At 30.3% G+C, this 922,746-nt stretch carries 870 protein-coding genes, 17 tRNA genes, 6 rRNA genes, 3 other RNA genes, 1 pseudogene and 1 riboswitch (2 of these 898 only partly in view); of the genes and pseudogenes, 437 read left to right on the top strand and 460 right to left on the bottom strand.

Translation table 11 applies throughout. From position 1 onward, the window contains the following. The 30 genes from ACQ65T_RS11375 to xerA all read right to left on the bottom strand — a co-directional run. On the bottom strand, window positions 1-165 hold the 5' portion of the coding sequence (locus ACQ65T_RS11375; protein ID WP_430401191.1) for a hypothetical protein. It extends 219 nt beyond the left edge of the window; only the first 165 of its 384 coding nucleotides appear in the window; its start codon is at window positions 163-165; its stop codon lies off the left edge, out of view. A 150-nt stretch (window positions 166-315) separates the two neighbouring features. Then, window positions 316-1,524, bottom strand: coding sequence for an RNA-directed DNA polymerase (locus tag ACQ65T_RS11370; protein ID WP_430401190.1), 1,209 nt, complete (start codon window positions 1,522-1,524; stop codon window positions 316-318). A gap of 296 nt (window positions 1,525-1,820) precedes the next feature. Continuing rightward, the gene (locus ACQ65T_RS11365; protein ID WP_430401372.1) at window positions 1,821-2,117 is read right to left on the bottom strand and encodes a four helix bundle protein; all 297 of its coding nucleotides are present in this window, start codon (window positions 2,115-2,117) and stop codon (window positions 1,821-1,823) included. A gap of 124 nt (window positions 2,118-2,241) precedes the next feature. Continuing rightward, window positions 2,242-3,033 (bottom strand): DUF1566 domain-containing protein, encoded by a 792-nt coding sequence (locus ACQ65T_RS11360; RefSeq protein ID WP_430401189.1) that lies wholly within the window; start codon window positions 3,031-3,033, stop codon window positions 2,242-2,244. Window positions 3,034-3,038: 5 nt separating this feature from the next. Further along, on the bottom strand, window positions 3,039-3,527 hold the full coding sequence (locus ACQ65T_RS11355) for a T9SS type A sorting domain-containing protein (protein WP_430401188.1): 489 nt from the start codon (window positions 3,525-3,527) through the stop codon (window positions 3,039-3,041). A 237-nt stretch (window positions 3,528-3,764) separates the two neighbouring features. Continuing rightward, on the bottom strand, window positions 3,765-4,265 hold the full coding sequence (locus tag ACQ65T_RS11350; RefSeq protein ID WP_430401187.1) for a hypothetical protein: 501 nt from the start codon (window positions 4,263-4,265) through the stop codon (window positions 3,765-3,767). A 181-nt stretch (window positions 4,266-4,446) separates the two neighbouring features. Continuing rightward, complete coding sequence (locus ACQ65T_RS11345) at window positions 4,447-5,049, bottom strand: hypothetical protein (protein ID WP_430401186.1); 603 nt, start codon at window positions 5,047-5,049, stop codon at window positions 4,447-4,449. Window positions 5,050-5,214: 165 nt separating this feature from the next. Continuing rightward, window positions 5,215-5,898, bottom strand: a complete 684-nt coding sequence (locus tag ACQ65T_RS11340; protein WP_430401185.1) for a hypothetical protein — start codon at window positions 5,896-5,898, stop codon at window positions 5,215-5,217. A 178-nt stretch (window positions 5,899-6,076) separates the two neighbouring features. Further along, window positions 6,077-6,373, bottom strand: a complete 297-nt coding sequence (locus tag ACQ65T_RS11335) for a hypothetical protein (protein ID WP_430401184.1) — start codon at window positions 6,371-6,373, stop codon at window positions 6,077-6,079. Between the two features lie 3 nt (window positions 6,374-6,376). Beyond that, window positions 6,377-6,796 (bottom strand): hypothetical protein, encoded by a 420-nt coding sequence (locus ACQ65T_RS11330; protein ID WP_430401183.1) that lies wholly within the window; start codon window positions 6,794-6,796, stop codon window positions 6,377-6,379. Window positions 6,797-6,991: 195 nt separating this feature from the next. Then, window positions 6,992-7,444, bottom strand: a complete 453-nt coding sequence (locus tag ACQ65T_RS11325; protein WP_430401182.1) for a hypothetical protein — start codon at window positions 7,442-7,444, stop codon at window positions 6,992-6,994. Between the two features lie 654 nt (window positions 7,445-8,098). Next, window positions 8,099-8,626, bottom strand: a complete 528-nt coding sequence (locus ACQ65T_RS11320; protein ID WP_430401181.1) for a hypothetical protein — start codon at window positions 8,624-8,626, stop codon at window positions 8,099-8,101. Window positions 8,627-8,803: 177 nt separating this feature from the next. Next, complete coding sequence (locus ACQ65T_RS11315; protein WP_430401180.1) at window positions 8,804-9,418, bottom strand: hypothetical protein; 615 nt, start codon at window positions 9,416-9,418, stop codon at window positions 8,804-8,806. Window positions 9,419-9,582: 164 nt separating this feature from the next. After that, window positions 9,583-10,062 (bottom strand): hypothetical protein, encoded by a 480-nt coding sequence (locus ACQ65T_RS11310; protein WP_430401179.1) that lies wholly within the window; start codon window positions 10,060-10,062, stop codon window positions 9,583-9,585. 203 nt (window positions 10,063-10,265) lie between these two features. Then, the gene (locus ACQ65T_RS11305; protein WP_430401178.1) at window positions 10,266-10,958 is read right to left on the bottom strand and encodes a hypothetical protein; all 693 of its coding nucleotides are present in this window, start codon (window positions 10,956-10,958) and stop codon (window positions 10,266-10,268) included. Window positions 10,959-11,118: 160 nt separating this feature from the next. Continuing rightward, window positions 11,119-11,847 carry a hypothetical protein gene (locus tag ACQ65T_RS11300; protein ID WP_430401177.1) on the bottom strand — a complete coding sequence of 243 codons (729 nt, stop codon included), beginning with the start codon at window positions 11,845-11,847 and terminating at the stop codon, window positions 11,119-11,121. A gap of 149 nt (window positions 11,848-11,996) precedes the next feature. After that, window positions 11,997-12,833: a hypothetical protein gene (locus tag ACQ65T_RS11295; protein WP_430401176.1), complete on the bottom strand. Its 837-nt coding sequence runs from the start codon at window positions 12,831-12,833 to the stop codon at window positions 11,997-11,999. Between the two features lie 167 nt (window positions 12,834-13,000). Further along, on the bottom strand, window positions 13,001-13,666 hold the full coding sequence (locus tag ACQ65T_RS11290; protein ID WP_430401168.1) for a hypothetical protein: 666 nt from the start codon (window positions 13,664-13,666) through the stop codon (window positions 13,001-13,003). Between the two features lie 156 nt (window positions 13,667-13,822). After that, window positions 13,823-14,194 carry a hypothetical protein gene (locus tag ACQ65T_RS11285; RefSeq protein WP_430401175.1) on the bottom strand — a complete coding sequence of 124 codons (372 nt, stop codon included), beginning with the start codon at window positions 14,192-14,194 and terminating at the stop codon, window positions 13,823-13,825. Window positions 14,195-14,205: 11 nt separating this feature from the next. Next, a complete protein-coding gene (locus ACQ65T_RS11280) occupies window positions 14,206-14,544 on the bottom strand; it encodes a hypothetical protein (protein WP_430401174.1) in 339 nt (112 codons plus the stop codon). Window positions 14,545-14,735: 191 nt separating this feature from the next. Continuing rightward, a complete protein-coding gene (locus ACQ65T_RS11275; RefSeq protein ID WP_430401173.1) occupies window positions 14,736-15,590 on the bottom strand; it encodes a hypothetical protein in 855 nt (284 codons plus the stop codon). 173 nt (window positions 15,591-15,763) lie between these two features. Then, entirely contained in the window at window positions 15,764-16,711 is a 948-nt protein-coding gene (locus ACQ65T_RS11270) for a transglutaminase domain-containing protein (protein WP_430401172.1), read from the bottom strand. Window positions 16,712-16,859: 148 nt separating this feature from the next. Continuing rightward, complete coding sequence (locus ACQ65T_RS11265; protein WP_430401171.1) at window positions 16,860-17,357, bottom strand: hypothetical protein; 498 nt, start codon at window positions 17,355-17,357, stop codon at window positions 16,860-16,862. Between the two features lie 162 nt (window positions 17,358-17,519). After that, a complete protein-coding gene (locus ACQ65T_RS11260; RefSeq protein ID WP_430401170.1) occupies window positions 17,520-18,317 on the bottom strand; it encodes a cation transporter in 798 nt (265 codons plus the stop codon). Between the two features lie 179 nt (window positions 18,318-18,496). After that, window positions 18,497-19,297, bottom strand: coding sequence for a hypothetical protein (locus ACQ65T_RS11255; RefSeq protein ID WP_430401169.1), 801 nt, complete (start codon window positions 19,295-19,297; stop codon window positions 18,497-18,499). Window positions 19,298-19,458: 161 nt separating this feature from the next. After that, the gene (locus tag ACQ65T_RS11250) at window positions 19,459-20,124 is read right to left on the bottom strand and encodes a hypothetical protein (protein ID WP_430401168.1); all 666 of its coding nucleotides are present in this window, start codon (window positions 20,122-20,124) and stop codon (window positions 19,459-19,461) included. Between the two features lie 155 nt (window positions 20,125-20,279). Continuing rightward, on the bottom strand, window positions 20,280-20,915 hold the full coding sequence (locus ACQ65T_RS11245; RefSeq protein WP_430401167.1) for a hypothetical protein: 636 nt from the start codon (window positions 20,913-20,915) through the stop codon (window positions 20,280-20,282). Between the two features lie 184 nt (window positions 20,916-21,099). Next, on the bottom strand, window positions 21,100-21,495 hold the full coding sequence (locus tag ACQ65T_RS11240; RefSeq protein WP_430401166.1) for a hypothetical protein: 396 nt from the start codon (window positions 21,493-21,495) through the stop codon (window positions 21,100-21,102). A 202-nt stretch (window positions 21,496-21,697) separates the two neighbouring features. Further along, window positions 21,698-22,198: a hypothetical protein gene (locus ACQ65T_RS11235; RefSeq protein ID WP_430401165.1), complete on the bottom strand. Its 501-nt coding sequence runs from the start codon at window positions 22,196-22,198 to the stop codon at window positions 21,698-21,700. 112 nt (window positions 22,199-22,310) lie between these two features. Beyond that, complete coding sequence (gene xerA, locus ACQ65T_RS11230) at window positions 22,311-23,363, bottom strand: site-specific tyrosine recombinase/integron integrase (protein WP_430401164.1); 1,053 nt, start codon at window positions 23,361-23,363, stop codon at window positions 22,311-22,313. 106 nt (window positions 23,364-23,469) lie between these two features. Between xerA and ACQ65T_RS11225 the strand changes: the two genes are divergently transcribed. Together ACQ65T_RS11225 and ACQ65T_RS11220 are read left to right on the top strand one after the other, a co-directional pair. Then, a complete protein-coding gene (locus ACQ65T_RS11225) occupies window positions 23,470-24,426 on the top strand; it encodes an ion channel (protein ID WP_430401163.1) in 957 nt (318 codons plus the stop codon). Window positions 24,427-24,560: 134 nt separating this feature from the next. Beyond that, complete coding sequence (locus ACQ65T_RS11220) at window positions 24,561-25,088, top strand: hypothetical protein (RefSeq protein WP_430401162.1); 528 nt, start codon at window positions 24,561-24,563, stop codon at window positions 25,086-25,088. Window positions 25,089-25,159: 71 nt separating this feature from the next. Here the strand turns inward: ACQ65T_RS11220 and ACQ65T_RS11215 are convergent, their stop codons facing one another. The 4 genes from ACQ65T_RS11215 to rmuC are packed head-to-tail and all read right to left on the bottom strand — an operon-like array spanning window position 25,160 to window position 28,152. Next, window positions 25,160-25,801, bottom strand: coding sequence for a hypothetical protein (locus ACQ65T_RS11215; RefSeq protein WP_430401161.1), 642 nt, complete (start codon window positions 25,799-25,801; stop codon window positions 25,160-25,162). Window positions 25,802-25,821: 20 nt separating this feature from the next. Beyond that, window positions 25,822-26,373: an acyl-CoA thioesterase gene (locus ACQ65T_RS11210; protein WP_430401160.1), complete on the bottom strand. Its 552-nt coding sequence runs from the start codon at window positions 26,371-26,373 to the stop codon at window positions 25,822-25,824. Next, on the bottom strand, window positions 26,373-26,747 hold the full coding sequence (locus ACQ65T_RS11205; RefSeq protein WP_430401370.1) for a 6-phosphogluconate dehydrogenase: 375 nt from the start codon (window positions 26,745-26,747) through the stop codon (window positions 26,373-26,375). Before ACQ65T_RS11205 ends, ACQ65T_RS11210 begins: the two co-directional genes overlap by 1 nt. Before the next feature lie 37 nt (window positions 26,748-26,784). Further along, window positions 26,785-28,152 carry a DNA recombination protein RmuC gene (rmuC, locus tag ACQ65T_RS11200; protein WP_430401159.1) on the bottom strand — a complete coding sequence of 456 codons (1,368 nt, stop codon included), beginning with the start codon at window positions 28,150-28,152 and terminating at the stop codon, window positions 26,785-26,787. A 99-nt stretch (window positions 28,153-28,251) separates the two neighbouring features. On the opposite strand from rmuC, the gene ACQ65T_RS11195 reads away from it, so the two are divergent. Continuing rightward, window positions 28,252-28,827, top strand: coding sequence for a pseudouridine synthase (locus ACQ65T_RS11195; protein ID WP_430401158.1), 576 nt, complete (start codon window positions 28,252-28,254; stop codon window positions 28,825-28,827). A 59-nt stretch (window positions 28,828-28,886) separates the two neighbouring features. Further along, window positions 28,887-29,342, top strand: a complete 456-nt coding sequence (locus ACQ65T_RS11190) for a tRNA (cytidine(34)-2'-O)-methyltransferase (RefSeq protein WP_430401157.1) — start codon at window positions 28,887-28,889, stop codon at window positions 29,340-29,342. A gap of 23 nt (window positions 29,343-29,365) precedes the next feature. On the opposite strand, the gene ACQ65T_RS11185 is transcribed toward ACQ65T_RS11190, so the two are convergent. The 5 genes from ACQ65T_RS11185 to ACQ65T_RS11165 all read right to left on the bottom strand — a co-directional run bounded on the left by ACQ65T_RS11185 (window position 29,366) and on the right by ACQ65T_RS11165 (window position 34,302). Further along, entirely contained in the window at window positions 29,366-30,127 is a 762-nt protein-coding gene (locus tag ACQ65T_RS11185; protein WP_430401156.1) for a dienelactone hydrolase family protein, read from the bottom strand. A gap of 63 nt (window positions 30,128-30,190) precedes the next feature. Beyond that, the gene (locus tag ACQ65T_RS11180; RefSeq protein WP_430401155.1) at window positions 30,191-30,970 is read right to left on the bottom strand and encodes an ABC transporter ATP-binding protein; all 780 of its coding nucleotides are present in this window, start codon (window positions 30,968-30,970) and stop codon (window positions 30,191-30,193) included. A 6-nt stretch (window positions 30,971-30,976) separates the two neighbouring features. Further along, the gene (locus ACQ65T_RS11175; RefSeq protein WP_430401154.1) at window positions 30,977-32,005 is read right to left on the bottom strand and encodes an iron chelate uptake ABC transporter family permease subunit; all 1,029 of its coding nucleotides are present in this window, start codon (window positions 32,003-32,005) and stop codon (window positions 30,977-30,979) included. 24 nt (window positions 32,006-32,029) lie between these two features. Further along, the gene (locus tag ACQ65T_RS11170) at window positions 32,030-33,232 is read right to left on the bottom strand and encodes an ABC transporter substrate-binding protein (RefSeq protein ID WP_430401153.1); all 1,203 of its coding nucleotides are present in this window, start codon (window positions 33,230-33,232) and stop codon (window positions 32,030-32,032) included. Between the two features lie 149 nt (window positions 33,233-33,381). Beyond that, window positions 33,382-34,302, bottom strand: coding sequence for an energy transducer TonB (locus ACQ65T_RS11165; RefSeq protein ID WP_430401152.1), 921 nt, complete (start codon window positions 34,300-34,302; stop codon window positions 33,382-33,384). Between the two features lie 39 nt (window positions 34,303-34,341). Further along, window positions 34,342-34,602: riboswitch (cobalamin riboswitch) on the top strand. An 80-nt stretch (window positions 34,603-34,682) separates the two neighbouring features. Between ACQ65T_RS11165 and ACQ65T_RS11160 the strand changes: the two genes are divergently transcribed. The 5 genes from ACQ65T_RS11160 to ACQ65T_RS11140 all read left to right on the top strand — a co-directional run bounded on the left by ACQ65T_RS11160 (window position 34,683) and on the right by ACQ65T_RS11140 (window position 38,746). Then, the gene (locus ACQ65T_RS11160) at window positions 34,683-36,626 is read left to right on the top strand and encodes a TonB-dependent receptor plug domain-containing protein (protein ID WP_430401151.1); all 1,944 of its coding nucleotides are present in this window, start codon (window positions 34,683-34,685) and stop codon (window positions 36,624-36,626) included. A gap of 117 nt (window positions 36,627-36,743) precedes the next feature. Further along, a complete protein-coding gene (locus ACQ65T_RS11155) occupies window positions 36,744-37,274 on the top strand; it encodes an RNA polymerase sigma factor (protein ID WP_430401150.1) in 531 nt (176 codons plus the stop codon). Beyond that, window positions 37,240-37,680 carry a hypothetical protein gene (locus tag ACQ65T_RS11150; RefSeq protein ID WP_430401149.1) on the top strand — a complete coding sequence of 147 codons (441 nt, stop codon included), beginning with the start codon at window positions 37,240-37,242 and terminating at the stop codon, window positions 37,678-37,680. Before ACQ65T_RS11155 ends, ACQ65T_RS11150 begins: the two co-directional genes overlap by 35 nt. A 7-nt stretch (window positions 37,681-37,687) precedes the next feature. Then, window positions 37,688-38,215 carry a DUF4252 domain-containing protein gene (locus ACQ65T_RS11145; protein ID WP_430401148.1) on the top strand — a complete coding sequence of 176 codons (528 nt, stop codon included), beginning with the start codon at window positions 37,688-37,690 and terminating at the stop codon, window positions 38,213-38,215. A gap of 3 nt (window positions 38,216-38,218) precedes the next feature. Next, entirely contained in the window at window positions 38,219-38,746 is a 528-nt protein-coding gene (locus ACQ65T_RS11140) for a DUF4252 domain-containing protein (protein WP_430401147.1), read from the top strand. Between the two features lie 47 nt (window positions 38,747-38,793). Here the strand turns inward: ACQ65T_RS11140 and ACQ65T_RS11135 are convergent, their stop codons facing one another. The 4 genes from ACQ65T_RS11135 to ACQ65T_RS11120 are packed head-to-tail and all read right to left on the bottom strand — an operon-like array spanning window position 38,794 to window position 42,443. After that, a complete protein-coding gene (locus tag ACQ65T_RS11135) occupies window positions 38,794-39,237 on the bottom strand; it encodes a sterol desaturase family protein (protein ID WP_430401146.1) in 444 nt (147 codons plus the stop codon). Window positions 39,238-39,239: 2 nt separating this feature from the next. Beyond that, window positions 39,240-40,079 (bottom strand): phytoene/squalene synthase family protein, encoded by an 840-nt coding sequence (locus tag ACQ65T_RS11130; protein ID WP_430401145.1) that lies wholly within the window; start codon window positions 40,077-40,079, stop codon window positions 39,240-39,242. 1 nt (window position 40,080) lies between these two features. Continuing rightward, complete coding sequence (locus ACQ65T_RS11125) at window positions 40,081-41,541, bottom strand: phytoene desaturase family protein (protein ID WP_430401144.1); 1,461 nt, start codon at window positions 41,539-41,541, stop codon at window positions 40,081-40,083. Then, complete coding sequence (locus ACQ65T_RS11120; protein WP_430401143.1) at window positions 41,541-42,443, bottom strand: MerR family transcriptional regulator; 903 nt, start codon at window positions 42,441-42,443, stop codon at window positions 41,541-41,543. The genes ACQ65T_RS11125 and ACQ65T_RS11120 overlap by 1 nt, the downstream gene beginning before the upstream one ends. A gap of 120 nt (window positions 42,444-42,563) precedes the next feature. Between ACQ65T_RS11120 and ACQ65T_RS11115 the strand changes: the two genes are divergently transcribed. Beyond that, window positions 42,564-43,706, top strand: coding sequence for a lycopene cyclase family protein (locus tag ACQ65T_RS11115; protein ID WP_430401142.1), 1,143 nt, complete (start codon window positions 42,564-42,566; stop codon window positions 43,704-43,706). A gap of 1 nt (window position 43,707) precedes the next feature. On the opposite strand, the gene ACQ65T_RS11110 is transcribed toward ACQ65T_RS11115, so the two are convergent. From ACQ65T_RS11110 to ACQ65T_RS11100, 3 genes are all read right to left on the bottom strand, one after another. Further along, window positions 43,708-43,790, bottom strand: a tRNA-Leu gene (locus ACQ65T_RS11110). A 42-nt stretch (window positions 43,791-43,832) separates the two neighbouring features. Next, a tRNA-Lys gene (locus tag ACQ65T_RS11105) sits at window positions 43,833-43,905 on the bottom strand. Between the two features lie 30 nt (window positions 43,906-43,935). Beyond that, window positions 43,936-44,008, bottom strand: a tRNA-Lys gene (locus tag ACQ65T_RS11100). A 130-nt stretch (window positions 44,009-44,138) separates the two neighbouring features. Here ACQ65T_RS11100 and ACQ65T_RS11095 point away from each other — a divergent pair. Continuing rightward, entirely contained in the window at window positions 44,139-44,654 is a 516-nt protein-coding gene (locus ACQ65T_RS11095) for a shikimate kinase (protein WP_430401141.1), read from the top strand. On the opposite strand, the gene ACQ65T_RS11090 is transcribed toward ACQ65T_RS11095, so the two are convergent. The 3 genes from ACQ65T_RS11090 to ACQ65T_RS11080 are packed head-to-tail and all read right to left on the bottom strand — an operon-like array spanning window position 44,646 to window position 46,111. Then, window positions 44,646-45,140 carry a phosphoribosyltransferase family protein gene (locus ACQ65T_RS11090; RefSeq protein ID WP_430401140.1) on the bottom strand — a complete coding sequence of 165 codons (495 nt, stop codon included), beginning with the start codon at window positions 45,138-45,140 and terminating at the stop codon, window positions 44,646-44,648. The two genes, ACQ65T_RS11095 and ACQ65T_RS11090, sit on opposite strands and share 9 nt — an antisense overlap. Before the next feature lie 16 nt (window positions 45,141-45,156). Next, on the bottom strand, window positions 45,157-45,735 hold the full coding sequence (locus ACQ65T_RS11085; protein WP_430401139.1) for a methyltransferase domain-containing protein: 579 nt from the start codon (window positions 45,733-45,735) through the stop codon (window positions 45,157-45,159). Next, the gene (locus tag ACQ65T_RS11080; RefSeq protein WP_430401368.1) at window positions 45,722-46,111 is read right to left on the bottom strand and encodes an RNA-binding S4 domain-containing protein; all 390 of its coding nucleotides are present in this window, start codon (window positions 46,109-46,111) and stop codon (window positions 45,722-45,724) included. Before ACQ65T_RS11080 ends, ACQ65T_RS11085 begins: the two co-directional genes overlap by 14 nt. A 77-nt stretch (window positions 46,112-46,188) precedes the next feature. Here ACQ65T_RS11080 and ACQ65T_RS11075 point away from each other — a divergent pair, with 77 nt between their 5' ends. Next, the gene (locus ACQ65T_RS11075) at window positions 46,189-47,151 is read left to right on the top strand and encodes an FKBP-type peptidyl-prolyl cis-trans isomerase (protein WP_430401138.1); all 963 of its coding nucleotides are present in this window, start codon (window positions 46,189-46,191) and stop codon (window positions 47,149-47,151) included. A 68-nt stretch (window positions 47,152-47,219) separates the two neighbouring features. On the opposite strand, the gene ACQ65T_RS11070 is transcribed toward ACQ65T_RS11075, so the two are convergent. Together ACQ65T_RS11070 and ACQ65T_RS11065 are read right to left on the bottom strand one after the other, a co-directional pair. Then, a complete protein-coding gene (locus ACQ65T_RS11070) occupies window positions 47,220-48,173 on the bottom strand; it encodes a transketolase family protein (RefSeq protein WP_430401137.1) in 954 nt (317 codons plus the stop codon). Window positions 48,174-48,192: 19 nt separating this feature from the next. Further along, window positions 48,193-49,041 (bottom strand): transketolase, encoded by an 849-nt coding sequence (locus ACQ65T_RS11065; RefSeq protein ID WP_430401136.1) that lies wholly within the window; start codon window positions 49,039-49,041, stop codon window positions 48,193-48,195. A gap of 186 nt (window positions 49,042-49,227) precedes the next feature. On the opposite strand from ACQ65T_RS11065, the gene tgt reads away from it, so the two are divergent. The 11 genes from tgt (at window position 49,228) to ACQ65T_RS11010 (ending at window position 66,681) form a co-directional block, all read left to right on the top strand. Beyond that, window positions 49,228-50,358, top strand: a complete 1,131-nt coding sequence (gene tgt / locus ACQ65T_RS11060) for a tRNA guanosine(34) transglycosylase Tgt (protein WP_430401135.1) — start codon at window positions 49,228-49,230, stop codon at window positions 50,356-50,358. Between the two features lie 24 nt (window positions 50,359-50,382). After that, window positions 50,383-51,459: an LptF/LptG family permease gene (locus tag ACQ65T_RS11055; RefSeq protein WP_430401134.1), complete on the top strand. Its 1,077-nt coding sequence runs from the start codon at window positions 50,383-50,385 to the stop codon at window positions 51,457-51,459. Next, on the top strand, window positions 51,446-52,345 hold the full coding sequence (locus ACQ65T_RS11050; RefSeq protein WP_430401133.1) for a DMT family transporter: 900 nt from the start codon (window positions 51,446-51,448) through the stop codon (window positions 52,343-52,345). The genes ACQ65T_RS11055 and ACQ65T_RS11050 overlap by 14 nt, the downstream gene beginning before the upstream one ends. Before the next feature lie 62 nt (window positions 52,346-52,407). Beyond that, window positions 52,408-53,361, top strand: coding sequence for an acetyl-CoA carboxylase carboxyltransferase subunit alpha (locus tag ACQ65T_RS11045; protein ID WP_430401132.1), 954 nt, complete (start codon window positions 52,408-52,410; stop codon window positions 53,359-53,361). A 152-nt stretch (window positions 53,362-53,513) separates the two neighbouring features. Next, window positions 53,514-55,061: a replicative DNA helicase gene (dnaB, locus tag ACQ65T_RS11040; protein WP_430401131.1), complete on the top strand. Its 1,548-nt coding sequence runs from the start codon at window positions 53,514-53,516 to the stop codon at window positions 55,059-55,061. A 145-nt stretch (window positions 55,062-55,206) separates the two neighbouring features. Further along, window positions 55,207-56,400, top strand: coding sequence for an asparagine synthetase B (locus ACQ65T_RS11035; RefSeq protein WP_430401366.1), 1,194 nt, complete (start codon window positions 55,207-55,209; stop codon window positions 56,398-56,400). Window positions 56,401-56,410: 10 nt separating this feature from the next. Further along, window positions 56,411-57,322, top strand: coding sequence for a glutaminase (locus ACQ65T_RS11030; protein ID WP_430401130.1), 912 nt, complete (start codon window positions 56,411-56,413; stop codon window positions 57,320-57,322). Window positions 57,323-57,426: 104 nt separating this feature from the next. Beyond that, window positions 57,427-59,127: a tetratricopeptide repeat-containing sensor histidine kinase gene (locus tag ACQ65T_RS11025; protein ID WP_430401129.1), complete on the top strand. Its 1,701-nt coding sequence runs from the start codon at window positions 57,427-57,429 to the stop codon at window positions 59,125-59,127. Beyond that, window positions 59,127-59,786: a LytR/AlgR family response regulator transcription factor gene (locus ACQ65T_RS11020; RefSeq protein ID WP_430401128.1), complete on the top strand. Its 660-nt coding sequence runs from the start codon at window positions 59,127-59,129 to the stop codon at window positions 59,784-59,786. Before ACQ65T_RS11025 ends, ACQ65T_RS11020 begins: the two co-directional genes overlap by 1 nt. Before the next feature lie 99 nt (window positions 59,787-59,885). Further along, a complete protein-coding gene (locus ACQ65T_RS11015) occupies window positions 59,886-66,482 on the top strand; it encodes a LamG-like jellyroll fold domain-containing protein (protein ID WP_430401127.1) in 6,597 nt (2,198 codons plus the stop codon). A 1-nt stretch (window position 66,483) separates the two neighbouring features. Next, complete coding sequence (locus tag ACQ65T_RS11010) at window positions 66,484-66,681, top strand: hypothetical protein (RefSeq protein WP_430401126.1); 198 nt, start codon at window positions 66,484-66,486, stop codon at window positions 66,679-66,681. A gap of 402 nt (window positions 66,682-67,083) precedes the next feature. Here ACQ65T_RS11010 and rlmF read toward each other — a convergent pair whose 3' ends face one another. The 5 genes from rlmF to thrS form a co-directional block, all read right to left on the bottom strand. Next, the gene (rlmF, locus tag ACQ65T_RS11005; RefSeq protein ID WP_430401125.1) at window positions 67,084-68,049 is read right to left on the bottom strand and encodes a 23S rRNA (adenine(1618)-N(6))-methyltransferase RlmF; all 966 of its coding nucleotides are present in this window, start codon (window positions 68,047-68,049) and stop codon (window positions 67,084-67,086) included. Window positions 68,050-68,179: 130 nt separating this feature from the next. Next, window positions 68,180-68,524, bottom strand: coding sequence for a 50S ribosomal protein L20 (gene rplT / locus ACQ65T_RS11000; protein ID WP_430401124.1), 345 nt, complete (start codon window positions 68,522-68,524; stop codon window positions 68,180-68,182). A gap of 97 nt (window positions 68,525-68,621) precedes the next feature. Further along, complete coding sequence (gene rpmI / locus ACQ65T_RS10995; protein ID WP_430401123.1) at window positions 68,622-68,819, bottom strand: 50S ribosomal protein L35; 198 nt, start codon at window positions 68,817-68,819, stop codon at window positions 68,622-68,624. An 85-nt stretch (window positions 68,820-68,904) separates the two neighbouring features. After that, window positions 68,905-69,456: a translation initiation factor IF-3 gene (infC, locus tag ACQ65T_RS10990; RefSeq protein ID WP_264560634.1), complete on the bottom strand. Its 552-nt coding sequence runs from the start codon at window positions 69,454-69,456 to the stop codon at window positions 68,905-68,907. A gap of 28 nt (window positions 69,457-69,484) precedes the next feature. Continuing rightward, complete coding sequence (gene thrS / locus ACQ65T_RS10985; protein WP_430401122.1) at window positions 69,485-71,425, bottom strand: threonine--tRNA ligase; 1,941 nt, start codon at window positions 71,423-71,425, stop codon at window positions 69,485-69,487. 897 nt (window positions 71,426-72,322) lie between these two features. Between thrS and ACQ65T_RS10980 the strand changes: the two genes are divergently transcribed. The 5 genes from ACQ65T_RS10980 (at window position 72,323) to rrf (ACQ65T_RS10960) (ending at window position 77,428) form a co-directional block, all read left to right on the top strand. Next, a 16S ribosomal RNA gene (locus ACQ65T_RS10980) occupies window positions 72,323-73,838 on the top strand. Window positions 73,839-73,924: 86 nt separating this feature from the next. Continuing rightward, window positions 73,925-73,998: transfer RNA gene (locus ACQ65T_RS10975), tRNA-Ile, on the top strand. Between the two features lie 80 nt (window positions 73,999-74,078). Beyond that, window positions 74,079-74,152 (top strand) — tRNA-Ala (locus tag ACQ65T_RS10970). Between the two features lie 148 nt (window positions 74,153-74,300). Then, window positions 74,301-77,181, top strand: a 23S ribosomal RNA gene (locus tag ACQ65T_RS10965). 137 nt (window positions 77,182-77,318) lie between these two features. After that, window positions 77,319-77,428 (top strand): 5S ribosomal RNA (rrf, locus tag ACQ65T_RS10960). A gap of 413 nt (window positions 77,429-77,841) precedes the next feature. On the opposite strand, the gene ACQ65T_RS10955 is transcribed toward rrf (ACQ65T_RS10960), so the two are convergent. From ACQ65T_RS10955 to ACQ65T_RS10925, 7 genes are all read right to left on the bottom strand, one after another. Next, window positions 77,842-78,375 carry a hypothetical protein gene (locus ACQ65T_RS10955; protein ID WP_430401121.1) on the bottom strand — a complete coding sequence of 178 codons (534 nt, stop codon included), beginning with the start codon at window positions 78,373-78,375 and terminating at the stop codon, window positions 77,842-77,844. Window positions 78,376-78,613: 238 nt separating this feature from the next. Then, on the bottom strand, window positions 78,614-79,657 hold the full coding sequence (locus ACQ65T_RS10950) for a D-alanine--D-alanine ligase (RefSeq protein WP_430401120.1): 1,044 nt from the start codon (window positions 79,655-79,657) through the stop codon (window positions 78,614-78,616). Next, entirely contained in the window at window positions 79,654-80,328 is a 675-nt protein-coding gene (locus ACQ65T_RS10945) for an NRDE family protein (RefSeq protein ID WP_430401119.1), read from the bottom strand. Before ACQ65T_RS10945 ends, ACQ65T_RS10950 begins: the two co-directional genes overlap by 4 nt. Then, complete coding sequence (locus ACQ65T_RS10940; RefSeq protein ID WP_430401118.1) at window positions 80,316-80,804, bottom strand: DinB family protein; 489 nt, start codon at window positions 80,802-80,804, stop codon at window positions 80,316-80,318. Before ACQ65T_RS10940 ends, ACQ65T_RS10945 begins: the two co-directional genes overlap by 13 nt. A gap of 4 nt (window positions 80,805-80,808) precedes the next feature. After that, window positions 80,809-81,192: a DoxX family protein gene (locus ACQ65T_RS10935; RefSeq protein WP_430401117.1), complete on the bottom strand. Its 384-nt coding sequence runs from the start codon at window positions 81,190-81,192 to the stop codon at window positions 80,809-80,811. A 4-nt stretch (window positions 81,193-81,196) separates the two neighbouring features. Further along, a complete protein-coding gene (gene msrB, locus ACQ65T_RS10930; RefSeq protein WP_430401116.1) occupies window positions 81,197-81,664 on the bottom strand; it encodes a peptide-methionine (R)-S-oxide reductase MsrB in 468 nt (155 codons plus the stop codon). 77 nt (window positions 81,665-81,741) lie between these two features. Further along, on the bottom strand, window positions 81,742-82,185 hold the full coding sequence (locus ACQ65T_RS10925) for a DUF4268 domain-containing protein (protein ID WP_430401115.1): 444 nt from the start codon (window positions 82,183-82,185) through the stop codon (window positions 81,742-81,744). Window positions 82,186-82,254: 69 nt separating this feature from the next. Here ACQ65T_RS10925 and ACQ65T_RS10920 point away from each other — a divergent pair, with 69 nt between their 5' ends. Together ACQ65T_RS10920 and ACQ65T_RS10915 are read left to right on the top strand one after the other, a co-directional pair. Continuing rightward, window positions 82,255-82,899 carry an NUDIX hydrolase gene (locus tag ACQ65T_RS10920; RefSeq protein WP_430401114.1) on the top strand — a complete coding sequence of 215 codons (645 nt, stop codon included), beginning with the start codon at window positions 82,255-82,257 and terminating at the stop codon, window positions 82,897-82,899. A gap of 104 nt (window positions 82,900-83,003) precedes the next feature. Continuing rightward, window positions 83,004-83,807, top strand: a complete 804-nt coding sequence (locus tag ACQ65T_RS10915) for a lysophospholipid acyltransferase family protein (protein ID WP_430401113.1) — start codon at window positions 83,004-83,006, stop codon at window positions 83,805-83,807. A gap of 32 nt (window positions 83,808-83,839) precedes the next feature. On the opposite strand, the gene ACQ65T_RS10910 is transcribed toward ACQ65T_RS10915, so the two are convergent. Further along, the gene (locus tag ACQ65T_RS10910; protein WP_430401364.1) at window positions 83,840-84,481 is read right to left on the bottom strand and encodes a hypothetical protein; all 642 of its coding nucleotides are present in this window, start codon (window positions 84,479-84,481) and stop codon (window positions 83,840-83,842) included. 5 nt (window positions 84,482-84,486) lie between these two features. Further along, on the bottom strand, window positions 84,487-84,981 hold the full coding sequence (locus ACQ65T_RS10905) for an RNA polymerase sigma factor (RefSeq protein ID WP_264559245.1): 495 nt from the start codon (window positions 84,979-84,981) through the stop codon (window positions 84,487-84,489). Between the two features lie 234 nt (window positions 84,982-85,215). Between ACQ65T_RS10905 and ACQ65T_RS10900 the strand changes: the two genes are divergently transcribed. After that, complete coding sequence (locus ACQ65T_RS10900) at window positions 85,216-86,520, top strand: NAD(P)/FAD-dependent oxidoreductase (RefSeq protein WP_430401112.1); 1,305 nt, start codon at window positions 85,216-85,218, stop codon at window positions 86,518-86,520. Window positions 86,521-86,544: 24 nt separating this feature from the next. Here the strand turns inward: ACQ65T_RS10900 and ACQ65T_RS10895 are convergent, their stop codons facing one another. Then, window positions 86,545-87,621 carry a DUF3810 domain-containing protein gene (locus tag ACQ65T_RS10895; RefSeq protein ID WP_430401111.1) on the bottom strand — a complete coding sequence of 359 codons (1,077 nt, stop codon included), beginning with the start codon at window positions 87,619-87,621 and terminating at the stop codon, window positions 86,545-86,547. Between the two features lie 95 nt (window positions 87,622-87,716). Here ACQ65T_RS10895 and ACQ65T_RS10890 point away from each other — a divergent pair, with 95 nt between their 5' ends. The 7 genes from ACQ65T_RS10890 (at window position 87,717) to ACQ65T_RS10860 (ending at window position 93,824) form a co-directional block, all read left to right on the top strand. After that, a complete protein-coding gene (locus ACQ65T_RS10890; RefSeq protein ID WP_430401110.1) occupies window positions 87,717-89,183 on the top strand; it encodes an aminoacyl-histidine dipeptidase in 1,467 nt (488 codons plus the stop codon). 133 nt (window positions 89,184-89,316) lie between these two features. Continuing rightward, window positions 89,317-90,390, top strand: a complete 1,074-nt coding sequence (prfA, locus tag ACQ65T_RS10885) for a peptide chain release factor 1 (RefSeq protein WP_430401109.1) — start codon at window positions 89,317-89,319, stop codon at window positions 90,388-90,390. Window positions 90,391-90,450: 60 nt separating this feature from the next. Then, window positions 90,451-90,810, top strand: coding sequence for a four helix bundle protein (locus ACQ65T_RS10880; protein ID WP_430401108.1), 360 nt, complete (start codon window positions 90,451-90,453; stop codon window positions 90,808-90,810). Between the two features lie 8 nt (window positions 90,811-90,818). Next, window positions 90,819-91,658 carry an orotidine-5'-phosphate decarboxylase gene (pyrF, locus tag ACQ65T_RS10875; RefSeq protein WP_430401107.1) on the top strand — a complete coding sequence of 280 codons (840 nt, stop codon included), beginning with the start codon at window positions 90,819-90,821 and terminating at the stop codon, window positions 91,656-91,658. A gap of 1 nt (window position 91,659) precedes the next feature. Further along, window positions 91,660-92,160, top strand: a complete 501-nt coding sequence (locus ACQ65T_RS10870) for a hypothetical protein (RefSeq protein ID WP_430401106.1) — start codon at window positions 91,660-91,662, stop codon at window positions 92,158-92,160. Between the two features lie 10 nt (window positions 92,161-92,170). Further along, complete coding sequence (locus ACQ65T_RS10865; protein ID WP_430401105.1) at window positions 92,171-92,971, top strand: ABC transporter substrate-binding protein; 801 nt, start codon at window positions 92,171-92,173, stop codon at window positions 92,969-92,971. Between the two features lie 61 nt (window positions 92,972-93,032). After that, window positions 93,033-93,824, top strand: a complete 792-nt coding sequence (locus ACQ65T_RS10860) for an alpha/beta fold hydrolase (RefSeq protein ID WP_430401104.1) — start codon at window positions 93,033-93,035, stop codon at window positions 93,822-93,824. A gap of 152 nt (window positions 93,825-93,976) precedes the next feature. Here ACQ65T_RS10860 and ACQ65T_RS10855 read toward each other — a convergent pair whose 3' ends face one another. Continuing rightward, window positions 93,977-94,687, bottom strand: a complete 711-nt coding sequence (locus ACQ65T_RS10855) for a DUF4197 domain-containing protein (RefSeq protein ID WP_430401103.1) — start codon at window positions 94,685-94,687, stop codon at window positions 93,977-93,979. A gap of 133 nt (window positions 94,688-94,820) precedes the next feature. Here ACQ65T_RS10855 and ACQ65T_RS10850 point away from each other — a divergent pair, with 133 nt between their 5' ends. Beyond that, window positions 94,821-98,246 (top strand): methylmalonyl-CoA mutase family protein, encoded by a 3,426-nt coding sequence (locus ACQ65T_RS10850; protein WP_430401102.1) that lies wholly within the window; start codon window positions 94,821-94,823, stop codon window positions 98,244-98,246. Window positions 98,247-98,306: 60 nt separating this feature from the next. Here the strand turns inward: ACQ65T_RS10850 and ACQ65T_RS10845 are convergent, their stop codons facing one another. Next, window positions 98,307-98,450, bottom strand: coding sequence for a hypothetical protein (locus ACQ65T_RS10845; protein WP_430401101.1), 144 nt, complete (start codon window positions 98,448-98,450; stop codon window positions 98,307-98,309). A gap of 95 nt (window positions 98,451-98,545) precedes the next feature. Here ACQ65T_RS10845 and ACQ65T_RS10840 point away from each other — a divergent pair, with 95 nt between their 5' ends. Then, on the top strand, window positions 98,546-99,067 hold the full coding sequence (locus ACQ65T_RS10840; protein WP_430401100.1) for a hypothetical protein: 522 nt from the start codon (window positions 98,546-98,548) through the stop codon (window positions 99,065-99,067). Window positions 99,068-99,104: 37 nt separating this feature from the next. On the opposite strand, the gene ACQ65T_RS10835 is transcribed toward ACQ65T_RS10840, so the two are convergent. Genes ACQ65T_RS10835 through ACQ65T_RS10825 form a run of 3 tightly spaced genes read right to left on the bottom strand, consistent with a single transcriptional unit; the run spans window position 99,105 to window position 107,630 of the window. After that, entirely contained in the window at window positions 99,105-101,066 is a 1,962-nt protein-coding gene (locus ACQ65T_RS10835; RefSeq protein ID WP_430401099.1) for an OmpA family protein, read from the bottom strand. A 10-nt stretch (window positions 101,067-101,076) separates the two neighbouring features. Then, window positions 101,077-102,015 (bottom strand): PorP/SprF family type IX secretion system membrane protein, encoded by a 939-nt coding sequence (locus ACQ65T_RS10830; protein ID WP_430401098.1) that lies wholly within the window; start codon window positions 102,013-102,015, stop codon window positions 101,077-101,079. Window positions 102,016-102,029: 14 nt separating this feature from the next. Further along, entirely contained in the window at window positions 102,030-107,630 is a 5,601-nt protein-coding gene (locus tag ACQ65T_RS10825) for a gliding motility-associated C-terminal domain-containing protein (RefSeq protein ID WP_430401097.1), read from the bottom strand. Between the two features lie 508 nt (window positions 107,631-108,138). On the opposite strand from ACQ65T_RS10825, the gene ACQ65T_RS10820 reads away from it, so the two are divergent. From ACQ65T_RS10820 to proC, 14 genes are all read left to right on the top strand, one after another. Further along, window positions 108,139-110,328 carry a glutamine synthetase III gene (locus ACQ65T_RS10820; RefSeq protein ID WP_430401096.1) on the top strand — a complete coding sequence of 730 codons (2,190 nt, stop codon included), beginning with the start codon at window positions 108,139-108,141 and terminating at the stop codon, window positions 110,326-110,328. A gap of 103 nt (window positions 110,329-110,431) precedes the next feature. After that, a complete protein-coding gene (locus ACQ65T_RS10815; RefSeq protein WP_430401095.1) occupies window positions 110,432-111,211 on the top strand; it encodes an OmpA family protein in 780 nt (259 codons plus the stop codon). A gap of 43 nt (window positions 111,212-111,254) precedes the next feature. Further along, a complete protein-coding gene (locus tag ACQ65T_RS10810) occupies window positions 111,255-112,106 on the top strand; it encodes an OmpA family protein (RefSeq protein WP_430401094.1) in 852 nt (283 codons plus the stop codon). Window positions 112,107-112,164: 58 nt separating this feature from the next. Next, a complete protein-coding gene (locus tag ACQ65T_RS10805) occupies window positions 112,165-112,974 on the top strand; it encodes an OmpA family protein (RefSeq protein ID WP_430401093.1) in 810 nt (269 codons plus the stop codon). 10 nt (window positions 112,975-112,984) lie between these two features. Continuing rightward, window positions 112,985-113,419 (top strand): hypothetical protein, encoded by a 435-nt coding sequence (locus ACQ65T_RS10800; protein WP_430401092.1) that lies wholly within the window; start codon window positions 112,985-112,987, stop codon window positions 113,417-113,419. A 74-nt stretch (window positions 113,420-113,493) separates the two neighbouring features. Beyond that, entirely contained in the window at window positions 113,494-114,672 is a 1,179-nt protein-coding gene (locus ACQ65T_RS10795) for an AIR synthase related protein (protein ID WP_430401091.1), read from the top strand. Then, complete coding sequence (locus ACQ65T_RS10790; protein ID WP_430401090.1) at window positions 114,653-115,273, top strand: hypothetical protein; 621 nt, start codon at window positions 114,653-114,655, stop codon at window positions 115,271-115,273. The genes ACQ65T_RS10795 and ACQ65T_RS10790 overlap by 20 nt, the downstream gene beginning before the upstream one ends. A 7-nt stretch (window positions 115,274-115,280) precedes the next feature. Beyond that, window positions 115,281-116,813: a glutamine-hydrolyzing GMP synthase gene (guaA, locus tag ACQ65T_RS10785; RefSeq protein WP_430401089.1), complete on the top strand. Its 1,533-nt coding sequence runs from the start codon at window positions 115,281-115,283 to the stop codon at window positions 116,811-116,813. Between the two features lie 105 nt (window positions 116,814-116,918). Next, entirely contained in the window at window positions 116,919-118,814 is a 1,896-nt protein-coding gene (locus ACQ65T_RS10780; RefSeq protein ID WP_430401088.1) for a LysM peptidoglycan-binding domain-containing protein, read from the top strand. Beyond that, entirely contained in the window at window positions 118,814-119,218 is a 405-nt protein-coding gene (locus ACQ65T_RS10775) for an OsmC family protein (protein ID WP_430401087.1), read from the top strand. The genes ACQ65T_RS10780 and ACQ65T_RS10775 overlap by 1 nt, the downstream gene beginning before the upstream one ends. Continuing rightward, entirely contained in the window at window positions 119,219-119,446 is a 228-nt protein-coding gene (locus tag ACQ65T_RS10770) for a DUF3820 family protein (RefSeq protein WP_430401086.1), read from the top strand. A gap of 108 nt (window positions 119,447-119,554) precedes the next feature. Further along, complete coding sequence (locus tag ACQ65T_RS10765; RefSeq protein ID WP_430401085.1) at window positions 119,555-121,162, top strand: CTP synthase; 1,608 nt, start codon at window positions 119,555-119,557, stop codon at window positions 121,160-121,162. A 71-nt stretch (window positions 121,163-121,233) separates the two neighbouring features. Further along, window positions 121,234-123,132: a membrane protein insertase YidC gene (yidC, locus tag ACQ65T_RS10760; protein ID WP_430401084.1), complete on the top strand. Its 1,899-nt coding sequence runs from the start codon at window positions 121,234-121,236 to the stop codon at window positions 123,130-123,132. Between the two features lie 51 nt (window positions 123,133-123,183). Further along, window positions 123,184-123,984: a pyrroline-5-carboxylate reductase gene (proC, locus tag ACQ65T_RS10755; RefSeq protein WP_430401083.1), complete on the top strand. Its 801-nt coding sequence runs from the start codon at window positions 123,184-123,186 to the stop codon at window positions 123,982-123,984. A gap of 56 nt (window positions 123,985-124,040) precedes the next feature. Here the strand turns inward: proC and ACQ65T_RS10750 are convergent, their stop codons facing one another. Beyond that, entirely contained in the window at window positions 124,041-124,982 is a 942-nt protein-coding gene (locus ACQ65T_RS10750; protein ID WP_430401082.1) for a fasciclin domain-containing protein, read from the bottom strand. A 160-nt stretch (window positions 124,983-125,142) separates the two neighbouring features. Between ACQ65T_RS10750 and ACQ65T_RS10745 the strand changes: the two genes are divergently transcribed. The 6 genes from ACQ65T_RS10745 to pafA all read left to right on the top strand — a co-directional run bounded on the left by ACQ65T_RS10745 (window position 125,143) and on the right by pafA (window position 131,239). Next, window positions 125,143-125,895, top strand: a complete 753-nt coding sequence (locus ACQ65T_RS10745; RefSeq protein ID WP_430401081.1) for a toxin-antitoxin system YwqK family antitoxin — start codon at window positions 125,143-125,145, stop codon at window positions 125,893-125,895. A gap of 16 nt (window positions 125,896-125,911) precedes the next feature. Then, window positions 125,912-127,099 (top strand): tRNA 2-thiouridine(34) synthase MnmA, encoded by a 1,188-nt coding sequence (mnmA, locus tag ACQ65T_RS10740; protein ID WP_430401080.1) that lies wholly within the window; start codon window positions 125,912-125,914, stop codon window positions 127,097-127,099. Between the two features lie 9 nt (window positions 127,100-127,108). Continuing rightward, window positions 127,109-128,044 (top strand): calcium/sodium antiporter, encoded by a 936-nt coding sequence (locus tag ACQ65T_RS10735; protein WP_430401079.1) that lies wholly within the window; start codon window positions 127,109-127,111, stop codon window positions 128,042-128,044. 110 nt (window positions 128,045-128,154) lie between these two features. Continuing rightward, the gene (locus ACQ65T_RS10730; RefSeq protein WP_430401078.1) at window positions 128,155-129,099 is read left to right on the top strand and encodes an NAD(P)H-dependent flavin oxidoreductase; all 945 of its coding nucleotides are present in this window, start codon (window positions 128,155-128,157) and stop codon (window positions 129,097-129,099) included. 9 nt (window positions 129,100-129,108) lie between these two features. Next, a complete protein-coding gene (locus ACQ65T_RS10725) occupies window positions 129,109-129,558 on the top strand; it encodes a hypothetical protein (protein WP_430401077.1) in 450 nt (149 codons plus the stop codon). Between the two features lie 70 nt (window positions 129,559-129,628). Beyond that, window positions 129,629-131,239 (top strand): alkaline phosphatase PafA, encoded by a 1,611-nt coding sequence (gene pafA, locus ACQ65T_RS10720; protein WP_430401076.1) that lies wholly within the window; start codon window positions 129,629-129,631, stop codon window positions 131,237-131,239. Between the two features lie 46 nt (window positions 131,240-131,285). Here the strand turns inward: pafA and lysA are convergent, their stop codons facing one another. Continuing rightward, window positions 131,286-132,521: a diaminopimelate decarboxylase gene (gene lysA / locus ACQ65T_RS10715; RefSeq protein ID WP_430401362.1), complete on the bottom strand. Its 1,236-nt coding sequence runs from the start codon at window positions 132,519-132,521 to the stop codon at window positions 131,286-131,288. Between the two features lie 228 nt (window positions 132,522-132,749). Here lysA and sucC point away from each other — a divergent pair, with 228 nt between their 5' ends. After that, entirely contained in the window at window positions 132,750-133,943 is a 1,194-nt protein-coding gene (gene sucC / locus ACQ65T_RS10710) for an ADP-forming succinate--CoA ligase subunit beta (RefSeq protein WP_430401075.1), read from the top strand. Between the two features lie 128 nt (window positions 133,944-134,071). Here the strand turns inward: sucC and ACQ65T_RS10705 are convergent, their stop codons facing one another. The 3 genes from ACQ65T_RS10705 to ACQ65T_RS10695 all read right to left on the bottom strand — a co-directional run bounded on the left by ACQ65T_RS10705 (window position 134,072) and on the right by ACQ65T_RS10695 (window position 136,064). After that, the gene (locus ACQ65T_RS10705) at window positions 134,072-134,263 is read right to left on the bottom strand and encodes a cold-shock protein (protein WP_264559210.1); all 192 of its coding nucleotides are present in this window, start codon (window positions 134,261-134,263) and stop codon (window positions 134,072-134,074) included. Window positions 134,264-134,379: 116 nt separating this feature from the next. Beyond that, window positions 134,380-135,438: a nucleoid-associated protein gene (locus ACQ65T_RS10700; RefSeq protein WP_430401074.1), complete on the bottom strand. Its 1,059-nt coding sequence runs from the start codon at window positions 135,436-135,438 to the stop codon at window positions 134,380-134,382. Window positions 135,439-135,545: 107 nt separating this feature from the next. Continuing rightward, the gene (locus tag ACQ65T_RS10695; protein ID WP_430401073.1) at window positions 135,546-136,064 is read right to left on the bottom strand and encodes an IS1096 element passenger TnpR family protein; all 519 of its coding nucleotides are present in this window, start codon (window positions 136,062-136,064) and stop codon (window positions 135,546-135,548) included. A 182-nt stretch (window positions 136,065-136,246) separates the two neighbouring features. On the opposite strand from ACQ65T_RS10695, the gene ACQ65T_RS10690 reads away from it, so the two are divergent. The 5 genes from ACQ65T_RS10690 (at window position 136,247) to ACQ65T_RS10670 (ending at window position 139,701) form a co-directional block, all read left to right on the top strand. Then, window positions 136,247-136,867, top strand: a complete 621-nt coding sequence (locus ACQ65T_RS10690) for a hypothetical protein (protein ID WP_430401072.1) — start codon at window positions 136,247-136,249, stop codon at window positions 136,865-136,867. Window position 136,868: 1 nt separating this feature from the next. Then, window positions 136,869-138,206 carry a 2TM domain-containing protein gene (locus tag ACQ65T_RS10685; protein WP_430401071.1) on the top strand — a complete coding sequence of 446 codons (1,338 nt, stop codon included), beginning with the start codon at window positions 136,869-136,871 and terminating at the stop codon, window positions 138,204-138,206. Window positions 138,207-138,208: 2 nt separating this feature from the next. Next, a complete protein-coding gene (locus ACQ65T_RS10680; RefSeq protein ID WP_430401070.1) occupies window positions 138,209-138,511 on the top strand; it encodes a 2TM domain-containing protein in 303 nt (100 codons plus the stop codon). Between the two features lies 1 nt (window position 138,512). Further along, a complete protein-coding gene (locus ACQ65T_RS10675) occupies window positions 138,513-138,881 on the top strand; it encodes a 2TM domain-containing protein (protein WP_430401069.1) in 369 nt (122 codons plus the stop codon). 64 nt (window positions 138,882-138,945) lie between these two features. Further along, window positions 138,946-139,701 carry a LytR/AlgR family response regulator transcription factor gene (locus ACQ65T_RS10670; RefSeq protein ID WP_430401068.1) on the top strand — a complete coding sequence of 252 codons (756 nt, stop codon included), beginning with the start codon at window positions 138,946-138,948 and terminating at the stop codon, window positions 139,699-139,701. Here the strand turns inward: ACQ65T_RS10670 and ACQ65T_RS10665 are convergent. The 4 genes from ACQ65T_RS10665 to ACQ65T_RS10650 form a co-directional block, all read right to left on the bottom strand. Beyond that, window positions 139,698-140,468 (bottom strand): CDP-alcohol phosphatidyltransferase family protein, encoded by a 771-nt coding sequence (locus ACQ65T_RS10665; RefSeq protein WP_430401067.1) that lies wholly within the window; start codon window positions 140,466-140,468, stop codon window positions 139,698-139,700. The genes ACQ65T_RS10670 and ACQ65T_RS10665 overlap by 4 nt on opposite strands. A 43-nt stretch (window positions 140,469-140,511) precedes the next feature. Next, window positions 140,512-141,531: a COX15/CtaA family protein gene (locus ACQ65T_RS10660; RefSeq protein WP_430401066.1), complete on the bottom strand. Its 1,020-nt coding sequence runs from the start codon at window positions 141,529-141,531 to the stop codon at window positions 140,512-140,514. Window positions 141,532-141,597: 66 nt separating this feature from the next. Further along, window positions 141,598-143,013 (bottom strand): CCA tRNA nucleotidyltransferase, encoded by a 1,416-nt coding sequence (locus tag ACQ65T_RS10655; RefSeq protein WP_430401065.1) that lies wholly within the window; start codon window positions 143,011-143,013, stop codon window positions 141,598-141,600. 80 nt (window positions 143,014-143,093) lie between these two features. Then, window positions 143,094-143,660 carry an L-threonylcarbamoyladenylate synthase gene (locus ACQ65T_RS10650; protein WP_430401064.1) on the bottom strand — a complete coding sequence of 189 codons (567 nt, stop codon included), beginning with the start codon at window positions 143,658-143,660 and terminating at the stop codon, window positions 143,094-143,096. A gap of 107 nt (window positions 143,661-143,767) precedes the next feature. Here ACQ65T_RS10650 and ACQ65T_RS10645 point away from each other — a divergent pair, with 107 nt between their 5' ends. The 3 genes from ACQ65T_RS10645 to ACQ65T_RS10635 are packed head-to-tail and all read left to right on the top strand — an operon-like array spanning window position 143,768 to window position 146,672. Then, window positions 143,768-144,883, top strand: coding sequence for a glycosyltransferase family 4 protein (locus ACQ65T_RS10645; protein ID WP_430401063.1), 1,116 nt, complete (start codon window positions 143,768-143,770; stop codon window positions 144,881-144,883). Window position 144,884: 1 nt separating this feature from the next. Beyond that, complete coding sequence (locus tag ACQ65T_RS10640) at window positions 144,885-145,763, top strand: ATP-grasp fold amidoligase family protein (RefSeq protein WP_430401062.1); 879 nt, start codon at window positions 144,885-144,887, stop codon at window positions 145,761-145,763. Window positions 145,764-145,793: 30 nt separating this feature from the next. Continuing rightward, complete coding sequence (locus ACQ65T_RS10635; RefSeq protein WP_430401061.1) at window positions 145,794-146,672, top strand: ATP-grasp fold amidoligase family protein; 879 nt, start codon at window positions 145,794-145,796, stop codon at window positions 146,670-146,672. A gap of 9 nt (window positions 146,673-146,681) precedes the next feature. Here the strand turns inward: ACQ65T_RS10635 and ACQ65T_RS10630 are convergent, their stop codons facing one another. Next, on the bottom strand, window positions 146,682-147,401 hold the full coding sequence (locus tag ACQ65T_RS10630; RefSeq protein ID WP_430401060.1) for a class I SAM-dependent methyltransferase: 720 nt from the start codon (window positions 147,399-147,401) through the stop codon (window positions 146,682-146,684). Between the two features lie 41 nt (window positions 147,402-147,442). Next, window positions 147,443-148,294 carry a glycosyltransferase gene (locus tag ACQ65T_RS10625; RefSeq protein ID WP_430401059.1) on the bottom strand — a complete coding sequence of 284 codons (852 nt, stop codon included), beginning with the start codon at window positions 148,292-148,294 and terminating at the stop codon, window positions 147,443-147,445. 74 nt (window positions 148,295-148,368) lie between these two features. Here ACQ65T_RS10625 and ACQ65T_RS10620 point away from each other — a divergent pair, with 74 nt between their 5' ends. Genes ACQ65T_RS10620 through ACQ65T_RS10605 form a run of 4 tightly spaced genes read left to right on the top strand, consistent with a single transcriptional unit; the run spans window position 148,369 to window position 151,749 of the window. After that, window positions 148,369-149,133, top strand: coding sequence for a Kdo domain containing protein (locus tag ACQ65T_RS10620; RefSeq protein ID WP_430401058.1), 765 nt, complete (start codon window positions 148,369-148,371; stop codon window positions 149,131-149,133). A 22-nt stretch (window positions 149,134-149,155) separates the two neighbouring features. Continuing rightward, window positions 149,156-149,968 (top strand): glycosyltransferase family 2 protein, encoded by an 813-nt coding sequence (locus ACQ65T_RS10615; protein ID WP_430401057.1) that lies wholly within the window; start codon window positions 149,156-149,158, stop codon window positions 149,966-149,968. 2 nt (window positions 149,969-149,970) lie between these two features. After that, a complete protein-coding gene (locus tag ACQ65T_RS10610; RefSeq protein WP_430401056.1) occupies window positions 149,971-150,792 on the top strand; it encodes a glycosyltransferase family 2 protein in 822 nt (273 codons plus the stop codon). A 12-nt stretch (window positions 150,793-150,804) separates the two neighbouring features. Beyond that, complete coding sequence (locus tag ACQ65T_RS10605) at window positions 150,805-151,749, top strand: NAD-dependent epimerase/dehydratase family protein (RefSeq protein ID WP_430401055.1); 945 nt, start codon at window positions 150,805-150,807, stop codon at window positions 151,747-151,749. Here ACQ65T_RS10605 and ACQ65T_RS10600 read toward each other — a convergent pair. Together ACQ65T_RS10600 and ACQ65T_RS10595 are read right to left on the bottom strand one after the other, a co-directional pair. Continuing rightward, window positions 151,739-152,791 (bottom strand): glycosyltransferase family 9 protein, encoded by a 1,053-nt coding sequence (locus ACQ65T_RS10600; RefSeq protein ID WP_430401054.1) that lies wholly within the window; start codon window positions 152,789-152,791, stop codon window positions 151,739-151,741. The two genes, ACQ65T_RS10605 and ACQ65T_RS10600, sit on opposite strands and share 11 nt — an antisense overlap. Window positions 152,792-152,794: 3 nt before the next feature. Further along, window positions 152,795-153,610 (bottom strand): 2,3,4,5-tetrahydropyridine-2,6-dicarboxylate N-succinyltransferase, encoded by an 816-nt coding sequence (locus ACQ65T_RS10595; protein WP_430401053.1) that lies wholly within the window; start codon window positions 153,608-153,610, stop codon window positions 152,795-152,797. A 143-nt stretch (window positions 153,611-153,753) separates the two neighbouring features. On the opposite strand from ACQ65T_RS10595, the gene ruvX reads away from it, so the two are divergent. The 3 genes from ruvX to ACQ65T_RS10580 all read left to right on the top strand — a co-directional run bounded on the left by ruvX (window position 153,754) and on the right by ACQ65T_RS10580 (window position 155,321). Beyond that, window positions 153,754-154,170, top strand: coding sequence for a Holliday junction resolvase RuvX (gene ruvX, locus ACQ65T_RS10590; protein WP_430401052.1), 417 nt, complete (start codon window positions 153,754-153,756; stop codon window positions 154,168-154,170). A gap of 78 nt (window positions 154,171-154,248) precedes the next feature. Continuing rightward, a complete protein-coding gene (gene def / locus ACQ65T_RS10585; RefSeq protein ID WP_430401051.1) occupies window positions 154,249-154,836 on the top strand; it encodes a peptide deformylase in 588 nt (195 codons plus the stop codon). Between the two features lie 56 nt (window positions 154,837-154,892). Continuing rightward, on the top strand, window positions 154,893-155,321 hold the full coding sequence (locus ACQ65T_RS10580) for a DUF5606 domain-containing protein (RefSeq protein ID WP_430401050.1): 429 nt from the start codon (window positions 154,893-154,895) through the stop codon (window positions 155,319-155,321). A gap of 52 nt (window positions 155,322-155,373) precedes the next feature. On the opposite strand, the gene ACQ65T_RS10575 is transcribed toward ACQ65T_RS10580, so the two are convergent. Further along, window positions 155,374-157,449, bottom strand: coding sequence for an ATP-binding protein (locus tag ACQ65T_RS10575; RefSeq protein ID WP_430401049.1), 2,076 nt, complete (start codon window positions 157,447-157,449; stop codon window positions 155,374-155,376). Window positions 157,450-157,647: 198 nt separating this feature from the next. On the opposite strand from ACQ65T_RS10575, the gene mazG reads away from it, so the two are divergent. Further along, entirely contained in the window at window positions 157,648-158,427 is a 780-nt protein-coding gene (mazG, locus tag ACQ65T_RS10570; protein ID WP_430401360.1) for a nucleoside triphosphate pyrophosphohydrolase, read from the top strand. A 150-nt stretch (window positions 158,428-158,577) separates the two neighbouring features. Beyond that, complete coding sequence (locus tag ACQ65T_RS10565; protein WP_430401048.1) at window positions 158,578-158,865, top strand: antibiotic biosynthesis monooxygenase family protein; 288 nt, start codon at window positions 158,578-158,580, stop codon at window positions 158,863-158,865. An 8-nt stretch (window positions 158,866-158,873) separates the two neighbouring features. Here ACQ65T_RS10565 and ACQ65T_RS10560 read toward each other — a convergent pair whose 3' ends face one another. The 20 genes from ACQ65T_RS10560 to ACQ65T_RS10465 all read right to left on the bottom strand — a co-directional run bounded on the left by ACQ65T_RS10560 (window position 158,874) and on the right by ACQ65T_RS10465 (window position 182,756). After that, a complete protein-coding gene (locus ACQ65T_RS10560) occupies window positions 158,874-159,287 on the bottom strand; it encodes a hypothetical protein (protein ID WP_430401047.1) in 414 nt (137 codons plus the stop codon). Between the two features lie 37 nt (window positions 159,288-159,324). Further along, window positions 159,325-159,807: a hypothetical protein gene (locus ACQ65T_RS10555; protein WP_430401046.1), complete on the bottom strand. Its 483-nt coding sequence runs from the start codon at window positions 159,805-159,807 to the stop codon at window positions 159,325-159,327. After that, on the bottom strand, window positions 159,807-160,235 hold the full coding sequence (locus ACQ65T_RS10550) for a GNAT family N-acetyltransferase (protein WP_430401045.1): 429 nt from the start codon (window positions 160,233-160,235) through the stop codon (window positions 159,807-159,809). The genes ACQ65T_RS10555 and ACQ65T_RS10550 overlap by 1 nt, the downstream gene beginning before the upstream one ends. Window positions 160,236-160,331: 96 nt before the next feature. Then, window positions 160,332-162,227, bottom strand: a complete 1,896-nt coding sequence (locus ACQ65T_RS10545) for a DUF349 domain-containing protein (protein ID WP_430401044.1) — start codon at window positions 162,225-162,227, stop codon at window positions 160,332-160,334. Between the two features lie 160 nt (window positions 162,228-162,387). Next, a complete protein-coding gene (locus ACQ65T_RS10540; protein ID WP_430401043.1) occupies window positions 162,388-162,864 on the bottom strand; it encodes a hypothetical protein in 477 nt (158 codons plus the stop codon). Between the two features lie 6 nt (window positions 162,865-162,870). Then, window positions 162,871-163,629: a shikimate dehydrogenase family protein gene (locus ACQ65T_RS10535; protein ID WP_430401042.1), complete on the bottom strand. Its 759-nt coding sequence runs from the start codon at window positions 163,627-163,629 to the stop codon at window positions 162,871-162,873. 4 nt (window positions 163,630-163,633) lie between these two features. Next, window positions 163,634-164,602, bottom strand: a complete 969-nt coding sequence (locus tag ACQ65T_RS10530; RefSeq protein WP_430401041.1) for a DUF368 domain-containing protein — start codon at window positions 164,600-164,602, stop codon at window positions 163,634-163,636. A gap of 26 nt (window positions 164,603-164,628) precedes the next feature. Next, on the bottom strand, window positions 164,629-166,020 hold the full coding sequence (locus ACQ65T_RS10525; protein WP_430401040.1) for a tetratricopeptide repeat protein: 1,392 nt from the start codon (window positions 166,018-166,020) through the stop codon (window positions 164,629-164,631). A 179-nt stretch (window positions 166,021-166,199) separates the two neighbouring features. Next, on the bottom strand, window positions 166,200-167,378 hold the full coding sequence (locus ACQ65T_RS10520; RefSeq protein ID WP_430401039.1) for an aspartate aminotransferase family protein: 1,179 nt from the start codon (window positions 167,376-167,378) through the stop codon (window positions 166,200-166,202). 53 nt (window positions 167,379-167,431) lie between these two features. Further along, window positions 167,432-169,075: an OstA-like protein gene (locus tag ACQ65T_RS10515; protein ID WP_430401038.1), complete on the bottom strand. Its 1,644-nt coding sequence runs from the start codon at window positions 169,073-169,075 to the stop codon at window positions 167,432-167,434. Between the two features lie 108 nt (window positions 169,076-169,183). After that, window positions 169,184-170,455 carry an adenylosuccinate synthase gene (locus ACQ65T_RS10510; RefSeq protein WP_430401037.1) on the bottom strand — a complete coding sequence of 424 codons (1,272 nt, stop codon included), beginning with the start codon at window positions 170,453-170,455 and terminating at the stop codon, window positions 169,184-169,186. 33 nt (window positions 170,456-170,488) lie between these two features. Continuing rightward, window positions 170,489-170,929 carry a Fur family transcriptional regulator gene (locus ACQ65T_RS10505; protein WP_430401036.1) on the bottom strand — a complete coding sequence of 147 codons (441 nt, stop codon included), beginning with the start codon at window positions 170,927-170,929 and terminating at the stop codon, window positions 170,489-170,491. Window positions 170,930-171,008: 79 nt separating this feature from the next. Beyond that, window positions 171,009-171,680, bottom strand: coding sequence for a hypothetical protein (locus tag ACQ65T_RS10500; protein ID WP_430401035.1), 672 nt, complete (start codon window positions 171,678-171,680; stop codon window positions 171,009-171,011). Between the two features lie 25 nt (window positions 171,681-171,705). Beyond that, the gene (locus ACQ65T_RS10495) at window positions 171,706-172,374 is read right to left on the bottom strand and encodes a hypothetical protein (RefSeq protein ID WP_430401034.1); all 669 of its coding nucleotides are present in this window, start codon (window positions 172,372-172,374) and stop codon (window positions 171,706-171,708) included. Window positions 172,375-172,377: 3 nt separating this feature from the next. After that, window positions 172,378-174,597: a RelA/SpoT family protein gene (locus ACQ65T_RS10490; protein WP_430401033.1), complete on the bottom strand. Its 2,220-nt coding sequence runs from the start codon at window positions 174,595-174,597 to the stop codon at window positions 172,378-172,380. Between the two features lie 136 nt (window positions 174,598-174,733). Beyond that, window positions 174,734-175,525 carry a TrmH family RNA methyltransferase gene (locus ACQ65T_RS10485; protein ID WP_430401032.1) on the bottom strand — a complete coding sequence of 264 codons (792 nt, stop codon included), beginning with the start codon at window positions 175,523-175,525 and terminating at the stop codon, window positions 174,734-174,736. A 68-nt stretch (window positions 175,526-175,593) separates the two neighbouring features. Continuing rightward, a complete protein-coding gene (locus tag ACQ65T_RS10480; RefSeq protein WP_430401031.1) occupies window positions 175,594-176,892 on the bottom strand; it encodes an amidohydrolase family protein in 1,299 nt (432 codons plus the stop codon). 34 nt (window positions 176,893-176,926) lie between these two features. Next, complete coding sequence (locus tag ACQ65T_RS10475) at window positions 176,927-179,926, bottom strand: amidohydrolase family protein (protein WP_430401030.1); 3,000 nt, start codon at window positions 179,924-179,926, stop codon at window positions 176,927-176,929. Window positions 179,927-180,002: 76 nt separating this feature from the next. After that, window positions 180,003-180,965, bottom strand: a complete 963-nt coding sequence (locus tag ACQ65T_RS10470) for a hypothetical protein (protein ID WP_430401029.1) — start codon at window positions 180,963-180,965, stop codon at window positions 180,003-180,005. Continuing rightward, a complete protein-coding gene (locus ACQ65T_RS10465; RefSeq protein WP_430401028.1) occupies window positions 180,966-182,756 on the bottom strand; it encodes a gliding motility-associated C-terminal domain-containing protein in 1,791 nt (596 codons plus the stop codon). It lies immediately after the preceding gene. Between the two features lie 106 nt (window positions 182,757-182,862). On the opposite strand from ACQ65T_RS10465, the gene ACQ65T_RS10460 reads away from it, so the two are divergent. The 4 genes from ACQ65T_RS10460 to ACQ65T_RS10445 are packed head-to-tail and all read left to right on the top strand — an operon-like array spanning window position 182,863 to window position 187,526. Beyond that, window positions 182,863-183,846 carry a GNAT family N-acetyltransferase gene (locus ACQ65T_RS10460; RefSeq protein WP_430401027.1) on the top strand — a complete coding sequence of 328 codons (984 nt, stop codon included), beginning with the start codon at window positions 182,863-182,865 and terminating at the stop codon, window positions 183,844-183,846. Next, the gene (locus tag ACQ65T_RS10455; protein ID WP_430401026.1) at window positions 183,843-184,925 is read left to right on the top strand and encodes a DegT/DnrJ/EryC1/StrS family aminotransferase; all 1,083 of its coding nucleotides are present in this window, start codon (window positions 183,843-183,845) and stop codon (window positions 184,923-184,925) included. Before ACQ65T_RS10460 ends, ACQ65T_RS10455 begins: the two co-directional genes overlap by 4 nt. Before the next feature lies 1 nt (window position 184,926). Beyond that, window positions 184,927-186,201: an O-antigen translocase gene (locus ACQ65T_RS10450; RefSeq protein ID WP_430401025.1), complete on the top strand. Its 1,275-nt coding sequence runs from the start codon at window positions 184,927-184,929 to the stop codon at window positions 186,199-186,201. After that, a complete protein-coding gene (locus ACQ65T_RS10445; protein WP_430401024.1) occupies window positions 186,201-187,526 on the top strand; it encodes a hypothetical protein in 1,326 nt (441 codons plus the stop codon). The genes ACQ65T_RS10450 and ACQ65T_RS10445 overlap by 1 nt, the downstream gene beginning before the upstream one ends. On the opposite strand, the gene ACQ65T_RS10440 is transcribed toward ACQ65T_RS10445, so the two are convergent. Continuing rightward, the gene (locus ACQ65T_RS10440; protein WP_430401023.1) at window positions 187,498-188,640 is read right to left on the bottom strand and encodes a glycosyltransferase family protein; all 1,143 of its coding nucleotides are present in this window, start codon (window positions 188,638-188,640) and stop codon (window positions 187,498-187,500) included. The genes ACQ65T_RS10445 and ACQ65T_RS10440 overlap by 29 nt on opposite strands. Before the next feature lie 63 nt (window positions 188,641-188,703). On the opposite strand from ACQ65T_RS10440, the gene ACQ65T_RS10435 reads away from it, so the two are divergent. Next, window positions 188,704-189,528 (top strand): glycosyltransferase family A protein, encoded by an 825-nt coding sequence (locus tag ACQ65T_RS10435; RefSeq protein WP_430401022.1) that lies wholly within the window; start codon window positions 188,704-188,706, stop codon window positions 189,526-189,528. Next, window positions 189,506-189,910 (top strand): sugar 3,4-ketoisomerase, encoded by a 405-nt coding sequence (locus ACQ65T_RS10430; protein WP_430401021.1) that lies wholly within the window; start codon window positions 189,506-189,508, stop codon window positions 189,908-189,910. Before ACQ65T_RS10435 ends, ACQ65T_RS10430 begins: the two co-directional genes overlap by 23 nt. On the opposite strand, the gene ACQ65T_RS10425 is transcribed toward ACQ65T_RS10430, so the two are convergent. From ACQ65T_RS10425 to ACQ65T_RS10410, 4 genes are read right to left on the bottom strand one after another with little or no spacing between them, the layout of a single operon-like run. Beyond that, window positions 189,900-190,823 (bottom strand): glycosyltransferase family 2 protein, encoded by a 924-nt coding sequence (locus ACQ65T_RS10425; protein WP_430401020.1) that lies wholly within the window; start codon window positions 190,821-190,823, stop codon window positions 189,900-189,902. The two genes, ACQ65T_RS10430 and ACQ65T_RS10425, sit on opposite strands and share 11 nt — an antisense overlap. Window positions 190,824-190,825: 2 nt before the next feature. Further along, window positions 190,826-191,557, bottom strand: coding sequence for a class I SAM-dependent methyltransferase (locus tag ACQ65T_RS10420; RefSeq protein ID WP_430401019.1), 732 nt, complete (start codon window positions 191,555-191,557; stop codon window positions 190,826-190,828). Window positions 191,558-191,582: 25 nt separating this feature from the next. Next, the gene (locus ACQ65T_RS10415; protein ID WP_430401018.1) at window positions 191,583-192,476 is read right to left on the bottom strand and encodes a glycosyltransferase; all 894 of its coding nucleotides are present in this window, start codon (window positions 192,474-192,476) and stop codon (window positions 191,583-191,585) included. After that, on the bottom strand, window positions 192,476-193,159 hold the full coding sequence (locus ACQ65T_RS10410) for a cell division ATP-binding protein FtsE (protein WP_430401017.1): 684 nt from the start codon (window positions 193,157-193,159) through the stop codon (window positions 192,476-192,478). The genes ACQ65T_RS10415 and ACQ65T_RS10410 overlap by 1 nt, the downstream gene beginning before the upstream one ends. A 187-nt stretch (window positions 193,160-193,346) precedes the next feature. Here ACQ65T_RS10410 and ACQ65T_RS10405 point away from each other — a divergent pair, with 187 nt between their 5' ends. From ACQ65T_RS10405 to ACQ65T_RS10360, 10 genes are all read left to right on the top strand, one after another. After that, window positions 193,347-196,361: a tetratricopeptide repeat protein gene (locus ACQ65T_RS10405; RefSeq protein ID WP_430401016.1), complete on the top strand. Its 3,015-nt coding sequence runs from the start codon at window positions 193,347-193,349 to the stop codon at window positions 196,359-196,361. A gap of 43 nt (window positions 196,362-196,404) precedes the next feature. Beyond that, window positions 196,405-198,159, top strand: a complete 1,755-nt coding sequence (locus ACQ65T_RS10400) for a TonB-dependent receptor (protein ID WP_430401015.1) — start codon at window positions 196,405-196,407, stop codon at window positions 198,157-198,159. 87 nt (window positions 198,160-198,246) lie between these two features. After that, window positions 198,247-198,696: a hypothetical protein gene (locus tag ACQ65T_RS10395; protein WP_430401014.1), complete on the top strand. Its 450-nt coding sequence runs from the start codon at window positions 198,247-198,249 to the stop codon at window positions 198,694-198,696. A gap of 48 nt (window positions 198,697-198,744) precedes the next feature. After that, a complete protein-coding gene (locus ACQ65T_RS10390; protein ID WP_430401013.1) occupies window positions 198,745-199,356 on the top strand; it encodes an N-acetylmuramoyl-L-alanine amidase family protein in 612 nt (203 codons plus the stop codon). A gap of 238 nt (window positions 199,357-199,594) precedes the next feature. Then, window positions 199,595-201,259 carry an asparagine synthase B gene (gene asnB, locus ACQ65T_RS10385; protein ID WP_430401012.1) on the top strand — a complete coding sequence of 555 codons (1,665 nt, stop codon included), beginning with the start codon at window positions 199,595-199,597 and terminating at the stop codon, window positions 201,257-201,259. A gap of 281 nt (window positions 201,260-201,540) precedes the next feature. Then, window positions 201,541-203,484 carry a DNA topoisomerase (ATP-hydrolyzing) subunit B gene (gyrB, locus tag ACQ65T_RS10380; protein ID WP_430401011.1) on the top strand — a complete coding sequence of 648 codons (1,944 nt, stop codon included), beginning with the start codon at window positions 201,541-201,543 and terminating at the stop codon, window positions 203,482-203,484. Then, entirely contained in the window at window positions 203,456-204,484 is a 1,029-nt protein-coding gene (locus ACQ65T_RS10375) for a DUF6588 family protein (RefSeq protein ID WP_430401010.1), read from the top strand. The genes gyrB and ACQ65T_RS10375 overlap by 29 nt, the downstream gene beginning before the upstream one ends. 25 nt (window positions 204,485-204,509) lie before the next feature. Beyond that, window positions 204,510-205,442, top strand: coding sequence for a malate dehydrogenase (gene mdh / locus ACQ65T_RS10370; RefSeq protein ID WP_430401009.1), 933 nt, complete (start codon window positions 204,510-204,512; stop codon window positions 205,440-205,442). Between the two features lie 188 nt (window positions 205,443-205,630). Further along, the gene (gene secDF, locus ACQ65T_RS10365) at window positions 205,631-208,561 is read left to right on the top strand and encodes a protein translocase subunit SecDF (RefSeq protein WP_430401008.1); all 2,931 of its coding nucleotides are present in this window, start codon (window positions 205,631-205,633) and stop codon (window positions 208,559-208,561) included. A gap of 81 nt (window positions 208,562-208,642) precedes the next feature. Continuing rightward, on the top strand, window positions 208,643-209,101 hold the full coding sequence (locus tag ACQ65T_RS10360; RefSeq protein ID WP_430401007.1) for a hypothetical protein: 459 nt from the start codon (window positions 208,643-208,645) through the stop codon (window positions 209,099-209,101). 50 nt (window positions 209,102-209,151) lie between these two features. Here ACQ65T_RS10360 and lgt read toward each other — a convergent pair whose 3' ends face one another. The 4 genes from lgt to folE (ACQ65T_RS10340) form a co-directional block, all read right to left on the bottom strand. After that, entirely contained in the window at window positions 209,152-210,105 is a 954-nt protein-coding gene (lgt, locus tag ACQ65T_RS10355; RefSeq protein WP_430401006.1) for a prolipoprotein diacylglyceryl transferase, read from the bottom strand. 81 nt (window positions 210,106-210,186) lie between these two features. Further along, on the bottom strand, window positions 210,187-210,420 hold the full coding sequence (gene yidD / locus ACQ65T_RS10350; protein ID WP_430401005.1) for a membrane protein insertion efficiency factor YidD: 234 nt from the start codon (window positions 210,418-210,420) through the stop codon (window positions 210,187-210,189). Beyond that, on the bottom strand, window positions 210,420-211,916 hold the full coding sequence (cysS, locus tag ACQ65T_RS10345; protein WP_430401004.1) for a cysteine--tRNA ligase: 1,497 nt from the start codon (window positions 211,914-211,916) through the stop codon (window positions 210,420-210,422). Before cysS ends, yidD begins: the two co-directional genes overlap by 1 nt. 158 nt (window positions 211,917-212,074) lie before the next feature. Next, a complete protein-coding gene (gene folE / locus ACQ65T_RS10340; protein WP_430401003.1) occupies window positions 212,075-212,746 on the bottom strand; it encodes a GTP cyclohydrolase I FolE in 672 nt (223 codons plus the stop codon). A 155-nt stretch (window positions 212,747-212,901) separates the two neighbouring features. Here folE (ACQ65T_RS10340) and ACQ65T_RS10335 point away from each other — a divergent pair, with 155 nt between their 5' ends. Continuing rightward, on the top strand, window positions 212,902-213,327 hold the full coding sequence (locus tag ACQ65T_RS10335; protein ID WP_430401002.1) for a hypothetical protein: 426 nt from the start codon (window positions 212,902-212,904) through the stop codon (window positions 213,325-213,327). 2 nt (window positions 213,328-213,329) lie between these two features. Then, window positions 213,330-219,794 (top strand): T9SS type B sorting domain-containing protein, encoded by a 6,465-nt coding sequence (locus ACQ65T_RS10330; RefSeq protein WP_430401001.1) that lies wholly within the window; start codon window positions 213,330-213,332, stop codon window positions 219,792-219,794. 57 nt (window positions 219,795-219,851) lie between these two features. Here ACQ65T_RS10330 and ssrA read toward each other — a convergent pair. Continuing rightward, window positions 219,852-220,247: a transfer-messenger RNA gene (ssrA, locus tag ACQ65T_RS10325) on the bottom strand. A 149-nt stretch (window positions 220,248-220,396) separates the two neighbouring features. Between ssrA and ACQ65T_RS10320 the strand changes: the two genes are divergently transcribed. After that, window positions 220,397-221,602, top strand: a complete 1,206-nt coding sequence (locus ACQ65T_RS10320; RefSeq protein ID WP_430401000.1) for an NAD(P)-dependent oxidoreductase — start codon at window positions 220,397-220,399, stop codon at window positions 221,600-221,602. Window positions 221,603-221,775: 173 nt separating this feature from the next. Here ACQ65T_RS10320 and ACQ65T_RS10315 read toward each other — a convergent pair whose 3' ends face one another. The 10 genes from ACQ65T_RS10315 to ACQ65T_RS10270 form a co-directional block, all read right to left on the bottom strand. After that, entirely contained in the window at window positions 221,776-222,144 is a 369-nt protein-coding gene (locus ACQ65T_RS10315) for a hypothetical protein (RefSeq protein WP_430400999.1), read from the bottom strand. Between the two features lie 207 nt (window positions 222,145-222,351). Beyond that, window positions 222,352-223,707 carry a cell envelope integrity protein CreD gene (creD, locus tag ACQ65T_RS10310; RefSeq protein WP_430400998.1) on the bottom strand — a complete coding sequence of 452 codons (1,356 nt, stop codon included), beginning with the start codon at window positions 223,705-223,707 and terminating at the stop codon, window positions 222,352-222,354. Window positions 223,708-223,727: 20 nt separating this feature from the next. Further along, on the bottom strand, window positions 223,728-224,030 hold the full coding sequence (locus tag ACQ65T_RS10305; RefSeq protein ID WP_430400997.1) for a hypothetical protein: 303 nt from the start codon (window positions 224,028-224,030) through the stop codon (window positions 223,728-223,730). Between the two features lie 2 nt (window positions 224,031-224,032). Further along, entirely contained in the window at window positions 224,033-224,488 is a 456-nt protein-coding gene (locus tag ACQ65T_RS10300; protein WP_430400996.1) for a hypothetical protein, read from the bottom strand. A 53-nt stretch (window positions 224,489-224,541) separates the two neighbouring features. Beyond that, window positions 224,542-224,838 carry a winged helix-turn-helix domain-containing protein gene (locus ACQ65T_RS10295; RefSeq protein WP_430400995.1) on the bottom strand — a complete coding sequence of 99 codons (297 nt, stop codon included), beginning with the start codon at window positions 224,836-224,838 and terminating at the stop codon, window positions 224,542-224,544. A 23-nt stretch (window positions 224,839-224,861) separates the two neighbouring features. Further along, complete coding sequence (locus ACQ65T_RS10290) at window positions 224,862-225,470, bottom strand: hypothetical protein (RefSeq protein ID WP_430400994.1); 609 nt, start codon at window positions 225,468-225,470, stop codon at window positions 224,862-224,864. A gap of 129 nt (window positions 225,471-225,599) precedes the next feature. Then, the gene (locus tag ACQ65T_RS10285) at window positions 225,600-226,445 is read right to left on the bottom strand and encodes a hypothetical protein (protein ID WP_430400993.1); all 846 of its coding nucleotides are present in this window, start codon (window positions 226,443-226,445) and stop codon (window positions 225,600-225,602) included. Window positions 226,446-226,460: 15 nt separating this feature from the next. Beyond that, complete coding sequence (kdsA, locus tag ACQ65T_RS10280) at window positions 226,461-227,279, bottom strand: 3-deoxy-8-phosphooctulonate synthase (RefSeq protein ID WP_430400992.1); 819 nt, start codon at window positions 227,277-227,279, stop codon at window positions 226,461-226,463. A gap of 101 nt (window positions 227,280-227,380) precedes the next feature. Continuing rightward, entirely contained in the window at window positions 227,381-227,827 is a 447-nt protein-coding gene (locus ACQ65T_RS10275) for a 2-dehydro-3-deoxyphosphooctonate aldolase (protein ID WP_430400991.1), read from the bottom strand. A 7-nt stretch (window positions 227,828-227,834) separates the two neighbouring features. Continuing rightward, window positions 227,835-228,311, bottom strand: coding sequence for a DUF4199 domain-containing protein (locus ACQ65T_RS10270; RefSeq protein WP_430400990.1), 477 nt, complete (start codon window positions 228,309-228,311; stop codon window positions 227,835-227,837). A gap of 95 nt (window positions 228,312-228,406) precedes the next feature. Between ACQ65T_RS10270 and ACQ65T_RS10265 the strand changes: the two genes are divergently transcribed. From ACQ65T_RS10265 to ACQ65T_RS10255, 3 genes are all read left to right on the top strand, one after another. Then, a complete protein-coding gene (locus tag ACQ65T_RS10265; RefSeq protein ID WP_430400989.1) occupies window positions 228,407-228,964 on the top strand; it encodes a YeeE/YedE family protein in 558 nt (185 codons plus the stop codon). A gap of 17 nt (window positions 228,965-228,981) precedes the next feature. After that, a complete protein-coding gene (locus tag ACQ65T_RS10260) occupies window positions 228,982-229,395 on the top strand; it encodes a DUF6691 family protein (protein ID WP_430400988.1) in 414 nt (137 codons plus the stop codon). Window positions 229,396-229,468: 73 nt separating this feature from the next. Beyond that, entirely contained in the window at window positions 229,469-229,738 is a 270-nt protein-coding gene (locus ACQ65T_RS10255; protein ID WP_430400987.1) for a heavy-metal-associated domain-containing protein, read from the top strand. A gap of 47 nt (window positions 229,739-229,785) precedes the next feature. Here ACQ65T_RS10255 and ACQ65T_RS10250 read toward each other — a convergent pair whose 3' ends face one another. After that, on the bottom strand, window positions 229,786-230,061 hold the full coding sequence (locus ACQ65T_RS10250) for an ATP-dependent Clp protease adaptor ClpS (RefSeq protein ID WP_430400986.1): 276 nt from the start codon (window positions 230,059-230,061) through the stop codon (window positions 229,786-229,788). A gap of 57 nt (window positions 230,062-230,118) precedes the next feature. Then, a complete protein-coding gene (prmA, locus tag ACQ65T_RS10245; protein WP_430400985.1) occupies window positions 230,119-230,952 on the bottom strand; it encodes a 50S ribosomal protein L11 methyltransferase in 834 nt (277 codons plus the stop codon). Window positions 230,953-231,040: 88 nt separating this feature from the next. Between prmA and ACQ65T_RS10240 the strand changes: the two genes are divergently transcribed. From ACQ65T_RS10240 to ACQ65T_RS10230, 3 genes are read left to right on the top strand one after another with little or no spacing between them, the layout of a single operon-like run. Further along, window positions 231,041-232,258 (top strand): porin, encoded by a 1,218-nt coding sequence (locus tag ACQ65T_RS10240; RefSeq protein ID WP_430400984.1) that lies wholly within the window; start codon window positions 231,041-231,043, stop codon window positions 232,256-232,258. A 45-nt stretch (window positions 232,259-232,303) separates the two neighbouring features. Next, on the top strand, window positions 232,304-233,140 hold the full coding sequence (locus ACQ65T_RS10235) for a CvfB family protein (protein ID WP_430400983.1): 837 nt from the start codon (window positions 232,304-232,306) through the stop codon (window positions 233,138-233,140). After that, entirely contained in the window at window positions 233,141-233,428 is a 288-nt protein-coding gene (locus ACQ65T_RS10230; RefSeq protein ID WP_430400982.1) for a hypothetical protein, read from the top strand. 5 nt (window positions 233,429-233,433) lie between these two features. Here ACQ65T_RS10230 and ACQ65T_RS10225 read toward each other — a convergent pair whose 3' ends face one another. From ACQ65T_RS10225 to ACQ65T_RS10195, 7 genes are read right to left on the bottom strand one after another with little or no spacing between them, the layout of a single operon-like run. After that, window positions 233,434-234,348: a hypothetical protein gene (locus ACQ65T_RS10225; RefSeq protein WP_430400981.1), complete on the bottom strand. Its 915-nt coding sequence runs from the start codon at window positions 234,346-234,348 to the stop codon at window positions 233,434-233,436. Window positions 234,349-234,394: 46 nt separating this feature from the next. Beyond that, window positions 234,395-234,763 (bottom strand): hypothetical protein, encoded by a 369-nt coding sequence (locus ACQ65T_RS10220; protein WP_430400980.1) that lies wholly within the window; start codon window positions 234,761-234,763, stop codon window positions 234,395-234,397. A 3-nt stretch (window positions 234,764-234,766) separates the two neighbouring features. After that, window positions 234,767-235,279 carry a hypothetical protein gene (locus tag ACQ65T_RS10215; RefSeq protein ID WP_430400979.1) on the bottom strand — a complete coding sequence of 171 codons (513 nt, stop codon included), beginning with the start codon at window positions 235,277-235,279 and terminating at the stop codon, window positions 234,767-234,769. A 53-nt stretch (window positions 235,280-235,332) separates the two neighbouring features. Then, window positions 235,333-236,493, bottom strand: coding sequence for a serine hydrolase domain-containing protein (locus ACQ65T_RS10210; RefSeq protein WP_430400978.1), 1,161 nt, complete (start codon window positions 236,491-236,493; stop codon window positions 235,333-235,335). After that, window positions 236,493-236,936: a PH domain-containing protein gene (locus tag ACQ65T_RS10205; protein ID WP_430400977.1), complete on the bottom strand. Its 444-nt coding sequence runs from the start codon at window positions 236,934-236,936 to the stop codon at window positions 236,493-236,495. The genes ACQ65T_RS10210 and ACQ65T_RS10205 overlap by 1 nt, the downstream gene beginning before the upstream one ends. 3 nt (window positions 236,937-236,939) lie before the next feature. After that, window positions 236,940-237,296 (bottom strand): hypothetical protein, encoded by a 357-nt coding sequence (locus ACQ65T_RS10200; protein WP_430400976.1) that lies wholly within the window; start codon window positions 237,294-237,296, stop codon window positions 236,940-236,942. A gap of 1 nt (window position 237,297) precedes the next feature. Then, complete coding sequence (locus tag ACQ65T_RS10195; RefSeq protein WP_430400975.1) at window positions 237,298-238,416, bottom strand: C1 family peptidase; 1,119 nt, start codon at window positions 238,414-238,416, stop codon at window positions 237,298-237,300. Window positions 238,417-238,509: 93 nt separating this feature from the next. Here ACQ65T_RS10195 and ACQ65T_RS10190 point away from each other — a divergent pair, with 93 nt between their 5' ends. From ACQ65T_RS10190 to ACQ65T_RS10145, 10 genes are all read left to right on the top strand, one after another. Continuing rightward, on the top strand, window positions 238,510-239,349 hold the full coding sequence (locus ACQ65T_RS10190; protein WP_430400974.1) for a 1,4-dihydroxy-2-naphthoyl-CoA synthase: 840 nt from the start codon (window positions 238,510-238,512) through the stop codon (window positions 239,347-239,349). 3 nt (window positions 239,350-239,352) lie between these two features. After that, on the top strand, window positions 239,353-239,925 hold the full coding sequence (locus ACQ65T_RS10185) for a PH domain-containing protein (protein ID WP_430400973.1): 573 nt from the start codon (window positions 239,353-239,355) through the stop codon (window positions 239,923-239,925). Window positions 239,926-240,013: 88 nt separating this feature from the next. Then, window positions 240,014-241,417: a PH domain-containing protein gene (locus ACQ65T_RS10180; protein ID WP_430400972.1), complete on the top strand. Its 1,404-nt coding sequence runs from the start codon at window positions 240,014-240,016 to the stop codon at window positions 241,415-241,417. Further along, window positions 241,408-241,803 carry a hypothetical protein gene (locus ACQ65T_RS10175; RefSeq protein WP_430400971.1) on the top strand — a complete coding sequence of 132 codons (396 nt, stop codon included), beginning with the start codon at window positions 241,408-241,410 and terminating at the stop codon, window positions 241,801-241,803. Before ACQ65T_RS10180 ends, ACQ65T_RS10175 begins: the two co-directional genes overlap by 10 nt. 14 nt (window positions 241,804-241,817) lie before the next feature. After that, a complete protein-coding gene (locus ACQ65T_RS10170; protein ID WP_430400970.1) occupies window positions 241,818-242,093 on the top strand; it encodes a hypothetical protein in 276 nt (91 codons plus the stop codon). Then, complete coding sequence (menA, locus tag ACQ65T_RS10165) at window positions 242,094-242,990, top strand: 1,4-dihydroxy-2-naphthoate octaprenyltransferase (RefSeq protein WP_430400969.1); 897 nt, start codon at window positions 242,094-242,096, stop codon at window positions 242,988-242,990. A gap of 31 nt (window positions 242,991-243,021) precedes the next feature. Further along, window positions 243,022-243,699: a metal-dependent hydrolase gene (locus ACQ65T_RS10160; RefSeq protein WP_430400968.1), complete on the top strand. Its 678-nt coding sequence runs from the start codon at window positions 243,022-243,024 to the stop codon at window positions 243,697-243,699. A 1-nt stretch (window position 243,700) separates the two neighbouring features. Next, the gene (locus ACQ65T_RS10155) at window positions 243,701-244,756 is read left to right on the top strand and encodes an o-succinylbenzoate synthase (RefSeq protein WP_430400967.1); all 1,056 of its coding nucleotides are present in this window, start codon (window positions 243,701-243,703) and stop codon (window positions 244,754-244,756) included. A 31-nt stretch (window positions 244,757-244,787) separates the two neighbouring features. Then, window positions 244,788-245,240, top strand: a complete 453-nt coding sequence (locus tag ACQ65T_RS10150; RefSeq protein WP_430400966.1) for a hypothetical protein — start codon at window positions 244,788-244,790, stop codon at window positions 245,238-245,240. A gap of 35 nt (window positions 245,241-245,275) precedes the next feature. Then, on the top strand, window positions 245,276-245,857 hold the full coding sequence (locus ACQ65T_RS10145; RefSeq protein ID WP_430400965.1) for a tRNA-(ms[2]io[6]A)-hydroxylase: 582 nt from the start codon (window positions 245,276-245,278) through the stop codon (window positions 245,855-245,857). A 29-nt stretch (window positions 245,858-245,886) separates the two neighbouring features. Here ACQ65T_RS10145 and ACQ65T_RS10140 read toward each other — a convergent pair whose 3' ends face one another. Then, window positions 245,887-247,119 (bottom strand): glycosyltransferase family 4 protein, encoded by a 1,233-nt coding sequence (locus tag ACQ65T_RS10140; protein ID WP_430400964.1) that lies wholly within the window; start codon window positions 247,117-247,119, stop codon window positions 245,887-245,889. 109 nt (window positions 247,120-247,228) lie between these two features. On the opposite strand from ACQ65T_RS10140, the gene ACQ65T_RS10135 reads away from it, so the two are divergent. Beyond that, window positions 247,229-247,741 (top strand): NUDIX hydrolase, encoded by a 513-nt coding sequence (locus ACQ65T_RS10135; protein WP_430400963.1) that lies wholly within the window; start codon window positions 247,229-247,231, stop codon window positions 247,739-247,741. Here ACQ65T_RS10135 and ACQ65T_RS10130 read toward each other — a convergent pair. From ACQ65T_RS10130 to ACQ65T_RS10120, 3 genes are all read right to left on the bottom strand, one after another. Continuing rightward, window positions 247,738-248,346: a YkgJ family cysteine cluster protein gene (locus tag ACQ65T_RS10130; protein ID WP_430400962.1), complete on the bottom strand. Its 609-nt coding sequence runs from the start codon at window positions 248,344-248,346 to the stop codon at window positions 247,738-247,740. The genes ACQ65T_RS10135 and ACQ65T_RS10130 overlap by 4 nt on opposite strands. A gap of 62 nt (window positions 248,347-248,408) precedes the next feature. Continuing rightward, window positions 248,409-249,020: a YkgJ family cysteine cluster protein gene (locus tag ACQ65T_RS10125; protein WP_430400961.1), complete on the bottom strand. Its 612-nt coding sequence runs from the start codon at window positions 249,018-249,020 to the stop codon at window positions 248,409-248,411. Between the two features lie 55 nt (window positions 249,021-249,075). Further along, window positions 249,076-249,149, bottom strand: a tRNA-Arg gene (locus ACQ65T_RS10120). Between the two features lie 67 nt (window positions 249,150-249,216). On the opposite strand from ACQ65T_RS10120, the gene ACQ65T_RS10115 reads away from it, so the two are divergent. Further along, a complete protein-coding gene (locus ACQ65T_RS10115; RefSeq protein ID WP_430400960.1) occupies window positions 249,217-249,729 on the top strand; it encodes an adenine phosphoribosyltransferase in 513 nt (170 codons plus the stop codon). Here the strand turns inward: ACQ65T_RS10115 and ACQ65T_RS10110 are convergent. From ACQ65T_RS10110 to ACQ65T_RS10090, 5 genes are all read right to left on the bottom strand, one after another. Then, window positions 249,726-249,866 carry an SsrA-binding protein gene (locus ACQ65T_RS10110; RefSeq protein WP_430400959.1) on the bottom strand — a complete coding sequence of 47 codons (141 nt, stop codon included), beginning with the start codon at window positions 249,864-249,866 and terminating at the stop codon, window positions 249,726-249,728. The two genes, ACQ65T_RS10115 and ACQ65T_RS10110, sit on opposite strands and share 4 nt — an antisense overlap. Window positions 249,867-249,927: 61 nt before the next feature. Next, window positions 249,928-251,760 carry a M56 family metallopeptidase gene (locus ACQ65T_RS10105; RefSeq protein ID WP_430400958.1) on the bottom strand — a complete coding sequence of 611 codons (1,833 nt, stop codon included), beginning with the start codon at window positions 251,758-251,760 and terminating at the stop codon, window positions 249,928-249,930. Between the two features lie 2 nt (window positions 251,761-251,762). After that, on the bottom strand, window positions 251,763-252,122 hold the full coding sequence (locus ACQ65T_RS10100) for a BlaI/MecI/CopY family transcriptional regulator (protein ID WP_430400957.1): 360 nt from the start codon (window positions 252,120-252,122) through the stop codon (window positions 251,763-251,765). Window positions 252,123-252,273: 151 nt separating this feature from the next. Further along, a complete protein-coding gene (locus ACQ65T_RS10095; RefSeq protein ID WP_430400956.1) occupies window positions 252,274-252,594 on the bottom strand; it encodes a hypothetical protein in 321 nt (106 codons plus the stop codon). A gap of 41 nt (window positions 252,595-252,635) precedes the next feature. Continuing rightward, window positions 252,636-253,859, bottom strand: coding sequence for an MDR family MFS transporter (locus tag ACQ65T_RS10090; protein WP_430400955.1), 1,224 nt, complete (start codon window positions 253,857-253,859; stop codon window positions 252,636-252,638). An 82-nt stretch (window positions 253,860-253,941) separates the two neighbouring features. On the opposite strand from ACQ65T_RS10090, the gene ACQ65T_RS10085 reads away from it, so the two are divergent. From ACQ65T_RS10085 to ACQ65T_RS10075, 3 genes are read left to right on the top strand one after another with little or no spacing between them, the layout of a single operon-like run. After that, window positions 253,942-254,538: a DUF1684 domain-containing protein gene (locus tag ACQ65T_RS10085; protein ID WP_430400954.1), complete on the top strand. Its 597-nt coding sequence runs from the start codon at window positions 253,942-253,944 to the stop codon at window positions 254,536-254,538. Next, a complete protein-coding gene (locus ACQ65T_RS10080; protein ID WP_430400953.1) occupies window positions 254,538-255,191 on the top strand; it encodes a TatD family hydrolase in 654 nt (217 codons plus the stop codon). Before ACQ65T_RS10085 ends, ACQ65T_RS10080 begins: the two co-directional genes overlap by 1 nt. A gap of 9 nt (window positions 255,192-255,200) precedes the next feature. Then, window positions 255,201-255,917, top strand: a complete 717-nt coding sequence (locus tag ACQ65T_RS10075; RefSeq protein WP_430400952.1) for a tRNA threonylcarbamoyladenosine dehydratase — start codon at window positions 255,201-255,203, stop codon at window positions 255,915-255,917. 29 nt (window positions 255,918-255,946) lie between these two features. Here the strand turns inward: ACQ65T_RS10075 and ACQ65T_RS10070 are convergent, their stop codons facing one another. After that, window positions 255,947-257,041, bottom strand: coding sequence for a GyrI-like domain-containing protein (locus ACQ65T_RS10070; RefSeq protein WP_430400951.1), 1,095 nt, complete (start codon window positions 257,039-257,041; stop codon window positions 255,947-255,949). Between the two features lie 299 nt (window positions 257,042-257,340). On the opposite strand from ACQ65T_RS10070, the gene ACQ65T_RS10065 reads away from it, so the two are divergent. Further along, the gene (locus ACQ65T_RS10065) at window positions 257,341-257,724 is read left to right on the top strand and encodes a hypothetical protein (RefSeq protein ID WP_430400950.1); all 384 of its coding nucleotides are present in this window, start codon (window positions 257,341-257,343) and stop codon (window positions 257,722-257,724) included. 59 nt (window positions 257,725-257,783) lie between these two features. On the opposite strand, the gene ACQ65T_RS10060 is transcribed toward ACQ65T_RS10065, so the two are convergent. Then, entirely contained in the window at window positions 257,784-258,851 is a 1,068-nt protein-coding gene (locus tag ACQ65T_RS10060) for a branched-chain amino acid aminotransferase (RefSeq protein ID WP_430400949.1), read from the bottom strand. Between the two features lie 192 nt (window positions 258,852-259,043). Between ACQ65T_RS10060 and ACQ65T_RS10055 the strand changes: the two genes are divergently transcribed. The 4 genes from ACQ65T_RS10055 (at window position 259,044) to ACQ65T_RS10040 (ending at window position 261,020) form a co-directional block, all read left to right on the top strand. Next, window positions 259,044-259,538, top strand: a complete 495-nt coding sequence (locus tag ACQ65T_RS10055; protein ID WP_430400948.1) for a DUF4920 domain-containing protein — start codon at window positions 259,044-259,046, stop codon at window positions 259,536-259,538. Next, on the top strand, window positions 259,538-259,975 hold the full coding sequence (locus tag ACQ65T_RS10050; protein ID WP_430400947.1) for a hypothetical protein: 438 nt from the start codon (window positions 259,538-259,540) through the stop codon (window positions 259,973-259,975). The genes ACQ65T_RS10055 and ACQ65T_RS10050 overlap by 1 nt, the downstream gene beginning before the upstream one ends. 6 nt (window positions 259,976-259,981) lie before the next feature. Further along, complete coding sequence (gene mnmD / locus ACQ65T_RS10045; protein WP_430400946.1) at window positions 259,982-260,644, top strand: tRNA (5-methylaminomethyl-2-thiouridine)(34)-methyltransferase MnmD; 663 nt, start codon at window positions 259,982-259,984, stop codon at window positions 260,642-260,644. 181 nt (window positions 260,645-260,825) lie between these two features. Further along, window positions 260,826-261,020, top strand: a complete 195-nt coding sequence (locus ACQ65T_RS10040; RefSeq protein ID WP_430400945.1) for a hypothetical protein — start codon at window positions 260,826-260,828, stop codon at window positions 261,018-261,020. 33 nt (window positions 261,021-261,053) lie between these two features. Here ACQ65T_RS10040 and ACQ65T_RS10035 read toward each other — a convergent pair whose 3' ends face one another. Further along, a complete protein-coding gene (locus ACQ65T_RS10035; protein WP_430400944.1) occupies window positions 261,054-261,983 on the bottom strand; it encodes a LysR substrate-binding domain-containing protein in 930 nt (309 codons plus the stop codon). 205 nt (window positions 261,984-262,188) lie between these two features. On the opposite strand from ACQ65T_RS10035, the gene ACQ65T_RS10030 reads away from it, so the two are divergent. The 3 genes from ACQ65T_RS10030 (at window position 262,189) to can (ending at window position 264,765) form a co-directional block, all read left to right on the top strand. Continuing rightward, window positions 262,189-262,476 (top strand): hypothetical protein, encoded by a 288-nt coding sequence (locus tag ACQ65T_RS10030; RefSeq protein ID WP_430400943.1) that lies wholly within the window; start codon window positions 262,189-262,191, stop codon window positions 262,474-262,476. Window positions 262,477-262,539: 63 nt separating this feature from the next. Beyond that, a complete protein-coding gene (locus ACQ65T_RS10025; RefSeq protein WP_430400942.1) occupies window positions 262,540-264,117 on the top strand; it encodes a SulP family inorganic anion transporter in 1,578 nt (525 codons plus the stop codon). A gap of 12 nt (window positions 264,118-264,129) precedes the next feature. Continuing rightward, the gene (gene can, locus ACQ65T_RS10020) at window positions 264,130-264,765 is read left to right on the top strand and encodes a carbonate dehydratase (RefSeq protein ID WP_430400941.1); all 636 of its coding nucleotides are present in this window, start codon (window positions 264,130-264,132) and stop codon (window positions 264,763-264,765) included. Here the strand turns inward: can and ACQ65T_RS10015 are convergent. Continuing rightward, the gene (locus ACQ65T_RS10015; RefSeq protein WP_430400940.1) at window positions 264,762-265,958 is read right to left on the bottom strand and encodes an LETM1-related biofilm-associated protein; all 1,197 of its coding nucleotides are present in this window, start codon (window positions 265,956-265,958) and stop codon (window positions 264,762-264,764) included. The two genes, can and ACQ65T_RS10015, sit on opposite strands and share 4 nt — an antisense overlap. Window positions 265,959-266,047: 89 nt before the next feature. Between ACQ65T_RS10015 and ACQ65T_RS10010 the strand changes: the two genes are divergently transcribed. Then, entirely contained in the window at window positions 266,048-267,271 is a 1,224-nt protein-coding gene (locus ACQ65T_RS10010; protein ID WP_430400939.1) for a sodium:proton antiporter, read from the top strand. 48 nt (window positions 267,272-267,319) lie between these two features. Here the strand turns inward: ACQ65T_RS10010 and ACQ65T_RS10005 are convergent, their stop codons facing one another. From ACQ65T_RS10005 to ACQ65T_RS09990, 4 genes are read right to left on the bottom strand one after another with little or no spacing between them, the layout of a single operon-like run. Beyond that, entirely contained in the window at window positions 267,320-268,045 is a 726-nt protein-coding gene (locus ACQ65T_RS10005) for a TIGR00730 family Rossman fold protein (RefSeq protein WP_430400938.1), read from the bottom strand. A gap of 33 nt (window positions 268,046-268,078) precedes the next feature. After that, window positions 268,079-270,910 (bottom strand): excinuclease ABC subunit UvrA, encoded by a 2,832-nt coding sequence (gene uvrA / locus ACQ65T_RS10000; protein WP_430400937.1) that lies wholly within the window; start codon window positions 270,908-270,910, stop codon window positions 268,079-268,081. A 58-nt stretch (window positions 270,911-270,968) separates the two neighbouring features. After that, window positions 270,969-272,789, bottom strand: a complete 1,821-nt coding sequence (locus ACQ65T_RS09995) for a chloride channel protein (protein WP_430400936.1) — start codon at window positions 272,787-272,789, stop codon at window positions 270,969-270,971. 50 nt (window positions 272,790-272,839) lie between these two features. Further along, complete coding sequence (locus ACQ65T_RS09990) at window positions 272,840-273,424, bottom strand: ACP phosphodiesterase (protein ID WP_430400935.1); 585 nt, start codon at window positions 273,422-273,424, stop codon at window positions 272,840-272,842. Between the two features lie 160 nt (window positions 273,425-273,584). Here ACQ65T_RS09990 and glmM point away from each other — a divergent pair, with 160 nt between their 5' ends. Together glmM and ACQ65T_RS09980 are read left to right on the top strand one after the other, a co-directional pair. Further along, window positions 273,585-274,973: a phosphoglucosamine mutase gene (glmM, locus tag ACQ65T_RS09985; protein ID WP_430400934.1), complete on the top strand. Its 1,389-nt coding sequence runs from the start codon at window positions 273,585-273,587 to the stop codon at window positions 274,971-274,973. Next, entirely contained in the window at window positions 274,973-275,425 is a 453-nt protein-coding gene (locus ACQ65T_RS09980; protein WP_430400933.1) for a hypothetical protein, read from the top strand. Before glmM ends, ACQ65T_RS09980 begins: the two co-directional genes overlap by 1 nt. A gap of 163 nt (window positions 275,426-275,588) precedes the next feature. Here ACQ65T_RS09980 and ACQ65T_RS09975 read toward each other — a convergent pair whose 3' ends face one another. Next, complete coding sequence (locus ACQ65T_RS09975) at window positions 275,589-277,157, bottom strand: protein adenylyltransferase SelO (RefSeq protein ID WP_430401358.1); 1,569 nt, start codon at window positions 277,155-277,157, stop codon at window positions 275,589-275,591. Window positions 277,158-277,251: 94 nt separating this feature from the next. On the opposite strand from ACQ65T_RS09975, the gene ACQ65T_RS09970 reads away from it, so the two are divergent. Beyond that, window positions 277,252-278,739 (top strand): aminotransferase class V-fold PLP-dependent enzyme, encoded by a 1,488-nt coding sequence (locus tag ACQ65T_RS09970; RefSeq protein WP_430400932.1) that lies wholly within the window; start codon window positions 277,252-277,254, stop codon window positions 278,737-278,739. 35 nt (window positions 278,740-278,774) lie between these two features. Here ACQ65T_RS09970 and ACQ65T_RS09965 read toward each other — a convergent pair whose 3' ends face one another. Beyond that, a complete protein-coding gene (locus ACQ65T_RS09965; protein WP_430400931.1) occupies window positions 278,775-279,650 on the bottom strand; it encodes a lysophospholipid acyltransferase family protein in 876 nt (291 codons plus the stop codon). Between the two features lie 84 nt (window positions 279,651-279,734). On the opposite strand from ACQ65T_RS09965, the gene ACQ65T_RS09960 reads away from it, so the two are divergent. Next, window positions 279,735-280,376: a rhomboid family intramembrane serine protease gene (locus tag ACQ65T_RS09960; RefSeq protein ID WP_430400930.1), complete on the top strand. Its 642-nt coding sequence runs from the start codon at window positions 279,735-279,737 to the stop codon at window positions 280,374-280,376. Window positions 280,377-280,410: 34 nt separating this feature from the next. On the opposite strand, the gene ACQ65T_RS09955 is transcribed toward ACQ65T_RS09960, so the two are convergent. From ACQ65T_RS09955 to ACQ65T_RS09920, 8 genes are all read right to left on the bottom strand, one after another. Then, a tRNA-Tyr gene (locus tag ACQ65T_RS09955) sits at window positions 280,411-280,492 on the bottom strand. A 170-nt stretch (window positions 280,493-280,662) separates the two neighbouring features. Beyond that, entirely contained in the window at window positions 280,663-281,784 is a 1,122-nt protein-coding gene (locus ACQ65T_RS09950; protein WP_430400929.1) for a redoxin domain-containing protein, read from the bottom strand. A gap of 122 nt (window positions 281,785-281,906) precedes the next feature. Further along, the gene (locus ACQ65T_RS09945) at window positions 281,907-283,316 is read right to left on the bottom strand and encodes an MBL fold metallo-hydrolase (protein ID WP_430400928.1); all 1,410 of its coding nucleotides are present in this window, start codon (window positions 283,314-283,316) and stop codon (window positions 281,907-281,909) included. 71 nt (window positions 283,317-283,387) lie between these two features. After that, window positions 283,388-284,167, bottom strand: a complete 780-nt coding sequence (locus ACQ65T_RS09940; protein WP_430400927.1) for a sulfite exporter TauE/SafE family protein — start codon at window positions 284,165-284,167, stop codon at window positions 283,388-283,390. Further along, the gene (locus ACQ65T_RS09935; protein WP_430400926.1) at window positions 284,167-284,799 is read right to left on the bottom strand and encodes a Crp/Fnr family transcriptional regulator; all 633 of its coding nucleotides are present in this window, start codon (window positions 284,797-284,799) and stop codon (window positions 284,167-284,169) included. Before ACQ65T_RS09935 ends, ACQ65T_RS09940 begins: the two co-directional genes overlap by 1 nt. A 45-nt stretch (window positions 284,800-284,844) precedes the next feature. After that, window positions 284,845-286,092, bottom strand: coding sequence for an FAD-dependent oxidoreductase (locus ACQ65T_RS09930; protein WP_430400925.1), 1,248 nt, complete (start codon window positions 286,090-286,092; stop codon window positions 284,845-284,847). A gap of 113 nt (window positions 286,093-286,205) precedes the next feature. Beyond that, a complete protein-coding gene (locus ACQ65T_RS09925; RefSeq protein ID WP_430400924.1) occupies window positions 286,206-287,213 on the bottom strand; it encodes an SIMPL domain-containing protein in 1,008 nt (335 codons plus the stop codon). Window positions 287,214-287,241: 28 nt separating this feature from the next. Beyond that, complete coding sequence (locus tag ACQ65T_RS09920) at window positions 287,242-288,135, bottom strand: SIMPL domain-containing protein (protein ID WP_430400923.1); 894 nt, start codon at window positions 288,133-288,135, stop codon at window positions 287,242-287,244. A 156-nt stretch (window positions 288,136-288,291) separates the two neighbouring features. Here ACQ65T_RS09920 and ACQ65T_RS09915 point away from each other — a divergent pair, with 156 nt between their 5' ends. The 5 genes from ACQ65T_RS09915 to ACQ65T_RS09895 are packed head-to-tail and all read left to right on the top strand — an operon-like array spanning window position 288,292 to window position 290,908. Continuing rightward, entirely contained in the window at window positions 288,292-289,194 is a 903-nt protein-coding gene (locus ACQ65T_RS09915) for a hypothetical protein (protein ID WP_430400922.1), read from the top strand. After that, on the top strand, window positions 289,194-289,778 hold the full coding sequence (locus tag ACQ65T_RS09910; RefSeq protein ID WP_430400921.1) for a hypothetical protein: 585 nt from the start codon (window positions 289,194-289,196) through the stop codon (window positions 289,776-289,778). Before ACQ65T_RS09915 ends, ACQ65T_RS09910 begins: the two co-directional genes overlap by 1 nt. Next, on the top strand, window positions 289,751-290,317 hold the full coding sequence (locus ACQ65T_RS09905; protein WP_430400920.1) for a hypothetical protein: 567 nt from the start codon (window positions 289,751-289,753) through the stop codon (window positions 290,315-290,317). The genes ACQ65T_RS09910 and ACQ65T_RS09905 overlap by 28 nt, the downstream gene beginning before the upstream one ends. Beyond that, a complete protein-coding gene (locus ACQ65T_RS09900; protein WP_430400919.1) occupies window positions 290,307-290,531 on the top strand; it encodes a hypothetical protein in 225 nt (74 codons plus the stop codon). Before ACQ65T_RS09905 ends, ACQ65T_RS09900 begins: the two co-directional genes overlap by 11 nt. Continuing rightward, window positions 290,531-290,908, top strand: coding sequence for a YchJ family protein (locus ACQ65T_RS09895; protein WP_430400918.1), 378 nt, complete (start codon window positions 290,531-290,533; stop codon window positions 290,906-290,908). Before ACQ65T_RS09900 ends, ACQ65T_RS09895 begins: the two co-directional genes overlap by 1 nt. On the opposite strand, the gene ACQ65T_RS09890 is transcribed toward ACQ65T_RS09895, so the two are convergent. The 9 genes from ACQ65T_RS09890 to ACQ65T_RS09850 all read right to left on the bottom strand — a co-directional run bounded on the left by ACQ65T_RS09890 (window position 290,905) and on the right by ACQ65T_RS09850 (window position 299,864). Next, complete coding sequence (locus ACQ65T_RS09890) at window positions 290,905-291,303, bottom strand: lysozyme inhibitor LprI family protein (protein WP_430400917.1); 399 nt, start codon at window positions 291,301-291,303, stop codon at window positions 290,905-290,907. The two genes, ACQ65T_RS09895 and ACQ65T_RS09890, sit on opposite strands and share 4 nt — an antisense overlap. An 11-nt stretch (window positions 291,304-291,314) precedes the next feature. Beyond that, window positions 291,315-292,670: a hypothetical protein gene (locus tag ACQ65T_RS09885; RefSeq protein WP_430400916.1), complete on the bottom strand. Its 1,356-nt coding sequence runs from the start codon at window positions 292,668-292,670 to the stop codon at window positions 291,315-291,317. 74 nt (window positions 292,671-292,744) lie between these two features. After that, the gene (locus ACQ65T_RS09880; RefSeq protein WP_430400915.1) at window positions 292,745-293,173 is read right to left on the bottom strand and encodes an SseB family protein; all 429 of its coding nucleotides are present in this window, start codon (window positions 293,171-293,173) and stop codon (window positions 292,745-292,747) included. Between the two features lie 175 nt (window positions 293,174-293,348). Next, window positions 293,349-294,740: a tRNA uridine-5-carboxymethylaminomethyl(34) synthesis GTPase MnmE gene (mnmE, locus tag ACQ65T_RS09875; RefSeq protein WP_430400914.1), complete on the bottom strand. Its 1,392-nt coding sequence runs from the start codon at window positions 294,738-294,740 to the stop codon at window positions 293,349-293,351. Window positions 294,741-295,016: 276 nt separating this feature from the next. Next, complete coding sequence (gene dnaN, locus ACQ65T_RS09870) at window positions 295,017-296,135, bottom strand: DNA polymerase III subunit beta (RefSeq protein WP_430400913.1); 1,119 nt, start codon at window positions 296,133-296,135, stop codon at window positions 295,017-295,019. 87 nt (window positions 296,136-296,222) lie between these two features. Beyond that, window positions 296,223-297,905, bottom strand: coding sequence for a gliding motility-associated ABC transporter substrate-binding protein GldG (gldG, locus tag ACQ65T_RS09865; protein ID WP_430400912.1), 1,683 nt, complete (start codon window positions 297,903-297,905; stop codon window positions 296,223-296,225). Beyond that, window positions 297,905-298,630: a gliding motility-associated ABC transporter permease subunit GldF gene (gldF, locus tag ACQ65T_RS09860; protein ID WP_430400911.1), complete on the bottom strand. Its 726-nt coding sequence runs from the start codon at window positions 298,628-298,630 to the stop codon at window positions 297,905-297,907. The genes gldG and gldF overlap by 1 nt, the downstream gene beginning before the upstream one ends. A 109-nt stretch (window positions 298,631-298,739) precedes the next feature. Continuing rightward, on the bottom strand, window positions 298,740-299,036 hold the full coding sequence (locus ACQ65T_RS09855) for a putative quinol monooxygenase (protein WP_430400910.1): 297 nt from the start codon (window positions 299,034-299,036) through the stop codon (window positions 298,740-298,742). Beyond that, on the bottom strand, window positions 299,037-299,864 hold the full coding sequence (locus ACQ65T_RS09850; protein WP_430400909.1) for an SAM hydrolase/SAM-dependent halogenase family protein: 828 nt from the start codon (window positions 299,862-299,864) through the stop codon (window positions 299,037-299,039). Window positions 299,865-299,969: 105 nt separating this feature from the next. Between ACQ65T_RS09850 and ACQ65T_RS09845 the strand changes: the two genes are divergently transcribed. From ACQ65T_RS09845 to ACQ65T_RS09830, 4 genes are all read left to right on the top strand, one after another. Next, a complete protein-coding gene (locus ACQ65T_RS09845) occupies window positions 299,970-300,920 on the top strand; it encodes a PhoH family protein (protein WP_430400908.1) in 951 nt (316 codons plus the stop codon). A gap of 100 nt (window positions 300,921-301,020) precedes the next feature. Further along, window positions 301,021-301,833: an SDR family NAD(P)-dependent oxidoreductase gene (locus tag ACQ65T_RS09840; protein WP_430400907.1), complete on the top strand. Its 813-nt coding sequence runs from the start codon at window positions 301,021-301,023 to the stop codon at window positions 301,831-301,833. Between the two features lie 243 nt (window positions 301,834-302,076). Further along, the gene (locus ACQ65T_RS09835) at window positions 302,077-303,489 is read left to right on the top strand and encodes a hypothetical protein (RefSeq protein ID WP_430400906.1); all 1,413 of its coding nucleotides are present in this window, start codon (window positions 302,077-302,079) and stop codon (window positions 303,487-303,489) included. Between the two features lie 129 nt (window positions 303,490-303,618). Then, on the top strand, window positions 303,619-304,566 hold the full coding sequence (locus ACQ65T_RS09830) for a phosphoribosylaminoimidazolesuccinocarboxamide synthase (RefSeq protein WP_430400905.1): 948 nt from the start codon (window positions 303,619-303,621) through the stop codon (window positions 304,564-304,566). Window positions 304,567-304,632: 66 nt separating this feature from the next. Here the strand turns inward: ACQ65T_RS09830 and ACQ65T_RS09825 are convergent, their stop codons facing one another. From ACQ65T_RS09825 to ACQ65T_RS09800, 6 genes are all read right to left on the bottom strand, one after another. Then, window positions 304,633-306,423: an acyl-CoA dehydrogenase family protein gene (locus tag ACQ65T_RS09825; RefSeq protein ID WP_430400904.1), complete on the bottom strand. Its 1,791-nt coding sequence runs from the start codon at window positions 306,421-306,423 to the stop codon at window positions 304,633-304,635. A gap of 69 nt (window positions 306,424-306,492) precedes the next feature. After that, window positions 306,493-306,858 (bottom strand): four helix bundle protein, encoded by a 366-nt coding sequence (locus ACQ65T_RS09820; protein WP_430400903.1) that lies wholly within the window; start codon window positions 306,856-306,858, stop codon window positions 306,493-306,495. 41 nt (window positions 306,859-306,899) lie between these two features. Beyond that, window positions 306,900-308,087 carry an acetyl-CoA C-acyltransferase gene (locus tag ACQ65T_RS09815; protein WP_430400902.1) on the bottom strand — a complete coding sequence of 396 codons (1,188 nt, stop codon included), beginning with the start codon at window positions 308,085-308,087 and terminating at the stop codon, window positions 306,900-306,902. A 6-nt stretch (window positions 308,088-308,093) separates the two neighbouring features. Then, complete coding sequence (locus ACQ65T_RS09810) at window positions 308,094-310,484, bottom strand: 3-hydroxyacyl-CoA dehydrogenase NAD-binding domain-containing protein (protein ID WP_430400901.1); 2,391 nt, start codon at window positions 310,482-310,484, stop codon at window positions 308,094-308,096. A gap of 32 nt (window positions 310,485-310,516) precedes the next feature. Next, window positions 310,517-310,978, bottom strand: a complete 462-nt coding sequence (locus ACQ65T_RS09805; protein WP_430400900.1) for a MarR family winged helix-turn-helix transcriptional regulator — start codon at window positions 310,976-310,978, stop codon at window positions 310,517-310,519. Between the two features lie 131 nt (window positions 310,979-311,109). After that, window positions 311,110-312,882: an AMP-dependent synthetase/ligase gene (locus tag ACQ65T_RS09800; protein ID WP_430400899.1), complete on the bottom strand. Its 1,773-nt coding sequence runs from the start codon at window positions 312,880-312,882 to the stop codon at window positions 311,110-311,112. A gap of 102 nt (window positions 312,883-312,984) precedes the next feature. On the opposite strand from ACQ65T_RS09800, the gene ACQ65T_RS09795 reads away from it, so the two are divergent. Further along, window positions 312,985-314,931, top strand: coding sequence for an LTA synthase family protein (locus ACQ65T_RS09795; protein WP_430400898.1), 1,947 nt, complete (start codon window positions 312,985-312,987; stop codon window positions 314,929-314,931). Window positions 314,932-314,934: 3 nt separating this feature from the next. Further along, the gene (locus tag ACQ65T_RS09790; RefSeq protein ID WP_430400897.1) at window positions 314,935-315,507 is read left to right on the top strand and encodes a dual specificity protein phosphatase family protein; all 573 of its coding nucleotides are present in this window, start codon (window positions 314,935-314,937) and stop codon (window positions 315,505-315,507) included. A 35-nt stretch (window positions 315,508-315,542) separates the two neighbouring features. Here ACQ65T_RS09790 and purL read toward each other — a convergent pair whose 3' ends face one another. From purL to ACQ65T_RS09775, 3 genes are all read right to left on the bottom strand, one after another. Continuing rightward, window positions 315,543-319,220: a phosphoribosylformylglycinamidine synthase gene (gene purL / locus ACQ65T_RS09785; protein WP_430400896.1), complete on the bottom strand. Its 3,678-nt coding sequence runs from the start codon at window positions 319,218-319,220 to the stop codon at window positions 315,543-315,545. A gap of 130 nt (window positions 319,221-319,350) precedes the next feature. Continuing rightward, window positions 319,351-319,986 (bottom strand): DUF1579 domain-containing protein, encoded by a 636-nt coding sequence (locus tag ACQ65T_RS09780; RefSeq protein ID WP_430400895.1) that lies wholly within the window; start codon window positions 319,984-319,986, stop codon window positions 319,351-319,353. Window positions 319,987-320,007: 21 nt separating this feature from the next. Further along, a complete protein-coding gene (locus ACQ65T_RS09775) occupies window positions 320,008-321,528 on the bottom strand; it encodes a hypothetical protein (RefSeq protein WP_430400894.1) in 1,521 nt (506 codons plus the stop codon). A 114-nt stretch (window positions 321,529-321,642) separates the two neighbouring features. Between ACQ65T_RS09775 and ACQ65T_RS09770 the strand changes: the two genes are divergently transcribed. From ACQ65T_RS09770 to ACQ65T_RS09755, 4 genes are all read left to right on the top strand, one after another. Continuing rightward, window positions 321,643-322,071: a PaaI family thioesterase gene (locus ACQ65T_RS09770; protein ID WP_430400893.1), complete on the top strand. Its 429-nt coding sequence runs from the start codon at window positions 321,643-321,645 to the stop codon at window positions 322,069-322,071. Then, on the top strand, window positions 322,064-323,131 hold the full coding sequence (locus tag ACQ65T_RS09765; RefSeq protein ID WP_430400892.1) for an isochorismate synthase: 1,068 nt from the start codon (window positions 322,064-322,066) through the stop codon (window positions 323,129-323,131). Before ACQ65T_RS09770 ends, ACQ65T_RS09765 begins: the two co-directional genes overlap by 8 nt. 5 nt (window positions 323,132-323,136) lie before the next feature. Continuing rightward, the gene (gene bshB1, locus ACQ65T_RS09760; RefSeq protein ID WP_430400891.1) at window positions 323,137-323,853 is read left to right on the top strand and encodes a bacillithiol biosynthesis deacetylase BshB1; all 717 of its coding nucleotides are present in this window, start codon (window positions 323,137-323,139) and stop codon (window positions 323,851-323,853) included. Window positions 323,854-323,917: 64 nt separating this feature from the next. Continuing rightward, window positions 323,918-323,993, top strand: a tRNA-His gene (locus ACQ65T_RS09755). A 39-nt stretch (window positions 323,994-324,032) separates the two neighbouring features. On the opposite strand, the gene ACQ65T_RS09750 is transcribed toward ACQ65T_RS09755, so the two are convergent. From ACQ65T_RS09750 to pyrE, 3 genes are all read right to left on the bottom strand, one after another. Beyond that, window positions 324,033-324,767, bottom strand: a complete 735-nt coding sequence (locus tag ACQ65T_RS09750) for a sulfite exporter TauE/SafE family protein (protein WP_430400890.1) — start codon at window positions 324,765-324,767, stop codon at window positions 324,033-324,035. Window positions 324,768-324,849: 82 nt separating this feature from the next. Continuing rightward, a complete protein-coding gene (locus tag ACQ65T_RS09745) occupies window positions 324,850-325,242 on the bottom strand; it encodes an SRPBCC family protein (protein WP_430400889.1) in 393 nt (130 codons plus the stop codon). Window positions 325,243-325,253: 11 nt separating this feature from the next. Beyond that, the gene (gene pyrE / locus ACQ65T_RS09740; RefSeq protein ID WP_430400888.1) at window positions 325,254-325,904 is read right to left on the bottom strand and encodes an orotate phosphoribosyltransferase; all 651 of its coding nucleotides are present in this window, start codon (window positions 325,902-325,904) and stop codon (window positions 325,254-325,256) included. 7 nt (window positions 325,905-325,911) lie between these two features. On the opposite strand from pyrE, the gene ACQ65T_RS09735 reads away from it, so the two are divergent. Then, entirely contained in the window at window positions 325,912-326,505 is a 594-nt protein-coding gene (locus ACQ65T_RS09735; protein ID WP_430400887.1) for an NUDIX hydrolase, read from the top strand. A gap of 28 nt (window positions 326,506-326,533) precedes the next feature. On the opposite strand, the gene ACQ65T_RS09730 is transcribed toward ACQ65T_RS09735, so the two are convergent. Continuing rightward, the gene (locus tag ACQ65T_RS09730) at window positions 326,534-328,240 is read right to left on the bottom strand and encodes a M14 family zinc carboxypeptidase (RefSeq protein ID WP_430400886.1); all 1,707 of its coding nucleotides are present in this window, start codon (window positions 328,238-328,240) and stop codon (window positions 326,534-326,536) included. Window positions 328,241-328,275: 35 nt separating this feature from the next. Beyond that, on the bottom strand, window positions 328,276-328,971 hold the full coding sequence (locus tag ACQ65T_RS09725; protein ID WP_430400885.1) for a hypothetical protein: 696 nt from the start codon (window positions 328,969-328,971) through the stop codon (window positions 328,276-328,278). A gap of 85 nt (window positions 328,972-329,056) precedes the next feature. Here ACQ65T_RS09725 and ACQ65T_RS09720 point away from each other — a divergent pair, with 85 nt between their 5' ends. Next, window positions 329,057-330,457, top strand: a complete 1,401-nt coding sequence (locus tag ACQ65T_RS09720; protein ID WP_430400884.1) for a DEAD/DEAH box helicase — start codon at window positions 329,057-329,059, stop codon at window positions 330,455-330,457. Between the two features lie 161 nt (window positions 330,458-330,618). Here the strand turns inward: ACQ65T_RS09720 and ACQ65T_RS09715 are convergent, their stop codons facing one another. From ACQ65T_RS09715 to ACQ65T_RS09685, 7 genes are all read right to left on the bottom strand, one after another. Then, the gene (locus tag ACQ65T_RS09715; RefSeq protein ID WP_430400883.1) at window positions 330,619-331,284 is read right to left on the bottom strand and encodes a hypothetical protein; all 666 of its coding nucleotides are present in this window, start codon (window positions 331,282-331,284) and stop codon (window positions 330,619-330,621) included. 62 nt (window positions 331,285-331,346) lie between these two features. After that, window positions 331,347-331,850 (bottom strand): hypothetical protein, encoded by a 504-nt coding sequence (locus ACQ65T_RS09710; protein ID WP_430400882.1) that lies wholly within the window; start codon window positions 331,848-331,850, stop codon window positions 331,347-331,349. Between the two features lie 192 nt (window positions 331,851-332,042). Continuing rightward, window positions 332,043-332,498, bottom strand: coding sequence for a hypothetical protein (locus tag ACQ65T_RS09705; protein WP_430400881.1), 456 nt, complete (start codon window positions 332,496-332,498; stop codon window positions 332,043-332,045). A 198-nt stretch (window positions 332,499-332,696) separates the two neighbouring features. Continuing rightward, a complete protein-coding gene (locus tag ACQ65T_RS09700) occupies window positions 332,697-334,274 on the bottom strand; it encodes a SulP family inorganic anion transporter (RefSeq protein ID WP_430400880.1) in 1,578 nt (525 codons plus the stop codon). 63 nt (window positions 334,275-334,337) lie between these two features. Continuing rightward, the gene (gene coaD / locus ACQ65T_RS09695; RefSeq protein ID WP_430400879.1) at window positions 334,338-334,796 is read right to left on the bottom strand and encodes a pantetheine-phosphate adenylyltransferase; all 459 of its coding nucleotides are present in this window, start codon (window positions 334,794-334,796) and stop codon (window positions 334,338-334,340) included. 7 nt (window positions 334,797-334,803) lie between these two features. Beyond that, window positions 334,804-335,271, bottom strand: a complete 468-nt coding sequence (locus ACQ65T_RS09690) for a hypothetical protein (RefSeq protein ID WP_430400878.1) — start codon at window positions 335,269-335,271, stop codon at window positions 334,804-334,806. 4 nt (window positions 335,272-335,275) lie between these two features. Continuing rightward, window positions 335,276-336,244: a D-alanine--D-alanine ligase gene (locus ACQ65T_RS09685; RefSeq protein ID WP_430400877.1), complete on the bottom strand. Its 969-nt coding sequence runs from the start codon at window positions 336,242-336,244 to the stop codon at window positions 335,276-335,278. A 94-nt stretch (window positions 336,245-336,338) separates the two neighbouring features. Here ACQ65T_RS09685 and ACQ65T_RS09680 point away from each other — a divergent pair, with 94 nt between their 5' ends. The 3 genes from ACQ65T_RS09680 to ACQ65T_RS09670 all read left to right on the top strand — a co-directional run bounded on the left by ACQ65T_RS09680 (window position 336,339) and on the right by ACQ65T_RS09670 (window position 339,497). Next, window positions 336,339-336,977: a PASTA domain-containing protein gene (locus tag ACQ65T_RS09680; RefSeq protein WP_430400876.1), complete on the top strand. Its 639-nt coding sequence runs from the start codon at window positions 336,339-336,341 to the stop codon at window positions 336,975-336,977. Then, window positions 336,967-338,007 (top strand): RluA family pseudouridine synthase, encoded by a 1,041-nt coding sequence (locus tag ACQ65T_RS09675; protein ID WP_430400875.1) that lies wholly within the window; start codon window positions 336,967-336,969, stop codon window positions 338,005-338,007. The genes ACQ65T_RS09680 and ACQ65T_RS09675 overlap by 11 nt, the downstream gene beginning before the upstream one ends. A 200-nt stretch (window positions 338,008-338,207) precedes the next feature. Further along, complete coding sequence (locus tag ACQ65T_RS09670) at window positions 338,208-339,497, top strand: DEAD/DEAH box helicase (RefSeq protein ID WP_430400874.1); 1,290 nt, start codon at window positions 338,208-338,210, stop codon at window positions 339,495-339,497. Between the two features lie 52 nt (window positions 339,498-339,549). Here ACQ65T_RS09670 and ACQ65T_RS09665 read toward each other — a convergent pair whose 3' ends face one another. From ACQ65T_RS09665 to panB, 5 genes are all read right to left on the bottom strand, one after another. Continuing rightward, a complete protein-coding gene (locus ACQ65T_RS09665) occupies window positions 339,550-339,978 on the bottom strand; it encodes an SET domain-containing protein-lysine N-methyltransferase (protein ID WP_430400873.1) in 429 nt (142 codons plus the stop codon). A 92-nt stretch (window positions 339,979-340,070) separates the two neighbouring features. Beyond that, entirely contained in the window at window positions 340,071-340,928 is an 858-nt protein-coding gene (gene ypfJ / locus ACQ65T_RS09660) for a KPN_02809 family neutral zinc metallopeptidase (protein ID WP_430400872.1), read from the bottom strand. A 25-nt stretch (window positions 340,929-340,953) separates the two neighbouring features. Beyond that, window positions 340,954-341,739, bottom strand: a complete 786-nt coding sequence (locus tag ACQ65T_RS09655; RefSeq protein WP_430400871.1) for a hypothetical protein — start codon at window positions 341,737-341,739, stop codon at window positions 340,954-340,956. Window positions 341,740-341,742: 3 nt separating this feature from the next. Beyond that, window positions 341,743-342,432: an RluA family pseudouridine synthase gene (locus tag ACQ65T_RS09650; RefSeq protein WP_430400870.1), complete on the bottom strand. Its 690-nt coding sequence runs from the start codon at window positions 342,430-342,432 to the stop codon at window positions 341,743-341,745. 30 nt (window positions 342,433-342,462) lie between these two features. Continuing rightward, the gene (gene panB / locus ACQ65T_RS09645; RefSeq protein WP_430400869.1) at window positions 342,463-343,281 is read right to left on the bottom strand and encodes a 3-methyl-2-oxobutanoate hydroxymethyltransferase; all 819 of its coding nucleotides are present in this window, start codon (window positions 343,279-343,281) and stop codon (window positions 342,463-342,465) included. Window positions 343,282-343,422: 141 nt separating this feature from the next. Between panB and ACQ65T_RS09640 the strand changes: the two genes are divergently transcribed. Further along, window positions 343,423-343,857: a nuclear transport factor 2 family protein gene (locus tag ACQ65T_RS09640; protein ID WP_430400868.1), complete on the top strand. Its 435-nt coding sequence runs from the start codon at window positions 343,423-343,425 to the stop codon at window positions 343,855-343,857. A 20-nt stretch (window positions 343,858-343,877) separates the two neighbouring features. Further along, window positions 343,878-344,351 (top strand): hypothetical protein, encoded by a 474-nt coding sequence (locus tag ACQ65T_RS09635; RefSeq protein ID WP_430400867.1) that lies wholly within the window; start codon window positions 343,878-343,880, stop codon window positions 344,349-344,351. Here ACQ65T_RS09635 and ACQ65T_RS09630 read toward each other — a convergent pair. Next, window positions 344,348-345,769, bottom strand: a complete 1,422-nt coding sequence (locus tag ACQ65T_RS09630; RefSeq protein ID WP_430400866.1) for an L-serine ammonia-lyase — start codon at window positions 345,767-345,769, stop codon at window positions 344,348-344,350. The genes ACQ65T_RS09635 and ACQ65T_RS09630 overlap by 4 nt on opposite strands. A 236-nt stretch (window positions 345,770-346,005) precedes the next feature. On the opposite strand from ACQ65T_RS09630, the gene dnaK reads away from it, so the two are divergent. After that, entirely contained in the window at window positions 346,006-347,892 is a 1,887-nt protein-coding gene (gene dnaK / locus ACQ65T_RS09625) for a molecular chaperone DnaK (RefSeq protein WP_430400865.1), read from the top strand. A 40-nt stretch (window positions 347,893-347,932) separates the two neighbouring features. Here the strand turns inward: dnaK and ACQ65T_RS09620 are convergent, their stop codons facing one another. Next, window positions 347,933-348,805, bottom strand: coding sequence for a Brp/Blh family beta-carotene 15,15'-dioxygenase (locus ACQ65T_RS09620; RefSeq protein WP_430400864.1), 873 nt, complete (start codon window positions 348,803-348,805; stop codon window positions 347,933-347,935). A 109-nt stretch (window positions 348,806-348,914) separates the two neighbouring features. On the opposite strand from ACQ65T_RS09620, the gene ACQ65T_RS09615 reads away from it, so the two are divergent. Next, a complete protein-coding gene (locus ACQ65T_RS09615) occupies window positions 348,915-349,640 on the top strand; it encodes a bacteriorhodopsin-like (protein ID WP_430400863.1) in 726 nt (241 codons plus the stop codon). Window positions 349,641-349,715: 75 nt separating this feature from the next. Here ACQ65T_RS09615 and ACQ65T_RS09610 read toward each other — a convergent pair whose 3' ends face one another. The 10 genes from ACQ65T_RS09610 to recG form a co-directional block, all read right to left on the bottom strand. Further along, a complete protein-coding gene (locus ACQ65T_RS09610) occupies window positions 349,716-351,401 on the bottom strand; it encodes a sodium:solute symporter (RefSeq protein WP_430400862.1) in 1,686 nt (561 codons plus the stop codon). A gap of 111 nt (window positions 351,402-351,512) precedes the next feature. Next, window positions 351,513-353,957 (bottom strand): PIG-L family deacetylase, encoded by a 2,445-nt coding sequence (locus ACQ65T_RS09605; RefSeq protein WP_430400861.1) that lies wholly within the window; start codon window positions 353,955-353,957, stop codon window positions 351,513-351,515. 73 nt (window positions 353,958-354,030) lie between these two features. Beyond that, on the bottom strand, window positions 354,031-355,512 hold the full coding sequence (locus ACQ65T_RS09600) for a rhomboid family intramembrane serine protease (protein WP_430400860.1): 1,482 nt from the start codon (window positions 355,510-355,512) through the stop codon (window positions 354,031-354,033). Further along, the gene (locus ACQ65T_RS09595) at window positions 355,513-356,091 is read right to left on the bottom strand and encodes a Maf-like protein (RefSeq protein WP_430400859.1); all 579 of its coding nucleotides are present in this window, start codon (window positions 356,089-356,091) and stop codon (window positions 355,513-355,515) included. It lies immediately after the preceding gene. Then, window positions 356,084-357,004: a geranylgeranylglycerol-phosphate geranylgeranyltransferase gene (locus ACQ65T_RS09590; protein ID WP_430400858.1), complete on the bottom strand. Its 921-nt coding sequence runs from the start codon at window positions 357,002-357,004 to the stop codon at window positions 356,084-356,086. Before ACQ65T_RS09590 ends, ACQ65T_RS09595 begins: the two co-directional genes overlap by 8 nt. A gap of 62 nt (window positions 357,005-357,066) precedes the next feature. Next, entirely contained in the window at window positions 357,067-357,594 is a 528-nt protein-coding gene (locus ACQ65T_RS09585) for a KdsC family phosphatase (protein WP_430400857.1), read from the bottom strand. Then, window positions 357,578-358,336 (bottom strand): Rossmann-like and DUF2520 domain-containing protein, encoded by a 759-nt coding sequence (locus ACQ65T_RS09580; protein ID WP_430400856.1) that lies wholly within the window; start codon window positions 358,334-358,336, stop codon window positions 357,578-357,580. Before ACQ65T_RS09580 ends, ACQ65T_RS09585 begins: the two co-directional genes overlap by 17 nt. A gap of 84 nt (window positions 358,337-358,420) precedes the next feature. After that, on the bottom strand, window positions 358,421-360,850 hold the full coding sequence (gene pheT / locus ACQ65T_RS09575; RefSeq protein WP_430400855.1) for a phenylalanine--tRNA ligase subunit beta: 2,430 nt from the start codon (window positions 360,848-360,850) through the stop codon (window positions 358,421-358,423). Between the two features lie 85 nt (window positions 360,851-360,935). After that, window positions 360,936-361,799 carry a bestrophin family protein gene (locus tag ACQ65T_RS09570; protein WP_430401356.1) on the bottom strand — a complete coding sequence of 288 codons (864 nt, stop codon included), beginning with the start codon at window positions 361,797-361,799 and terminating at the stop codon, window positions 360,936-360,938. A 74-nt stretch (window positions 361,800-361,873) separates the two neighbouring features. Next, window positions 361,874-363,979: an ATP-dependent DNA helicase RecG gene (gene recG, locus ACQ65T_RS09565; protein WP_430400854.1), complete on the bottom strand. Its 2,106-nt coding sequence runs from the start codon at window positions 363,977-363,979 to the stop codon at window positions 361,874-361,876. A gap of 152 nt (window positions 363,980-364,131) precedes the next feature. On the opposite strand from recG, the gene ACQ65T_RS09560 reads away from it, so the two are divergent. The 3 genes from ACQ65T_RS09560 to ACQ65T_RS09550 all read left to right on the top strand — a co-directional run bounded on the left by ACQ65T_RS09560 (window position 364,132) and on the right by ACQ65T_RS09550 (window position 368,085). Then, window positions 364,132-366,204 carry a M1 family metallopeptidase gene (locus ACQ65T_RS09560; RefSeq protein WP_430400853.1) on the top strand — a complete coding sequence of 691 codons (2,073 nt, stop codon included), beginning with the start codon at window positions 364,132-364,134 and terminating at the stop codon, window positions 366,202-366,204. Window positions 366,205-366,266: 62 nt separating this feature from the next. Continuing rightward, on the top strand, window positions 366,267-367,109 hold the full coding sequence (locus ACQ65T_RS09555; RefSeq protein WP_430400852.1) for a hypothetical protein: 843 nt from the start codon (window positions 366,267-366,269) through the stop codon (window positions 367,107-367,109). A 67-nt stretch (window positions 367,110-367,176) separates the two neighbouring features. Next, window positions 367,177-368,085: a patatin-like phospholipase family protein gene (locus ACQ65T_RS09550; protein WP_430400851.1), complete on the top strand. Its 909-nt coding sequence runs from the start codon at window positions 367,177-367,179 to the stop codon at window positions 368,083-368,085. Here the strand turns inward: ACQ65T_RS09550 and ACQ65T_RS09545 are convergent, their stop codons facing one another. Then, window positions 368,086-368,610, bottom strand: a complete 525-nt coding sequence (locus ACQ65T_RS09545) for a hypothetical protein (RefSeq protein WP_430400850.1) — start codon at window positions 368,608-368,610, stop codon at window positions 368,086-368,088. It lies immediately after the preceding gene. Window positions 368,611-368,960: 350 nt separating this feature from the next. Between ACQ65T_RS09545 and ACQ65T_RS09540 the strand changes: the two genes are divergently transcribed. The 3 genes from ACQ65T_RS09540 to ACQ65T_RS09530 all read left to right on the top strand — a co-directional run bounded on the left by ACQ65T_RS09540 (window position 368,961) and on the right by ACQ65T_RS09530 (window position 372,997). Further along, window positions 368,961-371,294, top strand: a complete 2,334-nt coding sequence (locus ACQ65T_RS09540) for an ATP-dependent helicase (protein ID WP_430400849.1) — start codon at window positions 368,961-368,963, stop codon at window positions 371,292-371,294. Between the two features lie 61 nt (window positions 371,295-371,355). Then, complete coding sequence (locus ACQ65T_RS09535) at window positions 371,356-371,976, top strand: L-threonylcarbamoyladenylate synthase (protein WP_430400848.1); 621 nt, start codon at window positions 371,356-371,358, stop codon at window positions 371,974-371,976. Between the two features lies 1 nt (window position 371,977). Beyond that, window positions 371,978-372,997, top strand: a complete 1,020-nt coding sequence (locus tag ACQ65T_RS09530; protein ID WP_430400847.1) for a carboxypeptidase-like regulatory domain-containing protein — start codon at window positions 371,978-371,980, stop codon at window positions 372,995-372,997. Window positions 372,998-373,042: 45 nt separating this feature from the next. On the opposite strand, the gene ACQ65T_RS09525 is transcribed toward ACQ65T_RS09530, so the two are convergent. Together ACQ65T_RS09525 and gcvT are read right to left on the bottom strand one after the other, a co-directional pair. Beyond that, window positions 373,043-373,765, bottom strand: a complete 723-nt coding sequence (locus ACQ65T_RS09525; protein ID WP_430400846.1) for a YebC/PmpR family DNA-binding transcriptional regulator — start codon at window positions 373,763-373,765, stop codon at window positions 373,043-373,045. 108 nt (window positions 373,766-373,873) lie between these two features. Continuing rightward, entirely contained in the window at window positions 373,874-374,956 is a 1,083-nt protein-coding gene (gene gcvT, locus ACQ65T_RS09520) for a glycine cleavage system aminomethyltransferase GcvT (protein ID WP_430400845.1), read from the bottom strand. Window positions 374,957-375,120: 164 nt separating this feature from the next. On the opposite strand from gcvT, the gene hutH reads away from it, so the two are divergent. Together hutH and ACQ65T_RS09510 are read left to right on the top strand one after the other, a co-directional pair. Next, the gene (gene hutH, locus ACQ65T_RS09515; RefSeq protein ID WP_430400844.1) at window positions 375,121-376,623 is read left to right on the top strand and encodes a histidine ammonia-lyase; all 1,503 of its coding nucleotides are present in this window, start codon (window positions 375,121-375,123) and stop codon (window positions 376,621-376,623) included. A gap of 25 nt (window positions 376,624-376,648) precedes the next feature. Beyond that, the gene (locus ACQ65T_RS09510) at window positions 376,649-377,110 is read left to right on the top strand and encodes a hypothetical protein (protein WP_430400843.1); all 462 of its coding nucleotides are present in this window, start codon (window positions 376,649-376,651) and stop codon (window positions 377,108-377,110) included. A 1-nt stretch (window position 377,111) separates the two neighbouring features. Here ACQ65T_RS09510 and ACQ65T_RS09505 read toward each other — a convergent pair whose 3' ends face one another. From ACQ65T_RS09505 to ACQ65T_RS09475, 7 genes are all read right to left on the bottom strand, one after another. After that, entirely contained in the window at window positions 377,112-377,477 is a 366-nt protein-coding gene (locus ACQ65T_RS09505) for a DUF1304 domain-containing protein (protein WP_430400842.1), read from the bottom strand. Between the two features lie 11 nt (window positions 377,478-377,488). Next, complete coding sequence (locus tag ACQ65T_RS09500; protein ID WP_430400841.1) at window positions 377,489-377,878, bottom strand: hypothetical protein; 390 nt, start codon at window positions 377,876-377,878, stop codon at window positions 377,489-377,491. A gap of 18 nt (window positions 377,879-377,896) precedes the next feature. Next, on the bottom strand, window positions 377,897-378,025 hold the full coding sequence (locus ACQ65T_RS09495) for a GldL-related protein (RefSeq protein ID WP_430400840.1): 129 nt from the start codon (window positions 378,023-378,025) through the stop codon (window positions 377,897-377,899). A gap of 98 nt (window positions 378,026-378,123) precedes the next feature. Further along, window positions 378,124-378,873, bottom strand: coding sequence for a triose-phosphate isomerase (gene tpiA, locus ACQ65T_RS09490; protein WP_430400839.1), 750 nt, complete (start codon window positions 378,871-378,873; stop codon window positions 378,124-378,126). Then, window positions 378,873-379,370, bottom strand: a complete 498-nt coding sequence (locus ACQ65T_RS09485; RefSeq protein ID WP_430400838.1) for a thioredoxin-like domain-containing protein — start codon at window positions 379,368-379,370, stop codon at window positions 378,873-378,875. Before ACQ65T_RS09485 ends, tpiA begins: the two co-directional genes overlap by 1 nt. A 96-nt stretch (window positions 379,371-379,466) precedes the next feature. Continuing rightward, the gene (locus ACQ65T_RS09480) at window positions 379,467-380,582 is read right to left on the bottom strand and encodes a BT_3928 family protein (protein ID WP_430400837.1); all 1,116 of its coding nucleotides are present in this window, start codon (window positions 380,580-380,582) and stop codon (window positions 379,467-379,469) included. Between the two features lie 24 nt (window positions 380,583-380,606). Further along, a complete protein-coding gene (locus ACQ65T_RS09475) occupies window positions 380,607-381,149 on the bottom strand; it encodes a DUF1599 domain-containing protein (RefSeq protein ID WP_430400836.1) in 543 nt (180 codons plus the stop codon). 90 nt (window positions 381,150-381,239) lie between these two features. Between ACQ65T_RS09475 and folP the strand changes: the two genes are divergently transcribed. After that, window positions 381,240-382,061, top strand: a complete 822-nt coding sequence (gene folP / locus ACQ65T_RS09470) for a dihydropteroate synthase (protein ID WP_430400835.1) — start codon at window positions 381,240-381,242, stop codon at window positions 382,059-382,061. Continuing rightward, window positions 382,058-382,768 (top strand): hypothetical protein, encoded by a 711-nt coding sequence (locus ACQ65T_RS09465; protein WP_430400834.1) that lies wholly within the window; start codon window positions 382,058-382,060, stop codon window positions 382,766-382,768. Before folP ends, ACQ65T_RS09465 begins: the two co-directional genes overlap by 4 nt. A 38-nt stretch (window positions 382,769-382,806) precedes the next feature. Here ACQ65T_RS09465 and ACQ65T_RS09460 read toward each other — a convergent pair whose 3' ends face one another. The 3 genes from ACQ65T_RS09460 to uvrA (ACQ65T_RS09450) all read right to left on the bottom strand — a co-directional run bounded on the left by ACQ65T_RS09460 (window position 382,807) and on the right by uvrA (ACQ65T_RS09450) (window position 386,666). Then, window positions 382,807-383,286, bottom strand: a complete 480-nt coding sequence (locus ACQ65T_RS09460; RefSeq protein WP_430400833.1) for a hypothetical protein — start codon at window positions 383,284-383,286, stop codon at window positions 382,807-382,809. 105 nt (window positions 383,287-383,391) lie between these two features. Beyond that, the gene (gene rlmH, locus ACQ65T_RS09455; RefSeq protein ID WP_430400832.1) at window positions 383,392-383,865 is read right to left on the bottom strand and encodes a 23S rRNA (pseudouridine(1915)-N(3))-methyltransferase RlmH; all 474 of its coding nucleotides are present in this window, start codon (window positions 383,863-383,865) and stop codon (window positions 383,392-383,394) included. A gap of 11 nt (window positions 383,866-383,876) precedes the next feature. Further along, a complete protein-coding gene (gene uvrA / locus ACQ65T_RS09450; protein WP_430400831.1) occupies window positions 383,877-386,666 on the bottom strand; it encodes an excinuclease ABC subunit UvrA in 2,790 nt (929 codons plus the stop codon). Between the two features lie 327 nt (window positions 386,667-386,993). Here uvrA (ACQ65T_RS09450) and ACQ65T_RS09445 point away from each other — a divergent pair, with 327 nt between their 5' ends. Beyond that, window positions 386,994-387,578 carry an RNA polymerase sigma factor gene (locus ACQ65T_RS09445; protein WP_430400830.1) on the top strand — a complete coding sequence of 195 codons (585 nt, stop codon included), beginning with the start codon at window positions 386,994-386,996 and terminating at the stop codon, window positions 387,576-387,578. Window positions 387,579-387,627: 49 nt separating this feature from the next. Next, window positions 387,628-387,771 carry a hypothetical protein gene (locus ACQ65T_RS09440; RefSeq protein WP_430400829.1) on the top strand — a complete coding sequence of 48 codons (144 nt, stop codon included), beginning with the start codon at window positions 387,628-387,630 and terminating at the stop codon, window positions 387,769-387,771. Window positions 387,772-387,790: 19 nt separating this feature from the next. Here the strand turns inward: ACQ65T_RS09440 and ACQ65T_RS09435 are convergent, their stop codons facing one another. Then, window positions 387,791-388,447, bottom strand: coding sequence for an endonuclease III domain-containing protein (locus ACQ65T_RS09435; RefSeq protein ID WP_430400828.1), 657 nt, complete (start codon window positions 388,445-388,447; stop codon window positions 387,791-387,793). A 49-nt stretch (window positions 388,448-388,496) separates the two neighbouring features. Between ACQ65T_RS09435 and bcp the strand changes: the two genes are divergently transcribed. After that, window positions 388,497-388,949: a thioredoxin-dependent thiol peroxidase gene (gene bcp, locus ACQ65T_RS09430; protein WP_430400827.1), complete on the top strand. Its 453-nt coding sequence runs from the start codon at window positions 388,497-388,499 to the stop codon at window positions 388,947-388,949. A 28-nt stretch (window positions 388,950-388,977) separates the two neighbouring features. On the opposite strand, the gene ACQ65T_RS09425 is transcribed toward bcp, so the two are convergent. Further along, window positions 388,978-390,441, bottom strand: a complete 1,464-nt coding sequence (locus ACQ65T_RS09425) for a TonB-dependent receptor (protein ID WP_430401354.1) — start codon at window positions 390,439-390,441, stop codon at window positions 388,978-388,980. Window positions 390,442-390,556: 115 nt separating this feature from the next. On the opposite strand from ACQ65T_RS09425, the gene ACQ65T_RS09420 reads away from it, so the two are divergent. The 3 genes from ACQ65T_RS09420 to yaaA all read left to right on the top strand — a co-directional run bounded on the left by ACQ65T_RS09420 (window position 390,557) and on the right by yaaA (window position 392,706). Then, window positions 390,557-391,321, top strand: coding sequence for an MBL fold metallo-hydrolase (locus ACQ65T_RS09420; protein WP_430400826.1), 765 nt, complete (start codon window positions 390,557-390,559; stop codon window positions 391,319-391,321). 12 nt (window positions 391,322-391,333) lie between these two features. Beyond that, a complete protein-coding gene (locus ACQ65T_RS09415) occupies window positions 391,334-391,828 on the top strand; it encodes a hydrolase (RefSeq protein ID WP_430400825.1) in 495 nt (164 codons plus the stop codon). Between the two features lie 119 nt (window positions 391,829-391,947). Next, the gene (gene yaaA, locus ACQ65T_RS09410) at window positions 391,948-392,706 is read left to right on the top strand and encodes a peroxide stress protein YaaA (protein ID WP_430400824.1); all 759 of its coding nucleotides are present in this window, start codon (window positions 391,948-391,950) and stop codon (window positions 392,704-392,706) included. 12 nt (window positions 392,707-392,718) lie between these two features. Here the strand turns inward: yaaA and ACQ65T_RS09405 are convergent, their stop codons facing one another. The 16 genes from ACQ65T_RS09405 to ACQ65T_RS09330 form a co-directional block, all read right to left on the bottom strand. Then, window positions 392,719-393,180 (bottom strand): GNAT family N-acetyltransferase, encoded by a 462-nt coding sequence (locus ACQ65T_RS09405; protein WP_430400823.1) that lies wholly within the window; start codon window positions 393,178-393,180, stop codon window positions 392,719-392,721. Between the two features lie 10 nt (window positions 393,181-393,190). Further along, window positions 393,191-393,919, bottom strand: coding sequence for an RluA family pseudouridine synthase (locus tag ACQ65T_RS09400; protein WP_430400822.1), 729 nt, complete (start codon window positions 393,917-393,919; stop codon window positions 393,191-393,193). A gap of 269 nt (window positions 393,920-394,188) precedes the next feature. Then, window positions 394,189-395,457, bottom strand: coding sequence for a serine hydrolase domain-containing protein (locus ACQ65T_RS09395; protein ID WP_430400821.1), 1,269 nt, complete (start codon window positions 395,455-395,457; stop codon window positions 394,189-394,191). 173 nt (window positions 395,458-395,630) lie between these two features. Next, window positions 395,631-396,155, bottom strand: coding sequence for a CIA30 family protein (locus tag ACQ65T_RS09390; protein WP_430400820.1), 525 nt, complete (start codon window positions 396,153-396,155; stop codon window positions 395,631-395,633). Window positions 396,156-396,292: 137 nt separating this feature from the next. Beyond that, window positions 396,293-397,831, bottom strand: coding sequence for a flotillin family protein (locus tag ACQ65T_RS09385; RefSeq protein WP_430400819.1), 1,539 nt, complete (start codon window positions 397,829-397,831; stop codon window positions 396,293-396,295). An 18-nt stretch (window positions 397,832-397,849) separates the two neighbouring features. Then, the gene (locus ACQ65T_RS09380) at window positions 397,850-398,416 is read right to left on the bottom strand and encodes an NfeD family protein (protein WP_430400818.1); all 567 of its coding nucleotides are present in this window, start codon (window positions 398,414-398,416) and stop codon (window positions 397,850-397,852) included. A gap of 237 nt (window positions 398,417-398,653) precedes the next feature. After that, window positions 398,654-399,415, bottom strand: a complete 762-nt coding sequence (gene trpA / locus ACQ65T_RS09375; protein WP_430400817.1) for a tryptophan synthase subunit alpha — start codon at window positions 399,413-399,415, stop codon at window positions 398,654-398,656. Between the two features lie 126 nt (window positions 399,416-399,541). Next, window positions 399,542-400,729 (bottom strand): tryptophan synthase subunit beta, encoded by a 1,188-nt coding sequence (gene trpB, locus ACQ65T_RS09370; RefSeq protein WP_430400816.1) that lies wholly within the window; start codon window positions 400,727-400,729, stop codon window positions 399,542-399,544. Then, window positions 400,713-401,324: a phosphoribosylanthranilate isomerase gene (locus tag ACQ65T_RS09365; protein WP_430400815.1), complete on the bottom strand. Its 612-nt coding sequence runs from the start codon at window positions 401,322-401,324 to the stop codon at window positions 400,713-400,715. The genes trpB and ACQ65T_RS09365 overlap by 17 nt, the downstream gene beginning before the upstream one ends. 26 nt (window positions 401,325-401,350) lie before the next feature. Beyond that, on the bottom strand, window positions 401,351-402,139 hold the full coding sequence (gene trpC, locus ACQ65T_RS09360; RefSeq protein ID WP_430400814.1) for an indole-3-glycerol phosphate synthase TrpC: 789 nt from the start codon (window positions 402,137-402,139) through the stop codon (window positions 401,351-401,353). A 1-nt stretch (window position 402,140) separates the two neighbouring features. Next, window positions 402,141-403,133: an anthranilate phosphoribosyltransferase gene (gene trpD / locus ACQ65T_RS09355; RefSeq protein ID WP_430400813.1), complete on the bottom strand. Its 993-nt coding sequence runs from the start codon at window positions 403,131-403,133 to the stop codon at window positions 402,141-402,143. 47 nt (window positions 403,134-403,180) lie between these two features. Next, entirely contained in the window at window positions 403,181-403,744 is a 564-nt protein-coding gene (locus ACQ65T_RS09350) for an anthranilate synthase component II (protein WP_430400812.1), read from the bottom strand. Window positions 403,745-403,765: 21 nt separating this feature from the next. Continuing rightward, window positions 403,766-405,166 (bottom strand): anthranilate synthase component I family protein, encoded by a 1,401-nt coding sequence (locus ACQ65T_RS09345; protein ID WP_430400811.1) that lies wholly within the window; start codon window positions 405,164-405,166, stop codon window positions 403,766-403,768. 267 nt (window positions 405,167-405,433) lie between these two features. Continuing rightward, a complete protein-coding gene (locus ACQ65T_RS09340; RefSeq protein WP_430400810.1) occupies window positions 405,434-405,997 on the bottom strand; it encodes a YceI family protein in 564 nt (187 codons plus the stop codon). 19 nt (window positions 405,998-406,016) lie between these two features. Next, a complete protein-coding gene (locus ACQ65T_RS09335; RefSeq protein WP_430400809.1) occupies window positions 406,017-406,652 on the bottom strand; it encodes an NAD(P)H-dependent oxidoreductase in 636 nt (211 codons plus the stop codon). Window positions 406,653-406,656: 4 nt separating this feature from the next. Next, entirely contained in the window at window positions 406,657-407,109 is a 453-nt protein-coding gene (locus ACQ65T_RS09330; protein ID WP_430400808.1) for a MarR family winged helix-turn-helix transcriptional regulator, read from the bottom strand. Window positions 407,110-407,234: 125 nt separating this feature from the next. Between ACQ65T_RS09330 and ACQ65T_RS09325 the strand changes: the two genes are divergently transcribed. Then, window positions 407,235-407,540, top strand: a complete 306-nt coding sequence (locus ACQ65T_RS09325) for a rhodanese-like domain-containing protein (RefSeq protein ID WP_430400807.1) — start codon at window positions 407,235-407,237, stop codon at window positions 407,538-407,540. Window positions 407,541-407,564: 24 nt separating this feature from the next. On the opposite strand, the gene ACQ65T_RS09320 is transcribed toward ACQ65T_RS09325, so the two are convergent. Beyond that, window positions 407,565-408,245: a Crp/Fnr family transcriptional regulator gene (locus tag ACQ65T_RS09320; RefSeq protein ID WP_430400806.1), complete on the bottom strand. Its 681-nt coding sequence runs from the start codon at window positions 408,243-408,245 to the stop codon at window positions 407,565-407,567. 109 nt (window positions 408,246-408,354) lie between these two features. Here ACQ65T_RS09320 and ACQ65T_RS09315 point away from each other — a divergent pair, with 109 nt between their 5' ends. The 7 genes from ACQ65T_RS09315 to ACQ65T_RS09285 all read left to right on the top strand — a co-directional run bounded on the left by ACQ65T_RS09315 (window position 408,355) and on the right by ACQ65T_RS09285 (window position 417,031). Continuing rightward, window positions 408,355-410,733: a heavy metal translocating P-type ATPase gene (locus ACQ65T_RS09315; RefSeq protein ID WP_430400805.1), complete on the top strand. Its 2,379-nt coding sequence runs from the start codon at window positions 408,355-408,357 to the stop codon at window positions 410,731-410,733. A gap of 77 nt (window positions 410,734-410,810) precedes the next feature. Next, entirely contained in the window at window positions 410,811-410,996 is a 186-nt protein-coding gene (gene ccoS / locus ACQ65T_RS09310) for a cbb3-type cytochrome oxidase assembly protein CcoS (protein ID WP_430400804.1), read from the top strand. Between the two features lie 2 nt (window positions 410,997-410,998). Beyond that, window positions 410,999-413,182 (top strand): cytochrome-c oxidase, cbb3-type subunit I, encoded by a 2,184-nt coding sequence (ccoN, locus tag ACQ65T_RS09305; RefSeq protein ID WP_430400803.1) that lies wholly within the window; start codon window positions 410,999-411,001, stop codon window positions 413,180-413,182. A gap of 266 nt (window positions 413,183-413,448) precedes the next feature. Beyond that, on the top strand, window positions 413,449-414,387 hold the full coding sequence (locus tag ACQ65T_RS09300; RefSeq protein ID WP_430400802.1) for a cbb3-type cytochrome c oxidase N-terminal domain-containing protein: 939 nt from the start codon (window positions 413,449-413,451) through the stop codon (window positions 414,385-414,387). 58 nt (window positions 414,388-414,445) lie between these two features. After that, entirely contained in the window at window positions 414,446-415,864 is a 1,419-nt protein-coding gene (gene ccoG / locus ACQ65T_RS09295) for a cytochrome c oxidase accessory protein CcoG (RefSeq protein ID WP_430400801.1), read from the top strand. Window positions 415,865-415,875: 11 nt separating this feature from the next. After that, window positions 415,876-416,322: a FixH family protein gene (locus ACQ65T_RS09290; RefSeq protein WP_430400800.1), complete on the top strand. Its 447-nt coding sequence runs from the start codon at window positions 415,876-415,878 to the stop codon at window positions 416,320-416,322. A 7-nt stretch (window positions 416,323-416,329) separates the two neighbouring features. Then, window positions 416,330-417,031, top strand: a complete 702-nt coding sequence (locus tag ACQ65T_RS09285) for a sulfite exporter TauE/SafE family protein (protein WP_430400799.1) — start codon at window positions 416,330-416,332, stop codon at window positions 417,029-417,031. Between the two features lie 86 nt (window positions 417,032-417,117). Here ACQ65T_RS09285 and ACQ65T_RS09280 read toward each other — a convergent pair whose 3' ends face one another. The 3 genes from ACQ65T_RS09280 to ACQ65T_RS09270 all read right to left on the bottom strand — a co-directional run bounded on the left by ACQ65T_RS09280 (window position 417,118) and on the right by ACQ65T_RS09270 (window position 420,665). Continuing rightward, on the bottom strand, window positions 417,118-418,212 hold the full coding sequence (locus tag ACQ65T_RS09280) for an endonuclease (RefSeq protein WP_430400798.1): 1,095 nt from the start codon (window positions 418,210-418,212) through the stop codon (window positions 417,118-417,120). Window positions 418,213-418,216: 4 nt separating this feature from the next. Continuing rightward, the gene (locus ACQ65T_RS09275) at window positions 418,217-419,431 is read right to left on the bottom strand and encodes an RsmB/NOP family class I SAM-dependent RNA methyltransferase (RefSeq protein ID WP_430400797.1); all 1,215 of its coding nucleotides are present in this window, start codon (window positions 419,429-419,431) and stop codon (window positions 418,217-418,219) included. A gap of 70 nt (window positions 419,432-419,501) precedes the next feature. Continuing rightward, a complete protein-coding gene (locus ACQ65T_RS09270; protein ID WP_430400796.1) occupies window positions 419,502-420,665 on the bottom strand; it encodes a hypothetical protein in 1,164 nt (387 codons plus the stop codon). A gap of 123 nt (window positions 420,666-420,788) precedes the next feature. Here ACQ65T_RS09270 and ACQ65T_RS09265 point away from each other — a divergent pair, with 123 nt between their 5' ends. Then, on the top strand, window positions 420,789-421,835 hold the full coding sequence (locus ACQ65T_RS09265) for an oxidoreductase (protein WP_430400795.1): 1,047 nt from the start codon (window positions 420,789-420,791) through the stop codon (window positions 421,833-421,835). Between the two features lie 28 nt (window positions 421,836-421,863). Here the strand turns inward: ACQ65T_RS09265 and ACQ65T_RS09260 are convergent, their stop codons facing one another. Genes ACQ65T_RS09260 through ACQ65T_RS09250 form a run of 3 tightly spaced genes read right to left on the bottom strand, consistent with a single transcriptional unit; the run spans window position 421,864 to window position 423,294 of the window. Next, window positions 421,864-422,304: a sensor of ECF-type sigma factor gene (locus ACQ65T_RS09260; RefSeq protein ID WP_430400794.1), complete on the bottom strand. Its 441-nt coding sequence runs from the start codon at window positions 422,302-422,304 to the stop codon at window positions 421,864-421,866. A gap of 3 nt (window positions 422,305-422,307) precedes the next feature. Further along, window positions 422,308-422,721, bottom strand: a complete 414-nt coding sequence (locus ACQ65T_RS09255; protein ID WP_430400793.1) for a hypothetical protein — start codon at window positions 422,719-422,721, stop codon at window positions 422,308-422,310. 30 nt (window positions 422,722-422,751) lie between these two features. Continuing rightward, window positions 422,752-423,294 carry an RNA polymerase sigma factor gene (locus ACQ65T_RS09250; RefSeq protein WP_430400792.1) on the bottom strand — a complete coding sequence of 181 codons (543 nt, stop codon included), beginning with the start codon at window positions 423,292-423,294 and terminating at the stop codon, window positions 422,752-422,754. A gap of 112 nt (window positions 423,295-423,406) precedes the next feature. Between ACQ65T_RS09250 and ACQ65T_RS09245 the strand changes: the two genes are divergently transcribed. Further along, on the top strand, window positions 423,407-424,063 hold the full coding sequence (locus ACQ65T_RS09245; RefSeq protein WP_430400791.1) for an HAD family hydrolase: 657 nt from the start codon (window positions 423,407-423,409) through the stop codon (window positions 424,061-424,063). A 6-nt stretch (window positions 424,064-424,069) separates the two neighbouring features. Here the strand turns inward: ACQ65T_RS09245 and ACQ65T_RS09240 are convergent, their stop codons facing one another. Genes ACQ65T_RS09240 through ACQ65T_RS09225 form a run of 4 tightly spaced genes read right to left on the bottom strand, consistent with a single transcriptional unit; the run spans window position 424,070 to window position 428,043 of the window. After that, window positions 424,070-425,518, bottom strand: a complete 1,449-nt coding sequence (locus ACQ65T_RS09240) for a deoxyribodipyrimidine photo-lyase/cryptochrome family protein (RefSeq protein WP_430400790.1) — start codon at window positions 425,516-425,518, stop codon at window positions 424,070-424,072. Window positions 425,519-425,547: 29 nt separating this feature from the next. Beyond that, window positions 425,548-426,834: a cryptochrome/photolyase family protein gene (locus tag ACQ65T_RS09235; protein ID WP_430400789.1), complete on the bottom strand. Its 1,287-nt coding sequence runs from the start codon at window positions 426,832-426,834 to the stop codon at window positions 425,548-425,550. Between the two features lie 37 nt (window positions 426,835-426,871). Then, window positions 426,872-427,570, bottom strand: coding sequence for an SDR family NAD(P)-dependent oxidoreductase (locus tag ACQ65T_RS09230; protein WP_430400788.1), 699 nt, complete (start codon window positions 427,568-427,570; stop codon window positions 426,872-426,874). An 8-nt stretch (window positions 427,571-427,578) separates the two neighbouring features. Then, window positions 427,579-428,043, bottom strand: a complete 465-nt coding sequence (locus ACQ65T_RS09225; protein ID WP_430400787.1) for an SRPBCC family protein — start codon at window positions 428,041-428,043, stop codon at window positions 427,579-427,581. A gap of 133 nt (window positions 428,044-428,176) precedes the next feature. Here ACQ65T_RS09225 and ACQ65T_RS09220 point away from each other — a divergent pair, with 133 nt between their 5' ends. The 7 genes from ACQ65T_RS09220 (at window position 428,177) to ACQ65T_RS09190 (ending at window position 433,378) form a co-directional block, all read left to right on the top strand. Then, complete coding sequence (locus ACQ65T_RS09220; protein WP_430400786.1) at window positions 428,177-429,025, top strand: DUF2911 domain-containing protein; 849 nt, start codon at window positions 428,177-428,179, stop codon at window positions 429,023-429,025. Between the two features lie 123 nt (window positions 429,026-429,148). Continuing rightward, window positions 429,149-429,691 carry a bifunctional pyr operon transcriptional regulator/uracil phosphoribosyltransferase PyrR gene (pyrR, locus tag ACQ65T_RS09215; RefSeq protein ID WP_430400785.1) on the top strand — a complete coding sequence of 181 codons (543 nt, stop codon included), beginning with the start codon at window positions 429,149-429,151 and terminating at the stop codon, window positions 429,689-429,691. A 22-nt stretch (window positions 429,692-429,713) separates the two neighbouring features. Beyond that, a complete protein-coding gene (locus ACQ65T_RS09210) occupies window positions 429,714-430,640 on the top strand; it encodes an aspartate carbamoyltransferase catalytic subunit (protein ID WP_430400784.1) in 927 nt (308 codons plus the stop codon). Window positions 430,641-430,673: 33 nt separating this feature from the next. Continuing rightward, window positions 430,674-431,006, top strand: coding sequence for a ribonuclease Z (locus ACQ65T_RS09205; protein ID WP_430400783.1), 333 nt, complete (start codon window positions 430,674-430,676; stop codon window positions 431,004-431,006). Window positions 431,007-431,083: 77 nt separating this feature from the next. Further along, window positions 431,084-431,989: a ribonuclease Z gene (locus ACQ65T_RS09200; RefSeq protein WP_430400782.1), complete on the top strand. Its 906-nt coding sequence runs from the start codon at window positions 431,084-431,086 to the stop codon at window positions 431,987-431,989. An 89-nt stretch (window positions 431,990-432,078) separates the two neighbouring features. Further along, the gene (gene pdxH, locus ACQ65T_RS09195; protein WP_430400781.1) at window positions 432,079-432,723 is read left to right on the top strand and encodes a pyridoxamine 5'-phosphate oxidase; all 645 of its coding nucleotides are present in this window, start codon (window positions 432,079-432,081) and stop codon (window positions 432,721-432,723) included. 154 nt (window positions 432,724-432,877) lie between these two features. Next, window positions 432,878-433,378, top strand: a complete 501-nt coding sequence (locus ACQ65T_RS09190) for a CAP domain-containing protein (protein WP_430400780.1) — start codon at window positions 432,878-432,880, stop codon at window positions 433,376-433,378. A gap of 60 nt (window positions 433,379-433,438) precedes the next feature. Here ACQ65T_RS09190 and ACQ65T_RS09185 read toward each other — a convergent pair whose 3' ends face one another. The 3 genes from ACQ65T_RS09185 to ACQ65T_RS09175 form a co-directional block, all read right to left on the bottom strand. Next, window positions 433,439-433,963 (bottom strand): DNA polymerase III subunit gamma/tau, encoded by a 525-nt coding sequence (locus ACQ65T_RS09185; RefSeq protein WP_430400779.1) that lies wholly within the window; start codon window positions 433,961-433,963, stop codon window positions 433,439-433,441. A gap of 95 nt (window positions 433,964-434,058) precedes the next feature. Next, a complete protein-coding gene (dnaX, locus tag ACQ65T_RS09180; RefSeq protein ID WP_430400778.1) occupies window positions 434,059-435,144 on the bottom strand; it encodes a DNA polymerase III subunit gamma/tau in 1,086 nt (361 codons plus the stop codon). A gap of 109 nt (window positions 435,145-435,253) precedes the next feature. Next, complete coding sequence (locus tag ACQ65T_RS09175) at window positions 435,254-435,559, bottom strand: hypothetical protein (RefSeq protein ID WP_430400777.1); 306 nt, start codon at window positions 435,557-435,559, stop codon at window positions 435,254-435,256. 113 nt (window positions 435,560-435,672) lie between these two features. Between ACQ65T_RS09175 and rnpB the strand changes: the two genes are divergently transcribed. Both rnpB and ACQ65T_RS09165 read left to right on the top strand, forming a co-directional pair. Beyond that, window positions 435,673-436,000: RNase P RNA component class A (gene rnpB, locus ACQ65T_RS09170), an RNA gene on the top strand. Window positions 436,001-436,018: 18 nt separating this feature from the next. Next, a complete protein-coding gene (locus ACQ65T_RS09165; protein ID WP_430400776.1) occupies window positions 436,019-436,687 on the top strand; it encodes an FAD-binding oxidoreductase in 669 nt (222 codons plus the stop codon). Window positions 436,688-436,690: 3 nt separating this feature from the next. Here the strand turns inward: ACQ65T_RS09165 and rsmD are convergent, their stop codons facing one another. Genes rsmD through ACQ65T_RS09150 form a run of 3 tightly spaced genes read right to left on the bottom strand, consistent with a single transcriptional unit; the run spans window position 436,691 to window position 438,802 of the window. Further along, window positions 436,691-437,248, bottom strand: coding sequence for a 16S rRNA (guanine(966)-N(2))-methyltransferase RsmD (gene rsmD, locus ACQ65T_RS09160; RefSeq protein ID WP_430400775.1), 558 nt, complete (start codon window positions 437,246-437,248; stop codon window positions 436,691-436,693). Then, window positions 437,245-438,057, bottom strand: coding sequence for a DUF3822 family protein (locus tag ACQ65T_RS09155; protein ID WP_430400774.1), 813 nt, complete (start codon window positions 438,055-438,057; stop codon window positions 437,245-437,247). Before ACQ65T_RS09155 ends, rsmD begins: the two co-directional genes overlap by 4 nt. Next, the gene (locus tag ACQ65T_RS09150) at window positions 438,041-438,802 is read right to left on the bottom strand and encodes a hypothetical protein (RefSeq protein ID WP_430400773.1); all 762 of its coding nucleotides are present in this window, start codon (window positions 438,800-438,802) and stop codon (window positions 438,041-438,043) included. The genes ACQ65T_RS09155 and ACQ65T_RS09150 overlap by 17 nt, the downstream gene beginning before the upstream one ends. A gap of 123 nt (window positions 438,803-438,925) precedes the next feature. On the opposite strand from ACQ65T_RS09150, the gene ACQ65T_RS09145 reads away from it, so the two are divergent. From ACQ65T_RS09145 to ACQ65T_RS09135, 3 genes are read left to right on the top strand one after another with little or no spacing between them, the layout of a single operon-like run. Beyond that, window positions 438,926-440,347: an ATP-dependent DNA helicase gene (locus ACQ65T_RS09145; protein ID WP_430400772.1), complete on the top strand. Its 1,422-nt coding sequence runs from the start codon at window positions 438,926-438,928 to the stop codon at window positions 440,345-440,347. A gap of 46 nt (window positions 440,348-440,393) precedes the next feature. Then, window positions 440,394-441,119 (top strand): 3-deoxy-manno-octulosonate cytidylyltransferase, encoded by a 726-nt coding sequence (kdsB, locus tag ACQ65T_RS09140; protein ID WP_430400771.1) that lies wholly within the window; start codon window positions 440,394-440,396, stop codon window positions 441,117-441,119. Between the two features lie 27 nt (window positions 441,120-441,146). Next, window positions 441,147-441,791: a hypothetical protein gene (locus ACQ65T_RS09135; protein WP_430400770.1), complete on the top strand. Its 645-nt coding sequence runs from the start codon at window positions 441,147-441,149 to the stop codon at window positions 441,789-441,791. Here ACQ65T_RS09135 and ACQ65T_RS09130 read toward each other — a convergent pair. After that, window positions 441,788-442,450: a spermidine synthase gene (locus tag ACQ65T_RS09130; protein ID WP_430400769.1), complete on the bottom strand. Its 663-nt coding sequence runs from the start codon at window positions 442,448-442,450 to the stop codon at window positions 441,788-441,790. The two genes, ACQ65T_RS09135 and ACQ65T_RS09130, sit on opposite strands and share 4 nt — an antisense overlap. 56 nt (window positions 442,451-442,506) lie before the next feature. On the opposite strand from ACQ65T_RS09130, the gene ACQ65T_RS09125 reads away from it, so the two are divergent. Continuing rightward, a complete protein-coding gene (locus ACQ65T_RS09125; protein WP_430400768.1) occupies window positions 442,507-443,064 on the top strand; it encodes a 1-acyl-sn-glycerol-3-phosphate acyltransferase in 558 nt (185 codons plus the stop codon). Here the strand turns inward: ACQ65T_RS09125 and ACQ65T_RS09120 are convergent, their stop codons facing one another. Continuing rightward, window positions 443,065-443,544, bottom strand: coding sequence for a helix-turn-helix transcriptional regulator (locus ACQ65T_RS09120; protein WP_430400767.1), 480 nt, complete (start codon window positions 443,542-443,544; stop codon window positions 443,065-443,067). Between the two features lie 302 nt (window positions 443,545-443,846). On the opposite strand from ACQ65T_RS09120, the gene ACQ65T_RS09115 reads away from it, so the two are divergent. Genes ACQ65T_RS09115 through ACQ65T_RS09105 form a run of 3 tightly spaced genes read left to right on the top strand, consistent with a single transcriptional unit; the run spans window position 443,847 to window position 446,086 of the window. Next, complete coding sequence (locus tag ACQ65T_RS09115) at window positions 443,847-444,998, top strand: M14 family zinc carboxypeptidase (RefSeq protein WP_430400766.1); 1,152 nt, start codon at window positions 443,847-443,849, stop codon at window positions 444,996-444,998. A gap of 50 nt (window positions 444,999-445,048) precedes the next feature. Then, entirely contained in the window at window positions 445,049-445,528 is a 480-nt protein-coding gene (locus ACQ65T_RS09110; protein ID WP_264558777.1) for an Lrp/AsnC family transcriptional regulator, read from the top strand. Window positions 445,529-445,573: 45 nt separating this feature from the next. Next, complete coding sequence (locus tag ACQ65T_RS09105; RefSeq protein ID WP_430400765.1) at window positions 445,574-446,086, top strand: DinB family protein; 513 nt, start codon at window positions 445,574-445,576, stop codon at window positions 446,084-446,086. A gap of 29 nt (window positions 446,087-446,115) precedes the next feature. Here the strand turns inward: ACQ65T_RS09105 and ACQ65T_RS09100 are convergent, their stop codons facing one another. From ACQ65T_RS09100 to aroB, 4 genes are all read right to left on the bottom strand, one after another. Further along, window positions 446,116-446,421, bottom strand: coding sequence for a hypothetical protein (locus ACQ65T_RS09100; protein WP_430400764.1), 306 nt, complete (start codon window positions 446,419-446,421; stop codon window positions 446,116-446,118). An 86-nt stretch (window positions 446,422-446,507) separates the two neighbouring features. Then, the gene (locus ACQ65T_RS09095; protein ID WP_430400763.1) at window positions 446,508-447,482 is read right to left on the bottom strand and encodes a deoxyhypusine synthase family protein; all 975 of its coding nucleotides are present in this window, start codon (window positions 447,480-447,482) and stop codon (window positions 446,508-446,510) included. Window positions 447,483-447,525: 43 nt separating this feature from the next. Further along, entirely contained in the window at window positions 447,526-448,926 is a 1,401-nt protein-coding gene (locus tag ACQ65T_RS09090; protein ID WP_430400762.1) for an arginine decarboxylase, read from the bottom strand. Window positions 448,927-449,220: 294 nt separating this feature from the next. Next, window positions 449,221-450,288 (bottom strand): 3-dehydroquinate synthase, encoded by a 1,068-nt coding sequence (gene aroB / locus ACQ65T_RS09085; protein WP_430400761.1) that lies wholly within the window; start codon window positions 450,286-450,288, stop codon window positions 449,221-449,223. 96 nt (window positions 450,289-450,384) lie between these two features. Between aroB and ACQ65T_RS09080 the strand changes: the two genes are divergently transcribed. Continuing rightward, window positions 450,385-451,551 carry a proline dehydrogenase family protein gene (locus tag ACQ65T_RS09080; protein ID WP_430400760.1) on the top strand — a complete coding sequence of 389 codons (1,167 nt, stop codon included), beginning with the start codon at window positions 450,385-450,387 and terminating at the stop codon, window positions 451,549-451,551. Window positions 451,552-451,645: 94 nt separating this feature from the next. Here the strand turns inward: ACQ65T_RS09080 and ACQ65T_RS09075 are convergent. The 5 genes from ACQ65T_RS09075 to ACQ65T_RS09055 form a co-directional block, all read right to left on the bottom strand. Continuing rightward, window positions 451,646-451,720: transfer RNA gene (locus ACQ65T_RS09075), tRNA-Val, on the bottom strand. Window positions 451,721-451,803: 83 nt separating this feature from the next. Then, on the bottom strand, window positions 451,804-452,190 hold the full coding sequence (locus ACQ65T_RS09070; protein WP_430400759.1) for a DUF4258 domain-containing protein: 387 nt from the start codon (window positions 452,188-452,190) through the stop codon (window positions 451,804-451,806). Window positions 452,191-452,245: 55 nt separating this feature from the next. Continuing rightward, complete coding sequence (locus tag ACQ65T_RS09065; RefSeq protein WP_430400758.1) at window positions 452,246-453,442, bottom strand: alanine dehydrogenase; 1,197 nt, start codon at window positions 453,440-453,442, stop codon at window positions 452,246-452,248. 86 nt (window positions 453,443-453,528) lie between these two features. Continuing rightward, window positions 453,529-453,942, bottom strand: a complete 414-nt coding sequence (gene tsaE / locus ACQ65T_RS09060; RefSeq protein ID WP_430400757.1) for a tRNA (adenosine(37)-N6)-threonylcarbamoyltransferase complex ATPase subunit type 1 TsaE — start codon at window positions 453,940-453,942, stop codon at window positions 453,529-453,531. 6 nt (window positions 453,943-453,948) lie between these two features. Then, a complete protein-coding gene (locus tag ACQ65T_RS09055; RefSeq protein ID WP_430400756.1) occupies window positions 453,949-455,502 on the bottom strand; it encodes a PglZ domain-containing protein in 1,554 nt (517 codons plus the stop codon). A gap of 153 nt (window positions 455,503-455,655) precedes the next feature. On the opposite strand from ACQ65T_RS09055, the gene ACQ65T_RS09050 reads away from it, so the two are divergent. The 8 genes from ACQ65T_RS09050 to sucD all read left to right on the top strand — a co-directional run bounded on the left by ACQ65T_RS09050 (window position 455,656) and on the right by sucD (window position 463,009). Beyond that, window positions 455,656-456,891, top strand: coding sequence for an HD domain-containing protein (locus ACQ65T_RS09050; RefSeq protein WP_430400755.1), 1,236 nt, complete (start codon window positions 455,656-455,658; stop codon window positions 456,889-456,891). Between the two features lie 31 nt (window positions 456,892-456,922). Next, entirely contained in the window at window positions 456,923-457,939 is a 1,017-nt protein-coding gene (gene lpxD, locus ACQ65T_RS09045; protein WP_430400754.1) for a UDP-3-O-(3-hydroxymyristoyl)glucosamine N-acyltransferase, read from the top strand. A 6-nt stretch (window positions 457,940-457,945) separates the two neighbouring features. Continuing rightward, complete coding sequence (locus tag ACQ65T_RS09040) at window positions 457,946-459,334, top strand: bifunctional UDP-3-O-[3-hydroxymyristoyl] N-acetylglucosamine deacetylase/3-hydroxyacyl-ACP dehydratase (protein ID WP_430400753.1); 1,389 nt, start codon at window positions 457,946-457,948, stop codon at window positions 459,332-459,334. Between the two features lie 6 nt (window positions 459,335-459,340). After that, window positions 459,341-460,126, top strand: coding sequence for an acyl-ACP--UDP-N-acetylglucosamine O-acyltransferase (gene lpxA, locus ACQ65T_RS09035; protein ID WP_430400752.1), 786 nt, complete (start codon window positions 459,341-459,343; stop codon window positions 460,124-460,126). A gap of 35 nt (window positions 460,127-460,161) precedes the next feature. Then, complete coding sequence (efp, locus tag ACQ65T_RS09030; protein ID WP_430400751.1) at window positions 460,162-460,728, top strand: elongation factor P; 567 nt, start codon at window positions 460,162-460,164, stop codon at window positions 460,726-460,728. Window positions 460,729-460,758: 30 nt separating this feature from the next. Continuing rightward, window positions 460,759-461,688, top strand: a complete 930-nt coding sequence (locus ACQ65T_RS09025) for a UDP-3-O-(3-hydroxymyristoyl)glucosamine N-acyltransferase (RefSeq protein ID WP_430400750.1) — start codon at window positions 460,759-460,761, stop codon at window positions 461,686-461,688. Between the two features lies 1 nt (window position 461,689). Beyond that, window positions 461,690-462,052: a nuclear transport factor 2 family protein gene (locus tag ACQ65T_RS09020; RefSeq protein ID WP_430400749.1), complete on the top strand. Its 363-nt coding sequence runs from the start codon at window positions 461,690-461,692 to the stop codon at window positions 462,050-462,052. Window positions 462,053-462,136: 84 nt separating this feature from the next. After that, entirely contained in the window at window positions 462,137-463,009 is an 873-nt protein-coding gene (sucD, locus tag ACQ65T_RS09015) for a succinate--CoA ligase subunit alpha (RefSeq protein ID WP_430400748.1), read from the top strand. A 63-nt stretch (window positions 463,010-463,072) separates the two neighbouring features. Here sucD and ACQ65T_RS09010 read toward each other — a convergent pair whose 3' ends face one another. The 10 genes from ACQ65T_RS09010 to ACQ65T_RS08965 form a co-directional block, all read right to left on the bottom strand. After that, window positions 463,073-463,807 (bottom strand): DUF2490 domain-containing protein, encoded by a 735-nt coding sequence (locus tag ACQ65T_RS09010; RefSeq protein WP_430400747.1) that lies wholly within the window; start codon window positions 463,805-463,807, stop codon window positions 463,073-463,075. Next, window positions 463,800-464,441, bottom strand: coding sequence for a DUF4956 domain-containing protein (locus ACQ65T_RS09005; protein WP_430400746.1), 642 nt, complete (start codon window positions 464,439-464,441; stop codon window positions 463,800-463,802). The genes ACQ65T_RS09010 and ACQ65T_RS09005 overlap by 8 nt, the downstream gene beginning before the upstream one ends. Next, window positions 464,441-465,190: a polyphosphate polymerase domain-containing protein gene (locus ACQ65T_RS09000; RefSeq protein WP_430400745.1), complete on the bottom strand. Its 750-nt coding sequence runs from the start codon at window positions 465,188-465,190 to the stop codon at window positions 464,441-464,443. Before ACQ65T_RS09000 ends, ACQ65T_RS09005 begins: the two co-directional genes overlap by 1 nt. A gap of 4 nt (window positions 465,191-465,194) precedes the next feature. Further along, window positions 465,195-465,581 carry a hypothetical protein gene (locus ACQ65T_RS08995; RefSeq protein WP_430400744.1) on the bottom strand — a complete coding sequence of 129 codons (387 nt, stop codon included), beginning with the start codon at window positions 465,579-465,581 and terminating at the stop codon, window positions 465,195-465,197. Window positions 465,582-465,586: 5 nt separating this feature from the next. Continuing rightward, complete coding sequence (locus tag ACQ65T_RS08990) at window positions 465,587-467,842, bottom strand: CotH kinase family protein (protein ID WP_430400743.1); 2,256 nt, start codon at window positions 467,840-467,842, stop codon at window positions 465,587-465,589. Window positions 467,843-468,141: 299 nt separating this feature from the next. Further along, entirely contained in the window at window positions 468,142-469,056 is a 915-nt protein-coding gene (locus tag ACQ65T_RS08985; RefSeq protein WP_430400742.1) for a YHYH protein, read from the bottom strand. A gap of 109 nt (window positions 469,057-469,165) precedes the next feature. After that, window positions 469,166-469,435 (bottom strand): EF-hand domain-containing protein, encoded by a 270-nt coding sequence (locus ACQ65T_RS08980; protein ID WP_153200308.1) that lies wholly within the window; start codon window positions 469,433-469,435, stop codon window positions 469,166-469,168. A 251-nt stretch (window positions 469,436-469,686) separates the two neighbouring features. Beyond that, window positions 469,687-470,154, bottom strand: a complete 468-nt coding sequence (locus tag ACQ65T_RS08975) for a hypothetical protein (protein ID WP_430400741.1) — start codon at window positions 470,152-470,154, stop codon at window positions 469,687-469,689. A gap of 4 nt (window positions 470,155-470,158) precedes the next feature. Beyond that, on the bottom strand, window positions 470,159-470,428 hold the full coding sequence (locus ACQ65T_RS08970) for a hypothetical protein (protein ID WP_430400740.1): 270 nt from the start codon (window positions 470,426-470,428) through the stop codon (window positions 470,159-470,161). A gap of 41 nt (window positions 470,429-470,469) precedes the next feature. Beyond that, the gene (locus ACQ65T_RS08965) at window positions 470,470-471,018 is read right to left on the bottom strand and encodes an RNA polymerase sigma factor (RefSeq protein WP_430400739.1); all 549 of its coding nucleotides are present in this window, start codon (window positions 471,016-471,018) and stop codon (window positions 470,470-470,472) included. 130 nt (window positions 471,019-471,148) lie between these two features. Between ACQ65T_RS08965 and fabG the strand changes: the two genes are divergently transcribed. Beyond that, the gene (fabG, locus tag ACQ65T_RS08960; RefSeq protein ID WP_430400738.1) at window positions 471,149-471,895 is read left to right on the top strand and encodes a 3-oxoacyl-[acyl-carrier-protein] reductase; all 747 of its coding nucleotides are present in this window, start codon (window positions 471,149-471,151) and stop codon (window positions 471,893-471,895) included. Between the two features lie 4 nt (window positions 471,896-471,899). Continuing rightward, window positions 471,900-473,927 carry a hypothetical protein gene (locus ACQ65T_RS08955; protein WP_430400737.1) on the top strand — a complete coding sequence of 676 codons (2,028 nt, stop codon included), beginning with the start codon at window positions 471,900-471,902 and terminating at the stop codon, window positions 473,925-473,927. 18 nt (window positions 473,928-473,945) lie between these two features. Here the strand turns inward: ACQ65T_RS08955 and ACQ65T_RS08950 are convergent, their stop codons facing one another. Further along, entirely contained in the window at window positions 473,946-474,335 is a 390-nt protein-coding gene (locus ACQ65T_RS08950) for a hypothetical protein (RefSeq protein WP_430400736.1), read from the bottom strand. A gap of 442 nt (window positions 474,336-474,777) precedes the next feature. After that, window positions 474,778-476,868, bottom strand: a complete 2,091-nt coding sequence (locus tag ACQ65T_RS08945) for an LTA synthase family protein (protein WP_430400735.1) — start codon at window positions 476,866-476,868, stop codon at window positions 474,778-474,780. 156 nt (window positions 476,869-477,024) lie between these two features. Here ACQ65T_RS08945 and ACQ65T_RS08940 point away from each other — a divergent pair, with 156 nt between their 5' ends. The 20 genes from ACQ65T_RS08940 (at window position 477,025) to ACQ65T_RS08845 (ending at window position 497,439) form a co-directional block, all read left to right on the top strand. Next, on the top strand, window positions 477,025-477,459 hold the full coding sequence (locus ACQ65T_RS08940; RefSeq protein WP_430400734.1) for a thioredoxin family protein: 435 nt from the start codon (window positions 477,025-477,027) through the stop codon (window positions 477,457-477,459). 5 nt (window positions 477,460-477,464) lie between these two features. Then, window positions 477,465-478,442 carry an FAD:protein FMN transferase gene (locus ACQ65T_RS08935; RefSeq protein ID WP_430400733.1) on the top strand — a complete coding sequence of 326 codons (978 nt, stop codon included), beginning with the start codon at window positions 477,465-477,467 and terminating at the stop codon, window positions 478,440-478,442. Between the two features lie 11 nt (window positions 478,443-478,453). Further along, on the top strand, window positions 478,454-478,663 hold the full coding sequence (locus ACQ65T_RS08930; RefSeq protein WP_430400732.1) for a DUF4266 domain-containing protein: 210 nt from the start codon (window positions 478,454-478,456) through the stop codon (window positions 478,661-478,663). 15 nt (window positions 478,664-478,678) lie between these two features. Next, the gene (locus ACQ65T_RS08925; protein WP_430400731.1) at window positions 478,679-480,106 is read left to right on the top strand and encodes a DUF3570 domain-containing protein; all 1,428 of its coding nucleotides are present in this window, start codon (window positions 478,679-478,681) and stop codon (window positions 480,104-480,106) included. Window position 480,107: 1 nt separating this feature from the next. Beyond that, window positions 480,108-480,773 (top strand): response regulator transcription factor, encoded by a 666-nt coding sequence (locus ACQ65T_RS08920; protein WP_430400730.1) that lies wholly within the window; start codon window positions 480,108-480,110, stop codon window positions 480,771-480,773. Then, the gene (locus ACQ65T_RS08915) at window positions 480,763-482,148 is read left to right on the top strand and encodes a sensor histidine kinase (protein ID WP_430400729.1); all 1,386 of its coding nucleotides are present in this window, start codon (window positions 480,763-480,765) and stop codon (window positions 482,146-482,148) included. Before ACQ65T_RS08920 ends, ACQ65T_RS08915 begins: the two co-directional genes overlap by 11 nt. Window positions 482,149-482,197: 49 nt before the next feature. Further along, window positions 482,198-482,575: a hypothetical protein gene (locus tag ACQ65T_RS08910; protein WP_430400728.1), complete on the top strand. Its 378-nt coding sequence runs from the start codon at window positions 482,198-482,200 to the stop codon at window positions 482,573-482,575. Between the two features lie 99 nt (window positions 482,576-482,674). Beyond that, window positions 482,675-487,012: a CusA/CzcA family heavy metal efflux RND transporter gene (locus ACQ65T_RS08905; protein ID WP_430400727.1), complete on the top strand. Its 4,338-nt coding sequence runs from the start codon at window positions 482,675-482,677 to the stop codon at window positions 487,010-487,012. Between the two features lies 1 nt (window position 487,013). Further along, on the top strand, window positions 487,014-488,129 hold the full coding sequence (locus tag ACQ65T_RS08900; protein WP_430400726.1) for an efflux RND transporter periplasmic adaptor subunit: 1,116 nt from the start codon (window positions 487,014-487,016) through the stop codon (window positions 488,127-488,129). Window positions 488,130-488,133: 4 nt separating this feature from the next. Further along, window positions 488,134-488,841: a VIT1/CCC1 transporter family protein gene (locus ACQ65T_RS08895; RefSeq protein ID WP_430400725.1), complete on the top strand. Its 708-nt coding sequence runs from the start codon at window positions 488,134-488,136 to the stop codon at window positions 488,839-488,841. A gap of 254 nt (window positions 488,842-489,095) precedes the next feature. Then, window positions 489,096-489,953, top strand: coding sequence for an ATP phosphoribosyltransferase (gene hisG, locus ACQ65T_RS08890; protein ID WP_430400724.1), 858 nt, complete (start codon window positions 489,096-489,098; stop codon window positions 489,951-489,953). A gap of 38 nt (window positions 489,954-489,991) precedes the next feature. Continuing rightward, complete coding sequence (gene hisD / locus ACQ65T_RS08885) at window positions 489,992-491,287, top strand: histidinol dehydrogenase (RefSeq protein ID WP_430400723.1); 1,296 nt, start codon at window positions 489,992-489,994, stop codon at window positions 491,285-491,287. Between the two features lie 2 nt (window positions 491,288-491,289). Beyond that, window positions 491,290-492,327, top strand: a complete 1,038-nt coding sequence (hisC, locus tag ACQ65T_RS08880; protein ID WP_430400722.1) for a histidinol-phosphate transaminase — start codon at window positions 491,290-491,292, stop codon at window positions 492,325-492,327. Window position 492,328: 1 nt separating this feature from the next. Continuing rightward, the gene (gene hisB / locus ACQ65T_RS08875) at window positions 492,329-493,468 is read left to right on the top strand and encodes a bifunctional histidinol-phosphatase/imidazoleglycerol-phosphate dehydratase HisB (protein WP_430400721.1); all 1,140 of its coding nucleotides are present in this window, start codon (window positions 492,329-492,331) and stop codon (window positions 493,466-493,468) included. After that, window positions 493,468-494,049, top strand: a complete 582-nt coding sequence (hisH, locus tag ACQ65T_RS08870) for an imidazole glycerol phosphate synthase subunit HisH (RefSeq protein WP_430400720.1) — start codon at window positions 493,468-493,470, stop codon at window positions 494,047-494,049. The genes hisB and hisH overlap by 1 nt, the downstream gene beginning before the upstream one ends. Before the next feature lie 56 nt (window positions 494,050-494,105). Continuing rightward, window positions 494,106-494,849 (top strand): 1-(5-phosphoribosyl)-5-[(5-phosphoribosylamino)methylideneamino]imidazole-4-carboxamide isomerase, encoded by a 744-nt coding sequence (gene hisA / locus ACQ65T_RS08865; protein ID WP_430400719.1) that lies wholly within the window; start codon window positions 494,106-494,108, stop codon window positions 494,847-494,849. A 2-nt stretch (window positions 494,850-494,851) separates the two neighbouring features. Further along, window positions 494,852-495,607 carry an imidazole glycerol phosphate synthase subunit HisF gene (gene hisF / locus ACQ65T_RS08860; RefSeq protein WP_430400718.1) on the top strand — a complete coding sequence of 252 codons (756 nt, stop codon included), beginning with the start codon at window positions 494,852-494,854 and terminating at the stop codon, window positions 495,605-495,607. Window positions 495,608-495,706: 99 nt separating this feature from the next. Continuing rightward, window positions 495,707-496,321: a bifunctional phosphoribosyl-AMP cyclohydrolase/phosphoribosyl-ATP diphosphatase HisIE gene (gene hisIE, locus ACQ65T_RS08855; RefSeq protein WP_430401352.1), complete on the top strand. Its 615-nt coding sequence runs from the start codon at window positions 495,707-495,709 to the stop codon at window positions 496,319-496,321. 61 nt (window positions 496,322-496,382) lie between these two features. Then, window positions 496,383-496,772 (top strand): acyl-CoA thioesterase, encoded by a 390-nt coding sequence (locus ACQ65T_RS08850; RefSeq protein WP_430400717.1) that lies wholly within the window; start codon window positions 496,383-496,385, stop codon window positions 496,770-496,772. Between the two features lies 1 nt (window position 496,773). Beyond that, on the top strand, window positions 496,774-497,439 hold the full coding sequence (locus ACQ65T_RS08845) for a DUF2461 domain-containing protein (protein WP_430400716.1): 666 nt from the start codon (window positions 496,774-496,776) through the stop codon (window positions 497,437-497,439). Here the strand turns inward: ACQ65T_RS08845 and ACQ65T_RS08840 are convergent. The 6 genes from ACQ65T_RS08840 to ACQ65T_RS08815 form a co-directional block, all read right to left on the bottom strand. Beyond that, window positions 497,436-497,828: a glyoxalase gene (locus ACQ65T_RS08840; RefSeq protein ID WP_430400715.1), complete on the bottom strand. Its 393-nt coding sequence runs from the start codon at window positions 497,826-497,828 to the stop codon at window positions 497,436-497,438. The genes ACQ65T_RS08845 and ACQ65T_RS08840 overlap by 4 nt on opposite strands. 90 nt (window positions 497,829-497,918) lie before the next feature. Further along, complete coding sequence (locus ACQ65T_RS08835; RefSeq protein ID WP_430400714.1) at window positions 497,919-499,205, bottom strand: OmpA family protein; 1,287 nt, start codon at window positions 499,203-499,205, stop codon at window positions 497,919-497,921. Between the two features lie 81 nt (window positions 499,206-499,286). After that, window positions 499,287-500,534 (bottom strand): mechanosensitive ion channel family protein, encoded by a 1,248-nt coding sequence (locus ACQ65T_RS08830; RefSeq protein ID WP_430400713.1) that lies wholly within the window; start codon window positions 500,532-500,534, stop codon window positions 499,287-499,289. After that, window positions 500,535-500,822: a DUF3817 domain-containing protein gene (locus ACQ65T_RS08825; RefSeq protein ID WP_430400712.1), complete on the bottom strand. Its 288-nt coding sequence runs from the start codon at window positions 500,820-500,822 to the stop codon at window positions 500,535-500,537. Beyond that, a complete protein-coding gene (locus tag ACQ65T_RS08820; protein ID WP_430400711.1) occupies window positions 500,819-501,427 on the bottom strand; it encodes a YqaA family protein in 609 nt (202 codons plus the stop codon). The genes ACQ65T_RS08825 and ACQ65T_RS08820 overlap by 4 nt, the downstream gene beginning before the upstream one ends. Window positions 501,428-501,538: 111 nt before the next feature. Next, window positions 501,539-501,904, bottom strand: coding sequence for a hypothetical protein (locus ACQ65T_RS08815; protein WP_430400710.1), 366 nt, complete (start codon window positions 501,902-501,904; stop codon window positions 501,539-501,541). A 173-nt stretch (window positions 501,905-502,077) separates the two neighbouring features. On the opposite strand from ACQ65T_RS08815, the gene ACQ65T_RS08810 reads away from it, so the two are divergent. Continuing rightward, window positions 502,078-503,997 (top strand): DUF294 nucleotidyltransferase-like domain-containing protein, encoded by a 1,920-nt coding sequence (locus ACQ65T_RS08810; protein WP_430400709.1) that lies wholly within the window; start codon window positions 502,078-502,080, stop codon window positions 503,995-503,997. A gap of 2 nt (window positions 503,998-503,999) precedes the next feature. Beyond that, window positions 504,000-504,605, top strand: coding sequence for a 3'-5' exonuclease (locus ACQ65T_RS08805; RefSeq protein WP_430400708.1), 606 nt, complete (start codon window positions 504,000-504,002; stop codon window positions 504,603-504,605). 1 nt (window position 504,606) lies between these two features. Here the strand turns inward: ACQ65T_RS08805 and ACQ65T_RS08800 are convergent, their stop codons facing one another. Together ACQ65T_RS08800 and acs are read right to left on the bottom strand one after the other, a co-directional pair. After that, window positions 504,607-507,075, bottom strand: a complete 2,469-nt coding sequence (locus ACQ65T_RS08800) for a zinc-dependent metalloprotease (protein WP_430400707.1) — start codon at window positions 507,073-507,075, stop codon at window positions 504,607-504,609. A gap of 9 nt (window positions 507,076-507,084) precedes the next feature. Then, entirely contained in the window at window positions 507,085-508,992 is a 1,908-nt protein-coding gene (acs, locus tag ACQ65T_RS08795) for an acetate--CoA ligase (protein WP_430400706.1), read from the bottom strand. Window positions 508,993-509,116: 124 nt separating this feature from the next. On the opposite strand from acs, the gene ACQ65T_RS08790 reads away from it, so the two are divergent. From ACQ65T_RS08790 to ACQ65T_RS08740, 11 genes are all read left to right on the top strand, one after another. Then, entirely contained in the window at window positions 509,117-509,722 is a 606-nt protein-coding gene (locus ACQ65T_RS08790; RefSeq protein WP_430400705.1) for a flavin reductase family protein, read from the top strand. 4 nt (window positions 509,723-509,726) lie between these two features. Further along, window positions 509,727-512,030, top strand: coding sequence for an FAD-dependent monooxygenase (locus ACQ65T_RS08785; RefSeq protein ID WP_430400704.1), 2,304 nt, complete (start codon window positions 509,727-509,729; stop codon window positions 512,028-512,030). Between the two features lie 2 nt (window positions 512,031-512,032). Further along, window positions 512,033-513,613: an AMP-binding protein gene (locus tag ACQ65T_RS08780; RefSeq protein ID WP_430400703.1), complete on the top strand. Its 1,581-nt coding sequence runs from the start codon at window positions 512,033-512,035 to the stop codon at window positions 513,611-513,613. Then, window positions 513,614-514,039 carry an acyl-CoA thioesterase gene (locus ACQ65T_RS08775; protein ID WP_430400702.1) on the top strand — a complete coding sequence of 142 codons (426 nt, stop codon included), beginning with the start codon at window positions 513,614-513,616 and terminating at the stop codon, window positions 514,037-514,039. It abuts the gene before it with no gap. Window positions 514,040-514,041: 2 nt separating this feature from the next. Next, window positions 514,042-515,022 (top strand): carbon-nitrogen hydrolase family protein, encoded by a 981-nt coding sequence (locus tag ACQ65T_RS08770; protein WP_430400701.1) that lies wholly within the window; start codon window positions 514,042-514,044, stop codon window positions 515,020-515,022. Between the two features lie 2 nt (window positions 515,023-515,024). Then, the gene (locus ACQ65T_RS08765) at window positions 515,025-516,134 is read left to right on the top strand and encodes a cupin domain-containing protein (RefSeq protein WP_430400700.1); all 1,110 of its coding nucleotides are present in this window, start codon (window positions 515,025-515,027) and stop codon (window positions 516,132-516,134) included. Window positions 516,135-516,212: 78 nt separating this feature from the next. After that, window positions 516,213-517,121, top strand: coding sequence for a fumarylacetoacetate hydrolase family protein (locus tag ACQ65T_RS08760; protein WP_430400699.1), 909 nt, complete (start codon window positions 516,213-516,215; stop codon window positions 517,119-517,121). Between the two features lie 49 nt (window positions 517,122-517,170). Continuing rightward, window positions 517,171-517,494: a GIY-YIG nuclease family protein gene (locus ACQ65T_RS08755; RefSeq protein ID WP_430400698.1), complete on the top strand. Its 324-nt coding sequence runs from the start codon at window positions 517,171-517,173 to the stop codon at window positions 517,492-517,494. Between the two features lie 146 nt (window positions 517,495-517,640). Continuing rightward, the gene (locus tag ACQ65T_RS08750) at window positions 517,641-518,390 is read left to right on the top strand and encodes a maleate cis-trans isomerase family protein (protein WP_430400697.1); all 750 of its coding nucleotides are present in this window, start codon (window positions 517,641-517,643) and stop codon (window positions 518,388-518,390) included. A gap of 141 nt (window positions 518,391-518,531) precedes the next feature. Next, window positions 518,532-519,428: a DnaJ C-terminal domain-containing protein gene (locus tag ACQ65T_RS08745; RefSeq protein ID WP_430400696.1), complete on the top strand. Its 897-nt coding sequence runs from the start codon at window positions 518,532-518,534 to the stop codon at window positions 519,426-519,428. 4 nt (window positions 519,429-519,432) lie between these two features. Further along, window positions 519,433-519,723, top strand: a complete 291-nt coding sequence (locus ACQ65T_RS08740) for a chaperone modulator CbpM (RefSeq protein ID WP_264558690.1) — start codon at window positions 519,433-519,435, stop codon at window positions 519,721-519,723. Window positions 519,724-519,729: 6 nt separating this feature from the next. On the opposite strand, the gene ACQ65T_RS08735 is transcribed toward ACQ65T_RS08740, so the two are convergent. The 3 genes from ACQ65T_RS08735 to ACQ65T_RS08725 all read right to left on the bottom strand — a co-directional run bounded on the left by ACQ65T_RS08735 (window position 519,730) and on the right by ACQ65T_RS08725 (window position 523,890). After that, the gene (locus tag ACQ65T_RS08735) at window positions 519,730-520,347 is read right to left on the bottom strand and encodes a matrixin family metalloprotease (protein WP_430400695.1); all 618 of its coding nucleotides are present in this window, start codon (window positions 520,345-520,347) and stop codon (window positions 519,730-519,732) included. A 223-nt stretch (window positions 520,348-520,570) separates the two neighbouring features. Beyond that, window positions 520,571-521,617, bottom strand: a complete 1,047-nt coding sequence (locus ACQ65T_RS08730) for a hypothetical protein (protein WP_430400694.1) — start codon at window positions 521,615-521,617, stop codon at window positions 520,571-520,573. A 296-nt stretch (window positions 521,618-521,913) separates the two neighbouring features. After that, entirely contained in the window at window positions 521,914-523,890 is a 1,977-nt protein-coding gene (locus ACQ65T_RS08725) for an alpha-ketoacid dehydrogenase subunit alpha/beta (RefSeq protein ID WP_430400693.1), read from the bottom strand. A gap of 211 nt (window positions 523,891-524,101) precedes the next feature. On the opposite strand from ACQ65T_RS08725, the gene ACQ65T_RS08720 reads away from it, so the two are divergent. The 9 genes from ACQ65T_RS08720 (at window position 524,102) to ACQ65T_RS08680 (ending at window position 530,313) form a co-directional block, all read left to right on the top strand. Continuing rightward, window positions 524,102-525,055, top strand: coding sequence for an isopenicillin N synthase family dioxygenase (locus ACQ65T_RS08720; RefSeq protein ID WP_430400692.1), 954 nt, complete (start codon window positions 524,102-524,104; stop codon window positions 525,053-525,055). 154 nt (window positions 525,056-525,209) lie between these two features. Further along, the gene (locus tag ACQ65T_RS08715) at window positions 525,210-525,608 is read left to right on the top strand and encodes a GxxExxY protein (protein ID WP_430400691.1); all 399 of its coding nucleotides are present in this window, start codon (window positions 525,210-525,212) and stop codon (window positions 525,606-525,608) included. Window positions 525,609-525,751: 143 nt separating this feature from the next. Next, window positions 525,752-526,084, top strand: coding sequence for a translation initiation factor (locus ACQ65T_RS08710; protein WP_430400690.1), 333 nt, complete (start codon window positions 525,752-525,754; stop codon window positions 526,082-526,084). 21 nt (window positions 526,085-526,105) lie between these two features. After that, on the top strand, window positions 526,106-526,972 hold the full coding sequence (locus ACQ65T_RS08705; RefSeq protein ID WP_430400689.1) for a nucleoside phosphorylase: 867 nt from the start codon (window positions 526,106-526,108) through the stop codon (window positions 526,970-526,972). 80 nt (window positions 526,973-527,052) lie between these two features. Next, the gene (locus ACQ65T_RS08700; protein ID WP_264558682.1) at window positions 527,053-527,592 is read left to right on the top strand and encodes a DUF1003 domain-containing protein; all 540 of its coding nucleotides are present in this window, start codon (window positions 527,053-527,055) and stop codon (window positions 527,590-527,592) included. Then, window positions 527,593-527,970, top strand: coding sequence for a VOC family protein (locus tag ACQ65T_RS08695; RefSeq protein ID WP_430400688.1), 378 nt, complete (start codon window positions 527,593-527,595; stop codon window positions 527,968-527,970). It begins immediately after the preceding gene. Beyond that, complete coding sequence (locus ACQ65T_RS08690) at window positions 527,971-528,504, top strand: GNAT family N-acetyltransferase (RefSeq protein ID WP_430400687.1); 534 nt, start codon at window positions 527,971-527,973, stop codon at window positions 528,502-528,504. It begins immediately after the preceding gene. A 3-nt stretch (window positions 528,505-528,507) separates the two neighbouring features. Beyond that, window positions 528,508-529,353 carry a substrate-binding domain-containing protein gene (locus tag ACQ65T_RS08685; RefSeq protein WP_430400686.1) on the top strand — a complete coding sequence of 282 codons (846 nt, stop codon included), beginning with the start codon at window positions 528,508-528,510 and terminating at the stop codon, window positions 529,351-529,353. Window positions 529,354-529,380: 27 nt separating this feature from the next. Beyond that, window positions 529,381-530,313: a transglutaminase gene (locus ACQ65T_RS08680; protein WP_430400685.1), complete on the top strand. Its 933-nt coding sequence runs from the start codon at window positions 529,381-529,383 to the stop codon at window positions 530,311-530,313. Window positions 530,314-530,319: 6 nt separating this feature from the next. Here the strand turns inward: ACQ65T_RS08680 and ung are convergent, their stop codons facing one another. Further along, window positions 530,320-530,985 (bottom strand): uracil-DNA glycosylase, encoded by a 666-nt coding sequence (gene ung, locus ACQ65T_RS08675; protein ID WP_430400684.1) that lies wholly within the window; start codon window positions 530,983-530,985, stop codon window positions 530,320-530,322. 83 nt (window positions 530,986-531,068) lie between these two features. Here ung and ACQ65T_RS08670 point away from each other — a divergent pair, with 83 nt between their 5' ends. The 3 genes from ACQ65T_RS08670 to ACQ65T_RS08660 all read left to right on the top strand — a co-directional run bounded on the left by ACQ65T_RS08670 (window position 531,069) and on the right by ACQ65T_RS08660 (window position 533,878). Beyond that, window positions 531,069-533,237, top strand: a complete 2,169-nt coding sequence (locus ACQ65T_RS08670) for an endonuclease MutS2 (RefSeq protein ID WP_430401350.1) — start codon at window positions 531,069-531,071, stop codon at window positions 533,235-533,237. A 13-nt stretch (window positions 533,238-533,250) separates the two neighbouring features. Beyond that, window positions 533,251-533,670, top strand: coding sequence for a thiol-disulfide oxidoreductase DCC family protein (locus ACQ65T_RS08665; protein ID WP_430400683.1), 420 nt, complete (start codon window positions 533,251-533,253; stop codon window positions 533,668-533,670). 61 nt (window positions 533,671-533,731) lie between these two features. Next, the gene (locus tag ACQ65T_RS08660) at window positions 533,732-533,878 is read left to right on the top strand and encodes a hypothetical protein (protein ID WP_430400682.1); all 147 of its coding nucleotides are present in this window, start codon (window positions 533,732-533,734) and stop codon (window positions 533,876-533,878) included. Between the two features lie 21 nt (window positions 533,879-533,899). Here ACQ65T_RS08660 and aroC read toward each other — a convergent pair whose 3' ends face one another. Next, on the bottom strand, window positions 533,900-534,961 hold the full coding sequence (gene aroC / locus ACQ65T_RS08655; RefSeq protein WP_430400681.1) for a chorismate synthase: 1,062 nt from the start codon (window positions 534,959-534,961) through the stop codon (window positions 533,900-533,902). Window positions 534,962-535,076: 115 nt separating this feature from the next. On the opposite strand from aroC, the gene ACQ65T_RS08650 reads away from it, so the two are divergent. Both ACQ65T_RS08650 and ACQ65T_RS08645 read left to right on the top strand, forming a co-directional pair. Further along, window positions 535,077-535,859, top strand: coding sequence for a hypothetical protein (locus tag ACQ65T_RS08650; protein ID WP_430400680.1), 783 nt, complete (start codon window positions 535,077-535,079; stop codon window positions 535,857-535,859). A 52-nt stretch (window positions 535,860-535,911) separates the two neighbouring features. Continuing rightward, on the top strand, window positions 535,912-536,403 hold the full coding sequence (locus ACQ65T_RS08645; RefSeq protein ID WP_430400679.1) for a hypothetical protein: 492 nt from the start codon (window positions 535,912-535,914) through the stop codon (window positions 536,401-536,403). A 44-nt stretch (window positions 536,404-536,447) separates the two neighbouring features. On the opposite strand, the gene ACQ65T_RS08640 is transcribed toward ACQ65T_RS08645, so the two are convergent. The 11 genes from ACQ65T_RS08640 to ACQ65T_RS08590 all read right to left on the bottom strand — a co-directional run bounded on the left by ACQ65T_RS08640 (window position 536,448) and on the right by ACQ65T_RS08590 (window position 547,377). Further along, window positions 536,448-536,876 (bottom strand): protease complex subunit PrcB family protein, encoded by a 429-nt coding sequence (locus ACQ65T_RS08640; protein WP_430400678.1) that lies wholly within the window; start codon window positions 536,874-536,876, stop codon window positions 536,448-536,450. After that, window positions 536,876-538,009 carry an N-acetyl-alpha-D-glucosaminyl L-malate synthase BshA gene (bshA, locus tag ACQ65T_RS08635; protein WP_430400677.1) on the bottom strand — a complete coding sequence of 378 codons (1,134 nt, stop codon included), beginning with the start codon at window positions 538,007-538,009 and terminating at the stop codon, window positions 536,876-536,878. Before bshA ends, ACQ65T_RS08640 begins: the two co-directional genes overlap by 1 nt. A 65-nt stretch (window positions 538,010-538,074) precedes the next feature. Continuing rightward, window positions 538,075-538,530 (bottom strand): DUF1801 domain-containing protein, encoded by a 456-nt coding sequence (locus tag ACQ65T_RS08630; protein ID WP_430400676.1) that lies wholly within the window; start codon window positions 538,528-538,530, stop codon window positions 538,075-538,077. 24 nt (window positions 538,531-538,554) lie between these two features. Then, window positions 538,555-541,437 carry a glycoside hydrolase family 3 N-terminal domain-containing protein gene (locus tag ACQ65T_RS08625; protein ID WP_430400675.1) on the bottom strand — a complete coding sequence of 961 codons (2,883 nt, stop codon included), beginning with the start codon at window positions 541,435-541,437 and terminating at the stop codon, window positions 538,555-538,557. A 67-nt stretch (window positions 541,438-541,504) separates the two neighbouring features. Beyond that, window positions 541,505-541,987, bottom strand: a complete 483-nt coding sequence (locus ACQ65T_RS08620) for an ABC transporter ATPase (RefSeq protein WP_430400674.1) — start codon at window positions 541,985-541,987, stop codon at window positions 541,505-541,507. A 2-nt stretch (window positions 541,988-541,989) separates the two neighbouring features. Beyond that, a complete protein-coding gene (locus ACQ65T_RS08615; RefSeq protein WP_430400673.1) occupies window positions 541,990-542,598 on the bottom strand; it encodes a hypothetical protein in 609 nt (202 codons plus the stop codon). 2 nt (window positions 542,599-542,600) lie between these two features. Further along, window positions 542,601-543,392: a (Fe-S)-binding protein gene (locus tag ACQ65T_RS08610; RefSeq protein ID WP_430400672.1), complete on the bottom strand. Its 792-nt coding sequence runs from the start codon at window positions 543,390-543,392 to the stop codon at window positions 542,601-542,603. 48 nt (window positions 543,393-543,440) lie between these two features. Further along, window positions 543,441-543,887 (bottom strand): LNS2 domain-containing protein, encoded by a 447-nt coding sequence (locus tag ACQ65T_RS08605; RefSeq protein WP_430400671.1) that lies wholly within the window; start codon window positions 543,885-543,887, stop codon window positions 543,441-543,443. Between the two features lie 36 nt (window positions 543,888-543,923). Next, window positions 543,924-545,255: a 4Fe-4S dicluster domain-containing protein gene (locus ACQ65T_RS08600; protein ID WP_430400670.1), complete on the bottom strand. Its 1,332-nt coding sequence runs from the start codon at window positions 545,253-545,255 to the stop codon at window positions 543,924-543,926. Window positions 545,256-545,268: 13 nt separating this feature from the next. Continuing rightward, window positions 545,269-546,219, bottom strand: a complete 951-nt coding sequence (locus tag ACQ65T_RS08595; RefSeq protein WP_430400669.1) for an MlaD family protein — start codon at window positions 546,217-546,219, stop codon at window positions 545,269-545,271. Window positions 546,220-546,252: 33 nt separating this feature from the next. Next, the gene (locus ACQ65T_RS08590) at window positions 546,253-547,377 is read right to left on the bottom strand and encodes an N-acetylmuramoyl-L-alanine amidase family protein (RefSeq protein WP_430400668.1); all 1,125 of its coding nucleotides are present in this window, start codon (window positions 547,375-547,377) and stop codon (window positions 546,253-546,255) included. An 85-nt stretch (window positions 547,378-547,462) separates the two neighbouring features. On the opposite strand from ACQ65T_RS08590, the gene ACQ65T_RS08585 reads away from it, so the two are divergent. The 3 genes from ACQ65T_RS08585 to ACQ65T_RS08575 are packed head-to-tail and all read left to right on the top strand — an operon-like array spanning window position 547,463 to window position 550,950. Next, entirely contained in the window at window positions 547,463-550,135 is a 2,673-nt protein-coding gene (locus ACQ65T_RS08585; protein WP_430400667.1) for a putative LPS assembly protein LptD, read from the top strand. 28 nt (window positions 550,136-550,163) lie between these two features. Then, the gene (locus ACQ65T_RS08580; RefSeq protein ID WP_430400666.1) at window positions 550,164-550,544 is read left to right on the top strand and encodes a RidA family protein; all 381 of its coding nucleotides are present in this window, start codon (window positions 550,164-550,166) and stop codon (window positions 550,542-550,544) included. A 19-nt stretch (window positions 550,545-550,563) separates the two neighbouring features. Continuing rightward, the gene (locus ACQ65T_RS08575) at window positions 550,564-550,950 is read left to right on the top strand and encodes a hypothetical protein (protein ID WP_430400665.1); all 387 of its coding nucleotides are present in this window, start codon (window positions 550,564-550,566) and stop codon (window positions 550,948-550,950) included. A 120-nt stretch (window positions 550,951-551,070) separates the two neighbouring features. Here the strand turns inward: ACQ65T_RS08575 and ACQ65T_RS08570 are convergent, their stop codons facing one another. The 5 genes from ACQ65T_RS08570 to ACQ65T_RS08550 form a co-directional block, all read right to left on the bottom strand. After that, entirely contained in the window at window positions 551,071-551,442 is a 372-nt protein-coding gene (locus ACQ65T_RS08570; RefSeq protein WP_430401348.1) for a methylglyoxal synthase, read from the bottom strand. A gap of 15 nt (window positions 551,443-551,457) precedes the next feature. Beyond that, window positions 551,458-552,309: an N-acetylglucosamine kinase gene (locus ACQ65T_RS08565; protein WP_430400664.1), complete on the bottom strand. Its 852-nt coding sequence runs from the start codon at window positions 552,307-552,309 to the stop codon at window positions 551,458-551,460. Beyond that, window positions 552,310-553,314 carry a type I glyceraldehyde-3-phosphate dehydrogenase gene (gap, locus tag ACQ65T_RS08560; RefSeq protein WP_430400663.1) on the bottom strand — a complete coding sequence of 335 codons (1,005 nt, stop codon included), beginning with the start codon at window positions 553,312-553,314 and terminating at the stop codon, window positions 552,310-552,312. Window positions 553,315-553,381: 67 nt separating this feature from the next. Beyond that, entirely contained in the window at window positions 553,382-554,368 is a 987-nt protein-coding gene (pfkA, locus tag ACQ65T_RS08555) for a 6-phosphofructokinase (protein ID WP_430400662.1), read from the bottom strand. A gap of 41 nt (window positions 554,369-554,409) precedes the next feature. Next, window positions 554,410-558,816 (bottom strand): translocation/assembly module TamB domain-containing protein, encoded by a 4,407-nt coding sequence (locus ACQ65T_RS08550; RefSeq protein WP_430400661.1) that lies wholly within the window; start codon window positions 558,814-558,816, stop codon window positions 554,410-554,412. A 181-nt stretch (window positions 558,817-558,997) separates the two neighbouring features. Here ACQ65T_RS08550 and tsaD point away from each other — a divergent pair, with 181 nt between their 5' ends. From tsaD to ACQ65T_RS08515, 7 genes are read left to right on the top strand one after another with little or no spacing between them, the layout of a single operon-like run. Beyond that, on the top strand, window positions 558,998-560,020 hold the full coding sequence (gene tsaD / locus ACQ65T_RS08545; protein WP_430400660.1) for a tRNA (adenosine(37)-N6)-threonylcarbamoyltransferase complex transferase subunit TsaD: 1,023 nt from the start codon (window positions 558,998-559,000) through the stop codon (window positions 560,018-560,020). A 6-nt stretch (window positions 560,021-560,026) separates the two neighbouring features. After that, the gene (locus ACQ65T_RS08540; protein WP_430400659.1) at window positions 560,027-560,734 is read left to right on the top strand and encodes a 16S rRNA (uracil(1498)-N(3))-methyltransferase; all 708 of its coding nucleotides are present in this window, start codon (window positions 560,027-560,029) and stop codon (window positions 560,732-560,734) included. After that, window positions 560,724-561,371: a DUF4159 domain-containing protein gene (locus tag ACQ65T_RS08535; RefSeq protein ID WP_430400658.1), complete on the top strand. Its 648-nt coding sequence runs from the start codon at window positions 560,724-560,726 to the stop codon at window positions 561,369-561,371. The genes ACQ65T_RS08540 and ACQ65T_RS08535 overlap by 11 nt, the downstream gene beginning before the upstream one ends. Window positions 561,372-561,389: 18 nt before the next feature. Beyond that, window positions 561,390-561,896: a TrmH family RNA methyltransferase gene (locus ACQ65T_RS08530; protein ID WP_430400657.1), complete on the top strand. Its 507-nt coding sequence runs from the start codon at window positions 561,390-561,392 to the stop codon at window positions 561,894-561,896. Window positions 561,897-561,916: 20 nt separating this feature from the next. Beyond that, window positions 561,917-563,005: an AI-2E family transporter gene (locus ACQ65T_RS08525; RefSeq protein ID WP_430400656.1), complete on the top strand. Its 1,089-nt coding sequence runs from the start codon at window positions 561,917-561,919 to the stop codon at window positions 563,003-563,005. Window position 563,006: 1 nt separating this feature from the next. Continuing rightward, entirely contained in the window at window positions 563,007-564,185 is a 1,179-nt protein-coding gene (locus ACQ65T_RS08520) for a THUMP-like domain-containing protein (RefSeq protein WP_430400655.1), read from the top strand. A 2-nt stretch (window positions 564,186-564,187) separates the two neighbouring features. After that, a complete protein-coding gene (locus ACQ65T_RS08515; RefSeq protein ID WP_430400654.1) occupies window positions 564,188-564,754 on the top strand; it encodes a hypothetical protein in 567 nt (188 codons plus the stop codon). 52 nt (window positions 564,755-564,806) lie between these two features. Here the strand turns inward: ACQ65T_RS08515 and ACQ65T_RS08510 are convergent. The 3 genes from ACQ65T_RS08510 to ACQ65T_RS08500 form a co-directional block, all read right to left on the bottom strand. Further along, window positions 564,807-564,880 (bottom strand) — tRNA-Arg (locus ACQ65T_RS08510). Between the two features lie 14 nt (window positions 564,881-564,894). Beyond that, window positions 564,895-564,969: transfer RNA gene (locus tag ACQ65T_RS08505), tRNA-Pro, on the bottom strand. A 12-nt stretch (window positions 564,970-564,981) separates the two neighbouring features. After that, a tRNA-Ser gene (locus tag ACQ65T_RS08500) sits at window positions 564,982-565,065 on the bottom strand. 273 nt (window positions 565,066-565,338) lie between these two features. On the opposite strand from ACQ65T_RS08500, the gene ACQ65T_RS08495 reads away from it, so the two are divergent. Next, on the top strand, window positions 565,339-566,517 hold the full coding sequence (locus ACQ65T_RS08495) for an acetyl-CoA C-acyltransferase (RefSeq protein ID WP_430400653.1): 1,179 nt from the start codon (window positions 565,339-565,341) through the stop codon (window positions 566,515-566,517). A 68-nt stretch (window positions 566,518-566,585) separates the two neighbouring features. Further along, window positions 566,586-567,347: an NlpC/P60 family protein gene (locus ACQ65T_RS08490; protein WP_430400652.1), complete on the top strand. Its 762-nt coding sequence runs from the start codon at window positions 566,586-566,588 to the stop codon at window positions 567,345-567,347. A 45-nt stretch (window positions 567,348-567,392) separates the two neighbouring features. Here the strand turns inward: ACQ65T_RS08490 and ACQ65T_RS08485 are convergent, their stop codons facing one another. Both ACQ65T_RS08485 and gyrA read right to left on the bottom strand, forming a co-directional pair. Further along, window positions 567,393-568,577 (bottom strand): tetratricopeptide repeat protein, encoded by a 1,185-nt coding sequence (locus ACQ65T_RS08485; RefSeq protein ID WP_430400651.1) that lies wholly within the window; start codon window positions 568,575-568,577, stop codon window positions 567,393-567,395. Between the two features lie 61 nt (window positions 568,578-568,638). After that, window positions 568,639-571,197, bottom strand: coding sequence for a DNA gyrase subunit A (gyrA, locus tag ACQ65T_RS08480; protein WP_430400650.1), 2,559 nt, complete (start codon window positions 571,195-571,197; stop codon window positions 568,639-568,641). A 261-nt stretch (window positions 571,198-571,458) separates the two neighbouring features. Here gyrA and ACQ65T_RS08475 point away from each other — a divergent pair, with 261 nt between their 5' ends. Genes ACQ65T_RS08475 through ACQ65T_RS08465 form a run of 3 tightly spaced genes read left to right on the top strand, consistent with a single transcriptional unit; the run spans window position 571,459 to window position 575,052 of the window. Further along, on the top strand, window positions 571,459-574,008 hold the full coding sequence (locus tag ACQ65T_RS08475) for an ATP-dependent Clp protease ATP-binding subunit (protein WP_430400649.1): 2,550 nt from the start codon (window positions 571,459-571,461) through the stop codon (window positions 574,006-574,008). A gap of 25 nt (window positions 574,009-574,033) precedes the next feature. Next, window positions 574,034-574,468, top strand: a complete 435-nt coding sequence (locus ACQ65T_RS08470) for an ATP-dependent zinc protease family protein (RefSeq protein WP_430400648.1) — start codon at window positions 574,034-574,036, stop codon at window positions 574,466-574,468. Between the two features lie 11 nt (window positions 574,469-574,479). Further along, the gene (locus ACQ65T_RS08465; RefSeq protein WP_430400647.1) at window positions 574,480-575,052 is read left to right on the top strand and encodes a HutD family protein; all 573 of its coding nucleotides are present in this window, start codon (window positions 574,480-574,482) and stop codon (window positions 575,050-575,052) included. 45 nt (window positions 575,053-575,097) lie between these two features. On the opposite strand, the gene rho is transcribed toward ACQ65T_RS08465, so the two are convergent. Further along, complete coding sequence (gene rho, locus ACQ65T_RS08460; protein ID WP_430400646.1) at window positions 575,098-576,774, bottom strand: transcription termination factor Rho; 1,677 nt, start codon at window positions 576,772-576,774, stop codon at window positions 575,098-575,100. A gap of 187 nt (window positions 576,775-576,961) precedes the next feature. Here rho and ACQ65T_RS08455 point away from each other — a divergent pair, with 187 nt between their 5' ends. Next, entirely contained in the window at window positions 576,962-577,372 is a 411-nt protein-coding gene (locus ACQ65T_RS08455; RefSeq protein ID WP_430400645.1) for a DUF4293 domain-containing protein, read from the top strand. Window positions 577,373-577,452: 80 nt separating this feature from the next. On the opposite strand, the gene ACQ65T_RS08450 is transcribed toward ACQ65T_RS08455, so the two are convergent. Then, window positions 577,453-577,947 (bottom strand): metallophosphoesterase family protein, encoded by a 495-nt coding sequence (locus ACQ65T_RS08450; RefSeq protein WP_430400644.1) that lies wholly within the window; start codon window positions 577,945-577,947, stop codon window positions 577,453-577,455. A 94-nt stretch (window positions 577,948-578,041) separates the two neighbouring features. On the opposite strand from ACQ65T_RS08450, the gene truA reads away from it, so the two are divergent. From truA to lpdA (ACQ65T_RS08435), 3 genes are all read left to right on the top strand, one after another. Next, the gene (gene truA, locus ACQ65T_RS08445; protein WP_430400643.1) at window positions 578,042-578,779 is read left to right on the top strand and encodes a tRNA pseudouridine(38-40) synthase TruA; all 738 of its coding nucleotides are present in this window, start codon (window positions 578,042-578,044) and stop codon (window positions 578,777-578,779) included. 25 nt (window positions 578,780-578,804) lie between these two features. Continuing rightward, the gene (locus tag ACQ65T_RS08440) at window positions 578,805-580,553 is read left to right on the top strand and encodes an ABC transporter ATP-binding protein (protein WP_430400642.1); all 1,749 of its coding nucleotides are present in this window, start codon (window positions 578,805-578,807) and stop codon (window positions 580,551-580,553) included. 77 nt (window positions 580,554-580,630) lie between these two features. Continuing rightward, window positions 580,631-582,019 (top strand): dihydrolipoyl dehydrogenase, encoded by a 1,389-nt coding sequence (gene lpdA / locus ACQ65T_RS08435; RefSeq protein ID WP_430400641.1) that lies wholly within the window; start codon window positions 580,631-580,633, stop codon window positions 582,017-582,019. A gap of 53 nt (window positions 582,020-582,072) precedes the next feature. Here lpdA (ACQ65T_RS08435) and ACQ65T_RS08430 read toward each other — a convergent pair whose 3' ends face one another. The 3 genes from ACQ65T_RS08430 to ACQ65T_RS08420 are packed head-to-tail and all read right to left on the bottom strand — an operon-like array spanning window position 582,073 to window position 585,574. Then, entirely contained in the window at window positions 582,073-582,963 is an 891-nt protein-coding gene (locus ACQ65T_RS08430) for a Ppx/GppA phosphatase family protein (RefSeq protein WP_430400640.1), read from the bottom strand. Window positions 582,964-583,002: 39 nt separating this feature from the next. Then, complete coding sequence (gene ppk1 / locus ACQ65T_RS08425; protein ID WP_430400639.1) at window positions 583,003-585,090, bottom strand: polyphosphate kinase 1; 2,088 nt, start codon at window positions 585,088-585,090, stop codon at window positions 583,003-583,005. After that, on the bottom strand, window positions 585,068-585,574 hold the full coding sequence (locus tag ACQ65T_RS08420) for a SixA phosphatase family protein (protein WP_430400638.1): 507 nt from the start codon (window positions 585,572-585,574) through the stop codon (window positions 585,068-585,070). Before ACQ65T_RS08420 ends, ppk1 begins: the two co-directional genes overlap by 23 nt. A gap of 348 nt (window positions 585,575-585,922) precedes the next feature. Between ACQ65T_RS08420 and ACQ65T_RS08415 the strand changes: the two genes are divergently transcribed. The 4 genes from ACQ65T_RS08415 to ACQ65T_RS08400 are packed head-to-tail and all read left to right on the top strand — an operon-like array spanning window position 585,923 to window position 597,035. Further along, entirely contained in the window at window positions 585,923-586,390 is a 468-nt protein-coding gene (locus ACQ65T_RS08415) for a hypothetical protein (RefSeq protein ID WP_430400637.1), read from the top strand. A 15-nt stretch (window positions 586,391-586,405) separates the two neighbouring features. After that, window positions 586,406-594,169 (top strand): gliding motility-associated C-terminal domain-containing protein, encoded by a 7,764-nt coding sequence (locus tag ACQ65T_RS08410; RefSeq protein ID WP_430400636.1) that lies wholly within the window; start codon window positions 586,406-586,408, stop codon window positions 594,167-594,169. A gap of 41 nt (window positions 594,170-594,210) precedes the next feature. Continuing rightward, a complete protein-coding gene (locus ACQ65T_RS08405; protein WP_430400635.1) occupies window positions 594,211-595,119 on the top strand; it encodes a PorP/SprF family type IX secretion system membrane protein in 909 nt (302 codons plus the stop codon). A gap of 11 nt (window positions 595,120-595,130) precedes the next feature. Then, a complete protein-coding gene (locus ACQ65T_RS08400; protein WP_430400634.1) occupies window positions 595,131-597,035 on the top strand; it encodes an OmpA family protein in 1,905 nt (634 codons plus the stop codon). Between the two features lie 61 nt (window positions 597,036-597,096). On the opposite strand, the gene ACQ65T_RS08395 is transcribed toward ACQ65T_RS08400, so the two are convergent. The 6 genes from ACQ65T_RS08395 to ACQ65T_RS08370 all read right to left on the bottom strand — a co-directional run bounded on the left by ACQ65T_RS08395 (window position 597,097) and on the right by ACQ65T_RS08370 (window position 605,403). After that, window positions 597,097-598,632 carry a YifB family Mg chelatase-like AAA ATPase gene (locus ACQ65T_RS08395; protein WP_430400633.1) on the bottom strand — a complete coding sequence of 512 codons (1,536 nt, stop codon included), beginning with the start codon at window positions 598,630-598,632 and terminating at the stop codon, window positions 597,097-597,099. Window positions 598,633-598,717: 85 nt separating this feature from the next. Next, window positions 598,718-600,769 carry a protein-disulfide reductase DsbD family protein gene (locus ACQ65T_RS08390; RefSeq protein WP_430400632.1) on the bottom strand — a complete coding sequence of 684 codons (2,052 nt, stop codon included), beginning with the start codon at window positions 600,767-600,769 and terminating at the stop codon, window positions 598,718-598,720. Beyond that, the gene (gene tilS, locus ACQ65T_RS08385; protein WP_430400631.1) at window positions 600,766-602,073 is read right to left on the bottom strand and encodes a tRNA lysidine(34) synthetase TilS; all 1,308 of its coding nucleotides are present in this window, start codon (window positions 602,071-602,073) and stop codon (window positions 600,766-600,768) included. Before tilS ends, ACQ65T_RS08390 begins: the two co-directional genes overlap by 4 nt. Before the next feature lie 7 nt (window positions 602,074-602,080). After that, window positions 602,081-603,367: an anthranilate synthase component I family protein gene (locus ACQ65T_RS08380; protein ID WP_430400630.1), complete on the bottom strand. Its 1,287-nt coding sequence runs from the start codon at window positions 603,365-603,367 to the stop codon at window positions 602,081-602,083. A 79-nt stretch (window positions 603,368-603,446) separates the two neighbouring features. Beyond that, on the bottom strand, window positions 603,447-604,850 hold the full coding sequence (lpdA, locus tag ACQ65T_RS08375) for a dihydrolipoyl dehydrogenase (protein WP_430400629.1): 1,404 nt from the start codon (window positions 604,848-604,850) through the stop codon (window positions 603,447-603,449). A 91-nt stretch (window positions 604,851-604,941) separates the two neighbouring features. Further along, window positions 604,942-605,403 (bottom strand): Lrp/AsnC family transcriptional regulator, encoded by a 462-nt coding sequence (locus tag ACQ65T_RS08370; protein ID WP_430400628.1) that lies wholly within the window; start codon window positions 605,401-605,403, stop codon window positions 604,942-604,944. A 167-nt stretch (window positions 605,404-605,570) separates the two neighbouring features. Between ACQ65T_RS08370 and ACQ65T_RS08365 the strand changes: the two genes are divergently transcribed. From ACQ65T_RS08365 to ACQ65T_RS08335, 7 genes are all read left to right on the top strand, one after another. Beyond that, complete coding sequence (locus tag ACQ65T_RS08365) at window positions 605,571-606,773, top strand: aminotransferase class I/II-fold pyridoxal phosphate-dependent enzyme (RefSeq protein WP_430400627.1); 1,203 nt, start codon at window positions 605,571-605,573, stop codon at window positions 606,771-606,773. Window positions 606,774-606,855: 82 nt separating this feature from the next. Next, entirely contained in the window at window positions 606,856-608,313 is a 1,458-nt protein-coding gene (nhaC, locus tag ACQ65T_RS08360; protein ID WP_430400626.1) for a Na+/H+ antiporter NhaC, read from the top strand. A gap of 137 nt (window positions 608,314-608,450) precedes the next feature. Next, complete coding sequence (gene katG, locus ACQ65T_RS08355) at window positions 608,451-610,637, top strand: catalase/peroxidase HPI (RefSeq protein ID WP_430400625.1); 2,187 nt, start codon at window positions 608,451-608,453, stop codon at window positions 610,635-610,637. A 178-nt stretch (window positions 610,638-610,815) separates the two neighbouring features. Beyond that, window positions 610,816-611,454, top strand: coding sequence for a peroxiredoxin (locus ACQ65T_RS08350; RefSeq protein WP_430400624.1), 639 nt, complete (start codon window positions 610,816-610,818; stop codon window positions 611,452-611,454). 73 nt (window positions 611,455-611,527) lie between these two features. Beyond that, the gene (locus ACQ65T_RS08345; protein ID WP_430400623.1) at window positions 611,528-611,836 is read left to right on the top strand and encodes a thioredoxin family protein; all 309 of its coding nucleotides are present in this window, start codon (window positions 611,528-611,530) and stop codon (window positions 611,834-611,836) included. 94 nt (window positions 611,837-611,930) lie between these two features. Further along, window positions 611,931-612,188 carry a DUF6952 family protein gene (locus ACQ65T_RS08340; RefSeq protein ID WP_430400622.1) on the top strand — a complete coding sequence of 86 codons (258 nt, stop codon included), beginning with the start codon at window positions 611,931-611,933 and terminating at the stop codon, window positions 612,186-612,188. A 92-nt stretch (window positions 612,189-612,280) separates the two neighbouring features. Further along, on the top strand, window positions 612,281-614,011 hold the full coding sequence (locus tag ACQ65T_RS08335; protein WP_430400621.1) for an alpha/beta fold hydrolase: 1,731 nt from the start codon (window positions 612,281-612,283) through the stop codon (window positions 614,009-614,011). Between the two features lie 48 nt (window positions 614,012-614,059). On the opposite strand, the gene arsB is transcribed toward ACQ65T_RS08335, so the two are convergent. The 12 genes from arsB to ACQ65T_RS08275 form a co-directional block, all read right to left on the bottom strand. Continuing rightward, entirely contained in the window at window positions 614,060-615,091 is a 1,032-nt protein-coding gene (gene arsB, locus ACQ65T_RS08330) for an ACR3 family arsenite efflux transporter (RefSeq protein ID WP_430400620.1), read from the bottom strand. Between the two features lie 4 nt (window positions 615,092-615,095). Then, window positions 615,096-615,707: a low molecular weight phosphatase family protein gene (locus ACQ65T_RS08325; protein ID WP_430400619.1), complete on the bottom strand. Its 612-nt coding sequence runs from the start codon at window positions 615,705-615,707 to the stop codon at window positions 615,096-615,098. 2 nt (window positions 615,708-615,709) lie between these two features. Then, complete coding sequence (locus tag ACQ65T_RS08320; RefSeq protein WP_430400618.1) at window positions 615,710-616,327, bottom strand: class I SAM-dependent methyltransferase; 618 nt, start codon at window positions 616,325-616,327, stop codon at window positions 615,710-615,712. A gap of 1 nt (window position 616,328) precedes the next feature. After that, window positions 616,329-616,802, bottom strand: a complete 474-nt coding sequence (locus ACQ65T_RS08315) for a DUF6428 family protein (protein WP_430400617.1) — start codon at window positions 616,800-616,802, stop codon at window positions 616,329-616,331. 32 nt (window positions 616,803-616,834) lie between these two features. Beyond that, a complete protein-coding gene (locus tag ACQ65T_RS08310) occupies window positions 616,835-617,158 on the bottom strand; it encodes an ArsR/SmtB family transcription factor (protein ID WP_430400616.1) in 324 nt (107 codons plus the stop codon). A 135-nt stretch (window positions 617,159-617,293) separates the two neighbouring features. Then, the gene (gene rpsA / locus ACQ65T_RS08305) at window positions 617,294-619,060 is read right to left on the bottom strand and encodes a 30S ribosomal protein S1 (protein WP_430400615.1); all 1,767 of its coding nucleotides are present in this window, start codon (window positions 619,058-619,060) and stop codon (window positions 617,294-617,296) included. Between the two features lie 190 nt (window positions 619,061-619,250). Continuing rightward, entirely contained in the window at window positions 619,251-619,943 is a 693-nt protein-coding gene (cmk, locus tag ACQ65T_RS08300; RefSeq protein WP_430400614.1) for a (d)CMP kinase, read from the bottom strand. Window positions 619,944-619,945: 2 nt separating this feature from the next. After that, window positions 619,946-620,965: a type IX secretion system protein PorQ gene (porQ, locus tag ACQ65T_RS08295; protein WP_430400613.1), complete on the bottom strand. Its 1,020-nt coding sequence runs from the start codon at window positions 620,963-620,965 to the stop codon at window positions 619,946-619,948. 116 nt (window positions 620,966-621,081) lie between these two features. After that, a complete protein-coding gene (lon, locus tag ACQ65T_RS08290) occupies window positions 621,082-623,535 on the bottom strand; it encodes an endopeptidase La (RefSeq protein ID WP_430400612.1) in 2,454 nt (817 codons plus the stop codon). A 195-nt stretch (window positions 623,536-623,730) separates the two neighbouring features. Beyond that, on the bottom strand, window positions 623,731-624,279 hold the full coding sequence (locus ACQ65T_RS08285) for a DUF6252 family protein (protein WP_430400611.1): 549 nt from the start codon (window positions 624,277-624,279) through the stop codon (window positions 623,731-623,733). Between the two features lie 34 nt (window positions 624,280-624,313). After that, the gene (locus tag ACQ65T_RS08280; protein WP_430401346.1) at window positions 624,314-625,612 is read right to left on the bottom strand and encodes an MFS transporter; all 1,299 of its coding nucleotides are present in this window, start codon (window positions 625,610-625,612) and stop codon (window positions 624,314-624,316) included. A gap of 61 nt (window positions 625,613-625,673) precedes the next feature. After that, on the bottom strand, window positions 625,674-626,492 hold the full coding sequence (locus ACQ65T_RS08275; protein WP_430400610.1) for a M48 family metallopeptidase: 819 nt from the start codon (window positions 626,490-626,492) through the stop codon (window positions 625,674-625,676). Window positions 626,493-626,617: 125 nt separating this feature from the next. Here ACQ65T_RS08275 and ACQ65T_RS08270 point away from each other — a divergent pair, with 125 nt between their 5' ends. Then, window positions 626,618-627,478 (top strand): alpha/beta fold hydrolase, encoded by an 861-nt coding sequence (locus tag ACQ65T_RS08270; protein ID WP_430400609.1) that lies wholly within the window; start codon window positions 626,618-626,620, stop codon window positions 627,476-627,478. Here the strand turns inward: ACQ65T_RS08270 and corA are convergent. After that, a complete protein-coding gene (corA, locus tag ACQ65T_RS08265; protein ID WP_430400608.1) occupies window positions 627,475-628,545 on the bottom strand; it encodes a magnesium/cobalt transporter CorA in 1,071 nt (356 codons plus the stop codon). The genes ACQ65T_RS08270 and corA overlap by 4 nt on opposite strands. A 72-nt stretch (window positions 628,546-628,617) precedes the next feature. Between corA and hutI the strand changes: the two genes are divergently transcribed. Beyond that, complete coding sequence (hutI, locus tag ACQ65T_RS08260) at window positions 628,618-629,856, top strand: imidazolonepropionase (RefSeq protein WP_430400607.1); 1,239 nt, start codon at window positions 628,618-628,620, stop codon at window positions 629,854-629,856. A 47-nt stretch (window positions 629,857-629,903) separates the two neighbouring features. Here hutI and ACQ65T_RS08255 read toward each other — a convergent pair whose 3' ends face one another. After that, complete coding sequence (locus ACQ65T_RS08255) at window positions 629,904-630,785, bottom strand: hypothetical protein (RefSeq protein ID WP_430400606.1); 882 nt, start codon at window positions 630,783-630,785, stop codon at window positions 629,904-629,906. 114 nt (window positions 630,786-630,899) lie between these two features. Between ACQ65T_RS08255 and ACQ65T_RS08250 the strand changes: the two genes are divergently transcribed. From ACQ65T_RS08250 to ACQ65T_RS08235, 4 genes are read left to right on the top strand one after another with little or no spacing between them, the layout of a single operon-like run. Next, complete coding sequence (locus ACQ65T_RS08250; RefSeq protein ID WP_430400605.1) at window positions 630,900-631,922, top strand: formimidoylglutamase; 1,023 nt, start codon at window positions 630,900-630,902, stop codon at window positions 631,920-631,922. A 41-nt stretch (window positions 631,923-631,963) separates the two neighbouring features. Next, on the top strand, window positions 631,964-633,208 hold the full coding sequence (locus ACQ65T_RS08245; protein WP_430400604.1) for a DEAD/DEAH box helicase: 1,245 nt from the start codon (window positions 631,964-631,966) through the stop codon (window positions 633,206-633,208). A gap of 26 nt (window positions 633,209-633,234) precedes the next feature. Further along, window positions 633,235-633,822, top strand: a complete 588-nt coding sequence (locus tag ACQ65T_RS08240; protein WP_430400603.1) for a hypothetical protein — start codon at window positions 633,235-633,237, stop codon at window positions 633,820-633,822. Window positions 633,823-633,843: 21 nt separating this feature from the next. Beyond that, complete coding sequence (locus ACQ65T_RS08235) at window positions 633,844-634,617, top strand: sulfite exporter TauE/SafE family protein (protein WP_430400602.1); 774 nt, start codon at window positions 633,844-633,846, stop codon at window positions 634,615-634,617. On the opposite strand, the gene ACQ65T_RS08230 is transcribed toward ACQ65T_RS08235, so the two are convergent. The 5 genes from ACQ65T_RS08230 to holA form a co-directional block, all read right to left on the bottom strand. Continuing rightward, window positions 634,614-636,821, bottom strand: coding sequence for an ATP-binding response regulator (locus ACQ65T_RS08230; RefSeq protein ID WP_430400601.1), 2,208 nt, complete (start codon window positions 636,819-636,821; stop codon window positions 634,614-634,616). The genes ACQ65T_RS08235 and ACQ65T_RS08230 overlap by 4 nt on opposite strands. Before the next feature lie 78 nt (window positions 636,822-636,899). After that, on the bottom strand, window positions 636,900-638,594 hold the full coding sequence (gene ettA, locus ACQ65T_RS08225; RefSeq protein ID WP_430400600.1) for an energy-dependent translational throttle protein EttA: 1,695 nt from the start codon (window positions 638,592-638,594) through the stop codon (window positions 636,900-636,902). A gap of 56 nt (window positions 638,595-638,650) precedes the next feature. After that, the gene (locus ACQ65T_RS08220) at window positions 638,651-638,833 is read right to left on the bottom strand and encodes a CAL67264 family membrane protein (protein WP_430400599.1); all 183 of its coding nucleotides are present in this window, start codon (window positions 638,831-638,833) and stop codon (window positions 638,651-638,653) included. Window positions 638,834-638,905: 72 nt separating this feature from the next. Further along, entirely contained in the window at window positions 638,906-641,095 is a 2,190-nt protein-coding gene (locus ACQ65T_RS08215) for a response regulator (protein WP_430400598.1), read from the bottom strand. Window positions 641,096-641,126: 31 nt separating this feature from the next. Beyond that, window positions 641,127-642,131 carry a DNA polymerase III subunit delta gene (gene holA, locus ACQ65T_RS08210; protein WP_430400597.1) on the bottom strand — a complete coding sequence of 335 codons (1,005 nt, stop codon included), beginning with the start codon at window positions 642,129-642,131 and terminating at the stop codon, window positions 641,127-641,129. A gap of 54 nt (window positions 642,132-642,185) precedes the next feature. Between holA and ACQ65T_RS08205 the strand changes: the two genes are divergently transcribed. From ACQ65T_RS08205 to ACQ65T_RS08195, 3 genes are all read left to right on the top strand, one after another. Beyond that, window positions 642,186-642,635, top strand: coding sequence for a type I restriction enzyme HsdR N-terminal domain-containing protein (locus tag ACQ65T_RS08205; RefSeq protein ID WP_430400596.1), 450 nt, complete (start codon window positions 642,186-642,188; stop codon window positions 642,633-642,635). Next, window positions 642,635-643,630, top strand: a complete 996-nt coding sequence (locus ACQ65T_RS08200) for a glycosyltransferase family 2 protein (protein WP_430400595.1) — start codon at window positions 642,635-642,637, stop codon at window positions 643,628-643,630. The genes ACQ65T_RS08205 and ACQ65T_RS08200 overlap by 1 nt, the downstream gene beginning before the upstream one ends. A 76-nt stretch (window positions 643,631-643,706) precedes the next feature. Beyond that, window positions 643,707-644,540: an OmpA/MotB family protein gene (locus tag ACQ65T_RS08195; RefSeq protein ID WP_430400594.1), complete on the top strand. Its 834-nt coding sequence runs from the start codon at window positions 643,707-643,709 to the stop codon at window positions 644,538-644,540. Between the two features lie 63 nt (window positions 644,541-644,603). Here ACQ65T_RS08195 and ACQ65T_RS08190 read toward each other — a convergent pair whose 3' ends face one another. Then, on the bottom strand, window positions 644,604-646,223 hold the full coding sequence (locus tag ACQ65T_RS08190; RefSeq protein ID WP_430400593.1) for an ABC-F family ATP-binding cassette domain-containing protein: 1,620 nt from the start codon (window positions 646,221-646,223) through the stop codon (window positions 644,604-644,606). A 144-nt stretch (window positions 646,224-646,367) separates the two neighbouring features. Here ACQ65T_RS08190 and ACQ65T_RS08185 point away from each other — a divergent pair, with 144 nt between their 5' ends. After that, the gene (locus tag ACQ65T_RS08185) at window positions 646,368-647,768 is read left to right on the top strand and encodes a TlpA family protein disulfide reductase (protein ID WP_430400592.1); all 1,401 of its coding nucleotides are present in this window, start codon (window positions 646,368-646,370) and stop codon (window positions 647,766-647,768) included. Window positions 647,769-647,826: 58 nt separating this feature from the next. Here the strand turns inward: ACQ65T_RS08185 and fsa are convergent, their stop codons facing one another. The 5 genes from fsa to ffs all read right to left on the bottom strand — a co-directional run bounded on the left by fsa (window position 647,827) and on the right by ffs (window position 651,212). Next, the gene (fsa, locus tag ACQ65T_RS08180; protein ID WP_430400591.1) at window positions 647,827-648,483 is read right to left on the bottom strand and encodes a fructose-6-phosphate aldolase; all 657 of its coding nucleotides are present in this window, start codon (window positions 648,481-648,483) and stop codon (window positions 647,827-647,829) included. A gap of 74 nt (window positions 648,484-648,557) precedes the next feature. Continuing rightward, window positions 648,558-649,202, bottom strand: a complete 645-nt coding sequence (locus ACQ65T_RS08175; RefSeq protein WP_430400590.1) for a hypothetical protein — start codon at window positions 649,200-649,202, stop codon at window positions 648,558-648,560. A 5-nt stretch (window positions 649,203-649,207) separates the two neighbouring features. Next, entirely contained in the window at window positions 649,208-650,011 is an 804-nt protein-coding gene (locus ACQ65T_RS08170; RefSeq protein WP_430400589.1) for an SDR family oxidoreductase, read from the bottom strand. Between the two features lie 48 nt (window positions 650,012-650,059). Further along, the gene (locus tag ACQ65T_RS08165) at window positions 650,060-651,052 is read right to left on the bottom strand and encodes an enolase C-terminal domain-like protein (RefSeq protein WP_430400588.1); all 993 of its coding nucleotides are present in this window, start codon (window positions 651,050-651,052) and stop codon (window positions 650,060-650,062) included. 61 nt (window positions 651,053-651,113) lie between these two features. After that, an RNA gene (gene ffs / locus ACQ65T_RS08160) (signal recognition particle sRNA small type) lies at window positions 651,114-651,212 on the bottom strand. An 88-nt stretch (window positions 651,213-651,300) separates the two neighbouring features. On the opposite strand from ffs, the gene ACQ65T_RS08155 reads away from it, so the two are divergent. Beyond that, on the top strand, window positions 651,301-652,374 hold the full coding sequence (locus tag ACQ65T_RS08155) for a glutaminyl-peptide cyclotransferase (protein WP_430400587.1): 1,074 nt from the start codon (window positions 651,301-651,303) through the stop codon (window positions 652,372-652,374). Further along, entirely contained in the window at window positions 652,374-653,069 is a 696-nt protein-coding gene (locus tag ACQ65T_RS08150) for a carboxypeptidase-like regulatory domain-containing protein (RefSeq protein ID WP_430400586.1), read from the top strand. Before ACQ65T_RS08155 ends, ACQ65T_RS08150 begins: the two co-directional genes overlap by 1 nt. Before the next feature lie 45 nt (window positions 653,070-653,114). Here ACQ65T_RS08150 and ACQ65T_RS08145 read toward each other — a convergent pair whose 3' ends face one another. The 3 genes from ACQ65T_RS08145 to ACQ65T_RS08135 all read right to left on the bottom strand — a co-directional run bounded on the left by ACQ65T_RS08145 (window position 653,115) and on the right by ACQ65T_RS08135 (window position 657,424). Next, on the bottom strand, window positions 653,115-654,065 hold the full coding sequence (locus ACQ65T_RS08145; RefSeq protein WP_430400585.1) for an NAD(P)H-dependent flavin oxidoreductase: 951 nt from the start codon (window positions 654,063-654,065) through the stop codon (window positions 653,115-653,117). A 107-nt stretch (window positions 654,066-654,172) separates the two neighbouring features. Further along, a complete protein-coding gene (locus tag ACQ65T_RS08140) occupies window positions 654,173-655,213 on the bottom strand; it encodes a PLP-dependent cysteine synthase family protein (RefSeq protein ID WP_430400584.1) in 1,041 nt (346 codons plus the stop codon). Between the two features lie 78 nt (window positions 655,214-655,291). Continuing rightward, a complete protein-coding gene (locus tag ACQ65T_RS08135; RefSeq protein ID WP_430400583.1) occupies window positions 655,292-657,424 on the bottom strand; it encodes a S9 family peptidase in 2,133 nt (710 codons plus the stop codon). A gap of 65 nt (window positions 657,425-657,489) precedes the next feature. Here ACQ65T_RS08135 and ACQ65T_RS08130 point away from each other — a divergent pair, with 65 nt between their 5' ends. After that, window positions 657,490-657,813, top strand: a complete 324-nt coding sequence (locus ACQ65T_RS08130; RefSeq protein WP_430400582.1) for a YbaB/EbfC family nucleoid-associated protein — start codon at window positions 657,490-657,492, stop codon at window positions 657,811-657,813. A 34-nt stretch (window positions 657,814-657,847) separates the two neighbouring features. Here ACQ65T_RS08130 and ACQ65T_RS08125 read toward each other — a convergent pair whose 3' ends face one another. Continuing rightward, a complete protein-coding gene (locus tag ACQ65T_RS08125) occupies window positions 657,848-658,873 on the bottom strand; it encodes a threonine aldolase family protein (RefSeq protein ID WP_430400581.1) in 1,026 nt (341 codons plus the stop codon). 49 nt (window positions 658,874-658,922) lie between these two features. Between ACQ65T_RS08125 and prfB the strand changes: the two genes are divergently transcribed. The 8 genes from prfB (at window position 658,923) to ACQ65T_RS08085 (ending at window position 667,525) form a co-directional block, all read left to right on the top strand. After that, window positions 658,923-660,021 (top strand): peptide chain release factor 2 gene (gene prfB / locus ACQ65T_RS08120; protein WP_430400580.1). Its coding sequence is split into 2 segments (ribosomal slippage): window positions 658,923-658,985 and window positions 658,987-660,021, totalling 1,098 coding nucleotides; the frame shifts between segments, so codons are not numbered across the junction. Between the two features lie 19 nt (window positions 660,022-660,040). Beyond that, a complete protein-coding gene (lpxD, locus tag ACQ65T_RS08115) occupies window positions 660,041-661,039 on the top strand; it encodes a UDP-3-O-(3-hydroxymyristoyl)glucosamine N-acyltransferase (protein WP_430400579.1) in 999 nt (332 codons plus the stop codon). 120 nt (window positions 661,040-661,159) lie between these two features. Next, on the top strand, window positions 661,160-662,803 hold the full coding sequence (locus tag ACQ65T_RS08110) for an acyl-CoA carboxylase subunit beta (protein WP_430400578.1): 1,644 nt from the start codon (window positions 661,160-661,162) through the stop codon (window positions 662,801-662,803). Window positions 662,804-662,805: 2 nt separating this feature from the next. Then, window positions 662,806-663,258, top strand: coding sequence for a hypothetical protein (locus tag ACQ65T_RS08105; RefSeq protein ID WP_430400577.1), 453 nt, complete (start codon window positions 662,806-662,808; stop codon window positions 663,256-663,258). 69 nt (window positions 663,259-663,327) lie between these two features. After that, window positions 663,328-663,612: a hypothetical protein gene (locus ACQ65T_RS08100; protein WP_430400576.1), complete on the top strand. Its 285-nt coding sequence runs from the start codon at window positions 663,328-663,330 to the stop codon at window positions 663,610-663,612. A gap of 64 nt (window positions 663,613-663,676) precedes the next feature. Further along, complete coding sequence (locus ACQ65T_RS08095) at window positions 663,677-665,314, top strand: pseudouridine synthase (protein WP_430400575.1); 1,638 nt, start codon at window positions 663,677-663,679, stop codon at window positions 665,312-665,314. A 68-nt stretch (window positions 665,315-665,382) separates the two neighbouring features. Beyond that, window positions 665,383-667,011 carry a M1 family metallopeptidase gene (locus ACQ65T_RS08090; protein ID WP_430400574.1) on the top strand — a complete coding sequence of 543 codons (1,629 nt, stop codon included), beginning with the start codon at window positions 665,383-665,385 and terminating at the stop codon, window positions 667,009-667,011. Window positions 667,012-667,102: 91 nt separating this feature from the next. After that, window positions 667,103-667,525 carry a DoxX family protein gene (locus tag ACQ65T_RS08085; protein WP_430400573.1) on the top strand — a complete coding sequence of 141 codons (423 nt, stop codon included), beginning with the start codon at window positions 667,103-667,105 and terminating at the stop codon, window positions 667,523-667,525. 122 nt (window positions 667,526-667,647) lie between these two features. On the opposite strand, the gene ACQ65T_RS08080 is transcribed toward ACQ65T_RS08085, so the two are convergent. Further along, complete coding sequence (locus ACQ65T_RS08080; protein WP_430400572.1) at window positions 667,648-668,712, bottom strand: AMP-binding protein; 1,065 nt, start codon at window positions 668,710-668,712, stop codon at window positions 667,648-667,650. Beyond that, entirely contained in the window at window positions 668,699-669,601 is a 903-nt protein-coding gene (locus ACQ65T_RS08075; RefSeq protein WP_430400571.1) for a CPBP family intramembrane glutamic endopeptidase, read from the bottom strand. Before ACQ65T_RS08075 ends, ACQ65T_RS08080 begins: the two co-directional genes overlap by 14 nt. Window positions 669,602-669,679: 78 nt before the next feature. Here ACQ65T_RS08075 and arsC point away from each other — a divergent pair, with 78 nt between their 5' ends. Then, window positions 669,680-670,021 carry an arsenate reductase (glutaredoxin) gene (gene arsC, locus ACQ65T_RS08070; RefSeq protein ID WP_430400570.1) on the top strand — a complete coding sequence of 114 codons (342 nt, stop codon included), beginning with the start codon at window positions 669,680-669,682 and terminating at the stop codon, window positions 670,019-670,021. 81 nt (window positions 670,022-670,102) lie between these two features. Then, the gene (locus ACQ65T_RS08065) at window positions 670,103-672,550 is read left to right on the top strand and encodes a TonB-dependent receptor domain-containing protein (RefSeq protein ID WP_430400569.1); all 2,448 of its coding nucleotides are present in this window, start codon (window positions 670,103-670,105) and stop codon (window positions 672,548-672,550) included. Between the two features lie 49 nt (window positions 672,551-672,599). Here ACQ65T_RS08065 and ACQ65T_RS08060 read toward each other — a convergent pair whose 3' ends face one another. Continuing rightward, a complete protein-coding gene (locus tag ACQ65T_RS08060; protein ID WP_430400568.1) occupies window positions 672,600-672,770 on the bottom strand; it encodes a hypothetical protein in 171 nt (56 codons plus the stop codon). A 314-nt stretch (window positions 672,771-673,084) separates the two neighbouring features. Here ACQ65T_RS08060 and ACQ65T_RS08055 point away from each other — a divergent pair, with 314 nt between their 5' ends. Next, a complete protein-coding gene (locus tag ACQ65T_RS08055; RefSeq protein ID WP_430400567.1) occupies window positions 673,085-673,432 on the top strand; it encodes a hypothetical protein in 348 nt (115 codons plus the stop codon). Window positions 673,433-673,538: 106 nt separating this feature from the next. Here ACQ65T_RS08055 and rrf (ACQ65T_RS08050) read toward each other — a convergent pair. The 6 genes from rrf (ACQ65T_RS08050) to ACQ65T_RS08025 form a co-directional block, all read right to left on the bottom strand. Then, window positions 673,539-673,648, bottom strand: a 5S ribosomal RNA gene (gene rrf / locus ACQ65T_RS08050). 137 nt (window positions 673,649-673,785) lie between these two features. Continuing rightward, a 23S ribosomal RNA gene (locus tag ACQ65T_RS08045) occupies window positions 673,786-676,666 on the bottom strand. Between the two features lie 148 nt (window positions 676,667-676,814). Further along, a tRNA-Ala gene (locus ACQ65T_RS08040) sits at window positions 676,815-676,888 on the bottom strand. Between the two features lie 80 nt (window positions 676,889-676,968). Further along, window positions 676,969-677,042, bottom strand: a tRNA-Ile gene (locus ACQ65T_RS08035). An 86-nt stretch (window positions 677,043-677,128) separates the two neighbouring features. Then, window positions 677,129-678,644, bottom strand: a 16S ribosomal RNA gene (locus ACQ65T_RS08030). Between the two features lie 675 nt (window positions 678,645-679,319). Next, on the bottom strand, window positions 679,320-680,018 hold the full coding sequence (locus ACQ65T_RS08025; RefSeq protein ID WP_430400566.1) for a DUF4294 domain-containing protein: 699 nt from the start codon (window positions 680,016-680,018) through the stop codon (window positions 679,320-679,322). Between the two features lie 95 nt (window positions 680,019-680,113). On the opposite strand from ACQ65T_RS08025, the gene ACQ65T_RS08020 reads away from it, so the two are divergent. The 4 genes from ACQ65T_RS08020 to ACQ65T_RS08005 all read left to right on the top strand — a co-directional run bounded on the left by ACQ65T_RS08020 (window position 680,114) and on the right by ACQ65T_RS08005 (window position 685,235). After that, window positions 680,114-681,202 carry a M42 family metallopeptidase gene (locus ACQ65T_RS08020; protein ID WP_430400565.1) on the top strand — a complete coding sequence of 363 codons (1,089 nt, stop codon included), beginning with the start codon at window positions 680,114-680,116 and terminating at the stop codon, window positions 681,200-681,202. Further along, window positions 681,202-683,097: a tetratricopeptide repeat-containing sensor histidine kinase gene (locus ACQ65T_RS08015; protein ID WP_430400564.1), complete on the top strand. Its 1,896-nt coding sequence runs from the start codon at window positions 681,202-681,204 to the stop codon at window positions 683,095-683,097. Before ACQ65T_RS08020 ends, ACQ65T_RS08015 begins: the two co-directional genes overlap by 1 nt. Further along, the gene (locus ACQ65T_RS08010) at window positions 683,097-683,795 is read left to right on the top strand and encodes a LytR/AlgR family response regulator transcription factor (protein WP_430400563.1); all 699 of its coding nucleotides are present in this window, start codon (window positions 683,097-683,099) and stop codon (window positions 683,793-683,795) included. Before ACQ65T_RS08015 ends, ACQ65T_RS08010 begins: the two co-directional genes overlap by 1 nt. A 99-nt stretch (window positions 683,796-683,894) precedes the next feature. Beyond that, window positions 683,895-685,235, top strand: a complete 1,341-nt coding sequence (locus tag ACQ65T_RS08005) for a hypothetical protein (RefSeq protein WP_430400562.1) — start codon at window positions 683,895-683,897, stop codon at window positions 685,233-685,235. A gap of 105 nt (window positions 685,236-685,340) precedes the next feature. On the opposite strand, the gene ACQ65T_RS08000 is transcribed toward ACQ65T_RS08005, so the two are convergent. Next, window positions 685,341-687,341 (bottom strand): endonuclease, encoded by a 2,001-nt coding sequence (locus ACQ65T_RS08000; protein WP_430400561.1) that lies wholly within the window; start codon window positions 687,339-687,341, stop codon window positions 685,341-685,343. A 258-nt stretch (window positions 687,342-687,599) separates the two neighbouring features. Here ACQ65T_RS08000 and ACQ65T_RS07995 point away from each other — a divergent pair, with 258 nt between their 5' ends. Both ACQ65T_RS07995 and ACQ65T_RS07990 read left to right on the top strand, forming a co-directional pair. Continuing rightward, window positions 687,600-690,338, top strand: coding sequence for an aminopeptidase (locus ACQ65T_RS07995; RefSeq protein ID WP_430400560.1), 2,739 nt, complete (start codon window positions 687,600-687,602; stop codon window positions 690,336-690,338). Window positions 690,339-690,517: 179 nt separating this feature from the next. After that, window positions 690,518-692,923: an alpha-ketoacid dehydrogenase subunit alpha/beta gene (locus ACQ65T_RS07990; RefSeq protein ID WP_430400559.1), complete on the top strand. Its 2,406-nt coding sequence runs from the start codon at window positions 690,518-690,520 to the stop codon at window positions 692,921-692,923. Between the two features lie 47 nt (window positions 692,924-692,970). On the opposite strand, the gene ACQ65T_RS07985 is transcribed toward ACQ65T_RS07990, so the two are convergent. Both ACQ65T_RS07985 and ACQ65T_RS07980 read right to left on the bottom strand, forming a co-directional pair. Beyond that, on the bottom strand, window positions 692,971-694,095 hold the full coding sequence (locus tag ACQ65T_RS07985) for a cysteine desulfurase family protein (RefSeq protein ID WP_430400558.1): 1,125 nt from the start codon (window positions 694,093-694,095) through the stop codon (window positions 692,971-692,973). A 103-nt stretch (window positions 694,096-694,198) separates the two neighbouring features. Then, window positions 694,199-695,989 carry an MFS transporter gene (locus tag ACQ65T_RS07980; protein WP_430400557.1) on the bottom strand — a complete coding sequence of 597 codons (1,791 nt, stop codon included), beginning with the start codon at window positions 695,987-695,989 and terminating at the stop codon, window positions 694,199-694,201. Window positions 695,990-696,095: 106 nt separating this feature from the next. On the opposite strand from ACQ65T_RS07980, the gene ACQ65T_RS07975 reads away from it, so the two are divergent. After that, the gene (locus ACQ65T_RS07975) at window positions 696,096-696,599 is read left to right on the top strand and encodes a hypothetical protein (protein WP_430400556.1); all 504 of its coding nucleotides are present in this window, start codon (window positions 696,096-696,098) and stop codon (window positions 696,597-696,599) included. Window positions 696,600-696,650: 51 nt separating this feature from the next. On the opposite strand, the gene ACQ65T_RS07970 is transcribed toward ACQ65T_RS07975, so the two are convergent. Continuing rightward, window positions 696,651-697,211, bottom strand: coding sequence for a Smr/MutS family protein (locus tag ACQ65T_RS07970; RefSeq protein ID WP_430400555.1), 561 nt, complete (start codon window positions 697,209-697,211; stop codon window positions 696,651-696,653). A 257-nt stretch (window positions 697,212-697,468) separates the two neighbouring features. Here ACQ65T_RS07970 and ACQ65T_RS07965 point away from each other — a divergent pair, with 257 nt between their 5' ends. Beyond that, window positions 697,469-698,149, top strand: a complete 681-nt coding sequence (locus tag ACQ65T_RS07965; RefSeq protein ID WP_430400554.1) for a hypothetical protein — start codon at window positions 697,469-697,471, stop codon at window positions 698,147-698,149. Window positions 698,150-698,227: 78 nt separating this feature from the next. On the opposite strand, the gene ACQ65T_RS07960 is transcribed toward ACQ65T_RS07965, so the two are convergent. The 3 genes from ACQ65T_RS07960 to ACQ65T_RS07950 form a co-directional block, all read right to left on the bottom strand. Further along, the gene (locus ACQ65T_RS07960; protein WP_430401344.1) at window positions 698,228-699,523 is read right to left on the bottom strand and encodes a glycosyltransferase family 4 protein; all 1,296 of its coding nucleotides are present in this window, start codon (window positions 699,521-699,523) and stop codon (window positions 698,228-698,230) included. A gap of 2 nt (window positions 699,524-699,525) precedes the next feature. Next, entirely contained in the window at window positions 699,526-701,973 is a 2,448-nt protein-coding gene (locus tag ACQ65T_RS07955; protein ID WP_430400553.1) for a YfhO family protein, read from the bottom strand. 86 nt (window positions 701,974-702,059) lie between these two features. Beyond that, on the bottom strand, window positions 702,060-702,323 hold the full coding sequence (locus ACQ65T_RS07950; RefSeq protein ID WP_430400552.1) for a DUF4834 domain-containing protein: 264 nt from the start codon (window positions 702,321-702,323) through the stop codon (window positions 702,060-702,062). 107 nt (window positions 702,324-702,430) lie between these two features. Here ACQ65T_RS07950 and ACQ65T_RS07945 point away from each other — a divergent pair, with 107 nt between their 5' ends. Both ACQ65T_RS07945 and ACQ65T_RS07940 read left to right on the top strand, forming a co-directional pair. Next, window positions 702,431-703,399, top strand: a complete 969-nt coding sequence (locus tag ACQ65T_RS07945; RefSeq protein WP_430400551.1) for a transporter — start codon at window positions 702,431-702,433, stop codon at window positions 703,397-703,399. Between the two features lies 1 nt (window position 703,400). After that, window positions 703,401-704,519 carry a GTP cyclohydrolase gene (locus tag ACQ65T_RS07940; protein WP_430400550.1) on the top strand — a complete coding sequence of 373 codons (1,119 nt, stop codon included), beginning with the start codon at window positions 703,401-703,403 and terminating at the stop codon, window positions 704,517-704,519. 60 nt (window positions 704,520-704,579) lie between these two features. Here the strand turns inward: ACQ65T_RS07940 and ACQ65T_RS07935 are convergent, their stop codons facing one another. The 4 genes from ACQ65T_RS07935 to ACQ65T_RS07920 form a co-directional block, all read right to left on the bottom strand. Then, entirely contained in the window at window positions 704,580-705,836 is a 1,257-nt protein-coding gene (locus tag ACQ65T_RS07935; protein ID WP_430400549.1) for an aminotransferase class I/II-fold pyridoxal phosphate-dependent enzyme, read from the bottom strand. A gap of 313 nt (window positions 705,837-706,149) precedes the next feature. Further along, window positions 706,150-708,090, bottom strand: coding sequence for an OmpA family protein (locus tag ACQ65T_RS07930; protein ID WP_430400548.1), 1,941 nt, complete (start codon window positions 708,088-708,090; stop codon window positions 706,150-706,152). 11 nt (window positions 708,091-708,101) lie between these two features. Then, entirely contained in the window at window positions 708,102-709,031 is a 930-nt protein-coding gene (locus ACQ65T_RS07925) for a PorP/SprF family type IX secretion system membrane protein (protein ID WP_430400547.1), read from the bottom strand. 55 nt (window positions 709,032-709,086) lie between these two features. After that, the gene (locus tag ACQ65T_RS07920) at window positions 709,087-714,198 is read right to left on the bottom strand and encodes a gliding motility-associated C-terminal domain-containing protein (protein WP_430400546.1); all 5,112 of its coding nucleotides are present in this window, start codon (window positions 714,196-714,198) and stop codon (window positions 709,087-709,089) included. A 383-nt stretch (window positions 714,199-714,581) separates the two neighbouring features. Between ACQ65T_RS07920 and ACQ65T_RS07915 the strand changes: the two genes are divergently transcribed. Continuing rightward, window positions 714,582-715,154, top strand: a complete 573-nt coding sequence (locus ACQ65T_RS07915) for a non-canonical purine NTP diphosphatase (RefSeq protein WP_430400545.1) — start codon at window positions 714,582-714,584, stop codon at window positions 715,152-715,154. Here ACQ65T_RS07915 and ACQ65T_RS07910 read toward each other — a convergent pair whose 3' ends face one another. Next, the gene (locus ACQ65T_RS07910; RefSeq protein ID WP_430400544.1) at window positions 715,155-715,757 is read right to left on the bottom strand and encodes a trimeric intracellular cation channel family protein; all 603 of its coding nucleotides are present in this window, start codon (window positions 715,755-715,757) and stop codon (window positions 715,155-715,157) included. Between the two features lie 168 nt (window positions 715,758-715,925). On the opposite strand from ACQ65T_RS07910, the gene ACQ65T_RS07905 reads away from it, so the two are divergent. Next, the gene (locus ACQ65T_RS07905) at window positions 715,926-717,863 is read left to right on the top strand and encodes a DEAD/DEAH box helicase (protein ID WP_430400543.1); all 1,938 of its coding nucleotides are present in this window, start codon (window positions 715,926-715,928) and stop codon (window positions 717,861-717,863) included. Between the two features lie 86 nt (window positions 717,864-717,949). Beyond that, complete coding sequence (locus ACQ65T_RS07900) at window positions 717,950-718,723, top strand: carboxypeptidase-like regulatory domain-containing protein (protein WP_430400542.1); 774 nt, start codon at window positions 717,950-717,952, stop codon at window positions 718,721-718,723. A gap of 47 nt (window positions 718,724-718,770) precedes the next feature. On the opposite strand, the gene ACQ65T_RS07895 is transcribed toward ACQ65T_RS07900, so the two are convergent. Then, window positions 718,771-719,442 carry a TrmH family RNA methyltransferase gene (locus ACQ65T_RS07895; RefSeq protein WP_430400541.1) on the bottom strand — a complete coding sequence of 224 codons (672 nt, stop codon included), beginning with the start codon at window positions 719,440-719,442 and terminating at the stop codon, window positions 718,771-718,773. A 33-nt stretch (window positions 719,443-719,475) separates the two neighbouring features. Between ACQ65T_RS07895 and ACQ65T_RS07890 the strand changes: the two genes are divergently transcribed. The 5 genes from ACQ65T_RS07890 (at window position 719,476) to ACQ65T_RS07870 (ending at window position 723,891) form a co-directional block, all read left to right on the top strand. Continuing rightward, entirely contained in the window at window positions 719,476-720,162 is a 687-nt protein-coding gene (locus tag ACQ65T_RS07890; protein WP_430401342.1) for an SIR2 family NAD-dependent protein deacylase, read from the top strand. Between the two features lie 159 nt (window positions 720,163-720,321). Beyond that, window positions 720,322-721,668, top strand: a complete 1,347-nt coding sequence (purB, locus tag ACQ65T_RS07885) for an adenylosuccinate lyase (protein WP_430400540.1) — start codon at window positions 720,322-720,324, stop codon at window positions 721,666-721,668. Window positions 721,669-721,847: 179 nt separating this feature from the next. After that, on the top strand, window positions 721,848-722,369 hold the full coding sequence (locus ACQ65T_RS07880) for a hypothetical protein (RefSeq protein ID WP_430400539.1): 522 nt from the start codon (window positions 721,848-721,850) through the stop codon (window positions 722,367-722,369). Then, entirely contained in the window at window positions 722,356-723,105 is a 750-nt protein-coding gene (locus ACQ65T_RS07875) for a hypothetical protein (RefSeq protein WP_430400538.1), read from the top strand. Before ACQ65T_RS07880 ends, ACQ65T_RS07875 begins: the two co-directional genes overlap by 14 nt. A gap of 108 nt (window positions 723,106-723,213) precedes the next feature. After that, window positions 723,214-723,891: a M24 family metallopeptidase gene (locus tag ACQ65T_RS07870; protein ID WP_430400537.1), complete on the top strand. Its 678-nt coding sequence runs from the start codon at window positions 723,214-723,216 to the stop codon at window positions 723,889-723,891. Window positions 723,892-723,899: 8 nt separating this feature from the next. On the opposite strand, the gene ACQ65T_RS07865 is transcribed toward ACQ65T_RS07870, so the two are convergent. Next, window positions 723,900-724,382, bottom strand: a complete 483-nt coding sequence (locus tag ACQ65T_RS07865) for a MarR family winged helix-turn-helix transcriptional regulator (RefSeq protein WP_430400536.1) — start codon at window positions 724,380-724,382, stop codon at window positions 723,900-723,902. 126 nt (window positions 724,383-724,508) lie between these two features. Continuing rightward, window positions 724,509-726,398, bottom strand: a complete 1,890-nt coding sequence (locus ACQ65T_RS07860; protein ID WP_430400535.1) for a hypothetical protein — start codon at window positions 726,396-726,398, stop codon at window positions 724,509-724,511. Between the two features lie 261 nt (window positions 726,399-726,659). On the opposite strand from ACQ65T_RS07860, the gene ACQ65T_RS07855 reads away from it, so the two are divergent. The 5 genes from ACQ65T_RS07855 to ACQ65T_RS07835 all read left to right on the top strand — a co-directional run bounded on the left by ACQ65T_RS07855 (window position 726,660) and on the right by ACQ65T_RS07835 (window position 731,225). After that, complete coding sequence (locus ACQ65T_RS07855; RefSeq protein WP_430400534.1) at window positions 726,660-727,313, top strand: TetR family transcriptional regulator C-terminal domain-containing protein; 654 nt, start codon at window positions 726,660-726,662, stop codon at window positions 727,311-727,313. A gap of 2 nt (window positions 727,314-727,315) precedes the next feature. Next, window positions 727,316-728,626 (top strand): ABC1 kinase family protein, encoded by a 1,311-nt coding sequence (locus ACQ65T_RS07850; RefSeq protein WP_430400533.1) that lies wholly within the window; start codon window positions 727,316-727,318, stop codon window positions 728,624-728,626. Then, a complete protein-coding gene (locus ACQ65T_RS07845; protein ID WP_430400532.1) occupies window positions 728,626-729,042 on the top strand; it encodes a hypothetical protein in 417 nt (138 codons plus the stop codon). The genes ACQ65T_RS07850 and ACQ65T_RS07845 overlap by 1 nt, the downstream gene beginning before the upstream one ends. Then, window positions 729,029-729,313: a TIGR03643 family protein gene (locus tag ACQ65T_RS07840; protein WP_430400531.1), complete on the top strand. Its 285-nt coding sequence runs from the start codon at window positions 729,029-729,031 to the stop codon at window positions 729,311-729,313. Before ACQ65T_RS07845 ends, ACQ65T_RS07840 begins: the two co-directional genes overlap by 14 nt. Window positions 729,314-729,383: 70 nt before the next feature. Then, on the top strand, window positions 729,384-731,225 hold the full coding sequence (locus ACQ65T_RS07835) for a cystathionine beta-synthase (RefSeq protein WP_430400530.1): 1,842 nt from the start codon (window positions 729,384-729,386) through the stop codon (window positions 731,223-731,225). A gap of 54 nt (window positions 731,226-731,279) precedes the next feature. Here the strand turns inward: ACQ65T_RS07835 and guaB are convergent, their stop codons facing one another. From guaB to ACQ65T_RS07805, 6 genes are all read right to left on the bottom strand, one after another. Next, complete coding sequence (gene guaB, locus ACQ65T_RS07830) at window positions 731,280-732,752, bottom strand: IMP dehydrogenase (protein ID WP_430400529.1); 1,473 nt, start codon at window positions 732,750-732,752, stop codon at window positions 731,280-731,282. Between the two features lie 85 nt (window positions 732,753-732,837). Further along, entirely contained in the window at window positions 732,838-733,335 is a 498-nt protein-coding gene (locus ACQ65T_RS07825; RefSeq protein WP_430400528.1) for a hypothetical protein, read from the bottom strand. After that, entirely contained in the window at window positions 733,335-733,871 is a 537-nt protein-coding gene (locus tag ACQ65T_RS07820) for an FMN-binding protein (RefSeq protein ID WP_430400527.1), read from the bottom strand. The genes ACQ65T_RS07825 and ACQ65T_RS07820 overlap by 1 nt, the downstream gene beginning before the upstream one ends. Window positions 733,872-733,969: 98 nt before the next feature. Beyond that, on the bottom strand, window positions 733,970-735,151 hold the full coding sequence (locus ACQ65T_RS07815; protein ID WP_430400526.1) for a porin: 1,182 nt from the start codon (window positions 735,149-735,151) through the stop codon (window positions 733,970-733,972). 197 nt (window positions 735,152-735,348) lie between these two features. Next, complete coding sequence (locus tag ACQ65T_RS07810; protein ID WP_430400525.1) at window positions 735,349-736,212, bottom strand: hydroxymethylglutaryl-CoA lyase; 864 nt, start codon at window positions 736,210-736,212, stop codon at window positions 735,349-735,351. 20 nt (window positions 736,213-736,232) lie between these two features. Continuing rightward, window positions 736,233-737,270, bottom strand: a complete 1,038-nt coding sequence (locus ACQ65T_RS07805; RefSeq protein ID WP_430400524.1) for a quinone-dependent dihydroorotate dehydrogenase — start codon at window positions 737,268-737,270, stop codon at window positions 736,233-736,235. A gap of 125 nt (window positions 737,271-737,395) precedes the next feature. Here ACQ65T_RS07805 and pepT point away from each other — a divergent pair, with 125 nt between their 5' ends. After that, a complete protein-coding gene (gene pepT / locus ACQ65T_RS07800) occupies window positions 737,396-738,634 on the top strand; it encodes a peptidase T (RefSeq protein ID WP_430400523.1) in 1,239 nt (412 codons plus the stop codon). Between the two features lie 65 nt (window positions 738,635-738,699). On the opposite strand, the gene rimK is transcribed toward pepT, so the two are convergent. Beyond that, a complete protein-coding gene (rimK, locus tag ACQ65T_RS07795) occupies window positions 738,700-739,572 on the bottom strand; it encodes a 30S ribosomal protein S6--L-glutamate ligase (protein WP_430400522.1) in 873 nt (290 codons plus the stop codon). 149 nt (window positions 739,573-739,721) lie between these two features. Here rimK and ACQ65T_RS07790 point away from each other — a divergent pair, with 149 nt between their 5' ends. Beyond that, window positions 739,722-740,297 (top strand): YdeI/OmpD-associated family protein, encoded by a 576-nt coding sequence (locus tag ACQ65T_RS07790; RefSeq protein ID WP_430400521.1) that lies wholly within the window; start codon window positions 739,722-739,724, stop codon window positions 740,295-740,297. A gap of 1 nt (window position 740,298) precedes the next feature. Here ACQ65T_RS07790 and yajC read toward each other — a convergent pair whose 3' ends face one another. The 4 genes from yajC to ACQ65T_RS07770 all read right to left on the bottom strand — a co-directional run bounded on the left by yajC (window position 740,299) and on the right by ACQ65T_RS07770 (window position 743,207). Then, on the bottom strand, window positions 740,299-740,571 hold the full coding sequence (gene yajC, locus ACQ65T_RS07785) for a preprotein translocase subunit YajC (protein WP_430400520.1): 273 nt from the start codon (window positions 740,569-740,571) through the stop codon (window positions 740,299-740,301). 21 nt (window positions 740,572-740,592) lie between these two features. Continuing rightward, window positions 740,593-741,063, bottom strand: coding sequence for a DUF1573 domain-containing protein (locus tag ACQ65T_RS07780; protein ID WP_430400519.1), 471 nt, complete (start codon window positions 741,061-741,063; stop codon window positions 740,593-740,595). Window positions 741,064-741,080: 17 nt separating this feature from the next. After that, complete coding sequence (nusB, locus tag ACQ65T_RS07775) at window positions 741,081-741,989, bottom strand: transcription antitermination factor NusB (RefSeq protein ID WP_430400518.1); 909 nt, start codon at window positions 741,987-741,989, stop codon at window positions 741,081-741,083. Between the two features lie 111 nt (window positions 741,990-742,100). Next, window positions 742,101-743,207: a Glu/Leu/Phe/Val family dehydrogenase gene (locus ACQ65T_RS07770; RefSeq protein WP_430400517.1), complete on the bottom strand. Its 1,107-nt coding sequence runs from the start codon at window positions 743,205-743,207 to the stop codon at window positions 742,101-742,103. A gap of 196 nt (window positions 743,208-743,403) precedes the next feature. Between ACQ65T_RS07770 and ACQ65T_RS07765 the strand changes: the two genes are divergently transcribed. Together ACQ65T_RS07765 and ACQ65T_RS07760 are read left to right on the top strand one after the other, a co-directional pair. Next, window positions 743,404-745,167 (top strand): ABC transporter ATP-binding protein, encoded by a 1,764-nt coding sequence (locus tag ACQ65T_RS07765; RefSeq protein ID WP_430400516.1) that lies wholly within the window; start codon window positions 743,404-743,406, stop codon window positions 745,165-745,167. Between the two features lie 65 nt (window positions 745,168-745,232). After that, complete coding sequence (locus tag ACQ65T_RS07760) at window positions 745,233-745,607, top strand: PUR family DNA/RNA-binding protein (RefSeq protein ID WP_430400515.1); 375 nt, start codon at window positions 745,233-745,235, stop codon at window positions 745,605-745,607. Window positions 745,608-745,658: 51 nt separating this feature from the next. Here ACQ65T_RS07760 and ACQ65T_RS07755 read toward each other — a convergent pair whose 3' ends face one another. After that, window positions 745,659-746,000, bottom strand: a complete 342-nt coding sequence (locus ACQ65T_RS07755) for a tRNA-binding protein (protein ID WP_430400514.1) — start codon at window positions 745,998-746,000, stop codon at window positions 745,659-745,661. A 119-nt stretch (window positions 746,001-746,119) separates the two neighbouring features. Here ACQ65T_RS07755 and ACQ65T_RS07750 point away from each other — a divergent pair, with 119 nt between their 5' ends. Next, on the top strand, window positions 746,120-746,674 hold the full coding sequence (locus ACQ65T_RS07750) for a thioredoxin family protein (protein ID WP_430400513.1): 555 nt from the start codon (window positions 746,120-746,122) through the stop codon (window positions 746,672-746,674). 3 nt (window positions 746,675-746,677) lie between these two features. Further along, window positions 746,678-747,130, top strand: coding sequence for a hypothetical protein (locus ACQ65T_RS07745; RefSeq protein WP_430400512.1), 453 nt, complete (start codon window positions 746,678-746,680; stop codon window positions 747,128-747,130). Between the two features lie 123 nt (window positions 747,131-747,253). Here ACQ65T_RS07745 and ACQ65T_RS07740 read toward each other — a convergent pair whose 3' ends face one another. The 5 genes from ACQ65T_RS07740 to ACQ65T_RS07720 all read right to left on the bottom strand — a co-directional run bounded on the left by ACQ65T_RS07740 (window position 747,254) and on the right by ACQ65T_RS07720 (window position 749,953). Continuing rightward, window positions 747,254-747,598 (bottom strand): hypothetical protein, encoded by a 345-nt coding sequence (locus tag ACQ65T_RS07740; protein ID WP_430400511.1) that lies wholly within the window; start codon window positions 747,596-747,598, stop codon window positions 747,254-747,256. A 5-nt stretch (window positions 747,599-747,603) separates the two neighbouring features. Next, window positions 747,604-748,104, bottom strand: coding sequence for a hypothetical protein (locus tag ACQ65T_RS07735; protein ID WP_430400510.1), 501 nt, complete (start codon window positions 748,102-748,104; stop codon window positions 747,604-747,606). Then, a complete protein-coding gene (locus ACQ65T_RS07730; RefSeq protein WP_430400509.1) occupies window positions 748,094-748,606 on the bottom strand; it encodes a hypothetical protein in 513 nt (170 codons plus the stop codon). The genes ACQ65T_RS07735 and ACQ65T_RS07730 overlap by 11 nt, the downstream gene beginning before the upstream one ends. A 10-nt stretch (window positions 748,607-748,616) precedes the next feature. Then, entirely contained in the window at window positions 748,617-748,931 is a 315-nt protein-coding gene (locus ACQ65T_RS07725) for a c-type cytochrome (RefSeq protein ID WP_430400508.1), read from the bottom strand. An 89-nt stretch (window positions 748,932-749,020) separates the two neighbouring features. Continuing rightward, window positions 749,021-749,953: a peptidylprolyl isomerase gene (locus ACQ65T_RS07720; protein WP_430400507.1), complete on the bottom strand. Its 933-nt coding sequence runs from the start codon at window positions 749,951-749,953 to the stop codon at window positions 749,021-749,023. Window positions 749,954-750,161: 208 nt separating this feature from the next. Here ACQ65T_RS07720 and ACQ65T_RS07715 point away from each other — a divergent pair, with 208 nt between their 5' ends. The 5 genes from ACQ65T_RS07715 to ACQ65T_RS07695 all read left to right on the top strand — a co-directional run bounded on the left by ACQ65T_RS07715 (window position 750,162) and on the right by ACQ65T_RS07695 (window position 755,094). Continuing rightward, complete coding sequence (locus ACQ65T_RS07715; protein ID WP_430400506.1) at window positions 750,162-750,971, top strand: class I SAM-dependent methyltransferase; 810 nt, start codon at window positions 750,162-750,164, stop codon at window positions 750,969-750,971. Window positions 750,972-751,032: 61 nt separating this feature from the next. Continuing rightward, entirely contained in the window at window positions 751,033-751,710 is a 678-nt protein-coding gene (gene trmD / locus ACQ65T_RS07710) for a tRNA (guanosine(37)-N1)-methyltransferase TrmD (protein ID WP_430400505.1), read from the top strand. A gap of 49 nt (window positions 751,711-751,759) precedes the next feature. Beyond that, window positions 751,760-752,182: a BLUF domain-containing protein gene (locus ACQ65T_RS07705; RefSeq protein ID WP_430400504.1), complete on the top strand. Its 423-nt coding sequence runs from the start codon at window positions 751,760-751,762 to the stop codon at window positions 752,180-752,182. Between the two features lie 118 nt (window positions 752,183-752,300). Next, window positions 752,301-752,657 carry a 50S ribosomal protein L19 gene (gene rplS, locus ACQ65T_RS07700; protein ID WP_430400503.1) on the top strand — a complete coding sequence of 119 codons (357 nt, stop codon included), beginning with the start codon at window positions 752,301-752,303 and terminating at the stop codon, window positions 752,655-752,657. Window positions 752,658-752,871: 214 nt separating this feature from the next. After that, window positions 752,872-755,094 carry an NADP-dependent isocitrate dehydrogenase gene (locus ACQ65T_RS07695; protein ID WP_430400502.1) on the top strand — a complete coding sequence of 741 codons (2,223 nt, stop codon included), beginning with the start codon at window positions 752,872-752,874 and terminating at the stop codon, window positions 755,092-755,094. 48 nt (window positions 755,095-755,142) lie between these two features. On the opposite strand, the gene ACQ65T_RS07690 is transcribed toward ACQ65T_RS07695, so the two are convergent. Then, window positions 755,143-755,841 (bottom strand): hypothetical protein, encoded by a 699-nt coding sequence (locus ACQ65T_RS07690; RefSeq protein WP_430400501.1) that lies wholly within the window; start codon window positions 755,839-755,841, stop codon window positions 755,143-755,145. A 122-nt stretch (window positions 755,842-755,963) separates the two neighbouring features. On the opposite strand from ACQ65T_RS07690, the gene ACQ65T_RS07685 reads away from it, so the two are divergent. Genes ACQ65T_RS07685 through ACQ65T_RS07665 form a run of 5 tightly spaced genes read left to right on the top strand, consistent with a single transcriptional unit; the run spans window position 755,964 to window position 762,383 of the window. After that, a complete protein-coding gene (locus ACQ65T_RS07685) occupies window positions 755,964-758,342 on the top strand; it encodes a TonB-dependent receptor (RefSeq protein WP_430400500.1) in 2,379 nt (792 codons plus the stop codon). 4 nt (window positions 758,343-758,346) lie between these two features. Next, complete coding sequence (locus ACQ65T_RS07680; RefSeq protein WP_430400499.1) at window positions 758,347-759,186, top strand: DUF4249 domain-containing protein; 840 nt, start codon at window positions 758,347-758,349, stop codon at window positions 759,184-759,186. Between the two features lie 40 nt (window positions 759,187-759,226). Further along, window positions 759,227-759,889 carry a thiamine diphosphokinase gene (locus tag ACQ65T_RS07675; RefSeq protein WP_430400498.1) on the top strand — a complete coding sequence of 221 codons (663 nt, stop codon included), beginning with the start codon at window positions 759,227-759,229 and terminating at the stop codon, window positions 759,887-759,889. A 40-nt stretch (window positions 759,890-759,929) separates the two neighbouring features. Further along, window positions 759,930-761,918: an excinuclease ABC subunit UvrB gene (gene uvrB, locus ACQ65T_RS07670; RefSeq protein WP_430400497.1), complete on the top strand. Its 1,989-nt coding sequence runs from the start codon at window positions 759,930-759,932 to the stop codon at window positions 761,916-761,918. A gap of 3 nt (window positions 761,919-761,921) precedes the next feature. Continuing rightward, entirely contained in the window at window positions 761,922-762,383 is a 462-nt protein-coding gene (locus ACQ65T_RS07665) for a DMP19 family protein (protein ID WP_430400496.1), read from the top strand. A 54-nt stretch (window positions 762,384-762,437) separates the two neighbouring features. Here the strand turns inward: ACQ65T_RS07665 and ACQ65T_RS07660 are convergent, their stop codons facing one another. The 3 genes from ACQ65T_RS07660 to ACQ65T_RS07650 are packed head-to-tail and all read right to left on the bottom strand — an operon-like array spanning window position 762,438 to window position 763,844. Continuing rightward, entirely contained in the window at window positions 762,438-762,767 is a 330-nt protein-coding gene (locus ACQ65T_RS07660) for a hypothetical protein (protein WP_430400495.1), read from the bottom strand. Further along, on the bottom strand, window positions 762,740-763,375 hold the full coding sequence (locus ACQ65T_RS07655; RefSeq protein WP_430400494.1) for an alpha/beta hydrolase: 636 nt from the start codon (window positions 763,373-763,375) through the stop codon (window positions 762,740-762,742). The genes ACQ65T_RS07660 and ACQ65T_RS07655 overlap by 28 nt, the downstream gene beginning before the upstream one ends. Window positions 763,376-763,379: 4 nt before the next feature. Further along, on the bottom strand, window positions 763,380-763,844 hold the full coding sequence (locus ACQ65T_RS07650; protein WP_430400493.1) for a TerB family tellurite resistance protein: 465 nt from the start codon (window positions 763,842-763,844) through the stop codon (window positions 763,380-763,382). Between the two features lie 13 nt (window positions 763,845-763,857). Here ACQ65T_RS07650 and ACQ65T_RS07645 point away from each other — a divergent pair, with 13 nt between their 5' ends. The 11 genes from ACQ65T_RS07645 (at window position 763,858) to ribB (ending at window position 775,298) form a co-directional block, all read left to right on the top strand. Further along, window positions 763,858-764,298, top strand: a complete 441-nt coding sequence (locus tag ACQ65T_RS07645) for a DUF1456 family protein (protein WP_430400492.1) — start codon at window positions 763,858-763,860, stop codon at window positions 764,296-764,298. A gap of 153 nt (window positions 764,299-764,451) precedes the next feature. Beyond that, window positions 764,452-766,380, top strand: a complete 1,929-nt coding sequence (locus ACQ65T_RS07640) for a vWA domain-containing protein (RefSeq protein ID WP_430400491.1) — start codon at window positions 764,452-764,454, stop codon at window positions 766,378-766,380. Further along, window positions 766,377-767,630 carry a dihydroorotase gene (locus ACQ65T_RS07635; protein WP_430400490.1) on the top strand — a complete coding sequence of 418 codons (1,254 nt, stop codon included), beginning with the start codon at window positions 766,377-766,379 and terminating at the stop codon, window positions 767,628-767,630. Before ACQ65T_RS07640 ends, ACQ65T_RS07635 begins: the two co-directional genes overlap by 4 nt. 2 nt (window positions 767,631-767,632) lie before the next feature. Next, complete coding sequence (locus tag ACQ65T_RS07630) at window positions 767,633-767,959, top strand: DUF4870 domain-containing protein (RefSeq protein ID WP_430400489.1); 327 nt, start codon at window positions 767,633-767,635, stop codon at window positions 767,957-767,959. A gap of 9 nt (window positions 767,960-767,968) precedes the next feature. Continuing rightward, entirely contained in the window at window positions 767,969-768,613 is a 645-nt protein-coding gene (locus ACQ65T_RS07625; protein ID WP_430400488.1) for an alpha/beta hydrolase, read from the top strand. A 67-nt stretch (window positions 768,614-768,680) separates the two neighbouring features. Beyond that, complete coding sequence (gene tpx / locus ACQ65T_RS07620; protein ID WP_430400487.1) at window positions 768,681-769,178, top strand: thiol peroxidase; 498 nt, start codon at window positions 768,681-768,683, stop codon at window positions 769,176-769,178. A gap of 3 nt (window positions 769,179-769,181) precedes the next feature. Beyond that, window positions 769,182-769,556, top strand: coding sequence for a diacylglycerol kinase family protein (locus ACQ65T_RS07615; RefSeq protein ID WP_430400486.1), 375 nt, complete (start codon window positions 769,182-769,184; stop codon window positions 769,554-769,556). A 32-nt stretch (window positions 769,557-769,588) separates the two neighbouring features. Continuing rightward, a complete protein-coding gene (locus ACQ65T_RS07610) occupies window positions 769,589-772,069 on the top strand; it encodes a DNA translocase FtsK 4TM domain-containing protein (RefSeq protein ID WP_430400485.1) in 2,481 nt (826 codons plus the stop codon). A gap of 5 nt (window positions 772,070-772,074) precedes the next feature. Beyond that, window positions 772,075-772,719, top strand: a complete 645-nt coding sequence (locus tag ACQ65T_RS07605) for a LolA family protein (RefSeq protein WP_430400484.1) — start codon at window positions 772,075-772,077, stop codon at window positions 772,717-772,719. 39 nt (window positions 772,720-772,758) lie between these two features. Beyond that, a complete protein-coding gene (locus tag ACQ65T_RS07600; RefSeq protein WP_430400483.1) occupies window positions 772,759-774,165 on the top strand; it encodes an LptF/LptG family permease in 1,407 nt (468 codons plus the stop codon). Continuing rightward, window positions 774,165-775,298, top strand: coding sequence for a 3,4-dihydroxy-2-butanone-4-phosphate synthase (gene ribB, locus ACQ65T_RS07595; protein ID WP_430400482.1), 1,134 nt, complete (start codon window positions 774,165-774,167; stop codon window positions 775,296-775,298). Before ACQ65T_RS07600 ends, ribB begins: the two co-directional genes overlap by 1 nt. A gap of 1 nt (window position 775,299) precedes the next feature. Here ribB and ACQ65T_RS07590 read toward each other — a convergent pair whose 3' ends face one another. Further along, the gene (locus ACQ65T_RS07590; RefSeq protein ID WP_430400481.1) at window positions 775,300-776,055 is read right to left on the bottom strand and encodes a sulfite exporter TauE/SafE family protein; all 756 of its coding nucleotides are present in this window, start codon (window positions 776,053-776,055) and stop codon (window positions 775,300-775,302) included. 202 nt (window positions 776,056-776,257) lie between these two features. Between ACQ65T_RS07590 and ACQ65T_RS07585 the strand changes: the two genes are divergently transcribed. Beyond that, window positions 776,258-776,342, top strand: a tRNA-Ser gene (locus tag ACQ65T_RS07585). A gap of 67 nt (window positions 776,343-776,409) precedes the next feature. Here the strand turns inward: ACQ65T_RS07585 and ACQ65T_RS07580 are convergent. The 3 genes from ACQ65T_RS07580 to trxA are packed head-to-tail and all read right to left on the bottom strand — an operon-like array spanning window position 776,410 to window position 777,366. Then, window positions 776,410-776,625, bottom strand: coding sequence for a YgaP family membrane protein (locus tag ACQ65T_RS07580; protein WP_430400480.1), 216 nt, complete (start codon window positions 776,623-776,625; stop codon window positions 776,410-776,412). Window positions 776,626-776,640: 15 nt separating this feature from the next. Beyond that, the gene (locus ACQ65T_RS07575) at window positions 776,641-777,030 is read right to left on the bottom strand and encodes a rhodanese-like domain-containing protein (RefSeq protein ID WP_430400479.1); all 390 of its coding nucleotides are present in this window, start codon (window positions 777,028-777,030) and stop codon (window positions 776,641-776,643) included. A gap of 33 nt (window positions 777,031-777,063) precedes the next feature. Further along, the gene (gene trxA, locus ACQ65T_RS07570; protein WP_430400478.1) at window positions 777,064-777,366 is read right to left on the bottom strand and encodes a thioredoxin; all 303 of its coding nucleotides are present in this window, start codon (window positions 777,364-777,366) and stop codon (window positions 777,064-777,066) included. A 127-nt stretch (window positions 777,367-777,493) separates the two neighbouring features. On the opposite strand from trxA, the gene hemN reads away from it, so the two are divergent. The 13 genes from hemN to ACQ65T_RS07505 all read left to right on the top strand — a co-directional run bounded on the left by hemN (window position 777,494) and on the right by ACQ65T_RS07505 (window position 789,328). Next, window positions 777,494-778,858, top strand: a complete 1,365-nt coding sequence (hemN, locus tag ACQ65T_RS07565) for an oxygen-independent coproporphyrinogen III oxidase (RefSeq protein WP_430400477.1) — start codon at window positions 777,494-777,496, stop codon at window positions 778,856-778,858. A gap of 136 nt (window positions 778,859-778,994) precedes the next feature. Continuing rightward, the gene (locus ACQ65T_RS07560; protein WP_430400476.1) at window positions 778,995-780,350 is read left to right on the top strand and encodes a DEAD/DEAH box helicase; all 1,356 of its coding nucleotides are present in this window, start codon (window positions 778,995-778,997) and stop codon (window positions 780,348-780,350) included. Window positions 780,351-780,630: 280 nt separating this feature from the next. Beyond that, complete coding sequence (locus ACQ65T_RS07555; protein WP_430400475.1) at window positions 780,631-781,203, top strand: pentapeptide repeat-containing protein; 573 nt, start codon at window positions 780,631-780,633, stop codon at window positions 781,201-781,203. Between the two features lie 181 nt (window positions 781,204-781,384). Then, window positions 781,385-781,834 carry a response regulator transcription factor gene (locus ACQ65T_RS07550; RefSeq protein WP_430400474.1) on the top strand — a complete coding sequence of 150 codons (450 nt, stop codon included), beginning with the start codon at window positions 781,385-781,387 and terminating at the stop codon, window positions 781,832-781,834. Window positions 781,835-782,378: 544 nt separating this feature from the next. Beyond that, window positions 782,379-783,761, top strand: a complete 1,383-nt coding sequence (locus tag ACQ65T_RS07545; protein WP_430400473.1) for a DUF1800 family protein — start codon at window positions 782,379-782,381, stop codon at window positions 783,759-783,761. 4 nt (window positions 783,762-783,765) lie between these two features. Next, a complete protein-coding gene (locus tag ACQ65T_RS07540) occupies window positions 783,766-784,935 on the top strand; it encodes a DUF1501 domain-containing protein (protein ID WP_430400472.1) in 1,170 nt (389 codons plus the stop codon). Between the two features lie 671 nt (window positions 784,936-785,606). Further along, window positions 785,607-786,092 carry a hypothetical protein gene (locus ACQ65T_RS07535; protein WP_430400471.1) on the top strand — a complete coding sequence of 162 codons (486 nt, stop codon included), beginning with the start codon at window positions 785,607-785,609 and terminating at the stop codon, window positions 786,090-786,092. Window positions 786,093-786,614: 522 nt separating this feature from the next. Further along, window positions 786,615-787,085, top strand: a complete 471-nt coding sequence (locus tag ACQ65T_RS07530) for a GNAT family N-acetyltransferase (RefSeq protein WP_430400470.1) — start codon at window positions 786,615-786,617, stop codon at window positions 787,083-787,085. Window positions 787,086-787,152: 67 nt separating this feature from the next. Continuing rightward, entirely contained in the window at window positions 787,153-787,689 is a 537-nt protein-coding gene (locus ACQ65T_RS07525) for a DUF2975 domain-containing protein (protein WP_430400469.1), read from the top strand. Between the two features lie 2 nt (window positions 787,690-787,691). Further along, complete coding sequence (locus ACQ65T_RS07520) at window positions 787,692-787,895, top strand: helix-turn-helix domain-containing protein (protein WP_430400468.1); 204 nt, start codon at window positions 787,692-787,694, stop codon at window positions 787,893-787,895. 97 nt (window positions 787,896-787,992) lie between these two features. Then, complete coding sequence (locus tag ACQ65T_RS07515) at window positions 787,993-788,307, top strand: HPF/RaiA family ribosome-associated protein (protein ID WP_430400467.1); 315 nt, start codon at window positions 787,993-787,995, stop codon at window positions 788,305-788,307. Between the two features lie 12 nt (window positions 788,308-788,319). Then, window positions 788,320-788,658 carry a cupin gene (locus ACQ65T_RS07510; protein ID WP_430400466.1) on the top strand — a complete coding sequence of 113 codons (339 nt, stop codon included), beginning with the start codon at window positions 788,320-788,322 and terminating at the stop codon, window positions 788,656-788,658. Between the two features lie 172 nt (window positions 788,659-788,830). Next, window positions 788,831-789,328: a hypothetical protein gene (locus tag ACQ65T_RS07505; protein ID WP_430400465.1), complete on the top strand. Its 498-nt coding sequence runs from the start codon at window positions 788,831-788,833 to the stop codon at window positions 789,326-789,328. A gap of 69 nt (window positions 789,329-789,397) precedes the next feature. On the opposite strand, the gene ACQ65T_RS07500 is transcribed toward ACQ65T_RS07505, so the two are convergent. Further along, entirely contained in the window at window positions 789,398-792,028 is a 2,631-nt protein-coding gene (locus ACQ65T_RS07500; protein WP_430400464.1) for a valine--tRNA ligase, read from the bottom strand. A gap of 170 nt (window positions 792,029-792,198) precedes the next feature. On the opposite strand from ACQ65T_RS07500, the gene ACQ65T_RS07495 reads away from it, so the two are divergent. Then, complete coding sequence (locus tag ACQ65T_RS07495) at window positions 792,199-792,627, top strand: DUF1573 domain-containing protein (protein WP_430401340.1); 429 nt, start codon at window positions 792,199-792,201, stop codon at window positions 792,625-792,627. A 35-nt stretch (window positions 792,628-792,662) separates the two neighbouring features. Here the strand turns inward: ACQ65T_RS07495 and ACQ65T_RS07490 are convergent, their stop codons facing one another. After that, window positions 792,663-793,985, bottom strand: coding sequence for a PDZ domain-containing protein (locus ACQ65T_RS07490; RefSeq protein WP_430400463.1), 1,323 nt, complete (start codon window positions 793,983-793,985; stop codon window positions 792,663-792,665). Between the two features lie 123 nt (window positions 793,986-794,108). Here ACQ65T_RS07490 and ACQ65T_RS07485 point away from each other — a divergent pair, with 123 nt between their 5' ends. Next, window positions 794,109-795,302 carry a pyridoxal phosphate-dependent aminotransferase gene (locus tag ACQ65T_RS07485; RefSeq protein ID WP_430400462.1) on the top strand — a complete coding sequence of 398 codons (1,194 nt, stop codon included), beginning with the start codon at window positions 794,109-794,111 and terminating at the stop codon, window positions 795,300-795,302. A gap of 73 nt (window positions 795,303-795,375) precedes the next feature. Here the strand turns inward: ACQ65T_RS07485 and ACQ65T_RS07480 are convergent, their stop codons facing one another. Beyond that, window positions 795,376-806,922 (bottom strand): T9SS type B sorting domain-containing protein, encoded by an 11,547-nt coding sequence (locus ACQ65T_RS07480; RefSeq protein ID WP_430400461.1) that lies wholly within the window; start codon window positions 806,920-806,922, stop codon window positions 795,376-795,378. Window positions 806,923-806,928: 6 nt separating this feature from the next. Continuing rightward, on the bottom strand, window positions 806,929-807,186 hold the full coding sequence (locus tag ACQ65T_RS07475) for a hypothetical protein (protein ID WP_430400460.1): 258 nt from the start codon (window positions 807,184-807,186) through the stop codon (window positions 806,929-806,931). Window positions 807,187-807,548: 362 nt separating this feature from the next. Here ACQ65T_RS07475 and ACQ65T_RS07470 point away from each other — a divergent pair, with 362 nt between their 5' ends. Beyond that, a complete protein-coding gene (locus ACQ65T_RS07470) occupies window positions 807,549-808,574 on the top strand; it encodes a M28 family metallopeptidase (RefSeq protein ID WP_430400459.1) in 1,026 nt (341 codons plus the stop codon). Between the two features lie 76 nt (window positions 808,575-808,650). On the opposite strand, the gene glyA is transcribed toward ACQ65T_RS07470, so the two are convergent. Then, the gene (gene glyA / locus ACQ65T_RS07465) at window positions 808,651-809,925 is read right to left on the bottom strand and encodes a serine hydroxymethyltransferase (RefSeq protein ID WP_430400458.1); all 1,275 of its coding nucleotides are present in this window, start codon (window positions 809,923-809,925) and stop codon (window positions 808,651-808,653) included. A gap of 112 nt (window positions 809,926-810,037) precedes the next feature. Between glyA and fahA the strand changes: the two genes are divergently transcribed. Both fahA and ACQ65T_RS07455 read left to right on the top strand, forming a co-directional pair. Continuing rightward, window positions 810,038-811,324 carry a fumarylacetoacetase gene (gene fahA, locus ACQ65T_RS07460; RefSeq protein ID WP_430400457.1) on the top strand — a complete coding sequence of 429 codons (1,287 nt, stop codon included), beginning with the start codon at window positions 810,038-810,040 and terminating at the stop codon, window positions 811,322-811,324. A 170-nt stretch (window positions 811,325-811,494) separates the two neighbouring features. Further along, window positions 811,495-812,676 carry a hypothetical protein gene (locus tag ACQ65T_RS07455; protein WP_430400456.1) on the top strand — a complete coding sequence of 394 codons (1,182 nt, stop codon included), beginning with the start codon at window positions 811,495-811,497 and terminating at the stop codon, window positions 812,674-812,676. Between the two features lie 33 nt (window positions 812,677-812,709). Here ACQ65T_RS07455 and ytxJ read toward each other — a convergent pair whose 3' ends face one another. After that, the gene (gene ytxJ / locus ACQ65T_RS07450) at window positions 812,710-813,099 is read right to left on the bottom strand and encodes a bacillithiol system redox-active protein YtxJ (protein WP_430400455.1); all 390 of its coding nucleotides are present in this window, start codon (window positions 813,097-813,099) and stop codon (window positions 812,710-812,712) included. Window positions 813,100-813,260: 161 nt separating this feature from the next. On the opposite strand from ytxJ, the gene clpB reads away from it, so the two are divergent. Together clpB and ACQ65T_RS07440 are read left to right on the top strand one after the other, a co-directional pair. After that, window positions 813,261-815,849 (top strand): ATP-dependent chaperone ClpB, encoded by a 2,589-nt coding sequence (clpB, locus tag ACQ65T_RS07445; RefSeq protein ID WP_430400454.1) that lies wholly within the window; start codon window positions 813,261-813,263, stop codon window positions 815,847-815,849. A gap of 85 nt (window positions 815,850-815,934) precedes the next feature. After that, the gene (locus ACQ65T_RS07440; protein ID WP_430400453.1) at window positions 815,935-816,441 is read left to right on the top strand and encodes a DUF4199 domain-containing protein; all 507 of its coding nucleotides are present in this window, start codon (window positions 815,935-815,937) and stop codon (window positions 816,439-816,441) included. A 59-nt stretch (window positions 816,442-816,500) separates the two neighbouring features. Here ACQ65T_RS07440 and ACQ65T_RS07435 read toward each other — a convergent pair whose 3' ends face one another. Beyond that, entirely contained in the window at window positions 816,501-817,037 is a 537-nt protein-coding gene (locus tag ACQ65T_RS07435) for a hypothetical protein (protein WP_430400452.1), read from the bottom strand. A 304-nt stretch (window positions 817,038-817,341) separates the two neighbouring features. Between ACQ65T_RS07435 and ACQ65T_RS07430 the strand changes: the two genes are divergently transcribed. After that, on the top strand, window positions 817,342-817,905 hold the full coding sequence (locus ACQ65T_RS07430) for a GNAT family N-acetyltransferase (protein WP_430400451.1): 564 nt from the start codon (window positions 817,342-817,344) through the stop codon (window positions 817,903-817,905). Beyond that, complete coding sequence (locus tag ACQ65T_RS07425; RefSeq protein ID WP_430400450.1) at window positions 817,899-818,744, top strand: aldose 1-epimerase family protein; 846 nt, start codon at window positions 817,899-817,901, stop codon at window positions 818,742-818,744. The genes ACQ65T_RS07430 and ACQ65T_RS07425 overlap by 7 nt, the downstream gene beginning before the upstream one ends. A gap of 31 nt (window positions 818,745-818,775) precedes the next feature. Here ACQ65T_RS07425 and ACQ65T_RS07420 read toward each other — a convergent pair whose 3' ends face one another. From ACQ65T_RS07420 to ACQ65T_RS07410, 3 genes are all read right to left on the bottom strand, one after another. Beyond that, on the bottom strand, window positions 818,776-819,063 hold the full coding sequence (locus ACQ65T_RS07420) for a hypothetical protein (RefSeq protein ID WP_430400449.1): 288 nt from the start codon (window positions 819,061-819,063) through the stop codon (window positions 818,776-818,778). Window positions 819,064-819,153: 90 nt separating this feature from the next. Continuing rightward, window positions 819,154-820,464 carry a hypothetical protein gene (locus ACQ65T_RS07415; RefSeq protein WP_430400448.1) on the bottom strand — a complete coding sequence of 437 codons (1,311 nt, stop codon included), beginning with the start codon at window positions 820,462-820,464 and terminating at the stop codon, window positions 819,154-819,156. Window positions 820,465-820,466: 2 nt separating this feature from the next. After that, window positions 820,467-821,909, bottom strand: coding sequence for a choice-of-anchor B family protein (locus tag ACQ65T_RS07410; RefSeq protein WP_430400447.1), 1,443 nt, complete (start codon window positions 821,907-821,909; stop codon window positions 820,467-820,469). Window positions 821,910-822,001: 92 nt separating this feature from the next. Here ACQ65T_RS07410 and smpB point away from each other — a divergent pair, with 92 nt between their 5' ends. Further along, window positions 822,002-822,454, top strand: coding sequence for an SsrA-binding protein SmpB (smpB, locus tag ACQ65T_RS07405; protein WP_430400446.1), 453 nt, complete (start codon window positions 822,002-822,004; stop codon window positions 822,452-822,454). A gap of 17 nt (window positions 822,455-822,471) precedes the next feature. Further along, the gene (locus tag ACQ65T_RS07400; protein WP_430400445.1) at window positions 822,472-822,834 is read left to right on the top strand and encodes a helix-turn-helix domain-containing protein; all 363 of its coding nucleotides are present in this window, start codon (window positions 822,472-822,474) and stop codon (window positions 822,832-822,834) included. Here the strand turns inward: ACQ65T_RS07400 and ACQ65T_RS07395 are convergent, their stop codons facing one another. After that, window positions 822,835-823,476 (bottom strand): protein-L-isoaspartate(D-aspartate) O-methyltransferase, encoded by a 642-nt coding sequence (locus ACQ65T_RS07395; protein WP_430400444.1) that lies wholly within the window; start codon window positions 823,474-823,476, stop codon window positions 822,835-822,837. It lies immediately after the preceding gene. Between the two features lie 99 nt (window positions 823,477-823,575). Between ACQ65T_RS07395 and ACQ65T_RS07390 the strand changes: the two genes are divergently transcribed. The 8 genes from ACQ65T_RS07390 to miaA all read left to right on the top strand — a co-directional run bounded on the left by ACQ65T_RS07390 (window position 823,576) and on the right by miaA (window position 831,434). Then, on the top strand, window positions 823,576-824,544 hold the full coding sequence (locus ACQ65T_RS07390; RefSeq protein WP_430400443.1) for a Gfo/Idh/MocA family protein: 969 nt from the start codon (window positions 823,576-823,578) through the stop codon (window positions 824,542-824,544). A gap of 32 nt (window positions 824,545-824,576) precedes the next feature. Further along, window positions 824,577-825,131: a hypothetical protein gene (locus ACQ65T_RS07385; RefSeq protein WP_430400442.1), complete on the top strand. Its 555-nt coding sequence runs from the start codon at window positions 824,577-824,579 to the stop codon at window positions 825,129-825,131. An 11-nt stretch (window positions 825,132-825,142) separates the two neighbouring features. Then, entirely contained in the window at window positions 825,143-826,033 is an 891-nt protein-coding gene (locus ACQ65T_RS07380; RefSeq protein WP_430400441.1) for a 3-hydroxyacyl-CoA dehydrogenase family protein, read from the top strand. A gap of 246 nt (window positions 826,034-826,279) precedes the next feature. Continuing rightward, the gene (locus ACQ65T_RS07375) at window positions 826,280-827,497 is read left to right on the top strand and encodes a DUF1015 domain-containing protein (protein ID WP_430400440.1); all 1,218 of its coding nucleotides are present in this window, start codon (window positions 826,280-826,282) and stop codon (window positions 827,495-827,497) included. A gap of 99 nt (window positions 827,498-827,596) precedes the next feature. Beyond that, window positions 827,597-828,259, top strand: coding sequence for a YggS family pyridoxal phosphate-dependent enzyme (locus tag ACQ65T_RS07370; protein WP_430400439.1), 663 nt, complete (start codon window positions 827,597-827,599; stop codon window positions 828,257-828,259). A 39-nt stretch (window positions 828,260-828,298) separates the two neighbouring features. Further along, a complete protein-coding gene (locus ACQ65T_RS07365; protein WP_430401338.1) occupies window positions 828,299-829,660 on the top strand; it encodes an exonuclease domain-containing protein in 1,362 nt (453 codons plus the stop codon). Window positions 829,661-829,678: 18 nt separating this feature from the next. After that, a complete protein-coding gene (locus ACQ65T_RS07360; RefSeq protein WP_430400438.1) occupies window positions 829,679-830,518 on the top strand; it encodes an ion transporter in 840 nt (279 codons plus the stop codon). Next, window positions 830,511-831,434: a tRNA (adenosine(37)-N6)-dimethylallyltransferase MiaA gene (gene miaA, locus ACQ65T_RS07355; protein ID WP_430400437.1), complete on the top strand. Its 924-nt coding sequence runs from the start codon at window positions 830,511-830,513 to the stop codon at window positions 831,432-831,434. Before ACQ65T_RS07360 ends, miaA begins: the two co-directional genes overlap by 8 nt. A gap of 42 nt (window positions 831,435-831,476) precedes the next feature. Here the strand turns inward: miaA and ACQ65T_RS07350 are convergent, their stop codons facing one another. The 13 genes from ACQ65T_RS07350 to ACQ65T_RS07290 form a co-directional block, all read right to left on the bottom strand. Continuing rightward, complete coding sequence (locus ACQ65T_RS07350) at window positions 831,477-832,175, bottom strand: response regulator transcription factor (RefSeq protein ID WP_430400436.1); 699 nt, start codon at window positions 832,173-832,175, stop codon at window positions 831,477-831,479. A gap of 11 nt (window positions 832,176-832,186) precedes the next feature. After that, window positions 832,187-833,770, bottom strand: coding sequence for a sensor histidine kinase (locus ACQ65T_RS07345; RefSeq protein ID WP_430400435.1), 1,584 nt, complete (start codon window positions 833,768-833,770; stop codon window positions 832,187-832,189). A 71-nt stretch (window positions 833,771-833,841) separates the two neighbouring features. Continuing rightward, complete coding sequence (gene coaE, locus ACQ65T_RS07340) at window positions 833,842-834,429, bottom strand: dephospho-CoA kinase (protein WP_430400434.1); 588 nt, start codon at window positions 834,427-834,429, stop codon at window positions 833,842-833,844. 1 nt (window position 834,430) lies between these two features. After that, a complete protein-coding gene (locus ACQ65T_RS07335; protein WP_430400433.1) occupies window positions 834,431-835,432 on the bottom strand; it encodes a glycosyltransferase in 1,002 nt (333 codons plus the stop codon). Between the two features lie 79 nt (window positions 835,433-835,511). After that, on the bottom strand, window positions 835,512-838,850 hold the full coding sequence (locus ACQ65T_RS07330; RefSeq protein WP_430400432.1) for a T9SS type A sorting domain-containing protein: 3,339 nt from the start codon (window positions 838,848-838,850) through the stop codon (window positions 835,512-835,514). A 164-nt stretch (window positions 838,851-839,014) separates the two neighbouring features. After that, the gene (gene fabV, locus ACQ65T_RS07325; protein ID WP_430400431.1) at window positions 839,015-840,205 is read right to left on the bottom strand and encodes an enoyl-ACP reductase FabV; all 1,191 of its coding nucleotides are present in this window, start codon (window positions 840,203-840,205) and stop codon (window positions 839,015-839,017) included. Window positions 840,206-840,270: 65 nt separating this feature from the next. Further along, complete coding sequence (recN, locus tag ACQ65T_RS07320) at window positions 840,271-841,923, bottom strand: DNA repair protein RecN (protein WP_430400430.1); 1,653 nt, start codon at window positions 841,921-841,923, stop codon at window positions 840,271-840,273. A 22-nt stretch (window positions 841,924-841,945) separates the two neighbouring features. Next, the gene (locus ACQ65T_RS07315) at window positions 841,946-842,839 is read right to left on the bottom strand and encodes a DUF4835 family protein (protein WP_430400429.1); all 894 of its coding nucleotides are present in this window, start codon (window positions 842,837-842,839) and stop codon (window positions 841,946-841,948) included. Beyond that, window positions 842,829-844,040 carry a bifunctional phosphopantothenoylcysteine decarboxylase/phosphopantothenate--cysteine ligase CoaBC gene (coaBC, locus tag ACQ65T_RS07310; protein WP_430400428.1) on the bottom strand — a complete coding sequence of 404 codons (1,212 nt, stop codon included), beginning with the start codon at window positions 844,038-844,040 and terminating at the stop codon, window positions 842,829-842,831. Before coaBC ends, ACQ65T_RS07315 begins: the two co-directional genes overlap by 11 nt. A 10-nt stretch (window positions 844,041-844,050) precedes the next feature. After that, window positions 844,051-844,365, bottom strand: a complete 315-nt coding sequence (locus tag ACQ65T_RS07305) for a DNA-directed RNA polymerase subunit omega (protein ID WP_320814989.1) — start codon at window positions 844,363-844,365, stop codon at window positions 844,051-844,053. A gap of 10 nt (window positions 844,366-844,375) precedes the next feature. Continuing rightward, complete coding sequence (locus ACQ65T_RS07300; protein WP_430400427.1) at window positions 844,376-845,170, bottom strand: outer membrane protein assembly factor BamD; 795 nt, start codon at window positions 845,168-845,170, stop codon at window positions 844,376-844,378. Window positions 845,171-845,265: 95 nt separating this feature from the next. Beyond that, window positions 845,266-846,144 (bottom strand): 4-hydroxy-tetrahydrodipicolinate synthase, encoded by an 879-nt coding sequence (gene dapA, locus ACQ65T_RS07295; protein ID WP_430400426.1) that lies wholly within the window; start codon window positions 846,142-846,144, stop codon window positions 845,266-845,268. Between the two features lies 1 nt (window position 846,145). Next, complete coding sequence (locus ACQ65T_RS07290; protein ID WP_430400425.1) at window positions 846,146-846,664, bottom strand: DUF6913 domain-containing protein; 519 nt, start codon at window positions 846,662-846,664, stop codon at window positions 846,146-846,148. Window positions 846,665-846,776: 112 nt separating this feature from the next. Here ACQ65T_RS07290 and ACQ65T_RS07285 point away from each other — a divergent pair, with 112 nt between their 5' ends. Together ACQ65T_RS07285 and ACQ65T_RS07280 are read left to right on the top strand one after the other, a co-directional pair. Further along, entirely contained in the window at window positions 846,777-847,496 is a 720-nt protein-coding gene (locus ACQ65T_RS07285) for a 5'-nucleotidase C-terminal domain-containing protein (RefSeq protein WP_430400424.1), read from the top strand. Window positions 847,497-847,506: 10 nt separating this feature from the next. After that, the gene (locus tag ACQ65T_RS07280) at window positions 847,507-848,421 is read left to right on the top strand and encodes a bifunctional metallophosphatase/5'-nucleotidase (protein WP_430400423.1); all 915 of its coding nucleotides are present in this window, start codon (window positions 847,507-847,509) and stop codon (window positions 848,419-848,421) included. Here the strand turns inward: ACQ65T_RS07280 and ACQ65T_RS07275 are convergent. The 7 genes from ACQ65T_RS07275 to rpsF all read right to left on the bottom strand — a co-directional run bounded on the left by ACQ65T_RS07275 (window position 848,414) and on the right by rpsF (window position 853,555). After that, window positions 848,414-849,106 (bottom strand): hypothetical protein, encoded by a 693-nt coding sequence (locus ACQ65T_RS07275; protein WP_430400422.1) that lies wholly within the window; start codon window positions 849,104-849,106, stop codon window positions 848,414-848,416. The two genes, ACQ65T_RS07280 and ACQ65T_RS07275, sit on opposite strands and share 8 nt — an antisense overlap. Before the next feature lie 5 nt (window positions 849,107-849,111). Then, window positions 849,112-849,798, bottom strand: coding sequence for a lysoplasmalogenase family protein (locus ACQ65T_RS07270; RefSeq protein ID WP_430400421.1), 687 nt, complete (start codon window positions 849,796-849,798; stop codon window positions 849,112-849,114). After that, window positions 849,791-851,791 (bottom strand): NAD-dependent DNA ligase LigA, encoded by a 2,001-nt coding sequence (ligA, locus tag ACQ65T_RS07265; protein WP_430400420.1) that lies wholly within the window; start codon window positions 851,789-851,791, stop codon window positions 849,791-849,793. Before ligA ends, ACQ65T_RS07270 begins: the two co-directional genes overlap by 8 nt. Window positions 851,792-851,804: 13 nt before the next feature. Further along, on the bottom strand, window positions 851,805-852,278 hold the full coding sequence (locus ACQ65T_RS07260) for a DUF6495 family protein (protein WP_430400419.1): 474 nt from the start codon (window positions 852,276-852,278) through the stop codon (window positions 851,805-851,807). Window positions 852,279-852,402: 124 nt separating this feature from the next. Further along, window positions 852,403-852,846, bottom strand: coding sequence for a 50S ribosomal protein L9 (gene rplI / locus ACQ65T_RS07255; protein ID WP_430400418.1), 444 nt, complete (start codon window positions 852,844-852,846; stop codon window positions 852,403-852,405). A 67-nt stretch (window positions 852,847-852,913) separates the two neighbouring features. Further along, window positions 852,914-853,210, bottom strand: a complete 297-nt coding sequence (gene rpsR, locus ACQ65T_RS07250; protein WP_264558229.1) for a 30S ribosomal protein S18 — start codon at window positions 853,208-853,210, stop codon at window positions 852,914-852,916. 3 nt (window positions 853,211-853,213) lie between these two features. Continuing rightward, a complete protein-coding gene (gene rpsF / locus ACQ65T_RS07245; RefSeq protein ID WP_430400417.1) occupies window positions 853,214-853,555 on the bottom strand; it encodes a 30S ribosomal protein S6 in 342 nt (113 codons plus the stop codon). Window positions 853,556-853,704: 149 nt separating this feature from the next. On the opposite strand from rpsF, the pseudogene ACQ65T_RS07240 reads away from it, so the two are divergent. After that, window positions 853,705-854,404: pseudogene (locus ACQ65T_RS07240) on the top strand (LytR/AlgR family response regulator transcription factor). On the opposite strand, the gene priA reads toward ACQ65T_RS07240, so the two are convergent. The 6 genes from priA to menD all read right to left on the bottom strand — a co-directional run bounded on the left by priA (window position 854,401) and on the right by menD (window position 861,509). Then, window positions 854,401-856,851, bottom strand: a complete 2,451-nt coding sequence (priA, locus tag ACQ65T_RS07235) for a replication restart helicase PriA (RefSeq protein WP_430400416.1) — start codon at window positions 856,849-856,851, stop codon at window positions 854,401-854,403. The pseudogene ACQ65T_RS07240 and the gene priA overlap by 4 nt on opposite strands. 82 nt (window positions 856,852-856,933) lie before the next feature. Continuing rightward, entirely contained in the window at window positions 856,934-857,500 is a 567-nt protein-coding gene (locus ACQ65T_RS07230) for a chalcone isomerase family protein (RefSeq protein ID WP_430400415.1), read from the bottom strand. Window positions 857,501-857,525: 25 nt separating this feature from the next. Next, window positions 857,526-858,452: a YihY/virulence factor BrkB family protein gene (locus ACQ65T_RS07225; protein WP_430400414.1), complete on the bottom strand. Its 927-nt coding sequence runs from the start codon at window positions 858,450-858,452 to the stop codon at window positions 857,526-857,528. 3 nt (window positions 858,453-858,455) lie between these two features. After that, window positions 858,456-859,313: a carboxylating nicotinate-nucleotide diphosphorylase gene (gene nadC / locus ACQ65T_RS07220; protein WP_430400413.1), complete on the bottom strand. Its 858-nt coding sequence runs from the start codon at window positions 859,311-859,313 to the stop codon at window positions 858,456-858,458. Between the two features lie 115 nt (window positions 859,314-859,428). Then, a complete protein-coding gene (locus tag ACQ65T_RS07215; RefSeq protein ID WP_430400412.1) occupies window positions 859,429-859,770 on the bottom strand; it encodes a DUF2853 family protein in 342 nt (113 codons plus the stop codon). Between the two features lie 86 nt (window positions 859,771-859,856). Further along, complete coding sequence (gene menD / locus ACQ65T_RS07210) at window positions 859,857-861,509, bottom strand: 2-succinyl-5-enolpyruvyl-6-hydroxy-3-cyclohexene-1-carboxylic-acid synthase (RefSeq protein WP_430400411.1); 1,653 nt, start codon at window positions 861,507-861,509, stop codon at window positions 859,857-859,859. Window positions 861,510-861,582: 73 nt separating this feature from the next. Between menD and ACQ65T_RS07205 the strand changes: the two genes are divergently transcribed. Then, a complete protein-coding gene (locus ACQ65T_RS07205; RefSeq protein WP_430400410.1) occupies window positions 861,583-862,080 on the top strand; it encodes an N-acetyltransferase family protein in 498 nt (165 codons plus the stop codon). Here ACQ65T_RS07205 and ACQ65T_RS07200 read toward each other — a convergent pair whose 3' ends face one another. Continuing rightward, window positions 862,081-862,674, bottom strand: coding sequence for a glutathione peroxidase (locus ACQ65T_RS07200; RefSeq protein ID WP_430400409.1), 594 nt, complete (start codon window positions 862,672-862,674; stop codon window positions 862,081-862,083). It abuts the gene before it with no gap. A gap of 106 nt (window positions 862,675-862,780) precedes the next feature. Between ACQ65T_RS07200 and ACQ65T_RS07195 the strand changes: the two genes are divergently transcribed. Next, window positions 862,781-863,191: a potassium channel family protein gene (locus ACQ65T_RS07195; protein ID WP_430400408.1), complete on the top strand. Its 411-nt coding sequence runs from the start codon at window positions 862,781-862,783 to the stop codon at window positions 863,189-863,191. A gap of 11 nt (window positions 863,192-863,202) precedes the next feature. Here the strand turns inward: ACQ65T_RS07195 and ccsA are convergent, their stop codons facing one another. After that, entirely contained in the window at window positions 863,203-866,337 is a 3,135-nt protein-coding gene (ccsA, locus tag ACQ65T_RS07190) for a cytochrome c biogenesis protein CcsA (protein WP_430400407.1), read from the bottom strand. 98 nt (window positions 866,338-866,435) lie between these two features. After that, the gene (locus ACQ65T_RS07185) at window positions 866,436-867,167 is read right to left on the bottom strand and encodes a biotin--[acetyl-CoA-carboxylase] ligase (protein ID WP_430400406.1); all 732 of its coding nucleotides are present in this window, start codon (window positions 867,165-867,167) and stop codon (window positions 866,436-866,438) included. A 94-nt stretch (window positions 867,168-867,261) separates the two neighbouring features. Between ACQ65T_RS07185 and rsfS the strand changes: the two genes are divergently transcribed. The 7 genes from rsfS to ACQ65T_RS07150 all read left to right on the top strand — a co-directional run bounded on the left by rsfS (window position 867,262) and on the right by ACQ65T_RS07150 (window position 872,770). Then, window positions 867,262-867,633 (top strand): ribosome silencing factor, encoded by a 372-nt coding sequence (gene rsfS / locus ACQ65T_RS07180; protein ID WP_430400405.1) that lies wholly within the window; start codon window positions 867,262-867,264, stop codon window positions 867,631-867,633. A 6-nt stretch (window positions 867,634-867,639) separates the two neighbouring features. Continuing rightward, window positions 867,640-869,562 (top strand): ATP-dependent zinc metalloprotease FtsH, encoded by a 1,923-nt coding sequence (gene ftsH / locus ACQ65T_RS07175; RefSeq protein WP_430400404.1) that lies wholly within the window; start codon window positions 867,640-867,642, stop codon window positions 869,560-869,562. Window positions 869,563-869,671: 109 nt separating this feature from the next. Then, complete coding sequence (locus tag ACQ65T_RS07170) at window positions 869,672-870,280, top strand: lactate utilization protein B/C (protein ID WP_430400403.1); 609 nt, start codon at window positions 869,672-869,674, stop codon at window positions 870,278-870,280. 1 nt (window position 870,281) lies between these two features. Continuing rightward, complete coding sequence (locus tag ACQ65T_RS07165; protein ID WP_430400402.1) at window positions 870,282-871,088, top strand: phosphatidate cytidylyltransferase; 807 nt, start codon at window positions 870,282-870,284, stop codon at window positions 871,086-871,088. Further along, a complete protein-coding gene (locus tag ACQ65T_RS07160; protein ID WP_430400401.1) occupies window positions 871,078-871,731 on the top strand; it encodes a phosphatidylserine decarboxylase family protein in 654 nt (217 codons plus the stop codon). The genes ACQ65T_RS07165 and ACQ65T_RS07160 overlap by 11 nt, the downstream gene beginning before the upstream one ends. Further along, a complete protein-coding gene (locus tag ACQ65T_RS07155) occupies window positions 871,731-872,012 on the top strand; it encodes an acyl-CoA-binding protein (protein ID WP_430400400.1) in 282 nt (93 codons plus the stop codon). Before ACQ65T_RS07160 ends, ACQ65T_RS07155 begins: the two co-directional genes overlap by 1 nt. Continuing rightward, window positions 872,009-872,770 carry a superoxide dismutase gene (locus ACQ65T_RS07150; RefSeq protein ID WP_430400399.1) on the top strand — a complete coding sequence of 254 codons (762 nt, stop codon included), beginning with the start codon at window positions 872,009-872,011 and terminating at the stop codon, window positions 872,768-872,770. The genes ACQ65T_RS07155 and ACQ65T_RS07150 overlap by 4 nt, the downstream gene beginning before the upstream one ends. A 58-nt stretch (window positions 872,771-872,828) precedes the next feature. On the opposite strand, the gene rocD is transcribed toward ACQ65T_RS07150, so the two are convergent. Next, entirely contained in the window at window positions 872,829-874,109 is a 1,281-nt protein-coding gene (gene rocD, locus ACQ65T_RS07145; RefSeq protein WP_430400398.1) for an ornithine--oxo-acid transaminase, read from the bottom strand. A gap of 204 nt (window positions 874,110-874,313) precedes the next feature. On the opposite strand from rocD, the gene ACQ65T_RS07140 reads away from it, so the two are divergent. Next, window positions 874,314-878,708 (top strand): CUB domain-containing protein, encoded by a 4,395-nt coding sequence (locus ACQ65T_RS07140; protein WP_430400397.1) that lies wholly within the window; start codon window positions 874,314-874,316, stop codon window positions 878,706-878,708. Window positions 878,709-878,744: 36 nt separating this feature from the next. Here the strand turns inward: ACQ65T_RS07140 and ACQ65T_RS07135 are convergent, their stop codons facing one another. Continuing rightward, window positions 878,745-879,293 carry a DUF1697 domain-containing protein gene (locus ACQ65T_RS07135; protein WP_430400396.1) on the bottom strand — a complete coding sequence of 183 codons (549 nt, stop codon included), beginning with the start codon at window positions 879,291-879,293 and terminating at the stop codon, window positions 878,745-878,747. 71 nt (window positions 879,294-879,364) lie between these two features. Between ACQ65T_RS07135 and rlmD the strand changes: the two genes are divergently transcribed. The 4 genes from rlmD to ACQ65T_RS07115 all read left to right on the top strand — a co-directional run bounded on the left by rlmD (window position 879,365) and on the right by ACQ65T_RS07115 (window position 883,293). After that, complete coding sequence (gene rlmD / locus ACQ65T_RS07130) at window positions 879,365-880,780, top strand: 23S rRNA (uracil(1939)-C(5))-methyltransferase RlmD (protein WP_430400395.1); 1,416 nt, start codon at window positions 879,365-879,367, stop codon at window positions 880,778-880,780. A 7-nt stretch (window positions 880,781-880,787) separates the two neighbouring features. Then, on the top strand, window positions 880,788-881,291 hold the full coding sequence (locus tag ACQ65T_RS07125) for a DUF6452 family protein (protein WP_430400394.1): 504 nt from the start codon (window positions 880,788-880,790) through the stop codon (window positions 881,289-881,291). Continuing rightward, window positions 881,263-881,952 carry a DUF6048 family protein gene (locus ACQ65T_RS07120; RefSeq protein ID WP_430400393.1) on the top strand — a complete coding sequence of 230 codons (690 nt, stop codon included), beginning with the start codon at window positions 881,263-881,265 and terminating at the stop codon, window positions 881,950-881,952. Before ACQ65T_RS07125 ends, ACQ65T_RS07120 begins: the two co-directional genes overlap by 29 nt. Before the next feature lie 90 nt (window positions 881,953-882,042). Further along, window positions 882,043-883,293 (top strand): alpha/beta hydrolase-fold protein, encoded by a 1,251-nt coding sequence (locus ACQ65T_RS07115; protein WP_430400392.1) that lies wholly within the window; start codon window positions 882,043-882,045, stop codon window positions 883,291-883,293. Window positions 883,294-883,306: 13 nt separating this feature from the next. On the opposite strand, the gene ACQ65T_RS07110 is transcribed toward ACQ65T_RS07115, so the two are convergent. After that, entirely contained in the window at window positions 883,307-883,540 is a 234-nt protein-coding gene (locus ACQ65T_RS07110) for a hypothetical protein (RefSeq protein WP_430400391.1), read from the bottom strand. Window positions 883,541-883,542: 2 nt separating this feature from the next. Continuing rightward, complete coding sequence (locus ACQ65T_RS07105) at window positions 883,543-884,712, bottom strand: THUMP domain-containing class I SAM-dependent RNA methyltransferase (RefSeq protein WP_430400390.1); 1,170 nt, start codon at window positions 884,710-884,712, stop codon at window positions 883,543-883,545. A gap of 142 nt (window positions 884,713-884,854) precedes the next feature. On the opposite strand from ACQ65T_RS07105, the gene ACQ65T_RS07100 reads away from it, so the two are divergent. The 8 genes from ACQ65T_RS07100 to ACQ65T_RS07065 all read left to right on the top strand — a co-directional run bounded on the left by ACQ65T_RS07100 (window position 884,855) and on the right by ACQ65T_RS07065 (window position 889,769). Beyond that, window positions 884,855-885,619 carry an SAM-dependent methyltransferase gene (locus ACQ65T_RS07100; protein WP_430400389.1) on the top strand — a complete coding sequence of 255 codons (765 nt, stop codon included), beginning with the start codon at window positions 884,855-884,857 and terminating at the stop codon, window positions 885,617-885,619. A 100-nt stretch (window positions 885,620-885,719) separates the two neighbouring features. Continuing rightward, window positions 885,720-886,328 (top strand): ZIP family metal transporter, encoded by a 609-nt coding sequence (locus ACQ65T_RS07095; RefSeq protein WP_430400388.1) that lies wholly within the window; start codon window positions 885,720-885,722, stop codon window positions 886,326-886,328. 168 nt (window positions 886,329-886,496) lie between these two features. Then, entirely contained in the window at window positions 886,497-887,309 is an 813-nt protein-coding gene (gene murQ, locus ACQ65T_RS07090; RefSeq protein ID WP_430400387.1) for an N-acetylmuramic acid 6-phosphate etherase, read from the top strand. A gap of 11 nt (window positions 887,310-887,320) precedes the next feature. Continuing rightward, complete coding sequence (locus ACQ65T_RS07085) at window positions 887,321-887,785, top strand: hypothetical protein (RefSeq protein ID WP_430400386.1); 465 nt, start codon at window positions 887,321-887,323, stop codon at window positions 887,783-887,785. Then, the gene (locus tag ACQ65T_RS07080; RefSeq protein ID WP_430400385.1) at window positions 887,785-888,012 is read left to right on the top strand and encodes a DUF6095 family protein; all 228 of its coding nucleotides are present in this window, start codon (window positions 887,785-887,787) and stop codon (window positions 888,010-888,012) included. The genes ACQ65T_RS07085 and ACQ65T_RS07080 overlap by 1 nt, the downstream gene beginning before the upstream one ends. Beyond that, the gene (locus tag ACQ65T_RS07075; RefSeq protein WP_430400384.1) at window positions 887,999-888,574 is read left to right on the top strand and encodes a DUF1572 family protein; all 576 of its coding nucleotides are present in this window, start codon (window positions 887,999-888,001) and stop codon (window positions 888,572-888,574) included. The genes ACQ65T_RS07080 and ACQ65T_RS07075 overlap by 14 nt, the downstream gene beginning before the upstream one ends. Window positions 888,575-888,577: 3 nt before the next feature. Continuing rightward, on the top strand, window positions 888,578-888,952 hold the full coding sequence (locus ACQ65T_RS07070; protein ID WP_430400383.1) for a DNA topoisomerase IV: 375 nt from the start codon (window positions 888,578-888,580) through the stop codon (window positions 888,950-888,952). A 43-nt stretch (window positions 888,953-888,995) separates the two neighbouring features. Further along, on the top strand, window positions 888,996-889,769 hold the full coding sequence (locus ACQ65T_RS07065) for a TerC family protein (protein ID WP_430400382.1): 774 nt from the start codon (window positions 888,996-888,998) through the stop codon (window positions 889,767-889,769). Between the two features lie 39 nt (window positions 889,770-889,808). On the opposite strand, the gene ACQ65T_RS07060 is transcribed toward ACQ65T_RS07065, so the two are convergent. Both ACQ65T_RS07060 and ACQ65T_RS07055 read right to left on the bottom strand, forming a co-directional pair. Continuing rightward, the gene (locus tag ACQ65T_RS07060) at window positions 889,809-892,505 is read right to left on the bottom strand and encodes a DNA gyrase/topoisomerase IV subunit A (protein WP_430400381.1); all 2,697 of its coding nucleotides are present in this window, start codon (window positions 892,503-892,505) and stop codon (window positions 889,809-889,811) included. Window positions 892,506-892,578: 73 nt separating this feature from the next. After that, window positions 892,579-894,435: a DNA topoisomerase IV subunit B gene (locus ACQ65T_RS07055; protein WP_430400380.1), complete on the bottom strand. Its 1,857-nt coding sequence runs from the start codon at window positions 894,433-894,435 to the stop codon at window positions 892,579-892,581. Window positions 894,436-894,599: 164 nt separating this feature from the next. On the opposite strand from ACQ65T_RS07055, the gene ACQ65T_RS07050 reads away from it, so the two are divergent. Next, a complete protein-coding gene (locus tag ACQ65T_RS07050; RefSeq protein ID WP_430400379.1) occupies window positions 894,600-895,607 on the top strand; it encodes a hypothetical protein in 1,008 nt (335 codons plus the stop codon). 102 nt (window positions 895,608-895,709) lie between these two features. Here ACQ65T_RS07050 and ychF read toward each other — a convergent pair whose 3' ends face one another. The 3 genes from ychF to ACQ65T_RS07035 all read right to left on the bottom strand — a co-directional run bounded on the left by ychF (window position 895,710) and on the right by ACQ65T_RS07035 (window position 898,534). Continuing rightward, window positions 895,710-896,804: a redox-regulated ATPase YchF gene (gene ychF / locus ACQ65T_RS07045; protein WP_430400378.1), complete on the bottom strand. Its 1,095-nt coding sequence runs from the start codon at window positions 896,802-896,804 to the stop codon at window positions 895,710-895,712. 131 nt (window positions 896,805-896,935) lie between these two features. After that, window positions 896,936-898,093, bottom strand: a complete 1,158-nt coding sequence (locus ACQ65T_RS07040; protein ID WP_430400377.1) for a hypothetical protein — start codon at window positions 898,091-898,093, stop codon at window positions 896,936-896,938. A gap of 90 nt (window positions 898,094-898,183) precedes the next feature. Further along, window positions 898,184-898,534, bottom strand: coding sequence for a 4Fe-4S dicluster domain-containing protein (locus ACQ65T_RS07035; RefSeq protein WP_430400376.1), 351 nt, complete (start codon window positions 898,532-898,534; stop codon window positions 898,184-898,186). A gap of 115 nt (window positions 898,535-898,649) precedes the next feature. On the opposite strand from ACQ65T_RS07035, the gene ACQ65T_RS07030 reads away from it, so the two are divergent. The 6 genes from ACQ65T_RS07030 to ACQ65T_RS07005 all read left to right on the top strand — a co-directional run bounded on the left by ACQ65T_RS07030 (window position 898,650) and on the right by ACQ65T_RS07005 (window position 903,417). Next, window positions 898,650-899,711: an acyl-CoA reductase gene (locus ACQ65T_RS07030; protein WP_430400375.1), complete on the top strand. Its 1,062-nt coding sequence runs from the start codon at window positions 898,650-898,652 to the stop codon at window positions 899,709-899,711. A gap of 127 nt (window positions 899,712-899,838) precedes the next feature. Beyond that, a complete protein-coding gene (gene serC, locus ACQ65T_RS07025; RefSeq protein WP_430400374.1) occupies window positions 899,839-900,909 on the top strand; it encodes a 3-phosphoserine/phosphohydroxythreonine transaminase in 1,071 nt (356 codons plus the stop codon). A gap of 45 nt (window positions 900,910-900,954) precedes the next feature. Beyond that, the gene (locus tag ACQ65T_RS07020; protein WP_430400373.1) at window positions 900,955-901,911 is read left to right on the top strand and encodes a D-2-hydroxyacid dehydrogenase; all 957 of its coding nucleotides are present in this window, start codon (window positions 900,955-900,957) and stop codon (window positions 901,909-901,911) included. A 46-nt stretch (window positions 901,912-901,957) separates the two neighbouring features. Beyond that, window positions 901,958-902,575 (top strand): DUF937 domain-containing protein, encoded by a 618-nt coding sequence (locus ACQ65T_RS07015; RefSeq protein ID WP_430400372.1) that lies wholly within the window; start codon window positions 901,958-901,960, stop codon window positions 902,573-902,575. A gap of 83 nt (window positions 902,576-902,658) precedes the next feature. Continuing rightward, window positions 902,659-903,090 (top strand): DUF6146 family protein, encoded by a 432-nt coding sequence (locus ACQ65T_RS07010; protein WP_430400371.1) that lies wholly within the window; start codon window positions 902,659-902,661, stop codon window positions 903,088-903,090. A gap of 3 nt (window positions 903,091-903,093) precedes the next feature. Next, the gene (locus ACQ65T_RS07005) at window positions 903,094-903,417 is read left to right on the top strand and encodes a DUF6787 family protein (protein ID WP_430400370.1); all 324 of its coding nucleotides are present in this window, start codon (window positions 903,094-903,096) and stop codon (window positions 903,415-903,417) included. An 18-nt stretch (window positions 903,418-903,435) separates the two neighbouring features. Here the strand turns inward: ACQ65T_RS07005 and ACQ65T_RS07000 are convergent, their stop codons facing one another. Genes ACQ65T_RS07000 through msrA form a run of 3 tightly spaced genes read right to left on the bottom strand, consistent with a single transcriptional unit; the run spans window position 903,436 to window position 905,108 of the window. Continuing rightward, complete coding sequence (locus tag ACQ65T_RS07000) at window positions 903,436-903,732, bottom strand: hypothetical protein (RefSeq protein ID WP_430400369.1); 297 nt, start codon at window positions 903,730-903,732, stop codon at window positions 903,436-903,438. Window positions 903,733-903,783: 51 nt separating this feature from the next. Further along, a complete protein-coding gene (gene folE, locus ACQ65T_RS06995; protein ID WP_430400368.1) occupies window positions 903,784-904,452 on the bottom strand; it encodes a GTP cyclohydrolase I FolE in 669 nt (222 codons plus the stop codon). Between the two features lie 14 nt (window positions 904,453-904,466). After that, a complete protein-coding gene (gene msrA, locus ACQ65T_RS06990) occupies window positions 904,467-905,108 on the bottom strand; it encodes a peptide-methionine (S)-S-oxide reductase MsrA (protein ID WP_430400367.1) in 642 nt (213 codons plus the stop codon). A 147-nt stretch (window positions 905,109-905,255) separates the two neighbouring features. Between msrA and ACQ65T_RS06985 the strand changes: the two genes are divergently transcribed. From ACQ65T_RS06985 to ACQ65T_RS06940, 10 genes are all read left to right on the top strand, one after another. Further along, window positions 905,256-905,915 carry an ABC transporter ATP-binding protein gene (locus ACQ65T_RS06985; protein ID WP_430400366.1) on the top strand — a complete coding sequence of 220 codons (660 nt, stop codon included), beginning with the start codon at window positions 905,256-905,258 and terminating at the stop codon, window positions 905,913-905,915. A gap of 6 nt (window positions 905,916-905,921) precedes the next feature. Further along, window positions 905,922-906,686, top strand: a complete 765-nt coding sequence (locus ACQ65T_RS06980; protein WP_430400365.1) for a TIGR02757 family protein — start codon at window positions 905,922-905,924, stop codon at window positions 906,684-906,686. Window positions 906,687-906,750: 64 nt separating this feature from the next. Next, window positions 906,751-908,124 carry a hypothetical protein gene (locus ACQ65T_RS06975; protein WP_430400364.1) on the top strand — a complete coding sequence of 458 codons (1,374 nt, stop codon included), beginning with the start codon at window positions 906,751-906,753 and terminating at the stop codon, window positions 908,122-908,124. Between the two features lie 78 nt (window positions 908,125-908,202). Next, window positions 908,203-909,102 (top strand): ABC transporter ATP-binding protein, encoded by a 900-nt coding sequence (locus ACQ65T_RS06970; RefSeq protein WP_430400363.1) that lies wholly within the window; start codon window positions 908,203-908,205, stop codon window positions 909,100-909,102. A 10-nt stretch (window positions 909,103-909,112) separates the two neighbouring features. Next, the gene (locus tag ACQ65T_RS06965) at window positions 909,113-909,949 is read left to right on the top strand and encodes an ABC transporter permease (RefSeq protein ID WP_430400362.1); all 837 of its coding nucleotides are present in this window, start codon (window positions 909,113-909,115) and stop codon (window positions 909,947-909,949) included. A gap of 16 nt (window positions 909,950-909,965) precedes the next feature. After that, window positions 909,966-912,005: a choice-of-anchor L domain-containing protein gene (locus tag ACQ65T_RS06960; RefSeq protein WP_430400361.1), complete on the top strand. Its 2,040-nt coding sequence runs from the start codon at window positions 909,966-909,968 to the stop codon at window positions 912,003-912,005. A gap of 1 nt (window position 912,006) precedes the next feature. Continuing rightward, window positions 912,007-912,378 carry a fluoride efflux transporter CrcB gene (gene crcB / locus ACQ65T_RS06955; protein WP_430400360.1) on the top strand — a complete coding sequence of 124 codons (372 nt, stop codon included), beginning with the start codon at window positions 912,007-912,009 and terminating at the stop codon, window positions 912,376-912,378. A 1-nt stretch (window position 912,379) separates the two neighbouring features. Then, a complete protein-coding gene (locus ACQ65T_RS06950) occupies window positions 912,380-913,390 on the top strand; it encodes a DHH family phosphoesterase (protein ID WP_430400359.1) in 1,011 nt (336 codons plus the stop codon). A gap of 2 nt (window positions 913,391-913,392) precedes the next feature. After that, a complete protein-coding gene (gene gldI / locus ACQ65T_RS06945; protein WP_430400358.1) occupies window positions 913,393-913,956 on the top strand; it encodes a gliding motility-associated peptidyl-prolyl isomerase GldI in 564 nt (187 codons plus the stop codon). A 7-nt stretch (window positions 913,957-913,963) separates the two neighbouring features. Beyond that, complete coding sequence (locus ACQ65T_RS06940) at window positions 913,964-915,055, top strand: peptidylprolyl isomerase (RefSeq protein WP_430400357.1); 1,092 nt, start codon at window positions 913,964-913,966, stop codon at window positions 915,053-915,055. A gap of 43 nt (window positions 915,056-915,098) precedes the next feature. On the opposite strand, the gene ACQ65T_RS06935 is transcribed toward ACQ65T_RS06940, so the two are convergent. The 6 genes from ACQ65T_RS06935 to proS form a co-directional block, all read right to left on the bottom strand. Then, on the bottom strand, window positions 915,099-915,536 hold the full coding sequence (locus ACQ65T_RS06935; protein WP_430400356.1) for a hypothetical protein: 438 nt from the start codon (window positions 915,534-915,536) through the stop codon (window positions 915,099-915,101). A gap of 82 nt (window positions 915,537-915,618) precedes the next feature. Further along, on the bottom strand, window positions 915,619-917,415 hold the full coding sequence (gene typA, locus ACQ65T_RS06930; protein ID WP_430400355.1) for a translational GTPase TypA: 1,797 nt from the start codon (window positions 917,413-917,415) through the stop codon (window positions 915,619-915,621). Between the two features lie 133 nt (window positions 917,416-917,548). Next, the gene (gene rpsT / locus ACQ65T_RS06925) at window positions 917,549-917,800 is read right to left on the bottom strand and encodes a 30S ribosomal protein S20 (protein ID WP_430400354.1); all 252 of its coding nucleotides are present in this window, start codon (window positions 917,798-917,800) and stop codon (window positions 917,549-917,551) included. Window positions 917,801-917,953: 153 nt separating this feature from the next. Next, a tRNA-Glu gene (locus tag ACQ65T_RS06920) sits at window positions 917,954-918,025 on the bottom strand. 11 nt (window positions 918,026-918,036) lie between these two features. After that, window positions 918,037-918,108 (bottom strand) — tRNA-Glu (locus tag ACQ65T_RS06915). 79 nt (window positions 918,109-918,187) lie between these two features. Continuing rightward, complete coding sequence (gene proS, locus ACQ65T_RS06910; protein WP_430400353.1) at window positions 918,188-919,666, bottom strand: proline--tRNA ligase; 1,479 nt, start codon at window positions 919,664-919,666, stop codon at window positions 918,188-918,190. Window positions 919,667-919,766: 100 nt separating this feature from the next. Here proS and ACQ65T_RS06905 point away from each other — a divergent pair, with 100 nt between their 5' ends. The 3 genes from ACQ65T_RS06905 to rimO form a co-directional block, all read left to right on the top strand. After that, window positions 919,767-920,795 (top strand): hypothetical protein, encoded by a 1,029-nt coding sequence (locus ACQ65T_RS06905; RefSeq protein WP_430400352.1) that lies wholly within the window; start codon window positions 919,767-919,769, stop codon window positions 920,793-920,795. A 35-nt stretch (window positions 920,796-920,830) separates the two neighbouring features. Next, window positions 920,831-922,381, top strand: coding sequence for an OmpP1/FadL family transporter (locus ACQ65T_RS06900; RefSeq protein WP_430400351.1), 1,551 nt, complete (start codon window positions 920,831-920,833; stop codon window positions 922,379-922,381). Window positions 922,382-922,527: 146 nt separating this feature from the next. Beyond that, window positions 922,528-922,746: the 5' end (the start) of a 30S ribosomal protein S12 methylthiotransferase RimO gene (gene rimO / locus ACQ65T_RS06895; protein WP_430400350.1), read on the top strand. The gene runs 1,095 nt beyond the window's last position; the window shows 219 of its 1,314 coding nt (coding positions 1-219); the start codon lies at window positions 922,528-922,530; the stop codon falls past the right edge of the window.

Genomic DNA, 922,746 nt, shown 5'->3' with positions numbered 1-922,746 from the left:
AGTCAAAATCCCTCTATTTTTTTCAACTCGTCTAACAAATCCACTATCTATAGTTGTATTATTTTCTATAAAATTTAAATTGTTTTTTTTCTTGCAGCTAACAAACAAGATAAAGAAAGCTACTGTGAAACATTTAATTAAATTTTCGATAGGTTTTTTATTCATGATTTCATTTTGAAGTTAGTTTCGAGTCAACTTGCGCATAACGGCCCTGGGCTAAAAGCTGGTGGGCAATAAATATCACCTAACTGTCCACTAGCACAAAAGTAAATAAAAAGCACTAACCTTTAATAACCCATAATCGCCCACTTGATTTTAGCCCATGTTAGCGTTTCGTTGGTTCTTTTTCACTGGTCTTACTTTCAATACAAATTTTGCAATTCCTCCGCTAAGATATACGTGGTTAAACCAATAACCCGAAAGCCTTTTAAAGATCATTCTCTTTCTTAGTTTGTAGCTTTTGTAATGCTTCATTATACCTAAATATGAGTTCATACTGCTCAAGAATGCGGCTTTTTCTTCTTTAGTGGGTTTGTGGTCGAGAACTATCTTATTTTGCTTTTTGATAGCGTTATAAAAATTTCCTTTGGTGCGGTTGGCTATATAGATGCGATTGGGTTTGATAACCGTTCCTAAAAACTTTACGCCTTTGGTATAATGCTGCAAATATATTTTTTTGGGGTGAATGGTTGTTTGTAATTCCGATTGCAAGTACTCCGAAAGTTTCGGTATAAGTTTTCTCAAATACTCTTTATCCTCATGCACTATCACAAAATCGTCTACATATCTACCGTAATGTCGTATTTTCAAATCGTGTTTAACGAAATGGTCGAAGCTGTCCATATAAAAATTAGCAAATACCTGACTGGTTAGGTTGCCTATGGGTAAACCACAATTAGGTTTGCTGTGAAAAAGGCTTTTGGTTTGGGGTAAATTATCCCAATCGCTTTTGTTTCCCTTGATAATGCAGTTCTTTGTTGGGTCGTTGAATATTACTTGTTTGCATAGTTTTACTATCAACTCTCTGTTTGCATTTTGGTACTTTTCTTTGATAAACTGTTCAAGTTTTGCAAAAAGTATGTTTTTGTGTATGCTCATAAAAAAGCCCTGCAAATCGAGTTTTAATATATAGCAGTCTTTGGTATAATTTGACGAACATTGACGAATAAATCTATCAATACGTTGAATGCCAAAATGAGTGCCTTTTCCCACTCTGCAACTGTAACTGTCATAGATAAACTGTTTTTCAAATAGATGGTTTAATTTGCCTATGATTAAATGATGAACCACTCTATCTTTAAAATCTGCTGCAAAAATCTCTCTCTTTACAGGTTTATCTACTATAAAAGCTATGGAACTACTAATGGCATAAGTGCCACTTTCTAACTCTTCTTTTAGCTGTATTAATTCTTCTTCTAAATTAAGCTCAAAAGCCAAGGCATTTATAGTATTGCGTTTGTTTTTGCGGCAGCTATAATAGGCTTTAAACAAATTTGCTAATGGAATAGTCTGTTTCTCTAACATAAAATTGTTGCATAAAAAAGGCGACAAAAATGCCGCCTTTTTAGTAAGAAAGTTTGAAAAGCTCGAACTGCACGCACGTTGTTTGTGTTGTTCTTATTGTTGTTGTTCTGATTACCATTGTTGAAATTCTGTTTCCACGCGTTATTGTTATCGTTCTCCGTAGAACTCCAGTAGTAATGCAACACCTTAATTTTTGAACCATTACCGAATGGCAAGGAGCACTATTCTGCTAAATAGTATCCTATATAGCTAAGGTGCCTTTTCAAAATAAACGCACACTTGGTAAAACCTTGGTCTTACACAATTCTGGCGTTAGAAGTAGTACTGTTTTTCCAGCCTACAACTTGCTTTCCTATACTATTCATTAGGTCTGCCAAAACACTCTGCCGTTTTATAGACACGAGTTTTAAATCTACACAAACCCTAATTTCTAATTTTAATATTTCAAAGTTATCTAAAAATTCATTTAAAAAGGTCGTCTTTTCTTGTGCTCTGTTAGCTCTGTAAATACAACGCATTAATACGAGCACATCGCGCTCCATATCTCTACCCAAACTATACTTGTATTCTTTGGGGAAATTTTTGGTGCTTATAAAATTTCTAACACCAATTTATAAGTATCTCTGTAAACCGGTAACTCAGTATGTAATGCCATTTTTAAAAAATAAAAACCGACCGCTTACGCGGTACTATTTAAATTGATAAATAATTAAATAACTAAAAAGCTCGAACTGCACGCACGTGGTTAATGTTGAGCTTATTGCCTTCGTCCTGAAGACCAACGTCGAAATGCTGAAACCACGCGTCATTGGATCTGTACTCCGTAGAACTCCAGTAGTAATTTGCGTTTAAGGTTGCTCCATTTCCATTATCATAAACTAAATACATAAGATTCAATTCTCTTTTGGTAGGCAAACGCCAATCTTTAAATTTTTTGCCGTTATAATCGTGATTAGAGGCATTGCTTAATAAATCGTTTGCCTCGTACCAATACGAGGCACCTTGGTCTTGCATTGCAACCACCAAACCGTGAGAACCAACACTATTTACCTCTATAACATAACCACCTAACTCTGCATAAAAAGTGTTTACATTGTAGGTTGGTTGTTTTACAGTTTTTGCATGCAAAGCATAAGGTACGCTTAACAATTGGCTGGTTCCTGTTATAGTGTAACTGCTTCCTCCTGTAGGGTCGGTTTCTGTTTTTATAAAATAGCTGCTTGTAGACCAATCTATAGTCGTGAAATCACCACTTACTACAGTTCCTGTGCCAATTTCTAATGTTACTAAACCGTTAACATTGGTTGTAGGTGTTTGGGTTTCTACATATACTGCTGTACCTGTTGCTGTGGTTCGTAAAATGCTTATTTGCATACCTACAGGTTGGCTTGATACTAAATTATCGCCACTGTCTCTTACAACAGCTTGATAACTCATTTTTTCCGGCGTTTGGGCAAAAGTGCTTGCAGTCATTAATAGTACTGCTAAAAATGTGTATAATTTTTTCATATTTTTTAGTTTTTGATTATTTTAAATGATTGAACTTTTTTATTTTCTTGGTTTACAACGTTTATAAAATAAGTAGCTGTAGGCAAACTGTTCATGTTTATTTGCGTTTGCTGGGCTACTATTTGTCCGTTGTTTAATAATTTCCCTTGCATATCGTAAAGTTGATACGTCAATTTTTCATTGTTGTAATCGCTAATTTGAAAGGTTAAATTATCGGAAGTAGGGTTAGGAAATACCAAAAGTGAAATGTTCAGTTCGGTTTCTTTAATTCCTAGTGTAAAAATTTCGTAGGGCTGTTGTACGCCTTGACTTACTGTGCCAGAAGCAGCCGTGTTTGTAGTGTAAACTACTTGTCCTACGCTGTAAGCTACGGTTCCTCCGCTGCCCGAAGCATCACCGCCTGTGGCGTTGGTAGATTCTTGAGCTTGTGCCAAGCCCGCCCATAGTAGTCCTGCTGCTAGCAGTAGAATGGGTCTTGATTTGTTTTTTGTCATCTTTTTTTTGTTTTAATTGTGAATATTCATTTTTATTTATCTGTTTTTGTTACTGTTTGTCTGTGTCGTTTCGGTTTTTCCAATGAACGCTAACGTTTTGCAGCTAAAAGAAGTGGCGACGAGCCAAAACCAAGCCAAAACAAATATAACGCAAACTTTTGAATTTTCGGAGAAAATTCGGAAGTATGCCCTTGCCCAAGCCATTTTTTTTAACTGCTGTTAGCCGTTCGGTTTTTATTATTTATTTATTCGATTCTTATACCAACTTTCTATTTTTTCGATCTCTTTTATATCAGTTTTTGGACTATTTGTTAGCCCTAAATTAATTTTCTTATTCTCAATTAATGAGTTCATAAAAATTATTGCAAATCCGCCAACTTCTGCTTGTTCAGTTGTCATAAAAGATGAATAAATATTTATATAACTACAGCATTTTTTTTTAGACTTTATGAGTGACATTAAATATTCAATATCCTCATTTTTTACCCAATTTTCTGGAAATTCTCCCGACAAAGTAATTAGGTTTAGACTTTCATTATCAGCATATTTTTCGGTAAAAAGTTTAATAAATGATTTTACATTCAAGTCTTTTGGGCGTAAAGTTTTGATACTATCTTTTTCTTTCTTATTTATTCTTATTTCTTTATTATTTTCTCTATTTGAGTTTTTTTCTACAAATCCAAAACAGACAATTATTATAAAAAATATAGAGAATAAAAAATATGTGGTTTTCTTCATTATTTCTGTTTTCATTTAGCTCCGCCAAACTGACGGCTAACGTGTTGCAGCTAAAAGAAGTGGCGACGAGCCAAAACCAAGCCAAAACAAATATAACGCAAACTTTTGAATTTTCGGAGAAAATTCGGAAGTATGCCCTTGCCTAAGCCATTACTTTTAACTGCTGTTATAAGCAGGCTTTTTATTTCAGTTCGTTTAATATTACTTTAAGTCCGTGTCCGATTGTGTCTTTCTTACTTTTGTAACTTAATAATTCAAAGTGTTTAATATCATTTTGAAATTTCAAAGGTTTTATAACAGCAAATTCGTAAAACTCTTTTTCTCCTCTTCCAAGTTTAATGTTTTCAAAATAAATTGTATCGTTTTTGATTTTATAATTACCTTTTGTTTCTGTCATTCCAAAACAAACGCTTTTCGCAGTAAATTCATTATTTTCTTTAAGTTTTAAAGTCGTCATGCAGCCCGCAACACCTTCTCTTTCTGCGATTAATATGTTTTTAGCTTCAAATTTTTCAAAGTTGATAAACCCAAACGGTTTGAGAAAAGTCAAGGTCAAAACTGTTATCAGCAGACCAATTGTTACTATTCTTTTTTTGTCTTTGAACTTATCTTTAAAAGCAAAGTAAATTTGACGAATTAACGCAATGTTAAGAACTAGAAAAAGAATGAATAATATTAAGAAAGTTGGGAATGCATAAAAATCAAGTTTACCTTTCCAATAGTAAGATGTATTTACTATGATAAAGAAAATGATGGTTGTTGTTATTAATCCTTTATTTTTCAAGTACATTTTTTAAGCTTGCTTATAACGTGTTGCAGCTAAAAGAAGTGGCGACGAGCCAAAACCAAGCCAACACAAATATAACGCAAACTTTTGAATTTTCGGAGAAAATTCGGAAGTATGCCCTTGCCTAAGCCATTTTTTTTAACTGCTGTTGTAGGTAGTTTTTTATTTATTTTTGGTAAATTTTAGTTTACCTGGATTAAATTTATTTTCCTCAATATAATCTGAGTCAAGGAACAAATTAACTGTTTCAATTTGATTGTCAACCATTATATACGATTGATTTATGTTAATCATTTCTTCATTATTTACTATTGTATCCCTTTCAACAATTTGATAAAGTTGACCTTGTAACCTATTACCATAATAGTTTTCAAATTTAAAGTTAATTATGTTGGAGCTTTTTGATTCTACATATCTAATAAAAATGCTGTCTTTATTTTGGTCGCAATAACTAAACTGTATCCTTCTTCGGTTCTGCTTATTCAACTTTAAGTTTTCATATTTTGTATGTAAAGTGATTTGACCTTTATAAACGTTAGGTTTGTTTGTTTTTGTTAATATTAAATCATAATAATTACTCTTTAAAGTGTCAATATTATTATTTATAAATAGTTTATATTGATTTGATATTGTGTCATTATTTTCTGAAATATAAATTTCAACTTCTTCAACCTTTCTGTTTTCAAAGTTAATTCTCATCCATTCTCTTTTGTATAAAGTATCTTCTTCTGTTGCTATTAATCTATCTCTTAGTGTTCTTTCACTTGTCTTGTTGTATTTTTTACAAGAAAAAATCAAAATTATTAATATAAAGAAAGTAATTATTTTGGATAAATTTAAATTCATTCTATGTGTTTGTTTTTAAAGCGATATTTTAAAATTACCTACAACGTCCCGGCGCTTGGCGAGGTTGCGAACTTCGGAACCGATTATTTTCTGTTAAAGATAAAATTTCTTGCGAGAAATAAACGTGTATTTACTGCAAAATTCGCAATCTTGCCAAACGCCTGTTAGCGGCTGGATTTTAGAAATTCCCGTAAAATTTAGAGATATCAAAATAATATTTTACTTCTTCACCGGTTGGTTTTATAAAAGTTAAAACGTCAAAAGGTTTATCTTTATCATTAAATGTAAGACCTTGACTTTTCATTTTACAGTCTCCACATTTTTCTCTAACTATTTTATATTCTTGCTCAACGCTTCCGACTTTTATTGCTTTTTCCATTGAGCTTCCGTCATTTGAAGTTTGGTTTTGAGTTGAAGCACAATTTAGAAATGTAAAGCATATTGCTATTACAAAAATGTATTTAATATTTCTCATAATTTATTCGTTTTCATATTCTAATTTAGTATCGATAAATTCATATTCTTCATTATTTTGTTCAATGCCCATTTGTTTGGCTTTGAACTTTATGTGATTATCATCAATAATTTCATAGCTATATATATCGGTTTTTCCATCGTTGTGATATTCATAAAATAAGCCATCTTTAATAGACCATTTTCCTCTTTCTACCATATGTTCTACTTCACAATTTTCAATTGTAGTAAACATTAATATAAAAGTTCCGTCTTTATATCTATTTTGTATCCAATGTTTAGTTAAGCCTTCTCTTTGATTGTCTTTTTCGGATCCAGTCCAACTACCAATAAACTTTTTTTCATCTTTTTTATTGTCTTTTAGAATTGTAAATGATAAACTTACAATTGAAATAAGAACCACAAATAATAACGTCTTTTTCATTTTTATAATTTTTAATATTATTTTTTTTCTACGATTTTTGGTAATCTTGCCGCTAACGTGTTGCCGCTTGTGGCAGTTGCGTAAATTTATAACAAAAGTTTACAAGTACAAAACTCCTCGTGGAATTTTCGGAGAAAATTCCGAACACAAGCCAAGCCTAGCAATTGCTAAAAACGGCTGTTATGCGCAGTTTTATTAAAGCTCTATATTCTTAAGAACTCGATTTATTAGTTCAACACTAAATGCACCATCGTTTTTTTTCTCATCAATAGGCTCAAAATTAATTTCAAAATTTGTATTTGAGTCAAACAAAGGACAAATAAAAGTTATGTAATATTCATTTCTCCAATTTTTAAATTGTAAATATTTATTGTCTGATTCAATCATTTTATCAACTTCAAAAGAATAGACAGAATCGAAGTTTTCAATAAAATTTTTTAATTCAACCTTTTGTGTTGGATTTATATTATTATAATTTCCTTCAAGAATAATGAAAGTATCATTTTTAAATTGTCCAATCTTTTTATTAAGTCTCCAACTTAAAGATTTTGTTAAATCTTTTTTTCTTGTTTTTCCACTTTCTATTTTTCCAAAAAAATCATCGTATTTGATAACTTTTTCACCTAAAATTAAATCTAAAATTCCCATAAATTCTTTTCGTATGGCTTAATTGTGCATAACGTTTTGCAGCTAAATACCGTGGCGGAACTTTGCTACGACTAACACAAATATATACAAAACATTTAATTTACCGCATTATTTTCCGCTGAAAAGCCCAAACCAAAGCCATGGAATTTAACTGCGGTTATAACGCGTAAACTAACACAAAGTTAAAACTCAGTTTACACACAAAGAATTGCTACGTTCAGTTCGGAAGTAAGTTTTAAGGTTTTTCAATTCATTGAAAAAAAATAGAGTAGAAGTGTTCAATTTTTTTAAATCCAAAACTTTCCAAACTCTGGATAAGTAGAAAACTGAAAAGTTCGCAAACGAAAGCTAAAAATTCGGCGAGTGAAACTCCACCTAGAAATTCAAATTCTGAAGTTTTTCTGAAGCCAAATTAAGTTCAAACCAATAAAGTTCAGTTCGGATATTTTCGGTGAAAATTTCTGTTTTTCGAGTTTTATTAAACAGCTTTTTTACACGCACAGAGTTTATGCGTTATAACGTGTTGCCGCTTGTGGCAGTTGCGTAAATTTATAACAAAAGATTACAAGTACAAAACTCCTCGTGGAATTTTCGGAGAAAATTCCGAACACACACCGTGCCTAGCAATTGCTACAAACGGCTGTTACCAGCAGTTTATTCTTGCTTCCATTTACCATTTTTCCATCTATATTTTTCAATATGTCCAAGGCTACAAGTATAACCAAAACCAATACTTACAACTGCTGTCTTATAATTTTTATCGAATATTGGTTTACTTATGATTAAGATTCCTTTTGGACAAACTATCAAATTTTCGTCTGTAAATCTCAATACATCATTATTAACTAAATTAAGTTTGTATTTGTTTATAATATCGCTATTAATTTTAAAATTTCTGGTTTGATTCTCTAGGCTATCTAAACTTTTATCAGATTTTATTTGAAGTTTTTCCATTATGATTTTTTTTGTGCTAATTGCAATCAATGGCATTTCTTCTTCTCTAATTTCTAAAAAAGTTTTTTCAGGAATTTCAAGTAAGCAGCAATCGGAAAAAGAGTTGTCTTTTAAAACTTGTTGAATTAATTCATTTGCAACAGAATTATATTCAGGTAAAATAATTTGTTCTGTTTTTTGACAATTGAATAACGATAAAGAAATTACTATTATGAATAATTGTTTCATTTCCGAATTTATGTTCTTAGTGTTAAATTGCTGGTAACGTGTTGCCGCTTGTGGCAGTTGCGTAAATTTAAGACAAAAGATTACAAGTACAAAACTCCTCGTGGAATTTTCGGAGAAAATTCCGAACACAAGCCAAGCCTAGCAATTGCTACAAACGGCTGTTAGTGGATGGCTTTATTATAACTCTATTGTGAAATCAGACATTCTCATGCCTTTGCCATAAATTATCTTTTTTCCAACGTCAATTCTTGCTATAGCAGGCCAAACATAACCATAATCACCACCTTTTTTGTTAAAAGTATCAAAAGGGACTAGCTCGACATTCTCTTTGTTAATTATCAATATGACAAAGTTTTCATAATAATCTTGATCATATTTTAAATCGTCCTTTCTTAAAAAGGTAACAAAGTTATTTAAATCAAGTTCAGTATTAAAAATATTTTGGCCAATTTCTAATTTTGAAATATTAATCTTGGTATTAAATATTTTTGGCTCGTTTTCTAGTTCAAGTAGATTGGCTTTTGATATTTCTATAAAATCAGTTTCTGTTTTCCAAAATATAATTTCATTATCAATAATCATTAGACTTGTTCCAAAAGGAATGCTTAATAAGTTTTTTTCTTCAGAACTCCAGAAGAATTTAAATTCTCTCTTTTTAGTAATTATTAATTCCTTCGCCATTTTTGTTTTAATATCAAATTTGACTAAAGTATTTAAACCTATTTTTCGAATAGATTTATTCAACTCTTTTTGATTAAAAAAATATGGAAAATAATATTGTTCTGGTGTCATTTTTCGTTTTTTCGAGAAGCTTTCCACTAACGTGTTGCCGCTTGTGGTAGTTGCGTAAATTTATAACAAAAGATTACAAGTACAAAACTCCTCGTGGAATTTTCGGAGAAAATTCCGAACACAAGCCAAGCCTAGCAATTGCTACAAACGGCTGTTACCAGCAGTTATTTTTTCTTCAATTTTGTTATTAATTCATTTACGCTTTTCAATTCAATAGAAGGAAAATCGTTTATCATAATTGAAGAATCACGAAGCATAATTCTGTTATATATTCCACTATGACTTGGATAATCTTCTTTGATTAATTTTTTTTCAGAAAGTTCATTTATACTTGTTAGAATTAATTCACTTTCTTCTTCAGTTAGTTTAATTCTTTTAATAGATTCTGTAATTTCAGGTTCTGTTCCGTTTTTACAATTTTTAGTTTTTTCAATATAATCAGCTAAAAGTTGTCCTTCTAAATCATCTCTATAAATTGTAATAATTTTTTCATTTCCACCCCATTCTCCACACTTATCATCTACAGTTAGAATTTCTAATTGGTTTACACGATTTATATAAAGTAAAAGGTTTGCTTTAGATTTCTTTTCACAGGCAATAAATAAAAAAAATATTCCAATCAGAATTATAAATTTATTTTTCATATTAAAAACTTTTTATCATAAAAGTGCATTAGATTCTTGCTCTTGAGGAGTAATTGCTGGTAACGTTTTGCAGCTAAAAGAAGTGGCGACGAGCCAAAACCAAGCCAAAACAAATATAACGCAAACTTTTGAATTTTCGGAGAAAATTCGGAAGTATGCCCTTGCCTAAGCCATTACTTTTAACTGCTGTTGTAAGTAGTTTTTTAATAAATGGTTATTCCTGATATCTTTTCAGGCTTCTCATCTATAAATCTGGTTGAAAATTTTATATGACCATCACCAATTTCACCAAACGTTATTAATTCTGTCATTTTTAATTCGTTTTCTAATGAGAAATTTATACAGTGTAAATCAATTGCATTAATTTTTTTGAAAAGAGTATCATTTCTAAGTATTTTTCCTTTTATTATTTCTTTTTCAAATTCTTGAATGTCAATAGTTTGATTGTTTAGATAATTAGTTAAGTTTTCTGAATCTCCTCTAGCAATTTTTAAGATAAACTCTCTTGTTGTTGTTAGATAAAAATCTACTTTACTCAATTTTTCTATTGAGTATTTATATTCAAACTTCTTGTCTGGAGTTTCAATAATTACGACAATTAAATCTCTATCATCCTTTTCTTCTTGATTTAAATTATCGTACAAAGTTTTTGCTGAAACAGACGCTAGATATTCAGGTGGGTAATTACCATTATTTATATCAACGGCATCCTTTATTTGTATTTCATATGAATCAACTGAACCATTTTTGGTGTCTGTATAATATGCAGTTGATATCGTAATGTTTGTTGAACCACAATATTCAGCTATCAAATTTCCAGCTTTAGATAAATTCTTAAAATCTTTACAACTTGTTAAGATTAGTGCACTAAATGCGATTAAAATTATTTTCTTCATTCTTAAAATTACTTACAACGTTTTGCTGCTTTGCATCAGTGGCTTGTGATTCAAGACTGACCACAACAAATATAGACAAAATTACGATTCGTAGAGGTTTTTCCGAAGGAAAAACCAAGCCAAAGCCATTGTGCAAAACAGTTGTTATAAGCAGCCTTTTTTATTTTTCAGTTACTATTGGTTCATAACTTTTCCATTCTTCATTTTCTTTATAATAATAGAATTTTACTTCTGCACCTTCATCATGAATTATTACAGTAAATGATATATGTTTATTATATATTTCAACATCTTCAAATTCTAAAAAGAACTTTTCGTTAATATCTTTTTTATCTGCAAAATAGGTTTTTCTTCCCTCTATTTCAATATTTGCATTTAGTTTATGATAATTAGCTATTATAGGTTTTCTAGTTGGCAATTCTTCAAAATGATAAAATTGGCTAGTAGCAGATGAATTTAGAGCCAAGTTTAAAATTTTCTCTAATTCATTAACTTCTTTTTCGTTAGTTCCAATAATTTCTGGATAAGATAAACCACACTTCATCTTTTTAGGATATTCTTTAGAACTTTTTACATAACCATATCCTAACTTAATATCAATAAGAATTGTATCTTCTTGAATAATATAATTTTCATTTATTGTTCCATAAGTATCTTTAAAACCTTTCAGTATTTTTAAGGTATCATTTTCAATTTGATATTTTCCTTTCACAGTTGTATTTCCAAAATGCCCATTTGAAATTCTTGTGAAATCACCATTTTTCTTAAATTCAAAATCCCAAAAAGTATCAGCCCAACAACCACTAAAAGATTTATCAATAGTTTGTGCTTTCGCAATTTGTACAAAATAAAATATAAAAATGAAATATGTTATTTTATTGATTTTCATAAGGTTGCTTATAACGTGTTGCCGCTTGTGGCAGTTGCGTAAATTTATAACAAAAGATTACAAGTACAAAACTCCTCATAGAATTTTCGGAGAAAATTCCGAACACACACCGAGCCTAGCAATTGCTACAAACGGCTGTTAGCTGCCGTTTATTTTAGATTAGCAATCATTTGTTCAACATATGGCTGAAATCTTTTGTCACTTTGAATATTTGATTCCTTTATCCATCTATAAAAATTTACATGATCTTTTTTTAAATAATAACCTTGTAAGATATTATATGCATTTTCTGGTTTATAAGATTTATCAGATATTTTTGAATCAAAAAGGTTGAATGTGTTTTCCGCGTCTTGTAAATTTCCATTTTTTGCTTGTGAAAAAATCAGTTCTTTAATTGTGTATGCAGTAACAGGTTCTTCTTTGATAGATTGCATTAAAATCTCAATTGCCTTGTCATAATTTTTTAAGCAGTTATAGGAATAAGCTAATTCAACCTTTAAACCTTCATATTTAGGATTGAGTAGATAGGCACTATTTAAAAACTCTAATGCTTTTTCACATTCTCCCCAACCATTATACATATATCCCCATCGATATTGACGCTCAACAGTATGTTCGTCCTCTTTGTAAAATTTTAGCCAATCCGGAACTTTTTGAATACCAAGTTCAGAAAATTTAATTTCAGGTATAAAAGCTACCAAAATATTATTTGGTTTTAATCGATATTTCATAGAACCATCAATTTCTCTCCTTTTAAAATTATATTTACCATTTTCATCTATTTTAAATGAACCTTCGTAATCAAAAGTTAACCCTGCTTGTGAATCTATATAAATGAATCCTAAATTATATGAACCTGAAGAATCGGCTGGAAATGCGACCCATTTATCTTCGCTTTGGACAAACTTCTTGTCAAAGACTAACTCGGTTTGAGCAGAACCGAAAATTGAAATAAAATAGAGTGTAAAAATTATATATTTTCTCATGTTAAGTTGGTATTTTAAATGGCAGCTAACGTTTTGCAGCTAAAAGAAGTGGCGACGAGCCAAAACCAAGCCAAAACAAATATAACGCAAACTTTTGAATTTTCGGAGAAAATTCGGAAGTATGCCCTTGCCTAAGCCATTTTTTTTAACTGCTGTTACCCGTAGTTTTATATTTCGTCAATAATCCTTTGGACTATTTCACCGTTTTTTATTGCCCAAGTAATTTCATAAGAACCAGCCCCATCTGCACATTCCTGTTTTATATAAAAAACACTTTCATATTCGTAAATGACAAATTTTGAATTTTCAATACTTGAGTAATTTCCTTCACTGAATGAAACATTATAAAGGTCATCATAAAGTTCTGTATTCAGGTTGATTGTTTTTCCTTTCCATTGTAAAGACATTGAATTTACTGAAAAAGATATATTTAATGGAATTTCTAATCCATATTGAGATTCTTTATGTGCAATTTTATTGATTCTGTCAGCCTTAATAAGATTAAACTTTAGTACAACATTATCTTGTGAGTATTTATTCAAATTGTCAATAAATATGATTTTTGATTTAGGAATGAAGCCATAAATATTCTTACTATTTGTTTTCGAAAATTTATCTTGGATAATTTCAACATATAACCAATCTGAATTGGTTTCATGATTTTCTGCAATTAAAAAAACTTCATTTTTTTTTATAATATAGATAGTGTCAGAATCAAATTTAGGCTCACTATTTACAATTAATTTATTTGCAAAAGTTATAGCCTCATCTTGCTTTTGTGCAATAATGTGCGATGAAAATAAAATAAATAAGGTAAGTATGTATTTAGTCATTTACAATTACGGGTAACGTGTTGCAGCTAAAAGAAGTGGCGACGAGCCAAGACCAAGCCAAAGCAAATATAACGCAAACTTTTGAATTTTCGGAGAAAATTCGGAAGTATGCCTTTGCCTAAGCCATTACTTTTAACTGCTGTTGTAACTAGTTTTTTATTCAGAATATCCAATTTCATTTAGTTTTTGCCAAGATATTGTTTTTAATTCCTTAGCTTCTTTCCTTATTGCATCAATTCCTATTTCTGTAATCAATTCTTCTACCAATTCATATAGTTCTATAAAGTTGGGTATTTTTTTATAGTCTTCTTTGAATACAGAATTTATTCCTATTGCTGGATATTTATTGCCTAAGAAATCACTATATCTGACAAGTTTATAACTTATACTTTTAGGAAAACTATTAAACTTTACAGGAAGTAAACTTATGATGACAATTAAGCATTTTATTATTTCATCAAAGTTAGAAAACTCCGTGTAGATTGGAGGTTCAATTATTAAAAATTCTTTATTGTTAATTATATACATTCTTTTACTGTTTAGCTAAAAAACTCTAATAGACCTCCAATAATAACTAATATTCCAAAACCTAACATTATATAACTCCAAGTTTTGTTTGGAATGTAAAAGAAATGATTAAACATTTCAATTTTTTCTTTTTTACCGTCAACGATAATGAAATCTTCGCTAGTTAGATATGTCCAAATAAATGAGATTAAAAAGCCAATTCCAATCATTATTTGTTTAAAAGATTCTGTCGCAAAATATCCACCAAAATTTCTACCTAATTCACCACTAAGTATTAAAAATCCAATAGCCGGAACAATTAAGAAAACAGGTATTAGAATTCCACGGTTTTTATAAATTAAAAAAATCATTTTGTTTTCATAATTAAGTTATTGAATCCTTCGGTTTTTTTTAAAATTAGTTACAACGTTTCGGCGCTTGCAGTCAGTGGCTTGAAATTTAAGAATGACCATTCCAAATATACAGAATTGTTTCCAACTGCGTTTTTTCCGAAGGAAAAAACCAAGCCCAAGCCATTGCTGCAAACGGCTGTTGGCAGTAGTTATTTTGTCAACTTCCCATTTTCGTCCCATACTCTATATGTTTTGTTTTTTTTGTCTCGAATGGAATTTATTTTGCCACTTTCATAGTAATATTTAGACAGTATCGCTTTACCATTTTCAAATTCGTTATCATATTTTATATTTCCATTGCCATAATAACCATAACATCTACCTGTTGGACTTCCATTAATAAATTCTTCAAAGTCAGAAATCTTTCCATTGTTGAAATAGCAAATGATTTTCCCAGTATATTTTCTGCTGTCTTTGTACAAAATATTTTTTTTATACAATCCTGATAAAACAAGTTTTCCGTTTTCGTTAAAGTATTTTACGTTGTATTCATCTTCTTTTATTTTATCATATTTTTCAAATAAATTCCCATTTAAATAATAATAGTATTGCAATTTATTTTCTATGAACTTAAACTTCGGCTTTCCATTTTCCCAATAATCTGTCATTTCATTTTTATCATTGTCAAATTGCTTTTCAAAATTTCCGTTTTCCCGATACATAATACTTTTACCAATTTGATTGCCAAGATTGTATTGACGAACCCACTTCTGTTTTCCGTTTTCATACCAATCAATGTATTTATTATGACATTGATTATTTTTTGCTTGCCCGATTGATTTCTTCTTTCCTGATTCATAAAAGAAAACATCGACATATTCCGTTTTAACTTTATAAAAACGTAAAGATTTTATTTTTTTATTTTTGTAAAAAGTAGTGTCAACGGAATTAAAATTCTTGGCTGATATTTCAAGAGAATCTAATTCATTTTCAATGATTGATTTTTTCTTGCAGGAACAGAAGATTAGAAAGCTTAGTAATGAAAGTAATATTGTTTTTTTCAATTTAGTTCAATTTTCTACGGGGTGAATAATTACTGCCAACGTTTGGCCGCTTGTGGCAGTTGCGTAAATTTATAACAAAAGTTTGCAAGTACAAAACTACTCATAGAATTTTCGGAGAAAATTCCGAACAAAGACCAAGCCTAGCAATTGCCGCAAACGGTGGTTAGCACCAGTTATTCTAGCTTAAAGTTAATTATATCATCATATTCTTGAAAAAAGCCATCATCATCAGTTTCCATTATATTTACTTTTAAATATGCGATTTTCCCAATTGTTTGTTTTTCAAATCTTATATAATCTTTACCATCTTGATTAAAAAAAGTAGAATTAGGTATATTTTCAAAAATTAAATTATCAGTGCTTATTTCCAATGTTGCTTTTGTATTATTTATATTTGACTTATAAGTAAAATAATAATAATTGTCATCTTTTAAAATTTTAGGTATTTCTTCAAAACCTAATTTGAACCACATTGCATTTATAAATAATGATTTGTTGAACTCTTCTAAACTTAAAGGTTTTTCTAATAATTGCCATTCTGGGTTTTCTGGAAAATGAGTTATTATTGCTCTTTTTGGGTCAATGTCAAAATAATAGTCAGAGACATTTAAATCGCCAGAATTACCCCAGGTTGTATCAACTATTCTCCATTTATCATTAATTTCTATTACATTCCAAGCGTGAAGAAAATCTGTGTCTTTCTCTAGTTCAACATAATGATTTCTTTCATCTCGTATATAACCAGAAATTGAATAGCAAAATATATCTGTTCTATCCATAAAATGTTTGAACAATTTAGAGTATCCTAAACAAATTGCTTTTCTTTTTTCAAAAACAGATTCTGCCGAAAGATTATAGGAATATTCTTCATCGTAATCATAATCTGTATTATTCATTCTATTTAGTAAGTCAAAATCATATTTTATATTTAACCCAATCCAATAATAAAAAAACTTTGCTTTTTCATAATCATCAGTAATATTTGCGTTGGCATATCTTACAATTCCTTCAATTGTGAAAGTTTTACCTGATAACTTTTCAGCTAAAACTTTTCCAGACTTACTTTGAGAAAAGCTAAAGTTGAATAAGATAAAAAATATGATTATATATATTTTTTTCATAATTGGTGCTAACGTTTTGCGGCTTTGTTTCAGTGGCTTTGGTTAGACACTGACCAAAACAAATATAAAACAAAATTACGAATCATAGAGGTTTTTCCGAAGGAAAAACCAAGCCCAAGCCATTAAACAAAACCGTTGTTAGCAATAGTTATTTTATCCTGACGACAGTAAGTTCAACTGTTTTCATTTTGTTCTTGTCGTAATAAGATGTGATTTCTATTTGTTTTTCAAAAATCGGTTTGAATTTCAAAATTAAAAGATCTTTATCGTTATGGATTTCTATAGTTTGGTCATTTTTCTTATATTTCCAATTCCAAGGAAGAATAGGAAATCTAAATTTTGAATTTTTCACACGCCAATTAAAATATAATTCACCTTGTCTTTCAAACTTTATTTCGACAAAGTCTCCATGACCAAAATATTCCATTTCATTTTCTGAATATAATTTTCCATTTCCAGACCATTTTGGAGATAAGTTAACATGTTTTATTAATTTTAAAGTGTCGGATTTATAGAAAATGCTGTCTTTATTATTAACAAACCAAGCAGTTTTTACAAAATATTTTTTGTCGAATTTTTGAGCAATAATAAAGCAAGACTGAAAAATCAGAATTAATAAAAGTCCGAATTTTACGAAGTTTTTCATATAATTATTGCTAACGTTTTCGGGCTTGGCGAAGGTGGCGATTTTCACCACAAATGTTGATGCGGAGAACCAAACTTTGATTAACCACAAATGTGTCTGCGGAGCACTGAACCGCCACTTTTGCCAAACCCGTGTTAGCAGTAGTGGTTCTTTCTTCGGTCGTCATTTTGATAGTTTTAGAATTTTAAATGCTCCTTGTCCAACGATGAAAAATACAATTGTCCCTACGATAAGGTCAGGATATTTTGAGTTTGTCAAATAAACAAGTCCGCCCGCTACAATAACTCCAAGGTTTACAATTACGTCATTTGATGTGAAAATCATACTGGCTTGCATATGTGCTTCTTTGCTTTTACTTTTTTGCAGTAGATACAAACAAAGTCCGTTGCCGATAAGTGCAAGAATTGAAATAATTATCATTGTCTGAAAAGCTGGAATTGTTTCCGTTCCAATAAATCGTCTGATAACTTCTATAAAACCAAAAATTGCAAGTGTCAATTGAAAGTAACCTGCCGATTTTGCAATGTTCTTTTTTCGTGTCATTGTTCCGCCAACTGCAAAAAGTGCAAGTCCGTAAACAATACTGTCAGCAAGCATATCTAAACTGTCGGCTACAAGTCCCATTGAGTTTGATATAAAACCTGTCGTAAGTTCAAGTGCAAAAAAGAAAAAGTTTATGGCTAAAACTTGCCAAAGCAATATTCTTTCTTTGTCTGTGTTGTTAGTTGATGCTTCGTAATTGTCTGCCGAAATGCTGTCTATGAGCGAAGTGTCAAACTTTAAGTTGTCAAGTCGTTGAAAAATTTGGTCGTGGTTGTCGGTGTGAAAAACGGTCAGTTGTCTGTTGGGTATATCAAAGTCCAACGAGTTGATATTTGTCAAGTCGGCAAGTTTCATCCGTATCATTTGTTCTTCGGATGGGCAGTCCATTTTTGATATTTTAAATGTCGTTTTCTGCATTGTTTATTGTTGTCGGTTGGGTCGTCTTACCATTACTGCTAACGTGTTGCCGCTTGTGGCAGTTGCGTAAATTTATAACAAAAGATTACAAGTACAAAACTCCTCATAGAATTTTCGGAGAAAATTCCGAACACAAACCATACCTAGCAATTGCTACAAACGGCTGTTATATGCCGTTTTTAATTTAGAGAAATTAAAACCAAATCTTCCTCTGTTATTTTTAAAATAGTAAATTTCATACCATAGTTTGCCAAACTAATACTTCCATCATCTTTATCTTCGATTACACCTGGATTGATATTTAAACGTGGTTCGTAATAAAATATGACTTCAAAACTATTTGATTTTTTTAAATTGAAAATTTGATTAGATGAATCTTTGAATGAATCTTTTTTTTCGAATAGCCAAAATTGTGTTGGATTTATTTCTTTTCGTGATAATTTTAATGTGTCACCAAATTTTAGTGGTTTCAATAAGTTTGGATAAAACCATTTGCCTTTCAACATTTTTTTTATCAGTTTGATTTCGCTATCTGATTTTAATTTATATTCTTGAATTTTTTCTTTAAAAAGCGATTTTCTAAATTCGAAGAAATCTAATTTATCTAAATGGCAATAAGTACGTAAAGCTATTGTGGTGTCTGTTAATTTGACGGTATAATCAGTAATAGCTGAACTTCGGGTTTCACAATTGTCAATATTTATTGATTTTAGATTTTCGATAAAATTAACACAAAGTTTTTTCTTTCTATTAGAAAGTTTCAGTATCCAAATTGAATCGTTTTCTAATTTTGAAGTTCTTTCAAAATTCTTGCTCTCAACATAAAATTTCGTACCTTTTTTAAATGTTTTCAGTTGATAGAAGTTGATTGACTCATCACCGTAAAACAAGTCAATTGTAAAAGTATTGAAATCTTTTCCTTGTGAGAAACCTACAAAATTAGAAAGCAAAATAATTAAATATATAATTTTTATTTTCATCGTAATTCTAAAATGGCATATAACGTTTTGCAGCTAAAAGAAGTGGCGACGAGCCAAAACCAAGCCAAAACAAATATAACGCAAACTTTTGAATTTTCGGAGAAAATTCGGAAGTATGCCCTTGCCTAAGCCATTTTTTTTAACTGCTGTTACCCGTAGTTTTATATTTCGTCAATAATCCTTTGGACTATTTCACCGTTTTTTATTGCCCAAGTAATTTCATAAGAACCAGCCCCATCTGCACATTCCTGTTTTATATAAAAAACACTTTCATATTCGTAAATGACAAATTTTGAATTTTCAATACTTGAGTAATTTCCTTCACTGAATGAAACATTATAAAGGTCATCATAAAGTTCTGTATTCAGGTTGATTGTTTTTCCTTTCCATTGTAAAGACATTGAATTTACTGAAAAAGATATATTTAATGGAATTTCTAATCCATATTGAGATTCTTTATGTGCAATTTTATTGATTCTGTCAGCCTTAATAAGATTAAACTTTAGTACAACATTATCTTGTGAGTATTTATTCAAATTGTCAATAAATATGATTTTTGATTTAGGAATGAAGCCATAAATATTCTTACTATTTGTTTTCGAAAATTTATCTTGGATAATTTCAACATATAACCAATCTGAATTGGTTTCATGATTTTCTGCAATTAAAAAAACTTCATTTTTTTTTATAATATAGATAGTGTCAGAATCAAATTTAGGCTCACTATTTACAATTAATTTATTTGCAAAAGTTATAGCCTCATCTTGCTTTTGTGCAATAATGTGCGATGAAAATAAAATAAATAAGGTAAGTATGTATTTAGTCATTTACAATTACGGGTAACGTGTTGCAGCTAAAAGAAGTGGTGACGAGCCAAGACCAAGCCAAAACAAATATAACGCAAACTTTTGAATTTTCGGAGAAAATTCGGAAGTATGCCTTGCCTAAGCCATTACTTTTAACTGCTGTTAGCAGATGGCTTTTATTTTTCCCCAAGCCAAACTTCGCTGCCTTTTATTAAAAATATTTTTTCTTTAATTCCATCTCTTACTTGGTTAATCTCTCTGTAAGGTTTTTTCAATTCGCTTTTCAACCATTTTTGTTCTTCAAAATAATCTTTGTCTGAAGTGAAATTTTCACGTAAAGATTCATTTTCAAAAATCGGATATTCTTCAACTCTGTGACTCCAATTAAAGTCATTTATTCTTTTAGATATTTTCTCTAGTCCTGATTTCGCAATATTTTTTTCTATTTCTGGTTTGTAAAAAATATTTTCGTAATATTCAATTTCATCATTTATTGCACAAACTACTTGCGAATTATAAATATCTGGTTCAAACATCCATATTTTTAAGTAAAATGGTTTTCCAAGTTCTTTTAGTTGAATATTCCAACTTTCATAAATATCAAAAAACGATTCAATAATTTTCTTACGGATTTTTCCTTTTGGACTTGGGAAATTATGAATTGACATTGCAACTGGATTCCAAGGATATATTCTAAACTTTACATAATCTTTATTAGTTTTTTCAAAATAATCTAAGTCAATTTCCAGGTTATTAATTCTCCAATTTTCAATTTGCTTTATTCTTCTTTTATTTCCTCGAATTTTTTTCATCAATAAATTTTTCTTTTTCTCGTTTTGTTCTTCCAAGCTATCTGCTAACGTGTTGCCGCTTGTGGCAGTTGCGTAAATTTATAACAAAAGATTACAAGTACAAAACTCCTCGTGGAATTTTCGGAGAAAATTCCTAACACAAACCAAGCCTAGCAATTGCTACAAACGGTGGTTGTGTGCTGTGCTAATATGTTTTCCTCAATTCAATCCTTTGTTCAGTTGTTGTTTTTTTAAGCAAAACATAAATTTCGGGAAACTTTCTTGCCAATCTTTTTTCCAATTTAACATATTTTTCTCCTAACTTAATTATTCTTTTTGCTCCTTTATTACCTAATTTTTCATAAAGACAATCTTTAACTGCTATTTTAGTATGATTATTGGAGCATATAAATACGTTTCTCAAGTAATTTTGTCTTATTTTTTCGTTTTTCTGAAAAAGTTTAGTTTTGCTAACTTTTTTAAAGTCTGATTTTAGCTTTTCAAATTCAACTTTTGAAAGTGTAATTCTTGTTGTGTCGATTTCCTGTGCATGAATAGTTGAGCTTAGAAAAAAGAAAATTAGAAGAAAGAACTTTTTCATTTAGTTAAGTTTAGAGTTTAAATTAAAATCATTTCGTGAATCTGGGAAAGCATAGCACACAACGTTTTGCAGCTAAAAGAAGTGGCGACGAACCAAAACCAAGCCAAAACAAATATAACGCAAACTTTTGAATTTTCGGAGAAAATTCGGAAGTATGCCCTTGCTTAAGCCATTACTTTTAACTGCTGTTGTACACAGTTATTTAACATCCACAATAAATGTCAATTACCCAACTATCTTTTTCGGGTTTTATTTCATAATAACAGCCAACTTCTTCATCTATTGGTCCGTAAATATTTTTTACATTGTACCATTTATTTTTAATTTCACTTGATTCAGCTTTATACATTTCCTCAATCCATTTTTTGACTTTATCAATCTGAATTTTTGGTAATGTAACACGTATAGAAATTCCGCCAGCTTCTTGACATTCGTTTTTATAATATTTAATTTCATTTTCAAATGTTTGCTCAAAAGAACAAATACTATAATCAGGATAATTATATTTTTTAACGCTAGTTTTTTCGGAAGTTGATTTATAATTATTAATAAAATATAAATGAATTACTTCTTCAGTATGTTTCGAAAGTTCTGCTTTTCTTTTCAATTCGGAAACATTAGGTTTCTTCAGTTCAAAGTTTTGAGCAGAAATTAATAATGGAATAAAAAGCAATAATATTTGATATAAAATTCTGATTTTCATAATTGTGTACAACTTGTTTATATGTATGACTTTGTCATACATATAAACCTAAATCGGTTGTATATGTATGATTTTTGTAATACACTTTAATTAATGCTAAATTATAATTTTTTTAATACAAATCATCAAACGGGCTTTTAATTTTTTGTAAATTTTGTGTGCTTACATGTGTGTAAATCTCGGTAGTTTTACTGCTGTTATGACCTAATAATTCTTGAATATAACGCAAATCGGTACCGCTTTCTAATAAATGCGTAGCATAACTATGTCTTAACCAATGTAAGGTTACAGGCTTGTTTATCCTTGCTTTTTTTAAAGCTTGTTTCAAGACACTTTGTAAACTCTGTTCAGAATATTGTTCGCCTTTATTATGTCCTTCAAACAACCATTTTGCAGGTTTGTAGGCTAAATAATAGGCTCTTAAATGTTCAAGTATCTTAGGAGATAATGGAACTATTCTGTCTTTTTTTCCTTTCGCTTGTTTTATAAGTACTAAATTTCTTTTAGAATCAATATCAGACGGTTTCAAATGTAATAATTCACTTCGCCTTAATCCGCAACTGTAAATTAACGATAGCATTGTTTTGTGCTTTATGTTTCCGTGAGCATCTAATATTTTCTTAATTTCTTCTTTACTTAGAACATTGGGCAATACTTTTTCTCGTTTGGGCCTGTGAATTTTGTCTAGCTCTAAACTTACGTTTTGTATGGTTTTAAAATATAACTTTATGGCATTTACAACTTGGTTTTGATAAGAATGCGATAAATTATTCTTTAAAATATAGGCGTTATTATAGTAAACAACATCTTCATTTGTAATGGCTGTTATGTCTTTGGTGTTGAAAAATATCAAAAATGACTTCAAAGCATCGGTATAGGTTTTTATGGTGTTTTCACTATATCTTTTTGATTTTAACCAATAAGAAAATTTCTGTAGATGCTTCATTCCTTCTTCCGATGGTAGAGAAGCGGATTGAGGTTCTAGATTAAATAAGGAACGATTGCTTTCAGTGTCCAAAACATACCACACTTTTTTAGATTGACTCCAAGTGCTTCCGGATATATTTTTGACTTCTTGAATTAAGTTGGAATCCTTTTCAAATAGTATAAAAATTACATTTTGATTTTTATGAACTCCTATTCTATAGGTAAATGGGTTGGGCATATAGTTGAAATTTTGGCGTTTAGAATATCAAAATTACAAAATAGAACAATATGTTTAGTAATTGTTTTCCAAAAATATTTGGCTAATTTTACTCAAAATAGTTCCAATGGATTTTTTAAAACGCATCAACACAAAAGCAAAAACAGAAGATAATACCGGTTTTGGAAGTGATTCCTCTAATTATGGTGGTCGATTTTTAACCAAAAATGGAAATGCTAATGTTAGAAAAGACGGAATTGGTTTTATTGAAAGCATAAGCTGGTATCATACCATGCTTAATATTCCACGCTGGAAATTCTTATTCATCATATTACTTTTTTATGTTGTAGTTAACTTGTTTTTTGCCATTTTGTACTTCTTAATTGGGGTTGAACATTTAAACGGAATTACTGCAAATACCAATTTAGAAAAATTTGGGCAAGCTTATTTTTTTAGTGTGCAAACCTATACTACTGTGGGTTATGGCCACATTAATCCTACGGGTTTTTTGGCAAGTTTTGTGTCTTCAATTGAAGCTTTAATAGGCTTGTTAACTTTTGCAATTGCTACTGGTTTGTTTTACGGTCGTTTTAGCAGACCAAGTGCATTTGTTCGTTTTTCGGAAAATGCCATTATTGCTCCTTATCAAAATGGAAAAGCACTAATGTTTCGTTTAGCACCTTATAAAAACACAAATTTGGTTGATGCAGAAATGCGATTAACGCTTGGTATTAGTGTTGAAGAAAATGGAGTAGTGGTGAATAAGTTTTATACGCTTCCGCTTGAAATGGAACGCGTTAATGCCTTAACTCTAAGCTGGACAATTGTGCATCCAATAGATGAAGAAAGTCCGTTGTTTGGTTTTAAAGAATCTGACTACAAAAATATTCAAGGTGAGTTTTTAGTGTTCTTTAAAACATTTGAAGACATGTATAGCTCAACTGTAGTAAAAAGGACATCTTATACGTTTAGTGAAGTGGTTTATGGAGCTAAGTTTGTATCGATGTTTACACGAAGTTCCCAGAATGACAAAACTCTTTTGCATTTAGATAAATTAAATGCTTTTGAAAAGGTGAATTTGTAAAGCATATTTCAAAAAGAAAATTGCCTTTGAAACGGTCAACGTATTAAAAATTAATCAGTTGTTTCCAGTTTTTTTTAAAAAACATACAAAATGTTTTTTTTTAGTTACATTTATAAACTATAAACTATTATATCATGAAAAAAATAATTTTAGTATTAGTCCTAATTATTTCAGCAGGATTAACGTTAAACTCTTGTCAAACAGACGACAGCGCTCCTAATCAGAAATTAAGTAAAAACGCTACACTAATAAACTTACTCATGAGAGTTTCTCATGAAGGATTGATTGCTGGTAGAGATGGAGATAATGATGATAATGATGATGAAAACGAGAACGAAGATATTGATTGTATAAACATTGTTTATCCTTTAACTTTTACTGTAAATGATGGAAGTGGTAATACAACTTCAGTAACTTTAAATAATGATGCAGAATTATATGCATTTTTATCTGATTTTGAAGACAATGGAACAATGACCATCAATTATCCAGTAACTATATCTACGCTTGAAGGTGAAACGATAACGATTAATAATAACGAACAGTTTGAAGACGCAATAGAAGATTGTGGCGATATGGATGACGACGATAACGACGACGATGATGACGACGATGATGATGATGACAACGACAACGATGATGACAACGAAGAAGAAGACTAATATCGATACATTTCACAATAAAAAAAAACCTCACTTTTTAAGTGAGGTTTTTTTAAATATCTTTTTTTAGACTATCCGCCCATTTTTTGTTGAAATTCTTCCATGGTTACTTTTTCATACCCATCAGGAACAATAAAAGCATCTGCAGGTAATTCTTTAGAAACTTCAGTTGCAGTTAATTCTATAGTGGCTTGTGGGGTAACAATTTTCATTTGCAATGGAAATCCATTTAAACCTGTTTCTTTAGTAGAAGTTGTCATTTTAATGTTTTCTGTAACATAAAATTCACCAGTTTTGTCGTCTTTATAAGTTACAAACGCCTTATAACATTTAAAACCAGCAATTTCTCTAGTGTCTGCTTTATCTACTTTCACAGTAACAATGTTATCTAAATCGGCTAAGTCAACACCTTTTGAGCCGTTTTCATCTATTCCAGTTATTTCATATTTTTGCCCCATAGCGTTCATGGTCATTTTAGCAGAATTAGCGTCTTTTACTTTTTTGTACACTTTAGTTACTACCATTCCATTCATCATATCAACTTCCATAGCAATGTTTTCATTGTCATAAAAGCTTGTCATAAAAACGTCTCCCATCATAGCCATTTGTTCGTTGTCGCTCGTCATTTTGTATTTAACAAATCCATTAGTCATTGTTTGTCCAAATGTGCTAATAGTAGCTAATAATAATAAGTAAATTGAGATTTTTTTCATTTTGTTAAGTTTTATGGTTTTTATTTTAAATTTAATATAACATTATAATTTTCTAATTCTTTTAGTGCTTCTTCTGATTGATGATCAAAATTATCTTCTAATTCTTTATAACGCTTTTTATGATTAATTTTTCGAATACAATCATAAAAACGTCTAACTTCTTCAAGAGATGTTAGTTCCAGTTTAGGAACAGTTACTTTATTACCACTGTCATCTTTGGCAACCATTGTAAAATAACTAGAATTGCAATGTTTCACTTTTCCGGTTTGAATATTTTCAGAAACTACACGTATACCAACAACCATTGAACTATTTCCAACATAGTTTACTGAAGCCTTTAAAGTTACTAATTCGCCAATTTCAACCGGGTTTAAAAAATCTACTGTGTCTACAGAAGCCGTTACGCAATAAGAACCCGAATATTTTGAAGCAGCCGCAAATGCAATTTGATCCATTAATTGAAGTAAATAGCCACCATGAATTTTTCCGCTAAAATTAGAATGAGAGGGCAACATTAATTCAGATAAAGTGACTTTAGATGCTGAAACGGTATTAGATGTTTTTAACCTCATTATTCTCTAAAATAAGGAGAAGATTCTCTTTCTACTTTGGTTAAGAAATAACGAGTGTCTCCCCACCAAAAAAATGTTTTATAACGCTCTACATATTCTACTTTAATGAAGTTTCCTTGAAATTTTTTTAAACTGTCAATAACAGCGGGTTGATTATCCATTACCGAGAATTGAAAAACTTGTGCGCCAGAAATGCCTTGGCTTATTTCGCCTTCCCATGTTTTTACAACATAGCCTTTTTTACTGATTTTAATTAATTCACCACTTCGAACTCCTTCACTATAAGGAACATAATAAACAAAAGTAAAATATAAGGTTGTAACCACAGTAGTAAGCAAAAGAACATATAAGAAAAACTTCTTTACAGGATGCATTTTTTTCTTTACATTTTCTTCTTTTAATTCGTCAATTTTAGTTGCTGTCTGATTCATTTTCTATAGCTCTTTTAATTATGTTTTCAGGCAAAGCTTTCTTTGCTTTTGCACCCATTTTTTTCAATTTTTCTACTCTATTTACTAAATTTCCAGATCCATCAACTAATTTGTTCATGGCGTTTCCATATTCAATTTTGGCTTCGTCCATTTTTTTACCAATTTTCACCAAATCAGAAACAAAACCCTCAAATTTATCATATAATGCTCCAGCTTGTCGTGCAATTTCAATGGCATTTTCCTGTTGCTTTTGGTTGGTCCACATGCTGTCAATAGTTCGTAAAGTAGCCAAAAGAGTAGAAGGTGTTACAATTACAATATTCTTTTCAAAAGCTTTGTTGTACAATGTATTGTCTTCGTTCAATGCCAATGCAAATGCAGGTTCAATAGGAATGAAAAGCAATACGAAATCAGGACTTTCCATTTCGTATATGTCCTGGTAATTTTTGTCACTCAATTGGTCTACATGTCTTTTTACCGAATGTACATGCTCTTTTAAGAAAGTGGCTTTGGCATCATCGTCTTCTTCATTTACAAAACGCTCATAAGCCGTTAAGGAAACTTTCGAATCGACTACCATTTTCTTGCCATCCGGAAGGTTGATAATTACATCTGGAAGTATTCTTGAACCTTCTTCGTTGGTAAAACTTTGCTGCACTTCATATTCACGCCCTTTCTCTAAACCTGATTTTTCTAATACACGCTCTAAAACTAGTTCGCCCCAGTTTCCTTGCATTTTACTATCGCCTTTTAAAGCTTTTGTAAGGTTTATAGTTTCCTTGCTCATTTTCTCATTCATGTCGCGTAAACCAAGAATTTGTTGGCGCAGCGCTGCATGATAATCGATACTTTCTTTATGGGTGTCGTCTACTTTTTTCTCAAATAACTGAATTTTCTCTTGAAGCGGATTTAAGATAGTTTTCATGTTTTCTTTATTCTGTTCCGTAAACTTATTGGTTTTTTCTTCCAGAATTTTATTGGCTAAATTTTCAAATTCTTTAGTAAACTTTTCTTGAAGTTGCTCAACTTCGTGTTTTTGTTCTTTATTGCGCTCTAATAAATTATCAAAATCATTTTCCTTTTTCGCCAAATGAATTGCAAACGCTTCTTTCTCTTTTTGAACGTTTTCTTTTTCTAAATTCAATTGAGCAATTGCTTTTTCAAACTGATTTTTTTCAATTTGAAATTGGGTTTTCAATTGTTCTATTTGACCTAATAAACCATTAACACGTTCTTCTAAACCTGATTTTTGAGATTGTGCTTCTGCTTTGGAAAGCATTTTACCAATAAAAAAACCTAGGGCTAATGCTAAAATGAAAACGGCGATTATTAAAAGTGTTTGCGACATATAAAAGTTTTGTAGTTGTAAAATTACATAATAAAATCAATTTAGTAATTGTAATCTGCATAAAATGAAAAATGTATTTTTGTAAAAATTTAAAGCTTCATGCACCGCCATTTTTTATTACATAAACCACACAGTTACTTAAGTCAGTTTGTTAGGGAACAAAAAAGAAAGAAAAAGTTATTGGGCGAATTGTATCCGTTTCCTGAAGGAACAATGGCAATAGGTCGTTTAGATGAAGATTCAGAAGGGTTGTTATTGCTAACAACTGATGGAAAAGTAAGCGAACAAGTAAGAAGAAAAACGGTTGAAAAAGAATATTACGCTCAAGTAGATGGAATTATTACCGAAGAAGCAGTTGCTCAATTGCAAAATGGAGTAGAAATAGGAATAAATGGAACGAAATATTTAACAAGGAACTGTTCGTCTAAACTAATTCCAGAATTGCCAAGCTATATTGGACAAGGTAGAAGAATTAGAGACGAACGTCACGGACCAACGAGTTGGGTTTCTATAACGTTAACCGAAGGAAAATTTCGACAAGTTCGAAAAATGACTGCTGCTGTTGGATTCCCTACATTGCGATTGATTAGAATTAGAATTGGAACTATAACTTTAGAAGGTTTAAATGCTGGTGATGTTGTGGAAGTTAAAGATTTTCAATTGCAAGAGAAATAACAAAAAACAAATTCAATTTATAACCTAAAACCTTTTACCCAAAACCTAATACCTAAAAAATGCTAAACATAGTTTTAATAGAACCAGAAATTCCTAATAATACCGGAAACATTGGCCGCCTTTGTGTTGGAACAGAGAGTAGACTGCATTTAATTCATCCGTTTGGTTTTGAAATTACGGATAAGAATTTGAAACGTTCGGGTTTGGATTATTGGGTACATTTGGATTGGAAAGAATATCAATCTGTTGCCGAATGGAAAGCTCAAATTCCAGACGAATCTCGAGTGTTTTTAATGAGTTCTCACGCTGATAAAAACTATTTAGAACAAGAATTTCAAGATGGCGATTGGTTGGTTTTTGGTAAAGAAAGCAAAGGTTTAAGTAAAGATGTATTAGAACAATTTCCAAATCACTTAACCATTCCAATCTCAGAACATGTTAGAAGCTATAATTTAGCGAACTCTGTTGCTTTTGTAATTGGAGAAGCAAAAAGACAAATTGGTTTAAAAAAATAAGTCCCGCAATGCGAGACTTTATATTATTTGAATAGTTCTAAAAAAAAAGTCTTCATGGCTTCCCAACTTCTTTTATCTGCTTTTTCATTATAAGCAGCTCCTTTGCTATTATCAGTACTTAAATCTTTGTGTGTAAAAGCATGCACAGCATTCGCGTAGTAATTCATTTGCCAGTCGGCTTTTGCAGTTCTCATTTCATCTTGAAAAGCATCTATATCTTTTTGTGGTACATAAGGATCATCAGCTCCATGTAAAACTAAAACTTTCGCTGTGATAGGAACTGTAGTTCTCATTTTGTCTTTACCTAATCCACCGTGAAATGATACAATGCCTTTTACATTTAAATTTCCTCTGGCTGCTTCAATAGCTCCTGTTCCTCCAAAACAATAACCTATTACTGCGATTTCATTTTTATTTGCACCAAGTTTTACCAATTGGTCAATGGCTAACTGAATACGTTTCTGGTATACTTCAGGGTTGTTTTTAAAATAACCAGCCAATTTACCAGCTTCTTCGGTATTTTTCGGATTGTTTACAGAGCCATAAATATCAGCAACAAATGCATGATATCCTAACTTTGATAATGCTTCGGCTGATTCTTTTGCATGATTGTCAATTCCCATCCAAGCAGGTAAAACAATAATACCAATATTTTTAGAGTTTGGTTTTTCTGCTTTAAAGAAGAATCCTTCTAATTTGTCTTTACCATCTAAATAAGAGACAGTATTAATTTGCGCAAAACTTATCATCGTTGAAAAAAGTAGAATGAATATATTGAATTTCATGAGTTAATTGTTTTAGTAAAGTTAGTTATAAAAACAACAATTATCTCTAAACAAAACATAAAGTTATACTACTTTGAATTTTCCAATGGTTTTATCAAAAACAATACTTTCGTTTTGAAATAATTTGTTGAAAGTATCATTTGCAATTAAATTACAAGGTTGGTCTTGTACTAATTTATTTTTTGTCAACACAATCATTTCATCACTTAATTGTATGGCTAAATCAATATCATGTGTTGAATATAGAATGGTTTTCTCGGTTTCGTGAGTAAGTTTTTGCAATAGCTTTATTAATGAGACTTTGTGAACTAAATCTAAATGAGTAGTTGGCTCATCTAAAATAATTAATGCAGTATCTTGTGCAAGAGCACGAGCAATCAATGCTTTTTGCAATTGTCCATCACTAATTTCGTAATGTTTTTTGTATTTGAATTCTTCAATTCCAGTTAAAGCAATAGCTTCTTCAATTTTCAATTTATCTTCTTCAGAAAGTTTGCCTAACCAATTGGTATAAGGTTGTCTTCCTAAAGCTACAATTTCATAAACTGTTAAATTGCTTGGCGGTAAAGATTCGGTTAAAACTATACTTAATTCTTGGGCTAAATCTTTAGGTAAATAGGATTGAATTTTTTTATGATTTAGAAAAACATTCCCATCGAGTGTTGGAATAATCCCAGTGATGGTTTTTAAAAGCGTCGATTTTCCAATTCCGTTTGCACCCACTAAAGCTACTAATTTTCCTTTTTGCAATTGAATATCGCAATTTTGGATTATAGTATTGGTTTCGGATTTAGTTTTGTATCCAATTGAAAGATTTTCGGTATGTAGAATGTTGTTTTTCATACTTCTTTAACTGAAATTTCTCTTTCGAACCAATAACCAAATAACAATTGGTGCACCAATAATAGACGTTACAGCATTTATAGGTAAGGTAATATCATAACCAGGACATTGCGCAATAATATCACAAAATAGTAAAACAATTGCACCAATTAATAACGTACTCCAAAATAATATAAAGTGATTACTTGTTTGAAAAAGTAGTTTTGCAATATGCGGAACTGCTAATCCAATGAAGGCAATAGGCCCAACAAAAGCAGTAATACTTCCGGCTAAAATACTGGTTGCAAATATGATGATGTATCTTGTTTTCTTGAAGTTGACGCCTAAACTTTTGGCATATTTTTCGCCTAATAAAAGTGCGTCTAAAGGTTTGATGACTAAAAAGCTTAAGATGATTCCAATAAATGTAATGATAAAAAGTAAAGAAACTTCATTCCAACTTAAGTTGGCTAAACTTCCTAACGACCAAAAGGTAAATTTTTGTAATTGTTCGGCAGTTGAAAAATACGATAAAACTGAAACAACAGCACTTGTTAAGCTTCCAAACATTAATCCAACAATAAGAATTGCCATTGTATCTTTCAATTTTTGAGAAACGGCTAAAACTGCAATTAATACAAAAGCACTTCCTAAACCTGATGCTAAAACAATTCCATAATTTGATAAGAATAGATTTGCTAAAAATGAAGGTAAAAAACCTGCTCCAAGAATTACAAAAGCAACCCCTAAACTTGCTCCTGAACTCAGTCCTAAAACATAAGGGCCGGCAAGTGGATTTCTGAACAACGTTTGCATTAACAAACCACTTATAGATAATGCCATTCCAACGAGAATTGCAGTAAAAGCTTTGGGTAGTCTAAAATTCCAAAGTATAATTTCCCAACTATCCTTTTGCATCGTATTTCCTAAAAAACTATTTACAATTTCTTTTACTGGAATAGAAACCGAACCCAAACTAATGTTCGTGAAAAATAAAACTACTAATATTGCTATTAGAAGAATGAATAGAAAAGTATGTTTTTTTGTTTGTAGCATGCTTAAGTATTCTTCAAAAGTAGTTTATTTTAATTTTTCAAAAAAATACAATTCATAATCGGGTAAAACTTCTGGATGTAAAATTTTGACAATGTCTTTTAAAACTAAATCAGGTCGGTTAGGAGCTAATTCATAAAAAATAACGCCACCTGTTTTTCCTTTTTTTGAACTAGAAGTGTAAATGTTTTTATTTTGTACGGCTTTGAAATACTTGTAGTTTGAATTTGTTTTAAGAATTTCATCTAAACTTGTAAATTGTCCTGGATTAATCCAAAAATCTGCATCTTTAGCTTTGTCTAAAACAGTTTCAAACGATAAAGCTAAACTTCCAGTTCCATTAGAATCTTTCCATAAATAGTTTCCGTTAGCTTCTTTTAAAAATAAAGCAGCCCAACTATCGCCTTGAGGTAAATACCATTGATCTTCATAAATTGAACCTGCCATAATTGTAGGCTGATTTTTGATATTTTTTACTAGTAATAATGCTTCATTATAACTTTTTTCAATTTCAGAAAAAATAATATTTGCTTCTTCATTTTTATCATATAAAGCACCAAAAAACTTAATCCATTCTGCTTTTCCTAGTGGTGTTTTTTCAGTCCAATCGGCATTAAAAATAATTTTCTGTCCGTTTTTTTCTAAATTTTTATAGGTTTTTAAGTCTCCATCAACACTAAATCCAACAATGATATCTGGATTTAAATCCAATATTAATTCGGTATTTAAACTTTGGTTACTCCCAATTTCACGAATAGTTCCAATGTCAATTAAAGCTCTTGTTTTTTCAGAAGAAACATAATGCGTAGAAGGAAATCCAACAATTGTATTTTCGCTTTGAAGCATTTCAATTGATGGAATATGAGTAGTTGAGGTAACAATTATTTTTTTTACTGGAATTTGAATTTTAGTATACGAATTTAAGCTATCAGGAAGTTGAGCGTTTTCTTTGTGCAAAACATATGTGTAAACCTCTTTTGCTTCGGGATAAGCATTTTTTACTTTCAAAATAGAAAAATCAGCATATTCTACAATAGAAAAACCTTCAGCATGTTGCACTAAATTAATTTCAGAAGTAGTTTTTTTGTTAAGTTTTGAAGCTTCTTTGCATTGTGTAAAAAGACTAAGGGAACAAATTAAAAATAAAATTTGATAAATTAAACGCATGCTTTTTTTTACAAAAGTATAGTTTTGTTTTAATATTTCATTGATTTGTAACAAATGATGCATAATGTGTTTGAACCTTTTTTTAAATTTGAAATAAAAAAATGAGAGGGAATTCAAATACATTTATTTACATCATTGCAGGAATAATTTTATTGCATTTTATTATTGGGTTTGTATGGCTTATTTATAAAATGAATAAAAAGAAATAATTTCTATTTATCGTTTAAACTAAAAACAATTGGAATCGCATAGCTAACAACAACTGTTTTTCCTCTTTGTTGACCGGGTCTAAATTGTGGTAATTTGTTAATAATTCTTAAAGCTTCTGTTTCAAAATCGGCTGAATATTCTTTATTTGTAGCGGTCACTCTGTTTCTTATATTATTAATTTTTCCTTCTTTAGTAATTTCAAAAAGAACAATTACTCTTGCCGTAATTTTATTTTTTTTGGCTTCTTTTGGGTATTCTAAATGTTTTTCAATGTGTTTTTTCATTTCTTCATGAAAACATTCTCTTTGCAAGGTTGTTTCAATTTCTTTGCATAAACTAAAAAGTGGAACTTGTTCAACTATTTGAAAAGGAACAGCTTCATCTAAATATTCAGGTTCAGCAACTATTCGTTCTTCGCTTATTACTACAATTGGAGTGTTTTCATAATCTATCATTTCAATTTTATCATCTTTCAATTTAAATTCAACTGTGTATTGTGCTTGAACTTTTACAATTTGGTTGTTGTGTTTAGCAGGGCTAAATTTTGGAAGTAAATTAAGTACACGAATTGCCTCATTTTCAAAGGCTTTTTTAAAGGAAGTTGGCTTTCCTTTTGCTTCTGTAATGGTGATTTTTCCTTCTTTATCTATTATGAAAGTGCAAAAAACTTTAGATTCAACCTTTACTTTTTTGGCTTCTTTAGGATATTTTAAATTTTTTTCGATGTGGGCGTTGATGAAATTTACAACACAATCTCTTTGAAGATCTTTCTTTACATTTTTACACTTTTCAAATACTGGAATTTGATCTACTTTGTTAAATGAAATCACTTCATCAATTTTGTTAGTATCTAAATTACTTGTACTCACTTGAGCAAAACAATTATAACTTAATAATGTTAGAAAGTAAAGATATTTCTTCATTTTAGATATTTTTTTTCAAATGTAAACAAAAATAAAATACCTTTGTACTCGAATTTTGGTTGTTGTTTCTGATTTTTTTCAAAACAACATTAAAAGGGAATTAGGTTTAATGCCTAAGCTGTACCCGCAACTGTAAGCTAATAAGCTTGTTGTTATCTACAAAACCACTGTTGAGAATTAAGAATTAAGAATTCTGAATTTAGAAAATTTCTAATTTCTAATTTCTAATTTCTAACTTCAAAATGGGAAGGTAAACAACAAGACGCAAGCCAGGAGACCTGCCACATTCACTGAGTAACAAACTTTCGGGAAAAAAGGTTTGAGTATGGGATAATTCTATGCTTTTCTTCCAAATTTTATTAAAATTATTTACAAACAAAATGAACACTAAGTTTATTAAATTAAGTGTATGTACTGTGCTTTTTGCCACAATTTCGTATGCACAAGAACAAGATTCTTTAAAAATTAATCAGTTAAATGAAGTTGTAGTTTCCGACACAAAATTTGCACAAAGCAAAGAAAAATCGGGAAAAATTATTGAAAAAATCACAGCTGAAGATTTAGCTAAAAGGCCAGGACAATCTGTTGCAACCGTTTTAAGTCAGGTTGCTGGTGTTGAAATTAACGGAAATCAATCGGCTAACAGTAAAAACCAAGGAATTTATATTAGAGGAGGAAGAAACCGTCAAGTAGCCATTTATATTGATGGAGTTCCTGTAAATGACGCTTCTAATATTAATTCGGAATACGATTTACGTTTGTTAAACGTAGATATGATTGAAAGTATAGAAATTTTAAAAGGTGCGTCAAGTACTTTGTATGGTTCAGGTGCCGCAACAGGAGTAATTAATATTACTTTGAAAAAATCAAGTAATTCAAAACTTTCAGGAAATGCTTTTTTTGCTTTAGGAACACAAAATACTTCAGAAGATTCTAAAACAAAACCTCAAGATTTTAACCAAGGTTTTTCGGTAAACGGAACCTTAGGAAAAGTTACGTATTTAACTTCGCTAAGTAGTACTGAAACAAAAGGTTTTTCGGAAGCTTTTGGTAAGAATTATGAAGATGACACTTTTTCAAGAGTAAATGTTTTACAAAAAATTGGTTTCAAAGCAACTGATAAATTGTCGTTTGATTTCTTTGGAAATTATGATAAAATAAACAACACGTTTGATACTTCTTACGCTGGTCCAACTGTAAGTAATGATGAAGTTCATAATAACGGAAATAGTGAACAATTTAGAATTGGTTTTTCTCCTAAATACAAATACAATAAAGGAGAATTGGTTTTAAATGCTTCAGCTGCAACTATTGATAGAGAGATTAATTTATTTAGTTCATGGACAAATACTGTTGATAATTATAGTTATTCATCAAGAAGTATAAATGCCGATTTATTTAATAAATATACTTTTTCGAATCAGTTTTTTGCAATTCTTGGAGTTCAAGCTCAATATTTTGATATGACGCAAGAAGATGCTTATACGAATATTGAAAAAGATGGCGCAAAGTTTAACATTGTTGATCCTTATGCAACAGTTGTTTATAATTCAACTTTTGGCTTAAATGTAAATGCAGGTGCAAGAATGAATAATCATAATGTATATGGAAATCATGTAGTTTATAATATCAATCCAAGTTATAATTTTTTTAATTTGCCTTTAAAAGTTTTAGCTTCATATAGTACGGCTTATATTACGCCGAGTTTGTACCAATTATTTTCTGCTTATGGTAATTTAGATTTAAAACCTGAAGAGAATTCAACAGTTGAAGTTGGTTTTGAAACCAATTTATTTTCGAAGAAATTAACTTTTAACTCGGTTGGTTTTTACAGAGAAGAAACAAATGCTTTTGGTTTTTATACCAATACGTCAACATGGGTTTCAAACTACATCAATATTGATGGAACGTATAATGCTAAAGGTGTTGAAACTTCAGTTAAATACAATTTCAATGAAAGATTAACTGCAAATGCTAATTATACTTTTACAGAAGTAGAACAACCGTTAAGTAGATTAATTGCTAAACATAAAGCGAATGCAGGAGTTGATTATATGTTTAGCGAAAAAGCCTCGTTTGGTTTACAATATCAATTTGTTGACAAACGTAATGATGCTTTTTATAACAGTTTAATTTGGGCAAACGAAAATGTTTCTTTAGCTGCTTACCAATTGGTAAACGCAAACTTTAGATTTAACGTAATTAAAAACAGATTGTCATTGTTTGGAGCAGTTAATAATATTTTAAATGAAGAATTTCAGGAAAATATAGGTTATGCTACAAAAGGAAGAAACTACAAATTAGGATTGAATTTTCAGTTTTAAGAAATAATAATAATACAATAATTTAAAAGAGGTTTTAGTATATTTACTTGAACCTTTTTTTTGTTTGTAACAAAATGAAAACACATTCGTCTACTTTATAAACCAACTCATAATTAAATGCAACAACAGGAGTTCTTAAATATTATATCTCCATTTAAAGATAAAGTTTTTAGAATTGCTAAGCGTTTATTAGTGAGTTCAGAAGAAGCAGAAGATGCTACACAAGAAGTTCTTATACGGTTATGGAATAAAAAAGATGGCTTAAATAAGTACAACAGTGTTGAAGCACTTGCTGTAACCATGACTAAAAATTACTGTTTAGACCAATTAAAGTCGAAACGAGCAGGTAATTTAAAGTTAGTACATAGTAATTACTCAGATAGAGAAGCAGGAATTGATAAACAAGTAGAAGATAGAGACAGTTGGAATTGGGTAGAAAAAATAATGAATGATTTACCCGAACAACAACGATTAATAGTACAAATGCGAGATGTTGAAGAATATGAGTTTAGCGAAATAGCACAAGCATTAGAAATGAATGAAACAGCAGTCAGAGTAGCTTTGTCAAGAGCTAGAAAAACGATAAAAGAAAAATTAGTTGAAAAACACAATTATGGAATTAGCCCAAATAGAACAATTACTAAATAAGTATTTAGAAGGCAATACTAACATTGCTGAAGAAAGAGAATTAAAGGCCTATTTTTCTTCAAATAATGTGGCATCACATTTGCAACCTTATAAATCAATGTTTGGTTATTTTAAAAATCAAGAAGAAGTACAGTTTACAAAAACACTTCCGTTACAACCTAGAAAACGAAATGTCGTAAAATGGATAGGAGTTGCTGCAAGTTTTGTTATTCTTTTTGGAACTGCATTTTTCTATATGAATTCAAATGCTTCTAATGAAGACTTAGGAACATTTGATGATCCAGAAGTTGCATTTATTGAAACACAAAAAGCACTAGAAATGCTTTCGAATAATGTGAATCAGGGAGTAGAAAGTGTTGCATTATTAAATGAGTACAATCAATCAAAAAAAACAATTTTTAAATAAGAAAGAAATGAAAAAGTTATTATTAAGTATACTATTAGTTGTATTCACAAGTATGGGGTTTGCACAAAACGCCTTCGATAAATTTGAAGACAAAGAAGGAGTAGCTTCTGTTATTGTAAACAAGAAGATGTTTGAATTGATGAGCAAAGTAAAAGTTGACACTAAAGATAAAGAAGCTCAACAATATATGAATTTGCTTAAAAAATTAGATAATTTAAAAGTGTTTATGTCATCGAGTGCTAAAGTTTCAGCTGAAATGAAAAGTACAGTAGCAAGTTATCTAAAGACCAATCCATTAGAAGAATTAATGCGAGTTAGTGAAGATGGGAAAAAAGTAAATATTTATGTAAAATCAGGCGCTTCTGAGAATATTGTAAAAGAATTATTAATGTTTATTGAAGATCCGATGTCTAAGGATAAACAAGCTGTTGTGCTTTCATTAACCGGAAATTTTAATTTAGATGAGATATCAGCTTTAACTGAGAAAATGAATTTACCAGGAGGGAACGAGCTTAAAAAAGCTTCTAAAAAATAAATTATGAAAGCATTTATAATCACAATAATTTCTTTTTTAGCTATAAGTTGTTCTAATAAGCCAACTTTACAAAAGTATTTTGTTGAGAATACTGAAAACAAAGATTTTATAGCAATAGATGTTTCTCCTAGTATTTTAAAAATGGATAAAGCTTCATTAAGTGATTCTGAAACAAAGGCTTTAGACGCTTTTGACAAAATGAACATTATTGCTTTTAAAAAAGACACTTTAAACGAAGTAAAATACAAGGACGAGGTTGCGAAAGTAAAGGCTATTTTAAAGGATGAAGAATATCAAGAATTAATGAAATTTGGATCTTCAAACCAAGGTGCTTCAATTTATTTAGTAGGTACAGATGAAAATATAGATGAGTTTGTTATTTATGCTAATAATCAATCTTCTGGTTTTGCATTGGTTCGCATCCTTGGTGACAATATGAATCCAAATGATTTAATGTCAATTGTAAATATTATGCAAAAATCTAAAATAGATTTAGACCAACTAAAGCCTTTAGAAGGAATTTTAAAATAAGTTAGTTATTAATTAAAAAAGGCTCAAATTATATTTGAGCCTTTTTTTTAATTTTTAAAATATTTAAATGGAACAATTAACATTCCAAAACATTCACCATGTTCTTTTCCTATGTGCTTATGATGCATTTTATGAGCTCTTCTTACAGCTTTAGCATATCTATTGTTTGCGTTTCTAAAAAGCTTGAATCGTTGATGTATGAAAATATCGTGTACTAAAAAATAAGCTAATCCATAAGCAAAAATTCCCAATCCAATTGCTAATCCAATTGCTAATATGTCATTTTGCCACAGCAAGAAAAAACCAATACTAACAACTGCATAAAAGATAAAAAAGAAATCATTTCTTTCAAACCATGAATCATGATCTTTTTTATGATGGTCAGCATGAAGTTTCCATAAAAAACCATGCATTACATATTTGTGAGTAAACCATGCCATAAATTCCATCATGGAAAATGTTAGTATAAAAACCAATAAATGTAACCACATAATTAAATAATATTTAATTTAAAATTTAAATAGCATTGAGCAAATAAACTTGCTTTTTGATAATCAGAAACCCTGATTCTTGTGTTTTTTATTTCTTTTGAAGGAGTGTTTTTCAGCTTAACGAGTAATTTTTTATAATATCTATATGCAGTATAAACACCAAAGCGTGCTTCAATTGGTAAGTTTTTTATACCAATATATGCTGCTTCAAAATCACTTTCAATGTCTTGTATAATTTCTTGCTTAGATTTTTCATCTAATTGAGACAAGTCTGTATTTGGAAAGTATGTTCGATTCAATTGTTCAAAATCTGCTTTTAAGTCTCTTAAAAAGTTTACTTTTTGAAAAGCAGAGCCTAAACGCATAGCACTATCTTTTAATTCATTGTATTTGTCTACATCACCTTTTACAAAGACTTGTAAGCACATTAACCCAACTACATCTGCTGAACCGTATATGTATTCGTTATATTCTTCAGTTGTATTGTAGTCACTTTTATGTAAGTCCATTTTCATACTTTTCATAAAAGCTTCAATCAATTCATAAGGTATGTTATATTTATTAACTGTGTCTTGAAAAGAATTTAAAATAGGATTTAAACTAATTTTTTGTTTTAGAGCAAAATCTAAATCATTCTGAAATTTATCAAACAATAATTCTTTGTTGTAATCATGAAAGCTATCAACTATCTCATCTGCAAAACGAACAAATCCATATATATTATAAATTTCTTGACGAATGCTTGGCGCAAGCATTTTTACAGCAGACGAAAATGATGTACTGTATTTCTTGGTAACTTTAATGCTACATTCATTCGAAACTTCATCAAATAATGCCTTCATATTATTCGTATTTTTTTATTAATTCTGCGACTAGTTTTCCTGATATTAAAGAAGGAGGAACCCCTGGACCTGGTACAGTAAGTTGACCTGTAAAATATAATTTTTCTACTTTTTTACTTTTTAACTTGGGTCTTAAAAAAGCAGTTTGTAATAAAGTGTTTGCCATTCCGTATGCATTTCCTTTATATGAATTATAATCTTTAATAAAATCATTTACACAAAATGATTCTTTAAATATAATACTATTTTTTACATTTTGTGTAGTTAATTTTTCAAAACGGTCAATAATAATATTAAAATATTTTTCTCTTATTTCTGTTGTATCTTCAATTCCTGGTGCTAATGGTATTAAGAATATTCCTGCTTCTTTTCCTTCTGGAGCAGCATTTCTATCTGTTTTAGATGGAAAACTTGCATAAAAAAGAGGTTCTTTTGGCCATTGAGGGTTATCATAAATTTCTTTAGCATGATTGTCAAAAGATGTGTCAAAAAACAGACTATGGTGTTCAACATTGATCAACTTTTTGTCAAATCCTACATAGAACAATAAAGAAGATGGGGCAAATGTTTTTCTTTCCCAATACTTTTCTGAATATTGCCTGTCTTTTTCGTGTAGTAACGTCTCAGTGTGATGGTAATCGGCACCACTTAATACAATATCACTTTTAATTATATTTTCATTACAAATAATACCAGTTGCAACACCATTTTCTGTAATTATACTTTCAATATTTGAATTTGTGTGAATTTTAACTCCAAGTTCTAAAGCTAGTTTTTCCATAGCTAATATAACTGAATACATTCCGTTTTTTGGATGCCAAGTTCCTAGCCCAAAATCTGCAAAATTCATAAAGTTATAAAAAGAAGGAGTGTCGCTAGGCTTAGCTCCCAAGAACAAAACAGGGAATTCTAATATTTTAACAAGTTTTGGATTTTTAAAACGCTTTCTTATGTCTTTAGAAATATTACTAAAAAATAAATGTGCTTTTTTTGCCGTGTCTAATGTAATTAATTCAAATATTGATTCTCCTGGTCTGTAAACCAATTCTTCAATCGCAATTTTATAATTACTTTGAGCTTCATTCATGAATTTTCTCAATTCATTTCCACTACCTTTTTCTTCTTTCTCAAAAGTTTCAATTATGGCCTCTAAATTATCAGCAATTGTTGTAAATTCATTAATTCCAAAGTAAACTTGATATGCCGGAGATAGCTTTAAAAGCTCATAATAATCTGAAGGTTTTTTATTAAAATCATTGAAAAATCTCTCAAACACATCAGGCATCCAATACCAAGTTGGGCCTATGTCAAATGTAAATCCATCTTTTTTAAGTTGTCGAGCTCTACCGCCTATTGTGCTATTCTTTTCGAATACAGTTACTGTGTTGCCATCTTTTGCAAGATAACAAGCTGCAGAAAGTGCAGAAAAACCAGATCCAATTATTGAGATATTTTTATTCACTATTGTATTTTTTTAGTCAATTCTTCAATTGATTGATAAATGCTCATTCTTTCAGGCAGTTTTTCTCTATCTATAAATTGAGTCATTCTACCTATTAAATATAATTCGTCTTTATTGTCTTTTAAGATTTCGTTTTCAAATTCAGAAATATACTCATCAATATTTTCCTGAAGCGGTTGTACCGTTAGATAAGCTACATAAGTTATATTGTTAAAAAAACTTGAAATGTCCTTTAAACTATCGATGGGAATGTTTTCCCCTAAATATATACACCTATATCCTTGAAGTAAAACTTCGTAATTTAAATACATTAAACCAATTTCATGTATCTCATTTAATGGTAAGAACAATACAAATACTCTATCTTCTTTAATTGGTTCTAAGATTTGTACCTTTTCTGTGTTTACTTGTATTTTTTGTTTAAATAAATTGGTTATGAAGTGTTCATGAGAAGGTGATATTGTATTTGTTTGCCATAATAAACCAATCTCATTCATCAGCGGTATGAAAACTTCATAAAATACCTCTCTAAATGTCTTTTCTGACAACAAATTATCATAAGTTTTAAAAAATAACGATTGATCAAAATTCATCATTGCCATTTTAAATGAATTTATAGCATGATTTTTTGCGGTTTTATCAGTTGTAATTTGTTTTACTAGTTCCGGAATTTCTTTTTCAGATAATTTTGAGATTTTAGATATTTTATATCCATAATCATGAAGAAGTACTATGTTTAGTAATTTTTGTAGATTCGTTATGTCATAATATCTAATGTTCGAATCTGTTCGCATTGGCTCTAAAGCATTGTATCTCTTTTCCCATATCCTAATAGTATGCGCTTTAATACCTGAAAGGTTTTCTAAATCCTTTATACTGAATATATTTTTAACATTGTTCATCTTTTATATAGATTTGTTAAACAAAAATATGTATTTTTATTTTAATATGAATCAATTTTTGTTTTTTTTTGGTAAATTAAAATTATGTTAGTTCTTTTTTAGTTCTATTTTTGTCTAATTATGAAGTACAATTATATTTTCTCTGGTCTAGGTTTGTCTACTATTTTGGTTTTAAACGAAATGTTTGAAAATAATTTATTAGTCAATAAAAGTGTTTTGGTAATTGAACCAAATGAGATTGGAAGTATTCAAAAAACTTGGTGCTATTGGGAAAATGAGATTGGAAAATGGGACGATTATTTAAACACCAAATGGAATAGAGCACTCTTTTTAAATGAAAAACTATCTGTTGATTGTTTGAATGGTCAATTGATTTATAAACAAATAGATTCAAAAGAATTTCTAGTTCGATTGTTTGAGAAGCTTAAACAAAACATTGATATTACCTTAGTCAAAGAAAAATTTATATTTTTCAGCGAAGACGATAAGCAAGTAGAAGTTGTATCGGATCAAGGGAGTTATTCCGCTGATTACTTCTTTTCTAGTGTTTTACTAGATAAAGAATATCAAAATAGTACTAAATACCCGCTATTAAATCAACATTTTATTGGATGGTTTGTTGAATCTGAAGATTCTTTCTTTGATTCTGAAAAGGTGACTTTTATGGATTTTAGTGTTGAGCAAAAGAGAAATACACGTTTTATGTATATTTTGCCTTTTTCGAAAAATAAAGCACTTTTTGAATATACGTTGTTTTCAAAAAAAACACTTTCAGAAAAAGAATACGAAGATGAAATTATATTGTATTTAAATAAAATAGGTCTTAATGATTATTCTATTTTCAAAAAGGAACAAGGGAATATTCCTATGACAGTTTTTCCATTTTGGAACAAAAACAAAAAGAGGGTTTTATTTATTGGTTCTGCAGGTGGTTGGACAAAAGCAAGTACTGGATATACTTTTAAAAATTCAGTTCGAAAAGCATCTGAAGTTGTGTCTTTTCTAAAGCAAGAAAATGTTGATTTTAGAAAATTCCATAAATGGAACAAATATAATTTTTATGATTCCTTATTCATTGATGTTTTATATCAAAATAATCATTTAGGAAAGAAAGTTTTTTCTAATATGTTTTCTAAAGTGGATCCTAGTTTGATTTTGAGGTTTTTAGATGAGAATACAACTCTTCTTGAAGACTTTAAGATTATTATGGCTTGTCCTAAATTTCCTTTTCTAAAGGCACTGTTTAAAAAGCTAATAAAATAAGTGACCATGGAGGGATTTGAACCCTCACGCCCTTGCGAGCACCACCCCCTCAAGATGGCGAGTCTACCGTTTCTCCACATGGCCTTAAATAAAAAAAGTTAAGCAAAATGCTTAACTTTTTAATTGTGACCTGGCTGGGGCTCGAACCCAGGACCCCATCATTAAAAGTGATGTGCTCTACCAACTGAGCTACCAAGTCATTGCTATCAAGGAAAAATATTGTAATTTGTGACCTGGCTGGGGCTCGAACCCAGGACCCCATCATTAAAAGTGATGTGCTCTACCAACTGAGCTACCAAGTCATTCTTTTTCCTTGAATGCGGGTGCAAATATAAGTAGTATAATTTATTTTTCAATGGGATTTTCTTATAAATTTGTATTTTTTTTTAAATTAATCTTTAACTACCTTATTTTAAGGAAATTATTTTAAGTATGAAAATTGTTTTAGTAGGATATATGGGTTCAGGCAAATCAACAATTGGCAAAATGTTGTCAGAAAATGTAGGAATTCCCTTTTATGATTTAGATGAAATTATTGAAAAACAAGAAGGTATGTCTATCAAAAAAATATTTATTGAAAAAGGAGAGGTTTATTTTAGAAAATTAGAACATTCTGTTTTAAATGTTTTTATAAATACAAATGAAGATTTTGTTTTGTCATTAGGAGGAGGTACGCCATGTTATGCAAATAATCATGAAGTTTTAAAAATGTCTGATGTAGCTTCTTTTTATTTAAAAAATTCAGTTGACACTTTATGTGAAAGATTGGAGAATGAAAAAATGAGCAGGCCTTTGATTGCAAATTTCAATAAGGAAGAACTGAAAGAATATGTAAACAAACATTTATTTGATAGGAATTTTTATTATTATCAATCCAAATATGTTGTTGAATGTACCTCAAAAAGTATTGAAGAAGTTGTGCTAGAAATAAAATCTATATTAACTTAAATAAGCATAACTATTGTCTTTCTCAAACACGACTTGTATGTGCTCTTGAAGAGAAGTTGAGAGAGAAATCCCTTTAAAGTCTGCTTTTACAGGGTATTTTTTATGGTTTCTATCTATAAGAACCGCAGTTTTAAATTTGCTTAATGGTACATCTAAAAAATGTTTAACACCATAAATAAGTGTAGCTCCAGAATTTAAAACATCATCAACTAAAACCAGTGCTTTATTTTCATATTCTGAAGTTTGAAGCGAAGTAGTAATGTTGTCTTTTGGATTTTGTTTATTGATTTTAACTTCACATAAAACAACTTTTAAGTCGGATATTTTAGATAGTTCTTCAGATATTTTTTGGGCAAAAGTATATCCGCTATTTGCAATTCCTGCAATTACAACTTCTTTTTCATCAACGAAGGTTTCTAATATTTGATAACTAATTCTTTTGGTTTTATGAATTATTTCTTCGTTTGTTAAGATTATGTTTTTCATTTACAGTTCTGTTGTGTTATTTTTTATCAAATATAAAAAAGAGTTCCTTATTAGCACGTGGTTTTATTGAATTATATGCTTTTTCTAATGTTTTTATTTTAAACGTTTCGCTAAACAAATATTTATATTCTTCTAATGAACCACCAAAAGGAGGTCCGTCTTCAGTAAGAGGAAAGTTAAAAAGTAAGCCTGCTATTTTACCACCAGGGTTTAGTAATTCTAGCATTTTTAAAACATAATTAGACCTTAAATTAGGGCTAAGAGCACAAAAAAACGTTTGTTCAATGATTAAATCAAACTTTTGATTGAGTTTGAAGAAATCAGTTTGTATGATATTTTCTTTTAATTGAGGATTTCTATTACGAATATTTTCTAATGGAGTAGGAGCTAAATCAACTACATAAGTATTTTTAAAGCCTTTTTGAATTAAATAATCAAATTCATAACCGTTTCCTGCACCAGGAATTAATATTTTTAAATCACTATTTGTTAATTGATCAATATATTCTTTCAGAGGTGTTGTAATTTTACCTGCATCCCAACCTATCTCTTTTTTTTGATATCTACTTTCCCAATAGTTACTATTCAATTCCATCTTCACTCATATTTTCACTTGTATATTCGTCGATATCTCTTCTCTCTTTCTTTGTTGGACGTCCATCTCCTTTAGATCTATAATGTTCTTTGGCTAATTTTAATAATTCAAAACGTTCAAATTCTTCTTTTGGAGTTTCGTCTTTTCTATAAACGTCTACTAATTTTGCACCAACCCTATTTTGTGGAACATCTAATACCGTTATTTTATAATTAATTTGGTCTTTGCGAAGTGTGATTTTATCGGTAGCGAAAACCTCTCGAGAAGGTTTGGCCTGTTGCCCATTAATAGTCACATGTCCTTTTTTTATTGCTTCAGATGCGATACTTCTTGTTTTGAAATAACGAGTACACCATAAATATTTATCCACTCTCATACAAAATTCAAAATTCAATGTTAATATTTATACAAAAATAAACGAAAATTGTATCTTGCACCAAAATTACTTTGAAAATGAAAAATATTTATAAAGCCCTTTGCTTTGTAGTTTTAGCTACTATGTTAGTAGCTTGCCCTAATACTGATGATGTAACAGTGCCTCCTCTTAGAGATTATACTGAAGTTTACACAGAGGATTTGGCTGAAATTGAAGATTTCTTAGACACACATTTTGTAACCGTAGATGCGGATTACAATACAACATTTGAGTTGATTCCGGATGGAGGAACTCAAACCCCAATTTCGTCAATGCCAGAGCTTCAATTTAAATTAGTGGACGCGCATGATATAACTTATAAAGTTTATTATTTAAAATTAAGAGAAGGAATAGGAGAAGCTCCTACAAGAGTTGATTCTGCATTTGTAACTTATAAAGGTACAATTCCTACTGATATTACTTTGACATTTGATCAGCGAGTTGAACCAATCTGGTTTCCATTAGAAGATGTCGTTCGTGGATGGGGAGAAATTATTCCAGAATTTAAAACGGGAACGTATACAGATAACCCTGATGGAAGTATAACTTTTGATGATTATGGAGCTGGTGTTATGTTTTTGCCTTCAGCATTAGGGTATTTCAATCAATCTGTAGGTAATATTCCTTCGTATTCTCCATTAATTTTCAACTTCAGGTTGCACGATCAAAGATATAGAGATCATGATAGAGATAAAATATTATCAAAAATTGAATATGGTGCAGATTTTAATGAGGAAGCTTTAGATACGGATGGTGACGGTCTGCCAAATTATTTAGATGTAGACGATGATAATGATGGTTATTTAACTAAAGAAGAGATAAGTTATATTCATCCATCTGATCCTGACGCTATAACTCGTTATTATCCTTATGATGGAGTAGCGCTTGATGATCCTTTAACTCCATATGTAGATGAATCAAAAGGTATTCCTAGTTGTTCAAATGATTTTACAACAACAACAAGGTTAAGAAAACACTTAGATCCTGCTTGTCACGAATAGTGATTATTATAAAATAAAAAAAATCCCAATCATTATTTGATTGGGATTTTTTTATTTGTTGAAATGAATTATTTTCTCTTCATCACTTTTTCTACCTCCTCAACAATTGCTTGATTGTTTAATTTGTATTTATCCATTAATTGAGCTGGAGTTCCAGATTCTCCAAAACTATCATTAACTGCTACAAATTCTTGTGGTGCAGGATTGTTTAATGCCAATACTCTAGAAACGCTTTCTCCAAGTCCGCCTAGTATATTGTGTTCTTCAGCAGTTACAATACAACCTGTTTTAGCAACTGACTTTAGAATAGCTTCGTCATCTAAAGGTTTAATAGTATGTATGTTAATTACTTCTGCAGAAATTCCTTTCGCTTCTAAAGCTTCAGCAGCAATAAGAGCTTCCCATACTAAATGTCCTGTTGCTACAATAGTAACATCTGTACCTTCATTAAGCATAATAGCTTTTCCAATAACAAAAGGTTCGTCGGCAGGCATAAAGTTTGGAACAACTGGTCTTCCAAATCGCAAATATGCAGGGCCTTTATGATCTGCTAATGCTAAAGTTGCTGCTTTGGTTTGGTTATAATCGCAAGTATTAATAACTGTCATTCCTGGCAACATTTTCATTAAGCCAATGTCTTCAAGAATTTGATGTGTTGCACCATCTTCTCCTAATGTTAATCCTGCATGCGAAGCACAAATCTTTACGTTTTTTTCAGAATAAGCTACCGATTGACGAATTTGATCATAAACTCTACCCGTTGAAAAGTTAGCGAATGTTCCTGTAAAAGGAATTTTTCCACCAATCGTTAATCCAGCTGCAATTCCAATCATGTTTGCTTCTGCTATTCCAATTTGAAAAAAGCGCTCTGGATGATTTTTTTTGAAATCGTCAAATTTTAACGAGCCAATTAAATCCGCACAAAGTGCCACTACGTTTTCATTTTTTTGACCTAGTTCAGTCATTCCGGCTCCAAAACCTGAACGTGTATCTTTACTTCCTGTATTTGTGTATTTTTTCATTATAATTTCAATTGAAGAATTAATAATCAGCTAAAGTTGATGTGTTTTGAGCTAATGCATTTGCTAATTGCTCATCATTTGGTGCTTTCCCATGCCAAGCATGTGTATGCATCATAAAGTCAACTCCATTACCCATTTCTGTATGAAGTAAAATACAAACTGGTTTTCCTTTTCCAGTTTTTGATTTAGCTTCATTCATTCCGGCTAAAATTGCTCCAATATTATTTCCTTCTTTAATTTCTAGAACTTCCCAATCGAAAGCTTCAAATTTAGCTTTAAGACTTCCCATTGCTAAAACTTCATCAGTAGTTCCGTCAATTTGTTTTCCGTTTAAGTCAACGGTTGCAATAAGATTGTCTACTTTTTTTGCAGAAGCATACATAATTGCTTCCCAGTTTTGACCTTCTTGTAATTCACCATCACCTAAAAGAGTATAAACTAAATGATTATCATTGTTTAGTTTTTTTGCTTGAGCAGCTCCAATACTAACTGATAAACCTTGTCCTAATGAACCAGATGCCATTCTTACTCCTGGTAAATGATCATGAGTTGTTGGATGACCTTGTAGTCTTGAATTGATTAGTCTAAATGTTGCTAATTCGGATACAGGAAAATATCCTGTTCTAGCAAGAACGCTATAGAATACCGGAGAAATATGTCCGTTTGAAAGGAAGAATAAGTCTTCTCCAATTCCGTCCATATTAAATCCCTCTTTTCTATCCATTAAGTTGTTGTACAAAGTAACTAAGAATTCAGTACATCCTAGTGATCCACCTGGGTGACCTGAGTTTACAGCATGTACCATTCTAAGAATGTCTCTTCTAACTTGTAAAGTTAAATCTTGTAATTGTTGTGTGTTTGATTTCATTGAAATAAAATAGTTTAGGCAAAAATACTTTTAAATTTTTCTTTCAACAAACCTTTTTTAAGTAAGTTATCCCATTTTAATTAATTATTTGTTGATAATGTAAATCATAAAACAATTCTAAAATTTTGATTGTTCTTATACGCAAGTTATCTAATTGATTTATATTTGCGCTTGTAAAAAACAGATATGAAGTTCGATTTAATAAAAAAAGACACCAATAGTAAAGCAAGAGCTGCTACTTTAACAACAGATCACGGAACAATAGAAACACCTATATTTATGCCGGTTGGTACTGTTGCTTCAGTTAAAGGTGTACACCAAAGAGAGTTAAGAGAAGAAATAAATCCAGATATTATTCTTGGAAATACTTATCATTTGTATTTAAGACCAAAAACCGACATACTTGAAAAAGCGGGAGGTTTACATAAATTTATGAATTGGGATCGAAATATTCTAACTGATTCTGGAGGTTATCAAGTTTATTCTTTGTCTTCTAATAGAAAGATTAAAGAAGAAGGTGTAAAATTTAAAAGTCATATTGATGGTTCTTATCATGTTTTTACGCCTGAAAATGTAATGGAAATCCAACGTACAATTGGAGCAGATATTATTATGGCATTTGATGAATGTACACCTTATCCTTGTGATTATCGTTATGCAAAAAGATCAATGCATATGACTCACCGTTGGCTTGACAGATGTATTTCGCATTTAGATAAATTACCTTTTAAATATGGATATGAACAATCTTTTTTTCCAATTGTACAAGGGAGTACTTATAAAGATTTAAGAGCCCAATCAGCAGAATATATAGCAAATGCAGGTGCAGTTGGAAATGCAATTGGTGGTCTTTCTGTAGGGGAGCCGGCAGAAGAAATGTATGCAATGACAGAGGTAGTTACCGCTATTTTACCTGAAGATAAACCAAGATATTTAATGGGAGTGGGTACTCCAATTAATATTCTTGAAAATATAGCATTAGGAATTGACATGTTTGATTGTGTAATGCCAACACGTAATGCAAGAAATGGAATGTTATTTACTGCTTACGGTTCTATTAATATTAAAAATAAAAAGTGGGAAGCTGATTTTTCTCCTGTAGATGAAATGGGACATACTTGGGTGGATCTAGAATATTCAAAAGCTTACTTACGTCATTTATTTGTCGCAAATGAGTATCTTGGTAAGCAAATTGCTACCATTCATAATTTGGGATTTTATATGTGGTTAGTTCGTGAAGCAAGACGACAAATTATAGCAGGAACGTTTAGAGAATGGAAAGATAAAATGGTTATTCAAATGAATAATAAATTATAGAAAACTATATTTAGCTCATACTAAATGAAAATAATAGATAAGTATATTTTAAAAAGATATTTAGGTACTTTTTCAGTAATGCTGTTAATGTTTATTCCTATTGGAATTGTCATCGATGTCTCGGAGAAAGTAAATAGAATGATAGCTAGTAAAGTTGCTTTTTCAGAGGTTATAGTATACTATGGAGATTTTATAATATATTTTGCAAATCTATTATTTCCAATATTTTTATTTTTATCAGTTATTTGGTTTACTTCAAAATTAGCAAATAATACAGAAGTAATAGCAATTTTAAGTTCAGGTATTTCATTTAATAGATTTCTAAGACCTTTTTTTATTGGTGCAACTTTAGTCTCTTTATTTGCTTTAATGATGGGTTTTTTCTTAGTCCCAGCTGCGAGTAAAGGATTCAATGATTTTAGGTATAAAAATTTAAAAGGGAATAATCAAACAAGAGAAACTTCTGATATTTTTAGACAAATCAATACTGACGAATTTATCTATGTTAGTAATTACAATTACATGTCTCAAACGGGATTTAATTTTACTTTCGAAAAATTCAAAGAGAATAAATTACTCTACAAGATTACTTCAAATAGAATTAAATACAATCCAAAAATAAAAAAATATACTCTTCATAATTATATTAAAAGAACTGTTGGAGTTACAAATGATATATTAGAGTCTAGTGATAAGAAAATCTTAGAGTTTAATTTTGAGCCTGATGATTTAACGCCTGTGGTTTATGTTGCTGAGACTATGTCAATTGGCGATTTAAATGCTTTTATTAATAAAGAAAGAAAAAAAGGAAACGCAAATATTAATACTTATTTGGTTGTGTTTTATAAAAAGTTCAGCTTACCAATTTCAGCTTTTATTTTAACATTAATAGCTGTTGCAGTATCTTCAATGAAAAGACGTGGTGGGATGGGAGTAAACCTTGCAATAGGAATTGTAATTGCATTTACTTTCATCTTTTTTGATAAAGTATTTGGTACATTGGCAGAAAAATCATCTTTTCATCCATTTATTGCAGTTTGGATACCTAATTTTGTTTTTGGAATTTTAGCAATTTATCTTTTAAAAAATGCAAAACGATAATTTAAAAAGTTATTTGTTACTCCATTTTATTGTTTTTATTTGGGGTTTTACAGCAATTTTAGGTGCATTAATTTCTTTAGATGCTTTGCCGTTAGTTTGGTGGCGAATGTCTCTAGCGGTTGTTTTTATTTTAATTTACATTAAGATAAAAAATATAGATCTTAAAATTCCCAAAAAAACATTTCTTTCATTTTTATTTGCGGGTTTAATAATTGCTTTACATTGGCTAACATTTTTTAAAGCAATTAAGGTTTCTAATGTATCGGTAACACTTGCTTGTTTGTCAACGGGTGCTTTTTTTACATCTATTTTAGAACCATTATTATTTGGTAAAAAAGTTGTGTGGTATGAAGTGCTTTTTGGATTAATTGTAATAGCCGGTTTATATATAATTTTTAATGTAGAAGTTGATTATGTATTTGGGATAGTTTTAGCATTAACTTCTGCGTTCTTGTCAGCCCTTTTCACTGTGATTAATGCAAAATATACTAAGATTTATATGCCTTCTGTAATTTCTTTTTATGAATTATCAGGTGGAGTTGCTTTTTTAAGTATTTATCTTCTATTCACAGATGGATTCACAATAGATTTTTTTTCTTTGTCAATTGAAGATTTAGGATGGTTAATTTTATTAGCTTCTGTGTGTACTGCTTATGCTTTTATAGCATCAGTTAAAGTGATGAAGTATTTAAGTCCATACACAGTTATGCTCACCATCAACTTAGAGCCAATTTACGGAATTATACTTGCCCTTTTAATCTTTAAAGACTCAGAACATATGAACCCAATGTTTTATGTTGGAGCGGGAATTATATTGTTGACTGTAATATTAAATGGTTTAATAAAAAAAACAAAAAAACAAGAAACTAAATCAGAGTTAGTGTAAGGTATATTGATTGAAAATTTTATCTTTGTCTTAACAAACGAAACTAAAAACAAACATTTCCTATGGAATATTTAGATTTTGAACTTCCCATTAAAGAGTTAGAAGATCAATTAGACAAGTGTCAAATAATTGGTGAAGAATCTGACGTTGATGTTACAGCAACATGCAAACAAATTGAAAAAAAATTAAAAGAGACTAAAAAGAATATATATAAGAATCTTACTGCCTGGCAACGTGTTCAATTGTCAAGACATCCAGATAGACCATATACTTTAGATTACATTAAAGCTCTTTGTAAAGGTACCTTTTTGGAACTTTTTGGAGACAGAGGTGTAAAAGACGATAAAGCAATGGTTGGAGGTTTAGGTAAAATTGATGGTCAATCTTATATGCTTATTGGGCAACAAAAAGGATACAATACTAAAACACGTCAATATCGTAATTTTGGTATGGCTAATCCTGAAGGATATAGAAAAGCACTTCGTTTAATGAAAATGGCAGAGAAATTTGGAATTCCTGTTATTACTTTAATTGACACTCCGGGTGCTTATCCAGGTCTAGAAGCTGAAGAAAGAGGACAAGGAGAAGCAATTGCTCGAAATATTTTTGAAATGTTCCGTCTTCAAGTTCCTATCATTGCTGTAATAGTTGGTGAAGGTGCATCAGGTGGTGCTTTAGGTATTGGAGTAGGAGATAAAGTGTTCATGTTAGAGAATACTTGGTATTCAGTTATCTCTCCAGAATCATGCTCTTCAATTTTATGGCGCAGCTGGGAGTTTAAAGAGCAGGCAGCTGAAGCGTTAAAGCTTACTGCAATTGACATGAAAAAACAAAAACTTATTGACGATATTATTCCTGAACCTCTAGGTGGGGCTCATCACGATAGGGAAACAACATTTAAAACTGTTGAAGAATATATTACCAAAACTTTTAATGAATTAAATAAATTATCAACAAAAGATTTAATTGCTAAAAGAATGGACAAGTACAGTAATATGGGTGAATTCAAAGAATAAGCTTATTTTTATACAATGTAAAGTCCGAAACCTTACCGTTTCGGATTTTTTTATGGTTATTAACATAATAATTGTAGTTATCAACAGTTTTTTAACATAGCTGTACTTACAATTTTAATGTGTTTTTTATTTAAAATAATTACCTTAGCACAATGGAAAACATCAAAAACTTTAGTGCTTTTAAAGCAGATAAAGCAACAATTATAAACCTTGAAAAAGGTAAGTTGCCACCGCAAGCAATAGACCTTGAGGAAGCAGTTTTGGGTGCAATGATGATTGATAAAAAAGGGGTTGATGAGGTAATTGATATTTTGCAACCAGATGCTTTTTATAAAGAAGCTCATAAGCATATTTTTGAAGCTATTGTTGCTCTTTTTAACGATACACAACCTATTGACTTATTAACTGTTTCTGCTCAATTAAAAAAAGAAGCAAAACTTGATTTAGCAGGTGGTGATTTCTACCTTATACAGTTAACACAAAAAATATCCTCTTCAGCTCATATTGAATTTCACTCTAGAATCATTCTTCAAAAATACATTCAAAGAAGTTTAATAAAAATTTCAAATGAAATTATTGAAGAATCGTATGATGAAACTACAGATGTCTTTGATTTATTGGATAAAGCGGAATCAAAATTATATGAAGTAACACAAGGGAATATTAAACGTAGTTCCGAAACGGCACAAAGTTTAGTAATTCAAGCTAAAAAACGTATTGAAGAAATTGCTGGTAAAGAAGGTTTGAGCGGAATACCAACTGGCTTTCATGATTTGGACAAACTAACTTCAGGTTGGCAACCTTCTGATTTAATAATTATTGCTGCCCGCCCTGGTATGGGTAAAACGGCATTTACCTTGTCAATGGCACGAAATATGGCTATTGATTATAATGCACCTGTTGCGTTTTTCTCATTAGAGATGTCGTCTGTACAATTGATAACACGTTTAATTTCTTCTGAAACAGGCCTTTCTTCAGAAAAATTAAGAACAGGAAAATTAGAAAAACACGAATGGGAACAATTATCAATTAAAGTAAAGGATTTAGAAAAAGCACCTTTATTTATAGATGATACGCCTTCACTTTCTATTTTTGATTTACGTGCTAAAGCAAGACGTTTAGCTTCTCAACATGGAATAAAACTTATTGTAGTTGATTATTTACAATTGATGACTGCTGGTGGAAATGGAAAAGGAGGAGGAAATCGTGAACAAGAAATATCTACTATTTCAAGAAACTTAAAAGCTTTAGCAAAAGAATTATCCATTCCGGTTATTGCATTATCTCAATTATCTCGTGCTGTAGAAACCCGTGGTTCAAGTAAGAGACCTTTGCTTTCTGATTTAAGGGAATCGGGTGCAATTGAACAAGATGCTGATATTGTTTCGTTTATTTACCGCCCTGAATATTATAAAATTGATGAATGGGATGATGACGAACATTCACCCACTCAAGGGCAGGCAGAATTTATTGTTGCTAAGCACCGTAACGGTGGATTAGAAAACATCAGATTAAAGTTTGTAGGTAACCTTGGTAAGTTTGATAATCTGGATACTTTTGGTAACACTTTTGATGATTTACCTTCAAAAATGAATTTAGATGACTCTAATCCATTTATAACCCCAAATTTACCTTCTCCAAATGAAGCTTTTGGTAGTAATATGAATGATTTTGAAGACGATTCTGATGTTCCTTTTTAAAACATAATCCCGTTTACTCGGGATTTTTTTATATTCCTAAATTTCTTATATCTTTGAGATAAAACTTATATCATTGAAATTAATCATAACTATTCTTTTCTTTCTTTCTAGCTTTTATGCTAAAGCAGCTTTTATATTGCTTCCTATGGAAGCAGAAGGTCAACAAAACCATTTAAAAGCGTATGGAATTACCTATTGGGCTTTAGAAAAGCAATATAAAGTAAGTTGGTTACTAAATTATAGAGGCGGTTCTTTTCTTTTACCAGATACTGATGAAGTAAGAAAAGAATGTCAAATACGTGGAGTTACATTTGAAGTGTTTTCAGAAAGTAAAATGAATGCTATTTTAGAAGAAATAAGCAGCCCATCACAAAATATGGAAACAGTTGTTTTAGAAAAAGCACCAAAAATTGCAGTATACACACCAAAAGGGAAACAACCATGGGACGATGCTGTCACAATGGTTCTTACCTATGCCGAAATTCCTTATACTGAAATTTATGACGAAGAAGTTTTATCAGATCAACTGATTTTATACGATTGGTTACATTTACATCATGAAGACTTTACAGGTCAATATGGTAAGTTTTTTGGTGCATACAGAAATGCTCCTTGGTATATAGAGCAAAAAAGAGATGCTGAAAATTTAGCTAAAAGTTTAGGATATAATAAAGTATCGGAAGAAAAATTAGCTGTAGCTTCAAAAATCAGAGATTATGTTATAGGTGGCGGTTTTATGTTTGCAATGTGTTCTGCTACTGATAGTTTTGATATAGCTCTAGCATCTGAGGGAATTGATATTTGCGAACCAATGTTTGATGGTGATAAAAGTGATGCTAATTATCAAGCGTTAATTGATTATAGAAATTCATTTGCTTTTAAAGATTTTAATTTGGAAAGAAACCCTATGGTTTATGAGTTTTCAGATATTGATACCACAAATGATAGGCAAAAGGGAATAATAAAAATGGAACAAGATTATTTTTCTTTAATGGATTTTTCTGCAAAATGGGACCCAATTCCTACCATGTTATGTCAAAATCATACTCAGCTAGTAAAAGGATTTATGGGACAAACAACCGCTTTTGCCTCAGATAAAATAAAATCGAGTGTTTTATTATTAGGCGAAAATAAAATAAACGCTGAAGCACGTTATATTCACGGAACAAAAGGAAAAGGAATGTTTACTTTTTATGGTGGTCACGACCCAGAAGATTATCAACATAGAGTAGGAGATGCGCCAACTGTTTTAGATTTACATCCAAATTCACCTGGTTATCGCCTAATTTTAAACAACGTTTTGTTTCCAGCAGCTAGGAAAAAGAAATTGAAAACATAATATAATTTAAATGAATTTTCAATCAGTTTTAAACGAGGTATATTCTGAAGTTCTTTCAATGAATCTTGAAGGAAAAGTCTCAAATTCAATACCCGAATTGTCAAAAATCGACCCTTCCAAATTTGGCATTCACCTAGTAACTATAGATGGCCAAAATTATGGAGTTGGAGATAGTAATGAACGATTTTCTATTCAAAGCGTTTCCAAGCCATTAACATTAGCAATGGCATTTTCAAAGTTGGGAGAAAAAGTTTGGCAACGAGTTGATGTTGAACCTTCTGGTGATCCGTTTAACTCATTGGTACAATTAGAATATGAAAAAGGAATTCCAAGAAACCCTTTTATAAATGCTGGCGCAATTGTTATTGCAGATATGATTGTTTCTCTTTTTAAAAACCCTAAAGATGATTTTTTAATTTTTTTAAAAACTATTTCAGGAAGTGATACAATTAATTATAATCCAAAAGTAGCACAATCAGAAAAAGATACTGGATTTAGAAATAGAGCTTTAGCTAATTTTTTAAAGTCGTTTGGTAATATTGAAAATGATGTAGATGAAGTATTAGATTTTTATTTTCATCAATGTTCTGTTGAAATGTCATGTAATGAATTAGCACAAGCATTCTATTTTTTTGCCAATGCAGGAAAAACAAAAGATAACGAACAAATTTTAACAGAAAGTCAAACCAAAAGATTAAATGCTATTATGCAAACTTGTGGTTTCTACGACGAGTCAGGAGAGTTTACATACAAAGTTGGTTTGCCGGGAAAAAGTGGAATTGGTGGTGGAATTGTAGCTTTGTTTCCAAAAAAATTCACAATCGCAACTTGGAATCCTAGATTAAATGAAAAAGGTAACTCGGAATTAGGAATGCACGCTTTAGAGCTTTTTACTACCAAAACAGGAATGTCTATTTTTTAGAAAAATCTTATTCACATACAAACTTTGATGTTTTTACAACATTTTTCTAATTGTAAAATCAAATCAATTAAATTTATGGGTTTGTTTTAAATTCAAACTAAATCATGAAGAAAGTACTTTTACTTTTCTTTTTTCTCTCTTTTACGACTTTTTCTCAAGAAATTGAGTACGATCGTGCAGCATTTTATTTGAAAAATAATCAAATAGAAGAAGCTACATCATCTATTCAAACTGCAATTCGTAAGGCTAAAAACAATAAGTCAAAATATTACCTGATGTATGCGAATGTCTTAAAGTTTCAAAATATAACAGATTCAAGTTTTTACTATATTACCAAAGCAGAAAAAGATTACCAAAGCAGAAATATTGAAGATAGTTTGCTCTATACCTATACTTTAAAAACTGAATTTTATAGGTATTTAGCTGAAAAGAAAAAAGCCGAAACTAGTCTTTTAAATATTGAAAAATTTAATCTTCAAAAAATTAAAAATAAAGATATTGTTGCCTATGCATTAAATAGAAAAATGGCAATTTTAAATGGTTATCATGATGGAAGTAAAGATACTTTAGAAATTGTAAAACAAATAGCGAAGCAAATTATCAATTTAGAAAAGCAAATTAAAAACAAGGAAGTTATTGCTTATACCTTAAATGAAGTTGCACAAATTGAAGATTATAAAGGTGATAAAAATAAGGCATTTGCTAAATATGAAACGGCTTTAAATTATGCACAAAAGCACCAATTATTAAATCCGGAAATTGATATTTCTTTTAATTTAGCAAAACTTCATGCTACATTTAAGAAAGACAATAAAAAAGCAGTTGAATTATTAGAAAGATTAATAACTAAAGTAGAAGAAGGATCAAATGTTAGACAAAAATTCAGTCTTTTTTTGCAAATAAAAGAATATTACAGGGAAACAAATCAACTTAAAAAAGCATTATTTGCTGCGGATAAAGTTTATAAATATACGCAAGATATGAATAATCAAGAAGCTTATTTTAAGCTAAATGTCGTTGAAAAAAAATTTGATTTAGCGGAAAAAGAAAAACAAATTCAAGTACATGAAAACGAAATTAAAATTCAAAATCTTGAAATCGCAAATAGTAGAAAAAAGTTTTGGTTAGTTTTTATTATTTTTATTTTAACCACAATAGGTGTTTTTACCTTAACTTATTTTTTTAAAAGAGAGCAAAAATCAAATAAACAGCTTCGTGTATTATCTGACGAAAATGAATTTTTATTAAGTGAAGCGCATCATCGTATAAATAATAATTTACAATTAATAACAATTTTAATTAATAATCAACTAGATAAATCAACGCATTCTGAAAGAATTGAATTTAAAAAGATAATAAGCAAAATCAGTTCTATAGCAACTTTGCACAGGCATTTGTATAAATCAAACGATAAAAAAAATATAGAAATTAAAGATTACCTAACTGATATTTATTCTAATTTTTCCGAACTTTTCAAACAAAATGATATTATTTCGAATTTTGAAGTATCTTCTTTTAAAATAAACATTGATCAAGCAATGTATATAGGATTAATTTTAACAGAATTGTATATTAATTCAATTAAGCATGCTTTTTATGACCAAGCTTATAAACAAATTGATTTCAATCTTACGATAGAAAAAAACCAGATAATTTTAAATTACCAAGATAATGGTCAACTAATAAAGGGTAAGCCCATGCCAAAACCTTCTTTGATTCATCAATTGTGTAGACAATTGGAAGTAGAGTGCTCAATAAAAACAACCAATGGTTTTCAAATTTCATTTATCAAATTAATAGAATAATGATGAATTTTAATACAAAAATATTAATTGTCGAAGACGAAATTATTATAGCTGATTTTATTTACAACCTGCTAAATAAAGAGGGTTTTAAGAATATAATAATTGCAAACAAAGCTATAACTGCAATGGAAGCATTTCAAAACTTTCAACCCGAAATAATTATTTTAGATATTAATTTACAAGGAAAGAATTCAGGAATTGAATTGTCTAATTCAGCAAAAAATGCAATGGTTATTTTTTTAACGGGTCAATATGATGAAAGCTTAATGAGTAAAGCATTGGCAACTAATCCTGAATCTTATTTAACTAAGCCAATTAAAAAAGAAGATTTAATAGCCGCAATTAAATTAGCGTTGTTAAAAAAACAATCGAAAACCTTAACAATTAAAGACGGTTATGACTTAATAACTATTAATCACGAGGATATTTTGTTTGTTAAAAGCGATAACAATTACATTGATATTCAAACTACTTCAAAGAAAATTTCGGTTCGAAAATCATTAGAAGGCTTTTTAGAAGAAATAGTAAATCTAAATTTTATTAGAGTACATCGTTCATATGCAATCAATAAAACTAAAATACAAAAGAAAACAAATAAGAGTGTTTTTATTGATAATCATGAAATTCCAATTTCTAAAAATTACGAAGTAAGTTTTTAATTTTTTTTCACATACAAAGTTCGTTGCTTTCACACCATTTTTTCAATTTCAGAAGTTGTAGTGTATATTTTTGTTCCTATTACAAAATACTATTAGCTTATGAAATCAAAACTTTACTTTTTAATTGGATTTTTACTTTTTCAATTTTCTTTGCTTGGACAAACTTTAGATCAGTCAAATGCTCCAGTTAGTTTGAGCGGTTCTAATTTTACTATTAGTTCAACACAAAATATGGGACAACAATTTATTGCTGGCTTAAATGGAGATTTGTCACAAGTAAATATTAGAATTGGTAATTTTTCTTCAGCGTATATTTCTGGAGATTTTCAATTACGAATTTTTGATGGAAATGGATATGGAGGAACTGTGTTAAATACAACTATTTTTACCATAGCAGCAGCACCAGTAACAGATAGCTATGAAGAGTTAATAATCCCTTTGTCAAGTTTAGTTCCTGTAAGTTCAGGAAGTTCATATACTATTGATCTTAGAGGTATTTCTGGAGCTGTAAACATTCAAGGCACAAGTAATAACTATGCTGGAATAATGTATTTTAGTCAAGGGACTCCGCTTCAATTTGCTAATGATTTATGGTTCAAAACTTTTGTAATTGCACCACCAGTAGCAATAACTCCAGCAACTCATTTAAATTTTGACGGAATAAATGATCATATAGTATTGCCAAATGAATCTGCTTTTGATTTTACAAATCAAATGACTGTGGAATTTTGGATGAGATCAAATACAATACCTCAACAATGGGACGCATTAATCGCTAAAGGCGATAATAGTTGGCGTATTGCTTTAACTAATTCAGGAACAAACGTTGGAAGGATTAATTTTGGAATTAATACAGGTAGTGGAGTTACTTCTACAACATCAGTTATTGATGGCACCTGGCACCATGTAGCTGTTAGTTATGGTGGTGGTACAGCAAGAATAGTAGTTGATGGAGTGCAACAAATTAGTATTCCTGCAAGTGTAAATTTTAACAACAATAATTTTAATGTTTCTATTGCCGAAAACTTGCAGGCAACTGGTAGATATTATGCAGGAGATATTGATGATATTCGAATATGGAATATTTCTAAATCAACAGCTGAAATTAATTCTAATAAAAACTGCGAATTAACAGGGAATGAAACAGGTTTAGTCGCTTATTATAAATTTAATCAAGGAATTGGTGGAGCAGATAATTCAGGTATTTCTATAGCAAATGATGCTACACCTAATGCAAATAATGGAACATTAACAAATTTTACGTTAAATAATTCTATTTCAAATTGGGTTTCTGGTTCTCCAATTTTCACACCAACTATACCAACACTTGCTTCTGATTTAGTAATTTATAATCAGGGTGATACAGCAGCCTCTTTATCGGCAACTTCAAGTGCAACAGGATTGTTATGGTACACTACTGCAATTGGTGGAATTGGTTCTTCAACTGCGCCAACACCAAGTACATCGACTCCTGGTAATATTGCTTATTGGGTTTCAAGTACAAATGCAAACGATTGTGAAAGCGAAAGAGTAAAAATTACAGTTATAGTAAATGGAACTGGAACTGCAACTCACTTAAATTTTGACGGTACAAATGATTATGTGGTTTTGCCAAATGAATCTAACTTTGATTTTACCAATCAAATGACTGTTGAGTTTTGGATGAACTCAAATGTCATTCCTCAACAATGGGATGCTTTTGTAGCAAAAGGAGATGATAGTTGGAGAGTTGCATTAACATCTACTGGGACAGTTGGGTTTGCTGGAAATGGGGCTTTTACTGATTTTTTCTCTACAACTTCTGTGACAGATGGTAATTGGCATCATGTAGCTGTTACTTATGATGGAGCAAATGCAATAATTTATATTGATGGAATTTTAGAAAATAGTATTTCAGCAACTGGGAATTTTGATAATTCTGCTTTTAATGTTTCAATTGGAGAAAACCTTCAACAAACAGGACGATTTTACAATGGAAATTTAGATGATCTTCGTATTTGGAATGTTGCAAGAACAAACCTAGAAATTGACGGAAATAAAAATTGTGGAATTATAGGAAGTGAAACCGGATTAGTAGCATATTATAATTTTAATCAAGGGAATGATGCTGCAAATAATGCAACAGTTACAACATTAATTGATTATACTACAAATGCGAACAATGGTAATTTAAATAACTTTGGTTTAACAGGTACAACATCAAACTGGATTTCTGGATCACCAGTTTTTATTCCAAGTGCTCCTGTAGCTTCTAACCAAAGTTTTTGTGATTCAAGTAATGCTACAGTAGCTGATTTAGTTCCAGCGACTAGTAGTGGTTTTTTATGGTATAGTACAGCATCTGGTGGAACGCCTCTTGCTGACACCACAGTTTTAACTGAAGCTACATACTATGTTTCTGAAATTAATGCAAACGGATGTGAAAGTTCAAGAACTACTGTTCAAGTTAGCATAATTTCTTTAATTATTAGTTCACAAACAAACTTAACTTGTTATGGTACAAGTACTGGTTCGGCTACAATTGCAGCTTCAGATGGTTCTGGCTTATATGACATATTATGGAGTAACGGAAATACAAATGCAACAGCATCAGGTTTAAGCGCAGGTGCATATACAGTTACAGCATTTAGTTCTGCATTATCTTGTCAAATAAGTACAAGTGTTACGATCACTCAACCAGCTCCGTTTGCAGTTAGTTTAACTAAAAATGACATTACTTGTAATGGCGCTAACGATGGTACTGCTTCAGGAACTGTAACGGGAGGAACACCACCTTATACTTATTTATGGAGTAATGGAGCAGCAACGAATTCTGTAACAGGATTAGCTCCAGGAGTATATTCGTTTTATGTGTATGATTCATTAGGTTGTACTACCTATCCTGGTGGAACACAAGTGAGTATTGTTGAACCTTCAGTTTTAGCTTTACCAACTGTAACTTCTCCGGTTAATTATTATCAAGGTGCAACAGCAACAGCTTTAACAGCTACTTCAAGTGCGACAGGATTATTGTGGTACACAACAGCAATTGGTGGAACAGGTACAACAACTGCACCAATCCCAGATACTTCAGCTTTAGGAAGTGTGTCATATTGGGTTTCAAGTACTAACGCAAATGGATGCGAAAGTAATAGAGTAGAGGTTGTAGTTGTTACTTCTACAACTGCGACTCACTTACATTTAGATGGTGTTAATGATTATTTAGGAGTTACAATTAGTAGTACGCCTACTTATACAAAAGAAGTATGGATAAAACCAAACGATTTTACAGGGGAAAGGCAAATTCTTTCATGTAATCAAATTTCAAGTGTTGAGAATCATATTTGGTTAGACAATGGAATTTTAAAAGCTGGTAATAAAAATTATCCAGGTCTAATTATGTCGGATAATGTTGTTTTGCCTCTAAACACATGGACTCATATTGCTGTAACAGTAGATGAATCAGGTAATGTTTCTAAATTATATAAAAATGGTATTTTAATAGATACACATACTAATGTTGGTCAACTTATAAGTGTAATGTACATTGGTGCGCAAGATGTCTTTGGTAATGATAAATTTAGTGGCGAAATTGATGAAGTTCGTATTTGGAACATCGCCTTAAGCCAAGAACAAATTATAGGTAGAATGTATTGTGAACTTAATGGTAATGAAAACGGGTTAACACAATATTTTAAATTTAATGAAGGAATTGCTAACGGTGATAACACTAATTTTACCCAAATTTATGAAACAGTAAGCGGAACAAATGTTACGAATAGTTTTGCTAACTTTAATTTATCAGGAACTTCTTCAAACCGAATAGATGGTTCTCCTATAATTTCAGGTATATCAAATCCTAATTTGCCTATAACTACATCTTCTTATACTTATCAAGTGGGAGATGTCGCTACTCCTTTAACAGCTACTTCTGCTGGCACGGGCTTATTATGGTATGATAATTTAGTTGGTACAGGTAGTATTACAGCGCCAGTAGTAGATACTTCAAATCCGGGATTAATTTTCTATTGGGTTTCGAGTACCAATGCGAATGGATGTACAAGTGAAAGAATTAAAATTACAGTAAATGTTTTACCTTCTTTAGACTATGGTTGTTGGAAAGTTGTAGAAACATTTAATCATACGATAGCAATTGCTAATAACGGAACGTTGTGGGCATGGGGTAAAAATACTACAGGTGAATTAGGCTTAAATGACACTACAGATAGGTTAATTCCTACACAAGTGGGGACAGATTCAAATTGGGATAAAATTGCAGTTGGATTTTCACATTCTATGGCTTTGAAAACAGATGGAACTTTATGGACTTGGGGAGATAATACCGATGGACAGCTTGGACATGGCGATAACACAGGCAGACAAATTCCTACACAAGTTGGTACAGCTACTGACTGGTTTACCATCAACACAAAATACCAATCGAGTTTTGCTATTAAACAAAATAAAACCTTGTGGGCTTGGGGTAGAAATAGCATTAATTTAGGTACCGGAAATGCTACATATCAAAATTCACCTATTCAAATAGGGGGTGATTCTGATTGGGAAAAAATTGCGGTTAATCAACGTGTTTCATTTGCTATTAAATCTAATGGAACTTTATGGTCATCAGGACAAAGTAATTATAATGGCCTTAGTTCTAATGTGCCTTTTTTTACGCAAGTAGGATCAGATAGTGATTGGAAAAATATTTTTAATGGCCATTCAAATATATTTGCGCTAAAAAATGACAATACACTTTGGCACGCTGGGTTAAATACTCAATCAGATGGAGGATTTTCAACAGCTATCAATTTACCAGGCACAACATTTAATAAAGTTTTATCAGAAAATTGGGCTTATGTTGGTTCTGGTAATAGATATACTCTTGCAATTAAAACAGATGGAACATTATGGGCTTGGGGTTCAGTTGCTAAAAGCATATTTGGCGTAGCTTCACCTCTACCATACGAACCGATACAAATTGGAACCGATACAAATTGGCAACAAATATCTTCTGGTATTAGTACAACTTTGGGAAATAAAACAGATTCTAGTATATGGTCTGGAGGTTCAAATATATCGGGAGTTTTAGGTTTAGGCGATACTACAACACGCAATCAATTTGAACAAGTGAGTTGTCCTTGTGCTGATTCTACAATTTGGAACGGAACAATTTGGTCAAATGGTTTCCCAGATGCAACTAAGCAAGTAATTTTTAATGGTAATTATACTGGTATAGGTTTTAGCGCTTGTTCTGTACAAGTTAATGGAACATCTATTGTTTTAATTAATTCAGATGAAACTTTACATGTGCAAGGAATTGTTACTGTTGCTGCAACTGCTACTTTAGAATTTCAAAATAATGCTTATTTAGTTCAAGTAAGTAACGTAACAAATATAGGAAATATAAAAATGCACCGTGAGAGCGCACCTATGATACGATTAGATTATACAGCATGGAGTTCACCAGTTTCTGGGCAAAATTTATTAAATTTTTCGCCTTTAACTTTAACGAATCGTTTTTATACTTATGAGCCATCAGGTACAACGACAGTGTCAGCTTGGATTCCAGTTGCAGATCCGAGTAGTACAAACTTCACAACAGGTCAAGGATATTTAATACGATCAGCAAATAATTGGAATGCAACAGTATTGTCCCCTTATAGTGGTCTTTTTGAAGGAGTTCCAAATAACGGTGATATTACCATTCCAGTAACGGTAGGTTACAATTTATTAGGTAATCCATATCCGTCTCCAATTGATAATTTCCAATTTATTACTCAAAATCAAGGATTAGGTGTAAATACATTGTACTATTGGACGCATACAGTTCCTGCAAGTGGTGGTGTTTATCCATTAAATAATTATGCTTCTTATTCAAAAGCGGGAGGAGTTGCAGCAGCAGCAGGTGGTTATAAGCCAGTTGGGTTAACTCAAGTAGGACAAGGATTTATTAGCAATATAAATTCTGTAGGAAATGTAGGATTTAAAAATAACTTAAGACAAGCACAAAGTTCAGGTCAATTTTTCAGATCTGAGAGTACTATTGAAAGACATCGTATATGGTTGAATTTATCAGATGCAACTAATGAATACAACCAAATGATGATTGCATATATGACAGGTGCAACTAATGGGTTTGATCAAGGAATTGATGGTTTAATATTTACCAATTCAAATACCAATATTGCTTCAATATTAAATAATGAGCGTTATGTAATTCAAGGAAGAACTTTAGTTTTTGAGGATAATGATGAGGTTCCATTAAGTTTTACAGCCAATCAGGATGGAAATTATAAAATTTCTTTAGATTCTTTTGATGGATTGTTTGAGAGTCAAGAAATTTATATTTGGGATAAATTGGTAAACATAAAACATGATATTAAGCAATCAGAATATAATTTCAACTCAAATGCTGGGACTTTTAATGAAAGATTTTCAATTGTATATAAAAATGGATTGTTAAGTAATGAAGACTTTGAAGGAAGTAATAATTTAATTGTGTTTATCAATTCTAGTAATCAAATTATAATTGAAGACTCAAAAAACTATTTAGAAACAGTTGAAATATATGATGTTTCCGGGAGACAATTATTTTCTAAGAATGGAATAAGTTCAAATGAATTTAATGTTTTAAACTCATTTGGTAATCAAGTATTACTAGTTAGAGTTACAAATGAAAATGGTATAGTTTTAACCAAAAAAGTTTTGAAATAAAATGAAAAATTTAAGTTATAAATTGTTATTAGGGTTGTTCTTATCAAGCCAATATGTTTTATCACAGCCTATTGATCCACCTGCAGATGATGATCCACCACCTGTGCCAATTAATCAATGGCTTATTGTTTTAATGATTACAGCATTTGTTTATGCATTTTATGTTATTAAACAGAAACATGTTCAATTAAAAAAATAATAAATAAAAAAAAGGCTCTAAGTTAATAGAGCCTTTTTTTATGCCATTCACATACAAAATCTTGCAGTTCACAACATTTTTGAGATTTAATCTTAATGATTCTTTACTTTTATTAAAAATATAATTATGATGATTAAAGTAAATATATACAAAATACTTATTGTCTTATCAACATTAATAGTTGTAATGTTAAATCTTGTATTTTTATTTAAAAAATAATAGATTTATATTTTAATTCATTTATTTAGACATGAGTTGTCCAAAATGTACTTCTAGAAATAGAAAAAAAATAAGTTTTCCTAAGTTTAATTTTTTTAGATGCTATAATTGTAAAAAGCAATTTATATGGCTGTCAGTTTTTAATAAAAGATATTTTATACAAAAACAGTCGCTCTTAAAAGATTAATCTTTACTTGTTTTTCTCCAGTTTTTCTGTTGGTTTTCATCTAAGAATGTCCAAGCAATAAAACGGCTCACTTTATTTCCTTGTTCCATTTCAATCGTTTTTACATCAAACGCTTTTACCTTTTTTAAATGGTTATAAAAATGTTTTAAGTTTTCTTTCTTAGAAACTAAAACAGTAAACCACAAACTTTGTGTTTTAAAATGAGCACTTTCATAAATCATATTTGTTATAAAAGCCAATTCGCCACCTTCGCACCATAGTTCATTATTTTGACCTCCAAAATTTAAAACTGGTTTGCCGCTTTTTTGTTTGCCAATATTTCTTAGTTTACGCATTGAACCTTTTGAAGCTTCTTCTCTTGAAGAATGAAAAGGTGGATTGCAAATTACAAAATCAAACTTTTCACCTTGCTCTACAATTTCTTTAAAAATTTGTCTTTTATTGGATTGTAATCTTAGTTTAACAGCTTCAACTAAGTTTGTATTTTCATCTAAAATTTTCTGTGCAATATTAAAACATTCTTTGTCCACTTCAGTTCCTACAAATTCCCAACCGTATTCTTGATGTCCAATAATAGGATAAATACAATTAGCACCTACACCAATGTCTAGTCCTCTTACATCTTCACCCATAGGAATTATATCTCTATTTGAAAGACTTAATAAATCAGCTATATAATGAATATAATCTGCTCTGCCTGGAATAGGCGGACAAAGGTTAGTTTTAGGAATATCCCAATAGTTTATATTATAATGATGTAATAACAAACTTTTATTCAACGTCTTTACAGCTAAAGGATTTGAAAAATCGATACTTTCATTTCCAAATTTATTTTTAGAAACAAACTTTTCTAAAAATGGATTGGTTTTAATTAATGCTGTAAAATCATATCCAAAAATGTGCTTGTTTCTTGGATGTAAATTTTTCTTTTCAATTGAAGTTTTGTTATTTTCTGTACTCAAAATAAAATGTTTTAAAATAGAATGCAAAGTTACATCTAAAATACGTGCTTTAATATATTTAAATAAAAAATCCCAATCTTTCGATTGGGACTTTCTATAATAAGTAAGATAACTATAGTTTATAAAACGTTTATTTAATTTTGTTTACAATAGCTGTGAAAGCTTCTGAGTGATTCATCGCTAAATCTGCAAGAACTTTACGGTTCAATTCGATATTGTTAGCTTTGATTTTTCCCATAAATTGAGAATAACTCATTCCATGCATTCTTGCACCAGCGTTAATACGCATAATCCATAAAGCACGGAAATTTCTCTTTTTCTGCTTTCTATCACGGTATGCATAGCACATTGCTTTTTCTACCGCGTTTTTAGCTACTGTCCAAACGTTTTTACGTCTACCAAAGAAACCTTTGGCTTGTTTCATTATTTTTTTTCTTCTAGCTCTTGTAGCTACTGAATTGGTTGCTCTTGGCATAATTTTAATGTTTTTTGTAGTAAGGCGTTCTAAATTATTTTAGAAACTTAATTAAGCCCACTCCAGGGTTATAAATTGATTTTAACCAAACAACGATTTAGATTAATCTTAATTGTTGTTTAATGCTTTTCTCATCTGTTTTGTGAACCAATGCAGAGTGAGTTAAAGCTAACTTACGCTTTTTAGATTTTTTTGTCAAAATGTGACTTTTAAAAGCGTGTTTTCTTTTGATCTTTCCAGAACCAGTAACTTTGAATCGTTTCTTAGCACTAGATTTTGTTTTCATTTTAGGCATTTTCTTCCTGTATTTGAATTATCTTACTTATTGTCTTTACGAGCTTACAATGTAAGCTCAATATATTTTTAATGCCGAAGCATTTTTATTTAGCTTTTTTCTTAGAAGCTAGGTACATAATCATACGCTTTCCTTCTAAAACTGGCATTTGTTCAACTTTACCGTATTCTTCAAGTTCAGTTGCTAAACGCAATAATAAAATTTGACCCTGCTCTTTATAAATAATTGAACGTCCTTTAAAAAATACAAATGCTTTTAATTTCGCTCCATCTTGTAAAAACTTAATAGCATTTTTCTTTTTAAATTCATAATCATGCTCATCAGTTTGAGGTCCAAAACGGATCTCTTTAATTACAACTTGTGAAGATTTTGCTTTAAGCATTTTTTCACGTTTCTTTTGTTCGTAAAGGAATTTCCCATAGTCCATTAATTTACAAACTGGTGGTTCAGCATTTGGAGAGATTTCCACTAAATCTACTTCTTGCTCTGCAGCCAAACGTAATGCATCCTGAATTTTAAAAATCCCAGGTTCAATATTTTCACCTACTAAACGTACTTCAGGAACACGAATTAAATTATTAATTCTGTGCGCTGCTTTTTTCTCTTCGCGAGGTTTATACCCTCTGTTGTTTCTAATTGCTATGACTCTTATTTTTTAGTTAAACTTAGAATGATTTTAATGTCTTCTTAATTTCTTCATCTACCAGTGCAGCAAATGCTTCAATTGTTATTGTTTGGTTAGATTTTCCATCATCACCATGTTTTCTTACAGAAATTGTACCGTTTTTCTCTTCTTCTTCACCAACAATTATCATGTAGGGAACTTTTTGAACTTCAGCGTCTCTAATCTTTTTACCAATAGTCTCACTTCTGTTGTCCAATTGGGCGCGAATTTCGTGATTTTCTAGCAATTCTAAAACTTTTTTCGCATAATTTTCATATTTATCGCTCAAAGTAAGGATTACCGCTTGCTCTGGCATCAGCCAAAGTGGGAAATTTCCTGCAGTATGCTCTAGTAAAATTGCAATAAAACGTTCCATAGATCCAAAAGGGGCTCTGTGTATCATTACAGGACGATGTAGTTCATTGTCACTTCCTTTATAACTTAATTCAAAACGTTCTGGTAAATTGTAATCAACCTGAATAGTTCCAAGTTGCCAACTTCTTCCTAAAGCGTCTTTTACCATAAAGTCTAATTTTGGTCCATAAAAAGCAGCTTCACCACTTTCTATTACATAATTTAGACCTTTATCTTTTGCAGCGTTAATAATTGCTTGTTCTGCTTTTTCCCAGTTTTCTACGCTACCTATATATTTAGAAGGATTTTCTAAATCTCTAACAGATACTTGTGCCGTAAAGTTTTCAAATCCTAATGAGCCAAATACATATAATACCAAGTCAATTACATTCTTAAACTCTTGGTCTAATTGATCTGGTGTACAAAATATATGTGCATCATCTTGAGTAAATCCTCTTACACGAGTTAAACCATGTAATTCTCCACTTTGTTCATATCTGTATACTGTACCAAATTCAGCGTATCTTTTCGGTAAATCTTTATACGACCAAGGTCTAGCATTGTATATCTCACAATGGTGAGGACAATTCATTGGTTTTAATAAAAACTCTTCTCCTTCTGCGGGTGTATTTATAGGTTGGAAACTATCTGCTCCATACTTGGCGTAATGACCAGAAGTAACATAAAGTTCTTTTTGTCCAATATGTGGAGTTACAACTTGCTCATATCCTGCTTTCTTTTGTGCCTTCTTTAAAAACTGCTCTAATCTATCACGTAATGCCGCTCCTTTAGGTAACCATAAAGGTAGCCCTTGTCCAACTCGTTGTGAAAAATGGAATAAATCCAATTCTTTACCCAGTTTTCTATGGTCACGCTTTTTTGCTTCTTCTAATAATTGAAGGTATTCTGTTAAGTCTTTTTGTTTTGGAAAAGAGATTCCATAAACACGAGTTAACTGTTTGTTTTTTTCATTTCCTCTCCAATATGCTCCAGCAACAGAAAGTATTTTCATAGCTTTAATTATTCCTGTGTTAGGAATATGTCCACCACGACATAAATCAGTAAAAGTAGAATGATCACAAAAAGTAATTGTTCCGTCTTCTAAATTTGTGATTAATTCTGTTTTAAATTCATTATCCTTATATAGTTCTAAAGCTTCTGCCTTTGTTGCAGAACGCATTTTAAATTCATGTTTCTCTCTAGAAATCTCTAAAACTCTATCTTCTACTCTTTTAAAGTCAGCATCAGTTAGCTTTTCATCTCCAAAATCGACATCATAATAAAAACCATTATCAATAGCAGGTCCAATCGTTAATTTACAACCAGGATAGAATTCTTCAATTACTTGTGCCATAACATGTGATGTAGAGTGCCAAAAAGCTTTTTTACCTTCGTCGTTATTCCAAGTATATAAAATTAGAGAACCATCGGTGGTTAAGGCTGTTGTTGTTTCAACTGTTGTACCATTAAAAGAAGCCGAAATTACATTTCTAGCCAATCCTTCGCTTATACTTAAAGCAACATCCATTGGAGCCGTACCTTGCGCAAACTCCTTAACCGAACCATCCGGTAAAGTAATCTTTATCATTTTTAAATTTTTAATGAAATGCAAATATACGCTATTGACTAATTACATACAATATATATCTAGGTACATTTTTAATATGTTTTTATTTTTTCTTGGAGCCATTTCCCGCTTTCCGTTGTATCTGTCATTGCGAGGAACGAAGCCATCTGATTCATTGCAATAACAGGATGCCGCTTCAATCGGGGCTAGGGTGGTGTAGCTTCGTTCATAAATTTGTTCTTTGTTTACTATATATTAAACTATAAAGAGTGTTTTTTTAGCTCTTGCAGTTGATTTCTTTTGCTTGAAACTCAAATTTACTACTTGTACTTACATTTGATACTTGTGCTTTATACTTGAAATTGTACTTTAAACTTGCGATTGCTTTTTGAATTTAAAATTTGCGATTGTTTTTTTTTTGAATTGTAAGTCTCTTGTAATCAAAGGAAAGAAAAATAGTTTAAAAAAAAGAGTATAAAAGACTTGTGGGATTAGAAAAAGGTGCTACTTTTGCACCCGCATTCAAAGGCAAGTTCATAACATTTATTGAAAAGATAACGTAAAGTTATTGACTGGTAAAAAAGGAAAAATTTTTTTTCAAAAAAGTTTGCCAGAATCAAAAAACGAATTACCTTTGCAGCCCGCAATTAGCGCAACGTTCTAAAAATTATTGAGTGAGTAAAAAAGGAGTAAAAAATTTTTAATTTTTTTTCAAAAACACTTGCGAGATTAAAAAGAAGTTGTACTTTTGCACCCGCTTTGAGAAACAAGCGACATTAAAAAGAATGACACGTTCATAGACATATTGGATTGACAGCACGATTTAGATCTTCGGATTTAGATTGTAAAAATTAAGAGAGTAAGACTTAAGAGATTAAGAAATAAACCTAGCCTTTATCGTACAATATTAAAAACACTACGATGAAGAGTTTGATCCTGGCTCAGGATGAACGCTAGCGGCAGGCCTAACACATGCAAGTCGAGGGGTAGTAAGTGCTTGCACTTATGAGACCGGCGCACGGGTGCGTAACGCGTATGCAATCTACCTTGTACAGAGGGATAGCCCAGAGAAATTTGGATTAATACCTCATAGTATTATTGAGTGGCATCATTTGATAATTAAAGTTCCAACGGTACAAGATGAGCATGCGTCCCATTAGTTAGTTGGTAAGGTAACGGCTTACCAAGACTATGATGGGTAGGGGTCCTGAGAGGGAGATCCCCCACACTGGTACTGAGACACGGACCAGACTCCTACGGGAGGCAGCAGTGAGGAATATTGGACAATGGGCGCAAGCCTGATCCAGCCATGCCGCGTGCAGGAAGACGGTCCTATGGATTGTAAACTGCTTTTATACAGGAAGAAACACCTCTACGTGTAGAGGCTTGACGGTACTGTAAGAATAAGGATCGGCTAACTCCGTGCCAGCAGCCGCGGTAATACGGAGGATCCAAGCGTTATCCGGAATCATTGGGTTTAAAGGGTCCGTAGGCGGCCTTATAAGTCAGTGGTGAAATCTCCTAGCTCAACTAGGAAACTGCCATTGATACTGTAGGGCTTGAATTATTAGGAAGTAACTAGAATATGTAGTGTAGCGGTGAAATGCTTAGATATTACATGGAATACCAATTGCGAAGGCAGGTTACTACTAATACATTGACGCTGATGGACGAAAGCGTGGGTAGCGAACAGGATTAGATACCCTGGTAGTCCACGCCGTAAACGATGGATACTAGCTGTTCGGAGCAATCTGAGTGGCTAAGCGAAAGTGATAAGTATCCCACCTGGGGAGTACGAACGCAAGTTTGAAACTCAAAGGAATTGACGGGGGCCCGCACAAGCGGTGGAGCATGTGGTTTAATTCGATGATACGCGAGGAACCTTACCAAGGCTTAAATGGGAAACGACAGATTTGGAAACAGATTTTTCTTCGGACGTTTTTCAAGGTGCTGCATGGTTGTCGTCAGCTCGTGCCGTGAGGTGTCAGGTTAAGTCCTATAACGAGCGCAACCCCTGTCGTTAGTTGCCAGCGAGTCATGTCGGGAACTCTAACGAGACTGCCAGTGTAAACTGTGAGGAAGGTGGGGATGACGTCAAATCATCACGGCCCTTACGCCTTGGGCCACACACGTGCTACAATGGACGGTACAGAGAGCAGCTACTGGGTGACCAGATGCGAATCTTCAAAACCGTTCTCAGTTCGGATCGAAGTCTGCAACTCGACTTCGTGAAGCTGGAATCGCTAGTAATCGGATATCAGCCATGATCCGGTGAATACGTTCCCGGGCCTTGTACACACCGCCCGTCAAGCCATGGAAGCTGGGGGTACCTGAAGTCGGTGACCGTAAGGAGCTGCCTAGGGTAAAACTGGTAACTAGGGCTAAGTCGTAACAAGGTAGCCGTACCGGAAGGTGCGGCTGGAACACCTCCTTTCTAGAGAAAGATAAAGTATAGGTTCTTGATTAGATTAAGAATTACTCTCGCTGTTAGTTCAAATAATACAATATAAGTAAAAACAGAGTCTCGTAGCTCAGCTGGTTAGAGTACTACACTGATAATGTAGGGGTCGGCAGTTCGAGTCTGCCCGGGACTACTTTTTTAACTTATAAGGAAATTCTAGAAGTTGGGATTCACAATTCATAATTCTGAATTCATAATTCTGGATTTAAAATTGGGGGATTAGCTCAGCTGGCTAGAGCGCTTGCCTTGCACGCAAGAGGTCATCGGTTCGACTCCGATATTCTCCACAACGGCTATACGTTAAAACTGGCATTATTGTCAGTGGCGACGCGCCACAAGTTCATTGACATATTGAGAAAAGAAAATATATTAAATATATAGAAAGCACAAATTTTTGGGTATTCTACGTAAGTAGGATATTTAATAAAACAAGTACAATAAGCAAAATAAGGGCGTATGGGGAATGCCTAGGCTCTCAGAGGCGATGAAGGACGTGATAAGCTGCGAAAAGCTACGGGGATCGGCACACACGAATTGATCCGTAGATATCCGAATGGGGCAACCCGGCATGTTGAAGACATGTCACTCCGATAGGAGAGTAAACCCGCTGAACTGAAACATCTAAGTAGGCGGAGGAGAAGAAAACAAAAGTGATTCCGTAAGTAGTGGCGAGCGAACGCGGATTAGCCCAAACCAATGTTGTTACGGCAATATTGGGGTTGTAGGACCACGACATTTCATGCGGATTGAATTAGAATAACCTGGAAAGGTTAACCATAGAGGGTGATAGTCCCGTATAGGTAAGAGAAGATATGAATAGTGGTATCCTGAGTAGTGCGGGGCACGTGAAACCCTGTATGAATCTGGCGGGACCATCCGCTAAGGCTAAATACTCCTGAGAGACCGATAGTGAACCAGTACCGTGAGGGAAAGGTGAAAAGAACCGTGAATAACGGAGTGAAATAGATCCTGAAACCATACGCTTACAAGCGGTCGGAGCCCTTTAGTGGGGTGACGGCGTGCCTTTTGCATAATGAGCCTACGAGTTAACGTTGCTGGCAAGGATAAGTGGTTAAGCCATGGATCCGTAGCGAAAGCGAGTCTGAATAGGGCGCTTTAGTCAGTAGTGTTAGACGCGAAACCGTGTGATCTACCCATGGGCAGGTTGAAGCTTTGTTAACCCAAAGTGGAGGACCGAACCCGTTGACGTTGAAAAGTCTTGGGATGACCTGTGGGTAGGGGTGAAAGGCCAATCAAACTCGGAAATAGCTCGTACTCCCCGAAATGCATTTAGGTGCAGCGATGAAATATAGTTATATAGAGGTAGAGCTACTGATTGGATGCGGGGGTTTCACCACCTACCAATTCCTGACAAACTCCGAATGCTATATAATGGTCCTCATCAGTGAGGGCATGGGTGCTAAGGTCCATGTCCGAGAGGGAAAGAACCCAGACCATCAGCTAAGGTCCCCAAATATATGTTAAGTTGAAATAACGAGGTTTGTCTGCTTAGACAGCTAGGATGTTGGCTTGGAAGCAGCCATTCATTTAAAGAGTGCGTAACAGCTCACTAGTCGAGCGGACGAGCATGGATAATAATCGGGCATAAACATATTACCGAAGCTATGGATTTGTAATTTATTACAAGTGGTAGGGGAGCATTCTAAACTGGGTCGAAGGTGTGATGCGAGTCATGCTGGACTGTTTAGAAAAGAAAATGTAGGCATAAGTAACGATAATGCGGGCGAGAAACCCGCACACCGAAAAACTAAGGTTTCCACAGCTATGCTAATCAGCTGTGGGTTAGTCTGGTCCTAACGCGAACCCGAAAGGGGTAGTGGATGGCCAACGGGTTAATATTCCCGTACTACTTATAATTGTGATGGAATGACGGAGTGATGAAAGCACCGCGAACTGACGGAATAGTTCGTTGAAGATTGTAGCTATAGAGACTGTAGGCAAATCCGCAGATTCTGGCAAAGATCGATAGTACTCGGAGTCTTCGGACAAAGGGATAGTGTGCCTAAGGGCTTCCAAGAAAAGTTTCTAAACTTAGATTATAAGTACCAGTACCGTAAACCGACACAGGTAGTTGGGGAGAGAATCCTAAGGTGCTCGAGAGATTCATGGCTAAGGAATTAGGCAAAATAGACCCGTAACTTCGGGAGAAGGGTCGCCACGCTTTGCGTGGCCGCAGTGAAAAGATCCAGGCGACTGTTTATCAAAAACACAGGGCTCTGCAAAATCGTAAGATGAAGTATAGGGCCTGACACCTGCCCGGTGCTTGAAGGTTAAGTGGAGATGTTATCTTCGGAGAAGCATTGAAATGAAGCCCAAGTAAACGGCGGCCGTAACTATAACGGTCCTAAGGTAGCGAAATTCCTTGTCGGGTAAGTTCCGACCTGCACGAATGGTGTAACGATCTGGATACTGTCTCAGCCATGAGCTCGGTGAAATTGTAGTAGCGGTGAAGATGCCGCTTACCCGCAGTGGGACGAAAAGACCCTGTGCACCTTTACTATAGCTTAGTATTGACCTTGGATAAGTGATGTGTAGGATAGGTTGGAGACTGTGAAGTGGCGTCGCTAGGCGTTGTGGAGTCATTGTTGAAATACAACCCTTTGCTTATCTAGGGCCTAACTCTCTTCAGAGAGGACATTGCTTGGTGGGTAGTTTGACTGGGGTGGTCGCCTCCAAAAGAGTAACGGAGGCTTCTAAAGGTTCCCTCAGCACGCTTGGTAACCGTGCGTAGAGTGCAATGGTATAAGGGAGCTTGACTGAGAGACATACAGGTCGATCAGGTACGAAAGTAGAGCATAGTGATCCGGTGGTTCCGCATGGAAGGGCCATCGCTCAAAGGATAAAAGGTACGCCGGGGATAACAGGCTGATCTCCCCCAAGAGCTCATATCGACGGGGGGGTTTGGCACCTCGATGTCGGCTCGTCACATCCTGGGGCTGGAGAAGGTCCCAAGGGTTGGGCTGTTCGCCCATTAAAGTGGCACGCGAGCTGGGTTCAGAACGTCGTGAGACAGTTCGGTCTCTATCTACTGTGGGCGCAAGAAATTTGAGTGGATCTGATTCTAGTACGAGAGGACCGAATTGGACAAACCGCTGGTGTATCTGTTGTTCCGCCAGGAGCACTGCAGAGTAGCTACGTTTGGAAGGGATAAGCGCTGAAAGCATATAAGCGCGAAACCCACCACAAGATGAGATTTCTTTTAAGGGTCCTAGAAGATGACTAGGTTGATAGGCTATAGATGTAAAGGCAGTAATGTCATAGTCAAGTAGTACTAATAACCCGTAAGCTTATGTACATTTTCCCCCGCTTCGGCGGGGGGAGAAACTTTCTATAAAAAAATGATTTTCTTGTCTCAGTATGTTAAGATATTGTTCAATTGATACTTATTTATGATAAGTAACGTTGAAAAGTTGTCCAAAGCAACTAACCTTTTAAGGTGGTTATTGCAGCGGGGCTCACCTCTTCCCATTCCGAACAGAGAAGTTAAGCCCGCTTGCGCAGATGGTACTGCAATCCTGTGGGAGAGTATGACACCGCCTTTCTTTTAAAAACCCTGTTCTAACGAACGGGGTTTTTTGTTTTATATGGTTTTTTAAAAATGAAGAATCTCATTAAATTACTTGAATTTATACTGTTTAGCTACTGGTGTGACCCTTCCTTGCGTCAGGGTGACAAAGAAATACATTTATTTCTTATACCAAATGAAATAGATATTGCGTTCTAAGAAGCTTTCAATGTGTTGTGGTTTGCTGTTTATGATTTAAGAATTGGATTTAGTATTTGTTTTATTGGATTGAAAAAGGCGAACCGTTTTAAGTGCTCGCCTATGTTTCTTTACTATTTAACTTATTAATAGTTATTCCTTAGATGTTTTTATTATTATTTACCACGCGAAAGGAATCGCGCGGGAGCATTGGAATCAACGGTTACTTTTCCTAATTAAGTCTTTAATATTTTATTCAATTGCTAATCCAAATTTTTTTTCCAATACCCATTTATCACTATTTTTTTTAAATAAATATTGATTTTGACTTCCATTTTCTTGAATAATAATATAGAAACAATCTTCACTTTTATTAAATAAAGGTTTTGAAATCATTGTGTAACAATTATCATTAGTTTTATTTTCTTCTAAGTTTTGAAATTTAAAGTCAAAATTTCTTAAAAAATTAATTTTTAAATTTCTATTGTCATTTATCTGTTGCTCAACAAAATTAGCATCTTCTATTTTCAAAACATCTGACACATATTCATTATATGAATCATAATCTATTCCATTATAAAACATAGAATGAGGTTTTATTATTTGAATATTTATGAATATACATTTTTTAAAAAATAATGTCAAATTTGTATTGTCCGAAAAAACTTCTGCTAAAATTTTGATTTTATCTTCATTTGAAAGTTTTTCTTTTTTTCCACAACTAGATAAACTAAAGTTTAAAATGATTATTAAACTAATTGCCTTTATGATTGTTTTGTAATTCACTTCTACTAATATTTTATATAAAAGAATTGTTAATTTTGTTTTTCAAAAGTTACTCACTAGATTTTAAATGTAAACAAATCTTCATTTATATTTCTTGTTCAAAAAAAGCTAATTTATAATAATTTTTTGTGTCTTGCACTATTTTCTGTGAGGGATAGCAGCGGTATCCTTTTATGGAATGGTAATGAAATAAAAGATATAGCGTATAGCCCGACCGTAATGTAATGGAGGGCACAGCCTAAAATTCTAAAATGGTATTGTAATACTGATTGTGTTTTTTAAATTCTTTTACGCCTTGTTTGAAGGTAAGATAGGGAACTCCTTTTTGTTTGTTTTGTTTGCTTATAAGGTACAAATAATGAAAGTGTTTGGTAAGTTCTTTCCAGCCGTGAAGTAAGCTGTGGTTTGGATCGTAGATGTGTGTTGGTTCGCTTATTGCGCCATTTATTTCAACGATTTGAAAGTTGATTCCGTTTTCTAATTCATCGTATGAACTGAACATAATGTCCATTCTTCCGTAATTGAAGCCTTCTATTTGGTTGCAAATTGTGTTGAAGGTATCGGTTAGTTTTGGAGTTATTAAATTACTTGCATCGATAAATTTTGTGCCGCGGCAATGATTACCATAAGGAACGAGGTTTATGGTTTCGTTTACTTGTAAAACAGTATTTAGTTTTTCTTTGTACTCTTTTTTTAGTGTTTTGAGTTGGAATTGGTAACGAGGATCTTTGTCTAATAGCTCTTTAATGGTGTTTTTTCCGTTTCCTGTTAGAATTAGAAATTCTTTTGCAACGATACCAGTTATTTTACCTTTTTCCTCATTGGGTAATTTGATGTAAAACAACCCGATTTCGTTTTGGTAGGGAATTAAATTTTGAACTAAAAAGTCGAAATTGGCTTTATTAGCATATTTAGTAAGTTCTTCAAGAGTATCGATTTTTTTTACTGCTGTTCCTCTCAGTCCAACATTTGGTTTACAAATGAGTGGATAGGTTATTTGATGGGTTTGTATTAATTGCTCTATTTTATCAATTGCTGTTTTGTTTTCAATTAATAAGGTGGTTGGATAATATTTTTGAGGAATTAGATCGTAGATTTCCTTTTTAGATTCCATGAAAAAACCTCCATTTCTTATGCTTGGATTAGACGCATTGAAATAGAAAAAAGACTTTGTTCGCACTACATAATAAAGGTATTGAAAATAAACGGGAATATAAACGACTTGATAAGGCCAATATTCCCAATGTGTAACTTTGTGTAGAAATAATTTTATTCTTTTCATATTTCTAACAAATCTATATATTTTAAATCGATAGTTTTATTTATAACACATTGTGTTATGCTTACTGTTTTAAGCAAGTTATTTCGGTTGATTTGCAATCCGTAATTTGTGTTTTCGTTTTCTGTAAATTGGTGGAAATGCAATAAATCTTCGACAGTTCTATTTTCTTTTTGAATTAGAAATTCTGAAAACCATTTTGCTCTTTCTTGTCTGACTTCCTTTGAATATAATGTAGACGAAGACCAAATGTGATTTTGTGATTCATCTAATTCTAAAGCTGATTTTTCATTTTCATTCCATTGCAATTGAAATAATTGTTCACCATTAAATAAAATAATTGTAAAAGGTTCTATGTTGTTTAAATCTATCTTATTCCATTCTACTAATGGATTTTTAGAACTGATTAAATCTAAAACAATTAATCCTCTACTTTTTCTATAATTTTCTTTTGAAACATGTTTTTCTTCTGCGCCATTGAGCAAAACAATTACGTTTTTATCATCGTGAGCAAACCACGTTCCGCCAGCTTGTGGATCTTTTGGAAAAGTAATTTCTTTATTATTTATTGTTGTTTTTTGAGGTGAAATGGCTTTTTTACGACTTACTTTTTCATCACGATTAGAAGTAATACAAATTCCATTTTGAGTTGGAACAAAACTTACTGTGCACATTGTGTTCTGTATTCAATAGTTGATTTTGCAACACCAAATTCTGGACAAAGTTGGATGTTTTTATTTTTTAGAACGGCTACTTTTATCAATGCTTGATGGTGAATGCTGTGTTCTAAATTATAAAGTAATTCTCTATAATAATTCGTTTTAACTTGAAATGTAATTTCATTAATACCTTGTTCTAATGTCATTTCAATATTTTCTAAATCAATATTTTCTAAAATTGAATCTATTGTTTTTATAGCAATATTTTTATCAGTTTGAATAGCAACATTGCGTTCTCTTTTGTCATAATTTACAATTCCAAAATTATAACATTTTAATAACGATTGATACATTTCAATAATGTGCCTTGTATGTTCTCCTATTGTTGCATTACTTAATTCATTATTACAAAATGTATACTCTTCATCAGATAATTGATTTAAGAGATTTATGATTTGAATGAAATTTGCTTTTATTTCAGCTATTAGCATATAGTTAATTTGGTTTTTTAAAAATACTAAATTTCTTTCTTTCTTCAAAAAGCACAAATGCACAACATATAAAAGTTATAATTGCTAATGTAAATAATTTTCCACCATCTTTATTAAAGTTAATTCCAATAATCAATAAATGTGATAAAACAGCGCCAATCATCGTCACAAACCCTAAAATGGCTCCGTAAAAACTTTTGTTAGGAATCAATAAAAGTATTGAAGCAATTAATTCTATTACTCCTGATGCTATTCTTCCAAAGGGTTCAGCTCCTAATTCAGAAAAAAGTGCAACGCTTTCTGGTGCTGCAGTAAATTTATATGCTAAAGTTTGCAACATAATAACTGCAGGAATAATTCGAATTAACCAAAAAAGTACTTTTTTCATGAATTTATTTTTTAGGAATGAATTTAATAGAAACCGAATTGGTGCAAAAACGTTGCCCTGTTGTTTCTTTAGGTCCGTCATCAAAAATATGGCCTAAATGTCCGTCACAATTTGCACATACAACCTCGGTTCTTACCATTCCAAAACTTATGTCTTCATTGTATTTTACACTTCCTTCAATTGCTTTGTCAAAAGAAGGCCAACCACAATGTGATTCGAACTTAGTATCCGATTCAAAAAGTTGAGCCTCACAAGCTGCACATACATAAGTTCCTTTTTCAAAGTGGTCCCAATATTCACCTGTGTATGCTCTCTCTGTACCTTTTTTTCTTAAAACTTCATATTCTGTTTCACTAAGTTGTGCTTTCCACTCAGCATCTGTTTTTTTTACTTTTGGTTCCATAGTTTCTTTATTTTGTGAATGACAAGACTGAAATGTAATTGCAAATAATAATAAAATTAACTTTTTCATAGACGTAATTTTTATTTATAAATCAAATATAGTTTTAATTGAGAAAATAAAATGTTAGCTGAATTACAAAAAGAGATTTAAGTGTTAATTTCTAAATTTTTAATGTATTCTTCATGTTCAAAAAAGAAATATTCAAATGCTTCCATTTTTTCCGAAAAGAAGTCAAAAATTTCAGGCCAATGATTTTTGTTATTCATACTTAAACCTGTTTTTTCCACCCAAATTCTACTTATTACTTTTCCTGTGCTTAAATGAAAATCTCGTTCAAAAATAGCATCAGGTAAATAATCTTGAAGTAATAAATCTTTTAACGATTCTACTTTCTCATAATATATTATACGATTTTTATCGTCTTTTGGTTCTATATCTAATAAGACTTGAGCTTTTTTATTGTCTACATAAAACTTAAAAGTAAAGTCCTTAATCTTAGTGTTGTATAATATCCATTTTCTTGAGTTTGAAGCTGCAAATGCAGTCCAAAATTCTTTTTTTAACTTTTGTGCTTCTTCCTTACTAAACATTTTAGGTTTTATATTAGTGTTATTTCGTTTTTTTCAACTAATTTAGAAGTTGTAAAAAAATATAACAGCATGTTATTTCTTGATTTTATTAAATATATTCCAAAAATAGAAAAAGAAAAATTGCTAGCAGCAGATGCTCACGCAAAAATGGCCCCATTGGAACGAATTTCTTTTTTAAAAGAAACGAATTATGAACATAAAAAGCCAAGAAAAGCAGCTGTATTAATGTTGTTTTATCCCAAAAATAAAGAGACTCATTTAGCTTTAATTGTTAGAAATACTTATCCTGGAGTTCATTCTTCCCAAATAGGTTTTCCTGGTGGAAAAGTAGAAATAGAAGACAAGGATTTATCTGAAACTGCTTTAAGGGAAACACACGAAGAAGTTGGTATTCACCCTGATAAAATTCAACTTATTAAACCATTTAGCACTATTTATATTCCGCCGAGTAATTTTTTAGTCTCCCCATTTATGGGAATTTCTCATCAAGAATTACAGTTTATCCCTGATTTAGATGAAGTTAAAAGAGTTTTAGAGTTTCCGCTTTCTGAATTTATTGATGAAAAAACAATTACAAAAGTTAAAATGACAACTTCCTATGCTACTGATATTGAGGTGCCTGCATTTATGGTTGATAAATATGTAGTTTGGGGTGCAACTGCGATGATGATGAGTGAGTTGAAAGAAGCAATAATCAATGCTATTCATTCCTAACTTTATAAAGTCTTCATCTTTATTTTTTTTACACTTAATTAGGTTAAAAAGCTACTGATTTATTACATTTGTGGTCTTGCTTTATAATAAAAAAACAAAAATTTATGGGATTATTCAAGAGAAATCCTTTTGGTCATATATTATTTTTAAAAAAATGGTTAATCCGAATAGCTGGAGGATTAACGCATAAAAGATATCGTGGGTTTAACAGTTTACATATAGAAGGTTCTGAAATTATAAGAAACCTTCCTGAAACTAATGTTTTATTCATTTCAAACCATCAAACGTATTTTGCAGATGTAGTTGCTATGTTTCATGTTTTAAACGCGAGTTTAAAAGGTAGAGAAGATAATATTAAAAACGTTGGATATTTATGGCAGCCTAAAATGAACATGTATTATGTTGCAGCAAAAGAAACAATGTCTTCTGGTTTGTTGCCTAAAATTTTAGCATATGCAGGTGCAATTTCTGTAGAAAGAACTTGGCGTGCAGAAGGTAAAGATGTTAAACGTGATGTCAATCCAAACGATACAGAGAATATTAAAGTAGCACTAGAAGACGGTTGGGTTATTACTTTTCCACAGGGAACTACAAGGTCTTTTAAGCCAGTTAGAAAAGGAACTGCTCATATTATTAAACAACATAAACCTATAGTGGTACCAATTGTGATTGATGGTTTTAGAAGATCATTTGATAGAAAAGGTTTGTTAATTAAGAAAAAAGGAATCTTACAATCATTTGTAATTAAAGAACCTTTACAATTTGATTATGAAAATGATACTATTGAAGAAATTGTAGAAAAAGTCGAATATGCAATTGAACAACATCCCTCATTTTTAAAGGTTATTCCAGTTGAAGAATTGGAAGAACATGCAAAATTGAACGAAGAAAGAAAATGGAAATATTAAATATAAAAAAATCCCGCTATTGCGGGATTTTTTTATAAATCTATTTTCTTTAATTCTTTATAATTATTATTTAAACGTTTCATTAATATTCCATAAATTAATCTGTAGAACAACCATATGAATCCAATTACAACTAAAATTACAATAATGTAAAAGAACGTTACCATTAAATAGAATAAGTTAGAATCCATGGTTGTACTCATATTGTTAAAGACTTTTTCAATATTAGGGTCATATTTTAGTTGAAAAACAACAACAAGAACCATAGAGAAAAAAGTCATTATTAAATTATACCAAACATAATTCTGTACTGTTTTTCTTGTTTTTAATATAGTACGCATTAATTGTTTTACTGTATCTGTAGTGTTTATGGTTTTATAATTTTTGTAAAATAAGTAAATAAAGAAAAGTATAACGGCATAGTTAATAGTGGTAATGATTGGCATGACATCTCTTAAATGATATTGCTCTAACGTCTTTAAATAATTCTCATCAGCTGTAAAAAATCCTAAAATACTCCAAAAAGCAATTTCAAGAATACTTATCACCAAAATCCATTTTACAATAGACGAGGATTTTTTATGCAACATTCCATAAATTTCTTTCTCCGTAAGTTGGTTAAAAGAATTCTCTTTCTTTTTCCAATCTTTTTTTAATATATCTAGTTCATCCATCATCATTACGGATTTAATATTTTTTTTAATTTCCCTTTCAATCTGTTCATTTTCACTCGAGCATTCACTTCGGTAATACCTAATGTTTCCGAGATTTCACTATAATCTTTTTCTTCTAAGTATAAAAAAACCAATGCTTTTTCAATATCATTTAATTCGCCTATCGCACTGTATAACAGTTTAATTTGTTCTTCTTCTTCAAAGTTGTAATCTTCTTGTTTTACTTTATGAAAAGTATTGTCAAACTCAATAGTATTAATTGTTTTCTTCTTTTTTCTGTAAAGAGTAATTGCAGTATTCAATCCTACACGATACGCCCAAGTAGTGAATTTAGAATCACCTCTAAAATTAGGATATGCTTTCCATAACTGAATCGTAATTTCCTGAAACAAATCGTTATGAGAGTCTTGGTCATGCGTATAAAGTCTACAAATCTTGTGGACAATATTCTGGTTTTCCTGTAAAAGTTTCACAAACTGTTCTTCCGAAGCTTCACTCATGCTTATATGTAGTTAAACACTTTAAGTTGTTACAATATTACTAATAATTTTCAGAAGCTATTTCCAGCTGTCCGTTATATCTTTTAAATTACTCAAAAAAGAGTAATTTAAAAGGATGCCACTTCCATCTGGGCTAGGAAATGAAAGTTAATATCAAATAATAAATTCAGTTCACAAATAAATTCTATCGAAACAATCTTTGTATATTTGTAGTACATTTATTAAAATTTTCAAATGAATATTCCTCGTTCAAGTTTTCCTCGAATAGTTATTATAGGTGGTGGTTTTGCTGGTATTGCTTTGGCAAAGAAGCTAAGAAATAAAAAGGTACAAGTGGTGTTGTTAGACAAACACAACTATCATAATTTCCAACCTTTGTTATACCAAGTGGCAACTGGCGGTTTAGAACCCGATTCTATTGCATATCCTATTCGAAAAGTAGTACAGGAATTTGAAAATTTTTATTTTCGATTAGCTGAAGTCCGTGAAATTGACACCAAAAACTGTAAAGTTATTGCAGATATTGGCGAACTTAAATACGATTATTTGGTGATGGCAACTGGTTCTAAAACCAACTTCTTTGGCAATAAAGAAATGGAACGTAATTGCATGGCTATGAAAACCATTCCGCAATCGTTAAACATTCGTAGTCTTATTTTAGAAAACTTCGAACAAGCTTTGTTGACAAACGATATAGATGAACGTCATAGTTTAATGAATTTCGTGTTAGTAGGTGGCGGACCAACAGGAGTAGAGCTTGCGGGTGCTTTAGCCGAAATGAAAAAAGCCATTCTTCCAAAAGATTATCCCGATTTAGATGTCCGTAAAATGGAAATCAACCTTATTCAAAGTGGAGATAGAATTTTAAATACAATGAGCGAACACGCTTCTGAAAAAGCAGAAGAGTTTTTGCTAAAATTAGGAGTTAGTGTTTGGAAAAATGTTCGCGTTACAGGTTATGATACTCGTATTGTTTCTACAAATTCCGATTTATCTTTCGATAGTGCAACGGTGATTTGGACAGCTGGAGTGCAAGGTGCTTTAGTTAATGGATTAGATGCTTCTTGTTTAGTTGAAAGAGCCGAACGTATAAAAGTAAACGAATTCAATCAGGCAGAAAGTTATGAGAATATTTTTGCCATTGGCGATATTGCTTCCATGTGTTCAGAGGAATATCCGCAAGGACATCCTATGATGGCGCAACCGGCGATGCAACAAGGACGCCATTTAGCAGAAAATTTAGTGCGACTTATTAATAAAAAAGCAATGAAACCTTTTGTGTATAAAGACAAAGGTTCTATGGCAACCATAGGTAGAAACAAAGCAGTAGTCGATTTAAAAAACTATAAATTCAGTGGCGTTTTCGCTTGGTTTGTTTGGATGTTTGTTCACTTGTTCTCTTTAATTGGTTTTAAAAATAAAGCGGTTGTGTTTTTAAATTGGGTGTACAATTACATTCGTTTCGATAGAGAAGCACGTTTAATTATTCGTCCGTTTAAAAAGAAACAATTGACCAGTTTTACTAGTGATGAGATTTGAGGAAGTGAAGAGTAATTAGTTTTTTTAGTCTAATCCCGTATCACTAATCCCTGTTTTTTCATACCCAATCATCAATCCAACAAACTTACTGTAACTTTCTAAACCGTCTTGTTGTTGGTTTGCTTTTAAGAAATTGTCGTAAAAAATTTCAAAAGCAGTATCAATAGGCGTATGGTACTTTTCCCAAAACTGTTCGTTTTCATCAAAGTTTTTCAAAACCCCTTTATTTATAGTTTTTAGAAATTTTTCGGATTTTCCTTCTTGCATCATTTCTAGGTTGTGTAGACAATAACGCGCTATAAAACTATACGCAGCATATTTAAAATAAACATCTTCGTTTTTGGAAGCTGCAATAAAACCTATAAAATTACATTCACTTTCGCTTCCTATTCCGGTTTGGTGCGCCATTTCGTGTGTAGTAGTTAAAGGCGCATTGTATTTTGGTTTTAAAATATTAACCTGCGCTTCATTGGTAAACGGATTCAAATAACCACCAAAACCCATATAACTTAATGGATAACTAAATAAGGAAGCCTTTGTGCTTTTGTAATGGTATTGAAAGTCATTTAAAGCTTCCGGTAAGTTTTTGTAACCATTTTGTGCCAATTCAAACAGTTCATCATTAGAATAAGGAATGTGAACTGCAATTGTATCGTTTTTGGTGATTTCGAACTGAATTGCATTTGTTTTAGTAATCATTTTTTGGGTAAATACTTCTAGTTCTGCTAAAGTGTATTCTTTGTTAATGTTTAGTTTTTGGTGAAGTGGAATGCGGTAATAATTCATTCCCCATAAAAAATGAAAGAAAAAATAGAAGATTGAAAACCAACTCAATACAGTTAATCCGTTTGTTTTCCAATTTTTCCAAAAACCTTTTCTGTTGTTCCAAATCCATCGAAATAACAGAAATAGTAAAATATAATACATAACATCGCCCACTGAAAAAGGAATGTTGCCAAAAACATTTCGAGAAACAAAAGCAATTTTAGGATACAAACCTTTGCTGTACCAATTTTCCACAAATTCAGGAAATAAAGCCAAGGTTTTAACCAAGATAATTTGGACAACTAAAAGTAAAGGAAGTATGTGTTTTCTTTTCACGTTGTTTTTTAAAAAGTAAATATAATTACAAATCAATTCATAAAGAAATTAAACTTTGTAACTTTGTACTTTGACACTTTAAAACTACAAAAAGAATGAGCCAAGAAGTTAGAAACCTTGAACCAAAAGAACTTTGGAATAAATTTGCCGATTTAAATGCAGTGCCTCGTCCGTCTAAAAAGGAAGAGCGTGTAATTGCTTTCATGATGGATTTCGGAAAGAAATTAGGATTTGAAACCATAAAAGATAACGTAGGAAATGTAATTATAAAAAAACCGGCTTCTACTGGAATGGAAAATAGAAAAACCATTGTAATGCAATCGCATTTAGACATGGTGCACCAAAAAAATAACGATACTGTTTTTGATTTCGATACACAAGGAATTGAAATGTATGTAGATGGAGACTGGGTTCGTGCAAACGGAACTACTCTTGGAGCCGATAATGGGATAGGAGTAGCTACAATTATGGCAGTTTTAGAAAGTACAACAATTAAGCATCCTGCAATTGAAGCTTTATTTACGATTGATGAAGAAACAGGAATGACAGGTGCAATGGGATTACAAGGTGGAATGTTAGAAGGAGAAATTCTTTTAAATTTAGACACGGAAGAAGACGATGAAATTGATATTGGATGTGCTGGGGGAATTGATGTTACCGCTACAGCTGAATACGATGAAGAAGATGCTCCTGAAATTGCAGTTGGTTATACCATTACTGTAAAAGGTTTAAATGGTGGACACAGCGGAATGGATATCCACAAAGGATTAGGAAATGCGAACAAAATCATGAATCGTTTATTGTTTAACGGTTATGACGATTTTGGATTGCAAATTGCTTCTATAAAAGGAGGAAGTTTACGTAATGCAATTCCTAGAGAAAGTGTTGCTGAAGTAATTATTGCAAATGTTTATGATGAAGCTTTTGTATTTGATATGCAAGAAATCATCAACGAGATAAAAGCAGAATTAAAAACTACAGAGCCTAATTTAGAAATCGTAATTGAGAAATCAGAAACTACTCCTAAAAAAGTAATGCCACCAATGGCACAATATTTTTTAGTTAGAGCATTATATACTGCGCATAATGGTGTGTATAGAATGAGTGCTGATTTTGATAATTTAGTGGAAACTTCAAACAATATTGCAAAAGTAATTGTGGGCGATGGAAAACTAAGCGCACAATGTTTAACACGTTCTTCAGTAGAAACGGCTAAGTTTGATTTAGCGAATTCATTGCGTTCAGCATTTGAATTAATGGGTTGCGAAGTCGAATTCTCGGGAAGTTACCCAGGTTGGACACCCAACGCAAAATCTGAAATATTGGATGTTTTAAGCTCTATTTACGAAAAGCAAAACGGTAAAAAAGCTGATGTTGTGGCTTGTCACGCTGGATTAGAATGTGGAATTTTAGGAACTAATTATCCAGATATGGACATGATTTCTTTTGGACCAACCATAAAAGGAGCACACAGTCCAGACGAAAGAGCAAGTATTTCTTCTGCTCAAAAATATTGGAAATTTGTATTAGAAGTGTTGGAAAATATTCCAATGAAAAACTAAAAAATTATTCATAAAAAAACCTCGTTTGTAATGAACGAGGTTTTTTGTTTTTTTTATACTAAATACTATTAGTTTAAGATTAAAAACTGATTATTTTTTTTCTTAACTTTGCACTCCAAAATAAAAGAGTATTATGTTAGATAGATTGCAATATGTAAAACAACGTTTCGACGAAATATCAGATTTGATTATTCAGCCAGATATTATTGCCGACCAAAAACGTTATGTGCAACTGAACAAAGAATATAAAGATTTAAAAGCGTTAGTAGATAAACGTGAAGAGTATATTACTCTTGATGCTAACATTCAAGAAGCACAAGAAATTCTTTCAGATGGTTCTGATGCTGAGATGGTAGAAATGGCTAAAATGCAAATGGAAGAGGCAAAAGAACGAATTCCTGAACTTGAGGAGGAAATTAAATTCATGCTTATCCCTAAGGATCCTGAAGATGCTAAAAACGTTATGGTTGAAATTCGTGCTGGTACAGGTGGCGATGAAGCTTCTATTTTTGCAGGAGATTTATTTCGTATGTATACGAAGTATTGCGAGGCTAGAGGTTGGAGAACTTCTGTTGTAGATGTAAGTGAAGGAACTTCTGGAGGTTTCAAAGAGGTTATTTTTGAAGTTACAGGTGAAGATGTATACGGAACGTTAAAGTTTGAAGCTGGTGTGCATCGTGTACAACGTGTTCCTCAAACGGAAACTCAAGGTCGTGTTCATACTTCGGCAGCAACAGTTATGGTTTTACCTGAAGCAGAAGAGTTTGATGTACAAATTGATATGAATGATGTTCGTGTAGATTTCTTTTGTTCGTCAGGTCCTGGAGGTCAATCGGTAAATACAACAAAATCGGCAGTTCGTTTAACGCATATTCCAACAGGTTTAGTGGCGCAATGTCAAGATCAAAAGTCGCAACATAAAAATAAGGACAAAGCATTTATTGTATTACGTTCTCGTTTGTATGAAAAAGAATTAGCTATCAAACAAGCAGAAGATGCCGTAAAACGTACTTCTCAAGTAAGTTCTGGAGACCGTTCGGCTAAAATTAGAACTTATAACTATTCTCAAGGTCGTGTAACAGATCATCGAATTGGTTTAGATGTTTTTGATATGGACGGAGTAATGAATGGTAAAATTCAGAAGTTTATTGACGAACTTCAATTGGTTAACAATACTGAAAAATTAAAAGAGCACGATGTTTTTTAATTAGGTATTAGATATTGGGTAACAGGTTTTAGTTACCCTTTTTTATATAATTAATTTTGAATGAGAAATTTTAGAGATTTAGAGGTTTGGAAAAGTTCTGTAATCTTAGTTAAAAATATTTATTTATTAACTGAGAGTTTTCCAAATACTGAAAAATTTGGATTGGTTTCTCAAATAACTAGATGTGCAGTTTCTATTCCTTCAAATATAGCTGAAGGATGCTCGCGAACTTCTCAAAAAGATTTTTCTCGTTTTTTGCAAATAAGTTTAGGTTCTGCTTTTGAACTTGAAACGCAATTAGAAATTGCTAAAGAAATTAATTTTATTAATAAGAAAGAATATTCGAACATAATAGAAGAATTACATATAATTCAAAAGAGAATTCAATCTTTAAAGAAATATGTTGATTCAAAAATATAATTGTTTTTATGGTAACTAACAACCCAACACCCAACACCCAACACCTAATTGAACAAATTCAATCTAAAAAATCATTTCTTTGCATTGGCTTAGATGTCGATTTAAATAAAATTCCAAAACATTTATTGAATACTGAAGATCCGATTTTCGAATTTAATAAAGCAATTATTGATGCAACACACGATTTATGTGTTTCATATAAACCAAATACTGCTTTTTACGAAGCTTATGGAATTAAAGGTTGGCAATCTTTAGAAAAAACGATTAATTATATCAACGAAAAGTATCCTGAAATTTTCACCATTGCCGATGCAAAAAGAGGAGATATTGGAAATACTTCTTCAATGTATGCGAAAGCTTTTTTTGAAGATTTAAATTTTGACTCGGTTACCGTTGCTCCATATATGGGTAAAGATTCTGTAGAGCCTTTTTTAGCTTTCGAAAACAAGCATACTATTATGCTAGCATTGACTTCAAACGAAGGTGCATTTGACTTTCAAACGAAAAATTTAGAAGGAAAAGAGTTATATAAAACAGTTTTAGAAACTTCTAAAGCTTGGAAAAATTCAGAGAATCTTATGTATGTTGTAGGTGCAACTAAAGCAGAATATTTTACTGAAATTAGAAAAATAGTGCCAAATAGTTTTTTATTGGTACCTGGTGTAGGCGCTCAAGGCGGAAGTTTATCTGAAGTTTGTAAATACGGAATGAGCGAGAATGTTGGATTACTTATTAATTCTTCTCGTGGAATTATTTACGCTTCAAGTGGAACCGATTTTGCTGAAAAAGCAAGAGAAGAAGCATTGAAATTGCAAGTTGAAATGGAAACTATTTTAGAAAGTAAATAAGATGACAAAAAGAGATTTTTTTAGATTGTTAATTAAAGTTTTTGGTTTATATAGTTGTATTACAACCATTTTTTATTTTGTACCTCAATTATTTTCAAGTTATATATATGATTTTAATTTAGCATATATTTTAATTATGATTGGAAGTGTACTTCTTATTTTAGCCTTGTTGTTTGTTTTGATTTTTAAAGCCAATCTAATCATTAATATACTTAATTTAGATAGTGGTTTTGATGATGACAATGTAGTTTTGGGTAATTTAACTTCGGAATCAATTCTTTTGTTCTCAGTTACAATCATAGCTGGAATTATGATTGTAAATGGAATCCCAGATTTTTTATATCATTTAATAAATGCATTTAAAAAAGAAGTTAGTTTATATAGTATAGATAATCAAGAAGTTAATTATTTTGGATTAGTTTCGGAGTTTTTAAATATTATTCTTGGTTATGTATTACTGGTTAACAATAAGAAAATATCTAAAATTTTAGATAGAAATTAAAGATAAGTTTGTGTCAAAAATTTTAGTAGACCAATTAGGAACGCAGCATACTTTTGAAACTACTCCAAAACGAATAGTTTCACTAGTGCCCTCTCAAACCGAATTATTAGTTGATTTAGGTTTAGAAGATGCTTTGGTTGGTATAACTAAGTTTTGTGTTCATCCTGTTTATTTAAAATCTACTAAAACAATTGTTGGTGGAACTAAAAACATCAAATTTGATAAAATAAAAGCACTTCAACCTGATATTATTATTTGCAATAAAGAAGAAAATACTAAAGAAATTGTTGATGAGTTAAGTGCAATTTGTCCGGTTTGGGTAACAGATATTTACACTATTGCAGATAATAACCAAATGATTTGTGATTTTGGAGAAATCTTCAATAAACGAACTGATGCTCAAAAATGGATTGATAAAATCAATTTTGTGTATCACGATTTTCAAAATTTCATTCAAAATAAACCTATAAAGAAAGCGGCTTATTTTATTTGGGCTAATCCATATATGGTTGCTGGTAATTCAACTTTTATTAATGAAATGTTGAAATTTAATCGTTTTCAAAATATTTATGAATCTAAAGAAGGTCGTTATCCTGAAGTTGAATTGAAGAAAATTCGTTTAGAGGGTGATCCGGATTATGTTTTTCTTTCTTCTGAGCCTTTTCCTTTTAAAGACGAACACGCATTTGAAATAGGACGATTTACTCATCATGCTATTACTATTTTTGTTGATGGTGAAATGTTTTCTTGGTATGGTTCTCGCTTAGTAAAAGCGTTCTCCTATTTTAAGACATTGCATAGTAAAATTTAAAATTTGTTTAAGTAGGGTAAGCGTTTAATTATTCTATATTTGATAAAAATTAATTTATCTTTTGATTTCTTACACCGTATATGAAAATAACACTTCACCAGAATGGGTAACTTTTGTTCATGGTGCAGGAGGGAGTTCTTCTATTTGGTTCAAACAAATCCGTGATTTTCAAAAACACTTTAATGTTTTAGTAGTTGACTTAAGAGGACATGGAAATTCAAACAAATCTCTTTCAAAAAACTTTAAACAAAAATACACTTTTAAAGCAATTGCAGAAGATGTAATTGAAGTCATAGATTTCTTAAAAATTAAAAAATCACATTTTGTTGGAATATCTCTGGGTTCAATTGTAATACGTCAATTGGCGGAAATACAATCTGAAAAAGTGAAGAGTATGATTTTAGGTGGCGCTATTTTAAAAATGAATTTTCGTTCACAAGTTTTAATGCGTTTAGGGAATGCTTTTAAATACGTTCTTCCATATTTGATTTTGTATAAGTTTTTTGCATTTGTAATTATGCCTAAAAAAAATCATAAGAAATCTCGACTTTTATTTATTAATGAAGCAAAAAAATTATACCAAAAAGAATTTATAAAATGGTTTAAACTTACAGCTGAAATAAATCCAATCCTTCGTTATTTTAGACAAATAGAATTAGATATTCCAACTTTATATGTAATGGGTGAAGAAGATTATATGTTTTTGCCTGCTGTTAAAGAGGTAGTTAAAAATCATTTTAAGACTTCAGAACTTTTTGTTGTTCCAAATTGTGGACACGTCGTTAATGTAGAGCAAGCAATGGTTTTTAATACTACTGTGGTTTCATATATTCAAAGAAAATTTATTGTATAAAAAAACCACGTCCTAAGACGTGGATATTTTTTCTAACTAACCTAACCAATATGAGAAATCTCACTTTTAACACTGCAAATATCTGAATAATATTTTTGTTCTATGTTAAGGTTTTGTTATTTGTATGTTATTGAATGCTAATTTTTTAACAATTATTTTTTGTCTTGCATCGCAAAAACTTTTTTCAATAAATCAGATGATCTAGCGCTAAAGTTTCCTCTAATGTTTTGTTCTTCTACTGCAATCATTTTAAATACACCTTCCATTGCTTTGTTTGTAGTGTAATCTGTTAAATCAGGGTTTACTTTATTAACAAATGGAATGGCATTGTATTTAGTAATAATATTTGTCCATACTTTATCTGCGCCTACTTTAGCAAAAGAGTTCTTAATTACTGGGTTAAACTTTCCGTATAAAGCTGTAGATGTAGAATTTTCTAAATAAGATGTTGCAGCAGTATTATTACCCATTAAAATGTTTTTAGCGTCTGAAAATGTCATTTGTTTAACTGCATCAACAAAAATAGGAGTTGCTTCTTTTACAGCATCTTCAGCAGCTCTATTTAAAACCTTTAAACCTTCATCAGCAAGACTAGAAAGTCCTATTTGACGTAATTTTTTATCAACCGCTTGTAATTCTTCAGGCAATAAAATTTTAACAGCTTCATTTTTATAGAATCCGTCAGTTGCTGTTAATTTTGAAACTTGTTGGTCTATTCCTTTATCAAGAGCTTCTTTTAGACCGTTAGCAATGTCTAGTTGACTCAATCCAACAGTTCCCTGAGGTAATTGATCTATAACTTGTTGCATTTCTGCACATCCAAATAATGTAAAGGCTAATAAACTTAATGTAATTTTCTTCATAATATTTTTAATTTCTTTCAATTAAATCAAAGATAATGCCTTTTTTTAAATAGCTGTAAAATCTATTGAAAAGTGTGGAATAAAAATTATTAAATTCGTAAATTGCAAGCTTTAATTTTAGATAAAATTACACATGGAACAACAACAACCTTATATTCCTAATAATAAAGTACGAATTGTTACTGCTGCGTCACTTTTTGACGGTCACGATGCTGCAATTAACATCATGAGAAGAATCATTCAAGCCACTGGATGTGAAGTAATTCACTTAGGACATGATAGAAGTGTAGAGGAGGTTGTAAATACAGCTATTCAAGAAGATGCAAATGCTATTGCAATGACATCTTATCAGGGAGGACATACAGAATATTTAAAATACATGTTTGATTTGCTTGCTGAAAAAGGAGCAGGACATATTAAAATATTTGCTGGTGGAGGTGGAGTAATTCTTCCAGTCGAGATAGAAGAACTTCATGCTTACGGAATCGAGAAAGTATATTCTCCAGACGACGGCCGAGCAATGGGTCTTCAAGGAATGATTAATGATTTGGTAAAACGTGCAGATTATCCAATAGGTGATAAACTAACAACTGAAGCAGATCATTTAGAAAATAAAAACCCAAGAGAAATTGCACGTGTTATTTCGGCAGCTGAAAATTTCCCTGAAATTGCAAAACCTATTTTAGATAAGATTCATAAATCAAACGAAACTTCTAAAATTCCTGTTTTAGGAATTACTGGAACAGGTGGTGCAGGAAAATCTTCCTTAGTAGATGAATTAGTTCGTCGTTTTTTAATTGATTTCCCAGAGAAAACAATAGGTTTGATTTCAGTAGATCCATCAAAACGTAAAACAGGTGGTGCGCTTTTAGGTGATAGAATTAGAATGAATGCGATAAACAATTCTAGAGTTTATATGCGTTCGTTAGCTACACGTCAATCTAATTTGGCTTTGTCTAAATATGTTGCGGAAGCAATTCAAGTATTAAAAGCAGCTAAATATGATTTAATTGTATTGGAGACTTCTGGAATTGGTCAAAGTGATACTGAAATTATGGACCATTCTGATGTATCTCTTTATGTAATGACACCAGAATTTGGTGCTGCAACTCAATTAGAGAAAATAGATATGCTTGATTTCGCTGATTTAGTAGCCCTAAACAAATTTGATAAGAGAGGTGCTCTTGATGCTATACGCGATGTGAAAAAACAATACCAGCGCAATCATAACCTTTGGGATGTAAATCCTGATGAAATGCCCGTTTTTGGAACTATTGCTTCGCAATTCAATGATCCGGGAATGAATACATTGTATAAATCTATAATGGATAAAATTGTAGAGAAAACCGAATCTGATCTAAAATCTACTTTTAAGATTACACGTGAAATGAGCGAGAAAATTTTCGTAATTCCTCCACATAGAACGCGTTACTTATCTGAAATTGCGGAAAACAATCGTAAGTATGATGAAACGGTTTTAACGCAAGTAGAAGTAGCACAAAAGTTATACGGAATTTTCAAAACTATTGAATCGGTAAACGGAAATTTACCTCAATTTGATAAAGCAGGAATTATTGAAGAGTCATTACAAATTAATGACTCAAACAAAGAATTCGTTTCTTTGTTAGTAAAAGAATTCGACCGAGTAAAAATGAATTTAGATCCATTCAATTGGTTAATCATTCAAACTTGGGATGAAAAAGTTAATAAATATAAAAACCCTGTTTACAGCTTTAAAGTTCGTGACAAGGAAATAAAAATTCAAACACATACAGAATCACTTTCGCATTCTCAAATTCCAAAAATTGCTTTGCCAAAGTATCAAGCTTGGGGCGATATTTTAAAATGGAACTTACAAGAGAATGTACCAGGTGAATTCCCGTTTGCTTCTGGATTATATCCTTTTAAGCGTGAAGGGGAAGACCCAACACGTATGTTTGCAGGTGAAGGTGGGCCAGAAAGAACAAATAGACGTTTTCACTATGTTTCTTTAGGAATGCCAGCAAAACGTTTGTCTACCGCTTTTGACTCGGTAACTTTATACGGTAATGATCCAGATCATAGACCTGATATTTATGGTAAAATTGGAAATGCTGGGGTTTCAATCTGTTGTTTAGATGATGCTAAGAAATTATATTCTGGATTCGATTTAAGTCACCCTGCAACTTCGGTTTCAATGACAATTAATGGTCCCGCACCTATGTTGCTTGGTTTCTTTATGAATGCGGCTATTGATCAAAATTGTGAAAAATATATTAAAGAAAATGGTTTAGAAGTTGAGGTTGAAGCTAAAATTAAAGCCATTTACAAAGAAAAAGGTACAGAAAGACCAACTTATAACGGTGCTTTACCAGAAGGTAACGATGGTTTGGGATTAATGCTTTTAGGTGTTACTGGAGATCAAGTTTTGCCTGCAGATGTATATAATGATATTAAACTAAAAACATTAGCGCAAGTTCGAGGAACTGTACAAGCGGATATTTTAAAGGAAGATCAAGCGCAAAACACTTGTATTTTTTCAACAGAGTTCGCTTTACGTTTAATGGGTGATGTACAAGAATATTTCATTAAAGAAAATGTTCGTAATTTCTATTCGGTTTCTATTTCAGGATATCATATTGCAGAAGCTGGTGCCAATCCTATTACACAATTAGCGTTTACTTTAGCAAATGGATTTACGTATGTAGAATACTATTTAAGTAGAGGAATGGATATCAATGCGTTTGGTCCAAATTTATCTTTCTTCTTTTCAAATGGAATCGATCCTGAATATGCAGTAATTGGTCGTGTAGCGCGTAAAATATGGGCAAAAGCCTTGAAGTTGAAATACGGTGCAAACGAAAGGGCTCAAATGTTGAAATATCACATTCAAACATCTGGTCGTTCTTTACATGCCCAAGAAATCGACTTCAATGACATTCGAACAACATTACAGGCATTATATGCAATTTATGACAACTGTAATTCGTTGCATACCAATGCCTATGATGAAGCGATTACAACTCCAACAGAAGAATCAGTGAGAAGAGCAATGGCGATTCAGTTGATTATTAATAAGGAATTAGGTTTAGCCAAAAATGAAAACCCAATACAAGGTTCATTTATTATTGAAGAATTAACTGATTTGGTAGAAGAAGCAGTTTTAACTGAGTTTGATAGAATTACCGAAAGAGGTGGAGTTCTTGGAGCAATGGAAACCATGTACCAAAGAAGTAAAATACAAGAAGAATCATTGTATTATGAAACTTTGAAGCATACGGGTGAATTTCCAATTATTGGAGTAAATACGTTCTTGAGTTCTAAAGGTTCCCCAACAGTTATTCCTGCTGAAGTAATTCGTGCTACTGAAGAAGAGAAGTTATTTCAAATTAAAACTTTAGAAAATCTTCATCAAGGAAATGCGGATAAAGTAAAAGAGCAAATTAATCTATTACAAGAAGCAGCAATTAAAAACGAAAATTTATTTGAGCTATTAATGGATGCTACTAAATATTGTACTTTAGGTCAAATTACTTCAGGTTTATTCGAAGTTGGTGGCCAATACAGACGAAATATGTAAAATATAAAGTACTCATTATTAAAAACAAAAAGCCTTTCTAGACAGAAAGGCTTTTTGTTTTTATATTTTTTTATTCTCGTTAAACTTACGGGTAATTTCTTTTAATTTTTCAGCACGAGCAACTTTCTTAGCTTTAGCCTTGTCTTGTTCTTTGTGTAATTTATCGTTATGTTTTTTTATATTTCTTTCGTTGTTTCTTCCCATTTTAAACTCTTTTTTTAGATTACAAACTTAATAAAAATTGTTTTGGCACGACTATTGAATTACTGTTGCTATATTAATCTTTAAAAATTATAGTTATGAGAAAAATTACTTTATTGATAGCGTTTATTGGAATGATAACGTTACAAAGTTGTGTTAAGGAAGAAGTAATTGTATCTGATAATGTTGACTACGATACAATTAGTGAAGTTTTTGAATACTCAAATGTTGATTTTCATTCAGGTAATGGTTATAGCGTATTTTTAGATTATCCACATACTATTTATGCTTCTGATATGGTTTTAGTTTATCGTTTGTCAGATTATGGTTCTGCTGGTGATGTATGGAAACCAATGCCTGAAACTTATTATTTTAACGACGGTACATTAGATTTTGGTTATGATAACGATTTTACACAATATGATGCTAAAGTTAGTCTGTTTGGTTATGATTTACCTGGATTATCAAATGCATATAAATTAGACCAAGTATTTAGAGTTGTAATAATTCCTGCATATTTTGGAAATAAAAACTCTAGTGAACTTGATTTCAATGATTATAAAGCAGTGAAAGAACATTATAATATTGATGAATCAAAAATCACAAAAATTAAGTTATAATGTATAAAAAAAAGACCTCATTAATGAGGTCTTTTTTTTATTCTTCTTTTTTCACAATAATGACAAATTCACTTCGTCTATTTATTTGATGTTCTGCGTCAGAGCATTCATGATCATCACAATCCACTTTTGGTTTGCTTTCTCCATAACCTTTTGCTGTAACTCTATTTGCGTCTATTCCTTTTTCAATTAGATAATTCATCGTAGATGTTGCTCTTTCTTGAGAAAGTTTTTCATTGTATGCTTCAGTACCTCTTTTATCCGTGTGAGAGCCAATTGCTATATCAATTTGTGGATATCTTGATAACTTGTCTACAAGTTTGTCTAGGTGTACTTTAGCATCGTCTCTAATATTAAATTTATCAAAATCAAATAATATTTCAGGAAGATCAAACATTAAAACACCATCATCAGTGATAACTTTTGGCTCACCTTCCTCAGCAATTAATTCTTCTAAAAATGTTTTTGGAATTCTTTGCATTTTTATTATTTGTTCTGTTTTACTGTTACCGTTATCTAAAACAGTGAACGTTTTTTCAGCAGGAATAAAATCAGGATGTGAAGTTGCTAACTTAAAAGTACCAGGTTGTAAATCAAAATAGAATGTTCCTTCTTTGTCTACAATCGATTCTGCTGTTTTATTTCCCTTCTCATCAAACATTTCAATTTTAGCTCCTTCAATAGGTTCTTCTGATTCAGAATCAATTATTGACCCTTGAACAAAGTACTGAAAGTCTTTTAAAGGAGATATTTGTAAAAAACTATAGATGTCGTCATCACCTTTTCCTTCTTGTCTATTTGAAGCGAAAAATCCTCTTTTCGAGTTGTCATTATAAATAAATGAGAAGTCATCCATGTTTGTGTTTATAGGTAACCCTAAATTTAAAGGTTTAGAATAACCTTCTTTAGTTTCTTCAGCTAAAAATACATCTAATAATCCAAATCCTATATGTCCATCTGAAGCAAAAAACAGTTTGTTTTCATCTGAAATATAAGGAAACTGTTCTCTGTTTTTAGTGTTTATTTGATTACCTAGATTAATAGGTTTTCCAAACTTTCCGTTTGCATCAATCTCTACATAAAAAATATCGAAAGAACCAATAGTTCCTGGCATATCAGAAGAAAAGTATAGTTTTGTATTGTCTTTATTTAGTGATGGATGCATTGTTGAATAGGTTAAACCATTAAAAGGAAGAGGCTTAACATTTGTCCATTCGTTACCAATTAATTCTGCAGAATATATACTAACATGAGTGATTTTTTCTGCATCTTTTTTTCTTTTACCTTTTTCGTTATTATTTCTAGTGAAGTAAATTGTTTTACCATCATTAGAGAAGGCTACTGATGCTTCATGCAACTTTGTATTTAAAGTTTCTGAAAATGGTTTTACAATGCTATCTAATTTATTATCTTTTATTTCGGTAGTATATAAATCTAAATAAGATTGATTATTCCATTTGTATTTTTTAGAAAATATTTTTTTTTCTTTTGTTGGTGAAGAAAACACAAATTGATTGTTATATACTGTTGGTCCAAAATCAGAATAAGGAGTGTTAATTATAACATTTTTTATTTCAAATTTATTTCCTTGGCTTTTAATATTTTCTAACTTTTCTATTGTTGCTTTATACACTGTCTCGGTCATTTCACTCTCATATACTTTCATCCATTTATTAGAATCTTCTGTATTACCAACTGCTTTTAATGATTGAGCATATCTAAAAATATATTTTTCATCTATACTTTCTTTGAAATTCTCTATTAATTCTTTGTACAATAGACTTGCTTTTTCAAAATTTGATATGAAATAGTAAGAATCTGCTGCTTTTTTTAAGATTTCAGGATTCTTTACTTCTTCATTCAATAAAGTTGAAAATTGTTCAGCTGCCTTTGAATAATCAGCAGTTAAGTAATATTTTTCAGCTTTACGTAACTGATTATCTTGTGCGAAAACGCTAAAACTACTTATGATTAAGCATAATAATATAATTTTTCTCATAATTTTATTTTTAGAAGAATCTTGGTGATTTATCATATCCTTTTATTCCGAATTGATCTAAGTCAAATAGAATCATTATTTCATGTGTACCTGAATTGAATTCTCCAAGGTTATTTACAGTATGGTCATAAGCATAACCAATTCTTAGTTTTTCATTTATTCTATAATTAACAAGACCACTAAAAGAATCATTAAATCTATGAGAACCTCCAATTTCAAATTTGTTAAATAATAAGAAATTAGCAGTTATATCTAGCGATAATGGAGAGTTTTTAACAATTTTAGACATAAACGCTGGTTTGAATTTTACTTTTTCAGAAATGTTAAAAACATAACCACCTGTAAAAAAGAAATGTAATTCATCAATTCCAATGGCATTAATTCCGCTTGCTTCTTTTAAATGTTTGTTTGGTAAAAAATTAGGAACTGATAACCCTAAATAGTATTTATCTGTAAAATAGAAAGTTCCTACACCTAAATTAAAAAAAGTTTGGCTTATGTTTTGAAATGCTGGATCAGAACTAATGTCGTCATCATTAAGTCTAAACCCATTGAAGTCCGTATTGAAGAAATTTACACCAGGTTTTACTCCTAATGATAACTTGGCTTTATTAGAAAGAGTAACAACATACGCTAAATCAGCAGATATTGTTGTCTCGCTAAGTACATTTTCACCTAATTCATCTTTTACAATATTTAAACCGGTTTCAAATTTTTCATTTAATGGTGTGTGAAAAAAGAATGATGAAGTAGTAGGAGCTCCAACAGCTCCAACCCATTGTGTTCTATATATTCCACCAAAATTTAAAACACCCACCTCGTTGGTTGCATAGCCAGGGTTTATAACACTCATATTATACATATATTGAGTGTATTCAGGGTCTTGTTGCGCATGAGAAATACTAAATGTTAATAGTAATATTCCGTATATTAAGTTTATTTTCTTCATTTTCTTTATTTAAATTATCTACTTAAATATAATCTTCCTTGAACTGGTTTAGTGTTCTCTGAGTCGTTAAAATATACAATGTAGAAGTATACTCCAGTTGGTAAAATATCTTTTCCTATTAAAGTAGATTGATTAGCTTTACCATTAAACCTAGGAGTATTTATATTTCCTTTGTATACTATGTTACCATACCTATTATAGATTTCTAATTCAAAATTTGGATATAAATCTTCAATATTTTTTATGTAAAATTCATCGTTTAGCCCATCGTTATTAGGAGAAAAACCATCTGGAATAAATATTTCTGAACATCCAGTCAAATCAACTGTTACTTCAAGTCTCGAAGAGCTTTCACATCCTGTTCCATTAGTAATACTTGCGTAGTAAGTAGTGTTGTTAATTAATAAATCTGAATTATTATAAGCAAAACCACCAGTTGATGAATTATACCAAATAATTGTTCCACTTTCATTTACGCTGTTTGTTAAATCACTAATTGTAGGACTGTCTTGTATACAGAATACTTCTCCGCCAATAATTAATGTTGGTGCTTGAGGATCTGAAATTTCAAAGTCTACAGGATTTAATGTTGCTATATTAGCTCCACAAGTTGAAATATCGAATATAAAATCTTGAATTGTTATAGTTGTTATTCCTATGTTAAGCAATAAACTTTGTGGTATAATAAACGTTGTTTCTCCTGCTGTTACAGTAGTAATTATAGAGTTTCCAGAACTATTATTTGCACCACTTAAATCGTAAATAATAGTATAATCACCATCATTAAGAGATGATGCATTTGATAAACTAACAATTAAATCATCTGTATGGCATATGTCATCAACACTTACAAGTATGCCTGTAATGTCAGGTAAACTTAAAATTGTAAAATCAGTTGAAATACTTAAGCCTGTTGTTGTACATCCAGTAGTTACATTAGTAATAGAAGTAATTATGATTGTACTTAGTCCAGTATTTGTTAATAATGAACTTGGAATAGTAAAGAAACCATTTCCGCTATTCATGTTAATAGTTGTACTTTCATTAGTAGCAATGTTTGCTCCTGTTAAATCAAAAGTAAAAGTATAATCTCCATCTGTTAGATTAATTGCATTAAGGATACTTCCAATTGCATCTTGACCTAAACAAGTGTCGTCAACATTTAAATCGTTTGGAGTAACGTTAGGTAAGTCATTAACGTTAAAATTAATTAATAAATCTGTGAAACTTGAAGAACAAGTTGTTGTAGTATTAACAATTGTTTCTATTGATACAGTTGTCAATCCTATGTTAGATAAATCTGAATTAGGTATAACGATAATCCCAATTCCTCCAGAAATAGTAACTGAAACAGTTTGTGAACTAGGTCCATTTGCTCCTGATATAGAATATGTAAAATCATAATCTCCATCTTGTAGGCCACCAAGGCTAAAAATTTCTACAAAAGCATCATTTCCAATACAAATATCTTCAATTGAAACTTCTGAAAGTAATAAATCAGGTAATGGATTCACTACGAAATCATCTGTAATTACACTACTGGTTCCAGAACATACAGTTACTGGATTTGTTATTGTATTAATTAATATAGTATAATTTCCACTTAATGTAATTTCAGATGCAGGAATTGTAAAACTTCCAACTCCACCAACAAGAATTACTGTATTGCTTCCTGAGACTGTGTTTGCTCCAGTTAAATCATAAGTGATGTTATAAGTACCATCTGTTAAAAGTGGAGAATTTATAGTTACTGTAGCAATGTCTCCAAGGCAAATTGGCTCTGTAACTAAAACAGTTGTACCAGTTGTATCAGGAAGAGGGTTGATAATAAAGTCATCACTAATCAGAATAGGGCTTGTAGTACATCCTGTAGCAAGATCAGTAATTGAAATTAAAGTTGCTGTAGTAGTTCCTAAATTGGTTAATAATGCACTTGGAATTATGAAAGTTCCAGTACCTCCTGATATAGTAATGTTTGCTATTTGATTGCTTATTATATTACTTCCGGTTAAATTATAAGTTATTGAATAATCGCTATCAACTAAGTTTAAAGCATTGAAAATAACTCCTATGGCATCTTGGCCAATACATATGTCATCTATTAAGAATTCATTAGGATTTACATCTGGTAATGCATTTACTAAGAAGTTAATGCTAAAGTTTAACAAACTAGAACATGTAGTGTCTAGATTAGTTACTCCTGTAAATGTTATTATTGTAGTTCCGGTATTAATTAAAAGTCCGCTAGGGATTGTAAATACTCCATTACCACCAGTGATTACCACATTTGCAGATTGATTAGAAGGACCATTCGCTCCTGATATTGAATAATTAATTTGATAGTTACCATCTATTAACCCTCCTAGTGAAATTATTTCAACAGATGCATCGCTTCCAATACAAATGTCATTTATTGTTACTTCATTTATATCGATTGAAGGAATAGGGCTAATAATGAAATCATCAGTTATTGAAAGGCCAGAAACTGTACAACCTGTTGTGTCATTAGTTAGTAATGTTAAAGTAATAGTAGTAACCCCTGTGTTGGTTAGTAATGTATTAGGAATAGTAAATGAACCATTAGTAGCAGTTATTGCAACTGTTGTAAGGTTTGCATTACTATTATTTGCGCCGCTTAAATCATAAGTTAATGAATATGTTCCGTTTGGAAGTGCAGGTCCATTAAGATTAGCAGTTGCGTTTTGTCCTAAACATATTGGTTCAATAACGTTTATAGTTGCCCCAGTTGTATCTGGTAGGGGGATTATTTCAAAATTCACAATTAAATTAGCAATACTTGAACAATTTGTTGCAGTATTAGTAATTGAAGTAATCGTGATTGTTGTAATTCCTATATTTGTTAATATTGAAGACGGTACAGAAAAACTTCCTGTTCCTCCTGAAATTGTTACACTTGTACTTTCATTTACTGAAATATTTGCTCCTGATACATCATAAGTAATGATATAATTTCCATCACTTAATGTTCCAATTATGTCAGTTAAAGTAATTGTACCATTAGTCCCTAAACAAATTGGGTCAACTGCCGTTAAATTTGTATTAGAGGTATCTGGGTTTTCACTAACTACAAATGTTGTAGTTACATTTGTTACTGCATTTAAACAAGCATTTGGTGTATTGTTATCAACAATATTAGTTATCGTTATGGTATAACTTCCAACGACAGGTATTTGAGTGTTAGGAATTACAAACGAAGTATTTCCTCCTGAAAAAACTACTGAAACTACTTGTCCAATTACTGTGTTAGATCCCGTAATATCATAAACTAAATCATAATTTCCATCGTTGATACTTGCTCCACTAATTGAAGCAGTTGCATTTTCTCCTTGGCAAATAGGTTGATTTACAGAAATACTTACATTATCTATAATTGGGACTTCTAATACATCAAAAGTTGTAATAATAGGAACACCTATTGCATCACATCCTGTAGTGTTATTTGTAATAATTACAATTGTAATGGTAGTGTTCCCAATATTTGTTAATTGAGATGATGGTATTGTAAACGAACCAGTTCCATTATTAATAGTTACAATTACACTTTGTCCAGAAACGACATTTGCGCCAGATAAGTCATATGTAATGGTGTAGTCTCCATTTGTCAATTCTGGAGCTGTACCTATATTAATATCAAATATATTTACTAATCCATCTTGACCTAAACAAACATCATCAACTGTTATGTTAATGTCACTTGCATCAGGAATAGCATGTATTTCAAAAGACGCACTCGGGTTTGTAAATACCGTTGTTTCACATGTTGAAATAGAATTAAATAAATTGGTTATTGTTAAGGTAGATACTCCAATTGCTAAAATACCATTTGGTAATGTAAAGCTAGCGTTACCACCTGTAAATAAAACATTGTTTTCAATTTGTCCAGAAGCTACAATTGCTCCTGATAAATCATATATAATGTCATATAAGCCATCAGTTAGATTTGTCGCACCTGAAATAGTTACAATTACACTTTCGCCATCACAAATATCATCAATTGTTACAGCTATTGTTTGTGCATCAGGAATAGGAAATACTTCAAAAGTATCAGTCAAATTTGCTGCACTAGAACAATTGGTTGCTGTGTTTTCTATATTTGTTATGGTTAGTGAATAATTTCCATCTACAGGAGTTAATGCATTTAGAATTGAAAATATTCCATTTCCATTTGTGACTGTAATTGTTGTAAATTGACCGGTTACCGTTCCTCCTGGACCAGTAATGTCAAAAGTTATAATGTAGGTTCCATCACTTAGTTCAATTAAAGGTGAGGTTATATCATTAAATACACCTTGACCTGTTTCATTTATACAGAAATCATCTATAGTTAATTGAGTATCTGAAATGTTTGGATTTTCATTTATTATGAATGTATCTATTAATGTGGTGATTGTTCTTGTACAATTTAATGTAGTGTTTGTATCTATAACAGTTGTAATTTCAACAGTATTAGTTCCCACTACTAGCATAAAACTAGGATTAACAGTAAAGGTTGCAACTCCACCAGAAAAAGTGACAGTAACAGTTTCTGTTCCTGAGTTAGCTCCGGATACTTCATAAGTAATATCATAGGTGCCATCAGGAATTGGATTCACACCTTGAGTAATAGTTCCAATTACGGGTGTTGTTCCAATTTCATCAAAACAAATATCTGGAGCAACTGCTAATGTAGCACCATTTAAATCAACAACAGGTTCAATTGTTATTGCAACATTTGAAGATGATGGTGCGCAAATAGGGTGACTTGGATTAACAGTATAGGTAAATGTATAAGTTCCAGGTCCAAAAGTTGTGGCAATATTTTGAATATCAATAAAAGAATCCCCTGGACCAGATAATTCACTTGTTCCACTATTTTCTGACCATGATCCTCCAGAATCTTCACCAGTTAATTGGTCAAATAAATCTAGATTAGTATATGCTGAAAAATCATCAGTTTCACAAAATATCAATGGTGTTGGAATTCCTGCATCTGGTAATTCATGTACTGTTAATGTGACATCAGCCGATCTTGATGGGCAGGTTCCAACAGCTGGTACTGTATAAGTAAGTGTATATGTTCCTATTCCAGCAGATACTGCGTTAAAGAAATTTCCAGTAGTTGCACCAACAGGTCCGCCGCTCCATGTTCCATTAAAATGGGGATTAGGGAAACTCCCTAGAAAACTAAATAGTGGTACCATTGAATTGTTTTCACATGCAACTGCATTTGGATTGTTTACTCCAGGAAAACCACCCAAAGTTACTGTTATTATAGCTGTATTAATCGTACAACCAGGAATACCTGTTATTGTATATCTGTAGTTGAAAACACCACCTATGTTGATAGCCCATGTGTTTAATATACCGGTTGATGGATTTAAACCACCTGAGCTATTGAGATCTGTCCAAGTTCCTCCAGGTACAGCTCCACCACCCAATAAAAGAAAAAGGTTTAAGACTCCGTTAGGATTACCTATTCCTTGGTTGTAACTTTCTTTTGTACAAATGGTAATTGAATTATTGTTTCCTGCACATTGAGCAATGGCTTTGCTATTAAATGTGATTAAAAGAAAAAATGTAAATAGCAATTTCAATAAAAAGTTTTTTTTACTCATATTTTAGCGTTTTTGTAACGGTTGAATAGATTTAATCAATACAAATAAAAGAAAATTTAGCAATTAATTAACATTTTTTTTCTTAAATGTTATTTTTTTTTATGGAATGTGTTGTTCTTGATTTTAAATTCTTTTTTTTAACATGCAAGTTTTTTTATTTGGGTATTGTTATTTATTTGATAATCTGACGTTTGCTTAAATTTAACTGAAATGGTTTTTTCTTATATTTTTATATAGTTCCTTGGTATAAGTTAGTATTTTGAAAATTATTTTTCATAAAATTTAATTTTTTAAATCCTTTAGAAAATAACTTTCTGTAACGCCCTAAGTAATAATTTGCATTAGGGAAAAGGAAAATGTCTAGAGGGATCGTTTTTTTTTTTATTATTATTTTTTATTATAATTTATGATTACCCCTATAAAAAAGAGGGGTAAAGTATTTTATTTAATATTTTTAAGTATATTTGCATCAAATTAACAAGGGTTAAACTTTTTTAAATCTCATTTTATGGCAGTTTTAAGATTTCAAGCTTTACAAAGCGCAACAGGTAGAAAACCGGTTTTTGTAGATGAATTAGACAGAAAGTCTAAAATTTTTGGTTCAAATGTTTTTAATGATAAAGCAATGCGTCTTTTTTTAACAGATGAAGCGTATAAAGCTGTTCAAAGCGCAGTTCAGCATGGAACAAAAATTGACAGAAAAATTGCAGAGCATATTGCAATGGGAATGAAAGAATGGGCATTGTCAAAAAATGTTACACACTATACGCACTGGTTTCAGCCATTAACAGGAACTACTGCAGAAAAGCATGATGCTTTTTTTGAAACATCTATGGATGGAAGTGATCCTGTTGAGAAATTTGGAGGAACTCAATTAGTTCAACAAGAACCAGATGCTTCTTCTTTCCCAAATGGAGGAATTAGAAATACATTTGAAGCACGTGGTTATACAGCATGGGATCCTACTTCACCTGCTTTTATTTTTGGTACAACTTTATGTATTCCAACGGTTTTTGTTTCTTATACAGGTGAAGCTTTAGATAATAAAACACCTTTATTAAGAGCATTGACTGCTATTGATGCTGCAGCTACAGATGTTGCAAAATATTTTGATAAAAATGTAAAAAAGATAACGCCTACTTTAGGTTGGGAACAAGAATACTTTTTGGTTGATGCTGCTTTAGCTTCTTCGCGTCCAGATTTAATGGCTACTGGTAGAACGTTATTGGGTCATACTTCTGCTAAAGGACAACAGTTAGATGATCATTACTTTGGTTCTATTCCTACACGTGTATTACAATACATGAGAGATTTAGAAAATCAATGTATGTTGTTAGGAATTCCAGTTAAAACACGTCATAACGAAGTTGCTCCAAATCAGTTTGAGTTGGCTCCAATCTTTGAGGAAACAAATTTAGCAGTTGACCATAACTCTTTATTAATGGATGTAATGCAAAAAGTTGCAGAACGCCATGATTTCAAAGTTTTATTTCATGAAAAACCTTTTAAAGGGGTGAACGGTTCAGGAAAACATAATAACTGGTCATTAGCCACGGATACTGGAGTTAATCTGTTAAGTCCTGGTAAAACGCCTATGAGCAACTTACAGTTCTTAACATTTTTTATCAATACGATTAAAGCCGTTCATGATAATGAAGAATTGGTTAGAGCTTCTATTGCATCTGCAAGTAACGATCACCGTTTAGGAGCAAATGAAGCGCCTCCAGCTATTATTTCAGTATTTATTGGTCAACAATTAACGAAAGTTCTAGAAGAATTAGAAGGTGTTTCGAAAGGAAAATTATCTCCAGAAGAAAAAACCGATTTAAAGTTGAATGTTGTTGGTAAAATTCCCGATTTACTTTTAGATAATACAGATAGAAACAGAACTTCTCCTTTTGCATTTACAGGTAATAAATTTGAATTTAGAGCTGTAGGTTCTACTGCAAACTGTGCTGTTTCGATGACTACTTTAAATACAATTGTTGCAAAACAGTTGAAAGACTTTAAAGCTGAGGTTGATGCCTTGATAGAAAAGAAAGACATGAAGAAGGATGATGCCATCTTTAATGTTTTAAGAGAGTATATTAAAGGAACTAAAGCTATTCTTTTTGAAGGAGATGGTTATAGTGAAGCTTGGGAAAAAGAAGCTAAGAAAAGAGGCTTGAGTAATCATAAAACTACTCCAGAGGCTTTAAAAGCTAAAGTTTCTAAAAAAGCAATTGCTCTTTTTGAAGAAATGGCTGTAATGAATCATATAGAGGTTGAATCTCGTTACGAAATTGAATTGGAAGAATATACTAAAAAGATTCAAATTGAAGGAAGAGTTCTTGGAGATATCGCTAGTAACCATGTAATTCCTACAGCTATTAAGTACCAAAATACATTAATTGATAATGTTAGGGGTTTAAAAGAAATTTTCGGAAAAGATTTTGAGCTTATTGCAAAAGAGCAAATCAAAATGATTAAAGAAATTTCTGAGCATATCGAAGGTATTATTTCAAAAGTAGAGGCAATGGTTGAAACTCGTAAAAAAGCAAATTTACTTACTGATGCTGAAAAACAAGCTGCTGCGTATTGTAATGAAGTAAAACCATTCTTTGAAGAAATTAGATATCATTCAGATAAATTAGAATTGTTAGTTGATGATGAAATGTGGACTCTAACTAAATACAGAGAGTTGCTGTTTACAAAATAGACTAATAGTAAATGTAAAGTCTTTAAAGCCCATCATAATTATGATGGGTTTTTTGTACAATTTATACTAAATTTATGCGTTTAAAGTTTACCAAATTTAAGATATGATTTACAGATTTATTTTTATTCTTTTATGTTTTAATTATACTTATTCGCAAAACATAGTAACAGTTTATTTTGATACAGATAAGTATACTTTAAACACTACTGAGTTAAATAAATTAATGTTTTTTAATGATAATGATTCTTTATTAATAACTAAAATTATTGCTTTTTGCGACTTTAGAGCTTCTGAAGAATATAACAAACAATTGGCTTTAAGAAGAGTAATGTTTGTGAAAGAAAAGCTGAAACCTTTTTTGCTTTCTAACGAAACGGAAATACGTGCAATTGGCGAAAATTTTTCACAATCTAATATTTTGTCTGAAAATAGAAAAGTTGAAATTACATATAAAGTTTTAGAAGGAGAAAATATCCAAATAACAAATACAGCGAAACAAACTCAGCTTTCAAAAAATGTTGCCATTGCGAAAGTGGGTGAGAAGTTAATTTTAGAAAATTTAAATTTTTATAACCGTTCCGGAATTATTGTTCCAGAATCTCGACCTATTTTAATTGAATTGTTTGAGATTTTAAAAGAGAATCCAAAACTAAAAATTGAAATTCAAGGTCATATTTGTTGTCAAGAAAAAGGAGATTTTGAAAATATTTCAAACGTTAGAGCAAAAGCTATTTACGACACCTTAATTAAAAACGGAATTAATGAAAATAGATTAAAGTATAAAAGTTTTGGTAGCTCAATGCCTTTATACTCTATTCCAGAAAAAAATGAAGATGAGCGAAATGCAAATCGTAGAGTTGAAATATTAATTATTGAAAATTAGCTTTTGGCATGCTTTTTCCATATTCGATTAATTTAGATTTTTTATGAAATATTTTTTAGTTTATTTTTTCTTTCTTTTTAGTAGCAAGACTTACTCTCAAGTTCAAGAGGTGTTTTATTTTGATAATGATAGGTTTGATTTAAATATAAAAGAGAATTTGAGATTAGAGAAATGGGTTAAGCTACATAAGAATTCTAAAGTTTTAGGAATACATGGCTATGCAGATGAAAATGGTACGAGTATATATAATAAAGAATTGTCAAAGAAAAGAGCGAATTTTATTTATAATGAAATAAATGGTAAAGTACCTATAAGAAGTGATTTTGAAATAATTAATTTTGGAGAAGACGAGTTGATTTCTGTAAATAATAGTGAAAATAGAAAAGTTATTGTCTATTATTTAGAAAGTTTTGAATTACAATTTGAAGATTATATTGTAAATAATTTATTTACAAAGAAAGAAATTGATACTATTGATATTAAGTTAATTGAGAATTTTAAATATAAAAATGACAGTTTATTTTTAAAGGAAATTAAAGAATCTTCAATTGGATCACTTTTTCATTTAAATAATATAAATTTTCAATTTGATTCAGCAGAACTAGATAATTTTTCCAAGAAAGAATTAGATAAATGGATATATGTTTTGTTAAAATTACCAGAATTGAAAATTGTTATTCAAGGCCATATTTGTTGTGTGATTAGAGATGACTATTATTTGTCTTCAAGTAGGGCAAAATCAATAAAAGATTATTTTGTAAAAAATGGTGTTGACGAAAATAGGTTAAGATTTATTGGATACGGTTCAACAAAACCTATTTATAATATTCCAGAAAAAAACGGCTACCAAGCTTTAATGAATAGAAGAGTTGAAATATTAATTTTGGAAAATTAGCTTTTGGCATGCTTTTATATATAATATAAATATCGTTACTTCGTAAAAAATCTTAAAAATGAAAACCTTTTTTCTATATATAACACTATTCTTTGGCTTAACCTTGTTTTCTCAAGAGCAATTTTCTGTTTATTTCGAAACCAATAAATTTGAGTTAAACGATAAGGAAAAAGTAAGATTAGCATCTTGGTTAGAACAAAATAAAACTTCGAAAATTGTTGCAATTAATGGTTATACAGATGAAGTTGGTTCTACGGGATATAATGATACACTGGCTACAAAGCGAGTTCAATTCATTTTTAATACAATAAAAGAAAAAGTAGCAATTAGAGAAGATTATAAATCAATAAGTGTTGGTGAAAACTTTAAGCAATCAGAAATTCAATCTGAAAACCGTAGAGCAACTATATATTATATTTTAGAAAAGGATTTGGCTCGTGAAAATGAAATTTTAGGAATTGAAGAAGAGATTGTATTTCCTGAAAATGCAACTTTAGAAGAAAAGGTTGCTTTAGCTAAAGTGGGTACAAAAATTACTCTAAAAAACATTAATTTTTATCAAAACACATTTGCAATTACACCAGAATCCAATGGTTCTTTGTATGATTTGTTGTTTGTAATGCAAAATAATCCCAATTTAAAAATTCAAATTCAAGGTCATATTTGTTGTATTGCAAAAGACGGTAGAAATTTATCTCTAGAAAGAGCAAAGCAAGTTCGTAGATGGCTCGTTTACCAAAGAATTCCGCAACATAGAATTACAGTAACTGGCTTTGGGACTACTCAGCCTATTTACCCTATACCAGAGGAAAATGAAGAGCAAGCTGCAGCAAATAGAAGGGTGGAAATTGAAATATTAAGTAAATAGATTTAGAAAGATGAAAAATGTCACGTTAGTATTTTTAATATCAATTTTGTTTTTAAGTTGCACTAAAGATAATTGCTCTGAAAGTGTAATTCCACCACAAGCTTCAATATTCATTGAAGTTTTAGATGAAGATACAGATGAAAATGTATTTACAAACGAGACCTACACAATTAGTGATGTTTCAGTAGTTGAGTTTGATGACTCAGAAGTTGATTTTATTCTTATTACTCGAGATGATTTAAATTTAATTCAAATTTTTCCTAGAACAAATGTGGCAATTGACAATAAAATTTACTTGAATATTGCCGATGACGAAACTATTGAAATTCAATACGATGTTGAGACATTAAATACTGAATGTTATACTCAAAAGAGAATAATAAATGTAAATATTCCATTTTATACATCTGTTGAAGAAAATGAAATATTGAGAATTAAAATTTAAGATTTTCTAATTTCTAATTTCAGAATTCTAAATTTTAGGACTATCTTTGCGCCACAACACAACACAAACTTAAAATGAGTTCTGAAACTAGCAAACGCTACAATTTAAGAGGAGTTTCTGCTTCCAAAGAAGACGTTCATAGTGCTATTAAAAACATCGACAAAGGATTGTTTCCAAAAGCTTTCTGTAAAATTATCCCCGATTATTTAACAAATGATGAAGAGTATTGTATAATCATGCACGCAGATGGTGCAGGTACGAAATCATCTTTGGCATACATGTATTGGAAAGAAACAGGCGATTTATCTGTTTGGAAAGGAATTGCTCAAGATGCTTTAATAATGAATATTGATGATTTATTATGCGTTGGGGCTACTGATAATATTTTACTTTCTTCAACAATTGGAAGAAATAAAAGTGTAATTCCCGCTGAGGTTCTTTCTGCAATCATCAACGGAACAGAAGAATTGATTTCCGACTTAAAAGAGTTTGGAGTAACTATTCATTCAACTGGTGGAGAAACTGCCGATGTTGGCGATTTAGTTCGTACAATTATCGTAGATTCAACTGTTACCGCAAGAATCAAACGTTCAAATGTTATAGATAATGCCAATATTCAGCCTGGAGATGTAATTGTAGGTTTAGCCTCTTTTGGTCAAGCAACATATGAAAAAGAATACAACGGAGGAATGGGAAGTAACGGATTAACTTCTGCACGCCATGATGTTTTTTCAAAATATTTAGCGGATAAATATCCTGAAAGTTTCGATGCTTCAGTTCCAAATGAATTAGTGTATTCAGGTCAAACTAAATTGACAGATGCAGTTGAAAATAGCCCAATTGATGCTGGTAAATTAGTGCTTTCTCCTACGAGAACATATGCACCAGTTATCAAAAAGATATTAGAAAAATACAATTCAAAAGATATACATGGAATGGTTCACTGTAGCGGTGGAGCACAAACAAAAATTCTTCACTTTGTGGACAATGTTCATGTTATAAAAGATAATTTATTTCCGGTTCCACCTTTGTTTAAATTGATACAAGAACAATCAAAAACCGATTGGAAAGAAATGTACCAAGTATTCAATTGCGGTCATCGTATGGAAATTTATGTTCCTGCTGAAGTTGCGCAAGATATTATTGCAATTTCAAATTCATTTAACATTGAAGCTCAAATTGTAGGAAGAGTAGAAGCTTCTGCAGCTAAAAAACTAACTATTAATAGCGAATATGGAATATTTGAATATTAATATTTTAAAAACTTTTTTACTTATTGCACTTTGTATTTCATTAGGTTCATGTAATAGCGCAAAAACAAATAAGGTTGAATCTTTTTTTGATGAAATAAGTTCAAGTGAATTTAAAATTGAAGAAAGTGATTTAGATATTTATGTTCCACATGTGCAAATTTTATTTAAAAAAAACTCTGGTACAATGGATGAGAAACTCAGTGAAAGTATGAGAAGATTTTTTATAGATAGATTTGATGGTAAATTTAGAATTTATTATTCTGCAGATATATTTTATGCTTTTCCTGAATTTGTTGGTGATGTTAATGTCGGAAACAAAGTAATGGATTCTATTTTAGATAAAAATATTAAGTTTTTGCCTAATATATTGAGAAAACATATTAGTAAGGATAAAAAATATTCATTAATTTCAAATTTTAATGGGTATCATTTAGAGAAAAGAGTAGATTATAATCTTTTCATTTTTAATAATGAAACATTTGAAAAAGTCTATTATAATTATACTGTTTTTCCAGCAAACTTTGATCATGGTAAAGGAATGCTTGAACATGAGCAAGATGTTTACACCAGATTTTTAAAACAAACAACAACACAACAATAACAATACAATGCAACACAACGTACTAATTTTAGATTTTGGTTCTCAATACACACAATTAATTGCTCGTAGAGTAAGAGAGCTAAATATTTTTTGTGAAATTTTCCCATTCGATAAAATCCCTGCAGACTTATCATCTTATAAAGCTGTAATTTTAGGAGGTAGTCCTTGTTCCGTTCGTTCTGAAGAAGCTTTACACCCAGATTTATCGCAAATTAGAGGAAAAAAACCTTTATTGGCAGTTTGTTATGGCGCACAATATTTAGCACATTTTTCTGGTGGTGAAGTTGCCGCTTCAAACACTAGAGAATATGGTAGAGCAAATCTATCTTTTATCGATGATAGTGAAGTGTTTTTAGAAGGAGTTGGTGCAAACAGTCAAGTTTGGATGTCGCATTCAGATTCTATTAAAAAATTACCAACTAATGGAGTTAGAATTGCGAGTACTAAAGATGTAGAAAATGCAGCTTATAAAATTGAAGGCGAACAAACTTATGCTATTCAATTTCACCCAGAAGTGTATCATTCTACAGATGGAAAACAAATGTTAGAAAATTTCTTGGTAAAAATTGCAGGTGTAGCTCAAACCTTTACGCCTAATGCAGTTGTTGAAGAAATTGTTGCAGATATGAAAGCAAAAATTGGTAATGATAAAGTGGTTTTAGGTTTGTCTGGTGGAGTAGATTCTACTGTGGCAGCGGTTTTATTAAACAAGGCTATTGGTGCTAATTTATATTGTATTTTTGTTAACAATGGTTTACTTCGTAAGAATGAGTTTCAGAGTGTTCTAGATCAATACAAAGGGATGGGATTGAATGTAAAAGGTGTTGATGCTTCTGAGAAGTTTTATGATGCTCTTGCAGGTTTAGATGATCCAGAAGCAAAGCGTAAAGCAATAGGAAACGCATTTATTGAAGTTTTTGATGATGAAGCGCATTTACTTACTGATGTAAAATTCTTAGCGCAAGGAACTATTTATCCAGATGTTATTGAGTCGGTTTCTGCAACAGGCGGACCTTCAGCAACCATAAAATCACATCATAATGTAGGTGGTTTACCCGATTTTATGAAACTTAAAGTGGTTGAGCCATTACGTATGTTGTTTAAAGACGAGGTTCGTAGAGTTGGAGCTTCTTTAGGAATTGATCCAGAATTATTAGGTCGTCATCCTTTTCCAGGACCAGGTTTAGCAATTCGTATTTTAGGTGATATTACTCCAGAAAAAGTGGCAATTCTTCAAGAAGTAGATGCTATTTTTATAAACGGATTAAAAGAACACGGTTTATACGATTCAGTATGGCAAGCTGGTGCAATTTTACTTCCAGTAAATAGTGTTGGTGTAATGGGAGATGAGCGTACGTATGAAAAAGTGGTTGCATTAAGAGCAGTTGAGTCTACAGATGGAATGACAGCTGATTGGGTACACTTACCTTATGAGTTTTTAATGAAAACTTCAAATGAAATTATTAATAAAGTTAGAGGTGTGAATAGAGTGGTTTATGATATTAGTTCAAAACCGCCTGCAACTATAGAATGGGAGTAAAATACCGACCAATTATAAAATAAATTTCATTTTTTAACTTTTTAAGTTTAAATTGGTATTGATATTGTAGTGATCTCATAGAATTAATAAATTATACATCAGAATATGAAATTATTAAAAGTTGTTTTTTTTGTGTTTCTTTTTTCATCATGCGTGGCGCAAACAAGTCAAGATGGTGTACAAAAACATATTGTAGCTAAAGGAGAAACAGTTTACCAAATTGCAAAACAATATCAAATAACTCCTTTTGATATTTATAGATTAAATCCTGATGCTAAAGAAGGTATTCAAGAAAACACAACTTTATTAATTCCTAAGTCAGGAACTAATACTCAACAGGTAAATCAAGTTTATGGTGATGTAAAAAAGCATACTGTTCAAACTAAAGAGACGCTTTATAGTATTGCTAAAAAATACGAAGTTTCAGTTGCAGACTTAAAAGAATGGAATGAAGCAGAATTGAAGGATGGATTAAAAATTGGTCAAGAAATTATTGTTTCTGTTAATTATGCTCCTTCAAATTCTGATTATGTTGAGGTCAAAGAAATAAAAACTACTTCAACAGTTTCTTCACATGTTGTAAAAATGCAAGAGACTAAATTCGGAATTGCAAAAAAATACAATATTTCTATTGAAGAATTAGATCGTTTAAACCCTCAAATTGTTGAAGGCTTAGAAGTCGGTCAAGTTTTAAAAATTAAAGAAAATAATATTGAAGATGTAATTGAAGTTAAAGAAACTAATGCTTCAAGTTTTTACGTAGTAAAGGCAGATGAAACTTTATACAACCTATCAAAAAAGTTAAATGTTTCAGAGGAACAATTAATCGCTCTAAATCCTGAAATAAAGTTAGGTTTTAGAGAAGGTATGGTGCTAAAAGTTCCGGTTAAAAATGTAAATAATAAACAAAAAGTAGACTTATTAACTACTGTTAAAAAGGATAAAAAGAGAAACCTTGTTTTGTTATTGCCTTTTAATTTAAATAAAATTGAAACAGATTCTTTAAAATCTCAGAAAGATTATTTAAAAGAAAATAAGTTTTTAAACTTAACGTTAGATTTTTATTCAGGCGCAAAAATGGCTATTGACTCTGCTAAAGTTCTAGGTTTACCTGTACATGTTAAAATTTTAGATGTTGAAAGCTCAAGAAGCTCATCGAATGTTGCTCAAATAATTTCAAGAAATGATTTTTCAAAAGTAGATGCGGTTATTGGTCCTTTTATGTATTCTCATGTTGAAAATACAGCCCAACTTTTGTCTAAATTTAAAACACCTGTAATTTCACCGCTTTCAAAAGAACTAGGACTGCCTTTAGATAATTTATATTATTCAATACCGTCTCAAGAATGTTTAACTGATAACATGTTTGAATACATGAAAAGAAAGTCGGGTAATATAATAGCAGTAATCAGTAGTAAGAAAACATCTACTAAAGATTATTTAACTCAAAAATATCCAGAAGTAAAATATCCTAATTATGATGAAAAAGGTGTTCTAAATGTTGAAAGTTTAAAAGCATTAATGATAAAGGGTCAGAAAAATTTTGTAATACTCGAAACTGAAAAAGCGGCACTAATTTTACATATAACTAAAGCATTGATGAAATTAAAAGAAGAATTTGATGTTCAATTAGTTGTGCTTGAGCTATATGATACATTAGATTTTGAAGAAATTCCTATGACTAATTTGACTGAATTGAATATGTTATTTCCTTCATACAAGAAAGAAATAGATTCTCCTGCAGGTAAAATTTTTGAAAAAGAATATAAAAAGAAAAACAACGTAAATCCAAATTCATATGCTACTAAAGGATTTGATTTAACTTTTGATACTTTATTAAGAATTTGCCAAGAAGACGGATTTGTTCCTTCAGTTAAAAACAGCATTTCTGAACATGTCGAAAATACTTTTGATTATAATTTCAAAGAAGGTAAAAATGTAAATGAAGGAGTTTATATTATGTATTACGACACTGATTATACAATTAAACAAGTACAATAATGGCAACATCTAAGATTACTTATAAAGGAGATTTAAGAACTGTTTGTATTCATTTGCAATCAGGAACAGAAATTTTGACAGATGCTCCAACAGATAATCATGGAAAAGGAGAGGCTTTTTCTCCAACAGATTTAGTTGCAACTGCTCTTGGAAGTTGTATGGTTTCTATTATGGCAATTAAGTCTAAAGATTTAGAAGTAGATTTGTTAGATTCTACAGTTTCAATTACAAAAATAATGCAGTCTGAACCAAGGAAAATTGCTAAAATTGATGTGATTTTAAATATGAATATTTCTACATCAGATAAAAATAAAACTATCTTAGAACGAGCTGCAATGACTTGTCCTGTTTTATTAAGCTTGCATCCAGATATTGAAAAAGATGTTTTTTTTAATTGGAAATAAATGACCAATCAAGAACAACTCATAAAATTAGCACATACAAAAATGCCCTTCGGAAAATACGAAGGGTATTTTCTTATTGACCTACCTGAGTATTATGTGGTTTGGTATGCAAATAAGGGTTTTCCTAAAGGTCAATTAGGAGAACAATTGCAATTAGTTTACGAACTAAAGCTAAACGGTTTAGAAGAATTGATTAGAAATATTAGGAGAAATTTTCCTAAAAGGTAATTTCTAATTCTTTAATAATTGTCAAATAACCATTGCTAATTATCAATTAATAATTGTACTTTTGCATCGTTTTTTACACAACTACAACAACACAATAACAACAACACAATGAATCAAACTAAGTATATTTTCGTTACCGGTGGTGTGACCTCTTCTTTAGGAAAAGGTATCATTGCAGCATCGTTAGCTAAATTGTTACAAGCAAGAGGTTATAGGGCTACAATTCAAAAATTTGACCCCTATTTAAATGTAGATCCAGGAACATTAAATCCATACGAACATGGGGAGTGTTATGTTACTGATGATGGAGCTGAAACAGATTTAGATTTAGGTCATTACGAACGTTTTTTAAACGTTCCAACTTCTCAAGCGAATAATGTAACGACCGGAAGAATTTATTCGTCAGTTATTGAAAAAGAGCGTAGAGGTGAGTTTTTGGGCAAAACAGTTCAAGTAGTTCCTCATATTACAAATGAAATTAAAGAACGCATGCAATTGCTTGGTCAAAGTGGCGATTTTGATATTGTAATTACTGAAATTGGTGGAACAGTTGGAGATATTGAATCGTTACCTTACATAGAATCTGTTCGTCAATTATTGTGGGAGCTTGGTGAAGAAAACGGAATTTGTATTCACTTAACGTTGATTCCATATTTAGCAGCAGCTGGAGAGTTAAAAACCAAACCAACGCAGCACTCTGTTAAAACATTGATGGAAAGCGGAATTAAAGCGGATATATTAGTTTGTAGAACAGAACATGAATTGTCTGATGAATTACGTCAAAAATTAGCGTTGTTCTGTAATGTTAAAAGAGAAGCCGTTATACAATCTATCGATGCATCTACTATTTATGATGTACCAAATTTAATGTTGGAAGAAGGTTTAGATACAGTAACGCTTAAAAAATTAGGTTTACCTGAAAAAAACACTCCAGATTTAAAAAACTGGAATGAATTTTTACATAAACATAAAAATCCTAAGCACGAAGTTAATGTTGGTTTAGTGGGTAAATATGTAGAGTTGCAAGATTCTTATAAATCTATTCTTGAAGCGTTTATTCATGCAGGTGCAGCAAATGAGACAAAAGTGAATGTAATTTCTGTTCACTCTGAATTTTTAGATGCCAAAACGGCAGAAGAACAGTTAAAAGGATTAGATGGTATACTTGTTGCTCCTGGGTTTGGTGGTAGAGGTATTGAAGGAAAGATTGATACAGTACGTTATGCAAGAGAAAATAATATTCCTTTTTTAGGAATTTGTTTAGGAATGCAAATGGCGGTTATAGAATTTGCTAGAAATGTATTAGGTTACAAAGATGCAAATTCAACAGAAATGAATGAAGAAACGACTCATCCGGTTATTAATTTAATGGAAGAGCAAAAAAATATTGAAGATAAAGGTGGAACAATGCGTTTAGGTGCATGGAAATGTTCATTAGCTGACAATACTTTGGCACGTAAAATTTATGGAAAAGCTGAAATTATGGAGCGTCACCGTCATCGTTATGAATTTAATGGAAAGTATTTAAACGAAATAGAAAGTGCAGGTTTAATAGCTTCAGGAATTAATCCAGATACGGGTTTAGTTGAAGTGGTAGAATTACCAAATCACCCATTTTTTATTGGAGTTCAATACCATCCAGAATATAAAAGTACAGTAGCAAATCCACATCCTTTATTTGTGAGTTTTGTTGCCGCAATGGTTAAGAATAAATAATTAAGTTGTTGTTTTGGTATAGAGCTTTTAAAGCTTTAAACTTTAGACTTTCAACTTTAGACTAAATTTAAATGGAAGATAAAAAATTAGATTTTAAATCAATTATCGGATTTGTATTAATCTCAGTAGTTTTAATGTGGATGATGTATTCAAATGCACCAACCAAAGAAGAACAAGCAGCCAAAGCAAAACAGGAACAAGTTGAAAAAGCAAAGGAAGAAGTTGCAACTGAAACAACAACTGTTGAACCTTCAACTACAGCGCCAGTTGTCGTAAATGATTCTGTTCAACAAGCTCAATTAAAAGGGCAATTAGGTTCATTTGCTTATTCTTCAGGATTGCAATCAGCAAATGGAGGAGTTACAGAGTTAAAAAGTGATTTATTGACTTTAAAAATCGCTAACAAAGGAGGATATATTGTAAATGCTACTGTTAACGGTTTTGACCAATTTGAAAAAGGTTCTAAAAAAGCAATTGATTTAATTAAAGATAATAATTCTCATTTAAACCTTACAATAAATACTGCTGACAATAGAGTTTTAAACACTAAAGATTTATTTTTTGAACCAACTTTAACAAAAGAAGGAGAAAATCAGGTTTTAACTATGCGATTAAAAGCTAGTGAAACACAATTCTTAGAATATCGTTATGTATTAAAACCTAACGATTATATGATGGATTTTGCAATTCGTTCTCAAGGCTTAAATTCAGTTGTTAATGCTTCTAAGCCGGCAGATTTAGAATGGCAATTAAAAACATACAGAAACGAAAAAAGTATTTCTTATGAAAATAGATATACTGAAATGGTTTTTGAATATGAAAACGGAAAAGATGATTATTTAAGTGCTGCAAAAGACGATGATGATATTGTTGAAGATGTTACTTATGTTGCTTTTAAACAGCATTTATTTACTTCAATTTTATTAACGGATACACCATTTAAAACGGCAACTTTAAAATCTGAAAACTTAGTTCATGATGAAGAAATAGATACTGTTTTTACTAAAAATTATGTAGCTAATTTTCCATTAGAATTTAAAGGCGGAGAATTAAACTATAATATGAACATGTATTATGGTCCTTCTAAATATGATATTTTAAATACTTACGATAGAAATTTAGACGAGATTATGCCTCTTGGTTGGGGAATTTTTGGATGGATTAATAGATATGTATTTATCCCTGCTTTTGGAGTAATAAGCGGATTTTTACCTTACGGTTTAGCAATTGTATTCTTTACTATTCTAGTTAGATTGGTAATGTCTCCAGTTACTTATAAATCATATGTTTCTCAAGCTAAAATGAAAGTTCTTCGTCCTGAGATTGCTGAATTGAATGAGAAGTATAAAGATAATGCAATGAAAAAACAACAGGAAACAATGAAGTTGTATTCTAAAGCTGGTGTTAATCCGATGGCTGGATGTTTACCTGCTTTAATGCAAATGCCTGTTTTCTATGCGTTGTTCCAATTTTTTCCTTCGATGTTCGACTTAAGACAACAAGGATTCCTATGGGCTGATGACTTATCCTCATTTGATGCAATTTATCAATTACCATTTACAATTCCATTTTATGGAGATCACGTAAGTTTGTTTCCTATTTTAGCTTCTGTTGCAATTTTCTTTTATATGAGAATGACAACTGGAGATCAACAAATGAGTGCACCAACTCAAGAAGGAATGCCAGATATGGGGAAAATCATGAAAGTGATGTTGTATATTTCTCCAGTAATGATGTTGTTCTTCTTTAATAATTATGCTTCAGGATTATCTTTATATTATTTTATTTCTAATTTAATTACTATTGGAATTATGTTAGTCATTAAAAACTACATCGTAAAAGAAGATAAAATCTTAGCAAAGATTAATGAGAACAAAACGAAACCGAAAAAAGAAAGTAAGTTTCAAAAGAAAATGCGTGAAATGATGGAGCAGGCCGAAGCGCAAAAAGCAAAACAAAACAAAAAATAATATTTCAAAACCCTGTCTGTTAAAGATAGGGTTTTCTTTTAATAAACATTTATGAGGGTTTTAATTATAGGATTTGGAAATATGGGACAAACATACGCTAGTAGCTTTATTAGTTCTGGCTTTGTAAGTCCAAGCGACATTCTCGTTTTAAACAGGAGGGATGTAGAGAAAAAAAAGCGTTTTTCTATTGATAAATCAAATTTTTATACTGAATTTGTTCAACCTGTTTTTGATGTAGATATTATTGTTTTAGCTGTAAAACCACAAGATTTTTTATCTTTAGCTCATTCGATAAAACCATTTATGACTGAAGAACATATTGTTTTATCAGTTATGGCAGGAATCTCAATTCAAGCCATTCAAGATAATTTGAATATGAATAAGGTTGTGCGTTCAATGCCTAATATTCCTACCCAAATTGGACAAGGAATGACGGTTTTTTGTGCTTCAACTAATATTGATAGAAAGGATTTATTCATTGTACAAAACCTTATAAATACTACTGGAAAGTCTCTATATGTGGATAAAGAAGAATTGATAAATGCTGCTACTGCAGTTTCAGGAAGTGGTCCTGCGTATGTGTATTATTTTATGAATGCAATGGTTGAATCAGCGATAGAATTAGGTTTTTCCAAATCTGAAGCTGAGTTTTTAGTAGGTCAAACATTTAGTGGTGCTGTTCAACTTCAGAACAGAAGTAATGAATCTCACCAAGATTGGATTGATAAAGTCTCCTCTAAAGGAGGAACAACAGAGGCTGCAATTGAAGTTTTTAATAATTTAAAAGTTAAGAAAGCTATAGATTTTGGAGTAAAGTCAGCAAACTATAGAGCTAAAGAGTTGGGTAAATAAAAAAAACACTCATAACAATTATGAGTGTTTCTTCAAAGCAATTTATTAAGGGATAATTATTCAAAAATAGGTAATATAATATTGTCAATTACATGTATTACACCATTTGTTGCTTGAACGTCAACTGCAACAATATTTGTCTCTCTATTGTTTTCATCAGTAATAACAGTTCCTGAAATAGTAAATGTTCCTGATTCAAATGTTGTAATTGGAGTAGATGGAATTCCACTAGATAAAACATTTGCTCCTGGAACTACATGGTAAGTTAGTACAGAAGTTAATTGACCAGCAGAAAGGCTTGAAAGTGTTCCTGGGTTTTGTGACTCAAATGTTGAAAATGCTGAATTTGATGGGGCAAAAACGGTAAAAGGTGCATTTGTATTTCCAGATAATATTCCTACAAAGTCTGGTTGTCCACTAGATGTAAGCGCTCCTACTAAAGATGTAAAGTTAGGGTTCGCTAAAGCATGTGTAACAATAGTTGGTAATCCAATTACTGCATCAACTACATGTACTACTCCATTAGAAGCATTGATATCAGCTGCAGTTACATTTGCTACACCATTTAATCTTACGCCTGAAGTAGTGTTAACATACATACTTAAAGTATTTGTTGATGAAGCATTTCCTTTGGCAAGAGTTTTGATGTATCCAGTTGAAAGATCTGTAGAAAGGTTTGTACCTGTTACAATGTGATTTAATAATACTTGTCTTAATGTTTCAACGGGAATGTCATCTAATGATTCAAAATTGTTATCATTTAAAAACTGTACAAATGCATCATTTGTTGGAGCAAATACAGTAAAAGATCCGTTACGGTCTAAAGACATTCCAGTAGCGTCAAGAGCGTCTACTAAAATAGATAAATCAGGATTATTTGAAGCTATTGCTTCAATTGTATTCCCATTGTTGTTTGAATCGTCTTCAGAGCATGAAAACATAATAGTAGAAGTTACTACTATTAAAGTTAATTTGATTAATTTTGAAAAGTTTTTCATAATGACGTAGTTATTGTTTAACAATTATTTAATTTCGTTAAACAAATATAAATACATTTTGTTTAACTTTTTTAAATAATAGTTAAACTTTAACTTTATTTATAACTTGTTTAATAAAAAAGTAAAAAAAATGAATATTTTAACCATAAATAATAAACAAATGTTAAAAAAGTTTTTCTTTTCACTGATATTTCTTTTTAATGTAAGTATCTTTTTCTCTCAAGAAAAGATAAATCAGTTCGACGCAAATGGTAATAGAGATGGACTTTGGAAAGGAACATATGAACAATCTAATCGTCCAAGATATCAAGGCGTTTTCAAAAATGGAAAGGAGATTGGAATATTTAAATATTTTGATGATACAAAAGCAGGTTCAATGATTGCAATTAGAGACTTTTCTAAAGGAGATGGAAGCTGCTATACCATTTTTTACGATCAAAAAAATAATGTAGTTAGCGAAGGAACATTAGTAAATAAATTACCTGAAAAACTTTGGAAATATTATCATTTTGAAAGTACTGAAATTATGTCGCTTGAGAACTACAAAAATGGAAAGTTAGACGGAATCAAAAAAGTGTTTTATAAGAATAAGGTTTTGGCTGAACAGTCAAATTATAAGGCTGGAGTTTTAGATGGAGAATACATAAAAAATGCTGAAAACGGTAAATTAATTGAAAAGTCTAATTATAAAGATGGAGATTTACATGGACCGGCCCTTTTTTATGATGGTGAAGGTAATTTAGTTCTAAAAGGGCAATATAAAAAAGGAATAAGAACAGGTATTTGGGAAACATATGAAAATGGAAAAGTAGTTGCTACTGAAAATGCTTCAAAGCCAAATAGTAAAACCTTTAAGTATATTAAAAATGAGAAAGGACAGATGGTTCCTTCTGAAATGAAGAAAAAAAATTAAAGCATAAAAGAAAAAAATGAAAAGAGTAGTAGTAGGACTTTCTGGAGGTGTAGATTCAAGCGTTGCTGCTTATTTATTAAAGGAGCAAGGTTACGAAGTTATTGGTCTTTTTATGAAAAATTGGCACGATGATTCTGTTACAGTTTCAAATGAATGTCCGTGGTTAGAAGATAGTAATGATGCTTTATTAGTTGCTGAAAAATTAGGGATTCCATTTCAAACAGTTGATTTATCTGAACAATATCAAGAAAGAATTGTTGATTACATGTTTAAAGAGTATGAACAAGGTAGAACACCAAATCCTGATGTTTTATGTAATCGTGAAATTAAGTTTGATGTGTTCATGAAGATTGCAGAATCACTTGGGGCAGATTATGTTGCAACGGGTCACTATTGCCGTAAAGGAACAATTCATAACAATGGTAAAGAGGTATTCCAATTATTAGCAGGAAAAGATGGGAATAAAGATCAATCTTATTTTCTTTGCCAATTATCACAACAACAATTGGCAAAAGCTTTGTTTCCAATAGGTGAACTAACAAAGCCTGAAGTTAGAGACATTGCTACTAAATTAGATTTAATAACAGCTGAAAAAAAAGATTCACAGGGACTTTGTTTTATAGGTAAAGTAAGATTACCAGAGTTCTTACAACAAAAATTACAACCAAAAGAAGGTGTGATAATTGATATTCCTGCAGATGCTTCTGTTTATTTTAAAGAGAAGCCTGTGTTTAATTCTTTAGAAGAAGAACTTGAATTTGAAGCAAAAAAAATTGACTATTTACAAGTGTCAGGTAAAGTAATGGCAAAACATCAAGGAGCTCATTATTTTACAAAAGGACAACGTAAAGGGTTAAATGTTGGTGGAACAAAAGAAGGTCTTTATGTAATTGAAACCGATGTTGATAAGAACATTATTTATACGGGTCAAGGCCCAAAACATCCGGGTTTATTTAAAAATACACTTTTTATAAAAAACGATGAAGTGCACTGGATTCGTGAAGATTTAGTATTAAAAAATGGAGAATCTAGAGAAGTAATGGCGCGTATTCGTTATAGACAACCATTGCAAAATGCAACTTTATATCAACTTAAAACTGGAATGTATGTTCGCTTTAATGAGCCACAATCTGCTATAACGGAAGGTCAATTTGTTGCATGGCAAGAAGGGGAAGAGGTTTTAGGAAGTGGAGTAATATCTTAAAAATAATTTATGAATTTTCTTTATATCGTTCTAGGTTTATTGCTTTTAATACTTGGTGGAAACTGGTTGCTGAAAGCTGCTGTATCTCTTTCAATGCGATTAAAAATTTCTAAAATTATAGTTGGATTAACTGTTGTTTCTTTTGCAACATCAGCTCCTGAAATGATTGTAAGTATTCAAGCTGCACTTTCTGGCTTTCCAGATATTGCAATTGGTAACGTAGTAGGTTCTAATATTGGTAATATTGGATTAGTATTAGGAACAATTTTACTTATTAATGCAGTTCAAGTAGACAATAGTTTTTACGCCACCGATTGGCCTGTAAAAATGTTTGCTTCTACTTTATTGTTTGTTTTCTTAGTTCTTGATGGGGTTTTAAGTAGAATTGAAGGTTTTATTTTTATTGTAGTATTAATCACTTTTTTAATTTTCTTAATTCGAAAGAATAAAACAACTCAAATTAATATTGAAGATAACAAAGAAGAAGTAATGTCAATAGTAAAAATTGGTTGCTTCTTAGCCATAGGAGGATTTGCTTTATGGTTGGGTTCAGAATTATTAGTAAAGGGAGCTGTTAATTTGGCTGAAAGTTTAGGAGTTAGTAAAAGAATCATAGCTATTACTGTAGTTTCAATTGGAACAAGTGTGCCAGAATTGGCATCTTCAATTATTGCAAGTATAAAAAAAGAAAATGATATTTCTGTTGGAAATATTATTGGTTCAAATATTTTTAATATTTTAAGTGTCTTAGGAGTAACGGCAATTATTAAACCTATAGAGCATGTAGATGTTAGAATAATACAACAAGATATTTATTGGATGCTTGGATTTGCTTTCTTTTTATTACCAATGGTAATTTTACCCAAAAGAGGTAATTTAAGTTTTAAAGAGGGAGTGTTGCTTTTAGTATCTTATGGAATATTCTTATATTTCACAATGTCATAACAAACTCTTATCCGTAAAATGCTTATTTTTAAAAGTGAATTCCTAATCGCTATTTTATGAATTTATTTCGAATAATAGTATCTTGCGAAGGAAATTAATGAAGCAATATAATGAATTCAATTACTCAATTATTTAATATACAATATCCAATTGTTCAAGGAGGGATGATTTGGAACTCAGGATATAAATTAGCAAGTGCGGTAAGTAATGCAGGTGGTCTTGGATTAATTGGAGCGGGTTCAATGTATCCAGAAGTGCTTAGAGAACATATTCAGAAATGTAAAAAAGCTACTGATAAACCTTTTGGAGTTAATGTTCCTATGTTGTATCCAAATATTGAAGAAATCATGCAAATTTTGGTCGAAGAACAAGTAAAAATTGTATTTACTTCTGCCGGAAATCCAAATACATGGACTCCTTTTTTAAAGGAAAACGGAATTACTGTTGTGCATGTCGTAAGCAGTACAAAGTTTGCATTAAAAGCACAAGGTGCAGGTGTAGATGCAATAGTAGCAGAAGGCTTTGAGGCTGGTGGTCATAACGGAAGAGATGAAACTACAACTTTGACTTTAATTCCTATGGTTAGGGAAGAAATTACCATTCCATTAATTGCTGCTGGTGGTATTGCAACAGGAAGAGGAATGTTGGCTGCTATGACTTTAGGGGCAGATGGAGTTCAAATGGGAAGCCGATTTGCCGCTTCAACAGAGTCTAGTGCTCATGATAATTTTAAGAAAACGATAGTTGAAGTAAATGAAGGAGATACTATGCTTACTTTAAAAGAGTTGGCACCTGTTCGTTTAATTAAAAACAAGTTTTTTAATGAAGTTCAAGAGTTATATACAAAATGTCCAACTCCAGAAGAATTAAAACAATTGTTAGGTAGAGCAAGAGCTAAAAAAGGAATGTTTGAAGGAGATTTAGAAGACGGTGAACTAGAAATTGGTCAAATTGCAGGATTAATTCACGATATTTTGCCTGTGGAAATAATTGTGAATAATGTTATTACCGAATTTAATCAAGCTAAAGCAGAAATGATTAAATTTGAATTTTAAAATATAAAGATGAAAAGTATTAAATATTTATTACTGTTTTTATTTCTAACATTGACTGTTGCTCATGCACAACAATATAGGTTTAAAACAACAGGTTTTATGGTTTCTGAAAAAACAAGATTTGGAGAATGGGGGGTGTGGTCTAAATTTAATAAGTCAGAAATGATTGTTGTTTTAGATGCTGACAAAGATAGAATAGTAGTGTATTCAGAAGCACTTCAGTTGTTTAATATCGTAAAATATTATGATAAGAATGAAACTAAAGAAGGAAATGTAGTTTCGTTTTTATGCATAGATAATGCAGGTAGAGAATGTGATATTTCAATTTTTACAAGGAAGGATAAAAATAATTTAAAACAGTTATATATTTATTATGAAGACAGGGTTGTAGTTTATAACATGAATATATTTAGTGATAAACCAAAAGAAACTAAGAAAAGTAAAAAAGGAGCTAAATAGCTCTTTTTTTATTTCTAATATATTAATGCTTTAAGTCTAAAGTGATAGTTTTGTAATATAAATTTAAGAAATGAAAAAGTTAATTATTGTATTTGTTTTAGCAGGAATTTTGAAAGGTTTTGCCCAACAAAAGCCCAAATTAGTCATTGGAATCGTAGTCGACCAAATGAAAACTGAATATTTATATCGTTTTTCTGAAGATTTTTGTGAAAATGGATTCAAGAGGTTAATTAAAAATGGTTATACTTTTCAAAACACTCATTATAATTACATGCCTACTTATACAGGACCAGGTCACGCATCAATTTATACTGGAACTACTCCTGCTGTTCATGGAATTGTAGGAAATGAATGGTTCAACAGAAGTTCACAAACTGAAATGTATTGTACAGATGATGAAAATGTTGTTACTATTGGTGATGGAACAGATAGTGAAGGTAAAATGTCGCCTAAAAATTTACAGAGCACCACAATTACTGATGAGTTAAAATTAGCTACCAATTTTAAAAGTAAAGTTATAGGAATTAGTTTAAAAGATAGAGGTGCTATTTTGCCAGCTGGGCATTTTGCTGATTGGGCATTTTGGTACTCTAAAACTGGCGCTTTCATTTCGAGTACTTTTTATGGTAAAGAATTGCCAACTTGGGTTACATCATTTAATAATGAGAAAAATTACTTACCTTATTTAGAAAAAGGTTGGAATTTATTAAAAGATAAAAGTGTTTATAACGAAAGTTTAAACGATAATAATCCATACGAAGGAAAACTGTATAAAAAAACGCCTTTCTTTCCTTATAATATGAAAGAAATGTATGAGAATAATGATGCTGGAGTTTTAAGAGCAAGTCCGTTTGGAAATAATTTAGTGGCCGATTTTGCTAAAAGAGCCATTGAAAATGAAAATTTAGGTAAAGATAATATTACCGATTTTTTAACAATGAGTTTTTCTTCAACAGATTATATTGGTCACATTCTTGGTCCAAGATCAATTGAACTTCAGGACACTTATTTACGTTTAGACGAAACCATTGCTGATTTTTTAAATTATCTAGACAATAATGTTGGTAAAGATAATTATTTGCTGTTTTTAACTGCAGACCATGCTGGTGCTGAAAATGTAACCTATTTAAAAGACAATAAATATGAAGTAGATAACATCAATACAAAAAAGTTTAGAAATGATTTAAGTGCATTTTCAATCAAAACTTTTGGTACAGATGTAGTGAAGAACTATTCAAATTTCAATTTATTTTTCGATAGAGATTCAATTGCCAAGAAGGATTTTAATTTAGATGCTGTAAAAGAAACTTTTAAAGGGTTTCTATATTCTCAAAAATTTATAAAACGTGTTTATACAGAAGAAGAAGTGTTGGCTTCATCTGGAGCAGATTTCTATTTGAATTTCATCGCAAAAGGATATGATCCAGTTCAAAACGGAGATATAGTTATTTTAGAAAAACCGGGTTATATTGAATATTCAGCAACAGGAACTTCTCACGGAACACCTTATACGTATGATACTCATGTGCCGCTAATTTTTTACGGTAACGGAATTAAAAAAGGGGAGTCTTATGATAAAAAAGACATTACACAAATTGCTCCAACTTTATCGCAATTATTAAAAATCACCTACCCAAACGGAACTGAAGCAATACTACTTGAAGAGATTTTGAAAAAGTAAATACAAAAAAGCCCTTAATAATTTAAGGGCTTTTTCTTAACTAAAACTAAACTGGGATTATTGAATTAGTAGCAATATCTATTTCAATTTGATTTCTTAAAATATCTTCAAATGTTTCTCTTTGTCTAATTAAATGAGCTTCATTATTTAGCCAAAGCACTTCTGCAGGTTTAACTCTTGAATTATAATTTGAAGCCATAGAATAACAATACGCACCAGCATTTCTAAAGCATAGAACATCACCTTCATGAATTTCGTTTATTCTTCTGTTTGTAGCAAAAGTATCCGTTTCACAAATGTAGCCTACAACGGTATAAAAGCGCTCTTTTCCTTTTGGATTAGAAATATTGTCTATATGATGTTTTGAACCATATAACATTGGTCGAATCAAATGATTAAATCCAGAATTTATTCCTGCAAAAACAGTTGAAGTAGTTTGCTTAACTACATTTACATTCGCTAGAAAAACACCAGCTTCGCTTACTAAAAATTTTCCAGGCTCAAAGGCTAAAGTAAGTTTACTTCCATATTCTTTTTCAAATGCTAAAAAGGGTTTAGTTAGTTTTTTACCAAACTCTTCCACATTTGTTTCAATATCTCCTTTTGTATATGGTACTTTAAAACCACTTCCAAAATCAATAAATTCTAAACCTTTAAAATTTTTTGCTGTTTCAAATAAAATTTCAGCAGCATATAAAAAAACATCAACATCTAAAATATCTGAACCTGTATGCATATGAATTCCGTTGACATGCATATTTGTATTTTCAACTATTCTCAATAAATGAGGTATCTGATGAATAGAAATCCCAAATTTACTATCAATGTGCCCAACAGATATATTAGCATTTCCTCCAGCCATTACATGGGGGTTTATTCTAATACAAACTGGTATATTAGGATAATTTGTTCCAAATTGTTCTAAAATAGATAAATTGTCAATATTAATTTGAACACCCAGTTTTGCAACTAATTCAATTTCTTGTAAAGAAACTCCGTTTGGTGTAAAAATTATTTCATGAGGTTCAAACCCTGCATGTAAACCTAATTGTACTTCTTCAATAGAAACAGTATCTAAACCTGAACCAAGTTTTTTTACTATTTTTAAAATAGTAATATTAGAAAGAGCTTTTACAGCATAATATACTTTAAAACGTTCAACTTTACTAAAAGCTTGCGTTAATCTATTGTATTGACTCTCTATTTTCTCACTGTCATATACATACAAAGGAGTACCAAATTGGTTTGCTATTTGGTTTAAAATCTCATTATTCATTGTTATTTGTTTTTTTGACAAAAATATATTTATAATTAGTAATAAAAAAAAATAATCACAAACAATAACAATAAATAACAAAATGTTACAAATAAAACAATTGTATTTTATTGTTTACTAATTATGATTTAATAACTAGAATCTCAATTTAAATAAAAGTAAAATTGTTAGCCAAATAGAAATTAGTTTGTTATTTTTGTGGCACTTTTTAATAAAGATAAACGTATTACAATTATGAATTTACACGAATATCAAGGTAAAGAAATATTAGCAAGTCATGGTGTACGCATTCAACGTGGTTACGTTGCTAACAATGCTGAAGAAGCTGTTGCTAAAGCAAAACAATTAACTGCTGAAACGGGAACAGGATGGCATGTTATAAAAGCTCAAATCCACGCAGGTGGTAGAGGTAAAGGAGGAGGAGTTAAATTAGCTAAAAATTTAGATCAAGTTGCTGAAATTGCAGGTCAAATTATTGGTATGGATTTAATTACACCTCAAACACCTCCTCAAGGTAAAAGAGTTCATAAAGTTTTAGTTGCTGAAGATGTATACTATCCAGGTGAAAGTGAAACTTCAGAATTTTATATGTCTGTTTTATTAAATAGAGCTACAGCAAAAAACATGATTATGTATTCTACAGAAGGTGGAATGGATATTGAAGAAGTTGCTGAGCATACTCCACATTTAATTTTTACAGAAGAGATTGATCCAGCTGTTGGATTGCAAGGTTTTCAAGCAAGAAGAATTGCCTTTAATTTAGGTCTTTCTGGAAATGCGTTTAAAGAAATGACAAAATTTGTTGCTTCTTTATACAATGCTTACATAGCTGCTGATGCTTCAATGTTTGAAATTAACCCAGTTTTAAAAACTTCAGATAACAAAATAATGGCTGTTGATGCTAAAGTAAATATTGACGATAATGCGTTATATAGACAAGCTGCAATTGCTGATATGAGAGATGTAAGAGAAGAGAATCCTATTGAAGTTGAAGCTAAAGAAGTTGGCTTAAACTATGTAGATCTTGACGGAACAGTAGGTTGTATGGTAAACGGTGCAGGTCTTGCAATGGCAACTATGGATTTAATTAAGTATGCAGGTTTCGAACCAGCAAACTTCTTAGATGTTGGTGGAACTGCAGATGCTAAACGTGTTGAAACAGCTTTCCGTATTATCTTAAAAGATCCTAACGTAAAGGCAATTTTGATTAACATTTTTGGTGGTATCGTTAGATGTGACCGTGTTGCTCAAGGGGTTGTAGATGCATACAAAAACATGGGAGATGCTATTAAAGTGCCTATTATTGTTCGTTTACAAGGAACAAATGCTGAAATTGCAAAAGAATTAATTGATAATTCTGGAATGCCAATTTTATCAGCTGTTCAATTCCAAGAAGCTGCAGATCAAGTTAAAGCTGCATTATCTTAATTAGATAATTCAATATAAATAAAAAAACTCCTAAGATTTTCTTAGGAGTTTTTTTATGCTTACTATTTTTCAATAAAAAAGCCCTGTTAACGAACAGAGCTTGATTTTGTAAGATTTTGTAGTATGTATTAGATAACTTTTACGTTTACTGCATTTAAACCTTTTTTACCTTCTTGTAAGTCAAATTCAACTTCATCACCTTCACGGATTTCATCAATCGTTCCAGAGATGTGTACGAAATGTTCTTTGTTTGTTCCTTCTTCAATAATGAAACCAAAACCTTTTGATTCATTAAAGAATTTTACTGTACCTTTATTCATTTTAATAATTTAATGTAATTTCAACAAATGTAGTGTTTATTATTTAATTTGCTATTTTTTTAATGTTTTTTTTAAAAAAAAGTTAATTATTTTTTTTGACAATTGTTTTTTTTTAATTAAGATTTTTGCTCTTTATTAAAGTAAACCAAATAATAATACATTTGTTTTTCTTCATCCCAGCCTTTCTCAACAAACTTTTCTGCGCTGTCAGAGTTGACGAAATCTAGCTTAATTTGAACATTTGTATCTAATATAATTGTATTCTTAATTTTTTTTCTAATATCACTTACTGCGTTATTAGCAATAGGGAAATTAGTAACATCTTCAATACTGTATTTTTCTCCTTTGTCTACTTTATAGTTTTTGAATTCAGGAATAAACTCAGGGTTTTCCATTACTTCATTTAAAAAGTTTGTTTCTTCAAACGAATCATTTTTTGCAAAATGGTTTATAGCTCTGTTCATGAATAAAACTTCCTGCTGTTTGTCTTCTGCGGGTAAAACGACTTCTTTTGCAAAATCTTGACAAAATTTCAAATACTTTTTAGTCATAAAGTTTTCATCTTGAAATGCATCTACAGATAAGAAATGTTCTAACCAATAACGAGCATCATATCGATTACTGTCTACTGTTAAGATTTTATAGCCTTCTTCTTTTTTATGATTAAAAATAATACAACCTTTATCTAACTTGTTTAAGTTGATTCCTTGTTGTAAAATCATTTCTAAGTTGCTTTCTTTTTCTTCAAATTGTAAGAAATCAGTTTTTATCTCACTTTTAAAAACACCAATTGCATCTACAACATTATTATCAATTGACACATTGGTAAAATACGTTACATACACTTCACCATTTTTAATATGTGGATGATTTGATTGTTCAAATAAATGTTTGGTAATTTTTTTAGATACGTTGTGAATTTCGCTTGGGTTATTGAAAACTTCAGTAGCAAAATTATACATGTCATTATATTCTAAATCCACTTCATGAGCAAATTGAAAATAATTTTCTTCCTTGTCTCTAAATGGTTTAAAGAAGTATTCTTTTAACAATGGCATTATTTCATCATTTAATCCATAAGGTTGTTCAGATAAGAATAATGCTTCATTTCTACTTTTATTTCCAACTCTATGTATAGAAAGGTTTTCTATGTGGGTATTGAATAAGTTTATCATTTTATATAATTGTTAGAAAAAAGAACCAAGATAAAAGATATCTCTTAATCTTGGTTCAAAATAGGATTGATATTGTGTATTTTGTTTTCTGAGTTTGTCGGTAAGAATTAGTTCCAGTTTTCTTCAAATCCGTAGTCTTCAAAACTATCGTCTCCTTCAAACATGTCTAAATCCTCATCGTCTTCACTCATTTCCCCATCTTCTGCCTCAAACTTTTTATCTGGAGCTTCTTCTGGTAATTCTCCATGAGAGAACAATAAAGTCGGATATGTCTCACCTTGTTCCTTCTCCTCAATAGCTGCTAATTCTACTAAGAATGTCCACATGTTAAAGAAATCGTATACGTATATTATTTTAGATTGGTATTTGTCTAAATTATCTTCTAATATGAAGTTGTTCATAATTCGAATTTCACCAGGTACATCACCCGTATCAAATAAAGGAATTTCATCTTCTTGATTCCATTCATCATCACAAGTATAAAATGAAGCCATTTCTGAACCATCAAATCCAAAGGCATTAACAATTGTATTATGTAAATCTTCTAAAGTTGCTTCTTTTTCTATAGCAATATCTCTAAAAATGTCTTCTTTCGCATCGAGTATAACTCTAAATTTATATATCATTTTTTTGAAATTTTAGGAACAGCAAAAGTAATTATTAATTATGAGTTATAAATTATGAATTGCACATTTTTAAAAAATTTTCAATTCATCCTCTTTTTTCGACAGTTGGGTAAATGAAAATTTATATTACTGTAGATTAGTTGCACTTTTGAATCATCAAATAACAATAAAAGTATATTATTATGACAAAAATTATCACACTTATCGTTTTCTTTGTGGCTTCTGTCGTTTCGGCCCAAAGTAATTTTGAGCAAAGCATGCAAGATGCTTTAACAACATGGAAAAATGGTAATTCAAAAGAAGCTTTAACAAAATTTGACCAAATTGCTTCAGTTGAAAAAGAGAACTTTCTACCAAATTATTACATTTCGTTAATAAACACATTAGAAGCTTTTGAAACAAAAGAAAGAAATGAAATGAAATTATTAATTGAGAAAGCTCAAATTGCTCAAGATAAAATAAATAATTTATTGCCAGATGATCCTGAAGTTCTTGTATTACAAGCTATGATTCATACATTATGGATTGTTTATGATCCAATGGCAAATGGTAGACAATTATCTTCAGTAGTTTTAAATATCTACAAAATGGCTGAAGGTATTTCGCCAAATAACCCCAGAGTTGTATTAAATAAAGCTAAATTTGAAATGGGTATGGCACAATATTTTGGTCAAGATACAAAGCCATTTTGTGAACAAATAACTAAATCCATTCAACTTTTTGCTAACTTTAAGCCTCAAACAAATCTATACCCAGATTGGGGCTTAGATAGAGCAGAAGAAGCATTACAAAATTGTAAATAAGATGAATAAAACAGGAAGAGAAATAGTAAAGGCGGTAATAATAGGAATTATAATTTTTATTATACTTCAATTGATGAATTTGATTGTCAATCAGAATTTACCTTCTTTATTTTCTTTAAAATGGAATTTCATTTTTACATTAATGTATAGTGTAGTTTTATATTTTGCAAATGCAATTATTTTTATTCAATTAGATAAATATTTTGAGAAAAACAGGTTTCACCTAAAACGATTACTAATCGGTTTTTGTGCTTCTTTCCTGATATCTATTCTAGCTATTTTCTTTTTAAGAATTTTTGAAGATGTTGTTCTTGAAAATAAAACTTTTTCTGAATTTTTAAAACATGAGAATCCATCTAACTATATTGTTGCAATAGTTATTACAATAATTGTCTCATTGTTAATTCATTTAATATATTTCTACAAGGCGTATCAAGAAAACAGAGTTAAACAAGAAAAAATTATTGCTGGAAATGCTTCTGCTCAGTTTGAAAGTTTAAAGAATCAATTAGATCCACATTTTCTTTTTAATAGCTTAAATGTATTGAGTTCTTTGATTGAAGAAAACCCAGAAAACGCTCAAAAGTTTACGACTTCTTTATCTAAAATTTACAGATATGTTTTAGAGCAACGCGATAAAGAATTGGTCTCAGTTGCAGAAGAGTTAAATTTTGCTAAGACCTATATGAATCTTTTAAAAATGAGATTTGAAAACAGTATTACATTTGAATTGCCTGAATATTTTGAGAACGAGGAAGCAAAAGTTGTTCCGTTGGCATTACAACTATTACTAGAAAATGCTATTAAGCATAATGTAGTAAGTGAACAAAAACCTTTACATATTAAAATTACTGTTATAGGAAATCAGCTTTTAGTTGAAAATAATTTACAAAAAAAAGAAACATTACAAACAAGAAAAGGTGTTGGGCTTCAAAATATAGTCGACCGTTACGCAATAATATCAACAAGAAAGGTAGCTATTGAAGAGACAAATGAACTCTTTAAAATTAAACTACCAATTCTTACAAAACAAATATCTATTATGGAAACAAAAAATATATATTCAGAAAACATGGCTTATGTTAGAGCTAAAGAAAGAGTAGAAAAATTAAAAGGATTTTATGGAAATTTAATTTCGTATTGTGTCGTAATTCCTGTATTAATAATTATAAATCTAAGTACATCAAGTTTTCAATGGTTTTGGTTTCCAATGTTAGGTTGGGGAATGGGATTAACCTTTCATGCTTTGGAAACATTTGGTTATGGGAAATCTTGGGAAGAAAAGAAAATTCAAGAAATATTGCAAAAGGAAAAAAAAGAGGAATCTAAATGGAACTAATTATGGAAACGAATAAGGATTTTGAGCGTTATCAAAAAGCGAGAAAGCAAGTAAAAGAAATAAAAGAATTTTATAGTCATCTATTAACTTATATAGGGGTAATAGTTGTAATAATCTACATTAACCTTACTTATACACCAGAAGTTTTATGGTTTATTTGGACATTGTTTGGTTGGGGAATTGGATTATTTTTTCATGCAATGAGAGTTTTTAATTTCTTTCCTTTTTTTAATAAAGATTGGGAAGAAAAGAAGATCAAACAGTTTATAGATGAAGAAAAAATGAATAAAAATAAATTTGAATAAGATGAGTATAGCTGATAGAAAACAAAGAAGAATGGAAAGAGTAGGGAGTAAAGATTTTATTCCTTCAAGTCCAGAAGAATTAAAATATCATGAAGCGTTAAAAAGAGTAAAACGCATAAAAGGTTTTTATACACATGCGTTAATTTACTTAGTAGTAAATATCATGATAGTGATAATTAATATTCAAGACTTAGAACCAGGTGAAAGTTATTTTCAATGGCATAATTTTATAACTTTATTTTTTTGGGGAATAGGATTATTATCTCACGGTTTAAGTGTCTTTTTGCCAACAATGATTTTGGGTCAAAATTGGGAAGAAAGAAAAATTAAAGAACTTATGGAAAAGGAAAAAAACAGTAAATGGGAATGAATTTAATTATGAATTTTTAGTTACTAATTACCAAAATAACAAATAACCAAATTAGCATACATAAATGAATATCATAATTATAGAAGACGAGAAACCAGCAGCACGGTTGTTGCAGCGAAAATTAGAAAAATTAGGGTATACGATTCAAACTTTATTGCATTCTGTAGAAGAGTCAATTAGTTGGTTTGAAAATAATGCACATCCAGATTTGATTTTTTTAGACATACAATTGTCTGATGGTTTGTCGTTTGAGATATTTGATAAAATAGATATTAAAAGCCCAATTATCTTTACAACAGCTTACGATGAATATGCATTGAGAGCATTTAAACTAAATAGTATAGATTATTTATTAAAGCCAATTGAAGAAGAAGAACTTGAAACTGCTATTAATAAGTTTCAGAATCAATTTCAAAAAAATGCAGTTTCAAGTTTAGATTTTGAGGCAATTAGAAGAATGTTAGTTAATCCAGTTCAAAAGGAATATAAAAATCGCTTTTCGGTTAAAATTGGTAATCAAATCAAGGTTGTTTTAATTGATGAAATAGAATGCTTTTACAGTGAAAATAAAGGAACATATTTGCATACAATTGACAATAGAGATTATCTTTTAGACATAAGTTTAGAACAATTAGAAACAGAACTCAACCCAGATTTGTTTTATAGAATTAGTCGAAAGTTTATTATCCCTTTACAATCTATCAAAGAAATTCAAGTGTATACTAATTCACGCTTAAAAGTAATTTTACCCACTTATAAAGAAGATGAAGTTATTGTTTCTAGAGAAAAAGTTTCAGATTTTAAATCTTGGATTGGTTAGTGTATATATGTTTTTCTAAACCCTATTAAAAGTACTATTAAAATAGAATATAGAATTAAAAAAGGTATAACATAATTAATTAAACCAATTGATAACATTACTGCAATAATTAATAATTGAAATCCTAATCCATAAAGTGATAAAATGGTCATAAACCAATTAGGGAAAGCTTTTGCCTTATATGCAGTTGAATCTAATGCATGAATTATTTTGTCAAAACCACCATAAACTAGGGTGTAAATTGCAAATAAAGTGTTGACAAGTTTTTGCTCTTCACCGGGTAAAGCTTTTGGCGTTTTGTATTCAAATATTTTGCTTGTAGTGTCTCCACCAATACTTTTATTTCTTAAAATTACATAGTAATAATTATATAATGTGCCTTGTAGTTGAATACAAAAAAAGGCAAGTAACATCATCCAAAAAGGAATGTTTGTTACCTTCCAAATTGCTACCAAAAAGAAGAAATTTAAAAAAATATCAAAAATACTATCCAAATAACGTCCTGAATATGAAGGTGTTTTTTTTAAACGTGCTAATTCTCCATCAGCAGCATCAATTCCAGATTTTAAAATAATAAAAATAGCCGCTAAAAAATAGTGTTGATTTAAAATACAATAAACGGCAATTAAACCCGAAACACCAAACAATATAGTTACATGAATAGGAGTGAAGTTGGTGTTTTTTAAAATGTTGGCTAAAAATCTTCCAAACCTTCTTCCATAATCTGATAAATCTAAAAATTTATCTTTTGAATTTAATTTTGACATTATATTTTAATCAAAATTATGCGACAATATAGTCAGTTGTAATTTATTTGCTTAATCTATGTAATGTAAAAACCATTGCGCTTAATAATACAAAAGCAACTAATTGATGTGCTAAACCAAGCCAGAGTGGAACATGGAATAGTAATGTAAAAATCCCTAATGCAAATTGAATTATAACTATAATTAATAACGAATAAACTCCTTTTTGTTGCAATGTGTTTAAAGTGTATTTTTTGCTTTTAAAGTATAATAGAAACATCATAGCGACTACAACATAAGCAAATGTTCTATGTATAAACTGAACTCCGCTTTTCCCTTCTGTAAAGTTTTTCAAGAATGAAGTTTGTTCAATAAAAACACTATCGTGAATGAATTGTCCGTCGCTCATTAATGGCCAATGATTATGAACTAAGCCTGCGTTTAGTCCTGCTACAAATCCGCCATATATAATTTGAATAATTAAAATTACCAATGCTATTCTGGCAATAGATCGAAGAGAGGTTATTACCACATTTTTATTTGGATAAATTAAGTCTAAAGCTACCCATAATGTATATGCAAAAGTGATGAAAGCAAAAGTTAAATGAAGAGCTAATCGAAAATGACTTACATCTGGATTATCAATTAATCCACTTTTTACCATGAACCAACCTAAAAAACCTTGAAAACCACCCATGAATAATAAAACAATACATTTCTTTATGGTTTCAGAATCAAGACGTTTTTTAACTATGAAGTAAACAAAAGGAATTATAAATACCATTCCAATGATTCTACCTATAAAACGATGGAACCATTCCCAAAAATAGATGAATTTATAATCAGATAAAGTAAAGTTATTATGAATGTTAATCTTTTGGTATTCCGGGAATTTCTTGTATTCTTCAAATGCATCAACCCATTTGTCTTCTGTTAAAGGAGGAAATGTATCGGTAACTAAATGCCAATCGGTCATTGAAAGACCAGAATTAGTAAGCCTTGTAATTCCACCAACCATTACCATAATGAATAATAATATACATCCTGATAATAACCAAATTATAATTGATTTGTTATTTTTCATTGTTCTTTTTTACAAAAATAATTCTATTATTATTAACTTTTAATCTAACATTTGTTAAATGAAAAGTTAAACTCTTTTCAGACCCATTTTTTCTGCTTTTTTCATAACAAAATCAAATGCTGCTTCATATTCGTTAGCTATTTCTCCCTCTAATATTGCTTCTTTAACAGCTTCCTTTAACATTCCAATTTCTCGAGATGGTTTTAGGTTGAAAAGTGTCATAATTTCTTCTCCTGAAATTGGAGGTTGAAATTGTCTAACATGATCTCGCTCCTCTACTTCTATAATTTTTTGTCTAACAATATCAAAGTTCTTATGGTATTTTTTAAATTTATGAGGATTTTTTGTTGTTATGTCAGCTTCACAAAGTGTCATTAAATTATCTACATCTTCTCCTGCATCAAACACCAAACGTCGAACGGCACTATCGGTAACGATATCTTGCGCTAACACAATAGGTCGAGAGCTCATAATGACCATTTTTTGTACAAATTTCAATTTTTGATTTAATGGCATGTGCAAACGTTGGAAAATTTTCTTTACCATTTTTCCTCCTAAATACTCGTGACCATGGAAAGTCCACCCTTGTTTTTTACTGAATCTTTTTGTGGGTGCTTTTCCAATATCGTGTAAAAGAGCTGCCCATCTTAACCAAACATCATCAGTATTTGGACAAATATTATCTACAACTTCTAAACTGTGGTAAAAATTATTTTTGTGAGTATGTCCTTCAATTTCTTCTACCTGATTTAAAGCTGTTAATTCGGGTAAAATAATGTCTAAGAGTCCAGTTTTATATAATAATAGAAATCCAATAGATGGTTTTGGTGTTTCTAAAATTTTATTCAGTTCGTCTACAATTCGCTCTCCAGAAATAATTTTCAATCGTTCCTTATTGTCAGTAATTGCATTTAAAGATTGCGCTTCAATTTCAAAATTAAGTTGAGTTGCAAATCGAATCGCACGCATCATTCGTAAAGGATCATCAGAATATGTAATATCTGGATCTAAAGGTGTTTTAATGATTTTATTTTCTAAATCTTTTCCTCCTTCAAAAGGATCAACTAAATCGCCATAATTTGCTGAATTCAAAGAAAATGCCATAGCATTTATGGTGAAATCTCTTCGGTCTTGATCGTCTTTTAAAGTTCCATTTTCAACTATAGGATTTCTACTGTCTAATTGATAACTTTCTTTACGAGCTCCAACAAACTCAATATCAATTTCTTTATATCGTAACATTGCTGTTCCATAGTTTTTAAAAACTTGAACTTTTGGTTTATTGGGTAATAATTCTGAAACTTTTAAAGCCAATTCAATTCCACTTCCAACAGCAACTATATCAATGTCTTTTTTAAAATCCCGTTCTAATAGAAAATCTCTTACAAATCCACCTATTACATAACAGTCAAGATTTAATTCTTTACCTGCTTTTGATATGATTTCGAAAATAGGATTTGAGAGTGCTTTTTTGTAATTCATATTTCAATTTGAAAAACCTGAAAATTATTCGATTTGAAAATTATTTATGTAATCTTCAAATCTCCAAACATTCAAATTAATTACTTGCGAATAATCTTCACTTGGCTATCTAAAGATAACTTTATTATAGTTGAAGGATTTTTGCAAACTTTGTCTTGGTACAAATTTACTACATAGTCTACACCTTTTAAAATTTCAGGACTAATTTCTTTAAAAGTTTTTGGAGTAAACATTCCAGAAAGATTTGCTGAAGTTGAAACTAAAGGTCTTTTCATTCGTTCCATCAACTTATAACAAAAAGGTTCCTTTACGATACGTATTGCAAGTGTGTTGTCTTCTGAAATAATATTTTTCGCAACATTTTTTGGTCCATCTAAAATTACCGTAGTCGGCTTTTCAGATAAATCTAAAATGTCCCAAGCTACTTCAGGAATTTTTGGAAATACAGCATAAACCATTTTTTCGCTATTCATTAAGCAAATCATACTCTTGCTTTCTTCACGTTGCTTTAAGGCATAAACTTTAGCAACGGCTTCCTCATTTGATGCATCGCAACCTATTCCCCAGACGGTATCTGTTGGGTAAAGTATAATCCCGCCATTTTTTATTACTTCGTATGCCTTGTGTACTTCTGTATTGATGTCCATGAATTTTATATTATATACAAAGGTATTTAAACTTTATAAAATCATTTTGATTAAAAATTAAAAGTTGTTAAAATAATTCTATTTTTGTTTTAAATTACATTTTTCTTATGCGATTAATTCAGATTACAGTTTCTAAAGGTTGGCGTGGACACGAGCAAAAGATTATATATCTATATGAAGCTTTTAAAGATTATAAATATGTAGAGGACCAATGGATAGTTTGTCCGGATAATTCTGAAACATTTAGAATTGCAACTGAAAAAGGAATGCAGGTTATTCCTCTAAACCCAAAATCTGAATATGATTTAAAGTTTGCCAAACAGTTAGCTGAAATTGCAAAAGAAAAAAAAGCGAATATTGTTTTCATACATAATAGTGAGTCGCACACTTTAGCAGTATTGTCTTCACTTTTTTATGGTTTAAAGTTGCCATTAGTTTTATGTAGAACCCTAATTAAAAGAGTCGATACAAACTTTTTAAGAAAGTGGAAATACAATTATAGTGGAATTAAAAAGATAATTTGTGTTTCATATCCAGTAGTTGATGTTTTAAAATATGCTGTGAAAGACCATAGGAAATTATGCGTTGTAGGAAGTGTTACGGATATACATAAGTTCAATAAGTCTGAGAAAACAAGAATGTTACATAAAGAATTTAATATTCCAGAAGATTATAAGATAATAGGGAATATTGCTGCATTTACAGGGTTTAAAGATCATAAAACTTGGGTAAATACTGTTTCAGAGTTAGTTAAACGGAATAATGTTAAAGCAAAATATGTTTTAGTTGGAGATGGACCGTTAGAATCAGAAATTAAAGAACAAGTAGATGCATTAGGTTTACAAAATGATATAATTTTTGCAGGATTTAGAAGAGATATTCCTGAAATTTTACCAGAATTTGATTTGTTTCTTTTTACGTCTAATAATGAACCTACAGGTGGGGTTCTTTTAGAATCATATGCTTGTAGAGTGCCAATTGTAGCAGCAAATGCCGGAGGTATTCCAGAAGTTATTGTAGATAATGTAACGGGTTTATTAGCAGAAGTAGGTAATCCTATTTCTTTTGCAGATAAAGTAGAACAAATGCTAAATGATAAACAATTGCAAGAAAAGTGTAAGGCAAACGGACGTCAGTTTTTAATAGATAATTTCACTAAAGAAGTAATTGCAAAAAAAATGTACAATGAATTAAACGAGGTGTTATTAAACAGTAAGATATAATATGAATTTTATTAAGAGAAAATATTATCAACTTTTAGTTGGTTTTTTAAAATTTATCGGAGCAAATGAAATAAGTATTTCAAAAGCTAAATATTTCCTTAAAAACAATACAAAACTGAATCTTGATAATCCAACTGAGTTTACCGAAAAACTTCAATGGTTAAAATTTAATTTTTATACTGAAAAATATGGTTATTTAGTTGATAAATATGAGGTGAGAAGTTATGTTGCTAAAATAATTGGGAATGAATATTTAAATGGGTTTATAGATGTATATGATTCTGTAGAAGAAATCAATTTAAGTAAGTTGCCTAATCAGTTTGCACTTAAAGGTACTCATGGTTCTGGTTATAACATTATTGTAGAAGATAAATCAAAGTTGAATTGGATTAAAGCTAAAAAGCAACTTCAAAAATATTTAAACAAAGATTATAGTAAAGTAAATGGAGAAGCTATTTATAAATCTGTTAAGCCTAGAATATTAGCTGAAGAATTTTTAACTCAATCAGAAGGAGATTATATAATTGATTATAAGTTTTTTTGTTTCAATGGTGAAGCAAAATATGTTTGGGTAAAAACTTTTCATGATGGTAAATTCCGTAATTGTTATTATGATTTAAAATGGAATAAAGTTGAAGATGATCTTAATGAATCAAATTTTTTAGATGTTGAAATGGGAAAACCTGAAAATTTTGATGAGATGATTGAAATTTCAAATAAACTTTCAAAAGATTTAATTTTTGTAAGAGTTGATTTATATTCAATTAAAGAAAAAATTTATTTTGGAGAATTAACTTTTTTTCCACATGGAGGAATAAAACGTTTATCGGTTGAGAAATTTAATAAAGAATTTGGAGACTTAATTCAATTGCCTAATTAGTTTCAATTAATCATATTACCAGTAATATCAATGAATTTTTTCAAAAGAAAATATTGCAAACTAAGCATTGCATTTCTTAAACTTATAGGAAGTAATGATGAAAAAATTTCAAAATTACAATACTTTCAAAAAAATGGAGTATACCCTGATTTAAAAAAACCAAAAGAGTTTATGGAAAAAACTCAATGGCTAAAACTATTTTATTATACAGAAAAGTATGGAAAATATGTAGATAAATATGAAGTAAGAAGACATGTTAAAGAAAAAGTAGGTGAAAAATATTTAAATGATATTATAGGAGTATTTGACTCTGTTTCGGATATAAAATTTGATAATTTGCCTAAACAATTCGTTTTAAAAGGGACTCATGGTTCTGGTTACAATATTATTGTAAAAGATAAGAGCAAATTAGATGTAAATAAAACAAAAAAGAAGTTAAACCAATTTCTTTCAGATAACTATTATTATAAATTTCGTGAATTAATTTATAAAGATGTTCAACCACGTATTTTAATTGAAAAATACATCTCTGAAATCGATAGTGATTCGCTTATTGACTATAAGTTTCATTGTTTTCATGGTGAACCAAAATATGTTTTTGTGCAAAAGACAACATCAAATGGAATAAAAAAAGCTTTTTATGATTTAAACTGGAACAAGGTAATGCCAGAGAAATATGTTTCATCTTTTTCTAATGTAGAGTTCGATAAACCTATAAATTTTGATGAAATGATTCTGGTTGCAAAAAAATTATCAGAGGGATTTATTTTTTTACGTGTAGACTTATATTCGATTCAAACTAAAATTATATTTGGTGAACTTACTTTTTTTTCAACTGCGGGAAATATAAGAAGTTCTATAGAAAGGTTTAATACTGAATTCGGAGATTTAATGAAATTACCATTATAGTTTTTGGGTCTACTTTTTTAGTTTAAATTGAATTAGTCCCCAGTTTACTTCTAGTCCTTTTTTTGTTGTTTTTATTCCCAAGATATCATTTACACCATTATAAATGGTACTGTCAGTAGCTTTGTCTAAGCCAAAAAAGAGCTTAAAGAAATGAATCATTTCTTTTTCGTCTTTAAAAATAAATGGATATTCATTGTATTGGCAATTAATTATTTTACTATCAATATTTGGATGCTTTTTAAAATAATCTTCACAAAAGAAATCGCCTTTATGTCCTAATGAATTAAATTCATTTACAAATGAATTTAAGAAAATATCAACAGTAGTTCCTTTTTTTACATCAGCAAATATAAAATGGCCATCATCCTTAATCACTCTTAAACATTCTTCAATAAATTGGGGCACATTATCTAAATGATGCATACCACTAAGAGAAAAAATCACATCAAAAAAGTTAGATTCAAAAGGTAACTTTTCTGGTGAAACCAGTTTAATACTTTCATTAGTAAAACCTTCTGAGAAATCTGTAAAAGTAGTATTAACATGTTCAGGAAGATAATTTTTTAAATATCCTCCACCAGAGGGAATATCTAAAACTTCTGTAATGGTTGAAAAATCTATAGAAGAAATCAGAGAGTTAAATTCATTAGCTCTAGTGTTTTCATATTCCTGCATAGCAAAATGATAGTCATTAGCTCTTTTTTGAAATATTACTCTATAATCATTCATATACATTTACTTTATTCAAATTTTACTTTCTGTATTCAGTTTTACTTAACTTTATAAATACCTATACTTTTTTTTATTTGTTTACTAAAAAGAACCATTTTTACATATAAATAGTTTTTTACACTTAAAAACCACCATTTTGAAAATGGTAGCTGAGTTAAAAGAATCTCTTTGTTTTTTTCTTCAGAAACTATAAAATCAGCATTTATTTCTTCCCATTTTATATTTCCATAACCATCAAATTCATTTACTTTATTTTTCCCGTGTATAACAGAAAGCCATAACCTTTTTTCTGATAAATGAATTAGTCTTGGCTCTCTTTTCCACATGTTGTGTACGTAATGCCAAACAGTTTTTGGATTTTTATTACGTTCAATTAGACTAATAAAAGGATTGAAAATATGCTCTTTTTTACCTAAAATAAAGTTTGGCTCAACTTGTAAAGTATAACCATTTATATTGTCAATGGCTAAAAATTCCTGCTTGTTAAATTGTTTCTGAATTTCATTGATAAAATCAATATGAATGCAATCGTCATTATCAATTCTCGAAGTAATTAAATATTCTTTATCGTTTGCATTTTCTTTTATAAATTCTAATATTGATTCTTGAAATTTTGGCATTCCGTCAATGTAAAACGGAATAACTTGAGGGTTGTTATTAATAATTTTAGAAATTTTATTTCGGTATTTTTCAGAAGTGCTTTTGTCAAAAAAAAGCAACCATTTAAAGTTTTTGTTATTTTGGTTAACAACTGATGGGTAACAAAAATTAGAAAATAGCTCTAAGCGTTCATCCATCCATTTCTCATCTAAAAGAGCTTCGTTATTCTTTGTTACATCCCAATCAGGATTTTTCAAATTGAAACGAGTAATTAGAAAATGATAAAACATGGCTTTTTTTTGGTAAAAATAAACTAAATTAATAAAAAAACTTACTTTTGTGGCTATAAATGAATTTCTTTCAAATGAAAAAAGTACTTCACTCTGATTACATATCTCTTCAAAATAAATTTGACTTTCTTTTAAAGAATTTTAAAAGTTCAGGTGAATTAATTGGGTCTGAAAAACGCAATGTGATTAAAGTCTTTGAAATTGATGGTTTTAATGTGAATATAAAGTCGTTTAAAAAACCTAATTTAATTAATAGTTTAATATACGGTTACATTAGAAAGTCTAAAGCACAACGTTCATTTGAATATGCTCAAGTTTTGTTGAGTAAGAATATTGGAACTCCACAGCCTTTTGCGTTTTATGAGAATAAAACTATTACAGGCTTAAAAGACAGTTATTATTTTAGTCTTCAACAAGATGTTGACTTGATGTTTAGAAATTTAATTTTTGAACCAGATTATCCTAATAGAGATGAGATTATAAAACAATCTGCTGCTTTCTTTTTCAAGATTCACAATCAAGGAATTGAATTTATAGATAATACTGCTGGAAATACATTAATAAAAAAAGTAGACGAAAATAAATACGAATTTTATTTAGTTGATTTAAATAGAATGAATTTTCATGATTCTTTATCGTTAGAAAAACGAATAAAAAATATTGCTAAACTTACAACCGATAGTTACATCAACAGCAAGTTTAGTGAAGCTTATGCTCCTTTATTTGGTCTTTCTGAAACAGATTTTTATAACATGCTAATGGAGGCATCTCAAACCTTTTTAGATAAATTTAATAGAAGAAAGAAATTAAAAAAACAGCTGAAATTTTGGAAAAAGTAGTATCTTTCATTTTTATTATTGAATGAAATTATCTATAATTATTACTACATACAATTCTGAAGAGTGGCTTCAAAAAGTTTTACTTGGATATAGTTTCCAAACTGAAAATGATTTTGAAATTGTAATTGCAGATGACGGCTCTAATGAAAAAACAAAAAACCTTATTTTAGAATTTCAAGATAAATTTAATTATCCAATTGTCCATGTATGGCAAAAGGATGAAGGTTTTCAAAAGTGTAGAATCCTTAATAAAGCAATTCTTAAAGCAAAATCAAATTATTTACTTTTTACAGATGGAGATTGCATTCCTAGAAATGATTTTTTGGAAGCACACTTAAAACATAAGGAGGAAGGTTATTTTTTATCCGGAGGTTATTTTAAATTGCCCATGCATATTTCTGAAAAGATTTCATTAAAGAATATTCAAAATCAGGAGTGTTTTTCAGTTTCATGGCTAATTAAAAATGGAATTTCTAAAAGTTTTAAATTATCTAAATTAACAAGAGTTAAACTTTTTGCTGCTTTTATGAATTGGGTAACTCCCACAAAAAGAACTTTTAACGGTCATAACACTTCTTGTTTTAAACATGATTTGTTATCTGTAAACGGATTTAATGAAGATATGCAATATGGTGGTTTAGATAGGGAATTAGGAGAAAGATTATTTAATTATGGTATACTTTCTAAACAGTTACGTTATCATGCCGTTTGTCTTCATTTGGAACATGAAAGAAAATATGCGGATAAGTCTAAAATTTTGAATAATTTAGCCATTAGGAATTTTAATAAAAAAAATAATATTACTTGGATTAGTAATGGCATTAAAAAAGAATAAAATTGGAAAATAATTTAAAAATATCAGTTGTTGTAAGTACTTATAATGCAGAAGAATGGTTAGAAAAAGTACTAATTGGTTACAGCAATCAAACGTATAAGGATTTTGAATTAATTATTGCAGATGACGGTTCAAAACCATCTACAAAAGAGTTAATTGATTCTTATGCAAAAGATTACCCAGTACCTGTTAGACACCTTTGGCATGAAGATTTAGGATACAGACGTCAAGAAATTTTAAATGTTGCCATTGTTAAAGCTAATTATGAATACATAATTATGACTGACGGTGATTGTATACCTAGAGAAGATTTTGTTCAAGTTCATGCAGAGCAAGCAGAAAAAGGTAAGTTTTTATCCGGAGGTTATTGTAAATTACCAATGAAAACAAGTAAGGCTATCACTAAAGAAGATATCCTTTCTCAAAATTGTTTTGATATTAAATGGTTAAATAAAATTGAGAAATTAGATTTTTCGAATACTTTAAAACTAGGTTCAGAAGGTGTTATTGCTAAATTTTTAGATTTTATATCACCTACAAACCCATCTTTTAATAATTGTAATTCATCAGGTTTTAAAGATGACATGATTGCAATTAACGGTTATGATGAGCGAATGAAATATGGAGGTCCTGATAGGGAATTTGGTGAGCGATTAGAAAATTATGGTGTTAAAGGAAAGCAAATTCGTCACAAAGCAATTGTTTTACACTTGGATCATGCAAGAGGATATAAAACCCCAGAATCTTTAGCTGCTAATTTAGCTATTAGAAAAGAAGTTAAGGATAAGAAAATTAAATGGACTCCTTTTGGAATCAAGAAATAAAAAATAGATAAGATGAGAATACTTGTAACAGGAGCAGCTGGCTTTATTGCCTCACACTTGTGTGAAAAATTAGTCAGTTTAGGTCATGAAGTTGTTGGATTAGACAATTTCAATGATTACTATAGCCCGGTTTTGAAAGAAATGAATGCCACAGATTTAGAGTCAAAAGGAGTTCGTATTTTTAGATTAGATTTAAATGACGATTTATCAAAAGTTTTTGAAAAACCTTATGATTATATTTATCATTTAGCTGCACAACCAGGTATTTCTTCAGATACAACTTTAGAAGAGTATGTTAGAAATAATATTTATGCTACTCAGAGCTTATTGGAAGCTGTAATTCAATACAATCAAGATATTAAATGTTTTGTAAATATAGCTACTTCTTCAGTTTATGGTATTGAGGCAACTGTAAATGAAACAGTTCCTGCACAGCCAGTTTCTTTTTATGGTTCAACTAAATTAGCTGCAGAACAACTTGTCTTAGGTTTGCAACGATTAGGGAAATTAAAAGCTTGTTCTGTTAGATTGTATTCTGTTTATGGTCCAAGAGAGCGCCCAGAAAAGCTTTATACTAAATTAATTGAAAATTTATATAATAATAAACCATTTCCTTTATTTGAAGGTAGTGTAAAACATGAAAGAAGTTTTACGTATGTAGGTGATATAGTTGAGGGCTTAATAGCAATAATTGGAAGAGATAATGAAGTTGATGGTGAAATCATTAATTTAGGAACAGACGAAGTAAATACTACTCAAGAAGGTATTAATGCAGTTGAACTAATTATGAACAAGCAATTGATCATTGATAATAAACCACCTAGAAAAGGAGATCAACAGCGAACTGCTGCAGTTATTGATAAAGCAAGAAAACTATTAAATTATTCGCCTAAAGTTTCTTTAAGACAAGGTCTTGAAGAGCAAGTGAAATGGTATAAAGAAAAGTTTATTGACTAATTTTTTCTACAAAATTTTGTAATTTTTCTTTAAATAATTCAGGATTAAATTTATCATACCACTCCAAAGCTTTTTCTTTAAAGTTTTTGGGGTGTTTGTTTTTATAAAGTTCTGGGAAATAATCAGATAAATGAACAATTTCATGTAAGCCAGTTTCTTCAAAAATATTCCATGAAGTTCTATTAATCCATGGAGCGTATATAGTAAAAGTAGGTATGTTTAAAGATTTAGACATGTTAGTAGCACCGCCTTCATTGCCAATTAAGGCATCGCATTGAGATAATACTGCTAAAAATCCACGAAGCCCTTTCACATAAAAATCAAAAACAATCTTTGCTTGTGTATTTGAATCGCATAAATCAAAAATAGCTTTAGCATCGGCTTCTTGGTTCGGCATGTAATTAAATACTAATTGAACGTTTGAACTACTTGCAATTGTATTTAAAACGTTCGCCATATATGAGTTTGGCAGACTTTTATTATTGCCACTGCCTAAAACGCTTATCATTATAATTTTCTTAGTTGTATCTAATTGATTGTTAATTAATTCTGTAGCGTTTTTAATTTCATTTGGAGTTAAATGAATTTTTGGAAAAATTTGAGGAATCTCATTTCCTAAAGCAGTTTTTGCTAATAATATTCTAAATGCATTTGCGGTTCCATTGCATTCTGTATCAGGAATAACAGTTTCTGTTAAAAATAGTTTTGAATACCATTTGTAGGTTCCTATTCGTTTTTTTGCACCACTTAAATAAGTCGGAATTAAGCTTTCAAACTTACCGTAAACATCAATAACAGTATTATATCTTTCCTGTTTTAATTTTGATCCTAATTTAAACAAACCTCTTATCCCTTTATATTCTTCTTTTTCAAAAAAAATAACTTTATCAATAAAAGGATTATTTTCTACAACTGGGAAAGTACTTTTTTGAATTAAATAATGTACTTCCCAATCGGGATGTTCTTTTTTTATAGCTTCGCAAATGACAGTACTTGCCAATACATCGCCAATCATCTTAATTTGTATGACAAGTACTTTCATTTTTTATACTGCTACATTATATTCTCTTAATGCATCATTAAGTGAAGTTTTTAAATCAGTAGAAGGCTTACGCTTTCCTATAATTAATGCACATGGAACTTGATATTCACCAGCAGGGAACTTTTTTGTATAACTACCTGGAATAACTACTGATCGCGCAGGAACAACTCCTTTTACTTCAACAGGAATTTCACCAGTTACATCAATAATTTTTGTTGATGCTGTTAGACAAACATTTGCACCAAGTACGGCTTCTTTTTCAATACGAACACCTTCAACTACTATACAACGTGAACCAATAAAAGCGCCATCTTCAATAATTACAGGTGCTGCTTGTAATGGCTCTAAAACGCCACCAATACCAACACCTCCAGAAAGATGAACATGTTTTCCAATTTGAGCGCAACTTCCTACCGTTGCCCATGTATCAACCATTGTTCCTTCATCAACATAAGCACCAATGTTTACATAACTAGGCATTAAAATTACACCGCTAGAAATATATGCGCCATATCTTGCAACTGCATTAGGAACAACACGAATTCCTTTTTCGGCATAATTACGCTTTAAAAGCATTTTATCGTGGTATTCAAAAATACCAGCTTCTAACGTTTCCATTTTTTGAATTGGAAAATACATTACAACAGCTTTCTTAACCCATTCGTTTACTTGCCATCCATTTGCTGTAGGTTCTGCAACTCTAAGTTTTCCATTGTCTAATGATCCTATAACCTCTCTAATAGCATTAATTGTTTCGGTTTCCTGTAATAAAGCCCTGTCTCCCCAAGCTTTTTCTATGATTGATTGTAAATGTTGCATCTTGTAATAATTTTCAACAAAGATAAAATAATTATATTATTGAACCGAATAGTTTATATGTCTTAATTAGGGCTATTTTGTTATATTTTTTCAGTCTTATTGGTTTTAGTGCATTTAACATTTTAGTATCTTTACAAAAAAAAATGCCAAGAATACTTTCTTTAGATTACGGGATTAAACGAACGGGAGTTGCTGTTACTGATGAAATGCAAATTATTGCATCGGGCCTAACAACGGTTGCTTCTAATGGTTTGATTATATTTTTGAAAGATTACTTTTCAAAAGAAAAAGTTGAAAAAGTAATTATTGGCGAGCCAAAACAAATGAATGGTTTGCCTTCTGAAAGTGCGCCTATTATTGAAAAATTTATCAAAGAATTTATAAAAGAGTTTCCCGAAATGCCTTTGGATAGGGTAGATGAACGTTTTACGTCTAAAATGGCCTTTCAAACTATGATTGACAGTGGTTTAAAGAAAAAACAACGTCAGAATAAAGCACTTGTTGATGAAATTGCAGCAACTATCATGCTACAAGATTACATGTCTAAAACTCGTTTTTAACGTATAATTAAAACAATTTCATTTTTCAACTCACTATAAATTACTATTTTTGCGAACTAATTATTTAAAAAGAATACAATGATTTTACCAGTTTATGGATATGGAGAGCCTGTTTTAAGAAAACATTGCGAAGAAATTACAAAAGATCATCCAAATCTTAAAGAAATCATTGCCAATATGTATGAAACCATGTATCATGCTCATGGAGTTGGTTTAGCTGCTCCACAAGTAGGATTGCCAATTAGAATTTTTCTTGTTGACACAGAGCCTTTTAGTGAGAGTGATGATGTTTCTAAAGAAGAAGCTGCTGAGCTTAAAAAATTTAAGCAAACGTTTATTAATGCTAAAATTCTTAAGGAAGAAGGTGATTTATGGGCTTTTAATGAAGGTTGTTTAAGTATTCCTGATGTTCGCGAAGATGTTTTTAGACATGATATAATAACAATTGAATATTTTGATGAAAACTTTAATAAGAAAACAGAGGTTTTCAATGGTTTAATTGCAAGAGTTATTCAGCATGAATATGATCATATTGAAGGAATTCTTTTTACAGATCATGTTTCTACACTAAAGAAAAAATTAATTGGAAAAAAATTACAAAATATAATGGATGGTAAAGCCAACCCAGATTATAGAATGAAATTTGCCAATAAAAAAGGAAGATAATTTTTGCTTTTTTAAATAAAGATTAGATATTTGCCAACCTTAATAAAATTACAATAATGAGCATTCAAAAAATATTAGCTATATCTGGGAAACCAGGATTATATGAATTAAAAGTCCAAACTCGTACTGGATTTGTTGCAGAATCTTTATTAGATGGAAAAAGAATAACTGTAAGCATGAGAAGTAATGTTAGTTTGCTTTCTGAAATTGCAGTTTACACTTATTCTGAAGAAGTCCGTTTGGCTGAAGTTTTTAAGTCTATTGCAACAAAAGAAAACGATGGCCCAACAATTTCTCATAAAGAAGATGATGCTAAATTGAAATCATATTTCCGTGAAATTTTACCAGAGTTTGATGAAGATAGAGTTTATACTTCTGATATTAAGAAAATTTTTAATTGGTATAATATACTTCAACCAAAAGGATTTGTGTCTATCGAAGCTTTATCTGCTGAAGAAAAACCAGCTGAAGAATCTGCTGAATAATCAAGTCATTATAGAATAAAAAAATCCTCTAAATAGAGGATTTTTTTGTTAATTATTTAGATTCTATAAATGCATTTATCATATGAATAAGTTCGTTTTTGTCAATTGGTTTTGTTAAAAATTCATTGCATCCAACTTTTTTTGAATTGATAAAGTCATCTTCAAATACATAAGCAGATTGCGCAATTATATAAATTGATTTGTTAAATTTTCGAATCTCCATTGTAGCTTCTAATCCATCAATTTCTGGCATTTTAATATCCATTAAAATAATATCTAAATCTTCTTGAGATTTACATATTTCTATTGCTTCTTTACCATTTTTAGCATGAATAATATCATGACCAAGCTTTAGAAGTAGGGTAGATAAATAAGTAAAACTTATGATGTCATCTTCAGCAATTAATATTTTTAACTTTTTAGTACTAGTTGTTAGTTTATCTATAGGTTCTTTATAATAATTATCTTTCTTTTCAGTAATAGTTTTGCTGAGTGGAATTGTAAAATAGAACGTTGAACCAGTTTCCAAATCAGATTCTACCCAAATTTTACCTTCTAACATTTCAGCATACGCTTTTGCTATTGATAGTCCAAGACCAGAACCTTGAAAAGCATTTTTGTCTTCGATATCAGCTTGTACAAATCTTTCGAAAATAGCTGAAAATCGTTCTTTTGGTATTCCAATTCCAGTGTCTTTTACAAAGAATAAATAATGGTCATTTTCCTTTTTAAAACCAATAGTAATCTCTCCTTTTTCAGTATACTTAACTGCATTTTTAATTAAGTTCGTAAGAATTGAATTGAATTTATTTTTATCAGTTTGAATTTTAGTTTCTTGAGAATTTATATCTAAGTCTAATTTCAGATTTACTTTGTTTTCATCGCATTGAATTTTGAAAAAATTATATAAGTCAAAAAGAGTTTCATTTACACTTATTACTTCATTTGATATTTGCATTTGATGTGCGTCAATTTTAGAAATATCGATTATGTCATTTATGGTGTTGAGTAATCTTTCTCCACTTTTATTAATGATATCAATATAATGAATCATCTCTTCATTTGTTAAATCAGCTTCTTTTAATAATGTAGTAAAGCCTATAATTCCATTCATAGGTGTTCTTATTTCATGACTCATATTTGCTAAAAATGCTGATTTTAGTAAGTCACTTTCTTCTGCTTTTACTTTTGCTTCATATAGTTCTTCCGTTCTTTTTTTTATTTTCTTTTTTAAAATGAAATTAAATCCTAAAGCTAAAGCCAGGCATATAAGAGCAATAGCAGTAATTATGATTATTTTATTTAGGTTTTTTTCTACATAACTTTTTTTGTGAAGAGTATTTGTATTGATCCATTTGTCATACATTACTTTTCTTTCTTTTGCATCAATTTTATTGAAAAGCTTGTTGATTATTGAAAAAAGTTCTGGTAAATCTTTTCTGCAAGCAAAACATATATTCCATGAATAATTTAGCTCTGTTGCTAATTCAAGGTTGTTGATTCCATATTTTTCTACTACATAGCTTCCTGAAAGTAAGTCGGTAACTGTTCCATCAGTACTTCCCAATGACGTTTTTAGCATGGCAGATAAATCATCTTCGCATTCAATAATTTCAGCTCCAGGGTATTTTTTTTTAATATAATCGATACTTGCATAGCCTTTTACAACAGCAAGTTTCATCTTATTTATTTCATCTTTATTTTTAAAATTAAAATTGTTCTTTACAACTATTACTAGAGGCGATTTTAAATAAGGTTCAGAGAACAATAAGAACTCTTCTCTTTCTTTTGTTCTTTGAATTGCACCTACAAAGTCAGTTTTAGAGTTTTTAAGCCCAATTAAAATTTCATTCCAGTTACTAAAATTTGTTTTTTCAAATTTGATATCCAATTCTTTTTCAAAAAATTTGATATAATCTGAAATTAATCCCTGATGTTCTCCATTCTCATCAATATAGTCCATAGGAGGCCAAAATGGATTAGGAGCATATTTTATAGAATTTTTATTTTGATTTAACCATTCAATTTCACTTTCGGATAAATGATTATATGTATTTGATTTTTGTCCATAGCTATCAATAAATAACAGAATTAAAATGACTAGAAATATTTTATATATTATTTTCATAACAGTTATTTATTTATCTTTTTAAGAAAAAAAGTAAATGATTATTAGTAAAAATAGAAAATATTTAAACTAAATAAAATTCTTACGAATGATAATTTTATTTAGATGTTGTTTTTTTACTATTCTTTAACTTGAAAAAGCGTTAAGTTGATTTAATTCTTTAATTTTGAATCAATTAATTTATAACCTAAATACATGATAAATAATCGCCAAAATCAATTAGCTGCTTTTAATCGTTTGTTAGATATAATGGATGAATTGCGTGAAAAATGTCCTTGGGACAAAAAGCAGACACTTGAAAGTTTACGTCATTTAACAATTGAAGAAACGTATGAATTAGGTGATGCTATTTTAGATAATGATTTACCTGAGATTAAAAAAGAATTAGGTGATTTATTATTGCATATTGTTTTTTATGCCAAGATAGGAAGTGAAACGCACGATTTTGATATTGCCGATGTTGCTAATTCTATTTGTGATAAATTAATTGATAGACACCCACATATTTATGGTGATGTTTTAGTCGAAGATGAAGAAGAAGTAAAACGCAACTGGGAAAAATTAAAACTAAAAGAAGGAAGGAAATCGGTTTTAGAAGGTGTTCCAAAAAGTTTACCAGCGTTAGTGAAAGCAAGTCGTATTCAAGATAAAGTAAAGGGTGTTGGTTTTGATTGGGAAGAGCCTGAGCAAGTTTGGGAAAAGGTACAAGAAGAGCTGAATGAATTACAAGTAGAAGTAAAGGAAGGTAATCAAGATAAAATGGAAGCCGAATTTGGAGATGTTTTGTTCTCGATGATAAATTATGCTCGTTTCTTAAAAATAAATCCAGAAGATGCTTTAGAACGTACCAATAAAAAATTCATGAAACGATTTATGTATTTAGAAAGTAAAGCTGGCGAATTAGGAAAAAATCTATCTGATATGACTTTAGCTGAAATGGATGTGTTTTGGGAAGAAGCGAAGCGCTTGCCAAAATAAGGAATAGGAAAATCTTTGATTTTTCAAATTCAAAAAGGGAAGAAGCGAAGAAGCTTTAGTTGATTTGTTTATTCGAAAGATGAATAACAGTTAAACAAATTAACGATTCAACCAATTACCCATTACCAATAACCCAAAACCTAAAATGAAATGTACTACGCAGTAATTTTCACTTCTACACGAACAGAAATCGAAGAAGGCTATGCTGAAATGGCTGAAAAACTAGAACTATTAGCTCATAAACAACCAGGATTTATAAGTATAGAAAGCGCTCGAAATGAGATAGGAATTACTGTTTCATATTGGGAAAGTTTAGAAGCCATAAAAAACTGGAAAGCTAATTTAGACCATTTAGATGCACAACAAAAGGGAAGAAGTGCTTGGTATAAAAACTATAAAGTTCGTATTGCAAAAGTAGAACGTGAGTATGAGTTTTAAAAAAAAAATTAATCAATAATTGCGTCTAAACTTATATAAATAAAACGTGTTGATTTTTTATCGCTTAAAGTTAATAATTTTAGATTTTCTAATTTAGCACCTCTATATCCAACACCTTTTGAATCTACTATTCCTTTAATTTTAGAATCAATATTATTTATTTTAATTACAGCAACAGCACAAATGTCATTTCCTTGAACACTAACGTTTAAGTATTTGTTGTTTTCATCTTCAGTGTAACTTTTTAACCAAAATTGTAATTCTTCAGGATTACTTTTGCCTAATACATTTGCTAACTCTTCTTGATAAATTTCAGAGGTATATTCATTATTGTTGAATATTGGATTTGAAGAGGTACATTTTGGTTCGTCACAAGAAATGAAGAATACAATAACAAGAAGGTAAAATAATTTAAATTTCATAAAACAATAACGTAAACTTGTTATAATTGTTGTCCTTTTATTTTTTTGTATTTGAAATAAAATAATTAGTTAAAGAGTCTCTGTATTTATAGGTTTTCTTAAAACAGTCTTCATTTTTAGAGTCAAAAACAATTACGCTGTTATATTCAATTATTACATATTTTTGTTTTCCATTTATTTCTATTGTTGGTTTTTTTATATAATCTCCACAAACACCAATTGTAAATAACTCATCAGTCCAATTAAACAATTTTACATTTGTCCATATTTGCATTGGTAAAGCTCTGTTTGTTGGAATTTCGTTTATTTGTTTTCCATATTTATATTGCATAAATTTTTGAGTTTCGCCGGATTTTGTATCAACAGTAAAACGTAATTCATTTACCATTTGACTTGATTTTTGATCAATAGGAATTTTAATTAAAACAAATTCATAATGTTTATAATCATTCTTTTGTGTATTAGTAGCACAGCTATAGATTGTTAGAATAGTAACAATCAATAAAATTATATTTTTCATTATATTTTCTTTTGAAAATGAAATCCTAACACTTTATAACCGTTTTGAAAGTAAAATTTATGCGCTCTGTCGCTTTGTACATAAGCGTTCAATTCAACTGTTTTGCAACCATTTTTAATTGCCCAATTTTCAATATGCGTTACAAATAGTTTTCCTAAGCCGCCAGAACGAATGGTTTCATCAATTACAAAATGATCAATTTCCAATTGTTTTCCTGAATAAATACGAACGGTTATCCATGCGCCAGAAATTCCAACTAATTTTTCATTTTGGTACATTCCAAAACAATGATAATTATTAAATTGAAACATTTCTTGTAAGCTATTTTCTATTTCCTCGTTTAATTTATCTGGGTTAAGAAGTTTACCAAACGGAATGATTTCTTTGATGTTAGAAACGGTTAGTTTTTCGAATTGTATATTTTGCATTTTACTCTTTTATAACTTATTCAAATATAAAACTTTTAAAGCAAAAAAGTCCTGTTAAGTAATTAACAGGACTTTTATATTTTAAACACTCTTTAGTTATAGAGAATGAAGTTTACTTTGCTTTTCTTTCCACATTTTCAAATCTTCTTTGTGGCGTTCAATGCTTTTTTGTACTTCTTTTATAAATGGGTTTTCTCCTTTAGAACTTGAACTGATGAACTGAATGTTGTTCTCTAATTGGAAAATTTCATGTTGAACTTCGTCAATTTTCTTTCTAATAAAATATTGCTCTTTCTCTAAAGCTCTATCGTCTTCATTTTCTACCCATTGATCAAGTTTTGCATTAAACTTCATCATTTCAGTATCTTTTTTAGATAAACTTAGTTTCTCAAATAAAGCATCCAATATTTTATTGAACTTTCCTTCAATATGTCTTCTGTTGAAAGGAACTTTACCAAAACTTTTCCAAGTCTCAATGTGTTTTTTAATAGCATCTAAATCAGTTTTATGATCACCAACCAATTCAAATTCTTTTAAAGATTCTAAATACGTTTTTTTATTGTCAAAAGCTTCAATCTCAACTTTGTCTTCTGTGTTTCTTACTTTGTGCATTCTGTCAAAGTAATGGTTACAAGCGTCTTTAAACTCTTTCCAAATTTTGTCTGATTGTTTTCTTGGAACATGACCAATTTTTTTCCAATCTTCTTGAATTTTCTTCATGATTGGAGTAGTAGCTTTAAAGTCTTCGTTATCTTTTAAAGCATTAGCTTTTTCAACTAACTCGGTTTTTTTATTTAAATTTTCTTGCTGTTCGTGTTTAATGTCTTTGTAAAAAGCATTTTTAGTAGCGTTAAAGTTACGAACAGCAGCTTTAAAAGCATTCCAACTTATTACAGTTTCTTCTTGTGGAACTCTACCCGTTTTGAAGAATTTTTCTCGTAAAGCTTCAATTTTTTTTATTTGGTTTTGCCAACCGTTATGGTTTGCTACTTTTTCATTAGAAACTGCATTAATTTCTTCTATAATTGCTTTTTTCTTTGCTAAATTTTCAACCTCACGTTCTTTTGCTTTTTCAAAGAAAGTTTCACGCTTTTCATGCATTTGCTTAGTAATGTCGCTAAATTCATTCCAAATTGCTTCGCGTTGTTCTCTATCAACTGGTCCAATTTCTTCTTTCCAAACACGGTGTAAAATTTGCAACTCTCTAAAAGCTTTCATTACATCAGTCTCATCTAAAAGTGTCTTTGCTTTTTCAATGATAAGTTGTTTTTGCTCTAAATTGTGCTTGAAATCTAAATCTCTTGCTTCCTTATCTAAATGAATTAAATCGTAAAAACGCTCTAAATGAAAATGATAATCATTCCAAACAATATTGTATTTATCCCTTGGAATAGAACCAGCACTTTTCCATCTTTCTCTAATGTCGTTAACACGTTTAAACATGTCGCCAATACTTAAAGCTTCTTCTGTTCCGTTTACTAATTCTTTAAGTTCTTCAATTAATTCAGTACGGATGTTAAAATTACCTTTGAGGTTTTTTTGCAATTGGTTATAATGATTTGTTCTTTGAGTTCTATAATCATTATAAGCATTGTCAAATTTATTTTTTAAAGGAAAATGATATTCAAACGAAGCATTTTCATCTGTGTTTGTTTCGTTGAATTCATCTCTCTTTTCATCAATTAAGTCGTTGTACTTACTTGTGAAAGCTTTTTTAATTTCTTCAACATGATCTTTAATAGCCATAACTTTATGGTTTGCTACTAAACGTTCAAGTTCTTCTGTAAGTTCTTCTTTAGACATTGTATCATACTCCAACATTGGAATGTCGTGTCTGTCTTTTACCGAATCGTCTTCGCTTTCTTCAGCATTTGAATTGTCAATCTCTTCTAAAGCAGACTGATTAATTGCTGTTACATTCTCTAATTCCTGAATCGTTTCGTTTTCTATTCCGTCTGCTTGTGGCAGGTTATCATTCTTTTCTTCTAACATTGTAAATGCTTAAGGTTACTAATAAGTTCCGAAGATACGAATGCACTGTTAAATTTCAAAGTAAAACCGATAAATGTGGTTTATTTTATTGTAAAAGTGTACTTGAGAATTTTAGATTTCAAAAAACAATTTCAATTTCAAGATAAAATTTTTAGTTTATTTATTGTGAAAATATGAAATAATTATAGTTTCGTCTTTTGTTAAAAATTGTTCTTATGCTAGAATTCCATTCAATTAACCATTCTGCCACATAAGTTCCTGCTCCATCTGAAAATACAGCTTTTAAAATATGATAATTTTCACTATGGTGTATAATTTTAAAGAATTCTTCGTTTAAGTAATCTCCAAACCAAGGGTTATACATGTTGTCGGTTTGTAAATTATAGGTTTTTTTACCAATTTTTAATATAGCTTTTGAAATTTTATATTTTGGAATTCCACCATCTGTTCCAAATAAAGGTGAATTATCTATAGAAATTACAAAATTATCTTTGTATTCAATTAGATGTTTTTTGGGATTGAAAATTTCACGATGTATTTCTAATGAAGAACTTTCATCTAATATAATTTTAACTATATTTTCTTGACTAAAAATTGTTGTTGTAATAAATAAAAATGTGAGTAGAAGTGCCTTCATAGTAAACTATTTATTCCAAATAAGCCATGCTTTTTCAGCCTGAAAAACCAACATTTCATACCCATTTTTTATTACAGCTTTATTTTCTGATGCTTTTCTTAAAAAAGTAGTTTCTTCCGGATTATATACTAAATCAAAAGCAATGTGTTTCTTGGTAAATAAGCTATAATCTAATGATGGACATTCATTAATATTTGGAAAAGTTCCTAGTGGAGTAGTATTAATTATAATTTGATATTCCTTGAAAATATCTGCATTTAATTCTTCATAAGAGTATTCAAACTCTGAAGGATTTCTAGAAACAAAATCATATTCAATTTTAAGTTTCCTTAAAGCAAACGCAACTGCTTTACTAGCGCCACCTGTGCCTAAAATCAATGCTTTTTTATGATTCTCTTTTAATAAAGGCTTTAGTGCTTTTTTGAATCCAAAACAATCTGTATTGTAGCCTTTTAACTTACCCTTTTTTGATATTGTAATAGTGTTAACTGCTCCAATTTTTATTGCGTTTTTAGAAACTTTATCTAAATAAGGAATTATAGCTTCTTTATAAGGTATAGTAACGTTTAGTCCTTTTAAACCTTTCGTTTTTTTTACAACATTTATAAAATCCTCTATTTTTTCTAAATCAAAATTTAAGTATTCACAATTGTCGAAATGAAATAAAGAAAATTTTTCTGTAAAATAATTTTTTGAAAATGAATAATCTATATTACGACCAACTAAGCCATACTTATATTGTTTTTTCAGTTTCTTCTTTTTCATTGGATTATTTTTTTTCTAAACGAGCTGCAACTTTTTCCATTCCGTAAATTACTAAAAACCCTAAAATAGCTAAAAGTACAGCTAAAATAATCTGTGCATCGCCGTTAAAATCCTGCGGTAATATGCTTTTTTCCAGGAATGGTACTGTTTTTCCGTGGCTATTTATACGTGTTTCTAAAACTTGTTTCCATGGCCAAACTTTATTTAGTGATCCAATCATAAAACCAATTAGCATGGCTAATGTTGTGTTTTTATGATGTTCAAACATCCAATGAAGTATTTTAGAAAAAGTTTTTAAACCAATTATTGCTCCAATTGCAAAAGCACCTAGTTTCATTAATGAAGTTGAAATTAATTCAGTATTCATTTGGGTTAGTGCTTCTCTAAATTGATTAATTGTACCTATTACTGACTCATATGAACCCATTAGTAATAATATGAAAGCTCCAGAAATTCCAGGTAATATCATTGCTATTATAGCAATAAATCCAGAAAGGAATAGATAAGAATAACTTTCAGGACTGCTTACGGGTTTTATGATTGTAATATAATAGGCTAAGATTACTCCAATAATTAATGCAAGTATTGAAACCAGCTTTAAACTTGTAATTTGTTTCCAAATGAGTAAAACACTCGCAATTATTAAACCAAAGAAAAACGACCAGACCATTATAGGTTGTGTTTCTAATAAATGCGTTATTATTTTAGAGAAAGTTAAAATACTAATTCCTATTCCTGTTAGTAGTGCTAATAAAAAAGAACCATTAGCTTGTTTCCAAGTTGCCTTTATACCTTCTTTTTTTAACGTTTTAATTAATGAAATATTAATTCCATTTATACTGTCTATTAACTCTTGATATATACCAGAAATAAAAGCTATTGTTCCACCTGAAACTCCAGGTACAACATCAGCAGCGCCCATTGCAATTCCTTTTAATAAAATCAGTAGGTAATCGGGGAAAATTTTTCTCATGCTTTATAATCGAATAGCTAAAATAATTAATTATACTTATTAATTATATTTTGAATTGATTTTTTCACCCAGATATTTGGAAAATTCTCTTTAAAAAATGTCTGATTTGCTACATTTAAACGTAAAGCATTGTTTAAATGGAAGTTACCTTTCTTAGCTTGCTTTGTCATATAATTTAATCCTGCTAAGCGGTATTCTATTTCATAATTATCTGGGAATAATTCAGATGATTGTAATAAAATTTCAATTGCGGCATCATATTCTCCTAAATATTGCAGTGTATCTGACCAAAGCACAAATGTGTCTAAATTTATGTCACCTGTTTCAAAAGCTTTTCTGTAACCAAGTTCGGCTTCTTCATGTAAATTTAAAGCCTGGTTGATTGCTCCAAATCTTTTCCAATACATATTATTGTCACCGTCAATTCCAATAGCTTTGTTTACATAATAAAGTGCTTTATGAAAGTTTTTTTGACGAATATAAAAGTCAGTTATTGCAATCCATGCTTTATCTAACAAAGGATCTTCATGAACAGTTTTTAAAAAGTATTGGAGCGCTAGTTCAATATTACCAAGTTTTTCATAACATTTTCCTACGCGTAATAATACAAATGAAGTAGTATCATCTAATTCCATTGTAATGGAATAACACGCAATTGCTTCTTCATATTTTTTCAATTTTTCTAAAGCTTTTGCTTTTTCTAAATATGCACCTAAAAAAGTTTCGTCAATTAATGTAGCATAGTCAAATGCCCAAACTGCTTTTTCAAAATTCTTAACTGCGTAATATTGACGGCCTAATTGATGCCAGGCAACTTCGCTATATGGGTTTTTATCAATAAAACTATTTAAATAAATGATAGCTTCATTATTTTGGTCTAAAAAGTCAAAGCAATAAACAACATTATATAGAGCTGAATAATCATCTGTATCTTCACTTAAACAACGAATAAAATACTCTTTAGCTTTTTCAAGTTCATCATTAAATAGATATTCCATTCCTATCATAGAATAAACATCTGCTGCATCATCAGTATATTTTAATGCAATTTTTAAGGTTTCTATTGCTTGTTCGTGTTGATTTCTTTTTGAAAAAATATTAGCTTTTTGAATGTATATTTCTTCATTTTGAGGTTCAATTGCGTATAAATCATTAAGGAGTTTTTCAGCAATATCAAGTTTGTCTTCAAAAATTAAAGTTTCAACTTGAACCAATTTAAGACCCGTTGATTTTGGATGTTGTTCCAAACCTAATTTTAAAGCTTTTTTTGCCAAATTCATTCGTCCTGTATCCATGTAATGAAGAATTATCTCTTCAAACTCTTCAGAATCAAAGAAAAAAACTTTGTTGGTTTTTAACATTGATTCAAATTTGGATAAGGAAAAGTTATTTTCTTCTTCATCGTGACTCATTCTCATAGCTTCTCTTTTTATGGTTTCTCCTTGTAATTAAAATTAAGGAAAAATAGTAGGGCAATCTTTTCTTGTGCGAATTGTTTTAAACAATTTAATTAACAATTTTATTTAGGTAATTAGTATTAGTTAAAAGGTTAAGGGAGTATATTTTTGTTATACAAAAACCTAACACCCAACATCTATTACCTAACTTCATTAAGTACTTCAAGAATAATGCCACATCCTTTAATTATTTCTTCATTAGAAATAGTTAATGGTGGAGTTATACGAATAGCAGCGCCTTCAAAGAGTAACCAAAACAGTATGAGCCCTTTTTCTTGGCATCTTAGAATCACTTCTGTTGCAATATCCGGACTTTCTGTCATGGCAGCAAGCATTAACCCTTTTCCTCTTATTTCTTTAATTAAGGGATGAACTAATGTTTTTCTAAATAAGGCTTCTTTTTCTAGTGTTTCAGCTATAATGTTTGTTTCAGTAAGTTCTTGTAATGTAGCTAAACATGCAGCAGCTATTACTGGATGCCCTCCAAAAGTTGTAATGTGACCTAGTTTTGGATCATGACTTAATAAATCCATCATTTCAGCAGAAGCGGTAAATGCACCAACAGGCATTCCGCCTCCCATACCTTTTCCCATGACAATTATATCTGGTACAACATCATAATTTTCAAATCCGAATAATTTTCCGGTACGACCAAATCCAGGTTGGATTTCGTCTAATATCATAATGGCGCCAACTTCTTCACAACGTTGCTTTACTTTTTTTAAGAAACCATTTTCAGGTTGGATGAATCCAGCTCCACCTTGAATTGTTTCTAAAAGAACACCAGCAGTTTTAGTTGTGATTTTTTCTAAATCAGCTTCATTGTTAAAAGTAATAAAATCTACATCTGGAATTAATGGTCTGAAAATTTGTTTGCGTTCTTCAAAACCCATTACGCTCATGCTTCCCATAGTGTTCCCATGATATGCATTATGGCAAGAAATTAATTGACTTCTTCCAGTAACTCTTCTGGCAAGTTTCAAAGCACCTTCTATTGCTTCAGTTCCAGAGTTGGTAAGATATGTTTTAGAAAGAGTAGAAGGTAGGTTTTGTGCTAATAATTTGCAAAGTTCAGTTGCAGGACTTTGAGCATATTCACCATAAACCATAACATGTGCATATTTATCTAATTGTGCTTTTATGGCATCGTTTACTCTTTTTGGTTGATGTCCTAATGTATTGGCAGAAACACCAGCTACAAAATCTAAATACTCTTTTCCATTTGTATTGTATATATATGAACCTTTTGCATGAGAAACCTCCATTGCAAGTGGATGTTCAGTAGTTTGAGCTTGGTATTTGAAAAAATCTTCAATCACTTTTTATGGTTTTTTAAGAAATTGGTTTTATTTTGAACTACATTAAAAAGAAATTACTCTTCTTTAGGATTATTTTTGTCGTAATCAAGAGTTTCTTTTAAAATTTTCATTGGTATATCTTCTTCTAATTCCTTCTTTTTACTTTCAATCAGTATTTTTTCATGAATAATGTTTTCTTCTTCAGGAAAAATTTCTTCTTTAGACTTTATTCTTTCATCTCCTCTCCAAGTAAAACCCCTAAGTTTTCGTGCATTTTCTGGGAACTCAGATTCGGGATAAATTTCACCCTCAGTATTTTTAAAAAATGTAATGGTATCAATTTTATTTTTGTCGAGTATCATATTAATTCTACTACAAACACTTTTATTGATACCTATTAACTCATTTGAATCGTTGTACATGTAATAAATGACCTCTGCATTTTTAACAATATCAACTTCATTTAGGTTGTTGTTAACGAATTTACCGTATAAATTTTGCCCTTTTATTTGGTTGTAACCGTTTTTACTTAAAGAATCTTTTTGAATGATGAATGCGTTATTTATAACTTTAAGAGAGTCTAATTTTTCAGACTCATTATTGCCAATCAAATGCATTATATCTCCAGTCATTTGATTGTCAAAATTCCAAATTACCGGCTTACCTATTAATTGAGTTATGGCAGTTTTATTGCTTGAATGCAAAGAGTCACATTTCCCGCTCATATCTGACTTATAGAAACGAACGTTATTGAACGCTTTTATAATTCTATTTTCCGGTGGGCCTGTAACCTGAATTTTTTTACCGTGCATATAAATTGAGTCCTTTTCAACTTTAGTAATCACAACGGCTCTTTTAGTAAGAATAATTGAATCTTTTCGAGTTAAAGGATTTCTGTACATTTCCGCATAATGTCCTTTTGCAACGAGATTGTTTATAGTATCTGTAATTTTTACATTATTTATACCTCTTGAAAAGTTTTTATCTCGGTCGTAATACAAATCATCTCCTTCGATAATCTTATTGCTATAGGTTATTTTTGAACCTTTTTTTAGCTTTCCAATTCCTGTTTTCGTATCGTAAAACCCTTTTTCAGTATAAATAACATTGTCTTTACTAGTTATAGTTGATGGACCAAATACATAAGCATGACCTGAGTTTTCGTAAAAATCTAAGTGATTGGTTTCTATAGTACTTTGAGGGTTTGTTACTGTTACTGCCGAAGTGAATTGGTATTTTTTTTCAGAAAGAAAATATTTTCCTGATTTACTTTTTAAGGTGTTTTCTTTATTTCGAATAGTTCCGTAACTGTTGTAAAATGCAATTTGCTTTTTCTTGTCAAAAAATACAGTGTCAGTTACCAAAGTAGATTCTGGAGAACGAAGATTTACATCGCCAGTAGCAAATGCAAATTCAGTTTTTCCATTATATTCTGCATAGCGGCTGTCCATATGGATTGAATCACCTTGATTGATTTGAACATTTCCAAATGCTTTTATATAATCTTCATCTTTAAAATGATAAGCTTTATTGCATTTTATTTGAACTCCGTTATGAAGAACACTTACGTTTCCAGTAAAAATAATTGCTCCTGGAATTTCATTCTGATTCATGTCTATAAAATCTGAATGTTCAATAACAATTTTTTTATTCTCTTGCGAAAAAAGTGAAAAACTTACCAAAAGCAAGCTGGTTATATAGAAAATGTGCTTTTTCAAAATAGTTGTAATTTGTGTCAAATTTAAGTAAAAAGTCGAAAGGCACTTTATTATTAAGATTTTTTTATCATAAAAAAAACGTCTCTGGTTAAAGAGACGTTTTAAATATTATTTTGTAATTGTTTGTTTTCTATCTGGACCTACCGAGATTACTTTGATAGGAACTTCCACTTCTTTTTCAATAAAAGCAATATATTCTTTTAATTCAGAAGGTAATTCATCATAAGTAGTCATTCCAGTTAAATCAGCTTTCCAACCTTTCATTGTTGTAAAAATTGGTTCAACATTTTCTGGCTCTATATTATAAGGTAAATGAGAAATTACTTCACCTTTATATTTATAACTTGTACAAATGTCTAAAGTATCAAAACCTGAAAGAACATCGCCTTTCATCATGTATAATTGCGTTACACCATTTACTTGAACGGCATATTTAAGTGCAACAAGATCTAACCAACCACATCGTCTTGGACGACCTGTTACAGCTCCAAATTCGTTACCTACTTTAGCCATTGTTATTCCTTCTTCATTGAATAATTCAGTAGGGAATGGTCCGCTACCAACACGTGTTGTATAAGCTTTGAATATTCCATAAACATCTTTTACTTTGTTTGGAGCAATCCCTAAACCTGTACATGCTCCTGCAGCGGTAGTAGTTGATGAAGTTACAAAAGGATACGTTCCAAAATCAACATCTAAAAGTGATCCTTGAGCGCCTTCTGCTAAAATTGATTTTCCAGCTTTTAAAGCTTGATTTAAATATTCTTCGCTGTCAATAAAAGTCAGTTTTTTAAGCACTTCAATAGATGCGAAAAATTCATCTTCCATTTCTTGAAGATTGTATTGTAAATCTACATTGTAAAATGAAATCATCGCTTCATGCTTGTCTGCCAATGCTCTGTATCTGTCTTTGAAATCTGCTAATTCTGTATCTCCAACACGTAAACCATTTCTACCTGTTTTATCCATATAAGTTGGTCCAATACCCTTTAAAGTAGAACCAATTTTAGCTTTACCTTTTGATGCTTCAGAAGCAGCGTCAAGTAAACGGTGAGTTGGTAAAATTAAGTGTGCCTTTCTTGAAATTAAAAGTTTAGAGGTTACTTCCATGTTGAATTTTTCTAAACCTTCTAATTCTTTTTGGAAAACTACAGGGTCAATAACTACACCATTTCCAATAACGTTTTTTGCATTTTTATGAAAAATTCCAGAAGGAATAGTTCTTAATACATGTTTAATCCCATCGAATTCAAGTGTGTGTCCAGCATTTGGTCCACCTTGAAAACGAGCAATAATATCATAATTTGAGGTTAAAACATCTACAATCTTTCCTTTTCCTTCATCACCCCATTGTAATCCAAGTAGCAAGTCTACAGTCATTTCTTTAGTTGTTTGTTGTTGTTATTGAGTAGTTTATTGTTGTTTTTTTGTAGCATAGAAATATAGAGAATGTGAATGAATATCGATTCCAAACATTTCTTCCATAGTTTGTTTTATTTGTTGGATTCTAGGATCACAGAATTCTATAACTTCATCAGAATCAGCTATAATAATATGATCGTGCTGTTTGTCAAAATAACATTTTTCATAATGTGCTTGATTTTGACCAAATTGATGACGCCTTACTAATCCGCATTCCAAAAGAAGTTCAATTGTATTATAAAGAGTAGCTCTACTTACACGATAATTCTTATTCTTCATTTTTATATACAAAGATTCAATGTCAAAATGTTCTTTTGTATTATAGATTTCTTGAAGAATTGCGTATCGTTCAGGTGTTTTACGATGTGCTTTTTCTTCTAAGTACTTCGTAAAAACGTTCTTTACAATTTCTTGATTTTTGTTGTTTTCCATTTAGTTAAAACTAATAAGCTGCAAAGATAGTTTTTATTTTTTGATTGACTTTGTAGAAAATTAAACAAACAATTAACAGCTATTGTTGAAAAATAGTGTTCCAAACATCATTGTCTAAATGATCAGCCATGGAGTCGGGTCTATATTCTCCATTTCGTATTAATGTTTCTCCATTTGGTTTGATTAAACCGAGTGAACCACATACGGTAGAATAAGTAAATAAGTTTAATCTAAAAAATGAATTGCTATCTGAGAAAAAATATTCTTTTTTTGCATTTATATTATTTTTTAATTTAATCCGATGATCAAATAATTCTATGAATACTACGTTGATATGTTTTTTTTCTAACTGACTTTTAATAGAACTTAAGAACCCTTTTCTACTATAAATTAATTGTTTTGTCATATTATTTGAATATACATATGAACAAGGGTCATTGAAATACTTAAAGCTTAATAAAAAAATCGTAGAATCATTAAAAGTTTTATTAGTGATTTTTTCAATTTCTTTTTTTACAATTTTGTAATCTACTTTATAGGTTGAATATTTTGGGACATTATATTGATACACCATACCGCTATCAATAGTTTTTCGGAACCCAACAGAATTATCTGGGAAAGAAACTGCGAGCAACATTCTATTATTTTTTTCAACAACATTCCCATTCTGGTCTAACCAATAATCTGCACCTTTATTTTGTGAAAATGAATTTAGAGACAAAAAGTAAATAATAAAAAGTAATGTTTTCATAGGTAAGTAATTGAAAAAATAAATATTATTGTTGAAAAATAGTGTTCCAAATTTTTGGGTCTAAATGATTAACTATCCAATCTGCTCTATATTCACCATTTCTTATTAATGTTTCTCCATTTGGTTTTATTAAACCGAATGAACCACATAGGGTAGGGTTTATAAATATATTATTTCTAAAAATATTTTTTTCATCAGTAAAATAATACTCATTTTTTGAATTTACTTTATTATTGAGTTTAATTCCGTTTTCGAAAAAAACTAAGAAAATAATATTTGATTCATTTTCAATGTTGACTTTATGAAAATCAGTCAAAATTTTATTATCGGTAATAAGTTCATTTGTCATTACATTAGAAAAAGAATCTGAGCAATTATCATTTAAATAATAATATTTAATAAGAAATATAGTTGAGTCAGAGTATTTATTATTTGAATTTTTTTCTATGATACCTTTAAAATAATTGTAATCTAATTTGTAAGTAGAATATTTAGGAACATTATGCTGATGTATCATTCCACTATCTTTTTCAATTCTAAATCCCCAAGAGTTATCTGGGTATTTTTCATTTTCATAGATTCTTTTAGTTAAACGAACATTTTTACCATTAGCGTCTAAAGTGTATTTCGTTGTTCTGTTTTGACAAAATATATTTAAACTGAAAAAACATATAATTAAAGCAGCTATTTTCATTAATTAAGTATTATAAACTCTAGTTATTTTGTCAATTCCATCAACCTTTTTAATGTTGTCAATCAGTTTTTTAAGAATTGTGTTGTTTTGAACAATTACTGTAATTTGGCCATTAAATATTCCAGCTTCACCACTTAAAGAAATGTTTTGAATGTTTACATGCATTTGATTAGAAATTACTTTTGTAAGCTCATTTGTAAGTCCAAGAGTATCCATTCCTGTTATTTTTAAAATAGCTTTAAAATCTTCTTGACTTGAATCTATCCATTTTGCTTGCATAATTCTATATGCATAGTTGGATTGAAGGCTAATAGCATTTGGACAATCTTTTTTATGGACTTTAATTCCTTCATTAATAGTAAGAAATCCGAAAACATCATCTCCTGAAATTGGATTACAACAAGTTGCAAACTTATAATCAAGTTTAGATTGCTCTGCACCAAAAACAAGTAAGTCGAATTTTTTATGGATGTCATTTTTGTTAAACTGTTCTGGTTTAACGGTGGGTGTTCTTGTAAATGGTTTTTTGAAAAAGTTTACTAATGTATTGTTTTTTTGAGCTACAAAATCTTTTAATTGCTGATTTTCTATTGATCCAATTCCAATTCTATAAAATAAATCTAAACTTGTTTGAACTTTAAAAAATACTACTAATTCATTTATAGTGCTTTCATTCAGAGTAACTTTTAAGTGTCTAAGTTTACGCGTTAAAAGTTCTTTTCCATCTTCAGCAATTTTCTTAGTATTTTCGTTTAAAACATTTTTAATTTTTGTTTTCGCTCTTGATGTTGTTACATATTCAAGCCAATGAATTGTTGGTTTCTGTACAGGCGATGTAATAATCTCTACTTGATCTCCACTGTTTAATATGTGATTTAATGGAACTAATTTTCCATTAACTTTTGTGCCTCTTGTATGAATCCCAATTTCTGAATGTATGCTAAATGCGAAATCTAAACTTGTTGCACCTTTTGGTAATGACTTAATATCACCTTTAGGAGTAAATACATAAATTTCTTTAGCATATAAGTTTAATTTAAAATCTTCTACAAAATCAACAGCGTTTGAAGATTGATTTTCTAATGCTTCTTTCAATTGGTTTAACCAAATTTCTAATCCGTGTTCTTCACTATCCGCATTTTTGTATTTGTAATGAGCCGCATATCCTTTTTCTGCAATTTCATTCATTCGTTCACTACGAACTTGAATTTCAACCCATCTTCCTTTTGGGCCCATTACTGTAATATGTAACGCTTCGTATCCAGATGATTTTGGAGAAGAAATCCAATCTCGTAATCTGCTTGGACTTGGTCTATAATGATCAGTAACTACCGAATATATTTTCCAAGTCAAGAATTTTTCATCATGTTGAGATGATTTGTAAACAATTCGTAATGCAAATTTATCATAGACTTCATCAAAAGTTACACCTTGAACTTTCATTTTTCGTCTAATAGAATAGATAGATTTTGGTCTGCCTTTTAAAGTAAATTCAATTCCTTCATCTTTTAATGAATTACCAATTACTTCAGAGATAGCTTTTATATATTCGTCTTGTTCTTCTTTTGTTTCTTTTATTTTACTAACAATATCATGGAAAACTTCGGGTTCAGTATATTTTAAACCGAGGTCTTCTAATTGTGTTTTAATATTGTATAAGCCTAATCGATGGGCGAGTGGAGCATAAATGTATAAGGTTTCTGATGCAATTTTAGCTTGCTTGTAATCGACCATGCTTTCCATAGTTTGCATGTTGTGCAACCTATCGGCGATTTTGATTAAAATTACACGAACATCATCATGTAACGTAAGCAGCATTTTTCTAAAATTTTCCGCTTGAATACTAACGTCTTGGTCGGTTTTTACCTTTGCAATTTTGGTTAAGCCTTCTACAATTTTTGCAATACTTGGGTTGAACATTTTTTCAATGTCTTCCACAGTAATATCAGTATCTTCTACCACATCGTGCATTAAAGCAGCAGCAATAGAAGTTGCCCCAAGACCAATATCTCTAGCTACAATTTTCGCTACAGCAATGGGATGAAAAATATAAGCTTCCCCAGATTTTCTTCTTTGGTCTTTATGTGCATCAACAGCCACATCAAAAGCCTTACGAATTAGTTTTTTATCTTCATCACTTAAAGTTTGATAACTAATACGAAGTAATTCTTTGTATTCTTGGGCTATTGCTTTATTTTCCGCTTCTATATCTATCTCTGTCATAGTAGGTCTTTAATACATTAAAGTTATAACAAAGATATTGATTGTGCAATAACAATTTTAAAAATCAGTTTTAATCTTTAATACTAATAAAAATTAAAGGTATTTATTTACAAATGAAGTTTATTTTTTGAATTTGTTATTTAAACTCGCGTTGTCTTTTTGCTTCAAATAGTAAAATAGCAGCAGCAACTGAAACATTCATAGAGTCAATTTCTCCTTGCATAGGAATAATGATATTTTGGGTGCTATTCTCTCTAAAAGTTTGAGAAACTCCAGTTGCTTCTGTTCCAACAACTAATGCTGTTGCAGAAGTATAAGACACTTTGTGGTATTCGTTTGAGTTTTGAAGTGTTGCGCTGTAAATGGCAATTCTCTTTTCTTTTAAAAATGCAATTGCTTCATCTGTGGTACAAACTGCAATTTGATTGGTAAAAACGCAACCTACGCTAGAGCGGATATTATTTGGATTGTATATATCACTTTTTGGGTTGGCAATTATAACTGCATCTATATTTGCAGCATCTGCAGTTCGAAGCATTGCTCCAATATTCCCTGGTTTTTCAATACTTTCTAAAACTAATATTAAGGGATTTTCTTTTAATTCTAAATCAGATAATTGTAACGATTTGCTTTTTGCAACGGCAATAATTCCTTCGGTTGAATCTCTGTAAGCAATTTTTTGATAGACTTCTTTTGAGATTTCAATAATGTTTAACTGTTGATTTGTTAATTTGTTAATTTGTTCTTCAGAAATAATTTCGGGTAAAAATAAAACAGTTTCTAATTCGTAATTTCCTTTTAAAGCCAATTCAATTTCGCGTTTTCCTTCAATTAAAAAAGTACCCGTTTGTTTACGACTTTTAGATTTTTCTTGTAATTGAACTAACGATTTTATAAATGGATTTTGAACTGAAGTAATTTGTTTCATGAAACAGTTTTATTAAGACACAAAACTACAAAAAAAAAAGCCTTTTCAATTTGAAAAGGCTTCTGTAATTATTTACTGGATTTTTGGTCTTCGTATTTTCCTTTATATCGTTCGTAAAGTTCTGTTTGGTGACTTTCTAAACTAATTTCTCTTCCATCAATAAAAGCTTTTGTAATTGTGTTGGTTCTCATGTCTAAAGCGTCTCCGTTTGAAATAAATAGAGTAGCGCTTTTTCCACTTTCTAACGAACCGAAATTTGCATCGATTCCTAGTATTTTAGCCGTATTTAAAGTAATTAATTTCAACGCTTCTTCTTTATTTAATCCCCAAGCAGCACAAGTACCAGCATAAAATGGTAAATTACGAGCTTGCATACGTTCCATGTCACCAGAGTTTTCTAAACCTACCAAAATACCTTTTTCTACTAAAAGCTTGGCGTTTTTATAAGGCAAATTTACATCTTCGTCTTCCAAAACAGGTAAATCATGTACACGTCTTAATAGTACAGAAATATTATTTTCTTTTAATAAATCAGCTACTTTAAAAGCATAATAACCACCAACAATTGTCATGTTTTTAATGTTGTTCTTTATTTTAAATAAAACAGCATCAATAATTTCTTTTTCTCCATTAGCATGAACGAAAAGTGTTTTTTCTCCTGAAATAATACCTTTCATTGCTTCATAAGGAATATCTCTTTTAGAATTAGTTGACTTTAAATAAGCAGATGCGTTATTGAAAAACTCTTGAACTTCTTTAAGTTGTTCGTCATACTTTTTATTTAGCTCAATATTTCCTGGTTCAGCCCACCATCCTGATCTTGAATAACTTCTTGGCCAATTTAAATGAATGCCGCCGTCTTTTTTAATAACAGCATCTTCCCAATTCCAAGCGTCTAACTGTACAACAGATGATGTGCCTGAAATTCTTCCGCCTCTTGGTGTAATTTGAGCTACCAGAACTCCATTTGGACGCATTGTTTCAACTAAAATTGATTCAGTGTTATAAGCGATTAAACTTCTTATATGTGGATTGAATTCGCCTATTTCACTTTCGTCATCAGAAGCTCTAACAGCATCAATTTCAACTAAACCTAAAGTTGCATTTGGAGCAATAAAACCTGGATAGATATGTTTTCCTGACGCATCAATTGTAACGTCATGCTTCGTAGGTTTCATAACTCGGGCATCTCCAATTGCTCCAATTTTTCCATCAATTATAGAAATCAAACTATTTTCAATTACTTCACCATTTCCTATATGTGCTTTTCCACCTATAATAAGAATGCTTTTAGTTTGCTTTGAAGCAGGAGTTTGTTGGGCAAAAGCCAAGCAACTCATTAATAATAAAAGAATATATTTTTTCATTTTAAATATTTTTATGTTGTTAAAAAATCAATTTTTAATTGTACTCTTCCATTGTGTCACAATGGTAATGTTTGATTTCTTTTTTAACAGGTGCTTGTGTTTTTAAGCCTTTATTTTTAGCTTCTAACATAGCATTGATTAATTCGCTTCTTTCTTTTTGAATTTTGTTTAAATTTTCTTGTTCTTTATTTAGATCATAGAAAATAGTTCCTTCAATTATTGTTTTTTCTGCTTTTGCATAAATAGAAAGCGGATTATCTGTCCACAAAACAACATCTGCATGTTTACCTACTTTTATACTTCCTACTTTATCATCAACTTGTAAAATTTTAGCTGGATTTAGAGTTACAAAATTCCAAGCGGTTTCTTCAGAAACATCTCCATATTTTACTGCTTTAGCTGCTTCTTGATTTAATCTTCTTGACATTTCAGCATCATCTGAATTGATAGAAACTAAAACCCCTTGACTGTTCATTAATGCTGCATTGTATGGAATAGCATCATTTACTTCAAATTTATAGGCCCACCAATCTGCAAATGTAGAACCGGCAACACCGTGTTCTGCCATTTTATCTGCTAGTTTATACCCTTCTAAAATATGTGTAAATGTTTGAATTTTGAATCCGTACTTATCAGCAACTTTCATCAACATGTTAATTTCAGATTGAACGTAAGAATGACAAGTAATGAATCTTTTTTTGTTTAAGATTTCTCCTAAAACTTCCATTTCAATATCAAAACGAGGCATTATTTTATTTTTACCTTTTTTCGATTTGTATTCTTTCCATTCTTTCTCGTATTCTAAAGCTCTTGTAAAATAATCTTCATATACTTGCTCAACACCCATGCGAGATTGTGGAAAACGATTTCTTGCATAATCTCCCCAATTAGATTGTTTTACATTTTCTCCCAGTGCAAACTTTATGTATTTAGGAGCGTCTTTCATAATCATTTCATCTGGTGCATAACCCCATTTTAATTTGATGAATGCTGCACGACCACCAATTGGATTTGCAGAACCGTGTAATAAATTTGCAGAAGTAACACCACCGGATAAGTTTCTATATATATTGATATCATCAGAATTTACAACATCCTCAATTGTAACTTCAGCAGAGGAATTTTGGCCACCTTCGTTTACTCCGTTTGAAATGGCAATGTGTGAATGTTCGTCAATAATTCCGGCAGTTAAATGTTTGTTTGTTCCGTCAATTTCAATTGCATTTTTAGCAGAAAGATTCTTTCCGATTTTAGCAATTTTTCCGTTTTCAATTAAAACATCTGTTTCGGTTAAATTACCCTCTTTTTCACCAGTCCAAACTGTTGTGTTTTTTACTAAAATAGATTGTTGTTTTGGTTTTTCTGTATTACCATAAGGTAAATTTGGATAGGTAACTGCAACCATTTCTGGAACTACACTATCTTCTTTTTTATCTTCTTTTTTATCTTCTTTAACAATTTCTTTTTTAGTTGCTGTCCAAGATGCTTCTTTTCCGTTTTCTAGAACTACTTTTCCTTGTAAAACATTATTAATCTTTGTTCCTGTAAAACGCAAATATTCTGTTTTTAAAGTGTCTTTTGTTCGAACAACAATAGTTAACCAAGGTTCGTTGAACGATAATTTAGTTCCATAGTTAACACTGTCTTTAGAAATTTTCCCTTCTAATTTTTCTAACTCTCCTTTAATGTTTAATTCAAAAGTTTCATTATTAAAAACTAAATCATATTCACCTCTAATATCCTCATTATCCATTTTATTAATAACTGAACGATTCCCTTGTACCCAGTTTTCATGAATGGTAGCATCATCTTCAAAAATATCTTTTGAAGTGATAATGAAATTAGCCAGTTTTCCTTTTCCTAAACTTCCAATTAAGTTGGATTGCTTGATTAGTTTTGCTGGAGTTTCTGTTAAAGCTGCAATTGCTTTTTCTTTAGGGAAACCATATAAAACCGCTTTTCTTAAGTTGGAAAGAAAATCTTCTGGTTTTTTATTGTCTGAAGCTGTTAAAACAAAATTTATATTATTATCAGCTAATAATTTTAAATTAAAAGGTGCTTGGTTCCAAAATTTCATATCACTAACACTTACTTGTTGTGCTAAGTATGGATCAGAAACATCATAAGCATCTGGAAAATCTAATGGAATTATATAAGTTGATCCTGTTTTTTTAATTTCTTCTATTCGTTCGAATTCATTTCCACTACCTTTAATTAGGTAATTTACTCCAAATTCTTTACCAATTTTTGCTGCTCTTAAACTACTTAGTTTATCATTCGCTTCAAAAACTTGAAGTAAATTTTTATTTGCATTAAAACTTTCTAAAGATAAATCTTTAGTGGTTGAAAGTCCTTTGCTGTACCAATCAGCATCATGATATACTTGTCTTATTAAAGCCATTCCACCCATTAATGAAGAAGGGTATGATTGTTTAGTGAATTTACTTCTTTTAAATGTGAAATGTTGAGATATTTTTGTGTTTAAAACACGAGAGGCATTATTAGCATTATCATTTAGTGTCCATAGTAAACCAGTTCCTGCGATAATTCCATCATTATGATGACTTAAAACAGTACCAAAACCAACTTTACGTAATGATTCTGCAGCTTTTGAATCGTAATTTGTGTTTTCGAAAGCATTATACTCTGGCTTTACATGATCATTCCAATAATAGCCATCTCTAGAAGAATCATATTGTGGTGTAAAATTACCATTTGGTCTTTGAGTAGGTTTTTGAATTCCAAACTCACTGAATAGGTCAATAAATGATGGATAAATTGTTTTTCCAGTTGCGTCAATAATTGTTGCATTTTTTGGAATAGTAATATTTGTACCAACATCAACAATTTTATCTTCTTTAATTAATAAAGTTGCTTTCTCAATTTTATTAGTTGAAGAAACGTAAATGGTAGCATTTGTAATTGCTGTATAGTTTTTAAAAGTTTGTTTTACACCGTCATTTTTAGGAAAATAATCTTGTGCATGAATACTAATACTAAAACAAAGTAAGAGTAGGATTTTGTAAAATCTCATATTTAGTTGCTTAAAATTTGTTAAATATAAGGATTAATCTAAAGAAAAATATTGAAAAAACTCTTACAAGTAAAATTTAACAATTGTTTCTTATAATTGTCTTTAAGTTTAGAATTGAAATAAAATTTAGAGGAAACTCTAAAATGACATGCGCCATACTAAGTATATATAGCCATTTTAGACCTGTATTGTAATCATAAAAATAAAGAACAATTGATGTAATCCAAATGAGAACAATTATTATTAGTTTAAATTTTGAAGTATCATGCCATTGAATAATTGAAGTTTTGGAAAACCAATTGAAATAATGATAAGTGTAAGCAAAAGCAATGAACCGCATCACTTGGATACCAATATTTGAAAAGTAGACATCATTTGATGTTGTTAATTGACTTAAAATAGTAATTATTTTTTGGTTCAATTTTTCAAATGAGTGATAGTTGTTCTGAATTTGATCTGTTATTACTGAAAAATTGTAGTTTATTGGAATGAATAAAAGCACTACAGCACATATGATAAAGAATACTAATGATATTTTTCCGCTTCTACTTTTTTCTTTTAATGTGCCAACTAGTATAAAAATTCCAGTAAATGTAAATACATGAATTAATGTAGGTAAAAACATTGAAAATATGATGGTGAATTTACTTTCAAAAAGATGAAAAAGTAAAAAACTTATAATTATAGTTCCAGAGTTGAATATTATTTTTGATATAACTTCTTTAAAATATACCATTGCAAAACTTGAACAAAATGCAATAAAAATAAAAGGGGCTAAATATTTTCTTAAATAAAAGGATAAGGGAGAAAATAGAGCAATTGATATAAGGCACAAGATTAAAATATGAACATAATAATCTTTCTTTTGTGTAGTGAAATAGTTTTTTTTATGGAGCCAATTTATTTCGGTTAAATAATGTAATGGACCTAAAACAGCATATACGATTAAAAATAATTCAAATGGGAATATAAATGCAAAACAAAAAGACAGCAACATTAAAAAAATATTAATGATGTTAATTTTATTGATTTTTTCCATTTAACGTGTAAGGTATAAATAACCAGTTAAAGGTTCTGTATAGTCAGGATCATTTAAATATAAAATGTAATAATAGGTGCCTTCCGGAGCATCATCAGGACCAACAGACTTAGCCACTTTTCCATCCCAATCTGGAATTGAATTATCTCCTGTCCAAATATGTCTACCCCAACGATTGTATATTTCTAATTTGAAGTTAATGAATATATCTCGCAATCCTTCAATGAAAAAACCATCATTTAAGCCGTCGTTATTTGCTGAAACAGCATTGAATACCTCTGGCGGACAATTTCTAGAAAGTAAGTTAAATGAAGTTATGCTATAGCAAAATTCATTTTCTATTCTAACAAAAATTTCTTTAGGAGTTGTTACAGCTTCATAATTTGTAGTGTTGAAAATTTCATTACTATTTAAAACTGCATTATTGTAATTTTCATGAAAAGTAACACTATGTGATGAATCACTCTTTACTAATTCTTCATAACTTGAAAAATCAAATATTCCCCTTGTTAAACCTAAGTTACAAGATAATAAATCGTCTAAAAAGTTAAATGTTGGAGAAACTTTTAAATCAATAGATGCTTCAAATGTATTGTTTGTTTCAACAAGTTCAGTTACAATTCCTAATCCATTTCCATTGTCATCAACAACAGCTAATAAGGTAAAATTTGTTGAAAGAGCACTTGGAATATTAAGTGTTACTGAGCCATTTTCATTTCCTCCAATTGGTATGTCGTTTTGTGTAAAAAATGTTCCTAAAAATGTATTTTGAATATAAAAAGTTATTGGGGTGTTTGCAGGTAAAAACTCAGTACTGTTCACATTGTAAACTGTGTAGTCAACTTCAATTACTCCTGTATTACATTCAGTTGTATAATTATTTAATACTATTGTAGCGTCTGGTAATTGACTGTTTAATTTTGTAACAATTGCATTAATCATTACATAATCTTGATTAGAAGTTAGAGAAATATCTGCTGTTGTATCACCAACATTTATGTTGTTTTGAATATTATAAATATCCAAATCCATATTGTATAGGGTGTTTGATCCTGTTACGCTATTTGTACTGTTAAACGCATTATTACTAGGATTTAGAGGCGGATTGCTTAATACATTTCCGTTTATCGTTAACGATTCATTATTTGCGATACCAACATCTCCTTCCCAAGCTAGAAAGCCAATTTTAGCATCGAAATTATCTATTACATTTAAACTATTTAATGAAATGTCAATTCTGCTTGGAACCGCTTGCATACCATCATAAATGTTTAATTGATTTAAAGGTAGAGCGTCGTTTTGATAAACAACAATAATTGCCCAGCCTCCAAAATTGGTTCTGTTCTGAAAATATTGAGGAATTTCAGCCGTTAAATCTAGATCAGAAAGCGTGTAAGTTCCATTTCCTGTTGCCTGAACTTGAGCAGTAATATCTTTAAAGGCACTAAAATGTGGCCAACCAGAACTCGTTTGAATAATTGAAAAAGTTCTGTCAGGTGTAATATCAACTCCATTCAGTTGAACATCAAAATCTCCTGTTCCACAACCCGCCCAATATAAATAAGCTCTTTCAATTACATCAGTTGGACCTAAATTTAAATCAGCAGAAGAACTTGTTAAAATTGTTGGTGTAGACATAAATGAATTTTCGTTAGTATTTAAAGTATTACCAACAAATGTAAAATCATAACGTCCGTTTATTTGTGTATATAAAGAAATGTCCTGTGAAAAAACAACTTCAGGAATTAGTAGGTAAAATAAAAAAAGGAATAGTGTAATTTTTTTTATCATAAAAAAATAAATATTTCAGTACCAATATAATAATTTTTATTAGAAAATAGTAAAAACTGCTGTTGAAGAATTAAAAAATTAGTAATTTTCCGAAAATTAAAAACCATTGAGTAACTTCAGAGTTCAGCGATATCAGCCAAACGATTCTAACGAATGGAATACATTTGTTACGAATGCAAAAAACGCAACGTTTTTATTTCATCGTGATTTTATGGAATATCATAAAGATAGATTTGAGGATTATTCATTAATGGTCTTTGATGATAAAGATAAATTAGTAGCAGTTTTACCTGCGCATAAAGTTGATTCGGTACTTTATTCCCACAAAGGATTAACTTATGGAGGATTAGTTTTAAGTTCAAAAGTGATTTTGTCAGAAGTAATTTTGATAACTAAATGTATTTTAGAATTTTTAGAAAAAAAAGAATTTTCTAAACTCAATCTAAAAATTATTCCTTCAATTTATAATGCTATTCCTTCTGATGAAATGGAATATGTTAGTTTTCTTTTGGATGCAAAACTGAATAGGAGAGATGCTTTAGCTGTACTTGATATTACAAATCAAATTCCGATTTCGAGAGTTCGTAAACGTGGAATTGAAAAAGGAAAAACAAACGGTTTAGTTGTTAAAGAAGAAAATGATTTTACCTCTTTTTGGAACGAACTATTGATTCCTAATTTAAAAGAACGATATAATGTAAATCCTGTTCATTCTTTAACTGAAATTTCTTATTTAAAGTCAAAATTCCCTAATCAAATTAAACAGTATAATGTTTATCTAAAAGACATGATTGTAGGTGGAGTTACTGTTTTTGAAACAGATAATGTGATTCATCCTCAATATATTTCAGGAAATAAAGCATTCAATAACGAGCTTGGAGGATTAGACTTCTTGTATAATAATTTAATTAACGTAGTTTATAAAAATGAGAAATATTTTGATTTTGGAATTTCAAATGAGAATCAAGGTAAGGAGGTAAATGAAAGTTTACATTATTGGAAAGAAAGCTTTGGAGCAAGAACAATTGTTCAAAATTTTTATGAAATTGAAACTAAAAACCATTCACTATTAGACACTGTTTTAATATGATAAAATTCCTAGATTTAAAAAAAGTAAACCAACCTTTTGAGAGCGCTTTCAAACAAAAAATGGAACACTTTTTAGAAGGTGGATGTTATATTTTAGGAAAGGAAGTAAAACTGTTTGAAGAAAGTTTTGCGCAATATTGTGGAGCAAAACACTGCATTGGTGTTGGAAATGGTTTAGACGCTTTGGTTTTAATTTTAAAAGCCAATATTCATTTAGGGAAAATACAAAAAGGAGATGAGGTAATTGTTCCTTCAAATACTTATATAGCAACCATTTTAGCAGTTCTTGAGGCTGATTTAGTTCCGGTTTTAGTTGAGCCAAGATTAGAAACGTATAATTTAAATCCGGATTTAATTGAAGCTAAAATTACTCCCAAAACCAAAGCTATTTTGCCAGTTCATTTATACGGTCAATTGGCTGAAATGGATGCAATTGATACTATTGCCAAAAAACACAATTTATTGGTTATTGAAGATGCTGCTCAAGCGCATGGGGCTCAAGGAAATAGTAATCAAAACACAAAAGCGTTCAGTTTTTATCCAGGAAAAAATTTTGGCGCACTTGGCGATGCTGGAGCCATTACTACAAATGATGACGAATTAGCTGAAGTAATAGTTTCTCTTCGAAATTACGGTTCTAAAGTAAAATATAAAAATGAATTAATTGGTGTTAATTCTCGTTTAGACGAATTGCAAGCTGCTTTTTTAAATGTAAAATTACCAGAACTTGATAAAGAAAATCAAATTCGTAGAGAAATTGCAAAACGCTATTTATCTGAAATAAAAAGCGACAAAATAATTCTTCCTTTTTGGGATAATTCAAAAAATCATGTTTTTCATTTGTTTGTAGTTCGAACAAAAAACAGAAATGATTTAAAAGAATATTTATTTAAAAATGGAATTGAAACTATGTTTCATTATCCAATTCCACCACACAAACAAAAAGCGTTAAAAGATTGGAATAGTTTATCTTATCCTATTTCAGAGAAAATTCATGATGAGGTTTTAAGTATTCCTTTAAACGGAACTTTGACGGAAGCAGAAATCAATAAAATCATTGCTACTTTAAATCAATATTAATTTGAATTGGATAAAAAATATAGCAAAATCACCTTTATTTAAAATTGCGAGTTTTAATAGTGCAAGTCTATTGGTTCGAATTTTTACGGGTTTACTTTCGTCAAAAGCAATTGCTTATTTTATTGGTCCTTCTGGAATGGCTTTAATGGGAAATTTCAGGAATTTCAGTTCAACACTTGAAGCTATTGGGATTCTAGGTTTTCAAAACGGAATAGTTAAAACCGTTGCAGAAAATTATGAAGATAAAAGCAAAGTATATTCTTTATTGACAACCGTTTTTTATACTTTATTGATTACTTCTTTATTAGTTAGTTTTACGATTTTAATTGGTTCAAGTTATTTTTTAACTTCAATTTTAAATGGAAATGAAGCCTATTTATTAGCATTGCAAATCTTGGCTTGTTCCATTCCATTTTCAATATTGCATTTGTTTTTTGTTTCCGTAATTAATGGACTTAGTTTATACAAAAATGTAATTACAATAACTATTTTTAGTTATATAGCCGGACTTTTAATTTCGGTTTTCCTAATGTGGAAATTTACCGTTTTGGGCGCAATGATTTCGGTGTCGGTTGTTTCTTTTTTACTGTTCTGTTTTTCAGGTTTTTATTTCTTAAAACAATTTTCATTTAAAGAAGTTTTAATTCTTCAATATTTTGATTTTAACCAAATAAAAAGAGTTGTACTTTTTGCTTCAATGACTTTGTTTTCTTCTATTTTAACTCCAATAGTTTATATTTATATTCGAAAATTAATCATTACTTCACAATCAATTGAAGCGGCAGGATATTATGAAGCGATGAGTAGAATTTCGAGCTTTTACATGATGTTTATTACAACTTTGGTAAGTTTGTATTATTTACCAGAGCTATCTAAAACAGCATCTTTGCAAGAAAATAAGCCGTTAGTTCAGCAGTTTTATAAAACTATTTTTCCTCTTTTTAGCGTTGGGTTAATTCTAATTTATTTTTTGAAAGATATTGTAATTCTAGTTTTGTTTACTAAAGATTTTTCGGCAGTTTCAAATTTGTTTTTTTGGCAATTATTAGGCGATTTCTTTCGTGCTGCTGCATTGATTTTAGCCATACAGTTTTTTGCTAAAAAGTTAGTTAAACCTTATTTTATTGCCGAAATAATCTCGTTCAGTATTTTAATTTTTTCAAGTTATTTTGGTGTTCAAAATTTTGGAGTTGAGGGCGCTGTAATGGCTTATGCTGTTACGTATTTCTTATATTTTGTTGTAGTGGGTATTTATTTTAGAAAAATTATATTTTGATGAACTATCTAAATAAAATTATTCAGTTTTTAAATCAAAAAGAAGTTAAGTTGTTACTACTTATTGGATTTTTGTTTCGTACATTATTGTTTTTAATGTACTTAAAAATCACTAAAGTTCCTGACAGTTGGAGCTACATGGAATTATCTCAATATATTCTTAGATTAGACTTATCAGGATATATAGGATGGAGAAGTCCAGGTTATCCATTATTTATTGCAATGGCTTTTGGAACTATGAAAATAACAGTGTTGTACCAATTTTTAATTGGTCTTTTCACAATGTGTTTTTGGTATGCCACTTTACTTGAATTACAATTTTCAAAAAAGCAAAGCTTTTGGATTGTTCTATTAATGAATTGTTTATTTTGTTATTTCTTTTTTGAAACAGCTATTTTAGTAGAATCATTAGTTGTCTTTATATTTAGTATTGTTTTTTGGGTGCTTTCAAAAAAGTATTTAGAAAAACTTTCATTAAAACAACTGCTTTTAATAAGTCTATTGTTAGGTTTCCTTGTATTAGTTAAACCATTTTACGCATATGTACCTTTTTTATTTTACGGCTTATATACTTTAAAATCATTTACTTTTAAGAGAATTATTAATAAACGAATAATAATATTAATTTTTCCATTAATGGCTTATTTTGGTTGGTCTTATGTAAATAAAATGAATACGGGATATTTTGTCTCAACAACTTATTTTGGTTTAAATATATCTCAAAATTGTGTCCATTTTGTCGAAAAAGCACCCGAAAAATACAAATGGATAAAAGACCCTTATATTAAATATAGGGATGAAGCCATTAAAGAAAATAAAGATGTTGCCATGTCTATTTGGTATGCATATAACGATAGCGTTTTTAATAAATATTATAATAATTTCCCCGATTTATCTAATGAGTTAGGTAAGTTTGGAAAAGAGACAATTGCAAATAATCAAGCTGAATTTTTTGAACAAGTTATTTCAAAATCTTTTTTAGATTTTTGGAAAGTATTTGACATGAAACCGTTTGTGAAATTTGAAAATTCAAGTGTGGATTCTGTAATAAGTTTTGTTTGGAAAATTCAAAGTTGCATCATTCAAATTTTTAAATTGATTTTTGTTGGTTTGATATTTTTCTATCTTTATTTGTTTATTAAAAACCGAAAAATCACATTTGAACTAATGATTATTACACTTGTTTTCTCTAGTGCTGTTTTACAAGCGTTAGTAACTTTTGGAAATAACAGTAGATTTTGCTTTCCATTTGAATTTTCTATGATTGTGATTGTTTTATTGTTTGTAAAAAATTATGTTAAACTTCCCAAGTCTTTAGATAAGTAATTGCAATAGTTTTGTAATGATGGTCTTTTTCAATAAAAGCTTTTGCGTTTTTTGAAATTTCTAAAATTAAATCTGGATTTTCAATTAACAGACTCAATTTCTCTACAATGTCATTCACATCTGGAAGAGCATTTATGCAAACCTCATTTTCTTTTAATCGGTACTGTTTTAAAAATTCAGTTTCAGCACCCGTAAAAACCACTTTTCCTTTTGTCATGGCTTCCAAAGCATTATAACCTTGATCATATGCATAAATCTGATCCAGTAAAATATGTGCTTTGTTGTAAATAGAAATATATTCGTTATAAGGTATGTTTTCAGTTATAATAATGTCTACTTTTTTCGAGTATTTTTCTTTTATAATTGCTAAGGCTTTTTCAAAAAACGTAATTCCTTTTTTATGATAACTCAATTTATTTATGCCTAAAAAGATAATAATTTTATCATCAATTTTTAAAGGAGAATATTCAATCTTATCTGTATTTATTGGATTTGGAATAAGTTTAGTATTAAACCCCATTTTTTGCATTGGGATTTCGTAATCTAAATCGGAAGTTATAATATTTTGACAATGCTCTTTTAACCAATTAAACGTTTTCTTATATTCTGAAGTTGCATATTTCAGAGGAAAATGAAATTGTTTTTTTAGTTTTTTGTTCTCAAAGTAAGACGTTAAAATAGAATACTTCATTTCGTTTTTTAACAAATATTCAATAACAGGAACTTCATCACCACAAACCAATAAACTTCTCGACTTAATTTTGGCAAACAGTTTTATATACAATAAGCGAGATAAAATAGGATATGTTTCTAAAGCATCAGAATTAATTAATTGTACATGGTCAAAATCACTCAACTTCGGAATTAAAAAATAAAATCGAATTGCTTTTTCAATTTTTTCAAAATCGACAGTTGTTGTTTTTCTTATTCCTTTATAAAGGAAGTTGCCCAGCTTTGTACTATTACAAATTTTAGCATAAATAGAATAATCAACAGGAAATTGTTTGAATTTATCTCCACAACCAACTATAATTACTTCGTGACCTAAAGAATCCAATCCTTCTTTTAAAGAATTGTGCAATCTACTGTATTCGCCGAGTAAAAGTATTTTCATGTATTGTTTCTAAATTCTAATTTCCGAATTCTAAATTATTATATTTGTGTAAAGATAACACAATTGACAAAAACCTATCATACATCAGATATCGAAATTTTAATTGCTACGATGAATCGAAATAATTTCGATTTTTTGAAATCTATGTTTGTGTTTTCTGGTTTTTATAACTTTAATATTCTAATTGTAAATCAAACCACAGAAGAAAATATTTTAAAATCTGATTTTGAAACGGTAAAAGTTATAAATGTATTCGATAAAGGATTGTCTAAAAGTAGAAATATAGCTATTCAAAATTCGACTAAAGATATTTTAGTTTTTACAGATGATGATGTGGTGATTGACTTAAACTTTTCAGAAAAAATCCTTAAAACTTTTAACAAGAGAAATGATTATGATGGATTTCGATTTCGGTTTAAAGTTGAATCAGGAGGTTTTTCAAAAAAATATCCCGAAAATTTTAAGCAAAAATTAAATTGGTTTGAAGTTTTAAATGCTTCTTCAATTGAATTGGTTTTTAAAAGGGAAAGTATTTTTAACATTATTGCTTTTGATGAAGATTTTGGATTAGGCAGTTTAATTACTCTAGGAGAAGAAGCAGTTTTTTTGGCTGATGCAAAAAAGAAAAAATTAAAAATTGGATTTGTTCCTAAAACATTGATTATTCACAATAATAAAACTACATCGCAAAAAATCTCTAATGAATTAAAATACTTTAATCAGAGCGCAGTTTTCTTTCGTATTTTTAAGAATAACTATTTGTTTTGGGTATTTTTAAAGTTGTTTTTTGATTTAAAACAAGGTAATATTGCTTTTTCAAATGTTTTTACGTTACTAAAAGAGGCTATAAAAGGAAAAAATAAATATGCAGAACATATTAAATTGTAAGATACTTAGTATTCCTAAAATTGAAGATCCACGTGGAAATCTTTCGGTTATAGAGAATGATGTAATTCCTTTTTCTATAAAACGGGTTTATTATTTATACGATGTGCCAAGTGCTGCTGAGCGTGGCGGACATTCACATATAGAACAGCAAGAGTTTTTAATAGCCCTTTCTGGAAGTTTTGATGTAATTCTCAATGATGGAAAAGAACATAAAACAGTAACTTTAAATAAACCTTTTGAAGGTTTGTTGATTACGAATGGAATTTGGCGTGAATTAAAAAACTTTTCATCGGGTTCAGTTTGTTTAGTAATTGCATCAGATGTTTTTAAAGAAGAAGATTATATTAGAGATTTTGATGATTTTTTAAAAACTAAAGATTAATTCCTTTTTTTAACAACCAATTTTTTAATTTAAAAAGAGTATTTAAAATACTTGAAGGTGTTTTAAAAAGCACTTTCATCCTAAATGGAATATTGTCTTTATTCACATCTTTTAAATAAAATTGTGCACTTTCATTATCTCCAATTATTTTATAATGTTTAGCATAGAAAACTCGGTGAAAATCTAAAAAATTTTTTAAATCTGGATTCTTATTTTCTTCAAATTCAAACTGTTTAAAGTCCATTAATTTCATGGTTTTAAAACTGTTTTTAGAAAGTGTATTTAGTAAATAGTTATTGTAGATTGCCGTAATTTTATTGTGAACTGCAATTGGGTATTTAATTCCAATTTTAGTCCACAATTCTAAATCTTGCCCATTAGTTACTCCTTCAGTAAAACCTCCCATCTCAGTTACTATTTTTTTAGGAATCATTTGATTTAGGGTAATGTTTATTTTGAATGGATGGTTTGAAGCAAAGTAATTTTCAACAATGCCAATGAATTCTGATGAAATGTTTTTAAATGTTGGATTTAGTATTGAATTTTTAGTGTTTTTAATTTGATACCTTGAACAATAACAACCACAATTTGGATATTGTTCTGAAAGTTTGATTAATTCCTCTAAATGATTGGGAAACCAATAATCATCAGCATCAAGAAATGCAATAAATTCGCCATTACTTTTTTCGATTCCTAAATTTCTAGCTGCAGCTGCGCCTTTATTTTCTTGAGAATAAACATAAATTCTTGAATCATTAAATTTTGAAAGTACTTCTAAGCTATTGTCTATAGAGCCATCGTTTATGATGATGATTTCAAAATTGGTAAACGTTTGTTGCAAAACAGAATTTAAGGTTTCATTTAAAATAAAACCTTTATTGAAAACCGGAATTACAACTGAAATCTTCACCATATTTATTTCGTTACTATTAAAACAGTTTCGTTTTGGATACAGCCTAAATATGAATCTTCATTAAATTGGTTTACTTTAACCTTAAAGCCAACTTTTTCTAGACGTTCTTTTAATCCATTTATGGAATAAATACGAACATGATCTTCTTGTCCAAAATGAATTAATCTTTCGGATTCTGAAGTTATAGAATAATCTTCATAAATCTCGCCGACTTTAAAAGGAGTTTGTATTAGAATTGTTCCACCTGTTTTTAAAACACGATACAATTCTTGCATAGCTTTTACATCATCAATTACATGCTCCAAAATATGGTAGCAAATAATTAAATCATAGTTTTCGTGTGTTTTTGAAAGGTTTGTAATGTCCAATCTTACATCTGAAATGAAATCACCCGATAAATCGGAAGCAGTATAATTTATGTTTTTTTCTTTTTTCCATTTACGAAATAAACTGCGTGATGGTGAAAAATCTAAAACTGAAATTCCTTCTTTTAAATAATTTTCAGCAATCAACTTCCATAACCTTCTATCGCGAGATAAACTCCCGCATTTAGGACATAAATTGTCTCCATTTGGAATTATTGTCCAAGCTGTCAAATTAAAATCACAAACAGTACATTTATGTTTATTCCCATATTTGGTTAGTGCATATAAGCTTCTCAAAAAGGGTTCTAATTGAAATAGAGTCTTTCTAGGTAAAACGGAATGAACTATTTTTTTTAATGATTGGTACATGAACAAAATTTAAAACAAAAATACATTAATTTTTGTTTTCATTTAATGTACATAAATATCCAATTCTATACATGTTGAATAGAGTAAGCGAAGAATTTTCGCTTAAAACCTTTTTTCTTAGCTTGTTTTTTAAAAATTTAAAACCAAATTGGACGAAGTAAATTAATTTAGTCTTTTTTAAAAATACATAAAGTTTCAAAATTGATACAAAGTTAGAATTTACTTTATTCAAAGAATAAAGAATTAAAATGCTTTTTAAACTTTCCTCTGTTTTACTCAAATATTTTTCATTTTCATCAATATCATCATGTAATATTGGATTTTCAATATGATTTACTTTACTTTTAATTTTGCTTAATTCAAACGAAAATTGAGTGTCATCGTGTCCGTAAAGTGTAATAGTTTTGTCAAATTTAACTTTATTAAATTCTGATTTTAGAATTAAAGTATTATTAAATAATAAACATTCATAAGGTTTTTTTAAACGATCTAAAGCTGTTTTATCTTCAATGTATTTTCCATATTTCCATCTTAATTTTTGTTGTTGAGACGGACAAACTTCAGGATGAATTCTTCCTCCATAAACTACTTGAAAATCAAATGTGTTTTCTATGTATTTTTGAATGAAGTCTGTTTTAATTATTCTAGAATCACCATCAATAAAAAGTAACCAATTGTATTGTGATTTTTCAGCTAGTAAGTTTCTATTCTGTCTGTGGGCAACATTTTGTTTTAAAGAAATAAAAGAACAATAGGGTAATTGATTTATTTCTTCATTAAATACGTTTAAAGGCGAGTTTGAAGCATCGTCTTGACAAATAATTTCATATTCAATTCCACAATTTATACATTGCTCATTTAGTTCTTTAACTAAATTAAAAGCATTATGATTGTAAATAGGAATTAAAATAGAAAGCATTACACTGTTCTTTGGACCACTTCAAATACTTTTCCTTCGTCAAATTTCAAAGTTTTTGAAGGGTATTTTAATAATAAGGCATAATCATGAGTAGCCATAATTATGGTTTTACCTGTAGCGTTGATGCTTTTTAAAACCTGCATTACTTCAGCACTTGTTTGAGGATCAAGATTTCCTGTTGGCTCATCTGCTAAAATTAATTCTGGATCGTTTAATAAAGCTCTTGCTATTGCAATACGTTGTTGTTCTCCACCAGATAATTGATGCGGCATTTTAGATTGGTAATTTTTCATCCCAACTTTATCTAAAACTTCATCAATTTTAACGTTCATTTCTTCTTTCTCAACCCAACCAGTTGCTTTTAAAACAAAAAGTAAATTCTCTTTTACATTTCTATCTGGTAAAAGTTTAAAGTCTTGAAAAACAACACCTAGCTTTCTTCTTAAGTAAGGTATGTCGTTTTCTTTTAAGGTTTTTAAATCATAATCTACAATATGGCCTTCACCTTCTGTTAATGTTAAATCAGCATAAAGCGTTTTTAAAAAACTACTTTTTCCAGCTCCGGTTTTTCCAATTAAATAGATGAATTCTCCTTTGTTAACTTCTAAATTAATATTTGTTAAGACTGGATTTTTCTCTTGAAAAATAGAAACATTTTTTAATGAAAGTATGGTGTGTGACATAATGGAATTCTAATTTAATGTGTAAATGTAATAACTATATTTTCGCTTTCAAAATATAAAACTTAAATATGCTCTAAAATATTATGGACGTTGATAAAAATGTTAATAATCTTTTACAATAAAACGTTAATCTCTTTCGTTAATAAGTATATAAAATCTATATTTGAAAGCAATTAAATAAGGCCAAATGATTCCAATAATTAGACTAAGATTTCTGTTTTTATTTTTAATTTCATTTTCAGTATTTGGGCAACAATCGTCTATTTACACCCATGAATTAAAAGAATTTGATAATGCACTTGCTTTGTATAAAGATATGCAATATCAATCTGCTCAAATTTTATTTGACAAGGTTAAAAATCAGGTCACTAATCAAGAAGTTCAGGCAGACTGCGCTTATTATATTGCAAATTGTGCCATTCGTTTAAATCAAATGGGTGCGGATGATTTAATTGAGAGTTTTGTAGAAGATTATCCTACAAGTACAAAGCAAAATCAAGCTTATATTGAAGTGGCTCATTATTACTTTGACCAAGGAAACTATCCGCAATCATTAGCTTGGTTTGACAAAGCGAATACAGAATCAATGTCGTATTCTGATTTGGAAAAATATAATTTTCAAAAAGGATATGCTTATTTTACTGCAAAGAATAATAAAGAAGCAACAAAATACTTCAATAAAGTTATCAATTCTAAAACTTTCGGAAGTCAGGCTAAATACTATTTAGGTTATCTTTCTTACGAATCTGATGATTATACAAGTGCTAATCAATATTTTGATCAAGTTCAAGATAAAGACAAGTACAAAGAAAAAATGGGTTATTTTCAAGCGGATATGAATTTCAAACTTGGTAATTTCCAAAAAGCTATTGATTTAGGTTTGGAACAAATGCCAAAATCTAATGCTGTTGAAAAAAGTGAATTATCTAAGATTATTGGAGAAAGTTATTTCAACTTAAAACAATACGATAAAGCGCTTCCGTATTTAGTAGATTATAGAGGAAAAAAAGGAAAATGGAATAATACCGATTATTACCAATTGGGTTATGTGTATTACAAACAAAATGATTTTGAAAACGCAATAGCACAATTCAATAAAATCATCAACGGAAATGACTTCGTTGCTCAAAATGCTTATTATCATTTAGGAGAAAGTTATTTAAAAACCGATAAGAAGCAACAAGCGTTGAATGCTTTTAAAACGGCTTCTGAAATGGAATTTGAAAAGAAAATTCAAGAAGATGCTTTTTTAAATTATGCTAAATTGAGTTATGAAATTGGAAATCCATATCAATCGGTTCCTCAAGTTTTAAATAGCTATTTGGCTAAATATCCAAACACATCTTATAAACAAGAAATCAATACTTTATTAATTAGTTCATACATCACCTCTAAAAATTATAAAGAAGCTTTAGTCTTGTTAGAAAAAAATAGAGGGCCAGAAAATAAATTGGCTTACCAAAAAGTAGCTTTTTACAGAGGTCTGGAATTATATACTGATGGCGATTATAAAGGCGCTTACGATTTGTTTAAAAAATCAATTGCCGAAAGACAAGATGCTAAATTTTCTGCAAGAGCAACTTTTTGGAAAGCAGAAACAGAATACAGTTTAGATAATTTCAACGAAGCTAAATTAAGTTTCTTGCAATTTGTAAACGATGCAAATGCTAAAGCTACTCCAGAATACAAAAATGCAAATTACAATTTAGCGTATGCTTATTTCAAATTAAAAGAATATGACAATGCTATAAAATATTATGGAGATTATATAGCTGTTGTAAAAGACGATAAAGTAAGACAAACTGATGCTTATTTACGTTTAGGAGATTGTAATTTTATTTCTACTAAATATTGGCCAGCAATGGATGCTTATAACAAAGCAATTGATTTAAAAAGTGTAGATGCTGATTACGCTGCTTTTCAAAAAGGAATCAGTTATGGTTTTGTAGGTAAGAATGATAGGAAAATTGAAGATTTAGAAAAATTCGTTAAAACATATCCGAGTTCGCAATATGCAGATGATGCGTATTATGAATTAGGAAATACCTATGTAAATGAAAATCAAACGGATAAAGCAATTTCGACTTATGACAAGTTAATTCAAACGAATAAAACAAGTTCTTACGTAGCAAAATCTATTTTGAAACAAGGGTTGATTTATTATAACGGAAACAAAAACGAACAAGCTTTAACAAAATTTAAAAAAGTGGTTGCTGAATTTCCAAATTCACCTGAGTCTCTAGAAGCAGTTGCAACTGCTCGTTTAATTTATGTAGACAATGGTAGAGTCGATGAATATGCTGATTGGGTTAAAACATTAAGTTTTGTTGAAGTTTCAAACGCAGATTTAGATAATACAACTTATGAATCTGCTGAAAAGCAATATTTAATGAATAATGCAAAACAAGCCATTGCAGGTTTTTCAAATTATGTTTCAAAATTTCCTCAAGGTTTACATGCATTAAAAGCAAACTTCTACTTAGCACAATTGTATTTTGCTGATGGTTTAGAAAGCAATTCAGTAAAGCATTACGAATTTGTAGTTGATAAACCAAGAAGCGAATATACAGAACAAGCATTAGCTCGTTTAAGTCAAGTTCATTTAAAAGCCAAAGAGTATACAAAAGCAATTCCGGTTTTAAAACGATTAGAAACAGAAGCTGATTTTCCTCAAAACGTAACATTTGCACAATCTAATTTAATGAAAGCGTATTACGATAAAGAGGATTATACAAATGCGGTTGTTTATGCTGATAAAGTATTGGCAAATGACAAAACAGAAGACAGAGTTAAAAGTGATGCACAAATTATAGTAGCTCGTGCTGCAATAAAAACAAACAACGAAGCGAAAGCAAAAGAAGCTTATGCCAAATTATTGAAAATTGCAAAAGGAGAATTAGCTGCCGAAGCACTATTTTACGATGCTTACTTTAAAAATAAAGAAGGTAAGTTTGAAGCTTCAAATACTGTAGTTCAAAAAATTGCAAAAGATTATTCAGGGTATAAATATTATGGAGCAAAAGGGTTGGTTGTTATGGCTAAAAACTTCTACGGATTAAAAGATAGTTTTCAAGCGACTTATATTTTAGAAAGTGTAATTAAAAACTTTACTGATTTTCCAGATGTTGTTGAAGAAGCAAAAAATGAATTAGATATTATAAAAACGGAAGAAGCTAAAACCAACTCATCAATTACAAACTAATTTTTGTCATGCTGAACTTGTTTCAGTAACTAATTAAAATAATATGAAGAATACAAAATATATAATCATAGGAATTTTTGCAATTTCAACACAGTTTACTTTTGGACAAGTAAAAGATGAAAACATTGGTTCTGAAGTAGTAAACATTGTAAAACCATATACGCCAACAATTTCAGATGCTTTTAAAGTAAAAGAAACACCAGTTATTGAAGACGATGACAATACGCAAAAAGAAACAATTACCTACAATATATTTTCTTTTCCAGTTGCTTCTACGTTTACACCTGCAAAAGGAAAAGCGGCTGATGTAGATAAAGCGGAAAAAGTAAAACTATACAATAATTATGCTACTTTAGGTTTTGGAAATTATCCAACCATTAATGCGGAATTATTCATTACAGAAAATCTCAATAGAAACAGTTACATAGGTGGAATGTTACGTCATTTGTCTTCTCAAGGAGGAATTAAAGATGTGGTTTTAGACGATAAATATTATAACACAAGTTTAGATGTTACTTATGGTGTTCGAGAAAGAGATATGAACTGGAACATCGACTTGGGAGTTAAAAACCAAATATATAATTGGTTCGGTTTACCAGTTGAAAATATTTTTTATGACGATGCAACAATAGATGGAATTGAATCGTCGCAGTCCTATAATACGATTGATCTTGGTGGGAAAGTAGAGTTTAAGAAGAGCTTTTTTAAAGATGCTTCAATGCAATTTAAACGTTTTTCAGATAAACTTGGTTCTGGTGAAAATAGATTTTTCGTAAAACCATCTTTCGATGTTGAGGCTTTCGATCAAAAAATTAAAGCGGATGTTATTGTAGATTATGTGGGCGGTTCATTTGAAAAGACATATAACGACTCAGGTTCAATCGATTATAGCAATGTGCTTTTTGGAACAAAACCAAGTATTTTATATCAAAAAGATGATTTATCAGTTCAAATTGGAGCTGGAGTTTTCTATACGACTGCAAAAATTAACGGTGTAAGTGATAGTAAGTTATTTGTTTATCCAAATGTAAAAGCTTCGTATAGAATTGTTGGTGATATTTTAGTAGGTTATGCAGGTGCAGAAGGCGGATTGACTCAAAATTCTTATGCTGATTTTGTAGATCAGAATACGTTTGTTTCTCCAACGTTGTTCATTGCACCAACCGATAATAAATATGATATTTACGTTGGATTAAAAGGAAAATTAGCTAGTTCAGTTGCTTTCAATGTTAGAGGAAGTCTTAAAAATGAAGACAATAAAGCATTATTTGTAAGTAATGAATATATTTTAGGAAATACAAATACCGAAGGTTACGCTTACGGAAACTCGTTTAATGTAGTGTACGATAATGTAAAAACAATCAGTTTCTTCGGAGAATTAAAAGCCGATTTTTCTAAAAATGTTACTTTCGGAATCAATGGAACATACAATAATTTTACTTCAGATGTACAGGCAGAAGCTTGGAATTTACCGCAATTAAAAGTTGGAACAACTTTAGATTTCAACCTGACAGAAAAATGGTATGCAGGTACAAATGTATTCTTCGTTGGAGAAAGGAAAGATGTGGTTACAGTTCAAGACGATTTATTGATTAACCCAGGAACATTTTCGCAACAAGAAGTTACATTAGACAGTTATTTCGATTTAAATGCGCACGTTGGTTATAAATACAATGCACGTTTAACTGCTTTCTTAAAAGGAAACAATTTAGCAAACCAACAATACAACCGTTGGGCAAACTTTCCAGTTCAAGGAATACAAATTATGTTAGGCGCTAATTATAAGTTTGATTTTTAATTTTTAACCACAAAGAACACTAAGATTTCACAATGTTCACTAAGTTTTAAGAATCTTTTTGCTCTTTGTGGTTAATTTTTACAAGCTATGACAACCAAACAACAAATCTACAATCATTACCTAGAACATATAAACGATAGAATTCAAAATTATCGTGAAATGATTTCAGACTTAGCTGAAGATGCTCAAAACGATGCAAAAGGTTCTGCAGGCGATAAGCACGAAACCGCTTTGTCGATGATGCATATTGAGCAGGAAAAAATAACGCAAAAGCTCAAAGAAGTTTTAGAACAAAAACAAATTTTAGAAAGTATTGATGTTGATAAAGTCAATAAAAAAATTGGAATTGGAAGTTTAATTCAAACCAACACTTTTCTTTTTTATATGAGTACAGCATTACCAAAAATCACAATTGAAGAGATTGATATTGTGGCGTTATCTCCAAGTTCTCCACTAGGAAAAATAATGCTTGGAAAAGAAACAAACGAAGAATTTAAATTCAACGAAATGAAATATAAAATTTTATCAATTGTTTGATAATTTTCATACATTAGTAACGTTAATATATTAACTAAAAAATCACTTATGAAAGTCAAATTCAAATTATTATCGGTTTTAGGATTAGTATCAATATTTCTTCTAGTAGCATTTAAACCATTAGGCGAGAAAAAAGTAATTGTAATTGATGCTGGTCACGGAGGTAAAGATTTTGGGGCTTCTGTTGGAGAAGTATTAGAAAAAGAGATTGTAGAGAAAATTGCAAATAAAATAAAAGCATTAAATAAAAATGAAAATATTGAGATCGTTTTATTGCGTGAAGGAGATAATTTTTTAGAATTAAAAGAAAGAGTTGATAGAATTAATGTTCTTAATCCAAGTTTACTAATATCGTTGCATACGAATTTTGTTAAACTTGAATCAACTAATGGAATTGAAGCTTTTGTGTCTAAAGATAGTAAGTATTATAATCAATCATTTAATCATGCAGAAGGATTATTAAATGAAGTTTCAAATGATAATCTTGTTAAACGAGATGTTAAAGAAGCTTCACTTTTTATTCTAAAAAATTCCAATTGCCCAGCAGTTAATTTAGAATTAGGCTTTTTGTCTAATCCTAAAGAAAAAGAATATTTAAGTAGCGAAAATGGTCAAAATGAAATAGCTGCTTCAGTGATAAGTTATTTAGAGAAATTATAAGCTGCTTTATTTTATTTTTAATATTAAATATAAAACCACTCAAACGAGTGGTTTTTTTATGACTTGTAATTAAAACAATTCAAACCACATGTGTTTAGTTTCAAATTTATTAAAAAAGTTTATTTAAAGTTTAAAATTATAACTAAATAAAAGTATTTGATTTCATATAGTATTATTTATACTCAAATTTGTTTAATAATTAAATAATTATGCGGTTCAACGATTAAAAAATAAAACTATGTGCGGAATAATATGTGCCTTCGACCTCAAACAAAAAGCAGAAATCTTAAGACCTCAGGTTTTAGAAATGTCTAAAAAAATTCGCCATCGCGGTCCAGATTGGAGTGGAATTTTTAGTAATGAAAAAGCCATTATGTCTCACGAACGTTTGGCAATTGTTGACCCTGCTTCTGGAAAACAACCTTTATTTTCAAAAGATAAAAGTCTGGTTTTAGCTGCAAACGGAGAAATATACAACCATAGAGAATTGAGAAAACAATTTGTTGGTAAATACGATTTTCAAACAGAAAGCGATTGCGAAGTCATTTTGGCTTTATACCAAGAAAAAGGAGTTCGTTTTATTGACGAAATGAACGGAATTTTCGGATTTGCCATTTATGATGTTGAAAAAGACGAGTATTTCATTGCTCGTGATCATATGGGAATTATACCTTTATATATAGGTTGGGACGAACACGGTACATTTTATGTAGCTTCTGAATTAAAAGCTTTAGAAAGAGTTTGTACAAAAATTGAGTTATTTCCTCCTGGACACTATATGTCAAGCAAAGATGGAGAGTTCGTACAATGGTATAAAAGAGAATGGACAGAATTCGATGCTGTAAAAGAAAATAAAACAAGTATTGAAGCAATCAAAGTTGCTTTAGAAGCAGCAGTAAAAAGACAATTAATGAGTGATGTTCCTTATGGAGTTTTACTTTCAGGTGGATTAGATTCTTCAATTACTTCAGCTATAGCAAAAAAATACGCGCAAAAAAGAATTGAGTCTAACGATACATCAGAAGCTTGGTATCCACAATTGCATTCTTTTGCAGTTGGTTTAGAAGGTTCACCCGATTTGGCTGCGGCTCAAAAAGTAGCAGATCATTTAAAAACCATTCATCACGAAATTAAGTTCACCATTCAAGAAGGGTTAGATGCAATTAAAGATGTTATTTACAATATTGAAACCTACGATGTGACAACCATTCGCGCTTCAACTCCTATGTATTTAATGGCGAGAGTTATTAAATCAATGGGAATTAAAATGGTGCTTTCTGGAGAAGGTTCCGATGAATTATTTGGAGGATATTTGTATTTTCATAAAGCACCCAATGCACAAGAATTTCATGAAGAGACTGTTCGTAAATTAAGTAAGTTGCACATGTACGATTGTTTACGTGCTAATAAAAGTTTAGCAGCTTGGGGAATTGAAGGTCGAGTTCCATTTTTGGATAAAGAATTTATGGATGTTGCAATGCGAATCAATCCACAAGATAAAATGATTAATGGCGAACGTATGGAGAAATGGGTTTTAAGAAAAGCCTTTGAAGATATTTTGCCAGAAAGTGTAGTTTGGAGACAAAAAGAACAATTCAGTGATGGTGTAGGTTACAGTTGGATTGATACCTTGAAAGAAGTCGTAGCTATCGAAGTTTCGGATGAACAATTAGCTAATGCGAAATATAAATTTCCAATTCAAACACCAACATCAAAGGAAGAATATTATTATCGCTCAATTTTTACAGATCATTTTCCGAGTGATGCGGCGGCTTTAAGTGTTCCGCAAGAAGCAAGTGTGGCTTGTAGTACAAAAATTGCATTAGAATGGGATGAAGCGTTCAAAAACATGAATGATCCATCAGGTAGAGCTGTAGCTAATGTGCATGCAGAAGCATACTAAAATTGATTTTTCGATTATTTGAGGGTTTAATGCCTTGATTAACTAAAAAAGAAACTTAAAATAATAACTTTTAAGCAATTTTATAAAAAAAGTAATTTTAACAAAAGGCTAATTACATTAAACATCTGTTTTTAGCCTTTTTTTGTTTGATTTAAGCAACTTTCTAGAAATTAACAAATGTTGATAACTTAGATAGAAAACAAAGCTATTTAGGCTGTTTTCTTTAATAGAATCGTTATATTTGTGTGTTAAACAAAAGAAATCGATTAAGATTTGAAAATATGAGTGAAGAAATAAAAAAAGGTAATTATTCAGCAGATAGTATTCAAGCATTAGAAGGAATGGAGCATGTAAGAATGCGTCCTTCTATGTATATTGGAGATGTTGGTATTCGTGGACTTCATCATTTGGTATATGAGGTTGTAGATAATTCTATTGATGAGGCTATGGGTGGGCATTGTGATGCCATTCGAGTAGATATTAATGAAGATGGTTCTGTTTCTGTAGAAGATAATGGACGTGGTATTCCTGTAGATATTCATAAAAAAGAAGGAGTTTCTGCACTTGAAGTTGTAATGACTAAAATTGGTGCTGGAGGTAAATTCGATAAAGATTCTTATAAAGTTTCTGGAGGATTACATGGTGTAGGTGTTTCTGTAGTAAATGCATTGTCAAATAAATTGCGCGCAACAGTGCATAGTGCAGATGGAAAAGTTTACGAACAAGAATACGAAAGAGGTAAAGCACTATATCCTGTAAAACAAATTGGAACAACTGATAAAAGAGGAACAATCGTCACTTTTTATCCAGACGATACAATTTTCACTCAATCTATTGAGTTTTCTTATGATACTTTATCAGCTCGTATGCGTGAATTGTCTTTTTTAAATAAAGGAATTACAATTACGTTTACCGACAAAAGAGAAAAAGATAAAGATGGAAACTTTCTTTCAGAAGTTTTTCATTCTACTGAAGGTCTTAAAGAATATATCCGTTATTTAGATGGTAATCGTGAGCCTATTATTGGACATGTTATTTCAATGGATTCTGAAAAAGGAGATATTCCTGTTGAGGTTGCTTTGATTTATAATACTTCTTATTCTGAAAATATTTTTTCTTACGTAAATAATATTAATACACACGAAGGAGGAACACATTTGCAAGGTTTTAGAACTGGTTTAACCCGTTCATTAAAGAAATATGCAGATGCTTCTGGGATGTTAGATAAATTAAAATTTGAAATTGCAGGAGATGATTTTCGTGAAGGACTAACAGCTATTATTTCTGTAAAAGTTGCGGAACCTCAGTTTGAAGGACAAACGAAAACTAAATTAGGGAATAGAGAAGTAGTTTCGCCAGTTTCTCAAGCTGTTGGTGATATGATTGAAGCCTATTTAGAAGAAAACCCTAATGATGCTAAAATTATTGTTCAAAAAGTAATTCTTGCTGCACAAGCTCGTCACGCTGCAAAAAAAGCACGTGAAATGGTGCAAAGAAAAACCGTTATGGGCGGTGGAGGTTTACCTGGTAAACTTTCAGATTGTTCAGAACAAGATCCTGCAAAATGTGAAGTGTTTCTTGTAGAGGGAGACTCGGCAGGTGGTACTGCAAAACAAGGTCGTGATAGAATGTTTCAAGCTATTCTACCATTAAGAGGTAAAATCTTGAACGTTGAAAAAGCAATGCAACATAAGGTATTTGAAAATGAAGAGATTCGAAATATTTTTACAGCTTTAGGTGTTACTATTGGAACTGAAGAAGATAGTAAAGCCCTGAATCTTGAAAAACTTCGCTACCATAAAGTAGTAATTATGTGTGATGCCGATGTCGATGGTTCTCATATTTCTACCTTAATTCTTACTTTTTTCTTTAGATTTATGAAAGAGCTGATTGAAAATGGTCACGTTTATATTGCTGCTCCACCTTTATACTTAGTTAAAAAAGGGAATAAAAAAGAGTACGCTTGGAATGACGATCAACGTGATAAAATTGCGCTCCAAATGGGAGGTTCGGTTGCTATTCAACGTTATAAAGGTCTTGGAGAGATGAATGCAGAACAACTTTGGGATACTACTATGAATCCTGACTTTAGAACTTTACGCCAAGTGAATATCGATAGTTTAGTAGAAGCAGATAGAATATTCTCAATGCTAATGGGAGATGAAGTTCCGCCAAGAAGAGAGTTTATTGAGAAGAATGCTGCCTACGCAAATATTGATGCGTAATTACCTTATTCAAATAATATTTATTTGCTCATTATTTTTTAGTTTAAAAAGTAATGCTCAATCACAATCTGAATTAGAACAGATAGGGTATCTTTTAAATGATGCCCTTTTCTATTCAGAGCAATATATAATACCTGCTACTGATGCAGCAGTTTATCTTTCTTCTTCTAGTTGGGTAAGTTCGCCAAAGAAAAAGAAACTTTGGGATGTAAATTTGAGTTTGCATGGGAATATGTTTTTTGTTCCAAAAAAAGATAGGAGTTTTAAAATTCAGAATTCTGATTTTCAGTTCTTCGAAATAGAAAATACTTCTTCGGCAACCGTTCCAACAGCATTAGGAAATGATAATCAAATGTATTTAATTGGAGATTTAGGAGGAGAACAAGTTCGTTTAAAAACTCCTGAAGGAATCAATCAAGAAATAGTTTTTTATCCCTATTTACAGGTTAATGTGGGGTTACTATATGGTACAGAGTTAATAGCTCGTTATTCTACAAAAACAAAACTTAAAAAAGGTGATTATCAAGTCTTTGGTTTCGGTTTAAATCATAACTTAAGTCAATATTTTAAAAGTTTAGAAGAGAAAAACATTAATGTTTCAACAGCCTTGATATACTCTAAAGAAGAAATTACATTTGATTTTTTAGATATTGATACCGCTTATGGTAATTTAGGAATCAATCAATTGTCGGGTTTGGTTGATACATTTCATTTTCAATTAAGTGCATCAAAAGAGTTTGATAGGTTAGAAGTAATCACTTCTCTTATTGCTAATACAAGTAGTTTTGAATATGTAGTTGGTGGTAAAAAAGGAGAAATAGAAGAGGCTTTTCCTTTACAACAAACTGTAAATACTTTATTGGAAAGAATAGCAAAAGATAATTTCAATTTTTTAGGAGAAATTTCGGCGAGGTATCAAATTGAAAAAATATTTTTACAAAGTTCATTTGCTTTTGGTAAATTTGCAAATCTAAATTTAGGAGTTCAATATCAATTTTAATATATAATTTTTTAAACACAACAAAATGAAAGTAACAATAGTAGGTGCGGGAAATGTAGGTGCAACATGTGCAGACGTAATTTCGTACAGAGGGATTGCAAGCGAAGTAGTGTTATTAGATATCAAAGAAGGTTTTGCTGAAGGTAAAGCTATGGATATCATGCAATGCGCTACAACTACAGGTTTTAATACAAAAGTTGTTGGTACAACAGGTGATTATTCAAAAACAGCTAATTCAAATGTAGTTGTAATTACTTCTGGAATTCCTAGAAAGCCAGGAATGACTCGTGAAGAATTAATTGGTATTAATGCAGGAATTGTAAAATCGGTTGCAGAAAATATTTTAAAATATTCACCAAATGCTATTATTGTGGTAGTGTCTAATCCAATGGATACAATGACCTACTTAACATTAAAAGCAACTGGTTTACCAAAAAATAGAGTAATAGGAATGGGTGGGGCTTTAGACAGTTCTCGTTTTAAATATTTCTTATCTCAAGCATTACAAAAACCAGGTAATGATATCCAAGGTATGGTAATAGGAGGTCACGGTGATACAACTATGATTCCATTAACTCGTTTGGCTTCATATAACGGTTCGCCAATTTCAAACTTTATGTCTCAAGAAGAAATGGATAAAGTAGCTGCTTCAACTATGGTTGGTGGTGCAACTTTAACTGGACTTTTAGGAACTTCAGCTTGGTATGCTCCAGGAGCTTCTGTTGCATTCTTAGTAGATAGTATCTTAAACGATCAAAAACGTATGATTCCTTGTTCTGTAATGTTAGATGGAGAATACGGTCAAAACGATATTTGTATCGGTGTTCCATGTATCATTGGTAAAGACGGAGTTGAGCAAATTGTAGATGTGAAATTAAACGATGCTGAAAAAGCATTATTTGCTAAATCTGCTGAAGCAGTTAGAAATATGAATGCAGACTTAAAAGCTGTATTGTAATTCTCAAAAAATAAATCATAAAAACTGTCAAATATTATTGGCAGTTTTTTTATTTTAATAAGTATTAGGAAAGTGTATAATTAATTAATAAAAAACCAATTTTATTGCCAAATAAAATTGGTTAATCCTATTGTAATATATATATTTGTCCGTTTTTATATAAAAAGAATAATTAATTTATAGTAATAATGCAGAATAAAGGACTGATTAAATTTTTCGCAATTATTTTCGCGTTGGTATGTATTTATCAACTGTCGTTCACTTTTGTGGCTAATAGCATAAGTAATGATGCAAAAACATTTGCAAAAGGAGATTTTTCTAAAGAATTAAGATATTTAGATTCTATTGGAAAAGAAAATGTTTTCTTAGGTAAAACATATAATGAAGTTAGAGACAATCAATTACAAAAAGGTCTTGACTTAGAAGGAGGTATTAACGTAATACTACAAATCTCTGTAAAAGATGTTTTAAATGGATTAGCAAATGATTCTAAAAACCCTGGGTTTAAAAAAGCTTTAGCTGACGCTAAAACAAACCAATCAGGAAATCAAGATTATATTGATGCATTTTTTGTTGAAGCAAATAACGCAAAATTAAATTTAGCAAGTGCAGATATTTTTGGTAATAGAAACTTAGATGAGGTAATTAAATTTGACATGACAAATGCTCAAGTTGAACCAATTATTAAGTTGAAGGTTGTTGAATCTGTTGAAAGTGCTTTTAAAGTATTAAGAGAACGTATCGATAAATTTGGAGTTACTCAACCTAATATTCAAATGTTAGGAAATTCTGGTAGAATTTTAGTAGAATTGCCAGGAGCTAAAGATGTAGACCGTATTAAGAAATTATTACAAAGTACTGCTCAATTAGAATTTTGGGAAACGTATAAAGTAGAAGAAATTAGTGGTTATATTGTAGCTGCAAATGAAGCTTTAAAGAAAACTGAAGTTGAGGTTAAATCTGAAGTAGTTGAAAATGCTGCAACAGGAATTGACTCATTATTAACTGATAAATCTGCTGATACTATTAACAAATCAAACGGACCATTGTTTGATAAAATGTTAATGGGCGGTCAACAAGGTTCTCCTTATGTTGGAATCTTCTTAACTAAAGATACTGCAAAAGTAAGAGAGTATTTAACGAGAAGTGATATAAAATCGTTATTACCTGCTGAATTAGCAAATGTTAAATTTGTTTGGGGTAAAATCGACGAGAAAAGACCAGAAGGAATTGAACTTTTTGCTTTAAAAGGAAATAGAGAAGGTAAAGCGCCTATTAGTGGTGGTGTTATTGTTGATGCTACTGATACTTTTGATCAAATGGGTAAACCAGCTGTTTCTATGCAAATGGACGGTACTGGCGCTAGATTATGGGAAAAATTAACAGGAACTGTTTCTCAACAAGGAAATGCAATCGCAATTGTTTTAGATAATACAGTTTATTCTGCACCAGGAGTAAGTAGAGGAGCTATTTCTGGAGGTCGTTCAGAGATTTCTGGAGACTTTTCAATCAATGAAACAAAAGATTTAGCAAACATCTTAAAAGCAGGTAAATTACCAGCTGCTGCTGAAATTGTTCAGTCTGATGTGGTTGGGCCATCTCTAGGTAAAGAAGCAATTGATAGTGGTTTAATGTCATTTATTATTGGCTTCTCTTTAGTATTAATTTGGATGATTATTTACTATGGTAAAACTGGTTTCTATGCAAACTTAGCTTTATTGGTAAATATTTTATTCATCTTTGGAGCTTTAGCAAGTTTTGGAGCTGTATTAACATTACCTGGTATTGCTGGTATCGTATTAACAATTGGTATGGCAGTTGATGCTAACGTAATTATTTACGAAAGAGCCAAAGAAGAGTTAGATGAAGGTAAATCTGTAGAAGAAGCTGTAAACTATGCATATACATGGAAAGGTGCCATGTCATCTATTTTCGATGCAAATATTACTACTGCAATTACTGCAATTATCTTATTAGTATTTGGAACAGGACCAATCAAAGGTTTCGCAACTACTTTATTAATAGGTATTATAACTTCATTATTTACCGCTGTATTTATTACAAGAATGTTCTTAGACTGGAGTTTGTCTAGAAAAGAAAATATTACCTTCTCAACTTCATTGACTAAAAATTGGTTTAAAAACTTAAATTTTGATTTCTTATCAAAAAGAAAAATTACATATGCAATTTCTGCAGTAATGATTATTTTAAGTTTTGTTTCTTTATTTACTAAAGGATTGAATCCTGGTGTTGATTTTGTTGGAGGAAGAACTTATCAAGTACGTTTTGATAAACCAGTTTCAGCTCCTGAAGTAACTAATGATTTGGTTGCTGTATTCGGAAGTGCAGAAGCAAAAGTTTTTGGAAATGATAGTCAATTAAAAATTACTACTAAGTACAAAGTAGATGAAGAAGGTGAAGGAATTGATAAAGAAGTAAATCAATTATTATTTAAAGGTTTATCAAAATACTTACCAGCTGATTTAACTTATGATAAATTTGTAAATTCATATGAAGGTAAGAAAATTGGTGTAATGCAAGCTTCTAAAGTTTCAGGAACTATTTCTAAAGACATTAAAACAAACTCAATATGGGCTGTATTAGGTTCGTTATTAGTTGTTTTTGTTTACTTAATGATTTCATTTAGAAAATGGCAATTTGGATTTGGAGCTGTTGCTGCAGTTGCACACGATGTTATTATAGTATTGGGTATTTTCTCATTCTTCTATAACATCTTACCGTTTAACATGGAGTTAGATCAAGCATTTATTGCTGCAATCTTAACGGTTATTGGATACTCGTTAAATGATACCGTAATTGTATTCGATAGAGTACGTGAATACTTAAACTACAATTCATCACCAGACTTTGATGGATTAGTAAATAAAGCCTTAAATTCAACTTTAAGTAGAACTATAAATACTTCTGCAACTACTTTAGTTGTATTAGTTGCAATCTTCATCTTTGGAGGTGAAACTATTAGAGGATTTGTATTTGCAATTTTAGTTGGTATCTTAGTGGGTACTTATTCATCTATCTTTGTGGCAACGCCATTAATGAAAGATGTAATGAGTGATAAAGAAGCTAAGAAAATGGCTGAATTCAAAAAAGAAGACTAAATAATTATTTAGATATAAAAAAGTCCTGATGAAAGTCAGGACTTTTTTTATATATTTATATTAAACCAATTAAATTCACTTATGTATAAATTAAAAACTTTACTGTTTCTTATAACAGTTTTATTTATTTCTTGTAACTCAAATTCAATTTATAATGAGTTTAATTCAGATTTTGATTCCAATAGATGGAATTCTAATGAAGAAGTTTTATTTGATTTTGAAAATACGAATGATACAGAACCTATTTTAATAAAACTACACATTGGTCATATTTATGACTTCCAATTTGCAAATGTTCCTGTAGAAGTAACTATAATTTCTCCAAATGGTTCTTCTGAAACAATTAATTTAGATGTACGATTTAAAGATGAAACTGGTAAGGATTTAGCTGATTGCACAGGTGATATATGTGATTTATACGTGCCTATAAAAGACAAAACAACTTTAATAAAAGGAAACTATAAGTTTGTAGTTAAGAATAAATTTTCAAGTTCGTTTTTACCTAATATATTAGGAGTAGGTATTTTAATTGAAAAGTAATTAAACAAAAAAGGCTCTGAATTTCAGAGCCTTTTTTATTGTATGATGCTTTATGCTGTTTTTTTACTCCTAAATATAAAATAAAAACCAGCTATAATGAAAGGTATACTTAACCATTGCCCTGTGGATAATGCTGAAAATATTGGGTTTTCTTCAAAACCACCTTGACTTCCTTTTACATATTCTACAAAGAAACGAACTGTCCATAGTAAAACTAAAAAGGTTCCAAATAATAAACCTTGTTTATTTCTTGCTTCTGTTTTCCAATACATATAATAAAGTATTACAAATACAAACACATAACCAAATGCTTCATATAATTGTGCAGGATGTTTTGGTACAACATCTGCCAATAATTGAGCAAATTTTGGATCGTTTTCAATTGCTTTGTAAGCTTCGTTTGAATTTCCTATTTGAGTAATTTCATAAGCTTGTCTTGGCGAATACCAATCTCTAATAAATTTTATTCCAAATGAAGAAGTTGTTTCAGTTCCTACAATTTCAGAATTCATAAAATTTCCTAAACGAACAAATACTGCTCCACTTGAAACTGGAATTACAATTCGATCTAAAATCCATAAAATAGGTTTTTGAATTACTTTTTTACTGTAATAAAGCATTACAATAATAATTGCGATTGCAGCTCCATGACTAGCTAAACCAGCAAATCCTGTGAACTCCCATCCTTGAATAATTCCAAATATCGATTCGTTTACATTTTCTCTTATAGGCAATAAAATTTCTAATTTATGATCTTTAAAATAATCCCAATCATAAAAGAAAACATGACCTAAACGTGCTCCTACTAAAGTAGCTAATACTGTTGAAACAAATAAATTATCTAGTTTCTCTAATGTTTCACCTTCTCTTTCATATATAGATTTCATTAGATACCAACCTAATCCAAAAGCGATAACGAACATTAAACTGTAAAAGCGAATGTTTAAAAAGCCTAAATCAATTCCTCCAGTAGGGTTCCATATCATGTTTAAAGCATATAACATATTAATGTGTTTTTATATGAGGTTAAAAATAAATATTATTATTGGTAAAGATGTTAATTAAGTTATAAGATTGTAAAATAATTAAGGAACAGGGTCATAGCCACTCTTTCCCCAAGGATGACAACTTAAAATTCTTTTTGCAGCTAAAACCCCGCCTTTAAATAACCCGTATTTTTTTAACGCTTCAATAGAGTAGTGTGAGCAAGTTGGTTCAAATCTACATACAGCAGGTGTGTAAGGAGAAATGGCAACTTGATAAAATCGAAACAAGAAGATAAATGGATAAGTAAGTATTTTGACTATTTTTTTTATCATTAGTTTACACTAAAACCAGTTCCTTCTTTTCCGTCTTTAAGTTGAATTCCAAGAGCGAATAACTTGTCTCTAATTTCATCAGATAGAGCCCAGTTTTTATTCGCTCTAGCCTCATTTCTCATTTCAATAAGCATGTTTACAACACCTTCTAATTTATTATTATCAGAACTAGCTGCATTATTTGTTGTGCTTTCTAAATTTAACCCTAAAACATCATGTAAAAAACTATTTAAAGTTTCGTTTAGTAATGCTAAATCCTCAATTGTAATTGTTTCTTTCTTGTCATTAACTAGATTAATATAACGCACTCCTTCAAATAGTTGAGCAATTAAAATAGGTGTATTAAAATCATCATTCATAGCTTCATAACATGCTTTTTTCCAGCTGTTAATATCTAAAGTAGACGTGGTACTTGCTTCAAGGTTTTTAGCTAATTTATAAGCATCAGCTAATCTGTTAAATCCTTTTTCACTAGCAATCATCGCATCATTAGAAATATCTAAAACACTTCTGTAATGCGCTTGTAAAAAGCAAAAACGAACAATATTAGGATGAAAAGCTTTTTCAAAAAAGTCATTTCCACCTTTAACCAATTCCATTGGTAAAATATAATTCCCTGTAGATTTACTCATTCGTAAACCGTTCATAGTTAGCATATTGGTATGCATCCAGTAATTTACAGGTGAAACGCCATTACATGCTTTTCCCTGTGCAACTTCACATTCATGATGCGGAAATTTTAAATCCATTCCTCCACCGTGAATATCAAATGTTTCGCCTAAATATTTAGTACTCATAGCAGTACATTCTAAATGCCAACCAGGAAAACCAGCTCCCCAAGGAGAATTCCAACGCATAATATGTGCTGGAGAGGCATTTTTCCATAAAGCAAAATCTTGAGGGTTTTTCTTTTCAGATTGTCCATCTAAATCTCTAGTATTGGCAAATAATTCATCAATATTTCTATTGCTTAATTCGCCATAATTCAATCCTTTTTTATTGTAAGCTAAAACATCAAAATAAACAGAACCTTTACTTTCATATGCAACTCCAACCTCAATAAGTTTTTCAATCAATTCAATTTGTTCAATAATATGTCCAGTAGCGGTTGGCTCAATAGTAGGAGGTAAGAAGTTAAAGTTATCCAAAACTTTATGAAAATCAACCGTATATTTCTGTACAATTTCCATTGGTTCAAGCTTCTCTAATCTAGATTGTTTTACAAAGCGATCATTGTCTACATCACCATCATCGGTTAAATGTCCAGCATCTGTAATGTTTCTAACATAACGAACATTAAACTCTAAATGTTTTAAATAACGGTATATAACATCAAAACTCATAAAAGTTCTTACGTTGCCTAAATGTACATTGCTGTAAACAGTAGGCCCACAAACATACATACCTATATTTCCTTCATGGATAGGTTTAAAAACTTCTTTGTTTCCTGTAAGCGTGTTGTAAATCTTTAAGTCTTGATTTTTATATAATTGCATGTATAAATTTTTTTAGAAGCTATTCCTGCTATTCGCTATATCTTTATATTTTATTTCGCAAGCTTCATAAAATGATAAAGGATGCCGCTACTATCAGGGCTAGATTCAAAATTAAATAAAAATGATGAATTTAAAAGCTAAATCCATCATTTATATAATTAAAATGTAGTGTCTAATTTTATATAATCGAGAAATTCTCTTTTTGTTTTGTCTTCTTTGAACTTTCCGCCAAATTCAGCAGTTACTGTGCTGCTTTCAATATCACGAATACCTCTAGAATTTACACATAAGTGTTTCGCATCAATAACGCAAGCAACATCTTTAGTGTTTAAAACTTTTTGAAGTTCTTCAACAATTTGAATAGTTAAACGTTCTTGTACTTGTGGACGTTTTGCAAAATAATCTACAATTCTATTCATTTTTGACAATCCTACAACTGTTCCTTTAGATATATAAGCAACATGTGCGCGACCTACAATTGGTAATAGATGATGTTCACAAGTAGAATAAACAACTATGTTTTTTTCTACAAGCATTTCATTATATTTATACTTATTATCAAATGTAGAAGAACTTGGTTTTTTGGCTGGATTTAAACCGCCAAATATTTCTTTAACGAACATTTTAGCAACTCTGTTAGGAGTTCCTTTTAAACTATCGTCAGTAAGGTCCATTCCTAAAGTTGTAAGAATGTTCTCAACATCTTTTTTAATTGATTCGATTTTATCGTCATCAGTAATATCAAATGCGTCTTTTCTTAAAGGAGTGTTTGCACTAGTTGCAATATGGTTATTTCCTAATTCTTCTTGTAAATCTTCTTTATTTGTCATTATTAACAATAAATATTTAGTGTAGCAATTTTTAGAAATGCAAAGATAAATAATAAACTTTAAATAAAAGTATTTTGTTAAATTTTAAGAAAATAAAAGATAAAAATTAAATTATTGTTAAATTTGCTTATCTACAACTATATATAAAAATAAAAATGAAAAAAAATTACATTAAATTATTTGTACTTTTAGTATTGTGTAATTTTAGTTTTGCTCAAACTAAACCAAAATTTACTTTAGATAGCTTTAAAATAAATTTAATAGAATCTTCTCCATCTACAAGCTATTCAGAAACCTATGCAAATTTAAAGTGGGATAGTAATTTGGTTAATAAAAACACTTCACTTAATAAAATTTATTTAGAGATAGTTCCTATTATGGATTGTTGGAATAATCTTGATGCAAAAGATTTAAAGAAAACTATTTTTATTGATTTAAAAAATGAAAGTGCTAAGCAATTAAGCAATTATATGATTACTCATAAAGGTTTAGTTTCTAAATGTTTCAAATGGCGTATTCGCTTTGTTGGAAAACAAGGAAATCAAATGACTTCATGGAATTATCATTTATTTATTAAATAATTATGAGAAAAATATACTTATTTATCAGTTTGGTTTTTTCTATAATCGCTTTTTCTCAAGGTGGTCCAGGAGGTAGTTGTGCTACAATTGCTTCTTTTTGTGGAGATGCTTCATTACCGTTTAATAACGTTACAAATACGCCTAATCTTGGAAATATTGGTTGTCTTGGTACTGCGCCTAATGGTGCTTGGTATACTTTTCAAGTTAGTACTCCTGGTCTGCTTAATTTTCAAATATCACAAACTAATGCAGCAGGAAATGGTATTGATGTTGATTTTATATGTTGGGGACCCTTTACAACAGACCCGCGTTTGAACCCTTCTTTATGTACAACTTCCTTGCAAGATTACCCTGACGGACAAAATGCAGGAGCTGGAAATATTGTAGCGTGTAGTTATTCTGCAGCTCCCGTTGAAAACTTTTCAATTCCAAATGCTATTGCAGGTAATTTTTATGTTGTTTTAATAACAAATTTCTCCAATCAATCTGGTTCAATTACTTTTGATCAAACAAATAATACTGGAGGATCCAATGGTTCTACAAATTGTGAAATATGTGGTGTCTCTTTAGGTCCAGATAGATTTATATGCAATTCTTCTGTTACTTCGGTTAATCTAACTGCAAATTTTTATTCTCCACCTGTTTCTGCAGTTACCCTTAATTATAGTTGGTATTTAAATGGCGTTCTTCAAACGACAACGACTTCAAATACTTTAACTGTTACTCAAAATGGTGTATGGAGGGTTGAAGTAGACAGGGTAGCCTGTACTCCAACTGAATATGACGAAATTATTGTTGATATTTCTTCAGGAATTGCTTCCAATACAATTGGTCCCTTTAATGGGGCGCCAGGAGATTGTAACCCCACTTTTGACTTATTAAGTTATTTGTCAGCTCTTATGTCTCCTTCCAATCCTGCGAATTATACCTATGAATTTTATGATTTAGCAGACGGTAGTTTAATTCCAGATCCAGCAAATTTTACACCAACATCTACTACAACTGTATATGTTAAAATTATTCAAGGAACGTGTGAAGGTTCTGAGTTTATAGACTTTAACGTAGATTGTGTACCATCAACTTGTTCATTAGTATTGAATTCACCTACGAGTACTTCTAATCAAGCAATTTGTATCAATCAAGCAATAACAGATATTATTTATAATTCTGGTGGTGATGCTACTGGTGTAACGGTTACAGGTTTGCCAACAGGCTTAACTGCGACCTTTTCAGCTGGTCAATTTACGATTAGTGGTATTCCAACTCAATCAGGAGTTTTCAATTATATGGTCGAAACAGTTGGTTGTTCAACAAATATACAATTGACAGGAACAATTACAATTAATAGTATACCTCCTCCTCCAACTTTGAATACAGTATTTTCATCTTGTACTTCAAATGGTTCAAACATAATTAATAATTATAATGCAACTTACACTTATACATTTTCTCCTTTAGGCCCAACCGTTGGTTCTTCAGGAGAGATTTTAGGAGCAATTATTGGCACATCTTATACAGTTGTTGCTAATAATAGTGGTTGTAATTCGCTTCCTTCAGCGCCATTTACTGATATGGCTATGTTAGCATCACCAGTTCAGCCAACAACTACGTCGGTTGCTCCAACGTGTTCAGCTGATGGAAGTTCAACGATTTCAAATTACAATGGTTCATTAACTTATACCTTTACACCAGCTGGTCCTACAGTAGGAGCAGGTGGATTGATAAGTGGAATGACAGTTGGAACCAGTTATACAGTTGTTTCAAACAATGGTAATTGTGATTCAGTTGCTTCAGCCGGATTCAGTAATTCAGGTATGTTGTCAACACCAGTTCAACCAACGATTACTTCCGTATCACCAACGTGTTCATCAGATGGAACTTCAACTATATCCAATTATAACGGTTCATTAACGTATCTATTTACGCCAGCTGGCCCTACAGTTGGAGCAGGCGGATTAATTTCGGGAATGACAGTTGGAACCAGTTATACAGTAATTGCTGATAATGGAAGCTGTTCATCAGTTGCATCTGCTAGTTTTAGTAATGCTGCGATGTTAGCATCACCAGTTCAGCCTACTATTTCATCAGTTTCACCAACGTGTTCAGCTGATGGAAGTTCAACGATTTCAAATTACAATGCAGGTTTAACTTATATTTTTACACCAGCTGGTCCTACAGTAGGAGCAGGTGGATTGATAAGTGGAATGACAGTTGGAACCAGTTATACAGTTGTTTCAAACAATGGTAATTGTGATTCAGTTGCTTCAGCCGGATTCAGTAATTCAGGTATGTTGTCAACACCAGTTCAACCAACGATTACTTACGTATCACCAACGTGTTCATCAGATGGAACTTCAACTATATCCAATTATAACGGTTCATTAACGTATCTATTTACGCCAGCTGGTCCTACAGTAGGAGCTGGAGGGTTAGTAAGTGGTATGACAGTTGGGACTAGTTATACAGTTATTGCAGATAATGGCAGTTGTTCATCAGTTGCATCTGCTAGTTTTAGTAATGCTGCGATGTTAGTATCGCCGGTTCAGCCAACAACTACGTCGGTTGCTCCAACGTGTTCAGCTGATGGAAGTTCAACGATTTCAAATTACAATGCAGGTTTAACTTATATTTTTACACCAGCTGGTCCTACAGTAGGAGCAGGTGGATTGATAAGTGGAATGACAGTTGGAACCAGTTATACAGTTGTTTCAAACAATGGTAATTGTGATTCAGTTGCTTCAGCCGGATTCAGTAATTCAGGTATGTTGTCAACACCAGTTCAACCAACGATTACTTACGTATCACCAACGTGTTCATCAGATGGAACTTCAACTATATCCAATTATAACAGTTCATTAACGTATCTATTTACGCCAGCTGGCCCTACAGTTGGAGCAGGCGGATTAATTTCGGGAATGACAGTTGGAACCAGTTATACAGTAATTGCTGATAATGGAAGCTGTTCATCAGTTGCATCTGCTAGTTTTAGTAATGCTGCGATGTTAGCATCACCAGTTCAGCCTACTATTTCATCAGTTTCACCAACGTGTTCAGCTGATGGAAGTTCAACGATTTCAAATTACAATGCAGGTTTAACTTATATTTTTACACCAGCTGGTCCTACAGTAGGAGCAGGTGGATTGATAAGTGGAATGACAGTTGGAACCAGTTATACAGTTGTTTCAAACAATGGTAATTGTGATTCAGTTGCTTCAGCCGGATTCAGTAATTCAGGTATGTTGTCAACACCAGTTCAACCAACGATTACTTCCGTATCACCAACGTGTTCATCAGATGGAACTTCAACTATATCCAATTATAACGGTTCATTAACGTATCTATTTACGCCAGCTGGCCCTACAGTTGGAGCAGGCGGATTAATTTCGGGAATGACAGTTGGAACCAGTTATACAGTAATTGCTGATAATGGAAGCTGTTCATCAGTTGCATCTGCTAGTTTTAGTAATGCTGCGATGTTAGCATCACCAGTTCAGCCTACTATTTCATCAGTTTCACCAACGTGTTCAGCTGATGGAAGTTCAACGATTTCAAATTACAATGCAGGTTTAACTTATATTTTTACACCAGCTGGTCCTACAGTAGGAGCAGGTGGATTGATAAGTGGAATGACAGTTGGAACCAGTTATACAGTTGTTTCAAACAATGGTAATTGTGATTCAGTTGCTTCAGCCGGATTCAGTAATTCAGGTATGTTGTCAACACCAGTTCAACCAACGATTACTTACGTATCACCAACGTGTTCATCAGATGGAACTTCAACTATATCCAATTATAACGGTTCATTAACGTATCTATTTACGCCAGCTGGTCCTACAGTAGGAGCTGGAGGGTTAGTAAGTGGTATGACAGTTGGGACTAGTTATACAGTTATTGCAGATAATGGCAGTTGTTCATCAGTTGCATCTGCTAGTTTTAGTAATGCTGCGATGTTAGTATCGCCGGTTCAGCCAACAACTACGTCGGTTGCTCCAACGTGTTCAGCTGATGGAAGTTCAACGATTTCAAATTACAATGCAGGTTTAACTTATATTTTTACACCAGCTGGTCCTACAGTAGGAGCAGGTGGATTGATAAGTGGAATGACAGTTGGAACCAGTTATACAGTTGTTTCAAACAATGGTAATTGTGATTCAGTTGCTTCAGCCGGATTCAGTAATTCAGGTATGTTGTCAACACCAGTTCAACCAACGATTACTTACGTATCACCAACGTGTTCATCAGATGGAACTTCAACTATATCCAATTATAACGGTTCATTAACGTATCTATTTACGCCAGCTGGTCCTACAGTAGGAGCTGGAGGGTTAGTAAGTGGTATGACAGTTGGGACTAGTTATACAGTTATTGCAGATAATGGCAGTTGTTCATCAGTTGCATCTGCTAGTTTTAGTAATGCTGCGATGTTAGTATCGCCGGTTCAGCCAACAACTACGTCGGTTGCTCCAACGTGTTCAGCTGATGGAAGTTCAACGATTTCAAATTACAATGCAGGTTTAACTTATATTTTTACACCAGCTGGTCCTACAGTAGGAGCAGGTGGATTGATTTCGGGAATGACAGTTGGCACCAATTATACAGTTGTTTCAAATAATGGTAATTGTGATTCAGTTGCTTCAGCCGGATTCAGTAATTCAGGTATGTTGTCAACACCAGTTCAACCAACGATTACTTCCGTATCACCAACGTGTTCGTCTGATGGAACTTCAACGATTTCAAATTATAATGCAGGTTTAACTTATACCTTTACACCAGCTGGTCCTACAGTTGGATCAGGCGGATTGATTTCGGGCATGACAGTTGGAACCAGTTATACAGTAATTGCTGATAATGGAAGCTGTTCATCAGTTGCTTCATTACCATTTATAAAGGTACAGTCTACACCTGCACCAACACTTACAATTACGAATAATACTCCAAGTATTTGTTCAGGTTCGTCAACAGATATTCTTTTAACAAGTAATGTTCCAGGAACAATTTTTTCTTGGAATGCAGTAGGGACAAATGTAAGTGGTTCAACAAATGGCACAGGAACATCAATCAATCAAATATTAACTACGACTTCAGATGTAGTAGGAGAAGTAGTTTATACTGTAATTGCGACTGCTAATGGATGTTCTGCACCACCACAAGAGGTCCGTGTATACGTTAATCCAGTTCCTGATGTTGTTGTTACACCAACATCAGAAACAATATGTTCAGGTACGTCAACTAATATTTCTTTTAGTGGTTCAATACCTGGTACAGTATTCAATTGGACAGTTGTTCAGTCAGGAGTTACAGGTGCAACATCAGGAACAGGAACAAGTATTATTGATGTTTTAAATACGTCTGTTTTAACAATTCCTGGTACAGCTACATATACAATTACTCCAGTTTTAAATGGATGCTCTGGAACACCAGTTGATGTTATAGTTACAGTTAATCCAACACCAGAGATATTAGGAACACCGACTCATTTACCAATTTGTAGTGGAGAGTTTACTAATATTAATGTTTCGGCAATGGATCCAGCTACAGTATTTGATTATACAGTCAGTGCAGTTGGAGTTATAGGCGCAACAGGAGGAACAATTACAGCAGGAGCACCAATAGCACAACAATTAGAGACTATTTCAAACTCTCAAGGTTATGTAGATTATACCATAACACCAACTTTAAATGGATGTTCAGGAACGCCTATTGTAATTAGAGTGTATGTAAATCCATTACCATTACCAGTATTAGAAGATGGAGTTATTTGTGTTGAATTATCAACAGGAAATGTTTTCCAAACGTATTATTTCCATACAGGATTGAGTAATTCAACTCATACGTTTGTTTGGTATTATGAGGGAGTTATTATTCCTGGAGCTACATCAACAAGTTATGAGGCAACAGCAGCTGGATCATATTCAGTGATTGCTACAAATATCGCAACAGGATGTAGTTCATTAGAAGTGTTTGGAACAGTGAATGCGACGAATCCAGCAACAAGTTTTACATATACAGTTACAAACGCATTTACAGATAATGCTACAATAGTTGTAAATGTACCAGATGGAAATGGAACAATAATGTATCAAATAGACGATGAGGCATTACAAAGCTCAAATATCTTTACAGGAGTAAGTCCTGGAATGCATGTAATTACAGTTGTAGATACACAGGGTTGTACTTACTTAACAGAAGAGGTAATGGTTATTGATTATCCAAAATACTTTACTCCAAATGGAGATGGTTATAACGACTACTGGAATATTATTGGATTACAAAATCAGCCGGGAGCTAAACTATACATCTTTGATAGATATGGTAAATTAATTAAGCAAATTAGTACGACTGGTCAAGGATGGGATGGAACGTTTAATAATCAACAATTACCATCAACAGATTACTGGTTTACAGTTGAGTTTGAAGAAGCAGGGCAACAAAAAGTATTTAGAGCTCACTTCTCATTAATTAGATAAAACAAAAAACACTATAAATAAAAAAGCAGCGCCGATAGACGCTGCTTTTTTAATGAAAAGTGGAGTCGGAGAGAATCGAACTCTCGTCCAAACAAGCAATCGAAGAGCTTTCTACACGTTTAGTTTTTGATTAGATTTTCGACAAAAAGCAAGGCCAAAAACAGCCACTTTTTGCTTAGTTTTACCAATTCAAAGCGGATTTAAAACATCACCGCCTCTAGGTTTATTTTTACGGTTCTCCTGAGCTAAACGCCACAAACCAAGGCTTTTAAGGAGAATCCAGCTTTCCTACCTGGTAGGAACTTGGCACATCTTACTATAATTCAGATTATGCAGCCAAAGCGTAATTATTTTCGCCGTGTAAAAGTTTAAGACCTTTTATTAACGAGAATTGTCCCAGTTCTCGACGTGCTTACAATTTAATTCCACTCGCTGTCAAAACCAGTCGACCCCAATAGAAATTTAATGTTTTTATTGAAAATGTATAATCAATAATTACGCCAAAATTACTATTATTTTATGGAAGAAAAAATTTTGTTTATCATTTTTAGGAATGTTATATTTGTAACAAATCAATCTATCATCAGTTAAATAAAAATATAATGAAATTCGGAATAATCAAAGAACGCAAAAATCCTCCAGATAGAAGAGTAGTTTTTTCTCCAGAACGATTAGCAGAATTCAAATCTAATTTTCCCCAAGCAATTCTTAAAGTTGAGTCTTCAGATATTCGAATTTTTCCTGATGAACAGTATTTTGAAAAAGGTATAGAAGTGAATCATGATTTAAGTGATTGTGATGTTTTAATTGGAGTTAAAGAAGTTCCTAAAGATGCGCTTATTCCTAATAAAAAATACTTTTTCTTTTCACATACTATTAAAAAGCAACCTTATAATAGGGATTTATTAAAAACAGTTTTAGAAAAGAATATTGAATTATACGACCATGAAACCATTGTTGATGATAATAACAGAAGATTAATTGGTTTTGGTCGTTATGCAGGTATTGTTGGTGCGTATAATGGAATTAGAGCTTTTGGTTTAAAATATGAGTTATTCAATTTAGCTAAAGCTGAAACATTACCCGATCAAAAAACATTAATTGAACGATTAAAAAGAAATCCATTACCTAATGTTAAAATCGTTTTAACAGGACGAGGTAAAGTTGCATTTGGAGCCAAAGAAATGTTGGATGGAGCAAAAATTAAAGAAGTTTCTATTGATGATTATTTAACTAAGACCTATGCTGAGCCGGTGTATACTTTTATTGATGTTTTAGATTACAATAAACGAGTAGATGGACAACCTTCTACTAAAGAAGATTTTTATAAGAACCCGACAGAATATGTTTCTGATTTTGAACGATTTTCTAATGTTTCTGATATGTTTATTGCAGGTCATTTTTATGGAAATAATGCTCCAATTATTTTATCAAAAGAAATGTTGCGCTCTCCAAAATGTAAATTGAAAGTAGTAGCTGATGTTTCTTGTGATATTGACGGACCAGTTGCTTGTACTATAAAGCCAAGTACTATTGCTGATCCAATTTATGGTTATTTACCAAGTGAACATAAAGAAGTTTCTTATACACATCCATCGGCAATTGTGGTTATGGCGGTTGATAATTTACCTTGTGAATTGCCAAAAGATGCTAGTGATGGTTTTGGTGAAGTGTTTTTAGAGCGCGTAATACCAGCATTTTTTAATAACGATGCTGATGGCGTTTTAGCAAGAGCAAAAATCACAGAAAACGGAAAATTAACTCCTCGTTTTGCCTATTTACAAGATTTTGTAGACGGTAAAGAATAAGAATTCAGAAGAAAGATAAAATCCTGATTACAAATACGTAATCAGGATTTTTTTTTAAAACGAGTTTTGTCATTGCTTGCCAGTTCGAACAAGTTCTCGAGCCTGAGAAACTAATTAATTGAAGAAGTTTGTTTTATGTTTTTCTTCCTTTGTCAAGGGAATATAATAATAGTTTATTTACTTAATAGAGATGAGTTGCGAGTTGTATTATTGTAATTTTTACAATTTACTTCTCTATTTAAATCTAAATCAGAATTTTCAGGGTCATTCGGATCAATATAAACTACAAAACACCTACCAATTTTATTACTATCTACATTGGCAATATATTTTGATTTTTTATAAAGTTTATTTTTATAATGAAACTTATAAACATAATATGTCTCAATATTCGCAGCTACTTTATAATCTGTTATTTTTCCATAAATTGAAATTTTAAGTTTTGAATTTTCATGACTATTTATAAAATACATAACAATAAAAATAATTCCAAAAACTAGAATTGGGTATATTTTTTCCTTGTGTTTTTTTATATTAGCCATAATAAATTGCTTAATATTTGTATTATTTATGAGTTTAATTAAATCAAAACAAATCTACTATTATTATGTTTTAAAAACCAAAAACCTGTCCAAATAATTCGGACAGGTTTTTTATAGCCCTGATAGAGCCGATAGCTTTGTAGCGTAGCGGAAAACTAAAGGCGAAAGCAGGAATTACTTTTACCAATATGCCTAAGACATTCGCTTCTAATTATTCCCCCAATCTATTTTTCTAGAAAAGTACATTACACTTCCTAATATTAAGAACAATCCAATACTTCCAACTAGTAATGCGTAGTTTTCTAATTGTATGATTACAAAGATAAAACTGTATAAAACGGTTAGTGCTGCGCCTATGAATAAAGGGAATTTCTTGTTTTTTAATACCGAAATAGAGTAGAGGATTAGCATTATAATCACGGAAATAGCTGCAATTATATAGGCAATTGTAAAACTAGAATGTTCGGTAATGGAAATTAATAAGGTGTAAAACATAATTAATGCCAAACCTATCATCGTATATTGAAAGATATGAATACCAATTTTACTGATGGTTTGAATTAAGAAAAAGATCAAAAAAGTTAGACCAATTACTAAAAAACCGTATTTTGAAGCACGTTCGTTTTGTTGGTATTGATCGACTGTTTCAATTAATTTTACTCCGTAAGCATATGATTTTAAATGCGGAATTATTCCAGTATGTTGCTGAGCAAAAGCACGATTAATGTGAAGTATTTTCCAATCGGCATGAAAAGCGTCTTTTGAAATGGCTTTTGTAGTATCGTTTGGCGCAAAATTTCCAATGAAGCTAGGTGAATTCCAATTAGCATCTAAAGAAGTTAAAGTTGTTTTTCCGATAGGAATGAATTTTACGCTATTACTTCCGTTGTATTTCATGTTGAAGTTAAAATCGATTTTTGAAGAATCAGTTATGTTAAAAGAACTGGTTTCAAGTGTTCCAAATACATTATCACCTTCATCTGTTTTCGATTCCATGCTGTAATTAGTGCCGTTTACATTTATTTTTAAATCGCTTTTAATGCTTTTTAAATTGGTTGTTTTGATGATTACAGAAACTTTATCCCAAACGATGTTTTCTTTTTTTATGCCTAATTTGTCAAAGTTTAAGTTTTCAAAACTTCCGTTAAAAGCCATATCTGCTTTAAATACTATTGGATTGTATAAGCTTCTTTTGATATCGCTTACTTTTTCGACTTTTGTTTTGTTTTGTAAAACTTCTGGAAAAAAGTAAGCATGATTAATAGTAATCGTTTTTTGAATACTTGTTTGTTTGGTTTTGCTGTCTATATAAGTTGTTTCGGTTTCAATTTTATATGGAACTTTTAAAATGGGTCCATAAAAATTAATGTCTTCTCCCCAAGAATTGGTTACTTCTGCAACTACTTCATTTTTTCGTTGTGAACGTTCGCTAATTAAATCTTGTACTAGAGCTAAAGGAATTAGTAAAAAGAGTGTTAACGCTCCAACCATAATCATTTTGGCGGTGTTAGATTGAAAGAAGTTGGACTTTGTTGTCATTGGTTTTTCGTTTTGATTTTCCATTGTTTTTGTTTTTAGAGATTTTATAATAAATGATTGATTACGATGTACGTAAATAAAATTGAGATTGGAATGTTACTTAAGGTTATGCCAATACGAATAAATATTTCGTAGTAGTTATCCCAATTTTTTATAAGTTGAAGAATTAAGTAAAATAGATAAACTGTATTAACTAATAAAGCTCCAGAGACATATATAAGTCCAATATATAATAGCGGTTCGTATTTTGTACTTGCAAAGAGTAATAGTAAAGAAGCGCCTACTGCAAATGATATAATTGGAATAATGTTTTGTTCGATAAGTTCTATTTGTCTGTCTTTTTCCATAATTATTGAATATTAAATGTTTTTTGCAATTGAGTTTTATCTTGGTGTAATAGATTTATAAAATTTAATTTATAAAATGGATGTGCTTTTTTACCACGTTTAAATTGTTTGATGAAGAATTTTATTTGATTAGGGTAGAAGAGAATTCCAACAGAAATACCAAAAAGTAAATACAAACTTCGTTTTCCGTTTCCTAATAAGTAAAATTGCATTCCAATTTCATCAACTACTGAAACTCCAGTATTGGTTAATACATGAAATACATCATGGTCTTCTAATTTATCTTGAATTTCAAAATCATGTTTGCATAAAAAGCAACCTAAATGAAACCCAACAGAGTTTTCGGAATATTGTAATAACTCCTTGATTGAGATGTTCCAAGGTTCATTTTTTTTGAGCCATTTTTGATAGGGTTTCTTCGTGGCTTCATACATTTTTTCTACGAGTAAATCTTTCATTTTAATTGTTAAAAGTACTTTGAAATTCAAAGTAAATGGATAAAAAAATAGTTCTAAGTATTCGATATTAATTTTTCAAGGGCATCAATATGATCTTGAAAGGCTTTTTTTCCTTCTTTTGTTGCAATATAACTTGTGTTGGGTTTTCGCCCAATAAATTGTTTTTCTACAATAATATAAGCTTCGCTTTCTAATGCTTTTGCATGACTGGCTAAATTACCATCGGTAACACCAAGAAGTTCTTTTAAGGTAGAGAAATCGGCACTTTCATTCACCATCAAAACCGACATAATACCCAAACGGATACGATGATCAAATGCTTTGTTTATATTTTGAATGATGTTTTTCACTAACTAGTTTGTTTAAGTAAATTTTACTTCCTATCGTATTTATAATACATAATGCTTCCGTATAATATATGTGCAATACCAAAACCTAAAACCCAAAACCAAAGCCCGTATCCAGAAAATTCAACAGATATTAAGCCAAGAATAATTTGTGTTATTCCTAAATAGCGTACATCTCTTAGTGTATATTTACTTGCATTTAAACAAGCTAAGCCATAAAACAGTAATGTTATTGGAGCTATTAATCCATAATGTCCTTGACGAATTAATAATATTGAAAATATTCCACCGGTTATTAAAGGAATAGCAAAGTTGATAAGCACACGTTTTGAGGCAGGATTCCAAATACGTTCTCCTAATTTGTTTGCTTTTTTAACAGTTAACAAATAAGCTGTTCCAACAGATAGTATTAATACAATAAAAGCTGTGAGTAAAATTAGTTTGAAAGTTTTACTTTCTAATGTAATGTAGGTGTATTGATGTGTATTTATAAGAAAGTTTACATAAACAGCTCCTAGTAGAGCATATATCCCTGCTAAAACTCCAGATAGACCACTTAATGAGATAAACTGAGTAGATTTACTCATCATTTCTTTGATATCCTGTATGTCTTTTAAATATTTACTTGCTTCCATATAAAAGTACTTTGAATTACAAAGTAAAGTTAAATAAATAGTTCTACCAAATATTTTTCTGATATTTTACAAATAAAAAAGTGTTAGAGGAAATCTAACACTTTTAAAATACTAATAATTTATGATAGATTATAATCTAAAAATTCCTCCAACGGTAATAATACGTTGAAAAAACCAAAAATTTTGTTCGGCACTATCGGCACTACTTTTTGTTGTTCTTATGTCATTCATTTCAATATATCCACCTTTTAATTCTGTTTGAATAAAGAAATATTTAAAGAATGTAAAGTTTAATCCTGCTTTTGCAGACACTCCATAACCTGCAATATGAAATTCATCATTTCTTTCTTTTCCTAATAAGGTTGAATTTGTTTTAGGGTATAATATTCCGGCTCCTAAACCTTCTGTTAAATTCAATTGAAATTTATCTGTATTTGGTAAACCAAACCAATTTGAAATATCATCAACTCTACTAATTTCCGTATTTACATAGTTTAAACCATCAGTATGTTCAAATAAAAGAAAATCTTTATCAAGAGTCAATGAACCATTATTTGGGTCTTCGTTATATGTTCCTGCATTTGGGTAATAGCCAGAATAGTTTACTCTTTGGTCATTATACACTACATATTTCATATGATCGAAACCAATGGAAATATTATAATGATCATTTATAAAATAACCAATTCTAAAATTAGTCTGTGGAATTGTCATTCTAGCTGGATTGAAATAATCAATATGGTATCCTTTTGGTTTATCATGAGCTTTTACATCATATAATGTAAAATCATAATCAGCACCTTTAAATCGAATGTCTGATTTTGAGAAACTTTCTCTATTTCCGCCCCAAAAAATATAAAATTTACCTTTATTATGTGCGGTGTATTTTTCAGGATTTTCTGCAATTTCTTGTGAAAAGGTGTACTGTGAAAAAACACAAAAAGTTAGTACAGCCATTAAAAATGGATGTCTCATTTTAGTATAGAAATATTAAAATTGATTTATTGTTTTACGAATGGCAACTAGTTTTGTCATCAATCCTTCAAAATAATCAAGGTGTAACATATTCGCACCATCACTTTTAGCATTTGCAGGATCAAAATGTGTTTCAATGAATAGACCATCAACACCAACTGCAATTCCTGCTTTAGCAACAGTTTCAATCATGTCAGGTCTTCCGCCTGTGACACCAATTGTTTGATTAGGTTGTTGTAATGAGTGTGTTACATCTAAAACGGTTGTTGCATATTGTTGCATGGTAGGAATCCCTCTAAAATCAACAATCATATCTTGGTAGCCAAACATTGTTCCTCTATCGGTAACCATAACATTTTGATTGTTACAATCTAATACTTTTTGTACGGCATGTTTCATGCTTTCCGGACTCATAAATTGGCCTTTCTTCAAGTTTACAGTTTTACCTGTATTTGCAGCAGCAACCACTAAATCAGTTTGGCGTACTAAAAATGCTGGAATTTGTAAAATATCAACATACTCAGCGGCCATTATTGCATCTTCATTTGTATGAATATCAGTCACAGTTGGTACTCCAAATTGTTTTGATACTTTTTCAAGAATTTTTAAAGCTTTTTCGTCACCAATACCTGTAAAACTATCAATTCTAGAACGATTTGCTTTTTTAAACGAACCTTTAAATACAAAAGGAATCTCTAACTTATCAGTCACTTGTACCAATCTTTCAGCAATTCGCATTGCCATTTCTTCTCCTTCGATAGCACATGGGCCAGCTAAAAGAAAAAAGTTTCCTGATTCTGTATGTTTAATTTGAGGTATGTTTTTTAAATTCATGATGTGTTGATTTTGAAGTTGCAAAGATAAAAAGAAAAACCTTTTAAACAGTTGTTTAAAAGGTTACTTATGTTACTTATTAAAATTTAACGTTTAAAGCCTTATTTGTTTTTTATTTCAAACCCTTTTGGGCAAAGTATTTTACCTTTTTCTAAAGTATTAAAATACAGTAATCCTTTTTTATTTGTTCCTTCAAATGCATATTCATAAATAGAAAGTGTTCCAGCTCCCATAGTATTGTTTTTTGTTGGAAAAGGACAACAAGTATCTACTTTTTTAAAGGTAACTTTTTCTCCATTCTTACCTTGTAAACCGTTAAAAAAATAGCCTAAATATTGTTGTTCTTGTCGGTCTAAAATTAACCCAATATTAATAGGGTAATCAGCATCAAATCCATATTTTCCATCTGTAGCGTATTCGGTAAATAAAAACATATCGTTTTTTACTATTGGTTTTACAGCAGTATTGTCTATATTTTGAATCGTAGATTTTGTACTTATACAAGAAGTAAAAGCGATTAAAACAAGTAATATAAAAGATTTTTTCATTGTAATTTTATTTTGATTTCATAAAAAAGGCAACAATTGCAGAAGTAACAATTCCCATAGATAATCCTCCAAATGCAGCTTGAAACATGTAGCTTTTTAAATTAAAAAAAGCTTGAGCATCTTCTAATTTCATTCTATTGTTTTCTACAGCATAGTTTATTGCATTTTGAAAATAATTTGGTGATATAATTTCGCAAGTAATATATTGACTTACCGGACTTAATAATGTTACTACCAATGCCACAATGGATCCTGATAAAAATCCTTGTTTCCAATCCATTTCATTTTGAAAATAATTTGCTTTTTTATCGCGCAACGCTAAAACAAAAATTACAATTGCAATTATTGAAAACAACATTGAATAAATAGGATGCTTGCCTATTAATTCATCATGCCAACCTAAATATTTTTCCAAATACATCCATGCTAATCCAGCTATTGTAAAAATTACTCCCCATTTTATTTCTATGGCAATTTTATTCATAATTATAATGTTTATGCATCAAATTTAATATAAACTAATAAAATTAATATAATTTCGGAATTGAATTTTTATTTTTGCTTTAAAATAATTGATTTATGGAAATTATATATGGGACATGGCATTGGGCTATTTCTGGTTTATTGATTGGTTTAATTATGTTATTGTTAATTTATTTTGGGAAGTCTTTTGGAATGTCTTCTAATTTAAGAACAATGTGTAGTATGGCTGGCGCTAATAAACACTGTTCTTTTTTTGATTTAGATTGGAAAGAACAGAAATGGAGTTTAGCAATTGTAGTTGGAGCTATCTTGGGTGGCTTTGTTGCTTATCATTTTTTACAAAATGGTACAGAAGTAGCAATAAACCCTACAACAATTGAAAAGTTAGCTGCAATGAATATTGACGCGCCAAATGGAAAGCTAGTTCCAGATGCTTTATTTAGCATTGAAACAATGATGACTTTTAAAGGATTTTCAATCCTTTTATTAGGAGGTTTATTAATTGGTTTTGGTTCAAGATATGCTGGAGGATGTACTTCAGGACACGCGATTTCTGGGATGAGTAATTTACAACTTCCTTCATTAATTGCAGTCATCGGTTTCTTTATTGGCGGCTTGATTATGGCTCATTTAATTTTACCATTGTTATTTTAATTTTAGAAAAAGAAAAGATGAAATTATTTAGATTTTTAATTGTTGGATTTATATTTGGTATAGTTTTAACTAAAGCAGAAGCAGTATCTTGGTATAGAATATATGAAATGTTTATGTTTCAATCATTTCATATGTATGGAATCATAATGGTTGCCATTGCAACAGGTGTAATTGGAATCCAAATTATAAAAAGAAAAAAAATGAATGACTTTAAAGGCAATCCTATTATGATTGTCGATAAAGACAGAGGATTTGCTCGCTACATGATTGGTGGAATTTTCTTTGGTTTAGGTTGGGGATTAGTTGGGTGTTGCCCTGGACCAATATTTATTCTATTAGGAACAGGAATTTATGCAATTGGAGTAGTTTTAATCGGAGCATTATTAGGAACCTACATTTACGGTATGTTAAAAGATATTTTACCGCATTAAAGTTTCGTTAAAGTCTCTTTTCTAATTGACATTTGCTTTTCTGTTTCGTAACTTTATAGAAATATAAATAATTATGAAAACACAAATCTATATACAGAATTTAAAATGCGGTGGTTGTGCAAATACCATCATGAAAAATTTAACCCAGTTAAATTCTATTTCCAATGTGGAAGTAGATGTAGAAAATAGTCTTGTTTCATTTGAAATGGAATCTGAAAAAGATTTAGATGAAGTGAAAGGAACCCTTAAAAGAATTGGGTATCCAGAAGATGGTGAGGCAAATAGCATAGGATCTAAAGCAAAATCTTATGTAAGTTGTGCTATAGGAAAAATTACAACTTAATAGATTAGAGTAAAATAAAAAATCCCGATTATCGGGATTTTTTATTTTTATTGAATTTCTGCACTTAAACCAGCGTCTAGCAAACTAGAACAATATGGTTTAAGTTCGTCATAACTTCCTGTTTTTACTGCACATTGTCCTTTATAATGTACTAAAACGGCACATTGTTCTGCTTGTAAAGGTTCGTGATTACAAACTCTTACTAAAGTATCAATAACATGGTCAAAAGTATTAACATCATCATTATATAAAATGATTTCGTTGTTTAATCCTACGGCTTCATTAACTAAAACGTCTTCTTGTATTTTTTCTATTGTACTCATTCTTTTTATCTTAAAAGTTTAAAGTTCAAATGTTTAAGATTACAAATTTATAAAATTCTATTTAGTATACTTCAAAGCCACCCAATTATTTCTTTCAAATTTTTTAACGTAAGTCAATCCGTTCTTAGTGCAAGATGCATCAATAACCGGAATGTCTTCAGTGTAAAATCCGCTTAAAAATAAGGTTCCACCTGTGTTTAAACAATCAACATATTTTTTCATATCGTTTAACAAGATGTTTCTATTTATGTTTGCAATAATTATATCGTATGTTTTTCCGGATAGTAAAGCAGCATCACCTTCATAAACCGAAATATGTTTACAATTATTACGCTCTGCATTTTCAATAGAATTTAAATAACACCAATTGTCAATATCAATAGCATCGATAGGTTGAGCGCCTTTCATTTCAGCTAAAATTGCTAAAATTGCAGTTCCGCAACCCATATCTAATGTTTTTTTACCTGCAACATCTGTTTCTAATAAATGCTGAATCATCATATGAGTAGTTTCATGGTGACCCGTTCCAAAACTCATTTTTGGTTCAATAACAATATCAAATTCAGCTTCTGTTTTAGCATGAAAAGGAGCTCTTACATGGCATTTTCCATCTACATCAATTGCTTCAAAATTCTTTTCCCATTCTTCATTCCAATTCACTTGGTCAATTTCTTCAAATGTATATGAGATTTTGAATTCATCGCTTCCCAAAACAAAAATATCTTCTAAAATATCTTCCGTCCATAAGTCCTTTTGAACATAAGCAGACAAACCTGTTTCCGTTTCAATAAAGCTTTCAAAAGCCTTTTCACCAAGTTCAGCAAGTAGTATTTCAGAACCTAATTCTTTTGGTTCAACAGTAAAATGATATCCTATATAAATATTTGACATGGTTTATTTTTTTTGCAAAGATAAATAAAGCAATTCCTTTTAAATAATTTATTTTTGCATACTAAATTACTTTTATAACGCACATTTCATGAAATACTTCATAACTTTAATCTGCTTAATTTTATCTTTATTTTGTTTCTCTCAAGTAGCTAAGGATTCAATTAAAAATAACGATTTAAAACTGGCTGCATTACCTTATTATAGTTTTGGTAAAGGATTAGGAATTACATCTCCTGATAGTATTTTTCAATTGAATATTCGTTTTAGAATGCAAAATAGGGTTACATATTTCAGTGAAGAAGAAAAAGAAAATCGTTATGAAGCTCAAATTAGAAGATTACGTTTACGATTTGATGGTTATGTTGGAAATCCAAAATATTTATATGTAATTCAATTATCTTTTGCCCCAGGCGATGTAGGGGTAATAGAAGAAGGTGATAATTTAAATGTTATACGTGATGCTGCTATAATTTACAGACCCAATGCTAAATGGAGTGTCATTTTTGGACAAACAAAGTTGCCTGGAAATAGACAAAGAGTAAATTCTTCTGGGGCTTTACAACTTACCGATAGAAGTATAAATAATTCTAGATTTAATATTGATAGAGATTTTGGCATTCAAGGATATTATATTAATGAAAACCCAAATAAATTCTCCTATAATATTAAAACAGCTATTTCCACAGGTGAAGGAAGAAACTGGACCAAAACATCTGATGATGCAGTCGCTCTAACAGGTAAAATTGAATTGTTTCCGTTTGGCACATTTAAGAATAACGGTTATTATTTTGAAGGAGATATTTTAAGGGAAGAAAAACCTAAACTGTTACTCTCAGGAGCTTACCATCAGAATAATAATGCTATAAGAACACAAGGTCAAATAGGCGACGAACTTTATAGTTCTTCAACTATTAGATCGCTCTTTTTTGATGCTCTTTTAAAATATAATGGATGGAGTTTCATGACTGCTTTTATGAACAGAAATGCAACAAATCTAATTACTTATGATCCTACTGATGTAAGCCGGTTTAATTATGTTTATGCAGGTAAAGGTATGGATTATCAATTAAGTTATGTGTTTCCGAGTAATTATGAAATTATAGGACGATTTTCGACTCAAAATGTTAAAGATGAAATTAAAGCTTTTACACCTAATACAAAACAATATAGTCTTGGAATGACAAGATATCTTTGGGAACATTCATTTAAGTTACAAGGAGAAGTTAGTTATAGCGAATTAGATTATTCAAATAATACCTCTTTGAACAATTGGTATTTTAGAGTACAAGTTGAAATAGGAATATAGTTTTTAGATACATTTGATTACCTTTGCAGTCAATTAATCGCAATTATGTTACAAATAGGTCAATACAATACCCTTAAAATTCTTAGAGATACTAAAGTCGGACTTTTTTTAGGTGATGGAGTAAATGAAGAACACGATGTTTTATTACCCAATAAATATGTCCCAAGAGAATTTAATATTGATGATGATATAACGGTTTTCGTATATCTTGATCATGAAGAAAGGCCAGTTGCAACAACACTAAAACCATATGTAAAGCTGAATGAGTTTTCTCATTTAAAAGTAAATTATAAAAATGAGTTTGGTGCTTTTTTAGATTGGGGATTAGAAAAAGATTTATTCGTTCCGTTTAAAGAACAAGCACGTCCAATGGAAATTGGTAAACGTTACTTAATTTATTGTTTTATGGATGAAAAAACCAATAGAATGGTAGCTTCTAGTAAAACGCAACAGTTTTTAAGTAACGATGATTTGACTTTTGAAGAAGGTGAAGAAGTAGGTTTAATTGTTTCTCATATTACTGAAGCAGGTATAAATGTAATTATAAACGAACGCCATAAAGGTTTAGCTTATAAAAACGAAGTGTACGAAGATATTAAACCCGGAATGCGAATGAACGGTTATATCAAACAAATTCGTCCTGATGGAAAGGTAGATGTTTCGTTACGTAAATTAGGTTTTGATGCTATTGAACCTTCTTCTCAACAATTATTAGACGAATTAAAAGCGAATAGAGGTTTCCTTGGATTGAATGACAAAAGTCATCCAGAAGACATAAAAACGGTACTTAAAATGAGTAAAAAAGTATTTAAGAAAGCGGTTGGAAATTTATACAAGCAACAATTAATAGATATTAAAGAAGACGGAATTTATTTACTATAAATGACTGACAAGAAAAACATTCTTTTAGCCCTTAGCATCATTTCATTTCTATTGTTGCTAACGGCTATTTTTGTTTCTTTTGATGAAATAGAAGCTTTTGGGATGCAGTTTTCTATCATTTGGATTCCTGTTTGGGTTTTAACTATTTTATTACCCATTTTTAACTTTGCAGAAATAATCTTAGAAAGAGATTATATAAGTAAACGTATTGTAGTGGCTTTAGTTTTCAACATTATCAATATGTTTTTTATCATTCGCCATTTCGGATTTGAATTTTTTCCGGAGTAAAATCCTTAAAGACTTCGTTTTCTCATCATTATTTTATGAGAACTAGAAGTTTTTTCATGATAATACATTATTTTCTTGTCAATAGTAAGAGAAGGAGCTTCAACTAAAGTTGCGATGCTTTTTGAGAAAAGAACTTTTGGTTCAGAAAATATCGAAGTATCATTTCTTCTTACAGCAACACAAACATCAAACACAGTACTGGCAGTAACATTTTTTAGATATCTTGTGTAATAAAGTTCTAAATTATCACTGCTTATGCAAGGAGCGTAGTATATATAATTTGAATCGTTTATATTTTGTAAAATATCCGATGAATTTGTAATTGTATTAAAAGTAGTAGAATTTACTTTTTCTGCAATTCCTAAAGTAGTTTCACAAGGACCAAGGCAACTTGTTTCATCAAATCGTGCGTTATTGAAATAAAGAAATTCTCCGTCTAAGCTAATTCCATGATCCATTACCAACCAGCCTGGTGAATTCATATTGAAATCTCCTTGAACTCTTCCAATATTTGTAATCGTTCCAGCATTAAAAGTTCCATGAAATAGATTGTTTAATTCTGCCGGATAATTTCTTGTTGAAGTCCAATAAAAATTTCCATTTACATCCATATCAGCAACTGCATCTAAAAACGGAGTTGTTGTTTGATTTGCGCCAGTTAATTCGCCAACATAATTAAATGTAGAATCATTAATTTTTGTAGCGTAATAAAGTTTTGTGTTAATGCCGTCGTTTACATTATTGAAAAACAAATAACTTCCACTAGGTGAAATAAATGGTTCCATAGCATCAAATGATAAACCGTTAATGGTTACATCAATTTCATTCCCAAAAGAAGGGTATTCAATAGCTGTATCATAGTTTGATGAACATGAAATTATAATTAACGGGAACAATATTATTTTAAAAATTCTTTTCATACTCCAAATCTCTTTAAAAAAATAAAGATAACCTTTTGATATTAAATCACTCATGAATCTTAATCCAAGTAATCGTATCACTTTCAGAATATTTAATAACAAGTGTTTTTTGATTTAGTGTCCAAAAACCAAGTTTTTTTTGAGAAATGGTATAATACAAATGATTATTTTCCATTCTATTGGGTTCGCCAAGAACATTTAATAGTTCATTTTGTCCTAAACTTCTCAATTCTTTATTTTCAATTACAGAATCTATGAGTAATTCTCTATACAAATAATCATCAGCTTCTTTTTTATTCCAATTGACTTTGTTGAGTTCTATGATGGTTTCTTTTTGGAAGCTTTCAACTGTTTCTTTATCTTTTTTACAGGAAATGAAACCGATTATGGCTATAAGTAAAAAGATTTTTTTCATTTTTTATTGTGTTTTTACAAATACTTTGTAACTAAAAATCACTTCGTTTTCAATCATCCTTACTAGACTATCTTTTGGGTTTGTTCCTTTTGCCTCTAAAAATGCATGGTCTATAATATACCCATGTAAATAATTTATTCCAAGTTTTTTAAAGGAAATATCATAAAAAGGAATTTCTTTATGATTTATGGCGCCAAATGTATCTTTTTTTACTTTTTCCAAAGTTTCAAAATTTACATTAATTTTATCCGATGTAATAAATATAACTTTTATATATCGTGAATATTCATCCTCAAATGAAGTTGTTATAGTGTCTAAAATTCCTTCATAAACAATTCGACCATTATATTTTTGATTTAAAATGATTGTATCTGGAAAATGCAAATCCCAATTCATTGATTTAGTATTATATGTGGTATGGTGAGATTTATTCCCAGTTTCATTTTTCCTAGTATTTTTTTCTTGTTTACAAGAGATGAAAGTTATTATTAGGAGAAAGTGTAGTATGTATTTCATTTTATGCAATTTTTTATAAATACTTTTAAAATTTTAGATTAATATATAAAAAATTAATCTTCCAAATCATACGGATAATCTCCAAAAATACTTGAAAGTGTGACCGATTTATATACTTTACGGGTGTACTTATTTGAAAGCGCAATAATGGTTACTGTATCTTTTTTTAAAGTAGTAAACGAAGTGGTGCTTCCGTGCCACCAACCGTTATGGTAATGTATGGTGTTTCCGTTATCAAATTCATTCATGCGAATACCCAATCCGTAATTACGTATGCCTCTGTGTTCATAACTATAACCTTTGAGCATTTCTGCTTTTAATTCAGGTGTTAGATAAATTGGTGAATAAGTTGCCAAATCAAACTTTAATAAATCGTGGGGTGTTGAATAAATGTTTTTATCGCCATAAATAGCATCTAAAAAATCCCAAGCAATAGGCACTTTATTTCCTTTATAAGATTGACTCACATTGTCTTTTTCTTTAATGTCTAAAACAAATGTATTGTTCATTTTTAAAGGTTCAAAAACCAATTTTTTCATCGCTTCAGGAAACGATTTATTCGTTACTTTTTCAATAGCCAAAGCCAATAATGCATAGTTGGTATTACAATAACTAAATTTTCTATCAATTTGGTATTCTAGCGGAATATCTTTTGTAGCTAAAATGTTTAAAATGTCTTTGTTAGTAAGCGTTTTGCTTCTGTCCCAATTTTCTTTATGATCTGCAAAATAACCATAATGAGCCAAACCGCTTCTGTGGTTCAATAACATTCTAATCGTTGTTTTTTCATGTGGAAACTCTGGAAATAAACTTTTAAAGGTTTGGTCAAGTGCTAATTTACCTTCTTTAACCAACATTAATACTGCTTGTGCAGTTAATACTTTACTAACCGAAGCCAAATGCAAAGGAGTGTTTTCGTTTATTGGTTCTTTCGTTTTATAATTAGAACAACCTAAGTAGTTTTCGTAAATGATTTGTCCGTTTTTAGCCACTAAGAAACCACCACTAAATTCTTTATCGTTTATTTTAGTATTAAAAAAATGTTCCAGAAAATTCTTTTTGTCATTTATGTATGTTTCGCTAACTGTATTGAATTTTACTTCATACAATTCTTTTTTTAAAGTGTCTTTTTTGGCTATATTTTTCTTTGTTGATTTCTCATTACATGAAATAAAAAAGAGTAGGGTTAGGCAGGTAATTAATCGAATAAACATTAAGCGGGTTGGTTAATAAGGTTGATGTTCGGGTTAATCTGAGTTAGTTTTTGTACAAATTCTTCTCTGTTTTGGGGTGAAATATAAATGTCATCGTAGTTGTTGTAAGTGATGATTAATCCAACGTGACTCAAAGCTGGTTTCCAAATTACAGGAACTACAATGCCTTTATGAAACTCAATTTTTTTAATTGAGTGAATATTAATAGTACCTTTAAAAGGACCAGATTTCCAATATAATAACTTAGAGTCTATTGCATAATTTGTTTGCAATATAAGCCAAGTTAAAAAAAGTACTACAACTAAATTTATTCCTGTTACTACATAAATAGAAGTTAAATTATCGTCAAAAAATACAGGAATGGTAGTTCCAATAACAATAATGTAAACTATTGCCATTGTCCATTTATTAAAAGTACTAAAAGCAGATTTATAATGCGTCATACTTTAACAAGTCATGTTTTTTTCTCTATTGTATAAAAATAAGAACAATAAAGGAGTTAGAATAAGAATATACCTAATTGATAATTTAACAGCTTGATTATAATAGCTAAATTTAGTAGAGAAATTCAAACTATTTTTTAATGCATTTAATACATCTCTTTCATTAGTGTGAAATTCCTCAACTTCGATCTTTATTCCTAAAACTGAACTAAATTTTGTAGTGAAAGAATAATTGTTTTGTTCAATATCCTTAGTTGTGGGATGATAACTAATTGTAAATGTTCCAAAAGTGATTGTAATTAAATATACAATGGCAACACTTGCAATTATTGAAAGTAGTACTGTTTTAAGATGCTTCATATTACAACTTTAAAGCTTTTTTTGTTTTCTTGACTAAAGCTTCTTTGTGTACCAAAACAGAAATCGCTTTTAAACGCATATAAGGAACACTCATATACAAATAACCACCATTGGCAACACGTTTTTCATCTGTTCCCCAAGAGTTTTTTATTTTGTAATATACATTTCCTTTTTGGTCTTTTACTATTCCTACAATGTGCATTAAATGGTCGTCTTGAGTTGTGAAATTTTCAAATTCCGCTTGACGATAAGCTGGAGTAACATTCATTTCAGTAATAATTTCAGCTAATCCTGTTTTCTCATCTTCTTCTGTTTGTGGTACAAATGCGATTCCGTATTTCGCAGAAAAAGTTGCTTCAGAAACATCACAATCTAATGCTAAAGAATAGCCATTAGCTAAAGCGTTATCAATATTATCAATAAATTCATCTAACGGAAGATTATACATACTACCATTTGAAAAATTGTCTGGAATATTTAAGATAAAAGAACTGTAATTAGGTTGATGCTTAAATGATGTAATCGTCACATAGTTTTCGGGATTAATTTTCATTGCTTCCATAAAACTCTTTGGCGAATACTTTTTACCCTCAAATGTAAATTCTGTTGGGTTTTGACCTAAGTAAGTATTTAATATAGATTCAATAGCCATTTTCCACTTTGGGGAAAGTTTTTTTCCAGGGTTTTCAACATAGGTTTTCACCATGGCTTCTAAAACAGCAACCATTTCAGCATGGTTATGTGTTTTTTCTTCTTCTGATAAGCCTGTGTAAACTGAAACCGGAACTAAACCATATTCAGCAGCACTGTTTAAAACATCATGCGATAAACCACCTTCACTAAATTGCGCTTTTCCCTGGCGCATGACATAATTTTCAGCTTTTTTAGGATAGGTATTTCTAACTTGGTACATTTCAGATAAATCTACTTTTTTACCTGTCAAACGTGTAATTTCAGATTCTAAAAATGAAGAAGTTGAAAAACTCCAACACGTTCCTGTTTTGCCTTGTGAAATAACAGGTGTATTATCTAATTCTATAACCGATTGAAATTCATAATTTTGTGCGTTTAAAGAAAGTAATCCTGAAGCAAAAAGTATTCCTAAATATATTTTTTTCATGTATCTATTTGATTTGAACATGCAATATAATGTAAAAAATGCTTTATTTTTACGGAAATTAAATTTTTTATAGACTTATAATTATAATTTGAAATGAGCAAAATCAATTGGAAAACCGTAAAAGAATTTGAAGATATTACCTATAAAAAGTGTGATGGTGTGGCGCGTATTGCATTCAATCGTCCTGATGTGCGTAATGCATTTCGTCCACATACAACTAAAGAGTTAATTGAAGCATTTTATGATGCACAAGAAGACACTTCGATTGGAGTAGTTTTACTTTCAGCAGAAGGACCAAGTTCTAAAGATGGAATTTATTCTTTTTGCAGTGGTGGAGATCAAAGAGCACGTGGACATCAAGGTTATGTTGGTCAAGACGGTTATCACAGATTAAATATATTAGAAGTACAACGTATGATTCGCTTTATGCCAAAAGCAGTTATTTGTGTCGTTCCAGGTTGGGCTGTTGGAGGCGGACATTCACTTCATGTAGTTTGTGATTTAACTTTGGCGAGTAAAGAACATGCAATTTTTAAACAAACAGATGCAGATGTAACGAGTTTTGATGGCGGTTATGGTTCGGCTTATTTGGCTAAAATGGTGGGACAAAAGAAAGCGCGTGAAATTTTCTTTTTAGGAAGAAACTATTCGGCACAAGAAGCTTTCGAAATGGGAATGGTAAATGCAGTTATTCCGCACGCAGAATTAGAAGAAACCGCTTACGAATGGGCGCAAGAAATATTAGCAAAATCGCCAACTTCTATAAAAATGCTAAAATTCGCAATGAATTTAACAGACGATGGAATGGTTGGGCAGCAAGTTTTTGCTGGTGAAGCTACTCGATTAGCTTACATGACTGATGAGGCTAAAGAAGGTAGAGATGCTTTCTTAGAAAAACGTAAGCCTAACTTCGAAAAGAAATATTTACCATAATTTATGGAAGATTTTACAAATAATACAATTCTAATTTCAGATTTACCAAAGTTTGAAGAAGTTCAATTGCAATCTATTCAACCTGCGTATTTTAAAGTAATTCTAATTAATATTGGGATTGTTTTTACTTTGTTAGGCATTGGTTTAGGTATGTTGTCTTTTTTTAAAAGCGATTTTTTCCCAAATAGAGTTTGGTTACTAATTGGTACTGCTTATGTAATTGCTTTAGTAATTAGTTTTTTGTTTTCTAGATTAAGTTTTAAATACAAAAAGTTCGCTTTTCGTGAACACGATGCCATTTATAAATCAGGAGTAATTTCTCAAACTACAACAATAGTTCCTTATAAAAGAATTCAACATGTTGCTTTGCATCAAGGTTTGTTTTCTCGTTATTTTGGCTTGGCTTCTTTAGAGTTATTCACCGCTGGAGGAAGTTCTACCGATTTAGAAATTAACGGACTAACTTTAGAGGAAGCGCAACGTTATAAAATTTGGATTATTCAGAAAATTGATGCTTTAATCGAAGAAACAGAGGAAGAATCATCGATAAATTTAAACATCCAAGATGAAATTTGATTTTTCAATTCCTCAGCGGCAATCCAAATTAGGGATTTTAGTTTTGTTCGTGTTTACCTTGCAAAAGATAATCCGAATTTCAATCGCTATGATTGTTGTTTTTGCCATGAATATGGACAAGTTTTTTGGGAAATTAATTTGGCTTGGAATATCGATTTTCGTTGTTTCAGTTTTTGTGACGTTTATTCGATATTATTTTTTTACCTTTCAAATTGATTATAAGTCCAAAGAATTAATTATTCAAAAAGGATTTCTTAAAAAATCTAAAATTAGTATTCAACTGCATAAAATTCAGCAAATTAACCTGAATCAGAATTTGTTGCATAAAGTATTCAAATTATATGAAATTAATGTAGATACAGCCGGAAGCGGAAAAAAAGAAGTAGAAATTAAAGCAGTTTCAAGTTATATTGCCAATCAATTAAAGGAAACTATTGAACTTTTAAATGAAACTGAAACAATTGATGTTGTTAATAATGAGGAATCTATTCAATCTACAGATTCCAAAACCATAAAAATTGGCTTCTTTACCTTGATAAAAACCGGAATTACTTCAAGATATGTAGAAACTTTTGGTTGGTTGTTTTTAGTTTTAAATACGCTTTGGGAAAACGGAAGACAAATTCATATTGAGGATAAAATTGACACTAATTCTATTGAAAACTATTTGAACTTTAATTCGGTTTTACTTTCGGTAATTATAGGTTTTGTATTTATTTTCATATTGATTATTGCAATAAATTTAGTTCGAACAATTGTTCGTTATTTCGATTTTTTTATTACTAGAACCAAATATTCACTTTTACTTACTTACGGTTTAATCACTACTAGAAACACTATAATTAATCCTATTAAAGTCCAATTGATTAAAATTTCTCAGAACTACTTTCAAGAGAAATTAGATATTCGAAATCTAAGAATTGAGCAAGCATCGAGCGAAGCAAATTCGAAAGAAAAAAAGAAAGATAGAATTGAAGTTCCAGGTTGTTCGGAAGTGGTAAAAAACCAAATGTTAGATTTTGTTTATAATAAAGAAATTACAAATCAGGAAGTATATTTTCCAAGTGTTCGAAAATTTTGGATTCGTTTTATTTTTATGATTGTATTGCCAGTTATCGTAGTTCTTTCTTTTAACTCAGTTGCTCACTTTTTACTTTGGAGCAAGTTGTATTTGTTTACTTCATTGTATTTTGTCATTGGAACTCTTAGTTGTTGGCGTTTGTATAAAAACTATAAATTAATGGTCACACCAGAATTTATAATGGTACAATCTGGTTTTTGGGATATTGATACCGCAATTATAGAACCTTATAAGATTCAAGCAATTAAAACCAATCAATTGTTTTGGCAAAAGCGATTGAACATAGGAAGTGTTTATCTTTATACTGCAGGAGGAACTATTTCTTTTACAACAGGATTTTACAATCAAATTACGCAATTGAGTAATAAATGGTTGTATCAAGTAGAAACAAGCACAAAAAAATGGATGTAGTTCAAATCATAGCAAAATGCATAATTTTTCTGTTTGGGTTATTCCTTATAGGAGTTGGCTTCTTAATGCTATTTAAACCTTTAAGAGCACTTTCTATATTACGAAAAGCAGGAAGTACAAATTTTATCAATTATGCAGAGATAACAATTAGAATGATTCCTGCTGCTGCTTTAGTTATTTATGCAGATTTTTCCAGATTTCCAGAAGTTTATAAATTATTTGGAAGCTTTATGATAGGCACATCTTTGGTGCTATATTTTGTGCCAAGAAAATTACATCATACTTATGCTTTAAAAGCTGCTGAAATATTAAAGCCAATTTATGTACAATTAATTGCGCCAATTTCCATGCTTTTTGGAAGCTTGGTAATTTATAGCGTACTTTAATTAAAATATAGAAGATGGATAAACTACATTCAAAAAATAAAATAATATTACTTATAAGTCTTATTGTGTTTTTGTTTTGGGGATCAACAATTTTCATAAATGTATATCAATTTCCAATAATTGGTGTGATTTATGAAATTTTATGGTTACCGATGTTTTTATTATTATTTGGATTACCAATTTTATCAATTATTATGATAATTATATCTAAAGAAACTCTAAGAAAACCATGGTTTCTTTGTTTAGGAATTCAAATATTGACTTTAACAACTCAAATTTATTTTAAATAAATGATAATGAAAAACTGGATTCAAGCCGCACGATTACGAACATTACCTTTATCGCTTTCAGGAATAATTGTAGGAAGTGCTTATGCTTATCATCAAGGATATTCTAATTGGAAAATTGTCATTTTGGCTTTATTTACAACTTTAGGATTGCAAGTACTTTCTAACTTCGCAAACGATTATGGCGATGGAATAAAAGGAACAGATGACAATAGAATAGGAGAGAAGCGTTTAGTTGCTGCCGGAATTATCTCTGCCCAACAAATGAAAAAAGCAGTTATTATTACTGCAATTGTCACTTTTGTACTTGCATTGGCTTTAATTTATGTTGCTTTTGGAAAAGAGAATTTCGCATTAAGCTTAATTTTTATCTTATTAGGTGTTGGTTCTATTGGAGCAGCCATAAAATATACTGTTGGAACAAATGCTTATGGTTATAGCGGTTTTGGAGATGTATTTGTGTTTATTTTCTTCGGATTGGTTTCCGTAATGGGTTCTAACTTTTTGTTCACGCATTTTGTGGATTGGAAGCTACTTTTACCAGCTGCGGGTATTGGATTTTTAAGTGTAGCCGTTTTAAATTTGAACAACATGCGCGATATTGAGAATGATAGAATTGCAGGTAAGAATACATTAGTTGTCAAAATGGGATTGGAAATTGCAAAAAATTATCATGAATTATTATTGATTTTTGGTTCAACTTTATTTTTGCTTTTTTCAATTATTACAGCAACATCAATAAAACCAATATTAATTATTTATTTTCCATTAATTTTACACGTTCGAAATGTTCGAAACGCTAAAAATTATGAAGATTTTGATCCCGAATTAAAAAAAGTAGCACTAACTACTTTTGCATTAAGTATATTATTTTGGTTAACTTTAGTTTTTCTATGCTAATTACTTTTCACTAACAACTAATTACTAAATTATGAAAATTACATTTTACGGTCACGCTTGTATAGGAATTGAAGTAGATGAGGTTAACATTTTAGTTGATCCATTTATAACGGGTAACCCAAAAGCAGCTCACATTGATATTAATTCATTAAAAGCCGATTTTATTTTATTGACCCATGCACATCAAGATCATATTTTAGATGTAGAAGCAATTGCAAAGCGCACAGATGCAGTTATTGTATCTAATTATGAAATTGCATCTTACTATGGTAATAAAGGCTTTAATTATCATCCTATGAATCATGGAGGAAGTTGGGATTTCGAATTTGGGATGGTAAAATATGTAAATGCTATTCATACTTCGTCATTTCCTGATGGAACTTATGGCGGACAACCAGGTGGTTTTATTATTGAAGGTGAACGTAAAAATATTTACATTGCTGGCGATACGGCTTTATCAATGGATATGAAGTTGATTCCAATGCGAACTAAGTTAGATTTAGCCATTTTACCAATAGGAAGTAATTTTACGATGGATGTTGATGATGCTATTATTGCTTCTGACTTTGTTCAATGCGATAAAGTTTTGGGCTATCATTACGATACATTTGGTTACATTGAAATCAATCATGAAGAAGCAAAACGTAAATTCTTTGATAAAGACAAAGATTTAATGTTATTAGAAATTGGAGAAAGTATAGAACTGTAAATTGAAAGCAAATTATAAAAAATATATACTTAATTTTAAAAGGCCTAGTGGAACTTCACGTGGAGTTTTAACTACAAAAGAAACTTGGTTTTTAATTTTAGAAGAAAATGGAAAAGTTGGAATAGGTGAGTGCGGAATTCTTCGCACACTTTCTATTGATGACCGACCAGATTATGAAGAAAAATTGCAATGGGTTTGTGCTCATATTCATTTAGGTAAAGATGCTCTTTGGGAATCTTTAATAGAATTTCCATCTATACAGTTTGGAGTAGAAATGGCGTTTCTTTCTTTAGCTTCAAAAAAACCTTTTGAGTTGTTTCCTTCTGATTTTACTTTGGGTAAAGACTCTATGGAAATTAACGGTTTAGTCTGGATGGGAGATGAGGCTTATATGAAAGAACAAATTGAAGAAAAATTAGCGCAGGGTTTTCGTTGTATTAAGCTTAAAATTGGAGCAATAAATTTTGATAAAGAAATGGAATTATTGCATTTTATTCGTCAAAATTTTGATGCAAAAACTATTGAAATAAGAGTGGATGCCAACGGCGCTTTTAAATTAAATGAAGCTTTAAGTAAATTAAATCAATTAGCTGGTTTTGAAATTCATAGCATAGAACAACCTATTGCAAAAAGCAATACTGACAGCATGGCAGAATTGTGTAAAACAACTCCTTTGCCAATTGCATTAGATGAAGAGCTAATTGGAGTGTTTGGAGTTGAAAAGAAAGAGCAATTACTCGTAAAAATTAAACCGCAATATATAATTTTAAAACCTAGTTTAGTAGGTGGTTTTCGCGGGACTTTGGAGTGGATTTCTATTGCCGAAAAACTCAATATTAAATGGTGGATTACTTCTGCTTTAGAGAGTAATATTGGTCTAAATGCAATTACACAATTTACCTACACTTTACAAAATCCATTACCTCAAGGTTTGGGAACAGGAGGTTTGTATACCAATAATTTTTCATCTCCTTTAGTTATTAATAAAGGTCATATTTTGTATGATACTCATTTAAACTGGGACGTGTCTAACTTAATCAACTTAAATACTAAATAAGTTCTTTTTTCGTTCTTGAAAAAAATATATTATGAGAAATGCAATTATTATCGTTACTACTTTAGTATCATTCATCGCCCTACTTTTTTTTGGTTTTAAATCATTTGTAACCTCAATAAAAGATAACAGAGGATGTGAATTTGCAAATATTGATAATATTGAAATTAACGTTGGTATAGACATTCCAAAAATTGAGCGTTCAGAATGTTATTATGATTCTGTGCAAAAAGTTAAATCGGTTTATTTTAAACTTCAGGAGTTAAATAATCAAGAATATATAGCTAAAAATGAATTGACTAAACTGGATGATTTAGCTGATTTAGAGTTAGAAAGTATGCAGTATTTCTTAGGTGATATGAAAAGCATAAACGAAAATCCGAACTCTATTTATATAAAAACAGGAAAACGAAAAAACAATACACATTTTGTGGTTTATAATGCTTTAACAAATGAATTATGGGCAGTAGTTCATTTTAAAAATTAACTTATTTAATTTACTTTTGCAGTAAACTTATTCAAATGTTTCGATTAAAACTTCCTACAGATCCTCGATGGGCAAATATTGCAGAAGGCAATTTAGAAGAAATTCTAACTGACCATGCTTGGTGCGAGTTAAAAGCCGCTTCAAATGCCATAATGTTAATTAATATGTTGCCAGAGTTTACTGAAATTACCACCGAGCTAACTTCTATTGCTAGAGAAGAAATGGAACATTTTGAGCAAGTGCACGAAATTATAAAAGAGCGTGGTTGGGTTTTAGGTCGTGAAAGAAAAGACAGTTATGTAAACGATTTATTTAAGTTTATGAAGCCTGGTAATCGAAAGCATTTAATTGTTGAACGAATGCTCTTTGCAGCTATGATTGAAGCGAGAAGTTGCGAACGTTTCAAAGTACTTTCAGATAACATTAAAGATCAAAAGTTGGCTGTATTTTATAGAGAACTAATGATTTCGGAAGCCAATCATTACACCTCATTTTTAAATTTTGCACATGAATTAGCTGAGGAAGGTTATGATGTTAAAAAACGTTGGGAAGAATGGCTAGAGTTTGAAGCTAAAGTTATTGCCAGTTATGGAAAATCAGAAACGATACATGGTTAGTTCTTGGTTTAAAAAGTAATTGCTAATCACTATTTTCTATTCTTCAATTCAATCCAACGGCTCATAAACTTTGTGCTTTGCATGGTTTGATGTTGAAATAGTTGTCCCAGAAAGTTTTGGTTTCGATGTGAATTTAAACTTAAAAGTAACTCATTAATTTTTGTAACAAAATCTGCTTCAAAAAGAGCTTTTTCAAAACGTTGATTTACTAATTCACTTCCGTTTTTTTGAGCAGTATTCCAAAGTTCTTCATTCAAATACAGTTCAATTGCCTTTTCAATAAATTCTTCATCAGAATCAGTAATACAACCATTCCAGTCTAAATTTCCATGCATAGCTTCGGCACCAACTTTAGTGGTAACATTGGGTAAACCAAATTGCATACTTTCTAATAATTTTCCTTTTAAACCAGCACCATAAGGAATAGGAGCAAGCAAGACTTTAGCTGAATTGAAAACCTTTTCAACACTTTCAGCTCTTCCTTTAATGATAAAACCTTCTTTATCGTTGTGCAATTGTTTTGCTTTTTCCGAAACATAAGCACCATAAATATGCATTTCGGCTTCAGGGAGTACTTTTTTAATCGATTTCCAAAGCTTTTTCAGTTGGAGAACTGTTTGCCAATTCGGTTCGTGTAAAAAATTCCCTATGCTTACAAAATGCTTTCTTTCTTTAAACTTTGGAAAGCTATCAAATGCTTTTTCATTTAAAGCTTCCACCATGAAAGGTAAATAATGTAAAATAGAATTATCAACTTTAAATGTTTCGGTAAGTAATTGCATTTCAAATTCCGAAATAATTAAACTCAAATCACAGCGATAAATAGAAGCTAACTCACGTTTAAAAACATCAGAAATGTAATCTTCAAAAACTACAGTTTTATTTTGTTTATATGCTGTTTCTCTTGTTTTACGTAAAAAATGCAAATCTTCTGTATCTAATATTTTCAAAGTATTTGGACAATTTTCGGCAATGCGCCACCCGTATTGTTCTTCCATCATAAAACGATCGAAGAGAACGATTGTCGGGTTTAATTCTGTAATTAAAACATCAAAACTTGAATTATTTAACTGAATACTTTTTGTTTGAACACTAATACTTTCTAAATCTAAAGAATTTTCACCTTTACTTGCAGAAGATAGAAAAGTGATTTTGTATTTTTCTTTTTGAAACACTTCAATAATTTGCAGCATTCGAGTTCCTGCTGCTGTTGAGGTTGGTTCTGGCCAAACGGTTCCTATAATTACTAAGTGATTTTGCATAGCACAAATATAATTTTTTATTGGTAAAAGGTATTAGGTAAATGGTAATTACTATTTTTAATTGTTAATTTGCACTATTAACTTATTACCTAAAACCTATAACTCATATATGACTTTCTTTAATTTTTGTCCTAATTGTAAATCTGAACATTTTACTTTTCCAAATAATGTTCGTTTTCATTGCAATGCTTGTGATTTTACTTATTATCATAATATTGCAGCGGCTGTAGCCATTGTATTTACTATTGAAGACAAAATATTATTTACTGTTAGAAATGTTGATCCTGATAAAGGAAAATGGGATTTACCAGGCGGATTTATTGATCCCGTCGAAAATGCTGAAGCGGCTGCTTGTAGAGAAATTAAAGAAGAATTGGGTTTAGATATTGCTCCAAATGATTTAAAGTACATTACTACTTCTCCAAACAATTATTTATACAAAAACGTACCGTATAGAACAATGGATATCTTTTATGAATGTCCACTTCAAACAGATCTAATTTCTATTACAGCAGAAGACGAAATACAAGAGTTAATTTGGGTAAACCGAAATGAAATTGATTTAGAAAAAATTGGTTTTGTTTCTATAAGAAAAGTGATAGGTGAGAAGTTTAAAAACTAAGCACAATTAGGAAAACCTTCAGGTAAATCTCTGTATGCATAATATTGCAAAACTTCTTCAATTGCTAGTTTTAAAGCGGTATTTACAGGAACAATAACATTTCCCATTCTAAAGTCTATTTGGGAAAGATTCATGTAATAATCTGTAAAAACAGGAACAGGTAATCCTTTGTTAATAGCATCTGTAGATTTGTCAAAATTTTCGGTTTGACTTTCTTTGATTATTTTGCATGTAGCTAATCGTAAAGCACCATATTTATCTTTAGTTGCCCCATAACCAAAAAGGCGACATATTAAGCCGCGATATTGGTAGTCTCCACAACTTCCCGAATTACTGTCTAATAAAGATAAAGGTTGGTAAATATGACAAATAGAGCTTTGTTTTACTTTAAGTTTAGCCAAAACAGTTTCTGCATCTCCATTTAAAAAAAGATGAAAAGCCCAAGGTAAAAATTCTAAAGGGGAGGCGTCAATATCTTGTTTTGTGCAGCATTTTCCACATCCAGCAATACAACCAAGTTTTGTTTGTGTTTGAAATTCTGCAATTTCTAGATCAAGATTTTTGTATAATTCTTCAACTAATCTAACGCGGTTTTCTATTGACATTAATTTCTTTCGAAGGTAGTCTATTAAATGGCTGTTTGTTAGAATTATAACTAATTATAAAATTAAAGTTTTTCGCCTTTGTAATTATCAGGAAAAGGTCGGTATGCATAATACTGTAAGACTTCTTCAATAGCAAGTTTCATGGCTTTGTTAACTGGAACAAAAACATTTCCTAATTTAAAATCTATTTGCGAAAGTTGCATGTAGTATTCTGTGAATATTGGAATAGAAAGACCGTTGTTTATAGCCTCGGTAGATTTGTCAAAGTTTTCCTTTTGTCCTTCTTTAATAATATTACAACTAGCAATACGTAATTGTCCATACTTGTCTGTTGTTGCTCCGTAACCAAATAAACGACAAATTAAACCACGATGTTTATAATCGCGGCATTGTCCTTTGGTATATTCTTCAATTGATTTGGCTTGGTATAAATAACAATTAGGAGTTACTGTGTTATTTAAAGCAGTTAATTTTTCTTCGGCCTCACCTTCCATAAAAACATGAAATGCCCATGGAAGAAATTCTAGTGGAGAAGCATCAATATCTGGAGTAGAACAGCATTTTCCACAACCAATTACACAACTAAGTTTTGTTTCAGTTTGAAAGGTTTTAATCTCAGACTCTAGGTTTTGATACAATTCGTTTACCAATTGAACCTTTTCTTCTATGCTCATAGCTGCAAAATAAGTGTAAAAATACAAAAAGCTCTGTAAAAACAGAGCTTTTTTGTGACCTCGACTGGATTCAAACCAGTAACCTTCTCAGCCGTAATGAGATGCGCTATTCAGTTGCGCCACGAGGCCTTATTGAGGGTGCAAATATAGATATAAATGACTAAATTGCAAATCTATTCGTAAAAAAAATAAAAAAATGGACATAGAAAAATTCATTCGTAACATTCAAGATTTTCCAAAACCAGGAATTGGGTTTAAAGACATTACACCATTATTGAATAATCCAGAGGCAATGGCTTCTTGTTTAGATTTGTTAATCAGTAATTTAGCGGATAAAAAAATAGATAAAGTTATTGGTGTTGAAAGTAGAGGTTTCTTCTTTGGAACTTTAATTGCTCAAAAATTAAATGCCGGATTTATACCTGTTCGTAAACCAAATAAATTACCTTTTGATACCATTTCGGCTTCTTATGAATTAGAATATGGATCTGATACCTTAGAAATTCATGTAGATGCAATTCAAAAAGGAGATAGAGTTTTAATTCACGATGATGTTTTGGCAACTGGTGGAACTGCAAAAGCAGTTTGCGAATTGGTAGAAAAACTTGGTGGTGAAATTGTACAGTGTAATTTCTTAATGGAACTAAGTTTTCTTAATGGAAGAGATAATCTTCCGAACAAAGAAATATTTGCAGTATTAACCTACTAATCTAAAGACTTTATGGTAATGTAATATCTATAAGCTAAAATAGCTTGTTGCCATTTTTTAGCTTTGGTTACATCTAAACGTTGCTTAGTGAAACTTGGTAAAATAAGTTTATTTAGCTTTGCTAAAAGTTTATACATTGCTTATAATTTTTGGCAAATATAGTCAAAAAAAAGTCCCGCAATTGCGGGACTTTTTTATTTAGTTTTTCTTTTTTAGCTCAGCTTTCATTTTTTCCAATTCAGCCTTTTGCACTTTAATATCTTCTTTTTTTGAATCTTCTTGCCATTCAATTTTTATTCTTTTCATTTCTTTTTCAACTTCTTCTTTTGCTTTTTTCTGAATTTCAATCCTTTTTTTAGAATTAATATTACTAATATTCATTAAAGCAATTTCATTTTGTTCTAAATTGTCAAACTCTTCTTGAGTTACTTTTTTACCGTTGATAAAAATTTCAGTATCATCTGGAATTCCTGCTGAATTTTTAGTAATTACTTTGACAATTTTCTTGTCTCCTTTTATAACATTAACTGTTTTAATTTTATTAGGATCTAAATTATCTACATCCATTTTGTCAACTTCATTGTCATTTATGAAAAATACATGCTCATCATTTTCGTCTAAATCTTTTTTCGATTTAATAATGATTACATTTTTATTTCCATTATCACTAACGTTAACGGTCTTTATGATTTCCGAGTCAATATTTTCTAATTCCGATTCGTCAATTTTTTTGCCGTCAAGGTAAATTTCAGTACTCTTGTTTAAATTATCTTTTTTTACAATAAAAACATTTTCATTTTTATTTATTGATTCATCTGAAGTCCATTCAAAGTTTTTATGAAATGATGTCCCTCCAAAGCCAACATTTCCTTTTCCAGTTGAATCTAATTCTTTAAAGAAGCGAATAGGTTCAATAGGATTGTCTGCTTTTTTAGAAATATTTCCAGAGTTTCCTTCATTATCTTTAAAACTTATTTTAATAGCTGTTATTTCTTTTTTAGTGTTTCGTTTAATTCCTGACACTTTTAATGTAATTCCTTGTTCGTTTTTAAGTATTTCGGTTTCTTTTTTAATTTCTGCATCTGTTGTGTTTTTATCAATTATGAATTGAATGACTTCAACTGCTCTTGTATCGTTTTCTACGATTTCTATTTCTCTAACTTGTGCTTTTGTTTCTATTTGAAATAGAAAGACAAAACCAATTAAGAAAGGTACAACAAGTGAATATTTCCAAATATTCTTCTTTTGTGAGGGATTTGTGTTTAACATAACGATTCGTTTTTTGATTAATGATTGATAAAATTGATTTGTGATTGATAATTGATTATTACATGCTACTACTTTAAGCAACGTTTTTTGATATTGATAAATGTTATTAGTTATTTCTGAAGTTTTATAATCTGCAATAAACTCTAGATTTTCTAAAATAGCTTTGCGATATAACCAAACAATAGGATTTATCCAAAGTATGATGCATAGCAGTTTTGTAATTAGTACGTCATAAGAGTGTCTTTGAGCAATATGAACTTTCTCATGGATAATAATCATTTCTAATTCTTCTTCAGTGAAATTTGATTTATTAAAGACTAAATAATTAAAAAATGAAAATGGATTTTGACTTTTATTGGTTTCAACTAATACAATTTTACCTTCTTTATTTTTATTGCTTTTTTTTAGAATTCTAATAAAAGAAATAACTTCGAATACTATTCTAATGAAGAAAATAATAGAAACTATAATGTAAACTGATGTTAAAAAGAATTGCCAATTAAATAGATTAGATATTTCTGAAGCTTCTATATTTGTATTGGGAATATAGGTGTTTGTTGCGTATTCAATAGGTTCTGGATCAATCCAAACAATTTCTGTAAATGTTATTAATGGTAATACAAATGAGCTTATAATTCCTAAAAGTAAAAACCAACGGTTACTTTGAAAAAAAGTTTCTTTTCGAAGTAATAAATAATAAGTTAAATAGAATACGATTAGTAATCCATTAACTTTTAAGAAATAGAGTAGAAGCGTTTCCATAATTATTTCTTTTTTTCAATTAGTGCTAAAATCTCGCGAAGTTCATCAGCTGAAATTTTTTCTTCTTCAGCAAAAAACGAAACCAAGTTTTTATACGAACTATTAAAATAGGTATCAATAGCTGTATTCATAAATTTCTTTCTGTACTTCTCAATTGTTATTATTGGAAAATATTGATGTGTTTTTCCATAAGCCGTGTAACTTACATATCCCTTCTCTTCAAGATTTCTTACAATAGTAGATAATGTGTTGTAATGAGGTTTTTCTTCGGTTATTTCTTCCATTATATCTTTTACGAAAGCTTTTTTGAGCTTCCATAAAATGTGCATAATTTCTTCTTCTTTGTTGGTTAGTTTTTGCATAATCTTAAATTTGTCATTCTGAGCTTGTCGAAGAACAAACTTAAAACTATTTTTATAGTTATACAACTATTTTTGTAGTTATTTAACTAAATTTTAAGTTTTCAAAATAAATTACATCCAAAAAAAATCCTGCTAAATGCAGGATTTTTTTTTACTTAGTTTTGATTTTTATTCTTTGAATTGTTCCTCGTGGCCCAGGAATAATTTCAATTTCCTTAAAAAGTTGTGTGTTGGTGTTTTTGAAAAAGGTTGTATTATCTTCAATTTGAGTTCCATCATATACAATTTTCATTGTATTTAATGCTAATCTTGGATATCCAGGAAATTTAATATGTGTATTACTATCAACTATGACAACATCTCCATTATTGAGTTCAATTTTATAAAACTTTAATTCTTTTGTTTTTTCTTGACTAAATGACTGCAAACCAATTAATAAGAATAGTGCTAGATAGATTTTTTTTAGATTCATAAGTATTAGTTGTTTTATCTAATAACTCAAATCTAATTAAATTATTTTAAACTATTCTCTTTATTAGCTAATTTAAGCACAATGAACCCAATGAAAACTCCAATTAGACCTAATGCTCCCATGAAAAACCAATTACTTTGATAACCAAAACGCTCAATTATTTCCATTCCTGTACTTGCAGATAAAATGTGGGCTAAACTGTAACTCATTGTAAAAATAGCCATGTAGCGACCTTCATGACCTTTTGGTGCACGACTCATCGCAAATGAATTAGAAAAAGGAAAGGCAAACATTTCTCCAAATGTCATAAATACCATCATTATTACTAATATACCTGCCCAAAAATTCATTAACATCAAAAACATACTTAATGACATTGCTAAACAGCCTAGAGTTACAATTTTAGCAGCATTTATTTTTTTGCGTTCAATATAACTTACTAAGGGCATTTCAAGAAAGAATACCAGTATTCCGTTAAAAGTTAATAATAAGCCAGTTTGAAATTCTGTTAAATCAAATTGTTCTTTGTGATACAAAGGAATGGTTGTAAATAATTGAAAAAACATAATTCCGGTAATTAAACAAGTGGTTAAAAACAACCAGAAGGGTGTATCTTTAAATACAGAATGCGTTAATATATCGCCAGGATTTTCTTTATCTAAATAAGATGATTTTTCTTTTTCTTTAACCAATGACCAGAAAATTAAAATAGCCGCTATACAAGTTAATCCGTCCACCCAAAACAATCCACTGTAACCACCTGTCATTATAATCAATCCGCCTAAAGCTGGTCCTGCAGCAAAACCTAAATTAATTGCAAGTCTAACCAGTGTTAATGATCGAGTTCTGTTTTCTGGTTTTGAGTAAGCTGCTAGCGAAACAAACATGGCCGGCCTAAACATATCGGCAACCACCATAATAAGAAATATAGCAACTACTAAACCTTCAAACGAAGTAATTTTTTGTAATCCAAAAAACATAAGTCCACTAGTAAGTAAACTAAAAATCATGACTTTATAAAACCCTATTTTGTCTGCTAATTTTCCGCCAAGCCAAGAACCAAGCATGGAACCGACTCCAAAACTTACTAAAATCCATTTTACTTCATCATAACTAAATCCTAGGTCTTCCTTTAAGTATTTTGATAAAAAAGGTAAAACCATTGTTCCGGCACGATTGATAAATGTTATCATCGTTAGAATCCAGATTTCCCTAGAGAATCCTTTAAAGTTGTTAATGTATTTTTGAAATGCTCTTTGAATCATGTGAGGTGTAAAACACAAAAATACAAAACTGAAAAAGAAATGAATGTTATATAAAATATATATTTTTGTAAAAATTTCAACTATGAAAAATCTCTTTCTAATTCTTCTCTTAGTGACATCTTCTGTTTACGCTCAAGATAAAAACAAGCAATCAAGTTTGGAATACCAACAACAACTTAACATAGAATTTGCAGATTCTCTTAAAAGTCCTTTAACGGAAGAAGATAGAAGTCATTTTAAAGCTTTAGAGTTTTTTTCAATTGACAAAAAATATATTGTAGAGGCTGTTTTAATAAGAACAAAAAAAGAGAAAACGTTCCAAATGAAAACTTCTACAGATAGAACTCCTTTGTATAAAAAATACGGAGAATTACATTTTACTTTAGAAGGTAAAGAAATGAAATTGAATGTATATCAGAACATCGATTTAATAAAGCTACAAGATTATAAAGATTATTTGTTTTTGCCGTTTTCTGATTTAACAAATGGTAAAGAAAGTTATATTGGTGGACGATATATTGATATGCGAATTCCCCAAGGGCATAAAGTAACAATCGATTTTAATAAAGCGTATAATCCTTATTGTGCTTATAATTATGAATATTCTTGTCCAATTGTACCTTTGGAAAACGACTTAAATATCGAAATCAAAGCTGGTGTTAAAAAATTTCATGATTAATGCAATTTATAAACCTACATACACATTCGTTTTCAAATGACGACACAATATTAGAGGTTGTAAATCAATATCCTTGGGAGTTTAATGAAGAAGTTCCTCAATATTCTATAGGAATTCATCCCTGGCATATAAATGAAAACCGATTAACTGAAGATTTATATATTTTACATGATAAACTCTTATTAAAGGAATGTTTGGCTTTAGGTGAATGTGGATTAGATAAACGAATTGCAATACCTTTAAATATTCAAATCGAAGTTTTTAAGCAGCAATTAGAATTAGTGCAAAGTACACATAAACCTATTATTTTGCATTGTGTTGCGGCTTTTCAAGAAGTTATTGAAATTAAAAAGGAACTGAACATTCAAAACCCAATGATTATTCATGGTTTTTCTAAAAATTACCAAGTTGCAAAATCATTATTGGATAACGGATTTTATCTTTCTTTTGGAAAATATTTATTAAGAAATCCAGATTTGGAAAATGTTTTTAATTTTGCACCTATTGATAGAATTTTTTTAGAAACGGATACCATTGAGGAGACAATTGTTGAAGTTTATGAAAAAGCTTCAAATGTAAAGAATGTAAATATTGAAGACTTGAAAAAAAATGTAATGATGAATTTCAATCAAGTATTTAAAAATAAAGTTTAACATATATAAATGGGAAATTGGAAGGAAAGAGCAGAATTGCTTTTTAAAGAAGAAGGAATTAATAAACTAAATAAAGCTAATGTTTTAGTTGTTGGACTAGGAGGAGTTGGTAGTTTTGCTGCCGAATTCTTAGTCAGAGCAGGAGTAGGGAAAATGAGTATTGTAGATGGAGATACAGTTGATATTACAAATATTAACAGACAGTTACCTGCTTTACACTCAACAGTTGGTCAACCAAAAGTTAAGATTGTAGGCGACAGACTTTTAGATATTAACCCAGAATTACAACTTACAAGAATAGAAGAGTTTCTTTCTCCTGAAAGAGCATATGATTTAGTTTCGCCAGAGTTTGATTATGTTTTAGATTGTATTGACAGTTTAACTCCAAAAATGAACTTAATTATTGCTGCAAAGCGAAAAAAAGTGAAGTTAATAAGTAATATGGGAGCTGGTGGCAAGTATGATGCTGCAAAAGTTACCGTTCGCGATATTAGTAAAACGGAATATTGTCCGTTAGCTAAAAACATTCGTAAAAGATTAAAAAAAGTTGGAATTGATAAAGGTGTAAAAGCGGTTTATTCAGCTGAAATACCAGATAGTAAAAGTCTCAAACTAACTGATGGTACAAATTTCAAAAAATCTTTTTACGGCACTAACAGTTGGATGCCAGCATTATTTGGTTTACATGCAGCAGAAACTGTTGTGAAACATATAATAAAAAAATAAAAAAAGCGAAGTTTTAAACTTCGCTTTTTTTATTCAATATTTTCTAGGCTATTTAATTCTGTATTTGTTTGAATCTCTATAGGATTTACAATTGTAGGTTTAATTACTTTTTTCTTAACAGGAAAATAAATTTCTGTTTCCCATTGTGATGGATTTTTTACTTTTGGTAAACTGACTTTATAAATTTCAATGTATTTATTGCTATTATCTTGTAAATAGTTTAGCTTTAATAACTCATCAATTGCTTTTTTTCTTGCTTTTTTAAGATGTTTATAGTCTCCAGTAAGTGTACTTTTATAAGCTAAAAATTCATCAAAACGATTGCCAGATATTTCACTTCCTTCTGTAGTTAATATTTCTTCTTCTACAGGAACGCACATTGCAAACTTTATAGAGTTTAAATTTTCATCTCTTTTATCAATCATAACAAATGGTAAACCTGATAATTTAATTTCATTGTTTTCAACAAATTCAATCATGTTTTGTAACATTTTTTTAGATTTCAATTGAAAATCATCAATAGAACAAGAATCTTTTTGCTGAATAAAATTAGTAGCATGTTTAGTTACAATGCCTTGATGAGTTATTTTCATAGATTCTAACTCATTTACTAGGTATTTTTCTATTTGATCAATTCCTTTCTGGAAAATATCTCCAAATACATCATCCATTCCATTTTTTAAAAGTGCATTGAACTTCCATTTGAAAGATAATTTCCCTTTCATTGACCAATTGACTTTTGTTCCTTTGTTTGTTTCTGTAAAAAGCCAAGAAATTTTGTGCAATTCTTCGTTTAAATAAAAATCTTGGTTAATAGATTTATTTAATGTAAACTCAGTGGTTTTAATTTTACCGTTTGAAGTTGAACTATTCCATGTAAAACCTGAATTTATTCCTGAAGTAGTTTCGGTGTAAGAAATTGAAGTACTTGGATCTAAATCCTTCAGATTAAACCAATCTTCCCAAGTTGTGATATCATTTACATAATTAAATACATTATCTTTTGAAGTAGCTATCATTTTTTCTCTTTTTATTTCATATTCATTTGGCTGGGTAGCAATAAATACAATAAAAGCAATAGAAAGTAATAATAATAAAAGAAGAATATATTTAGTAATTTTCATTTATCTGTAATGTGGATTACCTCAAAAATATAAAATTAATCTTTCAAAAAGAATTTAATTACAAATAATAACAAGATAAAAGTTAAAAATGAAAAGAAAATCCAATAAACACCTTTGTATTGTAATTTTAATTGTTTTAAATCCTTTCTATATACATAAGTCATAATGATTGAAAAAATAATTATAAAGAAAATTGCAAAGTAAGTTTGACCTGTTGAAAACATAATTATAATTTTTTTGTAAAAATAAGAATTCAAAAAATCATTTAGATATATTTATGTTTTAAAATTTATATTTTTATGCAAAAACAATTAAAAGCAGTTCAAAAGTTTCATGAAACCTTTGGATTAGGAGTTAGTTATGAAATGAAAGCCGATTTAGGGCCACAAAAAAATGATTTGCGTTTTGAATTAATGCGAGAAGAAAATGAAGAATATCTTGAGGCAGTAAGGAATAATGACATTGTAGAAACTGCTGATGCGCTTGGAGATATGTTGTATATTTTATGTGGAACGATTTTAGAACATGGTTTGCAACATAAAATTGAAGAGGTTTTTGATGAAATTCAAAATAGTAACATGAGTAAACTTGGGGCGAATGGGAAACCAATTTACAGAGAAGACGGAAAAGTAATGAAAGGTCCAGATTACTTTAAACCAAATTTTGAGGAAATTTTAAAATAAAAAAAGTGCTTTTCAAATCTGAAAAGCACTTTTTTTTAAATTATAGAGTAAAACGTCAATTATATCTTAACGGTCCAGCCAAATGTGTCTTCAGCTAATTTATATTGAATATTAGTTAATTTTTCTTTTATTTCAATTGCGAATGAATTTTCCATTTTTGGTAATTCAAAATATTCTTCTTTATAAGAAAATCCTACAATAGGATTGACAACTGCTGCTGTTCCTGCTCCAAATATTTCTTTTAAACTTCCATTTTTCGCAGCTTCAATTAATTCTGAAACTAAAACCGAACGAACTTCAACGTTTATGTTTTCTCTTTTTGCTAAGTCAATAATACTTTTCCTAGTAACTCCGTCTAAAATTCGTTCACTTGCAGGAGCAGTAAACAAAGTATCATTAATTCTAAAAAATACGTTCATTGTTCCAGCTTCCTCTAATTTTGTATGAGTAGCATCATCTGTCCATATAATTTGCTGAAAACCTTTATCGTTCGCTAATTTTGTTGGATAAAATTGAGCAGAATAATTTCCTGCAGCTTTAGCAGCTCCAATTCCTCCATTTGCAGCACGACTAAAATGTTCCGCAATTAGTACTTTCACTTCACCTGAATAATATGCTTTCGCAGGAGAAAGTATAATCATAAATCTATAAAATTTTGCAGGAGCAGCGATAACACCACTTCCGGTAGCAATCATAAACGGTCTAATATATAAAGTGTTTCCTTTCCCTTTTTTAACCCATTCTTTCTCAATTTTCAACAATTGTTTTAGACCTCCTAAAAACACATCTTCAGGAACTTCAGGCATTGCCATACGAGTTGCACTTTTGTTAAAACGCATATAGTTCTCATCAGGTCTAAATAACCAAACATCGTCAGATTCATCTTTATAAGCTTTCATTCCTTCGAATATAGCTTGACCATAGTGAAATACTTTTGCAGAAGGGTCAATTGTGAATGGAGCATAAGGTTCAATACTTGGTTTTTGCCATACTCCATCCATATAGTCACAAACAAGCATATGATCAGTAAAAACGTTTCCAAAAGTTAAATTTTCGAAATCAACTTGGTCAATTTTAGAGCTTGGGGCTTTAGTAATATCAATATCCTTGATTGTTGGTAAATTCATTATGAAATGATTAAATGTTATTTGAAATTATCAGATTGAAAATCCTTATAATTCTTTACAATTGCAAAACTAATAAAATTATGTTTGTTTTTAAGTTAACCTATGATTAATTTTAAGGATATTATTAACATATTAAATATTAATGTTTAGAGTATTTAATTTATTTTTGTGATAAATCTAAAACTAAGAAAAATGAAAAAAATTACATGTTTACTTGCATTTGCTGTCTTTGCGGTTTCTTGCGGTAAAAAAGAAGAAGTTAAAGAAGAAATAAAAGTAACTGAGAGTTACGCTGTTTTTGGTGATTCAATTTCAAACGATGGGGCTCTTTCAAGTGCAGAAATGATGTCTAAATTTGAATCTTTGAAAGAAGGTGATACTGTTGATGTAAAATTTACTTCAAAAATTAATGATATTTGTCAAAAGAAAGGTTGTTGGATGAATGTTGCGTTAGAGAATGATAATTCTGCTTTTGTGAAATTTAAAGATTATGCTTTTTTTGTACCTATGAATGCTGAAAATAAAGATGTTATTGTTGAAGGTAAAGCATATGTTAGCATTGAAAGTGTTGATGAATTAAAACATTATGCTAAAGATGCAGGTAAATCTCAAGCTGCTATTGATAGTATTGTTGCTCCTAAAACAACCTATTCATTTATGGCAAATGGGGTTTTAATATCTAAATAATGAAAAATATTTTTATACTAATTCTATCTGTATGTTTCTTTCTTGGTTGTAATACTAAGAAAGAAGAATCTGTAGAAAAAACAACTGAAAGTACTGAAGAATTTGAAATGTATCAAATGTCAGAAATGGCAGCTTTAATGGAACAAATGTATGTTGATAATGAGCGATTAAAAGAGAGAATTCTTAAAGGAGACACTATTGGTCAATTTCCTCAACATTTTACTAAAATTCATGAAGCAGTTTTAACTGATGATACAGATAAAGACGCTTTTTTTAAAGAACAATCTACTAAATTTATTCTTGCACAAGAATTAATTTATAAAGATCCTGAAAATGCAAAGGAACACTTTAATAACGGAATTAATGCTTGTATAGAATGTCATCAAGTAAAATGTGGCGGACCTATTCCAAGAATCAAAAAGCTATATATAAATTAAAACACGTTGAAAAGAGAGATCATTATAACTAACGATGGTTCTAGTTCTATTTATATTCCAGAATTGAACGAAACATATCATTCTAAAAATGGAGCTATTCAAGAAGCCTATCATGTTTTTATAAATGCTGGTTTTTCTCAAATAAACAAAAACTCAATAAACATTCTTGAAATTGGTTTTGGAACAGGATTAAATGCTTTTATAACATATTTAGAAGCTAAAAAAACGAATACTCAAATTAATTATATTGGAGTTGAAGCTTATCCTGTTTCACATGAAGAAATAAAAGTTCTTAACTATGTTCAAGAGTTAAATGCTAAATCGGAACAAGGTGTTTATGATAGCATGCATCATTTAGATTGGGGAGTAGAAAACGAAATTTCGCCTCAATTCAAAATCACAAAAAGAAAACAACTGTTTCAAGATATTAATGATATTGAGTGTTATGATTTGATTTATTTTGATGCTTTTGGATTTTCAGTTCAACCTGAATTATGGAGTGAAGAGATTTTTCAAGCAATGTATAATTCGTTATTAATAAACGGTGTTTTAGTTACATATGCGTGTAGAGGTTCTATTAAAAGAGCAATGCTAAAAGCTGGGTTTAAAGTTGAAAAATTACCTGGAGCTCCGGGAAAACGAGAAATGCTTAGAGCGACTAAGATTTAAGAATATTTTAATTAATGTTTTTAAGATGTAAATCATTATGTATTAATGTTTTACTTGTTAAATTAAAAATTTAATAAAACTTTAGTATTTTTTATAAAGATTGTATAATATTTTTTCAAAAAAAATAATTATATTTACAACATGTTCTTATCCCTAGTCTAACCAAAATTTTATTTAAAGTATGTCCAGAACTATGTATTCTTATACTAAATCTATACTTGAAAGAGTAAGTTTTGATCCCAAACTTTTTTGCAAAGAATTAGAAAAAGCATTAAAAGTATTGCTACCATACGAAATTGACCAACTACGAAACTGGCTGTTGCAATTTACGGAAGAAAAACCTGAATTAAGACAATGTTTAATTTACATAAACTAAAATAAAAAAAGGTCCGCAAATGCGGACCTTTTTTTATTTTGGACTTATTATTTCAACATCGTTAAATGCAATAGCGCCTCTTACAACTCCAGAAATTGTATTTCGTAAAGCATCAATAATGTGAATTTTTAATTCATTTTTTGGATAAAGAAGGCTTACTTCTCTGGCAGGTTTCGGATTTTTAAAATTGAGTAATTTACTTTTATTTATATCATTTAAATCTAAAGTATGTAAATAAGGTAACAATGTAATCCCTAGACCTTCGTCAGCTAATTTTATTAGTGTTTCAAAACTTCCACTTTCTATTTGAAAATGGTTCTGACTAAGAAGAGAATTGTTTTTACATAAATTTAAAATGCTGTTTCTAAAACAATGTCCGTCTTGAAGTAACAATATTGTGTCTAAATCTAAATCTGAAATTTCTATCTCTTTTTTATTTAATTCTTTCGCATTTGGAATATAAGCAACAAAAGGTTCATAATACAAGACAATTTCTTTTATAGTATCTTCTTCTAATGGAGTAGCTGCAATAGCACAATCTAAATGACCATTCTTAAGTTTAGCAATAATTTCTTCAGTTGTGTTTTCCTCAATTATTAAATTTACTTTTGGGTACTTAGTAATAAAAGTATTTAAAAACATAGGGAGAAGAGTTGGCATTATAGTTGGGATAATTCCAACCTTAAATTCTCCTCCAATGTAACCTTTTTGTTGCTCAACAATATCTTTAATTCTCCCAGCTTCGTTTACAATGTTTTGTGCTTGATTTACAATTTTAGCTCCTATTTCTGTTAGTTGAATAGGTTTTTTACTTCTATCAAAAATTAAAATATCTAATTCATCTTCTAATTTTTGAATTTGCATGCTTAATGTAGGTTGGGTAACAAAACACTTTTCTGCTGCGAGCGTGAAATTTTTGTATTCAGCAACAGCTAAAACGTAATGCAATTGTGTAATTGTCATGTTATAATTTTTTTTGATAAAAATAAAAAAAGTATCAGTTAAATTTATTATAAACAAGTGTTTATTTTCAGATATATGTTTAAGTGTTTGAAAATAAAATAAATATGGATTTATTATGCTTTAAAAAATTATGATTTATTGTGTGTGTTTTATATTTAAGCGCTATATTTTTATTTTTTACATAAATATAATTTATATTTGTCATATGAAGTTTTTATGTAAAATTGTATTGGGTATTTTTATACTATTCCTTTCTACACCTACAATTGTATCAGTCATTAACAATGATACAGATACCTCATGTTTTTTTAATATGAGTGAGGAAGAGAGTCCAAATGATTTTAATGAAATAAAAACAATTCCTTCAAATTATTCAATTCCATTAACGATAGATTTTGAAGGTTCTCAAAAAGTAAAATATTCAGTTTTAAATGATAGAAAAGTAAATTCTATTTCTCCAAATATTTTTCTTCCACCACCAGAATTAATATAGTTTTTTTTAAAATGCTTCTTTTTAAAAGGAGTTTTAAATTATTATTTAATTAAAAAATCATTTATGTTCAAATATTTAAAAAACGATATTCCTGCGAGTATTGTTGTTTTTTTCGTTGCACTTCCTTTATGTCTTGGAATTGCATTAGCCAGTGATGCTCCCCCTTTATCGGGATTAATTTCTGGTATTATAGGCGGAGTAGTTGTAGGGTCTATCAGTAAATCTAAAATTGGAGTTAGTGGTCCTGCTGCTGGTTTGGCAGCTATTGTTGCTAGTGCTATAGCGACCTTGGGTAGTTTTGAGTTGTTTTTATCTGCTGTTGTTTTGGCAGGTGTAATTCAAATTCTATTTGGAGTTTTAAGAATGGGGGTTATAGGTTATTATTTTCCAAACAGTGTTATTAAAGGAATGTTAACTGGTATAGGAATCATTATTATTCTTAAGCAAATACCACATTTTTTTGGTTATGATACAGAGGCAGAGGGGGCAGATAGTTTTATTGAAAAATCGGGTGAAAATACTTTTTCTGCAATTGCTCATGTTATAGATAATATTACTTTAGGTTCATTAATAATTGCAGCTTTAGGATTAATTATTATTTTATTTTGGGATAATATTTTATCTAAAAAACATTTTTTTTTTAAAACAATTCAAGGTTCATTAATTGCTGTTGTAGTTGGAACAATCTTGCAAATAATTTTCAGTTCAACAAGCGATTTTTCAATAGATGGAATGCACTTGGTTCAAGTTCCGGTTCCTGATAGTATAAGTGAGTTTGGAAATTTTTTGAGCTTTCCAGATTTTAGTCAAATTTTTACAATTGAACTATTTACAATTGCATTTACTCTAGCGCTTGTGGCTAGTTTAGAAACTTTGTTGAGTGTTGAGGCTACAGACAAACTAGATCCAGAAAAAAATATTACACCTACAAATAGAGAGTTATTTGCACAAGGCTTTGGGAATATTGCCTCTGGCTTAATAGGTGGTTTACCAATAACTCAAGTTATTGTAAGAAGTTCAGCTAATGTACAATCTAATGCTAAAACAAAAATGTCAGCTATTTTACATGGTTTGTTTTTGTTGATTTCTGTTTTAGCAATTCCTACTGTTTTAAATCATATTCCAAAATCAGTTTTAGCTTCAATTTTAATAGTTGTAGGATTTAAATTAGCAAAACCATCGCTGTTTAAAAAAATGTTTTCACTTGGTTGGACACAATTTTTACCATTTATTGTTACAGTTGTTGTAATCGTTTTCACTAATTTATTGTATGGCATTTTTACAGGTTTGGCAATTGGTTTTGTTGTTGTATTAATTAAAAATTATCAAAACTCTATTTTTTTACACAAAATAGAGGATGAAAAAACTAATCTTGTTCAAATGACTTTTGCGGAAGAAATATCATTTTTAAATAAAGCAGCAATCCAAAAAGAATTATTCAGTTTGCCAGAGAACACTAAGTTAGAATTAGATATAAGAAAGACTACTTATTTAGATTATGATATTGTAGAAATTTTAGAAGACTTTATTATTCAAGCGAAGAATAAAAATATTAGTATACATTTAAAATCAGAAAGAGGAATTGTTGATAATCCTAAAAGTTTTATAGAATTTTTCAAATTAAAGAAACAATCAATTTAATCAAATATAGTTATGAGTGATTTTTATAAAAAAATAATAGAAAATAATAAAAAATGGGTAGAAGAGAAACTTCAAATTAGCCCTGATTTTTTCAATAATTTAGCAGAAGGGCAACAACCTCCATTGTTATGGATTGGTTGTTCTGATAGTCGTGTTCCTGCAAATGAAATTATAGGAGCTGAACCAGGTGAAGTTTTTGTACACAGAAATATTGCAAACATGGTAATTCATAGTGATATGAATATGTTAAGCGTACTCGATTATGCTGTAAATGCGTTAAAAGTTAAACATGTAATTGTTTGCGGTCATTATGGATGTGGAGGAGTAAAAGCTGCTATGGGAAATAGCTCAATTGGAATTATAGATAACTGGGTTCGTCATATTAAAGATGTTTATCGTTTTCATCAAAAAGAATTAGATGCAATTGAAAATGAAAGTGATCGTTTCAATAAATTTGTTGAGTTAAATGTTAAAGAACAAGTGTTCGATTTAGCTAAGACATCGATTGTCCAATCTGCATGGAAAAACGGACAAGAGCTAAGTATTCATGGTTGGGTATATGGCTTAAATTCTGGTTATGTGACAGATTTAGGAGTAAATTTTAGCTGTGATAAGGATTTAGCTAATGTTTATCAATTGAAATTTTAGTCCTCTAAATTTTCATTAAAAGCAGATGGTAATAATTGAGGAATATATTTTATTAATATAGGTAATAATATTCCGCCTCCAGGAAGTAAAAAAATAGTTAACGATGGCACAGATTTACAAATGTCTAATAACTGTTTTTTTACTTTCTTTTTTTCATCAGAATCAAGTTCTCTTGTTGTAGATTGAGCTAATAAAATCATTAATTCTTTACTCTGAATAATTTCTTTAGTAAGCCTTTTTTTATTTCTTGTTATTAGTTTTGTAACCGTATTATTAGTTTGATCATAAAAATGCTTTACCGGATTTGAATAATTAAAAAACGGAATTTCTTTTTTATGTTCTTTTATGAAAACATTAATAGTAGTTGTGCTTTCGAAAAGATTTTTTTCTGAAATTTCAAGTTTACGAGTTAAATTACTCAAGAATATTACTTCATCAACTTCTAATAATTCATCACTCCAAAGTGCCATTTGTGCTAAGTCTAACAGGTATAGTTTTTCAATTTCAAAAATATATTTGTCCAATGGAATTGTTTCTAATTGTAAATTTTCAACACTTTTAAACTTGGTATATCGTAGTGAGTTTTCAAAAAGTTTTATAAGTAATTCATCATAATTTGACTTTTCTTTCTTGATTGAAAAGGCTAAAGAAACTATTTTTATACAACTAAGTTCAAAATCTTTTAAATGCTTTGTTGTAAGTTCTCCTATTATTAAATAATGGTGAAAGGCTAATACATCTAAAAATAATAAAGCATTGGTTATTATATGAGAAAAATTTTTGCTTATAATATTATTATTAGTTTGAATTCTATCATTTATATTGTTTTCAAGAATTGAAGACTGACTTCCAGATGGAAATAACTTATTAAGAAAATTATAATTTTCGTGCTGAATTTTTTTATAGAAAAGATTAACTTGTTCTACAAAAACATCTTTTTCTGCATCATGTTTTACTATTCTATATATAGAAAACATAGAGTTAAGTAAAGCTATTTTTGTAATTTCATCATGAGATAAACCTTTAAGATCTATACTAGATTTTAAGTTTAATGAAATAACATGACCATAAATAAATCCTGATTCTCTAATTTCTGAATAGAAAGTATCATAACCGTTTGAATAATCAATAAAATTTGATTCGTTTTCGACAAAAAACTTGTCTATCCAACCGGTAATTGAAGGGTTTATCATGGGTGTTAAATGTTAGGTCAAATTTAGAAAAAACTTTTTTTTAAATTGTTTAATTTCCAAAACAATTTTTATCTTGCTAAAAAAAATATATGAATTTTGCTATTATAATTACTATTTGTACTTTATTGCTTTTGGCATATATATTTACTATTTCATCTTCTAAAACAAAAATACCTTCGGTAATTTTACTGCTTATTTTAGGTTGGGTTGCTAAACAAGCAACAGATGTTTTTCATATCGTAATTCCAGATTTAAATCCATTACTTCCAATTTTAGGTTCTGTAGGATTAGTACTTATAGTACTTGAGGGTTCGTTAGAATTAAAACTAAATAAGAAAAAATTTCCATTTGTTAGAAAGACCTTAATTACAGCAATTGTTCCTTTAATTATTACTGCGGCTATAATTGCCTTTGCTTTTAGTTATATTTTAGAAATTAGTTTTAAAGATGGTTTAATAAATGCAATTCCTTTGTGTATTATAAGTAGCGCAATTGCAATATCAAGTGTTGGCCATTTAAATGTTTTTAATAAAGAATTTGCAATATATGAGAGTAGTTTATCTGATATTATTGGAGTTTTGTTTTTCAATTTTATAGTTTTAAATGCTGTAATTGACTTTAATTCGGTAATGAATTTTGGTTTACAGATATTAATAATGATTGGTATTTCATTTATAGCTACTGCATTTCTAGCCTTTTTATTAAGTAGAATAAATCATCATGTAAAGTTTGCACCAATTGCCTTATTGATAATATTAATATTTGCGGTTTCAGAAGTTTACCATTTACCAGCGTTAATTTTTATTATGTTTTTTGGTTTAATAATGGAAAATTTTGATGAGCTCGATAGGTTTCAATGGATAAATAAGTTAAAACCAAAACAATTAGATAAAGAAGTTCAAAAATTTAAAGAACTTATAACTGAAGCTGCTTTTTTAATTAGATCTTTATTTTTCTTACTGTTTGGTTTTTTAATGAAAACTGAAGATATTTTAAATCCTGAGACATTAGAAATTGCACTAGGAATAATTATTTTAATTTATTTAATTAGAGCGTTACAGCTTGCTTATTTTAAAGTAAAATTAATGCCTCTATTATTTATTGCACCTAGAGGTTTAATTACCATTTTACTGTTTTTAAGTATACCTGAAGCCAATAGAATTCCGTTTGTAAGTAAAGCGTTAATTATTCAAGTAATTGTGTTGTCAGCCTTATTTATGATGGTTGGTTTAATGTTTAATAAACAAGAAAAAGTAGCTGTAGAAAAACAAAAGGAAGACACTCTTTCTGTAGATATAGATGTTCCAATATAATATAATATAATATAATAAAAAAGGCTCAATTTAATTGAGCCTTTTTTATTAGAAGTTTGGTGATAAATTAAATTTCTTATAGAAATTATCCAGTGCTTCAAGTACTTGATCTTCGTTATCTACAATTGTAAATAAATCCATATCTCCAGGACTTACGGTACTAAATTTATCAAGCAATGTTGCTTTTACCCATTCCATTAAACCTGACCAAAATTCAGTTCCAACAAGGATAATAGGGAATTTAGCAATTTTCTTAGTTTGAATTAATGTAATCGCTTCAAACAACTCATCTAATGTTCCAAAACCACCTGGCATTACAACAAATCCTTGAGAATATTTTACAAACATTACTTTTCTAACAAAGAAGTAATCGAAATTTAAGTTTTTATCTCTATCTATATATGGGTTGAAATGTTGTTCAAATGGTAAATCAATATTTAAACCTACAGAAGTTCCCCCACCAAAATGAGCTCCTTTATTACCTGCTTCCATTATCCCAGGTCCACCACCAGTAATTACTCCATAACCACCTTTACTAATTTTATATGCTATTTTTTCAGCTAATAAATAGTATTTGTCTTCTGGATTTGTTCTTGCGGAACCAAATATAGAAACACATGGACCAATTCTTCCCATTGCTTCATACCCGTTTACAAACTCTGACATGATTTTAAAAATTGCCCATGAATCGTTTGTACGTATTTCGTTCCAAGTTTTTTGTTTAAACTTCTCTTGTATTCTGTGATCGTCGTTTTCGTATTGCTCTAAAGCCATATTCTTTCCTTTTTTTAAAATTAAACAAGCCTGCTAAGATAATTCTTTTTTCAAAAATTGAGCAGTATAGCTTTTTTTATTTTTTATAATTTCTTCTGGTGTTCCCTTAGCTACTAATTGTCCTCCGCCTTTTCCTCCTTCATAACCAATATCAATAATATAATCTGCTAGTTTTACTACGTCTAAATTATGTTCTATTATTAATACTGTATTTCCTCTATCAACAAGAACATTTATTACATCCATTAGTACACGAATATCTTCAAAATGAAGACCTGTTGTAGGTTCATCTAAAATATAGAATGTATTTCCTGTGTCTTTTTTAGACAATTCTGAAGCTAATTTAATTCGTTGTGCTTCACCACCAGAAAGAGTTGTGCTTTGTTGACCAAGCGTTATGTAACCTAAACCAACATCTTGTATGGTTTTTAACTTGCGATGGATTTTAGGAATGTTCTCAAAAAAATCAACACCTTCATCCATAGTCATATTTAGTACATCAGAAATGGATTTTCCTTTGTAACGTATTTCTAAAGTTTCCCTGTTGAATCTTTTTCCTTGACATGTTTTACATTCTACATATACATCTGGTAAGAAACTCATTTCAATGGTTCTTACTCCAGAACCTTCGCAAGTTTCACAACGACCACCTTTTACATTAAAACTAAAACGACCTGGTTTATACCCACGAATCATTGCTTCGGGTGTCATTGTATATAATTTTCTAATTTCAGAAAACACATCAGTATATGTTGCAGGATTGCTTCGTGGAGTTCTACCAATAGGACTTTGGTCTATTGCTATAACTTTATCAATATGTTCTAAACCTTCAATTTTTTTATAGGGTTGAGGTTTTTTAACTGCATTAAAAAAATGTGCATTTAAAATAGGGTATAGTGTCTCATTAATTAAAGTAGATTTACCACTTCCTGAAACTCCAGTTACACAAATAAGTTGTCCAAGAGGAAATTCAACTGTAACATTTTTAAGGTTATTACCGCTTGATCCAGAAAGCTTTAATGTTTTACCATTACCAATTCTACGTTCTTTAGGAACTTCAATTTTCATTGTACCGTTCATGTATTGTGCAGTAATGGTATTACCCAATAACATTTCTTTTGGTGTTCCTTCGCTAATGATTTTCCCGCCAAAACGCCCTGCTTTTGGTCCAATGTCAATTACATAATCGGCACGTTCAATCATTTCTTTATCATGTTCTACCACAATAACCGAATTTCCAATATCACGTAAATTTTCTAATGATTTTATTAAACGTTCATTATCTCTTTGGTGTAAACCAATACTAGGTTCGTCTAAAATATATAAAACACCAACGAGTTGAGAACCAATTTGTGTTGCTAATCGAATTCGTTGTGCTTCACCACCAGATAGTGATTTTGAGCTTCTGTTTAAGGATAAATAATTTAAACCAACATCTAATAAAAACTGTAAGCGAGTTTCAATCTCTTTTATAACTTCAACTGCAATTGCATTTTGTTTTTCTGAAAGTGTTTTTGGTAGACTTTTAATCCACATCGATAATTCAGAAATATCCATATGTGCTAAATCGCCAATGTTTTTATCATCAAGTTTAAAATATAATGCTTCTTTTCGTAATCGTGAGCCGTTACATTCGTTACACGTATATTCGTCCATGAATTCTTTTGCCCATCTTTTTATGGAAGCTGAACCACTTTCGTCATACTGATTCTTAATAAAGTTAGAAATTCCTTCAAAATCAATTTTATAGTCTTTAGTGATTCCCATTACTTTTGAAACCACAGAAAATTTTTCATTTCCACCATACAAGATGATGCTCATTGCTTCTTGCGGAATGGTTTCCACCGGATCAGTTAATTTAAACTCATACTTATGCGCAATGAGTTCCAATTGTTTAAAAATCCATGTATTTTTTGATTCACCTAATGGAGCTAAACCGCCATTTTTAATTGATAATTTTCCGTTTGGAATAATTTTTTGCAGGTTAATTTCATTAACCGTTCCAAGACCGTTACAATTGCTACAAGCTCCTTTTGGCGAATTGAATGAAAAATTATTAGGTTCTGGATTTGGATAGGAAATTCCTGAAGAAGGGCACATTAAGTTTCGACTAAAAAAACGAACTTCTTGCGATTCTTGTTCAATGATCATCATTACATCATCGCCATGGTACATTGCCGTTTTAATACTTTCGTTTAAACGTTTATCAGTATCTTCATTTCTATCAATTGCCATTCTATCAATAACAATTTCAATATCGTGGGTTTTGTAACGATCTACTTTCATTCCGTAAGTCAAATCAGTTATGACTCCGTCTATTCTAACTTTTAGAAAACCTTGTTTTGCAATTTGCTCAAATAATTCACGGTAATGTCCTTTTCTAGAACGAACAGCTGGAGCTAAAATGTTAATGCGTTTTCCATTGAAGTTTTCAAGAATTAACTCTTTGATTTGTTCATCAGAATAGGAAACCATTTTTTCGCCCGAATTATAACTGAAAGCTTCTCCAGCTCTCGCATATAATAAACGTAAGAAATCGTATATCTCGGTAATTGTTCCTACAGTTGAACGGGGACTTTTGTTGGTTGTTTTTTGCTCAATAGCTATAACGGGAGAGAGCCCATCAATTTTATCAACATCAGGACGTTCTAAACCTCCAAGAAATTGTCGAGCATAAGCAGAAAAAGTTTCTATATAACGGCGTTGTCCTTCGGCATATATGGTATCAAAAGCAAGAGATGATTTTCCAGAACCTGATAAACCAGTAATAACCACTAGTTTTTCTCTTGGAATAGTTACATCTATATTTTTTAAATTATGAACGCGAGCGCCTATAATCTCAATTGTATCGTCTGTGTTTAACATAGTTTTTTGCAAAAACACAAAGGTACAGTTTTTGATTTTCTAATACTAATCAAATAACTTATTCAATTGTCATTGAAATTATTTTTTTTCGGTATTCTTCTAAAATGTGGTATTTTGAAATAAAGCCAATGAATTTACCGTTTTTTAATACTGGTAATAACGTAGTTTGACTATTTTCAAACTTTTCTATCATTGTATCGGCTGTTTCATCATAAAAAATAATTTCTTTTGGAGGTTCAATTATTTCTTTTACTGAAGTATGTTTTACTTGAAATGGTGATAAAATGATGGGACGGATTTCATTTAATCGAATTAAACCAATTAATTGTTTTTTTTCATTGTCTAAAACAGGAATAAGGATTTGACTTGTAGTCTTAATAACTTCAACTAATTCCTCTAAACTGTTGGATTCTCTTATACTTTTTACATCTGTAGTAATCAGTTTTGAAACCTCAATACTGTTCAGCATATTTTTATCACGATTATCTGTAAAAACTTCACCTTTATCGGCTAAATCTTTTATATCAAAAGAATGTTTTTCAAAACGCTTCGAAATGGCAAAACTGATAGATGAAACAATCATTAGAGGAACCATTAAGTTATAGCCTCCTGTAATTTCTGCAATTAAAAATATTGCTGTCAATGGTGCATGAAATAAACCACTTAAAATTCCAGCCATTCCAACGAGCGTGAAATTACTAACAGAAACATCTTTATCAATTCCTGAAATATTTAAAAATTTAGCAATTACAAAACCAAGATAAGATCCCACAAAAAGAGAAGGAGCAAAGTTACCTCCATTTCCACCTGAACCTAATGTTAGTCCGGTTGCGTATACTTTAACCAACATGGTTAAACCAACAAAAGCCAACAATGCCCAACTATTATCTTTATATCCGCTTAAAAGAGTATTGTCTAAAATACGTTCTGGATTATTATTTGCTAAAATCTTTATGCTTTCGTAACCTTCTCCAAAAAGTGAAGGGAAAAAGAATATTAAAATAGCTAGCATGAAAGCCCCAAATAATGCTTTTTGGTATACATTCTGTTTTTTATGAAACCATTTTTCGATATTTCTGAACGTTCTAGCATAATTAATAGAAACTAAACCTGAAAGTAAGCCTAATAAAATGTAATATGGAATATTATGATAATCGAAAAATTCTCCTTGTTTGAAATTAATTAAAATGTCTTCGTTTAAAACAATAGCAGAAATTAATGCTCCAGTTGCTGCGCTAATCATAATAGGTATAAAAGCCGTAATGCTTATTTCCACTAGAACAACTTCTATTGCAAACAAAACACCAGCAATTGGAGCGTTAAAGGCAGCAGCAATTCCAGCAGCTACGCCACAAGCTAAAAGCAAAGTCCTGTCTTTGTAACTTAAACGATAGTTTTGAGCAAAATTACTTCCAAAAGCAGCTCCTGTTATAGTAATCGGCGATTCAAGTCCGGCACTCCCACCCATACCAACAGTAAATGAACTTGTTATAATTTGTGAATACATTTGCTTGCGTGGAAGAATCCCATTTTTACGAGCAACTGCATTCATAATTTGAGCAGTCCCTTTACGCAATTCACCATTTAATATTTTTTTTACAATAAAAACAGTAAGTAAAATACCAATTATTGGAAAAGCACTATTGGAATAAGGAAGGTGTAAAAAACTATCTAAATATTGGGCAAATTTATATACCCAATGTGCAAATGTTTTTAATACAATTACAGCTAATGCAGAAGAAATTCCTACTAATACACAAGATAAGTATATAAATTGTCTTGGAGTTAGCATTGCTTTTAAAACAAAAAGAAACCGCTCTAAACGTTTAAATTTTTTTGCAATACTTTGAAAAAAAGGATTAACTTTTTTTTCTGTCATTAGAATACCATTTGATTTTTTGCGAAGTTACTTTTTAATTAAAATCTATGCTAATCATTTAGATGAAAATCTTCAACCATTTTCATTAAATCTTTAAAAAATAAAGTAAATTCTTTTTCAAATTCTGGGTAAAACTCTCTTAGCTCTTGTATAGCATTTTGCATATGAACTCTATGCTTTGTTCTATAGTCCATTTGAAAAAGAATGCTTTCAATTCCTGCAATGGAAGCATAACTAACTAACCAATTACTTTCAATCATGTATGGCATTAGTTTTTTTGTTTTCGGACTTAAAATTTTATAGTTATCTTTTAGTGATTGATAAAAACGATTTACATAATCTTCTAGATTTTCATTAGTATAAGTATTCCAATTTTTAGCTAAAAAATGATCGTATAAAATATCAATAATCACTCCTGAATAATGTCCGTATCGTTCATGAAGTCGATGCTTGCTTTGTCGCCAAATAGGATGAGCATCTGTAAAAGTATCAATAGCTCTATGTAAAACAACACCTTTTTGAATTTCTTCAGGATACTCTAAATAATCATTTCCACGAATACCATCGGCCATGAAGTTTCCAATCTTAATCAAATCGTTATTACCAGAAAGAAAAATATGGGCTAGAAAGTTCATTATAAGGTTGTAGGTTTTTGGTAATGGATAATTGGTTGAAAATATTAAAGTAAATATAGTAAATTAAAACAAGTTTTTTTTTTAGTTTCAACTTGCTATCTTTGTTTTTTATACAAGTAGGAAGCCAATTGCCTAAAACCCAAAACCAAATACCCAAAAAATGACTTTAATAAAATCAATATCAGGAATAAGAGGAACAATAGGAGGAAAAGTAGGGGATAACCTTACGCCAGTGGATGCAGTTAAATTTGCTTCGGCTTATGGAACGTTCTTGAAACAAAATTCAAATAAAGAAAAACTAACTGTTGTAATTGGTAGAGATGCGCGTATTTCAGGACCAATGATTCATAATTTAGTTCAAAATACATTAGTTGGACTTGGAATTAACGTTATCGATTTAGGTTTGTCAACTACACCAACGGTTGAAATTGCGGTTCCATTAGAAAAAGCTGATGGTGGAATTATTCTTACAGCTTCGCACAATCCAAAACAATGGAATGCTCTAAAGTTATTGAATGCAAAAGGTGAATTTTTAAATGGAGAAGATGGCGCTAAGATTTTAGAAATTGCAGAAGCAGAAGCGTTTGACTTTTCAGATGTTGATTCTTTAGGTGAAGTTACCGAAAACAATGCGTACATGGATATTCATATCGATGAGGTTTTAAATTTGCCTTTGGTTGATGCTGATGCGGTTGCAAAACGTAAGTTTAAAGTAGTTGTGGATGGTGTAAATTCATCTGGTGGAATTATTATTCCAAAGTTATTAGAACAAATGGGCGTTGAGGTTGTAGAATTGTATTGTGAACCAAACGGACATTTTCCGCACAATCCTGAGCCTTTAAAAGAACATTTAGGAGATATTTGTAAGTTGGTTTTAGAAGAAAAAGCCGACTTTGGAATCGTTGTTGATCCAGATGTGGATAGATTGGCTTTTATTTCGAACGATGGCGAAATGTTTGGTGAAGAGTATACTTTAGTAGCTTGTGCGGATTATGTATTGAGCAAAACGCCAGGGAATACAGTTTCGAACATGTCATCTTCTCGTGCTTTACGCGATATTACTGAAAAACACGGTGGCAAATACCAAGCCAGCGCTGTAGGTGAAGTAAATGTGGTTACCTTAATGAAAGAAACCAATGCAATTATTGGTGGTGAAGGAAACGGTGGAATTATTTATCCAGAAAGTCATTACGGAAGAGATAGTTTAGTTGGAGTTGCTTTGTTTTTAACGCATTTAGCGAGTTTAGATATGACCGTTGCCGAATTACGTGCAAGTTATCCGCAATATTTCATGAGTAAAAATAAAATTGAATTAACGCCTCAAATTGATGTGGATGCCATTTTAAAAGCCATGACTGAGAAATACGGTAACGAAGATATAACTACGATTGACGGTGTGAAAATTGATTTCCCAACAGAATGGGTACATTTACGTAAGTCAAACACTGAACCAATTATTCGTATTTATACAGAAGCGCCAACCCAACAAGAAGCGGATGTTTTAGCAGAACGTTTTGTAAGTGAAATCAAGGCAATTGCTGGGATATAATGAATAAGTATTTTTTAATTTTAGGTATAACAATTTTTTTTTCTGGTTGTGCTTCAAAAAAAAGAGAAACAATACCATCTACTTTAGATCCAATTTACATACAAAGAGCAACAGATTTTGCTAAGACTCAGTTTGAAAGTTGTATGACAGGCAAATATGTGCCAATAACTAAAGATATTGCAACTCCTTGGTTAGTGAGGGAATGGAATGAGGAAGAAGAACGAAAAACGTGTAAGGAAATCAATGAGAGATTTGGTAATTTAACGGAACTTAAAATAGCTAAAACTCAATATTACAAAGAAAGTTATATTTATAGGTTTAAGGCAAAGTATTCTAAATTGAACGAATATTCCGAAATAAGAGTTTATACTACTTTAGATCATAAGTTTTCGGCATATATTATTAAAGAAGTTTGGTTGGATAAATACACAAAATTTAATCCAAAAAAATAAGTAGATGTCAAACCCGATTCTTTTCTTAGTAGCTATTGCAGTATTTGTTTTTTATAAAAATAAGTATCAAAAAAAAGCAAAACAAGAAATTGAAAAGTTTAACGATTCTAAAAAATAATAATAAGTAGTTCTTAAAAAAGCAGATTCTTAAGAATCTGCTTTTTTAAGAACTACAACTCAACATCGAGCAACCAATTTTTACTCTCGCCCAATCGGGTCTTTTGGCAAACCATTTTTCCATTTTGGGTTGTTCGTCATAAGGTTTTTGCAATAAAGTATATAATTCGTCAATTAAACTATAATCTTCTTTTTCGGCTGCCTCAATAGCCAATTGTGCCATATAATTGCGTAAAACATACTTTGGGTTCACCAAATTCATTTTTACTTTTCGTTGTTCATCTGAAATTTCTTCTTCTTGCAAACGATTTAAATATTGGGTAAACCAATACAACCAGGTTTCTTCTACACGTTCTTTTACTTCTTCAATTTTATAAAAAGCAGTATTTATTTTTTCTAAAGCTTGCTCAGGTGAATCTGTTTTTGAAATCGTACTTAAATTTCGGTAGAAAATAGTCATATCGGTTTCTGTTTCTTGTAAAACAGCCAGTAATTGATCAATTATAGATGCGTCGTTTTCTTTCAGGTTTTCAAAGCCTAATTTAGTACTCATCATTTTATAAAAATCTTCTTGAAATTCATTAGAATACGCTTCTAAAATGGTTTCTAAAGGTTTTACATCTTCAATTAACGGATATAATGCATTGGCCAATTGTAATAAATTCCATAAAGCAATATTAGGTTGGTTCCCAAAACGATAACGACGATTTTCAGCATCGGTAGTATTTGGAGTCCAATTGGGATTATAATCTTCCAACCAACCGTAAGGACCATAATCAATCGTAATTCCATGAACCGACATGTTATCGGTGTTCATAACGCCATGCACAAAACCAACACGTTGCCAATGCAGAATCATTTCTTTGGTAGAATTGGTAATAGTTTTGAAAAACGCAATGTATTTTTCTTTTCCTTCTGCTTTAATTTCTGGAAAGTGGTGCTTAATAGTGTAATCGGCTAAAATTTGAAGGTTTTTCACATCATTTTTAGCTGCAAACAATTCAAAATTCCCAAAACGAATAAAACTTGGAGCCATTCTACAAACAACTGCGCCTTTTTCGTAAGCGGTATTTCCGTTATATAAAACATCGCGCAATACTTCGTCGCCAGTTAAAGCTAAAGAAAGCGATCGAGTAGTAGGAACTTCCAAATGAAACATGGCTTCACTACATAAATGTTCTCGTATAGATGAACGCAAAACTGCTAATCCATCGCCACGACGTGAATAAGGTGTTTTACCAGCACCTTTTAATTGCAACATCCACGATTTTGAATTGTACATTACTTCAAAAAGTGCAATTGCTCTTCCGTCGCCTAATTGTCCCGCCCAATTCCCAAATTGATGTCCCGCATAAGCCATAGCAAACGGTTTTGTATTGGGATAAATTTCATTTCCAGTAAAAATATTCAAAAAAGCTTCTGATTGAATATCTTTTTCGGTTAACCCAATTTCATCAGCCACTTCTTTGGCAACATGAAGAAGTTGCGGAGCTTTTGTTTTAATTGGTTCTACAAATGAAAAACAGGTATTATCAATTTGACGAATTGAATTCTCTAGATTCTCATCGGCGGGTAATTCATTTATAAATGTATTTTGGATGTTTAATTTCATGATGTACTTGTATTTTTCAAAGTTACAAATTTAAATAGGCATCTAAAATTTCAGATTATCAATTTTTCTTATCTTTGAAGTCAAATATTATTCCCAAATGATTGCAACAACACAAAAAACTAAGTTAGAACTTTATTTTGATGAATTCAGAAAGCATATAATTGGTGTGGATCAAGAATTTGATACTCCTTTTGGTACTCAAAAAATGGTTTATACAGATTGGACAGCTAGCGGAAGATTGTATCGTCCTATTGAGGAAAAAATGATGAATCAATTTGGTCCTTTTGTTGCCAATACTCATACAGAAACTACTGTTTCTGGTACAGCGATGACAATGGCTTATCATGAGGCAAGACATATTATTAAGCACCATATTAATGCTAATGATAACGATGTTTTAATTACCGATGGAACGGGAATGACTGGGGTTGTAAATAAGTTTCAACGTATATTAGGGTTGAGAATTTCAGAAACATTAAAAGAATATACGACTATTCCTAATGTAATTAAGCCAATTGTATTTATTTCGCACATGGAACATCATTCTAATCAAACTTCTTGGTTGGAAACCATTGCTGATGTAGTTGTAGTTCCTGCAAATGAAGAAGGGCTTTTTTGTTTAGAAAATTTCAAAAAATTATTGGATCAATATAAAGATAGAAGTTTTAAAATTGCTTCTATTACTTCTTGTTCAAATGTTACAGGTATTAAAACACCTTATCATGAAGTAGCAAAAATTATGCACCAAAATAGCGGAGTTTGTTTTGTAGATTTTGCTTGTTCTGGGCCTTATGTAGAAATTGATATGCATCCAGAAGATCCAGATGCTTATTTAGATGCTATTTTCTTTTCTCCACATAAATTTTTAGGAGGTCCAGGAACTTCAGGGGTTTTAGTGTTTAATCAAAATCTATATAAAAATAATGTTCCAGATTGTCCGGGTGGAGGAACTGTGAGTTGGACTAATCCTTGGGGTGAACATAAATACATTGATAATATTGAAGATAGAGAAGATGGTGGAACACCTGGTTTTTTACAAGTAATTAAAGTTGCACTCGCTATTCAGTTGAAAGAAAAAATGGGAATTCAAAATATTTTGGATAGAGAACATGAATTGACGGACTATATCTTTTCTGAATTAGGAAATGTAGAGAATATTAATATTTTAGCACCACAGCATCAAAATAGGTTAGGAGTTATTTCTTTTTATATAACCGATTTACACTTTAATTTAGGGGTTAAAATTCTAAATGATAAATTTGGAATACAAACGCGTGGTGGTTGCAGTTGTGCAGGAACATACGGACATTACCTATTACATGTAGATCAAGAAATGTCTAATGATTTGGTTTGTCAAATAACTTCTGGCGATTTAATTAAAAAACCAGGTTGGATTAGAATGTCTATTCACCCTACAACAACTACTGAAGAGATAACTTATGTTTGTAATAGTATTAAGGAATTAGCGGCTAATCATTTAGAGTTAGCTAAAGAATATGTTTACAATCCAAAATCGAATGAATTTAACCACCAAAAGGCACAATTTAAAGAAAAAGATATGGTAGCTAATTGGTTTTCAATTTAAAGCAAAAAAGGTTCTGAATTTCAGAACCTTTTTTTTTATGCTTGTTTTTTATGTTTCCAGCGTTTGTGCGTCCATAAATAATATTCAGGAGCTTCAATAATTTGTAGTTCTACTTTTTTCATGAACATTTCAGAAATTTCAAAATTGGGTACTTCTTTTGGATTATCAACTAAATGTTCAAAAGTGGCTTCATAATAACCTCTTTTAACTTTTTTTGTTTTAAGAAATATAACATTCATATCCAATCTTTTTGCTAATAACTCAGCACCCACATGAATAGGTGTTTCAATTCCCATAAATGTGGCCCAATGAGTTCCTTTATGAGATTTTGGAGATTGATCACTTGCAAAACCATAAACTCCAAGTTCGCCAGTTCTTGAACAATTTTCAATAGTTGCAACAGTTTCTTTTGTGGTAATTAATACCGCTTTAAATCGTGAGCGAATCCTGTGAACCAATTTGTCAAAATATTTATTTGCTATTTTTTTGTAAATTCCATAGCCAGTAAAATTAATATAGTAATTCATAGAAACAGTCCATTCATAACTTGCATAATGTGCACAAAGCAAAGCTATACTTTTTTCTTTTTTTTCCATTTCTAGATACAAATCTATATTTGTGAACTTATATCTTTTTTGAATTTCATTTTTAGAAATAGACATTGTTTTTATCATTTCTAAAAACATATCACACATGTGTCTGTAAAATTTTTTTTCAACAGTTCTCCTTTCTTTATCAGAAAGATGAGGTAATGCAAGACTTAAATTTTCTCGAACTACTTTTTTTCTATATCCTATAAGATTATAAACTATAAAGCAAACTACATCTGAAAATAGATATAATAAAGGAAAGGGTAAAATAGATATTAACCAAAGAATTGGGTAAATTAAAATATAAAATAGTAATTGCATGAATTATTTTTTTACAAATATAGTTTAAGATTTATAAACGTTAATAAGCAAACTATTTTTAAATTTACCCAAACAAAAATTTATATGAATACTTTTTTATTAGTTTTAATAGGAATAAATGCAGTAGTAAGCTTTAAAGGATTTAATGATTTTGATTTTTTTAGGAAATATGAATTTCATGTAGGTAGTATTCGTTCCGGCGAGCAACTTCGTATGTTAACTTCAGGTTTTTTACATGGCGACATAACTCACCTTGCTTTTAATATGCTTACCTTATATTTCTTTGCGCCAATAGTTTTGGATACTTTCGGGAATGTAAATTTTTTATATGTGTATTTCGTTAGTTTAATTGCTGGGAGTTTGCTTACGATGTATTTTCATAAAAATGATTTTCATTATCGAGCTGTTGGAGCATCTGGAGCTGTCACTGGAATAATTTATAGCTCAATTTTATTATATCCTGAAATGAATTTATATTTATTTTTTGCCATTCCAATTAAGGGTTATGTTTTTGGGATTGGTTATTTGTTGTACTCTATTTATGGAATGAAAGCAAAAAATGATAATATAGGACATACTGCTCATTTTGGAGGGGCTATTGGAGGATATTTGTTTACCTTAATTAAAGTTCCAAGTTTAATACAAACGAATACAGAAATGGTTATTTTGTTAACTATTCCAATTATTATCTTATTCTATTTACATAAAACCAACAGACTTAATTAGAAAAACAAGAAAACCACTCATTTGAGTGGTTTTGTGGGGAGAGCAGGATTCGAACCTGCGAAGATGTAATCAGCGGATTTACAGTCCGCCCTCGTTGGCCGCTTGAGTATCTCCCCAACGTCAGCAGTATTAAACTGCTTACAACGGGGCAAATATAGAATTGTTTTTCATTAGTAACAAACAATATTTACACATTTTTCGTACTTTTTTTTAATTGATTGATAATGAAAAGTATAAAAAAATCTCCTTAAGGAGATTTTTTTAAATTTATTAAAAATAAAGAGAATTATTTAGCTAACAATTCTTCTACTTTGGCTTTTAATTCTGCACCTCTTAAGTCTTTTGCAACAATGTTTCCATTTGCATCAAGAATAAAAGTAGCAGGGATAGCTTTTACATTATATAGTTCAGCTATAGGTTCTTTCCAAAATTTCAAATTTGAAATATGATTCCAAATCAAACCATCTTTATCAATTGCTTCTTTCCATTTAGCAGCATCTTTATCAAGAGATACACCAATAATATTTAACCCTTTTTCATGATACTGATTGTATAAAGCAACTACATTTGGGTTTTCTGCTCTACATGGACCACACCAAGAAGCCCAAAAATCAATAATAGTCACTTTGCCTAATGATTCTTTCAACGATATTTCTTTTCCTTCAGGATTTTTAGCTGAGAAGTCAGGAGCTTTATTTCCTATTTTTAACTGATCAAATGAATCCAAAGTTTTCTTAATATTTTCACCTGATTTAGTTTTTAATAAACTTGGGTCTAATTTGTTGAAATATTCTTTTGTTTCGTCAATTGTTAGGTATTGTCTCATTAAAAAGTTTTCAACAAGTAAAACAGATAAGAATGCTTTTGGGTTATTATTAATGAAATTTTTAGAAACATCGTTTAAACTAGTTTGGTAGCTAGAATATTCCTTCATAATCATGTTGATAGTTGAAGTATCTTGAGCTGTTTTTGCAGCTCTCATTCTTTCAGAATTTTGCTCTTGAAATTTTGCTAATTTCTTTGAAATTTTATTCGATTCGTTGTTAAATTCCTGAAGTTTATCATTATTCATAGTACCACTGATTTTAGATTTGAATAAACTATCAGTAGCATAGGTAATTTTAATTTCTCCTTCCTCTAAAATGAAAGGTAATTGCGAATTTTCATTTTCAATTTTAATAAATGCTAATTCAATTGCTTCTGTTTTACCTTTAAATTCGAACTTTCCATTTTCAATGACAGCTGTGTCTTTAGTCATTGGTCCTTTTTCGTCTTGTAATTCAATAAATATTTTTTTACCGTTTTCAATACCATCGGCTGTTCCACTGACTAAGTATTCGTTTTTACCAACTTTGTTACATGCAAGAACTAAAGTTGCAAGTGTAATAATGTAAAATATTTTTTTCATTTTAGTATTAATTAATTTTTGGCAAATGTATTTATTTTTTCCATTTTAACTTTATGAATTGATATTAATCTTTTCATAAAAAAAATCAGGTTAAGAAACCTGATTTTTATATTTAATTATATTTATTTTAATGTAGATGGACAAACAAATTTAGTTAATGGAACTTCTGTTTCTCGAATACCTGCCATACCTTTTTCTACATTAATCATATTATGGTAACCTCTTGATTTCATAATTGAAGCCCAAATTACTGATCTATATCCTCCAGCACAATGTACATAAAATGTATCATTTTTAGGAACTTCTGCTAAATGTTCATTTAAGTAATCAAGTGGAATATTTATTCCTTTTTCAACACGCTCAGCTTCAAATTCACTAGGTTTTCTAGCGTCAATTACAATAGCATCATTATAATGATTAGCAAAATCATTTGGTGTTACTGATTGTATATAGTCTGTTTCAAAGCCCGCATTTTTCCATGCATCAATACCTCCTTGTAAAAATCCTAATGTATTGTCAAATCCTACTCGAGATAAGCGTGTAATTGTTTCTTCTTCTTTTCCATTTGGAATTATTAATAGAATAGGTTGTTTAACATCTTTAATTAATGCTCCAACCCATGGTGCAAATCCACCGTGTAAACCAATAAATATAGATCCAGGTATATGCTCTTTAACAAAGTCATTTTCATTTCGTACATCTAGAACTAATGCTTCAGTCTGATTTGCAACAGTTTCAAATTCTTTTGGAGTTAAAGGTTTGTTTCCTTTTTCCATAATATTATCTAAACTGTCATACCCCTTAATATTCATCATTACATTTTGAGGAAAATAGGCTGGAGGAGGAGTTAAGCCGTCTAAAAGTTCAGCTTTAAACTCTTCTTTTGTCATGTCAGCTCTTAAAGCATAATTTGTTTTCTTTTGATTACCGAGAGTATCTGTTGTTTCTTTACTCATGTTTTTACCACAAGCACTTCCTGCACCATGATTTGGGTATACAATTAGTTCATCTGAAAGAGGCATGATTTTGTTACGTAACGAATCAAATAAATATCCTGCTAATTTATCTTGGGTTAAGTCTTCAACTAGTTTTTGAGCTAAATCAGGTCTTCCAACATCACCAATAAACAATGTGTCACCAGTAATTATACCGTGTTGCTTGCCGTGTTCGTCAGTTAATAAATAACAAGTACTTTCTAAGGTATGACCTGGAGTATGTATTGCTTTAATTGTATAGTTTCCAAGTATAAATTCTTGATTATCTTCAGCTACGATACATTCAAAATCTGGATTTGCTGTTGGTCCAAAAACAATTTGAGCTCCTGTTTTTTTTGCTAAATCTAAATGTCCAGAAACGAAATCAGCATGAAAATGAGTCTCAAAAATGTATTTGATTTTTGCATTATCTTTATTTGCCCTGTCTATATAGGGTTGAACCTCTCTTAGTGGGTCAAAAATGGCAACTTCTCCATTATTTTCTATATAATAAGCTGCGTGAGCAATACACCCAGTATATATTTGTTCTATTTTCATTTTAAAAGTATTTAAATTTATTTGATGTAAAATTACAAAATTTGGTTTGGTTTGTTGTAACTAAAGTTACATTATAACATTTCTTTAAACAATATAAAACAAGCCATTACTAATACAAAATAAGCAAATCCTTTTTTTAATTGAGTTTCATTAATAAATTTATTAAGATAACTTCCTATGAAAATTCCTAATACAGATATTGCAGTAAAACTTAATAAAAAGAACCAATTGATGGTTAAGTTTTCAACATCTCCCAAGAAACCAATTAAAGAGTTCATTGCAATGATAAATAAAGAAGTTCCAACTGCTTTTTTCATAGGTAATTTTGCGAATAATACTAATGAAGGGATTATTAGAAATCCGCCTCCAGCTCCTACAAGTCCAATTACGATTCCAATGAAAAAGGTTTGAATAATTAAGTTTAATTTAGACGTTTCAATTGAATTGTTTATTTCTTTTTTCTTTTTCAACATAGAAAAAGCTGCTAAAAACATTATTAATGCAAAAAACAACATCAAGAAAGTACCTTTGGTTAAAGTAAAATAATTAATAGTAATTATTTCATTTGGTATAATGGGAACTAAAAAACGCCTAGTTAAATACACACCTATGAAAGAAGGAATTGCAAATAAAAATCCTTTTTGAAAATCTACTAATCCTTTTCTGTAATTATCGAAAGCTCCAAAAACAGATGTGGTTCCAACTATAAATAGTGAATACGCAGTAGCGATTACGGGGTTTATGGCTAATATATATACTAATATTGGTACAGTTAGCATAGAACCACCGCCACCGGTAAGACCAAGTACTAAACCGATTAAAAGTGCTCCTATATATCCAAATATTTCCATTAAAATTCGAGTATTTCTATTTTATTACGATGTAATTTAATTTTTCCTTGTATTTCTAAAGCTTTCAGTAGTCTTGAGATTACAACTCTCGAAGTGTGCATTTCATATGCAATTTGTTGATGTGTATTATTGATTTCTGTACTTCCTAAAACTTTAGCTTTATCAGTTAAATATTTATAAAGGCGTTCATCTAAATTCATAAATGCTAAAGTATCAATTGCTTCTAGCATTTCTTTTAAACGAATGTTATAACTGTCAAAAACAAAGTTTCTCCATGTTTTATATTTAGTTAACCATTCTTCCATTTTTTCTACAGGAATCATTAATAAAGCACCATTTGTTTCTGCAATAGCTCTTATTTTACTTTTTGATTGCCCCATGCAACAAGTTAGAGTCATTGCACAAGTATCTCCTCTTTCAAGAAAATATAAAAGTAGTTCATCTCCATTCTCATCTTCTCTAAGAATTTTTATAGCACCTTCTAAAAGTAATGGCATTGATTTAATGTAATCTCCTATTTCAATTAAGTAATCATCAGCTTGAAATTCCCTGTAATTAGCAACTGCTGCAATCTCATCGATAAGTGGTTCTTCAAAAATATACCCGTAAGCTTGTTTTAATATTTCTTTCATTGTACTTTTTTAGTAAAGATACTCTAAATATAATTTTTCTAAAAATTACATTTTCCCCTTTAACATTTTGTTCCAATATAAGTAAGGTAATCCATATTTTTTAAGTATCCACATGCTCCATTTTTCTTGAGTAGTATCTACAAGTTTTGATAAAAACGGGTCAGAATCTCTAACATTATCATATTTAAATTCGGCTAATACCATTTTTCCATAACCTGTTACTAAAGGACAAGAAGAGTAACCTTCATAGACATTGTGTCCAAGTTTATTCTCTTTAATCATAGTTAATATATTTTCAACAACTACTGGAGCCTGTTTACGAATTGCAGCACCAGTTTTAGCAGTTGGTAAAGCAGCAACATCACCAAGTCCAAATACGTTTCTGTATTTTAAATGTTGTAGTGAAGTAATATCAACATCTAACCATTTTTGTGCATTTGCTAACGAAGAATTTCTGATAAAATCAGGAGCCATTTGTGGTGGTGCTAAATGTAAAATATCATATGGCATTACAATTTCACTTTCACCATGAAATTCTTCATTTAAGACATTCCCTTCATTTATTACACACTGATTTTCTTCTGGAGCTATACTTTTAAAGTATACTAATTTATTTTTTCCATCAATTTTTACAGGAGCATAATGCGGTTTGAAATGAATTCCATATTTAAAAATAACTTGCATTAATGTTTTTGCAAATTCTTTAACTCCAAATATTACTGACCCTGGTGTAGCAAATACTACTTCTGCCTCTATTTTATTTTTTCTAAAATAATCTGCTGCTAAATAAGCGATTTTTTGAGGCGCACCACCACATTTAATTGGTGTAGTAGGTTGAGTGAAAACCGCATTACCGCCTTTAAAGTTTTTAATTAGTTCCCAAGTATAGTTAGGATCAGTATAATTACTACACACTCCATTTTTACCTAAGTTTTCTCTTAATCCTTCAATACCATCTAAATCATAAACTAAACCTGGTGATAAAACTAAATAGTCATAAGCAATAGAACCTCCTTTTTCAGTAGTTAAACTATTACTTTCAGGTTCTAGTGAGGTAACTTTATCCTTAATCCAAGTAACACCTTTAGGAATTACTGATGAAGTTGGGCGTTTTGTTTTTTCAAAATTAAAAGCTCCGCCTCCTACAAGTGTCCAAGCAGGTTGATATACATGTACTTCCGAAGGATCAATAATAGCTATATTTAAACTTTTATCTTTACGTAATAATTGTGCAGCAGTCATAATACCACCGGTTCCAGCACCAACAATTACAATTTGGAATTTGTTTGACATAATTTTAGAATTTGATTAGTTCTATAAATTTAATAATCAATTTAATAAAAACTGTAACAATTGTTACAAAAAAGAAGAGTACTCATTTTGAACACTCTTCTTTAAATTTATCTTTATAGATTTAATGGTTTAACATCTCCGTTTGCTGTTATGATATAATATCGATTGTTTCTAATGATGGTGTTTTTAGGTAATTGGTCTTCTTTCAGTTTTATTTTAATAATTAAATCGTAAAAGATTTGAATAGTAGGTTCTGTTATGTCTGCGTTTACTACAAAAGTGTGTGTTTTTGCAAGGGCAGCATCATAAAATTGTGTATTATTTTTTCTAATATTATTGACAGTGCTTTCTGGCTCGAAATTAATACTCGCTTGACTAAAAGCAGAATAACTTCTGTAGCTTTCCATTGGATAAACTGTATTATAGCCTTCTGTTAAGGATTTTTCTTTTTTAAATAAATCGGTGTTCATAATCGCAGAATAATTGGTTAGCATTTGTTTGTATTCTTCTGCGGCTTTTACTTGTAAAACATCTCTTATATGATCTAAATTACTTGTTACATAATCTACTTTGGCTAAATCATAAATTTCTTGTTTGGCACAAATATTCATAATGGTATTTAAATCATTGGTTTTTTTAAATTTAATAATTAAGTTTTTTTTCAATTCAAATCCAGATGGTTTTTCATTATAAGTTTTTGGATTGAATATTTTTTTCTGAATTTCATAATCATAAAGTGGAACAAAAGAAATCATATCAATAATAACTTCAATTTCAGGATTGAAAGCTGTTATTGACTTTACAACACTTTCTAATCGTTCATCCATAAGTTTGGTTGTTTCTTCTGCGGTTTTACCTATTTGTAAAACACTAAAAACAGCGCGTTGAGAAGTAGCCTTTTCATTATAAATTCCTTTAATACTAATGTACATTTCATTTTCGTTTCCTGTAGTGGTTTGAATGGTGTTTACCTGATTGTTGTGGTACTGATTTTGGTAATTGTAATTGCCGCTTGATAGTGTTTTAGCTGATTCTGAATTAGCATTTCCAGAATGCTGTGCAACCAATGAAGTTGTTGTAAATACAACGAATAGCGATAGTAATTTTTTTGCGTTTTTCATGATAAATAAAATTTAGTTTAATAATTGATTATAAAGAAGAGTCTATTTTATAAGTAATAGTAATGGATAACTCATATTGAATTCCGATTTCCGATTTTGCAATATTTATGACTTTATCAAAATCAGAAGTATCTTGACCTTCGTAGTAATACGTTGTGTTTTTACGTGCTAGTTTTTTTATGAAGTTTTGGTTATGATTTCGGTACAAGGTTTCAATTTCCGAATTCTCATACGCTTGGTATTTCTTGTATTGGGTTTTAGGAAAGTGAATTTCAAAATTCTCAGTAGCATTTGGAGTTCCTATAATTCTTTTTCTAAAAGCTTTTGTGTAGGTTTCTTTTTTTAATTCGGCTATAGCCAAGGCTTCAGAAAACAAATCGCTTCTTATTTTTAATACATCATCATTAGTATAATCGACTTTAATTATATCATAAATTTCATGTTTAGAGGCAAGTGAAATTATTCTTTCAATATCATTAATATTCGTACTTGAGATGATAATATTCTTTTTAATTTCGAAACCTTTTTGAAATTGTTCGGCTTTATTGTTTTCTAAACTGTAATCATATACTTTCATTTGACTTATAAAATCAACATAAATATTTTCTTTTTTAATTTTAAGGGAAGCCAAGTCATTTGTAAAAGCATTAATTCGTTTATTGAGATTGGTATTACATTCTAAAACAGTTTCAGCTTCTTCATTAGTTCCTAACATTATGGTGAAAGAATCAGCCTTGTTATTGAGTAATATTTTTACATTTACTACAAGATGATTGTCGTTAATGGTAATGGTATTTCTAGGAGAAGAACTATTCTTATTATAAGAATTGTAAACTTCATTTGCGGTGACATGATTTCCACTTATTTGTGCACTCAATACAGATAATAATAGAAAGCAACCAATAGTTAATTTAGTTTTCATATTTTTAATTTTTAATGTTGATAGGGCAAACATACTTTTGCTTTTCAAAATGAGTTTAGCAAAAGCACTGTATAGGTTCTGTAATTGTTTTTCAGTACTTTTACAGTCGTTTTACAGCAATTAATTAAAGGGTAGAACTAATTTTACCAAAGGTTTATGACAGATATTAATGTTTTTTATGAATTGAAAAAATGTGTTTTAGAACACTATAAAAAACGTTACCCTTATTTTGAGGGAAGCTGGAAAAACTTTACATCGCAAGACATTTTAAATTTGATTGATGATGTACAAGTTCAAACCAAGAATAGTGTAAGTGAAAAGTGGATTTACACACATTTAAAACCTGAAACCAATGAGAAATTACCAAGAAAAGATATGTTGGATATTTTTTCTCAGTACGTAGGAACTTCAGGTTGGGATGAATTTAAATTTCAACCCATTGATAATAATGATGCAGTAAACGATGTAACCAAGTCTTCTAATAAAAAGAAGTATTTTATTTTTGGATGTATAACTTTTGTGCTTTTTGGATCTGTTTTTTGGAAGATATACAATAAAAATAATCAACTTCAAACCATACAATTAGAAGAAAAATTCAGTAACGATAGTATTTCGTCTAGCTCAACAAAAGTATATGTTGTTGAAGATAAAGTGGAGAAAGAAGTAGAACTAAAAGATTCAAAAATTGAAGTCGATAAAAATGCTCAAGTAGTCATTAAAAGTCCGTTTTATAAAGAAAAGAAAATTGACTTAACTCAAACTCCAAATGTGGATAAAGTAAGTTTACAACCCAATGATTATTCCAACATATTACAAGGATTTATAAAGAGCGATATAAAAGATTGGCAAACAAGAAAAGAGCAATTGCAAAAGATTTTGCATGATAATGTAGAAGTAATTGTAATGCTAAAAAACAATTTAGGAGCAGAATATTTTAATAAGAATGAGTTTTCCCAAAAATTAATCATTCCAACTCCTTCTTTAAAGAAAATGAAAATAGTAGAAGTAGTGAACGATAGTAACAATCAAATTACTTTTATTAGAATAATACAAGAATAATGAAAAAAGCAATGTACCTGTTTCTGTTATTTCCTTTTTTGATTTTTAGTCAAAGTAATTCAACTACGACTTCAAATCAAGAAAGCGTTTCTGCTAAGCAATTGAATACAAATGCTGCAGTTAAGATGAACAGCATTCAAAGTCAGTTTTCAAACGCTTCTATTGTAGAATACCAAAACCAAGCAATAAATACCATTAAAGATTTTTACAATTACATTAATTTATACCATTCTTCAGAAATTACAAACGAATTGAAAGTTGAGGTAGACAAGAGCATTCAAAATTTATTTCTTACTAATTCTATTCAATTAAAAAACGTATTTGATAGCACAGAAAAGCCAATTTCATTAAATGATTTTTTGAGTAAATGTAAAAAGCAATCAGTAGTGGTTTCAGTTAGTAATTTTAACCAAAGTAAAACCACTTCAGATTCGTTTTTTACGTTTCAATATACCATTCAAGTTACTTTAAATTCGAATACTACAAGTCATTCAGTTATACAAAAGGTCTATTTTTTTCCAAGTGAAAAGCAATTTGGAGCTACTAAAAAAAATGTATGGCAATTAAAATTAGGAGAATTTTAATGATATATACTAAAAACAATTTTTACAAACATACCTATTGCGACTTTCAAGAAATTGCAATGGATGAAGTTGCAAATATTCCTATCAATTACAAAAGTAAGTCGGGGAGTAGCTATGCATTTACAGCTGATGGCGTATATCGATTTTCAAATCATTGGGGTAGAGCGGCAAATTGCAGATGGCGATTGATTTCTAATGAAAAAATAAAATCACAAACCCAAAAATGCGGTTTTGCAAAATGGACTGATTTCTATCCAAATAACGAAACCGAAAAATTATTTTATATTGAAGTAAATTGGACAACTTTTCAAATAAATTTCCAACATAAAAACAATCCACAATTTAACGGAAATGCCATTTTGAGAACAGCCAATCAAACTGCAAAAAGAATTCAAACTATTAAAGAAGTTTTACAAACAGAAAGTTGGGCAAAGTATTTATCTTTCGAAGATATTTCAACTTTAAGAAAAATGATAGTTGACCAATTGATAAATACTGATGATACTTTTATAAAAATAAAACAAAATTATGCCAAATAAAAAAGTACTTACTAATTTTCATTCAGCTATTCAAGAAGTTATTGATGCCATTGCAAGAAAAGAGTTGAAATCAGCCAGTTTAAAATTAGAAATAACAAAGACTGAAATTGATAATTATTTAGATACTACTTCAGATGATGAAATCTTGGTTGAATTGAGCAAATACCAAGTTTTAGCACAACATCTTCAAAATAAATTAAACGAATCAGAATAATGGAAAAATGTTATTGTGGTTCAGAAAAATCCTTTGAAAATTGCTGTAACGCTTTTATTGAAGGAATTCAATTTCCTAAAACTCCAGAACAATTAATGCGTTCAAGATATTCGGCTTACGTACTTCAAAATGCCAATTACTTAATGGCAACAACACACGTTTCTCAACGAAAATATTATTTCGTTTCAGAAATTTTGCAATGGGCAAAAAGTAATACTTGGGTAAAATTAGAAGTAATTACTGCTCATGAAAATAGAGTAGAGTTCAAGGCGTATTTTTTAGATGAAAAGCTACAGGCGCAAATTCATCATGAACATTCTACATTTCAATTAGAAAATGAAATTTGGTATTATGTTGATGGAGATTTTTTTAATTAATCCTTCATTTTAATAGTACCTAAACATACTTCTCCTTCTTCAATGCCATCCAGCCAAACTTTTAATTTGTTGGTGCGTTGTTCGGTCATTTCTGCCAAGATATAACTTTTACACATTGGATACACACTTCCATAATGAAGTAACTTATCTTCTTTTGGAAATCGCATAGCCAATTCAGCATCACGAAATTGAATCCATAAGTTTTGTGCTTTTTTTAAATTGATAATGAAGTCTTTTTCATTACTGTATTCTTTCAATATCTTGTTGTAGACCAAATTTAGTTCCGCATCTTTTTCTTTATAATGTGCAAACGCTTCCTGGTTCATTTCAGTTTGAGTTTGACCAAAAGTAATTTGGCAAAAGGCAAATGTTAATAAGCAAAGTAGGTATTTCATAATTTAATTTTTTAATTCCATTGAAAAGTTCCAAGTTGTATTTTAAAGACTTTATCCTTTTTAAAAATAAATTTCAGTCCGTCGATATCGCCTAAGTGAATGAATTTTAAGTTTTGATCATCCCAATCGTGTTTTTCATAAGTCGTATTTCCAATTCCCATTTCCCACTTATATGCTTTTTTAACTTCTTCAACTTTTGAACCAATAGTAATACTGTTTTTAGTCTTTAATTTAGAATTTCCATAGATGTCAATATTACAAACCTTGAAGTTCTTACCTTCATTTTGAAAATCATGATCGTTAAAAGTAATTGATAAATTCAGTTTAGTGTATTGAAAATAATAAAAATGTTCCCCTAAATGTTCATTTCTACCATCGTCTATTTTTTTATCGGGTTCCCCTAAAAACTTCAGCACATTGCTTTTGGTCATTCCTATAGATAAATCTCCAATGTTTTCCGTTAATAATAAATAGGTACCTAAATTATCTGCTGTTAAATGTGTTCTTTTCTTACCTTCATTTTCTTGAAGTATGTCGTATTTTCTTAGACTTACCAAGGAACCCTTTTTAGAGTCTATTTCGCCCTTAAACGTTTTTTCTACATAATTTTCTACATCAAAAACAACAATTCCTGTTTCATATAATTCCCCTCTGGAGTAATAGTTGTCGTAAATTTTATATTCGTATTTTCCAATTGTAAAAGACAAAATGTTTTCGTCCATCCCTTCATTTTGAATTCCTCCACCTCTTAAATAATAATTGTACCTAAAAAGATCCCAACTTTTGGATTTGTCTTTAGGAAATTCTAATTCCACTTTTTCTTCGGTACCGTATCTGTAAATCAAATATTTATCTAAAGTGTCTTTACAAACGCTTAATTTTTTGCCTTCAAATGTTCTAAACGAATACAATTCTACTTCATTTGGTTTTATATAATTATTGGTTGTATTTATCAAAGTAAATTTTTGATTGACAATAGGAGCAAATTCGGCAAATGGACTGATGGTAAATAGTAAGTTATTATTTTGAAATTCAACTTTTAAATTGCCTTTATGTCCGTAGTAATCTCCAACTAATTGATTTTCTTTTACAGAGCAATTTATATAATGCGGTTCGTAATTGTCTGCTTTTGATTTCCAAATCAATAGAAAATCAGCATCGTTTTTTTCTATTCGAATTGCATCTTCACCGTTTTCAGATTGCCATAAACCTAAGAAATCATTAAGATTGAATTTTTTAGAACTGCTTACAATATTGGTTTCGGCCAATAAAGCTTTATTTTCAAGTGCTTTAGATGTACCGTCTTTACAACTTATAAATAGAAATAAAGAAAATAGTAAAACAAAAAACTTTAAAAAAGTATGCATAAATGGTAGATTTTGGGCTTAAATGGAACAAAATATAAAATTATTTGCAATCATTGTGCCAAAAAACTAGATATTTACTTCGAAATCGTTCTACCTAAAACAAACATGGTTTCTTGGTTGCTGTCAATAATAATTTTTTCAATATCATTTTGCATGGCAATTTCTAAAACATCTCTAGCAGGAATAGAAACAAAAGGCTTCGTTTCTTGCGACCAAATCGTTAATGCTGCTTGAGAAGTAAATACGCCCATTACTTTTTGATTTTCTACTTCAAATACCGATGTAAACGTCATAGGAGTTCCCTTTTCAATGGTAGACCAACCGTTTTTATCTCTATTTTCTCCTTTTACAGGCTCTGCAGTAGGAACTACTAAAAAAGCATTATCGCCTTGTAATTCATTAAAAACATCCATAAACGTTTCCTGATTTTGATTGGCTTGAAAGGCTTTTATTTTTTTTAAAAGAGACGTATTGTTTGGGTTAAAAGTATCGTTTTCTAACATGTATTTATTATTTGGACAGCAAAGGTAAGAATCTTTTTTAAGACAAACCATTTCCGATAATCTTGTCACGCTGAGCGCAGTCGAGGGGTACACCACAAACTATGTAAACTTACATGAAGCAATGCGCCTTAATTCAAGAAAGAACCTTATGTGTCTATGTGTTTAATAAAACATACTATTTGCCAATACAGAAATTAGCAAAAATATTACCCAAAAGTTCGTCGTTGGTAACCTCTCCAGTAATTTCACCAAAATAGTACAAAGCCTGGCGAATATCAATGGCAATAAAGTCAGATGAGGTATTACTTTCAATGCCATATTTAACCTTTTGCACTTCTTCTAAAGCTTTTAATAACGAATCATAATGACGTGTATTGGTAACGATCGTTTCATTATTACGCAAAGCACCCGTATTTACAAACGAAAGTAATTCGTTTTTCAATGCATCAATACCTTCTTTTTGTTTAGCAGAAATAAATATAGAATTTTCAATCTGATATTGTAGGGTAGAAAGTAAGCTGTCTTCCAATTTATCTTTCTTATTAAAAATTGTAAGTAGGGCTTTTTGAGGATATTTATTTTTTATTTTTTCTACTTCCACTTTCAAACGTTCCAAACTATCCATAGTCAGTTCAGTACTATCAACTAAAAACAAAACTACTTGTGCTTGTTCTATTTTTTCAAATGTTTTTTGAATACCAATGCTCTCTACATGGTCTTTTGTTTCTCTAATTCCAGCAGTATCGATAAAACGGAAGCCAATTCCATCAATTACCAATTCGTCTTCAATAGTATCACGAGTAGTTCCTGCAATATCAGAAACTATGGCACGTTCCTCATTTAAAAGCGCATTCAATAAAGTAGATTTACCCACATTAGGTTCACCCACAATTGCCACCGGAATACCATTTTTAATAACATTACCCACCGCAAACGAGTCAATTAAGCGTTTCAATACAAATTCAATACGCTCTAATAATTCCTTAAAAGCAGTTCTATCGGCAAACTCAACATCCTCTTCCGCAAAGTCAAGTTCCAATTCAATCAACGAAGCAAAATTCAACAATTCCTGACGCAGTTTAGCAATCTCATTACTAAAACCACCACGCATTTGTTGCATCGCAATTTGGTGACTCGCCTCATTATCACTTGCTATTAAATCCGCCACAGCTTCCGCTTGAGACAAGTCCAGTTTACCATTTAAAAAAGCACGCAAGGTAAATTCACCTGCCTGAGCCATTTTAGCGCCTTTACGAAGCAGTAACTGAATAATTTGTTGCTGAATAAATGTTGAACCGTGACATGATATTTCTACTACATTCTCACCCGTGTAAGAATTCGGACCTTTAAATAAAGAAAGCAAAACCTGATCATACGTTTTAGCACCATCAACCACATGTCCTAAATGAATAGTATGTGTTCTCTGTTGAGTAATATCTTTCCCAGAAACCGATTGAAAAACATCTGCAGCAATAGTTATTGCATTTTGTCCAGATAATCTAATAACAGCAATCGCACCAGCTCCAGAAGGAGTAGCTAAAGCAACAATGGTTTCTTGGTTAATCATTTGGTTTACATTTTAAGTATGCAAATATACGAAAGACAAGTTCAACTCCAATTTCATAAAGTAAATTCAAAAAAAAACGAAGTGTTTGCGTGTTCATAACCTCTCGACTGCGTTCGATTTGACAGGATTGAGTGAAAAAAAAACCGCGATAAACTTTTCAGTCTTGCGGTTTTTTGTAGTTAAGGTTGGTTATAATTGTATATAAGTTATGAATTGTAAGTTTTAAGTTAAGAGTTTAAATTGTATAACTCTTAACTAATAATTTATAATTCATTTCTAGCTATTTAACATAACAGGCATTACAAGCATTGTAACAGTTTCTCCATCATCTAATCCATCAACAGGAGTTAAGATTCCGGCTCTGTTAGGCATTGACATTTCCAATTGAATTTCATCGCTCGTTAAGTTGTTTAACATTTCTATTAAAAAACGAGAGTTGAAACCAATTTGCATATCATCACCTTGATAATCACAAGTTAAGCGCTCATCAGCTTTGTTAGAGTAATCAATATCTTCAGCAGAAATATTTAATTCTGTACCAGCAATTTTTAAACGAATTTGGTGCGTTGTTTTGTTAGCAAAGATTGCCACACGACGTACCGAACTTAAAAATTGTGTTCTATTGATTAATAATTTATTTGGATTTTCTTTAGGAATAACCGCTTCATAATTTGGATATTTTCCATCAATTAAACGGCAAGTCAATACATAGTTTTCAAAAGAAAAAGTAGCATTAGCATCGTTATAATCGATTTTTACTTCTGCATCAGAAGCTCCTAAAATTCCTTTCAAAATATTTAAAGGTTTTTTAGGCATAATAAAATCAGCTACTTGTGACGCTTTAACATCTGCACGTGCATATTTTACTAATTTATGTGCATCAGTAGCAACAAAAATCAAACCTTCTGGTGAAAATTGAAAGAAAACACCACTCATTACAGGTCTTAAATCATCATTACCTGCAGCAAATATTGTTTTTCCAATTGCAGTTGCTAAAACTTCAGCAGGAACAAGTGTAGTAGAAGGTTCGTCTAAACTTACAGCTTTTGGAAATTCATCACCTGGAGCATAAGCAATGGCATATTTACCAGAGTTTGAGCTAATTTCAACAGTACTGTTTTCTTCGACTGTAAAAGTTAAAGGTTGCTCAGGAAATGTTTTTAAAATATCTAATAATAGTTTTGCAGGAATGGCTACACTACCTTGACTTGTAGAATCAATTTCTAAAGTAGCAGACATAGTAGTCTCTAAATCAGATGCTGATACTGTAAGAGCATTATTATCTAATTCAAATAGAAAATTATCTAAGATAGGTAACGTATTACTACTATTAATAACGCTTCCTAATACTTGTAGCTGTTTTAATAAATACGAACTTGATACTATAAACTTCATCATCTTTATATTAAAAATCTTTTTATGATTTTATTTTCACAAATATATTCTAAATCTCCCCAAATAGCAAAAACTATTTATCAACAACTATTTAGTGTAGATTCTTTTTCTTAAATAGGTAAAAAGGAATCCGAAAACTATTAAAATAAGCATTGGTAACCCGATAGTTAGCACTTGTGCCATAGTGTAATTTTGGTAAACTCGTTCTTTGTCTAAAAGAGGTAAGTTTACATCTTTACTTCTAATGTTAATAAGTCCGGTGTCGTCAAGTAAGTAGTTGACACAGTTCATTAAGAACTCTTTGTTACCATATAGATTGTTTGTCCATTTATCAAAACCAAGTTCTAATGGTCCGTTTTGATCCAATTGATTTTTAATAATATCTCCATCACTCACCACAATCATTTTTGAGTCAATACCTTCAGCTGTGTAACTATTGTCTTTAAAAGGTAAAATTCTATTGGTGTACATTGAATTGAACTTACCTTCAAATAATACTGCAACCGGAAGTAAACCTTTTCCAAGGTATTCTTCTGGAGTTGTATTTTCTGTAACTGTTCCTAAACTTACTTCATAAGGAGTTCCAACTGGTTTAGAATATTCAGAACTACTTAATAAAACAGTTTTATTTATTTTATTGTTTAGTAATTCTATTGGAGAAGTAAATTCAAATTTAATTCCTTCTAGATTTTTTACAATAGGGTTTGGAGTTGCCGGATATATAAAAGGCGCAAATTTCCAAAAATACTGTTGGTATTCTGTATCACTTCCTTGTTCTCCGGTAGCTAATTTAATAGGCGTTGCTTGTTCGTCTTTAATCAATAAAGGATTAATTCTAAATCCGTATTTGAAAAACATGTCGTTTAAGCCTAAATCTCTTTGATGTGCTAAAATGGTTCCTGTTTCATTAAACATTTCTTCCATGTCTGCTTTTACAGCATCAACTAGCCAAAGAGTTTTTCCTCCAGAAACTATGTATTGATCAAGTACTTGCTTTTCTTCTTCGGTAAAAACTTCGGTAGGTTTAGCAATAACCACTAAATCGTATTTTTTTAAAGCTTCTAAAGATTGTGTAGGTTGTTTTGCAACAGAATCTAAGGTAAACGGACCTATGTAATAACTTTCTTTTACTGTTTTTAAAAAATCGGCTATATATTTATCTTCTAGTTCGCCATTTCCTTTTAAAACAGCTATTTTCTTTTGTTTGTTTTTTGAAACTTTATTTATTGCTTCTGCAAAAGCAAACTCTAAATGCTGTACTGAGCTAATTACTTTTTGCTCGGTAGTGGCGCCCATTAAATTTTTAAGCAAACTCACTTTTGTGCTTTTGTCTCCATATGTAGCAATTGCCCAAGGAAATACTACTTCTTGAGATTGCTTTCCTTTATTTTCAACAGTAATATTAAGCGGTTGTAGTCCTCTTTCATAAAACTGTTTCATTACAGCAACTCGTTCTTCTTCATTTTCGATAGGGTTTGCAAATACAAAAACGATGTTAGAATTATAAGCACTGAACTCTTCTAATAATTGTTTGGTTTCGTCTTGTAAACGTTTGAACTCAGGAGGGAAATTTCCTTCTAGAAATACATCAATTATAAGTGGACTATCAATACTTTTAATTATTTTTAATGAGGTTTCTGATAAAGTATAACGCTTATCCTCTGTTAAATCAAAACGTTTGAAAAAGTAATTCCCAATTATATTTACAGCAATTAATGATAATGCTATAATAACAAGTTGTTTGATGTTTTGTTTTTTAGCTAATTTCATTATGCTTTTAAAGATTTTAATTTATAAACCGTTGCCAACAAAAATAAAGCGGTAACACTCAAAAAATAAAGAATATCTCTAGTATCAATTACACCACGACTCATGCTTTTAAAATGAGAATCCATTCCAAAAGAAGCAATTAATTTACTGTTAGTCTCGAATAAAGTAGCTATTCCGTCAAAACCAAAATAAAATACAAAGCATAAAAATACTGCTAAAATAAAAGCAACAATTTGATTTTCAGATAATGTAGAAGTAAAAATACCTATTGATGTGTATGCTGCAATTAAAAATAAAAGCCCAAAATAAGAACCTAGTGTGCTTCCCATGTCAATATTTCCTTGTGGTGAACCAAAATAAGAAATTACAATAACATATACTATTGATGGTAAAATTGCTAAAACAATTAAAATAAATGCACCTAAAAATTTTCCGTTTACAATTTCCCACATAGATAATGGTTTAGTAAAAAGTAATTCAAGTGTGCCTTGTTTCTTCTCATCAGAAAATGAGCGCATAGTTACCGCAGGAATTAAAAAGGTGAGTATCCATGGAGAAAGTTTAAAAAACGGACTCATATCTGCAAAGCCAGAATTTAATATGTTGAAATCACCTTCAAAAACCCACAGGAATAATCCGTTAAGCAATAAGAAAATAGCAATTACAAGATAACCAATTGGCGAACCAAAAAAGGATTTAATTTCTCTTAATAATAATGCTTTCATTTATGTTTAGTTATTTTTATGAGTTATTCTTGAAATACATATAACTGCAAATGTACTATTTTAGTTTAAAAAGCTAGACAACTTTTAATCTCTTAAATAAATTGAACTCTTAATCTAAAGTAGCTAATTTATCTACACTCCAAGCTTCAGGTTTATCGCTAAATAGAGTTTTGGTATAACCCCAAATTCCTTTAAATAAATCAGAGTTCCTATAAGCTTCTAAATGCGATTCACTTTCCCAATAGCTGTAAGTAAAAAATGTTCTTTTATCGTTTTTATCTTGATATAATTCTAGAAATTGGTTTCCATTAAAACCTCTAATTTGCTCTTTAACTTCTTCAAAGTTTTCTAAAAAAGGAATAATGTTTTCTTCGTGAAAACGCAATTTTACAATTCGTACAAACATTTATTTAAATTCTATTGTTACTACATCTCTAAAATTTAGACCAAAAAGAGTAGAAGCAGAGCCAACTGTTTTTGGATTGCTTTTATAAATGGCAATTTCTAATAAATTATTTTCATTAAATAAAGCTAAGCGTTCGCCTTCAAAATCTTTAAGTGAATATTTATCAGTCGTTTTAAAATCAGAGAAACTATTTTTAATAGTGCTAATCTTCTTATTGTTAAATTTAATATCAAAAGCCCTATTTCTATGTGCTTCTTGAAACATTTTTTTAGAAATATTGGTAACACAATTTCCAAAATGGTCAATATAAACAATGTTTCCTTTAATTATTTTTAAATCATCTGAAACTACTGCTACCAATTCATTTACTTTCTTAAGTTCAGTAATCTCTTTTCCAATAACATTTAGTAAACCTCCTCGAGCAATATGACATGCAACAGCTACAAAAACATCCATATCTGTTGCGTCTTTATTTAATCGATCGTGAATATTGATTGCAACGATTTTTTGTGCTATTTTTTTTTGAGTAAGCGTGCTTAAAATTCCATTATCTGCACAAATAAAATAATGATCATCCCATTGTAGAGCAATGTGCTGAGTTTCATTTGTACGTTCGCTATCAACTCCAATTATATGTATGGATCCTTTTGGAAAACTATCATAAGCTGCAGCAATACAGTAACCAGCTTCTAAAGTGTTGAATAAATCAATATCATGAGAAATATCAATAATTGTGGCTTCATTATAACCCGAAATTAGTTTTCCTTTCAAAGCACCTACAAAGTGGTCTTTCAATCCAAAATCAGTAGTTAAAGTAATTATTGACATTCTTTTGTTTATAACTTATTCTAAATTAAAAAATAGTTTTTCTTAAATTTGAATACAAAGCTAATGTATTTTCAGCACAAGAAAAATAATTAAAATAAAAAGCCTTTGAACGAAAGAATTATTGAATTAACGGACATTACTCCAAAAGAGTTTTGGGGTGCTCAGGACATTCATCTTGAAGCAATTAAAAAGTATTATCCAAAGTTGAAAATTGTCGCTAGAGGAACACTTCTTAAGGCTTATGGCGAAGAAGAAATCCTTAACGAATTTGAAACTCGTTTTAGAAGATTAATGCAACATTTTTCACGATACAATAGAATTGATGATAATGTAATTTTAAGAGTATTAGAAAGTGATGCTCAAGAAGTTCAACATATGAACAACAGTGATAAAATTCTTGTTCATGGTATTGGTGGGAAATTAATAAAAGCAATGACGCCAAATCAACAGAAATTAGTTGATTTAGTCATGAAAAACGATATGGTTTTTGCCATAGGTCCAGCAGGAACAGGTAAAACCTATACAGGTGTTGCTATGGCTGTAAAAGCTTTAAAAGAAAAACAAGTTAAACGTATTATATTAACTAGACCAGCAGTAGAGGCAGGAGAAAATTTAGGTTTTCTTCCTGGAGACATGAAGGAAAAACTAGATCCTTACATGCAGCCTTTATATGATGCTTTGCGCGACATGTTGCCTCCAAATACATTAGATGATTATATTATGAAAGGTATTATTCAAATTGCTCCTTTAGCATTTATGCGTGGAAGAACTTTAGACAATGCATTTGTTATATTGGATGAGGCTCAAAACACAACTCATAATCAAATGAAAATGTTTTTAACTCGAATGGGAAAAAATGCAAAATTCATGGTTACAGGTGATCCTGGCCAAGTTGATTTACCTCGAAGAACTATTTCCGGATTAAAAGAAGCTATATTAGTTTTAAAAGATATTGAAGGAATTGGAATTATTTATTTAGATGATAAAGACATTGTAAGACATAAATTGGTTAAAAAAGTAATTGATGCTTATAAAAAAATAGAAAATCACGATTAATTATAAATGAGGAGTTTAGATAAGCTCCTCATTTATTTTATAAACTTTTTTGTTATTTCTTTTTTATTAATCTTTATTTGTACTATTAAAATTTATTCTATTGAAAAATGTACTCATAACAGGTGCTTCTGGTGGACTTGGAAATTTAACTACTAAACATTTTGCGGAAAACGGATGGAGTGTAATTGCTACGATGATAAGTTTAGATTTGGCAAAAGATTTAGAAGGATATCCTAATGTAAAGTGTTATCAACTGGATGTGACTTCTACTGAAAATATTGAAAAAGCCAAAAGTCAAATTCTAAAGGATTTTACCACTATTGATGTTATTATTAATAATGCGGGATTAGGTTATAGAAGTTTTGTGGAGCTTTCTGAAGATTCTAAAATAAATAACATTGTAAATGTAAATTGGTTGGGAGTAGTAAAAGTTTGCAGAGCTTTTATTCCGATTTTTAGAGAACAAAATTATGGACAGTTCATCAATATTACTTCAATTGCAGGTTTAGTTAATCTGCCTTTAGGGAATTTTTATCATTCAACAAAACAAGCGGTTGAGAGTTTTTCAGAATGTATGTCATACGAACTTTTAGATTTTAATGTAAGTGTTTGTACGGTTCAATTTGGCAACGCTCCAACAGATTTCCAAAGTAATGTTACTAAGTGCGAAGATTCTACAATTCCATCATATAATAAAATGATGGATGCTATTAATAATATTCTGAACAAAAAAACGAGTAAAAATAAAAACCTTACAACTACAATTGTGAATAAATTGTTTTCAATTGCGAATAACCCTTCTAAAAGTTTTAGAAAATACACTATTGGTTTTGATGCAAATTTTATGAATTTCTTTAGAAAATTTGCAGGTTATAGACTTTTTAATTTTATAATTAAAAAGAAAGTTTTGTAGTCCTTTTTTAGTATTGTTTAAAAAGACGTTTATCACTTAAACGTCTTTTTTTGTTCTTAATATAACAAATAATTGATTTTATTAAGAATTTTCTATTTAAAATAAATTATTAACACGTATATGTTTAAAAATTTAACAATTAAAATAAAAAAACCACAATAAATATGCTTGCATAGTAAAATATTTTTTTAACTTTATAAAAAATAATAATAAAACTAACTATGAACTCAAAAAACTACCATTATGAAAAAATTTTACTTAACCTTAGTAGCTACAGCATGCTTTTGTATGACTAACGCACAAGTGGGTATTGGCACAACAAGCCCACAAGCTTTTTTAGATATTAATTCAAGTACTCAAGGAGTAATAATATCAAAAGTGGCTCTAACTTCAAGAAGTGTTCAACTACCAGTTGTTAATCCTCAAGGTGGGGCAGTGGTAGAAGGAACTTTAGTTTACAATACTTCAACAAATGGAGTTGCTCCATTTAATGTTTCCCCAGGTTTCTACTTCTGGGATGGTTCTTTTTGGGTTGCCTTAGATGGCACAGGAGGAAGAGATTGGTCGCTTTTAGGCAATTCAGGTACGAATCCTGCTTTCAATTTTCTTGGAACTAGAGACAATACTAATTTAATTTTTAGAACAAATAATTTACAACGTGCAGTTGTTAGGTCTGATGGAAATGTTGCTATAAACGCTCCTGGAGATGCTTGGACAAGGTTGTATGTTAATACTTCTGGAGCCTTTAATGATGCTTTAAGAGGAAGAAATGATGATACTGTAGGAAATGCACTTTGGGCTACGAATATTAATGATGGTGGAACTTCTGTTTTAGGAGGCTCTGGAGCCGGTTTTAGTATTTTTCCAAGCACTGGAGCTGGTGTTGCAGGATCAGGTCCATATGTTGGTGTCTATGGTTCAAATGCTTATGGAACTCCATCAAATCCTGCTCATTATTCTAATTCTGGTGGTGGATTCTCTTTAGATTCAGATAATAATACTGCTACTTTAAATAATAGTGCTTTTGCAAAAATTGCCGGAATTGATAATATTTCTCCAGACGGATTATTAGCTTCAAGAAGAAGTTTATATGGCGGATACTTTAATGGCGGAGTTTCTGGTCAATCATATGCATATGTAGGTATAAAATATAATGCAAATGCTGCAGGAGGTGGAGGAACTAATTTTAAGGTTATTGGGAATGGTTCAAACTCAACAATGATAATGGATGAGGAAAATAAGCCTAGAATTTTATTTTCACCTGAAGCTCCAGAAATTTTATTTGAAGATTATGGAACTTCTCAATTAGTAAATGGTGAAGCTTATGTTGAAATTGATCCTGTTCTTAAAAAAGCTTTATATATTGATGAAAAACACCCTTTGAAAGTTTTTATTCAACTTGAAGGTGATTGTGCAGGAGTATTTGTTACAGATAAATCAGTAGACGGATTTAAGGTTAAAGAATTAGCTAAAGGTTCATCAAATGTTAAGTTTTCATGGCATATTGTTGCAAATAGAGCAGATGATAAAGATAGTTTAGGAAATGTTACATCAGAGCATGTGGGATTACGTTTACCATATGGACCAATTCCAATTAAAGAAACTCAAATGGTTAAAAAAGATTTTAAAATAAGTAATGGATTATCAATGAATTAAAGATGAAAAAATTTACTACCTAAAAGCCCGTTTATTAAATATAAAATAGACGGGCTTTTTATTTATAATTATTTTTGAAGATAGAAAGAAACAATCTACATTTGCACTACACAACAACACAAACACTTAATGAATACAATTACTACTACCAATTTCAATTTTCCTGGTCAAAAATCGGTTTATCATGGAAAAGTAAGAGAAGTTTACAATATTAATGACGATTTATTAGTTATGGTTGCTACAGATAGGCTTTCAGCTTTTGATGTAGTAATGCCAAAAGGAATTCCTTATAAAGGTCAAATTTTAAATCAAATTGCAACAAAATTCATGGAATTAACTCAAGATATTGTTCCAAATTGGTTAATCGATACACCTGATCCAAGTGTTGCAGTTGGACATTTATGCGAACCATTTAAAGTTGAAATGGTAATTCGCGGATATTTAGCAGGTCATGCCGCAAGAGAATATGCTTTAGGAAAAAGAACTCTTTGTGGAGTTACTTTACCTGAAGGATTAAAGGAAAATGATAAATTTCCATCTCCAATAATTACTCCTTCTACAAAAGCAGATAATGGAGAACATGATGAAGATATTTCTCGAGAAGATATTTTAGCTAAAGGAATTGTGAGTCAAGATGACTATTTAGTTTTAGAGAAATACACAAGAGCATTATATCAAAGAGGAACCGAAATTGCAGCTTCAAGGGGATTAATTTTGGTTGATACTAAATATGAATTTGGGAAAACTAAAGATGGAAAAATTGTTCTAATTGACGAAATTCATACACCAGATTCTTCACGTTATTTTTATGCAGAAGGTTATCAAGAAAGACAAGATAGAGGAGAAGCTCAAAAACAATTATCGAAAGAGTTTGTGCGCCAATGGTTAATTGCTAACGGTTTTCAAGGTAAAGAAGGTCAGCAAATTCCAGATATGTCTGATGAATATATTGCTACAGTCTCGGAAAGATATATTGAATTGTATGAAAATATTATTGGTGAAAAATTTATAAAAGCAGATATTTCAAACATTAATGAACGGATTGAAAAAAACGTTTTAGCTTATTTAAATAAATAAAAAAAAGGCTCAATTTAAATTGAGCCTTTTTTATTCAAACAAACTAAACCAAAATATTACTGGTCCTTAAAAAGCGTATTTATTCTCGCTAATTAATTTTGCAGCAATTTTTTCACGTAACCCAATTACATTTGGCATATTCGTATATTTTGTAAAACGTTTAAGTCCCATCAACATCATACGTTGTTCATCACCTTCAGCAAAAGATACGATTCCTTCTTTTCCTTTTTGGTTAATAATATCAACTGCATGATATAAATATAATTGTGCCATTGCAATTTGTTCTTGTACTTTATCTGCACCTTCCTTCTTAGTTAATTTTTCAGTTCTAAGAATAGTGCTTTCGGCCATATAAATTTCAATTAAGATGTCAGAAGCAGCCATTAATAATTGTTGATGAGATTCTAATTCAGCTCCATATTTTTGAACAGCCGAACCAGCAACCATTAAAAACACTTTTTTCAATTTAGCAATCATCTCTTTTTCTTCAGCAAATAGCTCAGAATAATCAGGAACATCAAACGATGGAATACCCATTAATTCTTCACCCACAGCCATTGCTGGACCTAATAAATCAACGTGACCTTTCATAGCTTTCTTCACTAACATTCCTACAGATAACATTCTATTAATTTCGTTAGTCCCTTCATAAATTCTTGCAATACGCGCATCTCTCCATGCGCTTTCCATTGGTGCATCTTCAGAGAATCCCATTCCACCAAAAATTTGTATTCCTTCATCTGTACAAGATTGTACGTCTTCAGAAACCGCAACTTTTAAGATAGAGCATTCAATTGCAAATTCTTCAACCCCTTTTAATTCAGCTTCTTGGTGTGTATTTCCTTCTTCTGTTCTAATATGAATTCTAGTTTCAATGTCATGTGCAGCTCTATAGGTAGCACTTTCACCTGCATAAGAATTTGTCGCCATTTCTGCTAATTTTGCCTGGATTGCTCCAAAGCTAGAAATAGGAACATTAAATTGCATTCTTTCGTTTGCATAATTAACAGCTGTAGTAATAGTTCTTCTTTGTGCTTCTAAACAAGCAGCAGCTAATTTAATACGACCTACGTTTAATGCATTCATTGCAATTTTGAACCCTTCTCCTTGTCCTGCTAACATATTTTCAACAGGAACTTTTGTTTCGTTAAAGAAAACCTGACGAGTAGATGATGAACGAATACCTAATTTGTGTTCTTCATCTCCCAATGAAATTCCGTTTGAAGGATCATTTTCAACGATGAAACCAGTAATGTTTTTGTCGTCACCAATTCTTGCGAAAACAATAAAAACTTGACAGAAACCTGCGTTTGAAATCCACATTTTTCCACCCGTAATACTGTAATATTTACCATCTTCAGATAAAACAGCTTTCGTTTTTCCTGAATTAGCATCAGAACCAGCGCCTGGTTCAGTTAAACAGTAAGCACCAAACCATTCACCAGAAGCTAATTTTGGTACATACTTTTGTTTTTGTTCTTCAGTTCCATATAATGTAATTGGCATAGTTCCAATTCCAGTATGTGCACCAAAAGCAGTTGAAAAAGAACCCGTTGCTCCAGAAATATAATCACAAACTAAAACGGTATTTGTAAAGCCCATTCCCATTCCGCCATAAGCTTCAGGAACTGCTATACTTAAGTAACCTAAGTCACCCGCTTTTTTCATTACTTCTTCTGTAAGTGCGTAATCTTTCTTTTCAAAACGCTCTTTGTTTGGCCAAAGTTCTTTATCCACGAATTCGATAACCGAATCACGCATCATAATTTGTTCCTCATTGAAATCTTCTGGTGTGAAGATGTCCTCGCATTTTGTTTCTTTAACTAGGAATTGACCTCCTCTGATAATATCGCTCATGTTTTTAGTTTTTAAGATGATAGATAATAGACGAATAGATGATAGACGAAGCTATTAATTATCATTAAATTATTTATTTAAAATGTTTTGAAATGACATTGTTGCTCGTTGAAATTCTTCAATTTTAGTTTCAATGCTATTAGATATTTCATTTGTTATGTATTTTTTATGATTTGCTAATATAATTTGTGTTTGTAATTCAAAAGAAGATCCTAAAGAAATATCAAGAAAATGACTAAACGATTTATCTGTTCTACTTGAACCTTCTGCTATATTTGAAGGTATAGAAATACAACATCTATCCATTTGACTTTTCAATCCATATTTTTCAGAAATTGGAAATGTATCTGTTAAGTCCAAAATCATTTTAGATAATTCCATACTCATTTGCCAGATTTTAAGTTTCTTGAAATTATGTCTTTTAAATTCACTCATTCTCAAAGTCTATTATCTATCAATCTATTATCTCTTGGTCTTTATTTTAAAAATTCATAAATACCTGCTGTACCTTGTCCAGTTCCAACACACATTGTTACCATTCCGTATTTTGCATTTCCACGCTTACGCATTTCATCAAATAATTGCACCGATAATTTGGCTCCTGTACAACCAAGTGGGTGACCTAATGAAATTGCTCCACCATTTACATTTACGATATCAGGATTTAAACCTAATTCACGAATAACTGCTAATGATTGAGATGCAAATGCTTCATTTAATTCAAATAAATCAATATCTGATTGTTTTAAACCTGCTTGTTTTAAGGCTTTTGGAATCGCTTTAACAGGTCCAATTCCCATAATTCTTGGTTCAACTCCTGCTGAAGCAAAGTTCACTAAACGTGCAATTGGTTCAAGGTTTAACTCTTTTACCATTTCTTCGCTCATTACTAGTACAAATGCAGCACCATCACTCATTTGAGATGAGTTACCAGCTGTTACACTTCCATCTGCAGCAAATACTGGACGTAATTTAGATAATGCTTCAACCGATGTTCCAGCTCTTGGACCTTCATCTTTATTTACAACATATGAACGTGTTTCTTTTTTGCCATTTTCGTTAATGAAAGTTTCTTCCACAGTAATGGGAACAATTTGAGCATCAAATTTACCTTCTGCTTGCGCTTTCAAAGCTTTCATGTGTGATTGAAATGCAAATTCATCTTGATCTTCACGAGAAACTTTGAACTGATTAGCAACTGCTTCAGCTGTCAATCCCATTCCCCAATAATAATCTTCATGACCCGCATTTGCAACTTTATAATCTGGAGTTGGTTTGTAACCTCCCATTGGAATATAACTCATGCTTTCTGCACCACCTGCAATGATACAATCAGCCATTCCTGATTGAATTTTTGCAGTTGCCATACCAATAGTTTCAATACCTGATGCACAATATCTATTTACTGTAACTCCAGGAACATCCTCTACTTTTAATCCCATTAATGAAATTAAACGCGCAACGTTTAAACCTTGTTCTGCTTCTGGCATGGCATTACCAACCATAACATCATCTATACGAGTTTTGTCGAAATTTGGTAATTCATTCATCATGTGTTCAATTGTTTCAGCAGCCAATTCATCAGGTCTTTTGAAACGAAAAACTCCTTTTGGTGCTTTACCAACTGCAGTTCTATATGCTTTTACTATATATGCTGTTTTCATATTTTTTTAGTTTCTTAATGGTTTCCCTTTAGTTAGCATGTGTTGGATTCTTTCTAAAGATTTTCTTTCTCCCGTTAGTGATAAAAACGCTTCTCTTTCTAAGTCTAATAAGTATTGTTCAGATACTAAAGTGGCTTCAGATAAATTACCACCAGCCATTACATAAGCTAATTTATTTGCAATTTTCTTATCGTGTTCAGAAATGTATTTTCCAGCTTCCATTTGGTCTGTTCCTACTAAGAACATACCTAAAGCTTGTTTACCTAAAACTTTAATATCATTTCTTCTAGGAGCTTGCGTGTATCCTTGATCAGCCATTTGTAAAGCAACTTGTTTTGCAGTCGCAATTTGGCGGTCTTTATTTACTACAACAATATCTCTACCTTTTTGTAAAACTCCAGTGTCAAAACCTTCGTAAGCAGACGTAGCAACTTTTGCCATACCAACAGTTAAGAAGTATTCTTGAAGAACGTTTAGTTCTACATCATTTTTACGGAAAAGATCAGAAGCTCTTAAAGCCATTTCTTTGGAACCGCCACCACCAGGAATTACACCAACTCCAAATTCTACTAAACCAATATACGTTTCAGCAGCAGCAACAGCTCTATCAGCGTGCATTGTTAATTCACAACCACCACCAAGAGTCATTCCGTGAGGTGCAGCAATAACTGGAATTGCAGAATAACGACAACGCATCATAGTGTCTTGGAACATTTTGATAGCCATGTTTAATTCGTCATATTCTTGTTCAACTGCCATCATGAAAATCATTCCTAAATTTGCTCCTACTGAGAAATTAGTACCTTGATTTCCTATTACTAAACCGTTATAATCTTTTTCAGCCATATCAATGGCTTTATTAATTCCTTGTAAAACACCAGCACCAATAGAATTCATTTTTGAAGTAAATTCTAAATTGATAATTCCATCACCTAAATCAGTAATAATAGAATCGCTGTTATTCCATACTTTCTTATTGTCGCGAATGTTATTCAAGATAATAAATGCATCTTGACCAGGAATTTTTTCTACTTTTTTATTGTTAATAGAGTAGAAGTGGGTTGCTCCATCTTTTACTGAATAGAAACTAGTATTTCCTGAAGTTACCATTTCATTAACCCAAGCAGCAGGAGAATAACCTTCCGCTTTCATTAATTCGATTCCTTTTTCAACACCAATAGCATCCCAAATTTCGAAAGGACCATTTTCCCAACCGAAACCAGCTTTCATAGCATCGTCAATTTTATAAAAGTCTTCTGTGATTTCCGGAATGCGGTTTGAACAATATTGGAACATTGAAGCGAAATTTTTTCTATAGAAATCACCTGCTTTATCTTTCCCTTTTACTAATACTTTGAATCTATCAATTGGTTTGTCAATTGTTTTTGTTAATTCTAAAGTCGCAAAAGAAGCTTTTTTACTTGTTCTATATTCTAAAGTGTCTAAATCTAAAGCTAATATTTCTTTTCCTTCTTTTTTATAGAAACCTTGACCTGATTTACTTCCAAGCCATTGATTTTCCATCATTTTGTTTACAAACTCAGGAAGTTTAAATAATTCATGAGATTCGTCTTTTGGACAGTTCTCATAAATTCCATTAGCAACATGTACTAAAGTATCTAAACCTACAACATCAACCGTTCTAAAAGTAGCTGATTTTGGACGACCAATAACTGGTCCGGTTAATTTATCAACTTCTTCAACTGTTAATCCCATTTCTTTTACTTGGTGGAATAAACTTTGGATTCCGAAGATTCCAATTCTATTTCCAATAAAAGCAGGAGTATCTTTAGCAACTACAGAAGTTTTTCCTAAGAATTTTTCGCCATAACCGTTCAAGAAATCTAATACTTCTGTTGAAGTTTGTGGGCCAGGAATGATTTCAAATAATTTTAAGTAACGTGCTGGATTAAAAAAGTGTGTTCCACAGAAATGCTTTTGGAAATCTTCACTTCTTCCTTCACTCATAAACTGAATAGGAATTCCAGAAGTGTTTGAAGTTATTAATGTACCAGACTTTCTGTATTTTTCAATTTGTTCGAAAACTAGTTTTTTGATGTCAAGTCTTTCTACAACTACTTCAATAATCCAATCGACATCGGCAATTTTTGCCATATCATCTGTCGTGTTACCCGTAGTAATTCTATTAGCAAAACTTTGATGATAAATAGGAGATGGTTTAGATTTTAAAGCATGAGTTAAATGATCATTAACTAAACGATTTCTAACCGCTTTACTTTCTAAAGTTAATCCTTTCTTCTGTTCAACTTCTGTTAATTCTCTAGGAACAATATCAAGTAAAAGTACTTCTACACCAATATTTGCGAAATGGCAAGCAATACCACTTCCCATAATTCCTGAACCAATAACAGCAACTTTTTTAATATTACGTTTCATCTGTTAATTAAATTATCTCGATTATATCAAGGTTATTTTGTTTGTTTTTTTAATTCTTCGTCTGTAAAAATTTTCTTATCAGCAATTAACTCGTTAATGATTTCTGAAACTTCCATAAAATTTTGAAGTTGTTCGTCTGTAACGTGTCTTTTAATTGTTTCGTTGAAATTTAAAACAGTTGTTTTAGAGAGCTCTCTTTTATCTAGCCCTTCTTCGGTAAGGTGAATTAAAACACCTCTTCCATCTGTTGGGTTTTTCTTTCTAATAATTAAGCCTCTTTCTTCCATTGACTTTAACGTCCTTGTTAAACTAGTTGCTTCCATACCCATTTTTGGACCTAAAGAAGTTGAAGGAGTGCCTTTTTCTCTATCGATACTTAATAGTGCAAAACCAGTTGCCATTGTTGCACCATACTTTGAAGCTTCTTCATTATACATCCTGGCAACTGCTTGCCAAGTTGCTCTTAATATATAATCTATTGTTTTATCTTTCATAAAATTAAAACTGAAATTCAAAGATAAAAAAAAATACTATGCATGCATAGTATTTTTTGATTTTTTTATAAAAAAAATGAAATAAATAAAAAAACACCTTAACAATTAGTAGTTAAGGTGTTAAAATATAATTAGTTGTATATTTTATTGTATAAATCAGTATACATTTCTTTAATAATTTTTCTTTTTAATTTCATAGTTGGAGTAAGGTGACCTCCATCAATTGACCAAACTTCGGGCGTTAGTTCAAAACGTTTAATTTTTTCCCAATTTCCAAATTTTTCATTCAATTCATTAACTTCTTCTTGAATTCTGTCAATAACCTCCTTGTTGGCTATGATTTCTTGATTTGTTGTTCCTATTGAAATTTTCTTTCTAGAAGCCCAATCATTCAGAAATTCAAAACTTGGTTGTATAAATGCTGCTGGCATTTTTTCACCATCTCCAATAACCATTATTTGTTCAATGAATCTTGATTGTTTAAATGTATTTTCTAAAACTTGAGGAGCAATGTATTTACCTCCAGAAGTTTTAAACATTTCTTTTTTACGATCGGTAATTTTAAGGAAACCATCACTATCGATTTCTCCAATATCTCCAGTGTGAAAGTAACCGTTCGCTAAAACTTCATTTGTTTTTTCTTCATCTTTATAATAACCAATCATTACATTTGGTCCTTTACAAAGTATTTCTCCGTCTTCAGCAATCTTAACTTCAACACCATCAATAACTCTTCCAACAGTTCCTACCCTGAATCCGCCATTTCTCATATCATTTACAGAAATTACAGGTGAAGTTTCTGTTAATCCATAACCTTCCATTACTGGAATATTTGCTGCGCAGAATACTTTAGATAGTCTTGTTTGTAAAGCAGCACTTCCACAAACTAAAAGCTCTAATTCTCCTCCTAAACCTTCTTGCCATTTAGAGAAAATGATTTTACGAGCTATTTTAAGTTTAAACTCATACCAAGCTCCATTTTCTCCATAAGGTTTGTAATCCATACCTAAATCTAAAGCCCAAAAGAATAATCTTTTTTTAATTCCTGTTAAATCAGCCCCTTTAGCATAGATTTTATCGTATACTTTTTCAAGTAAACGAGGTACAACTGACATAACATGTGGATGAACCTCTTTTAAATTGTCACTAATTTTTTCAATACTTTCCGCAAAATAAATTGAAATACCATAATATTGGTATAAATACAATAGCATTCTTTCAAAGATGTGACAAATAGGTAAGAAACTTAAAGCTCTAGTATCCCCAGCTCTTAGAGGCACTCTTTTAGCACTCATTAATACATCGCTTACGATATTTTGATGTGTTAACATTACACCTTTAGGCCTTCCTGTAGTTCCTGAAGTATATATTATCGTAGCTAAATCAGTTTCTAGAACATTGTTTTTACGTTCTTCAACTTTATTTTGATTTGTATTGTCTTTTCCAAGTTCTAAAATCTCTTTCCAGCTTTTACAACCATTAATATCATCAAATGAATATATTTCTTTTAATGTTGGAACATTAGCTTTAATAGCACTAATTTTATTGTAAACTTCAATATCAGAAATAAAACAATAAGAAGATTCTGAGTGATTTAAAATATATTCATAATCTTCACTAGAAATTGTTGGATAAATTGGAACATTTTGTGCTCCTGTTTGTAATATTCCAATATCACAAATATTCCATTCTGTTCTATTATTTGAAGAGATAATAGCGATTTTATCATTCTTATTTACCCCTAAGTTTAATAAACCTCTTGAGATAGCGTTTGCTTTATCTAAATATTCCTTTGTTGAAGTTTTAATCCAATCATTACCATATTTTGTAACCAATGAATCTGATAAATCATACTTTTCCAATTGATAGTATGGAAAGTCAAATAAGCGAGTAATATTATTCATATTTAGATGATTTTATTTTTATTGCAATTTATTAAAAGTTTTTTAAAAAGCGTACTATGATTATTAAATAATACTACTTTTGTAAAAATATATTTTTAATTTATGTATACTTCTTTAAGGAAAAATGAAATTTCTGTATTGATTTATAGACTTTTACTAGTTTATTTCTTTTATTTCATAGCTAGAGTAATTTTTTATTTTTTTAACGCCGATTTATTTGAAATTGACTCTATTTATTCTTTTTTTAAAATTTGTTTTTTTGGTTTACAGTTTGACACATCAGCAATGCTTTATGTAAATGTGCTATTCATTGTAATGTCAATATTTCCTATCTTAGTTAATACATCTAAAACTTACCAGAAAATACTTTTATATATCTATTTTCTTACTAATATACCTTTTTATTCGTTAAACTTTATTGATTTAATTTACTATCCTTATAATTATTCTAGAACTACAATAGCTGTATTTGATCTTATTAGTAATGAAAACAATAAGTTGAGCATGTTCTTTAGGTTTTTCATTTCTTATTGGTATGTTTTTTTACTTTTTATTTCTTTATCTTATTTATGGTATTTTTTATATAAAAAGTATGAAGTTAAAAATTCTACACCAACAAATAAATTAACTTACTTTATATATTCGTTTTGCTTATTAATATTTACTTCTGGTTTTACCATAATTGGAATACGAGGTGGATATGCAAAAAGTTCTAGACCAATTAATTTAGTTGATGCAAACAGATACGTTGAAAAAAGTCAAGATGCAGATTTAGTTTTAAATACTCCTTTCGCATTTTTAAGGACCTTAGGGGTTAAGACTTTTAAAAAACAAGATTTTAATTTATCAGACAAAAAAATTTACAACATAACAAACCCTGTAAAACAATACTTTAATGATAGTGTTAATAAACCAAATGTAGTATTAATAATAACAGAAAGTTTTGGAAGAGAATATTTAGGAGCTTTTAACAAAGATAAGAATGTTAAGGATTTTCAAGGTTTTTCTCCTTTTATAGATTCATTATCGCAAGAAAGTTTAATTTTTACCAACGCTTATGCTAACGGGTATAAGTCTATACACGGAATGTCTTCTGTTTTAGCAGGAATTCCATCCTATAAAGATGCTTTCACATCATCACCTTATGCAAAACAAAAGATACAATCATTAGTTTCATGTTTAAAAGAAATGGATTATGATACTTCTTTTTTTCATGGTGCTCCTAATGGGTCTATGGGCTTCTTGGGCTTCGGAAATATTTTAGGGTTTGACCATTATTATGGAATGACAGAATATAATAATGATTCAGATTTTGATGGTTCTTGGGGAATTTGGGATGAACCATTTTTAAAATATATGAAGAGAGAATTAGATAAAAAAGAAAAACCGTTTTTTAGTACTGTATTTACTTTATCTTCTCATGAACCTTATAAAGTTCCTCTTGAGTATGAAGGAAAGTTCCCAAAAGGACATGTTCCGATTCATCAGTGTATTGGTTATACAGATAACGCTTTCAGAGAGTTTTTTAAAGAAGCAAAAAAATCAAAATGGTATAACAATACAATTTTTATTATTACTGCAGACCATTGTAATAATGTTTATTTTAAAGACGAATATTATCACAAAGTTTTAAATAGAGTTGCTGTACCAATATTAATTTTTTCTCCAAAAGAAAACTATAAAGGAGTTAGAGAAGATTTGGCTCAGCATATAGATTTGTATCCTACTATATTAGATGCTGTTGGTTATAATAAAAAATTCAGAAGTTGGGGTAGAAGTCTTTTAGCAAATAAAGTTGATGAAAAACCATATCTATTAAACTACATAGCAGGAACTTACTTTTTCGCCAAAGACGATTTCTTTTGTACATTTGATGGAATGAATATTACAGGTTTATATTCTAAAGAAGATAAAAAAATGCATAAAGATTTAAAATCTGTTTTTCCTAAAATAAAATATGATTTTGAATTAAGTTGTAAAGCGTATTTACAAAGTTATTTTAACTCAATTATAGATAAAAAAATAGATAAACCGTATTTAATAAAGTAGTAAATGAAAAAGAAAATTTTATTTTTAGTATTTGTTTTATTGTCTTTGTTTGGATTAAAGTATGTGTATGATATGCATATTAATCATAATTTTGAGACAATTACTGAAGGAAAAGTTTATAAAAGTGGTGTGATTCCACCAGATCAAATTGCTGATTATGTAAGTCAATACAAAATTAAAAGTATTATTGATTTAAGATTTCCAGGAACAGGAGATGATATAAATAATCCTGAAATTCCTGAAGAACTTATTGCTGAAAAAGTAGCAGTAGAAAAAATTGAGGGAGTAAATTACTTTAATAATGGTTCAGATCAAGTTCCTCAACAACATAATTTAGATATGTTTTTTAAAATTATGGACAATCCTGATAACTATCCAGTTTTAATTCATTGCTACCACGGAGTTGGAAGAGCGGAAATGTATTCTGCAATTTATAGAATTGAATACGAAGGTTGGGAAAACGACAAAGCTCGAACAAGCACTCGTTTTTTAACTAAATTTAGTTCGTTTGATATTGGTAAGCCAAAAGGAAATTACTTACATACCTATACTAAAAGAAAAGATACTTTAAAATAAAAAAAGGCTTCCAATTTTGGAAGCCTTTTTTAGATTTATTTTTTATCAATCCAATTTTTAGCATTAACAAACGCTTCATGCCATGGAGAAACTTCGTCTTTTTGTCCTCTATCTGGATAATGTGCCCAGTTCCAAGGGAAAGTAGAACGTTCAATATGCGGCATCATAACCAAATGTCTTCCAGTAGTGTCACACATCATTGCAGTGTTATAATCTGAACCATTTGGATTAGCTGGATAATCTTCATAAGCATATTTACCTACAATGTTATACTTATCTTCACTGTAAGGTAAATTAAACTTTCCTTCACCATGAGAAACCCAAACTCCTAACGTTGCTCCTTCTAAAGTAGAAAGCATCACTGAATTGTTTTTTTGAACCGTTACTGATGTAAAAATGCTTTCGTGCTTGTTTGAATTGTTATGCAACATTTTTCCATGTACTTCATGCTCTGGATTAATTAATTCTAATTCCATCCAAAGCTGACAACCGTTACAAATTCCAACAGAAAGTGTATCTTCTCTTTTAAAGAAATTCTTTAAAGCTGTATTTGCTTTTTCGTTATATAAAAATGCCCCAGCCCAACCTTTAGCAGAACCTAGTACATCTGAATTTGAGAATCCACCAACAGCTCCAATAAATTGAATGTCCTCTAATGTTTCACGACCCGAAATCAAGTCAGTCATGTGTACGTCTTTCACATCAAAACCTGCTAAATACATTGCGTTTGCCATTTCACGTTCAGAATTACTTCCTTTTTCACGAATTATCGCTGCTTTTGGTCTTGGTTTTGTAGCATCAATAACTGGTGCTTTTCCTGTAAAATGTGTTGGAAAAGTATAACTTAATGCTTGGTTTTTATAATTATCATAACGTTCTTTTGCTGTTCCGTTTTTAGATTGTTTAGTATCTAACAAGTATGAAGTTTTAAACCAAATGTCTCTGTATTTTGGAATATCTAATCCGCAAGGACCAAATTCTAGTCTTTCATCGGTTGTAACGGTTCCTAATTTATAAAACGAAACATTATTCTCTTTTAATTTGTTTTCTAGAACAGCATCTTCTTTAGCTTGGAAAACAATTCCAATATTTTCTGCAAATAGATATTTAATAATATCTTTTTCTTCAAATACAGAAAAATCAATTTTAGCACCTAAATTAACATCTGCAAAACACATTTCTAATAAAGTAGTAATTAATCCACCACTTCCTATATCGTGACCAGCAATAATTTGACGGTCTTTAATCAATTCCTGAATCGTGTTGAATGCATTTTTAAAGAATGCAGCATCTTTTATAGTTGGAACTTCGTTTCCAATTTTATTTAATGTTTGAGCAAATGAAGAACCACCTAATTTAAACTCATCTTGAGATAAATTAATATAATAAATTGAACCACCATCTTTTTGTAAAACAGGTTCAACAACCTTAGTGATATTAGTACAGTTTCCAGCAGCAGAAATAATAACCGTTCCTGGCGCAATAACTTCATCATTTGGATATTTTTGCTTCATTGAAAGCGAATCTTTTCCTGTTGGAATATTGATGCCTAATTCTAAAGCAAAATCAGAACAACCTTTAACTGCTTGATATAAACGAGCATCTTCACCTTCGTTTTTACAAGCCCACATCCAGTTCGCTGAAAGTGAAATACCTTTTAAATTATCTTTAATTGGTGCCCAAATAATATTAGATAAAGCTTCTGCTATTGCAGTTTTACTTCCTGCAACGGGATCAACTAAAGCTGCGATAGGCGAGTGGCCAATTGAAGTTGCTATACCTTCTTTACCATTAAAATCTAGTGCCATAACACCAACATTATTTAAAGGCAATTGTAATGGACCTGCGCATTGTTGTTTGGCAACTTTACCACCAACGCATCTGTCTACTTTATTAGTCAACCAATCTTTACAAGCTACTGCTTCTAATTGTAGTACTTGTTCTAAATAAGTTGAAATATTTTTTTTATCGTATTCAAAGTCAGAATATTTTCTTTGAATTGAAGAATCTGTCATTATTGTTTTTGGAGAACTGCCGAAAAAGTCTTCTAAAGCATAATCCATTGGTTTTGCACCAGTAGTTTTTGATTCAAAAGCAAAACGATGATCGTTAGTAACATCACCAACTTCATACATAGGTGAACGTTCCCTGTCAGCAATTCGTTGTAATGTGTCAATATCTTTTTTACCAATAACCAATCCCATTCTTTCTTGCGATTCGTTACCAATTATTTCTTTTGCTGATAGCGTAGGGTCTCCAACCGGTAATTTGTCTAAATCTATTAATCCACCTGTTTCTTCAACAAGTTCTGTTAAACAATTTAAATGTCCACCAGCACCATGATCGTGAATAGAAACAATAGGATTATTATCGCTTTCTACTAAACCACGAATAGCATTAGCAGCACGTTTTTGCATTTCTGGATTAGAACGTTGAATAGCATTTAATTCAATTCCTGAACTAAATTCACCAGTATCTGCAGAAGAAACTGCAGCACCGCCCATTCCAATTCTATAATTTTCTCCACCAAGAATTACAATTTTGTCTCCTTCTTGTGGTTTTTTCTTAATTGCTTGATCTAATTTTCCGTAACCTATTCCACCTGCTTGCATGATAACTTTATCGAAACCAAGTTTACGAGCATCTTCTTCATGTTCAAACGTAAGAATAGAACCCGTAATTAAAGGTTGACCAAATTTATTACCAAAATCGGAAGCTCCATTAGAAGCTTTAATTAAGATATCCATTGGAGTTTGGTATAACCATTTACGTTCCTCCATTCCGTTTTCCCATGGCTTATTTTCTTCTAAACGCGAATATGAAGTCATGTAAACAGCAGTTCCTGCTAAAGGTAAAGAACCTTGTCCTCCAGCTAAACGATCTCTAATTTCACCTCCTGAACCTGTTGCAGCTCCATTAAAGGGTTCAACAGTTGTAGGGAAATTATGTGTTTCAGCTTTTAATGAAATTACAGAATCAAATTCTTTCTTTTCATAAAAATCGGGTTTGTCAGCGCTTTTAGGAGCAAATTGTTCTACTCTTGGTCCTTTTACAAAAGCAACATTATCTTTATAAGCTGAAACAATATCATTCGGATTTGATTCAGATGTTTTTCTGATTAACTTGAATAAAGAAGTTGGCATTTCTTCTCCATCAATTATAAATGTTCCGTTGAAGATTTTATGACGGCAATGTTCTGAATTAGCCTGTGAGAAAGCAAATATTTCAGAATCGGTTAATTTTCTTCCTAATTTGGTAGCCAAATTATTTAAATATTCTTCTTCTTCTTCGTTTAATGCTAAACCTTCTGATTTGTTATAAGCAGCAATATCATCAATTTCCAAAATTGCTTCTGGTTGCACATTAATCGTAAACATGGTTTGATTTAATGCAGTAAATTTTTCAGAAATCATTGGATCGAAATCTTTAAAATCAGAAACACAAGTTTCAAATTCTTCGATTCTGATGATTCCAATTATACCCATATTTTGAGTAATTTCAACAGCATTTGTACTCCAAGGAGTAACCATTGCAGCACGTGGTCCAACAAAAAAAGCATCGATTGATGCCTGTTTATTATTGGTGATAGTGTATTTGCTGTCAGAAGTACTATTAAATAACCAATTTAATTTGTTAATGTCTTCTGTTGAAAATTCGTTTTGCGACTGAACTGCAAAAACCTTGTTGGTTTTGTTCCCGAAGAAATGAATCATTGTATAGTTTTGTTTGTGTGTTGTTTTTAAAATGCAAATTTATTCTAAAAAAACGGTAGTTCAAAAAAAAGTAACGAAACTTAATAACAAAAAAAAAACTGTCATTAACAAATGACAGTTTTTTAGTTAATTACTTTACTCGTTTAGAAACTATTTCCATTGTTTTTATCTCTTTCTCGTCTTCTAAAATATCAAACATTTCCATTTTTTGGTTATTCTCATCCATGTAAGTAATAACTTCTTTTACTTTTTTTGATTTTCCTGTTCCTGGTACTACTTGATCACCAAATAAAATAATAGATTTAGAAGCTTCATCATATTTACCTCTTGTAACCATAATTCCAGTTCCCATATTATCAACCCATGTTGAAATATATTCTTCCGTTTCATTATCAAAAGCCATCAAACCTTTTCCTTCAAATTGCATTCCAAAGATATCTCCAGAATATTTACCTTCTTGGTATAATCCGCCTAATATCATTTTGTATTCTGCTTTTGATTTCGCTTTTTGTGCTTCAGGATTATCTGGCATCCAAAAAGTCATGTCGGCATCCCAAACACCTGTGTCTTTTGCAAGCATTTCATGTGCTTTTGATGGAGTTGCATAATCTGCCCAAGCTTTTGCCATAGCAGCTGAATCAAGAACAATTTCTGCTGCTTCTGTTTTAGCTTCTGGGGTTTCTTCAATTTCCGTTTTTATTTCTACTTTTTTACAAGAAATTATACTCATTGAAACTACAAGTACTGATAGAATTAATTTTTTCATAAGATTTTGATTTAAGGTTAGTTAAAAAGTAATAAAATTATACGCTCCTATATCAGATGGATTTGTTCTACTGTTTCCTAAAATATCATTGAATGTTGAATAAGTAAAATTAGCAGTTCCTTTTGCTGCAGAAGCGGAACCAATAATTAACTCATTTACATCAGTGTTTTTAAAGTTAGGAATATTGTTTGTAGAGCTTCTTGAGATTATACAATTTGCATATTTTGTTCCAGTAAATTGATACTCAGGGTGTGTTGTAAACTGGTTGCTAAAATCAGCAAATTTAATTAAACAATGATCGAATTGGTAATTAAAAGTTGTTCCTTCTTTATTTAATGAAATAGCTAAATTTGGTGAACCAAAAATGATACAATTTCTAAAATCGGCTTTTGTTAAAGCATAAGTTGCACTTCCATCAAAATCATCAATCAAAACGGATGTTTGATTAGGTTTTGGCCAATAGTTTGCAAATGTACAATGTGTAAATTCATAAGAGCCTCCAAATGAACAAGATAAACTTGTTTCACCACAATTATTTATGACAACATTTCTTCCAACGATGTTTCCAGTTCTAGCAAGTAATCCCACATTACTACAATTATAAATTTGAACATTAGTTAGATCTAAAGTTGGAGTACTATTACCATCATTTCCTGAAACTAACATTCCAACTGTTGCATTCTTTAGTGTCAAATTAGTAATTGAATTATTTGTACTTCCTTGAGTAAACCAAACAGTTCCCCATTGACCAGGAACGTCACTATATAAAGGTTCTAATCGATCACTTTCAAAAATAACTTCATTTTCTAAATCTTCAGTTAGTGAAGTTGTACCATTTACTTGTAAAGAAGCTGTATTAGCAACTATTATCCCAGATTCAGCATGAAAATGAGCTCTAACTCCTGCATCAACAACTAGTGTGTTTGTAGGGGGAACAGCAGCATAACCATAAATAACATAAGGTTTTGTGTTTGTCCAATGCAGTTCATCACCATTCATTGGATCGGCTGGATCTAAATAAAAACCATAAATTTCATCAGAACCAATTGGTAATGTTTCAGTTGTTCCATCACTGAATTTTTTCGGGTATAAAAAGACTGCATCTTGAACTAATGTAACCAATTCTACTTTTTGAAAATCACTATTTGTTCCAAATTCAATATGGTCTGTATATAAGAATGTAGTTTCTGAATTTGCATAATCATCATAATTGATAGTGGTTTCAATAAAAATAAACATACTGTCTCTCGCAAGTAATTCAACATTATTAAAAACCCTACCTGGCATTCCGTCAACCATTAAACGGTATTTAGAATTATTTCCTTCTCCTAGTTGAATATTTGGAATCGAAATATTTCTATTACTTCGGTTATAAACTTTTAAAGTATAAGTTGAAGAACCAATATTTGTAAATACTGTATCTAAATAAACAGTGTCTTTAGAGAAGCGTAAATTACCTGTACTTGGTTCAAAATCAAAATCTGAACGGCAAGAACATATGGTTAATATAACTATTGAACATAATAAAAGGTATCTTCTCATGTATTAAATCTTTTCGTAAATGTACTATTTTTTGAAATAATAACGCTAAGATAAGAGTTTTTAGTATAGCTAAAAAACGTTTTGAAATTTGTATTTTTGCTTAAAATTGGAGAAATGGATAAGATTAAAACTTTAAAATTTTTTAACGATTGGTGTAAAAACACACTAATGGAGACTTTATCGATTGAATTTATAGATGTAGGAGAAGATTTTTTAACTGCTAAAATGCCAGTTGATTCAAGAGTACATCAACCAATGGGCTTGTTACATGGTGGGGCATCTGTAGCCTTAGCTGAAAGTGTTGGAAGTTCTGCAACGATGCTTTTTTTGGATCCAGAAAAATTTGAAGTGAGAGGAATTGAAATAAGCGCTAATCATTTAAAAAGTAAAAGAGCAGGAACCGTTTTTGCGACTGCTAAAATATTACATAAAGGTAGAAGTTTGCATTTATGGGAAATTAGAATTGTTGATGAAAATGACCAATTAATATCTTTATGTAAGTTAACCAATATGGTATTGCCAAAAAGAAAAGTGAATGACTAATTTATTTGAGAAAATAAATCAACAAAAATCGCAAAATTTACCTTTTGTAATTTATTCAAAGCCAAATTCGGATAAGACTGTTGGACTTTTTCAAATGAATGATCAACTTTACTCTTTAAATGATTTTCAATCAAAAGGGTTTGCTTTTGTCCCATTTGATGAGGGTTTTACATGTTATATTCCTAAAGATTTTTCTGAAGTAATTATCGAGGAAAATAACTTTGAAGTTATAAATTTAGATTTTATTTCAAATATATTTAACGACGATAATTTTAATCAAAAACGGCAATTTGAAGAATTAGTAGAAAAAGCAATTCAAAACATAAATTCAGGTTTAACTGAAAAAATTGTGGTTTCTAGAAAAGAATCTATTTCAATTAATTCATTTGATATTGAATTAACATTCAAAAAAATGCTTTCAGTTTACAAATCTGCATTTAAGTATTGTTTCTTTCATCCAAAAATAGGATTATGGATAGGAGCAACACCAGAACAATTTCTTAAAACAGAAAATAATACGTTAAAAACAGTTGCACTTGCCGGAACAAGATTAGTTAACCAAAACGAAATTTGGGGAGGAAAAGAGGTAAATGAACAGCAATATGTAACCGATTTTATAGTATCAAATATCAAAGAATATACAAATTCAATAAACGTTTCAAAGCCTTACACGGTTACAGCTGGAAATATTCAACATATTAAAACGGATATTGCAGCTACTTTAAAATCATTAGATGATTTAGAGTTAATTGTAAAAAAAATGCATCCAACACCAGCAGTTTGTGGACTCCCAAAAGAAACTTCCAAAGACTTTATCATTAAGAATGAGAATTATAGTCGTAAGTATTATGCAGGGTTTCTTGGCGAATTAAATTTTTGTTTTGAATCAAATCAACCATTGTTTTCTGATTTATTTGTAAATTTGAGATGTATGGAAATAGAAGATAAAACCGCTGATATTTATGTAGGTTGCGGAATTACAAAAGATAGTAATCCAGAACAAGAGTTCATAGAAACAAAAAATAAATCGGTAACGATGAAAAGTATTTTAAACAAGTAATTCGTATGAAATTAGATATTTTAGCTTTTGGCGCACATCCAGACGATGTTGAATTAGGAGCATCAGGAACAATTGCAAAAGAAATTTCTTTAGGAAAAAAAGTTGGTATCATTGATTTAACGAGAGGAGAACTTGGAACTAGAGGAACTAAAGAGATTAGAGATGTTGAAGCAAGAAAAGCAGCCGAAATTTTAGGGGTTTCTATTCGTGAAAACTTACAGTTTAGAGATGGTTTTTTTATAAATGATGAAAAGCATCAACTTGAAATTATTAAAATAATTCGTAAATATAAGCCTGAAATAGTTTTATGTAATGCTATCGATGACCGACATATTGATCATGGAAAAGGGAGTAAGTTGGTTAGTGATGCCTGTTTTTTGTCAGGTTTAACTAAAATTGAAACAGAAGTTGATGGTTTAAAACAAGAAGCTTGGAGGCCAAAACATGTTTATCATTATATTCAATGGAAAAACATTGAACCTGATTTTGTTGTTGATATAACAGGCTTTATGGATAAAAAGATGAATTCTGTTTTAGCATATGGTTCACAGTTTTACGATTCAAATTCTAAAGAACCAATAACGCCAATAACTTCAAAAAACTTCTTAGATTCTATTACTTATCGCGCACAAGATCTAGGTAGAATAGTCGGAGTAGATTTTGCAGAAGGCTTTACTGTAGAAAGATATTTGGCAGTCAACAGTTTAGATAATTTGAAGTAATTTTTTTTATTTTTTGTTTGCATCAACAAAAGTTTTGCCATATATTTGCACCCGTTAAACAAATGGTGATTGTAGCTCAGCTGGTTAGAGCATCGGTTTGTGGTACCGAGGGTCGCCGGTTCGAACCCGGTCATTCACCCTAAATAACGCAAAAGCGCTGAATTTATTCAGCGCTTTTTTTATTTTATTATAGTTTGGATTAGCATTACAATTCCAATGAATAAAATTAGTAATAATGAGATTTGCTTAAATTTTTCTTGAGGTATAAATTTTAAAATATATTTTCCAATATATGTTCCTACTAAACCAATAACAAACAGGAAAGGCACATAAATTAAATCATGTTCATGAATATATCCGTTTTTAAAATAAACGATTGTTCTTGTAAAGTCAATTGAAAAATCTATTGCTGCAGATGTAGCAATAAAGACACTTTTTTCTAGATTAAAAGCAGCCATTGTAATTCCTCTTATTGCTCCACCAGTTCCTAATAATCCTGCAGTAAAACCAGAAAGAGATCCTCCTATAATTGATTCTTTGAGTTCCGGCTTAACAATTAATTTTTTCTTGATTAAAAAAAGTAAACTAAATGCTGTAAGGAAAATTCCTAACAAGGCTTCAAGAATGTACGTTTTTAAATAGTTTGATAAAAAGCCGCCAATAATTACAAACAATACAGAAGGAACGCCAATGTTTAAAAGTAATTTTTTATCTAAACCTTTTCTAAAAAGTGCTATTTTACTAATATTACTTGATATGTGAAAAATTGCAGTTAAACCTAAAACAGATTGAAAATCAAAGAAAAAACTAGCTATAGGAACAAAAAATACAGAAGAACCAAAACCACCTATGGTTCCTGCAATTTCAGCTATCATTGCCAATAACAAAAAGAATAAACTAATTTTTTGAAACATGTTTTAGTTTTTTCAAATATATACATAAAAAAACTCCTATATAAATAATAGGAGTTCATTCTATAAATCAATAATCCTGATTTTATAATTTATTCATATTGTTTACTAATGTTTCAATAAACTTTCCAATTGGTCCTTTAATCATCATGGCCATCATTGGATTAAACTCACCTTCAAAATCAAGTTGAACTTCAGTTTTTTCAGTATCTAAAGTTGTTAAATTAGCCGTTAATGTAAATGGTAATTTACTCGATGCAGCACCTAAAACAATTTTTGAATGCGGAGTAGCTTCTTTTTTTACCAATTTGATTTCAGGCATTCCTTTTAAACCAAATTCAAAGCAATTATCATCAATTACTTCAAACTTTGCAATATTATCAGGCATTAATTTTTCAAAGCTTTTTACATCAGTTAAAGCATTAAATAAATATTCTGCTGACTTTTCTATAGTTACTTTTGGGCTTTCTAAATTCATATTCTTATTTTTTATTTTATTTCTACATTCCAAGTTGACGGACTTAAACGCCATTCTTTTAAAGCATCAAATTCAGTATCATTTATATATTGTTTATGTACAGCTTGTTTTAATAAATTGTCATAATTACTTAAAGTATAAACATCTAAGTTTGCTTCTTTAATTTTTTCAACTGAAACATCAAACCCATATGTAAAAATTGCTGCCATTCCTTTTACAACAGCTCCTTCATTTCTTAATGCTTCAACTGCTTGAAGACTACTTCCTCCAGTACTAATTAAGTCTTCAACCACAACTACTGATTGGCCTTTTTGTAAAAAACCTTCCACCTGATTTTGTCTTCCGTGCTTTTTTGCTTCAGGTCTAACATATACAAATGGTAGCCCCATTGCTTCTGCAACAAGTATACCAATTCCAATTGCACCTGTTGCAACACCAGCAATTACATCTGGAGTTCCAAATTTTTCTTCAATATTTTTAGAAAATTCTTCTCTAATATAATTTCTAACCTCTGGAAATGAGAGAATTATACGATTATCACAATAAATTGGTGATTTCCAGCCCGAAGCCCAAGTAAAAGGATTTTTTGGATTTAATTTAATTGCGTTTATTTGTAAAAGCAATTCGGCTGTTTGTTCTGCTGTGTTGTTGTTAAAAACCATATTGCAAATGTATAAAGTTTTTGTAAACGATAGGTCACTTTTTTTGACAAATGAAGTTCAGAAGGAAACTGATTTTCAAATTTTCTTGCTTGAAAGTATCGATATTAAGAAGTTGATTGTGAAAATGTATCAGAATAAAATTCAGAGTGCTTTTTTATATCATCCTGATGAAAAGCTGATTATGAAGACTTTGAAAGCTAAAATTCCGGTGGTTAAAGCTGGTGGAGGATTAGTATATAATACAAAAGGCGAAATACTATTTATATACAGAAACGGAAAATGGGATTTACCTAAAGGTGGAACCGAAAAAAATGAAACTATGGAAGAAACCGCCATGCGTGAAGTAGAAGAAGAAACGGGAGTTTCAGGATTATCAATTTCTAAAAAGTTACAGAAAACATATCACATTTTTAAACGTAACGGTCGTTATAAATTAAAGCAAACCTATTGGTATGAAATGCAATCTACTTTTGAAGGAACTCCTGAAGGACAAGTTGAAGAAGGAATAGAGAGAGTAGAATGGATTCATCCAAAAGACATATCTAAAGTTTTAGAAAACTCTTATGAAAATATAAAGTTGTTGTTTGAAGATTTTAATTAAAAAAAAGCCCTGCAATGCAGGGCTTTTTTTATTTAATTCTATAAACAGGATATTGCAAATGTGCTTTTTCGTAATAAGGTGAATGCTTATAAACCCAATCCAATTGCCAAGCACCGTTTTCTGCAAAGCTATTATCTGATTTCTTTTTAGCTTCAAATTCAGCTTTTAATTTTGGATTTTTATCTAAAATTTCTTTAGCCAAATCTTCAAAAACATAAGCTGAAAAATATTCTTTTTGTTGCAAAATAGGGTCAAAGAAATTCCAATTAAAATAACTATCAACAGCTTCTGGCTCTAATGTTTCCATTAAATATTTTACACCAGCTTGTTGCGTATTTATCATTAAATCGCCTTTTCTAAACTGTACTTTTTCTGTAGATTTTGTAACAACTGTATTATAATGTCCGTAATGTCCTTCGTATGACGATTTTGAAGTTTCATAAGAAGCTATTTTATAACTTTCTACTTCAATTTCTGTATCTTTTGCTAACGGTTGCATTTCAATTCCATTCAATTTTAATAAATCAATAATTGGCCATTGCGATTTTGGAACCACATAAAAATTAGGAATCACAACTTCTTTAGTAGCTTTATAATCATTGTAAAACGGAATTTGTTTTGTAAAAGGCTGTTTTCTGTCGTAATACAAACGATCTTTTCCTGAAACATCACTTGGTTTATAATTTCCTTTAAATCCTTTAAAATCAATGTATGATACTTTAGAAGAATCAATTTCCCATTGTAATGGATAATTCATTCCGACTTTATAATTCTCTAAATTTTTAGTTTTTAATGCTTTAATTTTTAAATAATTAGCATTCACATAATTTAGAGTACTTACCATATATTCATAGGTAACATGAACTCTATCTTTATAGGGTTTTAGCATGTGCGTTTCGGGAACAGAACCCAAAGAATTAAATAGAGTAGTGTAACCCGTTGCATAACGAGGCGAATCCATAAATTGCGCAAAACCATCATCTGGTTTATCTCCGTGAATGTTAACATAAGGAACACTTTCAATTTTTTTCTTTTTTAAATCTTGCATTATTGCAGGATGCATTTCTTCTTTATAAAAGGTTCCTAAATCCCCACCCAAACGTTGATGTTGTGTTGCAATGCATGTAAATGTATATTGATAATCGGCTCCGTTAGAAACGTGATTGTCAATAAACATATCTGGATTGACCAAATGGTATATTTCTTGAAAACTTCTTGAATTTTTCGAATCGGACTTTATAAAGTCTCTATTCAAATCAAAATTACGAGCATTTCCTCTAAATCCGTACGCTTCAGGTCCGTTTTGATTGGCTCTTGAAAATGAATTTCTATTCAAACTCCCTCCAATATTATAAACCGGAATCACTACAATTATAGTATTTTTTGGCACTTTTATTTTTGAAGTGGCTAAATCGCGCAAAAGCATCATACTTGCATCAATTCCGTCTGGTTCACCGGGATGAATTCCGTTATTAACAAGAATTACAGCTTTATTTTGCGTATAATCGAAATTTTTATTTTCTGAAAAAGTTATAATATGCAAAGGTTCACCGCTATCGGTCAAGCCCATTTCTTTCATCGAAATGGTTTCAAATTGTGCATCTAAATTTTTGTAATACGCAATACATTCGTCATAAGTAGTAGATTGATTGCTGTTTCCTTTTTCGTATGGTGTTTTTAAATCTTGTGAAAAAGTTAACGATGAGATCAACAGAAGGAATAATAATTTTTTCATTGTAGCTAAATTCAATTATAATATTTTTTTCTAATTTATTCGCTTTTTTTGGGAAATAGAATATCCATATCAGAAGACTTAATAAAGTTTATTAATTTCCCATTGATATCCCATTCTTTTAAAATATAATGGTCCCAATCAGGAAATAATTGTCTGTTTGATTTGACCATTCCATTTTCGTGATATAAAATTATTTCTGAATAATTGTACTTTTTTATATGTAAGGACTTTATGTTTTCAGAATCATAATACGTTCTTGTATAGCTATAACCATTATCATCATAAATTATTAAAGAATCATTGTTTTTAATTATATATTCTGCGGGTAAATAATAATTAGTAGAGTGTTTTAGTTCTCTTACTCCTTTAGTATTAATAATTTTAAAAACTGGTTTTTTAATTTTTGGATTCTTAATTTTTAATTTATTAATAAAAACACAATCACAACTAGCAACATCTCTATCCGTGAAATCAAAATTGAAATTGAATAAAATGGTATCTTTTATTATAGAATAATCTATGATTTTTCCATTTGCACAATTTTCAATATATTGAATTTCAATATATAAAGAATCATTTTCAATATTAGAAGCAATAATTCGATGATTTACTCTAGTAGTATATCCAATAGGTTCTTGACATTTTTCATTTGAATAAATTGGTTTTAAACCTTTATTTTGAGCAAAACTTATTGCAGAAAGTAATAGAAGTAAAAACGGAATGCTTTTCATAGTTTTTTAGTTATAATTTCAAAAGTAAATAAACTTATTTCATAATTCATAATTTTTAATTCATAATTGGGTTTATCTTTGCAGCATGAGTAGAAATCCACATTCCAATAATGTTCTTTTGAATTTAGGTATTCAAAGTTTAAACGAAATGCAAGAAGTAGCACAAAGCGCTATTTTGAATGAAAATAATGTATTATTATTATCACCAACTGGTTCTGGTAAAACCTTAGCTTTTTTATTGCCAATTCTTCAAATGTTAGAAGAAGATATAAAAGGAGTTCAATGTGTAATTTTAGTTCCATCACGTGAATTAGGTTTGCAAATTGAACAAGTTTGGAAAAAAATGGGAACGCATTACAAAGTAAATATGTGTTATGGTGGACATAATATTGATGTTGAAATTAATAATTTGAGTAATCCACCAGCTTTATTAATAGGAACACCAGGTCGTATTGCAGATCATTTAGACCGTGGAAGTTTTGAAACAGATAATGTAAAAACATATGTTTTAGACGAATTTGATAAATCGTTACAATTGGGTTTCCATGAAGAAATGAATTACATCATTGGAAAACTTTCAAAAGCCAATAAACGTGTTTTAGTTTCAGCTACTTCTGGTGTTGAAATTCCAAAATATACAAGAGTGGTTAATCCAGCGGTTTTAGATTTTATACAAGAAGATAAAACCAACGAAAATTTAAATATGCGAATTGTCTTTTCGAAATCGAAAGATAAAATTGATTCGCTTTTTCAGTTAATTTGTTCGTTAAAATCTGAATCTGCAATTGTTTTTTGTAATCATAGAGAAGCTGTAGAGCGCATTCACGATATGCTAACAGCTAAAGGAATTATTTCTACGTTTTATCATGGTGGTTTAGACCAAGATGAACGTGAGCGTGCTTTGATTCAGTTTAGAAACGGAAGTGTGAACTATTTAATTACAACCGATTTAGGTGCACGTGGTTTAGATATTCCAGAAATGAATCACGTTATTCATTACCATTTACCAGCAAAAGAAGATGAATTTACACATCGTAATGGTCGTACTGCGCGTATGTTGGCAACCGGAACTGCTTATGTAATTATTCATGAAACAGAAAAGAAAGCCGATTATTTTGATTATGGAACTAGGCGTTTAGATGTTTCTGATGCCAAATCATTACCAAAAGCACCTGAATTTCAAACACTTTACATTAGTGGTGGAAAAAAGAATAAATTGAACAAGATTGATATTGTTGGTTTCTTTTCTCAAAAGGGACAATTAGAAAAAGGCGATATTGGTTTAATTGAAGTTAAAGATTTTATTTCGTTTGTGGCTGTAAAATATTCTAAAGTAAAAGACTTACTTAAAAATATTAAAGACCAAAAAATGAAAGGGAAGAAGTATAAGATTGAAGTAGCGCGAAAAGTAATGAAGAAAGAAGAAGAGGAAGAAGCGGAAACACATCCAAAATTTACTTCTCGTAAAGAATCAAATAGAAGATAGTTTACTTAAAAAGGCTCTTGTATCTAAAGAGCCTTTTTAATAATAGTTTTTTTAACGTGTTGCCCTTTGGCAGGTACGTAAATTAATAACAAAATATTACAAGTAAAATTCCGTATATAAAAGAAAGCCTAAGAATTGCTATAAAAGGATGTTAATAGAATTTATTCTTTTTTGTCCCATAATTCTAACATTGCTTTCAATTGGCTATATTCTTCTGCAAATGCTCCGTCAAGTATCCCAAACTTAGTCTTAAATTCTTTAAAATATTGTCTCGCTTTTTTGTTGCCAGATATTGTTGCAATTAATAATTTGTTTGCAATTACCATTTTACTTTCGTTAAGTCCATACTTTTCGGTCTCATATGTTTTTAAAACCGTTTGAATTTCTTTTTCAGTATATTTTCTGATTTGTCGATTAACTAGATGTTTTCTAAAATTTTTTTGTCCACAGAAATATATTTTTTCAGTTGTCCAAACTGTTTCTTGATATTTAAAATTCTTTCCTATTGGTAAGTTTTGAAGTTCATAAACAAACAATGTGTCTTTGTTAACTTTCAGTTGACAAGTCAGCAATGCTCCCCAGAAGTCAATGATTGTGTCTTGTCCGCAAACTGAAAGTATAAATTCAGAATAAGTTATTGGATTACTTTTAGGATTTTTATAGCCACATAAAACAATTGACTTTCCATTTGAAAGGTGAAAAGTAGTATCGGCTTTTGTTTCAGCGTACTCAGTTTTAGGGCAGTCACACGAATTTTTGTTTGTTTGTCCGTAAGTGGAAGTCAAAATCAAAAAGGTAAGTATGATTGTTATGTAGTATTGTTTCATTATAGTTGATTGTAGCGTGTGTTGGCGGTAGTTTTGCTACCAATTATTTATTTAGTAGAGTCTTACTCTTTAGGATACCAGTAATATTCTTTATTGTTATTAGGCCTATAATAAACTTCCCTTGCAATGAATTTTTTATAATGCTTAAATAAGTATTCTCTTAAAACGTCATCCCTATCTTTTAATGTAATATCGTTTTGTACCATATAACATACATTAAGGTAATTTTCTGCATTAAAGTCATAAAAGTACAGAGTATCCCTTGTGTTTTTATATTTTATAACAAAAGCATATCTGGGATATCCCATCTCATTGCCATTTGATGTTATTTGCAAATTGCTAATAATTGAATTCAATTCTTTTTCTCTTTTTCCGTGAATTGATATTGAATCTAGAGCTATAGATTTATGCTTCCAAAGAAATTGTTGAATGCTGCTGGGTTCAACTGGATGAGTCAAAATATCTTTATCCTTATAAAGAATTATTTTACTCCTTGACTTGCAAGAAATGAGAGATATTATAATTACAATTGAATAAATATATTTAATCACTGGATTTACTTTCATGTATAAGTTTGTTTCAGTTAGATCCATTTCATCAATTAATACAAATGCTTATTAAAATTACCGCCAACGGTCTCGTATAACCGTAAGTTACTGGTTAATATGCGTTAATTTTCGGTTTAGCGCTAACGTTAGCAATTCCGAGTGGATTCGGACGTAGTCGAATCCGCCGTAATTGCGGTTATACATTGATGGCTACTGTATTTTTTCTTTTATATAATTTTTGTCGATAAAATATTTTTCCAAATCTGATTTGTAAGATTGGAAGTCAAATTTTTTCAATTTCGACAATCGAGTAAGACAATCCGATTCAGTCAAAATTTCTTCACACACTTTTTCAATTAACTCCTCTTTTTTTAATTCAGACACTTGGCTAAATTCAATTTTGCAATCAATTTCAGCATAATTATTTGACTTAATTTCAATTCCGTCTACTTCTGAAACTCTTTCTCCTGGTCGATATCTTGGTCTTTTCTTTTTAAAAAACTGGTCAAATTCAGGTTTTACAGTTATCAGTCCGAAATAAAGTTCATTTAGGTCTTTTCCGTAATTGCGATTTTCAAAAAACGATTTTAATTCGACGGATAAGTCATTAACCCAATTATTCTGTTCCTGAGTCAAGTTTGTATATTGTGCTATTCCAAAAGTCAATTTGCGTTCAGTTTTTATATTGTAGCCAACTCATTTATACCCGCTAGAAACAAATGCTTACAAGTGTTTAGAAGCATTTGTTGTCTTCTGTAAATATAAAAAAATAATAAACATAAAATTTAGGGTTTTTCTCATTGAGCAAAATTAAAGTTAAAAATTAAAGTTAATTTTTAACTTTTCAATTTTTTTTAAGAAACATTATTTCATATCCACTGCAACTTTATAGGTTGGGTCTTCCATAATGTTTACGTCAATTATGGCTTCGGCATTTTTAAGTAAATCAATACAATCACTACTCAAATGTTTTAAATGTACTTTTTTGTTTAATTTGGCATAGCGTTCCGTTAGTTTATTAACTGCTTCAATACCAGACATATCTGCAATTCTGCTTTCTGCAAAGTCAATGATAACTTCGGTTGGATCATTTTGAATATCAAACTTTTCGGTAAACGCAGTTGTAGAACCAAAAAATAATGGCCCAAAAATTTCATAATGTTTTACTCCATTATCGTCAATATATTTGCGTGCTCTAATACGTTTAGCATTTTCCCATGCATATGCTAAAGCTGATAAAATAACTCCAAATAATACCGCAATAGCTAAATTATGTGTAATAGCTGTAATTAAAGTTACCAAAACCATTACTACAACATCTGAATTAGGCATTTTTTTAAATGTTTTAAAACTAGCCCATTCAAACGTTCCTATAGCAACCATGAACATTAACCCAACTAAAGCGGCCATTGGTAGTTTTTCAATTAGGCTAGAGCCAAACATGATAAAAACCAACAACATAACAGCTGCAGTAATTCCAGATAAACGTGCTCTTGCGCCAGCAGAAGTATTAATTAAACTTTGTCCTATCATGGCACATCCACCCATTCCTGATAAAAATCCAGACAAAATATTTGCAGAACCTTGAGCTATACATTCTTTGTTACCATTTCCTCTAGTATCTGTAATTTCATCAATGATATTAAGTGTCAATAAACTTTCTATTAATCCTACACCTGCTACAATTGCTGCATATGGAAATATAATTTTAAATGTTTCAAAAGTTAATGGAAGTTGTGGAATAGAAAGAGGAGGGAAGCCTCCTTTTATAGTTTCACCAGCGTTCATTGTATCGGCTACAGTCATTGTATCAATTCCAAATCCTAAAACTATTGCAGAAACTACTAAAATGGCAACCAGTGATGATGGAACGGCTTTTGTTAACTTAGGAAGTCCCCAAATTATAAGCATTGTTAGAAGAGTTAAGCCAAGCATCATTATAAATGCTGAACTTTCTAATAAATTATTTGTTCCTTTTTGATAAAAGTTAGGAAACTGGGCCATGAATATAATTATGGCTAATCCGTTTACGAATCCAAACATAACTGGATGGGGAACTAAACGAATAAATTTACCTAATCTTAAAACTCCGGCTAATATTTGTAATATACCTGCTATAATTACGGTTGCAAATACGTAATTTAGTATTTGAGTTGGTGTAATGTCTACAAAATGATTTTTTAATTCTAAGATTAAACCCACGAAGATAACTGCTACGGCACCTGTTGCACCAGAAATCATTCCGGGTCTTCCTCCAAATATTGAAGTTATTAATGCCATTACAAATGCTGCATACAAACCTGTTAATGGTGAAAATCCAGGAATCATGGCAAATGCAATTGCTTCAGGAACAAGTGCTAGAGCAACTGTTAAACCAGATAGGATTTCGGTTTTATAATTAACTTTTTGAGAGAAATCGAATAAATTGAACATTTTTTGCATTACAACTATGACTTTAAAATTTTAAAGCTGCAAAAGTAAGCATTTCAATTTTAAGGCTAAATCTTATTTAGAAGCAATTACCGATTCAGGAACCAATTTGGTAACATCTCCACCGTTTCTTAATACATCTCTTACTATGCTAGAAGAAATATAGGAAGTACTGGCTGCAGTTAATAAGAAAACAGTTTCAATTTTAGATAATTCTCTGTTCGTATGTGCAATTGCTTTTTCAAACTCAAAATCAGCAGGGTTACGTAAACCACGAAGAATAAAATCGGATTTTTCTTTAGCACATAAATCTATTGTTAACCCCGTGTAAGTAATTACTCTAACTTTAGGCTCATCTTTAAAAGATTCTTCGATAAACTTTTTGCGATCTTCTAATGAGAACATGTATTTTTTTTCAGCGTTTACGCCAATAGCTACAATAACTTCATCAAATAAAGAAATTCCTCTTTTAATAATATCAAAATGTCCGTTTGTAATTGGGTCAAATGAACCCGGAAATATTGCTCTTTTCATAATTTAATTATTTTAATGAGTCTATTAAATTTTGAATATCTATATGAGAATATTCTCCAATAATATAATTGTATTTACCTTCTTTATTAATGACTAAAACGCCATAACAACTTCCTTTTTTATCAAAAAAAGTTTTTAGAAAATAACGACCTATATCGTTATAATGGGTTTTAAAATCTAATATCTTTTTTGCGGCTAACTTATCTGCATAAACAAAAATGTTTCTATAGTTTTTAACCGTAACTCTATCATAAATACTTTTTTTAATCCATAGATACGATTTGTCTAAACCTGAATAATTTTCATACGGACAATAATCATTAGGCATTCTGTAATTTACGATAAGGAAGTCTTCATTTTTCCATTCGTATTCATATTGAATAGAAACCATTTGATTTTTAGGCAATGCTTTATCTTGAGAAAAAATATTTTCAGAAAAAATCACCAACAATAAAAGTAAAACTATATTTTTCATGGGTTTATTTTAACGCTTCTTCAATAGCATTTCCAAAAAGCTCAGGTAATGAGATTCCGGCTTCACTTGCTTGTTGTGGCAAAATACTTTCATTAGTTAATCCAGGAACAGTATTCATTTCAAGCATATAAGGTTCGTTATTTACGATAATGAATTCGCTTCTCGAAAAACCTTTCATTTTTAAAACTTCATATGCTTTTTTTGAAACCAGTTCAATTTTTAATCTTAATTCTTCTGAAATTCGTGCTGGTGTAATTTCACTTGATTTTCCCAAATATTTTGCTTCGTAATCAAAAAAATCATTTTCAGAAACTATTTCTGTCATAGGTAATACGCGAGTTTTTCCTTTATAACTGATAACACCAACAGAAACTTCAATACCATCTAAAAAGCTTTCAATAATAATTTCATTATCTTCATTATAAGCAGTTTCTATTGCAGGTAAAAATTCTTCTATCGTTTTTACTTTCGAAATTCCAAAACTAGAACCCGATTTATTAGGTTTAACAAAACAAGGCAATCCTACAATGTCTAAAATTTCATCAACATTAATTTCATCTCCTAAATTTAAGTAGCAAGAAGTAGCAGTTTTAATTCCATAAGGTTTTAATACAGAAAGTAAATCTCTTTTATTAAACGTTAATGCAGCTTGATAATAATCACATGATGTGTGCGGAATTTCAAGTAATTCAAAATAAGCTTGCATTAGTCCGTCTTCTCCTGGCGTTCCATGAATAGCATTAAAAACAACATCAAAAGTTATTTTAGCATTATTTATGATAATAGAAAAATCATTTTTATCAATAGGGTATTCTTTATCTTCTATAACACAAGCCCATTTTTCTTTTAAAATATGAACGGGAAATATATTGTATTTATCAGAATTTAAATTTGCACAAACAACACCACCACTGGTTAACGAGATTTTATATTCACTAGAATAGCCTCCCATTATTACTGCAACGTTTTTCATATAATTATTTTTAATCGTACAACTACAAAATTACATTATTTATTCAAACTAAAAATCTTTTCGATTTCTTATATTTGCTGAAATATCTACAATTATGAGTATTAAAAATTTTTTAACGAGTAAAACATTTTTTATTCAATTAGCAATTGCTTTTGTAATTATTGTTATTTCAGCTTTTTTATTGATGAACTTTTTAAGTTTTAAAACAAATCATGGTGAAGAAATGGCTGTTCCAGATTTATCTAAAATGCAATTTTCTATTGCTGAAGAAAAATTAGCAGAAATGGGACTTGATATTGTTCTTTTAGATACAGTAGATTTTAAAGATAATTTGCCTCCATATTCTATCGTTGAACAAGATCCTAAAGCAGGAAACATGGTTAAAGATGGAAGAAAAATTTATGTAAAATTAAATGCAGGAGAATATAATGAAGTTATACTTCCCGAATTTAAAGATAAAACTTATCGCCAAATTATTGCAAATTTAAACTCCTTAGGATTAAAAGAAGGGAAAAAAACATATAAACCACATATTGCAAAAGATATTGTTTTACAAGTTACAAGTAAAGGAAAGAACTTGAAAAAAGGTGATAAAGTAAAAAAGAATACCGTAATTGATTTTGTTTTAGGTGACGGAAAAGAATTATATGATGGAACCAACTTAAATGGTTCGTCGAGTAACGATGATGCAGAAAATATAAAAATTGAAGAGTTTGTAGAAGATGGAGAATAATTATAATGTAGAAAATGATTATGATGATGATTTGTATGAACATCATCGTTTTGAAGCAGGAAAAGGACAATCTCCTTTACGTGTAGATAAATATTTAATGAATCTTATTGAAAACGCAACGCGTAATAAAATTCAACAAGCAGCTACTTCTGGAAATATTTATGTTAATGATGTCCCTGTTAAGTCAAACTATAAAGTAAAAGCAAATGATGTGGTAAGAGTTCTTTTGTCACATCCACCTTATGAAAACCTTTTAGTTCCAGAAGATATTCCGTTAGATATTGTTTATGAAGACGATCAGTTATTGGTTGTTAATAAACCTGCCGGAATGGTGGTTCATCCAGGACACGGAAATTATTCTGGAACACTTGTAAACGCTTTGGCTTTCCATTTCGATAATTTACCTATGAATAGTTCAGAAAGACCTGGACTAGTACATAGAATTGATAAAGACACTTCTGGACTTTTGGTAGTAGCTAAAACAGAAAGTGCTATGACCTATTTAGCAAAACAATTTGCCGATAAGACTTCTGAAAGAGAATATATTGGTATTGTTTGGGGAAATATTGAAGAAGATGAGGGGACAATTGAAGGAAATATCGATCGCCATATAAGTAATAGAATGCAAATGGCTGTTTATCCTGAAGGAGACAAAGGAAAACCTGCTGTAACACATTTTAAAGTATTAGAACGCTTAGGTTATGTTACTTTAGTTTCTTGTAAACTAGAAACAGGAAGAACTCATCAAATACGTGTTCACATGAAATACATAGGTCATACTTTATTTAATGATGAGCGTTATGGTGGAAATCTAATATTGAAAGGAACTACTTTTACGAAGTATAAACAATTTGTAGATAACTGTTTTAAAGTATTACCAAGACAAGCGTTACATGCTAAAACATTGGGTTTTGAACATCCAGTTACTAAAGAGTTTATGCGTTTTGATACCGAAATTCCAGCTGATATACAAGAATGTATTGAAAAATGGCGAGTATATTCAAAAGCACAAACATTAGAAGAAGATTAAATAAAACTATCAAGTAAATGAATTTTAAGAAACTAAAATTCATTTGCTTTTTTACAATAAAAATGCACTAAATAAAAATAGTGTACATTTGCATAATAATTAGAGATGGAATTAAATATGAACCCCATCTCATTAATAATGAAAAAGAATTACTACTTCATTATTAATTACCCAATAATGGGAATTCATAATTAATTTATATGTCATTTAAATCATTAGGCTTATCTGAAGCCTTGCTAAAAGCTATTAGCAAAAAAGGATATGAAACACCATCTCCAATTCAACAAAAAGCAATTCCACCAGTATTAGAAGGTCACGATGTTTTAGCATCAGCACAAACAGGAACTGGTAAAACTGCTGGATTTACACTTCCAATACTACAAATTTTATCTCAAGAAGCACCTTTAAGAAATAGACCGGTTCGATCTTTAATTTTAACACCAACAAGAGAGCTAGCCGCTCAAATCTATGATAATGTTCGTGAATATGGGGAATATTTAGATTTACGTAGTGCCGTTATTTTTGGAGGAGTAAATCAAAACCCACAAATAGCAACACTTAGAAATGGAGTTGATGTTTTAATAGCTACTCCAGGACGTTTATTAGACTTACAAGCACAAGGTCATTTATCTTTAAACAAAGTAGAAATTTTTGTTTTAGACGAAGCAGATAGAATGTTAGATATGGGTTTCCTTCGTGATATCCAAAAAGTAATGAAATTGATTCCAGCAAAACGTCAGAATTTGATGTTCTCGGCAACTTTTTCAAAAGATATTAAAAAACTTGCACATGGAATTTTAAATAATCCAATTCAAGTTGATGCAACTCCTGAAAATTCAACAGTTGATGCAATAAGTCAAAAGGTATATCGTGTTGCCAGAGAAAAGAAAACAGGTTTGGCTATTAAATTAATTTCAGAAGGAAATTGGAAACAAGTGTTGGTTTTCACCGGAACAAAACATGGAGCAAACAGACTTTGTGAAAGTTTTGAAAAAGCAGGAATTACTGCGGCTGCCATTCACGGAAACAAAAGCCAAGGCGCACGTACAAAAGCATTAGAAGGTTTCAAGAAAGGAACAGTAAGTGTTATGGTTGCAACTGATATTGCGGCTCGTGGTTTAGATATTCCTTTATTACCGCATGTTATTAATTTTGATTTACCAAATATCTCAGAAGATTACGTGCATAGAATTGGTAGAACAGGTAGAGCAGGAGCTAGTGGAGAAGCAATTTCATTAGTAAGTGCAGATGAAACTTCTTTTTTACTTGCTATTGAAAAATTAGTTGGTTTAAAATTACCAGTTGAAATTGTAGAAGGATTTGAACCCGATCCAAATGCATCAACAAAACCAATTAACAGACAACAAGAAGCGCGTGAGTTTAGAAAACAAAAACAAAGAGAAGCTTCTAAAGCAAAAGCAAACACTAATTCATCTTCAAGAGAGAATTCACCTGAGAAGAAAAGAGTTTTTAGTAATAAAAGAAGATAATGCAAATATACAAATAACAAAAAAGTCCTGAATAATTCAGGACTTTTTTATTTTAAAGCCAACTGTGTTTTTTCCAGTATTTTTTTCCATAACTGCAAAAAATTTCATCTTCTGATTTTATGGTTTTGGTTGCTATAATGCAAACATTATTTTCTTCGTCTAATGCTATTTTTGAATTGTTTTTATATTTTGAAGAAGCAAACCCTTCAGCATCATTAGCATATTTGGCAAAACATTCAACATTCATAGAATCCATTATACTTCCATCTAGCATATTAATGAAGTATTGGTCTTGATTTAATTCCACTCTTATTTTAGCAACTTCATCTGTTATGATTTCTCCTTTAAAGACTGAAATAATTTCATCTTTATAAATTTGTATTGCGCTGTATAACCCTTTTCCAGCATTAGATAACTTAGAAGTTGTTACATATAAATAATCAACTTCAGGGGCAGAAATATAATTATCAGAGTTTTTCAATTGTGTAATTGTGATTTTTCATGTTTTCAAATATAAACAATCCTCAGTCTAATTATAGATTGAGGATTGTTTATTTGGTACACTATTAATTTTTATAATTCTTCAGAAAATGTATCGTGTTGTCTAATATCTCCACTATTGTAACCCTTCATAAACCATTTCATTCTTTGTTCAGAAGTTCCATGTGTAAAAGAATCTGGTACAACTTGACCTTGCATTTTACTTTGGATAGCGTCATCACCTACAGCATGCGCAGCACTTAAGGCTTCTTCAATATCACCACTATCTAAATATTTTTTATTATGATGCGCCCAAAGGCCTGCATAAAAATCAGCTTGAAGCTCTAAACATACTGAAAGCCTATTTCCTTCTACTTTGCTTTTTTGCTGTTGAAGTTGTCTTACTTTTCCAGAAGTTCCCATTAAAGTTTGAACATGATGTCCTACTTCGTGTGCAATTACATAAGCTATAGCAAAATCTCCACCTTTAGCACCAAAGCGAGTTCGTAATTCTTCGAAAAAGGTTAAGTCCATATATACTTTTTTATCAGCAGGACAATAAAATGGTCCTGATGCTGATGAAGCTCCGCCACAAGCAGTTTGTACTGATCCTGAAAATAGAATCATTCCTGGCTCTTCATAATCGCCTAAATTATTTTCGGCATAAATTTTATTCCAAATATCTTCAGTGTCAGCAAAAACTGTTTTTGCAAAATCACCAAGTTCCATTTCTTCAGCAGTAAGTTCTCTATCTTGAACTTGTTCTGTTTGTTGACCTTGATTCATTTGTTCCAGTATAGGAGTAAGCATTTGCGCGTTTTCGCCACCAAAAGCATTTAGTAATAATATAACAATTCCAATTAATCCACCGCCAGCAATTGCTTTACCTTTAGTAGACATTCCTCTTCTGTCCTCTACATTATCACTTTGTCTTCTACCTTTCCATTTCATAATAAATGATTTTAGTTAATTAAATTTAGTTAATTGTTTCATTTTCAAAACCAATTATGCTTTCATATAATGTATAAATTACACAAGAATAAAAAGGAATTGTAAATAATATACCTATACATAAACCAATTAGTCCTACTAATATAAATAAAATTCCAATAATCATAGCTCCTAAAATTGTAAAAGGAGATTTCATTACTAATTGTATACTTTTCTTTATAGCATTTCCAAAGCTTTGATTTCCATAAATTACTAGCGGTAAGAATAAAAATGTAAAAAGAGCAAATGAAATTTGAATTACAAAACTTACAATTTTTAAATTTGACATATCTAAAACTGTAGTTAGCACTGTTGTTACTATTGCAATTAGTAACGAACCAATAATTAAATCTTTTAAATATTTACTTTTATAATAGTCAAATATATTTGCTGTTGAGAATTCCTGATTTGTTCTTGCTAAACGGCACAAATTTAAAAATCCTGCATTCAATGGGATAAAAAGGATATTAATTATTAATCCTCCAATAATAAACCAAGCTAAAATAGTTGGGTTTTTATAAAAATAATTAGGGTCTTGAGAAATTTCTTTAAATTCTTCAAGGTTGCTGCCTTCTATTAATGAAAGTGAAATAGTCATTGCTATTAAAATAATTATTCCAAATATCATGAAATATCCAAGTCCGGCTTTCCAAACAATTTTTTTATATATTTCTATACTGTTGTCAATGATATTTCCTAAATCTAATTCGTATCCATTATTGATTTTATCATCAATAATTTGATTTGTTTTATTTTCTTTAGTTGAATTCATATATTATAAATTTTTCCAAATTGGATCATTTGGAGTTGATGCTGTTAATTTAATAATTTCTTTTGAAACTGGGTGAGTAAATTCTAAAGTTCTTGCATGTAAATGAATTCCTCCATCTTTATTACTTCTATCAAACCCATATTTTAAATCGCCTTTTATTGGGCAGCCAATAGCGTTAAGTTGCGCTCTAATTTGATGATGTCTTCCTGTATGAAGATTTATTTCTAACGCGTAATAATTATCAAGTTTCTTAAAAACAGAATAATCTAAACTTGCTTTTTTACTTTCGGGAACTTCTTTAGTATGCGCTTTTGACGTATTGTTTTTAGGATTTCGTTTTAAGAAATGTATTAAAATGTCTTTGTCTTTTGGCGGTTGATTTTTTACAATTGTCCAATATGTTTTTTTTGTCTCTCTATTTTTAAAAGATTCATTTAAACGAGTTAATGCTTTACTCGTTTTGGCAAAAACAACAATACCAGTTGTTGGTCTGTCTAAACGATGAATAACGCCTAAAAAGACTTCACCAGGTTTATTGTATTTATCTTTAATGAATTCTTTTACAACATCTGATAAAGGTTTATCACCCGTTTTATCGCCTTGCACAATATCTCCTACACGCTTATTAACCACAATAATGTGATTATCTTCATGTAAAACCTGTAAGTTGTCTTTTGTAGAAAGAATCTTCATTATAGATTTTTAGAGTCTAAAATGTCCAAATTAATATTGTTCATTTTCATTTGGAAAATCTACCGACTTAACATCAGAAACATATTGACCAATAGCGGCAGACATATCGTCGTATAAATTCATATATCTTCTTAAGAATCTTGGACTAAACTCATGAGTCATTCCAATCATATCATGCAAAACAAGAACTTGTCCGTCAACTCCATTACCAGCACCAATTCCTATTACTGGAATAGAAATACTTTCAGCTACTTTTTTAGCTAAATGAGCAGGAATTTTCTCCAATACTAATGCAAAACAACCAATTCTTTCAAGCATTTTAGCATCCTCAATTAGTTTATTTGCTTCCTCTTCTTCTTTAGCTCTTACCGTATACGTTCCAAATTTATATATAGATTGTGGTGTAAGACCTAAATGACCCATTACAGGAATTCCAGCATTTAATATTCTTTTAATAGAATCTTTGATTTCGCTTCCACCTTCTAGTTTTACAGCATGTCCACCACTTTCTTTCATAATTCGAATAGAAGAACGTAAAGCTTCTTTAGGATCTGATTGATAACTTCCAAAAGGCAAATCAACTACAATTAATGCTCTTTCAGCAGCTCTAACAACAGAAGAAGCATGATATATCATTTGATCTAACGTTATCGGTAAAGTAGTTTCATGACCAGCCATTACATTACTTGCAGAATCACCAACTAAAATAACATCGATTCCAGCAGAATCTACAATTTTAGCCATTGTATAATCATAAGCTGTTAACATAGAGATTTTTTCTCCATTTTCCTTCATTTCTACTAATGTTTTAGTAGTAATTCTTTTGTAATCTTTCTTTGCTACAGACATTTTTTTTTGAATTTGAAACACAAAGGTATAAAATGATACTTTCTTTCCTATTTTTTATTTTGAAATGATTGCATTCAGTAAATTAATTGATTTGTAACAATTATAATCTAAAAGCTACTTATAAGTTAAAAAATATACGATATGAGGAAGATTTTTATTTTAGTTTTGATATTGTGCTTCACTTCTGTTTTTTCACAAGAAGTAGAAGTGAAGCAAGCAGTTGATGATTTTTTTGTGGGTTTACATAAAAGAGATACTTTAATGTTTAAAAAATCATGCCATCCATATATAAACATGCAAACGATAGGTAAAGACAAAGAGCAAAACAATAAACTTATTCTTGAAAACTTTCAAGACTTTATGAAGTCTATTGTCTCTATTCCAGAAAATGTAGTGTTGTTTGAAAAATTATTGGATTATAAAATTCAAATAGACGGACCACTTGCTCATGTTTGGACGCCTTATGAGTTTTATGTAAACGGAAAATTAAGCCATAGCGGTGTAAACTCTTTTACATTATTTAAGGATAAAGATGTATGGCAAATTATTCATATTATTGATACAAGGAGGAAGTAAGTCGAAGAAATATTTTAAATATGAAAAAATATATTCTATTTTTATTTCTTTTATCTTATTCTTTTTATGGTCAACAAGGTTTTGATTCTAAAAAGAATAATATAGATTCTATTGTTAATTTTATTAAAAATAAACAACATATTTTAAAAGAAAGTATAACGGAAGGTGAAATAATTTCTAAAAAATTGTTTAAGAAAAATGGAGGTTGGGAAGTTTATGTACTCTACAATGATTTAAATATTCCAATAAGAATTACCTTTTCAGAAAATATTAATCATGTATATAGAAAATACGTTTATTATTATGATAACAAAGAGCTAATTTTTGTAGATTTTCAAATTATTTTTCAAAAACGAAAATTGAAAGAAAAGTCTAAAAATATTAAATATTATTTTGAAAATAAACAATTATTATTTGCCTCTGAATATGATGAAAATTATAATTCAAGTTCGATTCTTTTAGAAGAAATAAATATTAAAAATTTAATAAATTAACAATCCGCCAAATTCACACCAATAGCTAAGCCACCTTCAGAAGTTTCTTTATACTTTGTGTTCATGTCTTTTGCCGTTTCCCACATTGTGTTTACTACTTTGTCTAAAGGAACTTTTACATTTTTAGCATCGGTTTCTAAAGCGAGTTCGGCCGCATTAATAGCTTTAATGGCTCCCATAGTATTACGTTCAATACAAGGAACTTGTACTAAGCCGCCAATAGGATCACAAGTCATTCCTAAATGATGTTCCATAGCAATTTCTGCGGCAACAGTTACTTGTTCTGGCGTTCCACCCATAGCTTCACATAAGGCTGCTGCGGCCATAGCACTTGAAACCCCAATTTCAGCTTGGCATCCGCCCATAGCGGCACTTATAGTTGCACCTTTTTTAAAGATGCTTCCTATTTCACCAGCTGTCATTAAAAAGCGTTTAATTTCTTCTTCTCCAGCTTCGTGGTTTTCAATCACTAAGTAATACATTAAAACGGCAGGTATTACTCCGGCACTTCCATTTGTAGGTGCAGTTACAACTCTACCTAATGATGCATTAACTTCATTTACAGATAAAGCAAAGCAACTTACCCATTTTAATATTTGTCTGAACTTAACTTCGGTTTGGCGAATGATCTGCATCCAAGAATAAGGATCTTCATAAGGTAAAACACCAATTAAGTTTTTATGCATGTCATAAGCACGTCTTCTTACATTTAATCCACCAGGTAAAGTTCCCTCAGTATGACAACCTATATACATACATTCTAACATAGTGTCCCAAATGCGCATCAATTCGTTATGAATTTCTTCTTCACTACGCATTGACTTTTCATTTTCATAAACAATTTCCCAAACTTTTTTATTCTCCGCATTACAATACTTTAGTAAGTCGGCACCGTTTTCTGTTGGAAATGGGAATGAACATTTAATTTCTTCATTTTTAGCAGAATTAATAAGTTCTTCTTTTACTACAAATCCTCCTCCAATTGAATAATAGATTACTTCAATTGCTCTAGTATCTGTATAAGCTGTAAACTTTAATCCATTAGAATGAAAAGGTAAAAATTCTCTGTTGAAAACAATATCTTTTTCAAAGTCAAAAGGAATAATAATCTCGTTACCTAAAAAAAGTTCTTTTTTATTTTTTATGGCAGTTATGATAATATCAATACTTTCTACCGGAATATATTCAGGATCAGCACCACTTAAACCAAGCATTACAGCTAAGTCGGTTGCATGTCCTTTTCCAGTTAATGATAATGAGCCGTATAAATCTACTTTAACTCTATTAATAGAATCAATTAAATTTTCATTACGTAATTCGCCTAAAAAGCGTTCAGCACCACGCCAAGGACCTAATGTGTGAGAACTTGATGGGCCAACCCCAATTTTAAGCATATCAAAAACCGAAATACATTCCATAACTATTGTTTATACTTACAAAGATAGAAGAAATTTTTGATGTTTAATCGTTTCGTTATTTAATCACTTTTTCATTATTTTTAGTATAATCTCTAACAAAAAATGCCAACTTGTCATATTATTTTACTTAAAACTGACAATTTTTAAGGCCAAATGTGCTTGGCATAATACTTGACTTATGTATATCAAGTTTTTAAAACGAAATTAAAACACACAAATAAATTAAGATTAAAGTTATGAGTAAAATTATTGGAATCGATTTAGGTACAACCAATTCTTGTGTTTCAGTTATGGAAGGTGGAGAACCTGTTGTAATTGCAAATGCGGAAGGTAAAAGAACTACACCGTCAGTAATTGCATTTGTTGAAGGAGGAGAAATCAAAGTTGGTGATCCTGCAAAAAGACAAGCGGTTACCAATCCTACAAAAACGATTGCTTCTGTAAAACGTTTTATGGGAAACAAATATTCAGAATCTGCTAAAGAAGCTTCAACTGTTGCTTACAAAGTAGTTAAAGGAGATAACGACACACCACGTGTTGATATTGACGGAAGATTATACACTCCACAAGAATTGTCAGCTATGACACTTCAAAAAATGAAGAAAACAGCTGAAGATTATTTAGGAACTACAGTAACTCAAGCGGTTATTACTGTTCCTGCATATTTTAACGATGCACAACGTCAGGCTACTAAAGAAGCAGGTCAAATTGCAGGTTTAGAAGTTATGCGTATTATCAATGAGCCAACTGCTGCGGCATTAGCTTATGGATTAGACAAACAAGGAACTGATCAAAAAATTGCAGTTTATGATTTAGGTGGTGGTACATTTGATATTTCTATCCTTGAATTAGGAGATGGAGTTTTTGAAGTATTATCTACTAATGGAGATACTCACTTAGGTGGAGATGATTTTGACCAAGTAATTATTGACTGGTTAGCAACTGAATTTAATACTGCTGAAGGAATTGATTTACGTCAAGATCCAATGGCATTACAACGTTTAAAAGAAGCTGCTGAAAAAGCGAAGATTGAATTATCTTCTTCTGCTCAAACAGAAATTAACTTACCATATGTAACTGCTACTGCTACAGGACCAAAGCACTTAGTACAAACATTAACTAGAGCTAAATTTGAACAATTAGCTGCTACTTTAGTAAAACGTTCTATGGAACCAGTTGCTAAAGCATTAAAAGATGCAGGTTTATCTACATCTGATATTGATGAAGTTATCTTAGTTGGTGGTTCTACACGTATCCCAGTTATTCAAGAACAAGTTGAAAAATTCTTTGGTAAAAAAGCATCAAAAGGAGTAAATCCTGATGAAGTTGTTGCAATTGGTGCAGCTATTCAAGGTGGAGTTTTATCTGGAGATGTAAAAGATGTATTGTTATTAGACGTTACACCTTTATCTTTAGGTATCGAAACTATGGGTGGAGTTATGACTACATTAATTGAGTCTAACACAACTATTCCAACAAAAAAATCGCAAATATTCTCTACTGCTGCGGATAATCAACCAACAGTTGAATTACACGTTTTACAAGGAGCAAGAGCAATGGCTGCAGATAATAAAACAATTGGTCGTTTTAACTTAGATGGTATTCCACCAGCACCAAGAGGAGTTCCTCAAATTGAAGTAACTTTCGATATTGATGCAAACGGAATCATTAAAGTTTCTGCTACTGATAAAGGAACTGGAAAATCTCACGATATTCGTATCGAAGCTTCTTCTGGTTTAACAGCTGAAGAAATTGAAAGAATGAAAAAAGATGCAGAAGCTAATGCTGATGCTGATAAAGCTGCAAAAGAAAGAGTTGAGAAATTAAACGAAGCTGATGCTATGGTTTTTCAAACTGAAAGCCAATTGAAAGAATTAGGTGAGAAATTATCTGATGAACACAAGACTGCAATTGAATATGCTTTAACAGAATTAAAAATGGCTCACGAATCTCAAGATTTACCAGCTATTGACACTGCTTTAGCAAACATCAACGCTGCTTGGAAAACTGCAACTGAAGCTATGTATGCTCAAGGTGAGCAAGGACAAGCTCAGGACGCACAACCACAAGGTGATGCAACGGGTGATCAAACACAGGATGTTGAGTTTGAAGAAGTGAAATAATTTACAAAACGTAAATAAATATTTAAAACCGAGTAAGTAATTACTCGGTTTTTTTATTGAATAAATAAAAAATTGTGAGAACGTGAGGGAAAGTTATTGCAGCAATAAAGCAAAATAGTATCGTCTCAATCATTATATTACTATTTAAAAATATAAAATAAAATAGTAAAACTATAACTGAAACAACCCAAGTTGCAATCCCCGCTTTTATATAATATAACAAAGTTTTTAGAGTAAAATCATTATAGAGATATTCACATTGACTTTTTATACTTGGTATGCTATGCCATATAATAAAGTATAATGAAAATCCCCATATTAATGGAGTAAGTTTGAAAATCATAGTAAATAATAACAATAAGAATATTTCAAATAATTCATTAAAATTATTTTTTAATAATTTCTTATTAATAAAATATAAAACTATATCACTCAATATAGTAATTGCAACAATAAATTTAAAAACAATTTCAGATATTTTATATGTGATCATTTCAAAAATTATTTCAGAAACCTCAGTAGCATGAAATGACATTAAGATGCTTAGAATTGAAAAGCCATAAGAAAATCTAAACAAATAGTAGGAATATTTAAAATTGTTATTTTTTAATAAAGGTAAATGTTGTTCTCCAAAATGATAAGCGCTTATTAAAATAAATATTAGAAAGCCTAAAACTTTAAAATTATAAAATAATACACTAAATGCAAAAAGTACTAATATATATTTAGCTAATAAATTATATATATTATATAAATAATTATTTTCTTTTGCAATCAAAATGAGATCATTACAGCCATGTAGAATTCCGAAAGTTATAATTAATATAAAACCGAGTATAATTTGATTTTGCTTATCAATAAAATGGGAAATCCAAATTCCAAAAAAGCTAAATAAAATGAGATATTTAGTCATGATACATAATTTTGTTTAAAGATATATAAAAAAAAATAAACAAAAACTTTTTTTATTGTTTAGTCTTTTGTAAATTTGGTTAAACAATATTAATTTAATTATATACATTATGACAAATTTTATGCTTATTTCAGGTCTTGTATCAAAACTTAATCCTACGGATTATGTTGGTTTTACTTTTTTTGTAGGATGTATGGCTATGATGGCTGCGTCAGCATTTTTCTTTTTATCATTAAATCAATTTGATAAAAAATGGCGTACATCAGTATTAGTTTCGGGGTTAATTACTTTTATTGCAGCAGTTCATTATTTTTACATGAGAGATTATTGGGCTAGTTTTGGAGAATCACCTACATTTTTTAGATATGTAGATTGGATTTTAACGGTGCCTTTAATGTGTTTAGAATTTTATTTAATTTTAAAAGTAGCAGGTGCAAAACAATCATTATTATGGAAAATGATTATCTATTCTGTAATCATGTTGATTACTGGGTATTTTGGTGAAGTTGTTTACACAGGAAGTGCAGCATTTTGGGGAGCAGTTTCAGGAGCAGCATATTTCGCAATTGTTTATGAAATTTGGTTAGGAGAAGCTTCAAAATTAGCCAAAGCAGCTGGTGGAGAAATCTTTAAAGCACACAAAATTTTATGTTGGTTCGTTTTAGTTGGTTGGGCTATCTACCCTTTAGGGTATATGATGGGAACAACTGGATGGTATAATAGTATGATTCCTGCAGGAAATATAGATGTAGCTTATAACATTGCTGATGCTATAAATAAAATAGGTTTTGGTTTAGTAATTTATTCTCTTGCTGTGAAATCGCAAAAAGATTAATTATTAAAATATTTTAATAAAAGCCGTTTCATTTTAAATGAAACGGCTTTTATATTATATATATACTTATTTTATCTATTCATCCCTCTTATTCAGTAATATTTGAATACTTAATGATAAAATAATCGTCAATAAAGCCCCAATAAAGTTCAACCATAAGAAACTTACAATATCTAAGTAGAATATATAAAATATAGTAAGTTGACTAACACAAGCGGCTATAAATATTGCTTTTCCTTTTACATATTTCAAATAAAATCCAACCAAAAATATTCCTAAAACGGTTCCGTAGAATACTGATCCAATAATATTTACTAGTTGAATTAGGTTTTCAAATAGCGAACTTATACAAGCAAAACCAATAGCAACTAACCCCCAAAAGAGTGTGAAAAATTGTGTTGCATACACATAATGCTTGTCGGATTTTGTATCGTTATTTCGTTTGTAAATATCAATTGTGGTTGTCGCTGCTAATGAATTTAATCCAGATGCACTTGACGACATTGCTGCACTAAAAATTACAGCTAATAAAAGTCCGAGTAATCCTTTTGGTAAATAGTTAATAATAAAGTACAGAAAAACATAATCTTTATCGTTAGTTTCTGAACTACTATCAACTTTACTAATTAACTCTTTAGCATCTTCTCTTAATTCTTTTTCTTTCTGATTTAAAACAACTATTTGTTTTTTTAAAGTTGGATTATCAAACTCATTGTATTTGAATTGTTCAATATAAATTTGATTGACTACTTTTTTCTCTTCATTAATAACTGCTAGTTTCTTTTCTAAAGCTTGATAAGACTCTTTATATTCAGAATTAGTTACTTTAGTGACGTTATTTGGGTTAAAATGTAATGGAGTATTGTTGAATTGAAAAAAAACAAAGACTAAAACTCCAGTCAGTAAAATAAAGAACTGCATAGGTACCTTAAGGAAACCATTCATAATCAACCCCATTTGACTTTCCTTAATTGATTTTCCAGATAAATATCTTCCAACTTGAGATTGATCGGTACCAAAATAAGATAGCATTAAGAAGAATCCACCTGTTATTCCGCTCCAAAAGGTATAACGTGTTTCAGGATTATATGAAAAGTCTAAGATGTTCATTTTTCCATTTGCACCAGCGATATGAAGTGCAGTTGTAAAATCTAATTCAGGAGGAAGATAATTTAGAATCAGAAAAAAAGTAATGAACATTCCACTAATAATAACAAACATTTGCTGTTTTTGTGTCATGTTTACAGCTTTTGTTCCGCCTGTTACCGTATAAACAATAACTAATATTCCAATAACTACGTTTAGTAGTGTTAAATTCCAACCTAATAATGCTGATAGAATAATTGATGGTGCATAAATAGTTAAACCAGTTCCTAAACCTCTCTGAATAAGAAATAAAATCGCTGCTAATGAACGTGTTCTAACATCAAACCGTTGTTCTAAGTATTCATAAGCTGTATAAACTTTTAACTTATGATAAATAGGGATAAAAGTGTAAGCAATAACGACCATTGCAAGTGGAAGCCCAAAATAAAACTGTACAAAGCCCATTCCATCATGGTACGCTTGACCTGGAGTAGATAAAAAGGTAATAGCACTGGCTTGAGTTGCCATTACAGAGATTCCTACCGTATGCCAAGGTGTTTCGTTATTGTCTAAGATATAATCTTTTACATTAGCACTTCCTTTGGTTTTATAAGCACCATAAATTACAATAAAAAGTAGGGTAGAGGATAAAACAATCCAATCTAAATATTCCATTTACGAGAAAATTTCCATTAATAAATAAAAAACTAAAATGTATAATGCATTTAAGAGTAAAACTAAACTATAGCTTTTTTTCCATTGGTGTTTTTGCTTTTCCATATTTTCTTATTCTAATGCGATTATATTTGCCAAAAGGCGATAAGCTCCACTAACTCCTTCGGGAAGTTCTCTAAAAAAGCTTAAACCTGTATAAATGTAATTTCCTTTACCATATTTTGCAATAAGTAAAGCTCCTTTTTTAGCAGATTCTCCTTCATCATTTGAAGCTAAAATAGGAATAAATTCATCACTCCATTCAGAAGGATAATATAAACCTTGTTCTTGAACCCAATTTTTAAAATCTTCAGTAGTTATTTTATTAGGTTTATTAAGTACTTGGTGATTTGTACTTAAAAATGTAACTGTTGCATTTTCATTGGTAACCCTATCTCTTGATAATTTTATATTATAAGGAGCTATTTCATTAGTTAGTAGATTATTTGTAGTGTTGTATTGAACTATTAAATTCCCTCCATTTTGAACATAGTCAAACAAGATTTTGTTTTTATATTTCAATTCCTCTATGACATTGAAAGCTCTAATTCCTAAAATAACTGCATCAAATTTCTCTAAATTTTCAAGGGTTAATTCATTCGGATCTAAATAGGTAATATTAAAATCTAAATTTTCTAAATTTTTAGCTACTTCATCACCAGCACCCATTAAATATCCTATGTTTTTACCTTTGGTTTGAACATTTAATCGAACTATTTTAGCTTCTGAATTTTGCAAAATAGTTTGTTTTGGTATATGAGCATAATCAATTTGCACTAACTCCTTATTGATTTCATTTCCATTAATATTTGCAATTATGTTTAAATTTGAAGTTATTTCTTTTTCAGAAGGTGTAATCGTAAAAACAACCGTTTGCTCTTCGTTTTTAGTATTGATTGAAAACGGAATTTGTTTTGGTGAAATAGTCCAATTGTCATCCGCTTGAAGTTTTACAAAACCAGAAACATTGTCTTTGTGAGCTTTAATTTTTACTTTAAATTCTTTAGGTTGATTCGAATTAAAAATGGTTACTTTATTCAAGGCTTCAGTAGTTACTTCTGGAAGAATAGTAAATGGCATATAGGTTTCTCCTGATTCAGGCATGTTCTTTTTGTAAACTAAATTCTTAACAAATTCTATATTCTCTCCTTCAATGTTCAGTTTAAAAACAACAGGATATTGTAATTCTTCTTGTGGTAAGATACGAATAGATTTATTACTTACAGTATACATTCCAACAGTTGCTTTTTCTTTCAACCAAAATAAATTTGAATAATCAAATGAACCAGGTAATCTTACTTTATCAATAGAAAAGCTAAAGTTTGTATTGTTTTTAATATTTTCATTTTTAACAACGTCATTCGTATTTAAAACGTTAACCGAAATTAATTTTACTTGAGTATTACTTCTATTTGTAGCTTCAATATTTATTGAAAAATCTTCTAATTTAGTTACTGATTCATGGCTGCTTACCGCCTCTAAATATAATCCACTACACGCTTCAATAATTGATGAAAGCTGTTTTTGTTTTGTTATTTTCCAATGATCATTCTTTAAATTTGAAATCAAATTATACGCTTTAATAAGTTCTGGAATATGGACAGATGGATTATTGAAATTGAAGTTTTCTTGAACTTTATGCAAAATAATTCCAATTTCCTTTCCACCTTCAATACGGTTCCAAGAAGTGTCAATTCCTTCAAAAATATTTCCAGATGTTGGCATTTCTCCTTTTAAAAGTTCTAAATATTCTGCCTCACTTCCTCTAGAACCAGTAGTTCCAAACCCTTGACATTTATGCTGACTTCTGCTTAAAGCTGCAATTTCATAATTACTTAATCCTTTTGATGCAAAATAGACATTAGCATCAATAGCGACTAAATTAGATTTATCAGCTTTGTTAAAGTTTTCTTGACTTCCGTAAAACCACCAAGATGTATTGAAGAAAACTCTTTTAGGTTTTGTTTTTAAAACTTCATAAGCTTCTAGACTTAAAATCGCAGATGCAGTATGATGTCCATGTGTTGTTCCTGGAGTTTTATGATTAAATCGATTGATAATAATATCGGGTTGGAAAGTTGTAATAGTTTGAATTACATCTTCTAAAACTTCTTGTTTGTTCCAAATAGCAAATGTTTCATTCGGCTCTTTAGAATAACCAAAATCATTAGCTCTTGTAAAGAATTGTTTCCCGCCATCAATTCTTCTGGCAGCTAATAATTCTTGTGTTCGTATTGCTCCAAGTTTTTCTCTAAGTTCATTTCCAATTAAGTTTTGACCTCCATCACCTCTTGTTAATGATAAATATGCTGTTTCCGCATGATAATGATTAGAAAAATAAGATATCAAACGTGTATTTTCATCATCAGGGTGTGCCGCAACATACAATACTTTACCAAGAAAATTTAATTTTTCAATTTGTTCGTATATTTCATTTGAACTTGGCTTTTTTGGAGCTTGAGAAAAGCTTTTGAAACCAACAACTAAAAGTACAATTAGCGTAATTTTTTTAATCATAATTATTTTATTGTATTCAAAAATAAGGAAATAAAAAAAAGGAAACTTTTTCAGTCTCCTTTTTAACATTTGTTTATATTAATGTACTAATTAAATGTTCAATTTCTTGAGTAATTTCAATTAGTTCTTTATCATAAATGGTGTTTTCTTCTTTGATTTTACTAAAAAGTAATTGATAACTTTTTATTCTTAATTTACAGTATTTTATTAAGACATCATTTCTTTCTAAAACTTCTTTTGGTAAACTATAATGTTGAATTTCATATAATGTCTTTAAATTAAGGTTCCAATAATATATGCCTACATCATTAATGTCTGCTAGAAATCTTTCTTTAGAACTATACTGATTGTTGATTACTTCTAATGCTAAACTCTCATTTATTTCAAAATCTTTCATTTTGTTTTCATAGAGTGTAAAATAATTTAATTCACCTCCAGATTCATCAACATAATATTTTTTTATTGGATTTGGAATTGTTTCAATTACTAAATACGAGCATGCAACTCCTAAAAAGCTAATTACTCCAATTGTCCAATAAGCAATTTCTTTATTTTCTTTATTAAACAGAGAATAACAGATAGAATAACCTATTAATATTCCAGAAAACAAGCCACCTAAATGTGCTGCAGCATCAATTCCCTCTTTAAAACCATATGTTATATTTAGAATAATGTAAATTGATATGTATTTTAAAAGGTTTTGTCTAATACCTTTGTCGATGTAATTAGTGGTTAATAAAGCTAAAAATATTCCAAATAATCCAAATATAGCTCCAGAAGCACCTGCACTTAATGCAAATGTATTCCACCACAAACTTGCTGTACTTGCTACTATACCTGTAATTAAATAGACTGTTAGAAATTTACTTTTCCCTATAATAGGCTCTAATAGACTTCCTATGAAAATAAGAGCATATAAATTCATTATTAAATGTACAATACCTATATGAATGAACATACAACTAATTAATCGCCAAAGTTCCCCATTTAAAGTTAGTTCTCTATAGTTTGCTCCCCATTGAATAAGTTTTTCAGGATCTGAATCAATAACTCCTGTACCATCAATAGCCATAATTACAAATACAATAATATTTATAAATATTAAAATTGGAGTAATTAGATAATCTTTAGTAGGTATAAATACAGACAAATAATCCTTAATACTTTTTTTATTTTCTGATATGGAAAAATTATCTGAGTTAGTCGAATTTTCAAGTAAGTTAGAATCTATATTGTCTGCATTCAGGTTATTGTTTTTCTCAAATTTATCTATAAAAAGCGATACATTTTTTTTGTTTTTCCCCCAGTCAATTAATTGATTACCTACGCATAAACTTTTAATTTCAGCATGATCTTCAAATAATGTAACTTCAAATGATTCTCCCCATGAAGATAACGAAGTTGGCAATTGTGCTAAAATGATATTAGTTTCAACTTTTGTAATTGTCCATCCTAAATCTAGAATAGTTTTTATAAATTTTGCATGAAAATTTGATTTTTCATTCATAGTATAATTAATAATTACACTATGAGATGGATTTAATGAATGTGTCATTTATAATTCTACTAATTTATCATATACTTTATCCACAGGCATTCCTACAACGTTTGCATAAGAACCTTCAATTTTTGAGATGGCAATTAAGCCAATCCACTCTTGAATTCCATATGAACCAGCTTTATCAAATGGTTTGTAATTTTCTAAATAATAAGTAATAGCTTCATCAGAAATTTCTTTGAAAGTGACTTTAGTAATTTCAAATATTGTTTCGGTCTTTACATTTGTTTTAAAGCTAACAGAAGTAATTACTTCATGAGTTTTACCCGACATAGATTTTAGCATCTGAAAAGCATCTTCATAATCTTTTGGTTTACCTAATGCTTTTCCTTCATGCCAAACAATGGTGTCGCTCGTAATTAGAATATCATTTTCATTTAAATGTTCAAAAGCTGCGGCTTTTAATTCGGATAGAAAGTTGGTAATTTCTTCAGCCTTTAAATGATTAGGATAGACTTCCTCAACTTCTTTTAATTGAATAGTAAAATCAAGATCTAATTCTTTAAAATACTGTTGTCTTCTAGGTGAACCTGAAGCTAAAATGATATTTTTATGTTGTAGTTTTTTTCTAAGCATTTGTCAAACAATAATTTACTACCAGAATAGAAATGATTCCGAAGAATAAAATTACTTTTAAAATCTTACTTAAATGATGAAACTCTACTTTCGTTTTTGCTGATAAAATTTTAATTGTAAAATAGAGTAGTGGTCCAACAATAAAAAGTAATGCATAATATAAAATATAATCAAATTGTAATAAATTTTCGTTTAAATAATAAAGAAACAATACTATTGAAGCGATAGAAAACACAAAAAGTATTTTAGTTGTTTTATTAACTCCTAAAACAATGGCTAATGAATTTACGCCAGATGCTTTATCACCATCCATATCTTCTAAATCTTTTACAATTTCTCGAATAAAGTTAATTATAAATGCAAAAATGGCATAATCTAACAATATACGGAAAACACCACTCATTTGCTCTTGGTTTCCATCGTGTATGGCAGGAAATAAGTCGAACATTCCAAGAATTAATAAGCTTAACGATAAGATAACTGAAACCACAATATTACCAACAATAACAATATGTTTTAAGCTTGTTGAATAAATATATAATAACGCAGCAATTAAGATAAAAATCGTTGCAAAACTTGGTTTTCCAATGATGTTTGAAAGGTAAAAACCAATTCCAACTCCAATTAAGTTAAAAACAACATATAAGTTATACGCCATAGCTTCTGAAATAGAAACGCCAACAATTCTCGATTGTGGTTTTGCAATTGCATCATTTTCTTGATCTATAATATTGTTGATAATATAACCGGCAGCTGCAATACTAACAGTTGATAGTACTAAAAGAGCAAACTGAAAATTACTTAACGATAAATAGTTTTCCGTAATTTTTTTTAAAAAACCATACCTGAAAATGATTTGCATGAAAGCAATCATAAGTAAGTTTTGTATACGTATAAGTTTTAATAAATTCATTAGTTGAAATTGTTAATCTGTTTATTTGTGGATTTGTTTATTTAAATAAATTAAAAATTGAATCAATCATATTTAGCATCAAAATGCGACATCCACTTTCCTTGTACTTTCATAACTTGTTCTATAACATCTCTTACACAACCTTTTCCACCATCGATATGAGAAATATAATTACTAATTTCTTTAATTTCAGGAGCTGCATTTTGTGGACAAGTTGGTAAACCAACTAATTTCATTACATGAAAATCAGGAATATCATCGCCCATGTATAAAACTTGTTCTGGTTTAATATTGTAAATATCAATAAACTCCTTAAATGTTTCTACTTTATTTGGAACGCCGAGATGAATATCGGTAATTCCTAAATTGCGTAATCGAACACGAACACCTTCGTTGCTTCCACCAGAAATAATACAAACCGTATAACCATTTTCTACAGCGGCTTTCATTGCATAACCATCACGAATATTCATATGACGAAGCATTTCTCCAGTTCCGGTTACGTGAATTGTTCCATCGGTTAAAACTCCATCTACATCTAAAATAAATGTAGTAATGTTATTCATTAATTCTTTATAGCTTTTTGACATTTTGTATCGATTGTGTTAATAGTTTATAAAGCTCTTGATAATTTGAATATTCTAAAAATTCAAGATGCTTATTAATTGTTTTGGTATCGTTTCGTAAAGCCGGACCTGTTTGTGCTTCTTCTGGTTTTAAAGAAGTTATTTTATGTGCGGTTTCAATGATTAAAGGTTGAAGTACTTCAAATGGAACGTTGTGTTCTTCACAAATTTGGTTTCCAATAGTGTACATATGATTTGCAAAATTACAGACAAATACGGCTGCTATATGAAGACTTTTTCGTTGTCCTGAAGAAATTCTGTAGCTTTTTTGTGTAATTGTATTTGCTAATTGTTCCAATAAAAGTAAGTCTGTTTCACTTTCAGCTTCTAGGCAAAGTGGAATAGAAGAGAAATCAATTTCTTTAGATTTACTAAACGTTTGTAGTGGATAAAAAACACCTTTTCTATTTTTAGCATCTAAAACAGAAAGCTCAGAAGTTCCAGAAGTGTGAACTACTAAACAATTTTTGAAAGGTAAATTTTTAGAAACTTCTGCAATGGCATTGTCTGAAACTGAAATGATGTAAACATCAGCTTCTTTTATCGCATTGTAATCAGACGTTATTTTGTCTTCAGCAATTAAATGAAGTACACTTTCTTTATTACGAGCAAAAACCTGAACCAAATTTACATTTACAGCAGTTTGCATCACTTTAATTAAGTGTTGTGCTACATTTCCACTACCAATAATGACTACTTTAATCATGTGGCTAAAATACTAAATACTAATGATAATAAATAAAAAAATCCCAAACTAATGTTTGAGATTTTTAAATAATTTTTATTTAAATTATCTTAAACTTGCTCCAAGTTGTTTTTCAAAGTTACCTTGAAGTTTACTCATAATTTTTTCAATTTGAGTATCCGTTAAGGTTTTAGAATTATCTTGAATAGTAAAGCTAACTGCGTATGATTTTTTACCTTCTGGTAAGTTTTTACCTTGATAAACATCAAACAAGCTTACTTCTTTTAAAAGTGCTTTTTCAGTTTGTTTTGCAATTGCATATATGTCTTCAAAAGTAACCGATTCATCTAATAAAAGCGATAAATCCCTTCTTACTTCTGGATATTTTGGAATATCAGTAAATTTAATTTTATTCGAAACATATTTTTGAATTCTATCCCAATCAAAATCAGCATAAAAAACTTCTTGTTTAATGTCAAAATGCTTTAAGATGTTTTTCTTAACTGTTCCAAACTCAACTATGGTTTCTTTTCCAATGTTTAATGAAATTCCTTCAGAAAATAAATCCATTTCTAAAGGTGAAGTGTTTGTTTTAGCATCTAAACCAAGTCTAGAAAGTACCGTGTTGATGTAACCTTTAAATAAGAAAAAGTCAGATTTTGCGGTAGCTTGATTCCAAGTTTCATTTGAAGTGTTACCTGTTACAAACATAGTTAAATGTTTATCTTCTTCATAACCAGATGGAAGTTTGTGATACGTTTTACCAAATTCAAAGAATTTCAAATCACTATTTCTTCTGTTAATGTTATATGAAATGGCTTCTAAACCAGAAAATAACATTGATTGTCTCATTGCTGATAAATCATTACTTAAAGGATTAAGCATCATTACATTAAATTCACATTTAATTACTTCTGAAAGTTTTGTGTATTCAGGAGAAGTTAATGAATTGGCCATCATTTCGTTAAAACCTAAAGAGCAAAGTTGATTTGCAATTATGTTTTGAACTTTGTATTCTTCAGTTCTTGAAGAATTAGAAATGGTTGCATTTAATTTTTGAGAAAATTTAATATTGTTGTATCCATAGACACGAAGTATTTCTTCAATAACATCAATTTCTCTTTGAACGTCAACTCTATAAGGAGGAATAGATAATCCAATTCCAGTTTCAGAAATATTATTTATTTTAATATCTAATGAAACCAATATTTTTTTTATGGTGTCTTTTGGAATTTCCTCTCCAATAATTTTAGTTGCTTTGTCAAAGTTTAAGAATACTTGAAAATCTTCAATTTTCTTAGGATAAAAATCAATAATGTCTGAAGTAATTTCTCCTCCAGCGACTTCTTGAATCAATAACGCCGCTCTTTTTAAAGCATATTCCGTAATACTTGGGTCAACACCTCTTTCAAAACGGAAAGAAGCATCAGTGCTTAAGGTATGTCTTTTGGCTGTTTTTCGAACAGAAACCGGATTAAAATAAGCACTTTCTAAAAAGATAGATTGAGTATTTTCTGTAACTCCAGATTCTTTACCTCCAAATACACCTGCAATACACATTGGTTCTTCAGCATTACAAATCATTAAGTCCTCTTCATGAAGTGTTCTTTCAACATCATCAAGCGTTGTAAATTTTGTTCCTGCAGGTAATGTTTTTACAATAATTTTATTTCCTTTAATTTTATTAGCATCAAAGGCATGTAATGGCTGGCCTAATTCATGTAAAACATAATTGGTCACATCAACAATATTATTTTTTGGAGTAAGTCCAATTGCTTTTAATCTGTTTTGTAACCATGTTGGAGATGGTTTTACTTTAATATCTGAAATGGTTACACCACAATATCTTGGTGTAATTTTATCATTCTCAACTTTAACATCAATTTTTACAGTTCTTTTGTCTACTTTGAAACTACTAACTGATGGTGTAATTAATTCGATGTTTTTCCCTTTTAAAGTCATTCCTGCTCTTAAATCTCTTGCTACACCATAATGACTCATAGCGTCAGCTCTATTAGGAGTTAGGCCGATTTCAAAAACTTCATCAGTTTCAATTTTGAAAACATCTTTAGCTAAAGTACCTGGTTTAAGTTTTTCATCAAGAATCATTATTCCATCGTGACCTTGACCAATTCCAAGTTCATCTTCGGCACAAATCATTCCATGAGATTCTTCACCTCTAATTTTACCTTTTTTGATTTCGAAAGAATTACCTTCTTTGTCATATAATTTTGTTCCTATTGTTGCTACAGGAACTTTTTGTCCAGCAGCCACGTTTGGAGCACCACAAACAATTTGAACTCGTTCATTTCCATTACCGAGGTCAACTGTAGTAATTCTTAGTCTGTCTGCATTTGGATGTTGTACACAAGTTAAAACATGTCCTACAACTACACCTTCAAGACCACCTTTTAAGCTTTCATATTTGTCAATTCCTTCTACTTCCAATCCTAAGTCGGTTAATAAAACTTCCGTTTCTTCTGATTTCCAATCTGTTTTGATAAATTGTTTAAGCCAATTATATGAAATACGCATTTTTATTCGAATTTTAAGGTTGCAAATATAGTCTAAAGTTTAAAAGTTTAAAAGTTTAAAAGCACCAAAGTTTATTAGCTTTTAACTATAGAATTTCTTCTACATGCTTTTTAATATTACTTGCTAGTTTTTCAGTTGGTAGATCATTAGCATCATTACCAAATGGGTCTTCTATTTCTTCAGCAATTAATTCTAAACTCGCTAAAACATAAAATATAAAAACAACAACAGGAATTACATAATAGCCTAAACTAAATACGTATCCAAAAGGTAGTGTCATTACATAGAAGAAAATGAATTTTTTAATGAATGAACTGTAAGAGTAAGGAATAGGAGTGTTTTTAATTCTTTCGCAAGCACCACAAATATCAGTAAATGATTGTACTTCACTATTTAAAATAATTAATTGATCACCTGATATTTTTCCGCTGATATGCAAATCATGTATTTTTTGAAATAGCATTTTGGCAATTTGATTGGGTCTATGTTTTTGATGGTCAATATCTAAATTTAAATCTTCAAAAAGCATTTTTGCTGTTTCTTCGTTTGATAAATGCTTTTGTAAAATAGATGCATAGCCCGGAATTACTTTTCTGAAATAGTTTTTATCATGTTCATCTTTTAATATAACCGATAATTTAATGGCTAAATTTCGACTATTATTGACTAATGCTCCCCAATGTTTTCTACCTTCCCACCAACGATCGTAGGCAGTGTTGGTTCTGAAAACTAACAATAGAGATATTACAAAACCAAGCATACCGTGCATTATGGTTATGTTTTTTACATGACTATCTTCTGAAAGTTTCCAATACTCGATTTCTAAATAGGCAACACCGAAAGAATATAAACCAATTGTTAACATCATTGGAATAAGTTGCCTAAATGTGTCGGCTTTATGAAATCTAAAAATAAAAGTAATCCAGTCTTTTGGGTTGTATTGAACCATTTTTTTGTTTAATTGATAATTGATAATTGATAATTGATAATTGATAATTGATAATTGATAATTTTTGTAGTTACCTAACTTATATAATTCCAAATATTTTTCTTCTTGCTCAATTCTATAAAAGCTTTTCTTAAAGGTACATGTTCTGGTTTTTCCATTGGAGCGTCAGCTTTTAGTAGTTTTACAGCTTCATGTCTTGCAAGTTGAAGAATGTCTCTATCTTTCACTAAGTCAGCAATTTGAAGATTTAAAACACCACTTTGTTGTTTGCCCATTAAATCTCCAGGACCACGAAGTTTTAAATCGACTTCAGCAATTTCAAAACCATCATTGGTTCGAACCATGGTTTCCATTCTAACTTTACTGTCTTCGCTTAATTTATGGCTTGTCATTAAAATACAATAACTCTGTTCGGCACCACGACCTACACGACCACGTAATTGGTGCAATTGTGATAATCCAAAACGTTCAGCGCTTTCAATAATCATTACCGATGCATTGGGAACGTTAACACCAACTTCAATTACAGTTGTAGCAACCATTATATTGGTTTTTCCTGTTGCAAAACGTCTCATTTCTTCATCTTTATCAGCCGGTTTCATTTGTCCGTGTAAGATAGAAATAGAATATTCGGGTAACGGAAAATCACGTGAAATACTTTCGTAACCGTCCATTAAATCTTTATAATCCATTTTTTCAGATTCCTGAATCAATGGATAAACAATATAGATTTGGCGCCCTTTTTTAATTTCGTCTTTTATAAATTTCCAAACTTTTAATCGGTTGTTGTCATAACGATGAACCGTTTCAATTGGCTTTCTTCCTGGAGGAAGTTCGTCAATTACAGAAATATCTAAATCACCATATAAACTCATAGCCAAAGTTCTTGGAATGGGTGTTGCAGTCATTACTAAAATGTGTGGAGGAACAATGTTTTTCTTCCACAATTTACTTCTTTGTTCCACCCCAAAACGATGTTGTTCATCAATAATGGCTAGACCTAAATTTTTGAATTTTACTTTATCTTCAAGTAATGCATGTGTTCCAATAAGTATATCTAAAGTTCCATCTTCTAAGGCTTCATGAATTAACTTTCTTTGTGAAGTTTTACTTGATCCTGTAAGTATTTGTATGTTGATATTTAGGTCTTTAGCTAATTCGGTTAAACCAATGAAATGCTGATTGGCTAAAATTTCAGTTGGAGCCATTAAGCAACTTTGGTAACCATTATCTTTAGCAATTAGCATGCTCATTAAGGCAACAATTGTTTTACCAGAACCAACATCGCCTTGTAGTAAACGATTCATTTGGGCATTACTTCCCATATCGTTTCGAATTTCTTTAATCACTCTTTTTTGAGCGTTTGTCAATTCAAACGGCAAGTGATTTTTATAAAAATCATTAAAATTATCACCAACAATTTCAAACTGATGTCCTTTTATTTTGTGTTTTCGAATAAGATTTTTGGTAATTAATTGCAATTGAATAAAGAATAATTCTTCAAACTTTAATCGAAATTGTGCTTTGTTGAGTAAATCTTGATTTTTTGGAAAATGTATATTGAATAAAGCTTGCTTTTTAGGAATGAGTTTTAAATTCTCAATCAAATATAAAGGCAAAGTCTCACTGAACAAATTTTGAGTTTCAATAAATAATTGTTGCATTAACTTATTTATGGTTCTGCTGGTAATCCCTTTATTATTTAGCTTTTCGGTACTTGGATAAACCGGCTGCATTGCAGAACGTAGACTTGCTTTATGTTCCGTTAATAGTTCCATTTCTGGATGCGCCATGTTAAAAGCACTGCCAAATTGAGCTACTTTTCCAAAAATTACATAAACTTCATTAATTTTTAAGCCTTCTCGAATCCATTTATGTCCTTGAAACCAAACCAATTCCATTTGCCCTGTATCATCTACAAAAGTAGCGACTAATCGTTTTCCTCTTTTTTGTTCAACTGTTTTAATATTGATTATTTTACCAATAATTTGAACTTCAGAACTGGTATTTTGTAACTGATTTATTTTAAAGTAATGTGTCCTATCTATATAACGATTGGGAAATAAATGAATTAAATCTCCATATTTATGAATACCTAATTCTTTACGTAATAAGTCGCCTCGCTGAGGACCTACGCCTTTTAAGTATTCAATGGGAGTTTCTAAGAGATTGTTAGACATTTAAATTGTAAGATTATTAGACTATTAGAATTTTTTAATTCTTCAATCTTTTAATTTTTTAATCACATTAAGCGAAGATAGTTGATAAATTATTAATTTGGAAATGACTTTTTCTTAAAATGCCTTATATTCGTGACATAAATTAAGTTTACATGATGTTTCGATTTCTTTTTATCTATTTTTTTACAATTTCTACTTTTGCACAGCAATTTAAAAAGGTTGATTTTATTTCTTGCAATGCTTTTTTAAAACCAAATCAGTTTGAAAAAAGTATTTCAGGTACAATTCAATATGAGTTTAATGTTTTAAGTAGTATTGATACTATTAAAATTGATGCAATAAACATGAATATCTCTAATGTAATGATTAATGGAAAAACGATTAATTTTAATAATTCGGCTTTAACTCTAGATTTGTTTGAAGGTTTTCAAACTGGAAAAAATAAAGTTTCATTTTCTTATTCGGCTAAACCCAAACAAACGCTTTATTTTATTGGAGAAGGAGATGATTTACAAATTTGGACACAAGGTCAAGGTAAATACACCAGTCACTGGTTACCTAGTTTTGATGACGTAAATGAGAAAGTTATTTTTAATTTATCTGTTGGTTTTTCTCAAGATTTTACTGTTCTCTCTAACGGAGATTTAGTTGATAAAAAGTTTAATTCTAATGGAAATTTGGTAACATGGAATTATCAAATGCAAAAACCAATGCCATCTTATTTGGTCATGTTGGCCATTGGTAAATTCATAAACCAAACAGATGTAACAAAATCAGGAACTCAATTAGAACATTATTTAGATCGAAATGACGCTGATAAATTTGAACCAACGTATCGTTATTCTAAACGAATGTTTGATTTTTTGGAAAAAGAAATAGGAGTAAAGTATCCTTGGGGAATATACCGTCAAGTTCCGGTTCGTGATTTTTTATATGCCGGAATGGAAAATACTACGTCTACCATTTTTGCACAAGATTTTGTAGTAGACGAAATAGGTTTTAATGACAAAAACTATGTAAATGTCAACGCACATGAATTAGCACATCAATGGTTTGGCGATTTTATCACGGCTAAAGAGAGTAAGCATCATTGGCTACAAGAAGGTTTTGCAACTTATTACGCTTTGTTAGCTGAAAAAGAAATTTTTGGCGATGATTATTTTAATTACGAATTGTATCAAATGGCCGAACAATTAAAACAAGCGTCTAAAACTGATACAATTCCAATTTTGAATGAAAAAGCGAGTTCACTTACATTTTATAAAAAAGGAGCTTGGGCTTTACATTATTTACGAATTCAAATAGGTGAAAAAAAGTTTAAAAAAGCAGTTAAATGTTATTTAAAAGAATACGCTTTTAAAAATGTTGATACTGACGAGTTTTTAGCTAAAATTAAAAAAGTTTCGAATTTTGATACGGATAAGTTTAAAAAAGAATGGTTAGAAAATGCTGATTTTAGATGGAACGACGCTATTTCAATTTTAAATAAAAATGCATTTATTGTTGATTTACAAATAGTAAAAGAATTAGAGATTTTATCTTTTGATGATAAAAAAGATCAATTACTAACTTTAATGAAAAAGAAAAGTTACTTTCCTTTACAACAAGAAATTCTTTTACAAACCTCAGTTGTAGATTTTGAAGATAAAAAAGAATTAGTTGATTTAGCATTTGAAAGTAATAATTTAAAAATTCGTCAGGCTTTAGCACAATCGTTTATTAAGATTCCTTCAGATTATAGAATCAAATTTCAAACTTTATTAAATGATAAATCATATATTACTAAAGAAATAGCATTGTTCAGACTTTGGTCTAATTTTCCAGAAGAGAGAAATAGTTATGTTAATTTATTTCAAAATGAAAACGGTTTAAACTATAATTTAAAAATTGCTTACTTAACATTGCAATTAGTTTCACAGCAAGTTGGATTAGATGAAAAACAAAATGCTATTCAAGAGTTAGAAAAGCTTGCAAATGCACCTTATGAATCAGGAGTTCGTCAAAATGCTTTAGAGACATTAATTAATTTTAAAATGATATCTAATTCGGTACTAATTTCATTGATAGATGCTTCTATGCATCATAAATGGCGATTTGTGAATTTTGCGAAATCAGAAATAATGAAAATTATTCATGATGAACAATTTCTATATAAAAAAGAATCTTTATTATTGGAAATGAGTGCAAAACAAAAAGAACGATTAAATTATTTTTTAAAAAAATAATTTTCAACGCAACCTTTTTATTTTTTTTGTATCTAATTAATATATAACTAAAAATAAAACTTATGAAAAAGATTTTATCCTTATTAATTATTTCTTCTGCTTTTTTAGCGTGTACAGATGACGACATTAAAGTAGAGCAAGATTTCTCTAATGGACCTAAGGTTTTAGGGTTTTCTTCAAATTTTGAATCAGTTGCTTATTTCGAAGATTTAGGAGCTGTTGAGCGTAATTTTCCAGTTAACATTTTAGGTAATGGTAACGGTCAATTATCAGATACTGATATTACTGTTACTTATGAAGTAGATGCTGCAAGTACTGCTACTGAAGGTGTAGAATTTGATTTCGCTGATACTTCAGGAATGGTTACTATTCCAGCAGGTTCGACTTTTGGAATGTTTCCATTAATGGTTAACACAGGAGATTTAAATCCAACTGAGAAAACTGAATTAATCTTAAATTTGACTACTTCATCAGAAGGTACTGTTGTAGGAGCTCAATACAATAGATTAAGAATTGTTTTTGTTGGATGTCAAACTCAAATTGCAACTGCAGGTTCTCCAGGAAGTTTTACTTGTACTATTGTTAGAAATGACGGCGCAACAGTTGTAAGACCAACTGAAACTGTTTCTTTAGTAGATATTAATACATTGAAAACTACTACAACGGGAACTTGGGCTCCAGGAACTATTGCTCCAGACCAAGCATATAACTTCATAGATATTTGTGGAGATATTACTGTTCCAGTTCAAGGGTTATGTCAAGGTTATTATTCAAACCAAGTTTATGGTTTAACTGCAGATGGTACAGATGGAGAAGTTGATGATATCAACAACTTTAATGCTACTTATGAAATTACTTTTGGTGCTGGTAACAGACAATACACTAATACTTACGTTAGAAACTAATTTAAGTTTATTTCTATAAAAAAAAATAAAGCCATCTAATATTAGATGGCTTTTTTATATTTGTAAAATGAAAGCATTAGTTATATCTGGAGGAGGAAGTAAAGGCGCATTTGCTGGAGGTGTTGCTCAATATCTTATTGAAGACTTAAAACATGATTATGATATGTATTTAGGTACTTCAACAGGAAGTTTGTTGGTTTCTCATTTGGCATTGGGTAAAGTAGAGAAAATCAAAGAAATTTACACTTCTGTTAATCAAAATAGTATTTTTAGTAATTGTCCATTCAGAATAAAAAAACGATTTGGAGAAGATACAATTGAGATTCATCATTTAAACGTGATAAGAAATTTCATGAATGGTTCTAAAACCTTCGGAGAAAGTAAAAATTTAAAAAAAATGATTTTGAATGTTTTTTCTGAAGAAGAATTTGAAATCTTGAAATCATCGAATAAAGAAATTATTATTACTGTATCAAATTTATCATTGAATACTGTAGAGTATAAGTCTATTAACGATTGTACATATCATGATTTTTGCGAATGGATATGGATTTCGTGTAACTATATTCCATTCATGTCATTGGTCCGAAAAAATGGCTGTGATTATGCTGATGGTGGTTTCGCAGCTATGATTCCCATAGAAGAAGCAATAAAAAATGGAGCAACTCATGTAGATGCAATTATTCTTCATACCGAAAGCACACTATTTAACAGAATGCCCGCAAGAAGTCCCTTTTCTGCTTTAAGTAATTTATTTGCTTTTATGATGGATAGAATTGAGTTTCAAAATATCAAAATAGGTAAATACGAAGCAATACTTCATGGAGCTACAATTAATTTTTACTATACACCAACTATGTTAACTACAAACTCATTGGTCTTTAATAAAGAACAAATGAAAAATTGGTGGCAAGTAGGCTATGAATATGCTAAGTCTAAAGATATTGATGTTCAAGAAATAATTACTGAAGAATAATTAAAATATCGTTTTTAAATCTTCTTTCAAATAACTAATTGCAATTACACTTGGCGATTCAGTTTCTGTCATCTCAATTAAAATGGCTTCTCGTAATTTTTCAGCAGAAACAATTTCTTCTTCAATAGATTTTCTTCTAATCAATTGAATCGTTGAATTTTTAGCTTTATTAATAATATCCCAAGTATTTGTCGTCAAATAAACTTGTTGTGTTAAGTTATGCTCAAATTCAGTTTGAATAGTATGAATTAAAAAAGTTGCATAATCTTCCTTACTTGTATTAGGAGGAGAAACTCTTAATAATAATTGAGTAGGATTAATTCTTTCAAGAAACAAAACCATTCTTTCATAAGCTTGTAATCTTATAGGTAAAGCTTGACTTTGATTTTCTTTTAATAATTCAAAACGTCTTCTACTTTCTTCATTTTTAAAAAAAGTTTGAAATGATAAATAAGCAACTCCACCCGTTATTATTGCAGGTAAAGTGTAAGAAGCTAATTCAATTATTTTAGTGGTAATATCCATTTTTATTTGAAGCTATTTCCTGCTTTCGCTTTTATCTTTTTCTTCGCTATCGCTCCAAAAAAGGATATCAGCTCTATCAGGGCTATGTTAGTTGTACAAAGAAAACATTAATATTTACAATTTCAAAATACAATTTTAATTTCAAAAATCAATTTCAATTTTAACGATAGTAATATCTGTTAAATCCTTTTAATGTGTATAATCTGTGATGCTAAGTTTTTAAGAATTTCTAATTGAAATTGTCTTTGTATTTGAGTTTTAAATTCGATTTTTAAATTGGCTTTTGTTCTTTGTAATTGAACTTGAAATCACGTATTTTTGTATATTACTAAATCTTATAGAAAATCATAATGCAGCACATAATTACCCAATTAAATGAAGCCCAACAAGCTCCTGTTCTTCAAAAAGACGGACCAATGATTGTAATTGCTGGAGCAGGTTCGGGGAAAACAAGGGTTTTAACAGTTCGTATTGCAAATCTTATGCATCAAGGTGTAGACGCATTTAATATATTGGCATTAACATTTACGAATAAGGCTGCACGTGAAATGAAAAAACGTATCGCCGATATTGTTGGTAATAATGAAGCTAAAAATCTTTGGATGGGAACTTTTCACTCAGTTTTTGCTAAGATTTTACGAATTGAGGCTGAAAAATTAGGTTATCCTTCTAACTTTACCATTTACGACACGCAAGATTCTGTTCGTCTTATTGGGGCAATTATTAAAGAAATGCAACTCGATAGAGATATTTATAAACCAAAGCAAGTTTTAGGCAGAATATCGAGTTATAAAAATTCCCTTATAACAGTTAAGGCTTATTTTAATAACCAAGATTTACAAGAAGCTGATGCAATGAGTAAAAAGCCTCGTTTGGGAGATATTTATAAAAATTATGTAGAGCGATGTTTTAAATCGGGCGCAATGGATTTTGATGATTTATTATTAAAAACCAATGAGTTAATCAATCGTTTTCCAGAAGTTTTAGCCAAATACCAAGATAGGTTTCGTTACATTCTAGTCGATGAGTATCAGGATACAAACCATTCTCAATACTTAATTGTTAGAGCTTTGTCAGATCGTTTTCAAAACATATGTGTGGTTGGTGATGATGCTCAAAGTATATATGGTTTTAGAGGAGCAAACATCAATAATATTCTGAATTTCCAAAAAGATTATGATAATGTTCAATTGTACCGATTGGAACAAAACTATCGTTCATCAAAAAACATAGTTGAAGCCGCAAATAATATCATTGATAAGAATAAAACTAAACTTGATAAAATTGTTTGGACGAATAATGACAACGGACCAAAAATAAAAGTGCACCGTAGTTTAACAGATGGGGAAGAAGGTCGTTTTGTAGCAGCAACAATTTTCGAACAAAAAATGCAACAACAATTGCACAATGGTCAGTTTGCTATTTTATATCGAACTAATGCACAATCGCGAGCTATGGAAGATGCTTTGAGAAAGCGTGATATTCCGTATCGTATTTATGGAGGTCTGTCTTTCTATCAACGTAAAGAAATTAAAGATGTTTTATGTTATTTACGATTGATTATCAATCCAAATGATGAAGAAGCTTTAATTCGTGTTATTAATTATCCGGCAAGAGGAATTGGAAATACAACTATCGAAAAATTAACGGTTGCGGCAAACCATTACAAAAGGTCTATTTTCGAAGTATTAGAACATATTGATAAAATTGATTTAAAACTAAATTCGGGAACCAAAAATAAGTTGCAAGATTTTGTAACAATGATTAAAAGCTTTCAAGTTATTAATGAAACGCAAGATGCTTTTTATTTAGCTGATTTAGTAACTAAAAAGACAGGTTTAGTTCAAGAACTTAAAAAAGACGGAACTCCAGAAGGGATTACTCGTATTGAAAATATAGAAGAACTTTTAAACGGTATAAAAGACTTTATTGAAGGACAAAAAGAAATTGATGGTGCTCGTGGAGCTTTGTCTGAATTTTTAGAAGATGTTGCACTTGCTACTGATTTAGATAAAGATACTGGTGATGACGATAGAGTAGCATTGATGACCATTCACCTTGCAAAAGGATTGGAATTTCCACATGTATTTATCGTAGGTTTAGAAGAAGATTTATTTCCAAGTGCAATGAGTTTAAGTTCTCGAAGCGATTTAGAAGAAGAACGACGTTTATTTTATGTTGCTCTAACAAGAGCAGAACATCAAGCGTATTTAACATATGCGCAATCGCGTTATCGATGGGGAAAACTGGTAGACAGTGAACCTTCACGTTTTATTGAAGAAATTGACAGTCAGTATTTAGAATATTTAAATCCAGAAAATAATTCAGGATACCGTTATAAACCAATGATGGATGTTGATATTTTTGGAGACATTGATAAATCTAAATTACGGACAGCAAAACCTGTTGCGAGTAAACCACCTTCTTATTTAAATACGCTAGCAAATGATAAGCCAAACATTCGTAAATTAAAACCAGTTTCTGGAGTTAGAACACAAGGAAATACGAATTTATTCGATTCTAACTTAGCAATAGGAAATATTGTTATGCATGAGCGTTTTGGTAAAGGACAAATCATTAATATTGAAGGTATGGCTGGCGATAAAAAAGCTGAAATTAAATTTGATGTTGGTGGTATTAAAAAATTATTATTGCGTTTTGCTAAGTTGGAAGTTATTGGATAGTTTTTTAGTAATAAAAAAATAACCCATAACCTACAACCCATAACCTAATAACCAAGAATATATGGCAGAATTTATTAAAATATACGAAGACAAGCCCAGTGAAGCTGCAATTAAAAAAGTAGTTGATGTTTTACGAAACGGCGGTTTAATCATTTATCCTACCGACACAGTTTACGGTTTAGGATGTGATATTACCAATACAAAAGCATTGGAACGTATTGCAAAAATTAAAGGAATTAAGTTAGAAAAAGCGAACTTTTCATTTATTTGTAATGATTTAAGTAATATTTCTAATTATGTAAAGCAAATTGACAATTCAACTTTTAAAATTTTAAAAAGAGCATTACCAGGCCCTTACACTTTCATTTTACCAGGAAATAACGATTTACCTAAAGAATTTCGTAAAAAGAAAACAGTTGGTATTCGTGTTCCTGCAAATAACATTGCCTTAGAAATTGTAAAATTATTAGGAAACCCTATCGTTTCAACTTCGATTCGTGATGAAGATGAAGTAATTGAATATTCTACTGATCCTGAATTGATTTTCGAAAAATGGGAATCTATGGTCGATTTAGTAATTGATGGAGGTTATGGAGATAATATTGCTTCAACCATAATCGATTTAACAGGCTATGAACCAGAAGTTATTCGTGAAGGAAAAGGAAGTTTAGATATTTTGTAATATGAATAAATCGTTATTAATTCTTCTTTTATTTGTATCTGCTTATATAAATGCTCAAACTGTTCAAGGTACCGTTATTGATTCTAATAATCAACCAATAATGGGAGCATCTGTTTACTTTGACGGAACTTTATATGGAGCAACAACAGACATTGATGGTAAGTTTTCTTTTACTATAAAATCAAATATAAATGCCACTTTAATAGTTAGTTTTATAGGTTATGAAAATATTTATCTAAACAATATTAATTACAACAGAAGATACAAGTTCATATTACAAGAATCAACTGAAACGCTAAAAGAGGTTGTAGTATTAAGTAATGAGTTTTCTAGAAAGCAAATGATGGATGTTTTTAAAAAACAATTCTTAGGAACTACAAAAGCAGGTAAAAAATGCACTATCGAAAATGAAGAGGAGTTATATTTCATATATGATAAAGAAAACTTTACTCTTAAAGCCTTTGCAGATACACCTTTGGTAATTAATAATCCTTATTTAGGATATAAAGTATTTTTCAACTTAACCTCTTTTGATGCTAAATTTCATAAATATACAATGAATAATTCTGCTATTTATTCGAGTATTTATGTTGGAACCTCAAGATTTGAAGAGGTTTCAAATTCAGATAAAATAATTAAAAATAGAGAGAAAACTTTTAAAGGTTCTTTCTTAGAATTTTTTAGAAACTTTGCCAAAATGGATTTCAAAAGGGATAATTTTTTACTTTTCTATAAAGCTTTTCAGGATGATCCAAACAATCATTTTACAGCAAAAGATACTTTAGATGTCACGCAAATTAAAATAGTACCTCAAGAAAGAGGTTTAAAATCAAAAGACTTTGTGGCAGAATTTAGTCTTTTATACGATAGAAGAGAGCAATCTAAAATTATTTTTCATACGGATAACTTCATAATTGATAAATACGGTTTGTTTTCTAACTATGAAAAAATTTACTTTTCGGGAGCGCTTTCAGAAAAGAAAGTAGGTGATATGTTGCCATCTAATTATGGAATAGAATAAATTTAATCAAAAAAAACCGCTGCAATTGCAGCGGTTTTTTTTTGATTATTCTTCTGTATTTTCTTGCATCGAATGATAAACGTTCATTACATCATCATCTTCTTCAATTTTTTCTAAAAGTTTTTCAACGTCTGCAGCTTCTTCTGCTGTAAGTTCTTTTGTAACTTGTGGAATTCTCTCAAAACCAGATGAAAGTATTTCTAAACCTCTGTTTTCCAATTCTTTTTGAATGGCACCAAAACTTTCAAAAGGAGCATACATTAAAATGCCGTCTTCATCTTCAAAAATTTCTTCAACACCAAAATCAATCATTTCCAATTCTAATTCTTCTACATCTTGTCCTTCAGCCGGAATTCTAAAATTACAAGTATGGTCAAACATAAACTCAACCGAACCTTGTGTTCCAAATGTTCCGTTACATTTATTAAAATAACTTCTAATATTAGCAACCGTTCTATTGTTATTATCGGTAGCTGTTTCAATTAATATTGCAATTCCGTGCGGTGCATATCCTTCAAACAATACTTCTTTGTAATGAGCAGTATCTTTGTCAGAAGCTTTTTTAATTGCACGTTCAACAGTATCTTTTGGCATGTTGGCAGACTTTGCATTCTGCATTACTGCTCTCAATCTAGAGTTAGTATCAGGATTTGGTCCACCCTCACTAACAGCCATTGCAATATCTTTTCCTATACGAGTAAACGTTTTAGCCATTGCTGACCAACGTTTCATTTTACGTGCTTTTCTAAATTCGAATGCTCTTCCCATTTCTTATTTTTTTAATCTGTGCAAATTTAATTATTTCAAGTTCAAGAACAAAAATCAACTTCAAAAATCAATTTCAAATTTTATTTTTGAAGTTGAACTTGATCTTGTTTACTTCTTATAAAAAGGTAATTTTACCACTTTTGCAGCAATATCTTTATTTCTAATTCTAATAAATATTTCAGAATCAACCGCAGATAGAGCAGTAGGTACATATCCTAAACCAATTGCTTTACCCAGTGATGGTGACATTGTTCCCGATGTAACAATTCCAACAACATTTCCGTTTGCATCAGCAATTTCATAATCGTGACGAGGAATTCCTCTTTCTGTTAATTCAAATGCAACTAATTTACGAGTAACACCTGCTTCTTTTTGTTTCTTTAAATTTTCAGAATTGGTAAATTCTTTGTCAAATTTGGTAATCCAACCTAAACCAGCTTCTAGCGGTGAAGTGGTATCGTTAATATCGTTTCCATATAGACAGAATCCCATTTCTAAACGTAAAGTATCTCTTGCCGCTAAACCAATTGGTTTTATTCCAAATGATGCTCCAGCTTCAAAAACTTTGTTCCAAATCGTTTCAGCATCTTCATTTTTAAAATAAATTTCAAAACCTCCAGAACCAGTATAACCAGTTGCAGAAACCGTTACATTATTCACACCTGCAAATTCTCCAATTTGAAACGTATAATAAGGCATATTAACTAAATCAATTGAAGTCAACGATTGCATCGCTTCAGCAGCTTTTGGACCTTGTATTGCTAATAAAGAATAAGAATCTGATAAATCTTGCATCTCAACACCAAGGTCGTTATGTTTAGATATCCAATTCCAATCTTTTTCAATATTTGATGCATTTACAACAAGCATATAATGATTATCAGCTATTTTATAAATAATTAAATCATCTACAATTCCACCTTCGTTATTTGGTAAACAAGAATATTGTGCTTTACCATCAACCAACTTAGAAGCATCATTTGAAGTCACTTTTTGAATCAATGCCAATGCATTTTCTCCTTTTAGGAAAAATTCTCCCATGTGCGAAACATCAAAAACTCCCACTCCTGTTCTAACAATTTCGTGTTCTGCATTTACACCTTCATATTGAACAGGCATATTATAACCTGCAAAAGGAACCATTTTTGCTCCTAAACTTTCATGAACGTGAGTTAAAGCTGTATTTTTCATTATTTTAAAGTATAAAATTTCAAGTCGCTAATTTATTAAAAATCTTAATTTTTGGACGTATAAAAGCAGAGTTTTATTCTAATAAAAAATAAAATGATGATTATCTTAACGAAACCTTGCATTTTAACAATTGTTTGCTGAATTTTGGGACTTAAAATTTTAAGATGGAAACAATACATTATATAAGTGCTGATTTATTATCTATTGAGAAAATTAATGAAATAATTTCTCATGATTTAAAGCTAGAATTATCAGAAGAAGCTCGTGTTAATATTGAAAAATGTCGTAATTATTTAGATGAGAAAATGAAATCTCATGATAAACCAATTTACGGAATTAATACTGGTTTTGGTTCGCTTTGTAATGTAAAGATTGCAGGAGAAAATTTATCTAAGCTTCAAGAAAACTTAGTAAAATCTCATGCATGTGGAACAGGTGATGAAGTGCCTCATGAGATTGTGAAGTTAATGTTGTTGCTTAAGGTTCAATCGTTAAGTTACGGACATTCAGGCGTTCAGTTAGAAACTGTTGAGCGTTTAATTGCATTTTACAATAATGATGTTTTGCCAGTTATATATACTCAAGGTTCATTAGGAGCATCAGGAGATTTATCTCCATTGGCCCATTTATCGTTACCTCTTTTAGGTGAAGGTGAAGTTTATTATAATGGATTTAGACAACCATCTAATAAAGTTTTAGAAAGTTTTGGTTGGAAGCCTTTAGTATTAAAATCAAAAGAAGGTTTGGCTTTATTGAACGGAACTCAATTTATGGGTGCATATGGAGTTTACAGTTTAATAAAATCTTGTAAATTATCGTATTTAGCCGATTTAATTGGAGCTGTTTCATTAGAAGGTTTTGATGGAAGAAAAGAACCTTATACTGATTTGATTCACTTAATTCGTCCGCATAAAGGTCAGGTTGTAACTGCTGAAAAAATGCTTGAATTCCTTGACGGAAGTGAAATTATAGAACAAGAGAAAGTACATGTACAGGATCCGTATTCGTTTAGATGTATTCCACAAGTACATGGAGCGAGTAAAGATACTATTGATTACGTAAAGAAAGTATTCCGTACAGAGATTAATTCTGTTACTGATAATCCAAATATTTTTGTAGGCGAAGATCAAATTATTTCTGGCGGAAATTTCCATGGACAGCCTTTGGCTTTAGCTTTAGACTTTTTAGGGTTAGGATTGGCTGAATTAGGGAGTATTTCAGAAAGAAGAACGTATCAATTAATTTCAGGATTAAGAGGTTTACCTGCCTTTTTAGTGAATGATCCAGGTTTAAATTCAGGATTTATGATTCCGCAATACACTGCGGCAAGTATTGTAAGTCAAAACAAACAATTTGCAACGCCAGCAAGTATAGATAGTATTGTTTCAAGTAACGGACAAGAAGATCATGTAAGTATGGGTGCAAACGCAGCAACTAAAACACTTAAAATTGTTGAAAATTTAGAACGTATTTTGGCTATTGAATTGATGAATGCTTCACAAGCTTTAGAATTTAGAAGACCTTTAAAATCGAGTGATTTTATTGAAATGTTTATTAAATCGTACAGAGAAGAAGTTCCTTTTGTAAGTGAAGATAGAATTTTACATTACGATATTGAAAAATCGATTCAGTTTTTGAATAGTTTTCAAATTGATTTGGAGGATTAATTTTTTTATAAATGAAACCATATTTATGAATAATAGTTTTAAGGTATTTAAAATAATTTGTTATTTTTTAAGTATTAGAATGTTTTTATCTTGTGGATTAAAACCTTTAAAATCTGAATATATATTACAGCGTTCTATTTCCGATCCTGTGCTTATTGGTGAGTTTGATAGTGGTAAAATTTTAATATATAATGGCGCTGAGTTTAACCATAAAATTGATAATTCTTCTACTTTAAATGTTTGGATTAACAATAGAGCTCTTGGTCAAATTAAAGCGAATGAATACGTTATTATTTATTTATTACCTGGTAAACATGAGTTCAAACTCATCCATAATGATATAAAGAAATTTGAGAGCATACATATAGTAGAAGTTGATAATACAACAAAAATAATAAGTGTAAAGCCCACAATTATTTCAAATATAGTTGAAATAAAAGATGAAATTCCTGATAATTTTTATATGTATAAAAATGTGTTTAATTAATTCACTTAAAAAAAATCAAACTCAAAATTCCTAATATAGCAGGAATTCCTTGTACAAAAAATATCTTTTTAGAAACAGAATAAGCACCGTAAATTCCTGCAATGGCAATGCATGTTAAAAAGAACAATGCAATGTTATTGCTCCAAACAACATCTGTTATAAATAAAGACCAAATTAATCCTGCGGCTAAAAATCCGTTATACAACCCTTGATTCGCAGCCATTGTTTTTGTTTTTTCAAACAAATCTTTTGGGAAATTTCGAAACACTTTATAAGCTTTTGTGGTCCAAACAAACATTTCTAACCATAAGAAATACAAGTGGAGTAGTGCTACAAGGATGATTAATAGTTGTGAAATTATGTTCATTTTATAATGATTTATTCTAAAATTGTTACTTCCGAATATATTATCATTTCTGGATGTTCTTTCATTGTACTTCTCAATACAATAGATTTTTCTCTAATATCTGTTATTTCAACATATAAATACCCACCAAATTCTTTGTTTCTTTCAAGTGTTTCCTTTGTAGGATATAATGTATACATACAATCTGAAATCCAATTGACATGAAAAGCATAAACTTCTGCTTCGCCTTCAATTTCTTCATATTGAATGTTTCCTTTTCTTTTAATTAGAAATACATTTCCTGAATCCTTATCTACGTATTTAAAAGTACCATTTCTATACTTTTTACAATCGTTTTGACCGAAAGAAATTGAAGTTAGTATTAATGCTAAGATTAGAAGTAATCTAGAGAAGTATTTCATAATATATTATTATTATTATTATTTTAAAATTGTAATGATTAATATAATTAGTGCAGCTGCTTCCGAAAGCATTCCAATAATTAACATAATGCTTGCACCAGGCCAATGCATTATTTTAAATAGTGAACCAATAATCGTGAGAATCATACCAATTAGAAAAACTATTAATGGTAATAAATATTTTTTTTGCATTTTTTAGGAAAAAGAATCTTTTTAAAGATAGTTACTATGTATTTTGAAAAAAACTAAAACCCATTAACAATTGCTAAAAAGTCATCTGCTTTTAAAGCCGCTCCACCTATTAAACCACCATCGACATCTTTTTTAGAGAATATTTCTTTAGCATTGTCTGGTTTTACACTTCCACCATAAAGAATAGAAACATTTTCGGCAACATCATTACCAAATACTTTATCAACTAAACTTCTAATAAATGCATGCATTTCTTGAGCTTGTTCTGGAGAAGCAGTTTCACCTGTTCCAATAGCCCAAACAGGTTCGTAAGCTAAAATAATATTTGCCCAATCGTTTTTGCCTAAATGAAATAAAGCATCTCTTAACTGGTATTCCACCACATTAAAGTGATTATCAATTTGACGGTCTTTTAATTCTTCGCCAAAACAAAAAATAACACGCATATTATGTTTTAAAGCAGTGTCTACTTTATTTGCTAACAATGCATCTGTTTCATGAAAATAAGCTCTTCTTTCGCTATGACCAAGAATTACTGTGTTCACACCAATATCGGTTAACATTGATGCAGAAATTTCTCCTGTAAAAGCGCCACCTTCAGCCTGATGCATGTTTTGAGCTGCAACAGTAATATTGTTTCCTTCGGAAATGGTTACTGCTGTTTGTAAGTTAACAAACGTGGGAGCTACAATAATTTCAGTTGAAGTATTTTGTTTTTTTAAAGTAATTTCTTCAATTAAAGTAATTGTTTCTGAATGTGTTTTGTGCATTTTCCAGTTTCCTGCAACTATATTTTTTCTCATTATTTCAATGAATTTAATGTTTCTGTTATTTTTTCATCATCAGCTTCGATAGCTTTAAATAATGCAATTTTACCTGTTTTATCAACTACCATATAACGTGGAATCCAATTTAGTTTCACTGATTTTCCAAAAACACCTTTCATTCCGTCAGATGTTAAATAGTGCTCACCTTGTACATTATATTTAGCAATTCCTTTTGTCCAAGCTTCGTAATTTTTATCCATAGAAATGAATAAGTAAATAGCCTCTGGAAATTGTTCTTGTAATGCTTTTAATTTTGGCATTCCTTTAATACAATCTGAACACCAAGAAGCCCAAACATCAATAACAATGGTTTTTCCTTCGTATTTTTTTAAAATATCTTTAAATGCAATAGATTCGTTAGCTGTATCTACCATTACATTTTCTAGAGCTTCTTGTTTAAACTCTGTTTGTTGAGCTTGCGAACACGAAAGTGTAAATAATGCTATTGATAATAATGAGATAATCTTTTTCATGTTTATTATATTATGTTTTCCATAAAAGTACAATTTGTATGCTTGAACTTTCTTAATAAAACCCCAATTGTTTACTTATTCTTCGTTATCAAACTTTTATTTTAAGTTTAATTTGTCAATGTCGTTGAAATGTACTTTTTGAACGATTGTTCCTTTTTCTAAAAGCACAATACTTGGATTAGCTCTTTCAACAGTTTTTAAAGTAGTTGCATCACAAAAATAGTAGTCAAATGTATGTTTGAATTTTGATTTATAAGCTGCAATTGTTTCTTGATTTGAAGAAGTCATACCAATTACTAAGTATCCTTTTGCAATTGCTTTTTGGTGTAAATCTTCTAATGCTTCCATACCTTTGTCTTTAGATTTTTCTAAATCATAAGAAATGAACATCATTACTTTTGGTTCTTCTAAAACACTATCAGTATAATCACTTCCATCTTTTTCAATAGAGAAATCATGAATTGGCGGAACATAACCTTGTTTGATTAATTTGTCTTTTCTGTCTACAAACTCTGCGTCTTCAGGGATTTTACCAGCCATTACATCAGCATAGCTAATTTCTGTATCCACACCATTTACTTTGTAAGTAAATACCATTTCATATTCGCTTTTTTCTGCGCCAACCGGAATTTCCATTCCTTGTTGAATGTTAGTTCCCACTTTATAGGCTCTAAAATCTTTTAATGGTAAATGTTGTAAAACATAAAAAGCCATAAATAAACACAATGAATACGTTGCAAAAACAGTTAAGTTAATAGGAGTTTTATCTAATATTGGATTTATGAATTTTTGATTGAAGAAAAGAATTAAAATGAAAAACAATAACACAATATCTTTTGTGAATGATTCCCAAGGTGTTAGTTTTAAGGCATCACCAAAACAACCACAATCTGTAACTTTGTTAAAGTAAGCAGAGTAGAAGGTAAGAAAAGTGAAAAACACAATCATTGCAAGCAAACTCCAAATGGTGAATTTTGTTTTAAAACCAATCAGTAACATTACACCTAAAACCACTTCAAAAATAACTACAAAACATGCAATGATTAATGCAAAAGGAATTAAAAACTCAACGTCTAAAACATTTGCATTAAAATATTCTTCTAGTTTATAAGAGAAACCTATTGGGTCATTCAGCTTAATTAAGCCAGATATTATAAATAAAACGCCAACAAATATTCTTGAAAATTGTGTAATGATATTTCTAAAATTCATGTTCTATTTTTTTAATTCAAATTTTTATTTTGCAATATTCATATGTATCAATGCAAATACAGAATAGTTAATCATATCTTGGTAATTAGCATCAATTCCTTCAGAAACTAATGTTTGTCCTTTATTGTCTTCAATTTGTTTTACTCGAAGTAACTTTTGTAAAATTAAATCGGTTAGACTACTTACACGCATTTCACGCCAAGCTTCACCATAGTCATGATTTTTATCTTCCATCAATTGCTTTGTTATGGCAATTTTTTCATCATATAATTGAACCGCTTCGTCATATTTTAAATCGGGTTGTTCCGCAATTCCTTTATCTATTTGCACTAAAGCCATTATGCAGTAGTTTATGATTCCTATGAATTCAGAAGCTTCATCTTCATCAACTTTACGTACTTCATTTTCTTGCAGACTTCTTATACGTTGCGCTTTAATATATATTTGGTCAGTTAACGATGGTAAACGTAGTATTCTCCATGCAGTTCCGTAGTCTTTTGTTTTCTTAGTAAACAAATCGCGACAAATTCCTATCACTGCATCATATTCTTGTGACGTATTCTTCATTATTTCGGTATCTTTGTAGTAAGTTTTTTCAAAAGTAACATTATTTTTTTGGAATGAATAATGAAGATTAACGAATTTTGATTTTAAAGTATGACTATTAACTGTAAAGGAAACCTTATTGATTTATCTTCCCCAAAAATAATGGGGATTTTAAATGTTACTCCTGATTCATTTTATGATGGAGGTTCTTATAAGAATGAGGCAGAAATTATATCTCAGGTTGAAAAAATGTTGAATGATGGTGCTACTTTTATTGATGTTGGTGCTTATTCGAGTAAACCAGGGTCCGAATTTGTTTCTGAAGAAGAAGAATTGAATCGAGTTTTGCCTGTCATAGATTTACTTTTAAGTAAGTTTCCCAATGTTTTACTTTCTATAGATACCTTTAGAAGTAAGGTTGCGAAACAAGCTATAAATAAAGGTGCAACATTGATAAATGATATTTCTGCAGGGATGTTAGATGATAATATGTTGCAAACTGTGGCTGAATTGCAAGTTCCTTATGTTATGATGCACATGAAAGGGACTCCACAAACCATGCAGTCCATAGCCACTTATGAAGATGTGGTAAAAGAAGTTATGTTTTATTTTTCGGAAAGAATTAATGCCGCAAGAAAACTTGGAATTAACGACGTAATCGTTGATCCTGGATTTGGCTTTGCTAAAACATTAGAACATAATTACGAAATCATGCAAAAGTTAGACTTTTTCTCTATTTTAGAATTACCAATTTTAGTTGGAATATCCAGAAAATCAATGATTTATAAATTATTAGAAACTACTCCAAAAGAAGCTTTAAATGGAACCTCTGTTTTAAATACAATAGCTTTGCAAAAAGGTGCTCAAATTTTAAGAGTTCACGATGTTAAAGAAGCACAAGAATGTATCAAAATTTTTACCCAATTAAAATGAAAAAAATAAGTATAATCGTAGCCCTTTTTTTATCAATTGTTTCATGTAAGAAAGAAGATGTACAGTTACCAAAAGCAGATGTTTCTGTAATGAAAGAACTTACAGATCATTCGCCAATTTATATGTTTTATAAAAACGATAGTGTTGTTGATGTCAATAAAAATAATGCTATAAGTACTACAAATTGGGTTTTTAATATTGATAAAAGACTTCCGTTAGAAATTGTTATTCCTGAAGTAATGTTGCTTCAATACAAAAAGAAAAATTCTTCACATAAAAAAGAAGGAGCAATTAATGTCTTTTCTTATGCTGATAGTATTGGAAAGAATTTAGCTTTTTTACCTTTTACTGATGTTCAATATAAAATGAATAATGAGTTTTCTAAGTTTTTTATTAAGAAGAATACTGAAGCCTATATGCCTTATCACAACTTTACTGTCAATTTTAATAATGAAAATAAAATTACAGTAGACGGTAATGATGTAGCAAAAGAAGAATTAATAGATTTTATAAAAGATTTTGCAGATTTTACAAGCGATGGAAAAACTACTATATTACATTTGAATTTTGACAAACGATTAACTTACGATCAATATATTCAAAATAAAGTACTAGTTTGGAAATTAAATTCAGATAAGATTCAAATTTCTTCTTATGAATTTATTTATGATGAAAAGGAATTGCCTAAATGCAATTGTAAATTATAGGAATAAAAAAAGCCTTGCATTGCAAGGCTTTTTTTATTTTAGAATTCAGACATTTCGTCTTTTTTATCTTTCTTTTCAAGTTTCTTTTCAAATAATTTATTGATTTGATCTAAATTAAATGCTTTAGTAACTCCTGTAGTTTCATTCTTTTTGTTTTTTGCCATAAACTGAACATAAGTTTGTCCTAAGTTCTTAGAGTAATGCAACCAAACGAAATCTTCAGGTAATTCTAATTTAATATCTACTAAAGGATCTGAATTAAAACCATCTACAATAATCTTGTTTAAAGCATCGTAATCGTTATTTAAATCTTTAAAGTAAAATGATTTAGAATTGATAGATTCTTCGTTTTCAATGTTCTTATAAAAGAAGGTGTATTTATTTCCTTCTGTTAAAATGAACATATCATTTTGACCTATTGATCCTAGTCTAATAATAGGTGTAGTTTCAATTACTTTAATTTGCGCATTTGAAAAGAATGTTATAAAAAGTGCACAGGCAAGAATAATTTTTTTCATGTGTAGTTATTAATTAATCGGTTAAGTTTATTTTTTGTTAAATATATATTAAAAAATATATAAAACAAAAATTATCAATTTATTAAATCACTTTTTTATCAACAATTATTGATGATGATATGGTTCGTTCCTTAAAATAGTAAAACCTCGATAAATTTGTTCAATTATAAACAATCGAACCATTTGATGTGAAAAAGTCATTTCTGATAAAGAAACTTTACCAACAGCTTGTTTATAAACGGTTTCACTAAAGCCATATGGACCGCCAATTACAAAGACTAAAGTTTTAATTCCTGCATTCATTTTCTTTTGAAGAAATTCAGAAAAACCAACACTCGAAAATGTTTTTCCATTCTCATCTAATAAGATTAAATGATCGGTTGGTACAATTTTAGATAAAATTAATTCGCCTTCTTTTTCTTTTTGTTGGGCTTCACTTAAATTTTTAACATTTTTAATATCCGGAATAATTTCTAACTCAAACTTTACATAAAAAGACAAACGCTTTTTGTACTCATCAATCAGCGATTGTAAGTTTTTATTGTCTGTTTTTCCTATGGTGATTAGTTTGATGTTCATTTGAAAGTAAATTATAATTTCTCAGCTAAATACTTCCCAGTAACCGAATTTTTGTTTTTCGCTACTTCTTCAGGTGTTCCAAAAGCCATTAGTTTTCCGCCATATTCTCCGCCTTCTGGACCAATGTCAATAATATAATCGGCACACTTAATTAAATCTAAATTATGCTCAATTACAATAATAGAATGTCCTTTGTCAATTAAAGCATCAAATGATTTTAAAAGCTTTTTAATATCATGGAAATGCAAACCTGTTGTTGGTTCGTCAAAAACAAATAACGCTTTATCTTTAATTGTACCCTTTACTAAAAACGAAGCCAATTTAATACGTTGTGCTTCTCCACCAGAAAGTGTAGAAGAAGACTGACCTAGTTGCACATAACCTAAACCTACATCTTGTAAACATTGCAGTTTTTGGGTTATTTTAGTTTGCTTGTGTTCGGTAAAAAAAGCTAAAGCATCGTCAATGGTAAGCTTTAAAACATCATCAATGTTTTTACCTTCAAAAGAGGCTTCTAAAACTTCTTTTTTAAATCGTTTTCCGTTGCACGTTTCACATTCTAAATGCACATCAGCCATGAATTGCATTTCAATCGTAACTTCACCATCACCTTTACAAGTTTCACATCTTCCGCCATCGACATTAAAAGAAAAATGTTTTGGTAAATAACCTCTTAGTTTAGAAACACTTTGTTTAGAAAATAAATCCCTAATATCATCATATGCTTTTATGTAGGTAACCGGATTGGAACGTGAACTTCTACCAATAGGGTTTTGGTCTACGTATTCTATATGCTTAATGTTTGAGAAACTTCCGGCTAGTTCTGTAAACTGACCCGGTTTTTCTCCCACACCTTCTAATTTTTTTTGAATGGCAGGGAATAATATTTTTTTTACTAAAGTACTTTTTCCACTTCCTGAAACTCCTGTTATAACTGTCAAGCAATCTAATGGGAAAGTGAAATCTTGATTTTGTAAATTATTTTCTCTTGCGCCAATAATATCAACGTGATTTTTGAATTTTCTACGAATTTTAGGAACAGCAATTTCTTCTTGTCCGTTTAAATATTTGGCAGTTAAAGAATCTGCTTTTAAAATTTCGTCATAGGTTCCTTGTGCCACTAAATATCCACCATTTGTTCCTGCCTCCGGACCAATGTCAATTATCATATCGGCTGCTTTCATGATATCCTCATCGTGTTCAACAACGATGACCGTATTCCCTAAATCGCGAAGTTCTTTTAAGACTTCAATTAATCGTTCGGTATCTTTTGGGTGTAAACCAATACTTGGTTCGTCTAAAATATACATTGAACCTACCAAACTACTTCCAAGTGAAGTTGCTAAGTTAATTCGTTGCGATTCTCCACCAGACAAAGTAGCTGAATTTCGATTTAAGGTTAAATAACTCAATCCAACATTATATAAAAAGCCTAAACGATTATTGATTTCAATTAAAAGGCGTTTGGCTACTTTAGTATCGTAATCGTTTAATTCTAGGGTTTTAAAGAATTCAATTAGCTTAACTATTGGTAAATCAACTAGTTCTGAAATGGTTTTATTTGCAATTTTAATATAATTCGCCTCAGGTCTTAATCTTTTTCCTTTACAAGAAGTACATTTTGTTTTTCCTCTATAACGAGATAACATTACACGATTTTGAATTTTATAATTCTTTTCTTCAAGTTCAGCGAAGAATGCATCTAAACCAGTAAAATATTTATTTCCTGTCCAAATCAATTGTTTTTGTTCGTCAGTCAGTTCAAAAATGGGTTTATGAATAGGAAAATCAAATTTATAAGCGTTGTTCACCAATTCATCTCTAAACCAACTCATGCTTTCTCCTCGCCATGGATAAATTCCGTTTTCGTATACAGAAAGTGCTGTATTTGGAAAAACCAATTCTTCATCGATGCCAATAACACTTCCATAACCTTCACATTTTGGACAGGCACCATAAGGGTTGTTGAAACTAAATAAATGAATATTAGGTTCTAAGAATGTCATCCCATCAAGATCAAAATTTGAACTGAAAGAAAACTTATTTTTAGTATTTAATTCTTGTAAATAACATTCGCCTTTACCTTCATAAAAAGCAACTTGAACAGAATCGGCTAATCTATTGAAAAACTCTTCTTCTTTTTTTACAACGATTCTATCAATAATTAATAAAATGTCGTTAACATCCAATTTATCAGCTTCAATTTCGTCTAAACGAACCATTTCATTATTGACTAAAACTCGAGCAAAACCTTGTTGTAATAGTACTTTCAATTTGTCTTCTAAAGGTCTTCCTTCTTCTAAGTAAATAGGCGAAAGTAATAACCATTTACTATTTTCTTCAAACGTTTCAATTTTTGTAATTACATCAGAAACGGTATCTTTTTTTACTTCTTGACCCGAGATAGGAGAGTAAGTTTTTCCAATTCGTGCAAATAATAATTTTAAATAATCGTAAATTTCAGTTGAAGTTCCTACAGTAGATCGAGCATTTGTTGTATTTACTTTTTGTTCAATAGCAATAGCAGGAGCTATACCTTTAATATATTCTACTTTTGGTTTGTCTAAACGACCTAAGAATTGTCGTGCATATGAAGATAAACTTTCCACATAACGTCTTTGTCCTTCAGCATAAAGAGTGTCAAATGCTAAACTCGATTTTCCAGAGCCCGATAATCCAGTCACTACTACTAGTTTGTTTCTAGGAATTGCAACATCTATATTTTTTAAATTGTGCAGTTGAGCACCTTTTATTAAGATATTTTTTTTAGGTTCTAGCTTTGAAAAGTCAGTTTTTATCATGGCAAAAAGTAAAGATTTGCAAATTTACATAAATTAAAATCATAAGCCAATTTAATAGAGTCTTTGTAAAAACTTTGAACTTTAGCTATTAATACTTTTTTCAATTTTTAAAATTTCAACTTTTACCGAATATATATAAAAATAATGGCGATATTTAGTGTAAAATGTATTAAATATGAATTTTTTAAGTAAAAATATTGAGGAATATTTGGTTATTACATTTTTTTTATATTAAATTTGAACTTATTATTAATCAAAACAAAATAGCCTATTCATAAAATTACTTTTTAGAAAATTTAAAACCCCAATAAATTAAAAGGTAATATTATGGCTAATCACAAACTTTCAGATGGTGTTCTTGTGAAAAATTATATTGATGGTGATGAACATTCATTATCAATTTTAATTGAGAGACATCAGTCTAAAATCTACGGATTTATTTATTCAAAAATCAATGATAAAGATTTGTGTGAAGATATTTTTCAAGACACATTTATAAAAGTCATTAAAACCCTTAAAGCTAAATCGTATAATGAAGAAGGAAAATTTTTGCCTTGGGTAATGCGAATAGCGCATAATTTAGTTATTGATTACTTTAGAAAATCTAAAAGAATGCGTTTTCAAAGAGATACAGATGAATACTCTATTTTTTCTCTTATATCAGATACGAGTTTGAATGTTGAAAATCAAATTATATTAGAACAAGTTGAATTAGACTTAACCAAACTAATTGAAGAGCTTCCTGAAGATCAAAAAGAAGTTTTAAAAATGCGTATTTATCAAGACCTGAGTTTTAAAGAAATTGCAGATTCTACAGGGGTTAGCATTAATACAGCATTAGGAAGAATGCGTTATGCCGTAATGAATTTAAGAAAGTTGATAGAAAAAAACCAAATTGTTTTAACAAATTAAACAATAATATAATATAGTTTGCGTTATAGATGAAAACAAAACAACCTCTATGGCAAAACTTTACTCTAAAAAGAAATTAGCAACCAATAAAATGTTACCTAAAAAAGAAACGATTTCGTTTATTCTTAATTATTCAAAAGCATTAAGAGTTGAAAAAGTAGGTAAACTAACCTTTGAAATTATTGCTAATTAAGAAAAGCCTCGTAAACAGATTACGAGGCTTTTTTGTTATACTCATCTAAAACCGATTTTCTACCTATAGTTTTAGTAATTATATCTTTTTCTAAATCCCAACCACGTGCTGGAGAATATTCTCTTCCGTACCAAATAATTTGTAAATGTAAATCGTTCCAAAGTTCTTTTGGAAAAATACGTTTTGCATCTTTTTCAGTTTGAACCACATTTTTACCATTGGTTAAATTCCAACGGTACATTAAACGATGAATATGAGTATCAACGGGAAATGCAGGAACACCAAACGCTTGACTCATTACAACACTAGCAGTTTTGTGCCCAACGGCTGGTAATTCTTCTAATGCTTCAAAACTTTGTGGAACTTCACCGTTGTGTTTGTCAATTAATATATGTGATAATCCGTGAATTCCTTTTGATTTCATTGGCGAAAGTCCGCAAGGCCTAATAATTTCCTTAATTTCTTCCACAGTCATTTTAATCATGTCATACGGATTATCAGCTTTCGCAAATAATAACGGTGTAATTTGATTTACTCTAACGTCTGTACATTGTGCAGAAAGTAAAACAGCAATCAATAGTGTATAAGGATCTTTATGATCTAGAGGAATTGGAATTTCTGGATATAGTTCGTTTAACGTATTTATAACAAATGTTACTTTTTCGTTCTTTGTCATTTTTGTACTTTTAAACAAAAATAAACTTTAAACTTTAAACTAAAAATAAATGACAACTTTAAAAATAGGAGATAAGGCTCCAAATTTTTCAGCATTAGATCAAAACGGGAAACAACATTCATTAATAGATTATAAAGGTAAAAAACTAGTTGTTTTCTTTTACCCAAAAGCGAGTACTCCTGGATGTACAGCAGAAGCATGCGATTTAAGAGATAATTTTGAACGTTTTAAAGCAAATAACTATGAATTATTAGGTGTTAGTGCCGATAATGCTAAACGTCAAGCAAATTTTATTGAGAAAAACAATCTGCCATTTGCACTTTTAGCTGATGAAGATAAATCAGTTATCGAAGCTTTTGGAGTTTGGGGACCAAAAAAGTTCATGGGAAAAGAATATGACGGTATTCACAGAACTACTTTTGTAATTGACGAAAACGGTATTTTAACTGATGTTATAGATAAAGTAAAAACAAAAGAACACGCTTCCCAAATATTAGATTAAAAAAAAATCCCGCAATTGCGGGATTTTTTTAGTTTGTTTTTTCTGCTATTTGTTTCTTTGAATCAAATCCAAACAGATTATGTGTTTTAATTAATTCAGCAATTCCTTCAGGAAGCATTTTTTCCCAACCTTCACTATTGTTAGAAATCATTTTTAATACTTTTCTAGAAAATATTTCGAGGTTTTTTTCTTCAAAATCTTTAATATCTACAACTTTTCCATTGAATTTAAAGAATTTGTATAACTCTTTCATTCTTGGGTGTACTTTTAGATTGTCAGAATTAATGATAACTCCATCTTCATCTTTCATTGGGTATAAGTACACTTTTAAATCTCTATAAAATAGTTTACCAAAAGCTTCTAATATTCCTCCAGATAAATGACGATAATATTTCTCATCAAAAATATCTACAAGGTTATTAACTCCCATTGCAAGTCCCATTCTAGCTTTTGTATAGTCTGAAAAATATTCAACAACTTTAAAGTACTCTTGGAAATTAGAAATCATTACCGTTTGTCCAAGAGAACAAAGTAATTCTGCTCTATCTAAGAAATCTCTTTCATCAATTTCTCCTTCGGCTTTTAAGTTCGATAAAGTAATTTCAAAAATTACTAATGTATTTTCTTTGTCAACTTTTTTTTCTTCAAGAAACATGTTATAAGATTTCTTATACATGTTCATGTTTACTTTAGTAACAGGCCTGAAGCTTCCTCTTAAAGCCAAAATATTTTTTTTGTATAAAACAGCAGCTGGTAGAATATTATTTCCATCTGGTCCAAACATTACTGCATCAGTCATTCCATTTTTTACCAACTGTAAACTCATTAAACGATTATCTACATTCGCAAAACGAGGACCGGAGAAATTAATAGTGTCAATTTCTAATTGGTCTTTATCTAAATGGTCGTATAAATAACGTAATAATTTTTTTGGGTCATCATATTTATAAAAAGCACCGTAAATTAAGTTTACACCTAATGTTCCTAATGTTTCTTGTTGTAATTTTGCATCTGTTTCTTTAAAACGGATATGTAGTAAAATTTCGTTATATGCTTCATTTGGTTCTACTTGATAACGAATACCAACCCAACCGTGGCCTTTATATTGTTTTGCAAAGTCAATTGTTGCAACCGTGTTTGCGTAAGTAAAGAATAATTTATTAGGATGTTTATCTCTTAATAAACGTTCTTCCATTAAATTAGATTCATGAGAAAGCATTTTACGCAACCTGCTTTCTGTTACATAACGACCATCATCTTCAACTCCATAAATTGCATCACTAAAGTCTTTATCATAAGCGGACATTGCTTTTGCAATAGTTCCTGAAGACGCACCTGCTCTAAAGAAATGACGAACTGTTTCTTGTCCTGCACCAATTTCAGAGAATGTACCGTATATGTATTCATTTAGATTAATTCTTAAAGCTTTATCCTTTAGAGAAGGAATTTGCTCTATCATTTTATCTCCACTTAATTTAATATCAGTTACAATACTTTTCATTTATCGAAGTAGTTTAGGGTCAATTTTACTAATCATCTAATTGCAAAGTTAATGATTTTGTTAAAAATTAAGGTATTTATTATTATTTTTGTGTAAAAATATAACAGTGAAGATTTATTTCTTAGGGACAGGTACATCTCAAGGTATTCCGGTAATTGGAAGCAATCATCCTGTTTGTTTAAGTGATGATCTAAAAGACAAAAGATTAAGGGTTTCTGTTTGGGTTCATTCAGATGACTTTTCTTTTGTAATTGATTGCGGTCCAGACTTTAGACAACAAATGCTAACTTCTAAGTGTTCTAAGATAGATGCTCTTTTATTTACTCATGAACATGCCGATCATACTGCAGGATTAGATGATATTCGTCCGTTTAATTTTAAACAAGGCGCTCTTTCTGTTTATGCACATAAAAGGGTGATTCAAAATTTAGAAAGACGTTTTGATTATATTTTTGAAAAAGAAAACCGATATCCAGGTGCTCCATCTGTTGAAACATATGAAGTAAAAGAAAATGAACCTTTTAGTATAAATAAAACACAAGTAATTCCTATAAACGCTTATCACGGAAGTCTACAAGTTTTTGGATATATGATTAATGATTTTGTTTATTTGACAGATGTTAAAACCATTGAACAACAAGAAATTAATAAAATATTTAACTGTAAGATTCTGGTAATTAATTGTTTAAGAGAGGAAAGGCACAACACACATTTTAATTTACAAGAAGCTTTAGATTTTATATCTTTGGTTCGACCAGAAAAAGCATATTTAACACACATAAGTCACTTATTTGGATTTCATGATGAAATACAACAAAAACTTCCAAATAACGTTTATGTAGCATATGATAATTTAGAAATTTCAATTTAATCTTAATTTTTTATGAAAAACACATTCATGTATTTATTTATCTTTTCATTATTGATAAATGTTTTTTTATACGTAAACTCAAACAAAATCTTAAAAGCAAAAGATGCTGAAGTTGTGATGTTAAAAGATAATATGAAAGTTGCTACCGCTTCAATTGACTCTTTAAAAGCAAGTGATTATTTTTCTATAGAAACAGATCAAGATGCACAAGATTATTTTTACAATAAAAATTTAGACTACCCTAAAGTAATGGCTAAAGTTAATGAAGACTTAGTAACACTAAATACAAATAAGGATGGTAATAAATTAGTTCCTTATGAACCAATTGAAGGAAAACCATTTTTCATCAATAAAGCAAAAATGTTAAACCATAGATGGATTATTGCAGAATATTCGAATTCTAATTTATGGGGACAAGTTTTAATTAAGTATTTTTATAATGAGGACAAACCAACCGATTTTGAAACGGTTGAAACTATTATGTATGAAAAGCAAACCATGAAATAATTTAAAAGGCTCCATCTGGAGCCTTTTTTATAAAAATTAATTATACCTAAATCGAAAATTGCAATTTTAACGTATATGTATTTATATCTTTAATTTGTATTTTTGAAAAAAGTTAGACTATGAAAATCGTTATATCACCTGCAAAGTCATTGGATTTTGAAACCAAATTGCCTACTAAATTATATACTGAATCTGAATTTTTAAAGAAATCAGAAACGGTTCAAAAGGTTTTGAAAAAGAAAAATCCAAAGCAATTAATGGAACTCATGTCTATTTCAGATAAGTTGGCCGATTTAAATTGGCAACGTAACCAAAATTGGGTAACACCTTTTACACCCGAAAACGCACGACCAGCAGTTTATGCTTTTAACGGCGATGTGTATACAGGTTTAGATGCATATACGATTCCAGAAGATAAACTACCCGCTTTACAAGATAAATTGAGAATTTTATCAGGATTGTACGGTTTGTTAAAACCACTCGATTTGATGCAACCCTATCGTTTAGAAATGGGGACTTCTATGCCGATAGGCACAAAGAAGAATTTGTATGACTTTTGGAAAAAAACCATTACCGATGCATTGAACAAAGAACTTTCAAAAGATGAATTGTTTATCAATTTAGCTAGTAATGAATATTTTAGCGCCATAGATACCAAAGCGTTAAAATCCGCTGTTATTATTCCTGAATTTAAAGATTATAAAGATGGTAAGCTTAAAATGATAAGTTTCTTTGCCAAAAAGGCTAGAGGATTGATGGTGCGCTATATTATTGACACCAATGCTGAAACCATTGACGATTTAAAGCAATTTAACTACGATGGTTATGCTTTTGATGCTAGTTTATCTAAAGGGAATAAAATAGTTTTTACAAGATAAAATCTTATTTTTTTAAGTTTTATCATTTATTATGCGTTCAAATTTTACTTTTCTAATACCATGATCGGTGTTCCATTGTTTTACTTCTTTGAAATGAAATTTCTTGTACAATGCAGACGCTGGCCCGTTATCTACTCCTGTTTCTACTACAAAAAGAGAAGAATCAAAGGTGTCCAAAACAAATTCCATTAGCTTTGAGGCAATTCCTTGTTTGAAAAATACGGGATCAACTACTAGACTTCTTATGTGTGTAAACTCTTTATTGTGGATGATTTCTACTACAGCAGCCAATTTATTTTCTTTTATGAATCCGAAAAACTGATTGCTGCAATTGATATAATCTTCAATTACTCGTCTCAACGGTGGAAAATCGACTGCTTTTAATAATTCAGCTTCTACTTTATATGATACTTGGTATACTGCGCGTATTTTTTCAGCTACTTTTAGGTCGTTATTCTGCAGTTTTTCAATCATGTTCTAAGAATTAAAGTGTAGCTAATTGATCAGCAAATAGTTTTTGAAAACGCTCAGGGAAAGCGTCTTTTATATGAATATTTTCGTTGGTAAACGGATGTGTAAACTGTAAAGAATAGGCATGCAAATACAAACCTTTTCCATTTAAAATAAAAGGTTCTTTTCCATAGGTTTTATCGCCTAAAATAGGATTTCCAATACTGGCTAAATGAATACGCAATTGATGTCTTCTACCGGTATGAGGATTCAATTGTACCAAATTAAGTTTGCCAAAGCGATCTGAATTAAGCTTAGCCAATACGTTATAACTTGATTTTGATTCTTTACTGTCTACTTCATTAGTAATTATGCCTTGTGTTTGCATTTTGCCAATTGTAACCGCAAAATAGGTTTTACTTATGGTTTTGTTTTCAAACAGTTCGTTTAAAACCCTAATACTGTTGCTTGTTTTACCAATTAATAAAACGCCTGTTGTGGCATAATCTAAACGATGTGCCGGTTGTGGTTTGGCAGCATCTTCAAGCGGACTTTGTTTGAGATTTTGTGGCAAAGCATGGGTAATGGTTTTAAAACCGTTACCACTTACTAAAATACCTCCCGGTTTATGAATTATGGCTAAATAGTCATCTTCATATAAAACTTTTAAAGGGAAATCCAATCTTTTATTGGTACTTGTATCTTCTTGTAAGGTTAATATAATAGTTTCGCCGCCATGAATTAAAGTTGCGGTTGTAGCCACGAACCCATTAACGGTGATGCTGTTTTTTTTGAGAACTTTTTTTAAGGCCGACTTGGTAAAAGCCGACTTAAAAATTCCAACTCCGTATTCTTGCAAACGAATAGGAGCAATTAGCGCAGGAACGATATGGGTTTCTTGGGTTTGGATTTTGTTTTGTTAACGGTCTAGTATAAGAATAGTAGCGGATTCTACACACTAACTTTTCGGTTAAACACAGACCTTATTTATATTTACTTACTTTAGATTTAGCACTAAAACCGCTATTGTTTTTATACATTGTTGCCCACAGTTGTTTTCCGCTGTCTGTTCTTTTTTCGGATTATGAATATCGATAAAGCAATAATAATTATATAACCAATTATCAATAAAGTTAATACGTATGATTTATTACGTTGCATTACAACATAGTCAGCAATTCCTGCTTTCCAAAAAATCCACTCATCTGCAATTGATGATGCTATATTCCAGTTTCCAGTTTCTAAAATTATTATTCCAGATTTAGATTTGAGGTCGATTCTCGCAGCAGTATTGATAGCATTATTTCCGCTACCATCGTGTCCAATAATATTTGATTTTGTGTCGTTTTGACTATATAAATGAGGACCTAATCCATAAACACCAATGGTATTTATAAACGTTTCAGGTGTGGTCATTTTCGCAATTGTTTCTTTAGAAAGAACTGGGTTACTTGAAATATTTGCTTCTAAAAATTTTGATAAATCTGCTGAAGTAGTAAATAATGATGCCGCAGCAAGTGCAGTAAATTTGTTCATTCCCCTAGTTGTTCCGTCATTTCTAAAAATTTGAGCTAACTGAATATTTGGTTTTTCTGTTAGTACGAATGTCGAGTTTTCCATTTTCAAAGGTTCTAAAACCTCTTGTGTCATATACTCTTGAAATGATTTACCGCTAATTTCTTCAATTAATAATTGCAATATTGTATATCCAGCTCCCGAATACATATACTTACTACCAGGTTCATAGCCAACTATTGCAACACCATCAGAGTATTCCGTATCTGAAGCTTTAGTTAATGATTCTTCAATTGTTTGCAAAGTTTCATTTGGTGAGAAACCATCATAGCCAAGGTCGTCAATTAAACCAGAGGAATGTGAGAGTAATTTCCTAACGGTCACTTTTTTATTGTCAAATTCACTTTCTGGCAGATGCCATCTTGTTAGGTAATAGTCAACTGGTTTGTCTAAATCCAATTTGCCTTGTTCTACTAATTTTAAGACTCCAAAAGATGTAATCCATTTGCTGATTGATGCAACTGGGAAAACAGTATTTTCATTTACGGGTTTGTCAACAGAATAAAAGAAGTGCTTTGAAATTTTTCCATTTTCAATTAGTGTCATTGCGAAATTTCCAACAAATTCATCGTCTATTTTCTTTTTGGTTGCCTCAATAAAAGCCTCCGATGTTTGTTTTGAAGTAATAGGTTTTAAAAGAAACCCGTTCATAAATCCGTAACCGATGAACGCAGTCCAAATTAATATTGTAAGGATTATTATTGCGATGTACTTAAAGTTTCTCATTCAGTTTATTTTTTGCTCGTGTTTTTTTTCCAATTGTGGGCAACTATTGTATATGCGCAACATGGTTGTTTTAATAAAAATTTTGTTTTCCAAATATACTCAAAAAACAAATTATGAATAAAAAAATCCATGTTTAATGCTTAGGATAGTTTATTTGTAAAATGTTTTAATAACTAGTTCAGTGATATTTTATCTAGAGTCAGTTTAAAGGTTTCGTTCCTTTTATTGGCAATTAAAAAAACAATTTCATCAAAAGAATCACTTCTGAAATTTGGTAAATCGAGCTTTCTTCCTCTAAACGAAGGGTATAAATCGCTAAGTTTAAGTTCTACTGTTTGCCATTCACCTGTTGTTTCAAAAGTGGTAATATATGAGTAATAATTATTGTATTTGTCTTTTATTCTAAATTGGTAGCTTTTTCCATCTCCTTTTAAAAGAATGCTTACTGTACTTTGTGGGTTTACTTTAATTTTGTCAAATCCATAACGTATAGAAGAAAATCCACCATTGTTTTCTAATGAAATTGTTCCTTCAAAAAGACCATTACCTTCACTGTTAATTGAAAACCTTCCTTGAGACATACCGCCCATTACGCCATCATCAATTACTCTCCAATCTCTAGTTGAAGATTTTTTGTTAAAATCGTAAATAATTGTAGAGTTCATAAATGCAAAGAGTAGGAGTAAGGCCATTTTCATATTATTTTATTTATAGTCTAAATATAAACTTAAATACTTGTTTTTTAAAGAATTTAACAAGCTTTTATAGGGCGTTTAAGTATAAAAAAATCCCAAGCTTTCACTCGGGATTTTTAGAAAAATTATTGTGATAAAAATTACTTCACTTCTTCAGTTGGTGTAATATCATCAGAAGCATCAACAATTTTAGTTGGTTTTACTTCTTCTGTTTTGTCATCGCCTTTTAAATAGGTTGGTAAGTTTAAACCAGCCATATTAAACAAGTCGTTTAATGGAGGAACGGTTTTCATCATTCCGCTAACAAAGTTAGCAGTTGAACCATTTCCGTCTTGGTTGTTTCCAGAATCCCAAACGGTAATTTTATCAATTTTAATGTTTTTAACCGCTTCCACTTGTGTTTTAACCAATTCTGGTAATTTTTCAATTAACAATAATTGGAAAGCTTTTGTTGGATCGCCACCAGCAGCGCTAACTACTTCACGGTAACCCTCAGCTTGTTTGGTTAAAATTTCATATAAACCTTTTGCTTCAGCTTCCATTTTTGCAAAGATAGCATCTGCTTCTCCTTTTGCTTGAACTCTAGTTTTTTCAGCTTCGGCTTGTGCATCGATAATTGCTTTTTGTTTTGCAATTTCAGCAGGAATTACCACGTTTGCATTTTGAGTAGAACGTTCTCTTTCGGCACGTGCTTGTTCTGCTTTTTGTTCTGCAACATATGATTCTTCTAATGCTTTTGCGCTTTGTACTTTTTCAGATGCTAAGGCAATACGCAATGCTTCTGCTTCACGTTCTCTTCTTGTTGCTTCCGATTTTGCAATAGCAATTTTCGCCTCATTTTCTCCTTGAATAGCAATTGCATTTGCTTCTGAAGTTTTAACACGCGTATCTCTTTGAGCTTCAGCCTTACCAATACTTTCATCTTTAAAAGCTGCGGCAATACTTACTTCTCTGTCTTTATTGGTAATTGCAATTTTAACGTCGCGATCTCTATGTGTTTCAGCAATTTGAACGTCTTTTTCACGATCGGCCATTGCTTTACCTGTTTCTCCAATTTTTTCTTGCTCAGCAACCGAAATTTTAGCTTCGTTGATTGCTTTAGCAGCAGCCTCTTTTCCTAATGCTTCAATATAACCCGATTCGTCTTTAATATCAGTAACGTTAACGTTTATTAACTTTAAACCAATTTTCTTTAATTCAGAATCTACGTTTTTCGAAATATTGTCTAAGAATTTATCTCTATCAGAGTTGATTTCTTCAATAGTCATCGTTGCAATAACCAAACGCAATTGTCCGAAAAGAATATCTTTAGCTAATTCCTGAATTTGATCTGGAGAAAGTCCTAATAAACGTTCTGCAGCTGTATTCATACTATCGCTTTCAGTTGAAATAGCAATGGTAAAACGACACGGTACATCTACACGAATGTTTTGACGAGAAAGTGCATTGGTTAAGTTTGCTTCAATTGAAATTGGCTTTAAATCCAAGTATTGATAATCTTGAATAACTGGCCAAATAAAGGCACCACCACCGTGAACACATTTCGCAGAAGTACCACCAGTACGACCATAAATTACTAAGATTTTATCCGAAGGACATCTTTTGTAACGCGAAATTAAAGTCAAAAAAGTAACAAATAGCACAAATGCGGCTACGACAATAATAATTAATTCAGACATAGTTGTTATATAAAAGGATTAAAGTTTTTCTACAATAAGGATGTTGTTTTCTACAGCAATTACTTTAATTACTGCTCCCGACGAAATTTTTTCGGCACTTAAAGTCATAGCGTCAAGCTCGTGAAAACTTCCGTTTACACTAATTTGAACTTTACCTTTTCCTGATTTACTTTCTGGAATGGTTAAATACACATCGGCTGTTTTGTTAATGGTGTTTTCAATTTTAAAGCTATTATCTTCAGACAATTTAAGAATTTGCTTAATTAAAAAGAAGAACACTGCAACAAATGCAACTCCTACTAGTACTGCAATGATAATTAAAACGGTTTTGTTTTCGAATTTGTTGTACAAAGAAATTCCTGTCCAACTGAATCCTAACAAAAAGTTGATCAAATTACGAAGTGTAAAAATTTCAAATGGCATATCGCCCGTATCATTTCCATCAGCATCCATGTCAACGTCAGTTTCGCCTCCACTTAGTCCAATAAAAGTCATAATCGTTTGTAGTCCAAAGAAAATACTCACAGGTAAAGCGATGTACCAAAAAGCCTTTAGTAATGGCTCATAATTTTCTAAAAAGTTCATAGTCATAAGTTAGTTGTAGTAATTATACGACTAATTTTATAAAAAGTTACAACGGGGAAATAAATATTTTTTTAAACACATAAAAACATAGTAAATTTTTCTGCTAATTTATGTGAAGTTGACACGCTTCGCTTCGTATAGATTTTAAGAACTATGTTAAAATGTAAATTCTTTAGAGTCTAAAAAATAGTTAAAGAAAACTATGTGTCTATGTGTTTATTTTTTTTAAGCATTTAATTAACGCAATGCTTTTACAAATTCATTAATCTTACTAATTGAATTATTCTTTATGAACTTAATAAAAGCACTTCCAATGATAGCACCTTTTTGATGTTTTGTGGCTTGCGTAAAGGTTTCTTTATCTTTAATTCCGAAACCAACAATTTGAGGATTTTTTAGATTTAAATCAGCAATTCGTTTGAAATAGCTTACTTGTTCGTTTCCAAAATCAGATTGACTTCCTGTAACGGCAGCTGAACTTACCATATAAATGAAACTATCAGAAATGGTATCAATTTGAGCTATACGTTCGTTTGAAGTTTGTGGTGTGATGAGAAAAATATTTTTTAAACCATATTTTTCAAAAATAGCTTTATATTCTGTTTGGTAAACCTGCAAAGGTAAATCGGGAATAATTAAACCATCAATTCCAACTTCTGCACATTTTTGACAAAATTTTTCCATTCCAAATTGCATCATTGGATTGAAATAGCCCATAATAATCAATGGAATATTTACGCTTTCGCGAATGTTTGCTAATTGTTCAAATAGGAGCGAAGTGGTCATTCCGTTTTCGATAGCAATTGTCGAACTTTCTTGGATAGTTGGTCCATCGGCTAAAGGATCAGAAAAGGGTAGTCCAATTTCAATCATATCTACACCGGTTTTTTCCAATTCTTGAATGATAGAAACGGTATCGTTTATTTTAGGATATCCTGCTGTAAAATAGATAGAAAGTAGTTTTTTATCTTTTTGTAATGTTGAGTTTATTCTGTTCATTTTTGAGTTCTTACTATAATTTATTTGTTCTCGGTATATTTTTTGTTTCGTTAGTTCGAGTTGAAGCTTTTGGTTGAAGTATCGAGAAGCGAAACAAAAAACACTCGAACTGACGTAATAAGCAAATTAAAATCCAAAATAATCGATATAAGTATTTAAATCTTTATCGCCTCTTCCAGATAAATTGATAACTACAATATCTGTTGGTTTGAATTGTTTTTTATCCAAAACAGAAAAAGCATGAGCTGTTTCAATAGCTGGAATAATGCCTTCCATTTTAGAAATTTCTAAACCTGATTGCATCGCTTCTTTATCGGTAATAGCAATAAATTCAGCACGATTAGAATCGTGTAAATGAGCATGCAATGGTCCAACACCTGGATAATCTAAACCTGCAGAAATAGAATAAGGTTCGGTGATTTGACCGTCTTCTGTTTGCATTAACAGTGTTTTACTTCCGTGAATAATTCCGATTTTTCCCAAAACAGAAGTCGCTGCACTTTCACCTGAATTTACTCCATGACCAGCAGCTTCCACTGCTATTAATTTCACATTTTCATCTTCTAAAAATTCGTAAAAAGCACCAGCAGCGTTACTTCCACCGCCAACACAAGCAATTACATAATCAGGGTTTTCTTTTCCTTCTTGTTCTTGTAATTGCACTTTAATTTCTTTAGAAATTACACTTTGAAATTGTGCCACCATATCTGGATAAGGATGCGGACCTACTACTGAACCAATAATGTAAAAAGTATCTATTGGATTGTTAATCCAGTCGCGAATGGCTTCGTTTGTAGCGTCTTTAAGTGTTTTTGAACCGGAAGTAGCAGGCCGGACTTCTGCTCCCAACATTTTCATTCGAGCCACATTGGGAGCTTGACGTTTGATATCGACTTCACCCATGTAAACAATACATTCTAAGCCCATTAATGCACAAACAGTTGCGGTTGCCACACCATGTTGACCTGCACCGGTTTCGGCAATAATTCTAGTTTTACCCAATCGTTTTGCCATTAAAATTTGTCCGATAGTATTGTTTACTTTATGAGCACCAGTGTGACATAAATCTTCACGTTTTAAGTAAACTCTTGTATTGTATTTTTCAGATAATCGTTTTGCAAAATAGAGTGGAGTAGGTCGACCTACATATTGTTGTAATAATGAATTAAACTCTTCTTGAAAAGAAGGTTCAGCCATTATTTTTAGGTAATTTTCTTTTAATTCTTCAACGTTTGGATATAACATTTCTGGAATGAAAGCACCTCCAAATTTTCCGTAAAATCCGTTTTCGTCTACTTTATATTTCGTTTTCATATAGTAACACTTTAAATTTTTTAAGTTTAATTTTACTTTTATAACCTGGTTTTAATTCAAATCGGCTGTTTATATCAATTGCAACACAATGTTTTGATGCTTCAGTTTTTAAGAAATCTTTTATAGCATCGACCTCAGTATTTCCAATACCTCCACTTAAAAAAAAAGGTTTTTCATAGGGATATTTTTCTAAAATTTTCCAGTCGAAAGAAATTCCGTTTCCTCCGGGTAATTTTCCTTTAGTATCAAAAAGGAAATAGTTTACAAATGGTTCATAATCTTTTACAGTACTAAAATCGAAATCGTTATCAATTGAAAATGCTTTTATAACTTCAACACCAATTTTTTTTACATTTTTGCAAAAAACAACATTTTCATTACCATGAAGCTGAACAACGTCAAGTTTAAACTGGTTTACTTTTGCAAAAATCTCATGAATTGATTCATCAACAAAAACACCTACTTTTTTTATATTTAAAGGGATTTTTGGTATAGTTTCATAATCCATTTTACGAACAGATTGATCCCAAAAAATAAATCCTAAATAATCTGGTTCTAAACTAGCAATTTCCTGAATATTTTCAGGATGTTTCATACCGCATATTTTTAGTTTAACGTTTTTCATTTTAATGAAATTTTACGGATGAATTCTTTCGCTTCTTTTCCAGGATTATCGGTTTTCATAAAATGTTCTCCCATTAAAAATCCTTGATAACCATACTGTTGTAATTCTTTTACTGCTTCAATAGAACTTATTCCGCTTTCTGAAACTTTTACAAAGTCATCTGGAATTTGATTAGCTAATTCTTTGCTATATTCTAAATTAACCTCAAATGTTTTTAAGTTTCTATTGTTTACTCCAATCATATCTAAACTAGGCATGATAGATTTTTCTAACTCTTCTTGATTATGTACTTCTAGTAAAACTTCTAAAGCTAAACTTTGTGCAAATTCAGATAATTGTTTGATTTCTTCTCTACCCAATACTGCTGCAATTAATAGTATCGCATCTGCACCATTAGCTTTTGCTTCTAATAATTGGTATTCGTCAACAATAAATTCTTTACGCAATAAAGGAATGTTTACAGAAGCTTTAGCTAATAATAAATCGTCTAAACTTCCACCAAAATATTTACCATCTGTTAAGACAGAAATTCCACAAGCACCTGCATTTTGATAGCCTAAAACAACATCTTCTAACGAATGATTGTTATTGATGACTGATTTTGAAGGTGAACGACGTTTATGTTCGGTTATAATTCCAGATAAACTGTTTTTTAGCAATTTAGACATTGAGTTAGTCCTTCCATTAAATAATACAGAAGCTTCTAATTGAGAAACAGGAACAATGCTTTTCTTTAAATCAACTTCTCGTTTTTTGTCGATTATGATTTTATCTAAAATATTCATGTTATTTACTTAAAGCGATTAATTGATTCAATTTTTCAAAAGCTTTTCCAGAAATTAGACTTTCCTGAGATTTTGCTAATGCATCTTCATAGCTTGTTTTTTCAATAGTTTGAATGGCTACAGCCGCATTGGCACAAACTACATTGTTTTGCTCAGCCGAACCTTTACCTGAAATCACATTATGGAAAATTTGAGCTGCATCTTCTATAGTTGCGCCACCTTTTATGGTTTCTAATTTTATTACTGGAAAACTAAAATCTTTTGGTTTTAAAATTTGTTCGGTATGATTGGAAATAATCTTTACATCATCAGTCAACGAAACTTCATCAAAACCACTTAATCCATGTAAAATACTGTAATTGGTTGAAGTATTTTGGTATAAATATGCATACATTCGAGCCAATTCTAAACTGAAAACGCCAACCATTTGATTCTTTGGAAAGGATGGATTTACCATTGGTCCTAACATATTAAAAAAAGTTTTTACTCCTAGTTCTTTTCGAATTGGACCGACATTTTTCATTGCCGGATGAAATAATGGTGCATGTAGAATTGCTATGTTTGTTTCCTCGATAGATTTGGTTAGAAAATCAATATCATTTGTGAATTTAACACCCATTTTTTCCATTACATTACTGGAACCCGAAATAGATGATACTCCGTAGTTTCCATGCTTTGCGACTTTAATCCCTGCACCAGCAACTATGAATGAAGCTAAGGTTGAGATGTTAAACGTATCTTTTCCATCGCCACCAGTTCCACATAAATCGATGGTGTTGTAGGCTGAAAAATCTACTGGAATACACAATTCTAATAAAGCTTCTCTAAAACCCGAAAGTTCTTCGATGGTAATGCTTCGCATCATGTAAACGGTTAAAAACGCAGATATTTGACTTGGATTGTAATTTCCGGCAGATATGTTGACCAAAACCTCTTTTGCTTCTGCTTTAGAAAGTATTTCGTGATTGATTAATCTATTTAATATTGTTTTCATTTTTTATTACTTTTATTGACTGAACACTAATTACTAAACACTGAATCCTAGTTGTTAAGCCAATTTTCTAATATCTTTTTACCATTTGGAGTCAAGACACTTTCAGGATGATATTGTACACCTCTAACATCATATTTAGCGTGTTTCATAGACATAATTTGTCCGTTTTCATCTATGCTAGTTATTATTAAATCTTCAGGAAGATTTTCGGTTGAAACTACCCAAGAATGGTAACGACCGACTTCTGTTTCTTTTGGTAAATCATTAAAAATAAAATCATCTTCTGTTTGTGTAACTTTTGTAGCTACACCGTGATAGACTTTTTCTAAGTTAGTTAAAGTTCCACCAAAGACTTCACCAATAGCCTGTAAGCCTAAACAAACACCAAAAATGCTTTTTATAGGTCCAAATTTCTTAATAACATCTTTTAATAAACCCGCTTCATCTGGAATTCCTGGCCCAGGTGAAAGTAAAATTTTATCAAATTTTTCTAGTTCATCCAAGTCAAATTCATCGTTACGAAAAACAGTAACTTCTGCATTTAAATCTTCTAAGTAATGGACTAAATTATAAGTAAAACTATCGTAATTATCTATGACTACTATTTTCATATCTTGTATATTTTGTAATAATTATATTGTTTCTGCTAAATCTAAAGCTTTTTGCAATGCTCCTAATTTATTATAAACTTCTTGCGTTTCGTTTTCTTCTGATGAATCCGCAACTATTCCAGCTCCAGCTTGAAAGTGTAAGGTATGATTTTTGCTTAAAAAACTACGAATCATAATGGCATGATTAAAATTGCCTTCAAAATCCATAAATCCAATCGCTCCACCATAAAAACTTCGATTTGTTTTTTCAATAGATTCAATTAATTGCATAGCTTTGTGTTTTGGCGCACCTGTTAAAGTACCTGCTGGAAATGTTTTGGCAACCAATTCCATAAAAGGATGATTGGGTTTTAATTTTCCAGTTACTTTAGAAACCAAATGAATAACATGAGAGAAAAACTGGACTTCTTTATATTTCTCCACTTTAACTTCGTTACAACTTCTGCTTAAATCGTTTCTTGCTAAATCGACCAACATTACGTGTTCGCTATTTTCTTTTTTATCTTGGCCTAACTTTTTAGCTAATTCTGCATCCTCTTCATCATTCCCAGTACGTTTAAAAGTTCCAGCAATTGGGTGAATTTCTGCGTGATTATCTTTAATAACCAATTGTGCTTCGGGCGAAGAACCAAATATTTTAAAATTTCCATAATCGAAATAGAATAGGTAAGGAGAAGGATTGATGCTTCTTAAAGCACGATACACATTAAATTCATCTCCTTTAAAACTTTGCGAAAAACGTCTAGATAAAACCAATTGAAAAACATCTCCACGTTGACAATGTTTTTTGGCTAAAGTAACATAGTTTTTAAAATTTAAATCAGTTAAATTTGAAACAACTTCACCTGCTTTTCTAAATGTAAATGAAGCAAAGTTTTTGGCTTGCAATAAGTGCTGAATTTCATCAATATTGCTTTGGTCTTTATAAGAATGACAAAAAATGTACGCTTCGTTTTTAAAATGATTTATGGCAATAATGTTTTGGTAAACAGCATAATAAATTTCTGGAATTTTGTTTTCTGAAGATTTATCATCAATTTTTATCCTTTCAAAATGTTGTATTGCATCATATGAAATGTAACCAAATAATCCTTGTGTGATGAATTTGAATTTGTTTTCATCAGTATTGAATTGTTTTGAAAAATGTTCAATTTCATTGGCTACGTTTACATTTCTGTCAATAGGAATGATTTCAGAATATCCGTCAGGAAAATTTGTTTCAATTTTTTGATTTTCTACTTTTATAGAAGCTATTGGTTTGAAACATATGTAAGAAAAACTATTTTCATTTCCATGATAATCCGAACTCTCTAATAAAATACTATTTGGAAACTTATCACGTATTTTCAAATAAACACTTACTGGAGTAATAGTATCGGCTAGTATTTGCTTGAATGTTGTATGTAAATTATATGTTTTCATTTATTATTATTTAAAAATTAGTCAATAAAAAAAGGCTTGTCGTGAATGACAAGCCTTTTCTATGTATTTATATTAAATTATACTATAGCAGGATTTGCTCACGACGTTTGACGTAAGTTGTTCCACCACCAAGTATTATTTAAAAATGTGTTCATTTAGATAAATTGATATGCAAATATATGTAAAGTTTATTTTTAAAAACAAATTTTCTATAAAAAAAGTCCAAATAAATTTGGACTTTATCTTTTTCATAGCAAATGAAAAGTATTAGAAGTTTAAAGTAACCTCTAATTCAAAATCGTCATAAATTGTTTTATCTCCTAAATTGTCAAAGAAAGAACCTGATCCGTATTTGATATCATATTTCGCTCTGTTCACTATAAGTTTAGTAGATGCAATTTTTCCATTTACATTTATGTCAAAAGTAACAGGATTTGTAATTCCTTTAATTGTTAAATCAGCAGTAACTGTGTAATTGTTTTTATCTTTTGTAGCAATAGTTTTAAATACTAAATCTGCAGTTGGGAATTTTTCAGTTCCAAAAAAATCATCTGATTTTAAGTGACCGTCTAATTTGCTTTTCATTCCACCAGTTAAATCTGTAGTGTTAATTGAAGACATATCAACTGTGAATTTTCCACCTGCTAATTTATCTCCTTTAAATATTAAAGCACCTTCTTTTAAAGAAATTGTACCTTCATGTTGTCCAGTAACTTTCTTTCCTACCCAGTGAATATTACTTTTTTGAGCATCAATAACTTTTGTTTGTGCATTTGCAGTAAATGAAATTAATGCGATTAACGATAATGCGATTGTTTTAAAATTGTTCATTTTTTTTAGTTTTAATTGTTTATTTGATAGTTGTAAATAATTCTGAGTTTGATTTTCTAACTTTTGTAAAGAATTGAGTTTGATCTTCATCATGTCTGTATCCAACAGTTGCTACAAGAGATGCATTTAAGCCTAATTCATTTAACCCAAGTATTTCGTTGTATTTTTCTGGTTCAAAACCTTCCATTGGAGTTACATCAATTTTTAGTTCAGCAGCAGCATTCATTAAATTTGCTAATGCTAAATATGTTTGTTTAGAAGTCCAAACGGATTTAATGTCAGTGTCCAAAGATATAATTTTAGACTTCATAAAATCAGCATACCCTTTTAAATCTTCTAATTTTAATGCTCTGGTATTTGCAATATTTGAAATATATTCATCAATATGATTTTCTTGAATATCTATAATATTAGCAAAAACAAACAAATGCGAGGCTTCTGTAATTTGTGCTTGTCCCCATGAAACCGGTTGTAATTTTGCTCTTATCTCTGGGTTTTCAATAATTAGCACTTTGTAAGGTTGAAGACCATAAGAAGATGTACTTAATCTAATTGCCTCTTTTAAAGTTTCTAAATTTTCATTTGATATTTTTTTAGTTGTATCAAATTTTTTTGTGGCATAACGCCAGTTCTGATTGTTTATAAATGTATTCATATGACTAATTTCTAATTTTTTCTAACAATTCATTCAGTGTTTCAAGTTCATTACTTGAAAGTTTATCAGTTAAAATTAACTCATGATTTTCAATTATTGGGTCAAGTTCTGAAAGTAATTTTAATCCATCATCTGTAATTTGAATTTCAATTTTTCTTCTGTTATTAGGGCAAGTGTTTCTTATGACCATATTTTTAATAAGCAATTTGTCAATTAGACGTGTGGTATTACTATTTTTTGTAACCATACGTTCTTGAATATCTTGCATGTTTAAAGGATTTCCCTTCTGTCCTCTTAATATTCTTAAAACATTATATTGTTCACTAGATATTCCATAAGGTTTTAATAATTCCGTGAATTTATCTCCCATATAATTTTTTGTATACGCTAAATTTAGCATCACTTTTTTAGGTATACTTAATTTAATTGTACTTTTAATTATTTGTTCAATATTCATCACTACAATATTTGTTGGTACAAATGTAATAATATTTTTTATTTGTATATACAAGTGTGTGTTAAAATTTCATTAAATTTTTTAAATAATAATTTTGGTTATACTTTTGAAAAAAAATATAGTGTATGAATTTAGAACAAAATGCATGGTGGAGTCAGTTTCTTACTGATGTTAATGGAGTTATTTTAGATGTAAGAACAGAAGACGAAGTAAATAGACTGAAAATTCCAGGTTCTATAAATATTGATATTTATAAAGGCCAAGGGTTTATATATAAATTAGAAGAATTAGATAAATCAAAAAATTATTATGTGTATTGTGCAGCAGGAGCAAGGAGCGCAAATGCATGTGGCATTATGGAACAATTAGGTTTTGAAAATACTTATAACTTGGTAGGTGGATTTTCACAATGGAATGGTCCTATTGAATAAAAAAGAGGATTTTAATCCTCTTTTTTATTCTGAAAGTCGTTTTAATTTGTTTTTATCTTTAATTGCTATCTTTTTTCCAACAATTTCTATATAATCATTTTTATTTAAGTCGGATAATAGTCTAATACAACTTTCAGTAGCTGTTCCAATCATGTTAGCTAATTCTTCTCGTGATAACTGAATTTTAAGTGTACCATCATCATTTTTTCCAAAATTCTCTTCCAAATATAGTAATGTTTCAGCTAATCTTTGTTTTACAGTTTTTTGAGCTATATTTACCATATGATCGTCTGCGTCTTTTAAATCTCCACAAATAGATTGCATAATATTCATTGAAAATTGGTTATTATTATTAAAAAAACCAATTATCTCATTTTTAGGAATAAAACAAACCTCCATGTCTTCAATTGCAATTGCACTAAGGTTTGCTGATTCATCACTAATCATTGACCGTTGACCTAGTAATTCCCCTGATTTTACTAATTTTAAAATTTGTTCTTTACCATTAGAACTCAATTTAGACAATTTACAAACTCCATCTTTAATACAAAAAACTCCATTTAGAGTTTCACCTTCTTCAAAAACAGGTTCCCCTTTTTTAATTGTGTAAGAAGTTTTACAATTAGCCATTTGAACTAATTGTTCTTTATTAAGGGCTTTTAATGCACTAACTTTTCGAACGATACATTGTTCACAATTACTCATAGAAAGATATGATTATTTACTATTTTTCAAATATAATTAAAGTATGACAAATATCATATTATTAATTATTAACAATTGTAATCTTTGTTACAGGTAAAATGAGCAAATTATGGACACAAAAAATTGTTTCCATTGTGGTTTAGAGTTTAGTAAAAAGGAAGAAATAATTTTTGATGATAAAAGCTTTTGTTGTAACGGTTGTAAAACGGTATACGAAATCTTTAGTCAAAATGATTTGACTTGTTATTATGATTTTGAAATTGCACCTGGTGCAACACCACAAGAGATTAATGGAAAATATGATTTCTTAGATGATGAAAAAATTATTACAAAACTTCTCGACTTTCAAGAGGAGACAACAAATATTGTTTCACTTTTCATACCTCATATACACTGTAGTTCGTGTATTTGGATTTTGGAAAATCTACAAAAACTTCAAGAAGGCATAACTACATCTCAGGTTAATTTTCCTGAAAAGAAAGTAAGAATAACCTATAATCCTAAAAAAACTTCGTTAAAAGATATTGTATATTTATTAAGTTCAATTGGTTATGAGCCTTATATAAGTTTAGAAAATTTCGAAGCTGGTAATAATAATGTTGATAGAAGTTTAATATACAAACTTGGTGTAGCTTTTTTTTGTTTTGGAAATATAATGTTATTATCGTTTCCAGAATATTTTGAAGTAGAAGAGTTTTGGATTAATCAATATAGAAGCTTCTTTCGTTGGTTAATTTTTGCTTTATCCTTGCCCTCATTTTTATATGCTGCAAGTGATTATTATATATCAGCTTATAAAAGTATAAAATCAAAAATATTAAATATCGATATTCCTATTGCTTTAGGAATTATTGTAATGTTTGTTAGAAGTACTATTGACATTGTATTTGACTACGGTCAAGGATTTTTTGATAGTTTAACAGGTTTAGTTTTTTTCATGTTACTTGGAAAATTATTTCAACAAAAAACGTACAGCTTTCTTTCTTTTGAACGTGATTATAAATCGTATTTTCCTATTGCGATTACAAAATTAACAAACGAAGGAAAGGAAATTCCTGTTCAAGTTTATGATATTGAAAAAGGTGATAGGTTGTTGATTCGTAATCAAGAATTAATTCCTGTAGATGGAATTTTAATTTCTGAAAATGCTTCAATTGATTATAGTTTTGTTACAGGAGAAGCTATTCCAATTGAAAAAAAATCTGGTGATAAAGTTTATGCTGGAGGTAAAATCATTGGAAAAGCAGTAGAGCTTGAAGTTTTATTTTCAGTTTCTCAAAGTTATTTAACTCAACTATGGAGTAATGATGTTTTTCAGAAAAAAATTGAACAAAAACATAAAAGTATTACCGATAAAATAAGTCGCTATTTTACTCCTATATTATTATCATTAGCATCAATTGTTTTCGTTTTTTGGTTGTTTATTGATGTATCAATGGCTTTTAATGTTCTAACTGCTGTTTTAATTGTTGCTTGTCCTTGTGCTTTGGCGTTAACAGCACCTTTTACATTAGGAAATGTTTTAAGAATAATGGGTAAACAAAAAATGTATCTTAAAAATTCTATGGTTATAGAGCAATTAGCAAAGGTTGATACTATTGTTTTTGATAAAACAGGTACTATCACTTCAAACTCAAAATCTGCCATAGAATATAAAGGTTTTGAATTGTCTGAATTAGAAATAACTTGGGTTAAAAATACAATTAGAGGTTCTAATCATCCTTTGAGTAGAAAAATATATGATTTCCTTCCAGATGTAAAGAAAATAGATTTAGATTCATATGAAGAAATTACCGGGAAAGGGATTGTATCAATAATTAATGAAATTCAAATTAGTGTAGGCTCTTCTTCACTATTAGAAATTATTGATGAAAATGATTTGTATCAAACCAAAGTTCATGTTAAGATAGGAAGTAATTATAAAGGTTATTTTGTTTTTGATAACCAATATAGATTAGGAATTGTTGAGTTGTTTGAAAAGTTGAATAAAAATTATGAGTTAAAAATTCTATCTGGAGATAATGAAGGTGAAAAGAAAACTCTTGAGGCGTTACTTCCTATAGGTACTGAACTTGTTTTTAATCAAAAACCAGAACAAAAATTAGAATTTATAGAACGTCTTCAACAATCAGGAAAAAATGTTATGATGATTGGTGATGGTTTAAATGATGCCGGAGCATTGGCACAAAGTGATGTAGGAATTTCTCTTTCAGAAAATGTAAATGTATTTTCTCCAGCCTGTGATGGAATTATGGATGCCTCTCAATTTTCTAGATTAGGTTATTATCTAAGCTATTCTAAAAATGCAATGAGGACTATTTATATGAGTTTTACTTTGTCATTATTCTATAATTTAGTTGGATTAACATTTGCAATAACAGGACAATTATCCCCTTTAGTTGCTGCTATAATAATGCCTCTCAGTTCTATTACTGTCGTCAGCTTTGTAACAATAATGTCTAATTATTATTCTAGAAGAAATAATTAACATTTTTTAACATATATGACAATTGTCATATTTTATAATATCATCAAATAGTAAATTTGTTAACAGAAATTTTAGGTATGAGTGTTATTTACATATTAATCACAGTAAGTATAGTTGTTGCAGTTGTCTTCTTGTTTGCTTTTATCAAAGCGGTCAGATCAGGACAATATGACGATGATTATACGCCATCAGTCAGAATGCTTTTTGATGATGAGTTAATTAAGAACAATTTAAAAAAATCCGATAAAAATAAAACTAATTAATTATGGAGAAAGAACAATTTTATTACGATAACAAAATTGTCAGAAACTTTCTGTATGCATCAATTGCTTTTGGTGTAATAGGAATGTTGGTAGGTCTTATAGTGGCCTTTTTGTATTTGTTTCCTAATATGACCGATGGTATTCCTTGGTTAAGTTATGGAAGATTACGGCCATTGCATACAAATGCTGTTATATTTGCCTTTGTAGGTAATTCTGTTTTTGCAGGAGCTTATTATTCTTTGCAAAGACTTTTGAAAACTAGAATGTATAGTAATTTTCTAAGTCAATTAAACTTTTGGGGTTGGCAGTTGATTATTTTAGGAGCTGCAATTACTTTACCTTTAGGATTTACATCTTCAAAAGAATATGCTGAATTAGAATGGCCTTTTGATATTGCAATAGCCCTTATTTGGGTTGCTTTTGGAGTAAATATGATTGGTACAATTATAAAAAGAAGAGAAAGACATATTTATGTTGCTATTTGGTTTTACCTAGCTACATTTATTGCAGTTGCTTTACTTCATATATTTAATAACATTGAAATTCCTGTTTCTGCGTTCAAATCATATTCTGTATATGCAGGTGTTCAAGATGCTTTGGTGCAATGGTGGTACGGACATAATGCGGTAGCATTTTTCCTTACAACACCAATACTTGGTTTGATGTATTATTTTGTTCCTAAGGCAGCAAATCGTCCAGTATATTCTTATAGATTATCAATCATTCACTTTTGGTCTTTAATCTTTATTTATATTTGGGCTGGACCTCACCATTTATTATATTCTGCATTACCTGATTGGGCTCAAAATTTAGGAGTTGTATTCTCAATTATGTTAATTGCTCCATCTTGGGGAGGTATGATTAATGGATTATTAACATTGAGAGGTGCTTGGGATAAAGTAAGAACAGATCCTGTTTTGAAGTTTTATGTAGTTGCTATTACAGGTTATGGTATGTCAACTTTTGAAGGACCAATGTTATCACTTAAAAATGTAAATGCTATTGCTCACTTTACGGACTGGATCGTAGCACACGTTCATGTTGGTACACTAGCTTGGAATGGATTTATGGCATTTGGTATGATATATTGGTTAATACCAAGAATGACTAAAACTAAATTGTTTTCAACAGGATTAGCTAATTTTCATTTTTGGATTGGAACTTTAGGTATTATTTTATATGTATTACCAATGTATGTTGCTGGGTTTACTCAAGCATCTATGTGGAAACAGTTTAATCCAGATGGTTCGTTAGTTTATGGAAATTTCCTTGAAACGGTAACTGAAATTATGCCAATGTATGCTATGAGAGCAATTGGAGGAACATTATATTTTATAGGTATACTTGTTTTAGTTTACAACATTGTTAGAACAGTTATGGCAGGATCTCCAGTAGAAGATGAATTAGCTGAGGCTCCAGCATTATCACAAATTTCTGGTAAACAATTAAAAGGTGAATCTTGGCATTCTTGGTTAGAAAGAAAACCTGTTCAATTTACAATTTTAACAACAATTGCAGTTGCTATTGGAGGTATTGTTCAAATTGTACCAATGTTAGTTGTAAAATCAAATATTCCTACAATTACAAGTGTAAAACCATATACTCCTTTAGAATTAGAAGGAAGAGACTTATATATTAGAGAAGGTTGTAATAACTGTCACTCTCAAATGATTCGTCCTTTCCGTTCAGAAGTAAAACGTTATGGAGAATACTCTAAATCTGGAGAATATGTTTATGACCATCCATTCTTATGGGGTTCAAAAAGAACCGGACCAGATTTAATGAGAATAGGCGGAAAGTATAATGATAATTGGCACTTTAATCATATGTGGGATCCACAAAGTACTTCAACAAATTCAATTATGCCAGGGTATAAATGGATGTATGATAACAAACCTATGGATCATCAGCATATTGAGAAAAAAATGGAAGTAATGGTAACTTTAGGGGTTCCATATAATAAGGAAGATATTGCAAATGCAAGAAAAAGTATGGAATTACAATCTGCCCAAATTGAGAAAAACTTAGCGAATGATCCAGATTTTGTAAAATCATATGAAGAAAGTAAGAAAAATGCAAAAATTAGAGGTGAAGAGTTTGTACCAATGAAAGATAGAGAAATTGTTGCTTTAATTGCTTATTTACAGCGTTTAGGTACAGATATTAAAGTTAAAAAAACGGAATAATTAAAACCCTGAAATATGTTAAAATTTGTAAAACACAATTTAGAAACAATTATGGGTGTTGATATATATCCTATAATATCATTAGTATTGTTCTTTATTGTTTTCGTTTCCTTCTTTATATGGGCTATGACCTATAGCAAGGATAAAATTAAAGAATTAAGTGAATTACCTTTTAAGGAAGAATAATAGTAAAATAGCCTCTTTTTTTAAAGAGAAGAGGTTATTTTAATAAGATAAAGATATATACAACATTAAAATTAATTAAAATGAAAAATATAATTCCTTCATACGTTAGAGTTCCATTAATATTTGCTGCAGTTTTTACAGGAATGGAGTACTTTATAGATTCAGGAGATAAACCTGCATTTATTGAATATCCAATGGTTTCATTGTTTTTAGGTGTTTTTTTATTCCTATTAGTAGCTATTGAAATTGTAATAAGTGCAGTTGATAAAGTTACTTATCAGTTATTAACTGAAGAGCAAAAAAAGCAACTTAAAGAAGCTCAGTCTTTACCATTTACAGAAAGTGAATTTTATCAAAAAATAGTTAAGAAATTAACTCGTTCAAGAGCAATAGAACAAGAAGCAGATGTTATGCTTGATCATGATTATGATGGTATTAAAGAGTTAGATAATGTATTACCTCCTTGGTGGGTCTATTTATTTTATTCATGTATAATTTTTGCAATAGTATATTTAGTACGTTTCGAAATATATGGAGATTATACGCAAGCAGAAGAATTTGAAACAGAAATGGTTCAAGCAGAAAAAGAAATACAAGAATATCTTAAAACAGCACCAGACTTAATGGACAAAGAAAGTGTTACTTTGTTAATAGATGAGTCTTCTTTAGCAGAAGGTAAAGCAATTTACACCGCTAATTGTGTAGCTTGTCACAGAGTTGATGGAGGTGGAGCTATTGGTCCTAACTTAACAGATGACTATTGGATTTTAGGTGGTGGTATAAAAAATGTATTTAACACACTTATGGAAGGTGGACGTTCAGGTAAGGGTATGATTTCTTGGAAAGACCAATTAAAACCAAAAGAAATGCAAAAGGTTGCTAGTTATGTTCTTTCTCTAAGAGGTAGCAATCCTAAAGAACCTAAACCAACAGAACCTGAAGCAGTTTTATATAAAGAAGAAGCATCAACAGATGTTGTAAAAAATGAAACTGTTGCAGATTCTTTAGCAACTAATTAAAAAAAAAGGTTTTAAGTTGTTGCTTAAAACCTTTTTTTAAACAATATATACTAAAGTTATGTCAAATATAGTAGACGAGAGTTTTAGAGACTCAATTGCAACGATAAATGAAGAAGGAAAAAGAAATTATATTTTTCCTAAGAAACCTTCTGGAAAATTTTATGATAAAAGAAAATTATTAAGTTACGTTTTATTAGCATTTTTAATATCTGCTCCATTTATTAAAATAAATGGAAATCAATTTTTAATGTTCAATGTATTAGAAAGAAGGTTTAATATTTTTAGTTTTCCTTTTTGGCCACAAGATTTCTATTTGTTTGTAATGTCTATGATTGTTGGAGTTGTTGGATTAACGCTCTTTACAGTTGCATTTGGTAGAATTTTTTGTGGATGGTTTTGTCCTCAAACTATTTTTCTTGAAATGGTTTTTAGACGAATTGAATTTTGGATCGACGGAGATAGAGGAGCTCAAATAAGATTAGCCAAACAAGAATGGAATGCTGAAAAAATAAGAAAAAGAGTTTCAAAATGGTTAATTTTCTTTATTATTTCATTTATAATAGCAAATGTTTTTTTAGCCTATTTAATAGGAAGTGATCAATTACTAGAATATATTTTTGAAGGTCCTCTAGAAAACTTAAGTACATTAGTTGCTTTATTAGTTTTTACAAGTGTTTTCTATTTTGTATTTAGTTGGTTTAGGGAACAAGTATGTATTATTGCTTGTCCATATGGTAGAATGCAAGGTGTACTTTTAGATAACAAATCTATTAATGTTACTTATGATCATGTAAGAGGAGAAGGAGAAAATGGGAGAGCTAAATGGGATAAAAGAGAAAATAGAGCTGAAACAGGAAAAGGAGATTGTATAGATTGTAATCAGTGTGTTGTTGTTTGTCCTACAGGAATAGATATTAGAAACGGTACTCAATTAGAGTGTATAAATTGTACGGCTTGTATTGATGAGTGCGATACAATTATGGAAAAGGTAGGATTACCAAAAGGACTTATTCGTTATGCTAGTGAAGATGAAATTGTTAACAAAGAGAAATTTAGGTTAACAACAAGAATGAAAGGTTATATTGGAGTTTTAACAGTATTAATAGGAATTCTAATAAGTCTATTGTTTTTAAGAAGTGATGTAGAAGCAACTGTTCTTCGTTTACCGGGTCAACTATTTGAGCATAAAGGAGAAAATATAAGTAATATTTATACATACAAAATTGTAAATAAAACTGTTAAAGATTTTGATAGTGTATATTTTAAATTAGTTAAACCAAAAGGAACTATTAAAGCTGTAGGAAATTCGATTATAAAAGTTCCAAAAGGAGGAATGTCAAAAGGAACATTATTTATAGAAATTAACCCAGCTTTTATGGATGGGGATAAAACTTCAGTTAAAATTGAGGTATATAATAGAAATGAACTTATTGAAACTACTAAGTCTAACTTTTTAGGGCCTAGAAGTTTTAATTAATAAAAAAAAAGATGAAAATAAATTGGGGTACAGGTATTGTAATTGCATTTGGATTATTTATCACTTTTATATTGTATTTTGTATTTAAAGTGCAAACTAACAGTAGTTATGATAATGAGTTAGTTACTGAAGATTATTATAAAAAAGAGTCTTTAGTTCAAGGTGATATTGAGAAGCAAGAAACCGCAAATAAATTAGAACATAAAGTTGTTGTATCAAAAACTCAGGAAGGATTAAGAGTTAGTTTTCCTCCAGAATTTAATTTTAAAAACATAAAAGGAAAAGTGTCCTTATATAGACCGTCTAGCCAAAAGTTAGATTTTGAAATGCAAATTTCATTATCTTCTTCACATTTGCTCATACCTAAAAGTAACTTGGTAAGCGGTCTATGGGACATTTCTATAGATTGGGAATATGAAAATGTAAATTATTTAAATAAAGAATCTATTTATTATTAATTTTTAAATGTTATTTACAGCTATTATATTTGGTTTATTAAGTAGTTTCCACTGTATTGGGATGTGTGGACCTATTGCAATGATGTTGCCTGTAGATAGAAATAATCATACAAAAAAAGTAAGTCAATTAATAATTTATCATATTGGAAGATTAATTGCATATGGTTCATTAGGTTTGATGTTTGGAATTTTAGGAAAAGGATTTTTCTTGGCAGGAATGCAACAACAATTATCTATAACAGTTGGAATTTTAATGATAATTATTGCCGTTGTTCCAGAAAGAATATTTGCTAAATATAATTTTTCAAAGCCTATTTATAAAATTATTTCTAAAGTTAAAACAAGTTTAGGGAGTCAGTTTAAGAACCGTAGTTATAAATCGTTTTTTACTATTGGTTTATTAAATGGATATTTACCTTGTGGAATGGTATATGTTGCTTTATTTGGAGCTCTAGCAATGCCAAGTCTAGAATTCAGTATTTTATATATGCTTTTATTTGGAATAGGAACTGTTCCTATGATGAGTATGGTAGTTTTAATTTCAAATTTAGTTTCTATTCCTCTTCGTAATACAATTCAAAAAGCAATCCCTGTATTAGCGGTATGTATTGGAGTTTTATTTATTATGAGAGGTTTAGGCTTAAACATTCCTTATGTTTCTCCAAGTACTATGAGTTTATTTGTACAAAGTGAAGCAAATTGTCATTAAGAGTTTTTAATTAGTTTATTGATAAAAAAAAGCATCAAAAACCGAAAATTTTGATGCTTTTTTATTTTAAAAATATTATCTACTAATTAGTTAACAATAACTTTTTTAGTTATTGAATTTGCATCTGTTTTTAATTGTACCAAATAAAAACCTGTTGAAAGATCAGTTACATTGTAAGTCTCTGAATTAATTACTGTAGGGTTTTTAATTTCTTGGATAATTTGACCATTTACATTGTAAATTGTAATTGAATTTAATTCAACCGAACTAGAAATCGAAAACGTTCCATTTGTAGTAGGGTTAGGGTAAATAGTTACATCACTTAAAGTAACAAAAGTTTCAGAACTTAAAGTAGCACATTGTGTTGTGTAAATCTGACAAACATATTCAGGATGATCTATGAATGGATTACGATTGTTTTGTCTTGTGTAAATTGCATTATTTCTGTCAATTTCTCTTTGACTTACAGGGTCATTTAAATGCCAAGTCAAAAGGATATTTAAAAATGTATTTGATAATACCTGATTTGAAGTTCCGTTAAACATGTCATATGACCATCCTGAAACTTGATCTTCATATCTGGTAATAAAATAAAAATACATTCTTGCAATATCTCCTTTAAATTCATCTATTGGTTCAAAAACAGTATTTGAGTACCCAGCTGAATATCCTGAATTTAAGTTATTACCTCTTTTTGATCCATTTGAATAGGTATTTGTAGCAGAATTTACTCTTCCAAAAGGAAAATTACCTCTTTGTGCATTTACATATTTATCAGACGGAACTACAAAATGTGCATCTGAATACATTGGAGTTGCAGAAGAGAATACTGATTGAGGAATTATATGCTCTCTGTTGTATTTTTGACATTCTGCTGTTCCACCAGAACCGTCATCTTGGTTAACTCCGTAGGTAAAAAAGCATTCTGTACCGGTTGGGTTTTCCGTATACATGTCTAATAATGATCCGTCATTTTCATAGTATGAATCAACGTCAGAAGTCAAATAAGTAGTATATAATCCTGAATAACCAGGATCACTTGTACCAGATGAAATAATATTAAATAACTGCGTCTTTAAAGTATAACCACCTCCTGTTGCTGTAGCATAATATCCGGGAGGAATTTGAGCAAACCCAAATGTTATACTTAATAAAAATAATAATGTAATTTTCTTATTCATAATCTTATTGTTTACGTTCTAGTAATGCCATATAGAAACCATCAAAACCGCTTTCATAGGCCAATACTTTTTTATCTTTTACAAAGTTGAAATTTTTCCCAGAATCTGTACTTAAGAATCGCTTAATTTGTTCTTCATTTTCTGAGGGTAAAATAGAACAAGTAGCATAAACCATTTTACCACCTGGTTTAACAATCTTTGAATAATTTTCTAACACTTCAGCTTGAACCTTCTTTATATTATCAATAAATTCTGGTTGTAATTTCCATTTACTATCAGGGTTTCTTTTCATTACACCCAAGCCACTACATGGGGCATCAATTAAAACTCTATCAGCTTTTTCGTGTAATTTTTTAATAGATTTTGTACCATCTATAACTCTTGGCTCAATGTTAAAAGCACCATTTCTTTTTGCTCTTAATTTTAGTTGCTTTAATTTACTTTCATATAAATCCATTGCAATTAATTGCCCTTTATTTTCCATTAAAGAAGCTAAATGTAAAGTTTTTCCTCCAGCACCTGCACAAGTATCTACAACTCGCATTCCTGGCTGAACATCTAAAAAGTAAGCTACTAATTGCGATGAAGCATCTTGTACTTCAAAAAGGCCATCTTTAAAGGCTTGAGTCATGAAAACATTTGCTCTTTCATTAAGGACTAATGCATCATTATATCCTTCAATAGCATGTGTCTCAATATCTAAATCCATTAAAATGGAATGTACTACATCTTTAGTTGTCTTAAGAGTGTTTACCCTTAAAATTACTTCAGCTTGTTGATTTTGAGCACTTAATTCTTTTGACCATATTTCCTCACCAAGTTCTTTAATACCTAATTCATCCATCCAGTCAGGAATAGACTCTTTAAATTTTCTAGTTTTTGATAATTCATCAAATCTACCTTTAATTTTTCGTTCAGGTGTATTTTCAAAATACTTCCAATCAGGAAGCTTAATTCCTCTTAATACAGCCCAAACAGCAAATACTCTCCAAATATTATCTCTATCGTAAGGCTCTTTAACTTCAGCAATTTCTGCATATAATCTTCGCCATCTAACAATTTCATATATTGTTTCAGCAACAAATTTTCTGTCGTTACTTCCCCAACGTTTATCTTTTTTTAAAGCTCTTGATACTACTTTGTCTGCATATTCACCATCATTAAAAATGGCTAATAAAGAATCAATAACTGTAAAAACTAAATTTCTGTGTAATCTCATTTTTTCTTTTTAATCAGCCTGCAAAGATACAAATTAAAATAAAAAGTCCTGCATTTAGCAGGACTTTAAATTAGTTGTTTCTAGCATTTCCTCTTGAACTACTTCCTCTAGAGCCGTTAGAATTTCTATTGTTTGATGAACTTGAAGAACGAGTACTATTTCTAGTATTACTTGATCTTGGTGCAGATGTTCTTGGCTGTGAAGTACTTCTAGGACTATTAACACTTTTTGGTTGAGATGAATTCCTTGGAGTATTATAACCAGTTGAATTATAAGTTCTTGGTGAAGAAGTAGCTCTAGGAGCAGTGCTTCTTGGCTCAATATTTCTTGGACTCACAGATCTAGGAGAGCTTGTTCTAGGCTCTGAATTATTTCTTGGCGAAATTGCTTCTCTAGGTGAGTTTCCTCTTGGAGTTGAAGTGCTTGTTCTAGGTGTGCTATTTCTTGGATTATTTGAAGCTATTTCATTTCTTGGCCTAACATTTCTTGTAGGTCTATTGTTATCTAATTCATGTCTGTTTGAATAACCTCTATTTCTATGTGAAAATGATCTATTAGGATATCTCGTTTCATAAGCATAACTTCTTCTTCCATAATACATTCCATAAGCTCTATGACATCTTCTATTGTTTACATAATGATATGTATGACCAAAATTTATATGTAATCCTATATGATTTCTGTATCTAAATACTGGAAAAGGATTCCAATAGTAATAATAACTTGGATAATAATTCCAATACCAAGTTGAACAATAGGGACGGTAATTGTTTACCCAAAATACATTATAAATAATTGGTCGATTAACATAAACAGGTTCATAAATATAATTTTCCCCATACATGTAAACATTACCTACAACTTGAACTTGAACGTTATTCTTATTGTCTCTTTCAACTTCTATAGTTGCCACATCTTGGTAGGTGTCTTTTTCTAAAACAGATTGAATAATAATTAAATGTGCATCTCCTTCAACAGATTCAATTACACGTAAATAATCTACGTAATTATCATTGTTCAAATCTAAATTAGACAATTGAGCTTTTGGATCATTTATTCTATTTTCAAAATCTTCTAAATCTTTTGCCTCACCAAAAACAGATGCAATGGCTCTTAAATCTAAATTATCACTAATATCAGAACTATTTGCTCTTACGGTTGTTTTGTCTTGTGCATAATTACCCATTGGTAACATAAATACAAATAAAAAGCTAAGTAGTATTTTCGTTTTCATAATCGTATGTTTTTAGTTAAACATTTATTTGTTTATAAATAACCAATTACTGTGCCAACTTTATTTTCGATCTTATTTAATAATCATATTTATATTGTATTTTAGCTGTAAATACAAATGTTTATGAAGGTTAAATATATTTTAGTAATTTCTTTTTTAGTATTGTTTTCTTGTTCTAAAAAAGTTGATTTTAAAGCTACTTTTCAAAAAATTAATGTTGAAATTTTACACGAAGAATCTATTAGTAGTAGAGCAATTTTAATTGATAAAGATTTGCTTTGGTATGCTGGTAATAATGGTAAATATGGTTCAATTAATTTAAATGACAGAGTAAGATGTGGAGGCTATATTGAAATTGATTCTTTAAAACCTGAGTTTAGAAGTATTGCTCAAACACAAGAAAATATATTTTTTTTGAGTGTTTCAAATCCGGCTTTACTTATAAGAATAAATAAAGAAACTAAAGATTTAAAGTTAGTTTATAAAGAGAATCATGAAAAAGTTTTTTATGATAGTATGCAGTTTTTAGATGAAAAATTTGGAATAGCAATGGGAGATCCAATTAATAATTGTTTAAATATTATAACGACAAATGATGGGGGAGAAAATTGGCATAAAATTCCTTGTAATAATCTCCCAAATGTAATTGATGGGGAAGCTGCTTTTGCTGCTAGTAATACAAATTTAATTCTTAGAGGCAATTCAATATTTATTGTCTCAGGTGGAATTAAGTCAAGAGTCTTTGTAAGTAAGAATAAAGGTAATTCATGGAATGTTTTCAATACACCAATTATCCAAGGGAAAGCAATGACAGGTATTTTTACAGCTGATTTTTATGATGAAAATATTGGTGCTATTGCAGGTGGAAATTATGAAGATCAAAATGACAATTCCTCAAACAAAGCCATTACAATTGATGGTGGGAAAACATGGAAGCTAATAGCTCAAAATGAAGGTTTTGGCTATGCATCATGCATTCAGTTTGTGCCTAATAAAAAAGGAAATGAATTGGTTTGTGTTGGTGGAACAGGAGTACATTATTCTTACGATAGAGGAGAATCATGGGTTAAAATGTTAGAAGATAATGACTTATTAACTTTAAGATTTATTAACGATAACTCTGCTATAGCAACAGGTAAAAACAGAATAATAAAATTGAATTTTCAATAAAAAAAGAGCGAAAATTGTCGCTCTTTTTTTATTTTTTACCTCTAAATTGTTTCATCAATTTACGATTAAATTCATCTTCTGCTTTTTTAAGTTTAATTATTTTCTTAGCAGAAATAACCGTTTTTAGGTCTTTTATATACTTCTTCTTATAATCGTGAAGTTCATCTTCAATACTTTCGACTTGATCAATTAAAGAAGTAGCTTCTTTATCGGATAATTTTTCTAAACCTCCATTTTCAAATTTATTTATAATAGAACGCATTTTTTTATGACGCAATTCAAACTGCTTTTCTTCATTTGCATTATAAATTGGCCAAAATTTTTGAGCTTCATCTGTTGTTAATTCTAACTGTTCAGTAATATAAGCAACTTTTAGTGCTTTTATTTTTTCTCTTTTCTCTTTAAAATCCTGACTGAAACTTAAAACAGTAAATAAAAGCAGTACCGATAGTGTTAATTTTTTTTTCATTTTTTATTCGTTTAAATAGTAATCTAAATTTTGAGTATCTAATAAGTAAGCTTCTACATCTTCTTTAGAACTAATTGAAAGTGCATTTTCTAGTTCAACTATATCATCTTCGTTCAAGTTCTCAATAATATCAAAGTTTGTAAAATTGGTTTGATAAGATAAATAGTTTTCAATATTTGAATTGTCTAATGGGGTATTTGTTTGTATTGAATTAAAATAAGAAGGAATAGCAATAGCTAACAATAAAACAGCAGCAATACTACTGATCCAAATTTGTTTTCTATGAAACAAAGAGACAACTTTTGTTTCTGGAGCTGGAATTTTATCTAAAATTCTTGCTTCAAATTTTTCAAAATAATCATTAGGAGCTTTAAATCCCGATTTTATTTTAGTTGTATTTAAATCAATGTTTTTCATATTAATAAGACAGATTTTTTGTAAAAAGGTTTAATTTGATTTTAAAATTTCTTCGATTTTTTTTACAGCAATATGATAACTAGCTTTTAAAGCTCCAACTGATGTTTCTAAAATTCCTGACATTTCTTCGTATTTTATTTCTTCAAAATATTTCATTTTAAAGACAAGTTGTTGTTTCTCTGGCAAAGTAGCTATTGCTTTTTGAAGTTTAAGTTCAATTTCATTTCCTTCAAAATAAACATCACTTTCAAGTTTCATTAATTCTCTTTGCTGTACTTCTTCATTTGATATACCGCTTTTCTTAGCCTTTTGCTGAAGAAAAGTCAGCGATTCATTTGTTGCGATTCTATAAATCCAAGAATATAGTTTACTCTCTCCTTTAAATTTAGAAATATTAGTAAATACTTTTATAAAGGTGTTTTGTAAAACATCGTCAGTATCATCATGGTTTAAGACTATATTTCTAATATGATAATATAAAGGTTTCTGATATAATTGTACAAGTTTCTTAAACCCATCGTTTTGGGTTTTAGTATTAAGTAGTAATTCAATTAAATCTTGATCGTCTTGCAACTTGTTTTTTATTTAAGACTAAAGATATACAAAAAGGTTTAATTCGATTTTGTCTTTTTTTAATTGATTAATACAATTTCAAATTCTACCTTTGAAAAAACGTATTAAGAACATGATTAGAACAGTAATTTTCGATATGGATGGTGTAATAGTAGATACAGAACCTGTTCATAAATATGCTTATTTTAAACATTTTGAAGAATTAAATATTCTTGTTACCGATGAATTATATCACACGTTAACTGGTAATTCTACACGTAATGTTTTTCAGAAATTAAAAAATCAGTTTAATTTAAGCGAAGATGTCGAAGATTTAATTCTAAGAAAAAGGGCTATTTTTAATGATGCTTTTGATACCAAAGAAGATTTGTTTTTAATAGAAGGTGTTGAAGATTTAATTAAAGATTTATATGCTAATGGCATTCAATTAATTTTGGCTTCATCAGCTTCTAAACTAACTATTGATCGAGTTTTTAACCGATTTAATCTAAATCAATATTTTACTCATAAAATTTCTGGAGAAGATTTCCCAAAATCTAAACCACACCCTGCAATTTTTGAACATGCTGCAAGCTTATCTATTGCCCCTAAAGAGAACTGTATAGTAATTGAAGATAGCACAAACGGAATTGAAGCTGCAGTAGGAGCTAGCATTTATTGTATAGGTTACGATAGTTTACATTCTAAATATCAAGATTTATCTAAAGCAAATATAATTGTTCGTCATTTTAATGAAATGAATGCAGAAATGGTAAAGAATTTGAATTAATTATTTCTAATTTGGATTGGTATGCTTTTCAACAATACGTTTACTGTCTTTTTTTACCTCAATATTTTTACGCAAATTCCATAATATATCGCTGGAATGTTTTCTAGTCTTTTCAATATCTACGATTGGGTATGGGTAATTTATTCCTAGTTTAAAGTTATACATTTCTTGTTCAATAGTAGTTAGTTTCCATGGTTCATGTATAAACTCTTGTGGTATAACTGCTAATTCAGGTACCCATTTTTTAATGAAAACACCTTCTTCATCGTGTTCAATTGAATTCTTTACGGGATTGTAAACGCGTAATGTATTAATTCCTGTTACGCCAGCTTGCATTTGTATTTGTGGGTAATGTATACCTGGTTCAAAATCTAAAAATTGTTGCGCTAAATGTGGAGAACAGTTTTGCCAAGGTTGCCATAAATTATGTGTATAAAAAGAAACTATTAAAGCTCTCATTCTAAAATTTAAATATCCGGTAGTATTTAAACATCTCATACATGCATCTACAATAGGTATTCCTGTTTTTCCTTCTTTCCAAGAATTATGATAAAAAGGATTAACTGGTTGGTCTAGATTACGATATCCTTTATTTACAGAAATAAATTCCATATCACTTTCCATTTCAAATTTTTGAATGAAATGGGCTTGCCAACGTAAACGCGAAGCAAAATTTGAAATTTGTCTCTTATATAAACCTTTTTGGGATGTCTTCCATGCTTCTTCATAAACTTGCCTTATTGAAATATTTCCCCATGCAATATATGGCGACAATCTACTGCAACTCATTCTTGCCTTTTCAGGCTTTGAAATATTTTTAGAGTAGTTAGCAACACGTTCATCAAAAAAGGATTTCAAATACCTCAATGCAGTAGGAGTTCCTCCTTTTTGAAATGGTGTGTTTTTATTTGATATTAAGGAAGGTTTCTCGAACTGATTTTCTATTTCTTCAATATCTTTATACTTCATAAAAGTTCTGCCATTGGCTTCAAATGGTAAACATTTTTTATTCATATAATCATTCCAGTCTTCTTTCCATTTTTTTCTATTTTCAATACCTCTTATAACTCCATTATTAATAGATTCGTACCAAGGAATAGAATGTTTATTAAAATATAGAGCTATATCTTTATCTCTATCATACGTTATTTTTATTCCAGTTTCTTGATGTGAATAAACAGCATTTATAGAAATAAGTTGGTTTAATTTTTTAAAAATAGACAGAGCCTCACCTTTAACAATTAAAATTTGAGTATGATATTGAATAAGATCTTTTTGTAAACTTTCTAATGATTGTTTTATAAAATCAAAATGACGTTGGCTATAATGAATATCTTTTAAAAGAGAAGGTTCGAAAATGTATAGTAAAAGCACTTTTCGTCCAGATGAAATGGCGTTATAAAGAGCCTCATTATCTGTTAATCGTAAATCTCTTTTAAACCAAACAATATTCATTTTTTCACTTTTATATTATTTATATAACTTTAACCAACAGCTTCTTTATATACTTTTAAGCAAAGTTCTCTTGCTTCTTTATGATCAACTATTGGCTTTGGATATTGAAACGATTCCAATTCAGGAACCCACTTTTTGATGTATTTCAACTCTTTATCAAACTTTTTTATTTGTTCCGTTGGATTGAAAATTCTGAAATAAGGAGCTGCATCAACACCTGACCCTGCTGCCCATTGCCAATTTCCAACATTACTAGCTTGTTCATAGTCTAATAGTTTTTGAGCAAAATAAGTTTCTCCCCATTTCCAGTCAATTAATAAATGTTTGCATAGAAAGCTAGCTACAACCATTCGGACACGATTGTGCATATGACCTGTTTTGTTTAGTTCTCTCATTCCAGCATCCACAATAGGGTAACCTGTTTTTCCATCACACCACTTTTTGAATAAATCTTCATTATTTCTCCATTGTATGGCATCGTATTTTGGTCTGAAACTTGAATTTACTGTATGTGGAAAATGCCATAAAATTTGCATGAAAAACTCTCTCCAAATTAGCTCTTTTAAAAACGTTTCATTTTGAAAAGTTGCAGCATGATTTACTATTTTTCTAATAGAAACAGCACCAAAACGCAAATGAGTTCCTAACATTGAAGTTCCTTTTAGTGCAGGGAAATTTCGAGTTTCTTCATAGTTTGATATTACTTTATCACTTATGTTAAAAGGAGTAACCTTTATGGAAGAAACTTCAAAACCTATATCTTTTAAACTTAAAAAAGGGTAGGAGTGATTAATAATTTTATCTAACTTTTCCTCAGAATTATAATAACTTAATTTAATTTTAGAAAAGGCCTCTTTCCATTTTTTAGAATAAGGAGTGTAAACTACATAGGGACTTCCATCATCTTTTACAATTTCACTTTTTTCAAAAACAACTTGGTCTTTGCAGGTTTTGAATTCAATTTGATGTTCTTTAAACAATAGATTCATTTCCTTATCTCGTTTTCTAGCATAAGGCTCGTAATCGTGATTAGTATAAACTGTTTTAATTTTATTTTCTTGAATTAATTTTTCGAAAACAGATTTTGGTTCTCCATAAAATACAGCTAACGATTTTCCAGTTTCTTGAAGTTTATTTTGAATTTTAAATAATAATTCATGTATAAAAGACACACGAGCATCATCTTTTGGTAATTCAGAAAGAATTTTTTCATCAAAAATGAAAATTGGAAGCGTTTCACTACCTTCACTTAAAGCATGAAATAATCCTACATTATCTTCTAAACGCAAATCCCTTCTAAACCAAAATATATTCATACTAATCAAAAATTACAAATTAATAATTCTATTAAATTTATCCATTGACCAGCAAAGTCGACATTCCACCGTCAACGTGTAATACTTGGCCACTCATCCAACTGCTTTTTTTACTTAATAAAAAGTTAGCCATTTGAGCAATATCTTCTGGTTGTCCAAATCTTTTTAGTGGATGACGTTCAGAAGATTTTTCTTTTTTAATATCATTATTAAGAAATTTATCTGCCAATGGTGTGTCAGTTAAAGATGGTGCAATTACGTTAACTCTAATTTTTGGAGCATATTCAGCAGCTAAAGCTTTAGCAAAACCTTCTATAGCACCTTTAGATGCGGCAACACTTGTATGAAAAGGCATTCCCATACTTGCAGCAACACTACTAAATAATACTATACTTGACTGTTCTGAAGCCAGTAAATTAGGTAAAACTGCTTGTATAACCTTAACCAAACCAATAAAATTAATTTGTAAATCGTTTTCAAAAGCTTCAATTTTTAAACCTTTAAAAGGTCTTAAATTTATACTCCCTGGTAAATAGACCAAACCATCAATAACTTCTGGTAGTTTTGAAGTATCTAGAGAATCTATTGAAGCATCAAAAGGAATATGTGTAACTTTTAAATTAACTAATTCTTCATTTGTTCTACAAGCAATAAATACGTTATTTCTTTCTTGAAGTTCTTTGGCTATCTCAAAACCAATTCCGTATGAACCTCCAATTAATAGTATGTTTTTCATAATATATTTTATTTAAATTCTCCAAATAACTCAATTAGTTTTTTTCTTCTGTATTCGAAAATTTCATTCAATTTTGGTTGCACAATTATTGGTTGAACCATCTGGCCTAAAATTCCCATGGGAACTTTGTAATCTACAATGTCTTCCATTTCTACACCACCATCAATTTCTTTTAAAAAGTGTTTATGATGCCATAATGCATATGGTCCAAAACGTTGTTCATCAACAAAGAACTTTTTATCTACAACATGAGTAATTTCTGTAACCCATTTCGTTTTAATTCCTAGTACAGGGGTTACAATATATTGAATAAGTTGTCCTGGATACATTGGTCTATCTGCACCTGAAAGGATTTCAAATCCCATATAATTGGGTGTTATAGTTTTTAAATTTTTTGGATTTGATAGAAATTCCCATGCTTCATCTAATGAAATGGGTAAATTTTGCTTTGAATGTAGAGAATATATTTTCATGTTTTTTTTGTAAAGATAATTATTGTTTAACTTTTATCAATAAAAATTAAACAAATTTTTTCTTTTTTTGGTTTTTATTAACATTTAAGTATTTTTAAAATATTAATTTCGTAGAAAATAAATAATAATAAATATGAAAAAGATATTTTTAGCATCATTGTTAGCAGTCGGATTTACAATTACAGCACAAGTAAAAACACCACAAGCTAGTCCTTTATCAAAAATTGAACAAGTAGTTGGTTTAACTTCAGTAGAAATTAACTATTCACGTCCAAGTGCTAAAGGAAGAACCGTTTATGGTGATTTAGTACCTTATGGAAAATATTGGAGAACTGGTGCAAATGAAAATACTACTGTAACATTTAGTGAAAATGTTATGTTTGGTAAAAATGAACTTAAAAAAGGTAAATATGCATTGTTTACTCTTCCAAAAGCAGATAGTTGGGATGTTATTTTTTATACTGACACGAACAATTGGGGATTACCACAGGAATGGGACGACAAAAAAGTGGCTTTACGAGTAAATGTTAAACCAGAAACATTAAACAAATCGGTTGAATCGTTTACTATTTCGTTAAATAATTTAACTAATGATTCAGGAGCTCTAGAAATCTCTTGGGAACGTACATTAGTATCTGTGCTATTTACTGTTCCAACTCAAGAAATAGCTATGAATAGCATTGAAAAAGCTCTAGCTGGTCCTACAGTAAGTGATTATTTTTCAGCTGCAAAATATTATTATGAATCTGACAAAGAATTAAATAAAGCTCTTTTATGGATTAATAATGCTATTTCATTAACACCATCTGATAAAGATGTCCCTTTTTGGTATTTGAGATTAAAATCTCTAATACAAGCTAAACTAGGCGATAAAAAAGGTGCAATCGAAACAGCTAAATATTCTTTAGAAGGTGCTGTAAAAGCAGGAAATAAAGATTATGAAAAAATGAATAATGACAGTATTAAAGAATGGTCTAAATAATTGATCATTGTCCTTAAAAGTAAATAAAAGCTGATTCTTTCGAAAGAATCAGCTTTTATTTTTTAGTAAATATCCAATATAGCCAAATAAATTTTTAAATTTGCTGAACCAACACATCTACAAATGAGTCAAAAAGTATTGCTAACTGCAAAAGAAGTCAATATCATACTACATCGTTTGGCTTGCCAATTAATTGAAAAGCATTTAGATTTTTCAAATACCATTTTAATAGGAATTCAACCAAGAGGAAAATTTTTAGCTCAACGATTATCTACATTATTAAAAGAAGATTATAATATACAGTCTATTCAAGTAGGGTATTTAGACATTACCTTTTTTAGAGATGATTTTAGGAGAGGAGACAAAACTTTAGAAGCTAATAAAACTGAAATTGATTTTGTAGTGGAAGATAAAAAAGTAGTGTTTATCGATGATGTACTTTATACAGGAAGAAGTATTAGAGCTGCATTAACAGCAATTCAATCTTTTGGAAGACCTTCTGAAATTGAATTGTTAACTTTGATTGATAGACGATTTAGTCGTCATTTACCCATTCAACCCGATTATAGAGGAAGACAAGTGGATGCAATTAACAATGAAAAAGTGATTGTAAAATGGAAAGAAAATGAAGGTGAAGATTTGGTTTTAATCGAAGTAATAAAATAAGACACAACAACACACAACATAAATGAAAACTTTATCTGTAAATCATTTAATAGGAATAAAATACATCACAAAAGATGATATTGATTTAATTTTTGAAACTGCTGATCATTTTAAAGAAGTAATCAATAGGCCTATTAAAAAAGTTCCTTCGTTAAGAGACATTACAATTGCTAATATTTTTTTCGAAAACAGTACAAGAACAAAGTTATCTTTCGAATTAGCTCAAAAAAGACTTTCTGCAGATGTAATTAGTTTTTCGGCAGCACAATCATCAGTAAAAAAAGGGGAAACATTAATAGATACTGTAAATAATATTCTGTCTATGAAAGTAGATATGGTTGTTATGCGTCACAGTAATCCTGGAGCTGCTCATTTTTTATCTCAGAATGTAAAAGCAAGTATTATTAATGCAGGAGATGGTGCACATGAACATCCTACACAAGCGCTATTAGATAGTTATACTATTAGAGAAAGTTTAGGAGGTGTAGCAGGGAAGAAAGTAGTTATTGTAGGTGATATTTTACACTCAAGAGTAGCCTTATCAAATATTTTTGCTCTTCAAATGCAAGGGGCAGAGGTTAAAGTTTGTGGGCCTAAAACATTAATTCCTAAACATATTGAGTCTCTAGGAGTAAAAGTTGAACCAAATCTAAGAAAAGCTCTTGAATGGGCTGATGTGGCAAACATGCTTCGTGTACAAAATGAGCGATTAGACGTTAATTATTTTCCATCTACACGAGAATATGCTCAGCAATATGGTGTTACAAAAGAATTATTAGATTCTTTAAATAAAGAAGTTGTAATTATGCATCCAGGACCAATAAATAGAGGAGTAGAAATTACATCAGATGTTGCAGATTCCTCGCAATCGGTCATTTTAAACCAAGTTGAAAATGGTGTTGCTGTTAGAATGGCAGTTATTTACTTATTGGCTTCAAAAATTAAATAATTATTGCTAAATTAGCTTTAAATCAATAATAAAATGAAAGTAGAGCAAAAAGGACATACAACGATTATTAGAGAAACTAAAGGTGATGTAAAAGCTTTTGTAGAAAATATTTCTAATCAACATTCGTCATATGCTTCCCAAAATTTAATTTTAGATATTACTCATGATAACTCTATTTCTTTAGAAGATTTAAATTTATTCAAAGAGTTTTCAAAAAAACACCTTAAATCCAAAAAATCTCTAGTCATAGTAGCAGATAATATTGATTTCGATAAAGTTCCCAATTCTATAACTGTTGTTCCTTCTGTTCTTGAAGCTCATGACATGATTGAAATGGATGAGATAGAACGCGATTTAGGGTTTTAATAATTAAAATATTGATAATTAAAAATTGATAATTCTGATAATTGTTAATTATACATTATCAACTATCAATTAAAAGGATGAAACTTACTATATTGGGCTGTTATGCAGCTACTCCAAGAACGATTACAAATCCTACCTCTCAAGTACTTGAAATTAAAAATCAAATGTTTTTAATAGATTGTGGAGAAGGAACTCAAGTACAACTCAGGAAACATAAAATCAAATTCTCTCGTATAAATAGAATTTTCATTTCTCATTTGCACGGTGATCATTTTTATGGATTAATTGGTTTAATTTCAACATTTTCGTTACTCAATAGAGAAAATGATTTACATGTATATGGTCCAAAAGGAATTAAAGAAATTATACTGTTACAATTAAAGCTATCAAATTCATATACAGGTTATAATTTGTATTTTCATGAATTAGAAAGTAAAGAAAGTATTGTAGTATTTGAAGATGATAATGTAATTGTTCATACAATTCCACTACAACATAGAGTGTATACAAACGGTTACTTATTTAAAGAAAAAAATACTCAAAGAAAACTGAATATAGAAGCCATTGAAGATTATAATATTGATAAATGTTATTACCAAAAAATAAAGTTTGGTGGAGATATTACATTGGATAATGGAAAAAATATTTCTAATTTAGAGTTGACTTTTGAGCCAGACTATGAAAAAAGTTATGCTTTTTGTAGTGATACAGTTTATAATGAGGACATAATACCTTTAATTAAAAGTGTAGACGCACTTTATCATGAGTCAACGTTTTTAGAAACAGAATCACATTTGGCTATAAAAACGATGCATTCCACCGCAAGGGAAGCGGCAACTATTGCTTTAAAAGCTAATGTAAAAAAATTAATAATGGGACATTATTCAACACGATATGGAAATATTGAATTGTTTAAAGAAGAAGCAAAAACTATATTTAATAATGTAATACTAGCAAACGATGGAAAAACAATCGAACTCTGAAACTTATTTAGCGAAGTTATTTAAATTTATTGTAAACTTATTTTTTAAGAAAAATAACTAATATTTTAAGAATTAATAAAAATTATAATATGTCTGATTTAAGTAACTATAGAAAATCATATGAAAAGAATGAATTAATAGAATCTTCAATTCCAGAAGATCCAATAAATTTATTCCATAAATGGTTTCATGAAGTTGAAGACTTTGGTGGTGTTGATGAAGTAAACGCAATGACCGTTTCTACAATAGGTTTAGACGGATTTCCAAAAAGTAGGGTAGTGTTACTTAAAAAATACAACGAAGAAGGCTTTATCTTTTTCACAAACTATAATTCAGAAAAAGGAAAGGCTATTCTAAATAATCCTAATGTTTGTATCTCTTTTTTTTGGACTTCACTTGAACGTCAAGTTATTATTAAAGGCATAGCTGAAAAAACTTCTGAAACCATTTCTGATAATTATTTTGATTCTCGTCCAGACGGAAGTAAACTAGGCGCACTAGCTTCAGCACAAAGTGAAGTAATTCCTAACAGATCATTTTTAGAAAATGAATTAAAAAAATTAGAACAAAAATTTGAAGGTAAACCAATACCAAGACCAAAAAATTGGGGTGGATTTATTATAAAACCAATTGAAGTTGAATTTTGGCAAGGACGTCCGAATAGGCTTCATGATAGAATTAAATATAAATTGTCAGAAAATTACGATTGGAATATATCTAGGTTATCTCCTTGATAATCAAAAAGTTATTTAAATGTTAAAATTTCATGCATTTCATCGAATTTATTTGCATGTTGTCGTGGATGTTGTACATTTGACTTGAAAATCAAACAGTTAATCGATTTATTGATTACTGAAACAACAAAAAGAACATTTAATGCTGACGATTATGAAAAACACAAAATTAATCCTTTTTGCCCTAATTTTTTCGACTTTAACCTTAACCTCTTGTTCATCAGATTCAGAATCTGTTTCAGTACCTACTACTGCTACAGAAACTCCAAGATCTTATTCTCATGATTTAACAGAACTAGAATTATTAGATTTAGTTAACACTTACAGAGTTGATAATAATCTAAATCCTTTAGAAATTATTGAACATATTTCATTCAAGTCTAGTGAACATAATGATTATATGATTTCTACAAATACTGTGAATCATAATGGGTTTACAGAAAGAAAAACTAATTTACAACAAGTTTTAGGCGCTTACAGAGTAGGTGAAAATGTTGCTTTTGGATATTCAACACCTCAAGCTGCTTTAAACGCATGGATTGCAAGTGCAGGTCATAAAGCAAATCTAGAAGGAGATTACAGTCATTATGGAGTTTCAATTCGAATTGATAATGACGGAAGAAAATATTATACAAATATGTTTATTAAAAAATAATAGTCTATTGTTTTTTAAGTTAGTTATAAAAAAAAGAGTACTTCCAGTAGTACTCTTTTTTTATACATCTAAATCAAAAGTCCTTCTTAATAATTCCATTGCTGGATTAATACTTTTAAGTTTTTCATATTTATCATCAGGAGTAAATGCATATTTAGTTTCTACAACCTCATTTACGATTACTTCAATTGTAATGTCATGATTATGAAGTTTACCTCTTAAATAACCTAAAAGTTCGTTATTTCCAGTTTCAAACTCTTCTCTTGTACTTTCATTTGGAAGTTCAATACTTATTTTAGAACCGTTAATAGTTGGAGTACTCATTAACATATAAGTAGACATTAACCTTTTATTTTGGTCAGCTAATCGAGCAGCAAACTTATTCCATAATAGTAACATATCTGTTTCTGAAAATGATTCAGTGGGTAAAACTCCATCATTTTTAGCATGAATTAGTTGTTTTGCTTCTAACTCTTTTTTAGCTTTAATACTTGATAATGATAATGCTGAAATTTTAGTTTCAGTTTGGCCTCTCTTTTCAGTTACAGGTAAAATTTCTTCAACTTTAGGTTGTATAACTTCCACAACACCTTTTTTTACAGGAAGTTCTTCAGTCTTAATAACTTTTGGAGGTAGCTCAACTATAGAATAGGAAGTATTTCTAAAATGAGTAGCAGGTATTATATAGGATTTAACTTTTTTTTTTCTCCATCAAAATTGATAGAGGCAATTTGCATTAAACAAAGTTCTACTAAAAGACGTTGATTCTGACTGTTTTTATATTTTAAATCACAATCGTTAGCTAATTCAATTCCTTGTAATAAAAAAGACTGAGAAGCGTGAGAAGATTGTTTTTGATATAATAATTTAGCTTGTTCACCAGACTCTAAAAGCACTAAAGTTGCAGGGTTTTGGCAAACCAATAAATCTCTGAAATGAGATGCTAATCCAGCAATAAAATGATGACCATCAAATCCTTTTGCTAAAATATCGTTATAAGAAATAAGCAATTCCGGAATCTTATTTTCTAATAACAAATCAGTTATTTTGATATAATATTCAAAATCTAAAACATTTAAATTTTCAGTAACAGCTTGTCTACTAAGGTTATTTCCACAATAAGAAACCACTCTGTCAAATATAGATAAAGCATCACGCATTGCACCATCTGCTTTTTGAGCAATAATATGCAAAGCATCATCTTCAAATGTTACCCCTTGTTCTTTGGCAATTTCTGCTAAGTGTTCTTTAGCATCATTAACTGTAATTCTCTTAAAATCAAAAATTTGACATCGAGAAAGAATGGTTGGTATAATTTTATGTTTTTCAGTAGTTGCAAGAATAAAAATAGCATGTTTTGGAGGCTCTTCTAATGTTTTTAGAAAAGCATTAAAAGCTGCTTGAGAAAGCATGTGTACCTCATCTATAATATAAACTTTATATTTACCTGTTTGCGGAGGTATTCTTACTTGATCAATAATGCTACGGATGTCATCTACACCATTATTTGAAGCAGCATCCAATTCGAAAACATTGAATGAAAAATCTTCTAAAGGATCATCATAACCTTCTTGGTTAATTTTACGAGCTAGGATTCTTGCACAAGTAGTTTTTCCAACACCTCTTGGTCCAGTAAACAATAGTGCTTGGGCTAAATGATTGGTTTCAATAGCATTTAATAAAGTATTGGTTATAGCACGTTGTCCCACAACATCTTTAAATGTTTGCGGACGATATTTTCTTGCTGATACTATAAATTGTTCCATTATCTTTATTCTTTTACAAATATAGATTTTATTTAAAGATTCTAAAAATACATGTGTCTAAAGATTGCTAAAAGTTATTCACAAAATCTGTGAACTACATTTTACATAACTAAAGAGAATATTTATGTATTTTTATTTGCAATTTAGCAATAACATCTGCATTTTCATCTTCTGAATTCGCTGAAGTTCCTGTTACAAAAACACCTTTTAATCCAAATTTACTCTCGATACCGTATACTTTAGATTTATCACCAGCATCAGAGTTTCCTTCATATTGATATATTTTGCTAATGATGTAGTTTTCTGGATGTAAAATAATTTCTTTAGGATTAATGTTAAAGTCATAAGTATATCCCGACTCATTTAATTTTTTTAAAGCTTCAGAAGTTGATCCGTATTTATATATAGTAGACATAATAAGTTAATTGAATTGTTATTTATTAAACAAGTTAATGTTTTATAACCATAAAATATCTATATAAAATGTTAAACAAAATCTTATAAATCTTTTAAATATTGTAATTTTGTCCAGCAGACCGCCTTATCGTCGTTTCGATTTATCGAAAGGGAGGAAAGTCCGGACACCAAAGAGTAGCATAATGGGTAATGCCCATCCGCCGAAAGGTGAGGACAAGTGCAACAGAAAGTATGTACAGGTAATGCTGTAGTGAAACCAGGTAAACTCTATGCGGTGAAATGTCAAGTATATCAGCAGTTTTTAGTTCGCTAAAATAAGGGCGACTCGTTCGATGCTGAAGGGTAGGCAGCTTGAGTTTTACAGTAATGTAAAATCTAGATAAATGATAAGGGTTACGTTCGCGTAATACAGAATCCGGCTTACAGGTCTGCTTTTTTTTAATTTTAAACCTTTAGAATGGCTAATCATATTGTTAAAGTTATAGAATCAAATTTCATTAATCATGATGTTAAACGCTTTCTAGTAGAAAAACCTGAAGGTTTTGATTTTACTCCTGGACAAGCAGTAAATTTGTCAATAAATGATCCTGAATGGATTAACGAATTGCGTCCTTTTACATTTACCAATCAGAAAGAAACAAATAATCTTGAATTTATTGTAAAAATATACAATAAGCATAAAGGAGTTACAAATAAATTAGCAGGAATAAATAAAGGTGATGAATTGATACTTCATAATGTTTTTGGAGCTATTCACTATGAAAAACCAGGAATTTTTATTGCAGCTGGAACAGGAATTACTCCTTTTTTAGCTATTTTTAGGGATTTATATAAAAAAAACAAATTAAGAGGTAATAAGTTAATATTTTTAAATAAAACATCATTGGATATCATCGCTTTCAATGAACTTAACAGAATGTTTAAACAAGACATCCTGCATGTTTTAACTAGAGAAGGCGTAGTGGGTTTTAAAGGAAAACGAATTGACAGAAATTTTCTTATTGAAAACATAGCCGATTTTAGTCAACATTTTTATGTTTGTGGACCTTCTGATTTTGTTGAAGATATTTTAAGAATACTTAAAGATCTAGGTGCTAGTTCTGACAGTTTAGTTTTTGAAAGTTAATAACTATTCTTCTTCGTCTTCAATTTCAAACTCAAAAAAAGAAAAAGTTGTACCTCCATAAGTTTTTGCAAACGAAAAATTAGGCATTTTTTCAAGCTTAGTGTCTTTAGAATGCTCTATGATTAACATTCCTTCTTCATCTAATAGATTATTTTCAAAGACTAAAGTTGATATGTTTTCAAATTGTTGTTGTGTTAATCCATAAGGTGGATCAGCAAAAATGATATCAAATGAACTTTTGCATCGTTCTAAAAATTTAAATGCGTCACTTTTGATTGCTGTAATATCAAAGTCAAATTCAGTTGCTGTTTTTTTAATATATGAAACACATCCAAAATCACCATCTACACAAGTAATAGGAGCACTTCCTCTAGATGCAAACTCATAACTAATATTTCCTGTTCCAGCGAAAAGTTCAAGAATTTTTAATTCGGTGAAATTAAAATCATTGTTTAAAATATTAAACAATGCTTCTTTTGCCATGTCAGTTGTAGGACGAACAGGTAGTTTTTTTGGAGCAGTTAAACGTCTGCCTTTATATTTTCCCGAAATTATTCTCATGAGTGGAATAGTGTAAAGTGACTTCTAATTTCTTCGTCTGTTCTACCAAAAGAATTTAGTAAAATTAATGAATCAAATAAATCACAATTTCTAATGTATTTATATGCAATCGTAAAATAATCAGAATCTTTAGAAATTGTTCCCAATATTTTCACTGAAATAGTTTCAGGATTTAATTGAAGTTGTTCAAATGTAAAAAGAATATAATAAATAAAATCTTCTGGAGTATTGTATTCAAAAGAATTAAAAAATATTAATTTATTACCTTTTACTACAATAATCTCAAAACAATTAGACTGAAAATGAATGTAAACTTCTTTTTCTTGAGAATTACGGTTGATTTTTAATAAACGTTCTACTAAAATAGAATTTTTATGCTTATAATTAAATGTATTATAATGGTCTAATAAGAAATTATTAATGTTAACATAAGGCACATAAACATTAGACATATCATGTGTTTGTAAAGAATCAAAGGTAAAAAAATCTGTTTCAAATACCTTTACATTATATTGTAAATAGCTTCCAATAAATTTCTCGTCGAATAATGAATTGGGAACAAATGAGTTTAAGTTATTATCATGTAAAACAATAACTTCATCAAAAGGTTGGGTTAGAATAGGGTAGTCAATAAACACCTTCCATAATGATTCTTCAATAATGCTGTTTTTTGGAAATACAACAGATTGAACAGACTGTACTGTATTTGAAAGAAGGTCAAAGACACAAAAAGAAAGTCCACTCAAAGAAACTTGAATGGACAACTTTTTATAATTCTTTTGTGTAATATCGTTATTCGTTACTACCATATTTTTTAGGCCAGTTACCTGTTACTGAAGCTTCATCAAGAGAACCTAAAATAATTTGGTCACCATTAATTTTATCTATTCCTTCTACTTTGTTTTCACTAGCAACTAAATCTTGATCTAAGTCAGATAATAACAAGTTTTTGTCAATTGTACATTGAAAAGTAGAAACTTTTGTTTCGTTTCTAACAATACTAGATGTCTTTAGAGTAATAGGAACAATTAAGTCTCCTATTTTAATTTGCTTTAAATTTTTATAACGATCTGTATTTTTAAATAATGAATCTTTTACTGTAACTGTTCCTAAAGTATCAATTTTAACAATATCTTTAAAGAAACCACCTTCACCAGTACCATCTGTTGTAATACCAAAAGCTGCATTTTTAACTGCATCAATTACGATAGTATCTTTACGTGAAACAATTGAGAATTTTTCATTATCAATAAAACGAATTAATTCTTCAAAAGAATCTGCATATTTACCATAAACAGTTTTATAACCCGATTGTGCTTTTTTAATATCAAGCATTTTTCTTACCGCCATTTCATAACGATCGGCTTTAGCTTTATCGAATTCAATAGGTTTCATAACAGAAGAATAAATTAAATATCCTAAAAATAATGAAACAATCCATAATACAACAGAAACAATAGTTCTTCCTTTTGGAGAGACAAATTTATCAATCAATTTTACTAATCCGAAGACTAATACAATCAAAACGACTAAATAAATAGCAAGTTCTAACATAAATATTATATATTTTTTAGTTTAATAGGTACGCAAATCTACAATTTTTTTTTCTTCTTAAAAGAAATTCTTCTAAAAATCATCTGTATATTTGAAAAAATCTATAAGCCAAATTACTTGAAAATGACTTCTGCATTGTTTTACAAAACGTTACGCGAAAATTTTCCGTTTAATCCTACATTAAAACAGGATATATTTTTACAAAAAATTGCAGAATTCGTCATTAGTAATAATAAAGATGAAATATTTGTTCTCAAAGGTTATGCCGGAACTGGTAAAACAACAATTATTTCTACTCTTGTTAATTATCTTCAAAAAGCAGATAAAAAATATGTACTTCTTGCGCCTACAGGTAGAGCCGCAAAAGTAATTAGTAACTATTCGCAAAAACCTGCATTTACAATTCATAAGCGTATTTATTTTCCAAAGAAAAGTAAAACTGGAGGTGTTTCTTTTACGTTGCAACCTAATAAATTTAAGAACACTATTTTTATTGTTGATGAATCTTCAATGATTTCAGATTCCTATCAAGAAACCAAATTATATGAAAACGGTTCGCTTTTAGATGATTTAATGTTTTATGTAGATGCGGGTCAAAATTGTAAAATCATTTTTATTGGAGATACGGCTCAATTACCACCAATAAATATGGATGTGAGTCCAGCGTTGAATAACGAAACGTTATCACTTCATTTTAATAAAGAAGTTTATGGAATTGAACTAGATGAAGTAATGCGTCAAGAAGAATTTTCCGGTATTTTGCATAATGCTACCGAATTAAGAGAACTTTTAAAATCTCATTTTTACGACTCATTTAAATTTTCTTTACAAGATTTCAAAGATATAGTTCGCTTGCAAGATGGATACGATATTCAAGATGCTATTTACGATTCGTTTGATAAAAACGGACCAGAAGAAACTGCTTTTATTGTTCGTTCGAATAAAAGAGCCAATCAGTACAATCATCAAATTAGAACAACCATTTTATCAAGAGAATCAGAATTGTCTGCAGGCGATTTATTAATGGTGGTGAAGAACAATTATTTTTGGTTAAAAGATTCAAAAGATACCGATTTCATTGCAAATGGAGATATTATTGAGGTTTTAGAAATCTTCAAAATTAGAGAATTGTATGGTTTTCGATTTGCTTCGGTAAAAATTAGAATGATTGATTATCCCAATCAAATTCCGTTTGAAGTAGAACTTTTATTAGACACTATTACAAGCGAATCTCCATCGTTAACCTATGATGAATCCAATACTTTGTATAATGAAGTAATGAAAGATTACGAAGGTGAAAGTCAGTACAAAAAGTTCTTAAACGTTAAGAATAACCCTCAATTTAATGCTTTACAAGTTAAATTTTCTTACGCCATGACTTGCCATAAATCGCAAGGAGGGCAGTGGCACACTGTTTTTGTAGAACAACCTTATTTACCAAATGGTATTGATAAAGATTATATTCGTTGGTTATACACTGCAATTACTCGTGCAAAAGAAAAATTATATTTAATAGGATTTAAAGATGAATATTTTGAACAATAAAAAACAAAAACATTTTATCTTAGCATTTTAAAACAGACAAAGTCACATGAAAATCATCGCCGTTATTCCTGCTCGTTATGCTTCAACACGTTTTCCTGCCAAACTAATGCAAGACTTAGGTGGAAAATCAGTCATTGTAAGAACCTATGAAGCCGCTATAAATACGAAGCTATTTGACGATGTTTTTGTGGTTACCGATTCGGTAATTATTTATAACGAAATTATTGCCCATAACGGAAAAGCAATAATGAGTATAAAAGAACATGAAAGCGGAAGCGATAGAATAGCGGAAGCAGTTGAAAATATTGAGGTTGATATTGTGGTAAATGTACAAGGCGACGAACCTTTTATTGATAAAAAACCATTGGAAGAATTAATTGTGGTTTTCAAAAATGATATTGATAAAAAAGTGGACTTAGCTTCATTAATGTTTCAAATTTCTGATAAAGAAGAAATTAACAGTCCGAATAATGTAAAAGTTATTGTAGACCAACAAAATTTTGCTTTGTATTTTTCGCGCTCGGTAATTCCTTTTCCAAGAGAAGAAAATGTGGGTGTTCGTTACATGAAACATATTGGAATTTATGCGTTTAGAAAACAAGCCCTATTGGATTTTTACAGTTTACCTATGCTTTCTTTAGAAGCTTCCGAAAAACTAGAGCAACTTCGTTATTTAGAATATGGAAAGCGCATAAAAATGGTTGAAACAGCACACGGAAGTATAGGAATTGATACACCAGAAGATCTAGAAAAGGCTAGGAAAATGGTTTAAGTAACAGATGAATCAAATTAATTCAAAATGAAAGCAATTATACTGTTTTTAATTTCTCTATTATTTCTGAATTGTTCTTCAAAAAGAAATAATATTTACGGAAAGTATTCTTGGGATGGTGGTTATGATGTTTTTGAATCAATTACTATTAATCCAGATAGCACTTTTATATTTGATTGGTATGCTGGATTAGCAGGAAATGGTCAAACAAAAGGTAGATGGATAAAAGAAGATAAATATTTAATACTGAAAAGTGATATTCAACCAAATGAAAAACCAGAATATATTTTATTAGAAGAACTTGAAAAACCTAATGATTCTATTGAAATTAAAGTAGTTGATAAATTTGGTTCAATTCAAGGAGCAAATTGTATAACATTTATTGGAAATAATCTTATAGAAGCAAAAATTACAAATACTTTAGGAGTAGTGAAATTTCCAAAGCATAAATTTGATAAACTTCAAATTTCATTTGTTGGAAATAATGAAATAGTATATTATTTTAAATCATCAAACCTTAATTTCTTTGAATTTGAAATGTTAGAAAAGCAAGGATATTACTATTATTTTGTAAACGAAAAATGGAAAATTAAGAAAAATAGATTGTTTAGTAAAAGAGTAAAATTAGCAAAATGGTTGGAAAAGAATTATTATGAAAAAGTACCTAATTAATTCTTCTCCACCAAAATCAACTCATTATAAACCTCAATATTTTTAAATTCTTTAATCGTGTAATTTAAGGGTTCAAAAGCAGCAATGAACTGTTTGTTTTTATCAATTCCTTTTTCATCTAAATTCATCGTATTAAACAAAATAAATCCATTAATTTGAAGTAATTCTTTAATATTCTGGATAAACTCTTTTTCAAATAAAAAATCGGGCATTGTTGCATCCTGAAAAATATCAATAATAATTAAATCGAATTTTTCAATTGTGCTTTTAACAAATTCATTGGCATCGGCAATAATAGGAGTGTAGTTTGTTATTTCATTCAATTTGAAATATTGATTAGCAATAGCAGTTATTTCTTCATCAATTTCAACTCCAGTTATTTTACCTTTGAATTGAAATTCATCCACAAGGGTTTTAATTACGCTTCCACCTGCAACACCAAGAACTAAAATAGAATTCATGTTTTGAATTCTTTCTTTACCAATTGTAAATAATCCTTTTCGTAATACTTTTTGCAGACTTCCGTATGAATAATTCGTGTTTTCAGAATCAATGACCAATTTGCCATTGTTCCAAGTAACTTCTAAACTCTTGCTTATTTGAGATTTTTTCTCATATATAGTAATAGGTAGGATGTAACTTAACCACTTTTTAAGCATTGTATTTTTTCTATTTGTAAATATAATTCTATTTTTACACCAATTAAAAGAACAAAATGAAAAAATACATATATAATTTAATCTTTTGCAAACTGCTTGGTTGGAAGGTTGTAGGGACTATTGAAAAAGAGATTCCTAAATGTATTGTTATTGCAGTACCTCACACAAGTTGGTGGGATTTTTTCTTAGGTATTTTTTCTAGGGCTATTTTAGAATTAGATATTAATTATGTTGCCAAAAAAGAATTATTTGTTTTTCCATTTGGATACTTTTTTAAATGGACAGGTGGAAAAGCCTTAAACCGACAAAAAAAGGAAAATAAAGTAGATGCTATTGCTAAAATTTTTGAAGAAAACGAAGTATTTAGATTGGCTATTGCTCCTGAAGGAACACGTAAAAAAGTAGAGGAGTGGAAAACAGGTTTCTATTACATAGCTTTAAAAGCAAATGTGCCAATAGTTCCTGTAGCTTTTGATTATGCTAATAAAGAAGTAGTATATCATAAACCTTTTTATCCTACTGGAGATATTGAGAAAGATTTTCCAATACTACAAGCCAATTTTAAAGGAGTAATAGGAAAAGTACCTGAGTTTAGTTTTGTTCCAAAAAAATAATTATTCAGGCAAGTATTCTTTAAAGCTTCCATTTTTATAAAAAACAACAATTCGTTCAATATTGGACGAATTTTTTGTTTGTGGGAAATTTTGCGTATTTGAAAATTTTTCTTCTAAATTATTTTTTACGACAGTATTATCAGTTTCTATATTTTGAGAAAATAAATCTGAATTTGATTCTAACTTTTTTTTATCCACATTTTCAATTTTTGAAATTGGAGTAGAAGAAGTGTTTTCAATAATTTTATTTTCAGATTTTGGAAAAGTTCCCTTCCCATTTAAAATCCAATATAAATCTACTTCTGGAAATTCATCTGTAATTTTAAGTATAAAATCTAAACTTGGTTTGTTTCTTCCAGAGAGTAGGTGAGATAAACTAGAACGTTGTACATTGATCTTATCTGCAAATCCAGAAGCAGATAAACTATAGTATTCTAGTAGTTCTTCTAATCGTTTTATAAAATCTTCCGTGTTTACCATTGTAAATTACTTATGTGTTGTATTTCGTTTACAAATGTAAAAATAACTTTTGTAAATAACAATAATAATAATATAAATAACAATTATATGTAAATTTATACTTTACATAGAATTAGTTAAATAACTGATAAATAGAGTTTTGCATAATAATAATAAAGTATGTTTACTTTGTTATACAGTTGTAGTAGAGATATTGTTATTTAATACTTTAATGTGTTTACAAAAGTAAATAAATTGACACAAAACTATGTTTACAATTGTAAATATATTGTTGTTTACATTTGTAACTTAATAAAAAGAATATGTTTTTAGAATTAGCTAATCAGTATTTAAATCAAAACTTATCAGGACGATATATCACCAATTCTCATATTGAACCTGAATTTAAATTATTAAATAAAGATTTTAAAATTTTAGTTGAAGGGAAGTCGGTTCAGGAAAGAAATATTTATAGTGTTCAAGTTGGGACTGGAAAAACAAAAGTTTTAATTTGGTCTCAAATGCATGGAAACGAAACAACAACAACTAAAGGCTTGTTTGATTTTTTTAATTTTTTGAATTCTAAAGATGATTTAGCTTTAAAAATTAAAGAAAAATACACTTTATTATGTATTCCTATTTTAAATCCTGATGGAGCATTTGTAAATATAAGAGTAAATGCTAACGAAATTGATTTAAACAGAGATGCTTTTCATATTACTCAACCAGAAAGTAAGCTTCTTAGAGGCTTGTATAATCAATTTAAACCTGATTATTGTTATAATTTGCACGATCAAAGAACAATATTTGGGACAGAGGGCAGTAAATTACCTGCTACAATGTCTTTTTTAGCTCCTTCTTATAATGACCAATGCGAATTTAATGAAACTCGCTTTAAGGCGGTTAAAATCATTAATAACATCAATGCGTCTTTACAAACTGTTATTCCATTACAGGTAGGAAGATTTGATGATGCTTTTAATATTAATTGTATTGGAGATTATTTTACTTCACAAGGAACTCCTACTGTTTTGTTTGAAGCTGGACATTATCTAAATGATTATCAAAGAGATGAAGTACGTAAATTTGTATTTGTAGCTTTAATTTCTTCTTTTTTAAATACAGGGAAGAGTAGTGAATTTGATAATGAAATTAATGAATATTTAAAGATTCCACAAAACTCTAAATGTTTTTTCGATTTTATTTACAGAAACGTCAAAATTATAGAGAATTCTGAAGAAAAAATAATTAACTTTGCAGCGCAATATAAAGAGTTATTAGTTGGTGATAAAATTAATTTTATAGCTGAAATAATACAAATAGATAATTTGGAGCATTCTTTTGGACATATAGAATACAATTGTAATAATATGCTTTTTAGTTCTTCTTATGGGAATTTACCAAAAATTCAAGAAAAAGCTGATTTTTATCTAAATAATTTGTTAAAATATAGTAACGGATTATTAAATCTTTAATAAATTTGCGCTTTCAAAAAGAATTTTAAATATTTATTATTATATACTTTATGAGTAAGTTTCGATTAGATGAAGTGGATCATCAAATTTTAGACATGTTGATTGACAACACAAGAGTTCCTTTTACTGATATAGCAAAAAAATTGCTTATTTCAGCTGGAACAGTGCATGTTAGGGTAAAGAAAATGGAAGAAGCGGGTATTATTCAAGGTTCTTCATTAACTTTAGATTATGAAAAATTAGGATATTCTTTTATAGCTTATGTTGGGGTTTTCTTACACAATACATCTCAAACAAAATTTGTTTTAGAAAGAATTGATCAAATTCCATATGTTACAGTTGCACATATAACTACGGGTAAGTTTAACATCTTTTGTAAAATTAGAGCTAGAGATACTAAACATGCAAAAGAAGTTATCTTTATGATTGATGATATTGAGGGAGTTTATAGAACTGAAACGATGATTTCACTTGAAGAAAGTATCAACGACAAGAAAAGGTTAATGCATACCATTTTTAAAGAAATGTAATATTTAAATCCCGATTTTATCGGGATTTTTTTTATATTTATTATTATGATAGAATTTAATAAAAATGAATTTGCGCCTTATTATGCAAATTATGTTGAAAAAGGAAATACTAATTTGTCAATAATTGATGGATTGTTACAACAGTATCAAGTTGTAACTGAATTCTTTAAATTAATCCCTTCTGATAAATTAAATTACAGATATTCTGAAGGAAAATGGACTGTTAAAGATATCATTTTGCATTTAATTGATGCGGAGAGAATTTTTGCATACAGAGCTTTAAGAATTGCGAGAAATGATAAATCAGAATTACCGGGATTTGAAGAAAACGATTATGTAATTGAAGCGAATGCATCAGAAAGAAGTTTATCAAGCTTGCTAGAAGAATATAAAATGGTTAGGAATTCAACTGTATGTCTTTTTAAAAGCTTTACAATTGATCAATTGGGAAGGCTAGGAGTTGCTTCTGGATCTTCTGTTTCAGTAAGAGCAATAGGAGTTATTATTCAAGGACATGAAAAACACCATTTAGAAATTATTAAAGAAAGATACTTATAAAAAAAGCTCCAAATTATTGGAGCTTTTTTTTAATCTTCATCTGAATCCGATTCATCGGCTATTTCTAAATCATTCAAAGAGTCTAATGTATCTTCGCTAGTATCGTCAATATCTTCATCATCTTCAAAGTTTTCTATTCTGTCAGCTAATTTAGTACTTACTTTTACTAAAAATATAGTGTCTTCGGTACGCACTTCAACAGCCTCAACAGTCTCATTTTTAATGTTCTTGAATCGTATGATGTCTGAATCTTCATAACCATCAGGAAACTTCTCAACTAGTAAGGTTAAGATTTCATTTGTTAATTTCGCGTAATCAACAATAACTCTTTTCATTGGGTAAAATTTAATCTTTAATTTTTATCAAAAGTAACATCCTTATTGAAATAATCAAATTAAAATTTAATTTTTTTTCAATTTTTTTACCATCCCAAAACATGAGCAAAAATCAATGGTACAACGATTGTAGCATCAGATTCTACTATGAATTTAGGAGTTGTGATATCTAATTTCCCCCAAGTTATCTTCTCGTTTGGAACTGCTCCAGAATAAGAACCGTAACTTGTTGTTGAGTCGGAAACTTGACAGAAATAACTCCAAAAAGGTATATCGTGCATTTCCATATCTTGGTAAAGCATTGGTACAACACAAATTGGGAAGTCTCCAGCAATTCCGCCTCCAACTTGGAAGAAACCTAATCCTTTTCCCTTAGAGTTTTTTGGATACCAGTCAGCAAGCCACATCATGTATTCGATACCACTTTTGGTAGTTGAAGCTTTTAATTCTCCTTTAATACAATATGATGCAAAAATATTTCCCATTGTACTGTCTTCCCAACCTGGAACAACAATAGGTAAGTTCTTTTCAGCGGCAGCTACCATCCAAGAATCTTTAGGATCAATTTCATAATATTGCTCCAAAACACCTGAATTAATCATTTGGTACATAAATTCATGTGGAAAATATCTTTCTCCAGCTTTGTCAGCTTTGTTCCAAATTTCAAATAAATGAGATTGTAATCTTCTAAATGCTTCTTCTTCAGGAATACAAGTGTCGGTTACACGGTTGTAATGGTTTTCTAATAAATCCCATTCTTCTTGTGGAGTTAAATCTCTGTAGTTTGGTATCCTTTTATACGAATTATGAGCAACTAAGTTCATAATGTCTTCTTCTAAATTTGCTCCTGTGCATGAAATTACGTGTACTTTGTCTTGACGAATCATTTCTGCTAATGATTTACCTAATTCTGCTGTACTCATAGCTCCTGCAAGAGAAATCAACATTTTTCCATTATCTAATAAATGCTCTTCATATCCTTTTGCAGCATCAACTAAAGCAGCTGCATTAAAATGTAAATAATGATTTTCTATAAATTGACTAATTGGACCTTTGCTCATTTTTTATTTTATTTAGTTGGAAATGTATATCCAGTATTTTTTATTATTTCTTTTTATAACCTAAGATATTTAAAATATCATCAGCATTTTGTTGTTCAGAGAAAACTTCTGTTCCTAAAATACCATTTTCATCTCTATCAATTAATATGTGTTTTGGCTGTGGAATTAAACAGTGGTGTAATCCACCGAAACCTCCAATTGTTTCTTGATAGGCTCCTGTGTTGAAAAAACCAATGTATAAAGGTTTTTCTTTATTGTATTTTGGTAAATAGACAGCATTCATGTTTTGTTCTGAATTGTAATAGTCATCACTATCACATGTCATTCCACCTAATAAAACTCTTTCATACGTGTCATTCCATCTATTTATAGCTAACATTACAAAACGTTTGTTTATTGCCCATGTATCTGGTAGAGTAGTAATGAAAGACGAATCAATCATATTCCATTTCTCTCTGTCATTTTGTTGTTTTTGATATAAAACCTGGTAAATAGCACCACCACTTTCACCTACTGTAAACGAACCAAATTCTGTAAAAATATTTGGAACAGGAACTTCAGCTTCATCACAAGCTATTTTTATTTGATTAATTATTTCATCAATCATGTATTGGTAGTCATATTCAAAAGCTAATGAGTTTTTGATAGGAAAACCACCTCCAATATTTAAACCGTCTAGAGTAGGGCATTCCTTTTTTAATGCAATGTATACTTTTAAACATTTTAATAGTTCATTCCAGTAATAGGCAGTATCACGAATACCTGTATTTATAAAGAAGTGAAGCATTTTAAGCTCAACTTGCTTGTTTTCTTGTATTTGTTTTCTATAAAATGGAACAATGTTTTTATATCCAATCCCTAAACGTGAAGTATAAAATTCAAATTTAGGTTCTTCTTCTGCAGCAATTCTAATTCCTATTTTGAATTTACCATCAATTTGTTCTTGTAGTAAATCTAATTCTTCATAATTATCAATTATAGGAATAGTGTTTCTATGTCCGTTATTGATTATTCGTGCAATATTTTCTACGTAAGCATCTCTTTTAAATCCGTTACAAATAACAAATGTGTTTTTGTTTATTTTTCCTTCTTCAAGTAAACTTTCAACAATATTTATATCTACGGCAGATGATGTTTCAATGTGAATGTTGTTTTTAAATGCTTCATTCATTACAAATTGAAAATGAGAACTTTTAGTACAATAACAGTAATGATATTTTGCATCGTACTTATGCTTCTCCATTGCTTTTCTAAACCAACCTTTTGCTTTATTAATGTTGTTTGAAATTTGTGGTAAATAAGTAAACTTTAAAGGTGTACCGTATTGCTCCACCAGCTTCATTAAATCAATTTTATGAAACTCAAGGTTATCTTTGTTTAAAGTAAATTCTTCTTGAGGGAAATAGAAAGTTTGATTAATTAAGTCGTAGTATTTAGTATTCATTTGTGGTTTTATGTTTTGATAATTATTAATTGTTTTTATTTAAATTAAACAATTAATTTTCAAAGCCTTATGTTTGAAAATACTATTAAAAGTTTTTCGTAAAATGCTTTTGAAAGTTCAAATAAATCAAATACAAAAATACTTTCATTAAAAGAATAACTATTATTTAAAATAATGTAGTTTTTTTTCTGATATGAAAAGCTTGTCGATAAATATTGAATTATGTGTAGTTTTTTCATTACCGCAAATTTAAAAAATATTATTATCGATATGTATGAATTTGATTATTTTTTTTTAGTTTTTATAATCTTTAAAAGATTTAATAATGATATCATTATCAGATGTTTGGTTGATTTTTATTTTTCCAATTCCTTCCAGTAGAGCAAATTGAATAGTTCCAAATTCATTTTTTTTATCAAATATCAATAAATCAATTATTTTTTGAATATCTGAATTATTAAATTCTATTTTTTCATAAAGTGAATTTATTAGTTCTTTTATTTCTAAATATTCACTTTCTGAAATAAGATTTTTTTCTTTTGAAATGTAACTTTCTAAAATCATTCCAATTGCAATTGCTTCACCATGAAGTAATGATTCTTTGTTTTCATTTTCTAAAAAATAACTTTCAATAGCGTGGCCTAAAGTATGACCAAAATTCAAAGATTTTCGAATTCCGTTTTCAGTTAAATCTTGTGAAACAATAGTATTTTTAATTTGAATTGATTTATAAATTAATTCATTCAAATCATCTGTATTTAAGTTAGTTAGATTCTTAAATTTATTCCAATACTCTTTATCGAATATTAACCCATGTTTTAGCATTTCAGCCAAACCTGAGCGCATTTCTCTTGATGATAAAGTAGTTAGAAAATGAGGGTCTACTAAAACTGCTTTTGGTTCTCTTATTATTCCGATTTGGTTTTTCAAATTACCTAAATCAACACCATTTTTACCTCCAATGGAAGCGTCAACCATTGCTAAAAGTGTGGTTGGAACATTAATAAAATCAATTCCTCTTTTAAAAGTACAAGCAGCAAATCCCCCTATATCAGTAATTACTCCACCTCCAAGATTAATTAGAATACTTTTTCTATCTCCTTCTAACTCTGTTAAGCTATTCCAAATACCCAAACAAGTCTCAATATTTTTATGTAATTCACCTGCTTCTAATTCAATAATTTCGATGGTTATTTCTGTAGATAAATTTGCTAAAAAATGAGGTAAACATTGATTTGAAGTATTCTCATCAACAATTATAAATATTTTTGAATAGAATTGTGGTTTAAGAGTTTCTGCTAGAAATTCATAACCAGTATTTTCAAATACTATTTTGTAATTGTTTGCTTGAATAGTTTGCATTGCTTTTTGTTTTCAATTTCTTGCAAAATAAGGTATTTTTTATTTAAAAATAGAGTAGACTGCAGTATATTTGCATAACAATTTAGCCTAAATCTCATGGATAAAATTTTTAACAATACTGAAGTAGCCTTTTCTCTTAAAAGTGATACAGAACTAGAAAGAGCTTATTTTTTATTTAAATTAATTGAAAGTCAGCCTCTTGTAAAAATTGGTACTGCAGTTACTAACTTTGCATTAAAAGCACATTTACCAGTAGAAGGATTAATTCGTTCTACAGTTTTTGATCACTTTTGCGGTGGTGTAAATGAACATGACTGTCTTTCTGTAGTAGATAAAATGTATACCAAAGGAGTTTCTTCTGTGTTAGATTATTCTGTTGAAGGAAAAGAAGAAGAAGCTCAATTCGATGCTGCTTTAGAAATGATTTTAAAAACTGTTGATTTTGCAAAAGAGCGAATGGCAATTCCATTTGCAGTTTTTAAACCTACAGGATTTGGAAGAATTGCTTTATATGAAAAAGTAGGATCTGGAGCAGAGTTGAATGAAAAAGAAAAAGAAGAATGGAATAGAGTAGTTGCTCGTTTTGATAAAGTATGTAAAATTGCGCATAATAAAGATGTTGCATTGTTAATTGATGCTGAAGAAAGCTGGATGCAAGATGCTGCAGATGATTTAGTTGAAGAAATGATGCGTAAATATAACAAGCAAAGAGCTATAGTGTTTAATACACTGCAAATGTATCGTTGGGATAGATTAGACTACTTGAAAAACCTTCATGACAGAGCTAATGAAGATGGATTTTTCATTGGTATGAAAATTGTTCGTGGGGCCTATATGGAAAAAGAAAATGCTAGAGCAGAAGATAAAGGTTATAAATCGCCAATTTGTATTAATAAAGAAGCTACAGATAAAAATTATGATGCTGCAATTGATTATATGATTGATAATATTGATAAAATGTACATTTTTGCAGGAACGCATAATGAAAATAGTTCATACAGATTAATGCAGCTATGTAATGAGAAAGGAATAAATAAAAATGACAACAGAATCTTCTTTGGACAACTATATGGAATGAGTGATAATATAAGTTATAATCTAGCGGAACAAGGTTATAATGTGGCAAAATACCTTCCATTTGGACCAGTAAGAGATGTTATGCCGTATTTAATTCGTAGGGCAGAGGAAAACACATCTGTAGCGGGACAAACAAGTCGTGAGCTTGATTTGATTAAAAAAGAACGAAGTAGGCGAAAGTTATAAAAAAAATCCCTCTCCAGAGGGATTTTTTTATGTATTATGATCATTTTTAAAATAAAAAAATCCTATATAAATATAGGATTTTTTGAATTGGGAGTGGGCGATGAGGGGTTCGAACCCCCGACCCCCTCGGTGTAAACGAGGTGCTCTGAACCAGCTGAGCTAATCGCCCCAATAAATTGCTTTACTATTAGCGTATTGCGAATGCAAATATACACTCATTATTTATATTTACAAGTGTTTTTAAATAAAAAATTACTTTTTTTCAATTGTTTCTAAGGTAGCCTTAGTTGTACTATTTGCGACTGTTAAGATAATTGCTTCATTATGAGAAGTTTTGCCTTCAATTATGTAAATTTTACCATTCTTTGAAGGGATTTTACTTTTGGAAAAATCGATTTCACCGTATTTCATACTGGCTTTTATATCTTCTAGAGTTACCCAACCTTCATTTAAAGTTTGTTTTGCAGTTTCAGAATAATGGAATGATTTACTTCTCATGTCCTTAAGAGTTCTGCAATTTGGTAAGTAACAAAACTCAACACCTTTTGCATCGGCCTTAGCTCCAAGAAAATAGATAACAAAAAAAACGCCTAACATTAATCCGAAAAGGTAATAGGCAAATCTAAACTTGAATTTCATTTTTTAAAATTTTATGCAAATTTAGCTTTTTATTAATCTAAGGCTAATTTTTTTTTTAAAAAACTAATAAATTTATATCTCTATGCTCAATATTAAACCAATCTCCAATAGCCTTATTTGTTAAAAGACCGTGATAGAAATAAATTCCGTTTTTTAAACCTCGGTTGCAACGAATTGCACTTTCAATACCTCCATCTTCTGCAATATGTAATAAAAAAGGTGAAATAATATTACTAATCGACATTGATGCTGTTTTAGAGTATCTAGAAGGAATATTAGGAACACAATAGTGAATTACACCATTTTTTATAAAAGTTGGTTTTTCATGGGTTGTAATTTCTGAAGATTCAAAACACCCTCCAGTGTCGATACTTACATCGACTATTACGGCACCTTTCTTCATGTTTTCTACCATGGTTTCAGAAACAACGATTGGTGTTCTGTTTTTTCCACGCATTGCACCAATTGCAACATCGCAACGACGTAATGCTTTTAAAAGACTTTTTTCTTGAATAGTTGAAGTGAAAATTCTTTGATTTAAAGTGTTTTGGAGTCTTCTTAATTTAGTAATGGAATTGTCAAAGACTTTTACATTAGCACCTAGCCCTATTGCTGTTCTAGCGGCATATTCAGCCACTGTGCCAGCTCCTAAAATAACTACTTCTGTAGGTGGTACTCCTGTAATATTTCCAAATAACAATCCTTTACCTATATTTTGATTAATCATTAATTCAGCTGCTATATGAATTGAAGCAATTCCTGCAATTTCAGATAATGATTTTACTGCTGGATAAGAACCATCTTCATCTTTTATAAATTCGAATGCTAAAGCTGTAATTCTTTTTAGTGCTAATGCTTCAAAATAAGCTTTTTTTTGTGTTTTTAATTGAATTGCTGATATAACAATTGTTTGCGGATTCATCATGTCAATTTCAACTAAAGTAGGAGGTTCTACTTTTAAAATCATTGGGCAACCAAAAACTTTATTTGTGTCGTTTGTAACTTCAGCACCTGCTTCACTGTAATCTTTGTCTGAATAACTAGAACTTTCTCCAGCACCAGCTTCAATCATAACTCGATGTCCATGAAAAACCAACGAGCTTACTGCATCTGGGGTTAAACATATACGTCTTTCTTGATAAGAAGTTTCCTTAGGAATTCCAATAAATAATTCACTTTTATGTCTTGCAATTTCTAATTTTTCTTCCTGTGGAAGCAGTTGCATTTTTGAAAAAGGACTGTATGTTGACATAGTTTTTTTAGTTATGTTTAGCCAAATTAGGAAATATTCTTACAATTTCCAAGCGGATAAATATTAAGTGTTTAATAATCAAAACTTTAGTTTACTAATCTGAGTTCTCTTTCTCCTTTATCTGTAATTTTCATATGAATTGAGGCGTGATCAATCGGAATTAAATTAGGTGTTTTTTCAGGCCATTCAATAAAGCACCAATTTCCAGAATAAAAATATTCATCTATTCCCATATCATATGCTTCTTCTTCGCTATTTAATCGATATAAATCAAAATGATAAACAGTTTCTCCATTTGAAGTTTCATATTCATTTACTAATGAAAATGTTGGACTACTTGAATTGTCTTCCACTCCCAATTGTTTCACAATTTCTTTAATAAAAGTTGTTTTTCCAACACCCATTTCTGCGTGAAATGTAATTACTTTTTTTAAACCAGGGGTATTTAGCAATTGTTTTACAACGCTTTGTATTTCATTTAAAGAGAATGTTACTTCCATTTGTTTTTATTTTGGTTCTAAAACTAAAAAAGGAACAATCATTTCTTCTAAAGAAATTCCTCCGTGTTGATAGGTATTTCTATAATAACTAACGTAATGATTGTAATTATTTACGTAGGCTAAGAAATAATCGTTTTTTGCAAAAATAAAAGAACTACTCATATTTAAAGCAGGTAAGCCAATTTTTTTTGGGTCTTTTACTGCATAAACATCTTTGTTTTCATAAGTAAGACTTCTACCAGTTTTATAACGTAAATTTAAACTTGTGTTTTTATCTCCGATTACTTTGGATGGATTTTTACAATTAATCGTTCCATGATCGGTAGTTAAAATCAACTTGAAACCCATTTTTTGAGCTTGTTGGATCATGTCTAACAATGGTGAATTTTTAAACCAACTTACGGTTAAAGAACGATATGCTTTATCATCTGAGGCTAACTCTTTTACAACTTCCATTTCTGTTTTTGCATGAGAAAGCATGTCAACAAAATTATATACAATTGTTGTTAAATCGTTATCTTTTAACCCTTTGAAATTATCTGCTAGCTTTTTACCGTCTCTAAAGTTCGTAATTTTATAATACTCTTGTTTAATATCTAATCCTAAACGTTTTAATTGTTCCGTAAGAAATTCACCTTCATATAAATTTTTACCTCCATCATCTGTATCATTTTTCCAATATTGAGGGAATTTTTTCTCCATTTCTAATGGTGTTAAGCCAGAGAAAATTGCATTTCGAGCATATTGAGTAGCTGTAGGAAGCATAGCATAATAACTAGTTTCTTTCTCTAGTTTGTAATGATTGTTAACAATACTTTCAAAAGCTTTCCATTGATCGTATCGAAGATTATCTATGACAATAAATAAAATAGGCCTATCTTTTTTACGTATTTCAGGCGCAACTAGATCTCCAAATAATTTATGAGAGAGTACAGGTTTATGCTCATTTTCATCAAACCAATCTTCATAGTTTTTTTCAATAAATTTTCCAAATTGATTGTTAGCTTCAATTTTCTGACTTTCTAATATTTCAACCATACTCTGGTCTTCAATATTTTCAAGTTCCATTTCCCAATAAATTAATCTTTTGTATAAATCAGCCCAATCTTCAAAAGAATTTACCATAGCCATATCCATAGCTATTTTACGAAACTCTTTTTGATAATCTAACGTTGTTTTTTCAGATACCAAACGAGAATGATCTAAATTTTTCTTTAAACTTAAAAGTATCTGGTTAGGATTAACAGGCTTAATTAAGTAATCAGCTATTTTAGAACCAATAGCCTCTTCCATAATATATTCTTCTTCACTTTTTGTAATCATAATTACAGGAACTGAAGATTTTTTTTCTTTTAATTCGGACAATGTTTCTAAACCGCTTAATCCGGGCATATTTTCATCTAAAAAAACAACATCGTAATTGTTTTCTTCAAACAATTCAATAGCGTCTTGTCCGTTATTACAGGTTGTAACGTCGTAATTTTTCTTTTCAAGAAATAATATATGTGGTTTTAATAAGTCAATTTCATCATCAACCCATAGTATTTTTATTTTATTCATTTTGTACTAATTTGTCTGCAAGTTAATACATCTTCAACGATGAATGTATTAAAATTAGTATAAAATTTTAGATAAATTTAAAAAAATGAATATTTGATACTTCACAAGAAATCTGTTAAATTTAATTACATTTGTTATTCAAAAATTAAACTTGTGAGCCAAACCAATAAACTCAAAATTTTTAACGATCCTATATATGGTTTTATAACCATTCCTAATACTTTAATTTACGATTTAATACAGCATCCTTATTTTCAGCGTTTGCGAAGGATTTCTCAAATGGGAATGACCTATTTGGTTTATCCAGGAGCTCATCATACCCGTTTTCATCATGCTATTGGTTGTATGCATATTATGCAAAAAGCTGTTCAAACATTAAGATTTAAAGGTATAGTAATTAGCGAAAATGAAGAAAATGCGCTTTATGTTGCTATTTTATTGCATGACATTGGTCACGGTCCTTATAGTCATGCAATGGAGAAAAGTATTGTCGAAGAAGTGCATCATGAAGAATTATCGTTATTATTCATGAAAGAGTTGAATGTTGAATTTAATGGACAACTTGATCTAGCAATTCAAGTGTTTAAAGGGGAGTATCATAGAAAATTTATGTTACAATTGATATCAAGTCAATTGGATATGGATAGGATGGATTATTTAAGAAGGGATAGTTTTTATAGCGGAGTAGCAGAGGGGAATATAAATAGTGAGCGATTGATTCAAATGATGAATGTGCAAGATGATTGTTTAGTCATAGAAGAAAAAGGAATTTATTCGGTCGAAAAGTTTTTAGTGGCAAGAAGATTAATGTATTGGCAAGCATACTTGCATAAAACTGGAGTCGTAGCTGAATTAATTTTAACTAAAATTTTAAAAAGAGCAAAAGAATTATCACAAAAAGGGAATATTTTAAATTGCAGTAAGTCTTTAAATTTCTTTTTAAATAATAAAATTTCTTTAGATGATTTCAACAAATCAATACTTGAAAAATTTGCATTATTAGATGATTACGATATAATGGGAGCAATAAAAGAATGGCAATTTCATGATGATTTTGTATTAGGATCTTTGTGTAAAATGATATTGAATAGAGATCTACTAAAGATTCAAATGGTTAATGATAAACCTAATAAAGAGAGCTTGTTAGGTTATAAAAATAAATACATGAAGTTACACAATCTATCTGAAAAAGAGGTAGAATATTTTGTGTTTAAGGGAAAGATTAAAAACCAAGCTTACAGCAAAGTTGATGAGCCAATTAGAATACTAAAAAAAGACAAAACTGTTGAAGATGTAGTTGAGGCATCAGACCAATTAAATTTAAAAGCATTGTCTAAACCTGTTACTAAATATTTTATATGTTTTCCAAAAGTAGTTATGGAAGCCTAAGTATTTAATTAAATTTTATATTTTTGTCAGGATGAAATTTACAGCAGAACAGATAGCAGGTATATTAGAAGGTGAAGTAGTAGGTAATCCTAATGCTGAAGTCTTTAAATTAGCTAAAATAGAAGAAGGCTTAGAAGGCTCTCTTACTTTTTTGGCAAATCAAAAATATATCAATTACATATATTCGACAAAAGCAACTATAACTATTGTTAATAATACTTTTGTTCCAGAACAAGAAATCAATACAACTTTAATTAAAGTTGATGATGCATATAAAGCTTTTTCAAAGTTGCTAGAATACTATAATCAGGTAAAGTTAATGAAATCAGGAATTGAACAGCCTTCAATGATTTCAGACAATGTTACTTATGGTGAAGACTTATATCTAGGTAGTTTTTGTTATATTGGTAAAAATGTAAAAATTGGAAACAATGTAAAAATTTACCCAAATAGTTTTATTGGAGACAATGTAACTATAGGTAATGATTGTATCTTTTTTGCGGGTGTACGAATTTATTCAGAAACTGAAATAGGAAACAATTGTACAATTCATTCAGGAACCATAATAGGGTCTGACGGTTTTGGATTTGCACCATTAGAAGATGGAACTTTTAAAAAAATACCACAGATAGGTAATGTAATTATAGGTAATGATGTTGAAATTGGAGCAAATACTACAGTTGATAGAGCAACTTTAGGCTCAACCTTTATTAGAAATGGAGTTAAGCTAGACAATCATATTCAAGTAGCGCATAATGTTGATATAGATGAAAATACTGTAATTGCTGCTCAAACAGGAATAGCAGGCTCAACTAAAATAGGAAAAAATTGTATGATTGGTGGGCAAGTTGGAATTGCAGGTCATTTAATTATAGGTAACGGAGTTAAAATACAAGCCCAATCAGGTATTGGTAAAAACTTAACAGACAATGAAGTAGTTCAAGGTTCTCCAGCATTTGGATATGGAGATTTTGCAAAATCATATGTACATTTTAAAAATTTACCTAATATAGTTTCAGAAATTAACGAAATAAAAAAAAACAAATAAATTCTTATGGTTAAGCAAACAACCATCGCAAACGAAATAACTCTTACAGGAGTAGGATTACACACAGGACAAAATGTTACAATGACATTTAAGCCCGCACCAGTTAATAATGGATTTACATTTATTAGAATTGATTTAGAAGGTCAGCCAATAATTGAAGCCGATGCTAACTATGTAGTTAACACTCAACGTGGGACTAATCTTGAAAAGAAAGGTGTAATGATTCAAACACCTGAACATGTATTAGCAGCTTTAGTTGGTTGTGATTTAGACAATGTAATAATTGAATTAAATGCTTCAGAACTTCCTATTATGGATGGCTCTTCAAAATATTTTGTTGAAGCTATCGAGAAAGTAGGATTAAAGGAACAAGAAGCCGAAAGAAAAGTATATGTAGTTAAAGATGTAATTACTTATACTGATGAATCAACTGGTAGTGAAATTACTGTTATACCTAGTGATCATTATTGTGTTACAGCAATGGTAGATTTTGGAACTAAAGTTTTAGCAACTCAAAATGCTACTATGAAAGGTATAGGTGAGTTTAAAAATGAAATTGCAAATTGTAGAACATTTAGCTTTTTACACGAGCTAGAAAGTTTACTAAATAATGGATTAATTAAAGGTGGAGATTTAAACAACGCTATAGTTTATGTAGATAAGGAAATATCTACAGAGACTATGGAAAACCTTAAAAAAGCATTTAATAAAGAATCAATTTCTGTAAAAGAAAACGGTATTTTAGACAACCTTACACTACATTACCCAAATGAAGCTGCTCGTCATAAGTTATTAGACATTGTTGGAGATTTATCTTTAATTGGATGTAGAATTCAAGGTAAAATTATTGCTAATAAACCAGGTCATTTTGTAAACACTCAGTTTGCAAAGAAGATGTCTAAAATTATTAAACTAGAAGAACGAAATAATGTTCCTTCTTATGATATAAACAAAGAAGCAGTATTAGATATTCATGGAATTATGGATTTATTACCGCATAGACCTCCATTTTTATTAGTAGATAAAATTCTTGAGCTTTCAGACACACATGTAGTTGGGCTAAAAAATGTTACCATGAATGAAGATTTCTTTGTTGGTCATTTTCCTGGAGCTCCGGTTATGCCAGGTGTTCTTCAAGTTGAAGCTATGGCTCAAACTGGAGGAATATTAATTTTAAGTACTGTTCCAGATCCTGAAAATTATTTAACTTATTTCATGAAGATTGATAATGTTAAATTTAAAAACAAAGTTTTACCAGGTGATACGCTATTCTTTAAATGTGATTTAATTTCACCAATTAGAAGAGGAATATGTCATATGCAAGCATATGCCTATGCTAATGGAAAATTAGTTTCTGAAGCCGAATTAATGGCTCAAATTGTTAAAGTAAAATAAAAATATATGAATCAACCATTAGCATACGTACATCCTGGAGCAAAAATTGCTCGTAATGTAGTTATTGATCCATTTACTACGATACACAATAACGTTGAAATAGGAGAGGGAACATGGATAGGCTCTAATGTAACTATCATGGAAGGGGCAAGAATTGGTAAAAATTGTAATATTTTTCCAGGAGCTGTAATTGCTGCAGTCCCTCAAGATTTGAAATTTGGAGGAGAAGATTCATTGGCTATTATTGGAGATAACACAACCGTTAGAGAATGTGTTACGATTAATAGAGGAACTTCTGCATCTGGGAAAACAGTAATTGGACAAAATTGCTTAATTATGGCAACTGCTCATATCGCTCACGATTGTCATATCGGAGATAATGCTATTATTGTTAATGGAGTTGCTTTAGCTGGACATGTAACTGTAGGGAATTTTGCAATTATAGGGGGGTTAGCGGCGGTGCATCAATTTATTAGTATTGGCGACCATGCTATGATTTCCGGAGGCTCTTTAGTTCGTAAAGACGTTCCACCTTTTACAAAAGCTGCAAAAGAACCACTTTCATATGTAGGTATTAATTCTGTCGGATTAAGAAGAAGAGGTTTTACAACTGAAAAAATTAGGGAAGTTCAAGATATATATAGAATTTTATATCAAAAAAATTACAATACCTCACAAGCGGTTAGTATAATAGAAGCTGAAATGGAAGCAACTAATGAGAGAGATGAAATCTTAGATTTCATTAAAAACTCATCAAGAGGAATTATGAAAGGTTATTCTGGAATAGGTTAATCTAATAAATAATATAATAAATAAAAACAAATATAATGGCAAGTACTTCAGATATTAGAAACGGATTGTGCATCAAATACAATCATGACATATATAAAATTATTGAATTTTTACACGTAAAACCAGGAAAAGGTCCTGCTTTTGTTCGAACAAAATTAAAATCAGTAAGTAATGGAAAAGTTTTAGACAATACTTTTTCAGCTGGACATAAAATAGATGTTGTTCGTGTAGAAACACAAACATATCAGTTTTTATATGCTGAAGGTGAAACATTTCATTTTATGAATGTTGATAATTATGAACAAATTACTTTACAAAGAAGTGCATTAGATGCTCCAGATTTATTAAAAGAAGGCACAAATGTAATGTTACAAATTAATACAGAAACAGACTTACCTTTATCTGTAGATATGCCTGCATCTGTAATTCTTGAAGTTACTTATACTGAACCGGGTATTAAAGGAAATACTGCAACAAATGCAACAAAACCAGCCACTGTTGAAACTGGAGCAAGTGTAAATGTTCCTTTATTTATAAATGAAGGGGATAAAATAAAAATTGATACTGCTTCCGGTAATTACATGGAGCGTGTTAAAGAATAGTTTTTTAATAACTATTTTTAATTATTATATATGAAATTCTCTTCAAAACAAACACTTAAAGAAATCGCCAATTTAATTAATGCTAATTATATTGGTGATGATGACTTCCCAGTTGAAGGCATGAATGAAATTCATGTTGTTACTCCTGGAGATATTGTTTTTGTTGATCATCCAAAATATTATGATAAAGCTCTACAATCTGCAGCTACCATTATTTTAATTAATAAAGAAGTAGATTGCCCAAAAGGTAAAGCTTTACTTATTTCTGATGATCCATTTAGAGATTTCAATACACTTACTAAGTATTTTAGACCTTTTCAACCTTCAAATGTTGCGATTTCTTCAACATCTAAAGTAGGAGAGGGAACAATAATTCAGCCTAATTGTTTTATTGGAAACAGTGTAATTATAGGTAATAATTGTATAATTCATCCAAATGTTACTATTTATGATAATACAATAATTGGTAATAATGTAGTAATTCAATCGGGTACAATTCTAGGTGCTGATGCATTTTATTATAAAAAGCGCCCAGAAGGTTTTGACCAACTTTTATCGAACGGAAGAGTTGTAATTGAAGATAATGTAGGAATAGGAGCTTTATGTACTGTTGATAGAGGAGTAACAGGAGATACTACAATTGGTGAAGGTACAAAAATTGACAATCAAGTGCATGTTGGCCACGATACAATAATTGGAAAAAAATGTTTAATTGCTGCGCAAACAGGAATAGCTGGATGTGTTATTATTGAAGATGAAGTTACCATTTGGGGACAAGTAGGAACCACAAGTGGAATTACAATTGGAGAAAAAGCAGTTATATTAGGGCAAACTGGAGTTACAAAATCGATAGAAGGTGGAAAGACTTATTTTGGAACACCTATTGAAGAATCTAGAGAAAAGTTAAAACAGTTAGTTAATATTAAAAGAATTCCTGAAATTCTAGATAAACTAAAGTAATATGACAAATAAAGAATTGCTAAGGAATTTTTATCTTTCAGATGGCATTAGAAACGTTAATGTATTAGATGAAATTTTACATGATGATGTTATCCTTCACTGGGATAGTTCAGAAGGCAAGTTAATTTTAGAAAAAGAAGGAATTTTAAACTTAGCCAAAGAGTTATGTCAAAATTATACAAAATCAATAATTGAAATTACTCATATTCTTGGCGAAGGCAACTTAGTTGCTTTGAGATATAATCATAAAGTTGCTGCTATTGAAAATCCATCTGAATTAATGGATATTGCTACAATTATTGTTATTTGGGAATTTTTAGGAAATAAATTAATAAAAGGACATCAAATTAGTCAACCAGCATAAAATAAAAAGAAAAAAGGTATCGTTTTTTTCTCAAAAAACTTACTTTTGCATCACAATTAAAAATATAATTATAATAATCATATCATGAGTGTTTTAGTAAATAAAGATTCAAAAATAATTGTTCAAGGATTTACAGGTAGTGAAGGAACTTTCCACGCTACTCAAATGATTGAATACGGAACAAATGTAGTAGGTGGAGTTACTCCAGGTAAAGGTGGTCAAACTCATTTAGACTTACCTGTTTTTAATACTGTAAAAGATGCAGTTGACCAAGCAGGTGCTGACACTTCAATCTTGTTTGTACCGCCAGCTTTTGCTGCTGATGCAATTATGGAAGCTGCTGATGCAGGAATTAAAGTTATTATTTGTATCACAGAGGGAATCCCAGTTGCTGATATGATTAAAGCTTACGCTTATGTACAAGATAGAGATTGTCGTTTAGTAGGTCCTAACTGTCCAGGTGTAATTACTCCAGGTGAAGCTAAAGTTGGTATTATGCCAGGTTTCGTTTTCAAAAAAGGTACAGTAGGTATTGTTTCTAAATCAGGTACATTAACTTATGAAGCTGCTGACCAAGTTGCAAAACAAGGTTTAGGAGTTACTACAGCTATCGGAATTGGTGGTGACCCAATTATTGGAACTACAACTAAAGAAGCTGTTGAATTATTAATGAACGATCCAGAAACTGAAATCATAGTAATGATTGGTGAAATTGGTGGTCAATTAGAAGCTGATGCTGCTAAATGGGTAAAGGCTGATGGAAACAGAAAACCTGTTGTTGGATTTATTGCAGGTGAAACTGCTCCAGCAGGTCGTACAATGGGTCACGCAGGTGCTATTGTTGGTGGTTCTGATGATACAGCTGAAGCTAAAAAGAGAATCATGAGAGAGAACGGAATTCACGTTGTAGATTCTCCAGCTGAAATAGGTTTAAAAGTAAAAGAAGTTTTAGGATAATCTAAAAACTATTAAATATAAAAAAAGGCGAAACATTTGTTTCGCCTTTTTTGTATAAACTAACTACTCTTCATTTAATAATCCCTGCTTTTTTAATGCTTTCTTCTTATTCTTTTTAAGTTTTTTAAGAAAATCATCAATTGAAACATTCAACTTTGTAACAATTACTATCCTATCATTTTTTTGAGCAGAAACTTTATCATCATAAAAAGTAGAAAGGCTTAATGTTGTTCCATATTTCAATTTATATTGGCCACCAATAGAATAACGCATTCTATTCCATTTTAAATAAGGCTGACTATTCATTTTTAAAAATATTTCAGAAGCAATAAAAACAGAAGTTTTTGTATTAGGAATATCATAATCTAAACTAATTTCTTCTCTCAGCATTTGTACAGGTTCTTTGTAATAATTCATAAAGTCTGGGTCAAAGCTATTTGTTGAATATTGATACTTTGAAGTTACTGCGGCTTTAAATTCGTCCCACTTTTTATTGTATTTAATTCCAATAAAGAATCTATGATTATCTTCTTCAAAAGAAGTAGTGAATCTATATCCGCCTAAAACATTTAATTTTTTAGTAAAATTATATTTTAAACTTATTTCTCCAGCACTTGATCTAAATTTATGAAAATCATTTTGTAATGAATACCTATATTCACCAGAAATTTTTAATTTCTTAGTTATTTTATAATCTACAGAAGTCATAAACCTTCCTTGCGTGTCAGTATAACTTTGACTATAAGATTCAATTGCAAAGAAAACTAGAAAATAGCTCAATAATTTTTTATTAATCATCACTATCTTTTGAAGTTGGAATTAAATTTAAACTTTCTTTAGAAAAATAATAGGCTTTAATAAGTGCTACGTCTTTTAAATAATCAATTGAGATAACTTCAACATTATGAATATTTAAACCTGTTCTAATTTTTAAATCTTCAAGTAATAATAATTTATTGTCGGGCTTAATTAATTCTACATTATCGTAAACGATATCTTTAGAATTTTCATTTTTCAAGAAATCTAATCGTTCTAAACAAAAAGTTAATATAAGAATTACTGCATTACAAGCAATTAACAAATAGTATCCATCATCTACAGAAGCTAATGAATTAATCATTCCAAGTGCCACACAACCAAAGAAATACCCCATATCTTTAATAGAAATAGCAATTGTTCTATATCTAATAATTGAAAACATTGCAAATAACCCAAATGCAAATCCAATTTTTATTTTTACAGCTCCAAGTAAACTACAAATCATGAAATTTACAACGTTGAATAAAACAAAATTAAAAATAAAATCTTTGTTTTTATGTTTTGGATAATAGATTAACCCAACCAATATAATGATTGATATAAAATCAATAATTGCTCTATTTGAAAATGCAGCAATATTAAATGCTGATGTAACTACTTCTTCGTTTTCCATTAGGTTAAATTATTTATTCTTTTGATTATAGGTAAAAAATTATTTTTTTTGATTTCGGGCATTAAGGATGCTACACCATATATATACTTACTTATACTTTGTTGCCTAATTGTATTTTCTTTAAAGTAAGTAGTTATTGGAGAGGCAATTGATGTTTTAGATTGTTTAACTTCTACAATAGCTACATTATCTAATTTAATTTCTTGATCACCGTCTTGAAAATGTAAATTCAAATCAATCGTAACACGTTCCGTAAAATTTTTATTTACTAATGTAATTCTACTAAAATTGTTTTTTAGAATTAACTTAATATCAGATATTTCTTTACGAATGTAACTTTGAATTACTTGCTTTCTATCTGCATTAATTTCAGAAATAATATTAGGTAAACGCTCTCTAAATTTATTGGTTCTACTTACTTTTTCTTTTTTCTTAATTTCAAAAAAACAAAGATTAGACTCTACATATCTTCTGCTTCTTACTTTAATTCTTTTAGCATATCCGTTATGATGATCTCTAAAAAACAATAGATTTGGGGTGTCAAAATAATTGTTTTCATAGGTAAAAACTCTCATTCCGTCTATTTCAAGCACGTTATAGTTATCTACTAAGCAAGGAAGAATATTATTTAAACCTTCTTCTGTTAAAGTATACTTACTATCAACTCTATTAAGCAATGAAACAGAATCTAATTCACTTAAAGAAACTGATTTTATTGAAATTAAGTTTTTTTTGAAATTTTTAAACATATTTTTAAAATGTAATTATTAAATCATCCATTGTAACAGAAGATTTTTTTGAAGAAATTTCTACTGTTTGCAAAACATAGACCTGGTCCCAACTACAAGAATCACAATCACCAAAAACCCAAATGTCATAGGTTCCTTTTTGTAAATATTCGAACCTAAAAGTCCCATCATATGAAGTATCTATATCATCAAATGGAGTTGAACTACCATGTACACCAATATAAACTTTTGCTCCACCAAGGTAATTTTCACTAACTAATACTCCGTTTGAGTTATAATCTTTACCGTATACTTTTCCAGTAATTGTAGCTAAACCTCCGTAACCTTCATCTTTTGAACACGAAAAGAATAAAGATGTAATTGCAATAATAATTAATAATTTATGTTTCATTTTAATTAGTTTTTAATGATTTTTATGTTAGTATTTGAGTTGATAACCACTAAATACATTCCGTTTGAATAACTTGAGAAATCTAAGTTCAATAAATTTGTGTTTTCATATTTATTAGTATACAAAAGCTGACCTTGTAAATTATATACTTCCACTTTTTCAATATTAAATTGACTGTTTTCAATAGTTAAATTTCCAGAAGTAGGGTTAGGGTATGTTGTTAATGATTGATTAAAAACTTCACTTGATATAGATAAAGATTCATTGTTAGCATTGAATGTTGGAGCTTGAATAACAAAACTTCCTGTTCCGTTTGGAATTCTTGCATAACCCATATTTGCAGTCTGAGCACCAAATGTTACAGTGTCTACAATTGTACCATCTGAATAAGAAAGTACGCAACTTTCTCCAGCGGCAGAGAATTTAAAGTCAGCATGTATTCCTTCTTGATTTAAATCTTGGTCTGCCCAAACGATTAAATAACTATTTGGTGCAATAGTAAGTCCTGATGGGAATTGCCATTTTAATAGATTTGTTGGATCGTCAGTGGCATATAAATAATCTAAACTTATAGTACTTGAAGTATTGTTATATAACTCAAACCAATCACTATAATCTCCATGTGGATCTGTTACCGTAGAAGTGTTTTGTGCCATTAATTCATTCACAACAATTTCTCCAGGTAAAATTTTAGGATAAGTTGCGGTTAAAGAATAATATTCATGTTCAGCACGTTCAGGTGAAAACTTACCAATAGTTGTATTTTCACCATAAATATAATATTGAGTAGTTATACTAGTAATTGTAATAGCATTTCCATATACATTATCTCCAGCAGCGCCATCATTATGAGCACCATCGTCATATAATGTAATCTTATTGAATGGTAATAAAGCATCTGTTCTATACCCTAAATAAACCGAACTTCCTGTTACATTTGTAACTGTTGCATTAATATTTATAACATCACCTATGGTTGGTAATGTGTTAGAAGGAGTAATATTTGCAATAGTTGGTTGTGTTGCTGTAAAGTCACTTAAAGCGCTAAGGTACGTAACACGTCCTGGCATTAAATTACTCAATCCTGGAGCAGTATTCATTCCTAAATTAACATCAGTAGTCATATTACTAGTAAACTGAGCATTTGTATAAAATTTATTAGGATCTGCAGTTACTGATGCACTAATTAATGTTTGAAATGCTTGAGCAGTTGCATAGTAACTATTATTAGAGAAATTTTCTGTTAATATTGTTTTATAATGTGCTAAATATTTTTTCTTATATGAAGGAATAGCAAGTATTTTTTGTACTAAGGGCCAACTAGATTCTGTTGAATGTAAAGTGTGAGATAATTGTCTTTTTGAAGTAGTATTATTTAATGGAGCACCACTACCAGTCATTCCGAATGTTCCAAAACACATGTTAAAATCCCATTTTATTGGGCTAAAACGGCCATTATCATCTTTATATATATAGTAATTTTGTTTAAACTGGCCAATGTAGCTATCTAAGTTTACCATAACATTATCTAGAGCTAACATCCATATAGCTCTATCAACATCTAAAATGGTTTCAATATTTGTAATGTCGTTACTTAGTGTATTAGTTAACGTTATCAAATCGTCCCAACCTAAATCTGATTTCATTTCATATGCTGATTCATAACTAGTACTGCTTGTTCCTAAATAAGCAAGGTTAGGTAAGTTTGTTGTTGTTGGTCCAGCACCCGCTGGTGGACTACAATTAAAAAAGGCATTTGTTTTTGAGCCAAAATGATTATCTACAAATTTTTTAGAAATAGACTCTACATTGGTATAAAGACCTATTAATGTTCCATTTACATATAAATTAGCATAATTAGATAATGGAGCATGCATATATTTACGAGTAATATTATAAGCAACAGTTTCTCTTACAAAAGTTGGATCAAAAATTACATTGTTTAATTTAATATCTGTATAACCTTGATAATCCTGATCTTGATAAGTATCGAGTTCAATATGAAAAGGGTTTTTGTTATAACTTGCATTATAAGAACTATTACCTTTAAATTTTACACCAACATTTGTTAATATAGTACCATTAATTGTTATAGATGTAGCTTGTGTATAGGCATCTGATGCTTCTGCGGCATCTAAAATTGCATCCCAATTACTTTGGGCAAATACAATTCTAATGTCTTGAATAGTATTTTCATCATAAAAAGATTGGCCAAATGATAAATATGAACAAAGTAATAGAAGTAAAGTATTTTTTTTCATCATGATATTTTTAAGTCTTATACCATTTAGACGAAATTTTAATTTAATTCTTGCACAGATAATTAATATTATAGTAATTTTATCTTTACATTTTAATTAAATAGCTGATATTCAGTTGTTAAAGTGAATTAAGTAGTTTTAAATAAATTGTATTAGAATAGAAAAGAGGTTTGTTTCAATTGAAACAAACCTCTATAGCAATAAAATCTACTAAAACCTACTTGCTAATAATTACTTTATGTGTTTTTACATCTTTTCCGGAGATATTTTAATTTAATTCTGGAGTAAATAAATATTTTTTATTTTCTTGGTTTATCATTTTTGTTATTTCGCATTCCAGGTGGTGGTCCATTTGGCCTTTTTTCTGAAAACGCACCTTTTAAACATCTACCAATATAAGGGTAACTCATTGTTGCAAAATAAACATAATTACCATTTAACATTGTTCCGTTACATTCATCTAAATCTCCTGAACCTTCTATATATTCCCAATCAGAAACAAATATTCCATTTGGATCAGTGTTTTCTATATTTTTGGTAGTTGATTGTTTAGGATTAGAATAGGTGCAAAATTCACCTGTTCTTGGATTTTTAGACAATCTAAAACTTGGTTTATAGTTTTCTGATTTTGAATAATAAATTGGAAACCCATCATTTGCATATCCTATTAAAATTAAATCTTCTCCATTATCTAGCTGAACAATTAACTCTAAAGGAATTCCATGATAATGATAAGCACCAGTTGGCTGCACATGAGCATTATTAAAGTCTAAACCTAAATTGAATTCGTCTTGTTTTGCTTCTATCCTATAAGTTTCTCCTGTTTCACATTCAAAACGTTCTGCGGTTTCTGGTTCAAATTTAATTCCATTTACAGCAACACCAAATTCTCTTGCCCATTTAGCATGCCCAGTTAGAACAGGGTTTAATGGAAAAGTATAAGTAAGTTTTTGTTCTGAGATTGTATTTGGATTTCCTTCATTTGGAAACGAACCTGTTTTATGATTAGGTAAACTATTGGTTATTAAAATTCTTTTTTCATTTGAAATAGTCATAGAAGTCTTTGTTCCAAAATCTGAATTATTAATAGTGTAAGCTTTAGTAAAATCTATAGCATTTATGTCTTGATTAGTATTTAGTTCTTTTTGAGATTTACATCCAACAAAAACTGTTCCTATAAAAAGTAGGTTAAAAAAAATTGATTTCGTTTTCATTTATTATTAAGTGTTTTGATGTCAGCCAATTCAATTAGCTAGACGATATTTTAATTTAACTCTTGCTCAAAAGCATTTTTTTTATTCAAATATCAAAAGAGTAAAGTATTTACCTTTTAGGCGGCCCTTTTCTTTCTGGTTTTGGCGCTTTTTTTAGTTCTTCTTTAGTTATGAAACCGTCTTTATTAGTATCAATTTTAGAGAAGTCGTCTTTTAGTGGACCTTTTACTTCTTTTTTGGATAATTTAGCATCCTTATTACTATCCATTTGCGTAAACAATTCATCTACTGTTGGCACTTTTCGTTCTTCTCTTTTTTCTTGCGCACAAGAACTAAATGAGATAATAAACAAACCGAATAATAAAGCAATTTGTTTCATACTATATTGTTTTTGAGTTATATAATATTAGACGACGATAATTTTTATTTCTTGTACAGAAAATTAATATTTTAAGTAACTTTAGTTTTTCATTCACAATAAAACATTGATAATAAGTTCGTAAAGTCAATTAAATAGCTTGAAAAAAATTGTACTAGAATAAAAAAGAGGTTCGTTTCAGTATAAAAACAAACCTCTTTTAAAATAATAAAATCTAATTTAAAATTGTATTATATGAGAAACTAATAAACTTATTTATCATTTTTGTGATTTATAGGAGGAGGAGCAAAAATGCTAGATAATTCTAAAATTAATCTGTTGTAATTTTCAAGTTGTTCAGGTTTACATATTTTTTTGATGTCTAAAAAATGATTATAATGCGCTTGCTCAACTTCAGATTTGTATGTGTTTAATATGCTTAAAATAGAGTCTTTTTTAGATTTATTTTCTTGTGAAGCTAACTCTAAATACAATTTGTTTTTAGTTTCATTAATTTTTTGATCTAAGTCATTAATTTGACTACTATGTTTATCAATTAACTTTTTATATTCTATAATTTGTTGTTCATCAAAATCTAGTATATCAATTACAATTTCACTAGGTCTTTGTTTTGGTCTCTCATTTGGTCTTGGACCTTTAAAGAATAAGAATGATAGCGTAATAATGTTTATAATAAACAAAACTATTACTGCAAAAGTTAATAATTTATTTTTTGTCATCTTGTTAATATAATTGATTATTGACTCTATTTACTAATGAAGTAACATTGTCATTATTCTGATTTTCAGTACTGCTTTTTTGTATTAAATAGGTAGTATTTAAAGAAATAAGCACTACAACTGATGCTGCAACTAACCACTTAACGTAGGTTTCAACAGGTTTTTGGTCGTTTATTTTGGATTGTATTTTAGAAAATAGTTGGTCATTTGGAGTTACTTGAGTAATTCCATTTGTACTATTTAATATATTTTCAATCCATTTATCTTTTTCCATTGTAATTGAATTTATTCTTCTACTATTTTAGACGAAAAAAATTATTTATTCTTGCGATATTCTTCAAATTTATTTGATAATTTTTCTTTTAGCTCCTTTTTTGCTCTAAAAACTAAAGATTCTACAGCTGAAATACTTATTTCCATAATTTCAGAAACTTCGGGATTACTTAATCCATCTACTTTTGAAAGTATAAAAGCTGTTTTTTGATTTTCTGGTAAAGTATTAATTACTAAAAATAATAATTTAGCGTCTTCTTGCTGCTCTAAAAGTATTCCAGGATGTTCAAAATTTGAAATATTGGTCAATTCAAATTCATTCTGACTCTTTTTTCCAAAGATAAAAAATCTTTTTTTACTGTTTTTCTTTTTTATAAAATCTAAGGATTGATTAATTGTGATACGATATAACCATGTTTTAAGTGATGAATTTTCTTTAAAATCTGATAAAGATTCGTGTACTTTTAAAAAAACATCTTGAGTAATTTCTTCAGCATCTTCAACGCTTTGAACATAATTAAGTGCAACGTTATACACCAAAGATTGATGTTCGTTGTAAACCGAGTTAAAATTACGTTTAATTTGCGTCATTAATTATTTCATTGTCATTTAGACTATGGTTAAAAGAAAAGGTTTAATCCAAAATATACTATTTTTTAAAGATTAAAATATTCTTATATTTGAAGTTTAATTGAAACAAACCAAACGTATATAAATTATTATGAAACTATTAGAAGGTAAAGTTGCCATTATAACTGGTGCCAGTAGAGGTATTGGTAAAGGTATTGCTGAAGTATTTGCTCAGCAAGGAGCTAATGTTGCATTTACATACAGTTCGTCTGTAGAGTCAGCAACAGCTTTAGAAAATGAATTAAACGCTTTAGGTGTTAAAGCAAAAGGATATAAATCAAATGCAGCTGATTTTAATGAATCACAAAAACTAATTGATGATGTTATTGCTGAATTTGGAACTATCGACATTTTAATCAATAATGCAGGTGTTACTAAAGATAATTTGTTAATGCGTATGAGCGAAGAAGATTTTGATGCAGTTATCGAAATTAACTTAAAGTCGGTGTTTAACATGACTAAAGCCGTACAAAAAATTATGTTGAAAAACCGTAAAGGTTCTATCATTAACATGAGTAGTGTAGTAGGAGTAAAAGGTAATGCTGGTCAAGCTAATTATGCTGCGTCAAAAGCAGGTATGATTGGTTTTACTAAATCTATTGCATTAGAATTAGGTTCAAGAAATATTCGTTCAAATGCAATTGCTCCAGGTTTTATTGAAACAGAAATGACAGCAAAATTAAACGAAGATACGGTTAAAGGTTGGAGAGAATCTATTCCGTTAAAAAGAGGTGGAACTCCTGAAGATATTGCAAATGTGTGTGTTTTCTTAGCTTCAGATATGAGTGCTTATGTAACCGGACAAGTGATTAATGTTGATGGAGGAATGTTAACTTAATAGTATGACAAAGACAACAATCTTGCTTCTAGTACTTTCAGTAGTAATTGCTGGATTATTGTCGTTTTATCAATATATATACAAAGCCAAAAACAGGTCAAAAGTGACGTTGTTTTTGGCTTTTTTACGTTTTATTTCCATTTTTACAATTCTGATATTACTTATTAACCCTATAATCAGTAGAAAAATTAACGAAATAGAGAAAATTCCTTTACCTATAATTGTAGATAATTCTAGCTCTATTTCTGAATTAGAGAACACTTCTAAATTAACCGAATTATTCAACGTAATTCTTAAAGACAAAGGTCTTGTCGATAAATATGCCGTTCAAGCGTATACTTTTGATGAAGGTTTAAAATCGTCTGAAAGTCCTGATTTTAAAGGAAAGCAAACTCGTATTGACAATGTTGCCAAAGAACTAAAGCAATTGTATCGTAACAAGAAATATCCTGTTGTTTTATTAACCGATGGAAATCAAACACAAGGAAATGATTATGTATATGCTTTTCCTGAAAATATTGCGGTTAACCCTGTAATATTAGGCGATACAACAACTGTTGTCGACTTAAAAGTAGCGCAAATCAACGTAAATAAATACGCTTTTTTAAAGAATAAATTTCCTGTCGAAATCTTTTTGCAATACAACGGAAACCAATCGGTTGAAAGTACGTTTTCAATTATGCAGGGAAATCAGGTTGTATTTAAAGAAAAAGTACGATTTACCAAAGAGAAAAGAACAATTACAGTAAATGCTTTATTGCCTGCAACTAAAGTTGGAATCCAAAAATATACAGCAGTAATTTCACCTTTATCTGCAGAAAAAAACAAAACCAATAACTCTAAATATTTTGCGGTTGAAATTTTAGATCAGCGCAGTGAAATTGCTTTAATTACCGATATTAATCATCCAGATATTAGTGCGTTAAAAAGAAGTATTGAGATTAATGAACAACGTAAAGTAACTGTTCTTAATATAAATGAAATCAAATCATTAGATAATTATAATTTATTTATAATTTATCAACCCAATTCTAAATTTCAATCGGTTTTTGATCACATAAAAAATAGCAATTCAAATTGTTTTATCATTACAGGAAAGCATACCGATTTTACTTTTTTAAACAAAAATCAAAAGTATTTTGCTTTTCAAAGCACCCATCAAACAGAGAATTATTCAGCTAATTTTAATTCATCATTTACCAACTTTTCTCAAGAAAATATTGGTTTTGAAAACTTTTCTCCATTAGAAAATAAATTTGTTTCCATTGTTCCAAAAACTAAAATAGAAACATTGCTTTTTGCTCGTGTTCGAAATGTTACTTTAGAAACGCCTTTATTGGCTTTTACCGAAGTAAACAAACAACGAACTTCATATTTATTTGGAGAAAACCTTTGGAAATGGCGTAGTGAAACCTATTTAGCAAAGAATGATTTTAAAGATTTCGATTTGTTTATGGATAAAACCATTCAGTATTTGATTTCAAACGATGTTAAAAAGAATTTGGTTGTACAACATGAAAACTTTTATAATGCTGGCGAAAACATTAGCATTAAAGCACAATATTTCAATAAAAACTATGAATTTGATGCAGATGCACTTCTGGAAATAATATTGGTAAACCAATCTACTAAAAAAGCGCTGAAATACAATTTTATTAAAACCAACACCGATTTTGAAGTTGTATTTAATGATTTAGAAGCAGGAAACTATTCGTTTACGGTTAGAGAAACAAAACAAAAGGATATTTATAACGGAAGTTTTGAAGTTTTGAACTACAACAGCGAAAAGCAATTTGTAAACCCAAACAAAGACCAACTGACACAATTGGCTAAGAATACCAACGGAAATGTGTATTACACTAATCAAATTGCTAGTTTAATAGACGTTTTAACCAAAGACGAACAATACAAACCAATTGCTAAGCAAACAGTACAAAAATCTCCGCTAATTGACTTAAAATGGCTTTTAATCTTATTAACCATTACATTGGCAACGGAATGGTTTGTGAGAAAGTATAATGGGTTGGTTTAAGTATATTAATTAAATTTTTTACAAATATACTTTTAAATCATTTCTAACATTATTTATATGATTTTTATATAGTAAAAAATGTTCTTCATAATTTAATTTTAATCTATTTGCTAAAACTTTTGCTTCATTAATTTTATGATTAATAATTTCTAAAGTATCTCCTTTTTCTGGAATTAATTCAAACAAATCTCTCGTTATTTCAGTAGTATTTTTATTAATTTCTATTGACCGTTCTTCATTAAATTCATAAAAAATATTTATGTGATGATGTTCAAAATGAGGAAATGATTTTAATTTATTTGAGTAAAATTCAACTTCTTTTTTAATATTTTCAAAATGTTCTTGACTATCAATTTGACTTTTCTCATAAGTTTCAAACTGATATGTTAATAAATTTAAATAATTCATATGCTCAAGATAATATTCAGAAGCTTTTTTAGCAGCATTAATTTTTTCTTTCCAAAAAAATGTTTTGAGTTCTTTATTATATTTTTCTTTATCTAAATAAAATTGAATTAAATTACGAATAAACCAAACAAATGCACCTGATATTATTGCAATTACTAATGTTCCGACTTCTGGATAGTCTTTTAAAAAAAGTTAAAAAAATTCATAAATAATATAATTTATTATTAATAAAGAAACTATATCAAATATAATAAAAATCCTATTTATGATTGTTAAATTTCTTACAAAAATAAAAAAAAGAAAGCCGTAATAATTACGGCTTTCCACAATTGTTTACTATTCATATAAACGATTGTTATTTCGACGAAGGAGAAATCTCATAATATAATAACTGTTGAGATTCTTCATGCTTCGGAATACCAAAACGAAGAAAAAAAGAAAACTACTTCTCGTATTTTTTCTTTTGGAGCATATCCGCAGCTGTTTGATAATAAGCAGTTGCTTCTTTAATTAAGTCTTCGCGTTTATTTTTCATTAAAACTTCCTCATAATAAATTTGATTATCAGCATCTATTTTTTCGTTTTCAATACGCTTTAACTCAAATTGTTTTGCTTTTTTTACTGGAGAATGAATGGTAAGTATATTATCTTTTATATAACCTAAATCTTCATAAGTTGCAATAAAAGCTCTTGGTTTGTATGTTTCTTTTAAAACGTCTTGTCCGTAAAATTTACTTTGGTATTCAAAATTTAATAAACCAAAAAGTGTTGGCATTAAATCTATTTGCGACATCAACTTGTTATTATTTGTAGATTTTACGAATCCTGGAGCATATATCATAGCCGGAATGCGGTATTTATCCATTGGTAATTCTGTTTTTCCTGAACTAGAAGCACAATGATCAGCAACGATTACAAAAACTGTATTTTTAAACCAAGTTTGTTTTTCAGCCATTTTAAAGAAATTACGTAAAGCATAATCTGTATATTTAACACCTCCATCACGTGATTTTCTATTTGGAGAAATATCAATCTTATCAGGATATGTAAATGGTCGGTGGTTACTAACTGTCATCCAATGATTAAAAAAAGGTTTTCCTGTTTTTGCTTCTTCATTCATTGTTTTAATCGCTTTATTCGCCATGTCTCCATCACAAACACCCCAAATGTTGGCAAACGTAATTTCATCTTCACTAAAAGTAGTTTTATCAATAATATCGTAACCGTTTCCACTAAAAAAATCACGCATATTATCAAAATAAGCGTCACCACCATATAAGTACTTCACTTGATATCCTTTGGAAGCAAAAATACTCGCTGTGCTAAATTTATTTTTGTTGTCTTTTCGTTTTACAACACTTTCACCAGGAGTAGGAGGAATGCTCAATGTCATGGCTTCTAAACCCCTCACTGTTCTATTACCTGTAGCAAATAAATTTGAAAAATTAAGACTTTGTAGAGCCAAAGAATCTAAAAATGGAGTTATGTTTTTTTCTGAGCCATACATTTTCATGTATTCTGAGCTAAGACTTTCAATTGTAATCAACACGACATTCATTTTCTTTTCGGTAGTATCTGTTTTAATAGTTCTCAAAGTAGAATTTTCAGCCATTTCTGGTATTTGATTTCTAACCAATTTATAAGCTTCACTTTCAGGTATAGTATTGTAAAATGTAAAGAAATCTAACTCACTATTCATAAATGCACCATAGAATTTATAAATTCCATTGGCTTGTAATTCATTTGTAAAAATATTTGTTGAATTCTCTTGTTTAGCAAGTATTGGAATTAAATTTAAAGAAACTATGAATAAGATAAAATAAATTCCTGCAATTTTAAGTTTATCTATAAATGAAGGTAAATTTTCTAGATAAAATTTAGATTTTTTCACAATGATATAAGTTGCTATCGTTGTAAGCAATCCAACTCCTATAAATAATGGTATAACAGGATAGGATTCCATTATATTACCAATAACTGTATTTGTATAAACCAAATAGTCAACTGCTATGAAATTGTATTTCACACCAAATTCGTTCCAAAAGAAAAACTCACTTAACGCATTTTGAATGACAATTAAACTAAATAAAAAAATGGTAAAAATGAAAGAAGCAAATCGTATTTGTTTTCTAAATTTTGGGATAAATAACTGTGTACCAAACAAAAGGGTTTTAGTACCTACAAATATTATTCCTAGCATTGGTAAAACACCACCATATTCATGAAGTATTGTTTTGCCAGAAAGAATATACAATAGTATTGTTATATAAGTTCCAAATATAAGATAACCCCAAGGTTTATTGTACTTTGTCTCTGAAAGAAAAATTAAATACAACCATAAAAAAATACTAGCAATTGTAAATATCAATATATCAGATAGAAGTCCGAAACTGAAAATTTTTAAAATAGATACAAAACTAAATTTTGATTGTGTTATAGGGTGAAACAGTAAAACCAATCGCAAAATGAAACTTGCTAAAACATATAATAAAGTAAGGTTTATGTATGGTAAAAAGTATTTCTTTAAATTCATTTTATTAAAATTGAATAACATTAATATTTAATCCAAAATTAGAATTAGGAAATTCATCTTTGCTTAAGACTAACTTAAGTTTTGCTTAAAATAGAAGTTACAATACTTCCATTATTGAAAAAAAAGAGTTAATTTGTAGTAATAAATATAATAGTCATGAAAAATATTTTTTTAATTGTTTCAATCTTATTTAGTTCAATAGTTTTTTCTCAAAACTGGAAGTTAGATTTTGATGAGGCAAAACAATTGGCAAACGAAGAAAACAAAAATATTATACTTGTTTTTTCAGGTTCTGATTGGTGTGCTCCGTGTATAAAATTAGATAGAAATATTTGGCAATCAGAAGCTTTTAAAAAAGAATCAGATGAAAATTGGATTATAGTTAAAGCTGATTTTCCAAGAAAAAAAGCAAACCAATTGGAAGATGCACAGATGAACAAGAATAGAAAAATGGCTGAAAAATATAATATTGAAGGTAGTTTTCCTTTAGTAGTTGTTCTTGATAAATCGGGGAAAATTTTAGGCAAAATGGGATTTAAAAATGTTTCTTCAGAGGAATATGTTAAAATGATTCAAGAAATTGAGAAATAAGCAATATGAAAAACCTCCTTTATCTTTTTTTACTTAGTAGTTTCATTTCTTTTGGACAAGTAGTTCATAAAAAGAAATATAGCGTATTAGGAAGTCCTTTTGAAATAACTGTGATAAGTAAAGATACTGTTGAGGGGAATTTCTTTTGTAAAGAAGCTTTTGGAGAAGTTAAAAGAATTGAGCATTTAATTTCAGATTGGATTCCTACAACCCAAGTTTCAAAAATTAATCAAAATGCAGGAATTCAACCTGTAAAAGTTGATTTTGAAGTTTTTGATTTATTGGAAAGAGCTGTAAAATTTTCTAAACTTACCAATGGGGCTTTTGATATTAGTTATGCTTCTATGGATAGGATATGGAAATTCGACGGAAGCATGAAGCATATGCCTACGGAAGAAGAAATTAAAAATTCGGTAGCAAAAGTGGGTTATCAAAACATCATTTTTAACAGTAAAGACACCACTGTATTCCTTAAAAACAAAGGAATGAAGTTGGGGCTAGGAGGAATAGGCCAAGGTTATATTGCAGATAAAATTAAAGATTTATTACAAGAAAAAGGATGTAAAGCAGGTGTAGTCAATGTTTCAGGAGATATTAATACTTGGGGAAGTCAATTAGACGGATCGCCTTGGACTGTAGGAATTATAAACCCTATGAATAAAAATAAAGTTTTTGCTACATTCCCATTAATAGATAGTGCAGTAGAAACTTCTGGAAGTTATGAAAAGTATGTAACCTTTAATGGAATTAGGTATTCACATATAATAGATCCTAGAACAGGATATCCATCTAGCGGAATTGTAAGCGTATCTGTTTTTGCAAAAAAAACAGAATTAGCCGATGCATTAGCTACCTCAATATTTGTTATGGGAGTAGAAGTAGGTTTGGATTTAGTTAACCAATTGAATGGAATAGATTGCATTATTGTAGACGATAAAGGTGCAATTCATGTTTCAAAAAATATCGATTTAAAAAATAATTAATACAATATAATATGAAAAAATCAATTCTGTTTTTAATACTGTTTAGTGCATTTTTTTCATGTAATTCTGTAAAAGAATACGATAAGCAATACATTAACGATCCTGACATGAAGTTATCTGCAAGAACTTCGGAAAGATACGAAACTACTTTTCAAGTATATAGAGAAGCAGCTGCAGGAGCAAACGGAGGAAAAACAGGCGGTGGTTGCGGTTGTAACTAATAACTTAAGATTTAAATGAAAAACAAAATAACATTAGTATTCTTTTTTACCATACTCTTTTCATTTGCACAGGAATCAGATTCATCTGCAGTTGTTTATAAAAAAAGGGTTTTAGAAAGTACCGAAATTGATTTTTTAGTAAGTTACTATAAACAAGATGGTATTCATTCTGCAGTTTCTGGTGGAATAGGTTCTGAAAATTTAACGGATTTAGCATCAAATATTGTTGTTGCTATGCCAATGAATGAAGATGACGTATTAACAATTGATGTTGGGATTTCTGCTTACACTTCAGCTTCTTCAAGTAATATTAACCCATTTAATGCTTCAGGAGCTTCTAGTGGAGACGATGATGATAGACCCCCGTTTGCTGGACCAACTGGAACACCATGGCAAGCATCATCAGGAGCATCGGCTTCAGATGTATATGCGTCAGTTGTTGCAAATTATAGTCATAGTAGCGACGATAGAAATTTCATATGGAGTGCTGATGTTGCTTTTTCAAATGAATATGATTACACTTCTATTGGATTTGGAGGCGGAATTTCTAGGCTTTTTAACGATAAGAATTCAGAAATTTCAATAAAAGGTAACGTATATTTGGACCAATGGAGACCAATATACCCAACTGAGCTAAGTGAGTTTTCCAAATACGGTATTGATTTTCAGAATAATGGTTATTTTAATGGAATTACAGTTTTAGATCAAAATGGATTAGCATCTACAAGTTATTTACCATCCGATTTCACAAAATGGAATGGTACAAATAGAAACTCTTATTCTGCATCTTTTGGTTTTTCACAAATAGCAACAAAAAAAATGCAGTTTTCATTATTTTTTGATCTTTTATCACAACAAGGTATGTTGTCAACTCCATATCAAAGAGTTTATTTTGCAGACAAAGCAAATTACTATATAGGTGACCCACAATACATTTCAGTGTATACAACTCCTCAAAATCAAGGTGTGTATCAATTAGCTGATGACATTGAAAGGTTACCTAATACACGCTTTAAAGTACCTTTTGGAGCTCGTTTAAACTATTATTTAAATGAAAGAGTAACAGTTAGAACATATTATCGTTATTACTGGGATAATTGGGGGGTTACTGCAAATACAGTGAGTATTGAGCTTCCTGTAAAAGTTACAGATAAATTTACTATATATCCTTCTTATCGTTATTATACACAAGATAAAGCAAAATATTTTGCTCCATTTGAAACACATTTATCTACTGAAAAATACTATACTTCAGATTATGATTTGTCTACATTTAATGCAAATCAATACGGTTTTGGAGTAAGTTATACTGATATTTTTACATCTCTTAAAATATTAAAATTTGGCTTAAAAAATTTAGATTTGAGATTTAGTCATTATAACAGAAACGATGGCTTAAAAGCTAATATTATTACTTTCGGAGTTAAATTTGTAGAACAATAATATGCATATTTTAATTATAGAAGATGAAATAGGAATTTCAAATTTTCTAAAACAAGGATTAGAAGAAGAAAACTTTACTGTTTCAACTTCAAATAATGGTCTTGAAGGTTTAGAGAAAACATTTAATAATAAAATTGATTTAATCCTACTCGATTGGATGATGCCTAGAATGAATGGTTTAGAAGTTTGTAAAGCTATTAGAGCTCAAAACAATTCAGTTCCAATTCTCTTTTTAACTGCAAAAGATACGGTACTAGAAACGATTGAAGGTTTAAAAGCAGGAGCTAACGATTATATTAAAAAACCATTCAGTTTTGAAGAGTTATTAGAAAGAATAAAAATTCACTTTAGAGAAAATAAAGAAATTTCAATTTTAACCTTAGGTAATATCAAGTTAAATAAAGATCTTTTTCAAGTATTTGTAAATGATGTTGAAGTTAGTTTAACTCAAAGAGAGTTTGAATTATTAGCGTATTTGATTAAAAATAAAGGAAAGGTTTGTACAAGAAATGCTATAATCGAAGATGTTTGGGATATTCATTTTGAATATGATACCGGTGTCATAGATGTTTTTATGAATGCTATTAGAAAAAAACTAAATTTAACAAAAGACCAAGATTTAATTAAAACCATTCGTGGTGTTGGGTATATTGCAAATGACAAATAAATTTTCTTTTTCATTTAAAAACAGAATCGCTTTCAATTATATTGTAAGTGGTTCAATCCTAATTGCTTTTGTGTTTTTATTTATTTTTTATATTGTTAGACTTAGTGTCAATAAACACATAAATGATGAAATTTATATTGAATTACAAAAACATATTGATGATGTTAAAATTGACGTACATGATACATATTTAATTCAAGTTGATCAATGGGCTGCTGTTGAACATAATTCTGTTGATATTAATCCTGTTTTTGTACAGTTTTTTGATAATAATCGTGAATTAATAGATAAATCTCCTAATCTTAACAGTTTAAATTTAAAACTTCAATCAGAAGATCAAAACAATGCTTTTTTTAATACATCACTTAATAATGAACCTATAAGACAAATTCAAAGGCCAATTATTCAAAACAATAAAATAATAGGATATGTTATCGTAGCAATGTCAATAGATGATTTTGAAATTGTTGTAATTTTAGAAAGAGTTCTACTCATAACTTTTCCATTAATTTTAATTGTACTTTTTCTAATTGCTCGTTTCTTTGCTGGGAGAAGTATAAAACCCATTAATTTAATAACCGAAACAGCAAATTCTATAACAAAAGACAATTTATCTCAACGTATTCCATTACCTATAAATAAAGACGAATTACATCAACTATCAACAAAAATTAATGAACTGTTAGATAGAATAGAAAGTGCTGTTGAACGTGAAAAAAAGTTTACTTCAGATGCTTCTCATGAATTAAGAACACCTTTGGCTATTATAAAAGGAACACTCGAAGTCTTAATTAGAAAGCCAAGGGAAAAGGAAGAATATGAATCTAAAATAAATTATTGTATTACAGAGGTAGACCGTTTAAATAATTTAGTAGATCAGTTATTATTACTAGCCCGATTTGAAAATCAAAAGCACAACATTAAATACGAATCAGTTTCAATAAATGCTTTAGTTTTAGATTCAATATCAAGGTTTTCTAAACAAATAAAAGAAAAAAACATCCAAATAAAATCAATTTTTTTAAAAGACTTTTACATCAATTCAGATAATTATTTACTTTCAATAATTTTTAGCAATATTATCTCAAATGCAATTAAGTATTCTAAAAATGAAGCACAGATTAATATTGAAGTTACTGAAGTTGACGGAAAAGTAAATTGTATAATAGAAGATAATGGAGTAGGGATTAATCCAACGGATTTAAAAAATATTTATAACTCATTTTACCGTTCAAACGCGGAAAACCACCCAGAAATAAAAGGAAATGGTATAGGTTTGTCAATAGTTAAGCGTATATGTGATTTATTAAACATTTCAATTGAAATCTCAAGTATTGAAAACCAAGGTACAACCGTAAAATTAATTTTATCTTAATTAATTTCTAAGTTAAGTATAGTTGTCCAATTTTTAGTAATTTTACATCATGAATAAAATAATTGCCATTTTATTATTAACATTATTTTTGTGTGCCAACACATCAATAGGGCAATTATTGAAGATTCCTAACTTAATTGAGCATTACAATGAGCATAAAAATGAAGTTGCTACAAATTCAAGTTCATTTATAGGTTTTATAAAGCTTCATTATTCAAAAGACTCAGAAAATAATAATGCTGAGCATCAAAATTTACCTTTTAAAACATTTGATAATACTGCAAATGTATTATTTACCTTTCCTGTCTTAAACTTTCAAATAGAAATTATTAAAACTTTAATTTCTGTAACAAAAGAATTTGTTTACAAGAACTACTTCAAATCTAACTTATTTACTTCAATTTGGCTACCGCCTAAAATAAACTAACATTTACTCTTTAGAAATTCTTCCCGATTTCTGTTTTTTTATTTGTATTTATCTGAAAATTTGATAAATACTATTCAGTAATTTTTCAATTTACTTATAATGTTAGAAAAAATTATAGCTTTTAGCTTAAAAAATAAATTCATAATTATTTTATTAACACTTGGAATATTTGGATTTGGATTATATTCTTTAACCCAAATTTCAATTGGTGCTGTTCCAGATGTTACCAATAATCAAATTCAAGTAATCACAACATCACAAAACCTTTCTACACAAGATATTGAACAATATATTACTTATCCTGTTGAATTAGAAATGGCAAATTTACCTGGAGTAGAAGAAATTCGATCTATTTCAAAATTCGGATTATCAGTTGTAACTATTGTCTTTAATGACGAAATGGGGACCTATTTACCAAGGCAATTAATTGCTGAAAAAATAAAATCAGCTTCAGAAAAAATTCCGGAAGGTTTTGGAACTCCAGAAATGGGTCCCATTACTACTGGTTTAGGAGAAATATACCAATATACTTTAGAAGTTAAACCTGAATATAAAGACGAATATTCTGTAACCGATTTAAGAACCCTACAAGATTGGGTTGTAAAACGTCAATTATCTGGAATAAAAGGAGTTGTAGAAATTAATACTTGGGGTGGATTTCTTAAACAATACGAAATAGCAATTACGCCTTCTTCTTTAAAAGCGATGAATATATCTGTAAATGATGTTTTTACCGCTTTAGAAAGCAATAACAGCATTGCAGGTGGAGCATATATTGAAAAAACAAATCAGAGTTATTTCATTCGTGGCGAAGGAAAAGTAAAATCTATCGAAGACATCAATAATATTGTTATTAAAAATATAAATGGAAATCCTATATATATTAAAAATGTAGCCAATGTTCGTTATGGTTCAGCCAATCGTTTTGGAGCCATCACAGGAAATGGTGAAGGTGAAAAGGTTTTAGGACAAGTAATGATGCTAAAAGGAGGAAATTCTAAACAAGTAATTGATGATGTAAAAGCAAGAGTTATAGAAATCGAGAAAACATTACCAAAAGGTGTTTTTATTAACGGATTTTTAGAGCGTAGTGAATTAGTTGGAAAAACAACGTTCACAGTTGCTGAAAATCTTATTTTAGGTTGTTTGATTGTAATTTTCGTAGTGGTTTTATTATTAGGAAATTGGCGTTCAGGATTAGTTGTAGCTTCGGTAATTCCATTATGTTTGCTTTTTGCAATTTCTTTTATGAATATTTTCGGAATTGATGCCAACTTAATGAGTTTAGGTGCGATAGATTTTGGAATTATAATAGATGGAGCTGTAATTATAGTCGAATTTATTGCTTTTCAAATTGCTCATAAATCGAAGCATTTAGTTGGATTATCAAAAGAAGACAGACAAGTTCAAATTGATGAAATAACCTATAAAAGTGCTTCAAAAATGATGAATTCGGCTGTTTTCGGTCAATTAATCATTCTAATTGTATTCATTCCTATTTTATCCCTTTCGGGTGTTGAAGGGAAAATGTTTAAACCAATGGCAATGACATTTAGTTTTGCTTTAGTAGGTGCTATGTTATTTTGTTTTACTTATGTTCCAGTAGTTTCATCATTATTTTTAAAGCCTAAAGAGGAAAATCCTAATTCTCTTTCAAATCGATTAATCAATAAATTAAATTCTTGGTATTTACCTGTAATTACTTGGTCTTTAAATAATACTAAAAAAGTATTGTATGGAGCACTTGCCTTATTGGTTTCAGCTTTAGTATTATTCACAACAATGGGTGGAGAATTTATTCCAACTTTAGATGAAGGCGATTTTGTTATTCAACCCGTTTTAAAAACAGGAACTTCATTAAGTAAAACCATTGAAACTACTACAAAAATTGAACAAATAATTTTAAAAAACTTTCCTGAAGTTTCTCAAGTAGTTAGTAGGATAGGAGCTGCAGAAGTTCCAACTGATCCTATGAGTATGGAAGAAAGTGATGTAATTGTAAAATTAAAACCAAAATCTGAATGGGTTTCAGCTGATTCTAAAGACGAATTAGCTGATAAAATAAAAGAAGCTATTGAAAAGAAGATTCCTAACATGGAAATAGAATTCACGCAACCTATAGAAATGCGTTTTAATGAACTTATTTCAGGAACACGTTCTGATGTTGCTGTAAAAGTTTTTGGGGATGATTTGGAAGTTTTAGCTCGTAAAGCTGACGAAATTGCTAAAGCTATTAAAAATGTAGAAGGAGCATCAGATATTATTATTGAGAAAACAGAAGGTTTACCACAAATGGTAGTTAAGTATAACCGTTCTAAAATAGCACAATTCGGAATGAATATTGCTGAATTAAATGATGTTTTATCGTTAGCTTTCGCAGGAAAAACTGTTGGAACTGTATTTGAAGGAGAAAAACGTTTTGATATGGTTATTCGTTTAGATAAAAATAATCGTACTGATATTCAGGACATTGAAAACTTATATGTTTCTACTCCAAGTGGAAATCAAATTCCTTTACAAGAATTAGCCGAAATTGAATATACTTCTGGTCCAGCAAAAATTTCAAGGGATAACACCAATAGAAGAATTGTAGTTGGAATTAACGTAAGAAATAGAGATTTACAAAGTGTTGTTGATGATATTCAGGAAATAGTAAATACAAAAATTAAATTGCCAACAGGCTATAGAGTAACTTATGGTGGGCAATTTGAAAACTTACAAAGTGCAAAAGATAGATTATTAATTGCTGTACCAATTGCTTTAGCATTAATATTCATATTATTATATTTTGCTTTTGGGTCAGTTAAAGAAGCATTAATGGTTTATTCAGCCATTCCTTTATCTGCAGTTGGTGGAATTTTATTCTTATGGATTCGTGATCTACCTTTTAGTATTTCTGCTGGTGTTGGGTTTATTGCATTATTTGGAATAGCCGTTTTAAACGGAATTGTACTCATTGAACATTTCAAAGAATTAAAACACCAAGGTATGAAAAACATAAACGAATTAATCTTAAAAGGAACTACTGATAGACTTCGACCTGTTTTATTAACTGCAAGTGCAGCAGCTTTAGGTTTTCTACCAATGGCAATATCTTCATCAGCTGGAGCAGAAGTTCAAAGACCTTTAGCAACTGTTGTTATTGGTGGATTGTTCACAGCAACATTATTAACTATGTTAGTATTACCAATACTTTACAAGATTTTGGATACTAAAGAATTTAAAAAACCTAAATTTAAAAAAAATGAATCAGGAACTTTTGTAATTGTATTTTTCATATTTTCAAGTTTTACATTTGCTCAAAACAATGATCCAGAACTTGATAGTTTAATTTCAAAAGGAATTGCGAATAACAAGAATATAAAAGCAATGCAATTACAAGTAGATAAAGCTAAGGCAACTATTAAAACAGCATATTCTATAGATAAAACAAATATTTATTACAGTTATGACCAAAATAATTTAGCAATTAATAATGAACCTTTAAAAGTATTTGGAGTGCAACAAAGCTTTGCATTTCCAACAGTTTATGGAGCACATAAAAAAGTATTACAAGCTGAATATGAAAAAGAAATTTCAAATTTAGATTTACAAAAAAGTCAATTAACTCTTAACATTTCTATAGTTTATAACCAAATTGTATTTCTACAACATCAAGAAAAATTATATATATATTTAGATAGTTTGTATCAAAATTTCTCAAAAGCAAGCGATAGACGTTTTGAATTAGGGGAAACAAATTACTTAGAAAAAATCACAGCTGAAGCTAAGTTTCGTCAAATTAAAACCAAATTAAATCAAATTGAAAAAGATAAAATCGGGTTTTATGATAAGCTTAAATCTTTAGTCCAATCTGATGATAAATTAGTAATTACTTCTAACGAATTAAAGGCTGAAAATAATTTAAGTAACACTAACAATAAGGATCTATATAGTTCTTATTATGAAAACATTACGAATATTTATAAAAAACAAATTTCTTTTCAAAAACAACAATCTTTACCTGATTTAAATATAGAATATTTTCAAGGAAAAAATACAGGTTTATCTTCTTCTTTATATGGATTTCAGGTGGGAGTTTCTATTCCTTTATTCTTTAACGGAAATGTTGCTAAAAACAAAGTTGCTAAAATTGAATTACAAAGTTGGGAAGCTCAAAAAGAAAATGAAATATTAAAAATAGAAACACATTTAAGTCAGCAAAAACAAACTTTAGAAAAGTTTCAAGAAGGAATTAACTACTATAATCAATATGGAAAGAAATTATCAGAAGAAATTATAAAAGTAGCTAATATGAGTTATAAACATGGAGAAATTGATTTTTTCCAATACATAATGAGTTTAGAGAATGCAACTTCTATTCAAATGGATTATCTAGAAACTCTTTTACAATACAACTTAACACAATTGAACTTACAATATATAATATTAGAATAAGATGAGAAAAGTAGCATATATAATAATTTTAGCTTTAGTTATAACTTCTTGCAAAGAATCAATTTCAGAAGAAATAGAATCTGTTGATGATGGAATTATTTCCATAACGAAAGAACAATTTCAAAACTCTAAAATAGAAATAGGTTCTCCAACAGAACAGGTTTTTAATATAGGTATAAAAACTACTGGTAAAATTGATGTTCCTCCACAAAATAGAGTTAAAATCACTTCTTTTTTAGGTGGTTACATAAAATCAACTCATTTGTTAATTGGTGATAAAATTAAAAAAGGACAAGCTTTAGTAACTCTTGAAAATACTGATTTTATTGATATTCAGAAAGATTATTTAGAAGTGGCTGAACAAATCAATTATTTAAAATCTGAATACGAAAGACAAAAAACATTGTATGATGAAAAAATCACTTCCCAAAAGAACTATCTAAAAGCAGAAAGTGATTATAAAAGAGCAAACGGTATGTATCAAAGTTTAAAGAAAAAATTACAATTGCTTAATATTTCTCCTGCTCAAGTACATAAAGGAAATTTAACATCGACAATTACTATTTATGCTCCAATTTCTGGAGACGTAACTGTTATGAATGCAAATGTGGGAATGTATATGGATGCCTCAGATATTATTTTAGAAATAGTAGATACAAATCATTTACATGTTGAATTAGCTGTTTTTGAAAAAGATATTTTACATGTAAAAGAAGGTCAAAATATTGAATTCATTGTTCCTCAAGCTTCAAAAGAAATATTTAAAGCAGAAGTAGTTTTGGTAGGTAAGTCGATTGAAGGAAATGATAGAACCATAATGATTCACGGACATTTAGATGACGCCATTAAACAACGTTTATTAACTGGAATGTTTGTAGAAGCAACTATTTTAACAGATTCTAAAAAAGGGTTTGCAATTCCTATTGATGCTCTGATTACCGAAAATGATAAAAATTATGTACTTTTATTAAAATCAAATGAGAACGGAAAATATACATTTGAAAAAATAGCCATAGAAATTGGTGAAAAATCAACAAATGAAGTAGAATTAATTGAAAACAAAAGAGTTAACAAAGATTCAAAATTAGTTACAAAAGGAGTTTTCGATATTTATTAAACTAATGGAAGATACAAAAGAAAATTATTTAGACAATCATTATATTCACAAAAGCAATTGGTTAAGAGCTGCTGTTTTAGGTGCAAATGATGGTATCCTTTCAACTTCAAGTATTGCAATTGGAGTTGCAGCTGCAAGCGAATTTAGAGAACCCGTTATATTAGCAACTTTAGCCGGATTAGTTGCAGGAGCATTATCTATGGCTGCAGGAGAATATGTTTCGGTAAGCTCTCAAACAGATGTAGAAAAAGCAGATATTGAAAGAGAAAAGCAAGAATTAATAGAAATGCCTGAAATCGAATTGCAGCGCTTAGCTGAAATCTATGAAGAAAGAGGTTTAAAAAAAGAAACTGCGTTACTAGTTGCCAAAGAATTAACTGCTCACGACGCTTTAGGAGCACATGTAAGAGACGAACTTGGCATTAATGAAATAAGCCAAGCAAATCCTTTACAAGCAGCATTAGCTTCGGGTGCTGCTTTTTCTGTTGGTGGAGCTTTACCTTTTTTAGTTACTCTATTTTTGCCAGTACATAATATGGAATACTCGCTTTATGGTTTGGCTATTTTGTTTTTAGCCTTATTAGGTGCATTAGCTGCAAATACAGGAGGTTCTAGTGTTATAAAGGCTGTTTTGCGTGTAACATTTTGGGGTACAATTGCTATGGTATTAACCGCATTAGTTGGTCACTTTTTCGGTGTACAATTAGCTTAAACAAAACATAAATTTTAAAAAAAATTTGTTTATTAAATTTTTATGTCTTTATATTTGCAGTGTTAAAAAAATCAAATAAGAAATGTTTACAAATCAATTACATCATCATCATCATTTAAACCAAGCTCAAGCCAGGTAATGATATTTTTGTGTAATAACCCAAAATAATTATAAACCCGTTTGAGTATATCAAACGGGTTTTTTTCTTTCCATGAAAACAGCTATTAGGTATACTCAATAATTTTCAAAACAAAATGAGTATCTTAAAAATTGCAATTCAAAAATCAGGAAGACTTTACGAAGAAAGTATTCAACTCTTAAAAGATTCAGGTATTTCTGTTTATAACGGAAACGACCAATTAAAAGTAACGGCTTCAAACTTTCCTTTAGAAGTCTATTTCCTTAGAAATTCTGACATTCCTCAATATCTAATCGATGGAGTTGTAGATATTGCTATTGTGGGCGACAATCTATTAGTTGAAAAAGGTCAAGGGATTCAAGTTGCTGAAAAATTAGGGTTTTCAAAATGTAAAGTCTCTGTCGCTGTCCCTAAAGCCTTTGATTATATATCGTTAAGAGACTTAAATGGATTACGTATAGCGACTTCTTACCCAAAAACAGTTATAGATTTCTTTTCATCTAAAGGAATAACAGTAGATATTCACCAAATTTCAGGTTCGGTTGAAATTGCTCCTAACATTGGCTTATCAGATGCAATTGTTGACATTGTTTCAAGCGGAAGTACTTTATTCAAAAACGGATTAAAAGAAGTAGAGGTCATTCTAAAAAGCGAAGCAGTTTTAGCTGTTTCACCACAAATATCTTCTGAATCTAAAGCGCTTTTATCAAAATTACAATTCAGAATTCAATCCGTTTTACGTTCAAAAAAATCAAAATATATTTTAATGAATGTTCCTAATGATAAAATAAATAAAATCAGTAACATTCTTCCTGTTTTAAAAAGCCCAACGGTTATGCCATTGGCAGAAGAAGGTTGGAGTAGTGTGCACTCTGTAATAGATGAAGATACCTTTTGGGATGTAATTGATCAACTCAAAGAAGCAGGAGCAGAAGGCATTTTAGTTTGTCCAATAGAAAAAATGGTTTTGTAAAGAGATTAGAAAAAGAACAAAGAGAAAAGACTGAAAAAATGAACAAAATATACAACCCACAACCACAAAACTGGTCTGAAATTTTAAAAAGACCAACACAATCTTTTACAGATGTAGAAGAAACTGTAAAACAAATTTTTAAAGAAGTGCAACAAAAGGGAGATAAAGCTATTTCAAAATATTCATCATTATTTGATGGAGCTACAGTAGATAATATTTTAGTTACCCAAAAAGAAATTGAAAAAGCTAAAAAGGATATTTCTACTGAATTGAAAGAAGCAATTGAACTAGCCAAGAATAACATTTATAAGTTTCACTTTGCTCAAAAAACAGGTAAAATTGAAGTTGAAACTATGGAAGGTGTATCATGTTGGCAAGAGAAACGTCCTATTCAAAAAGTGGGCTTATATATTCCTGGCGGAACTGCTCCTTTATTTTCAACTGTTTTGATGTTAGCTGTTCCTGCTCAAATTGCAGGATGTAAAGAAATTATATTATGTACACCACCAGATAAAAATGGAAATATCAATCCAGTAATTTTGTATACTGCAAATTTATGTGGAATTACTAAAATTTACAAAGTAGGTGGTATACAAGCCATAGCAGGAATGACTTATGGAACGGAAACCATTCCGCAAGTATATAAAATTTTCGGACCAGGAAATCAATTTGTAACCATTGCAAAACAATACGCTTCACAAAATGGTGTAGCAATTGATATGCCTGCCGGACCAAGCGAATTATTAGTTTATGCTGATGAAACGGCTGTTCCTTCATTCGTAGCTTCCGATTTATTAAGTCAAGCGGAGCACGGAAAAGACAGTCAAGTTATATTAGTTACTACTTCAAAAGATGTTTTAAAAAATGTGGAAGAAGAAGTGTATAAGCAATTAGAAATATTACCAAGAAAAGAAATTGCGCAAGTTGCTATTAATAATTCTAAATTAATATTTGTTGAAAATAAATCAATTGCATTAAGTTTAATTAATGAATATGCACCTGAACACTTTATTGTTTGTTCTAAAAATGAAGATTTCTTCATTAATGGAATCGAAAATGCTGGTTCGGTTTTTATTGGTAACTACACTCCTGAAAGTGCTGGAGATTATGCTTCTGGAACCAATCATACTTTACCAACTAACGGATATTCAAAAAGCTACAGCGGAGTAAATTTAGATAGTTTTCAAAAAGCAATGACATTCCAAAAAATTTCCCAAAAAGGAATCCAGAATATTGGAAATGCTATTGAATTAATGGCTGAAGCTGAAGGTTTACAAGCTCACAAAAATGCGGTAACGTTGAGATTGAAATATTTAAAAAAATTAAAGATTTAAAAATGAGTTTCGATATAAACAATATAGTTCGTGAAAACGTAAAAAAGATGAAACCGTACTCTTCAGCAAGAGATGAGTTTCAAAATTTCACACAAGAAATGGTCTATTTAGATGCAAATGAAAACCCATATTCAAACGGATTTAATCGTTACCCTGATCCGCAACAAAAAGATTTAAAGGCAGAAATTGCAGCTATAAAAGACGTCTATGCTGAAAATATTTTACTTGGAAATGGAAGTGATGAAGTGTTAGATTTGGTTTTTAGAGCATTCTGCGAAGCAAATAAAGACAATGTTATTACATTACCACCAACATATGGTATGTATGGTGTTTTAGCAAACATTAATGCTGTTGAAAACAGAGAGGTTCTTTTAACTAATGATTTTCAGCCTAATGTAGATACAATTTTTAATGCGGTGGATAAAAACACTAAAATTATTTTTTTATGTTCACCAAATAATCCAACGGGAAATTCTTTTTCAGATGAAGCTGTTCTTAAAATTTTAAATAATTTTAATGGATTAGTTGTTATTGATGAAGCGTATATCGATTTCTCAAAAAATAAAAGTTGGTTAGTGGAATTGAGTGATTTTCCTAATCTAATTGTAACCCAAACATTATCTAAAGCTTACGCAATGGCGGGTTTGCGTGTTGGAATTTTATATGCTTCTAAAGATGTTTTAACCGTTTTAAATAAGATAAAACCTCCATATAATATGAATGTATCTTCACAAGAAAATGCAATTAGAAAATTATTACAAGGGACTTTCAAACCACAACTTAAAAAGATTTTACTTGAAAGAAAAAAACTTAAAACAGCTTTGTTAAATTTTTCATTTATTAAAAAAATATATCCTACAGATGCTAATTTTTTTCTAATAAAAGTAGATGATGCTGATAAACGATATCAACAATTTATAGATAAGGGAATTGTAGTTAGAAACAGATCAACCCAGCCTTTATGTGAAAATTGTTTACGAATTACTATTGGAACTAAAGAAGAAAACTTAAATTTAATCGAAACTTTAAAATCATTTTAAAATGGCTAAAAAAGTATTATTTATAGATAGAGATGGAACAATTGTTTTAGAACCAGAAAATTACCAATTAGATTGTTTATCTAAATTAGAATTCTATCCGAATGCATTTCAATATTTGGCCAAAATCGCTAAAGAATTAGATTATGAATTGGCAATGGTTACCAATCAAGATGGTTTAGGAACAACTAGTTTTCCAGAAGATACTTTTTGGCCAGCGCAAAATTTTATTGTAAAAGCGTTTGAAAATGAAGGAGTTACATTTAATGAAATTTTTATCGATAAAAGTTTCCCCGAAGACAATGCGCCAACTCGTAAACCTAGAACTGGAATGTTGACCAAATATTTGAATAATCCAGCCTATGATTTATCTAATTCATTTGTATTAGGCGATAGGATTACTGATGTTGAATTGGCTAAAAACTTAGGTTCTAAAGCTATTTTTATTAAAAACGAAGATAACCTTGGTGAAAGCGAAATTGCATCTTCTTTAGAAGAATTAGCGTCTACAATTGCATTAACTACAACTTCTTGGAAGACAATTTATGAGTTTTTAAAATTGGAAGAAAGAACAGCTTCTATTATTCGTAAAACAAATGAAACAGATATTGCAATCACAGTTAATTTAGATGGAACCGGAAAAAGTAAAATAGATACAGGAATTGCCTTTTTCGACCACATGTTAGATCAAATTGCGCGTCACGGTCAAATGGATTTAGATATTCAAGTCAAAGGCGATTTAGAAGTCGATGAACACCACACCATTGAAGATACAGCAATTGCATTAGGAGAAGTTTTTGCAAAAGCTTTGGGAAATAAATTAGGAATTGAACGATACGGATTTTGTTTACCAATGGACGACTGTTTAGCGCAAGTAGCTATTGATTTTGGAGGAAGAAATTGGTTGGTTTGGGAAGCCAATTTTAAACGTGAAATGATTGGTCAAATGCCAACAGAAATGTTTTTTCATTTTTTCAAATCCTTTACAGATGGAGCTAAAGCTAATTTAAATATCAAAGCGGAGGGAACTAACGAACACCACAAAATTGAAGCTATCTTTAAGGCTTTTGCAAAAGCTATAAAAGTTGCCGTAAAACGAGATACAGATAAAATGATTTTACCATCAACAAAAGGAATGTTATAATGAAAATTGCAATTATAGATTACGGCGCAGGAAATATCCAAAGCATTCAATTTGCTTTAGAACGATTAGGTTTTGAAGGAGTTTTGACTGATGATGTTACTTTTATTGAATCTGCAGATAAAGTTATTTTTCCTGGCGTTGGAGAGGCGAGTAGTGCCATGAAAAAGCTAACTGAATCTGGTTTAGATCAATTAATTCCAAAGTTGAAGCAACCTGTTTTAGGAATTTGTTTAGGTATGCAATTAATGTGTAAAAGTTCGGAAGAAGGAAATACAAATGGTTTAGGAATTTTTGATGTAGATATTATCAAATTTTCAAATGCGGTTAAAGTACCACAAATGGGTTGGAATACAATTTATGATTTAAAATCCCCATTATTTAATGGAATTAATGAAAATGATTATATGTATTTAGTTCACAGTTTCTATGCTTCTAAATCTGAAGAAATGATTGCCACAACTAATTATGAAATAGAATATGCTTCAGCTTTACAAAAAGATAATTTTTATGGTGTACAATTTCATCCAGAAAAAAGTGGAGTTATTGGAGAACAAATTTTAAAGAACTTTTTAAAACTATAAACTAACATTAAGCTAGGACTTTGAATTTGTTCTTGCTATTGAAATTGACATTGAAAATGAGAATTATACCAGCCATAGATATTATAGAAGGAAAATGTGTTCGCTTATCTAAAGGCGATTACAATACAAAAAAAATATACAACGAAAACCCTTTAGAAGTTGCCAAATCTTTTGAAGACGCAGGAATTCAATATTTACATTTAGTAGATTTAGATGGTGCAAAATCGAGTAGAATAATCAATCATAAAGTATTAGAACAAATTGCGACTAAAACCAAACTAAAAATTGATTTTGGTGGCGGTTTAAAAACTAATGAGGATTTAAAAATTGCTTTTGAAAGTGGTGCAAATCAAATAACAGGAGGAAGTGTTGCTGTTAAAAATCCGACTTTATTCAAAGAATGGATTAACCAATATGGAACAGACAAGATAATTCTTGGTGCAGATGCCAACAATAGAAAAATAGCTGTTTCAGGTTGGTTAGAAGAAAGTAACGAAGAAGTTATTCCGTTTATTCAAAACTATCAAAAAGACGGAATTTCATATGTAATTTGTACGGATATAGCTAAAGACGGAATGCTAGAAGGACCAAGTTTTGAACTATATCAAGATATTATATCACAATGTGTCACTTCGAGCGGAGTCGAGAAGATAAAACTAATCGCTTCTGGAGGAATTTCAACTTTTGATGAGTTACCCAAATTATCCGAATTAGGTTGTGAAGGAACAATCATTGGTAAAGCCATTTATGAAGGAAGAATTTCCTTAAAACAATTAGAAAATTTCATTTTAAACCAATAAACATGCTGACAAAAAGAATAATTCCATGTCTAGACATCAAAAACGGAAGAACCGTAAAAGGTGTCAATTTTGTGGATTTAAAAGATGCAGGAGATCCAGTTGAATTAGCTAAAAAATATGCAGAAACTGGCGCTGACGAATTGGTTTTTCTAGACATTTCAGCAACTGAAGAAAGAAGAAAAACTTTAGTCGATTTGGTTAGAAATGTTGCAAAAACTATCAATATTCCCTTTACTGTTGGTGGTGGAATTAGCTCTGTGGAAGATGTTTCTATATTACTAAAAAATGGAGCGGATAAGGTTTCAATAAATTCTTCTGCTGTCAAAAATCCGAATTTGATTAACGAATTAGCACAAGAATTTGGAAGTCAATGTGTAGTAGTTGCTATTGATGCTAAGAAAATCAATGAAGAATGGATAGTACATTTAGTAGGAGGAAAGGTTGCAACCGAATTAAACTTATTTGATTGGGCAATTGAAGTTGAGAAAAGAGGAGCAGGTGAAATTTTATTCACTTCCATGAACAATGATGGAACCAAAAACGGATTTGCCAATGAAGCTTTAGCTAAACTTTCAACTTTAGTTAATATTCCAATTATTGCATCAGGCGGAGCAGGAACTAAAGAACATTTTGTTGATGCTTTTATCAATGGAAAAGCTGATGCTGCTTTGGCTGCGAGTGTTTTTCACTTTCAAGAAATTGAAATTCCTGAATTAAAGCAATATTTAAAAGAACAAAATATTGAAGTTAGATTATAGTTCTCGATACAATTTTTGAAATGTCGATTAGAGTTTTCAGATTTCATCTGAAAGTATCGAGAAAAGTTTCAAAAATTACTCGAAAAGACGAATATAAATATAAAAATAATTATGAAAATAGATTTTACAAAAAACACAAACGGGTTAATTCCAGCAATTATTCAAGACAATGAAACTAAAAATGTTTTAATGTTGGGTTACATGAATCAAGAAGCTTTAGATAAAACTTTGGAAATAAATAAAGTTACTTTTTTTAGTCGTTCAAAAAACAGATTATGGACAAAAGGCGAGGAGAGTGGCAACTTTCTAAACTTAGTTTCTATTAAAAATGATTGTGATAACGATACACTTTTAATTCAAGTAAATCCAGTAGGACCAACTTGTCATACAGGTTTAGATACTTGTTGGCAAGAAACTAATAATCAGAACTTTGGATTCATTTCTAAATTAGAAAATACTATTCAAGAACGCAAAGAAAATGCCGATTCTGAAAAGAGTTATGTAGCCAGTCTATTTGCTAAAGGAATGAATAAAATTGCTCAAAAAGTTGGAGAAGAAGCGGTTGAAGTAGTTATAGAAGCAAAAGACAATAACGACGATTTATTCTTATCAGAAAGTGCTGATTTATTTTTTCACTACTTAATTTTATTACAAGCAAAAGGGTTTCAATTAAATGATGTTGTAAATGTTTTAAAAGGAAGAGATAAGAAATAAAGGTTAATAATCATCTGAAGTATTCGGGAATTTCTTAAACTTTTGTACCTTTAAAATAAAAATGAAATTTCACACACGAAAATGGGTTAAGCCCGAAGATTTAAATGCAAACGGAACTTTATTTGGTGGCAGGTTATTGGCTTGGGTAGATGAAGAAGCTGCTTTATATTCGATTGTGCAATTAGAAAACCCAAAAGTAGTTACCAAATTTATGAGCGAAATAAACTTTATGAGTGCTGCAAAACAAGGAGATATTGTTGAAATAGGATTAGAAGTTATTAAATTTGGAACTTCTTCACTTGTTCTTAATTGTGAGGTTAGAAACATGATGACAAGAGAAGCAATAATTACAATTGAGAATATTATTATGGTAAATTTAGGGTTAGATGGAAAGCCTAAACCTCATGGAAAAACTCAAATAGAGTACATATCAAACAGATTAAGTAAATAATATGCTGCCTAAAACTACATTAGATTTTCTTGAAAAATTACAAGAAAACAACAACAGAGAATGGTTTGCTGAAAACAAGAAAAAATTTGATGCTGAACAAAAAAAAGTAAAAACTTTTTTTAATGAAATAGGAACTTTATTAGGTAAAGTAGATAGTATAGAGCGAATTCAAATTTTTAGAATTTATAGAGATGTTCGCTTTTCTAAAAATAAATTACCTTATAAGAATCACTTTAGTGTTGGGTTTAATCGTACAAAACCAATGCTACGTGGTGGCTATTATTTACATATTGAACCAGGTGCAAGTTTTGTAGGCGGTGGTTTTTGGGAACCCAATAAAGAAGATTTATTTCGTATTAGAAAAGAAATTGAACTTGATGCTTCAGAATTACGCCAGATAATTAATCAATCAACATTTAAAGAGTATTTTGGAACTTTAGAAGGTGAAGAATTGAAAACAGCTCCAAGAGATTTTGATAAAATGCATCCAGACATTGATATAATTCGTAAAAAACAATTTTTGGTAACAAGATCTTTTTCAGACAAAGAAGTTTTATCACCAGATTTTAAAAATGAAGTAGTTGAGACATTTAAAGCAATGCGTCCATTTTTTGATTATATGAGCGATGTTTTAACGACTAATTTAAATGGTGAAAGTATTTATTAAGCCTCAAATATTTGAATTTGGCTTTTCAGACGTTCTATTAATAAATTCATCATCCGTTTATTAATATTTGAAGAGTTTTGAATGTATTCTTTATATTCAGTAATTGTAAACATTCCCATTACAATTCCTTTTAAAGAGTTTCTAAATTTAATATCACGCTGAATAGCATTCTCAATATAATTCATTTTTTTTTCAGGAGAAAGAGTGAAAAACACACCTTTTTGCTTAGTTGCATAATTTCTAAAAACTTCAATAAATAAATCATTTTGAAATTTTAAAATAGGGCGTAAGGTTTGGTTTTGAAATTTTTCTTCTGAACTGGAGCTTTCTGTAATTGTACCAATAGATTCTCCTCTGATTTCTAAAATAGATTCGTCTTTAGTTTTCATATTTACAGTTTTTTGAATTACTTAAAGGTAAAAAAAATAACCTCCAGTTTCCTGAAGGTTATTTATAAGTTATTAAGAATAAGTTGTTAATTATTTCAATTTGAAAGTAACTTTTCTAACAAAACTTCTTGCATCTTTAGATTTAGAACCTGATAAAGAGTCTTCACCTAAAGCATTAATATTTAATCTAGAAGCATTAATACCTGCTTTTTCAATAAGATTTTTAACTGCTGTAGCTCTTCTTTCAGATAATGATTTATTGTATTCTGTATTTCCTAAATCATCAGCATAACCAAAAATATCAATTGATTCTGAAGGATTTTCATTTAAATATTTTACTACAAAGTTTATAGAACCCATAGATTCTTTACCTAGTTTAGTAGAATTTGTATCAAAATAAACATTTACATAACCACCATTGATTAATTCTTTAATATAACCATTAGATGAATTAGCTGCTAGTATTTGCTTGTTGTTATTTTGAATATAAGTTTCAAGCTCATCTGGCACACCATTATTATTATTATCTATTGATCTTCCCTTTGTATCAACTGCAACACCATTAATTGTATTTGGCTCAACATCTAAATAATCAACAACACCATCACGGTCTGTATCATTCATCATTGTTTCAATATCATCAACTCTTTGCTGAAGACTATCAATAGTTGCAAGTAACTCCATATCTTTTTTAGAATATACAGACCAATCAGCATGATTTTCATTTTTACCTAGATAAATTGAAATACCCACTGTAGCATTATATAAAGTAGAGTTAAAACCTCTGTCTTCAATAACATAACCTCCAACACCTCCTGATTTACCATCAAAAGTATAATGTTGACTGATATTATTAATCATCGTAAAATCAGCATTAAATGCTATTCTGTTAGATATTTTGTATTGTGCAGTTAAACCAATTGGCACATAAGTCATTTCATCTTTACCTGAAAAACCATTTGATTCTAAATAAGCATAACCAAAACCAGCGTGTAACTGTAAGTTTAGTTTTTCAGAAAAATCTTCAAAATTTAAAGCACGTCCTAAGTTTAAAACTCCTTGAAGACCTATTCTTGAATATTTACCTTCAAATTTTTGACTATTCTTAGCTTCTTTAAAATTATCATAACCTAAATCTAATTTTAAACCTACTTTAGTAGTAAACATATAACGTAACCCTAAATCAACATGATAAGGACTGAAATCTGGAACATAATTATTTACAGTAAAAGGAGCTGTTGGTCTACTTATTCCACCATTAATATCAATTGACCATCTGTTGAAATCAAATGTTTTTTTATCATTAGTTTTAGATTCTTCTTGAGCAAAAGCAAAAAGAGAACTAATTAAGACTAAGGCTGTAGTAATTTTTTTCATTTTTTTGTTTAATTTAATAACTGCGCAAAAATATATAAATAATGACACTAAAAAAAATCTTTTCAATGTTTATTTATATAATTATTTATTTTCTTTGAGATAATCGTATGAAAATTCAAAAACTTCTAAATCAAAATACTTTACAGATGAAATAATATGATCAAAAATATCTGCCATTATATGTTCATAATTTTCCCATTCTTTGTCTTTAGAAAAACAATAGATTTCTAATGGAATACCTTTTTCAGTAGGTTGTAAGTGACGAACCATCAAAAGCATATCATTGTTTATTCCAGTGTGGAATTGCAGATATTGAGTAATGTATTTTCTAAAGAGACCTAAGTTGGTTAAATTTCTACCGTTTAGAATACTTTTTGATTTATTGAAATCGTTTACTTCATTAAATTTATCAATTTCATTTTTTCTATGTTCTACATAGGAAGTTAAAAACTGAATATCCTTAAATGTATCTAATTCGTTGTCTTGAATAAACCTAACTGAACCAGGTTTAATTAAAATATACCTCTTAATTCTTCGCCCATCAGAAACTTGCATTCCTTGCCAGTTTTTGAAAGAATCTGAAATCAAACTATAGGTAGGAATTGTTGTTGTTGTATTGTCAAAATTTCGAACTTTAACCGTTGCCAAATTAATTTCAATAACGTCTCCATCTGCCCCAAACTTATCCATGGTTATCCAATCTCCGATTCGAACCATGTCATTAACAGAAACAGAAATACTTGCCACAAAACCAAGTATTGTATCTCTAAAAATCAATATAATGATTGCAGAAATGGAACCAAATGTTGCTAAAAAAGCGGTTTTACTTATATCAAATAATATTGTTATAAATGAAACAACACCCAGAATCCAAAGCATAATCATAATTACTTGAATGTAACTATCTATAGGCTTATCACTAAATCTTGGTTTATGCTTTAAATAATCTCTTAAAGCATTAAAAACACTTCTTATAACCCAAAGAGATAATAATATGATATAAGTTTTAATGCCTTTCTCAAAAATATCTTCCCAATAGGTGAATTGTTTTAAAATTACAGGAACTGTTTTATAAACAAATAAAAGAGGAATTAAATGGGCAACGTATTTAGCAGTCTTATTTGTTACTAAAAAATCATCAAATGATGATTTAGTTCTTGCTGCGAAAACTGAAAGAATAAGAATTAATATTTTTTTACAAACAATATCTAAAATGTAAGCTAATGCAATTAATAGAACAATATTAACAAATAGATTTGAATAGGAAGCAGTGTCTTCACTAAAATTTAAATCTTTTAAGAGAGAATATGCCCAATTAAATATTTTCATTTATTGTAACTTATTTAAATATTTTTTTTCGATATAAAAAGTCCCAAAAGGGATAAAAGAAGCCAAACTGATTATAAAAAAGGTTTTAAAACTATACTTGTTTTCATATTTAAATAAAACAGCTAAAGCAATATAAGCTATAAATAATATTCCATGAGACATTCCTATTGGAAACAAAAATGATTTGTAAAGATCAAAATTTGATGGTTTTATAAATAACATATTAGAAAATAAAGCTAAAAGTGAAATACCTTCTAATAAGGCAATAATTTTAAAGAATTTTATCATGATAATGCTGAATAAATTGCGAAACCATATATTACAAAACGAAATACACGAAGCGATGCAAATAAGAAAAAGTGTTTTTTTGAAAAATTAATCATTCCTGCTGCTAAACAAGCCATTGCAAATGGAAGTGGAAGTAGAGCTCCTACAGCAATTAAAAATCCTCCCCATTTTTGCATGTTTTTAATATGTTTAGACATTTTACCTTCAAAATACTCATTTATCAAAGGAATCAATAATAAACTTCTTCCCATTAAATAAGCAATAACACCGCCTAAATACGATAAAACAGCTAAAATGGATAAATAGAGTAGAGGTGTTTCAGTACTTTTTGTCCATGCAATAAAAATATCTGGTGGTAACAATCCGAGGAAACTTTCAGAAACAAAAAACACAGAAAAAATAGATAGATCACTAAAATTCTGAGTAATATATACCATCATTTCATTAATACTCATTACTTTATAGTTTATATAAAGTAAAATAGAAATTACAATAACTAATGGAATTATTGCTTTTTTAGTATTAGTCCAAATAAAACGATAAAATCCAGTATATTTATAATACTGATGTAAAAGTTTGAATCTTGATTTTTTAGGTTTTTCCATTTGGGTTAATTTGCAGTACAAAATTAATCTGTATTTTTTATAAATACGTTAAAGTATATATAAAAAAATCGGCACTTGGTACCGATTTATATTATGTAAAATAGAATAGTATTAAAATGCAATAAATGCATTATTGTATTCCTTTAAATCTAGTAAATTATTCTTCTTAGATAAATCTGTTAATAACGATAAAAAGTATTCAAAACTCTCTAAATCATTTTCTTTAGATATTACAGTAGTAGCTTCAGTTTCATCATCTAAAGGTTCGTCATCTGGAATTCCAATAAAAAATGCATTATTATTTTCTAAGTGTTCATATGCTAAACGAAGAGCTTTAGTAACAACAGGATTTTGTTCTTCTAGAGAATATTCTCTAATTTTTTTTAAATCTGTAACAATTGATTCTACTTCAAATTTATTTTTGATTAAATCTTTTTGAATCTTTTCTATCAATTTCAGTGCATATCTATTTTCCATAAGGCTTTATTTATAAGGTTTACAAAATTAGAGTTTATTACTTTTTTACACAACCTTTTTTTAACCTATTTTTTCACGTATTAATTATGAATTATAATATACATTATGTAAAATAGAATATTTTTAAATATATAAAAAAGAAATTGTAATTTCGTAAGATAACTGGCGTATATATGAAAAACCCAATTGCTGAAAGAATAACAGACTTTTTGAAACAATTCCACCCTTTCTCAAGTATTGAATATGTCGATTTATTAAATATTGCTAAAAATACAAGAGTTGTCTATTTAGAAAAAAATGAAATTCTTTTTAAAATAAATGATAATACACATGATTGTTTTTATGTTGTTGCAAATGGCGCAGTTGGATTATCACTTACTTCAGATTCTGACGAAGTATTAATTGATAAATGTGATGAAGGCGATATTTTAGGTTTAAGACCTTTTTTTGCTAAAGATAATTACTTAATGACTGCAAAAGCAAGAGAAGAATCGATTTTATATGCTATACCTATTGAAAGTTTTAAACCAATTGTAGCAAATAATGTTTCTGTTTTGAATTTTGTATTACAAAGTTTTGCATCAAATACTAGAAACCCATATGATAAAAGCCATAAAGGAAAATTACTTTCAGAAAATATAATTCATGATGATAGTACTACTGAAATACAACATTTTCAACCCATAAAATATACTTTAAATCCAATTACAGCTTCACCAAATGATATTGTTAAGTTTGTAGCTCAAACTATGTCGAGTAGAAAAATTGGAAGTATAATTATTCACGAAAACCGATTACCAATAGGTATCGTTACTGACAAAGATTTGCGATCTAAAATTGCTACAGGACTATATTCTATTGATGTAACAATTGATAAAATAATGTCTTCTCCCGTTATCACAGTGAATGAAAATTTATCCATCGCCGAAGCTCAAATAATGATGCTAAAATATAATGTTGGGCATTTATGTGTTACAAAAGATGGTACGATTTATTCTGAAATTTCGGGTATTATATCTGAACATGATATTGTTGTTGCTCAAGCTAACAACCCTGGTGTATTATTAAAAGAAGTCAAAAGAGCAAATAAAGTATCTGAATTAAAACTTATTAGAGAAAAAATAATTGATTTAATACAGAATTCAATTGATAAAAACATTCCTATCAATCATATAAGTTCTATTGTTGCCGAAATTAATATTGCAATTACCAGAAAAGCTATTGAACTTTCAATTGAAAAAATGGAAACTCCTCCTCCAGCCCGTTTTGCTTGGATAAATATAGGTAGTCAAGGGCGTAAAGAACAATTATTATTGACAGATCAAGATAATGCAGTAGTTTTTGAAGATGTTGCTGATGATAAGTATGATGATGTAAAAAAATATTTCCTTGAAGTCGGTAACTCTGTTACCAAAAAACTGAATAAAATTGGCTATAGTTATTGTGAAGCGGAAATGATGGCGAATAATCCGATGTGGTGTAAATCTTTAACGGATTGGAAAAGTCAGTTTAAAGGTTGGATCAATACTCCTGGTGATAAAGGAATACTTATTAATACTATCTTTTTTGATTATGACTTTGTTTATGGCGATGAAAAATTAATTGATATTTTAACCGAAACTATTTTTAAAGAATCTAAAGACAACCAAGTGTTTTATGCTTTCTTAGGCGCTGATGCTTTGAAAAATCCACCTCCATTAGGCTTTTTTAGACAATTTTTAGTTGAAAGTGATGGTGAACATAAAGATACTTTTGATATTAAAAGTAGAGCTATTTTGTCTCTTGTAGATGCATCTCGTTTACTTATACTTAGTTACGGAGTTAGAAATATTAATAACACATATAATCGCTTTTTAAAACTCTCAGAATTAGACCCTAAAAATGCTGTAATATATGAAGCATGTGCTGAAGCATTTTTGGTATTATTAAAGTTTAGAACTGAGGAAGGTCTTAAAAACACTAGTGATGGAAGGTATTTAAATTTAAATGAGCTTTCAAAATTGGATAAAGTGAAATTAAAAAACACCTTCGGTCCTATTAATGAAGTACAAGATATTATAAAGAATAAATTTCAATTAACTTACTTTACCTAAATATGAATTGGGATTGGTTCAAAAAATTTTCGAAAGAAAATCCAAAATTTTGGGAAAATTACCTATCATCATTTGAAACTCCTCTAAATGATGAAAAATATATTGTTTTTGATTGCGAAACAACTGGATTAAATTCAGAAACTGACAGAATATTGTCGATAGCTGCAGTTTCAATTAAAAATAATCAAATAATTGTAAGTGATTTTATGGAAATTTTCCTTCAACAAGAAGTTTTTAACTCTAATTCTGTTGAATATCATGGAATTTTAAAAGATGGTAAAGAAGAAAAATTTGTTGAAGCGGAAGCTGTTATACAGTTTTTAAAATTTGCTAAAAACGCAACTCTTGTAGGTCATCAAATCAATTTTGATATTGAAATGATTAATGAAGCATTAAGTAGGCTAAGCCTTGGAACACTTAAAAATCAATATATGGATATTGGTCTTATGCATCAAAAACTAATTGATGACACTACTTTAGAATCTATTAGTTTAGATGAACTTTGTAATATTTATAAAGTTAAAAAAAATGGCCGTCATACAGCATCGGGTGATGCATATATAACAGCCATATTGTTTTTAAAATTAAAGAAAAAATTGAGTATATAATTTATTTAGGTTCTAATATTTTATTGATTCTTTCAATACAATCAATATAATGTATTTTACTAACCTCATTTTTACTAGTGTTTTTAGAGCTATTTAATGATTTTTTTAAATTAATTAATTCACTTCTCACTAATGCTCTTAAATCAGATTGAGAAACATTATAATAATTACTTGATTTTGTATTCTTAATTTCCTCCTTCATCAAGTATTCCATACGTTCAATATATGCTCTTTGAAGATTTCGTCTAAAAACAGATGGAATTTCATTAGAAACTGTTTCTTTCCAAATTCCGCTTCTTAAGTTTTTTAAAAATTCTAATGCGCTATAATTATTTGAGTCTAAGTATTCCGAATCTAATAATCTCCCTATTCTATCAAGACTTAAAAGTGAATTTAAATGACGAACTTGTTGATTACTAAACTTTTCAATATATCCAGAATAATTAATATTTTGTAAATATTTTTTATTAACCATCCAAGTTGGTGTGGAAAAAGCATTACGATGAAGCCAATTTAATGCTTCTATCTGAGTAGATTTTGGAACTGCAGAATAAACACTACCAGCTTGATTTGGGTTTTTATAATCTTCATAAACGCCACCAACTTGAGTAACAACATGACCTACGTACCTACTCCAAGTACTTAACAATTCGCTATAAAGCTCTTCTAAATCATCATAATTATTTGTCTGAGAACTTGTCCAATTTGGAAGGTTTTCAGCTACAATTTTTAAGTTTTTTAAGGCATAAGTACTCGCTTTTACAGAATTATTTCCAATATCTTCAGTTTGTGATCTAGGATCAAACCTACTGCCCTGATTCCCAAATCTATAAATAGGATCATTTGCTTTATCAATAATCCATTTATTTAATATATCTTTTTCAGTCTCAATAGTCTTATCTGGTATTACTCTATACCCCCAGTTTACAGCGTAAAAATCATAAGGTCCCATTTGACGAATATATCTCACCTCTTTATCTTCTGGTTGAGCGATATAATTATATCTTGCATAATCCATTATACTAGCAGATATTCCAAATTGTTTAGTAAAAGGCGCTTTTCTATAATTTTCAACATCATATGCACAACTAGCACCCATATTATGTGGAAATCCTAGAGCATGACCAACTTCATGGGCAATAACCATTTGCATCATTTCACCCATTTCTTCATCACTTGTGTTAAGTGTTCGTGCAGAAGGATTTGAAGCTCCTGTTTCTAATAAATATCTATTGCGATATGAACGTAAATGATTGTGATACCAAATTATATCGCTCTCAATAATTTCTCCAGTTCGAGGATCTGAAACACTTGGTCCAACAGCATTTCTAGTTGTACTTGCCACATATCTTATTACAGAATATCGAATGTCTTCTGGACTAAATTCTGGATCTTCTTCTTTGGTTGGTGCTTCTTTACATACTATTGCATTTTTAAAACCTGCAGCTTCAAAAGGTTTTTGCCACTCTTCGACTCCTGCTTTAATATATTTTTTTAATTTTTCAGGTGTTGCAGGATCCAAATAATATACAATTTGTTTTAAAGGTTCTACTAATTCACCTCTTTTATATGCCACTAAATCTTTAGGTTCTAATCTCCATCTTCTTAAATATGTTTTTTCATCAGATTTTAATTCTTCGCTACCATAATCAATATGATTAACCGTAAACCACCCCACTCTTCTATCAAAATACCTTGGTGTCATAGGTTTTTCAGGCAATAAAATCATTGATTGATTTACTTGTATACTAATACTTTCCGTATCCTGCAAAGTTGGTGGTTTTGATGCGTTAAAAGTAAAATCTTGAATTACTTCAATATTTGTAGGGAATGATTTTACAGTATTAATAAAACTTCTAGAATCATCTAAATTTCTTACTTTATATAAATCCCTTAAACCTGATGACAAACCACTTATTGCCTTAACATCTGTTCCATAAAATTTTGAGACATCAATAACAATATTCATTGAATCCTTAGAAAAAGCTACTATATCAAAAGCATATAAAGTAGGTTCATAATTATTAGCCTTTACAGAAATGCTAATAGGTAAACTATCATTAGCAATAGAAGAATAAGATTTTACTTTAATAAGTATTTTATCTTGAAACTTTTCCCAAGTGATTAATTGTTCGTTAACCGAAGAACCTGCGTTTACATAACCACCTCCTAATCCTGAAGGTAATTTTGCTAAACGTGTTACAAGTAACATATCTTTTCCTAATAACTTTTTAGGAATTTCAAAGTAATGTTTATCATCAACTTTATGTGAGGTAAACAAGCCTTCATCAGATATAGTCTCTTTAGTTATAACTTTTGAATATTCTTTTATTTTACCTTCCCTCTTTTTTTCGGGAGTTACTGCAACTTGTGTTTGTGCTTTATTATTTTTTTTCTTCTTAAAAATTTGACCATGATTAGGAATACTAATAAAAAGCATAAAAATGGTTATAGTATATATTTTCTTCATATTGATATTTTAAAGTTTCCCATTTTTAATTTCTTCAACAATTTCTGGGTTTAATAATGTAGAAATATCTCCAAAATTATTAATATCTCCTTCTGCTATTTTTCTTAAAATTCTACGCATAATTTTGCCAGAGCGGGTTTTGGGTAAACCTTCAACAAACTGAATTTTATCTAATTTTGCTATAGGACCAATTTGATCTGAAATCATTTGATTTATTTCTTTTGTCAAATTATCTTTATCTCTACTAATTCCATGTTCTTTTAAAATAACATAGCCATATAGTGCATTACCTTTTATTTCATGAGGAAATCCTACTATTGCACTTTCAGCTACTGCTGGGTGCTCGTTAATTGCATCTTCTATAGGGGCTGTACCTAAGTTATGGCCTGAAACAATAACAACATCATCTACCCTTCCTGTAATTCTATAATATCCTACTTCGTCCCTTAATGCCCCGTCTCCTGTAAAATATTTTCCTGGAAAAGCAGTAAAATAAGTTTCTTTATAACGTTGATGATCCCCCCAAATAGTCCTTGCCATACTCGGCCAAGGAAATTTAATACACAAACTACCAGTTTTTTGATTTCCTTCAATTTCATTTCTTAATTCATCCATCAAAACCGGTTGAATTCCTGGTAATGGTAATGAAGCATATGTAGGTTTTGTAGGTGTAATAAATGGAATTGGTGAAATCATAATTCCTCCTGTTTCTGTTTGCCACCAAGTATCAACAATTGGGCAACGTTTACCTCCAACATGATCATTATACCAATGCCAAGCCTCTTCATTTATTGGTTCCCCAACAGAGCCTATAACTTTAAGTGAATTCAATTGATATTTTTGAACAAAATCTAATTTTTCTTTTGCCAAAGCTCTAATTGCTGTTGGAGCAGTATAAAACTGATTAACTTTATGTTTTTCAATCACTTGCCAAAACCTACTAAAATCAGGATATGACGGTATACCTTCAAACATTACCGTTGTTGCACCATTTAGAAGAGGTCCGTATAAAATATATGAATGTCCAGTAATCCAACCAATATCTGCTGTACACCAATACACATCATTCTCTTCATAATTAAAAACATTTTTAAAAGTATATGCAGTATAAACCATATAACCAGCAATTGTATGAACCATTCCTTTTGGTTTTCCAGTAGAACCGGATGTATATAATATAAATAAAGGATCCTCAGCATCCATTATTTCCGCAATATGTGAATTTAAAGCATTATCCAACAAAGGTTGAAGAAAAATATCTCTTTCTTCATTCATATTTATTGAATCATTTGTACGCTTAACTACTAAAACTTTTTCTACACATGAGCAGTTTAATAATGCTTCGTCTACAATTTCTTTAAGATTAATAACTTTATTTCCTCTAAAACCACCATCAGATGTGATAACCATTTTACAATCGCTATCATTAATTCTTGAAGCTAATGCAGATGATGAAAAACCAGCAAAAACAACAGAGTGAATAGCTCCTATTCTTGCACATGCTAATACTGCAATTGATAGTTCAGGAATCATTGGTAGATAAATACAAACTCTGTCCCCTTTTTTAACACCTTGTTCTTGTAAAACATTTGCCATTTTAGCAACTCTGACATATAGTTCATTGTATGTAATATGTAAAGCTTCCTCAGAGGGGTCATTTGGTTCAAAAATTATAGCTGTTTTCTCTCCTCTTTTTGATAAATGTCTATCAATACAATTTTTTGTGATATTTACTTTAGCATTTACAAACCATTTAAATTTTGCCTCTTCAATATCAAAATCAAAAACTTTATCCCATTTTTGATACCATGAGAAATTTTCAAATGCTATTTTGTCCCAAAACTTTCTTGGTTCACGAACTGATTTTTTATAATGTTTAAAATATTGTTCTAAACTTGGAATTTTATAATAACTCATGTAAATGCTGTTTTTATTATGAATTGTAAATTTAGTATTTGTATTGTTAATCTTCTAAATTTTTTATTTTTTTTAAAAATTAAACGACATTTTTTTTGTTAATTTATAGGATTAAAATTTAAAAATGAGATTTGATAGCTTAAAAACTGATGGTTCAGTTTTATATAAACTACTTACAGGAACAATTATACCTAGACCAATTGGTTGGATATCAACAATTGATGAAAATGGAATAAATAATTTAGCCCCTTTTTCTTTTTTTAATGCTGTAGGTGAAGATCCTCCTCATCTAATGTTTTCGACAGTTCGCTCAGGAAATAAGAACAAAGATACTTTGAATAATGTTTTGCAAAACAAACAGTTTGTTGTTAATTTAGTAACAGAAGAAACAGTTGAGCAAATGAATATGACTTCTCAAAGTGTTGATTCAGAGGTTGATGAATTTGAATTAGCTAACTTAACTCCCATTGATTCTATCTTTATTAAACCTAAACGTGTAAAAGAAAGTTATGTCCATTTTGAATGTGAAATGGTACATCATTATTTTTTGGAAGATCATAAAAATGGTGGTGCATGTATTGTTATTGGTAAAATTTTAACGATGCATATCAATGATGACATATTAATGGAAGGAAACCGAATTAATCTTGATAAATATAAGCCTGTAGCACGTTTAGCAGGTTCTAATTATAGTAAAATAGGAGAAATATTTTCTATTAAAAGAAATTAAAAGCATGAAAATAACAGTAATTGGCGGTGGTCCAGGAGGTTTATACTTTTCTATATTGACTAAAAAAGCAATGCCACATTGCGAAATAAATGTATACGAACGAAATAAACCAAACGACAGTTTTGGATTTGGAGTGGTTTTTTCAGATGAAACTTTAGGAGAGTTTTTAACACGGGATACAGAATCTTACGAACTTATTCGAAGTAAATTTGCTTATTGGGATGATATTGTTGTAGCTCGTGATAGTGAATCAGTAAGTGTTGCAGGAAACGGCTTTTGTGGCTGTTCACGTAAAACACTTTTACAATTGTTACATCAACGCTGTAAGGAAGAAGGTGTAAACTTGCATTTTGAAGCCAACGTAGAGGATTTAAGCCAATTTAGCGATAGTGATGTAATTGTAGCATGTGATGGAATTGGAAGTGTAATTCGTACACAATTCGAGTCAGAATTTGAAACAAAAGTTGAATTGAAGAAAAATAAATTCGTTTGGATGGGCTCAACAAAACCACTTGATGCATTTACTTATTTCTTTAGATCTACTCCTAAAGGTGCATTTGTTGCGCATACATATCAATACGAAGAAGGAATGAGTACTTGGATTTTTGAATGTAGTCCACAAACTTGGGAAAATTTCGGATTTGATACGTATAATGAAGAAGATACAACACAAAAAATACAAGAAATATTTAAAGAAGAGCTAGAAGGACATGGTTTGATTACAAATAAATCTCATTGGCGTCAATTTCCGCACGTTACTAATGGTAAATGGCACAAAGACAATATTGTATTGCTTGGCGATTCTAAAGCAACTGCCCACTACTCTATTGGTTCTGGAACTAAATTAGCAATGGAATGTGCCATTGCACTATCAGATGCCATTGTAGAAAATCCAAATAATATTCCTGCTGCTTTTGAAAACTATGAAAAATCGAGAAGAAATCGTGTTGAAATGATTCAATATGCTGCAAATGTATCGTTAGATTGGTTCGAAAACATGGACAGACACATGCAGCATCCATTTTACCAATTTTCATTTGGCTGTATGACGCGTTCTAAAAAGGTTACTTTCGAAAACTTAAGCATTCGAGATAAATCTTATACGAATAAAGTATTAAAAGAATTTAATGATATTAATCAAGATGTCACACCGAGCGCAGTCGAGGCACCAGCAGCTTTTTCAAAATTTAAACTACGAAATTTAGAATTACCAAACAGAATTGTCATGAGTGCCATGGGACAATATTCTGCAGAAAACGGACTAGTGAATGATTGGCATTTAATGCATTATGGAAACAGAGCAATTGGTGGATTAGGTTTAATAATTGCTGAAATGACAGCTATTTCAGAAACTGGAAGAATTACTTTAGGCTGTGCAGGAATGTATTCTAAAAATCAAATGGTTGAATGGAAAAAAACAACTGATTTTATTCATAAAAATTCGTCTTCTAAAATAGGAATTCAATTAGGTCATTCTGGAAGGAAAGGCGCAACAAAAAAGCCTTGGGAAACCGAAGATTTACAAGATAAATGGAATTTGATTTCTGCTTCTCCAATTGCTTTCAATGAAAATTCTCCAACTCCAAAGGAAATGACTTTGGAAGACATGAATATCATTACTGAACAATTCGTTCAAGCAACCATAAACGCAAATGAAGCTGGATTTGATTTGATTGAACTACAAGCGCATCATGGATTTTTATTAGCTTCTTTCCTTTCACCACTAACTAATATTCGTACAGATGATTTTGGTGGAAGTATTGAAAATCGTTTAAAATTCCCAATACGTGTGTTTAAAGCAATGCGAAATGCTTTTCCAAAAGAAAAACCAATGTCGGTTAGAATATCCGCAACAGATTGGGCTGAAAACGGAATTTCAGAAGAGGATGTATTTATAATTGCAACTGCTTTTAAAGAAGCTGGAGCAGATATTATTAATGTTTCTACAGGAAATACAGTTGCGCATCAAAAACCTCAAATAGGTAGAATGTGGCAAACTCCATTCTCTGACGCAGTTCGTAATACAGTTCATATTCCAACAATTACAACTGGTTATATTCAAGATATTGACCAAGTTAATACAATAATTTTGAACGGAAGAGCAGATTTAGTAGCTTTAGGAAGACCTTTATTATTAGATCCTAATTTTGTAAGAAATGCTCAAGCTTATGAAGATTTCAGAACTTCTGATATTCCAAAACAATACATAACAGGAACTTCCCATTTATATCCTTTAAAAGGAAGTGAACGTAAAATGATAGAAGGAATGAAAAAAGCACTGAAACCTGAAAGTCATGAAATTAAGTAATTATGTATAAAGATAATTTTACATATAAACATTTACCAAGTAAGGAATTACAACCTGACTATTTATTAGAATCATCTCAATTTCAGCAACCTGAAATGCTTAATTGTGTAAATCGATTGTTGGATTTTCATATTGAAAACGGAAATGGTGATAAAATCTGTATTCGTACATTCGAAGAAACATGGACTTATAATGATTTGTATGAAAAAGCCAATCAAATTGCACATGTTTTAGTTGATGATTTAGGTTTGGTTTCTGGAAATCGTGTTTTACTACGTTCAGCAAATAACCCAATGATGGTTGCATGTTGGTTTGCCATAATTAAAGCTGGAGGAATTGTCGTGGCAACTATGCCCTTACTTCGCGCGAAAGAATTGACTACTATTATAGATTGTGCTAAAATTTCAATTGCTTTATGCGATAGTGACTTAGCAGAAGAAATGAATCTAGTAGAATCAGATTATTTAAAACACAAAAGTTTCTACAGAAATAGTGATTTAGAAGATAAAATGGCCTCAAAACCAACTTCTTTTACTAATTATAACTCAAAATCGGATGATGTTGCATTAATTGGATTTACTTCTGGCACAACCGGAATTCCGAAGATGACAGCACATTTTCATAGCGATATTTTAAACATTTGCGAAGCATTTCCAAATTATTCTTTACAACCAACACCTAAAGACATATTCATTGGAAGTCCGCCGTTAGGATTTACTTTTGGATTAGGAGGCTTGGTTTTATTCCCAATGTACTTTGGTGCTTCTTCCTTTTTATTAGAAAAACCAAGTCCAGATTTACTTTTAAAAGCAATTCAAGATTTCAAAGTCACAATTTGTTTCACTGCTCCTACTGCTTGGCGTGTATTGACGACTAAAATAAATGAATATGATGTTTCAAGTCTAAGAAAATGTGTTTCTGCAGGCGAAACTTTGCCAATTGCAGTGTGGGAAGATTGGTACAATGCAACAGGTTTAAAAATTATCGATGGAATTGGAGCAACGGAATTATTGCATATTTTTATTTCTTCAAATGAAGAAAACATGAAACCTGGTGCAACTGGTTTACCAATAAACGGTTACGAAGCAAAAATAGTAGATGATAATGGTAATGAAGTATTGAGAAATACTCCTGGGAAATTGGCCGTGAAAGGAATTACAGGTTGTAAATACTTAAACAGAGAAGAAAAACAAAAAGAATACGTTCAAAACGGATGGAATATAACTGGAGACATTTTTAAACAAGATGAAAATGGTTATTTTTGGTTTGTTGCACGTGGAGATGATATGATTATTTCTTCTGGATATAATATTGCGGCTATTGAAGTGGAATCTGTACTTTTAACGCATGAATCTATTTTAGAGTGTGCTGTAGTTGGACTTCCCGATGAAAATAGAGGAATGTTAGTTTGTGCAAATATTGTTCTAAAAGACAAATCTAAAGCTTCTGACGAATTAAAACATGAAATTCAAAATTGGTTTAAAGAAACTGCAGCTCCATATAAATACCCAAGAATAATTAATTTTATGGAATATTTACCAAAAACAGAAACAGGAAAAATTCAACGATTTAAATTAAAATAAATGAGTAATTACTTTATAAAACAAGAAAAAATACGTTTCCAACATGTAGATTATGCTGGAATTGTCTTCTATCCACGATTTTTAGAAATGCTTAACTGTTTAGTTGAAGATTGGTTTGAAGAAGCTTTAGACCGACCTTTTTCTAAAATGCACGAGACAAACGGTATTCCAACCGTTGATTTAAAAGTGCAATTTAAAAAAGCAGCTCGTTTAGGAGAAATTCTAACTAAAAAACTTTGGATTAAAAACCTTGGTGGTGCTTCTATTCTTTGCGGATTTCAATTTGAAGATGAAAATGGAAAAACTTGTTTAGAAGGTGAAGTTACTTTGGTCAATGTTGCTTTCGCTGAAGATAGAAACAATATTAAAGCGGAACCTTTTAATGACGAAATGAAACAAAAAATAGAAAAATTCATAATTAAATAAATATGGAATTCAAAAAATTTAAAGCAGCAACCGTACAAACTTCACCGGTTTTCTTAAATGTTGAAAAGACTATTGATAAAGCCATTACTTTTGTAAAAGAAGCTGCAAATAACGGAGCCAAAATCATTGCCTTTCCAGAAGTTTTTGTAGCCGGTTATCCTTATTGGAACTGGATTATAACACCTGTTCAAGGAAGTAAATGGTATGAAGAATTATACAAAGCTTCAGTAGATGTAAATGGTCCAGATATTAAAAGACTTTGCTTAACTGCAAAAGACAACGATATTCAAATTGTTATTGGAATTAATGAACGTGGTAAAAGCTACGGCGAAATTTACAATACCAATTTAATTATTGACAATAAAGGAGTTATCATTGGAAAACACAGAAAGCTGGTGCCAACATGGGCTGAAAAATTGACGTGGTCTTCTGGAGATGGTTCTTCTTTAAAAGTGTACGATACAGAAGTTGGTCCAATTGGAACATTAGCATGTGGAGAAAACACAAATACTTTAGCACGCTATACTTTATTAACGCAAGGCGAATTGATTCATATTGCCAATTATATTTCACTTCCTGTTGCTCCGGCTGATTATAATATGGCGGAAGCTATTAAAATTCGTGCTGCAGCGCATTCATTTGAAGGAAAATTGTTTACAATAGTTTCGTGTTCTACCATTTCAAAAGAAATTATGGATGCATTGAAACCCGATGTTCCCAATGTAGAGGAATTGCTAACACGTAAAAATTCTGCTTTTTCTGGGTTTATTGGTCCAAATGGTGCTGTAATTGGCGAACCGTTAATTGATGAAGAAGGTATGATTTATGCAGATATTGATTTGGCTAAATGTATTCAGCCAAAGCAGATGCACGATATATTAGGACATTACAATCGTTTTGATATTTTCGATTTACGCGTAAACATTGCTCCTACAAAAAATATTACCTTTGTTAATAGTCACGAAGAATTCAATAAAAGATAATCATGAACGAAAATCAATCTGACGATCAATACGGAAGAGCTCGAGTTCAAACCACACCTGAACTAGAAGCTTATTATAAGGATTTAGAAAAGTTAGGAGCTGGAGCACTTTGGACAGTTGCCAATGATATAGAGCCTTGGGAACCAAAACCTTCTTCTATTCCAATGTTATGGAAATACGAAGATTTACGACCTTTAGTTTTAAAATCTTCTGAATTAGTTACTCCAGAACAAGCAGGAAGGCGCGTTGTTTATTTGGTAAACGATAAACGTAAAGATGTTTCAGCTGCTGTGGGTTGGTTGTATACCGGAATTCAAGTTACACGTCCAGGCGAATTTACTTCGGCACACAGACACAAAGCTTCTGCCCTACGTTTCATTATGGAAGGTTCTGGTGGATATACAGTTGTTGATGGAAATAAAATAATGCTTGAAGTCAATGATTTCGTGATTACTCCCAATTCTACTTGGCACGAACATGGTGTAGAAGAAAGCGGAAAAACATGTATATGGCAAGATGGATTAGATATTCCATTAGTAAATGCATTAGAAGCAAATGATTATGCTGTTTTTGATGGTACACAACCGTTGGTTAAACCAATCAATTATTCTCCATTATCTTATGGAGGAGCTGGTGTTGTTCCTGCAGATGTAGTTTGGGATAAACCCTACTCGCCTCTTTTTAAATATTCTTGGTCAAAAGTGTATCCAGCTTTATTAGAAGCTGCAAAAGTAAACGAGGGTTCTCCTTATGATGGAATAATCATGCAATATTCAAATCCACTTTCTGGCGGACATGTAATGCAAACTATGGGTGCTTCCATTCAATTATTGCGACCAAGCGAACACACGAAAGCACATAAACACACTGGATCATTTGTGTACCAATGTGCAAAAGGAAAAGGATACTCAATCATTAACGGAAAACGTTTTGACTGGAAAGAAAGAGATATATTCTGTGTTCCTTCATGGATGAATCATGAGCATGTAAATCTATCAGACACTGAAGATGCAGTATTATTCTCATTCAACGATTTACCTGTTATAGAAAAACTAGGTTTATACCAAGAACAGGCTTATACTGAAAACAACGGATTTCAAAAAATACAATAACAATTTCAAGAGCAAAAATCAATTCAAATAAATAAATTTGTCATCCCGAGCGCAGTCGAGGGAAAAACTTAAAAAATAATGAAACTACTTACGTATAAAACAGAAACCTCAGAACCAAGATTAGGATTTATTCACAACAAACAAGTTATTGATATGGAAGACTTTGGAGATGTATCCAATTTTCCTTTACCAAATGACATGTTAGAATTAATTGATATGGGATTTGAAGTAATTGCTGAAATAAATGATTTAATTGAAGATACTACTGAAAAACAATTGAATCAAATTAGCTATGCAATGGACGAAATTACCATTTTAGCGCCTATTCCTTACCCAAGAAAAAACATCATTGGAATTGGTTTAAATTACACAGAACACGTTGCGGAGAGCGCAAGAACATTAGATACTTCTAACGAATTACCACAGCAACCGGTAATTTTTTCAAAACCACCTACAACGGTTACAGCAACTAATACTGAAATCTTATTGAATAGAAAATTGACTAACCAATTAGATTGGGAAGTGGAATTAGCTGTTGTAATGGGAAAAAGAGGTAAATATGTTCCTAAAGCAGATGCAATGGACTATATTTTTGGTTATACCGTAATCAATGATATTTCTGCACGTGATTGTCGTCGTTCTGGACAATGGATTGTTTCTAAAGGACAAGATACTTTTGCGCCAATGGGGCCAATTTTAGTGACTAAAGACGAAATCGAAAATCCACATAATTTGAATTTATCTTTAAAAGTGAATGGTGTTGAAAAACAAAATTCTAACACACAATTTATGTTGTTCAATATCAATGATTTAATTGAAGATTTAAGTACCGTTTTTACATTAGAAGCTGGAGATATAATTGCAACTGGAACACCTGCTGGTGTTGGTGCCGGAAGAAATCCGCAAGAATGGTTAAAAGACGGTGATGAGGTTGAATGCACGGTTCAAAATATTGGAACAATTGTAAATACGGTTAAAGAGATTTAATTTTTCTGTCATCCCGAGCGCAGTCGAGGGACTTTTAATTTAGGTTATTATGAAATTCTATTATGTATATATCCTAAGATGTAGTGATGATTCATTATACACTGGAATTACAAACGACTTAGAAAGAAGAGTAAATGAGCACAATGATGGTATGTTGCCAAATGCTTATACTTATAAAAGAAGACCAGTTGTTTTAGAATTTTATCAAGAATTTACAGAGCCTAATCAAGCTATTTATTTTGAGAAGAAATTAAAAAAATGGTCAAAAGTTAAAAAGGAAGCCTTAATTAAAGATGATTTTGATTTATTACAAACATTAGCGGAATGCAGAAATGCAACACATTCAGATTATAACCCAAATAAAGTAGATTAATACTATGTCATCCCGAGCGTAGTCGTAGTTATTTATAACTAGGTCGTTAGGATGTCTTCCCGAGCGCAGTCGAGAGACAATAAAAATAAGCATTTAAATAAAAAGCCCTTCGACTGCGCTCAGGGTGACATAAAAATACATAAAAAATGAAAAAATACAGAATAGGTCAAATAGTTCCATCTTCGAATGTGACAATGGAAACCGAAATTCCAGCAATATTCCGTTCAAGGGAAACAATACTTCCAGAACGCTTTACTTTTCATAGCAGTAGAATGCGAATGAAAAAAGTAACGAAAGAAGAATTAGAAGCCATGGATGCCATGAGTCTAAAATGTGCACAAGAATTATCTGATGCACATGTAGACGTAATGGGTTATGCATGTTTAGTAGCTATTATGAGTATGGGACGCGGTTATCATTGTGTTTCGGAAGTAAATTTACATCATGAAACGGTTGCAAATGACTTCCCTACTCCTATTGTAACTTCTGCTGGAGCTTTGATTAATGGTTTAAAAGTATTAGGTGCTAAAAAAATATCCATAATTACACCATATATGCGTCCGTTAACGGATATGGTGGTAGATTATATCGAAAACCAAGGAATTGAAGTAAAAGAAAGTATTGCACTTGAAATACCAGATAATTTAGAAGTTGCAGCACAAAATCCTTTGAATTTATTAGAAATTTACAAGCAATTGGATTTGACTGGAATAGATGTTTTAGTGGTTTCAGCTTGCGTACAAATGCCTTCTTTGGAAGCAATTGATCAAATTCAGAAAGAAATAGGTATACCAGTAACTTCTGCTGCGGTTTGTACAACCTATGAAATGATGAAGAAAATTGGAATTGAAGCTAAATCAGCAATTGGTGGAGAATTACTAAGCGGAAAATATTAAATCAAACATATTTAATTATTTTTAACTAAATATTTTTTCATTAAATAAAATCAAAAAGTTATAACTATCTTAAGGAAAGTTATAGCTTTTTTTTTGTAAATTTATAAGAGCAATTTAACGCTATAAGTTAAATGAAATTTTATGGAATTTATTGATTACTACAAAGTTCTTGGCATTACTAAAAATGCAACAAGTGATGAAATAAAAAAAGCCTACAGAAAATTAGCTCGAAAATTACATCCCGATATTAATCCCAATGATAAAGATGCATCAGCAAAGTTTCAACAGCTTAACGAAGCTAATGAAGTGCTGAGCAATCCCGAAAAAAGAAAGAAATACGATAAGTATGGTAAGGATTGGGAACATGGAGAAGAACACGAAAAATACCAACAACAAAGGCAACAGCAAAATACAGGGCAACAATCGTATGGAGGTGGAAGTTTTAGTGGCGAAGATTTTTCAGATTATTTTTCTTCAATGTTTGGGAATCAAGGTGCTGGAGGAAGAACTCAAGGCAAATATCGCGGACATGATATTCAGGCGCAATTACAAATTGACATAAAAGAAGCTTATACTACTCATAAAAAAGAATTTTCGGTTAACGGAAAAAGTATTAGAATAACTGTTCCTGCCGGAATTGAAGATCAACAAACTATTAAAATAAATGGTTATGGCGGACCAGGAGTTAATAAAGGTCCGAATGGTGATTTATATATTACTTTTTCAATTTTAAATACAACTCAATTTAAACGCGTTGGAAATGATTTATTTCTTACACACGATTTAGATTTGTATTCTGCTGTTTTAGGTGGAGACGTAACAATTTCTGATTTTAACCAATCAAAATTAAAACTAAAAGTCGCACCTGGAACTCAAAACGGAACTAAAGTTCGTTTAAAAGGTAAAGGTTTTCCTGTTTACAAAAAAGAAAATCAATTTGGCGATTTATATGTAACCTATAACATTACCATTCCAACCAATCTATCAGATAAAGAAACAGAATTATTCAATGAATTAGCTAAAGCTGCCAAAAAATAAAAATATGGAAACACAAGAATTAATTATTGTAGATGTATTTTGTAAAGAATGTCAAATTGAAATCAATTTAATACATGATTTGGAAGAATTTGGACTTATTGAAACCATAGTACATCAAGAACATAAATATCTAGATAAAAATCAATTAGCTTATATTGAAAAAATAATACGTTTACATAACGATTTAAACATCAATAAAGAAGGAATTGAAATTATTTTAAACTTACAAGAAAAAGAAAATCAACTTCTTAGTGAAATCAATTACTTAAAGAATCGATTAGGTTTGTATGAATAAATTATTTTAATTCCATTTTGAATCACACCTTTTACACAAGCTTAATTCTGCATTATCAATAGTTTTAATACTTTCAACAGCATCAGTCATTACACATTTTTTATCAGGACAATGCGGTAAGCCTAAATTATGTCCAAATTCGTGAATGGTAACTTTCTTCAATCTAGTAAAATATTTTGCTTCGTTTTTATGTTTTAAACGAAAGGAAGAAATGATACAACTGTTGCCCGGACAATACGCAAGACCCATTATTCCCCAATCTTGGTATTTGTATTTAGGTTCTTTTACAGCTCCATTCTTGTCTCTTTTTGTGGTAGAAATATCCTTATTGGTTAAGCCAAGAATGAAATCATATTTTTCTAAATCGCTTCGCTGAAATTTAATGATACTGTCGGCTCTATAACGTGGTGATTTTGTAGTAATAAATGCCGATTTGTACATTTCTTTTGGTTCTAAAACTTCTACAGAAACCTTATAAAAGTCTTCAACTAATTGTGCTAAAGAATCTGTTTTAACTTGTGAAAAACCTGCATAAGGTTGTATAGCAACTGTAGTATCTTTTGATATTTTCTTTTGGCAAGAAAAACATACAACTATAAAAAGTAAAATATAGTATTTTGGCATTGATTGTATGGTTTTTTCAAATATATAGTAGAAGCGACAATATTTAACGTTTTGGCGCTTGGCGAAGAAGCGGATATCGAAGCACTTAACTGTCAACCCAGCACAAAACTTGATACGAGGTAGAATGCTCAATTAACCACTGAACCCGCTTTTTTGCCAAACGCCTGTTAGCAGCTGATGTTTTTCTTTTGTTTGTCATTTTGCATAATTTTACTTCAACATATCATTTTGTTACATCTTCTGGTTCATTCGTTATAACTATGTTTTGACCTTTAACGTGCTTATTTAAAAAGTTGATAAGTCTGAAATTAATTGCAGTATTTTGTTCATTGTTACCAAATGAGCCAGGAGCAACTGCTTGTGAATTGTATGTAAAATGATTTCCTTGTTTTACTAGCAAACCATAACTTGGACTTGGCGAATGAGTAAAGCAATAGGCTGCATAAACATTTCCTAAACCTGCTGATAGTACCTGACCATATTCTGCACCACCATAAAAATATGCAGTCGGGAAGTCAATACTTTGAAAAGTGCTTGCTTCAAAATATCTGTTTTGATTGTAAAGCCAGTTTAATTCTCCCATTGAAAAAAAGAACATTGCTTTTGGATAAAATCCTTCATTCCTAACTTTCATTACTGTCCATCCACCCATAGAGTGTCCGCCCAATATTATTTTAGATTTGTCAACTTTGAAACTTGAAGTATTAACGAAATCAATAACCGATTGCAATTCGGAAACTCGATATCCAAAGTTTTCTCCATTTCCGAAGGGATTGTTGTCTAGGTAATCGAGTGCTTCATCTAATGTACCGTTTGATTGACCTTGAATTCTCACCGACATAACTGCATCGCTATGGTCTGGTGCAAAAACATAAAATCCTGCACGAGCAAGTGCTTCGCAAATTTCAACAGAGCCTATGCCACCACCAGAAAATCCGTGTGAAAAAATAATTGCAGGATGATTTTCATTTATTTCTGAACCATTATTTGAAACCTTTCCCTTTACGATTAAACCTGATGATGCCGTATTATAGTTATAATTATTTTCTTCATCAAGAGTAGGATACCATATTGCAACCATAATACTGTCTTGCGCATTTTTTGGAATTTTGACATATTTATAACCAGCATTAAGTTCTAAAGATGGGTCGGCTATGCTGTTCTCGTCTTTGTTACAAGCCAGCAAAGAGAGACTAATTAGTATTAAAATAAATAAACTTAAGTTCTTTAATATCATTTCTAAGGTTTCTGTTTTATATTCTTTTTTCATTGTCATTTTTTTTATTCAACTATTTCTCGAATTCTCCTGTCGTCTTTTACATTTGCTGCTAACTTCTGTATACCCGCTATTAAGAAGGTAAACATATATTTTTTCAAATTTAATAAAAAAGTATTCCAAATACTTACAAAACACCTATTTTAAGCTATGTTTTCAACAAATACTAAATATTAAGCAATAAAAAAAGAGCTTCCTAATGGGAAACTCTTTTTATTATTCATTAAAAACTATTCTCGATACACTTTTTGTTCCGTTTTACTTCACAAAAAGCACTCGAATGGACGTTATTAATACGCCAATAGTTCTTTTAATTGCTCTTCAAAACGAACTTTAGGTAAATATTGGTCTTCTAATGCTTTTACAAATGGAATAGCCGTTTCTAAACTTCCTACTCTTCTTACTGGTGCATCTAAATGTTCAAAACAGTTTTCCATAATCATTGCAGAGATATCACTTGCCACACCACCAAATAAGGTATCTTCTGTTAAAATAATTACTTTATTGGTTTTCTTTACAGAAGCGTAAATAGTTTCAACATCTAAAGGCTGTAAGGTTCTTAAATCGATTAAATCTGCTGAAATTTCAGGGTTTTTATTCAATGTATCTAAAGCCCAGTGTATTCCTGCTCCAAACGAAATAATCGTTACTTTATTTCCTTCTTTAATTAAAGAGGCTTTTCCAAAAGGAATCGTATAGTAATCTACAGGAACATCTTGGTAAATGCTTCTGTATAATTGTTTGTGTTCAAAGAACATAACAGGGTTTGGATCGTTAATTGCTGTATTCAACAAACCTTTTGCATCATATGGAAAGGCAGGATAAACTACTTTTAAACCTGGTGTTTTGGTAAACCAAGCTTCGTTTGTTTGCGAATGGAAAGGTCCTGCTTGAGTTCCTCCACCACATGGCATACGCACAACTACATCGGCTTTTTCATTCCAACGGTAGTGTTGTTTTGCTAATAAGTTGACAATTGGGTTAAATCCTGTAGAAACGAAATCTCCAAATTGCATTTCCATAATGGCTTTATGACCGTTAATAGAAAGTCCGTTTGCAGCAGAAACTACAGCACTTTCACAAATTGGCGTATTACGAACTCTTTCTTTTCCAAAAGCATCTACAAAACCATCTGTAATTTTAAATGCACCACCATATTCGGCAATATCTTGTCCCATAATAACTAAGTTATCATGGCGTTCCATCGATTGTCTTAATGCATTAGAAATAGCATCAACTACACGTATGTTTTCAACTTCTTTAGAATGTGTAAACTCTTCAAAATCATAAGGTTCATACATGTCATTTAACTCTTCAGTTAAATCAGCAACAACATCTGGTTCACCTTGTGTAATTGCCCAATGTTCGTCTATTTCTGCTTTAATTGCTGCTCTGTATTGCGTATCTGTTTCGTCGTTTAAAACGTTAGTTCTAAGTAAGAATTCTTTAAAGTTTTCAATAGGATCTTTTTCAGCCCACATGTCCATTAACTCTTGCGGAACATATTTTGTACCACTCGCCTCTTCGTGTCCTCGCATTCTAAACGTTTTAAACTCTAGTAAAACCGGACGAGGATTATCAACCATAGAAGCTTTTAATTTAGAAATTAAGTTTACTACTTCTAATATATTGTTTCCATCAACTATATGGCTTTCCATACCAAAACCTACACCTTTATCGGCAAGGTTTTCACAACGATATTGTTCGTTTGTAGGAGTTGAAAGTCCATAACCATTGTTTTCAATTACAAATAACACAGGTAAATCCCATACTGCAGCAATATTTAAGGCTTCATGAAAATCTCCTTCTGAAGTTGCTCCTTCACCAGTAAACACTGCGGTTACTTTTCCGTTTTTCTTTAATTTATTGGCTAAAGCAATTCCGTCTGCAGCACCTAATTGCGGACCTAAATGCGATATCATTCCAACCAATTTAAACTCTTGTGTTCCAAAGTGAAAACTTCTGTCTCTACCTTTTGTAAATCCAGTCTTTTTTCCTTGCCATTGCGAAAATAAACGGTGTAAAGGAATCTCTCTTGTTGTAAATACACCTAAGTTACGGTGCATTGGTAAAATGTACTCATCTTTATCTAAAACCGAAGTAATACCAACTGATATAGCTTCTTGCCCTATTCCAGAAAACCATTTTGAAACTTTACCTTGACGTAAAAGAATCAACATTTTTTCTTCAATAAGCCTTGGCTTTAATAATTTCTTGTATAAATCTAATAACTGTTCGTTTGTTAAATCTTGTCTGTCAAAATTCATAAAAATGAGTGCTTTTAATTTGGTACCAAATGTATGAAAAATAACATTTTCAAAGCGTATTGTTATAAAAAAAATATCAATAAATATAAACAGCTTTAAACTAGATTTTTATAATGTTAACAACTTTCATATTTTCAATTAAAAATATTTAATTACTTTTGTTCTAAGTAGGTATTAAACCTATTGTAAGTTATTAACAAAATGTAATATAATGCAAAAAATTCCTAGTGTTGACTTACGTGATTTCCTGTCGGATGATCCGGCACGTAAACAAAAATTTGTAAATGAAATCGGAAAAGCCTACGAAGAAATTGGTTTCGTAGCATTAAAAGGTCATTTTTTAGATGACAAGTTAGTTGAAGATTTGTATAGTGAAGTTAGAAATTTCTTCAATTTACCATTAGAGACTAAAGAAAAGTATGAAATTCCTGGTATTGGCGGACAAAGAGGTTACGTTTCTTTTGGTAAAGAACATGCCAAAGGTCGTTCTGCTGGAGATTTAAAAGAGTTTTGGCACTTTGGACAATATGTTTCAGAAGGTTCAAAATACGCTGGAGAATACCCAGATAATGTTGAAGTAAAAGAATTGCCTAAATTTAATTCGGTAGGTAAAGAAGCCTATCAATTGATTGAAAAAACCGGTGTTTATGTTTTAAGAGCATTGGCCATTCATATTGGTTTAGATGAATTCTACTTTGATAAATTTATTAAAGACGGAAATAGTATTTTACGTCCTATTCACTACCCACCTATCACTGATGAACCAAAAGAAGGTGCCGTAAGAGCTGCTGCTCATGGTGACATTAACCTGATTACTTTATTAATGGGTGCTCAAGGAAAAGGATTACAGGTGCAAAACCATAACGGTGATTGGATTGATGCTATTGCAGAACCGGATGAAATGATGATTAATGTTGGTGATATGTTATCTAGACATACGAACAACAAATTAAAATCTACGATTCACCAAGTGGTTAACCCACCAAGAGAATTATGGGGAACATCACGTTTTTCGATTCCATTTTTCATGCATCCAGTTAGCGACATGTCGTTAAACTGTCTACCAGAATGTATTGATAAAAATAATCCAAAAGGATTTGAAGACATTACAGCAGGTGAATTTTTACATGAAAGATTAGTAGAATTAGGATTGATTAAAAAATAAATTTAATTTTATAATATAAAGAAAAGACATTGAGTTTATCTTGATGTCTTTTTGCTTTTTAGTGTTGAACACAGATTAAATAAATAATATACGCCAAATAGGACGCGGATAAAACGGATTTACTTCGTAAAACGCAGATTTTAATAATTATTATATGCACTTATTACATAATGAATTAACATCGTTAATTTTAAAAACATTCTACGACGTTTATAATGAACTAGGCTATGGCTTTCTTGAAAAAGTTTACCAAAACGCTCTACTCATTGAATTAAAGAATAAAGGATTAGAAGTAACTTCTAATGAAAAGATTAAAGTTTATTATAAAGGGGAAAACGTAGGAGATTATTATGCAGATATTATTGTAAACAATACCGTAATACTAGAATTAAAAGCAGCCGAATGTATAGTAGAAGCATTCGAAAATCAACTTCTCAACTATTTGAGAGGTACAGACTGTGAAGTAGGATTATTATTGAATTTTGGAAAAAAGCCAGAATTTAGAAGAAAAGTATTTGAAAATAAAAGAAAACTAAGAAAAAATCAATATTAATTAGCGTTTCGCGTAAGCAAATCTGTTAAATCAGCGTTCAAATAACATTTTACATTAAAGAAAATATTTGAAAACAATAAAAAAATCAGTATTAATAAGCGTTTCGCGTAAGCGAATCTGTTAAATCAGCGTTCAATAAAAATATGGACTTAAGCGAACAATTAAAAAAACTCTTTCCAGATCATGAACCTTCAACTGAACCTGAAATAGTTAATGATGCTGAACACGAATTATTCGTTCAAAAAGAACCTATGATTTGTAAATATGAAAAGAGAAAAGGAAAACCAACCACTATTATTTCTGGCTACGAAGGCGAAGATGAAGATTTTAAACTTTTAGCCAAAGAAATCAAAAGCAAATTAGCTGTTGGCGGAAGTTTTAAAGAAGGTGAAATCATCATTCAAGGAGATTATAGAGATAAAATAATGAAAATTCTTCAAGATAAAGGTTTTAAAACCAAGCGTGTTGGAGGATAAGAATAATTAAAATAAATAAAAATGATTAAATCATCAGAATTAATATTAAATCCAGATGGAAGTGTTTACCATTTGAATTTAAAACCAGAAAACATTGCACATGATATTATCTTTGTAGGAGATCAAAATCGTGTAGAAAAAATAACTAAACATTTTGATTCTATTGAATTTTCTACTCAAAAAAGAGAATTCAAAACTCAAACAGGTATGTACAAAGGCAAAAGAATGTCAGTCATGTCAACCGGAATTGGTCCAGACAATATCGATATAGTAATGAACGAATTAGATGCTTTAGTTAATATCGACTTAGAGACGCGTAAACCAAAGCAAAACTTAACATCGTTAAACATTATTCGTATTGGTACTTCAGGTTCTTTGCAAGCAGATATTCCTTGCGATAGCTTTGTAATGAGTCAATACGGATTAGGTTTAGATAACATGCTTCGCTCCTATTTAATTGATGATATTTCTGAAATTGAAATTGAAGATGCATTCATTAATCAAACCAATTGGGATTTAAGAAAAGGACGTCCTTATGTAATTAAAGGAAGTGAAAAGTTAGAAAAAATATTTGAAAGCGATAAAATTTACAAAGGTTTTACAGGAACCGCTGGAGGTTTTTATGGACCACAAGGAAGAGTATTGCGTTTAGAAATTCAAGACAATGATTTGAATAGAAAAATGGACAGTTTTAACTATAAAGGAACAAAAATGACCAATTTAGAAATGGAAACTGGAGCCATTTATGGTTTAGGAAAATTACTAGGTCACGAATGTTTATCTTTAAATGCCATTATTGCTAACAGAGCAACAGGAAATTTTAGCGCTGATCCATACAAAGCTGTTGATGAATTAATTGCTTATGCTTTAGATAAATTAGCTGAATAAAAGTAAAAATTTAGATCTAAGAAACTGATATAATTTTAAAATCTCCAATTTCATTAATCTGTTTTCTAAATAAAATAACAATGGATAAATCCTCAAAAAATTTACTAAACTCTGAAAAAGAGCAATTGTTAAAACTTCAAAACATTGTAAAACAAACGTTTGAAGAAGAGAAACTAATGGTTGATAATTTATTACATCAACCAGAAGAAGTAATAACAAAAGGTCAAAAAATATCTGATAAAGTAGCTAGTTTTGGAGGAAGTTGGAAATTTATAATATTATTTGCAATTATTTTATTTATATGGATTCTATTCAATACTGTTGCCATACTATCTTTACGATTTGACCCTTATCCTTTCATTTTAATGAATTTGATTTTATCGTGTATTGCCGCTCTTCAAGCGCCAATTATTATGATGAGCCAAAACCGTCAGGAAGAAAAAGACAGGAAACGAAGCGAAAATGATTATTTAATTAATTTAAAAGCTGAATTAGAATTAAGAAGTTTACATCAAAAAGTTGATTTATTACTAGAAGAACAAATTCAAATGCTAATAAAAAGTCAAGCTGAACAACTTGAAATGTTGAAAAAATTGCAAAAAAAATTAGATTCAAAATAAATGAAATTTAGAATTGCCAGACATACAAATGATTTAGAAAAAATAAAAACCTTTTACAATAAAGTTTTAGGTTTTGAAGTCTTAGGTAGTTTTGAAAACCACAATTTATATGATGGATTTTTCATAGGAAAACCTAATACAGATTGGCATTTAGAGTTTACAACATCAAATGAAGTTGTTGAGTTTAATTATAATGAAGATGATATTATTGTATTTTATCCTGAAAAAATAAACGAATACAATCAATTACTTGAAAATATTCAGAAACAAAATATTTCAATCATTAAAGCAAAAAATCCTTATTGGAATGAAAACGGAAAAATGATTTTAGATCCAGATGGTTATCGAGTTATAATATCAAATTTAAAATGCAGATAAATGAATTTAATCCTTGAAACAGATAGACTTATAATGCGAGAAATGCGTCATGAAGATGCAGAAGCTTTATTTGAAATGGATTCTAATCCAAATGTTCATAAATACCTTTGGAACAAACCATTTACAACTATTGAAGAAATTCATAATTATATTGAAATGGTTCGTAGTCAGTATGAAAGAAATAATATTGGACGTTTCTCAACTATTCTTAAAGAAACTGGAGAGTTAATTGGCTGGACAGGAATTAAATATATCGATGATCACATAGAAAACGGAAACACTAATTTCTATGATTACGGTTATCGATTAAATGAAAAATTTTGGAATAAAGGTTATGCATCTGAAGCATCAAAAGCTTGGATAGAACATGGTTTTAATAAGATGCATATTGACGTAATGAATGCTTATACGCATGCAGAAAACGGTGCTTCTAATCATGTTTTGAGTAAATGTGGTATGAAATTCATGGAAGATTATATAGATGAACACGGAGCTCCATGGAAATGGTGGCAAATGAAAAACACAAGAAAATAAGTAATGAAAACAATAAAAATAGCTGGAGTTCCTGAACATTTTAATTTACCATGGCACATGTGCATAGAAAATGGTGAATTTGAAGAAGTTGGAATTGATTTACAATGGACAGATGTTCCAGAAGGTACTGGTAAAATGTGTCAAATGCTTCGAGATAAAGAAACTGACATAGCTGTAATTTTAACTGAAGGAATTGTAAAAGATATTATTGCTGGAAATGATTCTAAGATTGTTCAAATTTATGTAAAAAGTCCACTTATTTGGGGAATTCACGTGGCAGCAAATTCTAATTTTAAAACTCTTGAAGATTTAAAAGATAAAAAAGCAGCGATTTCTCGTTTTGGTTCAGGCTCACATTTAATGAGTTTTGTAAATGCGCAAAATCAAAACTGGGACACTTCTAAATTAGAATTCGAAATTGTAAACACTATTGACGGAGCAGTTGAAGCTTTGACGAATAAAAAAGCGGATTATTTTATGTGGGAACGTTTTATGACTAAACCATTAGTAGATAACGGAATATTTAGGAGAATAGCCGACTGCCCTACTCCTTGGCCTTGTTTTGTTATTGCTGTTCGAAATGAAGTTTTAGAAAAGTATCCTCATGTTATAGACCAAATATTAGAAATAATAAACGCTACAACTTCAGAATTTAAAATGATTCCTAGTATCGATAGAATGTTGGCTTCAAAATACAATCAGAAAATTGAAGACATACAAGAATGGTTGTCTTTAACCCATTGGTCACAAAAACAAATTGATAAAAAAACACTTAACAAAGTACAAGAACAATTACATTCGTTAAATATTATTGAAAAAACAGTTCCGTTTGAAACTATAGCTAAATAAATACTTATTTTTATCGTTTTAAACACAATGAATAAAATCAATCCCATTTCTTTTGCCAAACTTAAAGAAAAGCTTTCATTACCAAAGCCTTGGGATAATGTTGTTATATTCATATTGAATATCCTTATAGCCATTCCAACCTTTTTAATTGTTCATCATAATATTATTGAATTTAATTGGCCAATAAACTTAGATCGAATTTTTATTTTTATAGGAATATTAATTCTTATTCAACTCATTTTAAGAACATTAAAAACAATAATTGTAATTTGTATATTTTTCTATATAATTACACTTATTTACGGAACATTATTTGGAGAATATGGCTTTCAACGCGTTTTTGAAGATTATCGTTCCATGATATATTCAATGCAAGAAGATCCACATCCACAAGATTTAATTATTTCTAAATTATTGCCATTCCCTAATAAATCAAAAATTATTGATGCCGTAAATTTTACCAATCCAAAAGTTCGAAATTTTGCATTATATGCAACCACAAAACACTTTAAAGACATCAAAGGCCATGCAAAAGACAGAAAACTAATTCAGTGTTTTGCAGTTTTTAAAGAAATAAAACAACGCTGGAATTATGTAAATGATCCAAAAGGTCAAGAATACATAGCCGCTGCATCTGAAAGTATTCAACATTTTTCAGGTGATTGTGATGATCATGCTATACTAATGTCAGCTTGTATAAAAGCTATTGGTGGAACTCCAAGAATAATTCATACAGGTGGACACATGTATCCTGAAATGCTTATTGGCGATAAAAACGATTTAGAGACTGCAGTTTACCTAATTAAAGAAGTTTTATTTATTGAAGAAAGTAAAAACAGAGAAATTCATTATCATATTGACGAGAGAGGCAAAATTTGGTTAAATCTTGATTACACTGCAACTTTTCCTGGAGGACCATTTATGAAAGAAGAGATTCTTGGTGAGTTAACTTTTAATTAAAGTAAACTACCAATCAATCGCATCTAAACTATTATTTATCAAATAATTATTTGTTTTACTAAAATGATTGTTGTTAAACCATTTTTTATGAGAATGTGCGAAAGAAGGATGACCAGATTGTAAAACAAAGTGTTTACTTTCATCAACGAACTTTATTTTCTTTTGGGCAAAACTTCCCCAAAGTAAAAAAACTACATGTTCCTTTTCATCTGAAATTTTTTGTATAACAGCATCGGTAAATTTTTGCCAATCTAAATATTTATGACTGTTTGCTTCGTCTTTTCTTACGGATAAAGTTGCATTAAGCAATAAAACACCTTGTTTTGCCCAATGTTCTAAATTGCCAGATGTTGGCAACATAATTCGATTTAAATCAGCATTAATTTCAGTATAAATATTTCTCAACGAAGGAGGAATTTTTACATTATCATTCACCGAAAAACACAAACCATTTGCTTCACCAACTCCATGATAAGGATCTTGACCTATAATCACAACTTTTAAATCATCAAAAGAACATAAATTAAAAGCATTAAAAATCAGTTCTTTTGGCGGAAAACAAGTAAAGTTCTCATATTCAGCATAAACATTCTCTTCTAATTGAATAAAATAGGGTTTTTCAAATTCTAAATTGAGTAGATTTTTCCATTCTGAAGGAATAGTTTCAAACATAGGTTAAAATTTCCTCAAAAATATAAAAATCTTTAGGAATAAAACTTATAAGGTTCGTAACTTTGAATCATATTATCAGACCAATGATTTCAGTTACCGAAAAAACGCTACAAGATTTAGAATTCAATACCATTTTAGAAACCATTTCAAGTAAATGTAATACTGATATTGGCAACCAAAAAACACTTCTAATTAAACCTTTTAAAGACCAAGAGACTTTAATTAGGGAACTACATCATACATCTGAATATTTAGCCTCTTTTACCAATAACAATGCAATACCAAATCATGGTTTTGAGGAAATTTCTCATGAATTAAAGTTTCTTAAAATTGAAGATAGTTTTCTTGAACAGATAAGTTTTAAAAAAATAGCAGCTATAACGGATACGGCTATACAATTGCTTAAATTCTTAAAGAAATTTGAAGAATATTACCCTACTTTATATTTAAAATCTGCTGAAGTTGAACAATGTAAATATATTTTAGAAAAAATTGATATCGTTTTTGATAAATATGGTGAATTAAAAAACAATGCTTCACCCGATTTATTAAACATTAGAAAAAGTATCCAATTGGTTCGTGGAAAAATAAATCAAAGTTTTGGTTTAGCTTTGAGTCAATATAATTCAGCTGGATATTTAGATGATATAAAAGAAAGTGTAGTTGAAAACCGAAGAGTTTTAGCGGTTTTAGCTATGTATCGTAAAAAAGTTAAAGGAAGCATTTTAGGAAATTCAAAAACAGGAAGTATAGCCTATATTCAGCCTGAAGCAACACTAAGATATTCTAGAGAGTTAAACGTATTAGAATATGAAGAGCGTGAAGAGATTATACGTATTTTAAAACGATTAACAAACGAAATAAGACCATTTAGAGAAACTTTAAAGGATTATCAAGAGTTTTTAAGCGATATTGATGTTATTGCTGCAAAAGCTAAGTATGCAAACACTATTAATGGAATTCTACCAACAATTACTCAAGAAAAGCGATTATTTTTTAGAGAGGCTTTTCACCCTATTTTATATATAAACAATAAAGCAAAAAACACCGTAACGTATCCTCAAACTATTGAATTAAACAATGAAGGTCGAATAATTGTTATTTCTGGTCCAAATGCTGGCGGAAAAAGTATTACCCTGAAAACCATCGGGTTATTACAATTAATGTTACAATGTGGAATTTTAATTCCGGTACATGAACGAAGTGAAACTTTTTTATTCGACAGAATTTTAACCGATATTGGAGACAATCAATCTATTGAAAATCACCTAAGTACCTATAGTTATAGGTTAAAGAATATGAATTATTTCTTAAAAAAATGTAATTCAAAAACGTTGTTTTTAATTGACGAGTTCGGTACAGGTTCAGATCCTGAGTTGGGTGGTGCTTTAGCAGAAACATTTTTAGAAGAATTTTATGCTCGTGAAGCCTTCGGGATTATAACGACACATTACAGTAATTTAAAGATATTAGCCAACGAATTACCATTTGCTATTAATGCAAATATGCTATTTGATGAAAGGTCTTTAGAGCCATTATATAAATTACATTTAGGGCAAGCTGGTAGTTCATTCACATTTGAAGTAGCTCAGAAAAACGGAATTCCATTTGGATTAATCAATAGAGCGAAGAAAAAAATAGAAAAAGGAAAAGTTCGTTTTGATAAAACAATTGCTACGCTTCAAAAAGAAAGATCAAAACTGGAGAAGACTTCTCAAAATCTTAAGGAAGAAGAAACTAAAGCGAGAGAAGAAAACATAAAAATGGAAACAATTAATGCTAAAATTCAAGAAAAATTAGAGCGTTATCAAGAAGTTTATGATGCTAATCAACGATTGGTTTATTTAGGACAAAAGATTGATGATCTTTCTGAAAAGTATTTTAATTCTAAAAATAAAAAAACTTTAATGGCTGAAGTTTTAAAGATTGTTGAAATAGAAAATTCAAAACGAAAGAAACTTACCGCTAAGGAGAAAAAAGTTAAAGAGAAAGTAGAAAAGGTAATTATTGAAGAAATTAAAGTCAAAGTTGAAGAAATTAGGGTTGAAAAGAAAGAAAAAAAGATAAAAGCAAAAATTGAAGAAGAAAATAAGCCGAAAGTTGTTTTAAAAGTTGGTGATAGAGTTCGAATGAATGACGGTAAAGCCGTTGGTACTATTGATAAAATTGAAAAGAAAAAAGCTACTGTAAATTATGGCATTTTTACTTCAAAAGTAAGTTTAGACGAATTAGAATACGTTCAACCTAAATAACAAATAATACATTATGGAAATTGAAAATTTACCAGTTGATAAAAAAATAATTCTATTTGATGGTGTTTGTAATTTATGTGATGCATCAGTACAATTTATTTACAAACACGATAAAAAAGACGTTTTTAGATTTGTTGCTATTCAGTCTGAATTAGGACAAAAAATAATTAAACACATTGGAGTTGATACTTCAAAAATTGATTCTATAATTCTTTACGAACCTGGATTATCCTATTCGTATAAAGCTGAAGCAGCTCTTACAATTGCTAAAAACTTATCAGGAATATACTCTTTATTGGGTTATTTAAACTTTATTCCAAATAGTATTAAAAATATTATTTACGATTATGTTGCAAAAAATCGTTATAAATGGTATGGAAAAAAAGAAGCATGTATGATTCCAACTCCCGAATTAAAAGCTAAATTTTTATGATAAATATCATTTTAAATTTTAATTGAAGATTATACATTTGTTAAAATTAAAGTAGAAAATTATGAGAAATTTATTTATACCCTTAGTAAACTGGGGAAATGGAGCTTTTATTATGATTGTAATATTTTCATTAGTAATTCTTGGGCTTGTAGGGGCAGTAATGCTTTTAATGAATACCGATAAAAAGAAAAAAGAAAACGACCAATAATTATTAGTCGTTTTCTTCTTTTTATAATTTTATTTTATTTTGTAAAAAAGCATCGGTTAACACAAGTGCTGCCATAGCTTCAACTATGGGTACTGCTCTAGGAACAACACATGGATCATGTCTTCCTTTTCCTTGTTGTTCAATAAGTTTGCCTTTATTATCTAGAACTTCTTGTTTCTGTATTAAAGTTGCAACAGGCTTAAAAGCAACTCTAAAATAAATATCCATACCATTACTAATACCACCCTGAATTCCACCAGATAAGTTAGTTTTGGTTGTACCGTCTGAGTTATATAAATCATTATGTTCACTGCCCAACATTCTTGAGCCACAAAATCCACTACCAAATTCAAATCCTTTAACAGCATTAATAGAAAGCATTGCTTTACCTAACTCAGCGTGTAACTTATCAAAAACAGGTTCTCCAAGTCCAATTGGTACATTTTGAATAACACATGTTATAGTTCCACCTACAGAATCTCCTTTTTTCTTTATTTCTTTGATGAAATTTTCCATTTTTAAAGCAGTAGTTTCATCTGGGCAACGAACAGCATTGCTTTCAATTTTAGAAAAATCTAAATCTTGGTAAGGTTTGTCAATAAATATTTCCCCTACAGAAGAAACAAAAGCATTAATTTTTATCTCTGAAATAATTTGCTTAGCAATTGCTCCTCCTACCACTCTACATGCAGTCTCTCTGGCTGAACTTCTCCCTCCTCCTCTATAATCCCTTATTCCATATTTCTTTTCATAAACATAGTCTGCATGACTTGGTCTGTATGTATCTTTAATATCTGAATAATCTTGTGATTTCTGATTAGTATTTAAAATTGAAAAACCAATAGGTGTTCCTGTAGTATAACCCTCAAAAATTCCTGAATGAAAAATAACTTTATCCTCTTCTTTTCTTTGGGTAACTATAGTAGACTGACCTGGTTTTCTTCTTTGCATTTCAGTTTGAATTGCTTCAAAGTCAACTTTTAATCCAGAAGGACAGCCATCAATAATACCTCCTATAGTATTTCCATGTGATTCTCCAAAAGTTGTTAACTTAAATAGTTTTCCAAAAGTATTACCAGACATTATTATATATATTAATTGAAAAACAAAAGTACTTAAAATTAAGTTACAATATTATTGATTTTATAAACCAACATTACAATTTAAAATTTTGTTTATATTAGCTAAAATTATAATTATGAAAAAAATATTTTTATTAACGCTTACTAGTTTAGCATTTATTTCATGTTCTAGTGATAACGAAAGTGTAGCAGATCAAACAAGCTTTGTTCTACCAGCAACTATTGGTAATTACTGGGTATATGACATTGAAGCAGCTGGAAACCCAACATCAAAAGATTCATTATTTATTTCAAGAGATACTATAATTGGTTCAGAAACTTACAAAAAATTTGAAACTGAAAATAATTTAGCAACCGGATTTTATTCTTCTTCATTAAAAAACAATGGTGTTAGAGAATTCCATAATAAATTACTTTTAACAGGCGATTTATCAATTAATAACGGTCAACTTCCTGTTGGTTTAGATTTAAGTCTTATAGATTTTGTGATTTTTAATGCAAATGCATCAAATAATGAAACTCTTTCTACAAAAACAGGTGTAATAAATGAAACTATTAATGGATATCCTATAACTATTAATTATACTTTAAGATCAAAATGTGGTGAAAGTTTAGCAGAATTCACCTCGCCTAATACAGATATTTATACCGATGTTAAAGTCACAAAAGTTATACTTAATGCAACGATTTCAACTTCAATAAGTGGAATTAATGTCCCTATTATAACCAATCAGGATGTTTTAACTTCTTTACAGTATATTGCAAATGGTTTAGGTGTGGTTCATACCAACACAACTATAACTTATACCATATCACAACTTATTGCAGATCAATTAGGTGTTCCAGCGACTTCAACACAAATTCAAAATGAATTTTTAACAAACTATTTTGTACAATAATTTAGTGCTTTTGTTGTTTTAAAAGTCTAAATTTGTATAAAATAGAGCTATTATGAAAACAAAAATTTTATCTGCTTTTTTACTAATTGGATTAGTATTTAGCGCAAATGCTCAAGAAATTTCAAAAAATGCCTTGGGATTAAGAATAGGTGACAATGATGGTTTTGGTGGGGAAATATCATACCAAAGAGGTTTATCTAGTAACAACCGTTTAGAATTTGATTTAGGCTGGAGAAACAGCAAAGATGTAGATGCTTTCAAAATTGTTGGTTTATACCAATGGGTTTGGAATATTGAAGGAGGTTTTAATTGGTATGCAGGTGTAGGTGCAGGTGTTGGAAGTTGGAGTTATAATAAAAATGATTTTAAAGATAGTGGTTCATTTGTTTTAGCTGCTGGAGATATTGGTATTGAATATTTATTTGATTTTCCACTTCAATTATCTTTAGACTTCAGACCTGAAATGTATTTTGGTGGAGATTATGCTGATTCTAGAGATGGTTTTGGTCCAGATATTGCTTTGGGAATAAGATACAGATTCTAAAATATTATTATTAATTAATAAAAAAGTCCCAAATTGGGACTTTTTTATTTTAATACAATTGACTGAATCTTGGGAATAGTTATTATACAATAAGGATTTGTAATTACAGTTATAACATTTGAATGCTTTTCTGGGCTAATCTCTTTTGTCTTAATGTATAGTGTTTTTTGCTTTTTAATTAAATAATCAACTTCTATAGCATAACCACCTGTATTTCGTTGGCCTAAAAAAAGAATACAAACATTATTAGATTTAAAATCAACATTTAATAAATTATTAAAATCAGACTCGTCGATATTAAGTTTTTCGATTACTTCGATATAAGCTTCATTGTCTTCAATTAAAAGATACTCTTTATTTTCGATTGAAGAATTTTGACCTGAACTCAAAGTTTTAAAAGACACATTAGATCTGTTAACACCTGATGAACATCCTAAAAGCAGTATTGATAAAATTCCAAGTAAACCTTTCATTATTTGTTCTCTTTAATTGCCTTAAAATACAAATTCTCATAAATAGGCAATATGTTTTTTATATCAAATTTTGAAGCTTCCTCTAAAGCATTTTGTTTGAATTTTAATAATTTAGCATTATCTGATAAAATTGAAATTGCATTTTTACTCATACTCGCTATATCTCCAACATTACTAAGATACCCTGTAACTCCTTCTCTATTTACTTCGGGTAAACCACCAGAGTTACTCGAAATAACCGGAACTCCACAAGACATTGCTTCTAATGCCGCTAACCCAAAGCTTTCTGTTTCTGACGGTAATAAGAATAAATCAGAATAGCATAAAATTTTGTCTATTTCATTACTATTTCCGAAAAAAATAACTTTATTAATTATTCCTAGTTCTTCACATAGACGCTCAGCTGCCTCTTTTTCAGGACCTTCACCAACCATCATTAACTTTGAAGGAATTGTTTTTTGAACTTCAAAGAATATCTTAACAACATCATCAATTCGTTTTACTTTTCTAAAGTTAGATATATGTGTTATAATTTTTTCATCTTCAGTTGCCATTAAAGACCTATGGCAAGGTGATGTTTCATCGATTATATCTTTTGTAATCTCAATAAAATTTGGAATGACCTGTATCTCTTTTTTAACATCAAATAACCTGTAAGTATCCTCCCTTAAGCTTTCAGAAACACTTGTAACATAATCTGAATTATTAATACTAAAAGTAACAGCTGGTTTATAAAATGGATGGTTTCCTACTAAAGTAATATCTGTACCATGTAAAGTTGTAATCATAGGAATATTAATTCCTTCTTCTGCAAGCATTTGTTTAGCCATATATCCTGCATATGCATGTGGTATTGCATAATGAACATGTAATACATCGATAGAATGTAATTTCACCATGTCTACTAATTTACTAGAAAGCGCTAATTCATAGGGTTGATAATGAAAAAGTGGGTATTCTGGTACATTTACTTCATGATAAAATATATTTTTATTTAATAAAGCTAATCGAACTGGTTGACTGTAAGTTATAAAGTGGATTTCGTGTCCTCTTTTAGCTAATTCAGAACCTAACTCTGTAGCGACTACTCCACTTCCTCCAAATGTAGGATAACAAACAATTGCAATTTTCATTTTTATACTAATTTTCTTTAAAATTAAGATTTTAAAATAAGCTATACTTTTAAATAATCGTTAAATTATTTTTTAAATGCAGATTCATATGTTTCTATCCAATTCTTTACGCTAATTTTTTGAACTAATTGACCTATTAATTGATACGGAATATCTTCTTCTCTTTTAAAACGCATACAACTTTTTCCAATATCGAGCTTTTTCTTTGAAAAAATTGAATATTCTAAAACAAACCATTCATAAAGGTCTTTATTCGCGTAAATTCCCATATGATAAAAGTTTATACTGTTTTTTTGAGAAGCAAAACTCATAAATGGTAATGGAAGTTTAGAATCGCAATGATATCCTTTTGGATAAATACTATGAGGAACATAATAACCAATCATTCCATAGCTCATTCCTTCTTCAAACCCATGAGGTAAATTTTCAAGGATAGTATTTCTTAATTTTATTAATGCGGGTAATCTTTCGGCAGGAATTTCATCTAAATATTCTGAAGGAGATTGAGCTTTTGAAATCATAATTTAAAATTAAAGTTAAAAAAGTTATTCTGTTATTGCTTCGTAAATAACTTCTTGTATTTTCTCTCTAATATTATTTCGAGACAATCTATTGGTTTTAGCTTCTGGATATGTTCTGTTAGACAAAAAGATATATACTATTTCTTTTTCTGGATCAGCCCAAGCTATAGTTCCTGTAAAACCAGTGTGCCCAAAACTTGTTAATGAAACACAACCACACGTTGGACCAGCTTCTCCAAGTTGTGGTTTATCAAACCCAAGTCCTCTTCTATTACCTTCTTTACAAAAATAACATTTATTAAATGCATTTAAAGTTTCCTCAGTAAAGAATTGGTGTCCACCATAAGAACCTTTTTGCAAATACATTTGCATCATTTTTGCAACATCTAATGCATTTGAAAACAATCCAGCATGTCCAGAAACCCCACCTTGCATTGCTGCCCCCATGTCATGAACATATCCTTGTATAGTAGTATACCTATAATAATCATCAATTTCTGTAGGAGCAATATAACGCATGTCAAACTTACGTAATGGATTATAGGTCATTGAATTTGCTCCTAAATAAGAGTAAAAATTATCTTCAGCTAATACGTCTAATTTTTTTGAAGTAATTCTTTCTAAGTACTCTTTCATTAATATAAATGAAAAATCACTGTATTTGTATTCTTTTTTGGGTAACAAATCACTGTTTGCAATAACCTTCATAATTGTATCATTATAATCTCTTCTTAAAAATAAATTTTCAGAAACTTGAATAGGAAATTCATCTGAAAATGTTTTTTTATAGTATTTTTCAGCTGGAAACCCTGCACTGTTTAAAGTTGCTTTATAAAAAGGTTCCCAAGGTTGAAGCCTAGCTTGATGCGTTAACAAATCTAAAAAAGTGATGTTTTCTTTATTAGTTTTTTTAAATATTGGTAACATTGTACTTAACTTAGTATCTAACTTAATTTTACCCTTTTCATATTGAACCATTAAATTTGGCAAAGTTGATAAAATTTTAGTAAGTGAAGCCACATCATACAAATTTGTATTTTCAACTTTATCTTTATTTTCATAAGTCATGTATCCAAATGACTTTTGATAAACGACAACTCCTTTTCTTGCAACAATAATTTGTGCTCCTGGTGTCATTTTCTCACTTATTGCATTATTAGCAATTATATCAATTTTTGAAAGAATTTTTGAACTCATACCTACATTTTCAGGGACTCCAAATGCTAAACGATTTAAGTTTTGAGTTAAAATTCCTTCATTAACTTCAAAATCATCATTTATAGAAACTGGTAATTTACCCTTTGCACTTTTAGATCCAAATATTATATCAGCAGCAGTAATTTGAGCAAAATCGTTATTTTGATAAGCCAAAATTACGCTCTCAATTCCTGAGAAATTTTTAATATTTAATAAAGAATATGGTTTTGTAAAAAATGTAACTATTGTTTTATTCTGTTTAGCAATTCTATCAATCCAAAGAAGCTCTTTAAAACTTAAATCATGATTTTTCCATGCTCCATCTGTTTTATGATATCCAATAATAACTTTAGTATAATCATCTAATATAGCTAATGATTCATCTAAATCTTCTGATTTTATTTCCGTTACATTAGTATATTTATTTAAAGAATTTAAAAAAGTATTAGAAACATCATTTCCTATACTTACGTAGGCAATTTTTTCTTTTTCGATTTTCTTAATAGGCACTATTTTATCTTTATTGGTAAGAACCGTTATAGCGTTTTCATATAAATCGAAATTTAAAGCATCAAACTCAGGTTTATTTAAATCTTCAACAAGATTATTAATTTCAACAGGTTTATAATTATTTAATCCTACTTTATATTTATAATTTAAAATCTTTTTAACCGAAAAAGCAATTCGTTCTTCACTCAACTTACCATTTTTAAAAGCCAATTTAAATTTTTCAACAGCCAGAGGGACATTTTCTGCAAAAAGTAAAATATCGTTTCCTGCTATGAAAGCTTCTAAATCAATATCTCCAGGTTGTTTAAAATTACTAGCACCTTTCATATTTAGAGCATCTGTAAAGATCAAACCTTTAAAACCTAAATCATTTTGTAAAATATCAGTTACAACATTATAAGAGATTGAAGTTGGATATCCTTTTCGAGGTTCTAAACTTGGAATATCCAAATGAGCAACCATTATGCTCGATAATCCATTCTTAATAAGCTCTTTGTAGGGATATAGTTCAACATCATCTATTCTTTTCTTGTCAAATTTTACAATTGGTAAAGTATGATGGGAATCAGATGAAGTATCTCCATGACCCGGAAAATGTTTGGCTGTAGCAAATAAACCTTCGCTTTGAAAGCCTTTCATTAAAGCAACTGCGCGTTCTGCAACATTAAACTTATCTTCACCAAATGAGCGATTACCAATGATAGGATTTTTTGGATTGGTATTAATATCAACAACAGGTGCAAAATTAAAATGAATTCCCATGCGTTTTGATTGTTGACCCATTTGTTGACCCATTTTTTCAATAAGACTCATATCTTGAACAGCACCAAGTGTCATGTTCCAAGGATAACGATAAGTAGAATCTAATCGCATGCTTAAACCCCATTCTGCATCAATACCTATAAACAAAGGAACTTTAGATTGTGCTTGATATCTATTTGTTAAATTAGCTTGACGAACAGGTCCGCCTTGAAAAAAGATTAATCCTCCAATTTTATACTTAGAAATTAAATCATCAATAGATTTGTTATGTGCTTCATTTTTATTAGAATAAGCCGCAACCATGAATAATTGCCCAACTTTCTCTTCAAAAGAAAATTGATTATATACACTATCAACCCATTTTTCTTGGGTAATAGTAGAGTTATCCTGAGAAAAAATAAATGAAGTAAAAAGTAGTGCTATTATGATATATCTCATACTAATATTATATTAAAAAAAATCATCATTAGATTATAATGATGATTTTAAAATTTTTATTACAAATTTAAAAAAATCTATTATGCCAACTTTCACTTGCAGGAACTTCCCAAAAATCCTGCCATTCTTCAATTGTATTTACTAAATTGTTAAAAACAATAGTTGAAGATGATACTGATTTTGCTTTAGCCATTTTCTTAAAATCGATTAATGATTTATAAGCAATGTATTCGCCTGTTTTAAAAGTAACATTCATACGATCCATTAAATCAATATTAAATTTTTGTTCCAACGATTGTATAAACTGAACTGAAGCGTCTATAGAACAACCCGATGCCGCTTGTACATCTTGATTAACTGCGATAATTATGAACCTCTCATATTTTAACAAATAAGAAGCTTCTAAACTTTGTCCGTGCGCAGACCAAGATTCAATGAATGACTTTAATTTCTCTTCAATTTCAGAAATTTCATCTTCAGAAAATTTTCTGTCAGATTGATAAATCCAAATACGTGAATGCGAGGGTAATGTTGAAAATTCTACAAACATTATTATTTTTTTATAATATCTGAAACTATTTTATAAGTAACAAACTTTTTAATTTTTGCATCAAACATCTCTAATTCATAGTAATATACTTCTATTACATCATTAGCTTTTAATATATTTTCCGTCAATAAAAATGAATTGTCAAAATTATTTAGTAAGATAAAATCTACTGTTTTACCAGAAGTTTCTTTAATTGAAAACGTAATAAATTGTTCTGACTTTGCTTGAAAAAACTTACCTGTAACTGATGGTTCCTCTTCAATCATTTCTTCCTCTACATCTTCTTCGTCGTCCATGTTATCCATTACTAGTTTCAAAAAGGAAGGGCATTTTGTAGCCATTTGCATACCTACATCTCTACCAAGAGCTTCCATTTTTGACTCATCAGAAATAACATTTTTACCGTAGTATTTTTCAATGTCTTTTTCATATTTATTAAAATCTTCCAACATGCATAAGCCTAACGTCATTTCAAGATTTTCTTTTGTAATCTCTTTTTTTGTAATACAATCACATGTTCCTTCAGAAATTTTTGAAATTAATTGCTCTTTAGTAAGTTTTTGAGCAAATAGTGATTGAGTAATAAATAATAATACAATAATTTTTTTCATAGTTATAAATCTTGTGCGTTAGCTATTAATTCTGCAATGTCTAAAACTTTAACATCTGCTTCTTTTTCTTTAAATTTAACTCCATCTGTCATCATGGTATTACAAAACGGACAACCAGCAGCAATAATTTCTGGTTTTAGTTCTAAAGCATCTTCAGTACGTTCTATATTAACTTCTTTGTCTCCGGGTTCAGCATCTTTAAACATTTGAGCACCACCAGCACCACAACACAATCCATTTGCACGAGATCGTTTCATTTCAACTAATTCAGCATCAAGTTTTTTAATTAAATCTCTTGGTGCTTCATAAACGTTATTTGCTCTACCTAAATAACAAGGGTCGTGAAAAGTAATTTTTTTTCCTTTAAACTGACCTCCTTCAATAGTTAACCTTCCATCATCTAAAAGAGATTTTAAAAACTGAGTATGATGAACAACTTCATACATCCCTCCTAATTCTGGATATTCATTTTTTATAGTATTGAAACAGTGTGGACATGCAGTAACAATCTTTTTAACTTCATAAGCATTCATGACTTCAATGTTGGTCATTGCCTGCATTTGAAATAAAAATTCATTTCCAGCTCTCTTTGCAGGGTCACCCGTACAAGATTCTTCAGTACCTAAAACTGCAAAAGGAACATTTGCACGGTTAAGAATTCTAACGAATGCTTTTGTAATTCTTTTAGCTCTATCGTCAAAACTACCAGAACAACCTACCCAAAATAGAACTTCTGGTTGCTTGCCTTCAGCCATCATTTCTGCCATTGTTGGCACAATTAAATTTTCAGCCATTATATTTTAAACTTTTTGGTTCATAAAAACCTGATTTTTAATTATCTATTATTCATGATGTTCATCATCAAACACCTGAATTGTAACTTCTTTATCAACTAAATCTGTAAATTTACCTCTATATCTAGTGGCTTTAACTAAATGATTATCAATCCAATGATAATTTCCTCCTCTTGGCTTACCCATTACCATTCCATGAAATTTAAATCCATGTTTTTTTAACCAATTTTCAGTTACAACTCTATGATCTTCAGTTCTAGATGTAAAAAAACAAATTACATGGCCTTCATCATACCATTTATTAAGAGTTTTTAATGCATCAGGGTATACTTCTGCAGTCGCCATTCTTTCTGGTTCTTCATTAGGAATATCATCACAAATTGTTCCGTCTATATCAATTAAATAATTTTTAATTCCTTCTTGTAAAACAGGGCTTAAAAATTCTCCATTTTCTGAAACAGGCTGCAATTTGCTTTCAATTTCATCTTTTCTCATTGTAATTGTGTTGTAGTTGGTAGTTATTTTAATAGATTAATCTTCTGATTTCCAATTTAAACGATCCATTTGGTTGTATTGCCATGGAGCACCATTATTTTCAATATTTGTCATCATTGCATTTAATTCCATCGGTGCAGCACTCTGTTCCATTACCAAATAGCGACGCATGTCCATGATAATTGATAAAGGGCTAATATTTACAGGACATTCTTCTACACATGCGTTACAAGATGTACAAGCCCAAAGTTCTTCAGGAGTAATGAAATCATTTAATAATGATTTTCCATCATCTATAAAAACTCCTTTATTAGCATCAATATTTTTACCAACTTCCTCTAATCTGTCACGAGTATCCATCATGATTTTTCTTGGAGAAAGCTTTTTACCCGTTTGATTTGCTGGACATGATGATGTACAACGTCCACATTCTGTACATGTATATGCATTAAGCAACTGTACCCAATTTAAATCTTGAACATCTGAAGCACCAAATTTTGCAGGAACTGCATCTGGGTTTGAAGGTGCTGCAAAAGGATCTGCAGTTGGATCCATCATCATTTTTACTTCATTTGTAACACTTTCTAAATTATCCAATTTTCCTTTTGCATTTAAATCTGCAAAATATGTATTTGGGAATGCTAATAATATGTGTAAATGTTTTGAGAAATATAAATAATTTAAGAAAACTAAAATACCTGAAATATGCAACCACCATGCTCCTCTTTCGATTAAGAAAACAAGATTATTACTCATTCCATTAAAAATTGGCGCAATAAATTGCGAAATAGGAAAACTTCCTGCTTGATGATAATGTCCATATCCACCATCTACAAATTGTAAATGTAAATCGGCAGCGTTCATTATTAAAAATAAAGACATTAATATAACTTCAAAATATAAAATAATATTACCATCATTTTTTGGAAAACCATTCATCTCTGAATTCATAAAACGTTTTAGTTTTATTACATTCCTTCTCATCCAAAAAACAATAACTGCAACTAAAACTAAGAATGCTAAAATTTCGAATGAACCAATTAATACATTATAAGCAGTTCCTAAAAAAGAAAATACTCTGTGAGTTCCAAATAAACCATCAATAACAATTTCTAAAACTTCAATATTTATAATAATAAAACCAACATAAACTATAATGTGTAAAATACCCGCAATAGGTCTTTTAATCATTTTAGATTGTCCTAATGCAATCATGGCCATATTCTTCCATCTTTCTGAAGAATTGTCATTTCTGTTTACATCTTGACCAAGTTTTATGTTTCTAATTAGTTTTTTTACATTATTTGTAAAATAACCAGCTCCAATTATTAAAATTACAGCAAATAAAATATTATCTAAATAACTCATAATATATAATAAATTAGTCTTTTTTAGTTTCTGTTGGTTCTATATAAGGTTTATTTTTTTTACCAAATACAGATACATTAATATAACGTGTTGGATTTAGTCTTAAATCTTGTAAAAGCAATTCTAATTCTTTAGAAGCTTTTGTAAAATTAGTATACATAGCTTCATCTTTCATTAATTTACCCATTGTTCCTTTTCCTTGCTCCATTTCAGCTAAAAGCTTATCAACATTTGCCAATGTTTTTTCTAAATTTTTAACTGTTTGACCAAAGCTAGCAGATGATAATGAATCTGAAATTTTGGCAAAATTTGCTGTAGTTTGATCTAAATTGGTAAACGTATTGTCTAATTTTGATTTATTATTAGAAAGTAATTCATTTATGTTTTTAGAAGCTCCACTAAATTCAGTCATTGTTTTATTCAATTCTGATAAAGAATTTTTTAAGTTAGCTTTACCTTTTTCATCAAGAACTTCATTAATTCCTGCAAATAAAACATTTGCATTATTTAATAATTTTTCAATTTTGTCTTTTAAAGGTTCCATTTGCTCAGCTAGAGCATCTGTTAAACCTAATTTAGTAGAAGATTTTAAATAATCTCCAGATTCTGCAATTTCACTATCCGCATCATTTGGTAAAATAATAATCTCTTTTCCACCTAAAGGTGATGAACCTACCAATTCGGCAATACTTGATTTAGAAATTGGATAATTTGAAGTAATAGATAACTCTACTAATACCTTTTTATTTTCAAGGAAATCATATGAATTAACCCTTCCAACAGTAACTCCTTTAAGTTTAACTGATGAAGAAGGCTCAAGACCTTCTACAGAATCATATATAACGTAAATTTTTTTACTTGTATCAAATAAATTTTTCCCTTTTAAAAAATTATATCCCCAGAAGAATAATAATATTGATGATATAACTAATATCGCGGTTTTAATTTCTCTTGTTAATTTCAAAATTTTCTATTTTAAACAAAAATAAACATTATTTTATTTAATTGCCTCTGAAATGCTAATTTTTACTCCGTCTTTATAAGCAACTAAAAAAGCCGAACTATACCCTTTTTCTTTTGCTTCAGATAATCTTAATTTTGCTTCATTATAACTATTTTCATTACCATAAAAATATTTATACAATTTACCTGATTGCTCTACAGATATATCATTTAATCCTTTAAAATTAGATGAAGACGTTTGTAATTTAGTTCCACTTGCAGAAATTTGAACTTTAAATACAATACCTTTATTAGAAATTGATTTTACAATCGGTTTATCATCATTAATTATTTTAACATCTTCTTTTTTTGATTCAATTACTACATTTGAAGCTGAACTAGGATTATAATATTCTTTTTTATAGGCGAAAATAGCATCTGCAATGGCTTTTGCAACCTTGTCTTGTCCGTCATCTGAATTTAAAAAATTCCCCTCCTCTACATTAGAAATAAATCCAATTTCAATAAGTACACTTGGCATATATGAAGCATCTAAAACCCATAAAGGCGCTTGTTTAACTCCCCTATCTTTTCTATTTAATGTATTGGTAAAGTTTTCTTGAACTTTCGCAGCTAAATCAATACTTTGATTTAAGTATTCTTCTTGTAATATTTTCAAACCAATTAACGTCTCAGGTTTATTTGGATCAAAACCGTTGTATTTTTCTTTATAATCCTTTTCTAATAAAATTACCGAGTTTTCGCTTTTTGCTACATCTAAATTGGTCGTGCTACGCGTTAAACCCATTACAAAAGTTTCAGTTCCATAAGGTCCAAAATTCTTTACACCATTACAATGTATAGATACAAACAAATCTGCATCTGCTTTATTAGCATTATTCGCTCTATCCTTTAATTCAACAAAAACATCAGTTTTTCTAGAATAAACAATTTCAATTTCGGAATCTTTATCTAAAAGCTCGCCAACTTTTAAAGTAGTCGCTAAAGCAATTTTCTTTTCTATATTACCATGATAAACAGTTCCGTAATCTTTTCCACCATGCCCTGCATCTAATACAATTTTAAACTTTGATTTAGTTTGTGCATTAATTTGTAGTGTAAAAAAGAATGAAATACTTAATAGAAAAACTTTAAAAAAAGAGTTTTTGAATAAATCCATATTATTAGTTTTTAGTAGCTTCGTTATAATTTTATTAAAATCTTATTTTTGCAAAAAAATATATGTAAGTTTGACACTTCAAAAAGTGAGCCAAATTTTTACAAAAATACTATTATTAGCATTGCATACAAAGTTATTTCATATCGTTTTATTAGCATTTTTTCTAACAATTGGAATTACATCTATTTATTCTCAAGAAACACCTAAAAATGAAACAGTTAGTATTACTGAATTAGGGATTAAAGAAACTAAACTTGAAATTGATGGAGATTCACTTAAGAAGAAAAAGAATATTCTTGAAGATATTGTTAAAAGAAAAGCTGTTGATTATGAAAAAATGGATCAAAAGAAAAAACAGCTCACTTTATACAACCAAGCAGAACTTTATTATACTGATATTGAATTAAAATCTGGAATTATAGTTTTAGATTATGAAAAAAGTGAAGTATATGCGGGTAGAATTAAAGACAGTGCTGGTAATTATACTCAATATCCAGTTTTTAAACAAGGAAGTAATATAATTGAACCCGATTCTATTCGTTTTAACTTTAAAACTAAAAAAGCATTAGTTTGGAACTCTAGAACAAAACAAGGTGAAATGAATATAAAAGCAGAAATTTCTAAAAGAGAAAATGATTCTGTGTATTATATGAAAAATGCTCGAATTACAACATCTAAGAATATTGAAGATCCAGAATATTATTTTTTAGTTCGTAAAGTAAAATTTGTTCCTAAGAAAAAAGTTGTCGCAGGTCTGACCAATTTAGTAATTGCTGATGTTCCAACACCTATAGGTCTTCCATTTGCTTACTTTCCTATGACTGAAGAAAGCACTTCAGGTTTTATACTTCCAACTCCCGGACAATCTAATAGACAAGGCTATTTTTTACAAAATGGTGGTTATTATTTTGCTTTAAGTGATTATTATGATTTGGCCGTTTTAGGTGATTATTATACCAATGGAAGTTATGGATTGCGTTTTGAGAGTAGTTATGCCAAACGTTATAATTTTAATGGTAGAGTTAATTTTAGATTTGAAAACAATATACAAGGAGAGAAAGGTTTTCCAGACTATATAAAATCTAAACAATATAACATTCAATGGTCTCACAGTCAAGATACTAAAGCATCGGCAAATTCAAGATTTTCTGCATCTGTCAACTTAGGTAGTAGTCAATATTTTAGACAGTCTGTAAATTTGGCTAACGTTGGTTCTGGTTTAAACAACAATTTAAGTTCATCTGTATCCTATCAAAAAACCTTTCAAACTGTTCCTCAAGTAAACTTATCTATATCAACTACACACAATCAGAATACAAATACCGAAATTATTAATATGACTTTACCTACACTTCAGGCAAGTGTTGATCGTATTTTTCCATTTGCACCAAAAGACGGTATTAAAAAAGGTTTTATAAAAAATATTAACTTTCAATATAACTTAAGAGGAGAAAATAGAATTTCAACAGTTGATTCTCTATTTTTTAAACCTCAAATGTTTAGAGATGCTAAATCTGGATTTCAACATAGTATTCCACTTAGCACGAACTTTAAAATATTTAATTATTTTAGTGTAACTACTAGTGCAAGTTATAATGAAGTATGGACTTTTAATACTATTGATAGATATTTTAGCACAACAGAAAACAAGGTTATAACCGAAGATTTAAAAGGCTTTGATAGTTTTAGAACGTATAACTTTAATGCAAGTATTGGAACTACCATTTATGGTACATTTAATTTTGGAGAAGATAGACAAATACAGGCTATACGCCACGTAATGAGACCAGGTGTTTCTTATGGTTATACCCCAAGTTTTGAACGTTATTATGATACTTATGCTATAGATGCTACAGGAAATACGTATCAAGATTTTACTCGCTTTGAAGGCGGACTTTTCGGATCACCCGGAATAAGTAATTCTAATAATTTAGGTTTTTCTTTAAGTAATACATTTGAAGCAAAAGTTGCAGATAAAGAGAGTAAAGATGGAGCTCCTAAAAAAGTAATGTTATTGAACAACTTAAATTTTTCTTCTAGCTATAACATTGCTGCGGATTCTCTACCTTGGTCACCCATGCGAGTTAGTGGTGGTACACAATTCTTTAAGAATAAAATGAATGTAAACTTTGCTACGACTTTAGACCCTTATGCTATTGATAACTCTGGAAAAAGAATTGAAACATGGAATATTGATAATGGGGGAAGTTTATTTAGAATGACAAGTGCTAATATGACTTTAAATTATTCTTTTTCTAGTAACGATACCAAAAAAACCAAAGCTTCTGAACAGACTGAGCAAAACGGAGGAGATGACTTATTTGGAACTGGTGTTGATTTAAGTAATAGTAATCAGAGTCTTTTTAATAAGAATGAAGAAGACGAAGAATTAGAAAATAAAGGTAATAATTGGTACAACACAAAACTTCCTTGGGATTTACGTATTGCATACTCAGTCACCTATAATAATAGTAATCGTCAAAATGAAATAACCTCTAATTCCTTAATGATGTCTGGAAATCTTGAATTAGCTCCAAGGTGGAAAGTTGGATTTTCATCAGGTTATGATTTAAAACAACAAGGAGTTACTTTTACTCAATTACGATTTGAAAGAGATCTAGAAAGCTGGAGAATGAGCTTCAATTGGGTGCCTTATGGTACAAATACCTTTTGGGGATTCTTTATAGGAATTAGCTCTTCTGTTTTAAGTGATATTAAATGGGAAAAACGCCAGTTACCCGATAGAGTTTTTCAATAAAATTTAACTAACTACAAATACAACACTTATGAAAAAAATAATTTTTACAGAAAATGCTCCTGCTCCTATTGGACCATACAACCAAGCAGTTTTAGTAAACAATACATTATATACTTCTGGGCAAATTGCTATTGACCCTAAAACAAATGAGTTGGTTTTAGATACTATTGAAAATGAAACCAAACAAGTTATGGAAAACATGAAAGCAGTTTTAGAAGCGGCTGACATGAATTTTAGCGATGTTTTTAAAGCAACAATATTCATTAGCGACATGAATAATTTTGCACGAATAAACGCAGTTTACGGCGCTTATTTTAATGAAAAAACGGCTCCTGCAAGAGAAACAGTTGAAGTGGCTTGTTTACCTAAAAATGTAAACGTTGAAATTTCTATGATTGCTTGTAAGTAATGTTAATTTTGAAGTTAGAATGAAAAAAATCACTATCTTAATCATAATAAACTTAATTTTAATTTCTTGTAATAACTACAATACTAAACAAGAAATTACTGTGCCTAAAAAATTTAAGATTGGTGAATTTAGGTATAGTGAAAATGGAGAAGGTTTTATAGTTCAAAAAACTATGAAGAAACAGATTGAATTTAATATTGAAAAAAAATATAAAATAGAATTTGATTTAGTTTGGAAATCAGATAATGAATATGATATGATATTCCTTGGTGGTACTAAGGGATGTCTTAAAATTAAAGATACTATTAACGTAAAAATAGTTTCATGGAATAAAAACTCTTATAGTTATGAAGCATTTGATAAAAGATGTCTAGGAAAATCAAATGGAACACTAATTAAACTTTAATAAATAGTATATAACAATTACTTGATTTATTTTGGAAATTCAACACTTCCTAAAAAACCAATATTTTGTACAATAGTATGATTCTTCCTTTCGTCAGAATGACGAAACAAGAACATAAAATCAATCCAACTGCAAAGCGTTTAAAAGCATTTGAGCACTTGCTTCATTTGTTGCTAAAGGAACATTATGCACATCGCAAATACGAATTAGCATCGAAATATCGGGTTCGTGTGCGTGACTTGAGTTTGGATCTTTAAAAAATAAAACCATTTTCGTTTTGCCCTCTGCTACTCTAGCTGCAATTTGTGCATCGCCACCTAATGGACCAGAGAGCATTTTTTTTACTTTAATTCCAACTGACTCTACTTTACTTCCAGTTGTTCCTGTTGCAATTAGCTTAATGTTCTCTTCAATAAGAATGTGTTTGTTTTTATTTAAAAACTGCACCATGTCGGCCTTTTTACCGTCATGAGCAATTACCGCAATTTCCATTTTTTTTATCATCAATTATGCATTTAAAACATGATAGTTAATTAAGCCTTCCATAGGTTTTTTATATACATTACCTATTTGCAATCCGTGTAATCTCAATGCTTTCGTTAATTCTTCTTTCAAATAAAAAGCAATAGAACCAATAAAATGTATTGGAACTTCTTTAGCATTTTTAAATTGTAAAATGTAGTGTTTGATAAACAATTCTATTTCTTCATTAATGTATTTCTTGCAAAATTCTGTCTCTTTGTTTTCTATTAAAAACTTTGCAAAAGAAGCCAAATACGCATTCGGATTGGCTTCTTTGTACAATTTGTTTTTTATAAAATCGGCATCTAAGTTGTATTCAGATTCAAGTTTTACTCTTAATTCAAGAGGCATTTCATTAAAGTAATAACCTCTAATAATATGTCTTCCTAAACGGTTTCCACTGCAATCATCCATTGCTATATATCCTAACGACTGTACTTTTTGATGCAAAACTTCTCCATCAAAATAACTGCAATTAGAGCCTGTTCCAAGTATGCAAACTATAGCTTTTTCACCTTTTGGAGTTGTTCCATAAACAGCCGCATAAGTGTCTTCATATACTTGTATTTCAGCATTTTGAAAATAATTTTGCAACAATTCTTTTAAGAATAACTTCATTCTATCGGTTCCGCAACCAGCACCATAAAAGAATACACTTGAAACTATATTTTTATTAGTTGAAATTGAATCAGCTGCATTTAAACGCTCAATAATTTCATTTTCCGATAAAACTTCAGGGTTCAAACCCAAAGTAGCCGTTGTAAAAAGCACTGAACCATCATTATCTACTGCAATCCAATCGGCTTTTGTAGAGCCACTATCAACTAATAATTTCATTTATTTTAAATTAGAAATATGAATAGATAAATCAACTAACTTACTTGAATATCCATATTCGTTATCGTACCAAGAAACAATTTTAAAAAAAGTACTGTTTAAACCAATTCCTGCTTTTGCATCTACAATTGAAGTTCTTGGGTCGGAATTAAAGTCAGTTGAAACAACATCTTCTTCAGTATAACCAAGAATTCCCTTCATTGAAGTTTCAGACGTTTTCTTTAAAACCGCCATAATTTCTTCGTAAGTCGTTTCTTTAGCAACTTTAACGGTTAAATCTACTACCGAAACATCTGCCGTAGGAACACGCATTGCCATTCCTGTTAACTTACCATTTAATTCTGGAATAACTTTACCAACTGCTTTTGCAGCACCAGTTGAAGCTGGAATAATATTTAATAACGCTGAACGACCTCCACGGAAATCTTTCTTAGAAGGACCATCAACAGTTAATTGAGTTGCTGTAGTTGCATGAATAGTTGTCATTAAAGCTTCAACTATCCCAAAATTATCATTGATTACTTTTGCTATCGGTGCTAAACAGTTTGTAGTACATGAAGCATTTGAAACAATTGTATCAGAAGCTTTTACATTTTCGTGATTTACACCCATTACAAACATTGGTGCATCGGCAGATGGAGCTGAAATAACTACTTTTTTTGCACCGCCGTTAATATGGTATTGTGCTTTTTCTAAAGTGGTAAAAATTCCAGTACATTCGGCAACGATATCTGTAGCCACTTCGTCCCATTTTAAATTATTTGGGTCTTTTTCAGCAGTTACTCTTATGTGTTTGTTATTTACATATAACCTTCCTTCTTTTACTTCCACATCACCTGCGAACTTTCCATGTACAGAATCATATTTTAATAAATAAGCTAAATGATCTACATCTAATAAATCGTTGATAGCTACCACTTCAATATTATCCCTATTTATAGTTTCTCTTAAAACTAATCTTCCTATTCTACCGAAACCGTTGATTCCTAATTTAATTTTTGACATTTATTTTTTTTTAATTGTTAATTTGCTTGACTAGTTGTGTGTTTATCGTAGCAATTTTACAATGAAATTATGTTGACATTATGTCTGACACTCTTATTAATTCTTGATCTATTTCAAAATGACCTTTAATGGCTTGCTCTAATGGAGTTAAAACAATTTTGTCATTTAATATTCCTGCCATATAGTTTGATTTTCCTTCTAATAATGCTTCAACCGCTTTAACACCTAGTCTTGATGCTAAAACTCTGTCAAAACATGAAGGTGCACCACCACGCTGCATGTGTCCTAATACAGAAACTCTTACGTCATATTCAGGTAAATTTTGATCAACATAGTCCTTAAGTTCAAAAACATTTTTCCCTGTTTTGTCCCCTTCAGAAACAACGACTATACTTGAAGACTTACCAGACTCTTTACTTCTTTTTAAAGATTCTAATAATCGTTCTAAACCTAAATCTTCTTCAGGAATTAAAATTTCTTCTGCTCCTGCTCCAATTCCTGTATTTAATGCAATATGTCCGGCATCTCTACCCATTACTTCCACAAAGAAAAGTCGGTTATGAGAACTGGCAGTATCTCTAATTTTATCAATTACTTCAACTACTGTGTTTAAAGCAGTATCGTAACCTAATGTATGACTTGTTCCAAAAATATCATTATCAATAGTACCAGGAATTCCCATTACTGGAAAGTTAAATTCTTTATTAAAAATTTCTGCTCCTGTAAAAGAGCCATCGCCACCAATAACTACTAATGCATCAACATTTGCAGCTTTTAAATGATTGTATGCATTTTTTCTGCCTTCAGGAGTCATAAATTCTTTTGAGCGAGCAGATTTTAAAATTGTTCCTCCTTTATTGATAATGTTGTTTACAGAACGAGGTCCCATTTCTTTAAAATCACCTTCTATCATTCCTTGATAACCTCTATAAATTCCTAAACAATTAATGTTATGATAAGCACAAGTTCTTACAACTGCACGAATTGCTGCATTCATTCCTGGTGAATCTCCACCAGAAGTTAGTACCGCTATTTTTTTAATATTTGTTTCCATGTTTAGTAATAAATGTAAATTTAATAAAGGTTTTAAGAAAGCTAGTCAATTTCTGGAACTTTTAATGGTTCTTTTTCATTTTCTGGGACAGTTTTCTTTCTTGGTTCTTGTGTCCAATTCATATACTCTGGAGAAAGTTCAGAATCTGGAAATTGATTTGGTGTATCTGAATTGTTTTGTTGCTTTTTCTTTTTCTTAAATATTTTTTGAAGCATTTCTTTAAATGTATCAAAATCTATACTATAAGTCAATCCAATTCCTTGGGTGTAACCAATATTACCTCCAATGTTATAGTTTAAATCATTTTCTCTATTGAATACATGTGCTTGTAAACTACCATCTTCATTTAATTCCATCTGTATTTCTAAGTTACCTACCAAAACTGATTGTGAAACTCCTCCAACTGGTACTCCTACCTTTCCATTTATTGAAATTTTATCATTCAGTTGAGTCTTTAAAGTAACACCAAGTCTATCTGAAATTTGATTAATTCTATCTCCTTGACTGTAATCTAAACCAAATTTAAGCATACTATCTTCATCAGCAAAAATGTCACTTAAAATTGCACTAACACGCTCAAATAAAGGGCCATAAGCAACATTCCCTGCGTTTTCAGCTGTCATAAATGATCCCGTAGACAATAAAGCCATTGCTTGTGTTTGTCTCGTATCTTTATTTTGTAATCTGTAATCAATTTCACTTTTTAAAACAGAGCTTACATTTGGAAAATCAATGTTAAAATCAGGCTGCGGATTACTTATAGTTCCATTTAAAACAATAGAAACATTTGTGGCAACTTTTTTATTAAATGTTGCGCTTTCTAATAATAAAGCCGGATTTGCTTCTGTACTATAAATTGCCTCTAAGTTTAAGTTTGCTCCTAAAGGCTCACCTTCCCAACGGATAGTACCTCCTTTTTTTACATTAAATTTTTTATCAATTAATCCTCCATACTTAAAATTATATTCGCCTTCTTCAATTATAAAGTCACCATACATCAAGAATTTACCTAATGTATTAATTTCTATATGCATTGATCCATATCCACTACCATTCATTGAGTGACCAGAATCTCTATCGAGAATAATCTCAATATTTGCATTTGTATCAACATCAAAGTCTAATTCCAATTCTATACCTTGATATTTGTTTTTTTCAACTACTTTATCACCTTTGACACTGTATTTATCCTTTTCAGAAACAAAATTCAAGAATGAATTGTCTCCCATTGTTTCTGAATCACTTACTGGTATTTTTATTTGAGTTCCTTTTTCAGATGCTCCGGCAACTTTTATAACAAGTGCATTAGTTGGACCTTTAACTGAAGCCATACCATTCATAAAAGCGGTACCGTAATAATAAGCATCTTCACTATCCTTAGTATCTAGAGCTAATAAATTATTTGATTTAACTTCTAAATCGATTTCCCAATCTGCAAAAACATCATGTCTTACATTTCCATGTAAAACTCCTTTTGTTTTATATTTTTTATCCGTTACTTCAATATTTCTAAAAATGAACTGATGTTCGGTAACATCTACAATTGCATTTTTCTCAAAGTCATAATTTACGTTTAAATAAGGAACTTTAACCCCCGAATCATTAAGATACAAACGTCCATCAATTTCTGGGTCTGTTAATGAGCCTCCGATATTTGCCCTTCCGGTTGCATTTCCTCTAATATCTGAAAGTATTGAACTTAATAATGGTCCGAATGAACTTATGTCAAATTTATCTAATGCTGCTTCTAAATTTAATTCTGTAGTATTATCTTGGTAGATTAAATCTCCTTGTAAAGTAAACGTCTCATCTTCATCTTGTTTTAACTTTGAATCGATAAAAAATTTATTAAAATCTTTATTTCCCTTTATGTTAAAATCTAAATCACCAAGAGCAATGTTATTAATTTTTAAATTATCTATTGATAATTGCGATTCAGGTTTATAAGAATTATTATTCTGAACGTAATTAATACTACCATTCAAATTTCCGTCAAACTTTAAACTATCAATAGAAGGAGTAATTTTATTAACATCAATATCTTTAAATGTAAAATTTAAATTTTTATATGTTGAGTCTTTTAAAGTACCGTAAAAATTCATCCTCTGATTATTGTGAGATAAAGTAAAATCTTGAAAATCAAAATTTGATAACTTTTTATCAAAGACTATTTTATTGTCTTTTTCTTCATTCTCATTAATAAACCATATATAATCTTTAAAATTTAACTCTGATTTTTTAAAACCTACTACAGAATTCTTGTTTTCATCAATTGTATGGTAAATATTTAAATCAAACTTGTCATCACTCTTTTTACCTCCTTTAAACTCTGTACGAATAAACAATGTATCATTCATTGTAACGTTAATCAAACTAAAATCGGCAATTTTATAGTTTTTATTTTTTATGGAATCCATTTCAATATAAGCATTGTATAAAGGATTCTTATTGTCAATGTCTATTTTTATATTGTTAAAATAGTTATCAAATGCTAATACTTCTGGAGCTGTAAAATCAAATTCAAATTTTCCTTCATCTGCATTAATTTTTCCTTTAAACTTAGTATCTTCAGAAATTGTAACATCTGGTATGAAAATATCTATAATTTTATTATAAACAGAAAATTCAAAATCTAAATATTGACCAGGTTTTAGTACATTAGGAGAATAATTAGCGTATAAACTACCTACAGCATTCTCTAATACTTTTTTAAGTTCATCAATTCTATATTTACCAACAACTTTACCTGTAATTATATCTGGAGAGTTAACAGTAATAGTCCTTACTTTATCAATATCGAAAGTAGAAGTTAATTGAAATTCATCAAAAATATAATGTTCTTTTGTATTTAAATATGATGCACTATTAACATTAAGAACACCTTCTAAATCATCAAAATCATTACCTTTTGCATTTAGTGTTACATTTCCTTTAAAAATAGAAATGGAATCGACTGTTGAAAAATTAAGAGCTGCTAAATCAATATAATCTATTTGTGTTGAAAAATTATAGTTTTTTACTTTAGAACTCAAATCCACTAACCCATTAAAATCTAATCTTAAATTAGGATCATTACTATTTAAATATCCCTCAAAATATGGCATTTTCATAGTACCATCAACTTCAATGTTAGAATAGTTATACTTATTATAATACAACTTGTCTATTTTTCCTTTAATTTTCGTGTTCAAATATTTTTTATTAAACCCTTTCCCATCAACTTGAACTTGTAAAGTAGCATTTCCTAAATCTTTTTGATTTAAAAAATTGCCAACATTAAAATTTTCTAATGAAATGTAACCTTTATACGAGGCATTATCAATATTGTCAATATTTTGTAAAGATAAATCACTATCTATAGCTCCTAGAAAAGATGTTAAATATACTTTTGAATTGATATAAGTATTTGTAAATTCAACATCACCATTCAAATTAATATTACCTAACTTTATTAAGTTTGTGGGCAAAATCTCTCCCAAAATTTTAGGTAAAATTTTATTCAATTTTTCATAACTCGATGATAATTTGTCAAATTTTCCTTTAATATAAAAAGACTTTGATTTATCAAAAAGGTATTTAAAGTTGACGTTACCCGTAATTTCAGAATGAAATTTATCTACTAACTTTAGGTTGTGAGTTGTAAAATTATTTAATGTTCCTATAAGATGTGTATCAATGTAGAATTTATTGTCTTTTCCGAATTCATTATAAAAATAGTTCAAATCATTCGAAGCAATAACAGCTTTATCAAATTGAGCATCAAAAATAACTTTGTTGTTAAAATCTGAAAAATCTTCTCTATTGTACTTTAATTCAACTTTACCAACCATTTCAGATTCAAAAGTAGTTGCTTTTAAGTTCTCTAATAAAATATTTTTCTTAGTATATGTAAACTTTGCTTTTAAATTAGCTACAAAAAGCCCTCTAAAGTCTTTAAATGAAAGTTTGTTGATATTTGTATAAACATTAGGCCCTTTTATGAGAAAGTTTTCAATTAAACCATTAAGTTGTTTAAAATCAATAATTTTTGAGGTTTCTAAATTAAAGTCAGTGTATCTAAACCTACTCCTAAAAATTGTCATTGAAGAAGCTTTCATTCTAAACTTTCCAGATGATGGAGAACCATCATCAAAAGCATCAATAAATCGGTCTAAATTTGTATCATTCTCGCCTTTATACTGAGTTAATTTACAATCAAATCCATCTAAAACAACATCTCCTAAATAAGGATGACCACTTTCATATAATTTTTTTAAATCTAAAATTGAAGTATTTAATCTTTTTATAAAAAAAAGTGTGTCTTTGTGATGGTCTCTAACCAGAACGCTTCCTAACTTAAGGGATAAAAAGGGCGTTATTGTTAATTTTTCAATAGTAATATCTGTTCCAAACTCTTTATTTAGCTCTGTTGTAGCATATTTGCCAAAAAAAGTTTGTACAAATGGCAATGAACAAATAATACTTAAAAGAAGTAGTAAAATTAAAATTCCGACAATAATTCGGGTGAATATTTTTTTAAATTTTTTGATACTCTATTTTATTTTAAATTTGCATTATGGTTATTGAACAAAAATAAGATTTTTTGTAAGATAACTTCATAACAATTAAGTCAAATTTCGTGCCTTTTATATGAAAAACAATAAAATTTACACTTTAGCTATTGAAAGTTCATGTGATGACACATCTGCGGCTGTTTTATTAAACGACAAAGTCTTATCAAATGTTGTAGCGAGACAAACAATTCATGAAGAATATGGAGGAGTTGTTCCAGAACTAGCTTCTAGAGCACATCAACAGAATATTGTTCCGGTTGTAGACGTTGCCTTAAAAAAAGCAGGAATAACAAAAGATGAATTATCGTGTATTGCTTTCACTCAAGGACCAGGATTAATGGGTTCATTACTTGTAGGAGGATCCTTTGCTAAATCAATGAGTATGGCTTTAAATATTCCGTTAATTGCAATAAATCATATGAAAGCTCATATTTTAGCACATTTTATAGATGAAGAAGGTTATGAAAAACCAGAATTTCCATTTTTAGCCCTAACCATCAGTGGCGGACATACACAAATTGTTCAAGTAAACAGCTTTTTTGATATGAAAATTATTGGCGAAACAACAGATGATGCAGTGGGTGAAGCTTTTGATAAAAGTGCTAAAATACTAGGATTACCTTATCCTGGAGGTCCACTTGTAGATAAATATGCCAATGAAGGAAACCCAAAAGCATTTCCTTTTACCAAGCCTAAAGTAGACGGATTAAATTTTAGTTTTAGCGGATTAAAAACACAAATTTTATATTTTGTTCAAAAACAAGTAAAAGAAAATCCAAATTTTATCGAAGAGAAGAAGGCTGATATTTGTGCATCCATTCAACATACAATCATACAAATTTTAATGGATAAACTGAAAAAAGCTGTATTAGAAACAGGAATTAATAGAATTGCAATTGGTGGTGGAGTTTCAGCAAATTCGGGAATTAGAAAAACATTGAAAGAATCAGAAAATAAATACGGGTGGAAAACGTATATACCAAAATTTGAATATACTACTGATAACGCAGCTATGATAGGAATAGTTGGTTATTATAACTATCTTGAACAAAATTTTAGCGAAGCAGATGTAGTTTCTAAAGCACGAATTGAATTCTAATTTATTATGCAACTATTCTATAATTCTGAAATAAAACAAAATGATATAATTTTTACATTCGATAAAGAAGAAAGTAGACATATCATTAAGGTTTTACGAAAAAAAGAAGGTGATACTATACACATTACAAATGGCTTAGGATTTCTATTTATATCTGAAGTTACTATTGCTTCTGAAAGAAAATGTGAAGTTCAAATTAAAGAAACTCAGTTTTTTGAAACCAATAATTACAATTTACATATTGCTGTTGCTCCTACAAAAAACAACGATAGAATTGAATGGTTTTTAGAAAAAGCTACCGAAATTGGAATCAACGAAATTACGCCTATTATTTGCGATCATTCTGAACGAAAAGTTTATAAAAAAGATCGTGGTGAGAAAATTATTCAAGCCGCAATGAAACAATCTTTACATTTTTATATTCCAATACTTAACGAACCTATTTCGTATTCAGAATTTATTAAAAAAGAGTTTTCTGCTCATAAATTCATAGCACATTGCGAAGAAACTGAAAGAAAATCGTTTAAAAATGAAATTCAACCAAAACAAGATATTCTTATTTTAATCGGACCTGAAGGCGATTTTTCAACAAAAGAAATTAACTTAGCTATTCAAAATAAATATAAACCAGTAACCCTAGGAACCACAAGATTACGAACAGAAACCGCTGCTTTAGTGGCATGTCATACAACTGCTCTTATAAATGAAGAATAAAGTACATCTTTTAATCGCTTTTCTTTTTGCAAATACTTTTTTATTTGCACAAGATATTGCTGTGGTAAAATATTCTGGTGGTGGGGATTGGTATGCCAATCCTACTTCATTACCTAATTTGGTTGAATTTTGCAACCAAAATATTAATACTAAAATTAACCCAAAAGTAGCAACGGTGGAAGCTGGAAGTACTGATATTTTCTCTTATCCATTTATTCATATGACTGGACATGGAAATGTTGTTTTTAGCCCAAATGATGTTAATAATTTAAAAAACTACTTAAATTCTGGAGGTTTCTTACATATTGATGATAATTATGGAATGGATGAATACATTCGAAAAGAGATAAAAAAAGTATTTCCAAATGAAGAGTTAAGGGAGATTCCAATATCACACGAAATTTTTCAAAAACCCTATAATTTTCCCAAAGGATTACCAAAAATTCACGAACATGATAATCAGCGACCACAAGCATTTGGAATTTTTATAAAAAATCGTTTGGTTTTACTATACACTTTCCAATCTGATTTAGGCGATGGTTGGGAAGATACTGATGTTCATAATGATCCAATTGAAATTAGGGAAAAAGCCTTGAAAATGGGTGCGAATATTATTAATTATGTGTTTAATTATTAGAATTTAACAAATATAAGTTTGGAACAATTAAATCATTATAACACCGATTTTAAAAAAGAAAAATTTCCTATAACTGTTGTTTGCGATGAAGTTTATTTTCAACAAAATATTGGAAGTGTTTTTAGAATTTGTGATGCTTTTGGGGTTGAAAGTATCATTTTTACTGGAGAACATTTTATACTTTCAGAAAGAAAAGTAAATAAAACTTCTCGTAATACTCACAAAACAGTTCCATTTGAAATTATAAGAGATAAAAACGAAGTAATTCGTAAACTACAAGAAAAAAAACATCAAATTATTGCATTAGAAATTACAGATTCAAGTACACCTATTAACATAATTGAAATAACAAATCAGCCTATAATTTTGATTATTGGAAGTGAAATATATGGTATTTCGAAAGAGCTATTATCTATTACAAATGTTACTACTCATATTCCTATGTTTGGTGAAAATAGTAGTATGAATGTTGCAAATTCATTAGCAATTTCACTTTACGAGATTACAAAACAACTTTCATTATAATATTTTACTTATTTTTGAAAATGAATTCAAACGAACTTACTAAAGGGCTTTTAAAAACCGTTGCAATACTATTTGGAATAGTATTAGCATGTTTTTTAATTTATAAAATTTCAACCGTTTTAGTTTATGTTATTATTTCTGTTGTTTTTACCCTAATTGCAAATCCAATAGTCCTATTTCTAAAAAACAAATTAAAGTTTAAAAACACACTAGCCGTTATTACTACTTTGTTTTTATTTTTAGCTTTAATTACTGGTTTTTTCTTAATGTTTGTTCCGTTAATTATTGATCAAGGAGAAAACTTATCTTTATTGAATATTAATTCATTAGAAAAAAACTATGAAGATGTAATTAACAACTTAACAGTATATTTAGCTCATTACAATATAGATGTTCTAAAAGTTATAGAATCTACAAACATTACATCATCTTTAAATTTTAAATTAATTCCCGAGTTTTTTAACAGCTTAATTAATACACTTGGAAATGTTGGAATGGGAGTTGGATCTGTATTTTTCATTTCTTTTTTCTTATTGAAAGATAGAGCTAGTTTTTTTGTAGCCTTTAAATCAATTCTCCCAAAAAATCAAAAAAATCAAGTTCTAACTTCGATAGATAAAATCACACATTTATTATCAAGATATTTTATTGGTTTATTGCTTCAATTATTGATAATTTTTATTCTAAACGGACTTGTTTTTATCATTTTTGGCGTTTCAAATGCTTTTACAATTGCACTTTTATGTGCTATTTTAAATATCATTCCATATGTAGGTCCTTTAATAGGTATGTTTGCAGCGGCTACTTTAATTCTTATTAGTGGTATAAGTGGAGATTTTATCAACGATGCCATTCCAAAAACATTATATGTACTAATAGGGATGTTTATTGTTCAACTAATAGACAATAATATAAGTCAACCAATTATTTTTTCAAAAAGCACAAAATCACATCCTCTAGAAATTTTTTTAGTAATCGTAATTTCTGGAATTTTATTTGGAATAGTTGGAATGATTATAGCAGTACCTTCCTATACTGTTTTAAAAGTGGTAGGAAAAAATTTCTTTCCTGAAAATAAAATCATAAAAGCATTAACTAAAAATATTTAAGTTGGATTTTAATCAGTTGCTCAATTCTGATGTTCAAGAATTTATTAATGCAAATTTGAATACAAATATTATTCAACTTGCGTTAACTAAAAACCCATTTCCTGAAATTGAATATACAGCAATAATAAATCAAATTAAAGCTAAGCAAAAATCAAAAGAAAAATTACCGCTTTGGTTCAATACACCAAATATTATTTTTCCTTCAAAAATTTCAGTTGAACAAACCTCTTCAGAAAAAACGGCTGAATATAAATCAAAAATTATTTCTGGAACATCTTTAATTGATTTAAGTGGAGGTTTTGGAATTGATGACTATTATTTTTCTAAGAAAATAAAATCGGTTACACATTGTGAAATTAATTCAGAATTATCTGAAATAGTTGCTTATAATTTTAATGTACTTAATACTGTCAATATTACATGTATTAATAAAAATAGTACTGATTATCTAAACGAAATTAATGAAGTTTTTGATTGGATATATATAGATCCTTCAAGAAGAAATGAAACAAAAGGAAAAGTTTTCATGTTTAAAGATTGCGAGCCTTATGTTCCAAATTTACTTCCATTATACTTTTCTAAATCAAATAACATCTTAATAAAAACTGCACCACTACTGGATTTACAGGCTGGAATTGAAGAACTTAAACATGTTAAAAAAATACATATTGTAGCAGTAAAAAATGAAGTTAAAGAATTACTTTGGGAAATTAAAAAAGATTATGATGGTGATGTAAGTATAATTTCTGTAAATATTGATAAAGATAAACAAGACGTTGTAGAAACTATATATCAAGAAGACTATGAAGTAGTGTTTTCTTTGCCCTTAAACTATATTTATGAACCTAATGCATCGTTATTGAAATCAGGGAATTTTAATGCTATTTCTGAAAAATATAAATGTAAAAAACTTCATAAACATTCTCATTTATATACCTCAAACTCAATAATTAATTTTCCAGGAAGGAGTTTTAAAATTGAAAATATTATTTCACTACAAAAAAACGAAGTAAAAGAACATTTATTTGGAAAAAAATTGAATATTTCAACAAGAAACTTTCCAATTAAAGTTGAAGATTTAAAAAAAAAATATAAGATAAAAGACGGCGGCACAACTTTTGTATTCTTCACTACTAATATTGATAACAAAAAAATAGCCTTAATTTGCACAAAAATTTAATTATGAAATACCTATTATTCATTCTATTTTCTATAACTATTTCTTCAGCACAAACTAAAAATTGTAAATACGACTATGATGATAAAACAGATTCTACATTTGTAAAAGTTTTGCCCGAGAAATTAATTTATGAGAGAATATTTGGTGAAAGTAAAGAAATGATACATTTTGTTTTAATAAACAATAATGGCATACCTACATTAAACTTACAATTTATTCAAACTAGCAAAGATTTTATTTCAGCAAATTGTTTAGATAAAACATCTAGGATTGTTTTTCAATTAGCAAATGGTAAAATCGTTACTTTAGTGAGCAATACTGAAGAAGTATGTAATACACTAGTCTATAATGAAAAAGATAATAGGAACATTAGAATACTTGATGGATATTTTTTATTTACAAAAAACAATTATGAAGAATTAAAAAATTCTCCCATAAACTTAATGAGAATCCAGTTTACTAATGGAGCTAAAGATTTTGTAATAAAAAAAGAAATTCAATCTGAATTATTAAACACAACATTTTATCCAGAAAACATATTTATTGATTTCTTAAAATGTATTGAATAAAAACAAAAAGATTATAAAACAAAAAAGCCTTGCAAATGCAAGGCTTTTTTTGTGATCGCGCCAGGATTCGAACCTGGGACCTACTCATTAGAAGTGAGTTGCTCTATCCAGCTGAGCTACGCAACCATTAATTATTTTCGTCGGGGTGGCAGGATTCGAACCTGCGACCTCCTGCTCCCAAAGCAGGCGCGATGACCGGGCTACGCTACACCCCGAAAATATAAAAGCGGAGAGACAGGGACTCGAACCCTGGCGACGGTTACCCGTCGACAGATTAGCAATCTGCTCCGTTACCACTCCGGCACCTCTCCAATCTTAAACTCTTAAAGCAAAGAACTTATCTTTTTTGCGATTGCAAATGTACACTTTCACTTCATATATCACAACATTTTTTATGCTTTTTTTTATATTTATTTTATATTTTTATTGAAATACCTATAATTCAATCACATACATTTTAAAAAAAATAATTAACTTTAAAAGTAAATAATGGATTTCCGTAAAAAGCCTTTAATCCTTGAAAAAATTATAGGATTAAAAATTAAATTAGTAAATTCGCATAACATTTAAAATTATAAGAAAACATGAGTAAAAAAGTTGTAATTGTATCTGCTGTTAGAACTCCAATTGGAAGTTTCATGGGAGCTTTATCTACTGTGCCAGCTACAAAACTTGGAGCAGCAGCTATTAAAGGTGCATTAAATAAAATTAATTTAGACCCAAATAAAGTTGATGAAGTTATAATGGGTAATGTTGTTCAAGCAGGAAACGGACAAGCACCAGCAAGACAAGCAGCTATTTACGCAGGGTTATCTAATACCGTACCTTGTACTACTGTTAATAAAGTATGTGCAAGCGGAATGAAAGCTGTTATGCAAGGAGCACAAGCAATTATGTGTGGAGACGCAGAAATTGTAGTTGCAGGTGGAATGGAAAACATGAGTCTTATTCCTCACTATGTTCATATGAGAAATGGTGTGAAATTTGGACCAACTTCTTTAGTAGATGGAATGCAAAAAGACGGATTAGTTGATGCATATGATAATAATGCGATGGGGGTTGCTGCAGATTTATGTGCAACAGAACATAAAATATCAAGAGAAGAGCAAGATAACTTTGCTATTCAATCGTATAAAAGATCTGCTAACGCATGGGATGCAGGTAAGTTTGATTCAGAAATCGTTCCTGTAGAAGTACCTCAGAGACGTGGAGATGCAATCATTGTTTCTAAAGATGAAGAATATACAAACGTTAAATTAGACAAGATACCAGCTCTTTCTGCTGTTTTTACAAAAGAAGGAACTGTTACAGCCGCAAATGCTTCAACAATTAATGACGGTGCAGCTGCGTTAATTCTAATGAGTGAAGATAAAGCAAATGAATTAGGCTTAAAACCATTGGCCTATATTAAATCTTATGCTGATGCTGCACACGAACCAGTTTGGTTTACTACTGCACCTTCAAAAGCATTACCAATTGCTTTAAAGAAAGCAAATTTAAGTATTTCAGATGTTGACTTTTTTGAGTTTAACGAAGCTTTTTCTGTAGTTGGTTTAGCAAATGCTAAAATTCTTGGTTTAGAAAATGATAAAGTAAACGTAAATGGTGGAGCTGTATCTTTAGGTCACCCACTTGGATGTTCTGGAGCAAGAATTATTGTAACTTTAATTAATGTTTTAGAACAAAACAATGCTAAAATTGGTGCTGCTGCTATTTGTAATGGTGGTGGTGGTGCATCTGCAATTGTAATTGAAAAAGCCTAACCTTATGAATTATGAGTTGTAAAATTTATATTCTACAACTCATAATTATTAACTCATAATTATTTTTAATGTTCGGAATTTGCAATCTTTCCATAGTTCCTATTCGATTTGAACCTTCAGATAGAAGCGAGCAAGTTTCTCAAATCTTATTTGGAGAGCATTTTACTATTTTAGAACAAGATAAAAAATGGACTAAAATAGAAATTGCATTTGATAATTATATTGGATGGATAGATAACAAACAGTATTTAATAATTAGCGAAGAACATTTTAATTATTTAAATAATTCTCCTATTGTTTTAAATAGTGATTTAATTGAATATATTTCTACACCAAACAATATTCTGACTCCAGTTCCACTAGGAGCTTCATTATCTTTTTTAGAAAACGAGCATATTAATACTTTAAACTATACATTTGATGGTATAAAAATTTGTGGCAAAAAAGAGAAAGATAATTTAATTAAAACTGCTTTCATGTATTTAAACTCACCTTATTTATGGGGAGGAAAAACTCCTTTTGGCATTGATTGTTCAGGTTTCACTCAAATGGTTTATAAAATTAATGGTTATAGACTTTTACGAGATGCATCAGACCAAGCTACTCAAGGAGAAGCATTAAGTTTTATTGAAGAAAGTGAACCAGGAGATTTAGCTTTTTTTGATAATGAAGAAGGAAATATTACACATGTAGGAATAATGATGAACGATAACTACATTATTCATGCTTCTGGAAAAGTACGAATTGACAGATTAGATCACCTTGGTATTTATAATGTAGACACTGGAAGACATACACACAAATTAAGAGTTATAAAAAAAATTATATAAAAAAAATCCCGCATTAAGCGGGATTTTTTTTTATAACTATAATAATTATTTAATTGTAGCAGCTTTATCTTTCATTCCTAAAACTTCGTAAGTCAATCTAAGTAATTGCTTTGTGTTATCATTACTAGAGTCTAAAGAATATGATTTTTCAAAATGTGGTAATGCATTTCTAAAAATCGCCTTTCTTTTCTCCATTAATTCATTATACAATTTATTATTTGATGTGTTTTTATTCAACTCATCAACTATCTTTTGATCTTCTGATAAAGATAAGTAACCTATATTAAAGTGCAAACTTGCATTAGTAGGATCTTTTAAAATCAATTCTTTTACTAATTTTTCATAACTAACTAAGTCATTTGATTGATAATATACATTAGCTTCATTAGACAACACCTCGATATCATCAGGATTTAGTTCTTTAGCTAATTTATAATCTTTTTTAGCTTGTTCTATATTTCCATTCTGAAAAGACAATACTGCAATTGTTTTAGATATTTCAGGTTTTTTAACTGAAAGTTTCTCTTCTCTTGGCTTTTCGTGAATTCCTAATCCAATAGATTTCATTCTCGATTCTCTAGACGGAAAAGACTCTTCTTGTCCACTTGCTTTATTTATTGCAAAGTAATTAATGTGTTTGTTGATATAATCACTATTAAAAAACTCTCTGTAATACTTTTCAGCTTGAACATAGTCTTGTGCCTGAACAGCTAATATAGCGGCGTTTTCAAGATTTGAACCATCATTTTTATCTAGCTTATAAATATTATAAAATAATTCAGAACCTTCTTTAAATTTAGAATTAGAATTTAATTGAAAAGCAAATTGGCTTAACATTGGTTTAAACCATGATAGTGTTTCTTCTATATCTTTAGTATAAATCTCCTTTCCTGACTCTTTTTCAAAATCTATAGTAGCAACCAATGAATTAGACAAATCATCTAAAGCTTTTGGATTAAAAACTCTCATTTGGTCTGCTGGTGTAACTGTATCACCTAAAGACATGATTTCAATTAAAGGCAACATTCCTTTATAGAAATTTAAATAAACTTTATCTGATTTCTCAGAAGCAATACTTTCAAGTGATGCAATTGTTGATTTGTAAAGAACTATATCTTTTTCATTTAAATTTTCTCTAGAATATAATTTCTTTAGAGTTTTTAGCTCATCCTTTTGAGCAAATGTAGCAACTGATAACATTAGAGCTACACCTAAAATTAATTTTTTCATATTTTTATTAATTTAGTATATAACATAAAGCCCAAATAAATTTGGGCTTTCTTTTTATAAATTATTCTTGAGAATCAGCTTCAGATGAATCTTCTCCTTCAATTTGATTTTCGTCAATAACTTCACCATCAATATCCATAATGTTTTCGTCTTCTTCTTCACGTAATACTTTTGTAACAGCAGCAATTGAGTCGTTTCCTTTAATATTTATTAAACGAACACCTTGAGTTGCTCTACCCATAACACGTAAATCAGAAATTTCCATTCTAATAGTTAAACCCGATTTATTGATAATCATTAAATCATCTTCATCTGTTACACCATTAATCGAGATTAACGAACCTGTTTTCTCAGTTAAATTAAGTGTTTTAACACCTTTACCTCCTCTATTAGTAACTCTATATACGTCTTCACCATCATCGTCTACTAATTTTGTACGTTTACCGTAACCATTTTCAGTAACAACTAAAATTTGCGAATCATTGATGTCATTTTCATCAATAGCAACCATTCCAATAAGTTCATCTTGATCATTAGCTAGAGTAATACCTCTAACTCCAGATGCAGTTCTACCCATTGGTCTTGTTTTGCTTTCTTCAAATCGAACCAGTTTACCCGATTTAACTGCTAGTAAAACATGACTATTTCCTGTTGTTAATTTAGCTTCTAATAACTCATCATTATCCTTAATTGTAATAGCATTAATACCATTTTGACGTGGACGAGAATATTGCTCAAGTGGAGTTTTCTTAACTTGACCATTCTTAGTAGCCATAATTACAAAATGATTATTGATGTATTCTTCATCCTTTAGATCTTGAGTACAGATGTAAGCTTTCACTTTATCATCGTTTTCAATATTTATAAGGTTTTGAATAGCTCTACCTTTACTTGCTTTTGTACCTTCTGGAATTTCGAAAACACGCATCCAGAAACATTTACCTTTTTGAGTAAAGAACATTAAATACTGGTGATTTGTCGCGACAAATAAATGTTCTAAGAAATCTTGATCTCTTGTAGCAGCACTTTTTTGTCCTACTCCTCCTCTATTTTGTGTTTTGTACTCGGTTAATGAAGTTCTTTTAATATAACCTGCATGAGAAATAGTAACAACAACTTGTTCATCAGCAATTAAATCTTCAATACTTACATCTCCACCAGCATATTCTATGATAGAACGACGCTCATCTCCATATTTATCTCTAATTTCAACTAATTCAGTTTTAATAAGTTCCATTCGCAATTCTTTACTTGCCAATAATTCTTTTAACCCTGCAATTAATTTCATTATTTCTTCGTATTCTCCACGTAATTTATCTTGCTCAAGACCAGTTAGTTGTCTTAATCGCATTTCTACAATAGCACGAGCTTGAATTTCAGATAATTTAAATCGCTCAATTAACTTTGCCCTAGCTTCCTCACCATCTTTAGAAGAACGAATTAAAGCAATTACTTCATCAATATTATCAGAAGCAATAATTAAACCTTCTAAAATATGAGCACGTTCTTCAGCTTTTCTCAATTCATATTGTGCTCTTCGAATAACAACTTCATGACGGTGTTCAACAAAATAATGAATCAGCTCTTTTAGATTCAACATTTGTGGTCTACCGTTAACTAATGCAATGTTGTTTACACTGAAAGAAGATTGAAGTTGTGTGTACTTATAAAGTGTATTTAATACAATATTAGGAACCGCATCTCTTTTTAATTCATAAACAATACGCATTCCGTTTCTATCCGATTCATCACGAATTGTAGAAATACCTTCTATTTTCTTATCATTAATTAAGTCAGCCGTTTTCTTAATCATATCGGCTTTATTCACTTGATAAGGAATCTCAGTAACAATAATAGCTTCTCTGTTATTACTTTCTTCAAAACGAGCTTTAGCACGCATTACAATACGTCCACGACCTGTTTTAAATGCTTCTCTTACACCTTCGTACCCATAAATAACTCCACCTGTTGGAAAATCAGGAGCCTTAATATGAGTCATCAATTCATCAATTTCAATATCGTTATTGTCGATATAGGCTAACGTACCGTCAATAACTTCAGTTAAGTTATGTGGAGGCATATTTGTAGCCATACCTACTGCAATTCCTGAAGCTCCATTAATAAGTAAGTTAGGAACCCTGGTTGGCATTACCTTAGGCTCTTCCAAAGTATCGTCAAAATTCAATTGAAAATCAACTGTCTCTTTGTCAATATCTGCCAAAATTTCTTCTGAAAGTTTTTGCATTCTAGCTTCAGTATAACGCATTGCTGCAGGACTATCTCCATCAACTGAACCAAAGTTCCCTTGTCCATCAACAAGTAAATAACGTAAACTCCAATCTTGAGCCATACGCACCATTGCATCATAAACAGAGGTATCACCATGTGGGTGGTACTTTCCTAATACTTCTCCAACAATTCTTGCAGACTTTTTATGTGCTCTATTTGATAAAACACCTAATTCATACATTCCAAATAAAACTCTACGATGTACTGGTTTTAAACCATCTCTTACATCTGGAAGTGCTCTCGATACAATAACTGACATTGAATAATCAATGTAAGCTGACTTCATTTCGTCTTCAATGTTAATCGAAATTAACTTTTCTCCGTCAGACATATATATTTATTTATATTAAAATTATAATTCATTCTTAAACGCGACAATATACGGCTTTTTCTAATTTTCAAAGCCAATTTAAACTATAAATTTAAACGATTTATTAACAATTTTATCTTTAAAAAAAATATATCAATTAGTAAACTTTTGATTTTTTTTTATCACTTTTTTTTTGTCAATTAGCATATAAATATAGTTTAGGTATGTTTTTTGCTATATATAAAGCAAATCTTTTTACTTTTACAATAAACACAATAGAAGATGGACGATAATTTTTCACCAAGAGTCAAAGAGGTGATTTCTTATAGTAAGGAAGAGGCTTTAAGATTAGGACACGATTTTATAGGAACAGAACACCTTATGCTAGGTTTACTTCGCGAAGGACAAGGAAAAGCTATGGCCATTTTAAACAATATGGCTGTTGACTTTATGCATCTTAGAAATAAAGTTGAAATTTTAAGTCCTGCAAATACAACTGATATTCAAAATAACGATAAAAAAAACCTTCATTTAACAAGGCAAGCTGAAAGAGCTCTAAAAACAACTTTTTTAGAGGCAAAACTTTACAACAGTACACTTATAAGTACGGCTCATTTACTATTATGTATTTTAAGAAATGAAAATGATCCCACAACTAAGTTATTAAACAAGCTTAAAATTGATTATGAAAGTGTTAAAGACCAATATTCAACAATGATGACAAACGAGAACGACTATATAGAAAATCTTCCAAAAGCTGAGTCATTTAATGATGACTCTAGCCAAGAAGAAACTCCCAAAGATGGAGGATTTAATAACCCAACTGGAGGAAATAAGAGTACGAAAAAATCAAAAACTCCAGTTTTAGATAATTTCGGAAGAGATTTAACTGAGATGGCTGAACAAGGAAAACTTGACCCTGTAGTTGGTCGTGAAAAAGAAATTGAAAGAGTTTCTCAAATTTTAAGTAGAAGAAAGAAAAACAATCCATTACTTATAGGTGAGCCAGGGGTTGGTAAATCTGCAATTGCGGAAGGATTAGCACTACGAATTATTCAAAGGAAAGTTTCTCGTGTTTTATTCAATAAACGAGTTGTTACTTTAGATTTAGCAAGTTTAGTTGCCGGAACTAAATACCGTGGTCAGTTTGAAGAACGCATGAAAGCTGTAATGAATGAATTGGAAAAAAATGACGATATCATTTTATTCATTGATGAAATTCACACAATAGTAGGTGCCGGTGGAGCTACTGGATCGCTTGATGCTTCAAATATGTTTAAACCAGCATTAGCAAGAGGTGAAATACAATGTGTTGGAGCTACAACTTTAGATGAATATCGTCAATATATTGAAAAAGATGGAGCGCTAGAAAGACGTTTTCAAAAAGTAATTATTGAACCAACTTCAATTGAAGAAACGATTACAATTCTTAATAATATTAAAGGTAAATACGAAGAACACCATACTGTAACATATACTCCTGAAGCTATTGAAGCTTGTGTGAAATTAACTAGTAGATATATGACTGATCGTTTTCTTCCAGATAAGGCGATTGATGCATTGGATGAAGCTGGTTCGAGAGTTCATATTACAAACATTGATGTCCCTAAACAAATCATTGAGTTAGAGAGACAACTTGAAGATGTAAGAGAATTAAAAACTACTGTCGTTAAAAAACAGAAGTATGAAGAAGCAGCAAAACTTAGAGATGACGAGAAAAAAATAGAAAAGGAATTGGCTATTGCTCAAGAGAAATGGGAAGAAGATGCAAAAAATAATAGAATAACTGTTACCGAAGATAATGTAGCTGATGTAGTTTCAATGATGACTGGAATTCCTGTTAATAGAATTGCACAAACTGAAAGCAACAAATTAGCGCACTTACCTGAATTAATTAAAGGAAAAGTAATTGGTCAAGATGAAGCTGTTGAAAAAGTTGCAAAAGCAATTCAAAGAAATCGTGCTGGATTAAAAGACCCAAACAAACCAATTGGCTCTTTCATATTTTTAGGCCAAACAGGTGTTGGTAAAACACAATTAGCTAAAGTAATTGCAAAAGAATTATTCGACTCTGAAGACACTTTAGTTCGAATTGACATGAGTGAATACATGGAGAAATTTGCAATTTCTAGATTAGTCGGTGCACCTCCAGGATATGTAGGCTATGAAGAAGGAGGACAATTAACTGAAAAAGTAAGAAGAAAACCTTATTGTGTTGTTCTTTTAGATGAAATTGAAAAAGCACATCCGGATGTTTTTAACATGATGTTACAAGTTCTTGATGATGGACATTTAACTGATAGTTTAGGCCGTAAAATTGATTTTAGAAATACTATTATCATTATGACTTCAAATGTTGGAGCTCGTCAATTAAAAGACTTCGGGCAAGGTGTAGGCTTTGGAACGGCTTCAAAAGTAGCTCAAGCTGATGATCATTCTAAAGGAATTATTGAAAATGCACTTAAAAAAGCATTTGCCCCAGAGTTCTTAAATAGAATTGATGATGTTGTAGTTTTTAACGCTTTAGAAAAAGAAGATATCGACAAAATTATTGATATAGAAATGGCAAAACTTTACTTACGTGTTAAAGACTTAGGCTATAATTTATCATTATCTGAAAAAGCAAAAGACTATATTGCAGATAAAGGCTTTGATAAACAATTTGGGGCTAGACCTTTGAAAAGAGCAATTCAAAAATATGTCGAAGATGCACTTGCTGAAGAAATAATTACTTCTAAAATTCATGAAGGAGATGAAATCTTTATGGACTTAGATGAGAAAACGAATGAATTAAAAATTTCAATTAAAAAAGCTAAAAAACCTACTGAATAGTAGGTTTTTTATTGATGTTATTATTATGAATAAAATAATTATTGGATCAAGAGAATGGTGTTCTTTACCTGATTTAGGTATTGAGTTAATCAAAGCTAAAGTAGATTCTGGTGCGAAAACAACAGCCTTACACGCTGATAATTTGACTAAGTTTATTAAAAATGATGAAAACTGGGTGCAATTTTCATTACATCCATTAAAATCTAGACCCGATTTAATTGTGCAATGTGAAGCTAAATTAGTTGAAAAAAGAATAATTAAAAGTTCAAATGGCAATAAAGAAGAACGTTTTGTAATTGAGACTAAACTTATTTTAGGAAATTCATCTTACCCTATTGAAATTACACTAACCAATAGAAAACTAATGGGTTTTCACATGTTATTAGGCAGACAAGCTATGAGTAACAAAGTTTTAATAGATTGTGAATTTAGATATTTACTTGGGAAACCTTCTTTATAGTTTTAAATAAAATGAATTATAAAATAATTTCTAAAAAAGACCTTATTACAACAACTTGGCAAGGTGGAACAACAACTGAATTATATATTTATCCAGAAGACTCAAATTACCAAGAAAGAAATTTTGAATTTAGATTAAGTTCAGCACAAGTTAATCTTGAAGAGTCTCAATTCACATCTTTACCTAATATAGATAGAGAGTTAATGGTTTTAGATGGTTCTATAGAAATTACCCATGAAAACCAGTATTCTAAAAGATTAAATAAGTTTAATGTTGATTCATTTAAAGGAGATTGGAAAACTTCATCTAAAGGAACATGTACTGATTTTAATTTAATGTCAAATGTAAATTATAACTGTAAAATAGAGGTTGTAACTTCAAGTGAAAATCAAAAAAAGAAACTAAAGAATTCATCAGACTTTTTAATACTATATAATTACAAAGGAGAAGTTTTAATCAAGAATGAAAATATTTTATTTAGATTAAAAGAAGGAGATGTATTTGTTTTAAAAGAAAAAATGAATTTGGAAATAAGTTTCTCAGATACAAGTGAACTTATCATTTCAAAAATTGATACTAAATAAAAAAAATCCCAATCAGTTTTGATTGGGATTTTTTTATATCTAATTCTATTGATTCATGGAAATTAAAAATTCCTCATTATTTGCTGTCTTTCTAAATCGATCATGAATAAAGTCCATAGCTTCAATAGGATTCATATCGGCTAGATACTTTCTCATTATCCACATTCTTTGAACTGTGTTGTCGTCTAACAGTAAGTCATCTCTACGAGTACTAGAAGAAACTAAATCAATTGCTGGGAATATACGTTTGTTAGCAATTCTTCTGTCTAATTGAAGCTCCATATTACCCGTTCCTTTGAATTCTTCAAAGATAACTTCATCCATTTTAGAACCCGTATCAGTTAAGGCGGTAGCTATAATACTTAATGACCCTCCGTTTTCAACATTACGAGCAGCACCAAAGAAACGTTTTGGCTTTTGTAATGCATTCGCATCAACACCACCACTTAAAACTTTTCCAGAAGCTGGCTGAACTGTATTATAAGCTCTAGCTAAACGAGTTATTGAATCTAATAACACAACAACATCATGTCCACATTCAGTTAAACGTTTTGCCTTTTCTAAAACAATATTTGCAATTTTCACATGTTCTTGAGGTTCACGATCAAAAGTAGAAGCAATAACTTCTCCTCTTACATTTCTTTGCATATCTGTAACCTCTTCAGGGCGTTCATCAATAAGAAGAACTATTAAATATACTTCTGGATGATTTGCAGCAATCGCGTTTGCAATTTCTTTCAATAACATTGTTTTACCCGTTTTAGGTTGAGCAACAATCATACCTCGTTGACCTTTTCCTATAGGAGAAAATAAATCTATAATTCGTGTAGAAACAGTACTTTGCTTTTCAGCTATATTGAATTTTTCTTTTGGAAAAATTGGAGTTAAATGTTCAAAAGAAATTCTATCTCTTACTTCTTGCGGGTCATGACCGTTAATTTTTAATACTCTAACCAAAGGAAAATATTTTTCACCTTCTTTTGGTGGACGAACAACTCCTTTGACTGTATCTCCTGTTTTTAATCCAAATAATCTAATTTGAGATTGAGATAAATATATATCATCAGGAGATGATAAATAATTATAATCAGAAGAACGAAGAAATCCGTATCCATCTGGCATCATCTCTAAAACACCTTCACTTTCAATAATTCCATCAAACTCAAATTCAGGCTCTCTAAAATTTGGTTTAGAACTTTGCTTTTTTGAAGGATTAGGTTGATTTGCAGGGTTGTTTTTCTTAAAACTAGGATGATTTGGGTTATTTTGATTTGCTTTATGATTAACACTAGGTTGTGTTTTTTTAACCTCAGATTCTTTATTTTCAGAAACTTCCTTTTTTACTTCTTCTGATATTTCAGTAGTTGAAACAACAACACTTTCTTTTTGAACTCTTACTGGTTTAGTTTTAACCTTGTTTTCAATTGGAGCTTCAATTTTACTTTCTTCAGCAGATACTTGAGGCCTAGGTTTAACCTCTTTTTGAGAAACTAATCGAGTCCTTTTTGGTTTAGCTACTTTTTCTTTCTCAATAGGCTTAGTTGTTGTAGTACCTTTAATTACTTCTGCTTTTACAGTTTCTGGATTTGCAGCTTGAACGTCTAAAATTTGGTAAACTAGTTCGTCTTTTTTAAGAGTTCTGTACTTTTTTACTTTAGCAACTTTAGCAATTTCTTGCAAATCAGAGAGTTTCATCTCTTTTAAGACTTCAATATCAAACATGGATAAATTTTGAATTATTTATTTAATAGGAATAATAAATTTTTGTGATAAGATTTATTTGGGGGTTGTAACCTATCGCAGTATGAAGTACTTACGATAGTACTATGCAATAATACGAATAAAATTGAATTAAACAATAGTTTTTTTACAAAAGAAAACATATTTTTGCTTTGCAATTTTATAAAAAATGATTCAACGCATTCAAAGCTTATACTTAATTTGTAGCATTATTATAACTGCTATTCTTCCTTTTTTCTTTTCACTTTGGACTGAAGAGGAAAGTAAAGTAGTTTATTTTAATGAATCAATAATATATATAGCATTTTTTGCTGTTATTTCAGCAATAGCTTTAATCAGCTTATTTTTATTTAAAAAGAGACAAACGCAATTTGTTTTAAACAGATTGGCAATCATATTTAACTTTATTTTACTAGGATTTTTTGTTGTTCGTACACTAAACTTATCCGGAGAAATGCAAATTTCAGAGAAGGGTATTGGGATGTTTCTTCCTACTATTTCTATCGTTTTACTTGTTTTGGCTAACAGAGCAATTAAAAAGGACGAAGATCTCGTAAAATCTGTAGATCGACTACGTTAAACCTATCATCTTAGTTTTATTAGTGCGTAGAAAAACCCGAATCAAAAGATTCGGGTTTTTTGTTTTAAAAAATATAATAACTACTTCTTCCCTATTTCAATTACTTCAAGGTTTTGAATTTTATTGTTATCAATTTCAAAGCGTAACATTGTTCTAACTTGATGAAATCCATGCTTACCAGCTGCACCAGGATTCATATGAAGTAAATTTAATTTCTTGTCAAATTGTACTTTTAGAATATGTGAATGCCCACAAATAAATAATTTGGGAGGATTCTGACGAATTTCGTCTCTTACATTTACATTGTATTTATCAGGATATCCGCCAATATGAGTAATCCAAACATCAACACCTTCACACATAAATCTATTATTCAACGGAAATTCTTTTCTAGCTTCCGCATCATCAATATTACCAAAAACTGCTCGTAATGGTTTTAATGTTTTTATTTTATCTGTTACCTCTAAATTTCCAATATCACCAGCGTGCCAAACTTCATCAGCTAAATTAACGTATTTTAAAATAACATCATCGATGTGACTATGTGTATCAGAAAGCAATAATATCTTAATCATATCACAAAAATAGATTAATTATTGAAATTGAAATTGTCATTGCTCTCTAATTTCGTAAATTTGCTTTCACATTATTAAAAACAGAAATTTCAGATTGAGATACTTCATAGAATTTGCATACAACGGAAAAGAATTTCATGGATTTCAGGTTCAGCCTGATGTAATTTCGGTACAAGAAACTCTAGATAAAGCATTAAGCTTATTATTCAAGCAACCTATTCAAATTGTTGGTGCCGGAAGAACAGATAGCGGTGTTCATGCTAAACAAATGTATGCTCATTTTGATTGCGACATTGAAATTGATTCTGATTATTGGGTGAGTAAATTCAATTCTTTTTTAGGAAAAAATATAGTTATTTATCGTTTTATTCCTGTTCATGAAGATGCTCATTCTCGTTTTGACGCTACCAGTAGAACTTATGAGTATTACATACATACTTTTAAAGATGTTTTTCAAAACGAAGGAAGTTGGTATTATTTCAACAAATTGAATGTTGATTTAATGAATGAAGCTTGTAAAATCTTATTCGAATTTGAAGATTTTGAATGTTTTTCAAAGACCAATACCGATGTAAATACTTTTTTATGCGATATTACAGAAGCACATTGGAAAGTAAAAGGAAATCAATTAATATTTACAGTCACCGCTAATCGTTTTTTACGCAATATGGTTCGCGCTATAGTTGGAACTTTAGTTAATGTAGGAATTGGTAAAATTACTTTAGACGATTTTAGAGCTATTATTGAAAGTAAAAATCGCCAAAAAGCAGGTTTTTCAGTTCCAGCACATGGTTTATACCTTGTAAAAGTTAAGTATACATATATAGATTAAATTTATAAAAACAATAAAGATATAAATGAAAGCCATACAATCTAAAGCTTTAAAAAAAGTGCTTTTTTATGCCAAACCTTATCAAAGTAGATTCAATTGGGTAATTGTATGGGCAGTTTCACTTTCAATATTTGCTGCTGCAAGACCCTATTTATTAAAACAAACAGTTGATAAATATTTACAAAATAATGATAAAGAAGGGTTGCTTTTTTACATAATTATCATGGCTCTTGTTTTACTTTTTGAAGTAATGTCTCAATTTTTCTTTACCTATTGGGCAAATTGGCTTGGACAAGATATTATTAAAGATATCCGATTAAAATTATATCAACATATTGCTTCATTTAAAATGAAATATTTTGACAATGAGCCTGTTGGAAAACTTGTAACTCGAACAGTTTCAGATATAGAGTCAATTGCAAGTATTTTCAGTCAAGGATTGTTTATGATTGTAAGTGATTTGCTAAAAATGATTGTGATTCTAGGAATCATGATTTATATGAACTGGAAACTAACATTTATTGTTCTACTTGCAATGCCGGTTTTAATATATGCAACTAATATTTTTCAGAAGAAAATGAAAGTTGCATTTAATGAAGTTCGAAATGAGGTTTCTAATTTAAATACATTTATCCAAGAACGATTAACAGGAATGAAAATTGTTCAACTCTTTAACAGAGAAGCTATTGAACTTGAAAAATTTAAAGAAATAAATCAAAAGCACAATAAAGCTTGGCTTAAAAACATCTTATACAACTCTATCTTCTTCCCTATTGCTGATATTGTTTCTTCGTTAACACTTGGAGCTATTGTGTGGTATGGTGGAATTAATATCTTAAATGGTGACACTATAACTTCTTTTGGTGATTTATTTGCGTATACAATGCTTATCACTATGTTATTCAATCCATTACGTCAAATTGCAGATAAATTTAATGTAATGCAAATGGGAATAATTGCTGCAGAGCGTGTTTTTGAAGTTTTAGATACGGATAGTCAAATTCAAAACACAGGGACAATAACAGCCCATTCGTTCAAAGGAAATATAGAATTTGACAATGTTCGTTTTAGTTATATTAAAGATGAAGAAGTTTTAAAAGGAATTTCATTTTCAGTAACTGAAGGGGAAACAGTAGCAATTGTTGGGAGCACTGGAGCAGGAAAATCAACAATTATAAACTTATTGAATCGTTTTTACGAAATAGACTCTGGAACCATTACTATTGAAAACCATAATATTAAAGAGTACAAATTAGAAAGTCTACGCAAGCAAATTGCAGTTGTTTTACAAGATGTGTTTTTATTTGCCGACACCATTTACAACAACATTACACTTTATAATGAATCAATTACTAAAGACGATGTTATAAACGCCGCTAAAACAATTGGTGTACATAATTTCATTATGAGTTTGCCAAACGGATACGATTATAATGTAAAAGAACGTGGCGTAATGTTATCATCAGGTCAAAGACAGTTAATAGCATTTTTACGAGCTTATGTTAGCCAACCAAGTATTTTAATTTTAGATGAAGCTACTTCTTCTATTGATTCGTATTCAGAAGATTTAATTCAAAACGCAACTGACATATTAACAAAAGGGAGAACATCTATAGTAATTGCTCATCGATTGGCAACAATTGTAAATGCAGATACTATTATTGTTATGGACAAAGGTGAAATTGTTGAAAAAGGTTCACACAATGAACTTTTGCAAATTGAAAATGGATATTATAGAAAGTTATACGATTCGCAATTTTCAGTTTCTGCATAAAGTTGAAATTGTTATTGAAACTTTTAAATTAATTGTTTAATTTCGCAAGCATTATAAATTACAGAAAATCATAGATTATGCAATACAATATTATAGTTTTAGGTAGTGGTCCTGGTGGTTATGTTACTGCAATTAGAGCCTCTCAATTAGGTTTTAAAGTAGCCGTTATTGAAAAAGAAAACTTAGGTGGAATTTGCTTGAACTGGGGTTGTATCCCAACAAAAGCATTATTAAAATCTGCTCAAGTATTTGATTATTTAAAACATGCTTCAGACTACGGACTAAAAGTAGATAACGTAGATAAAGATTTTTCTGCAGTAGTAAAACGTTCAAGAGATGTTGCTGACGGAATGAGCAAAGGTGTTCAATTCTTAATGAAAAAGAATAAAATTGATGTTATTGACGGTTTTGGAAAAGTATTACCTGGAAAAAAAGTTGCTGTAACAGCTGCTGATGGAAAAGTAACTGAATATTCTGCTGACAATATTATTATTGCAACTGGTGCACGTTCTCGTGAATTACCTAATTTACCACAAGATGGTAAAAAAGTAATTGGATATAGACAAGCAATGACTTTACCAGAACAACCAAAATCGATGATTGTAGTGGGTTCTGGAGCAATTGGTGTTGAATTTGCGCATTTTTATAATTCAATGGGAACTGATGTGACCATTGTTGAATTTATGCCAAATGTTGTACCCGTTGAAGATGAAGATATTTCTAAACAATTTGAGCGTTCGTTAAAGAAAGCTGGAATTAAAATAATGACAAACTCTTCTGTAGAAAGAATTGATACTTCTGGAAATGGAGTAAAAGCTTTCGTAAAAACTTCAAAAGGAGAAGAAGTTTTAGAAGCTGATATTTTACTTTCTGCTGTAGGTATCAAAACTAATATTGAAAACATTGGTTTAGAAGAAGTAGGAATCGCTACTGATAGAGATAAAATTTTAGTTAACGATTTTTATCAAACTAATATTCCTGGATATTTTGCAATTGGAGATGTTACTCCAGGTCAAGCTTTAGCCCACGTTGCTTCTGCAGAAGGAATCTTATTAGTTGAAAAATTAGCTGGTTTACATGTTGAGCCATTAGATTATGGTAATATTCCTGGTTGTACTTATGCAACTCCAGAAATTGCTTCTGTTGGTATGACTGAAAAACAAGCAAAAGAAAAAGGATACGAATTGAAAGTTGGTAAATTTCCTTTTTCAGCATCAGGAAAAGCAAAAGCAGCTGGAACACCAGACGGATTTGTAAAAGTTATTTTTGATGCAAAATACGGAGAATGGTTAGGATGCCACATGATTGGTGCTGGAGTTACAGATATGATTGCAGAAGCAGTTGTAGCACGTAAACTAGAAACAACAGGTCATGAAATATTAAAAGCAGTTCATCCACACCCTACGATGAGTGAGGCTGTAATGGAAGCGGTTGCTGATGCTTATGGTGAAGTTATTCACTTATAAGAATTAAAATAAAAAAATCCGACTTTTAAACGAGTCGGATTTTTTTATTTATTTTAGAGTTTTCCAAAATACATTGCTTTTACAATTCCGTCTGAAAGTCCAATCTTAGGAACATACATTTGTCTTGCTCCACTCCATTTCATTGCATTTAAATAAATACGAGTTGCAGGTATAATTACATCAGCCCTATCTGGGTTTAAACCCAATTCTGTAATTCTTTGTTCATAAGTCATTGTACTCAATTTTTGAAACTGAGCATTTAAATAAACATATGATAAAGGTTTTGATTGGTGTTTTTCTGATAACTTAAATAATTTATTAATATTTCCGCCTGAACCTATAATTGTAATTTCATCATAAGGTGCTACTGCATTTTTAATCCACTTTTCTATTTCAACCCAAACAATTTCAGAAACCATATTATTTAATAATCGTACAGTTCCATTTTTAAATGATTTTGAAGTAACAATTTTACCTTCACTAAAGATTGAAAATTCAGTACTTCCACCACCAACATCTACATATAAATATGTTTTATCTGAATTGATAAATTGTTTTAAGTCGGAACTTGAAATAATTGCTGCTTCTTTTCGTCCATCAATAATATCAATTTTAATATCTGTTTTCTTTTTAATTAAAGCAACAATATCTGTTCCGTTATAAGCTTCTCTCATTGCAGAAGTAGCACATGCTTTGTATTTTTCTACTTTATGTACTTTCATTAATAAACTAAAAGCCTTCATTGCATCAACCATTCGCTGGATATTCTCATCTGAAATTTCACCAACCGTAAATGCATCTTGTCCCAAACGAATAGGCACACGAACTAATGAACTTTTATTAAATTGTGTAGGTTGTCCTTTTTGCTCAACAATATTGGTTACCAATAAACGCATAGCATTGGAACCTATATCAATTGCTGCATATTTTTTTAATGTAATCATTTAAAATACATAAATTATTTAATTACTATGAGACTATAATTACACCTTTTCAGTAATAACTTCAAGTTTATTTCTATAATAATTATACATTTCTAATTGAGCTCTAAATGGCTTTTCATCACCATTTCTTCGATAATCATTTTTTAAGTTTTCTGAATGTATTCTGGCTTTAACATTTGCATTCCAACTTATATTGAATATTTCAATTAACTCCTTTTTTATATCTTCATCATAAATTGGACAGGTCACTTCTACACGTCCGTCTAAGTTACGAGTCATAAAATCAGCAGATGAAATAAAAACATCAGGATTTCCATCATTGCCAAAAATATATACACGAGAATGTTCTAAATAATTATCTACAATACTTATTGCTTCAATGTTTTCACTCATTCCTTTTACCCCAGGAATAATACAACAAATACCTCTAATTACTAATTGAATTTTAACCCCTGCATTACTAGCTTCGTATAATCTATCAATTAATTTAAAATCAGACAAACTGTTCATCTTTAATTTAATGAAAGCTACTTTACCCGATTTAGCATTTTGAATCTCTCTTTCAATTAATTTATTAAATTTCACTCTTGTATAATGTGGAGAAACAAAGAGATGTTTATATCTAAAAATTTTATAATTAATTTCGAAAAATTCAAAAACCTTAGCGGTATCTTTTAATATCTCTTGATTAGCAGTAAAAAGAGTTACATCAGTATAAATTTTGGCAGAATTTTCATTAAAATTACCTGTAGAAATAAATCCGTATCGTTTTACTTTGCTTTCTTCAACACGTTCAATTACACATATTTTACTGTGAACTTTTAATCCTTTTACACCGAAAATCAATTCAATTCCTTCAGTTTGCATTTGCTCTGAATAAGAAATATTACTAGCTTCATCAAAACGTGCTTGTAATTCAATTTGTACAGTTACTTTTTTTCCGTTTTTAGCTGCATTAATAAGTGAACTTACAATTTGTGAATTTTTTGCTAAACGATACAAAGTAATTTTTATAGTTACAACATTTGGATCAATAGCTGCTTCTCTTAAAAATTTAATTAAATAAGAAAAAGATTGATAAGGTGTTGAAAGTAAATAATCTTTCTTTTTTATTTTTTCTAATAAACTTCCGTCTAAATCAAAACCTGGTACAGGTAACGGTAAATTCTTTTTATACAATAAATCATATCTTCCAAGATTTGGAAAATTCATATAATCCCTTCTGTTATGATAACGTCCGCCTGGAATAATACTGTCTGAACTGTTAATATGCATTCTGTGTAAGAAAAATCCAAGAGTGTCTTTATCAATTGCCTGATCGTAAACAAAACGAACTGGTTCTCCTACTCTACGCTCTTTAACACTATCTGATATTTTTTCAATAAAACTTTTACTTAAATCACTATCAAACTCTAATTGAGCATCTCTAGTAATTTTAATCATATGTGCAGAAATACTCGTATAATTAAAAACATTAAAAATAGAATGTAAATTTAATCGAATTACATCGTCTAATAAAATGATATGTTGTTGTTCGTTATTAGAAGGTAGAACAACAAATCTATTTATAGAATTAGGAATTTCAACTACTGCATATCTTACTTCATTCATTTTTCCAAATGAATTTACTTTTAATTTAATTGCTAAATAACCTGAAGTGTCTTTTAATAATGGAAATGTGTCTAGATCATTTAACATAATGGTAACTAAAGCTGGACTAACTGTTTGAGTAAAATAATCTTTTATAAAAATTTCTTGCTCTTTAGTTATCTCTTTTTCATTTATGATATAAATGTTTTCTTTTTCTAACTTTTGCTCAATTTCTCCAAGAATTCTTAAACTTTCTGACTGATGCTCAATTACTATTTCGGTAATTTCTTTTAAAAGTTTTTCAGCTGTAATACCGCCTAATACTTTTTCTGTATCTACATTTTCAAAATTCATCCTACGAATTGCAGCATATCTTACTCTAAAAAATTCATCGAGATTATTTGAAAAAATCCCTAAAAAACGAAGTCTATCTAGAAGTGGAACTGAAGAATCTCCAGCTTCTTGCAAAACTCTTGCATTAAAAGTAAGCCAACTTTTCTCTCTATCAATGTACTTATTCGGATTTGTATTGTTCATGTTTGTAATGACTTGGAAAAACAGATTTAATAATTTTTCCTTTTTTTAATTTAGTCCAATCATCTATATCAAATTGCATAGAAACCACTCCAGATGTTGGAACATTATTTATAAAAAGGTCTCCAAATTTATTAACAAATTTTGTAATAGCTTCATTATGTCCAAAAAGAATTAGATTATCGTACATATTTTCACATTTTTTTATGATTTCCTCCAAATTTATCTCATCAAAAGTGTAAAGTTCCTCTTTAATTATGATGTTTTCGTAGTTAATTAATAAATTTTGAGAAAAAATCATTGCGGTTTCTCTAGCTCTTTTTGCATTACTACTCCAAATAACAAATGATTTTGGTAACAAATCTTGAATTTTTGTGGCAATAAAATGAGCATTATGAATTCCTCTTTTTGATAATGGTCTATCAATATCATTTAAAGGCAACTCCCAACTTGATTTAGAATGGCGAACAATAATTAAGTTTTTCATAAAAAATATATTAATTACTATAAAGAAAGTTATTTTTTTTTACATATAATGTTAAATTTTAACACTTTTATTGTTGTTTCATAGATTTTCAAGTACCATTCATCGATATAGGTATAAATACTTGTACATAACTTATACAGTTTTAGTAATTTAGCTAAATAAAATGTAAATAATCCCAAAAGTAAAAACCTAATTTACTTTAATTGAATTCTAAACTCAGTAACTCTTAATTAATTTAACAGTACCGTTTTTTACCCCAAAAATCAAAAAAACCTTCTAAAATCTGAATCCCCAGTTTACCGTTAACTATTTACTCATTTTGATGTGTTAACCAAAAAAAGCATTGATATGAAAAAAGTAATACATTTTAAATTTTCAATAGTAAGCATACTATTGTTTATAGTTATAGGAACACAGGTATCATATACACAGAATGTGATTAATATAAACAAATGCGATTCTAAAGACTCAAATAGAATTGCTGTTCTTGATGCTATTAATAGTCAAGATATTACAATGCTAAACAATTCAATGAATTCTTCGCATAATTTTAATTTCATTGCTGAAATTGAATTATCCAATATAAGTATTTTAAATAGAATTAGCAATAGTAATACAAACAACATAAGATTTTTAATTATCAAAATCAATGAAGATATAGTGTCGTTAAATCTAGCTCCACTAAATCAATTCAATTCATTAGAGATAATTCATTTCATCGTTGAAAAACAAATAGATGAAAATACTTTAGAAGATATATTTAATAATTCCAATAATAATTGGGTAATAACATATCAAATTGAAATTCCTCAATAAAAAATCTGCTTTATTATGAAAAAAAATACTTTTGACCACAGAATAAAAGCTATACATTTTAATTTTTTATTAATAATAACATTATTATGTGCTTTAAATAGTAATGGACAAGTTAGGGTTAATTTTAACCCAAGAACTCCTGTTACTAGTCCCGGTACCACTATTCATCATGTTAAAGGGGATTTTTCATTGATTGGAAATACTAACTTAACCCTAAGCTCTTACGGAAACAGCACTAATAATAGTAACAACACAATGCAATATGTTGATGTTGATACTGATAATACAACTTTCAATTCATCTTCAGCTACATTAACTTATTCAAATGAAAATGGTGCAAATCCAAATTGTACTAATGTTGTATTTGCAGGATTGTATTGGACAGGAAGGTCATCTAATGGTTCAAGTAGTCCAGATATTTTTGATGTAACTAAAAACTCTATCACTAAAACTTTTAACAAGAGAAAGGTTTCTTTAAAAGGTCCAAATTCATCAAGTTATACAACTATAACTGCTGGACAAAATGATATATACTACCCAACAAATTCAGATGGTTTTATGTATTCAGCATACGCAGATATAACAACATACGTAAAAGCAAATGGACTAGGAGAATACACCGTTGCCGATATAGCATTGATTGAGGGAAATGGTGGAGGAACTGGGTATTATGGAGGTTGGGGAATTATTGTTATTTATGAGAATTCTAAAATGAAATGGAGAGACATAACTGTTTTTGACGGTCATGCATATGTTCAAGGAAATACAACTATTAATCATCAAATTCCTATTTCTGGTTTTAATGCTGTTCAAACCGGACAAGTAAATGTTAAATTAGGGTTAATGGCAGGTGAAGGTGATGTAGGTATTAGTGGAGATTATTTTAACATATTAAAATCTAGCACTAATACATGGGAGCCTTTAACACATAATGGAAATACAACTACAAACTTTTTTAATTCATCCATTCAAACAGGAGGTAATTTTAGAAATCCAAACTTACAAAATAACACAGGATTAGATATTTCAATGTTCGATATTCCAAATACTGGAAATACTATAATTGCAAACAATCAAACTTCTACAACTCTTAGATACGGATCAACTCAAGATACGTACGTGATTTTTTTAGCAGCTTTAGCTGTTGACGCATATATACCAGATGCTGAAGGAGTTATGTCTCTAATCACTATTAATGGACAACCCGCAAATGGTGGTTTAACTGCTTTACCTGGAGAAGAATTAGAATATTCTATTAAAATTTTAAATGAAGGTACTGAGCCAGTAGCAAACACTAAGATTAAAATAGAAATTCCATATCCAACAAGTTTTGTTAGTGGTTCAGAGAGCGGAACAATTAATTTTATACCTCTTCCAACTCCTAATAATTTGATTTTTAATCCTTCAATGGGAAGTAACGGAACATTAGTATGGGATATTGGTACTTTACCAGTTCCAAATAGCCCTACTGATATACTTGGTGAATTAAAATTTAAAATAAAAGTAACTGAAGATTGTTTTATTTTAAGTAATCCAAATTGTACCCCGAACATTCCTCTATATGGATATATAAGTGGTATGGGGGCAATTACTGGTATCATTTTTAATGAAAAACCATTTATACAGGGTTACCAAACAACAGGAACTTGTTTAGGAGATCCTATTACTGATCCGATAATTGTCAGTATTAATTCTGGAAGTTATATTAATCAAAATTGTCAAAACACAAATACAACTTTAGCTTTTACTTTTTGTAATACAAATTCTCCAATTCCTGTAACAGATATTTCTACTAACTACCCAAATGGAACTAAGTTTTATAATGAATTTCCAATTACAAATAATTCAATTGAATATAATTCATCAAATCCTTTTCCTTCAACATTAGGAACAACTACATATTATGCAGTACCTCCTAATACAAATAATTGTTTTCATACTTTTACAATCACAATTATTGTAAGCCCAACTGTATCAATTCCATCTATAGCAAATATAAATGGGTGTAATACTAGTGCTATTTCACCATTAGTGTATTCTGAAACACCAGTTTCAATTACATTACAAGATTTTTTAAATGCTGGCGGAACAGTTTCAAATTCAAACCTAACCTATACAATTACATACCAAGATAGTCAGTCTGGAAGCTGTCCAATAACTGTTAATAGAAAATATAATATTGTAACGAGTTGTTCTGATGTCGAATTAATTCAAACTTTTACGATTCAAGATACTACAGACCCAATCATTTCTGTGCAAGCGCAAGACTTAACAGTACAATGTGATGGTAATGGAAACATTTCAGATTTAAACAACTGGTTGGCTGCAAACGGTGGTGCTTCAGCTTCAGATGTTTGTTCTTCTGTGACTTGGAGCAATGACTTCTCAGCGGTGTCTGATGGTTGTGGGGCTTCTGGTTCGGTTACTGTTACTTTCACAGCTACCGATGATTGTGGTAACGATACAACTACTTCAGCAACATTTACGATTCAAGATACTACAGACCCAATCATTTCTGTGCAAGCGCAAGACTTAACAGTACAATGTGATGGTAATGGAAACATTTCAGTTTTAAACAACTGGTTGGCTGCAAACGGTGGTGCTTCAGCTTCAGATGTTTGTTCTTCTGTGACTTGGTCTAATGACTTCTCAGCGGTGTCTGATGGTTGTGGAGCTTCTGGTTCGGTTACTGTTACTTTCACAGCTACCGATGATTGTGGTAACGATACAACTACTTCAGCTACTTTTACGATTCAAGATACTACAGACCCAATCATTTCTGTGCAAGCGCAAGACTTAACAGTACAATGTGATGGTAATGGAAACATTTCTGATTTAAACAACTGGTTGGCTGCAAACGGTGGTGCTTCAGCTTCAGATGTTTGTTCTTCTGTGACTTGGTCTAATGACTTCTCAGCGGTGTCTGATGGTTGTGGAGCTTCTGGTTCGGTTACTGTTACTTTCACAGCTACCGATGATTGTGGTAACGATACAACTACTTCAGCTACTTTTACGATTCAAGATACTACAGATCCAATCATTTCTGTGCAAGCTCAAGACTTAACAGTACAATGTGATGGTAATGGAAACATTTCTGATTTAAATAACTGGTTAGCTGCAAACGGTGGTGCTTCAGCTTCAGATGTTTGTTCGTCTGTGACTTGGTCAAATGACTTCTCAGCGGTGTCTGATGGTTGTGGGGCTTCTGGTTCGGTTACTGTTACTTTCACAGCTACCGATGATTGTGGTAACGATACAACTACTTCAGCTACTTTTACGATTCAAGATACTACAGATCCAATCATTTCTGTGCAAGCGCAAGACTTAACAGTACAATGTGATGGTAATGGAAACATTTCTGATTTAAATAACTGGTTGGCTGCAAACGGTGGTGCTTCGGCTTCAGATGTTTGTTCGTCTGTAACTTGGTCAAATGACTTCTCTAGTGTTTCTGATGGTTGTGGAGCTTCTGGTTCGGTTACTGTTACTTTCACAGCTACCGATGATTGTGGTAACGATACAACTACTTCAGCTACTTTTACGATTCAAGATACTACAGATCCAATCATTTCTGTGCAAGCTCAAGACTTAACAGTACAATGTGATGGTAATGGAAACATTTCTGATTTAAATAACTGGTTGGCTGCAAACGGTGGTGCTTCAGCTTCGGATGTTTGTTCTTCTGTTACTTGGTCTAATGACTTCTCAGCGGTGTCTGATGGTTGTGGGGCTTCTGGTTCGGTTACTGTTACTTTCACAGCTACCGATGATTGTGGTAACGATACAACTACTTCAGCTACTTTTACGATTCAAGATACTACAGACCCAATCATTTCTGTGCAAGCGGCTGACTTAACGGTGCAATGTGATGGAAATGGAAACATTTCTGATTTAAATAACTGGTTGGCTGCAAACGGTGGTGCTTCAGCTTCGGATGTTTGTTCTTCTGTTACTTGGTCTAATGACTTCTCAGCGGTGTCTGATGGTTGTGGGGCTTCTGGTTCGGTTACTGTTACTTTCACAGCTACCGATGATTGTGGTAACGATACAACTACTTCTGCTACTTTTACGATTCAAGATACTACAGACCCAATCATTTCTGTGCAAGCGCAAGACTTGACAGTACAATGTGATGGTAATGGAAACATTTCTGATTTAAACAACTGGTTGGCTGCAAACGGTGGTGCTTCAGCTTCAGATGTTTGTTCTTCTGTGACTTGGTCTAATGACTTCTCAGCGGTGTCTGATGGTTGTGGGGCAACTGGAACTGTTACTGTTACTTTCACAGCTACCGATGATTGTGGTAACGATACAACTACTTCAGCTACTTTTACTATTCAAGATACTACAGACCCAATCATTTCTGTGCAAGCGCAAGACTTAACAGTACAATGTGATGGTAATGGAAACATTTCTGATTTAAACAACTGGTTGGCTGCAAACGGTGGTGCTTCAGCTTCAGATGTTTGTTCTTCTGTGACTTGGTCTAATGACTTCTCAGCGGTGTCTGATGGTTGTGGGGCTTCTGGTTCGGTTACTGTTACTTTCACAGCTACCGATGATTGTGGTAACGATATAACTACTTCAGCTACTTTTACGATTCAAGATACTACAGACCCAATCATTTCTGTGCAAGCGCAAGATTTGACAGTACAATGTGATGGTAATGGAAACATTTCAGTTTTAAACAACTGGTTGGCTGCAAACGGTGGTGCTTCAGCTTCAGATGTTTGTTCTTCTGTGACTTGGTCTAATGACTTCTCAGCGGTGTCTGATGGTTGTGGGGCTTCTGGTTCGGTTACTGTTACTTTCACAGCTACCGATGATTGTGGTAACGATACAACTACTTCAGCTACTTTTACGATTCAAGATACTACAGACCCAATCATTTCTGTGCAAGCGCAAGACTTAACAGTACAATGTGATGGTAATGGAAACATTTCTGATTTAAACAACTGGTTGGCTGCAAACGGTGGTGCTTCAGCTTCAGATGTTTGTTCTTCTGTGACTTGGTCTAATGACTTCTCAGCGGTGTCTGATGGTTGTGGGGCAACTGGAACTGTTACTGTTACTTTCACAGCTACCGATGATTGTGGTAACGATATAACTACTTCAGCTACTTTTACTATTCAAGATACTACAGACCCAATCATTTCTGTGCAAGCGCAAGACTTGACAGTACAATGTGATGGTAATGGAAACATTTCTGATTTAAACAACTGGTTGGCTGCAAACGGTGGTGCTTCAGCTTCAGATGTTTGTTCTTCTGTGACTTGGTCTAATGACTTCTCAGCGGTGTCTGATGGTTGTGGGGCTTCTGGTTCGGTTACTGTTACTTTCACAGCTACCGATGATTGTGGTAACGATATAACTACTTCAGCTACTTTTACGATTCAAGATACTACAGACCCAATCATTTCTGTGCAAGCGCAAGATTTAACAGTACAATGTGATGGTAATGGAAACATTTCTGATTTAAACAACTGGTTAAACTCAAACGGTGGTGCTTCAGCTTCGGATGTTTGTTCTTCTGTTACTTGGTCTAATGACTTCTCAGCGGTGTCTGATGGTTGTGGGGCTTCTGGTTCGGTTACTGTTACTTTCACAGCTACCGATGATTGTGGTAACGATACAACTACTTCTGCTACTTTTACGATTCAAGATACTACAGACCCAATCATTTCTGTGCAAGCGCAAGACTTGACAGTGCAATGTGATGGTAATGGAAACATTTCTGATTTAAACAACTGGTTGGCTGCAAACGGTGGTGCTTCGGCTTCAGATGTTTGTTCTTCTGTGACTTGGAGCAATGACTTCTCAGCGGTGTCTGATGGCTGTGGGGCTTCTGGTTCGGTTACTATTACTTTCACAGCTACCGATGATTGTGGTAACGATACAACTACTTCTGCTACTTTTACGATTCAAGATACTACAGACCCAATCATTTCTGTGCAAGCGCAAGACTTGACAGTACAATGTGATGGTAATGGAAACATTTCTGATTTAAACAACTGGTTGGCTGCAAACGGTGGTGCTTCAGCTTCAGATGTTTGTTCTTCTGTGACTTGGTCTAATGACTTCTCAGCGGTGTCTGATGGTTGTGGGGCAACTGGAACTGTTACTGTTACTTTCACAGCTACCGATGATTGTGGTAACGATACAACTACTTCAGCTACTTTTACTATTCAAGATACTACAGACCCAATCATTTCTGTGCAAGCGCAAGACTTAACAGTACAATGTGATGGTAATGGAAACATTTCTGATTTAAACAACTGGTTGGCTGCAAACGGTGGTGCTTCAGCTTCAGATGTTTGTTCTTCTGTGACTTGGTCTAATGACTTCTCAGCGGTGTCTGATGGTTGTGGGGCTTCTGGTTCGGTTACTGTTACTTTCACAGCTACCGATGATTGTGGTAACGATATAACTACTTCAGCTACTTTTACGATTCAAGATACTACAGACCCAATCATTTCTGTGCAAGCGCAAGATTTGACAGTACAATGTGATGGTAATGGAAACATTTCTGATTTAAACAACTGGTTGGCTGCAAACGGTGGTGCTTCAGCTTCAGATGTTTGTTCTTCTGTGACTTGGTCTAATGACTTCTCAGCGGTGTCTGATGGTTGTGGGGCTTCTGGTTCGGTTACTGTTACTTTCACAGCTACCGATGATTGTGGTAACGATACAACTACTTCAGCAACATTTACGATTCAAGATACTACAGACCCAATTTTTACATCAGAATTACCAAACGATATTTCAGTATCCTGTGATGATATTCCAAGCCCTGCAGAAATTGAAGCCAGTGATAATTGTGATTCAGATGTTGATATAGCAGTTAATGATCTAATAACTTTTAGTGAAGGAAATTGTACAGGAAATTATTCAATTTCTAGAACATGGATAATAACTGATGATTGCGGAAACAGTAATAGTTATACTCAAACAATTACAGTATATGACTCTACTCCTCCTACATTATTAACTCCAATTGATGAAGAATTAAATGTAAATTGTTCAAATCTTCCTGATATTCCTAATTTAGAATTCACAGATAATTGTTCAGGTGTTTCTGATGTAGTTTATTCAGAAGTTACGACAACAATATCTATTTATGAGTATATAATAGTTAGAGAATGGTATGTAAGTGACAATTGCGGTAATTTTGATACATTTACACAAACAATAAATGTAACAGTTGATGATCCTTTTGATGCAATTCCGTTTGGAATTTGTACTAAAGAAGAACCTATTAATTTATTTACTATATTGGGTAGCTCAATTCCTACAAATGGAGAATGGATAGATTTAAGTGAAACTGGAGGTTTAAATGAAAATATTTTTAACCCGTTAAATATTCCTGTTGGATATTATACACTACAGTATATTGTTTCCACTGAAAATAATGACTGCCCAATGATATTTGAAGTGTATTTGAATATTAATGAAGATTGTATAGTTTTACCAGCTTGTGATATAACTATATATAATGCAGTTTCACCTAATAACGACGGATTAAATGATTTCTTCTTTATAGATGGAATAGATTGTTATCCTAATAATACGGTTGAAATATATAACAAGTGGGGTATTTTAATATATGAAACTAAAGGTTATGATAATAACATAAATGCATTTAGAGGACAATCAGAAGGTAGGTCAACATTAAATAAAAATGAAGGTGTGCCAGATGGAACTTACTATTATATATTAAAATATGTTGATGAAGAAAACAAAACTCATGATAAGGCTGGATATTTATATGTTAGTAAATAAATGCTATTCAATTAAACTTATTAATTAAAAAACATTAGCACATGAAAACAAAAATCATATTAATAGCTATACTTTTATCGCAAGCATTGTGCTTCTCTCAACAAGATTCACAATACACACAATATATGTATAACACGGTAAATGTAAATCCAGCTTATGCAGGATCAAGAGAAACATTAAGTGTTTTCTTATTACACAGAAATCAATGGGTTGGATTAGATGGTGCACCGGTAACAAATAATGTATCATTAAACACACCAATAGGTGATTCTAATTTCGGACTTGGGTTTTCGATAATTAACGACAAAATTGGTCCAACTACAGAGAATCAAATTTCAGCAGATTTAGCTTATTTTATACAAATTTCTGAGAATTATAAATTATCGTTAGGAATGAAAGGAACTGCTAATTTGTTTAATCTAGATGTAAATAAATTAAATATTTATGATCAAAACGATCCTCAATTTCAAAATTTAAATGGTGATTTTACACCAAATGTTGGTGCCGGTGTTTACTTATTTTCTGAAAACACTTATTTTGGAGTATCTGTACCTAACCTTTTTGAAACAAAACATTTTGATGATAATGAAGTAGCAATTACAAGAGAAAAAATGCATTATTATATTATTGGTGGACATGTATTTGATATAAGCCCTAGTTTAAAATTTAAACCTGCATTTTTAACTAAAATTGTAGAAGGAGCTCCTTTACAAGCTGATATTACTGCAAACTTTTTAATCAATGATAAGCTAACACTTGGGGCTGCTTATAGATGGAGTGCAGCAATAAGTGGATTAATAGGATTTCAAATATCTGAATCATGGTTTATAGGATATGGATACGACATGGAAACTACAAAGTTGTCTAATTATAACTCTGGTTCCCATGAAATATTTTTAAGATATGAGTTATTTAATAATAGTAGAATTTCTTCACCTAGATTCTTTTAAATCAAAAAATTATGAAAGCAATTTACTCTATAATATTGATTGGTTTAGTTTCTGCAACATTTGCACAAACATCAAAACTTAATTCAGCAGATAAAAAATATGCAAAATATTCATATATAGATGCGATAGAAATCTATGAAAAAGTAGCAGAAAAAGGACATAAATCAGCTGATTTATTTATGAAACTAGGTAATTCCTATTATTTTAATGGAGAATTAGACAAAGCAGCCAAATGGTACAAAGAATTATTTGCATTAAATGAAACTGTTGATCCTGAATATTATTTTAGATATGCGCAATCTTTAAAGTCTATAGAAGATTATGAAAATGCTAATAAATATTTAGCGCTATTCAACAAAAACACAACGGATTCAAGAGGAAAGGAATTTGCAAACAATAAAGATTATCTATCTGATATTGAGTTGAACTCTGGTAAATATACAATTGAAAAAACAGATATAAATTCGGAATATATGGACTATGGAGCTTCCTATTTTGGAAACCAAATAGTATTTACTTCTTCAAGAACAGATGGTGCTATTTATAGCAAAGTTCATGATTGGACAAATCAAAATTTCACTGATTTATATATTGCTCCTTTAGACGAAGATAATAAAATAGGTACTCCTGTAAATTTTTCAAAAACAATTAATACAAAATTAAACGAATCATCACCCGTTTTTACTAAAGATGGAAAAACCATGTATTTTACAAGAAATAATTATTTAAATAAAAAAGGAAAATCAGATGATAAAACAACATGGATTAAAATATATAAGGCAACTTTTTCAAATAACGAATGGGGAAATATAAAAGAACTACCATTTAATAACGATAATTATAGTGTAGGCCACCCTAGTATAAGCGCTGATGAAAAAACTTTATACTTTTCATCAGATATGCCTGGTGGATATGGAAGTGCTGATATTTATAAAGTAAGCATTAATGGGAATGATACTTATGGCATTCCCGAAAATTTAGGCCCTATAATTAATACTGAAGGAAGAGAAACTTTTCCTTTTATTTCACATGATAATATTTTATATTTTGCTTCAAATGGACATTTAGGATTAGGTGGGTTAGATGTCTTTGAATCTAAGTTAGTAAATAATCAATTTACTAAACCTAAAAATTTAGCAAAGCCAATTAATAGTTCTAAAGATGATTTTAGTTTTATTGTTAATGATAAAAACACAGGTTTTTTATCTTCAAATAGAGATGGAGGTGCAGGCTATGATGATATTTACGCATTCAATGTGTGTAATCAAAAAGTTACTGGTATAATCACAGATTTAGATACTAAAGAAATATTACCTAACTCTAAAGTAATCTTATTTGATGAAGACATGAATCAATTACAAGAAACTAATTCAGATGCTAATGCAGTATATTCATTTAATATTGATTGTAATAAAAAATATTATATAAGAGCTTCAAAAGAAGAATATGAAACAAGAGAAAAATCATTTCCTCCTCAAAAACAAACAGGAATTACAAAACTAGACATTGAATTAGAGCGAAATATATTTCCTATAGAAGAAGGTACTGATTTAGCTAAAATATTTAAAATTAGCATCATTTATTTTGATTTAGACAAATGGAATATTCGCTCTGATGCTGCAAAAGATTTACAAAAAATAGTTGAAGTAATGAAAGAATATCCAAATATGGAAGTTGCTATACGTTCTCATACAGACAGTAGACAAACTCATAAATATAACGAACTATTATCTGACAGAAGAGCGAAATCTACTTTAGAATATATGGTAAAGAATGGGATTGACAGAAAACTATTGACCGCTAAAGGATTTGGTGAAACAGAATTAGTTAATAATTGTTCAGATGGAGTTGAATGTTCAGAAGCTGAACATCAACAAAACAGAAGAAGTGAGTTTATTGTTGTAAAAATGAACTAAGAATCCTCTACTCTTATTCATTATTATGCCTCTATTCTTTAATAGAGGCATAATTTTTATACTATCCCAACCAACCTTCTCTATCTAAACTTCTATATTGTATAGCCTCTGCAATGTGATGTGAAACAACTTTTTCACATGCTTCTAAATCTGCAATAGTACGAGCTACTTTTAAAATTCTATCATACGCTCTTGCTGATAAATTTAATCGCTCCATAGCAGTTTTTAATAATTGTAGTGAACCTTCATCAAGTTCACAAAACTCACGAATTTGCTTTGAACCCATTTGAGCATTATAGTGAATATTTTCAAACGACTCAAAACGAATTGATTGTAGTTGTCTCGCTTTTGAAACACGCTCTCTAATTTCTAAACTACTTTCAGCTTTACGTGTTTCTGTCAATTTTTCAAAAGGAACCGGAGTTACTTCAATGTGAATATCAATTCTATCTAATAACGGACCAGAAATTTTACTTAAATAGCGTTGCATTTCCATAGGAGAGCTTGAAACCGGAGCGTTTGGGTCGTTAAAATATCCACCTGGACTCGGATTCATACTAGCTACTAACATAAATGAAGATGGATATGTAATCGTAAATTTTGCCCTAGCAATAGTAACTTCTCTATCTTCTAAAGGTTGACGCATTACTTCTAAGACTTCTCGTTTAAACTCTGGTAATTCATCTAAAAACAAAACACCATTATGAGCTAGAGAAATTTCGCCTGGTTGCGGATAGCTTCCTCCTCCAACTAATGAGACACTTGAAGCCGTGTGATGTGGACTTCTAAACGGTCGTTGTGCCATTAAACCAACTTCTTTAGTTTTCCCAGCAACCGAATGAATTTTGGTTGTTTCCAATGCTTCTTTCATCGTCATTGGTGGCAAAATACTTGGTAGTCTTTTTGCTAACATCGTTTTTCCAGAACCAGGTGGACCTATTAAAATAATATTATGCCCTCCAGCCGCAGCAATTTCCATACAACGCTTAATAGATTCCTGACCCTTAACGTCACTGAAATCAAACTCAGGAAATTCTAATGTTTTGTTGAACTCTTCTGAAGAATCAATTATGGTTGGCTCTAGGTTTCCTCTACCTTCAAAAAAATCAATTACTTGTAAAACGTTTTCAATTCCGTATACATCAATACCTTCAACAATTGCAGCCTCTTTTACATTTTGAATAGGTAACATTATTCCTTTAAATCCTTCCTCTTTTGCTTTAATAGCAATAGATAAAGCGCCTTTGATGGGTTGTAAACTTCCGTCTAAGGACAATTCGCCCATTATAACATAATTAGCGACATCTTCCGCTTTTATTTGTCCAGAAGCCACAAGAATTCCAATTGCTAAAGTTAAATCATAAGCAGAACCTTCCTTACGTAAATCGGCAGGAGCCATATTTATGGTAATTTTTTTTCCGGGAAGATTATAATTGTTGTTTTTAAGAGCTGCAGCGATACGATAACTGCTTTCTTTAATTGCGGAATCTGGTAATCCTACCAAGTGGTAGCCTATTCCTTTATCGATATTTACTTCTACAGTAATAGTTGTGGCTTCAACACCGAAAACGGCGCTTCCAAATACTTTTATTAACATGGCATGTACTTTTTAAAATGGCTTATATAGATACAAATATAGAAAAGTTTTTGAAATAAAAAACCCCGATTGCTCGGGATTTAATTTATTTTTTGAATTTTGAAATACCTTCTTTTAACCAAGTTTTATACTCTTCAACATCTGGAGTGTAACCAATAGGCTTACTTATATCTTTTCCTTCATCATCTAAAATGATATAATAAGGCTGTGCGTTATTTTTATAACGTGTTATTTGATAATCACTCCATTTATTTCCAATAGTTTCTATCTCTTTACCTGTTTCTGGAGATACATATTGTTCAGCTTTTGGTAATTCTTCTTTAGAATCAACATATAATGAAATCAAAACAAATTCACCTTTCAATATTGGCAAAATTTCTGTAGTAGACCAAACGAAATCTTCCATTTTTCTACAGTTTACACAAGCATATCCAGTGAAGTCTAATAAAATTGGTTTTCCAACTTCTTTCGCGTAAGCCAACCCTTTTTCATAATCATGAAAAGCTATAATTCCATGTGGTCCTTTGTGAGCATGTTCTGGTAAAGTTGAAACTGCCCCAACATTTCCTTCAAACTTATAACCTACTCCATTTGGACTTTCGCTATACGTCATTGGTGGTGGAAATCCTGAAATTAATTTTAAAGGTGCTCCCCAAAGTCCAGGAATTAGATATAATGTAAACATAGAAACTAAAATGGCCATGTACAATCTTCCAACTGATAGATGTGAAATTGGACTATCGTGCGGCAACATTAATTTTCCGAATAAATATAAAGCCCAAGCACCAAAAATTACAATCCAGATGATTAAGAATAACTCTCTTTCTAAATAATGTCCTTGAACTACTAAATCAGCGTTTGACAAAAATTTAAATGCTAAAGCTAATTCTAAGAAACCTAAAGATACTTTTACTGTGTTTAACCAACCACCCGATTTTGGTAATGAATTCATCCATCCTGGAAACATTGCAAATAGCATAAATGGTAAAGCCAATGCTAATGAAAATCCAACCATACCTACAATTGGAGCTAAACCACCTTTTGAAGCTGCTTCTACTAATAATGTTCCAACAATTGGCCCAGTACATGAGAAAGAAACAATTGCTAAAGCTAAAGCCATGAATAAGATTCCAACAAATCCACCCCTATCAGCTTGTTTATCAACTTTATTTGCCCATGAATTAGGTAAAACAATTTCAAAAGCACCTAAGAATGATGTTGCAAAAAACACTAATAGCCCAAAGAAAATTACATTAAACCAAACGTTTGTTGACAATGCATTTAAAGCATCAGCACCAAATGCCCATGTTACTATAGTTCCCAATAAAACATAAATTAATATGATTGAAATGCCATATAAAATAGCGTTTCTCTTTCCTTCAGCTTTAGTTTTACTTTGTTTTGTAAAGAAACTTACTGTCATCGGAATCATAGGAAATACACAAGGTGTTAGCAATGCAGCAAATCCTCCAAGGAAAGCTAAAAAGAAAATAGTCCATAATCCCTTTTTCTCTTCTTCTTTTGGTTCGTTATCTATAATTACTTTTGCTGTTTTATTGTCAACCTTTTCAACTTCAATATCTGTAGTCATTAAAGCTGAATCAACATCTGTCGAAGCTACTTCTGTTGAGATAATTTCTTCTTTTTGTCCGTCTTTTATTACTTCTTCAACTTTTTCAACAACTTTAATTGCTGGTAATTTGAATGTTAAATTATCATCTTCTTGAATACATTTTCCTTCAATACAAACTTGTCCGGCTAATGTTACCTTTATTTCTTTTAATTTGGGATTTATAACTTTTATTAATTGCACGAAATGCGCTTTATCTGAAAAGAAATATTCATCAATTTCAAATATGTCATTATATACTTTTTTATAAGCTCCTTCTTTGGTTTTTCCAACTAATGTAAAATTATTTTTAGCATTTTTAAATTCAAATTCTAATTGTTGTGGTCCTCCATCTGGAGTAAACTGTGAATATAAATGCCAATCTTTATCGATAACAGCATCCATTACTAATTCAAATTCAGTATCAGATTTTTGTACAACTTTAGTTGACCATTTTATTGGATCTAAAATTTGGGCACTTCCTAAAAAGGAACAAAAAAGGGCAAAAAGGACGATTATTTTTTTCATTCTGTAATTTCTATCTTTAAAATATTGTGTGTTGTTTTATTTGCTAAAAATCGTTGGTCGGCACGTTTGCCAATTACCCAAACAATCGAATTATTTGAAGCTAAAATCCATTGTTTTTCTTTATCTATCAACGAATATTTTTCGTCTTTAAAATACTTACTTAACTTCTTTTTCCCTTCCATTCCTGATGGTTGAAAAGAATCTCCTTCTTGTTTTTTTCTAATAACTAAAGGAAACTGAATCTTATCTTCGTCTACAAATATAATATTGTTAGTTGTATTAGATATGTAATCTACCTTACAAAGTGAAATATTTAAGGGAACTTTAAGAGTTTTTTCATTTTTATTAAGAAAATATTCTTGAATTACTTCTTCTACTTTAGGAAAAACAAGCAACCTTTCTCTATCTTTTAAAACAACGTGAGTTTCTGAAAATACTTGTTTGCCAGATTGTGCATGTACTAAATCATAAATATCTACCCAAGAAGTGAAATCATACTTTTTTAACCATTGGTACAAATAACCTTTATAATTTCTATATTCTAATAACTTCGGCAAATCAATTTCAATAACACCTTTATTTGTGACAATTACTTTTTTATAAACCTCATTTGAAACTTCATTGAGTAAGTCATTTGATTGAGATAAATGACGTAAAGTATTTTGAAAAGAATTTAAAAAACTTGGATTTAACGCTTTAAGAATAGGAATAACATCGTGACGCATTTTATTGCGTAAATACTTATTGGATGAATTACTAGAATCTTCACGCCAAAGAATATTTTTGTCTTGAGCAAAACTTTCTATTTCTTCTCTTGAAAAAGGTAATAACGGACGAATAATATTGTCATTTTGAGAAGGAATTCCGATTAAACCTTCTAAACCAGTTCCACGAGTAAAATTAATTAAAAAAGTTTCTACTTGATCGTCTAAATGATGAGCTGTAAGTATATAATCGTAATTTTCTTTTACTAAAACTTCATTAAACCATTCATAACGCAACTTTCGAGCTGCCAACTGAATTGAAAGTTTATTATCTATAGCATATCTCTCTGTTTGAAATGAAATACTGTAAAATGGAATCTTGTTGTCTAGAGCAAATTCTTTTACAAAATTTTCATCTTCTTCGCTCTCATTTCCACGTAATTGAAAGTTACAATGTGCAATTGCAATTTGAAAGTTTAATCGATGTAATAAATGTACTAAAACCATACTATCAATTCCTCCACTTATCGCCAAAAGTAATCGCTTTCCTCTTAATTGAGGAAAGTTTGAATTGATATGATTTTGTAATATTTCTAACATCTATAAATTATTTCAAAACTTCAAACATCGCTTTTGCTTTCAACAAACATTCTTCGTATTCCATTTCTGGATTGGATAAAGAAGTTATAGCACTACCTACTGAAAAAGATAAATATTGATTACTTTCATTATATAAAATACTGCGAATCACAACATTAAAGTCGAAATCACCATTTGGTGTAAAATAACCAACTGCACCACTGTACAATCCTCTTTTTGTTTCTTCTAATTCTTCAATAATTTTCATTGCAGAAATTTTTGGTGCACCTGTCATGCTTCCCATTGGAAAAGTCGTTTTAATAATTTCAATAGGTGAAATTGTAAAATCTACTTCAGAAACGACTGTAGAAATCATTTGATGTACTTGTTTAAAAGTATACAAACCACAAAGTTCTTCAACATTTACACTTCCTTTTGTAGCAGTATGAGATAAATCATTTCGAACTAAATCAACAATCATTATATTCTCTGAGCGTTCTTTTTCATTTAAACTCAATTCATTTTTAAGCTGAATATCTCTAACTATGTCTAAACTTCGTTTTGCAGTTCCTTTTATAGGTTGTGTAATGACTTTTGTTTCTTCTTTACGCAAATAACGTTCTGGCGAAGCCGAAAGCAAATATTGTTTATCATTTTTAAAATAAACTGCAAATGGAGGCTCTGAAATTTCGTTTAATTTTTTATATGTTTCTAAAGGATCAATTAAAGAATCGTAAGCGAAAAATTCCATACAAAAATTGGCTTCATATATATCTCCACGATTAATATAGTCTAACATTTTAGAAACTTTCTTTAAATAATTATCTTTAGAAATACGCTGCTGAATATTTAGAGATTCTGGAGAATTTAAAATTGAAAATTGAACATTAATAATTTCTTCAAAATCAAATTCTACTTCATTAGCAACCATATTTAGATATTGAATTTCTAATTGATTTCCTTTCAACAAAAAAAGTCTTTTAGGTTGAAAAAAATAAAGATCAGGAAAATCAAGTCCATCGCTATTATTTGATTTTAAATCTTCAGTATCGTTTTTTAAATCGTAGGATAAATAACCAAACAACCAATCTTTTGTTCTTGATTGATATTCAAATAAATCTTGAAAAGAATTAGTATAATCAGTTTTTATAGATGTAAAAGCATCTAAAGCTACAATAACATCATAACTTGAATATTCTTGTTGATAATTATTTGAATCTAAAAAAATAACTTCTCTAAATTGGTTTGACCAATGAAGTAATTTAGATTTGAAATCTTTTGGGTTACTTATATGTTTAAAAATAGATGTTCTCAAGTATACTTATTTGATTCTCAAAAATACAACAAAAAGCCCGTTATTAAAACGGGCTTATTAAAAATATATAAACTAAATTTTATACGTGTAATGCTCTATTATCAGTAGCTGCTAAAGCTGCTTCTTTAATAGCTTCTGCAAATGTTGGATGTGCGTGACTCATTCTTGAAATATCTTCAGCACTAGCTCTAAATTCCATAGCTACAACAGCTTCTGCAATTAAATCGGCACAACGAGCACCAATCATATGTACTCCTAAAACTTCATCTGTTTTAGCATCTGCTAATATTTTTACAAAACCATCAATATCTCCACCAGCTCTTGCTCTACCTAAGGCTTTGAAAGGAAAACTTCCAGCTTTATAAGCAACACCAGCTTCTTTTAATTGTTCTTCTGTTTGACCAACTGCAGCAACTTCTGGCCATGTATATACAACACCAGGAATTAAATTATAATCAATATGAGGTTTTTGTCCCGCTAAAATTTCAGCGACCATTGTTCCTTCTTCTTCTGCCTTATGTGCTAACATTGCTCCTCGAACAACATCTCCTATTGCATAAATATTTGGAATATTAGTTTGTAAATGATCATTTACTTCAACCATTCCTCTATCAGTAATTTTTACACCAGCTTTTTCTGCGTTTAATCCATCCGTATAAGGACGACGACCTACAGATACTAGAGCATAATCTCCTTCTAAAGAAACAATTTGTCCTTTCTTATCTTCAGCTTGAACAGTTACAACTTTTCCTTTTCTTTCAACAGACTGTACTTTATGTGAAACATAGAACTTCATTCCTTGCTTCTTTAATACTTTCGTTAATTCTTTAGATAAAGAACTGTCCATTCCTGGAACAATTCTATCCATATATTCTACTACCGAAACTTGCGCTCCTAGACGTAAATAAACTTGACCTAACTCAATACCAATAACTCCACCTCCAATAATTACTAAATGTTTAGGAACTTCTGGTAATTTTAATGCTTCAGTAGAGGTAATGATTCTTTCTTTATCTAATTTTATAAATGGCAAATTAGATGGTTTTGAACCTGTTGCAATAATGATGTTTTTAGATTCAATAATTTCTGAAGAACCGTCATTTTTAGTTACTTTTACCGAAGTTGCACTTTCAAACGAACCAACTCCTTCAAAAACAGTAATTTTGTTTTTATCCATTAAGTATTTAACTCCACCTGAAGTTTGGTCAACTACTGCTTGTTTACGAGCAATCATTTTTTCAAGATTTACTTTTACTTTCCCAGAAACTTCAATACCATGATCAGCAAAATGTTGCAATTCTTCATAATGATGAGAAGAAGATAATAAAGCTTTTGAGGGTATACAACCTACATTAAGACAAGTTCCACCAAGAGTTGAATATTTTTCAATAATAGCAGTTTTGAATCCTAATTGGGCGCAACGAATTGCCGAAACATATCCACCAGGACCAGAACCTATAATAGTAACATCAAATTGACTCATAATATATATTTTGTGTGTTTATTTTCCAGATGCAAAAATAAGGTTTTTTGTTTAAACGAATTAGTAATTTTTAGTAAAAAAGTATTTCAAATTAACTTAACTTAAATGCAGTCGTGTTTTTTACCTCTCCAATCATAAAAGTACTATGCGTACTCCCAATATCTTTAATCGTTGTCAATTTAGTAACCATAAATTCGCGATAGGCTTCCATATCTTCAACAAAGATTTTTAAAATATAATCATAATCCCCACTAACATGAAAACATTCTAAAACTTCATCTAATTTCAAAATTTGTTTCTCAAAATGCTTAATTAAATCAATATTGTGCTGAGTAAGTTTAACGTGACAAAAAACAACAAAATTTTTACTTACCTTTGATTTATCTAACAAGGCAATGTAATTCTTAATTACACCTTCACGTTCTAATTTCTTAATTCTTTCATAGATAGCTGTAACAGAAAGGTTTAACTTATCCGAAAGTTCTTTTGTTGTTTTTTTTGTATCTTTTTGAAGCATTTCCAAAAGTTTCCTGTCAATTGCATCTAATTTCATATTGATATTTTTTTTATTGGAGTACAAAAATACAAAATTTAATAGATAATAAATCTACATATTTAAACCATTTTAGTTTTAAAAACTACATTTTAATCAAATGCTTGATTTTTATATTAACATTGTAGATATTTGATGTATTATAAATTTCAAACAAGCAACTTATTATGAGTAAATTCAATCCAGCTGACAATATTCAAGACTTACAATATTTTGGTGAATTTGGAGGAGTAAATCCTTCTATTTCTGATTCATCTACTTACACATTCCTTTCTGCAAAAACAATGTTCGATACTTTCGAAGGAAATGCAGAAGGTTGTTATTTATATTCTCGTCACTCTTCACCTAGTAATTTATATTTAGATAGAGCTCTTGCTGCAATGGAAGGAACAGAAACTGCAAATGTTGCAGCATCTGGAATGGGTGCTATTACCCCTACTTTATTACAATTGTGTGGAAACGGAGATCATATTGTTTCAAGTAGAACAATCTATGGTGGAACATATGCCTTTTTAAAGAACTTTGCACCTCGAATGGGGATTCAAACTACTTTTGTAGACATCACTAAATTAGATGTTGTTGAAGCCGCAATAACACCTAACACAAAAGTTTTATACTGTGAAACTGTAAGTAACCCATTATTAGAAGTAGCTGATTTAGCTAACCTTTCTAAAATCGCTAAAAAGCATAACCTTAAATTAGTTGTTGACAATACTTTTTCACCATTATCTGTTTCGCCAATCAAATTAGGAGCAGATATTGTAATTCACTCTTTAACAAAATACATCAATGGAAGTAGCGATACTGTTGGAGGTGTAGTTTGTGCTTCTCAAGAATTTATTAACGATTTAAAAAATGTAAATTCAGGTGCAAGCATGCTATTAGGACCAACAATGGACAGTATGCGTTCGGCTTCAGTAATGAAAAACTTAAGAACATTACACCTACGTGTTAAGCAACACAGTTATAACGCGGCTTATTTAGCAGAAAAATTTGAGAAAGATGGTTTAAAAACTGTTTACCCAGGATTAAAAAGTCACCCAAGTCATGAAATATATTCTAAAATGATTAATCCAGAATACGGTTTTGGAGGAATGATGACAATTGACGCTGGTTCATTAGAAAAAGCAAATGCTTTAATGGAATTAATGCAAGAACGTAATTTAGGATATTTAGCAGTAAGTTTAGGTTTCTATAAAACATTGTTTAGTGCACCTGGAACTTCTACTTCATCTGAAATCCCTATGGAAGAGCAGGCTGAAATGGGCCTAACAGATGGATTAATCCGCTTCTCAATTGGATTAGATAATGACATTGAAAGAACTTATCAAATGATGAAACAATGTATGAAAGAATTGAATGTTCTTTAAACATAAAAGTTACCAATAAAGTCCGTTTAAGAAATTCTTAAGCGGATTTTTTTTTTTATATTGCGTCTTCAAAAAAAAATAAATGGATACTAAAATAAATTCGAATAAAGAGTTAAATATTTGGGAAGCATTAATTCCTGTTTTTGCATTAATAATTATGTTAGGTTATAATGTATATATCTTTGGTGATAGCGCATTAGGAGGAAGTAACCAATTTATATTATTATTAGGTGCTGCTGTAGCTGCAATAGTTGGTTTTTTCAATAAGGTTTCATTCCAAAAAATGATGGATGAAGTGGCAGAAAACGTAAGGTCTACAAATGGAGCGATCTTAATTCTATTAATGGTTGGAGCACTTGCAGGAACATGGTTAGTAAGTGGAATTATTCCATCAATGATTTATTATGGATTACAAATTTTAAGTCCTGCTATCTTTTTACCTGCTACTTTAATCATTTGTGCTGTAATTTCAATTGCAACTGGAAGTTCATGGACTACATCTGCAACTGTTGGTATCGCTTTAATAGGAATTGGCGGAGCATTAGGATTCCCTGTTGGAATGGTTGCTGGAGCAGTAATTTCTGGAGCTTATTTTGGAGATAAACTTTCTCCAATGTCAGACACAACAAATTTAGCTCCTGCAATGGCCGGAACGGATTTGTTTACACACATAAAATACATGTCATTAACAACAACTCCAACTTTTGTAATCTCACTAATACTATTTGTAATTCTAGGTCTTAATGTTGAAATTACTGGAATTGCTGACTCTTCTGTCTTATTAGCAGATATTGAAAAAACTTTTAACATTACGCCTTGGTTATTTTTAGTTCCAATAACTGTAATTGGATTAATTATTAAAAAAACAGAACCATTAATAGCTTTATTAATAGGTACACTTTTAGCTGCTGTCTTTGCCATCATTTTTCAGCCTGAAATTGTTTTAATGCTTTCTGGAGGAAAGTCTTTAAACTTCGCAAATGCATATAAAGGTGTTTTAAATGCTATAACTACAAAATCAGTAATTCCAACTGACAACAAAACACTTGCTGACTTATTTACTTCTGGAGGAATGGAAAAAATGTTAGGAACGATTTGGTTAATTATCTGTGCAATGGTTTTTGGTGGAATTATGGATGCTATTGGTGCATTATCAAGAATAAGTCAAGCACTATTAAGCTTAGCAAAATCAACATTTGGCTTATTTGCGGCAACAGTCGGAAGTTGTATGGCTTTAAACATAACAGCTTCTGATCAATATTTAGCAATTGTTGTTCCAGGTAAAATGTTTGCTAAAGCATATAAAGATAAAGGCCTAGCTCCAGAAAATTTAAGTAGAACTCTTGAAGATTCAGGAACAGTTACTTCAGTGTTAATTCCTTGGAATACATGTGGAGCATATCAATCAGGAACGTTAGGAGTAGATACTTTTGACTATCTTCCTTATGCCTTCTTTAACTTACTTAGTCCAGTGATGACATTGATTTTTGCTGCTTTTAATATTAAAATAAAACAATTGGTTTCAGATATAAAAGCATAGGTTTTAATAAGTAAAATCTATTTATAAATAAGAATTAACCATGAGCTTCAAGAGTTTCATGGTTTTTTTTATGTAAATTTATAAAATGAATAATCTATAAATCAACTACATACAAACAATACAAAAAAGTAAAAATCATGGAACATTCAAACAACCTTGGAAAATGTCCTTTTCACCAAAAAGAAGATAACACTAAACCACCAACAACTAATAAGGAATGGTGGCCAGAGTCTTTAAATCTAGATATTTTACATCAACATGATTCAAAAACAAATCCTTTAGGAGAAAACTTTAATTATGCTGAAGAATTTAAAAAGTTGAATTTAGAAGCGATTAAAACCGATTTAAAAAATTTAATGACAGACAGTCAAGAATGGTGGCCAGCTGACTGGGGGCATTATGGAGGATTAATGATCCGTTTAGCTTGGCATGCAGCTGGAACATATAGAGTATCAGATGGACGTGGTGGAAGTAATACTGGAAACCAAAGATTTGCACCCTTAAATAGCTGGCCTGATAACGGAAACTTAGATAAAGGTAGAAGATTACTTTGGCCAATTAAAAAAAAATATGGAAACAAAATATCTTGGGCCGATTTGATGATTTTAGCTGGAAATATGGCGTATGAATCAATGGGATTCAAAACTTTTGGTTTTGCCGGAGGAAGAGAAGATATCTGGCATCCAGAAAAAGATATTTTTTGGGGAGCTGAGAAAGAATGGCTAGATGAAACAAAAAACAGGTATAACAATGTTGAAAACAGAGAGTCATTGGACAATCCATTAGCCGCTGTTCAAATGGGTTTAATCTATGTAAATCCTGAAGGAGTTGACGGCAAACCAGACCCTTTAAAGACTGCTATAGATGTAAGAACTACTTTTAAACGTATGGCAATGAATGATGAAGAGACTGTAGCTTTAACAGCTGGAGGTCATACAGTAGGGAAAGCACATGGTAATGGAGATGCTTCAAAATTAGGAAGAGAACCTGAAGCTGGTGAAATTGAAGATCAAGGCTTTGGTTGGAAGAACCCCACTAGATCAGGTGTTGGAAAAGATGCTGTTACAAGTGGTTTAGAAGGTGCTTGGACAACTAATCCAATCCAATGGGATCAAGGTTATTTTCATCTTCTAATGAAATATGATTGGGAATTAAAGAAAAGTCCTGCTGGGGCTTGGCAATGGGAGCCTATAAATATTGAAGAAAAAGATAAACCAATAGATGCATTTGACCCATCTAAAAAAAATAATCCAATCATGACTGATGCTGATATGGCAATGAAAATGGATCCAATTTATAGAAAAATTTCAGAAAAATTCCACAAAGACCCTGCGTATTTTGAGGATGTTTTTGCAAGAGCATGGTTTAAATTAACACATAGAGATTTAGGTCCTAAAAATCGTTATTTAGGTGTTGATGCTCCAAAAGAAGATTTAATTTGGCAAGATCCTATTCCTACTGTTAATTATACATTGTCAGAGTCTGAAATTGAAGATTTAAAATCAAAAATATTAAACAGTAGCCTAACAAGTACTGAATTAATAAGTACAGCCTGGGATAGTGCTAGAACTTTTAGAGGTTCCGATTTTAGAGGTGGGGCAAATGGCGCAAGGATTAGATTAGCTCCACAGAAAGAATGGATAGGTAATGAACCTGAGAGACTCAAAAAAGTTCTAAATAAACTTACTGAAATTCAAGCTGATTTAGATAAAAAAGTAAGTATTGCCGATTTAATAGTACTTGGAGGAACAGCAGCTGTTGAAAAAGCTGCTCATAATGCTGGTATAAATATAAAAGTTCCATTCCATGCTGGACGTGGTGATGCAATTCAAGAAATGACTGATATTGAATCATTCTCTGATTTAGAACCTACAAATGATGCTTTTAGAAACTTCATGAAAAAAGAATATGCTGTAAAACCAGAAGAATTAATGCTTGATAAAGCACAACTTTTAGGGTTAACAGCTCCCGAAATGACAGTTTTGTTAGGAGGAATGAGAGTTTTAGGAACAAATTATGGTAAAACAAAGCATGGTGTTTTTACCAATAGCATTGGAAACCTTACAAATGATTTTTTTGTAAATCTGACTGATATGAATAATAGTTGGGAACCAATAGGACAAAACTTATACAATATAAGGGACAGAAAAACAGGTGTTATAAAATGGACTGCAACTCGCGTTGATTTAGTTTTTGGTTCAAATTCTATTTTAAGAGCTTATGCTGAATTATATGCACAAGATGATTCTAAAGAGAAATTTGTTACAGATTTTGTTAAAGCATGGGTTAAAGTTATGAATGCTGATAGATATGATTTAAATTAAATAAAATCTTTTTTATTATTAAAAACGCCCCATCTATGGGGCGTTTTTAATATCATAAATTTTGCATAGATAAAAACTATTGTTGTATGATTAAATATGATTAATATCATTTCTGAATTATCTTATTAAACGTATTTTTGCAGTGTTAAAAAAAATTAAATAATTTAAATTAAATACTATGGCATTAGTAGGAAAACAATTTCCAAACATTACGGTTGACGCAATTTCTGAAATGGGCGATAACCTAAGAATCAACGTTTTAGAAGAAGCTGTAAACAATAAGAAAAAAGTTATATTATTTTGGTATCCTAAAGATTTTACTTTTGTGTGTCCAACAGAATTGCATGCTTTTCAAGCTGCATTAGGAGAATTTGAAAAAAGAAATACTATGGTAATTGGTGCTTCTTGTGACACAAATGAAGTTCACTTTGCCTGGTTAAATACAGCAAAAGACAATGGTGGAATTGAAGGGGTTACTTACCCTTTATTGGCAGATACAACTCGCAACTTATCTTCTACTCTAGGGATATTAGACATCGAAGCAGGAGAATATAATGAAGATACAGATACAGTTCTATTAGAGGGATCTAATGTTACTTTTAGAGCTACTTACTTAATTGACGAAACAGGTAAAATTTTCCACGAAAGTGTTAATGACATGCCATTAGGTAGAAACGTTAACGAGTATTTAAGATTAATCGATGCTTATACACACGTTCAAACTAAAGGAGAAGTTTGTCCAGCAAACTGGGAAGAAGGAAAAGAGGCAATGAGCGCTGATAGATTAAGTACTGCTGCGTATTTAGCTTCAAATTAATAAATTATAATTAATACTATCAATAGCAATGTTATAATATTTGACATTGCTATTGGTTTTTAAATTTAAAACTATGTTTACAGAAATAGCTCAAGATAACTTAGCAGATATTATTGCTCAAAATGAAAAAGTAGTAGTTCAATTTTCAGCTACTTGGTGTGGAAATTGCAGAATAATGAAACCAAAATTTAAAAAATTAGCATCTGAAAATGAATCAATTCCATTTTTAATAGTTGATGCTGAAAAATTTCCAGAATCAAGAAAATTAGCTACAGTTGATAATTTGCCAACATTTGCAACATTTAAAAATGGAGTATTAGTTAATCAGACTCAAACAAATAAAGTTGAAGTCTTAACGGAACTAGTAAATGAAGTAATCTAAAATGAATTAAGGTTTAAAAGGTTAGGGATTTAATAAGACTATAACTTAAAAAAACATCTTTTAACCTTATAAACTTACAAATTTATACACACACATGAAAATACCAGTAATTAAACAACTTACTCAGTTTATAGAAGATAATGATCAAGATTATTTAATTGAAACAATTGAAGTTTTAGAAAATTTAACTGAAATTTCTTCTTTGAAAGACGAAGAACTAGATGTAATTGGTGAACTTATTTCAAATATGTATGGCGCACTTGAAGTGCATAAAATGATAAAAGAAGGTACAGATAAAAAGACTGCATTAAATGATTTTATGAAAAGAGTACTTGGATCTATTGATAAATAGAAAAATACTATGTAAGCATAATAAGTTTTTTAAATATTTAAAAAATTAACAAATTATTTATATATTGCGTAGCAAATACAAATAATTTATATATGAAAAAAACTACTTATTATGTAATTCTATTTCTTTTTTCATTTTCAATAATTAATGCCCAAGAAGAACAGTTTAAACCAAGAAACCCTGAATTTGAGTTTTTTGATTATTCAAATGATACTATAGTTGTTCCTTTAAAAACTCCATTTGTTAATAACGATGGAAGAGTTACAACAAGTAAACTTCCCTATCCTATAATCTTTATTCATGGATTAAATTCAAGTTCAGAAACTTGGAATACTTCTACTAACTATTTTGATTCGCAATATGGATTAACATTTGGAGGTAGATTTGATTTTTGTCTTAGTTCAGACGGTAATCATAGTTTAGCAAATACAAACTTCTTTCCAACATCTGGTGCTGATATAGCAGCATTCGAAACAACCACTATTCAAAATGGAGATTATTACTATGTAAATTTTGATGTAAACATCAATGGATCAATTGGAACATCAGTTTACAGTAATCAATCAGCAGTAACCAAACAAGGAGTTGCAGTAAGAAAAGCTGTTGAAAGAGTTTTAGCTTTAACAGGTAAAGACAAAGTTATTCTTGTAGGACACAGTATGGGAGGTTTAGCTTCAAGAGAATACATTCAAAACTCATACAATTGGCAACCTGACGGTCAACACCATGTGGCAAAATTTTTAACTCTTGGAACTCCTCATGGAGGAAGTAATGCTAGTGACATTGGATTAGGGTGGATTATTGGTATGGAAACACGCTCTGAAGCTTTAAGAGATTTAAAAATAACATATTATTATAGTGGAGAGCCTAGTAGGTATCTTTTTGGAGGAATTGAAGTTAACAATTCTAGTAATATGAACGAGCATTTATTTGGTTCAGATTATTGGAATATTGATGTGAATTGCAATGGCTCAATTGGTAATACTATTGTTGGAATAAACCAAAAACCAATAGATAACTTAATAGACTTTTCAAGTGTTATAGGAAGAATTAACGGTTCATCTTCAGATGGAGTTGTAACTGAAGCTGCAGCAAAAATGGATAATTATTTTACAGGTACAGGTTTAACTTACCCAATAAAATATTTCTATTACACTTCAATTGGAGTTGAAAATCACACTGCACTTCCTAGTCAATATTATTATGTAATGCAAGGATTAGACGAACCTAATGTAAAAGAATTAGCTTACAGCATTTCAACAAATACTGACTATAGAGGTTTTACAACTGTACAAGCTAGCGGAACAATTGATGATGATTTTTATAAGTTTACAATAGCTGACAACATGAATGCTGCAGTCTCTATTAGTAGCATTGTTACCAGCTCAATGAATGCGACAATTTTAAATAGTTCTGGAGCTCCTATAGGTGCGTCTCAAAACAATACAGGCTCTACGTTAAATTTAACAAGAGTACTTACTCCTGGTGATTATTTTTTAAAAATTTCTAGTACTTCACCATCAAATACTAATTATCAAACTCCTTATGTTTTTAATATAACAACGAGTTTAGGAACAAATGATAATGACTTAAAATCAATTAGTTACTACCCTAATCCTGTAAAAAACATCTTAACAATTGAAAATTACAACTATACAAAAGCAAGTATTTATTCAGTTTTAGGACAATTATTAGACGTAAAGTTAAATGAAAACAATTCAGATATATCTCAGATTAATATGTCAAATTACGCTAATGGAATGTATATTTTAGTTTTAGAAAATGAAACTGGTGCAAATACAATTAAAGTAATAAAAGAGTAATTATTTACTAAATATGAAATAAAAGAGGCTCTTTTAAAAGAGCCTCTTTTATTTATAAAACTTTTTCTTCAACCAAAAAGCTACATTTACTAGTATAATCAAAGCAGGAACTTCTACCAACGGTCCAACAACCCCAGCAAAAGCTTGCCCACTATTGATTCCGAAAACGCCAATAGAAACAGCAATAGCCAACTCGAAATTATTTCCAGAAGCTGTAAAGGATAAAGCTACAGCATCACGATAATTTGCTCCAATATTTTTAGCAACAAAAAACATGAAGAAAAACATAATCAAAAAGAAAATGACTAATGGAATAGCAATTCTAACCACATCCATTGGTAACTCAACAATCAGTTCTCCTTTCAAACTAAACATGATGACAATAGTAAAAAGTAAAGCAATCAACGTAATTGGTGAAACAAACGGAATAAATTTTTGGTGAAAGAATTTATCACCTAAATATTTTTTAATTATAAATCGACTTATAACAGCCAATCCAAATGGAATTCCTAAATAAATCCCAACTGTTTTTGCAATTTCTGCTACTGTAATATCTAATTCTAAACCTTTAATTCCGAATAAAGGCAACATTACTTCCAAATAGAAATACGCATACAAACTAAAAAAGAAAACTTGCAACAAACTATTTATTCCTATTAAACCCGCGGTTAATTCGCGGTTTCCTTCGGCAAGTTCATTCCAAACGATTACCATAGCAATACAAGGCGCAATTCCGATGATAATTAATCCCATCATGTATTCTGGATAATCTTTTAAAAAGAATGTAGCTAATAAGAACATCAAAAATGGCCCGACAATCCAAGTGATGAAAAACGAAGCTGATAATAACTTTGGTTTTTCAAACATTAATGGAACTTTTGAAAAATCAATTTTTGTTAAAGGTGGATACATCATTAAAATTAATCCAATTGCTAAAGGAATATTTGTTGTTCCAGAAGAAAAGGAGTTAATAAAATCTGCCGAATTCGGAATTAAATATCCAATTCCAACACCAAGTAACATCGCTAAAAAAATCCAAAGCGTTAAATATTTGTCTAAAAATCCTAATCTTTTTTTCATTCCACTATTTTTTTATCTTTGAAAACACATAATTCATTTCAGCTGCAATTTCTAAACTTCTTTCAGTGTATTTTTCATTCATTAAATCGGTTCCATCAAATACTTTTGGGTCTTCATAGGTTATAGGAATTCTCTTTTCAGCACCAGCAATAAATGGACAACCACCATCTGCTTGTGAACAAGTCATAATTGCAGCAAATTTTGATTCTGGATTAAATGCATCATCATACTTTTTTGAAAAACAAATGATAGGATGAGCGTTTTCGTTATATTTTACAGCATAAACTGGGTTTTCTGTCTCGTTCAATTTTTGAATTTGAAAACCTTGATTACTTAATGTTTCTGACACTTTTGGAAACATAGCAGTTGTTTCAGTTCCACCAGAATAACAAAAAACATTATCAATTGCATAATAAAAAGCCATTACTTGTGCCCAAATTTGAGTCAAATGACTTCTACGTGAATTATGTGTGCAAATGAAATTTAATTGAACAGAAGCGTTCTCATTTGCTTTTTCCACTATATAATCAACTAATGGCTGTAAAACTTCCTTTCTTTCTTCAGAAATAGAAATTTTATCAATCTTTTTTAAGGTTTCTTGTAATTCAACAAACATTATTACTTCTTTTTAAAGTGACTAAAAATAAAATTTTGAATTGTATCAAATGGTGTTTCATGATCTTCCGTAAAACAATTTTCCATTTCAAACTCCTCTTCAAATAACTCCAGCATTTTTTCAACCGAATATTGAGTGATTTCTAAACCACTACATTTTAAAGGTCCATCTGTTGAAAATGTTCCTAATATAAAATTACCATTTGCATTTAATGCATTTGAAACAATTGATTTATAGCTCAAAATATCATTTTCATTTGTTAAAAAATGGAATGATGCTCTATCGTGCCAAACATCAAATTTTTCAACCGAATTAAAATCTAAAACATCTGAAACTATAAAAGTTACTTTATCTGCTTTAGCTCCTAACCTCTTCTTACTTCTTTCAATTGCACTTTCTGAAATATCTAATAAATACAAATTGGTATATCCTAATTCTATTAAACTATCTATCAAGTAACTATCGCCACCACCAATGTCAATAATTCTAGCATCTTTAGGCAATTTACAAGCCTGAATTAATTGTATTGAAGTTTCTGGTTTTGTTTGATACCAACTCACCTTGTTTTCTGCTTTTGTAGTAAAGACTTTTTCCCAGTGTTCTTTTTTTATATTTTCCATATTAACAACATCCTGAATTAGGATTACATGAAGTTTCTTTTTGTTTCCACTCACCTATTTTTACTTTTGGCTTTTCTGTAGGAATTCCACATTTATCTTTTGCCAAACAATCTGTTAATTTTGAAATTAATAAAAAATTTGTTCCATCAAAATCTAAATCAAATTTACCAATGGTATCTTTCATTTGGTATTCAACCTCAATTTCTACATCTGGAATTTGAAGCTTCTCTTCAGACAATTCAATTATATGAAATAATTTTTCTGGATGAAGCCTGTGATCATAATCATTTGCCTCCCATAATTGAAAATTAACAACTTCTTCATTTCTAACCGTTCCACCACAATCGATGAAGTTTTTAGTAATCTTACCAACTTCGGTAACATGAAAATGATTTGGAACTAAAGTTCCGTCTGGCAAATGAAAAGCAATAGTTTCTAGCTTTTGTAGAGCTTTTTTTATTTCTGATAGTTTCATTTTTTTAGTAATTAGTGATTAGTAAAAAGTAATTAGCAGCATTTATTTCTTAATTGATTTGAAATTTCATTAAAGTACATTTCAAACATAGAAATGGTTTCAGGATTTAAGCAATAACAAATGGCAGTTCCTTCAATAGTACCTTTTATAATGTTTGCGTTTTTTAATTCTTTTAAATGTTGGGAAATCGTAGGTTGAGCCAATGGCAATTCATTAACAATATCACCACAAATACAAGAATTCACTTTTAAAAGATATTGAATTATAGCAATACGCGCAGGATGAGACAATGCTTTAAAAACATTTGCTATAGTATTTTGCTCTTCTGTAAAGAAATCTGATTTTGAAGCTCCCATAGTTAAATTATTATATTGTAATATTACGATATGTAAATATAATTACAAAATTTTACGAATAAAAAAAGTCCTGATTTTCATCAGGACTTTTAAATATTAAATTTGCACTTCGACTACGCTCAGTGTGACTGGTGATTATTTTTCACCTTTTTCCATTTTTGCTTTTAATTCAGCTAAAGCATCGATATCTCCTAAAGTAGATTTCTCTGAATTATTATTAGATGAAGATGATTCAACTGCAGCTTTTACATGCTTTTCTTCTTCTTCACGGAAGATAGCAGTATGAGAAGCTACAACTCTTTTGAATTCTTTATTGAACTCAATAACTTTAAAGTCAGCAGATTCGCCTTTTTTCAATTTCTTACCATCTTCTTTTTCTAAGTGACGAGTAGGAATGAAAGCAACGATATCTTCTCCAAATTCAACTGTAGCACCTTTGTCTACAATTTCAGAGATTTCTCCGTTGTGGATTGTACCTTCTGCAAATGCATCTTCATACTTATCCCATGGATTAGCAGTAGTTTGTTTGTGACCTAAAGATAATTTACGTCCTTCAACATCTAATTCTAATACCACAACATCCATTTTGTCTCCAACGTTTACAAATTCAGATGGGTGCTTGATTTTCTTAGTCCAAGATAAATCAGAAATATAAACTAATCCGTCAATTCCTTCTTCTAATTCAACAAATACACCAAAGTTAGTAAAGTTTCTTACAATACCATTATGGTTAGAACCAACTGGGTACTTAGCTGTAATATCAGTCCAAGGATCTTGAGTTAATTGTTTGATACCTAATGACATTTTACGGTCATCTCTATCTAAAGTTAAAACAACTGCTTCAACCTCATCTCCAATTTTCATAAAATCTTGAGCTGAACGTAAATGAGTAGACCATGACATTTCAGAAACGTGAATTAAACCTTCAACACCTTCCGCAACTTCGATAAACGCACCATAATCAGCTAAAACAACTACTTTACCTTTTACTTTATCACCAATAGCTAAATTAGCATCTAAAGCATCCCAAGGATGAGCATTTAATTGTTTTAAACCTAATTGAATTCTTGTTTTCTCATCATCGAAATCAAGGATTACAACATTTAATTTTTGATCTAATTCAAGAACTTCACTTGGGTGATTGATTCTTGACCAAGATAAGTCTGTAATATGGATCAATCCATCTACACCACCTAAGTCAATAAATACACCGTAAGAAGTAATGTTTTTAACAACACCTTCTAATACTTGTCCTTTTTCTAATTGACCAATGATTTCTTTTTTCTGGATTTCAATATCCGCTTCAATAAGCGCTTTATGAGAAACTACTACGTTTTTGAATTCGTGGTTGATTTTCACAACTTTAAATTCCATAGTTTTGTTTACATATTGATCGTAATCTCTAATTGGTTTAACATCAATTTGAGAACCTGGTAAGAAAGCTTCAATACCAAATACATCAACGATCATTCCACCTTTAGTTCTACATTTAACGAAACCGTTAACGATTTCTCCTGTATCATGAGCAGCAATAACTCTATCCCAAGCCTTAATAGTTCTCGCTTTTCTGTGAGATAATACCAATTGACCTGTTTTGTCTTCACGTACATCGATAAGTACTTCTACTTTATCACCAACTTTTAAGTTTGGGTTGTAACGGAATTCATTTAAAGAAATTACACCTTCAGATTTAGCGTTGATATCAACGATAGCATCTCTATCTGTGATTCTCACTACTACACCTTCTACTACTTCTTCATCACTTGTAGAGATAAAAGTTTTAGTAACTAAATCTTCAAATTCTTGTAAGTTTTTTTCATCTACTACATCAATACCTTCTTGGTAATTGTGCCAGTTAAAATTTGCTAAAAACTCTTGTTGTTCGTTATTAATTTCAGACATGCTGATAAAAAATTTGTATTCTGTGTTATTCAATGGGTTTTGAACAGTTTTGACAACAACAGAAGTGTTAAATTATATAGTTTATACCTTATTGGAAACCCAATACCGCCAAAAGGTGCGCAAAGGTAATACTATATTTTTGATTTACAAAAACTTAGATAACTAAAAAACGAATAATATTTTAAGAGAATTAAATGGAGTTTAATTTCTCAGTAACCATAATCATGACTAAATTAAATTGCTCTTCTTTAGACATAGATGAATTATCAATTTCTACAGCATCATTAGCTTTAACTAAGGGTGAATCATCTCTATGTGTATCAATATAATCTCTTTCTTGAACATTTTGCAAAACCTCATCAAAAGTAACCATTTGACCTTTTTCAATCAATTCATCAAAACGACGTTGCGCTCTAGTTTCCGCTGAAGCAGTCATAAATAACTTAAGTTCGGCATCTGGAAAAACAACTGTACCGATATCTCTTCCGTCCATGACTACAGCTTTATTATTACCCATTTGCTGTTGCTGTTTAACAAGCATTGTTCTAACTTCTGAAATTTCAGCAATTTTACTCACACATCTTGAAACTTCAATTGTACGAATTTCATTTTCAATATTTACATTATTTAAATACATTTCAGCAAAACCTAATTGTTCACTGAAACGAAATTCTAAATTTATTCCTTGAAGATTTTCTATTATAGCTGAAGTATTTAAATTATATTCAGAAACCCATCCGCTTTTCATTGCAAAATAGGTTACCGCTCTATACATAGCGCCTGTATCAACATACGCATAACCAAGCTGATTTGCTAATTGTTTAGCCAAAGTACTTTTTCCTGTTGACGAAAACCCGTCTATTGCAATAGTAATTTTTTTCAATTTTAATCTAGATTAATCATTATACCAAATAAACTTGTGTTAGCGGCAACTGTATATTTTGAATACGAATAATCAATTCGTATTTTATTAAAACGTAATCCAAAACCAGCTGAAATTCCGGAAAAATTTCTTTGGTCTACTATTCTTAGTTCTTCACCTCTTCTAAAATTATACCCAAGACGAATATTAAACCCTTTTTCTGGAAAAAGTTCGGCACCTAAAATCACATGTCGTAATGCATTATTAAAAAAAGAAACTTTTTCTTCAGTGGTTTCACCATCTAAAGTAGACTCTCCTCTGTTTGGATTTGAGAACGCAATATTCCATTGTTGAAGATTCTCTAATGTTAAATGCCAACGTATGGGCACATTTTCCATTAATTGAGAAACACCCGCATCAACAGATAAAGGTAATTTTTCATTAGTATCGGCATAAGGTTTAATTTGAAAACCTAAATTTCTTACTGTTAATCCGTAATTGATGTCGTTTTTATAATCAATATACAAAAAACCCAAATCAACAGCGGCTCCCCATGAATTATAAGTGTCTAAAGTAGACGAAATCAACTTAACGTTTGTTCCAATAAATAAATCTGTCCAAGGAACATTATATGCATACCCTAAAGAAAGTGCTGCTTCACTACCCGTAAAATCGGAAGTTAGATTGCCTAATTCATCTCTTCCTTCAAAAGTACCATAATTTATATAACTAACCCCAGCATGAAAGGTTTGAAGATGTCTATCCCAAGTATATGCATATGCAGCTGTTCCGTATGAAACTTCTCCATAATAGTTGCTGTAATTAACAGCTAATCGTTTATGCATTTTTTCATTAATTGTAGCAGGATTATAAAATACTTGATTTACATCATAGTCTACAACTGTAACTGTTTTTCCACCTAATGCTGCTTGCCTTGGAGATTGAACTAAATTTAAAAACTGATATACATATTTACCGCCAATTTGCCCCATAATAGTGGAAGAAAAAAGGAATAAAGTAAAAACAATCAATTTTTTGTACATTTAATCTAAATCTAATAGCTATAACGCTTTTGCGAAGATAAAATTATAAAGCAATATATAAAAAACAAATTCCAACTAAATCAATTAGTTGGAATTTAATTAATGAAATATAATAATTAACTTAATTTCTTTGCGTTTTTCACTTTCTGATTGATAATAGCAATATCTATTACTTCACTCATCTTGTCTACATAATGAAAAGTTAGCCCTTTTAAATAATTTGGATTAATTTCATCAATATCACTTTTGTTTTCCTTACAAAGAATAATCTCCTTTATATTGGCTCTCTTAGCAGCTAGAATTTTTTCTTTAATTCCACCAACAGGTAGTACTTTTCCTCTTAGAGTAATTTCACCCGTCATAGCTAAACCTTTTTTTACTTTTTTCTGAGTAAAAGTAGAAACCATAGATGTCAACATAGCAATACCCGCACTTGGGCCATCTTTTGGAGTTGCACCAGATGGCACGTGTATATGAATATTATTAGTGGTTAATACTTCAGGAGCAATAGAAAGTGATTCTGCATTAGAGCGAATATACTCTAAAGCAATTGTTACCGATTCCTTCATTACGGTGCCTAAATTACCTGTCATGCTCATTGTTCCCTTTCCTTTTGAAGTAGATGACTCAATAAATAATATATCTCCACCCACAGAAGTCCAAGCTAAACCTGTTACTACTCCTGCGACATCGTTGTTTTCATACTTATCTCTTTCTAAACGAGGAGATTTAAGAACATTAATAATATCTTCTGTTCTTACTTTAACATTATACTCCTCCTCCATTGCAATAGACTTAGCAGCATTACGAACCATTTGAGCAATTTTCTTTTCTAAACCTCTCACACCTGATTCTCTCGTATAACCAACAACTATTTTTTCTAAATGCTTTTTATCAATTTGTAAATTAGTTGGTTTTAATCCGTGTTCTTTTAATTGCTTTGGCAATAAGTGTTTTTTAGCAATTTCTACTTTCTCTTCAATTGTATACCCAGACATGTTAATAATCTCCATTCTATCGCGTAAAGCAGGTTGAATTGTTGACAAGCTATTTGATGTTGCAATAAACATTACTTTAGATAAATCATAACCCATTTCAAGAAAATTGTCATGAAACTCTGAATTTTGCTCTGGATCTAAAACTTCTAACAAAGCAGAAGAAGGATCACCATTATGACTAGAAGATAATTTGTCTATTTCGTCTAAAACAAAAACAGGATTGGAAGTTTTTGCTTTCTTAATAGATTGAATTATTCTTCCCGGCATAGCGCCAATGTATGTTTTTCTATGCCCTCTTATTTCGGCTTCATCTCTTAAACCTCCTAATGAAATTCTAACATATTCTCTACCTAATGCCTCTGCTACTGATCTACCAATTGAAGTCTTCCCAACCCCTGGAGGACCATATAAACAAATAATAGGCGATTTCATATCGTTACGGAGTTTAAGCACCGCTAAATGCTCAATAATTCGTTTTTTAACATCATCTAAACCATGATGATCTCTGTCTAATATCTTTTGTGCCCGTTTTAAATCAAAATTATCTTTAGTAAATTCATTCCATGGCAATTCTAAAAATAATTCTAAATAATTACGTTGTATTCCAAAATCAGGAGAGTTAGGGTTTGTTCGTTGTAGTTTAGAGAGCTCTTTATCAAAATGAGTTCCCGTCTTTTCATCCCATTTTTTAAATTTTGCTTTCTCACGCATTTCCTCAATTTCAGCATCATGAGAAACACCACCTAATTCTTCTTGAATAGTTTTCATTTGTTGCTGCAAGAAATATTCACGTTGCTGTTGGTCTAAATCAAAACGAACTTTAGACTGGATATCGTTTTTAAGCTCTAGTTTCTGTAATTCCAAATTCATGAAACGCAAAGTTTCCATTGCTCTTTCTTTTAAATTATGAATTGACAGAAGGTTTTGCTTTTCAATAACAGAAAGGTTCATGTTTGAAGAAACAAAATTTATTAAAAATGGATTAGATTCTATATTTTTAATTGCAAATGTAGCCTCCGATGGAATATTTGGACTTTCTTTAATTATTTCAATGGCCAATTCTTTGATAGAATCAACAATAGAATTAAATTCAATATCATTATTTTCAGGTCTGTCTTCAGCAACTTCTTTAATAGTTGCCTTCATATAAGGTTCTTCTTGAGTAAAAGTATCAATTTCAAACCTTTTTTTACCTTGAAGTATAACGGTTGTGTTTCCATCTGGCATTTTAAGAACACGGATAATACGAGCTACCGTACCAATTTTATAAACGTCATTTGGAGTAGGCTCTTCAATATTTTCATCAATTTGTGCAACTACACCAATTACCTTTCCACTTGCATTAGCATCATTAATCAACTTAATTGATTTATCTCTTCCAGCAGTAATAGGAATTACAACACCAGGAAATAAAACCATATTTCGTAATGAAAGTATAGGTAAATCCGATGGTAATTCTTCTTTATTCATTTCCTCTTCATCTTCAGGAGTTAAAAGAGGAATTAATTCGGCATCTGTGTTTATTTCTTGCAGTGACAAATTGTCAAACGTAATTATTTTTTGATTGGACATATCTATTTTAAGTCATTTTGTCATTAAACATTTTTAAAAAGAGAAAGCTTTAAAATATTTTATTTTTATAAACATCTGTTTATCAGTAAAAAAACACATTATAAAAACTATTTCTATACAATATAAGGTCAAGTTTTATGCCATAAAAAAATCCCAAGTAAACTTGGGATATATTATAAAAATTATGATTAAAAATTAATCAACTGTATTTTCAAATGATAAATTAGTAAAAACACCGTTTGTAATTTGTCTTGTACTTGAATCTGATGGATTATATCCAGTAAAACTAAAAGTACCCGAAACCTTGTTTCCTACAGTATCAAAATTAGTAATTGTTACCGTACCTATTGAAGTTTCTGTGATTTGATTGTATGATAAAAAAGTGCCATTTAAACCCATAGTTGCATCAAAATATTGAAGCAAATTTAAATCGCTAAGATTATAACTAGCTTCAAATGTTCCTAAAGAAGGATTAAGTAATTGTATAGAAACAGATTCTCCTAGTGTGTTAAGACCAACTATATTTAATTCGTTTCCGATTGAAGAAGTTGAATAACTAGCATTTATAGCTTCTGGTTCAGCAACAAAATTTACACCATTAACTTTTGCAGTAAAAATACCAACCGAAGTACCAGATCCTCCACCTGTAGAAATATCGATAGCACTATCTAAAGGTTCTACATCACAAGAAGTGAATGAAAATATTACGATAAGTACTGAAAAAAATGCCTTTAAAGTTTTCATAAAAAAGTTATTAGATTTCAAATATATAAATTATTTATATTTTATTAATTGTTTTTTGAACATTGATTAATAAAATAACCCCAACTATAAAAAACAATGCTAAAAATACAATGGCATTTCTCATTGATCCTGATATTTGATCGATACTTGCAAAAATTCCCATTCCAATAACAATTCCTATTTTTTCAGCAACATCGTAAAAACTGAAAAATGAAGTAGAATCGTTTGTTTCAGGTAATAATTTTGAATACGTTGACCTCGATAAAGATTGAATACCACCCATTACTAAACCAACAAAACTAGCTGTTATATAAAAATGAATGGGAAGTGTTACGAAATAAGCACAAACACATATTACAACCCATATAGAATTAATTATGATTAAGGTTTTAATATTTCCTATTTTCTCAGAAAGTAATGAAGTTAGCAATGCTCCGAAAACTGCAACAATTTGTATAACTAAAATACTAATTATCAATCCTGATGTTCTCTGACTATCAGATTGCCATAATATTTCTTGTTCTCCAAAATAAGTTGCAACTAACATTACAGTTTGAACAGCCATTGAATACACAAAAAAACTTTTTAAGTATTTTTTTAAGACTATATTTTCAGATAATTGTATCCCTACTTTTTTAAGTTCTTTAAAACCACTGAACAAAATATTTTTAGATAACTTGTTATTAGATTTAATTGAAGGTAAATAGTAAAAAGTATATTGACTAAATAGAAGCCACCAAATACCTGTTAGAACAAAAGAAATACGCATTGCAAAAATTGCCTCTTCTCCTTCCTTTCCTAAAATAAGAAACAAACAAATACCTAATAATAAAACACTCCCTACATAACCCATAGAAAATCCCTTTGCACTTAATCGGTCTTGTTGTTCAACATAAGCTATATCGGGTAAATAGGAATTATAAAACACTAAAGAACCCCAAAATCCAATCAAACCAAAGAAAAAACAAAAAATTCCGAATGTTAAATTCTCAAGCGTAAAAAAAGCAAGTCCAATACATGAAAAAGATCCTAAAACACAAAAAAACTGCATGAACCTCTTCTTGTTTCCTACATAATCAGCAATTCCTGATAATATTGGAGATAAAAATGCAACTATTAAAAACGCAACAGCTGTAACAAAACTAATTAATGCAGTGTTTTTAAATTCTATCCCTAAAAACTGAACTGTAGAGATACCTTTTACTTTGAATAAAGTGCCATAATAAATAGGGAAAATTGATGAAGAAATTACTAAAGAATATACTGAATTTGCCCAGTCGTAAAATGCCCATGCATTTCCTAATTTTTTACTTCCTTTTTCTAAATTCATAATTAGTGGTTAAATTAAAAGTCCCGCAAAAGCGGGACTCAAATATACTATATTAATCTAAAAACTATTTGAATGTAACTCCAAATTTTGCTGCTTCAGCTTTCGCTTGAGGAATCAAAGCAGTTAATTCATTAATTCTTGTTTGATTACTTGGATGTGTACTTAAAATTTCTGGTGGAGCTTGTCCACTAGAAAGCGCTGACATTCTTTCCCATACTTTTACAGCATTAATTGGATCATAACCCGCAATTGCCATTAATGTTAGTCCAATTTTATCAGCTTCACTTTCATGGCTTCTACTAAAAGGTAACATTCCTCCTACTTGAGAGCCAACACCATAGGCTTGCATAATTAAAGCTTGTGTTTGAGGGTCTTTATTGCCGACAGCAACTTGAGTTCCAACTGCTCCTAATTGTTGTAATAAACCAGCACTCATTCTTTGTTGACCATGATTGGCCAATGCATGAGCAACCTCATGCCCCATTACAGCAGCAATACCTCCATCGTCTTTACAAACTGGTAAAATTCCTGTGTAGAAAACAATTTTTCCACCTGGCATACACCATGCATTTAATTCTTTGCTGTCTACTAAATTATATTCCCATGCATAACCTTCTAAATAATCAGAATGTCCGTTTGCATTTAACCATCTTTCAGAAGCTGTCTTAATTTTCATACCAATAAGTTCTATTTTTTTAGCTTCAGCAGTTCCTTTTAAAACCTTATTTTCAGATAAAAACTGTCCATATTGTTGAAAAGCAGATGGGAAAATTTGACTATTTGGCACAAGAGCCATAGTACTCTTTCCTGTAAACGGGTTTTTAGCACATGAAAAAACAAGAGCTAAAATAATTCCCATTAAAAATTTTAATTTCAAATTCATAATTTCAATATTTTAAACAAAGTTAATTATAATTTCAATCTCTTTCAAAAATGGGGCCAATATAAATTTAAGATAAGTTTAATAATGTAAAGTTATACATTTAATAAATTTGCAAAAAAAAAAGAATGTCAAAAAGACAAAAAAATATCTCAAGCGATTCAATACCTAAAATAGTTTTATTTATTGCTGAAATTTTGCAAAAGATGTCTACTTCATTGACCGTAAAATTTGCAAAAAAACTATTTTCAACGCCGATAAAATATAAAATTCCAAAAAGAGAGTTGGAAATGGATGCAAATTCTAAACAAGAATTTGTTTTTATTCCTGAGATTTCAAAAAGAATAATGGTTTATGAATATGGAATTGGTAGTAAAAAAGCATTACTAGTTCACGGATGGTCTGGTAGAGGAACTCAATTAGTAAAAATTGCAGACCAATTAACTGCTATGGGTTACACGACTATTAGTTTCGATGCTCCAGCTCATGGTAAATCTCCTGGTTCTACAACTCTAATGGTAGAATTTATTGCAAGTATATTAGAATTAGAAAAAAAGTATGGAAAATTTGATATAGCTGTTGGTCATTCTCTTGGCGGAATGTCTGTTCTAAATTCAATTAAAAAGGGATTAAAATTAGACAAAGCTGTAATTGTAGGTAGTGGAGATAGCATCAATGATATTCTACAGGATTTCGTAAAGAAAATGAATTTAAAACCTAATATTGCTGATTTAATGAGAAGCTCATTTGAAAAAACTTATCAAGAATCAATGGAAAATTATTCTGGAAGTAATGCAGCAAAAGAAGTAAATATACCAATTCTGGTAATTCACGATGAAAATGATGAAGATGTACCTTACACAGCTTCAGTAAATATTCACAAAACCCTTAAAAACAGTGAACTACTTCTTACAAAATCTCTTGGTCATAGAAAAATATTAGGGAATGAAGATGTAATTCTGAAAATTAAAAACTTCATCGTCAATTAAAACCACTTTTTCTTTTTAAAGTATAGAAGCATTGTTAAAACTATAAATAACATTAAGCCTAAAACAATGAAATAACCGTTTTTAGCATGAAGCTCTGGCATTCTTTCAAAGTTCATTCCATAAATTCCAGCAATAAATGTGATAGGCATAAATACAGCAGAAACAATAGTCAGTGTTTTCATTACTTCATTCATTTTATGACTTTGGGTAGTGTAGAAAAAATTACTTGCACTATCTAAAGTGTGTAAATCATAATCAACTTGATCTAGTAATTCTATTGTTTTTTGATGTAAGCGTCCAAAAAAGACAAAATTAGCTGGCTCTATGCTGTTAAACTCATCATCTTCATTAATTGTTTTAATTGTAAATAATGCATCACGCAATGGAACAATCGCTCTTTTAAGAAAATGAAATACTTCTCTATTTTTTTCAATTTCTTCCATTATAGAGGGATTAGAAGTTGTTTTTGATATTGCAACTAACTTTTCTATTTCAATTTCTTTATTATCAATAGTTATGTAGAAATTTTCAATAATTGCATCAAGCATTAAATACAAAAGATAATCTGATTTCTTCTTACGAACCAAGCCAGAATTTGTTCTTAAACGTTCTCGTATATGTGTGAAAAAATCACCTCTTTTTTCCTGAAAAGAAACAATTAATCCTTCTTGTAAAACAAAACTAATTTGCTCTATAGAAATATTCGCTTTGTCTTCAGTAGGAAGTATTGATTTAATACTAAAAAAAAGAGTATCATCAAGCTCCTCTAACCTTGTTCCCCTTGAAATATTTAAAACATCAGAAACAATAATATTATTTATATTTAGTCTTTCTGATAGAGTTTTAATTAATTCAACATTTTTAAGTCCATGAATATTAATCCAATTATTACTTGTTTTAGATATATTCTCCAAAATTTCATCAATAGTAATCTCCTGAAATTCTTCAACTTCATTTTCAGTATACACAAACAATTGCATTTCTGTATCTTTGTCCGTATATATACCCGTATATTCTAATGGAGTGGGCTGAACCCTTCTACCTTTTTTATATTTTAATCGTCTCAAATCTGTAAAATTTACTATAAAGATAGGAGTTTTTAAAAATGGAACTTATTTTTACCAAAATTATTTAAGAAAATGAAAACATTATTTATCAACATAAAAGAATTACTTCAGGTAAGGGAAGAATATATTGAAAAAGTTTCAGGAAAGGAAATGGCAACATTACCAATCATTAAAGACGCTTTTTTATTGGTTGAGAATGATATTATAATTGATTTTGGACCAATGATTACTTGTCCAAAAATTGAAAACGCTTCAATTATAGACGCTACTGGAAAAGTTATTTTACCAACTTGGGTAGACAGTCATACGCATATTGTTTACGCAGGAAATAGAATTCAAGAATTTGTTGATCGAATTAACGGACTAACTTATGAAGAAATATTCAATAGAGGTGGCGGAATATTAAATTCGGCTAAGAAGTTAAATGGAACTTCTGAAGATGAAATTTACGAGCAATCTAAAATTCGTTTAGAAGAAGTTATGCAACAAGGTACAGGTGCTGTTGAAATAAAATCGGGTTATGGATTAACTATTGAAGGTGAATTAAAAATGTTACGCGTTATAAAACGTTTAAGAGAAAGCTTTGCATTTCCTATAAAAGCTACTTTTCTTGGAGCTCATGCATTTCCAACAGAATATAAAGATAATCATGCTGCATATATTGATTTAATAATTAATGAAATGCTACCAAAAATAGCAGATGAGAACCTTGCAGATTATATAGATGCCTTTTTAGAAACAGGATATTTTTCTGTTGATGAAACTGTAAAAATAATGGAAGCTGGAAAGAAATATGGATTAATACCAAAAATTCACGTAAACCAATTTACAGCTATTGAAGGAATAAAAGCTTGTGTTGAAAATGGAGCTTTAAGTGTAGACCATTTAGAAATTGTTACCGATGAAGATATTGAAGTTTTAAAAAACAGCAATACCATGCCAGTTGCTTTACCAAGTTGTTCTTATTTTATTAGCATTCCTTATACTCCAGCAAGAAAAATGATGAATGCAGGTTTACCAATTGCTTTAGCTACCGATTATAATCCTGGCACTACTCCATCAGGAAATATGAATTTTGTAGTAGCTACTGCTTGTATTAAAATGAAAATGACTCCTGAAGAAGCCATAAACGCAGCAACAATTAATGGTGCATACGCAATGGGAATTTCAAACACTCATGGAAGTATTACTAAAGGAAAAAAAGCAAATATTATTTTAACTAAACCTATTACAACCTATTATCAACTACCTTATGAATTTGGTAGTAATTTAATCGATAAAGTAATGATAAACGGAGAATTTATTTCATAAAAAAAGAGCGACAAATGTCGCTCTTTTTTTATTCATTTATTGATATATTATCTTAAAGAAAAACTTGTTTTAGAAACCATTTCTCCTTTAGCATTAAAAACATTTACAAAATAAGAACCTGGTTGAAAATCTTTTCCAGTAACTTCTTGTTTTACTTGAACTGTTTTATTTTCGTACTTAACTTTAGTTATAAAAGTATAAGTTAAAGTCAAATCATCGCTCATTGCAATTGTTTCCTTATCACCTAAAATATTGTTTTTAGCATCAATAACTTGAACATAGTACGTTCTATCTCCAGATTTTGCAATTTGATTTTCTGCAATTAAAAAACTAATTTTTAATTTATCTGCTCTACTCGCTTTATCTGTTTCAATTTGTTTTCCAGAACTTCTTTCTTTAACAGCTAAAACATTTAAGTTTAAAACAGAAAGTTTAGAACCTTTTTCAACTGTTTTAGATAAGTTATCATTTTGATAAACTAAAGTATCGTTAAACTTTTTAGCATCAGATAAAACAACATTAGTACTATCTAAACTTGAAGTTAAAGCAACATTTTGCTCTTTAAGCAATTTGTTTTCAGCTACTAAATTATCCATTTCTCTTTTTAAACGGAAATATTCATTCTTGTATTTAGCCATAGCTGCTGCATCACCTTTAGATTTTTCTAAGGCAACTAAAAGCTTTTCCATTTCCTCTTTTTGTGCTTCAAAATCAGCTTTCAAAGCATTATCATCAGCGATCAAAACATCGTATTCAGCAATTTTTGCTTTTAAATCAGATGCTAAAGTTTCTTTCTCAGAAGTTAAATTAGTTACTGTTTCTTTATTATCAGATGACATTTTATAGATGTATGCTCCACTTCCTAATAATAATAATCCTAAAACCACTACTGCTGCTTTTAATCCTGAATTGTTTTGCTTGTTTTCCATTTAAAAATATAGATATTTGGTTAAATTGATAACAAAAATACAATAAAAAACTATTTTTCCCATTTTCAAGTAAAGTTATTTTAAAATAGTATTTTTGATTGCAATTTTTTAAAAATGGAAAATATAAAATTACTGTCTTCAAAAGAGCTTGCGAAAATTACGCAACATAGAAGTGGAGAAATAAAATTTGGTGAAAAAGTTCAACTAATACCACCAGATGTTGATGCTTTTAATTTTATTAAAGAATCTACGGCACGTTTTGTTTTAGTTGGTATTCCAGAAGATATTGGTGTAAGGGCTAATAAAGGAAGAGCAGGTACTTCTTCCGCATTTGAATCAACATTAAAAAGTTTAGTAAATATACAACATAACAAATTTTGTAAAGGAAGTAACTTAATAATTCTTGGTAAGATTGATGTTGAAAAGGAAATGATACTTGCTCAAAATTTAGATGCAAAAATTAAAGAAGAGCGCAAACAATTATTTAGTTTAGTTGAAACAATTGACAAAGAAGTATCTCATGTAATTCATCAAATTATCAAAGCGGGTAAAAAGCCCATAATAATAGGTGGCGGACACAATAATGCATATGGAAACATCAAGGGATTAGCTCTTGCAAAAGGCAAACCTGTAAATGCAGTAAATTTTGACCCTCATACCGATTTTAGAATTTTGGAAGGAAGACATTCTGGAAACGGATTTAGTTATGCTTATGAAGAAGGTTTTTTAAAAAAATATTTCGTTTTTGGTTTGCATGAAAGTTATATTTCTAAAGGAGTTCAGCATACAATTAAAGAAATTACTTCAAGGGTAAAATTTGCAACCTATGAAGAAATTGAAATTCGTAAAGAAAAAACATATGAAAACCAATTAGATGAAGCTTTACAGTTTGTTAAAAATGATCCATTTGGAATTGAAATAGACTTAGATGCAATTCCTGGAATTCATACCAGCGCAATGACTTTAAGCGGATTTAGCGTGCAACAAGCACGACAGTTTATACATCATTTTGCAAATAATAAAAATGCATCATACATTCATATTTGTGAAGGTGCACCTACATTAGACGAAAGTAATAACAATCATTTAACAGGGAAACTGATTGCTTATATGATAACTGATTTTATGAAAAGTTAATATAAATCACTAACTTTCATTACATTACAAAAAATACAAAAATGACTTTTAAAGAATTACATTTAATAAACCCAATACAAGAAGCTTTAAACGATTTAGGTTATGCCGCTCCTACATCAATTCAGGAACAAGCCATACCAGAAGTACTTAAAGGTCAAGACTTAGTTGCTTGTGCGCAAACAGGTACCGGAAAAACGGGAGCTTTTGCTATTCCTATTATTAATTACATTCATAAAGTCGTTGGTTCTGCTAAAAAAGCTAAAAAAATTAGAACGTTAGTAGTAACACCAACAAGAGAGTTGGCTCATCAAATTTCAGATAGTTTTAATGATTATGGGAAATATACCAACATTAAATCAATGGTTATTTATGGTGGTGTTAATCAAAACCCACAAGTGGACCAATTAAAAAAGGGTATTGATGTACTAATTGCTACTCCTGGAAGATTATTAGATTTACACAAGCAAGGCTTTGTAGACTTAAACCATTTACATCATTTAGTTCTTGATGAAGCCGATCAAATGCTTGATATGGGTTTTATAAACGATGTGAAGAAAATAATTAAATTAACTCCCGAAAACAGACAAACACTTATGTTTTCTGCAACAATGCCAATTGCAGTAAGAGAACTTGCAGACGCATTTTTAACAAGACCAAAATATATTATAGCAAATCCTGTTTCTAGTACAGCTGATAATGTAACTCAAAAAGTTTATTTTGTTGAAAAAGGAGATAAACGAAAATTATTATACCACATCATAAGAAATGATGGAATTAAAAATGCCCTTGTATTTACTAGAACAAAACATGGAGCTGATAATGTTGTAAAAGCGTTAACAAAACAAGGAGTTACTTGTGCTGCTATTCATGGGGATAAATCTCAAACTTCGAGACAAGGTGTTTTAGAGGAATTTAAAAATCAAGAAATTTCTATATTAGTAGCTACTGATATTGCAGCAAGAGGAATTGATATTGACAATTTGCCTTATGTAATCAATTTTGATTTACCGAATATTTCTGAAACCTATGTACATAGAATTGGAAGAACTGGTAGAGCAGGAAATTTTGGAATTGCACTTTCTTTTTGCGGAAAAGACGAAAGAGTATATTTAACAGAAATAGAACGACTAATTAGAATGAAGGTTAAGGAAGTTAAAGATCATCCCTATCCTTGGAATAATGAACCATCTAAAGAAGACGCTAAACCTGATTTAAGAAACAAAAAGAAAAAGGATAATTCTAGAAAATCTGCCGCTTCAAAAAAGAATAAAAAGCGTTGGTATTAGTTAGATTTTAAAAAATCAAAAACTCAATGAAAAATATACTAATTTATTTTTTAATTATTAGTAATCCAATAATTGCACAAAAAGAACTTAATTTTCGAAATCAGGGTGAGGTTGAAAATCATCAATCTATAAAGTTTTTTGACTCAGCTTATGTGAAAAATACAATTCCGCGATACAAAAACTCAATTGAAGTATTGAATAACAACAATTTTAAATTTAATGACAAAGTTTTAACTATTTGGAATACAAATTTAAATTTATATGGGATTTTTAGTGAAGGGATTTTATATCCTCAACTTTTTGTTGGGACGGAAAAAACTATTCCAAAGAAAACTAAAGAAGAAATACTTAGTATGTCCGATATAGAAAGGATTAATTACAGAATGAACCAAAACAACTCTGTTAAAATATCAGACTTAGAAGAGTTAAAATTTTTATCGAAATCACATAAAATAAAAAGATTTAGGTTTTGGTATTATGTACCAGGATTTAATAATCCTCAAGTCTATTTTATTGAATTAATAAACAAAAAAGCAACACGAAAAATGAAAATTGATGATTTTATAAAAGGGTCAGAATTGACATTTATTAAAGGTGCTTGGTTAATTATTTAAACTTTTATAAGACTTCATTAAATGGATTATTTCATTATCTGCATTGTTTCATTATTAGCATCAGGATTAACCTTATTTTCAGGTTTTGGGCTTGGAACTATTTTACTTCCTGTATTTGCTTTATTTTTTCCTGTAGAAATTGCAATTACATTAACTGCAATTGTACATTTTTTCAATAATTTATTCAAGTTGGTCATATTAGGAAAACATGCTAATAAAAAAGTTGTACTTGCTTTTGGAATTCCTGCTATTCTTTTTGCTTTTTTTGGAGCTTATACTTTAAAACATTTAACGGGCCTTGCTCCTCTTTACGATTACACTTTATATAATAAACAATTTTATATTGAACCTTTAAAAGTAGTTATTGGTTTATTACTAATTTTCTTCGCCTTATTAGATATTATCCCAAAATTAAAAAATTTAGAATTCAATAGTAAATATTTACCATTTGGAGGTGTTTTAAGCGGTTATTTTGGTGGTCTTTCTGGGCATCAAGGTGCTTTGAGAAGTGCATTCTTAATTAGAACTAATCTTTCAAAAGAAGCTTTTATAGCAACTGGAGTTGTAATTGCATGTATGATTGACATATCAAGGATAAGTGTTTATGCAGAATCTATAATTGAACAAAAAGACTTATTAAATTACTCACTTGTTATAGCTGCTACAATTGCTGCTTTTTTTGGAGCTTTTTTTGGAAATAAACTAGTAAAAAAAGTTACTATTGAGTATTTACAAAAACTAGTAGCTTTTTTATTAATTATATTTTCTATTTTTTTTATTCTTGGAATAATCTAAAGAGATTTATCATTTATTTGTTTATAAATCATTTGAAACAATTTAGCCGGTTCAAATGGCTTTACAATTACGTCATTTATTTCTGCATCCATCATTTTCTCTTCAATTTCTTGGCGATCAAATGCCGTTACAGCTATAATAGGAATTTTAATTCCATTACTCCTAATGATTTTAGATGTTTCAAAACCGTTAATAAGTGGCATATTAATATCCATTAAAACTGCATCAAACTCCTCGTGTTTTAAAATCTCTATGGCTTTAAAACCATTTTCAACTATTTCACAAATAAATTTATGATTTTCTAGTAAACGCTTAGTTACAACTTGATTTATTTTATTGTCTTCAACAATTAGAATTTTATAATTTGAATATTCAGACAGATCCACCTCAGTAGAATTTATAATCTCTTTAGATTTATCAGTTCCTGTTTGAAAAGGTAAATTGACAAAAAAAGTCGTTCCAACTCCTTCTTCACTTTCGAGTCGTATAGAACCTTTAAATAATTCAACAAGTTTTTTAACTATAGTTAAACCTAATCCGGTTCCTTGGTAATCATCCTCTTTTCTTTCTATTTGAACAAATTTATCAAATACTACATCTTGATATTTTACTGGAATACCAATTCCGTTATCAATAACTTTTATAACTAAGTTAATATGATTGCCGTTAATATTTTCAGCACAAGCTAAAACCTTGATTGTTCCGTTATTTGTAAATTTTAATGAATTACTAATTAAATTGATAAGTATTTGAGAAAGTCTTATTTTATCGCCATATAAAAACTCAGGGATATTTTTATCAATCTCATAACTCATTTCATTTTTATTTGTAGTAGCAATTATTTTTAATGAATCGATAATTGTTTCTATTTCATCTTCCAAATTAAACAAGACATTTTCTAAAACAATTTTTTGCTCTTCTATTTTGTAAACTTTCAAAATATCATTTACTAGAGCTAATAAATATTTAGCGGAAAATTTAAGTGATTTTAAATGTTGGCTTCCTCTTAATTCTTTATGTTCTTCTTCTATAATGTCCGTCATTCCAATTACTCCATATAATGGCGTTCTAAGTTCATGACTTATATTTGAAATAAATTGAGTTTTAATATTTGAAGCTTCTTCTGCTTTTTCTTTAGCAATTAAAAGTTCTTCATTTGCAATTTTTAATTTTAAATTTGATCTTACTTTATCTTTATTATTTCGAATTAAAGAAAAAAGTAATAAAAATAGAATTGTAAAGATTATAAAAAATAGAATAATAATAATTTTAGTTGTGAATAGCTTTTCATCTTGAATAACTTTTTCAGCTTCAATTTGTTCTATTTTTCTTTTAACTTCATCCTTTTCAATTTTATGTCCTTCAACAGTTACTTCCTTAGTTCTCTGTTCATTATATATAATATCTTGGAGAGAATCATGCTTTTTTAAATAATCATAAGCTTTTACAAAATCTTTCTTCTTAAAGTAAAAGTCGGAAATATCTTTAAATGTATTTGAAACATGTGTGTTTATAAATTCTACATCATTTTGAGAGCAATACTCTAACGATTTTAGATAATAAGACTCTGCTTTATCATCCTGATTTAACTGTTTATAATAATCTGCATATAAAGAATTTAAAGTTATTTTAGCCTCAACATCTCCTTTTGTATCAACATATTTTTTGACTTCATTTAAGTAAACAATTCCATTTTGATAATCGCCCATAGAAAAATAAGCTGTTACCATGTTTAATTTATTAAAAGTAATTTCATACTCGTCATTAAATTTAACAGAGTAATTAAGTCCTAATTTATAATATTTAATACTTTCTTTGAAATCAATTTTACTATAGCTGTATAAATTGGCTATATTATTTGTTAACCAACACTTTATAGTGTCATTTGAAGTTTTATTAGCATATTCTAATCCTTTTTTATAATAATCGATTGCTTTTTTTTCATCTGCAAAATCTGCAAAGTTTAAACCAATAAGATTATATGATTTTGCAGCCAATTCATATTCTTGAAGTTTAATAGAATACTCTAAAGCTTTATTGGCATATTGTAACGACATATCACTTTCTAGATTTAGAAAGTATTTACCTGACTTTGACACCCATTCTTTTATGTCCTTTTTTGTAAATTCCTTTTCTTGAGAAAATACATTTCCTGAAATAAATAAGGTTAAAATAAGTATTACTAATGCTCTAGACTTTGTCATTATTATATATCTAATCAGATATTTATTTGGTGTTTAAAAATAAAAAAAAACCTGATTTTATCAGGTTTTTTTGTGAAATTAATTTCTAATCAATTTTTTATATTTAATTCTTGTTGGAGTCACCTCTTTACCTAAACGTTTTTTCTTATTTTCCTCGTAATCAGAGAAACTTCCCTCAAAACAGTATACTTGAGAATCTCCTTCGAAGGCTAAAATATGAGTACAAACTCTATCTAAAAACCATCTATCATGTGAAATAATTACCGCACAACCTGCAAAATTTTCAAGACCTTCTTCTAGAGCTCTTAACGTATTAATATCTAAGTCATTTGTTGGCTCATCTAATAAAAGTACATTTCCTTCTTCTTTTAAAGTCATTGCCAAATGAAGCCTGTTACGTTCACCTCCAGATAAAGTAGACACTTTTTTATTTTGATCACTTCCACCAAAGTTAAATCGAGATAAATAAGCTCTAGAGTTAACTTGTCTTCCACCCATTAACATTAATTCTTGACCGTCACAGAAATTTTCATAAATTGATTTTTCTGGATTAATGTCAGAATGTGATTGATCTACATAAGCAATTTTAACCGTCTCTCCTATTGAGAATGTTCCACCGTCTGGTTGTTGTTCACCCATTATCATTTTAAATATTGTTGATTTACCAGCACCATTAGGTCCAATAATTCCAACTATACCTGCTTGTGGTAATGTAAAATTTAAATCGTCATATAATAATTTATCCCCAAATGCCTTTGCTACGTTCTTAGCTTCAATAACATTTGTACCTAAACGAGGTCCATTCGGAATATAGATTTCTAATTTTTCATCTAACGCCTTTTGATCTTCATTTAAAAGTTTGTCATAATTCTGTAAACGAGCTTTTTGTTTAGTTTGACGTCCTTTAGCTCCTTGACGAACCCAGTCTAACTCACGCTCTAGCGTTTTTCTATGTTTAGAAGCAGATTTCTCTTCTTGCTCCATACGTTTGGATTTTTGGTCTAACCAAGAAGAATAATTTCCTTTCCAAGGAATTCCTTGACCTCTATCTAATTCTAAAATCCAACCTGCTACATTATCTAAGAAATATCTATCATGAGTTACAGCAATAACTGTTCCTGAATATTGTTGTAAATGTTGTTCTAACCAAAGAACAGATTCTGCGTCTAAGTGATTGGTAGGCTCATCTAATAATAAAACATCTGGCTGTTGTAATAATAAACGACATAAAGCAACTCTGCGCTTTTCACCACCAGAAAGTACATTTATTGGAGTATCTGCTTCTGGAGTTCTTAAAGCATCCATAGCAACTTCTAATTTATTGTCAATCTCCCAAGCGCCTGCTGCATCAATCTTGTCTTGAAGCTCAGCCTGACGGTCCATAAGTTTTTGCATTTTATCAGCATCTTCGTAAACTTCTGGCAATCCAAAACTGTCGTTAATTTTATTGAATTCGTCTAATAATGCATATATTTCGGCAGCACCTTCTTTTACAATATCAATTACTGTTTTTGTTTCATCTAATTGAGGTTCTTGTTCTAAATAACCAACTGTGTAATTTGGTGCAAAAACAACATCTCCTTGATAGTTTTTATCTAAACCAGCAATTATTTTTAATAATGATGACTTTCCAGAACCGTTTAAACCTAAAATTCCGATTTTAGCTCCATAGAAGAAACTTAAATAGATATCTTTTAAAACTTGCTTATTAGTACTAGAGTATATCTTATTAACCCTAGACATTGAAAATATTACTTTTTTATCGTCTGACATATTGTTGTTTTAAATTGTGTTTTTTATTATGAGATATAATAGTTAAAAATATTGATCTACATTCTTCCTTTTAAGGCATTAAAAACCCATGCATTAGCAAAAAAACCAATACCGACAGCTCCAAAACCCCAACCTGCAACATCGTCATATCTATAAATGCCTAGACCTATGATAATTATTCCCATCAATATCATAATAAACGTTGCCCATGCTAAAACTGTGTTTTTATTCATTCCCATATTATTGTTATTTAAATTTTAAGGACTACAAATATATGACTTTTGGAATTTATGATTTAAAAAAAAAGCGGATTAAATGTATTTATAAATGGTTTTCTTCATTAAATCTACATCAACAGGCTTGGTAATTACTTCTTTAATATTTGTCTCATCAAATTTACTCTTATTTACATCTTTAGAAATTGCAGTCAAAGCAATTATGGGTATATTAGGCTTAATTTTAGTAATTTCTTTAGATGATTCAAAACCGTCCATCACAGGCATCATTATATCCATTAATATCAATGAATAATCATTAGCTTTCACTTTATTTAAAGCAATTAATCCATCATCGGCAACATCACAACTAAAACCTAACTTAGAAAGAATTTTTTTTGTGATAATTTGATTTACCTTATTATCTTCAACTAAAAGAATATGCATTCTACTATCTTGATTAATTTCAGAAAGTGAAAATGTATTATTCGTTTCTTCAAATAGTTTAAAATTTAAAACAAAACTTAATTCATTTCCAATTGGTTTACTATTATCAAAAACAAGTTTACTTTCGTAAAGATTCATATTTCTCTTAATGATTACTATTCCTAATTCATGCTTTTCTTTATCGATAGTATCTGTTTGAAAAACTGAATCTGAATAAAAATAATTTTGAATTTCTTGTGGAATTTTAATTCCTGAATCTTCTAATTTAAATTCAATAATACATGTATTTACTTCAACTCTTAAAAGACTAACATATAATTTAATGGTTCCGTTAAAAGTATATTTATTTGAATTCTCAATTAAATTTATAAGAATCTGAGCAAGTTTTAATGCATCAAAACTTAATCTTTTAGGTATATAACTGTCAATTTCACAGTCAAATGTATTATTATTCGTATTACTAAGCTTAAAAGTGCTTATTATATTTAAAATTAATCTTTTAAGGTTATAGTCTTTAATTACTAATTGATTTGGACTTACTCCTTCAATCAAATCATAATCAATAATATTATTAATTAACCCTAATAAATAATTAGAAGAAAACTCTAAATTATAAACATATTCTTTTTCATTTTGTTTTAAATTACTTTCTTTTAATAAATACGTAATGCCTTTTATTGTATTTAAAGGTGTTCTGAGTTCATGAGTGATAGTATCTAAAAATTTATTTTTAACACTTAACGCTTTTTTAATTTCTGCATTTTTTTCAATTAATTCGGCATTATTTTTTTCTAATATTTTATTGACTTTTGATCTAAAACGAGAAGTATTGTATAGATAAAAAACTAAAAATATTAAAATAGAAGTTATAATAGCACTTAATATTAAAATGAAATTTTTATAATTGCTATTAACTTTGTTTAATTGTATTTCACTTTTAATTCTATTGTTTTCAACTTCTTTTAATTGAAGACTATGTGTAAGTTTTAAAGTTTTTTTTATCTCATTAGTTCGTAGTAAAGACATCTTTTGATAAAAATCACTCGATAAATTATATGAAGAAGAAGCTTGTTTAAAATCCCCAATTCTATTAAACAGATCACCTTTTATTTTAAAATAGGAGGCCATTAATAAATATTGATCGGGTAAAAAATAAGAATCTTGTTCAACTCTTTTTAAATATTCAGAACACATTTTATAATCTTCTAATTCAAGATAACTTTCCGCTACAAATAAATTTAAATACCTTCTTCTTGATTCATTTTGATTTGTTTCTTCAATTAAATAAAGTGCAGTTTTTGAATAATCAATTACTTTTTGCCAATCTTTATATTCTTTATATACAAAGGATAAATTAAAATTTATGTCAATATTTTCTTCTTTTGAAGCGCTTTTACTTAATAACTCTTCTGCTTTTATAAATGCTTTATCTCTTTCTTTAAATTTTTCTTGTGTGTTTTTAATTACTCCCAATAACTCATAATTAAACCCAAGAGTTCTATCATCTGCATTATTTTTTAGTAATTCTATAGATTTATGTATGTAGCTTAGTGCGGTTTCATAATCGTAATTTTCAAAAAGGAATAATGATTTTTGTCGGTAAAAACTTAATATGAGTTTAATATTTTTTGATTTTTCAACTGCTTCTTCAAGTTGATCAATTAATTCTGCCCCTTTTTTATAAGACTTAAAATCACTTTTCTTTATAAAGTCTTTGGCGGTAATAAATTGTTGTTCAATAGAACTTTCAGTAACTGGCAAAATAACATTATTTTGTCCATAACCATTTAAACAAATAGCAATAATAAAAAACAATCTATATACGAATATTAACTTCATCTCTATGAGCTTGTTGCTTTAATTCTTAAAGTTAATGAAATATTTTAACTAACATTTCATTTAGTAAATCTCTTTGTGAAATAGAATTAGACCCCACTCCCTTGCTTTTAACATCTATATCTCTTAATGAAGTAATAATTGAACTAACTTTTCTCATTGGATAATTACGAACGGCTACTTCATAATCTTTTACAAAAAAAGGATTAACTCTTAAAACTGAAGCAACATTTTGTTTTGACTTATCTTTAAGTCCATGATATTGTAACAATTGTGAGAAAAACCCAAAAACCAAGCCTGTAGTAACAACAATAGGATTGTCTTTTGGATTTTGAGCAAAATATTCCGCTATTTTGAACGCTTTTAATTGGTCTTTTTCTCCAATAGCTTTTCGCATTTCAAAATTATTATAATCTTTACTTATACCAATATTTTCTTCAATATCGTTGGGTGAAAAAGTATGTCCTTTAGGGAGAATTATTTTCAATTTATCTAATTCGTTATTTATTTTAGACAAATCAGTACCTAAAAATTCAACAAGCATTGCTGCAGCTTTTGGTTCAATACTGTAACCCTTTCCCGACAATGTTCTCTTAATCCAATCACCAACTTGATTTTCATAAAGTTTTTTACTTTCAAATAAAACCCCATGCTTTACAAGTAATTTTGTTACCTTTTTTCTTTTATCTATTGTTTTGTATTTATAAGCAAAAACCAAAACAGTTGTTGGCTGAGGATTCTCAATATAAGATTCTAATTTATCAATGGTTCTAGAAAGCTCTTGTGCCTCTTTAACAATAACAACTTGACGATCTGCCATCATTGGAAACCTTTTTGCGTTAGAAACTATATCTTCGATACTTGCATCTCTTCCATAAATAATGGTTTGATTAAAGTCGCGTTCATGTTCTTGCAATACATTATCTTCAATAAATTCTGTTAGTTTATCTATATAATAAGGCTCTTCACCCATAAAAAAATAGATAGGTTTTATGTTTCCCGACTTTATATCTTTTGTAATTTGAATGACTTCGTCCAAAATATGATAAATTGTTTATTTGCTTATTTGTTGAATTGATTATAGATTTGTCAGATGCAACTCTTGAATTTCCCTACATATTCGTTTCGGTTCAAAAATAGTGAAAATAAAGTGTCTATTTTTGATAGCATTAGAAAAAAATTTATTCTTCTTACTCCAGAAGAATGGGTAAGACAACATGTGGTTGAATTTTTACTTAATGAAAAAAAATATCCTAAATCGTTAATAAACGTTGAAAAAGTTGTAAAAGTAAACGGAATGAACAAACGTTATGATGTTATTGTTTTCAACTCAGACGGATCTATTTTTCTTTTAATTGAATGTAAAGCTCCAGAAGTTAAAATTGACCAAAAAACTTTTGACCAAATTGCGCGTTATAATTTAATACTAAATGCCCAATATTTAATGGTTACCAACGGACTAAATCATTACTTTTGCGAAATGGATTTTGAAAATGAAAAATACACGTTTTTAAAAGAACTTCCTGAATTTAACAACTCATAATGAAAAAAATAGCTGTAGTCATTTTAAATTGGAATGGAGAAAAACTTTTAAAAACGTTTTTACCATCTGTAATTCAATTTTCTCAAGAAGCAACTATTTATGTAGCTGACAATGCTTCTTCAGACACTTCTATTGAAGTGCTTCAAAATGATTTTCCATCAGTAAAAATTATTCAAAACAATGCTAATTTTGGTTTCGCCAAAGGGTACAATAAAGCTTTAAAATTTGTTGAAGAACCTTATTATGCATTAGTAAATTCAGATATTGAAGTAACTGAAAATTGGCTAAAACCAATACTTTTTACTTTTGAGAATAGTAATGAAATTGCAATAATTCAACCAAAAATTTTAGCTTACAACAATAAAGGATATTTTGAATATGCCGGTGCAGCTGGTGGGTTTATAGATAAATATGGATTTCCTTTTTGTAGAGGTAGGATTTTTGAAACAATTGAAAAAGACCATAGTCAATATAACGATATTACCGAAATTTTTTGGGCAAGTGGCGCATGTTTTTTCATCAGAAAAGAAGTATTTCATAAATTAAATGGTTTCGATGAAGACTTTTTTGCACATCAAGAAGAAATTGACTTATGTTGGAGGGCTTTCAATGAAGGCTACAAAACTATTTATAATCATGAATCATTAGTTCATCATGTGGGGGGTGCAACTTTAAATGTTGGAAGTCCACAAAAGACTTTTTTGAATTTCAGAAATTCTTTATGGATGTTGACAAAAAACCTTCCGAAAAACAAATTATTTCCTGTGCTATTTTTAAGACTTAGCTTTGACGGAATTGCTACTATACGTTTTCTTTTTCAAGGAAATTTTAAGCACATCTTTTCAATATTAAAAGCACATTTTTATTTTTACAAACATTTATTTTACTTTCTAAGTAAAAGAAAAAATAGCCATAAAGAAAATTATTTTAGAACGAAATCAATTATTTATCAATATTTTATAAAAAAAAGGAATTATTTCAATGAAATAATTTAACAATAGTTTGTGTTTTTAAATTTTATAGGAACGATTCTTGTTACTAATTTTGTTTAAAATAATAATATTAGATTTTATGAAAAAAATCATCCTTTCCCTTTTAGTTCTGTCGCTTTCAATGACATCGTGTGTATCTAAGAAAAAGTTTACCGATTTAGAAGCGAAACAAAAAGCAACTCAAGATTTATTAAACACAGCTACTGTAAAATTAAACACGTGTTTAACAGAAAGAGAAGCTCTTGCTAGTCAAGTTGATTTCTTAAAAAAGAACAATTCTGATTTAATCAACAACATGGGTAATTTAACTACCCTTACTACAAAAGGTGCAGAAAACCTTGAAAAATCATTAGAGAGTCTTAAAGAAAAAGATCTAAAAATTTCAAGATTACAAGATGCGTTAACTAAAAAAGACAGTGTAACTTTAGCTTTAGTTACAAGTTTGAAAAAAGATGTTGGTATGGATGATCCAGACATTAACATCAATGTTGAAAAAGGAGTTATTATGATTTCAATTGCTGATAACTTATTATTTAAATCAGGAAGTTATGATGTTAGTGATAAAGCTAAAGGTGTTTTAGCTAAAGTTGCTAAAGTAATTAACAGTAAGCCTGATTTTGAATGTATGGTGGAAAGTCATACTGACAACGTACCTTACAAAGGAGGTGTTTTATTAGACAACTGGGACTTATCTGTAAAAAGAGCTACATCAATTGTTAGAGTTTTACAATCAGATTTAGGAGTTAGTCCAAAACAATTAATACCTGCAGGTAGAAGTTCTTATATTCCTTTAGTGGATAATGATTCTCCAGCTAATAGAGCAAAAAACAGAAGAACAAAAATTATCATTATGCCTAAAATCGATCAATTCTATGATATGATTGAAAAGGAAATGAAAACAATGAGTAAATAACATTACTCAAAACAAGTAAATAAAAAAAATCCCTGCAATTGCAGGGATTTTTTTTATTTTATATTAAACGGTATACATTTTCTTTCTTAATTCCTTAATTTTATCATCCTCAAGATATTCATCAAAAGTTGTATATCTATCAATTACCCCGTTTGGAGTAATTTCAACTACTCTATTTGCAAGTGTTTGCGCAAACTCATGATCGTGAGTTGTAAACAATATCGACCCTTTAAAGTTTTTTAATGAATTATTAAAAGCAGTAATTGACTCTAGGTCTAAATGGTTTGTAGGCTCGTCTAACATTAATACATTTGCTCTTTGCATCATCATTCTAGATAACATACAACGCACTTTTTCTCCTCCTGAAAGGACATTACACTTTTTTAATGCTTCCTCACCAGAAAATATCATTTTACCTAAGAAACCACGAACATATACCTCATCACGCTCTTCTTCTGTTTTCACAAACTGACGTAACCAATCTACTAAGTTTAAGTCTGATTTAAAGAAATCATGATTTTCACTTGGTAAATACGATTGTGTTGTAGTAATTCCCCAATCAAAAGTACCTGAATCTGGTTTTAAGTTACTATTCAATATTTCATAAAATGCAGTTGTAGCTCTAGAATCTCTTGAAAAAATAACAATTTTATCTCCTTTTGCCATGTTAAGATCAACATTTTTAAATAATGTTTCACCTTCAATACTAGCACTTAAATTTTCAACGTTTAAAATTTGATCACCGGCTTCACGCTCTGTTTCAAAAATAATAGCAGGATATCTTCTACTTGATGGCTTAATTTCATCGAGGTTTAATTTTTCAATCATTTTCTTACGAGAAGTTGCTTGTTTTGACTTTGCAACATTGGCACTAAAACGACGAATAAACTCTTCAAGTTCAGCTTTCTTTTCTTCTGCTTTTTTATTTTGTTGTGCTTTTTGTTTAGCAGCTAACTGACTTGACTCATACCAGAAGGTATAGTTTCCTGAAAAATGATTAATCTTCCCAAAATCAATATCTGAAACATGAGTACACACAGAATCTAAGAAGTGACGGTCATGAGATACTACCAAAACCGTATTCTCATAATTTGCTAAGAAGTTTTCTAACCAAGAAATAGTTTCAAAATCTAAATCGTTGGTTGGCTCATCCATAATAAGAACATCAGGATTACCAAACAAAGCTTGTGCTAATAAAACACGTACTTTCATTTTTCCTTCCAAATCGCCCATTAATGTATAATGCATGTCTGCTGAAATACCTAAATTAGATAACATTGATCCCGCATCACTTTCGGCATTCCATCCGTTCATTTCATCAAACTGCAATTGCAACTCTCCTATTCTATCTGCATTTTCATCAGTATAATCTAAATATAAAGCATCCATTTCTGTTTTAATAGCATGTAATACTTTGTTTCCCATTAAAACTGTATCTAAAACAGTATGCTCATCAAACATATTATGGTTTTGATTTAAAACCGACATACGTTTTCCTGGTTCTAAGATTACTCTTCCAGAAGTTGGGTCGATATCTCCAGAAAGGATTTTTAAAAAAGTTGATTTTCCTGCACCATTTGCGCCAATTATTCCGTAGCAATTTCCTTGAGTAAAAGTTACATTTACTTCATCAAACAAAATACGCTTACCAAACTGAACAGATAAATTTGAAACTGTTAACATTAATTTAGAATTTATTTTTAAATTGTTGCAAAAGTAGAAAAAATAGTGCAGTTTTGAATTTATTATTTACAATTAATTTAACGCTCCATTAACAAGCTCTCTCATTATAAACTAATATTTTTGTTATAGAAAAAACGCACTTACATGATTAAAAAATACTTTTTGTATTCATTACCGCTTTTGCTGTTATCATTAGCTTCTTGTGAAAAAAGTTTTGACAATGATAATTTTGAAGCTTATTTTGGTGGTGAAATAATTAATCCTCAAAATAATTTTGTTCTTTTTTTAAAGAATGATGAAATTATTGACACTATATTCTTAGACAAAAACAATCGTTTTTTACATAAATTTGATTCATTAACTCCAGGTTTATATACTTTTAAACATTTACCTGAATATCAATACATTTATTTCGATAAAAACGACAGTATAATGGTTCGTCTTAACTCACTTGATTTCGATAATTCTATTGCATTTTGTGGAAGAGGTGATGAAAAAAATAATTTTTTAATTGATTTATATTTAAAAAATGAGCTTGACAGAGCTACTTTATACGATGTACTGGATAGAGATTCTAATGGATTTATTAAAAACATAGATTCTGTTTATAAAATTAGGAAAGCACATTATTTAAAGAAAAAAACTGAAATTGGTTGGAGTTTAGGTTTTGATGCAGTAGCACAAGCAGGTCTAGATTTTCATCATTATTACAAAAAAGAGCTTTACCCTTATGCTCATAAATACAAGACAGGAAATGATGTTTCAGGTTTATTGCCAAAAGATTTTTATGACTATCGTAAAAAAATTGAATACAATAACGAAGAATTTACAAACTTTTCACCATTTATAAAGTATGTAAACATTATGTTGAGCAATGTATCTTATGACAAAAGCAATGGTTTATATAATGAAATGTCATTAGAAAATAATATTCTAAAGTTAAATATAGCAGATACTCTTATTAAGAATAATAAAACAAAAAATAGTATTTTAAACAATATTGCATACATGTATTTATTAGAAGATCAAAACATGTATAATAACAAAACATTCATTGATAAATACTTACAACTATCTACTGATAAAGAGCAACAAAGAGAAGTTACTGAAATATACAATTCAGTTAAGAACTTAAATATAGGTAACAAACTTCCTTCAGTACAATTAACAGATGTAGATTTTAATCCTATTTCAATTGAAACAATCACTGCAAATAAAGAGACTGTAATTTTCTTTTGGACTTCTCATGCAGATTCTCATTTAAAATCAGTTCACAAACGTGTTAAAGAATTTAAAATGAAATACCCGGAAGTTAATTTTATTGCAATTAATGTAGATGACACAAATGAAAACTGGACTAAAGCACTAAAAAACAACAATTTGAATGATGGCATTTTAGAATTAAAATCATCTAATTTTCAAGAAATTAAAAAACTTTGGGTTATTACTAAAATACATAGAACGATAATTCTTGATAAAAATGGTAACATCAAAAAAGGCTTTGCTAATTTATTTGATGTAAATTTTGAGAGTGATTTAAAATAAAACAAACTTATAAAAAAAGAGCCATTTCATTGAAATGGCTCTTTTTTTATGTAAATAATTACTTGTTTCCTTTTTCGTAATCAGCAATAAACTGAGCAATACCACTATCTGTTAATGGGTGTTTTAACAGTCCAAGAATAGATGACAAAGGTCCAGTCATTACATCTGCACCAATTTTAGCACAATTTACTACATGCATTGTATGACGAACTGATGCTGCTAAAATTTGGGTATCAAAAGCATAGTTATCATAAATTTGACGAATTTCATCAATTAAATTTAAACCATCTGTTGAAATATCATCTAATCTTCCTAAAAAAGGAGAACAATAAGTTGCTCCTGCTTTTGCAGCTAATAAGGCTTGACCAGCAGAAAAAATCAAAGTAACATTTGTTTTAATACCTTTATCAGAAAAATACTTACAAGCTTTAATTCCTTCGGCAGTCATTGGCAACTTAACAACAATTTGTTCATGTAAATCAGCCAACTCCTCACCCTCTCTAATCATTCCTTCAAGATCCATTGCATTTACTTCAGCACTTACGTCTCCATCTACAATGTTACAAATGTCTACATAATGCTTTAAAATATTATTTTTTCCCGTAATACCTTCTTTAGCCATTAATGAAGGGTTTGTAGTAACCCCGTCTAATACTCCTAAAGCTTGAGCTTCTTTAATTTGCTCTAAATTAGCTGTGTCAATAAAAAATTTCATTTTGTTCTATTTAAGTTTATGTGTGTTGTTTATTTTACAAAAGTACAATTTCAAAAGTAATATTAATTATTAAATTAAATACTCACCCTTAAAACCAGACCAAAATCAAAATTTGAAACACTTTCTGAAGTATTGTTAAGATTAATAGTTTGCGATGTACTTCCGTTTTTTTCTAAAGTAAAATCTTTAATACTTCCAAATTGTAGTCCTAATTTTGGTCCTGAATAAACTCCATTTGTAATTCTTAAAAGGTAAGAAACACTTGTTCTCATTCCTATGTTACCTCCTTTTACATTGTATCCATCAAAGAAATATTCTTTATCACGATATGAAATATAACCTACTGATAAATCAAAGTTAAAATTATCTTTTGTCTTAGATTCTTTAGAATACATATATGAAAGCCCGTAAAAAGATATAGACAATTTGTTTTCATTAATGTAATCAAAAAAGTTATTGTACTTCACTCCAATATAATGATTTGAATTTGGCGAAAATTGAGTCAACAATGAAGCTTCAATAAAATAACCGTTTCTTGATGCTTTAATTTTATTGTCTAAAATGAAATCATTAGTTTTTTCAACTTTTCCAATTCTACTAGAAAGTCCACCAGAAAAATCAAATACAACTTTTGATTTGGCTATAGTATCAATAGGTACTGATTGAGCAAAGATAGATTGTGACAGAATAATAATAAAAAAAATGAGACTTCTTTTCATTGAATTTATAGTTTATAATGGTTCATTAATAATTTCTCGTATACCGTATCAGGTAAAATTCTTTTCAAAAAAATTGAAAATTTCTGCATAAATGCTCCAACTTTATAATGTATTTTAGGTTTTTTTGTATTTATTATTTTAAAAATAGCTTCAGCCATATCGTTTGGATTACTCCCACTATCTACATGTACATCCATCATTTCTAAAGTAGTTCCATATGATTTCTCATAATCTGAACCACTTGTAAGTGGCGCATGATATCTACCTGAAGCAATATTAGTTGCAAAGTCTCCTGGAGCAACATTTGTAATGTGTATACCAAATTCTTTAACTTCCATACTTAAAGCTTCAGTTATTAACTCTAAAGCACCTTTTGAAGCAGAATAAACACTTCTGTATGGCAATCCCATATAACCTGCAATCGAAGTAATATTAATGATTAGTCCGCTTTTTTGCTTACGCATTTGAGGTAAAACGGCTTTCATTACTTCAATAGGTCCAAAAAGATTGGTTTCGAAGTTATTTTTAATTTCTGCTGTAGGAATTTCTTCTAAAGGTCCGGTTATCCCAACACCAGCATTATTGATAACAACATCTATACTTTCTTCTTTTGATAAAATTTCAGTAACAGCCAATTGAATCGAATCAACATTTCGAACATCAAGCTTAACTAATGGAAAAAACGAATTTTCAATTCGTTCAGGGTTTCTACTCGTTCCATATACTTTATAGTTCTTATGATGCAAAAAATCTCCTATTGCTTTTCCTATTCCAGAAGAAGCACCTGTTATAAATATTACTTTACTCATTCAATAAAATTATTATGCGAAAATACGTCTTTTAAAGAGTTAATGAAATTATTTTAATGAAATTCCTAAGCCTGGTTTTTCTGAAAGAAATACTTTTCCATTATCGATAAAATTTCCGTTAGCAATATCATTAGAAATCAAATTAGCTCCATCTAAATCTACAAAATCAGCGTACGGAGTTAATACAGCTCCAGCTGAAATTCCTATAGTTGATTCCGTCATACAACCGATCATGATTTTGAAATTATTCGCTTTGGCTTCTTTAACAAATTGCAATGCAGGAGTTAATCCACCAAGTTTTACTAATTTCAAATTTAAAGTGCTATAATGGTGTTTTAGACCTAGAATTGAAGTTTCATTTTGACAATCTTCATCTGCCATCCAATTTGGATATTTATTGGCATTAAGATTAGTAAAACTATTGACTTCCAAAGGTTGTTCTATATAAGTAAATTGACTTGAAAGTTTATTATTCTCTATTAATTTACAATCATCTATTGAAAAACTACAATTTGCATCTAATGCAATGTTTTTGTCTAAACAAAGTAATGAATTCAGTTCTAATTCATTAAAATGATTGCATTTTACTTTAAAGTTATTCCAATTCGATTTCTTTATTTTATCTATTTGATTTTCAATCGGATCGATACTAATCGTTATCGAAGATTCTGGTAATTTATTGTATGAAATTGAGTTGAGTTCTAAAAAATTTTTCTTTTCTAGTTTTCCAAATAAATCCCAATACGCACAATCTAAAGCCGAACACAAGAAAAAATGTAAATTTAAAGATTCTAAGAAAAGATAAAATTCAGTTGGATAAATAATCTCCCTTTTTTCCAATAGCGATTGAATGGATTCTAATTTTAGAATAAAAGCATTTAAATCTATTCCATAATAATCAATTGCTGTACATTCTCCATAACCTGTTTTATTATGCTTAGTCAATGAAACGACAAGTGCATCACGATGAGAATAACTCCCGTAACTGATTGAAAATGTTTCTTTAAGCTTAAGACGAACTATTTGAAAGTGTAATTTCATATAAGATAGGAAAGGTATAAAAATAAAAAATCTCCGAAAAGGGAGATCAAATATTTTAAAAAAATGGCAAGCGACCTACATCGCACCGCTACAACCGCTTACCCTTGCTGCGTTCCCACCCTGGGGGATTCTGCAGGAGCTGGTCGTGTAGGACTTGCCGGTGCAAATATACAAACATTTTATATTTTTGCAAGGCAATTGTTTCTTTTAAAATTCGTTGTATATTGTGTTATCAAATAATAAAAAGCATGTTATATATTAAATCATTAACAATCATAAGTTTAAGCATACTAATTGGTTCTTGTGAAGGCGATAAAAACGAAAAAAATAATTTATTTTCTATTGACACTTCTGTTTTAAAACAAGTTTATCAACCAAATGAGTCGGCAGATTTTGTAATTAAAAATGAAAAAGCAAAGAAAATAGATTCTGTAAACTATATTTTAAATAATAAATCTATTGGAACAAGTCTTGGAAATAACAAATTGCATTATAGTTTTGAAAATGAAAAATTAGGTTGGCATCTTATAAAAGCCAAAGTGTATTTTGAAAACGAAACTACTGAAATTCAAACAAATTTTACGGTTGTGGCTCAAGATGCTCCTAAATTATTGACTTATAAAATAATAAACACATATCCTCACGATATTAAAGCCTACACACAAGGTTTTGAATTTTACAGAGATACTTTAATTGAAGGTACAGGAAACGGAGCTGGAAGCGGTACTGGTAAAAGAGGAATTTCTAGTTTACGTAAAACCAATTATAAAACAGGTGAAGTCTATAAAAAAGTAGAACTTGGAATGCAATATTTTGGTGAAGGAATTACTATTTTGAATAATAAAGTATACCAGTTGACGTATCAAAATAATGAAGGATACGTGTATAATGCTGATACTTTTGAAAAAATAAAAACATTTAAATATTTTAAAAATATGGAAGGTTGGGGTTTTACCAATGATGGTAAAAACCTTTATATGAGTAATGGAACAGAAAAAATATACATTTTAGATCCTGAAACTTTAGAAGAAATTGATTATATAAATATTTATACCAATGCAAATAAAATTGAAGCCGTAAACGAACTTGAATGGATAGATGGTAAAATATGGGCAAATGTTTACGGTCGTGATGCAATTGCAATAATCAATCCAAAAAATGGAGCTGTTGAAAACATCATCAACCTAAGTGATTTAAAAAACAAAGTGACTAAACATCCAGATTTAGACGTTTTAAACGGAATAGCTTATAACCCTAAAACAAAAACGGTTTTTGTAACGGGTAAAAATTGGGATAAAGTTTTTGAAATAACTATAGATTAATGTCTAATAAATACAATATTAATATACCAAAACCTTGCCACGAAAATTGGGAAGCAATGACTCCTGAAGAAAAAGGAAGATTTTGTGGTTCTTGTAAAAAAACTGTTTTTGACTTCACAAAAGCAACCGATAAAGAAATAATTGAACATTTAAATAAAGAGAAAAACACGTGCGGACGTTTTTTAAACACTCAATTGAACCGAAATTTAATTCTTCAAAATAAAAAATCATCTTATTGGTCTGTTATTTTCACAACTGCAATTAGTTTTATTGGAATAGGAACTCAAAATGCTTTTGCTCAAATCAAACAAGATACTATTCAAACTGATACTAAAAGTCTTTCTGTTAAGGATACAATTATAAACCCTAACCTTCCACATATAATTAAAGGTGTTGTTTCAGATGCACTTGGTCCTCTTGGTGGAGCAATGGTTGCAGTTGAAGGTACAACCAACGTTACAAACACAGATTTTGATGGGAATTTTGAAATTGAAGCTCGTTTAGGTGACCTTTTAGTCATTACCTATACTGGAATGAAAATTGAAAAAGTTACTATAGGAATAAAAAATAATTATGAAATAAAAATGACTGAGGATATTCTTGTCGGTGGGGAAGTTTTTGTTGTTGGGGGATATATAAAAAAACGTACTTTCTTTGGAAGACAAATTCAAAAAGTAAGAAACTGGTTTAGGTAAACTTTAAAAAAAGCCTCAAAAATTATTGAGGCTTTTTTATATCTTTTATTTCACAAACTTCTCTACTATACTTTTTACAGTACCTATTTCTGTAGAATGTTCAATACTTGGACCAGCAACCCAAACCGTTTTATAAGTAGCTTGAGTAGCTGCTTTAGTAACAGCACTAGTTCCAATCATAAAACGAATCATTTTAACCCATTTTTTTAAACTTTTATTCTTATTCAAAAGATTCTCTAACCAAGTTTGTTTTGTGCCTATTTTTTGAACATATGGTGTATTAATTACAGTACACGGTGTTCCTGAAATACGTTCGGTCATTACGATATCCTTTGCACCATAATCAACACAAGCTTGTTTATATTCGTCTGAAACTCCTGCTTCTACTGATGCTATAAACGGACTTCCTATAGAAACTCCAATTGCGCCATAAGACAACATTTTTTCTAATTCTTCCTTGTTTCCTACTCCACCAGCAGAAATAACCGGTAAAGAGGTTCCTTCATTAAGTTGTTTAATTAGTACATCTGGAGCGATATTTCCTCTGTGTCCTCCAGCTTGATTATTGACTGCGATAATTGCATCGCCACCTAATTCTTCAACTTTTTTTGCAAATTTTAAATCGGTAACATCACAAAAAACTTTAATTCCAACTTTATGTGCTTCGTTAATTGTTTCTTCTGGACTTCCTAATGATGTTATAATAAAATCGACTCCTTCTTCACAAAGTACTCTTAATTGATCTTTATACTTAATGTTTGACTTATTTACAATTAAGTTAAAACCAAAACTTCCTCCTGGAACTTTAGCTGCTTTTAACTCGTTAATTGCATTTTTCAATTCCTCAAGAGTTCTATAGTTTAAAGCTGGAATACAACCTGCAACTCCACTCTTCATTCCTTCAATAACCATTTTAGTATTGGATACTAAAAACATTGGCGCAATAATAATTGGATAAGTAGTGTTAAGTAAAGTAGTTAAAGTTGGCTTTTGCATAATTATAAAATTTGTTTTTCAAATATAGTAAGAATTGTTAATAGTATGCGTGCATATAAAAAATAATTGAGATAAAAAAAAGGATATTTAGCAATATCCTTTTTAATTTATTTTATAATTTCTATTTTTTGAGCTTCTTCTTGATTTTTAGTATCAAAAAATCCTTGTTCATTCATCCAATCATCACTGAATACTTTACTCATATATCTTGAACCATGATCTGGAAATATAACAACTATATTACTGTTCTCATCAAATGCACCTAATTCACTATATTGTTTAATAGCCTGAAAAGCTGCTCCTGAAGTATAACCAACAAATAAACCTTCTTTTTTTGCTAATTCTCTAGCTGTATGAGCACTTTCTTCATCAGATACTTTCATGAAATAATCGATAATATCAAAGTCTGTAGCAGTTGGAATTAAATTTTTTCCTAAACCTTCAATACGATAAGGATAAATTTCATCATTATCAAATTCTTTAGTTTCATGGTATTTTTTCAAAACAGAACCAAAAGCATCAACTCCTAAAATTTTAATATTAGGATTTTGCTCTTTTAAGAAACGAGCTGTTCCTGAAATTGTTCCACCAGTCCCGCTACATGCAACTAAATGAGTTATTTGACCATTCGTTTGTTCCCAAATTTCTGGTCCAGTTGTATTGTAATGAGCATCTATGTTTAAATCATTAAAGTATTGATTTATATAAACAGAACCTTTAGTTTCTTCATGCAATCTTTTAGCTACATTATAATAAGAACGTTCATCATCTGCTGAAACATTCGCCGGACAAACATATACTTTTGCTCCCATAGTTCTAAGCATATCTATTTTATCTTTAGACGACTTTGAACTTACAGCTAAAATACATTCATACCCTTTAATAATACTTACCATAGCTAAACTAAAACCTGTATTACCAGAAGTAGTTTCTATAATAGTGTCGCCTGGTTTAAGAATTCCTCTTTTTTCAGCTTCTTCAATAATATATAATGCAATTCTATCTTTTGTTGAATGACCTGGATTAAAAGCTTCTACTTTGGCGTAGAAATTTCCAGATAAGCCCTTAGTAATATTATTTAGTTTAATAAGTGGTGTATTTCCTATTAATTCTAATATATTATTGTAGGCTTTTATTTCTTCTTTCATAAAAAAAATATTATATGAGGCATAGTATTGGTTAATTTTTAACCCCAAAACCCTGCAAATTTAACAAAAAAAGTTTAATTACTTCTTAATTTTTTCTAAATCTAATAAAAAAGCAAATTCTTTAGCAACTTCTTTAAGTGCTTCAAATCTTCCTGAAGCTCCTCCATGTCCGGCTTCCATATTAGTGTCTAAAAACAATAAATTATTATTCGTTTTTTTTGCTCGAAGTTTAGCTACCCATTTTGCAGGCTCCCAATATTGCACTTGAGAATCATGCAAACCTGTAGAAACATACATGTTTGGATAAGCTTGCTCTTTTACATTATCATATGGTGAATAAGACAACATGTAATCATAATATTCTTTATCATTAGGATTTCCCCATTCATCATATTCACCTGTAGTTAAAGGTATAGAATCATCTAGCATTGTTGTAACAACATCCACAAAAGGAACTTGTGCAATAACACCATTATATAATTCTGGAGCCATATTAACTATTGCTCCCATTAATAAACCACCGGCTGAACCACCTTCAGCATACAAATGACTTTTTGAAGTATATTCTTTTCTAATTACATATTTTGAACAATCAATAAAATCAGTAAAAGTATTTTTCTTTTTAAGTAACTTTCCATTTTCATACCATTCTCTACCCAAATACTCTCCTCCTCTAACATGTGCAATGGCAAAAATAAAACCTCTATCTAAAAGACTTAATCTAGTTGTTGAAAAATAAGGATCGATAGTAGAACCATAAGAACCGTAAGCATAAAGTAGAAAAGGATTTGAACCATTTTTCTTCATACCTTTTCTATACACCATTGAAATAGGAATCTTAGTTCCATCTTCTGCAGTTGCCCATATTCTTTCTTCTATATAATTATTTTTATCAAAATTACCCCCTAAAACTTCTTGCTCTTTTAGAACCATTTTTTCTTTAGTAACCATATTAAAGTCAATTACCGAAGACGGAGTTGCTAAAGATTGGTAAGCGTATCTTAGAATATCTGTGTCAAAATCTGGGTTAGTAGTTGAATATGCGGTATAAGTTTCACTAGAAAAAGGCAAATAATATGGTGTTTCACCGCTCCAAGGGCGAATTTGAATCTTATTCAGCCCATTAGCACGCTCTTCAACAACTAAGAAGTTTTTAAAAATATCAATTCCTTCTAACAACACATCATCTCTATGTGGAATTACTTCAGTCCAATTTTCAATACCTGTTGAACTCTCTGGAGTTTTCATTAATTTAAAGTTAGTTGCTTTATCGCTATTGGTCAAAACATAAAAATGATTTGCAAAATGCGAAATACTGTATTCTAAACCTCTAACTCTTTTTTGAAAAGTCTTAAAAGAACCATCCGGAGTTGAAGCGTATAGAATTTGAAATTCAGTAGTTAAAGTACTTGATGAAGCTATAACTATGTATTTTTTTGATTTGTCTTTATAAACTGTAGTGTAAAAAGTATCGTCTTTCTCATGAAAAACTAATTCATCTTTTTTTGAATCGGTATTCAATTTATGTTTATAGATCATATCAGATCTTAACGTTTTAGGGTCTTTCTTGGTGTAAAAAATAGTTTTATTATCACTTGCCCAAGCAGCCGAACCAGTTGTATTTTCAATCTTTTCAGAAAGAATTTCACCAGTCTCAAGGTTTTTTATTTGAATTAAATATTGACGTCTAGAAACAACATCTAATCCAAAAGTAGCCCATTTATTATCTTCACTTACACTTATACCAGTTAAGTTAAAATAAGAAAAGTTCTTAGCCATTTCATTGCAATCAAACATGATTTCTTCTTTTGCATCAAGAGAACCTTTTTTTCTAGAATATATTGGATAATCTTTACCCGTTTCAAATCTAGTAATATAATAGTACCCATTATAAAAATAAGGTACTGAAGAATCGTCTTCCTTAATACGAGCTTTCATTTCTTTAAACAAATCATCTTGTAATTGTTTAGTATGAGCCGTCATTTCTTGATAATACTCATTCTCTTTATTCAAATAATCAATTACATCTTTGTTTTCTCTATCATTCAACCAGTAATAGTCATCTACTCTAACTTCACCATGTTTTTCTAAATTATGCGGTTTTATTTGTGCTACAGGTGCTTTAATTTCTTCGTTCATTTTTACTTTTTTTTCTTTACAAGAGGTTGCAAAAATAAGAGAAATTAATGCGAAATAAGTATATTTTTTCATGAAGTTATCATTTGTATTTAATTGCTAATTTAATATTTTTGTATGAATTAAAAAATTAAAAAAATATGTTTGGAGATATTATGGGAATGATGGGTAAGATTAAAGAAACCCAACAAAAAGTAGAAGAAACTAAAAAACGTTTAGATTCGCTACTTATCGATGAAAAAAGTAGTGATAATTTAATCAATATCACACTTACTGCTAATCGAAAAATAAAAAGTATAACTATTGATGACAACTTGCTTTCTGATAAAGAAATGCTTGAAGATTATTTAATCTTTACTTTAAATAAAGCAATAGAAAAAGCTACTAATGTTAATGAAACAGAATTAGCTGCTGTTGCCAAAGAAGGAATGCCAAATATTCCAGGAATGGATATGTTTAAATAAAAAAAGCAACTCTATGAGTTGCTTTTTTTATTTCCTATAATTCAATTTTAGCTAGAGCCTCTAGAACATAAGTATGCATAACTTCCTTATAATCTAAATGAGTTACCATTCTTAGTTTTCCTTGACCCATTGAGCTTATTAAAATATTTTTTTGTTTCAATAAATCTGTGAATTTAGATTCATCTATATTTTTTTTCAACTGAAAAATTAAAATATTTGTCTCAACATCTTCAACTTTTTCAACCCAAGTCATTGTTTTTAATAAGTTTCCGAGTTCTTTTGCTTTTCTATGATCTTGTTCTAATCGTTGAATATTATTGTCGAGGGCATAAATTCCGGCTGCAGCCAAATAACCGGCTTGACGCATATTTCCTCCAAAAAGCTTTCTAACACGAATTGCTCTATTAATATGTTCTTTTGTACCCAATAAAACAGAACCAACAGGCGCTCCTAATCCTTTTGACAAACAAACCGAAATAGTGTCGAATAATTGTCCGTATTCTTTTGGATTTTGATTTTTAGCTACCAAAGCATTCCATAATCGAGCACCATCTAAATGATAAATTAAATTATTTGCTATACAAACTTCTTTAATTGCTTTTAAATTAGCCATATCATAACAAGCTCCACCACCTTTATTAGTAGTATTTTCAAGACTTACCATCTTTGTTAAAGGAGCATGATAAAAACTAGGATCACTAATTACACTTTTTACTAATTCTGGCGTAATCATTCCTCTATCTCCATCAACTAAATGACAAGAAACACCGCTATTAGCAGCTACTCCTCCGCCTTCATATAAAAATATATGCGACCATTTATCACAAATTACTTCATCTCCAGGTCTTGTATGAACTCTTATTGCGGTTTGGTTTGCCATTGTCCCTGAAGGAAAAAAAAGAGCAGCTTCCATTCCAAACATTTCAGCTACCTTAGCTTCTAGTTCGTTAACTGTTGGATCTTGTTTAAAAACATCATCTCCCACTTTTGCATTAAACATTGCTGCAAGCATTTCTGGAGATGGTTTTGTTACGGTATCACTTATTAAATTAATTTCCATAATATTAAAAGGAATGTCTATTTTTGTGCTGTAAAACTACAAAAATAATATGATTACTACAGAACAAGTAAAGGATATTATAGAGCGCCTTGGTGCGTTAAGGAGGTATCTTTGACATCGATAAGAAACTTATAGAAATATCAAACGAAGAAGAAAAAACTTTTGCTCCAAATTTTTGGAACAATGCAAAAGAAGCTGAAGTTATTGTTAGAAATTTACGCTCAAAGAAGAAATGGGTCGAAGATTTCAATAAAGCTACTGAATATGTTGAAGAGCTTCAAATAATGATGGACTTTCTAAAGGAAGGTGAAATTAATGAAGAAGAAGTTGAAGAATTGTTAAACAAGACGATACTTCATATTGAAGACATAGAGTTTCGCAATATGCTTTCTGATGAAGGAGATAGCTTAAGTGCAGTTCTTCAAATTACGGCTGGTGCTGGTGGAACTGAAAGTTGCGATTGGGCTTCTATGCTTATGCGCATGTACTTGATGTGGGCTGAAAAACAAGGGTATAAAATTAAAGAATTGAATTACCAAGAAGGCGATGTTGCCGGAATTAAAACGGTTACATTAGAAATTGAAGGTGATTTTGCTTTTGGATATCTAAAAGGTGAAAATGGTGTACATCGATTGGTAAGGATTTCTCCATTTGACAGCAATGCTAAAAGACATACCTCTTTTGCTTCAGTTTATGTTTACCCGTTAGTAGATGATACAATTGAGATTGAAATTAACCCTGCAGATATAGAAATAACAACAGCCCGATCTAGTGGTGCTGGAGGACAAAATGTCAATAAGGTAGAAACCAAAGTACAATTAGTTCATAAACCAACTGGAATTCAAATTCAATGCTCTGAAACTCGTTCTCAACACGATAACAGAAACAGAGCGATGCAAATGCTAAAATCGCAATTGTATGAAATTGAGTTGAAAAAGCAAATGGAACAACGAGCAGATATTGAAGCTGGTAAAATGAAAATTGAATGGGGCTCACAAATTCGTAACTACGTAATGCATCCTTACAAACTAATTAAAGACGTTCGTTCTGGCCAAGAAACAAGTGATATTGACGGTGTTATGAATGGAAATATTGACCAATTCTTAAAGGCATACTTAATGCTAATGGGACAAAGAGAAGAAGAATAAATTTGTTTAAAAAAAACTTATGAAAAAATTTAGCCTACAAGAAATTAATGAAGTTTTAAAAGGAACTATATTAGGAGATACAAATCAATTAATAACGGCTCCTGAACAACTCGAAGTTGCTTCAAATTCTGAAATTTCATTTATTGGTAACAAAAAATATGAAAAGTTTTGGGCAGATTCTAAAGCTTGTGTTGCTGTTGTTAATGAAGACATTTCAATAGAACCTGGTGAAAATAAAGCTTTTATAAAAGTAAAGAATGCAGATTTGGCTATGTCGCAGGTTTTAAAACTTTTTGCTCCACCGCCGCCTATTTTTAAAAACGATATACATCCAACTGCAATTATAGACAAAACTGCTTCTATTGAAAATGGAGTAAAAATTGGTGCTGGTTGTTACATTGGTCCAAATACTAGAATAGGAGAAAACTCAGTAATTTATCCTAATGTTACCATTCTTGATGATTGTACTATAGGTAAAAATACAGTCATTTGGTCAGGAACTGTTATTAGAGAACGTTGTCATTTAGGAAACAAATGTATTATTCACCCAAATGCTACAATAGGTGCAGACGGTTTTGGTTTTCGACCTGATCCAGAAAAAGGATTGGTTAAGGTACCACAAATAGGTAATGTAATTATTGGAAATGATGTTGAAATAGGTGCTAATTCTTGCGTTGACAGAGGGAAATTTAGCTCAACAGTTATTGGCGATGGATGTAAAATAGACAATCTAGTACAAATTGGACATAACAGTAAACTCGGCAGATTTTGTATTATGGCAGGAAACAGTGGTTTGGCTGGTTCCGTTACGCTTGGAAATGGTGTTATAATTGGCGGAAGTGCTTCAATTAAAGACCATACGAAAATTGGAGATGGAGCTATAGTTGGTGCAGGTTCTGGTGTAACAGGGGATGTCGAAGCCGGAAAGACAATGCTTGGTTATCCTGCGGTAGAAGCTAGAGACGCTCTAAAACAATGGGCTATATTGAAAAGACTTGTTAATGATTCAAAAAAATAATATATGAAGAAAGTAAAATAAAGATTTTTTCCTTTATTTATTGATAAAAATAGCAGGCAAAAGTTTCAATGAATTTTGTATTTTAGCATTCTATTTTTACAAAAAAATTAAACTACTACAATGGACTTAGAATTCAACAAAAACGAAGATCATAATAAATTATTAGTATCCGATTTAAAGAGAAGATTTGCTCAAGTAAAGCTTGGAGGCGGACAAAAAAGGATTGATAAATTACATGCAGAGGGTAAAATGACTGCACGTGAGCGTATTGATTATTTATTAGATGACAAAGCAAATTCAATAGAAATTGGCGCTTTTGTTGGTGAAGGCATGTATAAAGAGCATGGAGGATGTCCTTCAGGTGGTGTTGTAGTAAAAATGGGATATGTTTCTGGTAAGCAATGTATAGTTGTAGCTAATGATGCAACTGTAAAGGCTGGTGCTTGGTTTCCTATAACCGCAAAAAAGAATTTAAGAGCCCAAGAAATTGCAATTGAAAACAGATTGCCAATTATTTATTTAGTGGATTCAGCCGGTGTATATTTACCATTACAAGATGAAATTTTCCCTGATAAAGAACACTTTGGAAGAATATTCAGAAATAATGCTGTAATGAGTAGTATGGGAATTACCCAAATTGCTGCTGTAATGGGAAGTTGCGTTGCTGGTGGTGCTTATTTACCAATTATGAGCGATGAAGCAATGATTGTAGATAAAACTGGAAGTATCTTCCTTGCTGGAAGCTATTTAGTAAAAGCAGCAATTGGAGAAAGCATAGATAATGAATCGCTAGGCGGAGCTACTACACATTGTGAAATTTCTGGAGTTACCGACTTTAAAGCGAAAGACGATGCAGCCGCGTTAGATAGAATAAAAAGTGTTGTGGGAAAAATTGGTGAGTTTGATAAAGCGGGATACAATCGTATAAAAGCTCAAAAACCAGCTTTAAACCCAAAAGAGATTTATGGAATTCTTCCTAAAGCGCGTAACGAGCAATACGATATGATGGAAATTATCAACAGAATGGTTGATAATTCCGAATTTGAAGAATACAAAGCAGGTTACGGACAAACAATTATTACAGGTTATGCACGAATAGATGGTTGGGCAGTAGGAATTGTGGCTAACCAACGTAAAATCGTAAAAACAACTGCTGCAAAAACAAAACCTAGTGAAATGCAATTTGGTGGTGTTATATATTCTGATTCTGCTGATAAAGCGACTCGTTTTATTGCCAATTGTAACCAAAAGAAAATTCCATTGGTCTTTTTACAAGATGTAACTGGTTTTATGGTAGGAAGTAAATCAGAACACGGAGGAATTATTAAAGATGGTGCCAAAATGGTTAATGCGGTTTCTAATTCTGTAGTTCCAAAATTTACAGTAATTATTGGAAATTCATACGGAGCAGGAAACTATGCTATGTGCGGAAAAGCATACGATCCAAGATTAATATTTGCTTGGCCAAGTGCAGAATTAGCAGTTATGAGTGGAAATTCAGCAGCTAAAGTACTGGTTCAAATTGAAGCTGCAACCTTAAAAAAACAAGGTAAAGTAGTTGATGAACAAGTTGAAAAAGAACTATTTGATAAAATAAAAGCCCGTTACGACGAACAGGTTTCACCATATTACGCAGCTTCACGTTTATGGACAGATGCAATTGTTGACCCAATGGATACGCGTACATGGATATCAATGGGTATTGAAGCTGCTAACCACGCTCCTATTGAAAAACCCTTCAATTTAGGTGTAATTCAAGTTTAATTATGAAAAAATATTTAATATTTTTCATAGTTATCCTATTATCTTGTAGTAGTGATGATTCAAATACAGATAACCCGATTCAAAACCCAGAATTTAATGTCGATTTATTAATTAAACGATGGGCTTATAATCAAGTTAACATTAATGGACAGCAATATATTTACCAACATCAACCAAGCTGTCAAAAAGATGAATTTACTTTTGCAAATAATGAAACTCAAATTAGACAATATAGTGAGTTAATTTTTATTAATGATATTTGTTCTACAAATGGAATAAATAGGGATTGGAAAGTTAAAAATGATATTATTTCTTTATTTTTTGGCACACAAAAAGTAATTGATTTTAAAGTAATTTTAGTAAATGAAAATAGTTTTATATATTCTTATGTCTATGACATTGATAATGATAATATAGATGACAATATTATAATTTACGCAATACCATATGAATAAATATTAGCACAATTAAGTGAAAAAATAAATCACCAATTAAATATTAACTTTGAACAAAATACATAAATTATGAAATTATTTAAAAAAATTATAGCAATTGCACTTATTGGCTTAAGTGTTGTTTCTTGTAACGATACAAAAAAAGAGTGTGAGGTAGATTGTAAAAAAGAATGCTGTGTAGAAAAATCAGGAAATACTTGTGAGCCAGGATGTGAAAAAGCATGTTGTGCAGATAAAGTTGCTAAAACTTGTGAACTAGGTTGTGAAAAAGCATGTTGCGCAGATAAAACTACTGAAGCTAAAACTTGTGAGCCAGGTTGTAAAAAAGAATGTTGCTCAAAAAAAGCAGAATAGATTTTTAAAAACATATTTATAAAAGAGCTGTTCTTTTAGAATAGCTCTTTTATTTTAAAAGAGAATGAGTACTTTTTTCCATTTATTTAAATCCAATATTTCAGGTATTAGCTTACCAGAAAAATTCACGTTCCCTTTTTATTACGAGCCAAATCAATTGAGTATAATTGCCGCTCAAGAATTACAAGATTACTTAAATGATCAAACTGATTTTGAACATAATTTTGGATTAGAAGAAAGCCAAAGTGGATTAGTTATTGGAAAAATGTTTGGGGTTTTAGTTTGCCAAAATAAAAAGGGACAATTAGGTTATTTAGCTGCATTTTCTGGAAAGTTGGCTGACTCTAATCACCATAAATACTTTGTACCAACAGTTTATGACATGTTAGATGAGAACGAATTTTATAAAATTGGTGAAAATGAATTGAATCAAATTACTAAAGAAATTGAAACTCTAGAGCAAGATTTGGATTATCTAAAAGCACAAGAAGTTCTAAAAAACATTCAAAAAGAGGCCGAATTTGACTTAAATCGTTATAAAACGGTCATGAAAACACAAAAAAAACTTCGTAATGAAAAGCGTAAAAACCTTGAATGTGATATAGATGAACTAAACAAAGAAAGCCAATTAGAAAAAATTTTATTAAAAAAAATGAATGCCTATTGGAATTATAAAATTTCAGACGCTCAAAAAGAAGTCAATATTTTTAAGAATAAAATTAATTTTAAAAAGGAAATAAGAAGAATCAAGTCAGCACAATTACAACAACAATTATTTAATAATTATGCATTTTTAAATCAATATCAAGATTCTAAAAGTTTAGGTGCCATTTTCGAAAACAATCCGCCAGCTGGTGCAGGAGAATGCGCTGCTCCAAAATTATTGCATTATGCCTTTCAAAACAATCTAAAACCAATTGCAATGGCTGAATTTTGGTGGGGACAATCGCCAAAATCAGAAATTCGAAAACACAAGCAATTCTATCCAGCTTGTACCGGAAAGTGCGAACCTATTTTAAAACATATGCTCTTGGATATTGAAATGGATGAAAATCCGTTTTTAAATAATACTGCTGAAAACCAAAATATAGAAATTGTATTTGAAGACGAATATTTAGCAGTTATTCACAAGCCACACGAATTCTTATCGGTTCCTGGGAAAAATGTAACCGATTCGGTTTACCAAAGAGTTAAAGATTTATATCCAAACGCAACAGGGCCACTAATTGTGCATCGATTAGACATGTCTACTTCTGGATTAATGCTCATTGCAAAATCAGAAGAAGTGTATAAAAATTTACAAAGCCAATTTATTAAAAGAACGGTTCAAAAAAGATATGTTGCTTTATTAGACGGGATTGTTTCTCAAAATGAAGGCTATATTGACTTACCTTTACGATTAGATATTGACAATCGGCCTAATCAATTGGTTTGTTATGAACATGGAAAATCGGCAAGAACAAAGTTTAAAGTAATTAGTAGAGAGAACAATCAAACACGCATTCACTTCTACCCTATTACAGGCAGAACGCATCAATTGCGCGTGCATGCTTCGCATAATTTAGGTCTAAATTGCCCAATAATTGGGGATGATTTGTATGGAACGAAAGCAAATAGATTACATCTTCATGCAGAAAAAATTACGTTTGAACATCCTATTTCAAAAGAGAAAATTACTCTTTTAAAAGAAGCTGAATTTTAAAAAACTAATTTATCAGTAACAAAACATAAAATTCAACTACCAATATTTACTTTAGAAAATATACAACAATGAAAAAACTACTTATCATCGGGTTACTTTTAACTGGAATCCACGAAATTACAGCACAAAAATTTTCTCGTAGAGATTCACTTCAAGGAGGTTTACGTTTTGAACGCGTTTGTTTTGATGTATTACATTATGATTTAAATATCAAAATAAATCCAGAGGAAAGAACCATAGTTGGATATAACCAGATTAGATTCAAAGTTATAGAAAACACTTCAAAAATTCAGTTGGATTTATTCGACAATATGAAAGTAGATTCTATTATTTGGAACAAACAAAAGCTAACTTATAAAAGAGATTTTGATGCAGTTTTTATCATTTTCCCAAATGAATTGAAGCAAAATAATACTGAAAAAGTACGTTTCTACTATTCAGGTAAACCAAAAGTTGCTAAAAATGCTCCTTGGGATGGCGGTTTTGTTTTCAAAAAAGACAGTAATAATAAACATTTTATAGCAGTAGCTATTCAAGGAACTGGTGCTAGTTTGTGGTTTCCTGTTAAAGATTCTCAAACGGATGAACCTGACAATGGTGCTTCAGTAAAAGTAGCCGTACCAAATGGATTAATGAATGTTTCTAACGGAAGATTAAAAGGTTCAGAAGATTTAGGAAATGGTTATACACGTTGGGATTGGGAAGTTATCAATCCAATAAACAACTATACCATTACTGTTAATATTGCAGATTATGTCCATATTCATGATAAACTAGACGATTTAGATTTAGATTATTATGTACTTCGTGAAAATGAAGAAAAAGCACGTAAACATTTTGATGAAGACGTTAAACCTATGATGAATTGCTTTCAAACTAAATTTGGAAAATATCCTTTTTGGGAAGATGGATATAAACTTGTAGAAACACCCTATTTAGGAATGGAACATCAAAGTGCCGTTGCTTACGGAAACAAGTATAAAAAAGGCTATATGGGCTTTGATTTATCGGGAACTGGTGTTGGAATGTTCTTCGATTATATTACTATTCATGAAACAGGTCACGAATGGTTTGGAAATAGTGTTACAAGTAAAGATATTGCTGATATGTGGATTCATGAAGGTTTTACAACTTATAGCGAAACTGTTTTTATTGAATGTATAAAAGGTTACGAACCTGCAATGAAATACATAAACGGTCAAGCTAAAAATGTAAGAAATGACAAAACCATTATTGGTCAATTTGGGGTAAATAATGAAGGAAGTGGCGATATGTATTACAAAGGCTCACTTTTATTAAATACTTTACGACATGTAGTTAATGATGATGACAAATGGTGGAAAATTATTTTAAAGTATTCTGAAACCTTTAAAAAGCAAATTATAGATACTGATATGGTAATTGCTTTCTTCAATAAAGAAATAGGAATGAATCTAACGCCAATTTTTAATCAATACTTAAAGACAACTTCAATTCCTGAATTGACTTATAAAATAAATGGAGATACATTAACTTATTCATGGACAAATGTAAATGAAGATTTTAATATGCCGATTGACTTTGAATACGATAAGAAAATCATTCGTTTATTTCCTACAACTAGTCCACAAGAAATAAAATTAAAAAAACTCAAAAAATCTAAAAGTTATCAAATTTTTGATAATAAGTTTTTTATAAATATAAAAGAAGATATTTAGTCTTCTTTTTTTATACAAAATAATGTTAAATATTTTTATAAATATTTAATTTTTAGTAACTTAGGATAAGTAAACTAAAACCATTTATATTATGACAACAATTAGAGAGTTAAATAAATGGGCTAATGCACATACAAATTTTGCAGTTGATACTTTAAGAGTAATTTTTGGTGTTTTTTTGTTTTTAAAAGGTGTATCGTTTATTACTGAAAAACAGTATTTAAATGAAATCTTAAGTAATTTTGTCGGATTTGGAAGCGAAATGCTATTAATACACTACATAGCATTAGCGCACATAGTTGGAGGTGTAATGATAGTCATTGGGTTTTTAACAAGATGGTCAATATGGGTTCAATTACCCATTATTATTTGTGCTTTTATAATTAATTTTATTGGAGACTTTAATACTCAAAATTTAATTCAGTCTTCAATAGCACTGATCTTATGTTTTTCTTTTCTTTTATACGGAAGTGGAAAACATTCAGCTGATTACTATTTTCAAATGGAAAAATAAATTTAGGTTGTCTAGAAAGTAAAAAAATAGAAAACAATAATGATGAATCTATAAAGAATTGGAATCAAAAATAGTAGTATTATAGATTTATCGATCGTTTAGTTTAATGTTTTCTACCCTTTTTAGACAACCTTTATTTTTTGTAACGTAGCTATTCTATTAATTTTATTAGTAGCTGTTTCTAAAAACTCATCTACATAATAAATTTTTTTTGGAATTTCGTATTTACTTAAATTTTCAAATGTATTTACACTTAAATTTAAATCAATAGCCGACTCAATTACCAATATTACTTTTTGTCCTAACAAAGAATCTTCTTCAGAACCAATAAAAAAACGCTCTTGTATTTTATCGTGTAATTTCGATTCAATTATTTCTGGAAAAAGCTTAACTCCTCCACTATTTATAATATTATCGTATCTACCTTTCCAAATGAATTCTTTATCAGAAATCAATTCAACTATGTCATTTGTAATAATTATTGAACTTGCAACTTCTAGTGCATTAATAACTAAACAACTTCTATCATCAATATTAAAAGTAACATTTGGTAAAGCCTCAAAAAAATTATTCTCAATTCGTTTCATGGCGACATGAGAAACGGTTTCGGTCATACCATATGTTTCTAATATATTGGTCCTGGAATTTTGAAGTTTTACTTTTAAAGCTTGATTGATTTGTGAACCACCAATGATTAAAGTTTTAATTTGAATGAGATATGAAATTGAATGCTCCACTTGCATGGGAACCATTGCAACAAAATCATATTTCTTAGTTATCATTTTAAATGGATTGTTGGAAGGTGCTACAGCATCAAGTTCTAGACCTAAAACCAAAGCTCTTACCAACATTAATTTTCCAGCAATATAATCAGCAGACAAACATAATAATGCAGAATCTCCTGGTTGAAGTTTTAAAAAATTTCCTGTAGATAACGCAGATGCTATTACAAACCTTTTCTCAATTCTAATAATTTTAGGCTTTCCTGTAGTTCCAGATGTTTGAACTTCAATATATGACAAATCGTCTAACCAACTTAAAAGAAACTTAAAAATTACTTTTTCAAATGGCTCACCTTCTTTTATATAACTAACCGCTACTCTTTTAATCTGTTTATAATTCAAATGTATTCCATTGAATTTAAAACGATTATGTACATTTTTGTGTGTTAATTTAATCTCTAACATCTTCTGTATTTAAATTTCCGGTCAATCTATAATTCCAATTATTCCATTTGTACTTTTTTGCGAATATTAAAATCAATATTGGAAAAATAACACAAACAGGAAAAATAATATCAAAACCAGCAGCAGGCTCAGAAACATCTTTAAAAATAGAATGGGTTTGAAATGCAGTCCAATCTGAAGTCACTAATAACGCTCCAATTAAATTATTGGCTGCATGAAATCCTAATGCCAGTTCTAAACCCTCATCCATTAGTGTGATTACACCTAAAAAGAGCCCTGTACCAATATAATATACCATAATAATGTATCCTATTTTACCAACTTCAGGGTTTGCTATATGCATTAATCCAAATAAGACTGATGTAATAACTAAAGGAATTAACCTGCTATTGGTAAACAAACCTATTCCTTGCATCATATGACCTCGAAATAAGTACTCCTCAAAACTAGTTTGCAATGGAATTAGTAAAATCGCAATTACTAAGAATACTAAAAACTTATCCAATTTAAAATTAAATACAAAGCTTTCAGGATTTAAATAATATGATCCTAAAACCATTGCTATACTTATTAAACTCCATAATAAAAATGAAAAAAAAATTCTTTTCCAATCAATTTTTTTTCTCGAGGTAGTTAAAATCGTTATAGTTTGATTTTGAACAAATTTTACCCAAAAAAACAAAAACAAACAAGCAATTGATAAGGGCAGAATAATAAATAAAAAAGTTCCATTTACTCCAATCATTTTTATGGTTTGTTGAATCATTTGTGCTGTATCAATTCCTTCTGATTCAATATAATTCCAATACATTAAACCCATAAAAGTTAAAGGAATTGGTAAGTACAATTTTAAATTAGGTTTTAAACTTTTTAATTGCTCTATAAACATGTTCGTTGAATTTAATTCTTACAAAGTTAATTCTTTTATACAATCTATTATTTTTCTTTCTTTGTAAAAAATAAAATCATGATAACAATCTATCACAATCCAAGATGCTCAAAATCTAGAGAAGGTATTAGCTTTTTAGAAAACTTAAATCTAGAGTTTGAAACTATCAAATATATTGATGAAAAAATAACTAAAGAAGAGTTGCTATCAATACTTAAGAAATTAAACTATAAACCTATTGAATTAGTTAGAACCAAAGAAAAAATTTGGATTGATAATTTTAAAAACAAGCAACTGTCTGATGATAAAGTCATTAATGCTATGATTCAAAACCCAAAATTAATTGAAAGACCTATAGTTATTAATGGAGATAAAGCAATCGTAGCTAGACCAAGTGAAAAAATAAGGGATATTTTATAATTCTTTTAACAAACAATTGTGATTTCATCGTTAAACCAAAGGGTATTTTTGCAATCTAAATTGAAATCATAAAAATCAATCATGTCTAGCATTAAAAACTTTATCACATTTAGTTTACTTTTAATTTCAACAATAGGTTTTGCTCAAATGAAACCAGAAATGAAAAAAATAAGAATTTCTGGATTAATTTTAGAAAAAGGGACAAATATTCCATTAGAATATGCAACTGTTGTGCTTCAAGATGTTAATAAGCCTGAAGTTGTAACAGGTGGCGTTACTGATATTGACGGTAAATTTAGTTTTGAAATAAATTCAGGTATTTATAACGTAAGATATGAATTCATTTCTTTTAAAACCATTTCTGAAAAAAATAAAAAATTTAATTCCGACACAAATTTAGGAACGATTTTCTTAGAAGAAGATATTGCTCAATTAAAGGACGTTGTTGTAATTGCAGAAAAATCTACAGTTGAAATCAAACTAGATAAAAGAGTTTACAACGTAGGTAAAGATATGATGGTAAAGGGCGGAACTGTAAGTGATGTTTTAGACAACGTTCCTTCTGTTACCGTAGATCCAGATGGAACAATTGCATTAAGAGGGAATGAAAATGTTCGTATCTTAATAGATGGTAAACCCTCAGGACTAGCAGGAATTAATATTGCTGATGCCTTAAAGCTTTTACCAGCAGATGCGGTTGAAAAAGTCGAAGTAATAACAAACCCATCAGCACGTTATGACGCTGAAGGTAGTGGAGGAATTATAAATATTGTCTTAAGAAAAGGAAAAGCTCAAGGAATTAATGGGTCTGTTGTGCTTTCTGCTGGAGATCCAGAAGCATATGGGGCGAGTTCAAACTTAAACTTTAGATCCGATAATTTTAATTTATTCTCAAATTTTGGGTACAATTATAGAAATTCTCCAGGAAACTCTTTAAACGATGCTGAATATTTTAATTCTGACGGGACTACAAGTAGTTTTGTTAATGAAAGAAGAAAAAACAATAGATTAAATGAAGGGTTTAACTCTAATTTTGGAATCGATTTATTTTTAGACAAGAAAACCACTTGGTCAAATGCACTTACTTTCAGTAAAAGCAGAGGTAAAAACCCAGATAATGTTTTCTTCTATAATTTTGACGATACTTTTACACCAACATTTGTTAGAAACAGGTTTAACGATCAAAAAAATAATGATTTCAACTTTGAATATTCTACAAATTTTACAAAAAACTTCGAAAAAGAAGATCATAAACTAACAATTGACGTTGCTATTTCTCAAAATAGAGACAATGACAGTTCTATAATCTACGATCAAATTATTGGCGACAGCAGTTCTCTTTTTACAGAATCAACCTTAAACAACCAAAAACAACAAAGAAACTTATTTCAAACAGATTACGTTTTACCAATTGGAGAAAATGGTCGTTTTGAAGCAGGATATAGAGGTAATTTTCAAAACAACTTAACAGAGTTTGCAATAGAACCTAATACACTGTATTCAAATACGCTTGAATATAAAGAATATGTAAATGCTTTTTACACGCAATATGGAAATAAAATTAATAAATTTTCCTACTTTCTAGGTGTTCGATTTGAAGATAGTGATATCGAGGTTAATTCTTTAACCACAAATAATTTTAACAACAAAAAATACAACAACTTTTTTCCTACTGCTACAGTGAATTATGAATTTTCAGATTCAAACAGCATGAGTTTAAGTTATAGTAAAAGGATCAATAGACCTAGAGGTCGTTTTTTAAACCCATTCTCTACCTATTCTAGTAACATTAATATATTTCAAGGAAACCCAGATTTAAATCCTGCATATACAAATGCAATCGATTTAGGTTACCTAAAAAGATGGAGTAAATTGACATTAAATTCATCAGTTTATGTAAATATAACAGACGAATCATTTCAATTCATACGAAAAGAATCAGGTCTATTTGTAGATGGAATTCCTGTAATTTTAAGCACTCCTATCAATCTTTCAAAAGAATACAGAGCTGGATTCGAATTCAATGTAAACTATACACCTTATAAATGGTGGAGATTAAACGGAAACTTAAATGTCTTTAGAAATGAAAATCAAGGTGATTATAAATATGTAGATTATTTAGGGAATGATGTGGTTCAAAATTTTGACAATATCGCAACTTCATGGTTTACAAGAATATCGTCAAAAGTAACATTGCCTTATAAAGTAGATTGGCAAACAAATCTTACCTATAATGCCCCACAAAACAGTGCGCAAGGTAAACGATTAGATATGACATCGGTAAATCTTGCATTCAGTAAAGATGTTTTAAAAGACAAAGGATCAATTACACTAAATGTAAGTGACTTATTCAATACAAGAAAAAGAAGATTTACGAACGAAATTGAAAATGTAGTAAGTTCGTATTCTGAATTTCAGTGGAGACAAAGACAAATAACACTTGCGTTTACTTATCGCTTTAATAAAAAGAAAAACGAAAGAGAAAATCAACGAAGAGAAGATGGTGGTGGTGAAGGTGAATTCATGTAAAATAAAAAAAGTCCCGATTAAATCGGGACTTTTTTATTTAAAGAAGAAATTACTCTTCTTTATCTTTTTTGTTTTTTTCTCTTTTCTCTTTGATTAACTCAACAATAGAACCGCCCAACCAATATTGAACAAACCCTACTAAAAATATCATCAACCAAAAACCTATTGTTAAAATGGTTAAGAAAAGTAAAAAACCTAAATACTGTTGAAATTCAAACATGTTTTCCGGAATTTATTGAATACAAGTCAAAGATAATAGGAAATATCAACATCAACAATATTATTGAATACTTTCTTTAAAAAAAACTGATTCTAAATAAAAGAATTAAGCCCATCTTTACAAATCAATTTTTTTTAGACTGTGCCCTCCATTTCATTACGGTCGGGCTATGCGCTATATCTTTTATTTAGATTGCCGCGTCGTTCCTCCTCGCAATGACAAATAAAAGGATCCCGGTGCTATCCCTCACAGAAAATCGTGCAAGACACAAAAATTTATTATAAATTTATACTAAATAAATAATACTAAAAGTTTTGAAAAAGTATAAAGAAAAAGAAATTAAAGCAATAGACGGAAAGATTAAAACTTTAGAAAGTAATTCAAAATATTTCATTAAGAATATTTATAAAATATTTTTTTTCGGTATCTTATTTACAATTTTAGGACCATTTTATAGTGGTAAAAATAATTATGTTCATAATCGTAAATCAGCAATTGAAATGAATGAATATAGTTATATTGAACTTAATATTATTTTTGCTTCAATATACATTATTGGTTGTCTTTTACTTCATTTCGTTTGGGAATATCAAGATAAAAAGAAATTAAAGTTATTAAAAGATAGAAAAATGAAATTAGAGCATGAAATTTCAAATCATTAACTATTAACAAAAAGACGAACTGTTTAGTTCGTCTTTTTTGTTTGTTTTTTGGTCAAAACTGATTTAAAACAAAAAACCCCATCCGGTTAGGATAGGGTTTTTAAAAGAAAGGCGGTGTCATACTCTCCCACAGGATTGCAGTACCATCTGCGCAAGCGGGCTTAACTTCTCTGTTCGGAATGGGAAGAGGTGAGCCCCGCTGCAATAACCACCTTAAAAGGTTAGTTGCTTTGGACAACTTTTCAACGTTACTTATCATAAATAAGTATCAATTGAACAATATCTTAACATACTGAGACAAGAAAATCATTTTTTTATAGAAAGTTTCTCCCCCCGCCGAAGCGGGGGAAAATGTACATAAGCTTACGGGTTATTAGTACTACTTGACTATGACATTACTGCCTTTACATCTATAGCCTATCAACCTAGTCATCTTCTAGGACCCTTAAAAGAAATCTCATCTTGTGGTGGGTTTCGCGCTTATATGCTTTCAGCGCTTATCCCTTCCAAACGTAGCTACTCTGCAGTGCTCCTGGCGGAACAACAGATACACCAGCGGTTTGTCCAATTCGGTCCTCTCGTACTAGAATCAGATCCACTCAAATTTCTTGCGCCCACAGTAGATAGAGACCGAACTGTCTCACGACGTTCTGAACCCAGCTCGCGTGCCACTTTAATGGGCGAACAGCCCAACCCTTGGGACCTTCTCCAGCCCCAGGATGTGACGAGCCGACATCGAGGTGCCAAACCCCCCCGTCGATATGAGCTCTTGGGGGAGATCAGCCTGTTATCCCCGGCGTACCTTTTATCCTTTGAGCGATGGCCCTTCCATGCGGAACCACCGGATCACTATGCTCTACTTTCGTACCTGATCGACCTGTATGTCTCTCAGTCAAGCTCCCTTATACCATTGCACTCTACGCACGGTTACCAAGCGTGCTGAGGGAACCTTTAGAAGCCTCCGTTACTCTTTTGGAGGCGACCACCCCAGTCAAACTACCCACCAAGCAATGTCCTCTCTGAAGAGAGTTAGGCCCTAGATAAGCAAAGGGTTGTATTTCAACAATGACTCCACAACGCCTAGCGACGCCACTTCACAGTCTCCAACCTATCCTACACATCACTTATCCAAGGTCAATACTAAGCTATAGTAAAGGTGCACAGGGTCTTTTCGTCCCACTGCGGGTAAGCGGCATCTTCACCGCTACTACAATTTCACCGAGCTCATGGCTGAGACAGTATCCAGATCGTTACACCATTCGTGCAGGTCGGAACTTACCCGACAAGGAATTTCGCTACCTTAGGACCGTTATAGTTACGGCCGCCGTTTACTTGGGCTTCATTTCAATGCTTCTCCGAAGATAACATCTCCACTTAACCTTCAAGCACCGGGCAGGTGTCAGGCCCTATACTTCATCTTACGATTTTGCAGAGCCCTGTGTTTTTGATAAACAGTCGCCTGGATCTTTTCACTGCGGCCACGCAAAGCGTGGCGACCCTTCTCCCGAAGTTACGGGTCTATTTTGCCTAATTCCTTAGCCATGAATCTCTCGAGCACCTTAGGATTCTCTCCCCAACTACCTGTGTCGGTTTACGGTACTGGTACTTATAATCTAAGTTTAGAAACTTTTCTTGGAAGCCCTTAGGCACACTATCCCTTTGTCCGAAGACTCCGAGTACTATCGATCTTTGCCAGAATCTGCGGATTTGCCTACAGTCTCTATAGCTACAATCTTCAACGAACTATTCCGTCAGTTCGCGGTGCTTTCATCACTCCGTCATTCCATCACAATTATAAGTAGTACGGGAATATTAACCCGTTGGCCATCCACTACCCCTTTCGGGTTCGCGTTAGGACCAGACTAACCCACAGCTGATTAGCATAGCTGTGGAAACCTTAGTTTTTCGGTGTGCGGGTTTCTCGCCCGCATTATCGTTACTTATGCCTACATTTTCTTTTCTAAACAGTCCAGCATGACTCGCATCACACCTTCGACCCAGTTTAGAATGCTCCCCTACCACTTGTAATAAATTACAAATCCATAGCTTCGGTAATATGTTTATGCCCGATTATTATCCATGCTCGTCCGCTCGACTAGTGAGCTGTTACGCACTCTTTAAATGAATGGCTGCTTCCAAGCCAACATCCTAGCTGTCTAAGCAGACAAACCTCGTTATTTCAACTTAACATATATTTGGGGACCTTAGCTGATGGTCTGGGTTCTTTCCCTCTCGGACATGGACCTTAGCACCCATGCCCTCACTGATGAGGACCATTATATAGCATTCGGAGTTTGTCAGGAATTGGTAGGTGGTGAAACCCCCGCATCCAATCAGTAGCTCTACCTCTATATAACTATATTTCATCGCTGCACCTAAATGCATTTCGGGGAGTACGAGCTATTTCCGAGTTTGATTGGCCTTTCACCCCTACCCACAGGTCATCCCAAGACTTTTCAACGTCAACGGGTTCGGTCCTCCACTTTGGGTTAACAAAGCTTCAACCTGCCCATGGGTAGATCACACGGTTTCGCGTCTAACACTACTGACTAAAGCGCCCTATTCAGACTCGCTTTCGCTACGGATCCATGGCTTAACCACTTATCCTTGCCAGCAACGTTAACTCGTAGGCTCATTATGCAAAAGGCACGCCGTCACCCCACTAAAGGGCTCCGACCGCTTGTAAGCGTATGGTTTCAGGATCTATTTCACTCCGTTATTCACGGTTCTTTTCACCTTTCCCTCACGGTACTGGTTCACTATCGGTCTCTCAGGAGTATTTAGCCTTAGCGGATGGTCCCGCCAGATTCATACAGGGTTTCACGTGCCCCGCACTACTCAGGATACCACTATTCATATCTTCTCTTACCTATACGGGACTATCACCCTCTATGGTTAACCTTTCCAGGTTATTCTAATTCAATCCGCATGAAATGTCGTGGTCCTACAACCCCAATATTGCCGTAACAACATTGGTTTGGGCTAATCCGCGTTCGCTCGCCACTACTTACGGAATCACTTTTGTTTTCTTCTCCTCCGCCTACTTAGATGTTTCAGTTCAGCGGGTTTACTCTCCTATCGGAGTGACATGTCTTCAACATGCCGGGTTGCCCCATTCGGATATCTACGGATCAATTCGTGTGTGCCGATCCCCGTAGCTTTTCGCAGCTTATCACGTCCTTCATCGCCTCTGAGAGCCTAGGCATTCCCCATACGCCCTTATTTTGCTTATTGTACTTGTTTTATTAAATATCCTACTTACGTAGAATACCCAAAAATTTGTGCTTTCTATATATTTAATATATTTTCTTTTCTCAATATGTCAATGAACTTGTGGCGCGTCGCCACTGACAATAATGCCAGTTTTAACGTATAGCCGTTGTGGAGAATATCGGAGTCGAACCGATGACCTCTTGCGTGCAAGGCAAGCGCTCTAGCCAGCTGAGCTAATCCCCCAATTTTAAATCCAGAATTATGAATTCAGAATTATGAATTGTGAATCCCAACTTCTAGAATTTCCTTATAAGTTAAAAAAGTAGTCCCGGGCAGACTCGAACTGCCGACCCCTACATTATCAGTGTAGTACTCTAACCAGCTGAGCTACGAGACTCTGTTTTTACTTATATTGTATTATTTGAACTAACAGCGAGAGTAATTCTTAATCTAATCAAGAACCTATACTTTATCTTTCTCTAGAAAGGAGGTGTTCCAGCCGCACCTTCCGGTACGGCTACCTTGTTACGACTTAGCCCTAGTTACCAGTTTTACCCTAGGCAGCTCCTTACGGTCACCGACTTCAGGTACCCCCAGCTTCCATGGCTTGACGGGCGGTGTGTACAAGGCCCGGGAACGTATTCACCGGATCATGGCTGATATCCGATTACTAGCGATTCCAGCTTCACGAAGTCGAGTTGCAGACTTCGATCCGAACTGAGAACGGTTTTGAAGATTCGCATCTGGTCACCCAGTAGCTGCTCTCTGTACCGTCCATTGTAGCACGTGTGTGGCCCAAGGCGTAAGGGCCGTGATGATTTGACGTCATCCCCACCTTCCTCACAGTTTACACTGGCAGTCTCGTTAGAGTTCCCGACATGACTCGCTGGCAACTAACGACAGGGGTTGCGCTCGTTATAGGACTTAACCTGACACCTCACGGCACGAGCTGACGACAACCATGCAGCACCTTGAAAAACGTCCGAAGAAAAATCTGTTTCCAAATCTGTCGTTTCCCATTTAAGCCTTGGTAAGGTTCCTCGCGTATCATCGAATTAAACCACATGCTCCACCGCTTGTGCGGGCCCCCGTCAATTCCTTTGAGTTTCAAACTTGCGTTCGTACTCCCCAGGTGGGATACTTATCACTTTCGCTTAGCCACTCAGATTGCTCCGAACAGCTAGTATCCATCGTTTACGGCGTGGACTACCAGGGTATCTAATCCTGTTCGCTACCCACGCTTTCGTCCATCAGCGTCAATGTATTAGTAGTAACCTGCCTTCGCAATTGGTATTCCATGTAATATCTAAGCATTTCACCGCTACACTACATATTCTAGTTACTTCCTAATAATTCAAGCCCTACAGTATCAATGGCAGTTTCCTAGTTGAGCTAGGAGATTTCACCACTGACTTATAAGGCCGCCTACGGACCCTTTAAACCCAATGATTCCGGATAACGCTTGGATCCTCCGTATTACCGCGGCTGCTGGCACGGAGTTAGCCGATCCTTATTCTTACAGTACCGTCAAGCCTCTACACGTAGAGGTGTTTCTTCCTGTATAAAAGCAGTTTACAATCCATAGGACCGTCTTCCTGCACGCGGCATGGCTGGATCAGGCTTGCGCCCATTGTCCAATATTCCTCACTGCTGCCTCCCGTAGGAGTCTGGTCCGTGTCTCAGTACCAGTGTGGGGGATCTCCCTCTCAGGACCCCTACCCATCATAGTCTTGGTAAGCCGTTACCTTACCAACTAACTAATGGGACGCATGCTCATCTTGTACCGTTGGAACTTTAATTATCAAATGATGCCACTCAATAATACTATGAGGTATTAATCCAAATTTCTCTGGGCTATCCCTCTGTACAAGGTAGATTGCATACGCGTTACGCACCCGTGCGCCGGTCTCATAAGTGCAAGCACTTACTACCCCTCGACTTGCATGTGTTAGGCCTGCCGCTAGCGTTCATCCTGAGCCAGGATCAAACTCTTCATCGTAGTGTTTTTAATATTGTACGATAAAGGCTAGGTTTATTTCTTAATCTCTTAAGTCTTACTCTCTTAATTTTTACAATCTAAATCCGAAGATCTAAATCGTGCTGTCAATCCAATATGTCTATGAACGTGTCATTCTTTTTAATGTCGCTTGTTTCTCAAAGCGGGTGCAAAAGTACAACTTCTTTTTAATCTCGCAAGTGTTTTTGAAAAAAAATTAAAAATTTTTTACTCCTTTTTTACTCACTCAATAATTTTTAGAACGTTGCGCTAATTGCGGGCTGCAAAGGTAATTCGTTTTTTGATTCTGGCAAACTTTTTTGAAAAAAAATTTTTCCTTTTTTACCAGTCAATAACTTTACGTTATCTTTTCAATTTGTTAATGAACTTGCCTTGATTGCGGGTGCAAAAGTAGCACCTTTTTCTATTCCCACAAACCTTTTTTAATCTATTTTTTAATCTTTTTTTAAGTCAGTTGATTCTGAAGAACTTACACATGAAAGTTTTTTTTTATAATTTGTAGATTTGGATATTTGATGACCCTTTTTACCACAAATCAAAAGAGTAGCATGGATTAAAACTATCTACCTATATGAAAAAGTAATCATAGCAACCATTATAAAAAAATCCTTTTTGATTATTCAATGAAAAAATAAAGACAAAAGAAAGATAAAGCTATTAATTTTCTATTTTTAATTCTTCTAATTCTTCTTTTTTAAGTTTTGCTTTTTCGTTTTTTGTCCTCCAAGTAGCTGCTAATTTCTTTAAATCGATATTTTTTGCTGAAGATTGTGGTGCAAGATGCCTTTCTTTAAAAGCTGTTACTAATATAGACTCTATATAAAAGTCTTCTGGAACATCAAAAGGACTGTATTCTGTTTTTAAATTAATATTAAAAAGTTTTGCTGTATTACTTGACCAAAATGCTTTCCAACCACTTTTGTAATCTTTAATTAAATCAAAAGTAGTTGAACCTGTTTGCCTATTAATTAATTTGACTAAAATCTGTCCGTCCTTTCGAGACAACTTTTTAAGTTTTGGTTCAAATTCTTCTTGTAAATAGTTTTCAACTAGCTTAAAGTATTTCTTTTTTTCTTTATTGGTTTTAAGCATAGCCATTGTTTCATTAATCTGCATTAATTTTTCAGCTGTTAATTTTGCATATGGATATACCTTATATATACGTCTTTTTAAAATTAGTATTTTTTTCTGCTCCTCACTCATAACAGAAGCTCCATTTTTTGTAACAATAATTTCTTTAAGTTCAATTGAATACAAAACTGCTGAATCTTGAGCAGTTACATTTAAAGTGTCTTTAACTTGTCCTTTTATTGTTAATGAAAAAAGCAATACTATATATAAGGGGAAGTTTTTCATTGAATTTGTTAATTAGATTAATTATAACTCAAAATTACTTAATTATTATATAAGTATAAATGCATTTTCATAATTTAGCAAAAATTTAAACTATTATGAGTTCAAAAACTATACTGAAAAAAGATTCTTTAACTTTTTTAGAGAAATATTTAAACAATGCTTCACCGACCGGCTATGAATCTGAAGGTCAAAAATTATGGATGGATTATTTAAAACCATATGTTGATACTTTTATTACAGACACATATGGAACTGCTGTAGGAATAATTAATCCTGACGCACCGTTCAAAGTAGTTATTGAAGGGCATGCAGATGAAATTGCTTGGTATGTAAATTATATTTCTGATGATGGCTTTATTTATGTTATTAGAAATGGAGGAAGTGACCATATGATTGCCCCTTCAAAAAGAGTTCATATACATACAAAAAAAGGGGTTGTAAAAGGAGTTTTTGGTTGGCCAGCCATTCATACAAGGAATAAATCAAAAGAAGAACCTGCAAGAATTGACAACATCTTTATTGATTGCGGTTGTGATACTAAAGAAGAAGTTGAAAAAATGGGAATTCATGTAGGTTGTGTTATCACTTATCCTGATACTTTTGAAGTTTTAAACGAAAATAAATTCATTTGTCGCGCAATTGACAACAGAATGGGGGGATTTATGATTGCAGAAGTCGCTCGTTTATTAAAAGAGAACAAAAAGAAGTTACCTTTTGGTTTATACATAGTAAACTCTGTACAAGAAGAAATTGGTTTAAGAGGAGCAGAAATGATTACTCAAACAATAAAACCAAACGTTGCAATAGTAACTGATGTTTGTCATGACACTTCTACTCCAATGATTGAAAAGAAGATTGAAGGTGATTTAAAAATGGGGCGCGGGCCAGTTATTGCTTATGCACCTGCTACTCAAAATAAATTACGTGAAATGATTGTAGACACTGCAGAAGCAAATAAAATTCCGTTTCAACGCAATGCTTCTTCAAGAGCAACTGGTACCGATACTGATGCTTTTGCCTACAGTAATGGAGGTGTTGCCTCTGCATTAATTTCATTACCACTTCGTTATATGCACACGACTGTTGAAATGGTTCATAGAGAAGATGTGGAAAATGTAATTAAACTTATTTATGAATCTTTGTTGAAAATTGAAAATAACGAAACTTTTTCATACTTTAAATAATGAATAGAGCAGCCTTATTACTATCCTTTCTTTTTTTTCTTAATAGTTATTCTAACGAATTAATTAAAAAAGAATTTAAATCTTTAAAGGATGGTAATAAGGTTTCTTTTTTTAGAGACTTAAATAACGAGCAAAAAGAAGAAGAAATTCTTTTTTTTTATACAGAATTTCAAAAATTACTAAATAAACATGAAGCTAATAATGAATTAAAAAAGCAATTTTTATTTACTCTTGGCTTAATTAATCAAGTTCAAAATCAGCATTTAGAAGCCATATCAAAGTTCAATGAATTAATTAAAAATAGTAATTATAAACTTCTCGCTAGAGAAAGAATGGATATTTATGTAGGAATGCAAGAATCTTACTTAAAACTTAATCTATATTCTAAAGTTTTTGATGTCAATAAAAAAATAAACTCTCTAATTGCAAAAGGAATAGATTATCCATTATGGAGTTATAATATTCAAAGTAGGCTCTACTTACAACTTGAACAATATGATAAAGCTATTTCACAATTAAAAAGTGAGATTAAATTACTTTATTCTAACACAAAAAGAGATTCATTAATTATTCCTTCTGCTTACAACGATTTAGGCTATTATTATTATTTAAAAAAAGACTATAAAAATGCATTGTATTATTATGATCAATCACTTCAAATTGCAACAGTAAGCCTAAAAAAAATTGATACTTTAAATTACAATAACCTGGTTTTTAATATAAATAATAATATTACAAACATAAAGTTAAAACAAAATAAGTTTGATGAAGTAATCTCATATTATGTAACCAATAAAAACAATACATTAGAAACTAAACTGTTTTTAGCTGAAGCTTATTTAGGTAAAAAGGATTTTTTAAAATCTTTTAAAATTCTTAATGAACTAAAATCATTTGATTTTTCAAACGCGTTTATTTTAAAGACAAGATATCTTCATTTACTTACTCAATATTATGACGATATAGGTGATTTTAAAAACTCTTATAAATACATCAATCAAATAAAACGAATTAACGATTCATTAGCCTCTCTGGATAAAAAGAAACTTTTACAAAGCAACGAGCTAAACTATTTTATAGAAGAAAAAGAAAAAGAAGTTCTTAAAAAAGATCAAGTTATTAAACAGAATGAAAAAACTATATTAATAATTGTAATTGTTAGTTTGTTAATTATACTAATTATAGGTGCCTACATTATTAAATATAATCGAAAAAAAAGAATTGAAATTGAATTAATGAATCAATCAATTTCTAAAAAAAACGCTACAATTGAAGCTTCTTTAAAAGAAAAAGAAATGCTTTTACAGGAGATTCATCACAGAGTTAAAAACAATCTTCAAATAATTTCTGGGATACTTAGTTTACAAAACAGCAATATAACTGACGAGAAATCAAAATTATTATTAGCTGAAAGTCAAGATAGAATTCAGGCTATAGCTTTACTACATAAAACAATGTACCAAAATGGCAACTTTAATGTTGTAGATTTTCAAACTTACATTAACGAACTAATTACTTATATTAAACAAACTAATAAAAACCTTAATAAGAATATTGTTGTAAAGCAACATATTGAAGGTCTAAATTTTTCAATAGAAACAGCTATTCCATTAAGTATGTTGATAAATGAAATAGTTACTAATTGTTATAAACATGCTTTCATTAATTTAGATAGTGGTGAAATTCTTATTTCAATTCAAAAACACATTTCAGAAAAGTACATTTTAAGCATTAAAGACAATGGAATTGGTTTACCTAAAAATTACAATGAAATCCACACAAACAGCATAGGATTTGATTTAATAAAAGGCCTAAGCGAACAAATTGGTGGAAAATTAACAATTCATATTAACAAAGGAACAGAAATCATCATAGAATTTAAAGACACTCAATAATGAATACCCCATTAAAAATAATAGTTGTTGAAGACGAGTTTATTACTCAAAAAACAATATGTAATTATTTAACTGAAATTGGTTATGAAGTTGTTGGAAAAGTAATGAATGCTGAAGATGCATTAAAATTATTAGAAACTAAAAATGTAGATTTTGCAATTTTAGACATCAACATTAAAGGAGATAAAAATGGCATTTGGTTGGCAAATTATATTATAAATAATTATACAATTCCACATTTGTTTTTAACTGCCTATTCAGACTCTGAAACTATAAATAAAGCATTAAAAACAGAACCTTTAGGATATCTTGTAAAGCCTTTTCAAAAACATGATTTATTCACAGCAATTGAAATTGCAATATTAAATTATTCTAAAAATAATACAAATAAAAAAGATACTTTGCTTATAAAACACAATGAAGTCTATCAAAAGATTGATATCCAAGATATTCTATTCATTGAAAGTGATAAAAATTATCTAATCATAAATCATCTTAATGATACGTATCGCTACCGTTCAACGATAAGTGATTTTGAAAAAGAATTACCCTCAAATTTTATTAAAACCCACAAAGGTTTTATTGTAAATATTAAAAAAATAAAAGGTTTTACAACTACTCAAATATTTATTGAAGATTATATTATACCTATTTCTAAAACCTTTAAAAACCAGGTCTTAGAAAAAATTCAATCTTAAGAAATTATTTCTTCCCAAAAACAATAGCTTATTTCCCTATAATTTTAATAGGTATTTTTTTTGAAGGATTTTTGTTTTAGAAATCTAACTACAAAAATTATGAAAAAAATACTACTTGCTTTTCTTTTTCCGCTTTTTATGCAGGCTCAAGTTGGAATAAATACTACGACTCCAGATGCCAGTTCAATGCTGGATATTTCAGCAACAAATAAAGGCTTGTTAATCCCAAGAGTTTCAATTCCTAATTTAAATGCAGCTGCTCCTGTTACAACTCCAGCAACAAGTTTATTGGTTTATAACACTAACACGACTACAGGAATTGGTTTCTATTATTGGGATGGGACAAAATGGACACCTTTTACTGGAGGAACAAGTCATTGGACTAAAGTTGGAAACAACATATACAATAATAATTCTGCAAATGTTGGAGTAGGCACTACTACTCCAACTACAAAATTTCATGTTGAAAATATTGGTGCACCTGGTTCACTATTGAATCAAACATTTGAAACAAATACTATTTCGCCATTAACTACAGGAGGAAGTGCAAATTGGGCAACTCAAACATCTGTAAAACAAGCAGGAACATATGCCGCAAAATCAGGAACAATTGGAGATAGTCAAAGTACTCAGATGTCACATACTGTTGTAGTTCCTGCAGGTGGAGCAACATTAAGTTTTTTTTACAATGTGAGTAGTGAAAGTGGATTTGATTATTTACGATTTTATATTGATGGTGTCCAACAAAACCAATGGTCAGGAACTATTGGATGGACACAGCAAACTTATCTTTTAGCAGCAGGTTCAAGAACATTACGATGGGAATATAGTAAAGATTCTTCAGCAAGTTCTGGTTCTGATTCAGCATATATTGACAATATAACAATTACAACTACTGCTCCAGCTGCAATGCGTATCGTAGATGGTAATCAATCACTAGGTAAAGTTTTAACCTCAGACGCAAATGGAAATGCATCATGGCAGTCTATTACAAATAGTAGCATATCAGACATACCACTTATGGCATCATTAAATGGATTAAGAATTCCTATATGTAACTCTGTTAGTGTTGGTACAACTGGAAGTTTTTCAATTACTGTAAAAGGAGTTCCAACTACAGTAAACTGGGAAGTTTTAGCTAAACAACAAAAAAGTGGTTCCACAAATGTTTCTGGACAACAAGTAGCTAACGCTGAAGTCTTAGCAGAAAGACTTCAAGTTCGTTATGATTTTACTCCACAACTGCCTTTTAACCCAAATGGGTTTATTTTTAGCGCAAATAATAGTAGCGGGTTTTCTGACGTATTTGCTTTAAATTATGCTAACAAATCTCAATCTTCCGTAACAATTAATATTGCTAGAGTTGAAAGATTTGCAGAACAATCTGGAGCCAACTGTTGGACAGGTCAATTTTACTTTGACGCATTCATAACTAATTAGTTTTGATTTTTGACTTTCGTTTTTATTAACATATATTTGAAAGTAATTTGTTATTTGAAGGAAAAAGCCGAGCATAGCTCGGCTTTTCTGATTTTATTTGTAAAATTATTTAACAATAATTTTTCTAGTAGTTTTACTAACATCATTTGAAATTTCAATTAAATACATCCCAGATTGAAGTTCTATTGGAATTTTAATTTCATTTTCAAAAGAAACTTCTTTTACTTTTTGACCCGTAATTGTATAAAATTCGGCTTTAGCATTACCTTGTATTCCAGATAAAATTACATAATCAGATGTTGGGTTTGGATAAACCAAAACAGATTCTTCAAAGACATTTTGATTTGATAAAGTATTACATGGATAAGTTTGACCAATCCCTGCTCCAAAAATTATATCAACAAGACAAGGGTTATCTATAAAAGGATTCCTATTATTCTGCCATGTATAAATATAATTATTTCTATTCATTTCAAAATCATCTGGTGGGTCTTGTTGGTGCCATAATAACAACGTCGCTAAATCTCCAATATTTCCAGAAGAAGTGGTCCCATCTGTTAAATACTCACTTGGGCTACCATTAACAACATTTAAACCATTAAATCGAACAGCCATATAAAACAAAGCTCTTGCTACATCGCCTTTCCAAGAACCCAATGTACCAGTAGGTCCATTATAATCAGTTGCAGATGCTATGTCATTAAAGTTCTTATTATTACGAGATGAGTTCTCTTGACCATTTGCAACACGTATATGATGTGCATCTGACACTCCATCTACAACAGTTGCAGCACTAGTATTTGTTGTATAAACAGTAATACCGTCAGCAGTATCTCCTAGTGCAGTTTCGAAACCACCTCTAGATTGCGCAAAAATATGCTCACGATTCCATTTTCCTACAATACTACTTGAGACTTGTTGGTCTAATTTAGCCATAGGCTCTTCTCTATATAAAGCCCAAACTTGATTATTGTTCTCAGGATTACGATCTGCAGTACTTAAAATTTCCCAAATATCAGCATAACTTTGCAATCTAACTACACCAAGTTCAGCTATAATATCTTGTAACGCTTGTTTTAATGTACTACCAGACAATCCATCTAGCGAATCATAATATCCTGCAGGAGCAGTACTCGAAACTAAACCGTAACTGGGTGTTGTAGGTTTTCCAAAGTTTTGAAAACCAAAATCATTATCATAAATTCTTACAATTATATTATCGTTGTTAATAACATATTCTGAAGGAACTGTTTGTAAATCAATTAACATTTCTTCATCACCTTCATCACTACTGTCATCAGCAATAACAATTAAAGCTTGAGCTGTTGATTGCCCAACAGGTATAACTGCAGTTAAATCGGTAGCTGAAGTATAATCACTAACCATAAAATTACCGTTAACAATTGAAAAGTTAATTACTAAATTTGAACCTGTTACAGGTTGACTTGTAGAGAATGACACATAAAAACTCTCTCCTTCTGTATAAGAAGCTTGAGGAACTGTAACAGATATATAATTTAAAACAATTCCTGAACCATCATTATTTGCTCCCGGAGTTGGAATTTTCGATTCCCAAGTACCATCATTTTTACGTTGAGAAGATCGTGGATGAGTCGTTGTTTCATTTGTAAACTTTGTCCCTGGAATGCCTAAAGCCGCCATTAAAGTTGTTGGCTGTGTTGAGCTATTAGAATATGCAACGGCATCTATTAAATTTGAGGTAGTTGCCAGTGTATTTGTTGGAAAATCAGAATCATTTCCCAAATAAATCGCAATAACATCAGGACCATTTTGTATTGTACTATTGGTGAATATAGCTGCCGATGAAGGAGGTGGAGAAACTAGCGAATTCCCAAAATGAATTATTCCATTAACATCAGTTGTAAATCCATCTAAATCAATAGCAAAATAACTTAAATTATTGGTTTCATTAAAGAAAACTAAAACATAACCATCTAATGAAAAGTTTGCTGCAGTAGATTTTAATTCAACAAATTCCATTGTATCAAAACCTGAATTATCTGAATCAATTTCATTTATAAAAACTTGAGAAAATGAAATATTGAATAAAAGTAAAGATAATATTGTAAGTAATTTTTGGAGCATATTTTTTTATTTTAATCAAATATAATTAAAACTTACTGAAAATTTTATTAAATAGTATATTTTACACAAAATGTTACAAAATATTTAGTGTTATTTAAAATTTAACTTACAATTATGAATAGATTCACGCAACTTTTTCATAAAATTGTACTCTAAAATAAAAAGCCTCTTTTGAAATTAAATAAGCTCTATAAATACTTGTTTTTGCTATTGCCATCAATATTTATGGCACAACATTCTAGCGACCTCAAAATAAGAGTGAATACTACAGAAAAGACGATAGATGTTCAACAAAATATTTATTTTACTAATACCTCAAGAGACACACTTTATTCAATAATTTTAAACGATTGGAACAATTCCTTCTCATCAAAAAAATCTGCATTAGCTAAGAGATTCTCAGATGAGTTTATTCGATCATTTCATCTAGCATCTGAAGACGACAGAGGGTTTACAAAAATAAAGAACATACTAGATAACAATTTTCAATCTTTGAATTGGAAAAGAGATGAGAGTCAAGTTGATATACTAGAAATTGAACTAGAAAATCCAATACTACCAAACACTACTCAAAAAATTAATTTACTTTACACTTTAAAATTACCAAACGAAAAATTTTCAAGGTATGGGTTTTATGATGATGGAAAATTATATCTAAAAAATACGTTTTTATTTCCTGCAACTTATGAAAATGGTAAATTTATTAAAAACAGTAACGTAAACTTAGACGACATATTTAATGCCCCTTGTATTATTAAAGCATTAGTTGAAATCCCCCTAAATTATTCATTAGCATCTAATCTCTCAACGATTCAAAATGAAGAGAATGAATCATTTTTAAAATTTGAATTGAGTGGAAACAATAAAAAAGAATTTATTTTAATAATTAGTCCCACTCAAGAATTTACTACATACAAAAACGAACATATAGAAGTATCATCAAGTATAAATAAAACTAGGATTGATGAAATAAAAAAAACACTAATAATTGATAAAATAACAAGATTTGTTCATGATAAAATAGGACCTACTAATTCTTCTAAAATTCTTGTTTCTCAAGAAGATTATAACAAACAACCATTTTATGGATTAAGTCAATTACCTGATTTTATAAGTCCTTTTCCCGATGAAACGTTATTCGAACTAATGTTTCTTAAAACATACATAAATGCATATTTAAATGAAAACTTAAATTTAAATCATAGAAAAGAAAATTGGATTTATGATGGCATTCAAATGTTTTTAATGATCCAATACATAGAAGAAAATAATCCAGAACTAAAAATGATGGGAAGCTTGTCAAGATTTAAACTTTTAAAATCTTACAACCTTATTAATCTAGACTTTAACCAACAGTACAATTATATGTACATGTTAATGGCCCGAAAAAATTTAGATCAACCCTTAATCGAAAAAAAGGATAGACTTATAAAATTTAACGAACAAATATCAAGTAAATATAAAGCTGGTTTAACATTTAAATATTTAGATAGTTATTTAGAAAATGATATAGTTATTAAATCCTTAAAAGAATTTGTTGCTTTAAATAAAGATTTAAAAACAAGTAAATATGATTTAGAATACATTTTAAAAAATAATTCATTTAAAGAAATAGATTGGTTTTTTGACGAACTCATTAATTCAAGAGAATTAATAGACTTTAAATTCGGAAAAGTTTCCAAAACCAACAAAACGATTACAGTAAAAATTATCAATAAAGCAAAAACAAATGTACCAATATCATTTTATCAATTAAAAAACGATAGTATCGTAGGTAAAGTTTGGTTGGAGAATATTAAAACTGACTCTACCTTTACGTTTGAAAGAAAAGGTGCCGACAAATTAACTTTAAACTATTTTAATGAAGTTCCCGAATATAATCTAAGAAATAATTGGAAATCTTTAAAAGGTTTCTTTTATAATAATAGACCCATAAAATTTAATTTTTACAAAGATTTAGAAGAACCTTATTACAATCAAATATTTTATGTTCCTGAATTTGAATTCAACATATATGATGGTCTAGCATTTGGAATGAGGTTAAATAATAAATCAATGTTAAACAAACCTTTTACGTTTAGCATTACACCTTTTTATTCACCTAAAACAGGTTCTTTGGTCGGAAAATTCAACTTTATGGTTGAGCAAAATATTAGAGACCTAGGCAAACTGTATAGAATACGTTATATTTTATCAGGTAGTCAATTTCATTATGCTGAAAATTCAGCATATACAAATTTAAGTCCAACAGTATTGTTGCTTTTCAGAGACAAAGATTTTAGAACAAATAAAACAGAATTTGTACAACTAAAACAATTGTACATTAATAGAGAAAAAACGGATTTTTTATTAGATAATAATACTGAAAACTATAATGTATTTAATTTTAAATATGGTAACTTTCAATCAGAAGCAACAAAACATTACAGTTTAACGACCGATCTTCAAGTTGCAAATTCTTTTGGAAAAATAGCTACCGAAATACATTATCGAAAATTATTTAATAACAATAGGAGATTAAGTCTACGATTTTATGCTGGGACATTTTTATACAGAAGTACAACATCAGATTTTTTTAGTTTTGCATTAGATAGACCAACAGATTACATGTTTGAGCAACAGTATTTAGGAAGAAGTGAAACCACAGGTATTTTTAGTCAACAGTATGTCTATGCTGAAGGTGGTTTTAAATCAAAATTGGATACTCGTTATGCTAATCAATGGCTAACTACTTTCAATGCTTCTTTTAATATTTGGAATTGGATACAAGTATATGGAGATGCAGGTTTATTAAAAAACAATTTTGCCCCAACAAAATTCGTATATGATTCTGGTCTTCACCTTAATTTAGTTCCTGATTATTTCGAATTATTCTTACCTGTTTATTCATCAAATGGGTACGAATTAAATAAAAATAATTATAGTGAAAAAGTACGTTTTGTTGTTACCTTAACACCAAAAACATTAGTTTCCTTATTCACAAGACGCTGGTTTTAAACAAGTAAATCCTTAAATAATTACATTATTATCAACAAAATAATTAATTTTAATGATTTAGTTGCCATATTCCTAACGTTTTTAATGAACAATTAACAATTCTTAATCTAGAGTTTTGTTTCATATTGCTTTATATCTTCTAATTAATTACATTTGTAAAATATCAAATAATTCATACTATGAACAAAACTGCGACTAAAGAAACTTTATCTTTTGAAGATTTCAAGAAAGAAGTCTTGAGTGATTACAAAATTGCTACAGTAAGTAGAGAATGTAGCCTTTTAGGACGTAGGGAAGTTTTAACTGGTAAAGCAAAATTTGGAATATTTGGAGACGGGAAAGAAGTTCCTCAACTTGCTCTAGCAAAAGCCTTTCAAAATGGAGATTTTCGTTCTGGTTATTATCGTGACCAAACATTTATGATGGCTATTGGAGCCTTGAATATTGAACAATTTTTCGCAGGATTGTATGGTCATACTGATATTAGCTTTGATCCAATGAGCGCAGGAAGACAAATGGGAGGACATTTTGCGACCCATAGTTTAGATGAAAATGGAAATTGGAACAATTTAACCGCTCAAAAAAATTCAAGTGCAGATATATCACCTACAGCAGGTCAAATGCCACGTTTATTAGGTTTAGCTCAAGCTTCTAAAATATTTAGAAACGTAAAAGGCCTAGAAAATCACACTAACTTTTCAAATGAAGGAAATGAAGTCGCTTGGGGAACAATAGGTAACGCTTCTACTTCAGAAGGATTGTTTTTTGAAACAATCAATGCTGCTGGAGTATTACAAGTACCAATGGTAATGAGTGTTTGGGACGACGAATACGGAATTTCTGTTCATGCTCGTCATCAAACTACTAAAGAGAATATTTCGGAAATTTTAAAAGGTTTCCATAGAGAAGAAGATACAAATGGTTACGAAATTTTACGTGTTAAAGGTTGGGATTACCCAGCATTGGTAGAAACATACCAAAAAGCATCAAAAATTGCACGTACAGAGCATGTTCCTGTATTAATTCATGTTAATGAGCTAACACAACCACAAGGACATTCTACTTCAGGGAGTCATGAAAGATATAAAAATGCAGATCGTTTAGCTTGGGAAGCGGAATACGATTGTTTAGCTCAAATGCGCCTTTGGATGATAGCAAATAATATTGCAAATGAAGAAGAATTAAGCGAAATAGACAATGCTTCTAAGAAAGAAGTTTTAGACGGTAAGAAAGCGGCATGGTCAGCTTTCACTGCACAATTTAAAGCAGAACAGCAAGAGTTGGTTAGTATTCTAAATTCAATTGCAGCTTCAAGTCCAAATAAAATATTTATCGAAAAATACTCAAACGATTTAGCTTCAATCAAAGAGCCCATTCGTAAAGAAATCTTAACAACCGCTCGAAAAGTATTGCGCTTAATTGTAAAAGAAAGCGGAAAAACTCAATTAGCAGCTTGGATTACTACTTATACCAATAAGATACAACCAAAATTCAGTTCGCATTTATTTTCTCAATCAGATAAAAATGTAGCATCAGTAAAAGAGGTTAAACCATCATATGATGAAACTGCAGAAGACGTTGATGCTCGTTTAGTATTACGTGATAATTTCGATGCCATTTTTTCAAAATATCCAGAAACATTGATTTTTGGAGAGGATTCAGGTAATATTGGTGATGTTAACCAAGGTTTAGAAGGAATGCAAGAAAAATACGGAGAATTTCGTGTTTCCGATGCAGGAATTCGTGAGGCTACAATTCTTGGACAAGGGATTGGAATGGCCATGAGAGGTTTACGTCCAATTGCTGAAATTCAGTATTTAGATTATTTATTGTATGCTATCCAAATCATGAGTGATGATTTAGCTACTTTACAATACAGAACAAACGGAAGACAAAAAGCGCCTTTGATTATAAGAACTCGTGGACATCGATTAGAAGGTGTTTGGCATTCTGGTTCTCCTATGGGAATGATTATTAATGCAATTCGAGGAATTCACGTTTTAGTCCCAAGAAATATGACTAAAGCAGCAGGGTTCTACAATACTTTGTTAGAAACTGACGAACCTGCCTTAGTAATTGAATGTTTAAACGGCTATCGATTAAAAGAAAAAATGCCAACTAACTTAGGCGAATTTAAAACCCCTATTGGAGTTGTTGAAACTATAAAACAAGGTACTGATATTACTTTAGTATCATACGGATCAACACTTCGATTAGTTGAACAAGCTGCAAATGAATTAGAATCTGTTGGAATAAGCGCTGAAATTATTGACATTCAATCATTATTACCTTTCGACATTAACCATGATATTGTTAAATCAGTAGCTAAAACAAACCGTTTATTAGTAATTGACGAAGATGTTCCTGGTGGAGCAAGTGCATTTATTTTACAAGAAATTATTGAAAACCAAAAAGCATACAAACATTTAGATAGTGAACCACAAACATTAGCTTCACAAGCGCATAGACCTGCCTATGGAACTGATGGTGATTATTTTTCTAAACCAAGTGCAGAAGATATTTTTGAAAAAGTTTATGCTATAATGAATGAAACAAATCCTTCAAAATATCCTAGTTTATATTAATATGAACTTTATTAAATAAGAAAAGGCCTTTAATTAAAGGCCTTTTCTTATTTAATCTCTTTTAAAACTTCAATAAAATAATCGATTTCTTCTCTAGTGTTAAACTGACTGAATGAAATTCTTAAATTAGGAAACTTTTGTTCTTCTTCATTTAAAAATTCAGCTAAAACATGTGAAGGCTTGATACTTCCACTCTGGCAAGCGCTTCCTCTTGAAACAGCAATTCCTTTCATATCTAAGGCAAAAAGTAACATAGACGCTTTAGAAGCATCAATTGGTAACATTACATTTAAAATATTATATAATGTATTGGTCCCATTCACTTTTAAGTTTGGAAAAACAGACAATAATGTTGACAAACAATACGATTGTAAATCCATTATTGTCTTTTTATTTTCATCTAAATTATCCAAAGAAACCTCTAAAGCCTTTGCCATTCCTACTACTTGATGCACAGCTTCTGTTCCAGCACGAAGACCTTTTTCTTGCTCTCCACCATAAATCATTGGTTGAATAGCTAAACCCTTTTTAATATAGGCAAAACCAATTCCTTTTGGGCCGTGAAATTTATGCGCTGTTGCAACTGCAAAATCAATTGGTAATTCATGTAAATTTAAATCAATTTTCCCAATAGACTGAACAGTGTCGCAATGAAATAAAGCTTTGGCAGCAACACATAACTTCCCTACTCTATCAACATCTAAAATAGTTCCAATTTCATTATTTACATGCATTAAAGAAACTAAAGTTGGTTTTACTTCATGAAGTAATTTTGCCAAATGCAGATAATCTATTAATCCGGTAGGAAGAATGTTAATATATACAACTTCAATATTGTTTGTTTTTTCTAAATGCAGAATGGTATGTAAAGTAGCGTGGTGTTCAATTTTTGAAGTAATGATTCTTTTAATCCCTAAATCTTGTACTGCACTTTGTAAAATTAGATTAGTCGCTTCGGTAGCGTGAGCAGTAAAAATAAGCTCTGAAGCCAGTACATGCAATCTTTTAGCAATGCTTTTACGTGCTGTTTCAAGCAAATTTTTAGCACTTCTTCCATAACTATGTGTAGATGAAGGATTACCAAAATCATTTTGCAAAACAGACACCATAGCATCAATAACCTCTGGATAAAGAGGAGTAGTTGCTGCATTGTCTAAATATATTTTTTTCATGTTTTTATTTTCAAAAAACAAAGATAAGAAAGTAAGTTATATTAAATCTGTTAAACTAAAAAAGTGAGAAGTCAACTTCTCGCTTTTCAATTTGATATATTTATTAATGTGAACCTTCCGTCTCAATAGTATCTACATCGATACCTTGCTTTTTAAGTATACCCTTTACTAAAAATGCAAATAGAGTTAGATATCCAAAACAAACTACAGCAATAATATACGATTGATGGATTCCAATAATATCTGCTAATTTTCCTTGAATTGGCGGGATGATACCTCCACCTAAAATCATCATGATTAAAAAAGCAGACCCTTGAGATGTATATTTTCCTAATCCTAGAATTGACAAACTAAAAATAGATGGCCACATAATACTACAAGCTAAACCACCAGATAAGAATGCATAAATAGCAGTTGTTCCAGTTGAAAACAAACCTAATATCATTGCTACAATACCAAATAATCCAAAAATGATTAAAGTACGAGCGGGTTTATCTTTGGTTAAGAAGAAAGCCAATATTTGTAAAAACACACAAACAACGTAATAGTATAGTGGTTTCATGTCTTTACCCGAAACAATATTCACAAATAAAATAACTACAAAAGCTATAAGTGGAACTATAATTAATGCTAAAGTCTTTCTCATTCCTGATAGATTGAAAGCATTAATGGCTCCTGCCCAGCGACCTATCATCAAACTTCCCCAATACATTGATATATAAGGAGCTATTTCAGAAGATTGCAAACCTCCAAAACTTTCTAACTTTAATAATTCACCTAAATTACTTCCTATAGCAACCTCAACTCCAACATATGTAAATATTGCTAGCATACCTAGAACCAATTGAGGGTATTGCATAGCCCCCCAACCTTCTGATTTTTTTTGCGAAGAAAAATAAGAAAAGAATATACCCCCAAGAACCACTAAAAGCGCTCCAAATAACCAATACATCCTCTTATTTTCAATTTTTGTTTTTAAAACAGATAGTTTACCTTCTTTCGATTTTAAATCGCTTAAATAGGCCGAAAGTTGATCACCGCTAAAATCTTTTAATTTTGAATGATTTACAGGTGTTTTAGCCGCTTTTAATTCATATTCAATAGTTTGTATTACTTTTGCGTCATCACTTTTATAACTTTGAAAAACTGGGACAAACATAACCCCTAATAAAATAGTCATTACAACTAGAGTTTTTAAAGCTTTATCTGCTTTTTCCATTGGTTCTTTAGAAATTCCCGCAGGTACTTTCTTTGAGAAATAAAACAACGCTGCCGAAGCCAAAAACAATAACCCAACTCCAACATATAAATAAATAACTTTATTCAATTCTAAACTTGCTATTTGTTCATCAGTAATAGAAACAGCTGAACCAAAAAGAGCAAAACCAACTAATATAGGACCTATCATGGTTCCGAAAGAATTAATTCCGCCTCCTAAATTTACTCTACTCGCTCCTGTTTTAGGGTTTCCTAATAAAATAGCAAATGGATTTGCAGCTGTTTGTTGCAATGAAAAACCTAAAGCAACAATAAACAATCCTGCTAACATTCCAACATATAAATTAGCTTGAACTGCCAAAATCATAGCTCCTGCACCAAGAGCCGAAAACAACAAACCGTAAACAATACTTTTTTTATACCCCCAAGAACTAACAATATCACTATTTTTTGCAGTACCTAAAACAAATAAAATCAAAGCGCCTAAGTAGTAAGCTGTATAAAAAGCAAAGTCAATTAATTGTGATTGAAATTGATCCAAACTAAAGTAATGCTTACAAAATGGAATAAAAATACTATTTCCAGCTGCGATAAATCCCCAAAAGAAAAATACCGTAATTAATGTATATAATGCTGGGTAATTTGTTTGATTTAAGTTAGAGTTGTTTGAATTCATACAATTATTTTTTTAAAGCCTAAAGATAGTATTTTTAGCATTTAACAAACATTTTAGTTTAAATAAAATTATTCGTTTAAATTTGCTATAAATTTAGAATCTAAATATGAAGAAGTTTTTTGCTCTAGTACTTACTATTTTTTTATTTTCATGTGATGATGGAGACATTACATTACAATCTTTTGCTTTTGAGACCCAAAGTGTTCAAAAATGTTCTGACAATAATTTGATTTTTAAAATTAAAAATGACGAGTTATTATTAATAGACATTTCAGAAAGTAATTTTGTAAACACAGTAACTCCAGACGGTACTCCAAGAGAAGTTTCAATCAATTCTACAAATAGAGTTATTTATAGAAAATATTCTGCAAATCTAACTTCAACAACTATTTGTTCTATAATTCCGCCTGCGAGTCCAGTTGTAAATAAAGAATGGAACGCAACCGGTGGTAAAATATTAATAGAGACTGATGAAGTTTTTGATACTGACGGAATTACTATTATAGGATATACACATAATATAACATTTGAAAATGTTAGCTTTTCAAATCCTGATAACACTTTTAGTTTTACATCATATATTTTTGGAGATTACGAAACTGATCTTTAATAACTTTTAAATTTTTAAAAAAAGCTCCAAGAAATCTTGGAGCTTTTTTTATTATCTATTTAAACTTTGTTTAATATAAACTTCAGTTGCACCGACACCATATTTTTGATAACTAGCTTCTTTAAATGTAATTCCATCATACTTAGAAAATAAAAATTCTAACTCTGATTTCAAAACTCCTTCACCAACTCCATGAATAAAAACAAGTTTTGGCATACGCTTTCGAATTGCAAATTCTAATTGACCTTTTGCATTATCCATTTGAATATTTAATATCTCAAAATTAGATAATCCTCGGAAGTTTTTGACTAATTTTTCAATATGTAAATCAACCTCTAAAACAAACTCATCCTTCTTGTTTTTCTTCTCTTTTACAAAATAACGTTTTTTTTTCTCCGCTTTATCATTTAAAACAGAAGTTAAACTTTTAGACGAGAATACATTGTTTAAATGATTGATATTGTTTATTTTAATTAATTCATTGACAAAATAAGTCATCACAAATCCATCAATTGTTTCTATAGTAATAGATGTATCTTTAATTTTTAAAACTACTCCATCTATATCTTCATCTAATACCGAAACTTTATCTCCTATTTCAAAATTATGCATACATCAAACTATTAAAAAAATTCTTTATCGTTACTTATTCAAAGATAAAAAAGTTAAAACAAGAACATAATTTTTGTCTCTCTATTTTTAAAATAGTAAACTTTTTTACACTTCTACTCTACCTCTTCTTAAATCATTTTATGGCAAAATAAAAATGATTTATTTGAAACTCATTTATTTTTGGCACGCATATTGGATATATCAAATCAAGGAACTCAAAAAAAGAGTTTTAAGTTTAACCTTTAAATTATTGTATCATGAAAAAAATTACATTTTTAGTTGCAGGAATATTATTCTTCGGAATGAATATGGCAAAAGCATCAGATAAAAAGGTTTTAACTGATGATGAAGGAAGAGGTAGATACTATGTAGACTACAGAGATGCAGAACCAATTGTATTTTTAGAAAGAGGAGTTGAATTTTATGTTTTTCCAAACGGAGAGTTTGATTTCAATACAGCTTCTAATCATTATAGCGCAAATCCTAGACCGAGAAGAGGTTCAATAAACAATACATATGGAGCTCCAGGAACATATTCTAATTATGGGCCTAGAGATAGAGGAATTAGAATTGAACACGATTATATGGGGCGCGTTAGAAGAGTGGGAAATGCATTTGTCAATTATGACGCTTATGGAAGAGTAAAAAGAATTGGTAATGTATACATGAGATACAATAGCTTTACTTTAACACAAGTAGGTGGTTTAAAAATCATCTATAACAGAAGAGGTCACATTATTGATATTGTAGGATTTGTAAACCACTACAGTACTCATTACAACTACAACCCAAGAGGCAATAATAGCCATGGATATGGTAACAACTATAATGATGACTATGGGAACGATGATAATGATGAAGATTATTATTACTATAAAAAAGACGGTACAAAAGCTAAAATGTCTAAAGAAGATATAGAAGAAATAAAAAAGAAGTAAAAAATTACTACGTAATGTTAGTAAAGTTGGTTGGTTTGTTTAAAAGTCCTGTGGAACTAAGAAGTGAAGCAGGATTTTTTATGAATCAGAATTCAACAAACGAGCCAAATCTCCAGTGAGCGATTTTCTGCTATATTTTTGCAAACCTACTGCATGAACACTTAAGTTTTTCATTAAAAAAGATTCAAAATAAATAGAAATTTGACTTTTTAAAGCTTCTTTTTCATTGTAAGTAAAGAAAACACCAGTATTTGTCGATTTGATAATTTCTTCAAAATCAGCTCCTACCGGACCTAAAGCTAAAATTGGTCGCTCAGAAACTATATATTCGAACAACTTCCCAGGAATAATACATTTTGTTTCAGGAGAATTAATTTCAATAAGTAATAAAATTTGTGAAGATTTTTGTTCTTGTAATGCTGTTTCATGAGATACATATCCCATTAAATTCATATACTTTTCTAAACCATGCTCTTTTATAGAAGAAACAACTTCGTTACTAACTGCGCCAATTAATTTAATCTCAAAATGAGAAGCAAATAAAGCGTTTTCAGCAACTAACTCATTTAAAACCCTCCATAAGATCAAGGGATTTCTTTCTGATAGCAACGAGCCTATATGAGCTAAAGTGAATTTTTCGTCTCTATCTCTTTTAATTGTTTTTTCTTCATCGTAACCGTTTGTAATTACAGAAATAGGCTTTAACGTAATAGCTTCAAACTCTTTTTTTGTAGTTGGAGAAGTAACAATGATTGAATCACAACTATTTAATACTTCTTTTTCTAATTTTTTATGCGTCTTTGCTGCCCAATTACTCAATTTTAATTCTTTATGATAACCAATAGTTGTCCAAGGGTCTCTAAAATCTGTTATCCAATTGATATGCATTTCCTTTTTTAATTGCAGACCAATTAAATGCAGACTATGAGGTGGTCCTGTTGTAATTACAGTATCAATATTATTTTCTACTAAATATTTTCTCAAAAAAAGAATAGAAGGTTTTACCCAAAATATGCGTGCATCCGGAATAAAAATATTTCCACGAATCCAAAGCATTGCTTTTTCAACAAATGATTGTTTCTTTTTATTGGGAATTATCCCTGAACTAATGTCTTTTGTTTTCTTTTTCGAAAAAACAGAAGCAAAACCATACGGTTCAAAGATTTTGTTTTTTACAATAATTGCTTTCTCTGATACTTCACTCAATAACTTCTCATCTAATAAAGGGTATGTTGGGTTCTCAGGAATGTAAACATGTGGTTCGTAACCAAAATCTGGTAAATATTTTACAAATTTCAACCAACGCTGCACTCCTGGTCCACCTGCTGGTGGCCAATAATAAGAAACTATGAGTATTTTTTTGGGAGAACTAATAACTATTTATTTTTCTTATTCTCAAAATACAAGCCACCAATTACCAATAAAACCATTCCTATTGAACTCATTAAAGCAATAGTACTTCCCGTTTTTACCACTTCAGGCTCAAACTTAAATTCAATTGTATGTTTTCCGGCAGGAACTTGTAACCCTCTTAAAACGTAATTTACATTGTAAATAGGAGATTCTTTTCCGTCTATTGTAGCTGTCCATCCATTATTATAATACATTTCAGAAAAAACAGCAAATCCTTCATTTGAATTTTTTGAAGTGTATTTTAAATGATTCGGCTTGTATAAATCAAGTTTTATTGAAGCTAATGAGTCTTTTTTGAATTCAGTATTAGTAAGTTTACTTATAGGATTGGTTGTTAAACTATGTAAGTATATTTCACTATTCTCTTTAGAAATCACCCCTTCATTTTTAGTATCTAAACTATCTAAAGCTTTCATTTCTTCATCAGCAGAATTGACAAATTTAATTTTCTCAATAAACCAAGCGTTTCCATTAGCAAAAGCATTATTCATTGCAAATTGTTGTCCTTGTTCGTTGCTTTGAATAATATATTTCACATTCAACATATTTAAAACACCAACGTTATTATTAGCAATTTGATAATCAAATAATTGCTGCATTCTTCTTGGCTTTGCTGCATGATAACCACCAATTGATTTATGAAAATATGATGTTCTTGCATTACTCATATTTCCTGCAACTTCAAAAACCCTATAATGCGTTGTGTCTTGCAGAATTTGCATGTCAGCTGTTGAAGGTTGAAAAGGAACTTCCATTTCGTTTGCGTTGACAAAACTTTCTTTATTTACGTAATTTTTTGCAATGAAGAATAAATCTCCACACATTAATACTCCTACTAAAACAACAGCTACTAGAGGCTTAAAAGTCTTTTTTATGTATAAATACAAGATTCCAAAAACAGCTATTACAAGCATTATAGATCGAAAAACATCTGATGTGTATAAAGAAGACCTATCTTCTTTTAAAGCTTGCATGAATTCTGGCCCATAAGATTGAAGATAGTAGTCATCGTTAACTCCTGAAAAATCAAATAATGATTTGCCAAATAATAATAAAACTAAAACTCCGATTACAATTGCTCCTGTTTTCCACAATGCATCCCATTTTTTCTCATCTTCCATTTTAAAATAGTTATAAAAACCTAGAACGGCTAAAACCGGTATACATAATTCTAGTAATACTTGAATTGAAGAAACAGCTCTAAACTTATTATACATTGGTATAAAATCAATAAAAAAGTTAGTCATAATACTGAAGTTTTTACCCCAAGATAAAAACAGAGAAAAAAGAACGCCCGATAATAATATATAATTGATTTTCTTTTTTTCATCAAAGAATGAAAGCACTGCAAAAAAGAAAACAATTATACCAATATATGCTGGAGCTGCAACAATAGGCTGATCACCCCAATAAGTAGGCATTTGTTTTACTAAATTAACAGCTTCATAAGGTGGAACACCTTGAGCAGTAATATATTTATACATTTCAGAATCTACACCTAAATCTTCATGATTAGAACCCCCAAAAATTCTAGGCGCTAATAGATTTAAACTTTCTGCTTTACCATAACTGTATTCTGTTATGTATTCATAACTCATAGCATTATCAGAATCTTTCTTTTTACCATCTGACTCATAGCTAAGCTCACTATTGCTTCTTGTTGAAAATTTAGCATATTCGGATGTTGCTAATAAATTTGTAGCATTTGCGCCTATAGCAAGAACACCAGCGATTATAAATACTAAAACAGATTTCCCTAACTCTTTGTACGATTTTTCTTTAATAAATTGGAAGGTATAAAAACCTCCTACAATTAATAATAACAGTAATAAATAATAAGTCATTTGAAAGTGATTCGCTTGAATTTCTAAAGCAGCTGCAATCATGGTTAAAATTCCACCCAAAAGATATCTACTTTGAAACACTAAAAAAACACCCGCTAAAACCATTGGCATATAAGCGATAGCATGTGCTTTTGCATTATGTCCTACACCTAGAATTATAATTAAGTAAGTTGAAAAACCAAAAGCCAAAGCACCAAAAAAGGCTTTCAATGGATCGATTTTCAATACCATTAATAAAATATAAAACCCTAAAAAATATAAAAATAAATAATCTGCAGGTCTTGGTAAAAAACGTAGAACTGAATCTAATTTTTTAATATAATTGTGAGGATAATTTGCACCTAGTTGATAGGTGGGCATTCCACCAAATGCACTATTAGTCCAATATGGTTCAGATTCAGTTTCTTTTCTAAAATCATTTTGCTCTTTAGCCATTCCTGTATATTGAGCAATATCAGATTGATAAATTTTATCACCTTTTAAAATAGGATGAAAATAAATAACTGAAACTAAAACAAATCCTATAATTGCAGCAATATGCGGCAATAACGCTTGGAATTTTTTCATTTAAAAATAGTGTTTTTATTAAAATGCTAAGGTAAATAAAAAAAGGATATTGAAACAATATCCTTTTTTTATGATAATTAAAGTTTTTAATCAACTTCTTCATAATCTACATAATCTCCAACTTTTTTCTTTTCTCGAGGTATTTCTGTTTTCGAATTTTGATTTTGAGAGTGATGATTTGTATAATTTTGTTGTTGCTGAGCTTGTTCATGCATTTTCTGTTGTACTTTATTCATTGCTTTTTGCATTATAATAGGTGCGAAAATTCGAGCCAAGAATTTAAACAGATAATAAAACAATACTATGTAAACTAAGGTTTTAACAAAACCAGCAAATGATGCCATTTCCATATTCATAATTTTAAAATTCAAATTTATAGATATATGTCGAGATTTACATAGTATTGTTTCTTAAAATTATTATAAAAATGTATTTTTGGAAGATAAATTAAACACTTATGAAATATTCTAAATTAATAGCCTTCTTATTCTTGATGACATATCAGGTTCAATTTGCTCAATTTACAGATGAAATTAATTCAAACCGACCTGGAAGGTCTATGATGGCATTTGCTGTTGGTAAATCTGTAATTCAAGCAGAAACAGGATTATATTACAATAATGAAGATCATAATAGCTTAAACTATAAAGCAAATGGTTTTATTGCAGAGTTAGATTTAAGATGGGGGTTATTTTTTGAAGAATTAGAATTAATTGCTGAATTTCAATATCAAAATGACAAACTAACTTCTTCATTTGGAGATCAGAATAGAAGCGCGTTAAAAAAAACAATTTTAGGAGCAAAATATTTAGTGTATGATCCATTTAAAAATTACGAAGAAAAACCAAATCTATACAGCTGGAAAGCAAATCATAGTTTTAAATGGAGACAATTATATCCTGCGGTAGCAGTTTATGCAGGAGTAAATTTAAATTTTTCAGACAACCCTTTCAATTATGCACCAAATGATGTTTTAGATTCAAAAATTAGTCCAAAAGCCATGTTAATTGCACAAAATCATTTTGGCAGTCGATGGGTATTAGTTACAAACTTAATGTATGATAAAATAGGAAGCGAATTTGCTAGTATTAATTATGTTTTAACTCTTACTAGAGGATTTAATGCAGAATGGTCTGGTTTTATTGAAAATCAGGGATATAACGGTAATTATTATTCAGATGGTTTGTTTAGAATTGGTGCTGCGTACTTATTTCATAAAAACATGCAAATTGATGCTTCTTTTGGTAAAAATTTTAAAAATACACCTGGATTAATGAATTTTGGAGTTGGTTTTTCTTGGAGGTTTGCTGAAAACTATGAAGAAGTGAAATTAGAAAAAGATAACGGCAGTAAAATGGATAAAAAAATGAAGAAAAAAGGAGAAAAAGAATCTAAGAAAAGGAAAGACGCAGTAGACTTAGAATAAGATGATCACAATTAAAGAAGCAAAATCAAAAAAAGAGTTAAAAGAATTCGTAATGTTTTCTTTTGATTTATATAAAGACAACCCTTTTTGGGTTCCCCCCATAATTTCAGAAGAGTTAGAAACTTTTGATAAAGATAAAAACCCAGCTTTTAATAGTGCTGAAGTTCATTTTTACTTAGCTTATAAAGAAAATAGAATAGTTGGTAAATTAGCTGCAATTGTGAATTGGGATGAAATAAACATTCTAAAAAAGAGTAAAGTTCGTTTTGGATGGTTTGACGCAATTGATGATATTGAAGTTACCAAAGAATTATTAGAAAAAGTCTATGAATTAGGCAAAAAACATCAACTCGAAATGATTGAAGGTCCAATTGGATTTTCAAATTTAGATAAAGTTGGAATACTTACTGAAGGATTTGATCAATTAGGAAATATGATTACTTGGTACAGTATGCCCTATTACATTGAACATTTTGAAAAGTTAGGACTTACTGTAGAAAAAGAATATATCGAAAGTCTATTTCCCTTTTCTAACATAAACCCAGATACATTTCAAAAAGCGAGTGGACTAATCAAACAACGTTATGGCTTAAAGTCTTTAAGTTTTACAAAAACTAAAGACGTAATGCCTTATGTAGATAAAATGTTCGATTTATTTAACGATACATATTCCATTTTACAGTCTTTTGTACCTATTAACGATATTCAAAAAGAGTATTTTAAAAAAAAGTACATTAGCTTTATAAATCCAGAATACATAAAGTTTGTTCTAGACAAAGATGATAACATGGTAGCTTTTGCTATTATGATGCCGGGTTATGCCCAAGCGCTACAAAAAGCAAAAGGAAAACTGTTTCCATTTGGGTTTTATCATTTATTAAAAGCTAAAAATAATTCTAAAGAAGTTGTATTCTATTTAATTGGAGTAACTCCAGAATATCAAAGTAAAGGAGTAACAGCACTTATTTTTGAAGAATGCTACTTAACTTGTAAATCAAAAGGAATAGAAATGTGTATTAGAACACCTGAACTTAAAGAAAATATAGCCGTACAAAAGCTTTGGAAAAATTTTAATCCAAAAATAAATAAAAGAAGATGTACTTACAGTAAAAAATTATAATGATATTTTTATAAAAAAAGCCTTCTTTAAAGAAGGCTTTTTTTATAAAAATAATTTAAATTACATACTCTCAACTGTTTCTTCTGCAATTCTTTTGTAAGTTCCATTGGTTAACTTTTCGTAAATCGCATCAAAAGCAGTTAATGTTTCTTCAATATCTTGTAAAGAATGTGAAGCTGTTGGAATCATTCTTAATAAAATCATTCCTTTTGGAATTACAGGATAAACAACTATTGATAAGAAAATACCATAATTCTCTCTCAAATCATTTACCATAATCATTGCTTCAGGAATTGAACCTTCTAAATAAACAGGTGTTACACAAGTATTTGTATCACCAATATTAAATCCATGAGATTTTAATCCGTTTTGTAATGCATTTACATTTTCCCATAGTTTATCTTTTAAACTTGGGTTATCACGTAATAATTGCAAACGCTTTAATGCTCCAATGGTTTGTATCATTGGCAACGATTTTGCAAACATTTGTGAACGTAAATTATATTTCAAATAATCAATAATATCTTTATCTGCAGCTAAAAAAGCTCCTATACTAGCCATAGACTTAGCAAAAGTAGAAAAATATACATCTATCCCGTCTTGACATCCTTGCTCTTCACCTGCTCCAGCACCTGTTTTACCTAAAGTACCAAAACCATGAGCATCATCAACTAATAAACGGAAATTGTATTTTTTCTTCATTTCTACAATCTCTTTCAACTTACCTTGTTGACCACGCATACCAAATACACCTTCAGTAATAAAAAGTATTCCTCCTCCAGTTTCAGCAGCCATCTTTGTTGCGCGCTGCAGGTTTTTCTCCATACTTTCCAAGTCATTATGCTTGTAAGTAAATCTTTTCCCCATGTGCAAACGTACACCATCTATTATACATGCATGAGCATCTACATCATATACTATTATATCATTTTTAGTTACCAAAGCATCTATACAAGACATAATACCTTGATATCCAAAATTCAATAAATATGCGGCTTCTTTATTAACAAATGCAGCTAATTCATTCTCTAATTGCTCATGAATTGAAGTATGCCCACTCATCATTCTAGCTCCCATTGGATACGCAGCACCGTATTGTGCAGCTGCCTCAGCATCTACTTTACGAACTTCCGGATGGTTTGCTAAACCTAAATAATCGTTAATTGACCAGTTTAATATTTCTTTACCTTTAAAAGTCATTCTTGGACCAAGCTCACCTTCTAATTTAGGGAAAACAAAATATCCTTCTGCTTGAGATGCCCATTTACCCAATGGACCTTTATTTTGCTGTATTCTTTCAAATAAATCTTTTACCATAATATTAAATGTGTTTTAAAAAACAGTGCAAAAATAAGAATAAAAATGCATTTTTAATAATTTATTTTAACACTCATTTAATTAGTATAAAACGCATAGCAAATGACAAAATAAAAAGTAAAATAAAAAAATGTTGTAAGTATAAAACTTTGACTTATATTTGCAACGAACGACACAGAAATGTGGTTACACGTTCATCATGAAAGTCGATCGCTCCAGATCGGCTTTTGTACTTTTAAGTAGTTTTTTTTAATAAAAAAGATGATTAAAATATTAACCATCTTTTTTTGAATTATTAAGTAAAATTAATTTACTACATTTCAACAATAATAAAATCACTTCTTCTATTTACTTGATGCTCTTCTTCCGAACAATTTACACCGTCCTTACATCTATTTAATAAAATAGACTCTCCATATCCTTTACCAGTTAAACGAGATGGTTCTATTCCTTTATCTATTAACCATTTAATAGTAGATTGAGCTCTCCTTTCAGATAAAATTTCATTATACCTAGAAGATTGTCTACTATCAGTATGTGATCGAACATCAACTTTCATAGTAGGGTACTTTTTCATAACCTCTAGAATTTTAGCTAACTCTACTGAAGCGTCATCTCTTATATTTGATTTATCTATATCAAAATAAATAAGTTTTATTCCAAATGTTGTAGCTAAATTAGATCCTTTAGTAATCTTCTTTTGTTTCTTTGGTAATACTGAAGAGACAAGTGTTTCACCGTTAGTTGAATTAGTGACAATTCCTTTTTCTATGGTCTCAAATGTTTTTGATTGAGTTTTTATTACATATTTTGTATTTGGCTTTAAATCTTTAAACTTATAATTTCCATATTCGTCTGCTCTTTGCGAATCTAATAAATTCATTTCAGCATCAAAAATCTCTACAAGGGCATTTGGAATAACTTCTTCAGTTTCTTCATTTAAAACCTCACCAGCAATTGATTGTTTATAATTATATGGTAATGGTATTTCTTCTTTAAATTTATATATGTCATCATTTCCTTTTCCTCCTTCTCTATTTGAAGAGAAAAATCCAAACTTAGTTTTTGAATCAATTATGTAACTAAAATCATCTTGAGTTCCATTTACCGGTTCTCCTAAATTATAAACCTTAGATAAATCGCCGTTTTCATACATTTTAACCGCAAAAATATCTAAACCTCCCAAACCTAATTGACCATCAGAAGAAAAAAACAATTCATTTTCATCTGAAACAAACGGGAAAGTTTCACGAGCTTCAGTATTTATAACAGGGCCCAAATTTTCAGGTTGACCAAATGAACCATCCTCATTTATAACCACTTTAAATATATCAGACTGCCCTAAAGTTCCAGGCATATTAGATGAAAAATATAAAATATCATTTTCTGGACTCAAAGCAGGATGTGCACAGCTGTAACTATTACTATTAAATGGCAGTTCTTCAACCTCTCCCCATGAAACTCCAACTTTTTTTGCTTTGTATATTTTAAGTAAAATTATTTCGTCTTGATTAGTCCCTTTTTTTCCATTAATAAAATTATTTCTTGTAAAGTACATTGTTTGACCATCTCTAGTAAAAACTGCAGTTGATTCATTAAACTTTGAACTTATACTTTTATTCATTTTTTTTGGATCTATCAATAATCCATCTGAAGTAACAGTTGCACTATATAAATTTGAAAAGGATTGATTAGTCCATTTATGCCTAATCTTAGCAACACTTCCTGTGTCTCTTGTAGAAGTAAAAACAAAATTATCTCCTACAAATGCAGCACCAAAATCAGAATATTCAGTATTTATTCCTGAGTCTTCAATTTTATATCTATTAGAAATTTCTTTTATTTGATTTAGGTAATTTTTATTTTCAATAAATAATTTAGATCTACTATCTGAACTATTTTTTAAAGAAAATAAACTTGCAAATTCATCTGCTTTTTTATAATCACCAATAGACTTTAATGATTGTGAATATCTATAATAATATTCTGAACTTACCTCTTCATTTAAACTAAAAAGTTGTTCATACCATTTTGCAGCCTCTTTAAAGTTAGCATTAAAATAATATGAATTACCCAATTTTTGAAATAAATCAACAGATTTATAACCTTTCTCAGCAACTTCTTCATATATCTCTATTGCATCAATATATGCATAGTTATCATATTCTTTATTTGCATTATCCAACTTAACCTTTTGACTGAAAACACTTGAAATAATAGAGATAAGTAGAAGTATTGTTATTTTAATTTTCATATTATAAATTTTTAAAAGAACCTAGGTGAAATAACTTTATCGTAGTTTTTAAACAATTCAAATCTAAGAAAAAATTCATGTGAACCCGAATTATAATTAGCAAGTTTTGTTGTTTCCATATCATATGAATATCCTATAAGCCATGATTCAGAAACTTGAAATCCTGCTAACAAACTTGCCGCAGCATCCCATCTATAAGCAGCTCCAAAAGTAAACTTATCATGGATTAAAAAATTTGCTGATAAGTCTAACTGTAAAGGAGCACCATTAACAACTTTTGTTAATATTGCAGGCTTTAATTTTACACTACCAGATAAGTCAAATACATGACCAGCAATAAAATAATAATGCATTCGTTCATTTGCAACTGATGATGAAGCTAAACTTGAAGAATTTTTATCAAAGTGCTTAGTTTCTAGAAAATTTGGAACTGAGAAACCAAAATAGGTCTTATTTGAATGTAAATAAACACCAGCACCAATATTTGGTGAAAATTTATTGTCCACATTTTGTTGTGAATATAAATCACCTTCATTATAAATATTCAACCTACTAAAATCAACATTTAATAAGTTAGCTGTTCCTTTTATTCCAAATGATAATTTAAATTTTTCAGAAGTAGGAATCGTATAAGAAACATCTACAGAAAATGTGTTTTCATCAGAAGGCCCTATTTTATCATTAATAATTGACAATCCTAGTCCTACCCTAGAATTTCTAATTGGAGTATTTAATGCAAATGTATTAGTAACTGGAGCTCCGTCTAAACCTACCCATTGATTTCTATGTAAACCAAAAATACTCATTACACCTCTAGACCCAGCATAAGCTGGATTTATGTTAATTGTATTATACATGTAGTTAGTAAACTGAGAGTCTTGTTGAGAAAAACTAGAAATTGCAACAAGAAAGATAACTAAACTAAAAAATATTTTTTTCATTATTTAAGTCTATTTAATAAACCAAAGGGAAAAATTCCCTTTGGTTATTTTTTAATTATTTATTAATATATAAGTAACCAGAACGTTCTTTATTGTTACCTATACTGTTTCTATATCTTACAATGTAAAAATAAGTTCCTACTGGTAATTCTGAACTTTGACTAATAGTAACTCTTCCTTCAGAACGTCCTATAAAATAACGGTTATTTTGACCATATCCATTAACTTCATACACTAATACTCCCCATCTATTATATATTTCTACTGTATTATCTGGATACAATTCTATATTTCTAATAACAAATACATCATTATCTCCATCACCATTTGGTGTAACTAGATTAAAAATTTCTAATTCATCTTCTGAAGTATCATCATAATTATTGAATTCTAAGAAGTCAGGAACTCCATCTCCATCACTATCAAATGGGTCGTTAACATCATTTCCGTATTCTTCTTCGTTTGTTAAACCATCTCCATCACAATCTGCTTCGTAAAATTCTTGAGATTGAGTTTGTGTCACGTTTATAGGATCAAAATCACAAAAATCATTTACACCTGTTCCATCTGTAACTTCATCACCGTTTGTAACTCCATCGCCATCACAATCTGCTGCATTCCACGCTGGACTTGTTGGCAATGTTTGACTTGATAATACAAAATCACATAGATCTAATGGATTTGTTCCGTCTGTAACTTCATCACCATTAGTAACTCCATCACCATCACAATCTGCTGCATTCCACGCTGGACTTGTTGGCAATGTTTGACTTGATAATACAAAACTACATGGGTCTTGACCATCTGTTCCATCTGTTGCCTCGTCTGCATTGGTAACTCCATCGCCATCACAATCAGCTGTTGAAGTAACTACTACACTTATACTTGCTGTTAAATATGAACAATCATCTAATGGATTTGTTCCGTCTGTAACTTCATCGCCATTAGTAACTCCATCGCCATCACAATCTGCTGCATTCCACGCTGGACTTGTTGGCAATGTTTGACTTGATAATACAAAACTACATGGGTCTTGACCATCTGTTCCATCTGTTGCCTCGTCTGCATTGGTAACTCCATCGCCATCACAATCTGCTGTTGAAGTAACTACTACACTTATACTTGCTGTTATATATGAACAATCATCTAATGGATCAGTTCCATCTGTAACTTCATCGCCATTAGTAACTCCATCACCATCACAATCTGCTGCATTCCACGCTGGACTTGTTGGCAATGTTTGACTTGATAATACAAAACTACATGGGTCTTGACCATCTGTTCCATCTGTTGCCTCGTCTGCATTGGTAACTCCATCGCCATCACAATCAGCTGTTGAAGTAACTACTACACTTATACTTGCTGTTATATATGAACAATCATCTAATGGATTTGTTCCGTCTGTAACTTCATCACCGTTTGTAACTCCATCACCATCACAATCTGCTGCATTCCACGCTGGACTTGTTGGCAATGTTTGACTTGATAATACAAAACTACATGGGTCTTGACCATCTGTTCCATCTGTTGCCTCGTCTGCATTGGTAACTCCATCGCCATCACAATCTGCTGTTGAAGTAACTACTACACTTATACTTGCTGTTATATATGAACAATCATCTAATGGATTTGTTCCGTCTGTAACTTCATCACCGTTTGTAACTCCATCACCATCACAATCTGCTGCATTCCACGCTGGACTTGTTGGCAATGTTTGACTTGATAATACAAAACTACATGGGTCTTGACCATCTGTTCCATCTGTTGCCTCGTCTGCATTGGTAACTCCATCGCCATCACAATCTGCTGTTGAAGTAACTACTACACTTATACTTGCTGTTAAATATGAACAATCATCTAATGGATTTGTTCCGTCTGTAACTTCATCACCGTTTGTAACTCCATCACCATCACAATCTGCTGCATTCCACGCTGGACTTGTTGGCAATGTTTGACTTGATAATACAAAACTACATGGGTCTTGACCATCTGTTCCATCTGTTGCCTCGTCTGCATTGGTAACTCCATCGCCATCACAATCAGCTGTTGAAGTAACTACTACGCTTATACTTGCTGTTAAATATGAACAATCATCTAATGGATTTGTTCCGTCTGTAACTTCATCACCATTAGTAACTCCATCGCCATCACAATCTGCTGCATTCCACGCTGGACTTGTTGGCAATGTTTGACTTGATAATACAAAACTACATGGGTCTTGACCATCTGTTCCATCTGTTGCCTCGTCTGCATTGGTAACTCCATCGCCATCACAATCAGCTGTTGAAGTAACTACTACGCTTATACTTGCTGTTAAATATGAACAATCATCTAATGGATTTGTTCCGTCTGTAACTTCATCACCATTAGTAACTCCATCACCATCACAATCTGCTGCATTCCACGCTGGACTTGTTGGCAATGTTTGACTTGATAATACAAAACTACATGGGTCTTGACCATCTGTTCCATCTGTTGCCTCGTCTGCATTGGTAACTCCATCGCCATCACAATCTGCTGTTGAAGTAACTACTACACTTATACTTGCTGTTATATATGAACAATCATCTAATGGATTTGTTCCGTCTGTAACTTCATCACCGTTTGTAACTCCATCACCATCACAATCTGCTGCATTCCACGCTGGACTTGTTGGCAATGTTTGACTTGATAATACAAAACTACATGGGTCTTGACCATCTGTTCCATCTGTTGCCTCGTCTGCATTGGTAACTCCATCGCCATCACAATCAGCTGTTGAAGTAACTACTACGCTTATACTTGCTGTTAAATATGAACAATCATCTAATGGATTTGTTCCGTCTGTAACTTCATCACCATTAGTAACTCCATCGCCATCACAATCTGCTGCATTCCACGCTGGACTTGTTGGCAATGTTTGACTTGATAATACAAAACTACATGGGTCTTGACCATCTGTTCCATCTGTTGCCTCGTCTGCATTGGTAACTCCATCGCCATCACAATCAGCTGTTGAAGTAACTACTACGCTTATACTTGCTGTTAAATATGAACAATCATCTAATGGATTTGTTCCGTCTGTAACTTCATCACCATTAGTAACTCCATCACCATCACAATCTGCTGCATTCCACGCTGGACTTGTTGGCAATGTTTGACTTGATAATACAAAACTACATGGGTCTTGACCATCTGTTCCATCTGTTGCCTCGTCTGCATTGGTAACTCCATCGCCATCACAATCTGCTGTTGAAGTAACTACTACACTTATACTTGCTGTTATATATGAACAATCATCTAATGGATTTGTTCCGTCTGTAACTTCATCGCCATTAGTAACTCCATCGCCATCACAATCTGCTGCATTCCACGCTGGACTTGTTGGCAATGTTTGACTTGATAATACAAAACTACATGGGTCTTGACCATCTGTTCCATCTGTTGCCTCGTCTGCATTGGTAACTCCATCGCCATCACAATCAGCTGTTGAAGTAACTACTACGCTTATACTTGCTGTTAAATATGAACAATCATCTAATGGATCAGTTCCATCTGTAACTTCATCACCGTTTGTAACTCCATCGCCATCACAATCTGCTGCATTCCACGCTGGACTTGTTGGCAATGTTTGACTTGATAATACAAAACTACATGGGTCTTGACCATCTGTTCCATCTGTTGCCTCGTCTGCATTGGTAACTCCATCGCCATCACAATCTGCTGTTGAAGTAACTACTACACTTATACTTGCTGTTATATATGAACAATCATCTAATGGATCAGTTCCGTCAGTTTGTTCATCTCCATTGGTAACTCCGTCTCCATCACAGTCACCCCCTGGAACATTAAAAGGATCTGGAATACATGGATCTATAACATTAGAATCGCATATATCAGTAATCCCATCACCATCCCCATCAGGCCCAATATTAATAACATTTACATTTGAACCAGGATAAGTAGCGGTTACTACTGTACCGTCTGCAAAAACTCCACCTCCAACAAATGTTAGAGGATCTCCAACACCATACTGTTCTCCATCACCTCCATCTGCATTTGAATTATTATATGCTTCATTAGCATCACTACAACCATCATTATCAGAATCTGTATCATATGCGTCAGGAATACCATCTAAATCTGAGTCAAAATTATCATTAATAGAATCTCCATTAACATCTACATAACCCGCTATATCTGGATCTCTAAAATTATAAACAGCGTCACCATCTATGTCTCCTCCAGGATCAAGACCAGTTCCACCAGATTCATTAACATCTAAAATTCCATCATTATCATCGTCTAAGTCAACTGAATCGGAAATTCCATCATCATCATAATCAAGTGGATCTGGTCCAATTTCACATCCAAATCCGTCATTAGTACCAGAAGGGTTGGCTAACAATATTTTGACAGCCACATTTGATGCTGGATTAGTTACATCAGTAATTTTGTATATTCCTCCACCTGAATTACTAAAAAAATAAAAATTTCCATTTCTATCCTGCCAACACGCACCAAAACCTCCTCCTTGATTATTTAAACCATCTAGAGTATTATCAAACGTTATTGCTCTATTTGTAACTAAATTAGTGGTTAAATTAACTATTCTTAAAGTAGTTCCTGTAACACCAAAAACTTCATCATTAATTAAAGCATAATCATTTGGCCCTGAAGAACCGGGAATAGCAACTTCCGTAACAGGAACAGAAGCTGGATAACTAACAATACCAGTAACATCAAATTGAATAACTCTATTATTTCTAATGTATCCAATAAAATCACCTTGGGAAAAAAGAACATTTGTAAAATTTTGAGAATTTCCAGTAATATTAATATCACCAACAAAACTATAATTATTTGCAGGATCATAGACCTGAACAGTTGAACCACCTGTACTTGAATAAACATATTGAGTAGCCGCGTTATAAGCAGAGTTTGTAGCACTATTACTTGGAGCAAATTGTAATTCACCTACTTTAATATAACTTTGCTGAAAATTATTGTATCTGTAAACTTCAGTAACACCTAAACCTGCATTTCCTACTGTCTGATATAGAGTATTAACAGGTCCACAAGAAATTTGTGAAAACAAATTACTTTTTGTAAAAAATGCTGAAATTAATATTAAAAAAGTAACTATTTTCTTTATATTAAAAAAATCTAATGCAACTGTTTTATTCATAATCGTTAATTTTAAAATTTTGTTAAACAAAACTTAATATTTTAAAAAATTAGGATGTAATCTAATATTAATTATTAATTTTTAATGTGTCGTAACTCAAAATTCGTTTAGACGCACAAATATCCGATAAAAAACACTTATTGTGTCAAAACTTTCTTAAATGATAAAAAATTTTGTTTAATTTATTTTACAATAAAACAATACCCTTTAATTAATAATTTTATGCAAATAATAATATTAAAAGTATTACAAAAAAAATAAAAATATTAGTGGTTTTCTATAATTACATAATCAAAAGAATACAATTAGTAATTTTTGAAAGATAGTAAACAATAGAATACTTAAATTAACTTCAAATTAATAATATTATATTTACCTAAAAAATGCAACTCGTTTTCGCTTCAAACAACAAGAATAAAATTCAAGAAATTCAGCAATTACTTCCTAATTCAATCGAAATATTAAGTCTTGAGGAAATTGGTTGTCATGAAGATATCCCAGAAACTTCAAATACTATTGAAGGAAATGCCATTTTAAAAGCAAATTACGTAACCGAAAAATACGGTTATAATTGTTTTGCAGATGACACAGGTCTAGAAGTTGATGAACTAAATGGAGAACCTGGAGTTTATTCTGCTCGTTATGCAGGTGAACAAAAGAAATCAAATGACAATATGAACAAGCTTTTGTTTGAACTTAAAGACAAAACAAACAGAAACGCTCAGTTTAAAACGGTAATTGCTTTAAACATAAATGGAGAGCAACAGTTATTTGAAGGAATAGCAAAAGGAGTAATTACTTTAGAAAAAAAAGGTGCTGATGGTTTTGGTTACGATCCTATATTTCAACCCCTAGGCTATACTTCAACATTTGCGGAAATCTCAATGGAAGAAAAAGCGACTATTAGCCATAGAGGTATTGCCACTAGAAAATTAATTAATTATTTATCCAAGTAATTAATCTTTATAAGGTGAAGGCAAATACCATTTATTTTTAACTGCTAATAATCTAAAAGCAATCATAAACAATGATGTTACAAGATATAAAACATCTGTATTTAAAGAGAATTCATTAAGAGTGAAAAATAAAAATCCACCGCTTATACTTATAGTTGCATAAATTTCTTTTCTAAATATTACTGGTATTTCATTGCATAATATATCACGAATAACACCTCCAAAACTTGCAGTCATAGTCCCTAAAGCAATACAAATAATAGGATGCAAACCAACATCAATTCCTTTTTCAATTCCAATAATTGTAAAAATACCTAATCCAATTGTATCAAATAAAAACAATGAAATTCGTAATTTTTCTAATCTGGCTTTAAAAACAAAAGTAGTAATAAAACCGAAAATTATTATATAAACATAAGTTAAGTCTAGCATCCAACCCACTGGAGCTTTTCCTATCAGTACATCGCGTAAAGTTCCACCGCCAAGCGCTGTCACAAAAGCAATGATAAAAACCCCAAACGGATCAAGTTTTTTATGCCAACCTGTTAAGGCTCCAGAAATTGCAAAAGCTAACGTACCAATAATGTCTAAAAATTGAAACATTTTTTATTGTTTTTTTATCTTATAAGCAAAATTAACCATAATTGCAGAACAAAAAAATCAATTATTGTGGTAGTTTTAAGCATTAAAACCTCTGAAAGTGAACATTTTACAAATAATTAGCATATCTCACTAATAATCAGTACTTTTGCACCCAATTTAAAATTACACATGAATAAATTTGAACAATTAGGATTAAACGAATCGCTACTGCTGGCGATTAAGGATCTAGGATTTGAAAGTCCGTCAGAAGTACAGGAAAAAGCGATTCCCCTATTATTGGAAAAAGACACAGACATTGTAGCGTTAGCGCAGACCGGAACGGGTAAGACTGCAGCGTTTGGTTTTCCAGTTATCCAAAAAATTGATGCCGAAAACAGAGACACACAAGCATTAATTTTATCGCCTACAAGAGAGTTATGTCTTCAAATAACTAACGAAATCAAGTTATACTCAAAATACGTAAAAGGACTGAATACAGTAGCGGTTTACGGTGGGGCAAGTATAACTGAACAAGCAAAAGACATACGTAGAGGAGCACAAATTATTGTTGCTACACCTGGTAGAATGCAAGATATGATTAACCGTGGGATGGTTAACATTAAGAACATTAACTATTGTATCTTAGATGAGGCAGACGAAATGTTAAACATGGGTTTCTATGAAGACATTACAGCAATTTTATCAGATACACCTAGAGACAAAAACACTTGGTTATTTTCAGCAACAATGCCTCAAGAGGTAGCGAGAATTGCTAAAGAATTTATGAACAGCCCTCAAGAAATTACAGTTGGACATAAAAACTCAGGAAATGAAAATGTATCACATGAATTCTATTTAGTTAGTGCTCGTGATAGATATCCTGCTCTAAAAAGATTAGCAGATGCTAATCCAGATATTTTCTCAGTAATCTTTTGTAGAACAAAACGTGATACTCAAGCTGTTGCTGAAAAATTAATTGAAGATGGTTATAACGCAGCTGCATTGCATGGAGATTTATCTCAATCGCAACGTGATGGAGTTATGAAATCATTTAGAGGTAGACAAATTCAAATGCTTGTTGCCACTGATGTTGCAGCTCGTGGAATTGACGTTGACGATATTACTCACGTAATCAACTATCAACTACCTGATGAAATAGAAACTTATACACACCGTTCTGGTAGAACTGGTCGTGCTGGTAAATCGGGAACTTCACTAGTAATTATTACAAAAAGTGAATTGCGTAAAATTTCTTCTATTGAAAGAATCATTAAAATGAAATTTGAAGAAAAACCAATTCCTTCTGGAATGGAAATTTGTCAAATTCAATTATTTCACTTAGCTAACAGAATTAAAGATGTTGAAATCGATCACGAAATTGACGCTTATTTACCTGCTATTGAAGAAGTTTTAAAAGATTTACCAAAAGACGAGTTAATTAAAAGAATGGTTTCTGTTGAGTTTAACAGATTCATCTCTTACTATAAAAAATCAAGAGATTTAACTTCTCAAGGTTCTAACGAACGTCGTGAACCAGGTAAAATTCCATCTGACGGAGCAGTACGTTTCTTTATAAACATTGGATCAAGAGATAATTTTGATTGGATGACTTTAAAAGATTATTTAAGAGACACTCTTGAATTAGGTAAAGACGATTTATTTAAAGTAGACGTTAAAGAAGGGTTCTCTTTCTTTAACACTGATGCTGAGCACGCAACTAAAGTAATGGAAACATTAAATGCTGTTAATATTGACGGTAGAAAAATTAATGTAGAAATTTCTAATAATGACGGTGGTGGAAACAGCGGAAGAAGAGATCATAACAGAAGAGGTTCTGGTGGTGGAAGAAGCGGTGGAAGAAGTTCTGGTGGTTTTAGAGAGCGTAGTTCTAGCCCAAGAGGAGAAAGAAGCGATAGAAATTCTTCATCAAGAAGTGGTAGTGACAGAAATTTTGCTCCAAGAGACAGAAGTTCAAGCTCTAGAGACGACAGAGGAGGTTCATCATCAAGGAGTGAAAGACCTAGAAGAGAAGGAAGTTCTAGCAGTGAAAGACCAGCAAGAAGAAGTTCTTCAAATGAATCTAACGGTGGTTTTTTCGAAAAAGCTAAAAGATCTAGAAGAAGTTAAACGATTTTCGTTAATTTTCTGATAAATATTTAAGAAACTATAAAATATCTCTAATTGATTTGTATTTTTGAATCAATAATTAAAAAATGAGATATTTTATAGTTTTTTTATTTTCATTATTTACGATAAATGGTTTTGGCCAAAACGATACTATTGTAACTAAACTTTCTGGTACTGTTTACCATAGCGAAACGAGACTTCCCATGTCTAATGTTCACGTAATCAATACTACGAGAGTAAAAGGAACCACAACTGATGGTTATGGTGCTTTTGAAATAAATGCTAAAGTAAACGATACATTACTCGTTTCTTATTTGGGTTTTGAAACCATAAAAGTTAAAGTTTCAAATGATTGGGTAAAAAACAAATCATCAAAAATATATCTTACTGAAAAAGCCTATGCGCTTGAAGAAATTGTTGTTACGCAGTATAATTTAACCGGTTATGTACAAGTAGATACGGAGTTAATTCATGTTGATGAAAACAATTATAGGTATAGTATTTCTGGATTAAACGAAGGTTACGAAGTAGGAGACAAATCTCCTGGAGCAGTATCCAAAGTATTAGGTGCTATTTTCAATCCGGCTGATTTCTTATACAGCGCTTTTGGAAAACGTCCAAGAGAAATGAAAAAACTGAAAGAAATGAAGAAAGATGATACTGTTCGTAATCTGCTAGCTTCAAAGTATGACAGAGAAACACTAGCTGCATTGTTGGAAATTGATAAAGATGATATTCCTTTAATTCTTCAAAACTGTAATTATTCTGAATATTTTATAAAAACTGCAAATGACCTTCAAATTATGGATGCCATAAGTGCTTGTTATGAAGAATATAAAATTTTGAATAAGAATAAGTAAGTTTATAATTGGTTTTAGTTTTTAGGCCATAGATATTGAGCTATAGCTTATTGCTTTTTACTTTCTTCATAAAACTTACTTTCAACAAAAGCAGCGTCTTTTATTGTTTTACGCGTCCAATCTAAACGTTTTTCAAAAATTTCCTCTTCAGATAATTGCCAATCAATCGTAGAATTTCTAAGTCGGTTTGTAATATCTTGAATAATAATTGCAGCTGAAACCGAAATGTTTAAACTTTCAGTAAAACCAACCATTGGAATTTTTAAATATCCATCGGCGTTATTCATTATTTCTTCTGAAAGTCCTTCTTTCTCCGTTCCAAAAAATAAAGCCGATGGCTTTGTAATATCAAATTCGTGAATTAAACACGATTCGTTATGTGGTGTGGTTGCAATAATTTGATAACCTTGAGCTCTTAAACTCTTTAAACAAGAAGCAGCATCTTCATGTTCTTTTATATCTACCCATTTTTGAGCCCCCATGGCAATTTGCTTATCTATAGACTTACCGTACTTTTGCTCAATAACATTTAGCTCCTGAATTCCAAAAACCTCACAACTTCGCATTACAGCACTTGTATTGTGCATTTGATATACATCTTCCATAGCAATGGTAAAATGTTTTGTTCTGTTCTTTAAAACGTCTAAAAAGCGTTGTTTGCGATTTTCCGAAATAAACCCTTCTAAATATTCTAATAAAGCTATTTTATCAATTTCCATTTATTCCTATCTTTATAGCAAAGAAACAAAAAAATAGTGAAAAAATTAGTAGTACTAAGTGGAGCAGGTATTAGTGCTGAAAGTGGAATTAAAACTTTTCGAGATGCAGACGGACTTTGGGAAGGTCATGACATCATGGAAGTAGCTTCGCCAATTGGTTTTGCTAAAAATCCTGAACTGGTTTTAGATTTTTATAACAAACGGAGAGCTCAACTTTTAGAAGTACAACCAAATTTAGCACATGAAATTTTAGCGGAATTAGAACAAAATTTTGAAGTTCATATTATTACCCAAAATGTAGATGATTTACACGAAAGAGCCGGAAGTAAAAACGTAATTCACTTACATGGTGAATTATTAAAAGTCCGCAGTGTTTATAATGAACAAATTATTTTAGATTGGAAAACCGATTTGTTTCTAGGCGATTTAGATCAATTTGGAAACCAATTACGTCCACATATTGTATGGTTTGGCGAAGAAGTTCCTGCAATGGAAAAAGCATTAGAAATTGTGGAACAAGCCGATATTTTATTGGTCATTGGAACTTCATTACAAGTTTATCCAGCTGCAGGATTAATCAATTATGTAAACCAAAATATTCCGGTTTATTATATTGATCCAAAACCAGCTACAATTTACGATTTACCAAATCCACTTGAAGTTATGCCTTTTGCTGCAACCGAAGGAATGAAAATATTGAAAGATTTGTTGATACGTTGATTTGGTAATTTATTTAACTGTATTTCTTTTAAAAAGCAATTACAATATCAAGTTTCAACTTCAAAAAAGTAAATGCTAAAAAAAACTAATCACTAATTACTAATTACTAATCACTAATTACTAAATTTGCACTTCGTTAAAAAACAACAACACAACAAAATGCAACACTTATCAGAATTAAATGCCATTTCGCCAATTGACGGTCGATACAGAAACAAAACTCAAAATTTAGCGCCTTATTTTTCAGAAGAAGCACTTATAAAATATAGAGTTTTAATTGAAGTAGAATACTTTATTGCACTTTGCGAAGTCCCATTACCACAACTTTCTGGTGTAGACAAAGCAGTTTTTCCTGCTTTAAGAGCAATGTATGAGAACTTTTCTACTGAAGATGCACTTTGGATTAAAGAAACAGAAAAAACAACTAATCACGATGTAAAAGCGGTTGAATATTTCATTAAAGAAAAATTTGAAGCTTTAGGATTATCACCTTATAAAGAGTTTATCCATTTCGGATTAACTTCTCAAGATATAAACAATACAGCCATTCCACTTTCTACAAAAGAAGCGTTTGAAAATGTATACATGCCTTCTTTAGTTTCAGTTATTCAGAAATTAAAAGAATTAAGCGTAGAATGGAAAGATATTCCATTATTAGCAAGAACACACGGTCAACCGGCCTCTCCTACTCGTTTAGGAAAAGAAATTTTAGTTTTTGTAGAACGTTTAGAAGAGCAAATGCGTTTGTTATTCAATGTTCCGTTTGCAGCTAAATTTGGTGGTGCAACCGGAAATTATAACGCACACAAAGTAGCGTACCCAAATAACGATTGGAAAGCATTTGGTTCTCAATTTGTAGAAGATATTTTAGGTTTACACCATTCTTTCCCAACTACACAAATTGAGCATTATGATCATTTTGCTGCCTTTTTCGATGCTTTAAAACGTATCAATACCATTTTAATTGACTTAGATAGAGATATTTGGACGTATGTTTCAATGGAATATTTCAAACAAAAAATTAAAGCAGGAGAAATTGGTTCGAGTGCAATGCCACATAAAGTAAACCCAATTGATTTTGAAAACAGTGAAGGAAATTTAGGAATTGCAAATGCTATTTTTGAACACCTTTCGGCTAAATTGCCAATTTCTCGTTTACAACGTGATTTAACGGATAGTACAGTTCTTCGTAACGTAGGAGTTCCTTTTGGACATACTATTATTGCTTTTGAAGCTACATTGAAAGGTTTGAATAAATTATTATTAAACGAAGCTAAGTTTGCGGAAGATTTAGAGAAAAACTGGGCGGTTGTTGCCGAAGCTATTCAAACGATTTTAAGACGTGAAGGTTATCCAAATCCGTATGAAGCTTTAAAGGAATTGACAAGAACCAATACCGTTATTAATAAAGAATCGATTCATACGTTTATTGAAACGTTGAATGTTTCTGATGATATTAAAAACGAATTGAAACAAATTACTCCAAGTAATTATTTGGGGATATAGTTTTTATGACTAAAACTGAGAAAATACTTTTAATTATTATGGCAGCTATTTATTTGCCTATTTTATTAATTGAATTAATATTTTATCTCAGAATAATAAAAAGGCCAAATTTAAATTTCAAGAAATATTTAAAAATAAATTTAATATTTGCGTTTTGTTTTGGTATATGTTTTCTAATATTGAGTTATAAAAACTTTTTAGATTATGAAAAACCAATCCCATTTAAAGAGTTTGAAAGAATTGATTTTAAAAACTTTAGAGGGCTTGAATTAATTAAAAAAAAGTTATATGGAAGTGAATATTTTGCATATGTAGACACAAGTATTGAATATGAAATAGAAGATGGATATATTAAGGTAGAATCATATTTTCATCCTTCAAGTTCATTTGTGTATAGTAAAAATTCAAATAGTAAAGATTTATTAATACATGAATTGTATCATTTTAGAATTACAGAAGTTTTTGCAAGAAAAGCTAAAGAAGAGATTTCTAAAAATACACATTTAAATAAAAATAAAATAAAAAATATTATAGATATTATTAAAACCGAAGAAAGAGAATATCAAAAAAAATATGATTATGACACGTTTCATAGTTATGTTTATGAAAAACAAATTCGTTATCAAAAAGAAATTGACAGCTTACTTATAAATTTAAAAAATTTCGAAAATTCAAAAATAAAATACAATGAAAAAAAATAAATTCATCTTCTTAATGTCCTTTTTTATCTTAATTCTTGGCTGCGATAACAAGAATGATAAATTTCCATTGGATAAAAGATTTTGGACAGTAGATGACTATACAGAAGTAATTTTAGAGCTACGATATGGATATAAAGATGGTGAAAAACTTCCAACCTTAGACGATTCAGAAACTCAACAAATTGTTCAAAAATTTATAGATACAGAAAACTTTAAAGTAGTTTTAAATGATAAAGAATTAGGTACTAAACATAAGAGTAAAGTTGCTGTAGCATTTTTTGACAAGTGGAAAGACATGATTAATATATACAGCGATTTAGATAAAAAAGACAAATATATTTATGAAATAGAATATATTGAAACTTATAAATTTGGACTAGAACTACAATTATTCTATTTTAGACTTGGTAATGAAGAAATTTTAGCAAGTTCGGATGATCCAAACTCCGATTATATTAAAAATATTATTGATTCAAATATAAATACAATGATAGATAATTATTCATTTTATTTAGACGATATAAATAAAGAAGATGCTTTTACAGAAAATGGTAAGAAAATGTATTCAGAAGTTATGAATACATATTTTTCAAAACTGATTGACGAAAATCCAACTGCAAATTATGACAGTTTAAAAGAAAAGATTCTTTTAATGGATTCAAAAACCAAATCTGAGACAATTAAAACTGCTCTTAAAAATATTCTTTCAAAAATAGAAACTTTAAAAACAATATAGTTTCAAAGAAATGATTCTAAAATCCTATTAATTTAATAGGATTTTTTATATTTAAATAATTTTGGTTTTATAGCTACTTCGTTAAATCAAAACCATATAACAAAAAGAATGAATCTAGCCCTAACCAACTTAATAGAAGCCGAGAAAAAAGCAGAAATCTTATTTCAAGAAATTGAAAATAGAAACCTTGTAATTCCCGGGAAAACAGAAAGTCAATTAAACAAAGAAGTTTTTAACTTGGCTTTTGAATTATTTGGCATTCGTAAGTTTTGGCACAAACGTATTGTTCGTTCGGGTAAGAATACTTTATTGCCTTATAAAGAGAATCCGCCTAACTTAACCATTCAAGAAGACGATATTATGTTTTTTGATTTTGGACCTGTGTTTGAAGATTGGGAAGCTGATGTTGGCAAAACCTATGTTCTTGGAAATAATGCTCAAAAACTAAAACTGAAACAAGATGTAGAGCTTGCTTGGAAAGAAGGAAAAGCATATTTCGATCTAAATAAAGACAAGCTTACGGGTGCTGATTTTTTCAATTACACTAAAGAGTTGGCTAAAAAATACGGTTGGGAATATGGAAACCATCATTGTGGACATTTAGTAGGTAATTTTCCGCATGAAAAACTTCTTGGCGAAGATGAAATCAATTACATTCATCCAAATAACAATATTTTAATGTCTGAAAAAGATATAAACGGAGAAGAACGATTTTGGATTTATGAAATTCACTTTGTAAACAAAGAGTTAGAAATTGGTGGTTTTTTTGAGCAATTGGTTTCGTAAAAACAATATTATAATTCTACTTTGTTTATTAAATCAATATAATATTCTTTATTATTTTGATTCAATTCAGCATACATTTCCATTGAAGAATCACTTATTGCTAAAAGTTGTTCCATAAGAATTGCTTTTTGTTCTTCGGTTAGTTTTTTAAGAAAGACACCAATACCAAACTTTTCTTCCTTATCTAAAAAAACACATGTTTTTTTACCTTTTTCAGTAAGATATAAGTTAAAATTACGTTTATCAACTTCATCGACTTCTTTATTTATATAGCCTTTAACCACTAATTTATTTACCGCTTTAGCAGTAGTTGTTTTATCAACTAAAAGCAAAGAGGAAAGTGTTTTTTGGTTGATTCCTGGATTTTCTTTAATTCGAACTAAAAATTGGTATTGCCCTTTCTCTAAATTAATAGATTTCATTACATAATCACTAAACGAGTTTACCGATCTGTAAATTTGACCAATTTCTCTTAAAATTTCTTTATCCATTTCTTAATTTTACTTAAAAGCTATCAAAAGATGTTATTACATCTTTTACTAATACAGGCATAAATATACTTAAATAAAAAAACACCCAAAAAAGAATGGGTGTTTTAATATCAATATTATAAAATTCTATTTTTTATTTACTAACTGCATTAAGATTTTGTTTTGTTCTTTTAATTCTTCTACAGCAGTTTTTAGAAGTTCAATTTGCTCTTGCTGCTCTTGAATAGCTTTTACTGCTACAGGAATTAATTGATTGTACATTATTCCGTTAGGATTTTCAATTTGCATTTTAACTAAATCTTCTCCTTCTTTTACAGTATACCAATCTGAAGTTTTAACAGCTTCTGGTATTACTTCTAATAATTCTTTCGCATTAAAACCAATAGCCAATTCGTTTTCCTCGTCAGTAGTCATCCTACTTCCAATGTTTATTGATTCTTCTTTATATACAAATGGTTTTAAACGCATAATTTCAGCCAAACCTTTCATTTTGGTTTCAGATTTTCCACTTGTTCTAGTGTAAATATTTGGTCCACCAACTGCTACGAATCTATATCCATGAATATCTTTCCAAAATCTATCGTTAGTATTAATAGTTGCATTAGCTCCTAAGTTTAGAAGATTGTTTGTCATAGGACTTACACTATTGCTAAAAAAGAACTCAGAATGTCCATCTACAATATATTCAATTGATCCAATTTCAACAGCGGTTCCTCCAGAGCCACCTGTATAAAAACCTGCTACAAAATCTTTAGTGAATAAGTTATTACCAGTATCACGAAATGTAACACCGTCATCTCCTAATACAACCGTAGACCCACCTCCAAAACTAATATAGTCACTTGGAGCATTTGTTCTAAATATTCTTCTCGTATTACCTTGTACTTCAAAATAACCTGTAGAACTTTCATTAAAAGTTAAATCGTAAGTTCCTTGAGCAATTGTTGTGTCTTCTATTAGAGTACCTCCCAACTTCACAGTACTACTAGCGTCTGTTAAACCATTTGTAAAAGTGTAAGAACCACCTCCACCACCACCTCCGGCAGCTACTTTCCATGTAGCGTTTCCATTAGCGTCAGATGTTAATACATATCCGTCTTGTTGTTGACCGTCTTCTAATCTAAACACATATGTTCCTGAACCACCAGCAGAGACCTCTGTTACAAGAACATCATCAAATGCAGCACCAATGTCATTATTTCCAATATATCTAAATTTTAATGAATACGTATTACCTGCTACAACTGTATGTGTTCCTGAATAAGATGTATTTGTTGCATCTACAGTTAAATTTAAAAGAGTAGCTGCAGTTGTTGCTGTAGTTTCATTATAAAGAGTTACTACAAAACTATCACCTGCACTAAAATCGTTATAACCATAATTAAAAGACACATCAATTGATGTAGAAGTAGGACTAAATGTTCCTTCTGTAACCGTCTGGTTTTGTGCACATGAGCCATAAACTATATAGGCTCTATTACCAGTACAAGTATTACAAGCACCTTGCCAAGTATCTACAGGGTTTACATGCCAAATATTTGGTGAAGATGCACAAACATTTCCCGCATTTAAAGTGTTGCTTAATGTTCCTGAAGAAAAATCATTTGAATATAACGTTGAAGGTCCCCCTCCTGCAGGAACAGTGGTTCCTGTGATATGAAATTTTGCACTTGGTGCTGTATTTCCAACGCCAACATTACCTGTATTTGCATTATACATTTCAGTCCCAGAAACAGTCCAATCGTTATCTGCCCCTCCAAAAGTAGTCCAAATTGTCCCATTAAAATACCAAAATCCAGAAACTCCATCAGTTTGATAAATTAAAAGTCCTGTTGCTGGAGATGCTATTGCGTTTTTTTGAGTCAAAGTCATTCTAGGAATTAATACACCCGAATTTGTTGATGTAATATCTAGCATCGAAGATGCATTTGGAGATGTAGTTCCAATACCTACTTGTGCATTTAAAGCAGATAATGAAAATAAAAGAAATGTTAATGAAGAAAGTAATTTTTTCATGTTAAATGCATTGTTAAAATTGTTAGATTTAAAATTTTATTTACTTCAATTGAAAATAATTTATTAAAAAACTTTCAAATATTGTATCCTAATTTCGGACGCAATTTAGAAATAATAGTTGAACTTTCATCTAATATTTTTGAAAATATTATAAACATGAATAATAAAATAAATATTTAGGGAAAAAACATTTATTTTGTTTAACTAATTTTGATTTATATTAAACATTTATTTTGTATCTTTGAGTAAAATTTAAAAGAAATGAAAAAAGAATCTAAACTGACTAAAGAAAGTATTATAGGAAACTATGCTAAAATGATTTTAGAGGAAAGTAAAAAGCCTAACTCAATTTATCATTTTTGCCAATCTTTAAAAATAGAAGAAACACAGTTTTATCAGTTTTTTTCAAGCTTTGAACATCTAGAAGAAAGCGTGTTTGAAAGTTTTTTTGAAAATACTTTAAACCTACTTTCAAAAAGTAAAGAGTACAATGATTATGATGCTAAAACAAAATTATTAAGTTTTTATTTTACTTTTTTTGAACAATTAACTGCAAATAGAAGTTTAGTAATCTATTTACTTTCAAACGAGAAAAATAAACTTGAGAATTTAAAAAAACTTTCAGGTTTAAGAAACCATTTCAAAAAATACATTGATGGCTTAGGTATAGAAACGGTAAATATTCCACAAGAAAAAATACAAAAAATACAGCAAAAAAGTATTTCAGAAATGGCTTGGTTGCAAATGCTAATGACATTAAAATTTTGGATGGATGACAAATCTCCTTCCTTCGAAAAGACAGATATTTTCATAGAAAAATCAGTTCATGCAAGTTTTGATATGCTTGACATTACACCTTTAAAAAACATTATAGATTTTGGAAAATTTCTTTGGAAAGAAAAAATGAATAACTAACTATGAAAACACTAGACAGTATTCCTACGTCAAAAATTCAACGTGCTTCTAAACTGATACAAACAGGTGCAAAAGTAGGTGTGAATTACATAAAATACTACGGAGATAAATTAGTTAAAACCGAAGAAGAAGCCAAGGAAAGTTTAAATCAAAGTAATGCAGAAGACATTTACGACGGATTAAAACAAATGAAAGGAAGTGCTTTAAAAGTAGCGCAAATGCTAAGTATGGAAAAGAGTATTTTGCCAAGAGCTTATGTTGAAAAGTTTTCACTTTCGCAATTCTCAGTTCCACCCTTATCTGCTCCTTTAGTAATAAAAACATTTAAAAGCTATTTTGGGAAAGCACCAAGTGAAATTTTTGATGTCTTTAACCCAGAATCCATTAATGCAGCAAGTATTGGACAAGTGCATCAGGCCGAATTAGAAGGCAAAAAATTAGCGGTTAAAATTCAATATCCTGGAGTTGCACAAAGCATTTCGTCAGATTTAGCTTTGGTTAAACCAATCGCTATTAAGATGTTTAACATAAAAGGCAAAGATTCAGATAAATATTTTCAGGAAGTTGAAAACAAATTGGTTGAAGAAACTGACTATATTAATGAAGTAAAACAAAGTAAAGAAATTGCTTTAGCTTGTAGTCATTTACCTAATTTAAGGTTTCCAGAATATTATGAGCAATGGTCTTCTGACCGCATCATAACAATGGATTGGATGACAGGTAAACATCTGTCAGAATTTACTGCTGTAAATACAAACCAAGATACTTCAAATATTATTGGTCAAGCGTTATGGGACTTTTACATGTATCAAATGCACGTTATTAAAAAAGTACATGCGGATCCTCATCCTGGAAACTTTTTAGTTTCGGAAGACGGAAAATTAATAGTACTCGATTTTGGTTGCATGAAAGAAGTTCCTGAGGATTTCTATGTACCGTATTTTGAATTAGCTAAAAAAGAGAATATCAATAATCCAAGGATTTTCGAAGAGAAATTATACGAATTAGAGATTTTAAAACCTGAAGATACTACTGAAGAAAAAGTGTTTTTTTCAAAATTATTTCATGAAATGCTTAGTTTATTTACCCAACCTTTTCATGAGAAAACATTTGATTTTTCAGATGAAAAATTCTTTGGTCAAATTGCAGAATTGGGTGAACGTTATTCAAAGAGTACTGAAATTAGAAACATGAACGGAAACAGAGGTTCAAAACACTTCATTTACATTAATAGAACATTCTTTGGATTATATAACTTAATGCATGATATAAAGGCTAACAATGTTATAATTGATAATTTTAAAAATTATTAATGCTTTGCGAGAATACATATAGAAATGATAAAATTACTCAACAAATCAATGATTTAATTGGAAAACCTTATTCCTTTTTTAAATCAATTCAAATGAAAGGAACTGGCTCTCAAAGAATGATGATTGATGAAGTAAGTAACCATTTTAAAAATATGATACATCCTTCAGATATTAATTATGGTTCATTGGAAATTCGTCCCAATGGAATTATTTTTCATATTTCAAAAGGGTTACAACGTTTTGTATGGGTTATTCCATATTACAAATTAGTGATTTTTAAATCAACAACATTAAGTATTCATGCAGATGGAATGTTTATTAAAATTAAAAAAACTCAAATTTCTACAAAAAACAATTCATTTATATCTAAAATAATCGATCTAAAATCAAAACAAATCTCAGATGTCAATAATTGAAAAATTAACTGAAATAGAAATAGATAGAATAATTGAAATGGCTTGGGAAGATAGAACTCCATTCGAAGCTATAGAGTTTCAATTTGGGTTAAAAGAAATGGATGTTAAAGCTTTAATGCGAAATCAATTAAAGCGTTCAAGCTATGAATTATGGCGCAAACGAGTAACCAATAGAAAAACTAAGCACGAAAAATTAAGAACTTTTTCAGAAGGGCGCTTTAAATGTAAACTACAAAGACAAATTACCAATAATAAAATATCAAAACGTTAAGAAAACAAACAATTACATTTTTAAAATATATCTAATTGATGTACCTTGCTGAACCTATAAAATATGTAAAATGGAAGGTAATAAAAGATTAAATTATATTAAAAATGTTATAGAAAACATGCCTATTGGTTGGTTAAACATAACAACACATAGACTTGATATATATGATGAAAAATTGGCGAAAACTCAATTTTTAGAAGTTTTTGAAAATTTATTTAATGAAAATAACGCATCTGCTTCAGTTCTAAATAATTTACCTACTGCATACGATTATATTAGATTAGGCCATCCTTTATCTTGTGTTTTGGAATGGACAATAGCAAATTTAAATAACTTAAAGTCTGAAAATGCAATTAGCTTTGATTCTAAGACGGCACCTATATTAGCAATACTTAGAAAAAATTTATTTGCAAATAAAAGAACTCAAATCTATTACACTAACGAATTACCAAAATGTTTTGAAGCAGAAATAATAAGAAATGTTTATGGCTATGAATTTAGTTTAATAAATGTTGAAAAAGCAGAAGAAGTTTCAAATTTTGATGGAACAACTATTTTCATTTCAATACAAAATGAAGTTTCAACTATTCATCAAAATTCAAATATTGATTTTTACATCAACATTAACGAAGAATTTGGAAGTGTTTTATTAGTAAATGGAACTAAAAATGAAGATTATATTCCAGAAATTCAGCATGTAAGAAGAAGAGAAACCATAGCAATGACTCCTGCAAATGCTTTAAATGCTTTAAAAGGATTAACAAATCAACCTATATGTGAAACTGAAAAAAATAGAGAATCTGATAAAATAAAAGTTCTGAACTCTATTAAAGAAATTACAGGTACGAGTACAAAACCACTAGTCGCATCAAGTGGGTTGTCTATTCAATATGCTATTTTAATGGGACTTATACATGATGCCTTAGAAAACCACAAAGGAAAAACTATAAAATTAGTAGTACCTCCTAATTGTTATGGCGGTACAAATGATCAAGCAAGAAGAGTTGCTGCATGCCTTGATAATGTAGAAATTGTTGATTTACCTGTTGATGGTGGCAACGATATGAACAAAAGTATTGATGTTGTCTTAGCTAAAATTGCTGACGAAGATGCAATACCATTCATCATAGCTGAAATTCCAACAAATCCAAGAGTAGAAGTTCCAAATCTAGTTCAGTTAAGAGAGGTTTTAACTAAAAAAAGAACTACTCCAAACGGAACAATCGCTATTGAACCTGTTTTTATTTTAGATCAAACATTTTGTCCTAATGTACACTTTCTAGGAGAAAATGAAATACTCTCTTCGGTAAGGACTATTTCTTTTGCAAGCGGTTCTAAATTTCCAAGTGGAGGAAAATGTACTGCTGGTTATTGTGTAGGGAATAATAAAACAGTTTCTCTCATGCAAAAAATAGAAAAACATTTAATGCTTTGTGATAATGAAGCAACTGCACTTCAATATGAAATTTTAGCAGAACAATTGCCTTCTATGAATCAAAGAATAACTGAAGCATATAAAAATACACGTGAATTTGTGAATTTTATTCAAAAAGTGCTACCTAATGCTAAAATTAATTTTGTTTCAGAAGAGTTAGCAATTCAAGGCTTTACACCATCTGTATTTTCATTAGATCTTCCAACAAAAGGAAATAATGAAGAAGAGAGAGAAAACTATAAAAGAGCATTGAATCTGAAGTTAATAAACTTAATGATTACTAAAATTCCAAATGAAAGTAAGTTTTGTGTAAGTTATGGACAACTTAAAGGATGTTATTGGACAATACCTGCTACATCTACACAAGGCACAACTAAAGAAGGTGATAAAGATTATATTGTTCGCGCATCACTTTCTCCAAATCTAGATCTTGAATTACACAAAAAGGTCTTTTTAGAATTTGTAGAAACTATTTAAAAAAAATCCATTAGTAAATACTAATGGATTTTTTTATTGTTATAATACATATAATTATCGCGAATAATTAGGAGCCTCTTTTGTGATTGTTACATTATGCGGATGGCTTTCCCCTATTCCACTAGTTGTGATTCTTACAAATCTTCCTGTTTCTTGTAATGTTGCAATATCTTTAGAACCACAATAACCCATTCCGGCTCTTAAACCTCCAATAAATTGAAGCATACTTTCATTTAATTCACCTTTGTAAGGAACACGACCTACAATTCCTTCTGGAACTAATTTCTTAACATCATCTTCAACATCTTGAAAATAACGGTCTTTAGAACCTTCTTTCATAGCTTCTACAGAACCCATTCCTCTATATGATTTGAATTTTCTCCCTTCAAAAATAATTGTTTCTCCCGGAGACTCTTTCGTTCCTGCTAATAGTGACCCTAGCATTACACAATCTGCTCCTGCTGCCATAGCTTTAGGGATATCTCCTGTGTAACGAATTCCTCCATCTGCTATAACAGGAACTCCACTGCCTTTAATTGCAGCGGCTACCTCTAAAACTGCCGAAAATTGGGGAAAACCAACTCCTGCAACAACACGTGTTGTACAAATTGACCCCGGTCCAATTCCAACTTTTACTCCATCAGCACCACTTTCAACTAAATACTGAGCTGCTTCTGGTGTTGCAATATTTCCTACTACAACATCTAAATTTGGAAAAGCTTCTTTAACTGCTTTCAGTACATCTACAACTCCTTTTGTATGCCCGTGAGCCGTATCAATAATAACAGCATCAACTCCAGCATTTACCAAAGCAGTAGCTCTTTCAACAGCATCGGCAGTAACTCCTAAAGCAGCAGCAACACGTAAACGACCGTATTGATCTTTATTAGCGTTTGGCTTTTGAGTAAGTTTAGTAATATCTCTAAAAGTAATTAATCCGGCTAATTTGTTACCTTCAGAAACTACTAATAATTTTTCAATTTTATGATCTTGTAAAATTTCTTCTGCTTGTTCTAAAGTTGTACCTACTTTAGCCGTAACTAAGTTTTCAGAGGTCATAACTTCAACGATAGAACGATCGCTATTTTTTTCGAAACGCAAATCACGATTGGTGACAATGCCTTTAAGAGTCATTTCATCATCAACTACTGGAATACCCCCAATTCCGTGCTCTTTCATTGCTCTTTTAGCATCACCAACAGTTGCATTTAATGTTAAAGTTACAGGGTCAATAATCATTCCTGATTCTGCACGTTTTACTTTACGAACTTCAGCTGCTTGTCTTTCAATAGACATGTTTTTATGTAAAACACCTATTCCTCCCTCTTGAGCCATAGCAATAGCCATATCACTTTCGGTAACTGTATCCATAGCAGCCGAAATAATAGGAACGTTTAAAGTAATGTTTCTAGAAAATTTTGATTTGATACTTACTTCGCGTGGAAGTATTTGAGAGTAATTTGGAACTAAAAGAACATCGTCATAAGTAAGTCCTTCTCCGATGATTTTCGCTGTGTGTGCTTTCATGTTGCAATTTGTAGTTAAATTGCATGCAAAGATAATTAAAATAAGGTAGAATATAGAAATTCCTAATTAGAATTTTTAAAATAAATTATTCATTAGTTCTTGGTAATAGTAATTGTTTTAAAACTATTATTGAACCTATTGTAAAACATAGCGTCATTGTTAGCCCAGAAATAATAATTAAATATTTTACCCAAGTATATCCTAACCATAAAAAGTAAATACCTCCAAATGTTATTATAATTGAAAGAAATGGTTCAATTAATAAAAATCCCTTTAGTTTTTTTGGCAAACTCGTCATTAAGACAAAAATCCCTTGAAGAAAAAAAATAAATGAAAGAGACAAAATATGAGTATGTATAATAGTAAGCATTTCTCGCTCACCTTTTTTAAATTTCATAGTGTCTGCTTCTAAATCATCTTCGTTACCTAAATAATTTTCTTCAATTCCTATCGTAGAATTATTAGTTGTTTGAGAAACAAATGTAAGACCTGTGTAATAACCAATACTTAATACGATTATAAAAGCAGCACAGAAATATTTTGCCTGTTTAGGTAGTGAATACAGTAGTCCGTTTAATTGCATTATATAGCTTTGTTATCTTTTAACATTTTTACCGTTTTTAAAACGTCATTTGTAGCATTTATCATTGAACGCACCGAAATAGTTGCACCAGAAATAGCGTCAATATTATTTTTATATTCTAAATTATCATTTGTATTTTTACCTATAAATTGACGTAACCAACGTGTACTACCAATTTCACCGCCGTATTCTTCTCTATAAATAAGTACGTTTGATTTTTTAATTGTTCCAGTTGCGTCTAATAAAATTAAATAATCAAACTCTGCTGTTTTACTTGGTGCTCTATCTAAAAAAACATAACCCAAAACCTTATTTGAAGATATAATTTTATAAAAATTATTATCATCTACTTTAATAGGTAATGAGGTATTTAATGATGTATTTATTGAAACATTTGTTAGCGTATAATTTTCAATTGAAAATGTTGCTTTAATTTCTTTAGCTACTTTCTTTTTAAGGCTTTTAGGAATCTCAAAAGAACATAAGAAAAAAATTAAAACTGATAACAAAATTGTAAAAAGACTATTTATTTTCATATTGCAAAAATACTTGATTTATTAAAACCAAACAACTAAAGAACAACATTAAAGTTATTCTTTAGCTGTATGATAACTATAATTAAACTAAACAATTATTAGAACCAAACTCCTAAACCAAAATTCAATTGATTTTTAACTAAATCACTTGGCAAAGCAGCGTTATCATTAAATTGATAATCAGCTTTTGCAACTACTCCAGAAGTTAAGTGATATGTAAGTCCTAAAGTAATATCAGTTCTATCATAACCTAAATTTTCAGTAATTGCATCAACTTTTGCATGAGTATCATACTTTTCATATCGCGCAAAAGCAAATAATTTTTGAGCATTTTGAGAAGGTAATAAATTATAAGCTCCTTCTATGTAATATCCTGACAATTGACTCCCTAAATTCTGACCTGTAAGAGCATTATATTCTTTAGAACCAGAAATATCAGCTATTATATATTGACCTCTAGCCATAAATTTTCTATATGCATAACGAGCATCCAAACCTATCATTGACAATCCTACATCTGCTCCATCAATCATATCAACATCATCTGGAGCTTGTGTTTTTCCAAAATAACCTGATAAACCAAGACGTAAACCTGGCAAACCGTAATAGTCAAATTTCAATGATAAATTTGGTGAATTTATTGTAGATTCAATGCCTTTTTGTCTTCCACCTCTTAATCCATTTGAGCCTCCTAATAAACCTCCTGTTACAATACCGTTTTCATCTGAAGTAACCGACTTAAAACCATTAAAAATATATGCTTGATAACCTAATGAAAGGTCATTAAACTTACCCGAAACTCCAACTCCAAGTTCTCTCCAAGTTGTTGGAACAATAGACTTGTCCATCGATGGACGATTTGTACCGTTAAAAGTAGTTGGTTCGTGAAACTCATTAATAATTCCCATAGGCACCAACATCAAACCTCCTCTTAAATTCACATTATTTGCTAAATTATAATTTATGAAAGCTTGTTCTACATAAACTTCTTGAACATGCTCAAATTCTATTTCAGTAACGAATTGTATTTTATCATCAAATTTATATCCGAAAAGCATTACTAATCGTTGAACATCTAAAGTACCGTTATCTCCTTCAGGTTGATTATAAAGCATCTCTCCATATCCACCAACAGTTACAGCTTTTCCATAATTTCCAGATAAAATACGTTGTGCAGCATTTTGTTGTTTTTGCGGATCCAATTGAATTGAGTCACTTACTGTTTGAGCATTTACTAATGCTGTTGCCATTATAGCTAATGAAAATACTAATTTCTTCATTTTTAATTATTATTATTATTTAGATTGTATAAAAATTACGAGGCAAAAATACCAAGGCAAAATTAAATACGCAAGTTTATTTAGAATAAATTAAAATAATAAATGTAAAAAAAATAGGGGTTTGAAAATTAAATAGTTAAAGAACAAGAGAGGTATTAAAATAAAAGATTGAGTAAAAAAAAATATCTAAAAAGTAATCAATGAAATGAATCAAATATCTTTAAAGATTCGTTATATGCACTTTCAAAACTAATTGCATGACAATTGGTATCTATTTTATTTGAAGTAAAATAAGACAGCATTTTTTCTGTTGGCATATTCCCAGTTAAATCATCTTTAGCCATTGGACAACCACCGTAACCTTTTATAGCTCCATCAAAACGAAGACAGCCAGCTTTATAAGCTGCATCAACTTTTTCAAACCATTTATCTGGAGTAGTGTGCAAATGAGCTCCAAATTCTATATTTGGGTATTTGGGTATTAAATTTGAGAAAAGATAATCTATAACCTCTGGAGTAGAACTACCTACAGTATCTGACAATGAAAGTATTTTAACTCCCATATTAGCTAATTTTTCCGTCCACTCTCCTACTATTTCTACATTCCATGGATCTCCATATGGATTACCAAAACCCATAGAAATATAAGTAACTACTTCCTTATTAGATTTATCACCAATCTCTAATATTTCGTTTAAAGTAAGGATAGATTCTGCAATAGTTTTATGCGTATTTCGCATTTGAAAGTTCTCTGATATAGAGAAAGGAAAACCTAAATATTGTATTTCTTTATGTACAGAAGCTAATTCAGCTCCTCTTGTATTCGCAATAATTGCTAATAACTTACTTTGTGTTTGAGACAGGTCTAATTGTGCCAACACTTCTGCAGTATCAGCCATTTGAGGTATTGCTTTTGGCGAAACAAAACTTCCAAAATCAATTGTATCGAAACCTACACGCAAAAGTGATTGAATATATTGTACTTTCTTCTCTGTAGGAATAAAATCCTTAATGCCTTGCATAGCATCTCTTGGACATTCTATAATTTTGACTTGGCTCATAGTTTTCAAAGATAGCATTTTTAGCTATTTTCTAAAATCTTTTTATTGATTGATTTTATTAAAGATGGACCTTCATAAATGAAACCGGTATACAACTGAATTAAACTCGCACCCGCTTCTAGTTTCTCTAAAGCATCTTCAGCGGTATGAATTCCGCCAACTCCAATAATTGGAAATGCTTTATTGCTTTTTTCAGATAAAAATCGAATCACTTCAGTAGAACGATTTGTTAATGGTTTACCTGATAATCCGCCCACCTCAGATCTATTTTCTGAATTTAAACCTTCACGAGAAATAGTAGTATTTGTAGCAATTACCCCTGCAATTTTTGTTTCTTTTATAATATCAATAATGTCTAACAATTGTTCGTCTGTTAAATCGGGTGCAATTTTAAGAAGAATAGGTTTTGGCTTCTCGACTCCGCTCGAAGTGACAGGTTTAGCCAAATTTATATTTTGCAACGTTTGCAACAAGTCTGTCAGTGGTTTTTTATCTTGAAGTTCTCTAAGATTAGGTGTGTTTGGCGAACTTACATTTACCACAAAGTAATCTACATGAGGAAAAAGTGCTTCAAAACAAATTTCATAATCTTTAACAGCTTCTTCATTTGGAGTCAATTTATTTTTGCCAATGTTTCCACCAATTAAAACTCCTTTATTTCTTTTTAAACGTTCAACAGCCTCTAGAACGCCACCATTATTAAAACCCATGCGATTAATAATTGCCGAATCTTCCTTTAAGCGAAATAAACGCTTTTTCGGATTACCTTCTTGACCTTTTGGAGTTAAGGTTCCTATTTCAATAAATCCAAAACCTAAATTTGAGAGTTCTTGGTATAATTTAGCATCTTTATCAAATCCTGCAGCAAGTCCAACTGGATTTTTAAATTTCAAACCAAAAACTTCACGCTCTAATCTTGAATCTTTTACCTCATAAAGAGATTTAAAAATTACCGAAAAACCAATTTTATTTAAAAAACGAATTATCGAAAAGGTAAAATAATGCACTTTTTCAGGGTCAAATAGAAAAAGAAACGGACGAATAAGTAATTTGTACATAGTTGAGTTGTTGTGTTCTGCAAAAATAAGAATTCAACTTTATAATTACCTATAAGTTTTAAGATTTTACTTAGAATGATTTTCTTGAGAAATAGTATATTTGCATTCAATTTTAAACCTTTATCATGCAACACATTATTGATCGCTTTATAAGCTATGTTACTATAGATACCGAATCTGATCCAAATTCAAATACAACACCAAGTACAGCTAAGCAATGGGACTTAGCTAATAAACTAGTTGAAGAGCTAAAATCAATGGGAATGCAAGATGTTACTATTGATGAAAACGCTTATATTATGGCAACTTTACCTAGTAATGTTGACCATGAAGTTCCAACTATTGGTTTTGTTGCGCATTTTGATACAACTCCTGATTTTACGGGTGCTAATGTAAACCCACAAATTATTAAAAATTACGATGGAAAAGATATTGTTTTAAATGCAAAACAAAATATCATTTTATCACCAAGTTATTTTGAAGACTTACTTTTATATAAAGGACAAACGTTAATTACTACTGACGGGACAACTCTTTTAGGCGCTGATGACAAAGCTGGAATTACCGAAATTATGTCGGCAATGGAATATTTAATCCAACATCCAGAAATTAAACACGGAAAAATTAGAGTTGGATTTACTCCCGATGAAGAAATTGGTCGTGGAGCGCATAAATTTGATGTTGAAAAATTTGGTTGTGAATATGCCTACACAATGGATGGAAGTCAAATTGGCGAATTAGAATATGAAAATTTTAATGCTGCTGGTGCAAAAATAACTTTCAAAGGTAAAAGTGTACACCCAGGTTATGCAAAAGGAAAAATGATTAATTCAATGCTTTTAGCCAATGAATTTATTTCTGCCTTGCCTGCCAATGAAGTTCCAGAAAAAACATCTGGATATGAAGGTTTTTTTCATGTTCATCATTTAGATGGAAGTTTAGAAGAAACCGTTTTACAATTAATTATACGTGATCATGATAAAGCTATTTTTGAAGCAAGAAAAAAATTGATTCATACTATTGCAGCAAAAATAAATCAACAATATGCAACACAATTTGGTGAAGACATTTGTATTGCTGAAGTAAATGACCAATATTATAACATGCGTGAAAAAGTGGAACCTGTATTTCATATTGTTGACATTGCAGAAGAAGCGATGAAAGAATTGGGAATTACTCCATTAATTAAACCAATTCGTGGTGGAACAGATGGTTCTCAATTATCTTACAAAGGTTTACCTTGCCCAAATATTTTTGCAGGTGGACACAATTTTCACGGAAAATATGAGTATGTTCCTGTTGAAAGTATGGTAAAAGCAACAGAAGTAATTGTAAAAATTGCTGAACTTACTGCTAAAAAATAAGATAATAAAAAAACAAAAAAAAGGTCTGCATTTGCAGACCTTTTTTATTTAAAACATTTAATACATTAAACGTTTCTACTTATGTATTTTATAATTTTTTTAGCGATATCTTGACCTGTAGCTCTTTCAATTCCTTCTAAACCTGGAGAAGAATTTACTTCAAGTATAAGTGGACCTCTAGCCGATTGTAATAAATCTACACCTGCAACACCTAATCCCATTGCTTTGGCTGCTTTTAAAGCCGCTGTTTCTTCTTCGTCAGTTAATTCAATTAATTCAGCTGTTCCACCTCTATGTAAATTTGAACGGAACTCACCTTCTTTACCTTGACGTTTCATTGCTCCTACTACTTGTCCGTCAACAATAAATACACGAATATCTGCTCCACCAGCTTCTTTAATAAATTCCTGAACGATTACTCTTGCTTGCAATCCATGAAATGCCTCTAAAACTGATTCAGCTGCTTTGTCATTTTCTGCCAAAACAACACCAAGTCCTTGAGTTCCTTCTAATAGTTTAATAATTAAAGGCGCTCCACCTACTTCACTAATTACTGCTTCTACGTTTTTAGTATCATTGGTAAAAACTGTTTTTGGCAAGCCTAAACCAGCTCTTGAAAGAACTTGTAAACTTCTTAATTTATCTCTAGAACGAACTAATGCTTGAGATTCTACCGCAGTAAAAGTTTTCATCATCTCAAACTGACGAACAACAGCAGTGCCATAAAATGTAACTGAAGCACCTATACGAGGAATTACTGCATCAAAATCTTCTAAACGTTGATTTTTATAGACAATAGAAGGATTTTTTTTCTCAATCACTAAATCACATTTTAAGTGATCAATAACATGCATTTCATGTCCTAATTTTTCACCTGCTTCAACAAGTCTTTTGGTAGAGTATAAATTTGAGTTTCTCGATAAAATCGCAATCTTCATTCGTTCTTTAAAGTATTAATTATTATATTCTTATGAATTTTAAAAAGGTAGCAAAAATAGAATTAAAAAAGAAACAAATACTATTTATTTGTAATACTTTAATAATTATATCTAAGATTTTTTATTTTTACTAAAATTAGATGTAAAAAATGGAGAAAAACCCTTGGAACAAAACTGATCAATGGAATGAAGAACTAGAATTTTTAAAGTCAATTGTTGCTAAAGCAAATCTATTTGAAGATATTAAATGGGGAGGTCCGGTTTATAGCTATAATGGTAAAAATATTCTAGGAATTGGTGGCTTTAAATCGTATTTTGGAATTTGGTTTTTTAACGGTGTTTTTCTAAAAGATGAGCAAAAATTACTAATTAATGCTCAAGAAGGAACAACAAAATCTATGCGTCAAATGCGTTTTAATTCTATTAACGAAATTGATGAGAAAGTAATTTTACAATATATTAAAGAAGCCATTTCAATTAAAGAAAAAGTGTTAACCGTAAAATCAACTAAGAAAAAATCAATTCAATCAGACTTATTAAATGAAGCATGTAACCTTAATGATAATTTAAAGAACGCTTTTAATGAGTTTAAACCATACAAACAAAGTGAATTTATTGAATACATAGAAAGCGCAAAACAAGAAAAAACAAAATTGATACGATTAGAAAAAATAAAACCGATGATTCTTTCGAACACCGGTTTAAATGATAAGTATAGAAAATAGATTATTTCTTTTCTGTTTGTTTTGCTGTTAATTCTAAAGAAATTGCAGAACGTTCCATTTTAATTTTTCCTGCCATTGTTTCTACAACTACAGTTCCTTCAGACAATTCAGCAATTTTTCCATGAATTCCTGATTTAGTAATTACTTTATCTCCAGTTTTTAAACCTGCTTCAAAAGCTTTTTCTTTTTTAACTCTTTGTTGTTGTGGACGAATCATTAAAAAGTAAAATATTGCTATCATTAACAATAATTGTATAGCTAACGTTGGTGTCATATTTAATTATTTATTTGTTATTTATTGTGTTACATATACTGCTTTTCCATCTTTAGGAGTAACGTTTGCTTTAATATTAAACGTTTCGTTTCCGGTTTCAGTGTTTGTCGTTAATGTAACTGTTTTGTTTTGTTGACCTGTTTTTCCGTTTGAATCAAAAGAAACTTTAATAGGAGCTGATTGACCTGGAGCAATAGGTTCTTTTGGTGGTTCAGGAACTGTACAGCCGCAACTTCCTTTTGCATCTGCAATAATTAAATCAGAATCTCCAATGTTTTTTATTTTAAATACTGTTTCAACAACCTCCCCTTCTTTAATTGTTCCAAAATCATGTTCTGCTTTATCTAATTCAATTTTAGGAAACTTACCCATCAAAGCTTTTTCAGCTTCAACGGCTTTCATGTCTTGCTCAGTAATTTTAGAAGAACCTTTATCGTTACATGATGCTAATGTTATAACTAATAATGCTAAACTTAATGTTTTTCTTAACATAACTTAAAATTTAATATTTATAATAATCCTCTACCTGTTTTCACAAGTATATTTTCGTTTTTTAAATCTTTAATTAAATTATCTAAAATTCCGTTGATAAAAATACTACTTTTTGGTGTAGAATATTCTTTTGCAATTTCTAAATATTCGTTAATTGTTACTTTTACTGGAATTGAAGGAAACTTTAAAAACTCACAAATTGCCATTTTAAGAATTATAGTATCTATTTCAGCAATCCTATCAGTATCCCAATTTGGTGTTTTATCAATATATTGTTTTGATAACTCAACTTCATTTAAAACGGTTTTACGGAAAAGATTCTTTGCATAATCTTTATCGTCTTCATCTTTATAAAGTTTTGTTACTTTAAATTCTTCTTGAGTTTCTTTTACTTGTTTGATTTGTTTTAAAATCATTGTATTTACCAAAGGAACATCATCTAACCAAGTTAGTTTATAGTCTTCTAAATAATCGTAAAGTTTCTCATTTGGAGCAATAACTTCAGAAAACAAATCGGCAATGAAATATTTATCTTCATCAAAAGTTGATTCAGATTTACTCATATAGTCTATATATAACTGACTTTCTTTAACCGCATCAATTAAAAACAAAATAATATCATCATTTTGTTTCCAATTATTTATTTTTCGAGCATCAATTTTATCCAACAACGACTCGCTGTTTTTTAAAATATGTAAAAATTTGTTTTGAATAAACTTAGAAGAAGGATTTTTCTCTTCTTTAGTAGCTAAATGTTTTTTGGAAACTAAATCTAAATACTCTTCTTCTTTACTTTGAATTTCAATTAATGCAGATAACATTAACAAATACAAATCTTGCATACTTTCAATGCTTGCAAATAAGAATTTCTCCTCTTTTTCTAGATTATCAGATTGATGTTGGTGCATTGCATAAATCGTCTGCATCACCTTTATCCTTATATGTCTTCTATTTAACATACTACTTAAAGAACTTTTAAAATTAACAAAGCGAAAGAATAATCCTTTCGCTTTGCAAAACTACAATAATATTATCTATTATTTATTCTGAATTTCGTTTTTTCTATCGTCAATTCTTTTTTGAGCAATTGAAAATGCAGCTTGATGAGTTGTAATATTATTATCATCAGCAAATTTGAAAATTTCTAAAGCTGTGTTATAGATATTTTCCGTTTTTTCCATTACTTGAGCATTTGTCCATTTAACTAATTCAGAGTAAACATTAATTACTCCACCAGCATTAATTAAAAAATCAGGAGCATATAAAATTCCTCTTTCTTTTAATAATTTACCATGAGTAACTTCATTTGCTAATTGGTTATTAGCAGCACCTGCAATAATTTTAGCTTGTATTTTATTAATAGTATCATCATTAATAGTTGCACCTAATGCACAAGGAGCGTAAATATCTACATCAGCAGCATATAAATCTGAACCGGTATAAATTTTAGCGCCATATTTAGACCCAACTTCATTTAATCTATCTTCATTAAGATCAGCTATAGTTACAATTGCACCACTTTCTGTTAAATGCTGAACTAAAACTTCACCAACGTGACCAATTCCTTGAACTAATACTTTTTTACCTTCTAAGTTATCAGAACCAAATTGATATTTAGCAGCAGCTTTCATTCCTACAAAAACTCCATATGCTGTTACAGGAGAAGGGTTGCCAGAACCACCTCTTTCAACTGAAATTCCAGCTACGTGTTTTGTAACTTCACTAACAATATCCATATCTCTTGTTTCCATTCCAACATCTTCTGCAGTAATGTATTTTCCAGATAATGAATCTACGAATTGTCCAAAACGAGTCATTAATTCAGGTGTTTTTTGTGTTTTAGCATCACCAATGATAACAGCTTTACCACCACCTAAATTTAAACCCGAAATAGAGTTTTTATAAGACATTCCTCTAGATAAACGTAATACGTCGTTTAAGGCTTCCCATTCATTTGTATAATTCCACATTCTAGTTCCACCAAGAGCCGGACCTAAAACTGTATTATGAATACCAATAATTGCTTTTAATCCTGTATCTTTGTCATTACAAAAAACAACTTGTTCGTGTCCGTCAAATGAAACTTGACCAAAAACAGGGTCAACTTTATGCAATTCGTTTGTTTTTACTAATTCTGATGTCATATTGAGTTTGATTGTGTTGAATTATTTTTAAAAAATTATCCGCAATATTACGTATAAAATCAAAATGATTCAAAAAATTAGCTTTTTTTTAATAATTTGACAATGAAATAGTTGATTTTTAGAAAATATTAAAATTAATAAAAAACCATCTTTTTCAATTTTTTAATAACAAATAATTACTTTTTTAATTTTTTAAATGAAAGAATTACAATATTTAAACAAATACTTTGTCAAATATAAATACCGATTTATTCTTGGTATTATCATTACAATTGCCGCTCAAATATTTTCTTTATTCACTCCTGAATTAATAGGTAATTCTATAAAGACAATTGAAGAGTTTACCAAGCAAGAAAATGTTTCTTCCGTTTTGGTGAAAAAAGAATTACTGAACAACGTTCTACTCATCTTAGCAACAACAATAATTGCAGGATTTTTAACCTTTTTAATGCGTCAAACTTTAATTGTTATGTCACGCTATATTGAGTTTGATTTAAAAAACGAAGTATACAATCACTATCAAAAATTATCCCAAGATTTTTATAAAAAAAATAGAACAGGAGATTTAATGAGTAGAATAAGTGAAGACGTTGGAAAAGTAAGAATGTACGTTGGTCCAGCTGTTATGTACTCATTAAATACATTCATTCGTTTTTCTGTTGTTATCATATACATGTATAATATTTCTCCAGAATTAACTCTCTACTCTTTATTACCTTTACCACTTTTATCGTATGGTGTTTTCAAAATTAGCTCTGAAATACACAAAAGAAGTAGTGAATTTCAAAAAAACCTTTCCACTTTATCTTCATTCGCACAAGAAATTTTCTCTGGAATTAGAGTAATCAAAGCTTATGCAATTGAGAAAGAAAAAGAAAAAGAATTTGAAATACTTACGCAAGAAAGTAAAAACAAATCCATGTCTTTAGTAAAAGTAAACTCATTGTTTGGACCATTAATGATATTACTTATAGGTTTGAGTAATCTAGTGGTGATTTATGTAGGAGGAACTATGTATATTGATGGTAAAATTGAAAGTATTGGTGTTATCGCACAGTTCATTCTTTACATTAACATGTTAACTTGGCCTGTTGCTTCTTTAGGTTGGGTTTCTTCATTAGTACAAGAAGCGGAAGCTTCTCAAAAAAGGTTGAATGAGTTTTTAAAAATCACTCCTTCTATTCAAAATACTTCATCTCAACATGATGATATTAAAGGAAGAATTGAATTTAAAAACGTGACCTTTACTTATGACGACACAAATATAACTGCATTAAAAAATATTTCTTTTGAAATTAATCCAGGAGAAACCCTTGCTATATTAGGGAAAACAGGTTCCGGAAAATCGTCTATTCTTTCTTTAGTGAGTAGAATGTACGATACAACTGAAGGAAATATATTAATTGACAATAAAACAATTAAAGATGTAAATCTAGATGATTTGAGAAACAACATTAGCGTTGTTCCTCAAGATGCTTTTTTATTTTCAGACACAATTAAAAACAATATTAAATTTGGGAATGAAAATGCTTCTGACACTGAAGTTATTGAAGCTGCAAAAAAAGCAGTAGTTCACAATAACATTATTAATTTCACTAATCAATACGATACTATTTTAGGAGAAAGAGGAATAACACTTTCTGGCGGACAAAAACAAAGAGTTTCAATTGCTAGAGCGTTAATTAAAAATGCACCTATTTTATTACTAGACGATTGCCTTAGCGCAGTTGACACAGAAACAGAAGAAGCTATCTTAAATAGTTTGACTCAATATTGCAAAAACAAAACTACAATTCTTGTCAGTCATAGAGTGTCTTCGGCTAAAAATGCCACGAAAATTATCATATTAGACGAAGGACAAATTATTCAACAAGGTACTCATAATCAATTGCTCGAACAAGAAGGTTATTATAAAGATTTATACCATAAACAACTTTCAGAAAAAGAAATTGTGAATTAATTGTTTTATACATTTTTTTTTTAGATTTTTGATTTCAATAAAAACCAATAATAGATCGAAGGATTATGAATGAAAAAGAAATGTTAGATAAAGAGGATATCTTTTCTAAAGTATTAAGAGCAGGAAGAAGAACTTATTTTTTTGATGTTAGAGCTACAAAAGCAGATGATTATTACATAACTATTACTGAAAGTAAAAAGTTTACTGAAGAAGACGGTTCTTATCATTTTAAAAAGCATAAAATTTACTTATACAAAGAAGATTTTGCAGCTTTTCAAGAAATTCTAGACGAAATGACTTCATTTGTTGTAGACCATAAAGGTGAAGAAGTAATTTCTGAAAGACACCAAAAAGACTTCAAAAAAGAAGTATACGACAACGAAACTACTGAAAACGTTTCTACAAGCAGTTTTACGGACATTAGTTTTGACGATATTTAATATATCTAATCAATATTATAAAAAAAGCCCTGAAAATTTCTGGGCTTTTTTTTATCCAATTTTTAATCCGTTTTCAACTTTAAAATGAGGCGAAAGCAACACAATGTCATTTTCATCTCCCATAGCGCCAAGAACCAGGCATTCACTCATGAATTTGCCTATTTGTTTTTTAGGAAAATTTACAACCGCTACAATTTGCTTGTTGAGCAAATCTTCTTTTAAATAACGCTTTGTTATTTGTGCAGATGATTTTAAAAGACCTATTTCTTTTCCAAAATCAATTTTTAATTGATAGGCAGGATTTCTCGCTTCTGGAAAATCATTGACTTCTATAATGGTTCCAACACGCATTTCAACTTTTTCAAAATCTTGCCAATTAATTTCAACTTTCATTTGTTTTCTTTTTTCAAATTTAAGAATTTTCAATCATTTTGTAACATTATTCATTTACTAACGTATAATAACAAGAGGTTAATAACTTCTGAAATTTAATTTCTAAACTCTTATTCAAAATGGCTCAAACTCCTTCAAACATGTTACCACTTGGTACAAAAGCACCTGATTTCTTATTATCAGCAAGTAATTTTAATACCAATTTTAATTTTGAAGAATGTAAAGGAAATAAAGGAACTTTGGTTATGTTTATTTGCAATCATTGTCCGTTTGTGGTTCATGTAATTGAAGAAATTGTAATGATTGCTAACGATTATAGAGTGCAAGGAATAGGAATAGTTGCTATTTCAAGTAATGATATCATAAATTATCCGCAAGATGCTCCAGATAAAATGGCTGATTTTGCTTTAGAAAACAAAATAGAATTTCCTTATTTATACGATGAAACTCAAGAAGTAGCAAAAGCATATGATGCTGCTTGTACACCCGATTTTTATTTATTTGACAGTCAGGATAAATTGGTTTATCGCGGACAAATGGACGATTCAAGACCTGGAAACAACATCTCAATTAGCGGAAGCGATTTACGAAATGCTATTGATGCTGTGCTTTACAACCGTAAAATAGTAGAACCACAAAAACCAAGTATTGGTTGTAATATTAAGTGGAGGTAGATTATGATTAAAAAAGCATCTGTAATCCTATTTTATATTTTAGCACTTATATTTATTCTTGATTTTTCTTTGCCTGGAAAAGAAATCACAAGCAAAGTGAGTTCAATTAAGACAGTAAGGCAGAACTACTATAATGCAGGAGGAAATTCGCATTTAAGCTACACACTAAAAACTGAAGATGCGCAATTTATAATTTCTAAAGAGTTTTCAAAAAAGATAAAACAAGGCGATTTTATTACTAGAAAAGAATCAATACTTTTTAATGAAGTGAATTCTTATCGTTTTAATGGTTTTTCTGAAACCTATTCACTTAGATTATTCTCAGGTTTAATCTTGCCTTTATTAGTGATTCTAATTATTACAGCACAAACAAAATTTTATTTAAAAATCAGTGCATTGTCTTTGATTTTTAAAATTATGTTAGTTGGAAATTTGGTTTATGTGATTTTTAATTAACTGAAAGACAATAACTATCTTACTTTTATTAATTTTAATCAAATATTTTACCTTCAATTATTTTATTTTGTGAGAATAATGAAATTGAGCTTAAAATAAAAAGTAATATTCATAATTTTATATTCATAAATAAGAACCTATTAAAATTATTAATATTACTAGCGCAATTACTATTAAATATGTATATAATTGAAACTTATACACTTTTTTTCCATCTTCATAATCTGTAAGTAAAATAGTTTCTGTACTTGCTATTATTTCATTTTTAATTAATAATTCATTAACTAAACTTCTGTCTTTATCTTGAATAAAAAAACGAATTCCAGAACTAACGTTAGAATTCTCAACTATATCATAATAATAATCAATTTTGTTTTCAATTAATAGATATTCAAAAAGGATATAATCTTTTAATAAAACATACAATTTATAATGTTCATTATATTTAACTTGAATAGTATTTCCCATAGCTATTACTTCTCCATCACAACCTCAATAGGTCGGTTCGTTCTTGGCCCGAATTGACGCGATTGCTTTTCATTTTCACTTGAGCACAAAATATACATGTTAAAAGGCTGTAATTGTATAGTTTGTGTTTTATAAACTCCTTTAGGATCTGAAATTTTTATACTGTAATTATCCGCAGGAAATGTATTGGTTACCGATAAAAAATAGCTCTCATTGGCATAAGGAAAAAACCAGCGCTCTTTTTCAGTGGGTTTGCTTATCAAATAGTTTCTATCAAATGAAAGTGCTTTGTCTTTATTAATCCAACTTAAAGTATTTTCTGTATTAATTACTTCGTTTCCATTTTCATCTACAACAGTAATTTGCAAATCGTTTATAACTGCAGAATTACCGTTTTCATGTGGCAAAACAACCAAATAAGAAGTAAAATCAAATCCACAATGCGGCACTTGACTGAAACTGAAAATTGAGAAAAAAAGGAAGAGTAAAGTAAGTTTATTTTTCATTTTTTAGGTTGTTGTATTTTAAGCAAAAATCCGAATTATCTTTACAAAGTTCAAAATAGCATGATAGCAATTTCTTTTTTAATTCTACACTTGGTTTAACTTTATAAGCTAATTCATATTCTGTTGAAGCAATTAAATAATCACCATTTTTAAAATATTTATCTCCTGAATCTAATAAAATAGTATATGATTCTAGCTTAAAACCAAGTTCTTTATCTAATTTATTTTGAAGATTTTCATTTTCATAAATAGAAAAACTATTACTAAAATAAAATCCAAATCCAACAATTATTACAATAAACGAACCAACAATAAAAAAATCTCTTTTTTTTCTTTTGTCGATATTGTCAATAGCTTGCTCTTTATTATAAGCACCTACAGGAACATTGAAATTTTTTGAAAAAGAACTATCTTCTGAAATTCCATTTCTAGAATTAGAGAATGGTCTTCTCGCTTTTTGCTTATAAATCCATTTTTGCAATCCAAAACCAATATATCCCATGTAAAAAAAATTACAAATTCATTGTTACATAGTTATAAACCAACTCTCTTTCCTCATCTGATATTTTAGCCGCTTCTTGCATACCTTTCAAAATTGGCTTCCAACGTTCTTTAGTATAATGACTGGGAACTGGTAAATCGTGGCATTTATTACATTTAGCCTCAAAAACGGTTTTACCTTGTGATAGTTCAGCTGTTAAAGGAATCATAGGCGCTAGTAACTCAGGAGTTGATTCATTTATTTTTGTTTCTTCAACAACAGCCTTCTTCGCATTACATGAAACAAGTCCAACAATTAAAAGTGCTAAAACAACCTTTTTCTTCATAGATTCTAATTTTAGTAAATATAGTAAAAAAGTAAAATCCCGAAAGAAACCTTCGGGATTTTTATGTATTGTAAACTGATTAAAAAAACTTATTTAACGTCAATTAACTCAACGTCAAAAACTAAAGTTGCATCTGGTGGAATAACTCCTCCAGCACCTCTAGAACCATATCCTAAATAAGAAGGAATCACAAAACGCGCTTTATCTCCTACTTGTAACAAAGCAATACCTTCGTCCCAACCTTCAATAACTTGTCCTGCACCTAATTTAAAATCAATAGGTTGTTTTCTTTTGTATGAAGAATCAAACACTTGACCGTTTTCTAAAGCACCTTGGTAATGTACAGAAACTGTTTTACCCTTTTCTGCTTGTTTTCCAGTTCCTTTTTGAATCATTTTATAACGTAAACCACTTTCTGTAGTTTCGAATCCAGCTGCTAATTTTTCTAAAGCTTCTTCTGCTGCTTTTTTTTGTTCTGCTAACCTTTTCTCACGAGAACCTTCAAAAGTTCTAAAAGCTTCAATGGCATTCCATTTTTCTGCTTCTTCTCCTATTCTTACAATTTCAATTGATTCAATAGCATCTCCTTGAGCAACAACATCAACAACTTCCTGCCCTTCAACTACATGACCAAAAACAGTATGTTTACCATCTAACCAATCAGTTGGAATGTGCGTAATGAAAAACTGAGATCCATTTGTTCCTGGTCCAGCATTTGCCATAGACAATACTCCTGGTCTATCATGTTTTAATTCAGGATGAAATTCATCATCAAACTTATAACCTGCATCACCTGTTCCTGTTCCTTGTGGACAACCACCTTGAATCATAAAATCAGGAATTACTCTATGAAATTTTAATCCGTTATAGTATGGAGTTCCCATTGGTTTTGCAGTATTCTCTAACTGACCTTCAGCTAAACCAACAAAGTTTCCAACAGTTCCTGGAGTTTTATCGTGAGTTAATTTTACTAAAATACTTCCTTTTGGCGTGTTAAATTTTGCGTAAATTCCGTCTTGCATGTTTTTACTTTTTTAAATTAAAGTGCAAAATTACTAATAATTTTTGAGTATTTTTGGTTAATTAGAAGCAGAAAAGCATCTATTCAATCACTTTTTGTCCTGCTGTCCGTTATATCTATATAATTTTTGTTTCTCGACTACGCTCAAACTAACAAATTATAAAGGATGTCACTTCCATCAGGGCTAAAATTCATAATCCATTTTCAACATGAAAGCAGAAAACTACCTAGAAATCAACAAACAAGCTTGGAACAATCAAGTTCCAGTTCATTTAGATTCTGATTTTTATAATATGGACGGCTTTTTAAAGGGCAAAAATTCGGTTCCTAAAATTGATTTAGAACTTTTAGGCAATATAGTAGGAAAAAGTATTTTGCACTTACAATGTCATTTTGGGCAAGATACATTATCATTAGCCAGACTTGGAGGCAAATGCACAGGAATTGATTTGTCAGATAAAGCTATTGAAAAAGCAAAAGAATTAAATAAACAACTTAAGCTAGATGCAAAATTCATTTGCGCTGATGTGTATGATACTCCAAATCATTTAAAAGAACAATTTGATATTGTTTACACAAGTTATGGTGCAATTGGCTGGTTACCCGATTTAGACAAATGGGCAAAAGTGATTTCACATTTTTTAAAACCAAATGGCAAATTAGTTTTTGTTGAATTTCACCCTGTAATTTGGATGTTTGATGATAATTTTACTAAAATTCAATATCATTATCATAACGAAAAAGCTATTGCTGAAGAACAATCTGGGACTTACGCTGAGAAAGATACAGATATTAAAACAGATTATATAGGATGGAATCATTCGTTAGCTGAAGTTTTTCAAGCATTATTGAACAATGGTTTACAAATTGAATCATTTGAAGAATATGACTATTCTAATTACAATTGTTTTAATGAAACAGTAGAGTTTGAACCTGGAAAATTTAGAATAAAACATTTGGAAAACAAAATTCCGATGATGTACAGTTTAACAGCAATAAAAAATAACTTCATTTTTTAAGATTAGCTACTCAGCAAGAAACTTTGTAACTTTGGCCTTTTAACATTGCAATCTCTATACAATGCGCATTGATATCATCACCGTTTTACCCGATTTATTAAGAAGCCCTTTTGAAGGCTCAATTATGAAAAGAGCTATCGAAAAAAAATTGGTAGAGGTTCACTTTCACAATCTTAGAGACTATACTAAAAACAAACAGAGAAGTGTTGATGATTATCAATATGGTGGCGGTGCTGGTATGGTTATGAATATACAACCTATTGATGATTGTATTTCAAAACTAAAATCTGAAAGAACTTACGATGAAATTATATACATGACGCCAGATGGCTCAACCTTGAACCAAAAAATGGCTAATTCTATGTCTATGTATGAAAATATAATCATCTTATGTGGGCATTATAAAGGAGTAGATCAAAGAGTTAGAGACTTACACATTACCAAAGAAATATCAATTGGTGATTATGTACTTTCAGGAGGAGAAATTGGTGCAATTGTGTTTTGCGATGCAATTATTCGTTTAATTCCTGGTGTTTTATCTGATGAAACTTCAGCATTAACAGATAGTTTTCAAGACAATTTACTTTCACCACCTATTTATACTAGACCAGCAGAATACAAAGGAATGAAAGTGCCAGATATTCTTTTAAGTGGGAATTTCTCAAAAATTGAAGAATGGAGAGAACAAAAAGCATTGGAACACACACAAATCAGAAGACCTGATTTACTAAAAGAATAGTTTTTGATTTTTTAATTTTTTTTTTAACTTTAAGTATAAATTTTATCCTATGCATAGAATTATATATTTAAGTTCAGCAATTGAACTATTTACAGATGAAGAAATTAATTTACTTCTTCAGAAATCTAGGTTCAATAATGCGCAAAAAAACATTACAGGACTCCTTTTGTACTCCGAAGGAAATTTTATTCAAATATTAGAGGGCAATAAAGATGAAATTCAAAATACATTTGAGAAAATAAAACTCGATAATCGCCATAAAAACATTATTACTGTAATAAATGAGCCTATAAAAAAAAGAACTTTTTCAGATTGGAAGATGGGATACAGCTTAGTTGACCCAACGTTTTTAAATAATCATCCTGAAATCAATCCATTTCGCTTTAAAAACAATACTTCAATTGATTTGATTGTAAAAACATTCATTGAAACATTTTTAAACTCCTTTAGAAACCAAGTTCTTTATACTTAATATTTTTTTTCAAAAGATTGCAAATTAAATATAAAATTGTAAATTTGCATCCAGTTTTGGACTAACCTCTGACGATATCCGTGAATGTTACTCTAAATCAAATAGTTATATTAATATTATGGCAAATTTAGTTGATTTCGTAAATAGCGAATTCGTTACAAAAAAAGATTTACCTACTTTCGCAGCTGGTGATACAATCACTGTATACTACGAAATTAAGGAGGGTGAAAAAACAAGAACTCAGTTCTTTAAAGGAGTAGTAATCCAAAGAAGAGGTTCTGGTGCTACTGAAACTTTTACAATTCGTAAAATGTCTGGCGCTATAGGTGTAGAGCGTATCTTCCCTATCAACATGCCAGCTATTCAAAAAATTGAAGTTAACCAAAGAGGTAAAGTTCGTAGAGCACGTATTTTCTACTTCAGAGAACTTACTGGTAAAAAAGCAAAAATTAAAGAAAGAAGATATAAAAACTAATTCTTTCTTGAAAAAACCTAAAGCCCTAACATCTGTTGGGGCTTTTTTATTATCAAAAAAAATGTATCCTAAATAAGAATATGATAATTATATACGTTTCAATTATCAAATTCTAAATTCCACGCTTTAAGCAATTAACTACCTTTAAATTGTGACCAATAATTCTTATATTTGCGTGACTTAAAAAAAATTAAATTAATTAAACATATATTCAATGTCTAACAAATCTAAAATTATATACACAATTACTGATGAAGCGCCTATGTTGGCAACACATTCATTTTTACCTATAGTTCAAGCTTTTTCAAAGCCCGCAAATATTGATTTAGAAACTAGAGACATTTCGTTAGCAGGAAGAATCTTAGCAAATTTTCCAGAATTCTTGAGTGAAGACCAAAAAATTGGTGACGCATTAACAGAATTAGGAGCACTTGCAACTACTCCCGAAGCAAACATTATAAAATTACCTAATATTTCAGCATCAGTTCCTCAATTAAAAGAAGCAATTGCTGAATTACAATCTCAAGGTTTTAACATTCCTAATTTTCCTGAAGAATCAAATACTGAAGAACAAAAAACAATTAAAGCAAAATATGCTAAAGTATTAGGTTCTGCAGTAAATCCTGTTTTACGTGAAGGAAACTCAGACAGAAGAGCACCAAAAGCCGTAAAAAACTATGCGAAAGCGCATCCTCATTCTATGGGCGCTTGGTCTTCAGATTCTAAATCACATGTATCACATATGACTGATGGTGACTTTTATGGTACTGAGAAGTCAGTTTGTATAAAAGACGCTGGAAGTTTTACTATTGAATTTACTGATGCAAATGGAACAACTAGCGTCTTAAAAGACAATTCTCCTTTAAAAGCAGGAGAAATAATTGATAGTTCAGTAATGAACATGGATAAATTGAGGGCTTTTATAGCAACTCAAATTGAAGACGCTAAAGCAAAAGGTGTTTTATTCTCAGTGCATTTAAAAGCAACAATGATGAAGATCTCAGATCCGATTTTATTTAGTGCTTTTGTAGAAGTGTATTTCAAAGACGTTTTTGCAAAATATGCTGATTTATTTGAAGAATTAGGAGTTAACACTAAAAACGGTTTAGGTGATGTGTATGCAAAAATTGCAGATCATGCTAAACAAGCTGAAGTTGAAGCTGCTTTAAATGCTGCAATGGAAAACGGACCGTCACTAGCTATGGTAAATTCTGATAAAGGAATTACTAATCTTCATGTCCCTTCAGATGTTATCATTGATGCTTCAATGCCTGCAATGATTCGTAACTCAGGGCAAATGTGGAATGCTGCAGGAAACTCTCAAGATACAAAAGCTATTATTCCAGACAGATGTTATGCTGGTATTTATCAAGCTACAATTGATTTCTGTAAAGAAAATGGTGCTTTAGATCCAACAACAATGGGTAGTGTTCCTAATGTAGGTTTAATGGCTCAAAAAGCAGAAGAATACGGATCGCATGACAAAACATTCCAAATGGATGCTAATGGAACAGTTACAGTTAAAGATAATAATGGAACTGTTCTTATGGAACAAGTTGTTGAAACTGGAGATATTTTTAGAATGTGTCAAGTAAAAGACGCACCTATTCAAGACTGGGTGAAACTTGCGGTTAATAGAGCTAGAGCAACTGGTGTTCCAACCATTTTTTGGTTAGATGAAAACAGAGCTCATGATAGACAAATTATTGAAAAAGTAAATACCTATTTAAAAGATCACGTTACAAATGGTTTAGACATTCGTATTATGAACCCTGTTGACGCAACTAAATTCTCTTTAGAAAGAATCGTTAAAGGTTTAGATACTGTTTCTGTAACAGGAAACGTATTGCGTGATTATTTAACCGATTTATTTCCGATTTTAGAAGTTGGAACATCTGCAAAAATGCTATCTATTGTTCCTTTAATGAACGGTGGTGGATTATTTGAAACAGGTGCTGGTGGATCGGCTCCAAAACACATTGAGCAATTTATTGAGGAAGGATATTTGCGTTGGGATTCATTAGGTGAATTTTTAGCTTTAGGTGTTTCTTATGAACATTTAGGCAACACATTTAATAATCCAAAAGCATTGGTATTATCAGAAACGTTAGATGAAGCAACTGAATTGTTTTTACAAAATGACAAATCGCCAGCAAGAAGATTAGGAAGTATTGACAATAGAGGTTCTCATTTTTATTTAGCTTTATATTGGGCAAATGCTTTAGCAAACCAAAATAGAGATGCTGAATTAAAAGCAATCTTCACTCCTATTGCTAATGATTTAAATGCTAACGAATCTAAAATTAATGAAGAATTAATTGCCGCTCAAGGTAAGCCTCAAAAAATTGGTGGTTATTACCATCCAAACTTTGAATTAACCGATAAAGCAATGAGACCAAGTACTACTTTAAACTCAATTTTAGCAAAATTGAAATAAATCAATACTACTATATAAACAAAAAAGCTCTGAAATTCAGAGCTTTTTTTATTCAGATTCTTTTGTCTCTGTATCTTCATCCTTTTTAAGAACAATAATTTTTGCCTTTACTCCTGTTGTTAAATTCCATTCATTAGAAGTTACAATATTTCCTTTATCATCATAGACTCTAAAAGCAGCGGTATTTGGCCCTGAAGTCCCTTGATTTAACGCTTCAAACTCTACTTTATTAAACCCTTTAGAAAGATCAATATAATACTCTTTTGAAGCGGATTCCAATAAAATTTCTGGAATCACAACTTTGTCATTTACTAATATTCTAACCCTGTCACCATCAGGATACTCATGATCTCTACAAACAATTTTTAAGTATTTACTTTTTACATCAAATTGTCCTAAAAATTGATCGCTTCTAAAGCTATCATCTATGGGCTTGTCTGCAATTTTTTTATTTAACTTGTCTTTTATTTCGTCTCCCGGATTTTTAAAATCATTTTTCGGTTCAAGAATACTTTTTGTAGGTTGTTTTTTATTTAAAATGAAATACTTTTTTAAATAATTATCATTTTTATTATCAATAGAACTTTTAAAATCTATAGAAGGTAAATCATTCGAAAAATTATCAGGTATATCTGTAGTAGTTTTTGATTTTAATTCCAACCTTAAAGGCGTACTTTTTTTATCAAATTGAGCATATATACTCATTGAATAAATTAAAAAGAAAGAAATTAAAATTGATTTTTTCATTATATCATTTTTACAAACCTACACAAAAGGTATAACCCTTTAATTATATTAACCATACATTAACAAATGTAATGAGTTAAAATTAAAAAAAAATACCAACTTTGTATATCAAATACTATACCATGAACAAAACTATTAAATTAGTTTCTATAATTGCCGCGATTTTTTTTATAAATTTTTCATATTCTCAAGAAAAATTTACAATTAGTGGTTCTGTTTCTGATGCAAAAAATAACGAAACACTTTTAGGAGTTAGTGTATACATAAGAGATTTAAAGACTGGAACAAATACAAATGAATACGGTTTTTACTCTTTAACATTACCAAAAGGAACTTATACCATTACAATAAGTTATCTAGGATTTACAGAATTAACGGAAGAAATAAATCTTAATTCAGATATAAAAAAGAATTACAAACTAACTGAAGAAAGCCTACTACTAAATGAAGTAATAGTTACCGACAAACCAAACAAAATCAACATACAAAAAGCGGAACTTAGCACCAATAAACTAGCCATTTCAACCATTAAAAAAATGCCTGCTATTTTAGGCGAAATTGACATTATTAAATCCATACTAACGTTGCCAGGTGTTACTAACGCTGGAGAAGGTCAGTCAGGATTTAATGTTAGAGGTGGTGCAGCAGATCAAAATCTAATTTTATTAGATGAAGCAACCATCTATAATTCATCGCATTTATTTGGTTTCTTTTCTGTTTTTAATGCAGATGCAATTAAAGATTTGAAACTTTATAAAGGTGGAATTCCTGCTAAATATGGAGGAAGAGTTGCTTCTGTTTTAGACATCTATCAAAAAGAAGGGAATAGTAACGATTTTCATATGAATGGTGGAATTGGTTTAATTTCTTCAAGATTATTAGCTGAAGGACCAATTGTAAAAAACAAAGCCTCTTTTTTAGTAGCAGGAAGAAGTTCATATGCACACTTATTTCTAAAGCTCACTGACAACCAAAACTCAGCCTACTTTTATGATTTAAACACGAAACTAAGTTATATCATAAACGATAACAATAGTTTATATGTTTCAGGATATTTTGGTAGAGATGTTTTTAGTTTAAATAACAGTTTTGTTAATACGTATGGAAATAGTGTTTTAAATGTACGTTGGAATCATCTTTTTTCAAACAAATTGTTTTCAAATGCTTCATTAATTTATAGTGATTACTACTACGGATTAAAATTAGACTTCATAGGTTTTAACTGGGATAGCGGAATAAAAAACTATAACTTCAAATATGATTTTAAATATTATTTAAATGATAAAACGAAATTAAATTTTGGACTAAATTCAGTTTATTATGATTTTAATCCAGGAAAAATTGAACCTACTAATTCTTCATCAGGAATTAACCCAGACCAATTGGATAAAAAATATGCATTTGAACCAGCTGTTTATATTGATGTTGAACAAACTTTGAGTGAAAAAATTTCGGTTAATTACGGATTAAGATACAGTTCATTTTATCGTTTAGGACAACAAGAAATCAATAGCTATTTAAACAATGAAGCTGTAGTTTTCAATCCAGAATTACAAATTTATGAAAAGGCAACTCCAATTGGAACTGAATCATTTGGAAAAAATGAAACCATAGCCAGTTTTGGCAATTTTGAACCTCGTATTGCAGTTTCATATGCTATCAACGAATCTGAAGCCATTAAAGCAAGTTATAACAGAATGTCGCAATATCTTCATCTTATTTCGAATACGCAATCTCCTACTCCATTAGATGTTTGGACTCCAAGTGATGATTTTTTAAAACCTCAACTTTTAGATCAGTTTGCTGTTGGTTATTTTAGAAATTTTGAAAACGGAAAATATACGCTTGAAGTAGAATCTTTTTACAAGAAAATAAAAAACCGTTTAGATTATATTGATGGTGCAGATTTAATAGCTAACAATGCAATTGAGCAAGTCGTTTTAAGTGGAAATGCAAGAGCTTATGGTTTAGAAATTTTAGCCAAAAAGAATGAAGGAAGATTAAACGGTTGGGTTTCATATACGCTTTCTAGATCTGAGCAGCAAACTCCTGGGAGAAACGCAAATGAAACTGGAATCAATAATGGTGAGTGGTACAAAACAGGTTGGGATAAATTACACAACCTTTCTGTAACAGGAATGTATCAATTGAATGAAAAATGGAGTTTTGGTTCAATTTTTTCTTTGCAAAGTGGACAACCTGTTACCTATCCAAACGGTCAATATGTATACCAAGACATTTCAGTTCCTAATTATGGATTACGAAATGAAAACAGATTACCAACCTACCACAGATTAGATGTTTCTGCAACACTTGTTCCAGAAAAAAACAAAAACAGAAAATGGTATGGCGAATGGGTTTTTAGTGTTTATAATGTGTACAGCAGAAAAAATGCGGCTTCTATTAGTTTTAGACAAAACCAAGATTCAGGCAATAATGAAGCAGTAAGATTATCTATTTTTGGAATAGTTCCTAGTGTTACTTATAATTTTAAATTTTAAAATCATGACTAAGATTATAATAAAAACTACGTTAGTTATATTTACAATAATAATTTCATCATTTAGCTTAATCTCTTGTGAAGACGTTATTGATGTTGACCTAAATACTACTGCACCTAAACTGGTAATTGATGCATCTATAAAATGGCAAAAAGGAACAATCGGAAATGAACAAACTATTAAATTAAGCACTACAACAGGGTATTTTGAAAATATAATTCCTGTAGTTTCTGGAGCTATTGTGTTTATTACAGATAGTAATTCAATTCAATACGATTTTAACGAAGATATTGGAACAGGAAATTATATTTGCACTAATTTTAATCCGGTTTTAAATGAAACGTATGTTTTGACAGTGATTCATGATGGACAAACGTATTTGGCTACCGAAAATTTAATTCCTTCTCCAACAATAGATTCAGTAAATCAAAATGACGAAGGCGGCTTTACAGGTGAAGATATAGAAGTAAAGTTCTTTTTTCAAGATAACGGACTTCTAGATAATTTTTATCTTATTCAATTCAATACCTCATTTTTGAGTTTACCCGAATATGATGTTGTAGATGATGAATTTTTTCAAGGAAATCAAATGTTTGGTCTTTATTCTAATGAAGATTTAAAAGAAGCAGACGAATTAACTTTTACACTTCATGGCATTTCAGAACGCTATTATAATTATATGAATGTATTACTTGGTGTTGCAGGCAACAATGGAGGAAGTCCTTTTCAAACACCACCTGCAACCGTAAGAGGCAACATTATCAATCAAACTAATTTTAATAATTATGCACTTGGTTATTTTAGGTTGTCAGAAATTGATACGATGACTTATACAGTTCAATAATTATTTTTAAATTCGTAGAGAAAATTTACAAAAAACAAAAATGTCTTCACACCATATTGTTCGAGATGACCAAGAGCCTGCATTAATTATAGCTAATGGAGCTGCTTGTAACGAAGAGTTATTAGGACAACTGTTAGAATGGTCGCCACTTGTAATTGTTTTAGATTCAGCTATTGAACGTGTTTTAGAATTAGGCATAAAAGTAGATGTACTTTTAGGTGATTTCGACAGAGGTTTTGATGCTGATTATTACAAAGAAAGTCAATATCCAATTGAAATTATACACACCCCAAATCAAGATAAAACCGATTTAGAAAAAGCATTTGATTTCCTTATTGAAAAAGGACATAAAGCTGCAAACGTTATTTGGGCAACTGGTAAACGTGCCGACCATACTATAACAAACATTACAAATATTGTACGTTATAGAGAAAACTTAAAAATTGTATTATTCGACGACCATTCAAAAATATTTTTGCTCCCCAATAAATTTGAAAAATGGTATCCTAAAAACAGTGTCATTTCTTTAATTCCAATAGGAGAAGTAAAAGAAGTTACTTCTGAAAATTTATATTATCCATTAAAAGGTGACAACTTAACAATTGGTTACAAAACAAGTAGCAGTAATCATGTAGCAGAAGACGGTATAGTTATAATTCAACATGCTAAAGGTGACTTATTATTAATGGAATGTTGGGATTAACTTCGTAACTTTGCAACTTTAAACTCTGCAACACAACTAAATGAAATTCCAAGTCGTATCTGAATACCAACCAACCGGAGACCAACCTCAAGCAATTGAAAAGTTAGCAAAAGGAATTGTCGATGGTGACCAATTTCAAACCTTATTAGGGGTTACGGGTTCGGGTAAGACATTTACAGTAGCTAACGTGATTCAGGAAGTGCAAAAACCAACATTAGTTTTAGCACATAATAAAACACTTGCTGCTCAATTATATTCAGAATTTAAACAATTTTTTCCAAATAACGCGGTTGAATATTTCGTTTCTTACTACGATTATTACCAGCCAGAAGCTTTTATTCCGGTTACCGGAACGTATATTGAAAAAGATTTATCCATCAATGAAGAATTGGAAAAAATGCGTTTAAGCACTACTTCTTCACTTCTTTCTGGTCGTAGAGATATTTTGGTGGTGGCTTCTGTTTCTTGTTTATACGGAATTGGAAATCCGGTTGAATTTCAAAAAAACGTAGTTACTGTTGAAAAAGACCAACAAATTTCGCGTACTCAATTATTACATCGTTTGGTTCAAAGTTTATACGCAAGAACCGAAGCCGAATTTACTCCGGGAACCTTTAGAATTAAAGGCGACACCGTGGAAATTTTCCCAAGCTATGCTGATGATCCTTTTAGAGTACATTTTTTTGGAGATGAAATTGAAGAAATTGAATCTTTTGATGCACGAGATGCAAAAGTGATTGAGAAATACGAAAAACTGAATATTTATCCTGCAAACATGTTTGTTACTTCGCCCGATGTCTTACAAAATGCTATTTGGCAAATTCAACAAGACATGGTGAAACAAGTTGAATATTTCAGAGAAATTGGAAAACATTTAGAAGCAAAACGATTAGAAGAACGAACCAATTTCGACCTAGAAATGATTCGCGAATTAGGTTATTGTTCTGGAATTGAAAATTACTCGCGTTACCTTGACGGAAGAGAACCTGGAACTAGACCTTTCTGTTTATTGGATTATTTTCCAGATGATTTTTTAATGGTGGTCGATGAAAGTCACGTTACGATTTCGCAAGTGCATGCTATGTACGGTGGTGACAGAAGTCGTAAAGAAAATTTAGTTGAATACGGTTTTAGATTACCCGCTGCAATGGATAATCGTCCTTTGAAATTTGAAGAATTTGAGAGTTTACAAAACCAAGTTATTTATGTTTCAGCAACTCCAGCAGATTATGAATTGGAAAAAAGCGAAGGAATTTATGTAGAACAAGTCATTCGTCCAACAGGATTATTAGATCCAATTATTGAAATTCGTCCAAGTGAAAATCAAATAGACGATTTAATTGAAGAAATTCAACAACGATGTGAAAAAGACGAACGTACTTTGGTTACAACCTTAACCAAGCGTATGGCGGAAGAATTGACTAAATACTTGACCAAAGTGGCTATTCGTTGTCGTTACATTCATTCTGATGTGGATACTCTGGAGCGCGTGGAAATCATGCAAGATTTGCGAAAAGGTATTTTTGATGTTTTAATTGGTGTCAATTTACTTCGTGAAGGTTTAGATTTACCCGAAGTATCACTAGTTGCTATTTTAGATGCGGATAAAGAAGGTTTCCTTCGAAGTCATCGTTCGTTGACACAAACGGTTGGTCGTGCGGCACGAAACGTAAACGGAAAAGCCATTATGTATGCGGATAAGATTACCAAAAGCATGCAAAAAACAATCGATGAAACTACATATCGTAGGGAAAAACAAATGGCTTACAATACCAAACACGGATTAGAACCAAAAGCTTTGAATAAAAGTTTAGGAAACGCTTTAAGCGGAAATTCGGTTTCTACTCAATATTACGATAATTTAGAATACAAAGCTGCTGAACCTGAAAGCGAATATTTGACCAAACCCGAAATTGAAAAGAAAATTCGCGAGAAAAGAAAAGCAATGGAAAAAGCGGCCAAAGAATTGGATTTTATGCAAGCCGCAAAATTTAGAGATGAAATAAAAGCATTACAAGAAAAAATATAAACTATGAAAAATATAAACGAAATACTTACCCTTACTGACGAAATTGAAATTATTGAAGCTGTTGGAACTATTATTTGGGACAAAAAACAAGAAACGGAAGAACTATCTGAAGGAGAAACTAATTTTATACTGATTGATATTTTTGAAGGCGCAATAAACGAAGGCGGATTTCTTCATTTTTTTAATAATGAAGTAGGCGATTATGCCAGAGAAGTATTAGAAGCATATAAGAAAATTGGCGCTCCAAAAACCGCAAACATTATTGCAAAAGCAATTGGTTTATTCGGAATTAATAATTTCCATGATGAATTAGAAAAGAGAAAAAATGCCATTGCAAAACTAGACGAAAATGCACTTTCGGGTTGGGAAGATTTAGAAGAAATTTTCTTTAACGACGAACAAGAAGAAGATGTGGTAACGCTAATTGTGGAATATATTAGGAATAATAAAGAGCAGTTTTCATAACATAAATTTTACCACAGATTGCAAGTAATAAAAAAACTGTGGTAAAGTTTATAATTATTTTTTTAGCTTTTTTTCTTCTTGACGTTCTTTCTCTATTCTAATTTCCCTTTCTTTTTCTTCTGATTTATAGTTTTTATACATAAAAAAGGAAAAAATTAAAATTAAAAAGCTCAATGCTATATAACCTGTTCCGTTAATTCTATTGGAAACAATTCCACTTGATTTAGTGAATAACGTTCCAAAACTTGAACTTGAGTTTATTTTAAAAAAAATACCTATTAATAAAATAAATAGTCCAATATAAAACGAAAGCTTAAAAAGTATCTTGTTAATCAATTTTCTTTCAATTATATTATTTACTTCAAACTCTGATTTAAAATCCATTTCTTCGTTGGTTCTATCCAAACGTTTAAAGGTTTGTATATGAAACCGTGACCTAAATTTGTCTTTAATTCAATTTGTTCAAATTTAGTAGTAAAATTATCTTTGGCTTTCCAATAATCATAATTTTTTCCAGCAATTTCATCAGATGAATCATAAATACATAAAACTTGTCCGTGAAATTTCCAATCGTTGTTCATTTCTTGGTAATCGTTATTTCCGGCAAGGAAAACATAATTAATTTCATTTGGATTTAAACTAGAAATGTTACAAGCAATAATAGCACCTTTTGAAGCTCCAATTACTATTATATTTTTTGCTTCAATACCGCTTTCTAAGAGTTCATCAATTTGTTTGGAAACTTTTTCAGCATAAAGCTTATAATCTACATTACTGTTTCTAATTTCAGCGTGAACAATTCCATTATCAACTTTTAAAGCAGTAATAATACTATCTAATTCGTATTTACCAAATTGTTCACTAACAGCATTTTTACCTTGTTGTTCTATGATTCTTCCGTGAAGATAAAAAATGTGCTTTGTAGGCAATTGAGCGTTGCAACTACTGAAAGTAATTGCAACTAAAAAGAATATGAAAAGTTTTAATTTCATTCGACTAATTATGCTGTTCACTAAAAAAAGAAAGCAAAGTATCACCATCAACCATTCTGTTTGGAGAATCTTCCATCAATTTTAAAACACGTTTCATGGCAAAAGGATTCAACCCCATATTAATACCTATTTCATTGATTTTAATTTGCTCACGGTCGTGCAAAACACCATCGGAATGCATTAATAAAGCCAAACGGTAAAACTGACAAATTCTATGAAATTCGTCTTTAATCACTACTTTTTCAACTCTTTTATCAAATAACTTTTGAAGTGTTTCTTTATCTACTTCAAGTTCATGAGCCACCATTTCAATAAAATCATATTCACGGTCGTGCAATTCTCCATCTACTAATGCAAAACCAATCATTTCTTGTAATAAGCCAATTTTTTCCTGATAAGTGTCCATATAAATGTTATTCTTTTTTGTAAAAATAATAAATCTGAATTTAATTGAATATCTTTGAACCATATTTATTAGACAAATGACAAATAACGATATTTTTAAGAAATTAAGAGTTGCATTACAACTTCGTGACGACCAAATTGTAGAAATTTTAGAACTGGTAGATTTTAGAGTTTCTAAAGGAGAATTGGGTAATATTTTCAGAAAAGAAGACCATAAAGACTATATGGAATGTGGCGACCAATTGTTACGTAATTTCTTAAACGGTTTGGTTATTCACTTAAGAGGAACAAAGGAAAATCCTAAAAATCCAAAAGACGTCATTAAAAGTCATAAACCTAAAGACGCTAAACCTGAATTTAAGGCCAAAAAACCTGAATTCAAGTCGGATAAAAAAGCACCAACTTCTGGAGATAAAAAACCGTTTGAAAAGAAGAAAAACTTTAAAAATGCACCTAAGAAAATTCAGGTAGTTGAAAAAGTGAAGTTTAAAAATGGTAAACCAAATCAAAAAGATTAGCTAAAAATTAAAACTCATAGTAACATAGCTCTGTTTTACTAAAAAAGTGAAACGTCTTTATTAAAAAGTAAAATCCTATGTGTCTATGTGGTTAAAAAACAAACGAAACGGATAATAAAACTAAATTCCCTATTTTTGATAAAATTTAAATAAATGCAATTTAAACATCCAGAAATTTTATACTTCCTTTTTCTGTTGGTGATTCCAATTTTAGTGCATTTATTTCAATTCCGTCGTTTTAAAAAAGAGTTCTTTACCAATGTAAAGCTGCTTAAAGAAATTCAAATCCAAACCCGAAAAAGTAAAAGCATTAAAAAATGGCTTTTATTAGCTACACGTTTATTGTTGTTAGCCGCTTTAATAATTGCATTTGCACAACCTTTTTTCAATGCAAAAGATGCTGTAAATAAAGAAAATGAATTGGTCATTTTATTAGACAATTCATTTTCTATGCAAGCTAAAGGAGCAAAAGGCGAACTTTTAAAACGAAGTATTCAAGAACTTTTAGAAAGCTTTCCAGAAAATCAGACCTTTTCGTTACTTACAAATTCGGAAGTATTTTGGGATACCGATATAAAATCGATACAAAAAGAATTACAAAATTTAGACTACGCTCCTACTTCATTTGAATTAGATGCTTTAATCAATCAAATAGAATTAAAGAAACCCAACAGCTCTAAAGATTACATGATTATTTCAGATGGAATTTCAGTTACTTCTGAAAAAATCAACACCATTTCCGAAAATAATGAAATTTATTGGTTGCAACCAAAGGCAGAAAAGTCAGTCAATATAAGTATTGAAAATGCAACAATTACTGAAGTTTCCGATGCTTTTTATACTTTAGAAGTTGTATTGAAAGCTTTTGGAACTGTTGAAAATGAAATTCCACTTACTTTATATAATAACGATAAAGCAATTGCCAAAACACAAGTCACGTTTGAGAAAAGCGAACAAAAAATAAAATTGTCTATTCCTAAAAAGGAAATGGCCGGAAGAATTGTAATTCAAGACAACAGTTTGCAATTTGACAACGTATTTTTCTTTACCATTCAATCGCACGAAAAAACAAATGTTGCTATTATTGGCGAGGTTTCTAAAAATAAATTCCTACATCGCATTTACACAAATGAAGATTTTGTAACGTATGAAACTACTTTAGAACAGTTGGATTTTAATCGTTTAGAAAATCAACAAACCATCGTTCTAAATGAAGTAAAAGAAATTTCACAAGCTTTACAAACCAACTTGGTTTCGTTTTATGAAAAAGGCGGAAACGTAATTGTGATTCCTTCTACTGAAAGTAATTTAGAAAGCTTGAATGGTTTATCGAAGAAAATTGGAAACGTAACTTTTTCAAATCCTTCAAAAACAGAAAAGCAAATTACGAAGATTAGTTTCAATCATCCAGTATATAAAAATGTGTTTGAAAAGAATGTTACTAATTTTCAATATCCAAAGGTAAATTCAAACTTCATAGTTTCTAAAAATAGTTCACCTATATTACAATTTGAAGATGCTGAAATTTTCATAAGTTCGGTAACTAATAAATTAGGAACCGTGTACTTTTTTGCTTCAGCTATAAATAAAACCAATAGTAATTTCCAAAATTCGCCTTTAATTGTTCCAACGTTTTTTAATATGGCAATGGGTAACGATACCAAAGATAAGTTGGCTTTTACCATAAGTGAAAATGAAACTAAAATTATTGATGCTGATTTGAAAAAAGATGAAGTGGTTTCTGTTTCCAATGAAAGCAACAGTTTTATTCCAATGCAACAAATTTTAAGTAATAAAGTAAAGTTGACTTTTGGAGATTATCCTGAACAAGCAGGAAATTATAATGTAAAACAAAAGGATAAATTAATTACTTCGTTGAGTTTTAATTTTCCAAGAAATGAAAGCGATGTAACTTTGCAAAGCACACTAAATAATGATAATTTTGCCAAAATAAATTCGGTGGATGAAGTTTTGAATGATTTACACACAAAACGAACAGATACGGTTTTATGGAAATGGTTTATTATAACAACACTACTACTTTTATTGATTGAACTACTCATCCAAAAATTTGTAAAATGACAAATATTGTTTTAAAAAACGCCACAATTATTGATCCAAAAAGCGCTTTTCATAAGCAAATCCTTGATATTAAAATTCAAGATGGAAAAATCATTGAAATAGGAAATAACCTAGCTTCTGATGCAAATTTCATTGAAATTGTGGAAGACAATTTACATGTTTCTCAAGGTTGGATGGACAGCTCGGTTTCTTTTGGAGAACCAGGTTTTGAAGACAGAGAAACAATTGCAAACGGATTAAAAGTAGCGGCAAAAAGTGGATTTACAGCTGTTGCGTTACAACCAAATAGTTTTCCTGTAATTGACAACCAATCGCAAATACGATTTGTATTAGATAAAGCAAAAAATCAAGCGACTACTTTGTATCCAATTGGAGCTTTAACAAACGGTAGCGAAGGAAATGATTTAGCGGAATTATTTGACATGAAAAACGCAGGTGCCATTGCTTTTGGAGATTATAACAAAGCGATTCAAAATGCCAACATCCAAAAAATAGCCTTGCAATATGTACAAGATTTTAACGGATTGGTTATCAGTTTTTGTCAAGATAACAATATTAAAGGAAAAGGAATTGTACATGAAGGTCCGATTTCTACAAGACTAGGTTTAAAAGGAATTCCAACATTAGCCGAAGAGTTACACATTGCTAGAAACTTGTTTCTTTTAGAATATACAGGAGGAAAAATGCACATTCCTACCATTTCAACTATAAAATCGATTGAATTAATCAAGGAAGCTAAAGCTAAAGGATTACAGGTTACCTGTAGTGTTGCCGTACATCAATTGGTCTTAACAGATGATCAATTAGAAGGTTTTGACTCTCGTTATAAAGTGAATCCGCCTTTACGAGATGAAGTAACAAGAAAAGCCTTGATCAATGCTGTAATCGATGGAACAATAGATTGCATAACATCTGACCATAATCCGTTAGACATTGAACATAAAAAATTAGAATTTGATTTAGCAAAAGATGGAACAATTGGGCTTGAAAGTGCTTTTGGAGCTTTGCAAACGGTTCTTCCGCTAGAAGTTGTAATTGAAAAATTGACTTCAGTAAAATCTATTTTTGGAATAGAGGAAAACACAATAGAAGTCGGTTCAACAGCTAATTTAAGTTTGTTCAATGCAAATAGCAATTGGACTTTCACTAAAGAAAACATATTGTCAAAATCTAAAAACTCAGCTTTTTTAGGTCAAACTATGAAAGGAAAAGCATTAGGAATTTACAATAACAATACTTTAATTTTATAAGCATGCAAAACGATATTGAAAAAGGAAAAACGACAGCGATTGTTAGTTATTTTACAATTATTGGAAGTATAGTGGCCATTTTTATGAATCAAGAGGAAAAGCGAAGTGAATTTGCAAGTTTCCATATTCGTCAAACTTTAGGTATTTTCTTGACTTGGGCCTTATTTGGCTATTTTGTTGGAAATTTTGATAGTTGGATTATGTCGACTGCTTTATATGTAATGATTTTTTTACTTTGGATTTATGGTTTTTTAGGAGCTTTAACAGGTGAAAGAAGAATCGTTCCAATAGTTGGTGAATTATACCAAAAAGCTTTTAAGAATTTGTAAAATAAAAAAATGAACTTAACATACTTACTTAGAGAACCAAAAATAAAACAAGAGAAAAATCCGTTATTACTATTACTTCACGGCTATGGTAGTAACGAAGAAGATTTATTTTCTTTCGCAAGTGAATTACCCGATGAATATTATGTGGTTTCAGTAAGAGCACCTTATGATTTAACACCTTACGGACATGCTTGGTATGCGATACATTTTGATGCAGATGAAAATAAATTTTCTGATGATGCACAGGCTATCGAATCTAGAGATTTAATTGTTCAATTTATTGATGAATTAATTGCTAAATACCCTATTGATGCTTCTCAAGTCAGTTTGATTGGCTTCAGTCAAGGTGCTATCTTAAGTTACGCTACTGCCCTATCTTATCCAGAAAAAATTTCCAGAGTCGTTGCCTTAAGCGGCTATTTAAATGAAAAAATAATTACTGAAGATTTCAAATCTAAAGAATTTAGTAATTTAAAATTCTTCGTTTCTCACGGAACTGTAGATCAAGTAATACCAGTGGATTGGGCAAGGAAAGCCAAACCGTTTATGGAAAATTTAGGTTTAGATGTTATGTATAAAGAATATCCAATTGGTCACGGTGTTGCTCCTCAAAACTTTTATGATTTTAAGAATTGGCTTGATTCTACAAAATAACAAACTAAAAAGATAAGTTTAAACTAAATTATAATTTGTATTTTTGAGTTTTAAAATCAATAAAATTATGGCAAATATTACATTAGGAGGAAATCCAATACATACTTCAGGAGAATTACCAGCAGTTGGTTCAAAATCACCTGATTTTTCTTTAATTCAAAACGATTTATCAACAACTTCTTTATCAGATTTTGCTGGTAGTAAATTAGTTTTAAATATCTTTCCAAGTATCGATACAGGAACTTGTGCTACATCTGTAAGAACTTTTAATCAAAAAGCTAGTACACTTGAAAACACTAAAGTATTATGCATTTCTCGTGATTTACCTTTTGCCCAAAAACGTTTTTGTGGAGCTGAAGGATTAGAAAATGTTGTAAATCTTTCTGATTTTAACACGGGACAATTTGGTAAAGATTTTGGATTAGAAATTATTGATGGACCTTTAGCCGGATTACATTCTAGAGTTGTAATTGTTTTAGATGAAAATGGAATTGTAAAACATGCAGAGCAAGTTGGTGAAATTGCAGACGAACCAAATTATGAAGCAGCTTTAAAAGCATTATAATTTATGAAGTTTGAAAAAGATGAACGCTTTTTATCTGGAAGGATGAAAAGCTTTAAATTTGCTATTCTTGGTGCTTATAAACTAGTAAATACTGAGCATAGTGTTATTTCTCAAGTATCAATCGGTATACTTATAACTATTGCAGGTTTTTACTTTGAAATAACCAAAACTGAATGGCTGTTTCAAACCTTAGCTATTGGATTAGTTTTAAGTATTGAAGGATTAAATACAGCTGTAGAAAAAATTGCAGATTTTATTCATCCTGATTATCATGAAAGAATTGGATTTATTAAAGATATTGCAGCTGGAGCTGTTTTCTTTGCAGCAATGACGGCTTTAATAATTGCAGTTATAATTTATATTCCTTATTTATCTTAAAAACCTTATTTTTGTTAATTAGTGTTTAGTCCATGACCAAAAAAAGTAAAAAAGAATCTCAAAATAACGATACATCTAGTAAAGTAAATCGTGTTCCCAAGAAATTATCAAGACAACAAAAATTCAGTATTGGAATTTTATTGGCTTTAATTGCTTTGGCTTTACTTTTGTCATTTATATCGTACTTTTTAACTGGACATAATGATCAGAGTCAAGTACTTGAAGTTTTTGACAGAGAAAGAAAAGTAGATAATTGGTTAGGTAAAATTGGGGCTTATTTATCCGATTTATTTATTTACAAAGGATTTGGTGTAGCTTCATTTATATTTATTAGAATATTATTTTTAGCAGGAACATATTTAATCTTAGACCTTTCTTTATCTAAATTAAAGAAAACATTTTTTTGGGATTTATACTTAATCATTATAATTTCAATAGGTTTTGGTTTTTTCTGGGGTTCTTTACCAGAATTAGGAGGTACAATAGGTTTTGAAATGAATTTATTTATCCAAGATTATATTGGAAAAGCAGGAACAGCGTTATTGCTTATTTTTGGATTAGTTCTCTTTTTAGTTTTTAAAATTAGAATCTCTCCAGATAAGATAAAAGAAGCCTTTGAACGACCAAGTAAAGAATTAAATGAAGAAATTGATCAAAAAGATTTACTTCAAGATGTAAGTTTTGAAGATAATTCTACTCCTTCTCATGATATTGTTGCTTCTACAGATATTACTACTGGTGATGATGATTTTATTATCAGAGAAGATGAAGAAGCTATTTCAAAAATCGAAATGAAACAACCTTCTTCGTTTGAAATTAATAAAGAAGATTTAAAACCAACAATTTCAAATGCTTCTGAATTAAGTTTAGAACCAAAAGTAAAAGAAGAAGACATATCTGATCCCGAAATTAAGTCTAGTGATGATTTTGTTATCGAAAAAGTTGAAGAAGAAGAATCTTTAACTGAAAATCTTTCGGCTCGATTGGTTCAAGATTTTGGAGAATTTGATCCAACACTTGAATTGTCTAATTACCAATTACCCCCTATTGAGTTATTAAAAGATTATACAGGTGGAGGAATAACTATTAATCAAGCTGAACTTGAAGAAAACAAAAATAGAATTGTAGACACTTTAAAAAACTACAATATTGGAATTTCTCAAATTAAAGCTACTGTTGGACCAACGGTTACTTTATATGAAATTGTTCCTGATGCAGGAATTCGAATTTCAAAAATAAAAAACCTAGAAGATGATATTGCATTATCACTTGCAGCCTTAGGTATTCGTATTATTGCTCCCATCCCTGGAAAAGGAACAATTGGTATTGAAGTTCCTAATAACAACCCAACGATGGTTTCTATGAAGAGTGTTATCTCTTCTCCAAAATTCCAACAAGCAGAAATGGAACTTCCAATTGCTATTGGTAAAACTATTTCAAATGAAACATTTGTAGTGGATTTAGCAAAAATGCCTCACCTTTTAATGGCGGGAGCAACAGGGCAAGGAAAATCGGTTGGTTTAAATGCTATTTTAGCTTCACTACTTTACAAAAAGCATCCAGCTGAAGTTAAATTTGTATTGGTCGATCCTAAAAAAGTAGAATTAACTCTTTTTAATAAAATTGAACGTCATTATTTGGCTAAATTACCCGATAATGAAGAAGCAATTATTACAGACAACACTAAAGTAATTAATACTTTAAACTCATTATGTATTGAAATGGACAACCGTTATTCTTTATTAAAAGATGCAATGGTTCGTAATATTAAAGAATACAATGAAAAGTTTAAAACACGAAAATTAAATCCAGAAAACGGACATCGTTTTTTACCTTATATCGTTTTAGTAGTTGATGAATTTGCCGATTTAATCATGACGGCCGGTAAAGAGGTAGAAACTCCTATAGCGCGTTTAGCTCAATTGGCACGAGCAATAGGTATACATTTAATTATAGCTACACAAAGACCATCTGTGAATGTAATTACAGGTATGATAAAAGCAAATTTCCCAGCTAGAATTGCATTTAGAGTTATGTCAAAAATTGACTCAAGAACCATTTTGGATGCTGGCGGTGCCGATCAATTAATTGGTCGAGGAGATATGCTTTACACTAACGGAAATGATATGGTTCGTGTACAATGTGCATTCATTGATACTCCAGAGGTAGAAAAGGTTTGTGATTTTATTGGTGAACAAAAAGCGTATCCTGACGCATACCTTTTACCAGAGTATGTTGGTGAGGAAAGTGGCACGACTCTTGATATTAATATTTCGGAAAGAGATGCACTCTTTAGAGAAGCTGCAGAAGTTATTGTTACAGCTCAACAAGGAAGTGCTTCGCTTATACAAAGAAAATTAAAATTAGGTTATAACAGAGCCGGAAGAATAATAGACCAACTAGAAGCTGCCGGTATTGTAGGTGGGTTTGAAGGCAGTAAAGCTCGTTCTGTATTAATTCCTGATTTAGTAGCTCTTGAACAATTTTTAAATAACGAACAAAATAACAATTAAACGAAATGAATAATTTTTTCAAAGTATTTTTCCTACTTGTAATTGGTTTTTCAATGCAAGCACAAAACGCAACTAAAGCCAAGAACCTTTTAGATGAAGTTTCTGCTCAAATAAAATCTTATGACAATATTGTGATTGACTTTAAATACTCTTTAAATAATCCAAAAGAAAACATTAATCAAGAAAGCAAGGGAAATGTAGCATTAAAAGGAAATTTATACAATTTAAATTTCATGGGAGTTACAAAAATATTTGATGGAAAAAAAGTGTATACAATTGTTCCTGAAGATGAAGAAATAACAATTTCTAAATTTGATGATAACGATGATAACGCTGTTACACCATCAAAAATGCTTACTTTTTTTCAATCTGGATACAAATATTCGTGGGATATTTTACAAAATGTAAAAGGAAGAAAAATACAATATATTAAACTTATACCAATAAGTTCAAAAGATCAAAGAAAAGAAATTTTACTTGGAATAGATGTACAAACAAAGAATATTTACAATCTAATTGAAACAGGCAAAAACGGTACAAGAACAACATTAACTGTTAATTCTTTTAAAACAAACCAACCTTTGTCAAAAAATCATTTTAACTTTACACAATCAAAGTATCCTAACTACTACATCAACAGATTAGATTAAAAGGTGAAAATTTTAGATAAGTATATTTTAAAATCTTACATGATTACATTTACTACGGTATTTGTAATCCTTTTTTTTATATTCATATTACAAGGAATTTGGTTATTTATTGCTGACTTAGCAGGAAAAGATCTAGATGTATTTACGATTATAAAATTCTTATCATTTTACGCTCCTACAATTGTTCCACTCGTTTTACCTCTATCAGTATTATTAGCGGGAATAATGACTTTTGGTAGTTTTTCAGAAAACTATGAATTTGCGGCTATGAAATCTGCAGGGATTTCACTTAACAGAGCAATGAGAATGTTATCATTATCAATAGTTTTTTTAAGTTTAGTTACATTTGTTTTTGCAAATAATGTAATTCCAAATGCACAATACCGTTTTTTAAATCTTAGAAAAGACATAATACAACAAAAACCAGCAATGGCTATTGCTGAAGGCCAATTTAATACAATTGGAAATATTAGCATTAAGGTTGGAAATAAGTCCGGAGAAAACGGAGAACTCCTTGAAGATGTTATTATGCATGTTAAAAACACCAATTATGGATTTGGTGCAAATACTGTAATTAAGTCAAAAAAAGGAGTTTTAGGAAGTACTGAAAATAGTAATTTATTACAACTAACATTGCTTGATGGAAATTATTATGAAAATATTCAACCAAGTGATTTTGAAGAAAGAAAAAAACAACCTTTTGCGAAAAGTAGTTTTAAGAAATACATAATTAACATTGATTTATCTAAAGTAAATAAAGTTGATAATGTTGAAGACTATACGACTGAAAAAATGCTAAATATTAGCGAATTAAAATACACCGTTGATTCTTTACAAAATAATTACAATAAAGATGTAATTTCGTTTTCTGAAAATGTCATAAATAGAAATGATAATGTTTTTAATTCCAAAAATAATCAAAACATTAATATTCAGAATAAAGAGATTTTAGATATTCTTAAAGTAATGTCAGACCAAGAAGCAAAAAAAATATTAGAATTAGCTAAAAACAATAGTATAAGTACAGAGTTTAGTATTACGAATGGAAAAACCGATTTAGAATTTAAAAAGAAAAGTATAAACTCACACTGGATTGTAATACATGAGAAGTTTATTATGGCTTATTCATGCTTATTGATGTTTTTTATTGGTGCACCTCTCGGAGCTATTATTAGAAAGGGAGGACTTGGATTACCAATGGTTTTAGCAATTGTTATTTTTATTTTATATCATTTCTTAAATCTTTTTGGGAGAAAAATTGCTGAAGAAGGGGTGATTCCGGTTTTTTTAGGTGTTTGGTTATCTTCAATTGTTTTAACACCACTTGCTATTTTATTTACTTATAGAGCAACCAATGATATAGGAATCATGATAAATTTTGATTGGATTACAGAACCATTCAAAAAAATATTTTCAAAATTTAATAAACAAAACAACACACAATAATGTCTAACAAAATACAACTCAACACTATTGAAGAAGCCATTGAAGATATTCGTCAAGGTAAAGTAATTATAGTTGTTGATGATGAAGATAGAGAGAATGAAGGTGATTTTTTAGCCGCAGCTGAAAAAGTAACACCTGAAATGATTAATTTCATGGCAACACATGGAAGAGGTCTTATTTGCACACCACTAACCGAATCACGTTGTAAAGAACTTGATTTACATGCAATGGTGAGAAATAACACTGACCATATGGAAACAGCATTTACTGTTTCTGTAGATTTAAGAGGAAATGGAGTAACAACTGGAATTTCAGCTGCCGATAGAGCAAAAACAGTTTTATCATTGGTTGACCAAGACACTAAACCGTTTGATTTAGCTCGCCCTGGACATATATTTCCTCTTATTGCTAAACAAGGCGGCGTTTTAAGAAGAACAGGTCATACAGAAGCTGCAATTGATTTTGCACGATTAGCAGGCTTTAAATCAGCTGGTGTAATTGTTGAAATCATGAATGAAGATGGAACTATGGCTCGTTTACCTGAACTTGTTGAAGTTGCTAAGAAATTCGACCTAAAATTAGTGTCTATAGAAGATTTGGTTGCTTATAGAATGCAACACGATAGTTTAATTCAAAAAAAGGAAGATTTTGAAATAGAAACACGCTTTGGAACTTTTCGTTTAAGAGCATATTTACAAACCACCAATAAACAAGTACACTTAGCCCTTACAAAAGGTACTTGGAGTAATGGAGATTCTGTTTTAACAAGAATCAATTCTACTCAAGTGAATAATGATATTTTAGGAACATTGACTAATGATGCAGACAAAAAATTAGATGGAATGTTCAAAAAAATTAATGAGGAAGGACAAGGTGCGGTAATCTTTATCAACCAAGAAGTTAAATCATTAGAATTACTATCAAGATTATCGGAATTAAAAGAACTTCAAGAAAAAGGAATTGTTAAAGCACCAAGTATTAAAATGGATAACAAAGATTTTGGAATTGGAGCACAAATATTACATGATATTGACATTTCAAAAATAAGGCTTCTATCAAATCAAACAGAACATACAAAACGTGTAGGAATGATTGGTTACGGACTAGAAATAGTTGATTATGTAAACTACTAAATCAATTAAAAAACCATAATTTTATTGCTAAAGACGATACAGTAATTATTAAAAACATTTTAATTACTTTATCGTCTTTTTTTACAGACCATCTACTCGCCACCCATGCTCCTGAAGCATTTCCTATCGTTAAAATTAAAGCTAGTGGATAGTTAATTTTATTTTCATACGCAAAAACAATAACCGCACCCACGGTATACATACAAACCACAAACACCTTAGTTACATTAGATTTTAAAAGAGTTAAACCGTTAACATATGGTAAAATCAATAACATTAAAAACCCAATCCCTGCGTTTATAAACCCTCCATAAATCCCTAAAAAAAAGAATATTATAATTGAAATATATAATGTTCTACCAGTAGTCTTTTCAGTTAAAGTAGCCAAATTTACTTTCGGTTTCAAAACAATTATAGATAAAACCATCAGCATTATTAAAGCTAATATTTTATTGAATAACTCCCCATTAATATTAATAGCCAACTTTGCCCCTATGAATGAACCTATAAAAGCTGTTATACCAAGATATAAGCTAAATGGGTACATAGTTTCTCCTTTACTCTTAAACCCCTTAACTGCAGTAAATGTTTGAACTAAAATTGCTATTCTATTTGTTCCATTTGCAACTGATGCTGGTAAACCTAAAAATATTAAGGTTGGTAATGTCAATAAAGTACCTCCACCAGCAACTGTATTCAAAAAACCAGCAATAAATCCAACTGGAATAAGTAAAAGATATTCTAAAGGAAAGTCCATTAATAAAAAATTATATTGCTGCAAAGGTATTTAATTCTATAAAAGAAAAATTATTATAAAACGAATAAATATCATTGTGCCTGAAATTCAAATTGTTATACAAATTATTAAAAAAAACTATACTTTTTTTATCTATTTTGTTTTGTAACTTAAAAAATGATACTATATTTGCACTCGCAATACGGAAGTAATGCGATTTACTGGAGAAATGGCAGAGTGGTCGAATGCGGCAGTCTTGAAAACTGTTGACTGTAACAGGTCCGGGGGTTCGAATCCCTCTTTCTCCGCTGAGCACGGCTTACAAAAAAACCCTTTAAACATAGTTTAAAGGGTTTTTTAATTTATTAGATTTTTTTATTTTTTCTTTCCTTTTACTTTACAAGTATTCATGCCAAAAACTGCATATAATGGGCAAAATTGCAAAGAAGATGTAACTACTAATATCAAGCCTACTAAAAGTAAACCCCATTTAAAGTTTCCTTCAAAAGATCCTGAAAGCGCTAAAATTATTCCTATAATTCCTAAAATTATTCGCAAAAAACGATCTCCGTTACCAACATTTTTTTTCATAATATTTATTTTAAATTAGTTCTCGATTATTTTACCAGCTTCTCTCCAACTTGTAATTCCTCCATCTAAATCTGAAATATCTTTAAACCCTTGTTCTTTAAGGATTGAAGCAGCTTTAGCGCTTCTTCCTCCCATTTTACAATATACCATTACAGGTTTATCTTTATCCAATTTTGAAGTTTCAGAGACAAAATCACTTCCATTAATATTAATATTTATTGCATTTGGAATATGACCTTCTGAAAATTCTTCAGGCGTTCTAACATCAACTAACTGAAAATCTGAAGATTTCATTTTATGTTCAAAATTTTCGGGATTTAAAACCAATACACCTTCTGTTTTTGTTTTTAAACAAGAAGTTATTGAAAACACTAACAGAGCTAAAATTGCTATTCTAAATTTCATTTGTAAATAATTTAAAAACTAATATACAAAAAATTAGTTTAAATGCTCACGAATTATTTTAACTAAATCATTTCTACTCATTACTCCGGACTGTCGCCATAGTAATTGACCTTTTTTAAATAAAAGCATTGTAGGAACTCCTCTTACCATAAATTCAGAAGCTAAATCTTGATGTTGGTCTACATTAATTTTAATAATTTTTACATCATCTTTTAAAACCAACTTTACTTCTTGCAATATAGGAGCTAGACTTTTACATGGCCCACACCAATCTGCATAGAAATCAACTAAAGTAAGCTGCTCTTTATTAATTATTTCATTAAATTTTGGATTCATAATTATAGATTTATATAACAAAATTACAACAAGAATAATGGTAAATATGTAATATAGGTTACATATATGACAATTATCATTTTTTATCAATACGCACTACCCTACTTTTGAACTAAATTCATAAGGCATGCGATCTTCATTAGTACAAAAATATAATGTTCCAGGACCAAGATACACGAGCTATCCAACAGTTCCATATTGGGAGGAAAATACATTTTCGTATTCTAATTGGAAAAAATCTCTAATTGATACATTTAATCAATCTAATTCTTCTGATGGAATTAGCCTTTATATTCATTTACCCTTTTGCGAAAGTTTATGTACTTTTTGCGGATGTCACAAACGAATTACTAAAAGGCACGAAGTAGAAAACCCATATATTAAAGCAGTTTTAAAAGAATGGGAACTGTATTGTAATCTATTTGATGAAAAACCAATTATTAAAGAAATTCATTTAGGCGGAGGAACACCAACATTCTTCTCTCCTGAAAATCTAAAAACTTTAATAGAAGGCATTACAAAAGAAAGCATCATTACTGAAGACCATGAATTCAGCTTCGAAGGTCATCCAAATAATACTTCTCGTGAACATTTACAAACTTTATACGATTTAGGTTTTCGCCGTGTAAGTTATGGCGTGCAAGATTATTCTGAAAAAGTGCAAAAAGCCATTCATAGAATTCAACCGTTTCATAATGTGGCAAAAGTAACACTTTGGGCAAAAGAAATTGGCTATACATCAATTAGTCACGATTTGGTTTTTGGATTACCTTTTCAAACTCTTGAAGACGTTTTAGATACAATTGATAAAACTAATTCTCTTCATCCAGATAGACTTGCATTTTACAGTTACGCACATGTACCATGGATAAAAGGAAATGGTCAACGTGGATTTAACGATGAAGACGTTCCAAAAGATGATGCAAAGCGCCAATTGTATGAGCAAGGTAAAATTCAACTGGCAAAACATGGTTTTCACGAAATAGGAATGGATCATTTTGCGCTTGAAAATGATTCTATGTTTACTTCTTTTAACGAAGGAAAACTACATCGTAATTTTATGGGCTACACCACAACCAATACCAAATTAATGATTGGACTTGGCGTTTCATCAATTAGTGATAGTTGGACAGCATTTGCTCAAAATGAAAAAGTTTTAGAAGATTATTATGCTCGCTTAGATAAAGATGAAATTCCGGTATATCGCGGACACGTTTTAAATGAAGAAGATTTAACCATTCGCAGACACATTTTAAACATTATGTGCCAATTTCAAACTTCATGGCACAATAAAAACGAACAATTTCCAGAATTAAGAGCTATTTTAGAATCATTAAAAGAAATGGAAAAAGACGGTTTGTTAAGGTTTAACGAAAATCAATTGGTTGTAACCGAAGAAGGAAAACCTTTTGTTCGAAATATTTGCATGGCTTTTGACTTGCGTTTAAAACGAAAAGCACCACAAACGGAATTGTTTTCAATGACAATTTAGAAACTAGGTAATTGGTTTTGGGTATTAGTTAATTGGTTCAACCATTTTCACATTTACGGATCTGAAATCTGCTTTCTGAAATCAAAATTCTAACTTCTAAATTTAAAGTACTACCTTTGCGGCAAACGCATTATAAATGAAAACATTTCAGGATTTTGATTTACCAAAATCATTACAAAAAGCTTTAGATCAATTAGGCTTTGTTGCTCCTACTCCTATTCAAGCAAAATCATTCTCAGTAATATTATCTGGAAGAGATATGATGGGAATTGCTCAAACAGGAACAGGGAAAACTTTTGCTTATTTGTTACCCATTTTAAAGCAATGGAAGTTTCAAAAAACCGATTCCCCAAGAGTCGTTATTCTTGTTCCTACTCGTGAATTAGTAGTTCAAGTAGTTGAAGAAGTAGAAAAATTAACCGAATTTATGTCGGTTAGAGCCTTAGGGATTTACGGTGGTGTAAACATAAATACACAACGTAAAAACCTTGCCGAAGGAGTAGATATTTTAGTTGGAACTCCTGGTAGAATGATGGATTTAGCCTTAGACGGCGTTTTGCGTTTTGATGTGTTACAAAAATTAATCATTGATGAATTTGACGAAATTTTAAACTTAGGATTTAGAGTTCAGTTAACTTCTATCCTATCAATGATGAGTGCAAAAAGGCAAAATATATTATTTTCGGCAACAATGACCGAAGATGTTGATGCTATTTTGGACGAATTTTTTGATTTTCCTGAAGAAGTTTCTTTGGCACCAAGTGGAACGCCATTAGAACAAATTACTCAAAAACTATATCATGTTCCTAATTTCCTTACGAAAGTAAATGTTATTAAGCATTTATTGGCAACAGACGAAACTACCGAACGTGTTTTAATATTCGTAAACAACAAAAAATTAGTAGATGTTGCTCATGAATTAATAAATGAAGATTTCCCAGACCAGTTTGGTGTAATTCATTCCAATAAAACGCAAAATTATCGTTTACAATCGATGGCAAGTTTTCAAAGCGGCGAATTGCGTGGTTTAATAACTACCGATGTTATGGCGCGTGGTTTGGATATTTCCGATATTACACACGTTTTTAACTTACAATTTTCGGAAGTTCCAGAACAGTATATTCACCGAATTGGTCGAACCGGTCGTGCCGATAAAGATGGTATTGCCATAAGTTTTGTAGCACCTTACGAAGAAGATAAATTATTGGCTGTAGAAGAATTAATGAATCAAGAAATTGATGTTTTTGAATTTCCTGAAGATATTATTATCGAAGAAAAGAAACTAGAATTTGAAAAAGACAAACGCAAGTTAAAAGGAACTTCAAAAAAACCAGCTGTTGATGAACGTGGTGCTGCTTTCCATGAAAAGAAAGAAAAAAACAAAAAAGTAAACCTTGGCGGACCATCAAAAACAAAAACCAAGAAAACTGCGCCTCGTAACAGAGCTGTTGAAGCAAAACGTGCTGCGAAGTTTAAGAAAAAGAAAAAATAGAATTAGATTTTAGGTTTTAGGTTTTAGGTTTTAGGTAAAAATTAAGAACTTATATAATTAGTAGCACGTTTGTAAAATATAATTTTAAACTAAATTCTCTAAAAAAGAGTGAAGCGACTTATAAAAAAAACCTGAAATCTATATTTCTATGTGTTTAAAAAACAACGCGTCACTTCGAGTGTTTTGTGTAATAAAATGGAACAAAATGTATCTAGAAGCTTTTTAACCAATATTCTCGATATGCTTCACATTCAAACCAAAGATTCAAAATAAAACAGTAATGGCATCAGATTACATACAAGACAAACAATACAACGGAAATCTTTTTACAGAAGAAGACATTAAGTATAAAGAATTTGAAAACTGCACGTTTACCAACTGCGATTTTAGAGCTTGTACGTTTCAAAGTGTGTATTTTTTTGATTGTACCTTTACTGAATGTAATTTTAATGATACCAAAATTAATTACGTTTCCTTACGTGGTGTAGAGTTTATAAAATGCGATTTTACCAATGTTAACTTTGCAATGACCGACCAAGTGATTTATGACTTTAACTTCACCAATTGCTTACTGGACTACGCTAAGTTTTACAAACTAAAAATGAAGAAAATGCGTTTTACAGGTTGCAGTTTAGTAGCTGCCGACTTCATGGAAACCGACCTCACCGAAGCCGTTTTTGACAATTGCGATTTACGCCGCACTGTTTTTATAAAAACTATTGCCAACAAAACCGACTTTTCTACAAGTTATAACTACACCATAGACCCCGAACAAAACAAACTTAAAAAAGCACAGTTCGCTGCTGATGGCTTAAAAGGTTTATTAGAGAAATACGATTTAGTAATACATTAGTTGTTGAAAACTTAACATTTAATACATAAAAAATAGCGCCATTTAACATGGCGTTTTTCTTATATTTGAATTTGTAAACAAGTACAAACGAAAACAAACACTTATAAACGTTTATTTATAGCGCATATAAACTAGTTAGCTAACATTTTAAGAAACAAAAAGACATAAGAAATATAATCCAATGAAACTAAGAGAAATGCTAACAAAACACCAAAAGTATCTTCTCGGAATTGCTCTTTTATTATCATCCATAGCTATTTCAATAAGGTCAAATGATGGAAAAATTAACTTTGTCTTACACAGATACCCAGCTCTTATCTTTTTAATGATTGTAATTAGCTCTTTCTTAGTTGCAGCCTACTTTCAAATCAATAAAAGGAAAATTTCAAGCCTTTCAGATGAAATTAAGGAGCAATCAAAAATTAGAAGTGAAGGATTTGATGCTCTGCTTAATGAATTGACGGAAAGACAAAGGGAAGTGTTTGACTTGATTATTGCGGGAAAGACAAATAAAGAAATTATGGCCGAGCTCTTTATCGAACAAAGCACGCTGAAGACACACATTAATCAAATTTACGGAAAACTGAATATCAAAAGTCGAAGCGAATTGAAGTCCAAGTTAAAACAATGATAGTTTGTCCTTTAAGAGAATATCAACCCTTTTTCAACCCCAAATATCAACCTGTTTTCAACCCGAAATTTTTTGTTCTAATTGATACTAATAGAGACATTTGTGCGAAATAATTTTCACTTAAAATTAAATGTTTATGAAAAACAAGTTATTGTACTTCGCTATGTTTCTGTTAATTCTTTGTTTACCATTCAGGGGAAATGGAGAAGAAGTTCGTTGGTTATGGGCTGATATTACTTTGATACCTCTGACATTGATGTTTATTTCATTAATGTGTATTGGAATCTACCTTTACCAACAAAGAAGAAATCAAAGAATTAATGAAGAAAAACGTTAGCTAACAGCGTGTATAAGAAATAGCGGGTTCAGTGCTAAATCAAAGGTTAGTACTTTTTTTAAAGGTCAGTGCCAAACTGAAAGTGAAGTGCTTTTTAATCCGCTACTTCTCATACACGCAAACCGTTAGCAGAAAGTATTGCAGCAGAACACTCCAAAATTAAACCATTTCACTTTTTTTATGTCTAAAAACAATAAATAATTATTTATGGATAATAACTGTTTAAATTCATTACAATTAGGTTTTTCTTCAAAACAAGCAATGGACATCCAAAAAAAAGGGATATCTAATTATATCAATGAACAACTTAATGCAAAGGTCAGTTTGAATCCACCCGATTTTATTATCAATAGTCCTAAAAATTTAAAAGAATTACAAGCACTAAAAAAGGAAGCAGACAAGGGAGGGAAAACTGTAGAAAATATAGCAAAAGATTTAATAAAACTAAGTTTTGACTGGAAAGCATTTATTTTAAAACGGTGTTACCAGTCAGATTTTCCATTACGAGAAAAAATCAATTTATTTTTTCAAAATCATTTTGTAGTTACCCTACAATCGGTAAAAGTTCCATATTGGATTTTTAAACATTATGAAATCTTAAATAATTATTCTTTAGGAAATTACAAAACATTAGTAAAAGAAATGGTGTATTCTAATGCGATGATAAAATACCTTGACAATCAACAAAATAGAAAAGGAAATATCAATGAAAATTTAGGTAGAGAATTACTCGAACTTTTTGCTTTGGGAGAAGGAAATTATACCGAAAACGATATTAAAAATACAGCACTTGCATTGGCAGGACTCACTTTTGGAGAAGAGAAAGGACAATATCGTCCATTTTTAAAAGATAATTCAACCAAAACTGTTTTCGGGAAATCGGGAAATTTTATCATAGACGATGTGATAGATATAATTTTTGAACAAAAAAATACGCCCTATTTTTTAGCAGAGAAAGCGTTGAAATGGTTTTTTTATGACAATCCAAGCAAAGATTTAATTGTAAAATATGGCGATATTCTTAAAAATAATCAATTTGAATTAAAACCATTTTTTAATAAAATGTTTACTGATGAGTGTTTAATAAATCAATCAGGAAATCAAATAAAAAATCCATTAATTTATCTTTTTCAAATTCATAATGACCTCAATTTAAATCCAAATTATAAATTATTGGTTTTCATTCTAAAAAATCAAGCAATGGATATTTACGACCAACCCAATGTAAAAGGTTGGAAAGGGGGTAAAGATTGGTTGACTTCGCAAATTTACGCAGATAGAAACCAATTTATTGATTTTATTATTTCTGGAAATAAAAAATATGAGAAAATTCTCAACAAAAGATTAGAAAAATTTGATATTGGTGTAATTGACTTCAATCCTGTTTTAAATATAAAAAATAAAACGAATGCTAAATCAATTTTAGATGAATTAACACAAAAAATGATTTTTGAGGTAAATGGAGAAATGCAATTAGAACTCAATCAACTTCTAAAATATGATTTTGATCCAAAACAAGAAAATGCGGACAAAAATATATTAAGAGTCTATCAATACTTAGCGAAAAGTCCAGAATTTCAAATTATTTAAAGTTATGAACAGAAGAAATTTTTTGCAACTAACTGCAACAGGAACTAGTGGCTTATTGCTTTTACCAAACTTTTTAACTGCACAAAATTTAATGTTTGGTGATGAAATAAACTCGGATAACATATTGGTATTTATTCAACTAAATGGTGGAAATGATGGTTTAAATACTTTTATCCCATTTGGTAATCCTTTGTATTATGAAAATAGACCAAAAATAGCTGTATCAAAAGATAAAATTATCAATGCAATAAAAGGAATGGGTTTTCATCCTGCATTAAAGGATTTTGCAAGTATTTCGCAAGAGGGTAATCTGTCAATTATTCAAAATGTGGGTTATCCAAATCCCAATCGTTCGCATTTTAGAAGTCAAGAAATTTGGCAAACCGCTTCAGACAGCAATCAATTTTTAGATTATGGTTGGTTGGGTAGGTTTTTGGATATTCAATGTAAAGATGAAGATTTACCTTCCTTAAACATTGATTCAATAGACAATTTAGCTTTAAAAACACAATCTGCCAATAATATAACGATTAAAGATTTTAATAAAATTGTACGATATAATACAGAGGAGAGCGAACTCAAATTATCAGACAACCCTCAATTAGATTTTGTAAGAAAATTGCAATACGCATCGAACGATGGTATGGATTTGATAAACAAAGCCTTACAAAAATCACAAAAATTTAATGAGAATTACGCTACTAATCCTTTGTCCAAAAATTTAGAATGGATAGCCAAATTAATTAAAGGCGAATTAAGCTCAAAGATTTATTACACTTCACTTAATGGATTTGATACACATAACAACCAAATACAAACCCATCAAAAACAACTGACGATATTAAATGATGCTGTTTTTTCGTTTTACAATGATATGAAAATAAACAACTTACTAAATAGAGTAACAATGGTAGTGTTTTCAGAATTTGGGAGAAGAGTAAAAGAAAATGGCACAGGAACAGACCACGGTACTGCGGGTCCAATGATAATAATCGGAGGAAATAACAAAGGAAAAATAATTGGGAAAAATCCTGATTTAAGTAAATTAGACAACGGCGATTTAATTTTTGAAAATGATTTTAGAAGTGTTTATGCAACTTTACTAAAAGAAAAATTCAACTTTAATCCAAAATTAATTAATATAAAAAATACAATAATTGAAGGTGTTTTTTAATATACCTTCTGCTAACAAGGTATTGCCAAAAGCGGGGCTGAAGTTTTTCTATTGAACTTTTTGCTATATTTGAACATTGGTATTTCTATTGAAGTTGGGTGCTAAAAAACCCCGCCTTCGGCAATACCCGACCGTTACAAGTAACTTTATGAAAATTGAAACGGAAATTTTAGCAAAAACTTTAACAAAAAATACAGAAAATCTGTATCGAAGTTAACTAACAAGCTATCTATTTTTGCAAATAAATGAATAAAGGAAACTTCAAAACGTTATCGGCTGATTATTTACTAAACTTTGATTTAAAGTAAGCATTAAAAGAAACGGTTAGAATTCTAACAAATCGAATTTACTTTTAGCGGGAAAAATTAGCCGAACAGAAACCCAAAAAAATAGTAGGCAGTTATGTAAAAATTTATACAAATGAAAAAAAAAATTTATTAGGTTTAACTCTTATATTTACAATAATATCAATTCTCTCATGTTCAGAAGAATCAACAATTAAACAAAATATTGACAACACTAAAGATAATATTACAGACAGAACTGAATTTGAAAATGGCAGTTATGAAAAACTTTCTTTTAAAAGCAATGAATTTTTAGAATCAAAAGTTTGGCTAGATAACTATAGTTTCTTCAAGAAGAAATTTTCTTGTAATGAATTATATAATGTTATGTCTAATATAGATAATAAAACGTATATAGGGCTTGATTTATCAATTGAAGGCAGTAATATAGAAGGGTATAAAGTTAAAAATTATGTGATAATTCATAAATTATCAAACAATAAAAAGTTCATATATCTTCAAAGAGATATTGTTAAAAATAATTCACAAATTGTTCAATTTATAGATATTACTACTGGCGATGTAATGGAATACTTTCTTTATAACTGCACTGAAAATGATTATTTAAATTATCAAAGTAAAGTTGATGCAAGTAGCGGAGGTGGTGGACCTAGACATGTATGTTACAAATCGTTCAATTCTTGTTATAATACAACTAAAGCAGGTTTAATTCAAAGCCCTATTGATGAAGTAATGTGCGATTGGTTACCTTGTGCAACTATGGCGTATTCAGTTTGCGCTCTAGCATATGTTGACGGCTATATTGCAACGGCAAGTGATTTTAATCCAGGTGATTGTACAAAAATAATTTAACTATTAATTTATGAAAAAATCTAAATATTTTTTATACATTGGTATACTGTTTTTTCTTTTTTCATGTATTCTTTTATTTTTAAAAGGATATGATATTGCTCAGGAAGAAAATTACCCAATTAAGCAATTTCTATTAATTTCATCAACTATCATTTATATATTATCAATTATTATATATATAATAATGAGATTTGTTTTTAGAAAATAAATAAATTTTAAACAGCAACTCTCAATATTGAGAGTTGCTGTTTTTTTTTATCAAATTATACTATTTTTTATTAAAAATTTAACATATAAATCTTTTTGTAGTTACTTTTAAAATGTGTAAAAAACTACGCACAACAGCCGTTTGTAGCAATTGCTAGGCTTGGCTTGTGTTCGGAATTTTGCTTCGCCAATTCGCACTTCGTGCTCGAGTCTCCGAAAATTCTATGAGGAGTTTTGTACTTGTAATCTTTTGTTATAAATTTACGCAACTGCCACAAGCGGCAACACGTTATAAGAATACTTTTTCTTAAACCTATGAAAACTAAAAACCCTATTGAAATCATTCCGTTTTCAATTGAATTAAGCAGCTATGTTAAAGCGCTTAATTATGAATGGTTAGAAAAGTATTTTAAAGTTGAAAAAGGCGATGTTATTTCGCTTTCCAATCCACAAAAAGAAATAATAGACAAAGGTGGTTTTATTTATTTCGCCAAAAGAAATTCTGAAATTATAGGAACGATTTCGCTTTTAAAAAAATCAGATACGGTTTTTGAATTAGGAAAAATGGCAGTTACAGAAAAAGTACAAGGTTTGGGTATTGGTAAACTATTAGTAGAACATTGTTTAACTATTGCAAAAGAAAAGAATATAGAAAAGCTTATTCTATATTCTAATACCAAATTAGCTTCTGCTATTCATTTATATAGAAAATACGGCTTTACTGAAATTGAACTAGAATCTGGTTTATACGAAAGAGCCAATATTAAAATGAAAAAGTTGATTTAGAATAAAAATTTATTGTTTATCAATAAATTTTTATTATTTTTGACGTATAATTTAAATCTAATCGATTATGTCAAAAACAAACAACTTCGTTTTTAAAGCTTTAACAATTGTAGCTTGGGTTATTTTTGTTGGTCTGTGTATTGAAGCAGGAGGCTTAATAGTTAACTTTATTTTCAGCATTTACAATCCACAATTTGTCCATAATTTGTATCAAAAACTAGATTTAAGTGAAATGTATGAAAGTAGTAAATGGGCATTTTATAGTATGTACAGTTTTATATTAGTAATTTCAATTTTAAAAGCGGTTTTATTTTATAAAGTAATTCTTCTTGTAACTAAAATTGATTTATCAAAACCGTTCAACAATTTCGCCTCAAAACAAATTTTACAAATTAGTTATTACACGCTTTCAATTGGATTCATAAGTCATATTGCGAAACAATCAGCTAAAAATTTAATGCATCATGGTTTTGTTACTAATAACTTAAATGTCTTTTGGGCAGATAGTGAAGCATTTATTTTAATGGCAGCAATAATCTACATAATTGCTCAAATTTTTAAGAAAGGAATTGAAATTCAAAACGAAAACGAACTAACTATATAAGTATGGCAATTATCGTAAACCTGGATGTAATGATGGCAAAACGAAAAATGTCGTTAAATGAACTATCAGAAAAAGTAGAACTTACATTATCAAACCTTTCCATTTTAAAAACCGGAAAAGCAAAAGCTATACGATTCAGTACGCTAGAAGCTATTTGTAAAGCGTTAGATTGTCAGCCTGGAGATATATTGGAATTTGAAGAATAAGTTGAATTATAAATAAAAGTTAATAGCTTATAAAACTTTGCTTATTTGAATGAAATTTCGTAAATTGAAGTATTATTAATTAAACACTTAAAATTATATGTTAGTACAAATTAACACAGATAAAAATATTGAAGGTTACAGCAGGATGAACGATTTCTTCTCTGGAGAAATAAAAAAAGAGTTAGATCGTTTTGATAGTAAAGTTACTCGAGTTGAAGTACACTTAGGTGATGAAAATAGTGATAAATTTGGCACAAATGATAAACGTTGTCTTATTGAAGTAAGAGTAGAAGGTAAAAATCCAATAGCTGTTACAACACATTCTAACACTATTGAAAAAGCTTTTTATGAAGGTGTTGTTAAGATTAAGCGCTCTTTAGACAATACACTAGAAAAAATGCGCGGGCATTAATTTCTATTTGGTATGAAAATAGAAACATTTGAAAAAAATGTCATTTTTAATGATACAATTACCACAAACGTAATATTAGAAACTCCCTTCTCAAAAGAGATAAGGATTTTATTAAAATGCGGACAAATTATGAAGGAACATAAAGCACCTTTTCCTATTATTGTACATGTTTTAAAAGGCGAAATAGATTTTGGTGTTTTAGGCGAAGTCAATAGACTACAAAAAGGGGCCATTATAGCATTAGAAGAGAACATTTCTCATGATTTAAAAGCATTAAAAGATAGTGTGGTTAGATTATCTCTTTCAAAAGGTGATAATGTAGCTCGAGTAGAAAAAGCGGCTAATATCTAAAATAATATTATAAATTTTATAAAAAAACGGGAACTATAATAGCTCCCGTTTTTTTTTAGAACCACTGTTACACTATATTTGGTTTTTGTATCTTCGCCAAATATTCGAACTTTATTTTGCAGGTTGTAATGAACCCACTAAATGCCGCTTCAGAAAACTAAATAAATAAATTATGTCAGTTCAAATTTGTACTTGCGAAGGTTTAAATCCTAAATGTGAAAAATGCCATGGCAGTGGTTATATGAATACCAAAGAAACTAAGCCTAAGGTAAAACCTAAAACGAATACAAAACCTTCCCTTAAAGATGAACCATCAATTTCAAGTGATGCAAATAACTTACATCGAAAAGAAATTCAAAATATTGCTGATAAAATTATTGCAACATTAGATTTGAAATCCGTTCAGCAAATGCGAATGCTTCATTCTATTCCTTTTAACACGACAACTTTTCGAAGAGATTTTAGAGATAAGTTTGTGAGTTTTGGAATTATGGAAACAGAAAAACGTGCTTTAAGAAATGAACTTAATACACTTGCAGAAGAGTTGACAAAAAATAAATTCCCAAGCCATTTTAAGTTCAATCATATATTATCTGATATTGACATTGATGTAACATCAAACCGACAACTTAAAACCTTATTAAGGCAATATAAAAAGTTGAAAAAGTAAAAAAAAGGACAATCTAAAGATTGTCCTTTTTTTATTTAAATTCTGAAACAAGTTTAAAATGATAGTTATTTATTTCAAACTCGCTAAACTTTGCTCAATGGTAGCAATTTTTGCTAAAGCATCAGCTTCTTTATTACGCTCATTTGCAATAACTTGTTCTGGTGCACCAGCTACAAATTTTTCATTATTTAATTTACCTTGTACTGAACGCAAGAAACCTTGTGTGTATTTCAATTCTGCTTCTAATTTTTCAATCTCAGCAGCTACATCAATATTTCCAGCTATTGGAATAAAATATTCGTTAGACTTTACTCTGTAAGTTAATGTTCCATCAACAGCTTCGGTAACATATTCTAAACTTTCAACATTTCCTAACTTAAGAATAACAGCATCAAAAGTAGTAGCTACTTTTTCGTTGTTAATTACTTTTAAATCGATAACATCTTTAAACGAAATATTCTTTTCTTTACGAATGGTTCTAATTCCAGAAATAACTTCAGCTGCAAAATCAAACTCAGGAATTAAACTTGCATTTGTATCTTTCATGGTTGGCCATTCTGAAACAATTAAAGCTTCTTCTGGAGTTCTTTCTGCAATGTATTGCCAAATTTCCTCTGTTAAGAAAGGCATAAATGGATGCAATAATTTTAAGTTTGCTTCTAATAATTCAATCGCTTTATCAAAAGTTGCTCTATCAATTGGTTGTTGGTATGCAGGCTTGATAATTTCTAATAACCAAGAACAAAAATCATCCCAAACCAATTTGTAAATACTCATTAAAGCATCAGACAATCTATATTTATCAAAATTATCTTCAATTTCAACTAACGTTTGTTGTAATTTAGCTTCATACCAATCAATTGCTATTTTAGACGCTTCTGGTTGAACAATATCAGCAACTTCCCAACCTTTTATTAATCTAAAGGCATTCCAAATTTTATTGGCAAAAGCTTTTCCGTTATTACATAATTCTTCGTCGAACATGATGTCGTTTCCAGCTGAAGCACTTAAAAGTAAACCAACACGAACACCATCAGCTCCAAATTTTTCAATCAATTCTAATGGATCAGGAGAATTACCTAATGATTTTGACATCTTACGACGTTGTTTATCACGAACTAATCCTGTTAAATATACATTATTAAATGGCTTTTTATCTGTGTATTCATAACCTGCAATAATCATACGAGCAACCCAGAAAAATAAAATGTCCGGACCAGTTACTAAGTCATTTGTAGGGTAATAGTATTTAAAATCTTCACTTTCTGGATCTAAAATTCCGCCAAAAACAGCCATTGGCCATAGCCAAGAAGAAAACCATGTGTCTAATGCATCCGCATCTTGATTTAAATCAGCTTTTCTTAAAGATGAATTTCCAGTTCTTTCTTTAGCCAATACTAAAGCATCATCAATGTTTTCTGCAACTACGAAATCTTCTTTTCCATCGCCATAGAAATAAGCAGGAATTTGTTGTCCCCACCATAGTTGACGCGAAATGTTCCAATCTCTAATATTTTCTAACCAATGACGGTATGTATTATTAAATTTACTTGGATATAATTTGATTTCTTCATCTTCTAAAACCGCTTTTATAGCAGGTTTTACTAATTCTTCCATTTTTAAGAACCATTGATCTGATAACCTTGGCTCGATAACTGCCTTAGTTCTTTCAGAAGTTCCTACTTTATTCATGTGAATTTCAGTTTTCACTAAAACGCCACTTGCTTCTAGTTCTGCAGCAACATTTTCACGAGCTACAAAACGATCTTGACCTTCAAATTGTAACCCAAAACTATTTAACGAAGCATCTTCATTAAAGATATCGATGATTTCAAGATTGTGCTTGTTCCCTAATTCTTTATCGTTCACATCGTGAGCTGGAGTTACTTTTAAACAACCTGTTCCAAATTCGATATCAACATATTCATCTTCTATAATAGGAATTATTCTATTACAAATTGGAACAATTGCTTTTTTACCTTTTAAATGGGTGAAACGCTCATCATTTGGATTAATACAAATGGCAGTATCTCCAAAAATAGTTTCCGGACGTGTTGTAGCAATCGTTAAAACATCGTTTGAACCTTCAACTTTATAATTGATATAATATAGTTTTCCTTGACGTTCTTCATGAATTACTTCCTCATCAGACAAAGTTGTTTTTGCTTCTGGATCCCAATTCACCATTCGGTAACCACGATAAATCATTCCTTTATTATACAAATCCACAAAAGATTTAATTACAGAAGCTGACATGTCTTCATCCATAGTGAACTTGGTTCTGTCCCAATCACATGAACATCCTAATTGCTTAAGTTGCTCTAAAATAGTTCCACCGTATTTGTCAGTCCAATCGTAAGCATGTTTTAAGAATTCTTCACGCGTTAAATCGGCTTTGTTAATGCCTTCCGATTTAAGTTTTGCTACAACTTTTGCTTCTGTTGCAATTGAAGCATGGTCGGTTCCAGGAACCCAACAAGCATTAAATCCTTTTAAACGCGCACGTCGAATTAAAACATCTTGAATGGTATTGTTCAACATATGTCCCATGTGCAAGACTCCTGTCACGTTTGGTGGAGGAATTACAATTGTATAAGGAGTTCTGTTGTCTGGCTTTGAATGAAAATACTTGTTTTTCATCCAGTAATCGTACCATTTTTGTTCTACTTCTTTTGGATTAAACTGAGCTGGAATTGACATTATAGAATTTATTTATTCGATTATTAGTATTAAAAAATAAAGTTTGGTATTGTTTTTGTACTTTATAGAATGCAAAAGTAACGATATAAGCTAAAATAAAAAAGCGTTTATATATTTGTTCTTTGTGATAAAGTGATTAAATTTACACAAACCTATTAATTTAAAAAATGATGAAAAAATTACTTGGATTAATTACCGTTTTAGTTGTTAGTTTTGGCTCTTATGCTCAAAGCGGTGCCAAAATAGAATTTAAAGAAGAAACCATTAACTATGGTGAAGTGGTAAAAGGTGAAGACGATGGAATTCGTGTTTTTGAATTTACAAATACTGGAGATGCTCCTTTAATTATTACAAATGTTAAGTCAAGCTGTGGATGTACAGTTCCTAGTAAACCAAAAGAACCTATTTTACCTGGAAAGTCAGAAAAAATTACAGTTCAATACAATATGAATCCTGGTCCTATAAGCAAAACAATTACTGTAGAAAGTAATGCTGTTAATAAACCTAATGGTGTTGTGCCATTAAGAATTAAAGGTACAGTAATTGTAAAAGAAGTTCTTAGTCCACTAGAAAAGAAAAAGAGTTTTCCTCAATCATAATAATAAAAAATCCCGATTAGATCGGGATTTTTTATTTATAATATTTTTTCAAGTTGAAATTTGAACTTTAAAATTTGTCCATCGCGATCAACTTCAATTATGATGGTTCTACCCTCTTCAGATTGAAATAAATCAGTAATTTTCTGAATAGTATAAGCATAATCTTTTTTACCGTTTATACTCAAAATTTTATCACCTTCTTTAATACCAACTCTCATAGCTGGAGAATTATTTCTAACAGAATAAATTTCAAAAACTGGTTTTAATTGATACTTATAATTAAATTTTGCATTTGAATTATCAAAAATAAATTCATTAGCATTAATAGTATTAGATGCACTATTTGACCTTATTTCTTCTTTAATCCATTGAATTCCATAATGCTGAACCTCTATACCAGACATGTTATAGTTAAAAGGATCATTAAAATATTTATTAGGCTTAAAATAAATTGACTCATTAACGTAATCAATAAACCAATCAAAACGTTTTATAACTTCACCTCCAAGAGAACCGTTCCTACCTTCGATAATATTCAATTGACTATAAGAAGATTCATCTGGAAAAGAAACTAATGCATCTTTTAAAATAAATTCAGAAACTAATAATTTTTTTACTCGAGATTTTTTTCCAACAACATCACCTCCTAATCCTCTTCCTAAAACATCGTTAATTGACTTTCCTGAACATTTTAAAGAATCATTCTCAAAAAGCCATAAACCATCACCTAATCCAGAATCCAATAGCAATGTAACATCATGATTAAATTCACCAATGTTTGTTTGTAATTTTATATAAGGTTTGTTATCTATCAACCTTAATTGTTCATTTTTGAATTTTTTGAGTCTTCTTTGAGTAATAGTTGAAATTGACTTATGTAAAATTACACGTTTCCTTTGATAATTTAATTCAACAACATAATCTTTAAAAAAACTATAACCTATAATACCATTAATCGGAATACCAAGTTTATTGATGATACTTATGTTTTCATCAGTAATCAGCAATAATTCAAAATTAGAATCTAAATAGTTTTTTACTTTTAATTTATTATTACTCGAAACAAGTCCTTCTATTAAATCACCTTTACCAAAACCATTAATCTTAATTTTTTTCGTGTTAAAGAATTCGATGGTATCGTTTTCTGGGAAACTAAACAATAAATTCTTATCTGACCCTGTATCCAATAACATTGACAATTTAACATTATTAATCTCTACATCAATAATTATTAAGTTATTTGAAAGCTCAAATGGAATAACAATTCTATCCTTTTTCGAATTCCATTCAACTTGAGAAAACAATGAATGAAATGAAAAAAGCATAAAAAAAATCATTTTTAAATATTGAAATTTCATAAGTGCACTTTATATAAATGTAAGAAAATAATGAGAATAAATAAAACGAAACGTGAATTAATATGATTTAACTTTTAGAATTCTAAAATTAATTGCAATTTTGCTAACCAAAAAACAAATAAAATGCCAAAAATATCTCAAAAAGGTACTCAAATGCCTGAATCACCAATTAGAAAATTGGTTCCTTATGCAGAAATCGCAAAGAAAAAAGGAAATAAAGTATACCATTTAAACATTGGTCAACCTGATATTAAGACGCCTCAAGTTGCTTTGGATGCTGTTAAAAATGCAAAATTAGAAGTTCTAGAATATTCTCATTCAGCAGGATTTGAAAGTTATAGAGACAAGCTTTCTCAATATTATAAGAATCAAAATTTACCAATCGATTCTCAAAACATTATAATTACAACTGGTGGGTCTGAAGCTTTATTATTTGCTCTTGGAAGCACTATGGATACAGATGATGAAATTATTATTCCTGAGCCTTTTTATGCAAATTACAATGGCTTTTCTGTTGCTTCTGGTGTAAAAGTAGTTCCGGTAATTTCAACAATTGAAACTGGTTTTGCATTACCTCCTATAGAAGATTTTGAAAAATTAATTACTTCTAAAACAAAAGCTATCTTAATATGTAATCCAGGAAATCCAACTGGGTATTTATATTCTGAAGCAGAAATAAATCAATTGGCTGAAATTGTCAAAAAACATGACTTATTTTTAATTGCTGATGAAGTATATAGAGAATTCACTTATGACGGTTACAAACATTTTTCAGTTATGAATGTGCCTGGATTAGAAAACCATGCAATTATGATTGATTCTGTATCTAAAAGATTCAGTATGTGTGGAGCAAGAATTGGGTGTATTGTTTCAAAAAACAAGGACTTAATGGCTGCAGCAATGAAATTTGCACAAGCAAGGTTAAGTCCACCAACTTATGCTCAAATTGCTAGTGAAGCTGCATTAGAAACTCCACAAAGTTATTTTGACGAGGTAATTACAGAATATAAAGAAAGAAGGGATATATTAATTTCTGAATTAGAAAAAATTGAAGGTGTTCAGGTAGCTACACCAAAAGGGGCATTTTATTGTATTGCAAAACTTCCTATTGCAAGTGCAAATGATTTTGCTCAGTGGCTTCTTGAGTCTTATGATTTAAATGGCGAAACAGTAATGGTTGCTCCAGCAGCTGGTTTCTATTCTTCTCCAAATGTGGGACTAGATGAAGTACGAATTGCTTATGTTTTAAAGAAAGAAGATTTAATTCGCTCAGTTGAAATATTAAAAGAAGCATTAAAAACTTATCGTCAATTTTAAAATTAATTTATCTAATTATAAATAAAAAAGCAGTACCAATGGTACTGCTTTTTTATTTATAGTGTTTTTTGTTTTATCTAATTAATGAGAAGTGAGCTCTAAATACTTTTTGTTGCCCTGCTTCTTCAAACTCAACTGTAAACCAGTAATCTGTTGATGGTAATTGTTGATTATTAAACGTTCCATCCCATCCTTGACCAGTCGTACTAATTTGCTTAATTAATTTACCATATCTATCAAAGATGTATAGTTTAGCTCCCGGCTGATTTTGTAATCCAATAATATTCCAGTAGTCGTTATAACCATCTCCATTTGGAGTAAAGTATTTTGGATAATCAATAACCATTACCTCTTCTGTTAAGTAAGTACAACCCTGTGTATCTACAACTGTAATTACATGCATTCCAGGACTTACTCCTGTAAAGATATTTGAGCTTTGTAATGCCTCATCGTCTATTTGATACATTATTGTTCCATTTCCATCTGGTACATTTACAACTATTGTAGCATTATCTGTAAATGCGTTTGTAACTGTATATGTAAAACTTGTTGCTGGATTCGTCGCATTCACTGTTCCAAACACTTCTAATGAACTACATCCTGTTGCGATATTTGTAGCAATCACTGAATATGATCCAGCTGCTGTTGCCTCATAACTTGTTGATGTAGCTCCAGGAATAATAACTCCCTCATAATACCAAACAAACGTATGAGTTGAATTACTCAATCCTGTATGGAAATAATACGTTTGGAAAACATTTCCTGTTGATAATTCAACACAAATAACTCCATCTTCTAATACTGGTAATGGTAATGGATTTACATACACTCTAATTACAATAGGCGTTCCTGAACATCCATTTAAAGTTGGTGTTATGGTATAATCTACATAACCTTGAGAGTTTGAAATAGTCTCTAATTGTTGTGCTATTGGTGCTCCTGCTGTAATTGTTCCTCCTGTTGCGCCTATAACTCCAACTGCACTGACTGTATAATCAAATACTGTAGCTGGATCCATTGCCGAAACATTAATATTAGTGAACTCTCCACTACAAATTGGTAAATGAGTCGGTGTTCCTAATATCTCTGGTGTTGGATTAACTGTAACTATAACATCAACTGGTGTACCAGAACATCCATTTAAAACTGGAGTAATTGTATATGTAGCTGTACCAGAGCTAATCAAACTAGTTGTTACCAATGTTTGCTGAATACTTGTTCCTGTTCCTGATGTAGCTCCTGTAACTCCTGACTGAACAACTGTCCAATTGAATACTGTTCCAGATATTGAACCACTAAAAGAAATATTAGTTGACGTACCTGAACATATTGTTTCTGATGTTGGTGTAACAACAACATCAGGTATAGGATTGATATTAACCCTTACCTCTATTGGGTCTCCTGAACATCCATTTGCAGTAGCTATTACTGTATAAACTACTTCTCCAACTAAATCAGATGTAGTAGTCAATATTTGATTGATTGATGTACCTGTACCATTTGTTGATCCACTTACATTTGTTCCTACTGCATTCCAACTGAAGGTTGCTCCTGGAACATTACTAGTTAAAACAATATCTGTAGATGAACCCGAACAAATACTCGGAAGATTATTTGTAATTATAACTGTTGGACGTGGTGTGATTGTGATAGTTGTAGAAACAATACTCGACACACACGGTCCTGAAGCTGGAATTTCATAATTAACAGTATACGAATTAGGTGTACTCAATGAAGGGTTTATTTCACCTGTAGCAGAATTAATAGATAATCCAGCTGGTATTGAAGAATAAACTCCTCCAGTATAGTTACCAGTTCCTGAAATAATAACATTTACAGAAGTATTTGAAACACAGTATTCAGGTTGTGCATAACTAATTGTTGCTGTTGGTGGTTCAGAAACACTAATTGTTCCAACTGTACTTACAGTTCCACAACCTCCTGTTAAAGTAACTGTGTAATTAAAAGGTGAACCAACTGATGTAGTAGGTGTTCCTGATATAGTAACTACATTACCTGACCAACTTCCTGTAACTCCCGCAGGTAAACCTGTAATAGTAGCTCCTGTTGCTCCGGTAGTAGCATACGTAATGTTTGTAAGCGCTGTATTTACACAAATTGTCTGTCCATCTGTTCCAATTGCTGAACTTAATGAAATAGTATTATCTGGTGTAACTGTGATTGTTCCTACTTCACTTACAGTTCCACAACCTCCTGTTAAAGTAATTGTGTAATTAAAAGGTGAACCAACTGATGTAGTAGGTGTTCCTGATATAGTAACTACATTACCTGACCAACTTCCTGTAACTCCCGCAGGTAAACCTGTAATAGTAGCTCCTGTTGCTCCGGTAGTAGCATATGTAATATTTGTAAGTGCTGTATTTACACAAATTGTCTGTCCATCTGTTCCAATTGCTGAACTTAATGCAATTGTATTATCTGGTGTAACTGTGATTGTTCCTACTTCACTTACAGTTCCACAACCTCCTGTTAAAGTAACTGTGTAATTAAAAGGTGAACCAACTGATGTAGTAGGTGTTCCTGATATAGTAACTACATTACCTGACCAACTTCCTGTAACTCCCGCAGGTAAACCTGTAATAGTAGCTCCTGTTGCTCCGGTAGTAGCATACGTAATGTTTGTAAGCGCTGTATTTACACAGATTGTCTGTCCATCTGTTCCAATTGCTGAACTTAATGCAATTGTATTATCTGGTGTAACTGTGATTGTTCCTACTTCACTTACAGTTCCACAACCTCCTGTTAAAGTAATTGTGTAATTAAAAGGTGAACCAACTGATGTAGTAGGTGTTCCTGATATAGTAACTACATTACCTGACCAACTTCCTGTAACTCCCGCAGGTAAACCTGTAATAGTAGCTCCTGTTGCTCCGGTAGTAGCATATGTAATGTTTGTTAGTGCTGTATTTACACAAATTGTCTGTCCATCTGTTCCAATTGCTGAACTTAATGAAATAGTATTATCTGGTGTAACTGTGATTGTTCCAACTGTACTTACAGTTCCACAACCTCCTGTTAAAGTAACTGTGTAATTAAAAGGTGAACCAACTGATGTAGTAGGTGTTCCTGATATAGTAACTACATTACCTGACCAACTTCCTGTAACTCCCGCAGGTAAACCTGTAATAGTAGCTCCTGTTGCTCCGGTAGTAGCATATGTAATATTTGTAAGTGCTGTATTTACACAAATTGTCTGTCCATCTGTTCCAATTGCTGAACTTAATGCAATTGTATTATCTGGTGTAACTGTGATTGTTCCTACTTCACTTACAGTTCCACAACCTCCTGTTAAAGTAACTGTGTAATTAAAAGGTGAACCAACTGATGTAGTAGGTGTTCCTGATATAGTAACTACATTACCTGACCAACTTCCTGTAACTCCCGCAGGTAAACCTGTGATAGTAGCTCCCGTTGCTCCGGTAGTAGCATACGTAATGTTTGTAAGCGCTGTATTTACACAAATTGTCTGTCCATCTGTTCCAATTGCTGAACTTAATGCAATTGTATTATCTGGTGTAACTGTGATTGTTCCTACTTCACTTACAGTTCCACAACCTCCTGTTAAAGTAATTGTGTAATTAAAAGGTGAACCAACTGATGTAGTAGGTGTTCCTGATATAGTAACTACATTACCTGACCAACTTCCTGTAACTCCCGCAGGTAAACCTGTAATAGTAGCTCCTGTTGCTCCGGTAGTAGCATATGTAATATTTGTAAGTGCTGTATTTACACAAATTGTCTGTCCATCTGTTCCAATTGCTGAACTTAATGCAATTGTATTATCTGGTGTAACTGTGATTGTTCCTACTTCACTTACAGTTCCACAACCTCCTGTTAAAGTAACTGTGTAATTAAAAGGTGAACCAACTGATGTAGTAGGTGTTCCTGATATAGTAACTACATTACCTGACCAACTTCCTGTAACTCCCGCAGGTAAACCTGTAATAGTAGCTCCTGTTGCTCCGGTAGTAGCATACGTAATGTTTGTAAGCGCTGTATTTACACAAATTGTCTGTCCATCTGTTCCAATTGCTGAACTTAATGAAATAGTATTATCTGGTGTAACTGTGATTGTTCCTACTGTACTTACAGTTCCACAACCTCCTGTTAAAGTAACTGTGTAATTAAAAGGTGAACCAACTGATGTAGTAGGTGTTCCTGATATAGTAACTACATTACCTGACCAACTTCCTGTAACTCCCGCAGGTAAACCTGTAATAGTAGCTCCTGTTGCTCCGGTAGTAGCATACGTAATGTTTGTAAGCGCTGTATTTACACAAATTGTCTGTCCATCTGTTCCAATTGCTGAACTTAATGAAATAGTATTATCTGGTGTAACTGTGATTGTTCCTACTTCACTTACAGTTCCACAACCTCCTGTTAAAGTAATTGTGTAATTAAAAGGTGAACCAACTGATGTAGTAGGTGTTCCTGATATAGTAACAACATTACCTGACCAACTTCCTGTAACTCCCGCAGGTAAACCTGTAATAGTAGCTCCCGTTGCTCCGGTAGTAGCATATGTAATGTTTGTAAGTGCTGTATTTACACAAATTGTCTGTCCATCTGTTCCAATTGCTGAACTTAATGTGATCGAATTATTTAAAACCACACCAATTGTTCCAACTGTACTTACAGTTCCACAACCTCCTGTTAAAGTAACTGTGTAATTAAAAGGTGAACCAACTGATGTAGTAGGTGTTCCTGATATAGTAACTACATTACCTGACCAACTTCCTGTAACTCCCGCAGGTAAACCTGTGATAGTAGCTCCCGTTGCTCCGGTAGTAGCATATGTAATGTTTGTAAGTGCTGTATTTACACAGATTGATTGTGAATCAGTACCAACTGCAGAAGTTAATGAAATAGTATTATCTGGTGTAACTGTGATTGTTCCAACTGTACTTACAGTTCCACAACCTCCTGTTAAAGTAATTGTGTAATTAAAAGGTGAACCAACTGATGTAGTAGGTGTTCCTGATATAGTAACTACATTACCTGACCAACTTCCTGTAACTCCCGCAGGTAAACCTGTAATAGTAGCTCCTGTTGCTCCGGTAGTAGCATATGTAATGTTTGTAAGTGCTGTATTTACACAGATTGTCTGTCCATCTGTTCCGATTGCTGAACTTAATGAAATAGTATTATCTGGTGTAACTGTGATTGTTCCAACTGTACTTACAGTTCCACAACCTCCTGTTAAAGTAACTGTGTAATTAAAAGGTGAACCAACTGATGTAGTAGGTGTTCCTGATATAGTAACAACATTACCTGACCAACTTCCTGTAACTCCCGCAGGTAAACCTGTAATAGTAGCTCCCGTTGCTCCGGTAGTAGCATATGTAATGTTTGTAAGTGCTGTATTTACACAAATTGTCTGTCCATCTGTTCCAATTGCTGAACTTAATGCAATTGTATTATCTGGTGTAACTGTGATTGTTCCTACTTCACTTACAGTTCCACAACCTCCTGTTAAAGTAATTGTGTAATTAAAAGGTGAACCAACTGATGTAGTAGGTGTTCCTGATATAGTAACTACATTACCTGACCAACTTCCTGTAACTCCCGCAGGTAAACCTGTAATAGTAGCTCCTGTTGCTCCGGTAGTAGCATACGTAATGTTTGTAAGCGCTGTATTTACACAGATTGTCTGTCCATCTGTTCCGATTGCTGAACTTAATGCAATTGTATTATCTGGTGTAACTGTGATTGTTCCTACTTCACTTACAGTTCCACAACCTCCTGTTAAAGTAATTGTGTAATTAAAAGGTGAACCAACTGATGTAGTAGGTGTTCCTGATATAGTAACTACATTACCTGACCAACTTCCTGTAACTCCCGCAGGTAAACCTGTAATAGTAGCTCCTGTTGCTCCGGTAGTAGCATATGTAATATTTGTAAGTGCTGTATTTACACAAATTGTCTGTCCATCTGTTCCAATTGTTGAACTTAATGTGATCGAATTATTTAAAACCACACCAATTGTTCCAACTGTACTTACAGTTCCACAACCTCCTGTTAAAGTAACTGTGTAATTAAAAGGTGAACCAACTGATGTAGTAGGTGTTCCTGATATAGTAACTACATTACCTGACCAACTTCCTGTAACTCCCGCAGGTAAACCTGTGATAGTAGCTCCCGTTGCTCCGGTAGTAGCATATGTAATGTTTGTAAGTGCTGTATTTACACAGATTGATTGTGAATCAGTACCAACTGCAGAAGTTAATGAAATAGTATTATCTGGTGTAACTGTGATTGTTCCAACTGTACTTACAGTTCCACAACCTCCTGTTAAAGTAATTGTGTAATTAAAAGGTGAACCAACTGATGTAGTAGGTGTTCCTGATATAGTAACTACATTACCTGACCAACTTCCTGTAACTCCCGCAGGTAAACCTGTAATAGTAGCTCCTGTTGCTCCGGTAGTAGCATATGTAATGTTTGTAAGTGTTGTATTTACACAAATTGTCTGTCCATCTGTTCCAATTGCTGAACTTAATGCAATTGTATTATCTGGTGTAACTGTGATTGTTCCAACTGTACTTACAGTTCCACAACCTCCTGTTAAAGTAATTGTGTAATTAAAAGGTGAACCAACTGATGTAGTAGGTGTTCCTGATATAGTAACTACATTACCTGACCAACTTCCTGTAACTCCCGCAGGTAAACCTGTGATAGTAGCTCCCGTTGCTCCGGTAGTATCATATAAAATAGTATTAAGAACATTATTAACACAGATTGTCTGTGCATCTGTTCCTGCAGCTGAACTTAAGTTAATTGTATTATTAGATATTACTCCAATTCTACCAATAATACTTACAGTTCCACAACCTCCTGTTAAAGTAACTGTGTAATTAAAAGGTGAACCAACTGATGTAGTAGGTGTTCCTGATATAGTAACTACATTACCTGACCAACTTCCTGTAACTCCCGCAGGTAAACCTGTGATAGTAGCTCCCGTTGCTCCGGTAGTAGCATATGTAATGTTTGTTAGTGCTGTATTCTCACAAACTGTCTGTGCATCTGTTCCAATTGCTGAACTTAATGCAATTGTATTGTCTGGTGTAACTGTGATTGTTCCAACTGTACTTACAGTTCCACAACCTCCTGTTAAAGTAATTGTGTAATTAAAAGGTGAACCAACTGATGTAGTAGGTGTTCCTGATATAGTAACTACATTACCTGACCAACTTCCTGTAACTCCCGCAGGTAAACCTGTTATAGTAGCTCCCGTTGCTCCGGTAGTAGCATATGTAATGTTTGTAAGTGCTGTATTTACACAAATTGTCTGTCCATCTGTTCCAATTGCTGAACTTAATGCAATTGTATTATCTGGTGTAACTGTGATTGTTCCTACTTCACTTACAGTTCCACAACCTCCTGTTAAAGTAATTGTGTAATTAAAAGGTGAACCAACTGATGTAGTAGGTGTTCCTGATATAGTAACTACATTACCTGACCAACTTCCTGTAACTCCCGCAGGTAAACCTGTAATAGTAGCTCCTGTTGCTCCGGTAGTAGCATATGTAATGTTTGTTAGTGCTGTATTTACACAAATTGTCTGTCCATCTGTTCCTATTGCTGAACTTAATGCAATTGTATTATCTGGTGTAACTGTGATTGTTCCAACTGTACTTACAGTTCCACAACCTCCTGTTAAAGTAACTGTGTAATTAAAAGGTGAACCAACTGATGTAGTAGGTGTTCCTGATATAGTAACTACATTACCTGACCAACTTCCTGTAACTCCCGCAGGTAAACCTGTAATAGTAGCTCCCGTTGCTCCGGTAGTAGCATATGTAATGTTTGTAAGTGCTGTATTTACACAGATTGTCTGTCCATCAGTACCAACTGCTGAACTTAATGCAATTGTATTATCTGGTGTAACTGTGATTGTTCCAACTTCACTTACAGTTCCACAACCTCCTGTTAAAGTAACTGTGTAATTAAAAGGTGAACCAACTGATGTAGTAGGTGTTCCTGATATAGTAACTACATTACCTGACCAACTTCCTGTAACTCCCGCAGGTAAACCTGTAATAGTAGCTCCTGTTGCTCCGGTAGTAGCATACGTAATGTTTGTAAGCGCTGTATTTACACAAATTGTCTGTCCATCTGTTCCAATTGCTGAACTTAATGCAATTGTATTATCTGGTGTAACTGTGATTGTACCCATAACAGAAGTATCTGTACAGCCTCCAGAAGTAGTCAAAGTATAATTAAAAACACCTGAAGCCGATGGAGAACCACTAATTGTATAAACTCCTCCTGAAAAACTTCCAGTAACTCCTGCAGGAAAAGCACCCGCTGATAATGTTACATTAGTTGCCGCAGGAGACCCAGGTACTAAAGTATAAACAATATTAGTTAACGGAGTATTAATACATATGGTTTGAGAATCCGAACTAACCGCCGATGATAAAGGTAAAGCTGGTGGAATACAAGCATTAGCATTACATGTTAGTACTGAGAAAGTAAAACAAGTACCAGCACCACCAACAGGAGTTAAAGTGATTTGAACTGAATCTCCAGCAGTCAAAGAATTAATTGTATATGAAGTAACATTTCCTATGTTAGTGGTTGGAGTAGCTGCACCACCATTAATGGTATAAGAAACTGTATAACTTGTAGCTCCAGAAACAGCTGCCCATGTAAACTGAACTGATGTAGTTGTAGATGCTCCACAATTAATTGTTGGCATTAGAATTGGATTAACCGTAATTGTACCAACTGTACTAACAGTTCCACAACCTCCTGTTAAGGTAACTGTGTAATTAAATGGAGAACCAACAGTAGTAGTAGGTGTTCCTGATATAGTAACAACATTACCTGACCAACTTCCAGTAACTCCTGCAGGTAAACCTGTAATAGTTGCTCCCGTTGCTCCAGTAGTAGCATATGTAATGTTTGTTAGTGATGAATTAACACATATTGATTGAGCGTCAGTTCCAACTGCAGAAGTTAATGAAATAGTATTCGTTGGATTTACAGTTACTGTAGTAGCATTTGAAATAGTAACACTACATCCAGGTGGTGTAAATGTATATTGAACACCATCAACCCATACAATACCATTTGCTCTAGTAATAACAATAGTGTTTGTAGCTACAGTTGTAACTACATTAATTCTTTGAAGTACATCATTTGGTCCAGCATTAAAAGTACCAATACCTGCAGTTCCATCAGAAATATTAACATTTCCTTGATTATTATCTCTAGCAATACTAAGAGTAACCGTTGTACCAGCAGGCACAGTATGTTGCAATGTGATTGTAAGAGTTGAATTCGTATTGTCTACAGAAGCACAATTTGCAGCATTAGCAGCAGCACCTAGGGCAGATATACCCCCTGTTGAATTTGCTGGAATATTACCCCCAGTTGCACTAAGACCATTACCAACAACTGGAGTTGCAGTAGAGGTAATTAAACTAGTAGTTAAAGTTGTATTAGCTGTTACAGAAGGTACAACAACTGTTGCAGTTCCTGCACCATTTAAAACAACATTTTGAGAAGCTCCACCATCAATATCATAAGTTACTGTTGAATTTGGGGTACCTTGAAGGTAAAACTCAGCATTTGAATTTTCACAAATTGGAGAATTACTAGTTAAACTAGTAAAAACCGGACCAGGGTTAACAACAATGGTTCCATTTAGCGAAAGATTTGGAGTACATCCAACAGTAGTAACAGTATAATTAAATGTTCCTGTAGCTGAAGGAGTTCCAGAAATAGTAACATTTGTTCCTACTATACTGGCTGTTACTCCTGCAGGTAATCCTGTAACATTTACACTTGAAGCACTACCACCAAAGCTGTATGCAATATTATTAATTGCATTTCCTAAACACAAAGTCTGATTAGTTGTTGCTGCTGCCGAAGTAAGAGTCAAATTACAAGGACAAGTTACATCAACAACTACATCTCTATCATATTGACAACCATATTCATCTGTTACAGTAAATGTATAAGTATACATTCCAACAGTAGGAAAAGGTCCTAAATTAATATCATTAGACAATTCATTACCAACACATGGGCCTGGCGCCGGACAAGAAGGTCCAGGGTTATTAACTACAACACTAGTGGTTGTTTGAGCAGGAATAACAGGACCAGCTCCTGAGTGGCTCCATGTAGCAGTAACTAAATCTGGAGTTTCCGATAATAAATTTGCATAACAAGCAGCTGGAAAAGTCAATGACCAATTGGATAAAACTCCGTCATCAGAGCTAATATTATCAGTAACTCTTAATGTCCAAACTCCATTTAAAGCAGCACCATTTAAAGTTGTAAAAGGATTTGTTGATGTATATGTTTGAGGTATATAATATGACCCACCTGTTTCACATACTCCAGTATAAGCACACGCTCCATTAACAGTTGGAGGACCTGCAGTAGTACTTCCAACAGCCGTCCATGAAGCACCTCCTGTATTTACAACAGTATAAGTAGCTGGACAACCAGCTACGCCATCAGTAGCTCCATTAGAACATAAACCAAAATGACCAGGAATAGTAGGTGCATGCTGATCGAAAAGTAAAACAGTTTCTCCTGTTGGAGAAATTAATGATATATCTAAATCACCTGTATATGAATGCTCTATATCAAATGAAATTGTTGGATAACAACCAGCTGTCATAGTAGCACCCGGAGGAAACAATCCTGAAAAGTCTAAAGTAGAGTTATAACTTGACCCTGAACCATCTGGCAAATTTACCGGTCCTGAAATTACAGCAGGAGTGGCTTGAACAATTGTCTGGGAAAGTGCCTGACCATTTAGTGTTACAGAATTACCACAAGTTACAGGAATTGGCGTACCTGAAGTCCCCGTAAAGAGAGGTTCAGGCATAACCCTAATGGTTCTTGTGACGGAATTTGAACTTAAACAACCGAGTGGATCAGTTGCAAAATTATTATTTCGAACTCTTAATCTGACTAAATAAAGACCTCCTGTTGTAGGGAAAGTATGAGTTGTTGTTGGTGTAGCAGTGATATTATTAGTACCATCTCCCCAATCCCACTCATATCTAACTAACGAACCACTTGGTGTAGTTGAGTTTGACGCATCAAAAGCAACAGTAGTTGAACCTGGATTCAATGAATTTGAAGAACAAATATCAACAGTTGAAGCTGTTACTAAAGCTGCAGTTGGCGGCACACATGGTGTAACACATGAAATTGTTGCTGTCCAACCTGCATATTGAAAACTTGCATCTGAAGTAAACCTAAATGAAATACATCCATCAGGACTGATAGAAGTTACTACAAAAGGAGCTAAAGTCCCACAAAATCTATCAGCTTGTGTGCCAACTGGCCCAGCTGCATTTGCATGCCACATATCTAGATAATCATAACAAGTAGCACCAATTGATTCTGTATCAAAAGCAGTAAATGAAATTCTAATTTTATCTGTTGGAACAGTAGGACAAAAAGTTATTGTACTGTTTTGCGAAGCACCATAGTTACCAGCTCCATCTCTAAAAGTTCCTGAGCATGTTACATTTGTACCATTTGCCCCATTGGGCATATTATAAGTTTGACTGTATATTGAAAAATCGCATAATAAAACAATACCTAAAACTAATAAGTAAATTTTCTTCATTTTAAATTATTTAATAGTTAATAGTCTGTTCTTTAAATCTTGGTCAAAAACATATATATACCATAATTCGGTATTATTATATGTTTGCTTTACTTTATTAGACAAACTTTCAAAAAAGGAAAGACCTTTAATGTAATAATTATAATATTCTGGATCTGTGTTTTTGAATTCATCTAGTTGATTAGATGGAATATCTTTTACTACCAATAAATCGGAATCAGAAAAATTATGTGAAGAAACTTTCCTGTCTAATTTATATGACAAATCATAAAATTTTACTTTCTGTTTAAGCACACATCCGGGTGGTAAATTATAATTTGAGGTCTTTGATTCTTGGGCTTTAACAAAATTTAAGCATAAAAATGCTATAAAAATTAATAGAGTAGTTTTTTTCATAATTTAACAAGTTGTCTAGATTTTCGGTTGAAATTTAGATTTTTTTTAACAAAATGACAAATTTTTATCACAATTTTTTTAAACTAAAAAAGAAATAAAACAATCTAAAAAAAAACAAATGCTATATATAGTTGACTTGACAATATCATTTTATGTAAAAAACATTAAATAAATGTAACAAATTTTTTATCTATACAACTAATTCATATATTTACTTTTTACAAAAAAAAATGAAAAAAATATTTATCCCTATTTCTGCAATTTGTATTTTAATTTCAAGTTGCTCTACAACAAAAACTACGCAATCAAAAACTGCCGATGTTTCAAAGTACATGAACTCAATAACAGCAAACGAACTTAGCGATCATTTGTACCTTGTAGCCTCTGACGCTATGGAAGGTAGAGACACCGGTACAAAAGGTCAAAAAGAAGCTGGAAAATACTTAATTGAACAATATTCTAAAAATGGAATTTCTTTTCCTCCAGGTGCTGAAAATTGGTACCAAAAAGTACCTTCAGAATTTATGGCAAAAGGATTTTCACCTAAATTACCAGATTCTGAAAACATATGGGCTTTTATTAAAGGTAGTGAAAAGCCAGAAGAAATTGTAGTTATTTCAGCTCATTATGATCATGTTGGAATGAAAAATGGTGAAGTTTATAATGGAGCCGATGATGACGGATCAGGAACAGTTGCATTATTAGAAATTGCTGAAGCTTTTAAAACGGCTCAAAAAGAAGGTTTTGGCCCTAAAAGATCAATTTTATTTCTACATGTAACGGGCGAAGAACATGGATTACATGGTTCTAGGTATTATTCTGAAAACCCTTTATTTCCTCTAAAAAATACTGTTGTTGATATAAACATAGATATGGTTGGAAGAAGAGACTTCTTACATCCAAATACTAACAATTATATTTATGTTATTGGTTCTGATAGATTGAGTAGCGAACTTCATACAATTAATGAAGAAATGAATGCTAAGTATACAAAACTTGAATTAGATTATAAATATAATGACAGAAACGATCCAGAAAGAATTTATTATCGTTCTGATCACTACAATTTTGCAAAAAAAGGAGTGCCAGCTATTTTCTTTTATAATGGTAATCATGACGATTACCACAAAGCGTCAGACACACCTGATAAAATTGAATATGATGCATTAGCAAAAAGAGCACAACTTGCGTTTACTTTGGCTTGGGAAATTGCAAATAGACCTGAAAAAATTAAAGTTGACAGAGACGGTAAATAATTTTTTCTCAAATTATAAATAAAAAACTCCTGAATTTTCAGGAGTTTTTTATTTATAGCCATGTTATCGTAAAAATTTAGAATACAAACATTGCTCTTTCCCCCATTAATTCATTCACCTCATCAGCAACTTGTTCCAAAACATCTTCATCAGTATAATTCATAATAACTTTATCAATTAATGCTACTATAGTTTCCATATCACTTTCCACTAAACCTCTTGTAGTAATAGCTGGAGTTCCAACTCTTATTCCTGAAGTTACAAATGGTGATTTATCATCAAATGGAACCATGTTTTTATTCACAGTAATTTCTGCTTTAACTAATGCGTTTTCAGCTTCTTTACCAGTTATGTTTTTATTTCTTAGATCAATCAACATCATGTGATTATCAGTCCCTCCAGAAATGATGTCGTACCCTCTCTTAACAAACGCTTCAGCCATAGCTTTTGCATTTTTTTGAGTTTGTAAAGTATATCTGAAAAATTCATCAGTTAAAGCCTCACCAAAAGCAACAGCTTTAGCAGCAATTATATGCATTAAAGGACCTCCTTGATTACCAGGAAAAACAGACATATCCAACACATGTGACATCATTCTCACATCTCCTTTAGGCGTTTTTAAACCCCAAGGGTTTTCAAAATCTTTACCCATCATAATCATTCCTCCTCGTGGTCCTCTTAAAGTTTTATGAGTAGTTGTTGTTACAATATGACAATGAGGAATTGGGTCAGACAATAATCCTTTAGCAATCATACCAGCAGGATGAGAAATATCTGCTAATAATAATGCGCCAACACTATCTGCAATTTCCCTAAAACGAGCAAAATTCATATCACGAGAATAAGCCGAAGCTCCAGCAATAATCATCTTTGGTTTTTCAGCTAATGCAATTTCTTGGATTTTATCGTAATTTAAAACTCCAGTTTCTTTATCTACACCATAAAAACTTGGTGTATATAATTTACCTGAAAAATTTACAGGTGAACCATGAGTTAAATGCCCTCCATGAGACAAATCAAAACCTAAAATTTTATCTCCAGGTTGCAAACAAGCTGCAAAAACAGCAGTATTAGCTTGAGAACCAGAATGAGGTTGAACGTTTACATAAGCAGCACCAAAAAGTTCTTTTGCTCTATCAATTGCAATTTGTTCTACAATATCCACCACTTCACAACCACCATAATAACGCTTACCAGGATAACCCTCAGCATATTTATTAGTTAAAACAGAACCAGCTGCTTCCATAACTTCATCACTTACAAAGTTTTCTGAAGCGATAAGTTCTAATCCGTGAATTTGTCTGTCTTGTTCATCAAGAATAAGGTCAAAAATTTGTTCGTCGCGTTGCATTTCAATAAATATTCGTTAAAATTAGGTCAAAATTACGAAAAAGGTTTGTTAAATTGATAGTAAACTTTATATTTGGTTTATAATTTTTCAACAACAAATCAACACACAAAATATGTCAAATATTGCAAATGATCCAAAAAGAACTTCATGGATACATGTTCCGCACAATAGCGATTTTCCAATTCAAAACATTCCATTTGGCGTTTTTATAACAAAGAATGACGATATTACGATAGGCACACGAATAGGTGATACAGCTATTGACATGGGTGCTTTACAAAGACTTGGTTATTTTAAAGGAATAGAACTAACTGACGATATGTTCATGCAAGATACTTTAAATGACTTTATTTCTGATGGAAAAAAAACTTGGCGTTTAGTAAGAAATAGATTGGCTGAACTCTTTGACCAAAATAACCCACTTCTTCGTGACAATGAAAAAGAAAGAGAGATTATTCTTTTTGAAATGAGCGAAATTGAAATGTTACTTCCAGTACAGATTGGGGATTATACTGATTTTTACAGTAGTAAAGAACATGCCACTAATGTAGGAATGATGTTTCGTGACCCAGAGAATGCTTTATTACCCAACTGGTTACATATTCCTGTTGGTTACCACGGAAGAAGCTCTACAATTGTTCCAAGTGGTGTTCCTGTAAGAAGGCCAAATGGGCAAACTTTACCAGCTGGAGAAACTAATCCTGTTTTTGGTCCTTCTCGATTAGTTGATTTTGAATTAGAAACAGCTTTCATAACAACAGATGCAAATTTGATGGGAGAACCAATTCCAGTAAATGAAGCAGAAGATTACATATTCGGAATGGTATTATTTAATGATTGGAGCGCAAGAGATATTCAAAAATGGGAATATGTGCCACTAGGACCGTTTTTAGCAAAAAACTTTGCTTCTTCAATCTCTCCATGGATTGTTACTATGGATGCTTTAGAACCTTTTAGAGTAAAAGGCCCAGAGCAGTCTCCTACCCCATTTCCATACTTACAACAAACAGGAAATCACTCATTTGACATTAATCTACAAGTGGGAATCCAACCAGAAAATGGTGTTGAAACAATCGTTTCTAAATCTAACTTCAAATACATGTATTGGTCAATGGCTCAACAATTAGCTCATCATACGGTGAATGGATGTAGAGTAAATTCAGGTGATATGATGGGAAGTGGAACGATTTCAGGTCCAACTCCAGACAGTTATGGTTCAATGTTAGAATTATCTTGGGGAGGAAAAAACACAATTCCAATGAAAGATGGCTCAGAAAGAAAGTTCATTAACGATAATGATACTGTTATTATTAAAGGATTTTGTAAAAACAGTGAAGTTAGAATTGGTTTTGGAGAATGTTCTAGTAAATTATTACCCGCTTTAGAATTAAAATTTTAAGTAAAATCTTTATTTTTAAAAAAAACTCCGATAGAAAATTATCGGAGTTTTTTTTTAGCCCTGATGGAAGTGGCATCCTTTTTGTTTTTGATAAAAAAAGCAAAAAGATAAAACGGACAGCAGGAGATTGCTTCAAAAAAATTATCTTTGAAAAATAAATACCAAAACTTATGAGAAAAATTACTCTATTACTTATTGCTACTTTATTTGTTGCTTGTGGTGTCAAACAAACGCAAACATTATTAAGCAATGGAAATTACGATGCAGCAATAGACAATGCAATAAACAGCTTGAGTTCAAATAAGACTTCTAAAGGAAAACAAGATTATGTTTATTTATTAGAAGAAGCATTTGCAAAAGCAAAAGCTAGGGACATCAACAGCTTAAATCTTCTAAAAAAGGAGAATAATCCTGCTAATTATGAGCGAATTTTTAATTTATATTCACAATTAAGAAATCGTCAAGAAAGAATTAAGCCTTTATTGCCTTTAGCTCTTCATAAAGAAGGGAGAAATGCTATTTTTCCTATGGATGATTATTCAGATCAAATTATAGAAAGTAAAAACAGACTATCTGGATATTTGTATAGCAATGCAAAAAAATTAATGAACTCTTCTAATAAAATGGATTTCAGACAAGCTTTTGATGATTTAATGTATTTAGACAAATTAAATCCAAATTATCAAGATGTAAGAGCTTTAATGGATCAAGCACAGTTTAAAGGAACTGATTTTGTTCATGTATACACTAAGAACGAAACTAATATGGTAATTCCTGCTCGTCTTCAAGATGATTTACTAGATTTTAGTACATATGGAATTAACGACAAATGGACTGTTTATCATAACAACAAACAAAAAAACATTAAATATGATTTTGGAATGATTGTAAATTTTAGACAAATCAACATCTCTCCTGAACAAGTTAAAGAAAGACAATTTGTAAAAGAAAAACAAATTAAAGATGGTGTTAAAACACTTTTAGATAATAATGGAAATGTTGTAAAAGACAGTTTAGGGAATCCTATAAAAGTTGATAATTTTAAATCAATAACAGTTAGCATATATGAATTCACCCAATTTAAATCGTGTCAAGTTACCGCTAAAGTAGATTATATTGATTTTAGAAATAATCAATTAATAGATGCATTTCCTGTAGCAAGTGAATTTGTTTTCGATTATATCTATGCAAATTATAACGGAGATAAGCGTGCTTGTGAAGATTCTTATTATCAATATTTTGACCGTAGAGCAGTTCCTTTCCCTTCGAACGAACAAATGGTCTACGATACTGGTGAAGATTTAAAAGCCAAACTTAAGAGCATTATTACCAATAATAAGTTTAGACGATAATAGTCAAAAGTCCTGCAAATTGCAGGACTTTTTTTATACAAATTTATTAAGTATTTCAGCTTCTATATCACTATGTGTAGAACTAAAAATAGCTACTCCATCTTTTACCAAAATTAATTGAGGTGATTGATGCACAACCTGAAAACGTTCTGCAATTTCATTTGAAATGTTTCTATGATTTAATAAATCTAAGAAAAAAGGTTCTAGTTGTTCAGAACTAAAATTATAATCATTTTCAAACTGTTTCAAAGCAAATCTACTTATACTACATCGTGTACTGTGCTTAAAAAGAATAACAGGTTTTTCATAGGAAAGCGCAATTGCTTCATCTATTACTTTTAAATCATCTAACTGATTCCATTTTATTTTTGAAGAAGAATTATCTTCTTCATTTGATCCAAATATGTTATTGAAAAAACTCATTTTGTCTTATTTTCTGACATTTTGACTTGTTTATTTAGCACAAACACTTGCGAATCAGTCATTTTGTCTTAGTTTTTATAAGGGTATGTTATTTGACTATTGAATTACAAATTTACATGAATTATTCCGAATAAAAAGTAATACAACTAACACATAAAAAAATGAACTTAAATAATTTAACCATTAAATCGCAAGAGGCTTTACAACAAGCACAGCAAATTGCACAAGCTCTCGGGCATCAACAAATTGAAAACGAACATATTTTTAAAGGATTATTAGAAGTTGATGAAAATGTAACTCCTTTTCTACTTAAAAAACTAAATTTAAATATCGATCTTTTCAAAAAAATATTAGAGAGTACTTTACAAAGTTTTCCAAAAGTAACTGGAGGTGAAATTCAATTGTCTCGTGATGCGTCTAGAATGCTAAATGAAGCTATTGCTATTGCTCAAAAAATGAAAGATGAGTATGTTTCAATAGAGCATTTAGTATTGGCTATTTTCAAGTCAAAAAGTAAAGTAGCTCAAATCTTAAAAGATCAAGGTGTAACTGAAAAAGGATTAGAAAGTGCCATTGCTGAATTAAGAAAAGGAGAAAATGTTACTTCTGCATCTGCTGAAGAAACATATAATGCATTAAATAAGTATGCAAAAAACCTAAACGAATTAGCACGTAACGGAAAATTAGATCCAGTAATTGGTCGTGATGAAGAAATTCGTAGAGTTCTTCAGATTTTAACTCGAAGAACAAAAAACAACCCTATGCTTGTAGGTGAACCTGGTGTGGGTAAAACCGCAATTGCAGAAGGATTAGCCCATAGAATTGTAGACGGAGATGTACCTGAAAATCTAAAAGATAAAATAGTATACTCATTAGATATGGGAGCATTGATTGCCGGAGCAAAATATAAGGGAGAATTTGAAGAACGATTAAAAGCAGTAGTGAAAGAAGTCACTTCTGCCGAGGGAGATATTGTATTATTTATAGATGAAATTCACACGCTTGTTGGTGCTGGTGGTGGCGAAGGTGCTATGGATGCAGCAAATATTTTGAAACCAGCTTTAGCTCGTGGTGAACTTCGTGCCATTGGAGCAACAACTTTAGATGAATATCAAAAATATTTCGAAAAGGACAAAGCTCTAGAAAGACGTTTTCAAAAAATCATAGTAGACGAGCCAGATACCGAAAGCGCCATTTCAATTCTTCGTGGGATTAAAGAAAAATACGAGACACATCATAAAGTTCGAATACAAGATGATGCTATTATTGGTGCTGTGGAATTATCGCAACGATATATCACCAATCGTTTTCTTCCAGACAAAGCAATTGATTTAATGGATGAAGCAGCTTCAAAATTGCGAATGGAAATCAATTCTAAACCAGAAGAATTAGACGTTTTAGATAGAAAAATAATGCAGTTAGAAATTGAAATTGAAGCCATAAAACGTGAAAATGATGAAACGAAACTGAAAGGTTTAGGTTTAGATTTAGCTAACTTAAAAGAAGAACGTAATGAAATTTTCAGCAAATGGAAATCTGAAAAAGATGTTGTTGATGCTGTTCAAAACGTAAAACAAGAACTTGAAGATTTTAAACTTGAGGCAGAACGTGCAGAACGCGATGGTGATTATGGAAAAGTAGCTGAAATTCGATATGGAAAAACAAAAGAAGCGCAAGAACGATTAGATGCCTTACAAAAACAATTAGCTGAAAATCAAGACGGAACTTCTTTAATTAAAGAAGAAGTAACTCGTGAAGATATTGCAGAAGTTGTTGCAAAATGGACAGGTGTTCCGGTAATGAAAATGCTTCAAGGTGAAAGAGAAAAACTTTTAAAATTAGAGGATGAACTTCACCAAAGAGTTGTAGGACAAGAAGAAGCTATTGTGGCAGTTAGTGATGCTGTTCGAAGAAGTCGTGCAGGATTACAAGACATGAAAAAACCTATTGGTTCTTTCTTATTTCTTGGTACAACAGGTGTAGGTAAAACCGAACTTGCAAAAGCTTTAGCCGAATATTTATTTGACGATGAAAATGCAATGACTCGTATAGATATGAGTGAATACCAAGAACGTCATAGTGTAAGTCGTTTAGTTGGTGCACCTCCTGGATATGTAGGTTATGATGAAGGTGGTCAATTAACAGAAGCTGTTCGAAGAAAACCTTATTCAGTTGTTTTATTAGATGAAATTGAAAAAGCACATCCTGATACTTTTAATATATTATTACAAGTTTTAGATGAAGGAAGATTAACGGATAATAAAGGACGTGTTGCCGATTTTAAAAACACAATTATCATTATGACTTCTAATATGGGAAGTGATATTATTCAAGATAAATTTGATAATTTAAAAGGTAGTGTTGAAGCAGCTACTGAGGTTGCAAAAACAGAAGTTTTAGGCTTATTGAAACAAACTGTGCGTCCTGAGTTTATCAATCGTATTGATGAAATCGTATTATTTACACCTTTAACTACTGAAAATATAAGAAAAATTGTTTCTATTCAGTTGAAAAATGTGACTAAAATGCTGGCGCAACAACAAATTACAATGGATGCTACTGAGGAAGCGATTGACTATTTAGCACAAAAAGGCTTTGATCCTCAATATGGAGCGCGACCAGTTAAAAGAGTTATTCAACGAGAAGTATTAAACGCATTATCAAAAGATATATTAGCTGGAAAAATCACTACAGACAGCATTATTCTTCTTGACAGCTTTGAAGGTAATTTAGTGTTTAGAAATGAGTAATTAACATACATTAGTTTGATTAAGTCCCCAAAGAAATATTCGCTTTGGGGATTTTTTATTTATATTTGATATTAAACATTTATATATGAGAAATATTATTTTAAAAAATGGCCTTTTAGGTGGATTAATTGTTTCAATCGTAATGATTTGCATGACAATGTATATGAAATCTAATCCAGAAAACGAACCAAATGCAATTGTAGGCTTTGCAAGTATGCTAATCGCTTTTGTCTTTCTTTTTCTAGGTGTGAAGAAAGTTAGAGAAACAAATGATGGTAAAATTACTTTTGGAAAAGGTTTTCTAACTGGATTATACATTGCTTTAATCATTTCAACAATCTATGTATTCGTTTGGTTGATTATTTATTATAATTTCTTTCCAAACTTTATGGAACAATACAGTGATTTGGTACTTAATAAATTAAAAGATGCCGGAGACGTTGAAGCTTTGACTGCGAAAACTGAAGAAATGGAAATGATGAAAGAATGGTATAAAAACCCGTTAATGATTATACTTTTAACGTTTATGGAAATACTACCAATCGGAATTGTTGTTTCTTTAATTTCTGCATTAACTTTAAAAAAGAAATAACCTAAAAAAAAGTCTAAAGTTAAAAACCTTTAGACTTTTTTATTCATACTATAATAATTTTAATCTAATCCTTTTAAAATCTCTCCATTAGAAGAAAGTAAAAGTTTTTTAGTTTTTCTTTCTTTTTTGATTTTTATAGAGTACTCTTTTTTATCAATATGCCCTTCACTTTGAGCATATAAATATTTATCATTTACAATATCCCAACCTGGGAATGTTTTAGTTACAGAATACAAAACTTCATTTGGTAAAATGATATTTTCGTATTTTTCAATAACATTGATTAATTTCCCCTTATGATCGTATTTTGCAGTTAAAGTCCCTTTTTCATTTTTCATGATGACTAAATAAGTATCAAAACCCTCATAATCTTTTCCTAAATCATAAGCCATAAAAAAATCCTGCATTTGTTGAACATTTAAATCAGGATGTTTTTCTGGAAGATAAATTGAGAAATCATCTCCTATTTTAGTCAATACAATTTCAGGTAATTCTCTCAGTTCTAAATTATCATTATTAAGATCGCTAAGATTATTTCTATTTTGCGAAAATACTAATGATGTCATGCATAGTAATGTTAAAACAATTGTTTTCATAATAAACGTTTTTTAAATTAGTATATCAAAATAATTTAAAACTTTCAAGGCATTTTATTTACTTCCCCTTTTTGGTTGTTGGTTATATTTTAAATTATTATATCTTTATCTTAAATAAATCGTTTAGTGTTACAAATTTAGCCATTACAACTCAAATAATCTGTTAATACAATAGTTGTAATTAGTTAATTTAAAGTTATACTTTTTAGACTGACATTACATATAACAGATAAAATTACACTACTAAAACTTTAACTTATTTATATACCATTCATAGAGTATTTCGTTAATAATTTAATAAAAAATGAAGTCGTTAAACTTTACACCTTTCCCAACACTTGATTCTGATCGTTTAAGATTTAGAAAACTAACAGATGATGATGCTCCTGAAATTTTAAAATTACGAGGTAATCCACAAACAATGGAATTTATTCCAAGACCTTTACTTGTGGATATTGACGGTGCTTTAGCGCATATTAAATTAATTAATGATAAAATTGATGAAAATTTAGATATCAATTGGGCAGTTACTAAAAAAAACAATGACAATTGTATTGGAATTATGGGTTTTTACAGAACACAACCCGAGCATTTTAGAACAGAGTTAGGCTATATGATTCTACCGGAACATGCAGGAAAAGGATATGTTACAGAGGCCGTAAATACACTCTTAAATTTTGCTTTTCATAAACTAAACTTTCATTCTATCGAAGCTGTTATAGATTCTAGACACATAGCATCAGAACGTGTTTTAATAAAAAATGGTTTTACAAAAGAAGCACACTTTAAAGAGAACTTTTATTATAATAACGTATTCACAGACACTGTTATATACAGTCTTTTAAAACGAAATTTTAAAACGTGCTAATTTCAATTTTGAATAAATCGCTTGAAGCTAAAATCAACACTAAAGGTGCCGAATTAGTTTCGTTATCTAAAGACAGCTTTAATTACATTTGGGAAATTGATGAAGAGTTTTGGAATAAAACCTCACCTGTTTTATTTCCTATTGTTGGGAGTTTAAAAAATAACGAGTATAGTATTGATGGCAATAAATATTCTCTAAACAGACATGGTTTTGCAAGGGATTTAGAATTTGAACTTTTAGAACACGAGGAAGATTTTGCCCTTTTCTGTTTAAAATCAAATGATGAAACGCTTAAAAATTATCCATTTCATTTTGAATTACAAATAAAATATCAACTTAAAGCAAATGAACTTGATGTTACTTATAAAATAATTAATAATTCAGATATAAAAATGCCTTTTAATATTGGGGCACATCCTGCATTTAAAATTGATTATAATATATTGGACTATTGTTTAGAATTTAATGTCTTAGAAAGCTTTAAAAGCCACAAACTGAGAGATGGTTTATTTGCTGAAGAAATTGAATTTATTAAAAGTAAAGATAATATAGTTTTTTTATCTGAAAAACTTTTCGAAAATGATGCTTTAGTTTTTAAAAATATAAATTCAAATTCAATAAGGCTAAAGTATTTTGAGAAAGACTATTTAATAATTAGTTTTTACAATTTTCCTCATGTTGGCATATGGAAAAAACCAAAAGCTCCTTTCTTATGTATTGAACCCTGGACAGGCTATACAGATAGCATAAACTCTAATGGAAAAATATTTGATAAAGAAAGTATTCAAATTTTACATCCCAAATGTTTTTTTGAATGTAAAATCAAAATAGAAGTATAAAAAAATCCTGTCTCTCAACAGGATTAATATTTTAGATTAATTTATGAATTCGATTAACAGGTATAACAACACCTTGTTTCAAAATTACTCTATTATCGGTTACTCCCCAAATAGTAGTTTCAACCATTTTATAGGAGTTATCATCCTCAAAATATATTTTTATTTTAACATGTTCAAGATTGCCTAGGGTTAAGGCTCTATCTAAATCTTGTTTTCTTTGTTTAATATCATCTGCCTCTTCAAGCACTTCTGTATTAGGAAAATTTAAAGAAGATATTAATTCTTTGTCAATAATTTGATATTCAGCAGTCATAGTCATTAATTAGTTGGTTAGTTTAACATAAAGTTATACTTTTTTTTAAAATAAAATGGTTTTTAAATAAAAAAATGAGCTTTTAAGCTCATTTTTTTATTTAACTTTTATAATTAATAGGTCTTTTATCCCTTTATTTTCAGCAATATCTAAATCGTTACTTTCTGTTTCTCCAATAATAACAATTCCTTTATCTTTAGTTTCTTTAGCATCATATGCAAAGTCATAACTTGATCCACCAAATGTTTTTTGCCATAACAATCCTCCAGACGGACTAATAATTAATGCCCAAAAATCATTCTCTCCTTTATTATCATTAATATCTAAATCCGAACTTCTAGTATGACCCGAAATAACAAAATTACCATTTGAAAGTGTACTTATTGAATTAGCAAAATCAAAACCAGTACCTCCAAAAGATCTATCCCAAATTTTATTTCCATTATCATCTATATTAACAACCCAAACGTCATTATTACCTTTATTTGATGTAATATCTCCATCTGTACTATTCGATGTTCCAGCAATTAAATAAGTATTATTGAGTGATTTAGCTATTCCATATGCTTGGTCTAATCCAGAACCTCCAAAAGACTTTTTCCAAACTAAACTTCCTGTTGAATTTATTTTAAGTACCCAATAATCATAACTTCCATGGTTATCAGTTACATCAAAATCAGAACTTTCAGAATAACCAACCATAATTAAACCTCTATCATTTGATTCTAAAACATCATATACTCTGTCGTTTTGAGTTCCACCAAAATATACATCCCATTCTTTTTCACCAGAGGCATTTAATTTTATTCCGTAGTACTCTCCAACCCCATGCATGACAACATTTCCAGAACGTCCTAATCCAGCATAATCTGCAAAACCTGTTATAAAATATCCACCATCTGAAGTCGAAATTATTTTATGAGCATGGTCGTGACTCATATACCCGTAACTTTTTTTCCAGATTAAATTACCATTTGCATCCGTCTTAAAAATAAAAAAATCGTGCATTCCTAAATTACTAGGAACATCTCCATCACTACTTTTACTATAACCTGCAACTGTTAGAGATGAATCACTATTCTCAATTATACTGTATCCTAAATCATCTAAATTACCTCCATAAGTCTTACTCCAAACCAAGTTCCCGTTTACATCATATTTAGACAACCAAATATCTTCTTCTAAATATCTTTTATCAGTAATATCACCTCCTGAACTTTTAGTATTTCCTACAACTACAACTCCTCCATCAGAAGTAGCAAAAAGTCCTCTAACAAGCTCTTCATCGGAACCTCCAAAAGTCTTAATCCATTGAATTTCTCCGTTAAAATAATTTTGATTTCCATTGTCATCGTTAGAACACGAAAACAATAATATTAAACTTAATGCAACTAGAATTCTTTTCATAATTACTCAACTATTAATTTCTGCGAAACTGAATCATTAACCAATAAAATATAAATTCCAGAAGATAAATCATTCACACTGAACTGAATTTCATTTGAATTCAAATTATTAATTGATTTTACTTTAACTCCTAAAACGTTAAAAACATCTAGTTTTTCAATAGGAACATCTAAAGTAATATTTACCAAACCATTTGATGGATTAGGGTATATTGATATGTTTAAATTACTAAAACTATCATTACTTAATATTGCATTTTTCTTAACTACAAATAACCCTCTTTCAATATCACTAATAATGATAGAACCGCTTGCGAAATAAGGATAAACACTCCAAGCTCCATTAAATTGATTTGAATTACTTGTAGGAAAAGTATCAAAAAAACCAATCTCATTCATATTTGCTGAATCTAAGTTTGAAATATCCATTATTCTTAAACCTGCTCTGTAATTTGCTAAATAAAAATCATTTCCTTTGGTATAACCATTATGATCAATTGCTGGAGTTTGTCCGTTATAATTCCATTTTAAAACAGGAGCATCTAAATCTGTCATGTCTACAATAACCGTTTTGGTATTAAAGCCAAAACTTTGTTCGTCTACCTCATCCCCTAAAATAAAATATTTATGGTCTTCAGTCAACCAACCTTGATGTGTATATGCTGTATTCGTGTATGTGAAATTTGAAATTAACACTGGTGCTAATTTATTAGTTACATCAACAACTACAACCTTATTTTCATTTGAGCCTATGTAAATTTGCTTACCTAAATGATCTGTGTCAGGACCATTATAAACAACAATTTGAGCATCATGAGAATACCCTTGAGCATTATATTCATTCACAAAAACCGGACTAGCAGGTGTTTGAATATTAATAATGTGCGGACCGCCTCCATTACTTATACCACTACTTCCAGGAACATAAGTCCTTGTACCAATAGCATAAGCATACCCATTCACCTCATCAATAGCTATATTATGACATCTTCCAAAACCCGTGTAGTGAAAATCAGCAGTAAATGTTTGAGGTGTTACTACTCCTCTTAATCGTGTCAAATCAAAAACTTGCATTCCGTGTGCGGAAGCTTCACTAACAATATAAGCATGATTACTATAAACTTTAATATCTCTCCAAATACTACTTACACTTGCAGTTGGTAATTTCCCTAAATATACCGGCGCTGTTGGAACAGAAATATCCACAAAAGCTGTATGACTTGTAAGTCCAATTATTGCATATTCCTTACCATTCATTGGGTCAGTCCATCCCCAAATATCATTACATTCTGTAGAAACAACACCGCCAAGCTGTATTGCTGGCAATTGTGAATATAGATCAATTTTATTGCATGGGTAAGACCCAGCAAATCCTCCAGAACATAATGTTTGTGCTGAAAATGTGACTGTTAGCATTAAAAGAAATGCTGTAAATTTAAATTTCATTAGTAGTTAATTATAATTTGGAATCCAAATATACTAAAATTTAAGCAAGAAAAATTTAAATTAATAGACAAATACTATACATTTGCAACATCATGCAAAAAAACGCAAACATACTTAACAAAAGGGCTCGTTTCGATTATGAAATACTTGACAAGTATAACGCAGGTATCGTCTTAACAGGAACGGAAATAAAATCTATTCGTTTAGGTAAAGCTTCAATTGCCGAAAGTTTTTGTGAATTTCATAATCATGAACTTTTTTTAATAAATGCTACCATAGAAGAGTATTTATATGGAACTCATTATAATCACAAAGCCAAAAGTGAACGAAAGTTGCTTTTAAATAAGAAAGAGTTAAAAAAGCTAAATAAAGATAGCGATAATAAAGGTCTAACCATTGTTCCATTACGTTTATACACCAACGAAAAGGGATTGGCTAAAATTGAAATTGCTTTATGTAGAGGTAAAAAGAATTACGATAAGCGTGAAACTTTAAAAGAAAACGATACTAAGAGAGAAATTGATAGAATTAAAAAGAATTTTTAACTTCTAATATTATTTTTTTGAAAGAAATACTTAAAAACGCTAGAATTAAAATGCAGCTATCAACTAGAAAATTAGCTGAACTTACTTCAATTGACCAAGCACTGATAAGTAAATTTGAAAATGGAAATAGAATACCTACAAAAATTCAAGTTCAAAAATTAGTTGAAATTTTAAATCTTAATTTAAAAACCACTTTAATAGCTTGGTACAAAGTAAAACTCCAAAATGAGTTTGAATTAAATCCGTTTGTAATTCAAGCCATTACTGAACTTTTTAACGAAAAAGGGTTTGATATCGTAAAACAAGAAAACAAAGCCGAAATAGCTTCAATTTTAGATGAAATTGAAATTCTAAAACAAAAACTTACCCATTTAAAATAGTTAATTTTTATCTTCTAAAAGCGGCACAAATCGAAATTCACCATATTCGTGTTTCTCAAATTGGGTTTCATTTTTACGAATCAACATCGTCATAATTTGGTTTTCTTCACCTAACGGAATAACCAACTTACCTCCTACTTTTAATTGCGCCATTAATGGCTGTGGAATAAAAGGAGCACCTGCAGTTACAATAATACTATCAAAAGGAGCTGTTTCTGGCAAACCTTTATAACCATCACCAAAAATTAGTTTCTTTGGATTAAACCCTAATTTTGGTAATAGTAAGGATGTTTTTTTAAATAATTTATTTTGTCTTTCAATACTGTAAACCGTTGCTCCCATTGCGCATAAAACAGCTGTTTGATATCCACTTCCAGTTCCTATTTCTAGAATTTTATCATCTTTCTTAACATCCAACAATTCGCTTTGAAAAGCAACTGTATAAGGTTGAGAAATAGTCTGATCTGCACCAATTGGAAAAGCTTTATCTTGATAAGCAAAATTTTCAAAACTTGAATCTAAAAACAAGTGTCTGGGAATTAATCGTATAGCATCTAATACATTTTTGGATGTAATTCCTTTTTCTTCAAGCAGTTTAGCCAATTGATTTCTAAGGCCTTGATGTTTTGATGTATCGTTCAATTTGAAGTCGTTTTGTTTTTGGTAAAAATAGAAAACAAAATACCAATTATCAATCTTATTTTATCAATTAATTGCTATTTTTGTTGAAAATACTCTATTATGTTGAAAGTTGGCGTACTAGGTGCTGGTCATTTAGGAAAAATACATTTACGATTATTAAATCAATCAGAAAAATATGAATTAGTTGGGTTTTATGACCCATTTGATGATAATGCAAAAAAAGTAGCTACTGAATTTGGTTATAAAAAATTTGATACAATTGCAGATTTAATAGCCGCAGTTGATGTCGTAGACATAGTGACTCCTACTCTTTCTCATCATGATTGTGCAGTGGAAGTTATAAAAGCTGGAAAACATGTTTTCATTGAAAAACCAATTTCTAATACGGTTGCAGAAGCAGAAGAAATAATTGCTTTAGCAAAAGAATATAATGTAAAAGGACAAGTTGGTCACGTAGAACGATTCAACCCTGCGTTTACAGCAGTAAAAAATCAAATTATAAACCCAATGTTTATTGAAACGCATCGTTTAGCCGAATTCAATCCTCGTGGTACAGATGTTCCTGTGGTTTTAGATTTAATGATTCATGATATTGATGCCATTTTAAGCGTTGTAAAATCAAAAGTGAAATCGGTTCATGCAAGTGGCGTTTCTGTTTTAAGCCAATCGCCTGATATTTCAAATGCACGTATCGAATTTGAAAACGGTTGTGTTGCCAATATTACATCGAGTAGAATTTCCATGAAAAATATGCGTAAATCGCGTTTCTTTCAAAAAGATGCTTACATCTCAGTAGATTATTTAGATAAAGTGTGTGAAATCGTAAAAATGAAAGACGCACCAGAAGTTCCTGGCGATTTTGACATGATTTTACAAAATGCAGAAGGCATTAAAAAACAAATCTATTTCGACAATCCAAGTGTAGAACCAAACAATGCCATTTTAGATGAGTTGAATGCTTTCGCAGATGCTATAAACAATAATACAACTCCTATTGTAACTTTAGAAGACGGTACTGAAGCACTTCGTGTTGCGTACATGATTATTGATTCAATGGAGAAAAGATAAATTCAACTTTAAAACAATAATATTTTAACTTCATGTTTACTCAAAATAAAAACGGAAATTCCTTAAAATTTGAATTTGAAGAAGATGGTTTAAATTTTACTTTAAAAGATAAATCTATTCTTAAAACTGAATTCATTTCTTTCGAAGATATTACAAATAGATCACATGAGTTTTTCGAAAAGAATGAGGGGCATAAAAGCAGAGCAATATATTTTTTAATTGTTGGAATGTTATTTTTAGTTTCGAATATCATTTTAAAAACAAGATTATGGTCATGGATGTTTTTGGTTGGCGCTCCAATTTTTTATTTTCTCTACAAGAAATCAATTGTAAATTTCATAGTACTAAACACAGAAACTGAAATGGATATTTGGGTTTTGGAGGATAAAAATCAAAAGAAAATAATTGATGAAATTTATAATCGTAGAAATGATTACTTAATAAAAACATATTTAGAAATAAATTATAATAATGAATCTAGTAGCGAAATAAATAAATTTTCTTGGTTGAAAAAACTTGAAATTATTAATGAAAAAGAATTTGAAGTTATAAAAGAAGATATATTAAATCATAAAATTAAAAATTAAAAAAATACAAAATGAAACAAATAGCTGTAATTGGAGCTGGAACAATGGGTAACGGAATTGCTCACACATTTGCTCAATCAGGATTTACTGTAAAATTAATCGATATTTCTGAAAAATCTTTAGAAAAAGGTATGGCAACTATTGCCAATAACTTAGACCGTATGGTTACTAAAGGTGTAATTTCTGAAGACGATAAACACAAGACTATTTCAAACATCATTACGTATACCGACATTAAAGATGGCGTTGTAGGTTGTGATTTAGTTGTGGAAGCTGCTACAGAAAATGTAGGTTTAAAAATGAACATTTTTAAGCAATTAAGCGAAGTATGCGACCATAACGTAATTTTAGCTTCAAATACTTCATCTATTTCTATTACTCAAATTGCTGCACAAGTATTACATCCAGAAAGAGTTATTGGAATGCACTTTATGAATCCGGTGCCAATCATGAAATTGGTTGAGATTATCCGTGGTTATTCTACTTCAAATGAAGTGACTAAAATCATCATGGATTTATCTGTTAAATTAGGAAAAACACCAACAGAAGTTAACGATTATCCTGGTTTCGTGGCAAATAGAATCTTAATGCCTATGATTAACGAAGCCATCGAAACTTTATACAACGGTGTTGCTGGTGTAGAAGAAATTGATACCGTTATGAAATTAGGAATGGGTCACCCAATGGGACCTTTACAATTAGCTGACTTTATTGGACTTGACGTATGTTTAGCAATTTTAAACGTTATGTACGACGGTTTTAAAAATCCTAAATATGCACCTTGTCCGTTATTAGTAAACATGGTAATGGCAGGAAAATTAGGAGCAAAATCTGGTGAAGGTTTCTACGATTATGCAGAAAGCAGAAAAGCAGAGAAAGTTTCTTCTCAATTTAGTAAATAAAATGAGTTTAAATAAAAGTAAAGCAATCTCAAAAAGAAAATATTATATATTTTGGGGATTGTTTATATTTTCTACCATGTCGATTATCCTATTAGAAACTGATTTTTTTACAGAAAGTTTTTTTCAAAAAAAGAAAACAGGATTCCATATATTGATTATAGTCAACATTTTTTCAATTATAGCAATTACAAATAAGTATCGTAATTCTAAAAGAAAACAAAATTAAAAAAATAGACATTTCTCTTAATGAGCAAAATAATTCCTTTTAAAGCAGTTCGTCCTACAACCGATAAAGTTGGACTTGTAACGTGTAGAAACTACGAAGATTATAGTGCTGCTGAGCTTGCTGCTTGGTTAAACTTTAATCCGTATTCCTTTTTACACATTATAAATCCGGCGTATCAAAATGTACACAACATTAGTTTAGAAAAACGTTTTAAAGGAGTTGCAAATAAATTTCAAGATTTTAAAAACAATAGCGTTTTTATTGAAGATGAAATTCCAGCATTTTATTTGTACGAAATAAAAACAAAAAATGATATTTTTACAGGTATTATTGCTGGTGCATCGGTTGAAGATTATAAAAATGATGTCATTAAAAAACACGAAGACACGCTACAATATCGTGTAGAAATGTTTAAAGATTACTTGCATCAAACCCGCTTTAATACAGAGCCCGTTTTAATTACCTATCCCGATAGTGTAGAAATAAACACGTGGATTTTATTGAAAAAGAAAAATAGAGCCATTTATGAATTTTCTACAACCAATAAAGAAAAACATACACTTTGGAAAATAGATACGCAAAGCGATATCGACTGGCTTGAAAATCATTTTGAAGAAATTCCGAATTTATATATTGCCGATGGTCATCATCGTTCGGCTTCAGCGGAATTACTTTTAGAACAAGACCAACATTTAGGCAATCCTAATTTAAATTACTTTATGAGTTTTTTAATTGCCGAAAGCAATGTGAAGATTTATGAGTTCAATAGAATTATTCGCGATTTAAACGGATTTATCAAAGAAGCTTTTTTGGAAAAATTAGCTGAAAATTTCGAAATTGAATCGAAAGAACAAGAGTTATGGAAACCGCAAAACAAGAAAGAATTTGGAATGTATTTAGATGAAAAATTCTACGCTTTAATCTTCAAACACAAAGAACAACGAGAAGGAATAAAACAAAAACTCGACGCTCAAATTTTATACGATACTGTACTTCAGCCTTTATTAGGAATTGGCGATTTACGTAACGACGAACGTATTGATTACATTTCTGGAAAGCAATCGGTTACGGCAATAAAAGAAAAGGTCGATGATGGCGAATTTGCTGTTGGATTTATGCTATATCCATCCAACATTAATGAAATTAAAGCTTTCGCCGATAACAACTTAATTATGCCTCCAAAAAGTACTTACATTGAACCAAAATTTAGAAGTGGACTTGTAGTATATGAATTGTAATTAAAGAGAAAAGAGAATAAAAACAAACTTGTCTTTTCGACGAAGGAGGCTCGAGCGATAGCGAACAGATGAAATAAATCTCATTAAATAAGAATTAAGATGTCAATCCAACAAAACCTCAACAACATAAAATCCCAACTTCCTGCAAACGTAACACTCGTAGCGGTTTCTAAAACCAAACCTGTTACCGATTTAATGGAAGCCTACAATGCTGGTCAACGTATTTTTGGAGAAAACAAAATCCAAGAAATGGCAGATAAATGGGAACAAATGCCAAAAGACATTCAATGGCACATGATAGGTCATGTACAAACCAATAAGGTAAAATACATGGCACCATTTGTGAGTTTGGTGCATGGTGTGGATAGTTTTAAGCTTTTGAAAGAAATCAATAAACAAGCAGCAAAAAACAATAGAGTCATAGATTGCTTGCTTCAGGTTTTTATAGCCGAAGAAGAAACTAAATTTGGTTTAGATGAAAAGGAATTAGAAGAAATTCTTATTTCAGAAGAGTTTAAAGAACTAAAAAATATAAAAATTGTTGGCTTAATGGGAATGGCTACTTTTACAGATAATCAAACACAAATTGAAAAAGAATTCAAAAATTTAAAATCGATTTTTGATAATTTACAAAATCAACCTACAACCCAAAACCTTCAACCTACAACCCTATCAATGGGAATGAGTGGCGATTACAAACTAGCAATTTCATGTGGAAGCACTATGGTTAGAATAGGAAGTAGTATCTTTGGCGGTAGATAATAACAGTCTTAGAGAAAATTAATTAAAAAGAAGAAGAAGATTTACGCAATACTTGACATAGAAACCACTGGTGGACAATATAATGAAGAAGGAATTACCGAAATAGCCATTTACAAATACAATGGTCATGAAGTAGTAGACCAATTTATTAGTTTGGTAAATCCAGAGAAACCAATCCAACCTTTTGTTGTAAAACTTACTGGTATAAACAATGCCATGTTACGTTCTGCACCAAAATTTCATGAAGTTGCAAAACGAATTATTGAAATTACCGAAGGTTGTATAATTGTAGCGCACAATACTGTTTTTGATTATCGGATTTTAAAAACCGAATTCAAACGATTAGGATACGATTTTAAAAAACAAACACTTTGTACGGTAGAATTATCAAAAAAATTAATTCCAGAGCAAGAATCTTATAGTTTAGGAAAATTAGTTCGTTCATTAGGAATTCCGGTAACGGACAGACATAGAGCAAGCGGAGATGCGCTAGCAACCGTAAAACTATTTAAACTTTTACTTTCAAAAGATTCAACCAAAGAAATTGTAAAGAGTTTTATTAAAACCGAAGTAAAATCGGGATTAAGTCCAAAATTATTAGATTTAGTAGAAACAATGCCTTCTAAAACCGGCATTTACTACATTCATAATGAAAAAGGCGATATTATTTACATTGGTAAAAGTAAAAACATCAAGAAAAGAATTAATCAGCATTTTACTGGCACAAGTGCAAAAAGCAAAAAACTACAACGCGATGTTTATGCCGTAACTTTTGAAGAAACCGGAAGCGAGCTTGTTGCTTTACTAAAAGAAAGTGAAGAAATAAAAATTAACAAACCTATTTACAATAGAGCGCAACGAAAATCTTTATTTCCGTGGGCTTTGTATGTTGAAAAGAACGAAAAAGGATATTTAGCAATTAAAATTGCAAAATCTGACGGGAGAAAAAAAGAATTAACCTCTTTTACAACTTCTCAAGATGCTAAAAATGCTTTGTTTCGTATGACAGAGCAATTTAATCTTTGTCAAAAAATAAACGGTTTATACGATACTAAAAAAAGTTGCTTTCAATATGATATAGAACAATGTTATGGAGCTTGCATCGATAAAGAATCTACTGAAAATTATAATACTCGTGTAAAAGAATGTATTGCTAAAAATTCATTTGAAAATCAAAACATGGTTGTAGTTGATGTAGGAAGGAACAAAGGCGAAAGAACTGCTGTTTTAATTGAAAATGGTATTTATAAAGGTTATGCTTTTTATGATTTAAATTATCAAATTTCAAAGATTGAAATATTGAAAAAAATCATCATTCCAATGCAAAACAATAAAGATGTCAGAACAATTATTCAATCTTACATCAGAAAAAAGAAAGCTTTAAAAATAGTTCGATTTTAAATTTTGTATTTTTGAAACATGAGTGAAGTAAAATCAAAATATCAAAAATTTAGAAAACAAGCTTATATTATCATTTATGGTACAAATACAGTATCTGGTAAATTGTTTGATTTAATATTACTTGGCCTTATTTTATTGAGCGTATTCTTAACCATGATGGAAACTGTTGCTGGTTTTGAAGCTAAATTTCATGATGAACGAATTATTATAGAATGGGTTATAACAATCTTTTTCACTATTGAATATATTTTAAGAATCATTACCATAAATAAGCCTATTAAATACATTTTTAGTTTTTATGGAATAATAGATTTAATTGCAACTTTACCAATGTACATTGCGCAAATTTTTGCAGGATCTGGCATTTTATCAATAGTAAGAGCACTTCGTTTACTTCGATTATTTAAAATATTAAATCACCCAAAGTTTTCAGGACAGAGCAATCAACTTAAAGATGCTTTAATTGCTAGTAGAGGGAAAATTATTGTTTTTATTTACTTTGTACTGATAAGCACAATACTTATTGGTTCAGTAATGTACGTTGTCGAAGGAAAAGAAAATGGTTTCACAAGTATTCCTACAAGTATATATTGGACCATTGTTACACTTACAACTGTAGGCTATGGAGATATATCACCTGTAACACCATTGGGGCAATTCTTAGCTTCTTTTGTAATGATTTTAGGTTATGGAATTATTGCTGTTCCAACAGGCATAGTATCAGCTGAAATTGCAAAACAAGGTAATGAGAAAGAAAAAGATAATTCGGATGAATCTTGTACTGATTGTGGCGCAAAAAATCAAACTAAAAACGCTAACTATTGTTATAATTGCGGAAATCATTTACTAAATGACTAATTATCTAATTACTATCATTGGTCCAACTGCTATTGGAAAAACAGCATTAAGTATTGAATTGGCGCAATATTTTAATTGTGATATAATTTCATGTGACAGTCGTCAATTTTACAAAGAAACTTCAATTGGTACAGCAGTTCCATCAAAAGAAGAATTAGACGCTGCAAAACATCATTTCATTCAAAATAAATCTATTTTAGAGAATTATAATGTAGGTGAATTTGAACGTGAAGCTATTGAAAAGCTTGACGAATTATTTCAGAAAAATAATATTCAAATAATTGTTGGTGGTTCAGGGTTATATGTGAACGCTGTTTTAAATGGTTTTGATGATTTTCCTGCTATTGACGAATCTATTCGTGAGCAACTAAATACTGATTTTGAAGAAAAAGGATTAGATTATTTGGTTGAAACTTTAAAAGAATTGGATTTAGACTATTATAATTACATCGCTGAGAACAATCCGCAGACTTTTAAAAACCCACAACGAATGAAACGCTTTGTAGAAGTTTGTATAGGAACTGGAAAACCCTATTCTTCGTTTTTGAAAAAGAAAAGCAACACACGTAACTTTACTCCTATAATTATTGGCTTAGAGGCTGACAGAGAGATTATGTATAGTAGAATCGAACAACGTGTTGATATTATGATGAACCAAGGCTTATTAAAAGAAGTAGAATCCGTTTTTTCTCATAAAAATTTGAATGCTTTACAAACTGTAGGTTATAGAGAATTGTTTGATTATTTAGATGATAAAATAACTTTAGATTTTGCAGTTGAAGAAATAAAGAAGAATACACGACGCTTTGCAAAACGACAATTGACTTGGTTTAAGCGAACTGAAAACACAAAATGGTTTACATTTCCTTTTAAATCAGAAATAATAATAAAGGAAATAGAAAAAGATATAAAATAAAAAAAGCTCTGATTTTCAGAGCTTTTTTTATTTTATATTTGATTACTTTCTTACTACTAATCTAAATCCTTCACCGTGAATATTTAAAATTTCAACATTTTCATCTAATTTTAAATACTTTCTAAGTTTAGCTATATAAACGTCCATACTACGAGAAGTAAAGTAATTATCATCTCTCCATATTTTTGTTAAAGCTAATTCTCTTGGCATTAAGTCATTTTCATGTAAAGCTAACATTTTTAACAACTCACACTCTTTAGGAGAAAGTTTAATTGGTTCTTCTTTAAGGTAAGTTAAAAATCTTAATTTAGAATTCAAATGAAACTTCCCAATAATAAACTCGAATTTAGTGTTATCTGGTTTTACTTCTGAAGCTTTTCTGGTCATTATTGCTTTAATCTTCATCAATAAAACTTCAGAATCAAAAGGTTTATTTAAATAATCATCAGCTCCTACTTTATAACCTTTTAGAACATCTTCTTTTAATGTTTTAGCAGTTAAAAAGATAATAGGCACTTCTTGATTTTTTTCACGTATTTCCCTTGCTAAAGTATACCCATCTTTATAAGGCATCATTACATCTAAAATGCACAAGTCAAAGACTTCTCTTTTAAATTTTTCAAATCCTTCCATACCATTCTTAGCTAAAGTAACATCAAAGTCGTTCAGCATTAAATAGTCTTTCAAAATTGCTCCGAAGTTAGGATCATCTTCAACTAATAAAATTTTTCTAGCTTCCATATATTTTTTTTTTAATTTATTAATGGCATTTTAATGGTAAAAGTACTTCCTTTACCTTTCTCGCTTTCTACGAATATTTCTCCGTTATGATCTTCAACAATTTGCTTTACATAAGCTAATCCAAGACCATGACCTTTTACATTATGTATATCTCCTGTGTGCTCTCTATAGAATTTTTCAAAAACTCTCTTTTGAGCTAATTTATTCATTCCAGATCCTTGATCTTTGATTTTTATTAAAATTGAATCTTTTACATTTTCAGTATAAATATCAATTATAGGAGCTTCTGGGGAATATTTTATTGCATTATCTAAAATGTTAACTAACACATTAGTGTAATGCACTTCATTTAATAATATTGTTGTTCTATTTGCATTAAAGTGAACGTTTATTTGTCCTTCTCTATCTTCTACAATAAGCCCAACGTGATCGATTGCAACTTCAATTATTTCATTTACATCTCTAGGTTCTTTTGAAATATCTAATTCATTTTTCTCTAATTTAGAAATTCGAAGAACATTTTCTACTTGAGCGTGCATTCTTTTATTTTCATCTTTAATCATTTGAAGGTAACGCATTACCTTTTCTTGATCATTGATTATTTTTGGATTTTTAATAGCATCTAAAGCTAAATTTATAGTTGCAATAGGTGTTTTAAACTCATGCGTCATATTATTAATAAAGTCTGTTTTAATTTCCGATATCTGCTTTTGTTTTATCAACTGATTTAAAGCACTAGAATAAGTTAAAACAATAATTAAAGTAAACAACAACGATAAAGAAGTTATTCCTAGAATTGACGAAAAGACAAATTTATTTTTTTGTGGAAATGAAACAAGTAATTGATACATGCTTCTGTTCTCGTTATCTTGAAAAATTGGAATTCCGTATGTAGATGATTTATCGTACTTAAACTTATCTGAACGGATTTTTGTTGCTAATCCATTACTATAAATTCCAAATTCAAATGGTGTTTTAACACCATATTTATCTAATTCGTCTTTTAATATTTTTTGTAATTTATCATTTGAAATTCTGTCTTGAATAGGTCTTTGAGCTACCATATCTTTAAACATTACCTCAAACTGTGCTTTATCATAAGCAGTAACATTACCTGTCTTTTTAATAGTTAAATCTGGCATTTTGTTCAACTCAATTAATGAGTTATCAATTCCATTACCATTATAAATTTCAGTTTTTCTGTTAGATACTATATTGCCAACATTTAAACTGTCGGCTTTTTTATCAAAGAACGATCCATTAATTCCATAATTTTCAGCTACAATTGTATTCGTGTAAATTATGGTTTCATTAGTATTTGTATTCCTTTCATAAAAAAATATTTCTTTTAAAACATTTCTTTCCGGTTCCTCACCAATACTATCTTTTAATTTGTTGTATTCTGTAATAAATGAAATAAACTCTTGATTGTTTAAATTCTCTGCAACATTACCAATTACTTGTTGAACATGGTTCTTAAATTGTTCTTGGTTTACCGTTAAAGAAGTGTTTATCCAATATAATTGAACTACAATTATGCCGATTAATGACAAACTCATTAAAAAAACTAATAATCGGAATCTTTGCTTATTCATCGATACAAATTTAACTTTTTAACATTTCAAGTTAAATAACATTAACCAAAGATTAACATTAATAGAACTTTTTACGAATTCTTTAAAGTTTCTATAATTTTATCAACTTCGAATAAAGTATTCTCTAATTTTACGTTATTAATAATAAAATTACTACTTTTTTTCTTAATTTTATCAGAAAGTTGGTTCTTAATTCTTTCACGAACACTAACTTCATTTGAATTATCTCTACTAATTGTTCTCTGAATCCTTAACTCTTCTGGCGCTGTGACTAAAATAATTGCATCACAATCTTTATCTCCTCCAGTTTCAAATAAAATAGCAACTTCTTTAATGATAAATGAGTGATTTCTATGCCGTTTTAGCCAATTTAAAAAATGTTTTTTTACTTTTGGATGAACAATTGTATTTAATTCTTTTAATTTTTCGGGATTATTAAAAACAATTGATGCTATTTTTTTTCGATCTAGTTTATTCTTTTCATCTAAAACATTTTCTGAAAAAATAACTGATATTTCAGAAATGACCGATTTACGATTCATAATCTTTTTAGCAGCTTCATCGGCGATATAAACAGGAATGCCTTTTGAAGCAATATAGGCTGCAACAGTAGACTTACCGCTCCCAATCCCACCAGTTAAACCAATAATTTTTGTCATATTATTTTAGTTTAAAAAATAATTCAGGATGTGCTCTTTCTGCAGATTTATTCAAAATATTTAAATTAAAAAATGAAGTTAAAAAACCTCTACCGTATCCATAAAACTGAATTATTGATGCAACAATAGCAAAACCAGCAATTTGAAAAGATTTAGTTTGAATCAATGCGATCAAAAACAATAAAATAAAATAAAATAAGTATAAAATTGAAAATATTGAAATATTAAATGCTAACAAAACTATACTTACAATAAAACTAAAGCAAAATAAAGTTGGAAACCAAAACGTTATTTTAGCATACTCTGGATACCATTTATTTAAAATAGGTCGTGCTTTACCAAATTTATTTACCTGAGTATAAAACTTATTCCAATCTATTCTTCTTTTATGATACACAAAAGCTTCTTTTATAAGTTTTGTATTGTATCCTAAATTCCAAAGTCTAATAGACAAATCGGGATCTTCACCTGGATGAATATTACCAAATCCTTTAGAAGCTTCAAAAGCAGCCCTAGAAAGGCCCATATTAAAACTTCTAGGTTGAAATTTATCAATCTTTTCAGTACCGCCTCTTATTCCTCCGGTTGTTAAAAAAGAAGTCATGCTAAAGTTAATAGCTTTTTGAATATTCGAAAAACTATCTAAAGCTTTATCGGGACCACCGAAACAATCAACATATTGGCTATTTAAGGATTTCTCTACTTCTTTTAAATAGTTTGTTGGTAAAATACAATCTGAATCTAAGATTAGAAAGTAATCTCCTTTTGCATTTTGCATTCCAAAATTTCTTGAATCTCCTGGACCAGAATTTGACTTTAAGAAATAAGAAATATCTAATTCTTCTTTATACTTCTCAATAATAGCTTCACAAGTAATTGAAGAACCGTCTTCGATAATTACCACTTCAAAAGCAGTATCAAAGTCTAATAAAACTATACTTTGAAGAAGCTCATCAATTTCTTCTGGACGGTTATATACAGGAATTATAAAAGAAAAATACATGTTTTACATTTTACACAAAGATATGTAAAATAAAAAAGTCCCACCTAAGTGGGACTTTAAAAATATATTTAATAATTTCTTATTGCTTAACAACTTTAATTGTTTTCACAGCATCACCAACAGTTACATTTACAATGTAAGCGCCAGCACTTAACTGTGACATATCAACTTGAGTTGAATTAGCATTTATGTTTCTTGAAATCACTTCTTGTCCAAGTAAATTAATAACTTTTACAGAAGAGATTTCAGAACTGTATTCTAAATTAAGAACATCTTTCACAGGATTTGGATATGCTAAGAAAGCATTAGAATCAAATGAGTTTGAGCTTAATACTGTATTAACCTGAATACCAAATGTTCCATTTACAACAGTTCCGTATCTATCTACTTGAATATAATACGTATTTCCTGGAGTTAATGCCGCTAAAGTTAAGAAAGATCCCCAAGGAACATTAGTTGTTCCACTATCTTGATCACAACCAATTTCTGCTCCTAAAGTTGATAAATCAGAACAAGTAACACCTGTAGCATCATAAACTGCAATTTCTGTATCACCGTCTTCTAGAGTACCACCAGCAAAATCTGTTGTAACTTCAACAGAACCTGAAGCAGGTGCTACAAAGCTAAACCAAACTGAACTAATTACACCTCCATTAAAACAAGCTGGAACAGGCTCATTTGTTTCTGCTGTAGCTCCAACCATTGTATAATCATTTCCAGTAGTAGGTGCTCCCAATGTTAATGCAATAGGATTACATAAATTATCATTTGCTGGAGGAGTAGCTAATGTAGTAAACATAATTGTTGACCAAGTACTATACGATGGACCTGTACAAACTGTTCTAACATGTAAATAATAAACTGTTGATTGGGTTAACCCAGTAGCATTATATGTTTCTGATGAAAATGGAGTCCCAGAACCAGCAGGGTCAGTAGCCAGTCCATCTAAAACATATTCATAGTTTCCAGTTGTGGCTGTCCATGAAATATCAGCAGAGACATCTGTTAAGTTTGAAACGGCTAATCCAATTGGAGCTGAACAAGCTGGTGTTAATCTAATTTCAAAATTATCAATTGAGAAATCAATATCTGCAGCTCCATTTGTGGCTCCCTCAACACCTCTAAATGCGAAACGTACATCTTGACCAGAGTATGCATCTAGATCTATAATATTAGTTGTACCTGTATTTGAAGGAACATTTGTATCATTATAAGTATATAAAACGGTCCAGTTTGTAGTACCAGTTGAAACTAAAACCTCAACAAAATCATCTGACTCCCATGCAGAAGTAGGTGCATTAGTTGAACCAAACTGAGTTGCGGCTGCATCAAATTTTAATTCATAACCTGTAGCTGGTATAGAATATAATGGAGATAAAATCCAATCGTTTGTACCAGTGGTCCATATATTAATTTTTGCAGCACCCGTTGCTCCAACATTTCCAAAACCATCTTCCGCCCATGAAGAAGTTCCAAATGTAGCTGGACCTGCTGTTAAATCTCCGTTGTCAGCTTCTTGCCAACATCCAGGAACATAAGTTGTAAAATCTTCAGTAGCAGGCACTGTATAAATAGCACATGCTGTTGTAAAATTAAAAGGACCAACCCATGTACTAAAACCACTTCCACCACAATTTGCTCTTACCCAAAATTCATAAGGTGTACTTGGTGCTAAAGAACCTACGTTTACAGGTAAAGGAAAAGAGCTAATATCTAAAGCTGTACCAGCTCCAGAAGGCATTCCAGTCCCTTGTGCCTGAACTACATATTCGTAATCAAATTGTAAACCTCCTGAGCCGTCTACCCATGAAAGATCAGCAGAAGTTGATAAAACATTACTTGCTGACAATGTAGTAGGTTCTATACAAGCCGGCGTTAATCTTATTTCAAAATTATCCACTGAAAAATCAATATCAGCAGTACCATTTGTTGCTCCTTCTACACCTCTGAATGCAAAACGTACATTTTGACCAGAGTATGCATCTAAATCAATAATATTAGTTGTACCTGTATTTGAAGGTACATTTGTATCGTTATAAGTATATAAAACCGTCCAGTTTGTCGTTCCCGTTGAAACTAAAACTTCTACGAAATCATCTGTTTCCCATGCATTTGTTGGTGCATTTGTTGAAGCAAACTGAGTTGCAGCTGCATCAAATTTCAATTCGTAACCTGTAGCTGGAATAGCGTATAAAGGTGATAATATCCAATCATTATCACCAGTAGCATCAATGTTAATTTTAATTGCACCTGTTGCGCCTACATTTCCAAAACCATCAACAACCCAAGAACCAGTCCCAAAAGTGGCAGGACCAGCTGTTAAATCTCCATTATCAGCTTCTTGCCAACATCCTGGAAGATAAGTTGTAAAATTTTCAAGAGTTGGAACACTAAAAGTTCCACAAGGGTTTAATACAACTGAAGTTGTATTAGCTGTTCCACCACCATTTGTACATGTGACTACTAATCTATAATAAATTGCAGTTCCAGAAAATGCTGGGGGAATATATGAAGCAGTTGTAGCTCCTGTTCCACCAACAGCATTTGCCCATGCATCCGTAGCACCATCATCATCAGATTCTTGCCATTGAAAAGTAATTCCTGAAACACCTGAACTATAACCAGTTGCTACTAAAGCAGCAGGTATTTGTCCAGATAAAAGTGTTTGAGTTGCTGGTGTAATTGTACCAGCTACTGGAGTTCCAGCACAAGGTGTTGGTGGTGACCATAAATAAGTCAAACCATCTGAAGGAATAGTTGTTGGAGTCGTAGAATTAAAATAACATGTGTTGTTATTTGCAGTACCAGCTAATGAATTAATCCAATCTCCAGTAGTACTAATAATAATTCTATTATTAAATGCTGTATTAGCAGCTCCTCTTAAACCAACTTGAGGGTAAGTTGTATTAGCTCCAGAAATACAAACACCATAAATTACAGAAATTTGCGATGTAACTGTATTTAATCGAATTTGAAAATTCAATTGTTCTCCAGCCACATTAAATCTTCTAACGTTTAACCATTGAAAAACAAAATCTGAACCAACTTGTTCCCATCTAACCTCTGAACCTGCTCCTACGGAATTCAAATCTCTTCCAAAAGGCGCAACAGCCCCTTGATATGCAGTAGTTGAACTTAATGGAGTATAATTCGTTGTTCCTGGATTAGTAGTTCCAAAAGTAATGAAGCCATTAGAACTAACCCTTACATCAGTGTATGCAGTTCCATTAAAAGTAAAAGCAGTAGGTAAAACTACTGAATACTGCGCATCATCTGCAGCCGGAGCAGATAAAACTGTACCACCCGATATTGCAGTAAAAGTTCCTGCACTTTGAGAAAACGAATATGCACTAACTTGCGCATAGGTCGAATACCCAAATGCTATTAAAAAAGTAAAAAATAAAGTAATTTTTTTCATAAGTATAAATTATTTGTTAATACAAAAATACTCATAACTACTTATTATTAAAGGGCTGATATATGTTAATATCGATGAAAAGTAAAAAAACAACGATAAACAACAAAGGTTTAAGTAAAACTTAAACCTTTGTAACAAAAATATTTTAAATGTTATATTTAAAACTAATTTATACTCTTAATCTTAACCATTTCATTGGTATCCGCATCATAATCTACTCCATCGAAACCGAAGCCAAATAAATTTAAGAAGTCTTGTTTGTATCCTGCTAAATCACCTAATTCAACTAATGATTCAGTTGTAGATTCTTTCCATAATTTTGCAATACGTTCTTGAACATCATCACGCATTTCCCAATCGTCAATTCGAATTCTTCCTTTATCATCAACAGGAACAGCATTACCAGTATATAATCTATCAGCATACAAACGTTGTATTTGCTCAATACAACCTTCGTGAATTCCTTCAGCTTTCATGATTTTATACAATAATGAAATATATAATGGAATTACTGGTATTGCAGAACTAGCTTGTGTTACCAATGCTTTGTTTACAGAAACATATCCTTTTCCGTTAATATCTTTTAATTTATCTGTAATTTCAAAAGCAGTTGCTTCTAAATGATCTTTTGCACGACCTATTGTTCCTTTTCTGTAAACAGCTTCTGTAACTTCTGGTCCAATATATGAATAAGCAATTGTTGTTAATCCATCTGCTAAAACTCCAGCTTCTTTCATAGCATCAATCCACATCATCCAATCTTCTCCACCCATAACAGTAACTGTATTTGCAATATCGTCTTCATTTGCAGGTTCAATTGAAACATTAGAAACATTTCCAGTATGGAAGTCAACTGTTTTATTCGTAAATGTTCCTCCTATTGGCTTTAAAGTAGAACGGTGCAAAACTCCAGTTTCTGGATGCATACGCACAGGTGAAGCTAAACTATAAATAATTTGATCAACCTGACCTAAGTCGGCTTTAATCATGTCAATCGTTTGTTGTTTAACTTCTTTTGAAAAAGCATCACCATTAATACTTTTTGCATATAAACCAGCTTTTTCAGCTTCTTGTTCGAAAGCTGCAGAGTTATACCATCCTGGAGAAGCCGTTTTCCCTTCGCTAGGTGGTTTTTCAAAGAAAACTCCAATTGTTGAAGCATCAGCTCCAAAAGCACTTGTTATTCTTGAAGCTAATCCAAAACCAGTTGAAGCGCCAATAACCAATATACGTTTTGGTCCGTTTATTTTTCCTTTTGATTTAATATATTCGATTTGATTTTTTACATTTTGTTCACATCCTTTTGGGTGAGATGTTAAACAAATAAATCCTCTCATTCTTGGTTCAATAATCATAACTTAGTTGTTAATTAGTTGAATTTATTATTAGTTTGTTTGATTTACAAAACTATTAAAAAAAATTAGTTTAATAGTGCTTTTGCGTGATTTAAAGCCGAATCTGAAATTGATTTCCCAGATAACATTTCGGCAATTTCTTTTATTCTTTCTTCTTGGGTCAATAGTTTTAACTCAGAAACTGTGGTTTCATTCTCTGTAAACTTGAATACTTTGTAGTGTTGTGTTCCTTTTGCGGCAATTTGTGGTAAATGTGTAATGGCGAAAACTTGAATGTTCTTACTCATTTCCTTCATAATTTCGCCAATTTTAATTGCAATTTCTCCTGAAACTCCAGTATCGATCTCATCAAAAATAATAGACGGAAGTTTAGTGTAATTTGCCATAACTGCTTTTATAGCCAACATGATTCGAGACATTTCTCCTCCAGAAGCTACTTTCTTAAGCGTTCCTAGTTGCATTCCTTTATTTGAAGTGAATAACGTTTCTATAGTATCTTTCCCTGATTTAAAATAGGAATCAGTTTGAGTAACATTGAATTGAATTTGAGCATCTGGCATACCCAAACTACTCAATATAGTTTCAATTTGAGTTGACAAATGACTTGTATTCGAAATTCTTCGTTCAGACAATTGATTAGCGTATTCATCTACTCTACTTTGAGCTTCAGCAACTTCAATTTCTAATTTATTAATTTGAAAATCTAAATCATCAACCTTCATCACTTTAGTATCTAAATCTTCTCTAATTGCAATTAAATCTTCTACAGAATTAACCTGATGTTTTTTCTGTAAACTATAAATAGATTGTAATTTTGTGTTTACTTCTTCTAATCGTTCAGGGTTATTAATTACTTTTTCTGAAAGTGACGAACATTCATTCATAATATCTTGAAATTCAATTTGAATGCTGTTTATTCTTTCTGAAACATCTAAATAATTTTTAGACAAGCCTGCAATTTTTTGCAAAGATTGCTTCACTTCATTCAAATTAATTAATATTCCAACTTGGTCATCGTTTGAAATTTGTAAAGCTTTATCTAAACTTTCAACTATAAACTCAACGTTTGAAAGTTGTTCCAGTTCATCTTCAAGCACGTCTTGTTCGCCTTCTTTTAAATTAGCCAACAACAATTCATTTAATAAAAAACTATTGTATTCTTGCTGTTTTGAAAGTGTTTCTTTTTCTGTTTTAAAATGACTTAACTGCTTTTTAATAGTATTAAATTGCTTTAGTTCTTGAGAATATTTAACAAGAATATCCGCATTATTTGCAATTGCGTCTACAATTTCCAACTGATATTCTTCATTTAAAATTTCTCTTGTTTGATGTTGAGAATGAATGTCAATTAAAAAACCTGACAACTCTTGAAGAATATTTAAGTTAGCAGGACTATCATTAATAAAAGCTCTTGATTTACCAGATGGTAAAATTTCTCTTCTTATGATTGATTGGTCTTCATAATCTAAATCATTTTCAATAAAAAAACTTTGTAGATTATAGTTTTTTAATAACAAATGAGCTTCAATAACGCATTTTTGTTCTTTATCTTTTAAAACGGATAAATCTGCACGATTTCCTAAAACCAAACCAAGTGCGCCTAGAAGAATTGATTTACCAGCTCCTGTTTCACCTGTTATAATAGAAAATTCATCAGAAAAATCAATTTCTAGTGATTCAATTAAAGCATAATTCTTTATGGTTAAAGATAAAAGCATTTGAAAAAATGTTTAAAACAAATTAATTAATCTTGTTCCATTTCACAGAATTTAATGGTGAAATTCTATTTAATGTTTCTATCAATTGAGAGTTATTTGTAGCAGGTCCACCTGAAAATATACTCACAATTTCATCAGTTTTTGCATCGAAAAAAGTACGCGTTAATAAAGCGTTTGGTCTACTTTTTTGAATTTTAGCAACCGTTTCAATGGCAATTGAAACACCTTCTTTTCCTTTCAATAAATTATCTGACATTAAATCTAAGCCCTCAAAGTGATATTGGTACAAGGCCTTTCTGTAAGGTTGAAATGTATTTGAAAGCAAATCAGAAATTAAGAAATAACGATTAGAATTACCACCTTCTGACTGACTCCAACCTTTATAACCACTACTTTGAGCAACATTCATAATATTTGATGCAACATCTAATTGTTTTGTTCCTCCCAAATCTTCAAATGAGTCTTTATCTAAGCCAATAATTAAGTTTGAATAAAAAGCCAAAACAGAAATTAAATTAGAAGTAAAACTATTTTGATCATAGATTAACTGTTCAAACTCAATATATCTGAAACTAAAATCTTTATCGTTAATGTTTAAAATAGGTGATTCGTATGTTGAATTAAAAATAGGTCGTGAAGATTGAATTTGTAAGGTAGATTCAAAATTGTTTGAATTATACTTAGATATATTTATAAAAAAATTACAGTTAATTTTTTCGTTTTGTTTATATTCTTTAGTAGTCCACTTTGTTGTGTTTAAAAACTCTGTAAGTTGCTTTTCTAAATTTTTAAAAATCTGTGGATTTACATCCGTCATTCTATCATAATTAACAGAAACAGAACATTTTAATTCTTGTGAAAATAAAGATTGGAAACTAATAAAAGCTAAAACTACATATACTATTTTATTTCTCATAATGCTTAATAATTATATTAACAATATCTTGAGCAACAGCTTCTTTAGATTTTAAATCCATTGGAAATTCATTGAAATTTTTATCAATAAAAGTAACTTTATTGGTAGCATGACCAAAACCCGCTCCTTTATCATTTAATGAATTTAAAACTATCAAATCTAAATTTTTCTTTTTAATTTTTCCCTTAGCATGTTCAAGTTCGTTTTCTGTTTCTAATGCAAAACCTATTAAAAATTGATTTTTTTTCTTTTTTCCTAAAGTAGCTAAAATATCTTGAGTTTTCTCTAACTCTATTGTTAAATTAGTATCCTGTTTTTTGATTTTTTGTGAAGCAACATTTTTTGGACGATAATCTGCAACTGCTGCTGCTGCAATTGCTACATCAACATTTTCAAAGTTATCTTGACATACATCATACATTTCTTGAGCTGAAAAAACTTTTATTAACTGAACGGCATTGTTTTTTAATATTTGATGACTCGGACCAGAAACCAGGATTACTTCTGCTCCTTTATCAGCTGCTTCTGATGCAATATCATACCCCATTTTACCCGAAGAATGATTACCAATAAAACGCACAGGATCTATTGCTTCGTATGTTGGACCAGCTGTAATTAGTATTTTTTTGCCTTTAAGTGGCAATTGAGACAACAAATCACTTTCTAAAAAACTAATGATGTTTTCAGGCTCAGCCATTCTTCCTTCACCAGATAAACCACTTGCTAATTCTCCACTCTCTGCTGGAATAATAGTATTACCAAATTGTTTTAATTTGGAAAAACTCGATAAAGTTGAAGGGTGTTTATACATATCCAAATCCATTGCTGGAGCAAAGTAAACCGGACATTTAGCAGATAAATAAGTTGCAATTAATAGGTTATCGCAATTACCATTTGCCATTTTAGACATAGTATTTGCAGTAGCAGGTGCAATAATAAATAAATCAGCCCAAAGAGCTAAATCTACATGATTATTCCACATTGCTTCTTTATCCTCTTCATTAAAAAAATCGGAGTAAACCTGATTTTTAGAAAGTGTTGATAAAGTTAACGGAGTTATAAAATCCTTAGAAGCAGGTGTCATTATCACTTGGACATGTGCACCTGCTTTTATAAAAAGTCTAACAAGATGTGCTGTCTTATAAGCAGCAATACCACCAGAGATTCCTAGTAAGATTTTTTTACCGCTTAGTACAGACATAGTTGTTGTATTATTTTGTATCTCTATAATAAATTTTTTCCTCTAACCACTCTTGAACCGCTAATGCATGTGGTTTTGGTAATTTTTCGTAAAATTTAGAAACTTCAATTTGTTCTTTATTTTCAAAAATTTCTTCTAAACTATCGTTATATGTAGCAAATTCTTCTAACTTTTCAATTAACTCTTTTTTAATTTCAGTGTTAATTTGTCCAGCTCTTTTAGCCATAATAGTAATAGCTTCATAAATATTCCCTGTTGGAGCTTCAATTACGTTTTTATCATATGTAATTGTGTTTACTGGAGCATTTGTTTTTTTTAAATCCATGATTTAATTCTTATTTAGAAAATTGTTGTAACTCTTTTTCGATACTTGCAGCCATTTCTTCTGCTTGCGCTTTATATTCAGTAGCGCTATTAAATTTAATTAAATTATTAAAAGTACTCTTCGCATAATTTAATCTTTCTTCTTTTTTATATTCAACACTATTAATAGCAAGCTTATAAGCAGAATCTAATCTGTAAAACAAAGCTTGTTCTTTGTATGGTGTTCCTGGATAATCTGCAATAAATAATTCTAAAGCCTTTAAAGCACCTTTAAAATCAGATATTGTATTGTATTGTTTAGCAATTTCAAATGCTTTCTTTTCCATTTTTTCTCTTAATTCTTTAACATACGCATTTGCTTGAGGTAAATATTCAGAATTAGGATAAACATCAATGAATTTCTGCATTTTATCAATCGCCTTTTGTGAATCAGATTGATCTAAGCTGTAAACAGGTGATAATTTATAAAAACATTCAGCACCTAAAAATGCCGCTTCTTCTCTTTTTTCACTTTTAGGATAAGTTGCTACAAAGTTCTCTAATTGATAGCCTGCTAAATAATATTGTTTAGAATCATATAAGGCTTTAGAATACATAAAAAACATCTTCTCAGCTTGGGGTTTACCTCTGTAAACAGGTGCAACTTGCTCATATAACCTAATGGCTTTTGAATACTTCCCTTTCTCATACATAGTATTTGCCATGTCGCTTTTTACAGCAACATCATCACTCTTCAATGCTTTTTGATATGAATTACATGATACAATGCTTAATACTAATAAAAGAAATCCTATAAATTTATTCATTGATTGTTATTTTATGCTTTATATTCAGTCGATACAACCCCTAAAAAAGCAACTGCAAATTTAGACATTATTTATCTTCTAAAAAAATCTTTTTTCTAACTTAAGTTATTTGTATATTTATTAATTCTAATTGCCAAATCTTCATTTACATTTACGAGTGGTAATCTAACTGTATTTTCCGACAAACCAAGTGTTTTAAATACTTCTTTTATCCCTGCAGGATTTCCTTGCTCAAATATCATATCTATTGAATCTGCCAATAAATAATGTAACTTATACGCTTCATCAACTTTTCTATTTAAACCTAAACGAACCATATTTGAAAATTCTTTAGGAAAACCTTCTCCAATAACCGATATAACACCTGCACCTCCAGCCAAAACCATAGGCAAAGTAATCATATCGTCTCCAGAAATAACTAAAAATCCTTTAGGAGCTGTTTGAATCAACTTCATTGCCTGAACAATATCCCCCGCAGCTTCTTTAATTGCAATTACATTATTGAAATCATTTGCTAATCGAACTACAGTTGAAGGCAACATATTACTTGCAGTTCTACCTGGAACATTGTAAAGAATAATTGGCAATGGTGAAGCTTCAGCAATAGCTTTAAAATGTTGGTAAATACCTTCTTGAGTGGGCTTATTGTAATATGGTGAAACAGACAAAATAGCATCGAAATTTGAAAAATCTCTAGTATTTAATTCGTCAACAACATTATAAGTATTATTCCCACCAACACCTAAAACCAATGGCAATCTTTTATCATTTGCTCTTACTATTGTGTCAATTACTAATTCCTTTTCATCATTAGAAAGTGTTGCTGACTCTGCAGTAGTACCTAAAACTACTAAATATTCAACTCCTCCATTAATAACGTGGTTTACTATTCTAGTTAATGCTTCAGTATCAACAGAAAAATCTTTTTTAAATGGCGTTACTAATGCAACTCCTGTACCTATAAATTTTTGCATATTATAGCTTATTTAGTATTTTTAAATATTTAAACAATTCGAAAACAAACTCTTTATACTTACTAACGCTTGTGCTAATTATAAAATGGTTTATTCTTTTATCCACAGTTGAAAATCCAACTTTAAATTTAGCTTTTGAAGCTTTTGAAACAATCAAAAGCGATGGTCTTTCAACCTCATAATAGTTAATTAGCAAATCAAATGGCTGTTCTAAAAAAGCATTTACATCTTCTTTATTTATTTCGCCGTTTATTTTTACATTACTTCTCGTAAAAAAAAGTTCATTAACGATCTCTTTTTTAGAAACTTTTTTCTTAAAAAGAAGAATTTGAATATTATTTACTTTGACTCCATATTGCTCAATTTCTTTTTTTAAAGAATCAACATTTGCAAAATAAGATTCATCAATGATAATCCCTATAGTATTAATTTTACTAACAGAAACCTCTAAGTTAGCACTTGTTAACTTAGACGAAATAATTCTTTTAAGAAAAAAATCCTTAATTATTTTAGAAAACATAGTAATTTTACGTATTCGACAAAAGTAAAAATTTAAACCTATTTAAGGTATGGTAAAAGTAAAAAAGATAAAGGTATGTTTATATAATTTTGTTATATTATTAACATTAACAATGCTCTTGGCATGTTCTTCTAAAAAATACAAAAATTATCAAACTACAATTTCGCTTTTAAACATTAACGATAGTATTTCAACAGACCTTAAAATACAGAGCTTTATTGAACCATACAAAAATCACATCAATAAAGACTTAGATAGTGTATTAGCTTACAACCCTATTACTCAAGATAAAAGCAAAGGCTTATGGGAAACAAATATTGGTAATCTTTTTTCAAATGTTACATTAGAATTAACCAGACCTATTTTCAAAAAAAGAGAAGATAAAACAATTGATTTTTGTATATTAAACCATGGTGGAATTCGAGCCATAATCCCCGCTGGAAACGTGACTTCTAGAACTGCTTATGAAATTATGCCTTTTGAAAACAGTGTAATGGTTATTGGACTAACTGGAAAAGAAGTCTTAGAATTAGCAAATTATGTCTTAACAGAAAAGAAACCACATCCACTTGAAGGAATTGTAATTAAAACAAATACAGATTATTCCAAAGTCATTTCTGTAGAGATAAACAACTTAAAAATTAATGAGAACACTATTTATTATGTAGCAACCTCAGATTATCTTGCAAATGGCGGTGACAATATGATATTTTTTAAAAAAAGCGCTATTAAATATGATTTGGATTACAAGTTAAGAAATGTATTTATTGATTATTTTAAGAAAGTAGATACCATTCCTAACATAACCACAAAACACATAATAACCGAATAAAGCTAACAACATGAAAAGAAGAGATTTTATACAAAAAACAGTTACCGGTTCAGCTTTGTTATCATTAGGAGGTTTATCATTAAGTAGTTTTAATACTATTAAAGAAACAAAAATAACCATATTACATACGAATGATGTTCATAGTCACATAGATTCATTTCCTGCAGATCATCCAAAAAGCCCAAACCAAGGGGGTGTTTCTAGAAGAGCAACTTTAATTGAGAAAATAAGACGTGAAGAACCAAATGTTTTATTACTTGATGCTGGAGATATTTTCCAAGGAACTCCCTACTTTAATTATTATGGTGGAGAATTAGAATTCAAACTTATGAGTATGATGAATTATGATTTAGCCACAATGGGAAATCATGATTTTGACAATGGTATTGACGGTTTTTATTCGCAATTACCGCATGCTAAATTTGATTTTGTATCTGCAAATTATGACTTCAAAAACACAGTTTTAAACGGAATTGTAAAACCATATAAAGTGTTTATCAAAGATGGAATTAAAGTTGGAATATTTGGAGTTGGAGTTGAACTTGATGGTTTAGTTGACAAAAAACTATATAAAGAAACCGTTTATAACGATCCTATTGAAGTTGCAAAAGATATTACAACAACACTTAAAGAAAAAGAAAAATGTGATTTAGTTATTTGTCTTTCACATTTAGGGTTTAAATATAAAAATGACCCCGACAAAGTTTGTGATATAACATTAGCAAAAAGAACTAAAGACATTGATTTAATCATTGGCGGACACACTCATACTTTTTTAGACAAACCAGTTATAGAAAACAATTCAGAAAACAAAGCTGTTTTAGTGAACCAAGTTGGTTGTTATGGAATTAATTTAGGACGAATTGATTTTTATTTATCAAATGATAAAAAATATGATTCTTCAACTCAAAACATTATTATTTAACAGCTTCTAAATCCCTATTAATAAAGTATTTTATTAAAAAATAATAAACAGGTAATTCACTTAAACAACTAACATAAACAAGAACCTTATTGTGAAAATAATACGCATTTATTACAGAAAATAAATCTGCCAAAAACAAACACATTAATGTAGCTACTAAGTATTTACTACTCATTGTCTTTCTTTTAAACAAATTATAAAAGCTTAAAATTAAAACACTTAAAAAGACAACTATATAATTTAAAATGAAATAATAATGGTGGATTTTGGTTTTCAAGAGATAAGTAGATGTTAATTTAGAAAACACAAACAATAAAACCAAAACCACTATTATTACTCCGAAATATTTATCAAGAGAACTTCCTTTTTGTATTAATTTAGAATCTTTTACAATCAAATAAAGCAATATAAAAAGCATAACAAGATACAATCCAATTGAAATTTCATGAAATAAGTCTTCACCAAACAAATTCATGTTATCACTCAAAAAGCATATAGCAATAATTAAGAAATGTAAATTATTCTTTTTTAACCGTGAATAATTGATATAATAAAATGCAATTGAAGCTAAAATAACTGGCTTGAACAACAACATTGTTTCTTTATCTTCAATTATTCTAAAAAAAAACAAATAAAGAATAAAAGCAATAAAGTGTAATACTAATGAAGGACTTATATTTTTCATTTTAATCATTTTAGTTGCTTTTGTTTTTCAATAAAGTACCTAGTGTAAAAATAATACGAAATTATTTGAGAAGAAACATTTCCAATCTTAAAAATTAGTAACGGAAACAAATTCTTATTTAAGATAAAAAAAATATCAGAAATAATAAACAACGAAACTGAAATTATTAAAAAGAAATTGACTCTTGAATTTTCATTCACATATAACAATGTTGCAAAAACTCCCATTAACACTAACTCCACACCAAACAATAAAAAATAAACAAACTCTTCATCAGATTCGGTGTCCAATACATTTAAAAGACTAATCATTAAATAAACCAGAAAAAACAAAATTATCAAAAAAGACAAATCCGATTTATTAATTGTTTTCCTCTTCAATAAATTAATAATATCTTGAATTAAAAACCCAAGAACAATTAAATATGGTGATAAATATATCACCAAACCTAATAAATAATAATCCTTTATGTTAACCAAATAAAGCATATCACCAACAAAAAAAGAAAACAAGGAGAATACAAACAAATTATTAATCTTACCTCTTGATTCAATAAAATAATAAACAAAAATTGCAGGAATAATTATAGGCTTAGTCAACAACGCCAAATATTCATTCTCAGTTAAAGCTGAAACTAAATACAAAAGTCCTGCTAAACTAAAAAGAATAATCGAAGGTTTATTTTTAGCCATTAATTAACTTATTAAATTCTATTTCATTAATAATTGATACTCCTAATTTATTTGCTTTTTCCAATTTTGCTGGCCCCATATTATCTCCAGCTACAACAAAATTTGTTTTTGAAGAAATTGAACTTCCAACTTTTCCTCCGTGGTCTTCAATAGCTTTTTTAAGCTCATCTCTAGAATACAATTCAAATACTCCAGAAACAACAAATATTTTATTTTCTAAAGCATTTGATATAAATGTACTATTTTTTTTATTAATTTCAAGCTGTATATTTTTAGTTTTTAGTCGGTTAATGATTTCTATATTCTTTTCGTTTTCAAAAAACAACACTACACTTTGTGCAATTTTTTCTCCAATTTCTTCCACCAATATTAAATCTAACAAAGTTGCATTGGCAATTGCATCTATATTTTTATAATGTTTTGCCAGCTTTTTAGCAACAGTTTCACCAACATACCTAATACCTAAAGCATACAAAACACTTTCGAAAGGAATCTTTTTTGAATCAGCAATACCATTGATTAAATTATCCGCAGATTTTTCTGCCATCCTTTCCAAAGGCAAAACTTGTTCTTTCGTCAAATCGTATAAATCTGCATAATCTTTAACAAGTCCAGCATTAAACAATAAAGCAACCGTTTCTCCTCCAAGACCGTCAATATCCATTGCTTTTCTTGAAATAAAATGTTGAATTCTACCAATAATTTGTGGCGGACAGCCATAAAAATTTGGACAATAATGGTTTGCTTCACCTTCAGTTCTAACTAATTCTGTTTCACATTCAGGGCAATGCGAAATATATTTTACCTGTATTGAATTTTCTTTTCGTTTACTTAAATCTACCGAAATAATTTTAGGAATAATTTCTCCTCCTTTTTCAACAAAAACAGTATCGTTTATTCTAATATCCAATTTTTCAATTTGATCTGCATTATGCAAAGAAGCTCGTTTCACTATTGTTCCTGCTAATTGAACGGGCTCTAAATTTGCAACTGGCGTTATGGATCCAGTTCTTCCAACTTGATAAGATATTGAATTTAAAACCGTACTCACCTGCTCTGCTTTAAACTTATATGCCATTGCCCAACGCGGTGATTTTGCAGTATAACCTAGCTCTTCTTGTTGAAATACTTCATTTACTTTTACAACAACACCATCAGTTTCATATGGCAAGTCATGTCGATGATTATCCCAATAATTTATAAATTCAAAAACTTCATCAATATTTTTAGCATGTTTAGACTGTTCAGGAACTTTAAAACCTAAATTTCTAGCCAATTCTAACCCTTCAAATTGAGTATTAACTACTTTTCCCTCGGTCATAATTGTATACAACAAGCATTCTAGTGGTCTTTTGGCAACCTCAGTACTGTCTTGTAACTTTAAACTGCCCGAAGCTGTATTTCGAGGATTCGAATAGGGAGTTTCTCCAATTTCAATTAATTCTTGATTCATTTTTTCAAAACCTTCAAAAGGCAAGACTATTTCACCTCTAATTTCAAAAAAATCAGGAAAATTTCCTTTTAATTTTAAAGGAACCGATTTAATGGTTCTAATATTATTCGTTACATCATCACCTTGAAAACCATCTCCTCTTGTTACAGCCTTTTTTAAAACTCCATTCTCATAAGTGATGCTTATAGATGCTCCGTCATATTTTAATTCACAAACATATTCTAAATGAACATTTCCAAGAACCTTTTGACATCTTTTTTCCCAATCTAATAAATCTTCTTTAGAATAAGAATTATCTAAAGAATACATTCTGTACTTATGTTTTGTAGTTTCAAAGTTTTTAGTAATTCCTCCTCCAACTCGTTGTGTAGGTGAATTTTCGTCAAAAAATTGCGGATTTTTAGCTTCAAGATCTTGTAGCTCTTTCAACTTAGCATCAAACTCAAAATCAGATATTGTAGGTTTATCTAAAACATAATAGTTATAATTATGTTCTTCTAACTCTTTACGCAATAATTGAATTGACTCAAAAATACTCATATAATACAATTATTTATTTTGTTAGTAATGCTTCGAACTTACTAAACAATTCTCCTTTACTTATTATTCCACCTTTTTTAATGATTTCAAAAAGAGATTCATTTCTACCTTCAGAAATATCTTTTTTTCCTTGCTGGATTTGAACATGATCGGAAAAAAAATTTTCACTCAACCAATTGATACCTTCAGCAGATAAGAAATCTGTAGAAGGATCTGTAGAATTAATTACATAAGAATATACATTTGCATCTACACATTTGAAAAGAAATATATAGTTTTTTGAAAAGTGATCTATATACTTAACATTAGTTAATGCTTTGTCCCAAATCATATCTGAAAAAACATCAATTTCTTGTTCTGCAATTGATGGTTTATTTGCTTTTAATTCATCCCACTCTTTTTTATCGATAGACTGAGTTGCTAAAAAATTGGTAAACTCTGGATGTAATTCTTCTAACTGTTCTTTGGTTAATCTTGCATATTTCATTTAAAAATGTCTTTATGTATTAGAACATAGAATGTTTTAAAAAAAGATCAAACTAATTCTACGATGTAAATATAAAAAAAAAGCTCCGCAAAGAGCGGAGCTTACTATTATTTTTGAAATTAAATTATGCTTGTTCAGCAACAATTTCATAAGGTAATTCAACAATTACATCTCTATGTAATCTTACATTCGCATTGTATTTTCCAACACGCTTAACGATTCCACTTGAAATGAATTTTTTGTCGATATCATGACCATTACTTGCTAATACTTCTGCAATGTTTGCATTAGTAACAGATCCGAATAATTTTCCAGCACCTGCTTTTACAGCGATTTTAATTTCAAGAGCTCTTAATGATTCTGCAATTTTGTTCGCATCATCAACTAATTTTTGCTCTTTATGCGCTTTTTGTTTTAAGTTCTCAGCTAATACTTTTTTAGCTGAAGGAGTTGCTAAAGCAGCAAATCCTTGAGGAATTAAATAATTACGACCATAACCGTTTTTTACAGTTACCATATCGTCTTTAAATCCTAAATTTGGTACGTCTTGTTTTAAAATAAGTTCCATGTTGTTGTCCTTTGTTATGAGAAGTTAGGTTTCATGAGTTTGAAAACCAACAACTATTATTTAATTATTATTTTAATAAATCGGCCACGTATGGCATTAAAGCTAAGTGACGAGCTCTTTTAACAGCTACAGACACTTTTCTTTGATACTTTAATGAAGTACCTGTTAAACGTCTTGGTAAAATTTTACCTTGTTCGTTTACAAACTTTAATAAGAAATCAGCATCTTTATAATCGATATATTTAATACCTGATTTTTTAAAACGACAGTATTTCTTTTGTTTGTTAGTTTCTATGTTTAATGGCGTAAGATATCTAATCTCTCCGTCTTTCTTTCCTTTTGCAGATTGCTCTAATGTAGACATAACTTAGTTTGATTTAGATTTTAATTTTTCTCTTCTTCTTTCAGCCCATGAAATAGCGTGCTTATCTAAAGATACATTTAAGAAACGCATAATACGTTCTTCACGTCTTAATTCAGTTTCAAATGCAATAAGAATTTCAGCAGGCGCTTTGTATTCAAATAAGTGATAAAAACCACTTTTTTTGTGTTGGATTGCATAGGCTAATTTTTTTAAGCCCCAATCTTCTTTCGATACCATCTCGGCTCCTCTAGAAGTAAGAAAATCTTCAAACTTGCTTACTGTTTCCTTTACCTGTACTTCAGATAAAACGGGATTCAAGATGAAAACAGCTTCATAATGATTCATAATAATGAGTATTTATTGTTAAATTGGGTGCAAAAATAGATAAATTATTCATACTAACAAAGCACATAATGAATATTTATCATTTTTAGAATATTTAACTTGTTTTATTAAGTTTTTTACTATACATTTAACGTACTAAAAAATATCTTATGAAGTTGAATTGTATAGTTGTTGACGATAGCGCCATTCAAAGAATGACAATAACTAAGCTCGTAAATGAATCAACTAATTTGAACCTAGTTGGAGATTTTGCAAATGCCTTAGAAGCAAAAAACGCAATAAACAACAATGCTGTTGATTTAATATTCTTAGATATTGAAATGCCATTAATTAATGGTTTTGATTTATTAGACGGATTAAAAACAAAACCACAAATTGTTTTTATCACCTCAAAAGCTGACTATGCCGTTAAAGCCTTCGATTACGAAGCAACAGACTTTCTACAAAAGCCTACCTATTTCTAAAGAGCGCTTTTTAAAAGCTGTAAAAAAAGCTTTAGAACTACATCAATTAAGAAATGAAGTTCCTGAAGATCATGGAGAGGCAATTATTATTAAAAGTAATCTTAAAAAACTAAAAATATACACTTCTAAAATAAAATGGGTTGAAGCTTTTGGCGATTATATCAAAGTAATCACTGATGAAGATAGCCATTTGGTTTTGTCTACAATGAAAGCTTTCGAAAAAGAATTACCTGAAGGAAAATTTGCAAGAGTGCATAAGTCCTATATTGTAAACTTAGAAAGAGTAGAAAAATTTAATAGTAAGTTTGCTGAAATAGGTAAGACCAAAATACCAATTAGTAGAAACAAAAAAGAAGTTATTTCAGAAGCAATTGGAAATCTTTAATAATTATCAACATTTACATTAACTCGTATAGATCTATATTGAGCAATTGCATCAAAACTTATTAAAATTTTATTGATTTTCATCTTACTATTCCCTAAATGTACATTTGAAGGAATTTTAATTAAAATTGTTCTAATAAACTCATTCCTAATTTTACTTATTGCAGGCTCTTCCGGACCAAGAACCGTCATGTTTAAACTTTGATTCAAAACACTATAAAGCCACATAGAACCTTCTTTTAGTTTTTCATAATCTCTGTGCTTCAAAGTAAGTTTTAGTAACCTAACATAAGGCGGATAATTAAAGTTTTTTCGCTCATAAACTTGCTCCTTAAACATAGCGTCGTAATCATTACTTAAAACTTGCTGTAGCGTGTTATGAAAAGGGTTATAGGTTTGAATCATTACCTTACCTGGCAAATCTTTCCTTCCTGCTCTACCAGAAACTTGTACTATCATTTGAAAAGCTCTTTCATAAGCTCTAAAATTTGGCTGATTAAGTAAATTATCTGCATTTAAAATCCCAACTAATGTCACTTTATCAAAATGAAGTCCTTTAGCTAACATTTGAGTCCCAACTAAAACATCAATCTCTTCACTTTTAAAAGCATTAATTATTTTTTCATAACCGTGTTTTCCTCTTGTTGTATCTTGATCCATTCGACCAATATTTTTATCAGGGAAAAGTTGCTTTAATTCAAGTTCAATTTGCTCTGTACCAAAACCTTTAGTTGACAGCTCAACTGAGTGACAGCTATGACAATGTGTAGGATTCGCAATAGAATAACCACAATAATGACATCTCAACTGATTTTTAAACTTATAATAAGTTAAACTTACATCGCAACTTGGACAATGCGAAACATGACCACATGTTTTACATTCAACATAAGGCGAAAAACCTCTGCGGTTTTGAAAAAGAATTACCTGTTCGCCATTTGCAAGAGTTTCAGAAATTTGTTTGATTAAATCATCTGAAAAATGACCTGTCATTCTCTTTCTAAAATACTTGTCTTTTAAATCTATTAATTGAATCTCAGGCAAAACAACATTTCCATATCTTTCTTTCAGTTCAACTAAACCATATTTATTAGACTTACAGTTAAAATATGTTTCAAGACTTGGAGTCGCACTACCTAACAGTACTTTTGCTTTGAATTGATTTGCTAAAACAATAGCTGCATCTCTTGCATGATATCTTGGTGCAGGATCTTGCTGTTTAAAAGTTTGTTCGTGTTCTTCATCAACAATTATAAGTCCTAAATTAGAAAAAGGCAAAAACAAAGCACTTCGTACACCGATAACAATTTTTGCTTTTTCGGATTTCTCAACCAAATGATTCCACACCTCTACTCTTTCGTTATTGGTATACTTTGAATGGAAAACCGAAACTTGATTTCCAAAATAATCGGTCAATCGCTGAACCAATTGAGTGGTTAGAGCAATTTCTGGAAGAAGAAATAAAACCTGTTTATCCTCTTTTATATACTCTTCAATTAACTTAATATATATTTCGGTTTTACCTGAAGCGGTAACTCCGTGTAACAGATTAACATCGAAATTTTGAAAATTCTCCTTTATAGATTGAAACGCTTTTACCTGCGCATTACTTAAAGTAAAGTCAGCATTCTCATTTTTATTAAAAACAACTCTATCTTCATTAATATAATAATCTTCAAAAATTTGTTTTTGAATAAGTGAATTTACAATTGAGGAAGAACTTTTTGAAGCTTCTAATAATAGTTTTAAAGAGATAGGTTTTTTGGTAGTTGCTTTCAATTGGAAGAAGCTCAAAACCAATTCTCTTTGCTTTTTTGCTCTGCTTAATGATTTTAGTAACTCCGACAATTTATCTTGATTATCGTAGTTTGAGTGTAATTGAATGTATTTTGTTTGCTTTGGCTTATATTGTTCTTTTATTTCTTCTTGTAAAAGAATTATACCTTTAGCCAATAAAGCGTTTATGGTATTGAAAATACTCTTTTTATTTAGAATACTTACTATTTCATTAATTCGTAAAGAAGATTGAATTTTTAAAGCTTCAATAATTAAATACTCATCATCTTTTAAGTCAATTTCAATTAAATTAGCTTCATTATTCAAACTAATCAGTGTTTCGCTTTCAATAATAAAACCCGAAGGAAATGCAGATTTATAGACTTCTCCTAACGAACACATATAATAATTTGCAATCCATTGCCAATGATTAATTTGAAATAAATTAACTACAGGTTTTTCATCTAAAATTTGAAGAATTTCTTTTGCCTCATATAATTGAGGTGGATTGTTATTTTTACCCAATACTAAAGCTGTATAAATTTTAGTTTTACCAAATGGAACAGCAACACGCATCCCAACTTGAATATATTCAAATTCGGCTTCAGAAACTTGGTAGGTAAAATTTTTTGAGACTGCAATAGGCAAAACCGTCTCTATGAAGTACTGCATGAAAACAAAGATAGTTTGAAAAAAGACAAAAAAAAAGCACCTTCAAATTGAAAGTGCTTTTTATATAATTCATAGGATAAAACTATTTTCCTAACATTCCTTCTTTTAAGTCGCTATCAGCAGGTTTAGCTCCTAACCAAATTCCGAATAATGCCTTCTTAAAGTCATGACCATCAATAGTTCCTTTTTTAACACCATTCTTAAATACTACTACTCCATCACCAGGAATATTTGCAATTATAAATGTGTCACCCTTTTTTATTTCCTCTTTGAAAAAAGATTTGAATTTATCAATTTTAGCTCTTAAAGGAGCTGTGTTTTTGTTAGTAGCATTTTCAAATCCGTCGTTAACGGCTGAAATCATTTTTTCAGAAGTAATCATTCCAGAAACAATATCTAATTTAATTGCAGCAGCATCTTTACTATCCATGATGTCTTTTGCGTTAGATGTTTTTGTTGGTAGATACAAAGAACCTACATATAAATCAATCCACATTTTTTCTCTTAATCCTGCTCCATTTAAAATAAGGCTTTGACCTTCAACAGACAATTTAGAATCGACTTTTACTCCAGAAACAGTTTGTTGTGCATTAGCAGAAAAAATTCCTGTAAAAGCAACTAATAATAAAGTTAAAATTTGTTTTTTCATGGTTTTCTTTTTTTAATAATTTTTGTTAAATATATAATTTTTTTCTTTTTAATTTAGTGATGGCTGCATTTATTTCAAATCCTAATAGGAGAACCATACAGTTTAACCAGATATAGAACATTAAAACAAGAAGTGTGCCAATTGAACCATATAACTCGTTATATCTTGAAAATTTTTCTACATATACTCCAAACAAATAAGAAGAAAGTATAATTAAAAGCGTTGTAAAAACCGCTCCATAACTAATAAAATTAACATCTTTTGTTTCTCTTGTCCCAAATTTATACAATATTGAAGTCGAAATTAAAATCATTAAAATAACGAAAATATATCTTCCCCAAATAATCAAATAAACATCATCAGTGATTAATCCACTCAATTTTATTTTCTGAATAAAAACTTCAAAAACAACAATTGCCGCAACGGTAATTAATAGTAATGCTGTTAAAGCTAAAGAAATTGCTAATGCAATTAAATATTGCTTAATAAAACCTCTAGATAAGGTTATATGTGTAGACATTTCAAATCCACCAAGAATAGCATTAGTACCATTAGTCATTAAAAAAATAGATATTATAAATCCTGAAGAAAGTAAACTCTGATAACTATTGCTCATAATATCAGTTAGGATAACCTGAATTGCTTCAAAAGTTGTTGGCGGCACACCTTGTTCCACGAAGTATAAAAAATCTTCTTGAAAATTTTCTATTGGAATATATGGAATTAAGTTTAAAATAAATAATGCAAAAGGAAATAATGCCATAAAAAAACTAAAAGCAATAGCACTTGCTCTATAAGAAAATGCTCCTTTAAAAATTCCTAAAACATAGAGTTCTAAAATATCATATAAGGAAAGTCCTTGCAAAGAAGAAAGCGTTACTTTTTTTGTCAAAAAAACCAATTGTTTTACAACAGGGATTTTTTTTAATTTATTTTCAATTTCTTCAGACATAAATTATATCGCTTTTAGACTTAAGTCTAAATTATAAACAGAATGTGTTAATGCACCAGATGAAATAAAATTTACTCCACAATTTGCATATTGTCGAATTGTTTCTTCATTAATATTACCTGATGATTCAGTTAAACAACGGTTTCCAATTAATTTTACAGCTTCTCGTGTCGTTTCGTAATCGAAATTATCCAATAAAATTCTATATACATTTTCTGAAGCTAATATTTCTTTAACCTCTTCAATATTTCTAGCTTCTACAATAATTTTTAAATCTTTGTTGTTCTCTTTTAAATAATGATTTGTTTTAGCAATGGCTTTAGAAATTCCACCAGCAAAATCAATATGATTATCTTTCAACATTACCATATCATATAAGGCAAAACGGTGATTTTCTCCACCACCAATTTTTACAGCCCATTTTTCTATTGCTCTAATTCCTGGGGTAGTTTTTCTTGTATCTAAGACTTTTGTTTTTGTTCCTTCCAATAAATCGACAAATTTCTTGGTTTTAGTTGCAATAGCACTCATTCTTTGCATAGCATTTAAAACCAATCGTTCTGCTTTTAAAATAGCTTGAGAAGTTCCATAAACATGAAATACTACATCTCCATATTTTACAAAATCACCATCATTAAAGAATGTCTCTACTCGCATTGAAGGTTCAACAAAATAAAAAACTTGCTTTGCAAAATCTATACCTGCAATTATTCCTTCATCTTTAACTAATAATTTAGCGCTTCCTTCTGCATCAACTGGAATACATGCTAAAGAACTATGGTCTCCATCTCCTACATCTTCTCTAATTGCATTAGCAATAATTAAATCTATTTCTTTTTGAAATTGTTCTTCTGAAATCATAATAAGATATTGTTTGGCTAAATTAACAATAAGTAATAGAATTTAAAAATAATACTACATTTTTGAAAATAAAAAAAGCCCAAGCAATGCTTGGGCTAATATAACTTTTAATCTATTATTTATAAACAGATTCTTTTTTGAAATGTAAAGTCAACAAATAATAAACTACAGCTCTATATTTATTACGATTAGAACGACCATATTTTTCAATAACTGCATCAATACCTTTATCTAAATCAGCACCGTCTTTTAATCCTAATTTTTTAATTAAAAAATTATTTTTAACTGTTGCTAATTCTTTCTCATCAGATCCAGAAACTGTAGATGCATCAGCATTATAAATAGATGGACCACAACCAATAGTTACTTTAGTTAGTAAATCCATATTAGCAGTCATTCCACATTTGTCTTTTAAATCGGCTGCGTATTTTGTAATTAAGTCATCTCTTTTACTCATAATTATATTTTTTAGTGTTAAGATTTTCTCAAATTTAATATTTTTTAGCAATTAATAAAATTTAAAAGCTAATTATTTTAAGAAAATTATAAGTTTTTAAAATATTTTAATAATACTTCATTGTTTTGCTTTTCAGGAGTACAAATTTCTAATATTGATGGTTTTTCATTTGAATTCATAAATTCATCCAACAACTTTTCTAAATCAACATTTTCATCTATACAACGATAATTAAAACCGTACATTTCTGCCAAATGATTGGCTTTTAAATTATGTGATGTTTCAAAAAACTCATTAAAAACTTGATTTTCTTGATGACCTGGTAAAATTCTAAAAATTCCACCTCCAGAATTATTAATTAAAATGATTTTAAAATTCTTTGGAACATATTTATTCCAAAGCGCATTACTGTCGTAAAAGAAACTAATATCTCCAGTAATTAAAACTGTTGGCTTTTCTGAAGTTATAGCAGCCCCAATTGCAGTCGAAGTACTTCCATCAATTCCGCTTGTTCCTCTATTGCAAAATACTTCAATCTTTTCGTTTATATTAAATAACTGTAAATATCGAATAGCAGAGCTGTTACTAATTTGTAAATTAATATTGTCTTGAAGTTGATTTGCAATTAATGCAAAAACACTAAAATCAGAAAAAGGTGCTTTTTCAAGATATTCATTATGTTTCTGTTTTCTTAAAGAAACTATATCCGAAAAATCACTTGCATAAGAGCTTGATGCCACATTTTTTTTTGAATACAATTGATTAAAAAAAGAATTTGCATTGGTTTTTATGTGACTTGTTAAACAATAGTATGTGTCATAAGCCCTTAATTCATCAATATGCCAATGTTGACTTGGCTGGTAGTTTCGCAAAAAAGCTTTTATCCTTTTAGAAACCACCATTCCTCCAAAAGTGACTAATATTTCAGGTTTAAAATGTTCGAAATCATCAGTAGTAAATGGAGTAATTATTGCATCTATATTTGAAATAAATGTATCATTATTGAGGTTTGAAGTAGTTTCTGCCATAACTACAACTGACTCATCTTTTGTTAATTGTTCTAAAACAAAACTTTCAATTGAATTTGGTTTTAATTCGCCAATCAATATTAGTTTTTTAGTTGACGAATTCCATTTAGAGATAAAATCTTCCTGTATTTCAAAGGTTTTAATTTCTTCAACAATTGGAATGATTTTAGGAACAATATTTAATGAGTTTACAGTCGCGTATAGAGGCTCTTCAAACGGAACATTAATATGAACCGGACCTTTATTAATGATAGAAATATTTAGTGCTTCATTTATTTTTAAGTCATTTTCAACTGAAGCTATTTCGTGTAAATTAGCATTGTATAAAATATGATTTGAAAATACATTTTCCTGACGAATGGTTTGTCCGTCTCCAATATCAATTTTATCATGAGGCCTATCTGCACTAATAACTACAAGTGGTATTTGACTGTAAAATGCTTCAGCAACAGCAGGATAATAATTCAATAGAGCAGAGCCCGAAGTACAAACAACCACAACCGGCTTATTGATTTGCTGAGCTATTCCTAATGCAAAAAAAGCCGCACATCGTTCATCAACAATACTATAACACTTAAAGTTTGAATTATTAGCAAATCCTATTGTTAATGGAGCGTTTCTTGAACCTGGAGAAATAATTATATGTTCTACGCCTTTAGCTTTACAAATTTCTATGACACTTTGCGCTAAAGGAATTTCTGGATAAATCATTTTATATTTACTAAGTTGTAAAGATACAAAGTTGCAAAGGTTTTAATACATTTACAACTCAAAATTGTTTTTAATGAAAATTTCAATAAGACCCTATAAAGAAAGTGACTCAAAGGCTATTTTAGAAGTCATCAATTTCAATATTTTAAATTCTACGGCTCTATATGATTATAATATAAGAACTTTAGAACAGCAAACTGAAATATTAAAAGAGAAAATTGACAAAAATTTCCCTGTTATTGTAGCTGTTTTAAACGAAAAAATAGTTGGCTTTGGCTATTATAGTGAATTCCGTTTTAGAGAAGCATACAAATACACTGTTGAACATTCAGTATATGTTAATAAGGACTTCCAAGGAATGAAAATTGGACATTTAATCATGGAAGAACTTATCAAAATTGCAAAAAAACAAAAACTTCACACTATGATTGCTGTTATAGATTCGGAAAATCAAGGTAGTGTGAAGTTTCATGAAAAATACGGATTTAAAACCGTTGGAATTATTAAAGAATCAGGTTATAAATTTGACCGATGGTTAGATTCGGTCTTTATGCAATTGATTATAGAATAATCATTTTCCTTCAATCCATTTGATGATTTTTTGATCTGTAGGCAAAGTTCTAGGCGAAATAATCATATCTAACTGACCGTTTTCATTTAAAAGGTATTTTTGAAAATTCCATTCAACATCACTATCTGCAACTCCGTTTTTAGCCTTTTGAGTTAAAAATTGATACACAGGATGCATGTCTTTTCCTTTAACCGAAATTTTATTCATCATTGGAAAAGTCACTCCGTAATTGCGTTCACAAAAAGTGGCAATTTCATCATTAGTACCTGGCTCTTGACTCATGAAATCATTTGCAGGGAAACCAACTATTACAAAATTATCGCTCTTATATTTATCATATATAGCTTGTAAATCTTTATATTGAGGAGTTAATCCACATTTAGAAGCCGTATTTACCACCATTACTTTTTTTCCTTTTAAAGCACTAAAATCAAAATTATTTCCTTCTAAATCTTGTACTTTGAATTGATGAATCGAAGCTCTTTCCATAGTTGTATTGTTATTATTTGTAACTAAATTTTTGTTTAAACTTTCCTGTTGTTTACAACCAATAACTGTAAGTGCAAAAGCAAATAATCTAAAGATATTTTTCATATTTAAGTGATTTGTTTCAAAGTTAATTCATTTGAATTTTAAATTCTAATAAACAAATCTTAAATCTAAATTAAATTACTTAATTTAGCGAGAAACTAAACAAACTATGTTTTTTATTAGAACCCTAATTTCATTTTTAAAAGATGATGAATACAGAGATTTATTAATTACCACTATATTAATAATTTTCTCTGGAACATTTGTGTATCACTACATAGAAGGCTGGAGTTATATTGATTCTTTCTATTTTTCAGTAGTTACATTAACAACAATAGGATATGGAGATTTCTCTCCTCAAACTGATGAAGGGAAACTATTTACTGTTTTATATATTGTTATAGGTATTGGAATGATATTGAGCTTTATAAATACTATTCAACATCATTATACATATATGAAGCATAAAGAAAAACGAGAGATTTTAAAAAATAGAGCTTTTAATAATACCGACGAAAAAAAGAAAAATAAAATAAATAAAATAATTGAAGAAGTAATGAAAGAAAAAAAGGAGCTTTAAGCTCCTTTTTTTTATTTCTTATAAAATTTCTTGTATTTAAAATAAGAGACAATACTTAGTAAGACTACTGTTGCAACAGAATAGTATATAAAACTAGGTGTAACAACTTTGTCTCCACTTGCATAAGAATGTAAACCTGTTAAGTAAAAATTCACTCCAAAATAGGTCATTAAAATTGAGTAAAAAGCAAAAATACTCATTACATTATATACCCATTTACTTCTTAATCCTGGAACAAAACGAGCATGAATTACGAAAGCATAAACCATAATACTAATTAAAGCCCATGTTTCTTTTGGATCCCAACCCCAATAGCGTCCCCAGCTCTCATTTGCCCATTGTCCACCAAGAAAGTTTCCAATTGTAAGCATTACTAGACCAACAGTAATTGCCATTTCATTGATATAACTAATTTCATCAATAGCTAATTTCATTCTTTGCTTATTAGATTCATTTGTAAAAATGATTAATAATAAAGCAACTAAACCTAATATCATTCCTAAAGTAAATGGACCATAACTAGCAACAATTACTGCAACGTGAATCATTAACCAATATGAATTCAAAACAGGAACCAAATTTGCAATTGCAGGATCCATCCAATTCCAGTGTGCAATCATTAAAATCATAGAGGCTACAAATGCTGTTGATGCAACTGTAAGTTGTGATTTTCTCCCGAAAGCTAAACCAAAAAACATTGTTGCCCAACCAACGTAAATCATACTTTCATAAGCATCACTCCAAGGTGCATGACCTGAGATATACCAACGAGCAATTAATCCTAAAGTGTGTAAACCAAAGAAAAGCCCTATTAATACATGGAAAAATTTTACTGAATATTTTATTAAAGTTGATTTTGTAAATAACTGGACTATTGTCAAAATCAACATCAAAACTCCAGCTAGCATATACAAATAGTACAACTTTTTAAAAATATCGTACTTATTGTATGTAATTTCAGCATTTACTTTATTCTCGGAAGGCATTACTTTTCCACCGTACATTTTTTGATATCGTTCTAAACCAACCAACAAAGAATCTGGAGTATTATAATTTTTAGTTTCAGTAGATTTAGAAACAGCATCCAAATAATAAGGAATTAAGTTTTTAATATTATCTAAGTCTGTACCTGTTGGCTCATTCAATTCTAAAAACGAAACCCATTTATTAGTTGGATCATTTGGAACTGGATAAACTCTAAGAATTTGTCCGCTTAAAGCATCGTATAGCAAATTAACTTTTTTATCTGTTTCAATAAAATCTTTTTCAAAATTACTTGGAACAATAGCTTTAAAAGCTTTCTCTAAATAAGATGATAATTTATAATTTCCTTTTTCGTCAAAGAAATCAGCCAAAGCAGCATATTTTGCCTCTTTTTCAACTCCAACAATTTTTCTTAAACTATCATTTCCTCTTTTTAAATAAACAATAGGAATATTGTACCAATATCTTGGAAATTGCGTCATCGAAATGAAAACTTGGTCAGCATTCATTCCTTCATAAGTATCACTTTTAGAAACTTTACGAAGCAATTCAGATGAAAAGGTATTTATAGGTTTCATTCTTCCTCCAGCATCTTGAATAATAGTATATCCGAATTTTGAAGCATGTTCTTTAGAAACTTTATACTTTTCTATTATTTCTTTTGATTTGGCAATATTATCTACAACATGATTATAATCTTGTGAAAATCCAGAAAATGAAAACAAAACCAACAAAATCATTAATGCTTCTTTTTTTGCTTTTACTTTATCCAATTTCCTTTTTAAATCACCAAATCGAGTGTTTTTATCAAATAAAATAACCATTAAAGCAAAATACAATAAGAAATAACCTAAGTAAGTTATCCATGTTCCTAAAGCATCATGACTCACTGATAAAACAGTTCCTTTTTCATCTTTATCAAATGAAGCTTGAAAAAATCTAAAACCTCTATAGTCTAAAATATTATTCATGAAAACACTGTCTTTAAAAGTTTTATTATTTTCTAAATCAATAATCTCTAGCTTACTTTTAAATGAAGCATAGCTTTTCTCAGTTCCTGGATATTTATCAGCAATAAAATCGTCTACTTTAATACTAAATGGCAGTGAATACACTTTACTTCCAAAAAACAAAGTGAATTCTAAATCACCTAATTTAACAGATTGAGGAGTCCCTTGTTTGCCTTTAGAGCCTACTAATGTTAAAGTTTCTTCCAAACCTTGACTTTTTACTTTTACTACTAAAGCATCGTCTGTTTGTTGGTCTTTATAATCGTTATTTGATTTATATGTTATTGTTCCTTTCTCTGCTGGTTCAGGAAAAACAAATTGTGAACCACCAATATTATAAAGCGAACGAAGCATTAATGGTTGAATAGAATCTTTTACAACATTTCCTTGCATTTTATCAGCCATTCGCATAAAAGTTCCTTCAAATGGAGCTTGGATTAAATATGCGCCTTCTACATTCGAAATATTTATAGCACCATCTGTATACTCATTAAAAGCAAAAAGGACGTTATGAATATTTTGAACTTCTCCTTCTTTTAAATAATGCTCATGGCGGGTTCCGTCACCAGACTCAACCATTTTTAAATACTGAATTCCGTTATCTGATTTAGTTACAGTTTCACTTGCATTCATTATAAAATCAACATATTCAATCTCAAATGGAATCGAATTAAATTCATTTTTAATTCTAAAATTGTTATTTGTTGCTTGAGAAAAATATTGGTTATGCTCAAATGTTTTACGCTTAACTTCACCTTTGTAATCTCCATCAACAAAAGCTGTTAAAAAAGTTTTATCTGAATAAAAAACATTTTCTGTTGCACCTTCTCTAATTGGCATTAAACCCTCATAACTAATATATCGAGTTACAAATGCGCCAACTAGAATAAAAATAAAAGATAAATGAACTAAAAGTGTTGACCATTTTTCTTTTTTATACAATTGATATCTTTGTATGTTTCCGAAAAAATTAATTACAAAAAATACCATAATGGTTTCAAACCACCATGCATTATAAATAAGTATTCTTGCAGTTTCTGTATTGTACTTGCTTTCAATAAATGTACCTGAAGCCATAGCAATAGCAAATCCAATAAATAAGATTGCCATTAAACGAGTAGAAAATAGGAAAGCGTATATTTTTTTATCCATTTTAGTGTAGTAATTGTAAAACGGTTACAAATGTACTTAAAAAGAAAAACTTTTAAATAAGTTTAACAAAGCTTTACTCAATTTTAAGAATTGTAAAATCAATACAACATTTTAATTTCTTTAATATTGTATTCTTGAATTGAATCATCTTCTAACATAACTTGGAGTTTTCCAATCTCTGAAACCCCTTTAATAATTCCCATAAATTTATGATTATCAGCAGATAAAAAAACTGAAGGAATATTCCTCTTAAATAAATAATAGTGGTACTCTTCCCAAAAATCTTTCTTAAAATTATTTAGAATTTCTTTATAATGATTTTGTAACTGATTATGAATCTCTAATAAAATTAAATCTTTATCATATTCTCTATTATTTAAAATTGCTAACGAAGATGCTTGAGGCAAATTTTCAAAATGAAGTTGATTTACATTTAAACCAATACCTACAATAGAAACAATTTCGTTGTTACCTCTAAAAATATTCTCAACTAAAACACCACCAATTTTTTTTTGTTCTGACAAAATGTCGTTTGGCCATTTAATAGATAAATTATTTATTTTAAATTTTTCTAGTGCTTTAATTATACTAACAGAAACCAATGTATTTAAAATAAACATTGATGAAGCTCCAACAACAAAATCTTTTATCAAAACACTAAAAGTGAGGTTCTTACCAGGTGTAGAATCCCAAATCGATCCAACCTGTCCTTTCCCTTTTGTTTGATTTTCAGTTATAACAATAGTAAAATTATCAACATTTTGAGTCAATAATAACTCCTTTAAAAAAGAGTTTGTAGATTCTGTGGCATTGAGTTTGATTATATTCATTTAGATAAAAAAGCAAAGAAAAAATTTAATCTTTTGTTAAGGTTCAAAATTAAAGACAAAAAATGATAACTTTGCATAAACATAAAAAAATTAAATGAGTACTAAAAATATAAGTAACGACGATTTATTAGCAAATATCATAAAAGGAATTGAAGATGTAAAAGGAGCTGATATTGACATTTTAGATTTAAGAGAATTAGACAATACAGTATGTGACTATTTCATAATATGCAATGGAAATTCGAATACCCAAGTTAATGCAATAACTAACTCAATTCAGAAAGTAGTTTCAAAAGAATTAAAGGATAAACCTTGGCATGTTGAAGGTAGTGAAAATGGCGAATGGGTACTTATGGACTATGTAAATGTGGTAGTTCACATTTTTCAAAAACACATTCGCGAGTATTACAACATTGAAAGCCTTTGGGGTGATGCTAAAATAACTTCTATCGAAAGTAAATACTAAAAAAACATGTCAGATAATAAAAAAAATTCAAAGTTTAAACTTAGTCCATGGGCTATTTACGGACTTATTATAGGTTTATTTTTACTTATCAATATATTCGGAAATGGCTTTGATTTTAACAACCCTAAACAAACAACTTTATCTAAATTTTACCAATATTTAGACTCTAATCAAGTTGAAAAAGTTGTTTTTTCTAACACTAAAGCTTCTATTATATTAAAGAAAGAAGCCTTAAAAAGCCCATCTCATTCTAAAGTTAAAGATGGTACTTTTGGAAAAATTAACGAAAAAGGTCCACATTATATCATTGAAATTGGAAACACGGAAATTTTTCAAAAAACGCTTGAAGATGCTAGACAAAAAGGTTTAATTTCTGATTATGAAAAAGAACCAGAAAGTGCTTGGGGAGAAGTTATTTCTCTACTATTACCTATCATTCTAATTGTAGGACTTTGGATTTTCATGATGAGAAGAATGTCAGGCGGAGCTGGAGGCGGTGGTGGTCAAATATTCAGCATCGGTAAATCTAAAGCTAAACTATTTGATGAAAAAAACGACGTAAAAGTCACTTTTGAAAATGTAGCAGGACTTGAAGGTGCAAAAGAAGAAATTGAAGAAATCGTTGAGTTTTTAAGAAACCCTGAAAAATACACTTCTATTGGAGGTAAAATTCCAAAAGGAGCATTACTAGTTGGACCTCCTGGAACAGGAAAAACATTATTAGCAAAAGCAGTTGCAGGTGAAGCAAAAGTTCCATTCTTTTCATTATCAGGTTCAGATTTTGTTGAAATGTTTGTAGGAGTTGGAGCTTCAAGAGTTCGTGACTTATTTAAGCAAGCAAAAGAAAAATCTCCTGCTATTATATTTATAGATGAAATAGATGCAGTAGGTAGAGCACGTGGAAAAAGTAATATGTCAGGCGGAAACGATGAGAGAGAAAACACTCTAAATCAGTTATTAACTGAAATGGATGGATTTGGTACAAACACAAATGTTATTGTACTTGCCGCTACAAATAGAGCCGATGTTTTAGATAAAGCTTTAATGCGTGCAGGTCGTTTTGACAGGCAAATTTATGTAGACCTACCAGATGTAAGAGAACGTAAAGAAATATTTGAGGTTCACTTAAAGCCTATTAAAAAAGAAGAAGAATTAGATACAGAATTCCTAGCAAAACAAACTCCTGGTTTTTCTGGAGCTGATATTGCAAACGTTTGTAATGAAGCAGCTCTAATTGCTGCTAGAAAAGACAAAAAAGCAGTAAACAAGCAAGATTTCCTAGATGCTGTAGATAGAATCGTAGGTGGTTTAGAAAAGAAAAACAAAATTGTTACACCTGCTGAAAAAAGAGCAATTGCTATACACGAAGCGGGTCACGCAACAGTTAGTTGGATGCTTGAGCATGCAGCACCACTTGTTAAAGTAACAATAGTACCTAGAGGACAAAGTCTTGGTGCAGCATGGTATTTACCAGAAGAACGCTTAATTGTTCACCCAGAGCAAATGCTAGATGAAATGTGTGCAACTATGGGCGGTAGAGCTGCAGAAAAAGTTATTTTCAACAAAATTTCAACTGGTGCTTTAAGCGATCTTGAAAAAGTCACAAAACAAGCTCGTGCTATGGTTACTATTTATGGATTAAATGATAAAATTGGAAATGTAACTTATTATGATTCATCAGGTCAAAGTGAATATAATTTTTCAAAACCATATTCTGAAGAAACAGCTCAAACAATTGATAAAGAAATTTCTATTTTAATTGAAAGTCAGTATGAAAGAGCGATCAAATTATTGGAAGAAAATAAAGATAAATTGAACCAGTTAGCAGATATTTTAATAGAAAAAGAAGTTATTTTTAAAGATGACTTAGAAGCTATTTTTGGAGAGAGACTATTCAATAAAGAAACAGAAAACAAACTTGAGGAATAGTTAAATTAAACTTGTTTAACAAAATTTTAAAAAATCTTAGTTCTTGTGATAAAAGAACTAAGATTTTTTTTATCTTTGATACTTACTATAATTTACCTACTAAAGATAAATGAGTCTTTTTAGAAAAATTTTCGGAAACTCTGGTGATACTTCAAACAGTAAAAAGGATAAAGAAGAAAAAAGTCCTTATACTCCTGAGGTAAATATACCTGTAGACGAAATGTTTACTCGCAATTTTCAAAAAAATGGGGGCAAGTTTATTTATTGTGAAAACTTAAATGAGATTTCAGATAATTTTTTAAATATTTTAGAAGAAAATGATTGGTTTGAATGTAATGTTTTGTGCTTTGAACCATCACTTAACTATTTAATAAACGAAAACAAACTTGGTATTATAAACAATACAGAAGAAGCACAGTTTTTCTTTTCTACATGTGAAAATTTAATTGGAGATGAAGGCTCTATATTATTCTCCTCTAATCAATTTAAACATTTCAAACCAAATGAACTACCTATTAATATGGTTGTTTTCGCCACTACAAGTCAATTAGTAGGGAGCAAAGGAGATGGATTGCGTTTTATTAAACAAAAGTATGACAAAGAATATCCTACAAATATCACTACCATAAAATACTTTGAAGAAGAAAAAGAAGAAGATTTTTTACATTATGGAAGTTGCCATAAAAACCTTTACTTACTTCTGTTAGAAGATTTATAGTATGAATGAAACACTAAAAAGAGCTCTTTCTGGGGCAGTCTATATAATTTTATTATTGAGCTGCATTTTATATTCTAAAGAAAGTTTAGCTATACTTTTTTCAATTTTACTAGTTTTTGGAGTCTACGAATATGCAAAAATGACTTCGGTAAATTTTTATGCTGGAATCTTAATTGCAGGCTTTGCTTATTATGCTTTCTATAATCAATCTTACAATATTTTAATTAACAATAGTATTACCCTATTCACTATTTTAATCTCAATAAGATTACTATATTTTTTATTTCAAAAGAATGATAAAGAATTTGATATTATTACTCAATATTTAATTTTAATTGGATATATTATTTTCCCTTTTATACTTACAAACTATGTCCCTATTGGTGTAAAAGGCTATAATTCAGACATCTTAATTAGTATCATTGTGTTAATTTGGACTAATGATACTTTTGCTTATCTTGTAGGAAAGAATTTTGGCAAAAACAAATTATTTCCTTCGGTTTCCCCTAAAAAAACAATTGAAGGTTTTATTGGGGGATTAATTTTTTCAGTAATTTGTGGAATTCTATTAGCCAAGTATTTCATAGAAGTGAAACACATTTATTTTTGGATAATAATAGCCATAATAGTTAGTATATTTAGTACTTTAGGAGACTTAATTGAGTCAAAACTAAAAAGAGTTGCAGGAGTTAAAGATAGCGGTACAATAATGCCAGGTCATGGAGGAATCTTAGATCGATTAGATAGTATTATATTTGTAATTCCATTTATTAATTTGTTTTATTTAATTTTACGTTATGTTTCATAAAGAAGGTTCAAAAATAATTTTTGTTACACTTATAATTGTTGTTGGTGTAATTTTTTTAAGTGATGCTTTTATTTCTATTGTATGGTTAAAAAGCTTAATTTTATTATTGGCAATATTCCTTTTAGTAATGGTTTTGCAATTTTTCAGAAACCCAAAAAGAGAAATTGACAATAGCGACAATCACATACTTGCACCAGTAGATGGAAAAGTAGTTGTAATAGAAGAAGTATATGAGCCTGAATATTTTAAAGATCAAAGATTGATGGTTTCTATATTTATGTCTCCAATAAATGTTCACGTAACGCGTTATGCATTAAATGGGGTTGTAAAATATAGTAAATATCATCCTGGAAAGTATTTAGTAGCTTGGCATCCAAAAGCAAGTGAAGAAAACGAAAGAACTACTGTTGTTATAAATAATAGAGTTTATGGAGAAGTTATGTACCGTCAAATTGCAGGTGCACTAGCAAGAAGAATTGTAAATTATGCCGAAGAAGGTATGAGAGCTGTTCAAGGTAAAGATGCTGGGTTTATTAAATTTGGTTCTAGAGTTGACTTATACTTTCCATTAGGCACAGAAATTAATGTAAAATTGAATGAAATTGCTGTTGGTGGTAAAACTGTAATATCAAAGAAAAATTAATGACTAGAGAAGAGTTAGAAATATCATTTGAAGAGGCTTTTAAAAATGCCCAACTGGTCCCGCAAGATTCTGTTCCACAGGATTTACAATTAGTTTTATATGGACTTTACAAGCAAGCAACCAGTGGCAATACCCGAAATATGTATTTTCAAAACCCACAAGACATTAGAAACGCATTTAAACTAAATGCATGGATGCAAGTAAAACACTTATCCATAGAAGAAGCTATGGAGCAATACATCACTATCATTAATAAACTAATGAAGGAAAGAAATTTATGAGAATTTACCTCTTAGTCACATCATTTTTTATTCTATTCATTTCTTGTAAAAACAACGATAATTTAGTAGAGGTTCAAATTCCAGAGCCAGAAATTATTGAAGAAAAAGCTTCAAATTTCACAAACTCAAATGAAATTAAATCCGAAACTGGCCCTTTTGAATTGGTTCAACTAAAATATAAGTTTGAAGATTATGCACCTAACTTAGATGGAAGAACAATGGAAACTCATTATTCTAAACACCTTTTAAGTTACGCCAACAAGTTAAATAAAATTGTTGCAGAAAATAAATGGTCTAAAAAAACCAAAATTGAAGATATACTACTTAATTTAGATGTAAACAATATAGAGTTAAGAAAAAGCGCTGGTGGTTATTATAATCATAATTTGTTTTTTGAAAACTTAGCTCCAAAATCAGACCTAAAACCTAGTGACACTTTAACTATGGCTATAGATAAACATTTTGGCTCATTTGATGCTTTCAAACAAAAAATTATTACAACAGCTTCAAACCTTGAAGGCTCTGGATGGACTTGGTTGATTCTAAACAAGAAAGGTGATTTAGAAATCGTTACAACAATAAACAATGATAATCCTTTAATGAAAGATGCTTTAATAAAAGGAACTCCTCTATTTAATATCGATACATGGGAACATGCTTATTATTTACAATTTCAAAACAGAAAAGTAGAATACCTTAAAAAGGTATTTGAATTATTAAATTGGGACTTAATCAGTAAAAAATACGAATCCTTATAAATAAAAAAAGCTCTGAAATTTTCAGAGCTTTTTTTATTGTTTATAATTAATCCAATTATTATTTTTCAAACTGTTTTAATGTTTTAATTATAATAGAAACACAATCTAATAATTGCTCTTCATTCATAACCAAAGGTGGTGCAAAACGGATAATGTTACCGTGTGTTGGTTTAGCTAAGAGACCATTATCTCTTAATGCCATACATATGTTCCAAGCAGTATCACTTTCTTCAGTATCGTTAATTACAACTGCATTCAATAATCCTTTACCTCTTACAAGTGTAGCTATTGAACTTGTATCAATATATTTTTGCAATTCAGATCTAAATAATTTTCCTAAAACTCTTGCGTTTTGAGACAAACTTTCATCATTAACAACATCTAATGCCGCCATAGCTACAGCTGCAGCAACTGGGTTTCCACCAAAAGTTGAACCGTGTTGTCCTGGCTTAATTACATTCATAATCTCATCGTTGGCTAAAACAGCTGATACTGGGTATGCCCCGCCAGATAATGCTTTACCTAATATTAGAACATCAGGCTGAACATATGTTGATTGCTTTTCACATTTCGCTTCGCAAGAACAATTTCCACATACTGCAAGTAAAGAACCAGTTCTTGCAATTCCTGTTTGAACTTCATCTGCAATAAATAAAACATTATTAGCTTTACAAAGAGCTTTAGCTTTAGCTAAATAATCTTCACTTGGAACGTAAACACCTGCTTCACCTTGAATAGGCTCAACTAAGAATCCTGCTATATTTTTTGAAGATGTTATTGCTTGTTCCAAAGCATCTAAATCATCATATGCAATTTTAATAAATCCTGCTGTATATGGTCCGAAATTTTTACGAGCATTTTCATCATTTGAAAATGAAATAATTGTTGTAGTTCTTCCGTGGAAGTTATTTTCACAAACAATAATTTGCGCCTCATTTTCATCTATTCCTTTCTTTTCATAAGCCCATTTTCTACAAATTTTCAAAGCAGTTTCTACCGCCTCAGCACCTGTATTCATTGGCAAAACTTTATCAAAACCAAAATATTCAGTTACATATTTCTCATAAACACCTAACTTATCATTATAAAATGCTCTAGACGTTAAAGTAAGTGTTTCAGCTTGATTAGTCATTGCTCCAACAATTTTTGGATGACAATGCCCTTGATTAACCGCAGAATAAGCAGACAAGAAATCATAATACTTTTTACCTTCTACATCCCAGACATAAACCCCATCTCCTTTACTCAAAACTACTGGAAGTGGATGGTAATTGTGTGCTCCATGTTTGTCTTCTAACTTAATTATTTCAGCTGAACTCATTTTTTCTTTAACTGACATACTCTATTTATTTTGTTGATTTTGTAATCTCAATTCCTTCTTTTGGAGAGAAATCATCCATATTTGAACAAAAATACAAAATGAAAGCATTTTTATAAAGAAAAAGGAAACAATATTTTAAAACAAAAATCTTTGTTGCATTAATAATATTCAAATCTCAAAATAATCATTTATATTTGAATTTCAATTGTTTATGTAACAGCTATGATTAAAAAAATACTTTTTCCTTTTTTTTGCTTCTTAATTTCTTTCAATTGTTATTCTCAAATATGGGAAGTATCTCCTAATAACCAATTTGAAAAACATTTTGAAGAAGCCTATAATACTTATCCATCTATACCAAGAGGAATATTAGAATCTATAGCTTACACAAAAACTCATATTCAACATATTGAACCTGAATACGGAATTCCTAGTTGTACAGGATTACCTTTTCATTTTGGTGTTATGGGTTTAGTGGAAGATGGTAAAAATTATTTTAGAAATTCCTTATTAGAAGTTGCTTCTATTTCAAAATATACTATTGAGGATATTAAATTAAATCCTAAAACAAACATTCTTGCATTTGCAAAAGCGTATGATGCATTATTAGAATTGCATAATTTAAGAAACAAACCAGTTCAAAATCATGAAATAGTAATTGACGCTTTATCGGAAATTCCGAACAATCAAAACACTGCAAATAACTTTGCTTTCGACACGCAATTATATTCGATCTTTAAAAATTTATTAGATTCTAAATTTCAGGAATCGTATAATTTACCAAAGTACAGTTTCAGTTTAGAAGATATTTTTGGTAAAGAAAATTTTCAAATACTTAATTCTTCAAGTGTTTCAATTGAAAACAATCAAATTAATGGTAGAAATTACAATTCAACATACAATCGTTTAGCACCTCCTTGTAATGATGTTTCAGGAAGTTTTCCCTATGCAATATTATCTGCAGCAGCAGACCCATCAAACTATAGTTCAAGAAGTGGAACTGCAATTACACATGTAACTATTCACACTATGCAAGGTTCCTATGCAGGAGCTATTTCTTGGTTTCAAAATCCTGCTGCAAATGTTTCTGCGCATTATAATATGAGAGCTTCAGATGGTCAAATTACTCAATCAGTTTGTGAAATTGATAAAGCTTGGCACGTTAGTAATTCAAATCCATATGCCGTTGGTATTGAACATGAAGGGTATATAGATGACCCAACTTGGTATACAAGTGTAATGTATCAAAAGTCAGCTGTTTTGACCAAAGATATTGCAGCTAGAAATGGAATTCCAATCATTAGAACATATGATAAAAATGGCGATGTTGGTGTAAATTCAATCAGTGATGGTTGTTTTAAAATAAAAGGGCATCAGCATTTTCCATCACAAACACATGTTGACCCAGGTCCGTATTGGGATTGGAATAGATATTATGATTTAATTAATGATGCTGTAAGTGCAACTTCGATAACTTACACAGCTTGCAGCGGAACTATTTATGATTCTGGAGGTTCAACTGGAAATTATGGAAATGACGAACGTGTTTTTTATAAAATTCAACCAACAGGTGCAACAAGTGTTACATTAAATTTCACTTCCTTAAGTTTAGAAACAAATTACGATTATTTATATATTTATGATGGTGATTCGCATAATGATCCATTACTTGCTGTTTTAAACGGAACAACATTACCGCCAGCAATTACTGCAAATAGCGGAAAAATGTTATTGGAATTTAGAACAGATTGTGCGACTGTAGATACTGGATGGGTTGCTAATTATTCTTGCAATACCTCTTCAATTGCTTGCGAAATGCCAACTGGATTAAGTGAAAGTAACATGAATCATAACAGTGTACAATTAAATTGGAATACTGTTCCAAGCGCATTAAGCTATGAAATTTCCTTCAAACAAACATTAGAAGCAAGTCCAACAATTTACACATCAACAACAAATAACATTGTCGTTTCTGGTTTAGCAGCTGGAGCTCAATATATTTGGACTGTAAAATCAGTTTGTAATGCTGGAGTCAAATCGGTTGCTAATTCAAATGAGTTTACAAATTCTAGCACTATAACCAATATTGTCGATTCAAATTGTTCGGGAATATTCACTGACACAGGAGGAGTTTTAGGAGGTTACACAAATAACGAAAACTATACGTATACAATTTCCCCAACGGGAGCTTCATCGGTTACTTTATCCTTTAGTGCTTTTAATATTGAAAATAATTACGACTTTATTCGTATTTATGATGGTCCAACAACAGCTTCTACTCTACTTGGAACATACACCAATACAAACACACCTCCAAGCATTACTTCTTCTGGAGGAAGCTTAACCATAAAATTCACTTCTGACAATGCAACTATGAGATCTGGTTGGGTAGCAAATTGGACTTGTACTTCGTCTTGTAGTTTACCAAGTATCCCAACATTATCTTTAAGTCCAACAACAATTTGTTCAGGAGAATCGAGTACTCTTACAATTACAGGAAATTTAAATGATGCTACGCAATGGAATATTTATTCTGGATCATGTGGAGGAACTTTAATTGGCTCTACTTCAACTTCAACATTTAATGTTAATCCAACTACTACCACAACCTATTATGTTCGAGGTGATGGAGGCTGTGTTTCAGGAGGAAGTTGTGCTTCTATTACACTTAATGTAACTGCTGCTCCCGAAATTAATATTACTGGAAACGGAACTTCAATTCTAAGTGGAGATTCTACACCATCATTAATTGATGATACTAATTTTGGTCTAATTAACAATACAACAATCACCAAAACATATACTATTGATAATATAAATGGTTATGCTGACTTAAATATTAGTTCAATAGCAGTTTCAGGGACAAATGCGAGTAATTTCACAGTTGGAAACATCACATTGCCAAAAGTTATATCTGTTGGTAATTCAACCACTTTTACAGTTACGTTTACACCAACAGATATTGGATCTAGAACTGCAATAATTACTGTAAACAATAACGATTGTAACGAAAGTGCTTATAACTTTACTGTTTTAGCCAACTTAAACTGTGGTGATATTACAACCACTTGGAACGGTTCTAGCTGGAACAACGGAAATCCTGCGCTTACAAAAGTACTTATATTTAGCGGAAATTATTCTTCTACAGGAAGTATTTTAGGTTGTTCGGCAACTTTAAATTCAAATGCTCAAGTTACAATTAACACCAATCACACTTTAATTTTGAATGATGCTATAACAGTTAATTCAGGTTCATTATTATCAATTGAAAATAACGGAGCTTTGCGTCAAGTGAATGATGTAACCAATTCTGGAAACATAATAGTAAAAAGAAATTCATCACCAATGGTTCGTTTGGATTATACTGCTTGGTCATCGCCGGTTGAAAACCAACAATTACAAGCTTTTTCTCCTAATACATTATCGAATAGATTTTACGAATATTTGTACACCGGAACAACAACTGCAAGTGCTTATCAAACAGTTAATTCAAATTTAGATTTTGAATCAGGAAAAGGATATTTAATTAGAGTGGCAAATAATTGGTCTACCTCTACTCCAACAATTTATAACGGACAATTTAATGGTGTTCCTGCAAACGGAACTATGAATATTCCGGTTGGAATAGGCTATAATTTATTAGGTAATCCTTATGCTTCACCAATAAGTGGAAATTCTTTTTTAGGGCAAAACCCATCCATAAACACATTGTACTTTTGGACACACACAGCGACTGCTTCTGGCGGAACTTACCCCTCAAATAATTATGCTTCCTATACAACTCTTGGAGGAACAGCTGCTACGGCTGGAGGTTCAATTCCTAATGGAACAATAAATGTTGGACAAGGTTTCTATATAAATAAATCAACTGCTGGAAATGCATTGTTTAAAAATAACCAAAGAGTAAATGCTGCAACAAGTTCGCAATTTTTCAGAATTAATGAAGAGCCTGAAACACATCGCTTTTGGTTAAATTTAAATAATGAAACAACCAATTACAACCAAATTCTTATTGGATATACCGAAAATGCAAGTCATGGTATTGATGCACAAATTGACGGAGAAGTATTAGATAAAGGCAAATCTTATTTATTTAATTTTATTGATAATGAAGAATATGTAATTCAAGGTAGAGGTTTGCCTTTTTCAGATGAGGATATTGTTCCTTTAGGAATCGAAATCAAATCTTCTGGAAACTATTCAATTGCTTTTGAAAATGCAGATGGTTTATTTTCTAATCAAGAAATCTATTTAAAAGACAATCAAACAAATACAATTCACAACATTAAGGAAAACCAGTATTCTTTTTATTCTGACTCAGGCAACATAACAAATCGCTTTGAAATTGTATATAAAAATTCATTTTTAGGAAATGAAGATTTTGAATTGAATCAACTTCAAGTATTTTCTTCAAATGAAATTATCACAATTGATTCTAAAAATGAAGAGATAAAAGAGGTAATTGTATTTGATATTATTGGTAGAACATTATTTAATAAAAAGAATATCAATTCAAATACAATTGAAATTCGAAATCTTACAACTCAAAACCAAACTCTTTTGGTAAAAGTAATTAGCAATACTAATAAAGAAAAAACGGTAAAAATTATTCACTAAAACAAAAAATCTGGAAGCAATTACTTCCGGATTTTTTTATACTCTTTCATTATACATTTCTAACAACTTCGTAACTGTATTCCAATTTCGAATTGTTGCCGTAACATTCAACTTCTTTTCAATATATTTTTGATCAAACTTTGTTTTCCCTGCACCTACTGCATATTTTATAAAAATCCGTGGTCCGTCTATTTGTGCAGCATCAGGCTTAACCATACTCATTTTCAAATCATTTATAGACCCATCTGCCAATTCTTTAGAAATAAAAGCAACATATAACTTCTTAGTATCAACATTATTTTCTCTTAAAAAATGATTGTTTTTAAAACAAGCTTCTAAATCTGCTCTTCCAATTACAACAGTTGGAACTTCATGACCAAAAGTTTTAAAAATTTCTTGTTTTATTTTAAAACCTACACTTGGCGCATTTTCTTCATCGGTATCAACAAACACATTTCCTGATTGAATATACGTTTGCACATTTAAAAAACCAATATTTTCTAGAGCTTTTTTAAGCGCATCCATTTTCATCATATTGTGTCCAGAAACATTTATTCCGCGAAGTAAAACCAAGTGTGTAATCATCTCTATTTTTGAATTTTGTATAAAAGTAAAATAATTTATTAAAAACAACTAACAATCCTTATTTTTGCGTCATGGGAAAAAGAAGAACAGAAAAAATCGTTTTTGAAAACGTAGAAGTCCTAGACGCAGGAGCGAAAGGCGTATCGGTAGCAAAAGCACCAGACGGAAAGGTAATATTTTTACCAAATGTGGTACCTGGTGATGTAGTTGATATACAAACTTTAAAAAAACGTAAAGCCTATTACGAAGGAAAAGCAACAAAAATTCATAGTTTTTCAGAACATCGAACAGAGCCTGTTTGTGAACATTTTGGTGTTTGCGGTGGTTGCAAGTGGCAGAACATGAAGTATGAGCAACAATTATTTTATAAAAACCAAGAAGTTCAAAATAACTTAAAACGAATTGGTAAAATAGAATTACCTGAATTTGAAGAAATTTTAGGTTCTAAAGAACAATTTTTCTACAGAAATAAAATGGAATTCGGTTTTTCAAATTCAAGATGGATGACAGATGAAGAAATTCAATCAGGAAAAGAATTTGACAATAAAAATGCATTAGGATTTCATATTCCAAGAATGTGGGACAAAATTTTAGATATTGAAAAATGTCACTTACAACAAGATCCTTCAAATGACATTAGAAATGAAGTTCGAACTTTTGCAAATGAGCACAACTTAACATTTTTTAACCCAAGAGAACACAGCGGATTACTGCGAACATTAATGATTCGTACTGCATCAACTGGTGAAATCATGGTGTTAATTCAGTTTTTTGAAAATGATAAGAAAAATATTGAGTTAATTTTAAACCATTTAAGCGAAAAATTTCCTTCTATAACATCGTTATTATATGTTGTAAACAGTAAACCAAATGATACTATTTACGACCAAGAAGTAGTTTTATTCAAAGGTCGCGAATATATTTTAGAAGAAATGGAAGGTTTACATTTTAGTGTAAATGCAAAATCTTTTTATCAAACCAATTCTGATCAAGCCTACGAATTATATAAAATAACTAGAGAATTTGCTGGTTTGACCGGAAATGAACTCGTATACGATTTATATACAGGAACAGGAACAATTGCTCAATTTGTTTCTAAACAAGCTAAGAAAGTAATTGGAGTTGAAGCAGTTCCTGACGCTATTAAAGATGCACAAGCAAATGCAGTTCGCAATAATATTACCAATTGTGAGTTCTTTGTTGGTGACATGAAAAATGTATTTAATGACGAATTTATAGCACAACACGGTCAACCAGATATTATTATTACCGATCCTCCTAGAGATGGAATGCATAAAGATGTTGTTGCCCAAATTTTAAAAATTGCTCCTCAAAAAGTAGTTTATGTAAGTTGTAACAGTGCCACACAAGCACGTGATTTAGCTTTAATGGATGAAACATACAAAGTAACTCGTGTACGTCCTGTAGATATGTTTCCGCAAACGCATCATGTAGAGAATGTTGTTTTGTTAGAAAAAAGAAAATAAACTGGATATGAAAAAATATGCATTTCTTATACTTATAACCTTATTTGCTTTTTCTTTTTGGAATTGCGAAAAAGATGATATTTGTGCAGAAGGTACTCCAACTACTCCAAGAGTGGTTATTGAATTTTATGATAATTCAAACCCCACCGTTTTAAAAACAGTTACCAATTTAGGGATTATTGCTCCTGGTTTTGCTGAAGGATTTGGTTTTAATGGTGTAAGTATTGCTACTGCTCCACTTAAAACGACAGATAACACAACGACACTTCAATTCATAGAAAACGGTAGTGATTCTGATACTGGAAATGATAATATTGATGAAATAACATTCAACTACACACGTCAAGATATATATGTTTCAAGAGCTTGTGGATACAAATCAAATTTTACGCTTGAAACAACTACAGGAGCAGTTTTAACAACTGATACTGATAACTGGATACAGAACATAACCATTGAACAAACGACAATTGAAAACGAAAATGAAACACACATTAAAATATACTTTTAGTCTTCTTTTTGTCTTGTTTTCAATTACTGGAAATGCTCAATTAAAAGACACTACAAAAATTGCTCAACGTTATGGTTTGCGTGTTGGAGTAGATTTACATCGATTATCAAAATCATTTTACGATAAAGACTACCAAGGTTTAGAAATTGTAGGAGATTATAGAGTTTCTAAAAAATTATATATCGCAGGAGAATTGGGTAATGAAGATAAAACTGTTGATGACGACCGATTTAACTTTACTACAAAAGGAACGTATTTTAAAGTTGGTTTTGATTATAATGCTTATGAAAATTGGCTTGACATGGAAAACATGATTTATGCTGGAATGCGTTACGGAGTAAGTAGCTTTAGCCAGACATTAAATACATATACCATTTATGAACCAACAAATTATTATGGTGAAAACACTGTTGTTTCTGGTGAAAAATTTAACGGATTAACCGCAAGTTGGCTTGAAGTTGTAGGTGGTGTTAAAGCGAAAATTTTAAACAACTTCTATTTGGGTTTTTCAGTTCGATTAAATTATTTAGTGTCTAATAAAAAACCTGATAATTTTGATAATTTATACATTCCTGGTTTCAATAGAACCTATGACGGAAAATTTGGAGCAGGTTTCAATTACACATTGAGTTACATGATTCCTATTTATAAAAAGAAGTAAGAAATATTTATAAATAAATACTATTTTTTTTATTTATGAGTTATAATTATATGAATATTCTAAACTTAAGAATAAACTTAAATAAAAATAATGAATAAAGTATATATAATTTTAATCACTTTCTTAAGTTTTTTATTTCAACAATATACAATTGGGCAAACCAAACAAGAAAATCAGTTTTTACAAAAAGTTGGAGTTGTAGATAGTCTATATTCAAAAAAACTAAAAGAATACAGAAAAATATATGTACAACTTCCAGCTAATTATAACGCTAATAAAAAAGAAAAATATCCAGTCATTTTTATTTTAGATGGTGAAATTTTATTACCAACAGTAACCAATTTTCAAAATTTTTATAGCGGTGGCTTTACACCAGAAATGGTTCTTATTGGTATTGCGAACGATAAAAATAGAATGCGTGATTTAACAACTTCTAAAGTAACAGAAATGAATGGATTGCCATTTAATCAAGAAAATGGTGAGGCAGATCTTTTTAGTAATTTCATAGAAACTGAATTAATTCCCTACGTTGAAAATAAATATCCTGTTACAAATTTTAGAACTCTAATTGGTCATTCTTATGGCGGTTTATTTACCATTTATTCTTTAATCCATCACCCACAATTATTTTCTAATTATGTAGCTATAGATCCAAGTCTTGATTGGGATAATCAAAAACTATTAAAGGAATCTCAAAAAATTCTGTCTAGTAAAAATTACCAAAGTAAATCTTTATTTATGTCCTTAAACGGACAATTGAATATGCAAGATCCAAACATAACAATTGACAATGTTATGCAAGATTCTTCTGATTTTACTTTATTTTCAAGATCAAATATTTCCTTTTCAGATGTTGTAAAACAAAACAGTAAAAACGGATTACATTATGATTGGAAATTTTACCCAAAAGACATTCATGGAACAATTATTTTTCCTTCTATTATGGATGGTTTAATTTCTGTTTTCGAATGGTATCAAATGGAAAATACATATAAAATAAATAACTTTGAAACCTCAAAAGAAGAATTAAACGAAATTATAAAATATAGAGAAAAGAAACTTAAAATTCATTTTGGATATGCTGTACCTCCTTATCCTGAGGAACTTTTAAACATTTCGGGCTACATGAATATGGATATGGAACAAATGGAAAAAGCAAAAATGTACTTTGATTTTTGTATTGAATTTTACCCAAATAGCGCGAATTCCTATGACTCTATGGCTGACTATTATGAAAGGAATGGAGACAATGATAAAGCATTAAATTTTGTTATTAAAGCTTATAAAATAAGTAATGATAATTATTTTAAAGAGAGAATTGAAGCTTTAAAGAAAAAGTAATAGAGGAGCTAAATTATTTCACTTCCTTTACTCCTTTTACAAACAACCATTTTACAAATAGCTTTTCGCCTTCTTTGGTCTTAACAGCTTGGTATTTTGGAGCAATTAATAAAGAAATCATAAATGCTGTTCCTGCAATCCATAAACCTATTAAGTTGGTAAAATTCATTACCAATAAATATGTTGGCACATATATTCCTGTAAAACCTAAAAAGTTATATAATAAGGCTTTTGTTGACTTACTCATATCTACTGATCTTCATTATTGTTCATATACTTTCCTTTTTTACTACCAGCATACATTTCGTATTTAACCATACGCGCTTCTAGCTTACCATTAAAAAGTTTAATTTTTCTTGAAGGACGCAAGCCAACAAACTTCAATGCATCTAAATTTGCTGTAATAAACCAAGCATTAGTATCAGAATAACCTTGTTTTAATGTATCGCCAATTTCTCTGTAAAAACGTTCCATATCAATATCTAAACGTTCTCCATAAGGTGGATTGAATACCATATGTAAAGGTCCGTCTGTTTCTTTTTCTGTTTCAAAAAAGTTGGCTTGTTTTATAGTAATGTATTCTGCCAAATTAGCATTTTCTATATTATCCTTTGCCTTAGAAACAGCACTTGGTGCTTTATCATAACCTGTAATCGTATAATGAAACTCGCGTGTTTTCTTCAATAACGATTCTAAAATATTGTCAAACAATTGGCTGTCCCAATCGTTCCATTTTTCAAATGCAAATTCTTTCCTGTTTATATTCGCTGGAATATTACATGCAATCATTGCGGCTTCTGCTAAAATAGTTCCACTACCACACATTGGATCAATAAAATGAGAAGTTCCATCCCAACCAGAAAGCATCAACATTCCTGCAGCTAAAACTTCATTAATTGGTGCAATGTTCGTAGCTGTTTTATAACCTCTTCTGTGCAACGATTCACCAGAAGTATCTAATGAAACCGTAACTTGATCTCTATCAATATGTACATGAATTCTTAAATCTGGAAAATCTTTATCTACACTTGGTCTTTTTCCTTGATTGTCTCTAAATTGGTCTACAATAGCATCTTTCGACTTTAAAGCGACGTACTGACTATGGTTAAAATGATCTGAATGTAACGTAGTATCAATTAAAAACGATTGGTGTGCCGAAAAATAATCAGACCAGTCAATCGATTGAATTCCTTTATACAAAGCCAAATCATTAACAGCTTTAAATGTTTTAATAGGTTTTAATATTTTTAAAGCAGTTCGCAAACCTAAATTTGCTTTGTACATAAAACCCTTATCTCCCATAAAAGTAACCACACGAACTCCTTGCTCTACTTTTTGAGCGCCTAATTGTGTTAATTCTTTCGCTAATAATTCTTCAAATCCAAATAAGGTTTTGGCAACCATTTTAAAATTTTCCATCTTCAAAATTCAATTTCAATTGCAAAAACCAATTGCAAAAGTGTAAAATGTTCTTAAAACCAAAATCTAAGAGTTTAAAATTGGAATTAAAGTGCAAAAATACACTAAATTTGCAACTTAAATCAATTTGAAGAGTAACTTAATGTCAACAATCAACAATCAACAATCTGAAATTAACAATCAACAATCAAATAGTTGGTTTGCCTCTTGGTTTGATACTTCTTACTACCATATTTTATATAAAGATAGAGACTATGAAGAAGCGCAGCAATTCATGGACAATCTTACGCATTATTTAAACCTACCTGAAGAAGCTAAAATATTAGATTTAGCTTGTGGAAAGGGTCGACATTCTATTTATTTAAATTCACTTGGTTTTGATGTAACCGGTTCTGATTTATCTGAAAATAGCATCAAAGAAGCTTCAAAAGATTCAAATGACACTTTACATTTTAAAGTGCACGATATGCGCGATTCTTTCGAAGAAAAATACGATGCAATTTTTAACCTTTTTACCAGTTTTGGTTACTTTGAAAACGATGCAGATAATCTTAAAACCTTAATTTCAATTAAAGAAAGCCTTACCGAATATGGTTTTGCGGTTATTGATTTTATGAATGTTGATTTTGTAATTGATAATTTGGTTCCTTCAGAAATTAAAACAGTAGAAGGAATTGATTTTCACATTAAAAGATATGTAAAAGACAATCATATTTTTAAAGAAATAGATTTTGAAGATAATGGCGAAAAGTTTCATTTTACCGAAAAAGTACAAGCGCTTCGATTAGATGATTTTGAAGCCATGATGGAAGAAGCAGGTATTTTTCTTTTAGATGTTTTTGGCGATTATAAGCTAAGAACATTCTACAAAAATCAATCAGAACGTTTAATAATGATTTTCAAATAATGATCAACTCAATATATATACTTCCTTTATTGTCCGTAATTTTAGGTTACGTTATTGCAATTTTCTTTCGCCCAAAAAGCAAAAAAATTTAAAGTTATTATTGGCTTTTAGTGGTGCTTTTTTATTGTCTCTCACAGTAATGCATTTATTACCTGAAGTTTATGAGGCTGACTTACATCATTCAGAAGAGCACCATCATCATCATTCAAGTGCAATAGGCATTTATATTATGATAGGAATTGTATTCCAAATTATTCTAGAATATTTCTCAAAAGGAGCTGAACACGGACACGTACACGGTCATGACAAAATGGATACTATTCCTTGGTTATTGTTTTTTAGTTTGTGTTTACATGCTCTTTTAGAAGGTATGCCAATCAGCAATCATAATCATTTAGCATTCGGAATTGCAATACACCACTTCCCTATTGCTATTATTTTAACCACTTTTTTCAGCAATGCTCTGTTGAATAAAAAAGCTATTTTCTTTTTCATGATTGTTTTTGCTTTCATGACACCGTTAGGAACTATTCTTTCTCAAAGTTTACCGTTTTTAAAAGAATATTATGCACAAATTTCTGGAATCGTTATTGGTATTTTATTCCATATTTCTTCAACTATTATTTTCGAAAGTAGTGAAGGGCATAAATTCAACATGGCAAAACTTAGCGTAATTGTTTTAGGTATTGTAATGGCTTATTTTATATAGATTTCTTGGGCGTTTCCTCCATTTCATTTCGGTCGGGCTTTCGGCTGCACACGGTGCTTGCCTCTAACCCTAACGCAAAAGAAAGTATTATTAAATCAAAATTGATAAATCATCATTACTTAAATCAAAAAACTTTGTAACTTAGCTACTTTGTTACTCAATACTAAAATGGATTTTACCAAAACAACCGAACAAGCTTCCAATTACCAACATTTAGAAAAAATGTCGGTCAATGAGTTGTTACAAAACATTAATAAGGAAGATAAAACGGTCCCATTTGCGGTTGAAAAAGCATTACCTCAAATTGAAAAATTAGTTACAGAAATTGTAACCAAAATGAGACAAGGTGGAAGACTATTTTATATTGGAGCTGGAACATCAGGAAGGCTAGGTGTTGTAGATGCTTCAGAATGTCCACCTACATTTGGTGTTGCTTTTGACACGGTAATTGGTTTAATTGCTGGCGGTGACGAAGCTATTCGAAGAGCTGTTGAAAATGCAGAAGACAATACTGAGCAAGCTTGGATTGATTTAGAATCGTGTTTGATTACCAATAAAGATGTTGTTGTAGGCATTGCAGCATCAGGAACAACTCCTTATGTTATTGGTGGCTTAAAAAAATGCAACGAAAATAACATTACTACAGGTTGTATTACTTGTAATGAAGGAAGTCCGTTATCCAAAGTTGCTAAATTTCCAATTGAAGTTGTCGTTGGTCCAGAATTTGTAACTGGTAGTAGCCGAATGAAAGCTGGAACAGCTCAAAAATTGGTTTTAAATATGCTTTCAACAGCAACCATGATTCAATTAGGAAAAGTAAAAGGTAATAAAATGGTCGACATGCAATTAAGCAATGATAAATTGGTAGACCGAGGAATTAAAATGATTATGGAAGAAATTCCGGTTACCTATGAAATTGGTGGAATTTTATTAAAAAAATACGGAAGCGTTAGAAATGCAATATTAAATTATAAACAATAAATCTATAACCTATGAAAACATTAATTTTAACTTTTGGATTATTATTTACAAGTTTACTTTTTTCTCAAGAAATAACTACAGAAAACAAAAAATATTATGTAGATGGAATTCACGTTTACAAACATGAAATAAAAACTGTTTTAGCTGCAAATCCAGCTGCTTTAAACTTATTTAACAAAGCCAAAAGAAAAGAAACTTGGGGTGGCGTTTTAATAGGCAGTGGTATTGCTTTATGTGTTGCCGATGCAGTTAAAGGTGCAGTTTCTGACGAGACTTATCCTTCGGTTTTAACTTACACAGGTATTGGGCTTGTTGCTGTTTCAATTCCAATTATGTCTGGTAAAAATAAAATGAGAACAGAAAGTATTGAAATGTACAACAACGGATTAGAGCCTAAAGCAAAAACATTAGGTTATAATTTCAACATGAACTTTATAACTAATCAAAACGGAATTGGTTTAAACATTAGATTTTAATGCCGACCAATAAAAAAATACTACTTAAAGGAGTCCAATTTTTATCAGGAGCTTTACCGCTCTTATTCATTGGCCCTGTTGTAATAAACAGTTCGTTTAAAAACAAAGAAAATCCTTTATATCCATTTATTTTAGGATTAGGGATTTTATTCTGTGCTGCAGCTATTTTTTGCATGTTTAGAGGAATAAATTTAATAATGAAAAGTTTATTTGATGGAAACAAGTAATATCTATTTGATAAGCGTAAAAAAGCAAATGTTGTATTATAAAACAATTGCAGAAAAAGCTCTAGATCAACTTGAAGATGAGCAATTATTTATTTCTGTAAATGATGATACTAATTCTATCGCTACTATTATGAACCATATGGTTGGAAATATGTTGTCACGCTGGACAGATTTTTTAACTACTGACGGTGAAAAAGAATGGCGCACTCGCGATGCTGAATTTGAAAACCCAATCGTGACCAAAGAAGAGCTTCTTAATAACTGGAACAAAGGTTGGGATTGTTTTTTCAATGCAATTAACGGGTTAAAACCTGAGCAGCTTTCGCAAATAATTTATATTAGAAACGAAGGTCAAACTGCTTTAGATGCTATAAATAGACAGTTAGCTCATTACCCTTATCATATTGGCCAAATTGTTTTTTATGCTAAAATGATTAAGAAAACAGAATGGACTAGCTTTTCAATTCCAAAAAACAAATCGAATGAGTATAATGCTGATAAGTTTTCAAAAGAGAAAACCAATAAGCATTTTACTGATGATGAACTGAAGAAATTACAATAAAAAATGTCTACACATAAATACCTTTTGATTTTCATTCCATTAATAATGACTTCTTGCTACGAACAAGAACGCAATTGCGGAGATTTTAAAAATGGTAAATTTGAATCGGAAATTACAATTGATGGAGTAAAACACACTTCAACATTTGAACGTAATGATTCTATCCAAATCGAAACCTATAATGGAGTAATTGATACATTCAACATAAGATGGATTAACGATTGTGAATACATCATGAAAAACAGTAACCCAAAAAACATGGCAGAGAAAAAATCTGTTTCAATGAAAATTTTAACTACAAAAAACAATACCTATATTTTTGAATACAACTACATTGGTGATTCAAATAAACAAAAAGGAACTGTAACAAAACTTTGATTATTATAAAATAAAAACGAAAAACAACTCATAATTTAAAAAAATGGAAATTTTCTTAGACCCAAATGCATGGATTGCACTTTTAACACTTACTTTTCTAGAAATTGTTTTAGGTATTGATAATATTATATTCATATCAATCGTAACAGGAAAACTTCCTGAAGAGAAAAGAAAAAAAGCAACACAAATAGGTTTATTCCTAGCTATGTTTATGCGTATTGCATTACTTTTTGGAATAACCTTATTAATTGCCATGAAAGAACCTTTTTTCTCAATTGATTGGGGCTTTTTTAGCGCCGACTTTACCGGACAAGCAATCATTCTTCTAGTAGGAGGTTTATTTTTGATTTATAAAAGTACGAAAGAAATTCACGAAAAAGTAGACCATCCAGATGAGGAAGAAAAAGAATTAGCATCAAAAAGTGCTGCGGCATCATTTGGAAGTGTTTTGATTCAAATATTAATGATAGATATTATCTTTTCTGTAGATAGTATTTTAACAGCGGTTGGAATGACAAATGGGGTTGAAGGAGCATTAATTATTATGATTACTGCTGTTGTTATATCAGTTGGAGTTATGATGTTATTTGCTGTTCCTGTTGGAAAATTTGTAAATGCAAACCCTTCTATTCAAATTTTAGGATTGGCATTCTTAATCTTAATTGGATTTATGTTAATTACTGAAAGTATGCACTTATCTAATTCTCAACTTGCTGGGCAACACGTAGGAGCAGTTCCAAAAGGCTATTTGTACTTTGCTATTGCATTTTCACTTGCTGTGGAATTTTTAAACATGAAAATGAGAAAAAAGAAATAGATTTAAAATAAAAAATCCCGCAATTGCGGGATTTTTTATTTATTCAAAACTCATACCTATTTGACCATCTTCTTCTAAATCAATTTTTATATCATCAGAAAGAGATTGTTCATCAGTTACTTCCATCTTTTCTGGTTCAGGTTCTTTTGGCTCTTCAAAAGGTAAAGGTTCTAATAAATTAATTTGTTTTACTTTATCAGTAGTTAATTGGTTACCCAATGCTTTTATACCTTTTACAGCTATAAAGTCTTCCAAATTCACTTGAATGGTGTCTTTTTGCTCTCCTTTCACTTTAGCAAATATAACTTCAGCCATTGGCAACCAATCTGTAGAGACAATTTCCAATTGGGACTTATCGTGTTCAGTAATAAAAATTTCTTCTTTATTCTCATTCTCAACTAAGAATCGCTTAACATAATAACGCTCTTTTTCACCATCGAAATAAATAGCAGAAATAGGTTTACTTGGCTTCCATTTTTCTAACACAATCATATCTTGATCAAAATGGGTTGTAAGTTCAGGAATTATCGTTTTTAACTTTCCAGATTGATTAACAATCAACAATCTATCATTTGGTTTAAACTCTCCCAAAAGTTCTCCTCTTCCGTCAGTATTTAAGCGCTGAACTGTGTCATCAAACCAAATTTTTCGTGGTCGAAGTGTAGAGATTCCTTTCTCTTTTAATTCAATTTTCTTGATTGGATATTTAGAAACCGTATTTCCTTTTGAACCTCTTCCTTTAATTAAGATTTCTGCAAAATCCATATCCCATTTTAACTTCTTAACACTTCCTACTTGTCGCAATAAAATGGTAACTACCTCAGCTTCTCCATTTGGATTAGAAGAGAAATATAAAATTTGTGAACCTGGTTTCTCTTGTGTTAGATGATAATCTTTATCTCGAGTTACGCCAGAAACATTGAAACGTTTTACGAACGACGCACCTGATTTTCCATCGCGATAAATAACATTATAAATGGTACGTTTATCGTTTTTATCAAAAATAGCAACGTGAATAATGTCTTTACCAATGAATTTCTTGTCGTCTACTTTTGTAATGACCATTCGTCCATCACGAAGGAAAACAATTACATCATCAATATCAGAACAATCGGCAACGTATTCATCTTTTTTCAATCCGGTTCCTATGAAACCTTCTTCTCTATTTATGTATAGTTTTGTATTACGCAACGCTACTTTTGTAGCTTCAATCGTATCAAAACTTCTCAATTCGGTTTGGCGTTCTCTTCCTTTTCCGTACTTTTCTTTTAAAGTGGTAAAAAAGGCAATTGCAAAATCAATAATGTGTGCTAAATCGTGTTTAATCCGTTCCATTTCAGCTTCCAACTTCGCAATAGCATCGTCTGCTTTATCAGAATCGAAACGCGTAATACGGATCATCGGAATTTGAGTAAGCTTTTGTAAATCATCATCATGAATATCACGAACTAATGACTTTCTAAACGGTTCAAATTTCTTGTATAAATATTCATAAAGGCTTTCTCTGTCTGAATATAATTTGAAGTCGATGTACATTTCTTCTCTAATGAAAATCTTTTCTAAAGTAGAGAAATGCCATTTATTTTCTAATTCGTCTAACTGAATTTCTAATTCGCGTTTTAGTAAATCAACCGTTCTATTGGTCGAAATTTTCAACATATCAGAAACCCCAATAAACAAAGGTTTATTGTTTTCAATAACACAACCTAAAGGCGCAACCGAAGTTTCACAAGCCGTAAAAGCATATAATGCATCAATTGTTTTATCTGGCGAAACACCAGAAGGCAAATGAATTAAAATTTCAACCTCAGCAGCTGTATTGTCTTCAATTTTTTTGACTTTAATTTTTCCTTTATCATTTGCTTTCAAAATACTATCAATCAATGTTGACGTATTGGTAGAAAAAGGAATTTGAGTAATGACTAAAGTTGATTTGTCTAATTGCGCAATTTTTGCACGCACACGCACACGTCCGCCACGTAAACCATCGTTATAGTTCGAAACATCTGCAATACCTGCTGTTGGAAAATCGGGATATAAAGTAAACGGTTTTCCTTTTAATATTTTAATTGACGAATCTATTAACTCTACGAAATTGTGTGGCAAAACTTTGGTAGATAAACCTACAGCAATACCTTCAGCTCCTTGTGCTAAAAGCAATGGAAACTTAACCGGTAAATTTATAGGTTCTGGACGACGACCATCGTAAGAAGTTCCCCAATCGGTAATTTTTGGAGAATATAAAATATCGTGACCTAACTTAGAAATACGTGCTTCAATATAACGAGAAGCAGCTGCAGAATCTCCTGTAAGGATATTTCCCCAGTTTCCTTGCATGTCTATGATTAAGTCTTTTTGACCTATTTGCACCATAGCATCTCCAATACTTGCATCTCCGTGTGGATGATACTGCATAGTGTGACCTACGATGTTAGCTACTTTATTGTAACGACCATCGTCTAACTCTTTCATGGAATGCATGATACGACGTTGCACCGGTTTAAAACCGTCTTCAATTGCCGGAACTGCTCTTTCTAGAATTACATAAGAAGCATAATCCAAAAACCATTCTTTATACATACCGGTTACTTTTGTAATGGTATCTTCTGGGTTTTCATCATTTTCATAGAAGTTATGTCCGGATGTTTTTATATCCTCAAAACCTTCATTTGAAATAGATTCATTTAAATTATCGTCTTGCTCTTCTGGGTTTATATTTTCTTCGTCTTCGTTCATTATTTTTTTTTGGTTTACGGTTAACAGTTAAAAGTTGACAGAAAATTGTACTCTCAAAACTGTAAGCTGTGAACTACTCTTTTTCAATTACATCTAATTCTACCTTCAAGTTATTGATAATAAATTCTTGTCTGTCTGGTGTATTTTTACCCATATAGAATTCCAATAATTTTTCGATAGTTGTTGCTTTATCTAACATCACAGGATCCAATCGAATATCATCGCCAATAAAAAACTTAAACTCATCTGGTGAAATTTCTCCCAATCCTTTGAATCGGGTAATTTCTGGTTTTGGTTTTAGTTTTTCTATAGCGTTTACTCGCTCTTCATCACTATAACAATAAATGGTTTCCTTTTTATTTCGCACACGGAACAATGGCGTTTGTAAAATATACAAATGTCCGTCTTTGATTAACTCTGGAAAAAACTGCAAAAAGAAAGTAATTAATAGCAAACGAATGTGCATACCATCGACATCGGCATCAGTTGCAATTACAATATTGTTGTAACGCAAATCGCCCATGTCTTCTTCAATGTTAAGCGCCGCTTGTAATAAATTGAATTCTTCGTTTTCGTACACAATTTTTTTAGACATTCCGTACGAATTTAAAGGCTTTCCACGTAAACTAAAAACCGCTTGTGTATTTACATCACGACTTTTAGTAATTGAACCCGAAGCCGAATCTCCCTCGGTAATAAAAAGCGTACTCTCTAAACTTCTTGGATTTTTAGCATCTGTTAAATGCACACGACAATCGCGTAATTTTTTATTGTGCAAATTGGCTTTCTTCGCTCTGTCTTTTGCCAACTTTCGAATGCCAGATAACTCCTTACGTTCGCGTTCAGCTTGAAGAATTTTACGCAATAATGCATCGGCAACTTCTGGATTTTTATGTAAGAAGTTATCTAATTTTACTTTGATAAAATCATTGACAAAGGTACGCACCGTTGGTCCATCTGGACCAATATCGGTAGAACCTAATTTGGTTTTTGTCTGAGATTCGAAAACCGGTTCTTCAACCTTAACCGAAACTGCAGAAACTATCGATTTACGAATGTCTGAAGCTTCAAAATTTTTATTGTAAAATTCTTTAATTGCTTTTACGATAGCTTCACGAAAAGCACTTAAATGCGTACCTCCTTGTGTCGTATTTTGTCCGTTTACAAACGAATGGTACTCTTCTGAATATTGTGTTTTACTGTGTGTAATGGCTACTTCAATATCATCCCCTTCAAGATGAATAATTGGGTACACCATATCTTCTTGAGCAATATTCTCGTCTAATAAATCTTTTAATCCGTTTTCTGAAACGTATTTTTCACCATTATAAATTATTGTTAACCCTCTGTTTAGGTAACAATAATTTTTAAGCATTTTAATGATGTACTCGTTACGAAACTTATAATTTTTAAAAATCAATTCATCGGCAACGAAAGAAACTTTTGTTCCTTTACGTTTTGTGGTTTCTGTAATTTCTTCTTCAAGCGTTAAATTTCCGGCTGAGAATTCGGCTGCTTTTTGTTGGTTATCACGAACCGATTCTACACGAAAGAAATTAGAAAGAGCATTTACGGCTTTTGTACCTACTCCATTTAAACCTACTGATTTTTTGAAGGCTTTAGAGTCGTACTTACCACCGGTATTCATTTTAGAAACTACATCGACCACTTTACCTAATGGAATTCCACGACCATAATCGCGAACGGTAACCATTTTTTCTTTTATGGTTACTTCAATAGTTTTACCAGCTCCCATAACGAATTCATCGATACAGTTATCCATAACTTCCTTAAGAAGAATATAAATACCATCATCTGGTGACGAACCGTCTCCTAACTTTCCAATGTACATTCCGGGACGCATACGGATGTGCTCTTTCCAATCGAGCGATCGTATATTGTCTTCGGTATATTGATTTTGCTCTAACATAAACAGATTTCGGATTTTGTGCTAATATAAAGGAATTACATAAAAAATGAAAGCCAGTTGTAAAGAAGTTATTGACAAGTTTTTAAGATGAAGGAAGAGAAAAAAAACAATGAGGAAAGAAGAACAATTTTGAGTATATTTGGTTGAAAATAATTTAATAAAAAATGAAATATTATTTAACATGCTTATTGTTATTAACGCAATTTTTTTGTTTTTCAAGCCCTCGAATTACTGTTAAAAAAGAATTTGAAAATGTAATTTTGTTTTATGACGGAAATACAAATAATGAAGAATATGTAAAATTAGAGTTCATAGCTAAAAGAGTTTTACTACTATCAAAACAATATGATTATACTGAAAAAATTATTTTAAACTATTTGTTTTCGGATGAAAGAAATGAAAAAGACTATTTTATTGCATATTCCAAACCTCTATATTTATACAAACACAAAGATTCTGAAAAAACAGAAGAAATAAAACTTTTAGATGAAGATGCGAAATTCGTCATGCTAACAGCATATGACGAAATTAGAAGTCAAGTTGAAGCACTCAAATTAATTGATTTTGCACTTTCTAACTTGAAGTCATTTAAAAATATTGACACTCATAAAATTCAATATGATAGATTTAAGTTCGAATACAATTACATTTATTCAATAGATTCAAAAAAAATCAAAAAAATCATTGACAAAAAAGACAACTCATACTTTGTTATCAACGCCCTAAATAAAAAAATATATCGAGAAACAAAAAGTGACAAATCCACTTATTTTATCTCGTATTTTACAAAGAATGACAAATATTATCCTTTCCTAAGTGAAAGAGAAAAAGAAACAGTATTAGATTCCCTGAATGAAATCAAATATTATGCAAGAGAATTAAATAATGTTTTTATATTTAAAAATAAATTTGAATTTAATTTTTATGCCTTTCCAAATTTTGGAGAAGACTTAGTTAAAGACTTAATCATCAAACTAAATGTTGTATACAATGAAAATGAAACCTTTAATTGTTCCAATATTTTTGTTGATGAAATCTTAACTGGAGTTTACTTACTTAAATACATCTCTGGATATTTAGGAACTGTTGAAAGTTCAATATTCACAATCGAAAAAGGAATGATTGAGAAGACTTTGAGTAAATACGAATACAATCACCCATCTCCTTTTTAGCGTTTTCATATTTAAATACAAAAAAACCTGTAAATTGCTTTACAGGTTTTTTTTAAAAAATTTCACTTCACTTCGACAAGCTCAGTGTGACAGCTATAGTATCTATACGTTAAAACGGAAATGCATTACATCTCCATCTTTAACGATATATTCTTTACCTTCAACGCGAAGTTTTCCTGCTTCTTTTACTTTTGCTTCAGTTCCGTAGTTTGAATAATCTTCAAAAGCAATTACTTCTGCACGAATGAATCCTTTTTCAAAGTCGGTATGAATAACTCCAGCAGCTTGTGGAGCTGTATCTCCAACATTAATAGTCCAAGCTCTTACTTCTTTAACTCCTGCCGTAAAATACGTTTGTAAATTTAATAATTTATAAGCTGCACGAATTAACACTGCCGAACCTGGCTCTGTTAATCCCATGTCTTCTAAAAATACTTGTCTTTCTTCGTAGCTTTCCAATTCAGTAATATCAGCCTCTGCTCCTACCGATAAAATAATTACCTCAGCATTTTCGTCTTTTACTAATTCACGAACTTGTTCTACGTAAGCATTTCCTGAAACTGCAGAGTTTTCATCAACATTACATACATATAAAACTGGTTTATTTGTAATTAATTGAAAACCTGCCATTAACTCTTCTTCGTCGTTGTTTTGTGGCGTAACCGTTCTTGCTGATTTTGCTTCTAAAAGTGCAGTTCTAATTCTTTCTAATAAAGCAGTTTCAACTTGCGCTTCTTTATTTCCGGTTTTAGCTGCTTTTTTTGTTTTTTCTAAACGTTTTTCAACTGTTTCTAAGTCTTTTAATTGCAATTCGATATCGATTGTTTCTTTATCGCGAATAGGATTTACATTTCCATCTACGTGCACAATATTGTCGTTATCAAAACAACGTAAAACGTGAATAATTGCATTACACTCTCTAATGTTTCCTAGAAATTGATTCCCTAATCCTTCTCCTTTACTTGCTCCTTTTACCAAACCTGCTATATCTACGATATCAACAGTTGCCATTTGAACTCTTTCTGGTTTTACCAATTCTTCCAAACGATTAATTCTTGGATCTGGCACATTTACTACGCCAATATTAGGTTCAATTGTACAAAAAGGAAAGTTTGCACTTTGCGCTTTAGCATTTGACAAACAATTAAATAAAGTTGATTTTCCAACATTTGGCAATCCTACAATTCCTGCTTTCATTATATTGAGTTTACAGTTAACTTAAAAAAGCCAACGGTTAATTTATTTCTAAAAAGAGTGCAAATATAGTTTAAAAGTTATTAAAGCACAACGATTCAAAATTGGATTATTTATTGAATTTAAACAATACCTTATTGTGCTAAACTATTTAGGATATCTATTTCTGGTTTTGTGAGAATTAAACCTGAATCATCATTCCAATAATCTGTTAAAACACTGTTGGTTTTATTAATTAAAGATTTGCCTTTGAAAATTTCATCCTCGTTATATTTAAAAATCTTAGACTTGAATTGAGTGGTAATTAAATAATTTTTAATTTCAACTTTAACTTCTTTTTTACTAGAATGAGTAATAAAACCTATTTCTTCTTTAGATGTTGCTAAATAATAATTTCGGTTTTCATACCGATAGGTGTTTTTAAATTCAGACTTAAAAATATTTCTTTTAGAAAAATCAAATAAACTTTTGTCAGTTGAAACCCTATCTTTTGGTAAAAGAGAACTTACTTCCATGATTAACTGATTTTTAGAATCATATAAAATCGAATATTCATAAAATTCTCCTTGTACTGAAGATAGTGGTTTTATAATTAAATAATTATAAGAATCATTCTGTACATAGGTTCTGATTTGAAAACTGTATATTTTTTTTGCTTTAGAATGCAATAAATCTTCTAAATAAACAAACATGTAATAGTTTTCCATTAAATTATTTAAATCATAACCTAAAATACTTTTATCAAAAGCATCAATGAAACCTATAGATCTATTTTGTTCTACCAAAATATCAGTTTTAACTTTTTTATTATTTTCTAAGATTTGGAAATTTAAAAGTCCGTCGTTATAATAAGTGTATACATCATTTTTTTTAAAAAATTCTCTAGTATAAACTTTTAAATTTGCAGGAACCGTTATCTTATTTCTTGATTTCTGAATTAATGATTTTAAAATATCTTGTGGGTCTTTTTGTGTTATAACTATCTCATCTAAATTACTTGCGCTACTTAATAAATAAATGATGTTTGTTTTTTCTTTTAAGGAATTAGAAGAAATTTTTACGTTTTTGTAAAACGGATGAGATATTTCAATAATTGATGATTTACTTAAGTTGATTACAAAAACACCTTCTTTATTACTAATTAATGTTTGATTTGTTCGTAGAATTTTAACTATAGCATCTTCGACAGGAGTGTCGAATTCCTTATCCATCAAAATAACTGTTTTTTCATTATCTTGAGAATAACTATGTAGACAAAATAAAGCTAATATAAGCAAGTAAATATTCTTCATATTTAGCAATTATTACTATAAATATAGGAATAATCTGTTAATATGCAATGTTTTATAAATAAAAAACTCCTCAAAGTGAGGAGTTTGTATTTATTCGTTATGTAAAAAAGCTTGTCGATTTAAGAGTGTCTCTTCAGTTTCTACATGATTATCATCAGGAATACAACAATCCACAGGGCAAACCGCAGCACATTGAGGTTCTTCGTGAAAACCTTTACATTCAGTACACTTTCCTGGAACTATATAATAAACATCATCCGACAATGGTGTTTGAGCCGCATCTGAATCAACTTCTGTACCATCAGGTAAAACAATTTTACCGCTTAATTTTGTTCCATCTTTATATCGCCAGTCGTCTGCGCCTTCATATATTGCTGTATTTGGACATTCTGGTTCACAAGCACCACAATTTATACATTCGTCAGTTATAATTATTGCCATTTTTTCAATTTCTTTATTAGAAGTTAAAGTTAAGAGTTAAAAACTTTCTAACAAACAACTAAAACCTTATTTTTGCACAAAATTACAATGTAAACCACATATATACAAATATCAAATGTTACAAATTGAAATTAAAAATTGTTTTATTGAATTAGGTAAGTTTTTAAGTCAATTTTCATCAGAAAAAAATGAAAAAAAATCTGAAGTAAAAAATAATGATGACTATTTTGATGAATTTGTAACTTTAATTGAATTATCTCAATCACATAATGGCTGGTTTACTCCAGAGCAAGTGTACTTTTCTATTAATTCTTGGGCTAAAGCTCTAGAAGAAGAAAAATTAGAAAAATGGTTAAGCAATTACACATTCAAAGAAAATTCAAATAAAAATATCGGATTAATTTTAGCTGGAAATATTCCTTTAGTTGGTTTTCATGATTTTTTATCGGTTTTAATTTCCGGAAACAATGTTTTGGTAAAAACCTCTTCTAATGATCAACATCTAATAAAGTTTTTAGCTAAATATTTAATTTCGATTGATGAAAGATTGAGTGAAAAAATATCCTTTGTCGAAGGAAAACTTGAAGGTTTTGACGCTGTAATTGCCACTGGAAGCAATAATACTTCACGCTATTTTGAATATTACTTTAAAAGTAAACCAAGTATTATAAGAAAAAACAGAAATTCAGTAGCTGTTTTAAACGGTAATGAAAGTACTGAAGATTTAGAGAATTTAGGAGAAGATATTTTTAGATATTTTGGTTTAGGTTGTAGAAATGTTTCCAAATTATTTGTTCCAAAAGGGTATGATTTTAAACATTTTTTTGAGTCAATTTTCAAATATAAAGATGTAATTTTTTATGAGAAATACGCTAATAATTACGATTACAACAAAGCTGTTTTCTTAATGAGTCTTTATAAACTTCTTGATAATGAATTCCTAACCCTAAAAGAAGACACCAGTTATTCTTCACCAATATCAAGTGTTTTTTATGAATATTATGAAGATATAAATGATCTTAATAATCGATTAGAAAATGATTCTGAACAAATTCAGTGTATTGTTTCCAATAACTTAATTAAAAACAGTATTGCTTTTGGGCAAACTCAAAAACCACAACTTTGGGATTATGCTGATAATGTGGATACTTTAGAATTTTTAAATTCATTAAATTAATTAAAAGGTTATTCACTTTTATTGTTAACAATTAAGTGAAATTTTAATTAAAAATAAGCGATTCTTTAATGTAGTATTTACGAAATTTGTAGCTCAATACAACTAACTACTACTATTTAAAAAAAAAATGAAAAAACACAATTACAGTGCAGGGCCTTGCATTTTACCTCAACAAGTATTTGAAAAAGCAGCACAAGCAGTTTTAAACTTTAATAATTCTGGCTTATCAATTTTAGAAATTTCGCACAGAAGTGCTGATTTTGTTAAAGTTATGGAAGAAGCGAGAGCTTTAGCATTAGAACTTTTAGGGCTTGAAGGAAAAGGATACCAAGCACTATTTTTACAAGGAGGCGCAAGTTTAGAGTTCTTAAGAGTGCCTCAAAACTTAATGCAAGAAAATGGTAAAGCGGTATATTTAGACACAGGAACTTGGGCAAATGGCGCAATTAAAGAAGCTAAAGCTTTTGGAGAAACTGTTGTCGTAGCATCTTCTAAAGAGGCAAATTATACTTATATTCCAAAAGAATACACTATCCCATCTGATGCAAATTATTTTCACTGTACCTCAAACAATACTATTTTCGGAACACAAATGAAATCGTTCCCACAAACTTCGATTCCTGTTGTTTGTGATATGAGCTCCGATATTTTTTCTCGTAGTTTAGATTTTACAAAATTTGACATCATTTATGCAGGTGCGCAAAAAAACATGGGGCCAGCTGGAACAACATTAGTTGTTATTAAAGAAGAAATTCTTGGAAAAACGGGAAAAAACATTCCCAATATTTTAAACTACCAACAGCATATTGCAAAAGAAAGCATGTACAACACGCCACCGGTATTTGCTGTATATACATCGCTACTAACATTACAATGGCTTAAGGCAAAAGGTGGAATTACAGTAATTGAAAAAGAGAACGAGGCAAAAGCAAATTTACTTTATGCAGAAATTGACAGAAATCCTTTATTTAAGGGAGCTGCCAATAAAGAAGATCGTTCAATTATGAATGCTACTTTTTTATTAGTTGATGAAAACCATAAAGAAACGTTTGATAAAATGTGGAAAGCTGCAGGAATTTCGGGTATAAACGGACATCGTTCTGTGGGTGGTTACAGAGCATCTATGTACAATGCTTTACCTATTGAAAGTGTTCAGGTATTGGTAAACGTAATGCAAGAATTAGAAAAAAATATTTAATAATAGTGGAACGAGATTGTTTCGTTCTTCGCAATGACAAACAAAATGAAAGTTTTAGCAAACGATGGAATTTCTAAAAGCGGAATTAAAGCTTTAGAAAAAGGAGGTTTTGAAGTTTTAACTACAAAAGTAGCACAAGAACAAGTGGCTAATTATTTAAATACACATTCAATTGATGTATTATTAGTTAGAAGCGCAACAAAAGTAAGAAAAGATATTATAGATAATTGTCCTGGATTAAAAATAATTGGACGTGGTGGTGTAGGTATGGACAATATTGATGTTGATTATGCACGGAGTAAAGGAATTCATGTAATCAATACACCAGCTGCTTCATCAGAATCTGTAGCTGAATTAGTATTTGCACATTTATTTTCTGGAGTTCGTTTTTTACATGATTCAAACAGAAATATGCCATTAGAAGGAGACACAAATTTTAACGGCTTAAAAAAAGCTTACGCAAATGGCTTAGAATTAAGAGGAAAAACACTTGGAATTATTGGTTTTGGAAGAATAGGACAAGCTGTAGCAAAAATTGCACTTGGTTTAGGGATGAAAGTTATTGCTTCTGACAAATATGTTGGACAAGCAGTAATTAGAGTAGATTTCTATAACGGACAATTCATTAATGTAGATATAATTACTGAACCTTTAGAAGACTTATTCAAGCATTCTGATTTCATAACGCTTCATGTACCTGCACAAGACGGATATGTAATTGGTAGAGATGAGTTAAAAATGATGAAAAATGATGTAGGAATTGTAAATGCCGCTCGAGGTGGAGTTATAGATGAAGTTGCATTAGTAGAAGCTCTTGATGAAGGAAAAGTTTTATTTGCTGGTTTAGATGTTTTTGAAAACGAACCAACCCCAGAAATTAAAATATTAATGAATCCAAAAATATCATTAACTCCTCATATTGGTGCTGCAACAAATGAAGCTCAAGACCGAATTGGTACTGAATTAGCAGAACAAATTATAAGTTTATTGAAAAACAGTTAATTTTTTTTAGTATTTTTATAAATTAATTTTTAAATAAAAAAAGAATATGTCAGGAATAACAGATTTATTAAACAGTGATATGGGTAAGGAACTTGTAAGTTCAATTTCTCAAAAAACCGGGATTGATGCTTCACAAGCAACTAATGTAGTTTCGTCTGGTTTACCTGCTCTTATGGGAGCAATGCAAAACAACTTAAGTTCGGCAGATGGTGCTTCTGGCTTGTTAAGCGCGTTAACAAGTGGTAAGCATGATGGAAGTATTTTAGATAATCTTGGCGGTTTTTTAAATGGAGGAGATTTCTCTGACGGTTCTAAAATATTAGGTCACGTTTTAGGAGGAAATCAAGACACGATGGTACAAGGTTTAAGCTCAAAAACAGGTGTTGATTCGAGTATTATTTCTAAAATATTACCTATGCTAGCTCCTATTGTTATGGGCTATTTAGGAAAACAAACTAAAAGTAAAGGAGTTTCAAACAGTTCTGACTTAGGTGGAATGTTAGGCGGACTTCTTGGTGGTTCTGGTGGAAATTCAATATTGACTTCTGTATTAGACCAAAACGGAGACGGTAAGCTTGATGTAAGCGATGCCATGTCTGCATTAAGCGGAAAGAAAAAAGGAGGACTTGCTGGATTATTAGGTGGGCTTTTTGGTAAAAAATAATATAAAACATAGCTATATGTTAAAAGCGCCGACTTTGTCGGTGCTTTTTTTTATCTTTATAAGATAAGACTAAATTTTACATAATGAAAACCTATTTAATTATCATCTTAAGTACAATTGGAATTCTTTTCTCATGCAAGAGCAAACATAACGAGATTGAATTTAAAGCGAATAATGAACCGCTCAAATCTGATACAGTTCGAATCGCAAATGAAGAATTAGAATATGAAATTATAATTATTGATGGTGGTTTTACATCTTGGTTTAATACCTTTGCAAGACCAAGAGGATTTTATAGTCAATCTTATTTAGAAATAAGAAATCAATTTTGGGTACAAGAGTGGAATTATAGAGTTAATCGCTCTCCACAACAAAATTCAATATATGATTGGCCTATAAATTATGACAGTAGTGTTAATTACGGTTATGAAGTAAATTATATGCTATACAATTACTTGGTTTATTTTCAGTTAAAAAATAAAACTAAATTAGGAGGCTTTACTCCACGAATTTAAAATATGAATAAATTAAAAGAACGTTGGAATATTGATAATAATTGGCAGTTAATAAAAATATTAATAGTATTTGCAATTACAGGATTCAGTTCATTACAATTAGCCAAACCATTTTTAAACTTAATAGGTATTCCAGAAACATTTGAACCCCATTGGTTATATCGCGTTTTGAGATTATTATTAATTTTTCCAATTTATCAGGTTTTATTAGTTTTTGTTGGTTTTGTTTTTGGGGAATTTAAATTCTTTTGGGAATTTGAAAAAAAAATGCTTTACAGAATTAAACTAGGATTCATTGCTGATTTTGTAGATAAAAAATTAAAATAAAAGCTCCATTTGGAGCTTTTATTTTTTATAAACATAAGTATAAATCCAAGTCAGAGTAAAAGTAGGAATAAAATCTAAAAAAGGAAATAATTCTTCAATAAATCCAATGATACCAGCAACTTTACCAGTTGTACCTTTATACATTTTCATCAATAATATTCCCGAAATTGGAGCCCAAATTAAATCTATAGTCTCTGCATAAACGGGTACTAAATAAGATATCATTCCTATCAAATCAAAGAGAATACCTGCGTATAATTTTGTAAACTTATTTGATTGTTTTTTATCTTCAATTTCTTGCAATTTGTTTTTCATAGTAATTAGTAACTTAAATTACTATTTAATAATCAAAATGAATGCCAATACTTACTCTTTACCAATTAATTTATAGAAATCTTCTCTAAATGCTTTATCAGCAAAAGCGCCACCATACTGCAAGGTTGAAGTAAAACTAGATTCATCTTTAATTCCTCTACTCGAAACACATAAATGTTTTGCTTCAATTACAACCATAACATCTTCCGTATCAAGAACCGTTTTTAATTCATTGAAAATTTGCATAATCATTCTTTCCTGAACTTGTGGTCTCTTAGCAAAATAATCTACAATTCTATTCAGCTTTGACAATCCAATTACTTTACCCGATGATATGTAACCCACGTGAGCTTTACCAACTATAGGTAAGAAATGATGCTCACAAGTTGAATTAAAACTAATATTAGCCTCAACCAACATTTTATCATAATGATACGAATTATCAAAAACAGATATTTTAGGCTTATTAGCTGGATTTAATCCAGAAAATATTTCCTGAACAAACATTTTAGCAACTCTGTGTGGAGTTCCGCGTAAACTATCATCGGTTAAATCTAGACCTAATTCATTCATAATTACTTCAAAGTGTTCTGAAATAACTTTCATTTTTTCCTCATCGGACTTATCAAATGCATCAACACGCATAGGAGTTTCAGCTGAAGTCATTTGGTGATTGTCTCCAATAATATCAAATATTTCTTTTTCAATAGTAGTTTTCATAGCAATTTTCCCTTCTATTTAAGATTCGATTTGTAATATTTTCTTAATTTTTCAAGTTTTGGAGCAATCACCATTTGACAATAACCTTGCTCACTATTTGCAGCATAATAATCTTGATGGTATTCTTCCGCTTCATAAAAAACGACTGCAGAAGAAACTTTTGTAACTATAGGATTACTATATAACTTTTCTTTTTCAATAAGTAGAATGTAATTCTCAGCTTTCTCTTTTTGTTCTTGAGTATGATAAAAGATTTCACTTCTGTATTGGGTACCTACATCTGCTCCTTGCCTATTTAATGTTGTTGGGTCATGAGTACCAAAGAATATTTCTAATAAATCTTCATATGCAATTAAACTTGGATCAAAAGTAATTTGAATTGCTTCGGCATGACCAGTAGTTCCTGTACATATTTCTCTGTATGAAGGATTTTTTATACTTCCTCCAGTATAACCTGAAACTACTTTTTGAACACCTTTAATTTCATTAAAAATAGCTTCCGTACACCAAAAACATCCACCAGCGAAAGTGGCGATTTCCAAATTATCTTGAATATTCATTTTAATAGGTTCTTTAAATTCTTTAATCTCAAATTTCTTTTCTTTTCCTTCGCAAGATTTAAAAACGAATAATAAAATAAACAATATATTTTTCATACTCATATTATTTTGTTTAACAAATATATACATTTAATTAAACAAAACTAATAAATTAACGTAAAATTATATTTTGAATACTCAAATAAAACATTAAATAGATTTTTAGTAGGAAAAAAAAATAGTTTCTTTGTACAAAGCAAGATTATGATTACTGCAAAAAACTTATATAAAAAATACGATGAACTTCATGTTTTAAAAGGAGTTAATTTACATATTAAAAAAGGAGAAATCGTTTCTATAGTTGGGGCATCTGGTGCTGGAAAAACAACACTTTTGCAAATATTAGGAACATTAGATTTACCTTCAAAAGATATTTCAACTTCACTTATAATTAATGGAGAAGATATTTTAAACATGAAAGACAAAGCTATGTCTCAATTTAGAAATTTAAATTTAGGCTTTATCTTTCAATTTCATCAATTATTACCTGAATTTACGGCTTTAGAAAATGTTTGTATTCCAGGTTTTATTGCTAAAAGAAATAAAAATGAAGTTGAGCAAGAAGCTAAAAAACTATTAGATTTTTTAGGGTTATCACATAGAATAAATCACAAACCAAATGAACTTTCTGGAGGCGAACAACAACGTGTTGCAGTGGCAAGAGCTTTAATAAACAAACCTGCTGTAATTTTTGCCGATGAACCTTCTGGAAATTTAGATACAAATACTGCTGAAAATTTACATCAATTATTTTTTAAACTTCGTGATGAATTTGGTCAAACATTTGTAATCGTTACACATAATGAAGAATTAGCCAATATGGCCGACAGAAAATTAGTTATGGTTGATGGAAATATTGTTTAAACAAGCATGACGAAATCTGAGCTTAAAGAATTTTTAGACGAAAAGGTTATTTTATACAATAATCCAAAATTTATTGAGAGCGACCCTATTCAAATTCCACATTCATTTACTTTAAAAGAAGATATTGAAATTGCTGGATTCTTAAGTGCAACCATAGCTTGGGGTAATCGTAAAATGATTATTAACAACGCGAAGCGATTAATGGAAATTATGGGAAATTCTCCTTACGATTTCATAGTAAACCATAAAGAAAATGATTTAGAAAAGTTATCCAGTTTTGTCCACCGAACTTTTAATTCAATTGATGCCGTTTATTTCACAAAAAGTCTTCAAAATATTTACCAAAATCATAATGGTTTAGAATCGGTTTTTGCAAAACATCAAGAAGCTACAAGTCTTCAAAATAGTATTTCAGAAGCAAAAAAAGTTTTTTTTGAATTGGAACATCCACAAAGAACTACAAAACATTTTTCGGATCCAATGAACGGTTCTGCTGCAAAACGAATTAACATGTTTTTACGTTGGATGGTTAGACAAGATAATTGCGGAGTAGACTTTGGTATTTGGAAAACTATTTCTCCAAGTGCCGTTTCATGTCCGTTAGATATTCATTCAGGAAATGTAGCAAGAAAACTAGGCTTACTAAACAGAAAACAAAACGACGCAAAAGCATTACTTGAATTAGATACAAATTTAAGAAAACTTGACCCAATTGATCCTTCAAAATACGATTTTGCTTTATTCGGTTTAGGAGTTTTTGAAGGTTTTTAAATTTAAAACAATATAAAAGATTCAAAATGCGTTTATAAGTTTTAACCTCCTAAAGCATTTGCTTATGAACTCATTCAAAAATTTTATTGGCCTATTAGTTTTAACTAGCTTAATTATTTCCTGTAAAAAAGAATCCTCAAGTCCTGTAGAGGCAAATTTAATCCCTGTTATTAATCCCCCTATTCCAAATGCAAATATTAAGTATGATCAATACAGGCTCAATCCAAAAAAAGACACCATAATTTATCATAAATCGGGAGCCGTTCTTGAAATTCCAAAAAATGCTTTTTTAAATAGTAAAGGAGAAATTGTAACAGATTCTGTAGATATAGAATTTAGATCTTTTTCAAATCCATTAGAAATATATTTAGCTGGAATACCTATGAATGTATCGGGAAATGAACAAGAGAATATGGTTTTTGAATCAGCTGGTATGTTCGAGATAAATGCAAATTTACCTGAAGAAAATTTGAAAGTAAATCCAGAAAACAAAATAAATGTTTCATTAAATAGCTTTAGTAACGATAGTAATTTTAACACTTATGATTTTAATCCAGACACTAAGGTTTGGATTGAAACAGGCAAAGACTCTAAAACTGAAGCAACTAAAGAAGATGAATTAGCTAAATTACCAAAATTGCCTGCTCCACCAAAATTAACAACTAAAGCAGCGTTTAAAATTATAGATGAAAGAAATGAAACAAATACTTTAGCTGAATATAGAAATGTATGGTTTGAACCTGTTGATGGAAAACAAGTTGGGTACAGTTCTAAAGATATTAAAGTAAAAGATTTGAAAGATGGAACATACGAAGTAACCTTCCATTCTTGGCTTAATTTACAAAAAAACTCAGAAACTAAAGTAATTTGTTATTTAGCATTTGATAATAACTTGGATTATTCTAAAGCTCTTAAAAGATACCAAAAGAAATATGCCAAAAGAATTAGAGCGGACAAAAACGAAAGGGCGAAAATTGAAAGAGACTGGGCAATTTATGACCGACAACTAAAAGAATACAAACTATTTTTTGCTAAAAGTGAAATAGAAAAAGCAAAAGGAAGCCAAAAAATTATTCGAAGCTTAGAAGTGAATAATTTTGGATTTGTTAATGTAGACAGACCAATAGATTACCCGCAAGGAGGAATAATTACTCCTATTTATACAGATGAAAACAATAATAAAATAGAATTAAAAGAAGTTGTTCTTATTGAAACCGGAAAAAACTCTTTATACAGGTATAAAAATGATATTAAATTTAATCCTCAAAATGAGAATTTGCTTTGGGGTTTAACTGAAGACGGTAAATTAGCCTATTTTACTAAAGATGATTTCAAAAAAATAACTCAAAACAATGGCAAAGTAACTTTAAAAATGAAAATACACCCAAAAGAATTGAAAAGTTATGATGAAATTATAGCTGTATTATTTCCTCAATAATTTGATTAAAAATATATAATTCAAAAATAAAATGTAACATAACATCTTTATCATCGTCTTGTAATAAAATCAACTACTTTGGAAACAATTCTTACAATTAGTAATCTAAATAAAATTTACGGTCGAAAAGTGCACGCTGTAAAAAACCTTTCTTTCGAAATAAAAAAAGGTAATGTTTATGGGATTTTAGGACCAAATGGTTCTGGAAAATCTACTACATTAGGCATTACACTAAATGTTGTAAATAAAACATCTGGTGACTATAATTGGTTTGATGGAACAATGGAAACTCACGAAGCTTTGAAAAAGGTAGGTGCAATTATAGAACGTCCAAATTTTTACCCATACATGACAGCTGAAGAAAACTTGAAGCTAGTGTGTAAAATTAAAAGCATTCCTTTTCAAAAAGTAGAAGAAAAATTAGATTTAGTTGGTTTATTAGACCGAAAAGATGATAAATTCAGCACATTTTCATTAGGAATGAAACAGCGTTTAGCGATTGCTTCTGCCCTATTAAATGATCCTGAAATATTAATTTTAGACGAACCTACAAACGGTTTAGATCCACAAGGAATTAGACAAATTAGAGATTTGATTAGAATTATTGCTTCGCAAGGGACTACCATATTATTAGCATCACATTTATTAGATGAAGTTGAAAAAGTATGCAGTCACGTTGTAGTTTTACGAAAAGGAGAAATGTTATACCAAGGAACGGTTGAAGGAATGCTCTCTAGTGAAGGTTTTTTTGAACTTCAGGCAGACGACATGAATTTATTAGAATCTACTTTAAAGAAACATCCTGCCATAGATAATATAATTACTGAAGAAGGAAAATTGTTGGTTTATCTAAACTGTGCCTTAGAAGCTAAAGATTTAAATATATATTTATTTGAAAATAATATCGCTTTAAATCATTTAGTAAAAAGAAAGAACAGCTTAGAAGAACAGTTTTTACAACTTACAAACAACAACTAATTCCTACAAGATGAAAAGATTACTTTCTATAGAACTTCAAAAATTATTTAAAAACAGATCTAGTAAGGTTTTAATTTTAGCATATTTTGTTTTGCTTTCTTTAATTGCTTTAATAGCCTCTCTAAAATTCAACATTGGTAGTTTTGAAATAAATATTGCCGAACAAGGTATTTTTAATTTCCCATACATATGGCATTTTAACACATACATTGCTTCGATACTAAAATTGTTTTTAGCAATTGTTATTGTTTCCATGATGGCAAACGAATATAGTTATGGTACATTAAAACAAAACTTGATTGATGGAATGAGTAAAAAAGAATTCATTTTATCTAAGTTTTATACAATTATATTATTTGCTTTAATCTCCACTGTTTTCATTTTTATTCTATCATTAATTCTAGGCTATTCATTTTCTTCTTATGATGAAATATCAATAGTTACTACTGAAATGGAATACTTGTTTGCATACTTCGTTAAGCTTGTTGGGTTCTTTTCTTTTTGTTTGTTTTTAGGGATTTTAATTAAAAGAAGTGCTTTTGCCCTTGGTTTTTTAATGATTCAATTTATCGGAGAACGTATTACTTTTGGTATTTTAAAAAAGCATTTTTTATCAGACAAAATGGCAAACGATTTATATGATTTATTTCCTCTTGAGTCAATGAGCAATTTGATAAAAGAGCCCTTCACTAGACTATCGGCAATTAGCAATTTAGAAACAGCAATAGGTGGTGAAAAAGTATGGCGCTTTTATGGAGTTCATTTTAGCGAAATTAGCATTGTGATTGTATGGACTTTTATATTTATTTTAACATCTTTTTATATTCTTAAAAAAAGAGATTTATAGTATCTTTGCAGATGCTATGTTAAAAAAATACTATATATATTTATTAGTTTTATTTACGTATATTCAATCAGCTAACGCTCAAGCAATATCAGTAAATGAAAGCTACACTCCTCAACAATTAATTGAAGACGTTCTATTACAAAGTTCATGCGCTTCTGTAAGTAATGTAACAGTTTCTGGCGGAAACTTTGCTACTGGAGAATTATCTTATGGTTTTTTTGATGCAAACGGCAGTAGTTTTCCATTTCAGAATGGTATTATTCTAAGTACAGGAAAAATAAATAATGCACCAGGACCAAATACTAGTATACTTGAAGATGGTGGAAATATGGGTTGGGATGGAGACACTGATTTACAAGATGCACTAGGCTTATCAAACTCATTCAATGCAACTATTTTAGAATTTGACTTCATACCATTAGGTGATCAAATCAGTTTTGATTATATGTTGTCTTCTGAACAATACCTTACAAACCCATCTTCTAATCAATGTAATTTTACAGACGGATTTGCTTTTTTACTAAAAGAAGTTGGCACAACAAGTTATCAAAATCTTGCCGTAATTCCAGGAACTTCGACTCCTGTTAAAATAAATACAGTAAGAGGTTCTGGTACAATTTGCCCTCCAGCAAATGAACAATATTTTGATGCTTTTAATGGAGACAATCATCCTACAAATTTTAATGGTCAAACAAAAATATTAACCGCTCAAGCCAATGTTACACCAGGAACACAATACCACATTAAATTGGTTATTGCAGATGAAGGAAATTATAGATATGATTCCGCAATTTTCTTAGGCGGAGGAAGTTTTAATTTTGGAGTAAACATAGGACAAGACAGATTATTATCGAATGGAAATCCAATATGTAATGATGAGGCAACTACAACAAATCCATTTATTTTAGACGCAACTTACACAGGAGCAACTTATCAATGGAAATATAACAATACAAATATTAGTGGAGCAACTAATGCAACTCTTGAGATACCCTCTTCCTTAGTTCCAACACTTCAAAATGGTATATATTCTGTAGATGTTACAATTGGAACATGTACAATTCCTTCCAATATAACACTAGAGTTTGCCCCTTCATTAAACGTAATTAAAGACACCTTTATTCTATGTGATGACGACAATACATCAGATGGGAAAACAGCATTTGATTTGAATGCAATGAAAAATGAAATTTTCTCTAATTTACCGAGCAATTATCAAGTTGATTTTTTTGAAACTTCAACAAGTACAACTCCTTTACCACTATCATACACAAACACAACTGCATATTCTCAACCAATTTATGCTAGAATAACAAATATTCAAGGATGTTACAATGATTTTCAAATTAATCTTATTGTAAATGTTTTTGATGAAATTATAACAGACGAAACAATAGGCTTGTGTGATGGAAATTCGATAATCTTAGATGCTGGCGCTGGTTTTATTTCATATAATTGGAATACAAATCCTGCACAAAGTTCACAAATGATTACAGTAAACACACCAGGAACCTACGTTGTAACTCTTGAAAACAGTACAGGTTGTTTTAAAAACAAAACTTTTTCAATTGTTGGTTCACAAATAGCTACAATAACAAATGTTGAAATAAATGATTTTAACTCCAGTAATTCTGCAACAATTATTACCTCAGGAAACGGAACATATGAATTCTCACTAGACGGCATTAATTATCAAGATTCGAATTTTTTCTCAAACTTAGAAGCTGGGGAATATTTAGTATATGTTCAAGACAAAAACGGTTGTGGGATTGTTACAAATACTTTTTACATATTAGATTACCCCAAATTTTTCACACCAAATAATGACGGTTATAACGACACTTGGCAAATAAAGAATTTAGAGAAAAGAGGTTTTGAAGCAAGTAAAATTTATATCTTTGATAGATACGGAAAATTACTAAAACAAATATCACCCTTAGAACAAGGATGGGACGGTTATTTAAATGGAACAGCTCTACCATCAACAGACTATTGGTTTGTTTTAGAATTAACTAATGGCAGAACTATAAGGAGCCACTTTGCTTTAAAAAGATAAAATGATTAAAAACTTAATATTAATAGCCCTAGGTGGAGGATTTGGGAGTGTAATACGTTATTTAGCTAACCTAAATATAGGAAAAATATGGCCGTTTAAAATGTATTACGCTACTTTATTAGTAAATATCATTGGATGCCTTTTAATTGGATTTTTAATTGGTTACTTTCAAAAAAACACATCATCAAACGAATCACTTAAGTTATTGTTAATAACTGGATTTTGTGGAGGTTTTACTACTTTTTCAACGTTTGGATTAGAAAATTTTAACTTATTACAATCACAGAATTACATAACTTCACTATTATACATTGCCTCTTCAATAATAATTGGAATAGCTTTTGTAGGAGTTGGAATATACTTATCAAAATAAAATGCTAAACGAAAACGAATTAATAGCCTTAAAATCAGAATTACAAACACCTAAAAAAATAGTAATCGTATCTCATCGCAATCCTGATGGCGATGCAATTGGTTCTTCTCTAGGTTTGCTTCATTTTTTGAAAGAATTAAAACACGAAGTATGTTTCATCTCTCCAAATGAATATCCAGATTTTTTAGCATGGATGCCAAATGTTAGTAATACTATTATTTTTGAAAAGGAAACAGACAAGGCTAATGAACTTTTAAAATCTAGCGATTATATTTTCACTCTTGACTTCAATGCATTGCATAGAACAGGAGAACAAATGGAAAAAGCTTTACAAAGCTTAACTATACCAATGATAATGATTGATCATCATCAAGAACCAGACAGTTATCCATTATATACTTTTTCTGAAACAAGCTATGGTTCAACTTGTGAAATGATATACGATTTTATAAATGCTTTAGGATTCAACCAACTTATAAACAAAGAAATTGCAACATGTTTATATGTTGGAATAACAACAGACTCTGGAAGCTTTCGCTTTCCAAAAACTACAGCAAAAACGCATACTTGTGTTGCCGATTTAATTAGTAAAGGAATTAATAATAGTGAAATTCATAATTTATTATTTGATAATGCATCTTACAGCAGGCTACAACTTTTAGGAAGAGCATTACAAAACCTTACTTTATTAAAAGAATACAAAGCTTCTTACATTACTTTAAGCCAAGAAGAATTAGATACATATAAATACAAGAAAGGAGACACAGAGGGTATTGTAAATTATGGACTTAGTCTAGAAGGTATTAACATGACTGCTATTTTTATTGAAAACAAAGAAGAAGGAATTATTAAAATTTCTTTCCGTTCACAAGGTAATGTCGATGTAAATCAATTTGCAAGAAAATATTTTAATGGCGGTGGACATATAAATGCGGCTGGAGGTAAATCTTTTTTAAGCCTAGAAGAAACAGTAAAACAATTTATTGCTATTTTAGCAGAAGAAAAAAAATAAAGATGAAGATACATTCCATATTAACCATTATGTTCTTGGGAATTTTATTTACTAGCTGTTCTAAACAACAAGCTAGAAAGCCTGTTTCTCAAACATCAGGTACTTTTATGAAAGAATCTATAGAAAGAAATAAAAAATTAATTGCTGAAGAAGAGCAATTAATTGAATCAATAATTTCCAAAGACACATTGGATTATATTGCTTCATCAAAAGGTTATTGGTATAAATATGATATAAAAACCGACAATGATACTATATTCCCTAAAAGGGGGGATATTGTCTATTTTAATTATGAAATAAAAGACCTTCAAAATAAATTAATCTACACAAAAGAGGAGCTAAAACCTCAAGAATATTTTGTAGATAAAGAAAACATTATGATGGGGTTAAGAGATGGTATTAAACTAATGAAAAAAGGTGAAACCATTACTTTCCTTTTTCCTTCTCATATGGCATATGGTTATCACGGTGACAATGAAAAAATAGGATCAAACGAACCTTTAATATGCACAGTTACACTCAATGATATTAAAAAAGAAAAACAAAAAAACGAAGAAACTAATTAATTTAAAAATGAAACCAATGACAAGTTTATTCTTAAGCTTATTTGCTTTATTTACATCTTGCACTAACCCAACAGACAAGTTAGAGGATGGAATGTACGCTGATGTGAAAACATCTAAAGGAACAATTATTTTAAAACTTGAGTTTGAAAAAACTCCTATTACTGTTGCAAATTTTGTATCATTAGCAGAAGGTAAAAACCCTTTTGTTGAAGAAAAATATAAAGGAAAACCATATTATGATGGATTAAAATTTCATAGAGTAATTCCTAATTTCATGATCCAAGGTGGTGACCCTCTTGGTGATGGTTCTGGAGGACCTGGTTACCAATTCAAAGATGAATTTCATGAAAATTTAAAGCACACAAAAGGAGGAATTTTGTCTATGGCAAATGCAGGAGCTGGAACAAATGGAAGCCAGTTTTTTATTACACATAAAGACACTCCATGGTTAGACAACAAGCATTCTGTTTTTGGTGAAGTTATTGAAGGAATGGATGTTGTTAATACAATTGTTCAAGATGATGTAATTGAAAAAATAACAATTATTAGAAAAGGTAAAGCTGCAAAGAAATTTGATGCGGTAAAAATCTTTAAAGACTATTATTCAATTGAAGCTGAAAATCACAAGAAAGCTGTTGAAAAAAGAAAAAAATTAGAGGTAGAAAAATTAGCTTTATTTGCAAAAGTAAAAGCTACCGGCACCAAAACTGAATCAGGATTAATTTATCAAATCATATCAAAAGGTGAAGGTAAAAAACCAGTTAATGGAACAGAAGTATATATTCATTATGCTGGATTTCTAGAAAATGGAAATTTATTTGATACTAGCTATCATGATGTTGCCGAAATGAATGGAAAATTAGATCCAAACAGAGCTGCTGCAAAACAATATTTACCATTTCCATTTAAATATGGTGAAAAGAAAGGTTTAATACCTGGTTTTATTGAAGGATTAGAAAATATGAACTATGGAGATAAAGCACTATTAATTATCCCTGCAAAATTAGGATATGGAGCTCAAGGTGCTGGAAATGTAATTCCACCTAACTCTACAATTATATTTGAAGTTGAGATGTTAGAAAAAATGCCTCAACAATAATAAATTATTTTCATAAAAAAAGCTCCACAATGTGGAGCTTTTTTTATGCTTTAAATTTCCAATCAAAATCATCATTATCTGTAAAAATTGCCCCTATTTCAATTTTAAAAACAATTCCATAATCTACGTTTACAAACAGCCAATTATTTTCAAAAAAATAGTTTTCAGTCCCGTCTACTATTTCTGTCTCAAATTGGGTTAGCTTTTTTTCAGTCAGTACTTTTTTTACATCAGACCACTTTTTACTAATTATTTGCTCTCCAAACAATTCTAAATTTTCATTAGTAGAAGTAATATAACCTAATCTCATTTCTTCCTCATCATAAAAGGTTAAACGCATTTTATATGCATTATAAACATATACAATATTATCTTCCTCATCATTATATTGACCGTTTGGTTTACCATAAATTGCTTCAACATCTTTTTGTTTCATTCCAAAAAGCAACTTATCAATTCCGTATTTTAATTTTACTTCCATTTTTTTATAAATTAAATTAAAAAACCACGCTTAAAAGCGTGGTTCAAAAATACTATATTTTATATAAAAACATATAAAATGATTAGATCTTGAAACGTTTTCTATCATTTTCTGTTAAATATATTTTTCTTAAACGAATAGACTTAGGAGTTACCTCAACATATTCATCTTTTTGAATGTATTCTAAAGCTTCTTCCAAAGAGAAAATGATTGGAGGAATAATTCTCGCTTTTTCATCATTCCCAGATGAACGAACGTTAGATTGTTTCTTCGCTTTAGTTACATTAATACACATATCATCACTACGAGAGTTCTCACCAATAACTTGACCTTCATAGATTTCAGCATTTGGTTCTACGAAAAACTTACCACGATCTTGTAATTTATCAATAGAATAAGGAATTGCTTTTCCATTTTCCATAGAAATTAACGAACCATTGTTACGTCCTGGAATAATTCCTTTAAAAGGCTCATATCCAATATAACGGTGTGACATAATTGCCTCTCCAGCAGTAGCAGTCAACAATTGATTACGTAATCCAATGATACCACGTGATGGAATATTAAATTTAATAATCATACGCTCACCTTTACCTTCCATAGAAAGCATTTCGCCCTTACGAATAGTAACAAATTCTACAGCTCTACCAGAAAGGTTTTCTGGTAAATCGATTGTTAACTCTTCAATTGGCTCACATTTAACACCATCAATTTCTTTAATAATAACTTGTGGCTGTCCAATTTGTAATTCATAACCCTCTCTTCTCATTGTTTCAATAAGAACAGATAAATGAAGTACACCACGACCAAAAACCATGAATTTATCAGCAGAATCAGTTTCACCCAATTTCATTGCTAAGTTTTTCTCTAATTCTTTAGTCAGTCTATCTCTAATATGACGAGAAGTAACAAATTTACCTTCTTTTCCAAAGAAAGGCGAATCGTTAATTGTAAACAACATACTCATTGTTGGCTCATCAATTGCAATTGTTTGTAATGCTTCTGGATTTTCGAAATCTGCAATAGTATCACCAATTTCAAAACCTTCAACTCCAATAATTGCACAAATATCTCCCGCTATTACTTCTTCAACTTTTTTACGACCTAAACCTTCAAAAGTATGTAATTCTTTAATTCTAGATTTAATTACTTTACCATCTCTTTTTACTAAAGATATTGGCATACCTTCTTTTAAAACACCTCTTTCTAAACGTCCAATTGCAATACGACCAGTAAAACTTGAAAAGTCTAAAGATGTAATTAACATTTGCGGCGTTCCTTCAGAAACTTTAGGAGCTGGTACATTTTCGATAACCATATCTAATAATGCTTCAACATTATCAGTTACGTTTTCCCAATGATCAGACATCCAGTTATTTTTAGCTGACCCATAAACAGCTGGAAAATCCAATTGCTCTTCTGTAGCACCTAATTCAAACATTAAGTCAAAAACTTTTTCATGAACTTCTTCAGGAGTACAGTTTTCTTTATCTACTTTATTAATAACTACACAAGGTTTCAAACCTAAATCAATAGCTTTTTGTAATACAAATCGAGTTTGAGGCATTGGCCCTTCAAAAGCATCTACTAATAAACATACACCATCTGCCATGTTTAATACACGTTCAACTTCACCACCGAAATCGGCGTGGCCCGGAGTATCGATTATATTAATTTTTGTCCCTTTATAAGAAACAGAAACGTTTTTAGAAGTAATAGTAATTCCTCTTTCACGCTCTAAGTCATTATTATCAAGGATTAAATCACCTGTATTCTCGTTATCACGAAATAACTGACAGTGATACATAATTTTATCAACCAAAGTAGTTTTACCGTGGTCAACGTGGGCAATAATTGCAATGTTTCTAATAGATGTCATCTAAGTCTTTTTTTGGAGGTGCAAAGGTACGCTTTATTTTAATATAAAAATAAAATATTTAACAAGTTGAATTTTGAATATAAAAAAAAGCCCTCTAATTAGGGCTTTTTAAATATTTTGAATACTAAACTAATTAAAGTTTAGCAACATGTTTAGTTAATTTAGATTTTAAATTAGAAGCTTTATTAGAATGAATAATGTTCTTTTTAGCTAATCTATCAATCATAGAAAATACAGATGGTAATTTTGCTAACGCTTCTGCTTTTTCAGTTGCTAAACGAATTGCTTTAATAGCATTACGTGTAGTTTTGTGTTGATACTTATTTAAAACTCTTTTTTTCTCTGTGCTTCTAATTCTCTTTAAAGCTGACTTATGATTTGCCATTTTCTACCTTTTTTAATTGTAATAATTATTTATAAACTACTAGCCTAAAAAGAAAAACCTCCCACAATTATACAATCACTTTGGTTTTAACTAATAAAACAAAAATCAGAGACACTAACTTTTATTTTATAAAACTAATCTACAACTAATTTGTAGCCCGTAGGGGAATCGAACCCCTCTTACATGGATGAAAACCATGCGTCCTAACCGATAGACGAACGGGCCTGAGATTTTTGTAGTCCGTACGGGAATCGAACCCGTGTTACATGGATGAAAACCATGCGTCCTAAACCCTAGACGAACGGACCTTTTATTTCTCTAATGCGGATGCAAAAATACAACTATTTTTTATTCCTGCAAGTACCAGTTAATTTTTTTTTATTTTTTTTAATACGCTTTAGCAAACAAGACTCTTCCTACTGAGGGAGCACCAGTAAACACACACTTTCCAGCCTCTTCCACTCTATCTAAAGCAATACATCTGATTGTTGCTTTAGTAAGTTCTTTTATCTTTTCTTCAGTAGCTGCAGTTCCGTCCCAATGAGCAGAAATAAAACCTCCTTTTGTATCTAAAACTTTTTTAAACTCTTCAAAATCATTTACTTCAGTTGTATGTTCTGTTCGATAATCAACTGCTTTTGTAAATAATTCTTCCTGTATTTGATTTAATTTATTTTGAATAAAAACTTCAATTCCTTGCTTAGAAACAATCTCTTTAGTCAAAGTATCTCTTCTAGCTACTTCATAAGTTCCATTTTCTAAATCTTTAGGACCAATAGCTATTCGTAAAGGAACTCCTTTTAACTCCCATTCAGCGAATTTAAATCCTGGCTTATGAGTTGTTCTATCGTCAAACTTAACAGATACTCCAATTTTTCTTAAAGAAGCAACCAATTCATTTACTTGAATTGAAATTTCTTCTAATTGCTCGTCTGTTTTATGAATTGGCACAACAACAACTTGAATTGGAGCTAAATTTGGAGGCAATACTAATCCATTATCATCTGAATGCGTCATTACCAACGCACCCATTAAACGAGTTGAAACCCCCCAAGATGTACCCCAAACATATTCCTGCTTACCTTCTTGATTTGCGAATTTAACATCGAATGCTTTTGCGAAATTTTGCCCTAAAAAGTGAGAAGTTCCAGCTTGCAACGCCTTGCCATCTTGCATTAGCGCCTCAATACAATAAGTTTCTTCAGCTCCAGCAAAACGTTCAGATTCTGTTTTTAGCCCTTTTACAACAGGGATTGCCATAAAATTCTGAACAAAATCAGCATATACATTCATCATTTTTTCAGACTCAATAATTGCTTCAGCTTTTGTTGCATGCGCAGTGTGCCCTTCTTGCCATAAAAACTCAGCTGTTCTTAAAAATAAACGCGTTCGCATCTCCCATCTTACAACATTAGCCCACTGATTTATTAATAATGGTAAATCTCTATAAGACTGTACCCAACCTTTATATGTACTCCAAATTATAGCTTCACTCGTAGGACGAACTATCAATTCTTCTTCTAATTTAGCCTTTGGATCAACTATTAATTTTCCTTTATTGTCTGGGTCATTTGTCAGTCTATAATGAGTTACAATTGCACATTCTTTAGCAAAGCCTTCTGCATTTTTTTCCTCTGCCTCAAACATACTTTTAGGAACAAAAAGAGGAAAATATGCGTTTTGATGTCCAGTTTCCTTAAACATTCTATCTAATTCCGCTTGCATTTTTTCCCAAATTGCATAGCCATATGGCTTAATCACCATACACCCTCTAACTCCGGAATTTTCTGCTAAATCAGCTTTTACAACTAATTCATTATACCATTTAGAATAATCTTCTTCTCTTTTTGTTAGGTTCTTGCTCATTTTTAATATTTTGGCACAAATTTTGTTTATATTTATACTATATAAAATAGTTCTGCAAAACTAACTATTTTTGTGTTGTGCAACAATAAAAAAAAAAGATATGAAAGCTATTCTACTTAATTTAAGAAATTTTAACTCATTTTCCTTAATCGGACTATTGAGTTTGTTTGTTGTTTCATGTGGTTCATACCAAAATTCATCTTATTATGATAATGATGGAATTTATGGAACTAACGAAAGACCTCAAGAAAATTATAACAATCGATATTCTGAACAGAATTTAGAACAATCTAATAAATATGCTACCCAATTTAAAAGCATGCAAAATGAATATGATTACTTCACAGATGTAGAGAACTACTCTTCAAACATCGAAGATACTGTTGTAGTAGTTTATGATAACGATGAGAGTTCAAGAAATTATGCTGGCTGGGGAAACAATTCTAGTGATGTAACAATTAATTATTACAATAATTCTGGATGGGGATGGAACAATTGGAATTCACCTTATTGGGGAATAGGTTGGAATAATTGGTATGGAAACAACTGGGGTTGGGGATGGAACTCATGGTACGGTGGCAACTGGGGATGGAATTCATTTTATGGTCCTAATTGGGGTTGGGGTTGGAACTCATGGTATGGAAACGGATGGTATGGATATGGCTATCCATATTATGGATACAACAATGGTTTCTATCGCGGAAGAAATTATGCATACAATGGAGGAAGAAGAGGCGGAAGCGGATATTATGGAAATAGCGGAAGATCTAATTATAACAATGGGGGCAGAAGAAATAATAACATAAGCGCAACTTCTCCTAGAAACAACATTGGTTCTCCTAGAAATAATAACCCTCGCAACACAACTCAACCAAGGAATAATCAACCAAGAAACAACAATTCTACTTTCCAAAATCCGAGAAGCTCTCAAAACAATGGAAATGTAAAACCAAGAAGTTCTAGTTCTCCAAGAAATAACAACAATTCTTCATCTCCAAGAAGCAACAACAGTTATTCTTCTCCAAGAAGTAGCTCTTCAAGTGGAAGCTTTGGAGGTGGACACTCTAGTGGAGGCTTTGGAGGTGGACGCTCAGGAGGCGGATCTAGAGGTGGAAGAGGTGGGTTCTAATTTATTGAACTAAAAATCCATTAAAAAAACTATTTATGAAAAAGATACTATACACTATATTAATAGGAAGCGGTTTGTTGGGATACAGTCAAGAAACAACGACAACAGATGCATTAAGATATGCTGTTGATAATTTAAATGGTACTGCACGATTTAGAGGTATGAGTGGAGCATTTGGAGCCGTTGGTGGAGACTTGTCTGCCATAAACATAAATCCAGCTGGATCGGTTATTTTTACAAATAATTATGCAAGTATTTCTGGCACAAACTATAATAAATATAATAAATCAAATTATTTTAATACTACTACAAAAGAATCATATGGGACCTTAGATATTAATCAGTTAGGTGCTGTTTTAGTCTTTAATTCCAATTCAAAAGAAAATAACGATTGGAATAAAATTGCAATTGCATTAAATTATGAAGACACTAATAATTTTGATAACAATATATTTTCAGCAGGTATAAATCCAAACAATTCTATTGGAAACTATTTTATTAATTTTGCTCAAGGTCTTCCTTTAAGTAATTTACAACTTCAACCTGGAGAAAGCATATCTAGCTTATATGCATATCTAGGTGAAACTGGAGGATTAGGCTTCCCTGCTCAACAAGCCTTATTAGGCTACCAAGGTCTTTTATTTGAAGCTATTGATGATAACGATCCAAACAATACGGATTACTATACCAATATTCCTACTGGAGGAAATTATTATCAAGATAATTATATTCAATCTACAGGATACAATGGCAAAGTAGCTGCAAATGTTGCTACTGCCTATAAAGACAAGATATTTTTAGGAATGAATTTAAACTTCCACTTTACTGACTATGTAAGAACATCTTCATTGTATGAAAGCAACAACAACCCTCTTTATTCTAGCGGGCTAACTGTTGAATCTATGCAGTTTGACAATGAATTGTACACCTATGGGACAGGATTTTCATTCAATTTAGGAGCAATTGCTAAAGTAACAGAAGATTTAAGATTAGGATTAGCTTACGAATCACCTACTTGGTACACATTAAACGATGAACTAACACAAGCATTATATACTAGAACTACAGATGGAACAACAAATTTCAATAGTACTATAGCTCCAAACGTAATTAATATCTACCCTACCTATAAAATACAAACTCCAAGCAAATGGACAGGTAGTTTAGCATACATAATAAACAAAAAAGGGTTAATCAGTATTGACTTAATAACTAAAGATTACAGCTCAACGAAATTTAGACCTACAAGAGACTCTTTCTTTAGAAGTTTAAACAATCAAATGAGTCAAAACCTAACAAACACTTTTGAATATAGAATTGGTGGGGAGTACAAAATAAAACAATGGAGCTTACGTGGAGGATATCGTTTTGAAGAAAGCCCATACAAAAACAACTATGTAATGAGTGACTTAACAGGTTATTCAGGAGGAATTGGATACAATTTTGGAGAAAGCAAACTAGACTTATCCTATTCAAATGACCGTAGAGACTACAACCAAAGTTTAATTTCATCTGGAATGAATGATTCAGCAAGAATTAAACAAATAAACAACAACATTACCGTAACTTATTCAATAAATTTTTAAATTAAGATCATTAAAAGCATAATCCCCGACAAATACTTTAATTTGTCGGGTTTTTTTATGTTCAAAAATTACTTTTAAAAAACATCTATACGTAAGTACTTCTAATGAATAATTTATTGTAATTTTGCACCTCAATTTTTAAGTATATGAGAACCAAGTCGTTAAAGAAAAATAAAATCAATGTAATTACATTAGGGTGTTCTAAAAACGTTTATGATAGTGAAGTTTTAATGGGTCAACTAAAAGCCAATGGTAAAGAAGTAACTCATGAAGCTACAAAAGACGAAGGAAACATTATTGTAATTAACACTTGTGGTTTTATTGACAATGCAAAGGAAGAATCGGTAAATACTATTTTAGAATAT

Origin of the sequence: Flavobacterium sp. (assembly GCF_965284515.1) — a bacterium.
GTDB lineage: Bacteria > Bacteroidota > Bacteroidia > Flavobacteriales > Flavobacteriaceae > Flavobacterium.
The sequence above is the reverse complement of the archived record's forward strand: the minus strand, read 5'-3'. Positions and strand labels throughout refer to the sequence as shown.

Bases quoted from the DNA above. Each gene is read 5' to 3' on its own strand.
- ACQ65T_RS08700 (WP_264558682.1), top strand. From the start codon at position 527,053: ATGGATAAATCCTCAAAAAATTTACTAAACTCTGAAAAAGAGCAATTG.
- ACQ65T_RS10240 (WP_430400984.1), top strand. From the start codon at position 231,041: ATGAAATACTTCATAACTTTAATCTGCTTAATTTTATCTTTATTTTGT.
- ACQ65T_RS11210 (WP_430401160.1), bottom strand. From the start codon at position 26,373: ATGAGGTTAAAAACATCTAATACCGTTTCAGCATCTAAAGTCACTTTA.
- ACQ65T_RS08805 (WP_430400708.1), top strand. From the start codon at position 504,000: ATGAATTGGGATTGGTTCAAAAAATTTTCGAAAGAAAATCCAAAATTT.
- sucC (WP_430401075.1), top strand. From the start codon at position 132,750: ATGAATTTACACGAATATCAAGGTAAAGAAATATTAGCAAGTCATGGT.
- ACQ65T_RS09900 (WP_430400919.1), top strand. From the start codon at position 290,307: ATGCCAAATAAAAAAGTACTTACTAATTTTCATTCAGCTATTCAAGAA.
- ACQ65T_RS10600 (WP_430401054.1), bottom strand. From the start codon at position 152,791: ATGAAAGTACTTGTCATACAAATTAAGATGATTGGCGATGTATTGGCA.
- ACQ65T_RS08145 (WP_430400585.1), bottom strand. From the start codon at position 654,065: ATGCAAAAGCCAACTTTAACTACTTTACTTAACACTACTTATCCAATT.
- ACQ65T_RS10230 (WP_430400982.1), top strand. From the start codon at position 233,141: ATGACTGACAAGAAAAACATTCTTTTAGCCCTTAGCATCATTTCATTT.
- ACQ65T_RS10925 (WP_430401115.1), bottom strand. From the start codon at position 82,185: ATGTTTAGTAAGGAAGAAGCACAAAAGTTAAAAAAAGAATTTTGGACT.
- ACQ65T_RS06940 (WP_430400357.1), top strand. From the start codon at position 913,964: ATGAAACCAATGACAAGTTTATTCTTAAGCTTATTTGCTTTATTTACA.
- yajC (WP_430400520.1), bottom strand. From the start codon at position 740,571: ATGACACCAACGTTAGCTATACAATTATTGTTAATGATAGCAATATTT.
- ACQ65T_RS10360 (WP_430401007.1), top strand. From the start codon at position 208,643: ATGTATAAATTAAAAACTTTACTGTTTCTTATAACAGTTTTATTTATT.
- clpB (WP_430400454.1), top strand. From the start codon at position 813,261: ATGAACTTAAATAATTTAACCATTAAATCGCAAGAGGCTTTACAACAA.
- ACQ65T_RS07725 (WP_430400508.1), bottom strand. From the start codon at position 748,931: ATGAAGAAAAAGGTTGTTTTAGCACTTTTAATTGTTGGACTTGTTTCA.
- ACQ65T_RS10075 (WP_430400952.1), top strand. From the start codon at position 255,201: ATGGGAAATTGGAAGGAAAGAGCAGAATTGCTTTTTAAAGAAGAAGGA.
- ACQ65T_RS09820 (WP_430400903.1), bottom strand. From the start codon at position 306,858: ATGAGTGAATTTAAAAGACATAATTTCAAGAAACTTAAAATCTGGCAA.
- ACQ65T_RS11310 (WP_430401179.1), bottom strand. From the start codon at position 10,062: ATGAAAAATAAATTTATAATTCTGATTGGAATATTTTTTTTATTTATT.
- ACQ65T_RS11290 (WP_430401168.1), bottom strand. From the start codon at position 13,666: ATGACTAAATACATACTTACCTTATTTATTTTATTTTCATCGCACATT.
- ACQ65T_RS10180 (WP_430400972.1), top strand. From the start codon at position 240,014: ATGATTGTTGTTTTTGCCATGAATATGGACAAGTTTTTTGGGAAATTA.
- yidC (WP_430401084.1), top strand. From the start codon at position 121,234: ATGGAAGATAAAAAATTAGATTTTAAATCAATTATCGGATTTGTATTA.
- thrS (WP_430401122.1), bottom strand. From the start codon at position 71,425: ATGATAAAGATTACTTTACCGGATGGTTCGGTTAAGGAGTTTGCGCAA.
- ACQ65T_RS10575 (WP_430401049.1), bottom strand. From the start codon at position 157,449: ATGAAAATAATATATAAAATATTTCTAGTCATTTTAATTCTGTTATTT.
- ACQ65T_RS08370 (WP_430400628.1), bottom strand. From the start codon at position 605,403: ATGAAATTAGATGCAATTGACAGGAAACTTTTGGAAATGCTTCAAAAA.
- menA (WP_430400969.1), top strand. From the start codon at position 242,094: ATGATAATGAAAAACTGGATTCAAGCCGCACGATTACGAACATTACCT.
- ACQ65T_RS09605 (WP_430400861.1), bottom strand. From the start codon at position 353,957: ATGATTAAAAAAATTACGCTAATTGTACTTTTAGTTGTTGGTTTCAAA.
- rpsA (WP_430400615.1), bottom strand. From the start codon at position 619,060: ATGTCTGAAATTAATAACGAACAACAAGAGTTTTTAGCAAATTTTAAC.
- ACQ65T_RS09890 (WP_430400917.1), bottom strand. From the start codon at position 291,303: ATGAAATACCTACTTTGCTTATTAACATTTGCCTTTTGCCAAATTACT.
- hisC (WP_430400722.1), top strand. From the start codon at position 491,290: ATGAGTTTCGATATAAACAATATAGTTCGTGAAAACGTAAAAAAGATG.
- ACQ65T_RS08610 (WP_430400672.1), bottom strand. From the start codon at position 543,392: ATGGCTGAAAATTTAATTGTGCCAACAATGGCAGAAATGATGGCTGAA.
- ACQ65T_RS09230 (WP_430400788.1), bottom strand. From the start codon at position 427,570: ATGAAAAACATACTATTAATTGGAGGTTCATACGGAATTGGTTTTGAG.
- lpxD (WP_430400754.1), top strand. From the start codon at position 456,923: ATGAAATTTACAGCAGAACAGATAGCAGGTATATTAGAAGGTGAAGTA.
- ACQ65T_RS10535 (WP_430401042.1), bottom strand. From the start codon at position 163,629: ATGAAAAAGAAGAAACTGAAAAAACAATATAAGTATGGCTTAGTTGGT.
- ACQ65T_RS08850 (WP_430400717.1), top strand. From the start codon at position 496,383: ATGAAATTTCACACACGAAAATGGGTTAAGCCCGAAGATTTAAATGCA.
- ACQ65T_RS11185 (WP_430401156.1), bottom strand. From the start codon at position 30,127: ATGAAATTCAATATATTCATTCTACTTTTTTCAACGATGATAAGTTTT.
- tpx (WP_430400487.1), top strand. From the start codon at position 768,681: ATGGCAAATATTACATTAGGAGGAAATCCAATACATACTTCAGGAGAA.
- ACQ65T_RS08980 (WP_153200308.1), bottom strand. From the start codon at position 469,435: ATGAAACAAATTGCTTTATTATTCGGTTTGTTTATTATCTCATTTAGT.
- ACQ65T_RS09220 (WP_430400786.1), top strand. From the start codon at position 428,177: ATGAAAAAGATATTTTTAGCATCATTGTTAGCAGTCGGATTTACAATT.
- ACQ65T_RS10210 (WP_430400978.1), bottom strand. From the start codon at position 236,493: ATGTTTATTCGATTAATTACCTGCCTAACCCTACTCTTTTTTATTTCA.
- ACQ65T_RS11150 (WP_430401149.1), top strand. From the start codon at position 37,240: ATGGAATTAGCCCAAATAGAACAATTACTAAATAAGTATTTAGAAGGC.
- ACQ65T_RS07805 (WP_430400524.1), bottom strand. From the start codon at position 737,270: ATGTACAAATTACTTATTCGTCCGTTTCTTTTTCTATTTGACCCTGAA.
- ACQ65T_RS10630 (WP_430401060.1), bottom strand. From the start codon at position 147,401: ATGAATGATTATAGAGTAATATTTCAAAAAAGAGCTAATGACTATCAT.
- ACQ65T_RS07415 (WP_430400448.1), bottom strand. From the start codon at position 820,464: ATGAAAAGAATTCTAGTTGCATTAAGTTTAATATTATTGTTTTCGTGT.
- rlmD (WP_430400395.1), top strand. From the start codon at position 879,365: ATGGGAAAAAGAAGAACAGAAAAAATCGTTTTTGAAAACGTAGAAGTC.
- ACQ65T_RS10560 (WP_430401047.1), bottom strand. From the start codon at position 159,287: ATGAAATTTAAATTATTTTACCTTCTTGTTATTGTATTCTTCATTTCT.
- ACQ65T_RS07560 (WP_430400476.1), top strand. From the start codon at position 778,995: ATGAAAACATTTCAGGATTTTGATTTACCAAAATCATTACAAAAAGCT.
- folP (WP_430400835.1), top strand. From the start codon at position 381,240: ATGACTATTAACTGTAAAGGAAACCTTATTGATTTATCTTCCCCAAAA.
- ACQ65T_RS08165 (WP_430400588.1), bottom strand. From the start codon at position 651,052: ATGAAATTACACTTTCAAATAGTTCGTCTTAAGCTTAAAGAAACATTT.
- ACQ65T_RS09485 (WP_430400838.1), bottom strand. From the start codon at position 379,370: ATGAAAAAGATTATCTCATTATTATCAATAGCATTATTTACACTTTCG.
- ACQ65T_RS08640 (WP_430400678.1), bottom strand. From the start codon at position 536,876: ATGAAAGGTTTACTTGGAATTTTATCAATACTGCTTTTAGGATGTTCA.
- ACQ65T_RS09915 (WP_430400922.1), top strand. From the start codon at position 288,292: ATGACAGATATTAATGTTTTTTATGAATTGAAAAAATGTGTTTTAGAA.
- ACQ65T_RS07020 (WP_430400373.1), top strand. From the start codon at position 900,955: ATGAAAGTTTTAGCAAACGATGGAATTTCTAAAAGCGGAATTAAAGCT.
- ACQ65T_RS10905 (WP_264559245.1), bottom strand. From the start codon at position 84,981: ATGAGTGAAGCTTCGGAAGAACAGTTTGTGAAACTTTTACAGGAAAAC.
- ACQ65T_RS07730 (WP_430400509.1), bottom strand. From the start codon at position 748,606: ATGGGATATATTGGTTTTGGATTGCAAAAATGGATTTATAAGCAAAAA.
- ACQ65T_RS10420 (WP_430401019.1), bottom strand. From the start codon at position 191,557: ATGTACCAATCATTAAAAAAAATAGTTCATTCCGTTTTACCTAGAAAG.
- rsmD (WP_430400775.1), bottom strand. From the start codon at position 437,248: ATGAGAATAATTTCGGGAAAATATAAAGGCAGACGTTTAACTGCTCCA.
- ACQ65T_RS09175 (WP_430400777.1), bottom strand. From the start codon at position 435,559: ATGTCTACTATATATAAATACGGATCAACTTCTGAAGCTTTAAAAAAA.
- ACQ65T_RS07575 (WP_430400479.1), bottom strand. From the start codon at position 777,030: ATGAAATTTAGAATAGCAATTTTAGCTCTGTTAGTGTTTTCAATAACT.
- ACQ65T_RS11205 (WP_430401370.1), bottom strand. From the start codon at position 26,747: ATGCATCCTGTAAAGAAGTTTTTCTTATATGTTCTTTTGCTTACTACT.
- msrB (WP_430401116.1), bottom strand. From the start codon at position 81,664: ATGAAAAAGTTAATTTTATTATTATTTGCAATTACATTTCAGTCTTGT.
- ACQ65T_RS08065 (WP_430400569.1), top strand. From the start codon at position 670,103: ATGTCTAGCATTAAAAACTTTATCACATTTAGTTTACTTTTAATTTCA.
- ACQ65T_RS10850 (WP_430401102.1), top strand. From the start codon at position 94,821: ATGGAACAACAACAACCTTATATTCCTAATAATAAAGTACGAATTGTT.
- ACQ65T_RS08825 (WP_430400712.1), bottom strand. From the start codon at position 500,822: ATGATAAAATTCTTTAAAATTATTGCCTTATTAGAAGGTATTTCACTT.
- ACQ65T_RS10835 (WP_430401099.1), bottom strand. From the start codon at position 101,066: ATGAGAAAAATTATATTATTATGCTTAATCATAAGTAGTTTTAGCGTT.
- ACQ65T_RS07230 (WP_430400415.1), bottom strand. From the start codon at position 857,500: ATGAAAAAACAAATTTTAACTTTATTATTAGTTGCTTTTACAGGAATT.
- ACQ65T_RS08515 (WP_430400654.1), top strand. From the start codon at position 564,188: ATGAAATACCTATTATTCATTCTATTTTCTATAACTATTTCTTCAGCA.
- ACQ65T_RS06975 (WP_430400364.1), top strand. From the start codon at position 906,751: ATGAACTCATTCAAAAATTTTATTGGCCTATTAGTTTTAACTAGCTTA.
- ACQ65T_RS10060 (WP_430400949.1), bottom strand. From the start codon at position 258,851: ATGAATTTACCAACAATCAAGGATATTGATATTACTAAAGCCCCAAGC.
- ACQ65T_RS07950 (WP_430400552.1), bottom strand. From the start codon at position 702,323: ATGGAAATGGCATCATTTGCTGGTTTTGTTAAAACCTTAGTTTACATA.
- ACQ65T_RS10035 (WP_430400944.1), bottom strand. From the start codon at position 261,983: ATGACAATTACACAATTGCATTACGTTTTAGCTGTTGCTGAATACAAA.
- hisA (WP_430400719.1), top strand. From the start codon at position 494,106: ATGAGAATTATACCAGCCATAGATATTATAGAAGGAAAATGTGTTCGC.
- ACQ65T_RS07305 (WP_320814989.1), bottom strand. From the start codon at position 844,365: ATGGATTTAAAAAAAACAAATGCTCCAGTAAACACAATTACATATGAT.
- hemN (WP_430400477.1), top strand. From the start codon at position 777,494: ATGCGATCTTCATTAGTACAAAAATATAATGTTCCAGGACCAAGATAC.
- ACQ65T_RS09105 (WP_430400765.1), top strand. From the start codon at position 445,574: ATGATAGAATTTAATAAAAATGAATTTGCGCCTTATTATGCAAATTAT.
- ACQ65T_RS08820 (WP_430400711.1), bottom strand. From the start codon at position 501,427: ATGGAAAAACCTAAAAAATCAAGATTCAAACTTTTACATCAGTATTAT.
- ACQ65T_RS08660 (WP_430400682.1), top strand. From the start codon at position 533,732: ATGAGAAATTTATTTATACCCTTAGTAAACTGGGGAAATGGAGCTTTT.
- ACQ65T_RS10400 (WP_430401015.1), top strand. From the start codon at position 196,405: ATGAAGAATACAAAATATATAATCATAGGAATTTTTGCAATTTCAACA.
- ACQ65T_RS08275 (WP_430400610.1), bottom strand. From the start codon at position 626,492: ATGAATTTGAAATTAAAATTTTTAATGGGAATTATTTTAGCTCTTGTT.
- ACQ65T_RS11130 (WP_430401145.1), bottom strand. From the start codon at position 40,079: ATGAAGGCATTATTTGATGAAGTTTCGAATGAATGTAGCATTAAAGTT.
- ACQ65T_RS08455 (WP_430400645.1), top strand. From the start codon at position 576,962: ATGATTCAACGCATTCAAAGCTTATACTTAATTTGTAGCATTATTATA.
- ACQ65T_RS10040 (WP_430400945.1), top strand. From the start codon at position 260,826: ATGTCCAGAACTATGTATTCTTATACTAAATCTATACTTGAAAGAGTA.
- ACQ65T_RS11120 (WP_430401143.1), bottom strand. From the start codon at position 42,443: ATGAACAATGTTAAAAATATATTCAGTATAAAGGATTTAGAAAACCTT.
- ACQ65T_RS09700 (WP_430400880.1), bottom strand. From the start codon at position 334,274: ATGCAAAAAATGTTCAATTTATTCGATTTCTCTCAAAAAGTTAATTAT.
- ACQ65T_RS11255 (WP_430401169.1), bottom strand. From the start codon at position 19,297: ATGAAAATAAAAATTATATATTTAATTATTTTGCTTTCTAATTTTGTA.
- ACQ65T_RS07270 (WP_430400421.1), bottom strand. From the start codon at position 849,798: ATGGCTAAAAATAAACCTTCGATTATTCTTTTTAGTTTAGCAGGACTT.
- ACQ65T_RS07720 (WP_430400507.1), bottom strand. From the start codon at position 749,953: ATGCAAGACGGAATTTACGCAAAATTTAACACGCCAAAAGGAAGTATT.
- ACQ65T_RS11335 (WP_430401184.1), bottom strand. From the start codon at position 6,373: ATGAGAAATATTAAATACATTTTTGTAATAGCAATATGCTTTACATTT.
- ACQ65T_RS08390 (WP_430400632.1), bottom strand. From the start codon at position 600,769: ATGAAAAAAATAATCGTCCTTTTTGCCCTTTTTTGTTCCTTTTTAGGA.
- ACQ65T_RS11065 (WP_430401136.1), bottom strand. From the start codon at position 49,041: ATGAAATCAAACACACAACAATTACAAGATTTAACTTTACAAGTTAGA.
- ACQ65T_RS08995 (WP_430400744.1), bottom strand. From the start codon at position 465,581: ATGAAACATAAATTATTAATTATTATTGCAATTACATCTTTATTCTTT.
- ACQ65T_RS09680 (WP_430400876.1), top strand. From the start codon at position 336,339: ATGAGTATTAAAAATTTTTTAACGAGTAAAACATTTTTTATTCAATTA.
- ACQ65T_RS10530 (WP_430401041.1), bottom strand. From the start codon at position 164,602: ATGAGAAAAATTTTCCCCGATTACCTACTGATTTTATTAAAAGGAATT.
- ACQ65T_RS11235 (WP_430401165.1), bottom strand. From the start codon at position 22,198: ATGAAAATCAGAATTTTATATCAAATATTATTGCTTTTTATTCCATTA.
- ACQ65T_RS10305 (WP_430400997.1), bottom strand. From the start codon at position 224,030: ATGGAAAAAGACAGACAAATAGAACTTATCGAACAAAACATTATTCCA.
- ACQ65T_RS09945 (WP_430400928.1), bottom strand. From the start codon at position 283,316: ATGAAAATAGAACAAATATATACTGGGTGTATTGCTCACGCAGCTTAT.
- uvrB (WP_430400497.1), top strand. From the start codon at position 759,930: ATGAAATTCCAAGTCGTATCTGAATACCAACCAACCGGAGACCAACCT.
- ACQ65T_RS10260 (WP_430400988.1), top strand. From the start codon at position 228,982: ATGAAATTATTTAGATTTTTAATTGTTGGATTTATATTTGGTATAGTT.
- ACQ65T_RS10665 (WP_430401067.1), bottom strand. From the start codon at position 140,468: ATGTCAAAATTAAATTCAAAAGATAAATTTTTAGATTTATCAGATTAT.
- ACQ65T_RS07440 (WP_430400453.1), top strand. From the start codon at position 815,935: ATGAGAAATATTATTTTAAAAAATGGCCTTTTAGGTGGATTAATTGTT.
- ACQ65T_RS08285 (WP_430400611.1), bottom strand. From the start codon at position 624,279: ATGAAAACTTTAAAGGCATTTTTTTCAGTACTTATCGTAATATTTTCA.
- ACQ65T_RS07630 (WP_430400489.1), top strand. From the start codon at position 767,633: ATGCAAAACGATATTGAAAAAGGAAAAACGACAGCGATTGTTAGTTAT.
- ACQ65T_RS10855 (WP_430401103.1), bottom strand. From the start codon at position 94,687: ATGAAGAAAATTACATTAAGTTTATTAGCCTTTACATTATTTGGATGT.
- ACQ65T_RS10265 (WP_430400989.1), top strand. From the start codon at position 228,407: ATGGAAATTATATATGGGACATGGCATTGGGCTATTTCTGGTTTATTG.
- pdxH (WP_430400781.1), top strand. From the start codon at position 432,079: ATGTCTGATTTAAGTAACTATAGAAAATCATATGAAAAGAATGAATTA.
- ACQ65T_RS06985 (WP_430400366.1), top strand. From the start codon at position 905,256: ATGATTACTGCAAAAAACTTATATAAAAAATACGATGAACTTCATGTT.
- ACQ65T_RS08705 (WP_430400689.1), top strand. From the start codon at position 526,106: ATGATTAAATCATCAGAATTAATATTAAATCCAGATGGAAGTGTTTAC.
- ACQ65T_RS09380 (WP_430400818.1), bottom strand. From the start codon at position 398,416: ATGAACTTTTTAGAAAATTATGAGCCATTACTAAAGGCTTTTTGGTAC.
- ACQ65T_RS10270 (WP_430400990.1), bottom strand. From the start codon at position 228,311: ATGAATAAAATTGCCATAGAAATAAAATGGGGAGTAATTTTTACAATA.
- ACQ65T_RS08200 (WP_430400595.1), top strand. From the start codon at position 642,635: ATGAAAAAAATAGCTGTAGTCATTTTAAATTGGAATGGAGAAAAACTT.
- ACQ65T_RS10935 (WP_430401117.1), bottom strand. From the start codon at position 81,192: ATGAAAAAAGTACTTTTTTGGTTAATTCGAATTATTCCTGCAGTTATT.
- ACQ65T_RS08790 (WP_430400705.1), top strand. From the start codon at position 509,117: ATGAGATTTGATAGCTTAAAAACTGATGGTTCAGTTTTATATAAACTA.
- ACQ65T_RS07915 (WP_430400545.1), top strand. From the start codon at position 714,582: ATGCAACTCGTTTTCGCTTCAAACAACAAGAATAAAATTCAAGAAATT.
- ACQ65T_RS08630 (WP_430400676.1), bottom strand. From the start codon at position 538,530: ATGATTTCAAAAGCTCAATCTCCTTCAGAATATTTAGATGAAATTCCT.
- ACQ65T_RS08130 (WP_430400582.1), top strand. From the start codon at position 657,490: ATGTTTGGAGATATTATGGGAATGATGGGTAAGATTAAAGAAACCCAA.
- ACQ65T_RS09435 (WP_430400828.1), bottom strand. From the start codon at position 388,447: ATGACAAAGAACGAAAAAGTAACATTTGTTATAAATACGTTAAACGAA.
- ACQ65T_RS07065 (WP_430400382.1), top strand. From the start codon at position 888,996: ATGGAAATTTTCTTAGACCCAAATGCATGGATTGCACTTTTAACACTT.
- ACQ65T_RS11095 (WP_430401141.1), top strand. From the start codon at position 44,139: ATGAAAATTGTTTTAGTAGGATATATGGGTTCAGGCAAATCAACAATT.
- ACQ65T_RS09530 (WP_430400847.1), top strand. From the start codon at position 371,978: ATGAATAAATCGTTATTAATTCTTCTTTTATTTGTATCTGCTTATATA.
- ACQ65T_RS10840 (WP_430401100.1), top strand. From the start codon at position 98,546: ATGAGAAAAATTACTTTATTGATAGCGTTTATTGGAATGATAACGTTA.
- ACQ65T_RS08195 (WP_430400594.1), top strand. From the start codon at position 643,707: ATGAAAAAAATCATCCTTTCCCTTTTAGTTCTGTCGCTTTCAATGACA.
- ACQ65T_RS10175 (WP_430400971.1), top strand. From the start codon at position 241,408: ATGGATGTAGTTCAAATCATAGCAAAATGCATAATTTTTCTGTTTGGG.
- ACQ65T_RS10780 (WP_430401088.1), top strand. From the start codon at position 116,919: ATGAAATTATTAAAAGTTGTTTTTTTTGTGTTTCTTTTTTCATCATGC.
- rho (WP_430400646.1), bottom strand. From the start codon at position 576,774: ATGTTTGATATTGAAGTCTTAAAAGAGATGAAACTCTCTGATTTGCAA.
- ACQ65T_RS09940 (WP_430400927.1), bottom strand. From the start codon at position 284,167: ATGGAAATATTTGGATATATAGGAGCACTTTTAATCGGTTTAGTACTT.
- ACQ65T_RS09675 (WP_430400875.1), top strand. From the start codon at position 336,967: ATGGAGAATAATTATAATGTAGAAAATGATTATGATGATGATTTGTAT.
- ACQ65T_RS06905 (WP_430400352.1), top strand. From the start codon at position 919,767: ATGAAAGCTATTCTACTTAATTTAAGAAATTTTAACTCATTTTCCTTA.
- ACQ65T_RS10540 (WP_430401043.1), bottom strand. From the start codon at position 162,864: ATGAAGGCACTTCTACTCACATTTTTATTTATTACAACAACAATTTTT.
- rpmI (WP_430401123.1), bottom strand. From the start codon at position 68,819: ATGCCTAAAATGAAAACAAAATCTAGTGCTAAGAAACGATTCAAAGTT.
- ACQ65T_RS10065 (WP_430400950.1), top strand. From the start codon at position 257,341: ATGCAAAAACAATTAAAAGCAGTTCAAAAGTTTCATGAAACCTTTGGA.
- ACQ65T_RS09065 (WP_430400758.1), bottom strand. From the start codon at position 453,442: ATGTCAACATACAGTCCTTTTTCAAAAATGCAACTGCTTCCACAGGAA.
- ACQ65T_RS06980 (WP_430400365.1), top strand. From the start codon at position 905,922: ATGACGAAATCTGAGCTTAAAGAATTTTTAGACGAAAAGGTTATTTTA.
- ccoS (WP_430400804.1), top strand. From the start codon at position 410,811: ATGAGTGTTATTTACATATTAATCACAGTAAGTATAGTTGTTGCAGTT.
- ACQ65T_RS09545 (WP_430400850.1), bottom strand. From the start codon at position 368,610: ATGGATATTACCACTAAAATAATTGAATTAGCTTCTTACACTTTACCT.
- ACQ65T_RS08405 (WP_430400635.1), top strand. From the start codon at position 594,211: ATGAAAACAAAAATCATATTAATAGCTATACTTTTATCGCAAGCATTG.
- ACQ65T_RS09125 (WP_430400768.1), top strand. From the start codon at position 442,507: ATGAAAAAATACATATATAATTTAATCTTTTGCAAACTGCTTGGTTGG.
- ACQ65T_RS11300 (WP_430401177.1), bottom strand. From the start codon at position 11,847: ATGAAAATCAATAAAATAACATATTTCATTTTTATATTTTATTTTGTA.
- ACQ65T_RS09415 (WP_430400825.1), top strand. From the start codon at position 391,334: ATGAAAAACACATTCATGTATTTATTTATCTTTTCATTATTGATAAAT.
- murQ (WP_430400387.1), top strand. From the start codon at position 886,497: ATGGATTTTACCAAAACAACCGAACAAGCTTCCAATTACCAACATTTA.
- ACQ65T_RS10800 (WP_430401092.1), top strand. From the start codon at position 112,985: ATGAAAAATGTCACGTTAGTATTTTTAATATCAATTTTGTTTTTAAGT.
- ACQ65T_RS08340 (WP_430400622.1), top strand. From the start codon at position 611,931: ATGAAAATACCAGTAATTAAACAACTTACTCAGTTTATAGAAGATAAT.
- ACQ65T_RS09895 (WP_430400918.1), top strand. From the start codon at position 290,531: ATGGAAAAATGTTATTGTGGTTCAGAAAAATCCTTTGAAAATTGCTGT.
- ppk1 (WP_430400639.1), bottom strand. From the start codon at position 585,090: ATGAACAATACAAATCCGAATAAGTACATTGATAGAGAGAAAAGTTGG.
- ACQ65T_RS09240 (WP_430400790.1), bottom strand. From the start codon at position 425,518: ATGAATATTGTTTGGTTTAAAAGAGATTTACGATTAACAGATAATGAG.
- creD (WP_430400998.1), bottom strand. From the start codon at position 223,707: ATGGAAAATCAAAACGAAAAACCAATGACAACAAAGTCCAACTTCTTT.
- ACQ65T_RS09630 (WP_430400866.1), bottom strand. From the start codon at position 345,769: ATGGAATGTATTTCGGTTTTTGATATGCTTAAAATTGGGGTTGGCCCA.
- dnaB (WP_430401131.1), top strand. From the start codon at position 53,514: ATGGAAAACATCAAAAACTTTAGTGCTTTTAAAGCAGATAAAGCAACA.
- ACQ65T_RS11360 (WP_430401189.1), bottom strand. From the start codon at position 3,033: ATGAAAAAATTATACACATTTTTAGCAGTACTATTAATGACTGCAAGC.
- trmD (WP_430400505.1), top strand. From the start codon at position 751,033: ATGCGCATTGATATCATCACCGTTTTACCCGATTTATTAAGAAGCCCT.
- rsfS (WP_430400405.1), top strand. From the start codon at position 867,262: ATGAGTACTAAAAATATAAGTAACGACGATTTATTAGCAAATATCATA.
- ACQ65T_RS10650 (WP_430401064.1), bottom strand. From the start codon at position 143,660: ATGGACATCAATACAGAAGTACACAAGGCATACGAAGTAATAAAAAAT.
- ACQ65T_RS07135 (WP_430400396.1), bottom strand. From the start codon at position 879,293: ATGATTACACACTTGGTTTTACTTCGCGGAATAAATGTTTCTGGACAC.
- ACQ65T_RS09350 (WP_430400812.1), bottom strand. From the start codon at position 403,744: ATGAAAATAGTAGTCATAGATAATTACGATAGTTTTACTTATAATTTA.
- ACQ65T_RS10160 (WP_430400968.1), top strand. From the start codon at position 243,022: ATGAAAATTACATTTTACGGTCACGCTTGTATAGGAATTGAAGTAGAT.
- ACQ65T_RS10390 (WP_430401013.1), top strand. From the start codon at position 198,745: ATGAAAGTCAAATTCAAATTATTATCGGTTTTAGGATTAGTATCAATA.
- ACQ65T_RS07205 (WP_430400410.1), top strand. From the start codon at position 861,583: ATGAAAATTTCAATAAGACCCTATAAAGAAAGTGACTCAAAGGCTATT.
- ACQ65T_RS09505 (WP_430400842.1), bottom strand. From the start codon at position 377,477: ATGAACATAATTTCACAACTATTAATCATCCTTGTAGCACTACTCCAC.
- ACQ65T_RS11340 (WP_430401185.1), bottom strand. From the start codon at position 5,898: ATGAATTTAAATTTATCCAAAATAATTACTTTCTTTATATTAATAATT.
- ACQ65T_RS09685 (WP_430400877.1), bottom strand. From the start codon at position 336,244: ATGAAAAACGTTGCAGTAATAATGGGAGGCTATTCTAGTGAATATAAA.
- ACQ65T_RS08205 (WP_430400596.1), top strand. From the start codon at position 642,186: ATGCAACTCTTGAATTTCCCTACATATTCGTTTCGGTTCAAAAATAGT.
- ACQ65T_RS10645 (WP_430401063.1), top strand. From the start codon at position 143,768: ATGCGATTAATTCAGATTACAGTTTCTAAAGGTTGGCGTGGACACGAG.
- nhaC (WP_430400626.1), top strand. From the start codon at position 606,856: ATGGATACTAAAATAAATTCGAATAAAGAGTTAAATATTTGGGAAGCA.
- ACQ65T_RS07155 (WP_430400400.1), top strand. From the start codon at position 871,731: ATGACTAGAGAAGAGTTAGAAATATCATTTGAAGAGGCTTTTAAAAAT.
- ACQ65T_RS08750 (WP_430400697.1), top strand. From the start codon at position 517,641: ATGAAAAAATACAGAATAGGTCAAATAGTTCCATCTTCGAATGTGACA.
- miaA (WP_430400437.1), top strand. From the start codon at position 830,511: ATGACTAATTATCTAATTACTATCATTGGTCCAACTGCTATTGGAAAA.
- ACQ65T_RS09670 (WP_430400874.1), top strand. From the start codon at position 338,208: ATGTCATTTAAATCATTAGGCTTATCTGAAGCCTTGCTAAAAGCTATT.
- rimK (WP_430400522.1), bottom strand. From the start codon at position 739,572: ATGAAGATTGCGATTTTATCGAGAAACTCAAATTTATACTCTACCAAA.
- ACQ65T_RS10735 (WP_430401079.1), top strand. From the start codon at position 127,109: ATGAATTTTCTTTATATCGTTCTAGGTTTATTGCTTTTAATACTTGGT.
- ACQ65T_RS08540 (WP_430400659.1), top strand. From the start codon at position 560,027: ATGCAACTATTCTATAATTCTGAAATAAAACAAAATGATATAATTTTT.
- ACQ65T_RS11170 (WP_430401153.1), bottom strand. From the start codon at position 33,232: ATGCATCATTTGTTACAAATCAATGAAATATTAAAACAAAACTATACT.
- ACQ65T_RS08775 (WP_430400702.1), top strand. From the start codon at position 513,614: ATGAGTAATTACTTTATAAAACAAGAAAAAATACGTTTCCAACATGTA.
- ACQ65T_RS10510 (WP_430401037.1), bottom strand. From the start codon at position 170,455: ATGACTGTAGACTTGCTACTTGGATTACAATGGGGTGATGAAGGAAAA.
- ACQ65T_RS09405 (WP_430400823.1), bottom strand. From the start codon at position 393,180: ATGATTGAAAAACTGCAGAATAACGACCTAAAAGTAGCTGAAAAAATA.
- ACQ65T_RS10565 (WP_430401048.1), top strand. From the start codon at position 158,578: ATGTACTACGCAGTAATTTTCACTTCTACACGAACAGAAATCGAAGAA.
- ACQ65T_RS08755 (WP_430400698.1), top strand. From the start codon at position 517,171: ATGAAATTCTATTATGTATATATCCTAAGATGTAGTGATGATTCATTA.
- ACQ65T_RS11250 (WP_430401168.1), bottom strand. From the start codon at position 20,124: ATGACTAAATACATACTTACCTTATTTATTTTATTTTCATCGCACATT.
- ACQ65T_RS10820 (WP_430401096.1), top strand. From the start codon at position 108,139: ATGGCAGTTTTAAGATTTCAAGCTTTACAAAGCGCAACAGGTAGAAAA.
- ACQ65T_RS11090 (WP_430401140.1), bottom strand. From the start codon at position 45,140: ATGAAAAACATAATCTTAACAAACGAAGAAATAATTCATAAAACCAAA.
- ACQ65T_RS08420 (WP_430400638.1), bottom strand. From the start codon at position 585,574: ATGAAAAACTTAATTATTGTTCGCCATTCTAAATCAAGTTGGGAGTTG.
- ACQ65T_RS10030 (WP_430400943.1), top strand. From the start codon at position 262,189: ATGAAGTTTTTATGTAAAATTGTATTGGGTATTTTTATACTATTCCTT.
- ACQ65T_RS09280 (WP_430400798.1), bottom strand. From the start codon at position 418,212: ATGAATAAGAAAATTACATTATTATTTTTATTAAGTATAACATTTGGG.
- ACQ65T_RS09235 (WP_430400789.1), bottom strand. From the start codon at position 426,834: ATGAATATATTTTGGTTTAGAAGGGATTTGCGTTTAGAAGATAATGTA.
- ACQ65T_RS09970 (WP_430400932.1), top strand. From the start codon at position 277,252: ATGATTGCAACAACACAAAAAACTAAGTTAGAACTTTATTTTGATGAA.
- ACQ65T_RS09555 (WP_430400852.1), top strand. From the start codon at position 366,267: ATGAAAAAGATTTTATCCTTATTAATTATTTCTTCTGCTTTTTTAGCG.
- ACQ65T_RS08155 (WP_430400587.1), top strand. From the start codon at position 651,301: ATGTTATATATTAAATCATTAACAATCATAAGTTTAAGCATACTAATT.
- ACQ65T_RS09925 (WP_430400924.1), bottom strand. From the start codon at position 287,213: ATGAAAAACGCAAAAAAATTACTATCGCTATTCGTTGTATTTACAACA.
- ACQ65T_RS09465 (WP_430400834.1), top strand. From the start codon at position 382,058: ATGAAAAAAATAAGTATAATCGTAGCCCTTTTTTTATCAATTGTTTCA.
- ACQ65T_RS07070 (WP_430400383.1), top strand. From the start codon at position 888,578: ATGTCTACACATAAATACCTTTTGATTTTCATTCCATTAATAATGACT.
- ACQ65T_RS09270 (WP_430400796.1), bottom strand. From the start codon at position 420,665: ATGAAAACGAAAATACTACTTAGCTTTTTATTTGTATTTATGTTACCA.
- ACQ65T_RS07875 (WP_430400538.1), top strand. From the start codon at position 722,356: ATGAAAAAAAATAAATTCATCTTCTTAATGTCCTTTTTTATCTTAATT.
- ACQ65T_RS07540 (WP_430400472.1), top strand. From the start codon at position 783,766: ATGAACAGAAGAAATTTTTTGCAACTAACTGCAACAGGAACTAGTGGC.
- ACQ65T_RS08185 (WP_430400592.1), top strand. From the start codon at position 646,368: ATGATTAAAAAATACTTTTTGTATTCATTACCGCTTTTGCTGTTATCA.
- ACQ65T_RS08570 (WP_430401348.1), bottom strand. From the start codon at position 551,442: ATGGAAATTGCGGTAATTGCTCATGACGGTAAAAAGGCCGACATGGTG.
- ACQ65T_RS08080 (WP_430400572.1), bottom strand. From the start codon at position 668,712: ATGTTAGAGATTAAATTAACACACAAAAATGTACATAATCGTTTTAAA.
- ACQ65T_RS07690 (WP_430400501.1), bottom strand. From the start codon at position 755,841: ATGAAAAAATCAATTTTAATTTCTTTCTTTTTAATTTATTCAATGAGT.
- ACQ65T_RS08365 (WP_430400627.1), top strand. From the start codon at position 605,571: ATGAGTAAATTCAATCCAGCTGACAATATTCAAGACTTACAATATTTT.
- glyA (WP_430400458.1), bottom strand. From the start codon at position 809,925: ATGCAACGCGACGAACAAATTTTTGACCTTATTCTTGATGAACAAGAC.
- ACQ65T_RS09770 (WP_430400893.1), top strand. From the start codon at position 321,643: ATGGATAAGATTAAAACTTTAAAATTTTTTAACGATTGGTGTAAAAAC.
- ACQ65T_RS11350 (WP_430401187.1), bottom strand. From the start codon at position 4,265: ATGAAGAAAACCACATATTTTTTATTCTCTATATTTTTTATAATAATT.
- ACQ65T_RS10920 (WP_430401114.1), top strand. From the start codon at position 82,255: ATGTTATTTCTTGATTTTATTAAATATATTCCAAAAATAGAAAAAGAA.
- ACQ65T_RS07000 (WP_430400369.1), bottom strand. From the start codon at position 903,732: ATGAAAAACAAATTGCAAGAAATTGAAGATAAAAAACAATCAAATAAG.
- ACQ65T_RS07615 (WP_430400486.1), top strand. From the start codon at position 769,182: ATGAAGTTTGAAAAAGATGAACGCTTTTTATCTGGAAGGATGAAAAGC.
- ACQ65T_RS10410 (WP_430401017.1), bottom strand. From the start codon at position 193,159: ATGTCACACACCATACTTTCATTAAAAAATGTTTCTATTTTTCAAGAG.
- ACQ65T_RS08395 (WP_430400633.1), bottom strand. From the start codon at position 598,632: ATGTTAATAAAAGTATTTGGAAGCGCCGTTTTCGGTGTTGAAGCCACA.
- ACQ65T_RS10655 (WP_430401065.1), bottom strand. From the start codon at position 143,013: ATGAATTACAAAAAAGCACTCTCAAATCCTATTTTCGAAATCATATCA.
- aroB (WP_430400761.1), bottom strand. From the start codon at position 450,288: ATGCAAACTATTCAAGCAAACAATTACAAAATAGTATTTGAAAATACT.
- panB (WP_430400869.1), bottom strand. From the start codon at position 343,281: ATGTCTGTAGCAAAGAAAGATTACAAAAGAATTACTACTAAAACATTA.
- ACQ65T_RS07330 (WP_430400432.1), bottom strand. From the start codon at position 838,850: ATGAAAAAAATTACTTTATTTTTTACTTTTTTAATAGCATTTGGGTAT.
- ACQ65T_RS11240 (WP_430401166.1), bottom strand. From the start codon at position 21,495: ATGAAAAAGTTCTTTCTTCTAATTTTCTTTTTTCTAAGCTCAACTATT.
- ACQ65T_RS07010 (WP_430400371.1), top strand. From the start codon at position 902,659: ATGAAAACCTATTTAATTATCATCTTAAGTACAATTGGAATTCTTTTC.
- ACQ65T_RS07535 (WP_430400471.1), top strand. From the start codon at position 785,607: ATGTCTAATATAGATAATAAAACGTATATAGGGCTTGATTTATCAATT.
- ACQ65T_RS10495 (WP_430401034.1), bottom strand. From the start codon at position 172,374: ATGAAAATAGCTGCTTTAATTATATGTTTTTTCAGTTTAAATATATTT.
- ACQ65T_RS09155 (WP_430400774.1), bottom strand. From the start codon at position 438,057: ATGGTAGTAACGAATAACGATATTACACAAAAGAATTATAAAAAGTTG.
- ACQ65T_RS11025 (WP_430401129.1), top strand. From the start codon at position 57,427: ATGAAGAAAGTACTTTTACTTTTCTTTTTTCTCTCTTTTACGACTTTT.
- ACQ65T_RS07625 (WP_430400488.1), top strand. From the start codon at position 767,969: ATGAACTTAACATACTTACTTAGAGAACCAAAAATAAAACAAGAGAAA.
- ACQ65T_RS07780 (WP_430400519.1), bottom strand. From the start codon at position 741,063: ATGTTAAGAAAAACATTAAGTTTAGCATTATTAGTTATAACATTAGCA.
- ACQ65T_RS10500 (WP_430401035.1), bottom strand. From the start codon at position 171,680: ATGAAAACATTACTTTTTATTATTTACTTTTTGTCTCTAAATTCATTT.
- ACQ65T_RS07825 (WP_430400528.1), bottom strand. From the start codon at position 733,335: ATGCAATTAAACGGACTACTGTATTCACTACCTAAACAGGCAAAATAT.
- ACQ65T_RS08220 (WP_430400599.1), bottom strand. From the start codon at position 638,833: ATGGGAATGAATAAAAACACAGTTTTAGCATGGGCAACGTTTATTATG.
- dnaK (WP_430400865.1), top strand. From the start codon at position 346,006: ATGAGTAAAATTATTGGAATCGATTTAGGTACAACCAATTCTTGTGTT.
- ACQ65T_RS09910 (WP_430400921.1), top strand. From the start codon at position 289,194: ATGAAAAAAGCAATGTACCTGTTTCTGTTATTTCCTTTTTTGATTTTT.
- ACQ65T_RS08620 (WP_430400674.1), bottom strand. From the start codon at position 541,987: ATGTTTGTAGAATTTTCAACATTACCCTCGCATTCACGTATTTGGATT.
- ACQ65T_RS07510 (WP_430400466.1), top strand. From the start codon at position 788,320: ATGAAAATAGAAACATTTGAAAAAAATGTCATTTTTAATGATACAATT.
- ACQ65T_RS10425 (WP_430401020.1), bottom strand. From the start codon at position 190,823: ATGGTGAAGATTTCAGTTGTAATTCCGGTTTTCAATAAAGGTTTTATT.
- ACQ65T_RS07105 (WP_430400390.1), bottom strand. From the start codon at position 884,712: ATGGAAAATTTTAAAATGGTTGCCAAAACCTTATTTGGATTTGAAGAA.
- ACQ65T_RS09200 (WP_430400782.1), top strand. From the start codon at position 431,084: ATGAAACTTACTATATTGGGCTGTTATGCAGCTACTCCAAGAACGATT.
- ACQ65T_RS08470 (WP_430400648.1), top strand. From the start codon at position 574,034: ATGAATAAAATAATTATTGGATCAAGAGAATGGTGTTCTTTACCTGAT.
- ACQ65T_RS09190 (WP_430400780.1), top strand. From the start codon at position 432,878: ATGAAAAACACAAAATTAATCCTTTTTGCCCTAATTTTTTCGACTTTA.
- ACQ65T_RS06965 (WP_430400362.1), top strand. From the start codon at position 909,113: ATGAAAAGATTACTTTCTATAGAACTTCAAAAATTATTTAAAAACAGA.
- ACQ65T_RS08845 (WP_430400716.1), top strand. From the start codon at position 496,774: ATGCTGCCTAAAACTACATTAGATTTTCTTGAAAAATTACAAGAAAAC.
- ACQ65T_RS10555 (WP_430401046.1), bottom strand. From the start codon at position 159,807: ATGAAAAATATAATTTTATTGATTGTTACTATTCTAACAATCTATAGC.
- ACQ65T_RS09995 (WP_430400936.1), bottom strand. From the start codon at position 272,789: ATGACAGAAAAAAAAGTTAATCCTTTTTTTCAAAGTATTGCAAAAAAA.
- ACQ65T_RS07075 (WP_430400384.1), top strand. From the start codon at position 887,999: ATGGAAACAAGTAATATCTATTTGATAAGCGTAAAAAAGCAAATGTTG.
- ACQ65T_RS07770 (WP_430400517.1), bottom strand. From the start codon at position 743,207: ATGACATCAGAATTAGTAAAAACAAACGAATTGCATAAAGTTGACCCT.
- ACQ65T_RS11225 (WP_430401163.1), top strand. From the start codon at position 23,470: ATGGATTTTTTAAAACGCATCAACACAAAAGCAAAAACAGAAGATAAT.
- rpsT (WP_430400354.1), bottom strand. From the start codon at position 917,800: ATGGCAAATCATAAGTCAGCTTTAAAGAGAATTAGAAGCACAGAGAAA.
- ACQ65T_RS07850 (WP_430400533.1), top strand. From the start codon at position 727,316: ATGAAAACACTAGACAGTATTCCTACGTCAAAAATTCAACGTGCTTCT.
- ftsH (WP_430400404.1), top strand. From the start codon at position 867,640: ATGTCAGATAATAAAAAAAATTCAAAGTTTAAACTTAGTCCATGGGCT.
- ACQ65T_RS10330 (WP_430401001.1), top strand. From the start codon at position 213,330: ATGAGAAAAATATACTTATTTATCAGTTTGGTTTTTTCTATAATCGCT.
- ACQ65T_RS09610 (WP_430400862.1), bottom strand. From the start codon at position 351,401: ATGGAATATTTAGATTGGATTGTTTTATCCTCTACCCTACTTTTTATT.
- ACQ65T_RS07530 (WP_430400470.1), top strand. From the start codon at position 786,615: ATGAAAACTAAAAACCCTATTGAAATCATTCCGTTTTCAATTGAATTA.
- ACQ65T_RS09960 (WP_430400930.1), top strand. From the start codon at position 279,735: ATGAATACTTTTTTATTAGTTTTAATAGGAATAAATGCAGTAGTAAGC.
- ACQ65T_RS10470 (WP_430401029.1), bottom strand. From the start codon at position 180,965: ATGGAAAAAATCAATAAAATTAACATCATTAATATTTTTTTAATGTTG.
- ACQ65T_RS07490 (WP_430400463.1), bottom strand. From the start codon at position 793,985: ATGAAATTTCAATATTTAAAAATGATTTTTTTTATGCTTTTTTCATTT.
- ACQ65T_RS07740 (WP_430400511.1), bottom strand. From the start codon at position 747,598: ATGGGAAATACTATTCAAGTTAAATATAATGAACATTATAAATTGTAT.
- xerA (WP_430401164.1), bottom strand. From the start codon at position 23,363: ATGCCCAACCCATTTACCTATAGAATAGGAGTTCATAAAAATCAAAAT.
- ACQ65T_RS09815 (WP_430400902.1), bottom strand. From the start codon at position 308,087: ATGAAAACAGCATATATAGTAAAAGCATATAGAACTGCAGTTGGTAAA.
- tsaD (WP_430400660.1), top strand. From the start codon at position 558,998: ATGAAAAACAATAAAATTTACACTTTAGCTATTGAAAGTTCATGTGAT.
- ACQ65T_RS10100 (WP_430400957.1), bottom strand. From the start codon at position 252,122: ATGCAAAAACTAACCAACAAAGAAGAAGAAATTATGCACATTTTATGG.
- ACQ65T_RS09715 (WP_430400883.1), bottom strand. From the start codon at position 331,284: ATGAAACAATACTACATAACAATCATACTTACCTTTTTGATTTTGACT.
- ACQ65T_RS10550 (WP_430401045.1), bottom strand. From the start codon at position 160,235: ATGCAAAATATACAATTCGAAAAACTAACCGTTTCTAACATCAAAGAA.
- ACQ65T_RS09640 (WP_430400868.1), top strand. From the start codon at position 343,423: ATGAGGAAGATTTTTATTTTAGTTTTGATATTGTGCTTCACTTCTGTT.
- ACQ65T_RS07505 (WP_430400465.1), top strand. From the start codon at position 788,831: ATGTCAGTTCAAATTTGTACTTGCGAAGGTTTAAATCCTAAATGTGAA.
- ychF (WP_430400378.1), bottom strand. From the start codon at position 896,804: ATGAAAGCAGGAATTGTAGGATTGCCAAATGTTGGAAAATCAACTTTA.
- ACQ65T_RS07485 (WP_430400462.1), top strand. From the start codon at position 794,109: ATGCCAAAAATATCTCAAAAAGGTACTCAAATGCCTGAATCACCAATT.
- ACQ65T_RS07925 (WP_430400547.1), bottom strand. From the start codon at position 709,031: ATGAAAAAAATATTTTTTAGTTTAGTTATCTTTCTTGTTGCAATTTCT.
- trpA (WP_430400817.1), bottom strand. From the start codon at position 399,415: ATGAACAGAATAAACTCAACATTACAAAAAGATAAAAAACTACTTTCT.
- ACQ65T_RS10670 (WP_430401068.1), top strand. From the start codon at position 138,946: ATGAATATCATAATTATAGAAGACGAGAAACCAGCAGCACGGTTGTTG.
- ACQ65T_RS09690 (WP_430400878.1), bottom strand. From the start codon at position 335,271: ATGAAAAATATAGTTTTACTTTTATTGTTGGTGATTTTTTCTGAAAAT.
- ACQ65T_RS08690 (WP_430400687.1), top strand. From the start codon at position 527,971: ATGAATTTAATCCTTGAAACAGATAGACTTATAATGCGAGAAATGCGT.
- ACQ65T_RS09325 (WP_430400807.1), top strand. From the start codon at position 407,235: ATGAATTTAGAACAAAATGCATGGTGGAGTCAGTTTCTTACTGATGTT.
- ACQ65T_RS07360 (WP_430400438.1), top strand. From the start codon at position 829,679: ATGAGTGAAGTAAAATCAAAATATCAAAAATTTAGAAAACAAGCTTAT.
- ACQ65T_RS08230 (WP_430400601.1), bottom strand. From the start codon at position 636,821: ATGACAAAGTCTAGAGCATTAGTAATACTTATTTTAACCTTATTTATT.
- ACQ65T_RS07495 (WP_430401340.1), top strand. From the start codon at position 792,199: ATGAAAAAATTACTTGGATTAATTACCGTTTTAGTTGTTAGTTTTGGC.
- lpdA (WP_430400629.1), bottom strand. From the start codon at position 604,850: ATGAGTCAATTTGATGTTACTATTATAGGTTCTGGTCCTGGTGGATAT.
- ACQ65T_RS11245 (WP_430401167.1), bottom strand. From the start codon at position 20,915: ATGAAAAAAATTCGAGGAAATAAAAGAAGAATAAAGCAAATTGAAAAT.
- prmA (WP_430400985.1), bottom strand. From the start codon at position 230,952: ATGTCAAATATTTATATAGGATATCATTTTACTGTTGAACCAAAAGAA.
- pafA (WP_430401076.1), top strand. From the start codon at position 129,629: ATGAAAAAGTTAATTATTGTATTTGTTTTAGCAGGAATTTTGAAAGGT.
- ACQ65T_RS07005 (WP_430400370.1), top strand. From the start codon at position 903,094: ATGAATAAATTAAAAGAACGTTGGAATATTGATAATAATTGGCAGTTA.
- smpB (WP_430400446.1), top strand. From the start codon at position 822,002: ATGCAAAAAAACGCAAACATACTTAACAAAAGGGCTCGTTTCGATTAT.
- ACQ65T_RS10485 (WP_430401032.1), bottom strand. From the start codon at position 175,525: ATGAAACAAATTACTTCAGTTCAAAATCCATTTATAAAATCGTTAGTT.
- ACQ65T_RS07125 (WP_430400394.1), top strand. From the start codon at position 880,788: ATGAAAAAATATGCATTTCTTATACTTATAACCTTATTTGCTTTTTCT.
- ACQ65T_RS09855 (WP_430400910.1), bottom strand. From the start codon at position 299,036: ATGTTTGTACGAATTGTAAAATTGCGTTTTCACGAAGAAAACATTATT.
- ACQ65T_RS08915 (WP_430400729.1), top strand. From the start codon at position 480,763: ATGACAAATAAATTTTCTTTTTCATTTAAAAACAGAATCGCTTTCAAT.
- ACQ65T_RS07110 (WP_430400391.1), bottom strand. From the start codon at position 883,540: ATGAGTAAGTCAACAAAAGCCTTATTATATAACTTTTTAGGTTTTACA.
- ACQ65T_RS10110 (WP_430400959.1), bottom strand. From the start codon at position 249,866: ATGTATAAACTTTTAGCAAAGCTAAATAAACTTATTTTACCAAGTTTC.
- ACQ65T_RS10105 (WP_430400958.1), bottom strand. From the start codon at position 251,760: ATGGAAACGCTTCTACTCTATTTCTTAAAAGTTAATGGATTACTAATC.
- ACQ65T_RS10475 (WP_430401030.1), bottom strand. From the start codon at position 179,926: ATGAGATTTTACAAAATCCTACTCTTACTTTGTTTTAGTATTAGTATT.
- ACQ65T_RS08170 (WP_430400589.1), bottom strand. From the start codon at position 650,011: ATGAGTAAAGTAATATTTATAACAGGTGCTTCTTCTGGAATAGGAAAA.
- ACQ65T_RS10315 (WP_430400999.1), bottom strand. From the start codon at position 222,144: ATGGCTAATATAAAAAAACACAAGGAAAAAATATACCCAATTCTAGTT.
- ACQ65T_RS09780 (WP_430400895.1), bottom strand. From the start codon at position 319,986: ATGAAAAAATTAATTCTATCAGTACTTGTAGTTTCAATGAGTATAATT.
- ACQ65T_RS09825 (WP_430400904.1), bottom strand. From the start codon at position 306,423: ATGAGCGATATTATCAGAGGAGGTCAATTCCTAGTTAAAGAAACAAAA.
- ACQ65T_RS10375 (WP_430401010.1), top strand. From the start codon at position 203,456: ATGCTGCCTACGCAAATATTGATGCGTAATTACCTTATTCAAATAATA.
- ACQ65T_RS10635 (WP_430401061.1), top strand. From the start codon at position 145,794: ATGAATTTTTTCAAAAGAAAATATTGCAAACTAAGCATTGCATTTCTT.
- ACQ65T_RS09585 (WP_430400857.1), bottom strand. From the start codon at position 357,594: ATGTCAAAAAGCTATAAAGAATTAATGAATAACATTACTACATTTATT.
- gcvT (WP_430400845.1), bottom strand. From the start codon at position 374,956: ATGAAAAATACAGCTTTAACTCACGTTCATGAAAGTTTAGGAGCAAAA.
- ACQ65T_RS08175 (WP_430400590.1), bottom strand. From the start codon at position 649,202: ATGAAAAGAAGTCTCATTTTTTTTATTATTATTCTGTCACAATCTATC.
- dapA (WP_430400426.1), bottom strand. From the start codon at position 846,144: ATGCAAAAATTTATAGGTACAGGAGTTGCATTAGTAACGCCATTTAAA.
- lpxD (WP_430400579.1), top strand. From the start codon at position 660,041: ATGAAAAAATTTAGCCTACAAGAAATTAATGAAGTTTTAAAAGGAACT.
- mnmE (WP_430400914.1), bottom strand. From the start codon at position 294,740: ATGATTAACCAAGAAACCATTGTTGCTTTAGCTACTCCTTCTGGAGCT.
- ACQ65T_RS08730 (WP_430400694.1), bottom strand. From the start codon at position 521,617: ATGAAAAAAGAATATAAAACAGAAACCTTAGAAATGATATTAAAGAAC.
- ACQ65T_RS10010 (WP_430400939.1), top strand. From the start codon at position 266,048: ATGAATTTTGCTATTATAATTACTATTTGTACTTTATTGCTTTTGGCA.
- rocD (WP_430400398.1), bottom strand. From the start codon at position 874,109: ATGTCAGTTAAAGAAAAAATGAGTTCAGCTGAAATAATTAAGTTAGAA.
- ACQ65T_RS11055 (WP_430401134.1), top strand. From the start codon at position 50,383: ATGAAAATAATAGATAAGTATATTTTAAAAAGATATTTAGGTACTTTT.
- ACQ65T_RS11140 (WP_430401147.1), top strand. From the start codon at position 38,219: ATGAAAGCATTTATAATCACAATAATTTCTTTTTTAGCTATAAGTTGT.
- ACQ65T_RS10205 (WP_430400977.1), bottom strand. From the start codon at position 236,936: ATGACGCATTATAAATCTGCTTTTAGTACTTTTAATAAATGGACAATG.
- ACQ65T_RS07455 (WP_430400456.1), top strand. From the start codon at position 811,495: ATGAGAAAAATTACTCTATTACTTATTGCTACTTTATTTGTTGCTTGT.
- ACQ65T_RS10415 (WP_430401018.1), bottom strand. From the start codon at position 192,476: ATGCTTTCTATTTTAATTCCTATTTACAATCATAATGCTTTTAATTTA.
- lgt (WP_430401006.1), bottom strand. From the start codon at position 210,105: ATGTTATATGCTTTAAACATGATATGGAACCCTACTGGAGGAATTGAT.
- ACQ65T_RS10745 (WP_430401081.1), top strand. From the start codon at position 125,143: ATGTTAAAAAAGTTTTTCTTTTCACTGATATTTCTTTTTAATGTAAGT.
- ACQ65T_RS08745 (WP_430400696.1), top strand. From the start codon at position 518,532: ATGGAATTTATTGATTACTACAAAGTTCTTGGCATTACTAAAAATGCA.
- ACQ65T_RS09525 (WP_430400846.1), bottom strand. From the start codon at position 373,765: ATGGGAAGAGCATTCGAATTTAGAAAAGCACGTAAAATGAAACGTTGG.
- ACQ65T_RS11115 (WP_430401142.1), top strand. From the start codon at position 42,564: ATGAAGTACAATTATATTTTCTCTGGTCTAGGTTTGTCTACTATTTTG.
- secDF (WP_430401008.1), top strand. From the start codon at position 205,631: ATGCAGAATAAAGGACTGATTAAATTTTTCGCAATTATTTTCGCGTTG.
- coaD (WP_430400879.1), bottom strand. From the start codon at position 334,796: ATGAAAAGAGCAATATTTCCGGGTTCATTTGACCCAATTACAAACGGA.
- ACQ65T_RS09150 (WP_430400773.1), bottom strand. From the start codon at position 438,802: ATGTTAGAACTTGCTATTTATTTAGTCGTTTTGATTGTATTAGTCTTC.
- ACQ65T_RS08100 (WP_430400576.1), top strand. From the start codon at position 663,328: ATGAAATTATTTAAAAAAATTATAGCAATTGCACTTATTGGCTTAAGT.
- ACQ65T_RS11085 (WP_430401139.1), bottom strand. From the start codon at position 45,735: ATGGAATTGAATAGTAACTATTGGGAAAGTAGATATCAAAAAAAAGAG.
- ACQ65T_RS07380 (WP_430400441.1), top strand. From the start codon at position 825,143: ATGAAACAAATAGCTGTAATTGGAGCTGGAACAATGGGTAACGGAATT.
- ACQ65T_RS09165 (WP_430400776.1), top strand. From the start codon at position 436,019: ATGGCTAATCATATTGTTAAAGTTATAGAATCAAATTTCATTAATCAT.
- ACQ65T_RS09010 (WP_430400747.1), bottom strand. From the start codon at position 463,807: ATGATTAATAAAAAATTATTGAGCTATTTTCTAGTTTTCTTTGCAATT.
- ACQ65T_RS09930 (WP_430400925.1), bottom strand. From the start codon at position 286,092: ATGTCAAACAAATTCCAAATTGTAATTGTTGGTGCTGGAACCGGTGGT.
- ACQ65T_RS07390 (WP_430400443.1), top strand. From the start codon at position 823,576: ATGTTGAAAGTTGGCGTACTAGGTGCTGGTCATTTAGGAAAAATACAT.
- ACQ65T_RS11320 (WP_430401181.1), bottom strand. From the start codon at position 8,626: ATGAAACAATTATTCATAATAGTAATTTCTTTATCGTTATTCAATTGT.
- pfkA (WP_430400662.1), bottom strand. From the start codon at position 554,368: ATGGAAACAAATATTAAAAAAATAGCGGTACTAACTTCTGGTGGAGAT.
- ACQ65T_RS08830 (WP_430400713.1), bottom strand. From the start codon at position 500,534: ATGAAAATATTTAATTGGGCATATTCTCTCTTAAAAGATTTAAATTTT.
- ACQ65T_RS08450 (WP_430400644.1), bottom strand. From the start codon at position 577,947: ATGATTAAGATATTATTGCTTTCTGATACACATAGTCACATCGATGAT.
- ACQ65T_RS10675 (WP_430401069.1), top strand. From the start codon at position 138,513: ATGAGTATAGCTGATAGAAAACAAAGAAGAATGGAAAGAGTAGGGAGT.
- ypfJ (WP_430400872.1), bottom strand. From the start codon at position 340,928: ATGAAATGGAAAGGTAGAAGACAAAGTGATAATGTAGAGGACAGAAGA.
- ACQ65T_RS10335 (WP_430401002.1), top strand. From the start codon at position 212,902: ATGAAAAAAAATTACATTAAATTATTTGTACTTTTAGTATTGTGTAAT.
- ACQ65T_RS07685 (WP_430400500.1), top strand. From the start codon at position 755,964: ATGAACAAAACTATTAAATTAGTTTCTATAATTGCCGCGATTTTTTTT.
- pepT (WP_430400523.1), top strand. From the start codon at position 737,396: ATGCAACACATTATTGATCGCTTTATAAGCTATGTTACTATAGATACC.
- ACQ65T_RS07590 (WP_430400481.1), bottom strand. From the start codon at position 776,055: ATGGACTTTCCTTTAGAATATCTTTTACTTATTCCAGTTGGATTTATT.
- ACQ65T_RS07990 (WP_430400559.1), top strand. From the start codon at position 690,518: ATGAACAAAACTGCGACTAAAGAAACTTTATCTTTTGAAGATTTCAAG.
- ACQ65T_RS08495 (WP_430400653.1), top strand. From the start codon at position 565,339: ATGAGTAAAAAAGTTGTAATTGTATCTGCTGTTAGAACTCCAATTGGA.
- ACQ65T_RS07290 (WP_430400425.1), bottom strand. From the start codon at position 846,664: ATGTTTTCTAAAATAATTAAGGATTTTTTTCTTAAAAGAATTATTTCG.
- coaBC (WP_430400428.1), bottom strand. From the start codon at position 844,040: ATGTCTGTACTAAGCGGTAAAAAAATCTTACTAGGAATCTCTGGTGGT.
- ACQ65T_RS09390 (WP_430400820.1), bottom strand. From the start codon at position 396,155: ATGAAAATGGCCTTACTCCTACTCTTTGCATTTATGAACTCTACAATT.
- ACQ65T_RS10190 (WP_430400974.1), top strand. From the start codon at position 238,510: ATGAGCAAAATCAATTGGAAAACCGTAAAAGAATTTGAAGATATTACC.
- ACQ65T_RS10805 (WP_430401093.1), top strand. From the start codon at position 112,165: ATGAAAACCTTTTTTCTATATATAACACTATTCTTTGGCTTAACCTTG.
- ACQ65T_RS07515 (WP_430400467.1), top strand. From the start codon at position 787,993: ATGTTAGTACAAATTAACACAGATAAAAATATTGAAGGTTACAGCAGG.
- bcp (WP_430400827.1), top strand. From the start codon at position 388,497: ATGACAACTTTAAAAATAGGAGATAAGGCTCCAAATTTTTCAGCATTA.
- gldG (WP_430400912.1), bottom strand. From the start codon at position 297,905: ATGAAATTAGCTAAAAAACAAAACATCAAACAACTTGTTATTATAGCA.
- bshB1 (WP_430400891.1), top strand. From the start codon at position 323,137: ATGAAATTAGATATTTTAGCTTTTGGCGCACATCCAGACGATGTTGAA.
- ACQ65T_RS07835 (WP_430400530.1), top strand. From the start codon at position 729,384: ATGGAAGGTAATAAAAGATTAAATTATATTAAAAATGTTATAGAAAAC.
- trpB (WP_430400816.1), bottom strand. From the start codon at position 400,729: ATGAAAACGAAATATAAAGTAGACGAAAACGGATTTTACGGAAAATTT.
- ACQ65T_RS07895 (WP_430400541.1), bottom strand. From the start codon at position 719,442: ATGGAAATTGATAAAATAGCTTTATTAGAATATTTAGAAGGGTTTATT.
- ACQ65T_RS07035 (WP_430400376.1), bottom strand. From the start codon at position 898,534: ATGGCAATAATTATAACTGACGAATGTATAAATTGTGGTGCTTGTGAA.
- ACQ65T_RS11010 (WP_430401126.1), top strand. From the start codon at position 66,484: ATGAAAAATTTAAGTTATAAATTGTTATTAGGGTTGTTCTTATCAAGC.
- tsaE (WP_430400757.1), bottom strand. From the start codon at position 453,942: ATGGAAGTAACATTCTCTTTAAATGAAATACAAAGCGTTGTAAAACAA.
- ACQ65T_RS07860 (WP_430400535.1), bottom strand. From the start codon at position 726,398: ATGAAAAAATTACTTTCTTCATTAACATTTCTTTTATTTTCATTATCT.
- ACQ65T_RS07350 (WP_430400436.1), bottom strand. From the start codon at position 832,175: ATGGAAGCTAGAAAAATTTTATTAGTTGAAGATGATCCTAACTTCGGA.
- menD (WP_430400411.1), bottom strand. From the start codon at position 861,509: ATGATTTATCCAGAAATTCCTTTAGCGCAAAGTGTCATAGAAATTTGT.
- trxA (WP_430400478.1), bottom strand. From the start codon at position 777,366: ATGAATCCAAAATTTAATGAAATAATTAATAAAGAGCAGCTTACTTTA.
- ACQ65T_RS10480 (WP_430401031.1), bottom strand. From the start codon at position 176,892: ATGAAAAAATATATTCTTTTATTATTAATGAGTTGCTTGGCTTTTGCC.
- fahA (WP_430400457.1), top strand. From the start codon at position 810,038: ATGTCAAATATTGCAAATGATCCAAAAAGAACTTCATGGATACATGTT.
- ACQ65T_RS10940 (WP_430401118.1), bottom strand. From the start codon at position 80,804: ATGCTAATAGCTGAAATAAAAGCAAATTTCATTCAAATCATAAATCTC.
- ACQ65T_RS09000 (WP_430400745.1), bottom strand. From the start codon at position 465,190: ATGTTTAAAAATTTCAAAAAAAACTTAATTTCAATAAAATCAGTTTCT.
- uvrA (WP_430400831.1), bottom strand. From the start codon at position 386,666: ATGATAAAAACTGACTTTTCAAAGCTAGAACCTAAAAAAAATATCTTA.
- ACQ65T_RS08240 (WP_430400603.1), top strand. From the start codon at position 633,235: ATGAAAAATATACTAATTTATTTTTTAATTATTAGTAATCCAATAATT.
- ACQ65T_RS07055 (WP_430400380.1), bottom strand. From the start codon at position 894,435: ATGTTAGAGCAAAATCAATATACCGAAGACAATATACGATCGCTCGAT.
- ACQ65T_RS09990 (WP_430400935.1), bottom strand. From the start codon at position 273,424: ATGAACTTTCTAGCCCATATTTTTCTTTCTGGTAATAACGATTTGATT.
- pyrE (WP_430400888.1), bottom strand. From the start codon at position 325,904: ATGGTTTTTAACAACAACACAGCAGAACAAACAGCCGAATTGCTTTTA.
- ACQ65T_RS09080 (WP_430400760.1), top strand. From the start codon at position 450,385: ATGGATAAAATTTTTAACAATACTGAAGTAGCCTTTTCTCTTAAAAGT.
- ACQ65T_RS07170 (WP_430400403.1), top strand. From the start codon at position 869,672: ATGAGTCTTTTTAGAAAAATTTTCGGAAACTCTGGTGATACTTCAAAC.
- ACQ65T_RS09005 (WP_430400746.1), bottom strand. From the start codon at position 464,441: ATGGAAAACGAAGAAGTAGTTACATCAGCATTTAATATTGCTGCATTT.
- ACQ65T_RS07600 (WP_430400483.1), top strand. From the start codon at position 772,759: ATGATTACATTTACTACGGTATTTGTAATCCTTTTTTTTATATTCATA.
- ACQ65T_RS09850 (WP_430400909.1), bottom strand. From the start codon at position 299,864: ATGTCAATAATTACTTTAACTACTGATTTTGGATTGAAAGACCACTTT.
- proS (WP_430400353.1), bottom strand. From the start codon at position 919,666: ATGAGCAAGAACCTAACAAAAAGAGAAGAAGATTATTCTAAATGGTAT.
- ACQ65T_RS07120 (WP_430400393.1), top strand. From the start codon at position 881,263: ATGAAACACACATTAAAATATACTTTTAGTCTTCTTTTTGTCTTGTTT.
- rpsR (WP_264558229.1), bottom strand. From the start codon at position 853,210: ATGTCTACATTAGAGCAATCTGCAAAAGGAAAGAAAGACGGAGAGATT.
- cysS (WP_430401004.1), bottom strand. From the start codon at position 211,916: ATGCAATTATATAAAAATCAAGACTTAAAGATTTACAACACGCTTACA.
- ACQ65T_RS09835 (WP_430400906.1), top strand. From the start codon at position 302,077: ATGAAAAAATTTTACTTAACCTTAGTAGCTACAGCATGCTTTTGTATG.
- ACQ65T_RS07955 (WP_430400553.1), bottom strand. From the start codon at position 701,973: ATGAAAAAATTCCAAGCGTTATTGCCGCATATTGCTGCAATTATAGGA.
- ACQ65T_RS10290 (WP_430400994.1), bottom strand. From the start codon at position 225,470: ATGGAAGCAAGTAAATATTTAAAAGACATACAGGATATCAAAGAAATG.
- ACQ65T_RS10950 (WP_430401120.1), bottom strand. From the start codon at position 79,657: ATGAAAAGAATAAAATTATTTCTACACAAAGTTACACATTGGGAATAT.
- ACQ65T_RS08970 (WP_430400740.1), bottom strand. From the start codon at position 470,428: ATGGAAAAAGATAAATGGATTGAAAATATATTAAATAGTACAAATGGA.
- ACQ65T_RS10525 (WP_430401040.1), bottom strand. From the start codon at position 166,020: ATGAGAATGAGTCACGATGAAGAAGAAAATAACTTTTCCTTATCCAAA.
- ACQ65T_RS10140 (WP_430400964.1), bottom strand. From the start codon at position 247,119: ATGCAAAATCACTTAGTAATTATAGGAACCGTTTGGCCAGAACCAACC.
- ACQ65T_RS10620 (WP_430401058.1), top strand. From the start codon at position 148,369: ATGAAAAAAGTACTTCACTCTGATTACATATCTCTTCAAAATAAATTT.
- ACQ65T_RS07645 (WP_430400492.1), top strand. From the start codon at position 763,858: ATGACAAATAACGATATTTTTAAGAAATTAAGAGTTGCATTACAACTT.
- ACQ65T_RS09655 (WP_430400871.1), bottom strand. From the start codon at position 341,739: ATGAATTCAACTAAAGAAAATAAAACAAATCAAATTATTGATGATAAA.
- ACQ65T_RS10130 (WP_430400962.1), bottom strand. From the start codon at position 248,346: ATGTCAATAGAAAACCGCGTTAGATTAGTTGAAGAATTATACAAAAAT.
- ACQ65T_RS10070 (WP_430400951.1), bottom strand. From the start codon at position 257,041: ATGAAAATTACTAAATATATTCTTCTTTTATTATTATTACTTTCTATT.
- ACQ65T_RS09480 (WP_430400837.1), bottom strand. From the start codon at position 380,582: ATGAATTTTAGAAATATCATTACACAATTTTCAAGAATATTTGTTGGC.
- ACQ65T_RS10915 (WP_430401113.1), top strand. From the start codon at position 83,004: ATGGGATTATTCAAGAGAAATCCTTTTGGTCATATATTATTTTTAAAA.
- ACQ65T_RS10445 (WP_430401024.1), top strand. From the start codon at position 186,201: ATGAACTATCTAAATAAAATTATTCAGTTTTTAAATCAAAAAGAAGTT.
- ACQ65T_RS08780 (WP_430400703.1), top strand. From the start codon at position 512,033: ATGTATAAAGATAATTTTACATATAAACATTTACCAAGTAAGGAATTA.
- purB (WP_430400540.1), top strand. From the start codon at position 720,322: ATGCAACACTTATCAGAATTAAATGCCATTTCGCCAATTGACGGTCGA.
- ACQ65T_RS07470 (WP_430400459.1), top strand. From the start codon at position 807,549: ATGAAAAAAATATTTATCCCTATTTCTGCAATTTGTATTTTAATTTCA.
- ACQ65T_RS08015 (WP_430400564.1), top strand. From the start codon at position 681,202: ATGAATAGAGCAGCCTTATTACTATCCTTTCTTTTTTTTCTTAATAGT.
- ACQ65T_RS08485 (WP_430400651.1), bottom strand. From the start codon at position 568,577: ATGAAAAAATTAATTTTAGGTGTAGCTCTAATGTTATCAGTTGCTACA.
- ACQ65T_RS08575 (WP_430400665.1), top strand. From the start codon at position 550,564: ATGAAAAAAATCACTATCTTAATCATAATAAACTTAATTTTAATTTCT.
- ACQ65T_RS07935 (WP_430400549.1), bottom strand. From the start codon at position 705,836: ATGGTAAAAGATTTATTTGAAAGAATACAGCAAAATAAAGGTCCATTG.
- ACQ65T_RS10195 (WP_430400975.1), bottom strand. From the start codon at position 238,416: ATGAAAAAAATATATTTAGGAATACTTTTTGCTTCAGGATTACTTTCT.
- ACQ65T_RS10750 (WP_430401082.1), bottom strand. From the start codon at position 124,982: ATGAAAAACTTTTCAAAATTAATCAAATTAACTTTAATAGTAGTAACT.
- ACQ65T_RS11045 (WP_430401132.1), top strand. From the start codon at position 52,408: ATGGAATATTTAGATTTTGAACTTCCCATTAAAGAGTTAGAAGATCAA.
- ACQ65T_RS07790 (WP_430400521.1), top strand. From the start codon at position 739,722: ATGGAGAAAAACCCTTGGAACAAAACTGATCAATGGAATGAAGAACTA.
- ACQ65T_RS11355 (WP_430401188.1), bottom strand. From the start codon at position 3,527: ATGACAAAAAACAAATCAAGACCCATTCTACTGCTAGCAGCAGGACTA.
- lpxA (WP_430400752.1), top strand. From the start codon at position 459,341: ATGAATCAACCATTAGCATACGTACATCCTGGAGCAAAAATTGCTCGT.
- ACQ65T_RS08760 (WP_430400699.1), top strand. From the start codon at position 516,213: ATGAAACTACTTACGTATAAAACAGAAACCTCAGAACCAAGATTAGGA.
- ACQ65T_RS09800 (WP_430400899.1), bottom strand. From the start codon at position 312,882: ATGAATAATATTACTCGCTTATTTGACTTTCCATACTATCAATTGGAA.
- ACQ65T_RS10685 (WP_430401071.1), top strand. From the start codon at position 136,869: ATGAATAAAACAGGAAGAGAAATAGTAAAGGCGGTAATAATAGGAATT.
- ACQ65T_RS09905 (WP_430400920.1), top strand. From the start codon at position 289,751: ATGGCAATTAAAATTAGGAGAATTTTAATGATATATACTAAAAACAAT.
- rplT (WP_430401124.1), bottom strand. From the start codon at position 68,524: ATGCCAAGAGCAACCAATTCAGTAGCTACAAGAGCTAGAAGAAAAAAA.
- gap (WP_430400663.1), bottom strand. From the start codon at position 553,314: ATGTCAAAAATTAAATTAGGAATCAACGGTTTCGGTAGAATAGGAAGA.
- ACQ65T_RS09595 (WP_430400859.1), bottom strand. From the start codon at position 356,091: ATGCTTAGAAAAAAACTACAACATAAAAATATCATTTTAGCTTCAGGT.
- ACQ65T_RS07375 (WP_430400440.1), top strand. From the start codon at position 826,280: ATGAGCAAAATAATTCCTTTTAAAGCAGTTCGTCCTACAACCGATAAA.
- ACQ65T_RS09710 (WP_430400882.1), bottom strand. From the start codon at position 331,850: ATGAAAGTAAATCCAGTGATTAAATATATTTATTCAATTGTAATTATA.
- ung (WP_430400684.1), bottom strand. From the start codon at position 530,985: ATGTTTGAAACTATTCCTTCAGAATGGAAAAATCTACTCAATTTAGAA.
- ACQ65T_RS08945 (WP_430400735.1), bottom strand. From the start codon at position 476,868: ATGAATTTAAAGAAATACTTTTTACCATACATAAACCTTACTTTATTA.
- ACQ65T_RS08535 (WP_430400658.1), top strand. From the start codon at position 560,724: ATGAAGAATAAAGTACATCTTTTAATCGCTTTTCTTTTTGCAAATACT.
- ACQ65T_RS08010 (WP_430400563.1), top strand. From the start codon at position 683,097: ATGAATACCCCATTAAAAATAATAGTTGTTGAAGACGAGTTTATTACT.
- rpsF (WP_430400417.1), bottom strand. From the start codon at position 853,555: ATGAATCATTATGAAGCTGTTTTCATCTTGAATCCCGTTTTATCTGAA.
- ACQ65T_RS07745 (WP_430400512.1), top strand. From the start codon at position 746,678: ATGATTAAAAAAGCATCTGTAATCCTATTTTATATTTTAGCACTTATA.
- ACQ65T_RS10015 (WP_430400940.1), bottom strand. From the start codon at position 265,958: ATGATAAACCCTTCAATTACCGGTTGGATAGACAAGTTTTTTGTCGAA.
- ACQ65T_RS08320 (WP_430400618.1), bottom strand. From the start codon at position 616,327: ATGGAAAATATAAAAAAAGAACACTGGGAAAAAGTCTTTACTACAAAA.
- ACQ65T_RS11270 (WP_430401172.1), bottom strand. From the start codon at position 16,711: ATGAAAAAAATATATATAATCATATTTTTTATCTTATTCAACTTTAGC.
- ACQ65T_RS10170 (WP_430400970.1), top strand. From the start codon at position 241,818: ATGGATAAACTACATTCAAAAAATAAAATAATATTACTTATAAGTCTT.
- ACQ65T_RS10200 (WP_430400976.1), bottom strand. From the start codon at position 237,296: ATGAAGCATCTTAAAACAGTACTACTTTCAATAATTGCAAGTGTTGCC.
- ACQ65T_RS07410 (WP_430400447.1), bottom strand. From the start codon at position 821,909: ATGAAATTTAAATTTACAGCATTTCTTTTAATGCTAACAGTCACATTT.
- ACQ65T_RS10625 (WP_430401059.1), bottom strand. From the start codon at position 148,294: ATGTTTTATCATTTTCTAATTACTCGTTTCAATTTGAAAAATCCTGAT.
- ACQ65T_RS08965 (WP_430400739.1), bottom strand. From the start codon at position 471,018: ATGACGCAAATTAAACGTAATTTTAACTCGGTTTACAACGAACATCAA.
- ACQ65T_RS11015 (WP_430401127.1), top strand. From the start codon at position 59,886: ATGAAATCAAAACTTTACTTTTTAATTGGATTTTTACTTTTTCAATTT.
- lpdA (WP_430400641.1), top strand. From the start codon at position 580,631: ATGCAATACAATATTATAGTTTTAGGTAGTGGTCCTGGTGGTTATGTT.
- ACQ65T_RS07280 (WP_430400423.1), top strand. From the start codon at position 847,507: ATGAAAAGAAGAGATTTTATACAAAAAACAGTTACCGGTTCAGCTTTG.
- ACQ65T_RS07185 (WP_430400406.1), bottom strand. From the start codon at position 867,167: ATGAATATAATCAAACTCAATGCCACAGAATCTACAAACTCTTTTTTA.
- ACQ65T_RS09600 (WP_430400860.1), bottom strand. From the start codon at position 355,512: ATGACACATTCATTAAATCCATCTCATAGTGTAATTATTAATTATACT.
- ACQ65T_RS10440 (WP_430401023.1), bottom strand. From the start codon at position 188,640: ATGAAAATACTTTTACTCGGCGAATACAGTAGATTGCACAATTCTTTA.
- ACQ65T_RS09225 (WP_430400787.1), bottom strand. From the start codon at position 428,043: ATGAAAATATATTCTCTACATTCAAAGCAAAATTTACCCATTTCATTA.
- ACQ65T_RS08135 (WP_430400583.1), bottom strand. From the start codon at position 657,424: ATGAAAAAATATACTTATTTCGCATTAATTTCTCTTATTTTTGCAACC.
- ACQ65T_RS09475 (WP_430400836.1), bottom strand. From the start codon at position 381,149: ATGAAGAATACGTCACAAGAATATGATGCAGTGATAGGAATTTGTCGC.
- ACQ65T_RS11020 (WP_430401128.1), top strand. From the start codon at position 59,127: ATGATGAATTTTAATACAAAAATATTAATTGTCGAAGACGAAATTATT.
- ACQ65T_RS11285 (WP_430401175.1), bottom strand. From the start codon at position 14,194: ATGTATATAATTAACAATAAAGAATTTTTAATAATTGAACCTCCAATC.
- ACQ65T_RS10225 (WP_430400981.1), bottom strand. From the start codon at position 234,348: ATGAAAAGAATTTTTAAAATAATATTGTTCCCGTTAATTATAATTTCA.
- ACQ65T_RS07370 (WP_430400439.1), top strand. From the start codon at position 827,597: ATGTCAATCCAACAAAACCTCAACAACATAAAATCCCAACTTCCTGCA.
- ACQ65T_RS08310 (WP_430400616.1), bottom strand. From the start codon at position 617,158: ATGGGAGCTTCAAAATCAGATTTCTTTACAGAAGAGCAAAATACTATA.
- ACQ65T_RS07385 (WP_430400442.1), top strand. From the start codon at position 824,577: ATGTTTACTCAAAATAAAAACGGAAATTCCTTAAAATTTGAATTTGAA.
- ACQ65T_RS08255 (WP_430400606.1), bottom strand. From the start codon at position 630,785: ATGGAAAACAAGCAAAACAATTCAGGATTAAAAGCAGCAGTAGTGGTT.
- ruvX (WP_430401052.1), top strand. From the start codon at position 153,754: ATGCCAAGAATACTTTCTTTAGATTACGGGATTAAACGAACGGGAGTT.
- ACQ65T_RS07500 (WP_430400464.1), bottom strand. From the start codon at position 792,028: ATGTCAATTCCAGCTCAGTTTAATCCAAAAGAAGTAGAACAAAAATGG.
- ACQ65T_RS08645 (WP_430400679.1), top strand. From the start codon at position 535,912: ATGAAAACAAAAATTTTATCTGCTTTTTTACTAATTGGATTAGTATTT.
- kdsB (WP_430400771.1), top strand. From the start codon at position 440,394: ATGAAAATCATCGCCGTTATTCCTGCTCGTTATGCTTCAACACGTTTT.
- ACQ65T_RS07550 (WP_430400474.1), top strand. From the start codon at position 781,385: ATGAAACTAAGAGAAATGCTAACAAAACACCAAAAGTATCTTCTCGGA.
- gldF (WP_430400911.1), bottom strand. From the start codon at position 298,630: ATGAAAGCATTATTATTAAGAGAAATTAAATCCTTTTTTGGTTCGCCA.
- serC (WP_430400374.1), top strand. From the start codon at position 899,839: ATGAAAAAACACAATTACAGTGCAGGGCCTTGCATTTTACCTCAACAA.
- ACQ65T_RS08920 (WP_430400730.1), top strand. From the start codon at position 480,108: ATGCATATTTTAATTATAGAAGATGAAATAGGAATTTCAAATTTTCTA.
- arsC (WP_430400570.1), top strand. From the start codon at position 669,680: ATGATAACAATCTATCACAATCCAAGATGCTCAAAATCTAGAGAAGGT.
- ACQ65T_RS09300 (WP_430400802.1), top strand. From the start codon at position 413,449: ATGAAAAATATAATTCCTTCATACGTTAGAGTTCCATTAATATTTGCT.
- ACQ65T_RS08190 (WP_430400593.1), bottom strand. From the start codon at position 646,223: ATGTTAACAGTTTCAAATTTATCTGTTCAGTTTGGTAAGCGTATTTTG.
- ACQ65T_RS10660 (WP_430401066.1), bottom strand. From the start codon at position 141,531: ATGAAAAATAACAAATCAATTATAATTTGGTTATTATCAGGATGTATA.
- ACQ65T_RS07345 (WP_430400435.1), bottom strand. From the start codon at position 833,770: ATGAATAAGCAAAGATTCCGATTATTAGTTTTTTTAATGAGTTTGTCA.
- ACQ65T_RS10730 (WP_430401078.1), top strand. From the start codon at position 128,155: ATGAATTCAATTACTCAATTATTTAATATACAATATCCAATTGTTCAA.
- ACQ65T_RS07930 (WP_430400548.1), bottom strand. From the start codon at position 708,090: ATGAAAATTAAAATAACAATACTTCTACTTATCTCTATTATTTCAAGT.
- ACQ65T_RS09920 (WP_430400923.1), bottom strand. From the start codon at position 288,135: ATGAAAACTAAATTAACTATTGGTTGCTTTCTATTATTATCTGTATTG.
- ACQ65T_RS10810 (WP_430401094.1), top strand. From the start codon at position 111,255: ATGAAATATTTTTTAGTTTATTTTTTCTTTCTTTTTAGTAGCAAGACT.
- ACQ65T_RS07040 (WP_430400377.1), bottom strand. From the start codon at position 898,093: ATGAAGAATATTTACTTGCTTATATTAGCTTTATTTTGTCTACATAGT.
- ACQ65T_RS08325 (WP_430400619.1), bottom strand. From the start codon at position 615,707: ATGTTTGTTGAATTACAAGAAACCTTAAAAAAGATTGATAAAATTTCT.
- ACQ65T_RS11305 (WP_430401178.1), bottom strand. From the start codon at position 10,958: ATGAAGAAAATAATTTTAATCGCATTTAGTGCACTAATCTTAACAAGT.
- nadC (WP_430400413.1), bottom strand. From the start codon at position 859,313: ATGATTTCAGAAGAACAATTTCAAAAAGAAATAGATTTAATTATTGCT.
- ACQ65T_RS08900 (WP_430400726.1), top strand. From the start codon at position 487,014: ATGAGAAAAGTAGCATATATAATAATTTTAGCTTTAGTTATAACTTCT.
- dnaN (WP_430400913.1), bottom strand. From the start codon at position 296,135: ATGAAGTTTATAGTATCAAGTTCGTATTTATTAAAACAGCTACAAGTA.
- ACQ65T_RS09070 (WP_430400759.1), bottom strand. From the start codon at position 452,190: ATGAAATTCAAGTTTAGATTTGCCTATTACCTTTTCGGATTAATGTTA.
- ACQ65T_RS11070 (WP_430401137.1), bottom strand. From the start codon at position 48,173: ATGAAAAAATACACAAATACAGGAAGTAAAGATACACGTTCAGGTTTT.
- ACQ65T_RS08075 (WP_430400571.1), bottom strand. From the start codon at position 669,601: ATGTTTATAGAGCAATTAAAAAGTTTAAAACCTAATTTAAAATTGTAC.
- ACQ65T_RS07140 (WP_430400397.1), top strand. From the start codon at position 874,314: ATGATTAAAAAAATACTTTTTCCTTTTTTTTGCTTCTTAATTTCTTTC.
- ACQ65T_RS11030 (WP_430401130.1), top strand. From the start codon at position 56,411: ATGAATTTTCAATCAGTTTTAAACGAGGTATATTCTGAAGTTCTTTCA.
- ACQ65T_RS10025 (WP_430400942.1), top strand. From the start codon at position 262,540: ATGTTCAAATATTTAAAAAACGATATTCCTGCGAGTATTGTTGTTTTT.
- ACQ65T_RS07750 (WP_430400513.1), top strand. From the start codon at position 746,120: ATGGCTCAAACTCCTTCAAACATGTTACCACTTGGTACAAAAGCACCT.
- ACQ65T_RS09615 (WP_430400863.1), top strand. From the start codon at position 348,915: ATGACAAATTTTATGCTTATTTCAGGTCTTGTATCAAAACTTAATCCT.
- ACQ65T_RS07435 (WP_430400452.1), bottom strand. From the start codon at position 817,037: ATGAAAACAATTGTTTTAACATTACTATGCATGACATCATTAGTATTT.
- hisB (WP_430400721.1), top strand. From the start codon at position 492,329: ATGGCTAAAAAAGTATTATTTATAGATAGAGATGGAACAATTGTTTTA.
- ACQ65T_RS07845 (WP_430400532.1), top strand. From the start codon at position 728,626: ATGCTTTGCGAGAATACATATAGAAATGATAAAATTACTCAACAAATC.
- ACQ65T_RS09570 (WP_430401356.1), bottom strand. From the start codon at position 361,799: ATGGTTCAATACAACCCAAAAGACTGGATTACTTTTATTTTTAGATTT.
- ACQ65T_RS07675 (WP_430400498.1), top strand. From the start codon at position 759,227: ATGTCTTCACACCATATTGTTCGAGATGACCAAGAGCCTGCATTAATT.
- ACQ65T_RS10725 (WP_430401077.1), top strand. From the start codon at position 129,109: ATGAAAAGTATTAAATATTTATTACTGTTTTTATTTCTAACATTGACT.
- ACQ65T_RS10775 (WP_430401087.1), top strand. From the start codon at position 118,814: ATGGCAACATCTAAGATTACTTATAAAGGAGATTTAAGAACTGTTTGT.
- ACQ65T_RS07980 (WP_430400557.1), bottom strand. From the start codon at position 695,989: ATGAATTCAAACAACTCTAACTTAAATCAAACAAATTACCCAGCATTA.
- ACQ65T_RS09935 (WP_430400926.1), bottom strand. From the start codon at position 284,799: ATGAAAGAAATATTAAAACAAGCTTACGGGTATATTTTTGAAGAACCA.
- ACQ65T_RS11175 (WP_430401154.1), bottom strand. From the start codon at position 32,005: ATGCTACAAACAAAAAAACATACTTTTCTATTCATTCTTCTAATAGCA.
- ACQ65T_RS08245 (WP_430400604.1), top strand. From the start codon at position 631,964: ATGACTTTTAAAGAATTACATTTAATAAACCCAATACAAGAAGCTTTA.
- ACQ65T_RS08605 (WP_430400671.1), bottom strand. From the start codon at position 543,887: ATGAGAAAAGATGAAATTGAAAGCAAATTGCAGCCTGTTTCAGAAAAT.
- ACQ65T_RS10845 (WP_430401101.1), bottom strand. From the start codon at position 98,450: ATGGGAAGAAACAACGAAAGAAATATAAAAAAACATAACGATAAATTA.
- ACQ65T_RS08950 (WP_430400736.1), bottom strand. From the start codon at position 474,335: ATGAATTATTTAAATTTATTAACATATCAGTTTGAAACTTATGAGAAA.
- ACQ65T_RS09730 (WP_430400886.1), bottom strand. From the start codon at position 328,240: ATGAAAAAATTATTATTCCTTCTGTTGATCTCATCGTTAACTTTTTCA.
- fsa (WP_430400591.1), bottom strand. From the start codon at position 648,483: ATGAAATTTTTTATTGACACAGCTAATTTAGAGCAAATTAAAGAAGCT.
- ACQ65T_RS08835 (WP_430400714.1), bottom strand. From the start codon at position 499,205: ATGAAAAAAATTACTACAGCCTTAGTCTTAATTAGTTCTCTTTTTGCT.
- ACQ65T_RS08985 (WP_430400742.1), bottom strand. From the start codon at position 469,056: ATGAAAACGAAATCAATTTTTTTTAACCTACTTTTTATAGGAACAGTT.
- ACQ65T_RS08235 (WP_430400602.1), top strand. From the start codon at position 633,844: ATGGATTATTTCATTATCTGCATTGTTTCATTATTAGCATCAGGATTA.
- ACQ65T_RS10870 (WP_430401106.1), top strand. From the start codon at position 91,660: ATGACAAAAAGAGATTTTTTTAGATTGTTAATTAAAGTTTTTGGTTTA.
- ACQ65T_RS07085 (WP_430400386.1), top strand. From the start codon at position 887,321: ATGAAAACATTAATTTTAACTTTTGGATTATTATTTACAAGTTTACTT.
- ACQ65T_RS08910 (WP_430400728.1), top strand. From the start codon at position 482,198: ATGAATAAAATAATTGCCATTTTATTATTAACATTATTTTTGTGTGCC.
- hisG (WP_430400724.1), top strand. From the start codon at position 489,096: ATGAGTATCTTAAAAATTGCAATTCAAAAATCAGGAAGACTTTACGAA.
- ACQ65T_RS08800 (WP_430400707.1), bottom strand. From the start codon at position 507,075: ATGAAGAAAATATATACTATAACCATTTTTATGCTTTTTATTAGTATT.
- pyrR (WP_430400785.1), top strand. From the start codon at position 429,149: ATGAGTCAAAAAGTATTGCTAACTGCAAAAGAAGTCAATATCATACTA.
- ACQ65T_RS07080 (WP_430400385.1), top strand. From the start codon at position 887,785: ATGCCGACCAATAAAAAAATACTACTTAAAGGAGTCCAATTTTTATCA.
- ACQ65T_RS09775 (WP_430400894.1), bottom strand. From the start codon at position 321,528: ATGAGAAGATACCTTTTATTATGTTCAATAGTTATATTAACCATATGT.
- ACQ65T_RS09725 (WP_430400885.1), bottom strand. From the start codon at position 328,971: ATGAAAAGCATTCCGTTTTTACTTCTATTACTTTCTGCAATAAGTTTT.
- ACQ65T_RS10275 (WP_430400991.1), bottom strand. From the start codon at position 227,827: ATGAAAAAATCTTTTATATTACTTGTTTTAATCGCTTTTACTTCTTGT.
- ACQ65T_RS11280 (WP_430401174.1), bottom strand. From the start codon at position 14,544: ATGATTTTTTTAATTTATAAAAACCGTGGAATTCTAATACCTGTTTTC.
- ACQ65T_RS10300 (WP_430400996.1), bottom strand. From the start codon at position 224,488: ATGAAAGATTTACTCGTAGAAAAAATGTATGAAGCCACGAAGAAACCC.
- ACQ65T_RS11265 (WP_430401171.1), bottom strand. From the start codon at position 17,357: ATGAAAAACTTCGTAAAATTCGGACTTTTATTAATTCTGATTTTTCAG.
- ACQ65T_RS08990 (WP_430400743.1), bottom strand. From the start codon at position 467,842: ATGAAAAAAAATACTTTACTTCTATTACTTTGTTCATATTTATCATTT.
- ACQ65T_RS10640 (WP_430401062.1), top strand. From the start codon at position 144,885: ATGAATTTTATTAAGAGAAAATATTATCAACTTTTAGTTGGTTTTTTA.
- ACQ65T_RS07275 (WP_430400422.1), bottom strand. From the start codon at position 849,106: ATGAAAAATATAAGTCCTTCATTAGTATTACACTTTATTGCTTTTATT.
- gyrA (WP_430400650.1), bottom strand. From the start codon at position 571,197: ATGTCTGACGGAGAAAAGTTAATTTCGATTAACATTGAAGACGAAATG.
- ACQ65T_RS09135 (WP_430400770.1), top strand. From the start codon at position 441,147: ATGAAAGCAATTATACTGTTTTTAATTTCTCTATTATTTCTGAATTGT.
- ytxJ (WP_430400455.1), bottom strand. From the start codon at position 813,099: ATGAGTTTTTTCAATAACATATTTGGATCAAATGAAGAAGATAATTCT.
- ACQ65T_RS07965 (WP_430400554.1), top strand. From the start codon at position 697,469: ATGAAAAAAATTACATTTTTAGTTGCAGGAATATTATTCTTCGGAATG.
- ACQ65T_RS11330 (WP_430401183.1), bottom strand. From the start codon at position 6,796: ATGAAAAAGACGTTATTATTTGTGGTTCTTATTTCAATTGTAAGTTTA.
- ACQ65T_RS09550 (WP_430400851.1), top strand. From the start codon at position 367,177: ATGAAAGCATTAGTTATATCTGGAGGAGGAAGTAAAGGCGCATTTGCT.
- ACQ65T_RS07705 (WP_430400504.1), top strand. From the start codon at position 751,760: ATGCATAGAATTATATATTTAAGTTCAGCAATTGAACTATTTACAGAT.
- tilS (WP_430400631.1), bottom strand. From the start codon at position 602,073: ATGTTAGAAATATTACAAAATCATATCAATTCAAACTTTCCTCAATTA.
- ACQ65T_RS08735 (WP_430400695.1), bottom strand. From the start codon at position 520,347: ATGCCAAAATACTATATTTTACTTTTTATAGTTGTATGTTTTTCTTGC.
- tpiA (WP_430400839.1), bottom strand. From the start codon at position 378,873: ATGAGAAAAAATATAGTTGCAGGAAACTGGAAAATGCACAAAACACAT.
- ACQ65T_RS07015 (WP_430400372.1), top strand. From the start codon at position 901,958: ATGTCAGGAATAACAGATTTATTAAACAGTGATATGGGTAAGGAACTT.
- crcB (WP_430400360.1), top strand. From the start codon at position 912,007: ATGATTAAAAACTTAATATTAATAGCCCTAGGTGGAGGATTTGGGAGT.
- proC (WP_430401083.1), top strand. From the start codon at position 123,184: ATGAGGGTTTTAATTATAGGATTTGGAAATATGGGACAAACATACGCT.
- ACQ65T_RS09040 (WP_430400753.1), top strand. From the start codon at position 457,946: ATGGTTAAGCAAACAACCATCGCAAACGAAATAACTCTTACAGGAGTA.
- ACQ65T_RS07060 (WP_430400381.1), bottom strand. From the start codon at position 892,505: ATGAACGAAGACGAAGAAAATATAAACCCAGAAGAGCAAGACGATAAT.
- msrA (WP_430400367.1), bottom strand. From the start codon at position 905,108: ATGAAAAATATATTGTTTATTTTATTATTCGTTTTTAAATCTTGCGAA.
- ACQ65T_RS10815 (WP_430401095.1), top strand. From the start codon at position 110,432: ATGATTTACAGATTTATTTTTATTCTTTTATGTTTTAATTATACTTAT.
- ACQ65T_RS08490 (WP_430400652.1), top strand. From the start codon at position 566,586: ATGTTCGGAATTTGCAATCTTTCCATAGTTCCTATTCGATTTGAACCT.
- ACQ65T_RS09055 (WP_430400756.1), bottom strand. From the start codon at position 455,502: ATGAATAAAATAAAAATACTATGGGTTGATGATGAAATTGACTTATTA.
- ACQ65T_RS07810 (WP_430400525.1), bottom strand. From the start codon at position 736,212: ATGAGCCAAGTCAAAATTATAGAATGTCCAAGAGATGCTATGCAAGGC.
- ACQ65T_RS07665 (WP_430400496.1), top strand. From the start codon at position 761,922: ATGAAAAATATAAACGAAATACTTACCCTTACTGACGAAATTGAAATT.
- asnB (WP_430401012.1), top strand. From the start codon at position 199,595: ATGTGCGGAATAATATGTGCCTTCGACCTCAAACAAAAAGCAGAAATC.
- ACQ65T_RS07815 (WP_430400526.1), bottom strand. From the start codon at position 735,151: ATGAAGAAATTAGTATTTTCATTAGCTATAATGGCAACAGCATTAGTA.
- acs (WP_430400706.1), bottom strand. From the start codon at position 508,992: ATGAGTTATTATAAAATTCCAAGTTTAGAACAATATTTTAAACATTAT.
- ACQ65T_RS08785 (WP_430400704.1), top strand. From the start codon at position 509,727: ATGAAAATAACAGTAATTGGCGGTGGTCCAGGAGGTTTATACTTTTCT.
- ACQ65T_RS07115 (WP_430400392.1), top strand. From the start codon at position 882,043: ATGAATAAAGTATATATAATTTTAATCACTTTCTTAAGTTTTTTATTT.
- ACQ65T_RS10430 (WP_430401021.1), top strand. From the start codon at position 189,506: ATGCAGAACATATTAAATTGTAAGATACTTAGTATTCCTAAAATTGAA.
- can (WP_430400941.1), top strand. From the start codon at position 264,130: ATGAGTGATTTTTATAAAAAAATAATAGAAAATAATAAAAAATGGGTA.
- ACQ65T_RS10405 (WP_430401016.1), top strand. From the start codon at position 193,347: ATGATTCCAATAATTAGACTAAGATTTCTGTTTTTATTTTTAATTTCA.
- ACQ65T_RS09290 (WP_430400800.1), top strand. From the start codon at position 415,876: ATGAAAATAAATTGGGGTACAGGTATTGTAATTGCATTTGGATTATTT.
- ACQ65T_RS07315 (WP_430400429.1), bottom strand. From the start codon at position 842,839: ATGAGAAATAAAATAGTATATGTAGTTTTAGCTTTTATTAGTTTCCAA.
- ACQ65T_RS10765 (WP_430401085.1), top strand. From the start codon at position 119,555: ATGAATCAAACTAAGTATATTTTCGTTACCGGTGGTGTGACCTCTTCT.
- folE (WP_430400368.1), bottom strand. From the start codon at position 904,452: ATGAAAACTACTATTGAAAAAGAAATATTTGATATTATTGGAGACAAT.
- ACQ65T_RS09535 (WP_430400848.1), top strand. From the start codon at position 371,356: ATGGCAGAATTTATTAAAATATACGAAGACAAGCCCAGTGAAGCTGCA.
- ACQ65T_RS07820 (WP_430400527.1), bottom strand. From the start codon at position 733,871: ATGAAAATAAATAGTCTTTTTACAATTTTGTTATCAGTTTTAATTTTT.
- ACQ65T_RS07735 (WP_430400510.1), bottom strand. From the start codon at position 748,104: ATGAAAAATAAACTTACTTTACTCTTCCTTTTTTTCTCAATTTTCAGT.
- guaB (WP_430400529.1), bottom strand. From the start codon at position 732,752: ATGAAAGCACACACAGCGAAAATCATCGGAGAAGGACTTACTTATGAC.
- ACQ65T_RS08315 (WP_430400617.1), bottom strand. From the start codon at position 616,802: ATGAAACTATCAGAAATAAAAAAAGCTCTACAAAAGCTAGAAACTATT.
- ACQ65T_RS08955 (WP_430400737.1), top strand. From the start codon at position 471,900: ATGACAAAGACAACAATCTTGCTTCTAGTACTTTCAGTAGTAATTGCT.
- ribB (WP_430400482.1), top strand. From the start codon at position 774,165: ATGTCTAACAAAATACAACTCAACACTATTGAAGAAGCCATTGAAGAT.
- ACQ65T_RS08565 (WP_430400664.1), bottom strand. From the start codon at position 552,309: ATGAAATTATTAGTTGATAGTGGCTCTACAAAAGCCGATTGGATTGCA.
- ACQ65T_RS08600 (WP_430400670.1), bottom strand. From the start codon at position 545,255: ATGAGTTATTTAGATAATATTTTATTTGCTGTAATTTTAATAATTGGA.
- ACQ65T_RS10705 (WP_264559210.1), bottom strand. From the start codon at position 134,263: ATGAATAAAGGTACAGTAAAATTCTTTAATGAATCAAAAGGTTTTGGT.
- priA (WP_430400416.1), bottom strand. From the start codon at position 856,851: ATGCAGTACTTCATAGAGACGGTTTTGCCTATTGCAGTCTCAAAAAAT.
- ACQ65T_RS09795 (WP_430400898.1), top strand. From the start codon at position 312,985: ATGTATACTTCTTTAAGGAAAAATGAAATTTCTGTATTGATTTATAGA.
- ACQ65T_RS07215 (WP_430400412.1), bottom strand. From the start codon at position 859,770: ATGAGTAAAAGAGATGACTTAATTACAAAATACGCAGCCGATTTAAAA.
- ACQ65T_RS07160 (WP_430400401.1), top strand. From the start codon at position 871,078: ATGTTTCATAAAGAAGGTTCAAAAATAATTTTTGTTACACTTATAATT.
- ACQ65T_RS08715 (WP_430400691.1), top strand. From the start codon at position 525,210: ATGCACTTATTACATAATGAATTAACATCGTTAATTTTAAAAACATTC.
- ACQ65T_RS10790 (WP_430401090.1), top strand. From the start codon at position 114,653: ATGGAATATTTGAATATTAATATTTTAAAAACTTTTTTACTTATTGCA.
- ACQ65T_RS10320 (WP_430401000.1), top strand. From the start codon at position 220,397: ATGAAATTCGGAATAATCAAAGAACGCAAAAATCCTCCAGATAGAAGA.
- ACQ65T_RS10545 (WP_430401044.1), bottom strand. From the start codon at position 162,227: ATGTTAGAAGAAAAGAATGATAACCTGCCACAAGCAGACGGAATAGAA.
- ACQ65T_RS08335 (WP_430400621.1), top strand. From the start codon at position 612,281: ATGAAAAAAACTACTTATTATGTAATTCTATTTCTTTTTTCATTTTCA.
- ACQ65T_RS07430 (WP_430400451.1), top strand. From the start codon at position 817,342: ATGAAGTCGTTAAACTTTACACCTTTCCCAACACTTGATTCTGATCGT.
- ACQ65T_RS11180 (WP_430401155.1), bottom strand. From the start codon at position 30,970: ATGAAAAACAACATTCTACATACCGAAAATCTTTCAATTGGATACAAA.
- fabV (WP_430400431.1), bottom strand. From the start codon at position 840,205: ATGATTATTGAACCAAGAATGAGAGGATTTATTTGTTTAACATCTCAC.
- ACQ65T_RS10050 (WP_430400947.1), top strand. From the start codon at position 259,538: ATGAAAAATATTTTTATACTAATTCTATCTGTATGTTTCTTTCTTGGT.
- bshA (WP_430400677.1), bottom strand. From the start codon at position 538,009: ATGAAAATTGCAATTGTTTGTTATCCTACATTTGGAGGAAGTGGAGTA.
- ACQ65T_RS11145 (WP_430401148.1), top strand. From the start codon at position 37,688: ATGAAAAAGTTATTATTAAGTATACTATTAGTTGTATTCACAAGTATG.
- ACQ65T_RS09330 (WP_430400808.1), bottom strand. From the start codon at position 407,109: ATGAATATTGAACAAATAATTAAAAGTACAATTAAATTAAGTATACCT.
- ACQ65T_RS08685 (WP_430400686.1), top strand. From the start codon at position 528,508: ATGAAAACAATAAAAATAGCTGGAGTTCCTGAACATTTTAATTTACCA.
- ACQ65T_RS11160 (WP_430401151.1), top strand. From the start codon at position 34,683: ATGAACACTAAGTTTATTAAATTAAGTGTATGTACTGTGCTTTTTGCC.
- ACQ65T_RS07970 (WP_430400555.1), bottom strand. From the start codon at position 697,211: ATGCATAATTTTGAAATAGGAGATAAAGTTTCGGTATTAGATGAAGAT.
- ACQ65T_RS07870 (WP_430400537.1), top strand. From the start codon at position 723,214: ATGAATCTAGCCCTAACCAACTTAATAGAAGCCGAGAAAAAAGCAGAA.
- ACQ65T_RS09130 (WP_430400769.1), bottom strand. From the start codon at position 442,450: ATGCTTAAAAAGTGGTTAAGTTACATCCTACCTATTACTATATATGAG.
- ACQ65T_RS07695 (WP_430400502.1), top strand. From the start codon at position 752,872: ATGTCTAACAAATCTAAAATTATATACACAATTACTGATGAAGCGCCT.
- ACQ65T_RS08105 (WP_430400577.1), top strand. From the start codon at position 662,806: ATGAAAAAATATTTAATATTTTTCATAGTTATCCTATTATCTTGTAGT.
- ACQ65T_RS09255 (WP_430400793.1), bottom strand. From the start codon at position 422,721: ATGAAAAACATTGATTTAAATACAACTAAAATAAAATCGGGATTTAAA.
- ACQ65T_RS09320 (WP_430400806.1), bottom strand. From the start codon at position 408,245: ATGAGTAATTGTGAACAATGTATCGTTCGAAAAGTTAGTGCATTAAAA.
- efp (WP_430400751.1), top strand. From the start codon at position 460,162: ATGGCAAGTACTTCAGATATTAGAAACGGATTGTGCATCAAATACAAT.
- ACQ65T_RS09440 (WP_430400829.1), top strand. From the start codon at position 387,628: ATGGCAAAACTTTACTCTAAAAAGAAATTAGCAACCAATAAAATGTTA.
- ACQ65T_RS08650 (WP_430400680.1), top strand. From the start codon at position 535,077: ATGAAAAAAATATTTTTATTAACGCTTACTAGTTTAGCATTTATTTCA.
- aroC (WP_430400681.1), bottom strand. From the start codon at position 534,961: ATGTCTGGTAATACTTTTGGAAAACTATTTAAGTTAACAACTTTTGGA.
- ACQ65T_RS08085 (WP_430400573.1), top strand. From the start codon at position 667,103: ATGACAACAATTAGAGAGTTAAATAAATGGGCTAATGCACATACAAAT.
- ACQ65T_RS07865 (WP_430400536.1), bottom strand. From the start codon at position 724,382: ATGGATAAAGAAATTTTAAGAGAAATTGGTCAAATTTACAGATCGGTA.
- ACQ65T_RS08925 (WP_430400731.1), top strand. From the start codon at position 478,679: ATGAAAAACAAAATAACATTAGTATTCTTTTTTACCATACTCTTTTCA.
- ACQ65T_RS08000 (WP_430400561.1), bottom strand. From the start codon at position 687,341: ATGCTCCAAAAATTACTTACAATATTATCTTTACTTTTATTCAATATT.
- ACQ65T_RS08125 (WP_430400581.1), bottom strand. From the start codon at position 658,873: ATGGAAATTAATTTAATAAGTGATACCGTAACAAAACCATCTCCAGAA.
- ACQ65T_RS10285 (WP_430400993.1), bottom strand. From the start codon at position 226,445: ATGAGACATCCATTTTTAATGGCTGTACTAACTTTTTGTGTTTTTTCA.
- ACQ65T_RS10255 (WP_430400987.1), top strand. From the start codon at position 229,469: ATGAAAACACAAATCTATATACAGAATTTAAAATGCGGTGGTTGTGCA.
- ACQ65T_RS10700 (WP_430401074.1), bottom strand. From the start codon at position 135,438: ATGATAAACTTATTCAATACCCACATAGAAAACCTTTCTATACATAGA.
- ACQ65T_RS09495 (WP_430400840.1), bottom strand. From the start codon at position 378,025: ATGATTCTCACGATTATTGGTTCACTATTTAAAATAATGCATTGGCCT.
- lon (WP_430400612.1), bottom strand. From the start codon at position 623,535: ATGTCCAATCAAAAAATAATTACGTTTGACAATTTGTCACTGCAAGAA.
- ACQ65T_RS08680 (WP_430400685.1), top strand. From the start codon at position 529,381: ATGAATAAAATCAATCCCATTTCTTTTGCCAAACTTAAAGAAAAGCTT.
- ACQ65T_RS09385 (WP_430400819.1), bottom strand. From the start codon at position 397,831: ATGTCTGAATTAATTATTATTGTCGTAGCCGCATTTGTGCTATTTGTT.
- ACQ65T_RS09285 (WP_430400799.1), top strand. From the start codon at position 416,330: ATGTTATTTACAGCTATTATATTTGGTTTATTAAGTAGTTTCCACTGT.
- ACQ65T_RS09720 (WP_430400884.1), top strand. From the start codon at position 329,057: ATGAGTAGAAATCCACATTCCAATAATGTTCTTTTGAATTTAGGTATT.
- ACQ65T_RS10150 (WP_430400966.1), top strand. From the start codon at position 244,788: ATGAGAAATGCAATTATTATCGTTACTACTTTAGTATCATTCATCGCC.
- ACQ65T_RS09580 (WP_430400856.1), bottom strand. From the start codon at position 358,336: ATGATTAAAGTAGTCATTATTGGTAGTGGAAATGTAGCACAACACTTA.
- ACQ65T_RS10825 (WP_430401097.1), bottom strand. From the start codon at position 107,630: ATGAGTAAAAAAAACTTTTTATTGAAATTGCTATTTACATTTTTTCTT.
- ACQ65T_RS09335 (WP_430400809.1), bottom strand. From the start codon at position 406,652: ATGAATACATTTATAAACAATCAGAACTGGCGTTATGCCACAAAAAAA.
- ACQ65T_RS10910 (WP_430401364.1), bottom strand. From the start codon at position 84,481: ATGGATGAACTAGATATATTAAAAAAAGATTGGAAAAAGAAAGAGAAT.
- mnmA (WP_430401080.1), top strand. From the start codon at position 125,912: ATGAAAAGAGTAGTAGTAGGACTTTCTGGAGGTGTAGATTCAAGCGTT.
- ACQ65T_RS07715 (WP_430400506.1), top strand. From the start codon at position 750,162: ATGAAAGCAGAAAACTACCTAGAAATCAACAAACAAGCTTGGAACAAT.
- ACQ65T_RS09090 (WP_430400762.1), bottom strand. From the start codon at position 448,926: ATGAATACTAAATACTACGACTTAATTAATCAAACTTTCTATTTCCCT.
- ACQ65T_RS09115 (WP_430400766.1), top strand. From the start codon at position 443,847: ATGTTTTTAGAATTAGCTAATCAGTATTTAAATCAAAACTTATCAGGA.
- ACQ65T_RS09245 (WP_430400791.1), top strand. From the start codon at position 423,407: ATGATTAGAACAGTAATTTTCGATATGGATGGTGTAATAGTAGATACA.
- ACQ65T_RS09445 (WP_430400830.1), top strand. From the start codon at position 386,994: ATGGCTAATCACAAACTTTCAGATGGTGTTCTTGTGAAAAATTATATT.
- ACQ65T_RS07525 (WP_430400469.1), top strand. From the start codon at position 787,153: ATGTCAAAAACAAACAACTTCGTTTTTAAAGCTTTAACAATTGTAGCT.
- ACQ65T_RS10490 (WP_430401033.1), bottom strand. From the start codon at position 174,597: ATGACAGAGATAGATATAGAAGCGGAAAATAAAGCAATAGCCCAAGAA.
- ACQ65T_RS10085 (WP_430400954.1), top strand. From the start codon at position 253,942: ATGAAAAATCTCTTTCTAATTCTTCTCTTAGTGACATCTTCTGTTTAC.
- yaaA (WP_430400824.1), top strand. From the start codon at position 391,948: ATGAAAATCGTTATATCACCTGCAAAGTCATTGGATTTTGAAACCAAA.
- trpD (WP_430400813.1), bottom strand. From the start codon at position 403,133: ATGAAAACAATATTAAATAGATTAATCAATCACGAAATACTTTCTAAA.
- ACQ65T_RS09635 (WP_430400867.1), top strand. From the start codon at position 343,878: ATGAAAAAATATATTCTATTTTTATTTCTTTTATCTTATTCTTTTTAT.
- ACQ65T_RS08770 (WP_430400701.1), top strand. From the start codon at position 514,042: ATGGAATTCAAAAAATTTAAAGCAGCAACCGTACAAACTTCACCGGTT.
- ACQ65T_RS08345 (WP_430400623.1), top strand. From the start codon at position 611,528: ATGTTTACAGAAATAGCTCAAGATAACTTAGCAGATATTATTGCTCAA.
- ACQ65T_RS09205 (WP_430400783.1), top strand. From the start codon at position 430,674: ATGAAAGTAGAGCAAAAAGGACATACAACGATTATTAGAGAAACTAAA.
- ACQ65T_RS07150 (WP_430400399.1), top strand. From the start codon at position 872,009: ATGAGAATTTACCTCTTAGTCACATCATTTTTTATTCTATTCATTTCT.
- ACQ65T_RS07660 (WP_430400495.1), bottom strand. From the start codon at position 762,767: ATGGATTTTAAATCAGAGTTTGAAGTAAATAATATAATTGAAAGAAAA.
- tgt (WP_430401135.1), top strand. From the start codon at position 49,228: ATGAAGTTCGATTTAATAAAAAAAGACACCAATAGTAAAGCAAGAGCT.
- arsB (WP_430400620.1), bottom strand. From the start codon at position 615,091: ATGAAAAAAAGATTAGGATTTTTAGACAAATATTTAACGCTTTGGATT.
- ACQ65T_RS07910 (WP_430400544.1), bottom strand. From the start codon at position 715,757: ATGTTTCAATTTTTAGACATTATTGGTACGTTAGCTTTTGCAATTTCT.
- ACQ65T_RS09210 (WP_430400784.1), top strand. From the start codon at position 429,714: ATGAAAACTTTATCTGTAAATCATTTAATAGGAATAAAATACATCACA.
- ACQ65T_RS07610 (WP_430400485.1), top strand. From the start codon at position 769,589: ATGACCAAAAAAAGTAAAAAAGAATCTCAAAATAACGATACATCTAGT.
- ACQ65T_RS11295 (WP_430401176.1), bottom strand. From the start codon at position 12,833: ATGAGAAAATATATAATTTTTACACTCTATTTTATTTCAATTTTCGGT.
- nusB (WP_430400518.1), bottom strand. From the start codon at position 741,989: ATGCAGACGATTTATGCAATGCACCAACATCAATCTGATAATCTAGAA.
- mdh (WP_430401009.1), top strand. From the start codon at position 204,510: ATGAAAGTAACAATAGTAGGTGCGGGAAATGTAGGTGCAACATGTGCA.
- ACQ65T_RS09025 (WP_430400750.1), top strand. From the start codon at position 460,759: ATGAAATTCTCTTCAAAACAAACACTTAAAGAAATCGCCAATTTAATT.
- ACQ65T_RS07650 (WP_430400493.1), bottom strand. From the start codon at position 763,844: ATGGTTCAAAGATATTCAATTAAATTCAGATTTATTATTTTTACAAAA.
- rplS (WP_430400503.1), top strand. From the start codon at position 752,301: ATGGCAAATTTAGTTGATTTCGTAAATAGCGAATTCGTTACAAAAAAA.
- ACQ65T_RS08440 (WP_430400642.1), top strand. From the start codon at position 578,805: ATGAAAGCCATACAATCTAAAGCTTTAAAAAAAGTGCTTTTTTATGCC.
- ACQ65T_RS09100 (WP_430400764.1), bottom strand. From the start codon at position 446,421: ATGAAAAGAGTTATTGTTGATTACGCGAAATTAACAAATGAAATCTTA.
- ACQ65T_RS08840 (WP_430400715.1), bottom strand. From the start codon at position 497,828: ATGAAAACTAAAGACGAATCTATTTTAGAAATCAGAGGAGAATCTATT.
- gldI (WP_430400358.1), top strand. From the start codon at position 913,393: ATGAAGATACATTCCATATTAACCATTATGTTCTTGGGAATTTTATTT.
- ACQ65T_RS08710 (WP_430400690.1), top strand. From the start codon at position 525,752: ATGGACTTAAGCGAACAATTAAAAAAACTCTTTCCAGATCATGAACCT.
- rlmH (WP_430400832.1), bottom strand. From the start codon at position 383,865: ATGAACATCAAACTAATCACCATAGGAAAAACAGACAATAAAAACTTA.
- ACQ65T_RS09950 (WP_430400929.1), bottom strand. From the start codon at position 281,784: ATGAAAAAAATATTTTACATTATTACACTTGCAACTTTAGTTCTTGCA.
- ACQ65T_RS07905 (WP_430400543.1), top strand. From the start codon at position 715,926: ATGAATAAATTTGAACAATTAGGATTAAACGAATCGCTACTGCTGGCG.
- ccoG (WP_430400801.1), top strand. From the start codon at position 414,446: ATGTCAAATATAGTAGACGAGAGTTTTAGAGACTCAATTGCAACGATA.
- ACQ65T_RS08740 (WP_264558690.1), top strand. From the start codon at position 519,433: ATGGAAACACAAGAATTAATTATTGTAGATGTATTTTGTAAAGAATGT.
- folE (WP_430401003.1), bottom strand. From the start codon at position 212,746: ATGACAAATAAAGAAGATTTACAAGAAGAATTAGGAAATAACCATATT.
- gyrB (WP_430401011.1), top strand. From the start codon at position 201,541: ATGAGTGAAGAAATAAAAAAAGGTAATTATTCAGCAGATAGTATTCAA.
- ACQ65T_RS07580 (WP_430400480.1), bottom strand. From the start codon at position 776,625: ATGAAAAAAAATGTTGGTAACGGAGATCGTTTTTTGCGAATAATTTTA.
- ACQ65T_RS11190 (WP_430401157.1), top strand. From the start codon at position 28,887: ATGCTAAACATAGTTTTAATAGAACCAGAAATTCCTAATAATACCGGA.
- ACQ65T_RS07335 (WP_430400433.1), bottom strand. From the start codon at position 835,432: ATGTATTTTTCTTTTATAATTCCTGTATATAACCGTCCAGAAGAAATT.
- ACQ65T_RS09110 (WP_264558777.1), top strand. From the start codon at position 445,049: ATGAGTAAGTTTCGATTAGATGAAGTGGATCATCAAATTTTAGACATG.
- ACQ65T_RS09805 (WP_430400900.1), bottom strand. From the start codon at position 310,978: ATGAAAGATAAAACAATAGATTATATATTAAGAGCAACTTGGCAAGCA.
- ACQ65T_RS09810 (WP_430400901.1), bottom strand. From the start codon at position 310,484: ATGAAACGTAATATTAAAAAAGTTGCTGTTATTGGTTCAGGAATTATG.
- ACQ65T_RS08430 (WP_430400640.1), bottom strand. From the start codon at position 582,963: ATGATTACATTAAAAAAATATGCAGCAATTGATATAGGTTCCAATGCT.
- ACQ65T_RS10115 (WP_430400960.1), top strand. From the start codon at position 249,217: ATGGACATAGAAAAATTCATTCGTAACATTCAAGATTTTCCAAAACCA.
- hutI (WP_430400607.1), top strand. From the start codon at position 628,618: ATGAAAACATTATTTATCAACATAAAAGAATTACTTCAGGTAAGGGAA.
- pyrF (WP_430401107.1), top strand. From the start codon at position 90,819: ATGGTAACTAACAACCCAACACCCAACACCCAACACCTAATTGAACAA.
- ACQ65T_RS07225 (WP_430400414.1), bottom strand. From the start codon at position 858,452: ATGTCTGAAGAAATTGAAAATAAATTAAAAAAAATCCCTGTTGTAAAA.
- ACQ65T_RS08725 (WP_430400693.1), bottom strand. From the start codon at position 523,890: ATGAATTTTGACAGACAAGATTTAACAAACGAACAGTTATTAGATTTA.
- ACQ65T_RS10080 (WP_430400953.1), top strand. From the start codon at position 254,538: ATGCAATTTATAAACCTACATACACATTCGTTTTCAAATGACGACACA.
- ACQ65T_RS09880 (WP_430400915.1), bottom strand. From the start codon at position 293,173: ATGTTAGAAAACGATACTTTTAACCCAAACAATACGTCTCTTTTAAAA.
- ACQ65T_RS09265 (WP_430400795.1), top strand. From the start codon at position 420,789: ATGAAGGTTAAATATATTTTAGTAATTTCTTTTTTAGTATTGTTTTCT.
- hisF (WP_430400718.1), top strand. From the start codon at position 494,852: ATGCTGACAAAAAGAATAATTCCATGTCTAGACATCAAAAACGGAAGA.
- ACQ65T_RS08975 (WP_430400741.1), bottom strand. From the start codon at position 470,154: ATGACAAAAAATAAATTATTAACTTTTGCAGTAATAGTTTTGTTTATT.
- ACQ65T_RS08670 (WP_430401350.1), top strand. From the start codon at position 531,069: ATGATTTCAGTTACCGAAAAAACGCTACAAGATTTAGAATTCAATACC.
- ettA (WP_430400600.1), bottom strand. From the start codon at position 638,594: ATGTCAGACGATAAAAAAGTAATATTTTCAATGTCTAGGGTTAATAAG.
- ACQ65T_RS07635 (WP_430400490.1), top strand. From the start codon at position 766,377: ATGACAAATATTGTTTTAAAAAACGCCACAATTATTGATCCAAAAAGC.
- ACQ65T_RS07545 (WP_430400473.1), top strand. From the start codon at position 782,379: ATGGATAATAACTGTTTAAATTCATTACAATTAGGTTTTTCTTCAAAA.
- ACQ65T_RS07300 (WP_430400427.1), bottom strand. From the start codon at position 845,170: ATGAATAAATTTATAGGATTTCTTTTATTAGTATTAAGCATTGTATCA.
- ACQ65T_RS10795 (WP_430401091.1), top strand. From the start codon at position 113,494: ATGAGTTCTGAAACTAGCAAACGCTACAATTTAAGAGGAGTTTCTGCT.
- ACQ65T_RS08005 (WP_430400562.1), top strand. From the start codon at position 683,895: ATGAAAAAAATACTACTTGCTTTTCTTTTTCCGCTTTTTATGCAGGCT.
- pheT (WP_430400855.1), bottom strand. From the start codon at position 360,850: ATGCGTATTTCATATAATTGGCTTAAACAATTTATCAAAACAGATTGG.
- ACQ65T_RS06960 (WP_430400361.1), top strand. From the start codon at position 909,966: ATGTTAAAAAAATACTATATATATTTATTAGTTTTATTTACGTATATT.
- ACQ65T_RS11215 (WP_430401161.1), bottom strand. From the start codon at position 25,801: ATGAAAAAAATCTCAATTTACTTATTATTATTAGCTACTATTAGCACA.
- ACQ65T_RS11195 (WP_430401158.1), top strand. From the start codon at position 28,252: ATGCACCGCCATTTTTTATTACATAAACCACACAGTTACTTAAGTCAG.
- def (WP_430401051.1), top strand. From the start codon at position 154,249: ATGATTTTACCAGTTTATGGATATGGAGAGCCTGTTTTAAGAAAACAT.
- ACQ65T_RS09560 (WP_430400853.1), top strand. From the start codon at position 364,132: ATGATGTTTCGATTTCTTTTTATCTATTTTTTTACAATTTCTACTTTT.
- ACQ65T_RS08095 (WP_430400575.1), top strand. From the start codon at position 663,677: ATGAGTACTTTTTTCCATTTATTTAAATCCAATATTTCAGGTATTAGC.
- ACQ65T_RS09885 (WP_430400916.1), bottom strand. From the start codon at position 292,670: ATGCATACTTTTTTAAAGTTTTTTGTTTTACTATTTTCTTTATTTCTA.
- ACQ65T_RS07760 (WP_430400515.1), top strand. From the start codon at position 745,233: ATGAATGAAAAAGAAATGTTAGATAAAGAGGATATCTTTTCTAAAGTA.
- ACQ65T_RS10830 (WP_430401098.1), bottom strand. From the start codon at position 102,015: ATGAAGAAAATAAACTTAATATACGGAATATTACTATTAACATTTAGT.
- ACQ65T_RS07200 (WP_430400409.1), bottom strand. From the start codon at position 862,674: ATGAAAAATATCTTTAGATTATTTGCTTTTGCACTTACAGTTATTGGT.
- ACQ65T_RS08215 (WP_430400598.1), bottom strand. From the start codon at position 641,095: ATGAAGTTAATATTCGTATATAGATTGTTTTTTATTATTGCTATTTGT.
- ACQ65T_RS11080 (WP_430401368.1), bottom strand. From the start codon at position 46,111: ATGAGAGTGGATAAATATTTATGGTGTACTCGTTATTTCAAAACAAGA.
- ACQ65T_RS10505 (WP_430401036.1), bottom strand. From the start codon at position 170,929: ATGGAAAACAACAAAAATCAAGAAATTGTAAAGAACGTTTTTACGAAG.
- ccoN (WP_430400803.1), top strand. From the start codon at position 410,999: ATGGAGAAAGAACAATTTTATTACGATAACAAAATTGTCAGAAACTTT.
- ACQ65T_RS07480 (WP_430400461.1), bottom strand. From the start codon at position 806,922: ATGAAGAAAATTTACTTATTAGTTTTAGGTATTGTTTTATTATGCGAT.
- ACQ65T_RS06900 (WP_430400351.1), top strand. From the start codon at position 920,831: ATGAAAAAGATACTATACACTATATTAATAGGAAGCGGTTTGTTGGGA.
- recN (WP_430400430.1), bottom strand. From the start codon at position 841,923: ATGCTTTTATCTTTAACCATAAAGAATTATGCTTTAATTGAATCACTA.
- typA (WP_430400355.1), bottom strand. From the start codon at position 917,415: ATGACATCTATTAGAAACATTGCAATTATTGCCCACGTTGACCACGGT.
- ACQ65T_RS09260 (WP_430400794.1), bottom strand. From the start codon at position 422,304: ATGAAAAAAAAATTAACACTATCGGTACTGCTTTTATTTACTGTTTTA.
- ACQ65T_RS07100 (WP_430400389.1), top strand. From the start codon at position 884,855: ATGTCAACAATCAACAATCAACAATCTGAAATTAACAATCAACAATCA.
- ACQ65T_RS07765 (WP_430400516.1), top strand. From the start codon at position 743,404: ATGAAAGAATTACAATATTTAAACAAATACTTTGTCAAATATAAATAC.
- ACQ65T_RS06950 (WP_430400359.1), top strand. From the start codon at position 912,380: ATGCTAAACGAAAACGAATTAATAGCCTTAAAATCAGAATTACAAACA.
- ACQ65T_RS07640 (WP_430400491.1), top strand. From the start codon at position 764,452: ATGCAATTTAAACATCCAGAAATTTTATACTTCCTTTTTCTGTTGGTG.
- coaE (WP_430400434.1), bottom strand. From the start codon at position 834,429: ATGACAAAAATTATTGGTTTAACTGGTGGGATTGGGAGCGGTAAGTCT.
- ACQ65T_RS10945 (WP_430401119.1), bottom strand. From the start codon at position 80,328: ATGTGCACAGTAAGTTTTGTTCCAACTCAAAATGGAATTTGTATTACT.
- ACQ65T_RS11035 (WP_430401366.1), top strand. From the start codon at position 55,207: ATGGAAGCAGAAGGTCAACAAAACCATTTAAAAGCGTATGGAATTACC.
- ACQ65T_RS09965 (WP_430400931.1), bottom strand. From the start codon at position 279,650: ATGCAATTACTATTTTATATTTTAATTTACCCAATTCTTTGGTTAATA.
- ACQ65T_RS10465 (WP_430401028.1), bottom strand. From the start codon at position 182,756: ATGATAAAAAAAATTACACTATTCCTTTTTTTATTTTACCTACTAATT.
- trpC (WP_430400814.1), bottom strand. From the start codon at position 402,139: ATGAATATTTTAGATAAAATCATAATCGACAAAAAACGAGAAGTTGAT.
- ACQ65T_RS08695 (WP_430400688.1), top strand. From the start codon at position 527,593: ATGAAATTTAGAATTGCCAGACATACAAATGATTTAGAAAAAATAAAA.
- ACQ65T_RS10125 (WP_430400961.1), bottom strand. From the start codon at position 249,020: ATGAGCATAGAAGAAAAGGTTCAATTGGTAAACGAATTGTATCAAAAC.
- recG (WP_430400854.1), bottom strand. From the start codon at position 363,979: ATGTCTAACAATCTCTTAGAAACTCCCATTGAATACTTAAAAGGCGTA.
- ACQ65T_RS09735 (WP_430400887.1), top strand. From the start codon at position 325,912: ATGTATAAAGTTTTTGTAAACGATAGGTCACTTTTTTTGACAAATGAA.
- ACQ65T_RS07420 (WP_430400449.1), bottom strand. From the start codon at position 819,063: ATGACTATGACTGCTGAATATCAAATTATTGACAAAGAATTAATATCT.
- ACQ65T_RS10695 (WP_430401073.1), bottom strand. From the start codon at position 136,064: ATGATATATAAATTTAGAGTTATACTCGATGCGAAAGAAGACATTTTT.
- ACQ65T_RS10250 (WP_430400986.1), bottom strand. From the start codon at position 230,061: ATGAGTACAATAGAAAAAATACAAGAAGACGTTTTAGTTAATGAAGCC.
- ACQ65T_RS07165 (WP_430400402.1), top strand. From the start codon at position 870,282: ATGAATGAAACACTAAAAAGAGCTCTTTCTGGGGCAGTCTATATAATT.
- ligA (WP_430400420.1), bottom strand. From the start codon at position 851,791: ATGAGTATTTTTGAGTCAATTCAATTATTGCGTAAAGAGTTAGAAGAA.
- katG (WP_430400625.1), top strand. From the start codon at position 608,451: ATGGAACATTCAAACAACCTTGGAAAATGTCCTTTTCACCAAAAAGAA.
- ACQ65T_RS08090 (WP_430400574.1), top strand. From the start codon at position 665,383: ATGAAAAAACTACTTATCATCGGGTTACTTTTAACTGGAATCCACGAA.
- ACQ65T_RS11260 (WP_430401170.1), bottom strand. From the start codon at position 18,317: ATGCAGAAAACGACATTTAAAATATCAAAAATGGACTGCCCATCCGAA.
- ACQ65T_RS09120 (WP_430400767.1), bottom strand. From the start codon at position 443,544: ATGGTAAACACGGAAGATTTTATAAAACGATTAGAAGAACTACTAGAA.
- ACQ65T_RS07975 (WP_430400556.1), top strand. From the start codon at position 696,096: ATGAAGAAGTTTTTTGCTCTAGTACTTACTATTTTTTTATTTTCATGT.
- ACQ65T_RS10615 (WP_430401057.1), top strand. From the start codon at position 149,156: ATGAAATTATCTATAATTATTACTACATACAATTCTGAAGAGTGGCTT.
- ACQ65T_RS08590 (WP_430400668.1), bottom strand. From the start codon at position 547,377: ATGGATTTATTCAAAAACTCTTTTTTTAAAGTTTTTCTATTAAGTATT.
- ACQ65T_RS11155 (WP_430401150.1), top strand. From the start codon at position 36,744: ATGCAACAACAGGAGTTCTTAAATATTATATCTCCATTTAAAGATAAA.
- ACQ65T_RS10235 (WP_430400983.1), top strand. From the start codon at position 232,304: ATGTTACAAATAGGTCAATACAATACCCTTAAAATTCTTAGAGATACT.
- ACQ65T_RS08140 (WP_430400584.1), bottom strand. From the start codon at position 655,213: ATGAAAGAAGAAATAAAAGCCTACAATAATATATTAGAATTAATAGGA.
- ACQ65T_RS10185 (WP_430400973.1), top strand. From the start codon at position 239,353: ATGGAAGATTTTACAAATAATACAATTCTAATTTCAGATTTACCAAAG.
- ACQ65T_RS08270 (WP_430400609.1), top strand. From the start codon at position 626,618: ATGTCAAAAAGACAAAAAAATATCTCAAGCGATTCAATACCTAAAATA.
- ACQ65T_RS07195 (WP_430400408.1), top strand. From the start codon at position 862,781: ATGTTTTTTATTAGAACCCTAATTTCATTTTTAAAAGATGATGAATAC.
- ACQ65T_RS09020 (WP_430400749.1), top strand. From the start codon at position 461,690: ATGACAAATAAAGAATTGCTAAGGAATTTTTATCTTTCAGATGGCATT.
- prfA (WP_430401109.1), top strand. From the start codon at position 89,317: ATGTTAGATAGATTGCAATATGTAAAACAACGTTTCGACGAAATATCA.
- ACQ65T_RS11050 (WP_430401133.1), top strand. From the start codon at position 51,446: ATGCAAAACGATAATTTAAAAAGTTATTTGTTACTCCATTTTATTGTT.
- sucD (WP_430400748.1), top strand. From the start codon at position 462,137: ATGAGTGTTTTAGTAAATAAAGATTCAAAAATAATTGTTCAAGGATTT.
- rmuC (WP_430401159.1), bottom strand. From the start codon at position 28,152: ATGTCGCAAACACTTTTAATAATCGCCGTTTTCATTTTAGCATTAGCC.
- ACQ65T_RS09765 (WP_430400892.1), top strand. From the start codon at position 322,064: ATGACTAATTTATTTGAGAAAATAAATCAACAAAAATCGCAAAATTTA.
- ACQ65T_RS08895 (WP_430400725.1), top strand. From the start codon at position 488,134: ATGGAAGATACAAAAGAAAATTATTTAGACAATCATTATATTCACAAA.
- ACQ65T_RS10395 (WP_430401014.1), top strand. From the start codon at position 198,247: ATGACAACCAAACAACAAATCTACAATCATTACCTAGAACATATAAAC.
- ACQ65T_RS08615 (WP_430400673.1), bottom strand. From the start codon at position 542,598: ATGAAAAAAATTATTGTATTATTATTTATTACTCAATCACTATTTGCT.
- ACQ65T_RS10770 (WP_430401086.1), top strand. From the start codon at position 119,219: ATGACCAATCAAGAACAACTCATAAAATTAGCACATACAAAAATGCCC.
- ACQ65T_RS08350 (WP_430400624.1), top strand. From the start codon at position 610,816: ATGGCATTAGTAGGAAAACAATTTCCAAACATTACGGTTGACGCAATT.
- hisD (WP_430400723.1), top strand. From the start codon at position 489,992: ATGAACAAAATATACAACCCACAACCACAAAACTGGTCTGAAATTTTA.
- ACQ65T_RS07940 (WP_430400550.1), top strand. From the start codon at position 703,401: ATGATCACAATTAAAGAAGCAAAATCAAAAAAAGAGTTAAAAGAATTC.
- ACQ65T_RS10580 (WP_430401050.1), top strand. From the start codon at position 154,893: ATGAGCATTCAAAAAATATTAGCTATATCTGGGAAACCAGGATTATAT.
- ACQ65T_RS09980 (WP_430400933.1), top strand. From the start codon at position 274,973: ATGAATAAGTATTTTTTAATTTTAGGTATAACAATTTTTTTTTCTGGT.
- fabG (WP_430400738.1), top strand. From the start codon at position 471,149: ATGAAACTATTAGAAGGTAAAGTTGCCATTATAACTGGTGCCAGTAGA.
- ACQ65T_RS07260 (WP_430400419.1), bottom strand. From the start codon at position 852,278: ATGAAATATGCAAGATTAACCAAAGAACAGTTAGAAGAATTACATCCA.
- ACQ65T_RS08625 (WP_430400675.1), bottom strand. From the start codon at position 541,437: ATGAGATATATCATAATAGCACTACTTTTTACTTCATTTATTTTTTCT.
- ACQ65T_RS07520 (WP_430400468.1), top strand. From the start codon at position 787,692: ATGGCAATTATCGTAAACCTGGATGTAATGATGGCAAAACGAAAAATG.
- ACQ65T_RS09145 (WP_430400772.1), top strand. From the start codon at position 438,926: ATGACTTCTGCATTGTTTTACAAAACGTTACGCGAAAATTTTCCGTTT.
- ACQ65T_RS09745 (WP_430400889.1), bottom strand. From the start codon at position 325,242: ATGAATTTAGAAAGCCCAAAAGTAACTATAGAAAAGTCAGCAGAATAT.
- ACQ65T_RS08110 (WP_430400578.1), top strand. From the start codon at position 661,160: ATGGACTTAGAATTCAACAAAAACGAAGATCATAATAAATTATTAGTA.
- ACQ65T_RS07655 (WP_430400494.1), bottom strand. From the start codon at position 763,375: ATGAAATTAAAACTTTTCATATTCTTTTTAGTTGCAATTACTTTCAGT.
- uvrA (WP_430400937.1), bottom strand. From the start codon at position 270,910: ATGTTAAACACAGACGATACAATTGAGATTATAGGCGCTCGCGTTCAT.
- ACQ65T_RS10890 (WP_430401110.1), top strand. From the start codon at position 87,717: ATGAGCCAAGAAGTTAGAAACCTTGAACCAAAAGAACTTTGGAATAAA.
- ACQ65T_RS11370 (WP_430401190.1), bottom strand. From the start codon at position 1,524: ATGTTAGAGAAACAGACTATTCCATTAGCAAATTTGTTTAAAGCCTAT.
- ACQ65T_RS07855 (WP_430400534.1), top strand. From the start codon at position 726,660: ATGAAAAAAGAATCTAAACTGACTAAAGAAAGTATTATAGGAAACTAT.
- yidD (WP_430401005.1), bottom strand. From the start codon at position 210,420: ATGATAAAAAAAATAGTCAAAATACTTACTTATCCATTTATCTTCTTG.
- ACQ65T_RS10605 (WP_430401055.1), top strand. From the start codon at position 150,805: ATGAGAATACTTGTAACAGGAGCAGCTGGCTTTATTGCCTCACACTTG.
- ACQ65T_RS08020 (WP_430400565.1), top strand. From the start codon at position 680,114: ATGAGTTCAAAAACTATACTGAAAAAAGATTCTTTAACTTTTTTAGAG.
- ACQ65T_RS07840 (WP_430400531.1), top strand. From the start codon at position 729,029: ATGTCAATAATTGAAAAATTAACTGAAATAGAAATAGATAGAATAATT.
- ACQ65T_RS07285 (WP_430400424.1), top strand. From the start codon at position 846,777: ATGCTCTTGGCATGTTCTTCTAAAAAATACAAAAATTATCAAACTACA.
- ACQ65T_RS11315 (WP_430401180.1), bottom strand. From the start codon at position 9,418: ATGACACCAGAACAATATTATTTTCCATATTTTTTTAATCAAAAAGAG.
- ACQ65T_RS08250 (WP_430400605.1), top strand. From the start codon at position 630,900: ATGGAAAATATAAAATTACTGTCTTCAAAAGAGCTTGCGAAAATTACG.
- ACQ65T_RS08905 (WP_430400727.1), top strand. From the start codon at position 482,675: ATGTTAGAAAAAATTATAGCTTTTAGCTTAAAAAATAAATTCATAATT.
- ACQ65T_RS08580 (WP_430400666.1), top strand. From the start codon at position 550,164: ATGAAAAAAATAATTTTTACAGAAAATGCTCCTGCTCCTATTGGACCA.
- ACQ65T_RS10090 (WP_430400955.1), bottom strand. From the start codon at position 253,859: ATGATTCAAAGAGCATTTCAAAAATACATTAACAACTTTAAAGGATTC.
- ACQ65T_RS09395 (WP_430400821.1), bottom strand. From the start codon at position 395,457: ATGAGAAACTTTAAGTACATCGCAATAATAATCCTTACAATATTAATT.
- ACQ65T_RS09500 (WP_430400841.1), bottom strand. From the start codon at position 377,878: ATGAAATACTTCTCTAGATTACTTCTAATCTTAGCATTAATACTAACT.
- ACQ65T_RS10680 (WP_430401070.1), top strand. From the start codon at position 138,209: ATGGAAACGAATAAGGATTTTGAGCGTTATCAAAAAGCGAGAAAGCAA.
- ACQ65T_RS10095 (WP_430400956.1), bottom strand. From the start codon at position 252,594: ATGAATCTAAAAAAAATCTATCTAGCACTATTCTTATTAATTGGTTTG.
- ACQ65T_RS09750 (WP_430400890.1), bottom strand. From the start codon at position 324,767: ATGTTTCAAAAAATTAGTTTATTCTTTTTGTTATTGGCAATGATAGCT.
- ACQ65T_RS08720 (WP_430400692.1), top strand. From the start codon at position 524,102: ATGCAAAAAATTCCTAGTGTTGACTTACGTGATTTCCTGTCGGATGAT.
- ACQ65T_RS10220 (WP_430400980.1), bottom strand. From the start codon at position 234,763: ATGAAAAAAATCTTTTTACTTATAGCCATAATCGGTTTCATTTCCTGT.
- ccsA (WP_430400407.1), bottom strand. From the start codon at position 866,337: ATGGATAAAAAAATATACGCTTTCCTATTTTCTACTCGTTTAATGGCA.
- ACQ65T_RS07555 (WP_430400475.1), top strand. From the start codon at position 780,631: ATGGCATCAGATTACATACAAGACAAACAATACAACGGAAATCTTTTT.
- ACQ65T_RS08150 (WP_430400586.1), top strand. From the start codon at position 652,374: ATGTCTAATAAATACAATATTAATATACCAAAACCTTGCCACGAAAAT.
- ACQ65T_RS07605 (WP_430400484.1), top strand. From the start codon at position 772,075: ATGAATAATTTTTTCAAAGTATTTTTCCTACTTGTAATTGGTTTTTCA.
- porQ (WP_430400613.1), bottom strand. From the start codon at position 620,965: ATGTACAAAAAATTGATTGTTTTTACTTTATTCCTTTTTTCTTCCACT.
- ACQ65T_RS09540 (WP_430400849.1), top strand. From the start codon at position 368,961: ATGCAGCACATAATTACCCAATTAAATGAAGCCCAACAAGCTCCTGTT.
- ACQ65T_RS08930 (WP_430400732.1), top strand. From the start codon at position 478,454: ATGAAAAAATCAATTCTGTTTTTAATACTGTTTAGTGCATTTTTTTCA.
- ACQ65T_RS10145 (WP_430400965.1), top strand. From the start codon at position 245,276: ATGTTTCGATTAAAACTTCCTACAGATCCTCGATGGGCAAATATTGCA.
- ACQ65T_RS11220 (WP_430401162.1), top strand. From the start codon at position 24,561: ATGAAAAAAATAATTTTAGTATTAGTCCTAATTATTTCAGCAGGATTA.
- ACQ65T_RS10055 (WP_430400948.1), top strand. From the start codon at position 259,044: ATGAAAAAAATTACATGTTTACTTGCATTTGCTGTCTTTGCGGTTTCT.
- ACQ65T_RS06935 (WP_430400356.1), bottom strand. From the start codon at position 915,536: ATGGAAGTAAAATTAAAATACGGAATTGATAAGTTGCTTTTTGGAATG.
- rplI (WP_430400418.1), bottom strand. From the start codon at position 852,846: ATGGAACTTATTTTAAAACAAGACGTACCAAATTTAGGATTTAAAGAC.
- ACQ65T_RS07680 (WP_430400499.1), top strand. From the start codon at position 758,347: ATGACTAAGATTATAATAAAAACTACGTTAGTTATATTTACAATAATA.
- ACQ65T_RS11165 (WP_430401152.1), bottom strand. From the start codon at position 34,302: ATGAAGAAATATCTTTACTTTCTAACATTATTAAGTTATAATTGTTTT.
- dnaX (WP_430400778.1), bottom strand. From the start codon at position 435,144: ATGGAACAATTTATAGTATCAGCAAGAAAATATCGTCCGCAAACATTT.
- ACQ65T_RS08060 (WP_430400568.1), bottom strand. From the start codon at position 672,770: ATGTTTGAATTTCAACAGTATTTAGGTTTTTTACTTTTCTTAACCATT.
- ACQ65T_RS09510 (WP_430400843.1), top strand. From the start codon at position 376,649: ATGAATAATAGTTTTAAGGTATTTAAAATAATTTGTTATTTTTTAAGT.
- ACQ65T_RS07945 (WP_430400551.1), top strand. From the start codon at position 702,431: ATGAAATATTCTAAATTAATAGCCTTCTTATTCTTGATGACATATCAG.
- ACQ65T_RS11325 (WP_430401182.1), bottom strand. From the start codon at position 7,444: ATGGGAATTTTAGATTTAATTTTAGGTGAAAAAGTTATCAAATACGAT.
- ACQ65T_RS08410 (WP_430400636.1), top strand. From the start codon at position 586,406: ATGAAAAAAAATACTTTTGACCACAGAATAAAAGCTATACATTTTAAT.
- ACQ65T_RS09830 (WP_430400905.1), top strand. From the start codon at position 303,619: ATGAATACAATTACTACTACCAATTTCAATTTTCCTGGTCAAAAATCG.
- ACQ65T_RS09275 (WP_430400797.1), bottom strand. From the start codon at position 419,431: ATGAGATTACACAGAAATTTAGTTTTTACAGTTATTGATTCTTTATTA.
- ACQ65T_RS10005 (WP_430400938.1), bottom strand. From the start codon at position 268,045: ATGGCTTTAGAGCAATACGAAAACGACGATCACAGAATACAAGAGAAG.
- ACQ65T_RS09590 (WP_430400858.1), bottom strand. From the start codon at position 357,004: ATGAATTTATTAAAACTTATACGTATACAAAACTTACTTATGATTGCT.
- ACQ65T_RS10135 (WP_430400963.1), top strand. From the start codon at position 247,229: ATGACTTTCTTTAATTTTTGTCCTAATTGTAAATCTGAACATTTTACT.
- ACQ65T_RS09315 (WP_430400805.1), top strand. From the start codon at position 408,355: ATGGACACAAAAAATTGTTTCCATTGTGGTTTAGAGTTTAGTAAAAAG.
- ACQ65T_RS09365 (WP_430400815.1), bottom strand. From the start codon at position 401,324: ATGAAACATCCTGAAAATATTCAGGAAATTGCTAGTTTAGAACCAGAT.
- purL (WP_430400896.1), bottom strand. From the start codon at position 319,220: ATGATTCATTTCTTCGGGAACAAAACCAACAAGGTTTTTGCAGTTCAG.
- guaA (WP_430401089.1), top strand. From the start codon at position 115,281: ATGCAACACAACGTACTAATTTTAGATTTTGGTTCTCAATACACACAA.
- hutH (WP_430400844.1), top strand. From the start codon at position 375,121: ATGGAAACAATACATTATATAAGTGCTGATTTATTATCTATTGAGAAA.
- ACQ65T_RS07030 (WP_430400375.1), top strand. From the start codon at position 898,650: ATGTTACAAATTGAAATTAAAAATTGTTTTATTGAATTAGGTAAGTTT.
- kdsA (WP_430400992.1), bottom strand. From the start codon at position 227,279: ATGAATTTAAAAAACATACCTCAAATTAAACATACAGAATCAGGAAAC.
- ACQ65T_RS09095 (WP_430400763.1), bottom strand. From the start codon at position 447,482: ATGAGCAAAGGTCCAATTAGTCAATTTATAGAAAATCATTATTTACAT.
- ACQ65T_RS09460 (WP_430400833.1), bottom strand. From the start codon at position 383,286: ATGAAAAAAATTATTCTTGCCTGTGCACTTTTTATAACATTCTTTTCA.
- ACQ65T_RS09620 (WP_430400864.1), bottom strand. From the start codon at position 348,805: ATGACTAAATATCTCATTTTATTTAGCTTTTTTGGAATTTGGATTTCC.
- ACQ65T_RS07755 (WP_430400514.1), bottom strand. From the start codon at position 746,000: ATGAAAGTTGAAATTAATTGGCAAGATTTTGAAAAAGTTGAAATGCGT.
- ACQ65T_RS09345 (WP_430400811.1), bottom strand. From the start codon at position 405,166: ATGAAAACATATAATTTACATACAACATTCAAGCAAATACTAGCCGAT.
- ACQ65T_RS08475 (WP_430400649.1), top strand. From the start codon at position 571,459: ATGGACGATAATTTTTCACCAAGAGTCAAAGAGGTGATTTCTTATAGT.
- ACQ65T_RS08415 (WP_430400637.1), top strand. From the start codon at position 585,923: ATGAAAAAAGTAATACATTTTAAATTTTCAATAGTAAGCATACTATTG.
- ACQ65T_RS10215 (WP_430400979.1), bottom strand. From the start codon at position 235,279: ATGAAATACATACTACACTTTCTCCTAATAATAACTTTCATCTCTTGT.
- ACQ65T_RS08765 (WP_430400700.1), top strand. From the start codon at position 515,025: ATGAACGAAAATCAATCTGACGATCAATACGGAAGAGCTCGAGTTCAA.
- ACQ65T_RS10900 (WP_430401112.1), top strand. From the start codon at position 85,216: ATGAATATTCCTCGTTCAAGTTTTCCTCGAATAGTTATTATAGGTGGT.
- ACQ65T_RS08815 (WP_430400710.1), bottom strand. From the start codon at position 501,904: ATGGAAAATAGATATGCACTGAAATTGATAGAAAAGATTCAAAAAGAT.
- ACQ65T_RS09790 (WP_430400897.1), top strand. From the start codon at position 314,935: ATGAAAAAGAAAATTTTATTTTTAGTATTTGTTTTATTGTCTTTGTTT.
- ACQ65T_RS11075 (WP_430401138.1), top strand. From the start codon at position 46,189: ATGAAAAATATTTATAAAGCCCTTTGCTTTGTAGTTTTAGCTACTATG.
- ACQ65T_RS08025 (WP_430400566.1), bottom strand. From the start codon at position 680,018: ATGAAAAACTTCCCCTTATATATAGTATTGCTTTTTTCATTAACAATA.
- ACQ65T_RS08810 (WP_430400709.1), top strand. From the start codon at position 502,078: ATGAAAAACCCAATTGCTGAAAGAATAACAGACTTTTTGAAACAATTC.
- ACQ65T_RS08525 (WP_430400656.1), top strand. From the start codon at position 561,917: ATGAATTCAAACGAACTTACTAAAGGGCTTTTAAAAACCGTTGCAATA.
- ACQ65T_RS10595 (WP_430401053.1), bottom strand. From the start codon at position 153,610: ATGCAACATTTACAATCAATCATAGAAAAAGCTTGGGGAGACAGGGCT.
- ACQ65T_RS09340 (WP_430400810.1), bottom strand. From the start codon at position 405,997: ATGAACAATTTTAAAACAATCGCATTATCGTTAATCGCATTAATTTCA.
- hisH (WP_430400720.1), top strand. From the start codon at position 493,468: ATGAAAATTGCAATTATAGATTACGGCGCAGGAAATATCCAAAGCATT.
- ACQ65T_RS08940 (WP_430400734.1), top strand. From the start codon at position 477,025: ATGAAAAATATTTTTTTAATTGTTTCAATCTTATTTAGTTCAATAGTT.
- ACQ65T_RS09650 (WP_430400870.1), bottom strand. From the start codon at position 342,432: ATGAAGATTCTTTCTACAAAAGACAACTTACAGGTTTTACATGAAGAT.
- ACQ65T_RS08400 (WP_430400634.1), top strand. From the start codon at position 595,131: ATGAAAGCAATTTACTCTATAATATTGATTGGTTTAGTTTCTGCAACA.
- glmM (WP_430400934.1), top strand. From the start codon at position 273,585: ATGACTTTAATAAAATCAATATCAGGAATAAGAGGAACAATAGGAGGA.
- ACQ65T_RS10690 (WP_430401072.1), top strand. From the start codon at position 136,247: ATGACAAAAATTATCACACTTATCGTTTTCTTTGTGGCTTCTGTCGTT.
- ACQ65T_RS07900 (WP_430400542.1), top strand. From the start codon at position 717,950: ATGAGATATTTTATAGTTTTTTTATTTTCATTATTTACGATAAATGGT.
- ACQ65T_RS07050 (WP_430400379.1), top strand. From the start codon at position 894,600: ATGAAATATTATTTAACATGCTTATTGTTATTAACGCAATTTTTTTGT.
- ACQ65T_RS08465 (WP_430400647.1), top strand. From the start codon at position 574,480: ATGAATTATAAAATAATTTCTAAAAAAGACCTTATTACAACAACTTGG.
- ACQ65T_RS10455 (WP_430401026.1), top strand. From the start codon at position 183,843: ATGATAAAATTCCTAGATTTAAAAAAAGTAAACCAACCTTTTGAGAGC.
- ACQ65T_RS08665 (WP_430400683.1), top strand. From the start codon at position 533,251: ATGGAAATTGAAAATTTACCAGTTGATAAAAAAATAATTCTATTTGAT.
- ACQ65T_RS07985 (WP_430400558.1), bottom strand. From the start codon at position 694,095: ATGAAAAAAATATATTTAGACAATGCAGCAACTACTCCTCTTTATCCA.
- ACQ65T_RS11135 (WP_430401146.1), bottom strand. From the start codon at position 39,237: ATGTGGTTACATTTATTGGTTTTTATACTAACATTTTCCATGATGGAA.
- ACQ65T_RS10880 (WP_430401108.1), top strand. From the start codon at position 90,451: ATGAGAAATTTTAGAGATTTAGAGGTTTGGAAAAGTTCTGTAATCTTA.
- ACQ65T_RS07920 (WP_430400546.1), bottom strand. From the start codon at position 714,198: ATGAATAAAACAGTTGCATTAGATTTTTTTAATATAAAGAAAATAGTT.
- ACQ65T_RS08935 (WP_430400733.1), top strand. From the start codon at position 477,465: ATGAAAAACCTCCTTTATCTTTTTTTACTTAGTAGTTTCATTTCTTTT.